Here is a 791,594-nt window from a genome sequence, read left to right on the forward strand (position 1 = left end):
CCCGATAAGAATGTACGAGACTACTTAGTGTCGCTCAGTAATGCTATATACGATACACCAAATTTTCCAATTGATTTGGATGAGATGATTGAAAAATGTAGCATAGCGGGTATCGAGTCAAATGTTTTCTCATTTTTCAAAAGTGATTGCTTCATAAAATTTAATGAGCAGATTCACTACATTATTAAGAAACCATTTCCTATCGGTAAAAAGGTAATAATAATGTCCGCTACTATCCCAATTGAGATATACAAGAAACTATATCCTGAGACTAATTTTAAAATTTTGGATATACGAAATGTTGAACAATTTGGGCATATAAAACAGTATACGTATAGATCATTTTCGAGAGATTCATTGATGAATTACAAGAAGGTGGACAATCTTATTTCAAAAATCGGAAATTCAAAAGTCATAACCTTTAAAGGTCATGTTGATCTATTTCCAACTGCTGAAAAGGAAATATACTTTGGTAATTGCTCGGGGAGTGATAAATTAAAGGGTCAGAATATTACTATCGTAGGAACTCCACACAAAAGCAATATAATGTACTTTTTATTGGGTAAGGCAATGGGCGTTGATTTCGAGATTAATAAATCACCCATGAGTTATCAAAAGATTCAACGCAATGGATTTGAGTTCATGTTTAAATGCTTCGATAATGAGCAGTTGCGGATGATTCAATTATCTTTAATTGAATCAGATCAAATACAAGCAATAGGTCGAGGAAGAGCACTTATAGAACCATGTTTTATTAATGTCTATTCTAATTTCCCTCTATTACTGACAGATGAGTTTGATATGGATAAAATATGTTAAAATGTGGGGTCCTGATGTACTTTTATGGTGCAAATGTGTAAATATTACATAAGTTGGATCCCTTTTTTGTCGGATTTAGATATGGGACCTAAGTATAGTTATTATAATTCAAAAACTAAGCATGTGTTTAGTAATGAGAGGTGCGAGACGGTCCGCTAAAGATAAAAAGGATTTGCTTTGCCTGAGAGATATAGACTCAGCCCTGAAATGGGGTGGTTTTGATCATTTTTCTCTCACAGGAAGAAATTAAGTTGGTTTGCTTAATTGTATTACAGGATTTATACTGATTAATATAAATCCATGTATTAGTAATACAGGAATTATAATCATTATAATAAATCCACTTTCAGATTATAAAATATCATGCTTAATAGCGATTCTTTTTACCTTTTGTACAGTTTTAGTCGATATATCACAAATCTTAGCTGTCTCACGGATTGACCTACTTTTTTTCAAGTATTCTAAACATTTTTTACTTGTAGGTTTTTTCATAAAATCCGCATCTGACAATGTATCTCCTTTTCTTTTCCCCAAAATACCACCGCGAGCTAAAAAAGCAGCTACCCCCTGTGCACTCCTCTCAGCCGTATTTGTACGTTCTAAATCGTAAATACTTGATAATATGGATGTTATAAGTTTGGCGATAGGATTTCTTTTACCATCAGGTCTTGTTTGTAAACCAATATTCTTAATAACCACATTAACTTCCTGTTCTTCCATCCATTCAAGTGTAAGAATGACATCACTTGTATTTCTCCCTAATCTGCTTAGTTCAACTACATGTACCTCATTAATTTTTTTCTTTTCGATCAGTTTAATTAATTCTTTGGCTTGTGGTCGATCCTTAAAATTTACAGTTCCCGAAATTTTATCGAAAAATTCTTTTTCATAAATTTCTTTATCTGCTTCCAACCTGTTTGCGGTTTGAGTGTATTGATTACTTATTCTGTGATAACGTACTTTCATAATGCGTTTAATTTTGTGTACTTATTAATGTAAGGGCATAATTACCACAAATAGTGCAAATTGCCTCACTTTTCCGTTAGATTGTAGCTATATAATTTGCGTACTTTATAACCTTAGTTAATAGTACTACAACGATTAAGCAGAACAAAATAGAAAAGATCTACAGTAAGAATTGCATGAAAGTTTTGAAACTAATTAGGTTTACTTTTACTAAACCACCGCTAAACAAATACGGACATTATAGGAAAATAAATTTAAAAGAATCTATAATGAAAAATTGTGCTTGAGATTTTTAATTTTAAAAGACCGAATAATTTTTTGTATTACATCTTCAAATTTCTGACGTAACTTGTGACTAATATTTGGTATTATAATGTCGAAAATAAAAACATTTATTTATCCAAAATTCTATATTAGACATCTTCCATAATTTTCAATCAGCAAATTAATGACAAAAGCATCATTCAACGGGAAAAAAAAAAAGATACAGCTAAACATTGAAAATTCAAATAGCAGTATTTTAGTATCTGTAGCTTGGCTAACATCGTTAGACTTTCTTGGACAACTTACTGATAAATTAGACGTTGGATGTAAAGTTCAAATTATCATTAGCGACCATTACCAAAATCAAACAGTAAATTATGAAAAGTTTATTGCCAAAGGAGGAGAAGTATTTATTGTTCCCACAAAGAGTGGCAGATTTTTACACGACAAATTCGCACTATTTGATAATAGCAAACTCGTAGCGGGTTCTTACAATTGGACTTACTCCGCAGAATTTCGTAATCACGAATTTGTTATTGAAAGTGTTGATTTGCAACTCATCAAGCAATTTACAATTCGCTTTAATAACTTAAAGAAAATCGTAACCGAATATGATAAATTAAAACTCGTAAGTAATGACAACTTGAATGCTGAAAATAAGGAAGAGGAATTTATTAAACTTGAGGAGGAATTAGAAAAAGAATTTATAACTACAATTAAAGAAGCAAACCTCGCAGGGGCAAAAATCAACTCAACAAATGTAATTTCGTATATCTACAATTATGGGGCAATAGGTGGCGCAAGCCGTCTCATCAGTCATGGTACAGATAAGCTCCATTCAGGATTAATAAAATTGTGGGAAATAAATAGACTTGATATTAGTTTTGAAACGATAGTGTTGAAGGAAAAATATCAAATTTTGTTCGACAAAGACATTCTCGAAAAAGCCCAAAAGCGACTTGATCAGCTTGCGATAAAATAGAATAATTAAAGGGGCAGGAGTAGAATATTACTTTATCTAAATGATTTTAGAATGTAGTTGACGTTTTAGTTATTCAAATGAATTTTTGGGGAGGTCTCATGTTTCGATTATATAAAAATTTTAGTAGTTAATAGTAAACCAAATATATAAATAGATGAAATTAAATCAACAAACACACAAATTAATGTCAGATCTTGAATCTGAATTTCTACCTCGGAGTATCCTTTATGCATATTATCAAACAGTATTGTCAAATTTTCAAGACGTAAAAGGGTTTGGAAACTGTGAGGATTTTCAGTACTGCTCTTTACTTTTAACGATGATGTTGGATGACGAAGGGTTTACTTTTGACGCAGATGAAAGGCAGAAAATCGCATCCATTGCATACTATATCGTATCAAAAGGATTATTCAAAAATATTTATGATGAAAATGGAGGTGAATTTGCAGATGCAAGCAAATCTTCTGAACACGCAAACTTATTGGGGGTTCGGTTATCAATATTGCAAAACACTTCTCAATCAATTAAATATTCATTAAATGATAGCGGAATTATTCCAATTGATGTGCATTGGTCTCCCTATTCAACTTCCAATAATAATGACCAATTTTTGGGAGAAATGAAATTTCATGATGCTTATGTCATTAGTAGAAATTGTGAAACCCCTTTTGGATTATTCATTAATTCAGGCAGCATAGAAGTGTCAGAGATAGAAATGCAAGGTTATTACCACAAAAATGATGAAGAAAAACACGTGATATCTACAAATGGATTCAATAACCACAAGAAGTTTTTTAATTATTTACAAAATAGATTTGAAAATGTGAAAGACTTTGATTTTTCATAAGTAAAGTTGTAAGTATTTTCAGTTATAATTTTGTGTATACATGGGGATCCCGGCCCCGTATCCTACCTCTATTATTGTCTTTTTTCGTATTGTAACAGGGGGGATCCGTAGACCATTACAAATTTTTTTGGCCAAAATTAGGTCGTATTTTTACATTCTCTCTATGAAACGATAAAGTCCAAAAAAAAATTTTAAAATTTTTTTCAGAATAAGAGCTATGAAACTATATAAATCAGACAGTTAGATTCTATAGAAACAAATATATGAGATCTAATTTTTGTAATTTAGTAGAACTTTAAAAACACTAACGTTATGAGAAAACAACTACTTATTTCCATCCTCTTCTTTCAAAGTATTTTGATTTTCAGTCAGATTTCTTCCAAACAAAAAGATTTTACGATTTATTATAATGATAATAATATTGAACTTGATTTCCATTACCCTGTAATTGCAAAGGCATATAGTGGACTCTTTAAGAAAGACGTTCAAATACATTATAATGATAATAATGGTTACAAATACACGATAGTAGATGCAGAACCAAGCACAATAATTACCTTAGACTATCAACTGTTGGATGGTACAAGTGAAACTCCTCAAACTGTATCCATTGCATCCCGATCAAGATCCACAGGGACGATTGACGTTTACTTTAACCATCCCGTTGACACATCGTACGCTCAAGGACAAAACGCAGTTAATCTTGGGAATACCTTAGATGATAAGTTAATTTCGTACATTAATTCAACATCAAGTTCACTTGACATCGCGATCTACAACTCATATTCTCCAAGTTCCACAACGGGAATTGCGGGTGCGATAAATGATGCGTTTGATCGAGGGGTGCAAGTGCGAATAATATATGATGGTAGTACAGGAAGTACAATGATACCATTACTAAATAATTCGATTCCAAGACTCGCGAGTCCGAATAATAGTAGTTATGGTATTATGCACAACAAGTTTTTAATTTTTGACGCAAATAGTACTGATGAAAATAAACCAATCGTTTGGACGGGTTCTACAAATTGGACGGTTGCACAGATTGACGGGCCTGACAAGAATAGTGCAATTGTCATCCAAGACAAATCTTTAGCATTGGGTTATCAAATCGAATTTGAAGAGATGTGGGGATCTTCAACAAGTACACCTATACCATTTAATTCGAGATTCGGTCCTTACAAGATAGATAACACACCTCACACTTATAATATCGGTGGCAAGATAGTAAACAGTTATTTCAGTCCAAGTGATGGTACGACATCCAAAATAATTGATGTTATTAATAGTGCGGATACAGATATTAACGTAGCAACAATGTTAATTACAAGAACTGATATTAGTGGTGCACTGATCAGTAAATACAACAATGGATTAAGTTCCACGCAACTTATAATGGATACTCAAAACCCACAGGGTAACCAAAAGGCATTATTACAGACGGAGATCGGTGCAAACAGAGTAAGAACGGATACTTCAAGAGGAGTTATGCACCATAAATTCATGGTGGTAGATAATTACGACAGTTCATCTGATCCTACAGTGCTTGTTGGATCTCACAATTGGAGTGCTTCCGCTGAAAATAGGAATGATGAAAACACATTAATCATTCACGACTTGAATATTGCCAACCAATATTATCAAGCATTTGCGTCTCTATTCAAACTGTCAGGTGGAGTCATCACAAATCCATTAGCAGTTGTTGAAAACCAATTGGTAAAAAATAACTATATCATCTATCCAAACCCAAGTAACGGAGTTATCAATATTCAAAGTAAAAATATTTTCGTCGGTAATAGTGATGTAAGAATTTATGATGCTACGGGTAAAAAAATAATTCAAGAAACATGGAGCGATTTCAACATAAAAAGTGTTGACCTAACTCTCCAATCAAGTGGCATTTATTTTGTGGTAATTACAAATGCATTGGGAGTTGATTATGTTAAAATTATTAAATATTAATCTATTTTACCTGTTACTTATTATTTCGATTCAGAAGACTCAGGTAGATTTTTATTAGAACTTTTGTCAACAAGTTCCATTATGTTGTCATCTGAACTTTTATCTTGAAGTTCCGCTACTCTTTTCTCAGAATTAGCCATCGCCTCTTTCATAATTATGTCAATATGTTCATCGACCGAGTCGTTCATTTTATCAAGATCAACTTTTCTTTCATCCCATTTATTTTTAATAATTTCTTTTTCTTCTTCCGTATTCGCAACTTTCATTTCTTTTGTTTTCCATTTTTCTAAAAGATCTCTAATATATTGGATGACATATTTCGATAAACCTTTCAGAATTTGAGCAAGAATATCTTTTAAAAAGGGAAGAAGAATTTTTGTAAATAGCCACTGTACGATTTGTTTTTTCATTATAGTTTATTTTTGGTGATAAAAATACAGAAATAAATCAGTATATAAGAGTGAATTTTGAGTGCTAAATTAAATGTAAAGCAATTAATTTGGGATCGTAATTTGGGAATAAAAAATTATCTATTGGTCGTTCAGCCAACCAAGGTTGTTCTGCATCTTTAGATAACACCAATGGCATCCTTTCTTTTTTATTATGGATTTCCGCGATTAATTCATTAAGGTTGGAAGTCAGAATAGAAAAGCTCGTCAAGGTTTCATTATTGTTTTTATCTACCCAAATATAATAAATCCCTCGAAGGGAAAATGGTTATTACCGTTGTCCAAATGAATGAAGTATTTTTCCTTCTTTTCACCTATGGAATTTAACCACTTCCAATCATAAAAACCATTTACTAAGATTAAGCTCCTATTGGAGACAGAGTTTTTGTAACTCTACTTTCTCTTAGAGTTTCTACTCTTGCATTTAATGTCATCTTTCAAACACCTCTGTTTTTTTGCCCAAAACGGTGTAAGTCCCCAATCACCTAACACAACCGCATTTGAATTTTCACTCGTAACGATTGGGGTTTTCGGAAAGGAAGTAGAACAAGCCGTACATTTTTAACTTGTAATCTATTTCATTTATTTTGACTCATATTTAAATAAAAGTTTGCCTTACTTTATATATAAATTTTAACTATTTTTAGCAATAATTAAAAGTTTGCTATAAATTATAAAGATTCCTTCTTATACATTCATGCTTTTAGATTAATAAGTAACAATTTCACAATCAAAAATATAATAATTTATATTTTATATTTTTTAAATATTTTTTAATGAAAGTAAATGACCAATTTATTAATCCTAACAATGCCGAACATTCCTTTGAATGGGTGAATTTAAATTGGGATTCTACCACTTTTTCTATCCGCAATCGATATGATAATATATTAACAGGAAAATTTAACCACATAAGTTCAAGTGAAATCTCCTGGGACAACTTCAGATCAATGATCGAAAAGAGCATTGAAAGAAAACACGTCATAACTCAAGATACTTCTGTTATCTTGAAAAAAATAGCAGATAATATTTAGGAATTCAGATATGGAAAAAGAATTTAGTAATCTTACAAATATAAAGTTTGATTTACTGTACTTAATAAAATTAGTCGCCCCTAAATATGACGATGTGTTAGATGAGGTTAACCAATTGAAATTAAGTCATCCAAAACTTACTAAGATAGAATTAAGTAAAAAATTTGCAAAGAGAATTAGAAACAATTATACATCTGTTGGTATTGCATCTGCATTCCCGAGTATAATTCCTGGGTTAGGAACGGCAGTGCAAGTAGTTGTCGAAGGAACAACTGTAACAGGTGATTTAATGTTAATGTTAAGAGGCATGGCGCGAATGTGTTACGGAGTTGGAATAATTAATGACAAAGATATGACTCAAGGTTTTAATCAAGACCTTATTAGTATCTTAGGAATATGGAGTGGCGTAATAGTAACTGCAAAAATTGCGACAGAAAAACTTGGAACTAAGGTTGCAGTTGCCCAATTTAATAGACATGTAACGGGAAAAATGTTACAAAAAATTAATAAGCGCGTAAGCACTACAATTCTAACAAAATATGGAACGAAAAGAGGCGGTGTAGCACTAGGTAAATTGATTCCATTTGGAGTTGGAGCAGTTATAGGTGGTGGATTTAATTACGTAACTATGAAAAGTTACTCCATAGCGGCGATTAAACATTATGAGTCTGCAGATGATGTGGAATATGTCATTTTAGAGTAAATAAAAACCGAGATTTTATAGTTATTTTCCGAGGAAGATTTTAAATTTAAAAACACGATATAGTACCATAAAAACAGATATAATGGTTGCAACGGGACAATTTTTGGAAATCCAATTAATTTGCCTTAAAAAATAATATTTATTATCCATGATCACAGAACAACTAAAATCCTTTTTTTCAATTCTAAATACAAAAGTTGATTTTGTAAATAACGTAAAAAAAGAATACAGCAAATTTTTGGCTTCAGATTTTAATTCTCTCGATTTCTTAAAGTTCGGAGAAAATAAGGCGTCAGAGATTATTGCGTTTTTTTTAGATCCAAATGAGTCGCATGGTCAAGGAGACTTGTACCTGAATCTTTTTTTAGTAGAGTTAGGAATTGACTTCCGTTATGATAAATTTACAGATGTTATTTCTGTAGTTGAAAAAAACACTGATGATCGACGAAGAATCGACATTTTTGTTAAATCTAAATCACACAAAACTTTATTTGGCATTGAGAACAAGATTTATGTAAGTACTGCCGATCAACTAAATCAAATTAACGATTACTTAGAATTTTTAGATAAGCAAGCGATAGATCATGATTTCACTTTGTTTTATTTAGCACCCCGAGGTAAAACAGTTAGTACTTTAAGTTTTAATGAAGACTTACTTAATCAAAAATATAGTGCAGATTGTCTCAAATTTATTACCTATGAGGATGATATGATCCCTTTGATTCATGAATTTGGTCTTAGAACTGAAAATAACAGAGTACAAGCATTTCTATTTGACTTCGAAAGAAAACTTCAAAAATTATATATGGGAAATAGTGAAATTAATGAAACACAAATAGTGAGAGATTTTATTTGCGAGTCGAGTGCTAATCTTGAAACGTCTTTTGCAATTACGAATAATATTGGTGCCGTAAAATCTGAATTATTAAGAAATTTTGATCAGCAAATGAAAGAAATTTCAGCTGAACTAAATATTCAATTAGATGCTGATCCATATAGATTTACTTTAGAGAAATTAAAAAACTTTAAAGTAGGTGTAAGTTTCGAAGACGGTGGAGTATTCTACGGAATAGTCCGTACTGCTCAAGTCTTGGAAAAGAAACGACTTTTAGAAATTGAAATGCTTTTTCTCTATAACTTAGAGAGTAGCAAGTGGTGGCCAATTTATATTTGGGGTTTTAAAGACATCGAATCAAACTTTTCCTTTTGGCAAGCAATAATAGATGGAAGTATTAAAAAACAAATTAAAGAATTCATTTTAGTGCTCCTCAATAGTTCTTATTCACTAAAAGAAGTTTAATAATAGAACTATAATATTTTTCTTTAAAATTAGAGTGAATTTTATTTTGTATACATAGCAGATAATTCCAAATGAACATATATAAAAGTAGTGATAATAATTATGTAGAGTGAAATCCATTATATGAAACAAATTGAACCAAAAGATGTAGTGGAGTCTTTTACTTTCTACCGAGATGAAAACGATGGAAAAGAACCCACTGAATGGAACCAAGTTACCATGTTTAATAAATTAGGATTTGGTGTTATTGGAATCGATGGTAACTGTGGGGCAATTAATCAAGAGGGGAAAATCATTATTCCCCTGACGTATTCAAACCTAATCGATTTCGCAGAACTTGAAAGCACTCATATACTTGCTTGTGACCAAAATGATAAGTGGGGTTATATTAATTGGAAAAATGAGATATTAATACCTTTTATATTTTCATACGCCTCCGTATTTCAAGACGGATTAGCGACGGTATGCAAGGATGGTAAGTATTTCATCATCGATACTCAAAATGAGATTCTTAAACAAGTAGATGGGCTTAAAAAATTAAAATAATCTTGATTACTTATTTACGATATGAGTGCGGCTTAATCAGATAATAAGTTTAAATTTAAACATACAGTTTTCCAATGATTTCAGAGGATAACGATTTAGTATCTCGATAGTTTTCACCATCAATAATCGATATAAATCCAACCTTGCAGAAGTTTTGAATAGGTTTAAACTCATTTTCAAACTCGAAGATTGGGTTGTGGTAGTATTTTCCGAATTGCGAGTCCTGTTGATCTATTTTAGGGTACAACAAAATACTCTTACTTGATTTCCAATGAAGATTGTAAGTAAACATTTGTTTTAGATCATCGTCAGAAGGATTGCTATTATCAACAATTTTCCACTTTGTATCGATGATAAATGTTTCGTCAGTTTTTAATTCCTTGATAACGATGTCGGGTCGGATTGTTTTGTTCTCCCAAAATAGATCTCGATCCTGCGAACTGATTTCAAATTGATTGTCCACATTATGTTTCTGTAATACTCGGTAGATGTATTCCTCCCAAAGTTTATTCATGTCGAATAGTAGGGTCAACATCTGATCACTACCTGAATTTAGATTTGGTGAATAATTTAGAATAAGCATCTTTGCTATGTCTAATGATTTCTCGTATGGTCGCGATTTTCTATCTAATTTTAGATTTTCAAAGTGCTTACTATTAAATTCTTTATAGGTGAAATTATTAAATTCAAATAGTAAACGTTTCACCTTGTCTTGTAGTTTTTGTGTTACTAAATTATCCAAAATGGTTAACGCTTGAAAGAGAATTTGATGAATCAAGTGGTCTTTGTCATAAACCTGATGTTCACAATAAAACCTTTCTTTGTGAACAATGTTTTTCTCAATATCACGGGAGAAAACCAACTTGCCCTTTAATGCCAATTGGTTGTTTTCAACCCTTCTGTATTTCTTGATTAGTCCCTTCTTAACCAATTGCTCCAAATCATTTAGAAAAATTTCAAAATATACTTCTAAAATGGAATTGTGTTTCTTTTTTAAACCTGTTTCGGATACGGTATCTACTTTTATATATCTGCATACTCTCAACATATTGATTAGAACATTCTGCCATAGTTTTTTACTTGGGTCAGATGAATTATCTGCCTTAGGTAGAATTTCTATTGTCAAGCCACCAACTTGGATCACTCCGACGTACGAATTAAATAGAATTCCATTGTAAACAGGTGTGAAATATTTGTTACCGTTTTTTTCATTGAACTTCACAAGTGATTTAAAATGATTTTCAGAAAAATCACCATCACCAATTTTTAGTTTTTGATACTCAAATACCTGTATGAAATTTTTAGAGTTCATTTATTTCATTGATCATTATAATCATTATAAATAGAATAAAAATCATTGGCGGTCATTTGTTCAATATCTTTGAAGGTGTAAATTTTCTTGTCGGTTAAGAAATCTACATCTTCGTAGCCTTTGAATTTGGACAGGATTTTTTTGTTATCCTGTGCTGAGTTGGTTTCAACGAATTGATCACCTAAAACTAACCCAATTTTACCAAAATCTCCAAAAAAATACTCTTCTAATAAAGGAATAATTTTGTTTTTGAAAGTGATTTTTAAATCTGCAAGGGAGTTGACACCAATGAAATATGAATGACCAATTTGATGATCCTTATCCACTAAAAGTTCTATTCGCTTATTAATTATATCAATCAATTCAATTAGATTAATGTTGGGAGATTCTTGAATAATACCTCCGTTCTCGTGTGCTGTTCTAATTACTTCGGGATCAGATTTCATTTCCGTAAAGGAGAATCTTCGTCTTAAAGCAGTATCCAACGATTCAACACTTCGATCCGCAGTATTCATGGTTCCAATTATGTATAAATTTGGAGGAACACCAAATGATTCTTTGCTATATGGAAGTATTACTTCAATTTTCTCATCATTGCCTAATCTCTTATCATCCTCAATTAACGTAATTAACTCACCGAAAATTGCAGAAATATTACCTCTGTTTATTTCATCGATTATCAGTACATATTTGTTACGTGAAAATTTTTCATTTTCTGAAGGATCATCCTCTTTATATTCAGACAAATTGAACTGAGATTTCATAAATCCAACGATATCCTGCATGTCCTTTTGAAATGCACCCGATGGTCTTGCCTTTTTATTTTGGTAAGTATCTGAAATGTTTTGTTTAGTTATCGTAAAGGAATATTGAGATGGAGTATCTAAAGACGAATATTTTAGTGAATTTTTTGACGATAATCCGTATTCCCACGAGCCTATTTTTAATAGTTCAGCATTGGAAATTTTACTTTTCACTATTTCAATTAATGCTTCCCAACTTTCCTCAAAATTATTAGAAGGAACTGAACTATGGTTTTCTATTGCAGTTGTGCAAATGGTTTTGAAAATACCACTTTGTATTTCGTAAGATAAATCACCCTCTTCATCTCCTTTCATAGATGGTTTTATTCCTTCAATAAAGTCTTCATAACTCATACTTTGGTGGAAGGTTGTAAATTTAATTTGATTGTTTTGAATACCTTGGTCGTAAAGTTTAAGGATTTCCGCACGATCTTTTTTTGTGTTGCCAAATTTTCGATCTTCAATAATTTCAACCGCTAATTTCTTTGTACTGTAGGTTTTTCCTGAACCTGGGCAACCGAAGAGGATTTGATTAAGTGGATGGTTCATTTTGTTTTGGTTTAATTGTGAAATTCTTAATATCTCGTCGAATTGTTCTTTTGTCGCAGTGAAATTTGTTCCCTGATTTCCGACTTTTAATGATGAGAGAATTGAATTCAATTTCAGATCCTTCCACAATAACGGGTTAGCGGAAAAATTTTCAATAATTTTGATTCCTGTACGATCTTTATTAGGATTGAAGTCGGATTTATAAAATTTAATTTCTTCTTGATTATCATCTATAATTCCCACATCAGATGTTACTTCAGCAAGACCGTAGCATCCTGAATTTTCTCCCGTCATCCACAGTATTACTTTGTCTCCAATCTTTATCTTATCCTTATGAGCAGCAACTTGCCAATTAGACAATACGTTAGCATTTAGAGCACCTACAATATCGTAATACTTGGGATTTCCCTGAAAAATCCAATAATTAGTTTTGGTATTTTTTGAAAAATCAAGTCCCAATATTAAAGTCCTAAAATCTTTGTCAAATACCATTCGCTCTATGAAGGGGTTGTTATATTTGAGATAACTTGATCTTACTGTTTTATCAATGACTTCTTTAATTGCAAGGTCTATCTCTTTTTGTTTTTGGTCAAGTAGATCTAAGTCTTTAATATGATTTAGGTAAGAATTAATTGAAGAATCGAATTTTTCAGATTTTTCTCCAAACTGTCCGTCCGAAATTATCTTGAATATTTCATGATTGTTTACCGATTTTAAGCACCAAACGTACTTTTGACCGATGGTAAAATTAAGTTGATTATCAGAAACATTAAAAACACATTTTTGAGTTCCTTTTTTAATACTAAATTCTTCAATTATTTCGTCTAAATAAGAGAAATATATCGCAAGATTATTATTTGTGAAACTATTCAGAATACCATTATAGATACCTTTTACATCTCCTCTATAACCAACATACAGAAGATTTTGAATCATTAAATTGGTGTCATCCCAATCAGGTTTAGGGTAAAATGTTCTATAAGCAGAAACGAAGTCTTCTCTTAGATTGATTACCTCATTAAATTTTGGTAACTGCTCTTGAAGCGTTATGTAACTCTCCTTGCTTGATGATTTTGGATCAAGGTTAAACTCTGAACAAAATTCTTTAAAGAATGAAGATTTGTATAGACTATATTTGTCAGGGTGTCGAAAACCAAGGTAAACTGATATTGTTCTCTCGTCCTGTTGAGCATTGAATTTTTCAACCTTCAGATCGTCTTTTAATAAAACTAAAATTTTTTCTGAGTCCTGTTGGAAAGTATTAATTTTATCTTTTAAGTCAATGTCTTCACAATACAACTTTCGAAACATTTCTCGTGTTTCCTCAGGAAATCTATCTACCGATTTAGATATAAATCCCCATGAGTTTTGATACAATAAATTACCCGTTTTTGCGAACGATTTTTTAAACATCTTAGCGAACTGAGGATCATCTATATTCCAATTTTGTTGAAAGTGATTTATTGCATCATATTTATATCCTTCGTTTGGTTCACCTGTAATTTTTGTAATTGATAAATATCGGTCAATAATTTTATTAACTATTTGTTCGTCCATTATAAAGAATTCTTATGATTTTGGAATGTAAATTCCTCCTGTCCCATTTAAAATTTTATCGTTGAGATCTTTACCAAAGTTGTTTTTGGAGATCTGTGAAAGTTCTCTATAAAGTTTTTTAAACTCATCGGAACTCTTATCTAATTTTGTAAAATACTTTTTAAGTGCAATCTGAGTCTCACCGCCACTACCTGCGGAGTCATAACCTTCGATAGTAGATCCTTTATAGCCAAGATATTTACTCGGTGCAAATAATCCTTCTTTTGGATAGTAATACCAATGAAAGAACGATGAATAATATTTACGAACTTGAGATGGTTCATTTTTATCTACCTCTTGGAACGATGTGAAATTATCTACAATATCTTCCCACGATTCTACGGTAACCTTTTTTGAAACTTTATACTCCTCACCCTCATGTAGTAACTCAAATTTATTTTTAATGATGAAATCTGTGTCTTCACAGCGTATCCAATCAGTATTCTTATAAATTAATATTTCGAACATTCCATCTCCTTCAGTAGTTTTGAACATACAGACTACAATATCATTATCCTTTTTGCCATCAAGTTCCTTCAAATCTTCAATTATAAATTTTTTCGCAACACTCAAATCTTTATGTTCAAAATTTACTCCTTGGAAAGGTTCTAATTTATGATAGTCTTCATAGTCATTATTAACTCCATAGTAATCAAATGTGTAAAATAGGTCGTTCTTTTCCATAATTGTATTTAAAGTATTTTATAAATTTTATATAAAAATAGTTAATTTTCCAACATTAACTATGTCCATAGTGAATTAAAAAAATGATGAATATTCCGCAAACTTAAATATAGAAAAGCACTTTTAATTCGATTGAATTTTCATATTTTCGTTTAATTGTAAAATCATATTTATAACCAATAGTGGTTGCGATTTTTAATTTATAACAATAGTGACTAACGATCTATCTTACCAAGTATATTCCCCGACCTCAGTACTTGGGATTTTTAGCAATGCTTTGAAGTTACCTGCAACAATTAATCTAATATATTTAAAAGGTCGTTATTCTTACGGTGGAGGAAAAGCATATTCTAATTATTATTTCGATTTACTGTATTCAGAGGGAGGCAGTATTTCAATTGCCGTTAAAATGAGTGCCACTCTAAGAAGTAAGATTAATAATGGTGATGTATACACGTTACGTGGCTTTATTGAAAAGAAAGTAAGAAACTCAAGCATAGAACTCGTTTTTGTTGTTGATGAAATAGTATCACAGGATGAGAAACAAATTAGTGAGGAAGACCTTCAACGATTCGATCTTATACGAAGTAAGTTAGAGAAAGGTTCAAGAGATTTAGAAACCTTTATCCGTGAGAAAAAATTAAAAAACGAATCCATCAGAGTTGCAAATATTTTTGGTAATTCCGCCATAGTTCAACGAGATTTTTTGGAAGGTCTTGATGTTTCACAAAATCAATTTGAGATTACAGATTTCACTTGTAATATTACTTCATCAACATCGATACTCGATAAAATAAGAGAGATAAGTCTATTGGATTTTCACATCGTAGGAATTGTACGAGGTGGGGGAGATCAACAAAGTTTCGATGCTTTTAATGACGTTATTTTAGCAGAATATTTTATTCAATCTGATTTACTTACGATCACTGCTATAGGTCATACCGTAGATGAAACACTTATCGATAAATTGGCTGACAAACGATTTCACTTACCTCATGATTACGGTGCAGGATTACATAATATTATTGATAAATTATCTCAGGAAAAATCTAATTCGAGAGCAATACTTATCGATGAAGTGAAAAAGGACATTACTAAACAGTTTACTGAACAGGTAAATACCCTTGGTTCGCAATTGAAAAAGAAAAATGAAGAGTTTGTACAGGCTCAGAAAACTTACAAAGAACAGGTTGAAAATCAAACTAAATCATTCAATACCCAACTGAAGAAGCGTAACGAAGAAGTCGAGAAACTGAAGAAAGATTTATCACAAAAACATACTGAACAAGTACAGACACTTGCAAATCAACTTAAAAAGAAGAATGAAGAATTTGTTGAATCTCAAAAAACTTATAAAGAACAGGTTGAAAATCAGACTAAATCTTTTAATGATCAATTAAAAGCCCGAAATTCTGAGGTTGAAAAATTAAAGAAAGACTTATCGGAGAAACATACTGAACAGGTTAAAACTATCGCTACTCAGTTACAAAAGAAAAATGAAGAATTCCTTGAATCTCAGAAGACCTACAAAGAACAAGTTGAGAATCAGACAAAACTTTTTAATGAGCAGTTAAAAATAAGAAATGAAGAAGTTGATAAACTGAAAAAAGATCTATCAGAAAAACATGCTGAACAGGTAAAAACACTTCAAGAACAGTTAACTAAAAGGAATGATGAGTTTCAAAAGTTCCAAGACTCTTCAACAAAGCAATCACAAGACTTACAAAAGAATTTCCAAGATCAGCAGAAGCAACGGATTGAGGAAATGGAAAACTACAAGAAAGAAATTGCAACTCTTCATGATAAGAATATCCAATCCGCAGTCAATGAACAAACAGCACAACTCAGTGCGAATCTATCCAACTCTGCACAAGAGATTGATGAATTAAAGTTGAACTTGAAAAACAAAGGAGTCAATTATCTTTATATTGTGTTGGCAGTTGTGATGGGATTGCTTATTGGATTAATGATTAATAGGTTATTCTAAAGTTGGAATAATACTATCTCAACTTATATTATATTTCTTTCACGATGCTTATCGGTTTGATCTATCGTTATGTAAATATGTTGCTATAGATTATAGCAACATATTTTTTACAGTTGATATAAATCGTATCTATATTTGCACTATGAAATTACAGGTGAGAATTAAAGAGGGGGTTGCTTTGAAGGTAGGTAACGAACCGCAATCGGTGATCGTAGAATTTGTGGATGATAAAGAAAAACAACGGTTCGAAGTTCTATTTTATGACTTGGATCCATTTCAGTTAGGAATTAGGTTATGGGACATTTGGGAACTAACGATAAAGTGGAAATCTGAAATCTTTACCGATCCCAAAACCGAAGTGAAATCTTACTTCACCCATTTAACTTGTACCAAAGCAAAACCAATTATGCAGATGCAGAAGTGAGTTAAGAATTTCCATTAAATTTGCATTCTTATCAGTATAAACCATCATAGCAAATCTTTAAAAACGTAAAATGAAAACAGAAGAAAAACTAAGTGAAATTGGAAAATTATATCAAGAAATTATAGAACACAGAGTGAGACCTCTCCCGCATGGTATTTGTTATCATGCTGCTGCAAGTTTGAATGAATATTTTTCTAAATTATTATTGGTGTCATCAGTCGTTGTCGGAGATTTAGCACTTCTTAACACATCAGATAAATACGTGGTATATGGAACAAAAATGAATTTTAAGAAGCAGATAAATGTGGGAGACTATCATGCGTGGTGTGAGGTTGAAATCGATGGAGTAAAGTATTTAATTGATCCAAGTATAAAATACAATAGAATTTTTCTCAGAGAAGAGCACAAATTTAAAACCTCAAAGAAAATTTTAGATATTGTGGTTACATCCGATAGGGAGACGTTTCACTGTAAATACAGACAAAATGATCAAAACATTCCGTATTACAAATTTTTTTTAAATCAAATTGAGGATGATAATAGTAGTATCAATTCCATAAGTGACGAACTACTAAGAATACGCCCGATCTTTTAAAGGACGGACTTTTTTTACTACTAAAAATCCTTGCACGATTTCTTGCACGATTAAAATCAAAAGTCATCAAACTGTATCAAAACAGGTCAAAAAACGATTATTTTTATTTTGTATAAGTAATTGATTTATTGGTCTTTAAGAATCGAACCTTATGGATTGAAAATCCATGTGTCCCTGGTTCGATTCCTGGAGAGACCACTTTTTTTAAAAGAACAAAGCGTACAGTTTCAAAACTCTACGCTTTTTTTGTGTCTTTATTTGAGTTTAAAGTCCCACCAAACTCCCAAGTGGTAAGTAAAAATGTATGTATTTTTCAGCAATAGTAAAACAAAGTGCAATTTTAAAATTCGTTTTAAAAGTTTTTATTAAGAACTTCACCTAAGAAAATCTTAAATCTAAATGACATTTCAATTTTTCTTACGGCAACGGTCATTCGCCTTGCGTTTTTGTTGTATCCATTTTGGAAAATTACCGTCTCGTATCGCTTAAATTTTGTAGCGTCTTTATTCATAAATCGTGAATAGTAAAAATCTGAACCCTCACGATATTCTATTTTTTTGGTGCCGGCTAAAATTTCATCGAAAAATTGTTTTTGCAAAATGATGAAGAGTGGCTTGGGCTGAATTTCAGTTTCAGTAGGTTTTTGTAAACCCAATTGCTTTTTTAACTGCTTTCGTCGTTCGATTTCTTCGGGGGTAAGTATTGGTCGAATGTACTCGGTATTTATTTTTCGTCTCATGATCTTTTCCTGAAGTTAGTAAAAATAAAACGATGAGGTCATTACTGGTATTATTACTGTAGATAGCGCTTTACAAACCTAGATCAATTTGGTATATTCGCAGATGAAAATCTATAATACCAGCATGTATGACTAAGAACGTCCTTGGAGACTTTTATAAATTTTTATTAAAACCAAATGATCATCAATTACAATTAAAGTTAAAAGATAAATTTCGATTGATTTTAATCTTAATGGGGTTTGAGATTCTGGTTACTCTTGTTGTAATACTTCCGCTTTTGTATTTGATAGATTTTCTTTCGCCCCTCAAACAAGATCGGATAGACTACTCTGAAACTTTTGTTTATTTACTAGTTTTGTTCGTCTTTGTGGTCCCTCTTATTGAAGAAGTAATCTTTCGGTTATTTTTAAGTTACAGAAGAGTTAATCTTGTTATTTCTAAAGAGAGCTGGACTAAACTCTTTCCGTATCTCGTTTATATTCCGACCTTAATCTTTGGGTTTCTGCATCTTGGTAATTTTAATAATGATAATGCTCTTTTTTATATTCTTTCACCCTTGGTCATCTTATCGCAATTATTCGGCGGGCTTGTTATCTCGTTTATCAGAGTGAGATTAAATTTTTTCTACAGTACTTTCTACCATTTCATATGGAACTTCCTCTTTGCTATCGCAGTGCCATTTTTACTATCGGTTGTATTGAAGCCTTATACAGAACAAACCTCACAGTATAAGATTGTCATAGAAGAATTACCCTTTTTCGTCGAAAATGAGGAACAAACTTTCAACATTGACAGCACCCAGAGCAGAATTAGCTCGGTTCAGTTAAGGCAATATTCCGTGCAGCATTTATTGGATTCGCTTTATTCAAAGGATAAGTATTTCGTTGATGATGTCTTAATTAATCTCGATTTCAAGTCAACAAGAGGCTTGAAGAAAGAAGAGTTTTTAGAGATCCTAAAAAAGGAATATAAAATAAGATAGAACTTTTTTTTAATCTAAGTTGCTGAGGCTGTAGTTTCTCCTTCTAGCAGAGTTTTTTTTCTTTACTCTTTCCTGCACCATATCAGTTAAGTTGATTAATATTCTTTTTATAGTTGAGGTGCTTTTAATTAGACTACATTTGATTGATACATGACACTATGTTCAAATCATCTACATTACTAGCTTCTACCAAATCTTTTTTCGCAGAGATTGGCGATATCGCTTTGTTTGCGGGGCGATTCTTTAGAGAGGTTTTTACGCCACCTTATGAGTTCAAAGAGCTTGTTCGCCAATGTTATAATATTGGGAATCGCTCCTTGCTGCTCGTTATGGTAACTGGATTTATTTTAGGATTGGTATTTACGCTACAATCGCGTCCGACTTTGGAGCAATTTGGTGCAGAATCTTGGATTCCTTCTATGATCAGTATTTCGATTATTAGAGAAATCGGACCAGTTATTATTGCGCTCATCTGTGCGGGAAGAATTGGATCTGGAATCGGGGCCGAGTTAGGTTCGATGCGGGTTACCGAACAAATTGACGCTATGGAAGTTTCAGGAACAAACCCTTTCAAATATTTAGTAGTGACCAGAATTCTTGCGACCACTTTGATGCTACCACTTTTAGTGGTCATCGGAGATACCGTGGCGCTCTTGGGATCGGCAATCGTTGAAAATTTAAAATCTGATGTTTCCTTTACGCTTTATTTTAATCAGGTTTTTAGCGCCATACAGTTTGGCGATATTATTCCGGCAACCATCAAAACTTTTTTCTTTGGTTTTGCGATTGGATTAATTGGCTGTTACAAAGGGTATAACTGTGCAAAAGGAACAGTAGGTGTTGGGGAAGCTTCCAATGCTGCGGTTGTTTACACGTCGATGTTGGTTTTTGTAATTGACTTTATTGCGGTATTTGTAACGGACATTATTTTTGAAATTTAAAAATGAAAACAGAAGAGACCAGACAGCCAGTTTTAGAACTGAAAAATATCACCAAAAGTTTTGGCGACAATCATGTTTTAAAAGGTTTTAATCTTCAGTTGTTTGAAGGCGAGAACTTGACCATTATGGGAAAATCGGGTTCGGGCAAATCGGTGATGGTAAAATGCCTCGTCGGTTTATTGAAGCCAGATGGCGGCAGTATCAGTATTCGTGGCGAAGATATCACTCAGATGGGTCAGAAAGAACTTGATATTCTGCGCACGGAAATAGGTTTTCTTTTTCAAGGAAGTGCCTTGTACGATTCCATGACCGTTCGCGAAAACTTGGAATTTCCGCTGAGAAGACATCAAGATAAAATAGAAAATTTTACGGGTACAGAAGTTTTGGTTGTAGAAGCTTTAGAAGATGTCGGTCTTGCACAAACCATTGATTTAATGCCAGCCGAACTTTCTGGCGGAATGCAAAGAAGAGTGGCGCTTGCGCGAGCTTTAATTTTGAAACCTAAAATATTGATGTATGATGAACCTACAACGGGGTTAGATCCCATCACTTCAAAAGAAATTATAGAACTACTTAGAAATATTCAGGAAAAATATAAAACGTCATCCATTATCATCACGCACGATGTCGATTGTGCCAGAGTGATTTCTAACCGGATGATTTTGTTGGTAGATGGCCTCAATTACGCCGAAGGTACCTACGAGGAACTTTTAAAATCAGAAGATCCACAAGTTCAGGCCTTCTTTAAAAATTAAAATTATGGGAAAATCAGATTCAAGTAAAATAAAGGTCGGTATTTTTGTCGTTGTCGGCACAATACTGTTGGTTACCGCACTCTATTTGGTAGGGAAACAGCAACACCTTTTTAGCAAAAATATTCAGCTTTATGCCGTTTTTACAGATGTTAGTGGCTTGCAATTGGGCAACAATGTTCGGTATTCTGGCGTAAATGTCGGCACCGTGAGCAAAATCGAAATGACGGCTGAAGGTAAAATTACCGTTGAAATGTCAGTAGATGAAAAAGCCGCCCGCTTTATCAAAAAAGATGCGGTGGCAACCATCGCTTCTGATGGATTGGTGGGAAGCATGGTCGTGAACCTCGTGCCTGGAGATAATAAGGCAGCGAAGCCGGTAGCTGCTGGTGATCAGATTGAAATTAAAACCAAAGTCAGTGTTGATGAAATTCTGGAAACCTTTAGCAAAACCAATGAAAGTGCTGCTTTAATCACTTCCGATCTTGCGAAAATTACTCATCAGGTTGTGGGTGGAAAAGGAGCTTTGGGTGCCATCTTAAGTGACTCTTTGCTAGAGAATGATTTACGCCGTTCTATTGCCGCGCTCAAGCGAACTGCCGAAGGAACCAACCGAGCCATGGCGCAAGTAAATGCGGTTATTTCTAAAATAAATTACGACCAAAGTGCCGCTGCAGTTCTTTTAAGTGATCCAAAGTCGCGTAAGCAAATACAAGATGTTTTTACCAATTTGGAAAAATCCAGCCAAGATATTAATAAGGTATCTAAAAGTTTGAATGAGTATGTGACCGAAATTAAAACTGGAAAAGGCTCTTTAAATTATATTACGAAAGATGAAACTTTGGTTAAAAATATTGATTCGACAGTTGTCAACGTTCGAGAAGCGACCGACAAACTGAATCAAAATATGGAAGCCTTGAAACATAACTTTTTATTCCGAGGTTATTTCCGAAAGCTTGAAAAAAAGAAAGCAAAAGAAATAAAAGAAAGTGAAATAAAAGAAAATGAAGTAAAACTGTAAAAACTTTTCTACCCTAAAATAAATCGCCGTGCTGAAACATAAAATAAACCTTACCGGTCTTTTTATCGCGATCACCGTTTTTATTGTTCTTTTATTCTTACCCGTTTTTGATAGTCAAAAAGCCCAATACGCGTTTGCCCTATTGGCGATGGTTGCCATCTTGTGGATTACCGAATCCATCCCTTTGCCTTTAACCAGTTTGTTGATTCCCGTCGGTGCAATCTTTTTGCAGTTGCTCTCTCCCAAAGATGCTTTCACCGAGTTTGCCAATCCCATCTTGTTTTTATTCATGGGTGGCTTTGTGTTGGCAGGAGCTTTATCGTACCATTCCCTCGACAAAATGCTGGCTCAGAAATTAATCAAACTCGCGGGTGGAAATTTCTACCGCTCGGCTATCTTTTTAATGCTTTCAACCGCCCTAACTGCTTTCTTTGTCAGCAATACTTCGTCCACAGCGATGATGATTCCGTTAGCTTTAGGAATGCTTGTGCTCGTCGATAAAGATACCGTCTCGCCAGAGTCTAAATTCCTCATGCTCGGGATAGCTTATTCTGCCAATATCGGAGGGATTGTTACCATTATTTCATCACCACCAAACGCCATTGGCGCCGCCATTTTGAACATTAATTTTCTAACTTGGTTGAAGTACAGTGTTCCCATATTTCTCATCACTTTTCCCGTAATGATCACGGTTTTGACGCTTTATTTTAAACCAGACAGAAAGATGAGTATTGGCGTGATGACTTTTGAAAAAGAAACGGCAGCACCGTTGAAAACACTAATATTCATATTTCTACTCACTGTTATATTATGGATGATGGACGGAATACTTTCGCCACTGCTCCACATCGATAACAGTTTTAACTCTTTAGTGGCCATCTTCGCTATTTTTCTAATTTATATCACCAAAGTGTTGAGTTGGGACAAAATTTTAAAAAGTATCAACTGGGAAATTCTATTGCTTTTTGGTGGTGGTCTTACCTTGGGATTTATCATCGAAGAAAGCGGCCTTGGCGAAATATTGATAGGGAAGATCTCAAGCCTCATCACTTTGGTTCCGATTTATGTCTTCCTCTTGGCAATCGTGATATTCAGTATCATTCTCACCGAGTTTATGAGCAATACCGCCAGTGCCGCCATGATGTTGCCGCTTCTTTTTTCCTTGGCGACTCAACTTGAAATCAATCCAGTACTTTTACTTCTTCCAGCTACCATTGCCGCTTCATTCGGATTTATGATGCCTGCTGGAACACCGCCGAATGCCATGGTTTTCTCCTCAGGTTACGTCCCGCAAAAAGACATGCTGAAAGCTGGTTTAATCGTCAATGTTTTGGTTGCACTTATCGTCACCACCTATTTTTACTTTATATTTTATCATTAAAATGGGTTATTGCGTCAAGTATCTTTTAGGTTAAAAATAATCGGTATTTGTTTAAATGCTTGCAATAAAATCTCAGTTTTATATAGATATCAGTTCTATTGATTTCACCTTAAAATATTTATCTTTGACTATAAGTAACCGTTTCAAAGTTTATTTTAATACGCCTCAATGACTATCACTCAATACATCGACAGCCCCAACCAAAGGTATCAATTGGGCAATGCGACCGACCGTACTTTTCGTGGAGATTTACAGTTGTTAGTAAACCCAAGTTTGTCGTTAAAACCTCCGTCGATGAGGTCGCGAACTTCAAAGTTGAGGCTTCCAACCCCAAATTTGACATCAGCAGCTCTAAGTTTGACGTCCAAAACCCCCAATCTCTCGGTTGCAAACCCTAGACTAGACGCTTCGAACGCTATCGATGACGTCACCAACTCCAACTTATCTATTGTTATCCCCAAGGATGCGGTTGTGAACGCCAAATTTGACGTTCTTAACCACAAAGAAACTAATGACAGAAACAAAACTGGAAAAGTCTACATCAACGAAACTTACTACTTCCATGATGTGTCGGAATTTGCATGAAATTTATACATCGGCGGTTATTATCCTGCCTAAAAATGGCTGAAAGATAGAACGGACAGAACGCTCAAGTTTGAAGATGTTTTGAATTACCAAAAAATAATTGTCCCGCTTTTTGAAACCGATTGGTTGATGAAGAAATCGATACTATAGAAATAAACTAAATTAAAATGAAAAAAATGGCCATACTATTCTTAATTATTGGAATCGCGAGTTTAGCGCTTTCTACTTATTTTTTTACGAGAAAAGAAAATACAAATCGTAGCGTACTTACTGAGCAGCAATCATCTTCAGATGCTCCTTTAAAAAAAGACATTAGTAAAGAAGATTTTGACGAAATCAAAAAACAAAAAGGAAATGATTTTGAAGATTTCATGATTCAGCTTTTAGGTAAAGAGAAAGGAGTTCAATTAGTGAGTAGGAACTCTGATTATCATAAAAACGGAGTATCAGCTTCAGAAAATATGGAGCCTGATTTAAAGTTTAAGTCGAATAGTATTCCTTTTTCTATAGAATGTAAGTGGCGAAAATCATTTTTTAATGAGGAAGTTTTTTTTGCGAAAAATTATCAAATCAGAAACTATAATCAATATCAAATCGACCGAAAACAAAAAGTATTTGTCGCTTTTGGTATAGGTGGGCAGCCAAATTCTCCTGAAAAACTTTTTCTGGTACCATTAGCAAAGCTTTCTGAAGAATATATTGGTGAAAATCAAATCAAAACATACCAAGTGAAAAGTGCCAAAGAAATAATTGAAGTGATTAATAATTAATCTTTTTTGCTCAATATTTGATAGTAATAATTTTCAGCAAATTTTTAATCTAATTTTTAAAACGATGGTTGAAGCAAGCGAATATACTTTTGATTTAGCGAAAATGTTTTTTGGGGATTTCACCGTAATGATTTATTTAGAAATCATTCTTCGCGTCGTCATCATCATGGTTTATACGATCATTATGATCAGGTGGATTGGTAAACGTGTGGTTGGCGGTTTGGGTAGCGCAGATGTACTGTTGATCGTCGCCATGGGAAGTGCCGTCGGTGATGCCATGTTTTATCCAGATATTCCGCTGTCGATTCCAATTACCGTAATTACTTTGATTGCGGCCTTTCAGAAATTATACGTTTATGTTGGAATTAAATATGAAGCAGTCCGAAAAGTAACCGATCCCAAAGTGATGAAGCTGGTAGAAAACGGTCGCCTTTTAAAAGAAAATTTTAAAGAAGACGATATTGATGAAAATGAAGTTTATATGCTATTGAGACAAGAAGGAATACAGTTTTTATCGGAAGTAAAGGGTGCGTATTACGAACAATCTGGCGCACTAAGCGTTTATAAATTTGAAGATCCTGTTTTAGAAAATTCAATATTACCGGAACATATTGAAGCTCTTCAATGCAATAATGAAAAATAATTTCTATTAACCAACATTATTTTATTAATTGGTCTAAAATTAAATTAGCAAAGAACTTCTAAATGACATCGTTCGTTTGTTCACTCTAAAAACACTTCTTCCTCTTTTTTTTCCGAAATTTACCCGATGATTTTAGAAAAAGAAATTCAGTTTATTCTCGCTTTGGACGCTTTGAAAAAAGTGGATCGCAGAAACTTTAACCTCGAGGATTCCCGCCGGGAAAATACCGCCGAACACAGTTGGCAAATTGTTGTGTTTGCGCAAGTACTCTTGCCATACGCAAAAAATACAGATCAGATCGATTTATTAAGAGTGATCAGAATGCTATCCATTCACGATGTCGTAGAAATCGAAGCGGGCGATACTTTTATTTTTGATGAAAGTGGCATGACGGGAAAATATGAGCGTGAATTGCAGGCTGCCAAAAACACTTTCGGTATTTTAGATGAACCTTTAAATTCCGACTTTCTAAATTTATGGATGGAGTTTGAAGCTGAGGAAACGCCTGACGCTATTTTCGCATGTGCTGTAGATCGAATTATGCCTTTCCTGTTGAATGTGTACGGTTCTTCTAAAAGCTGGACTGAAGCTGGAGTGAAAGTTGCGCAGGTAGAAAACGTTGTCGGCACGGCTGTAAAAAAGGCTTCCACTGAATTGGGCGAAGCTTTTGATATTCTTCTAAAGAAAGCATTTGAGGAGGGAAAATTGGTAGATTAGACTTTTGTAATCCTAATGGAAAATGCGAGAACTTATTAGATCTCGCATTATATATTTAAGTTTCCAGAATCTAAAATCTACAATTACATGATTTAAAATCTCTTAAATTCTTTCCAATTCATCACCGCTAATCTTGGTTTTAAAAGTTCCATAGTTCACCGAAACTTTTCCATTCTTCTCGATTTTCTCAATGGTTCCGACGCTTGTTGAGCCAGGGATTCGTACGCGTTGACCAATTTTCATCCAGACTGCGCGTTCTTTTACTCTTTTGTCTTCCAGTTTTTCATTGGTTTCTACAATCTTTTCCTGAACATCTACTTTCTTTAATTGCTGCGTAATTTTTCGTTTGACGACTTGCAGCTTCTTGTTTTCATCTTTATCAGCGCCCAGTTTTCGGAACTTTTCCTGCTCGAGAATTTTGACGAAATCTGCCACAACCAACTTTCTAGTTTTTCCTTTTACATAAGAATCGATGAATCCTTCGATTTTATTTCCAAACTGTAATTTGCGGTGTTCGTCTTCGTAAAGTTTTTGAAAATTAAAAAGTTTTTGCTCCAGCTGATCATTCAGTTTTTCTAAATTCTCTTTTTTATTTTGAGTAGAATCTCTTTTTTCTGCTAAATCAGTTTTGATTTTTTCAACCTCAAATTTTTCCTGTTGTAATTTGACAATTGTTTTGTCGAGGTTCAGAATATCGTGTTCCACTTTTTTCTTCGCAGATTCAATAATGAATTTCGGAATTTTATTTTTCTCGGCAACCTCAAAAGTAAAGGAGCTTCCAGCTTGTCCGACTTCTAATTTATAAAGCGGCTCCAAGGAATTTTCATCAAAAAGCATGGCGGCGTTTGTCGCGTGCGGAAGTTGTTCGATGACCAGTTTAATATTGGTGTAGTGGGTCGTAATAATTGAAAAGCTTTTCTTGTCGTAGAAAAACTCCAGGAAACTTTCAGCCAAGGCGCCACCCAATTCAGGATCAGAACCGGTTCCGAATTCATCGATAAGCAATAAGGTTTTCGAGTTGGCTTCTTTAATGATCGTCGCCATCTTTTTAAGGCGAGAAGAATAAGTTGAAAGATGATTTTCAATGGATTGATTGTCACCAATATCGGTCATTAATTTTTCAAAGAAAAACATTTCAGATCGAGGATGAACGGGAACTAAAATTCCACTTTGAATCATTAGCTGTAATAATCCAACAGTTTTTAAAGTAATCGATTTTCCACCAGCGTTAGGTCCGGAAATACATAGGATGCGATTCTGTTCGGTTAGTGTTAAAGTCTGTGGGAAAATCTTTTTCTGCTCGACTTGATTTCTAATCAGCAACAAAGGATGAAAAGCATTGACTAGTCGCATGGTTCGGTGACGATTGATCTTCGGCAAAATTCCACCAATTTTATGAGCGAATTTAGCTTTTGCCCGCGTAATATCTAAATCGAAAATATATTTTTGATAAGCATAAAGCTGAGGTTGAAATTCTGAAATTTCGAAAGTCAGTTTTCGCAAGATTTTATCGACTTCCTTTTTCTCTTCTTCGATATCTTCTCTTAATTTAAACTGATGCTTAACAACAGACTCAGGTTGAATATAAGTAATTGAACCTGTTTTTGAAAGTCCTAAAACCCGACCCGGAACGCGTTTTTTATAAGCCGACTTTACGGCTAACACTCTTTGATCATCAACAATACTTTCTTTAATGTCATCTAAATAGTCCGTAGAAGTAAGTGCAGTTAATGCTCGGTTAAAGTTTTCTTGAATCGCTTTCTTAGCGTGAGAAATATCACCGCGCAATTGTTTAAGAATCGGTGAAGAATCACTTTTCACTTCGCCAAAACGGTTAAATACTTTGTCGATTTTATCGATGATTTCTTTGCGGTATTCTAAATCTTTAACATCATTATTCAACTCATGAAATAAATCTTCAAAAGCTGGATAGAATTTTTGAAGTCGCGCGATTTGCTCCGTCAGGCTTTTAATTTTCAGGAAAGCCGCATTATCTAATCTGAAATTTTCAATCAACATCAGATTGAGTTCCTCGTCGATATCCTCAAATTCGCTGAAAGGAATCGCGTTATCGCTTTCAAAACTCGATAAATATTCGGCTACTTTCTTTAATGAAATTTCAGCTTCGTCAATATCAAAGGGCCGAATTGCGGCAATTCTTTCTTTCGTTTTCGGTGAAAAAGCAAAGGGGGAAATTTCCGCCAACAGTTCGGGAAATTCGAGTTCGGTTAAATCTTCTTTTTGTATATGCACACGCAAATTTACTTATTTTAGGACAATTGGTATAATAGTTTAAAGACCATCAACACCAAACTGAAAATTAATTTTTAAATGGTGAAATTGATATCTTTGAAAGATGAAGTTTTCTACCGAAAGATTAATTTTAAGATCCCTTACCGAATACGATGCCGCTGAGATTTTTAGAATTAGAAGTAATCCTCAGATCAATCAATTTCTTAATCGAAATCCGCCCAAGAATTCTTTCGAAGCTTTAGATTTTATCTTAAACATTAAAAAGAAAACGGCCAATAAAGAAATTCTTTTCTTGGGAATTGCGCTTAAATCAGAGCCGACATTACTCGGCACACTCTGCCTTTGGAATTTTTCTCAAGATAGAAAGACCGCAGAATTGGGTTACGAATTATTGCCCGATTATCACGGGAAAGGTATTATGGCTGAAGCTGTACATTGTCTTTTAAATTATGGTTTTAAAGATTTAAACTTAAAAAAGATCGAAGCTTTTACTCATAAAAACAATTCGAACTCAATAAAATTACTTCAGAAATGTAAATTTTATCTAAATGAAAATCACCGAGACGAAAAGTTCCCAGAGAATATTATCTTTGAATTAAACGCAATTTAAATAATCGGCAAATCATAGCCTCAACTAATCATCAACTCAACCAATGACCTGGACAGATATTTTAGAACCGATAAAAAACACCGAATATTTCGAAACTCTTTGGAAACAAGTAGAACAGGAATATTCTGCAGATAAATGTTTTCCGCTCAAAGAGCAGATATTCCGCGCTTTAGATTTAACTCCTTTTGAAAAAATAAAGGTTGTGATTATTGGTCAGGATCCTTATCACAATGATGATCAAGCAAATGGTTTGTGTTTTTCTGTCTCGCAGAAGGTGAAAATACCGCCGTCGCTCAAAAATATTCTTAAAGAATTAAAGGATGATTTAGACATTGATCGATCGAATCCAGAACTCGATGATTGGGCTGAGCAGGGTGTTCTGCTGTTGAATGCAACCTTGACCGTTAAAGCGCATTCGCCAAATTCACACAAAGATTTGGGTTGGGAACACTTTACCAATTTCATCATCAAAGAAATCTCGACAAATAAGGAAAATATTGTTTTTGTGTTATGGGGCGCTTTTGCACAAAAAAAAGAGGAACTCATTGATTCCTCTAAACATTGTATTATAAAGTCTGCGCATCCTTCGCCGTTTTCGGTCTATCGCGGTTTTTATGGAAGCAAACCTTTTTCTCAGATTAATGATTATTTAAAATCGATAAATCAGGAACCTATTTCGTGGCAGGACCGCCGCTTTGAGAAGTAGGCTCGTTTGGATTTTCTTTTTCAAATTTGAGCGCAATTTTATAACTTCCCTTTAATGCTTTAAATCCTTTTGCAGAAGTGGTTTCAGGACTTACGGATACCAGTGAAATCTCATAGCCATTAAAGTTTTGTTTAGTAAAATGTCCTTTCTTGGCATCAATGGTTGTGCTTAACTGATAAACTCTGGGTCTTGTGGCAACACCCATAAATTCTACTTCAGCGGTCGCATTACCAGCCCAGATGCATTGTACATCTTTCGGGCAGCGACTATCTTCCACCATTCCTTTGAAAGTGACATTCATCTTATATTCTTTCACATAGATATTTTCTCCTTCTTTTAGATAAACAAGGTTTGATTGATTTGGGTTTGCTGCCTCTTGTTTTGCGACTTTTACAGCTTCGGCATCGGGCGGCATTCCAGTCGACATTTTTGGTTCCGATTTTTTCGGCGTTGTCGAAGTGGTTTTAACAACAGGATTATTTTCACTTTTCGTTGTTTTTTCCGCTTTTTTCACATTTTGATTTTGGCAAGTTGCTAAAGTGAAGATTGTCATCGAGCTTAATAGGAGTCTGTAAATCATTTTTTTAAATTTAAAGGATGTCAATTAAAACCACCAAAAACATTGCCAAGGCTACAATAAAATTAAAACCCGTGCCGTAGAGAAATCCTATGAAAGCTCCTTTGGTTGAGTTCCAGGCTTTTTTCTTATCGGTGGAATCATGCAATAGTTCGCCAACGAAAACTCCTAAAAACATTCCGATTAAAAATCCAAAAGGAATTGGAATGAAGAAGAGTCCCACCAGAGTTCCAACTACTGAACCTACGCTTCCCCACCGCGTACCGCCATATTTCCGATTGGTTCGGGCTGGAATCACATAGTTTAAAATCGTAGATAGGATGGTTAGAAAAACAAAAATCCAGACATAAACCATTGATAAGGGCGCATCGGTTCCGAATTTGTAAATAAGCAATCCACAAATGCTTAGTAATAATCCAGGTAAAATAGGCAAAAATGTTCCTATGATACCAAGAACCAATAATGCGATACTTACCAATTGAATTAAAGTCGTGTCCATGGGTTGCTAAATTTTGTTAAATGTACTTATTAATCTATTAAAGACAATCAGAATTGGTATTTTTGTGGCAATGAATAAAGAACTGACAGGTACTAAAGATTTTTTACAGAATATAAGCGATTATATTCACGTTTTTGTCCGGGAAAACTCGCCCGACAGTTGGGTTCTTTTCTTTCAGATTTTAGCCAAATTAGCGATTTTCCTGGCGCTGATTTATATCGTAGGTTTCATTTTTAAATTCATTATTAATGGCATCTTTAAATTATTTTTTGACAAGGATAAATACCCTGTTTTAAAATCAATTTACGCAGCCAAAATCACCAATTCCTTTTCGCAATTAATGGCGCTGTTATTCAGTAGTTTTGCGGTGGAGTCTTTTTTCTATCGACATCCAAAAAGCCATGGTTTTCTGGAGAGAATGATTGGATTATTGATTGTTATCGTAGTGGCCAATTTGCTTTTTCGTGGGATAACTGCTACCAGGAATTATTTCATCATCAAGAAAGATTATTATAAAATTATCGCGCTAAACGCCGTGTCGCAAACGCTGAATATTTTCGGAATATTCGTGTCTTCGGTCATCGCTATCAGTGTCCTTTTTGGAATCAGCGGGTCTGCAATTGTCGGAAGTTTAGGAGCAATCACCGCCGTTTTAGTCTTGGTTTTTCGAGATACAATTCTAGGTTTTGTTACTGGAATTCACGTGGCGACTTCTAAGAATTTGAAAGTTGGCGACTGGATCGGGATTCCGAAATATAACATGGAAGGTACAATTGTCGATTTAAATCTACTGACTACCAAGATTGAGAATTTTGATAAAACAATGTCCACCATTCCAACCTACGATTTTTTGACTACTGAAATTAAAAACCTTCAAGTGATGTCTGAAAGTAATACTCGGAGGATTAAACGGTCGATCATTTTTAATATTAAATCCTTTAAATTTTTAGATAATGAAGCTGTGGAGCATCTCTCTAAGATTAATTTAATTAATGATTATCTGACGGAAATAAAAAAGGAAATCAATGCAGAACGGATTTCGTTTGACGATTCTGATCTTGGAATCAACGGAAGACAGTTGACAAACATTGGAGTTTTCAGAGTGTACGCTTTGAACTATCTTAAAAATAGCAAGCATCTCGATCAAAATGGAACTTTGATGGTTCGACAGCTTGAAAATACACCGCACGGAATGCCCTTAGAAATTTACTGCTTTACCAACGATTCAGGCTGGGAAGTATATGAAGGAATTATGGCAGATATTTTTGATCATCTGTTGGTTGCTTCCAAAGAATTTGATCTTGAAATAATGCAGTTTAACAAAATTTAGAAAAATGACAAAACTCAGTGTAAATATTAATAAAATTGCAACCCTTCGAAATGCGAGAGGTGGTGAATTACCAAGTGTGACCGAAGCTGCGATTAAGCTCCAGGAATTTGGAGCGCAAGGAATTACCATTCATCCAAGACCCGATCAGCGACATGTGACCAGAAGAGATGTGTATGATTTAAAACCTTTAGTTCATACCGAATTTAATATTGAAGGAAATCCGCACCGATCTTTTATCGATATGGTTTTAGAAGTGAAGCCAGATCAGGTCACACTTGTTCCAGATGGCGAAGATGCGATTACGTCGAATGCTGGGTGGGATTGCGAAAATAATTTAGAGTTTCTAAAATTGGTCATTGCTGAATTTAAAAATGCCGGCATTAGAACCTCCATTTTTTTAGATCCGAACCCAGAAATGGTAAAGTACGCTGCCGAAACTGGCACCGATCGAATTGAATTATACACGGAAGCTTACGCGACTGAATATTCAAAAAATAGAGAAGCGGCGATAAAACCCTACATCGAAACAGCCAAACAAGCTGAAAAATATGGGCTGGGTATAAATGCCGGACACGATTTAAGTTTAGTAAATTTAAAATATTTCGCTGACAATATTCCAAATCTTTTGGAAGTTTCCATCGGGCATGCGTTGATTTCTGAAGCCTTGTACATGGGACTTGAAAATACGGTACAGGCGTATTTGAAACGGTTGGCAAAATGGTAAAATATAATTTGTACTGTATTTTATTCGATTTCTAATTAAATGATGAATAAACATTTTAAAATATTGTTCGGGTTAATTTTCCTTTTATCGCTTTTGAATTGTCAAGTAAATAACGTTTTAATTCCTACCAGAAATTCAACAGACATCAGAAAGTTTAATTGGAAAGAAGGAAATGATGCTATGAAATTAGAAATCACCGGCGAAAATATGCAGCCGAATTTCTTTAAAAATGAGGATAGTTTACAGCGAGACTTTTTAATTAAAAGTTATTATTTTAAAACAGAAAGCGGTCGGAAAATCAATGGATGGTTGTTAAAATCGAAGACCGAGAAGCCAAAAGTTTCTGTCTTTGCGCTGCACGGAAACTCAGGAAATCTTAAATCTCAATATCAGCATTTTACGGAACTGACGAAATATGGTTTTCAGATATTTCTTTTTGATTATCCTGGATTCGGCTACTCTGAAGGAAAAAGTACGAGAGAAAATGCAGTTGAAGATTCCTTTTCCGTCTTTGAATATTTCAAAAATTTAGAGGAAATCAAAAACACTTCAAAAATAATCTACGGACAATCTATTGGTGGTAATTTTTCAATTCCTGTAGCCGCGCAAAATCAAGATGATATTGAAGGATTGGTAATAGAAGGCACTTTCACCAATTTTAAAGATATTGCAAAGCGAAAAGTCCCACTTTTAGGAAATTTAGTAATTAAAGATAATTATGATAACCGATCAAATTTAAAGAATTTTAAAAAGCCAATTTTAATTGTTCACAGCAAAGAAGACAAAACGATTCCAATAGAAATGGGAAAGCAATTGTATGAAAATGCCAATGAACCAAAAGAATTTTTCGAAATAGACCAACCTCACATCACCGGTATTTCTTACTATGGAAAAGAGATCTCGGAAAAAATTTATAAAATGATTCAGTAAGTAATCATTAAATTTGAAAAAATATTATACTTCAGCAATTTATGGACATTCTACACTCAAAAATATACGGACAGGATTTACTGGGAACGCCACTGTTGGTTTTTCATGGTTTGTTTGGAATGCTCAATAACTGGGGAAGTTTTGGTAAAGAAATGGGCGAATTTTTTCCGGTCCATTTAATCGATTTAAGAAACCACGGCAAAAGTTTTCACTCGCCGGAAATGTCGCATGACCATTTAGCGCACGACATTTTGCATTATATGGAATTCCATCAGTTGAATAAAGTCAATTTGTTAGGTCATTCGCTCGGTGGAAAAGCGGTCATGCAGTTTGCCATTAAATATCCCATCAAAGTAGAAAAATTGATCGTGGTCGATATTTCTCCGAAAGCCTATCCGCCGCACCATCAGGGAATTTTGAAAGCTTTAGAAAGTGTTGATTTTAAGACTGCCACTTCAAGACAGGATGTTGAAGAGATATTGTTAGCCTATATTCCAGAGAAATCAGTAGTGCAATTTTTAGCAAAAAATTTGTACTGGACGGATGATAAAAAACTCAACTGGCGCTTCAATTTAAAAACCCTTTCTGAAAAATATACTGAATTCGTTTCTAACGCAGTGAAGTTCGGAGTTTTTTCAGGCGAGACCTTATTTGTTGGTGGTGAGAAATCAAACTATATTTTGCCGCAAGATGAATTTCAGATTAAGCAACAATTTCCAAACGCCTCAGTGGTCACGATAAAAAATGCTGGACATTGGGTTCAGGCAGAAAATAGTGTAGATTTCAATGCTGCTGTTCTTAAATTTTTAAAATCTTAGTTGTGAAGATCCAACTATCAATTATCAATAATTCGTTATGATTTTAGTCACAGGCGCAACCGGTATTCTCGGCAGAGCAGTCGTTTTAGAATTACTAAAGCGTGGCAAAAGCGTTCGTGCAACAAAAAGAACTTCCAGCGATATTGATGAAGTCCGCGCGTCTTTTCGATTTTATACCGATCAAGCAGATGAGCTTTTTAATAAAATTGACTGGATTGATGTTGATTTCCAAGATCTCGAGTCGCTTCAGACTGCCTTAAATTTAGTTACAGAAGTTTATCACTGCGCTGGAAAAGTGAGTTTTCATCCAGATGACCGACGTGCAATGTATCATACGAATATCGTTGGAACGCGGCAATTGCTTTTTGCTTGTGAAAATTCATCGGTGCGGAAGTTCTGTTTTGTAAGTTCAACTGCTGTTTTAGATGGTGTTGACGAAAATGGTGAAGTCACCGAAGATTCTAATTACAATCCAAAAGTAAATCATTCTCCTTATGCGCGATCCAAGCATTTTTCAGAAATGGAAGTGTGGCGCGCGTCTGCAGAAGGTCTCAACACCGTCATCATCAATCCCGGCGTCATTATCGGCAGCGGAAATTGGCAGGCGAGTAGTGGTGAAATGTTTCAGGCATTCGAGCAATATCCGTACGCAATGAGTGGAAGTACCGCGTATGTTGACGTAAGAGATGTTTCAAAAATTGCGATTTCATTAATGGAGAAAAATATTTTCGGTGAGCGGTATATCCTGATTTCAGAAACCAAGAAAATAGTTGAAGTCGCCAACTATGTTCGAGAGAAATTAGGAAAATCAAAGGCTAAAGTCCTACCGACAGCAGTTCTAAAGTTAGGTTACGCCGTCAATGTATTATTCGGATGGCTCTTTCCCAAACTCAGAATGATGAGTAAAGTCAATTTGGAAACCGTAACTTCTCACCCGATCATTTCTAATTCTAAAATTAAGCAGGAGTTAAATTATCAATTTATTCCCGTTATTGAGAGTATCGATTTCCATTTAAAAAATTATATTTCAGATAAAAAGTAGTTATGAATGTTGCAGAATTTTTAAATATAAATACCGCGAAATTTCCCAGAAAGTCCGCCATTGGTTTTAAGAAAAAAGAAAAATGGACAGAAATTTCTTGGTCAGATTTTCGACGGTTAGTTTTTAAAACGGCCAACGCACTTCGGGCAGCCGGCATTTCTGAGCATGATAAAGTGGCCATTTATGCTGATAATTCAGCGGAGTGGATTATCACCGATTTGGCGATTCTGTCATTAGGTGCGGTCACAGTACCCATTTATTCTACCAATAATGAAGAACAATCAGAATATATTCTAAATGAATCTGAGTGCAAAATCATCTTAGTTGGAAATCAGGAACAATATGACGCAGCCTTTAATATTTTAAATAAAAATCAAGTTTTGCAACAGGTTATCGTTGCCAAGAAATCGATTTGGATTCAAAAAGAAAACAGTCAATATTTAGAAGATTTTATTAAAGATGCCAGCGAAGAATTTCAAATAGTTCCTAAAGAAGACGATGATTTGGCAACCATTATTTACACGTCCGGAACCACTGGAGTTCCCAAAGGCGTTATGCTTTCTCACGGAAATTTTCATAAATCCGTCGAGGCGCATTTCGAATTTTTTAAATTTAAAAACTTTGAAAATGAAACCTCTTTAGCCTTTTTACCTTTGACCCATATTTTCGAAAGATCGTGGACCTTGCTTGCCTTGTACGGTGGGTCGAAAGTTTATTTCCTGGAAAACACCAAATTAATTGCGAGCGCTTTGGCCGAAATTAAGCCCACTATTATGTGCGCCGTGCCTCGGTTTTATCAGAAGATTTATGCGAGTGTTAATGAAATGGCAGCGAATAGTTCGCCTTCGAAAAAGAAAATTTACAACTGGGCCCTGGCAACCGGAACTGAAGTGGCAGAGTTTCGCAGATTAAATAAAAGTATTCCTTTCTCCTTAAATCTCAAAAATAAAATTGCTGGCATTATGGTCTTTAATAAGATCAAGAAAAAGATGGGTGGCAAACTATGGTTTATGCCGTGCGGTGGAGCATCGGTATCGGACGACGTGACTCGCTTTTTTGAAGCAATGGGAATTCACATTACCGTCGGTTATGGATTGACGGAAACCACTGCAACCTTAACTTGTTTTCCGTTTCATGATTTTCAACACGGGTCCGCGGGAATTCCTTTGGGTGATACCCAAATTAAAATCGGTGATAATGATGAGATTCTCGCCAAAGGAAGCAGCATTATGAAAGGTTATTATAAAAAGCCGACCGAAACGGCTGAGGTTTTCACCGAAGATGGTTGGTTTAGAACGGGCGATGCAGGACGATTTGATGAAGCCGGAAATTTATTTATTACCGACCGAATCAAGGATTTAATGAAAACTTCAAATGGGAAATATATCACACCGCAACCAATCGAAAACCTCCTTTCCAATAATAATTTCATTAATCAAGCCATGATTGTGGCAGAAGGAAAACCTTTCGTAACCGCGCTTATTATTCCAAATTTCGAGGCTTTGCAAGAATTAATTTCCAAGATGAATATTCAATTTACAACTTGGGAAGAAATCGTTAATCTAGAAAGTATTAAAGAATTTTATCGCGAGAAAATGGAGGAAATCCAGAAAGGACTTTCAGGCTTCGAAAAGGTGAAGAAGTTTGTGTTGATGCCCGCTGAATTTGAAATCGGTACTGGAGAAATCACACCAACTTTAAAAGTGAAAAGAAATGTGGTCTTACAGAAATATGCTGACTTAGTCGATAAAATGTATAATTCTTAACAATACATTGACAGAAAATTAATCCTCACTCAAGTAAATTAGAACTAAAAAATGAACGAATTTTCCGGAAGTCAAAACTTCGAAATCTCTGATCAGAAAGTCACCGAATCTTGTCCGTCGAATATTGCTTTAATTAAATATTGGGGGAAATATGAAACTCAGATTCCAGCAAACCCAAGCATTAGCTACACTTTAAACCTTTGCAAAACCAATACGGAACTTGAGTTTGTAGCCAATGAACCATTTTCTGTTCAAACCTTTTTAGCAGGAAAAGAAGAGTTGAAATTTGCGGGGAAAATTGACAAGTACTTTAGAAATATTGAGCAGTATTTACCTTGGATTTTAAAAGGAAAATATATCATTAAGACAGAAAACACCTTTCCGCACAGTTCTGGTATAGCGAGTTCTGCTTCAGGATTTGGTGCGATTGCAAAATGTTTAATGGCTTTAGATGAAACCTTTGTCGGAAAAGTTAATGACGATACATCCTTGAGAAAAGCCAGTTTCTTGGCGAGATTAGGCAGCGGAAGCGCTTGCAGAAGTTTATACGACGGAATGGTCGTTTGGGGAGAAACGAAAGAAGTTGCCGAGAGTTCAGATTTATTTGCCGTTCGCTATCCAAATGAGGAAATTCACCCGATTTTTAGAAGTTTCAACGATTGGGTTTTATTGATTCATGAAGGAGAAAAATCGGTGAGTTCTACCGTCGGACACGGCTTGATGAATACCAATCCTTACGCGGAAAGAAGATTTCAAGAAGCACATGAGAATTTCGCAATTCTTAAAACGATTTTGAAAGAGGGTAACATGACCGCCTTTATTAAGCTAGTTGAACATGAAGCTTTGACCTTGCACGCCATGATGATGATGAGCGAACCTGCTTTCATTTTAATGAAAACCGGAACGTTGGCGGTGATTAATAAGATTTGGGAATTTCGAAAAGAAACCAGTCTTCCATTATTCTTTACATTAGATGCTGGTGCGAATGTGCATTTGCTTTTCCCGAGCATCAAAGAAGAAGATCAAATTAAGGAATTCATCATCAAAGAACTGGTGCAACACACTCAAAATAATGGTGTTGTAAAAGATGTGATGAGGTTTTAAAAAAAATTGTTATTTTTTGTTGATGCCCAATCGACTCATCGTGTGCAATATAAAAACAACGATAATCCCAACTACTGCTGCGGAAAGCGAAAGAAGGAAAACGGAATTTTCTTCAGCTAGAAATCCTAAATTCCACTCGATCACATATAAATTGATGGCAATAAAGATTACGAAAAGGATTAAGAAAATTTTATAAAACAGTTGCATTTTTTTAGACTTTAAAATTTAACGTACGATGAAAAGAGTTGTGCAAAATTAGCAGTAAACAGCTTGATTGAAATTGCAAGAAGGATAATTCCGAAAACTTTCTGTAAAACTTGCAGGGTTCCATCTCCTAATTTTTTCTCCAGCCAATTCGCTGATTTCAGGACCAAATATACGAAAATTGTGTTGATCACAATACCTACAATAATATTGATATCATGATATTCTGCACGTAGTGAAAGGGTGGTTGTCAAAGTTCCAGCGCCCGCAATCAGAGGAAATGCAATCGGCACAATGGAAGCTGATTTCGATTCTGTATTCTTCTGAATTTCAATACCCAAAATCATTTCTAAAGCAATAACGAAAATTACAAATGCACCAGCAATTGCGAATGAGTTCACATCAACGCCGATGAGTTTAAGGATTTTATTTCCAATAAAAAGAAAAGCAATCATTAAAATTCCAGCTACGATTGAGGCGCGTTCTGCGTCAATCTTTCCAAATTTCTTTTTCAAGCCAACAATAATTGGAATGGAGCCAACAATATCGATGACCGCGAAAAGAATCATCGAGGCAGTAAGGGTTTCTTTTAGAGAGAAAAATTGGAACATTTTTGTAAATTATTAATTTCGCAAAAATATGAAAAATAATTCATTATTTATTAATCTCCGAATATAATGTGTAGATCGAGTTGTAGAGGTCGTCCATCTGCTCATCAGAGGTCAAAGGTGCGAATTTTTCAATCTGAATTTGCTCCGAAAGAACACGGTATTGTTCAGAGAACTGCTGACCTTTTGTTTGTTTTAAAATCGCTCTGAATTCTGAATCGGTATTTGCAGAATGATATTCTTTGGTTTCCCGATTTAATTCAGCGTATGCGATGAAGAAATTTTTGAAATCCTTATTATCTTTTAAAATTTTCAAATATTCGATACTCTCTTCAAAATGGTTGCTAAGGTCTTTCCTGATTAATTCCTCAGTTTCAGCAATATTGGTCGTAGTTTTTGCGAGCAAGACAGGCTTTAATTTTCGCTTATCCTTTTTTCTTAAGACAATTAGAAACAATGATACGAAGGCAGATAACAGCGCAAAGTTGCCCGCGATAACTTTCCAGTTAATGCTGTTCTTGTCTTTAACTTTAAAATTTTGCGTTTGTAAAACTGGGGTGTTTACGGTTTCTAAAACGGTATTGGTATAATCGTTTACCCTTTCTAACGTTGTTTTAGCTTCTGCAATTTGTAGAGGAGTTTTCACATCAATGACCATTTCTTTAGAACCTAAATCCGTGTACTTTTTAGTGTCTGGATCAAAGAACGAAAATTCTTCAAACTTGATAGATACCAAGCCAGCTGTTTTTGGAACAATGATATATTCTGCATTTACAGAACCTGTTAATCCGTCGCGTCTGGTTGAAGTCTGCGAAGTTATTTTGGGCGGAAATGAAATGTAATCGGTGGAGTGCAGAATTTTGGGAAGATGCAAACTTCCTAAATTTCCTGATCCTGCTACTTTTAAAATAAGATGTATTGGCTTATCGATTTCTGGAATTTCTTTTGTGTTGAGATTTTTTAAATCAATTGAAAATTGACCTACGGCATTTTTAAAATGAACAGGCATTCCGATTGGTAATTTTTTCACGTTCAGTTGCGCTCTATTCGATGAAATCCTATTGTCTCTACTAGAACTACCGAAGGAAGCAGAAATCGGACTGATGTCAATCTTACCCGTTTCTGAGGGGAAAATCATGAACACCCCAATCACTTGGGAAGGAACTCCAGCTTTTGATTCAATGGCTGATTTTGCAAAACTTAATGGTTTTAGGTTGGCATTTCGCTGCGAGGGAAAATGCAGTTTACCAACTTTTCGGAAATTATCGTAATCGCGGCTATAAGCACGCAGAACCGCAATCGTGGGTTCGTTTTTATAAACAATTTTATCTTCAATCTCTAAAGTGAGATACAAGTCATTCTTTTCAGAATTGTCAGCAACTGAGCTAGTTTTTTCGTTATCCCGAACATTAATGTCGAAGGGTTCTGTTTTATAAATTTTACCATTCACGGTTACCAAAACAGAACCTATTTTTATTTTACCAGCTTGCTTAGGGCTGAGCACATACTGATAAACCAGTTGATTCATAATATCGCCTTTCTTCGCATCTAAAACTACGGTGTTCCGTTCTGAAGCGCTCCCAATAATATCAAACTTAGAAAGATCGGGCATCATCAGCGGAGTTTGCTGCTCCATGTTTTCTCCGCTAATTTCTAACAAAACGGTTAGATTAAAGCGTTGATTAATTCTTTGATCTTTTAAATCGGAAATAGCTAGAGTAACCTGCCCATAAGTGAATACAGCAGAAAATAGAAATAGGATATAAGAAATTTGTTGTTTCATTACCAATCTTTTTCGTTGCTCTCTGGCATCGAATAAGAATTTTTATTGAGAATTCTCTTTGCGGTTTCTCGTTCTTTATTTCCCACACGATTCAGAATGGCATCTTCTAAATCTTTGGGCATTTTGTTATCGTTACTTTTTTTATTTTCGTTAGGATCTTTTCCGTCACCTTCGCCTTTATTTTGTTGACCTGTGCCAGCTTCTTTCTTTGCCTGATCACCTTTTTCTTGACCTTGATTTTTATCTTTACTGTCGTCGTCGCCACCTCCGCCGCCAGAACCATCTTTATCCTTTTTTTGTTCTTTCTTTTCTTTTTCTTTCAGCATCGCAATTTCGTAATTCTTTCGGATGCTTTCATTGTAGGGATCTTGCTTCAAGGCTTGCTTGTAAAGTTCTGCTGCTTTTTTAGAATTTTCCTGCTTCATAAAAGTGTTTCCTAAATTGTAGAGCGCAGCACTTTTGTCAGGAAGGTTGGCGGAAAGTTTCTCAGCTTTTTCGAATTCTGCTTTTGCTTCGTCGAACATTTTCCTTTTGTACAATGAGTTGCCAAGATTGTAATGAGCCATAAACTCTTTGTCGTCAAGTTGTACAGCTTCCAGATATTTCGAAGAAGAGGATTCGTAATCTTGTTTATCAAATTGTTGGTTCCCTTTGAAAACTAAAGTCTTATAATTTTCCTGGGCAGAAATTAAATTAAATCCAACTGATAAAAAAAACGCCGTAAAAAGTAATTTTAAATTCATCAATGCAAAAATATTCCTTTATATGTTAAAGTCTAGGGATGAAATTGTTAAATTTGGGTTAAAGTCGCCCGAATGTGTTGGTTTTGAATCAAATATTGAAATCGCGTTTTGGATTTAAGAGAAATATCAACAGAAAGAAAAGAAGCGAAACCCCCAAAAAATATTGATAATAGTGAATCGCATTATTTGATTTTACCATGCTTTCTGAGGATGTAGCACTTTTTCGCAAGCCGTCAATAATCTCAGTGGTCGCATTTTCCAAAACGTTTCCATCAACATAAGCGCCATTTGTTTGCGCCGCGATATTTTTTAAAGCTAAATTTTCTCTTTTTGAAATAACGGTTTGCCCACTTTGATCAGTCTTATAACCCATCAATTGCCCGAAAACATATTCAGGAATTGGCGCACCTTCTTCAGAGCCGATTCCAACTGAAATTACAGAGATTCCCTCTTTCATTGCTAATTTTGTAGCGGCTTTTTCATTTCCTTCATTATCTTCGCCATCACTTAGCAACACAACTTGTCGAGCACCTTTGGGAATATTTTTGAACTTATTCACTACGGTTTGCATGGCTATTAAATAATCGGTTCCCTGGATTTTCAAAATGCTGGTTTCTACACCACCAAGATAGGTTTCGGCAGCCTGATAATCCGTCGTCAAAGGCATAATTGAACTCGCTTCTCCGGCAAATACAACCACTCCGATTTTATCGTTCTTCATCTTAGCCATTGTATTGATGATGATGTTTTTGGCTTCATCCAAACGGTTCGGCTCAACATCCTGCGCGTTCATCGAATTAGAAACATCAAGCAGAAAAATTACGTTATTCATTTTCTGCTTTGTTTTTACTTCCTCAGATCCGATGAGTAAATCGACAATGGAAAGAACTAAAAATAGCGTCGCTATTAAATATAAAAACGGTAAAATTTTTGAAAAAGCAGATTTACGCTCAAATAGTTCGTCTTGAAACTTGGCTTCGGCAAAGATGTTTTTCCGGCCCTTTTTCCATTTTAGATAAGTGACCATCAAAATACCCAGAAGCGGCAAAAGCAGCAACAGAAGTAAATACCAACTATTTCCTAAAGTCCAGTTCATCTATTAAAGTATATTATCTAATTATATTTTTGATTTATTTAACTTAAAAATTTATAGAAAACCCAACGCAGCAAAGCATCAAGAAGCAAGACGCCCAAAGCAATCCACAAGAAATTTCGAAAATATTCTTGATAGTTATAGAGTTTTGTGCTTTTCAATTCGGTCTTTTCGAGTTGATTGATTTCATCATAAACGTTTTCCAAACTTTGATTGGTGGTCGCTCGGAAATACTTTCCACCCGTAGTTTGCGCAATTTCACGAAGCACTGGCTCATCGATCTGAACTTCTGATTCTGTAAAAATTAAATCGCCAAAAAGATCTTGAGCAGTCGGCATCAAGGCGTAACCATTGGTGCCAATTCCAACTGTGTAGACTTTAATTCCATTACTGCGAGCCAGTTCAGCACCAACTTGCGTCGGCATTGCATTGGCAATGGTGTTCACGCCATCGGTCATTAAAATAATAATTTTTGATTTCGCTTTGCTATTGACCAAATGCGCAACCGCTACGGAAAGCCCTTCGCCAATGGCAGTTCCTTGAATAAGCTCTCTCGTATTAAGATTGTCTAATTCCTCAATTACAACAGCATGATCAGAAGTTACAGGTACTTTGGTAAAAGCTTCACCGGCATAAGTCACCAAACCAATTCGGTCTCCAGGTCGGCTGGTCACAAATTCTTTTGCAATTTTTTGCAATGCGGTTAATCGATCAGGTTCTAAATCTTTGGCTAACATACTTAACGAAACATCGACTGACAGCATTATATCAATTCCCTTGCTATCATCCTGGTTTTGAGAAATCGTAAATGTTCGTGGTCTTGCCATCGCAATGATTAAGCAAGTAAGAATAAGGTATTTTGAAATTTTTAAAAGAAATAAAACGAAGACGATCGATTTACTTTCCTCCATATTTTGGGTAGAAGGAACAAGGATTCCCGAGCGTTTTTTATTGCGTACATCACGAATGATCAATGGGATGAATACCGCAAAGAGCACTAAGAACCACGGACTGTAAAATTCGAAATTTAAAAAATCTAACGTCATCATTTATACTCCAGTTCTTAATTGTTCTATTTCCAAATCCTTGGAAGAACGTTTCACGAAGGTTTTAAGCTGATCAAAATCGGTCTGCATATCCTGTTGATCCGGGAAAACTTTAGCGAATTTAACTAAATCGCCTCTTAAGAAAATGTCTTCGATAATCTTTTCATTTTCTGGGGAAATGGTGTTGTTCAATTTCATGACATCAATTAAATCATCGGTCAATAGAACATCCGCTGGGATTTTATATTGTTTGGTGATGAAGTTTCTAGAGATGTCTAATAATTCCACATAGAACAGTCGGTAGTTTCCGTCTTCGATGTAATTTTTCTTTTTAAGTTTTTCTAATTCACGTAATGTTTGGTTGGTCATCACAATGGGATCAGAATTTTTTCGTCTGCCATATTTAATGAGCTGATAAATCAAGAAGATTACAGCCAGCACAATTAGCAGTCCTAGAATATACCATTTGTACATTTCCCAGTAATCCTGAACGCCAAGATCGACTTGTTTGTTTTTCATGATATCATTAATTTCGTCACCTTTTTGAGCGGTGTTAATGACTTCAATATCGTACGGAATTGTTTTAAGAACTTTCCCGTTAACTCTAAAATCCAAAGCGGGAATCGTAAATTTACCTTCTTCGAAAACCGCGAATTCGACGACGCGATCGTAAGTGTTCAGCTGTTTATTAATGCTGTCTTTTATTTCTTCAAAGTGGAAAGGAAGTAATTCATTCTTCGGCGCCGAGAGTACATCTTTTGCCTGTAAATCAGAAATCTGAATATGCAAAGTCCCGGCTTCACCAAGTGCTAAAGTCTGCTTGTCGAGCTTAGAACTCAAGGTTTGCGAAAATGAAAATATACTTAGCAGTAAAAATAGTATGAAGGGTAATCTTTTCAAAATTTATCTTTTTCTAAAATATTGATACAAAAATTTAGCGTAATCATCACCTGTATTGATATTAATAAAGCCGGCCGATGAACTTTCAAAATCGTCTGTTACGCTTTTTACTTTTTGTTTTTGTTGTTCGGCAAATTGATATCGCCATCTTGCATTGCTTGTATTGGCCCAAATTTGTTTGCCCGTTTCGGCGTCGGTAAAAAGGGCATAACCTACGTCTGGAATTTCGTTATCTTTTTGGTCGAAAACTCTCAAACCCAATAATTGATGTTTTCTAGCGGCGATTCTCACCATCTTCAAATCGTATTGATCTTCGAAATCGGAGAACATAAAAATTAATGATTTCTTCTTGAAAACCGTCATTGTATACTCCAGTGCTTTATCAATCTTCGCTTCAGCGGGAATATATTCTGCTGATAAAATAGTACTGATAATTGCTAAAATATGTTTTCGTCCTTTTTGCGGTGGAATCACTTTATATATTTTGTCGGCAAACAATATTAAACCAACTTTATCATTATTTCCAGCGGCCGAAAATCCTAAAGTTGCGGCTATTTCTGCCACAAATTCTCGCTTGAGCTGGGTTTGCGTTCCGTAATCCATTGAAGCAGAAATATCGACCAAGAGCATCATGGTCAGTTCCCTTTCTTCCTCCATCACTTTCACAAATGGTTCCCGAAAACGGGCTGTTTTATTCCAGTCGATTCTTCGGATTTCATCACCATCTTGATAGGGACGGACTTCTGAAAAAGTCATTCCTTGCCCCTTGAAAGCGCTGTGATATTGACCCATCAAAGTAGCTTCCGTTTTCTTGCGAGTTCGGATTTCAATTTGTTTTACTTTTCTGATGATGTCTTTAATCTGCATAACTTTGCTAACCTTATTTATTTTCGTTTATGATTGCTGCTAAATTTCCGTCATAACCGACAGTCCGCGACATTAAATTCCCTTCCTTATCAATAACAATTTCTACAGGAACTCCGCTAATCAGATATTTTTTTGAAACTTCATTTTCATGATCAAATAAAACATTTAAATCATACTTATTATCAGCCATAAATTTGGTCACCTTTTTTTCGGTTTCCACAGGTTTTGTTCTTTCCATCGTATTAACGAAAAGGAATACCACTTCTGATTCATCATACTTTTTTACCAATTCCTGCATGTGAGGAAGTGCTGCCCGACAAGGTCCGCACCAAGTTGCCCAGAAATCAAGCACCACAATTTTTCCTTTTAAATCACTCAGTTTAACTTTGTTTCCCTTTAACGTCGTTAATTCAAAATCTTTTGCTTTTAAATCTCCAGAATAAAACTGTAATAATTCCTTTCTTGATTTGTTGGTTGCTGTTTTTTTATTTTCTTCTTTTAATTTTTCAATTTCTACCGTCGGCAAATTTTGAACTTTATAAATGGCCGTAAGCGAATTAAAAAGACTATCAGAAATTTTCTGTTCCTTTAAAAGATGATCGAGATAATTTTTTACAAACTGATCTCCTTTTGCTTTTTGAGCGTACAGCACATATCTTTCTCGATTACTGTCATCAATTAATCGGGAATCAATAATCTTAGATTGTTCATTGAATGCTTCCTGATATTTTTTCTCTTTATATAAAACCAATGCCAGGGCGTCTGTATAGTACGTAAAGCTTTGGTCAAAATCTGATTTCTGTTGATATTTATCTAAATTACTAACTTTTTCGTCAAAGATTTCAAGAGATTTTCTAGCTAGTTTTTCTGCAAATTCTAAATCATTTCCTGCTGAAGTAATATCATCTCCGTCCGCAAATTTCCAGGCACTAGCATTAAATTCCTGCGCTGCGTAAAAATTATTGTTAAACCTATTTGTAAAGTCATCAATTTTTCTCCAATCTTTTGATTCAATTACCTTTTTAAAAATGATACCATTCATTTCATCAGCTATTTGATTAGTGTAGGCGTCTTTTGGATAGTTCTTTTTATAGTCTTCAATATATTGTAAGAGTACCTTTTGCTCTTGCTTATTTGTAGGATCGTTGGCCTCTTTGAAAAACTTTTGAATCAATTTACTTTTTGCAAGTTCACCGTTTGGATATTTCTCTAAAATGATCTTGGACAGCGAGTTTGCTTTGTCGGAGTCTTTAAGATTGAAATCATATAAATTTAAGGCAGCGATTAAGTTTTGTTCACCGCTTTTTGATTCAAAATTTTGGGCTAACTCTTTACTTACTACTATTTCTTTTTTAGGATCAACACTAGAAAGAGCGCTTAGATAGGGATATAGATTTACTGCTTTATCTTTCAGCTTCGGTGATTTTTCAAATAAACGCTCGTATTCTTCCACGAAATATCTTTTGGAATGATTAAGCTTAAATAAATAACCACCTGTGTTATGAAGAAGCATCACCTTATCTAAACTGGCCTGTGCGGGATCAGCATTATTAAGTGCGAGCGGAAATCCTTTGTCAAAATTATTATCAATTAATTCTCCTTTTTTATCAAAAAACGAAACGATAATTGCTCTTATGCTATCTGGGACTTTAACAGTAAACTCATATTTGTTTTGTTTTTTTACTAAGGGTGAATTTTTGTAGCCGTCTATGTATGCATATTTTGCTGCAGCACCATCACTGATATTCATGGCACCTGTTGGTTCATAAACGAAAGTGTTTTCCTCACCTAAAATAATTTTCCCCTTTGGGTAAATTTTAGAATTTTGAGAAGATAAGGCAATGGAAAATAGTGCAAAAAAGAAAGTGATAAAAATTCTCATACAGTTTTCGTTTTAGAATTAATTGAGTCTAAGGCGCTTGAATTTTCCCAAGAATTTTATCCACGATTTCATCAGAAGTAATTTCTTCGGCTTCCGCTTCAAAACTAAGTCCGATACGATGGCGCAATACATCTTTAGCAATTTCCTTCACATCTTCTGGGATTACAAAGGCACGATTTTTTAAGAATGCCATCGCTCGTGCAGCAATTGATAAATTAATCGATGCCCGCGGTGAGGCGCCAAAACTAATGTAATTTTTCAAATCTGGAAGTCCATATTTTTCTGGAAAACGGGTTGCGAAAACCATATCTAAAATATATTTTTCAATTTTCTCATCTAAATATATTTGATTGATTAAATTCTTGGCTTCTGTAATATTATCTAAAGTAATGACGGGACGAATTTCTGGCGAATGTCCGCTGGCAACCATATTCATAATCTTTCTCTCGTCATCAAAATCAGGATAAGTGATGGTACACTTCAACATAAAACGGTCGCTTTGCGCTTCTGGCAAAAGATAAGTTCCTTCCTGATCAATCGGGTTTTGCGTGGCCAAAACTAAAAAGGGCTTGGGTAGTGCCATTGTTTCATCACCGATGGTCACTTGTTTTTCCTGCATGGCTTCTAATAAAGCCGACTGCACTTTTGAGGGCGCGCGGTTAATCTCATCAGCCAATACGAAGTTCGCGAAAATTGGACCGCGCTTTATGGAAAAGTCGTTGTCTTTAATACTATAAATCTGCGTTCCTACGACATCTGCTGGCAGTAAATCCGGAGTAAACTGGATTCTGGAAAAAGCTCCTTGAACTGCATCGGCCAAGGTTTTAATCGCTAAAGTTTTTGCTAAACCTGGCACACCTTCCAACAAGACATGGCCATTGCCAAGAAGACCGATTAATAAACGGTCTACCATGTATTCTTGTCCGATAATTGCTTTGTTGATTTCCTGTTTTAAAAGTGAAAAAAAGTAATTCTGTTCTCTTACTTTTTCTGTTAATTGTCTAATATCTTCAGCTTGATTGAGTTCTGACATATTTTTTGTAGAATTTAGAGTGTAAATTTCCAATAATTACCGACACCAATCAACACAATTAGTGCCAATTCAGAGTTAAAGTTTGTTAAACATTGCAATTCAAAATGAGCTTTTGTAGAAATGTGTTCCCAGATTATAAGATTGGTGTGAATGATTTTCTAATTGAATTAAAATTGAATTTGTTTAATTTCATTTCCAAAGTCATTCATTTACATCGCTGAAACCGTCTTAAATTCTTGTCATTTTCAGTTAATTAACCTATTTTTGAACCTTAAAATAATGGCAAAATGAATTATCATTTTCAGGCACACCGCCAAGTTCGACGAAACCTTTTAGAAATCTTACAAAACACTTCAACCAAAGATTTGTTGTTGATTCCAGATGGCTTTAATAACAATATCTATTGGAACATTGTTCACTGTGTGGCAACTCAGCAGTTACTTCATTACTATTTGAGCGGAAATCCTTTTCGAATTGATAAATACTGGATTGAAACGTATAAAAAAGGAACGCTTCCCAATTTGAATGTGGCGCAATCAGAAATTGATGATTTGGCTTTTCTACTTACGGAAACTTCGAAGGTTTTAATGAAAGATTACGACGATGATTTTTTTCCCGATTATACTTCCTACACGACCAGTTTTGGATTGGATTTAAAAAATATTCAAGATGCCATTATCTTTAACAACATGCACGAAAGTATTCATTTAGGATATGCCATGGCTCAAAAAAGAGCAATTCTTGGCGAGCAATTTTAAAAAAGACCATTCCGATTTCGAGGTGAGGATTAAAAAAAAACCTTGAGCATTTAATTTGAATAACAAATGAAAGACGATTTTATATTTGGGTTACGCCCAGTGATTGAAGCAATTGACGCCGGCAAAACCGTTGATAAAGTATTTTTACAAAATGGGCTGCAAGGCGATCTTTACTATGAATTAAAAGATTTACTGGCAAAATACAAAATAAGACCGAATTTTGTTCCCGTTGAAAAATTAAATCGCTTTACCCGAAAGAATCATCAGGGTGTTGTTGCTTTTATTTCTGATGTTCCCTTTCATTCGATAGAAAATATTTTACCTGAAATTTTTGAATCCGGTAAAACGCCGTTTCTTTTAATTTTAGATCGATTGACCGACGTCAGAAACTTTGGAGCGATTTGCAGAACGGCGGAATGTGCTGGAGTGGATGCGATTATTATTCCTGAAAAAGGTGGAGCACCGATGAACTCTGACGCGATTAAAACTTCGGCGGGTGCCATGTACAACATTACCATCTGTAAAGAGAAAAACTTAGGACACACCGTAGATTTCCTGCAACAATCTGGAGTTCAGGTTTTTTCTGCCACTGAAAAAGCGCAGAAATTATATTATGACGTCGATTTTACACAACCTTGTGCGATTGTGATGGGTAATGAAGAAACAGGAATTTCTAAAGAAGTTTTGCATCATTCAGATGAAAAAATAAAACTTCCGATGGAAGGCAAGACCCAGTCTTTAAATGTTTCGGTAGCGTGCGGTGCTATTCTTTACGAAGCTACTCGGCAACGCTTGAAAATGTAATCTTACTTTAAATTACAATTAACTTTTTAAACCGTTTCTATTTGAAAAGAATTTTTATCTTTAATAAAAATTATAAGCGGTATGCAGAAAAGTACCCTCGTAAAAAGCGAAGTTCGCAGTTACGTTCAAGAAAAGATTAAGCAAAAAATTCAGAAAGTAGAGAATTTTATGGAGTTTACTTTGGAGGCAAGCCGTGAGGTGAAAAAAACTTCTAAGTATGATTCCATTCGTGAAGAAATGCATGAAGAGATTTACCAGATTCAAAAGCAGCTTGCTACCTTAAAGGATTTACAGCGAAATCTATCCAAGATTAAACAAAACACTTCGGATCGAATTCAACATGGTTCCATTGTCTTTACGAATAAGGCGAGATTTTATATTTCGGTTTCTTTGGGAGAGTTTTTCTTTGAAGGAGATCGGTTTTATGCTATTTCTGAAGAAAGTCCAATGGCGAAAATCATGTTCGGTAAAAAGGTTGGCGACTCTTTTACTCTTAATAATATCAGCCAGATTATCGAACAAGTTTCGTAATCTTTAACTAAAATAAAAAATGGAAAAAGTAGAAATACTGAAAAATATCATCGAAGCCAGAAGGAGCACTTTTCCAAAATCGTATTCTACGGAGGAAATTCAACAAAGCGTTCTTACAGAAATTTTAAATTCTGCCAACTTTGCTCCGAATCATAAACGCACAAAACCTTGGCGATTAAAAGTTTTCCGTGGGGAAGAAAAAAATCAGTTGGGCGTAAAATTAGCGGCGATTTATCAGGTAACAGCTGACCCACAAACCTTTCTGGAAAAAAAATACATTGATATCACCGATAAAATAGCGATGTCAGATTCTATCATTACCATTTCTGTTAATTTTAGTGGATTGCTTCCAGAATGGGAAGAAATTGCGGCAACTGCCATGTCTGTTCAGAATATGTATCTTACTGCAACGGCTTACGAAGTCGGTTGTTATTGGAGCACTCCGGGAATGATCAATCATTTGAGAGAATTTCTACAATTAGAAGAAAATCAAAAGTGCATTGGTTTGTTTTATTTAGGAAAAGTTTAAAATATCTGTAACATCAGGTCAATTTTGTACACTTATATTTAAACAAAGAACTAAAAACAATAAAATATGGAAACTTACGGTTACAACAATCCGGAATCTTCGCAGAATCCCAATCCTGGCTACAATCAAGGAAACTATCGCTCCGAGAAAAAATTGGCAGCGGGAATTTTAGCTATTTTATTAGGTGGTTTGGGAATACATAAATTTTATCTTGGATACACCAAAGAAGGAATTATACAGCTGGTCTTAACTTTTGTAACCTGCGGAGCAGCGAGTATCGTTGGTTTGATAGAAGGGATTCTTTATCTCATTATGGCTGATGAACAATTCGACCGAACTTATGTTCAAAATAAGAAAGGTTGGTTTTAAAATACAAAGAACTTCTAAATTTTAGAAGTTCTTTTTTTATATTTAAATTGTTCTAGTGGTTCAATAAAATCGCGGCCTCTTTTGCAGCATAGGTAAAAATCATATCTGCTCCGGCGCGTTTAATGCACGTCAAACTTTCAATAATCGCTTTATCATTATCTAGCCAACCATTTTGGGCGGCTGCTTTTAACATTGCGTATTCGCCACTTACGTTAAAAACTGCAATGGGCAAATCGATTACCTGTCGAGCTTTAGCAACGATATCCAGATACGGCATTCCCGGTTTAATCATGATGATGTCGGCACCTTCTGCAACATCTTTTAAAACTTCGTCGATGGCTTCTCTGGAATTGTGAAAATCCATTTGATAGGTTTTTTTGTCCTTCGGATTTTCTACATCTTCTTTCGGTGCTGAATCTAAAGCATTTCTAAAAGGACCGTAAAATGAACTAGCATATTTCGCAGCGTAACTTAAAATTCCAACATCGGTAAAACCATTTTCTTCTAATCCAGTTCTTATGGCGGCAACTCTTCCGTCCATCATATCGCTTGGGGCAACAATGTCTGCTCCAGCTTCTGCCAATGAAACCGACATTTTAACTAAGGAATCATTCGTCGCATCGTTATCGATTTTTCCTTTGGTAACAATTCCATCATGACCGTAAATGGAATAGGGATCCAAGGCAACATCGGGCATAATAAGCATTTCTGGAACTGCATCTTTTATTGCTTTAATGGTGTTTTGCATTAATCCATTAGGATTCCAAGATTCTTTTCCCGTATTGTCTTTTAAATCTTCCGAAACTTTCATATATAAATTGACCGCTTTCACTCCCAGAGAAAATAACTCGCGACATTCGATCACCGTCAGATCCAATGTTCTTCTGAAAATTCCCGGCATTGATGAAATTGCCTCCTGCTTGTTGACGCCTTCCATTACAAAAATGGGCATTACAAAGTCATTGGTTGTTAAGGTAGTTTCCTGAACGAGCGCTCTGATGGCGGCACTTGCTCTAAGTCTTCGATTTCTGGAATAGATGATCATTTTTTTGGAATGGTATTTGAGTTATCGCTTGCAAATTTAATTATAGTTTTGCGAAAAAACTATTGTATTTCAAATGGAATTTCTTACTTTTGTAAGGATATAGGTTAAAATAAAATCATATAGGTGAAAAAATTATTATTTTCTTTAGTATTAATCGGCAGTTTAACGGTATTCTCAGAAAAGGTTTCTGCGCAGTCTGTTGATAGAGTTTCGATGATGACCAATCAGAAATCTGATGATGGACTGTTGGTTGCATACCCTAATCCAGCTCGAGATTTTATCATTGTAAAGTCAAAAGATACCTCTTTAAAAATAAAGTCAGTTACATTTTATTCCATTTTGGGAATGCAGGTAGCGGAATATCAGATTAATAAAAACTCTGAAGAAATTCGATTAGATAAACTCAGACCAGGGAAGTACTTGATGAGATATGTCCTAAGTGACAATACTCAAAAAGTAACCCAAATCGTAAAACAATAAAATTTAAATCCTTGAAACTTTTTCAAGGATTTTTTTTGCGGTTATTTAGAATTGAAATAGATTGATTAAAATTTCCTTATTTTTGCACCAATGGAAGCACGTGAAAAAATAGTAATTATTGGTGGCGGATTTGCCGGTTTGCAATTAGCAAAATCACTCAATAATAAAAGAAAGAAAGTGATGGTGATCGACAAAGTTAATCACCATATGTTTCAGCCACTTTTTTACCAAGTTGCTTGTGGACGTATAGAACCCAGCAATATTTCCTTTCCTTTCAGAAAAATTTTTCAGCGATCTCGAAATATTCAATTTCGATTAACGGAAGTACAAAGTATTGTTCCCGAACAAAATAAAATTATTACCGACGAAGCCGAATTCACTTATGATAAACTGGTGATCGCGTCTGGGTGCAAAACCAATTTTTTCGGCAATGCTAAAATGGAGCATCTGACCTTTGGAATGAAAAATACCCAAGAGGCAATTGCGATCAGAAATCATGTTTTATTAACTTTCGAAAAATTAATTATTGAAAGAAAACGCAGTGATGACGGCAACTGGAATATCGTTATCGTCGGAAGCGGACCAACGGGCGTGGAATTAGCTGGCGCTTTTGCAGAAATGAAAAAGGATATTCTCCCCCGAGATTATCCTCATATGAATTTTGATGATTTAAAAATTATTCTTATCAGCTCCACGGAAAAGCCGTTAGCGGTTATGAGTGAAGAAGCGCAAGATAAATCTGATGAATATTTGCAGGAATTTGGCGTCGATTTCATGAGAGGCGAGATGGTGACAGATTATGATGGCGATAGAGTGTATATGAAAAGTGGGAAAACCATCGCTTCCAATAACGTAATATGGGCCGCCGGCGTAACCGGAAATATCATTGATGGTTTGCAGCCTGAGGTGATCATCAGAAACAGATTTAAGACCGACCGCTATAATCGAATTCTCGGTCACGATAATATTTTCGCGATTGGAGATATCGCTTACATGGAAACTCCAAAGTATTCAGCTGGCCATCCTCAAGTTGCCAATGTTGCCATCAACCAAGGCAAGAATATGGGAAAAAATTTCCTAAGAAAATCTGAAAAAGATTGGACGGAATATGAGTACAACGATCAGGGAAGTTTGGCAACCATTGGAAAACACCGTGCCGTCGTCGATCTTCCGAATTTTAAATTTCAAGGTTTGCTCGCCTGGTATTTCTGGATGTTTTTACATTTAATGTTAATTTTAAGTGTCCGAAATAAACTGGCGATTTTCTTCAACTGGATGTGGAGTTACATCAATAAAGATTCCTCATTAAGGCTAATTATCATTCCCAACAAAAAGAATAATACCGAACAATGAGAATAGATATAATAAGTGTCTTACCAGAATTAATGGAAAGTCCTTTTCAAACTTCAATTTTGAAAAGAGCAGTGCAGAAGGGTTTGGCGGAAGTTCATTTTCATCAACTGCGGGATTGGAGCATCGGGAAACACCGGCAGATTGATGACGAACCTTATGGCGGTGGAGCTGGAATGATCATGATGATTGAACCGATTGATAAATGTATCTCTGATTTAAAAGCACAGCGGGAATATGATGAAGTCATCTACCTCACGCCCGATGGTGAAACCTTAACCCAAAAAATAGCCAATACACTTTCTATTAAAAATAATCTTATTTTTTTATGTGGTCATTATAAAGGAATAGATCAGAGAGTCCGTGAACTTCATATTACCAAAGAAATTTCGATTGGCGATTATGTTTTAACGGGCGGCGAATTAGCAGCTTGTGTTTTAGCAGACTCTATTATTAGATTGTTACCAGGAGTGTTAAATGATGAACAATCTGCTTTAACCGACAGTTTTCAAGACAATCTTCTTTCACCTCCTATCTTTACTAGACCTGCTGAGTATAAAGGTCTTAAAGTTCCGGATATCTTACTGAGCGGAAATTCTAAAAAAATTGAGGAATGGCAGCATGATCAAGCCCTTCAAATTACTTTAGAAAAAAGACCAGATATTTTACGGTAAATGAAACGTTTTTCAATTATTTCTAGTAAGTTTACATTTATGAAAATAGTAGTTGATAACGATGATGGAAAATAGAGAGGAAAAAGAATTAATTGCTTTCTATAATGTGGAAAACTTGTTTTGTCCAGATATACCGCAGATTCACAAGTTAGACCCAACTGCTTCGGGTATGCAAAATTGGGACGAAAGAAAATATGAGAATAAGCTGACTAAAATAGCACATGTTTTTCAACTGATTCAGGATAGTGAAAATTCGCTGCCTATGTTGATTGGTCTATCTGAAGTTCAGGGTCGTAAACCGTTAGAAGATTTGGTGAAGTTAGATCCCTTCAACTCTACTTACGGAATTGTGCACTACGAATCGATGGATGAAAGAGGAGTAGATGTAGCACTGCTTTACGATAAAAGTAAAATTGAAATTATCTCCTCGGAACCGCTGTCTTATTTTTTTACGGTTGAAGGTCGAAATTCTGAATATTACGATACAACCCGAGATGTTCTTTTTTGCAAAGTAAAGTACGCTGAGACGATTATTAATCTCTTCGTTTTGCATTTGCCTTCCAAAAGGGAAAAAGATGTTAATAAATCCAAGCGAGAATATATCCTCAAAGACTTGCATCACAAAGTTTCAGAAATAAGTTCAACCACCAACGAATCAGTTTTAGTTTGTGGTGATTTTAATGAAAATCCTGATGAAGAGATGATAGCAAATTTTGGTTATGACAATGAATTTAATAAAGTCCTCTTAAATCCGTACGCCGACTTGTTTAAAAATGGAAAATTTTCTACATTTCACTACAAAAATGGCTTGCTTTTTGACCAAATGTTTTTATCGGTAAATTTTTTTAACGCAAACAATCCGCTTGTTTTTAAAGAAGCTAAAGTCTTCAATCATGAGAAATTGAGCAACTGGGATCAGAAATTTAGCGGTCGCCCTTTCAGAACTTATGCTGGGACCAGATACTTGGGTGGATATAGCGACCACTTTCCTATCTTTACTGTATTGTCACGAAATCAGAAACAAGACAAACACGATATATTTTAAACACAAAAACACTAACAATGAAAAATGCAATTAATGCCGAGTATCATTTAGATAAGATCGATAAAGAGATTATCTATATGTTGATGGACAATGCTAAAACATCGCTAGCCCAGATTTCAAAAAATGTGGGAATTTCTACGACAGCAGTTCATCAAAGAATTAAAAAATTAGAAAATGCGGGCGTCATGGAGAATTCTATTTCGTTTCTGAATCCGCGTAAAATTGGTTTTAAGGTGGTCTCTTTTATTGGCGTCTTTCTAGAACAGCCAAGCCATTATCAAGACGCAATTAAAGCACTGAAGGAGATTAATGAAGTGGTAGAAGCACATTACACGACCGGAGATTACACTGTTTTTCTTAAAGTGTTGTGCAGGGATAATGACCATTTAATGGAGATTTTAAATAAAATTCAAAAATTAAAAGGAGTAACCAGAACTGAAACTTTTATTTCTTTAGAACAAAGCATTAGCAGACAACTAAAGGTTTAACCGGAAAATTTAAATTTAAAAAATTATAAAAAATACATTTCGCCAGAAGTGTATTTTTTGTTAAAAGTAATTAGCACAATTTCCCAAAAGTACTCGTCGAATCTGCAGATAATTGGCTATTTTTACATTCCTCAATTAATAAATATCAATTTTCTAATTAAATTTAATTATTCATGCAAAAGACATTAGAAAAAACCCATACGATTCCTATGGAAAATCACCATGAAGTGCGAAATGAAGGATGGCCATTCAATACCAAGTATTTTGATGCGATCAATATCAATCGTAGCGCCGTGGAGAAACGGGTCGCAACCTTAGCGGGACGACGAAGTGTGAAAAAAGAATTTCAAGCAGCCTGGCTACTCAAGGCAATCTCCATGATCGATCTTACCACGCTCGCTGGCGACGACACCCGCGGAAACGTGATGAGACTTTGTGAAAAAGCCAAGAATCCGGTTCGAGAAGATATTCTGCAACGATTAGGCATGCAGGATGCAAAATTGACTACAGGCGCCGTTTGCGTCTATCACAATTTAATTCCCTTTGCCAAAGAAGCTTTGAAAGGAACAAACATTCCAATCGCCGCAGTATCTACTGGCTTTCCAGCTGGTAAAATTTCCCTGGAAGACAAAATCACAGAGATCAAAAAATCTGTAGCTGCCGGAGCCACAGAAATCGACATCGTAATTTCCCGTGATTTGGTTTTAGAATCAAAATGGAAAGAACTGTACGATGAAATTAAATTATGTCGCGCGGCGTGTGGCGATGCTCACATGAAAACAATCTTGGCGACAGGTGAAATTCCTACTTATACCAAAGTAGCAAAAGCATCTTGGGTAGCCATGTTGGCTGGCTCAGATTTTATCAAAACCTCTACGGGGAAAGAATCCGTGAACGCAACTTTAGCCATTAGTTTGGTCATGATCCGTTGCATTCGCGATTACCATGAATTAACTGGCGTGAAAGTCGGTTACAAACCCGCAGGTGGAATTCAAAAAGCAAAGCAAGCGCTTGATTATTTAATCTTAATAAAAGAAGAATTAGGAAACGATTGGTTAACTCCAGATTTGTTCAGATTCGGAGCAAGTTCCCTATTGGGCGACATCGAGCGACAGTTAGAGCATTACGTAACCGGACGATATAGCGCAGGATTCAGACATCCGATGGCATAATTGTCATACTGAGCTTGTAGAAGTACGGTTACTGAGCTTGTCGAAGTACGGTTACTGAGCTTGTCGAAGTACGGTTGCTGAGCTTGTCGAAGTAGGGCGCACCTTTCCGTCTTCCACTCCCGCTTTTTTGTTTCACTTCGTTACACAAAAAGAGCTCTGTTCAAGCCGGGGCGCGGTGGGATCTAAATATAAAGAAAGGTTATAATAAAAAACACTAAGATTTTTAACAGCGCAAATCCACAATCTTTTTTTGCCCTTTTGAAAAACTTAAAAAAATAAAAACTTTTGTGACTTTCGTGGTTCATTAACACATCACCAAATCATCACATTAACACATCATCAAAATGGAAATCAAAGAAATATACGACACCATGGTTTACGGTCCAGCTCCAGAAAGTGCAGCGCCAGCTGTGGAATTTTTAGAAAATCATAACCGACAATTTGAATTGTTCATCGGTGGAGAATGGGTAAAACCCAACTCAAAAAAATATGCCGATTCGAACAATCCATCCAATAAAGAGTTTTTAGCAAAAATTGCCGAAGCCGACGAAACCGATGTTGATAAAGCAGTGAAAGCCGCCAACAAAGCTTTGCCGGAATGGGCCGCTCTCAGTGGTTTCGAACGGGCCAAATACTTATACGCCATCGCCAGACAAATTCAGAAACACTCACGACTGTTTGCCGTTTTGGAAACCTTAGACAACGGAAAACCAATTCGCGAAACTCGTGATATCGATATTCCAATTGTGGCCAGACATTTTTACCACCACGCAGGCTGGGCAAAATTAATGGATACCGAATTCCGGGATTATCAGGAAGTTGGTGTTGTCGGACAAATTATTCCGTGGAACTTCCCTTTAATGATGCTTTCTTGGAAAGTGGCGCCGGCTTTAGCGATGGGAAATACCGTAGTATTAAAACCAGCAGAATTGACTTCTTTAACAGCTTTACTCTTTGCAGAAATCTGTGAAAAAATTGGGTTGCCAAAAGGAGTTGTCAATGTCATCACTGGAAAAGGAACCGAAGCTGGAAACGCTTTGGTCAATCATAAAGATATTCAGAAAATTGCCTTTACAGGTTCTACCAGCGTAGGCAAAATTTTAAGAACAAACATTGCCGGAACAGGAAAGAAAATTTCCTTAGAATTAGGCGGGAAATCACCTTTCATAGTTTTTGAAGATGCTGATCTGGATTCCGCAGTAGAAGGAATTGTTGATGCTATCTGGTTCAACCAAGGACAAGTTTGCTGTGCAGGTTCTCGATTATTAATTCAGGAATCAGTTGCCGAAAAGTTCTACAAAAAATTGCGCACTCGTATGGATAATCTCCGCTTGGGCGATCCCTTAGATAAAGCCGTTGATATGGGTGCGATCATTGATCCAAAGCAATTGAAAACCATTAAAGATATGGTGAAGATCGGTGTGGATGAAGGTTGTACCATGTACCAGCCCAAAAATGGTGTTCCAGAAAATGGCTGGTTTTATCCACCCACTTTATTTACCGATGTTCCGACAAGTGCCGTAATTGCACAGGAAGAAATCTTCGGACCAGTGCTAGTTGCCATGACTTTCCGTTCGCATTCCGAAGCGGTGGCTTTGGCGAATAACACAAGATATGGTTTGGCTTCAAGCGTCTGGACAGAAAATATTAATTTAGCTTTAGATATTGCACCGAAAATTAAAGCTGGAAGCGTTTGGATTAACTGTACCAATCAGTTTGATGCTGCTGCCGGTTTTGGTGGCTATAGAGAATCAGGTTTCGGACGTGAAGGCGGAAGAGAAGGATTGTATGAATACATGAAACCAAGAGTAGAAGCTGAGTTCACTTCAAAACCAATTTTGCCAAAAGCGGAAAAACCGAAAGCAAATCAAAAAGCGAAAAATAGTTTAGCAGATATCGACCGTACGACTAAAATGTATATCGGTGGAAAACAAGCTAGACCTGATGGAGGTTACAGCACAGAAATCAAGAATGCTTATGGTGACTACATTGGCGAAGTTTCAGAAGGAAGCAGAAAAGATATCAGAAATGCAGTTGAAGCCGCACATGCAGAAAAAGCTTGGGGCGGAATGACTGGTCATGCAAGAGCGCAAGTTCTTTATTATATCGCAGAAAATTTAGCAATCCGTTCGGAAGAGTTTGCGGAGAGAATTGTGGAAATGACGAATCAATCTTTAGAATCTGCCCTAGATGAGGTTGAAAAATCAATCGAAAGAATTTATACCTACGCTGCTTATGCTGACAAGTATGATGGAGCAGCCCATTCTACCGTTCAAAGGATGGTAACTTTAGCAATGCCAGAAGCAATTGGGGTGATGGGAGTTGTTTGCCCAGATGAAAATCCATTGTTAGGATTTATCTCTACGGTGATTCCTGCGATTGCGATGGGAAATAGAGTAGTCGTAATCCCTTCTGAAAGACATCCTTTCTCAGCAACCGATTTCTATCAGATTTTAGAAACTTCAGATGTTCCTGCCGGAACGGTAAATATAGTTACAGGAGCAAAAGAAGAATTAGCCATCGAACTTGCCAAACATTATAATGTGGAAGGAATTTGGTATTTCGGAAGTGCAGAAGGAAGTAAGAATATCGAATTGTTATCCACCGATTCCATGAAACGTTCTTGGGTGAATTTTGGAAAATATAGAAACTGGTTGAATCCAAAACATGGTGAAGGTCAGGAATTCTTAAGACATGCTACAGAAATTAAAAATATCTGGATTCCTTACGGGGCTTAGCTACATTTAAGATAATCTAAAAAAGCCACGGAAATTCTCGTGGCTTTTTTATTAGAAAAATCTGCTTGATCCGCGAGATGATTAATGCATTAATGAAGGTTGAAAATTTTATTAAAAAGAAAAATTATTTAGAAATATCAATTTCTAAAATCTCCCATATCCAATTTCAAAGAAAAGAAATTAGAGAAGAAGTTTGAGCCGCCGATTCCCGAATTGGTAATCGCATAATCCAAAGTTAGGCCTTGATATTTAACACCGATTCCAGCGCTGGGCTGAAAAGAAACTTTCCTTTTTAAATTTTCAATGTCGGTAATGGTTTGAAACCTATTTAAACCAACTCTTACAAAAATCATATCCTGAAACTTCAATTCTGCGCCCGCGTAAGGAGTGATACTCGCAAAGTCAGTAGAAATAACTGCGGCCGTCTTCGCGAAATCAACATTGATTCCAACTTCAGGCATTAATTCTAAATCGCGATTAATTTCAATATTACGACTCATTCCCAAATTTAATTTAGGCATCGTTAATTCGAGTTTATCTTTCGGAGCTGGATTAAACTCCTCTCCATTGACCACAGCGGATAGTTCCTTTTGATTGACTGTCCAGAAGTTTACGGTTGTCGTAACATCTTTCATCACGGCACCGTAATTCCAGCCATTATCTGAATGATAAATCGCTCCGATGTCAAATCCAAAACCATAACCGCTCGCAAATTTCCCAACATTTCTATAAACCAGTTTCGCGTTGACACCAACGTCTAATTTCGCGTTTCCACCAGGATTAAAAGCGTAAGAAACTAACGCTGCATAATCAGATTGTGAAAAACTGGTAATTTTATCGTAATCAATATTTCCTTCAGGATCAATTAACTGCGTGGTATTTAAAATATTATCAACACCGAGACGCACGATGGAAATTGCAAAGACGCCTCCTTTATTATCTAAAGGTTTAGCAAAAGCGATGTAATCATATTTAGCAATCGATTCGAAATACTCAGCATGCATCGCAGCTCCCTGCCAATCACGATCGACGCCAAGTAAACCCGCAGGATTCCACATCGGAGAATAGACGTCGTTTTGATTAGAAATTACCGCGCCACCCATGGCTAATCCGCGTGCACCAGCACCGATATTGAGAAATTCGTTCGAATATTTCCGCACAATTTGAGCTTCAGAAAAAACTCCTGAAGTGACTAAGGCGGCGAAGAATAATTTTCTCATCAATTCTGTAATTTTTTTTCGGCTGCGTTTTTGCGAGATTTTAATACGCCATTAACGATAATTGCTGAAATCATCACCAAAGAAGCACCGTAAAAGATCGGACTCATTTGCTCAGATTCTCCAAAGATAAAGAAAGCCAGGATAATCCCATAAACTGGCTCCAAATTTACAGTGATAATTAAGGTAAATGGAGAAATATACTTCATTAAACTGACCGATTCTAACATGGGGAACGCTGTAAATACACTAGCTAATAAAATAACTAACGTCAAATCATGCGTGCTTATTTCATTCAATTGGAAAATTTGTCCCGTCATTAGTAAAAAGGCGGTTAAGATGAGAAAACCCGAAAAAATTTCATAGAAAATAATATTTCCCGAACTAGTTTTTCCAAAAATCTTGCCATTAAAAACAGAAAAAATGGTGCCGAAAAGAGCAGTCAGTATGCCGAAAAAGATGCCTTCTTTATATTGAAATTCTGTTTTGAAAATTAAGCCCATACAAATTACAATCACAATTCCCATGACTACTTCTGAAATATCTATTTTCCTTTTAAAAATAATCGGTTCTAATATCGACGCGAAAAGGGTAGAAAGTGAAAGGCAACTTAATGCAATCGACACATTAGAAACCTTGATGGAATAAAAGAAGCACAGCCAATGAAAAGCCATAAATCCGCCAATTGTGGAGAGTTGAATGAAAAGTTTTTTGGAAACTTTAATGCTTTCCTTTTTAACAAACCGAATGAAAATAAATAAGAAAATGGCTGCGAAAAGCATTCGATAAAATGTTAAGGCTTGCGCATTGGTCTCAATCAGTTTTCCTAAAATTGCGGTAAATCCCCACAGAAATACAATCATATGAAGACGAAAAAGGGCAGAGTTTTTAACCACTATTTAATATTTTAACTTTTGCAAATCTACAAATCCAATTTAGATTTTTAAGAAAGTTTCCAACTTGATTCACCAAAAAAAAACCCTAAAAATTTCTAAAACTTTTAGGGTCTTCAAATAATAAACTACTAAAAAAATAAACTAGGAATAATTCCTAGCATTGATAACGACTATTCAGCTCTTTTATTTTGAATGATTCTATTTAAATTGAGATAATAATTTGCATGACTGAAAATTAATAGGTTTTGAGAGGTTTAGCCGTCGCATTATCTTTAAAAATATTACCTTTATCCCAAATTTTTGCAACTTATGGATTTAGAATTTAATAAAAGAGAAGATCAAAATAAATTAAAGCTCGGTGCGATTAACAGTTTGCTTTCTGAAATTAAGAAAGGAGGCGGTGAGCAGCGTTTACAGAAACAACGAGATGAAGGGAAGTTAACGGCCCGTGAGCGAATTGATTATCTCCTCGATAAAAATTCAGATTCTATAGAGATCGGTGCTTTTGCTGGTTACGAAATGTATGAAGAACACGGTGGTTGCCCAAGTGCAGGTGTTATTGTGAAAATGGGTTATGTTGCGGGCAAGCAATGTTTGGTCGTTGCCAACGATGCCTCTGTAAAAGCCGGTGCTTGGTTTCCGATCACGGCTAAAAAAAATCTTCGTGCGCAGGAAATTTCTATGGAAAATAGATTACCGATTATTTATCTGGTGGATTCTGCAGGGGTGTTTTTACCGATGCAAGACGAAATTTTCCCAGATAAAGAACATTTTGGACGAATCTTCCGCAACAATGCTAAAATGAGTTCCATGGGAATTATTCAAATTTCTGCGGTCATGGGAAGCTGCGTGGCTGGTGGTGCGTACTTGCCGATTATGAGTGATGAAGCGATGATCGTTGATAAAACGGGTTCTATCTTTTTAGCCGGAAGTTATTTAGTGAAGGCTGCCATTGGAGAAACCATTGATAACGAAAGTTTAGGAGGTGCCACAATGCATTGCGAAATTTCGGGCGTGACCGATTATAAAGCCAAAGATGATAAAGACGCTTTGGATCGAATTAAAAATATTATGAAATCAATTGGCGACTACGAAAAAGCTGGTTTCGACCGAACTGAAAGTTTTCCACCAAAACAAAAGATAGAAGATATTTTTGGGCATATGCCAATTTCGAGAGCGGAACAATACGATACTTTTGATATCATCAAATCTTTGGTCGACAATTCTGAATTCGAAGAATACAAAGGAGATTATGGCAAAACAATTATTTGCGCTACCGCCCGAATTGATGGCTGGAGTGTCGGAATCGTTGCAAATCAAAGGAAATTAGTAAAAAATGGAAAAGGAGAAATGCAGTTTGGTGGTGTCATTTACTCTGACTCTGCAGATAAATCGACGAGATTTATAGCGAACTGCAATCAGAGAAAAATTCCTTTATTATTTCTGCAAGATGTAACCGGATTTATGGTAGGTTCAAAATCTGAACAAGGTGGGATCATCAAAGACGGAGCGAAAATGGTGAATGCCGTTTCTAATTCCGTAGTGCCGAAATTTACTGTTATCACAGGGAATTCATACGGTGCTGGAAATTACGCCATGTGCGGAAAAGCGTATGACCCACGATTAATTGTTGCCTGGCCTTGGGCTGATTTGGCGGTGATGGGTGGAAGTCAGGCCGCGAAAGTTTTGGCTCAGATTCAAACTTCGACTTTAAAGAAACAAGGAAAGGAAATCTCGGCAGAAGAAGAGCAGGAGATTTTGGATACCATTTCGAAAAGATATCAGAAACAAACCGAACCAACTTATGCTGCAGCGAGATTATGGACGGATGCAATCATCAATCCAGTAGACACCAGAAAATGGATTTCAATGGGAATCGAAGCAGCGAATCATTCGCCAATTACAGAAAAATTTAATTTAGGAGTGATTCAGGTTTAAGAAATTAAAAACACAAACCTTTTAAAAACACTTATTATGAAAAAATTTATTTTAGTAATTGCCTTGCTATTTTATGCAGGGCTATTTTCCCAATGTAACATCATGGGACCTGATCAAATTCAGGTTGGAGAAAGGCAAAATTATACGGCTGAAATTTCAGCGGATCCTACAGCTAATCATTACGAATGGATTTATCTCGATCAGAAAATGATTCCGCAAAGTGATCTTAATCAAAATATTCTTACTGTTAAAGGATCGGTTCCAGGAAAATCTGTCTTATCTTTAAAAATAAAGGCAGCTGGCAAAACTTTTAATTGTAAGAAGTCAGTTGAGGTCATAGCGCCGCTATCGGTTTCTCTGGATATTAATGCTCAGAAATGTGATATCGAAATAGAAGCTTTTAAAGAAATTAGAGTTTCTAATACCATCGTAGCTTTCGAAGCAATCGCAGCTGACAACAGCTTTACTTATCAATGGACAATTCATTATAGAAATGGCTCTAAAAAAATTTCCAATGACAAGGTAGGAAAGTTCGATTACTCTAATGAAAATGTTATCGATCAGGTAGATCTAGACATTACCGATAAAAAATGCACCAAGAAAATATCAAAAACGTACAATCATAACTTTTGGTATTTTTTCTAGAAAGATTTGATTTATAAAAAAATAAAGTCCACTTCGAAGAGTGGACTTTACTTTTTGTTATAAATCGAATTTTAAGCTTTCACGAACTGTAATTCTCCAGCGATTTTTACGTCGTCAGAAACCATTACACCACCTGCTTCCAGGGCTGCGTTCCAGTTTAAGCCGAAATCACTTCTTTTAATTTTTCCTTCAAATGAAAAACCAGCTTTGGTTTGTCCCCAAGGATCAACATTGATTCCGCCAAAGTCAACATCTAGTTGAATCGGTTTTGTAACGCCATTCATAGTCAAGTGACCCGTAATTTCGTTCTTTAAAGAGTCAGTTTCGAAAGTAATTTGTGGGGTCGCTTCTACATTGAAAAAATCTTCACCTTTCAAATGCGCATCTCGATCTGCACTATTCGTACTGACAGAATCAGTTTGAATGGTTGCGTTAATTTTTGCGTTTTTAAAAGTGTCATCTTCTGCGTGCATTTCTGCCGTGAAGTTGGTGAATGATCCTTTAACATTAGAAATCATCATGTGTCTTACTTTAAAAGTAATTTCGCTGTGACTTTGATCTAAATTCCATTGTGTTGCCATAAGTATATATTTGATGTGTTTTTAATTTTGATAATGCAAAGATATTTCAGGACAAATAGAGAAACATTGATGTAGGTTAAGAACGTATAAATTTTTTACATTTGTCACAAGCACTTTACTATGAAAAATTATTACGCTTTTCTACTGTTTTTCTTTTTTACGAGTCTAAATTTCGCTCAACAAAAAGATTCGATAAAAATCGAAAATCAGCGATTCGATTTTCAATACAAGGAACTGTATGTGCCAGCCGGATTGATGATTTCCGGAATTATCGCAGACGGTCGCGGTAAAGAATCTCTGAAAAACGAAATTGTAGAAGAGCGAAACGAACATATTTTTGGCTTCGAAAATCACTTAGATGATTACGCCCAGTTTTTTCCGTTCGTGGCTATTTATGGCTTTGAAATCGCTGGCATGAAACCCAGAACGGATTATAAAAATCGAACTGCGATTTTAGTCAAAGGACAATTAGTTAATTTGGGTTTGGTTTATATTCTAAAAAAATCTTTAAAAGAAACGCGTCCTGATGGCACTGCTTATTCTTTTCCGTCTGGTCACACGGCTAATGTTTTTGCAGGAGCGACCATGCTCGCTATTGAATATGGTGAGCATCACAAATGGGTTCCTTATGTGGCTTATGGTGTTGCAACGACGGTTGGCGCGATGAGAATGATCAATAACAAACATTATATTTCAGATGTTTTATTTGGTGCAGGTTTAGGAATTCTCTCCATGAAAGCTGCATACTGGACGCATCAATATAAATGGAACCGTGCGAAATCTGACCGCGATCCGCTCACTAATTTGTACACTTATCCAGAGAATTAATTGGTTTAATAGAAATCAATTTAATTTATTAATTTTAGCCATCTTTTAAAAGTGGTTAAAAACCTTTGATTTAAAGGATTCTTTTCTATTTAAAAATATTTATTATATCTAATGAAAATATCTAAACTCTCTTTTCTATTCCTTTTTTCAGGAAGTTTTCTCTTTGCTCAAACTCAAAAATTTACGATTGCTGAAGCGGTAAATGGTTTAAGAAGCAATCTTGCCGTAAAAAATATTTCCCAGTTTTCTTGGGCTGATGATGGTAAATCGTTTTATGAAGGAACCAAAAACGGTTATTTGATGACGGATGTTTCTACTAATAAGGTAGACACCTTGGTTTCATTGCATCAGTTGAACACGACATTGTCTTTGGATAAAAAATTAAAGTCTTTTCCGAGAATTACTTTTGTCAATAAAAACAAAGGATATTTCACTCAAAATTCACAAAACTTTTGGATCGAGCGTTCTGGAAAAGAATGGAAAATTAAAGAAGGACTTACTTTAGATAAAGAAGCTGAGAATTCCCAAATGCTGAATGATCATCAAGATTTTGTTTACACTGTTGGAAATAATCTTTATCTCAATAAAAACGGAAAAGTGGTAGCCATTACAACTGACGGAACTAAAGATATCGTCAATGGAAAGGCAGTTCACCAACAAGAATTTGGTATTGATAAAGGAATTTTTATTTCACCCGACAATTCTAAAATAGCCTTCTACAGAATGGATCAGTCGATGGTGAAAGATTATCCGATTATTGATTGGAGCGTTGTGCCAGCGGTCAATAAAAACATCAAATATCCAATGGCGGGAACGCCTTCGCATCACGTGACTTTGGGCGTTTACGATATTAAAACCAATAAGACGACTTTCCTCAATATCGAAGGTGATCCAGAGCAATATTTGACCGTTGTTACTTGGAATCCAGATTCTAAATCAGTTTTTGTGGGTGTTTTAAATCGTGATCAGAATGATTTAAAAATGAATCAATACAATGCTTCCACCGGAAGTTTTATGAAAATGTTGTTTGAGGAGAAATCTGATAAATATGTCGAGCCACAACAGCCACTATTATTTTTCCCGAATTCAACAACTGATTTTATTTGGCAAAGTCAGCGAACAGGCTACAATCATTTATTCCATTATAATATAGATAAAGGATTGGTCGCGCAGTTGACTAAAGGAGATTGGTTGGTAACCGATATTCTCGGTTTTAATGAAAAGAAAAAAGAAATTTTCTACGTTTCGACGCAGGAATCTCCGATGGAAAGACATCTTTACAAAGTAGACTGGACGAATTTTAAAACTCAGAGATTAGATCAAGGTGCCGGAATGCACTCAGGCGTTTTGAGTAAAGATGGAAATCATTTATATGACACTTATAGCAATGCTACTACGCCAAGAACTATAAATCTCATCAATATGAATACTTTAAAAGTAAAGAATGTATTGACTTCCGAAAACCCTTTAAAATCCTACCAGCGACCAGAAATCAAAAATTTAACTTTGAAAGCAGATGATGGAACTCCATTATACGGGAAAATAATTTTGCCAACTGATTTTGATGCCAACAGAAAATATCCGGTTATTGTTTACTTGTACAACGGTCCACATGCCCAGTTGGTGACAGATAGTTTCCCAGCTTCAGGAAATTTATGGTATGAATTTATGGCTCAAAAAGGATACGTCGTTTTCACAATGGACGGAAGAGGTTCATCGAATCGAGGATTAAAATTTGAACAGGCTATTTTCAGAAACGCAGGAGAAACTGAAATGAAAGATCAGTTGCAGGGCGTTGCCTATTTGAAGTCGTTGCCTTATGTTGATGGCAACAGATTGGGAATTCACGGTTGGAGCTACGGTGGATTTATGACGACCAGTTTTATGTTGAAAAATCCAGAGGTTTTCAAAGTTGGTGTTGCAGGTGGACCTGTGATCGACTGGAATATGTATGAAATTATGTACACCGAAAGATATATGGATTCACCACAGAAAAATCCTGAAGGATATAAACAAGCCAATCTTTTAGACAAAGTTCAAAACCTAAAAGGACATTTATTAATGATTCACGGCGCACAAGATAATGTGGTTGTTTGGCAACATTCAATGAACTTTTTAAAAGCTGCGGTAGATCACGGTGTCCAAATGGATTATTTCGTTTATCCGGGACATGAACATAACGTTTTAGGAAAAGACAGAGTTCATTTAATGCAAAAAGTGACCGACTATTTCGATGAATATTTAAAAAAATAACTGATGAAAATCGAGGCGAATTCTGTAGAAGAGTATTTAAATCAAGTTCCGGAAGAAAGAAAAGCTTCTTTCCGAAAATTGTATGAAACTGTTTCTCAAAAATTGCCTCCTGGTTTTCAGGAGCAGCTCAGCTATGGAATGATTGGCTGGAGCGTTCCACTGGAAACCTATCCTCCAGGTTATCATTGTACGCCTAATACACCTTTGCCGTTTCTGAATTTAGCTTCTCAGAAAAATTTTATTGCGTTGTACCACATGGGCATTTATGCCAATCCAGAATTATTAAACTGGTTCGTAGCAGAATATCCAAAATATTCTCCCCGAAAATTAGACATTGGAAAATCCTGTATGCGCTTCAAGAAAGTTGAAGATATTCCCTTTGATTTAATCGCTGAGTTGTGTCAGAAAATAACTCCAGAAGATTGGATTACTTTGTATGAAAGGGAATTTAAGAAGAAGTAAGCAATTGCTTTTCTGAACTTTCAAAAGACACGATTTTTTCTATACTAATGATAAAAACTATTTTGGTTCAAAAAAACTTATTCCCGAATCACTTTAATCCTACCATCATTCCAAATTCTAATCACCGAAGAACCGGAGTATTCCGAAACTTTATCATGGTTTTCTTCGGCTACAAAATCTACAGCATCAATAATTTCCTGTGAAATATCTGAAAATTTCATTGGTGATTTTTCTCCGCTAAAATTCGCTGAGGTTGAAACCAAAGGTTTATTTAATTTAGTAATAATCTTCTTTAAAAATAAATCATCCACTAACCGAATTCCAATACTTCCGTCTTCAGCCAGGATCTCTTTCGGTAAACCTTTTGGATTATCATAAATTAATGTCACCGGTTTTTCCGATAAATCCATAATTTCCCAGGCCATTTCGGGAACTTCAACCAAGTCTTCCAAACGTTTTGCAGATTCTACCAAAATGATCATCGACTTATTTTTCTCTCTTTTTTTGATTTCAAAAATTTTATTGATGGCTTCAATATTCGTCGCATCGCAGCCGATTCCCCAAATAGTGTCGGTCGGATAGAGAATGGTTCCACCAGCTTTTAAAGTTTCTATGATTTTTTCCATTGATTATTTTGGTTGATATTTTTAGGTTTTAGATGATAAATGATACGGGACTTTAAATCGTTAGCGATTAGGGTTTTTGTTATTTACAATTGTAATAATTAAAAGCGTCATTTTATTTAATAGGAACGGGCTTTAGCCCGTTTATTATATTTTTAATTTCAATTGCCTTTAGCCAAAACTTATTTCTCTGAATTTTGAAAATTATATTTTTCAATAAATTCCAAATACTCTTGGGAAAATGTTTTTTTCAAATGATGCTTTTCCTGATTGATGATATAATTTCTAACCTGATCAATCATCGATTCAGAAATTGAGACTGCAAAATATTCATCTTGCCAATGAAATTTATCTACGGTTAAATTATTTTTATTAATCCAGAAAGAAGATTCACCTTTTATCAACTGAGCAACTTTTTCTATATTTTGGTTTGAACTTAAAGAAATTAAACAATGACAATGATCAGAATATCCATTGACCATATCGATAAATATTCCTTTTTCTGAGGCATTTTGCTTAATATGTTTCCATACTGTAATTCTTAATTCTTTTGAATTAAGGAACGGTTTTCTTTCAAGCGTTGAGAAAACCAAATGAATGTATATTTTTATAAATGGCATAGCTCAGTCAAAAATAATGAATTTTAAGTTTTTGCTAAAGCCGATTGGATTTTTTTCAAATTAAACGGGCTAAAGCCCGTTCCTATTTATCGCAAAAACTTTTAATCATATGTATCGTGTGAAAAATTAATTATAAAATTTGTATATCAAAATATACGTTGCTTCTCTATAATAGGGGCCGGTTTTCCCCGTCTATTATGCGTTACAAAAGAATTGGCTTTAGCCGAATCGTTAAGGATTAATGGAATAAATTTTAATTTAATCAAGTTTACTGCATCACCTCAATCAAACTTCCTCGTTCTTCATCTTTCGTAATGTTTAACGAAACCGGCATTTTCTCTTTCAATTCTTCCACATGAGAAATAATTCCTACAATTCTGTTTTCTTTCTGAAGATTGGTTAAAGTTTCAAAAACCACGTTTACCGATTCCAAATCTTGGGTTCCGAAACCTTCATCGATAAAGAAAAAATTCTTTTCCGCCTTCGCATTTGACTGTACACTTTCGGCAAGCGCCAAAGCCAGACTTAGAGAAACCTGAAACGCTTGACCGCCGGAAAGCGTTTTTACACTTCGGCATTTTCCCTCATTTAGATAGTCGATAATCTCAAAATCATTATTTTCATTCAGTTGCAAACTCAACTGATTTCTCGTCATCCGATGAAACCGAATATTAGCGTGATCACACAATTGTCTTAAATAAATAGAGGAGACAAACTGCACAAAACCTGCTCCTTTAAATAGATTGAACATCAATTTCAGATTGTCTGATCTTTTCTGAAGTTTTGCTAAATCCTTTAATAAAGTTTCTTTTTTCCTAAACTCTTTTTCCAATCTTTCGATTTCAGCATTTGTTTTTATAACGGTGTCATTTGCAACTTTCAATTCCTTTTCAGAATTTTGAAATTGATGTTCAATTTTAGAAAATTCTTCTTCATCAAAAGAAAAATCTTTCAGTTTCAACGTCAATTCGTCGACACTGTTCTTTAAAGTTTCAAATTCGATTCTGAACTTTTGAATTTCATTTCTGGATTCTGTGACCTTAATATCCTGCGCTAAAATAAGTTCAACTTCTTTGAAATCAACGAAATTTTGAGTTATTAAAGACTGACTTAAAAGTTTTTCATTTTCCGAAATCTCTTTTTGTAAGTCACCGATTCTTTTTTCTACATGATCGACACGTGTTTTTTGTGCAGCGAATTTGGGCGAAATTTCCTTCTCCTTTTCAACCAACTGCTTGTAATTTCTTTCTGTTTCAAGATTGCGTTTTGATAATTCCTGCAAAGATGCATCGACTTCATTTATTGATTTTTCCTCAAAATCATTCCAGTTTAAAACTTTAAGATTAGAAAGATTTGAATTAATCTGCGTTTCTTTTTGCGCTTCTTTCAGTTTAAATTCTTCCAAAATTTTGCTGTATTTTTCCAAGGTTTCCCGCTCTTTCTCTTGGTTTTTCTGCTCGGTTGAAATCGATTGACCTAATTCTTCTATTTGCTTTTCGATACTAAAAGACTGTGTGCGTTTCTGCTCAAATTCAGATTCATTTTCGGCCCTAAATTCTTTCCATATAAAATTGCTCTGATGCTTATCAAGTTGAATTTTTATTTGGCTGGATGTTTCCTGTTCCGCTTTCAACTGTTCTTCAAAAGTTTTTTTGCGATAAAGGATTTTCTCAATTTCCCCTGAATTCTTCTGAAGTTCTTTCTGTTGATTTTCCGCATTTTCAAGTTGTTTTAAAATTGAATTCAGTTCAGATTCAACATCTTCGAAAGCGACAATATTCGGATGTTCCAAAGCGCCACAAAGCGGACAAGATTCGCCATCATGCAAGTCATTTGAGAAATGAGCTAATTTCTGTTGAACTTCAAGATGAGTTCTCTTTTCTGAAAGCTCTTTTTTTAGAATTTCTAATGCCTCATTTTTTGCTTTAAAATCTTCATTATAGGTTTCAAAATTAATTTCAAATGGCTTTAAATCAATTGAAATAGTGCTGAGCTTTAAATTCAAATCTGCAGTTTTCTTGAGTTGAACTTGTTCAGCTTCTTTTAATTTTTTGTTTTCTGAAAACCAATTTCCAACCTGAACCAAAAGTTGCGAATCCAATTTTTGAGGTTTCAGAACCTCTAATCTGTCAGAATAATCCTTAATTTTTAAATGAATGTTTTTTCGCTGTTCCTCAACTTCTTTTACTTTTTCAGAACCATGTTTTGTTCGTTCCTTCAGTGTTTTTATTTCTTCCGAAAACTGCAACATCTGTAAAATCAAACTCAAATCATTTGCCTGAATTTTGGATTCATTCAATGCTTCATATTTTGGAAGAATCAATTTTAACTGTTCAGTGAGCGATTTGACTTCAGTTTCAATTTTCTTTAAAAGTTCGTCCTGATTTTCTTTTTCTTTTTTCTGGCCTGAAATTTCTTTTTGCAGTTTATTTCTCTCTAAAACCAACGGATTGAAAATTCTAAAAACTTGGTCAAATAATTCAGTGCTTACCTCTAAAGCATCGATTGCGGATTTTCTCTCAGACAATTTTGTGAAGTCTTCTTTTTTCTGTTTTAGAAACTGAAAGTCTGTTTTTAAATTTTTAAGTTGTTGATAATGTTGATCAATTTTTTTAAAATTATTTTCAGTTTCATTAAAATGAACTTTCTCCAGTTTCAATTTTTCAGTTTGAACTAAAATCTGTTCTTCATTTACCTCTTCAAAACCTTTTAATTCACCTTCCAACTGATCGAGTTCAGATTTGTTTGTAATGTTTAATGCGGAAACATTATTTTGCAAATCAAAACGATGAAGACCAAATATTTCCTTCATCATATTGGTTCGTTCCGTTGCACCGAGTTCGATGAATTCTTTAAACTGACCTTGTGGAATAATGATGGTCCGTTTGAAATTGGCGTAACTCAATCCAATAATTTCTTCCGTACTGGAACTTTCCAGCGGAATCCAGTGCTCGTTTTTCCATTCATATAAAATCACATTTGGAGATTTTACATCTTCGAAATTTTTAGAATTCCTCTTAAATTCCCGGGTTGCCCGAAATTTTTTATTTTCAAAATTCATGAAATCAAACGCGATAAAAGATCGGTTCGATTTCAGATTCATCATGTTGTAAGCACGCTTGTCGCGAGAATTCAGTCTTTCAGTTTCGCCATAAAGTGCAAACGTTATCGCCTCTAAGATTGAAGATTTACCTGAACCAACAGACCCGAAAATTCCAAATAAACCCGCGTCTGTCAATGTTGTAAAATCAATAGTTTGGCGCTCCTGATAAGAATACAAACCTTCTAAAGTCAATTGAATAGGAATCATTTCTTATGCATTTAAAATTTCGTTGAATAAATTGAGTAAGTCTTCATAGGGTTCCTGCGCATTGTTTTTAGATTTAAAATAATCTTTAAACAAACTCTGAATATCCTGATTGAGATTGATATCGTGCAGTTGCTTTTGATTGAATTCCTGATTTTTAACTTTAGGAATAAGATGCACAATTCCGTGATGAGTATTATTGATCACTTTTCTTTCTTCCGCTTTCAAATAAGTTTCACTCTCTAAAGTGAGTTCAACCAAAGTATTCTGGTTTTCAGACAACCATTCAATCGCTTTCTCAACCTGATCAAAATTTTTACGCACCAAGGCTTTGCCATTTTTCAAGGCGATCTTTTCGTAAGAAACCTCTTGGTTAGGATGCGCTTCAATAATCGAAACATATTTCGTTTGTCCAGCTTCACTAAAACTATAACACAGCGGCGAAGACGAATAAACGACTGGTTTTTCTTCCGTTCCAATATTTCGAAAAGCGTGCAAATGTCCCAACGCCGTATATTGAATTTGAGGCGGAATCGTATCCGAATAAATCAAATCAGCATTTCCAATTTTGATGGGTTTTTCACCGTCAGGCTCTTCCAGAATTGGTGCGCCTCTTTTATTCATATACAAATGAGTCAACAGAATATTGACGCCATTTTCATCACAAAATTCGTCCGCAATAGTTGCCCAGTTTTCCGCCAAAACCTGATTGAGTGCTTCTTCTTTATTTTCCCCGAAATACTCTTTTAACCTGATCTCATTGGCAAAAGCGGTATGTACAATCCGAATTGGGAAATCGTGGTTTTTGAGTTTTAATTCAATCATACCTTCCACTGAATTTGAAATTTCAAAATCTTCAAGCTCAAACGGAGTTACTTTTGCTTTCGGATGACCGATTAAAATAATTCCACATTCCCGCGCTAATGGATCCGGAGCATCAATTAAATAGGGAGAATCATGATTTCCGGAAATGGCGATTACGGGACGTTTTCCATTTTGAGACAATCGCTTTAAGGTTTTATAAAAAAGTTCAATCGCCTCAACGCTGGGATTAAAATTATCGAATAAATCTCCCGCTACCAAAACGATATCTACGTTTTGTTCATCGGCAATCTGAACGATTTCGTCCATGACTAGAATTTGTTCTTCCAGGCGTGAAAAACGGTCCAAACGTTTACCCAAATGCCAATCGGCGGTATGCAGAATTTTCATATCTCAAATGTAAGAAACAAAAAGAGGATTTGAAATTTTGTACCTCAAGTTTTACTGAATGTAAACTGACTTCTTTTACAAAAAAGATTGAGGAATTTTTTTCCGAATTGTCAACTGTAAAATCCTTAATTTTACCACTAATTATGGAACAGAAATCAAAAGATCCTTTACACGGAAAACGTCTTGATGCTATTTTGGAAGAATTAGTAGAATATTACGGCGGCTTTGAAAAACTCGGTGAGCAGATCAATATCCGATGCTTTACTGAAAAGCCGAGCATTAATTCTTCTTTGAAGTTTTTGCGAAGAACAGAATGGGCGCGGGCCAAAGTGGAAAGTTTGTATCTGTATGTTTTAAGACAGAAAAAGAAGGAGGAAAGGTTAAGAGAATAATTTTTTAACGCAATGACGCAAAGGTTTAGAATAATTATCGTGCAAAAATAGCCGACGCAATGGCGTTTCACTCAGCAAAGGAAATTGTTTTTTTGCCTATCATTCTAAATAAATCTAATCTAAGAATTCACCCGAAACATAATACCAGCGATTATTCAAGTTTTCAAATAAAGAAAGTTCATGATGTAATTGTGGCTCTCCTTTTTCGTCGGTATAATACGCTTTGAATTCTACTTCGTTTGCCGAAGGTGCTCTCACAATTTCCAATTTCCTCCATTGATTAATTTCTCCCCATTCTTGCAAATCTTCTTTATTGTGGAGTTTTCTTTTTGTAGGTAAAGTAGTTTCCATTAAATAGTCTCCATTTGGAATGGCAACAGCAGAGAATCTTGAACGCATTAAAGTTTCAGCAGTTGGAGCATGTTGCTGTCCGAGGTGAAAAGGTTTGCAACATTTTTCGTACGATTTTCCAGAGCAGCACGGACAATTCATTTTCTTCTATTTTTAATTTTAAGTGAGATTGGGCAAGTACCTTTCTTTAATAATATTCAAATGATGAATATTATGACCTACAATTAATTTCCCAATCGTTTCGACAGAAATCTCATTGTTGTTCGCAATTCCTGTTTTTGGAAGAACGCTTCGACTAAAATTTTCAAAGAAATAAATAGTCGATTTTCTTAAAAAGTCAAACTCTTGGATTAAGCTTTTCAGTGAAATTTCTTCTAGAAAATAATTCTTCGCATAATCTTCTTCATCCCAACCCGCCAATTCTGTTTGGTCATTTCTGGAAAATCGTAAGGCACGATACACAAAAATACGTTCCGCATCGATAAGATGTTGCAACAGCATTTTCAAACTCCATTTGCCTTCTGCATAAGCGAACTCGGATTGCTGTTCAGAAAATTGCTGATAAATTTCCAAAGTTTCTTTTCCCGAATCTTTCAGTTCTTCCACCCAATTTTCGCTGGGAACGAGATCCAGATATCTTTGAATATATTTTTGAAATTCAGTCATGCGATTTATTTAAAAACCTCTAAGCTTTTAAAACTTGAAGGTTTATTAATAATTTTATTTGCCAAAAGCTTTTTCTAAATCAGCGATCAGATCTTCTTTATCTTCAATCCCAACACTTAGTCTTACCAAGTCATCGGTGATTCCTAGTTCAGCGCGTTTTTCTGCAGGAATGGAAGCGTGCGTCATCAAAGCTGGATGATTTGCTAAAGATTCTACACCGCCCAAAGATTCTGCTAAAGTGAATACTTTTAAATGTTCCAAGAACTTAATTGAATCTTCTTTTTTTCCTGATTTAAAAGTGAAAGAAACCATTCCGCCAGGTTCTTTCATTTGTCTTTTTGCTAATTCAAATTGTGGATGAGATTCCAATCCTGGATAAAAAACTTTATCAACCGCCGGATGACTCTCTAAATATTTTGCCACTACTAAGCCGTTTTGAGAATGTCTTTGCATTCTTAAAGCCAAGGTTTTAATCCCTCTTAAAATCAAATAGGAATCGTGTGGTCCTAAAATTCCACCACTGGCAAACTGAATAAAATGTAATTTTTCGCCCAACTCTGCAGTTTTTGCAACTAAAGCACCTGCGATCGCATCAGAATGTCCGCCTAAATATTTCGTTGCAGAATGCATCACAATGTCTGCTCCTAAATCGATTGGTCTTTGAATATAAGGGCTGGCAAAAGTATTATCAACCGCAACTAAAATGTCTTTTCCTTTCACCAAATCCGTAACAGCTTTAATGTCCACTAACTTCATTAAAGGGTTGGTTGGAGTTTCCAGCCAAATCAATTTGGTTTTATCCGTGATCAAATCTGCAATTTTTGAAACGTCATCAAAATTAACAAAGGTGAATTTCAACTGGTATTTTTCAAATAAACGGGTAAACATTCTGTAACTTCCACCGTATAAGTCGTCTACAGAAATAATTTCATCTCCTGGACTTAATAATTTCAAAACACAGTCAATTGCCGCCAAACCAGAGCCGAAAGCCAATCCTCTCGCACCATTTTCAATAGAAGCTAAACTGTCTTCCAAGGCCTGTCGTGTTGGATTTGCCGCACGAGAATATTCGTAACCCGAATGAATTCCGGGAGATTTTTGCGCGAAAGTTGAAGTTAAAAATACAGGAACATTTACAGATCCTGTGGCTGATTCGTGGTGTTGGCCACCGTGGATTACTTTGGTATTGAAATTCATTTTTTTTATCTTTTGATTTAAAAATACGACGTATCGATAAATTTATTTTACATTTTAATCGCCGCTTTTTGCGCAAATTCTTCTGCCATTTGCTCCAGCCAAAAGGCAACATCTTCTTCGCCAGTCGCTCTTTCGTAGGTATTCCCCATCGAAATTAAGATTTGGTGAAGGAACATTTTCATTTGATCCACTGGCATGTCTTTGGTCCAAAGGTCGATTCTTAAAGCTTCCTTTTTCTCATCATCCCAGACCGAAATCATAGTCGCTTTAGTTTCTTGTTTTTCTACGCCGCCATCTTCCGCATTCCAGGTCATTTTTTCTGGTACGTGATTGTCGTCTAATTCAATATCTATGGTGATCTGAGTCTTTTTCATACTATTAATTTGTTAATTTGAAATGTGCTGATTTGGTGATGATTTTAAAGATCACATCAGTTCTTTGGTTTATAATTACTTTGATTAAAAATTTCCTGAGCGCTCATTTTTAGAAAATCCGCCAGCTTGGTTTCAGGTTTTTCCTGATAGAATTTTTTACAAATTTGCCAGCCACTAAAAATTCCAATTTGCGGTGAAGATTCGTTATCGATTTCGGTGTAGAATTTAGAAAACGGTGCAGGATTGATGAACCGCTCATTTAGTCTTTGGTCATCACTGAAAACCAAATTGTTTTCCACGAAGAAATTCCAAACATTGGCTTCGTTCGCTTTTGCCCACTCGTATTGTTCAGGCGTATAATTCATTTTCAAAGCCTTAGGTTCTTGTGGTAAAAAGGCATCTTGCAAAGTCATCAATTTCCCATAATAAACGATCTGGTCAATGAATTTTTGAGAATCGCCAGTTGGAGTGATAAAATATTCTGCTAAGATTAAAGAAACTTTCGGTAAAATATTTTTTGGATTCATACTTTTCTGAAAGTATTGTTCCATTCCTTTATAATTCGGATTGTTTTCACCCATGAAACCAGTGAGGTCTATAAAAAGCATGTTCTCTTTAGCGTGATAAAAAATCGGATCAGCTGCTCCTTGTAAGGCAGATGAATAAATAAAAACGGTTGGCTCTGTAAAGTCCGGGAAATAATTTTTAATATGTGAAAATAAAGATGCTAATTCAATATTCAATTTTTTTAAATCGATTTTAGAAATCGCTTCGTTATAAACTTTAATTTCTTCAGGATCTTTTCTTCGGTCGGCAAAATCTTCATTCGGAACGGTTCCCTGAAAGAACGGATATTTCTGAGTGAAGCTTTCCAAAGGAACATTGGGATCGTAAAATTCTTTAGAAATATCAACCAGTTCCACTTTTTCAACTGGATTTTTAACGTCTACTTTCCAAAGATTTTCGGAATCTTTTTTACAAGAACTCATTCCCGTTAGGATTGCAATAGAAAACAAGAGATATTTAAAAAACTTCATTATTTTTACATCGATTTTGAAACGCAAAAATAAGGAAAATTAATGGCAAAAATATTCGTTGAAACTCCAAGACTTATTTTAAGAGAAATTATTTCTGAAGATCTGGACCGAATATTTTTATTGGACAGCAACCCTGACGTTATGAGATATATCGGCGTAGAGCCAGTCAAAACAATTGAACAATCGGTGGAAACCATTAATAAAATTCGAAAACAATACCAGGAAAATGGAATTGCACTCTGGGCAGTGATCGAGAAAGAATCGAATCTCTTGATTGGTTGGAGCGGTTTGAAATTGTTAACTGAACCGATCAACGGTTTTGAAAATGTATATGAATTAGGCTATCGTTTTTTACCTGAATTTTGGGGAAAAGGTTACGCCACAGAATCTGGAAAAGCTGTTTTAGAATATGGTTTTCATCAAATGAATTTAGATACGATTTATGCTTGTGTCGATATTGAAAATAGTGGTTCAGATAAAATTTTAAAAGATAAGTTAGGCTTTAAATCAAAAGGCAATTTCGTTGATCAACTAGATAATGCAACTTGTAATTGGTATGAATTAGAGAAGGAAAAATTTAATAAAGATTAAATGCAAACAGATAAAATAACAGATAAAATCGTTGACTGGCTGAAAGAATACGCTACCAACGCTAATGTAAAAGGTTATGTAGTTGGAGTTTCAGGCGGCGTTGATTCTGCCGTTGTTTCTACGTTGTGTGCGATGACAGGTTTAAAAACTTTGTTAATCGAAATGCCGATCCGTCAAAATCAGGATGAAGTGAATCGTGCCTGGGAACACATGGAACATTTGAAAAAACGTTTTGCTAATGTTGAAGCAATTTCTGTAGATCTTAGTCCAGCATTCGAAGAGCTTTATAAAACTTTCGATGTTAAGGATGATGACTTTCCAGCAGAGAAACTAGCGTTTGCCAATACCAGAAGTCGATTAAGAATGTTGACTTTATATCATTACGGACAAATTAATAGTCTGCTCGTTTGCGGAACCGGAAATAAAGTAGAAGATTTTGGCGTCGGATTTTTTACTAAATATGGCGACGGTGGCGTAGATGTTTCGCCAATTGCCGATTTGTATAAAACTGAAGTTTATGCTTTGGCAAAATCCTTAGATTTGGTAGAATCGATTCAAAATGCCATTCCCGCAGATGGATTGTGGGATGAAGTCAGAACTGATGAGCAGCAGATTGGTGCAACTTATCCTGAACTGGAGAAAATTCAGAAAGAGTGGGGAACAAAATCAGAATCAGATTATGCAGGAAGAGATTTGGAGGTTTTCAAAATTTTCCAAAGAATGAATCGTGCTGCTCAACATAAAATTCAACCCATTCCTGTTTGTGATATCCCGGAAGACTGGCGTTAGAAGTCGCTCAACTTTAAAATCAACATTTTCATAACTTTAGATAAAAATTAATGAACAAAGAAAAAATAAAACTTATTCTCTTTTTTTTAATCGGCCTACTGACCGCGTTTTTGGCCATGTATTTTATTAATAATTATAATACTCAACAGAAAACAGAAACTGCAAATAATTCCGAAATTATTATTAATAGCGGAAAGGCAAAAGAGGATAAGAATTTGCAAGTACCAAATTCTTCTGTGAATATTTATGAACTTACGAATGAGAATACCGTCATTAATTTTGTAAAAACTCATCATCAACTTCCTCCTTATTATATCAAAAAAAGTCACGCAAAGAAACAAGGATGGATTGCCTCCAAAGGAAATCTCTGCGATGTTCTTCCCGGAAAAGCAATTGGTGGCGATCACTTCAGCAACCGAGAAAAAACACTTCCCGCCGGAAATAAATATTTCGAAGCGGACGTCAATTACAACTGCGGCAACCGAAATGCCGACCGAATTGTTTTTAATAAAAATGGTGAAGTTTGGCTGACGAAGAATCATTATAAAAGTTTTGAGAAACAATAATTAATAGACTTAGAGAACAAAGAGAAAAGAATAAAGACTTTCACAATCTTTTGACTAATTCCTACAACCTACAACCTACAACCTACCACCTAAAACCCACAACCTAAAAAATATGAACACCGTATATATTGACTTTATAGAAATCGGAGATATGGAAGATTTCTTCGACCAGTTAAAAGAAAAACTGAAATTACCTGAAACTTTTGGTGATAATCTGGATGCGCTTTACGATTCGATTACTGGATTTGTAGAACTTCCGTTTCATCTTGAATTCGTTAACATGAGTGTAGAGCAACTGGATAATTTCGAAGATTTGCTGACGACTTTAGAAGATGCAGATGAAGAACTGGAAGATTTCTCATTTGCGTATTATTTGGAGCAATATGAAGACGGGGATGAATAGTAGAAAAGCTTTCTCGTTCAATATTAACTAATGATGAACATTTTGTCGAACGGTATTTGGAGTCTTTAATTTGAGTAATTTTGAAAGAATAAAAAGTTCACAATGCATAATAAAAAGATTCTTTTAATAGACGATGAGGAAGATATTTTAGAAATCCTTTCCTATAATCTTGAGAAAGAAGGTTATTTGGTAACCACCGCCACAAATGGAAATGATGGAATAGAATTGGCGAAAGAAATAATTCCCGACCTTATTCTGCTCGATGTGATGATGCCCGAAAAAGATGGAATCGAAACGTGTCAGGAACTTCGTTTAATCAAAGAGTTAAAAAATACCTTAATCGTTTTTCTATCTGCCCGCAGTGAAGAGTTTTCTCAACTCGCCGGTTTTGAAGCTGGAGCCAACGATTATGTGGTCAAATTAATAAAGCCAAAAGTACTCACTTCAAAAATCAATGCTCTCCTACAACTCAGTTCCAAAGTTACTCAAGACGCCAAAGTAATTGAGATTGGCGACTTGAAAATCGACAAAGACAACGTAAAAGTAACCAAAGGTGGCCAAAATTTTTTATTACCTAAAAAAGAATTCGATTTGCTTTACCTTTTAGCATCAAACACGGAGAAAGTTTTTAAAAGAGAAGAAATCTTAGAAAGAGTTTGGGGCAACGATGTGGTTGTGGGCGAACGAACAATTGATGTGCATATCCGACGATTGAGAGAAAAACTGGGCATCAATACCATTCAAACCCTGAAAGGCATCGGTTACAAATTAGTTGTGTAGCTTTGGGAAACAAACTTCTGTCTCAATGAAATTCTATAGACTTACTTTTTTAGCATCTGTGTTTTTAACTGCCGTCATGTTGCTGCTGGTCTATGTTTTCGATTCAGCAAAACATTCTTTTTCAGAAACCAACAAGCAATTTTTTCAAACTTTAATTATAAGTGCTTTAATCTTGAGTGTTATTAATTACTTGGTGGTCGATTTTCTCTTTAATTTCTACGGGAAAAGACAGATTCAAAAAATATCAACTATTTTACCTGAGGAAATCAGAGATGAGGAAAGCAACCTTAATTTTAAACAGTTAAGTCAAAAGTTTACAGATCTGAATCTGAAAAACACGACCGAGATCGATATGATGAAAGAAATGGAATTCTATCGGAAAGAATACATTGGCAATATTTCCCACGAAATGAAAACGCCGCTATTTACCATTCAAGGTTATGTAGATACTTTATTAGAAGGTGGCGTTGAAAATTTGGCAATTCGTGATAAATACTTGGAACGAATTGATAAATCGGTCGAGCGGTTATTGAATATTGTTAAAGATTTAGACATGATCAATCAGTTTGAAAGTGGTGAGATTATCTTAAATAAAAGTCGATTTGACCTCAATGAAATGATTCGTGAAATGATAGATGTTCTGGATCTCGAGGCGCAAAAGAAAAACACTAAAATTGTCTTACAAACGACATCGAATCTGATGTTTGTTAACGCAGATCAACAGAAAATTTCGCAGGTTTTACTTAATTTAATATCCAATGCGATTTACTATTCTAATCGAGAAAGCGCCACTGTTACGATAAAAACCAAAGTGGAGAATCACAAGGTCTTAGTCGAAGTTGAAGATAATGGAATGGGTATAAAAGCCGAAATGCTGCCGCGGATTTTCGAACGGTTTTACCGAATAGAGTCGAGTCGAAATAGAAGTGATGGCGGTTCTGGTCTTGGTTTGGCTATTGTAAAACATATTTTGGAAGCGCACGGTGAAAGCATCGCGGTGGAAAGTGTCTATTTGGAAGGCGCGAAATTTAGTTTTTCAGTAGCGAAAGCGATTTAGATCGGGCAAAATGTAAGCAAAACTTTTCAATAAAAAATCCCATAATAATTTTCTTGTCAAAATTCAATTGTTTTATATTTGCAGGCGAAGACTAGAACTAATAATCAATCGTAAAAATTTAAGGTAATAATGGTTTACAAACTCCGAATTATTTTAGACACCAAGGAGAATATTTTCAGAGATGTTGAAATTAAAGACAAACAGTGTCTGTGGAACTTGCATTTAGCAATCAAAAGTGCTTTCGCGCTGACTGGAGATGACCTGTCTATTTTTAATATCTTGGATGAAGATGGAGTGGTCGTGAAGACTGTGCCACTTGAAGATATGAGTGATGATGGCGATGGCGAAATTATGTCGGACGTTTATATCAATGAAGCTTTTGAAAAGCCAGGCGACAAAATTCATTTTCAATATGGATTTATGGATTTGTGGGAATTCTTCTGCGAATTTGTAGAAGTGGTCGATGAAAAATCGGTCATCAATTATCCCGTTACAGTATTCCGTTTTGGGAAAATCCCTTTGAAAGCACCAAGTAAAACGGGAGCCAAGCCAAAGAAAAATGGAGTATTGCCTTTAATAGATGATGATTTCCCAAGTTTTGAGGACGAGTATAAAGCGACCAGTTTTGAAGGAGAAGATGATGATGATTTTGATGACGACGAAGACTTCGATGAATTGGATGAGTTCGATGACGACGAAGATTAATTGATCAATAAATAGAAATAGCCCCGACATCATTCGGGGTTTTTTTATGGAGAAAACTAACTTTTAGGAATATTTTTTACAACTGTTTTATATCATCAATTGTCAATGTGGACCTTGCGTTTACCCAGCAATCTGAATAATAAACAATATATTTGTCTTAAATCTTTACCTATGAAAAGACTGATTCTTTTAGCAATTTTAAGCTTAGGCGTAATTTCCTGTAGCACCCAAACAAATACAAAAAAAATGGATTTACCCACCGCGTGGAAACATACAACCAACATTTACGAAGTTAATGTAAGACAATACACCCAAGAAGGAACTTTCCGGGCTTTCGAAAAAGAAATGCCGCGGCTAAAAGAAATGGGTGTGAAAACGTTGTGGTTCATGCCGATTACACCGATTTCGCAGGAAGTGAAAAAAGGAACGATGGGAAGTCAATATGCAGCCCATGATTATACCGCCATTAATCCAGAATTCGGGACCATGGAAGACTTCAAACATTTGGTTGATGAAGCGCACAAAATGGGTTTTAAAGTCATCATCGACTGGGTCGCAAATCATACCGGTTGGGATCACGTTTGGACCAAATCTCATCCTGAATATTATTTGAAAGATGCCGATGGTAAGTTCCATATTGCTTCTGGAATGGATGATATCATCGAATTAGATTATTCAAATCCTGAAATGAGAACTGCAATGATCGACGCCATGAAATTTTGGGTTCGTGAAGCCAATATTGATGGATTCCGTTGTGATTTAGCAAGTTGGGTTGAAGTTGATTTTTGGGAACAAGCCAGACCAGAAGTGGAAAAAATTAAACCTCTTTTCTTTTTAGGAGAATTCGATGAACTCGATAATCCGGAATATGGAAAAGTATTCGATGCCAGTTACGTCTGGACTTGGATGCACAAAACACAAGAATATAACGAAGGAAAAATTTCTTTTGCAGAGTTAAAGGATTTGTTAACAAAGTATTCTAATATCGGTGATTCTTCCATGAGAGCTTGGTTTACCAGTAATCATGACGAAAATACCTGGAACGGAACCGAGTATGAAAAGTATGGTGATTTAGCTTTACCGTTAGCAGTATTCTCTGTGACTTGGAATGGAGTTCCGCTTCTTTATAATGGACAGGAATTACCTTTGAAAACAAAACGTCTGGAGTTTTTCGAAAAAGATCCAATTCCGTGGACGGGCAAATATGAACTTCAAGATTTCTATAAAACATTACTGACTTTAAAAACCAATAATCCTGCCTTGCGAGGTGGTGATCCTGCCGCTTCCACTCATTTGCTGAAAACTTCTGCTGATGACAAAGTGATGGCATACGTTCGTAAAAATGGAAAAGATGAAGTGTTGACGGTTCTTAATTTTTCCAAAGAAAATGTCTCGTTTACGATTGATGATCTAAATGTTTCCGGAACGTTTAAAAATGTTTTTAGCGGACCAGTGAAAGATTTTTCAAAAGATAAAAGTTTTTACTTACCGATTGGTGGTTACGCAGTAATGGAAAAATAATATATTTTTAAATAAATAGAAAAATCAATAAAAACGGGCATTTGTCCGTTTTTATTTTTGAAAAAAATCAATTAGCTTTAGCAAAAATTTAGTGTAAAGGAAATGAACAAATCCGAAATCCTTCAAATTATTCAAGATAAACTTTCAGCAAAAATTGATAATTTAGAACGACTGATTGCCGAAACCAGAGCTTCAAATAATGAAACCAAGAGTTCAATGGGTGATAAGTTTGAGACGTCGCGGGAGATGGTTCAGCAGGAAATAAACACGCTCCAAATTCAGTTGAATGAAAATAGGAATTCGCGAAATTCTTTAAAGACAATTAACACGAATCTTCATCAAACAATCGGGTTGGGTTCTTTAGTGCAAACAGAGAAAGGATTCTTTTACATCGCAGTTTCCTTGGGTAAAATTATTTCTAATGAAAATAAAATTTTCGTTATTTCTATGGAAAGTCCTTTAGGCAAAGCTTTGTCTGGAAAAAAGATGGGTGATGAAATTTTATTGAACAATATGAAACAAACCGTTAAGACTGTTTGGTAATTAAAAAAAATATGAAAATAAAAACCTTCCTGTTCCTTTCGTTACTTTTCAAATGCATCAATTTTGAAGCACAAAATATTCAGAAAATTGTTGCCTCAATGAAAGGCGGTAATATAAGTTCTATTGAAATTTATACAGAAGAATATGTATTTGTACTCAGCGAAAATGGCTATGTAGGAAGTATTTCTTCCAAACAATTAAATGGAAATCTGGATTACTTTGACAACGAAAGTTTTGAAAAGGAGAAATTCGGAAAACTGAAGAGTTTTGGAGCTATTAAAATCGAATATTGGTTAACCTCGAATGAACGCGATGCGAGATATGGAAAGATCAAAACAATTGGAACGATTGATTTAGATTACTACGACAGCTTCAACTATGAGCCAGAAAATTCGGAAAACTAAAAAGCATTGGCATCATTCCCATTGATTATTGGAAAAAAGATGGATTTGATAAGAAAAGATCGGGAAAACTAAAAAGCATTGGTAATATATTCATCGATTACTACGATTATGAACCAATGAACAACAGTAAATACGGCAAAATTAAAGTTTTCGGACCTGTGAAGTTCGAGTATTGGGAAGATTATTATAGTGATAAAGGTAAACTCGGAAAACTAAAATCCATCACTGGAAATTCGGATAAAATCCTAGTCAAATTGATTATGAATGATTGCGGTCGAAATGGGAGATAAATTCTTTTTAATTAAAAGTTTGTTATTTTTGTAAACTATCAAGTTTTCATTACTCATTATTGATTGCTCATTACTTATAAAACGACATGCAAAATTACCTCAATCTTCTTCAACATATTTTAGATAACGGAACCGATAAAACAGATCGTACCGGAACTGGCACCAGAAGTATTTTTGGTTACCAACTGCGTTACGACCTTTCGAAAGGTTTCCCGATGGTGACCACTAAAAAAGTCCATTTGAAATCAATTATTTATGAATTGCTTTGGTTTTTGAAAGGCGATACGAATATTAAATATCTGAATGATAACGGCGTTTCAATCTGGAACGAGTGGGCCGATGAAAATGGAGATCTTGGTCCTGTTTACGGTGCACAATGGAGAAGTTGGACTGGAGCCGACGGAAAAGTGATCGATCAAATTACAGAAGTTATTGATCAAATTAAAAAAAATCCAGATTCCAGGAGATTAATTGTTTCTGCTTGGAATGCCGCTGAAATCCCGAACATGGCTTTGGCGCCTTGTCACGCATTGTTTCAGTTTTATGTAGCCGATGGGAAACTGTCGTTGCAGTTATATCAAAGAAGTGCAGATGTCTTTTTAGGAGTTCCTTTTAACATCGCAAGTTATGCATTGCTGTTGATGATGGTTGCGCAAGTTTGTGATTTAGAAGTTGGAGATTATGTGCACACTTTCGGTGATGTTCATATTTATAACAATCATTTCGAACAGGTTCATAAGCAACTTTCCAGAACTCCGAAAGCTTTACCAACAATGAAATTGAATCCAGAAATTAAAGATCTTTTCGATTTTGATTTTGAAGATTTTATTTTAGAAAATTATTCACCAGATCCGGGAATTAAAGCGCCGGTTGCGATTTAGTTCACTTTGTCAAAGTTCTAAATCTTTGACAAAGTTTTAAATGTCCTATTTCTGAAAAATGAGAAAACAAAAGTGAAATTAAACCTTCACTTTTTTTTGTAACTTTTTCCATAATTCATCAACCAATCATTCAATGAAATCATTAAAAATCAACCTCGAAGAAAACGCAGATCTCGGCAAATTGACCGAGCTTTTAATTCAAATTAAAGGCATTAAGTCTGTAGAACTCATCAATCATGAAAATGATGAGAGCGATTTGAAAAAGGCGGTTACCAAAAGTAAGGAACAACTGAAAAGTGGCGATTATGAATCGTTCGTGAATGATTTATTCGAAACCTTCGTCAATAAGAAATCTTAATTAGAAATAGTACTTATCAAATGAAAAAACTAATTTTCTCCCTTAGTTTACTCGGGATATTTTGCTCGGGAAATGTTTTTGCACAAACCAATACTTCTGGTAGAACCGAAGTATATCAACAAACGCACACGCTTACGACCGAACTTAAACATACCAAACTCAAAGTAAAGTTCGATTATGAAAAGGAACAAATGAGTGGTGAAGAATGGCTGACTGCTGCGCCTTATTTTTACCCAACAGATTCTTTGGTACTCGACGCGAAAGGAATGCTCATTCATGAAGTTGCTTTGGATAAAAAAGGAAATAAATCTCCGTTGAAATATGAGTATAAAAATGATATGCTCAAAATTAATCTCGATAAAACATACAGTAAAAATCAAGATTACACGGTTTACATTAAATATACCGCTCGCCCAAACGAGGTTACCCAAAAAGGAAGTTCGGCAATCAGCGATGCTAAAGGTTTATATTTTGTAAACGCACAAGGAACTGATCCAGACAAACCGACCCAAATTTGGACACAAGGTGAAACGGAAGCAAGTTCAGCCTGGTTTCCAACCATCGACAAACCGAATCAGAAAACGACGCAGGAAATCTATATGACCGTTCCCGACAAATACGTGACTTTATCAAATGGTTTAATGAAATCTTCCAACAGAGAAAACGGCGGTTTAAGAACTGACCATTGGGTGATGGATAAAAAACATGCGCCCTATTTATTCTTCATGGGAGTTGGTGATTATGTGGTAGTAAAAGATAAATGGCGAAATATTAACGTAGATTATTATGTCGAAAAAGAATATGAACCGTACGCAAAACAAATTTTCGGCAACACGCCCGAAATGCTTGAGTTCTTCTCCAAAAGATTGAATTACGATTATCCTTGGTCAAAATTTGCACAGATGACGGCCAGAGATTACGTTTCCGGTGCGATGGAAAATACGACTGCCGTTCTTCATCAAGAATCTGCCCAGCAAAAACCGGGAGATCTGATTGATGAAAACAGATGGGAAGGTACTATCGCTCATGAATTATTCCACCATTGGTTTGGTGATTTAGTTACCGCAGAAAGTTGGAGCAATTTATCGGTCAACGAATCTTTTGCGAACTATTCTCAATATTTATGGAACGAACATAAGTATGGAAAAGACTTGGCAGACTACGATTTGATGAAGGAGATTAAAGGGTATATGGCCGATCCATCCAACCTAAGCAAAGATTTGGTGCGCTTCAGTTATCACAATCGTGAAGACATGTTTGATGGCGTTTCTTATAATAAAGGTGGCGCGATTCTTCACATGTTACGGAATTATCTCGGTGATGATGCATTTTTTGCTGGCTTAACTGATTATTTGAAAACAAATGAATACGGAACCGGAGAAGCGCATCAGCTTCGATTATCATTAGAAAAAGTTTCAGGCAAAGACTTGAACTGGTTTTTCAACCAATGGTTTTATGGAAGCGGGCATCCAAAATTGTCTTATACCACCAATTTTGAACCAGTAAAAAAACAGGTTACGGTAACCATTAACCAAACTCAAATGGGTCAAAATTATCAGTTTCCGCTAGCGATTGATTTGTACGAAAATGGAAAACCGACGCGTAAAAATGTTTGGGTGAATGCGAAAGAGAAAAATAATTACACTTTCACCGTTTCAAAAAATCCTGACTTGGTTAATATCAATGCCGACGGAGTTTTGCTTGCGGAATTAACGGATACTAAAACTGCTGATCAGTATTTGAGTCAATATCAAAATTCGAAAGAATTCTTGAGCAGATATCTGGCGGTTGATAATGCCACGGAGAATGTGGCTAAAAATCCGGCGTTTTTGAAAGTGTTGGTTGCAGCATTGAAAGATTCGAACTTTAGAATTAGAATGAAAGCTTTGAGTGGATTAGATTTATCGAAGCCTGATCAAGTGAAAGCAGCAATTTCTGAAGTCGAAAAAATGGCTTCGAATGATCCGAAGACATTAGTTCAAGGTGCAGCGATCTCAGCTTTAGCAAAATCAAAAGACAAGAAATATCTTCCTCTTTTTGAAAAAGGTCTGAATGCAGTTTCTAATTCTGTAAAGGCTAATTCTCTCACTGGTATTGCCGCCGTCGATCCAGCAAGAGTTGCGGCTTTGGCTGAAAATATAGACTTAGAAGGTGCGAGCGAAGATTTGATTTCGGAGCTTCTTCCGATTATTGTTAAAAATAAAATTGAAAAACAAATGCCGGCGATTGCATCAACTGCCGCATTTTATCCGTTTATTAAATTTCAAAATCCTGAGTTAGGAACAGCTGCAGAAGAAGGCTTCAACTGGATTATGAGTTCTGATAACTTAAAAGCTACTGAAAACTTAACCAAAATTTTAGGTCAGGCAAAAGGTCAAATAGGAAACAATCCGCAAGCGAAAATGATGATTGTTCAAATTTTACAAGATGGTCTGGCTAAAAAAATGCAGGTTTTAAAAGCAAACCCTTCTAGTAAAACAATTAATGCGCAGATTGATTTAATAAATAAAGCGATTGAGGCTTACAAAAAATAGCATTTATTTATGATACAAAAACGGCTTCAGAATTTGTTCTGAAGCCGTTTTTTGTTTAATGTAAAAATCCCACTCGATTTTTTAAACTGTCCATTCATCATTAATGACCGCGACTAAATATTTTGTTCCGTACAATTCTTCGAACACGAATCGCAGGCTCTTCCAGTCCATTTCGCCATACTCTTCAGAACCCGGAATGTAGTTTTCAGTGAAATCAGCTTTTGGATAAATTTCTTTTAAATTATTAATGGAATTACCTGAACCTTTGAATACATTTTCATGATATTCTGCTCCTTTAAAATCCTTTTTAAAAACCCATTTGGTTAAATAGTCTTTTATCGGCAGCACCAATTTATCTCCAGTTCCATCTTTTTCGCCCCAGGTAAATTTAATATTTGTCGGCACATATTTGATAAATTCTCCTCTGGTGAAATGTTTATCTTGCTTGGGTTGCACATAGCCGTACATTGAGAATCGAATCCCTTTTTCAGGATGAATGTATTTAGAGAATCTCACAAAATCCTTAGTTTTTAAGGTGGAAATAACTTCATTGTTTAAAGTCTCTAATGTTTGTGCCCTATTTAAATCTTCCTTTTCAATTTGATTAGATTCGTTTGCAATTGAGTCTTCAGAATTCAGCATTAATGAATCTGTAGCAGTGACCTGAGAGGAGTTTTTGACTTCTTTGGTGCAATAAACCAAAGATAAAAGTGCTAAAAGGTAAAAGTGTTTTTTCATGGTGCTTTTATTTAAGGATGAAATTAGTTTAAATAAAATTAAGAAATTTTAAATATAAAGTTTAACAAAACTTTAAAAGCGCTGTCGTTTTAGTTTTTTGTAAATTTGAGTAAATGATTTTTCTATGGCATATATTGATTATTATAAAGTTTTAGGCATTGATAAAAAGGCAACTGCTGAAGAAATAAAAAAAGCCTATCGAAAATTAGCGCGGAAATATCACCCTGATGTAAATCCGGGTGATAAAGAATCTGAGCGAAAATTTAAAGAACTCAATGAAGCCAATGAAGTTTTGAGCCATGCAGCGAATAGAACGAAGTACGACCAATACGGTGAAAATTGGAAACATGGCGAGCAGTATGAGAAAGCACATCAGCAACAACGCTCGCACCAAGGTGGAAATTACGGAGGCTTTGGTGGTGCTGATTTTGGTCAAGGCGAAGATTTTTCCGATTTTTTCCAAAGTATGTTTGGGGGCGGTGGCGGTTTTCAGGGATCCTCCAGAGGTCGGGCTTCTGGGAAATTTAAAGGTCAAGACGTGGAAGCAAATTTAAATCTGCATTTAAAAGACGCTGCGAAAACCCATCAGCAAACTTTTGACATCAATGGAAAGAAAGTTCGAATCACAATACCAGCTGGAGTTGCGAACGGGCAAAAGATCAAGTTGAAAGGTCACGGAAATGCTGGTCATAACGGAGGGCCGAACGGAGATTTATTTATTACTTTTAATATAGAAGAAGATCAACAATTCAAAAGAATGGGAAACGATTTAAGCAACGAGCTGGAAATAGATTTATATACAGCGATTCTGGGTGGCGAAACATTAGTGAAAACTTTAGATGGAGCGGTTAATTTAAAAGTAAAGCCAGAAACGCAGAACGGAACGAAAGTTAAATTAAAAGGGAAAGGTTTCCCTATCTATAAAAAAGAAGGAGAGTTTGGTGATTTATATGTGACTTACAACGTGAAAATGCCAACAAATTTAACCGAGGAAGAAAAAGAATTATTTGTTCAACTTAAAAATTTAGCAAAATGAGCGACAGAATATCACGGGAGGAGTTGGTGAGAATTTACAATATTGAGGTCACTTTTTTTGATTCTCTAGAAGAGGCAGGCTTGCTAAAAATAGAAACTGAAAATGAAACGAAGTATTTGCAATATGACGAATTGTCAACTTTTGAAAAGTTTACGAACTGGCATTATGATTTGGAAGTCAACTTAGCTGGACTGGAAGTAATAAGTCATTTACTAAACAAAATTGAAAGGTTGAGAGAAGAAAGTTTCATTGGTAGATAAAACCGTATCTGTAACGATACAGGCGGTACTCCTACAATAACTCAAAGTATCGTATTAATTTTTGAAGATTCCTGAGCTTTTAATTTTTTTATATGAATTTATTTGATTTTATTTGTAATACAATAAAAAAATATTTAACATGAAGAAATTTCTACTTTCGTGCTTTATAGCACTAGGAATCACCTCAAGCGCCCAGTACAATTACATGGGGGATTTTGAAAATCCAGGCTTCAGCCCCACAACTTACAAGCAGTTTGGTGGCGGGTCACAGTTTGCAGGTGCAGCATGTAATGGCGGTTTCGGCGGACAATTGTTGCCCACGGCTGCTATAACTCAAACGGGTTACATGGTTGACCTCAATACGATAGGCCAAACTAACAATGGTCAAAAAATCGATTTCAGCGTAAGCTATAAAAAAGCTAGTGGAGTGGCAGGTACACTTCAGTTGGCTTATTTTCTGTATGACTCGGTTGCTGGTAACTGGCGTATAAATTTGGTTGGTTCGCCGGTCACTTTAGCCACCGCAGCACTTACAACTTGTACCACACTTTCCGCTACTTTACCTTCTGGAACTATTCAAATTGGTGATATCGTTGGATTAGGAGCTTGGTTTGTAAGATCAGGAACTGCAAATGCAGGTATTTTCTTAGATGATATTAATCTTACTCAAGAAGTTGTTTCTACTCCGCCAGGATGTGCTACAATTGTAAGTCCAGCTAATGGTTCGGTAATTTCAGCAGGAACTGCTAATATGGCGTGGAACGCTGTTGCAACTGCAGTTAATTATAAGGTTAAAATAGGAACTACACCAGGTGGAACTGACGTCTTCAACGGAACAGTTGCAGGAACAGATCTTAATATAAGTTTAGCAAAATCAACAATGTATTATGCCTCAGTAGTTCCATCAAACTTAAACGGTGATGCTACAGGATGTACTGAAATATCGTTCACAACAAATACGAGTATTGCTTATTGTGGTGGAATCGTTTCTTCTTCACCAGCAGCAACTTATCCTATTGCGTCTGTAACTTTAAACGGTACAACTCACAGTTCTTCAGCAGCGGTTGGATCACCAGCTTATGAAGATTTTACAGCTGACGTATTTAATGTGAAATCTGGAAGCACTTATACGCTTAGTGCGGTTACAACAGGTTTAGGAACAAACGTTTTCGCAATGACGGTATTTATTGACTGGAATGAAGATGGTGACTTCAATGATGCTGGGGAGAGATACTTCCAAAGTCCATTAGTTTCTGGCACTGGAAATCCAATTAATTTAAGTGGCTCAATTGCTGTTCCAGCTGGTACAACTGTGGGAACGAAGAGAATGAGAGTGAAATATAATTTCCAAGGTTCTTCAACTGTTCCACAATCAATGATTGCAGATCCATGTTCAGATATGACTAACGGTCAAGTTGAAGATTATTCAGTTTCCGTTACCTTGCTTACTGCTGCTCCAGTTTGTACTACAGTTACAAATCCAACCGCTGGTGCGGTGGGTGTACCTACAAATGCGACCATGACTTGGAACCCAGCAACAGATGCAAGTGGATACAAATTATATATCGGAACCACTGCTGGTGGAACTGACGTAGCAAACGGGTTAGTAGTATCTGGTACCTCTTATAATTTAGCTCTTACACCATTTACGATGTACTATGCTAAAGTAGTTCCTTTCAATTCAATCGGTGATGCGGTAGGTTGTACTGAAATTTCATTTACTTCGGGTGATATTTCTTATTGTGCACCGGTGCCGGGTTACACAAACATTGAACCAACTACCAATGTGACTTTTGCAGGTATTGATAACACAACTGACGCAACTGTAGGTGGAACGCCAGCATACGAACAATTCTTAGGTCAAATCGCCCAAGTTAGAAGAGGAGGAACGTATCCTATTTCTATGAATGCAAATACGGATGGAGCATCTTTCAGACACTTCTTTGCAGTATTTATGGACTGGAATCACGATGGTGATTTTGATGATGCAGGTGAGCAGTACTTTACAACGGTTCCAGATTTCAAATTTGTTTTAGGCTCAGATGGAACTGGGGCGCCAGCTACAGGAAACATCGTTATCCCAGCAGATGCAAAACTAGGACAAACTAGAATGAGAGTTAAGTCTGCTTATTATGGAGCCTCAGGACCAAATACGAATCCTAACTTAGCCAACTTTGCAAACGGTTGTTCTACAGTAGGATCTACATTCGGTCAGGTTGAAGATTACACGGTAAATGTTGACGTATCAGCAGCAACATCAAATGTTGATAAAAACAAAGTTTCTGTTTACCCTAACCCTTTCCAAGATGTATTAAAAATATCTGATGTGAAAGGAGTGAAATCAATCTCTGTAAGTGATGTATCTGGAAGACAAGTGAAAAACTTGAAACCAACTGCAGAACTAAACCTTTCAGAATTGAAAACTGGATTGTATATCGTTACCCTAAATATGGAAGACGGAACAGTTAAATCGTTCAAAGCAATTAAAAAATAATAGGATACAAAAACTATTATAATAGGAACCGCCTCGATTGAGGCGGTTTTTTTTTGATCTGTTTTATAGAAATGAGAGCCTAATTTCTAATTTGAATAATCTTAAACTTAACAAAACGTTATGATAGCTACTCGCATTTTTAATATAAGCTCACATTTTAATCTGAGTTTATTTAAAAAAACACCTAATTAATCCTAAAGCAATAATTTAAACTGGAGTTTATCTGCTGATTTTAAATAAATTAGAAAATTAATTATATTGACTTTCAATGCTTTATAAATTTAATTAAAGATTATTCGATAATTACACTACTTTGTATTGCATAATACTAAAATAAATATATATCTTTGTATAGTAAGATTGATTAAGAGGTCTCATTTGATGATTTTGATTTAATGAAATCTTCAGTAGTAATTGTTGAACTAATTAATAACCCTAAATAATGAACACAGAAAACACCAAAGCGCAAATGCGAAAAGGCATTCTGGAATTCTGTATTTTGAGTTTAATTAATGAAAAAGAAATGTACGTTTCCGATCTCATTGACGAACTGAAAAAAGGAAAACTAGATGTGGTCGAAGGAACTCTTTATCCCTTGCTGACCCGATTGAAAAATGGAGAATTTCTTTCCTACCGTTGGGAAGAATCTACTGGCGGACCACCCCGAAAGTATTACCAGTTGACGGAGAAAGGAAAATTATTCCTGACAGAACTGGAAAATACCTGGAACGAACTTACCAGTTCCGTGAATCAAATAACTAAAAACAATAACCTTACGAGCGCTCCTGAAAATTCGTTCGAACCAAAAAACTAAAACGATGAATAAGACACTTTCAATAGGACTTGCCGGTTTCTCTTTCACCATAGAGGAACACGCCTATATCAAACTTAGCGACTACCTTGCAGCACTTAGAAATTCTTTAGATGTTTCCGAAGCTGATGAGGTAATGCACGATATCGAGATTAGAATGGTTGAGATTTTCAAAGATGCTCTCGGAAAGCGCGAAGTCATTAACGACCTTGATGTTGATAGAGTTATTGCACAAATTGGGTCACCAGAGAAAATTGAAGAACAGGAAGAAGCTTACTTCTCCGAAAAAACCTCTAATACCAAAAGAGAACAAAGATCTTCTGCAAATTTTAGTGGACAAAAACAACTGTTCCGTGATCCGGAGCATGAAAAAATCGCCGGTGTTTGTGCAGGTATCGCACATTACGTGGGAATGGATATCAGCGCCATGCGAGCGATCTGGTTGGGAATTGCCGTCTTAGGAGTTTTCACTGCTGCGATTTCTACTTCCTTAATTATTTTAATTTACGTCATTCTTTGGATTGTACTTCCTAGAGCAGAAAATGCCACAGACTTTTTAAAAATGAAAGGCAAACCCATGAACTTCGATAACCTAAAGGAAGAATCGACTAAGATTGTACAGTTTGCCAATGAATCTACCCAGAAAGTGGGGGAACTTTATAATGAAAACAAACCTTATATTAACAAAGCAGGAAACGGACTTTGGGCGGTGGTAAGATATTTTCTAGGCGCTATATTAGGAATGATTGGGCTTTCATTATTGGTTGGTTCATTTGCAATCTTAGGATTTGGTTTTTCTGGTGCACAAAACATCAACTTTTTCAGCAACTTAGGATTTTACCTGCAAGATAGCAACTTAGGGTTCATCGTAATTGCACTATCGTTTCTTAGTGCCTTTATTCCTGGATTAATCTTTTCCTATTTAGCCATAAAGTTATTTTCTCCTAAGACGAAATTCAATAATACTGGATATGTGATCGGTGCTCTGGTTTTTGTTTGGATCGGATTGGTAGCTGCCACAGGTTTTAGTGCGATTAAATTTAAAAGTCAATATAGCGGAACCAATGATGATATTGCCAATGTTGCCATTAATACTACTTCAGATTCTATTCTTATTGATTTGAAAAAAGTCGAAATTCCGCAGAATTTTAAATCCTATTGGGACAATGTTTACTCTGATGGAAAAACAATCTACAAACAAGATTATCCGAGACTTGACGTGACTAGAAAAGACGTGAAAGCACCGTATCTGGAAATTAAAAAACGGGCTGACGGATATAATCTACCAATGAGAGTAAATGTTCCTTTGGAAATTATTAACAATAAAATTACACTGCCTAATTATTTTTCTTATCCTTATACTGATCGTTTCCGGGATTACCGAGTTGATTACGAATTAATTATTCCAAAAAACATGAAAGTGATTTCACTTAATGATGAACGTGGATTTTCAGTTGATGATGATCAGTATAATGATACCAGCAACAGCAGCACGAATACGAATATCAGCGAAGACGATGATTCGGTAACGGTCAATTCGGGTGGTAATTCTATTGTTGTTCCTTCTAGTAATGCAGATTCTATTATTGTCAACGGAAAGAAAGTAGGAAAGAAAGAGGCCGAATTGATCATCAAAAAAATGAGATTCAGCTCGGATGATGTAGAAAATGTTGACATCTCTATAAAAAACGGGAAGAAAGAAATCTCCATCAAAACCAAATAGGTTCACAGAATTCAAATATTTAAAAATTTTAATAAAAATTAACACTGCTGAAATTCGTTTTATAGATTATAATTCATAATTTCGTACGGTTAATTAAACTATCAATAATTAATAACCAAAAAACACAATATTATGGTACAGTTTGTTTTAGAAATAGCGATCAAGATTATAGATTTTGTAAGCAGTTTATTATAGTAAGAATAATAATTAAATATCTTTGTAAAGTATAACCAGTTCACTATGGTTATACTTTTTTGTTTTAAACTCACTTAATATTATTGGTTTTTACGACCAAATTTTCACCATCTATGAAAAAACTATTCGGTAAATTAATGCTCAAACTCGTCGGCTGGAAAGTAGTCTTAGAAGGCGATGTCGATAATCTTGACCGTTGCATTTTAGTCGTTGCACCCCATACGGCAAATGAAGAATACATGTTGGGTAATTTCGCCTACTGGTCTTTGGGGAAGCCGTTAAGAGTGATCATAAAAGATCAACATACCAAAGCCTGGTACGGTTTTATGATTAAGGCAATGGGCGGCGTGGGCATTGATCGTTCCCAGAAAAATAATCTGGTTAAATTTGTGGCAGATTTATTTGAAAAAGAAAACTTCAGTTTGGTGATCACCCCCGAAGGAACCAGAAGTTGGGTGCCAAAATGGCGAAAAGGATTCTACCACATGGCTTTGGCTGCGAAAGTGCCGGTTGTAATTGCCTCGGGAGATTTTAAAGATAAAATTATTTATTTGGGTAAAAAGATTTCTGTAGAGGATATACAAACCCGAACTTATGAAGATATCATGACAGAATTGGAGGAGTATTATACCCACAGAACTCCAAAAGTTCCAGAAAATTGGAATCCAAAAATTTTTTAACTTAATTTTTACGTATGGCTTTCATGGAAAATAAAGAACAGATTTTAGAAAAATTAAATACTTGGGGTGGCGAAACTTTAGGTAAAACTTTAGATATTATATTTACTGATGTAACTGACGATACCCTTACGGCAACCATGCCTGTAACTCCAAAGGTTCATCAACCGTACGGAATTATGCATGGTGGAGCCAGTTGCGTTTTAGCCGAAACTTTGGGATCTTGTTTGTCTGTAATCCACGTCGATACAGAAAAATTCGCGCCTGTCGGAACCAATATTAATTCTAATCATTTGCGCAGTAAAAAAGACGGTATCGTGACTGGAACTGCAAGATTTATCCGCAAAGGAAACACAATGCACGTTTCTGAAATCGAGATCCGGGACGAAAAAGGTGTGCTTATTAATCATACTACCATGACCAACAATATTATTACGCGCTAGATAACAAGATTTCAATGTTATATTTTAGATTTCCTTTTTCCGATGAAATTTTTACTACTGATGATTCTTCTGCTCAAAATGCAGTTTCATTTGTTTCTTTTGATGGTTTAAATGAATTAAATTTTAAAGGGGAAATTAAAGAAGTTCCACGCGATACTTTTTTAGCACAGGGAAATTCAATGAAAACGACTGCGAGTAAGCTTTGTGTTTTCAGACCTGAAACTAAAAAAGATTACGAACAAAAAATAAATAAAGTCATCAACTTTGTGAAAAATGAAAATCTTTCTAAATTGGTTATTTCGAGGAGAAAATTGGTCAGCTATGAAGGTTCAAAACCAAACTTTTCCAAAACCTTTTTAAATCTTTGTGAAGCATATCCAAACGCTTTTGTTTATTTTTTCACTAAAAACAACCAAAGTTGGATGGGAGCTTTTTCAGAAGTCCTAGGGAGTTTCAACAAGAAAACTTTGGAGTTTGAAACCATGAGTTTGGCGGGAACTACGCAAATAGATGAAACTTGGACGCGCAAAGAACTTGCAGAGCAACGCCACGTCACCGATTATATCTCCAATATTTTAAAAGACTATTCGGTTGACGTGACAAAATCTGAAACGTACGATCATCCCTCAGGAAACATCAAACATTTACGAACCGATTTTAAGGCTAAAATTAAAAGCCAAGATTTGGAGAAGATCATTGCAGAATTGCATCCAACGCCGGCGGTTTGTGGTTTCCCGAAAAAATTTTGTCAGCAAGCAATAGCGAAATTTGAAGAGCATCGGCGCAGTTTTTACGCTGGTTATATTAAAGTTGAAACTGCAGAAACGATTCAATATTTTGTTAATTTAAGATGTGCGGAGTTTTTTCAGAATGTAGCTTTAATTTATGTCGGCGGCGGAATTACGGCAGAAAGTTCCTCAGAAAAAGAATGGCAGGAAACTGAATTAAAAGCGGAAGCTATTTTAAAAAATCTTTCTTTTTTCTAAAATCTTAATTAATTCAAAATTCATCATCGTCATTTATCAAGGCGAAATTTTTCCAGACTTTATTTAAACCGTATTTTTGTTTTTTTAGAAAAGATGAAATTATATTATACAATTCTTGGTGCTACGCCGAAAGGTCGGAATATTGAGCAGCATGATGTTTTTTTTGGACTCGCCGAAACTCTGAAAGATTTGGTGCCGCAAATGCAACAATTTTGGCCAGAAGCGAACGGTAAAATTCATATTGATTGTTACCAGGAAGTGCAGTTTGCTGATGGTTACGAAGTCCAGATCGTAGAGAAAACCAACCAAATTTCACAACATCAATTATTTTTCATCAATCTTGGTGGATATCAGTTGGGTAAATTTGAAGAATTTCATCAGCAATATTTAATGGTCGGAAAATCCATGTCGGAAATTATTAAAAGAGTGAAGCAAACCGACTTTTATAAAACCATGGGTTTCAAAAATGCAACCAGTCATATCGATGATAAACATGGTGTTGACATTGATGACATCTTTAAAGTGAATGATATTTTACCTTTAGAAATGAAGGAGAAATATTCTATTGCCTTAAAGAAATCTGATGTTGAAAATCAGGAAAACTTTACGCATATTGGCTATTTAAAAATTGATAAATTAAAGTAAATCATGAAAATTGGAATTTTAGGAGGTGGGCAACTTGGTCGTATGTTGATTCAGGAAGCTTTGAAATACGATGATGAATTCTATATTCTCGATCCCAACGAAGATTGTTCGTGCGCCAATATTTCTTTTTTCACCCAAGGAGATTTCAATAAAAAGGAAGATGTGCTCCAGTTCGGACAAGATAAGGACGTGGTTTCTATCGAAATAGAACACGTTAATGTAGAATCGTTGGAAGAGCTGGAGAAGCAAGGCATAAAAGTAATTCCGAATTCGAATATCATTAAGATTATTCAGCAAAAAATTCATCAGAAGCAGTTTTACAAACACCATCAAATCCCAAGTCCAGATTTTCAAGTGATTCAATCTTTGAAAGAAGAAGTTAGAATTGGTTTTCCCTTTGTTCAAAAATTGAATACGGGAGGTTACGACGGGAAAGGCGTTCAGGTGATTATGTCCGAAAAAGATTTAGAACAAATGTGGGACGAACCATCGGTTTTAGAAAATTTGGTGGATATCGATAAAGAACTTTCTTTGATTATTGCTAAGAATGAGCGGGGAGAAATCAAGAGTTTTCCGGTCACCGAGATGGTTGCCGATCCTAAACTGAATTTACTCGATTTTAATATTTGTCCAACCCAAATTTCGGCCGACGTTCAAACTCAAATTGATATTATTGCTGAAAAGTTTATCATAGCAGCAGATTCCGAAGGTTTATTTGCCATCGAATTATTTTTGGATAAAGGTGGAAAAGTTTGGGTGAATGAAACTGCGCCTCGTTTGCACAATTCTGGACATCAAACACAGGAAGGAAATGTAAATTCTCAGTTTGAGCAATTTTATCGAGTCTTGAAAAATCTTCCTTTGGCAGATACTTCTGCCTCTGGTTTTTCTGGAATGTTAAATTTGGTTGGTGAACAAAATTATACTGGGAAAGTAAAATACGAAGGTTTGGAAAATGTTTTGAAATTACCAAATACGTACGTTCATTTGTATGGGAAAACGGAAACGAAACCTGGTCGAAAAATGGGACATATCAATGTTTTGGCAAATTCTCGCCAGGAACTTTTGCAGCAATTAATTGATGTTAAATCTTTGGTGAAAGTTGTTTCTGTTTAAGGCCAAGAGATCTTCATCTCAGACAATTTTATAAAAAAAGTGATTCTTCTGAAGAAGAGTCACTTAATTATATTTACAAGTTGGTGGCTAAATTTTTGCCATCTCCGCTTTGATTTTGTTTTTCAATCCTTCTGTAGCTACAACCAAAGGCAGTCTTACATAATTTTTCACGATTCCCATTTCTGCTAAAATTGTTTTAATTCCAGCCGGATTTCCTTCCGCGAAAATCATTCTTGTAATTTCAACCATTTTGTTGTGGATTTCATAGGCTTCTTTTACTTTACCGTCAAACGCTAACTGAACCATCGCGGAAAATTCTTTCGGATATCCTTGTCCAATTACGGAAATAACGCCTTGTCCGCCCGCTAAAGTTACTGGAAGTGTAAATTCATCGTCTCCCGAAACCAAGTTGAAATGATCAGGTTTTTGACGTAAAATATCGAAATATTGATTGATATTCGGTCCAGCTTCTTTAATTAAAAATAAATTCGGAAAATCTTTGGCTAATCTTAAAGTCGTGGAAGCTTCGAGATTTTGCCCAGTTCTGGACGGAACATTATAAATGATAATTTGTTTGCCCGTTCCCGCCAACATTTTGTAATGTTGGTAAAGTCCTTCCTGACTTGGTCTGTTGTAATATGGAGAGACTGAGAGTACAGCCTCGAAAGCTGATAAATCAGTCTCCTCGATTTGCCTTTTGACTTCCAAGGTATCGTTTCCACCAATTCCTAAAACCAGTGGTAAACGCTGAGCATTAACCTTGATGATATGCTGAATGACTTGCTTTTTCTCTTCATTGGTAAGGGTTGCTACTTCTGCAGTGGTTCCTAAAACTACTAAATAATTCGTACCGTTATTAATATTGAACTCAACCAGTTTGGTTAGCGAATCAAAATCAACTGATAAATCTTCATTAAAAGGTGTAACCAAAGCGACACCCAAGCCTTTTAAATTCCTCATTTTTATAAAATTAATGTCTCAAAATTACGGAAATTAATACGAGAATTTATTAAAATAGAGGATAAGTTTATATTCATATCTTTATATTTGCAATAATACATTTTAGAACCATGAAGACAAGATATCTGATTTCGGGCTTGGCGCTTTTATCGATAATTTCGTGTAAAACGCCGCTGAATATTGCGAAGGTACAACCCGAGAAAAATATTTCAATTTCCAAAGATTTACCCGAAGATCAAATTTTTAAAAGTATCATTGAACCTTATAAAATGGAATTGGAAGGGAAGATGAACACCAAAATTTCCCACACTTCTGTAGATTTGACCAAACAGGGCGACGATAGTAATTTAGGAAATTTATTGGCCGACTACACATTTGAAGGCGCAGATGACTGGGCAAAGAAAAACGGAATTCCAGGTGGCGTAGACGGCGCGGTAATCAACATTGGTGGAATCCGAACTACAATTGCAGCCGGCGATATCATGACGCGACAGATCTATGAAGTGATGCCGTTTGAAAATGAAGTCATGATCATGAAAATGAAAGGCAGTGATATGCAGGGACTTTTTGATTATTATTTAAAAACGCTCAAGAACAATCCAGTTTCTCATATCGTGATTGAAACTGATAAAGATAAAATCGTCAATCAGCTCATCAACGGAAAGCCAATTGATCCAGCTAAAACATATTACATTGCAACCTCTGATTATTTAGCTCTTGGTGGCGATAATATGGATTACTTTAAAAAAGGCGAAATGATTGCGACAGGAATTAAGTTGCGCGATTTATTTCTGGAGAAGTTTATTGCCAATCCTGAAATTAAAGTCCCGACTGATTCACGCCTTAATTTTAAAAACAAAAAAAATAACAAAACAGATGAATAGGAAACAATTTCTAAAAACTGTCGGCGGTGGAACACTGGCAATGACTTTGGCTCCAAATCTTTTAATGGCTGAGAATTTTTCAGCTTTGAGTGCAGCCTCAGAAAACCAACTGACTATTCTTCATACCAATGATCAACACAGTAGAATTGAACCTTTTGATGCTACATATACCCGCAATCCAAATCAAGGTGGTTTTGCCCGAAGAGCGGCATTAATTCAGAAAATAAGAAGTCAGGAAAGCAATGTTCTTTTACTTGATTCCGGTGATACTTTTCAGGGAACGCCTTACTTCAATTTTTTTGGAGGCGAACTGGAATTTAAATTAATGTCGATGATGGGTTACGATGCTTCTACCATGGGAAATCATGATTTCGATAATGGATTAGCTGGTTTTAAGAAAGTGAGATCTGTGGCAAAGTTTCCTTTTCTTTGTTCCAATTATGACTTTAAAAACACCATTCTGGAAGGGGAAACTGAAAAATATAAGATCTTTAATAAAAATGGAATTAAAGTAGGAATATTTGGAGTCGGAATTAAATTGGCTGGCTTAGTTGGCAAAAAAGATTACGGCGAAACTGAATATCTGGATCCGATTGAAACGGCTCAACATTACTCCGATTTTTTAAAAAATGAAAAGAAATGTGATATGGTGATTTGCCTATCTCATATCGGATATGACTACAGAGACGATACTACCAAAGTTTCCGATAAAATTTTAGCTGCAAATACAACAGGAATCGATTTAATCTTAGGAGGTCATACTCATACTTTTTTACCAGAACCACAATCTTTTTTAAATAAAAGTGGCAAGAACGTTTTGGTCAATCAAGTCGGCTGGGCAGGATTGCTTTTAGGTAAAATCACTTTTTATTTCGATAAAAACAAGAATGTGAAAAATATTTCGTGGAACAATCAAGTTATAGATGATAGCATTTTAGTTTAATCCCATGAAAAAAATACTACCACTTTTACTTTTTGTGTTCTCGATCAATATTTGTGCGCAGAAAATTTCGTCTGCGAAATGGTCAGATTTGTTTTCGTACAATAATGTTTTGTCCATTCGAGAAGATAATGGGAAACTGATTGCTGCTACCGAAAACGGTATATTTTTCTATACGCCCGCCTCAGGAGAAATTACCAAACTTTCTAAAGCAAACGGACTGCATGAGGTGAAAATTTCGGCATTCGATTATAACGCTGAGACGAAAATTGGTTTGGTGGGTTATAAAAATGGATCGATGGATGTTATAACTCCGGAAGGTATTACGTACGTTGTTGATATCCCAATTGCTACAGGGTACAGTGGTGAGAAAAAGATTAATCACATTTCCATCACAGGAAATTTGGCCGTTATTTCGGTAGATTATGGCGTTTCAATTTTCAGGTTAGATAAAAAAGAATTTGGCGATTCGGCTTTCTTTATTAATGCTGGTGTCTATCAGCCGTCGAGAGAAGCAGTCATTAAAGATAATATCGTTTACGCAGCTACTTCAACAGGTTTGAAAACTCACGAAATGAATGTGACTTTTCCGATTTTTACAACGTGGACCACGATTGCAGGTGGTGATCTTAAACAAATATCTAGTGGAAGTGTAATTGCTTATGCCAATGGCAATCAGGTTTTTTACGGAAATGGAACAAGTTTTACAGGAATATCTCAATCGTTTTCAGCAGTTCAGGATGTTTTAGTTACGGCTCAAAATATCATCGTTACAGATGCTACAAAAGCGTATGTATTTGGTTTAACGGGAAATCTCATAAAATCATATGATGCAAATGAAGCGTTAAATACGTCTTTTTTCAGCGATTCTAAGATATATGCTGGGTCGAAATTGGCAGGAATGCTTAACGAAAGTGGAGAAAGTTTAAAAGCAGATGGTCCCTACAATAGTACTTCTTATAAAATAAATACTCAAGGTGCGCAACTTTTGATTTCTTCAGGGGGTCGTATTGATTATAATAATCCCATTTATAATAACTTGGGATATTATCATTTTGATGGGATTAAGTGGAATTATCCTAATTTATTTAAAAACTTTGTAGGTAACTTAAATGTGCTAGATGCTGTAATTAATCCATTAAAATCAGACGAAATTTTCTTTACCAATTATACATTTGATGATGCGAGCAAAGGTATTTATAAAATTGTTAGTGGACAATTGGTGAAAAAATACGCTAGTACAGGAGGAGTCTATAATCGGGTAGTGGGATCCGTTTTTGACGAAAATAATCAATTATTTGTTTCTGTTTGGAGCGGTTCTGATACTTCTGGGAAAATCGGCTTTTACTTGTATAATACAAATTCAGATCAATTTAATTTAGTTTCTGTGGTATCAGCTGGCCTTGTTCAGAAGCCTGTAGTTTCATCTGGATTACTATTTATACCAGCTCCGTTTTTTTCTAGTGGAGGACTGCTGATTTATGATTACAAAAATACCCCCGCTTCTTTAAGTGATGATCGTTTTAAAATCATACGAAAAGGAAATAATCTTCCTGCTGATGGAGTAGTTTCGGTAGCAGTAGATAAAAATGATGATGTTTGGATTGGCGGTCGATCAGGCCTTAGAATATTACAAAATCCATCAGCCGCAATTGATGAAGATAATCCTCAAGCCGAGCCTATTATCATTGAAGAAAATGGTACTGGAGAGGAGCTCTTTAGAGACAGTCATATTCTGCAAATCGAAGTGGACCAAGGAAATCAAAAGTGGATTTCCGTAGACGATGGAGGAGTATTTTATTTGAGTTCAAATGGAGAGAAAACTTTACAGCAGTTTACCAGAGCCAACTCACCTTTACCTACCAATAACGTCACAGACATAAAAGTTGACAGTAAAACAGGGAAAGTATATTTCGTGACTATAGATGGAGTAGTAGTTTATCAAGGTGATGTTTTAGATGTTACTGAAAACTTCGGCGAAGTCTTGGTGTATCCAAATCCCGTGATATACGCTCAATATAAAGGAAATGTTCGCATTCGAGGATTAGCGGCTAAAACAAACCTTAGAATCACCGATGCGGCAGGTAATTTAGTTCATCAGGCAATCGCTAGGGGTGGTTCCTATGAATGGAATCTTGCTAATAATCGTGGTGTACGTGTTGCCTCAGGGATTTATTTTGTTTTGATGACCAATGAAGATGGTACAGATACTTCAACTGCTAAAATAGCTGTTGTGAATTAATGCAGACCCAAACTTGCTTTCTGCTTTCCTATTTAAAGTATGGTGACAATGATGCCATATTGCACTGTTTCTCCTTAGAAAATGGCTTTCATAGTTTTTTTGCTAAGGGGATTTATACTGCTAAAAATAAGAAAAAACCTTACTTATTTCCGCTGAATTTATTAACCATAACTGTTTCTACAATTGTGGCAGAAAATAAAATGTCCCGAATTTCTAAAATTGAATTGGCACCCAATCATTATGATTTCGAGGAGGTGACCATGAACACTATTTTGTTTTTTACAGCAGACTTTTTACACCAAGTTCTGCGCGAAGAAGGGAAAAACCAATTTCTCTTTAATGAGATACAAATACTCAGAAAAGAAATCAGTCTCCAGAATTACGATGCTTACTTGGTTTTCATATTTAAATTTCTTCAAATTTCCGGAATTGCGCCAATGTATGAGAATAGAAAATTTTTAAATCCAGAAAGTGGCCTCTTCGAAAATGAAATTTCGCACCCTTTTTTTACAGAAAATATTTCTAATATGTGGAAAAGTTTTACTAACACGGTTGAAGGATATCAAATACGCCTTAATCGAACTGATAGGAGTTCATTTCTCGACTCCCTGATGATTTACTGTCGAATTCACATCAGCGGCTTTTACACGCCAAATTCATTGGCGGTAATTCGTCAAATTTTTGAATAGTATATTCTTTGCACAAAAAAAGTTCCTCATTATAAGGAACTTTATCTTCTCTACTAAAACGTAATTTTTAACGAGGAGTCGTTTTATAAACTTGAAAGTTAAATACAAAACTTCTATTTCTGAAAACAATACCACTGTAATCGAAGTGGGCGTCACGAGCAAAGGCTGCGCGCGATGGCACAATAATTACGCCTTGTAAAGTATAATTGCTTTCATCGGAGATATCGTACGCTTTAAATTTCTGTAACGCTTCTTTAAATCCTTCAATTTCGTAAAAACTTCTTTGCTTTGCCAATCCTTCTTTGGCATTATCCAAAATAGATTGTTTTACATAATAGTACGGCGGATCTAATTCAGGAATTCCTGAGCCTGAAATCGTGTTTCTAAAAATATATGGTGAATTAAATGCTACCTTACCTTCGTTCTCTGTCGCAACATAGGTCGTCGTATTGTTCATTAATCGAATAATATCTGAATTGCCTATACTTGTTCCAGGATTAGGTTGATTACTTGGTTTCATTACATAAATAACCCCAGATGGAAGAGTAATTGGATTCAAGCTGGCCAATTTTACATTCGTGGTATCGGTCGCTACATAATCCTTAATGTTTCCTCTGGCATCTAAATAATGGGTTTGCAAAAACTGTTCTGCGGCCTGATTATCGTAAGTATTTTGGGTTTCTATGGATACTTCAGGTACAATTTCCTCATTATCATCTTTTCTACATGAAGTAATTGCAATTGAAGCCAAGGCAAGAAACAAAAATGTCTTTTTCATATTTAATATTATCATTAAATTGCTAAAATTATTTAATCCAGCAAAAGTATAAATAAAATATGAGAATCGATAAGTTTTTATGGTGCGTTCGCTTTTATAAAACCAGAAGCATTGCTGCAGGCGAAATAAAAAAGAACAGAGTGTCGCTTGCAGGGCAAACTGTAAAATCATCCAGAGAGGTGAAATGCGGCGATTTAATCAAGATTAGAAAAAACCAAATAGATTATCAAATTAAGATTGTTCAAATTCCCAAAAGTCGGATTGGGGCAAAACTGGTTCCCCTTCACATCCAAGATAAGACTGACAAGGAACAATACGAAATAATGAAATTACGTCAACTAAGTCAGGAGCATTACCGTAACAAAGGCGAGGGTAGACCAACTAAAAAAGATCGCCGCGATCTCGATGACTATGTTGACGGAGATAGCAGCGCAGATATGGCCGATGGAGACTGGGATTTATTCTTTAGTGATGTAGATGATTCGAAAGCGGATTAAGAAGCGTCATAATTTCCGCTGCAATTTCTTCTGGCGTTTTAGAATCGGTACTTACCGTATATTTTGCTTGTCCGTAAAAAACTTGTCTTTCAAATAAATGTTTGGCGATAAATTCTGGTAAATCTTCATCAGCTATTTTGGCGATTAACGGGCGCTTTTGTTTTTGCTTCAATAATCTTCCAGCTAATGTTCCCACAGAAGTTCTTAAATAAACACTTTCGCTTTGGGAAGTTATGAGGTCGATATTATTATAATACGATGGAGTGCCGCCGCCTAAACTTAAAATACACTCTTTTTCGTTGTTTAAAATTTCTTCTAAAAGAGCTCTTTCTTCTTTTCGAAAGTAGATTTCGCCCCTTTTTTCGAATATTTCAGGAATACTCATGTTATTTTTCAAAATTATTTCCTTGTCTAAATCAATTAGTTTTAGGTGCGTTTTTTGACTCAAAACTTTGGAAATGTGAGATTTGCCACTGCCCATATAGCCGATAAGTGAAATGATCATATTTTTATTTTGGACAAAGTTCGAAAAAAATTTTGAGAATTTAAAAAAATAAGTATCTTTGCACCACTCTAAAACGAGAATACAATTCTGCAGATTTAGTGGTGACCGACTCGGTAGCTCAGCTGGTAGAGCAATACACTTTTAATGTATGGGTCCTGGGTTCGAATCCCAGCCGGGTCACTAGCGAAAAAACTCCGCCTCGTTTGTTAACGACGAGACGGTTTTTTTTTGCCTGCGTGGTGAAATTGGTAGACACGCCATCTTGAGGGGGTGGTTTCCTATGGATGTGCTGGTTCGAGTCCAGTCGCAGGCACAGCGCACATGAGCAATTAGTAATGTTTTCATGAGTAATTTAAAATTACTTATTACTGATAACTCATTAATTATTTAAAAAAGACCGACTCGGTAGCTCAGCTGGTAGAGCAATACACTTTTAATGTATGGGTCCTGGGTTCGAATCCCAGCCGGGTCACTAAAATTACTTCTTCGGAAGTAATTTTTTTTTTCATATTAATATTTGTGATTTGGTTTTCAAAAGTCTTCGTATAAAGAAGACTTTTGATGTTTTGGATGGTGAAATAATTTAAGAATTTTAAAAATATTTACATAAAAGGTTTCATTTCATCCTCAATCTTTTTCCGTAGATCCATTAGTTTAATGGCGTACTTCTCCATTTGCATATCTTGTTCGGTAGTTGGGGTGAATTTTGGAACTTCAACTGAGTTTCCTTCATCATCAACCGCCACGAAGACAATGATACAATGGGTTTTCTTTTCGAAATCCTTTCTTTTAATATTTCTTGAAAATACATTGATTGCAATATGCATACTTGTTTTACCGGTATAAATCACTTCTGCTTCCACTTTTACAATATGTCCGATTTTTATGGGAGAATAAAACCGAATTCCACCAACATAAACCGTAACACAATAACTGGAAGACCACGAACTCGCACAGGCGTAACCAGCTTGATCAATCCATTTCATTACGCTTCCACCGTGCACGTTTCCCCCATAATTCACATCACTCGGTTCCGATATAAATTGGAAAGTTGTTTTATTGCTCATATCTTTAATTTAAGATTGAAATTTAATGATTTTAAATTGAAGTGTACTTTAAATTAAACCTGAAAATAAACCGACTTGAATGATTACAATTTTTCGTGCTTTTCTTTAAAAATATTTTTTAAAAGAAGTGCTTTTTAAATAAAAATGAAATTTTAACAATCTTTAACAGCAGCACCGCATAGATTTTGAATGCTGATGTCTGCTTAAGAAAATCTGAAGCAAATCAATAAACATTAAAAAATAAAACAATGGGATTAGGATCATTTCTAAAAAACGTGGGTGAGAAAATATTTGGGGGCGGAGAAACTCCAGAAGAGCAAGCCCAAAAAGTAAAGAACCACGTAGCAAAATACGGTTTTGATACATCAGGTATCGCATTCACCGTGAAAGACGACAAAGTAACCATCAGTGGAGAAGCCAAAGATTGGGAGCAAAAAGGAAAAATTTATGTAGCTGCAGGTAACGTAGAAGGAATCGACGGCGTGACCGACAATATGACCGTAAAAGCTGTTTTAGCAGAAGCGGTTTCTCCAGTTGCAATGCCACAGGTGAAATATCATACGGTACAAAGTGGTGAATCACTATCTAAAATTTCTAAAGAAGTTTACGGAGACGCCAATGCCTACAACAAAATCTTCGAAGCAAATAAACCAATGCTTTCAGATCCAGATAAAATTTATCCAGGTCAAGTTTTGGTTATTCCTCAATAATCATTTAAGAGTATTTTTCAAAATTAATCCGGTTCTTTTAGAATCGGATTCTTTATGTTTGTAAGTATGAAAAAAGTGCTTTATTTAAAGACCTGCGGAACTTGTATCAAGATTTTAAAGAGGTTTGATCTCTCCGCGTGGGAACTGCGTGAACTAAAAAGTGCACCGATTACAGAAGAAGAGTTAGCGCAAATGTATGAACAGACAAATTCCTACGAAGCACTATTCAGCCGACGATCCACTCAAATTAAAGCGCGAAATATCGATTTGAAAACTTTAGAAGAAAATGATTTTAAACACTTGATTTTAGATCATTATTCATTTTTGAAAAGACCAGTCTTCCTGACCGATGAAAAAATTTTTGTTGGTAATGATAAGAAGAATATTGAGAATTTAGAAAACTTTTTTAAAGTCAAATAGTGAGGTTTTTATTACTGCTTTTTTTCTCAACTAATCTCAGTTCTCAAACAGTTTATAAAACGCCATCGGGATTGAAGTATCATCTCTCAAATTGTCGGATGGTTAAGAATGTTTCTTCTCATTTAAATATAGATAAAGCAATTCAAAATGGTCTGTCTCCTTGCAAAATTTGTCGTCCGCCTTTTCGTCAAACTTTAGGAGTTATTTCTAAACCGAAGAAAACCGCTGGCATTAGTTCACAAAATAGATGTATTGCTAGTACCAAAGCTGGGACTCGTTGCAAGAGAAACACGAAAATAGGCAATGATCGCTGCTTTCAACATTGACCCTAAAAAAAATCGTCTCACCATTTTCTGATGAGACGATTTCCATTTTATTTATTTAGATTTCCTTTCCAGCAAATTGTAAACGCTTATACTTACAACTGCTCCCAGAAGATAATAGCCCGCGGTCATCCACTTCTTTTTATCGGTGTTCGTTGCTTTGTTATTTCCTAACAGTTGATCTGCCAAACCAATCGTTCCAGCTGCTCCTAAGAGTCCAGTTCCTAAAGTCTTACTAATAATTTGCGACGTATTTGTCGACGTAGCTAAGGTTGAAAATAGCAGAGCGTTAGATAAAATGTTTCCGCCCATCGCCGCAGCGTAAACTTGCTCCTCATCGGAAATGTTTACATCTACTTTTTCTAAGGAGGTTTGCACTGCTTTTTCCCCAACTTGATCTAAGTTAGGAGCACCAGTAACATATTTTTTAAAAATTTGATGCACGCCTGTGAGTGCTAAAGAACCTGCTAATCCTGCGATACTTCTGTTAATAAGTGACATAATGTTTAAATTTTTAGTGTATTAAAAAGACTGCGAAAACGATGCCAACCAAAAAAAGCAAGCGAATGAACACTTGCTTTTTGATATTTAAGTTTTCGCTTTTCTAAACGAAAGGAGTTTTTACAATTTTTGCGGGAACATTTTTATTTCTAATCTGAATAAAGATATCAGAATCGATTTTGTTGTGACCAGTCGCCACATAAGCCAATCCAATTCCAATTCCTTTCATCGGACTCATCGTTCCCGAAGTCACTTTTCCAATCTCATTTCCTTCTGCATCAACCACCAAATAATCATGTCTTGGGATGGCTCTTTCCTGCATTTCAAAACCGACTAATTTCTTCGTAATTCCCTCTTCTTTCTGTTTTGCAAAACGTTCTTTGTCCACAAAATTCTTGTCGAATTTCGTAATCCAACCCAGTCCAGCTTCAAGCGGAGAAGTCGTATCGTCAATGTCATTTCCGTATAAACAAAACCCTTTTTCCAAACGCAAAGTGTCTCTGGAAGCCAATCCACACGGAGCAATGCCAAATTCTTCACCTGCTTCAATAATGGCGTCCCACAGTTTTACGGCATCTTCATTCTGAAAATAAATTTCGAAACCGCCACTGCCCGTGTAACCGGTATTGGAAATAATAACATCTGAAACTCCCGCAATTGTTCCCATTGAAAAATGGTAGTAAGGCAGTTCAGCAAGATTAATATCTGTAATTTTTTGCAAAGTCTCCGTTGCTTTCGGACCTTGAATTGCCAGTAAAGACATTTCATCAGAAGCATTGGTTAATTTTGCTCCAAATTGTTCATTATGTTTTGAAATATGCGCCCAGTCTTTATCAATATTTGAAGCATTTACCACCACGAAATATTTTTCATCAGACATTTTATAAACGATCAAATCATCTACGATTCCACCGTCTCCATTGGGCAAACAGGTATATTGTGCTTTTCCATCTTCGAGGGTGTCAACATTATTCGTCCCAACATATTGTAACAAATCTTTTGCAGCAGGGCCTTCTACGAAAAACTGACCCATGTGTGAAACATCAAAAACGCCCACTTTTTCACGAACTGCAAAATGCTCTTGGGTTACGCCCGCATATTGAACTGGCATTTCAAAACCTGCAAAAGGCACCATTTTCGCACCAAGCGACACATGCGTATCAAATAAAGGAGTTCTTTTCATATTATCTTTTTATTAATTTATTTTATCAGGAGCAACACCATTTTCGCTTCCTTGAAAATCCGGTCCCGCTATCCGTTATATCCACTCACCGCTTTCGCGAACTCGTGGGATGCCACTTCTATCGGGGCTAGAATTTCTTTTAGTTTATTTTTTTGAAAGATATTTTTTAGAGGAATTGAGTTTTTTATTAATTAATTATTTGAGTTTAAAAAATTACCATCAGCCATCAACCATCAACTATCAACTATCAGCCATCACCTAAAGCCTGTCCTTATATTCTCCCAAAATTATCTTAAACCATTCCGTAAAATGTTCTGGATTTGATTCCATTTCCTGGTCGAGAGCTTCCATGGTGATATAGCGTATTTCAGAAACCTCTTCTGCGTTTAAAGAGAATTCACCGTCATAATTACCGGTAAAAACGTGGTCTAATTCATGTTCCCATAATTTTCCGCCCACATCGGCTTTGTAGATGAAGTGAAACTTTGGACTTAACTCCATTGCTTCAATTCCCAGCTCTTCTTTTAATCTTCGTTGTGCTGCTTCTAAATAAGTTTCGCCAGCGCGAGGGTGCGAGCAAACCGCATTGGTCCATTGATTGGGCGAGTGGTATTTTTCGGCGGCTCTTTTCTGCAAAAGAACTTCTCCTTTTTCATTAAACAAAAACACCGAAAAGGCACGATGCAGCAATCCGTTTTCGTGGGCCTGCAATTTATCCATCAAACCCAGAACTTCATCATTTTCTGAGATTAAAACTACTTGTTCTTCCATCTTCACAAAATTAACATTAATATATCTATTGAGAAAACTTTTAACTTCAATTTAACCTTATCAAATGGGGAAGTTGTAACCCTCATTCCTAGGAAAATGGCGGAGCTTACCCGCGCTTTTTCTTGTGCTTTAATGCTGGTAAACTGCCATCATCAAAAGGAAAAACCGTGTTCCATAACGATAGAGAATATTTAATAGACTGTAAATCAATGAATTTTTGTAATTTTGCCCCTTAAATTTTTGATGATGGAGTTAGAATACAATGATCATTTGAGCCCAATGCTGAAAGGAGAAATGAAGAATTATTTGATTGATATTGATGGTACGATCACCGACGATGTTCCCAATGAAGAACCCGAAAGAATGGTGACTTGTGAACCGTATTTAGATGCTTTAGAAACCATTAACCGATGGTACGATCAAGGACATATTATTTGTTTCTTCACTTCTAGAACTGAAAATTTGAAACAACTTACTATCGACTGGCTCGATAAACACGGCTTCAAATATCACAGTGTATTATGTGGGAAGCCGCGCGGTGGAAATTACCACTGGATTGATAATCACCTGGTGAAAGCAACCCGCTACAAAGGTAAGTTTACGGACATGGTCGAAAAACAAGTGACCATTGAAGTTTTTAATGATTAATACAAAGGATGAAGATATTAGCAAATGACGGTTTAGATCAATCAGGAATTGATGCTTTAACAGAAAAAGGATTCGAAGTAATTACGACTAAAGTTCCCCAGGAATTCTTAGCAGATTTTATTAATGGACATCAAATAAGAACGCTTCTGGTCCGCAGTGCCACGCTCGTTAGAAAAGAGTTGATTGATTCTTGCCCAAGTTTAGATATCATAGGTCGTGGTGGCGTTGGAATGGACAATATTGACGTGGATTACGCGCGTTCAAAAAACATTCACGTGATCAACACACCGGCTGCATCCTCAGCTTCCGTTGCGGAATTGGTTTTTGCGCATTTGTTTAGTGGGGCCAGATTTCTGCAAGATTCAAATCGGAAAATGCCATTAGTTGGTGATACTCAATTTAACGAATTAAAGAAATCATACGAGAAAGGAATTGAGCTTCGTGGAAAAACCATCGGCATCATCGGCATGGGCAGAATCGGGCAAGAAGTTGGCAGGATTGCCTTGGGCCTAGGAATGCGCGTAATTGCCGCAGACAGTAATATCGGGCGAGCCAGTATTAAGGTCAAGTTTTACAACAACCAATTCATTAACGTCGATATCGAAACAGAACCGTTGGAGGATGTGTTAAAGCATGCCGATTTTATTACCCTTCATGTTCCCGCTCAAATTGATGGCTGCATGATTGGTGCGAAAGAGCTAGCTAAAATGAAAGATGGCGCCGTAATTGTGAATTGCAGCAGAGGTGGCGTCATAGATGAGCACGATTTGATCAATGCCTTAGATTCGGGAAAACTTTCTTTCGCAGCTTTAGACGTTTTCAATAATGAACCACATCCCTCAAAAGCAATTCTAAACCATCCGAAGATTTCCTTAACTCCACATACCGGAGCCTCAACGGTGGAAGCGCAAGATAGAATCGGACTTTCTTTAGCCGAGCAAATTTGCAGTATTTTACAAACTCATTAATACAATCAATATTTTATAAACATAAAAAGACGCCCTGAAATGTGCGTCTTTGTTATTGATGAGCGAATAGCGTTATCTGTTTTTCAGCAAATCTCTGATTTCAGCAAGTAATTCTTCTTGCGTCGGTCCAGCTACTACTTCTACGACAGGAACAGGTTTTTTCAATTTACTGGCTGCTCTGATGATAATGAATAAAACAATCGCGATACACAGGAAGCTGATAACTGCCGACAGGAAGTTTCCATACGTAACACCATTCCAGGCAAGTTTCGAGATGTTTTCGGCACCTGCAGCTTTCAAAGCTGGATTTAGTAGAAGCGGCGTAATAACATCTTCAACCAATGACGATACAATTTTGCCAAAAGCAGCGCCGATGATAACAGCAACAGCCAAATCAATCACGTTTCCTTTTAAAGCAAATTCTTTAAAATCTTGAACAATTCCCATAGTTTTAAGTTTTAGTGGTTAATTATGTTAAAATTAGAGTTTATTTTTAAACTAACCTTATCTAAATAAATAAATTTCTTGCTGTGACTAAAAATACAAATTAACGGATTGATATAAATGTTTATTTTGGAGTAATTTTAAGCAACGAAATAAATTGAAATTAATGAAAATTTTCACCAGCGACCAGATTAAAAAATGGGATGAATTTACGATGAGAAGTAACGGTATTTCTTCCTTAGAATTAATGGAACGAGCCGCACATTCTTGCGCTAAGTGGTTTGTACAGAATTATTTTGAAATTAATTCCTTCGCAATTTTTTGCGGTGCAGGTAATAATGGTGGTGATGGATTTGCAATCGCGCGACTGCTTTATAAAAAAGGTTTCGAAGTTATCTTGTTTGCCGATGAAAGTCAAGTGTATTCAGAAAGTGCAGCAATCAATCAAAAAAAATGTAAAGATATTTCAGGTCTGGAAATCTTGAAGTTTGAAAATGCAAATAATTTTATTTTTAAAGAAAATACAATAATTGTTGATGCGCTGTTCGGAATTGGCCTCAACCGTCCTATTCAAGGCAAATTTGCCCATTTGATTCAATTTTTAAATGATTTAAATCATCTTAAGATTTCTATTGATATTCCATCAGGTTTAATGGCTGACGAAATGATTGCAGACCAAGCTGTTGTTTTTAAAGCAAATGACACACTCACTTTTCAATCTTGGAAGAAATCAATGTTGCATCCCGAAACGGGTATTTATTGTGGCAATATTCATGTCCGCGATATATCTTTGAGCGAAGAGTTCAATTCCCTAGAACCTAGTAATGAATTGGTAATTGATGAAAAGATTATAGGAGAAATTTACCAACCACGAAATGAATTTTCACATAAAGGGACTTATGGAAAGGCTACAGTCGTTGCAGGAAGTTATGGCAAAATAGGAGCAGTAGTTTTAGCTACCAAAGCTGCCTTGAAATCGGGTAGTGGACTGACTTTTATTCTTGCTCCAAAATGCGGCTATGAAATTTTACAGATTAGCTGTCCGGAAGCGATGTTTATTTCTGGCGGTGAAAATGAAGTCGTTAATTTTAGTATCGAAGAAAATTCTACTTTAGGCATCGGTCCAGGTTTAGGAACTCATTCCGACACCGAGAAATCATTTTTAAATTTTTTAAAAACTTGTAAAAATCCTTTAGTCATTGATGCTGACGCTTTAAATATACTTTCTAAAAATCCCGACTATTTAAAGTTGATTCCAAAAAGTTCAATAATCACTCCGCATCCAAAAGAATTTGCGCGACTTTTTGGACCAACAGAAAACTCATTTGCGCGATTAGATCTTGCCCGTGAAAAAGCCCACGAATTACAAATTTACATTGTTTTAAAGGATCATCATACTCAAGTGATAACACCTGACAATAGAGTTTTTTATAATATTACTGGGAATTCTGGGATGGCAAAAGGAGGAAGCGGCGATGCTCTATTAGGAATAATCACCTCGCTATTAGCCCAAAGTTATTCACCAGAAAACGCAGCAATTTTTGGTGCTTGGCTGCACGGAAAAGCTGGGGATTTTGCGGCGGAAGAATTTTCCAAAGAAGCCATGTTGCCTTCAGATCTCATTGACCAGATTGGTAACGTTTTTAAATATTTAAATAAAAAAGTCCTTCCGAAAAATCGAAAGGACTAAGTTCTTAGGTGATTTCAAAAACCTATTCTGGTTTCTCGTTTTCTTCTTCAGTTAATGGTCGATTTTTCGAGGTGAGCATAATTACAAATCCAGCCAACATAAACGGAATTGAAAGGACTTGTCCTGTGTTCAATCCTGCAATCTGAATGAATTCGTCGCCCTGTGGTTCTTTCAGGAATTCTACAAAGAAGCGAATTGCCCAAAGTAGGATAAAGAATAAACCGAACAACCAACCTTGCTGATATTTTTTACGCGTATATCGATACAAAATCCAAAGCAAAATGAAGAGTAAGAAATAACCGCCTGCTTCAAATAACTGAGTTGGATAGCGCGGAACGATTGCGCCGTATTCAGAACTTTGTTGTGTAAATAAAATAGCGAACGGAGAATTTTCTGGGGCTGGTTTTCCGATAATTTCAGAATTAAAAAAGTTTCCCATTCTTACGAAAGCGCCGCCTAGAGCAACTGGAATTCCAATTCTGTCATAGACCCAAAAAGGATTTTTCTTGATGATTTTAATACTGTAATACAGAGTAGTGAAAATTAGAGCAATAGTAGCGCCATGACTCGCCAAGCCAGAAAACCCTGTAAATTCAAGTTGAGGTTTTGTTCGAATAGGTAAGAACACCGACCAAAAATCTTCTCGAAAAAGTTCGGGTTGATAAAAAACAACGTGTCCGATCCGCGCTCCCAAAATAGTTCCTATTAAAGTCCAAGTGAAAAGAGGTTCTACATATTTTACGTTAACATTGTCTATCGTATAGATTTTGGTCATGATATAATAACCTAAACCAAATGCGAAAATAAACATCAAGCTATAATAGTGCAGGGTAAAAGGACCAAGTGGAATACCAGTGGACGGATCCCAAGTCGAGTATAAAAAAGTCAGCATAGTATTTAATTCAAAAATTTAAAATTCTAATTAATGTTCACATTTTGGTGGCACCGGGTCATAACCGTCGCCGCCCCACGGATGGCATCTGGCAATTCTTTTCGATCCTAACCACAAACCTTTTAATGGACCATGAACTTTCAAAGCCTCTATCATATAATGAGAGCAGGTCGGTTCGTATCGACAGTTTTTTGGCAACAATGGTGAGATAAACCACTGATAAATTTTTACCAGGATGACCAAAGGAAATGTAATGATTTTGTTGAACATTGCGTTGCAAAAATAACCATTTAGTTTAAATTCGCTTTATGTTTGGATTAAAAGTTGTTTTCAACAATCTGCTTACCTTTGTTCTTTCAATGTGTGCGCTAAAGCTTAATCATAAAAACCCTTCAATTCTTTTACTTTGAATTCTAATTCACCACTTGCCGAAAAACTACGACCAAAAACATTAGATCAAGTTTTGGGGCAGGAGCATTTAACCGGAAAAAACGGACCGATTCGTAAAATGTTAGAGAATGATACTTTAAATTCTCTCATCTTTTGGGGACCGCCGGGAACGGGAAAAACCACTTTAGCAGAAATTATTTCAGAAACTTCAGGACGAAAGTTTTATAAACTTTCTGCTGTTTCCAGTGGAGTAAAAGACATCAGAGAAATTATTGAAGATGCCAAAAAGCAAAATCTTTTTTCTGGCAAATCGCCAATATTATTTATTGATGAGATTCACCGGTTTAATAAATCACAACAGGATTCTTTGCTGCATGCCGTAGAAAAAGGATGGGTTGTTTTAATGGGCGCCACCACTGAAAATCCAAGTTTTGAAGTGGTTTCGGCGTTGCTTTCCCGATCGCAGGTTTATATTTTGAAGAGTTTGGATTATGAAAGGTTGGAAGAACTCATTAATATTTCTTTGAAGAAATATAATCAAGATTCGAATACGGATTTCAGCATTAAAGATAATGAAGCATTAATTCAATATTCTGGCGGCGACGCTCGTAAGTTGATTAACGCCGTAGAAAATGTCTTGAATCAATTTAAAAATTCTGATAAGAAGGAAATTAATAATGAAGATGTGTTGTCGGTTTTACAGGAAACCATGGCGTTGTATGATAAAAATGGCGAACAGCATTACGATATCATTTCTGCTTTCATTAAATCCATGCGGGGTTCTGATCCAAATGGTGCGGTGTATTGGCTAGCTAGAATGTTGGTCGGTGGTGAAGATATTAAATTCATTGCGAGACGAATGTTGATTTTAGCTTCAGAAGATATCGGCTTGGCAAATCCGAACGCTTTGGTTATGGCGACCAACTGTTTTCAGGCAATTAATGTGATTGGAAATCCGGAAGCCAGAATTATTTTGAGTCAGACTGCGGTTTATTTAGCAGTTTCTCCGAAAAGTAATTCCACCTATATGGCAATTAATGATGCGATTTCTAATGTTAAAAAATCTGGAAATCTTCCAGTTCCTCTACATTTAAGAAATGCTCCAACCAAATTAATGAAGGATTTAAATTACGGAAAAGATTATGATTACGCACATTCTCACGAAGGTAATTTTGTGGATTTAGAATTTCTACCCGAAGAATTAAAAGGAACTTCCTTCTACAAACCCGGAAATAATTCTACGGAAAATAAAATTGCTGAGCAGCTTAAAAAGAAGTGGAAGGATAAATATTGATTTTACTGAAATTTAAGATTAACTTTCCAGCAAATACTCATTGTAATGTCCCAGGAATTTTACCGTCGCGCCAATTGATTTCAGTTCTTCCAACGCATTTTTTGATAAAACGGGATGCCATTCATTAGCAATATTCATAAAGAAAAAATAATTTCCTAAACCGGTTTTTAAAGTTCGGCTTTCTATTTTTGAAAGGTTCATTTGTCGCCAGGCAAAAACCGAAAGCACTTGATGCAATCCGCCTGCGTGATCTTCGGGAAGTGTTATGAGCAGAGAGGTCTTTTCCGAAGTCTTCGGATAATCAAGTTCTAAAAGACTTTTATTCTTTGAAATAACAATAAACTTGGTGTGATTCTGCTCGAAATCCTGAATATTAGAATTGATGATTTTTAAACCGTACAATTTCGCCGCATACGAATTGGCGATGGCTGCCCATTTTTCGTGAGGGTTTTCAGCAACTAATTTAGCCGCCGCCGCAGTCGAACTAAAATCACGGGTTTCAATATTTTTATAATGATCATGTCGAAAGTGAAAAGTTTGAGCCAGCGCTTGCGGATGCGAAATCACCGTTTCGAAATTTTCATTATTTGGATGAATCATTAAATGGTGGGCAATCGGCATTACTACTTCTGCTTCTATACAAATGTTTTCAAAATCGTAGAGATAATCCAAGGTCATCGACACCGTTCCTTCAATCGAGTTTTCTAAGGGAACCACAGCTTTGTCGACGTCGCCATTAAGCACGGCATTAAAACAATCGATGATGCTTGATTGTGGAAACAACTCGTTATTGGGGAAAATTTGGGAGCAGGCTAACTGCGTAAAACTGGCGTGTGGACCGAGGAAGGCGATTTTCATTTGGTAAAAGTAAAAAAGACCATTGAATAGCGGACTATTTTTAAGTTTATTTTAAAAGAGTTTAAATCTTTTACTAAAGGAAAAATCCGTCCCATTTTTTAGCGGGGCGGATTTCAGGCTCTAAATATTAAAAAGAGTTTATTTTTACAGAATCACTTATAATTCATTCTGCAAGGTGGCAGATGAGGTAAATTCTGGCATTCCATAAATGTGTGATTTCGCGCGGAGTTGTACAATTTTTTTAATGTAGTTTAGATCTTTCGCTTCTTCGAGGGTCATGTCTTTAAACTCGTAAATTTTTACGACTTTATTGTCATTAAAAGATTGAGTAACGTTTTTCAATTCTTCCTCGCTTGTTACAGAAACACTCGTGATCAGATGATCGGGAGCTATTTTTGCTTCTGCTCTTGGAGTTCCGAAAAGTTTATCCCAGAAATTCTTTTTCAGCTCCGGCGCATTTTCTTTGTCGGTTCTGTAAATGATATAATCCTGGTTTTTGATTCCTGATTTTTCTATTCCTGCAGAAACTTCTTTGATGTTTTCCTGGCTTGGAAAAAGACCAACAATCGTGTAATTCATGATAAAGTGTTTTAGTTGTTAAATTCTATGCAAATATAGCAATGAATTATTCATTAAAATCAATTTTTTATTTAATTAACAAAAACTTGACAAAAATCAGGCTTAAATTTATTAATATCGCAATTAAGAACGATTCAATTTAAGTAATGTTTACAATTGATTATATTTACGACTCTCAAATTTAAATCTTTAGAAATATGAATATCCTGTTGGCATCGACTTCTACCTTATATGGTGGAAAATATTTAGAATATATCAAATCAGAAATTGCAGAACTTTTTACTGGAATTGACGAAATTGTTTTTATCCCGTTCGCTAGACCTGGTGGAGTTTCACATGAAGATTACACCCATAAAGTAAAAGAGTTTTTTGCGAAGCTAAATATTAAAGTAAAAGGACTGCATGAATTTGATAATCCAAAGTCCGCACTTTATGATGCAAAAGGTTTTTTCACAGGCGGCGGGAATACTTTTTTACTGGTGAAAACTTTGCATGAGTTGGATCTTATGTTTGCTTTAAAAGAAAATGTGCAAAATGGGAAACCCTATTTAGGGACTAGTGCCGGATCGAATATCGGCGGGCTAAATATGAAAACGACCAATGATATGCCGATTGTTTATCCACCGAGTTTTGAATGTATGGGCTTGGTTCCTTTTAACCTTAATCCACATTATTTAGATCCAAACCCTGATTTGAAACATAATGGAGAAACGCGGGAAACCCGAATTCAAGAATTTTTAACCCAAAATGATACGAAGGTAGTTGGCCTTCGAGAAGGAAACTGGATCAGAAAAATCGGAAATCGAATTACCGTAGAAGGAAAAGAAACCACCAGAATTTTTGAAAACGATAAAGAACCGTATGAAATAATGTCGGGAACGGAATTGTAAGAAATTGCTTAAACTAAAAAAGTCACCTTTTTCGTTGTTTAAAATATATCGAATCGATCAAAAAACTGCCTAACATTTATTAAAAGTAAAATTTGAAATTAAGTTGTTTGAGAAGATCCTAGTATACTTAATTTAAAGGTTATTTAATTTAAACTTTCCAATTTTTTTCGATGAGCTTCATCAAAAAATCGGGACACTTTACGATTTTATTTCTTTTGGAATCCAAGAAAAATAAAGTAGTTTTTGCCTCCGTGATTTTCTGTTTAGATTCATTATAAATTTCATATTCAAATTCTACTCTCGCTCCTGGAATTTTTTTTATAAAAGTATGAATTTCGAGACTTTCATCGTAATAGGCTGGCTTTAAATATTTAATGGAAAAATCGGCGACCGGCAACCAAAATCCTTGCTGCTCAATCGCTTCATAAGACATACCGAGCTCGCGGAAAAGTTCAACTCTACCAACCTCAAGATAGGTAGCATAATTGCCATAATAGACGTATTTCATGGGGTCGGTTTCAGCGTAACGAACTCTTATTGTGTGTGTTGTGTGTATCATCTTAAGTATTAAATTAGTCATACAAATATATTTTTAATTAATCAATAGCACAATGATTTTTTTTTGACGATTAAAAATTCCATCTTTGTCTTCCCGTCAAATTTAACAAGCGAAGGAGAAATTGCAGCAAGAAAATGAATGAAAATTTAACTATAATTTGGGAAAAATGTCTGACGTTTATGAGAGATAATCTCAACGCGGCTGAGGACAATACTGACCTTAAAAAACTCGAGAATTCTTTTGACTTATTGTTTGATAATGTGCAACCTGTATCATTAAATAACAATAATTTAACCTTACTGGTGCCGAGTGATTTTTACAAAGAATATATAGAAGATAATTATTTATCATTGCTCTCTGCTGCCCTGAAAAAAAATATTGGAAAAGGCGTAAAACTTTGGTATTCGGTGATGGAAAATAAACCAGCCGGACAAGAAAAACCAATTACCATGAATATGAAAGGTAAAAGTGTTGCGACTCCAAAGATGCAAGAAACTTTGCCGCCTTCGTTCTCAGCAAATGTGATTAATCCATTTGTGGTTCCGGGAATGAAAAAAATTCATATCGATTCTAATTTAAAAGCTGACTTTTCATTTGATAATTATGTAGAAGGAGAATGCAACAAATTTGCATCTACGGTCGCTAAATCAATTGCCAAAAGACCAGGCGCAACCGCCTTCAATCCTCTATTTTTATACGGAGGTTACGGAGTTGGGAAAACGCACTTAGGTCATGCAGTTGGGTTAGAAGTTAAACATGCTTATCCTGAGAAGGTCGTTCTTTATTTATCATCTGAGAAATTTATTCAGCAGTTTGTATCAGCTGCGAAAGCGCACAAGCAGACAGAATTTGCGAATTTCTATCAAATGGTTGATGTTTTAATCATTGATGATATTCAGTTTTTATCTGGAAAAAAATCTACCCAAGACAGTTTCTTCCACATTTTCGATTATCTGCACCAAAACGGAAAACAGATTATTTTAACTTCTGATAAAGCGCCGGTTGATATTTTAGATATTCAGGATCGTATTGTTTCTCGTTTCAAATGGGGACTTTCGGCAGAAATTAAATCTCCGGATTTTGATACGAGACGAAAAATTATAGTTGATAAGTTAAGCCGCGACGGAATCGTGCTGACAGAAGATATGTTGGATTATCTGGCGTCAGAAGTAAAAACCAACGTTCGCGAACTGATCGGAGTGATCAATTCAGTGATTGCGTATTCGACCATCTACAAGTCTGATTTGTCATTAGAGCTTTTGAAAGAAACCATTAGTAAGATTGCCGCTAATCAGAAAAAAGTGATCAATATTCCTTACATTCAAGATGTTGTTTGCGAGTATTTCGGAATTGAAAGAGAGCAACTGCTTTCTAAAACTCGTAAAAGAGAAATCGCGTTACCAAGACAGTTGGCCATGTATTTTGCAAAAGAGTTTACCAACGCTACTTTCAATAAGATCGGTGAGGAAATGGGCGGGAAAGACCATTCAACCGTAATGTACGCTTGTGATACGATTAAAGATGTTTCGAAAATCGATAAGGAGATTAAGAAATATGTAAAAGAATTAACAGAGAAAATTAAACAGTAAAATTTTCTGCAAACCAATATACAAAAGGAGTTTTTTTAAAATTCCTTTTTTTATTTGTATTTTGCATCATTATAAAAAGTTACTATGAAAATTTTAATGGTTTGCCTCGGCAATATATGCAGAAGTCCTTTGGCAGAAGGAATCTTACAATCTAAACTTCCTGAAAACTTTATCGTAGAATCGGCTGGAACGATTGATATGCACGAAGGAAAAAATCCGGATCATCGGTCAATTGAAACCGGGTATAAGTACAAAGTCGATATTTCTAAGCAACAGTCAAGACATTTCTCTGAAAATGATTTCAAAGAGTTTGATCATATTTTTTGCATGGATCAAAACAATGTGCAAGATGTTTTATCTTTAGCAAAAACAGAAAGTGATCGAAATAAAGTTTCTTTAATTCTAGAAAACAATCAAGAAGTTCCTGATCCTTACTGGAGTGAAATGGATGCTTTTGATAAAGTTTATCATATGCTAGACAAAGCTTGCGACAGAATTACTGATGATTTATTGAGCCAAGCCAAAAGTAAAAAAAGCCAAGTTTAAAGATTCAAACACGGCTCAACTTAAAAACCCCACCAATAGAATATGTTATTCCTTATCCCCGCTTATATTTCAGAAAACTCACCAATCGATTATTTCGCACCGGCGATTAAAGAATATATTTTAAAAACGGATTACTTCTTTGTCGAAAATGAAAAAACGGCTAGGAAAATCATTAAGTTTTTTGCTCCAGAAAAAAAGCAGTCAGATTTAAAATTATTTCTACTCGACAAAAATACGGAACGAAAAGATTTACAAGATGCGCAAATGTTGATGGTTAAAGGGCAGGATTTCGGTTTGCTCTCAGAAGCTGGTTTGCCGTGCATCGCAGATCCCGGAAATTTAATGGTGAAATGGTGTCATGAAAATGCAGTGAAAGTCGTGCCGATTAATGGACCTTCATCGATTATCTTGGCCTTAGTTGCAAGTGGATTTAATGGACAGGAATTTACTTTCCATGGCTATTTGCCGATTGATAAAGCAGATAAGAAAGCGAAAATTAAATGGTTGGATAATCAGGTTCAAACAACTGGATATTCGCAGATTTTTATGGAAACGCCGTATCGTAATAATCAGTTGTTTGATGATTTATGCAAGGTTCTTCCGCCGCAAGCAAAATTGTGTATTGCTGCCAATATTAATGATCCGCAAGATGAATTTATCAGAACATTGACGATTAAAGATTGGATCAAAAACAAACCGGAACTTCATAAGATGCCCGCTGTTTTTGTTTTGGGTGTTTAAACTTTAACAACCGTTAACAAGGCATTTGCATCATTGTTGTCTAGTCTAAACTTAACATTAAAAAATTTAAAATTATGTCAGATAAAAAGTTAGCAGGAATTTGGATGGATTCAGAAAATGCAACCGTAGTGAAAAATCATGATATCGAATCCGCTTACAAGTTTTTCCTTTGTAATCCTGTAAAAAGAGAGGTACAGCATGGTAATTCAAGTGAGAAGAATGCCAACAATGTAGAGCAAACCAATACGGCGAAGTTCTTCAAGGATTTGGAAAATTTAATTACAAATACACAAGAGTTGTATTTGACTGGAACAGGAACTATTCAAGAGCAGTTTAAAAATCATCTTGCTGAAACAGCTCAATTTAAAAATGTGAAAGTAACTCTTGATACCGATCAAAAGATGAGTGACGAACACTTTTTAGAAAAAGTAAAAGCGCATTTCAATGCTTAATAGTGCTCATTAAAAATTTAGACCGAAAATTAATTTTCGGTTTTTTTAGGTCTAATATTTAATATTTAATTTTTTCAAAATAAAATGCAGCAACCAAATCGGACCAACTAATAGAAATTGTAGATCTTTTAAAAAGCTTGGTTTTTTACCTTCAATTTTATGACCGTAAAATTGTCCAATCCAAGACAGAATGAAAACGCCTAAAAAGTTAAGCCAGGATTGGTGTTCAAATTGTACGTTGACTAAATAAATCAGATGCTCCATTAGCAACATTAGAACAATCATTATTAAACTTATTTTCCATGATAACCTGAAATAAAATAAGGTGATGATAAGAAGTACAAAAATACTTACGATACTGATGCAAGCGAAATAAGCAAAGCAAAAATGCGGTGCAGGAATTAACGAAATAAATCCTAAAATCGACCAGAATATTAAGGGCACGCAAAGCCAGTGAATTAATTTATTCGTTTGATTCTGATGACTTTCAGCGTATTCGTTAAAGAGTTGGTCAATCTTTCTCATAGTTATAAGTTTTTCGTCAAACTAAATTAATCAATCTTTTTATTAATGAAAAGCTTTTGCATCCTATTTTGAAAAATTGCCTCTTACTCAATATTTCCCTATTTTTGGCGAAATTTAATTGTAATGAAAGATTTAATGGGACAGGCAATCTGGGATTTTTACCACGATGAGAGTCCTGAAAATTTGCTAACAGAAACTTCTATTTCGGAGATGGATGATTTGCCCATCGATTATCTCTTCAGAGATTTTGAGGAAATGAATTTGGTGGAACAAAAAGCTTTAGAATTATCTAAAGGAAAAGTTCTAGACATTGGAGCGGGCGCTGGATCCCACAGTTTGTATTTGCAAGATGAAAAAGGTTTGGAGGTTTTAGCTTTAGATTTCTCTCCCAAATCGATAGCGGTTTGCAAATTACGCGGCGTGAAAAATACGGTTTGTGCAGATATCTTAGAATTTTCGGAGGAGACTTTCGATACCATTTTACTCTTAATGAATGGAACCGGAATTTTTCAATCGCTTGATAAGATTGATTCATATTTAGAAAAATTACATTCTCTATTAAATGAAAACGGACAAATCTTAATTGACAGCACCGATATTCTTTACATGTACGACAAAGCTGATGATGGTGGCGTTATGGTTCCGGCAGATCATTACTATGGCGAAGTTGATTATTTTGTTCATTACAAACTCGATACCGAAAAACCAATAAAATGGCTTTATTTAGATTTTGAAACTTTGACAAGAGCCGTTGAAAATAATGGTTTTATAATTGAGAAAATATTGCAGGAAGATGATTCTTTTTTGGCGAGATTAACAAAAAAAGACCTGAAGTAAAATTCAGGTCTTTTTATATATGAAGTGTTTGAATTGAATATTAACCAATTTCCACACCGTTCTCAACTTGTACATCTGGAGTGACAAAGACTAATTTGCCGTTTGCGTCATTGGTTAAAAGCAACATTCCCTGAGATTCGATTCCGCGGATTTTACGTGGCGCAAGATTTAATAAAATCATAACTTGTTTTCCCACACATTCTTCCGGAGTGAAACTTTCAGCAACTCCAGAAACAACCGTTCTTACGTCAACTCCAGTATCAACAGAAAATTTTAATAATTTATCTGCTTTCTCTACTTTTTCTGCAGTTAGAATTGTAGCAGTTCTTAAATCTATTTTGATAAAATCATCAAATTGAATTTCTTCTTTCATTGGGCTGGCTTTAGGATTTGTTTTTTTATTGGACTCTTTGGTATTTTCTAATTTCTGAATTTGAAATTCAATGGTTTCATCTTCAATTTTTGAGAATAATAATTCCGCTGGATTTATTTGATGTCCAGTTTTAATCAATACTTTTTCTTTTTTAATGTCTTTCCAGGTTAGTTGAGAAACATTAAACATTTTCTGTAATTTTTCTGCACTGAAAGGAAGGAAGGGTTCACAGATTTGAGCCAATCCAACTGCGATTTGTGCCGCAATAAATAAAGAGCTTGCTGCTTTTTCTGGATTGTCTTTAATCGTTTTCCAAGGTTCTTCAATTTGAAGATATTGATTTCCGAAACGTGCTAAATTCATCATTGCAGTTAACGCATTTCTGAATTCGTAATGCTCTAAGAAATTTTCAACTTCAGTCGCAGCTTTGGTAATCTCGTTTAATTCTTCTGCATTTTCATTTCCAGCCGGAACAACTCCGTCGTAATACTTATGAATTAAAACTGCAACCCTGTTAATAAAGTTTCCGAAAATCCCGACCAATTCTGAATTGTTTTTGGTTTGGAAATCTTTCCAGGTAAAGTTATTGTCTTTGGTTTCTGGCGCTGAAGAAAGTAGGGCATAACGCAAAACATCTTGCTGTCCTGGGAATTCCTCAATATATTCATGTGCCCAAACTGCCCAATTACGGGAAGTTGAAATTTTGTCGTTTTCTAAATTCAAAAATTCAAAAGCGGGAACATTGGTTGGCATAATGTAATCGCCATGGGCTTTCATCATCGCTGGGAAAATAATACAATGGAAAACAATATTGTCTTTTCCGATAAAATGAACCAAGTCAGAGTTTTCATTTTGCCAGTAATCTTTCCAGTCTTTTCCATTTTTTTCTGCCCATTCCTGGGTGAAAGAAATATAACCAATCGGTGCATCAAACCAAACATAAAGCACTTTTCCGTCAGCGCCAGGAAGAGGAACGGGAACGCCCCAATTTAAATCTCGGGTCATTGCTCTTGGTTTCAAACCATCAGTTAACCACGATTTAACTTGTCCGTAAACATTCGGTTTCCAGTCGTCTTTATGTCCTTCGATAATCCATTCGTTTAAGAAATTTTCATATTCATTTAAAGGAAGATACCAGTTTTTGGTTTCCTTTAAAATCGGAACATTTCCACTTAACATTGATTTTGGATTAATCAACTCTGACGGCGAAAGGGTAGAGCCGCATTTTTCGCACTGATCACCGTAAGCGTTTTCATTGCTACAATTTGGACAAGTTCCTACGATATATCGGTCCGCAAGAAATTCATTGGCTTGCTCATCAAAGTACTGTTCTGAAACTTCTTCAATAAACTTTCCTTTATTATATAGTGTTTTAAAAAAGTCCTGACTTACATCGTGGTGTCTTTTCGAAGTTGTTCTCGAATATTCATCAAAAGAAATTCCTAAATCTGCGAAAGATTTCTTGATAATTTCATGGTATTTATCAACAATATCCTGCGGACTAACGCCTTCTTTCTTTGCGCGAATGGTGATCGGAATACCGTGTTCATCGGAACCGCATATAAAAGCAACGTCGCGTCCCATTCGTCTTTGAAATCTTGCATAAACATCTGCGGGAATATAAACTCCGGCTAAATGGCCAATGTGTACGGGTCCATTTGCGTAGGGCAAGGCAGCCGTAATCAACTTTCTATTTGACATCTATTTATCTAATTTTTTGCAAATATAAGTGTTATCGAACGGACAGGAAAATTTAGATCTGGTTCAAAATCGTGATTGTTTCGTTTCTTAAAATCAGATTATACCAAATTACACCCGTATTGTGTTAAACATACGTTTGAGTTATTCATAATTTTTGACAATTATCAAAAAATAAGGCTAAATAATAAAAGGTTGGTTATTAGGATTTTAAGTTGTAGGTTATCATAATATTAATGATACTTATCACGAATAATTAACATTAGGCCTAATTAAATTATGAAACGTGAAAAAAATGTTAAATTGCATCGCTACTTCTAACGGAGGGCATAGATTGAATATTAATCCATAAATTTTATTTTTGTGAGAAACTATACGAAAGTTTTAAAAATTGCACCAGCCTTCTTATTGCTTGGAGCAATGTTAGACGCACAAACAACCGACTCCTTAAAAACTGCCGACATTGAGCAAGTTGTTTTGATTGGTTATGGAAAACAGAAGAAAGAAGATCTTACGGGATCTATCGCTTCTATTACTTCCAAAGATTTTAACCCTGGTTCTACCTCCGCGGATCAATTGATTCAAGGTAAAGCGCCTGGTGTTACCGTTACAGGAAACGGTGGAAATCCTGGGTCAGGAGCAACCATTCGTATTCGAGGTGGTGCTTCCTTAACTGCAAGTAATGATCCTTTAATTGTAATCGACGGAATCCCAATGGATTTTGGAGGAATTGCGGGAGCTTCAAATGCCTTAGCCTTGATCAATCCAAATGATATCGAATCGTTTGATGTTTTGAAAGATGCTTCTGCTGCAGCTATTTATGGTAACAGAGCCTCGAATGGGGTAATCTTAATTACCACTAAAAAAGGTTCATCAGGTAGAGTGAAAGTGAACTTCTCTACTTCAGCCTCGGTTTCGACCAAAATGGGAATTCAAGATGTTTTGACTGCTGAAGAGTTCAGAAAATTCGTAATTGAAAACTCAAAGCAACAGAAATATGTTGACATGTTAGGAACTTCCAATACCAACTGGCAAGACCTAATTTATCAGCAAGCTTGGGGAACAGACAATAACCTTGCGATCTCTGGGGGAATTAAAAAATTGCCTTACCGTTTATCTTTAGGATATAACGAACAAAATGGTATTGTAAGAACGAATGAATTCAGAAGAACTTCAGCCGCTTTAAATTTAACGCCGAAATTCTTTAATAATCATTTGAGTGTTACCGCTAACTTAAAAGGATCCATGACAGAGAATCGTTTCCCTGCTGGAGTTATTGGCGCTGCACAATTTTTCGATCCTACCCAATCAGTATATGACTATTCTGATAGAGGAGATAAAGTGAACAACTATTGGGAATGGTGGTTGAATGATACTAACCTTAATACGAATGCAACCAAAAATCCACTTGGTTCATTATATGGTAGAAGAGATGTATCTACCGTATTCCGTGGGATTGGTAATTTACATTTAGATTACAAATTTCATTTTCTACCAGAATTGCATTTCAATGTAATTGGTGGTTATGATTACCAGAAAGGTACTGGTGCCGTTACAGAATATCCTGGTTATGCAGGAGTTTATCAAGGAAACCTAAGTACCCGTAGAGATTATTCTCAGGAAAAAACAAATAAATTGTTAGAGACTTATTTAAATTATGTTAAAACAATTTCATCAATCGATACCAAGATTGATTTATTAGCAGGGTATTCTTACCAACAGTTTCATGATAAAACGCCATCAGCGCTTACTTATTTTGGGGATACTACCAAGCCACCAGCAGGTAATAATGATTACGAAGGGAAGCTTACTTTACTAGGTTTTTATGGTAGAGGAATTTTCACCATTGCTAATAAGTATATCTTAACAGGATCGGTAAGAAGAGATGCTACTTCGAGATTTTATAACGGAATTGATTTGAAAAACAACTGGGGAACATTTTATGCAGCCTCTGGAGCTTGGAAAATTAAGAACGAAAGTTTCCTAAAAGATTCTAGCGTATTTTCAGATTTGAAATTAAGAGCAGGATGGGGAGAAACGGGACAACAAGAAGTTGGAAGTTATTATAACTCTTACGCCTCTTATGGAGTATCTACCACGACTGCACAATACGGTTTCGGAGATCAATTCTATTTTATGTATCGACCAACTCAGTACAATCCTAACCTAACTTGGGAAACAACAGAAACGATTAATGCAGGATTGGATTTTGGATTCTGGAGAAACAGAGTTACTGGATCAATCGACTGGTTTAAGAAAAACACGAGAAATCTATTAGCGAACGTTCAAGTTCCAGCGGGTGAATTCAGTAATAAGAACTTCAAAAATATTGGTCAAATGGAGACTGATGGATTTGAATTCTTAATTAATGTAAACCCAGTAAAAACGGAAGACTTCACTTGGGATTTCAGTTTCAACGTGGCTCACTACAATCCGAAAGTAACTCAATTTGATGATGTAGCAGATGGTTATATCATTGAACAAGGTGGAATTTCTGGAGGAGTTGGTAATAACGTACAAGCACACAGTGTAGGATATACGCCTTTTAGTTTCTTAGTGTATCAACAACTTTATGATGCTGCTGGAAAACCAATGGACGGCGTTTATGTTGACAGAAACGGTGATGGTAAAGTTGATAAAGCAGATAAATATTTCTACCAATCAACTACACCAGATGCTACTTTCGGATTCTCAACTAAGTTCCAATATAAAAACTGGGATTTATCGACCTCACTGAGAGCAGTATTAGGAAATTATGTTTATAATAACTTTGCTTCGCAATCAAATACTCAAAGTATTGCAACCAATGATTATTTGCAAAATATCTCCAGCACAACAGCGAATTACGGATTTAAATCTCCGCAATACTGGAGTGATGCCTTTGTAGAAGATGCTTCATTCTTGAGAATGGATAACTTAACTTTAGGCTATAACTTCGGAGATGTCTTCAATAAAGGAAGTAATCTTAGAGTATATGGTATGGCACAAAACGTATTCGTAGTTACTGATTATTCAGGTGTGGATCCAGAGATTTTTGGTAATATTGATAATGGATTTTATCAAAGACCACAAGTATATTCATTAGGATTAAACTTTCAATTTTAATAATTAAGAACAATGAAAAATTTCAAAATAAAAAATATTTCCCTAGCGCTTGCCTTATTAGGCGGTTCTTTCATGATGAATTCTTGTATTGATGATTTAAAACAAGAACCCATCACTGAAATTACGGCCGCAAGTCTCTACAAAGATTTTGGCAATTACAAAAACCTTTTGGCTAAGTTATATGGTGGTTTAGCGATCGCTGGTCAAGAAGGTGGAGATGGTAATGGTGATATTGCAGATATCGACGGTGGTTTCTCCAACTACTTTAGATTAATGTACTACATGCAAGAAATTACGACAGATGAAGCGGTAATTGGGTGGAATGACGGTACTTTACCTGAGTTCCATAAAATGTCTTGGACTCCTGCGAATGAATTCAACAACGCCATGTATTATAGATTATATACAGAAATTGCTTTCTGTAATGAATTTATTAAAAATACAACAGACGAAATGCTTTCTTCGAATGGAATTTCAGGCAGTAATGCAGATGAGGCCAAAGTAATGAGAGCGGAAGCAAGATTCTTGAGAGCACAAACCTACTATCATTTGTTAGATTTATATGGAAACGTTCCTTTTGTAGATGAAACTACTTTAGGTACCGTACCAAAACAAATGGCTAGAGCTGAACTTTTCAAGTATGTTGAAAGCGAATTATTGGCATCTGCAGCAGATTTGAAACCTGCGAAATCTAATGAATACGGACGCTTAGACCAAGGAGCTGCTTATACACTTCTTGCAAGATTGTATCTGAATGCGAAAGTATATACAGGAACAGAAAGAAATGCTGACGTTATTGCTAATACTCAAAAAGTAATTAGCGCTGGTTATGCTTTGAACTCGAAGTATGAGAATTTATTCTTAGCGGATAATAATCTTAACAATCCAGAAAATATTTTCTCGATTGTTTATGATGGAGCCAGAACGCAAACCAATGGTGGAACTACCTTTATGGTACACGCTGCAATTGGTGGAACAATGAATCCCGTAGACTTCGGAGTGAATGGTGGTTGGGGTGGTATTAGAACTACCAAAGCTTTCGTACAGAAATTTGAGCCTGCAGATTTAAGAGGTCGTTTCTATAAAGATGGTCAAACCTTAGAAATCAATGATCTAGGTAACTTTAATGATGGTTATGCTTTTATTAAATATAAAAACATAAAAAGCAACGGAGCTGCTGGAGTTGATACCAACTGGGTTGAAGCTGATTTATCTATTTACCGTTTAGCAGATGTATACTTAATGTATGCAGAAGCAGTCCTTAGAGGTGGCGGTGGTAATATGGCTACAGCTGTAGGATACATTAATGCTTTACGAACTAGAGCAAATGCCTCTCCTGTTTCATTCATCGACTTAAACTTCATCTTAGACGAAAGATCTAGAGAAATGTCTTGGGAGAATACGAGAAGAACCGATTTAATTCGTTACGGTAGATTTACTTCAGCAACATACTTATGGCCTTGGAAAGGGAATGCAAAAGATGGTATCGCTGTTGGTGAGCACCGTAATTTATTCCCAATTCCGAACAATGATTTAGTTGTAAATCCGAATCTGGAACAAAACCCTGGTTATTAATTTTTAATAAAGAAAACAATGAAAAATAATATATTTAAACATCTATTTTTGGCTGTTACCCTTATCTTAGGTTTATCATCGTGCGAAGATCGCGATATAGTGACCGTAGATAATGTTGCCTCGCCAATCGTGATGGATCTTTCAGCGAACAGTTTAATTTTAGATAAAAACTTTCCTGGCAATCCTGCGCTTACCGTAACGTGGCAATCTGCAGCATATTCAGTACCTACAGAAATTTCGTACAGAATCGAAATTGCTGGTGACAAAGAATTTGCTAAACCTTACACTTTAGCAACGGTAATGGGTTCAGAAAGAGCAGCTGCTTTTAGCATGTTGCAAATGAATGATGCCGCTGCCGGAATTGGTTTAGCGCCAAGTGTAGCCGGTAAAATGTTTATGAGAGTAGTCTCTTACTTAGGATCTGGGCAATCATTAGCATCAACTTCTAATACGACCTCATTGATGGTTACGCCTTATGTATTGACTTATCCAAGTTTTTACATTGTTGGGGCAGCTTCATATGTTGGCTGGACTCCAGAAAAAGCACAAGTTTTTTATAAAAAAGATAACCTTTCTTATATCTATACCAACTTGCAGGGTGGCGAAAATTTCAGATTCCTAGGACAATTGGCTTGGGATGGTAAAAACTACGCGTTGAACACGACTGGTACAAAACCAGAAAACCAATATTTTAACCAGTGGAGTACTAATTTAAGCAAACCAGATGGTGATGATGAAAACATCAAATTCACTGGTACAACTGGAGTTTATAAAGTAACAATTAATGCAACTTTAGGAGTTCAAACGATTGAAGCAAAACCTTCAGTAATTCCAACTTATGATTTCCCAACAATTTATGTGGTAGGGAACATCGCAGGTAACGGATGGAGTGAAGGAAATGCAATCCCGATGACTACTATTGGTGATGGTGTTTACGAATTCACTTCAACACTTGCTGGCGATACTGAGTTTAAAATTTTAGGACAACAATCTTGGGGTGATCTAGACTGGGGAAATATCTCTGGAAATGGTAACACAGGTTTCATTGGCCCGAAAGGAGATAATGGAAACATTAAATTTGTGGGTGACGGTGGTTCTTATAAAATCACAGTAAACCTTAAAGGTGGAATTTACAAGATTATCAAATTGTAATTTTTTAATCCTAAACTTTTAATTATTAATTAAAACAAAATGAAAAATATTTTAAAATTATTGATGGTATTCTTGTTGCCATTGCTTCTACTAAATGCGTGTAGAAACGACGCAGATAGAGACTGGACCTCGCCGGAACCGTCTTTCAAATTGTATGATACAACATTGGGAGCTACCGTTCTTTACCCAACTATGGATAATAATCCATTTATCCTGACGTGGGATAATGCAGTGGGTGGGACAGGTGGTTACTCAGTGGTAATCTCTGCAACTCCAGACTTTAAAAGTAAAGTGGAATTGGCGAAATCAGAAACCAATACCTTGAAAACAACAGTTGGTGCTTTGAATACTGCCATGCTTCAAGCAGGTTTAAGTCCGTATTCTTCGCAGAATGCGTACGTACGAATAGAGCGTGGAACCGAGGTTTCAAACACGATTTCTTTTGCGGTAACGGTTTATCCAGGTGATGCACCCGTAATTACCAATCCAACTACTGGATCAAGTTTAGTTTTAGATGCTGCAAACCCAACGGTAACTGCAACTACGATCAAGTGGGCTGATTATACGTATGGCGTTAAGGTGAACTACAAAGTAGAAATGGCAGCTGCCGGATCTACACAATTTGTACTAGTCGGTAACACGCAAACTGTGAAAGAATTAGCAGTGTCGAACTTTGACATGAATGAAGTAGCTTCAAAAATTGAGTTACCAGTTAACGTAGCGTCCAATGTTGATGTTCGCGTAACTGCAACTTCAGAATCTACTGGCGGAACTATTATCAAGACTTCCAAAGTGGTTACTTTTAAATTAACGGCTTACCAACCAGATTTTAAATCACTTTACCTTGTAGGTGGTGGTACTGCGGTTGGCTGGGATGCTGGTAAAGCACAGCTTTTGTTTCAAAATCAAAACATCTCAGAAATCTATACTTATTTAGAAAACAACGGAGAGTTCATATTTTTAGGACAACAAGATTGGGGTCCAAACAAATACGGCTTGAATACTGATGGGATTAATGGTGAGGTGAAATATTTCGCTACTTGGTCTACTAACTTAGAAAAATCAGGTGCCGAGAATATTAAGTTTACAGGAAACTCAGGAATGTATAAAATCACGATTGATCAAAACACAAAATCAATTGTTGTGACGCCTTCTACAGTTCCTACGATACCATCTAGCGTTTACTTAGTGGGTTCAATTCAAGGTTGGAATGCAGGTTCTGCAATTCTGATGGATCAAGTTGATGATGGTGAGTTTGAATATACGATCGCAATTCCAGCGGACGGTGAATTCAAGTTTATTGGTCAACAAGATTGGTCTGGTTTAGAGTGGGGGAATATTCACACTGGTGGAAATTCTGGTTACCTAGGTCCAAATGGAGATAACAACAATATCAAATTTGTTGGGACAGGTGGCATGTATAAAATTACAGCCAACGTTAAATTAGGTACTTACAAAGTTACTCCTCAGTAATAAAATAAGTCTTTATAAAACTAAACTGTTGCATTTTTGCAACAGTTTTTTTATTTTTTACTGATAAAGGTGTCCCAATTAATTGGCTATCACTCGCAATTTCTTTAAATTTAATGATTGCAAATAATCCTTATGAAAAATATTAAAATATCGGTACTTTTCCTCTTAATGGGAAGTTTCGCTCTCAATGCTCAATCATTAAAATCTCCCGATGGAAAGTTTGAAATGAACTTCCAATTAAAAGCTGGCGTCCCTTATTATGATTTAAAATATCAGGGCAAAACCGTGGTTGAAGATTCTAAACTAGGCCTAAGATTATTAAAAGATGGCGATATTAAATTCGCTTCAGAAATTGAAACATTAGCCGGAAAAGGAAAAGATTTAGATAACGGCTTTACCAAAACCGCTGAAAAATACGATTCCAAAAATGAATCCTGGGATCCAATCATGGGCGAGAAGAAATCGTATCTCAACCATTACAATGAACTGGCGGTGACTTTAAATCAAACAACAAATGACCGACATATGATTGTCAAATTTCGTTTGTTTAATGATGGTCTAGGATTTCGCTATGAATTCCCCGAGCAAAAAAATCTGAATTATTTCATTATTAAAGAAGAAGATACCGAAATTGATTTACCCACCGATATGAAAGCTTGGTGGATTGCTGGTGATTACGATTCTCAAGAATACCAAACCCAAACGACCAACCTTTCCGAGGTTCCTGGCAGATGGCCCACTTCCTACGATGGAAATGCTTCGCAGACTTTAGTTAAAAATGCGGTACAGACGCCATTGATGTTAAAGAAAGAAGGCAAAGATCAATTGTATATGAATATTGCTGAAGCTGCGGTAATCAATTATCCAGCCTCTCATTTAGAATTAGACGCGGCGAATTTCAAATTTAAAACGCACTTAACTCCAGATGCTCAAGGTGCCAAAGGATATATTCAAACGCCCGCAGTTTCGCCTTGGCGCACCATTATTGTATCGCCTAAAGCAGAAGAAGTAATGGCGTCCAAAATGCTTTTTAATTTAAATGAACCAACGCATTACAAAGACACTTCGTATATTAAACCCACAAAATACATGGGCGTTTGGTGGGAAATGATTATCGGAAAATCGCAGTGGGCGTATTCTACCGCGAATAACGTGCACATCGGAAAAACCGATTTTACCAAATTAACGCCTAACGGAAAACACGCCGCCAGCAATACCAAAGTAAAAGAATACATCGACTTTGCTTCGGCCAATGGTTTCGATGCTTTATTAATTGAAGGTTGGAACACTGGCTGGGAAGATTGGTTCGGTCACAGCAAAGAATTTGTTTTCGATTTCATCACGCCTTATCCAGATTTCGATATTAAAATGTTGAACGATTATGCGCATTCAAAAAATCTAACCTTGATGATGCATCACGAAACTTCAGGATCTGCAACCAACTATGAAAGATGGGCAGATGAAGCATTTAAATTGATGAACAAATACGATTACAAATCCGTGAAGACAGGTTATGTTGGGAATATCATTCCACGTGGTGAACATCATTATTCGCAATGGACGATCAATCATTATTTAAGAATTGCCGAAAAAGCCAATGATTACAAAATCATGGTAAACTCGCACGAATCCGTTCGTCCTTCCGGTTTAAGCCGTACGTATCCAAACTGGATTGCCGCAGAAGCAGCACGTGGAACAGAATTCGAAGCCTTTGGTGGAAACAATCCGGATCATCAAACGATTTTACCGTTTACTAGATTCATGGGTGGACCAATGGATTACACGCCTGGAATTTTCCAAACCAAACTCGACTACTATTTTCCGGGCGATACCCGGTTTGTGAAAACAACGTTGGCGAAACAGTTGGCCTTATACGTGGTCATGTATTCGCCGCTTCAAATGGCCGCAGATTTACCAGAGAATTACGCCAAACACATGGATGCTTTTCAGTTCATCAAAGATGTTGCTTTAGATTGGGATGATACCAAAATTTTGTCGGCAGAACCTGGAGATTATATTCACACCGCGCGTAAAACGAAAGGAAAAGACGAATGGTTCGTAGGTGGAATCACCGATGAAAATGCACGAACGTATACGGTCGATTTCTCTTTCCTTCCAAAAGGTAAAAAGTATGAAGCCACCGTCTATGCTGATGGCGACGATGCCGATTACATCAACAATCCGCAATCTTATAAAATTTATAAAAAAACGGTAACAAGCAAATCGAAACTTCCCATGAAATTGGTAAGAAGTGGAGGTTATGCCATCTCAGTGAAACCTATTTAGTTTAAAAAATTGATCAACAGATTGCAATAAGTTTCAATGATACATAAATTGAAAGTCTTTAATCAGCAGAACATTTTTTTGATTCTCTTATTATTGATGGTGGTTTTGGGCAAAGTTCTTCCCTACGAAGAATCCTATCAGCAGGTTTTTAGTCTCAGTAGTTTTATCGATTGGGGAATCGCCGGAATTTTTTTGTTGTATGGACTCAAGCTAAACATTAAAGAAGTTAAGCAGGATATTGCCAATTGGAAATTGCATCTCGTGGTGCAGCTGGCGACTTTTATTCTGTTTCCACTTTTAGTTTTGCTTTTTTATGGCTTTGCGATCGGTACTGCGTATTACGCTTTGTGGCTGTCCATCTTTTTCCTGGCGAGTTTGCCGTCCACGGTATCATCGTCGGTCGTAATGGTTTCGATTGCGAAAGGTAATGTGACGTCGGCGATTTTTAACGCGTCAATGTCTGGAATTATCGGAATTATAATGACGCCTTTGCTGATGGGATTTTTCTTACAGCAAAGTGGTGAAAGTGGCGCAAATCAATCGGAGATTTTTTATCAACTGTTGCTTAAAGTTTTATTGCCCATTATTTTAGGTTTGCTTTTAAATCCAGTCTTTAAAAATTTCGTTCAAAAACATCGCAATCTTATTGCACAATTTGATAAACTCATTATTTTACTTATCGTGTATGAAAGTTTTTCCGAGGCTTTTTTGCAAAATGTTTTCACGGCCGTTCCAACTTTGGTTTTCATCATTCTCGTCGTCAGTGTTATCGCTCTCTTTTTTGCCGTCTTTGAAATTCTTGAGTTCGTCACCACCAAAATGAAATTCTCTCGGGAAGATAAAATTACGGCCAAGTTCTGCGGATCCAAAAAGTCGCTCGTTCATGGTAGTTTATTCGTGTTGATTCTGGAAATTCCTGACGATCAGAAAGTGCTTTTTCTTTTACCCGTCATGATTTTCCACAGCTTTCAATTGTTTTATGTGAGCTGGCTGGCAAGTAGATTAGCAAAAACCGCCCCAATAAATAGTTAATAAAAATGAAGATTTTCTTTAGGAGCTTAATCCCGTTTTCCTCTGTACCTGCCTGCCGGCAGGCACGGTCTTTTGCTCTTCGTCCCTCATCACAAAAGGATGCCGCTCCAACCGGGGCTATGTATTACGCTTTTAACCTTGACAAGTTTAATAAGTTCCAACATCCAATATTAATCTGCCAATATTGACAGCAAGAATTGAGTTAATAATTTAAATTTAAAATTAATGAAATTGGCGCTCGCGCCATCCAAAAAAATAAATCATGAAAAAGTTATCCCTTCTGTTCCTGTTCCTATCCACTTTTGTATTTGCTCAAATTCAAAAAGTAGAACCCGCTTTCTGGTGGAAAGGAATGAAAAATCCTGACCTTCAAATCTTGGTCTATGGAAAAGATATTGCAAAATATCACCTGGAACTTTCTGATAATATTAAAGTAAAAGATTTGACCAAAACAGAGAATCCGAATTATGTGTTCATCACCATTAACACCGATGAAATTAAAAAGTCTTCTTTTAAAATCAATTTTAAAAATGGAAAGAAAACGGTCGATTCTTACATTTACGAACTTAAAACTAGAAAAGCCGGATCTGCTGAAAGAAATTCATTTTCCTCTAAAGATGTCATGTATTTAATAATGCCAGATCGATTTGCAAATGGCGATGTCTCCAACGATTCGCAACCTCATTTAATTGAAAAAGCAAACCGCAATTTACCCAGCGGACGCCACGGTGGCGATTTGCGTGGCATCATTAATAATTTAGATTACCTGGAAAACTTAGGAGTTACCGCACTTTGGTTAACTCCCGCAAATGAGGACAATGAAAAACAAACTTCTTATCACGGTTACGCTCAAACAGATTTATATAAAATCGATGGCCGTTACGGAACCAATCAAGAATATCTGGAACTTTCCCAAAAACTTCAACAGCGCGGAATGATGCTGATTCAAGATTATGTCACCAACCATTGGGGAATTTATCATTGGCTGATTCAGGATTTACCGACCCAAGATTGGATTCATCAGTTCAAAGATGGCGAAGGAAAATACGGTTTCAAAAGATCGAATTACCGAACAACTTCTCAGTTCGATACCAACGTCGCGGAAATTGATAAACAAGAAGCCTTAAACGGTTGGTTTGATACGACGATGCCAGATCTCAATCAAAGAAATCCGTTGGTTTTAAAATACCTGACGCAGAACGCAATTTGGTGGATTGAATACGCAGAACTAGGCGGTTTGCGAGTTGATACTTATCCGTACAATGATAAAGTAGCCATGGCGAAATGGGCCAAAGCAATTACCGATGAATATCCAAAGTTCAATATTGTAGGTGAAGCATGGATGTACAATCCGGCTCATGTTTCTTACTGGCAAAAGGATTCTAAAATTGCCGAAATCGATAACTATAATTCTAACCTTCCGTCCGTTATGGATTTCACACTTTTCACGGATTTGCCGAATGCTTTGAAAGAAGAAGAAAGCTGGGATCAGGGAATGATTAAAATATATAATTCTTTTGGGAATGATTTTTTGTACCCCGACATCAACAATATTTTGGTCTTTTTTGAAAACCACGATACGCAAAGGTTCAATGAAATTTTTAATGGAGATATTCGCTACTACAAAATGGCGATGTCTTTAGTCGCCACGGTTCGTGGAATTCCACAAATTTACTACGGTTCAGAAATCGGCATGAAAGGCAACAAAGACAAAGGTGGTGACGCTGATATCCGCCGTGATTTTCCCGGTGGTTGGAAAGGTGATTCGCAAAGTGCTTTTGATCCCAAAACTCAAACCTTAGAACAGAAAGAATTTCATGATTTCACGCAGAAACTTTTAAACTGGCGAAAAGGGAAAGAAGTGATTCACACTGGAAAAACCAAACATTACATGCCGAAAGAAAAGGTTTATGTTTACTTTAGATATAATGATAAAGAAAAAGTGATGGTCGTCATTAATAACAATGAAAAAGAGCAAACTTTTGATTTAAATCGTTTCGCTGAATCCTTAGCTGGAATTTCTAAAGGAAGCGATGTTATCTCGGGTAAAGAAATTTCTGTTTCTACCCAAAATAAATTGACTGTTTCAGGAAAATCTTCATTAATTTTAGATCTTCAATAAAAGATATAGATACAGTTTTATATCTGTAGCAGAAATATCAACCACAAAACTTTCAAATATGACACATCTTAATTCCTTTGGCACACATAAAGAACTGATAAGTAAGTATGGCGAAGAAAATGCTCATTTAATATGGGTTATGGGATTGTATATAGATTCTCCCGATTTGGATCAATTAGCTGTAGAAAGCTTAACCGATGGAAGTGATGATAAAAAAATTGATTTTATTAAACTTGACGTGGAAAATAAAAAATTGATAGTTGTACAAGCATCGTATTCTAAAAGTGGAGCAATCTATAAAGCAAAAGCTAATAAGGCATCTGATTTAAATACAGCATTTGCATGGTTACTATCAGGAGATTTGGATGTTATTCGGGATGATGAAAACGGAAAATATCTGAATTCTCTTAAACAGACGGCAGAAGAGATAAGAAACGCATTGAAAGAAAACGAAATTGAAGAAGTAGATATTTTATATGTACATAATCTTGCGGAATCTCAAAACGTGCTAAATGAACTAAATACTGTCAAACAAAACTTAATTAAAATTTTACAGAATGATGAAATCAATGTGAATGCTCGAGAATTAGGAATTGAAAATATTGAAAAACTGTATAGATTAAAAGAAACAGCAATCGTAGTAAAAGATCAAATCTTACTTCCGGAAAAAATGAAATATGAGGAAGTTAATGAAATGTGGAAATCTGCAATTTTTAGTGTCTCAGGCGCCTGGTTAAAGTCACTTTATAATTCGTATGAAATGGATTTGTTTTCAGCAAACTATCGAAATTTTTTAGGAATAAGCAAAAGAGGCAGGAAAAGAATAAATCACGGTATCAAAAATACGACTGAGAATGAACCACAAAACTTCTGGGCTTTCAACAATGGTATTACAATATTAACAACAAAATATCTCGCAAATCCTGAAGATGAAAACGAAACAATTCTAGAAGGAATTTCGATTATTAATGGGGCTCAGACTACTGGTTCAATTGCACATTCAGAATCTGATCAACTTGATAATGTAAAAGTTCTTTGTAGGGTTATTGAATCATCCGATGAAAAAACAATTAGTTCGATTATTGAGTTCAATAACACACAAAATGAAATTACAACTTGGGATAAATATAGTAAAAACCCTGAACAGGAAAGAATAGCAGAAGAATTTAGCAAGTTGGGATATAATTATTCTTTCAAACGTGGTTTTGAAAATAATTCCGCGTTGAGTATTGAAGTAGTTGCGCAACCTGTTTCAGCATTACATGGTAATTATTTAGATGCGGGAAGTGGAAAAAATAATATTTTCGAAAAATCGAGTCTTTATGATGATGCTTTTCATGGTACAAAATCTAAACATTTGCTGTTAGCGTATTGTTTATTAAAAGCTATAGATGCAAGATTTTATGATTTAAAAGTGAAAAATAATTCAGGATTATGTACTGAAGATGAAATTAAACAATTATCACTTTCAAAATTTTTAAGATTTAAATATTATATACTTTCCTTAATTGGGGACACATTTGAAACAATATTGGGACAAGGCGCGGACAAAAAAAATATTTCTTTCGCAAACGGAATAGCCACTTTCGAACATAATACTATTTTGGAATTAATTGAAAAATGTAAACCACTAGCTACGTTGATTATTACATACGTTTCAAAAACTATAGGGATTAACTTCACGGAAATTATGTACAATAAAGAGGAATATAATAGAGTTAAAGACGCTTTGAAAAATACTATTGATACTATTAAATTGACCACACCAGAAAATAATCCCTTTACTACATTTGCAACTTTAATAGCACCGAAAGGCTAAGGATAAAGCTTTAAACCAAATTTATTGAACCCTTTTTAATTTTAAAATTTAATTCGAATGAAAAAGAATATCGCATTTACCGTAATCACATTTCTCCTGATTTTCTCCAATTCCCTTTTCTCGCAGAAAAAAGGTTTTTATGAAAATGTTCAGAAAAAGCATGTGAGCAAAGTTTTAGATGATTTGAATTTGTATGCGTCCACCGCAGACTTTAAAAATTACTTTGATCTCTATGCCGAAGAATCGACCTTCATCGGAACGGACGCCAATGAAGTCTGGAATAAGAAAGAATTCATGGACTATTCTAAACCGCATTTCGATAAAGGGAAAGCCTGGAGTTTTACTTCTTTAAAAAGAAACATTACGTTCAGCGCTGACGGAAAATATGCCTGGTTCGATGAGTTACTCGATACTCAAATGAAAATCTGTCGCGGAAGTGGCGTTCTGGAAAAAATAGGAACACAATGGAAAATCAGACAGTATGTTTTGTCAATGACGATTCCTAACGACGTAAACAAAGAAATTATTAAAATAAAAACTCCAATTGAGGAAGCATTAATTCAAAAATTAAAATAACATCAATGATATCAAAACAAACCGATACCGTTTTTACCAAAAGAGTAAAACCTAAACTGTCGATTCCTCAGATTATCAATATGAGTATGGGTTTCCTCGGAATCCAGCTGGCTTTTGGTTTACAAAATGGAAATGCGAGTAGAATATTTGCAAATCTAGGCGCCAATGTGGAAGACCTGTCTTTATTTTGGTTGGTCGCACCCATCATGGGTTTAATCGTTCAACCTCTAATTGGCCATTTTGGCGATAATACCTGGTCTGAAAAGTGGGGAAGAAGAAAACCTTATTTTTTGGTAGGTGCCGTTTTGTGCGCCGTAGGTTTGGTTTTACTTCCGAATGCTCCCTCAATGTCTCATCTTTTAGCGGGGAATGCTTTAATTTTAGCAGTGATTTTCATGGCAATGATGGATGGATCCATTAACGTTGCCATGGAACCGTTCCGTGCTTTGGTCGGAGATATGTTGCCGAAATATCAGGGAACTTTAGGCTTTTCAATCCAGACGATATTGATTGGTATTGGTGCCGTGATTGGATCTTATCTGCCAAGTGTGCTTACTAATTTTGGAATTTCCAACGTAGCACCAGAAGGATTTGTGCCCAACAATGTCATCTATTCATTTTATGTGGGTGCCGTCATTTTAATTTTATCAATATTATATACCATTTTTACAACCAAAGAATATTCCCCAAAAGATTTCGCAGATTTTGCCGGAAATGATGAGGTTGTAGAGCCTTCAAAATTCAGTGATATTTTTACCGATTTTGCGAAGATTCCTTCCAAGATGAAAAAATTGGGTGTCGTCCAATTTTTCTCCTGGTTTGCCTTGTTCACCATGTGGGTTTTTACGACCAGTGCTTTAGCTACGCATCATTTTGGACTTTCGCCTGAAGACACCCAATCAGTCGGATTTAGTAACGCCGGTGAATTAACTGGAAGACTTTTCGGGATGTATAATTTCTGGGCGATTCCTTTTGCCTTTTTATTAACGCCATTGGCAATTAAGATTGGTAAGAAACAGACTCACGCCTTGGCTTTACTTTGCGGAGGATTAGGTTTAATTTCGATGTTCTTAATTAAAGATACCAGCTTGCTTTGGATTTCTATGATCGGGTTAGGATTCGCCTGGGCGAGTATATTAGCAATGCCTTACGCGATGTTAATCGATGCAATTCCACAACATAAAATGGGAATTTATATGGGGATTTTCAATTTCTTTATTGTAATGCCACAGATTATTAATGGTCTTTTCGGCGGAATGATTGTTTCCAAAGTTTTTGGAAATATGGCCATTGATTATGTCGTAGTTGGTGGAGTCTGTATGTTGATTGCAGCCGCCGTTACCATGTTTTTAATTAAAAATGATGAAGACGAAACTCCGAAAGAGATTGCGGAAGAAATTAAAACCGTTCATTTTTAAACCGTAGATTTAAAATATAATTAACAAAACCTCAAATCTAATTTGAGGTTTTTACTTTTCTGTCAAGGCTTCTCTGATTTGTTTCAACGCTTTAGTCATATGACTTTCGATGGTTTTGGTAGAGATATTGAGTTGCTCGGCAATCTCTTTATATTTCATCCCATTAATTTTACTCAGGATAAAAACCTCGCGACATTTCGGCGGTAAATTGTCAATTTCTTTTCGAATTTTATCTAATAAAACTTGATTGTCCTGTTCATCTTCAATTTCGTCAATGGCTTCAATAACTGCATCTTCAATATTCTGGAATTTACTGCTCTTTCGAATATGCATTAAGTATTCGTGATAAGAAACTTTATATAAATAGGATTTTAAGGAAGTGGTTAAAATAATCTTTTCGCGCTGCTCCCAAACTTTTACCATGGTTTGCTGCGCCATTTCTTCAGAAAGGTTTTGGTTTCGGGACATTTTAAAAATGAACTGGGTGAGTTTGGCAAAATATTCCTCATAAACTACTTTAAAGGCAGTTTGAGAATTATCTTTAATGGCGTCAAATAGCCGTTTGTCATCTACAATACCAAACAAAATCGAAAATAATTTAAAATAAAATTAAAAAAAATAGAAAAAGAGTAGGGGATTGCTAATTACTATGCATCATACTATAAAGCAAAAGTAATCCTTATGAATCAAAATTCTGAAATTTTTACCATTATTAGCAATTATTTCTTCGATGAAATCTCGATTGAAGAGCAGGAAATATTGAATGAGTGGTTGAAAAGTCCTGAGAATAAAGCGGTTTTTAAAGATTTTGCAAAAGCGAATTATCTCTACACTGCAGAGCCCAATTATAAGATTGTAAAACTGCCAAGCCGGATCAATGTTTTTGCCAGGAAGGCGATGAGATATGCAGCGTTACTTTTACTTATTGTGGCTGTTGGGATTTACTGGAAATTGAGTACGAATAAAATGTCGACTCCAAATTCTGAATTCATCAGTGTTGCAGTAAACGGTGAATATCAAGTTCTGAAAAATCCTGAATCGAATAGTATTTTAACCGATGAAAATAAAGTTCAGTTAGCAAGTTTAGAAAACGGCACGCTTCGTTTGATGGCTAACCAATCAGATTCAAACTTAATCATTAATGTTCCAAATGGTAAAAATCTTAAAGTGATTTTGTCTGACGGGTCTGAAGTTTTACTAAACGCTGGAACTCAAATTTCTTTAGAAAATGATTTTGTAAAAAGCGATTCTCGTAAAGTAACTTTAATTGGAGAAGCATTTTTTGAAGTTACTAAAGATTCGGCGCATCCTTTTTATGTGATCACCGATCAGTTTACAACTAAAGTATTAGGAACCAAGTTTAATATTTCCTCTTATAAAAATCAACGGGAAACGTTTGTCAATCTTGTGGAAGGAAAAATTGAAGTCAGCGGTAAACAAATCGCGGCGAAAGAGATTTTAACTCCCGGTCAAAAAATCACTTTTAATCCTAGCAATAAAATTTCCGTGGTAGCACCCGCAAAACCAGAACAGGATATGGACTGGCTCAATAAAGAAATTGCTTTCGACAATAGTACTACCGAAGAAGTCCTCAGTAAGATCGAGCGCGTGTACGGACTTGAAATTGTTCGCAACCGCGTGGAAGTTGAAAACTTTCATTTCTCCGGAACCTTTAAAATTGAAAATCTAGATCAAATTACCCACAGTTTAGAAATCCTGCTGAATTGCAAAATTCAAAAAGATGGAAGTAAGCTGATATTAATTTCAAAAAATTAAAACAAACAAACCAGTAAACATGAAGAAAGTTAATCATGGCAAAAAGACATTTCTCAATGTCCGCTTAGTTATTGCCGCCAGTTTTTTATTGTTCGGTCTTTCAAACGCTCAGATTGCTGGGTCAGGTGAATCGGTAACTATAGAAAGCGCGTTCAAAACAATTGAACTGAAAACAGGTTACAGCATTTTTTACAAAAAAGAATTACTGAGTGCCGATACTAAAATTAATCTTGAAAATCAGGATGATAACATTCAAAATTATTTAGCGGAACTCACCAAAAAAACGGGATTAAAATTCACCGTTATTGGGAAGCAAATTATTGCCAGCGAAATTACTGCAATGAAAGTTTCGGGAAAAATTACTGAACCAAATGGCCAGATTGCTGTAAATGCTACTGTTGAGAATCTTAACCGTTCATCCTCAACTGTAACTGATGACTACGGAAATTATGAGGTATCTGCTAAGCTAGGTGATATCCTTCAAATTTCTAAAGGAGCTCTTTCAGAGAAAGTAACCGTACAATCCAATACCATGGATTTTGTTCTTGAACCACTTTTGACTGACGCTGCGAACGAAGCTGCCATTGAGGGAATTTTAATCACAGGTTACCAGAGAATTGATCCGAATAAAGCGGCCGCTTCTTATACAAGTGTGAACATGGAAAATTTTCAGAAACGAGGAAATAGCGATATTTTAAGTTCGTTAGAAGGTTTAACTCCAGCTTTGACGGTTTATTCTGATCCTTCAAACCCAGGTTCTAAATTATTTAACTTAAGAGGTGTTGCAACCCTTTCTGGAAATACAAAACCATTAATCGTTGTTGATGGATTTCAATATGATGGAGATTTAAACACCATCAATCCTTATGAAGTTGAAAGTATTACTTTATTAAAAGATGCTGCTTCTGCTTCAGTTTATGGTGCCAAATCAAGCAACGGTGTAATTGTTATTACGACCAAAAAAGGAAAGAAAGGTAAAACGGTTTTCCGTTACACCACCAACTATTCGATCAGTGAGAAAACCGATTTGAATTACGCTATGAATCGTGCAAGCTCTTCACAATTAGTCGATGCACAAAGTGTTTACCCTAAAAGTGAAATCGCGAATGGTGGAAATTTATATGATTATGAAAGTGAATTTAATGATCCTTATAATTATTTAGGAAATTTATTCGCTGGGTCAAAAAATCAAGTTTATTTATTGTATGCTGATTTGCAACAAGGTAGAATTACGCAGGAACAGCTGGATGCAAAATTAAATATTTTGCGCGGTCGTGATAATACCAATGATATCGCGAAACTTTATTTGCAAACGCCAATGGTTTCTCAGCATAACATTTCTGCTGCTGGCGGTGGTGATAATTTCAAATACCGAACTTCTTTAAATTATACTAAAGAATACGGTAACATTCAAGGATCGTCCAACGATAAAGGACTTTTTGATTTCGTAAGTGAAATTAATTTAAGCCCAAGATTAACGCTGGATTTGCAAACTAATTTATCCTTGAGTCAGGAGAAAGCAACGCCGATTGATTTTTACAGTACGAATCCGAATGATTTAACTTCTATTTTCAAAATAAGTTCTTACCAAAATTTCTACGGTGCGAACAATGAAGCGTTGTCTGTTTTCAAACCAGTTAATTACGATACAAGCTACAGTTATGGTGGGAAAGAACCTTACGAAATTCAAAGGTTGAAAGAATTAGGCCTTTATGATGAAACTTTTTCTCCCGTAAATGATTTCAATAAATATTCGAATAATTCAGAAAACTGGTCTTCAAGAGTTCAAGGTTTGTTTAATTATAAACTAACCTCCGATTTGAAATTGAAATTTGGTGGACAGTTCATGAAAAGCAGCCTCAACAATCAAAGAATTGCTGATGGAGATTCCAACGAAATGGCAGGTTTGCTGAACAACACAACGGCCCTTTTAGACTATACGGGTGGTGTGAAGAAAATGTATCTTCCAGTTGGGGGTCGTAAAATCGAAAGTCAAACTGATATTACCAATTACTTACTGAGAGTTCAGTTGGATTATGACAAAAAATTTGGAGATCATTACCTCAACGCGATTGTGGGTGGTGAGGTTCAAAGCAATCATGTTAAAGGGACGGTGAGCGATTTATTCGGTTATAGCAGAACCAGCAATACTTTTGTGCAGGCAGATAAAATGTTTTTGAATTCTCTAATTTTCGATACTTATAATCCAGGTGGTTATACCGATGGAGTTAATTTCTTCGATGAACTCATTGACAACACGGACCGATTTGTTTCGATGTACGCCAATGCTAATTATTCCTTTAAAAATAAATATATCTTAACGGGAAGTGCTAGAATCGATCAATCGAACTTCTTTGGTACCGATCCGCAGTACCGTTACAAACCGTTCTGGTCTGTAGCTGCGAAATGGCGTGCTGGTCAAGAAGATTTTATGGGAAGTGGTGAGCGGACTTTAGATCTAAGAGCATCTTACGGTGTTAACGGAAATATCGCCAACAAATACGGACCTTACGATGTAGGCCGAATTGTACAAGGATATATTACGGATTACAACGCTGGACTTGCGATTGAAAATTATAAAGTAAATGATTTGAGATGGGAACGTACCGATATTTTAAATTTAGGTGCAGATGTTTCGCTCTTCAAAAAGAGATTGAATTTGGCTTTGGATTATTATAAAAAAGATTCTCATGATTTGCTTTCAATCATCGATGCTGACCCAACTTTAGGTGCTTCACCAATTATTAAAAATACAGCGTCGATCGTTAATGACGGTTACGAAGCTTTACTAACTTCCAGAAATGTTGATACCAATGATTTCCGTTGGGACACGCAATTTAACTTTAGATATAATAAAGGAAAAGTAACCGAGGCTTATACAGAAGATTCTGGCGTAAGACAGATTTTAGGAAAGATTCAGAATATCAAAGGGTTTGAACCGAATTCTATTATGGTACTTGATTACGCAGGTGTTGATAATGAAGGTTATGGTTTAATTAGAAAGAAAGATGGATCATTAGTACAAATCACCGATCGGATCTATCGTGAAGTATTCTCTAAAGAAGATTTGGTTTCTGGTGGAACAACGTTACCAAAATACACGTCTTCAATTAATAACAATTTCTATTATAAAGGATTTGGACTATCGTTTATGTTCATTTATCAAGGTGGTTTCTCTTTGTTGAAAGACGGTTACAACGGTGAAGCTTTAATGGATGAGGTTTCTTTAGTCAATGCAGAAGCAGGTAACGCTTGGACACAACCTGGTGATGAATTGAACACCAATATTCCAAGAATCAACAGTACATTCCCGGTTTCTTACATCGCTTCATCAACCAAGAATATCATTGATGGGGATTTCGTTAGACTTCGTGATGTGATTGTGAGTTACACCATTCCGATGGAAATGAGCAAAAACTTTGGGTTCTCAGAATTTACTGTTAATCTTCGTGCGAACAACTTGTATTTATGGACTAAGAATAAAGAAGGAATCGATCCTGAATCTCATGGTTTAGGTTTCAGATATTACAAAATTCCAAAAACGGTTAGTTTAGGTCTTAACGTTAGTTTTTAATCAAAATAAATTATTTAAAAAATGAAAAAATATATAGTACTACTGGCAAGTTCTCTGCTTCTGTTTTCTTGTAGAGAGTATCTGGATGTTGTTCCGAAAGGATATATAATTCCGACTTCTGTAGCTGATTATGAATTGTTATTGATTGGTGGAGATGGCGGACCCAACTTTACCAGAAATGAAGAAATCTTGCATTTAACCAATGACAACTTTTATCTTTCTTCAAATGAGGTTGGGAATGTAAATAATAATCTAAACACCAACTTCGCTCTTTATTCTTGGAGTAATTTTAGATTTTCTGATCCCACTCTTTCCAACAGTGCTTGGAATGATGCTTACAAAAACATCTACACTTTTAATAAAATCATCAACGAAATCGATGCAGCCACTTTAGAAGTTGGCGATACCGAAGAAGCAAGATTGAAAGTAAAAGCACAAGCCCTTTACGGTAGAGCTTACGAATATTTGTTTTTGGTTAATACGTTCTGTAAACAATACACCAAAGCGTCTGCGGGTACAGATTACGGAGTTCCATTGGTTTTAAAAGCTGATGTTACCCAAACCTTACCTTCCCGCGGAACGGTGGCCGAAGTGTACACTCAGATCATTGGAGATTTGCAATTAGCCTTACCGAATTTACCAGCTAAAGCGAAGATTCTTGTTTTGCCAAGTTCAGGCTCAGGATATGCACTTTTGGCGAGAACTTATTTGTATCAAAGTGATTATGAAAATGCCAAGAAATATGCTGAATTGGCCCTGGAGAAAAAATCTCAGATCGTAGATTATACCCAACCTGATTTCTCCAACTTTACTTTATCAATGAAAAATAATGAGCAATATGCCATTCATTACATGTCCCAACCCGGGAATGGTTATTTAAGCGCTGATGCCATGGAGTTATTTCCAGAAGATGGAACCATGGACAAAAGGTTGTTCGAACAGTTCATCGAAAATCCTATAATAGAAGCTGGTGAAGTGATCGGGTTTCAATATTTAATGGGCTCTTACGATTATGAATTCAAAGGAACAACTTCTACTTCGGTCCCAGAAATGATGATCACCCTTGCAGAATCACAAGCGAGATTAGGGAATGCTGGAGCAGCGATTGCAATTGTTAACGATATTAGAAATAATAGAATTGAGGGAAATGTAGAAGTTTCTGAAGCAGATTTCCCAACGCCAAATTCATTGTTGAAATTTATTTTAGAGGAACGTCGTCGGGAAATGATTTATTCAAACACGCGTCTTTTCGATTTGAAACGTCAGAATTTAGAACCAGCTTTTGCGAAAACAACGTTGCATAAGATTGAAGGTAAAAATCCTTTAAGTTTTACGGCTCAAGCAAATTCTAATCAACTCGTAATTCCAATTCCGGCGCAAGTTTTAAAATTTAATCCAGGAATGCCTCAAAACCAATAACCTTTAATTATTAAAAATTTATAATGAAAAATAGTACCAAAACATTTCTACTGACCATCATGGCGTTTTTCGTAGCGTCTTGTTCCAAAGAAAAATCGGAGTATCAGTTAACTGCCACTCTTCCAAAAGAGGTTAAAGTAGATTCTCTTTATCTTTTAGATTATAAAGGAGAGAAAATTAAAGGCGTTGTTGCCGACAAAGAGGGAAAATTTGTTTTCACAGGAAAAGCTGCAGAAGCTGCTCCGGCCGGAATTTCTAATGAAAAAGCACATCTTTATATTCCCTTTATTTTGGAAAATGCAGATATCGCCATCGATGTGAAAGACACCGATATGAACACGGATATCAAAGGTGGCGAAATCCACAACATCGTTTATGGATATGAAAAAGATCCTAAATACGCAAAATTAAATTTGGAACGTCGTAAAGTTTCCAAAGAACAGTTTACGGATTTAGATATGACCGATGAGAAGAAAGTAGAAGAGGCGAGAAAAATCGTCAACACAGTAGGTGATCAGGTGTATAAAATCAAAAATGACTATCTGAAAAAAGTGGTTGCAGATGATAATCCACCGATGGCGAAAGCGATTGCATCAACCATGATTAGTGATAGAGATTATACGGCAGAGAAAATATTGGCGAGACTGGCGAAGTATAAAAAAGAAATCGGAAAAAGCGACTACATCACCTACTACGAAAAAATGATGAATGAGTTTAAGGAGATGCAGGATAACGCCGAAAATGTGACCGTTGGAAGTACGTACAAAGATATTATCGGGAAAGACAGAAATGGAAAAGACATTAAATTGTCTGATCTGGTAGCGAAAAACAAATACACCATCCTAGAATTCTGGGCAAGCTGGTGTGGACCATGTCGTGGTGAAATCCCGAATTTGAAAAAAGCTTACGCTAAATACAATTCTAAAGGTCTCGAAATTATGTCGGTTTCTTTAGATTCTAAAAATGATGCCTGGATTAAGGCTTTAGATGACGAAAAAACCATCTGGCCGAATGTAATTGTCGATGGTGAGTTTCGAAATCCTCAGGTCGTAAATTATGGTATTACAGGAATTCCGGCGAGTTACCTAATCGATCAAGATGGAAAAATTGTCGCTTCTAATTATGATCTTCGGGAGTTCGATTTAGACCGAACGCTTTCCAAATTTATCAAGTAAAATATCTTTAAAGGCTGCCGGCTGATTACTATTCTGATTGTCAAATATCAAATTTTTTTAAGGTTAATACGTTAGTTCGGCAGTTTTATTTTAAATAAGTTCCTTCGCAATATGAAAAAGTTTTTTCTCTTATTTCTCGGATTTTTAAGTATTCTTTTTACAGCTCAAGTTAAAGATCCTGTTAAAATCGATTACAGCATTCAGCCATTGGGCGATAATGTTTATGAAGCAGTTTTCAAAGCAACCATCGATGATACCTGGCATTTGTATTCCAAAGATTTGCCGCCAAATTCTGGTATTCCAACCGAGATAAAAATTTCTGGTGACGATGTTGAATTGATTGGTGGCGTAGAAGAAGTCGGTGAGAAACACGATGAATATTCGAAAGCCTTCAAAGCGCGGATTATTTATTTCTCCAATCAAGTTGATTTTAAACAAAAATTTAAAATCAAGAATCCGGAGAAATTAGCCAAAATCGATGCTGAGATTTATTACCAAACTTGTGATGATAAGATCTGTTTAGCACCGAATACCTTGTCTTTTGAGAAATCAATCGAGAATGGAAAAGTCTTAGAAACTGAAACGGATGTCGCTGCAGATACAGCAGAAGGAATAGATTCTAATTCAATTAAAGTCGCTTCATTAGATATTGAAAATACTTTAACCGATTGTGGAATTGCCTCAGAAACTCCGTCTGAAAATTACTGGTCTTACTTATTATTAGGTTTTATTGGAGGTTTAATCGCCTTGTTAACGCCGTGCGTTTTCCCAATGATTCCCTTAACGGTTTCCTTCTTTACAAAAGGTTCCAAAGACAAATCAAAAGGAAAAAGAGATGCCTTTATCTACGGATTTTTCATCCTCTTAATTTTCGTTTTGTTAAGTGTTCCTTTTCACGTTATTGATGGAATTGCTGGAAACATATTTAATGAAATCTCAACTTCAGTTTGGTTGAACATCGCGTTTTTCGTGATCTTCTTATTCTTTGCTGGAAGTTTCTTTGGATATTATGACATCACTTTGCCGAGTTCAATCGCCAATAAATCGTCCAAAGCAGAAGACGCTGGTGGAATTATCGGAATCTTTTTCATGGCCTTAACTTTAGTGATTGTTTCATTCTCTTGTACAGGACCAATCTTGGGAAGTTTGCTCGGAAGCGCCGTTACAGGCTCTTCAAATGTTCCAATGTTGTTGACTTTTGCTCTCGCAGGTTTCGGCGTAAGTTGGGCAATCGTTTTCGGACTGTTGGCCTTATTTCCACAAGCACTTCAAAGTTTACCAAAATCTGGTGGCTGGATGAATACGGTGAAAGTAGTTTTAGGGTTCATCGAATTAGGTTTGGCTTTAAAGTTTTTATCAAAAGCAGATTTAGTGACGAAAACGTTCTTACTGAAAAGAGAATTGTTCATCGCACTTTGGATCTTGATTACCATCGGATTGGTATTATACTTATTCGGTATTATTAAATTTCCTCACGATGATAAAAAAGCAAAAATTTCTCCGCTAAGAAAATTGTTCGGAGTTTTAGGTATTGCCTTTTTAGTCTATTTAATTCAAGGTTTAATTCCGTCAGAAAGACCAAGACTAACAATGTTATCAGGAATTTTACCTCCTGTAAATGTGAGTTATTTCCATAACGAAGAAGATGGTATTTTCGGAATGCATCCAGAAAACGATTATTTCAAAGCGTTAGCGTTAGCCAAGAAAGAAAACAAACTAATCCTCGTCGATTTCACCGGTTACGGTTGTGAAAACTGCCGTAAAATGGAAGAGTTCGTTTGGAATGAACCGGATATTTTACCTCTGCTACAAGAAGAATTCATCTTGGCGTCACTTTATGTTGATGACAAAGAAGCACTTCCTGAAGACGAACAAAAATCAATCGACATGGGCGGTGGCAAAATGAAGAAAATTAAAACCATTGGCGATAAATGGAGCATGTTCCAGCAAGTCAACTTTAATAATAATTCACAACCTCATTATGTTTTGGTTACGCCAGACGGACAAATTATCAACAAACCAGTTTCAGGCTACATGCCAAAAGAAGATTTCAAAGCCTTCCTACAATGTGGTTTAGAGTACTTCAAGAAAAATAAAAAATAAAAAATAAAAAATTTTAACGCAAAGACGCAGAGGTTTTTTTTACAAAAATGCTGTTTTGCATACGTTTTTAAGTTCGCCAAGGCGTTTCACTCAGCAAAGAAAAAAAATAAAAATAGACTAATATCCATTTTGAAAATAAGCAGGAAATTTTCCTGCGAACTTGGCTAAGTGAAACGCCGTTGCGATCGTAATTTAAGCATCGCATCTCTCAAAAACCCTTGCGCCTTCGCGTTAAAAAAAATCCCCATTAAAACGGATTTCAATAATTAGAATTAAAAATAAAAAATAAATAGAAAGTTAAATGAAAAGAATTAAATGTTTATTTATTCTGTTGTGTGCCCTGGGAACTTCGGTTCTCAGTAACGCGCAGGAGCATGTGTGGAAAACAGAAACGTCAAACGGTTACACCTATAAATATGTGACCAATGATCCAATGCAAGCGCGTTTCTACACTTTAAAAAATGGCTTAAGTGTCATTTTAAGTCCAACCAATAAAGAACCTCGAGTTCAGGCTTTTATCGCGATCAAAGCCGGTAGCAAAACTGATCCTTCGACCAACACAGGTTTAGCGCATTATCTGGAACACTTGATGTTTAAAGGAACCGACAAATATGGTGCCCTGGATTATGCCAAAGAAAAACCTGAATTAGATAAAATCGATGCCTTATACGAAACGTTCAATAAGACGAAAGATGAGGTGAAAAGAAAAGCCATCTATCATCAAATTGATTCTATTTCTGGCGTGGCTTCAAAATATTCCATCGCCAATGAATATGATAAAATGATGACTTCGATTGGAGCACAGGGAACAAACGCTTTCACCAGTTTTGAGAAAACCGTTTATACCGATGATGTACCTGGAAACTCATTAGATAAATACATGGCCGTGCAAGCGGAGCGTTTTAGAAATCCGGTTTTCCGTATTTTTCATACCGAACTGGAAGCCGTTTATGAAGAGAAAAACCGAAGTTTAGATAATGACGGAGCGCGTGCTTTTGAAACCATGTTAGCCAACCTTTTCAAAAACCATAATTACGGACAGCAAAGTACAATTGGTACCATCGAAGATTTAAAGAATCCATCTTTAGTGGAGATTCGTAAATATTACGACAAATACTATGTTCCTAATAATATGGGCTTGGTGCTTTCGGGAGATTTTAATCCTGATGAAGTGATTAAAAAAATCGACCAGGATTTTTCATTTTTAAAGAATAAAGAAATTGTTCCGTACACTTTTCAGCCTGAGCAAGAGATCACCACTCCGATTGTAAAAGAAGTTACGGGTCCTGATGCTGAGAAAATAATGATTGGTTATCGTTTGCCAAATAATAAAAGCAAAGATATTTTGATTGCTGGTTTGGTCGGTCAAATTTTAAGCAACGGAAAAGCCGGATTGCTCGATTTGAATTTAGTGAAGAAACAAAAATTGCTTTGGGCTTCTGTGAGCGTAATGCCATTGATCGATTACGGAATGTTTGTTGTTTCCGCGGCACCAACTTCGGGACAAACTTTAGATGAAGTGAAAACTTTATTGTTCCAAGAAATCGACCGTTTAAAAGCCGGAAATTTCGACCAAGAATTGTTGACGTCAATTGTCAATAATATGAAGAAGAGCGAAATTATGGAAAGCGAACATTACAGTTCTCGTGCAGATGCTTTGATGGAAGCCTTTAGCGACGAACTAGATTGGAGAGATCAAGTTGCGGGTGTGGAAGATATTTCTAAAATCACCAAACAGCAAGTTGTAGATTTTGCCAATAAATATTTTGCGAATAATTATGTTGCAGTTTTAAAGAAAAAAGGCGAAAGTCCTGCCTCGGCACAAATTGAGAAGCCAGCGATTACGCCAGTTGAAACCAACGCTGATCAACAAAGTAGTTTTGTGAAAATGATTGACGAACTTCCTTCCACCAAGGTGAGTCCAGTCTTTTTAGATTATGACAAAGACATTCAGCGTTCAAAAATTGGTAAAGCAGAAATCCTGTACGTTCCGAATAAAGACAATCAATTGTACAGACTTCGTTACCGATATAAAATCGGAAAAAACAACGATCTGAAACAAGATCTAGCCGCGAAATATTTGTCTTTCCTAGGAACCGACAAAAAATCTTCGGAAGATATTTCTAAGCAATTTTACGAAATCGCCAGTAGTTTTAGCATTTACACCGCTGAAGATTTTACGCTGGTAACCATTGAAGGTTTGCAGGAAAACTTTGATAAAGCCGTGAAATTATATGAAGATTTAATTTTGAATGCGAAGCCAGATGAAGAAGCCTTGACCGCTTTGAAAGCCAGACTTTCTAAGTCTAGAGCCGATATGAAGAATAACAAAGGCGCCATTCTTCAAGGATTGACTAGTTACGCGATGTACGGAAAAGACAATAAGTTTAACTACAACTTTTCTGATGAAGCCTTGAATAAAGTAACTTCAAAAGAATTATTAGAATCGATTAAAAAACTGAATAGTTACGATCAAACGATTATGTATTACGGTCCAGAAAGTTTAAAAAAATTGACTTCAACTTTGAAAAAACTGCATCCAGTTCCGAAGAAATTTGCAACGCCAATTGCACCAAAAGTATTTTTTCAAAAACAGACTGATAAAAATGAAGTGTTGTTTGCAGACTATGAAATGGTTCAGGCAGAAACGCAGTGGACAAGAACTGGCGGAAACTATGACCCGAAAATGCAACCTGTTGTAACCGTTTTCAATAATTATTTCGGCGGTGGAATGGGAACCGTTGTGATTCAAACGATCCGTGAAAGTAAAGCCTTGGCTTACAGTACGTATGCGATGTTTGTGACGCCGCGAAAAGTAGAAGACAAATATTTCGTGACGGCTTATGTTGGTTCGCAATCTGATAAATTTAAAGATGCTACCAACGCGATGAACGAGTTGTTGAACGACTTTCCACAACTTCCAGAAAATCTTGCTTTAGCCAAAACGCAAACCAAAAAGGATATTGAAAATGAAAGAATCACCCAGGATAATATTCTTTTCGATTATTTAGGTGCGCGAGATTTAGGCTTGAAAACAGATATCAGAAAAGAGATTTATGAGCAAGCAGGCGCAGTAAGTTTCACCAACCTGAATGATTTCTTCAAAAAGAATATCGCTGGGAAACCTTATATCTATTCAGTTGTTGCTTCAGAGAAAAATCTTACGGAAGCCGATTTGAAAAAATTAGGAGACTACGAGAAATTATCATTGACGGAAATATTCGGTTATTAATAGTTAAGTGTTTTAAACACGATTTTATCATCAATTAATTAGTTTTTGTTGTTATTAAAGGAGTTCGGTATTGTACCGGACTCCTTTTTTATTTTTTAAAATTGATACGAATTTGGTTCTAATCGGTTTCTAACTTCCTAATTTGTGTTCGATTATTTATATATTATCAATTGTAAAAAATTGTAATTTTTCAATAGCATCGGGCTTTAGCCCGATTTGGGAATAGGTGAGGTGAATTGGCTTTAGCCGAAACTTATAGTAGATTTTGTCTAAAGCCAATTTACACTGAAATCTCGTAAAAGCTCGAGAGCCCATTCCTATTGATTATTTTAAATTAATAATTGGATTCAGGTTCTTATCTTAAATCAATGTTTTTAAATTGTTGTCGATGTATTTTTGTGTGATAGTTAAAAGCCAAGTAAAAACAGTTTTATTGCGAACCTCGCTAAGTGAAACGCCTTTGCGATCGTAATTTTAAGAAGTATTATAAATAAAATCTTTGCGACTTTGCGTTAGAAATATTTCTATAAACAGATATACACACAACAGATATGAAAACAGTTTACCACAAATCAGATTCCAGAGGTTTTGCAGATCACGGTTGGTTAAAATCTCACCATACCTTTAGTTTCGCAAACTATCACAATCCTGACAGAATGCACTTCGGAGTTTTACGTGTTCTTAATGATGATCAGGTTGATTCAGGAATGGGTTTCGGGACGCATCCGCATCGTGACATGGAAATTATCTCCATTCCCTTGGAAGGTGGTTTAGAACACAAGGATTCTATAGGAACAACGTCGGTGATTAGAAAAGGAGAAATTCAGGTGATGAGCGCTGGAACGGGTGTGCAACATAGCGAGTACAATAAAAACAAAGAAGAACTCGTGAAGTTTTTGCAGATTTGGATTGTTCCAAACAAAAAGAATGTAGAACCTCGTTACGATCAAATCAGTATTAAAGAAGGCGAAAGTTTAAATCATTTCCAGCAGATTCTTTCACCAAATCCAGATGATGAAGGAGTTTGGATTCACCAAAACGCCTGGTTTAATTTAGCTAAATTCGAAAAAGGAAATTCAAAAGAATATCAATTACACGATTCAAAAAATGGAGTTTATATTTTCGTTTTAAAAGGTTCCGCTAAAGTAGGTGACCAAAATTTAGAAACCAGAGACGGCTTCGGAATCTGGGAAACTGATTCCTTTATGTTAGAAGCAACAGAAGATTCCGAAATATTATTAATGGAAATTCCCATGGATTTTCCAAAGATTTAATTTTTCCTTTAAATCGAATAAAAACAAAAACGGGTTGCAGTAATTGCAACCCGTTTTTGTTTTATATTTTAAAATCTTATTTCTTCACCAGAGAATACACTTTCTTTCCGCCAGTTACAATTGCAAACATTGCTAAACCTGCCACAATTCCGAAAAGCGCATGTTTTGCCATTTCGGTAACTTTCGGTAAAAACTGATGAACCAATTCAATATTGTGATCAAAAATTCCACCTGAGACCAATAATAGCGCAATCGTTCCGATAATCGATAAGGCTTTAATAATAATAGGAAGAGCCTTTACTAAAAAATTCCCCAGGAAATTGAAAAATCCTTTTCCGTGCGAATTTTTGATAAGCTTATAGCCCGCATCGTCCATTCGAACGATTACTGCTACAATTCCATACACTCCGACCGTTGCTAAAATGGCGACCACAGAAACCGTCAATATTTGGATGGCTAAATCTTTCTCTAAAACAGAACCCAAAGCAATAATTACAATTTCTAAGGATAAAATAAAATCAGTGGTAATGGCAGACTTTACTTTAATTTTTTCGGCCTCAGCGTCATCTTTTATTTCTTCAACAACTGCTTCATGTGGATCTTTTTTATGAAATAAATATTCGATTATTTTCTCAACTCCTTCATAAGCCAAATAAAGTCCACCCAAAATCAGAATGAATTTAATCGCTGGCGGATAAATAAACTGCAATAAAAAAGCAATCGGAATGATAATCAACTTGTTGATAAATGATCCTTTTGTAATCGACCACAGAACGGGAATTTCACGGGAAGATAAAAAACCGGTAGCTTTCTCAGCATTTACGGCAAGATCGTCGCCCAATATTCCGGCCGTTTGTTTGGTCGCTATTTTTGAAGCAACTGCAACATCATCCATTAAAGCCGCTATATCATCTAATATTGCGAAAAATCCTGAAGCCATATTTTTTGTTTGTCGCAAAAATAGAAAATTCCAGAAGATATTATCAAGATTAATTCAATTTCGTTTAAAATTTACTACGATAAAATTGTGGAAAAATTATCATTTATAATTTTAATGTCAGCTTAAAAAATCTTATTTTCGCAGAACTAAATTTTTAAAAGTGAAACTGCATTTATTACATTCACCAAAAGAAATATTCCAAGATTTTGGAAATGTAATCGACGCTGAAAAATAAAGAAAAAGCCGACGGTCAAAATGACTGTCGGCTTTTTTATTTTACTTAAATTCAAGATGTTTTTAGAATCCCAATATTAAAGAAGCAAAAATGAGCAATACTTATAAATCCGCCGGTGTCGATAAAGAAGAAGGTTATAAAACGATTGACAAAATAAAAACTGCGGTGGCAACAACGCACAACAAAAATGTTTTAAATAATCTCGGCAGTTTCGGAGCATTCTACGAAATCGCTGGGTACAAAAATCCGGTCTTGGTAAGTGGAACTGATGGCGTAGGAACCAAATTGAAAGTCGCTTTAGATTCTAAAAGATACGATTCAATCGGCGTAGATTGTTTTGCGATGTGTGCCAATGACATTATTTGCCATGGTGCAAAACCTTTGTTTTTCCTGGATTATTTAGCCTGTGGAAAACTAGACGCTGATATCGCAGCCGAGATTGTGATGGGAATGGTGAAAGCTTGTAAAGACAATAATTGCGCTTTGATCGGTGGTGAAACGGCAGAAATGCCTGGGATGTACAAACCAGGCGATTACGACGTGGCAGGTTTTTGTGTCGGAATTGTTGAAAAGGAAGATATTATTGACGGTTCAGGAATCAAACCGGGCTGTAAAATTATCGCCTTGCCAAGTTCAGGATTTCACTCGAATGGATTTTCTTTAGTACGAAAAATATTCACAGACTTTAATGAAGAGTTTGAAGGAAGACCTTTGTACGAAACGCTTCTTGTCCCCACAGAATTATATTATCAGCCGATTCATAAGATTTTAGAAGAAGTTGCGCTGTGCGGAATCGCTCATATTACTGGTGGCGGAATTATTGAAAATATCCCGCGCATTATTCCTGAAAATATGTGTGCAACAATTGATGCGTCAAAAATTAAAATTCCATCTGTGATGTTGGAATTAGAAAAGCGCGGAAACATTGACCGTTTGGAAATGTATGGAACCTTCAACATGGGAATCGGAATGGTGGTCGTGGTTGATGAGAAACACGCTGAAAAAGTATTAAATCTTGTCGACAATGCGTACGAGATCGGAGTAGTAACGGAAGGTCCAGAAAAAATAAGTTTAGTTTAATATTTTAAAATATCGATAACCAATAAGCAAATGGCTCATTACCCATTGCTCATTGCTTATTATGTATTGTCAGAATAAATGAAGAATATCGTAGTTTTAGTTTCCGGTGGCGGAACCAACTTACAAAGAATTATAGACTGTATTGACAGTGGACAAATCCCGAATGCCAATATTTCTTTAGTTGTTGCCGACCGCGATTGTTTTGGATTGGACCGTGCAAAAAACCACGGCATTCCAACACAATTGATTCCAAGTGGGAAATCATTCTCGTCAGAATTAAAACAAATTCTTCCGGAGAACACTAATCTAATTGTCCTTGCTGGGTTTTTATCTATTTTAAATAAAGAGTTCTGCGATTCTTTTTCAGGAAAGATTGTCAATATTCATCCATCCTTATTACCAAAATTTGGTGGAAAAGGAATGTGGGGACATCATGTTCATGAAGCTGTTTTAGCTGCCAATGAAAAAGAAAGTGGAGCAACCGTACACTACGTTACCTCCGGAATTGATGAAGGCGAAATCATTCTTCAAAAATCATTTGAGATTTCAGAAGATGAAACTTTAGAAACCTTAGCGGAAAAAATTCATGCAGTCGAATATGAAATTTTTCCCAGAGCGATAAATAAAGTGCTGGGAATTCCCCTCTAGTAAGAGGGGTGTCCGTAGGACGGGGTGTGTACTTAATATTATGGATAAAAAACTATTAACATATATTGACGGAGTTGAAATTTTTCGAAGAAAAATAGAAGTGCTTCCAAAGAATAAGGAACTTTTAGCCAGATCGAGAAGCTTAAGAAAGGGATACATATTGTCAGAAGTTATATTTTGGAAACAGGTTCGAAAAAATGAATTTCATCAAATAGATTTTGACCGACAAAGAATAATTGGAAATTATATAGTTGATTTCTATATTAAATCTTTAGGAATTGTGATAGAGATAGATGGTTCAAGTCATAATTATAAAGAAGAATATGATGGAAAAAGGCAACAGTTTTTGGAATCATTAGATTTGAAAGTTTATAGAATCTCAGATTTTAGAGTTAAGAATGATTTATTAAATGTGATGAAAGAGCTGGAAGATTATATTATTGAATATTTTTCATAATCAAATCTAACACCCCGCCTTCGGCACCCCTCTTTCAAAAAGAGGGGAATTGAAAAAGAACTTGAAATAAACTAATAAATAGTAAAAAAGAAAGAAAGATGTCAAAAAAAAGAGCGCTGATCTCCGTTTCCGATAAATCCGGACTCGTAGATTTTGCAAAGTTTTTAGAAGCCAACAATTACGAATTAATTTCCACGGGCGGAACTTTTAAACATTTAAAAGACGCTGGTTTAAATCCAATTCAAATTGAGGAGGTCACCGATTTTCCTGAAATGTTGGACGGTCGTGTAAAAACTTTACACCCGAAAGTTCATGGCGGATTGCTTGCAGTTCGTTCCAATGAAGAACATATGAATACGGTGAAGCAACACGAAATCGGTTTAATTGATATGGTTGTCGTTAATCTTTATCCATTTTTCGCTCATGCAAATACGGATATTTCTTTAGAAGATAAAGTAGAATTTATCGATATCGGCGGACCTTCAATGTTGCGTTCTGGCGCCAAGAACTTTCAGTCTGTTGCGGTAATTACCAATGTTGAAGATTATGCTTTGGTTCAAAAAGAAATGGAAGAATCGGGCGACACGACTTTAGAAACGCGTAAAAAATTAGCCGGAAAAGTATTTAATTTGACTTCTGCTTATGATGCGGCGATTGCTCAAATGCTTTTAGATGAAGATTATCCACAATATTTAAAGGCTTCTTATCAGAAGGTTTCAGATTTGAGATATGGCGAAAACCCACATCAAACAGCGGCCTATTATACGTCCACAACCGAAAATGGTGCGATGAAAGATTTCGAAATTTTAGGAGGAAAAGAATTGTCCTTCAATAATCTTCGAGATATGGATTTATGTTGGAAAGTCGTGAATGAATTTAAAGAGCAGATGGCTTGTTGCGCAGTGAAACATTCTACACCTTGCGGAGTCGCCATCGGAACAACGGCCGTAGGAACGTATAAGAAAACCTTCGAATGTGATCCAGTTTCGATCTTCGGCGGTATTATCGGAATGAACTTTAAAGTAGATTTAGCCACGGCTGAAGAATTGAGCAAAACATTTTTAGAAATTGTAATGGCTCCAAATTTCGATGACGATGCGATTGAATTTTTAAAGAAGAAAAAAAATCTTAGAATCATTAAAATTAAAAACCCAGTGACCGATCAGCAAACTTGGGTGAAAATTGATGGTGGAATGTTAGTTCAGGATAATGACAATCAGTTTTCTGAGGACATTAAAACGGTGACTGTGGCTCAGCCAACAACTGAACAGGAAAAGGCTTTATTATTCGCGCAACGCGTTGTGAAATATGTGAAGTCCAACGCAATAGTAGTTTCCAATGGCTATCAGGCTTTAGGAATTGGCGGCGGACAAGTCAACAGAATTTGGGCAACCGAACACGCCGTGGAAAGAGCAAAAGCAAAATTCGACGGAGATCTAGTTTTAGCTTCAGACGCCTTTTTCCCTTTCCGAGATGTCGTTGATTTCTGTGCCAAAGAAGGTATCAAAGCCATCATCCAACCCGGCGGAAGTATGCGCGACGAGGACAGCATAGAAGCAGCAAACGAACATGGGATTCCTATGATGTTTACCAACATGAGACATTTTCTGCATTGATTTTGCTATACCAAAAGAGAATAAAAATTATTTGCAACTAAATTTGAAATCAGTTTTCAAATGAGTATTTTTGTAAAACGCAAATAAACGAGTGAAAGCGCAGCAAAAGAAATACTTAAGTCACAGCTAAGGTCATGCGATTTCATAACATCAATATAAATAACAAATAGCTACATATGAAAATATTAATCGTAGGAAACGGCGCCAGAGAATCTGCCATCGCACTGAAATTGAATAGCGATCGCAGGGTTAGAAAATTGTTTTTCGCCAAAGGAAATGCAACTACAGAACTGTTGGGCCAAAATGTCTATGACGATAGCATTGAAGGATTACGGGATTTCGTGATCAAAGAAAGAATCGATTTAACCATTGTAGGTCCAGAAGCTCCGTTGGTTGCTGGGATTGTAGATGAGTTTAAAAAACATAATCTTAAAATTTTCGGACCGAGAAAAAGAACTGCAGAGTTGGAAGGCAGCAAAGCGTTTTCTAAAAAATTCATGCAGACTCACAATATCAAAACGGCGAAAGCAGTCGTATTTGAAGCGTATCAAAATGCAATCGACTACGTAAGAACCCAAGAATTTCCTTTAGTAATCAAAGCGAGCGGACTAGCTGGTGGAAAAGGAGTGGTGATCGCTGACGATTTAGCTGAAGCAGAAACCACGATTCACCGATTTATGATTGATAGAATCTTCGGCGATGCTGGGATTCAGTTGGTCATTGAGGAGTATCTTAAAGGCTTTGAAGCCTCGATTATTGCCTTCTCCAACGGTGACAAATTATTTCCATGTATTCCGGTGAAGGACTACAAAAAAGCCGGCAGCGGCGATTTAGGCCCTAATACGGGTGGAATGGGCAGCGTGGCGCCAAGTCCGGAATTTACCGAGGAACATCAGAAAGATTTTGAAGAAAACATCTTAAAGCCAACGCTAAAAGGTCTTCATTCTCAAAATATCCGTTTCAAAGGTTTCATCTTTTTTGGTCTAATGGTCACTGATAACGGAACCTATTTGCTAGAATACAATATGCGTCTAGGCGATCCTGAAACTCAGGTAATTATGGCGTTGCTAGAAAATAATCTGTACGACGTTATCATGGATTGTTTAGATGGAAAAGATATCGAATTGAAGTTCAGCGATAAGAAAGCGGTTTGTCTGGTGATGTGTTCTGGAGGTTATCCTCGTCAAATCGAAACTGGATTTACCATCAGAAATACGGATAAAGTAACTAGTCAGCTTCTTTTCGCAGGTGCCAAAATGAAAGGAGATCAGATTATCACCAATGGTGGCCGCGTTTTAAGTTTGGTTGCAACTGGCGATACTTTCGACGAAGCTCGTGAGAAAGTATACCACGATGCCAATTTAATTCATTACGATTACGAATATTACAGAGACGATATCGGTAAATTTTAATTGATAAGGCGTGGTTTCCCACGTCTTTTTTTCTATTGTTTTTTGAAGCCGGGAACCTGCTCTACGTTGCAATTCCTCAGTCGGCGCTCTCCGCCAAAGGCGGCTCTCGCCTCCTTCCGGGATTTTCACTGCGATCAGGGCTAGGGTTTCGGGATTAAAAGAAAATTGGTTTACAAATAGGAAAAAGGAAAGAGCCAGTAAAAAGAGCCAAGTAAAAAGTAAAAAGGCCACTTTAAATCTATTTGGGGTTAATAACAGACTGTAAATTTTAAATCAAAATCAAAGTCTATTATCTATCGTCTATTCATCTATTATCTAAAATAAAAAACATCCAACATATATGCAAAACGGAATTATCATCCTCGATTTTGGATCACAATACAATCAACTTATCGGACGAAGAATTCGCGAAATGGGTGTTTACTCAGAAGTTCTGCCTTTCAACACGCCACTGTCAGAAATTATGGAACGCGAACCATCTGGAATTATTCTTTCTGGCGGTCCAAGTTCGGTAAATGCAGAAAATGCAAACTTAGTTGACAAAGAATTATTCGAACAAAATATTCCTGTCTTGGGAATTTGTTATGGAATGCAGTTAACTACTCATTTATTAGGTGGAAAAGTGAAGAAAGGAGAAAAAGGCGAATACGGAAAAGCCAAACTTCAAATCCAGAAATCAAATACTTTGCTTTCTGGGGTTAGTCGTTTCTCAACCGTTTGGATGAGCCATTTCGACGAAGTTGAAACTTTGCCTGAAGGTTTTGTCATCAACGGAATGACCGATGTTATCTCAGCGATCTCAAACGAAAACAAGAAAATCTATTGCGTGCAGTTTCACCCTGAAGTTTCGCACACAGAAGAAGGTGCCAGAATGATGGAGAACTTTGTCTTCAATGTTTGCAAATCACCAAAAAACTGGAAACTCACCAACTATATTGAAGAAACAATCGCAGACATCAAAGAAAGAGTAGGCGACCAAAAAGTAATCCTCGGACTTTCCGGTGGAGTAGATTCATCAGTTGCGGCGGTTTTAATTCACAAAGCGATTGGCGATCAGTTGCAGTGTATCTTCGTCGATACGGGACTTTTAAGAAAGGACGAAGGTAAAAAAGTAATGGAAAATTACGGTGAACATTTTAACTTAAAAATTAAAATGATTGACGCTGCCGAAAGATTCTTATCTAAACTCGATGGAGTTTCTGATCCAGAAGCAAAACGTAAAGCCATCGGAAACGAATTCGTGGTAGTTTTCGATGAAGAATCTAAGAAAATCGAAGGCGCAAAATTCTTAGCGCAAGGAACTATTTATCCAGATGTGATTGAAAGTCAGTCTGTAAAAGGTCCATCTTCTGTGATTAAATCTCACCACAATGTGGGCGGACTTCCCGAGGAAATGGATTTTGAATTACTGGAACCTTTGCGTGAACTCTTTAAAGATGAGGTTCGTAAAGTAGGAGAGGAATTAGGAATTCCACATCATTTGGTTCATCGTCATCCTTTTCCTGGCCCAGGCTTAGGAATCAGAATTTTGGGTGCAGTCGATGAAGAGAAAGTTAGAATCCTTCAAGAAGCAGACGATATTTTCATCGAAGAATTATATAAGAATGATTTGTACGATAAGGTTTCCCAGGCGTTCGTCGTTTTACTTCCAGTAAAATCTGTAGGAGTGATGGGAGACGAAAGGACATACGAATATACAGCAGTTGTTCGGTCTGCTAACACGACCGATTTTATGACCGCAACTTGGAGCCGACTTCCGTATGAGTTTTTGGATACCATTTCCAATAGAATTATCAATGAAGTACGTGGAATCAACCGCGTTGCTTATGATATTTCCAGCAAACCACCAGCAACGATTGAGTGGGAATAATCTGAATATTTCACAAAAATAGTCAATGATAAATGTTCCCCTTTTTTAAATAATTGGGGAATGCTTTTTGAGAGTAATTGTAAAACTTTTTTATGTTCGATAAACAGCAGAGAAAACTAAAACGTTCTGCAAAATTAATTTCCATTTTTAGCAAATATGGGTTCAAAGATATTTTAGCCCGAATGAATCTTGCGAAAAACAATGAACCATCCATTGACGAAAATGAAATCATTTTTACCAATTCTGTGTACGAAAGAATCAGAATGGCGATAGAGGAATTGGGTCCGACGTTTGTGAAACTAGGTCAGACTTTTTCCACCCGTGAAGATTTATTACCGCCAGAATTAATTATCGAATTACAAAAACTTCAGGATAAAGTAGAAGAAGTTGATTTAAATCTGGAAGAAATTTTAGAACAAGAATTTAATATTTCACCGTATGAACATTTTAGCGAAATTCAGAAAAAACCAATGGCGACGGCTTCAATTGCGCAAGTTTATAAAGCAGTTTTGAATGATGGTTCAGAAGTAATTCTGAAAGTGAAGAAACCAAATGTTCAGGAAAATATTCAGGATGATTTGTTATTAATTCACGATTTGGTCAAAGTGATTACGACTTATTCGGAAATGGGAGAACGCCTCAATTTAAAAAGCGCAATTTCAACTTTTGAAAAATCATTGCTGGAAGAAATTTCTTTAACCAACGAGAAGAATAATATTCAGCAATTTGCTCTCAATTTTAAGAACAATAAAGAAACGTACGTTCCGAAAGTGTATGAGGAGTTTTGCAGCAACAATATCCTTTGTATGGAATTTGTGGATGGCATCAAAATTACCAATAAAGAAGCGCTTTTAGAAAATGGTATTGATCCTGTAAAAATTTCGGAAGTTGGATTAAGAGTTTTTGTTTCTCAGATTCTAGATTATGGATTTTTCCACGCTGATCCGCATGCTGGAAATATTTTAGTCAAGAAAGATGGGAAAGTGGTCTTTATTGATTTTGGTGCAGTCGGAACAATTCAGCCGAATGAAAAAGAAATTCTGGAACAGATGATTGTGGCTTTCGTTTCTAAGAATGCTCCTAAGATCGTCATGAGTTTGAAGAAGATGGCGGTGAGTTATGAGATTCCCGACGACAAAGCCTTTTTAAATAATGTTGAAGAAGTCCTTAATTTTGTTCACAGTACGTCATTAGAAAAAATAGATGTTCCAGTCTTGGTCGGAAAAATGGTTAATACTTTAAAGATTAACCGCCTTAACATGCCGGATTATTTATACTTGCTTTTAAAAGGGATTAGTTTAATTGAAGGTGTGGGAAGATCTATTAATCCCGACTTAGATGTTGTAAAAAGTCTGCAACCTTTTACGAAGAAAATTCTCTTTAATAAAATATCTCCAAAAAAATTAGTGAAATCTGGCTCTCAGAAATTGATGGCTTTGAGTGAAAATATGGAGGAAATTCCAAAAGAATTACGGTCGCTTTTGCAAAAGTTGGATGAAAATAAATTTACGGTCGCCACTGAAAACAAAAGTATTGAGAAGACGCACCAACTCATTAAGTCGAGTATGGTCAATCTTATTTTAGCGATGGTTTTATGTGCTAATATTATTTCAACGGCGATTATCTGGAATGTAGAAAGTAGTAATAATGTTGGCGGAATTCCCGTTTTGATTATCACAAGTCTCCTATTCTCCATTTTTCTGGTGCTAGCTCTTTTCTTAAGATTAATGAAAAGATAATTTCAAATTGCTGCTAAAGTAAAATGTAGAAGTTCTCAATTTTACTCCACTTTAATTCCGTGCTTTCTTAATCTGACTTTGGAGTAGGGAATTTCGATTTTTAAAGTATCAGGATATTCGAAGTGTTGGACTTCATTTTTGTTAAAATTGTATTTCATCATAAAGGGAACTTTCTCATACGTGTTTCCGAGTAAAACGGCAACCGAATCTCCTTTCCAATAAGCATCTTCGATCCAGTAAGATGGTCCAAAGAAAGCAACTTGCCTGGCTTCTTTCTTTTTGTAATCGACCAGAACAACTTGTTGATCAGCTTCAAATCCTGCGCTACCATCGGGTTGCAAAAACCATTGATAACTGTCGAAATCTAAATATTTATTTTTACTTTTATTAAAAATGAGAAAAGGCTTATAGATTTCGTTAAATCCTTTTTCATTCAAAATCGTAACCGACGAATTCTGAAAAGATATCGGTGAAGTTTGTTTTAGATTAAATAAAGCCGAAGTGAAATCAGTATTTTCTTTTTGATAATATTGAAACCACGGAAGTAAGTCGATCGAATCATTCGCTGTAGATGTGGTAGTATTTTCAACTTTCGGTGTTTCTACATCTTTTTCCGGATTCATTTTTACCTTTTTCTCACAGGAAAAAAATAGAAGCAGTGCTAAAAATAGTAAACGTCTCATTCTTCCAAAATACAACATATTATAATCCTATCAAAAAAACTATCTTTGCAAAATGGAAAAAATGACCTTTGCCAATTTCGATCTTCCGGAAAAAATTCTTAATGTTTTAGCAGATGAAAATTTATTTGAGCCGACACCGATTCAATTAAAGACATTGAGCCCGATTCTTTCAGGCCGAGATGTGATGGGAATTGCCCAAACCGGAACCGGAAAAACATTGGCTTATCTCCTTCCAGTCCTTAAAACTTGGAAATATAATAAGACAGGAAATCCAACAGTGCTTATTTTGGTGCCAACACGTGAGTTGGTAGTACAAGTAGCAGGAATTGTTGAGAATCTGACCAAAGATATTACCGCCAGAGTAATCGGTATTTATGGTGGGAAAAATATAAAAACTCAAAAATTACTTTTTGCTGACGGCTGCGATATATTGGTCGGAACTCCAGGTAGAGTAATGGATTTGGCGATTGACAATGCAATTTCTTTAAAAGAAGTTTCGAAGTTAATCATCGATGAATTTGACGAAATGCTGAATTTGGGTTTTAAAGCACAATTGACGCATATTTTCCAGATGATGAAAGAGAAGAGACAAAATATTCTTTTTTCTGCAACCATGACTGAAGCTGTTGATGCTTTATTGTACGAATATTTTTCTGGTCCAATGGAAATTTCCCTGGCGAAATCAGGAACGCCGCTGGAGAAAATTGAACAGATTGGTTATAAGGTAGAAAACTTTAATACTAAAATAAATCTTCTTGAACATCTCTTAAAAACAGATGAAGACTTTTCGAAAGTGCTTATTTTCTGTAATAATAAAAAACACGCCGATTTATTATACACTAAAATTGAGGAATTATTTCCAGATCAATTTGACGTTATTCACTCGAATAAATCACAGAATTACCGTTTGAATGCGATGCGTAGTTTTGAAAAACAAGAAGTTCGCGGATTAATTACCACAGATATTATGGCGCGTGGTTTAGATATCTCGGATATTACCCACGTTATCAATTTTGAAATTCCAGAAGTTCCGGAACAGTATATCCACAGAATTGGTCGTACCGGTCGTGCTGATAAAAATGGTATCGCGGTTTCGTTCGTTACTAAGAATGAAGATTCGCAGTTATTGGATATTGAAGTTTTAATGGACAAGGCAGTCATCATTAAAGATTTCCCGGCGGTAGTTAAAATTAATCCAGTAAAAATTGCTTCTGAGAAAGACGAGGTGGTGATGAAAAATGCACACACCGTAAAATTAGAAGAAGGTGGCGGAGCATTCCACGAGAAAAAAGATAAAAACAAAAAAGAAAACTGGGGTGGACCACACGCTAGAAAGATTCCGAAAAAAGTGGGATCGAATAGAGCTCACGAAAAAGCAAAATCAGTAGCGAAGAGAAAGAAATAATTCTCTCATTAGTGATTTTTCAAAACAAGAAATAAAAAAAGCAACTCAATTTGAGTTGCTTTAATTTTGTCTGGAAAAGTGATTATTTTCTTAAACCAAGTTCCGCGATAATTGCTCTGTAACGATTAATATCTTTTTTCTTAAGATAATCTAAAAGCGATTTTCTTTTACCTACTAAAAGTACCAAAGAACGCTCAGTTGCGTAATCTTTATGATTAGCTTTTAGGTGTTTAGATAAATGATTGATTCTGAAAGTGAAAAGGGCTACTTGTCCTTCTGCGCTTCCTGTGTCTGAGTCAGACTTTCCATGTTTTGCGAAGATTTCTTTCTTCGTGTCGGTTGTTAAGTACATTCCAATATTATTTTAATGATTATTATGTAACGGGTGCAAAAATACAATTAATTATTCAATCTTAAAAGTACTTTTGATTTTATACATAAAATCATTACGAATAAATGTTAAAAAAATCTTAATATTTTGCCGGGTATGTTGTTGGATGGCAGTATCTTTGCATAACACAAAGTCATGAAAAATCTTTATTTATTCGGAACACGCTTTACGGTATTGTTACTGCTCACAACCTTTTGTACGGCATGTGCCCAAATTAGCTCCATTGATAAAGATTCTAAAACCTATCAAATTCTATACTTTAACCCTGAAGTTTTCCCCGATATTGAAGAAATTATAGAGCCTACTTATTCGGCGTTTTTCTCCGCTTTATCAGATAAACTCAGTACTTCCCGAAACAATAAATTGCTTCGCGTAGATTATAATATTCCCTTTGATGAGCCTGAAACAAGCTTGATCGCTGAGTTTTGTACCAATAATAATGCGCAGTATGCCGTTGTTCCCAAGGTAAAATACTTTAAGGTAGGATTTGGAAAATACGTTTTTTCTAACCAGGTAATTGTCAGCATGAAAGTGTACAATGAATCTGGTGAATTACTCGCCGAAACTTCATACGATACCTACAGAAAAAGTGGTCGGCTTTTGGGTTCTGCCGAGAACTCCATAAAAATCGGAACGAATGGAGCGCTGAAAAATCTCAATAAAATTCTTCGTAAAAATTACCGGTCTACAACCAATACTTCGAGTGAATTTGAAATGTTCCCGACCGAGCAATTTTCATTTAATTAAAGTTTTTCACATTCTGGATATTGCTTAAAACTCAATTGTGACTTACTTATTCTGCACTTTGTCTTGGCCAGGTAAAAGCCTTCCACACAATTATCAAAGTAAATATTGATTCTACGATTGCTAGAAATACATAGAAGCCGTACCAGCCTCTCAAGGAATCAAACGCGATAAAAATCATCATTACGGTGAATAATGAACCAAATATGATATTCAGTATTTTGTTAAAGTTAGGTTTTAAAATCAGCGATAAGAAAATCATTATCGGCGGAATCGCTAAAACCAATGAGGCTGTAAAAAGTATTAAAGGATTGTTCAAGGCATTTTCTCCACTCCTTAAACTCTCTATTTTACCTGGAGTGTACAATTCAAAATAATCTCCATATAAGTAACAAAGGGTCGTTGCAGTCCAGAGAGCGGCGAGTGTAATTTTAATATTAATCTCAAAATCAACGAGTTCTTGCTTCTTTAAATTTGAATTTTTTATATATTCTGAAGTTTTAACTTTTAGATTAGACGATTTTCAATTACCCATTGTTACAGTTTTAGATAAATTTATAACAATTACTAAAGAAGAAATCCAGGTCATATGCTCTTAATCCATTCAAACATCAGTCTCAAAAAATATTGGTGAAGGTGGATTTATTTGAAAAATCTTGAGAAGCATTTATTTCTTTCCTAATTTTTCCGCCAATCTTTCCGCCAAATCTTCAATGTCTTCTTTACGAGCCAATTGCTCCATACAACTTTCCGGAATAGAATCAAACCCGTATAGTAAGCCAGCAGGTCCACCTGTAATTGCGGCAGTCGTGTCGGTGTCTTCTCCTAAGTTGACGGCTTTCAAAATCGCATCTTTATAATTTTCGGTCGTCAGTAAACACCAAATACTTGCTTCCAAAGAATGAAGAACATAGCCGCTGCTCAAAATTTTATGTTCTGCTAATTCTGAAATGTCGTCTTTTAATAGTCGGTCGAATAAGGAGATTTCGTGCGGATTGATTGAAAGTGAATTTAAAAAGCCTGGGATTTCCGTTTGTAGCTTTTGATAAATTTCAAACTTGTCTTTTCCTAACAAAATCTCTCTGGAAAATTCAAGATAGTAAAAACAGGAAATCACCGAGCGAATGTGACCATGCGTTATTGAAGAAACTTTTTTTGTGATTTCATACCGTTCTGAAATCGGTAAATCTTTAATGTAAAATAGAAGTGGTAAAATACGCATCAAGGAGCCATTTCCGTTGGATGAAGCGTCGGTATTTCCAGCGAATTCTGGTTGTTCACCGTTGGAAATTTGGTTAATTGCTTCTCTCGTTGCAATGCCGATATCGAAAACTTCACCGCGGGCGGTCCAGAAATTCTCATGATACCATTTTACAAAATTCCCTCCGATTCTGTTTAAGTCGAAATCATGGGTGAGCGCTTCTGCCAAACAAAAAGTCATCGAGCTGTCATCTGAAAAAGTTCCGGGAGGTAAATTATAAGTGCCGTAACCAATCATGTCGGTCACTGGTTTTTGAAGAATCGTTTCTCTGCTTCGAAATTCTACTGGAACCCCAAGTGCATCGCCGATCGCAACGCCGAAAAGGCCAGATTTGATATTGTAGTTTAAGTCTTCCATATTATTGATACTGTACTCAAATATAAAAAACTTTAATCTCAATTGGTAATTTAGGAGATAATTTAAAAGTGTTTGATGTAGAAATTATTTCTTTCTAGAAATAAGTTTATAGATCCAAGTTCCGAGAAAGTAGAATGCTGATAAATAGGCGATGAGCACCAAACCTCCCACAATCCATCCGATCGTACCCATCATGAATACAAAGGTGAAAAAGAAACCGCTTAGACTGTCAATGGGATTGAAAGAGATGGCGACATTGTCTGGTTTAGATAGTAAATCAATTGCTAAAATTGACCCTGCGAATCCTATTATTACGGAAAGTAGACCGGAAAGTATTTTGTTTTGATTTTTCATATCATAATCGGTTGATTCTTTTGAATTTACATCTCCGTCCAATTTTGCGCTAAAATCGTTTAATTTTTTGAGCTTATTAAAATAAGACTGGAATTCTACTTTTTTAATCTGAACGTTTTGTAATCATATTCATAGCGAAGATTATTGTTCCTAACCAGCTCATCCTTATCGCCAGGTTTGAGTAAAATAGAATCTGACTCAAATGAAAAGGTAATAATCTTTTTATTCTCCTTGATGCGCAAAATATCAAGTAAGGGAATTTCCATGCTTTTGCTTTCGATATCGATGTTACCTAGATATTTTAAACGGTCGTTTTGTAGCAAATAAGCTTCCGCCCCAAAGTAGTATTCATACGCTAACTGACATACAATAAGGATGTTTTCGTTTGCATCATTTTTGTAAAAATAAGGTTGGTTGAGATAAACTTCACCAACTCCTTTTGATTTAGAAATGATTTCATTTTTATTATTCAAAATTAATAATCTCCGGCCCTGATCTCTTTCTGTATCAGGAGCAACCATTATTCCATCAACCGGTTTGTAATATCCTTCTGCAATCTTGACATTTTTCAATTGATATGAAGCCAGAATTTCAAAACCGGGAATGTTGAGATTAGTTAAAGTATCCGCTTTGAATTGGTGATATTTTACGTTGTTCTCAGTGACCAGATCATTGCGGTTGACGGTACTTACTGACGTTGAAGATAAATTCTCCTTTTCATTCTCAGAAATAGGTGGTTTTTCTTGACAAGCAAAAGTTGAAAGTAAACAAAAAGTTAAAAGTTTATTCATGGAGAAATTATTTAAAATTTGCAGAACCAATTTATTATTTTTAAGGCTTATTTTATTGATAGAAGTTATCATTTTTAAAGTAGACCATTTTTAGGTTTGCTTCTTTTTAAAAATCCAGAAATTGATTAAAGTTCCTATAAGTAATCCTGCAAACAGGAAGATTTCAAAATGGGTATCATCAAAGCTCATCCATGCGATATGATCTAAACTGGTATATTCTGCCAGTCGTAATTTTTCCTGCAGGGAAGCAAGTGCAAACCGCAAATATAAAATTCGAAGAAGCCAAGATATAATGCCGAAACCTATTATGATGCTGCTTATAAAGAGGCTTTCCTTGGGTGAACTAATTCTGGCGAACTTATTTACCCGAAGAAGCAACAGCGGAATTACTCCGATTGCAACAACGAACAAAATTGTTTCAACCAATCTAACTTTTGGATTTTCAAAATAACTTAAAGAAAGACTCGCATCTGACACTAGGGAAACCGACAGATCAAAAAATTGCTTTGTGAATACAAATGCCAAAAAAGCAAGCGTGAGCGCTGCAAAGAAATATTTAAAATATGCATTTCTCATTCTACTACTTATGAACTGCGTTTACTTTTTAAATCAACTGCCGCAATTCAGATGAAATCGTGGAATATTTGTGGCGCTTTCATCTTTATCCAATCCCTCAAAAAAAACGTGATCGCCCAATTCTTTGGTGGTCATTTGCTGATGCAGCTTATATAATAATTCTAAAGCGGTAAAGTTTTTGCCGTTATCCGCTCTGAATCGAGCCTCAACCTCAGCTTGAAATAATCCGTCTTCACTGTTTTCTTCATCCTCAAAAAAATCATCAGTTTCTAAAAGGGTTTCGTTTTCTGCCAAACTATCTCTATCAATCCAAACCGTGTAGGAAATATCAACGAGTCCACGCGTGATAACAATTTCTTCAGGTTTCCAGGAGGCTTTTTCTTTGAGAATTAGGTTTTGATATTGATGTACTTTGGCATTAAAATCATCGATTGATTTGTATTCAATATCGTTAAAAGTCCAAACGACTTGGTTTAATAATCCCATTTTTTATGTTTTAAATTTGTAATTGGAAGCAAGAGCTTTTTAATAATTTTGCAAGTCGAAGTGCTTTAAAACCTGAATTTTTGGCAAAGGTTTTAGCGGCATTTTCTTTTCTCTTTTATTTAAGATTTTCTCTGACCCCAGATTTTTGTCAACATCGATTTTATTACCAGTGCGTAAATTATACTCAGTCTCGGTCGTTGTGTTTTTACCGTCCCAGGTGCTTTTTGAAATATGGATTAATTCAAAATTTCCCTTTTGATATTTAAAGGAATAACTGGCCATTCCGCCTTTTATTTCTGAGATCATATTTATAATACCTTCTTCAATTTCGAAGGTGGGAATTTGATACTCTGAAGTTTGGTTTTTCCCTCCATTTGGGTACATTGCTTCAATGATTTGGGTGGTAGATACCACTCGTTTTAATTTTCCGTCGGGTTGAGAAAGAAAAATTTGCAATTGGATGGATCTTCGTTGATCAATGGTATCTATGCTTACAATGATTTTGTCGTCAATTCTGTCATTGTTCAAATCTCCCTTTTTCTCTTGGAGTTGTAAAGTAAAAGAATCTTTAACGGTGGAACTTTGGGCATTTATTTGCGTCGTAAAAATCAGCAGGAATAGCAAAATAAAAAATGGTGACGTTTTCATACTTATTTTTATTTATTATAAATTTTATTCATTTTTCGGAAGGTTAATTACCTTAAAATTTTAGTCTTCTCATTTAGTGTTCATTTCTCGAGCATTTTAAAACTTCACTTTTTCAAAATATTTTCCTTTAAATTGATAGTGGATTTTTTCGCCAGTTACTTTTGAGTTCTCAAGAATTAGTGGAATACTAATTACTTTATTTTTTTCATCATATTCAATTTTGTAATTGCCTACTTCTCTGTCTCTGTTGGTTCTTGAGGTTAAATCAACCTCATAGCCGATTTGATTTCTAATGCCTGTTTTCGTTTTAATTAATTTGGCATTTTCGTTCAGTTTAGCATCTTCAATTGAAAATATTTTAATGGTATGGTAAGATAGTCCTGAACTTAAAATCGAGGTGCCCAATGTGATGTAGAATTTTTTGTTGCCAGAATTAATATCATTAATTTGATAATAAAAACATCCTGCATCCTTTTCATCATACTTTGGACTGTTTTTAGAAAATACTTTCTGATTTACCTTATATTGATAAATATTTTTGAAAAAACGCATGGTGCCACCAGTTCCATCATCCCAGGAGTAGATTCGGAAAAGCCCATCTTCAGAGGTAGCGATGTGTAATCCATTGTTCTTTAATAATTCAAAATTATAGTTGATGGTTTCCGGTAAAGTTGAGGTGTATTTTAGAAGCAATTTCTCAAACTTCATATTTGACGTGTAGAGTGAATCAAAAGAATGTTTGTCGGTTCGATCATTGGAGCTCCAATAATCAATTTTCTGAAAACTTTCGTTTAATATATTTTCAACGGTTTTTAAGCTTTGCGCAAACGCGAATGTGGAAAATAACGTCAAAATTAGAATCGTGAATTTTACTTTCATTATTTGTTTTATTATTTAATTAGATGATTCATCTATTTTAACTAAACCAGTTTTTAAATTGATGGACATTTACATTATTATTTTTTTGAAATATTTATCTTTGTCAAGTTGCGCAGGATGATCCCTTTTTTCTGTTGTATTTTTTAATGTTATTTTGATTATTCGTGATTGACATATTTTGATTGGAGCTGCAATATCTTATTCCAGGTTTTATTATCATAAGCGTTCCTCTTAGAAATGTCTTTTCCGTCCAAATTTAAGATGATGGTCTGATCGACACCATCTACAGGCTGTTTTGACTCTTTTTCTATCGCTTTTTTAAAATTCTCGATATCAATATAGTTAAATATTTTTTCTGATTCTGCATTTGGAATTGCTTTCTTTGACTCGATTTTTTTATTTTCTGAGGCCATCATATCTGATTGAAAAATCACGGAATCTTTCGAAATTATAAAATGAGAAACGTAACCTAATTGTCCGCCGGCACTGTTAATTTCGATTGATTTTATATTTTCTTTTTGCACGCTTTCAGGATTTTCTTTAGGAGAAGTTGCAGTTGAATTCTTTTCGCCGCAGCTGTTGAGTAAAAGAAAGGAGACGAGTAGTAATTTGTTCATTGTTTTGAGTTTGATTGTTGACTTTATAAATATAGGAGTTTTTGGACTTCTAAAATATTCTCTGGTAAAGTTAAATTAGATTGACTTATTGAACATATTTCAAAATCCTGTGAATAAAATTCTGCTCTTTATTCTAGCCCCGAGCGAAGTGGAAATCCTTTTTTTTCCTAAAAAAAAGATTGCAACGAAGAGCGGGACCGAAATTTTAAAAAAATATAAACTTGTTGCTCCCAAAAAATAAAATTTCAAATAATTGATTTCCAATTAAATAAACGATACAAACGGATACAAACGATATTAAGCGGTTCCTTACCGACTAATTTTTGAAAGCTGGTGAAACTTTGCAACAGAGATTCGAGACAGATCAGTGAGACTCGTTTCTAATGTCTAATTATAAAATTTAATACCATGTCACTAAGAAACAAAATTACCTTAATCGGTAGAACAGGAAAAGACGTTGAAATCGTACAATTCGAGAACGGGAAATTAGCTAAAGTAAGTTTAGCAACCAGCGATTACTACACCAACGCTTTGGGCGAAAAAGTAGAAGAAACGCAATGGCACAATTTGGTTTGCAACGGAAAATTAGCAGACTTGATGGAAAAGTATGTGGAAAAAGGCAAAGAAATCGCCGTGGAAGGAAAAGTCGTATACCGAAATTACGACGATAAAGAAGGTCAGAAACGATATATAACTGAAGTTCGGGTCGATCAACTGGTGTTATTGGGAAGTAAATAGAGGGCGAGAAGAGCATGCTGGATTTTATCCCATGGAATTCAGCTTGCTCAAGTCCTCCCATTAATATTAAAAACACACTATCATGAAAGTCAAGATTTTTAAAATAAGATTGTCAGACGAATTTATTTACGCTGACCAAAAAGTGCTCGATCGTTTTCTGCAGGAAAATAATGTGCTGAAATACGAGACCGCCTTTGTGAAAGAGGATGAAAGTTATTGGTCGGTTGTTTTGTATTTTGAAGAGTCGAAAGTACAAGTCAGCGAACCAAAAACAGAACGATATAGCGCAACGCAAGAAGATCTCAGTCAGGATGAAATGAAGATTATGAATTCGCTGAAATTATGGCGCTCCGAAAAAGCCAGGGAGAAAAGTTTGCCTGTTTATCTGATTGCCACCAACAAAGAATTATTTTCTATTGCCAAATATAAACCGGCGAAAAAAGAAGAATTGCTTGATATCAAAGGTTTCGGCAAATATAAAATTGAAAATTACGGTGAAGAAATCATTGAGATTTTAGAAACAGTTTAAAAACACAAACTCTATATATTTTTATTAAAGCCGGAGAATTATTCTTCGGCTTTTTTTTGCTTTGAAAATTGTTAGTAAATACTTTTTACGGTAGTATTTCACCAAGTTTTTTTAAATTTATAAAATGGAAACTATTATTAGAAAAATTCAGAAGTCAGATAATACATTATTAGCAGAAATAATACGCAGTTGCTTTGATGATTTTAAGGTTCCGACTGCAGGAACTGTATATGAAGATCCAACGACAGATCATTTATCTGAATTGTTTAAAGAAGAATATTCAGCCTTGTTCGTAGCTGAAGTTGATGGCGAATTATGCGGTTGTTGTGGGATTTTTCCAACCGAAGGTTTACCTGAAAAATGTGGCGAACTCGTTAAGTTTTATATCTCAAAGGATTTTCGAGGTAAAGGACTGGGAAAGAAGTTAATGGAAGAAAGCATTGAGTTTGCAAAAAAGTCGGGATATCAATCGATTTACATAGAAAGTTTACCTGAATTTTCAACAGCAGTTTCTATCTACGAAAAACAAGGTTTTAAATATCTGGAGAAACCATTGGGCAATTCTGGACATAGTGGTTGCAACCTTTGGATGATCAAGCATCTTTAAAGATTTAGATGAATAATTTTGTATTTTTGCAGCCTGACGCAAGTATATTGCCTGCCTAATTACTCATTATTTATTTTTGATTACCCATAACTATGAAGCCCAGTTTAGCAAAAGGAACCCGAGATTTTTCTGCCGAAGAAGTTTACCGAAGAAAATTCATCATCAACATTTTACAGAAAAATTTTGAACTTTTTGGTTTTCAGCCATTAGAAACTCCGAGTTTCGAAAACCTATCTACTTTAACCGGAAAGTATGGTGAAGAAGGAGATCGTTTGATTTTTAAGATTTTGAATTCTGGTGATTATGCTTCGAAGACAAAAGACGAAGATTGGTCGGCTAAAAATTCGCAGAAACTGATTTCGCAAATTTCGGAAAAGGCGTTGCGTTACGACCTAACCGTTCCTTTCGCAAGATACGTGGCAATGAATCATGGACAAATGACTTTCCCTTTTAAGCGGTATCAAATCCAGCCCGTTTGGCGCGCGGATCGTCCACAGAAAGGAAGGTTTCGTGAATTCTATCAATGTGACGCGGATGTTGTTGGAAGTGTGAGTTTGTGGCAAGAAGTAGAATTGGTTCAATTGTATTTAAAGTCGTTCGCGGAATTAAATGTGAAAGTTGTTCTTCATTTAAACAATAGAAAAATTCTTTCTGGCTTAGCAGAATTTGCAGGAATTTCTGATCAGTTAATTGACTTTACAGTTGCACTCGACAAACTGGACAAAGTTGGTAAAGAAGGCGTTGTTAAAGAATTGTTAGAAAAAAATATCAATCAGGAATCAATTGATAAACTGGATTTCCTTTTTACGCAAAGTGAAAATGCTCTCGAGAATTTAACTCAATTAAAAGAGAAATTCCAAGGAAATGAAATCGGAACAAGTGGAGTAGAAGAGTTAGAGTTTGTACTTAATCAATCTTTCGAATTAGGGATTTCTGAAGAAAGTTTAAAATTCGATATCACTTTAGCCAGAGGACTTGATTATTATACAGGAGCCATTTTCGAAGTAAAAGCAACAGAAGTTGCAATGGGTTCGATTGGTGGCGGTGGTCGCTACGATAATTTGACCGAAGTTTTCGGAGTGAAAGATATTCCCGGAATTGGAATTTCATTTGGATTGGATCGAATTTATTTGGTGATGGAAGAACTTAGTTTGTTTCCGGAAGATTCTGTAAAAACAGTTCAATATCTGTTCGCCAATTATGGTGAAACCGAATCTTTGGCCGCGATGAAAATTATAGGTCAACTTCGCGCGAAAGGAATTTCTGCAGAGCTCTATCCGGAATCTGCAAAATTGAAAAAACAATTTACCTACGCTGAAAAGAAAGGCATTCCAAACTTGATTTTCTATGGCGACCAGGAAATTTCAGAAGGAAAAATAACCGTTAAGAATTTGAAAACGGGCGAACAGAAAACCATAGCAGCTAATCTGTTTTTAGATGGAGAATAATTACGATTTTTTAGGAACCATTTTTTTAACGATTGTTTTTCTATTAGCTATTAGTTTTGTAATTTTTCTTTTGGTTTGCAGATGGAAAATTTTTACTAAAGCAGGAAGAGAAGGTTGGGAAAGTTTGATTCCTATTTATAATATTATAATCTACTTAGATATTGTTAAAAAACCAATTTGGTGGATTTTTCTTTTTCTGATCCCTTTTTATAATATTTATATTGCAATAGTGTTGAATATTAGATTGGCCAAATTCTTCGGAAAAGATGATTTGTTTGGTATAGGATTAACTTTTTTTAATTTTATTTTCGAACCTATTTTAGCTTTCGGAAATTCAACTTATAATCCTGAAGCTTTACCTGATGAAAGAAATTCAGATAAATGGAGTTAAATTTAACAACTGAAATTTAAGCTTCATCTAAGTAAAATTAACAAGAAAAAAATGTGGTGGATTTACGCTTTACTATCAGCTTTCTTTGCTGCACTAACCGCGATTTTCGCGAAAGTCGGCGTAGAAAATGTAAACTCGAATTTAGCTACTGCCATACGAACGGTTGTTGTTTTGGTGATGATTTGGATGATTGTTTTCTTCCGAGAGGAATATAAAGCAATCGGTCAATTATCTTCCCGAAACTGGATTTTTCTTGGAATCTCAGGAGTAGCCACAGGATTTTCCTGGATCTTTTATTTTAAAGCCTTACAAATGGGCGAAGTTTCAAAAGTTGCCGGAATCGATAAACTTAGTTTGGCGCTAACCATTATTTTTGCAGTGGTATTTTTAGGTGAAAACTTAACCTGGAAAACTGCTGTTGGCGCAGGGTTAATTATCGCTGGCACTTTATTTTTAATCTGGAAATAATGGAAAACTAATCTTCCCAGCCGCAAAGATCTTTATCTAAAGTCTGTGCTTTTTGAATAGTTACCTTGATGATTTGCGCTTTGCAATTAGACAATCCTCTGCAGTTTTTTGAGTAATGGTATTTTTTTCCGCCGCTGCTGTTACAAATATAAACATCGGTTTTTGTGACCACAGTTCCTTGCCAATTTAAAATAACGACTAAAAAGAGGAGTAAAGATTTTTTCATTGATAGCAAATTAAATTTAGATGGATTAATTAGTTTTCTACTCTTCTAAGTTATTGGGTGCAAATATAAATAATACGTGTCAAACTCTGTGACCCAAAATCGTTCACCCAAAATTTGTTTTAAATTTCTATTTTTACGGAAAACCTCCCATGGAAAACTATCTTGACATTAATCGCAAATTATGGAATGCAAAAGTAGATTCGCATCTTAAATCTGATTTCTATTTTGTAGATGAATTTTTAAAAGGAAGAACTTCTTTAAACTCAACAGAATTAAATCTTTTAGGAGATATCAAAAACAAAAAAATCCTGCATCTTCAATGTCATTTCGGGCAGGATTCTATTTCGCTTTCTCGATTAGGCGCAAAAGTGACAGGAATTGATTTGTCTGATAAATCTATTGAAGCGGCGAAATATCTTGCTGAAAAATGCGGAACAGATACCCAATTCATCGTTTCAGATGTTTACGATTTACTGAATGTTTTGGACGAGAAATTTGACATCGTTTACACCAGTTACGGAACAATTGGCTGGCTTCCTGATTTGAAAAAATGGGCCGAGATTATCAATCATTTTCTAAAACCTACTGGTAAATTAATCTTTGTGGAATTCCATCCCGTCGTTTGGATGTACGATAACGACTTCACATATGTGCAATACAGTTATTTCAATGACGGTGTAATTGTAGAAACCAACGAAGGTACTTACGCCGATCGATCTGCAGATTTGGCAAATCAAGAAGTTAATTGGAATCACCCAATTTCCGAAGTTCTGACGGCTTTGCTAAGTGAGAGTCTGCACCTGGAATCCTTTCAAGAATACAATTGGTCCCCGTATCCATGTTTTAAGCATATTGAAGAAATAGAAAAAGGGAAATATCAAATTCCGCAGTTTGGAAATAAGATTCCACTTGTTTACTCCCTTGTCGCTGAGAAAAAATAAAAGCCAAGACTCTTGGTTTGAACTCACAAAAATGTGTATCATTGCAAATCTAAAATTTAGAGTTCAAAATCTAAATTTTTAGAGAAACGGGGGATTAGCTCATCTGGCTAGAGCGCAACACTGGCAGTGTTGAGGTGGTCGGTTCGATCCCGATATCCTCCACATTTACAAATTAGAAACTCCTGATTATCAGGAGTTTCTTGTTTTTTAAAAAATTACTTGTCTTGTATTTGTCTTGCAAAAGATAAATTCTTCTAAAAATTCTACAAATTTCCATTTTAGATTTTACAAACAATTAGTAAAATCAAACAGCTTTCAAATTAGCAATTTTCGATTTCAAATTCTTAATTGACTACTTCAAATTTAAAAAATTATTTTTTTAAATATTTACCCATTTTATAGGATTGTATTTCCTTAACATCCTTTAACATTTCCTTCAAACCACCTAACTCTTTTTTAATAGTATTTAATCCACAAGTACAATGGGATAGTTAAAGTTGTAGCAGAAAGAATTCCAAAGCATAAAATTCTGGAGTTTCCAGTCTAATTTTGTCGTGTTCAAATCAAAGAAATAGTTGAATTCTCAACTTTTCAATTAATCACAAAATACAAAATTATACTATTATGCAAATTACTTTCGAAACATTACCAATGGCAATTGAAATCCTCATCAAAGAGGTAAGAAGTTTAAAAACGGATATTGATAAAAATAATTCTAAAGACAACGAAGGGAAAGTTGTTGATCGTTTAGAAGCACGAAGAATTCTTGGAACGCATGGGAAAAGATTGTCTGAAGCACGTTTTGCCCAACTGAAAAATGAAGGACGAATTACCACTTACGGTTTTGGTGGCAAACATTTTTACAACGTGGAAGAATTAGAAAGTCTGAAGCGTAAATAATTCTGTGAACAAAATCTGTTCATCCATTAAAAGGAAATTGATGATGTGAAATTTCATCAAATGTTTCAAGTTCCTTTTAACTATTCCGTAAATCATTAAAATTCTAAAAAATGTCCCAACATAACCCCTATTTACGAGTAGGAACAACCTACTACAAAACCATAGAAAAACCATTGATTTCTGGTGATAAAATTTCCATATTAGTTCGATGGAATCGAGAAACTATAATTAGCGATCACGGAAAAACCTACGTTTCTAAAGTACCGAAATATGATGGATTTTGCTGTATTCCCAGTCATCTCAATTATCAAAAAGTAATAGAGGAATTTTACAATATGTATAATGAAATTCCCAATCAACCTGATGATGATAAAGCAGATTTACATTCCATCAAAGAACAGATCCCTTTTTCCCTGGATTTTATGGAACATATTTTTGGTGAACAAATAGAGTTGGGATTAGACTACTTGAAGATTCTACTGCTATATCCGACACAAATCCTTCCGATACTTTGTTTAGTCAGTAAAGAAAGAGTAACCGGAAAATCGACCTTTATCAAATGGCTAAAAGCAATTTTTGGTTTGAACATGACTTACATCAAAGGAGACTCGTTCGGAAGTCAATTTAATGCAGATTGGACTTCAATGTTGATCGTTGCCATTGACGAAGTTTTCTTTGATAAAAAGGAAATTACTGAACGATTAAAATATCTTTCCACAACAGACAAGGATAAAAAAGAAGCCAAAGGAAAAGACCGGGAAGAAATCGATTTTTTCGCCAAGTTTATTCTTTGTTCTAACAATGAAGATAATTTTATTCAGATTGATGAAAATGAAGTCCGTTTCTGGATTATCAAAATTAAATCGATTAAATCTGAAAGGACAGAATTTCTGCGTGATCTAAATTCTGAAATTCCTTATTTCTTAAACTACTTGATTCAAAGACCATTTTACAGCCAAAAGAAAACAAGAATGTGGTTCACTCATGCCGAACTCAGAACCCAGGCACTTCAGAAATTAGTTTGGAAAAATAATAACAAACTAGAATCCCGAATCATTGAATTATTGTTTGAGTTTTTTGAAAGCGTGGAAGATCAGGAAATCTATGTTATTCCTCAAGACATTCTGAATATGCTCAACAAAATGTTTAAAAGCAGTTACTGGACAATTAACGACGTGAGAAAATTACTTAAGGAAGTTTGGAATCTCGAACCTCAGAGTAATTCCTTAGCCTACGTAAAATATGACATGGATTACGGCGGCACTTTTTATCAACAGAATAAAACAGGAAGGTATTTTACGATAGAAAGAAATTTTATTTCTCAAAAATTTGATGAAATGATGAATTAATTGATAATGAAAAGAAAATCAACTACTTACTATTCATCAAAGTACTCATCAAATTTGAAAACCTTCCTTTTTGATGAGAGAATGATGAGCAAATAAAATCGTGTTTGATGAGATGATGAGTGTTTGATGAGAGTTTAACTTATTATAATATAAATAAATACAAGTGTTGCTCATCACTTCATCAAATATCTACTAAAACCAAACCCGGAAAATTACAACAATGAATTGCAAACAATTTAATACAATATTGTTGGAAGAAGTCCTGCTTTCTCTCGGACACCTTCCCACAAAACAAACGGAAAAAGAAGCGTGGTTTCTCAATCCGTTCGTGAAAGAAAACCACGCCTCTTTTAAACTGAATAAACGACTCAATATTTGGTATTTATTTTCAGAGGGAATCGGCGGAAACAACATCGATTTTATGAAGAGATATTTAAATACTTCGATAAGCGAGGTTTTAGATTGGGCAGAAAATCAAAATTTTTCTTCTTTTCAACATCAAAGAATTGCAAACCGAATATTAGAAAATCTTGATAAAACTTATGATATAACTGAAGTGAAAAATATTCAACATCCTGCACTTTTTGAATATTTGAGAGAAAGGAGAGTAGAAAATCAAACTGAATTTTTAAATGAAATTCATTACCGAATGAACGATAAAAATTATTTTGGAATAGGTTTTAAAAATAATTCTGATGGTTATGAAATCCGGAACGCTTATTCTAAAATCTGTTTGGGTAAAAAAGACATTTCAACCATAAATGACGGCTCCAACTCAATCCGAATATTCGAAGGCTTCTTTGATTTTCTTTCATTTAAAAATGTAGAAAAATTTTTAGATAAAGAACCTTCAGATTATCTCATTTTGAATTCAGTTTCGATGGTAAATAAAATAAAAAATGACCTAGGTAATTATCAAAATATTGAACTTTATTTTGATAATGATGGAGCAGGAAATCATGCCGTTGAAATGATAAAAAGTAAAAACGAAAAGGCAGAAGATTGTCGGATTTTATATTCAAGTTTTAAAGATTTGAATGAATGGCTGATTCATGAATATCCATCAAATGAAGTAAAAATTCATCATAAATCTGCATTTAAAAGATGAAAGATTCCAAAATTTATGAATCAGACTTATTTGAAAAGATTTTTGAATTAAATTCAAATAATAAAATTGGTGCAACTACGATAACTGTTTTTACATTCATTCTGTACAAATGTGAAGATCCTCGAAAAGAAATTGTTTTGTCTGATTACGAAATGGCGAGAGAACTTGGGCTTTCTAGACAGACGGTAATCACTGCAAAAAAGAAACTAAAACTTTTGGGAATATTAAATTATGAAAGAAATCCTGGTTTTCCGAATCGTTTAATTTTGAATAAAAATGAATTACCAAAAAAAATTACTAAAAGAGTTGAAATAGAAAAAATTCTGGTTGAAAAAATAATTTCAATTCCAGAACCGAAAATTATTGTAAATACTTCATTTTCCAGAGATCCGACTTTAACTCAGTTTTTAGATTTTGCGAAAAGTTTACCAGATTATTCCGAAAAATTAGATGATATATTGATTGAGAAATTTAATACTTGGGAAAAAGCGGATTGGAAAAATACAATCGGAAGACCGATAATAAATTGGAAGTCTGTTCTAGAAAAAAATATGGTAATGTTTGAATTGCATCATTCCTTGGAAAATAATTCTGCACTGAAAATTCCAAATATAAAAAGACCGAAAGTAGACTAAAATAAGGTAGACTAAATAAAATTTCTTAATTCTTAAAAAAGCACTAGCAAGATGTGTCTTTGTGCATACAAAATTTACATTTTATACTACCCAAGACTTTCTTGCCTTTTCGTTGAAAAGGGTAAAAAAACTTCGGAACTCGTTTTTTTTAAGTATATATTTCAGATAATGAGTTTGGCAGATAGTTTTAAAGTTCTGATTTGTTATTATAAAAATTATATTCGAATAAAATAAATATAGCGACTTTGAAATAATTTTTGAAAGAGCATACAAAAATTGATGACGTTAATGTTCTTTTTTTGTTTTATGCCAGTCGTCCTTTAGACAGCAATGGTGAAAAACTGGTTATAATAGAGAAATTGCTGACTTTGCTTTCCCCAATACCGAATCAGAACCACTGGTAATAAATTTTGATGATCATCTATACCAAACATTAATTTAGCATTCATAAGTGGCGAATAATGATTCTCTTTAAAAATAGTTTTTACAAAATGATTGTCGTTGAATAACTACTTTCGGTGTAATTTAAAACAGTTTTCCCGTTCATTATGGTGTACCAGGAATTGATATATAAATTTTTTAATTAACTTTGTACTCATATCCAATAAATCTGGTGTCACATTATTACAAAATAATATCATTTTTATTCGTTTTGGGAATATTCCTGATGCCGGTTTCTTCGTATGCGTGTGCCACCAAAGTAAAAAAAGTGCATAGTACCGAAAAAACGGATATTAAATCTACTGCGACATTTTCTAAAATCGATAATTCCTGCGAAAGCGGAACCTGTGAAGAAAAATGTTGTCACGACGATTCCAAAAATTGTGCTCACAACAGTTGCAATGGAAACTGCAGTTCAACTTCTTGTACAACAGGTGGCTTTACCTTTCTGGGTAATCTGCCATTTTATGGAGTGAAAAATAATTTGCTTTTTTCATTATTAAAAAAAGATAGTTTCCACTATTTAAACTCAGATTATTCTTTCGGATTTCAGTCTATTTGGCAACCGCCGAAAATAGGATAAATTTCCTTGTACAGCCGTACGTGCGTTCTTTCGGGAACACCATAATTTCATCTCATATTCTAGTATAGGAAGATATTCAACTATTTATTTTGATAAACTCTTTCATTGTACTATTAAGAGTAATCTGAAGAAGCATTGCTTCATCATAGGCTGTCATCGAAATCTCAAATCCATCTATCAAACTTTTACGTTGTAACAACCTATTTGTATTTCACCAGATTGGGTTCGCGAATATGGTCGGCAATTCGTAAAAAGTCGTGATGTGGTCTCTATTAAACTTCATAAACATAAAATTAATTTTTAAAATTCAATCAAAATGAAAACACTATTTTCAACAGTATTCGCCGTTTCTGTACTTTTTCTTACCTCTTGTAACGATAAAAAAGAAACCACAACAGAAACCATGATGTCTCCAGACATGCAAGGGATGAACCATAATAGTTCGGATAGTTCTGATATGCAGAACATGCAATCAATGGGAAACACCGACACTCCTGTTCCAGTAACTAATGCACCTAAAACTTCAAAAACAGATTTTTCTAATTTGTTTGCTAATTATCAGCAAATGGCAGACGCTTTATCTTCTGATGACGATAAAAAAGCCGTGACGGTCGCGACCACTATGTTGGCTTCTTTAAGTAAAGTAGATAAAACCACAATTCCTGCCGACCAGAAAAAAGAGTATGCGGATCTCGAAGCAGACATGAAAGAGCACGTGGAACATATCAAAGATAATGGAGGAAATATAGAACATCAGCGCGAGCATATGGAAATGCTGAGCAAAGATTTCTATGACCTGGCAAAAACTTTTGGTACAGCGAAACCGATCTATAAAATATTCTGTCCAATGTACAACGACAACAAAGGTGCGTATTGGCTAAGTTCTTCGAAAGAGGTGAAAAATCCTTACTACGGTAAAGGAATGCTTACCTGTGGCGAAGTACAGGAGGAAATTAAGTAAAATGCTACAGGATTATGATTCAAAATTTAATAAGATTATCTCTTAAAAACAGATACTTTGTACTGCTGATTGCCGCAGGTCTGTTTATCTGGGGTATTTTTGCCGTTCGAAATAATCCGATTGATGCGATTCCTGATTTGAGTGAAAATCAGGTAATCGTTTTCACCGAGTGGATGGGAAGAAGTCCGCAGATCATCGAAGATCAGGTTACTTTTCCTTTGGTCAGCAATCTGCAGGGGATTCCAAAAATTAAAAACATCCGGGCGTCCTCCATGTTTGGGATGAGTTTCGTGTACGTTATTTTCGATGATGATGTCGATATTTATTGGGCAAGAACCCGAGTGATGGAAAGGCTCAACTACGCACAGCGATTACTTCCGCAGGATGTTACCCCAACCCTTGGACCCGACGGAACTGGCGTAGGTCATGTTTACTGGTATCATTTAGACGCACCAGATATGGATCTCGGAGATCAGCGTGCTTTACAGGATTGGTATATCAAATTTGCTCTTCAAACAGTGCCGGGCGTTTCAGAAGTCGCCTCTTTTGGTGGATTTGAAAAACAGTATCAACTGGTGATTGATCCAGTGAAATTGCAGTATTACAATATTTCCTTATTAGACGTGATGAAGGCCGTGAAAACCAATAACAATGACGTCGGCGGTCGGAAATTCGAGATGGCAGATATGGCCTATATCATTCGTGGTCTTGGTTACATTAAAAATATTGAAGATATCGAAAGCATTTCCGTGGGCAATAATCAGGGTATTCCAGTTCGTGTGAAAGATGTTGCCTCCGTTCAAATGGGTGGCGATCTGCGGACGGGTATTTTTGATGTTGACGGCAAAGGCGAAGTAGTGGGTGGAATTATCGTCGCACGCTATGGTGAGAATGCTGATAAAGTCATTAATGATGTTAAGGAGAAAATGAAAGAGGTGGAAAAAGGTCTGCCAGAAGGGGTTACTCTAAAAACATCTTACGATCGAAGCACGCTTATAGAAGCAGCAATTGATAATATTAAAACCAAATTGGTTGAAGAAATGATTGTAGTAGCGATTATTGTTATTGTTTTTCTTTTCCACTGGCGCAGTGCGTTTAGTATTATTATTCAAATTCCGATCACTATTGCTATTGCGTTCATTTTGCTCAATGCTTTCGGACTTTCCTCCAATATCATGTCACTTACGGGAATTGCCTTAGCAATTGGGGTGATCGTAGATAACGGAATTATCATGTCTGAAAATGCCTACAAAAATCTGTCGGATTGGCAGAATCATAACCAAAACAAAAACTCCTAATCATGAAGACCGATTGGTTTAAAAATATATTCCGGAAAAAAAGCGAAAAGCCGGATCGTTATAAAAAAATCCCCGAAGATATTCGGATGAGTATCATTGAGAAATCGTGCAAACAAGTATCAAGAGGAGTATTTTTTTCTACAGTGATTATTGTGGTTTCATTTCTCCCTGTATTTATGCTGACGGGACAAGAAGGAAAATTGTTCCATCCACTGGCTTATACGAAGACTTTCATCCTCATCGTTGATGCGTTTTTGGTCCTAACTTTGGCGCCAGTGCTCATTTCTTTTTTTATGAAAGGAAAGTTCAAAGATGACAACACAAACCCGATTAATAGAGGTTTGGAAAGGTTTTACGAACCTTTGATCAGATGGTGTATAAAATGGAGAAAAACAACGCTGGGCATCAATATTCTTGCACTGGTTATCAGTATTCCGATGATGCTCAATCTCGGTCGGGAATTTATGCCGCCTTTAGATGAAGGTTCCATTCTTTTTATGCCGGTAACGCTGCCCGATATTTCGAACTCGGAAGCCAAAAGATTATTACAGGTTCAGGATAAAATTATTAAAAGTGTTCCAGAGGTTGATCACGTTTTAGGGAAAGCCGGGAGAGCAAATACGGCTACCGATAATTCTCCGATCTCTATGATTGAAACCATTATTCTTTTGAAACCTCAAAATGAATGGCGGGATGGAACAACCAAAGAAGGCTTGATTAATGAATTGAATGCGAAACTTCAGATTCCGGGCGTGACGAACGGCTGGACCATGCCAATTGTCAATCGGATCAATATGCTTTCCACCGGAATTAGAACTGATGTTGGTGTTAAAGTGTATGGTGAAAATTTAGACAGTATTTATGCCTTGTCTCAACAAATTAAAAATGAATTGGTTGGAATTGATGGTATCAAAGACATGTTCGTCGAACCAATTACTGGTGGTAAATACATCGATATTGAAGTGAAAAGAGAGGAGATCGGCAGGTATGGTTTAAGTGTAGATGATGTTAATGCCGTCGTAGAAAGCGCTTTGGGTGGAATGAAACTCACCACAACCATCGAAGGAAGACAACGTTTTTCCGTGAATGCACGTTACGGTCAGGACTTTCGGAATAATATCGAATCGCTCCGCAGATTGCCTTTGCAGACCATGAAATTTGGGTCCATTCCTTTAAGTAGCGTCGCAGATATCCAACTCTCAGAAGGTCCTCCCATGATTAATTCAGAAAACGCCATGTTGCGTGGTGCTGTTTTATTCAATGTTCGCGACCGGGATTTAGGAAGTACCGTAGAAGAAGCCAAGAAAAGGATCGATACCAAAATGGCGAAAATGCCAAAAGGATATTACGTCGAATGGAGCGGTCAATACGAGAATCTTATCCGCGGTGAGCAAACTTTGAAAATGATCATGCCACTGGTTCTGATCGTGATTTTCCTCTCCATGTATTTTGCCTTTAATTCTTATCGCGAAGCCTTTTTCAATCTGATCAGTATTCCGTTTGCCTTAATCGGCGGAGTTTTTATGATTTCGATTTGGGGCGTAAATCTTTCTGTCGCTGTTGCCGTCGGATTTATCGCACTTTTCGGGCTCGCCGTAGAAACGGGAATTGTGATGGTCATTTACCTCAACGATGCCATGGTGCAATTGGTGGCTAAAAATGGAAATTCGCGGGAAACCATCACCGACGAAGAATTGCGTGAGTACGTTATTTTCGGTGCGGCGAAAAGGTTGCGACCAAAAATAATGACCGTTTGTGTAACCTTATTTGGATTAGTCCCGATTCTCTGGAGTCATGGTGTTGGTAGCGATATGATGAAACCAATTGTTTTGCCTATGGTAGGTGGCGTTTTCACCTCTGCTATTCATATTCTTTTGGTAACGCCGATCATTTTTTTAATGCAGAAAGAATGGGAATTGAATAAACTGGGGAAAATAGATGTGCTTGATGCTTCCCATTAAAACTTTAATGATAATTAAAATGAAGAAAATAACACTCCTACTCATAATTTCAATTTTTTCTGGCAAAATGGGAGCACAGCAAATGCCTTTGTCTGAAATTTTAGACAGTATTGCCGCGAACAATCCGGTGGTAAAAATGTATGATGCAGAAGTAAGATCAATGGATGCAGCCGCCAAAGGTTCCAGAAGTTGGATGCCGCCGACGGTTGGTGCAGGTATGTTAATGACGCCTTACAATCCACAACGGTGGAGCAGAGATGGCGATATGCTGGGAATGGGCTCTTTTGCAGTTTCGGTAGAACAGATGATCCCGAATAAAAAGAAACTCGATGCCAATGAAAATCTAATGCTTGCGATGTCATCTGTTGAAAGAGAAAAATTGTCTGCCACTTTGAATGAAAATTTTCAGGATGCCAAAAAATTGTACTACGACTGGATCGTTTTGGACAAGAAAATAAAAGTGGTTAAGGATAATAAAAATATGCTCGACTTCATGATTCGCAATGCAGAAATTCGGTATAAAAACGGACTCGGAAAAATTTCCGCCTACTATAAAGCCAAAGCAGCCCTCGGTTCAGCCGATAATATGCAACTCATGTATGATAATGATATCAAGGTGAAAAGAATCCGCTTGAATGCTTTGATGGGAAGAAACGCAATGGAAGACCTGGAAGTGCAGCCTGATTTTACTTTAAATGAATATGGACTGGAACTCTTGGATCCAGAACTTTTTTATCAAAACAGAAGCGACCTGCGTGGTATTGACAAAGAAATTAATATTTCCAAATTGAAACAGAATCTGGAAAAACAAAATGTGCGACCCGAATTTGGCGTAAAATTCGAAAACATGTTCGGATTTGGAGGAAAGCCTATGGAGTTTACATTGATGGTGATGGCGAAAATTCCGCTGGTTCCGTGGGCTAGAAAAATGTACGACGCCAATATCGCAAGTCTACAGATCAAAGAACAAGCGCTGCTTGCCAAAAAAGCAGTGATGGTGAATGAATACAGCGGTCGAGGTTATGGTATGCGCAACGAATTGGAACTGAATAAAAAACAGATTCAATTGTATGAAAATACCATTATTCCGGCTTTGAAAAATAATTACAAATTAATGCAGTTGGGCTACGAGCAAAATACAGAGGATCTTTTCACGCTTTATGACGCCTGGGAAAAACTCAACACCACACAGTTAGAATACTTTGATATTCTGACAAAAGCGCTCCAGGCTCAAACCGAATTAGACCGTTTACTTGAAAGAAGATGAAAAAACTAATACTATTCACGGTGATGCTGTTCACTTTATCAGCGTGTGAAAAATTAAAGTTCTGGGAAGACACCAATTCGCAAGCAGCAGAATTGCATACTTATACGTGCCCGATGCATCCTGAAATAAATTCGGATAAACCTGGGCAGTGCCCGAAATGCGGAATGGATCTGGTGCTGAAAGATGTGCCTGCCGAAAAAGAACAAGGCATTAAACTGGAAGACCTTTTACAGCCTACCAATAATTATGTGGTTTCTCAGTTGCCCGTTATTCGTTTAGCGAAGGAAAATATTCCAACCACCGTCGCGGCTTTAGGAATTGTAGATTACGACACGCGGCAGATCGGAACTATTTCTTCCCGTATTGCCGGAAGGATCGAGAAACTATACGTCAGGTATAAATTCCAGAAAGTTTCCAAAGGTCAACGTATTTTAGATATTTACAGCCCGGAACTTCTTACAGCACAGCAAAATCATTTGTTCCTGTTGAAAAATGATCGATCGAACTCAATGATGATTAATGCCTCCCGTCAAAAATTATTGCTTTTGGGAATGCCGTCTTCTCAGATTCAGAGCATCAGCAGGAAAGGTAAACCAGATCTGAGTGTTCCTGTCTTTAGTAATTACAGTGGATATATACAGGCAGCCGGAGGAATGACGAATTCATCTCAACCAGATGATGTGATGCAGGCGAGTTCAGTTACGGCAGAATTACCGCTCAAAGAAGGCATGTATCTGCAAAAAGGAGAAAATATTTTCACCGTGTACAATCCCAGCCGAAGTTGGGCGCTGCTCAATATTTTTGCCGAAGATATTGCTTTGGTGAGCAAAGGACAGTCGGTTGCAGTTATTCCTCAAAATGATCCTTCGAGTCGGTTTAAAGGAACTGTTGATTTTATTGAACCCTTTTTTCGCCCCGAAAGTAAAACGGTTACCGCACGAGTTTATTTTGACAATAGCGTAGCAAAAATACCGATCGGTACTCAGGTTAACGCCGAAATTGCAAGTCATTCCAAAGTAGCCGACTGGCTTCCAAAAACAGCCGTAGTTTCTTTGGGTATGGATAAAATTGTCTTTAAAAAAGCACCTGGTGGTTTCACGGCACACAAAGTTGGAACTGGCGCTATTGTTAAAGATAAAATTGAAATTACAAGCGGGCTAAAACCCGAAGATGAAGTTGCAGAAAATGGCCAATACCTTATGGATAGCGAAAGTTTCATTAAAGTAACTCAATAAAAAAAGGAAGAAATGAAATATAATATTTTAATAATGGCGCTTTTAATTTTTCTTTTTTCCTGTAAAAAAGAAGAAGATCCACACGCGAACCACGATATCTATTACACCTGTTCCATGCATCCACAAATTGTGGCAGATAAACCAGGAAAATGTCCTATTTGTCACATGGATCTGGTGCCTGTGGAAAAGAAAAAAAATGCAGACCCGAACGCTCTTGTTCTGAATGATGAACAGATAAAATTGGGCAATATAAAAACGATGAGTCTCGCTAATGATGACCTTTCGGACAAACTGACGCTCACCGGAACCCTTAATTTTGATCAGTATAAAATGCATTCCGTCAGTTCCCGCGTCATGGGCAGAGTGGAAAAATTGTATTACAAAAATATTGGAGAATACGTTCCGCAAGGTTCACCATTAATTGAAATTTACAGTGAAGAACTGAATAATTCAAAGCAGGAATATCTTTTGGCTTTAGAGCGTCAACATCTTTTTAAAGGAAATACCTCCATCGATTTTGATCAGTTGCTCCAAAGTTCTCGCAATAAACTTTCGTTGTGGGGAATGACTAAAGGTCAGATCAGCCAGTTGGAAAGAACCCGAAAAGCACCGCTGACCACAACAGTTTTCAGCACTGGCTCTGGATATATCACGGATTTAAATATTTCAGAAGGTGCCTATGTTTCAGAAGGAGGAACGATTTTAACGCTCGCCGATCTTTCTACGCTTTGGGCTGAGGCACAGGTGTATTCGTCCCAAATGGCATTAATCCATCGGGATACGAAAGTCACTGTTTCAATTCCTGATCTGGACAATTTGAAAATTGACGGAACAATCGATTTTACCAATCCTGAAATTAATTCCGCCAGCAGGATCAATCTGGTGCGGGTCTCTATTCCTAATAAAGACAAATTGCTGAAACCCGGCATGCCTGTTTATGTTTTGGTAGAAAACGAATCTCGTAAAACGCTCACCTTACCAACTGATGCGGTCATTCGTGATGGAAAAATGGCGACGGTTTGGGTAAAAACCGCAAAAAACACTTTCGTCAATAAAATGGTGAAAACTGGCTTGGAAACCGATGACCGTATTGAAATTTTGTCGGGAATAAAAGAGGATGATGAAGTGGTGGTTTCAGGAACTTATCTGCTCAACAGCGAATATATTTTCCAAAAAGGCGCTGATCCGATGGCAGGTCATGAGATGTAGATGGTGTTACAGAATATAGAATATTAAAAAATGAAAAAACTTTTGATTATATTCATTTCAGCAGTCATTCTGATTTTAGTCGTGCAGGTTATTCCTGTGCACAGAAATGAATCGCCAATTCCTGGAGGTAAGAGTTTTGTAAACCAATTTAATGTTCCTAATAACGTCAACCGAATCCTGGAGAGATCCTGTTACGATTGTCACAGCAACCAGACCAATTATCCTTGGTATGGAAACATTCAACCTACTGCCTTACTCTTAGATAATCATATTTCGGAGGGTAAAAAGAAACTTAATTTTGATGAATTTCAGGACTATGGCAAACGGAGACTCCGTACTAAATATACCGAAATAGTAAAACAGATCGAGCAAGACAAAATGCCTATAACCTCTTATCTCTGGCTTCATCCTGAGGCTCGAATTTCGGAGACGGAGAAAAAATTATTGATCCAATACTTTCAAATACAATAAGCGATGATAAAGAATTTCTACATAAAAAATATGGTTTGTGACCGGTGCATCAAAGTCTTGCGTGAGGAGTTGCAGAATTGTGGTATCGAAGTATTACACATCGAATTGGGGGAAATACAATTGTCTATGCAAAACATAGAGGATGAAACAAACCTTCATTCAATTTTAGAAAAAAATGGATTTTCTCTTATAGAAAGTCCAGAAAAACAACTCGTAGAACAGATTAAAATAGAACTCATCAAACTGCTTGACGATCTGCCTTTAGAATTGAACCAAAACCTTTCTATTTATCTTGAAGATGTAGTGCACACCGAATATTCTAAAATAAGCAAACTGTTTTCAACAACTGAAGGCATAACGATTGAGAAATATTTCATAAAATTAAAAATTGAAAAAGTAAAGGAACTTATTCAAAATCAGGAATATAACTTTACGGAAATCAGTCAGTTACTTAATTATAGCAATGTGAATTACCTGAGCAGACAATTCGCAAGTGAAACCGGAATGAGTTTGACTTTTTATAAATCAAATAACGCGAATAATAGAAATCCACTAGACCGAATTATGTAGATTTAAACCAATATTATGACACAAAAAAAATCAAAGTCGCCGTATCATTACATAGTTATCAATGCTCCAGTTTTAGGAGGAAGGAAGGTCTAAACTAATCACAGCGTAAGCCTTTTTAAATCTAGGAAAACAGTCTTTTTAACAAACTTTCTAATCTTAATACTTGGTAATATGTTTGAGATGACGGAAGTGAAATGGAAAATGATCACAGACCATTCAAACCTTATTATATTAAAAACAATTTAAATTTTATTACAATGAAAAAAATAATTTTCACAGCCCTATTTTCAGTATTTACCGTTTTAAATTTGTCGGCTCAAAAAAGCGATGCTGCAGTTTCTAAACTTTATGAAAACTATTTGGGAATTAAAACTGCCTTGGCTACAGACAATTCAGATGCAGCCTCGAAAGCCGCTAATACTTTTATTAAATCGGCCTCAATGGTGGATTACAAAGTTTTATCTGAAGGTAATCTGGATGTTTTGCGAAAAGACGCAACGAAAATCGCAGAAAGCCGCAGCATCGAAACACAGAGAGAATCGTTCAATGGTCTGTCAAACAATATGATAGCCTTAACGAAACAATTTAAAATGGCCGACCAATCCGTTTTTGTTCAATATTGCCCAATGGCGGAAGCGTCATGGTTGAGTGCTGAAAAAGAAATTAGAAATCCTTATTACGGTGCCTCCATGTTGAAATGTGGAAGCGTGAAATCAGAAATTAAGTAAACTGATTATTTACGGCCAATTCCAGATTATCAGAATTTGATAATTTTAACTGTACCTAAATTTTATCTGTAAATACATCCACTTACTCTAAGACCAATAATCTAGAACTTTTAAGATTTGATTGTTGGTCAAAGGGGTTTTAAAGAATCAATTCACTATAAATCAATTAAATATAATGAAACACATTTATCATATCCATGGAATGACTTGCGGCGGCTGTCGCAGTCACGTAGAAAAAACACTTTCCGAGGTAGAAGGCGTTTCAAAAGTTAATGTTGATTTAGAGAAATCAGAAACGACGATCGAAATGGAATCTCATATTCCGCTCGAGAAATTTCAAGAAGCCCTGAAAAAAGATGGCGATAGATATACGATCCATAATCCTGGCGAACATCAGCATATTGAAACAAAAGCAGAAAAGCCTAAAGTAAAAGGCAACGGAACTTTCTACTGTCCAATGCATTGCGAAGGGGAGAAAACGTACGATAAAGCAGGTGATTGTCCGGTTTGCGGGATGGATCTGGTGGAAGAACAAAAATTGAGTAGTTCAAATTCTGAACAATGGACTTGTCCGATGCATCCGGAAATTATCAGAGATGAACCGGGCGCATGTCCCATTTGTGGGATGGATCTGGTGCCGATGGAACCTGATATTTCAGCCGAAGAAAAGACCTATAAGAAATTACTCAGCAAATTATGGATCGCTGGTATTTTTACGCTACCCATTTTTATAATGGCAATGAGTGAAATGATTCCCAACAATCCGCTCTATAATTTGATGGAACAGAAATATTGGAATTGGGTGCAATTCGCCTTATCGATTCCAGTCGTTTTCTACGCAACCTGGATGTTTTTTGAACGTGCCTACAAAAGTATCAAAACCTGGAATCTCAATATGTTCACGTTGATCGGAATTGGCGCAGGAGCCGCGTTCCTTTTCAGTGTTTTTGGAATGTTTTTTCCAGATATCTTCCCGGAACAATTTAAATCTCACACTGGAGCAGTTCATGTTTATTTTGAGGCTGCCACGGTGATTCTGACTTTAGTTTTACTAGGACAAGTTTTGGAAGCCAGAGCGCACAGCAAAACAAATTCCGCCGTAAAGGAATTATTAAAACTCGCACCCAACCGTGCCATCAGAGTTAAAGACGGAGTTGAAGAAGAAGTAACGATCGAACAAATCGTGCTAGGTGATATCCTTCGGGTAAAACCAGGCGAAAAAATCCCTGTCGATGGTGCAATTACAGAAGGTGAAACTTCGGTGGACGAATCGATGATCACGGGGGAACCAATTCCGGTAACCAAAACAATAGATGATAAAGTAAGCAGTGGAACCATCAATGGTAACCAATCATTTTTAATGAAAGCTGAGAAAGTTGGGTCAGATACTTTGCTCTCTCAAATTGTCGAAATGGTAAATAACGCCAGTCGCAGCCGGGCACCTATTCAAAAATTAGCCGACACGGTTTCAGGTTATTTTGTGCCGATCGTCGTGCTTGTTTCAATTATCACCTTCGTTGTTTGGGCAGTCTTTGGCCCACAACCAGTTTATGTTTATGCATTCGTCAATGCAATTGCGGTTCTCATTATCGCTTGTCCTTGTGCTTTAGGCTTAGCCACGCCAATGTCTGTAATGGTCGGTGTTGGTAAAGGTGCTCAAAATGGGGTGCTTATAAAAAACGCTGAAGCATTAGAAAAAATGGATAAAGTAGATACTTTGATTATCGATAAGACTGGAACGATAACGGAGGGAAAACCAACTGTTGAGAAAATAGGAGTTTTCGGAGATCAATTTACAGAAAAAGAAGTTTTGCAGTTCATCGTGTCTTTAAACAAAACGAGCGAACATCCATTAGCAGATGCTACCGTAAAGTATGGAAAGGAGCAAAACACGGAAATTATAAATGCTGAAAATTTCAGTGCAGTGACAGGAAAAGGTGTCGAGGGAAAGGTCAACGGAAAGAAAGTGGATTTGGGTAATGCCAAGATGATGGAATATGCCAAGGCTGAAATCACCTCCGAAATGGAAACAGAAGCCCAAAATTTTCAAAAGCAAGGAAAAACGGTTTCTTATTTATCTGTTGATGGAAAAGTTTCCGGCTACGTGGTTATCGGTGACAAAATAAAACCGACCAGTGCAAAGGCAATTAAAGAATTAATGGAAAAAGGCATAGATGTGATCATGCTCACCGGAGACAATCACGATACTGCTCAAGCGGTCGCTAAAGAATTAAATCTTGTCCATTTTAAAGCCGGCATGTTGCCTGAACATAAACTTCAGGAAGTAGAAAAACTTCAAAAAAGCGGAAAGATCGTGGCAATGGCTGGAGATGGAATTAATGATGCACCTGCTTTAGCCAAAAGTGATGTGGGAATCGCCATGGGAACAGGAACCGATGTCGCGATTGAAAGCGCAATGATTACGTTGGTACAAGGTGATCTCCATGGAATTGTAAAAGCAAGAAACTTAAGCGACGCCGTGATGAAGAACATCAAGCAAAATTTATTTTTCGCTTTAGGTTATAATATTTTAGGAATTCCAATTGCAGCGGGCGTTTTGTTTCCAGTCTTCGGAATCCTGTTATCACCGATGATTGCAGCCTTAGCAATGAGTTTCAGTTCCGTGTCGGTAATCGGGAATTCGCTGCGTTTAAAAAACATTAAAATTTAAAAATAAACTTATGGAAAATTCAATGGATCACTCAAAAAGTAACGTTTACACCACTTTTGTATTAATGCTTGCAGCCTCATTTGTGGCGATGTACATTACCATGTATCTCAATACCTATGAACTGGATCATGTTTATTTCAGCATGACTCGATTTTACATGGTTTGTCTCGGAATTTCCGCAATGGCTTTGATCATGTTCTTTTTTATGCGCAAAATGTATAAAAATAAGCAGAAAAACCTTGGAATAATAGTGGGAAGTATAGGTTTGTTTTTCGCTGCACTCGGTTTGGTTCGTACGCAAAGTCCTATTATCGGTGATGTACTTTGGATGAAAGGAATGATTCCTCACCACTCAATCGCCATACTAACTAGTGAACGAGCAGATATCAAAGATCCTGAAGTGAAGAAGTTGGCAAATGACATCATCAAGGCTCAAAAAAAAGAAATTGAAGATATGAAAACAATGATTAAACGATTAGAAAATGCAAAATAAAATACCCAACTTTTTAAGATTTTGCACGATGCTTTTTTTGGTTGTGTCAGTTCAGGCATTTTCTCAGGACCATTCCATGCATATGGAGAAAAAATCAGATTTAAAAAATGAGGCCACCGGAAAAATATCATTTGGTGGAAAAACGGTTCGCTATGATCTGTATGTAAGAGACACCCTCGTAAATTTTAGTGGAAAACCCGCACGAGCAATTGCGACAAATGGAAAATTACAGGCACCAACTTTATATTTTAAAGAAGGCGACACGGCTGAAATTTATCTTCATAATCAATTGAAAGAAAACACCGGCCTTCACTGGCATGGAGTAATTTTACCCAATGAAATGGATGGCGTTCCGTACTTGACTACGAAAGAAGTGAAACCAGGTGAAACCCATTTGTATAAATTCCGTATTTCCCAGAATGGAACCTATTGGTATCATTCTCATGAAGGAACCCAGGAACAGATCGGGATGAATGGAATTTTAGTTTTTAATAAAAGAGACGGTCAGCCAAGCAAAAAGTTTGCTGCAGATATTCCGGTTATTTTGGGAGAGTGGACTGATGAAAATCCGAAACAGATCATGCGAAGATTGCACATGGATCAAACCGATTATTGGGCTATCAAGAAAGGAACGACGCAGAGTTATTCCGAAGCCATTGGAAAAGGACATTTCGGTACCAAACTTTTGAATGAATGGAAACGAATGGAAGCCATGGATGTGAGTGATGTTTATTACAATAACTTTCTCATCAACGGCGCAGTTTCTACTGATTAAATCACCGTTATTGGAAGTGATGGTAACGAAGTAGAACCTGTAGAAGTGGATCGTCTGATTGTCGGAGTTTCGGAAACCTACGATATTGAAGTAACCGTTCCTGAAAATAAAAGTTTTGAATTCCGCGCAACTTCGGAAGATAGACAAGGTCACGCCTCACTTTATTTGGGAGATGGCGCAAAAGTAGATGCTCCAAATTTACCGAAACTGATGCTTTTTGAAGGAATGAAAATGATGAACGGTATGATGAAAATGAGTGGAGACATGAAACCGATGAGTATGACCATGGGAAATCAGGTCATGGATATGAACGAGGTTATGTACCCAGAATTGTCCGAAAGCCAGCGGTTGAAATCCATGCAGCACATGATGGAAATGATGGGAACGAAATCCGACATGAAAATGAAGGATGGAAAAATGCAAATGGATCACAGCAAGATGGACATGAAATCCGACATGAAAACGAAGGATGGAAAAATGGAAATGGATCACAGTAAGATGGATATGAAATCCGACATGAAAATGAAGGATGATAAAATGGAAATGGATCACAGCAAGATGGACGTGAAATCCGATATGAAAATGGAGGACGGAAAAATGGACATGGATCACAGCAACCATGATATGGGAACTGCAGATGAAAAAATAATTAAGCGTCTTAACTATAATATGTTGAAATCTCCTTTCAAAACAATTTTGCCTAATGATAATGTAAAGGATTTGAAGTTTACTCTGGAAGGTAACATGCGTAATTATCTCTGGACTTTAGATAATAAAACGGTTGCTGAAAGTGATAAGATCTTAATAAAAAAAGGAGAAGTTGTTAGAATTACGATGTACAATAATTCGATGATGCGTCATCCGATGCACCTTCACGGTCATGATTTCCGCGTAGTTAATGCTAAAGGGGAATATGCACCTTTGAAAAATGTGATTGACATTGCACCTATGGAAACTGTGACGATAGAATTTGCCGCAAACCAAGACGGTGACTGGTTTTTCCACTGTCATATTTTATATCACATGATGAGCGGAATGGGAAGAGTTTTCAGTTATGAAAATTCGGCTCCCAATCCACAATTACCTGATAAAGAAGCATCTTACAAGCAGTTTATAAGCAAGAACCGAATGATCAACACCACAGCAATGTTGGATGTAGCATCTAATAAATTTCATTTTGAAAATATGACGATGTTAGGAGCGAGATGGTTAAATGTGAATGAATTACACAGTAATTATGATTTTACCCATTACGAAGGAAGTGTGAAAGTTGGAAGATTTTTAGGAAAATACCAATGGGCAATGCCTTATGTAGGTTTCAGAAGTAATAAAACACACGATATGGCAAAAACCTGGTTCGGGCAAAATGTAATGCCAGAGAATCAAAATGTAGCCATTGCTGGACTTAGATATCTTCTTCCTTTCTTAGTAATTGCCGATGCAAACATTGATCACAATGGGAAAGTACGTTTGGAATTGAGTCGTGAAAGAATTAAAATTTCACCTAGAATCCGTGGAAACTTTGCCGTAAATTCAGACAAAGAATTTGATTTCGGACTGAAATATGTGGTACAGAAATGGGTTTCAATTTCTACCAATTACGACAGTGAATATGGTTTTGGAGCAGGACTTACTTTTATGTACTGATAAAAATTGTAGAGTTCGAGATAGTAGTTGCCTCAATTCCAAAACGAACCTTAGCGGTGTGGATTTTCGCTATTTATAATTAAATAGCGTCTTCGACAAAACCATAAAAGAAGCCGACTCATTTTGTAATGAGACGGTTTCTTCTTTTTAAAATGTAATTGTTCAAATGAGGTTATAATAGCAATATTCGCTGTTCTTGAATCAAAAATGATCTTTGAAAGTTTCATTTCACACGCAGTTACTATTTAGCATGCGCTACAAGTTATAATGGCAACATTTCTTTAACTTCATTCAAGTTGAATCACGAACTATCTGAAAATTTATTAAAAGATGTGCTGCAGAATTTTTAATAAATCTTTTATAAACTAATAATTAACTTTTCTACGAGCAAAAAGATCTGATTATTGGATATTAAAGTTTAGCAAGTTTAACCTCTTGTATTCAAGAAGGAAAGGAAGTTGAGTAAGTAGGCGCCTATATCACTTCATTCAATATGTTAAAGCAGTAATTGATTTTGCCGCATATATATACCAAATTTGCGACAAAATTATTAGAAATTAGTGACGTAAAGCTTTAACATTAAAATAGATGGGGAATTTGACAGGCGAGTAGGGGGTTCGCTACTTACTGGTGAAAATTTTCCAATAATGTAGATTAATATTTTAAAGAATTTAAATATCATCACATATGAAATTTCCTTTTGAATTAATAATATTTGTATTAACATATGATTTCCTATTTATCCTCCGAATACTCGCATAAGCATATAAAAATGTACAAAAATTTCGCACAATTTACCAAAGATAAACGCAAAGAAGCCAACCTCACAAATCGAATTTTTTGAAAAAGCTGGTGTTGCTTTAACTGCGGTTAGAAAAATAGTGTAGGGAAAGGATAATTAAGTTTAGCAAAGCGAATCACGTACTATTGATGTTTGGCAATTAACTATTTCCAATAAGCTTAAGAGAAATTGAGAAATGAGACAAGGAAAATATTTTGCCAAAACTATTGGCGGAAGAAATTATCGAAACACCAGATGGAGAGAATATGAAAATATAAAATGATGATTAGTTTTCGATTAAATGTTTTCATCAGGACTATATTTTTGTCATTAAAATTATACACAAGTTCTCAAACCGAACAGGTTGGATGTAAATGATTTTTATCAAATACAAAAATTAAAATTAATTACACCGAATCTAAACTCGAGCACAGAAGAATTTTGTCACAAATATTTACTAAATTTGTGACAGATTTATTTTTAAATAGCAATGAAAACATCTAAAAGTCAAATAGAAACAAAGATTTTAAAATCTTCACGTGGCGAAATTTTTTTCGCTGATGATTTCTCAAATTACGGTTCATCTGAAAATATTCGTCAGGTGCTTTCACGTTTGGAGAAAGAAGATATTTTGTATCGATTGGCGCAAGGTATTTATTTGAAACCCAAAAAAGATGCGCTGTTAGGAACAATTTATCCTAATATTGAAGAAGTAGCCAAAGAAATTGCAAAACGAGATAAAGCGAGAATTGCACCTACAGGTGTTATGGCATTGTATCTATTAGGTTTAACGACTCAAATTCCTTTAAAAGCAGTGTATTTAACAGATGGTTCTCAACGAGAAATCAAGATTGGAAAACGCACGATTAAATTTAAGAAAACAGTCCCTAAAAGTTTTGCGATTAAAGATGAATTGCTGCATTTAATTGTTCAGTCATTCAAAGAGGTAGGGCAAAAAGATATTTCAGAACTATTTTTAAAGCAGATTAAAAATGCGGTTCAGCAATTAGAAAAAACTGTCGTAGAATCACAGTTAAGATATGCTGCTGTTTGGATTCAAAAACAAATAACGAACCTTTATCAAAAAGATATTGATTAATTTAGAAAAAAAACAAGTTTCAGATTTTAAAACTAATCTGTATCACAATAGATTTACATAATTTTACAATAGAAAAGTTTTGAAATGGTGGGAAGCAGATTATAAAACCATGCAAGAATATACGATTGTTGATGAAAATTCAAAGTGAAATGGCTTCTCTTTGTTTAAATATATCTTAAGGTTTTTTCATATTTTTGGATAGGGTCTATTTTCCCACAAGCTGATGTATTTTTGATCAACGTCTTTTCTAAATTTAAAAGATTTCCAGCATAGGATTTTTGGTAGACAAATTTTCAAAATTTCATCTTCATCAAAATATAACTTATGTTTTTCAAAAATAATTGCTTGGTCGATAATTCCCGAATTTTTTAATTTTTGCGCGGTTTTTACACTTACGTTGAGAAGAGTAGCTAAACCCTTTATTCCCTTAACTTTTTTAATGATGAAGACTTGCTTTTTTGTTGTTCTAAAGAGATAAGAAATTGCTTCAAGAGGCGCCATTTTATTGCATTCACTTTTTAAAACTGAAATGTATTTTTTGGACAAAGTTTTATCAGATAAATAATTTTGAATATTGGTAATCTCTTTATTATCTAATGTTCTTATTAACTCGATAATCTCACTATTCAAACCGTCGAATGCTTTCATGAAAGTATTTATTTAAGATTTTTAAATATTTGCAAAGCTCTTTCAATTGGTTTGGCTTTTATATATTGTAACAACATAGCTTCGGTGCTATGTCCACTGAAATACATAATATCGGAGGTTGGCCAAATTCCATAGTGATTGGTGCAGAAGCTTCTACGGGCTGTATGTCCTGCAATTAAATCTTTCTTTGGATAATAGCCTGGAACTCCACGCCATATTCCACTTTCTTCATCTTTTGGATCTACTAATACTTTTATTCTTTTTACTCCTAAAATTGTTTGTGTAATTTTTGATTTTTCACAAACAAGTTTAATATAATCATTGAATTTTTGATCAGAAATTCTTCGCGGAAAATCACCATTTCTCTTCTCAAGTATTCTTAAAACTCTACTGCTCAAAGGTAAAAGCATTTGCTTTCGTGTTTTTTTCTGTATGAAATTGATAAGAGTAACACCATTGATCGTTTTGAGCATTTTTTTATCGAACCGTAAATAATCAGAAATTCTTTGACCAGTTTCATAACCAATTAGGAATAAATCTCGCGCATTGTCCAAATATTCTGGTAAATCATTATTCTTTTCAATCTCTTCTATTTCGTCAGGCGTTAGGTAAGCTTCCAAAATTTCCTCAGGATTGTCACGATTATCTGTGAAAGGATTTTTTATTTTTTCTAACTTGTATTTTACACGTTCAAGTTTGTCAAAAATTTCTAAGTCAAGTTCGCTAGAGGCGTAGTAACAGATCGTACGTAAAAAAGTAAGATCTCGAGAGATTGTCCCAGAAGCGTATTGTTTCTCATTTGACCATTTTATAAATTCATCTCGAAAATTGGTATTTATATCCGTAACTTTTAATTTGATGTTTAGATCATTTTCATATCGCTCCAATTTACTTTTAACAACGCCCATTTTCTTTACAGTATTTGGAGCCAAATTAGATTTGTAATTTTTATAATGATCAAGAACTGCAATAAGATTGTTTCCTACTATTTTTACTTGATATTTCTTCTTTTTGAAGCCTGGATGTAAATATTCGCTGATGATATCCTTAAACCATTCTTTGGTTAACGTTTCTGGGTTTTCAATCGCTCTAAATTGATCTATCACTAAGTTTCTGATGGTATTTTCTTCTGCATCTAAATCTGAAGCTACCTTTCTTTTATCTAAATTTTTAGAGTTTTTTTCCTTTTCTCTTAAAATCGGGTCTTTATATGTCTTGCAAAAGTACTCTTTGTCAACAAAAAATCTTCTATCTTCTAAAAGTGCGTCAAAGTAGATATCTTTTGATTTTTCGCCAAAGTCAATCCTATACTGAAATCGCACGGTTAAATAGCCTTTATTTTTTGTAGATCTGTATTTATAATGGAGTGTTGACATCGCAAGACAAGTTGTAAAAATTTGTCTTGTAAATGTATAATTAAATGAAATAGTATGAAAATGTTAAAAATACAAATTCTTTAAAATGCTGATAATCAATAATATAATTATTTTCGATTTCGTTAAATTTCATTAAATACCGCAAAAGTGGGGCGATATCCTCCACAACCACTTATTTTTGAATAGGTGGTTTTTTTATGCTTTTTTTTGGCGCACATTTCTCTCGTCCTGCAAGACGAGAGGGCGCAATTACCGGTATTAGAAAAACTTTGCGGAGAATTTGAATATTCTTTTAAAACCGCAAAAGAGGCAAAAGTTTTATTTAGAATCAATTCACAAGGTTGCAAAAGCTCTATAGAATAAGACTTTTCTTATGTATTCTTTTGACAATCTAAATTTCAGATTTATCTTTTGTCCGTTTTGCGGTAAAAAGATTGACAGTTTTTATTTTAAAGTATTCCCGTAGTACCGAGAAAAAGTTTCAATCCTTTCAACAAATTAATCTGATTCTTCGTTCGATCTAAATTCTGGGAATCATATTTTACAGAATAATAAATATCTTGATTAAGATAATCCGTCAGAAAACGAACCGCCTGAATATAAATAATCAATTGTGCTGCATAATCCAGATTTTCTAATTCGATTGGACTTAAAGTATCTTTTAAATAAAATAGAAATCCCTCTTTTACCGCAGCAAAAGTTTCAGAATTAAAATTTTCTTTCATAGAACCATCGTCTTCGTCAGTATTATTCGTGTAAGAACGAATCATATCGCCAAAATCGTAAAGAATCGTTCCATTCATCATGGTATCCAAATCAATCACAGCAATCGCTTTATTTTCTTTGTTGAAAAGAATATTACTGATTTTTGGATCTGCGTGAATAACTCGAATTGGTAAAGAATTATTGTTCTGCAATTCAATCCATTTATCCGGAAGGGAGAGATGGTCCAAAATAAAATTGATTTCATTTTCCGCTATTTTCTTTCTTACAGTTTTCTGCTTTAATGCCGTTTTAAAATCAGTAATCCGCTTTTCAAAATTAATAAAATCCGGAAGTGTTTCCTCTAAAACGATTGTTTCATGATTGATGATTTTATAAAACTCACTCAAACATTTTGTGGCTTCAAAAGCAATTTCCGTAGAAGAAGGTTTTAAAAAAGTAACCGATTTTTCCAGATATTCCAACATTCTCCAGGCTTCATTATTCTGTTCCAAAAGCAAATCATTCGATAAAGTCGGAATTAATTTCACCGTCTTTCTTGAATAATCCGATTTTTCTAAAACTTCATTAATCTTCAAATGATTTTTTTGAATTCCTTTTGGATTTTTAAAAATCTGGGTAGTGATTTTCTGTAAAATGAATTTTTTGTCCGCCGTTTCTACCAGATAGGTATTATTGATCAAACCATTCTCAATCGGAGTTATTGACAATATTTCTACTGAACCTAAAAAATGTTCGACTATTATTTTTGGATCCATAAATCTTCGGTATAAATGTTATCCTTAATTTTCTGCTTTAAAAATTCCTGAAGTTCGGCTTTGTCTTCCGCGTAGGTTACACCTTTCCATTGTTCTGGCGAAACTTCAACAGAAACTTCTACTGCTTTATTTTGAATTAAAGAATCAATCACCGCAGGCAAATAAATTTCGGCAGTTTTTTCAGGTTGCTTGTTAATGAATTGAGTAAAGTCCATTTTCAAATAATTGAAAATAGATGGATTCAAAATCCAGAAATTCATCGAAACTAAAATATTTGGTGCTAAATCGTGTTTGACGTTTTCTTTGTCACTGTAAAATATAGAGTTTTCTTCTTCAAAAATATTTGTCAGTTCATGAATTGAAACCAATTTATTTTCGTCATTAACTACACATTTTCCGCGCGAAACACTTCCATTTTTGCTCAACGTATTTTTTAAAGGATAAAGAATTGCCGCATAATTATTAGCATTAATTTTTCCTTCATCAATTAATGTTGCAGCAATTTTATAAACCTCAGATCCGTAATAATCATCAGCATTAATGACGACGAAATTTTCTCTCACTACTTTTTCAGCACACAATACCGCATGAGCAGTCCCCCAAGGTTTTGTTCTCTGTTTTAGTAAGTTATCATCAGAAACAAAGTCTTTTTTATCCTGAATAATCCAGTGAAATCCTACATTTTTAGAACTAAGAATTCCTGAAAGTCTTTCAATGTAACTTTCCGTAATCGATTCATTAATAATGAAAACTATTTTGTTGAACCCCGCTTTTATAGCATCGAAAATAGAATATTCGAGCAAGGTTGCGTTGTTTGGCAAAATGCCATCAATTTGTTTTAAACCTTGATAGCGACTGCCTAAACCGCCCGCTAAAATGACGATTGATTTTTTAGAATTCTCCATCAAATCCGAATACTGGTTTTCTGGTTTTCCATTTTCCTTTGGTGAAATCTGGGATTTCTACGACCGTATTTTTCGCAATTGATTCTTCACTCAATGGCGTGATTGCATACCAGGTTGCCAAATCATAAACGTCCATCGGGAATTCTACATTTCGTTTGATACATTCGATAAAAGTATTGATCACGAAGAAATCCATACCGCCATGTCCGGCGCCTGCAGTTTTCGATTCGTAGTTCGTCCAAAGTGGATGATCGTTTTCTTTCAACCATTTTTCGCTATTGTCCCATTTATGCGAATGATTCATCAATCCTTCAAAATAAATATGTCCCTGACTAAATCCGCCCGAGCCGAAATCCTGCCAAATCCCTCTCGTTCCCTGAACTTTGAAACCGAGATTATAAGGTCGTTGCAAGCTTGTATCATGGGTTAGTAAAATAGTTTCTCCATTTGAGCAAGCAATTTGAGTCGTCACCACGTCGCCCATTTTGAATTCAATTTTTGCATTTGGATGATCTTCTCCACCTTTTGGATGGTTCACGATATAGTTATGCAAACCTCTGGCTTTGCTGGAAAAAGAAGACAATCTCGTGAGTCGGTTTCCACGGTTCACATCGAACATAATTCCAACTGGACCAATTCCGTGGGTTGGATATAATTCGCCATTTCTTTTGATATTATGTTCCGTTCTCCATTGCGCTTCACTGAATCCTTTTTCGCCAAACTCAACGCCAGAATTATAAGGAGTTACACCATCATTAAATAAAACACCTCTTAAATCGTGAAGATAACCGCCTTGTCCATGGATCAATTCGCCGAACATTCCTTTTCGAACCATATTTAAAATCGCCATGACATCTCTTCGATAACAAACGTTCTCCATCGCGAAAATTGGAACTTTTGTTTCTTCGTAGGCTTCAACATAATCCCAGCAGTCTTGTAGTTTTAGCGCTCCACCAACTTCCATGCCCACAATTTTCTTGGCTTTCATGGATTCGATTCCCTGAATTTTATGCCATTCCCAAGGCGTGGAAATTATCACCGCATCTAGATTTTTCATCTTTAAAAGATTTCGGTAATCGTAATCTCCGTCAGAAAATTCTTTGGCTTGAGGTCTTCCGCTTTTAACCAAAATATCTTGTGCTCCTTTCAGCATTATTTTTTGAGGATCAGCGAAAGCAACAATTTCGACATCGTCTCGTTTCGCAAGAACATCGAGGTGGTTTTGTCCACGCATTCCAACTCCAATTAAACCAACACGTACTTTTTTTGCGAAGGGTTCACGGCCTTCATAGGCGAATAAGGAATTGGGAACGATGAGTGCACCAAATCCTAAAGCAGACATTCTTAGAAAGTTCTTTCGACTGATATGATCCATAATTTCATTTTTTACTTGTTACAAACTTAAAAAAAATTTGGAGATTGGAGGGAATCACATAAGTACTTTTAACTGCTATAATCTTATTTATCGGTAGTTGATTTATTTTAAAAAAAATCGCCAATTCCTTTATATAATATTTAAAGAAATTGGCGAATCATCTATCTAATTTTAAGTTTAACTCAAGCCCGTTATTTTTCCGTTTTTATCAATGAACATTCCTTCTGCAGCGGGAATACTCGGCAAACCAGGCATTCTCATCATATCACCCAAAATCGGAATAATGAATCCTGCTCCAGCGGCAAATTCAAATTCACGAACCGTAATTTTAAAATTAGTTGGTCGTCCGATTTTCGTTTCATCGTCGGTTAAAGACTTCGGTGTTTTGGCCATACAGATCGGAACTTTATCAAAACCTAAATCATAAATTGTCTTCAATTGATTTTTTGCTTTTTGGGAATAAACCACACTTTCTGCGCCGTAAACTTCTTTCGCAATGGTTTTAATTTTATGTTCAACAGAATCTTCCACATGATACAAAGGTTGGAAATCGTTGCCACAATATTCCGCACACCGAACAACTTCTTCCGCCAGTTCAGTCATCCCGGCTCCACCTTTTGTAAATTCGTCGGCCAGAATTGCTTTCACTTTTAATTTTTCACATTCGCTGATAATGTAATCAATTTCCTCCTGGGAGTCCGTGGCAAAATGGTTGATTGCCACTATTGGTTTGAAGCCAAACTTAACTCCGTTTTCAATATGTTTTTCTAAATTTTCAAATCCATTTTTTAGGAACGATAAATTCGGAATTTCGTATTCACCTTTTTTCGCGCCACCGTGATAACGCAAAGCCCGAATCGTCGCGACAATTACATATGCATCAGGTTTCATTTTTCCGTAATGACACTTTATATGCAGGAATTTCTCAGCACCTAAATCAGCACCGAATCCTGCTTCGGTCACGACATAATCTGCTAATGAAAGTCCAGTTTTTGTGGCGATAATGGTATTGGTTCCTTGGGCGATATTCGCAAATGGTCCGCCATGAAGAATCGCTGGATTGCCTTCTAAAGTTTGAACCAGATTCGGTTTAATGGCATCTTTTAATAAAATGGCCATCGCATTTTCAGCTTTCAAATCTCTGGCGAAAACTGGTTGTTTATCAAAAGTAAAACCGACAAATATATTTCCTAACCGATTTTTCAAATCTTCGAAATCACTGCTCAAACATAATATTGCCATTACTTCACTTGCGGGTGTAATGTTGAAACCTTCTTCGCGCGTAATTCCATTAGTAGAACCTCCTAATCCAACCACAATATGTCGAAGGGAACGGTCATTCATGTCCATCACTCTTTTCCACGTAATTGTTCTTGAATCAATATTTAAAGTGAATTTTTTATTCTGTAAATTATTATCGATTAAAGCAGAAAGTAAATTATTGGCTTTTTCAATGGCTGAAAAATCTCCCGTAAAATGAAGATTGATATCAACCATCGGAATGAGTTGTGCATAACCACCACCAGCCGCGCCACCTTTGACTCCGAAAACTGGACCAAGCGAAGGTTCTCTTAAAACCGCAATCGATTTTTTACCAATCTTACATAAACCGTCATTTAAACCAACAGAAACCGTGGTTTTTCCTTCACCAGCGGGAGTCGGATTAATGGCAGTAACTAAAATTAGTTTCGCTTTTTTAATCTTTTCTTCATCAATGTAATGTAAAGGAATCTTGGCTTTGTACTTTCCGTAATATTCTAAGTCATCATGATCGATTCCTACTTTATCAGCAATGTTCTTGATCAATTGAATATTCGCAGATTCTGCAATTTCTAGATCGGTGGGGAAACTCATATTTTAATGTTTTTAATAAAGTAAATTTAATGAAAATCAACTTTTAAAGAAAATTTTTGGTCGTGCGTTATGTCACTATTAAAAGCTTTGTGTAGATCACAAATTAAAACTCTTAATTTATTATACTATAAAAAATCCGTATTTTTGCAGAATTCCAAAAATTGAAATTTTGGAACATTTACAAATGAAAGATCAGAAAGAATATATAGAAGTTTACGGCGCTCGTGAACATAATTTAAAAAATATCGATGTTAAAATTCCCCGCAATGAACTGGTTGTAATCACCGGACTTTCAGGCAGTGGGAAATCGTCTTTGGCCTTCGATACTATCTTTGCCGAAGGTCAGCGAAGATATATCGAAACTTTTTCGGCGTATGCCAGACAATTTTTAGGCGGTTTAGAAAGACCTGATGTTGATAAAATCGATGGCCTTTCTCCAGTGATTGCCATCGAACAGAAGACGACCAATAAAAATCCACGGTCGACCGTTGGAACCGTGACGGAATTGTATGACTTTTTACGGCTGCTTTTTGCCCGAGTTTCAGATGCTTATTCTTTAACGACCGGACAAAGATTAGTTAGTTACACCGGGGAGCAGATTTTAGAGGCCGTCAAAAATAATTACAAAGGAGAAAAAGTAATGTTGTTGGCGCCAGTCGTCAGTTCCCGAAAAGGTCACTACCACGAGCTGTTTGTGCAAATGGCCAAGAAAGGATATGGTCAGGCGAGAATTGACGACGAGATTCAAAGTATTGAATACGATTTAAAACTCGATCGATATAAAATGCACGATATTGATATCGTTATTGATCGTTGGATTATCGGTGAAAGTGCTTCGGAAGCTAGAATGGAGCAGTCACTAAAAACTGCTTTGAACATGGGCGAAGGAGTGATTGGAATTCAAAGATTAGAAAGTAAGAATATTGAATATTTTTCTAAAAATCTAATGGATGCCGATACGGGATATTCATTGGCTTTACCAGAACCGAATACGTTTTCGTTTAACTCTCCGAAAGGCAGTTGTCCTTATTGCAAAGGTTTGGGTACTGTAAAGAAAGTAAACACGGACTATTTCGTTGAAAACCCGAAACTGTCGATTAATCAAGGTGGTTTACTTCCGTTAGAAGATATTAAATCCAACAAATGGATTTTGGGTCAAATTAAAAATATTCTAGAAATCTACGGCCTTACTTTAGCCACGCCGATGAAAGATATTCCAAAAGAGGCGCTGGATTTTATTTACAATGGCTGTCATAAAGAAATCAATAAAGATTTAAAGCATGCCGGAATCAATAAGAAAATCAAAGTTAATTTTGATGGTTTAGTGGCGTCGATTAACGAAATGATCGATGATAAAGAAAGTTACGAAGCGACTTTGTTAGAGCGGCATTTCACGACGGAAGAAACTTGTCCGGAATGTCATGGAACTCGTTTGCAACCTTCTAGTTTAAGTTTTAAAATCGATGGCAAAAACATTGCGGAAATCAATGCATTGTCTCTACTTGATTTGAAGGAATGGTTGATTCAGGTTGAAGATAAATTCAATAAGAACAATAAAATCATTGCGCACGAAATTCTAAAAGAAATCAAAACCAGATTGCAGTTTTTGCTCGATGTTGGTTTAGATTATTTGAGTTTGAGCCGAAGTTCAAGAACGCTTTCTGGTGGCGAATCTCAACGGATTCGTTTGGCTACGCAGATCGGTTCACAACTCGTAAATGTACTTTATATTTTAGATGAACCTTCGATTGGTCTGCATCAAAGAGATAACGAAAGATTGATCGCTTCTTTGAAAAATTTACGGGACATCGGGAATTCTGTAATTGTTGTGGAACATGACAAAGACATGATTATGGAAGCCGATGAGGTTCTAGATATCGGTCCGCGCGCTGGGAAATTTGGTGGAGAAGTCCTTTGGCAAGGGAAGCCTCAAGATTTATTGAAGGCTGATACCATCACCGCAGATTATTTGACGGGGAAACGGAAAATTGAAATTCCGGAGGTTCGAAGAGAAGGAAATGGGAAATCATTGGTTTTAAAAGGAGCGACCGGAAATAATCTTAAAAATGTGAATTTAGAAGTGCCGCTTGGAAAACTCGTTGTCGTAACGGGAATTTCAGGAAGTGGAAAATCTTCTTTGATCAATGGAACTTTATATCCGATTTTAAATCAGCATTTTTATAGAGCGGTGAAAGATCCATTGCCGTACAAAAAATTGGATGGAATTGATAACATCGACAAAATTGTTGATGTTGATCAAACTCCGATCGGTAGAACTCCACGTTCAAATCCTGCAACTTACACAGGAATGTTTACGGATATTCGGAATCTTTTTGCAGAACTGCCAGAGTCTAAAATCCGAGGTTATAAAGCAGGACGATTTTCGTTCAATGTAAAAGGCGGACGTTGTGAAACTTGCCAAGGTGGAGGTTTAAAAGTCATTGAAATGAATTTCTTACCCGATGTTTATGTTCACTGTGAAACCTGTAATGGGAAAAGATTTAACCGCGAAACTTTAGAAGTTCGTTACAAAGGAAAATCTATTTCTGATGTGTTAGAAATGACCATTGATGAAGCCACAGAATTCTTCCAGCCGATTCCAAAGATTTATGCCAGAGTCAAAACCATGCAAGATGTTGGTTTAGGATATATCACCATGGGTCAGCAATCGACAACATTGAGTGGAGGAGAAGCTCAGCGAATAAAACTGGCGACCGAATTGTCTAAAAGACAAACCGGAAATACTCTGTATATTCTCGATGAACCAACAACAGGATTGCATTTCGAAGATGTAAAAGTCTTGATGGACGCTATCAATAAATTGATCGATTTAGGAAATTCATTCATTATTATTGAACACAATTTAGATGTCATCAAACTGGCTGATCATATCATCGACATCGGACCAGAAGGTGGATTCCGTGGTGGAGAAATTATCGCAAAGGGAACACCTGAGGAAGTATCAAGATCGAAGAAATCTTTGACAGCGAAGTTTTTGAGAAGAGAATTAAATTAGAAGAAAAATATTTTTAAAAATCAAAAACCGAATGTGATGTTCGGTTTTTTTATTTTCTTTTACTTTGTAGCATTAAACTTCAACTGATGAATCCTTTTCTAGATGTCGCTTTACGCAGTCTTGCCGTTTATCTTTTTATGTTTGCAGGAATTCGGATCTTCGGAAAGAATCAGTTGTCGCAGCTCAATGCCGGCGATATTGTGTTGCTTCTCTTAATTTCTAATGCGGTGCAGAATGCCATGGTCGGTTCTAATGTTAGTTTAGAAGGTGGTTTGGTTGCCGCTCTGGTTTTATTTACCGCCAATTTCATCGTCAAAAAAGTAATCTTTAAAAATCCTAAAATAAAAAGTCTGATAGAATCTGATCCGGTTATTTTAATCAAAGATGGAATCGTCGATAATATTAAAATGAAGGAACAGGAAATTGATTTTGATGAACTTGAAGAAGCTGTTCGAGAACATGGCGTTGAAAAAATAGCGGAGGTGAAATTAGCGGTTCTGGAAGTCGATGGAAATATCAGTGTAATTTCAATGGATAAGGATAATAGCGTTACAAGTTTCACGCGCCACCGTCGGAAGTTCCCCCGAAAAAGTCATAAATATTAATCAGAAAATTTTAAGATATAAAACAATGAATTACGAAATACGACCAATGCGTCCAGAAGATGGTGAGAAAGTTTTAGAAATATTTCAGCAAGGAATCAACGGCGGAAATGCGACTTTCGATAAAGTGGCACCGACTTGGGAAGCCTGGGACACCAAGCATTTTAATCTTTGCCGTTTTGTTTTAGAAGACGAAAATAATGAAGTGGTTGGCTGGTGTGCTTTGCAGCCGATTAGCAATCGCGATTGTTTTAAAGGCGTGGCTGAAGTAAGTATTTATTTGGATGGTTCAGTTCAGGGAAAAGGGTTGGGAACGGTCATGATGAAAAAGTTAATTCTGGATAGTGAAGAAAATGAGTTCTGGACTTTACAAGCTGGGATTTTTCCAGAGAATTTCGTGAGCGTAAAAATTCACGAGAAGCATGGATTTAGAGTAGTCGGGATCCGCGAGAAAATAGGAGAGATGAATGGAAAGTGGCGAGATATCATTTTATTAGAACGAAGAAGTAGAGTGGTCGGAATTTAATTTTTAGTCATTTTGTATTTATTGCCTAGAAAAAGCAGAAATTTGCAGACTGAAGAATTTGAGTTAATCAGAATCTTTTAAAACCTTTTCCTTAATTTTATTCAATGCCGAAAGAATTTCAATTTCAAGTATCGCCAGAAGCTGCTGCCAATGAAGAGCTGTTAACACAACAAGTAGCAAAAAACTTGAAAATCAGTTCGAAAGATATTCAGAAAGTAGTCGTCCTGAAACGCTCTTTTGATGCCCGGCAAAAATCTGTGAAAGTTAATGTTAAAGGAAATGCATTTTTAGTTGATGAAGATTATATTCCTGCTACAATTGAATTGCCAGACTATCCCAATGTTGCCAACAAGAAAGAAGTGATCGTCGTTGGCGCGGGTCCAGCGGGATTGTTTGCAGCTTTACAACTCATCGAATTGGGATTAAAACCCATTGTTTTAGAACGTGGAAAAGATGTTCGTGGTCGCCGTCGTGATTTGAAAGCGATTAATGTAGATGGAATCGTGAATGAAGATTCGAATTACTGCTTTGGTGAAGGTGGCGCCGGAACGTACTCTGATGGAAAATTATATTCGCGTTCCAAAAAGCGTGGCGATATCGATCGGATTTTAGAGCTCTTTGTTGCTTATGGAGCGACGCCTGATATCATGGTAGATGCTCATCCACATATTGGAACGAATAAATTGCCACAGATCATTCAGGATATTCGGGAAAAGATTACCGCTTGTGGCGGCGAAGTTTTATTTGAAACTCGCGTTACTGATTTTCTGATTAAAAGTAATGAAATACAAGGTGTCGTTCTTCAAAATGGAAATATCATTTCGGCGAATAAAGTGATCTTAGCAACCGGACATTCCGCGCGTGATATTTTTGAATTACTTCACAAAAAGAATATTTTGATTGAAGCAAAACCTTTTGCTTTGGGAGTTCGAGCGGAGCATCCACAGGAATTGATTGATCAAATTCAGTATTCGTGCGATTACCGTGGCGAATATTTACCACCAGCGCCCTATTCCGTTGTGAAACAAGTGAACGGTCGTGGAATGTATTCTTTCTGTATGTGTCCAGGTGGTGTAATTGCGCCGTGTGCAACAAGTCCAGGAGAAATAGTTACGAACGGTTGGTCACCTTCTAAAAGAGATCAATCCACCGCTAATTCCGGAATTGTAGTTGAGTTGAAGTTAGAAGATTTTAAACCTTACCACCAATTCGGACCCTTAGCTGGAATGGAATTTCAGAAAGCGATTGAACAAAAAGCTTGGCGATTAGCAGGGGAAACTCAAAAAGCACCAGCGCAAAGAATGGTTGATTTTACCCAAAGTAAAATTTCCCAAGATATTCCAAAGACCTCTTATGTTCCCGGAACGACTTCTGTGGAAATGGGCGAAGTTTTCCCAGGCTTTTTAAGTCAAATTATGCGTCAAGGTTTTACCGAGTTTGGAAAATCGATGAAAGGTTATATGACGAACGATGCAATTTTACACGCACCGGAAAGTAGAACTTCTTCACCAGTCAGGATTCCGAGAGATCATAATTCCTTGGAGCACCTTCAAATTAAAGGTTTATATCCTTGTGGCGAAGGAGCAGGTTATGCGGGTGGAATTATTTCTGCGGCGATTGATGGAGAGAAATGTGCCTTGAAAGTTGCAGAAAGTTTATCATCAATTGTATCCTAATGACAACTGATTTTATTAATTTTTTAGTTTGGCACTGTAATGGAAATGCAGCTAATAACTTTTAAATTTAATAAAATGAATAATTTATCGAAAATACTTTTAGGTGCAGGGTTAGCGGTAACGCTGGCTTCTTGCGGTGCGATACAGGATCCGTACGGAAATAACAACGGAAACAATTATCCAAACAATGGTAATAATTATCCAAACAACGGTTCGAACAACGGAACTGTTTACAGAGCTAACGATGGCCAAGTTTATAGAAGAGGCGAAGTTTATAGAGATCGAAATGGCAATGTATATCAGAATGGCCGCGTAGTTCAAACTGGTGATGTTTATGGCAGACCTGGTATTTTATCTAAAAACGGAAATCAAACCGTTTACTATCCAAATCAAAATAAGAGAAATTTACCACCAGGACAAGCTAAAAAAATCTACGGGGGGAACGCCAAGGATTATGCGAAAGGTCAGCAGAATAAGAGAAATAATCAGTGGAAAAAATATGATGATGATAATGATGACCGCAATGATGACCGAAGAAAAAGACAATACAAAGAGTACAAAAAGCAAAATAACAGCAAGTACAATAAAAAAGGAAAAGATCGTGATGACGATTAAAATAAAAAAGGCGGGAAATAATTTTCCCGCCTTTCTTCTTCACTTTTACTAAATACTACTTATCGATAGAACCCAGAACCTTTTGTGCAAAAGAATTTAGGGCATCTCTTTCTGCCATTCCGTTCGCAACATTTGCATGCACTTCTAAGGCACCACAGATATTGGTAATTAATTCTCCAGCGACATTCAAATCTTCTTCAGTTGTTCCTCTGAATTCTGAAAACGCTTCGATAACTTCTAGAGTTTTCTCTAAATTTTCAACAGTCTGCGTTTGATAAAACTGTCTGATTACAGGTAATTTCATTTCTAATTTTTATTTTTTAATGGTGAAATGTTATCGCCTACTTTTCATCGGTGGTCATGAGAAAACCGATAAAGGCGATTTCATTAGTTCAATTCTTTAAAAAGATTAATAAGACTTTCTGCCTGATTCGATTGAACTTGATTCACCAATTCCCCTTTGCTGAAAATCGCAAACGTAGGTAAATTATCTACTTTGGCTAATTTTCTGCTTTCAGGTAATTTTTCAGCATCAACATATAGAAAAGGAATATCTTCATTTTCCGCTGCCAATTTTTTGAATTTAGGTTTCATGATTCGACAGTTTCCACACCACGTCGCGCCGTATTGCACTACAACTTTATCATTGTCTGCTACGATTTGCTGCAACGTATCTTCTGCTAATTCTGTATACATAATTCTTTTTTAGTTGTTTTGAGACGCTAAATATTCTGCCGTCGAAGTTCTGTTTGCTTTCATCGCATCTTTTCCTTCTTCCCAATTTGCAGGACAAACTTCACCATGTTTTTGTACATGCGTGTAAGCGTCGATTAATCTGATAAATTCTTTTACATTTCTACCTAATGGCATATCGTTGACCGCTTCGTGGAATATTTTTCCAGTCTCGTCGATCAGATAAGTTGCTCTATATGTTACGTTAGACCCAGTGTAAGCTTCGTTACCCTCTTCATCGAAATCAAAATCTTGATCTACGATTCCTAAGATATTCGCTAACTGTCTGTGCGTATCTGCTAAGATTGGGTACGTAACTCCTTCTATTCCGCCGTTATCTTTTGGCGTATTCAGCCAAGCAAAATGTACTTCGTTGGTATCGCATGAAGCACCAATTACTTTAGTATTTCTTTTTTCGAATTCACCTAGAGCTTCTTGAAAAGCGTGTAATTCTGTTGGGCAAACAAAAGTAAAATCTTTTGGGTACCAGAATAAAAGAACTTTTTGTTCGTTTTTGGTTGCTTCTTCAAAAATGTTGATTTTTAAATCATCACCCATTTCAGACATTGCGTCGATGGCGATATTGGGGAATTTGTTTCCTACTAATGACATAATATATTTTTTTTAAGTTTTCTAGTGCAAAAGTACAATGTTTCTATCAATCACAAACCTGATTTCGATTTATAAAATCTATAACACTGAAAGATTATTCAGATTTAAATATAATGTTATAAATTCACAAACCAAAATTTGCCTAATGAAAAAAGTACTGATTATTATCATTGTCGCTTTTATACTGATTCAGTTTTTTCCGATAAATAAGAATAACCCAATTGCTACGCCGCAGTTAGATTTTTTAAAAATTAAAAATACGCCTGAGAGCACTGCCAATTTGATTAGAAATGCGTGCTATGACTGTCACAGCAATGACTCAAAGTATCCTTGGTATTCTAATGTTCAACCTTTAGGTTGGTTTTTAGAAAACCATATTAAAGAAGGACGAAAAGAATTAAATTTTTCTACTTTTGCAACTTATCAAAAGAAAAAACAAGTAAAGAAATTGGAAGAGGCTGTAGAAATGATTGAAAATAGTGAAATGCCTCTGGACTCTTATATCATTGCCCATTCTGAAGCAAAGTTAACAGTGGCTGAGCAAAGAGAACTGATAGATTATTTTAAACTGGTTTCAAAGGATGTTCGAATTATGAATGATTTACCAGATACATTTGAAAATTCTTCTAATAAAAATTAAAAATGAGTACAGTTGATTCTACAAAATATTATGTCTTCTATGATGGAGAATGTGGTTTCTGTGATTTTTGGGTTCATTGGATTTTAAAAAAAGATGCGAAAAATAATTTTCTGTTTGCTTCCTTACAATCAGATTTTGGTCAACAATTTTTGAGTGAAAGAAATTTAGAATTAAAAAATCTGGATACTCTTTATCTGTGGAAACCAGAAAGATTTTATTTGCAAAAGTCGGAGGCCGTTTTTAAGATTACCGAAATTATTGGTGGAACCTATAAACTGATTTCTTATTTAAAATTTCTACCGACAGCGCTGGGTGATTTTTTCTACGATCGAGTAGCGGCAAACCGAAAAAAGTTGGCGTCTGAGGCTTGTGAAATTCCAACTGCGGAAGAACGGAAAAAGTTTATCTCTTAGAAAATAGATTGGTTCGCTGAAAGATTAAAAATCGAATTTATGTAATTGCATTTTCAATAGGAACGAGCTTTAGCCCGTTTAAATAGTGAGGTTTTCCAGTGGCTTTAGCCGAAACCTATTGCTTCACGTTTAAATTTTAATTCTCAACATTAAAATCCTAAATCTTGTTTTTAAAATGGATTTCAATTCTTGATCGGGTCTGCGTGAGGAAGTAGGCGGAAATCCTTTTCTATCAGATTTTCTTTTAAAATATCATCTTTCTAAAAAAAGATTGGGAGCCGAAGACCGACCCGAGTGGAAGGGAAAGCGCTGTTAGGGCTTCAAGCCCTAGCAGCGCTCAGGAATAGCAATGAAGGGGCACGCCCAAAAAAATATTCAGACAACTAAAACTATTAACCTTAACAAATTCTTATATTTGCAACTATGGAATATAATACGAGCAAAACGCACCTGGAAATGCCGGAATACGGCCGAATTATACAGCAACTTGTGGAACGTTGCAAGGAACTTGAAGATAGAGACGAACGCAATGAAATGGCGGTGGCTATTGTAGATTTTATGGGTCAAAGAAATCCGCAGCTTCGCGATGAATCAAACTATAAACACAAGCTTTGGGACCATCTTTTTATTTTATCGAAATATGATTTAGATGTTGATTCTCCCTATCATATTCCGACTCAGGAAGAACTGAAAGTGAAGCCGAAAAGAATGGAGTATCCCAAATTACAGGGTGATTTTAAATTCTACGGAAAGAGTATTTTACAGTTAATTGATAAAGCGATTGAGCTGGAAGCTGGCGATGAGAAAGATGCGCTGATTCAGGTGATTGCTAATAATATGAAAAAATCCTACAACGTTTATAATAAAGAACATGTTCAGGATGAGGTTATTTTCCGTCATTTAAAAGATTTGTCTGAAAACCGTTTGGACCTAACTATTCTGGATTCTTTGGAAAAAAGTAAGATTTATTACGCGACAAATAGAACCAACAAATCGAACCCGAGAAATAATCCGAAGACCCAAAATACCAGAAAGAATTTTCAGAATAATAAAAACCGGAAATAACAATGAGCGGAAGTTTTCAAATTAGAGGAGGGAAAAAACTGCATGGTGAAATTACGCCACAAGGTGCCAAGAATGAGGCGCTACAGATTTTATGTGCCGTATTACTGACCGATGAAGTAGTTCGGGTTAAAAATATTCCAGACATTCATGATGTTAATAGACTGATTGAAATTCTGGGAGATTTCGGCGTAAAAGTGACCAAGAATGGTCATGGTGATTATTCCTTTCAGGCAGATTCTGTCAACTTTGATTATATTAAATCTGAAGATTTTAAACAAGACGGTGCGAGACTTCGTGGGTCTGTCATGCTTTTGGGTCCGATGCTCGCCAGATATGGGGAAGCATATATGCCAACTCCGGGAGGCGATAAAATCGGCAGACGCCGATTGGATACGCATTTCCAAGGATTGGTCGAATTGGGCGCAGAATTTCACTACGATGAAAAAGAGTTTTTTTATACGCTAAAAGCAAAAGAACTTCAAGGCAAATTTATTTTGTTGGAAGAAGCATCCGTAACTGGAACCGCAAATATTGTAATGGCGGCCGTGCTGGCAAAAGGCAAAACCAGAATTTACAATGCAGCGTGCGAACCTTATCTTCAGCAACTGTGTAAAATGCTCAACAGAATGGGCGCTAACATTACCGGAATTGGATCTAATTTATTGACCATTGAAGGAGTTACTACTTTGCAAGGAACAGAACATACCATGCTTCCTGATATGGTGGAGATCGGTTCCTGGATTGGCTTAGCAGCCATGACGAAATCTGAAATTACCATCAAAAACGTTAATTGGAAAGAACTTGGAGTAATTCCTAATACCTTTAAAAAATTAGGGATTGACCTGGAGTTGAGAGGTGATGATATTTTTGTGCCCGCGCAGGAAAATTATAAAATTCAGAAATTTATCGATGGTTCAATTCTTACGATTTCAGATGCGCCATGGCCTGGGTTTACGCCCGATTTACTATCAATTATTTTAGTTGTCGCCACACAAGCAAGAGGAACAGTATTGGTTCACCAAAAAATGTTTGAGTCTCGTTTGTTTTTCGTTGATAAGTTGATTGATATGGGCGCACAGATTATTTTGTGTGATCCGCACAGAGCAACAGTCGTTGGTTTAAACCACGAATCTCCACTTCGTGGGACTACGATGATTTCACCAGATATTAGAGCAGGGAATGCCTTATTGATCGCTGCGCTTTCCGCAGAAGGAACTTCTATTATTCATAACATCGAACAAATCGACCGCGGATACGAAAATATCGATGGAAGACTGCGAGCAATTGGAGCTGATATCGAAAGAATCTAAATATTTAGCGTCGACACCTGAATAGGGAAGAGACAGTTTGATATTCTATAAAATAAAGACAACCATTTCGTTTTGAAATGGTTGTCTTTATTTATAAGTAACTTTATTTTTACTTCCAAAAAATGTCGTCGTAATCCGGTTCTTTTAATTCTGGATGAGCCAGTTTTAAAATATCTGCCAATTGTTGGTCAGTGGCTTGTCTTTCAATTTCGGGAAATATCTGTCTTTCTTCTGTCCGGATGTGAAGTTCAAGCAGAGCACGAAACTCTTCTATCTGCTCTGGTGTTTCAAACCCATCTTCAATCATTTTCTGAAAAATTCGGTGTTGGGAAATTGCTTCTTTAATTAAAGGATGTTCCTCGCCTAAAACTTTAAAAATAGTCTCTTCTTCTTCCGCAAAATGAGGTTTTAAATTTTGCAGATAAAATAAGCCGATATATTTTGACATCCGTTCTACCGAAATTTCTTTTTTTAATCCTTCTTTTAATTTCCAACAGAGCAGCAATCCAAAATGATGGTCGCGACTCAATTGTACTAAGGCTTCATGTCTTTTCATATTTTTTTATTAATATTTATAGGGTGAATTATTTTAGAAAATTGGTTGAAATTTTTTATAAAAGTTATTTATTTTTCACCATTCTTAAATAGGTATAAATTTAAAGAAAATTACTGAAATCACCTTATAAACAGATTTTCATACTTCTGCAAATTTAGGTTTAACAAAAATCACCCTTCGTTTGTTATATAGACTTTCATTTCCATTTGCAGTTTGTTACCCTTTGATTTCTTAAATTGCAGCAAATTCTAGGTCATGTCATTACAAATCATCAATCTTACTAAAAGGTTTGGGGAGCAAATCGCGCTGAATAATATTAACATTGAAATTAATACGAATGAGATTATCGGTTTGCTCGGGCCCAATGGAGCTGGGAAATCAACTTTAATGAAATCCATTGTCGGAGCGCTGAAAATTGAGGAAGGACAAATTATTTTTGACGGCAAGGATATTGGTGAAAATGAGATTGAAGCCAAGAAAAACATGGGTTTTCTACCAGAGAATAATCCACTCTACAACGAAATGTATGTGAAAGAATATTTAAGTTTCGTTGCAGATATTCATCAAGTTTCACAACAGCGAATTGACGAAGTAATTGACCTCGTAGGAATTACTCCAGAAAAATCTAAAAAAATTAGTCAGCTTTCAAAAGGGTATCGACAAAGAGTTGGTCTGGCGCAAGCAATCTTACATTCCCCAGATTTATTAATTTTAGATGAACCCACAAATGGACTCGATCCCAATCAAATCATTGAAATTAGAAATGTGATCAAGGAAATCGGGAAAGAAAAAACAGTCATTCTATCGACGCACATTATGCAGGAAGTTGAAGCGCTGTGTTCGCGGGTGATTCTAATTCATCAAGGAAACATTCTGCAACATTCCAATATTGAAGAATTCAAAGGCAAATACAGCAGCTTAGAAGAAGCATTTGCCAGTTATACGCATTAAACAAAAAGGCCCGAATGTTAAATTCGGGCCTTTTTAATATATTTAGTTTCTTAAATCTTTTCGATATTATCAGTCAAAGCATCGATAAAGTTTTTCAAAGGTTTCTCTACCATCATTTTAATAAACGGATTGAATTTACCTTCAAATAACAACTGAACTTCAGTTTGATTTTCATTGATGGGATTCATCATTCCGTTCAAAGCAAAATCTAAACTAGAGCTTGCAGATTTCAACGTCACTTGATTATCTGTAACTTCATCAATCACCAAGGCGATTTCTGGCATCCCTTTTAAGCTGAATTTAAAACCGTTTTCACGCACTTCAAAACTCTGCAAAGAATCCGGCATTAGTTGTCGGTATCCTTCTGGTGAATTTAATAGTTCAACCAACTCCTTTCCAGATTTATTTACGATAATCTTACGTCCTTCTAAATTCATTTTTATATTTTTGTATTAATTAAAACGTTGCAAATGTATAAAGTTTTTGTGAATGAAAAAAAATTATCGATTACTAAAACGTCCGCAGAGGTGGAAAAGAGTTTTCGATATGAAGGCGTTGCAACTTTAGAAATTGCGGTGGATCTTTTAGAAAATACTTCTTGCCCAGAAGTCAATATCTACGGTGATAATTTAACCGATATTTGGGAAGACTTTACACTAATGTTCAGAGTTATAGAGGCTGCGGGTGGCGTCGTGCGAAATCGATCGCAGGAAATTTTATTTATCCGCCGACTGGGCAGATGGGATTTGGCGAAAGGAAAAATAGAAAAAGGTGAATCTTTAGAAAATGCTGCCTTACGCGAAATAGAGGAAGAAACTGGCCTCAAAGAGTTAATCTTAGAAGAATTCATCAACACCACTTTTCATATTTATACGGAAAGAAATGGTGAGAAAATACTTAAAACAACTTATTGGTTCAAAGTAAGTTATGTAGGAGATTCCGACCCAGTTCCGCAAATTGAAGAAGGAATTTCAGAAGTTTCCTGGAAAAGTGAAGACCAGATTATTGCCGAAGTAATGCCCATGACTTTTGAAAATATTAAACTGATCCTTCAGGAATTTTGGGCTAAAAATTAAACGATAAAATTTGTAATCTGTTCCAGAGCAATTCCCCGCGAAGCTTTGAGCAAAATATTTTTTGAGTTAATTTTATTTAGCTTCAAATAGGCGATGAGCTCCTGTGAACTTTGGTAAGCTTTAGAAATAGTATTGATGTTTTTAAATTCAGATCCAACGGTAATAATTTCGTCAAAATTTAAAGAATTTGCAAGATCTAGAATCGCTTCATGTTCTTTTTCAGACTCATCTCCCAACTCTAACATATCTCCAATGATGATGGTTTTCGAACCCTCAAACTGACTGAAATTTTTTAAAGATTCCGTCATCGAACTTGGGTTGGCATTGTAAGTATCCATTATAAAAGTTTTCCCGTTTTTTTCAACGACTTGCGAGCGCATATTGGTCGGTTCATAATTTTCAATGGCCATTTTAATTTGGTTGAATTTTAAACCAAATTGAAAGCCTAAACTGGCGGCAGCACAAAGATTAGTGAAGTTGTAATTTCCGGTCAATTTTGATAATGCTTGATTTCCTTGATAACTCAAACCTACTAAATTATCTTTTGAAAATTCATCAAATTGATAATCGGAAGAAGCTGTTCCAAAAGTAATTTTCGGCTCGTAATCTTTTGTTTTTTCCAGTTGAATTGGGTCGCTTTCATTTACTAAAATTGTTTGCGAATTGCTTTTCAAATAATCATACAACTCTGACTTTCCTTTAATGACACCTTCAAAACCACCGAAGCCTTCAAGGTGTGCTTTACCAAAATTAGTAATATATCCGAAATTCGGTTGTGCTAGCTCGCAAAGTATTTCGATTTCTTGCTGATGATTTGCCCCCATTTCAATCACTGCAATTTCATGCTCTGGTTTGATCGACAGTAGAGTTAAGGGAACTCCAATATGATTATTCAGATTCCCAACGGTATATTGAATGTTATATTTCTGGGAAAGAACAGCATGGATGATTTCCTTGGTTGTTGTTTTACCATTACTTCCCGTCAAACCAATAATTGGAATGCTGAGTTGATTTCGGTGATGTTTGGCCAACTGCTGCAAAAATATTAAAGTTGAAGGAACGTAAAATATATTTTCCTTCTCATTTTCAAACTTCTTATTTTCTACAATTACGGCTAGGGCTCCTTTCTTAATGGCATTTTCTGCCAATGTAGCGGCGTCAAAATTTTCTCCCGAAAATGCAAAAAACAAATCGTTCTCTTCAATTTTTCTGCTATCAATCGTTACTTTGGCGCACTTTAAAAAGAGCGGATAAAAAGAAAGTACATTCATAGGTCAAAAATAAAAAATCCTTCTGCAATTACAGAAGGATTATGAAATATTTTAATAAAAAGTTTTATCTTTTGCTTCGTCCTTTTCCAGTTGATTTAGCATCTTGCGATACTCGGAAACCGACCCATCCGTAAGCTTTTCCTTCATCACGGAATCTTCTTTGTCCTGGATCAAGCCAATAAGGGCCATCAAGCCAAGAACCACCTTTAATTACTCGAACTTCATCTGATAATCTGGTTGTTCTTGAAGTTTTATCTTTCTGAAGAACTACGCGTCCTCTTCCGTCAACAATAAATCTTTTTTCTTTAGAGTTATACATGTTATAACCAACCGTAGAACTGTCTTCTGCTCTACCATAACCTGCGTCAAGGGAAGATTGGAAGTCACCATCTCTAAAGTTTTTGTCATTGGAAACAATCTCTCTTTCATATTGACCAGGAAGACCTTTGTACACTAATCGACCATCTGCCAAAGTATCGTATTTAACTTCGTCTATCTTCTTAAATGTTCCGTCAGCATTTTTTACAACTTCTCTGGCAACATTTCCTCTATAGTAGTTAAAGTCGCTTGCTTCTTGATCAATGATCGGTCTGTAAACGTCAGCCGTCCATTCAGATACGTTACCGAACATTCCGAAAATTCCTAAATTATTGGAAGGGAATTGTTTCACATCAGCAGTAGTCGGGGCACCGTCATTCTTCCAACCTGGAACACCGGAGTAATCTCCGCTTCCTTGTTTGAAATTTTCTAGATACATTCCACGATCTCTACCTTTTTTTCCTTTCAACTGCTGAATTTGCGGTTGCTTGTTGGTGAAAAGGTTATATTCTCTTTCTTTCTGCATACCTAAGGCTGCAAATTCCCATTCTACTTCTGTTGGAAGACGGAATTTTTGAACCACACCTGAAGTTGCATTACGGTTCGCAGCGATGATTCTTTCGTTTTTGGTTTTTATTCCAGTTTTCTGCTGTAAACGTTGCTTGTTAATGTAAGCATCCATTTCTGGATCATTCCCTTTAAATTTATCTAAACTAAAGGCGCTTGCTCCTTGATTATTTGAATCATTTGCATAATAATCTTTAGAAATAACTCCTTGTTCCATTAATGCTTTTTCGTTGGCACGGTCGGTCAACCAATCGCAATATCTTGAAGCTTGTAACCAAGAAACCCCAACTACTGGATAGTAATCATATTCCGGTGAGCGGAAGTAGGTTTCGGCAAAATCGTTCCTAGAAAGTTTATTGTTCCATACCAATGTATCAGGAAGTGCTCCTGTGTAAATTTCTTTAAAACTTGGGTCTGAAGGAGGGAAAACATATTTTAACCAAGTCACGTATTCTCTGTACTCATAATTGGTGATTTCGGTTTCACCGATGAAAAAAGAACTGACTTGCATTCTTTTTGGAGTATTATTCCAATCATGCATTACGTCGTCTTTCACCAATCCCATGGTAAATGTTCCGCCTTCCACATAGACCATTCCTGGCCAACCTTTTTGTTTTTGTTGCTTGCCGGTGAAGAACCAACCTTTTTGGTCGTTTGGTTTCCAGCCTGTTTTACTTGTAAAACGTTTCGTACCACCTCCTTTTTTGGAACCACCACCACCACAGCTCATTAAAATAAGTGTGGAGCTTAACGCCATTATTGTAAACAACTTTAGTCTATTCATAGTAAATATAGAATTTATCAATGTACAAAGAAAAATGAAATTATCTAATAAATCAAATTAAAAGATTGATTTTTTGAAAAACGACAACAAATTAATTTTATTGTATCATATTATTACTTAATTATTTTCGTTTAATTTGTAATCGGCAAATTTTAAAGCAAATGAAACAAATTTTAACATTCTTTTTAATATTACTTTTCGGTACTTTTTCTTATTCACAATCCATTAAAATAAATTGGGAAGGAAGCACCGTGATCGATTACGGAAGTAGCAAAGTTACTGTTCCTTTTTTTAAGAACGATAGTTTTGCCTACGAAGAGGGTGGAGTATATCTCAGAATGGTTGAAAAATACGTAGGTTCAAACCGGACGGTCAGCAATTTAATCTGGGAAAAGATCACCTCAAAAGAACTTTTTGACTTAAATGATTACCGTCTTCCTACCGAAGATCATTCGGAAATAAGTTATTACACCAATCCTTACACCCAAGAAAGAACGACCAATATCAGAGTTTCTACTTTGAAATTTGAAAAGGGCGCGATTTACCGTCTAAACTCTTTCACCCTAATTAATGATCAAAAGCCGGAGGAAAATAGAAATTGGTCCACTAAAATTGGAACGACTGAAAATCCTTTAAAACAAGGAAACTTTTATAAAATTAAAGTTGATAAATCTGGAGTTTTTAAAATCACTGCTAAATTCTTGCGAGACAATGGAATGAATCCAGCTAATATTAATCCTAAAAATTTTAGAATTTACGGTAATGGCGGTTTGATGTTACCCGAGCATAATCAAGATCAGCGGTTTGATGCTCTGCAACAAAATGCCATACAAGTTGTAGGCGAAGAGGATGGCGTTTGGAATGATAGTGATTACGCCTTATTTTATGCACAAGGACCCAACGGATATAATGTCTACAAAAGCGCTAATGGTACAGGAAAAAGGAGAATAGATACACGAGGCGATAAATCAAATAACTTTATCAATATTTATGAAGATTTTGCTTACTACTTTATCAATTTTGATAAAGGGGCAGGACTTAGAATTCAAGAAGTAGATCAAGCAACTAATACTACCGTAATCACTCGTTATGATGAATACCAATACATTAACGAAGAGAAATTTAATTTAATGAAAATTGGCCGAATCTGGACTGGCGACGCTTTTAACGGTAATAAAACAGTCACTTTCACCACCAAATCGCCGATTCAACAGACGGATGTTATTCTATATCGAACGCGATATATTGCATTTCAGTCACAAGGAAACAAAATGACCGTCAATCTCAACAATGTTAATCCCGTTACTTTCTCGGTTTCACCGGATGATAGACGAGAATATCTGCCTGCAATTTATACGAGTTCTGTAAGCAACTTATCGGGCAACCAACTCTCTTTTAATTATGCCCCAAATACAGGTAGTAACCCTAACGGTAAATTTTATTTTGATTATGCTGAAGTTCAATACAAAGAAGATTTGAAATTCAACAACAGTCAAATGAATTTTAGAAGTTATGGTATTGCAGAGGAAAGTAACAATATTTACACTTTTAATCTGGCTGATGCTTCTTCCGTAGAGCAGGTTTGGCAAGTTTCGGATATTACGAACGTTGTTAGAAAAGTGAACAAATCAGGAAACTCTGCAAATTTTACTTTCGGTTACTTAGCTAATAGCAATCTTTTCGTCAATGAATTTGTCGCTTTTAAAAGCAGTGACGCTTTTGAACCAGCATTTGTTGCAAAAACAGATAATCAGGATTTAGCAGGTTTGCAGAATATTGATTATTTAATGATTACGGTTCCAGAAATGATGGGACATGCGCAGCGTTTAGCTAATTTCTATCAGGATAAATATTCTGTGGCCGTGGTTGATATCAATAAAATCTACAATGAATTCAGCAGTGGAAGCAAAGATATTACGGCCTTCCGAGATTTTGCAACTAAATTAAATTCGCCAGCAGGAAAGTTGAAATATCTTTTTATTTTAGGAGATACTTCTTATGATTTTAAAGGAAAAAATCACCCTGGATCTGCCGTAGTGCCGAGTTACCAAAGTGAAGAAAGCGGTAATTATGCAGATTCCTATGTAACCGATGATTACTTTGTCATGACTGAGCCGCAGGCTTTAACTGCCGTTACTGTTTCTGCGACATTGCCCAACTTGCCAGTTGGGCGATTACCTGCAGCTAATGTTTCTGAAGCAAAATTATTGATCGATAAAGCCTTAGCTTATAACAACGGACTTCAGGGTCAATCTTCTCCTTTTGGAGAGTGGCGTATGAAAATGGACTTCGTAGTTGACGATGATGCCGATAACCAAGTTCCGTTTCACAACACGATGAATAATGCAATGTTGATGGCGAATATGGAAACTGGTTATACTACAACGAACACAACAACACTTTACGAAAATAAAAAACCAGAATATAACATTCGTAAACTTTATTTAGATGCCTTCCCTGCGCAGACTTCGGCGGGAGGACAAAGATATCCACAGGTTAACCAGGCGATTTTGAATGATGTAGGCAACAGTCTTTACCTCTTCTATTTCGGCCATGGCGGAATTAATGGTTGGGCACAAGAACGAGTTTTAACAATTGACCAAATTCAAAACTTTAATAACTATAATAATATTTATTCGCGTTTTCCTTTAGTTTCAACAATTACGTGTGAATTCACATTATGGGATGATCCCGGAACTTTTTCGGCGGGAGAACAAGTGATGAAATCAAAAACGGGTGGATCGGCAATAATGATTACCTCCAGCCGTGCAATCGGCGTGGGTTATGGCGAACAGTTTACTACCATTTTTACCAAGCATCTGTTTGAGTTGGTTGATGATGATTTTATAAATCTTGGTGATGCTTTGTTAAAAGCTAAGGTGGAGAAAGGAACCTCTAACGATCACTTGAAAGTAAACTATTTGGGAGATCCCGCTACAAAGTTAAGCCGCCCGAAAAGATTAATTGCTATCGATAATATTGAAATTAACGGTGTAGATGCTGGAGCAAATCCTAATATGCGTGCTCTAGATTTTGTGAAAATAAAAGGTCATATCAAAAAAAGCGATAGTGGGCCAGTAGATGAAACCTTTAGCGGAAGAGTTGCGGTCAATATTTTTGATAAAAGACTTAATAAGGAAACTTTGAACAACGATAAAATTCCTAAAATGACTCCGGTTTTAAAGTACAGCGAGGAAGGAAGCCCAATCGTAAAATCTTCTGGTGTCGCTACCAACGGTGTTTTTACTGTTGAGTTTTATGTTCCAAAAGATATTAATTATGAACCAGGGACAGGTCGCGTTTTGTTGTATGCCGATAACAAAGTTTTTGATGTGTTCGATAACCAACCGCAAAAAATTGGTGGAATCAACCCAGACGGAATTACTGATGGCGAAGCTCCAAAAGTGAAATTATACATGAACAATACCAATTTTGCTGATGGTGGAATCACGGATCAGAACCCACTACTCCTAGCGTGTGTCACTGATAATAAAGGAATTAATTCGACAGGCTCCGGTATCGGCCACGATGTTACCGTTATTTTGGATGGCAAAATTATCGATACCGTTGTGCTGAACGATTTCTATTTTTCTGGAGACGCAAATGGATGTGCGAGTCCTTCCTTAGCAGATTATCAAAAAGGAAACGTAACTTACCCCTTTAGAAATTTAGCACCAGGCGAACATCAGCTAACTTTTAAAGTTTGGGACATTAACAATAATTCCACAACTGAAACGTTAAACTTTATAGTTAAGGACGAAAGCGACCAAAATTTAATCGTTAAAAAATTGTTAAATTGGCCGAATCCTTTTACTAATAAAACATACGTTCAGTTTGAGCATAATTGTAATGATGTTTTAGATGTGAATGTTCAGGTCTATACCATCACAGGAAAATTGGTCAAAACGATCAGTACTACGGTAACTGCAGAACCATATTTACAAGGTTTCAGAACACCGAGAACGGCGATTGAGTGGGATGGTAATGATGATTTCGGTGATGCAGTTGGAAAAGGAACTTATATATTTAAAATTTTTGCCAGAAGCCAAAATCAGGATAAATGTAAAGGAAGTGCAACTGCGGTTGAAAAAATGGTTTTATTAAAATAAAATATTAATGATAAAAATTGACTTTATGACATTGACTAAAAAATTATTTTTAGGAGTAGGATTAGGATTGGGCACGTTAGCCTATTCTCAGGCTGGCAATATTCAGCCAGTTCTTACAGGTGCGCCATTTCTAAGGATATCGCCGGACGCGAGAGCTGGAGGAATGGGTGATCAAGGGGTTGCTACAACCACCGATGCTTTTTCACAGTTTTGGAATGCTGCGAAATATCCTTTCAGCAAAACTACTTCTGCGGTTGGGATTAACTATACTCCGTATATGAGCAAGCTCACCAATGATGTGTTTTTACTTTATGGTGCGTATCATCAGTTTTTAGGAGACGAAGAAAGAGCTACAATCTCTGCCAGTATTTACTACTTTAACATGGGTTCAGTTGACCTTACGAAATTAGTAGGATCTGAGGTCGTTCAGGAAGGAACTGCAAAACCGAATGAGTTTTCAATTGACGTTGCTTATGCCTTAAAACTAACCGACTATTATTCTATGGCAGTAACGGGTAGGTTTATCCGTTCTGATTTGTCTGGAGGATTCAACTCTGACAACACGCTTAAAGCAGCAAACTCTTTTGCTGTAGATGTTTCTGGGTATTTTATGTCAGAAAAGCATACCAGTATTAACGATTTTGAAGGTCGTGTAAAAGGTGGTTTTGCCATTCAAAACTTAGGTCCAAGATTAGATTATACAGGTGATGATGAATCAAGATCTTATCTTCCGACATTGGCGAGAGTTGGTGCAGGATACGATTTGTTCTTGGATGATTTAAACAGAGTTGGAGTTAACTTTGAAGCCTCAAAACTTTTGGTTCCTGGTCCAGATGGAAGCGGAAACGTTCCTAATGTTGGCGTAATGCAGGGAATTGGAAAATCATTCAGTAATGAAAAAAGCATGATGTTTAGTGGTGCTGTTGAATATGAATATGACAATGCGTTTGCAGTTAGAGGTGGTTATTTCCACGAAAGTATAGAACAAGGTGCCAGACAATATGCAACCGTAGGAGTTGGGTTGAAATACCAGTCTTTCGGCTTAGATATGTCTTACTTGATCAATACTTCAAAAATTAATTCTGCTTTAGATAACACGCTTCGTTTCGGTTTAACCTGGAATATCGGTGAAGAATCTTCGAACGCTCAGGATTATTAACAAATAATAATATACGATAGAAAAGTCCCAAATTTTTTGGGGCTTTTTTTTGACCTTAAAAGTTTAAATTTGCAAAATGAAATACGCAACCGAATTAAAAAAATTTGCAAGCAGCCAATCTATTTATTCGGCGGTCCGTATTTCGTTGGCCATTGTTTTACCAAGTGTTATTTTAGCGCACTTTGGTTTACTCAAGGAGTATTTCCTTTTTCCCTTGGCCACCAGTTTTATTGGCTTAACCGATCAGGCTGGACCTTTCGTGAGACGAAGAAATGCATTGATTTTAGCGATTGTCTCCTTTTTCACAGTCGCCCTAATCGCCAGCTTATTAAAGAGTTTTCCATTTTTAATCTATCCAGAAATTATTTTGTTCTCCAAATTCTTCACCATGATTGGGGTGTATGGACAACGACTTGCCGCCGTTGGCTCCTTATCTCTGGTCGTTTTGGCGATTTTTATCGATGGTCATTTAACAGGTAGCAATATCATGAAAAGCTCCTTGATCTTCTTAGCTGGATCAATTTTTTACCTGCTCATTTTTTTAGTCGTTTCAAAAATTCAGCCTTACAAATTGGCTGGACAGATGATTGGTGAAAATTATTTACGATTGGGTAATTACCTTTCCTTAAAGTCAAAGTTTTATTTTAAAAACCCAGATTTTGAAGCTTTAAATTCACAAATCATCTCGCAGCAGATTTCCATTAAAAACTTACAGGAGGAAACCCGTGAAACCGTCTTTGAAACCAGAAAAATCGTCAATGAATCCACCACGACCAGTCGTTTACTGATGTTAATGTTTCTGGATTCGATCGATCTTCATGAGAAATTGATGACCTCTGAAAGTGATTACCGAAAGGTGCAGGAAAATTTTGGAAGTACAGATTTTCTAAATTCAATCGGTGAATATTTACAAAAACTGTCAGAAGAAATGGTCAATATCGGAATTGCCCTGCAGAGTAACAGAAAGGCGAGACCGATCGAAAATATTGACTTGATGTTGGAGAAAATATTTAATGAGTATTTTGATTTACGTAATAAAAAACTGACGCCAGAAAACTTAGAAGATTTCATGACACTCCGTTTTATTTTGAACAGAATCACTTCTATATCAGATGATGTTAAAACGATTTATAAAGTTTTTAGCCAAGATGAAAAGTTAGCCAAGAGTTTATCCACAGAATTAGATTTCCGGAAATTTGTAACCGCTGAAGAAAAACTTAGCGTTAAAGTCTTTCTTTCCAATTTCTCTTTAAAATCTAGTTTATTCCGACACGCCATTAGAATTGCTATTGCTTTAGTAATTGGTTACTGGATTTCAAGTTTCGAATTTCTCGGCATTGGTCACGCCTACTGGATTCTCATTACCATCGTTGCGATATTAAAACCAGCTTACGCAACGACAAAACACCGCAATTTACTTCGATTGTACGGCACGATCTCTGGAGCGATTATCGCATATGGGCTTCTCTATTTTATTTCTGACCAGATCATTTTGTTCGTCTTATTTTTAACGGCAATGATTTTATGTTTCAGTTTTTTAAAAACAAAATATGCCTGGGCCGTATTTTTCATGACGATTTACGTCTTTTTGGCTTTCAATATTTTAAATCCGGGAAATGTAAACTTGATTTTTAAAGATAGAATCTTGGATACCGTAATCGCCGGTGCTGTTGCATTTGTTGTTTCTTATTTCGTTTTGCCGGTTTGGGAACATACCCAAAATTTAAAATTAATGCAGAAATCGGCTTTGAGTAATCTCAATTATTTTTCAGCGGCTATGGCCTTTTTTAGAAATGAAAATATGGAGCCTGAAGCTTATAAGCTAGCTAGAAAGGCTGCAGTCATTGATTTGGCTAACTTGTCAGATAATTTTCAGCGAATGATTTCTGATCCAAAAAACCAGCAGAAAAAGCTCGAGCATTTCCATCAATTTGTAAATACTTCTCATTTGATTACAGCTTATATTGCCTCTTTTTCACAATATTCTGAAGCTTCAAAAGTATATCCCGAAATTGACTTTGAAAGTTGGGATTTGAAAATCTCTGCTGAATTAGGCAGAACAGATTTGCTTTTGAATCAAAAAGATTTGCATCATACGATCTTACAGGAAAGTAAAATTCAGCCGATGGATACGGTGGAAAAATTATTGGAAAACCGTAAAAAAGAACTCGCCGAAAACGAATTTTTTGACAGACGTGATCCAAATAGGATTAGCCATTTAACTAAACTTAAAAATTTGAAGGAGATTTTGGAATTGATTTACGACGTGGCAAAAGAGCAACGCAAAGTCGCGGAAAAGTTAGAGCCAGAAGATCAGTCTACAATGGTGAAACAGTAATTTTCAAAAAACTCTACGCGTGCTTTGTACAAATCAGAAACGTTCTCATCATGAACTCTACATTGAATATTGAAGGGAAAATCTAAACTGAAAGGTTTTACCTCATAATGTTTTTTCAGCGACCAGTAATTCGAATGATGGATTTTGTATAAACTTTCTTTCAGCGACCAAATGATCGTGAGATAAGCAATTTCCTTATCTTTTTCAATAAAATTACTTTCTTCTTCCAGCAAAAATTTATGCTGAATTCTTTTAATCTTTGAATTAAAAGGTTCGATGTCAATTCCAACTTTATTCTTAGAAATAGCCAGGGCTGCAAACGGAAAAGAATGCGTCACCGAAATTTCATAATCTTTGGGAGATAAATACGGGATTCTTTCGTTATAAAGAATTTTGTGATCAGGCAAAACCGATTTCAAAATTTTCCGAACCAAAAGCAATTCTTTCAATTTGGTTGGATGATAATCTTTAATCTTTTCGAAATTTTCTTTTTCAACCAAAATGTCTGGATCCAGATCTTCGTCTTCACTATATTTCCAAAGGAGAATGGTCGCTTGGTCATCGGAATAATCTCGGTAGAGTGGCATTAATAAATATTAGATCGTAAAAATACGCAATTCTTTAAACAAATAAAATGTGCTAGAATTCTTTTATTTCATACTAATTGTAGCTGAATTTTCGATGCTAATAGATTAAAGAGATAACACCTATTTCATAAATGATTTAAATATAAATAAAGACATTTCGTATCTTCGCTTCAAACTTATTTAAATAGATGGAAACTACAACACAATACCTTCCTTATAAAGTTAAGGATATCTCATTAGCTGAATATGGGAGAAAAGAAATTAATTTAGCAGAAGCAGAAATGCCAGGATTAATGGCAATTAGAGAAGAATACGGTCCGTCTCAACCATTGAAAGGTGCCAGAATCGCGGGTTGTCTTCACATGACCATTCAAACTGCAGTTTTAATTGAAACTCTAGTTGCTTTGGGTGCAGATGTTACTTGGTCTTCTTGTAATATTTTCTCTACCCAAGATCACGCCGCAGCAGCAATTGCCGCAGCTGGAATTCCAGTTTATGCTTGGAAAGGAATGAACGAGGAAGAATTCGACTGGTGCATTGAGCAAACGGTATTTTTTGGTGAAGACAGAAAACCATTAAATCTCATCTTAGATGATGGTGGCGATTTAACCAACTTGGTATTTGATAAATATCCAGAATTAACAGCAGGAATTAAAGGACTTTCCGAAGAAACTACGACTGGAGTTCATAGATTATACGAAAGAATGCAGAACGGAACTTTGGTAATGCCTGCAATCAACGTGAATGATTCGGTTACCAAATCTAAATTCGATAACAAATACGGATGTAGAGAATCTGCAGTAGATGCAGTGAGAAGAGCAACTGATTTAATGTTAGCTGGTAAAAGAGTGGTTGTTTGTGGTTACGGTGACGTTGGTAAAGGTACTGCGGCTTCTTTTAAAGGTGCTGGATCAATTGTTACGGTTACTGAAATTGACCCGATCTGCGCCTTGCAAGCGGCAATGGATGGTTTCGAAGTTAAAAAACTAGATACCGTAGTTGCCAATGCAGATATCGTGATTACGACAACAGGTAACTTTAATATTGTTAAAGGCGAGCATTTCAAAAAAATGAAAGATAAAACGGTAGTTTGTAATATCGGACATTTTGATAATGAATTGGAAATGACTTGGCTAAATGAAAACTATGGTGACACCAAATATGAAGTAAAACCGCAAGTTGACGTTTATACAATTGACGGAAAAGAAATTATCATTTTGGCAGAAGGTCGTTTGGTGAACCTTGGTTGCGCAACAGGACACCCAAGTTTTGTAATGAGTAATTCATTTACCAACCAGACTTTAGCACAAATCGAATTGTGGACGAATTCTGAAGCTTACGGAAATGAAGTTTATATGTTGCCAAAACATTTAGATGAGAAAGTTGCCTTTTTACACCTTCAAAAATTAGGCGTAGAATTAGAAACTTTATCTCCTGAACAAGCCAAGTATATTGGTGTTGAAGTGGAAGGTCCTTACAAACCAGAATACTACAGATACTAAGATAAAAGTTGAAAAACTTTCAATAATAATTGAAAAACTCTCTGATTACTCAGAGAGTTTTTTTACTTTTCAGCAGCAATCATTTGAAATAGAAGCTCATGCTTTTCCCCTAATTTTCTCTTCAATCTTTGTTTTGATTTCTTCACAGCTTCAATGGTTATACCCAGCAAACCAGCAATTTCTGAGTTCGTAAAACCTAATTTCTGCAGCAAAATAATTCTGAGATTAGAGTCGGTAATTTCTGGAAAGTTTTGCAGCACATTTCCATAAAACTGAGCATGTTCTCGCTGAAACTGATTTTTGAAATTGCGCCAGTTCTCTTCGGTCATTAAATGAGATTTTAATAAATCATCTAATTTTACGCGATTATTTTGGTTAGCGGAAGACGTTGACCCTTTAATGTTCTCAATTTCGCCGTAAAGTTTTTGAATCTGAATGTTTTTCTCCTTAAAAAATTCAATGTGTGTATCAAGAGTTCGGTGGGCGTCTAAAAGTTTTTTCTCGTTGTTCAATTTAGCGCTTTCGTACGCTACAATTTTTTCATCTATTTCGACCTGCTTTTTCTGTTCTCTTCTTTTTGCGGCATAAGAAATTAATACTAATGCTATAATTAATAGTCCTGAAACCGAAAAAATTATATTTTTTAGAAGAGATTCGTGAGAAAGTTTTTTATTCGTAAGGTCGATATCTTTCTGAAGTTTTCTTTTTTGCACCATCCATCTAGATTGATTGAGCGGGAGCGCACCATCGCTTTTATTGAGCGAATCTTCAAGTATTTCTATTCGCCTTCTTATTCCCAACTCATCAACCTGTGTACCCTCAAGCTGTAGAATATTTAATTTTAATTTTAAAATTGCAAGTTCATTAATTTTAAAATACGGTTTTGATTTTGCAATCAGGTCTGCTTTTTCAATTGATTTTTTTGCCTCATCGATCTGCATATTTGCCGAATACAATCTTGTTAACAGAGTATAGGCGTACATCGTATTTTGCACATCTTTATTTTGTTCAGAAATCCGAATATCTTCCAAAGCAAGTTTAATGGCCTTCTCGTAGTCCTTATTTTTTTCATAAATCTGAGCTAAATTCCCTAAGGTCTTCGCATATCGAATCTGATCGCCAATTGACTGCGACAAACTCGAAGCTTGGCTGATATGTTTCTCAGCTTCTTCCAAATTTCCAGTTTTCAAATAATTAAGACCTAAATTGTCAAGAATTGCGGCATACTCAGCTGTGTTTGGTTCGCTATATTTTAGGGCTTTATGTAAATTTTTGATCGCTTCGGGATGGTCGCCAATAGTATCCAGATAAAAACCAATCTTGGTAAAAGAATGCCCAGGAAACAGTAATTGTTTAGGATCATTTTGCTCGATCATATCGATTACAGACATGAAAACAGGTAAAGCATCAGTCATTTGCCTAAAATTGTACAAGTATTCTGCATAGCTCAACGCCGCCCAGACCTCAAGCGGTTTTGATTTTAGTGTCTTGGCATTTCTAATTGACTTTTTGAAATGAAAATCACTTTTCGGATTGAGTCGGTCAAACGTTTTGGCGTAAGAGTTACCAAGCAAAACATTATAAATAATAACATCGCTCGCGGTGCTGCGGTCTTTAAGTGGTTGTAAAAAATTTTTTATGAAAATCGTATCCGTATTTTGTCTGTCGTGCTGATTGATAATCTTTTCAAGATCAGATCTTTTATTTCCGGAAGAGTTTGAATGTATTATCTGCGCTTGCAAAGAAAGGGCAAACCAGAATAGATATAAAATAAGGAATTTTTTTTTGACCATTGAATTGATAAAACTACAGAAGGAAATATATCAGTTGAAGAAAAAAGAGACTTTTTGTTCTTCCTAATAGTAAAGTTATTTAAAAATATGAGATAATTGAATATCGAAAATAAATTTTCAACCGAAATATAAAATTGATGTGAAATTCTCTGTTTGCAGCCTTTTTGACTAGAAAACAGAAAAGTTTAGCAACCGCTCTGATAAGCCATTTTCTTTTTTTTAGTCCTATTCTATATTGTCCACCCTTTGTCCACCCCTAGGATTAGGCTCTTTTTGTTTGAAGAGATACATTTGTTATAACAAAAAATAATAACCATTGAAACTTTTAACATCGCAGATGCATTGAAGCTTCAATAAAAACTAAAAACACAAATGATTTATTTTCTCCTACTGCTTTGGCGGAAGGAGTTTTTTTTGTAATCATTTTGAAAAAATCAAGCTAATTATTTTGCTAGATCTTATGAGCAATTATTTTTAATTTAAAAATGGTTGGGCTTGTCTAGATTTATAATTGTAATTAAATCCTTCACTTAAATGTTTTCCGCTAAAAATGGATGAAAAAGACTTCATGCCGATATTTCGACAATGAAATTAAAGTGAGCGACAGAATTCGCACTTGTGACCGTTGAGATTGAAGTCGAGATGCTCTATGGAGTTTTAAATTCAAACACAAAAAAAACTTCACAATAAATTGTGAAGTTTCAGTGAGCGCGACAGGATTCGAACCTGTGACCGTCTGCTTAGAAGGCAGATGCTCTATCCAGCTGAGCTACGCACCCTAAGAAGGGATTTTTTCAAACTTATCGTTGGGAAGATAAGTTCTTTTAAAAAAGAAAACTCTCGAAAGAGTTTTCTATAAAGTCGGGGCGGCAGGATTCGAACCTGCGACCTCCTGGTCCCAAACCAGGCGCGATGACCGGACTACGCTACGCCCCGAGAATACGTTGACGAAAGTTGCGGAGAGTGAGGGATTCGAACCCTCGGTACCGTTTCCAGTACGCATGTTTAGCAAACATGTCCTTTCGGCCACTCAGGCAACTCTCCAGTGCAATATTTATAAGAGCTTCTGTTCTGTAATTGCGAGTGCAAATATAAAAGAGTTTTCCTTATAAACCAAAAATAATTCCTAAAAATAATTCGTATTTTTGACTTTAATTTTAAAATATTTCGAACCATATGCGTAAGACATTATCTATCATATCCTTAGGTTTTTTAATTATTTCCTGTGGAACGCAAAAAAATACACAAACAGTCGTAGCAAAACCAACATTGCCTAAAGTTTCACCTGCAAAGCCTGTGGTTTCTGATCAAAAGCCGAAAGTTCAACGGGAGCATGGAGTCGATTTTTTCAAGGATAACATCGCAGATGTTTCGAAAAATGACAATACTGCGAGTTATGGTTCGATCGTTTCTGCAAATCCCGCCACATATAAAGTGGTAAAAACTTTTTATCCCTCGGTTGGGCAAAATTTCAGACAGAAATATATTATTTTACATTATACTGCTTTAGATGATGATAAATCGGTGATGGTCCTGACGCAGCAGTCGGTCAGCGCACATTATTTGGTGAACGATTTGGGAGACAATGAAATTTATCAATTGGTTGACGAAAACAAAAGAGCCTATCATGCCGGAATTAGTGCCTGGCGAAAAGATAAGATGCTCAATGATACTTCGATTGGGATTGAAATCGTAAATGCTGGTTATAAAACTGACGCCAGTGGAACAAAGATTTTCCCCGAATATTCTGACGCGCAAGTGAGAAAAGTTGCTGCCTTAGTAAAAGATCTTGCTAATCGCTATATGGTTCCTGCGACGAATATTTTAGGGCATTCTGATATCGCACCAACGCGTAAACAAGATCCAGGACCAAAATTTCCCTGGAAGAAATTATACGATGAATATCAAGTTGGAATGTGGTATGACGAAGGCACCAAACAAAATTTCTACGATTCGGCGGTTTTAGAAGATTACGCGATGCAAATGTCGGTTCCTTCTTTTCTGTTTAAAATACAAACAGCATTGCGGGATTTTGGATACGACCTGAATCCAAATGGTGCTTATGATGATGCGACAAAGAAGACGATTGAAACCTTTCAATATCATTTCCGGCCGCAAAATTATTCTGGAATGATGGATGCAGAAACTTGGGCAATTTTACAAGCTTTAGATCAAAAGTATCCAAATAAATAAATATCTTTACGATTCAGAAAGTGGGCGACAAAAAATCGCTCATTTTTTACATCCCTTTTGAATCAATTTAATCAGTTCAGTAAATAATCTTAACTTCTCAACAAATTATTTTTATGGAAAATTTCAGAAATGAAAGCGATTTATTAGGAACTCTGCAAGTTCCTGTCGATGCATACTATGGGGTTCAAACCCAAAGAGCGATTGATAACTTTAAAATTTCAGGACAGACTCTTTCTTCGTATCCACATTTTATTAAAGGTTTGGCAATTGTAAAAAAAGCAGCCGCAAAAACCAATTATGAATTAGGTTTACTCGATGAAAATATCTATAGGTTGATCGCAGAAACATGCGATGAATTGACTGCCGGAAAACTACATGAAGAATTCCCAATCGATATGATTCAGGGTGGAGCCGGAACTTCGGTGAATATGAATGCCAACGAAGTAATTGCCAACAGAGTTTTAGAAAAACTAGGAAAAGAAAAAGGAGATTATCAATTTTGTTCTCCAAACGATCATATCAATCTTTCGCAATCGACCAATGATGCTTATCCAACTTCCTTAAAAATGGCTTTGCTATCGATGAATGTTGAGTTGGTTGTAAAATTGAAAAAAATTGTTGAGGCATTTCGTGAAAAAGGAAAAGAGCTTACGCCCGTGATTAAAATGGGACGAACGCAATTGCAAGACGCAGTTCCCATGAGTATGGGACAGGAATTCGAAGCCTATGCTGCTACTTTAGAAGAAGATATTTCTAAATTAAACGCCAATGCCAATCTTTTTGTGGAGGTTAATATGGGTGCAACAGCGATTGGAACTGGTTTAAATGCTCCTGTGGGTTATGCGAATCTTTGTGCTAAAAACTTAGCGCAACTAACCGGTTTTGGAGTCGTGTCTGCACCAAACTTGGTTGAAGCTACACCAGACACGGGATCTTATGTGATTTACTCTTCCGCTTTAAAAAGATTAGCCGTGAAACTTTCGAAGATCTGTAACGATTTGCGTTTGCTTTCCTCAGGACCAAGAGCTGGGTTTTTTGAAATCAATCTTCCAGCCATGCAGCCAGGATCTTCAATAATGCCAGGAAAAGTAAATCCTGTAATTCCAGAAGTGGTAAATCAAGTTTGTTTTAAAGTAATTGGAAACGATTTGACGGTAACTTTTGCCGCAGAAGCTGGACAGTTGCAATTAAACGTGATGGAGCCTGTACTTTCCCATTCGATAATGGAAAGCATGATTTTCTTAGGGAATGCAATGGATACGTTAAGAGAAAAATGTGTCGTCGGAATTACAGCAAACAAAGAAGCATGTCTGAATATGGTGAGAAACAGCATTGGAATCGTTACCGCGCTTAATCCATATATAGGTTATAAGAACTCAACAGAGATTGCGAAAGAAGCCTTGGAAACGGGTAGAAGCGTTTACGATTTAGTTTTAGAACGTAAAATTTTATCTGAAGAAAGACTCAATGAAATTCTTGATCCGGAAAACATGTTGAAACCACATCACCCGATGTAACTTTTACCGATAAAAGCTGACTTATCACTCATAATCGGATAATTTAAATTAATTAATGAAGAAAATTTTAACAACAATAGCAATGATCGGAGCATTCATGCTGGCTGACGCGCAGAAATTTGAAACTAGAAAAGCAACTGACAATAGTGGCTATCAATACGAAACCGTTATTAATGATAAAACTGGCGTTAGAGTTTACACTTTAAAAAATGGCCTAAAAGTTTTCCTTGCGAAAAATGATGATGCTCCCAAAATTCAAACTTATATTCCTGTAAGAACCGGAAGTAATAATGATCCCGCTGATAATACTGGTTTAGCGCATTATTTGGAGCATATGATGTTCAAAGGAACTTCCAACCTAGCAAGTGCAAATTGGGCCCAAGAAAAGCCTCTTTTAGATCAGATCTCCAGCTTATACGAGCAGCATAAAGTAGAACAGGATCCAGAAAAAAAGAAAGCGCTTTACAAAAAAATCGATGAAGTTTCTCAGGAGGCAAGTAAGTTTGCGATCGCAAATGAATACGACAAAGCAATTTCTTCCCTTGGAGCTTCAGGAACAAATGCGCACACTTGGTTGGATGAAACGGTTTATAAAAATAACATTCCCAACAACGAATTGGAAAAATGGTTAAAAGTTGAGAAAGAAAGATTTTCTGAATTAACTTTGAGATTATTCCATACTGAACTGGAAGCAGTTTATGAAGAATTCAACCGTGCTCAGGATAACGACGGACGTTTGGTGAATTACGAATTGATGGATGCGCTTTTCCCTAAACATCCAAACGGTCAGCAAACCACGATTGGGAAATCGGAGCATTTGAAAAACCCATCAATGGTGGCGATTCATAAATATTTTGATGAATATTATGTGCCGAACAATTATGCGATGGTTTTAGTTGGAGATTTAGATTTCGACAAAACGATCAAATTGGTGGATCAGTATTTTGGAACTTTTCAATATAAAGAATTACCAAAAAAGCAAATCATCACCGAAGCACCAATGACAAAAATTGTAGAAAGAACCGTAAAAAGTCCTTCTACGCCAAGGTTACAAATGTCTTGGAGATCTGATTCTTACGGAACTCAAAACGCAAGATTGGCTGATATCGTCGGAAATATTCTCACCAATTCGGGAGATTCTGGACTGATTGATTTAAACATTAATCAAAAGCAGAAAGCTTTAAGAGCGATGGCTTACGAATCTGCGTTTAAAAATTACGGTAGTTTTTCCTTAATTATTGTCCCTAAAAATGATCAAACATTTGACGAGGCCAAAAAATTAATGTTGGAGCAAATCGATTTAGTGAAAAAAGGAGAATTCCAGGATTGGTTGATTCCAGCGATCATTAATGACATGAAAATCCAGCGTATGAAAACCTACGAAACTGCCGATGGTTTAGCCAGCAGTTTGTACGGAACCTATATTAGCGACAGAACTTGGGAACAAGAACTGAATGAGATTAATGAATACGAGAAGATCACCAAAGCAGACGTGGTGAAATTTGCCAACGAATTCTTTAAAGATAATTACGTTATCATTAAAAAAGAAAAAGGAGTTAATGATAAATTAGTTCGCGTTGAAAATCCAGGTATTACGCCAATTAAATTAAATAGAGAAGAACAATCTCCATTTTTGAAAGGAATTTTAGCGGAGAAATCATCTGATATTAAGCCAGAATTCGTTGATTATGCGAAAGTGCTGAAAACGGATAAAATCGGTGACAAAAAAGTAAGTTTCGTGCATAACAAATACAATGATATCGCGCAGACGCATTTTGTATTTCCTTTTGGAAGCGATAATGATAAAGAATTAGGATTAGCAACTCAAGTTCTACAATATTTGGGAACGGATCAATTATCTGCGGAAGAACTGAAAAAGGAATTCTTTAAACTAGGTATTTCTAATGATTTCAGAACTTCGGATGATCAATTGAGAATCTCTTTAAGTGGTTTAGAGGAAAATATGCCGAAAGCAATCGAGTTATTGAAAAACTGGATGCAGAACGCAAAACCTGATCAGAAAGTTTATGCAGAAAATGTAAAAACTATTTTGGAAGGTCGTGAAGTTGCGAAAAAAGACAAAGGGAGAATTATGGCTGCCTTGTCTAACTACGCAAAATATGGGAAGGTTTCTCGTTTCACCGACGTTCTTTCGAAAGCTCAGTTAGAAGCGATTAACTCTGTGGATATGACCAACAAAGTGCAGAACTTATTGAAAATGCCTTATGAGATTTTCTTTTACGGACAAGATTTCAATGCTTTTAAAAAGTATGCGAAACCTTTTGTAGAGAAGGAAACAATGCAAGTTGCGGCAAAACAGAAATATCCTGAACCAGCAACAGCAGGAAACGTGTATTTCACGAATTACGATATGGTTCAAACGGAGATGGCGAAAGTGGCAAAAGGACCAAATGTAAATCTTGCCAACCTCGGAAAAATCAGTGTTTTCAATGAATATTTCGGACGAGGATTATCTTCGATTGTTTTCCAAGAAATTCGTGAGAGTAAGAGTTTAGCGTATTCTGCGTATGTTTCTTATGCGTCAAGTAATGAATTGAATCGTCCGGATTATGTGACGACTTACATCGGAACGCAAGCGAATAAACTTCCGCAAGCTGTTACTGCAATGGATGAATTGATGGCGAATCTTCCACAAATTCCAGCACAATTTAACAATGCTAAAAATGCAGCGTTAAAGCAGATTGCTTCTGGTAGAATCAACAGAACGAATATTTATTTCAATCAGTTAAATCTGAAAAAATTAGGCGTTGACTACGATTTAAGAAAAGATATTTATAAAGAAATCGAAAAATTATCTTTGGCAGATCTAACTAATTTCTACAATTCTGAAATGAAACCAATGAAATACAATACGGCGATCATTGGGAAAAAAGAGAACTTAGATATGGTTGCTCTCAATAAAATTGGGAAATTCCAGGAAGTGACTTTAGAAGAAATCTTCGGATATTAATTTTAAATCAATTCAAATTATTAAAAGTGGAACTTCGGTTTCACTTTTTTTTGTTTCATACTAAAATTAAATAAAATTTGTTTTAAGAAGGTGAGATATTGTATCAAATATTTAGTCACCTTGTGTTGTGTTCAATTCCCCTATTGGTTTCAGGCTCAGGAATCTATAGTGTTCAGCAACGACCAATTCAGCGGAATCAATTCAGTCATCATTTCGCCAACGCAATCTTTTCTAAATCCAAATCCCTGGGATGTCAATTTGTTGGCCGCAGATGTTTTTATTCAAAACGATTATGGATATATTTCGCAGCAGAGTTTTGTAGGATTAAAAAGTGCAGAAATAGAATCATCCAACATCAAGAAAAATCGAACGGGTGAAAATACACCCAACGTCTTTGATTTTTATAATAAAGAGATTGGCAATTATCATTTTAGTTCAGATGTTTTGGGACCTTCTTTTCAGTTAAAAATTAAGATGAAGGAAAAGGATTGGTCTGCAGGATTATTTTCCAGATTGCGAACTCAAAGTTCCGCCTTAAAAGTTGATAATTATTTAAGATTCGGAAATCAGGATTTGTTAGAGCCAGAATTGTACACTTTAAAACCTCTAAAAATCAGTTTCATGAACTGGTCTGAAATCGGGTTAAATGTCGCGACAGAAATCTTTCCTTATTCAGCCTATCAGTGGATTATTGGCGGGAACCTTAAATATGCAATCGGCTTAGATGCTTTAAATTTAGAAAGCAAGTCGCCATTTCAATTGTCCAGAACTTCTATCGATATTAATGGGATTAGCGAGAAGTCAATCGTAGCTTCTAACTATGAAATTGCTGCCAGTTTTGCGACCAATTATAATTTCGAAACTGAGAAATATGAATATCAGCAGCGTGGAAAAGGATTAGGTTTAGATTTTGGGTTAACTCTTGTCGATCCAAGTTCAGATGCTGAAAATTATAATTTTAAAGCAAGTTTTAATGTGTTCGATGTTGGTTTTATTAATTTTCAAGGAGAAAATCATTTACTGAAAGGTTCGCCAATACAGCTTGAAAATAATCCGACGCTCAAGAATACAAAATTTAAAAGTCCACAGCAATTTTTGCAACTTTTAAGCAAGGAAGTTTATGGAGATGAAAACGCTTCGTTGCAAGGAACCGATTTTAAAATGGGTTTGCCGACTAGCGTTCATTTGAATCTGAGCAAGAACATTAGAGAACATCATTATCTTAATGCTAAATGGATTCAGCGAATTCCGATGTTCGAAAATTCTCTTAAACGGTCTAATATTTTCAATGTGTCTTACACGATTCAAAAGGCGGTCATCGGCTATGGAGGTTCGGTTTCTTTGTATGAATATAAAAGTTTGCAATTTGGTGCTTACCTCAGAATTGGGCCGCTAATTTTGGGAAGTGAAAATATATTTCCTTTAATTGTTAAACAGAAAAAATTACATTCTGGTGATTTCTATATCGCGTTAAAAGTATATCCTTTTTGGGATAATGACATGAAGCGCCATCGACGCAAAGATTGTTACTGTAAATGATATCGAGTAGTCTTTTAGAGTTTCTCAGAATCAGATTCCCAGTTTTTAATATTATTTTGAAGGTGCGTTTTGATCACCACATATTCTTCCTCGTCTCTGATGATTCGATCCCTAAATCTTGGCTGCCATTCAAAATAGGCGAAATCATTTTCATTGGCCCATCTTTTTAATCTCCCTTTGAATCTGTTAACAAAAGAGGAAATAGATTTTGGTACAAGAGGCATCAATCCTTTTTCTGGGATTTTAAAATCATTGTCTTCTCTGAAAATGGTCGCTATAAAATGGACATGATTAGGCATTATCACATATTCTTCAATAGTCAAATGTTCCAATTTTAGATTTGCCTTTTTTAATAACTCTTCTGCAAAAAATCCTATATCCGTAAAATACATTTCATTGTTTGATATTTCACCGAAATGATTTTTTTTGCCTTTTGTAACGATGGTTATGAAGTAGGAATTATTGGAGGAATAATCAAAGCCAGGAAGGCGGTATTGTTTGTGATATTTGTACTTCATAGCTGTAGGAGAACGCCTCAAAGGCGTGTTCAGGTATTTGTTAAATAAATACGTTTTTGACTTCTTTAACAAATTTATAAAATTTAATACAAAATAAAGTTTATGAAAAAACCTACAAATACATCCTCATATTAAAACGCAAGAACGCGCCTTTAAGGCGCGTTCCTACAACTAAAATATTTAAATAAAAATTATTTCACAATTTTCATTTCCTTTATCAACCATTTTGCATCTGCATATTTGTCAACGATAAAAAGAATATATTTCGTGTCCACCATAATATTTCTACTAAAACGCGGATCGAAATTAATGTCACTCATCGTTCCTTCCCACTGTCGGTCGAAATTCAATCCAATTAAATTTCCGTGAGCATCCAAAGTTGGACTTCCTGAGTTTCCACCAGTCGTATGATTGGTCGCCGTAAAGTTGACTGGAACATCGCCCGTTTTGTCTTTGTACATCCCATAATCCTTCGCATTATAAAGATTGACCAATTTCGCTGGAACATCAAATTCATAATCTCCCGGAACATATTTTTCCATCACGCCTTCTAAGTGCGTTTGGTAACCGTAAGAAACCGCATCTCTCGGATTTGAACCTTTCACCTGTCCGTAAGTTACCCGAAGCGTAGAGTTGGCATCTGGGAAGAATTTACGGTCTTTATCAGTTTCCATTTGTTGCGCCATGAATTTCTTCTGAAGCACATCAATTTGGTTTTGAAGTTCAGAATATTTTCCTTCACTCGTACTCATGTAAGAATCTTTCATCGCCGAAGCCCACTGAATAATCGGATCACTTTTTAGATTTTTAATCAACTGAGCTGGGTTCGCAAATACTTTGTCGATATCTGTTACCGCCGTTGCTCCGTTAAAAGTTCCTCTTCCTGTAACAACAGATTTTTTAGACCAATTTTCAACAGTGGCCAAATTTTTATTAGCATCTTTTAGTTGACTGAAATTTGCCGGTAGAAATTTCTCAGGAGTTTTTTCAGCATAAAGTGCCAGCAATTGAGCCGTTACTTTTGCATCCAATTCACCGTTGTAATTTTGATAAGTACCCGATAACCTGTTTTTGAAAGCGGTTAAGGTTTGATCATTAATTTTACCAGCTTCATAACTGTTCATGAAATTGATATACTGATTGGCTAAGGAAAGCGTTTCTGCATTTCTGGTAACCTCTGAATAGTAAGAACGGTTAAGCGAATAAGGTGATTGCTCATTATACAAAGTATTTAGTTGATCAATCGTCGTCTTAATCTGTGGGTTTTTTGCAATTAAAGTTTGCTCATATCTTTTCTTTTTCCCAACGGCATCAGATTTTTTCAAACCTTCCACTTCTCCGATCCATTTTTTATGGTAATTCGCTACAGAAGCATATTTCGAGGCGTATTTGATTCTGGTTTCCGCATCGGTCCGCATTTTCTCATTTAAAATTTTCAAGGCAACCGCTCTCACTTCAATCATAGCTGGATCGGTTTCCAACATGACCTTTTCTACTGCGATAGCGGGTAAATATTCGGTCGTTCTTCCTGGGAATCCAAAAACGAAAGTAAAATCGTTTTCTTGTTTATCTTTAATGGAAACGGGTAAGAAATGTTTTGGTTTGTAAGGAATGTTATCTTTTGAATATTCAGCAGGTTTATTGTTTTTATCTGCATAAATACGGAACAAAGAAAAATCTCCCGTATGTCTCGGCCAAACCCAGTTATCGGTATCAGATCCGAATTTCCCGATGGAACTTGGTGGTGCGCCAACCAACCTTACGTCTTTATAGGTATCGATAACGTGTGCGTAATATTTATTTCCGTAATAAACTGGTTTGATAACCACTTTTTGCCATGGTTCCAATTTGAATCCAGCTTTTACAGTTTCGATATTTTGATTGATTAATGCTTGTGAAGCTTTCTCATCCAAGTTTTGCGTTCCTGCTAAAACTTGCGCAGTTATTTCTTTAATATCGGCGATAAAATCTACCGTAACTCCTGGATTAGACAATTCTCCGTTCATATCTTTCGCCCAAAAACCATTGCTTAAATAATCATTTTGGACCGAAGAATGTCTTTGAATTTGACCGTAACCACAGTGATGATTGGTTAGTAAAAGTCCTTGTGGTGAAATTATTTCTGCCGTACAACCCCCATTAAACTGTACCACCGCATCTTTAATACTCGGTTTTGAAGGATCGAAAATCTGTTTTGCAGAAATTTTCATCCCCAAATCTTTCATTTCCTTTTCATTAAGTTCTGTGGGAATCCACATTCCACCGTACTGTTGCGCAAAAGCCATCACCGCCGGAAAAAGTATTGCCGATAGCAAAATGTTCTTTCTATTCATTTTAAAAATTTGCCTTAAAAATAAGAAAAATAATAGGATTATGTCTTATAACTAGAGTGAAAAAGATTTCTCGGATCCTTTACAGTCAGTTCTAGAAAGCAATCTTTTTAGTATAGAATTTAATAAGTGGATTTTGAGACAAATTCAAATGGAATATTTTTTGATTAAAAATTTTTCTTAAAATGATTGCCGATGTTACCTGTAAATCTCCTCCAGCTTTTTATCATTTCGCTTCCGGTCGCGTGTATTGCTTGGACGGTAACTCACGAAGAGATTTTTCGGGAACCGAGAGATTATTGTGTCACGAAATCAAAGGAATGCCGGTCGTTGTTCCAAAGGAAATTTTACTATTTATTTACTTGCGAATATTGCTTTAGCCATTACATCACCGCCGTAATTATTTACATCACGGGATTTAAATTGCTTTTCGATGATTGGCGAGGTTATTTTATTTCCTTTTTTGCCGTCGTTTTTATCGCTAATATTTATATGACTTTATTTGGTCTTCTCAGACAGAATCTAAAAGCTGAAAAAATAGAAGCGAAGTTAAAGGACAATGAGTTGCAAGAAGTGAAAGAAAAATCGGAGGATAAATAACTGGAAATTTATATTTCTGAAGTTTCGTTTTTTACGATTTCCGCTTTCTGCGCTAATTCCTTCGGATCTTCTTCCGTATCATAATACAACCATTCGATTGCCCGTGGAAACTCTTGCGACCAATAAAACTCCTGATGTTTTCCTTCGTGATTAATGCTCGTTTTAAACTCAAACTGCATGGAGGTAGAATCTTCCCAACCTTCCATCGTTTGCTGGAAAAGATGAATTCTTTCGGTCATTTCCGATCCTTCATGTTCTCCGCCGTACAGGTAAACTTTAATATCGTAAGGATTTTTAAAGTTCATCTGCGGGAAATTATTCTCCGGATTCAACCAAAGCGACGGTGAAAAAATCATCAACTTCGAATAAACTTCTGGATATAGAAATCCACTGTAAATACTAATCAATCCACCCAGCGAACTGCCTCCAATTCCGGTGAATTCTCGTTCGGGTTTTGTTCGATAAACGGAATCAACATAAGGTTTCAAAGTGTCTGCCAGAAACCGCACATATTTTTTTCCCTCTGCATTTTCGGTGATGGAATTGTAATCTAAAACATATTCTTTAATCCGATCATCGCTGCCATTTTCAATCGCAATAATAATTACATCGCCGCGACCATATTCCGCTAAAATTGACATTTTTTTATCGATTTCCCAGTTTCCAAAAGCCGAACCTTCATTAAAAAGATTTTGAGCATCTTGTAGATAAAGAACAGGATAATCCTTTTTTGTTTGATGATAATTGTAGGGTAGAAGTGCCCAGATTTTACGGGTTTTATTAAGCTGCGGTATGAAGAATTTCTCCGAGATAATTTCAACAATCGGGAAAAACTCTTGTTTAAAAGGTCCCCAATTCACCCGCCATCGTTCGACTTCATCCTCGCTATCTAAATCATTTTTCGCAATTTTCCGATTTGGCGTAATATTACCAAGTCGATCAATTTCGACATTTCCCCAACCGCCACGCGTAAATTTATACTCAATGAATTCCGGCAGTTTTTCGTCGTCAATATCAATGGAATAAGTACTCTCCTCAATTTCAGTCAATTCAAATACTAAATCACGAGGATTCCATTTATTAAAGTTTCCTGTAATAAAAACGGGTCTTTCGTCGGCTTCCTTTGATTTTAATGTAAATCTCATGAGGGTTTTTCTATTTTTAAAAAGCTAAAAGTAGGAAATTTATTCAAAATAAGATTTCTGTATCTCTGGTGATATTAAATTTAATGTTAAGTCAATGATAAGAACTCTCGAACATATATCACCTCTCGCAAGTTTTAAAGGATATGATTCTCCTTTTAGCTTTATTTTAAATATATTTGAGGTAGAAAAAGCGATTACGCCTTTTTTTATTTTTTTCAGTAAAAACCTCACTTAGAAAACTCCCCAAATCATGCAAACTGTGTTTCCTCATTCTTTGTTTACCGACCAAGATATTTATCTTTTCCGAGAAGGTAATCACTATAAATTGTATGAAAAATTTGGTGCTCATTCAATTGAACTTGAGGGAGTAGAAGGTGTTTATTTTGCCGTTTGGGCTCCACACGCCGAAGAAGTTTCCGTGATTGGTGATTTTAATGAATGGCATTCTGAAACCCATAAATTATTACCACGCTGGGACGAATCTGGAATTTGGGAAGGATTTATCGCTGGCCTTAAATGGGGCGATGTTTACAAATATGGAATCAGAACCAACAAAGGAGTTTTACTCGAAAAAGGAGATCCTTTTGCTTTAAGTTGGGAGCAGAGTCTTCAAGCCAGTTCCTTGGTTTCTACCACTTGGTTTGAATGGAATGATAAGAACTGGATGGCTGATCGATATAAAAGCAACACGATTGAAGCGCCGATGTCGGTTTACGAAATGCATCTCGCGTCCTGGATGCGAGGCGTTGATGATCCAGAAAAATTCTTTACTTACAGAGAAATTGCGGAGCGACTAGTTCCCTACATCAAAGAAATGGGTTTTACGCATGTAGAATTTATGCCGGTGATGGAATATCCGTACGATCCAAGTTGGGGTTATCAGATAACAGGGTTTTTTGCCGCCACTTCTCGATTTGGTTCACCTCAGGATTTAATGTTTTTAATCAATGAATTGCACAATAATCAAATCGGCGTCATTTTAGATTGGGTACCTTCTCATTTTCCTGGAGATGCCAACGGTTTGCATTTCTTTGATGGAACTTATTTATACGAACATGAAGATCCTCGCAAAGGTTTTCACCCCGAATGGAAATCCCATATTTTTAATTATGGCCGACCGGAAGTAAAATCTTTTTTAATCAGTAACGCCCTATTTTGGTTGGATCGATATCATGCTGATGGACTTCGGGTAGATGCCGTGACGTCAATGTTGCATTTGGATTATGCTCGAAATGAAGGTGAATGGGAACCGAATATTGAAGGCGGAAATGTCAATTTAGAAGCTAAGCAGTTTTTACAAGACTTTAACAAAGCAGTCTATAAAGAATTTCCGCATGTAATGACTATTGCTGAAGAAAGTTCAGATTTTCCGATGCTCACCAAACCGGTTTACGATGGCGGAATTGGGTTCGGCATGAAGTGGATGATGGGTTGGATGCACGATACTTTAAAATATTTTAAAGAAAATCCCACGGAAAGAAAATACCATCACAACAAATTGACTTTCGGCTCCATGTACGTTTATAATGAAAATTATATGATGCCGCTTTCTCATGATGAAGTCGTTCACGGAAAAGCAAGTATGATTTATAAAATGCCCGGCGATGAATGGCAGAAATTCGCAAATCTTCGCGCTTTATATCTGTACATGTTCACCCATCCGGGAGCGAAATTATTATTCATGGGTAATGAATTCGCGCAAACGCACGAATGGGATTTTACCCAAAGTCTTGATTGGCACTTGCTAAAATATCCAGTGCATAAAGGAATGCAGGACTTTGTCAAAAAATTAAATCATTTATATAGAAACGAAACGGCACTTTACGAAAACAATTTTTCACCAGACGGAATGGAATGGGTTGAAGCCAACGATGCTGACAATTCCATTTTTATCTATCTTCGAAAAGGAAAAAGTGAAGATGATGTTTTGATGGTTATTTTAAATTTAACACCCAACGTATTTGATTATAAAATCGGTGTCGATGAAGGCACAAATTGGGAAGTTATTCTAAATTCTGACGACGCCCAATTCTCAGGAAGTGGCGTCAACGCAGAAATCATCGATGAAGAAGATGATGAATGGATGTACAAACCAAACGCTATCATTCTGAAATTACCACCACTTTCAGGTGTTGTTTTAAGACAGAAAAAAAAGATGAAGAAATTAGCTGAACCTAAAAAGGCAATTGCCAAGAAATTGACTGCGCCAAAAAAAGCGGTTTCTAAAATAATAGAGACTGATGAAAAACCTTCAACTAAAAAACCTTCAATTGTAAAAAAGGAAAAGACTCCCGCCGTCAAAAAGAAATCAAAATCGTAAGATCCAACATAAAAACCGAATTTTAATATGAGAATTTTCAACCTTTCTTTCGAATGTTATCCTGTTGCAAAAGTTGGCGGGCTGGCCGATGTTGTCGGAGCCTTGCCCAAATATTTGAATAAAATCGAAGGAGTTGAAGCCAGCGTTATTATGCCTTGGTACAATAAACCTTTCGTGCATGAGCACAGTTTCGAACTGGTTTTTGATGGTTGGATTCATCAGCACAATCAAACTTTTCAAGTGATGGTGATGAAGGAAACGTCGAATGTTTTAGGTTTCGATTTATATCTCGTGAAGATCCCAGGACTTTTAGATCGCGATAATCCGTATGGTTATTGGGATGAAAGCCAGCAGTTTTTAGCTTTTCAACATGGCGTTTTGCATTGGTTAACCGCCATGCAGATTCGTCCGGATGTTTTGCATTGTCATGATTATCACACGGGTTTAGTTCCTTTTATGATTGAAAGCTGTCCTGAATTTAGTTTTTTAAAAGGCGTAAAAACCATCGGTACCATTCATAATGGCGAATATCAAGGACAGATGCGATGGGACATGGCCAATTACTTCCCTTGGTTTGACGGCGGAAAATGGGGCTTACTTGATTGGAACGGTTATATCAATCCCTTAGCATCCATGATTAAATGTTGCCACGCTTTCAATGCGGTCTCAAGTGGATATATGGATGAATTGTTTGAAAGTTTCCGCGGCTTGGAAACCTTGGTTCGGCAAGAACACGCCAAAGCAAACGGAATTATCAACGGCATCGATACTGAAATTTGGGATCCCGAAATCGATCCTTTTTTAGCCTTTAATTATGGAAAACAAGATGCAGCAGCTGGCAAGCTGAAAAACAAAAAAGAACTGTGCGAAGAGTATGGTCTCAATCCTGACTTGCCATTATTCAGTTTTATTGGAAGATTTGCCGGAGAAAAAGGTGCAGATTTTCTACCTGAAATTGTAGAAAAAAGTATTCAGGAAACCTATGGTGCTTTAAATATTATTATTTTAGGCTCCGGTGATAAAAGCATTGAAAATCAATTGGCCGAGCTGTCTTATAAATACTCCAACTTCGCGGTGGATTTAGGTTACAAAGAATACCTGTCGCACAAGATTTACGCTTCGTCCGATTTTTTATTAATGCCTTCTAGAGTTGAACCTTGTGGATTAAATCAAATGTATGCCATGCGTTACGGAACGGTCCCAATCGTTCGTTATATTGGGGGTTTACGCGATACCGTCGAAGACATTTCAACAGGTGGAAGCGGAATTAACTTTGGTGAAGCGAGCGCCAGTGCGACTGTTCACGCAATGCATCGCGCTTTGCATATTTATAATCAAGAGGGTTTAATGAGTCAGTTGGTTCAGTCGAATATGAACTTCGATTTCTCCTGGGAAAAATCCGCCCAAAAATATCTGGACTTATATAACAAATAATGTTTTTTCATTTTCGTCCGAAACCTTTGTTAATGGTATTGTTATTGTAAAGTACCTGCTCACTTAAAAAACAACCATGTTTCCACTTTCTCAGAAAAGATTTTTCAATCTTATTATTTTGTTATTGCTTACTTCCTTCGTTATCCACTGTAAAAAGGAAGTCAATATTTCTCCCCAAATTCAAATTAAAAAAGACTCGTTAGCAACTGTCAAAAAAGATTCTTTAATTCAAGATTCCATTAAAAAAAACACAGTCATTTATAGCTCGTTTATTTTCCCAAAAAACAAACGTGATTCCGCTATGGGAGTCTTTAATAAAGAGTTTTCCAAAGAAGAGCAATCAGTAATTTTGGCTATAAATCGTCTTGACATGAAAAACAAATGGCGAGCAGACACCTTAATGATTCCAGATAAAATCGATGAGACATTGATGGCTTATTCGCCGTTCCCACGATCATTAACTCAACTGAAGGATGTTGAAAAGATTGTATTTTTCTCCTATCCGATTCAGGCTTACGCACTTTATGAAAAAGGAAATCTCGTAAAATGGGGGCCAACAAGTATGGGGCACAAAACCGCTCAGACAAAACGGGGTTTAATGTTTACCAACTGGAAAAAAGAACTGGCAATTTCTACTGTAGACAGCGACTGGAAACTCCCTTATAATTTCAATGTTCATAATACTTTAGGCATCGGTTGGCATCAATATGATCTGCCAGGATATCCAGCTTCTCATTCGTGTTTAAGACTTTCTCTGGATGACGCAAAATATCTTTACAACTGGGCTGATCAATGGATTTTAAATAAAGGTGGCGCAACTGTAAAAGCCAACGGAACGCCCGTAATTGTCTTTGGTGATTACAAATGGGGTGGCAAAAAGCCTTGGAAAAACTTAAGTGAAGATGGAAAATCGAATAATATTTCGATCGAAGAAATGACCAAGGTTATTGAACCTAATCTTGCGAAAATTTTAGAGGAGCAAGCCAAGAGAGCAGAAGTAACTCAGGTCGTTTCGACGCCAGCAGCCTGATAACGTTCAAATTGCTGCACAGATTCTTCCGCAAATTCTCTTAATTGTTTCATTTCTTTCTTCGCTTTCCATCGACCGATTCTGGCGACCGAAAAAGTGAGACCCAAAAGTAGAAGCATAACTATCGAGGCGGTAAAAGCCCACGGGTAATCATTGCTTTTGATCTGTTTTTCTACGTACCAAATGGTGATGGCGAACATCAACAAAATCCCAAAAATAAAATTAAGAAACATGAAAAAAGTCCAAACTGCCGCAGCGGGACCGAAGATTCCGCGAATCACCGTTTTGTTTTCTTCAGAGTCAATTTCTGTTCGCAACGATAGATTGGGTTTCCAGTAATATTCTTGCGGAGTTCGAACCGTTATTAAAGATACTTCTTGATTGATATTTCCTTCGAAATTTTCAGTACGTTCTTTTAGAAATTTTTTCAGATAAGCAATATATTCTTCCCGCGAAATGTCGGTATAAATTTTAAATCTCGGTCTGGAGCGAATATGGTCGATAGTGTTTGCTTCAATTTGCATTTTGGTAGGGAATAGGATCTTGTAAAGTAAGGGTAAAATTTAGAATCTGACCATCTCGCTGTACTTTAATATTAATTTTTTTGCCATCTTCTTCTTTAAAATAATTATTAATTTTCTCCATGGTCAAATCACCAATTGGCCTTTTATTAATAGTGAGGAGTTCATCATTTTTTCGAATTCCCGCCACGAAACAGGGAGAATCTTTCCTGCAGCCTGCTACTGAAAACCTTGGCTTAAGTACAAAATTGTATTGAAAATTCTCTGGTAACTTACGGTTTTCACTTTCTCCTGAATAAGCCATGTTTTTCTTGGTTTCAATCCTGACTAAATCTTTTTCCCAAAGCATTCCAACTTGTTGAATGTCGAGACCGCTGCTGTTGAAAGAAAAAGGATCTTGATAATTCCTGTTCTTTTTCAAAAAAATTCTTTGATCGGGATAATCGAAAATCACCGTAAACCGACGGAGGATATCACTGCCAATGGAACCTTTTCTATTAGGTACTAATTTTAAATTCTGAATCGAATACTCATCCGGCATCGCCGTAAGCGGTTGCTCAAAACTAAATTTACCCAGATATAGACAGTGAATTCTGCTTCTTTTGCCAAAGATATCACCATTAAATCCACGTCCTAAATAATCATCAATATTGGGTCGGTTGTATTCAAAATTATCAATAAGTTTCGGGAAAAGCCACACGGCGTCGCTATTGCCTAGGTCTAGTAGCATTTTCGAGCTTACCTTTTCATTGTTCATTTCCACTTCCGCGATCATGTATGGTTTGTTGCCTTCGATGGTAATGGGAAATTCCGTAAAAGTTTTCTGTCGTTGATTAAATTTTTTATCCTCATTAAAAACGGTTATTTTTTTGGACGTAAAATTGATTTCAATTCGATGATTTTTAAAAAATTGGTAACCCATAATTCCATTGACGGGAATGCCTACATGCGAAGAAAAATTAATGCTTTCATCTAAAATAATAAAAATGGTATGTTCGAAATCTTTGTAATCCTTGCCAATGTTGACGATGTTATTTTCAGATTTTAAACCTTCAATATGAACGCTCTCACCCAAACCAGAAAACTTAATTTTTTCTATTTCATTAAAGTTAACTTCTTTATTATCCAGGCTGAACAAAATTGTTTCATTAACGCCAGAATCCAGTAGAAAAGTCAAATCTACTCCATTAATATTGACGGGTATAAAAACCAGATTGTTGATGAGTTTAAAAGGAATCACCGTTTTTTTTGGATTCGAAATTTCAAATCCCTTTTGTGCCGAAGAAAACGCAAAAATTACAAAAAAGAATAGGCGCAGAAATTTCATCTAATGAAGGTACAATTTTCTGTGGATTGGGATCATTTTTTTATGCGTAAATTACTACGACTAGAATTAAATAATCCTAAATTTGTTAGATGCTACACGAAGAAAAAAAAGAAAAATTCCGCCAATTGGTTGAGAATAAATTTCAGATTTATAACTCGCTTTTTATGAGTTTGCCTTATGATAAAATGTCGAATATTGGCATGTTGCTTCCTTTTCTGTATGAAGAAAGTAAAGTCGGCTATCAGGCCGGAAAAAGTCCCGAAGAAATTGTAGAAGAATTTTTCAGCAAACACACCGAACTTACAACCGAAGAGCAAAAAACCGAATTACTGTTTAAAATTATTCAGTATATCGAGCGGCAAGTCGTTTTGTATGATAGTATCGAAGACGCTGCTTTCCCACAATTGCATTCCGAAAGTGATGCTGGTACGGTGTTGCAGGTTCATGAGCGCGCTTTGCAGGAACATCAGCTTGAAGCTACCCGAAATAAGTTAAAAGATTTCGCCATAAAAGTTGTTTTTACCGCTCATCCCACGCAGTTCTATCCCAATTCCGTTCAGCGGATTTTGCATGACTTACGCACGGCAATTACCGATGATTCAATCACCGAAATCGATATGCTGTTGCAACAACTCGGCAAAACGCCTTTCCTAAATAAAGAAAAACCGAGCCCATTAGATGAAGCTTTAAGCATCATTTTTTATCTGAGATATGTCTATTACGACACCATTGGTGAATTATATAAAAAGGTGAAAAATACTTTCGGTACGCCCACTTTTACACCGGCTCAAGATATTATTCAAATGGGATTTTGGCCCGGTGGAGATCGTGATGGCAATCCGTTTGTAACAGCCGAAATTACGCAACAAGTCGCGCAGGAATTGCATCTTTCTATTTTGAAATCTTATTACGCTCATTTAAAGAAATTACGAAGAAGATTGAGTTTCCGTGGAGTTTCTAAAATCTTAGATGGACTGAGTGACGATTTGTATGAAGCGATTTTTAAAGAAGACCAAGATATTTCTTCGGAAGAAATTTTAATTAAAGTTAAAGAAGCAGAAAAAATTCTGATTGAACAGCACAACGGACTTTTTAAAAATCTATTGGAGGATTTTAAAGATCGGGTGAAGATTTTCGGAACTCATTTCGCGACTTTAGATATTCGCCAAGACAGTCGAATTCATCAGGAAGTTATTGACGAGATTATTGCTAAAAATTCAGATTTAAATATTGAAACAATTACAGATCAAGAGAAACTCGACTGGCTTTTAAAAACTGACGTCGTGCTTGACCCTAATAATTTTCAGGGCATAACCAAAGATACTTTACAGAACATTTACAATGTAAAAGGGATCCAGGAGAAAAATGGGGAGCGTGGCATGCATCGCTACATTATTTCTAATTCTGAAGCCACTAAAGATGTGTTGAATGTATTTGCTTTATTTAAACTGTGTGGTTATCCGGAAGCTGAAATCAATATCGATATTGTTCCCCTTTTTGAAACCATGGAAGGTTTGGATCTCGCGGAAAATGTAATGAAGGACCTCTACGAATTGCCAGTCTATAAAAAACATTTAGAGAGACGAAAAGGTGCACAAACCATTATGCTTGGGTTTTCTGATGGAACAAAAGATGGTGGCTATCTAAAAGCCAACTGGGAAATTTATGAAACCAAAGAACAGTTGACGAGTATTTCTGACCGATATCAAATTAAAGTAATTTTCTTCGATGGTCGTGGTGGACCGCCAGCTAGAGGTGGTGGAAAGACCCATGATTTCTATGCTTCTCAAGGAAAAACAATCGCCAATCATCAAATTGAATTAACCGTTCAGGGACAAACAATCACTAGTGTCTTCGGGAATAAAGATCAAGCGAAATACAATTTCGAACAACTGCTGACCGCCGGAATTGAAAATGACGTCTTTAAAAATGCCAAAAAAGATTTGAATGGCAGCGAGCGAAAACTCTTAGAAGAACTGGCTGAAATCAGCTATCAGAAATATTCTGATTTGAAAGCACATCCAAGATTTGTTCCCTATCTGCAGGAAATGAGCACGCTAGAATATTACGGAAAAACCAATATTGGAAGTCGTCCAACCAAACGTGGCGCTGGCGGAGAATTAAAATTTGAAGATTTGCGTGCGATTCCATTTGTTGGTTCTTGGAGTCAACTCAAGCAAAATGTTCCTGGGTTTTTCGGGTTTGGGTTTGCCTTGCACGAGTTGAAAAATCAAGGGCGATTTGACGAGGTTAAAAGTTTATATAAGGGATCTGATTTCTTCAAAACATTGGTTTTAAACTCGATGATGAGCATGAATAAATCTTACTTTCCGCTGACTTCTTATATGAAAAAGAATCAGCGATTTGGTGAATTCTGGACCATTCTTTCAGACGAATATAATCTATCTAAAGAGATGATGCTGGAACTCACAGGATTTCAGGAATTGATGGAAGAAGAACCACTTTCGCAACTGTCGGTGAAAATTCGGGAGAAAATAGTACTTCCACTTTTGAGTATTCAACAATATGCTCTAATTAAAATTCAGAAAGAAGAAGGCAATCGGGAAGCATACGAAAAACTCGTCATGCGATCACTCTTCGGAAATATTAATGCAAGTCGAAATTCAGCTTAAACAAAAAGACCTTCAGAAATGAAGGTCTTTTTTTATGGTGTAAAATGAATGTAATTATTCTTTAATTATTTTTTCGATGTATTGGTTATTGTCCGTTTGTACTTTTATGAAATAAACGCCACTCGACAATTTTTCAATATTATTGATTTTCTCATTTTTTATGGATTGTACTTTCCGTCCTAAAGTATCATACAATTCCACCGAAATAATTTTCTCATCAGTTTTAATGGTGAATGTATTCACTACAGGATTTGGATAGATTTTTAAGTAAGATTTATTTGCAGTATTGACTGTTGATAAAGTCGTATTAAAAGCTTTACCAAAATTCAAAATTCCATATCCTTTTTGTGGATCTGTATTCGGGTAAAGGGAAGCATTTTGTCGGAGAATAGTGCTGATTTCGTCCACTTGTTTTGTCGGCGTGGCCTGGATTAAGCAGGCGATTCCACCTGCGGCAAGTGGCGTGGCAAATGAGGTTCCACTGCTCGATGTTACGGAATTGTTGTAACCCATATAGGTGGAACTTCCTCTGGCGCTTGCATCAGGTTTTATATGTCCGACTGCGTTGGGACCAAAAGAAGAAAAAGAAGAACTTGCTCCTGTAGCCGTCACGCCTCCAATCGTAAATACTTTTTGGTTATCTGCGGGAGTGATGATATAATGCCACGGTTTCAGCGCTTCATTTCCCGCGGCTGCAATGACGAAAATTCCTTTCTCTGTGGCAATTTGCGCTGCTCTGGCGATGAAAGAAGTCGTTCCAGTCATATCTGAGTATAGCAAATTATAACGCGAATCATCGAAATCATAATAACCTAGCGAAGTCGTAATTACATCAACGCCTTTGCGATCTGCTTCTTCTGCAGCTTCTGACCAGTACAATTGCTCTTCAGGAAATTCGTTACCGGCATCTTCAGTGGCGTATAAATAAAAATCGGCATCGGGAGCGGTGCCCACAAAACTGTTTTCAACATAACCTGCAATCACTCCCAAACAGTAGGAACCATGGTTATTGAGTTGCATACTGTAAAAATCGTTGCTTTTATCAATGAAATTATAACCACCTTTTATTTGTCCACTATTTCTAATTCTCGCATAAACAGAGCCTGTATCTACGGTCGGAAATCCTGTATCAATAACCGCAATGGTAACGCCTGTTCCCGTAAAACCAGCAATATGCAAAGGACGAAGATTGACCTGATTAATTTGTGCTAAACCAGAGCCATAATTAAAAGTTGTTTTGCCTAAAGTCTTATTAAACTCCTCAAACTTATTCACTTTTTCACCGGTAGTTTTTCCGCCAGTTGGATGTTTGATAAAGCGCTCCACCGATTGTACATAAGATTTCGACTGCAAATCTAAAATCTGCGCTGCGGTCGCATTGACGGCGACCCCATTCATCCATTTGGAATAGTCATCGACCGTGAATCCTAAATTTTTAATGTTCTGAATGTAAGTCGCTTCAATCGGCGCATCTTGATCGTTCAGAGCAATTCCATATTTAGCTCGTCGATCCAAAGATTTCTGCGTCAATTCAGAAATTGGATTTGCGTAAAAGGCGGCTTTGTTGGGTTTATCATTAAAGAATACAAAAACTAGTTCGGTCTGGGCGCTGGTAAAAACAAAAAGGAAGAGGACAAGTGTAAGTAGAAACTTTTTCATTTTGTGGATTTATTAAAGTGTAACAAAATTAATTAAAATGTGGCTGTTTGATAGCGTAATCTTGAAAATATTTTTAATCATGTAAATCAATCCTTATTTCAGTTTAATTTTAATAATGGTGATCGTTTGATTTGAGTTAAAATGAAAGTCCTTTCAAAAGTTATTTTATAAATGTTGTGCTGCAATTTTATTTAAATAAATGAAAGCGCTACCTTTAATGCTAAAGGAAACATTAACCCTATTTAATTTTTTAAAAAACTTAATTTTAGTAAATTTGAGAAAATATTTTTTCTATGAAATCGCTACTACCATTTTCTGTAAAAAACAGGTGTAAAAATAGGCGATTGCATATGATCAATAAAATACAATAAAATTTTCATATGAAAAAGATTCAGATGGTTGACCTTCAAAGTCAATATTACAAAATAAAACCTGATGTTGATAACGCAGTGCTAAATGTGATGAACACGGCGGCCTTTATCAACGGTCCTGAAGTTAAATTTTTTCAGTCCGAATTAGAAACGTACCTCGATGTAAAACATGTGATTCCTTGCGCCAACGGAACCGATGCTTTGCAAATTGCACTCATGGCTTTGAATTTAAAGGAAGGCGATGAGGTAATCACAGCGGATTTCACTTTTGCAGCCACCGTAGAAGTTATTCATTTATTAAAATTAAAAGCAGTTTTAGTCGATGTTGATTATGATACTTTTACTATGGATACGGAGAAGCTGAAAGCAGCGATCACTCCCAAAACAAAAGCGATAATTCCAGTTCATCTTTTTGGACAATGTTCCAACATGGAAGAAATTTTAAATATTGCCGAACAACATGATATTCACCTTATTGAAGATAATGCCCAAGCCATTGGGTCTGAATTTACTTTTTCAGACGGAACAGTAAAGAAATCTGGAACCATGGGAATTATGGGCACGACTTCTTTTTTTCCTTCTAAAAATTTAGGATGTTACGGTGATGGTGGAGCCATTTTCACCAATGATGATGAACTTGCTCATAAAATCAGAGGTATCGTGAATCACGGAATGTATGAACGATATTACCACGATGAGGTTGGTGTAAATTCCCGTTTAGATAGTATTCAAGCGACGGTTTTAAGAAAGAAACTAACGCTGCTTGACACTTACAATGAAGCGAGAAGAAAGGCAGCCGATTATTATGATGACGCTTTCGCTGATTGTGCAGAAATTCTAACGCCGAAAAGAGCGGATTATTCTTCGCATGTTTTTCATCAATATACTTTGAGAATTTTAGGCGGAAAAAGAAATGATTTGCAAAAATTCTTAACCGAGAAAGAAGTTCCGGCGATGATTTATTATCCAGTGGCTTTAAGAAAGCAGAAAGCATATTTCCAGGATAGCAATGATGTTGATTTTGTGAATACCGACAAGCTTTTAGAAGAAGTTATTTCATTGCCAATGCATACTGAATTAGATGATGAGCAGTTGAAATATATTTCTGACGCGGTGTTGGAGTTTATGAATAAGTAGGTTTGAATCTACTTTGTCAAAGTTAAGAACTTTGACAAAGTTTAAAAATGGAAATAAGAGAAGACATCTTGGAAGCCGATTATCTCTATCATATTTTTAATAGAGGAATTAATTCTAATTTAATCTTTTTAGACAATGAAAATATGTCATTTTTTCTGAAGAAAACGGAACAATATGTTTTACCTTTTTTCGTAATTTATGGATATTGTCTGATGCCAAATCATTTCCATTTTATTTTAAGACCTAAATCCAATGTTGAAATAAGTTCAAAAATCAATACTTCTATCAAAGGTCTGCATTGTGAGGAATCTATTTACAGCAAGTCATTAGCTAGATTATTCAGCAGCTATACACAGGCATTTAATAAAGTTTATCGTAGAAGCGGTCCTTTATTGGAGTCGCCTTTTAAGAGAATTAGAGTTACTTCTGAAGAATATCTGAGAAATTTGATTATTTACATTCATCAAAATCCTGAAGATTTTCAGAACTATAAATTCTCATCTTATAAAGCAGTTATTTCTAATGTTGAAACTTCAATTTCGAGGAATGAGATTCTTGCAATATTTGATAATAAAGAAAATTTTAAAATTTGTCATCAAAAAAAGATTGACAGTAGCCTATTTGAAATTAAAATCTAAAAAACTTTGTCAAAGTCTTAAACTTTGACAAAGTAATAAATAAAAAAATATGACAATACTCGTTACCGGCGGTCTCGGTTACATTGGTTCCCACACGGTGGTAGAACTTTTACAAAATGGATTTCAGGTTATCATCGTTGATGATATGTCCAATTCGGAGAAATTTATTCTCGATAATATTGAAAAAGTAGCAGGGAAAAGACCAGTTTTCTTTCCCTTTGATTTAAGACGAAAGGAATTGCTTGCGCAAGTTTTTGATGCTTATGAAATCGATGGGTGCATTAATTTTGCAGCCTTCAAAGCAGTAGGAGAGAGTCAGGAAAAACCGTTGGATTATTATGAAAATAATTTATTTTCCTTAATTAATATCCTTCAGGAATTTAAAAATAGAAATATTTCAAACTTCATTTTTAGTTCATCGTGCACGGTTTATGGTCAGGCAGATCAACAGCCGATTGATGAAGATACTCCGCTGAAAACTCCAGAGTCTTCCTATGGAAAGACCAAACAGATGGGCGAAGAGATTCTAAAAGATTTCGCCACGGCATATAAAAAGAAAGTTTCATTGCTTCGATATTTTAATCCGATTGGATCTCATCCATCCGCTTTATTAGGAGAATTGCCAATTGGCATTCCTAATAATTTAGTGCCTTACGTGACGCAAACTGCCTCTGGAATTCGCGAGCAGTTATCGATCTGGGGAAATGATTATGATACGCCAGATGGAACGGCAGTTCGTGATTATATTTACGTCGTAGATTTAGCAAAAGCGCACGTGAAAGCCTTGCAGAAATTGATGGCTGAAACTTCAGAAACTGTAATCGATATTTATAATCTGGGAACCGGAAAAGGTTCATCCGTTTTAGAAGTCGTAGAATCTTTCGAAAGAGCCAACGATGTGAAAGTGCCGTATAAAATTTGTGATCGACGTGATGGCGATATTACCGTCGCTTACGCCAATGCTGATAAAGCAGAACGGGAATTGGGTTGGAAAGCTGAAACTTCTTTAGATGAAGCTTTACGCACCACTTGGGAATGGCAGAAATATCTGGAAAGCAGAAAATAAAATTTTAATTAAAAAACACAAAAAATCCTGAAACTTACATTTCAGGATTTTCTATTTAGCATAAATTCAATCATCGATCATCCATTAATCATGGATTTACATTGGTGGACCTTGATCGTCACCACCTTGACTATTGGAGTTAATATCTTTTTTACGTTTCGGTGTATCTATTTTTTCACCTTGTTTGAATCGGTAAGTTAAAGAAACATTAAAACTTCTTGGGCTCCAACGCATGTAAGAATCCCTCTCATAACCTGGACCGAAACTCGTGGTATTTCTACCTCTTGTTCCCAGAATATCTTGGATGTTGAAAGCAATTGTCCCATTGTTATTCCAGATCGTCTTATTCGCTCCGAAATTTAAAACATACATGTCTTTACTTTCACTAGAAGCCGTTTTTTGACCACCTCTGTAAAAACCTTGAACTTGCATGCTCAACGTTTTGTCAATTTTAAAACTGTTGGTTAGTCTTAATCTGGTTGAAAATCCTTCTCCATCAAAAGAAAGCGGTTCAACCATTCTGTTGGGGTCAAAGTAAGAACCTTCTGATTTGTAACCGAAAAGATCGGCACTTGCCATAATTTTATACCAAGGGAAAAGATCTGCAGTTAAGTTTAAATCTAAACCGTAGCTCGTTTCATTCCCGACGTTGTAAGGACTTGTAATTAAAACATCAGATCCGATTGCCTGACTCAACAACACAAACTTCACATCGTCTGTTGTTTTTCTATAGTACAACGTTGGATTAATGGTGAATTTTTTCTTCTGAATTGCATATCCTAATTCAAATGAATCAATGTACGATGGATCTAGATCTTCATTACCACGGAACAAATTCTGACGGTTTGCCAAAGAAGTCGGGTAAGGAATCAAGAACCAAGAACGCGGTCTATTGATTCTTCTGGAGTAATTCAATAATAATTGATTATTCGAACTACCTAAATCATAACTCAAAAATACACTTGGGAAAAAGCCAGTATAATCCTTCTTTTTATTAGAAGTGTTTCCGCTTAAACTTTGATATTCAATATTGATTTGCGCGTTTTCTGCTCTCAAACCTACTTGATAACCAAGTTTGTCAAATTTGCTTTTAAATTGTGCGTAACCCGCGTTGATGGTTTCATCATATACGGTATTTCCACTGTACTCGTCTACAATTCCGTAATTTAAGTTAAAACCAGTTTCCTTATTTAAGAAATCGTAATCATTGGTATTATTATCTATTCGATAACCGGCTTCAATTTTTGATTTCTCACCAATTGGCAATTCGTAATCAACTTTTCCTATAATCGATTTGTTAACCGTATTGTTGTTTCCTAAAGTTCCATATTGAAAATACGACTGATCGAATTCTCTGGAATCTTCAGTTGATTCATTGTTGCTTTTTTGTAAACTTAATGATAAAGCGATGTTGTGTCCAGCGTCATTAAATTTATGATCCAATCCTACATCACCTTGAAGAGAAAGATTGGTGCTGGTTCCTAAAGCTGCTGTTTGCGAATAATTATTTAAAATTCGAGAAGCATCATAGTTGATATTGTCAACTTTGTTTTTGCTTTCACTCGAAAAATTTCTAACCATTCCTGATAGGTTGATCGACGTTTTTTCCGTTAAATCAACTGCGAAACCTGCCGTAGCATTATAGAAATTGCTTTCGCTTTTGTTTTTTGAATTCTGTTCGAAATATCTGGTTGTTGCTCCTGTAGCAGTGTTGAAGAATCGCGTATCGCTGTCGCTTTTCCCTTCTCCTTCTCGGTAACCACCGCCGCCATTTAAAAACCAGGTCCAGCTTCCTTTTTTCCAGCTAAGGTTGGTGTTCAAATTGGTACTTGGTAGATATCCTAAACTTCCGGTAACGCTACCGTTGAAGCCCATTCCTTTCGATTTCTTTAAAATAATATTTAAGATACCCGCGGTTCCACTGGCTTCAAATTTAGAAGATGGATTCGTAATCACCTCAATTCTTTCGATTTGATCTGCGGGAATAGATTGTAATCCATTTGCGCCACTATCGATCCCCAACATCGAAGAGGGTTTTCCATTAATTAAAAACTTTACATTCGAGTTCCCACGCATAGAAACAGTACCATCGGTTTCCACAGATACTGACGGAACATTCGCTAAAACATCTTGTAAATTCCCACCCTTACTAAGGAGATCCGTGGACGGATCGTACACTTTTTTATCTAATTCTACACGGTACGGTTTTACAGCATTCGCCGTAATCACTACGCCTTCGATGTCTTTGGTTCTGCCATTTGTTGCAGAACTTTCAGAGGTTACGGTAAAGTTTCCAAGATTTCCACCCGCGGAAATTTGTTTGTTTAGATTTGATTTTTTAAAGTCAATCGCGTCAATCGTAATATCGTAATTTCCTGGAGTCAAAGCCAGTTGGTAATTCCCTTTATCATCTGTTAACGTTGCATCACTGAAAAGTTTATTCGCTTTGTTGCTGAAGGTTACTGAGGCATAAGGAACAGCGTTTTTTTGCTGATCAACAATTTTTCCGCTTACATTTACTTTCTGCTGGGCAAACGCTAAACTCGCGGCACCCAAAACGAAGGCAAGTCCTAAGGTCCTTTTTTTAATAATTGATGAAATCTCAATTTTGTTCGTCATAATTTTAGTTTAAGCTCTTCTGATTGCTATTTTTAACAGAAGTTAAAATTTTATATTATTTTTTGATGGTATTAAGAAAAATATAAGATTTATATTTTCTTTTTTACTTTCTATTTTGTAATGTTTTTAGAATTCAGCCAAGCTTGATATTCTTTGGCATTCTCATTATGTTCCGCCGCATTTGCCGTGAATTTATGAAGTCCAAATCTTTTCGGATCTGCACACATATAAATAAACTCATTGCTTTCTGCATTTAAAACTGCGTCAACCGAATTTTTATCAACCATACAAATTGGTCCTGGTGGAATCCCAGCAGAGAAATAAGTATTGTAAGGTGAAGGTTCGCGAAGGTGTTTGAAGAAAACTCTTTTCAAAGGTTCATCTTGAAAATTATTGGCTTTACTGACCGCGTAAATCACGGTTGGATCACTTTGCAGTTTCATTCCTTTTCGGTGACGGTTTAAATATAAGCCAGCCACGGTTTTCATCTCATCGGGTTTGCCGCCCGTTTCTTTATAAACTAAAGAAGCCAAGGCATATATTTGATCGCGGCTTAATCCTAAACTTTGTTCTTTCGCTTTTCTTTCGGCAGTCCAGAAGCCATTATAATCGTCTTCAAATTTCTTAAAGAATTCTTTTGGCGTTACGGTCCAGAAAAAGTTGTAAGAATCGATGAAGAAATATTTTTTTAAATCTTCTGCGTTGTTTAATCCTTTGTCAGTTGCGATTTTATTTAAATCGGTGGCGAATCGTAGTGAATCAAGTTCTGTTTTTAAAGCAACTCTCCCAACCATTTGATAAACGGTAAAGAAATCTCCAATTCTAAAGGTGTTTTCAGTTTGGTTGCCGGCTTTAATCATGTTGACTAAATCGGTGTTATTCGTTCCTGATTTAATTCGGTATCGTCCAGCGCTGAAATATTTATCCATGCTTTTGCTTTTTGCAACTTCAGCAAACTGCTTCTTATTATTAAGATAAGGTGAAATGGAATCTAAAATAGAATTGAAATTAGCAGAGTGCGGGATCAAAACGTAGCCTTCTTTTTCTACGTTGTTTCCGTAATATTTTTGGTAATATTGGTAGCCAAAAAAACTTCCGACTGCAAAGATCAGAAATACGATGATTAAGACAATTCCGCTTTTTTTCATATTTAAAGTAAGAACTTTTTATAAATTGATTTTTCCTTTGAACACTTGTTTCGCCGGACCTTCTAACCAAATGTTTTTGAAAGTTTCACCTTCCTGGTCGGCATAGACTTTCAACTTTCCGCCTAAAACATTTACGTTAACTGAAGGTTGATTTTTATCTTTTAGAAAAACCAGCGCCGAGGCTGTTGCTCCTGTTCCACAACTGAAAGTTTCATCTTCAACGCCTCTTTCGTACGTTCTGATGAAGATTTCGTTTTCAGAAATTTCTTCCACAAAATTCACATTGATTCCTTCCTGACTATAAGACGCAGAATTTCTGATTTTGTTACCGTTTTCGAAAACTTTATATTGATCTACCTTTTCTACAAAGGTTACGTAGTGCGGCGAACCCGTATTTAATTCGAAACTTCCCTCTGTATTTTTAATCGAATCCACGTCGATCATTTTTAATTTAATGATGCCGTTATGAATTTCGGCTTCGTGTAAACCGTCAATTGCCGTAAAGGTGGTTTGATCTTCGAAGACGTCTAGGAAATGAGCGAAGGCAACAAGACATCTGCCACCGTTTCCGCACATGGTGCTTTCGTTTCCATCTGAATTATAATAAACCATTTTAAAATCAGCCGCGGAATCGTTTTCTAATAAAATCAATCCATCAGCGCCAATTCCAAATCTTCGGTCGCATAATTTTTCGATGATTTCTCTGTCTTTTAAAAACTGTAGATCTCGATTATCGATCATCACGAAATCGTTTCCAGTTCCTTGATACTTGTAAAATTCGATGGTGTTTTGCATAAAATAAAAAGGTTTTTACCCTTGTGATTTTGGGAGAGCAAAGATACTCAAATCTTAATCAATCGCGGAAAGCGGAAATAGATTAAATCATTTACTGTTATGCAATTTTTGGCCTTTTTTCCACTCGATATAACCAATAATTGCCATCGCGGTAAAAACCAAATATTGAATTGAGGTTATTCCCAACCCTTTATAGATCATCATTGGGATACAAATTAAGTCGCCCACGATCCAGAAAATCCAGTTTTCGATTTTACGTTTGGCCATCAACCACATTCCAACCAAGAAAATTGCGGTCGTCAAAATATCTAACCAATTGGCCCAATCTAAATGGTAAAGCCCGAGCTCCACATTTTCCATCGAAAAATGATTGTCGATAAACGGTTTATAATAGTAAACGATCGTTACCAAAATCAAACTGACAAAAAATAAAATCCCAGAAAAAATCCATTCTTTTTTAGTAGCCCAGGAAACTTCAACATGGATGTGATCTTCTGAACTCTTAGACCAGAGAAACCAACCGTAGATGCTCATGACGGTATAATAAAAATTAATCATCATATCGCCGAGCAGACCAAAATTGTAGAGAATATAAACATAAAGGGCCGTAGAAATAATTCCGGTTGGATAGACCCAAATGTTTTTTTTAATGGAAAAGTAAACGCTCAAGATACCGAAAATTGTCGCAACAACTTCGAGAACAATTTGAAAAAGATCATATGATTCGTAAGGTTGCAGAAAGAGTTCGTAGAAATTCATGAGTTCAAAGATAATAATTTCGATAAATAAAAGGGAGTGTGACTTGGGTCACAGAGATTCTTACAAACGCGGCTTATCTTTAAATAAAATTAAGCGTCATGATTAAAGTTTTAACAGTAGGAAGCATCGCATTGTTATTCACGCAATGTACCAATAAGATAGTTCAACCTGAAGTTTCGGTTAATAATATGGCAGTTGCGAAACAGACTATCAGTTCTGATTCACTGCACGCTTTTGCAACTGAAACCAAGAAACTATTAATGAAAAATGTGGGCGAGCAAATGAAGATAGGCGGACCCGAATCGGCGTTGGAGTTTTGCAATATCCAGGCAATGCCTTTAACAAAATCAATGTCAGATAAACATGGTTTGGTGATTTCCAGAGTTTCTGATAAAAGAAGAAATCCGAAAAATATTGCCAATTCAGAAGAATTGAAATTGATTGAGCAATATAAAAAACAATTGTTAGCAGGTGAGCTTTTAAAACCAGTTCGCACCGAAACTCATTACTACGAGCCTTTGGTTACGAATGCGATGTGTTTGCAATGTCATGGTGAACCAGGGAAAAATGTACAGCCAAAAGTAGCAGCGAAAATTGCAGACTTGTATCCGAATGATTTAGCCATGGATTACCAAGAAAACGAAGTCCGCGGACTGATCAGTATTAAAACGAATTAGTTAAGTTCCTTATTTTTATTTGTTAAGAAAGACCGTCGCATGGTGCGACGGTTTTCTTTTATATAGGATTTTTCCTCAATTCTTTAAAACTAAGTGGAAATATCTTCATCTGTATTTTATATATTTACTTTAAGAAATCTACTATGAAAAAAAGCTTTGTAACTATTGTTCTTTTATTTGCATTTGTACATTCGTATGCGCAGGCAGAAGGCAAATTTAGAGTCGGGCTAGATTTAGGCTATGCAATACCTGCTGGAGGAGGAGCTGGAATATCTTTTTCAATAGAACCGAAATATAACATCAAAGACAATATGAATGTTGGTTTAAGGATTGGTGTAGCTGGCAGTACCCGCGATTTATTATCTTTCTCAAATAGTAGTAATCGCAAGGCTTCTGCAACTACCTCTTATGTTGCAACCTATGATTATTATTTTAATAATGGCGTTGGCTCATTAGTGCCATATCTCGGAAGTGGATTAGGATACTTCAACTTTGCCACTATAGAAACCTTCTCTTCATCTGATACAGGTGCAGATGTTGGGGGCAAATTTGGCGGTCTCATCAGAGGTGGAATTGAATGGAATAAGTTGCGGGTAGGCTTAGAATATAACATAGTTCCCAAGTCTGAACTTCAGACTTTCAATGGTGAGTCCTCAGGTACATCTCCAAATTCATACGTGGGAATCACGGTCGGCTTTTTTATCGGAGGTGGAAAATGGGGTAATTGATGAATTTCTTAAGTGCTTTCACATTCACGCAAATTTTTTGAAATATTTATAAAATGGACTAACCTTTTAGGAGTTAGAGAAGTTTTTGTTCGGCTTCTAAGCTCGAAATAAAGAAAATACCCACAAAATTAATTGCAGGGATCTTTGATTTTTAAAGTTTTCGGTTAAACGCCACAAGAACCACCTTCATTACTAACTCCCATCTTTCCTAAAATCTTATCGAGCAAACACCAATTCGTCATTGAGGATTGTAGTAAATTAATTCCGACAAATCCAGTCAGCCACAGCCAATTCTGGTTGATGTAGATGGATAAAAGGATGCTTGCTAAGATCATAGTTCCCGCAAATGCGTGTATTATTCTGTTTCTCATAATTAATTTTTATAGTAGTTGATATTTTTTAAAATTGTTGTTCTAAAGCGATGAGTGCAATATGAACTTTGGAAAGTGTTTCCTGTCCAGCATTAAATTCCTCGATCTTTTTAATAATTAAAGGCGTGTTTTCTTCGGGTACAAAAACGGTGAACAATAAGGAATCGATTTCAGAATAAGCAGAGGCAAACCAGTTACTGCTGCTCGTGCTTCGTTCGTAATTTTTAAATCCTTTGACTTCATTATAAGTAAATGATTTCGAACCCGATTTTACGAGGATACTTTTGACTTCACTTTCAAATTCCTTAATTGCGGTGATCAATAAGAGTTTCATTTTTGTTTAGTTTTAAAATTCTCTGCCGAAATAATTTCCGACAGAGAATTGAGTTAATTAATCCTGAAGGTCTTCTTTAATGACAATCGGTTCTGGTTCCACAGGTTCATTGTGTGCCCATTTATCTTTTTCAGACATATAATAAATCAATGGAATTACAACCAACGTCAATAGCGTAGAAACGATTGCTCCAAATACCAATGAGATGGCCAATCCCTGGAAAATCGGGTCGAATAAAATCACGACTGCTCCAATTACCACTGCTCCGGTGGTTAATAAAATCGGAGTTGTTCTCACTGCTCCTGCTTCGATGATCGCTCTTTTTATGGGTGCTCCTTCTTTTAAACGAATTTCAATAAAGTCAATCAAAAGAATCGAGTTCCTCACCATAATTCCGGCTAAGGCAATCATTCCAATAAATGATGTTGCCGTAAAGAAAGCGCCCAACAACCAGTGTCCGAGTACAATACCAACCAACGAAAGTGGAATAGGGATCATCATCATAATTGGCGTTTTGAAGTTTTGGAACCAACCCACAATCAACATATAAATAATCAGAATCACCACTAAGAATGCTACGCCCAAATCGCGGAAAACTTCTAGAGTAATTTGCCATTCACCATCCCATTTCACGGTGTAATCTGATTCATCTTTCGGCGCATTCATATACAATTCGTTCAAGGCATATCCCGCTGGAAGTTTGATGTTTTTCAGTTTTTCATCCATTCCCAAAATCGCGTACGCTGGACTTTCTAAGCCTCCCGCCATATCTGCCAGAATGTAAACCACACGTTTTTGGTCTTTTCTGTAAATTGATTTTTCTAAAGTTTCTCGTTGAACTTTTACAATATCACTGATCGGAACCATTCCTGCCTGACCTTTCACTTTTAAATCGGTCAGGTTAGAAATACTGGTTTTATCACCATCGCTCAGCTTCATTACAATATCAACCGCATCATTTGATTTTGGATCAAATAGATTTCCGATGGAATGTTCACCTAATAAATAAGTCAGATTTCCAACAACTTGTTGAGGTGCAACACCATTCAACATTGCTTTTTCTTTATCGGCTACGATTTTAAATTCTGTCTGCGGAGATTCAACCATCCAATCCACATCGACAACATCGTCGGTATTGATGAGGATTTTCTGCACTTCATCTGCAATCCGAACTTGCTCTTCGTAATCTGGTCCGTAAACTTCAGCAACAATTGTTGATAAGACTGGTGGTCCAGGCGGAACTTCTACGATCTTTACATTAGCGCCATATTTTTTAGCAATCTTGTGAATTTCTGGACGAATTATCTTCGCCACATCGTGACTTTGATTATCCCGATCTTCTTTATGCAAAAGATTCACTTGAATATCCGCCGTATTGCTACTTCCACGCATATCGTAATGACGAACTAAACCATTAAAAGTAATAGGAGAGGCCGAACCAATATAAGATTGATAATTTACTACTTCCGGGACGGTTTTCAGATATTGTGCAATGTCTTGCGTTACAGCTGCAGTTCTTTCTAAAGTCGTTCCATCAGGCATATCGATTACGACCTGCACTTCATTTTTATTATCAAATGGAAGCATTTTTACAGCTACCCATTTAGCCGCAAAGGCAAACATAGAAATCATTAATAAAACGCCCGTAATGCCGAGCATGGTCCATCTTTTCTTGCCACTATCTAATAATGGTTGTTCTACTTTTTTGTAGAGTTTATAAATGAAACCAGTTTCTAAACCTTGCTCTTCTTTGTGTTCCTCACTGTCTTTTACTTTTAATAAATGAAATCCTAAATAAGGCGTAATCGTCAAAGCAATAAAGAGTGAAAGTAGCATCGCAATCGAAGCTCCAATCGGCATCGGAGACATATAAGGACCCATCATTCCAGATACGAATGCCATCGGTAAAATCGCTGCAATTACCGTAAATGTTGCTAAAATAGTTGGATTTCCTACTTCATTAATAGCGAAAATAGCGGCTTCCTTAAAGGGCAGTTTCTTCATATGGAAATGCCGGTGCATATTCTCCGCTATAATAATGCTGTCATCGACGACGATTCCTACTACGAAAACCAAGGCGAAAAGCGTAATTCTGTTCAGCGTGTAACCCAACATATAATAAGCGAACAGCGTGAGTGCAAAGGTCAATGGAACCGAGAAGAATACGACAAGTCCACCTCTCCATCCCATGGCTAACATTACCAGAAGTGTTACAGCAATAATCGCAATTCCCAAGTGGCTCATTAATTCAGATACTTTGTGAGAAGCCGTTTCACCGTAATTTCGGGTCACTTCTACATGAACATCATTCGGAATTAAAGTTTTCTTTAAGGATTCAACCTGATCCAAAATTTCTTCGGAAATATGCATCGCATCGGCGCCTTTAACTTTAGAAATAGAAAGCGTTACGGCTGGATATTCCGATAAAAAACTTTTGCCCTTTTCAGTGGCATTTCCGTAGCCGAAATTGACATAATTCTTTGTTGAAGAAGGTCCGTCTTCAATTTTAGCCACTTGTTTTAAATAAACCGGCATATTTTGAGAAGTACCGATCACCAGGTTCCCAACATCTTCAGCAGAATTTAAAAACTCTCCTGTTGTTACTAAATATTCTGCATCATTGCTTACGAAACTTCCAGATTGGGAACTGCCGTTATTGGCTTTAATCATTTGCATAATTCCCAAAGCATCAACATTGGATTCCGCCATCTTATCTTTGTCAACAATCACTTGCAACTGTCGGCTTCTTCCACCGATTACGTTTGTCAATGAAACATCTTTGATTTTTTTGACTTCCGAAGCGAGTTCTTCCGTCATTTGTCTTAATTGAAAATCGCTGTATTTTTCGCTCCAAAGTGTCAATCCCAACATTGGAACATCGTCGATCGAACGGGTTTTAATCAAGGGCTCGTAAACACCTTCTGGAAAGATGTTTTTATTTTTCATCATTTCATCGTAGAGTTTCACGTACGAACGTTCCGTGTCTTCACCCACGTAAAACTGAACGATGATCATGGCTTTACCATTCATTGCCATGCTGTGAACGTGCTCAACTCCTTTGATGTTGGAGATTATTTTTTCCAAAGGTTTCACCACACGATTTTCTACTTCCGTAGGATTTGCTCCCGGATAACCGACCATTACGTCCGCCATTGGTACAATAATCTGTGGTTCCTCTTCTCTCGGTATTAATGTGGAACTGTACATCCCAATCGCCATCAATGCGACCATCAACAGAATTGATAGTTTTGAATTGATGAAGACTTCGGCAATACGTCCTGATATTCCTTGTTGCATAATTATTAGTTTAATTTAACAATGAAGCAATTTACCAGTATAACAAATTTTATTAGAACTGATTGGTAGACTGTTACATTATTATATTGGTACATTATTTAGTTACTTTTGCTCCGTTAAAGAGTTTTCCTTGTGCCGAAACGATGTAAGGTTCTTTGGCATTAAGTCCAGATAGAATTTCCACTTGATCCCCGAAACTTTTACCAGTTTTCACCCAACGAAGAATCGCCGTATTGTTAGAACTTATCGTGTAAACTCCCGTTAATTGACCTTTCTCTACCAAAGCTGATTTGGGAATCATCACGCCTTCCTGAAAATCCTGATTCGTTTTTCCTGTATTTTTAAAAGGAAATTGCACATTCACAAACATTCCGGATAATAAATTGGCACTGTTTGAAACATTGACTTTCACCATATATTGACCACCTGTGTTCGCGGAAGAACGGCTGATTTCTCCTACAGTTCCGGCAACTTCTTCATTGTTGGATTTCAGGGTAATCTTAACCGGCATTCCTTGTTTGATGAGCGTAATGTTTTGTTCCGAAACTAAAACCTGCGCCTGCAAAGCCGACGGCGATTCGATGGTTAACAAAGGCATTCCGGGACTTGCCATATCGCCTTGTTCAGCGTATTTTTCCGTAATTACTCCCGAGATTGGTGCTGTAATGTTGGTATAGCGATACTGAGAATTGACTTCGCTTTTCATGGCTTGTGCGGCTTGTAAACCAGCTTGAGCCATTTCGTAACGCGCTCGCATATCGTCCAATTCTTTTTGAGAAGCACTTTGGTTTTTAAATAAATTCGAAAAACGATCGTAATCTTTTTTCGCAATATTGTAACTCGCCTGTGCCTGAGAGATCTGCGCGTTGGCTTGTCCGCCTTTTGCCTGAATATCTGTTGAATTGATGCTTACCAATAATTGTCCAGCACGAACATTTTGTCCAACTTCGGCTTTCATTCCGGTAATGTATCCCATCATTCTGGTGCTGACATTTACTGAATTTTTCGCCACTAATTTTCCACTTGCAGAAGCGTATGCACCCTCAGAATTATTTCCAGATTGATTCACCGTTACTTGAATCGGTGTTTGATTGAGCGTTGTATTTTTTTCGTCTGACGAACAACTGCTCATCGATAATCCTAATAAGAGGACGGAGTAAACTAATATTTTCATGTTGATTTATTTTTAAGATGATAGATTAAAAGATGATAGATAATAGACTGATAGATAATAGATGTTTAGAGTTTGGTCTATTATCTATTCGTCTATTATCTATTTGTCTCATTGCTACTTCAAAAATTTAAAGTATTCCAGCGCTGAATTATATTCGAAAATCGCCTGTTGATATTCCAGTTCTTTTTGAGACATTTGAGTTTCTGCGGAAAGTAAATCAGATGATTTTTCTAAACCTTGATCGTATCTGTTTTTACGGATTCTGTAGGCTTCCGCACTTTGATCCCAGGATAATTTGGTTAAAGAAACTTTTTTATCTGCATCTAAAACCTGTCGGTATGATTTATTGAGTTCTAACTGTTTTTGTTTTTGATATTGCTGAATTTCAGTTTGTGCTTTAGATAGATCTGCTTTGTAAACTTCTTTTTCAATTTTGGCTTTATAACCATCAAACACATTCCAGGATAATTGCAATCCGACTAAATAACCGTTGCCATTGAATTTATAGACTTTGTTGTCATTTAATTCAAAACTTCCAAAGACATTTAATTTTGGTAGAAACTTCGCGTCGGCAGATTTCACCAGATAATCATACGCTTCCAAAGATTTCTCGTAGGCTTGAAGATCTTTTCTGTTTCCGTTGAGTTTTGGATTTTGCTCTAAAATATTTTCCTGATAAGAAAATTCATCCATCGGTTTGAAGACTTTATTTTCCGAATCTTCATTCAATAAAAAGTAAACATAATCAGAAGCATTTCTAACATTCGATTTCGCGTATTGAATTTGACTCTCAATTTCAGAAACTCGAACATTTATATATAAAACTTCAGATTTTTGAATCATTCCGTTTTTGTAATAATTATCGATGACTTTTTTATTGGCGAGTGTGGTGTTTTTTGCTTCTTCCAAAACTTTCACAACCTTGTACGCCATTTGTAATTGCAAATAGGCTTTATTCAAATCAAACTGAAGATATTCTTTGGTTCGTTCTGCTTTAATTTTTAAAACATCAACTTTTACTTCGCCCGCTTTCTTTTGGTAGACTGCATCTTTATTAAAAATCGATTGCTGAACTTCTAATTTCGTAGCGAAATTGAAAATGTTATCAGGTTTATTTAATTGTGATGGATCAAAATCCATCATCGTAATTCTGGATTGGTTGAGTTTTGTACCAAATGCCATCAACGGACTGTTGGTCGCAGTTCCTGTGTAAGACGCAGTTACGTTTGGCAAATACATTGCGCGTGTTTGCAATAAACCGGCTTGTGCAGAATTCACTTCATCATTCGCTAATTTCACGGAGAGATTTTGTCCTTCAATTCTACTTTCTAAATCTCTTTTAGAAATCTGAATGGTATCCTGTCCGAAAAATTTGGTTGATATAAATAGTAGAAATAATACTTTCCTCATGTCTTTTTAATTTGATGACAAAAGTATCGCAGTAAACAATCGTACACAGTGACAAAGGTTACATAGCATGAGGCTATGAGAAAAAATATAAGAATTGCGTTTTTCGTAATCGCCCAAGCACAATTAATTAATAATAAATTTTAGTGCTACTAAAAACACTATTTTTACATTGAATAACTAAAAAAAATAATATGACAACTCTTTTACTTGTAGCACAAATTATTGTAGCAGCCTCCGTTTTTTACGTTTGGATTTTCCGGTATGATGTAATCATCAAAGAATTCAAGCAATTCGGATTGAGTGATTTAACGAGAACTTTTGTAGGAGCAGCAAAAATTTCCGTAGCAACTTTATTAGTTGCGGGAATTTGGTTTCCAACCTTAATTGGGATTTCCGCCATTATAATGGGATTATTTATGGTAGCTGCACAATTTTTCCATTTTAAAATTAAAAATCCCTTCATCAAACATTTGCCATCACTCGTATTACTGATTCTTTGCATCTTCATCGCATTAGTTTCAATGGAGATTATTTAAATATGAATTATTTATTAATTGCCTGTGTTCTTTTTTCAAGCCTCGCTTTTGCGGGCTATTCTATTTCCTATTTTATTTCACCAAATATGAAAAAGGAATTCGAGCGATTTGACTTAAAGGGTTTTGGAATTTATGTAATCATCTTGGAAATGCTGGGCGCCGCGGGTTTACTCGTCGGTTTATTTTATCAACCCCTTCTATTGCTGTCATCTGCTGGACTTGCCGTACTAATGTTTTTTGGCGTCTTAACGAGAATTAAAACAAAGGACAGTTTATTGATCTCTACACCTGCTTTATTTTTTATGTTTATAAATGCCTTTATATTTTACTTAGCATTTAATAAATAAAAATATTAGAAAATTTATAGAATATTTGAACACGAAAAAACCTCGAATTTTCGAGGTTTTAAAATATAGAATATAATGATGTGTTTAGATTTTACCGTTCAAACTTCCCCAACCGCCACCATTGTGAACGTCGGTATAGCCATTGTTTAAAAGCATCGTTTTCGCAGACCCGCTTCTCATTCCAGAAGCGCAACACGTAATAATGCTTTTGTTTTTATCTTTTAATTTTGAAAGATTATTCTGAAGCTGATCCAAAGGTATATTAATCGAACCTTTAATATGACCGCCCGCAAATTCACCTTTGCTGCGAACATCGATGATAATCGCACCTTTTTTTACCAGATCTGCGTAATCTGTTTTTTTGAATCCGAAAAGATTGTTAATGGTATCTAACATAATTTTGTGTATTTGATTGATTTAATACGGCAAATTTAGGTTGGGAAATTGAAGCGCACCGTAACCTATGTTACAGAAGCTCAATTTTATTTCACCGCAAAAGCGATAAACGACAAATGTTAAAAAATAGATTTTCAAAAGAGGGTAAAAAGTAAATTCTTAATTACGATTGCAATTTGCCAACTTTTGATCTGCTAAAATTTTAATTAAACCTTTTGATTCTTTGCGATAAATTTATTTTGAAAGAATCATAGAAGTTCAATTTTGTTTCGGGAAATGATCAATAATTTTTCCTTTTCCATTTGTTTAAGAACTCTACTCGTGGCTTCCCGCGTAATTCCCAATTCATCAGCCAATTGTTGATGCGTTACCGAAATTTCTTTTGAATTATACAACTGGGTTTTCTGCTTGATAAGGTGCAAAAGTCGAGCATCAATCTTTTGAAAAGCCACAGAGTTGACGACATCCAATAATTCTTCAAAGCGTTTCTGATACAGATTGAAGATGAAATCCGTCCAGTCTGGGTATTTCTTCACCCATTCTTTGGCTTTGTCTGCAGGAATCAACATTAACTCTGCATCTTCTTCTACGATAGCTTTGATCTTCGCCGTTTCATTTTTAATCCCAGACAGAATGGAAACGATGCAACTTTCGCCAGGAGTTAGATAATAGAGGAGGATTTCACGACCATCTTCTTCGGTTCTAATGACTTTAATACTTCCCGAAATTACCACTGGAATATTTTTGATATAAGAATCCATATTAACGATGGTTTCTCCGGCAGAAAAATGTTTTAGATTGCCGGAATCTTCAATTTCTTTCACTAAATCCGACTGGAAAATGTCTTTTAAAATCATTAAACAAAGTTAGCGATTAAATTAGTTTTCGATTCTCTTCAGGCACGAGAAATGGCAAAGATTAGTTTTTACTACGCTTTTTTCATTTTAAGTTTTACATCTTTTACATGAAACACAGTGTTTTAACTCATTGCAAAGTGTTTTACCAAAAAGAAATTGCCGAAAAATAGTTAATCATTACTAAATTTTTATATTTTTGGGAATCTTAAACAAATAAAAAATGTCAAATCTTTGGAGAACCAAACCCCTGAGTCAACTTATGTCAGAATCTGACGAGACTTCGGATGGATTGAAAAAAACATTGTCTGCTGCGTCTCTCGTTGCGTTGGGAATCGGTGCAATTATTGGCGCTGGACTTTTCTCAATTACTGGAATCGCAGCTGCCAATTATGCCGGACCTGGAATCATGATTTCCTTTATCATCGCAGCTATTGGCTGTGCGTTCGCAGGTTTATGTTATGCGGAATTCGCCTCAATGATTCCTGTGGCTGGGAGCGCATATACTTATTCTTACGCTACGATGGGCGAATTTATCGCCTGGATTATCGGTTGGGATTTGGTGCTTGAATATGCAGTTGGATCTGCGACTGTAGCTTCAAGTTGGTCGGGATATCTCAGTAAATTCATGTCGAGTTTTGGAGTTTCGCTTCCCCATAGTTTAATGATGACGCCGTTTGACAGTTATACGGTAGACGGAGTAATGCATAGTGGCTTGATTAATCTACCAGCCGTTTTTATCGTAACCGTCATGTCACTGGTTTTAATTAAAGGAACCAGTGAATCAGCTTTTGTAAATACCTTAATTGTGATTCTTAAAGTTGCCATCGTAATTATATTCATTGTTGTAGGTTGGAAATACGTAAAAGCAGAAAATCTTACGCCACTTATTCCAGCAAATACCGGTAAGTTCGGAGAATATGGCTGGTCCGGAATTATTAGGGCCGCGGCCGTCGTCTTCTTTGCCTATATTGGTTTCGATGCGGTTTCAACGGCTGCACAGGAAACCAAAAACCCGAAAAAGGCAATGCCCATCGGAATTATGGGTTCGCTTCTGATTTGTACTGTTCTTTATATAATTTTCGCTTACGTAATGGTAGGTGTTGTTAATTACAAAGCCTTTACCGCTGGTGGCGGTGGCGATCATTTAGCGCCGGTTGCAATTGCGATTGAAGCGATGGGTGACGTTGTGAATGGGACCGTTGTTCCTGCTTACCCTTGGTTGAATACCACGATTATTTTAGCGATTCTCTTAGGATATGCTTCGGTGATTTTAGTAATGTTAATGGGACAAAGCCGGGTATTCTATTCGATGAGTAAAGATGGTCTATTGCCAAAAGTGTTTAGCGAAGTTCACCCGAAATTTAGAACTCCTTATAAGTCAAACCTTTTCTTCTTGGTTTTCGTGAGTTTATTTGCGGCCTTTGTACCGGGAAGAGTAGTAGGAGAAATGACCAGTATTGGAACTCTGTTCGCCTTTATTTTAGTTTGTGCGGGAGTTTTGGTGATGCGCAGAACGCAGCCAGACGCGCCACGTGCGTTTAGAACGCCACTCGTTCCCTTAATTCCAGTATTAGGAATTCTGGTATGTTTAGGAATGATGGTTTTCTTACCATTTGATACCTGGATTCGTTTGGTATGTTGGATGATGATCGGCCTGGATGTTTACCTATATCGCGGAATTAAAAACTCCTTCTTAGGAAAAGCAAATAATACGACCAATGATCCTAAAAACTACAGTGTAACTGCCATTTCTGGTGTTTTCTTAACGGTGCTTTTAGCCGTATTGGCTTACTTGCATCATCAAAATGCTGAGGTTGATGACAGCGGATTAATCATGTTCTCAGTAGTGATGATTATAGCGCACACTATCTTATACGGATATTATATGATTAAGTATAGAAAATAATTTTTAAATAAAACATAAAGTTTCCCGTCAATTATGGCGGGAAATTTTTATTTTTGAATACATTTAAATGATATGAATAGACTAAAGTGTTTCCTCTTTCTTGTCCTCTTTTCAAATTTTTACTTCGCTCAGAAGGTTGAATTTCAAACATTATTAAAGGATGATATTTCCATTCGTGCCCTTCAGCTTTATGATGGAAAAGTTTGGTACTCGGGCACCGATTCAAAATTCGGTTTTGTCAGTTTAAAAGATTCAGCTAACAAAAAGCAGCTGAGATTATCTGATGAAAAGTTAGAGTTCCGGACTTTAGCGCAGGACAGTAAATACTTTTACACGATTAATATTTTGAGTCCAGCTTTCTTATTTAAAATTAATAAAAAGAACCTCAATTTTTCAATTCAAAAAACAGTCAGTACAAAAACCGCTTTCTTTGATGCCTTCATTTTTGATAAATTCAATAGAGGAATTGCAATTAGTGATCCCAATGAAGCTGGTAGTGCAAATCCTTTAATTTTTTATTCTGGCAGACCTTCGAAAGATAAGGTTGGTTTCCCAAAATATTTTCCCGGAGAAGCCCATTTTGCAGCGAGTAATACGAACATTTCTACGAAAGATGGTAAAGGGTGGATTGCAACGGGCGGTATGAGAGCCAGAATTTTTAAATTTTCCTGGAACAATCCCTTTACGTGGGTAGCATTCGAAACTCCTTTCATTCAAGGAACGGCCTCAACAGGAATTTATTCCATCGATTTCTACGATAAAAACTTCGGCATCGCCGTTGGCGGAGATTACACTAAGCAAGCCGAAAACATCAACAATATCGCGACGACAAACGATGGCGGAAAAACCTGGCAAATTCAAGCTTCTGGAAAAAATGGCGGTTATAAAACCTGCGTCAAGTTTCGTCCGAAATCGAAAGGAAAAGACATCATCGCCGTGGGAGACCAGAACATCGAATTTTCAAATGACTACGGAAAAACCTGGAAAACTATTTCCGAGGAAAAAGGTTTATATGTGTGCAACTGGGTTGACGAAAACACTTTAGTGTTTGGCGGAAAAAATAGGATTGTTAAAATGAAAATAGCTGCCGATTTTTAGTGATCTTTTTATTTGAATCAGACTCTGTAAACTGCCAAAACTCATCTTCCATATTCACAACTTCTATGTCATTATTCGACCACTCCTAACTTATTTTGTATTTTTGCAAAACGAAATTTCAAAATGAATTTCAGAAATCTTTGTAATAATTAGTAAGAAATGAATTCTTTAATCGATAAATATAATATTCCGGGACCTCGATATACTTCTTATCCAACCGTTCCTTTTTGGGAAGACAATAGTTTCTCTAGTGATCATTGGCAACAATCTGTTCTAAAAACTTTCAACGCGACCAATGATTCGGAAGGGATTTCAATTTATATTCACTTACCATTTTGTGAGCAACTGTGTACATTTTGTGCCTGCCACAAACGGATTACCAAACAACATTCGGTAGAAACTCCCTATTTAGAATCTGTTTTAAAAGAGTTCGATTTATATATTAAGTTATTCGGTAGAACTCCAAAAATCAAAGAACTTCATTTAGGTGGCGGCACACCCACTTTTTTCTCTCCTGAGAACTTACGCCTTTTGTTAGAAGGTATTTTTGCGAAATCAGAAATTGCTGAAAATCCAGAATTTTCTTTTGAAGGTCATCCCAACAATACGACCAAAGAACATTTGCAGACTTTATATGATCTAGGTTTTCGCCGGGCAAGTTTTGGCGTACAGGATTATGATCCCAAAGTTCAGAAAGCAATAAATCGAATTCAGCCTTTTGAAAATGTAAAAAATGTAACGGAATGGGCCAGAGAAATTGGTTACAAAGGAGTTTCACATGATTTGGTTTTCGGTCTACCATTTCACACTTGGGAGAAAATGGAATATACAATTCGTAAAACTTTAGAACTAAAACCAGATCGTTTGGCGTTCTATTCTTACGCGCACGTGCCTTGGATTAAAGGCGTTGGACAACGTGGTTTCGACGAAAATGATTTGCCAAGCGGCGAAGAAAAAAGACGACTGTACGAAAATGGAAAAAGATTATTGGAGGAATTAGGATACATTGAAGTGGGGATGGATCACTTTGCTTTGGAACATGACGATCTTTATCAGTCAATGGTTTCTGGCGATATTCACCGAAACTTTATGGGATATTCTTCCAGCAAAACGCAATTGATGGTTGGTCTGGGCATGTCGTCAATTTCGGATTCCTGGTATGCTTTTGCACAAAATGAAAAAAGCGTAGAAGAATATCAGAGAATCGTAGATCAGGGAATTATTCCAGTCGTGAAAGGTCACGTTTTAAATGAAGAAGATTTGGTTATCAGACAGCATATCCTAAATTTAATGTGCCGCTTAGAAACTTCTTGGGATTTACAAACCAGTTTCCCCGAAATTGAAAACGCTTTAGAATCCTTAAAAGAAATGGAAGCTGATGGCTTGGTAGAAATTTCCGAAAACACTATAAAAATCACTGACAAAGGCCGCGCCTTTACACGAAATGTCGCCATGACATTTGACTTAAGAATGATGCGAAACAAACCTGAAACCAGGATTTTTTCAATGACAATATAATAGAAAGCGACTTTAACGAGTCGCTTTTTTTTTTGCTTTAAAATTGATTCGAAGTTTCCCGCAAAGTTTAAAACTTGATTGTTTTGGTTGGTCTCGCTGAGATTTTACTATCTTTATAAAAGAACTTCTATTTGATAGAATTCTCTTCAACGCAATCAATTTTTAATTACTTTAATAGAATTCTTTATGACAATAATGAACAGCACCGTGGCTGATATTCCCGAAATTTTTAGACTGTATAAATTAGCGACTGATTATCAGAAAATCACTTTTCCCGGAAATCTCTGGCCAGAATTTGACCAAGATTTTATTAAGACTGAAGTTCTTGAAAACAGACAGTTTAAATTAGTCATTGATGATCAAATCGCCTGCATTTGGGCGATCACTTATAACGACGTGCAAATCTGGGAAGAAAAGGAAAATGATGATTCTATTTATCTTCACCGAATTGCCACAAATCCTGATTTTAGAGGAAATAACTTTGTACAGATCATTGCGAACTGGTCAAAAGCTTTTGCCAAAGAAGAACATAAAAAATTTATTAGGATGGATACTTGCGGACAAAATGATCGCCTAATCAACCATTATAAAAATTGCGGCTTTAATTTTCTAGGGATGAAAAAGTTAAAAAATTCTGCGGGATTACAAGCTCATTATCAAGATGCTGACGTTTGCTATTTTGAGATCCAACTATAAAAGATGTTTATAACTAAAAGCAAGAGATTGTTTTATGTCCTATTCTAAAATATAATTTAATTCTAAACTTAATGATTGATTTTATAGGTGACATCCACGGGCATGCAGATAAATTGGAAGAATTACTCCAGAAGTTGGGTTATTCAAAACCAAATAACTTCTACGTTCATTCCAATCCAAATAGAACCGTTTTGTTCGTTGGTGATTATATCGATAGAGGTCCGAAAATCAGAGAGACTTTAGAAATCGTAAAATCAATGGTTGACAATGGATCTGCGATCGCGTTGATGGGAAATCACGAATACAACGCACTTTGTTTTCATTACCAGGAAACTGATGGTGGCCATCTGCGCAAACATTTGATTAAAAATATTGTGCAACATTACAAAACGCTTAAGCAATTTCAAAATCGACAGGTGGAATATGAAGCATATCTGGAATGGTTTAAAACGTTGCCGCTCTTTTACGAGACTAAGGAATTTAGAGCCGTTCATGCCTGCTGGGATGAAAAAACAATTGATTTTCTGAAGACGAAATTAGTGAACAATCGCTTGACAGATGATTTAATTATTGAGTCGGTAAAAAAAGGAACAGAGCTAAATGAAGCCATCGAACAAACTTTAAAAGGAAAAGAAATTGAATTGCCGCAAGGGTTATCGTTCGACGATAAAGATGGCACAAACCGAAATGAAATCAGAATTAAATGGTGGGAAGATCCTGCGGAAATGACTTATAGAGCAATCAGTGTTGAACCTTTGGAAAATCTCCCTGAAACTAAAATAGATTTAAGTCTTTTGAAAAGTAAAGACTTTTATAATGAAGAGCAGAAACCTGTTTTCTTTGGTCATTATTGGCTGAAAGGTAAACCACTTTTGAAAAGAGAAAATATTTGCTGTTTAGATTATAGTGTTGCAAAAGAAGGTTATTTGGTGGCGTATAGTTTTGACGGAGAACACCATTTAACCGATAGCAACTTAACTTTTGTTTCCAATTCTAAAAAGGATTTAGCTTTTTCTCGTAAAGTTTAAATCTCTTTAAGTTCTGAAGTAATTTTCTAAAATATAAAAAAGCAAAAATGCAGAACCTTGACAATTATCTCGACACTCATTACATTCATCGCAGCAATTGGTTACGGGCGGCAGTTCTTGGGGCGAATGATGGAATAATTTCAGTTTCCAGTTTAGCAATTGGAGTCGCGGCGGCCAGTTCCACGACCTATCCTGTTGTTTTGGCAACGGTTGCTGCGTTGGTAGCCGGTGCTTTGTCCATGGCGGCGGGAGAATACGTTTCGGTTAGTTCTCAGACCGATATCGAAACTGCGGATATTGAACGGGAAAGACAGGAGCTTTTAGAAATGCCCGAGGAAGAACTAAAGATGCTGGCGAAAATTTATGAACAAAGAGGTTTGAAAAAAGAAACTGCTATGCAGGTGGCACTCGAAATGACAGCGTCAGATGCTTTAGGAGCGCATGTTCGTGATGAGTTGGGGATTAACGAAATCAGTCAGGCAAATCCGATTCAGGCGGCCTTGGCTTCTGGAAGCGCGTTTATCGCCGGTGGAATTTTGCCTCTTTTGGTCGTTCTTTTTGCGCCACTCAAAGGAATGGAGTACTGGCTCTATGGTTTCACGATTATTTCTCTGATTTTATTAGGAGCGTTGGCTGCAAAGACAGGCGGTTCCAGCATTGCAAAAGCTATTTTGAGAGTGACGGTTTGGGGAACAATTGCGATGGGATTATCAGCCTTGGTCGGCTATCTTTTTGGCATTAATGTTTAAATGTGGTGAAAGTTTTCGATCAGAATCTTTTTATTAATCGTGATTTTTAAAAACAACTCTAAACAAATTTGACCAAGAATTGAAAATTTTTATTGATGATGGTTGAGGGAAACTTAAAAGAGATCGCAAAGCTTTTTCTGAAACTGGGAATTATAGGTTTCGGCGGTCCAGCGGCACATATTGCGATGATGCGCGATGAAGTAGTCGTGAAAAGAAAATGGTTTACAGAACAGCATTTCTTAGACTTAATCGGCGCTACCAATTTAATTCCGGGTCCGAATAGTACGGAAATGGCTATCCATATCGGTCACGAAAAAGGCGGTTGGAAAGGGTTGATTATCGCCGGACTTTGTTTTATTTTACCTGCCGTTTTGATCACTGGCATTTTTGCTTGGCTTTATAAAGAGTTTGGACAACTCCCCGAAGTTCAACCATTTATTTACGGAATAAAACCGGCAATTATCGCAATCATTTTAAGCGCCGTTTATCCTTTAGCAAAAAAATCTTTGAAATCAATAGAGTTAGGGATTATCGGACTCGCGGTTCTAATTGGCTCACTCTTAAATTTCTACGAAATATATCTGATGTTTGGCGCCGGATTTATCGCCTTATTTCTGGCCTACTTTAGAAATAATAAATTAAAAAACATTAATAGTTTTCTACCGTTTACCTTTCTTGAAATCTTAAATGCCGGTTTTCTGTCGGCTACCAATTCAAAGCTCTTTTGGATATTTTTGAAAATTGGCGCTATACTTTACGGGAGCGGTTATGTTCTTTTTGCTTTTATAGATACCGAACTGGTTTCAACTGGAATTATTACTCGCCAACAATTAATAGATGCCATCGCCGTCGGACAGTTCACGCCAGGTCCCGTTTTTTCTTCAGTAACATTTATCGGTTACCAAATCAATGGACTGTCTGGAGCGGCAATTTCGACGATCGCTATTTTTCTGCCTTCATTTGTGTTTGTGGCTTTCCTGAATCCTCTGGTTAAAAAGATGCGAAGTTCAGCACTGTTTTCAGCTTTCTTAGATGCTGTAAATGTGGCTTCAGTTGCGATTATCATTTCGGTCTGTTTTGCTATGGGTAAAGATTCGATTACCGACTGGCGTACAATTTTGATTGCCATATTAAGTATTACCTTAACCTGTAGATTTAGAAGAATTAATAGTGCCTTTATTGTTTTAGGTGGTTCAATTGTAGGGTATTTGTTAACCTTATTTTAAAGACGAAAACTCTAAAATGTTTTAAATTTTTTTGCGACTCACTATTTCTGTGTTCTTCTTAAATACTATTTTAAAGTGGTTTTAAAACTAATTACTAAACTTCCCGGTAATTATCTTATTTGTGGAAGTGGTTAATTAGTAATAACTTGTGTCGTAAACTTATACTATGAAAACACGATTTCCTTTTTACGCTTCCCTTATTGCCTTTGTTTTATATTCTTGTAAAACCGTAAACACTTCTTCAACTGTGGTTAAAGATGATGGCAAAATAACAGTCACTTTTGTTCAAATTAATGATGTCTACGAGATTGCTCCCATGCAAGGCGGCAAAGTCGGTGGTGTCGCGCGCGTAGCAACTTTAAAAAAACAGGAGCTCGCCAAAAACCCCAATACTATTATGGTGATGGGCGGAGATTTTTTAAGTCCATCCGTTTACAATAGTTTGAAACATGAAGGCAAACGAATTCGCGGCAAACAGATGGTTGAATCTTTGAATGCTGCCGGTTTAGATTTAGCCGTGTTTGGTAATCATGAATTCGACATTAAAGAAGATGAACTTCAAGACAGAATCAATGAATCAACCTTTAAATGGATTGCTTCGAACACTTTTCATCAAACAAAATCTAGCGTCGCTCCTTTTGTAAAAACGAATTCTTCGGGGAAAGAAGCCTTTCCTGAAACTTATATCATGGACGTTCAAGATAAAGACGGCACCAAAGCAAAAATCGGTTTTATCGGACTGACCTTACCTTTTAATAAAGCAGATTATGTAAGCTATACCGATGAATTGGAAGTTGCTGAAAAATTATACAATCAGTTAAAGCTTTCTTGCGATGCTGTTGTGGCGATTACTCATCTTGCCGTGGAACAAGACAGTGTTTTGGCCCGACGTGTTCCAGGTCTCGCCTTGATTATGGGTGGTCATGAACACGATATGCAGTTCAAAAAAGTGGGCGATATCTATATTACTAAAGCGCACGCGAACGCCAAGTCGGCTTATGTAAATTATCTAACAATTGACGTGAAAAATAAAACCACATCGGTTGTTCCTGAATTGCGAATGATTGATGCTGAAATTACCGAAGATCCCGCCACCGCTTTGGTGGTAAAAAAATGGATGGACATTGGTGAAAAGAATTACGAAGCGCTCGGATTTAATGCGCAGCGCGTCATCCGGGAAGGGGGCGAACCTTTAGATGGTCGCGAAGAAATGATTCGAAGTGGAAAAACTAATCTAACTCGTATCGCAGTTGCAGCCATGGAAAAAGCCGCTCCAACTGCGGACGTCGTGTTGCTTAATTCTGGGTCAATTCGCGTCGATGATATTCTTCAAATGCCCATTACTGAGTATGATATCATTCGAACTTTACCCTATGGCGGATCGATTATGGAAGTTGATATGAAAGGAAGTTTATTGATTAAAACTTTAGAAGCTGGCCGTAATAATGTGGGTTCTGGCGGCTTTCTCCAGTATTCTTCTGCGGTTAACTATAATCCTGAAACCAAAGTTTGGAGTTTGAAAAACAGTCCTATTATTCCAACTAAATCTTACCATGTTGCCCTGGCCGATTTTTTAATGACAGGTGGCGAAGCTAACATGAGCTTTTTGAATAAAGATAATCCAGATATCATTAAGATTTATCCTACGCCAACCAGTTCTGCTGATCTGAGATCTGATTCAAGATTGGCGATCATTAAATATATGGCAGAACTTGGAAAGTAGTTTTTATTCTCGAAGATAAAGTGTTTCACTTTTAAAAGAAATCTATAAAGCTTCTCTGAAGCTTTTGAATCGTACAGTTTTATTCTGTGCGATTTTTTTATTTTCAAAAAATGAAATGTTTATTTCTCTTATTTCGTCTTTTTATTTAAATTTACTAAAGGAAATAGTTTTTAATTGGTTTGATTTTTAGCACGTTACCACTGGTGAATTTAAAATCTATCTGCAAAAAAGTAGTTGTGTTGACAAAAATTGAATCCTTTTAATCGAACTTCAAAAACACACACACAAATGAGCCACACTCCACCAATTTTCATTAATCATGGCAAGAATTCATCGGCTTTTCTTACGCTTGACAAGCCGACTAGTTTAGTTGTTTTCGTGCATGGATTTAACGGAAAAGCGACCGGAACTTGGGACGATTTCCCTGCCTTAATCAGAAGCAAAAATGATTTTTCCAACGCTGATGTTATCTTTTATGGTTACGACAGTATGAAAGGACAAGCCAATAACAATGCGCTTAAATTTTACAATTTTCTGACGTCGGTTTGTGAAAACAGTCCAAATAATTTAGGTTTTAACCGCGATAGTATAAATGACCAATTTCGATACGAAAATGTAGTGGTGATCGCACACTCTTTAGGCGCGATCGTAGTTCGTAGAGCTTTGCTCACAGCGAAAAATGAAAATAAATCCTGGTTGGAAAACTTTAAAATGATTTTGTTTGCTCCTGCTCATTGCGGCGCTAGAGTTCAGAAAATAATTTTGGAAAGTCTGCCCATCGTTGGTCGCTTGTTGGCAGGTTTGGTATTGGTGAAAATACCAATCATCGATGATCTGGGACCGCAATCTCAAGCAATCCTCAATCTAATTTCAGATTCAAAAAGTTATTTGGGTAAAGATAGCGGCCAGTTTACAATTGCACATAAAGTAATTTGGGCAGACAATGAAATTGTAGTTCACAACGACCAGTTCTGCAGTGATCCTGCGCCCATTTTGATTGACAAAAAGTCCCACACTTCAGTTTGTAAACCAACTGCAACTTATCTTGATCCGTACGAAATTGTAATTAATGCTTTATAAAGATTTATTATGGATATTAAAGATGTGAATTTTGAGATTATTACAAAGCAATATCGTGAAAAAGGGCCTGCCGCAAAAGGTTTTGAAACACTAAGTGCTCTCATGAAAGATGACGAATTACTGAGTTTGCGAATTCTATTGAGAAATCATCTCCAAAGCCCGATTGAAACTACCTTAGAGGTTGACGAAAGAGACAACATCGACTTTCTAATTGACTATTATAGCATTTTAGAGATCGGTTTGATTGCGAACTATTTTCCAAATCCACTTCCAGCTGAAGTTGAGAGAGAGATTGAATTTATTTTAAAAAATAAATTTGTTAACCAATATTTTACGCAATATTATCCGTTAATCTTACCTCAAATTTTGATGAAGCAAGTTTTAGAAAGTAACGGCGAAATGTATTTCCAGCGTCAAAGTGTAGAGAATTCTGCGGGTTTGTTTGATCGTTTTCTAATGCTTAACCAAGTTAAAAGGAACGATGAAGATATCAACCAGTTTCTTTGGTTTTTAGATGATGGCTGGACGGGAGGTTATTCTATCACTGACTTTTGGAAAGTGCTAAAGGATCGAGATCTTATTAAAGACAAGTTAGATCTTGCTAATAACAATCCTTTAAATAGCTCGTTGTGGGGTTTCATTAAATATACTCAGTTTCTGGCAGATTTTGCCGACTTATTGCGAGATAGCCGAGAAGATGCGCTCCTACAATCCTCTTTCTGGCACTATCAATCCTATTGGTTTGAGCACATGAAAAATGGACTTGGCGACATCGTAGAAATCGGTCTTAAAAATATAAGTGAATCAGTGATAAATTTGAATGAGGCTGAAATTATCAAAGACAAAGGTTCTTTCCTGAATTCGAAAAAAGAAATAGATGAATGGCAAGAGAGCAGTTTAGAATTAGAAGGAGTGGAAGAAGATATCACCTATTTGCTGAATCAAGAATTGGGGGAGCCGCTCAGGAAATTTTACTCTCAAAGTGAATAGAAATGCTTTTTAATGATTAAAATTTTTTATTAAAACTTACCCGATACCCCGAAGGTCGTCAATTATCATTAGTTAATTTTAAGAAATAATTAGATTGATAAATTTTATTTAATTTTTTTTAAAGCTACAGTTTTGTTGCTGAGAAATAGGGTGATTACAAAACCTATACTCAGTAATGTGATTCCAGTTAGGTAGGTTCTCGGTCCAATTAGCTCCGGATTTGTGGCATAAAAATCACGAATATAAGCGGCGACTTGCGGACCTATAATTCCACCAAACGACCACGCTGTAAGGATGACTCCATAAATAATGGGCATCAATTTTTCCTGAAAAACATCTAGAATATAAGAGGGCATTGCACCAAATCCACCGCCATAACAGAAGAGAATGTAGCAAACCAATGCTCCGAAAATGTATGGATTCGTGGTAAACATCAGAAAAATAAAAACGATGATCTGAGAGCCCAAAATCAAACGAAAAACTTGTATTCTTCCCAATCGATCTGAAAGACCACCCCAAATAAATCTCCCTATTCCATTAAATAAAGAGCTGATTGCGATTAAAGTTCCGCCAGCAACTGCTAGGTTTTCAGCACTCATTGTCGGGGATTTCTGCCCCAGTAAATCTTGAATCATCGGTGACTGCATGCTGATAAACATAATTCCGGCTGAAATATTTAAAAAAAAGACGAGCCACATTCCGATGAATTGAGTAGAAAGTAAACTTTGTTTTAAGGTCAATTCATTTTTAATATTGTGGTCGAAATCACTGTTGTCAGGAATGACATATCCTTTCGGAACAATTCCATTTGGCGGATTCTTCATCGATATAGCCGTGGGAATTCCAATCGCAAAAAGAACAATAGAAATATACACGAAAACCTCAACCATATTTTCTTCTGCCAATTGTATAAAAATGGGCGCAATTATATTTGACATTAGCAAAGCACCAAGTCCAAATCCCATGACCACCATTCCTGTGACCAAACCTTTCTTATCTGGAAACCATTCTGAGACCGTTGCGACTGGAGTTACATATCCCAAGCCTAATCCAATTCCCCCAACCATGCCAAATCCAACATAGAAAAGAGGTAGACTGCCAACTGACATTGCGTAGGCACTTATTAAATATCCCAAACTGTAAAGTGTTGCGCCAATGGTCGCTAATTTTTGCGGACCGAATTTTGGCAAAATCAGTCCACCTATTGCTGCTGATAAACCCAGAAATAGAATAGCGATACTAAAGATCCACATGGTTTGAACATTAGACCAGCCATATTCAGCCATAATTGGTTTTTGAAAAAAGCTCCAGGCATAAACCGTTCCCAGCACAACTTGCAGGAGCATTCCCATGATAGCGATCAACCAACGGTTCGAGTTTTTGGTCTGCATCAAAAAAGCTTTTAGTTCGATATTAAATTACAAATTTAAAATTACCTCTAATTGAGGCAAAACGATTGTTCTAGCGTATGATTTTAGGCATGTTAACATTCTTCTGAGACAAGATTTTTTTTTAGATATTCCGTAAATATTGTAGAAGAGGTCGTTAGGATTCGTAAATACTTTTTTCGTTCTTTGCAATTAGAAATGTTTGTACAGGAATTATCAATATTCCGGTCAAGAAAATCACCTCAATTATGTCAACAGAAAAAAATACTCAAGAAAAAGTAAGACTTCATATTCGCAATAAAAACCGTGAGAGATACGATCTGGAAGCTTTGGTTACTGCAGTGCCAGAACTCAAAGAATATATTAAGCCCAGCAAAAGTGGAGAAGATTCGGTTGACTTTGCCAATCCTGTGGCAGTTAAATTGTTGAATAAAGCTTTGTTGAGTCATTATTACGACGTAAAAAACTGGGACTTCCCAGAAGAAAACCTGGTTCCGCCAATTCCCGGCAGAGCGGATTATATTCATTACATGGCCGATTTATTGGGTCAAACTAATTTCGGTGAAATTCCCATGGGCGATAAAATTAAATGTTTGGATATTGGAGTAGGCGCGAATTGTATTTATCCAATCGTTGGCGTTACCGAATATGGCTGGAGTTTTATAGGTTCAGATGTCGATCCAAAATCAATTGAATCTGCCACCAATATTGTCAATTCAAATCCTTCTCTGGAAGGAAAAGTTGAATGCAGATTGCAGGAAAATAGTACGGCCATTTTTGAAGGTATTTTAAACACGGATGAGAAAATTGACTTTTCGATTTGCAATCCACCCTTTCATTCCTCGACCGAAGAAGCGGAAAAAAGCAGCCGACGAAAAGTTAAGAATTTATCCGGAAAAAAAGTCGTACGACCTGAACTCAATTTTGCGGGAATAAGCAACGAACTCATCTGTGAAGGTGGCGAACATACCTTCATTCACAACATGATTAAAGAAAGTGAGCAATTTGGTAAAAATTGTTATTGGTTTTCGACTTTGGTTTCTAAAAAATCAAACCTAAAAGGTATTTACAAAGTTTTGAACGACATGGAAGCTACCGGAATCAAAACCATTCCGATTGGAACGGGTAATAAATCAAGCCGAATTATTGCGTGGTCTTTCTTATCTAAAGAGGAGCAAAAAGAGTGGCGCGAAAAGAGATGGAGAACGGCGGAAGAGAAGTCAGAAGCAGTTAGTGAATAATTAGATCACATTCAGTTTATTAAATATGATCAAGTAAAAACCTGACGTAAAATTGCAAGAGATCAATAAAATACATTCGTTTTCATGGTAATAATAATCGGCGCAGGTTTATCTGGTTTACTCACCGCTTTCCGTCTCAAAAAGCAAGGAATACCATTTAAAATATTAGAAGCTAGAAATAGAATTGGCGGGAGAATCAACACCGTCTTGGAATCAAATAATACGCCTGTTGAAATGGGTGCGACTTGGTTTCAAAATAATCATCAAAATTTAATTGCGCTTTTAAAAGAATTAGGTTTGAATGGTTTTGAACAATTTATGGACGAAACTGTTTTGTTTCAGCAGCAAGCTAATTCTCCCATTCAGTTGATGGAAATTGGCAAGCAAGCTCCCAGTTACAGAATTGCTGGCGGGACTTCCAATTTAATAAATGCTTTATTTCAAACTCTGAGAGATGATGAAGTCTTGCTCAACCAAACCGTTACTAAAATTATTTTTAAAGAAGATTCTATTCAAGTTTATGGCAATGAAATTTTTGCGGCCAGTCAAGTTGTTTTAGCCATTCCACCAAAATTATGGGCAAACAAGATTTTGTTTGAGCCGAATCTCGCCAGGGATTTGATGGATGTTGCTCAACAAACGCACACTTGGATGGAAGATTCGATTAAAGTTGCGTTGACTTATAAAGAACCTTTTTGGCAGGACGATGATCAACCAGGAACTTTCTTTAGCAACGCCGGTCCAATCACAGAATTTTATGATCACTGCAATATCGAACGGACAAAGTTTGCACTTTGTGGATTTATAAATTCAGCCTTTAAAAATTTCCCTCATGAAGAGCGACAAAATCTGGTTATCAATCAACTCAAATCAGTTTTTGGTCAGAAAGTAGAATCGTTTTTAGATTACGAAGAAGGTGTTTGGAGTGAAGAGGAGTATACTTTTGCTCGGTCTGAGTATGATGTTTTCCCACATCAAAATAATGGCAACACAATTTTCAACCAACCCCTTTTTAACGATCGATTGTTTATTTCAAGTTCTGAAGTTTCAGCTGAAAGTCCGGGATATATGGAAGGTGCTGTTTATGCTGGAAATGTAATAGCAGAAAAATTGATTTCATTCATTAAATAAAAATGGCTTCCCAATTTGGCAAACCATTTTTTTATAGTAATAAGTTTGATTAAGAAGTAAATCCTTCCATCACTCTCAACGAAGCCAGAGCTTTATCAACAGAAAGTTTCTGTTTAACAACGGTATCTCTAACGTCTTGTGGTAAAACTGCATCTTCTAAAACATCACCATATTCTTCTGAGAAAGCTTCTTCACCACGAATACATTCATCGTAGATTGCTTGGTCTCCCGTTGCAAAAGCATCTCTAATAGAAATCCAAGTGCGGTGTAAATCACCAGCGAGGCTTGTTCCTTTGTCTGGTTCGCCACCATATTTAGAAATCAAACCTTTGATTTCATGTCCGAAATCGTATCTGTTTTTAGATTGATTTTCGAAATACCCTCTCAATGAAGTGTGCTCAATTTTTTCAGCTGCTTCTTTATATCCTTTCTCTGCGTCGTAATTTTTTGTTAGTAAATCGTTTAAAATGCTAACTACTTTGTCATTTTCCATTTTATATAATTTTAATGTTGTTGATGATTTTAATACAGAAAACATTCCATTAAATCAAAAATAGTAAGATTTAACACAGTTTAACATCTGTCGACGTTCAACTAAAAAAATGGAGTCGTGGTAGAAAAAGAATAATAATTTGAGCGATTAATTTTTTAGCTGCATTTTTTAGTACTTTAGTTTTTTCCTTTCTAAATTTTATTTAAAGGCAAAACCTAAATATTAAAAATATCTTTCCCAATGCAAACTGCAAAAGATAAACTTCTCTATATTCTTTATTGGACGGCCATTTTCGTTGTGTCTGGATCTATGTTGGTCTATGGAGTTGCAAAACCAATCCAGTTTCAAAATTTCTCAGGTGCAGCCAATTTAAATCTTTCAGCAGGTCATCAATTGATGTGGACTTTCTACAGCTATACAAAGGCTTATCCCATTATTATTGGAGTTTTTGAAATAATTGGCGCGATTGCAATATTATTTAACCGAACCAGAATTTTCGGCTGCATCTTTTTGACCATTATTTTGAGTAATATTATTATTCAAGATTATTTGTATGAGGTCTTTGCTTTAGGTACTGCCGTTTTTTATCAACTTTTGGTTTTACTAATTCTTCTTTTCGATTTCGATAAATTGAAAATAATCATGAAAGTGTTGTTTAAATCTCGCCCAAAGAATCGCCATTTAATTTTACTAATTATTGCTTTGATTCTTTCATTGGGCATCAAGTTTTTTGAAGGAAAACTATTAAGCTTTTTCCTGTAAATAAATCTCGCCGAAATTCGTAAGATTATAATGCTATAAAAGCGATTTATATTAATAAAAATTGTATTTTTCCAACCTAATTTTCTATTTATATAATGAAATGAGAGGCATCTTTGCTTTTTGATTAACATTATTAAATCAGCCATTACATAAAAACAAATTTAAAAATATTTAATACTCACCTTTACCTCAATAAAAATTTTATGAAAAAAACAATTTTACTTTTTGCTGTTCTTTTGTCTTTGGTTGCATTTGCGCAAATTAGATTTGAAAAAGCTTACTATATTGATAACTCAGATAACAGAGTTGAATGTTTGATTAAAAACGTCGACTGGAAAAATAACCCAGACTTCTTTAATTATCAATTAGGCGAAAATGCCGAAATCAGAACGGCCACGGTAAAAGAGGTCAAAGTATTTGAAATTTATAATCAGTCGAAGTTTATTCGAAGCATAGTAGATTTTGACAAATCGAGTATCAATATCAGAAATTTAAGTGAAAGTAAAGAACCAGAATTTGTTCAGCGACAGTTGTTTTTAAAGCAGTTGGTTACTGGTGCCGCAAATTTATACAAATATGAAGAAGGCAACGATGCTAAGTTTTTTTATCAAAAAGGATCTGAGGAAATTAAACCATTAATTTATAAACCTTTTCAGCTTGAGCTTTATCAAATTGCGTATAACGAATCGTACAAACAACAACTAAGCGCTGCATTAAATTGTGGAGGCATGAATAATAATCAAACAAATTCTCTAAAATATAAAGAGAAAGATATGGTAGAGATCTTTTCCAAGTATAACGAGTGCTCTGATCCTAATTATATTACTGCGGCTCCAATTAAAAAAGGAGGAACGATACATTTATCCGTTCGCCCAAGGGTCAGTCTTTCTTCGCTGCAATTAACGAATTCTATGACTAGAGACGTCTTCGAATTTGGTGATAATACAGGTTTGGGTGTAGGAGTTGAACTGGAATATGTGTTACCGTTCAACAAGAGTAAGTGGGCGATTATTTTAGAACCTACTTACCGAACTTATAAGGCAGAAACAGTGATTGAACCGTTTTATATGGCTGGAATGAAATTATTTGCTTTTGCAGATTATCAGTCGATTGAAGTGCCGATTGGAATTCGTCATTATATGTACATCGATTCCAACTCTAGAATATTCCTTAATGCTCAATATGTATTCGATCTGAATTTAGGTTCCTCGCTGGAAGTGAAACGTGCTGATGGTTTTGTAACTCAGAATATTGATGTAGATGCATTTTCAAATTTTGCGATTGGTGCTGGTTACAGTTACAAATCTAAATATGGCGCCGAAATCAGATATTTTACGAATCGAAATATTGTAAAAGGATATCCTAATTTCAGTACTTCTTACAGTAATGTGTCGCTAATCTTGAGTTACACTATTTTCTAATGATTTAAAATATCACCTCCACCGCGCAAACTGTTTTTAAAGTAAATTGTTTTAAATTTTTATGAGAAGGTTAAAACTTAAAATTGCAGCATTTTTTTATTTATTTTAGTTTTGTTTTTATTAACTCTTCTAAAACTGAATGTTGTTGATGATCTTCCGGTGTGGTCTGAGACCAAATTAACTTTAAATAAATTGCCTTTTGTCTCTATAGCAAGCGGAGTCTTAACATTTTCTCTAATTTTGTTCTTTGAAAAGAGATTCGATTTTTGGGCGGGTTTTAATTTTGTGTGGATCTTTACTTTGGTTTTTGTTGTAAATCTCTATTTTATAACTGATCGCCATTATGAACTTGTAGATTATGGTTTTTCGGAACAATTGCACAATTATAGAACCAAAAAATACCGTGAGGGAAATTGGATTAATACCCAATTTATAGTTGGTGAGGATACTTTGTATTTCAATCAAAATCCAGAGTTGCATGCGGTTTACAGCGGTGATTATGTTTTGTATAAAAGCAGATTTCAAAAGTTTTACTATTTGAAGTCATCTAGTCAGAAATAATCGGATCAGCTGAATTAAATCGTACTTTAGAGCGAGCTATAATTCTACTTAAACGATCTCATTAAATAAATTCGCAAAAAAATGTGGTGGCACTATCTTCTGGTTTTTCTAGGTGCGTTGTTATTTGACATCGTTCCCTTTCCGTTTCTACCGGCATTTACCATCATGATGCTTCTTCAGATTATTTTTGATTTGAATGTTTGGGCCGTGATTGTAATTGGCGTGGCTGGGTCTGTTTTGGGACGATATTTACTTCTCTTGTATGCCCCCTTAATCGCTGGCAAATATTTAACATCATCAAAAAATAAAGACATTCAGTTCTTGGGAGATAAAATAAATGAGAACAAATGGAAAGGTCAACTCTTTATTCTGGCTTATTCACTATTGCCGCTTCCCACCACACCTCTTTTTCTGGGAGCTGGCATTTCAAAGTTGAAACCGAAATTTATTATTCCCGCGTTTATTGTGGGAAAGTTTACGAGTGATACATTTGCTTTGTTCTTTGGGAAATATGCCTCAGATAATTTTGAAAACATTATCGATAATACTTTGTCCTGGCAGTCCATTGCGAGTTTGGTTCTGAGTGTAGTTCTTCTTTTTAGTCTTTTTTTTATTGATTGGCGAACTTTAATTCAAAACAAGAAATTAGTCTTTAAATTTAAAATTTGGAAGTAGATTTTATTTAAAAGTTTCAGCTTGAATTTTGAAATATCTTCTATTGATTCAGTTGGCCTTCTCTTTACGCTTTCAGATCACAATTCATCGTTGAAAGTAAATGAGTAATTTTGCCGCTCCTTAATAATTGTCATTACAAAACGAAGAAGAACATGTCGCAAACATACACTCAAGATCAAACTTTTAATAAACTCAATTTTACACAGCAACCTTTACCCAAAGGAGAATACGAAAACTGTTTTTTCACCAATTGCAATTTTGAAGAGACCAACCTTACGGAATACAAATTTGTGAATTGTGATTTTCAGGATTGTAACTGGAGTTTAGCGATGCTTCACGGTACGGTTTTGCGGGAAGTTAAGTTTAAAGACTGCAAAATGCTCGGACTTCAATTTGAGAATTGTAATGATTTCGGTCTTTCCTTCTCGTTTGAAAATTGTCAGTTGAATCACTCTACTTTTTTTCAGATGAACATTAAGAAGACCATATTCAGAAATTGTCAGTTAAGAGAAATTGACTTTTCAGAAACCAACTTGACGAACGTTATTTTTGACAATTGTGATCTTGCTCAAGCTATTTTTGTTAACGCTATTTTAGAAAAAGCAGATTTTCGAACCGCCTACAATTATTCCATCGATCCAGAAAATAACCGTCTGAAAAAAGCCAAATTCTCCGTTTTGGGAATTTCAGGACTGCTGGACAAGTATGATATTGTAATTCAAAATTAAGAACTTCAATTTATTTTAAAATTAAACAAGCGTTTAATAAGCTCATTCTCATTTAATTATGCCTTTTGGAGGAAAAACATTCTAAATTTTCCTATATTTTAAGTTTAAGTAGCACACTAATTGCAACTACCGATTATAGAATTATCAGTTTAAGTTCTGAATATCGATAATTCTGCAATTAACTTTTATTATTAACACTAAATTTAAAATTATTATGAAAAAGCAAACGCTATTATTAATCGCCTTTATTTCAGTAATTCTGATGTCATGTTCAGCTAACATGATGGGCGACAATTCCAAACTGTACAGTAACACTTGGGAATTAGAATATATTACGGGACCAAGAATTACGTTCCAAGGATTATTTCCGGATGATAAACCAGAAATTAAGTTGGACAAGTCGACCAATATGGTAATGGGTACAACTGGTTGTAACGGTTATAACACCAGCTACACAATGACCGGAAATAAGATTTCCTTCAAGGTTCCAGTAGCTTCTACCATGAGATATTGTGGCGATGGTGAAGCTGTATTTTTAAAAACAATGCAAGACGTAACCAATTACAGAATGACTGCAGACGGAAAATTAGAACTTTTGATGAATGACGTTGTAATGATGAGATTCAAATAAGGAATTTCATTCCCAATTCATATTAAATATCTTTTTTCATTAGATATCAAAAAGCAGGATTAATTTCCTGCTTTTTTTGGTTTAAAAAGTAATTTATTTTTTCTCACTAAATAATTGTTAGACTAGTCTAACTTTTGTAGTTTTGCAGATGTAACTTAAAAGTTTATTTATGAGAAAAGGATTTTTATCTTTTGGATGTGTGCTGATGGCGAGTTTTTACTTCGCCCAGAACTCATCGATTACCGGACAAATTACCGGAGAAGGAATAGCAAAAAATGCTGTTGGTGTTTATTTAGAAGGAACTGATTACTCGACATTTTCAGATAGTTTGGGAGTTTACAGTTTTAATGATCTTCCAGCAGACCAATACAAAATGAGAGTTAAACTCAGCAATTTTCAGCCATTTTATAAAAATGTGGTTTTGAAAGAAGGTGAAAATCTGTCCATCGATGTCAACATGAAACCTTTTGATAGAGGATCGGATATCGAAGATGTAGTGGTCACTGGAACTTTGAAAGCCGTGCGCCGATCAGAAAGTCCAGTTGCGGTGGAAGTTTATTCGCCCGCTTATTTTAAGAAAAATCCAACACCCAACATTTTCGATGCCTTGCAAAATGTCAATGGCGTAAGACCGCAATTGAATTGTAATATTTGTTCTACGGGAGATATCCATATCAATGGCTTAGAAGGTCCTTACACCATGATTTTAATTGATGGGATGCCGATCGTAAGTTCGCTTGGAACAGTTTATGGAATGTCTGGAATTCCGAATTCGCTGGTAGAAAGAATTGAAATTGTAAAAGGTCCAGCTTCGTCTCTTTACGGAAGTGAAGCCGTTGGCGGACTGATCAACGTGATCACCAAAAACCCACAAAATGCACCCTTGTTTAGCGCTGATCTTTTTTCAACAACTTGGGGCGAATATAATCTAGATGTTGGTTTTAAATTTAACGCGGGTAAAAAAGCGCAAGTATTGACGGGAATTAACTACTTTAATTATCAAAATAAAATAGATAACAACAACGATAACTTCACCGATGTCACTTTACAAGACCGCATTTCCGTTTTTCAAAAGTGGAACTTCAAACGAAAAGAAAATCGTTTATTCACTGTAGCTGCGCGCTATATGTATGAGGACCGTTGGGGTGGTGACGTTCGTTACAACAAATCCTATCGCGGAGGTGACGAAATCTACGCAGAAAGCATCTATACCAATCGTGCTGAACTTTTCGGAAACTATCAGTTACCTGTAAAGGACAAAATGTTTTTTGGATTTTCCTTTGTGAATCACGATCAAGATAGCCGTTATGGAACAACTTCTTATATCGCCAATCAAAAAATAGCTTTTGGTCAACTGACTTGGGATAAGAAAATAGGGAACCACGATTTGCTTGCAGGAGCAGCTTTGCGTTACACTTTCTATGATGATAACACTGCTGGAACTTCTACTATTTTAGGTGAAAATGAACCCGAAAACACTTGGCTTCCAGGAATTTTCGTGCAAGATGAAATCGCTTTAGCTGAAGATCATAAATTGCTTTTAGGATTTAGATATGATTATAACAACATCCACGGAAGTATTTTCACACCGCGTTTGGCGTACAAATGGTCTGTAAATAAAAACAACATTTTTAGATTAAATGCGGGCACAGGATTTAGAGTCGTGAATCTTTTTACTGAAGATCATGCTGCCTTAACTGGAGCTCGGGATATTGTGATTCTAAATGATTTAAAACCGGAACAATCCTACAACGTCAACCTTAATTATATTAAAAAAATGTACTTCAGCACGGGTGGTAATATCACTTTGGACGCCAGTGCATTCTACACCTATTTCACCAACAGAATTGTTCCTGATTACGAAAGCAATACGTCGCAAATTATTTACGACAACATTGATGGCAATGCGATTAGTAAGGGTTTTAGTTTAAATGCGGACCTTAATTTTGCCAATGGTTTGAAATTTATTTTGGGTGGAACTTTAATGGAAAATACCATTACCACCAACGGATTTACGGAGCATCAGATTTTGACCGAAAAATTCATGGGAACCTGGGCGGTATCGTATAAAATCAGACCTTGGAATACCAGTATTGATTACACAGGGAATATATACGGTCCTATGCGTTTGCCGTTATTGGGTGATTTAGATCCCAGAAAACCATATTCGCCGTGGTGGAGTATTCAGAATATTCAGTTTACTTACGAAGGTTTCAAACAGTTTGAAGTTTATGCTGGCGTGAAAAACATTCTCAACTGGACGCCTAATAAAGGGAATCCATTTATTATATCGAGAACAAATGATCCCTTCGATCAGCAAGTTCAATTTGATTCTAACGGACAAGCAATCGCGACGCCAGATAATCCTTATGCTTTAACTTTCGATCCTAATTATGTGTACGCACCCAATCAAGGAATTCGCGGATTTTTAGGAGTTAGATTTAATATTAAATAGAAAATGAACTCAGCAAATTCGTATCAATCAAGTTTTTTTTTAGTGTTATTACTATGTTCAATGATGGCTTTTTCTCAAACAAAAAGCCATCCTCTTGAATCCATAGGACAAATGCAGAAAACTGAAAGGAGGAACTTGGTAGTTTTCCTCCACACCGACTGGTGCAACTACTGTAAAGGCATGGAAAATTCTACGTTCAAGAATAAAAATGTTCAAGACCTGCTTACAAACAATTTCTATTTTGCGGAATTGAATGGTGAGGAAAAACAAGATATTAATTTTTCAGGAGCAATTTTTAAATACCAGCCGACTGGCGTAAAAACCGGGTTTCATGAACTGGCGGCTTCTTTGGGAAATATCGATGGTCAAGTTTCTTATCCGTCTTTAGTAATATTAAGTCCAGAAAATGAAATTATTTTTCAATTAAACGGTTTTATGTCTGCTAAAGAAATTATAGAGGTTTTGACTAAAATTAATAAAGGCTAAAGTGAGTTTACTTAACATTAGCTTTAAATTAAGATTACTTTAACTTTCAATTTTTCGTCATTGAAAATATTTTCGCTAATTTTGAATCAATATAAATAATTGAAATTATGGCAGATATTACATTACACGGCGATTCGGTGCAAACCATCGGTAACTTGCCGGAAGTAGGAAGTACAGTAAAAAACTTTAAATTAGTTAATGTTGATTTAAAAGAAAAAACAAACGAAGATTTTTCTGGTAAAAAGAAAATCTTTAATATTTTTCCGAGCATTGATACAGGAGTTTGTCAAGCGGCAGCAAGAAAATTTAATGAGAAAGCTGCAGATTTAGACAACACAGTTGTTATTAATGTTTCTAAAGATTTACCGTTTGCTTTAAACCGTTTCTGTGCGGCAGAAGGTTTAGATCATGTGGTAAGTTTATCAGATTACCGCGGAACTTTTGGCGATGATTACGGTGTTAAAATTGCCGATTCTCCCATGGCTGGTCTTTTAAGCAGAGCAGTTATTGTAACAGATGAATACGGTAAAGTTCTTTATAACGAACAAGTTCCTGAGATTGCGCAAGAACCAAATTACGATAAAGCTTTAGACGCTTTAAAATAATGTCTTAAAAATATAATTTTAACCTTGTCGAAAATTTTAAATTTGACAAGGTTTTTTTAGCTTTAATGCAGAAATTGATCACCGAAAGTTTAATGAAATGAGAATTGAAATGGTTAGATTTCCTGTTGAAAAAACTAAATTAAAGTCCTATTACTACTTTTAAATTAAAAATAAATGAGTTTAATCACAATTGAAATTACAATCCTAAAATCGGTAACCAAAGTTTGGGAATTTTTTACAGAGCCTGATCACATCACCCAATGGAATTTTGCAAGCGACGAATGGACTTGCTCAAGCGCACAAAATGATTTGCAAGTTGGAGGCGTTTTTAATTACCGGATGGAAATGAAAGACGACGATTTTGGGTTTGACTATAAAGGAAGCTACGATGAAATTATTCCTCTGCAAAAAATTAAGTACCATTTAGACGATGGCAGAAAGGTAGAAGTCTTATTTGAAAAAGTGGATGAAAACACGACGCAGGTGACACAAGCTTTCGAACCAGATCCCCAGCAACCAGAGTTAATGCAACGAGAAGGTTGGTATTCGATTCTTGATAATTTCCACAAACATGTCGAAAATAATTAGGTGCTAAATTCTATGCTTTTGAGGGTTTTAAAAAATTAATCCGTATTTTTAGAAAAAATAATTATGAACATGGAGCCGATAACGATAAACATTACTATTCTGAAACCCATTGAAAAGGTTTGGGACTATTTCTATAATCCAAAACATATTGTGAAATGGAATTTTACCACGCCTAATTGGCATTGCCCTAAAGCAGAAATCGATTTCAAGGAAGGTGGTTCGTTTGATTATCGCCTCGAGTATAAAGATAAAAGTTTTGGCTATAATTTTTCTGGTGAAATTGTCGAAATTAGAGATTTAAATCACGTGAAGACGACGCTAACTGACGGTAGAAAAGTGGAAGTTTCATTTAATAAGATTGATGAAAGTACCACAGAAGTAGTACAGGTTTTTGAACCAGAACAACAATACAGCCGCGAAATGCAACGCGTTGGATGGTATGCGATTTTAGACCGTTTTCACAAATATGTAGAGAATAATTAATATGTTATAGGTTATTACTTCTTATCTCAGCAAAACACATTACGATGAATAATAATATATTTCCGTGTCTTTGGTTTGATAGCAATGGCAAAGAAGCCGCTGATTTTTACTGCGAACTTTTCGGTGGAACAATATCGGCCGATACGCCAGTTGTTTTGAATATTGAATTGTTTGGCCAGAAATTAATGTTTTTAAACGGCGGCCCGCAGTTTGAAAAAAACGCCTCGGTTTCCTTTACAATTCTTTGCGAAACAGAAGAGGAGCTTCAGAAATACTGGACGCAACTCAGCAAAAATGGAAACGTTTTAACAGAACTCAGCGAAGATACGCGGTCAAAAAGATACGGCTGGGTTCGGGATCAGTTCGGTGTTACATGGCAACTAAACTTTAGCGGAAATCAAGACGACCAAAAGATAATTCCAACCTTGATGTTTGTTCATCAAAACAATGGCAAAGCAAAACAAGCCAGGGAGTTTTATACTTCTATTTTCCCCAATTCATCAATTGGTGGAGTTTTAAATCATAACACTGGAGGCGGAAACCAAAATGCAGAAGTTGGTGGAAATTTACAGCGCGCAGATTTTAAGATTGATCATTATTCCATGATTTGCATGGAAAATTCTCACGAATATCAATTCAATTTTAATGAAGGAATATCTATGGTCGTGATGACTGATGATCAAAAAGAAACTGACCATTTATGGAATTCTTTAATACAAAATGGCGGGAAACCTTCCATGTGCGGCTGGCTCAAAGATCAATTCGGCCTCAGTTGGCAAATTGTACCGAAAAGATTGTTAGAATTAATGAACGATTTCGAGCAACCAGATAAAGCTCAGAATGTGGTCATAGCCATGTTGAGTATGGAGAAAATTATAATTGCTGATTTAGAGGAAGCTTATAATTCGCCATTATAATGTTTAATCTTGGTTAAGTAGGAGAGTTAAAATTAATTTAGTAAACTAAAATTATGGAAACTTCAAGTTATGAAATAAGGATCAATGCACCGATCCAAAAAGTGTGGGATCTACTGTGGCATCCAGAAACTTATTCAATATGGACGCAGTTTTTTGCACCTGGATCCCAAATGAAAACTGATTGGGAAATTGGAGGTAAAACCTATTTTATTGACAAAGCTGGAGATGGAATGGTTTCCACCATTGAAAGTTTAAATGAGCCCACTGAAGTTGTCTTCAAGCATTTGGGAACGGTAAAAGATGGTGTAGAAGATGTTGAAAGTAAAGAAGTTAAAGAATGGAGTGGAGCCGAAGAGAAATATTTCCTGCGAGCGATAGATGAAAACACCACAGAAGTTCGGGCGATTACGCACATCGATGGTGAGCACCAAGAATATATGAATAATGGTTTTAACCAAGGTTTTGCGATGCTCAAAAATCTGGCAGAAAATTAATGAAGCTTCTATCAATCATTGCCATAACATTTATTGTATCATTAGTTGCGACGAAATTAATTGAAGGTTTTTGGAATTTTCTATTTTCTGGAAACTTGGCCATGGCCGTCTTTATCATTTTTACAGGTCTTGCTCATTTCAAATATCAGAGGGGAATGGCAATGATGATTCCTGATTTCTTTCCAGCTAAATTGTTTCTTGTGTACTTAACGGGGATTCTCGAAATAGCGGCCGGGGTTGGTCTAATGATTCCTGCGCTTCGAGAAATTACCGCCATCTTACTCATTTTATTTTTTGTTATCATATTTTTCGCAAACATTCATTCTTCCAAGAAAAATATCAACCTATTCAAAGCTGATTTTACGGGACCTGGCTTGGGTTATTTGTATAAAGAACGACTGCCAATGCAGATCATCCTGATTGCTTGGACGTGGTTTTTTGGAATTTATTTAGCATGAGTTCCAAAGGTTTAAAAACTTTTATTTTCTTACTTTTGCGGTACAAATTGCGCAGGTGAACCAGGCTTCCAGATTCGAATGAAAAATTACTATTATTTTCTCGGTGTTAAAGAAAATGCTTCTGAAGAAGACATCAAAAAAGCCTATCGTAAGTTATCTTTAAAGTATCATCCCGATAAAAACCCCGATGATGATTTTTTCGAAAGCCGCTTTATGGAAAGCAAGGAAGCCTACGAAATGTTGATTGATGCTGAGAAACGCAGAATCTACGACGATAACTTAAGTCATGAACAAAGAAGTTACCGACCCAATCTTCCACCGACCATTAAATCTTTTGCCGTTAATAAAGTTCGGGTGCAGAAAGGGGAAGAAGTAATCATTACGTGGCAAACTCAAAATGCTGATATCGTAAAAGTTTTGCCGTTTGGTCTGCAGAAAGGATATGGCGAAAAAGTAATCAGAATTACAGAATTCAAAGACGGTCAGTTTCAACTGTTACTGCACGTTACCAATTCGCTCTTGAATAAAACGGTGGTAAAGGCCTTAGTGATTACCGAAATTTTTGAAAATAAAAGTGAGGAGTTTAGAAGTGACGTTGAAAATCTTTTTAAACCAGAAAAACCAACTGTAAATAATCCGGAAGGAATCCCCAGAAGTATACGGATTTTGTTGTTCCTAACTTTTCTTGCCATTATACTTGCGGCAATATTTCAGAACAGATAATTGGAAATTGTTTAAATTAGTTTAAACCATTTTCAGTCGTCCCGGGCATTTCTTACATCTTTTTCCTTTCTTGAATTTCTTACAGCAATTCTTTTTAACACAAAAAATATCCTCCTTGATTTCACTAAAAGGCATCAATGGAGAAACTTTAAAAGGGATAATGTGACCATTCATGGTGCAAATATAAATTTAATTTAGAATAAATCAAAATAAGCTTTTCGTTTTTTGCTAATTGGTTAGGTTTTATTGTTTTACTTTAAAGGGTTCCTTCAAATCTAGGTCACTCTACACTCATCGAAGTGATCTATCATCATAATAAAATGAGAATTATCAATTGTGGTAATGCCTAAAAATTTGTATTTTTACGGACCTTTGTTTAGGAAATAAATCTAGTAAATATATATGAATACCACCCAATTTGTTAATCGGCACATTTCTATGAATGAAGCCGATACGCAAGCAATGTTAGAGAAAGTAGGCGTTGCAAGTATGGAAGAATTGATTGATCAAACTATTCCAGATTCTATTCGCTTAAAGCAGGAACTCGACATTTCAGAACCACTTTCGGAGCAAGAAATGTTAGCGCATTCAAAAGATTTAGCGGCCAAAAATCTGATGTTCGATAACTATATCGGCTTCGGCTACCACAACACTATTTTACCCAGCGTGATCCAACGAAATATTTTGGAAAATCCATCTTGGTACACGGCCTATACTCCTTACCAAGCAGAAATTGCTCAAGGAAGATTAGAAGCACTTTTAAATTTCCAGACCGTTGTTTGCGATTTGACAGGTTTTAAATTAGCGAATGCCTCACTTTTGGATGAATCAACTGCGGCCGCGGAAGCGATGCACATGTTTTTCGAAAGCCGAACTAAACCTCAGAAAAAAGGAGATTCCAAAAAATTCTTCGTTTCAGATTTAGTATTTCCTCAAACAGTTGCTGTTTTGAAAACAAAAGCGGAAGGTTTAGGAATCGATATTATTATTGGCAATCACAAAACACATCAGTTCAACGATTCTTATTTTGGAGTTTTACTACAATATCCAGGAAAGAACGGAATCATTCTAGACTATTCTGAAAACATTCAATATTACAAAGAATTTGACTTACAAGTTGTTGTAGCCTGCGAACCACTGACTTTAGTAAAATTAAAATCCCCGGCAGATATGGGTGCAGATTGTGCCGTCGGAACCACGCAACGATTCGGTATTCCGATGGGTTATGGTGGTCCTCACGCAGCATTTTTCGCTTGTAAAGAAGAATACAAACGGGATCTTCCGGGTAGAATTATCGGCGTTTCTCAAGATGCTTACGGAAAGAGAGCCTTAAGAATGGCTCTTCAAACCAGAGAGCAGCATATCAAAAGAGAAAAAGCAACTTCAAACATTTGTACCGCGCAAGTTCTTTTAGCGGTAATGGCTGGAATGTATGCCGTTTATCATGGATCGAAAGGACTCAACTTTATCGCAGATCAAATTCATTTTAAAGCTATCGCTTTGCACGAGGGTTTGAAAACTTTGGGATACGACATTGTTGAAGAAGCAATTTTCGACACCGTGAAATTTCGAATTCACGAGGACGATAAAAATAGATTGATGCGCACGATGCGTGAGAGAAAAATTAATCTGAATTATTTCTCAGATGGAATTGTAAGCATTTCTTTAAACGAAACGTCGACTGTTGCTAAAGTTCAATATCTTTTTGATGCTTTCGCCGGATTCTTAGACAAACAAAGTTTTAAATTAATTTTTAGAGAAGACATTCAAATTCCAGAAGAGTTTTTAAGAACTGATGAAATTCTGAAAGAAGAAGTTTTCAACAGATATCACACGGAAACAGAATTGATGCGCTACATCAAGCGTTTAGAAAAGAAAGATCTTTCCCTTACGCAATCGATGATTTCACTTGGTTCATGTACGATGAAACTGAATGCTGCTACTCAAATGTTACCTTTATCTTGGGCAGAATGGGGAAGTGTTCATCCCTTCGTACCAACCGAACAAGCTGGCGGATATCAAACACTCATCAAAGAACTTGAAAAAGATTTAGCAGAAATCACTGGTTTTGCCGGAACTTCTTTGCAACCAAATTCTGGTGCACAAGGGGAATATGCTGGTTTAATGGTGATTCGTGAATATCATAAATCGCGTGGTGAAGGCCATCGTAATATCGCCTTGATTCCACAATCTGCGCATGGAACAAATCCTGCGTCTGCAGTAATTGCCGGAATGAAAGTAGTGGTGGTGAAAAATATTGAAAGCGGTGAAATCGATTTCGAAGATTTGAAAGCTAAAGCCGAACAACACAGTGATAATCTTGCTGCGGTGATGATTACCTATCCTTCAACTTACGGTTTCTTTGATGACAACATTATTGAAATTACCGATTTAATTCACGCTCACGGTGGACAAATTTATATGGACGGCGCGAATATGAATGCCCAGGTTGGTTTCACTTCTCCTGGAAATATCGGTGCTGATGTTTGTCACTTGAACTTGCACAAAACCTTTGCAATTCCCCACGGTGGAGGTGGTCCTGGGGTTGGCCCAATTTGCGTGGCGGAACATTTGGTGAAATTTTTACCGAGCAATCCAAACATTAAAATCGGAACAAAAGAATCAATTGATGCCATTTCTGGAGCGCCGTACGGCTCTTCTTTGGTCTTAAATATTTCTTATGCTTACATTAAAATGCTGGGAACTTATGGTCTGAAAAAAGCGACCGAGCATGCAATATTAAACGCCAACTATTTGAAAGAAGTTTTAGGTGAACATTTTCCAGTTCTTTATTCGAATAATAATGCACGAGTTGCCCACGAATGCATCATCGATTTCCGTCAGTTTAAACCACTCGGAATTGAAGTTGCTGATATCGCTAAACGTTTGATGGATTACGGTTATCACGCTCCGACAGTAAGTTTTCCGGTTGCGGGAACTTTAATGATTGAGCCTACTGAATCTGAAAGTAAATCTGAATTAGATCGTTTCGCAGAAGCTTTAATTTCAATCAAAAGAGAAATTGATGAAATCGCGGAAGGAAAATACGATACAGAAAATAACGTTCTGAAAAATGCGCCACACACTGAACAAGTAGTAATTTCCGACGATTGGAATCGACCTTACAGCCGTGAAAAAGCTGCCTATCCTTTAGATTGGGTTCGTGATCACAAATTCTTCGCTTCTGTTTCTCGTGTTGACGAGGCTTACGGAGATCGAAATTTGATTTGTACGTGCGCACCGATTGAAAGTTATATGTAATCAAAAATTCATAAATACAAAATTCCTGAAGGTCACCTTCAGGAATTTTTTTGGCTTTGTTATAATATTGTTATAACTTTGGTTAAATCATTTTTATGAAAATTAAATTAAGGAAGATCGGAAATTCGTCTGGAATTATCTTAAGCAAAAGAATCTTGGAGCAGCTTAATATTGAAGAAGAAGATGAATTAAAGTTAGCGGTAAAAGACGGCAAAATTTTGATTGAAAAAATATCAGCGACAAGAGAGAACTGGGAACACAAGTTTTTGAAAGCGGGATCTTTACAAGATACTGATCACGAAATGACTTTTTCTACTGAGTTTGATGAAAAAGAATGGACATGGTAACCAGATTCGAAATCTATTTTGTAGAATTCGATCCGACAAAAGGTTCAGAAAATAATAAAACAAGACCTGGAGTAATTCTGTCGCCTGATGAAATGAATAATGCTTTAAACACAGTAATAATAGCTCCTTTAACATCAACACTTAAAAATTATCCGTCCAGAATTGATTGTAAAGTAGAAAGTAAAAAGGGTCAAATTGCGTTAGATCAACTTCGATGCGTTGACAAATCTCGCCTTAAAAAGAGATTAGCAATACTTTCAGAAAATGAACAAACTGAGGTTTTAGAGGTGTTACGACAAATGTTTTCAAAATAATACAATTACTTATTGGGGCAGCTATTTCCGCCTTCCACTCCCAATCTTTTTTATCCAGCGCTTTCGCCAATGCAAAAAAGGATTTCCGTTCAAGTCGGGCTGCAGATTTTCGCTTCTTTCAAAATGATCTGTTAAAAAAAAGTATATTCCAATCTTTGCGAACGTAATTTTAAACCAAAGATAATCGGAGTTCATGCGCTCATTGAAGTCTTGTAAACTATATTCTTTTTTATATTATTTCACCAATTACCAATTACCCATTTCTCATTACTCATCAACCATCAACTATCAATCATCAATCCCTCACATCCCAAACTCCACCGTATACTTCTTATCAAACTTCCATTTTCCATCTACAAATTCGGCAGAGAGTGTTCCGTCTCCAGATGGATCAGAGAAATCAGTGAAGTAAACTTCATCATAATTTTTATACGTTCTCATCTTGCTGTATTTTCCTGGGAAGAAATGATCGAGAACATCATCTTTAATCGGTGCTTTTTCAGTCGTATTGTAAACTAAAACTTTTATATTTTTCGGATTGATGGCTTTGAAATAATCACAGTTGCTCAAGATTTCTACGAAGGAATATCGAGTCGCAGTGGTCGGATGATCAACCAGTGTTTCATACATCGCTGTAAATTTTTCGGTTCCTGATTTATGTTTTGGATTCGGATCGTCAAAGTCAGCTATTCCATCGCCATCGGTATCCGCAGAATTTGGATTTAAGCCGATAAAGTTTTCAAATAAATCATTGAAACCATCTTGGTCACTATCTTTTTTAATATCTTCCAATTTGATGGAAAACTGAACGCCATCTTTAATTACTTCGTATTTTGGCAACATCGGAATTCGTGATAATCTTTGAATATCAACCAAAGTTCCCGCCATAACAAATTGATTGTTCTCTAAAAATTTTTGATCTTTCCCATAAAAATCGCGCAAATAAACATTTTGAGTTAAGCCTAAAAAGTAAGGTTTAAAATCAGCTTTGTTTTTCTCAATTAACCACAACCCATATTTATTTTTGGCTAAAGCGTAATTTTCTTGAATCGATAAATAATTAAACTCTGGTAAAGCTTTGATCCATTCATTGACCTTTTTTTGATACTCTGGCGAATCAAAATAGTTTTTCTCTGTCGCCTGCAACTCCTCCGTAGTTGTTAAATCATAATTAAATTTTTGAAAACCAGTCAAATCTGTCATTTGGATATGAGATGGTAAATTCTTGAGGATTTCTTCATGAGTAGGGAGTGCAGCAGGCTTTACAACATCTTCATAATTAATTCCTTCGTTTAGAATAAAGCATTGTTCCTCCGTAGTTTGTTTAGGTTTTTCAGCACTTTCTGGCTTTTTAGTACAAGACAATAGAAACAAGGGCAATAGTAAAAAATGAACTTTCATATCAAAAACTTTTATTACTTAAAATTAAGCTTTATTTTTGGGTTAATATTATGATATTAAACAGTCTATTTACGCATCAGCGAACGGGAAACCACCCAGCAACTTCTGCTTCGCGCACTGATTTTCAAAGAGATTTTGACCGAATCATTTTTTCTGCTTCCTTTCGAAGATTACAGAATAAAACCCAGGTTTTTCCGCTTCCGGGAAGTGTGTTTGTGCACAACCGTTTGACGCATTCTCTTGAAGTTTCTTCAGTTGGCAGAAGTTTGGGATCTGCCGTAGGAGACTTCATTTTTGATAAGTTTAAAAATGACTTAGATGAAAATGCGCAGAATTTCTATCAGCATAACTTACACAACGTAATAGCTGCAGCTTGCCTTTGTCACGATGTTGGAAACCCGGCTTTTGGACATTCTGGTGAGGATGCAATTGCCAGCTACTTTCATAAAAATGAAAAGGATTTAAAAGGAAAATTCAACGAAAAAGAATGGGCTGATTTAGTAAATTTCGAAGGGAATGCAAATGCCATCAGAGTTTTGACTCATCAGCAAACTGGAAAAGATGAAGGTGGAACGCAATTGACTTACACTACTTTGGCGAGTATTGCTAAATATCCGTGTGAAGCGATTGCCAAGGAAAAAGGCATAATTCATCGTAAGAAGTTTGGCTTTTTTCAAAATGAAAAAGACACTTTTCTAAATATTGCGAAGTCAGTAAATCTAAAGCAAGAAAGCGAACAACCGACTATTTTTAAACGTCATCCATTTGTTTGGTTGGTAGAAGCAGCTGATGATATATGTTACAACATCATCGATATGGAAGATGCTCATCGCTTGGGCATTGTCTCCACCAACGATTGTGAGAATTTATTTTTTGAACTCATTAAATCAGAAAACGGAAATACAAAAAGAGTAGAAGATAAACTGGCAATTTTAACCAATTCAAACGAACGAATTTCTTATCTGAGAGCGAAAGTAATTAATGCTTTAATTAATAAATCAATTCAGATTTATCAAGACCGTTTTACGGACATTTTAGATGGAAGTTTAGATAAAGCACTTCTCGATATTTTTAAAATTGATAATCCATCTTTACAGGAAATTGAAAATTTTTCGATTGATAAAATATACAATCATAAAAACGTAATTGAAATCGAAAATGCAGGTTACAACGTAATGTATGAATTGCTGAACCATTTCATTCCCCCAATCTTAACCGAGAAATCGCAGCGTAAATCTTACGATAAAATGGCTCTGAAACTTTTACCAAAACAATTTCTTTACGAAGAGGGAAGTGATTATCAAAAAGTCTTAGGCGTCATCGATTTTGTCTCTGGTATGACCGATAATTTCGCCACCGATCTCTATCGAAAAATCAAAGGAATTGATATTGGAATGACGATGTAATTCTAAAAATTAGAGTATCTTTATAACCGATCAGTAAACTAAATTACTGACTTTATTTTAACCTTATAAAATTAAACCATGACGACCTATTTAGGAATTATAGTCTTTGTCGGACTAATTATTTTATTTGCTTCCTTCTTTACGGTGAAGCAGGCAACAGCCGCAATTGTAGAACGTTTAGGTAAGTTTCACGTGGTGCGCCAATCGGGACTGCATTTGAAAATTCCCTTCATCGATCAAGTTGCTAAAAGAATGAACTTAAGAATTCAGCAGTTAGATGTTATTATTGACACCAAAACTTTGGATAACGTATTTATCAGAATGAAAGTTTCTGTGCAGTATCAAGTTATTGCCTCACAAGTTGCCGACTCATTTTACCGTTTGGAAAATCCGGAAAACCAAATTACCTCCTATGTTTTTGACGTCGTAAGAGCGGAAGTTCCAAAGTTAAAATTAGATGACGTCTTCGTAAGAAAAGATGACGTTGCGATTGCGGTGAAAGGTGAACTTCAGGAAGCGATGCAAAGTTACGGGTACGATATCATCAAAGCGTTGGTAACAGATATCGATCCAGACGAGCAAGTGAAACACGCGATGAACAGAATTAATGCAGCTGAACGTGAAAAAACTGCCGCAGAATATGAATCTGAAGCACAAAAAATTAGAATTGTTGCCGTAGCAAAAGCAGAAGCAGAATCAAAAAAATTACAAGGTCAAGGTATTGCCGATCAGCGAAGAGAAATCGCAGCTGGTTTGGTAGAATCTGTGAAAATGCTGAATGAAGCGAACATTAATGCGCAAGAAGCTTCGGCTTTGATCGTTGTAACACAGCATTATGACACGCTACAAGCGATCGGTTCTACGAATAAGAGCAGCTTAGTATTGTTGCCAAACTCTCCTAATTCTGCCAGTACTTTATTAAATGATTTAATGGTTTCAATGGCTGCAACCCAGCAAATGGAGCATATTAAATAATTTAATTTACAAATATTGTCTTTTAAAAAGCCGTCTCAATTTTGAGGCGGCTTTACTTTTTTGGCTTCATAAATTTATAAAATGAAATTCTGTACGTACTTTTAATTCAATGCATTTTTATTTACAATTAATCTTAAAACTTTTTTAATTATTTTTGCATCACTTATGATCAACAGCGACCAAATAAAAGACGTGCAAGCCAGAATTGGAGAATTGTATAAACACTTACAAATCGACCGAAATAAAATTGAAATTTCTAACGACGAAGAAAAAACGATGTCACCCGAATTTTGGGACCATCCGAAAAATGCCGAAATTTTCATGAAGCAACTTCGGTCTAAGAAAAAATGGGTAAATGATTATGAGGAAATTTTTTCTCGTTTTGAAGATATTCAAGTTTTGATGGATTTTGCTAAAGAAGATCCAGATTCTGAAAAAGAATTAAATGAGTCATTTCCAATTCTGGTCGAAAAAATTGAAGCGATAGAATTTAAAAATATGCTCTCTAATGAAGGTGATGAGCTTTCTGCAATCCTTCAAATCACTGCGGGCGCTGGTGGTACAGAAAGTTGCGACTGGGCCTCGATGCTGATGCGGATGTACACGATGTGGGCGGAAAATCAGGGTTACAAATTGCGAGAATTGAACTATCAGGAAGGAGAAGTTGCGGGTGTGAAAACAGTGACTTTAGAAATTGAGGGCGAATTTGCTTTCGGTTATTTACGCGGAGAAAATGGCGTTCACCGTTTGGTCAGAATTTCGCCTTTTGATTCGAATGCGAAAAGACACACCAGTTTTGTGTCGGTTTACGTTTACCCTTTGATTGATGATACCATCGAAATTAATATTAATCCTGCCGATATTTCCTTTGAAACCATGCGCTCAAGTGGTGCGGGTGGACAGAACGTAAATAAAGTAGAAACCGCTGTGCGACTGCGTCACGCCCCAACCGGAATCATTATTGAAAATTCTGAATCCCGTTCGCAACTTCAGAATAAAGAAAAAGCCATGCAGTTATTGAAATCTAGGTTGTATGAAATGGAACTGGAGGAGCGTCTGAAAGCCCGAACAGAAATCGAAGCTGGAAAAATGAAAATCGAGTGGGGAAGCCAGATTAGGAATTACGTGATGCATCCTTACAAATTGGTTAAAGATGTGCGATCTGGTCACGAGACCTCCGATGTTGATGGCGTGATGAATGGTGACTTGACTCCATTTCTAAAAGCATTTCTTATGGCCGATGGAACAGCGGTTGCTGACGATGATTTCACCTTATAAACTTTAAGAAACTTTAACAAATACTTAATATTGATAGACGCAGTCTTTTATTATCTTTGCATCCATGGAAAATTTCGAAAGTTGGAAGGATCTTTTAAATCCTGAATTTTATATACAGATGGGCGGTTTTTGGCTCATTCTCTTTATTATCTTCGCAGAAACTGGTTTATTTGTAGGGTTTTTCCTGCCAGGTGACAGTCTGCTCTTTGTTTCCGGAATTTATGCCGTAGAAATTATTTCAGAAACTTTCGGTTCAACTGGAAGCGATCTATTAGACACCACTATTTTAGCAACCGCCGTGGCAATTGCAGCCGTTATTGGAAATGAAATTGGATATTGGTTTGGTTTAAAAGCAGGACCTGCTCTTTATAAAAGAGAAGACTCTTTCCTTTTTAAGAAAAAGTATCTTTTTCAAGCACATGATTTTTTTGAGCAACATGGCGCTCTAGCAGTAATCATGGCGAGATTCTTACCTATTGTAAGAACCTTTACGCCAATTGTTGCGGGAATTGTGAAGATGGATAAAACCCGATTTTTAATCGATAACGTGATCGGTGCTTTCCTCTGGTCGTTTTCTTTAATTTTCGCGGGACATTATCTAGATGCTTTATTTAAAACTCAATTTGATATTGAATTAAAGGCTCATTTAGAAATGATCATTATTATCATCGTATTGATTACGACCGTTCCTATTATTGCGAAATTTTTCTTTGGAAAAAAGAAAGAAGAGGTTGAAGACGAAATTGATACACACGGATAAGATAAATCTTATTAAAATATATAACAGCATTCTGCAAAGAATGCTGTTTTTGTTTTAAGTCAAAATTTTTTATGATTATTTAAAAGTAGATGAAGTAAAATTACTTCGTAGAACTCTTGATCCGCTCCACAAGCATTGTAATTATTCTGCGATTAAAATCTTTAGCTTGCGTGACGTAAACCGCCAGTTCTTCGTTGGTGAAGAGACCAACAGTTATTCCGATAAAGGTGTTTTTAAGAACCATATCTTTCTGAAGACTTTGTTCCATAAAAGCTCTTTTCTTCGCTCCCGACAAGGTTTCGTAATCTGCCTTCTGTCGCGTTGCGTAAGAATTGAACAAAGTCAGATATAGATCGTTCTGTAATTTCAAGATAGGCCGCAAAGTTTGGTTTTGAAAATTTTCCACTTCTGTACTAGTTTCCAAAATCGGAATATCTACAGTCGGTCTCAGGTCTAATTTAGTGATCATTTGTATTCGTGGTCTAAAGTATTATTTAAGATGCAAATTTAAAAGATTTTATGCATTATTGATTTCAATTCTTGTGAGAAAACAGTTTTAAAGTTTGTTAAAAATATTCTTAATTATAATTCCTATTTTTCTAAAGTCTCTTTTACTTATTCCTTATACATTTCGGTAAACAAAGTATTAAGCGATTCTGAATAAGTGGGATGTGAAAATATGGTCGTGGCTAAATCTTTGGCGGGAATCTTCCCGTGCATCGCCATTTGAATCACCGAGGCAATTTCTCCACCTTCGCTGCAAACGATTGCTGCGCCTAAGATTAGTCCACTATCTTTGTCCACAATTGCTTTCCAAAGTCCTTGTGGTTTTCCAGTTTCAATACCTCTCGTAATTCTTTTGCCTTCAATTTTTATGACTTTAAAATTCAGTCCTTTTTTTGTTGCTTGATCTTCAGATAAACCAACCCTCCCTAATTGTGGATCCGTAAACATGGTGTAAGGAACAATTCTTCCTTTCGTAGAAGCATTTCCTTTGTGCAAAAGGTTGGTTCGAAGAATCACGAAATCATTGTAAGCAATGTGTGTAAATTGTGGACCGCCATTAATATCTCCTAAAGCATAAACGCCGTCAATATTGGTTTCCAGTTTTTCATTTACTTTTATATATCCCTTTTCGTCGAGTTTTATGCCGGCCGCTTCTATGTTGAGACCGTCTGCGTTAGATTCTCGACCGGTTGCAACCAGAAGATGCGTTCCTGTAACAGTGTCCTTTTTATCTTTATTGCTAAAAGTGATCGTAATTCCATGACTGGATTTTTCTACCAATTCTACAGAGGAATTTAAAAAGAACCGAAGCCCTTCAGCCTCCAAAAGCTCTTGCAATGATTCGGCAATATCTCGGTCTTCGCCAGACATAATTTGCGCCGAAGTTTCAATGATCGTCACTTCACTTCCGAATCGACTGTACATTTGGCCCAATTCTAATCCGATATAACCCGCGCCGATGACAATTAGTTGTTTGGGAATTTCTTCCAAAGCGAGAATGCCGCTGGAGTCGTACCATTGCACTTCATCCAAACCTTTAATTTTTGGAACGGCTGGTCGGGATCCAGCATCAATAAATATATGAGGAGCGGTGAATTGTTGTGTAGACCCATTTTCATTTCTAACACTCACTGTTTTTTCCCCGCTGAAAGAAGCTGTTCCATAAACCAATTCCAAGTTTTCTGCGTCGGCAGTTCTTTTGGAGCAAACCTTCTTTGGAATCCGCAACAATTTTATCTTTTCTCTTCTGCGTGGTGTCGAAATCTATTTTAAAATCAGAGACTGAAATCCCATGTATTTCAGAAGTATTAATGGCGTGCATTACTTTCGCAGAAGCGATTAGTGTTTTCGTTGGCGTACAACCCACATTGAGGCAGGCGCCCCCGAGCTCCGCTTCTGACTTTTCAATCATGACTGTTTTCCAGCCAGCTTCTGATAATTTTTCCGACAGCGGTTTGGCGGCTTGTCCGGAGCCAATTATAATCGCGTCTTTTTTGATCATTGGTCTATTTTTAAATTTTAGTTTAACAACAAACTGAATCCATTAAATTCAGTCTGGTAACGAACCAAGGTACAAAATTTAAAGATGTTTCCGCTTAAACTTAGCTTGGGTTAAGCATTGATAAAAATAGAACATGTTTTGAATCAATTTTATTTAACAATTTTCTTCAAATTGAATTACTTTAAATTTCTATCTAAGTGTTCACCTCAATTAAATACTATATCGTAATATTGCAATATAGAAATGGCAATATGGGCACGAGTAAAACACACCACTTTTCAGCAGACCAGAATGAAATGGCAAAGATTGCAAAAGCTTTAGCACATCCTGCTAGGATTGCAATTTTAGAACATCTTTTAAAAGTAAATGAATGCATTTGTGGCGATATTGTTTCCGAACTTCCGCTGGCACAACCAACCGTTTCCCAACATTTAAAAGAAATGAAAAATGCAGGAATTATTAAAGGCGCCATCGCGGGTAACTCCGTCTGTTATTGCCTTGATGAAAATACGATTGAAAAACTTCACCTCTATTTTAAAGGAATTTCAGAAAAGTTATCCGAAAGAATCTCTTGCTGTTAATTTTCAAAAACGTTTCATCTATAATCTATAATCTATCATTTATCATCTATCATCCATCATCCATCATCCAACACCTAACATCATGAAAACCAACGAAGAAATCAAAGAAATGGTAAAGCAAAAATACAGTGAAATCGCTTTACAAGACAAAGAAACAAATGCCTCTTCTTGTTGTGGAAGTGGCGGTTGTACGACGGAAGTATATAATGTAATGAGCGACGAATACGATCATTTGGAAGGCTACAGCGCTGAGGCTGATTTGAAATTAGGTTGCGGATTACCGACTGAATTTGCCAAAATAAAATCTGGCAATACAGTGGTAGATTTAGGAAGTGGCGCGGGAAATGACTGTTTCATAGCAAGGCATGAAACGGGCGAAACTGGAAAAGTAATCGGAATCGACTTCACACCAGAAATGATTGACAAAGCCAGATTGAATGCTGATAAACTAAACTACAATAATGTTGAATTTCGATTGGGCGAAATTGAAAATATTCCTACCATGAGTAATATTGCTGATGTGGTGGTAAGTAATTGTGTGATGAATTTGGTTCCTAATAAGCCTAAAGCATTTAGCGAGGTTCACCGAATTTTGAAACTAGGCGGACATTTCAGTATATCAGATATTGTCTTGACTGGCGAGCTTCCTGAGAAAATAAAGAATGCGGCCGAAATGTATGCAGGTTGTGTGGCGAGTGCAATTCAAAAAGAAGATTATTTAAATATTATTAAAAATGCTGGATTTAAAAATATTACTCTTCAAAAGGAAAAACCAATCATTATTCCGAATGATATTTTGAAAAACTATTTGAACGAACAAGAGATCGAAATGTACAATTCTAATAAGAATATTATTTTCAGTATAACGGTTTATGCGGAGAAACTGAACGAATGCTCTAATCCAACCTGTTGTTAATTTTTTTCGATTTTAGATATAAAAAAAAGCAAGAGAAAATTCTTGCTTTTTGCTTTTGCGTTCATTTAATTATTACTTTTTCTTTGCCTTGGTGAAAAAATAACCGATTGCAACGCCAACCGCCATCATCATCACCGTTTTTGTTTTTCGGGAAGGAACAGGAAGCGCCATTTCACCATAAATTTTCAGTGGATCTTTAGATGGATAATTGACGTTTCCATCCGTATTGGTGCCTGCATTGGGTTTCATCGCCAATCGCAAAGCTGCCGAGGCGGTGTTGATAATCGCTTTTGGAAATAATCCGTACAACACTTTCATCACTTGGGCATAACCATCTGTAATAATACTTTTTTTTGGGTTTTTTGCTGCTGCAACCATTTGTGCTGCTAACTCGCGTGGATCAACCGAGAACGGTGGAATTTTAAAATCTAAACCAGAATATTTTGCCGAATGCGAATTTCCAGTTGATCTTTGAATTCCCGGATATAATCCAACAATGTGAATATTGGGTTCATCAGAAACTTCGCCTTGCAACCCCTCAACCATTCCACGAATTCCAAATTTTGTACTCGAATATGCCGTGGAATAGGGAGCTGGCATCCATCCGCCAATAGAAACATTGTTAATTAATATTCCTTCTTTCTGTTTTTTAAAGATGGGTAAAATGGTGTGAGCGCCATGTAAAAATCCTAATAAATTAGTTTTTACTAGTTGATCCATCGTTTCAATAGGGATTTCTTCAAACTTACCGCTTGCCATAACGCCGGCGTTGTTTACCCAGATATCGATTCTACCATTGAACTGTAGCGCCTGTTCCGCCAAATGCCGAACTTGTTGTGCATCAGAAACATCGGTTTGAACGCCTAAGGCAACGACTTCTAAATCGTGACATAAAGCAACGGTTTCATCTAAACCTTCCTGACCTCGGGCTGCTACTACGACGTTGCATCCTTCTAAAGCAAATGCCTCGGCCGCAGCTCGACCGACGCCGCTTGTTCCACCGGTAATGACTACTGTTTTGCCGCGTAATTCTCCGTATGTTTCTTCTTGATTTTCCATAATGATAGATTGTAAATGTTAATGATGAAATAGTACCATCAATTACTGTGCAATTGATTTTAAAATAGAATTTAAATAAGCTTTTAGAAATAATGCTGTAAATAATTGCCGTTTTTTTGGAAGAGAATCGCTGTAATTTATCTAAATTTGAAATTCAACCATTAATCTGAAACAGAAATAATATGTCAAAAATTTTATCAATTTTAACCTTCCTATTTTTCTCTTTGATTTATTCTCAGGAATTCAATATCATTACTTTAAAAGATTCACTTTCACAACCTAGTACTAGTGAAGTGTTTGAATTCCTCAACGATAAAACTCCTTTGGATGATTTCACCTTTGTTGCAACGGTAAGTTGTACAGGTGATAAAAAATTCTTTTCAAATGTTTATGAAATCGCAAAGTTTCATTCACGAAATTTAGGAGCAAATTGTTTCAAACTTAATAAGACAAAAGACAATGGAGGAATGATTACTATCTTTCTGGATTTATATTTCGGGACCAACGAAGAGTTGATTGCCAACATTAAAAGAGAAGAAGAAAACAAAATCTATATTTTTGGTAGCGATAATTTTAATGAAAAAAAGAAGAGGTATTACAAAGAAAATGGGACGCTCAGAATTTTAGAGCCTAATCAGTTCAATGTGATTCCCTACACTTTAAATTCTACCGTTAAACTGGCGAAAAAAGAGTTCATGGCAATTCCAGTAACCGTGAAACAATCAAAAAATTTCAGATCAATTTTTTTAAATACAGATGGCTGGGGACAAACGGACAATAGAAATTACGCAACGGATATTTTCGACAAAACCATGATTTATGATCTGAATATTCTTTACCAATTTGATAAAAATCTAGGTTATGTTTTATTAGCGATTAAAAATCCGCTCTAATTAATTGTTCATTTCCGCAGTGTGTTTTCGTTACCCTTTTTATGATTTTTGAAATCTATTATTTCATTAGTAGCCGACGTTCTTTCCCTTAAAGTCTTTATGAAGGCTATCTTATTCACGATAATTCAATAAAGTATTTAACTTTTTAGCAGTATCCACACGCTTTACAAAGCCACCTTTATGAAAATTTAAAAATGAGGTGTTAAATAATTCTTAATTATATTGAAAATCATTATATTTGCCGACTATAATTTTAATGTTGTAAACTATTAACGATGCAAGGAAAAGGACTTATTAAGCTGGTTGCGATTATTTTGGGACTTATTTGTCTTAATGAATTGTTACCAACATGGTATGCTGGTAAGGTTGAAAGACAAGCCACTGCTATTGCGGGAGACAACCCCGAAAAATATAACAAGGAAATTGCCCGTCTTTCTAAAGACACTCTAAATCTTGGTTTTACAAAATTGTATTACTCAAGAGCTCAAGAAAGACAAATGAAATTAGGTCTGGATTTGAAAGGAGGGATTAACGTGCTATTGGAAATCAACCAGAGAGATTTGGTAAATGATTTAACTCAGTATTCTACCAATCCAATTCTATTAGAAGCCTTGGAGCGTACGGACAAAGCACAGAAAACTGCTGCCGGTACCTACATCAATAACTTTTTCAAGGAATTCGATGCCGTAAACTTGGAAAAAGGAACCAACCTTAAATTGGCTGATCCCGAACTTTTCGGCAACACCAACCTTACAGAAATTAAATTCAACACCTCCGATGATGAGGTTAGAAATATTATTCGCCAGAAAATAAACTCCGCTGAAGGCTCTGCTTATGAAGTAATCAGAACGCGTATTGACAAAATGGGAGTAACCCAACCGAATGTTCAGCGTGTACCGGGAACTGGCCGTATTTCTGTGGAAATGCCAGGAAGTAAAGATATCGACCGTGTAAAGAAAATGTTGGCGACTTCTGCAAAATTACAGTTCTGGGAAGTACAAACTATTCAGGAAGTGATTCCTTACTTAGAACAATTATCAACGGTAGTTTCTGCAAAAAGTGATTCGATAGGTGTTGCGAAAAACACTGATTTAATGAAAATGCTTCAGTTGAACTCATTGAAATCAAGTGGTGTTGGTAACATTAAACTTTCGGATACCGCAGCCATTAATAAAATTTTAAGTTCAGACATTGCTAAAAATCTTCGTCCGTCTAACATTAAATATACCCAGTTCATGTGGGGATATAAGCCAGAATCGAATGACGCTAATAATTTAGTGCTTTACGCAATCCGTGGAAATATCAACCAAAAAGCCCCAGTTGATGGTGCGGTAGAATCTGCCAGAGTCAACTATGACGAAATGGGTAGAGTGGTTGTAGACATGCAAATGGATTCGCAAGGTTCTAGAGAATGGAAAGCCATGACTGCTAAAAACGTCAACAAATCGGTAGCGGTTTCTTTGGATAATGTAGTTTATACGGCACCAAATGTTGTTAACGAAATTCCAAACGGAAGAACGCAGATTTCTGGAAACTTCTCTCAAGAGGAAGCACAGGATTTGGTAAATGTACTTGGTGCAGGTAAACTTCCAGCAAGTGCGAAAGTAGTACAGGCCGATGTTGTAGGACCTTCACTTGGGCAACAATCCATCGACGCAGGGATGCTTTCATTCTTAATCGCCTTTTTGGTAATCGTTTGCTATATTATTTTCTATTATGGTGGGGCAGGTGTTTACGCAGTAATTGCAATGATCATCAACTTATTCTACATTTTCGGAATCATGGATTCTGTTGATGCGACTTTAACTTTGCCTGGTATTGCAGGGATTGTGTTATCGATGGCGATGGCGGTCGATACCAACGTAATTATTTATGAACGGACCAAAGAAGAACTCTTCGCTGGTAAAAACATTCTCGAAGCCTACAAAGATGGTTTCAAACATGCACTTTCGGCAATTATTGATGGTCACTCGACTACGATTTTGACTGCAGTTGTGTTGTACATATTCGGAACGGGTCCAATTAAAGGATTCGCCGTAACCTTAATCATCGGTATATTAATGACTTTCTTTACGTCGGTATTATTATCTAGAGTAATGATTTTCGCACGATTAAATAAAGGAAAAGGTCTTTCTGTTTGGACGCCTTTAACCAAGAATTTATTCAGAAATGTTTGGATCGACTTTATCGGTAAAAGAAAATATGCTTACATGATTTCTGCGGTTCTTACTGTTGGAAGTTTAGTTTCCATTTACGTTAATGGATTCAAATATGGTATTGACTTTACAGGTGGTCGTAACTACGTTGTGAAATTTGATAAACCAGTTGATGCTACCAAAACCGAAGAATCTTTAATTAAGATTTTTAAAACCGAAGATGGAAAATTATCAGCCGTTGAAGTAAAAACGTTTGGTACTGGAAATCAGCTGAAAATATCTACCGATTATTTAATTGATGATGAATCGTTGAAAGCCGATCAAACCATCGAGCAAAAACTATATGAAGGGTTGAAGCAATCTCTTCCAGCAGACATGACTCTACAAGAGTTTAAAGCTGCGGATGCTTCTCATGCGGGAATTGTGTCCTCTACGAAAGTAGGGCCAACCGTTGCCGACGACATCAAGAGAGGCGGAATGTTCGCTGTAATTGCGGCGCTTGCCGGTATTTTCCTCTACATTTTGGTGCGATTTACCAAATGGCAGTTCTCTTTAGGAGCAGTTGTGGGGCTTGCGCATGATGCGATTATTATTCTAGGAGTTTACTCGTTGCTGCATAAATACATGCCGTTCAACATGGAGATTAACCAGGATTTCATTGCCGCAATCTTAACGGTTCTTGGTTATTCCATTAATGATACCGTGATTGTATTCGATAGGATTCGGGAATATTTGAGAGAGAAAAAATCACTCACTTTGGCCGGGCTATTTGATGACTCGATTTCAAGTACATTGGGAAGAACGTTCAATACGTCATTCACCACTATTTTGGTAATTCTTGCCATCTTCATTTTCGGTGGGGAAAACCTAAAAGGATTTATGTTCGCGCTCTTAATTGGAATTGGATTTGGAACTTATTCCTCCATTTTCATCTCGTCGGCCATTGCTTACGATTTCTTGAAAGGAAAAGGAAAAGAAGAAAAATTGCACGGTCGAACAACAACCGACATCGCAGTTCCAGAAGAAAGAGTGTAAAAAACTTTCTTTAAAATATCAAATGTCCTTCGAAAGAGGGACATTTTTTTGTTTAAAATAGATGACTAATTTTTTTAATTTGGGCAGACAATTCCGCCTTAATTTACCCTGAGCTTGCCGAAGGGCTCCCACTTTTTTTACTCCACTGCGTTGCGCAAAAAAGAGCTTCGTTCGAGTTGGGCTGCAAAGCCATAAATACTCAACCGTTTCATGAATTTTAAGTCTTGAAATATTAAAAAACCTGTGTTTTATATTTCCTCTGAGCGCATAGAAATACGGTTTAACATTTTAAAGAAAAACCTACTACTTTTACATCCTTCCCTTTGCTGAACGAAGTGCCTTTGCGACCGATTTTGCAGAAGTCATTCTATTATCTTGCGTCCTTTGCGTTAAAGTAATTCTTAACTTTTATCTTTCAACGTTATCCCTTAAAAAAACTACAAAAAAACTATCTTTACACCCGCAATGAAAAAAAAGCAAAAATCTGCCGCTATTGGGTTCATCTTCATCACCTTGTTAATAGATATTACAGGGTGGGGAATCGTGATTCCAGTTGTACCAAAATTGATTCAAGAGTTAGTTGGCACCAATGATTTAAGCGTTGCCGCACAATATGGTGGTTGGATCAGTTTTGCTTATGCTGGAACCCAATTTATCTTCGCTTCCGTTTTAGGAGGGTTAAGCGATAAGTTTGGTCGGCGACCGATTATCCTTCTATCTCTATTAGGATTCTCTATGAATTTTTTCATACAAGCAATTGCACCCACAATTATGTGGCTTTTTGTCGGTAGAATTCTGTCTGGCGTAAGCGGTGCGAGCATTACCACCGCAAGCGCCTACATCGCTGACATCTCAAATGATGAAGACCGCGCAAAAAACTTCGGAATGATTGGGGCTGCTTTCGGCTTAGGATTTATTATCGGCCCTGTCATCGGGGGATTTCTTGGACAGTACGGCGCGCGAGTTCCTTTCTACGCTGCTTCTGCTTTGTGTTTGGTTAATTTCCTTTACGGTTGGTTTATTCTGCCAGAAAGTCTCGACAAAGAAAACCGTCGACCGTTCAATTGGCGACGCGCGAATCCTGTCGGATCATTATTGCAACTGAAAAAACATCCTGAAATTTTAGGCTTAATTTCAACTCTAGTTTTAGTATATATTGCCGGACATGCCGTGCAAACCAACTGGACTTTCTTCACTATGTACAAATTTGGCTGGACCGAAAAAGTGGTTGGGCTTTCCTTAGGATTCGTCGGTTTGATGGCGGCTTTGGTTCAAGGATATTTGATTAGGTTCATTCAACCGAAACTCGGAAATGAGAGAACCATTGTTTATGGCTTAGCTCTTTACGCGGTTGGTTTAATTCTCTTCGCTTTTGCCAGTGAAAGTTGGATGATGTTCGCTTTTCTAATTCCTTACGGTTTGGGTGGCATTGCGGGACCAGCCTTGCAATCAGTCATCTCAGCGCAAGTTCCGAAAAATGAACAGGGAGAATTACAGGGAGCTTTAGCAAGTTTAATTAGTTTTACTGCGATTATTGGTCCACCTTTAATGACCAACATCTTTTATTATTTCACCCATGATTCTGCGCCTTTTATCTTTCCGGGAGCACCGTTTTTCCTCGGATTTATTTTAATGGCAATCAGTGTAATTTTAGTGAATCGTCTTTTTCCCCGGAAGAAAAAGATCTAGTTCAACACTATTCAGCTAGAAATTTGATGATACTTTAAGAATAAATTAATTTTAAAAATGAAAAACCATATCATAATCTTTTGTAATTTTACGCCATGGAGTTAAGTATAGGTGAAATGCTCATGGTTGCTTTGGTAATCGTTGTCTTATTCGGTCCGAATAAATTGCCGCAAATTGCGCGTGATCTGGGACAAGGAGTGCGCAAGATGCGTGGCGCCATGGAAGACGTGAAAACGGAAATCCTGAAAGAAACAGATAATCCAGTCTCTGAGATTAAAAGAGAAATCGAAAAAGTAAAGAAGGCTGCTATGGATTTTAATCCAATGGCTGATCTTGAAAAAGAGGCAATGGCCAACCGCGACGAGCCGAAAGTTAATTTGTCCGAAAGCGAAACGCACGAAGGACCTGTAAGCCGTTAATATGCACGAACTGATTCAGGAAGATAAATCTATTTTTCTTTTTCTCAACAATTTGGGTAGCACGCCGTTTGACCAATTGTGGATCATGATTTCTGCAACCTGGATCTGGGTTCCCCTTTACGTCATCTTTCTTTACCTCTTATTCAAAACGTTTAAATTTCGAAGTTTAATTTTCATTTTAATCTTCATCGCTTTAGGCGTAACCGTTTCCGACCAGTTAGCTGGAATCTTTAAAACGGGAATCCTTCGCCTGAGACCTTGTCACGACCCTACTCTTACAGGATTGATGCGGGCTGTAAAATGCGGCGGACAGTATGGTTTTTATTCCAGTCACGCGGCTAACACTTTTTTCATTGCGACTTTTATGTCATTGCTTTTGTATAAAAAATTCAAATTCCTGCCTTACTTTTTATTCGTTTGGGCAATCGTTGTTTCGTACAGCCGTATATATTTAGGTGTCCATTTTCCTTTGGATATTTTAATGGGCTCTTTAATGGGCTTTTTCACCGGCGGGTTCTTTGCAACCTTAGCTTTAAAGGTTATTCATAAACAGAACAATTCAGCTTCTACTGCCAAGAATTGATTTAATTCCGCAAAAGTGTCTTTTCCACTCTATCTTTTTTGCAGCATTGAATTTCCGCAGGAAATCTTAATGATCTTAACTCCTTAACCAAAATCTTAATGGTTAAAATTTAATTCTTATTTTTCACATATTCACATATTCACATATTCACATATTCACATATTCACATCCACACATTCTCAAAACGATATAATCTTCAATTTGAAAATGTCACTCCTCCTATCTTTTTTATATCTTTGCTTCTATGTCAGAAAATAACGATAAACGTCTTTTCCTCATCGATGCGTATGCGATGATTTTCCGTGGATATTATGCTTTAATAAGAAGTCCGCGAGTGACCAGTACAGGGATCGATACCTCCGCTATATTTGGATTTACCAACTCTTTAATTGAATTAATCCGTCGTGAAAAACCGACACACTTGGCCGTCGTTTTCGATGTCGGACAAGCCAGCGTTCGAACTGCCGATTACGCTGATTATAAAGCCAACCGAAATGAAACGCCCGAAGCTATAAAATTGGCCATTCCGTATATTCATCGGATTTTAGACGCGATGCATGTTCCTATTTTAGGCTTAGAAGGTTATGAAGCTGATGATTTAATTGGAACCTTATCTGTAAAAGCGGAAAAGGAAGGTTACGAAGTTTTCATGGTAACGCCCGATAAAGACTTTGCCCAATTGGTTACAGACAGAGTTAAGATTTATAAACCAGGCTTAAAAGGTGCAGAATTTGAGATTCTCGGCGTTGAAGAAGTAAAAGCGAAATATGAAATTGAAGATCCGAAACAAGTCATTGATTTTCTTGCCATGATGGGAGATGCGGTAGATAATATTCCCGGCTTGGAAGGTGTTGGAGAAAAAACGGCGAAGAAATTTTTAAAAGAATACGGAAGCATTGAAAATCTACTGGCGAATACAGCAGATTTAAAAGGAAAATTAAAAGAGAAAGTTGAAAATTCAGCTGAACGTGGGATTCTTTCCAAGAAGTTAGCGACCATCATTTGTGATGCTCCGATTGAGTTTCATCAGGAACAATATGATCTAGATACGCCAGATTTCGAAAAAGTAAAAGAAGTTTTTGATGAAATTGAGTTCCGTCGGTTATATGAAAATTTATTCAGAGCATTTTCTTCCACAAATGAAAATGGAACTTCCAGCAGTAAGCCTTCTCTTTCAAATCCACAACCAGTAATTACGGCGAATCAGTCGCTGCAGTTGGATTTGTTTGCCAACTTTGAAGAATTAGACCAGGCGACGACGACGAAGGAAACCGTTTTTGATAATGATCATTTATACCAATATATCGATTCTCCAAAAGCGCAGTATATGTTGGTTCGAAATCTGATGCAACAACAAGCCGTTTCTTTCGATACCGAAACCACTTCTTTAAATGAGATGGAAGCCGAATTAATCGGACTAAGTTTTTCTTATAAAAACGGCTTAGCTTATTATATTCCCTTATCCGAAAATCGCGACGAAGTGTTAGAAACGCTGGAGATTTTCCGGCCGTTTTTTGAGAAAAAGGATATTTTAAAAATTGGACATAATATAAAGTTTGATTACAAAATTTTAAAACTCTACGGAATTTCGGTTCAAGGTTTACTCTTTGACACCATGATTGCCCATTATTTACTCAATCCAGATGGCCGACATGTGATGGAATATCTATCTGAAATGTATTTGAATTACAAGCCGATTTCACTAGAATCTTTAGTAGGTAAAAAAGGGAAAAACCAAAGTAGTTTACGTTCGATTTCTTTAGCGGAACAAACCGAATATGCAAGTGAAGATGCCGATTTAGCTTTTCGGCTTTATCAAGTTTTTGCACCTCAATTGAAAATAGAAAACTTAGAGGATCTCTTTTTTAAAGTCGAAATGCCTTTAATGAAAGTTCTTGCCAAGATGGAACTGGAAGGAATTGCCCTCGACAAAAAATGGTTGGCCCAAGAAAGTATCGATTTAGAAAACGATTTGCGTCAGTTAGAGAAAACAATTTTCGAATTGTCAGGTGAAAAATTTAATATGAATTCTCCGAAACAGTTGGGTGAAGTTTTATTTGAAAAAATGCAGCTGGATCCGAAAGCCAAGAAAACGAAATCTGGGCAATACGCCACAGGCGAGGATATTCTGCAAAAGCTATCTTCCAAACACGAAATTATTCAGCATATATTGGAATACCGCACGTATCAGAAATTGAAATCTACTTACGTTGATGCCTTGCCATTACAAATTGATAAAGACGATCATCGCGTACATACCAATTTCTCGCAAACTACAGCAGCGACCGGGCGTTTGTCAAGTTTAAATCCGAATTTACAGAATATTCCAATCCGAACTTTACGCGGACAGCAAATTCGAGGAGCATTTGTTGCAAACCCTGGAAATAAATTGATTGCGGCAGATTATTCTCAAATTGAATTGCGCTTAATTGCGGCAATTTCTGAAGAGGAGAATATGATTAAAGCCTTTCAGGATGGGGAAGACATTCACGCTTCCACAGCTTCTAAATTATTTAATATTCCTTTAGAAGAAGTAACCAAAACGCAACGTTCCCAAGCAAAAACAGTCAACTTTGGAATTCTGTACGGACAAGGTGCCTTTGGTTTAGCAGAACAAACCGGACTGTCCAGAAAAGAAGCCAAGGAAATGATTGAGTCTTATTTTGAAACTTATCCCAAGTTGAAGAAATACATGGCAAATCAAGTCGTAAAAGCGCAGGAAATGGGTTATGTCGAAACCATATTAAATCGTAAGAGACATTTAAAAGATATTAATTCAGCCAACTTTGTAGTTAAAGCGCATGCAGAAAGAAACGCCGTTAACGCTCCAATTCAAGGAAGTGCTGCCGACGTCATTAAACTGGCAATGATTAAAATCGATGAGCAATTGACCGAACAAAATTTAAAAACGAAAATGCTATTGCAGGTTCATGATGAATTGGTGTTTGAAGCACCAGAAGAAGAATTAGAAACTGTGACCGCTTTAATTAAAAAAGAAATGGAATCGGCGTATGAAACTACGGTTCCTTTGTTGGTCGAGGTTGGAGTAGGAGATAATTGGTTGGAAGCGCATTAAGATCTAATAAATTTCTGATACATTTTGAAATTCCTCATCATCATTCCCACGCACAACGAAGAGAAGAACATTCTCTTCACTTTGAAATCTTTGCAACAACAATTGTTTCAAGATTTTTTCTGCGTAATTGTTAATGATGGATCTACAGACAAAACCCAACAAATTGTGGAGGAATTTATTGGAGGTAATTTAAAATTTAAAATTCAAAATTTAGAATCATCAACGCACGAACCAGGAGCAAAAGTAGTTCGTACCTTTAATAAAGGATTAGAATCTGTTGATATAAAAGAATATGATATCATTTGTAAATTTGATGCAGATATTATTTTTCCCTCGAATTATCTAAAGAAAGTTAATCAAGTTTATGAAGCCAATGAACAAGCAGGAATGGTTTCTGGCTTGGTGAAAATTAGGAAATCAATTTTTGAAAAGGCTTTGGCTTTTGATTTTAAAGATGCCAAACAGCAATGGAAATTTGAAAACTTATCTTCGAAAAATCATGTTCGGGGACCGATTAAATCTTATCGAAAGGAATGCTTCGAGGCTATGAATGGATTACGTCCGGTTTTAGGTTGGGACAATATCGATGTGATGTTAGCTAAAAAAAATGGCTGGGAAACAGTCACGATTAAAGATTTGTGGGTGAAACATCTCCGTCCAACCGCTTTTCAATACAAAAATCAGAAAGCTGAAAAGTTGGGTGAATACTTTTATAATATTGGACTGAACTTACCATTGACAATGATTTCATCTGCTAAATCATCTCTAAAAAATAAATCAGTTTGCGAGTTTGTCACCACAATAAAATCATTTTTAAAACAGAAAGGAGATCGATCATTGTCAAAAGAAGAAATAAAATATATCAGAAATTTAAGATGGACACAGATGTTCAATAGAAAATAAATAGTCATGAAAAAATTAATTTCCATTTTATCGGTTTGTTTGTCAGTCGTTTTGATTGCGCAAAAAAACGCAGATCTTATTATCACTAATGCAAAAATCTATACCGTCAATAAAAATTTTGATATTGCACAATCCATGGCGATTTCAAACGGGAAGATTATTGCCGTTGGAAAGTCTGCGGACATTCTTAAAAATTACACGTCTTCAAAAATTCAAGACATACAGGGAAAAACTGTATTTCCGGGTCTGATTGATGCGCACTGTCATTTTACAGGATACGCGACCGATAAATGGAAATGTGAATTATGGGGAACTAAATCTTGGGATGAAATCGTGACCAAAATTTCTGAATATTCGAAAACCGCCCCAAAAGAATGGCTGTACGGAAGAAGTTGGGATCAAAATGATTGGCCAGTTAAAGAATTTCCTAATAAAGAAAAACTGGATCAATTATTTCCAAACCGTCCCGTTTATTTAAAAAGAATTGATGGACATGCTGCCGTTGCAAATCAAAAAGCACTTGACATTGCTGGGATTACAAAAGATTCAAAAATTTTGGGTGGTGAAATTGAAGTTAAAAATGGTAAACTGACGGGCATTTTAGTTGATAACGCCATGTTGTTGGTTGAAAAACACATTCCGGAAATTGAGGATAACGAGGCTATTCAGTATTTTGCAGATTTACAGAAAGAATGTTTTTCTTACGGATTAACTTCTCTTCACGATTGCGGAATTACAGAAAGAACTTTGGGACTTTTAGAAAAAGCTCAAACACAAAATCAATTACAAATGAAAATTTTTGCACTGATGGAAGACAATCCTGATTACTATGATCGCTGGGTAAAGAAAGGAAGATACACCAATAAAAACATTACAGTTGGCGGGTTTAAAGTTTATTCTGATGGTGCATTAGGTTCGCGGGGAGCTAATTTAATTCATGATTATTCAGATAAAAAAGGATGGAGAGGATTTCTTTTAAGCGAAAGAACTCATTTCGAAAATTTAGCAAAGAAACTAAAGAATAGCGATTTGCAAATGTGTACGCATGCCATCGGAGATTCTGCAAATAGAACAATATTACAAATTTATGGAGATGTTTTAGGGACGAAAAATGATCGACGATGGAGAATTGAACACGCGCAAATTGTCGATAAAAACGATTTCGATTTATTTGGTAAGTATGCAATTATACCTTCTGTACAGCCGACTCATGCAACTTCAGATATGTATTGGGCGGAAGATCGGTTAGGAAAAGACCGTTTAAAATTTTCTTACGCGTACGAAGATTTATTGAAACAAAATGGTTGGCTACCTTTGGGAACCGACTTTCCGGTGGAGGAAATTAGTCCGCTAAAAACCTTCTATTCTGCGGTAGCTAGAAAAGATTCGAAACATTATCCTTCAAATGGATTTCAAAAAGAAAATGCTTTGAGCAGAGAACAGGCGATTCGTGGAATGACGATCTGGGCGGCAAAAGCTGCCTTCCAAGAAAATGAAATAGGAAGTTTGGAAGTAGGAAAGTCGGCAGATTTTATAATTGTCGATCAAGATTTAATGACCATTCCAGAAGTGAAAATTTTGGATACTAAAGTTTTGGAAACGTTCAGCAACGGCCAAAAAGTTTTCTAGCTCAACTTCATTGTGAAAAAAGTCGCCTACATAGAACTCGATACTCACGCAGAAATTGCGCAGAATTTCATGGAGTTAATGCATGATTCAAAGGAGTTTGACGTTGATTACTATTTTTCCGAAGGAATTATTAAACAAATCGGTCAACATCATTCCAATATTCATTTAAGTGAAAGTACGGAATTGTTGAACCATTTGAATGAGCAAAAATATGATTTGATCATCATCGGAACGGCTCATCGGTATTTCAATTTATTTAAGGTAATTGCGGAGAAATACAACACTTCAATCATTGTTCATAATCTGAAATTTACTGAGATATCGCGATTTATGTTGTTTAAAAATATCTTTAAAAAAGACTTTAAATATCGGTTGAAGCTTTGGTTGAAAGAAGAATTATTGTCCGCTCAAGATGTTTTTAAAAAGGCAAAAAATCTATTGGTTTTAGATGAAGGTTTAGTTCACGATAAAGTTACGTATCTACCCATTTTTTTCAATCAATACCACGAGCAGAACAAGTCGGGGATATTGACAATTGTAATTCCCGGTGCGGTATCGCAGCAAAGAAGAGATTACAAAAAAGTACTTCAAGAGCTGACTAACCATCAGCAACGTAATTCTGATAGATTGGTTCAAGTTATCTTTTTAGGAAAAGCGCAGGGAAAAGAACTTCGCTGGCTACAGCGTTTTGAACTGGAAAAATCTACAAATATTTCGATTAAATTTTTTAAGGAGAAAGTTTCACAAAACATTTTCGATGACTGGATGAATAAAGCTGACGTTTTGTGGTGCCCAATTCAAAGGGAGACTGAGTTCTTCAGCAATAAAGAAATCTACGGTGAAACCAAAATGAGTGGTAATATTGGTGATGCAATCAAGTATGGAATAATCGCCTTCTTTCCAGAAAGTTATCAATCAAATTTTGAGTTTATCATTAATGCAAATCAAAATTTTGGTCAAGAAATTTTTGGTATCAATCTAGAGAAATCTTATGATTTTCAAAAGGAATTTAACCGAAATAGAATAAGCAATCAACTTGAAAAAACCTTGACATCTTTACTTTAAATTTTAAAATTTAAAGAGGCTTTTAAAGAATTTCTTATTCAAATAATTTTCAATTGGAAAAATTTTCATCACATGATTGGCTCCGAAAATAACGAGTAGCACAAAACCTGGTTTGTACAAGAGATTGAGCAAGTTGCTTTTTGTTACTGGAAACATAATCGCTAGTGTAATCGCCAATGTGCAGATGATCAGAACATACATCATCTCGATTGTCAATGGAAATACCTTGAACTTGACGTAATTAAAATAAATTTTAATCATATTGAATAAAGTCAGCGAAATCGCTGTGGCCATTGCAATTCCAATAATTCCAAACTGTGTTTTTGTTAAAAATAGATAGTTGAGTACAATAGTTGTGATCGCTAAAAACAGCATGATTACAATGTTGAATCGATAATGTTTGGAGAGTGAAATGATGTGACCATTAAATCCTGTGGCTAAATCGAAAATCATGGCGATTCCTAGAATCCAAACAACAGGTTCAGCTTGCCGTAATTGTTCGCCGTTTTTGATGAAAGTAGTTAGATAGGGGAAGCCAACTAAGATGCACGAAAAAAGAACTGCTCCCAGAAAAAATAAGGTTAATGATGTTTTTTTATGGAATCGGTCGAGCTCTTCAAATTCTCCTTCAGCAATCGTTTTGTTGATAATCGGCGCAGATATATTGAACAATCCCATTTGTGGAATCAGCGTGAACGAGAGAATAGATAAGATGATGCTGTAAACCCCATTCTCCTCAAAATTCAAAAACTCTCCAATCATAAAATTGTCTACTCTGAAGGCGATATAATTTCCAATATTTCCTAAAAAACCGTAGAAACTGTAGTTAAGAACTTCTTTCCAGAGCCGATCTGTCCGGATATAATCGGTACTAAAATCGGGTTTGATTTTTTCGAGCTTGTTGGCGTAAAAAATATAGCCGACAAATGATAAAATAAACATTCCCAGGAAAAATCCATAGGACCCTTTTTCCGAAACACCTAAAAAGAAGAAGAGCGAGAAGGCGCCGAGATTTGCAATTTTCGGGAAGATATTCTCAAAAATGTTGGGAACAACAATCCTTTTGAAGTTAGATATGTATTTATTAAAAATGGCCGATAGACCCATTACCAGAATTAATGGTAGAATTAAAAGTTTCATTTTCCACAACTGCAAACTTTTAAACTGAGGAAAAAAATGGAAGAAAAGAAAGAATAAAACGCAGAATAATAGGAAATTAAATAAAATCCCAACCAAAGAAAGCCACAGGAAATTTTGATTCTTACCATCTTTTTGGGTTTGATGGAAAAACTTAACGTTAGAAAAAGAAAGTCCAAAAACTACGATGGGCAAAAGCATTTCGGCCGTCGGCATAATGTAGCGTAACTTTCCGTAGAACTCCATATCGTACGGGAAAATGAAGATCGCTGAAATGGTTCCGAGTAAAAAACCGAAATATCCGATTAAAGAATATTTAAAACCCTGACGTGCTACAACGCTCATTGTTTAGTGGTTTTGAAGGAATTGACGAATTTTTTGAGGACGAAATTTTGACCCATATTTTTATGATGATGGAAAATAGTTTTAAAATAGAGTTCGGTAGTAAATTTCTAAATCATCCAATTTATTTTCAAATTCAAGAAAGCAAAGATAGTAAAATATGTTAAATAAATGTTAAAATGATGACATAGAACGAAATTGTTTGAGGTTAAGAAGGTTTTGTTTTACATTTAACAATTAATGAAAAAACGTCTATATAGTAGATTTAGACTTCATTATTTTATCTAAATATTATGAAAAAAATTCTTCTTCTCGTCGGCTTCAGTTTGTTGACTTCTTGCGTTGCTGTTAAAAATACCCAAGAAAAACCTTTCATTTGGGAAGGAGCCAATGTTTATTTCCTTTTAACCGACCGCTTTAAAAATGGTGATCCTGCAAATGACATTAATTTTAACAGAACAGAGAAGGCGGCCGTTCTACGAGGTTTCGAAGGTGGCGATCTGAGAGGAGTTATTCAGAAAATTGACGATAATTATTTTTCTAATTTAGGTATCAATGCGATTTGGATGACGCCTGTCGTGGAGCAAATTCACGGTGCAACCAATGAAGGAACGGGAAATACCTATGGTTTTCATGGTTATTGGACCAAAGACTGGACGGCACTCGATCCCAATTTCGGAACAAAAAACGACCTCAAAGAATTGGTGGAAAAAGCCCATAAAAAAGGAATCCGTATTGTTTTAGATGCAGTCATTAATCATACGGGTCCAGTTACAGAAATGGATGCAGTTTACCCAAATTCCTGGGTGCGGACTTCTCCAACTTGCAATTATCAAAATTACCAAAACACGACCGCTTGTACTTTGGTAGCAAATCTTCCCGATATTCTAACCGAATCAAATGAAGCGGCAGAACTTCCACAAATGCTTGTTGACAAGTGGAAGAAGGAAGGAAAGTATGAGGTCGAAATGAAATCACTCGAGGCCTTTTTTGCAAGAACAGGTTATCCTCGTGCGCCGAAATATTACATTATGAAATGGCTCGCCGATTATGTCCAAGAGTACGGAATTGACGGTTATCGGGTTGATACGGTTAAACATACCAATGAAGATGTTTGGAAAGATTTCCAAAAAATATGTCAGGAATCTTTTGATATTTACAAAAGAAACAATCCAACTATAGTACTCGACAATAATTTATTTTTCACCGTTGGCGAAGTTTATGGCTACGGAATTTCACAAAAACAGAATTACGATTTTGGTGATAGAAAAGTGAATTACTATCAGAACGGATTTAAGTCGTTGATCAATTTTGATTTTAAAGGAGATGCCAACAAATCATATGAAGAATTATTTTCTCAGTATTCAAACCAGTTAAATTCTGATCTGAATGGCAAAACGGTGATGAATTACTTGACTTCCCATGATGATGGTTCGCCATTTGACAAAGACCGAGAAAGAACCTACGAAGCAGGAACTAAATTACTATTATCGCCCGGAATTTCCCAGGTTTATTATGGAGATGAAACGGCAAGAACTTTAACAGTTTCAGGTGCAGAAGGTGATGCTAATCTTCGTTCAAATATGAACTGGAGCGAGGTAGAGAATAATCCAATCACTTTACAGTTGCTTACGCATTATCAGAAATTAGGAAAATTCAGAGCGAATCATCCCGCAGTTGGGGCTGGAGTTCACCAAATGATTTCTAACAAACCTTATTACTTTTCCAGAATTTTGACGAAAGGAAATTTCACCGATAAAGTAATCATCGGCCTTGATATAAAGGAGAAATTGAAAGAAGTGAATGTAGCAGGAGTTTTTGCGGAAGGAGATCAGGTAAGAGATTTTTACTCAGCAGCAACAATGCCTGTGATTAAGGGGAAGGTTTCCTTTTCTTCGAATTCAAACATTGTTCTTTTAGAAAAAATAAATTAAAATGAGAAAGTTTACAATATTCGTCTTAGCCTTATTTTCAGGAATAGTTTTTTCTCAAAAGGTTCCTGAAATCAACAAAGTAGAATTTTCAAATGAGGCTTTAAATCAAAAAATCACTTCCCTAGAAGGTAAGAAGTTTTCTATTTCTGAGGTGATTAAAAAACATGAAGGCAGAATTCTTATCATTGATTTTTGGGCGAGTTGGTGCCAAGACTGTATCTTGGCGCTTCCGGCTACAAAAGAGTTAAAGGAGAAAAATCCTGAACTCGATTTCGTTTATTTTTCTCTAGATCGATCATATGAACAATGGAAAAGAGGTTTGGCAAAATATAATATTACCGATCAGGAAAACTATTGGTTTGATGAAGGCTGGAAAAATAGTTTCAATAATTACATTGATTTGAACTGGGTGCCGCGATTTATGGTCATCGATCAGACTGGAAAAATCGCTAAGTATTATTCAATTCATCCTAGTGATCCAGAGATTCAGAAGACGATTAATGAACTCAAGCTGAAAACTCTTTAACTAAAAGGCAATTCCAAAAAATCATTTAAAGGTTTAATGCTTTTGAATATTTTTGCAAAAGTTTTAGAGGCATTTTTATCCAGGAGCTGTTCATCAGAAATCGGATGACTCACCGTAAAACTTTTTAGTTTAAGATATTCTGCCATTGGATGTTCTTTGTCGTAACCGGTCGGAACTCTTTGCAATTTATGCTCTACACTCAAGCCACGAAAATAATTTCTAAAATCTTTTTGATTTAAAATTTTCAGAAAATCTTCACCACTCGCGGCTATTTCTTTTCTAATTTCTTTTAGATCTGCGGGTTCAGGCTGATAAATTCCACCTGCCACAAATGATTTTCCAGGTTCGATATGTAAATAGTAGCCAGATGTTTTCTTGCCTTTCTTCATTCCTAAACTTGCACCGAAATGTTTTTTGTAAGGTGTTTTATTTTTAGAAAACCGAATATCTCGATAAATTCTGAAGATCGCTTTCTTGGGATCAATCTTTAAAATCTCTTCATCAAATGCTGAAATCTCCTGAATTAAACTTTCGATGAATAGTTCTACGTCATCTTTTCCTGCCAAGTAAAGATCTTTATTTTCATTAAACCATTCTCGGTTATTGTTTTTCTCTAAGGTTTTTAGAAATTGAAGGGTAGAGGGATGAATTGATGAAGTCATTTTTGTGGAATTTAGTCAAATTTAAAAAAAATAAAAACAACTTAAAAACGCACCCTTTCATTATTAACATTAATTTAATAAACAGCCCTTATAATTATCAAAAACAAAAACGTATCTTTGCACCCAATTTATAGACGATCTTTTACATGAATTTATTTACGGAGACCAATCTAAGCCCTGAAGTTTTACAGGCAGTTGGCGAACTGGGCTTTGTAAGCCCAACAGAAATCCAAAAACAGACTATTCCTTTTATCTCTACAGATACACGCGATCTAATCGCACTTGCGCAGACGGGGACAGGCAAAACAGCAGCGTTTACGCTTCCGATTTTGGATATGATTGACGACGGGAGTCGCAAAATCCAATTATTGGTGCTTTGTCCAACCAGAGAACTTTGTTTGCAAATTACCAAAGACATTATCAATTACTCGAAATACTTGAAAAACATCAAAACTACAGCGGTTTATGGTGGTAGCAGTATTACTGACCAAATCAGATCTCTTCGCGAGAAACCACAAATTATTGTGGGAACTCCAGGAAGGGTTATTGACTTGATTAACAGAAAGGTCCTTGACTTTTCGGCAATTCAGTGGTTAATTCTTGATGAAGCTGATGAAATGTTATCAATGGGTTTCAAAGAAGATTTGGCAACAATTCTACGTGAAACTCCAGAAACGAAACAAACTCTTTTGTTCTCGGCGACGATGAATAAAGAGGTTGAACGAATTTCTAAAAATTATTTAACGAACCCGCACCGTATTGTGGTTGGTTCTTTAAATGAGGTTAAGAAAAATATCAAGCACGAATATTACGTGGTTGGTTACAGAAACAAAAAAGAAGCTTTGAAAAGATTGATTGATGCAAATCCAAATCAATACTCGATTCTTTTCTGTCGTACCCGTATGGAAACTCAGGAAGTCGCAGACTTTTTGATGCAAAATGGTTATGCTGCTGATGCACTTCACGGTGATTTATCGCAGGCACAACGTGATACGGTGATGAAAAAATTCCGTTTGAAAAATATCGATATTTTAGTTGCGACTGATGTTGCGGCGAGAGGTTTAGATGTTGATTCATTAACACACGTTATTCACTTCTCTTTACCAGATGATCCAGAAGTATTTGTTCACCGTAGTGGTCGTACAGGTCGTGCTGGGAAAGATGGGATTTCAATTTCTTTAATTAAACCTGAAGAATCAAGAAAATTAAAGCAGATTAAACAATCTACTAAGATTGAAATCGTAGAGAAGAAAATTCCAACTGGAAAAGTAATTATCGAAGCTCAGGTTGCTGGTGTTTTTGAAAAATTATTTACGGAACATGAAAATCTTGTTGAATTCGACGATGAGTTGATTCCCGATTTATCCGCTTTTACCAAAGAAGAATTGGTTCACCAAATGCTACAATTGCAGTTGAGAGACATGGCGCTTTATTATAAAGATAAAGACGATTTGGTTGATCAAAAATTCAGCGAAGATAGAGGAGGCGACCGAGGTAGAGATCGTGGCAGAGACCGCGATGGTAGAGGGAGAGACCGCGATAGAGGCGACCGAAGAGATAGCGGAAGCAGAGACGGCGGAAACCGATTCAGCAATAACCGCGATGGTGGAAGCCGTGATTTCGGACGTGACGGTGGAAACCGTGATTCTAGAGATAGAGATGGTGGAAACAGAGGTGAATCTAGAGATAGAAAACCAAGAAGAAATAGTGAAGACATGGTTCGATTTTTCTTTAATTTAGGAAAAAGAGACAATTTGAAAAAAATTGACATGTTGGAAATCATCAACAAATCAACTGAAAAATCTAGAAAAAGACCAGATATCGGTAATATCGAGATTTTAGAAAAATTCTCTTTCTTTGAAGTGGAAAAATCATTTAAAGACGAAGTTCTTAAAGGATTAGAAACTCAGAAATTTAAAGGTAAAGACATGAGAGCTGAAGAATCTAACTAATTTTTTCAAATTCATATCTCATTTATACAATCCCACTTTTTTAGTGGGATTTTTTGTTATAAAATCATTTATTTTAGACAATGTACGCTAAGATGTATATATTTAACATTACAGGAGATAGATTGATGAATTTCAATATTTTGCATAACTTTGATAAAAATAATAAAATGGAAAATCTCATCGTAATTCCTGAAAATGAAAAACAACTGTCATTAGTAAAAGAATTGCTGCAGGAAATGAAAATAAAATACAAAATCGAAAAGTCTTCCAAGCTAGAGGTGAAAGACGTTTTGGCTTTGAAGATTGAAAAAGCTCGTGAGGAAATGGAAAAAGGAGAATTGGTCACAGTTGATCCACATCATCTATGGGAAAGTATATAATTCAGCTTTCGAAAAGAGCTCTAAGAGATTTACAAGCAGTAAAAAAATCAGGTCGCAAACTTGATATGAAAAAGTTAGAAATTCTACTCCTTGAATTAGAAATTCATCCAAAAACTGGAACAGGTTCACCTGAAAAATTACGCTATTATGACGGAGAAGTGTGGAGTAGGGAAGTCAATAAAAAAGACAGATTGGTGTATGAGATTTTCGAAAAAGATTTGTTAGTTATTGTAATTCAGTCATTAGGTCATTATGATGATCGATGATTTAAATCTGTTAATGATTTTTTAACCACTTTCTTGAGATAAACGAGTTCCATCAATATTGATGGGATTTTTTGTTAGCAACTATCTTACAATGTTAATAAAACTTAACACGAAAACGAGAAACCTATCACTCTTTTTCGGAAATTTGCAAGACTAATTAAAAAATGAACAAAAATGGGAATCGGAAATATTTTTAAAATCTTCCAGCCGAAAGACAAAGTGTTTTTTGTACTGTTTGAAAAAGTTGCAGAAGAACTTGTAGCGATGTCAAAAGAGTTTCACGAAAGCTTGCTAGATTTTGATATCAATGACGATACCATGTTGCAGCACATGAGTGATTACGAGCACCGTATGGATGATCTAACTCACGAGATTTTTGTACAGTTAGGAGAAAACTTTATTACCCCATTTGATCGGGAAGACATTAGTCACTTGGCGAGCGGTTTAGATGATATTGCTGACTTTATGTACGCCTCTGCGAAATACATCTATTTGTACAAAGCACCACTTGATCCTGCTTATACCGAATTCACCTTGTTAATTTATAAATCTTGTATCGAAGTTCAATTGGCTTTGAAAAACCTAAATGGCTTCAAAGATCCGAAAGCGGTGAAAGAATCTTGTATCAAGATCAACTCCTTTGAAAATATTGCTGATGATGTTTTAAGTCAGGCGATTGTAAAATTATTTGAAACCAATGATGCACTTTTAATCATTAAAGTAAAATCAGTTTTAGAATATTTAGAAACTGTTACCGATAAGGCAGAAGATGTGGCCAACACTATTGACAGTATTTTAATTAAATACGCTTAATCTATTCCCTAATTTAGTATAAAAGATCAGAATGGATTTACCAATTCTACTCATCATCATCATTGTTCTAGCCTTAATTTTTGACTATATCAATGGGTTTCACGATGCCGCAAATTCAATTGCGACTATTGTTTCAACAAAAGTTCTTACTCCATTTCAAGCCGTAGTTTGGGCTGCAGTCTGGAATTTTGCGGCGTTCTTTATAGCAGCTTATGTCATTGGGGAATTTAAGATTGGTAATACGATAGCCAAATCCGTCAATGTTGACTTTATCAACTTGGAAGTGATTTTTGCCGGCTTAATCGCTGCCATTGCTTGGAATTTATTAACCTGGTGGTTTGGGATTCCTTCGTCTTCCTCGCACACTCTGATTGGTGGGTTTTTGGGTGCAGCCTTAATGTATGCCTTGGTCCAAGACTATCATGTAGTGGCAGTAGCGCAGCCAGATTTGTCTACAATCGATAAATTGAGTCTCGCCTTCAAGCAACTCTTTACCCAAAACGTAGTTAAATATGAGAAGGTGGTTCCAATATTTCTATTTATTTTCATGGCCCCTTTAATTGGATCAGTGATCTCGATTATCATCACTTTGTTCATTGTTAATGTATCCAAAAAAACAAGTCCCAGAAAAGCGGATAATGTTTTTAAGAAATTACAATTGTTTTCTTCCGCCTTATTCAGTTTAGGACATGGTTTGAACGATGCGCAAAAAGTGATGGGAATCATCGGTGCAGCTGTTATTTTTCACCATACCAAAACTTTGCAGGATCCTGCATATCTTACTTTAGACAGTTCGCATCAGTTTAATTACTTTGTAGATCACTATTTCTGGGTACCTTTTGTTTCATTCCTAATGATTTCACTAGGAACATTAAGCGGTGGTTGGAAAATCGTAAAAACTATGGGAACGAGAATCACCAAAGTAACTCCCTTAGAAGGCGTTGCCGCGGAAACTTCGGGGGCCATAACCCTTTTCATCTCAGAACATTTCGGTATTCCTGTTTCTACCACGCACACCATTACTGGTGCAATCATTGGAGTAGGCGTTACCAAAAGAGTTTCTGCCGTACGATGGGGAATCACCATCAGCCTCTTATGGGCCTGGATTTTAACCATACCAATTTCTGCTTTTGTGGCAGGGGTAACTTATTTATTGGTGGTGTTTTTAAGATAGTCTTATTAAATAAATTAGAAAAGCCACTTCGAGAGAAGTGGCTTTTTTTGTAAGACTTATAATAGGAAAAGAATTATTTTAAATCGTATTTTTGCACAAACAAGAAATTTATGCAGTTTTTAGATGAGTATCAGGACATGGTTGCCACCGCAATCGATAAATATATTTTCAAAGATAAACCGGAGGAATTGTATGCGCCGATGAATTATATTATTTCACATGGTGGAAAAAGACTTCGTCCGATGATGGTTTTGATGGCTTGTGAAATGTTTGATGGAGATTTACAAAAAGCTTTAAAGCCTGCCTTAGCAATCGAATTTTTCCATAATTTTACGCTTATTCATGATGATATTATGGATGAGGCACCACTTCGCCGTGGGAAAGCTACGATTCATACCCTACATGGAATCAATACCGGAATTCTTTCTGGCGATGCACTCATGTTTAAAGCCATCAAGTTCTTTGAAGATTTAGAACCAAATTTATACAAAGCGTGCATGCGCGTTTTCATTCATACGGGCTTGTTGCTTTGTGAAGGACAGCAGTATGACATCAATTTCGAGACACAGGATGAAGTTACTTTCAATGATTATATCCGAATGATCACCTACAAAACTGGAATTTTGAGTGCCTCTTCTTTTGAGATTGGTGCGCTCATCGCCGGTGCTGATTTTAAAGATGCCAAAGCCATTTTTAATTTCGGAAAACACGTCGGAATCGCTTTCCAGATAATGGATGATTATTTAGATGTCTTTGGAAATCAAGAGCAGTTTGGTAAAAAACATGCTGGAGATATATATGAAAACAAGAAAACGGTTCTCTATCTTTTAGCCAAAGAGCACGGAACTGAGGAAGAGCAAAAAGAACTTGATTTCTGGTATTCCAAAAAAACCGATAACGTGGATAAAGTGTACAGTGTTGAAAAGATTTTCCGTCGCACCAGAGTCGATGAAAAAACATTGCATTTAATTCAGGAACATAATGATTTAGCGCAACAATATTTAAATAAAGTAAGCGTGTCCGACGAGAAGAAAAAACCATTTATCGAATTAGCAAACTACTTGTTAAGAAGAGAAAGCTAGTAGATGTGCGAATTAATTGAGGTGACGATGTGACGAAATGAAAGTCGCTGTTGAAAACATGTTGCTTAATTAAGCACTCAATTTCTACATCAAAAAATCATCTAATTGTCACATCACCAAATCACCAAATCATCTCATCTTCATACCACCAATGAAATTTAGAACTGAAGTCAAAATCCCAAATTCCGAGAAGAAAATTGAAGTAGAAGATCGCATCTTTTCCATCGGCTCTTGTTTCGCAACGGAGATGACGGCCCTGCTTCAAAATGGGCAGTTACAAACTTTTAATAATCCCTTTGGAACTTTATTTAATCCGTTTTCCATCAATGCTGCCGTCAAAAAACTTCATGATGCAGACTTTTACGGAGAGGGAGATTTGATTAGTTTTAATGACGAAGTGATTTCATTGGATCATCACACTTCCTTTACGACCCGTTTTGTTCATCAGACTTTAGATAAAATTAATTTCCAAATTGAAAAAGGAAATCAGTTTTTGCAAAAAACCAATTTGATTTTGATTACGTACGGAACTTCTTATGTATATGAATTTTTGCCGAAGAAAAAACTGGTTTCAAACTGTCACAAAATTCCGGGTAAATATTTTGAAAAAAGATTATTGACCAATTTAGAATTAACGGATTCCATTTACGAAACCATCGTTAACCTTAAAGATATTGCCAAAGCCGACGTTCAGATTTTGTTCACCGTTTCGCCAGTACGTCATACCAAAGATGGAATGGTCGAAAATAATCTGAGCAAATCGAAGCTGATTACGGCAATTCACGAAATTTTACCGCAATTTGAAAACTGTCATTATTTGCCCGTGTATGAAATATTGATGGATGATCTGCGGGATTATCGGTTTTACAAAGAAGATTTAATTCATCCCAACAGTCAGGCGATTAATTATATCTGGGAAAAATTTGGGAATGCTTATTTTTCAGATGAAACCATGGATTTTATTGAAGAAAATTTTAAAATAGCGAAATCATTAGACCATAAAACCGCTGATGAGACCGATCCAAAATACCAGCAGTTTCTGGAAAAGTTAAAAGAGAGAATTTCGGTGCAGCAATCCAAAGTGAAGCATCATATTTTTTAAAATAATTTGGGCAGCTATTTCCAGCTTCCGTTCCCGCTTTTTTTATTGGTGGCTTCGACAAGCTCAGCCACCAATAAAAAAGAGCTCCACTCAAGCTGGGCTGCAATGCAGTTTTAACTTCAAAAATCTGTTATTACTTGTAGCAATGAACCATCAACCATCAACCATCAACCATCAATTAAAATGATCGATACACATACTCATTTATATTCAGAAGAATTTGACGAAGACCGCAAAGAAATGATCCAGAGAGCTATTTCAAAAGGAGTTTCTAAATTCTATCTTCCAGCCATCAATTCTGAAACGCATGAAAAAATGCTCGCCTTGGAAAGTGAATATCCAGCGCAGATTATTTCCATGATGGGCCTTCATCCTTGTTACGTAAAGCCAGAAACGTGGGAATTGGAATTGAAATTGGTCGAAGATCATTTAAACCAAAGATCCTTTGCCGCCATCGGCGAAATCGGTATTGATTTGCATTGGGACAAAACCACTTTGAATATTCAGGTTAAAGCTTTTGAACAGCAGATTGATTGGGCAATTGAAAGAGACTTGCCCATTGTAATTCATACTAGAGAAAGTTTTGATGAAGTTTTCGAGGTTTTAGATCGAAAAAAACATCCGAAATTACGCGGAATTTTTCATTGTTTTTCTGGTGATTTAGACCAGGCGAAACGAGCCATCGATTTAAATTTTATTTTAGGAATCGGTGGAGTAGTTACCTTTAAAAATGGAAAAATCGATCAATTCTTAAACGAAATTCCTTTAGATAAAATTGTCTTAGAAACCGACTCTCCTTATCTCGCACCCGTTCCACATCGCGGAAAAAGAAACGAAAGTTCTTATCTGAATTTGGTTGTTGGGAAACTTGTGAATATCTATAACAAAGACTATTCCGAAATCGATAGGATTACTACAGCTAACGCAAATCGGATTTTTAATAGGTAAAGAAAGATCATGAAAGAGAAATTCGACAGCATAAGATTTTATCATCCCGAAGAAGTGAATCCTGCCATACGCTTTATCATGCGCCATCCAATGATGAAGCTTCTTCTGAATTACAGTCTTCCCAATATTTCAGATGAAGAAATACCGCAAATTGTGGGCGATATCCATTCTATCGAAGATTTTCAGAAAGTCATTATTTACCCAAGTATCAAGAATGTTTTGAAAGCAAGTTCTGACGGATTTACTATTTCCGGCGCAGAAAATTTGAATAAAACGGAATCTTATCTTTTTATTTCCAATCACCGAGATATTCTTTTAGACACCAGTTTGTTAAATTTTGCTTTGGTAGAGAAAGGATTAAACCTTACAGCATCGGTCATCGGAGATAATTTGGTGCAAAGGGATTTATACCTTATTTTGGCAAAACTAAACCGGAATTTTTTTGTAAAACGGAGTGCCACGCCACGAGAACTTTTAGAAAATAGCAAACTTTTATCTGAATATATTTTCCAGTTATTAACCAGTGAAAATCGCTCGGTATGGATTGCGCAGCGGGAAGGTCGTGCTAAAGATGGTAATGATTTCACCCAAGCTGCCGTTTTGAAAATGATTTCTATGTTCGATGCGCAATGTAAACCTTGTCAATATTTTAAAAAATTAAAAGTAGTTCCTGTTTCTATTTCGTATGAATTAGACCCAACCGATAAATTGAAAGTTGAAAAAATGTGCGCAGATGATCTTAATCAAGAAAAGCACAAGAACGAAGATTTGCTTAATATTATGACGGGAGTTTCTGGCCAAAAGAAAAGGATCCACTTACATTTTGGCAAGATAGAAGATGAAATTTATACGGATATTGAAAACTCGGTTTCCAATTCTAATAAGCAAATACAGAAGGTCGCAGAGGTTTTAACGAAAAAAATTGTCGAGGGTTACAAACTTTGGCCAAGTAATTACATTGCTGCAGATTTACTGAAAAATAGCTCCCTGTATTCGAAATATTATACTGAAAAGGAAAAGCAATTCTTTATCAAAAGGATGAATTTAAGCATTGTTAAAAATAATCAATGTATGAATCAAGCGCTTTTGGAAATGTATGCAAATCCTGTTTTTAACAAACGAAATCTATAAAAAATGCCACGACTTCAAAAATGATTAATTCGTGAGTTCGTGGCAAATGTTATTTAGTGACAAGCTATTTTCCTCTCGAAAAATTACTCTTATTGTTAGGCTTCTTACTATGACTGCTGCTTGAATTTCCTTGCGGCGGTCTTGGTCTGAAAGGCTTGTTATTAGAATCTCTTTTCTCCGCAACTAAATTTTCAGTATGGAAAGGATGTTCTTTTTCAACTGGAATTTTTTTACCAATTAATTTCTCGGTATTTTTCAGATTCAGCAAATCTAAACCATCAACGAAAGAGATTGAACTTCCTTCTGAACCTGCTCTTCCAGTTCTACCGATTCGGTGAACGTACGTTTCAGAAACATCAGATAATTCGAAATTCACTACGTATTTTAATTCATCGATATCGATTCCTCTGGCCGCAATATCAGTCGCAACCAAGATTCTTGTTTTTCCAGATTTAAAATTTGTTAAAGCGTTCTGTCTTTGATTTTGAGACTTATTTCCGTGAATCGCTTCTGCAGAAATTTTATGACTTTGCAATTTACGGGCGATTTTGTCAGCGCCGTGCTTGGTTCTCGAGAATACCAAAACAGATTCCTTAATATCTTGCTGTAGAATGTGCGTCAACAAATCGAGTTTGTTGTCTTTATCAACGAAATATACTTTCTGTTGAATGGTATCAGCCGTTGCAGAAACAGGCGCTACTTCAACCTGAATTGGGTTGGTAAGCATTGAACTGGCCAGCTTATTAATTTCTTCTGGGAACGTAGCCGAGAAGAATAATGTTTGTCTTTTTGCGGGTAGTAATTTGATGATTCTCTTTACATCGTGTACAAATCCCATATCGAGCATTCTGTCGGCTTCGTCTAAAACGAAAACTTCTAGATTCTTCAATGAAATAATTCCTTGGGAGATAAAATCCAATAATCTTCCTGGAGTTGCTACCAAAATATCAACGCCTCTTCTGAGGGAGTTTTCCTGTGCAGCTTGTTTTACACCACCGAAAACTACGAGATGTCTCAGTTTTAAATGTCTTCCGTACGATTTAAAACTCTCATCAATTTGAATTGCTAATTCACGCGTAGGCGTAAGAATCAAAACTTTGATGTGGTTGTTTTTTTGGTTTTTCAGGGCTAAGTTTTGCAAAATAGGAATTGCAAAGGCGGCCGTTTTTCCGGTTCCTGTTTGGGCAGTTCCTAATAAATCTCTGCCTTGTAAGATATGTGGAATCGATTTTTGTTGAATAGGTGTTGGTTGGGTGTAACCCTCTTCCGTAAGCGCTTTTGCGATAGGATCAATTAAGTTTAAGTCGGTAAAATTCAAGTGAAATGTTTTTAATTAAAATGAAACTCGTGTCATTCTATATATGTAACGAAGAAAATGAAGTAAAAAACTTTTTGAGTTTTCAGTTCCGCAGGAAGCGGATTCATCTAGAATGACTACGTTCATAAAAAAACCTTCTGATAAGAAGGGTTTTCGTTTTGCAAATATAGTTTAATTATCTTTAGTAATGTATATTTATGAATTATTCAATTTTCGTCCAAGCTTGATTGGTTTTTAAATCTTCAAAAAACTGATAGACCTTCTCTAAATTAGGTGTTCCATGTTTTCCGTAATCTTCAATTTTTTTAATTGTTCCATCCTGAAACTTCAATGTTAAATGCGAAGTCGGTAAATCGGAAACGTTTTCATTTCCATAATAATCTTTCAAATCTTTCGGTTCTAAAGAGTTTAACATTGAAACGAGTCGATTGTACTGCTCCTCAGTGATTGTTCCTTTAAAAATCCCTTCCTTTTCTTGAGAATCTCTATCCTGAGAAAAATTAAATCGTTCTGCTTCAAAAATTGCTGTTCGATCACTATTAATTTTCATTTTAAAAATAGGGCAGAACCCGTAACAGGCGCCAGCTTCATATTCAATAAGGTCATATTTCGCTGCATTTTTGTTTGTAGAGCAATTAATTAGTAGCATAATGGCGATTAAACTTAATAAATATTTCATAGGATTATTTTTAAAGGTCATTTCAACTACTATTCCAAAAAAATAGACTTACTAAAAGTAAATCTATTTAATTAAATATTGACAAATAATATTATCCGTGTAATTGTTTCCAAATCGCGTCTTTCAATTCTATTAATCCTTCTTGGGTAACAGCTGAAAAGAAAATTGGTTGTTTGTTTTCTGGGAATTCTTTTGCAATCTCCGCTTTCAATTCATCATCTAACAAATCAGCTTTAGAAACAGAAATTATAAAATCTTTATCTAAAAGCTCTGGATTGTATTGTTGTAATTCGTTTTCCAGAATTTTAAACTCTTCAAAATGACTTTCTGAATCTGCCGGGATTAAAAATAGTAGAATTGAGTTTCTTTCAATATGACGTAAAAATCGATGTCCAAGACCTTTTCCTTCTGCGGCACCTTCAATGATTCCTGGAATATCTGCCATTACAAATGACTTATAATTCCGGTAATCTACAATTCCTAAATTGGGTGTCAAAGTTGTAAAAGCGTAGTTCGCAATCTTTGGTTTCGCGGCTGAAACGGCTGCCAATAAAGTTGATTTTCCAGCGTTTGGAAATCCTACCAAACCAACATCTGCCAAAAGTTTTAATTCAAAGGTAACATAGCCTTCTTCACCTGGAAGTCCTGGTTGTGCGTATCTTGGCGTTTGATTAGTGGAGGATTTGAAATGCTCATTTCCTTTACCGCCTTTACCTCCTTTTTTTAGAATGATCTCTTGACCATGCTCTAAAATTTCAGCAACGATTTCTCCTTCTTCATTTTTAGCAATGGTTCCCAACGGAACTTCAATATAAATATCTTCACCATAAGCGCCGGTTAACTGGTTTTTACTTCCATTTTTACCTCGGTCTGCTTTCACATGTCGCGTGTAGCGCAAGGGTAGCAGCGTCCACTCGTGCGAATCTCCTTTTAAAATTATGTGACCACCGCGTCCACCATCTCCACCATCAGGTCCACCTTTGGGAACATATTTTTCACGGTTAAGGTGCGCTGATCCAGCGCCACCATGACCACTTGTACAATGGATTCTTACGTAATCTACGAAATTTGACATAATGTATTTCTTAGGTATTAGGAGAGAAAACGAAAAAGCAACCCAATTCAACAGATTGCTTTACTGCTCTCGAAATAGCTGTTTTTATTTTATTTTTTCTATTTCCGCAAATAGTTTGGCAGAGATTTCTTCAATTGCTCCAACTCCGTTCACTTCCACATACTTGCCTTGTTTTTTATATAATTCGGCAACCTCTGCGGTCTTTGCGTAATACTCTTTAATTCTGTTGCTGATAATTTCTTTGTTAGAGTCATCAGTCCGGCCACTTGTTTCTCCTCTTTTCAAAAGTCGTTCTACTAAAACGGTATCTTCAACAATTAATGAAAGGCAAACGTTAATATCACTGTTCAAAACTTCTTTGACTATATTTTCTAAGGCTTCAGTCTGTGTGGCAGTTCTTGGAAATCCGTCGAAAATAAATCCTTGCGCCTCACATGGTTTTTTCAATTCGTCGGTCAACATATCGATGGTTACTTGGTCGGGAACCAATTCACCTTTATCGATGAATGATTTTGCCAATTGGCCGAGTTCAGTGTTGTTTTTAATATTAAACCGAAATAAGTCACCGGTAGAAATTTGTTTCAAATTAAATTTTTCAATTAAATTCTGCGCTTGCGTACCTTTTCCGCTTCCTGGAGGACCGAAGAGAACAATGTTTATCATTATATTATTATCAGATTAATTTTTAGTGATTGATTCTGCCTTCAGATAATTGATATAAATCTGGTAGATTTCTTCCCAACTCATCATAATCAAGACCGTATCCTAAAACGAATTTGTTAGGGATTTCTTTAGCGACGTAATCAATTTTAAATTCTTTTTTGTAGACATCTGGCTTTAACAACAGCGATGCAACTTTCAAAGATTTTGGACGTTGGGTATTTTTAAAATAAGCGAATATGCTTTCAATTGTATTTCCCGTATCTACAATGTCTTCCATTAAAATAATATGGCGACCTTCCACTTCTTTGGTTAAGTCCATTTTTTTATAGACAATTCCAGTAGATTCTAATCCTCCTACATAAGAACTCATTTGAATAAAGGCGATCTCACATTGACCTGGGTAATGCTTTAAAAAATCAGAAAAAAACATAATTACACCGTTGAGGACGCCTATGAAAACAGGAACTTCATCTTTGTAATCCTCATAAACTTTCTCAGCAAGATCTTTTATGAGTTTTTGAATTTCGTCGTTTTTAAGATAAGGAACGAACTCTTTGTCGTGGATTTTAACTATTTCCATATGTTTTTCTAAAGTGCAAATTTAAGGAAATAATTCGGAAGTGAATAAGGTTAATCCCGACCATATATATCGGTGCTGAATATTTCATGTCTAAATTTTGTTCAAGATTATTATTAAAACTATTTTTGTAGAAATCTAATAAAAAAAGTAAAATATGGCAACTTACGTTGTAGTTGGTCTTCAATATGGCGACGAAGGCAAGGGAAAAATTACAGATGTTCTTTCTGCGAAATCAGATTATGTCGTTCGCTTTCAAGGTGGAGATAATGCAGGACATACCGTTTACGCTGGTGAGGAAAAATTTGTTTTGCACTTGCTTCCATCGGGAGTATTGCAGTGTAAAGGCAAGTGTATTATTGCAAATGGAGTCGTTGTAAATCCGAAAGCATTCTTAAAAGAAATAGGACAAATCGAAGAAAAAGGAATGCGGACTGATCATGTCTTTATTAGCAGAAGAGCTCATGTCATTATGCCGTATCATATTTTACTCGATACATATCGCGAAGAAGAAGAAGGAGGAACGCAAATTGGAACGACCAAAAAAGGAATCGGACCGTGTTACGAAGACAAGATTGCAAGAGTCGGAATTCGCATGGTGGATTTATTAAATCCTGAAGTTCTGGCTGAGAAAATCAAGAAAAATTTAAAGACTAAAAATTCCCTTTTCGAAAAATATTTTGAAAAACCGAAATTAGATTTTGATGAAATTTACAATGAGTTTTTGGCACTTGGTGAAACATTGAAAGACAGAATTGTCGATACTGAAGTGGAATTGAATCAAGCCGTTCATGATGGTAAAAATATTTTATTTGAAGGAGCGCAAGCTGCTATGTTAGATATTGATTTCGGAACCTATCCTTATGTAACCTCGTCTTCACCAACAACTGGCGGAGTTTGTTCTGGCGCTGGAGTTCCCCCAACAAGTCTTGAAAACTTAATCGGCGTAGCGAAAGCTTACACAACCAGAGTTGGAAATGGACCATTTCCTACAGAACTCAACGATGAGATTGGGGAAGAAATGAGAAAAGTAGGTAGAGAATTCGGTGCAACAACGGGTAGACCTAGAAGATGTGGATGGCTGGATTTAGTTTCATTAAAACACGCCACCATGATTAATGGAATTAACAATCTAGTGATTACTAAACTTGATGTTTTATCTGGAATGCCTACTTTAAAAATTGCTACAAAATATAAAACAGAAGACGGAAAAATCATCGACTATTTCACTTCATCAACAACGAAATTATACAATTACGAACCGATGTATGAAGAGTTAGAAGGTTGGACCGAAGATATTACCAACGCAAGAACTTATGACGAACTTCCAGATAACGCGAAGAAATATATTGAGTTTATTGAAAAGCATTTAGGAATTAATGTTTATCTCGTTTCGGTTGGTCCGGAAAGAACACAGAATATTATTCGAAAAGAATTATTCTAAAAAATCAAAAAGCTGTGAAAATTATTTCACAGCTTTTATTTTGATTTTTTTTCTAAGAATATTTTAAATAGGCTTTCTCAAGTTTTTGGTCGTATTTATTGAGTTGATAACTTTTACCATTGTATTTCTCAGCCACTTTTGGCCAGTTCTTTTTGCGGAGATCATTCATGATGTTATTGACTTCTAAGAATTTTCCAAAAGCTTTTAAATGCTCGCCTTCACTGAGATACATTTTATCAACAAAATCCTGCACAGAAGAATACCCTAAACTGAGGGCATGATAACCCATAATTTGAAAACTTCCCCAAGATGCTGAGGCCAAGGCCGCTTCTTTAATTGCCGCTTTGTTCCCAATTTCCATCGCTTCATTTAGTCGGTCGTATTCTTTTACACCGCCTTGGTAAAAAGATTTAGTCCATTTTGGGTAAAGAACATTTCGGTTTTCAGGAGTTAAAATATTTTCTGGGTTGATGCCTCTTTTTAAAAGTTGTTGCCAGAAAACGTGACCTTCGAAGAGAATTTTAGGTTTTCCATTCAGCAGAAATCCTTTGCCAGAACTTTCTACTTCATTAACCGCCTTTACTGCGGCGAGTTCAAGATTATAATGTTGTGCAAACGATTTTAAATCTTGTTCGCTCAAAAACAAATCATTGGTAGAAAATATCTCTTTCTTTTTCTCAAATAAAACTTGCCAAGTTTTCATCCCGACGATTCCGTCACTTACTAAATTGTTTTTTTTCTGAAAATCTTTTACGGCAGTGTCAACTTCAACGCTGAACGAGTCGGAGATTTTAACTGGGTATCCAATTTTATAGAGTAATTCGCAAAGTGTATAAACTTCTGGAGCTTTTGCCCGATATTTTAAAGTAGTCATGTTTTTAGGTTTAAGTATTTTTTAAGAAGAAGGGATTTTCGGCATTTTTTCGCAAACCATTCCAATCAAAAAAAATGATTTGAATTTTATTTCTTGTCTTTGGAGTTTATATTCAAAGGTTTGGGGGTTCGTATTTGGAATGCTGATTTTGGTATCGAAGATGCCATATTCATCTGCTCTCAAGCTTATTTTGTACTCACCAACGGGAATGTTTTGAGATATTAATCCATCCTCATTCGTCTCAATGTTAAAGACCCGATTCAGTTCACTATTGCTATTAGTACCAACGATTGAAATGCTGCATTTGTAAACGGCTGCGTTATTTTTAGTATCAATAATTCTAAAATTAATAGTTGCAACATTTCTAATCACTGGCAAGTTGATCGGAATAAATAATGAAGAAATTAAGTTAACATTTGCAACTAAAAACGGTCTGGTAGTAGCAGGTGCAACCGGCGTCGCTGTATTAACTGAACGAATTGGATGACTGACGGGAGTTCTTTCTGTTCGTATTGTAGTAAGGATTGGCGTAGAAGTTAAGATAGACCCCATCTTCATGCGATCCACCGCCACGGTTGATGAAATAACTGCTCCTTCTTTTGGTTTTGTTCGCTCAAAGAGATGGCGCTTGTTTTCATTTAAATTAATGAATTGAGGGAGGGTTTTTTTCGAAAGATAAGAAAGCTGATCAGATTGCACGGTTCGCTTATCAGTAACCACTTTTAGAAATTTTTCGTTGTTATTTTGATTAACAAATAGCTGCTGTTTCATCACGATAGGACCGAAAAAAATAAGTTTATTAGGATCATTTACTTCGCCGGCACTTACAGAAGGATCTAAAATAATTTTTAAATTTTTAATGAGCATCATTGTTTTAGGAATTGCGGGCAACCTGAAATTGTCAGAAATGGTTTGTCCATCAGAGATTGGTTTCGTTTCTTTCCATGAGAAATAATTAGAAAGCATAAAGTTTTTATTAAACCAAGATCTCTTTAAATGCACAAAACTATAATCGAGTTCAATTCCGCTAACTCCTTTTTCGTCATAGTCGATTGATAAAATTTCAGTGGGTAAATTCTCATTAGAGTTTTTCGCAACCAGATATAAATCATCCAGTTGCTGTTTACTCAGCTTTAAATTATTCCACCCAGATTCATTTTCCATAAAGTCGTAAGGAACAAAGTTGATATCATGAATGGATGAATTCGTTACTACATCTGTTTTTTCTGCAGCGTCAAAGGTGAATTTTGCTTCTTGCGACATGGCGAGAAATAGATCCGCATCTGAATTAGCATTTATTTTTACAATCTCTTTCTCGATGAGATTTTTGGAACCGCGAACTTTCCATTCTGACAAGGCTAATTCTTTTTGATTCGACAAACTTAAAAGTTGATCACGCCAGTTGTTTTTCTCGTCATCTGAGTCTAAATCATCAAAAAGCAATAGATGATCAGAGATTTTTTGCAATGCATCATCGTAATTGGTTCTATATTTTTTATAGTTTTTAAATTCTTTGGTATCGGCATTTTTGGAATCATTTAAAACTGAACTTGATTCGATGGATACTTTATCGAAACTTTCTTCAAAATCTTTAACATTACTAAATTGTAAGATGTCGCGATAGATATCAAACAAAGCGGTATTTGCATTTAAATCCCAAAAATAATTGGAAATCGGAACGGAATTAAGCTCATAAGAAATGTTCTGTTTTTTGATAATTGATTCTACTTTTTTCTGTTGATCATCAAGTAATGCCAAAGGTCTTAGAAGCTCTAAATCTTCGTTTTCATACATTCGCAAGGAAGGACAAATCATCGGTAAATCATTGACCATGGATCCTCGAGATAAATAGATATCCCTGATTTTTTGGTAAACGGCAATATAGTATTTCATGTTTTTAGTTTTAAAAATACCAGCAGAAATCAATTAATTTCTGCTCGTATTGATTGAGATTATACTTTTCCGCTTACGAATTTTTTAATGCTCTTATCTGTATCTGGAGACAAAGGCAAGATTCTGCATTTATAGCCAATAATAGAAATGTCGGGACTGCTCATTAAGCCATCATCAAAATTAGCTTTCGTATCTACACTCGTATTGTCATAAGAGTATTTTGCACTTGAATTAAAGAAGGGTCCAAAACTAAAACCTCCGCCAGCATCGAAATGGGTTTTGATTTGTTGATAGCTCGAAGATTTTTTATTAAACTTAAACTTTACATCTTTTACCATAATTAACTCTGTGATGATCGATGAGATCAAGCCTTTGCCGGCACCATCGCTGAGAATATCTTTGTTGATTTTCTGAGGGGAGTTTTCTGCGAATCTCCAATATTTAGATTCCAAAAAGCCTTGGTTGATCCACCCTCTCGCTACAGCTACTTTTCCGATTCTAAAACTGAAACTTACATCTTCCATCGAAAAACTGGAGTTGACGCTATCTCGTGTGAAATTAGAACCAGCATTCCCTTTTACAAACAGCGCATTAAATCCGGCTTTTATTGAGGCAGCATGCGCACTTTTATCATAATTGCTAATGCTTTCTACACTTTTAGAATCAAATGTTGTCCAGCCATCAGATAGTTTTATGGTTTCTGCCGGAACTGGTGAAGAGACCGAATAATCGGTGTAATCTATAATTTTTGTACGCAGATTATTTCGATATTCTTTCTCCAGTCTTTTCTTTAGCGTTAAAATGCTTTTAGCCTCAACCTCACTGATGTAATTTTGTATTTTCTCTACTGCTTCTTTAAAACCTAGAGCAACCCATGCTTTAAGCGCCATGTCTTCTCTTTTTTTCATGTTCTTTCCGTCGATCGAGATTTGCGCAGAAGCATCAGAGTCACCATTGTCAGCAGCAATCCGAACTGCATTATTAGCTTCCACCACTTCTTCATATTTTATCGCGTATTCCAGATACTTTTTATACATCGGTGAAATAAAAGTCTGCGTAATTTTTTTAGAATTGGTATCACTTTCAATTTCATCAGGATCGAATTCTGGATTTTTGAGGATTTTTTCTTTAAAAAGTTTATCTCGCATTTTCCCCAATTTTGTTTCAATTTTAGGATCGATTTCGGAATCAGCAACTTCACACCAATCCATCAAATCTCCATAACCTTTGGATACTGACTTTCCCGTTGGATTAAAAATCGCCATCGCTCTGCCTTTTCCGCCTGGTAGTAATGGTGGAGCACCATCATGAATCTCATCAGTTATCACAGCGAATTGTTCCATTTTTAAATAGTTTCCATTTTTGGTGGAGGAAACCATATCACTATATTCTACCATATTAAACTGCGGTTTTCCGTTGGCGTCGAGCAATTGATTTCCATCTTTGTCCAAAATAGCTTTTGGTTTTGGTGGGATTCCGAATATTCCATTAATCGCAAAATCGAAAGAATTAGACATTAAAACTTTACCTATGGGATCAAACGCAATGAAATTGTTGGGTCCGAGACTTTCTGGATTTTTGTTCGTTAACTCGTCATAGACTTTTGCAATCAGTTTGGCCATAAAATCTTTCGTTAAATCTTGTTGTGTGGGCATGGTTCTTTTATTAATTTTTGTGCTTACTCTATTCAGTTTTCAGCGTTCCCTGTTAAATTATTTCAGCAAAATTACTAGGGGAGGCGGGTTATCTTTCAGTAGTATTCACCCATTTTAAAACGTCTTTTAGCGGTATTTTAAAACCGTGATTAAACCCTATGATCAAAATAAGCGTTGAATTTTTGCAATGAAAAAAACCTCAATAATGATCTATTTTAAGAAATATTCTTTTTAACTGTTTTATTAGTTTGTTATGAATTGAATAGTTTATTTTAAAAATAGTTACTATAATGGTTTGTTATTTGATAAGTTTTTATCTATTGATAAATATGTTTATTTAAATTGTAATTCAATTGTGGTAAACAATAACCAACTAAAAAAGTTTACTGATGAAAAATTTACTCCAAAACAACGAGTTTCAGCTCGATGAAATTCTGTTTGAAAATCGAAACAAATCTTATGGTGCTTATGCTCTGAGACATCAAGCCGACCATATTTTAACAAAAGCAATGTTTCTTGGAATTGGTGTTTTTGCGATGATCGCGGTTACGCCATTAATCATCAATGCGTTTCATTCAACTGAAAAAATAATTATCACTGAAGTCCCGCCAACAATAATTATGAAAGATGTTGAAAGAACAGAGAAGACACCGAAGGATATTCAAGCAGCTCCGCCAGTTCAAACCCCTGTGAATACCTTAGACTCTACAGTTCCTACTCCGACAAAAAATACAGAGAACGAAAAAGTGATGCCCAAACAATCTGATTATGACAATGCTGTAATCGGAACGCGCGATATCGTGGGTGAACCACCAGTTATCAGATATAGTCCGCCAGTTGTAAATACTGGTCCAGGAACAGTAACTATTGCTCCACCGGCTCCAGTTGATAACACGCCAAAAACAGAAGTTGATGTTCAAGCTAATTTTATGGGCGGAATCAATGCTTTCCGAACCAAAGTGGTGAATCAGTTTGATACTTCGATCATGGAAGGAAGTGGCGAAGTTGCGAAAACAACTGTCGTGTTCATCGTTGAACGAGATGGCTCTATCAGCGAAGTAAAAGCTACTGGACCGAACGCTGATTTTAACAAAGAAGCAATAAAAACCATAAAATCTGTAAAAGGTAAATGGGCGCCGGCAAAACTGAACGGTCAGAATGTAAGAAGCTATTTCAAGTTTCCAATTTCAATGCAATTTGAGTGATACCATCATTTATATTTCGGTAATTCTAGTTATCCACAAAAAACCTTGTTTTGTGGATAATTTTTTTTGGGCTTAATCCAATGATAGCTAATTCTTTAACTTTAATTATGAGATTAGAGATCCTTTAAAAATCAGAAAAAAGTGTATTTTTGGAGATTAAATTTTATATAATGGGTAAAATCATAGGAGTTGCAAATCAAAAAGGGGGCGTAGGTAAAACGACTACTGCCGTAAACCTCGCTGCTGCACTGGGAGTTTTGGAAAAAAAGATTCTTTTAATTGATGCAGATCCGCAGGCTAATGCAACTTCGGGTTTAGGAATTGAGGATGCGACTTATTCTACCTATCACTTGTTAGAACATAGCATAGCAGTGGAGCAATGTATTCAGAAAACGGCGTCTCCGAATTTAGACATTATTCCGTCGCATATCGATTTGGTCGCAGCCGAAATTGAATTGGTTGATCGTGAAAATCGGGAGTATATGCTTAAAAAGGCCTTAGCTTCCATTAAAGATAATTACGATTACATCATTATTGACTGTGCACCAAGTTTAGGTTTAATTACCATTAATGCCTTAACCGCCGCAGACTCCGTGATTATTCCGATTCAATGTGAATACTTCGCTTTGGAAGGTTTAGGTAAATTATTGAATACCATTAAAAATGTTCAAAAAATTCATAATAAAGATTTAGATATTGAAGGTTTGCTTTTAACCATGTTCGATTCCCGTTTAAGATTATCAAATCAAGTGGTAGAAGAAGTTCATCTTCATTTCCCAGAAATGGTTTTTGAAACAATTATCAGCCGGAATGTTCGTTTAAGTGAAGCACCAAGTTTTGGTGAAAGCATCTTAAACTACGATGCCGAAAGCAAAGGAGCGATTCAGTATCTTCAGTTGGCAGAAGAAGTTTTGCTGAAAAATGAAAATTTAATTAATAATTAGAAAATGATTTTAGAGGTTTTTTTTAAATAAAACTTTTAAAATTTCGAAAATATTTTAAGAATGAAAGATAAGAAAAGAGCGATGGGTCGGGGATTAGGTGCGATTTTGAGCGCTGAATCCAAAGCGTCTGTCAACTCCGCCACAGATGAAGGTGCCGACAAATTTGTTGGCAATATTATGGAAGTCTCTTTAGATGACATTGATCCAAATACCACGCAACCCAGGACTTATTTCGATGAGAAAGCGCTGAATGACTTGGCGCAATCCATTAAATCTTTAGGGGTTATTCAACCCATTACTTTACGAAAAGAGGGGAACAGATTTGAAATTATTTCCGGCGAAAGAAGATTTCGCGCTAGTAAAATTGCAGGTTTGAAAAGTGTTCCAGCATATATCCGCTTGGTTAATGATCAGGAACTGCTCGAAATGGCTTTAGTTGAAAATATTCAAAGAGAAGATTTAGATGCCATCGAAATTGCTTTAACCTATCAGCGGTTACTCGAGGAAATCGGCATGACTCAAGAGAATTTGAGCCAAAGAGTTGGCAAAGAAAGATCAACAATTACGAACTCAATTCGATTATTACGTTTGAATCCTGATGTTCAGAATGCTATTAGAAGTGGCCAAATATCTGCTGGTCACGGTCGCGCGATTATCAGCGTAGAAGAATCAGAAAAGCAGAACGAACTTTTCAGTAAGATTGTAAAACATAGTTTAAGTGTTCGCCAGGCAGAGCAGGAAGCGACCCTACTTAAAAATCCGAAAACTGAGGTTACCAAAACGAAAACTCAGCTGCCTAATCATTTCAAAAAAGCCGAAAAAAACTTAGCGGATATTTTAGATCTGAAAGTAGAAATAAAAACTGCGGCCAACGGGAAGAAAGGGAAAATCGTTCTGGATTTTAAAAACGAAGAAGAATTAGAGAAAATTCTGTCACACTTTAACTGATGCAAAAATTCACTGTTTTAATTTTCATTTTATTTTCACCATTCTTTTTCGCACAGATTAGTCCGAAAGATACCATTCGCGTGGAAAATTATCCCACAGATTCGATTTCTACGAAACAAATCCCTTCTGAAATTGAAGTGTTTGCTGATATTAAGGAAGCAAATGCGCCAGTTCAAACCATGAAATTTAATCCAACCAAAGCTGGTTTGTATTCTGCAATTTTACCAGGATTAGGACAGTACTATAATAAAAAGTATTGGAAGATTCCAATCGTTTTGGGTGGAATAGGAACTGGAGTTGGGATTACCCTTTGGAATCAAAAACAATACAACCGTTACCGAGACGCTTTTGTAGCACAATTAAATGGACAGGAACATGAGTTCTCAAATATTCCTGGCGTTACCAAAGAAGTTTTAGGACGAACGCAAGATCGAGTCAAAAGACAGCGCGATTACGCCATTGCCATTACAAGTTTGGTTTATATTCTAGGGATCGTAGATGCCGTTGTAGATGCGCATTTGTACGAAGGGAGAAAAGATCCTGATTTAGCCTTAAAGCCAACGGTGATTTTTGATGAATTCGGAAAGACCAATTCTAAAGCAGGTTTAAGTTTGAGTTATAATTTTTAATACTATGAAAATAGCACTTGTTGGTTACGGAAAAATGGGTCATATCATTGATCAAATTGCCACGAAAAAAGGGCATGAAGTTGTTGCGAGATTAAATGAAACTCCAACGCTTGAGAATCTGAACAATCCTGATGTGGTCATCGAATTTTCTAATCCTGAAGTTGCTTTTAATAATATTAAGGTCTGCCTCGAAAATAAAATCCCAGTCATTTGCGGAACCACAGGCTGGTTGGATCGTAAAGCTGAAATTGAAGAAATCGCAGTTGAAAATAATTCAGCTTTTTTATATGGATCTAATTTTTCTTTAGGGGTCAATTTGTTTTTCGCTTTAAATGAGAAGTTGGCAAATCTGATGAAAGATTTTTCCGAGTATAATATTCAACTCGAAGAAATTCATCACACCCACAAAAAAGACGCTCCGAGTGGAACAGCAATTTCTCTTGCCGAAGGAATTATTAAAAATAATGAACGATTCGATGCTTGGAAACTCGAGGAAACATTAAATGAAGAACTAGGAATTTTCGCCATACGACAAGATGAGGTTCCCGGAACGCATAGCGTCTACTATAAAAGTGAGGTCGATGAAATTGAAATTAAACACACCGCTTTCAACAGAAATGGGTTTGCAGTAGGCGCCATAATTGCTGCCGAGTGGATCATCGGAAAATCTGGAAACTTCACTATGAACGATGTCCTTTTTAATAAGCAATAAGCAATTACTCATTGCACATTACTAATTACTCATGTTCTGTAACATTTTTCAAATAAACTAAACTAATAGCGATAAGAATTACATTATGAATTACTTTCTTACTTATTTCATTTACGTTTTAATTCTCTCTGTAATCATGGGGATTTCTACGTGGAAGCTTTTCAAAAAAATGGGTTATAATCCGCTTTTTGCTTTTGTTCCTTTTTATAATTACTTCATTATTTTAAAAGAGACGCAGCATTCAAAATGGTGGGCTGCATTATCCTATATCCCTATTATCGGTCCGATTATGATGACTGCTTTCCATGTGTTTTTAATGAAGCATTTCGGGAAAAAATCCTTTGTTCAAGTTTTGCTAACCATCTTCCTGCCGTTCATTTACATGGCGGTGGTGAATTATTCTAAAGATACCGAGGTTGAAGTAGCAGACGATCTTTATTTAACAGAAGACGAATTAGTAGCGAAAGAGAAAGATACTTTTGCAGGTTCAATCACTTTCGCCGTCGTGTTTGCCACGATTATTCACGTCTTTTTCACGCAACCTTTTGGAATCCCTACCGGTTCTATGGAAAGAACGTTACTCGTAGGAGATTTCCTGTTTGTAAACAAGTGGACTTACGGTTTTAGAATGCCAATGCGTCCGGTCGCGCTTCCTTTCCTGCAAGGAACGATTATGGATACGGGTGAAAAAGGAAATCCTAAAGACGATCCGAAATCTTATGTAGATGCGATAAAGCTTCCTTACACCAGACTTTTACAACTAAAGAAACCGCAGAAAAACGACATCGTCGTTTTCAACTATCCGCAAGATTCAGTGCATGTTGCGATTGATCGAAAAGATCCTTACGTAAAAAGGTGTGTCGCTGTTGCGGGAGATGTTCTCGAAATGAAAGCCGGGCGACTTTTCATTAATGGAAAGCCAGAACAGATTTTAGGTGATCAGCAAATGCAGCATAAATTTATTGCTACCACCGGAAGTCAATTAGACATTCCAGCATTGTACAAAATTTATGGTTTTTTACCGGTACAGGAGCGTCAAACGCAAACAGGATTTGAATATGATTTTCAAGGTTTGACGGACAAAACAGCCAAAGAAATTAAAGAACTTCCGCAAATTATCGAAATCAAAGAACATATCTGGGACAAAGATGTTGCTGCTGTTCAATTTAAAGCAAATGCCGCCAGAGACGCTTACACCAAAAATATCGACAGCACTCAATCGATTTTTCCAGTCAACAAAAAATGGAATCAAGATTGGTATGGCCCGTTAAGAATTCCGAAAAAAGGCGATGTGGTTAATTTAAATCAGGAAACATTGCCAGAGTATCAGTGGATTATTTCAGAATACGAACATCATCATCTGGAAAATAAAAACGGCAAAATATTTATCGACGGCAAAGAAGCCACGCAATATACCATTCAGCAAGACTATTACATGATGATTGGTGACAACCGCGATGCGTCGTTAGATGCCAGGTTTTTTGGCTTCGTTCCAGAAGAAAATATCGTCGGTTCGCCCATGTTTACTTGGATGAGCGTTCAAGGACTATTTACCGATGGTGGCTCGACTTACCAGGCAGATAAAAAAGTCCGTTGGGACAGAATGTTCAAAGCAACCAATACCGGTGAGTTGCACAAAACTTCGTATTGGTGGGTTGCCGCCTTAATATTAATTTTGTTTTTCGGTTGGGATTTCATCATGAAACTCTTCAAAAAGAAAGAAGAAGAAATTTAGTTTTTTCAGGAGCTACATCCAGCTTTCCGCTCTATCTTTTTTTCGTCGTTCCTCCTCAAAAAAGGATGCCGCTTCAATCTGGGCTAGAAAGTAGGATTTAAATAAAAATTGTTCAATAATATTTGAATTGTCTATCTTCTTTCAGCGCGACGATCTTTTATCTAATCTGTAAGTTAACAATAATGCAAGTTCTATTACCCATATTTTATCTTCCACCAATTTCCTGGTTTGCCGTTTTTCTGAAAGACGATGCTGAAATAATTTTTGAGCAATATGAGAATTTTCCAAAACAAACGTATCGTAACCGTGCAAACATTTACGGAGCTAACGGGAAATTATCATTAATCATTCCTATGAATCACAATGGAACGAGATTGTTGAAAGAGATTCAAACTTCTAATCGTGAAAAGTGGCAGCACATTCATTGGAAATCTATAAAAACTGCCTACCAAACTTCTCCGTATTTTGAATATTATGAAGATCAGTTAGAAGGTATTTTCACCTTTAAAACTACATCCTTAATTGATTTTAGTCTGAATGCTTTAAAAATAATTCAAAAATTATTAAAAACAGAAAAGGCATATTCTTTGAATAACGAGTTCTTCAAAGAACCGACGCAACTTAATTACAGAGATCAGTTGTCTGCAAAAACAGTGACAGATTTTGGGATGGAGGAATATTATCAGTCGTTTTCTGATAAATATGGTTATTTAAAAGATCTGTCTATAATAGATCTTCTTTGTAACAAAGGCCCGGAAGCTTTGACCTATATTAAGAATATCAAAATAAAATAAAAATCAATATGAATAAAATATTAATTGCAGCTTGTTTTATGACAAGCTTCGCTTCGTTTGCCCAAAAAGCAGAAGTACCCTTAGATCCTATGCAAGACAAAAATTTGATGACTTGGTATCATCAGGATTTTGCATCTTCTAATACCTACGGTGTTAACACTCAAAATGCATATAAATATTTAGAGTCTAAAGGTTTAAAAATTAAACCTGTGATCGTCGGAGTTTTAGACAGTGGCGTAGATGTCGAGCATCCAGGCTTGATTAAAAATATGTGGCGAAACGTCAACGAAGTTCCCAACAACGGAAAAGACGATGACGGAAATGGCTACATCGATGATATTTACGGCTGGAATTTCAGCGGTGGAAAAAATGGAGACATCGACGTTGACAATATGGAAGTGACGCGGGTCGTTAAAAAATACCAGTCTGTTTTCGAAGGGCCAAATTCTACCCAGAACAAATCCAATCAAGCAAAAATGCCTGAAGATTTCAACATGTACATGACGGCGAAAGAAATTTTCACCAAAAAAAGTGTCGAAGCAAAACAGAACTACGAAACTTATAAGAGAATCCAAGAAATGATTCCAACTATGGTCGGAATGCTTAATGGTCAAAACTTAACCCAAGAAGTAGTTTCCGCAATTAAGCCGACAACTTCGGAGCAGGCAATGGCCGCTTCAGTTTTAGGTCAAATTAGCAGAGACCCTTCTATTACAGGGAAAGGTCCGGCTGAAGTTAAAAAGTTTTTAGAAGCGCAGATGAAGGAAGCTTTAGATTACTATGAGCCGCAAGCTTTGAAACAATATAATTTAGATTTTGATCCTAGAGCCTCAATCGTTGGCGATAACTATGATAATTATTCTGAAAAAAATTACGGAAATAACCATTACAAAGGTCCAGATGCGCAGCATGGAACTCACGTTGCTGGTATTATAGCTGGTCTTCCGCACGGTGATGAAGTACAATATGGTGTAGGGTATAAAACCGCGAAGATCATGACCGTTCGCGCCGTTCCCAACGGTGACGAACGAGATAAAGATATTGCCAACGCTATTCGATACGCAGTGGATAACGGCGCGAAAATTTTGAACATGAGTTTTGGCAAACCAGTTTCGCCAGGAAAAGATGTAGTTTGGGATGCTTTCAAATACGCTGAATCAAAAGGAGTTCTTCTCGTTAAAGCAGCCGGAAATGAAAACGAAAATATTGCAGAGAATGTTTATTTCCCGACCAATTATAAAACTATTGATGATGCCAAACCTTTCATTAATAATATGATTGTTGTTGGTGCATCTACGAACGACAATGAATTTTTGAGAGCAAGTTTCTCTAACTATAATAAAAAGATGGTAAATGTATTTGCGCCTGGTGATAAAATTTACTCTACGGTTCCCGATGGAAAGTATGAATATCTACAAGGTACGTCGATGGCGTCGCCCGTAGTTGCAGGTGCAGCCTCGGTATTGTTGGCGTATATGCCGAATTTAACGCCAGCTCAAATGATTGAAGCCTTAGTCAAAACTTCAAATAAATCAACAGTCAATGCGATGATTAGCTCAAATACCGATAATAGATTCGATTTAATGTCGGAAGCTGGTGGCGTAATTGATTTACGGAAGGCTGCTGAATATGCCTACACCAACTTTTATAGATCTTCTAATGTGAAAACGGATTCGAGTCCAATGAAATCTTCTCCAATTAAGAAAAAACCAATTATGAAGAAAGTGTATAAAAAATAATAAGATTCATTCAAAAACCCGATTAATCGGGTTTTTTTGATAAATGCTTTTACTTGGCACGGTTTTTTGTACTTCTTAAATAATTAAATTGAACTACTATGAAAAATTTATTATTAGCAGGAATTATTGGAGCAGCCATGACTGTTTCATGTTCAACAGCAAAAACGGCTCAAACTGATAGAGCTGAATTTTTGAAGTTAAAAGGTGACTGGCAAATTACCAGCGTTAATTACGACAAAAATTACAAAGTAAAACCATTTGACGAAGGTGCAGATGCTCAATGTTTCGTTGGAAGCCAGTGGAGATTAATTCCAAATAACTGGTCTGGTTCTTATACATTAAATGGCGGTGGAAGTTGTCCAAGTGTTATTCAACCAATTAAGTTTGAAGTAACAAACAGCAACGAATTTAAATTCAAAAAAATGTTAGAAGGTTCGAAAGCTAAAGCGGTAACTGTTGGTTATTCTTTAAACTTAATTAGCCAGACAGCAGACCAATTCAGTTTAGAACAAAACGTTCCTTCTGGAAACGAAAATGTGAGAGTTGTTTACAATTTCGAAAGAACAGGAATTAAATAATTATAAATATATTTAAAAGAAAATATTATGAAAATTTTTAATAAAACAGGTATAGCAGCTTTATTTATTTCAGCATCAATGCTGACAATGACAAGTTGTGAAGCAGTAAAGAATTCAAATAATCAGCAAAAAGGAACCGTAATCGGAACTGCAGCAGGTGCAATTATTGGTGGTGTTCTTGGTAATAACTTAGGTAAAGGTAAGAATGCACCACTGGGAGCAGTTCTTGGTGGAGTAGTTGGTGGCGTTGCCGGAAATGTTATCGGTAACAAAATGGATAAACAAGCCAAACAAATTAAAGAAACCTTACCAGGTGCTGAGGTAGAAAGAGTTGGTGAAGGGATCAGAATTACCATGAAAGAAAATATGGTGAATTTCGGATTCGATTCTTCTAACTTGACCGAAAGCGCTAAAATGAACTTAGATAAATTATCTGCCGTTTTAATCGATAATCCTGATACCAATATAAATATCTACGGTCATACGGACAGCAAAGGTGCTGACAGTTATAACCTTTCTCTTTCTGAAAGAAGAGCTGGTGCGGTAAGAAGTTATTTATTATCAAAAGGAGTTTCTTCGAGCAGAATGATTGCGATGGGCGTTGGTGAAGCTGATCCAATTGCATCAAATAGTACCGATGATGGTAGAGCTCAAAATAGAAGAGTTGAATTTGCAATTACTGCAAATGAAAATATGATTAACGAAGCTGCTAACAATCAGTAATCAACTATCATATTAAGATTTTTAAAATCCGCTTCGGCGGATTTTTTCTATTTAAAATTCACTAATTTTACGGCTTGATTTAATATAAATGATGAAATATGTAAAACTCCTTCGCATCGAGCAGTGGGTCAAGAATCTTTTTGTTTTTTTACCGCTGTTTTTTTCAGGAAATATTATGCATTTTGATCTTTTGATGAAGAGTATTTTTGCGTTTGTACTGTTCTCGTTAACTGCAAGTAGTATTTATATTATCAATGATTATTCAGACATCGAATCCGATAGAAAACATCCGGAGAAAAAAGACCGTCCCTTGGCAAGTGGTGCGATTTCGAAATCAACAGCCCAAATCATTTTAGTGATTTTACTTTCGTTGATTTCTGTTTTAATGTTTCTAAGCAGTGAGTTTTTATTAGATAATCTTTGGAAATTTACCAGCATTATTGCATTTTATTTCGTGATGAACTTGGCCTATACTTTTAAGTTAAAACACGTCGCCATTGTAGATGTGATGATTATTTCAATCGGTTTTGTCCTGCGGGTTTTAGCAGGAGGTTATGCCACGGGAATTTTAATTTCGCAATGGGCAATTTTGCTCACCTTTGTTTTAGCCTTAGTTTTAGCAATTGGTAAAAGGAGAGGAGAATTAATAAATGCCCAAATTTCTGGTCGTACGCGAAAATCGCTTGATGGCTATAACGTACAATTCGCAGACATTGCACTTTCAATTAGTTGCGCTTTAGCGATTGTTTGCTATTTGATGTTTACCCTTTCACCAGAAGTTCAGCAGCGATTTCACCCCAGAGTCTTCTACACGGTAATATTTGTTGTTTTTGCTTTTTTGCGGTATTTGCAACAGACTTTGGTTTATAATAAAACCGAATCGCCGACCAAAATTATTTATAAAGATCACTACATTCAAGTCACTTTAGTACTTTGGTTGGTCGCATTTTTATTACAAATTTATTTCAAGAAATGAAACCAAATTATAAACAGTCTGTAACGAGCTGGGGAAATTTTCCGGTGGTGGAAAAAGAAATGAAGTCCGAAGATTCATCTGCTAAAATTAAAGAGTATGTTCGCACGCACCACGACATTATACCTCGCGGTAATGGCAGAAGTTACGGTGATTCAGCTTTATCTGAAAATATATTTTCGACAAAACGGCTTAATAAATTTATCAGTTTCGACCGTTTGAACGGAGTGATAGAATGTGAATCCGGAGTTTTGCTTTCTGAGGTTTTAGAGGTAATTGTTCCGCAAGGATACTTTTTATTTGTCACTCCAGGAACTAAATTTATTACAGTTGGTGGAGCAATCGCGTCTGATGTTCATGGGAAAAATCACCATGCAGATGGTTGTTTTTCAGAATGCCTTATTGAGTTTTCCTTATTGAACGAAAAAGGGGAGATTCTTACTTGTTCGCGGACAGAAAATTCAGCTAAATTTTGGTCAACAATTGGTGGAATGGGCTTAACTGGAATTATCCTTTCATCAAAATTCAAACTAAAAAATATTGAAAGCAGCTATATACGTCAGGAAAGCATCAAAGCTGATAACTTGGATGAAATTTTTAACTTGTTTGACGAAAGTGAATCTTGGACGTACAATGTTGCCTGGATTGATTGTCTTCAAAAAGATAAAAATTTAGGACGAAGTATCATGATGCGTGGCGAGCATGCCTTCAAGCACGAGTTGCCAAAAAAACTGCAAGACAATCCTTTAAAAGTGCAACTTAATAATAGCCCATCGATTCCCTTTTATTTTCCAAATTTTGTTTTGAATAATCTGACCGTTAAATTATTTAACCTCTTATATTACTTTAAACAAAACAAAAAAGAAGTAAAGAATTTTGTGCACTATGAATCGTTTTTCTATCCTCTGGACATAATCAACGATTGGAACCGTATTTATGGAAAGAGAGGTTTTATTCAATATCAAATGGTGATTCCAAAAGAAAGAGGTAAAGAAGGAATGAGAAAAATACTTGAAACCATTGCACAAAGTGGAAACGGCTCTTTTCTCGCTGTTTTAAAATTATTTGGAAAAGCCAATCCAGAAGCTTACAATTCCTTTCCAATAGAAGGTTACACGCTGGCTTTGGATTTTAAAGTTAATTCTAAACTGCCAAAATTGGTAGAAAAATTAGATGCAATTGTTGAAGAATTTGACGGCAGAATTTACTTAACTAAAGATTCAATGAGCAAGTCATCGCTGACCAACTATTTGAAAAATGTTCAGAATTCGAAGTTCGTTTCAATGCAGCAAAAACGAATTCAAAATAGCTAATATTTTTTTAAAGTTTTAAAAAGTTCGAAATTCTATCCCGCAATTACAGTACAAAATATGATCGTATTAGGAAGCAATTCAGAAGTCGCCCAAGCGTTTGTTGAAAAAACTTTAAACGAAGGTGAAAAGTTTTCAAAAATATTTCTGTTCACCTCAAATAAAGAAACGACCGAGAAGTTTGCGAAACATCTTGAAGTAAAATTTGTTCAGCAATCTGAGATTATAGAACTTGATTTATTAAAACAGATCGAATTTACTTCTCTTGATGGAATTAATTCCGACCTGCTCTTTTGTGCCACGGGATATCTTGGTGACGGAACTGAAGAAGGCCTTTACGATAACAGAAATACTGAAAAGATTATCGATATCAATTATGCAAAATTGGTCCCAGTTCTTAATTTCTTCGCCGGCAAAATGGAAAGACAGAGATCAGGAACTATGATTGTCCTTTCCTCTGTGGCAGGCGACCGTGGTCGACAAAGTAATTTTATTTACGGCAGTGCAAAAGCCGCTCTAACTGCTTATTTAAGTGGATTGCGAAACTATCTGTTCAAAAAGAAAGTTCATGTTCTAACCATAAAACCCGGCTTTATGGCAACCAAAATGACAGAAGGTTTACCTTTAAATCCTAAATTAACGGCAAGTCCGAAACAAGCTGCTGACGGAATTTATAAAGCTTATAAACAGAAGAAAAACGTTGCGTACGTTTTACCCGTTTGGAGAATCATTATGCTAATTATCAAAAATATTCCTGAGTTTATATTTAAGAAATTAAAACTTTAAATCATTTAAAAACAATTAGTCATTACCTAATGAAAAAATTATACTGTTTTGATTTCGATGGAACCTTAACCTATAAAGACACTATGTTTTTGTATCTTAAATTTTACAATTCGACAAAATTTAATTTGCAGTTCATCAAACATACGCCACTCTTTATCTTATTGAAATTGAAATTGATCGATGCTGAGAAAGTGAAGAAAAGTTTCATATCTTCTATACTAAAAGGAGAGTCAAGATCGAAAATCGAAAAAAAATCAGAACAGTTTTTTACACGATATTATCCCGAAATTTTTAGAGAAAATGCCTTAGATTTCATTAAAAATATCGACCCTTTACAAACGGATTGTTATATTGTGTCTGCCTCATTGGATGTCTGGGTAAAACCTTTTGCGGAGAAATTTGGAATGAATCTTTTGGCAACACAAGGCGAGTTTAAAGATGATCTATTCACAGGTGAATTTTTAGGAAAAAACTGCAATGGTGGTGAAAAAGTGAAACGTATTGAAGAAGCAATTTCAGATAAGAAATATGATAAATCAATCGCGTTCGGTGACACTTCCGGCGATAAGGAAATGTTGGATTGGGCAAATGAAGGTCAGTTTAAATTTTTTCATTAATTTTAAACTCTGAAAAAATCTAATAAAGTAAAAGTAAAAATGAATAAAATTTATTTGGATAATGCTGCGACTACGCCGCTCTCCGAGGAGGTTATTGATGCCATGGTCGATGTATTGAAAAATAATTATGGTAACCCATCTTCTACACACAGTCTTGGCCAGGAAGCAAAAATACTTATTGAAAACGTTAGAAGAGATGTTGCTGATTACCTGAAAGTAACTCCCGCGGAAATTATTTTCACTTCGTGCGGAACCGAATCGAATAACATGATTATAAAATCTTGCGTCGATCATTTAGAAGTTGAGCGAATTATTACGTCGCCCATCGAACACAAATGTGTGGCAGAAACGGTTTTAGAAATGAAGAAAAGAAAAGGTATTGAGGTTGTATATCTTCGTCCTGATAAAAAAGGAGACATTAGCTTGCAGCAGCTAGAAGATGCATTGAAGAGTTCTGACAAGAAAACGTTGGTGACTTTAATGCATGCCAATAATGAAATCGGAAACATAATAGATCTCAAGAAAGTAGCCCAAATGTGTAAGGCGCATAATGCCTTATTACATTCCGATACGGTACAGTCGATGGCGCATATGGATTTGGATTTCTCAGATATTCCCGTTGATTTTGCCTCGTGTAGTGCTCATAAATTCCACGGACCAAAAGGAAGTGGATTTGCCTTCATTAGAAAAGCTTCCGGATTAAAGGGGATAATTACTGGCGGTCCACAAGAACGAAGCTTACGAGCGGGAACCGAAAATGTTTGTGGAATTGTTGGTCTCGGAAAAGCCTTGGAAATTTATTTAAAAAATATGACCGCTTATGCTAATCACATTAAAGAGATTAAACAATACGCAATTGACCAACTTTCTGAAAAAATAACAGATGTAAAATTCAACGGTAGAAGTGCCGAAATGGACAGCAGTTTATACACGGTCTTGAGCGTATTGCTTCCTTTTAAAGATCCGATGATTGGATTAAAACTGGATATGAAAGGAATCGCCATCTCACAAGGCAGCGCTTGTTCCTCGGGGGCCGCTAAGCCTTCTATGGTAATGATGATGGTTTTAGAGGAAGAGGAGATGGATCTTACAACTCCTTTACGAGTTTCTTTCAGCCACTTTACCACAAAAGAAGATATTGATGCCTTGGTAGAAGCCGTTGCAGAAATAGCAGAATCTTTTCAAATAGAAAAAGCAAATATTGAACATAGATAGACAAGGAGTAAAATTGGCAAGAAAGTTGTAAATTTGGTAACTCGAAATTAATTTAAAAATTATATAAAATGGCATTAGAAATTACAGATCAATCATTTCAGGAAATGGTTTTGAATTCAGATAAACCCGTATTGGTAGATTTTTGGGCGGTATGGTGTGGACCTTGTCGTACACTGGGACCAATCATCGAAGAAGTTGCGGTAGATTTTGAAGGAAGAGCGATTGTAGGAAAAGTAGATGTAGACAACAACCAACAAGTTTCTGTAGACTACGGAATCAGAAATATTCCTACTGTTTTGATTTTCAAAAATGGAGAAGTGGTAGATAAAATTGTAGGGGTTGCTTCAAAAGAAGTGATTGCTGAAAAACTATCTGCACATTTATAAAAATAACTTGCTTGAAAATGAGTGCTTTCCTGATTAGGAGAGCATTTTTTTTGCATATTGTTTGCAGTGTCTGATTAAAATTGTACTTTTGCACTCACCAAAAAGAAAGACGTTCTTTAAAAACTAATGATCCGGTAGTTCAGCTGGTTAGAATGCCGCCCTGTCACGGCGGAGGTCGCGGGTTCGAATCCCGTCCGGATCGCTTTTTTATTTACTATTCGTAGTCCATAAAAATACTATAAAGTTTATCAATACTTTTAAAAAATTGATCCGGTAGTTCAGCTGGTTAGAATGCCGCCCTGTCACGGCGGAGGTCGCGGGTTCGAATCCCGTCCGGATCGCAAAATCTCTCAAATCAGTTTGGGAGATTTTTTTTTGATGAAATATTACGTTTACATACTATATTCCGAAAGTCTAGATGTTTACTACAAAGGTTTTTCAACCGATGTAGAAAAACGGTTGGAGTATCATTTAAACTCCCAACATAAATTTACTTCCAAAACAAAAGACTGGGTGATTGTTAATGTTCAAGAATTTGAAGAAAAACAAGAAGCATTACAAGAAGAAAACAGATTAAAGAAACTTAATCGAAAATCTATAGGAAAGTTAATTGGTTAGAATGCCGCCCTTTCATCTCGTCAGCAGCTGACGAGACGGGTTCGAATCATCTCGTTGGAGGCCGAGACCAATCTCTCAAATCAGTTTGGGAGATTTTTTTTTGATGAAACAATACGTGTAAATTCTTTACTTGGCGACCAAAATTGATTACAATGGTTTTTCTACCGATTTAAAAAAATAATTAATACTCGCCTACAGTCTATTAGACAAATTATTAATTTTAACTATCAAATCTTAAATCATAATTAATATTTAGATTTTCTTGCAGTACTAAATCCATCTTTTCTTTGGCAATTCTTTTGCTCTTCAATCAAGGTCAAAAGACCTTTTGTTTTCCCTACCTTATCCCACAAAATATATAAATAAGAGTTCTTATCATCATCTATTATTTTGATTTGAGTAGGAAAAGAAGTAATATTGTTAGACGACATTTATTTAGTAAACTATCAAAATATACCATATGAAACCTAGTGTTATTTCAATTGTTCTTGGCGGCGGAAGAGGAACGAGATTGTCACCTTTAACCAATACGCGCTCAAAACCTGCTGTTCCGATTGCAGGAAAATATCGATTGGTTGATATTCCTATTTCGAATTGTTTAAATTCAGGCTTCAACCGAATTTTAGTGCTTACCCAATTTAATTCTGCGTCGCTAAATTCCCATATCAAGAATTCTTTCCACTTCGATATTTTCAGCAAAGGTTTTGTCGATATTTTAGCTGCTGAGCAAAATATTGAAAGCGATGAGTGGTACCAAGGTACGGCAGATGCAGTTCGCCAGTCGATGAAACATTTGGATAAATATGATTACGAATATATTTTGATTCTGTCCGGAGATCAATTGTATCAAATGGATTTCCGTGAGATGATCGACTTTCACTGTCGCAACAAAGGTGATATTACCATCGCAACGATTCCTGTAAATGCGCACGATGCAACTGGATTTGGAATTTTAAAATCTGACGAAGAAGGAAATGTTACCTCGTTTACTGAAAAACCTTCAGGTGACATGTTAAATGATTGGAAATCTGAAGTATCTGAGAAAAATAAAGCAGAAGGTAAAGAATATCTTGCCTCTATGGGAATCTACGTCTTCAATAAAAGTGGATTGAAGAAAATGTTTGATGAAGATGCTGGTGATGATTTCGGTGGCGAGCTAATTCCTAATGGTATTGGAAAATACAAAACTTTAAGTTTTCAATACGATGGATACTGGACTGACATCGGAACCATACAGTCATTCTTTGACGCCAATTTAGATCTTACGCAAGATTTTCCGAAATTCAACCTGTTTAGCAAATATCCAATTTATACCAGAGCGAGAATGCTGCCGCCTACCAAAATCCTAGGCTCTTACGTGAGCAAAGCAATTTTTGGTGACGGGTCTATAATAATGGCAGATAAAATTGAAAACTCAATTGTCGGGAACAGAAGTCGCGTAGACAGAGGGAGTACCATCATGAATTCTTATATGATGGGCGCCGATTTCTACCAGGACACCAAAGAAATCATCTCTAATGATGATAATGGAATTCCAAATTTAGGGGTCGGGAAATACTGCTATATCGAAAGAGCGATTCTCGATAAAAACTGTAGAATTGGAAATAATGTAAAAATCATTGGTGGACAAAATTTACCAGATGGTGATTTTGAAAACCACTCGATTAAGGATGGAATTGTCATCGTAAAGAAGAATGCTATAATTCAGCCTGGAACTCAGATTTCTTAAAAAATACTTGAGTCAAATAATTCAACACGGTAATATTATATTATCGTGTTTTTTTTGCTCAGCTTTTTCCGTATTTTTGCCGCATGCGTTGGATGAAATTTGGAGTTATTATACTAGTTTTTTTGGTAGGAGCTTATGCTTTATCTATGTTTTTTGTGGAAGAAAATAAAAATTTTACCATCGAGAAAGAAATTAACTATCCCATCGATAAAGTATTTCCACAATTCAACAATCTGCAGAATTTCACAAGCTGGAACGCATTTTTTGCTGACAACAAAAATTTGTCGGTTCAGTATTTTACGCCTTATGAAGGATTAGGGAGTGCGATGTCTTATGTTGATGAAAAAGATGATGATGTTTTTGGAGACGTTTTTATTAGATATGAAAATCCTGAAAAGACTTTGAAACTTCAATTGTTTGAAGGTAAAAAAAATACGCCCTACAATATTGATCTTAAATTTATTCCTAAAAATGATAAAACCAAAATAATTTGGTATATCCATACTCCAAAACAGTCGCTACTCAAGAGATCTCTCAACTTAATTTCGGAAGATTATTGGGTGAATAACATCGATAAAAGTATGAAAAATCTTTATCAACTGTTAGGGAAGAAAGTAGATAAAGAGATTCAACGTGAAAATCTTAAATTCGATTCACTCATCGTAGAGCAACAGGATCAACAATTGCTCTTGGGAATAAATGTCAGTACTAAAAACATTAAGGATGCCCTTTTCAGAAACATTGTTATTAACCATAACAAGGTAGCGAACTTTGTAAAAATGGATTTACACAAAAAGAATGACGAATATGGTGAGCCTATTTTAATTACTGATGCTGATAACTTCAAGGATAAAGAGGTTTCCTATTTTTACGGAATTCCACTTTCTAAACAGGAAAAAATTACGGACAATAATTTCAGTTTCAGAACATTAAATCCTTCTAAACAATATGTAATTTTTTACAAAGGAAATTACGCGGGTAGGGTGCAGGCTATTCAGCAACTTCTAGCAAAGGCAAAACGGGATACGATGCGAATGGGCGATTTACAACAGACCTTTTTAGAAGAACCATTCACAGAGAGTAATACCGTTATGAAGTTATCATTACCCGTTTACAAATAAATTGCAACCAAGCGCTTTTTAACCCTTTTTTGGCTTTATTACTCCACTTATTTTTGTTAAATTTGTTCTGTAAATAAAAATAAACAGATAATTTGTAAATAATGGACAAATTTTCATTCCTAAACGCTGCTCATTCGCAGTTAATAGAAGACTTATATCAACAATACTTAAAATTCCCTGATTCAGTAGAGCCATCCTGGAAAGCATTTTTTCAAGGATTTGATTTCGCTTTAGAAGGTTATGGTGATGATTTTGGGGATAACTCTAATTCTACGAGCGTTTCTAAACCGGCAGCTCTAGCTTCTCAAGCTTCTGCCAATGGGCAAATTCCGGAAGATATTCAAAAAGAGTTTCAAGTTCTCAATTTAATCGAAGCCTACAGGCATCGTGGGCATCTATTTACGAACACCAATCCGGTAAGAGAAAATAGACATTTTGAACCTACTTTAGATATCGAAAATTTTGGTCTAACCAAAGCAGACCTCTCTAGAAAGTTTAATTCTGCCACAACTACTGGACTAGTTTCTGCGGTTACTTTACAGGAACTTATTGCCCATCTCGATAAGATTTATTGCAAATCAATCGGCGTGGAATATATGCACATCAATAATATTGCTGAACGTAAATTCATCAGAGAATGGTTGCAGGTTAATGAAAATCATCCGCAGTTAAATGCTGATGAGAAAATCGAGATTTTAGAAAAACTGAACCAAGCTGTTGCATTTGAAAACTATCTTCATACTAAATTTGTAGGACAGAAAAGATTCTCATTAGAAGGAGGTGAATCACTAATTCCTGCCTTGGATCAATTAATTACCAGATCATCACAATTAGGAGTTGATGAGGTGGTATTGGGAATGGCGCACAGAGGAAGATTAAATGTTTTAACCAATATTTTCGGCAAATCTTACAAACAGATTTTCTCAGAATTTGAAGGAAAAGAATTTGAAGAAGATGTATTCTCAGGTGATGTTAAATACCACTTAGGTTCTTCTAAGGTTATAAAAACACAAAATGGGGAAGAGGTTTCGATCAATTTAACGCCAAATCCTTCGCATTTAGAAACCGTCGCTGCTTTGGTAGAAGGTATCTGTCGTGCAAAAGTTGACGATACTTACAAAGACTTTAAAAAAGTTTTACCAATCATCATTCATGGTGATGGCGCAATTGCGGGACAAGGAATAGTATATGAAGTTGCTCAAATGATGACTTTGGAAGGCTATAGAACTGGCGGGACCGTTCATATTGTGGTTAATAATCAAGTTTCATTCACCACTAATTTCTTAGATGCTCGCTCTTCTATCTATTGTACCGATGTTGCAAAAGTAACTTCGTCTCCTGTTATGCACGTGAATTCAGATGATGTGGAAGCGGTTGTACATGCCATTCGGTTTGCCGCAGATTTCAGGGCAGAATTTGGAAAAGACGTATATATCGATTTATTGGGATATAGAAAATACGGACACAACGAAGGTGATGAACCTCGATTTACACAACCGAATTTATATAAAAGAATTTCAAAGCATTCGAATCCAAGAGAGATTTATAAAGAGCAGTTGATGAAAGAAGGAGTTCTTTCTGATGAAGTTTTAAAGGAGATGGAAGTATCTTTCAGAAAACTTTTAGATGCTGATTATGATGCGTCTAAAGAAATAGAAAAGAACACCATGGATCTTTTTATGGCCAGCTATTGGAAGAATTTACCAATGTCGCCAAAAGGAGCTGTCCTGAAAGCGGTTGACACTTCATTTGAAGCCACTGCATTAAAAGATTTGGCAATCAAAATGTCAACTTTACCTGCTGATAAAAAGTTTATAACGAAGGTTACCCGTCTTTTCGAAAATAGAATTAAAGCTATTGAAGGAAATACAATTGATTGGGCGATCGGGGAGTGGTTAGCTTATGCAACTTTACTTACAGAGGGAAATAACATCCGAATTTCGGGAGAAGATGTCGAAAGAGGAACCTTCTCTCACCGTCACGCTTTAGTAAAAACTGAAGACACCGAGGAAGAATATATTCCACTAAGACATGTGTCAGACAGTCGTTTCGATATCTACAATTCGCACCTTTCAGAATATGGCGTGCTAGGTTTCGATTATGGTTACGCCATGGCTTCACCGAATACTTTAACCATTTGGGAAGCACAGTTTGGTGATTTTGTTAATGGTGCTCAAATCATCATCGACCAATATTTGGTTGCTGCTGAAGAAAAATGGAAAATTCAAGTGGGATTGGTTATGCTACTTCCTCACGGATATGAAGGACAAGGAGCTGAACACTCTTCAGCCAGATTAGAAAGATTCTTAGGCCTTTGTGCCAATGAAAATATGGTGGTTGCCAATGCGACAACTCCTGCAAATTACTTTCATTTATTAAGAAGACAAATGAAATGGAATTTCAGAAAACCATTAATCGTAATGACGCCGAAATCATTATTGCGTCATCCTAAGGTAGTTTCAACAATCGAAGATTTGGCAACCGGACAATTCCAACCAATCATTGATGATGTAATTGCAAATGCAGAAAAAATTGATAAATTAGTGCTGTGTTCTGGTAAAATATACTATGAACTTTTGGCTAAAAAAGAAGAACTGAATTGCGACAATATCGCTTTGGTTAGAATGGAACAATTGTATCCGCTTCAACAAGATAAAATTGATGAGGTTTTTGCGAAATATAGCAACAGAAAACATTTGCTTTGGGTTCAAGAAGAGCCAGAAAATATGGGAGCTTGGGGTTATATCTTGAGAAACTTTAGAGATACTGGAATTCAGGTTATTGCTGCTGTGCCAAGTGGATCACCAGCACCAGGAAGCCATAAAATGTTTGAGAATAATCAGAACAGCGTTATCAATAGAGTATTTGATCGAAATGATGCTCCGGCAAAAAGACCAGTTACTGCATAGAAAATAATAATTGTAATACAAAAAATAAAAAATAGATCCGATGTCAATATTAGAAATGAAAGTCCCTTCACCGGGAGAATCCATCACAGAAGTTGAAATTGCGACGTGGTTAGTAAAAGACGGCGATTTTGTAGAGAAAGATCAACCCATCGCAGAAGTAGATTCTGATAAAGCAACGCTTGAATTGCCTGCTGAAGACAGCGGAATCATTACACTTAAAGCAGAAGAAGGTGAAGTGGTACAAGTTGGACAAGTAGTTTGCTTGATCGACACCTCAGCTTCAAAACCTGAAGGTTCAGCTCCTGCAGCAAAAGCGCAAGTAAAAGCCGCCGAACCTGCAAAAGTGGAAGCTCCAAAAGCCGAAGCAAAACCTGCAGCAACCTATGCAACAGGAACACCTTCGCCAGCGGCTAAGAAAATTCTAGACGAAAAAGGGATTGAAACTTCTGCAGTTTCTGGATCTGGCAAAGATGGTCGTATTACCAAACAAGACGCTGATGTTGCCTCAGTTCCAGCAATGGGCGGAACTTCTGCCACAACTGGTTCTAGAGGGTCAAGCACCACCAAACTTTCTGTCTTAAGAAGAAAAGTTGCAGCAAGATTGGTCATGGTGAAAAATGAAACGGCAATGTTAACAACTTTTAATGAAGTGGATATGTCGGAGATTTTTAGAATCAGAAAATTATATAAAGAAGAATTTATCCAGAAACACGGTGTTGGTTTAGGGTTTATGTCCTTTTTTACCAAAGCGGTTACCAGAGCACTTCAAATGTATCCAGATGTTAACGCTTCAATCGATGGAGATTTCAAAATTAATTATGATTTCTGCGATATTTCAATTGCTGTTTCAGGTCCAAAAGGATTGATGGTTCCGGTGTTGAGAAATGCGGAAGACATGTCTTTCAGAGGAATTGAAAGCAACATTAAATCTTTAGCAGAAAAAGTAAGAGATGGTAAAATTACCGTTGACGAAATGACTGGTGGAACATTCACCTTAACCAATGGTGGTACTTTCGGATCCATGTTGTCTACGCCAATTATCAATCCGCCACAGTCCGCGATTTTAGGAATGCATAACATTCTTCAAAGACCTATGGCTATTGATGGACAAGTTGTAATTCGTCCTATGATGTATGTGGCGGTTTCATACGACCATAGAATTATCGACGGTAAAGAATCTGTAGGATTTCTGGTTGCAGTAAAAGAAGCAATCGACAATCCTGTTGAGTTTCTACTTGGAGGTGATGAAAGAAAAGGATTGGAACTTTAATTAAAAATAAAAATTTCAGCCAATATATAGATCCCGCCTACAAAGGCGGGATTTTTGCATTGATGCCTTCAAAATTTCATCCATGTTTTCATCCACTACTTTCGATATTAAGGTTTCAGTTGTGCCGCAATATGATATTAAAAATAGTTTTCCGGCGGAGAATCGTTTTGTGTTTCGGTATAATATCAGTGTCGAAAATCTAAGTCAAGATTCGATTAAACTGATGAGTAGAAAATGGTTGATATTCGATTTAGGCTTTGGCTTCACGGAGGTTTCTGGCGATGGCGTCATTGGTTTAACTCCGACTATAGAACCTGGTGAAACTTTCACCTATTTTTCAAATGTTTTGCTCCGTTCTGGAGTTGGGAATATGGCTGGAACATTCTATTGTCAGAACCTTCTCATTAATGAAACCTTAGAAATAGAAGTTCCCAAATTCAATTTAGTTGCGGAGGTCCTGAGCAATTAAAGAATTTTAAGAATATTTTTATGGCAACTTAATCCGCCTTCCATTCCCGCTATTTTTTGCCAAGGCTTTTGGCCAGCTCAAAAAAATGAGCTCCACTCAAACAACGAAGTTGTTCGACGATTCAAATGAAAATAACATTGAATTGTGAGTCAATTCGGGTTGCAAGTCAGGTTCAGAATTTAAATCAAGAATAATTTACAATATTTTCAAATTCTTCTTCATCACTTCATGAACTTCATCAGTTCTGGTGAGCATCAATTGATTGAACCCGAGTAAAGAAATTTTGGCACAAACTTCCGCATCAGCGCCAGCTCTGTGATGAGTGAACTGAATGTTGTGCTGTTCTGCCAAACTCTTTAAACCATATTTAGGCAATCCTTTCCACGATTTTTTTGCAATCGAAATGCTGCATAAATAATTGAGTTTTGGTTTAAAGAAACCGTAATAATCCAGACAACTTCGCAAAACTCCCGCATCAAACCCTGCATTGTGGGCGATCATTAAATTTCCGTACATCAAATCTTGTGCTTCGTGCCAAATCTCATCAAAGGTTGGTGCGTCCTGAACATCTTCTGGGGTAATGCCATGAACTGCAATATTAAAATGATTAAAATAAGGGAAGCTCGGAGGTTTAATGAGCCAAGTTTTCGTACTCACAATTTCACCGTTTTCCACCACGCAAATTCCCATTTCACAAGCAGAATTTCGATCTGAAGTAGCCGTTTCAAAGTCGATGGCACAGAAATCAATCATGTGATTTGATATTTAAAATTAAGAGTATGTTTTTAAATTGAATCATTCGTCTTTTAATATTTTTTTTATTTCCTCTACAAATTCAGCATAATTAATTAAATCATCATGACTTGCACCAGCTATTTCAATAAATCTTTTTTCGATGGACGATTGTGATTGTTCAAAGACGTCAAATAATTTTTTACCTGATTTCAACGGAATTATTTTATCCTTTGTTCCATGAAAATGATAGAGCGGAACTTCAACTTTGGAAATATTTTCATTAGATAAAAAATGATACGTCATAGTTGGCGCAACGCGATCGGTTACTTTCTTCGGCAACCAACGATTCACAATATCTTGCAAGTTATAAAAGGTGGCTTCTAAAATCACAGCCTTTGGCTTATTTTCAGCGGCCACTTTAATGGCAAAAGCGCCGCCCAAACTTCTTCCGTAAACAATTGTTTTTTCTTCGCCATACTGTTCTCTGGCAAAATCGTAGAAAAATTGGGCGTCGGAGTAAAGGAAATCTTCATTTCGTGGCCCCGAACTTTTACCATAGCCACGATAATCCATCACCAAAACATCATAACCAAATTGAGTATATTCATTAGCGATCTTTCCCCATCGATGAAGGTTGTCTGCATTCCCATGAAAATACAAGATTACCCCTTTTGGTTTTTTTATTTTAAAATGAAGCACATTAATTTTCCCCTCAAATGGGGTTTCCCACAAATACTCTACGAAATTGTTTTCAAAGTCAAAAGCATGATTTTCAGGTAAAACTACTGGTAAAAAAACTACTTTTTCTTGTAGATATTTTAGAATTTCTGACATATAAAAAATTTAACAACACTGTTTTTTCTGCCGTTATTTATAAAGTTACTCATTTAACTTTGTGAAAAGGATTCTATTCTAGAAATCAATATCTTATCAACGCGCTGCCTGTCTTTGTCGATAATTTCTAACTCTAGATCTTCTATTTGGATTTTGTCTCCAACTTCGGTGGAACCGTTGTGAGCATTTAGAAAAAAGCCAACTAACGTGGTATAGTTATCTTTATTTTCAAATTCATAATCTAATTGAAAATATTTAATAAACTCTACGATTGGAAACTGCGCGTCAGCCAGCCAGGAATTTTCATTTCGTTGGATAATCCGATAGTCGAAATTATCATTGGTCGCCGTATTCCCTACCAATGCGTCTAACACATCATGCATCGTTACGATTCCAACAGTGTTCCCATATTCATCGATGACAATTCCGTAGTGATTTTTTTCTTTTTTAAAAATTTCTAATACTTTGTACGCAAAATAATTTTCATTAAGAAAAACAGGTTGTCTTAAGTGTTTTTTTAAATTAAAAGTAGAAAGATTTTCAATAGGAAACATATCTTTCAACAGGACAATTCCTAAAATGTCATCTAAATTATTTCCCGTTGTAACTGGATACGCATTATGTTTTTCGTTTCTTATTTTCTCTAAAATATTTTCTAAACTATCATTAATGTTAAAATAGGTAATGGCGGTTCTGTGCGTTAGAAGCGTATTCACTTTTCGATCGCCCAATTCAAAGACTCTTTCTACAATGCTATGTTCAATTTGGTCGATTTCTCCTTCCAAAGCGCTTTCTCTAACGATAGATTTTATTTCTTCTTCGGTAATAATACTGTCTGAGGTATTTTTTATTCCCAAAAGTTTTAGCAATAAATTATTGGAGGTAGTTAAAAGAAGAACGAACGGCGAGGTCACTTTAGATAAAATATCCATTGGTTTTGCGAGCAACGTAATAATCCGCTCCGGAAAAGTCATTGCAATTCTTTTCGGCAAAAGTTCACCGAGTAAAATAGAAAGATAAGTGATGAAAATAACGATCCCAATCGTTGATAAAGTTTTCGAATAAGGTGAAATAATCGCAAATTGATCCAGGAAATTTTTGAAATCAGTCGTCAGATTTTCACCAGAATAAACTCCCAGCAAAATCCCGATTAACGTAATTCCGATTTGGACGGTAGATAAAAACTTGGTTGGGTTTTCTGAAAGTTCAACCGCTTTCTTGGCTGAACTACTGCCTTTTCTGGCTGCGTTTTCTAATTTAAATTTCCGGGAAGAAACAAGTGACATTTCCGACATTGCAAAAACTCCATTGAGTAGAACGAGTAAAATAATGATTATTAATTCCATCAAAAATTTTTAATTATCACAAAGATAATTTTTTTGAGGTTATCATTTTAATTTTTACTTGCGATGCGAATAGCCCAAACTTGTTGTTTCAGCATCGATGAGAATCTTTCGGTCTTCAAAAATTTCTTCCATCACGCGATGGTAATGTTCAAACTGATGAATGTCGATATGGCCAGCTTTCAAAATAACATATAATATGGTGCGTTCTGGATTAATCTCAGATAGATCAATAGCAGTTTTAATGGGCACTAAACGGTCCTCGCTGCCATGAATAATCTTGATTGGACAGCGAACATTCTTTAAATATTGAAAAGTAGGAATGTTATAACGCAGAAAAGGTTTTGCTGGCATAAACGGCATATAGCGATGAATTGTCCGCAGCAAGGAATACAGAGGGGAAGTCAAAATTAATAAATGCGGATTATTTTTTGAAGCAAGTCTAGCCGCAAATCCCGCGCCGAGTGATCGTCCGTAAACTACAATTTGATCCTCGCTAAATTCTTCTTTCACAATATTGTAGATGAATTGGGAATCTCTTTTCATAGCTTCAACTGTCCGTTTACCCGTGCTTTTTCCAAAACCTCGATAGTCCATCATCACCACTTCATAGCCCAGTCGCGTAAAATCGATCGCAAATTTTCCCCAACCTTTAATGCTTTTCGTATTCCCTTTTAAATATATAACCACGCCTTTCGGATCATCAACTTGAAAATGAAGATAACTGATATTCGCTCCTTTTTCAGTTTCGACAAATTTTTCTTCGGCTTTTAAATGATCATAAGCGAATTTAAAATCGGCCGGAAGTTTTTCAGGTTGAAAAAAGAATCTGTGTTGAAAGAAATAGATTAAGATCCCAATCACCAAAATTACGATGACGATGATTGCGGCGATTAAATAGAGATCGATCTTCATAGCCTAAATTTATATAAATTTAAGTCAGGAATAAGGAAATCAACATTTAATTAAAGGAAGTTTTTAAAAACCAACCATTTTGCCTGATAGAAATTTTTGATTTGGTTTTTCTGACGAAGCTGAAGGGTTTTTGGAATCTGTGCGTAAAATGAAAAATGCGCTCGCAAAACGGCCCAGAAATGGGGCATTCCATTTTTGTACCCAAAGTAAATGCCAGCAAAACCGTCTAATATCAAACGAAAGGGAAGGAGCCACACTAAAGTTATCAACGGCATATTTTTTAGAATCATCGAAAAATTATTTCGAATATTTAAGAATGTTTTTTGTGGACTTTGTTTATTTAATGTTCCGCCACCGACGTGATAGACCGTAGATTTAGAGGTGTAGTAAATCTTTTTGCCGGCATTTTTTAAACGCCAGCATAAATCGATTTCTTCTTGATGGGCAAAAAATCTGGCATCAAAGCCATTCTGATTCCAAAAATCTTCAGCTCGAATAAAAAAGCAACATCCAGACGCCCACATAATCTCGACTTCATCATCATATTGCCCTTGGTCTTTTTCAATATGTTCGAAAACTCTTCCTCTACAATAAGGATAACCGAGATTATCAAGAAAACCACCGGCAGCGCCTGCAAATTCAAAATGATTTCGTTGATTATAATCCAAAATTTTAGGTTGAATTGCGGCAATGTTTTTATTGTTTTCAAATAACGATAGAATCGGAGCGAGCCAATTCTCAGTAACTTCTACATCAGAATTCAAGAGACAATAAAATTCTTGATCGATGTGTCTTAAACCTTCATTATAGCCGCCCGCAAATCCGTGATTTTTTTCATTCATAATGATTTGAACGGTGGGGAAATGATTTCTTAAAAAAGAGACGGAATCGTCAGTCGAGCAATTGTCAATCACATAAATAGCTGCATCGTTGGAATGTTGAATCACGTTGGGAAGAAATTTTTCTAACCAACTTTTACCATTCCAGTTTAATATGACGATTGCTAAATTCAAGGTTCAATTATAAAAAATAGGGGAGCGTTTTTAGCCCATTATTTTAATGGCATTTTGATATTTCCATTTTCTATGTGACCAAAGATAGTTGTCTGGTCGTTTGTTAATGGTGTTTTCCAAATGCTGATGAAATTTTTTCACGACTTCATGTTCTACAAATTTTTCCCCATCAGGTCTTATTCGGTAATAATTTACCTGGTAGAATCCGCGTTTCACTTTTTTCATGTCACAATAGACAAAAGCCAGATCCATTCGCGTTGAAAGTTTATCGTACCCTACAAAAACTGGTGTTTTTTGGTTGAGGAAATTGAGGCCAAATGTTACCTCTGAAGAGTGCGGCGTTTGATCTGCTACAAATAAATAAATGGAATTTCCATCATTTGGATTTCTAAATATATGACGGACAACTTCTTTGGCTTCTAACGGCTGGTTTCCAAAATGAGTTCTTAATTCTCTGATTTTTTGTTCCCAAAAACCACTCTGAACTTTTCGATAAACGGGATAACTGTTTACTTGCGGAACGACAGTCGCCAAGGCATTAAACCATTCCCAGTTGAAAACATGACCTGCTAAAAGAATAATATTTTTCTTTTCAGCGTTGGCTTCATGGTAGACGTCTTGATTAATATGTTGTACTCTAACACGCAATTCATTGGATGAAATCGTAAATGATTTAAAGGTTTCTACAATGTAATCACAAAAATTTCGATAAAATTTCTTCTCAATTTTTTTAAGTTCTGCGGCTGATTTTGTCGGAAATGAATTTTGAAGATTTGTAAAAACCACTTTTCGTCTGTAGCCAACAAGATGGTAGATTACAAAAAAGATGAAATCTGAAAATACGTACAAAATTCCCAATGGAAGTTTTGAAAAAAGTAGTAAAAATTTAAATATAAAATTCATAAACAGAGTGCAAATTTAGTGATTATAAACTTTACGGTTCATTCTATTTTTATTAATTTGCGGGGAATAACATGATCTATCCAAAATGAAAAATAGCCAATTTAAAGTTTTAGCCTTCTCTTCTTTATTAATTACAAGTTTAGCGTGTTCGCAGAAAACAGATGCAATTAAATCTACAGAAGTGCAGTCCGACAAAACCGTTTTAGTCGAAACCGATAGTACCGCGATTTTAGCAGCCAAGAAAAAAGCCGCGGCGGAAGAGAAAGCGAAACTTCCGAAGCCTTATAATGACAAAGAAAACGCTGAAGAAAAAATTGCTCAGTTGGTAAAACAAGCGCAGGCTGAAAATAAAAATATCATGCTGCAAGCTGGTGGAAACTGGTGTATTTGGTGTTTGCGATTTAATCAGTTTGTTCAGACCACTCCAGAACTTAAAAATATCGTAGACGAAAATTATATTTATTACCACTTAAATTATTCGCCGGAAAATAAAAATGAGAAAGTTTTTGCGAAGTATGATCATCCAGGTGTAAAGTTTGGTTATCCCGTTTTCGTTGTTTTAGATAAAAACGGAAAAATGATTCATACCCAAGACAGCGCCGTTTTGGAAGAAGGAAAAGAATACAGCATTGAGAAAGTAAAAGCATTCTTTCAGGAATGGGCGCCAAAATCATAAGACAAAAAAAGTCTCGTCGCAATGACGAGACTTTGTTTTTACAAAAGTTTCTTAATCCAGCTCAGTTTTTTCTCAGAATAAGGTGGATATTTTAAATCAGGTTCGCCCCAAGTTGCTCTATCAAGAATAGATTTCATATGAGAAAATGCCTGGAATCCGTACTTCCCATGGTAGTTTCCAATGCCAGAATTTCCCACGCCACCAAATGGCAGATGATCATTACTTAAATGCATCACCACATCATTAATACAGCCACCACCAAAAGAAACTTTAGAGGTAAAGCTTTCTTTCTCATCAGAATTGCTGGTGAATAAATAGGCCGCAAGTGGTTTGTCGTGCGCACTTATTTGAAGTAACGCCTCATTAAAATTCTTGAAAGTGAGTATAGGCAATATGGGTCCGAAAATTTCCTCCTGCATCACGGCATCGTCCCAAGTTACGTTATGTAATAACGTAGGTTCTATATAATTTTTAGAAGAATCGGTCTTCCCACCATAGAATATTTTTTCTTGATCGATTAAATTTATTAATCGATTATAATTCTTTTCATTAATGATTCTGGTATATTGTTCAGCATCGATACCATAATTGAATTTTTGGATGTACGATTTCAAAGAATCTAAAAAGCTATCTTTTACCTTTTCATCAACTAAAATATAATCTGGTGCCACGCAGGTTTGTCCCGCATTTAAAAACTTTCCCCAAACAATTCTTTTAGCGGCAACTTCGAAATTGGCTGAAGAGGTTACGATCGCCGGACTTTTTCCACCCAGCTCTAAAGTTACGGGAGTTAAATGTTTTGCAGCAGCTTCGTAAACGATTTTACCCACTGTTGAACTCCCTGTAAAAAATATTTTGTCGAATTTTAATTTTAGTATTTCAGTAATTTCTTCTACACCACCTTCTACCACGTATAAGTATTCTTTTGGAAAATTTTCATTAATAATTTTAGCCATGACTTTCATGGAGTTCTCAGCGATTTCGCTTGGCTTCAAAATGCAGGTGTTTCCGGCGGCCAACGCGGCAATCATTGGTGAGAATGAAAGTTGATAAGGATAATTCCAAGCACCGATTACCAAAGTGCATCCAAGCGGTTCGGGATAAATTTTGCTTGAACCGAGTTGGTTTGCTAGATTGGTGCCAACCCTTTTTGGTTTTGCTAAAGAATTAAGATTTTTTAAGTAATAGTCGATATCTTTTAAAACGAAGGAGATTTCAGTCGTGAAAGTGTCAAATTTTGATTTGCCGAAATCTGCGTAAATAGCTTCATATAATAAACTCTCATTTTTTTGGATGACCTCTTTCAATTTTTCCAGATACATTTTGCGAAATTTAATATTTTTGGTTTTCTGTGTATTGAAAAATTCCCGTTGATCACTTAAAATATCTTGAAAATTCATTACTTTTAATTATTAATTTAATGTAAGTTTAGCGTTAAGTTATTAATAATAGTAATAACCTTTTGGATGCCTCAAAATTGATAACAACTATCAATCCAAACAAATTTATCATTAAATAATTAAATTACCTTAAAATGGATTTTAAAAATAAAATAGTATTGATCACAGGCGGCTGCTCTGGAATCGGCAAAATTATGGGCCGGAAATCTTTAGAAAGAGGTTGCGAAAAACTAGTGATATGGGATATTAATGAAGAAGGTTTAGCCACAACTAAACAAGAGTTTTCCAAGCTTGGTGGTGAAGTTTCTACTTTTAAAATCGACCTCTCCAATTTGGATGAAATTAAAATTATGGCTCAACGCGTTAGAACTGAAGTCTGTTCAATTGATATTCTCATTAACAATGCGGGAATTGTTGTGGGCAAGTACTTCCACGAGCACACCCACGAGCAAATTGTTAAAAGCATGTCTATCAACACTACCGCTTTAATGCATACGACTTTGGAATTTTTGCCAGGAATGATTGCTAAAAATTCTGGTGCGATTTGTAATATCGCTTCCTCGGCTGGCTTAATTTCTAATCCGAAAATGTCGGTATATGCTTCTTCAAAGTGGGCCGTTGTTGGTTGGGGCGATAGCGTTCGCTTGGAAATGCAACAGTTAAAGAAAAATGTTTCGGTAACGACCATTATGCCGTTCTTTATTAATACAGGTATGTTCGATGGAGTGAAGTCGAAAGTGATTCCAATTTTAGAACCTGAACGAACTTCAGAAAGAATGATTAAGGCCATTGAGAAGGAAACGAAAATGTTTGCACTGCCTCTTCCTTATTGGTTTATCCGACTTTCGCAAGGACTTTTACCGATACCAGCTTTTGATTGGGTGATGGATAATGTGTTTGGCGTTTATGATACCATGAAAGAATTTATCGGTCGGAAATAAATTTTATGGCTGAAATATTTTCCTTAAATTTGTGCGAGTAAAAATTAAAAAAGAAAGAATGAATTCCTACAAAAATCCTCTTGAAGAACGCTATTCAAGCGAGGAAATGCTTTATAATTTTTCTCCCAACAACAAGTTCAGAAACTGGCGAAAATTATGGATTGCCTTAGCCGAAATTGAAAAGGATTTAGGTCTTGATATTTCCGATGAGCAAATTACGCAACTCAAAGAAAACGCGGAAGAAATTGATTATGTCAAAGCTGCTGAATACGAGAAGAAATTCCGTCACGATGTGATGGCGCATGTTCATACGTATGGCGATGCTGCACCTCTGGCAAAAGGAATTATTCATCTTGGAGCAACTTCAGCTTTTGTTGGCGATAATACAGACTTAATTCAGATGCGAGACGGCCTATTGTTGATCAGAAAACAATTGGTCAATGTAATGAAGAATCTTGCTGATTTTGCCATTCAATATAAAGATTTACCTACTCTCGGTTTTACGCATTATCAACCTGCACAATTAACTACCGTTGGAAAACGGGCCACTTTATGGTTGCAGTCTTTGGTTTTAGATTTTGAAGAATTAGAATTTTTCATTGAAACTTTAAGATTTAGAGGCGTAAAAGGAACGACCGGAACTGCCGCAAGTTTTTTAGAGTTGTTTGATGGTGATTATACCAAAGTAAAACATTTAGATAAAGAATTATCGAGTCGTTTTGGTTTTGATAAAGTATTCGGAGTTTCAGGACAAACGTACGATCGAAAAATTGATGCAAAAGTGGTCGCATTGCTTTCTAACATTGCACAATCTGCTCATAAGTTTTCAAACGATTTAAGGCTTTTACAAAATTTAAAAGAAATAGAAGAACCTTTCGAGAAAAGTCAAATTGGCTCTTCTGCGATGGCTTACAAACGAAATCCAATGCGTTCTGAAAGAATCGGTGCTTTGGCGAAATTTGTAATGTCACTTTCGTCGAGTTCCGCAATGGTTGCGTCAACACAATGGTTTGAAAGAACTTTGGATGATTCTGCAAACAAGAGATTAACCATTCCACAATCGTTTCTAGCGGTGGATGCGATTCTTTTGATTTGGAATAATATCATGAACGGAATTGTAGTTTATGAAAATAGAATTCAGAAGCATATCATGGATGAACTTCCTTTTATGGCGACCGAATATATCATTATGGAAGAAGTGAAATCAGGCGGTGACCGTCAGGAAATTCACGAAACGATCCGTGTTCACTCTATGGAAGCCAGTAAAAAGGTCAAAGAAGAAGGCAAGGAAAATGATTTGATTGCCAGAATCATGAATGACACTTCAATGAAAATGGATAAATCAAAAATTAGAGAAGTGCTCGACCCCAAAAACTTCATTGGTTTCGCGCCAATACAAACGGAAGAGTTTATCGAAAATGAGGTAAACCCAATCTTGAAAAAGTACGCCGACTTAATCGGGTTAAAAGCCGACCTTAAAGTATAACTTATTAATGCAGTCTTTTTGGCTGCATTTTTTATTAAGCTCCAGCGGAGCGAAATATTTGTAGAAAAAATGAAAAAAAGAATCTTCGTAGAAAAAAAAGGAATTTTCGATGTTGAAAGTCCTCTAGTTTTTAATGAAATCCAAAATATTGTTCCAACTATTAAAGATGTAAAAGTCTATAATGTGTATGATGTTTTCGGCGTTAATGATAATGAGTTTTCAAAAGTCATCAACAATACTTTTGTAGATACGGTGACCGATATTTTGCATGAAGAAAATCCAGCGAAAAGCATTCATTTCGCGACCGAATATTTACCGGGACAATACGATCAGCGTGCAGATTCAGCACAACAATGTATCGCTTTATTAACTGAAAATGAGAAGGGTAAAGTAAGAAGTGGAAAACTCATCGAATTATTCGGAGTCTCTGAATCTGCTGTAGAAGCCATTAAAAATCATTTGATCAACAAAGTTGAATCGCAGGTAAAAGATTTATCGAAATTAGAAATCCCAGCGGAAGAAACTCCTGATCCAGTTATTATTCATGAAGGTTTCAATGATTTTTCTGCGGAAGAATTAAAAGCATTTTATGATAATCACGGTTTTGCTTTAGACATTGATGACTTAGAATTTATTCAAAATTATTTTAAAACCGAAAATAGAAATCCAACAGAAACAGAATTGAAAGTTCTCGACACCTATTGGAGTGACCATTGCCGACATACGACTTTCGAAACTGAACTGACTGATATTCAGTTTAATGACTCTTTTAAATCGACTTTAGAAACCATTTTTAATGATTATTTAGAGAAAAGAAAATTCTTAGGTAGAGAAGCGAAACCAGTTTCGTTAATGGATTTAGCGACGGTTTGTGCAAGATATTTCCATAAGACAGGTAAACTGGAAAATCTGGTTGTTTCCGATGAAATAAATGCCTGCACAATTGAAATAGAAGCCGAATTCGATGGTAAGAAAGAACCTTGGTATTTGCTATTTAAAAATGAAACCCATAATCACCCCACGGAAATTGAACCTTTTGGTGGTGCCTCAACTTGTTTAGGTGGCGCAATTCGTGATCCTTTGTCCGGACGTGCTTTCGTCTATCAGGCGATGCGTTTGTCTGGAGCAGCCAATGTTTTAGAACCAATTTCTGAAACTTTGCAAGGTAAACTTCCACAACGAACTATTACGAAGCAAGCTGCAAGCGGTTATTCTTCTTATGGAAATCAGATTGGTTTAGCCACAACTTTGGTTAATGAAATTTACCACGATGGCTACAAAGCAAAACGCATGGAAGTTGGTTTCGTCGTTGGTGCCGTCAAAAAAGATTGGGTTAAAAGAGAGCAGCCTCAAAATGGTGATCTCGTTATTTTATTAGGTGGCGCAACCGGAAGAGACGGAGTGGGCGGTGCAAGTGGAAGTTCTAAAGTTCAGGATGAAACCTCGATTCATACTTTGTCAACCGAAGTTCAGAAAGGAAATGCGGTTGAAGAACGTAAAATTCAAAGACTCTTTAGAAATCCGGAAGTCACGACTTTGATTAAAAAATCAAATGATTTTGGAGCAGGTGGAGTTTCTGTGGCGATTGGCGAAATTGCTGATTCACTGGAAATTAACCTCGATATCCTTCCTTTAAAATATGAAGGTTTAAATGGAACTGAATTGGCGATTTCTGAATCACAAGAAAGAATGGCAGTTGTTATTGAAGCAAAAGACAAAGACAAATTCATCAGATTCTGCGAAAAGGAAAATATAAAAGCCGTAGAAGTTGCCAAGGTTACTGATTCTGGTAGAATGCAAATGTTCTGGCAAGGAAATAAAATCGTTGATTTAAGCCGAGCATTTTTGGATACGAACGGTTGTGCAAAAACACAGCATGCGGAAGTGTCTCATTTACAACTAGTTGAAAATCAAATTATAAAGTTCACTGAAGAAAATTTTTTCAAGATTCTTTCGAGTAAAAATGTCGCTTCTCAAAAAGGATTGGCAGAAATGTTCGATGCTTCTGTTGGCGGAACTTCTGTCGCGATGCCATTTGGAGGAAAACACCAATTGACCGAAATGGAAGGAAGCGTACAAACGCTGCCTATTTTAAACGCTAAAAACATTGAAACAGTGTCATTGGCAAGTTGGGGATTTGATGCCGAAATATCGTCTCAAAACTCTTTGGTTGGCGCTGCGAATGCCGTGGTTGAAAGTGTTGCTAAGATTGTTGCCATGGGTGGAGATTATAAAAATATCCGTTTGAGTTTCCAGGAGTATTTTGAGAAGTTAGGAAATCAGCCTGAAAAGTGGGGGAAACCTTTGGCTTCTTTGCTTGGAGCGTATGATGCGCAGATGAAATTCGAATTGGCTGCGATTGGTGGGAAAGATTCAATGAGTGGAAGTTTTCAGGATATTCACGTTCCACCGACCTTGATTTCTTTTGCTTGTGCGAACGGAGAAAAGAAAAATATCATTTCGCCAGAGTTCAAAAAAGCGGGAAATAAATTGTACTTATTCAACCATATTTCACAAGAAAATGGAATGCCGAATTATGAAGATTTGAAACAGATTTTCGAATTTGTATTTGAGAATATAAAGGCGAAAAAGATTGTTTCGGTAAAGATTATTAAAGAGGGTGGAATTGCAGTTGCCTTAGCAAAAATGAGTTTTGGTAATCACCTCGGAGCAGAAATTAAAGTTGATGAAGATTTACTTCTAACCAAGAATATTGGAAGTTTAATTTTAGAAAGTCCAGAGGATTTAGAAAATGATTTACTTCAAGTTATTGGTGAAGTCAACAATTCGAATAATCTGAAAATCAGTGATTTTAAATACGATATCAAAATATTACTTGAAGTATGGAAAGGAACTTTTGAAGAACTTTTTCCAACCAAAGAAAAAGCAAAAATGGTGGTTGAAATTGGGTCAAAATTGAATTCAATTCAGCCGCGAACGATTCATATCTTAAAACATAACTTAGCAAAACCGAAAGTTTTTGCACCGATTTTTCCGGGAACCAATTGTGAATATGAAACTCAAAATGCCTTTAGAAAAGAAGGCGCAGAAGTTTCAGGGTTGCCATTAATTAATCTCAATCATCAACTTTTAAATGAAAGTTTAGATGCCTGGATTTCGGAAATTAATCAGTCTCAAATTTTAGTTTTATCAGGTGGTTTTTCTGCGGGAGATGAACCGGATGGTTCGGCAAAATTCATCGTCAATGTTTTGAAAAACGAGAAGATGAAAAATGCGGTTCATCAATTATTGGAACGGGACGGAATGATTCTCGGAATCTGTAACGGTTTCCAAGCGTTAGTTAAATCAGGTTTGTTGCCTTACGGAGAGATTCGGGATTTAGATGCAGATTCGCCGACTTTAGCGCATAACGCAATTGGGCGTCATATTTCTCAAATGGTTGATGTGAAAGTGATTAATGAGGATTCTCCTTGGTTGAAAGGAATGAGAGATCAGGTATATACAATTCCGATTTCACACGGTGAAGGGAGATTTATGGCTTCAGAAAAAGTGATTCAGGAATTGTACGAAAATGGTCAGATTGCAACTCAATACATTGATCACGACGGAAACATCTCACACGGAATGCCGTTCAATCCAAACAACTCACTGTTCGGAATTGAAGGTCTTACTTCAAAATCAGGAAAAATATTTGGAAGAATGGGACATCCGGAACGATATTCCGAAGGTTTAATGAAGAATATTCCAACTGCGAATTATCATAATATCTTTAAAAATGGAGTTGAGTATTTTAAATAATATCTATCCAATTTTACAGAAACAGTCAATTAATTATAAGTCATTTTACTTATATTGATCAAATATTAGTGAATTGACTTATAATTTAGTTTAAATTTTAACAAAAAATTATAAGGTGTTTACCTTATATTTGGGGTTTATAAGGATTATTGCTTATATTTGTCACATGATTGCGATTATCACCGGAGATATTATTAATTCTCAGAACTCAGATGTTGAAACATGGCTTCCAAAGTTGAAAGATTTAATGGGAACATGGTCAACAACTCCCGAAAATTGGGAAGTGTATCGAGGAGATGAGTTTCAGTTAAAATGCAGTGTAGATCAAGTGTTTCACAAAGCGATTCTTCTAAAATCATTGATCAGAACCTTTGAAAACTTAGATGTTCGCTTGGCAATTGGTATCGGAAATGAAGTCTTTCATTCTGAAAAAATAACTGAATCAAACGGCTCTGCTTATGTCAATTCAGGTCGCTTACTGACAGATATCAAAACTCAGGGAAGAACATTAGCCATACAAACGGAAAATGAAAAAGTAAATCTAGATCTGAATATCCTTTTCAAATGGGCTTCCATCGATTTTGATAATTGGACTGTCGCAACTGCCGAAATTATTCATCAGTTATTGTGCAATTCAGAACTCACGCAAGATGACCTCGCCAAAGAATTGAATATTACACAATCTTCAGTTAGTCAAAGGCTTAAACGAGCAAACTTCGATTTGATACAAGAGACCGATCAATTCTTTAGAAAAAAAATAGCAGAATTATAAATGATTTTCATCCCTCTCATATTGGCGCATTTATTAGGAGATTTTATTCTTCAGCCCAATTCTTGGGTGGCTGATAAAGAGAAGAAAAAGGGTGGCAGTATTTATTTATACCTACATATACTTCTGCACACCATTCTTGCCTTTGTGTTTTTGTGGGATCGAAATTTATGGTGGATTGCTTTAATTATAGGCATTACCCATTTTTTGATTGATTGTGCAAAACTTCAATTTCAGAATTCGAAAACTAAAAGAACCTGGTTTTTTATCGATCAAATTGCGCATGTTTTGGTGATTGCAGCATTATCGATTTTCTATTTTCCGTATTTCAGATGGGATGATTTATTTAATCCGAGAACATTACAACTCATCACAGCATTGGTTTTTCTCACGGTTCCATCTTCCATTCTAATAAAAACGGTAATCTCAATCTGGACTCCTGTTACCATAGAACACAGCAAGTTACAAACAGAATCTCTCGTAAATGCTGGAAAATATATTGGTATTCTTGAAAGGCTTTTGGTATTCGTTTTTATCCTCGTGGATCATTGGGAAGGCGTTGGATTTATGATTGCTGCAAAGTCGGTTTTCAGGTTCAGTGATTTAGCTGAAGCAAAACAGAGAAAACTTACAGAATATGTATTGATAGGAACTTTGCTAAGTTTTGGCATCGCAGTTCTTACCGGAATTCTGATAAAAATTTAATAGAAAGTAAAATTTAATAAAAAGTAAAAATGACAAAAGGAGCAATGCTTTATGAAGGAAAGGCAAAGCAAGTTTTTGAAACTGATAATCCCAATGAGGTGATTGTTCGTTTTAAAGATGATGCAACCGCTTTCAATGCACAGAAAAAAGGCAATTTCGATTTAAAAGGGGAAATGAATAACGCCATTACCACTTTGATTTTTGAATATCTGAACACGAAAGGAGTTCCGACACACTTTATTAATAAGGTGGACGAAAGAGAACAATTGGTTAAGAAAGTACAAATTATCCCATTGGAAGTAATCGTGCGAAATTATTCGGCTGGAAGTATGGCGCAAAGATTAGGCGTTGAAGAAGGAATAAAATCTCCGGTAACTATTTTTGAAATATGCTATAAAAGAGATGACCTTGGAGATCCACTAATCAACGATCATCACGCCGTTTTCCTCGGTGCCGCAACTTATGAGGAATTGGATGAGATGTATAAATTAACGTCCAATATTAATGATATTTTAATCGAGCTATTTGATCAAATGAATATTATCTTAGTTGATTTTAAAATTGAATTGGGTAAAGATCCAGAAGGTAAAATTATCTTGGCTGATGAAATTTCGCCAGATACTTGCAGACTTTGGGATAAAGATACGATGAAGAAACTCGACAAAGACCGTTTCAGACGTGATTTGGGCGAAGTGACTGAAGCGTATGTAGAAATTTATGAACGATTGAAAAAAGTTTTAAACAAATAAAAAAAATCTTATTCCCTCTGCATTGGAGAGGGTTTGGGTGAGGATAAAAATGAAAGATTTAAATCAACACAGAGAAGATTATTTAAACCAGTTTAAGGAAAATACATACGGTCGAAATCTTCTTAAAAAAGACGATCCTTTTGACGCTCCGTCTGAGGAATGCGGGATTTTCGGATTGTATTCTGATACCGATGTCGATACCTTTTCAATGTCGCAGTTCGGGTTATTTGCTTTGCAGCACCGTGGTCAGGAAGCGTGTGGAATTTCGGTAATGAAGCAGGGAAAAATCTTCAATATTAAAGATGAAGGTTTGGTACTCGATGTTTACAAAGAAATTCGGGATCCAGAAACCTTTACAGGGAATTCGGCAATTGGACATACGAGATATACCACAGCAGGCGACAAGAAGAAATATAATTTCCAACCATTTTTCGCAAAGAATGAATATGATCAAACGATTCTGTCGATTGCACATAACGGAAATTTAACGAATGCTGCAGAATTGAAGAAAGAACTGGAAGCGGAAGGAGTTGTTTTTAGAGCAACCTCTGACTCTGAAGTAATTCTTCGTCTGATTCAGAAGCATTTGGATTTAGGGCTCCGAGCTGCCATCAAAACGACGATGGAAAGGATTGAAGGAGCTTACTCCGTGGTTGGAATGACCAGAAATAAGTTCTTTGCTTTCCGTGATTTTCATGGAATTCGTCCCTTGGTTTTGGGAGCGATTGATGAGAAAACTTATGTTGTGGCTTCAGAATCTGTAGCCTTAGATGCCGTTGGAGCACAATATGTTCGCGATATTTTACCTGGAGAAATTATTTACACTAATGAAAATGAAACGGGATTACAAAGTTTCATGGCCAAAGAAAATTGCGAGAAAAGAACTTGTGCTTTCGAATATATTTATTTTGCACGTCCCGATTCCATTATGGAAGGAATTAACGTTCACGAGATCCGGGAGAAATCTGGAATGAAAATTTGGGAACAAGCTCCGGTTGAAGCAGATATTGTAATAGGCGTTCCGGATTCTGGAGTTCCTGCTGCGATTGGTTTTTCAATTGCGTCAGGTATTCCGTTTCGTCCGGTTTTAATTAAGAACAGATATATTGGTCGAAGCTTTATCGTTCCAACTCAGGAAATGCGGGAGCGAATTGTGAATCTTAAATTGAATCCCATTATTTCTGAAATTAAAGGAAAGAGAGTAGTCATCATCGATGATTCTATCGTTCGTGGAACCACTTCAAAACGATTAGTGAAAATTTTGAAAGATGCTGGGGTTAAGGAAATCCACTTCCGAAGTGTTTCTCCGCCGATTATTGCACCTTGTTACTTGGGAATTGATACGCCAGTGAAAGATGATTTAATTGCCGCAAATATGAGTGTAGAAGAACTTCGGGTTTACCTGGGAGTTGATACCTTAGAGTTTTTAAGTATGGAAAATCTAAAAAACATTTTGGGAAGTTCCGATCATTGTTTTGGTTGTTTTACGGAAGAGTATCCCGTTCCCGCGGGGCCCAGTCCAGACTATACAGATCAATAAAAGCAAAAAGGTTGGGAATTAATTCCCAACCTTTTTTATAATGAAGTGTGTTTAATATGAAGAGTTGATGCTTAGAATTTGTAAGCTAAACCAACTTGGAATACGTTGTTTCTTACTTTATCACCAGAGATTCTATCTTTAGCAACATCAGTTAATCCAGCAACATATCTAGCAGTCAAACCAACGTTTGGTGTGAAGTAATATCCTGCTCCCAAACCTAATCCGAAGTTAAATCCGTTCAAATCATCTTTGTAGTTAGAAGATTCATTAATAGTTGTGTTTGCAGTTTCGTTTGTAAATTTGTTTTTAGCACTCACTAACAAACCGAATTCTGGACCAGCTTCTAAATAAAATCCTGGAGTAGCATTATATTGAAACATAACTGGTACTGTGATATAATCTAAATGCTTTGATCTTGCGTAAGTGCTAGAACCAATTTTTTGGTTGTATTTGTCACCCATTTGTGAATACATTAATTCTGGTTGGATGCTGAAATTCGCTGCTAAGGGTGCATTCATAAATACTCCTGCATTGAAGCCAATTTTTGATTTTTGATCGCTCAATGAAGCGTCATCTGATAGAGAGGAAACGTTCATTCCTGCTTTAACTCCGAACTGTTGTGCAAATGCTAATGAACTCATTGCCACTGCTGCACCTAAAAATAACTTTTTCATAATCTTAAATTTTTCTAATTAATTTTGCGTAATTGATAATTTAACTGCTTCGACTTTAATAATTTTATTTTTTTAAATTCTAAAATCGCTCAATACTGATTATCGTTACATTTTTAAATCTGTTTTACGATTGGGGTACTTTCAAATGCTGTGCCAAAACCACTCACGAACTGGAAAATTTAAACAATGGTTTAAATAGTATATATTGTAATTAACTCATTGTCAATTATTTAAACTAAAATAAAAATTCCTATACCGAAGAAGTATAGGAATTGAGTTTTACAGCGAAAGTTTGTTTTTATTCCAAATTTTGATAATAAAACAATGAACTTCTAATATTTTCTACGCTCACGGAACAATCAAATTTACAATTTCCAATACTGGTTAGTAAGGAGAAGTTGATATTTCCAAACGAATTTTTTTTATCATTTTTCATTAAATTAATAATGTCATCAGTCGGAAACTGTCTGATGTCAAGGTTTGGATAAAATTGTTGGATATTAGAAATGATGACATCTGCAATCTCCTCCGATGTAAGATTATTCAGATAAGAGATTCTGGTCTCACAAATCATGCCCATGGCAACCGCTTCTCCATGCATAATTGGATTTCCGTTTAAAAGAAATAAACTTTCAACCGCATGTCCAATCGTATGGCCGAAATTTAAAGTTTTCCGGACATTTTGTTCAGTGAAATCCTGTTCAACCACTTTTTGCTTAATATTCATCGATGTTTGGATGAGCGGAAAAATATTTTCAGCAGTTAATTCTTTGATGGCAATTAAATCAGCCCAATGCTTCTCATCAGCAATCAAGCCGTGTTTCAGCATTTCTGCAAAACCACTTCTCAGTTCTTCAAAGGGCAATGTATTTAGGAATTCAGGAAAAACAAAGATCTGTTTCGGTTGTGCGAAAGTTCCAATAATATTCTTTAAAAATTGATGATCGATCCCGGTTTTCCCACCAATGGATGCATCACACATTCCTAAAAGGGTCGTCGGAATATTAATGAAAGGAATACCTCTTTTATAAGTTGAGGCGATGAAGCCGCCCATATCGGTGATCACGCCGCCGCCTAAATTGATCAATAAAGCTTTACGGTCTATTGCAAATTCAGTCAATATTTCCCAAAGATGAGCTGCGGTTGCCAAAGTTTTTAATTCTTCCCCAGCTTCAATTTCAATGATTTCCAAGGGAATATCAGTTTCTAAATTCCCTAGTAGCCTGGGAAGGCAATGTTCATGGGTGTTTTCATCAACCAGAATTAATAGTTTCGTTGGTTTTAAAGTGGTTAAAAAATAGTTGAGTTGCGAAAAATCTTGATCTAAAATTGAAATCATTGGTACTGAAATTTATCACAAAATTAAACTTTAATTTAGCTTTATCAATTCAGAGAGTTATATTAAATTTGTTGAACTTTAAAATCGACCATGAGTATTTTCAATAACACCCAAATTGCCTTTGCAGACAAGACAGATTCTCAATTGAAGAAAGCCTATTGGATGTTCAAAGCCATTGAACAACCTTTGCTAACCAATGTAGGAATTTCAGCCTTAAACTTTACGGTTAAGAATAATTTTCCCTTCGTTACTGAAATTGTGAAGCAGACTTTGTTTGAACAATTTTGCGGCGGCGAGACACATGAAGAGAGTATGAAAGTTGTGAAGCAGATGTTTAAGCATCATGTGGGAAGTATTTTCGATTATGCGATTGAAGGTAAAGCGGAAGAGAAGGTTTTTGATGATACTTGCACCGAAATCAAGCAGAACATCAAATTTGCCGAAGGAAATCCAGCAATTCCATTTGTCGTTTTTAAACCAACAGGTTTCGGTCGAATTGAAATTTATGAAGAAATTGGTAAAAAGGTAGAATTGACTACTTCTCAAAAAGAAGAGTGGGCGCGTGTTGTAAAAAGATATGAAGAAGTATGTCAAATGGCTTTTGACCGGAATGTCGTGATCATGATTGATGCTGAAGAAAGTTGGATGCAAGATTCGACTGATAATTTGGTCAATGAGATGATGGCGAAATTTAACAAAGAAAAAGCCATCGTTTGGAATACCATTCAAATGTACAGAACTGGTCGATTGGAATATTTGGCACAAGATTTAGAAAGAGCCAAAGAAAAAAACTATTTTCTTGGTTATAAATTCGTACGTGGAGCGTACATGGAAAAAGAAAGAGCGCGCGCTGCAGCTATGAATTATCCCGATCCAATTCAGCCAACCAAGCAAGCATCCGATAATAATTATAATGCCGCCATTGATTTTGTTTTGAATAATCTGGACAAAGTTTCTGGCTTTTTCGGAACGCACAACGAGAAATCTACGGAATTAGTTATGGATAAGATGAAAGCAATGGGTTTGCCACATGATCACCGTCAAATTCATTTTGGTCAATTGTACGGAATGAGTGATAATATCACTTATTATTTAGGTGCTGAAAAATATAATGTTTGTAAGTATCTACCTTACGGACCGGTGAAAGATGTAGTTCCTTATTTAACCAGAAGAGCTCAGGAAAACACTTCTGTAGCTGGACAAACTGGTCGAGAGTTAGGTTTGATTCAAAAGGAATTAGATAGAAGAAAAGGAAGATAATTTTAAACAGAATCTTTTGTTTAAATTCTACAATAATAAAAATCAATAGAAACGGGCTTTAGCCCGTTTTTTAATGGGAGCAAGCAATTGGCTTTAGCCAGAATTTATTTCTAAATTTGTAAATCATATTTCAGAGAATCATAAATCACCACATCATCACGCCAACATTCGCCCAAGTCATCCTTCCCTTAAATTTAAAAGGAACTTTCACCTACAAAGTTCCCGAGGAACTCTTGAATTCCATTCAGGTTGGAATGCGGGTTTTGGTTTCTTTTCGAGGTAAAAAAATATATACCGGAATCGTTTTCGAGATGCACCATCAGCAACCCGAAACTTTTGTGCCGAAAGAAATCATCAATATTTTAGATGACGCTCCAATTTTGCCGAAAGAACAAATTGAGTTTTGGAATTGGCTGTCCGATTACTATATGGGTAATCTTGGTGAGATTTATCGCTTCTCATTTCCAGGTTCTTTGAAATTGGAAAGTGAAACTTATTTAAAGTTAAAACCCAACATCCTTATCGATTTTGAGAATTTAGATGTCAACGAAATGTACTTGATTCAGGCCTTAGAAGTTCGACAGCTCATCAACATTACTGAAATTGAAGCTTTCATTACGAAAAAAGATATTGTAAAAACGATTAAATCTCTGATCGATTTACAGTATATTGAAATTGACGAAAAGATCGCAGAAAAATACAAAGCCAAAGAAGTTGCCTATTTAAAAATCAATGAGGAGAAACTTCAAAACACGCATTTACCGGAAATTCTCTTATCACTAAAACGTTCGCCCAAACAACAGGAATTATTTCTTTTACTTCTGGAAAAACAGACCGAGCATCCTGAAAAACCGATTAAGAAATCGGAAGTTTTAGAAGAAGGGAATTTTGCCCACGCTCAATTGAAGTCTTTGGTAGAAAAGGATTTGGTGCAGGAATTTTATCTTCAGAAAGACCGACTGGAAAGTTATGAAGGCGAAACGGAAGAATTAGAAAAACTTAGTGACGTTCAACTTCAAGCAAAAACTGAAATTGATGAAGCTTTTGAAGAAGGTAAGAATGTGTTGCTACACGGCGTGACCTCGTCAGGCAAAACCCATCTTTATTTAGAGAAAATTGATGAGACCGTGGCTGATGGAAAAAACGTTTTATTTCTACTCCCAGAGATTTCTTTAACCAAGCAAATCGTGCAGCGTTTAGAGAAAAACTACGGAAAACAATTGGGTTTTTATCACCAAAAATTAACCGATTTCGAAAAGGTAGAAGTTTGGCGCAGAATTAAAAATAACGATATTAAAATTCTGATCGGAACACGGAACGCTTTGTTTTTACCGTATGAAAATTTAGGCTTAATCGTCGTTGACGAAGAACATGACTCTAGTTACAAACCACGAGAGATTTCTCCTTTTTTTAACGCTAAAGATGCGTCTCAGGTTTTAGCGAAATTTTATAAAGCCAATGTAATTCTTGGTTCAGCGACTCCGTCTGTAGAATCTTATTACGCAGCAAATAAAGAAAAACTTAAATATGTTTATTTAGCCGAACGTTTTGGGAATGTGAAAATTCCGGAGTTTGAACTCATTAATTTTAAAGAAGCGCAGGATACAAAGAAATTAGTGGGCAGTTTTTCTCTCCATTTAATTGATGAAATTAGAAAAGAACTCGATCAGAAAAAACAAACTATGATTCTGCATAACCGCCGTGGTTATGCGAATGTGGTCGAATGTGAAACTTGCGGTTACGTTAATTATTGTTCGAATTGTGACGTTGTAATGACTTATCATAAATACAATAATGAAATGAAATGCCATTATTGCGGACAAAAAGCAGCGAAACCAAAAACATGTCCCCAATGTCAGTCGGAAAATTTGAATGTTCGCGGCGTTGGTGTAGAACAAATTCACGAAGAAGTTTCTAAGATTTTCCCCGACTCTGAAGTCGATCGGATGGATGTAGATTCGATGCGCAGAAAATTCGCGTATGAGAAATTATACGAAAAGATTGAGGACGGCGAAACTGATATCATTGTCGGTACTCAAATGATTTCTAAAGGTTTAGATTTCGATAATATTGAATTGGTCGCCATTCCAAAAGCGGACTCCTTATTATACGTACAGGATTTTCGAGCCGAAGAAAGAGCCTTTCAACTGATTACTCAAGTTTCCGGTAGAGCTGGCAGAATGTCTGGAAATGGAAAAGTTTTAATTCAAACTTATAATCCGCAGCATTCTATTTTTCAGTTGCTGAAAGATCATGACACGCCCAAAATCTACGAACATCTGTTGACGGAAAGGAAGAAATTTCTTTATCCGCCTTTCGTTAAATTAATTATGATCGAATTAAAGCATCGGAGGGAAGATAAAGTAAATCGCGCCTCGCAATTTCTAGGATCGATTCTTAGAAAATATTTGCCAGAGGAATGCATACTCGGCCCGGAAAAATCTCCCATCGGAAAGCTCAATTTAATGTATCAGTATCAGCTTTTATTAAAGTTGCCGCGAGGTAAAAAATATGCTGATTACAAAAATTTGGTTTCTAAAAGTTTAGAAGAGTTTGATGAGATTACCGGTTACCTTTCCATTAAAAAGATGATTTTTGTTGATTTTTAACAAAGTTTAACAGTTCTTTCATGATTTTATAATTGTTAAATCACTGTCCTTCAACAATATTTTATACTTTTGGATGTTTAAAAGATATGATTTGCAAAAGTCTGTATTTTTAAGCAAGCTTATAATCGATAATCAAATAATAAATTTAAATGATTAACATCAAAAAAATCCTAGTTTCTTCTGCAATTTCAGTATCCTCATTTGTCTTTGCGCAGGGAACTTTCACTTCTTCAAATTATCCTCAATCCTACGAAAGTCAAAATTCTGGTATATCAAGAGAGTCTGCTGAAAAACTTCTTAGCGCGAAAGAACTTGTTGATATCAAATTAAATTCCATGATGAATGATCCTGTTTTGCGAAATGCAAATTGGGGTTTTGTAGTTTATGATCCAAAAACAAAGAAAATTATCAGCTCTTATAATGAGAATGCCTCATTAATCCCAGCTTCTACAACAAAGCTTTTAACTACAGAAACAGCGATGAATCTTTTAGGTGAAAACTTTAGATGGATTACGCAATTAGAATATTCTGGCGCAATTGAAGATGGTGTTCTTAATGGAAATTTATACATTGTTGGAAGTGGAGATCCGTCTTTAGGAACTAATAAAGCAGGCGCCAATTCGTACCGTGGAATTATTTCTGATTTTATGTCAGCGATTTCTGACAAAGGAATTAAAAAAGTAAATGGCGATATCATTATTCAAACGGGCGTTTTTAAATTAAATAAATCACAGCTTTTACCAGAAAGTATTGTTTGGTTAGAAAACGGGAATTATTATTTACCTGTTGGAACGACTTATGAAATCAGTCCAAGTAATGAAAAGCTGATTGCGAAGAAAGCAAATCCCTTTTCTGAAAACAAAAATTACTATTACATCTCGCCTTACATTGGCCAAATGGTCTACGCCGATAAATTTGAAGGAGGCTTTTTAACCACAAAATTACCAGATGCACCAGCTTATTTAGCCAATAACTTAAGATTAACTATGATTAAAAGTGGTTTGCCGGTAGTTGGAAAAGTGATTACGAAAGTTACCGATCCGAGTCCTGAAAAAAGGGAAGTGATTACCAATTATCAATCGCCAACTCTAGCTGAAATTGTAATGTACACGAATCAACATAGCGATAATGCCTTGGCAGAAGCGACTTTGAGAATGGTTGGTTTTCAAAAGCTGGGTAATCAAACTTTAGAAGCAGGTAGAATGGTCGTTAATAATCATTTAAAATCAGTCGGTTTTGATACTGATGGTTTAAATTACTATGATGGCAGCGGACTTTCGAGAAGTAATGTAGTTACGCCAATTTCTCAAGTGAAGTATTTAGCCAATCTGATGAACGAAAAATACTATAAATCATTCTATGAAAGTTTGCCGATTGGTGGACAAACAGGGACTTTAAAAAGAATGTTTAACGGTAGTGGAAACGGACAAGTATTTGCAAAAACAGGAACTTTAAATAAAGTGAAAACATTGGCAGGTTACATGAAAACGAACACAGGTAAAACCCTGGTTTTTTCACTCCTCATTAATAATTACGCTGGTTCTGTAGATCAAGTTAAAAGCAAAATGGAGCAGATCCTCGAGCCGACATTAAGTTTATAATTATTTCTTTAATAATATGATAAGCCTTTCAATAGATATTGAAAGGTTTTTTTTACCTTTATCGGTAAATAATTGAATCAATGAAACAATTCTATGTACTTGCCTTAATGTTGTCTTTCGTGCAAATCTTTGGTCAAAACGAAGAGGCTGATAGAAAGAGCATTATTAAAAGTGAATCGCAGCAGTATGCGAAAATGCTGAATTACAACGTGAATCCAAACACCTTGAATTACGATTTAAAATACCAAAGATTGGAAATGGATCTAGATCCAGCTGAGTATTTTGTGAATGGTACGGTTACAAGTCATTTCGTTCCCAACCAAAATATCTCCAGCATCTATTTTGATTTTTCTAATGTTTTGACAGTTTCTGAGGTGAAATATCATGGAGCAAGTCTACCTTTTACTCAGTTATCTACCAAGGAATTAAAAATTGATTTTCCGACGGCACTTGCTGCGGCCACGTTAGATTCTCTTTCAATTAAATACTCAGGTGCGCCCGACAGCTCTGGAAGTGCGGGTGATGCATTTTCAACTTCTACACAAGGTGGCACTCCGGTTTTATTCACCCTTTCTGAACCCTATGGCGCTCAGGAATGGTTTCCGACGAAACAGAGCATGAATGATAAAATTGATAAAGTGGATATCAAGATTACAACGCCGTTCCAATATAATGTGGCTTCTAATGGAAAATTATTTTCTGAGACCATCTTACCAGGAAATAAAAAATTGACTTTCTGGCAAACCAATTATCCAATTCCTGCATACTTAGTGGCTTTGGGAATTACCAATTACACAAAGTTTAATGATGTGATGGGTACGCCACCATTTCCTTTCGTCAACTACGTTTATCCTTCCACGGCAGCTAATGCAACGACCATGGCGAATATTAACTGGACTAAGGATATCATGAATGTTTTTGAAGAATACTTTGGACCTTATCCTTATCGAAACGAAAAATATGGGCACATGCAATTCGGTTGGGGCGGTGGAATGGAACACGCCACCATGTCGTCAATGGGCGGTTTTAGCAAAGGTTTAATAGCCCACGAACTCGCTCACCAATGGTTTGGCGATAAAGTGACCACGGGCGCTTGGAATGATATCTGGCTTAATGAAGGTTTTGCAACCTACGGTGCGCATCTTGCCAATGAAAAACTACTAATGACCAACGCTCAATTTAAATCTTTTCTGGCTGATGAAATAAGTTACATAACCAATTCTACCAGCGGAAGCGTTTATGTCGCTGATGCTAATCTAGGAAATACCAATGCCGTTTTTAGCGGCAGATTATCTTATTCCAAGGGTGGTTTTGTCGTACGAATGATGAAATGGGTTTTGGGCGATGTGGCTTTTTATCAAGCTTTGAAAGAATATCATTCCCGTCCGAATCTTGCCTATAATTACGTGAGAACCGATGATTTAAAAAATTCGTTGCTTCAATCCACAGGTAAAGATTTTACTGAATTTTTTAACGATTGGATTTATGGGCAGGGCTATCCGTCTTATCAAATTAAATGGAACCAAACTGCAGATAAAGTTATTCGCTTTAAAGTCGGTCAAACTCAAAGTCATCCTTCAGTGAGTTTCTACGAAATGCCTTTGCCAATTAAAATTACCGGAACTGGCGGCCAAGTAGTTTATCTTGCCTTAGATCATACCTCTGATGGGCAAGGATTTGCTGAAGCGCTTACTTTTAATGTGGCTTCTGTACAGTTCAATTATGATAATCAAATGATTACCAAAGGTTCTACGGTAACGAAAGACACGGGAATTCTTGCCGTAAATGATACTGCTAAAAATGAAATGAGAATCTATCCTAATCCTGTTAAAGACCAACTTTCTATCGAGGGAATATCCAAAGATGAGAAGTATGAAATTTATAGTGTTGATGGAAAAAGAGTAAATAAGGGAACGATTTCTAATGGTAATACAATCAATGTAAACGCTCTTCCAAAGGGAGTTTATCTTTTAAAAATTGCAGATAAGAATTTGAAATTTATTAAAGAATAGTTGTTTAAGTTTAACCTTATGTTAACAATAACAACCTTACAAAAGCACTCGAAAGAGGGCTTTTTTTCGTAAATTAGCAACTCAAAATAATTAAATATGATTTCTAAAAATTATCTGGAAAATTTACAGACCGAACTTCAAAATATTAAAAATGATGGCTTGTTCAAAACCGAACGAATCATTACTTCACAGCAATCTGCAGTCATTGAAGCCAACGGAAAAACACTCTTGAATTTTTGTGCCAATAACTATTTGGGATTGTCGAATAATAAAGAAGTAATGAAAGCTTCCCAAGACATGATCGAAAGCCACGGCTACGGAATGTCTTCGGTACGTTTTATCTGTGGAACTCAGGATATTCATAAAGAATTAGAAGCTAAGATTTCTAAATTTCTAGGATTAGAAGACACGATTTTATATGCCGCGTGTTTCGATGCAAACGGCGGCGTTTTCGAACCATTATTTACGGACCAGGATGCCATTATTTCTGATGAATTAAACCATGCTTCCATTATTGATGGCGTTCGTTTGTGTAAAGCAGCGAGATACCGGTACAAGAATAATAATATGGCAGATTTGGAAGCGCAATTGATTGAAGCTTCCAAAAAAGACCACCGATTTAGAATCATCGTGACGGATGGTGTTTTCTCAATGGATGGAATTGTCGCTGACTTAAAAGGACTTTGCGATTTGGCTGATAAATATGACTGTTTAGTAATGGTCGACGATTCTCACGCCACAGGATTCATCGGTAAAACTGGCCGTGGAACGCACGAAGCTAATGACGTCATGGGAAGAGTAGATATCATTACTTCTACTTTAGGAAAAGCTCTCGGTGGTGCCTTGGGTGGATTTACGTCAGGTAAAAAAGAAATCATCGACATGTTAAGACAGCGTTCAAGACCCTATTTATTCTCGAATTCTTTGGCTCCAGGAATCGTTGGTGCCGCGATAAAAGTTTTAGATATGATTTCTGATGATACCACTTTGAGAGATCAAGTGATGGAAAATGCAGAATATTTTAGAAAAGAAATGAAAGCCAGAGGTTTTGATATTCCTGATGGTGAGGCAGCGATTGTACCAGTAATGTTATACGACGCACCTTTAGCCCAAAAAATGGCCGAACATTTAATGGAGGAAGGAATTTACGTCATCGGATTTTTCTTCCCAGTTGTACCAAAAGGGAAGGCGAGAATTAGAGTTCAACTTTCTTCGGCCCATACCAGAGAACACTTAGACAAAGCGATTGCGGAGTTTGAAAAAGTCGGAAAAGATTTGGGAGTGATTTAGAAACTTCTTTTGAATTATATTTAAAACCTTCTGTAATGGAAGGTTTTTTTAGGTCTTAAAAGTTTAGGAAGCAACAAAAAATAAGTATGTTCGCACGGTATTAATTTTATTGAAATGTTTACAAAGCAAGAAGCACAGCAAATTAGAAAAGAATTCTGGATCGCCTTTGGAAAGAGTTTTCCAAGAAAGTGGATTTTATACCATACCAAAATTAAAGATTTCTCTTTTAAATTTAATGCTGATCCCAAAAAGGCTGAGGTTTCTTTAGATATAGAAATTACTGATGAACTCTTTCGGAATGCCTATTTCGAAAAAATTTGGTCGCTGGAATCTATATTAGAGGAAGAAGTTGGCACCATTCAAAAAGATGAATATTACACTTTAGAAAACGGAAAAGTGATTTCTCGATTTTGGATTACCAAAGAAAACGTTTCTATTTATAATAAAAATACGTGGCAAGAAATCTTTGAATTTTTTATAGAAAAAATGGACGGATTTGAACGCGTGTATTACGAATATGAAGATTTTATTAAAGATGTGTAAGGAACCTTATCCGAATTTACGGATAGATTTTAAACCTTCACTATTAAGAATTTCTATTTGCTCGTCGGTATATTTAATGTAACCTTCGGTTGTAAAATCGTTCAGACATTTATTCACGTTTTCTCTTGAATATCCTAGAACCTCACTGATCTCTTTCTGTTTTAAAAATTGTAGGCAACCTTTTTCATTGTAGTGCAATAGGAAATCTGCCAGCGCACCATTGATTTTGAGAGCCTTGTAGCTTAAAAGATTTTTTGTTAGCGCGGTTACATTTTTAGAAGATTCGTTATAAACATCTACCAGGAATTTCGAATTGGTTGTAACAAATTTTTTGAAAACATTTTTTTCAAATTGAATAACTTGAGTTCCTTTCACGCCATAAGCTGAGAAAAAAACCGGATCCTCATTAAACAAATAACGCAATCCTATAAAATCCTTCTCGCCATACAGATCCATGAGGCGGCATTTATCGTCTTTTATTTTCACTTCTCCTTTGATAATATAAAAAACAGAAAACAGAAGACTTTCATTTTTAATGAACATTTCTTCCTGATCAAATTTCAGGAGCGACGCATTCGAGTTTAGAACCGCCTTTTCCCGATCGGTTAAGTGATCAAAAATAGGATTTTCTAAATATTCGTATGGTACAATCATCGTTTCTTAATAAGGGGCCAATATACGGTGATTAAAATAAAAAAATTATCGCGCCAAGGTGAGATAAATCAACAAAATAAAAGTTCACACGCACCTGTGAGGAAACTAACAACTGACTGAAATATACTTCATATCGGAAAAATTTGAATCCGATCTATTCCATCGCACCTTTACATAAATAAAAACAAGCACATGGAATACGCAGTATACTTACAACTATTAGTGGTTTTGGCCGCTATATTTATAGGAGCCAAAGTAGGTGGGATTGGTTTAGGTATTTTTGGAATGTTGGGAATGTCTGTATTGGTGTTCTTATTTGGTCTACCTCCAGGAGAAGCACCGATAGAAGTAATGTTAATGATTGTTGCCGTAATTACTGCGGCCTCAGCGTTACAAGCAGCCGGCGGACTAGAATATCTTGTTAAAGTAGCTGAGAAGATTTTAAGGAAAAATCCTGACTCTATAACTTTTCTTGCCCCTATTGTATGTTATGTTTTTACGTTTTTAGCGGGTACCGGTCACATTGCTTATTCTTTATTACCGATTATCGCTGAGATTGCTACAGAGAGCAAAGTGCGTCCCGAACGTCCTTTAAGTATCTCTGTTATCGCCTCTCAACAAGCCATTACCGCAAGTCCTATATCTGCAGCAACTGCAGCTCTTTTAAGTACGAGCCTTTTAGGCGGTCAAGGTATTGAAATGATCGACATTTTGATGGTCTGTGTGCCTGCAACAATCATTGGGGTTTTAGTAGGTGCCTTTGTAGTAAATTTTGTAGGCGTGGATTTAGAAAAAGATCCAGTGTATCTTAAAAGATTGCAAGAAGGTTTAATAAAACACCACGAACCTTCTACAGGTGTCGATAATCAAGCTGGTTACAAACCGCTGATCGCTGTGGTTCTCTTCTTAATGGGAGTTTTCTCTGTAGTTCTTTTCGGTTCAATACCTAGTTTAAGACCCTCTTTTAATATCGATGGTGAAATCGTGAACGTTACTATGGCGCAGATTATACAAATCATTATGATGTCTACGGCTGGAATGATACTTATTTTCTCTAAAGCCGATGTAACAAAAGCAGTCAATGGAAGTATTTTCATCGCCGGGATGCAAGCAGTTATTGCGATTTTTGGAATTGCGTGGATGGGTGATACTTTCTTCAATGGTAATTTGGCATTCTTTAAAGACAATATTCAAACAGTAGTTACTGCATATCCTTTCTTATTCGCCTTTGCTTTATTTGTAATGTCAATCCTTTTGTTCAGCCAAGCTGCAACAGTTAGAACGCTATATCCTTTAGGATTGGCCTTGGGAATTCCTCCACTAGCTTTACTAGCAATGTTCCCAGCAGTGAATGGTTATTTCTTCCTTCCTAATTATCCTACCGTAGTTGCCGCGATTAACTTCGACCGGACTGGAACGACAAGGATCGGTAAATATGTGATCAATCACTCCTTTCAGATCCCAGGAATTGTTTCCACCCTTGTAGCGATAAGCGTTGGGTATCTCATTATCAGTTTTATGTAATTAAAAAATAAAAAATAATTTATAAATTTTTAAAATCATTATTATGAAAACAATCACAAACTTAATGCTCGCAGTCTTATTGACGATGTCTGCGGCTATTTCCGCTCAAAATGCGAAGATCAGAATTATTGCTACCGGTGGTACGATTGCCGGAGTAAGTAAATCAACTACAGAATCAAATTACACCGCCGGTGAACTTGGAATCTATCAACTATTGCAAGCCGTTCCTGAGGTAAAAACGGTAGCGAATGTTACTGGAGAACAATTGGTAAAAATCGGTTCTCAAGATATGAATGATGACGTTTGGTTGAAACTTGCAAAAAGAATCAATGTACTATTAAATGAAGAAGGTTATGACGGAATTGTAATTACTCATGGTACCGATACGATGGAAGAAACAGCTTACTTTTTGAATCTTACAGTTCATAGCCAAAAACCAGTTGTATTAGTTGGATCAATGCGTCCAGCAAATGCGATGAGTGCAGACGGACCTTTAAACTTATACAATGCAGTAGTTGTTGCAGCAAGCCCGGAATCTAAAGGAAGAGGAGTTATGGTTGCAATGAATGATATCATTTTAGATGCACACGATGTTGCGAAAACAAGCACATTGGATGTAGCAACATTTAAAGGAGCTAATTACGGTTCACTTGGTTATATTCATAATGGTAAAGTGAACTACAACAGAATGCCAGGCAACAAACACACATACCAATCAGTATTCAATGTTGATAAAATGAACAAATTGCCAACAGTGGGAATCGTTTATAGTTATTCAAACGTATCAGACTTACCCATGAAAGCCTTCATCAATGCGAAGTTTGATGGTATTGTACACGCAGGCGTTGGTAACGGAAACTTCTACCACACTATTTTCGACTTAGCAATTGACGCACAGAAAAAAGGAATTCAAATCGTTCGTTCTTCTAGAATCCCTACAGGAGCAACAACTCTAGACGCTGAAATCGATGACGCAAAATATAATTTCGTAGCCTCTCAAACTCTTAATCCACAAAAAGCCAGAATTCTATTAATGCTTTCGTTAACAAAAACTAAAGATTGGAAACAAATTCAGCAATATTTTAATGAATATTAATTGTAACACTTACAAAAGTCATTGAATAGATAAAATTAATTAGCAATGAAAAAATATATAACAACCTTAGCCGCCTGCGTTTTCTCACTGGGAGTTTATGCTCAGCAAAATCCTACTACAACTCCTGTTGAAGATAAGATTGAATCTTTAGAAAGTCACAACAAACAACTTAATATATTCTTCAATTTCCAGGCGAGTTTAGATGCTATAGCGACGGAAGGTCAAGATACAGAAGTGGCATTTAAAGCAAGACAATTGCGTTTGGAGATCAAAGGTGATCTTAATGAAAAAATCTTCTATAGGTTCCGTCATCGTTTGAATAAATCAACTGCCGCGCAATCTTTAGATAATCTTGCAAAAGCAACCGACATTATGTATGTTGGATATAGAGCTACTGATAAATTTACGATTGTCGCTGGTAAACAGTCTCAAGCGTGGGGAACATTCGAATTTGATATCAACCCGATGAGTATTTACGAATATTCAGACTTTATAGAAAACATGGATAACTTTATGTTGGGTGCCAACTTTATCTATCAAGCTACCAAAACGCAAGAGTTACAATTTCAGATTACCGACAGCCGAAATTCAAAAATGGAAGATATTTATGGTGATTTATCTTCACAAGGTATCGAGGCATCTGCGAGTCCTTTAACCTATATTCTGAATTGGAATGGTAGTTTCTTAAATAACCAGTTTCAAACAAGATGGGCTTACGGAATTCAAACTCAAGCAAAAGACAAGTACTCTAACATGATCACGCTGGGTAATAAATTAAACCTTAGCAAATTTCAACTGGCTTTCGATTATATGAGAGCTGATGAAGATATTGACCGATTGGGTTACGCTACAATGGATGGTGCAGATTATTTAGCTGCGAATGATATGAAAGTTTTTGAAGATGTTACTTCTAACACGTTCATCCTAAAAGCAGATTATCAACCAATGCCACAGTGGAATATTTTCGCAAAAGGATTATACGAAACCACTTCGGTGAACAACGTACCAACTTATGACGATAATTTCAGAAAAGCGTACGGTTATTTCGGAGGTGTAGAATATATGCCGTTCAAAGATCAGGACTTAAAGGTTTTCTTAGCCTACATCGGCAGAAAGTATGAATTTACAGATGCTCTTCCTGCTCTGAAAGATTACAACACCAACCGAGTTAGTCTAGGATTGATGTACAGAATTAAAGCTTATTAAATTTAAAATAATTAAGAAGTGAGAAAGAATTACTTAAAAATTCTTTCCGCTTCTTATCATTTATTAATTTCTTTAAAAATTTAGAAGAATATTAAAATCAGAAATTCAGTAATAATTGAATTTTAAAATTTATTACAATGGAAAATTATAGATTAGAATCCGACTTACTCGGAGAATTACAAGTTCCTAAAGACGCTTATTATGGAGTTCAAACTCAAAGAGCGGTAGACAATTTCTACATCACCGGTAACAAAATGGGTGAGTATCCAGAATTTGTAAAAGCGATTGCTTATGTGAAACTTGCCGCTGCGCAAACCAATCATGAACTGGGTCTTTTAGATGATAAAATGATGGCTGCAATTTCTCAGGCTTGTCACGAAATTATCGACGGACAGTTTCACGATCAGTTTCCCGTAGATATGATTCAAGGTGGTGCCGGAACATCGGTGAATATGAATGCTAATGAAGTTATTGCCAACCGTGCCTTAGAAATAATGGGCTACGAAAAAGGAGATTATCAACATTGTTACCCGAATGATCATTTGAATCTTTCGCAGTCTACAAATGATGTATATCCGACCACGGTTCGACTTACTGTCATCAGAATGAATCAGATCTTGGTGAAACATTTAGCTGAACTGAACAATTCATTCCGACAAAAAGGAACTGAGTTTAGCGATGTTATTAAAATGGGTCGCACGCAATTGCAGGATGCAGTTCCGATGACTTTGGGTCAAGAATTTGGAGCCTTTGCGGCAACTTTAGATGAAGAAATTACTTTGTTGAATAATATTTCTAATTTATTTTTAGAAATAAATATGGGTGGCACTGCAATTGGAACTGGAATTAATGCACCAAAAGGATATCCGATACTTTGTGCAGAAAAATTGGCCAAGTTAACGGGTGAAGATTTCGTATCTGCTCCAAATCTTGTGGAAGCTACACCAGATACAGGTTCTTATTTAATTTACTCTTCCGCCTTGAAACGTTTGGCGGTGAAACTCTCGAAAATATGTAATGATTTGAGATTGCTATCTTCAGGACCAAGAACAGGTCTTAATGAAATTAATCTTCCTGCCATGCAGCCAGGTTCATCCATTATGCCAGGAAAAGTAAATCCTGTCATTCCAGAAGTAGTTAATCAAGTTTGCTTTAAAGTAATCGGTAATGATTTGACAGTAACTTTCGCAGCTGAAGCAGGACAATTGCAATTAAATGTAATGGAGCCCGTGCTTTGTGCGTCGATTGTTGAATCAATGATCTACTTGCAAAGAGCTATGGACACTTTGAGAACCAAATGTATTGATGGAATTACCGCTAACCGCGACGTTTGTAAAAACTTAGTGATGAACAGCATCGGTATCGTAACTGCGTTGAATCCTTACATTGGATACAAAGCCAGTACGAAAATCGCTCAACAAGCAATGGAAACCGGTAAAACTGTGTATGAATTAGTGTTAGAACAAAACATTCTTTCGAAAGAAAAATTAGATGATATTCTAGATCCGAAAAATATGTTGAGTGCTCACGATGCAGTGAACTAGATATTTAACTTTAATAATGGAGCCTAGGATTTAATGTTTGCTTTTAGATTTTTTGTTAAAAGTGTATTCCAAATTGTTTTTTTTCATAACAAAATCCTTAGCTCCGTTATTTATTATTCATTCATTGGAAACTAATGTTTCACAAAAATGAAAATAAAAAAAACCTTCAAGATTATATCCTTGAAGGTTTTTTGATTTAGCCGAATTTTCTCTTTCGCCACCAGTAGAAGAATCCTCCCAACAATCCGATTATTGCTAAGGGTAATAATAAATTCAGCCATTGCCAATAACTTTGTTCCTCATCAATTCTTTGTCGGTCGAGTAATCTGGCTTCGATATTTCGGTTTCTAAGTTCCATTAAATTAGAATCGTCTAAAAGAAAATCGAGAGCGTTTCTCAGAAATTGTTCATTGCCATAAGCTTGTTTAGTCAATAAATCTTCGCCGAGTGGAAGCGCGTTTCCTTTGTAAATTTGGTTTCTTCCTATATCACCATCCGCGATGATGATCATTTTATTTTCAGGACTTTCAGCTTTAAAGTTCGGATAAATATTTTTCTCACTTCTTGTTGAATATGCAGAAGTAAACTTGCCTTCTAAACTGACTGCAAAAATTTTCGGTTCTGTCGGCTTGTTTGAACTATTAATTGAATCTGCTTGTACAATTTCGGATAGCGCAACATAATCCGGAACTTGTTTAGTCGTCGTTCTGTCGCTGGATTCAAATAAAACCTTAGTCTTAATGTCTTTTCGTCCTAAGGTATCAATCGATGTTGGAAATTCAAACTTTACAGGATTGATATTTTTGGTAATGGGATTTTTATTTTCAGCAATTCCTAATGGAAAATAAGGCCAGAGAAAACTGCTGTATTGTGGATTTCCCGCAACTTCACCCGATACAATTCTGATGAGTGCCGATTTTTTGAAATCTTTAACCAAGCCGGCATTTAATCGAATTCCATAATTAAAAAAGAAATCCGTCAGATTTGTTTCCATGGGAAAAGCCATGATTTTTTTGGCCTGAAAAAGCGTATCCATTTCTGCATTCACAGCATCGATCATCCACAAAGTTTTTCCGCCATTCATAATGTATTGGTCCAGAATTACTTTCTCGCTTTCACTAAAAGCTTTCCGCGGTTTCGCAATGACCAAAGCATCCATGTGTTGGAGTTGAGGTACATCTTCGTATGTGAGTTCAGTTTGATTCTTAGGAATAATAGGTCCCGCATTATAATTTTCTAAAGCCATTTCCATAAAACCCTGAAATTCGTCTGGGCGAAGTTCATCTTGATTGATGAGGATTCCAATAGTTTTTTTGCGATCGGCCGTTATTCTTTTAATATTGGAAACAAAATTATATTCTAAGTTCTCAATCGATTTGCGCAACTGTTCAGAAGCATCAATGCCGGACAGATTAACAATTAAAGGTATTGAAGTTCCCTGAGAATTATATTTAATGGCAGCGTACGGAAACATGACTATTTCAGAAATTTTACCTTCTTTCATATCGGGCAAAATCGAAGGTTGAATTCCCATGGCAGCTAAAGTATCTTTCGACATCTTAGTCTTGATCGGATCGATAAATTTGTAGTCGATGTTCGGATTAACCTTTCGAAATTCTTCAAGCATAAATTTGGTCTCATTCTGCAACTGGCGAAAAGTTGCCGGGAAATCACCATCTAAATAAACATCGAAAGTCATAGGTTTTTCAACCGATTTTAAAACTTTAAGGGTCGCCTCAGAAAGCGTATATCTCTTTTCTTGCGTTAAATCAAAACGTTTCGCAAAAATTCCCATTAACAATAGGAAAGCGAAAATAATTTGGATGATGATTTTTTTGTTCATTTTTAAAAGCAATAAAAACTGAATTATTTTTTCTTTTCGACAAAAACTTTAGCCAGGAACAAACAAATCCCGATCACGACAATAAAATACAAAACGTCTCTGGAATCGATTAATCCTCTAGTGAAAGCGAGAAAATGTTGATAAAAGCCGATATTAGAAATGATATAATCTGCACCTCCTAACAATTTATAACTCGCCAATTGTTCGATTCCGAAATATAAAAAGAACGATAAGAAGACGCCGAGCAAATACGCCATAATTTGATTTTGCGACAGTGATGAGGCTAAAATTCCCACGGCAGAAAATGCCGCAATTAATAGAACCAATCCAAAGTAACTTCCCAGCGTTGCGCCCAAATCAATGTTTCCTTCTGGAATGCCTAAAACGTAAACGGTGTACAAATAAACCAGTGAAGGCAACAAGCATAAAATTCCGACCAACCAAACAGCTAGAAATTTACCAATAACAATTTCCGATATTTTGATGGGTTGCGAAAATAACCACTGTAACGTGCCAGACTGTTGTTCTTCTGCCAAAGTTTTCATGGCAATTGCTGGAATGATAAACATCAACAACCAGGGAACTAATACGAAATAACTCTGTAAAGTAGCCGATCCAATATCGAAAATATTCGAATCGTTTTCAAAGAAAAATAAGAACAGCGTTCCTATTAAACTGAATGCTCCGATAATCAACCAGGCGCTCCAGTTTCCGAAATAAGTCCAAAGTTCTTTTTTAAATAGTGCAAACATATATTAGATTGAGGTTGAGGTTTCAGATGCGAGTTTCAAGGTTCGAAGATTCACCATGGACATTCACAATTACTCATTGCTTATTACCAATTACTTACTTTTCTTATTCACCAATTTCACCGTCATCATAATCAGAGCAACCAAAACGATAAACCCTACAATTAATTGCCACCAAAATATAATAACCATTGATTTTAAAATCACAGTAAAGACGATTAGGAATAAAATAAAGGTTGCGATTTCATTGGATTGTCGAAGTTTTAGATTGGCGATTGGCAGAATGTTTCCATCAAGATTTTTAATTTGCAGAACCTTTTTCCAGCACCAATAATGATAAGCCGCAAGTCCAATTAAGAAAGTCAATTTCAAATGAAACCAGGGCGTTTTCATTAAGCCAAAATTAAGGATAATCAATGCCACACCAGTAACCAGCATGATCACACCAGCCGGAACGGTGATGATATTCCATAATCTTCTGGCCATAAAAACGTATTGTTCGCGCAAAACCTGTTTTTTATTTTCCTCAAATTCATCGGTATCTTTATAATAGACGAAAAGCCGAACCAAGTAAAAAATACCTGCGAAATAACTAACCATGAATATGATATGAACGGCTTTGAGAATGGTATAAAGCATGTTAAAATTTTAGTTGCAAAGATAATAGAATTATCTCATCATTTTTGAAAAGTTGGTATCAGAGCTATTTTTAAATGTGTTAAAATTCCTATATTTAGGGCTTATCCCGATTTTTTTTGGTTTTTTTGTAAAATAATAAATTAAATAGTAAATATTATGAAAAGAGTTTTCCAATTGTTGTTCAGTTTGGTAATCTTCGCTTTTGGGTTTTCACAAAATTTGAAGCCGATTGCCAAAAAAGTAAATGATTCTAAAATTGCAAATAAATCATTTGTGAAGTATAACTTATTTACGGTTGATCAATCTGCCCAAAAAATGGCACTGTACAAAGCTGCCGCAGAAGATATTACCGTGATGAAATTAAATAAATCTGAGAGCAGCAGAATCGCTTCTGAACGACCAGATGCTTTAGAAATGACCTTCCCTTTCGAAGGGAAGATGATTACGGTGGAATTAGTGAAGAATAATTTCTTCACCCATGATTTTAAAGTTAATACTGACAAAGGTTATTCAAATTATAGCGCTGGTGCTTATTACCAAGGAATTGTAAAGGGTGATAATGAATCATTAGTCGCCTTTAGTTTCTTTAATGATGATGTGGTAGGAGTGACATCTATTAAAGATATTGGAAACATTGTTATTGGAAAAGCAAAAAATTCTGAAGATTTTGTTTCTTATAACGACGAAAAATTAAAAGGAGCGAATCCGTTTTCTTGCTCTGCTGATCAGTTGGTCGAAAATCAGAATGTAGGAACCACTTTCGATCCGGTTACTATGACAGCCCCACAAACTTCAAATTGTGTTCGTATTTATTATGAAGCAGGTTACGGCCCGTACACTCAAAATGGTTCCAACGTTACCACGACTGGAAACTGGGTAACTGCAATGCACAATAATATCTCAACACTTTATGCAAACGACGGAATTACGGTAGCGCTAAGTGAAATATATGTTTGGACTTCTGTAGATCCTTACACTGGTACACCGAATGAAATCTTATCAAAATTCAGAGCAGGTCGTCCTTCTTTTAATGGAGATGTTGCACAGTTAATTAGAAATCCGGCTACCACGAGTATTGCCTATTTAGATGTTTTGTGTACTGCTTCTAACTATTCTTATTCAGGAGTGAACTTTTCGTATGCTAATGTGCCTACCTATTCTTGGAATATCATGGCGATGACCCACGAAATCGGACATAACTTAGGATCTCCACATACTCACGCTTGTCGTTGGAATGGAGACAATACCGCCATTGATGGCTGTGGCCCAGCGTCTGGAAATGATGAAGGTTGTAATGCTCCGTTACCAGGAAAGGGCGGAACAATTATGAGTTACTGCCATTTAGTTGGGAGCGTTGGAGTTAATTTTTCTAATGGTTTTGGTCCACAACCTGCGGCCTTAATTATTAATAAAATCAATTCCAAAGGTTGTTTAGGCACAAACTGTGTTACCTCTTGCGCGATTACCGTAGCTGGTTTAAATTTAGGAACGATAACTAAAACCTCTCTTACGGCAACTATTGCCGACAACACGGGGACAAGCTGGAAATATAGACTTTCAAAACCGGATGGCACTATCGTCGATGCAGGAGTTACTACCAACAAGGTTCTTAATTTTACTGGCTTAGCTGAAGGTGCTTATTATTTATTAGCGGTAGGAACTGATTGTACAGGTCCAGAAACATTCGCCTATGAAAAATTATTTCTAACTGATGCAGATTGGTGCTCAGGAGTCAAATTTACAGATAGTGGAGGTGAAAATGGTAAATACTTAAATGGTCAACCGCTTATTAAAACTTTTTATCCAACAAATTCTACTGATAAATTGAAGATGACGTTCACTGAATTTGCGACGGAGCAAGGTGCCGACTATGTGATTGTTTATGACGGTCCAAACATTGGCTCTACCAGATTTCCAGGAGCTACCAATATAAGTGGAAACACGATTCCGGGTCCTTTCGAATCGACTCATGCTACGGGAGCAATTACTTTTAGATTTACACCCAATGCAAATAACAATGCCGCGGGTTGGGTTGCAACTTTCGAATGTAAATCTTTGGCAACGGGAGAAAATTCATTGAAGAATGGAATTTCTATTTCACCTACTGGTGCTAAAGGATTCTTTACCATTGTTTCCAAAGATCAAATCTTGTCTTATCAAATTTTTGATGCCTCTGGGAAAATGGTTAAAACTTTAACTAAAGCTTCGGGCTTAGAGCAGAAGGTAGATCTTTCAACCGCGCCTGTCGGAACTTATATCGTGAATATCGTAACCGCAAAAGAAACGGTGACCAAGAAAATAATTAAAAAATAAATAGTTTAATACTTACAAATAGAATAGCCGGCAATTAATGCCGGCTATTTTTATTTAAAGTTATTCTTTATTGAAATTCGATGTAGATGCTTTCGCCAACCTTCAACCCGAACAAAGTTCTGGCGCCACTTTCTCCATTTCCTTTATAGATGGTTAATTCCAGCAAACCAGCGTCATTAAAAACGGCTGCAGCTTTACCATGAAATTCCTGTTCCTTGTCCCAGTCATTGACCAAATCGGTATACTGATTATGAATTCTGGACAAGGCTAAATTTCTAAATTTTACAATAAAACTTTCAAACCCAACACTGCTTTTTTCAAAATTCTTTTTAGAGATATTCGAAACTACATTTCCAAAATTGTCGATATACATAATTTCCCCAATCAGCATTTTTTCACTTTCATTAAAAACGGCGCGCGGAAAAGAAAGTTGTTTTGGAGTTTTAAATTTCCGCCCAATTACTTCTGGCAATCCGCCATTTTGAAGATGCACTGCAACTGGGGCGAATATGTCGCTAGAAGTAAATCTTACTTCGTCATCAAAACGATTATTAAAAGTAATTTCATAGACGGCTTCGGGTTTGAGATCGTAGAATATCAAACTTAAAAGGCCGTTATCTGCGGCGATGAAAAAGTGATCATCTGCTTTATACAGAATGCATTTTCTTTCTTTGGTGAAAAAACTGTCGACGGAAATAATATGAACGGTTCCTTTAGGGAAAAATGAATAGGCATTTCTGACAATATAGGCAGTTTGCAAAAGATTGTAAGCCTGAATTTGATGCGTAATATCGACAATGGTTACCTCTTCTTTCAGTTTTAAAATGGCACCTTTCACCGCAGCAACTCTGTGGTCGACCAATCCGTAATCTGAAGTAAAAGTAATAACTGCCATCTATTTTTTTAGGAAATACAAATTTAGCTTAAATAAAATATTTTAACCACCATTGTGGAAAAGTTAACCAACTATTTGAAATAAAAGCAATACATTTAATAAAATTAAAAATAAAACTCTGTTGATATATGTTTGAACTGAAATACGAAATTGAAGGCATTGATGCCAAAACTTTTTATGGTGTTAATAATCAATATTTTAATTTATTAAAGTCCAAATTTCCCACCTTGAAGATCACAGGAAGAGATCATTTTGTCTTTGCCTTAGGAACTCAGGAGATTTTGGATATCTTAAAAATTAAGCTGGACGATGTGGTGAGTTTTATTTCGTCAAACAATTCTATTACTTTAAAAGATTTCGATAATATCTTAAACCTGAAAGACGATGCTGAAAAACAGATGGTTTTTGATCAGGACATTATCGTCAAAGGAATCGGTGGTAAAATTATTAAAGCTAAAACAACCAATTTAAAAAAGTTGGTAAAAGCCTGTGACACCAAAGATATGGTTTTCGCGATCGGACCTGCGGGTACTGGAAAAACGTATACGAGTGTTGCTTTAGCCGTTCGAGCGCTTCGCGATAAAGAAGTCAAGCGCATTATTCTAACCAGACCTGCCGTTGAAGCAGGAGAGAGTTTAGGTTTTCTTCCGGGAGATTTAAAGGAAAAACTCGATCCTTATTTGCAACCACTTTATGATGCACTTCGCGATATGATTCCACACGAAAAGTTAGAAGGATATATTGAAAAGAGGGTGATTGAAGTAGCACCACTCGCATTTATGAGAGGCCGTACTTTAGATGAGGCTTTTGTGATTCTGGATGAAGCTCAAAATACCACGCATTCCCAAATGAAAATGTTTCTGACCCGAATGGGAATGAATGCAAAGTTCATTATTAATGGTGATCCCAGCCAGGTTGATTTACCAATGCGGCAAAAATCTGGTTTAAAGGAATCGATGAGAATTCTCGAAGAAGTTAATGAAATAGGTTTTGTTTTCCTCACCGAAGAAGATGTTGTTAGACATCCTATCGTTAGGAAAATTATTAATGCTTATGGAAAAGAAGAAAAAAGACAGCGTGAAGAATAACTTACTAACAATTTTATTTTGAGAGATAAATTGTCTTCGTGTGAGTAACCATAACGTTCTCTTAAAAAACTGACGATAATTTGTTAATAATTTGTTAATAACTAAAAATTTATTATATATTTGTTCATAATTTTAAATTTAAAACTATGAAAAAAGTATTGTTAGTTAGTGCAATCGCACTTTTTGGAGCAGTAAATGCTCAAACATTCGGCGTGAAAGCAGGAATGAATATTTCTAATCTATCAAATTCTGAGGATACAAAGGCTTTAGTTGGTTTTCATGCTGGACTATTCATGAATGCTCCGCTTGCTGCCAACTTCAGTATTCAACCAGAAGTGCTGTATAATACTAAAGGTGCAAAATCAGATGGTATGGATCTATCTTTACATTTAGATTATATTTCTGTTCCTGTAATGTTTCAGTACAATGCAACTCCACAGTTTTATTTAGAAGCTGGTCCAGAATTCAGTTTTATGATTAATTCAAAAGCAAAAGCGGGCGGTGTTTCTGCAGACGTTGATGAACTAGTAGAAAAATTTGATATCGGCCTAGGTTTAGGTGCTGGATATTATTTTACGCCAAACATTGGAGTTAGTGCAAGATATGTAGCTGGTTTCAGCGACGTGGTAAAAAATAATCCAGATGACGCTGTGAAAAATGGCGTTTTCCAAATTGGTTTAGCTTATAAATTTAGCAAATAACTAAATTTTTATTTTCAAAATTTAAAAAATAATTTAGACCGCTCTTAAGAGCGGTTTTTTTGTATGATAAAAATCAATATTATTTCATTTTAATAATATTGTAATTTTACCGCTGAAATTTTAAAAAAAAATTATGAAGAAATTATTTTTAGTAGGAGCCTTTGCTCTTTTTACAGGTGTTAGCGCTCAGCAAACTAAATTTGGTGCAACCGCTGGAATGCTTACTGGATTTGCAAAAGTTAAAACGCCAATGGGTTCTGACTCAGATTCTCAAACTGGTTTTTACGCCGGTTTTTTTGCAGAAATTTCTGCTGGAAATAATTTCAGAATTCAGCCAGGAATAAACTATGCAAATATTGATAACTCAAGTGCTCTGCAAGTTCCAATCATGGTAAAGTATTATGTAGATCCGAAATTTAATTTACAGTTTGGTCCTCAATTTCTTTTTGATCTAGAAAAAAATATTCTTCCTGACTATTATAATTCTACCAATGTGGCGTTGGCTTTAGGTGGTGCTTACGAATTTACACCGAAGCTTTTTGTTGAAACTAGATATTCAGTTCAGTTAAATAATCATTTGAAAAATGCTCCGAGCGGTTATTCGGTAAAAGCAAATTATCTTAATTTAGGCTTGGGATACAAATTTTAATATTTTTAAATAATAATAGAAAAAAACCTGAGAAATTATTCTCAGGTTTTTGCTTTAAGAGTAAGACTTTATTTTATCTTCTAAAAAAATCACCACTGCGTATTCAGGCACCTTTTGATTGTTTTCGGCCATATTAAATGATATTTTTGCAAAAATTAAATTTATGAAAAGAGTTCTTATCGTATTCTCGATTGTATTTTTCAGCGTGGTGAATGGCCAAATCAGGTTTGGAGTAAATGGGGGTTTTTCCTCTGCCGTTGTTTCCAGCAAATTCGAAAATTTGACACAAGGTTACTATGTCGGCTTATTCTCGGAAATCGGACTGCCAGGTTTTTTAAAAGTGCAACCCGCTTTGAATTATGTGAGGATTAATAAAGATTCATATCTGCAAGTTCCCGTTATGATGAAATTTTATTTTGTTCCCAAAATCAATATTCAGGCAGGTCCTCAATTTGCCTTTCGAATGAATGATTCATCTACTACTACCAAAAATAATTTTGGAGCTGCGGTCGGTTTAGGGGCAGACTTATTTTCGGGATTGTTAATTGAAGCGAGATATGCATTTCAATTAAACGAAGCTTTTAAAAGTCCCGCTGGTGAAAAATTACAATTCAACATTTTTAATGTCGGATTAGGTCTTCGATTTTAACGTTCGTGCTCTATTTTAAGCATAATGTCATCGTTAAAAAAATTTAGCACCAAATTTTACTAAATAAGATCAAACTTATTTTTAAAGACTTAGATCTTCCTGAACTGCTCTTACAGACGTAGTTACTCGACAATTAAGATAAGAGGAGAAGCATAACAAAAGATACTTTCTAGGAAGTATCTTTTGTTTTGGGCGTAATATTTGTATTTAATTTAACATAATCATCATTACTGTTAATAAAAAACAAACATTAAAAATTATTGTTATGAAAAAGCTATTAATTACAGGAGCTGTAGCTCTTATGGCAATGAGCGCAAATGCACAATTGCAAAAAGGAAATTACATGGTCGGTGGAGAATTCGCTGCTGCCAACTTCGGACTGAACCAAGGAGCTGGATATAACTTTCAGATTACTCCCCAAGCTGCCTTTTTTGTGCAAGACAACTGGGCGGTTGGGCCTTACGTGAAATTAGGATTTTCTGGAGCTAAAGGTTCTCCAACCACTTTTGGATATGGAGTAGGAGCGTTATCCAGATACTATTTTTCACCGGGTGAACAAGGGATCGACAGCTTATTAAAGCATGGTAGATTCTTTGTGGAGGGTAATGCCGGAATCGGTGGTACGACTATATCTGACGGCGGTGCTTCTGCAAATGGTTTAGATCTAGGAATCGGACCGGGATACACTTACTTTATTACTCAAAACATCGGTCTTGATGCTTCTGTGAAGTTAAATGGAAATTTAGGTTTTGGAAATAGAGGAACTACCTCTGCGATTGATTTTAGATTAGGCCTGAACATCTTTTTACCATCTCGTAAAGCGATGAGCAACATTAAAACTGAATAATTGAAGCCAAAATTTTAGAAAATTGACTTGCTTGTTTTTTCAAGAGGTCTCTTTTCGATTTTTTAATAATGATGAACTGTCTTACTAAGGTGAGGCAGTTTTTTTATTTTTTGCCGATCGCTATAAAACAGAAATATTGATGTACAAATATTCCTATAATAAAAAAACCTGCACTAATTAATGCAGGTTCATGTTTTTTTCTTAGAATATTTATCTTCCGAACAAATTACCACCCGGCATTCCACCTCCTTTTGGCATTCCTTTGCTCATCATCTCCATCATTTGCTTTCCTTGTGGTCCTTGCATCATTTTCATCATTTTTCCCATTTGGTCGAACTGTTTCATCAAAGCATTTACATCTTCAATTTTTCTGCCGGCACCTTTTGCAATTCTGCCTTTTCTTTGAGTGTTAATAATAGAAGGTCGTCTTCTTTCCTCTGGAGTCATCGAATGAATAATCGCTTCGATATGTTTAAAGGCGTCGTCATCAATGTCTACATCTTTAATGGCTTTCCCAACACCTGGAATCATGCCCATTAAATCTTTCATGTTACCCATTTTTTTGATTTGATTGATCTGTTTTAAGAAATCATCAAACCCAAATTCATTTTTGGCAATTTTTTTATGAAGTTTTTTAGCTTCTTCTTCATCAAATTGTTCTTGTGCTCTTTCTACTAAGGAAACAACATCACCCATTCCCAGGATTCGATCCGCCATTCTTTCCGGGTAGAAAACATCCAGTGCTTCCATTTTTTCTCCCGTCGAAATAAACTTAATTGGTTTTTCAACAACTGAACGAATCGTCAAGGCAGCTCCACCTCGAGTATCACCATCTAATTTCGTAAGAACAACACCGTCAAAATTCAAAGCATCATTAAAAGCTTTTGCTGTATTCACGGCATCTTGTCCCGTCATTGAATCTACAACGAAAAGCGTTTCTTCAGGTTTAATGAAATAATGAATGGATTTAATCTCATTCATCATCGCTTCATCAATCGCCAAACGTCCCGCGGTATCGACAATTACCACATCGTGACCATTTTCTTTCGCAAACTTCACCGCGTTTTCTGCAATAGAGGAAGGATTAAGCGCACCTTCTTCAGTATAAACTGGGATTCCAACTTGTCCTCCCAAAACTTTTAACTGCTCAACAGCAGCCGGACGATACACGTCACATGCTACCAATAACGGTTTTTTATTTCTTTTTTGCTTTAAGTAATTCGCTAGTTTTCCCGAGAAAGTTGTTTTACCAGAACCTTGAAGACCCGCAATTAGAATGACACTCGGTTTGCCCGACAGATTAATTCCTTCATGCGTACTGCCCATTAATTGCACCAATTCGTCATGAACGATTTTAGTCATTAGCTGACCTGGTGATAAACTGGTGAGTACATTTTGTCCCAGCGCTTTGTCTTGAACTCGCTTCGTAAGATCTTTCGCTACCTTATAGTTAACATCGGCATCAACCAAGGCACGGCGAATTTCCTTTACCGTTTCGGCAACGTTGATTTCTGAAATTTTCCCGCGTCCTGAAATATTCTGGAGCGCTTTGTCTAATTTATCCTGTAAGCTATTGAACATAATTTTTCTTTAAGAGTTGCAAAAATAAGGAATTTCGTTCAATTAATGTAAAGTTGCTTATTTTTGCACCATGAATATTGTAAATATAGTTTTATTACTCCTTTCAGCTTCGCTTTTAAATGTTATTCTGTTTTATTTTTTCAAAAAATATTTGATGAAGACTGAAAATCCTGCCATGCTATTTTTAGTGATTAATATTTTTAAAGACATTATTTGGGTGGGGTATTGGATTATCAATTTAGAAACAAATCAGACCAATTTTCTATTTCTGATAGGAATCTTTTTGGTGACTTCTTTTGCCTTATACTTTAAAGTAATACGATTCTTAAACCGCTCCTAAAAATTAACTGATAAAAATCAATTTTTTGTATTGGTAAGTTTTAATAAATTCAATATATTTGCAAACCGATAAATTTGACCTATGAACAAGAGAATTTCTTCTTTATTTTTCGTTTTATTTCTAACGCTTTCAGGTGTTTTCACTTATGCACAGCAAGAAGTTGAAGCCATATCTACCAAAACTTTAGAACAAACAATTGTAGAGGACAATAACAAATTCAATGCGAAGGAGATGATCATGAGCCACATTAACGACGCAAATGAGTGGCATGTCTTAACTTTGAACGAGGGAACTCCAGAAGAAAAGCATATTTCTATTCCGCTTCCTATTATTATTAAAGACAAAAACGGACTTCATACTTTTATGTCAAGTTCTATTGCGCACGGTCATGAACATGACGGTTTTACTTTAAAAGATGGTATCGTCGTATCGACCCAAGGTCTTGAACAAGCTAAATTATTCTCGGTAATGAGCGGCAAACATACGCTAGAAAATGCTTTTTATGATTTCTCTATTACAAAGAACGTAGCTGCGATATTTATTTCAATCATCTTTATTTTGTTCCTATTTATTGGGATGGCAAGAAATTATGGTAAATCTTTAGTGCCAAGAGGCGCTGGAAAATTTATGGAACCAATCATCTTATTTATTAGAGATGAAGTTGCAATTCCTAATATTGGTGCGAAAAAGTATAAAAAATACATGCCTTATTTATTAACCATCTTTTTCTTCATTTGGATTAATAATATGTTTGGTTTAATTCCTTTTGCGCCATTTGGTTATAACTTAACTGGGAACATAGCAATTACAGCAGTGTTAGCAATCATCACTTTATTAATCACTGTATTCAGCGCCAACAAAGATTATTGGAAACATATCTTTATGCCACCAGTTCCTTTATTGTTGTACCCAATCATGGTTCCAATTGAAATTATTGGAGTGTTTACAAAACCTTTCGCATTAATGATGAGACTTTTTGCAAACATTACGGCAGGTCACATTATGGTCTTGGCAATTATGTCTTTGATTTTCATCTTTAAAACTCCACTTTTAGGATTCGCTTCAGTTCCATTAGGATTATTTATTGGAATGTTAGAGATTTTAGTTGGAGCGTTACAAGCTTATATATTTACAGTTCTTTCGGCTTTATTTATTGGTATGGCAGTTCAGGAGCACGAACACGAAGGAGCACATTAATTAATTTAGAATATTTTTAACCTATATATTTTTTTATTATGGAAATTATTTCACAAGGAACTGGACTTATTTACGTTGGAATCGGATTAGCAGTATTAGGCGTTGGTCTAGGTATTGGTAAAATCGGTGGACATGCAATGGATGCTATTGCAAGACAACCAGAGCAAGCAGGTAAAATTCAGGGAGCAATGCTTATTGCTGCTGGTCTTATCGAGGGAGCTGGTTTGATCGCGATCATCTTTGGAGCGTTCGTTAAATAAGAAACTTCAGAAAATTATTCTTAGCAGCGCGGTTGGCTCTGCTAAGAGTTTTTAAAATTCCATATAGAAAAAAAATTACAAAAAATTACAATTATGATAGAACCGGGAATTGGCTTATTGTTTTGGATGACTTTAACCTTTTTAATACTTATGTTTTTATTGGCAAAGTTCGCCTGGAAACCAATTTTGAGTGCGGTTAACGAAAGAGAAGTTACGATTGTAGATTCTCTTAACCAAGCTACATTAGCCAGACAAGAAGTTGAAAATTTAAAAGCTGAAAATGAAATCATCATTCGTGATGCTAAAATCGAACGGGATCATATTCTAAAAGAAGCAAGAGACATCAGAGACAGAATTGTAGGTGAGGCAAAAGGTCTTGCTCAAGCAGAAGGTGATAAAATGATTGAATCTGCAAGACAAACAATCGTTGCTGAAAAATCTGCTGCCGTTTCAGAAATCAAAAGTCAAATCGGTACTTTATCTGTAAGCATCGCAGAATCTATTTTGAAACAAAAATTAGATAATGATGGTGCCCAAGACGCTTTGGTAGCAAATATCCTTAATACTTCTAACTTAAACTAGTATGCGTACAAGTAAAGTTGCAAAACGGTATGCACAAGGTCTTCTCAATTTCACACAGGAAGCAGGAACGTCGGCTGCTGTGTTTATGGAAATCAGAGATATGGTGAACACCATCGAAAAATCAAAGGAGTTGCAGAGCTTTTTTAATTCCCCGATTATTGAGGTGAAGAAAAAAATTAGCGTTTCAGCAGAAATCTTTAAAAGCTTTTCTCCCTTGACCCGGAATTTAATTCAGTTGGTCATCAAACATGGTAGAGAAAAAGAGTTGAGCGGAATCGGTCAAGAATTCATTAATAAAGTGGAAGACTTGAACGGCGTCCAAAGAATCACCTTGACTTCTGCGACGGAACTTTCTGAAGACAATATTCAAAGTATTTTGAAATCGACGAATCTCGTTAATCATCAAAATAAATTTGATTTAAAATCAATTATCAATCCTGAAATTTTAGGAGGATATATTTTACGTGTTGGCGATCAGCAAATAGACGAATCGGTGAAAGCTAAATTAGGCCGATTGAACAAAGAATTTCAATTAAATTAAGACAAAAACAACCATAAAATGGCAGAAATAAATCCAGCAGAAGTATCTGCAATTCTAAAACAGCAGCTAGCTAACTTCGAGACGCAATCAAATGTAGAAGAAGTAGGAACGGTACTAACCATCGGTGATGGTATCGCTTTAGTGTACGGTTTAGAAAATGTTCAGTACGGTGAATTGGTAAAATTCCAAAGCGGTGTTGAAGGAATCGTTCTTAACCTTGCGGAAGATAATGTTGGGGTCGCTCTTTTGGGTGAATCAAAATTAGTAAGAGAAGGTGATACGGTTAATAGAACTGAAAGAATTTCATCAATCAGAGTTGGTGAAGGAATGTTGGGTAGAGTAGTTGATACTTTAGGAAATCCAATCGATGGTAAAGGACCGATTACAGGGGAGACTTATGAAATGCCTTTGGAGAGAAAAGCTCCAGGAGTAATTTTCCGTCAGCCAGTAACTGAACCGTTACAAACTGGTATTGTTGCGATTGACTCCATGATTCCAATCGGAAGAGGACAAAGAGAGTTAATTATTGGTGACCGTCAAACAGGGAAAACTGTTGTAGCGATCGACACCATTATCAATCAAAGAGAATTTTATGATGCAGGCGAGCCTGTATTCTGTATATATGTAGCAATTGGACAAAAAGGTTCAACGGTTGCACAAATTGTAAAAACATTAGAAGATAAAGGAGCTTTAGCGTACACTGTTATTGTTGCAGCAAACGCTTCAGACCCAACACCATTGCAGGTTTACGCTCCTATGGCCGGAGCAGCCATTGGTGAATTCTTCCGTGATACTGGTCGTCCAGCGTTGATCATTTATGATGATTTATCTAAACAAGCAGTTGCATACCGTGAGCTTTCTTTACTATTGAGAAGACCACCGGGCCGTGAAGCTTATCCAGGTGATGTGTTCTACCTTCACTCCAGATTATTAGAACGTGCAGCTAAAATCATTAATGATGATACGATTGCAGCACAGATGAACGATCTACCAGATTCATTGAGACCTTTGGTAAAAGGAGGAGGTTCTTTAACCGCACTTCCAATTATCGAAACTCAGGCTGGTGACGTTTCAGCTTATATTCCAACTAACGTAATTTCGATTACTGATGGACAGATTTTCTTGGAAACAGATTTATTTAACTCAGGAGTTCGTCCAGCAATTAACGTAGGTATTTCGGTATCTCGTGTTGGAGGTAATGCTCAGATTAAATCAATGAAGAAAGTTTCTGGAACTTTAAAATTAGATCAGGCACAATATAAAGAGTTAGAAGCATTTGCTAAATTCGGTTCTGACTTAGATGCTTCAACGCAAGCAGTTATTTCTAAAGGAGAAAGAAACGTGGAAATCTTGAAACAACCAGTAAATTCTCCACTTCCTGTGGATAGCCAAGTTGCGATGATTTATGCAGGAACAGAAAATTTGTTGAGAAATATCCCGATCAACAAAGTAAAAGAATTTCAAATAGAATATGTTGCTTTCTTAAGATCAAAACATCCTGAAACAATGGCAGCCATTAAATCTGGAAAAATTGACAAAGGAATTACAGATATTCTTAAGCAAGCCGCTACAGAATTAGCGTCGAAATACAACTAAAAAATATTCAATTTTCAGTATTCAAGATTTTTAATTTTGAATACTGAATTTTAATCATTGACTTCAAAGAATGGCAAATTTAAAGGAAATACGCGGGAGGATTACTTCAATCTCTTCGACAATGCAAATCACCAGTGCGATGAAAATGGTTTCGGCAGCGAAACTAAAGAAAGCAACTGATGCTATTGTCATGTTGAGACCTTACTCAGAAAAGCTACAGGAAATTATAGAAAATGTAAGTTCTACCGTAGATTTAGAAGGGGTGTCTAGTTATACTGAAGAAAGAGAAGTGAAGAAAGTTCTTTACATCGTTGTTACTTCTAATAAAGGTCTTGCCGGTGCATTTAATTCTTCTATAATTAAAGAATTAAATCATTCGATAGCTGACTCTGCGCACGAAATAGAAATTCTTACCGTTGGTAAAAAAGTTTATGATGCAGTACGTCGTAACAAAAAAGTGTATGACAATCAAAGTGCTATTTTTGATGGGATGAGTTTCGAGGTCGTTTCTAATTTTGTTGAAAATGTGATGAGAGATTTCCGTGAAGGAAGTTTTGATAAAGTATTTGTGATTTATAATAAGTTTATTAATGCTGCGACGCAAGAAGTGCATAAAGAACAGGTGTTACCAATTGCTTTAACTGAGAAAGCTGAAGTTCCCAATACCGATTATATCTTCGAACCAAATGCTAAAGATATTTTAGAAGTATTAATGCCGAAATCGATTAAAACTCAGGTTTACAAAGCGATTTTAGATTCAGTAGCTTCTGAACACGGCGCAAGAATGACGGCGATGCACAAAGCAACCGACAATGCAGAAGCGTTGAGGAATGATCTAAAGATCTTTTATAACAAAGCCAGACAAGCTGCCATTACCAATGAAATTTTGGAAATCGTAGGTGGTGCCGAAGCGTTGAAGAATTCTTAGAAGAAATTTTTGTAAAGAATATAAAGACTGTGAATTATCACAGTCTTTTTTTATAGGGTGTTTACACCTTATGTATTAGGGTGATTTCACCCGTCTTAATTATGGAGTATTGATGTAAATTTGGTTTTAAATTTAACAATCAAAATCATGAAAAAACTTTATTTTTTAGCAGTAAGTTTACTTGCACTTAGCAGTATTTTAAATGCCCAAACTTATCAAAACATCGTTCCCACAACACTTGTAGATGCAATATCGCGAAGTGGAGGATGCGGATATAATACTCAGCCTGGTATGAATATCTCCTCTATAACCGTTCCTTTAATTGGAACTATTGTAGATCCTACGAAGATAACTTTGAATGTTTCTCTAAAGGCCGCTTGGTTAGGTGATATTTCTGTCGAGCTTGTATCTCCTACTGGAGAGGCCATTACATTAATACGCCGAATCGGCGCGATTTTCAATTCTAGTTGTGGCGATTCTTCAAGCTTTATTCCTGGTAATGTTTTATCTTTTAACGCTGCTAATACAACCCTAATTGACGCAGAGGCTATTTCAAATGGTTTTCCGATTCCTCCTGGTAATTATGCCCCAACTTACAGCATTGCAACCTATCCGAAACTGAATCCGGGAAATTTAACTACATTTTTAACTGGAAAACAACTTAGTGGTGAATGGAGATTATACATTTACGATTATGGACAAGGAGAAGCAACTGGTATTAATTCTTGGCAAATTATCATTGGAAGTGGTGCGACAATGAAAACAATAGAATCTGGGGTTTTCGGTAATGACATCTCTCTAAAACAAAATCCTGTCCAAGATCAATTGCTCTTTAATGTTCAAAAAGATTTTAAAAATTTAGTTTTTGAAATTTATGACCCAAGTGGAAAAATGATTAAAAAAGAAAACATGTTAAACAGCAGAAAAGATTTTAATATTGATGTTAGAACTTTATCTCCAGGTATGTATCTTTTAATTCCTGTAAAAGATGGAGAAAGACAACAAACCATTAAGTTTATTAAAAAGTAATCTTTATTTCTATTATATTTAAAGCATCTGATTTTTCAGATGCTTTTTTGTAATATTCAAAGAACACTGAAATATTTAAGATGGTATTTAGGGTGTATACACCGTTGTAAAATAGGTGATTATACTTAATAGTTTTTAACTAAATAGAATAAATTTGTTTCTAATTTAAAAACTTAATATTATGAAAAAGCTAAATTTTCTCGCAATTTGTTTTATTGCAATGTGCAGTTTTACGCAAGCGCAAACGTATCAAAATAATACACCAACAGATCCAGGAGATGCACTTCCTAGATTAAGTGGTTGTGGATTCGGTACTCAACCCGGCGTTCAAATGAATGAAATCACCGTTCCAATTACTGGAACAATTGCTGATCCAACTAAAATTACTATTGATTTAGGTATTGCTGCTATGTGGTTAGGTGATGTCGTGATAGATATTATTGCACCAAACGGCCAGGCTATTACTTTAATTAGAAGATTAGGTGCAAGTACAAATGCAGGATGCGGAAGTTCTAAAGCTTTTGCTGCAGCTAATATTTTAAGTTTCAATTCTGCAAATGCAACTGTAATTGATATTGGAGCGGCCGCAGCAATTATTCCTGCAGGAAATTACGCTCCATCACATGGAACCGCTCCGTACCCACCTTACAATCCTGTTGCAATGGGCCCTTTCCTTACTGGTAAATCAATCTCGGGAAAATGGAGAATTATTGCTTATGATTACGGACAAGGTGATCCAACGAATGTGGCTAGTTGGAAAATTACGTTTGCTCCAGGAGCTTTATTAAAATCTAATGAAGGTGGTGTATTTAGCAATGATATTTCATTACAACAAAATCCTGTTCATGATCAACTTCTTTTAAACGTACAAAAAGATTTTAAAAATTTAGTTTTTGAAATTTATGACCCAAGTGGAAAAATGATTAAAAAAGAAAACATGTTAAACAGCAGAAAAGATTTTAATATTGATGTACGAACTCTGTCTCCCGGAATGTATTTATTGATTCCAGTTAAAGATGGTGAAAGACAACAAACGATTAAGTTTATTAAAAAGTAATTTCTATTAATTTTATTTTAAAGCATCTGATTTTCAGGTGCTTTTATTTTTGCGCAATGCACAGCAAATAGAAATACATGCGATTATAATTATTTTATTTACGTATCTTTGTCGCAATATTTTTTAAATTTCTAAATGGATTCTGACATATTTAAGCTAGTATTAGCTGTATTCTTAGTAGTATTGAATGGTTTTTTCGTAGCCGCAGAATTCTCAATCGTAAAAGTTCGTTACTCCCAAATTCAACTAAAAGCCGCCGAAGGAGATTCGATGGCAAAACAGGCGGAACACATCATAAAGCATTTAGATGAATATCTTTCAGCCACGCAGTTAGGAATTACCCTCGCCTCTCTAGGTTTAGGTTTCGTAGGTGAAAGTGCACTACATCATATTTTCGAAAATCTATTTAGTTATTTTGAATTATCCGTTGCCGCAGCTACCGTAACAACGATTTCCTTGGTTTCAAGTTTCCTGTTAATTACCGTGATGCACATCGTATTTGGAGAACTTATTCCTAAATCAATTGCGATAAGAAAATCAGAATCAACAGCCATGTTTATCGCGGCTCCTTTGCGTATTTTCTACACCGTCTTCAAGCCATTTATTTGGTCCATGAATCACATGTCGAATGCCTTTTTGAGATTAATTAAAATTCATCCTGCTTCTGAGCAAGAGATTCACTCCACTGAAGAATTGCAATTGCTGGTTAAGCAATCTGCTGATTCAGGAGAGATTCAAGAGGAGAACTATGAAATTATTAAAAACGCGTTTGATTTTACAGATCACTCTGCCAAACAGATTATGATTCCACGTCAGAATATTTCTTCAATCGATATTGAAGAACCTGTAGAGGATATGATTAATAAAATTATGGAAGGCGGTTATTCAAGGCTTCCAGTTTATCAAGATTCGATTGATAATATTGTCGGAATATTTTATGCTAAAGAAATTATTCGAGAATATGTAAAGAGAAAAGGCGAGCTTGACCATGACGACTTAAAGGAATTGATGCGTGATCCATTTTTTGTCGTTGGAAGTAAAAAGATTTCCGATCTATTAAAAGTTTTCCAACAGAAAAAACAACACTTAGCTGTAGTAATCGATGAGTTTGGCGGAACGGAAGGAATTGTGACCCTTGAAGATATTTTAGAAGAATTAGTGGGTGAAATTCAGGACGAAGAAGATGAAGAAGAAAGAATTGTTGACAAAGTAGGAGAGAATGTTTTCTGGGTGAAGGCTACACAACCTTTGGATGAAATCAATGAAAATCTGCCGAAGATGTTTCCCTTATCAGATGATGGTGAATACAATACATTAGCTGGTTTTATTCTGCATGAATTAGAAGAAATTCCCGAAGAAAATCAGGAGTTTAATATTAATGATTACCACGTAAAAATTCTGAAAATGCAGAACAAGAGCGTGGATTTGGTAGAGCTTACTTACGAAGAGCCGAGCATTTTAAATGATATTGCCACCGACTTGGGCGAAATTTAATTTGAGGAATAATCGTTTTTAAAATTAAAGAAATGGGTTTATATTATAACATTCCAGCGAATGTAAAGGATTACGAAAATCCACAGCGGGAATACGAAGAAGATGTTGCAGTCCTTGAAAAAGAAGACGAGGTTTATAAAATAATTCTGTGGAATGACGATGTCAATACTTTCGATTATGTGATTGATGCGTTAGTCGAAATTTGCGAACACACTTTAGAGCAAGCCGAACAATGCACCTTTTTAGTTCACTACAAAGGTAAATGCACCGTAAAAACCGGAAGTTTAGAAAAACTAAAACCCATGCACGAGAAATTACTTTCGAGAAGTTTAACTTCAGAAATAGTTTAAACCAAAGTTTCGGATTTCGAAACTTTTATTTTGTAAAAAATATGAGTACAGTATTATTAATCATTATTGCAGCCACTGCGATTATCAGTTACATTGCTTTCAGCAACCATGCGATGTTCGAAAAATACAAGTTCAATGTTGGTGCAATTTTGCGCAACAAAGAATATGTGCGTTTAATTTCTGCCGGTTTTTTACACGCCGATTTAATGCATTTGCTGCTGAATATGTATGTTCTTTACATGTTCAGTCAACCGATTTTTGAGACATTTGGTACCGTTGGATTTCTGATTATTTATTTCGGATCCATACTATTAGGCAATTTATTTTCGCTCTATCTCTACAAAAATCAATCTTGGTATTCGGCGATTGGCGCGAGTGGCGGAGTTTCGGGAATTATTTTTGCAAGTGTCGCTTTGTATCCAGATGTTATACAAATCGGCATTATATTTCTACCGCCAGAATTCAGTGTGCCTGGTTATATTTTCGGATTGCTATATTTCGGTTATTCGGTTTATATGATGCTTAATCCTAAGCAAAATGACAATATCGGACATGCCGCGCATTTGGGAGGCGCTTTCTTTGGATTAATTTACACCGTTGCCATGTTTCCGATGGTGGCTGTGGACAATGCTTTATTTTTAGGAATTATGTCACTTCCCTTGATTTATATGGCGTATCAAGTGTTCTATAAAAAGAAAATTGGCTAGTAGTTTTGGGAGCACCAGGATTTTCGCTTCTTAGAAAACCGGTCCCGCTTTCCACTATATCTTTTTTTCGTCGTTCCTCCTCAAAAAAGGATACCGTTCCAATCGGAGGCTAGAAGTTCAGGTGGTTTTTCTTTTCACTAGAGAAAAAAAGAATATCTTATTAAAAGAATATTTCAGTAGGTACCGGCTTCAGCCCCTTTATAGATTAGAACATTTTAAATGGCTTCAGTCAAAACTTATTGGTAAAAAACTATTTGGCGCTCGACACTATTATCGGGATAATTGGGAAGTAGTAAATGTAGTTTTATCGGTTTCATGACTCATCAATTTTACTTTTCATCGCTCGCTTCACTCAACTGTCAACTGTCAACTTTCAACTCTCAACTATTTTCACTTTCCTCCCCAAACAAATCTTTCATTCCCTGACAAATCCTTCATCAACGTGGCTTTATTTAAAATATCAGTAAAAAGTTCCAACGTTTCCTTTCCTAACTTCTGATTAATTTCCAGAAATACCAATCCGTCTTCAGCTAAATAATTTTCGCAATCATCGGCAATTTTTTCATAGAAAATCAAAGCATTAGAAGTGGGAGAGAACAACGCCATTTTCGGTTCAAACGCTTTCACAGAATCTCCGATCTCCTTTTCTTCCTCCATCCCGATATAAGGCGGGTTAGAAATAATCACATCATAAACTTCAGTCAAATTCTCTGTTAAATAATTCTGATGAATAAAGTTAATTTCAACTTCATGAAAATCAGCATTTCTCTGCGCAGTTTTTAAAGCATTATCAGAAAACTCAATCGCCGAAACTTGTGCTTCAGGAAAATGTTTCTTTAACACAATCGGAATAATTCCAGATCCAGTTCCAATATCTAAAATTTTGAATTCCTTCTTGGATAATGCTGAACTTTTAATTTGTTCAATCGCCAGTTCCAACAATTCTTCTGTTTCAGGCCTTGGAATTAAAACGTGTTCATCAACGAAAAATCTTAAACCATAAAATTCCGTTTCACCTAAAATCTGTTGATAAGGTTTTCCTGTTCTCAAATCCGCGATGATACTTTGAAGTTCAAGAAATTGAGTTTTTTTAATTTCGTTAGTCATCACTTTACGCAATTCAATTTTATTTAAATCAGTGAGATATTCTAAGAAAATTTCCACCAAAATAGAACTTTCAGCCTCGGTGTAATTTTCAGAAATCTCTTTTTTAAAGTAAATTTTACAATCTTGATACGTCATTTTTAGAGGTAATATTTCAGAATTTTAAATATAATTCCTTTTTTTTGAAATTGAATAATTACTAGTCAAAATATCTTGCTGAAAGCGCTGTTAAAAAGCAAAATTTTTGAAAACGAAACAGAAATTTAAATAATTTCACTATTTTTGAAAAAATTGGTAAATGAACATGAAGAAGTATTTGATGTTGACTTTTTTCGCTTTGGTAATTGTTTCTTGCGGTTCCGCAAAAAAAGTGGTAAAAAGAGAAATTCCTACAAAGACCGTCAAGAAAGTTGATAATCTAAAAACCCTCGACTCCTATTATTCCGGAAAAAACTCAGCTGAAGTTGCTGAGATTTTGAAAGATGCACAAAAGTATTTAGGCGCACCTTACAAATATGCCGGAAATACTTCCGCCGGATTCGACTGTTCTGGGTTGGTATGCAAAGTGTTTGATGAAAATAACACCAAACTCGCTCGCCGCTCCGAAGATCAATCCAATCAAGGAAAATCTATTTCAATTAAGGAAGCCAAACCAGGTGACTTGGTTTTCTTTGCCACCGCTGGTGGAAGCCGAGTAACTCACGTGGGAATTGTCCACGATATCGGGAACAACGGCGAAGTTAAATTTATTCATTCCTCCACCTCAAAAGGCGTCATCATTTCTTCACTTAACGAGAAATATTGGAACAATGCCTACCTTTTCGCGAGAAGAGTTTTGTAAATTTGGGTTCCTTTAAAATTAAAAAAATCAAACGAATAATATGTTACAACAAACTATAGAAAATATCTGGGACAACAGAGAATTGTTAAAAGATGCCGAAAGCCAAGCTTCAATTCGCGAAGTCATCCGACAATTAGATTTAGGAGAACTTAGAGTTGCTGAGCCAACTGACGACGGTTGGAAAGTGAATGAGTGGGTAAAGAAAGCCGTTGTGATGTATTTTCCAATGCAGAAAATGGAGACGATTGAGGTGGGACCTTTTGAGTTCCATGATAAAATGCCTTTGAAAAGAAATTATGCTGAAAAAGGAGTGCGCGTTGTTCCGCCTGCTGTTGCGAGAGAAGGCGCTTACATTGCTCCGGGCGTAATTTTGATGCCATCGTATGTGAATATTGGTGCTTATGTAGATTCGGGAACAATGGTCGATACTTGGGCAACTGTTGGTAGTTGTGCTCAAATTGGAAAAGACGTTCACTTGAGTGGTGGAGTAGGAATTGGTGGAGTTTTAGAACCTTTGCAAGCAGCTCCAGTAATCATTGAAGATAACGTTTTCGTTGGTTCAAGATGTATTGTTGTAGAAGGCGTTCACGTAGAAAGAGAAGCGGTTCTCGGAGCGAATGTTGTTCTTACTGCGTCTACGAAAATCATTGACGTTACAGGTGAATCTCTAGTTGAAATTAAAGGTAGAGTTCCAGCTCGTTCGGTTGTGATTCCAGGAAGTTATACCAAACAGTTTCCAGCCGGAGAATTTCAAGTTCCATGTGCTTTAATTATTGGACAGAGAAAAGAATCTACTGATAAAAAAACCTCTCTAAACGATGCTTTGAGAGAAAATAATGTAGCAGTTTAATATTTCTATAATGATTTGGGCAGCTTGATCCGTCCTCCGTTCCCGCTTTTTTTACTACTGGCTTCGACAAGCTCAGCCACCAACAAAAAAGAGCTCCACTCAGGCCGGGCTGCAAGATTTTTTACTTTTTCAAAAGTTTCAAATAATATCAAAAAGTAGCATATTTTGAAAGCTAAATTTTTAAAATTCATATCAAATCCCAAATATATTTTTGGGATTTATCTTCTTGTTTCCATCTTGTCTGCAGTCGCAAAATATCGCGGTGGACCGGCAAAGTATAATAATTACATGATTTTTAAAAATGTATTTACCAATACTTTAGCCGAAAAAAATATTTATCTTTTATATCCCGACTTCCATTTTGATTCCAATCATTATGGCGTTTTATTTAGTGTTCTAATTGCACCTTTCGCGATAATGCCAGATTGGTTGGGTATGGTTTTATGGAATGTTGCTAATACTTTGGTTTTCCTTTTTGCGATTCATAAACTCCCATTTTCTAATCCTAAAAAAGCTTTTTTTGCTTGGTTGTGTTTGCAGGAATTTATTACGGCCGCGGTGAGTTTACAGTTTAATATTGCTTTGACAGGCTTGCTGATTTTATCCGCAGTTTATATTTACGAAAGAAAAGAAACCCAGTCAGCGATTACTATCTTAATCGGTTTTTTCGTAAAACTCTACGGAGTAGCTGGACTTTCCGCTTTCTTTTTTATTAAGAATAAATGGAAGTTCATTCTTTCTTTAGTAGGATTTGGACTGGTGTTTTTGATTCTCCCAATGTTACTTTCAAGTCCACATTTTGGAATCCAATCGTATGCAGATTGGTTTCAATCTTTGTCGGAAAAGAATGCTTCAAATCAAGTTTTAGGAAACCGACAGGATTATTCCTTGATGGGAATTGTAAGAAGAGTTTCTGGGAATGCCGACATTTCTAACCTTGCATTTTTACTTCCTGGAATCGCGGTTTTCGGCTTACCTTATTTGAGAATTAATCAATACAAACATCTTCCTTTCCAATTGATGATTCTCGCATCAACGCTTTTATTCATCGTGCTTTTTAGTTCAGGCTCCGAATCTCCAACATTCATAATTGCTGTAGCTGGAGTCATGATTTGGTTTCTGATGCAAAAAGAGAAGTCTCCTTTAATTATCGGAATGTTGATCTTCGTAATCATCTTAACTTGTTTCTCTTTTTCAGATTTATTTCCGAAATTCATCAAGGACAATTACATTATGAAATATTCCCTAAAAGCGCTACCTTGTTGCGTCGTTTGGTTCCGCGTGATCTACGAATTGATGACCAACGATTTCGAAAAAGACTACCAATTAGATTAATCATTCCGTGAAGAAAATTTCCATCGTCATTCCCGCGCATAACGAAGAGGACAATGTTGCTTTGATTCATCAACGCATCAAAGAAGTTTTCCTAAAACTGGACACCTATAAATTCGAAATCATCTTCGTCAATGATGGGAGTCGCGATCAGACTCAAGCGAAATTGGAGCAATTAGCCAATCAATTTGAGGAAGTTAAATTCATAGAATTTTCCCGTAATTTCGGACATCAACCTGCTGTAAAAGCTGGTATGGATTGTTCGAACGGAAATGCCGTAATATCCATGGATGCTGATTTACAACATCCACCAGAATTGATTCCGGACCTGATCAAGAAGTGGGAAGAAGGTGCTGATATTGTCTACACCATCCGAACTTATCCCAAACAAATCTCCATTTTTAAAAGAAAAACGTCAATTCTATTTTACCATTTCCTATCCAGTATTTCCGATGTAAATCTCGTAGAAGGTGGCGGTTCAGATTTTCGATTAATGGATGCTTCCGTAGTTGATGTGGTTAGAGAAATGAACGAAACCGATATTTTCTTGCGAGGTTTATCTACGTGGGTAGGTTTTCGTCAGATCGGCGTTCCTTATGTCGCTGCCGAAAGAGCTTCAGGTGAAAGCAGTTATAACCTCAGTAAAATGCTTCGTTTTGCCTTTACTGGGATTACGGCTTTCAGTGTGAAACCCCTTTATTTAGCGGCGTATCTTGGATTTATCTTTTCCGTTTTTGCTGTTTTAGGATATGCGATTTATGTGATTCATTCTTTTGTAACCCAAACTGAAATTTCTGGTTGGGCGTCTTTAATTATGACCGTCGTATTTTTCGGTGGTTTACAATTGATTATTATGGGAATTATTGGGATGTATTTGGGTAAAATTTTCAAGCAGGTAAAAGAACGCCCGAACTATATTATTCGGTCGAAAAATTTTTAATAATAAAATAAGTGATGTTTCGCGATTTTATTAACAGTATTATTAATGATTTAACATTTTTTTTATCGTAGTATATTTATAATCTTTATTTATTTTTGTGAAATTTAAAAATTTAAAAATGAAAAAATTAGTATTGTTTTCTTCACTATTTATGACATGCTTCGGTTATGCGCAAATTACATTAGAAAAAGCCTTTCCAAATAATGAAAATATCATAACCTATCAAGATGGTGATCAACTATACTATGTCAGTACTGTTCAGGGAAGCAATGTAATTACTATCTATAATCAGGATTATACCGTTTTTAAAACTGTCAATTCTCAAATCCCCTCTAATTACAATATATATTTAATAAACTCCAACATTTATCCTGGTTACTCCGTTTCTAAATATTTATTTAATGCTGATGCGAAAATGGAATTTTTTGTATCAGGAAGTTATTATGTTTCCGATACTGCTAGTTATATTTTTCAAAGTAAAATTGTGAATGAAGATGGTATTATTGTAAAGGATTTTGGAGATATAAGTATTGGTTCATTTTATCCTTACACAGATCCTGTTGCCAATAAAAATAAAATGGTAGTTCATAAATATGGTTTGCTTAATAATGTGGCGTGGTCTACGGATGAAATCTATTCATTGCCAACATCATCATTAACTACAAAAGAAATTAATAATTTAACTGGTAGCAAATTATCTGCGTTTCCTATCCCAACAAGTAGCAGATTAAATATCCTAAATCCCAGAAATGGCAATTATTTAGTAGAAATTACGGACGTTTCTGGTAAAATAGTAAAAACTAAAGCGTTTGGTAACGAAAATCAAATAAATATTCTTGTTGCAGATTTACCAACGGGTGTTTATTTTTATAAAATAGGGAACCAAAGTTCAAAATTTATAAAAGATTAATATCTTGAAAATATAGCAAGATTTAGAACCTTGATTTTCTATGAAGATATCTTACGACGGAAAACGCTTCTTCAATAACAGTTCGGGTTTAGGCAACTATTCCCGAGATTTGGTGCGAATTGTGGCGACTTATTTTCCAGAAAATGATTATGTCTTAATTAATGAAAATCAAACCGAAAAAGGGAAGGAGATAGTAGCGTTACCTCAAGTTTCTTTTGTTGAAACTTCCAAAGGAAGTTGGTCGAGGCAATTGAAAATGGGCAAAGATGCGCAACTGATTAATGCCGATATTTTTCACGGACTTTCTGGTGAGTTGCCTTTAATTTGGAAAGAAAGTCCCATTAAAAAAATCGTGACCATTCATGATTTAATTTTCATGAGATTTCCCCAATATTATTCGTTCTTTGATCGCAAAATCCATTTCTGGAAGTTCAAAAAAGCGGTTGAACAAGCCGATTTAATCATTGCGATTTCTGACCAAACGAAGCGCGATATTATTCAGTATTTAAAAGTTCCGGAAGAGAAAATTCGGGTGATTTATCAAGGATGTCATCATGCTTTTAAGGAAAATCAAAGTGAAGAGTTTTTAACTTCAACTAAAGAAAAGTATAATCTTCCAAAACGATTTATTCTGAATGTTGGAACGATTGAAGAGCGGAAAAATTTATTGAATATCGTTAAAGCTATTAATGGAACTAAAATTCCGCTAGTTGTCATTGGTAAAAAAACTAAATACTTTAATAAGGTCAAAAAATATTTAGTTAAAAATAAATTAGAAAATCAAGTTCAGTTCCTGGAAAACGTTTCGATAGAAGAATTGGCAGCGATTTATAAACTGGCCGATCTATTTGTTTATCCAAGTTTGTTTGAAGGTTTCGGAATTCCAGTGATTGAAGCTCTTTTTTCGGAAACTCCTGTAATTACAAGCAATGTAAGTTGTCTCCCAGAAGCTGGAGGTCCCGATGCTGCCTATATTGATCCAACTAATTTTGAAGACATTAAAGCTAAGATTAGCTTTCTTTGGAACAATGAATCGGAAAGGAAACGAAGAGCTAGAAAAGGAGTGCAATTCGTTCAAAAATTTAAGGATGAATCGATTGCGAAAGAGATGATGAATGCTTATCAAAGTTTGCTTAAAAATTAAGAACAATCAAAATAATTTTATTAAAATACCTAAATGATATGATTAAAATTTCATCAGTTTTATTTATACTATTATCTTCATTCCTTTTTGGTCAAAATGCGGCTCAGCTTGAATCTCAAAGAGTTGCAGAGCAAAATTACAAAATGCAAGTTTCTAACGGTGCTTACGAAAAAGCAATTGATGAAATGAGCAATAGCGTGCGAAAAAGTTCGCGGGAAAAAATAAACCAAATTGATGATGATTTTGAATTTAATTTCGCAGAAAAAACAAAAATTGAATCTAAAATAAATTCCATTTTAGAAAAGAAAAATGCTGTTAAAAATAAGTTAAGCAAGGCAAAATCTGATATTGATAAAAATGATTTTCTTCAAAAGCTGGATAGCCTGAATATCGATTTGGAGAAATTGAAAAGTAAGTTGGCGCAGAATGAAGCCGAATTAAAGATTCTTCAGGAATCGTACAGAAATCTCACTAAATAGATTTGTGGAAAATATATTTTAAAATGTAAGCTTGACAGTTTATCTAATTATTTCTGAGCTCACAGAAACTACTTTTTACAAAATATTAAATTTTACAAACTGTTTATCAGTGTTTTAAGTCCATATTAATATTTTTTCTTGCAGGTTTAGTTTTTTATTAGATATATTTGCAGAGTTAAAACAACATGAAAAATACAACCGCTTTATTCCATCATCATCATCTCATCTAAAGACGAGTTGATTTAATGTGGTCCAAAGTGACTTAAAATAATAAAAAACCGTCTGAGCAAAGACGGTTTTTTTTGTATTCAAAATAAAAGCATTTGTTCAGACCCAATCTCAAAACTGAACATGAATAAATTAAAAATTGCAATACAAAAAAGCGGACGTTTAAGTGAAAAGTCCCTCGAACTTTTAAAAGAATGTGGAATTAAAATTCCTGATTTTAAAAGCAAACTCAAAAATTCAGCTACCAATTTCCCTTTGGAAATTCTCTTTCTTCGAGATGATGATATTCCAAAATATGTAGAACAAGGCATTGTCGATATTGGAATTATTGGCGAAAACGAAGTGTTGGAACAAGGTAAAAATGTGGACTTAGTAAGAAAGTTAGGTTTTGCAAATTGTCGCCTTTCGTTAGCAATCCCAAAAGAGGTAGAATATACAGATCTGAGTTTTTTCGATCAGAAAAAAATTGCGACTTCCTATCCTTCAATTGTTAAAAATTACTTTGAAAAAAACAATATCAAGGCTGAAATCGTAGAGATTTCTGGAAGTGTGGAAATTGCACCAAGTATTGGTTTAGCAGATACCATCGCCGATTTAGTCAGTTCTGGAAGTACCCTTTTACACAATGGTTTGAAAGAAGTGGAGCAGGTTTTGAAAAGTGAAGCCGTTTTAATTTCCAGCAAAAATCTTCCTGATGACATTTCAATCATTCTTGAATCCTTTCTTTTCCGAATTCAAGCCGTTATTAATTCCCGTGAGAACAAATACATTTTGTTGAACGCTCCGAACGATTCCATCGAAAAAATAATTGAAATTTTACCAGGCATGAAATCGCCCACCGTTTTACCTTTAGCAAAAACTGGCTGGAGTAGTATTCACTCTGTTGTTCGGGAGAATGAATTCTGGAAAATTATTGATGAGTTGAAAAAGTACGGAGCAGAAGGAATACTCGTGATCCCAATTGAAAAAATGGTAATGTAATGATAATGAATAATATATCTAAATATCCAGTACGAGATTCGTGGGAAATTTTGTTAGAAAGACCAACGCTTGAGAAAAAGAACTTAAGAAATACTGTTCAGAAAATATTTTTGAAAGTTAGAAATGAAGGTGATTCTGCTTTAAAGGAATTTTCAACCAAGTTTGATCATGTTACAATTGAAAACTTCTTAGTTTCTGCAGAAGAAATAGAATTGGCAATCACTGAAGTTCCGGCAGAATTGAAAAAGGCAATTAATCAAGCTAAAGAAAACATCTTTAAATTTCACCTTGTTCAAAAAGCAGAAGCGGAGGAAATTGAAACCACAGCAGGAGTTGTTTGCTGGCGAGAATCCAGAGCGATTGAAAAAGTGGGTTTATACATTCCAGGCGGAACAGCACCACTTTTCTCAACGGTTTTAATGTTGGCTGTTCCCGCTCAAATTGCAGACTGTAAAGAATTGATTCTTTGTTCACCGCCACAAAAAGATGGCTCCATTAATCCTGCGATATTATACACCGCGAAATTATGTGGAATTACAAAAATTTTCAAAGTAGGCGGAGCTCAAGCAATTGCTGCTTTAACTTTCGGCACAGAAAGTATTTTGAAAGTTGATAAAATTTTCGGACCTGGAAATCAATATGTCACCCAAGCGAAACAGTTGGCGATGGAATATAATGTCGCCATTGATTTACCGGCGGGACCGAGCGAAGTTTTAGTGATTGCTGATGAAACGGCTATTCCAGAATTTTGTGCCGCAGATTTGCTTTCCCAAGCGGAACATGGAATCGACTCACAAGTGATTTTTATTTCTACAGATGAAGAAGTGTTTAATGAAACTTTAAAAGAAATTGAACAGCAATTAGCTGAACTTCCAAGAAATGAAATTGCAAAGTCAGCTTTAGAAAATAGCCGTTTTATATTATTGAAATCAATTGATGAAGCGCTTGAAATGAGTAATTTTTACGCACCAGAACATTTAATTTTATCCGTGGAAAACCCGAGAAATTATATTTCTAAAACCACCAATGCTGGTTCTATTTTCCTCGGAAATTACACGCCAGAGTCTGCGGGAGATTATGCAAGTGGAACAAATCACACTCTGCCAACCAACGGTTTTGCTAAGAATTATAGTGGCGTTTCGCTCGACAGTTTTGTGAAGAAAATTACCATTCAGGAAATTTCAAAAACGGGACTGAAGAATATTGGAAAAACAATCGAAATTATGGCAGCTGCCGAAGGTTTGGATGCTCACAAAAATGCAGTTTCACTTCGCTTAAAATCATTACAAAATGGAATTTAATTTAAATACAATGATTCGACCGCATTTAGCTGGAGTGAAATCGTACCAAACTTTGCGTGACTTTTTCTTAAATCAAAAGGTCGTCTTCTTGGATGCGAATGAAAATCCGTTCGGGGATTTTAATCGCTATCCAGATGGTGATCCGATTCAATTAAAAAAGAAACTAGCTGAAATTAATCTAGCAAAGACGGAGAATTTATTCTTAGGAAATGGAAGCGATGAACTGATTGATTTAACTATGCGTATTTTTTGTGAACCAGCGAAGGATTCGATTATGATTATGAATCCAAGTTTTGTAATGTACGAGATTTATGCAAAGATGAATAATCTTCAAGTTGAAAAATTACAACTGAATTCAGATTTTGAATTAGAAAAGGGTAAATTTTTAGATACAATTTCGAAAAGCCAAGCTAAAGTTTTATTTCTGTGTACACCAAATAATCCAACCGGCAATTCGATTGACGATCTAGAATTTTACATTCAAAATTTTAATGGAATAGTAGTCGTTGATGAAGCGTATATTGAGTTTTCTCCAGAAGATTCTGCGGTCAAATTATTAAATAAATATCCAAACTTAATTGTACTAAAGACTTTATCAAAGGCTTTTGGAATGGCAGGTTTACGAATTGGAGTTGGTTTTGCCTCACCTGAAATTGCGAATTTGTTCATCCAACTTAAACCTCCTTACAATATTAGTTCAGAAAGTCAAAAATTGGCTTTGGAGCAATTGAATCAAGTGGAAGAAATCCAAAATAACATCGGTTTCATTCTGGAAGAAAAGAAAAAATTGAAAAAAGGTTTAGATCAAATTAATGGGGTCGTAAAAATATATCCTTCCGATGCGAATTTTTTCCTGATTGAATTTAAAGATGCACAACTGATCTATCAGAAATTATTAGACAAAAATATTTTGACAAGTTTGAGGCATCCAAGTTTAAAAAACTGCCTTCGAATAAGTGTCGGAACTGCTCAAGAAAATTCAGAACTATTAAAAGTATTATCAGAAATAAACTAATCATGAAAAAAGTATTATTCATTGACCGCGACGGAACAATAATTATTGAACCGCCGACAGATTTACAGGTAGATTCTTTAGAAAAATTAGAATTTTATCTAAAAGTGATTCAGAATTTAGCTAAGATTGTCAAGGAACTTGATTACGAATTAGTAATGGTGACGAATCAAGACGGTTTGGGAACAGATTCTTTTCCGGAAGAAGATTTCAGAATTCCACAGGAAAAAATGCTGAAAACATTAGCCAATGAAAATATTGTTTTCTCAGATATTTTAGTTGATAATAGTTTTGAATCTGAAAATTCGCACAATAGAAAACCACGAACCGGATTGCTTCAAAAATATATTTATGGAAATTACGATTTGAAAAACTCCTTTGTTATCGGTGATCGAAAAACAGATGTTGAGTTGGCAAAAAATTTAGGAACACAATCAATTTTTATTGCAGATCAACAATTTGATGAAGCCACTTTAACGACAAACAATTGGGACGAGATCTATCAATATCTAAAGCAAATTCCACGTAAAACGAAAGTCAACCGAAAAACAAAAGAAACGGAAATTACCGTTGAACTAAATCTGGACGGAAGTGGAAAATCGAATATCAATACAGGTTTGGCGTTCTTTGATCACATGCTGGAACAAATCTCAAAACATGGCAATTTTGATTTAGAAGTTTTGGTAAATGGTGATCTTCAGGTTGATGAACACCACACGATTGAAGATACGGCTTTGGTTTTGGGAACCTGTTTTGAACAAGCTTTAGGTTCAAAGAAAGGAATTGAACGGTATGCTTTTGCTTTGCCGATGGACGATTGTTTAGCGCAAGTCGCTCTGGATTTTGGTGGACGGAACTGGTTGGTTTGGAAAGTCGATTTTAAAAGAGAAAAAATTGGTGATGTTCCGACAGAATTATTTTATCACTTCTTTAAATCATTCACTGATACTGGGAAATGTAATTTAAATATTCAATGTGAAGGTGAAAATGAGCACCACAAAGTTGAATCAATCTTTAAAGCATTTGCTAAAGTTTTACGGGATGCAGTGAGGCGAGATGACAATAATTTTTCCATCCCAAGTACCAAAGGAATATTATGATAGCGATAATTGATTATGTAGCTGGCAATGTAAAATCCGTTGAAAATGCTGTGAGAAAGTTAGGTTATGAAATCTTAATAACTTCAAATCCTAAAGAAATTAAAAATGCTGAAAAAGTTATTTTCCCCGGAGTTGGTGAAGCGTCAACAGCGATGAATTATTTGAAATCTTTAAAATTGGAAGAATTAATTCCAACTTTGAAACAACCTTTTTTAGGAATTTGTTTAGGACAGCAATTATTATGTGACTTCTCAGAAGAAGGAAATACAAAATGTCTCGGGATTTTCGATCTAAAAGTAAAACAATTTCCCGCCACAGATATTGTTCCGCACATGGGTTGGAATAATTTGCAGAAAATGAAAAGTCCACTTTTTAATGGAATTTCAGATGATGATAATTTCTATTTTGTCCATAGTTATTATTGTGAAATTGGCGAAAACACGACTTCTGAATGTGATTATATTTTACCTTTCTCTGCAACATTGCAAAAAGATAACTTTTACGGAACTCAATTTCACACAGAAAAATCTGGCGACGTTGGCTCAAAAATTCTAGAAAACTTTTTAAAATTAAAATAATTTAACCACAAAAGTCACAAAAGTAGAGGTGAAATTTTATCTCTTTAAAGTTTGCAAAAGGTATGACTATAACAATTACACTTATATGAACTTTTGAGTTCTTTAAGAATTAAAAAACCTTTGTGCCTTTTGTGGTTTAAAAAATAATATAAAATGAAAATATTTCCAGCCATCGATATTATCGACGGGAAATGTGTTCGCCTTTCTAAAGGAGATTACGATACGAAAATAATATATCACGAAAATCCTTTGGACATTGCGAAAGAGTATGAAGCGAATGGAATTCAATATCTGCACTTGGTCGATTTAGACGGCGCGAAAGCGAAAACCATTAAAAATTTAAAAACCTTAGAAATTCTAGCTTCTCAAACCAATTTAATTATCGATTTTGGTGGTGGAATCAAAACACGAGAAAGTTTAGAAAGTGCTTTCAACGCCGGAGCAAGTCAAGTGACCATTGGAAGTATAGCTGTCGAAAATCCAGAAATGTGTACAGAGTGGATCAAAGAATTTGGTGCAGAAAGATTAATTTTAGGCGCGGATTGTTTAGACCGAAAAGTAAAAACTTCAGGTTGGTTAGAAAATTCAAATTTGGACGTAATTGGCTTTATTCAATCGTATCAAAAGAAGGGAATAAAAGACGTGATTTGCACCGATATTTCAAAAGACGGAATGTTGGCTGGACCTTCATTCGAACTATACCAAGAGATTTTAGATCAAAGCCAAGTTTCCTTAATCTCAAGTGGCGGAATTTCTTCGATGAAAGATCTGGAGGATTTAAAAGATCTCGGTTGTTCCGGCGCGATTATCGGAAAAGCTTTGTACGAAGGCAAAATTACTTTGAAAGAACTTCAAAAACTTTTATAAAATGTTAAAAAAAAGAATCATTCCGTGTTTGGATATCAAAGATGGAAAAACGGTAAAAGGAATTCAATTTGAAGATTTAAGAATTGCGGGAGATCCAGTGGAACTTGCCAAAAAATATGTGAAAGATGGCGCCGATGAACTGGTTTTCCTGGACATTACGGCAACTTTAGAAGGACGAAAAACTTTAATAGAATTGGTAGAAAAACTCAGTTTAGAAATCAATATTCCTTTTACCATCGGCGGCGGAATTTCCTCCGTTCAAGATGTTGAAGCGCTGTTAAAAGCCGGAGCCGATAAAGTTTCCATCAATTCTGCCGCAGTGAGAAGACCAGAATTGGTTAGGGAAATTGCCCAACAATTCGGCAATCAATGTGTCGTTGTTGCGATTGATACCAAAAACATTGACGGTGAAGATTACGTTTTTATCAATGGTGGAAAAATTCAAACAGAATTGAAAACAATCGATTGGGTAAAAACCGTCGCAGATCTAGGAGCCGGAGAAATCTTGCTGACATCCATGGATTTTGACGGAACGAAAAACGGATTTGATATCAGAATGCTTCAGAATATTTCAAAAGTTTGTCAACTCCCGATCATTGCTTCAGGTGGCGCTGGAAAGATGGGAGATTTTACCGAAGTCTTTACCAGAACAAATGTTACCGGAGCTTTAGCGGCGAGTATTTTTCACTTTAATGAAATTAAAATATCAGACTTAAAAGAAAATTTAAAACAAAACAAAATATCCATACGATGAATTTAGATTTTGAAAAAGGAAATGGTTTAGTTCCTGTTATTATTCAGGATGATCGAACACAGCAGGTTTTAATGTTGGGTTACATGAACGAAGAAGCCTTAGAATTAACTCAAAAAGATGGACGCGTTCATTTCTTCAGCCGTACCAAAAATATAATTTGGCTCAAAGGCGAAACCTCCGAAAATTACCTTTATGTAAAAAGCATCAAACATGATTGCGATTCAGATGCTTTATTGATTCAGGCAAAACCAGCTGGGAATGTTTGTCATACCGGAACGTTCAGTTGTTTCGAAGAGAAAAATTCGAAAGGTTTTATATATGAATTAGAAGAAACAATTTCAGAACGAATTGATCAAAAAGTTGAAAAATCTTATACGTACGATTTATATCAAAGAGGCATCAATAAAATGGCTCAGAAAGTAGGAGAGGAAGCCGTAGAATTGGTCATCGAAGCGAAAGATGACAATGGCAATTTGTTTAAAGATGAAGCCGCAGATTTACTCTATCACTTCTTGATCTTATTAAAAGCGAAATCATTTTCATTGATGGACATCGAGGAAGTATTGATGGAAAGAAATCGGAAATAAAAATGAAGTTTTCTTGAAGCCACGAATGCACGAATAATACTTTCTGTAAATGATTTTCTTTGAAATTGCAATTAGTAAAATTAAGATTTTTTAAAGATTGAGGATTAATGTTCAATTAAGTTAAAAATATTGATTTTTAAACTTTCTGTTCTCTTAGAATTGTTAAAATCACTTTAATCTCTTGTGACTTTTGTGGTTTCAAAATTGTCGCGGAAATCATTCGTGAATTCGTGGCAGAAAAAATTACTTTTTAATCATCAATTTTCTCGTCACCTTTTGATCCTCAACCATCATCGTTCCCAGATAAATACCAGAACTCAGTTTCGAAACATCAATTCGCTTTTCATTCTTCGTCTGGATTAAAGTTCGTCCAGTAAGATCAGTGATTGTAAAAGTGTAATCTTTCTGGTTCAGATTAATCATCTCAATTTGAATATAATCATTGGCTGGATTCGGATAAATTTTCAAAGATTCCAACATCTCTTCAGGCGGACAATCAACAGCTAAAGTCGTAGTTTGAGCCACCGCGAAATGCTGAACTGCACCAAGAGCTGCTTTGCCGACATTGTAAACAAAAACCGGATCCATATTCATATAAGTATCTGCTGCAGTATGTGGTTTTGTACTTTCTCGGAATTCATAAAAACCTGTGATGACTTCACCATTGGACTGGAACGGCATATAATCCGACCCGTAGGCATAGTAAAGATTCGTTTGCAGTGGCGAATACAAACCAACGCAGTTCATCAGCTCTTGTGTAACAGACGAAGACGCCGCGTTATTGGTCGCTGGATTATTATTGGTGTCTCTCTCACAAGTTATCGTGTTATTCACTTGTCCAGCCACGCCGCCAACCTGATCAATATTAAAGACCAGTTTGATATCCATTTTTGGACTCGTCGAGTTCACTACCGTGTTGACATAATTCTGACTTCCCAGTAATCCTTGTTCCTCGCCGGTAAAATTGATGAACTTAATAGAATATTCAGTCGGAATATCTTTCAGAATTCTAGCCATTTCCAGAATCACAGAAACACCACTGCCATTGTCATTAACACCCGGACCAGCAATTGTATCATAATGTCCACAAATAATAATAAAGGTGTTCGGATAAGTGGTGCCGGTCTTGGTAACGATTATATTCTTGGTTTGATTACCTCCGTACGAAAAAGCGTTTTCGCTAATATCCAGATCACCATATCCAAGATAAAGGTATTTACTTTTCAACCAACTGAAAGCATTATTATTACTGACCGTTCCGGTCTTTTTCACACCTAATGTTGCAAATTCCGTCAGGTAGCTATTGATGTTGGTCTGACTCATCAGATTCGCTCTGTCCTGATACGCTTGCGTAAAATTTTGACTGAACACAGAAACGGAGAATAGAAGTGCAGCAAAGAAACCTAGTTTTTTCATAGTATTGTAAGTGGAGTAAAAATACCAAAAAATCTCACACCTAATGGTATGAGATTTAATATTGATAACAAAAAATGTTTTATTTATTTTACTTGATCTACGATTGCTTTGAACGCTTCAGGATGATTCATTGCTAAATCAGCTAAAACTTTTCTGTTCAACTCAATGTTGTTCGTTTTAAGAGCGCCCATAAACTGGGAGTAAGACAATCCGTGTTCTCTTGCACCAGCGTTGATACGCATGATCCAAAGAGCTCTGAAACTTCTTTTCTTTTCTTTTCTACCGCGGTAAGCATATTGCATTGCTTTTTGTACGGCGTTTTTTGCAACTGTCCAAACGTTCTTTCTTCTACCGAAATAACCTTTGGCCAATTTAATAACTTTTTTTCTGCGAGCTCTAGAAGCTACTGCATTTACTGATCTTGGCATAATTTAAATTTGTTTTTTTGAAAAGGGCGGCAAGTTATTTCATTGCACTTTTCTGCACCGTTTCAGGGTTAAATTTTCTGAATTTGTTAATTCTTATAAACCGATTGATTTATAAAAACTATTTTAAAGCTAATTGACGTAAAACGCTCTTTTTGTCCACTTCGGCAACGTAAGAAGTTTGCGTAAGATTTCTCTTTTGCTTCGTTTCTTTTTTCGTTAAGATGTGGCTTTTATAAGCACCTTTTCTTTTAATCTTTCCGGTTCCGGTAAGCTTAAAACGCTTCTTAGCACCTGATTTAGTTTTTAATTTTGGCATTTTTGCTTAATTTATATATTTGTTATCAATATCGTTTCTCATCATGTGCATCCACTTTACAGTATTGTACACATTTTTCAGACTGCAAAAGTACAAAATTTCAGTCAATTATAAAAAGATATTGCAATCTAATATTATTAAAGATTTGGGCGTGCCCTTCAGTTATTCATTCCGTCTTGTCTAAAGACCAGACTCCATTCACTCCTTCAGGTCGGGCTATCCACTCATACTCCTCACGCTAACGCTTTTCCCACCGCTTGTTCCGGGGTAACCGTTTCTATCCCTCACGCAGAAGGGAATGTATTTTAAAAACGCAGTATCAGTCAAGAAAGCAAAATTTAATTAGACTCAAGCAACCTATTGAGCAAATTTAGGAATGATTTATATTTGATTGTTTTCCGAAATGAAATAACTTTATCCTATGAAAGTCAAAATTCCATCACTCCTATTTTTACTACTTCTCGTTCTTCACTCCTGCGAAAACAAAACGCAAAAAGCAACGGAATCAAAATCGAGCGCCGTCCAAAAAGTAGGACGAGTGGAAACTAGTAAAATCGACACTACAAGTATGGTTGCTCCTTTTGAAGTAATTACCGATTTTGTAGAAGTGGAGAATGATCCGTACGAACCAGAAATTATTTATCCAGAAACAGGAAACACTGCTGCAGATTTCCTTCCCAATTTAAATATTTATAAAATTCAATACCAAGCAAAAGGAGACTTAAATAAAGATGGTCGAGATGACCTCGTGGTGGTGCTGGTCCACAAAGAATCTAAGATAGCAGATCGGCCGATGCTTATATTACTTCAGAATAAAGAAAAATCTTATCGTTTAGACAAAATTTCTAATAAGGTATTTCCAGTAGAATATAATGAAGCTGACTATAAACATTTTGACACTGAAGATATTAGTGTGGAGGACGGTCAACTCTATATTAATCTTTATAGCATCGGTCCCAGCGGCAATATTTTTGCCTCCTTCAAATGCAGGGGAAATGATTTCGTCTTAGATAACTTGGAGGGTAATTTTAGAGGCGCGGGTGGAAGTTCTATAATTACTTATAATTCTTCTACAGGAGAAATTTCAACAGTTGATACCAATACGATGGAAGAGGATATGCCTTCTAAATCTCACACCTCAAAATCTAAACAAAAAAGATATCTCTTCGAAAACACTTCTATCACTAATTTTTTTCTAGAGGATAATTAAAAGTACAAGCGCCGAAGTTAGGAGTTTTATACTGATTTTCGAATATAATTTTGCGCTCGCTTAACAGTTTAATTCTACCAGTCGGGCGATCCACTTTTAATCCTCGCGCCAGCGCATCTTTCTACCGCTCGTTCCGGGATAACCGTTTCTACCACTCACGCCTGAGGAAAAATTAAAACAAAATATTTATAATTCAAGAATAATTTTTTTTTTCACAGAATACTAAATATTTTTAAACGTAATTTAGAACTAGCGTATATTTACGAGTTGTGCGATATGCTAAAACAAGGACTTACAAATATAAAAAATCATCAACACCAATGAAAAATTATTTATTACTCTTATTTTTTACTACTAACTTTTTAGCTTGTTCACAAACGCCAGATAAAGAATATAAAAAATATTGGGAAAATGGAAAATTAAATGAGGTAGGACTACTTGATGATGATGGGAATAAGACTGGGGAATTTACGTATTATTATGAGGACGGAGCTCTTCACGCGAAAGTAAACTATTCAAAAGGAATTGCAAATGGAGAAAGCATTAACTATCATTATAGAGGTGGAAAAATTTGGGACGAAGGAAAATATGAGAAGGGTGAAAAAACCGGTGAATGGAAAGGTTATTATAAAACGGGAGAATTAAAGTCTGTTCTGAATTACGTAAATGGAAAGAAATTTGGCGAGTGCAAATATTATTATGAAAATGGAAAACTATGGCAGATTGGCCAATTTGACAAAGAACAAAAAGGTTTATGGAAACACTTTTATGAAAATGGTGAGTTGAAAGGAATGGGAAACCATGTAAACGGAAATGAAATTGGTGAATGGAAATGGTATTTTGAAAATGGACAATTAGAAGAAATTGGGAATTATGAAAAAGGGAAAGAAGTAGGCGAATGGAAATATTACGATGACAAAGGTAATCATATTGAAACGATAAAAAACTAAAAGAACATCACACAACAAGGTATCTATACAAGAGGGCCTGAAGTTTTCATCGAAGATTTTAGCGATTAACTAAGTTTTTAGCAAGTATAAAAATAATCATGGAACATACAGGAGTTGTTGGAATGGGAATGTTAGCTGCATGGAGAAATTCAGGTCTAGGAACGGAACTTATGAAACATTCAATTAATTGGGCAAAAGAAAATGCAATTTTAGAACTGTTATGGCTGCAAGTTTATTGCGAAAATGAAATAGGTGTAAATCTATACTGGAAAATGAATTTTAAAGAAAATAGAATTATTAAGAATTACTTTAAACGTAACGGAAAATACTATGATAATTTGACGATGAGTTTATCCCTAAAATAAAAAATTGAACACACAACAAAGTATTTTTTTTTTGCATATCTAAAATACCTATCAGAAAAATTTATTCAAAAATTTCCGATACGAACAGTCTCACAACTTTACACGGTAATATATTTATTTTTAAATGCTCGATCAAATAATTTTCTAACGCAAAAAAAAAGAGACTCCCAGAGAGCCTCTTTACTATTTTATAATTCAAAGTTGATTTCGCTAATTTCTAAAAAGTATTTCTACTTCCTTCAGAATCCATATCTGATTCCATGCCATCACTTGCCGTGTCATAAAATCGGTCTCCATCCGTGAAATAAAGATTGTTCTTCGCTTTACTGATAATTCTGGCGCGTTCTTTTTCGCTTAACTCAGTCGATTTTCCAGTGGCAGCTGTATCTGGATATCTTTCTTTAGTGAATTCATTCACATTAATTGCTCCTTCATCATCCATAATTTCTCTGGCTTTTTCTGCACGGTCCATGTCATCGGTATAAACGGTTATGATATTGCTTTTGCTACCTGCGTAACTGTACTTGCTTCGGTCATCTTCATTATCTCCGAAAAGCCAGTTCCAGAATCCTGTAGTTTTTTCATCTTCTTTGTAATTATAATTACTGGAAGGTTGATCTCCCAGGACAGAAGTCGAGTAGCGGGAAACATGGTAATCTTCGGCTGGAAAACCAGCACTGTTTAATTGGGTTACAACGGTATCTAAATCTTCATTGTTGGGGAACATTCCCACGATGGTGTACGACATAATTTAATTTTTAATATTAATAATTGTGATTTGGTAGTTAACATAACATCAAAAATGATGACAAAATCAATGTTCAGCATAAATTTTACAACTTTTTAACATCATGTAAATTGATCGTGTCGCCACAGATTTTTGGAAAGCATCAGATTATTAAAAGAAAAAAAAGAGACTCTAAAAAGAATCTCTTTAATATTGTATAAAAGTGGTGTGATAATCACCTCACTAAATCGTCAAATTTACTTCGCCGGTTTTTTCGGGCTCATCATCATAATCATTCTCTTACCTTCTAATTTAGGCAATTGATCAACTTTTCCAACGTGCTCTAATTCCTGTGCTAATTTAAGAAGAAGGATTTCTCCCTGATCTTTAAAGATGATCGAACGTCCTTTAAAGAAAACATACGTTTTCAATTTGGAACCTTCTTCTAAGAATTTTTCAGCGTGTTTCTTTTTGAAATCATAATCATGCTCATCGGTTTGTGGACCGAATCTGATTTCTTTAACAACAACTTTAACTTGTTTAGATTTTAGTTCTTTCTGTTTCTTCTTTTGCTCATAAAGAAACTTTTTATAATCCAGAATTCTGGAAATAAAAGGTTCTGCTTTATCTGAAATAACCACCAAATCCAATTCCTGATCTTTTGCTATTTCAAGAGCTTTTTCTAGCGGATAAACGCCGGGTTCCACATTATCACCTACTAAACGTACTTCTCTTGCCCGAATCTTTTGATTAATCTGGTGCAAATCTTCTTGAACACGTCTCTGTGGACCTCTACCTCTGTAATGAAATTTTTGTGCTATGGTGTCTTTTTTTAATTGGTTAAATTCTAATTTGTAATTTTTGCTTCTTTTTTGAAGTAAGTGATGAAGTCATCAACGGTCATTGTTCCCAGATCTCCTTCGCCTCTTCGACGTACAGAAATCGTTCCGTTTTCCTCTTCATTCTCGCCGACGATTAACATAAAAGGTAGTTTTTGGAGTTCCGCATCACGGATTTTACGACCAGTCTTCTCGTTTCGCTCATCAATCAGTCCGCAAATATCGTGATTTTCCAGCAATTGTGAAACTTTTTTTGCATAATCCGTATATTTTTCACTAATCGGCAAAATCGTAAACTGATCTGGTGCCAACCAAAGTGGAAAATCTCCAGCTGTATTTTCTAATAAAATCGCTATAAATCGTTCCATAGAGCCAAATGGCGCGCGGTGAATCATCACAGGTCGGTGCTTCTCATTATCGCTTCCAATGTAAGTAAGGTCGAATCTTTCCGGTAAATTATAATCTACCTGAATGGTTCCTAACTGCCATTTGCGACCCAAGGCGTCTTTCACCATGAAATCAAGTTTTGGACCGTAGAAAGCTGCTTCACCATATTCGATGACGTAGTTTAAGTTCTTCTTTTTAGCGGCCTCAATAATGGCATCTTCTGCTTTTTTCCAGTTCTCATCAGAACCGATATATTTTTCTTTATTCTCGGGATCTCTTAACGAAACCTGAGTTACAAAATCTTCAAATCCTAAAGATTTGAAAACATACAACGTTAAATCAATAACATTTTCAAATTCTGCCATCAGCTGATCTGGGGTACAGAAAATGTGAGCATCATCTTGAGTAAAGCCACGAACTCTGGTTAAACCATGAAGTTCGCCTGATTGCTCATATCTATAAACTGTTCCAAATTCTGCAAATCTTTTTGGCAAATCTTTGTAAGACCATTGACCAACTTTGTAGATTTCACAATGGTGTGGACAGTTCATTGGTTTCAACATAAACTCTTCGCCTTCGTTTGGAGTTTTTATAGGTTGAAAACTATCAGCTCCATATTTGTCCCAGTGTCCAGAAGTTACATATAATTCTTTGGCTCCAATGTGCGGCGTCATTACGAATTCGTATCCAGATTTTTTCTGTGCTGCGGAAAGAAAGTCTTCTAATTTTTTTCTTAAAGCGGTTCCTTTTGGCAACCATAATGGTAAACCAGCACCAACTTTTTCAGAGAAAGCAAAGATTCCTAATTCTTTACCGAGTTTTCGGTGGTCACGGCGTTTTGCTTCTTCTAATCGTTCTAAATATTCAGTTAAATCTTTCTGTTTCGGGAACGTAATTCCGTAAACTCTGGTTAACTGTTTGTTTTTTTCATCGCCTCTCCAATATGCACCGGCAGCGTTAAGTACTTTGGCTGCTTTTACAATTCCTGTAGCAGGAATATGACCACCTCGACATAAGTCGGTGAAGTTGTCATGCGTGCAGAAAGTAATTTCACCATCGTTTAGATTAGAAATTAATTCTGTCTTGTAAGGATTGTCTGCGTATTCTTTTAAAGCGTCTGCTTTTGAAACTGGATACAACGAGAACGTTGAATTCTTTTTCGCATTCTCCAGCATTTTCTTTTCTATTTTTTCGAAATATTTTTCAGATAAAACCTCATCGCCGAAATCAACGTCGTAGTAGAATCCTTGTTCGATTGCTGGCCCGATCGTTAATTTTGCCTCTGGATAAAACTCCATGATAGCTTGCGCCAACAGGTGAGCAGAGGAGTGCCAAAATGCTTTCTTACCCAAATCATCATTCCAGGTTAGAAGTTGAACCGTAGAATCGGTCGTGATCGGCGTGGTGATTTCAACCTGTGTTCCGTTGACAATTGCGGAAATGGTGTTTCTCGCCAAACCTTCACTGATTGACTTTGCTACTTCGAGCGGAGTTACCGCGCTTTCAAATTCTTTGATGCTTCCATCGGGAAGAGTAATTTTAATCATTTTGACCTAAAAATTTTAAGAAGCAAAAATACGGATTTTCTCTGAAATATTGTTTTAGTTTTCGGGATATTGTGTCGAAAACTTTTGAGCAATGGCAGTTTATTGATAATGTTGAAGATTTTTTCTTTTTAAAAGTAGCAAGCAGGAAGTTCTAGCCCTGGTTGAAATGGAAATCCTTTTTTTGGGCTCGGTGAGGAACGAGCCGAGACCGAAAAAAGATTGCAATGGAAAACAGGTGAGGTTTAAATGATAGACGAAACTCTTGTTGCTCCTAAAAAGAATCGCCCCAAGATGTTGGCTTGAGACGACTTTATGTCATACGTAACTAAATATGCATAAAGTTATATTTTAATTAAAGTGTTAATTTTAAAATCAAAGATCTAAATGGAATTGGGTTGTGATTATAAATAAAAATTTCCCTTCTTAAAATAAAGAAAGGAAATAACGTTCAAGCTGAATATACTAATTTATAATGACCGACTTTTAAAAAGTCACTCATTTTTAAGGTTGAGTTTTTTTGTTGCTTTTCTTTTTTTAGCTAGAATTAGCGAAGAATGCAACTGTATTTTACGAGTTGCTTTCTCTAGAGAAATTCCTGGCGCTTTGTTGATAACGGCACCAAATTTCTTCAAAATGTTTTTTGCTTTGTGTGCACGGTTTAAGTTCGGCGTATAAACAGAGATTTCATTTTGATCAATAAAGTGATCTTCTATTAAAGATTCGGGGTAAATTTTTGTATTCATTGCGAAACCAACGAATTCTCTTATGTATCCAGCTTTTGTTAATTGCGCAGCAGCCGAAGTTGCTTCGTCGATGGTTGGAAAGATTCCAATAATATTGTAAGTCATGGCTGTAATGTTTGAAGTTAAACTAATCATATGCTTGACATAGGGTAAGCAAATTTCATGACATTCGACGACTATTTTACAGCTTTAATATTTCTTTAACACCAAAAAAAAACAGTGAAAATTAATTTTCACTGTTTTGGTCGGTATTATCTGTCTTTCCGTCAGGATTCAATTTTGAAGTTTTTTTGATTTGTTTTTCTAAAATTTTATCATCTTTCACCTTTCCACTGGCTGCAGGAATATTTGGGAAATCTTGATTTTCTTTTTTCACCTGAGCTTCTTTATTTTTTTTATTCTTATCCATAATATCTGATTAAAGTGTTGATAAATCGAGTTGACCAGTTTGATCTTCAATTTTATAATTTAAAGCTTTTGCCAAAACAAAAATTTGATTCAGATTTTCTAAAAGTTGCTTACGACCTTCATTTCTAAGTTTATTTTGATTAACGGTTTTATAGGCATTGTCCTTGGCTGACTTTGTAATTTTTTGAAAATCTTTATCACTAAATCGATTGAAGAAAGAATCATCCATCGATTGAATTTCTACGCTCGGAATAATACGAATATCGGCATTAGGCAATTCTTTGATAATCAGCTTTTTGTTAATAGAATCTACTTTTATTTCCATCTTCGATAGATCGTAAGTTACCTGCGCATTAGTTTTGGTAAAGGTAATAATCTCTTTTTCAGTCGATGGCAAGAGGGAACTTCCTAAGAGTTGCGAAGTGATTTTGGTTTTCTGCATGCTCGAGAAATCCTGTTCCATCACCACCATCTTATTCATCTTTCTAATTTGGTTGGTAATAATATAATAATCAGTCTGAACCTTATCTTCTGCCTTTTTAGTGACAGCATTCCAAAGTAGGAAAACGAACACCATTGCGACTACGCCGCCGATAAATGATAATATTATTTGTTTATTTTTCAATTTATTTTATTAAATCTTTCAATGAACTTGTGTCTTTCTTAAGTATTTGAAGCAAGTCTCTTTCCAGATATCCTGTCGAGGGACTTTCAATAATCCTGCCAATTTCCTTACCATATTTCTCTACGATAATGGTTGGAACCCTTTGAATATTAAGTGGACCTTCTTCGCCATTTGGAGCCTCTTTTTTACGATTCACCGCAATCATTTTTAATTTCGCATCTGGGTATTTTAATTCCTCCAAGATCTTGAAAAACCGTGGAACTTCGCGATGGCTGTCTTCGCACCAGGTTCCCATGACCATGGTAATGTTGTACGAACTAAGTTTTAACTTTTTTAATTCCGTAATCGTTTTTTGATCAAGTGCGTATTCATCATGTTCTTTCAAATACCATTCACTGTAAGGTTCTTGTAAAAGCTGATTTTTGGTTTGGTGTCCTAAAAGCATTTTTCCGTCGTTTGTTGTTTCTACTTCGCGGTTGATTACTATTTTTTGTGATTGACAAGATTGCAACGTAAAAAGTAGCGTAGAAGCGGTTAATATTATTTTGGTCAAATTTTTCATCAGGCGTAAAGTATAATTAGAAATGGATTGTTAATTTTCTAGAATCGTTTTTAAATCAGCAGGTGAATAGTATTTGTTTTTAAGAACCTTTTGATCTGAACTTCGATGAACATTAATTTTATCCCCCGATTTCTGAGCGTAAGCTTCTTCTCCTTTTTCTTTATAAAAAGCAATGGTATCATTAGCTTCCTGTTGAGTTGCGCAAGCCTTTGACATATTGGAACGTTGGACTTCATTAAAAAGAGTGACAAACTTTTCACCCAAACCGAATTCTAAAACGGCGCCGCTCAAAACGTACTGTAAATCACACAAAGCATCAGCAATCTCGACCAAATCATTATCTGCAATGGCTTCTTTCAGTTCATTTAATTCTTCCTGCAACAGCGATATTCTTAAATTACAACGATCTGCACTGGGAATTGTAGGCTTGTCTAATATAGGTGCGTTAAATGTTTTGTGAAATTCTGCCACTTGATTTAGGGAATCAATTTTATCCATTCGATTTTTAATTTAAACAAAGATAAACATTCAGATGAGAAATTTATAGTGCTTTCATTTCTAACTAGGAAAATAGAAAAAGCCCGGAAAGTTCCAGGCTCTTCAATTTACTTAATGATTTATTACTTTGAAATTTCTCTTCCAATAACCAATCTCTGGATTTCAGAAGTTCCTTCTCCAATCGTACACAGTTTAGAATCTCTGTAATATTTTTCAGCTGGGAAATCTTTGGTGTAACCATAACCTCCGAAAATCTGAACTGCGTTATTAGCAATTCTAACACATGCTTCAGACGCGTATAATTTTGCCATTGCGCCTTCCTTGGTCATTGGCTGTTTTGCATTTTTTAAATTAGATGCACGCTGAATCAATAACTCTGACGCGTCGATTTCGGTGGCCATATCTGCAAGCATAAAATTAATCGCCTGGAATTCATTAATCGCTTTTCCGAATTGATGTCTTTCTTTTGAATATTTTAATGCTGCTTTGTAAGCACCTTTTGCAATTCCTAAACTTAAGGCAGCAATCGAAATTCGACCGCCGTCTAAAATTTTCATGGCTTGTTTGAAACCTGAACCAACTTCTCCTAAACGGTTTGCATCTGGAACTCTTACGCTGTCAAAAATAAGCTCTGCAGTTTCTGAAGCTCGCATTCCTAATTTATTCTCTTTTTTCCCTGAGGTAAAACCTGCCATTCCTTTTTCCAAAACAAATGCAGTCGAGTTATTTCTTGCTCCAATTTCTCCCGTTCTGGTCATTACGACCGCGATATCTCCTGAAATTGCATGCGTGATAAAGTTTTTCGCACCGGAGATAATCCAGTCATCACCATCTTTCACAGCAGTAGTACTCATCCCTCCAGAGTCAGATCCAGTATTATGTTCTGTTAGTCCCCAAGCTCCGATCACTTTACCAGAAGCCAATTGTGGCAACCAGCGGTGTCTTTGTTCTTCATCACCAAATTCGTAAATATGGTTAGTACACAAAGAATTGTGCGCCGCAATCGAAAGTCCGATTGAGGGATCAACCTGTGAAATTTCATCCAGAATAGTTACATATTCGTGGTAGCCTAGGCCTGACCCACCATATTCTTCAGGAACAACAATTCCCATAAAACCCATATCTCCTAATTGGTGAAATAATTCAACTGGAAAAGTCTGGCTTTCATCCCAATCCATAATATTCGGACGGATGTTTTTCTCTGCAAAATCCCGGGCGGTTTCTGCAATCATATTTAGATTGTGAGTAAGTTCGCTATTCATATTTAATATTTGTTTTCAAAGATATAGAAAATGTACAAAAAGCTAAAATTATTTACACTAATATCTATTAAATAAGATGTTATGAATAAGAAATTGGTCTGTTTTTATAGCTTAAAAGATTTTAGAAATTGAAAAATATTTTTAATGACGGATTTATGTAAAAGCATAATAATGTAATTTAGCAAGAAATTCACACAATGCAAAAATTTCTATCTATTCTTCTCTTTTTACCGCTTCTCCTCTTTTCTCAGGCACCCGCAAATTATTATAACGGTACGGATGGTCTTAACGGATACGATTTAAAATCGAAATTACATGACATTGTTTCAATCAAGACAATCACTTGGCATTATGGCGATCTTCCCAAATTTTATGGGCAAACAGACCTTGATCAATATTACGATTACGATATTTCCAACACTACTTTTTTACTAGATATCTACAGTAACAATCCGGAGGGAAATACTGCCTATCACTATACCAAAGAAAACCTTATCAGTTCTGCAGGAGCCGAAGGTTTGGGTTACAATAGGGAACACATGATGCCACAAAGTAGCTTTAACAGTAACTACCCGATGTATTCAGATCTTTTTTTTGTAATCCCGACGGATGCCAGAATTAATCAACTTCGCAGTAATTATCCTTACGGAATTGCGGGAACAACCAATTATTACACCTTTACCAACAGTTCTAAAATCAGCAAAAACGCCACCCCAAATTCTGGGTATACTGGCAGAGTCTATGAACCGATTGCGGAATTTCGGGGTGATATTGCCAGAAGTTTACTGTATTACGTTGTACGTTATGAAGGTAAATTAAATTCTTTTAATTTTTATAATGGTACTTCGCCGGCAAACGACACCAGTCCTTTGGATGGTTCAGAAGAGAAGGCCTTCGAAAATTGGTATGTGGAGCTGCTATTGAAATGGCACAATGAAGATCCGGTGTCTCAAAGAGAAATCGACAGAAATAATATGGTGTACACGATTCAGAAAAATCGAAATCCTTTTATTGATCGTCCAGAGTGGGTCAATGCAATTTGGTTGCAAGGTCCTCTTGTAGCTGTTCCTCAAGCTCCACAAAATTTAAACAGTACGCAAACGAGTGCTTATTTTGCTAATCTTAGTTGGACTCAAGCTATGGATCAAACTGTTTTAGGATATAAAATTTATCAAAATGGGATCTACATTGGATACAGTAAAACACCAAACTATATCGTCGATCATCTAACTCCCTCCACGCTTTATCAGTTTACAGTTAAGGCTTACTATCGCGATTATACAGAATCGGCAGAGAGTAGTTTATTATCCATCACGACCTTAGCTCAGGATATTTATGCGAAAGATTTATTAATTACTAAATATTTAGAAGGAATTGAGGATAATAAAGCACTCGAAATCACTAACACAACGGGACACGCCGTTGATTTAAATAAGTATCGAATCAGTATTCAGTTTTATAATAGTGTAAATGGTAATTATTATTTTGTAGCTCCGTTTGAATTAGAGGGTGTCGTAGAAAACAATTCAACTTTTGTTATTCTTAATCCGAATTCCAATTTTTCTTGCATTACCAATGATCAGGCACGGTTCGTTTCAGCGGCACCACAAATGACCTTTACTGGCAGTAATTATTTAGAACTACGATATCTTTCAAGTACTGTAGATGCGATAGGAACGCGAGGTATAGATAATTACACAACGTTGGGGAACCTGTCTCTTTACCGTTCCTCAGCGATAACTGAACCCAATTACACTTTCAATCTGGCAGAATGGCAATCCTATCCGACTGACTATTGCGAAAATTTAGGAGTGTTATCGGCAGCAGAATTTAATGTTTCTGCAAAGGAAGACTTTACTATTTATCCAAATCCTTTGGTTGGAAATACTTTATTTGTTAAAGGAAGGCACCTTGAAAAAGTTCAGAACGCCTCATTTCTTGATTTGTCCGGAAAACAAATTTTAAAAATTAAGGATCCCTTTAAAAGTGGAAATTCGATTGAAGTACCAAGACTTCTTCCTGGCGTTTACATTTTACAACTCGATAATCAAACTCTGAAGTTTATAAAAAAGTAAAAGTTTTAGTCTTATGAAGAATCAGTTTCTTAGGAAGCTGATTTTTTATTTAAGATATAATCTCATTTTTTGCTCAGCTTCAGGTTTAATATTCATGGTTCGAAAAAACCGATTTTCATTTGAATAGGTGATTCGGTAATAAATGATTTTATCGGCGTAATATTTAAAATAAGGATGGCTTTTCAACCACGATTCGGGTGCATCCATGAAAGTGTATTTTTGAACATTGTTTACGAACAGAGGAGCGGTCGCAATCAGTTGTTCGGCTATGTTTTTGTCAACATTATAAGTTTCTATAATTTGTTTGGTGTTTAGAAAGCCGCCCAGTTTATTTCGGAACCCTATATAGCTTGCAGCTGCTTTTTCATCAAACCCAAATTCGATCAACTGTTGGAAAGTTATTTCGTTTAAATCGGTTCGTCTGAAATCGGTTTTTGCTTCTGCACCAATGATGTTTTTGGAACTTTGGTTTTGGGTACTTGTACTGCGAGGAGCACTTTCTGAACTTTTCCCAGCAAAATTTTCAGGTTTTAAGATGATGTATGGTTTTAACTGTTCAAATTTTTCAGGCGAAATTACAAAGCACTTCGCAATATCTTCCAAACTTTTGAAACTCCCCTTTAAATTTCTGTCTCTATAATTAATGATTACTTGTGCTTGTTTTTCTGAAAATCCGAGCGCTTTCCAACCTTCAAGATTGGTTGAGTTTGGATCAAAAGGTTCGTAAATAATAGCTTGCTTTGAAATAGCTTGCTTACTATCTGGAAATGATTTTTTATCAACATTGTTTTCAGTTGCACTTTCAGGAAGTAAGATGTAAGGCGCGAGCTTTTTATAGTTTTCTTCGCTGATCATATAGCATTCTCTGAACTTTTCTTTGCTAATGAAACTTCCACCTAAGTAACTTTTATATTTTAAAATAGAAGTTGCTTGCCGTTCTGTGAAGCCTAAATTTACAAAATCTTTCACGCTGTAATTGTCAGGATTAAATTTACCAGGAATATTCAATCCCTTATTCTGAGGAACATTATATTGATAGGATGTTTTTCTCGGGCTGTAATTATTGTTATAATTCCGACTATAATTTTGATATGAATTTCTTTTCGTTGCCCCATTTGGCAGAAGAATGTAAGGTTCAATCTCATTATATTTTTCAGGAGAAATTGAATAACATTTTTTAAGCTGCTCTTTTGAAATGAAATTTCCTCCAACTACCGATTTGTATTTTAGAATCGTAGCAACTTGTCGTTCAGAAAATCCCAGATTTATCCACTCTTGTTCAGTCAGATCATTAGGATTGAATTCTTTTAGATTTGCTCTCTTAGTCGAAAGGTTTTCTGCTTCTAAACTTTCTTTGAATGAAAGCGGACTATGTTCTGGCGTTTTATTAGAATTAAAAAAGTATAATCCGGTAATTAGAAATAAACCAGATGTTGCAAAACCTAAGAAATAATTTTTTGCTGCAGAAAGTGGTACGTTGAATCTCATGGCGGTAATTTTGAGTAAAGTTATACGCAAAACATTTCGCCAAAAAGGTAAAAACACCTAATTTATATACGGAAAAGACCCTTTTTTATTCGGGTCTTTCCACGAGTGATTCTTTTAATTTCTGTAATTCGGCTTTCACAAACTTCAGCCGGTCAATCATAGAGACCGTTTCGGAGATTTTCGAATTAGTAGTTAGAGCAATCCTGGCGCCGTCGAGCGTGTAGCCTTTTTCTTTTACCAGATGATAGATTATTTTTAGATTTTTAATATCTTCTGGGGTGAAATAGCGGTTTCCTTTTTTGTTTTTTTTCGGTTTTATGATCGGAAATTCCTTCTCCCAATAGCGAATCAGCGAGGCATTGACGTCAAAAGCTTTCGAGACTTCGCCAATGGAATAATAGAGTTTATCTGGTAAATTTAATTTCATTTGAAAGAGGTCAAAAACAAAAATACGTAAAAATTAAGACTTTTTAAATAGAATTTTGATCATGCCTAATTAGTAAGCAATCTCAATTTTTAGCTTTTTATTTTTCATTCTTTGGCCTTCTAATTTTTTCAAAAAGGCAACTACTTTTTGTCGGTTTACAGCCACATAAGAAGTCGTGTCTTTTACTTCTATCAAACCAATATCTTCTTTTTCCAGTTCTCCTTTTTTAATTAAAAAACCGACGATATCTACTTTGTTTACTTTGTCTTTTTTCCCTGCACTTATATAGATGGTAAGAAAAGGTGTTCTTGCCGGCATTTTATAGTCCTGGGTTAACACTTCTTCGGGCGTATTTTTTTTAATGAAAGGGAAGTTTTCATCTTCAGTCATTATTAAATAAACAAAACCTTTGGCGTTCATTCTGGCCGTCCGTCCATTTCTGTGGATGAAAGCATCTTCTTTCGGTGGCAATTGATAATGTACAATCGATTCAACTTCAGGAATATCTAATCCTCTGGAAGCCAAATCTGTTGTAATTAAAATACGTGAAGAATCATTTTTGAATTTAAGAAGAGCGCGTTCTCTTTCATCCTGTTCCATTCCGCCGTGGAAGGTTTCCCGGGAGATTCCTTTGTCTTTTAATAATTCTGAAATACGGTCTACCGCATCACGGTGGTTGCAGAAAATCAGCGTTCTCTTATTTCCTATTTTACAAAGCAACGTAAACAAAGTATCTAACTTTTCTTCAGAAGTAGTCATTACTTTTCGAAGTTGAAAGTCTGGTTTAATTTCCAGAACTTTTAAGAAATCAACTTTTTCTGGTCGGCTTACTCCTGTAAATTCTGGAATTTCCGGCATTGCAGTGGCTGAAGTCAACATTCTTTGCTTCAAATTCGGCATTTCATTAATAATGAAACTCATGTCTTCATGAAAACCAAATTCTAATGATTTATCAAACTCATCTAAAACCATTGTTTCAATTGTTGTCGGATCGAAATTGTCGTTTTTCAAATGGTAAGCAATTCTACCTGGTGTTCCTATCAATAAAGCTGGCGCTTGAATTAAATTGTTAACTTCTATTTTTTTATCATGACCGCCATAACAATAGGTTACTTTGTAATCAGTGCCCATGCTTTTGAAAACCTGCTCGATTTGCAAAGCCAATTCTCGGGATGGAACAATGATAATGGCTTGGATTCCGGCTGTTCTCGTATTTAAATTACGAAGAATAGGGAAGAGGAAACCAAGTGTTTTCCCTGAACCAGTCGGGGAAAGTAGAATAACATCTTTGTTATCTTCAGTAGCTTTATAGGTAGTTTTTTGCATTTGATTCATGTCCTGAATCTGCAAGTTTTGGTAGATTGTCTGTAAGTCCATTTTGCAAAGGTAAGGGAATGCATTTGTTAATGACTTTAATTATAATAAAATACTCGAGAAATTTCACTAATAATGATAGGTAGTATGAAATAAAACCGTATTTTTGCACCACTTTTTGTGGAAGCATTTGGCTAAGGTAAAACATTAACAACTAACATCTTCTGTATTTTTCAAACAACCACATTCAGCCAGATATTGAAAGGTAAAGAATACAAATTATTTTTATTATGTCAGAAACGACAGACAAAGCAGAGGTTCTTTTGAACCAAAACGTAGCTCCAGAACAATTTGATTGGGATTCATTTGAATCAGGTCTTGATGCAGAATCTAGACAAGAGAAAAGTGATCTAGAAGAAATCTACAACGGATCTCTTAACAATCTTCAGGACAACGACGTACTTATCGGTAGAGTTGTAAGACTTACAGACAAAGAAGCGATTGTTGACATCAACTTTAAATCTGAAGGAGTTATTTCTTTAAACGAATTCCGTTACAACCCGAATCTTGCCGCTGGTGATGAGGTTGAAGTAATGGTTGACAGAAGAGAAGACAAATCAGGACAATTACAATTATCTCACAGAAAAGCAAGAATCTTGAAAGCTTGGGATAGAGTTAACGAACTTCACGAAACTGGAGAAATCGTAAACGGTTTTGTAAAATCAAGAACAAAAGGAGGTATGATCGTTGACGTTCATGGTATCGAAGCATTCTTACCAGGATCACAAATCGACGTGAAACCAATTAAAGATTACGATCAGTTCGTAGGTAAAACAATGGAATTTAAAGTTGTGAAAATCAACCCAGAATTTAAGAATGTTGTAGTATCTCACAAAGCGTTAATCGAAGCAGATATCGAAGGTCAGAAAAAAGAGATCATCGCTCAATTAGAAAAAGGTCAAGTATTAGAAGGTACTGTTAAGAATATTACTTCTTACGGTGTATTCGTTGACTTAGGAGGTGTAGATGGATTAATCCATATTACAGATCTTTCTTGGAGCAGAGTTAATCACCCATCAGAAATCCTAGAAGACGGACAGACTGTGAAAGTGGTAATCCTTGATTTTGATGACGAGAAAACAAGAATCCAATTGGGTATGAAGCAATTAGAAGCTCATCCTTGGGATGCTCTTTCTGCTGACATGAAAGTTGGTGATAAAGTAAAAGGTAAAGTAGTTGTACTTGCTGATTACGGTGCATTCGTAGAAGTTGCTCCAGGTGTTGAAGGTCTAATCCACGTTTCAGAAATGTCTTGGTCAACTCACTTAAGAAGTGCAGGTGATTTCGTAAAAGTAGGAGATATGGTAGAAGCTGAAGTTTTAACTTTAGACAGAGAAGACCGTAAAATCTCTTTAGGAATGAAGCAATTAAGCCAAGATCCTTGGTCTAATATCGAAGCTAAATATCCAGTAAGTTCAGAGCACACAGGAACAGTTCGTAACTTTACTAACTTCGGTGTATTCGTAGAATTAGAAGAAGGTATTGACGGATTAATCTATATTTCTGATCTTTCTTGGACTAAGAAAATCAAGCATCCATCAGAATTCTGTGCAGTTGGAGATCAATTGAAAGTTGTAGTTCTAGAATTAGATACAGCAGCTAGAAGATTATCTTTAGGTCACAAACAATTACAAGAGAATCCTTGGGATAAATTTGAAACTAAATATGCTGAAGGTACTGTACATGCAGGACAAGCAACTGAAGTTTTCGATAAAGGAGCTCAAGTTCAGTTCGAAGATGTAGAAGTTGAAGCATTCTGTCCATCAAGATTATTAGAGAAGGAAGACGGATCTAAAATCAAGAAAGGAGATAATTCAGATTTCAAAGTAATCGAATTCAACAAAGAATTCAAAAGAGTAGTAGTTTCTCATACAGGAATCTTCAGAGACGAAGAAAAGAAAAATGTAAGAGAGCAAACTTCTAATCAATCATCTAACAAATCAACAGGTTCTTCTCAAAATGAAGAAAAATCAACGCTTGGTGACTTAGACGTATTAGCAGAATTGAAAAAGAAAATGGAAGGTAAATAATCCTTGATTTTCATTATATAATTAACGCCTCAGTTTACTGGGGCGTTTTTTTTTGTTTTAAAAAATGAAGTCAAAAATATATTTATAATTAATGATTTTATTTAAAATTAAAAACCAGAATAATAGAATAACAACCACGAACTTTAGTGTCTTAATTAACATCTCGTCACCTTAAATGTTTTTTTTGTGTTAAAAATGCAAAACATATCGATATTTTTTATACATTCGACGGCAAATAAATTATATATATGAAAAATAGAAATTTACCTTTGAAAATTGCGGCTGTTTGCTTCCTCTTCTCTTTTGGGAGCGCAAATGCGCAAGATTTTAAGACCCTTATTCAGAATCACATTTCAGCCAAGATTGATTTCATGAAATCTGATTTAAAGAACTTTGAAATCATTAATGAAGATTTTTCCAGCTCATTAAAAGGAGATGTAGTAAAGATTCAGCAATCCTATGATGGGATTCCAGTTTACAATTCATTGGGAACCGCTTTAATTAAGAGTAAGTCTGTTACTTATTTGGATGAGAGTTTCACGAAAAATTACGTTACTGCGAGCAATAAAAAGTCGGCGGCATTTAACAGCACCGTCTTTACGAATGTTGCTTCTACTTTAGGTTTGAAGAATTCAAGTCAATACCAATTGATAGGAATTAAGGACGCTGATTTTCCAGCGGGAAACAGTGTGAAAAATCGCTTGATCTATTTCCTGACTGAGAACAATAATTTGAAATTGTGCTACGAGTTTATTTTTGAGGAAAAAGGAACTTCCAACTATTGGGATATCTTGGCAGATGCTACGACTGGAGAAATTTTGAGCAAAGAAAACTTAACGGTTTCTTGTAATTTTAAGCATGACGCTTTTAAACATGATTATTCTGCACACACCCCTCTAGGGTTTGATGACGATTTCGGTAGTACAGAAAGTACAACAGCAACAGCAGTTGGTCCTATGGCTGCAGAAAATGCCTCGTACCGTGTTTTTGCCTTGCCGATAGAGAGCCCAAGTCATGGAGCAAGAACTTTAGTTACTAATCCTTGGTTTCTAGATGCTTCACCCGACGGCTGGCATACGGCATTGGGCGGAAGTTATTCCGGAGTTTTTACAACCACCCAAGGAAATAACGTTCGGGCCTACGATGACAAAGGAAATCTAAATGCACCGGGCGCTTATGCTGATGGTGGACCAAGTAGAAATTTCGATTTTCCGTTTGTCGTCAATGCGACAAGTACTAATCTTAATGCCGCAACTACGAATTTATTTTATATCAACAATAAAATTCATGATATTTTCTATCGTGTAGGTTTCACTGAAACAGCTAGAAATTTTCAGGCTTGGAACTATGGAAAAGGACCTGGTCAAAATGACTACGTAATGGCGGAAGCACAAGATGGTGGCGGAACCAACAATGCTAATTTTTCTACACCAAGTGATGGCGCTAGACCAAGAATGCAAATGTATCTGTGGGATCCGGGCGTAATCGAACGTTTTTTCTACAATAGCCCTGCAGAAGCAGTTGGCCGAAACGTAGAAGCTTTGGTTTCATCTACCTTCGGCCCAGAATTAGACAAAACTGGCGTTACGGCAGATGCTGTTTTATCACCAGTTTTAGACGGCTGTGCGCCTTTGCCGGCAGCTTCACTTACAGGTAAAATAGGAGTTATTCAGAGAGGTGACTGTAATTTCACAGATAAAGTTAAAAATGCACAAGTTGCAGGTGCTGTAGCTGCGATTATTTACAGCATGCCAGATTCTACCGTTACGGCGGGTATGGGCGGCGAAGATCCTACAGTTACCATTCCATCAGTATTAATTCCTTACACCGAAGGAGTTTATTTAAAAGGACTTTTGGCTGGAGCGACTCCTGTTAACATCACTTTAAAATATGATCAAGATGCACAGCCTACCAGAGATGGTAGTTTTGATAATGGAATCGTAGTTCACGAATATGGACATGGAATTTCTAACAGAAATACTGGTAACGGTTACAGCTGTTTAAGTAGCAATAATTCAAAAGAGCAAATGGGAGAAGGTTGGTCTGATTTCTTTGCTTTAATGCTAACCAACAGACCGGGAGATAATGCATCTGTTCCGAGAGGAATCGGAACGTACGCAACTTCTGAAGCCGTAAACGGAGGTGGAATTAGACCTGCACAGTATTCACCAGATTTCGCAGTTAATCCATTCAAATATGGTAATACCAATGGTATGGAATATACCAATGCAAATGGAATTTTAGTTCCAGATGTACACTCCATCGGATTTGTATGGTCAACGATGCTGTGGGATCTTCATTGGAAATACGTAGAAAAATATGGTTATAGTTCTGATGTTTCAGCCAACGCAACCAATGGTAGTACAAGGGTGCTTCAATTAGTAATGAACGGTTTGAAACTTCAAGCTTGTAGTCCTTCATTTATTGATGGTCGGAATGCCATATTAGCTGCAGAGGCTAACAATACAGAAACAGGTGGTGCAGACAGATGTATGATCTGGAAAGTATTTGCAAACAGAGGTCTTGGGGTTAATGCTTCAGCTGGAGTAAAAACAAATATCAATGATCAGGTAGCTGACGAAACCGTTCCGGCAGATTGTCTACTAGCAACTAATGAAGCAGACTCAAACAAATCAATGAGTATTTATCCTAATCCTGCGAAGAATGAATTCTTCATCAAGTCAGCGAAAAGTATCTTAGGAAAAGTAGCTGTTGAGGTTTATGACGCTTCTGGAAAATTAGTTTCTAGTCAGAAAATTGCGCCTACAGATGCTGTTAACACACAATCGCTTCCAAATGGCGTTTATGTTGTAAAAGTAACTGGTTTAGGAGTTCAGTATTCTTCTAAATTAATGATTAAGAAATAATTTTTAAATCATATTTTTTAAACCGTCTTGTTCATTCAAGGCGGTTTTTTTGTTTTTGGATGATAAGCTCAGTTTAATTAAACACCATTTTTTCACAGAAAATATTTAACTTTATTAAAACTTAAAATTATGAAAAAAGTCTACTTCATCATATTTTCAATCGTATCTTTTCTCTGTTATTGCCAATCTTACAGTAGCTTATTAAAAAATGCAGATTGGACGATTATGAAAATCCAAAATAATGGAATAGAATATTTGCCTCCATTTCCCTTTGTACAATCAGGTAAAGCTGATTTTAAGTATGATAATACTAACGGATTTAAATCCTCTTTTTACAATAGTGCAGTCGGGACCGTAGATTTTGCTCCTAATAATGGGACCTACTTTAATTCCCAAATTGCAGGCATTACTCTTGCAGAATATGGCGGAGAGAATTCCCAACAAGTCAATCAATTTGATTTAATGACAACCTCCTTTTACTCTGGATTCAACCCAACGGATCAATTTATTTTTGAATACGAAGAAATTTTTTCTGCTAAAAATCTTACCGTTACTAATCCACTTGGAAATAAAATTTTCTACTCAAATCTAATTTTAGAAAGTATCGAAGTCTCTTTAAATAAAGAAATATTCCTATATCCAAATCCGGCAAAAAATGAATTCTTTCTGAAATCTTCAAACAAAGATCTAGGAAAAGTAAGTGTCGAGATTTATGACCAATCAGGGAAATTAGTTTCTAGGCAGAAACGTTCTTTTAAAAATCCGGTAAGAATTGGATCTCTTCCATCGGGAGTTTATTTCGTGAAAATTTCTGGTTCAGATTTTAATTATTCTTCTCAATTAATAGTGACAAAATAATGCTGAATTTTCCAATTAAATCCAATAGAATTATTTCAAACCATTTTTTAGAATTGGGCTTAAATGATTTTAAGTCAGCCGCAGAATATATTCAGTTTTTACCTTATAAAAGAAACTCGGTTAAAGAAAATGAGCTTTGTGTTTTCAAGGATTTGGGAGGAACTTGCAGTACCAAACATTCCCTATTAAAGAATCTTGCTATTGAAAATCATTTTTCTCAATTAAAATTAATGCTCGGAATATTTATGATGAATGAAAACAATACTCCTAAGATGACAGAGGTTTTAAAAAAGTATGGTTTGCGAGAATTACCCGAAGCTCATAATTATTTAAAATATAAAAATGAAATTTTTGACTTCACCAGAAAAAATTTTTCACCAGAAAATTTTATTAATGATTTGATAGAAGAAATAGAAATTCAACCTTCGCAAATCACTGACTTCAAAGTAGCATATCATCGAAACTTTCTTATCAATTACTTGAAAGATAATCCGAATATTCCTTATAGTCTAGAAGATTTCTGGAAGATAAGAGAGAAATGTATTTTCGTTTTACAGCAATAAAAAACCCATCAAAATTAATTGATGGGTTTTTCTAATATCGTAATCGGAATTACTTTTTGTAAGAAGCGTCTTTGATTCTCGCTTTTTTACCTCTAAGTTGTTTGAAGTAGAAAATTCTTGCTCTTCTAACTTTTCCTCTTCTGTCGATTTCAATTTTTTGTAGCGCTGGCATGTTCATTGGGAAAACTCTCTGAACTCCAACATCACCACTCATTTTTCTAATGGTGAAAGTTTTTGTACCGCCTGTTCCTCTAATTTGAAGAACCACACCTTTAAAGAACTGGGTTCTGGTTTTAGCACCCTCTCTAATTTCGTAATACACAGTGATGGTATCACCTGCTTTGAATTTTGGGAAGTCCTTTTTTGCGATGTACTTGTCTTGTACGTACTGTAATAAATCCATTTTATTGTAATAAAATTTGTTTTGTCAAGCTAAGCAACGTTCACGCCTTTCGTCAGAGGTTGGTTAACAGGTTGCAAAAATACTACATTTTTTCATTCTTACAAACATTTTATTTACATTATTTTAAAAGTTTTCATCGTCTTCCTAATAAACAAATATATCTATTTCTCTTTGCGCCCTTTGCTAAGTGAAACGCCCTTGCGCCCGCAATTATAAACATTATAGTGCATTAAACTTTGCGTCTTTGCGTTAAAAAAGAATCTCTTTCAATCAAAAACTTTTAAAACAATAAGCTGTATATGGTCATACCCGTATGAACTAACTTTAAATAATGATATTTAATAATATATTCGAATATTTCCATTTAAGTCATATCTTTGTTTTCAGATCTAAAACTTGAAACTCACATTTAAATTCCGTTTTTTGCTCTTCTAAAGATAACCTATGAATTCTGAAAACCAATGGCCATTATACATCAGTATTGTTCTGGTGGTTTATATGTGCATAATTTTATTCTTCGTCATCCGTGGTGCGACGAAAGCGAAAAGCATCAGCGATTATGCGATTGGCAACGTAGGTTTTCCCTCTTGGATTGTGGGACTTTCCCTCGCCGCGTCGATGACAAGTGCCGCCACTTTTGTAATCAATCCCGGATTTATCGCACTCTATGGTTTTGGTGGAATTCTTTCCATGGCGATCGTTTTACCAATTGCAGCTTTCGCATCTTTGATTTTCTTTACTAAAGGCTTTGCCAAATACGGTAAGTTGATCAAAGCAAAAACAATGGCAGAATGGATTGGCAATCGGTTCAATAATAAATCTTACAAGTTTTTCTTTGCTGTTGTAGCTATGTTGCTCATCACTTTTATTGTTTTAATTAATGTTGGTTTAACGCAGGTTATTTCGAAATCAATCGAGGTTGAGCCAATTTACGTCTTGCTTGGAATTACTGTTTTTGTGTTCGGTTATATGATGTTTGGTGGCGCTAATTCAATGGTTTATACCAATACTGTTCAAGCTCTAATTATGGTTGTTGTTGCCTTAATGATGATCTTCTCGGGCGTCGATTTATTTGAAGGTGGATTCAGTGGTTTTGTTGGGAAACTAAATGCGATCGATCCAAACCTTACCACCACTTTTAATACAACAAGTCCGCTTTATCGGGATTTCTTTGAAGTCGTTATCTGTCAAGCAATCGTTGGAGTGGCGATAGTTTGTCAGCCGCATATCATGACCAAATCTTTGATGCTCAAAAATCCGGAAAAAGTAAATTCTTATTTGTTTTTTGCCATTGGAGCAATGGTGATATTTTTTATTATTGTCCTTGCGGGATTGTATGCGAGAATAATGTTTCCCGATTTAATGAACGACGGAACCAAAATGAGAATGGATGAAATTATTCCCAATTATGTCGTCAAAAGATTTTCTGCCGCGGCTGGTATCATCGTCATTGTGGGTTTGATCTCTGCAGGTTTATCAACTTTAGAAGGTTTGATTCAGTCATTATCAATCACCGTAACTTCAGATATTTTAGAACCTTTATTTGGTGAAAAAGTTTCCAATAATGGGTTGGCGATTAATAAAATAGTCATTGTATTTTTGGCTATTGTTAGTTTTTATCTTTCGTGGAATCAAATAAAATCACCGAATTTGAGCGTCGGAATCTTTGGTCAAATGGGCGTTTATGGTTATTTTGCTGCGGCATTTGTTCCTGTATTATTTGGAACTTTTGTGAAAAATGTAAAATCTTCGACCGTATTTACTGCGTCGATCGTTGCGATTATGGTTCACTTCGGAATATTCTATTTAAAGTTAACTCCGTACATGAAAGGACCTGTTGGAAATCCAGGCGTTTCTGCCGCGATTGCCATTGTTTCATCCGTTGTTGTCGCAGTAGTTTTACATACCTTTAATAAAAATAAAGCAAGTATTGCATGAGTGTTTTAGATTGGATTGCGAAATGGGCAGATTATTCGCCCCAAAAAATTGCCGTTGCTGATTTAGAAAGCGGCGAGGAGTTTACGTTTCGCGAACTTCATTTTCGAGCCAATGAAATGGTCCATCTTTTAAAAGAAGACTATAAAGAAGGCGACAGAATTGCAGTCCTTATGGAACATTCTATTAATCTGGTTGCACTCTTTTCCGCTTGTCAACGTCTGGGTTTAATTTTAGTTCCATTGAATTATAAACTTTCCGCACCAGAAATTTTAAACCAACTAAAAGATTGTGAGCCTTCGTTGGTTATTTACAGTGAGTTTTTTTCCTCACCAATCTCTTTACTTAAAGATTCTTTTGAAGCAATTACGCTGGCAGATTTTAATCATCAGGTTTCAAAATTTGCAGGGCTAGATTTACCGCTGTTGAATGAAATTAATGAAGAACTTCCGATTTTTCTTTTCTATACTTCTGGCACAACTGCCGAACCGAAAGGCGTCATGTATACCAACAAAATGTTGTTTTGGAACAGTCTCAACACCACCATGCAACTTGGGATTTCTGATGACGATATCACGTTGTCGATTTTACCGCCGTACCATACTTCTGGCTGGAATATTTTCGTGACTCCTTTGCTTCATAATGGCGGCAAAATTTTAATTCTGAGTAAATTCAACGCGGATAAAATTCTGCATCTTTTACAAACTCAGAAAGTGACTTTGATGATGGCGCTTCCAACCATTTTGCAAATGATTTCGAAGTGTGAAGGTTTTTTAACTGCTAATCTTTGTGATCTGCGATTTATCATTTCCGGAGGTGAAGCCATCAGCAAAAATATAATTGAGCTCTGGAAAAAAGAAAAGAAAGTAGATATTCGTCCAGGTTATGGTTTGACGGAAGCGGGTCCGAGCATTACTTCATTGCATCAGGATTTTACCTTAACCAAATCGAATTCGATTGGCAAGCCTAACTTTTACATAGAATTGGATGTGGTCGATGAGAAAGGAAATTCTTTAAAAAGCAATCAGCCAGGCGAGTTAAGAATCAGAGGAAATATTATCACGCCTGGTTATTGGAATAATTCAGTTGCGACGAAAGCAAAAATCAAAAATTCGTGGTTTCATACGGGAGATTTAGCGTACCGAGATGAAGATGGATTTTACTATTTGAAAGGTAGAATTGATGATATGTACATATCTGGTGGTGAAAATATTTTTCCGCAGGAAATTGAAAACGTGCTCAATCAACATGAATTCATTTTACGGTCGTTAGTCATTCCGATGAAAGATGATGTCTGGGGCAAAAAAGGTGTTGCTTTTCTGGAAACGAAAGATGAAGTTTCGGAAGTGATAATCCGCGAATTTCTAAAAGATAAACTGGCTCGGTTTAAACATCCCAAAGAATTTATCTTCCTGAAAGATTTTCCCGTAACCGGTTTTGGTAAAATTTCCCGTAAAGATTTAAAGAGAATATATCAACATCAAAAACTTAAAAGTAATTCTTAATTGTCCTTTTCAATTTTAAAAAAGAGATTCCACCTAAAAAAAAATTAACATCGATATCGATATGAAAAATATTGTTCTGCTTTTACTCAGCCTATTTTTTTTGCAATGCACGGTTCAAAACACAAAGACAAACACCAACTCGATGAAAGACACCCTTTTACAATATCATTTTCCCACCAAGTATCTTCAATTAAAAGAGGGTGAAATTGCGTATCAAAAAGAAGGAAAGGGTAAACGAGTTCTTATTTTCGTTCACGGTCTTAGCAGCAATTCCGACGCTTGGTATCGGAACATCGAAGAACTTAAAAAAGATTTTACTTGTATTGCCATCGATTTACCAGGTTATGGCAGATCCTTTAAAGATGCGGATGAATTTACCGCTACGTATTTCGCGGAGATTTTAAAAGAATTTACCGAGAAATTAAATATAAAGAAATTCACATTAGTTGGACATTCCATGGGCGGACAAGCTTCCATTAAATTTGCGTCAAAGTATCCTGAGAAATTAGAAAAACTGATTTTAATTGCCCCGGCTGGCATTGAAGAGTTTAATGAGTTTGAAGGAAATGCCATGAAAATGGTGATGAATCCCACAATGATTATGTCGACTTCCGAAGAGCAGATCGAAAGAAATTATGCCTTGAATTTTCACAAAATGCCGACGGAAGCGCAACAGATGATTCAGGATCGAAAAAATATTGTGAAAGCTTCAGATTTTGAAGCGCATGCAATCGCCATTCAAAAAAGTGTAAGTGGAATGTTGGATGATAAAGTGAAAGATGATTTACCCAAAATTAAAACGCCGACTTTAATACTGTTTGCCAAAAATGATATGCTTATCCCGAACAAATATTTACATCCAACATTGACGATTGACGCTTTGTCAAAAACGGCTCAAGAGTCTATTAAAAGTAGTAAAGTCGTCATGATTGATGAAGCGGGTCATTTCCTTCAATTTGAAAAACCAACCGAAGTCAACAAAGAGATTAAAGAATTTATGCGCACTAAATAATGAAACCAAAATTAAAAGTTTTTGAAGATTTTTCTAAAGCGCTTTTGCCTCATGAAGCGAAATATCTGCAGAGTTTAGGGAATTTTCAGGAAGAAGATAAACGTGAAATTTTTCAGAATTTAATCCATAATTCCCTCGAACCGGAAGATGAAAAGTCTTTCAATACAGAGTTCGATAAACGAAAATACCATCATATAAAAACTTGGGCTGAGAAAAAACTCAGCCTTCGTGACGTTGATCAAGTGGCTGAATGGTTGCTTGATTTTAATAAAAAGTTAGTGCTGGATTTAATCACTTCAGCCGAAGAAAAAGTGCTGATTGATTACGTTAAAAACTACAAAGGCATTACTTTCAATTTTCAAATTCTGTATCAAACCATTCGGGATTATCGTTCTTATTTACTGATCAGAATGCGGTACGATGATCATATTATCATCTCCGATTTTCTTGAGAATTACAAAGAATCTTACCATCGAGCCAAGGAAATAGAGGAGAAACTCTATCAGGCAACCATTGAAATTACCGATCAATTTACGCGTACTTCCGAAACTTCTATTCACTGGGAAAAGTGGTTGAAAAAAGTATTTGAAACCGAAACCATCAATGGAAATAATCGCTATAAAGCTTTTATTTTATTGGCCTTTATGTACAATACTACCGGAAATTTAAAACAGCTCCAAACTATTTTCGACCAGATTGATGGTTTTTTTAGTCAGGGAAATTTGTATTGCCGAAGACTTTTATACAACTATTATTCAAGTCGGGTTTTGCTTCATTCTAAACAACGAAAATATGACGAAGCTATTTATTTTGGTAAACTTTCATTGAGACAAACCAATGAGGATACTTTGATGTATGTCAATAATTTGGTGTCTATTTACCTACGTCTTAATCAGCACAGAGATGCTCTGGATTTATTGGAGTCCTATCAGTCAGTTTACGAAAAGACGCAAAATAGTCTTCAGCGAATCATTTATATTTCTTACTATTTGCGGGCTTTAAATGAATTAAATTTAAATAAGAAAGCTGAAAATATCGGTATCTATTTTCTTCAAAAATATGAATCGGAAATCTTGAAATTAAGGTGGCATCATTTCTTTACTTCTTATCTGAATGTGCTGTATAAAAATGAAAATTACGCGACGATTTTACAACTCGATAAAAAGTTTAGTCTTACCGAATTAGAGCATCTGCGTAAAAAATCTGAAAACTTTTTGCCTAATCTCCTTTGGGTTATTACGAGCGCCTCCTTTTTAGAAAATAAGATTTCAAAAGAAAAGTACTACAATACTTTAACTGAAAGTTTGACCACTGTGAAGGTTACAGAAAGCAACCAACATCTTCTGCAAGATAACGCCGATTTACTCACGAAAAATCTCCCAGAACTGAAATTATTTTTTAAGTCATATCTTAATTGAATTCCCTTTCTATAAGGGTTTGTGCCTATCTTATTTAGCAATTTTTCATTTAGTAAACAAAGTCATATCTCTAAACTTATTATTTTGTTAATTTTCGTTAATGAACTTCGCTTATCATTGTAGAGATAATTAAAAAAATTAATAGCATTATGAAAAAATCAGTCATTTTAGCATCTTTCTTAAGCGTCGTTTTTACGAGTGCACAAGTTGCTGATACCGTGAGAGTGAGAGAGATCGACGAGGTTACCGTTTCCGCCAGTAAAAAATTGCAGAAAGTGATTGATGTTCCTGCGACGGTAAATATCATTACCGCCAAAGATATTGCACAATTTACCAGCTTCAATGTTGGGGAACTTGCTGCAAGACAGAAAGGAGTTGATTTCGTACGAGCTGGTGTTTTAGGAACCGGAATTAATATTCGTGGTTTTAACTCAGCCTTTAATTCTAAAAATTTACAAATTACCGACGATCGTGTTTCGACCTTAATTGCAACTGGACTTCCTTTTGGAACATTCAGCACGGTTATTAAAGAAGATATCGAAAGAGTTGAAATCCTTCTCGGACCAAACGGAACTTTATACGGACCCAATGCCCATAATGGATTGGTGAATACTTTAAGTAAAAATCCGTTCCGCTCGCAAGGAACAACCATTGCTTTAGGTATTGGAAACCAAAATGTGTTTACAGCCAGACTTCGTCATGCTCAAGCTTTAACGCCGAAACTTGCGTTCAAAATTGCGGCGGAACATACGCAGGGAACGGAATTTAAATATACCGATTCAGTTTATGTTAACAATAAAGGATACGGTGAATTAGATTTAGACCGAGATTTTAACAGTACTAAATTCAATGGTCAGTTGAATTATAAAGTCGGGTCATTATCGGAATTAGTCGCTTATTACGGACATAGTAATAATAACAATATTGGAGTTACCAGTGCAGGTCGTAATGCGATTAAAGACTGGAATATCGATGAGCTACAATTAAAATTTATTCATCCAAGATTTTTCTTGAATTCTTACTATCAGTGGAGTAATACCGAAGATACCTACGCGATGAACCAGAGAACACAGAATTATGTGTCGTTCATTAATGCTGGTTTTTCAGATGCGGTAGCAAAAGAAAGATCTTTCAATGAGCAATGGTTTGGTCCGTCGCAAACGGTGGGTCTTGCTTTGCAGAGAGGTTCAAGATTTAAAGATGATTCGAAAAGATTCGTAGCAGAAGGGCAGTACAATAATACTTGGGGCGCCTTTACTTTAATTGGAGGTGCGCAATTTCAGCGTGACATGGCGTTTACAAAAAATACGTACATGTTAGATTTTGATGGACCTATCAACGTGAACCAAGTTGGTGTTTATGGACAAGCAGAATACAAAATGAATGGGTGGGGATTCCTGGCAGCGTTGAGAGTTGATAACCATGATTATTACGGAACCAACCTGTTACCTAAAGCAGCAATTACCAAAAAATTAGGCGACGGAACTTTCAGATTAACGTATGGTAAAGGAATGGCAGTGCCATCATTATTAAATTTAGAAGGTTATTTGTTTGGAGGGTTAATTCTAGGAAACGGTCTTGGATTTACCTTATCAGACGGTACGAAAATCAAACCTTTAGAAGTTGAAACCATCAATTCATTTGAAGTTGGGTACAAAGGTGACATTGCCAAGAAATTCTACATGGATGTAAATGCCTACTATAATTTATCTGAAAATTTCATCAGTCCATTAACGCAATTAGCAACGAACGGAAGAACGATTACACAAAGAGGAGATCAGGCGATTTCTTCGATTGCCGGAGCAAATCCAGGTTTCGTTTTAACTTATTCTAACTTTGGAAAGGTGGATACTTATGGTGTTGATTTAGGTTTCAGTTATTATCTTACCGATGCTTTAAAAGCGGTTGTAAACTACTCTTATTTCGGACGTAAATTGGATAAAGAGGATATGAACAATGATGGTAATAAAGATGGTAAAGTACTCGATACCGATTTACCAATCAACACGCCGACTAACAAATTAGCGATTGGTTTAAATTATTCAACCCCAACTTTCTTCGGCGCGGTTTACGGAAGGTATGTACAGAAATATGATTTCTTTTCGGGAGTTTCTACCTCGGCAAAAACGCAGGATTTAGATGGTAATGGTACCATTGATATTACAGAAAACGCTTATTATGCTGCGGGCAGAACTTGGAACTACGGACAATTAGGTGGTTTCACCGTTGACATGAACGCCGGTTATAACTTCAGCAATGGAATGACCATTGGCGCCAACGTTACCAATTTATTCGATGTTGATATCAGAGAATTTGCAGGGTCGCCTTTCATCAAAAGATTGGTTTCTGTGGAATTTAAATACAATTTCGACTTCTTCAAAAATAAAAATAATTAAATTTTTCATCAATGGCTTTAACAACCATTAATGGGATTGATTTAGATTATGCAGATGTTGGTAAAGGAGAAGTCGTTGTACTACTGCATGGTTTAGGCTCAACAAAAAAAGACTGGGATCTTCAGATCCCGGTTTTATCCCAGAAGTTTAGAGTGATTGCACCTGATTTTCGAGCCCACGGAAATTCTGAAAGGGTTCCAAAACAACAAGGTGTAGAAATAATGACGGAAGATATTTTTCAGTTGTTGAAATTTTTAAAAATTAAAAAAGCAAGTTTTGTAGGTTTTTCAATGGGCGGCGCAGTGTGCTTTAACATGGCTTATTTGCATCCCGAAATGGTCGAGAAATTAGTTATTGTCAATTCTGGACCCGACTTTAATAATGCGAAAGATTCTGGAATTGATATTCTCGCTGAACGAACTAAAATTATTAAAGAGCAAGGATTTGAAGCCTTAGCCGAAACCATTTCGAAAGGAATGTTTCCTGAAGAGAGCCAAGAGAAATGGCGAAAAGAATTCCACCAGAGAATTATCGATAATGATGAAGATGCCTATCTTAATACGTTCGGTTCTTTAATGGAGTGGGGTTTAGATGATAAAGTTTCAGAAATTAAACATCCGACTTTAATTCTTGCATCAGATATGGACTACACTTCTGTAGATTACAAAAAAGCATACTCCAGTAAAATGAAAAATGCTAAATTAGTAGTCATCGAAAATTCCCGTCATGGAATCGTTTTAGATCAAGCAGAAAAACTGAATCAAGAATTACTAAAATTTTTATAAAATGAGCCGTAATGTTTTAATAACAGGAAGTACCAGCGGAATCGGTTTAGGAATCGCCGAAGCTTTTGCTAAGAATGGTGACAACATTGTTTTTAATGGACTGGAAGAAAATGGCGCAGAAATCGCAAAATCAATCGGAGAGAAGTACGGTGTAAAAACCGTTTTCAAAAACTCAAACTTAATGACTCCAGAAGGTGTTCAGGAATTGGTAGATTTCGCTTATGCTGAAATGGGTTCTGTTGAAGTTCTTGTCAATAATGCCGGAATTCAGCACGTTTCTCCCATTGAAGATTTTCCGATTGAAAAATACCAGCAGATCATTGCCTTAAATATGAATTCCGTATTCTATGCCACAAAAGCGGTTTTCAAGAAAATGAAAGACCAAAAGTTCGGGAGGATTATTAATGTTTCTTCAGTTCATGGAATTCGCGCTTCTGAATTTAAATCGGCTTACGTGACCGCAAAGCATGGAGTAGTGGGCTTGACCAAAGTTTTGGCTTTGGAAGGTGCTCCTTTTAATGTGACTTGCAATGCGATTTGTCCAGGTTATGTGAAAACACCTTTGGTCGAAGGTCAAATTAAAGATCAGGCAAAAGCACATAATATGAGCGAAGAAGAAGTGGTAGAAAACGTGATGTTGCAAAAACAAGCTGTAAAAAGTTTTGTTCCGATTGAGAAATTAGGAGAAATTGCCGTATTTTTAGCTGCAGAAAATGCAACCACCGTTTCCGGTTCCACATTTACGTTGGATGGAGGTTGGAGTGCACAATAAAAGTTAAGATTATGATTGATAAAAGAGTAAAAAATGCCAAAGAAGCCATCGCTGGAATCAGTGATGGAATGACTTTAATCGTCGGTGGATTCGGCCTTTGTGGCATTCCTGAAAATTCAATTAATGCTTTGGTAGAAAGCAATGTTACGGATTTAACGTGCATTTCAAACAATGCCGGAGTTGATGATTTTGGTTTGGGTTTACTTTTACAGAAAAAACAGATCAAGAAAATGATCGCTTCTTACGTCGGCGAAAATGCAGAATTCGAAAGACAAATGCTTTCCGGTGAACTCGATGTAGAATTAACGCCACAAGGAACTTTAGCCGAAAAATGCCGCGCAGCCCAACATGGAATTCCGGCTTTTTATACTCCTGCAGGTTACGGAACAGAGGTAGCAGAAGGAAAAGAAACCAAAGAATTTGATGGTAAAATGCATATTTTAGAACACGCTTTCAAAGCAGATTATTCCATCGTAAAAGCTTGGAAAGGTGATCACGCTGGAAATCTAATTTTCAAAGGAACGGCAAGGAACTTCAATGCTCCAATGGCAGGAAGTGGCAATATAACCATCGCCGAAGTGGAGGAATTAGTAGAGCCAGGACAACTTGATCCGAATGAAATTCACATTCCGGGAATTATGGTTCAAAGAATTTTCCAGGGAGAGAAATTTGAGAAAAGAATTGAACAGAGAACGGTTCGAAAAAGACCTTAGAAATTTTTGGATTGAATGACTTTTAATAATGATAAAGAAGCATTTCTCGAGAGGGAAATGTTTTTTTTAGGCTGGAAGTAAGCTATTTCATTTCAGTCGAATAATGCTATTAATTTTTTTTCCACCGTTCATCTTACTTGGATTTTGGCGCGCATCAAAAACATCAGTAATTATGATATAAGAATCTTCAACTTTATAGATTATTTTATAATTTCCACTCAAAATATATCTATATTCTTTTTCCAACATTTCGAGAAGTAGTTCTTTTTGACCAGAAGAAGGATGATTTACGAGCTGTTTTGTAGTGTTTAGAATTTGGCTCTGAATTTTATGCTACTTTTCTATTGACTTTAAAAGCATAAAAATCAAAAGTGACTTTCAAATTTTCTATAGCAAAATCGGTCCATATTATTTCCATTATTTACCAATCAGCAGAAATTTCCTCTAAATCATTTAGAGTTTTATATTTCCCGCTTTTGAAATCTTCTTCAGATTTCTTAATTCTTACTATCAATTCGTCTTCCGTAAACGGCTTTAAATCAGCGTCATTTTGTTTTTTACTAAGAATGAAATTTTCTATTTTCCTAAGAAAATTTTCGTCTTGCAATTGTGCGAGATAGGAAATTAAATTTAATTTTCGAGTTTGTAAATCCATAACTGAATTAATTTATTTCAAATGTACAAATTCCTTTCTAAATTTTAAATCGAGAAAAAGAAATAAGAGAGTTGCATAGAGAACCCTGAGAAGCGTAATTTAAAATTTATTTAAATTTTTATTTCTAAACATGCAAACTCCAGCAAAAAACATCGCAATAAAACTTGAAATCCAAAGATAAAACCCAGCTCCAAGTTTTGTGATTTCTGTAGTTGCGCCACTTTCACCATCTATAATAGAATCAAGTGTTGTGAAATAGAGGCCAAGAATTACAGATAAACCTACTAGTATAACTCCAACTTTTTCTTTATTGAGTATCAAAAATCCACCAAAAAGAAAGAGGGGATTTGCTAACCAGATAATCGTTGGGATTAATCCGCCACCTAAGATTGCCATCCATCCCAACAATACCATAAACAGTGAATTGGAGTAGACATCAGCTTCCTTATTGGCAACGTAAAAAGGGGTGAAAAATAAGCATAGTATATAAAGCACCATGCTCGCTACAACCAACAAAAATTGCGGACTTCTTATTTTTTCTTTTAACATCATTGATTACTTTCTATTATTAATTTAATAATCAAATATAACCAATCAAAAGAAAGTATTTCAGTAAACTTGAAGAATCAATTCATTACATCTTTCGCTCCCCAATCTGCTGACGCCACATCGCATAATACAATCCTTTATCGTCCAACAGATCATTATGAGAACCCATTTCAATCACCTTTCCGCGTTCCAAAACATAAATTCGATCGGCATGCATAATGGTGCTCAATCGGTGCGCGATTAATATGGTGATCTGGGCTTTTTCGGCAGAAATTTCTCTGATCGTAGTCGTAATCGCTTCTTCCGTAATACTATCCAACGCAGACGTTGCTTCATCGAAAATAAGCAAATGTGGTTTTCTTAACAAAGCTCTGGCGATCGCTATTCTTTGTTTTTCGCCACCACTTAATTTGAATCCACCCTCACCAATGACGGTATCTAATCCTTCTTCTGCTCTTTCAATCAAGGCCGTCGCGCTTGATTTTCTTAACGCCATACTCAAGTCCTGATCCGTTGCTTCTGGATTGACAAAAAGTAAATTTTCTTTAATGGTTCCTGCGAAAAGTTGCGTATCCTGTGTCACAAAACCTATCTGATTTCTCAATTCATCAATATCGAATTCATTTCCATTAATATGGTTGTAATAGATTGAGCCTTCATTCGGACGGTATAATCCAACCAGTAATTTTACCAACGTACTTTTTCCAGCGCCACTCGGTCCTACGAAGGCGATCGTTTCCCCATTTTTAACCTCAAAAGAAATATTGTTCAAAGCTTTGTAACTCGCAGATTGATGTTTAAAATCAACATTCGAGAATTTTAAACTGTTGATCGCGCCAATTTTCTTCGGGTTAATCGGTTTCTCTTCTGTTGGCTTTTTCATCAAAGTATCGAAGTTAAACAACGAAGCTTCCGCTTCCCGATAAGAAATAATGATATTTCCGATCTCCTGCATCGGCCCGAAAATAAAGAATCCATAAAACATTAGCGAAAGATATTGCCCCGGCGTCACGATGTTTTTAAAAATTAAAAAGAGCAAAGTCAACGTGATCATTTGTTGCAGAAAATTCACCAAGGTTCCTTGAATAAAACTTAATGAACGAATGCTTTTCACCTTTCTCAATTCCAAGCCTAAAATTTTGTAGGTGTTACTATTCAGTCGTTTGACTTCCTGCTGAGTCAGACCCAAACTTTTCACAATTTCAATATTTCGTAAACTTTCGGTCGTACTCCCCGCCAAACTGGTCGTCTGCGCAACTATGTTTTTCTGAATCTTTTTAATTCTCTTACTTAATAAATTAGTGATAAAGGCGATGAAAAATATTCCCACCACATAAACCGGCATGATCGCCCAGTGTAGTTGAATTGCGTAAACAGAAACGAAAATAATACTGACCAAAATTCCAAAGAAAATATTAATGAAATTGTTGATGAATTTTACCGAATCTTCTCTTACTTTCGTTAAAATCGATAAGGTTTCACCACTTCTCTGATCTTCAAATTCCTGAAAAGGCAACGCCATGGAATGCTGCAAACCATCGGTGAAAATATTGGCTCCAAATTTTTGGGTAATAACACTTGAGGTGTAATCTTGAAAAGCTTTTGCAATCCGACTGACCATCGCAACTCCGATAAGCAATCCTATAAAATAAAAAGCGCCGTGATACATCGTGGTGCCGTATAAATATTCCTCCAAACTTCTGCTTAAGAGTTTTTCTTTATCAAAAAAATTAGGATTCGTGACCAATTGATCCAGGATCTTTCCTGTAATCGCAGGCCCAAACAAAGAAAAAACCTGATTGATGGTGGCCAAAGCCAAAGCCAAAATCAGCAACCATTTATGTGGTTTTAAATATCGGAATAGTGTTTTCATTTTTAAAAATAGTAGGCTGCAAAATTAGAGATATTAATCGGTTTGGTTAGGTCATACTATAGATTGTCTCAATACCATTTGTATAGGAATTGAAAAAGCAATAAATTGCAGTTCAAGTTTACATTATGCTTACAAAAGAACAAATCGCGCAGCGCATCTCCAAAGAAGTAAAAGATGGCTATTACGTCAACCTCGGAATTGGTATTCCGACCTTGGTTGCTAATTTCGTTTCTCCCGATCTTTCTGTGGAATTTCAAAGTGAAAACGGTGTTCTCGGAATGGGACCTTTTCCTTTCGAAGGAGAAGAAGACCCAGACTTGATTAATGCGGGAAAGCAAACCATCACTACGCTTCCAGGTGCTTCCTTTTTTGATTCTGCGTTCAGTTTCGGAATGATCCGAAGTAAAAAGGTAGATCTCACTATTCTTGGAGCGATGGAAGTTTCTGAAAAAGGAGATATCGCCAACTGGAAGATTCCCGGTAAAATGGTGAAAGGAATGGGTGGAGCGATGGATTTAGTTGCATCAGCTGAAAATATTATCGTGGCAATGATGCACGTGAATAAAGCGGGAGAAAGTAAAATTTTGAAAAACTGTACGCTTCCTTTAACTGGAGTAGGCTGCGTGAAAAAAGTAGTCACTGAAATGGCAGTTTTAGAAGTCACCCCAAACGGTTTTAAACTTTTGGAAAGAGCGCCTGGGGTTTCTGTTGAGGATATTGTAAAATCTACGGAAGCTGATTTAATCATCGAAGGAGAAATCCCTGAAATGCAGTTTTAGCATCAAATCATTTGATATACAAAGAAATCCTTTTCAGTTTTGAAAAGGATTTTTTTGATCTCGCAGATTCAGCAGATTTAAAATTGGAACGAATTCGATCTGCGTTATCAGCTAAATCTTCGGGATAATTTATTTTATTGAGATCCTTCCTTCGTCAGAATGACAAAAACATATCTTCCGATCTTGCAGGAAAAATAATCAGAAAATAATTACTTCAAAATTTCTTTCAAAAACATCAAAGTATGATTCCAAGCTCTCATCGCCATCACTGGATTATAATCTTTTGATTCCGGATTTGTAAAAGTATGTTTAGAATTTGCATAGGTAATGATTTGCCAATCTGCTTTTCCATCCTCCATTTCCTTCACCAGTTGCGCATAATCTGCGGCAGAAACACTCTCATCATTAGCCGGATGTTCCACCAGAATTTTCGTGGAAAGCATTTGATTTGGTCTGGCTGCATCTTTACCTAAACCTCCATGGATCGACACCACGCCGGCAACTGGCATATTGGCTCGAGCAGTTTCCAAAGCACCGCTTCCCCCAAAACAATACCCTATAACCGCAATTTTTTCTGGATTAGCGCCACTTTTTTTCAGTTGATCCAAAGCAAGAGAAATCCGTTTCTGATACGCTTCGAAGTTCTGTTTGTAATATCCAGCCGCTTTTCCAGCAGAAGCATTATCGGTCGGAATGTTTCCTTCTCCATAAATATCAGCGATGAAAGCAATGTAACCTTGTTTTTCTAATTCTGCCGCAGCCATTTTTGCTTCCTCATCAATACCTTTCCAAGCCGGTAAAATCAAAACTCCCGGCAGTTTTTTTCCTGCATTGGAAGTCATCAAGCCGTTAAGTTTTTGTGTTCCGTCTTGATAAGAAACTTTGTTGAGTTTTTGACTGAAAACATTACTTGACGCCAAAAAGAGTCCTGCTAAAAAAAGTGATCGTATCATTATTTGTTATTTTTATTTTAGGTTAAAATTACACACAAAGTTCCTTACGTTACCAGAAAAATTTAAAATGATTTTCATTGATTTTATTAATGATTGGAAAGAGAATTGTAAAAGTAAAACAGTAAATAGAATGACCAAGGCAATTATTAGAGTTAAATTAAATTACGCTCTAAATTAAATTTGTAATTTTAAACCTCTTAAAAAATAATCATGTCAAAATTTGAAATACAAAAATCACCATTCATTGTTCCCACCACCGATGGAAAACTCATCGAAGAGATCTGGGGAAACTCAACCGATCATTCAAATATCTCAATTGCGCACATGGTGGCACCGCCACACTGGAGCGAACCTTTTCAAACGCCAGAATTTGATGAGTTCACTTACATTATCAATGGAAAAAAGCAATTTGAAATTGATGGAGAAATTGTCGTTTTAGAAACTGGTCAAAGCATTATAATTGAAAAGGGAGCGCGCGTAAAATATAGCAATCCGTTTGAAGATCCTTGCGATTATTTAGCGATTTGCCTTCCTGCTTTTTCGATGGATTTAGTTAATAGGGAAGAGTAGGATATTGTCATTGTTAACGCAGCAACGCGAAGTGAAAAATCTCTTATTTCGAAAAGGTTTTTCACTTCTATTTATTAAAATAAACTCTGAAAGTTCCTCGCCTCTAGAGAGGGATTTAGGTTGAGGGCAATTAAAACTCAACTCCCAACTCTCCAAGTTCCCTTTCCAAATCGGTATCTTCTTTAATATGAACACACATAAATCCCAGACTTTGTGCAACTTCAATGTTTTTCGCGTTATCATCAATAAACACCGATTCTTCAGCTTTAATTTGGTAACGTTCCAATAAGACGTTCCATATTATTGGATTAGGTTTAATCAATTTTTCAGTTCCAGAAACTACGATTTTCCCATCAAATATTTGGAAGAAATCATAATTTTCTAAAGCGTAGGGAAAAGTTTCTGCTGACCAATTCGTCAAACCGAAAAGTTCATATTCTGAATGTTCGAGTTTTCTTAAAACAGCAACGTTAGCAGGAATATCAGACTTTAACATGGTCGTCCAGTTATCATAATAAGCCCGAATTTCCATTTCCCAATCTGGATGTTTTGCCACCTGAATTTCCGTTCCTTCTGCTAAAGTCCGGCCGCGATCTTGTTCGCCATTCCAGTCATCGGTCACGATCTTTTTTAGAAAATGCTCCATCTTTTCATCATCCTTAAAATGATCCTTGAAAAAATAGCGCGGATTCCAATCCATCACCACGCCGCCGAAGTCGAAAATAATATTTTTAATCATTAAATACGTTTATTTTAATGTTGTTCTTGTTTCCTTTTATCGATTTTAATTTGCCTGACTTATATGGATAAAAGTTATCATGATAAGTGAAAGTGACGTTTCCAATAGACTTTATCTTTCCTTCTTCATGGGAATTAAATTGATCATAATACGTGAATTTTACGTCACCAATTGATTTTACATTTCCTTTTTGATAGGAATAAAAACCGTCATAATAATCGAAGTTGAATTTATTAACGGTCTTCAATTTACCACTGCTGTAATCGTAAAAATTATCGTAATACTCGAGATTATCATCTTTTGAATACGAAGATTTAGGATCTCTGTAGTCGATTTCTGTATCATTTTGAAAAGTGGCATTCGTATTATTGTTCAGCAGTCTTTTATCGCCTGAATGCAAATTTATTTGAAGCAAATTTCCTTTGGTATCAATAGAAATTGAAACATCATTTAAAACTAAATTGACAATCGATTTAATACCATTTTGGTCAATAAAAATTTCTCTGATTTCTTGTGCCTGAATCGTTGAGAAACCACCTAAAAGTAAGAGGAGAGAAAGTTTTTTCATGATTATTTGTTCGAGTTAAAAATCAAATTGGCAAAATTCATACCTATTATCGACATACTTGGCAAAAATATGCTGCAATCCATTACTTAAAATAATTTCTTCTGCCTCCAAAATTGAATTATATCTCGCTGTTTGCTCAAAGGTTTTTTCTGTCAGTTTAATATGGGGCGCTTTACATTCCACCAAAATTTTAGCCGCCGTTTTTTCAGTAACCAGCAGATCAATTCGCTTCGTCGTTCCGTTCAGAACTAGTTTCTTCTCTAAAATTAAAGAGGACAAATTTCGACCCTTAACAAAGTGAAAATAATGCACCCAATGTTGTCGCACCCATTCTTCGGGCGTGAGCAGGAACCATGACTTTCGACCCAAATCATAAATAAAAAACTTATCTTTGTCTCTCTTGATTTGAAAGTCAAAATCCTCCTTAAAATTCAGTTTCGGCAGTTCCATTTATGAAAGAATTAGATTTAATCCTCAAAAATATCAAAAATAAAGAGCTTTTACCTATTTATTTTTTTCATGGTGAAGAACCTTTTTTTATGGACGTGGCTTTGAAGTCATTTGAAAACGATGTTTTAGAGGAAGATGAAAAGGCTTTTAATCAAACGGTCGTTTATGGAAAAGACACCACTTTTTCCGAAGTGCTTTCTCTCGCAAGGCAGTTTCCCATGATGGGCGACAAGCAGGTGATCATCATAAAAGAAGCTCAAGATATTACCCTGACAGATCCCGAAAGTAAAGCTTTGCTCGCCTATGTTGAAAATCCGGCAGAATCCACCCTTTTAGTTATCGCTTATAAGTACAAAAAAGTAGATGCTCGAAAAGCATTTGCCAAAATTTTGACCAAAAAGAAAATGATTTTTCTAAGTGAAAAAATCAGGGATTACAATATTGCCAAGTGGATCGATGGTGAAATCAAAGCAATTGGACTCAAGGCTAAACCCAATATTCCGACTTTGCTGGGCGAGTATTTAGGGACCGATTTATCGCGGATTTCCAACGAGTTGCAGAAATTGAAAATGATTTTAAAAGAAGGCGAATTGCTGGATGAAAAAATCATTGAAACGAATATCGGAATCAGCAAAGATTTTAACGTTTTTGAACTGATCAAAGCTCTTGGAAAAAAGGACGAAATCAATGCTTTCAAAATCGCTCACTATATGGGTAAATCAAAAACGCACACTTTGGTCATGACGATTGGAAATCTGTATAACTTTTTCTCCAACCTCATTATTTTTCAGACCATGAAAGGCGAGTCGCCCCAAAATCAGGCCGCCGCTATGGGAATAGCTCCTTTTTTCCTGACGCAGTTTGCAGACGCATCCCGCTTCTATTCTCTGAAACATTGCACGCGGGCCATTTCTATTTTACGCGAAATTGATCTGAAAAGCAAAGGTTTGGGCGCCATTAATATGACCGATAATGATTTGCTGACGGAGCTGGTTTACAAAATTTTACATATTGATCAGTATAAAGTAAAGGTTTAAAAATTTATTTTTTTGGGCGACTATTTCCGCCCTCCATTCCCGCTTTTTTGCTCCACTACGTTCCGCAAAAAGAGCTCCATTCAGGTCAGGTCGCAGGCATTGCACCCATTCATCGATATTGCTAAAAATAAAAGAATTCATCCATGAAAAAACTACTTTATTTTTCTTTGTTCCTATTTTTTTTATCTTGTAAAACGACGGCTATTTCCGCTGCCGAAGATTTGCACCAACCAACAAAAGCCGTTGATTATTTTGACGCTACACGCGATCGAAAAATTCCAGTCGCCTTTTATTATCAAAAAAGTTTGAACCTGAAGAAAACTCCTGTACTTATTTTTAGTCATGGATATGGCAGGAATAATCCCGACAGCAATTTAGATTATCACTATTTGCTCAGCAATTTAGCACAAAACGGCTATTTTGTAGCCAGTATTCAGCATGAACTGCCAACCGATGATTTGGTTCCAGTTGAAGGGAAGCCGCAAGTGGTACGACGTCCGAACTGGGATCGAGGTGCCGAAAATATAGCGTTTGTGCTTCAACAGTTAAAAATAGATTTTCCATATTTAGATTATCAGAAAGTGGCGATTTCCGGACATTCGAATGGGGGAGATATGAGTGTTTTATTTGCAGAAAAACACCCTGATAAAGTTTGGAAACTGATTACTTTAGATCAGAGAAGATATCCTTTTCCACACCTTTCAAAACCGAAGATTTACTCGCTGCGTTCCAGCGACCAACCTGCCGATGAAGGCGTTTCGCCAACTTTAGTAGAGCAGAAAAAGTTAGGTATGACGATCATTAAACTTCCGAATACCATTCATAACGATATGGATAAAAGCGGAACCTTAGACCAGAAAAAGGAAATTCTAACTTACATTTTAAAATTTCTAGATGAATACTAAAACAAGAGAATTGACAAAATTCATCGCTAAAAGCTTCGTTACCCCAAAATAAATCACGATTTTTGAAAACTTTAAAATAGTACTTATAAATTTAATTTTCAATAATGGAAGACAATATTTTAGACTGTGTGATTGTAGGATCTGGACCAGCTGGGTTTACGGCCGCAATCTACGCTGCTAGAGCTGACTTAAAACCTGAATTATTCACTGGTCTGGAGCCAGGAGGACAACTAACTACAACAACCGAAGTTGATAATTTCCCAGGTTATCCTGATGGAGTTACAGGTCCGCAAATGATGATGGATTTGCAAAAACAAGCCGAAAGATTTGAAACTAAAGTTCATTATGAAATGATCACCAAAGCTGAATTCTCTGAGGAAGTTGGCGGTGTTCATAAGTTATGGGCGGGTAACAGAGAAATATTGGCTAAGTCGGTTATTATTTCAACCGGAGCCACGGCAAAATATTTAGGTCTTGATGATGAGAAAAAATATATGGGTGGTGGAGTTTCTGCTTGTGCAACATGTGACGGATTTTTCTACAAAGGAAAAGATGTAATCGTTGTTGGAGCTGGAGATACCGCGGCAGAAGAAGCAACCTATTTAGCAAAATTGGTCAATAAAGTAACCATCTTGGTACGTAAGGATTACATGCGTGCGTCCAAAGCGATGATTCACCGAGTGAATAATACGGCTAATATCGAAGTGAGATTCAACCATGAATTGATCGGTATTGAAGGAGAAAATAATTTAGTCGAAAGAGGAGTAGTGATCAATAATCTAACTCAGGAAACTTGTACCATCGGCGTTCACGGAATATTTATCGCCATTGGTCACAAACCCAACACAGAAGTATTTGCAGGGCAAATTGATTTGGACGAAAACGGATATATCAATACGATTGCCGGGACCTCAAAAACAAATTTACCAGGTGTTTTTGCTGTAGGTGATGTTCAAGACAGCCATTATCGACAAGCAATCACCGCTGCCGGAAGCGGATGTATGGGCGCCATGGATTCAGAAAAATATCTGGGAGAGTTAGTATAGGCAGAAGAACCAAGTGAAAAGAGCCAAGTAAACAGTAAAAGAAATTTAGTTTTTATCATCCAAACCTTATTTTGATAACTTATTTTCTAATACCTAATACCTAATACCTAACAACCAATCAGAAACCTCATCTACATATTCATAGGAGGCGGATTAGGAAGCGTACTGCGCTTCCTAATTTCGAATTATACCCAAAAGGTTTGGAATGTGAATTCATTTCCGATGGGGACTTTTGTGGTAAATATTATTGGGTGTTTTTTGATAGGCGTTCTTACCTCTTACTTTATCAAGGTTGACAATTCCTTAAAGTTCCTTTTCATTACTGGTTTTTGTGGTGGGTTTACGACCTTCTCCACTTTTTCCGCTGAGAACCTTTCTTTATGGCAAAGTGGAAACTATTCCATCTTGTTAATCTATATTGCTTTGAGTGTATTAGTGGGCTTATTGGCTGTATATCTTGGTTTACAGCTGGTGAAGAATTAATTTTCGCTTTGATAATGAAGCCTTTAAATTTTTTTTCGAAAATAATTTGGTCACTATCGAAAAGGTCTTTATATTTGCACCACTGAAAAAGAGAAATCTATTTTAGTTGGAGAACTGGCAGAGTGGTCGATTGCGGCAGTCTTGAAAACTGTTGACTGTAACAGGTCCTGGGGTTCGAATCCCTAGTTCTCCGCCCAACAATAAGATAACCCGTTGTATTACAGCGGGTTATTTTTTTTGTAAAAAATTATTTTAGGTTTTACCATTTTCACTTCTGTATAATTCTCATTTAATAACGATTTGAGAGTAATTCAATATATAATTAGCGGCTTAATTTATATTTTTTCCAAATTTTCAATTATAATGTAGAAATCCCTCTTAACTACTTTCAATGCAAGCTGCCTTATTGATGATTTGGCGTATTAAGACATTCCTAATTTGAGTTGGATTAAGGAAATGCAGGAGCACCTAGAATCTTCTCTCGAAGATCATGTTAAGTTGCAAACAAATAGTAGCTTTCGAAGAAAATGAATAGTTAAAAGGAAATTATTTTTTAAATCAATTGCAACATTGTATTAATATAGAAATCACTCTTAATTAAACATAGAAATCTTTTAATTCGCTAACCTCAAATATGTTTGTTTTGATAAAAACTTTCTAGAAATCTCCTAACTAATAAAATCTGTTGCTATCCGGAATTTTAGATATCTAAATTTTCAAACGGCAAGTAATGTAGATTAAAGTTGACTGACTTTATTTCTAAGGTAGGATGGACAGGATCGATATCTTCGTTAAAAATATTTAGCAGTGATAATATTTAATTAGTTCATAGATTTTTTAAATATAAAATTGAAAATTATTCATTTATCTTTATCACTACAAAATTTGAGAATTAAAATTGCAGTCTAGCGCACATTGCCAAGAAAAAGATGAAAAAAAACAAAATTATTAAAAGTGATTTGTCTAATATAGCAATTATCGGAAGCGGACCGACCGCGCTGTATTTACTAAAATACATTACAGACAATATCGCCGACCTAAAGAAAGAAATTTCTAACATTACAATATTCGAAAAGGAAGAAATTTTAGGAATGGGAATGCCTTATTATCCCAAAACTACTGATATCTACAATCTTGCAAATATTTCATCCGAGGAAATCCCGATGATTCAAGAGTCCTTCGGAGATTGGCTTCGAAGACAAGAGCCAAATCTGTTGAGGAAACTAAATATTGTTGATTTTCCTATTGATGATTCCGAAGTTTACAGTCGAGTCTCTTTAGGTCATTATTTTGAGGAACAGTTTAAGAAGCTAATAGCCATTCTTGAATTAGAAGGCATTGTAATTTTTCAAAAAGTCAACTGTGAAGTTTCGGATATATCTAAATCTTTGTACGATGAATTGACAATTACCGACTGCAAAGGAGAAAGATACAATTACTCTACGGTCATCATTGCAAACGGTCATGAGTGGAAAGGAGAGGATAAGCCGCAAGCTGGCTATTACGTGTCGCCGTGGCCAATTCATAAATTACTTCCGAAAAAAAATGATTCCTATAATTTTCCGATTGGTACACTTGGCGCATCATTAAGCGCTTTTGATGTCGTAACAAGTTTAGCTCATCGACATGGGAAATTTAGCAAGGTTAATGGCAAGTTATTATTTGAATTACATGAAGCTAATCCAGATTTCAAAATTATATTACACTCTGCCGAAGGTTGGCTGCCTCATCTGCAATATGAGCAGAAAGAGCCTATCAGAGAAATATACCGTCATTTCTCTAGATCTCAATTGTTAGGTATAATTGATGAAGACGGTTTGATGAGCATTGAAAACTATTTTAATGATTTATGCCGACCGGCCTTATTAGAATCTTTCCGAAAAGATCGATTGACTCACGTTGTAGATAAACTACAGGACTTAAAATTCAGTTTTAAAGATCTAGTTGCATTGATGTCAGACAAGCATGATTATGTTAACTCCTTTCAGGGAATGAAGGAAGAAATGATACCCGCGAGGAATTCAATAGAGCATAAAATTCCAATATACTGGATGGAAACTTTGGATGATTTAATGTACAGCCTAAATTATCACGGGGAACTCTTGTCAGCAGAAGATCATCTTTTTTTTCATAAAGAAATCATGTCATTCCTGATGAATGTTATAGCAGCATTACCTTTGCAATCTGCGGAAATTCTATTGGCACTTTATGACGCGAATTGTATTAAACTAAAAGCGGGATTCGTTAGTTTTCCTGAAGATGCTTTCAATGATGGAGTAACAAAAATTATCGTAGAATCGCCGGCCGGTGAGAAAGAAGAATTAACTTATCAACTTTTCGTGAATTGTGGCGGTGGTAAGAAGCTGGAACTAGCTGATTTTCCATTTCAATCATTGGTAGACGAGGGTATAGTTCGGGCAGCATCAGCTCGTTTCAATAATGCAGCAGACTACAAGAGCCAGACTAAATCAGTAGATAAGAGCTCTATATTGTCAACTGATAATGGTCCCGAATTAAAACTTTCAGGTATTCAAATTGATTCTAGTTATCGAACAATAAGCAAGTCGGGAGAGGCTAATAACTTCCTGTACGATATTAATTTCACCCATACTAATGGATTAAGACCCTATTCTTACGGCCTTCAAGCTTGCAGCGCCACAAGTTTAATTTTAGTGGAATCCTGGATAGCACAAATTATAGAGGGAAATGATGTGAGTGAGGAAATTGAAACAATTACTGAATTGTATGAAGATATTGATGGCTTATAAAATTAATTGATCGTTTTAAAAGGCTCCATAATTCTATTTCCTGTTGAGAACTTAGGCTATTATCTGGTGACTCTTTAATAATGATTTAAGCCATCATTTACATTAACTGTTAAACTTAATAATTTTTTATTTTCCGAACACTTTAGATGGGATATCAATAAAATCATGAAACCAGACCAACCACAACAGATTAAAAAGGCTGAGGATAATCATAGAGTAGAACGACCAACTCAAACTGGGTTTTCAAGTCCAGCGACACACTATAATGAACCTAGAATAGATTTGAATTCAGTTCTTGTTCGTAATTCGGAAGCCACATTTTATATCCGCGTTATTGATGATGCGGCGGCAGCCTTGGGAATTGATAGGGAAGATGTTCTCATCGTTGATAAATCTTTAACACCGAAAACTAATCAGTTGGCTGTTGTGATTTTAGACGGTACTTTTCAAATTGTTAGAATGAGTGATGATTTTGAGGACGAGGTAAATATTTGGGGCGTGATCACTTATATTATAAAATCAGTGTTATGATAGCGCTTGTCGATTGCAATAGCTTTTATGCGTCCTGCGAACTGGTTTTCCGGCCTGATTTACGAGGTAAACCAGTAATTGTCCTTAGCAATAACGATGGCTGTGTAATTGCCGCAAATAAAGAAGCAAAGGCTTTGGCTGAGATGCCAATGTTTCAGCCGATTTTTAAGATTAAAAAGTTTCTAGATGACCACCAGGTTACTTATTTTTCCTCCAATTATACCCTTTATAGTGATATGTCTAATAGGGTAATGAACACACTCAGGTTGTTCTCTCCCTTAGTCGAAGAGTATAGCATTGATGAAAGTTTTGTTGATTTATCACATTCTTCAACAACAGCTTTCCATAGTATTGGAACAATAATAAAAAGTACGGTTGAAAAAAACACAGGTATTCCAGTCGGCGTTGGGATTGCAAAAACAAAGTCGTTGGCAAAACTTGCCAATAAATTTGCCAAGAAAATTCCAGAGCATAAGGATGTATATGTTGTGGATACAGAAGAAAAAAGAAAACATTTGCTTCGGAGTTTAAAGGTGAAAGATATTTGGGGCATAGGAAAACAGCATGCTGAGAAATTGCAAAAAAATAACATACAAACTGCCTTAGAGTTTGCGAATATGCCGATGGCTTGGGTTAGAAAAGAAATGACCGTTATTGGTGAGCGACTTTGGAGAGAATTAAATAACGAACCGTGCTTGCATTTAATCGCACTGCCTGAGGCGAAACAAGGAATTGGTACAGCAAAATCCTTTGGTAAAAAGCTTACGGATTATAGTCTGATAGAAGAAGCTTGCAGTTATTATGTGGCAGAAGTAGCAGATTTATTAAGGCAACAAAAAAGCTCCGCTTCGAAGATTGAAGTCTCAATTCAGACTAATTATCAAAATGTACAAGACCATCAATATCAAAATAAAATTATAATCACTTTAGATAGTCCTTCGAACAGTACCATAAAGTTGACTAAAGAAGCTTTGAAAGGACTCAAGCAAATTTATAAACCAGGCTATCGTTATAAAAAAGTAGGCGTCAATTTATTACAGTTGGTTCCTGACAATGAGATTCAAACTAATTTATTTGAAATCAAAAATAAAACTGAAAGTAAAGAAATTACAGATGTAATTGACGCTCTAAATAACAAGTTTGGCAAGAATAAGGTAAAAATTGCGACGGTTGGTAATCGTGAAAAAGAATGGGCGCTAATTAAAGAACATCGCAGTCCGCGGTTTACGACACAGTGGGATGAACTTTTAACAATTGGAAGAAAAAGCTAATCTAAGTGGAGATTAAATCCATATCTCTGTGTACAAAAGCATTTTATGCTTTAATATCGATGTCTATTTGATGGAAAAGGAAGGGAATTCTCCACGAGTAAATTATAAAATCGACTGATTGGAATTGTAATTCAGGACAATTGTTGGGGCGTTCTCCTCATGCAAATCTTGCAACCCATTTCTAGAAAGTCGCATTAAAACTGCGGTACATTCTTCCCTTGGAAGCGGGAAATAGCACGGTGACTGCTCTAAAGAAATTGACATTTACTTGGCGGGATATTATGAATATTAGCGTGGGAAAATATAAGCGTCAATCTTGGTGAGCATCTTAGTATGAATATTACAAAATAGCATCAACGTGCCTTTTATTTGAAATAGAATTAATTCCCCCTTATCTTTTTTCACTAAAAATTTTCAGATTCTAATTTTTCTTAAATAATTTTCAAAATTGTAGTAGAATTACTACAAAGATTTTAATAAAGTGGTTTTATCTTTGAGATATCAAAAGCGTAAGACTTTAGATGAAACAAAAATAATTCAACAATCAAATAACAATTTAAAATTTAGAAATCATGGCAGCAAACAATTCAAGAGGCGTTCTGAAATTCAATGGAGGAGCAGAACAAAAAGTGTTAAAATTAAACTATAGTGTATCAAGATCTACCGACGTTTCCGGACGGGTAGCTTCAGATCCTTCAAATGCTTTAATTAAAATTACCATCGAGGCGACAGAAGATGCGCACGTACTGGAAAGTTTATTAAACGGTAAATACAAACCAACAACTGGTGAAATTACTTTCAATAAATCCCACGAAGAAGGAACTTTGATCAACCTAAAATGGAACAACGGCTACGTAATCCAGCATGAAGTTGATTTCGACGCGATCGATTCAGACAATATGTTGATTTCTTTCGTAGTGAGTGCAGAGAAAATCGACTACGGTACGTCTGCTTATGAAGGAGTTTGGCCTGGTAAATAGAGATAAAATGTAAACATTACTATACATTTTAAAACTACATTAAAAATTCCTGATAGAGGTGCAGTATGCAGATTTTATCGGGAATTTTTTTTTAAAATCCATTTTCATTCATAGTACTTTTCAGGACAAAAGAAATTTAATTTATTAATGTTAAAGCAATCATTTTTTTATTAAAGGATTAACATTTTAATAAAGAATAGTTTTTATGTTTGATAAATCTTTTGATTAAGAACAATTTAAGTGTCTGTTTTTAAGATTAAAGGTTTAATTTTAGTACATCAATTTTTGCGAAAAAAATGGGAAACGTATTAATTAGGTAAAAATTTACCTAATATTTGTTATCAACTATCAACTATCAACTATCAACTATCAACCATCAACCATCAACCATCAACCATCAATCATCATTCACCTAACACCCAATAATTATGGCAAAAACAAACGGAACTTCAGCACCTACTTTCAAGCCTGATAATAGTGCGAAATCGATTTCTGCCAGTCAGGTTTTTGGAATCAACAGACTCGTGAAACTTTTGGTGGTAATCGAAGGAAAAGTCATTTCCCATTACAAACATTTCAATTTAAGCCAACACAGTGGAAAACATCATCGCTTTGAAATCGTTTTAGCGTATGATTCTTTGGGAAATCGCGAGAATCAAAACTTAGAATCCTCCAATGAGTTTTTAGGAAAAAGACTTACCATTGTTCAAAAATATAAAGATATTCCAGACAGTCCAGAGCGAACATTTGTAGGCGTCATCACTGAAGTTGGTTATTTGCAGGATCAAAGTGGACTCGGAAATATTGTGCTTTCAGGTTACAGTCCGACAATCCTATTGGACGCTGCGCCACATACCCAAAGTTTTGGTGGAGCGCAACCCGTGAACATGAGTATCATTGCCAATCAACTGATTAAAGAAGGTATAAATACTGGCAGTTATGATGTTAGAGTAGATGCGAATGATTACTCAGAAATTATCTACAGTTCTCAATACAATGAAACGCATTACAACTATCTGGCAAGAATGGCCGAAGCGTACGGTGAGCAGTTTTATTATGACGGTGAAGTCTTGCATTTTGGCAAATTGCCTGCTCAAAATCAACCGTTATCCCTGATTTATGGCAGCAACGTCAATGATATTAAAATAGAAATAAAAGCAGTTCACACCAAACCTCAGTTTTACGGCTACAACAGCAGTCAGAATGCTAAACTGACTTCGGGTGCAACTCCGGCAAAACATAAAAGTGATCTGGCGAATATTGCTTACAAAAAAAATGATTCTGAAAGCGCAATCTTTAAAACACCAGCTTTACAGATAGCTCCAATTCGTGCGACGACCGATAAAGATGTGGTGAATTCTCAAACAAGCGCAGCAGGAAGTAAAGCTGTGGAAGTATTGCATGTAAGTGGAACCACCACAATCCCATTTTTATATCCAGGTTGTGTAGCAGATCTGGAAATGCGCAAAGAAGACAGCAATCAGACTTCCTATTTTACACGATTAATGATTGTTGAAACTATGCACGATGTCGATACACTCGGACATTACAAAGGCACGTTCAAAGCTATTGCGAGTGATACAGGATTTTTACCAAAACCAGAATTCACAACGCCAATCGCACAACCACAACTAGCCACGGTTATTTCCAACACCGATCCCTCAGGACAAGGCAGAGTAACGGTAAAATTCGACTGGCAATTGCACGACACCACAGATTTTATCCGAATGATGAGTCCGGATGCAGGCGGAACGGATCAGGTTTCTCAGAATAGAGGTTATGTTGCCATCCCAGAAGTTGGTGACCAGGTGATGGTGGGTTTTGTACACAATCATCCTGATAGACCTTTTGTGATGGGTGGAATGTTTCATGGCCAGGTTGGATTGGGAGGTGGAGCGGATAACCGCGTGAAATCTATCCAAACCAGAAGTGGGCACCGCATTGTTTTTACAGAAGATGAAAGCATTATTATAAGTGATAAATCTGGAAATGAAATTCATTTAGATACTACGGGAAGCAACATTAATATTACCGCGCCTGAAACGATGACGCTGAATTGTAAGAATATGAATATTAACGTTGCGGAAAATATGTCGGCTTTCGTAGGAAATAACCAGAGTACAACAGTTGGTCAAAATCAAAGTAATTCTGTAGGTATGAATCAAACAGAAAGCGTGGGAATGATGAAAAATCTTTCAGTTGGTGCTAGTTTTATGACCAATGTTGTAGGTAATTTAATGGAATTTGTAAAAGGAAACAGAGAATCTAAAGCGAAAGAAGTTAAAGAGCAATCAAAGATGCGACAGATTGTTTCGGAAGAAAATAATGATATCCATTCGAAAAAGACGTTCAATAACAATAGCGGTGAAAATTCTAAAATGCATTAAGATATGTCGATTACAAGAATAACAGGAGGAGAGCACAGGACAGAAATCGAAGGAAGCTGGACTGTTTACACTGATGAGTTTGAGGCCTATGCTGGAAACATTAGTCATTTTACTGCTAAAAATGGGACTTTAATCGGCAATCCCGAAAAAGCACCTGAAGATTTGTCAGATAATGCATACCTCCCAGTTATCATCATCAATGAATCTACAGAAGAATACTACGATGTACAAACTTTAAAAAGCACATGGAATTTGAGCAATCTTGTAGAACCTTCTCATAGAAAACCTTTCGTAAAGAATGTGAAATTTAAAACTTTAGATAAAATTATACCAATTAATTTTGATGTAAGAAAAGGAAATCCGACAGCAAATGATTCTGATGGAGGACATATTACGGCAATTTCTTTCAATAGTAAAAATGAAAACCTGGGCAAAGTTATTTTTGAAAATTTAAAATATGATGATCATTTTGTTTTTGAATGGGATAAAACAAAAGATATTGCGCAAGTAGATTTTTACGCTGATGACAATGACTCTTTCTTTGATGGAGGTGTAGAAAATGTGTTTTGTGGAGCTGTGAAATATAAAAAAAGTAGGATATGGGAAATTTGGGAAGCATATCCTAAGGGTGATCAAATCACGCGTGATGAACTTTTTGAAAAAGTAGGAGGCTATTTAAAAAGATGGTATGATGAAATCAAAGCATTACCCAAAAATGATAAAAGGTATATTAGTTTAGATAATACCTGCGCCATGAGAATGAGTTGGGCCCTTAACCATTCTAATAATTTAGTTCCGGAAAAAAATGAAGGTGCATATAAAACCTTCAAAGGAAGAAATAATTTAAATTATTTTATCACCGTTGATAATATTAGAAAATATCTATTGGAGACCATTTCGAAACAGCCAATAAAAGTTGATAGATTAACGGAAAATGAAGTTTTATTTATTGAAACTGAATGTGGCTGGGATGATGCAACAGGACATGTTGACATCATGGTAGATCGTGTTTATGGAACTGATTACCACTTAGAATGTCAAACGGTAGTAGGTTGGACAGATATTGATTAATTACAAAATAAAATATTATGAATTTCAGCAATAAATTATTAATAATAATAATATTTTTCTTCATAATTCTTGGATGTAAAAAAGAAAATACAACTGCCAATATTCACAAAACTATAGATGAGCAAAAACTTGAAATAGATGTAAATTACATAAAAGATATTGACACATCTTCAGTAGGCATTTTAGTTAGAAAAAAGAATAAAACACAGGAGGATAAGTTACTTATTTTAAAAAATACTGCTTTTTGTCTATGTTACAGCAAAGAAGAACAATTTGTTTTACAAGTAAATCCTGATAATTACAATGTAATAGGAGATAATACCATACAGGCCTATGTACAAAATAGTGATATTGAAACACAATTACTTATTAGAAATAAAGAACTGAATAAACTAGTTGACAATTGGCATAAAAAAGTTTACAGAACTAAACCGAAAGAAGAAAAATCTGATCAAAAATCTTTTCTAATTATTATGAAATGTCTCGATTTCTATAATAGTAAAGAACTTAAAGATTACATAGATTCCCTTAGAATTAATAAGACCATTTAAAAATCACTTTAAGGATTGCTTGCTCGCGATTTCAAACGCTAAATTTTCAATTGCACAACCGCAATTAGCCACCGTAATATCCAACACTGATCCGTCAGGGCAAGGACGCGTGACCGTTCGCTTCGATTGGCAAATGCACGACACGACCAATTTTATCCGTATGATGCCTCCAGACGCAGGTGGAACGGATCAGGTGTCACAGAATCGTGGTTATGTTGCAATCCCCGAAGTGGGTGATCAAGTGATGGTCGGATTTGTACACAATCATCCGGATCGTCCTTTCGTCATGGGTGGTATGTTTCATGGACAGGTTGGATTAGGTGGTGGAGCGGATAACCGTGTGAAATCCATTCAAACCAGAAGTGGACATCGAATCGTTTTTACGGAAGACGAAAGCATAATTATCACTGATAAATCCGGAAATGAAATCCATTTAGATACGACGGGAAGTAATATTAATATTACGGCACCAGAGACGATGACGCTGAATTGTAAGAATATGAATATCAATGTAGGGGAAAATATGACCACGAATGTGGGTATGAATGCAAGTGAAATGATTGGAATGAATAATACTCAAATGGTTGGCATGAACACTACCCAAAGTATTGGTGCGATGAAAATGACTTCTGTCTTGGGAGATGCAAGCACATTTATTACTGGAAAATTAATGGAAATTATTGAAGGTGATGTGCATAGTGAGACGAAACAGGGAAAGACTGTAGTCAACTCAGAAGGCGGCATTGAAACTAACTCTAATGCATCTATTAATAGACATGCCCAGGAAGAAGTGCAACATAATAGCGGAGAGAAATCTAAAGCACACTAAAGATGAGTAGGACAAGAATTGTAAAAGGCAAAATCACAGAGATTATTGAAAAAGATTACAATATGTATTCTGAAAGTAACATTGTGGATAATGCAGCAGAAATTATATCTGATAAAGGAGTAGCAAAAGGAGAAAGTTATGGAAATCCTGATAATCCTCCTTCCACTCAGATTAAAGCAAAATGTCTTGTTGAATTTAGACCACATGGAAATTGGAAAGGGGAATTTGGTTTTGATTGGATTAGAACGGGTGATAGCGGTTTGGTAGGTGATAAAAATTGGGTGAAAGATATTTTAGGAAAACATTATACGAACTCGCATCTAAATGTAGTTACAACTGACACAAACAGCTGGACCAATTTTTTTAAAAAATGGCCTTCGATGTTTAATAATCTTATAAATAGTTTTAAAAAATTACAGATTAATTGGAAATCAACAAAAGGAAATCCTTTCTTCTATCATGTTCCAGTAATAGCAATTGTTCATAATGAAAATATTGCAAAACTTAGCTTAAAAATTGAAATTCAAACAGCTCCAAAAAAACTTGAAATTAAGTCCCAAAAAGAAAAAACAGGCTTGATTTTTAATAAGACTGAATTACCAATCAAGAATGGCAAGTATAATCTATATAATTTTTTGACTGTAAAAGCTTCAAAGCCTCTAAAAGAAGATGTATACGTTGATGTTTTAGCAGATAACGAAATTTGTGGTCAATTTAAAATTTTAGCAAACGATACTGCTCATATAAAAAAAATTAATGTGATTATTGTCCCTGTTAAGACTAAGCTAGGAGCAGTTCCAAAAATAGGAAAGATGGTTTCAGATGGCGATTCTTTTTTCAGACAAAATTTAATTCAATCTTTAATAAAGCCTAATATTAGATATTTGATAAAACCTTTAGATGTTTCCACAAATAATACATTTAAAAATAGATATTCTAGGAGTGGCGTTATTTTTAGTGACGATGGTAGTCAAGATGGAAGCTTTATTCCAATATTAGATTATCTTGATGCCGAATTAAATAGAGCCTATCCTGGAAGATATACAAATTTCTATAAATTATACTTTTTATTGGACGCTTATCCTGATCCAATAGATTCAAATTTAGTAACACAAGGTTTTGCAGATAAACTTTTTACGAATCATGTTATATTTTTCTATGATCATGATCGTTCAACAATATCACATGAAACATTGCATGCAATGGGATTACCACATACTTTTGATGGAAAGAAATCAAACTATACATATAAAGCTCAAAAAACTGATAATATCATGGATTACTGTCATTGGTCTACGGATTTGAATGGTAATCCAAGAACACCTGTCGAAGGAAAAATTTTGTTTGGTTGGCAATGGCAAATTGTCAATAACACAATAAAAATCAAATAAACCTATTATGATTAACAAAGTTTTTATTTTAGCAATTATCTTATTTTGTCATGCTTGTTCGGGGCAGAATGAAAAAAAAATTAATACAGTAACAAAAAGTGAAAAAATGAGAAAATTTGATATTGAAAATTTTAAAAAAAAATGGAATAAAGGAGGTGCTTTCTTTTTATTACCTGATGGTAGTAAAGTTGAACAATATGAGTCAGATAATGGTTTTGATGAATATATTAAAAAACCTGCACCAAGTTTTCTTTCAGAATATAATACTTATTATAAAGAAGGTAATTTAAAATCATCTACAACGACCTTTTCAAACGTAGCTCTTGGAAAATATATTGAATACGACAAAAATCAAAAAATTATTAGTGAAAAAAACGAAGATGCGAAGTTTAAAAAAATAAAGTATACTGATATTCTTGATTTTTTGGAAAAAAAGCATCATTTGGATTTAAAAACAGGTAAAGGTTGGTATTTGGATAATGGAGAATCCGCAATTGAAGTAAATTTTAATGAAACTAATTCTTTGTGGACAATTCGTTCTGCTAAAGGTATTGTTACACACTCAAAAAGTAGTCCCTCAGGACAAGGTCTAAAAGCAAATTTCTACTATGAAATTGATGGAAATTCTGGAAAAGTCTTGAAAGATTAACAAAATTTGAATCCTTTAAAAAGGTAATTTTAGGTATATAAATACACTAACAAATTTAAATATTTAAAATCTCTATGTCGTAATCCTAAAAGTTGGTGATCAAGTGATGGTTGGTTTTGTGCACAATCATCCTGACCGGCCTTTTGTGATGGGTGGAATGTTTCACGGACAGGTTGGATTGGTGGTGGAGCGGATAACCGTGTGAATCTATTCAAACCAGAAGCGGACACCGTATTGTTTTCACAGAAGATGAAAGCATCATTATCACCGACAAATCTGGAAACGAAATTCATTTAGATACGACAGGAAGTAATATTAATATTACGGCACCGGAAACGATGACGCTGAATTGCAAGAATATGAATATTAATGTGGGAGAAAATATGACTACTAATGTTGGAATGAATTCAAGTGAAATGATACGCATGAAAAATACTCAAACAGTAGGCATGAATGCGACTCAAAGTATTGGTGCGATGAAGATGACATCTGTTTTGGGAGATGCAAGTATGTTTATCACTGGAAAATTGATGGAGATTATTGAAGGTGATGTGCATAGTGAGACGAAGCAGGGAAAGACTACGGTTAATTCTGACAAAGGGATTGAAACGAGTTCACAATCATCGATCAATAGACATGCCCAGGAAGAAGTGCAACATAATAGTGGAGAGAATCTAAAAACTATTAATTTTTTCACAGATGAGCAGGACAAGAATAGTAAAAGGAAAAATTACGGAGATTATCGGGAAAGATTACAACATCTATTCTGAAAGTAGCATTGTTGATAATGCAGCAGAGATCATCTCGGATAAGGGAGTAAAAAAAGGAGAAAGTTATGGTAGTCCTGAAAACCCACCCACCACAACAAAATTAATAGATACAATAGTTGAATTTAGAACTAAACAAGATGGGAGTTACAAGGTCAATTTGGTTTTGATTGGCTTCGTATAGACGATAATCATTTTACTGCAGAATATGCATATTTCGATTGTTTAGAAAATGGTTATGAAGCACCAAATGGGAAGGCACCTCATAGAGATGACAATACAGAATATGAATCTAAAGCTGAAGCATTCAAAGCTTTAGAAAAAGAATATTTACAATTACCCATAAATAGAACAGCTACACCATCAATTGCTAAATATTATGTTCCGTGGCTTAATCTCTATCCGGAATCGTTGAGTGCCGCATCTACTTCCACAGTTAAACCGCCTTTTGAAGCCGAATTACGTATTCTAGTTGATGTGCAGAATGAAGAACCAGATCAAATCAGAATTATTTTCGACAAAAATAACTTCACAATTGATGGTAAAGATGGCACAGATGCAAGTCCTGTATTAATTACAGACAAGGCAATTGGAGCAAAAAGAGGTACAGGACAAACAATTGTAATTAAATGCATTCATGAATTTTCTAAGAGACAGGAAATTTTGCTGTACGATTATCCAAAAGATTCTTTATCGAAACCATTACCAGAACAGTTGACTTTAAGAAAAATAGTGGGGAAAATAGTTTTAGAACCCAATAATAATTCACCAAAATCTGCTAAAACTGCAGCGGTTAAAAACAGAAAAGAATTGAAAGTGGTGTTGGTGAGAGTGCAGACAGAAATTATTACTGGTTTTGAAAATATTGGCTCGTTCAATATTGGCGACGAAATGGAGACCTTGCATAATGGATCGTATCAAAGCTTAATTGGGACGGAAATTATTGATAAAGATTCATCTGGAAATGATTATATTATAAATGTGAGAAATAATATTAATTTTAAGCAGAAATATAATCAAATAGGTGTAGCTATCGGATCAACTTATATTACAACAGATAATAAAATAAAAGCCAATGCACATAATGCCCTGAAAACTTTATTTAATACACAGACTCATAATGCCTTCGCCAATAATTTGTTTATGTTTTCTTTTGATGAACCAGGTGACAGGTTTTTAGGAGTTACAGAAGGCATTGGCAAGAAAAGTTTAATTCTGGTCAAAGCAAGAAACAACAGAACCATGCCTCATGAAGCATTGCATTGTTTAGGGTTATACCACACGCACAGAGATGCCGCAATTGTCTATTTAAATAATCTAACTCCTGTTTCATCCACTGTTTTTAATGAAGATTATCGTAATAATAATAACTGCATATATGTGGGAACAGATAATAGTTTGTGGATGTTTAACGGAACATCATATGTTATCTATGTCTTTCATGAAGATATGAAACCAGCTAAAAAATTTGTTTATCACCACGCTCATTTAGCATCTCTTTTAGCTACGGATAATTTAATGAGTTATAATGGGATTTTACGGAAAAACACTTGGCATTGGCAATGGAAAATTTTTCAAAAAGAATGTATAAAATGAAAAAATTATTTTTAATACTCCTTTTAAGCATAATTTTTAATGATTGCGGAGGACAAGAGAAAAAGCTAAGTGATAATTTAATACAAAAATCAATGAAAATATTTGATATACAGAAATTTAGAGAAAATAATCCAAACGAAAATGTTAAAGAATATAACTCAGAAAATAACGACGAAATTCAACAATTTAAAGGGGGAATTAATAATAATGGATTTATAGAAAACTAAGAAAGAAAAATTCGCCTATTGAAATTTATTCTGAATTCTATAATAATCTATCATTAAAAACAACTACAAGACTGTTTTACCTTTTCCCCATCGGTAATACGAAAGAATATGACCCAAATGGTAATTTGATAAATGAAACAAATAACGATGAAAAATATTCTTTCAGCGTTGAACAACTTTGTGAACTTATCAAAGAAGAATATGGTGTGGATTTAATGGTAAGATCCAATCCTAATAAAGATGAATTACTATATACTGTAAGCAGACAGTATATAACCAATTTAGGAAAGAACTGCTATATAGTAACTTTTTATAGTGAGTTACCTGACGAAGGTGAGTTTTATGCAAGAAAAAATGTCTATGTAGATGGTACATCAGGAAAAATATTAGCAGAAGAACCAATATTTATAACTTTAAAAGGGGGCAATAAAATACCAAAATCTAAAACATCATTTCCGCAGAAAAAGTGATTAAATGAAAGCTATTTTCTTATTATTTGTTTTTATATGTGGGCTTGTTTTTTGTAAGTCGCAACATAATAATGTCATCTTAAAAAATGTAACAACTGAACATTTAAAAATAGGAGATCAAAAAAAGGAAATTACAAAAATGAGCGTGGAGATTTTGTACAGCAATTTAAAACAAACAATACAGGTAAGGATTATCTGCAAAATATTAGTTCTAACACAAGTCCGGTTGAAGTTTTGAAATAATTTCATCAAAATTGGTTGTATTAATTTAGAGTCTAGTTAGAGTTAAGCACATAAGCCTAATAAAGTCAATCTATTTTGCATCAAAACAGCGTTATGGAAACCCAATAAATACTTTTGAATTGAATTTTTTGCGATTAGAAATATCCAGGATAACTATTGCCAAATATTTGCCTATCCAACTCTTTTTGCTAACAATGGTACCATCTAAAAATATTCCTAGCTTTTTCCCGACCTACTTCTCCAGTGTAAATTCCTTTCTTTGAACTTTTGTTTTGCTGCAGACCAAATTAAATTCTTCGATGGAGTCAAATTTCAACTGCTCGATAATTTTATATTCATAAAAGACTTTGAAGGAATCGCTCTTAAAAACCCACGGGTCGACCGAGATCACATCTTCGCTTTTATAATAGGTTTGATTCATATCTCCATCAGGACTTTCAGATATTTCCATTTTTCGTCCTTCGGGTTGAATTTGATCCATGCAGATCAGGAGTGAAAAGGCGTCGCACCATTCTACAAATCGATATAAACGATCTGCATATTTCTTATCAATATTTAAATGTTTGAGGATTTCCGTCCTGTTTTTGGCTTGATCTTTTAAGAAAGTATCCAAAGATTTATCCTGATTCTTATCAAAATCCTCGAAGATGAAGTTGATGTGCATGGAGGTTAATAAAGCATTTAATTGACTCTTCGAGGTGGCAATTTCCATCACGGATTGTTTCTGCTTAACGCTGGTTTTTTTAGGGTCGTCTCCAACCGTAAAATCTCTGGGTGCGCCCATTTCTGTCAAATTCTTATCTTGTAGTGTTTCTGCAGCACCGTCATCATGTTCTGCAATAGCAATCAAAGTTGGAACCATGATTTCATTCGGAAGATCGATTTTATATTGATAAGCGATCATAGCAGCAAGAAGGCCATGAGAGCGCTGAGTGATGATCTTCCAACCTTTTTCGTGAGACTTAACAATCATATTTTTACGAGGTTTAAATTACTTTATTTCATGACAAACGTAGATTTTTGACTATCAAATAGTTGACCAATTTATAAAATTTCAAAGTGTGTTTTTTTTGACTTCAATCGCGTAATATTAAAAAAGTCTTTTAAGATTGAGCCATAATCGTTATCATCCAAACTCCTATCGTTTGCTTATATCGCATTTTTTAAAACCATTTTTAAGCTGGTTTGATATTCGGAATATTAAACTTTATATCTCAATTAAATGGAGAGAAACGTACCGGAAGTTATTTTATAAATTAGATGAATATCTTAATATTTAAAAAGTTTTAAAATTTAAAATATTCTTTAGAAAAACAAATTGAATTTCTAAAAGGCTAGAACATTATAAAAGGATTCCCTAATTTTATAAAAAAATAAAATGCTGGTTTTCCAAGTTAATTCGATTCCACTAAAAGACGTCATTATCAGTTTGGCTGAATCTTTTGAGGTGAAATATCAACATCGGTGCGGCGAGTATTTCGTATCTATTCCGAAACATATTGGAGAGGGTGAAATTAGAGGGATTAATTTTGAGAACGGTCTTGGTTTAATTATTTATAAAGCAAAATTCAAAGAGGACATTCGCCTGGAGTTTACTTTAGATGAGGTTCACCCCGCAAAGTTTCTGTATTCTCTTCAAGGTTCTGTTTCTCATGAATTTGCCAACAATCCTAAAAAGAATTCAATTGAAGAGTTTAGATGTGCCATCGTCGCCAGCGAACGTAATAATGGTCATATTATTCAGTTTGAAAAAAACATTCTGCACGAAGTCGTCAGTGTAGAGATTGACCGCAGTGTTTTTAGTGTAAAAGAGAACTGCGAACTTGCCGCGTGGACGTCAGAACTTAAAAATGTTATTACGGACGTGAAAGGCATCAACCAGTTTTATCACGTAGACAATTGTGGCATTTTTTATAAAAATATCTTACAGAATATCGATGATTATAAAGATTTGCTCATTGCCCATAAGGTTAATCTCCAGGCGATTACGCTAGAAATGTTTGTTCAGCAAGTTGTTCAGTTTGATGATGACAGCTTAACAACAGAAGATCGAAGTATTCTGAGAATTCAAGAACTGAAACGTGTTGAAGAAGCCGGCAATTATATCCGAGAAAACATCAACGGTGATCTCTCCGTAAAAAATATTTCACGCACGACAGGATTAAATCCGAATAAATTACAAAATGGATTTAGGTATTTGTTTTCTACAACTTTAAATGAATATGTGACCGACACTCGACTTGAGCAAGCCAGAATACTCCTGCAAAATGACGAATATAATGTCAATGCAGTAGTCGCTGCGATTGGTTTGGAAAGCAGCAGTTATTTTTCTAAAATTTTCAAGAAAAAGTATGGCATCACTCCGAAGCAATATAAAAAAGTGAATTTCTAAAGGTCCATTTTTTATTAAATAATCGCTATCCAATTATTTTTTAGCCCAATCAACTTATCGGGTATTGTCTAAGCAATATTCTTTGTAAATTTATTCATCTTCAAAAAACTGATCTTGATTTACAAAATACCTTCTGAATATTCTCCCTTAGCAGACGCTGTAAAAGAATCCATTCCGCATGCCTTGAAAGAAGCATCTGAAACCGATTCACCAAACTCGTTTCCTGAAAAAACTTTGCAAATTTTAAAAAATTCAAATCTGCTGACGGCCTGTATTTCATCTGATTTTGGGGGTAAGAATTTAGGCTTAAAAGTAGAATCTAACCACGCTTTGCTCACCATTTTAAAATTAATAGGGTCTGGAAATTTAGTGGTTGGTCGAATTATCGAAGGTCATTTTAATGCGCAGTTTCTCATTGATCGATTCGGCACTTTGGAACAGAAGAAAAGATTCGCAAAGGACAGTTTCGACGGAAAGTTATTTGGAGTCTGGAACACGCAGGCTGAAGATGGAGTTACCTTGAAATTTGAAAAAGGCCGTTATTTTTTAAATGGTTCGAAAACTTTTGCGACCGGTAGCGATTATGTTTTCCGACCGATTGTTACGGCGGCTCAAAAAAAAGGATCGTGGCAAATGTGCGTCGTCAATCTTGATGAAGTTGCTGTGCAAACTCATTCTGACTGGTGGAATCCCATGGGTATGAAAGCAACCCGAAGTTATAAAGTGACTTTCAAAAACACTCCAATTCCCGCAGATAATTTGGTAGGGAAAAATGGCGATTATTATGAACAACCGATGTTTAGTGGTGGTTCAGTTCGTTTTTCGGCGGTTCAGTTGGGTGCCGCGGAAACGCTATTAGCGGAGACCATTCTTTATCTGCAAAAATTGAAAAGAACTGAAGATCATTTTCAAAAAGTGAGAATTGGACAAATGAGAATTCTGATCAATTCAGGAAATCATTGGCTAAAATCGGCCGCAGATTATATGGATCTTTTTATGGGCGACCCTTCTGCTAAAAATTCTGCCTTACTTTTAGATCAGAGCAATATGGTTAGAACTGCTATTGATGAAATTTGCACCGAAATAATGATACTTTGTCAGCAATGTATTGGCGCAAGAGGACTCAATAAACCTCATCATTTCGAAAGAATTATACGAGATTTAACGACGTATTTGCGCCAGCCTGCACCAGATCACTGCCTGTTAGAAGTCGGAAGATTTGCACTGGGAGATCAACCTCAGGAGCAACGTTCCTTAATAAAAATTTTAAAAAAATGGATGAATTTAAAATAGAAAATATTCCGTTAGCGCCGGAACATTGTGTGATGGGATTGGGCACCACCTTAATAGTAGCGCCGCATGCAGATGATGAAAGTCTGGCTTGCGGTGGCGTTATTTCTTTATTGCGAAAATACAATCAAACCGTTTATATCCTGCTGCTCAGTGACGGAACGCTTTCACATCCCAACAGCCTAGAATATCCGTCCGAAAAATTGAGAAATCTTCGGGAGAATGAATTGATGACCGCTGCCCGAGCGTTAGGTGTTCCCGTTGAAAATATTATTTTTTGTAGGTATAAAGATCGCCACGTACCAGGACTTCAAAATCCTGATTTTAACGAAGCGGTTTCGAATATGAATAAGATCATTAGTATTATCAGTCCTCAAAGTATTTTTGTGCCCTGGCGAAAGGATCCGCATCCTGATCATATCGCCGCTTCTGAATTATTTAAAAATTCGAAGATAGGTGGTGCGAAAATTTATCAATATGCGGTTTGGCTCGAACAAATAGGATCTGTCGAAGATTTCCCATCCGCAGATGAAACCATTCCTTTTAAATTAGATATTTCCAGTGTTTTAGCTAAAAAGCAAACCGCCATTTCCGCGCATCAATCTCAGATTTCAGATTTGATTAATGATGACCCAGAAGGATTTAAGCTGTCTTCAGAAATGTTGGACCATTTTAAGAAACCCTACGAACTATTTTATATTTCAAAATAATGGAAAAAAAAGAAACCCTAAAAGCTGATTATTTCGCTGATGTGTATGCCGCAAACGATGATCCCTGGAATTTCGAAACCAGTGCTTATGAAGCCCAGAAATACAGTGCTACCCTACAGGCTTTACCCAGAAACCAGTACAGGAATGCTTTGGAAATCGGTTGTTCCATCGGTGTTCTCACTAAAATGCTGGCGGAGAAATGCCACCATCTTTTAGCGACTGATATTTCAGAAAAGGCATTAGATTTTGCGAAAATAAAATGTAAAGATTTAGAGAACGTCAACTTTCAATTACTCCATTTTCCTGATGAACTTCCCAATGATCAATTTAATTTAATCCTGATTTCAGAAGTTGCTTATTATTTATCAGCAGAAGACTGGAAAAAAGCCATTCATAAAATGTATGAGATGTTACCAGAGAAAGGAGAAATAGTGCTGGTTCATTGGCTTCCTGTTGTTCCCGATTATCCACAAACTGGCAATCAAGTTCATTATGCTTTTAGAAAAGAAATGGAGTCGAAAATGGAAAATGTATTTAAAACCAGAACAGATCAATACCGGATCGATGTGTGGAGAAAATTTTAAAGGATTTATTTTTGTAGAATTGTTTTTAAATTTGTGATCGCTTCATCAATGTCAACTGGTTGAAATTGCTCTCTCCAACTGTGTTCATTTAAATGCTTAATCTCTTGAAACCATTCACCGAAATAATTGCTGGTAGCGTAACTTGATAATAAATTCTCATCAAATTTGATTTGATTATCGAGGGCTTTAAACTCATCCTCCAATAATGTTTTTTCTGAATTATGTCGGTGCCACAAGTCTTTCAATTGTTTTTCTATTTGCAATCTATATAAAATCGATTCGCTGGACTCCACTAAAAAATGGTCTTTTTGAACATCGATATTCTTCCAGATATTCAGCTGGTGTGATAATCCAATGTCCGTTCTGCCAACACATCGTGCAGAAGTTTTTACGACGACGTTATTGCTATGTCGCACCTTTGCATCAACCGCCAGTAAGCGATCATAAAAAGCACAGTCTTCCAAATTTTTAACCACGGGAACGCCGCCAGATTTTTGATAACAATCGGTCGTCACTGCAAAACTTCCATTAAAATGTTGATGATGGCCACCTTTTCGGTAATCAAAGTTTTCTAAAACTTCAGCTTCTAATTCTGCAACCAGAAGTTGATATTCTTCATCTTTTTTATGAAAGAAACAAATGCCATTATCCAGACATTCAAATTCATTTTCTTTTAGCAAAATTCTACCGCCAACTGCCTCAGCTCCGTTTTTTATTTCTGCTAAATTTTGTGCAACCCAATCCTGAGAGACAATCGTGTCGCCATCAGTTGTTAAAATCAGACCACCGCCATTAATACTTAATCTGGTATACGCTAAATCCATCAAAGTTTTGCGTACAAAACCAATATTCGCTTGATCAGCTTCAAGAACAACTTCCTCTAAATGAAGATTTATTTTTTTATTTTTTTGCTTAAATTTTTTGATCAAATCAACGGTTCCATCGAAACAATTATTAGCCAAAATCAAAACTTCGTAGAGATCACAATTGATTTTATTTCCAGCTAAATCGACCTGATCTTTAAGGGAAATCAGTAAATCTTCAATATAGGTTTCTTCATCCTTCACCGGAATTACGATAGATACTAATGTTGAAGATAATATGGGAACGTTCGAAAATAATGTTGACTGAAAATGTGTATGCATGAATATCTTGGTATTGATTGAAAAGAGCGACCAGAAGTCGCTCTCTCAAAAATTTTATTTGACTGAAAATTTTAAAAATCTTGAGACCCGAGAATTCTATAATTCATAAGGTTTCAATTATTTACAGGTCCTTTCAAAATCTTAGAATGTGATTCATTTCAAATAAAAAAAAATTAAGGTGTTAAGCAGGTATTTCATTATTCATCTCTCTGTTCCAGAAGCGATGCTTTTTAATATCTTCCACAAACTCATTTAAGGTAGTAGCAGATGAAACGCCGTCCGCTTTGTTCGCAGATTGACCTATTGATTTCTCTACTAATTCCTGACCATTACCATCGGAGGCAATTGGTTTACAATGTTTAAATGCTTCCGCTACGAAATGGATAGCATCGGCGTTTGCACTAAGCGTTTTTACACTATCGCCGCCGGGAATATAAACGGCATCGAAAACAACAGAAGCTGCAGTCAGCAAACTATCATCAATCGGATATTGGTCCCCAGATTTCGTCGTTAAAAATCCATGTCGTGGCGCTATGATTGCGACCATGGCGCCAAGATCACACAATTCTTTTTTAACTTTAGTAAAGGCTTCATCATTCACACCATCAGCGGTTAAAATCGCGACCCGTCTTGCGACGATATCCGTTGGTAACTTTGTTGCCATGCTTAAAGAAGGTGCATCCTTAATTGAAAGTTTTTCTTTAAAAGAATGGTAATGTTCTAAATCACCATCTGCGGGAATACTACCTGTAATTGGTTGCGGTAATTTTGCTGGCGTTAAACCTAATTTCTGACCGACAATGTTTGCCAAACCTTCGTCAATTTCTAAAAGCATATTAACCATTCTTTGGCGAATCGGCACTATTTTCACTTTTCCTAATTCAAAAGCGAAGGCATCTTGAATATGTCGTTTTTCATCTTCAGTCATACTTCTATAAAATAATTCTGGCTGGCTGAAATGATCGAAAAAGCTTTTACTTCTTCTTCTGATTTTGTTGGAATCAATTCTTTCTTCGAACGAGGTAAATCCGCCCTCTGAAATCATCGCCTGAAAAGGACAGCCGCCACCCATTGAATTCGGGTTGTACGCAACTCTTCCTTTATTAATCTGCATGCGGTGCATTCCGTCTCGCTGATTATTCGTCACTTCACCAATAGATTTATTGATTGGGATTTCATGAAAGTTAGGTCCGCCCAATCTTGAAATCTGCGTATCGGTATAAGAGAATAATCTTCCTTGTAACAATGGATCATTCGTAAAGTCGATTCCGGGAACTAAATGTCCAGGGTGAAAAGCAACTTGCTCTGTTTCAGCAAAGAAATTATCTGGGTTTCTGTTCAAAGTCATTTTCCCGATAATCTCAACGGGAACCATTTCTTCTGGAATTAGTTTCGTGGGGTCTAAAAGATCGAATGGGTATTTATGTTCATCTTCCTGCGCTACAATTTGAACGCCTAACTCCCATTCAGGAAAATGGCCTTCGTCAATCGCTTCCCACAAATCTCTTCTATGGAAATCGGTGTCTTTACCGGCAATTCTTTGCGCTTCGTCCCAAGCTAAACCTAAAACTCCTTGTTTCGGTTTCCAGTGGAATTTTACAAAGTGAGATTTTCCTTCATCATTGATAAAACGGAACGTATGAATTCCGAAACCTTCCATTGTTCTTAAACTTCTAGGAATAGCACGGTCACTCATTAACCACATGACGTTGTGCATGGCTTCAGGCATTAGGGAAATGAAATCCCAAAAAGTATCGTGAGCCGAAGAAGCCTGTGGTATTTCATTATGCGGTTCTGGTTTTACGGCATGAACCAAGTCTGGAAATTTGGTTGCGTCCTGAATGAAAAAGACCGGCATATTATTTCCAACCAAATCATAATTTCCTTCTTGTGTATAGAATTTCACGGCAAAACCACGAACATCTCTTGGAACGTCTGTGGAACCTCTGAAACCAGCCACCGTTGAAAACCTTGCAAAGACTGGAGTTTTAATGGAAGTATCATTTAAAAATTTCGCTTTGGTATACTTGCCCATCGGTTTGTAAAGTTCAAAAACACCATGCGCTCCCGAACCTCTCGCATGAACAATTCTTTCTGGAATTCTTTCGTGATCAAAATGGGTAATTTTCTCACGAAGAATAAAATCTTCGAGTAAGGTTGCACCTCTTTCTCCTGTCTTTAAGGAATTTTGATCATCATTTATTTTTAATCCTTGATCAGTCGTCATGAATTCACCCTGATTATCAGTCGTGAATTTTCCGAGTTGTTCCTGTTTTGGATTCGCTCCGTTTTCAAACGGTTCGCTTTCATTTATTTTCATAATGTTTTTTTTAATGGTGAATCAATTTTAAACTGCATTCAAATCTTTCGATTGAAGTTTCCCGTCAACGGCTTGCGAGTTCAAATTGGTGTCGGCGATATAACTCAATAACATATCTGATTTCTTTTCTTCGCCTAAAGTTTTTAAAAGTAAATCTAATACCGCCCTTTCGTTCAAGGTTTTTGCAAAAGCGGCTAAGGTTCCGTAAGTCGCAATTTCGTAATGTTCTACTTTTTGGGCACTGGCGATAATTCCAGCATCACGAACCGGACCTTCTGCGGTCTCTTCCATAATTTCTGCACCCTCTTTGATGATTCCATCTATGGCGTGACATTGTTTCGCTTCTGCTTTCAAACCCATCAATTCAAAAGCTTTTTCTAACCTAACGACTTGTTCTTTGGTTTGCGCCAAATGATCTTTAATAGCCGTTTTCAATTTCTGATCGGTTGCCTGATCAAACATTTTCGGTAAGGTTTTTACCAACGCATTTTCTGCATAATAAATATCCTTTAAACCGTCAATAAAATACGCTTTAAGACTGCTCGCTACTTGAGATTCTTGTTTCGAATCTCCCTTTTTTTTCTTTGGTTCCATTGTAATATATTTTAATAATTAAGCTATTCACGAATACAAATTAAATTCCAAACTAGAATATATTTTGTGTTTTAAAAATGGCAAAAGCTTATTCATTATTTAAAGTAACCTCTTTTTTATGACGAAATCGGCATATTAGTTGATATAAATTTATTTGCATCTATAATAATTTTTTTAAGGGCATTTTTCCTTTTATTTACTTCTACTTTTACCAATCAGAAAGAATATAAGTTATGAAATTATTAAAAAACACCGGTCTCCATTCTCATTATGATATGATTGTATTCTGTCATTTGCGCTGGGATTTTGTTTACCAACGGCCACAACATTTAATCAGCAGATTATCAAAAGATTTCAAAATTTTAGTGGTAGAAGAACCCATAGGAAGGGCAGATTCCAAAGAGCTGGAAGGATTAGTAGTAAGCGACTCGATACATATCCTGCAACCTACTATTGATCAAATGCAAGAGGTAGGAGCGTTCCTGAAGAAGATATTGAAAGCTCAGATTTTTCCCGTCGGCTGGTTTTATTCGCCCGCATTTATAGAGGTTCTCAATTATTTAGATTTTGGCGTAATCGTTTATGATTGTATGGATGAACTTTCTCTTTTTAAAGGAGCTTCACCAGAATTGATTGAGCAGGAAAAATATTTGTTATCTGCCGCTGACGTGGTTTATACAGGCGGGAAATCTCTTTATGAAGCAAAAAAGGAAAAGCATCATAACGTCTATTGTTTCCCAAGTTCGGTTGATCGGGAGCATTTTGAAAGCAATGGTCAAAATTCGCAACTTACAGCAGACATAGAATCAATTCCCAAACCGATTGTTGGTTATTATGGAGTAATTGATGAACGGATTGATCTCGATTTATTAGAAATGAGCGCTTTGAAAATGCCCGAAGTTTCTTTTGTGATGATCGGCCCTATTTGTAAAATCGGAGAAGAAGATTTACCGAGAGCGAAGAATATTTTCTATTTAGGAATGAAAACCTATACGGAACTTCCGGTTTATTTAAATGAATTTGATTTCGCAATGATGCCTTTTGCTTTGAATGATTCTACAAAATTTATCAGCCCCACCAAAACATTAGAATACATGTGCGCAGATAAGCCGATTATTTCGACAAAGATTAAAGATGTTGTTCGCGATTACAGCAACTGCATCAATTTAATTGAAGATGAAAGTGACTTTCATACTGCCGTTATGCATCCGAAAAACGATTATAAACATATCTACCAGAAAATTTTAGAACAAACCTCCTGGGATATTACAGCCTCCAAGATGTCTCAAATAATAAAAGAAATAGCATGACCAATTTTGATATATTAATTATCGGTGCTGGGATATCTGGCGCTGTGCTGGCAGAACGATATGCTTCCGCCGGAAAGCAAGTTCTCATTATAGAAAAGAGAGACCACATCGCTGGCAACTGCTTCGACTATTACGATGAAAATAAAATTTTAACTTCTAAATATGGAGCGCATTTATTTCACACGAACGATCATGCTGTGTGGAAATATGTTAATCAGTTTGCGGATTGGTACACGTGGGAACATAAAGTGGTTGCTAAAGTTGATGAGCATTTGGTGCCCATTCCGGTAAATATTACCACCGTTAATAAGTTGTTCAATGCCGAAATTTCGTCAGAAAAAGAAATGCAACAATGGTTATCTGAGAACAGAATCAGTTATAATCCACCGAAAAATGGAGAAGAGGCGGTTCTAAATAGAGTTGGTGAAGTTTTATATGATAAAATGTTTAAGCATTACACTAAAAAACAGTGGGATAAATATCCGGCGGAACTTCACGCATCAGTTTTAGAGCGTATTCCAGTGAGAGATAATTATGATGACCGATACTTTTCAGATATTCACCAAGCTTTGCCAAAAGGTGGATACACCAAAATGTTTAAAAATATTTTAGATCATCCGAACATTACTGTTTTACTTAATACCGACTATTTTGAGGTGGAAGATCAAATATCGGGATACGAGAAATTATTCTATACCGGACCAATCGATCGCTTCTTTAGATTTAATAAAAATCTTACTGAAAAATTAGAATATCGATCGATCAATTTTGTTAGAGAAGAGATTGATCAGGAGTATTTTCAAGAAAACTCGGTGGTTAATTATCCAGGTAAAGAAGTTGATTTCACAAGGATTGTGGAATATAAACACTTCGGAAATCAGAAATCAGCAACAACCAGTATTGTTAAAGAATTTACAGTGGATGAAGGAGAACCTTACTATCCAGTTCCGAACGAAAAAAATCAAACGATTTATGCTCAATATAAAAAAGAAGCCGATCAATTGCTAGATGTTCATTTTGTAGGAAGATTGGCCAATTACAAGTACTTCAATATGGATCAAGCTTTTAGAAATGCCTTGGATCTTTTTGAAAGTTTAGAAATAAAACTCCCTAAACAACACCAACGTGCAGAATCCATTTAGTTCTTTTTTCTTAGGAGGTTTCGAATGTGCAGATCACATCAATCGTTCGGGTGAACGCGTGAATCTTTTAGTAACCACACAGCATCATTTAAGGGTAGAAGAAGATTATCAACTGCTGATCGATATTGGAATTTGCTCTGTACGAGAAGGAATTTGCTGGAGTTCTGTTGAAATAAGTCCGGGTGTTTTTGATTTTAGTGAAGTATTAAACAGAATAAAAATCGCGGACAGACTTGGCGTTCAGCAAATTTGGGATATGATTCATTTTGGATATCCCGATGACTTGTTCCCAACGCATCCTAAATTCTGTGAACGTTTTACCCAACTGTGCGTCGCATTTGTAAAATTCTATAAGGCACATTCAACACAACCTCTGATGATTGTACCGATTAATGAAATCAGTTTTTTATCCTGGTTTTCGGGTGATGTTAGAGGAACAGTTCCCTTCTTAGAAAAAAGCGGATGGGATCTGAAATATCATCTGTGTAAAGCGGCGATTCTCGGGATTAAGGCGATTAAAGAAAAAGATCCCTCTGCCATTATAATTTTAGTAGAGCCTTTGGTTAAAGTTCATCAAAATGGAGAACTCTCTGACGAGCAACTTTTTAAAATCAACGAATACCAGTTTGAAGCTGCCGATATGATTTCAGGTAGGATTTGTCCGGAACTGGGCGGAAATACTGATTTATTTGACATTTTGGGCGTCAATTATTATTGGAACTGTCAATGGATTGAAGGTGGCGAAACCGTCTATTGGCCTGATTCTATCAATGCTAGAGTGCCATTACGAAAGCTTTTATTTGGTGCTTTCCTGCGATATGAAAAACCCATCTTTATTTCAGAAACTGGGCATTTTGGTGCGGGACGAGTAGAATGGTTGCAGGAAATTGCGACCGAATGCCAGGCTGTGATCAAAGCCGGAATTCCATTTTGGGGAGTTTGCATTTATCCCGTCACTGACCGACCGAATTGGGACGACCTTTCTGAGTACAGCAATTGCGGGATTTTCGATCTAGATGAGGAAGCTAACCGACTTCCTCATTTGGAATATATAGTTGAACTCAAACATCAACAGCTAAATTTTATTAATGAAGGATCTAGAAAATTAGTCTAATACTATCATCTAAATGGAAAAATCAATGAAAAAAGTAGGCATTACATTTAGTGCCTTTGATCTTCTGCACGCCGGACACATTCGCATGTTAGCAGAAGCAAAAGAGCAATGCGATTATCTTATTGTAGGATTACAGACCGATCCAACGATAGACCGACCAGAAAAAAATCAACCAACTCAAACGGTGGTTGAACGGTATATCCAACTCCAGGGTTGCAAATTTGTGGACGAAATAATTCCTTACACGACGGAAAAAGATTTGGAAGATATTTTACGACTTTATACGATCGATGTTCGGATTTTAGGTGACGAGTATAGAGAGAAACTTTTTACTGGCAGGGAATATTGCGAAAGCGCTGGGATTCGTCTTTACTTTAATGAACGTCGTCATCGATTTTCGAGTACTAATTTACGCTTAGAAGTTTTTAAAAAAGAAAACTTAAAAGAGAATCAGGTTCAAAATATTAAATAATACTTGCGGCGAAAAATAATCCACAAAAAAAGAGAACCATTAATATGATTCTCTTTACTTAGTAGCGGAGACACGACTCGAACGTGCGACCTCCGGGTTATGAGCCCGACGAGCTACCTACTGCTCTACCCCGCGTTATTGTGGTGCAAAAGTACACAAATTATTGGATGATGTTCTAAAAATATTTAGAAAATTCTTTTTTGATTGAGAATCAAGATGATGGAGTAGAGGTTCGACTAGATTTACTTTGGAATTCAGAGAATGTTTTGGAAGGATTAAGTTTAATACTTATAAATTCGCACTCTTTTCAAAACTTCTGTTTAGTTTTGGTTAAGTTTGTTTTTTTAAATCAATGATCAAGTATATTCAGGATAAAGCGCACTACACTGAAGTTCTCAACAAATGCAAAACGGTGAAACGCAGTCTGTGGATTGGAACAGCGGATATCAAAGATGTTTATGTGAAGGATGGACTTGCCGGCTCGAAACCTTTTTTGGGCGTGCTGAATGACCTGTTGAAAAGTGGTGTAGAAATCCGTTTGCTTTATGCTAAAGATCCCGGCCCTAATTTTCGGGAAGATTTTGATAAGTATCCCTTACTTGCGAAACACCTCGAACAAGCCCTTTGTCCGCGCGTACATTTTAAAATGTTTGTTTTTGATTCCCGCGAAATCTATCTCGGTTCGGCCAATCTTACTGGCGCGGGGATAGGAATGAAAGGCGAATATAACAGAAACTTTGAGGCTGGTATCCTAACCGATCATGCCGAATTAGTTGAACCTGCCATTTCGCAGTTTGATGAAGTTTGGAACGGTTCCCAATGCACAAAATGTGGCCGCAAGAAATATTGTCCGTTGCCTATTGCAAACTACTAATATTTCTCATTAATCTATTTGAAAGCATTTCCCGAAAGTTTTAGAATATAATGAGGAAGAGTAAATGATCATTCATACTTTTGTATAAATAGAAATTGTATTTAAATTTAAAACTAAACCTTTATGCAAATTTACTCAGACAATTTCGGTCGCGTCATTTACTTAACCGTCACTTCGCAAGCCATCAGATTGGATCTTCAAGATTTAAGTTCAGATTTCAAATACGAAAGATCCGCCACAGTGCTCGATGTTGCCGCAGTTTGCAAAGCATTAAAAATTGATTATAAAGAGTTGGAAGCCAAACTCCTTTTGCTGCTCGAAAATCAAATGACCGCTTTTGATCTCTTCACCGAGTTCTTGGATAACAATGAAATCTATTTTGATTATTATTCTGGTTAAGACAATTTCTGAAGTTTTCAAACGAATTACTTTACAAATGTGTCGCTAAAAATAAAATGCGGAATATAATTTCTGCACTTTATTCTCAAATTTCTACCTTTACGTTGACCGTTCTTCAACCTATTTTCTTGACCAAACTTAAAAATAGCTTATGGATCATAATTCTGAAAACCAAAAAAGTTTTAAAAATAAATTTTGGATTGCCACGGGAATTCTACTTTTGGCAATTCTGGTTACCTACTTATTTACAACGCTTTTAAATCTGTTCCTCTTGGTTCTTGCTGGTGCCTTGATGGCTATTTATTTTCACGGCTGTGCAGATTTTCTTAAACGGAAATTAAAAATGGGTTCACCATACGCACTTATTCTTTCGGTAGTTCTTAACGTCGTGGTAATCGGACTTTTCTTTTGGTTTGTAGGTGACCGTTTAAATTCGCAGCTGGATGAACTTTCAACCAAACTCCCCCAAACGCTAGAAAACGCGAAGAGCTGGCTTTCTGAAAAACCCTTAGGACAAAAAATTCTTAGTTATACAACGAACTCTTTGGATTCAGGTAAAGCTGGTTCGGTCATCAAAACTTTTTTCTCTTCAACTTTTGGAATTTTAAGTGATTTTTATATTGTGATTTTACTGGGTATGTTTTTTACAGCAAGTCCCGCAATTTACCGCAAAGGAATTATTCATTTAGTACCAACGAAAGGAAAGGCGACGGCCGAAAAGTTATGGGATGAAATTCATCACGTCCTTAAAAATTGGTTAAAAGGTCAAATTTTTGGCTTCTTTTTCATCGCCATATTAACTGGATTAGGTTTGTGGCTCCTGGGGATGCCATTGGTTTTAACGCTGGCTTTAGTCGCAGGATTATTAAATTTCATCCCAAATTTCGGACCTTTAATAGCTCTTATTCCAGCTGCGTTGCTGGGGTTGATGCAAGGACCCAACACTGCTTTATTGGTCGTTGGATTGTTTACTTTAATTCAAATTATTCAGAGCACATTGACCCAACCTTTAATTCAGAAAAAAATGGTGAGTGTACCACCAGCGTTACTGGTTTTTGGACAAGTTGCCATGGGTGTTGTTGCAGGCTTTTGGGGTGTTTTATTGGCGACGCCGTTGGTAGCAATCGTGATGACTGTGATTAATAGATTGTACGTGGAAAAACAAGGAGATCAAGCTGAATAATTAACAACATTGATAGTCTGCAGAATTCATAGATAGTAAAAATTACAAATCATCAGCAAATCCACCTAATAAATGATTACAAGGCCAAATTAAAAATAACTTTTAGAAATTTTTGGTTTGTTTTGGTGCTAATTTATCTGGACGAATTTAGCTTGATTGTAAAATATAACATACTCAAGATCATAATTTTGAACCTCTTATCGACGAATATAAAATACCGATTGAGCGCTTCTTTTTTAAACTTTTAAAAGAATTTTTTCAAATAATTTTTGTGACTTTTGTGGTTTCATCACTAAAAGAAATAATCTAATTTAAAACGGCAAATCAATACTTTCCGGCTTCACAAAATCCTTTGAATACGGATTCTCCAGAAAACTTAAAAAAGGTTTTTGAAACTGAATAATATCTTCCCGTTGGATTCCATAAACCGACCAATAATTGGTGAGCAATTGGGCAAAAACTTCTTCATCCCAAAAGCCGAAAACAGGTCTGTTAGCGTTTGCTGTAATGGGAATTGCTTCTATGGTAATTCCGTTCTCTGCGTTTTCAATTTTGTATTCCGGTTTGTATTGCAAAATGTAATCGGAGTAATGAAATCTGGCAAATAACTCTTCAAACTGTACAGGGTGCAAAACATGACCTTCCATTTTTTGAAGGATTTCTTTTTGCTTTTCGCCGATGATTCCGTTATCCTGCAAACACGCAATTAAGCCAAAACCATTCACGCCAAACTGAAAGAGTAAATTGACGGTATCGTCACGATAGCTGAAAATATCTGCTGAGTATTTTAAAGGAAACACCGCAATAGTCCACGGTTTCTGGCCTACAAAGGAAATAGGTTCTACAATCGATTGCAACATTAAATGAAAGTTTCCAAAGCGTTCTCGCAGAGTAGGAGACAAGTTAAAGGGTTCTCTTAGTCGCATCATGCGTGCACTTTCGTAGCGCATTTCATAATACAACATTCCGTAAACCATTCTGCCAGTCCAAAGAAAAAGTTCCTGTTCGTCAAGCGCCTTAATTCCTTCGTAGCCATTTTGATAGGCAGCCTGAAACTTTATTTCCAATTCTTCAAAGGCTTTTTTTACGCGTGGAGAACACGGCAATTGTAAATCAGCGTAAGTATAAGACTTCGATTTGTCCATCATTTCAATTCGATCGGTGCCAAATTTAAAATGGTCCATCAACCGATCTGGATAAACAGTCATTTTTTCGGTGGTTAAATCACCGGTTAGAAAACAAAATTGATCATCGAATATTAAATCCTGGAACGGATTGTAGAGCGCTAGTGACATAAATAAGTAGAAAATTAAGTTGGAAACTTTTTGCAAAGATAACCATTAACTTGCGCTTTTTATTTGGAAAATAAGATAGAAATGACTTTTAAAAACAGAACTGATAACAGAAATTTTGGAGAGTAAAAATTACTATTTTAATATCTCTCGAAATGAAGGGTCTTTCCAATCCACTGCCATTTCCAGTATCCACGAACAATTAATTCGCCATTATCCTTTATTTCTGCATAAGAATCCCAGGTTCGCCCACTGGAGGCATCGTAAATTTTCCCTTTCTCCCATCTCTGGTTAGCGGCATTGAAATGAAGACCATCTAAAACCTGCATTCCAATGATTTTACGATTTCTTAATTTTTCATTGGGATTACGCGTATCTGTGGCGGCGTGCATCGGTTTGCCACTTCCTAACTTCACATCGTACCAAATTACTTTGGCTTTAAACGTTCCTGATTCTTTATAAACCTGAACTTTTACACTCTTATCAGTGGCCATCCAATTTCCTAAAATATCATCTATTTTTGTTTGACCTGTTACCGTGCAACATAGAAATAGTAGAAAGAAGATTGAGGATTTAAACATCATAATTAGATTCTGTAAAAGATTAGTTAAATAGTATTGCGTTGCTTTAAAAGATTGATCAGTATTCTAAAGCGTGACGGACTGTTGGTTAGCGATAGCTAATGTTGACAACGAGTTTCGACTTAGCCAAAACCATACCATAGAAGTATCAGAAAGTTAATATGGTATCCATACCATAAAGAATGCTATAGAAGAAATAAGAATAAATGAAAATGAACGTTCATTCTTTTTTTGTATCTTTGCACTATCAAAAAATAAATCAACATGAAAGTAATATTTTGGGTGATCGTAAGTATCCTTCTGGCAGTTTTAATGATGGTCGCTGGAATTCAGCATATTTGGAATCCTGATTTCTACTTGCCATTTGTTCCAGCCTCGTTACCATATCCCGTGGCAATCGTTTATGGATCGGGAATAATAGAATTACTGTTGGGAGTAGTGACCTTATTTTTAAATCATAAATACACCAAGTATGGCTTATTAGGTATTTTTGCTTTGATGGTCATTTTCTTACCACTGCATATTATTGATGCTTTGAAAGATCAACCTGTAATTGGTAGCCCAACTTTGGCGTACATCCGATTAGTATTTCAATTCGTCTTAATTTGGTTGGCTTGGGGTTCTTACAAATTTACCTCGCGGGCTAAATAAAATTGAAGAATGATCAAAAAAGAAAAAATTACCGATAAGAAAAGTGCGCTGCTTCAAGCGACGCTGACTTTGGTCAACAACCATGGCTTTCACAATACGCCGATGTCGAAAATTGCCAAACTCGCTGGAGTTTCGCCTGCTACGATTTATCTTTATTTTGAAAACAAACAAGATTTGATTAATACGCTTTATTTAGAAGTGAAAGAATCGTTTAGCGTCTGCGCTTTTGAAGGTTACCATGAAGAAATGTCTGTGAAGAAAGGCTTTGAACTCATTTGGTTTAATATTGCCAACTACAAATTAAATCAAATCAACGAAGCGACATTTTTATCGCAGTGCGACAACAGTCCGATGATTGATGAAGCGATTAGAATAGAAGGATTGAAACATTTACAACCCTTATTGAATCTTTGGGAAAAAGGAAAAAAAGAAGGAATTATCAAGCCGCTTTCTGACTATATTTTATATGCATTTACCATTTATCCCTTATCTTTTTTATTGGAAATGCAAGATCGTGACATCTATACTTTAAATGAAAATGTAAAAACGAAAACATTCCAGGCAGCTTGGGATGCCATTAGAATGTAATATTTTTTCAATTAAAAAAGAATGAACGTTCAGTAATTAGGAGGTGTTAAAGCCGATCTCTTGATCAAAAACAAATATTAAATTTAAAAATTATTAAAATGAATAAAACAATCATACTCAACAGCCGTCCAGTTGGGAAACCTCAACTTTCCGATTTTAAAATAGTTGATGAAGAAATGCCTCACATTAAAGACGGGGAAATTCTTTTGAAAACTAAATTCGTCTCAGTCGATCCTTATTTAAGAGGAAGAATGAGCGATGCAAAATCTTACGTTCCACCTTTTGAACTTCAAAAAGCCATGACTTCTGGAATCGTAGCAGAAGTAATGGAATCTCAAAATGATAAATTCAAAGTGGGAGATTTTTTATCAGGAATGTTGCCTTGGAGAGAATTTCAAACTTCTACCGGTGAGAATCTTTTAAAAATAGATGATCAACTGGCGCCACTTTCTAACTATTTAGGCGTTTTAGGAATGACGGGTTTAACCGCTTACTTCGGCCTGACCGAAATTGGAAAACCAAAAAAAGGAGAAACTTTGGTGGTCTCTGGAGCGGCTGGAGCCGTCGGAAGTATCGTAGGACAAATTGGCAAAATATTGGGTTGCCGCGTAATTGGAATTGCTGGAACAGATGAAAAAGTAGAACTGCTGAAATCGGAATTCGGTTTTGATGAAGCCATTAATTATAATACAACAAAGGATATGACCAAAGCCATTGCAGAGGTTTGTCCCGATGGCGTTGATGTTTACTATGACAATGTAGGCGGATCTATTTCAGATGGTGTTCATGCCAATATTAATCGATTGGGCAGAATTGTTGTGTGTGGAGCAATTTCTATTTATAATGAAACTAAAATTCCGCAAGGTCCACGGGTCGAACATTTCTTAATTCGAAAAAGCGCTTTGATGCAAGGTTTTGTCGTCAGCAATTATATCGACAAACTTCCGGAAGGAATGAAACAATTATCGCAATGGTTAGCTGAAGGGAAACTTAATTCTACCGAAACCATCGTGGAAGGTTTTGAAAATATACCGCAAGCTTTTCTGGATCTTTTTGAAGGAAAAAACACAGGAAAAATGATCGTAAAAATATAATCACAAAATACATCTTATGAATAATTTTAAATACAGAAATCCAACCAAAATATTGTTTGGTAAAGGTCAGATAGAAAATTTGTCCACAGAAATTCCAGCAAACTCAAAAGTACTAATGCTCTATGGCGGCGGAAGTATTATGAAAAATGGAATTTACGAACAAGTTATAAAAGCACTTTCAGGATATGAAGTTGTAGAATTTGGTGGAATTCCTGCCAATCCAGAATACAGCGTTTTGTTAGACGCGTTGAAAGTCATTAAAGATGAAAAGATAACTTATCTTTTAGCAGTTGGTGGCGGTTCTGTAATTGATGGAACAAAATTTTTATCCGCCGCAGCTTTATATGAAGGTGAAACGCCTTGGGATTTATTGACGAACAAAAAACCAGTGACTGAAGGAATGCCTTTCGCCACGGTTTTAACACTTCCTGCCACAGGTTCAGAAATGAATTCAGGTTCCGTAATCACAAGAGCTGAAACCAAAGAAAAATTAGCTTTTGGCGGGCCAGGTTTGTTCCCAATTTTCTCTGTGCTTGATCCAGAAGTTATTCAGTCAATCCCACAACGTCAACTAGCAAACGGAATTGCTGATGCCTTTACCCACGTTCTGGAACAATACATGACCTATCCGATTGGCGCAAAATTGCAGGATCGTTTTGCTGAAAGCATCATCCAGACTTTGGTAGAAGTAGCTCCGGCAATTATGAAAGATCCGTCCGATTATGAAGCAGCTTCTAATTTTATGTGGAGTTGTACCCTGGCTTTGAATGGATTAATCCAACAAGGAGTTCCTGGAGATTGGGCAGTTCACTCCATGGGTCACGAATTGACAGCACTTTATGGAATTGATCACGCCAGAACTTTGGCCATCTTAGCTGGAAATCATTATCGTTATAATTTCGAAACCAAGAAAGAGAAATTAGCGCAATATGCAGAACGCGTTTGGAATATTACCGAAGGAACTTTAGAAGAAAAAGCACACGCGGGAATTAACAAAACCGACGAGTTTTTCAAATCGTTAGGGATCGATATTAAGTTATCTGACTACACCGAAGATTATTCAGAAACTGGAAGCATCGTTGCAAAACGTTTTACCGAAAGAGGTTGGGGCGGTTTAGGAGAACACAAATCTTTGACGCCAACTGATGCTCAGAAAATTATCGAAATGAGCTACTAGAAAGTATATCTTTAAAAATTAAAACACTCAAAAAAATAGATATGAAAATATTATTTGTCTTAACATCGCACGATCAATTAGGAAACACCGGCGAAAAAACTGGTTTTTGGATCGAAGAATTTGCAAGTCCTTATTACTATTTAGTGGACAAAGGAGTTGACGTAACTTTAGCTTCCCCAAAAGGTGGACAACCGCCGATTGATCCTACAAGCGATAAGCCAGAAAATCAAACTGAATCTACAAAAAGATTTAAAGCGGATGCAGCATTACAGGAAAAATTAAGCAAAACGCATCAACTTTCTGAGGTTTCATCAGATGATTACGATGCGGTATTTTATCCAGGCGGTCACGGACCATTATGGGATTTGGCCGAAAGTGAAGTGTCAGTAAAACTGATTGAAAGTTTTTACAATTCCGATAAACCAGTTTCTTTTGTTTGTCATGCTCCCGCAGCTTTGAAACAGGTAAAAAACACGAATGGAGAACCTTTGGTGAAAGGAAAAAAAGTAACTGGCTTTACCAATACAGAAGAAGATTTGGTTCAATTAACAGATGTTGTTCCGTTTTTAGTGGAAGATATGTTTAAAGAAAATGGCGGAATCTACAGTAAGAAAGGAGATTTCGAAGAATATGCAATCGAAGACGGTTTATTGATCACTGGTCAAAATCCAGCCTCATCTGAAAAAGTAGCTGAAATGTTATTGAAGAAACTTCAAAAATAAGTTTGTTTTAATTAATTCTAAAAAGTTCCAAAGTGGTTTTCTGCTTTGGGACTTTTTTTTAGAGTAATCTGATTTTTTAAACCGCGAATGTTGCACTAGCTTTCTGCTATAATCCATTACAATCTTCAAGTGAGCATATAGAGGAATATTTTTAGGCTATTGCAAACTTTTGATTCACTTCTTTTTTGTATTGATCTTTTGCCACTTTTGCGGTTAAAGAATGAATGTTTTTAAAAGCTTACAAATTCTTTTTGCTAAATTCTTTTTTCATAAATTAGAACATGAATGAAAATATTTTAGGATTGGTCGCGGGTGGAATTACGTCGGTGGCGATGTTGCCGCAACTCATCAAAGTTTTAAAAAACAAAGACGTCGAAGATTTATCGTGGCTGATGATTGGTACCTTGATCGTCGGTTTGTCACTGTGGGTTTGGTATGGAATCTTAAAAGAGGAACTGCCCATTATTTTATCTAATGCATTTGCGGTCTTGGTCAATATTTGTCTCCTGATTGCTTTCTTCACTTATAAAAAGAAGAATAAAAAATAGGGTATTTTCGGACTTAAAAATATACTCAAAATCCTTAAAAATAATAAATGCGACTCACTAAAATCACATTTATTATTATATTAAAAAGAGGGTGTAAGTAATGCTATTCTTTCAAATCGACTATCTCCAAATCTTTCGTGGCAGGTCCGTTTAAAACTTTACCATCAATATCGAATCGGGCGCCATGACAAGGACAATCCCAAGACTTTTCTGTTTTATTCCAGCTGACATTTGCACCCATGTGCGTACACGCGCTTTTCACAGCATGCAATGTTCCACTGTCGTCGCGGTAAATCGAAACCGTATTTCCCTCGTAAGAGACGGTTTTTCCTTCGCCTGATTTTATTTCTTCTAAACTCTTTATTTTTTCCGCAGTAAATTTATCAACGATAAGATGAAATACTGCGTCGGAACTTTCTTTTAAAGTATCCAAAATTCCTGCTTTTACATTCAATCGAGAAGGATCAAAGAGTTGCTCATATTTATTTTTCTTACCATTAATGAGGTCAGAAATCATCATGGCCGAAAGTGTTCCGAAGGTCATTCCATTACCATCATAAGCGGTTGCCCAGTAAATATGTTGGTCGCCCGGACTTTTTCCAATAAAAGGCAAACCGTCCGTTGGCGTGTAAAACTGGGAAGACCAGCGATGCGTAATTTCTTCTACGTCAAAATAATCGCGGACATATTCTTCTAAGTTTTGAAATCGTTCTTCTGGATTTTCTTCTTGTCCGGTTTTGTGATCTTCACCTCCCGCAATAATATATTTTTTACCGTCGATTTCTTGAGTTCTGTAGTAATGATAAGGTTCACATAAATCTGCAGCCTGTGCTTTCGGATATTCGTCGGATTGCAATGTAAAGGCTACAACGTAACTTCGATAAGGTGCGGCTAAGAAATTCATTCGATTAATATTTGGAACAACGTGAGTCGCCCAAATGAAATCCTGAGTTTGATAATTAGACTGTTCAGTTTTTACTTCAACGAGCTGATCTTTTTCGGAAACATCAGTTACTTTTTGCCCCAAAGAAATCGTTCCACCCATTTTTAAAAACTCTTCGCTAAGGGCTTTAATATATTTTAAAGGATGAAATTGCGCCTGCCCGTCTATCTTAATAATTTTGTCAAATGGAATCGGAAAGGGATTAGCAGAAACACGCTCCGCAGGAAGACCTACTTTTACCGTAGCTTCATATAAATGATCCAGTTTTTCTGTTTGTTTTTTATCTAATGAAAAGACGTACGACGCTCGATCTTCAAAGTCACACTCAATCTGATGGTCTGCAATGATCTTTTTTATTTGCGAGATGACTTCTGGACCAGTTTGCGCTAAAAGTTTTGCATCATCTTCTCCGAAATCTTTAATCACTTGATCATATTGGGCATCGTAAAAAGTATTGATATGGGCTGTAGTTCCGCCTGTAGAGCCAAATCCAATATTATCTGCTTCTAGAATTAAACAATTCTTTCCAGCTTTTTGAAGAAGATAACCTGCGGTAAGACCCGTGATTCCGGCGCCTGCAATAATTACCTCGTATGTTTTTTCTTGATTTTCATTGGTAGCATTAGACATTTGAACGTCTTGCCATAAACTTTTATTTTCACCATCTCTTTTCATAAAAATAATTTAATTTGTTAAAGTATTGTCTAATGATTTTTAGAATGAGCAATTTTTACGCCTTACTGATTTCAATTCTATAGTTTAGATTTGATTATGAATGTTTTGTGATTTTTTTCCTTATTTAAAGTTAAAGTGAGCTTGAATCATTCAATCATTATTAAAGTTTCCTTTACTGAAGAGGTTCTTTTCCGATTTGAAATCTAATGATATTCGAGCAATCTGATGTTTTAAAATTTTTCCCGAAATTTGATTGACTTTAATAAAAATAAAAATGATACAAAAAACATATAAAAATCAACCAATCGTTACCCTGAATAATGGAGTTGATATTCCAGCCTTGGGTTTCGGCGTTTGGCAAATGGAAGATTTAAAAGAGTGTGAAAATGCGGTAATCAAAGCCATTCAAACAGGTTATCGAATGATTGATACCGCGGCGATTTACATGAATGAAACGGCAGTTGGAGCTGCTATTAAAAATAGTGGTGTAGATCGGGATGAATTATTTATCACCTCGAAACTTTGGGTTCAGGATCACGGTTACGAAAAAGCTAAACTGGCTTTTCAAAAAACGCTGGACCGATTGCAGTTGGATTATCTTGACCTTTATTTAATTCACTGGCCGTTCGGAGATTTCTTGGGCGCTTGGAAAACCTTAGAGGAATTGTATCAAGAAGGAAAGATTAAAGGGATTGGCGTCTGTAACTTCACCATTGAAAAATTAGAAGAATTAAAAGCCCATTCAACCGTGATGCCAGTCATTAATCAAATTGAATTGCACCCGATTTTCCAGCAAAAAGAACTTCAGATATATAACAGTGAAAACAAGATTGTGACACAACCTTGGAGTCCGCTAGGGAATGGCAACGCAGATTTGTTAAATAATGAAACCTTAAAAAATATTGCTGAAAGACATGATAAAACGGTGGCGCAAGTCATTTTAAGATGGCATTTACAAGAAGGTTTTGTCGTCATTCCCAAATCAGTAACTCCCTCCAGAATTGAACAAAACTTCAACGTTTTTGATTTTGAATTATCAGAAGATGAAATGAATACCGTCCGTTCTTTAGATACCAATAAAAGAATATTTTTTGACCCCCAAGATGCTGAGTGGGAACAAAAAATGCTGAATTCTGTGGCAGATATTTAATTGAAAATATTTTACTTAACAGTCAGTATTGTAACTAATAAAAGCAAAACTCCTTACAAGCAAAGGAGTTTTTTATATACATAATTCATTCATATTAATTAGAGAAAACACCATCTAAAATTGTGTTTAGATTGGCATCGGAATAAAATTAAATGCGTTAAAAAATTTCTCTCTGCGAAGCCGGCAATAAACTTTATCTTACGAAATATAGATAATCGTACTTGTTTGAAAGTTTTTAGATTTTGGGGAAGTTTTTTAACCAGAGTTTCTACGTCTTGACCTTTTGATAGTTTATTCAAGGACTAGCTATTTAGCAAAATCAGTCTGGGAATCGAATAGAAAAGCTACAAAAAAGATACCTATAAACGCTGTTGCAAGAAAATTATTAAGTCTAATGCATATTCGATGAAAAAATGATGACGGTTTTAAATCAAATTAAAAAAAAAAAACTAGACAGGGTTGCGCTTTCCTACACGGGATGAAAACAAAACTCTTCTTAAAGTAGTCTATGTAAATATCAAAAAATATTTTAAAACTAATTTTGTGGCTTTTGTAGTTAAAAATAAATGTAAAAAACCTCACGTTTCCGCAAGGTTCAATTATCAATTTATTGTACGATTTCAAACATCAATCGTCCAAACATCCTACATCTTCTCATTCTTAATTTCCTCCACAATCTCCGGATTCAAAAGGGTAGAAGTATCACCGAAATTGGCAAAATCACCTTCCGCAATTTTACGCAAAATACGGCGCATGATTTTCCCGGAACGGGTTTTTGGCAGCGCAGAAACAAATTGAATTTTATCCAGTTTCGCGATCGGTCCAATCGTATCGGAAATCACACCATTGATTTCTTTTCTCAAATTATCTCTATCGCGGTCTTCACCACTGTCTTTCAACATGACGAAACCGTACAGCGCACTTCCTTTTACATCGTGCGGATAACCAACAATCGCAGATTCTGCCACCGCTGGATGTTGATTGACACTGTCTTCAATCGGTGCTGTTCCGAGGTTATGACCAGAAACAATAATCACGTCATCAACTCGACCCGTGATTCTGTAATAGCCAACTTCATCTCTCAATGCGCCATCTCCAGTAAAATATTTTCCCGGAAATGCCGTGAAATAAGTTTCTTTATATCGTTGGTGATCGCCCCAAATTGTTCGGGCAATTCCAGGCCACGGAAATCGAATGCATAGATTTCCATCCACCTGATTTCCGGTAATTTCATTACGTTTATCATCCATCAAAACGGGCTGAATTCCTGGTAATGGTAAAGTCGCGTAAGTCGGTTTTGTCGGAGTGATAAATGGCAATGGCGAAATCATAATTCCTCCAGTTTCTGTCTGCCACCAAGTATCGACAATCGGACATTTTTTCTTGCCGACGTGATCATTGTACCAGTGCCAGGCTTCATCATTAATTGGTTCACCCACGGAGCCAATCACTCTTAAACTCGACAAATCGTGCTTCTCCACCCAGTCGTAAGATTCTTTTGCCAAGGCACGAATCGCCGTTGGTGCCGTGTAAAATTGCGTTATTTTATGTTTTTCAATCACTTCCCAAAAACGATCTGGCTCCGGATAAGTAGGTACTCCTTCAAAAATAACGGTCGTCGCTCCGTTTGCAAGCGGTCCGTACAAAATATAAGAATGTCCTGTAATCCAGCCGATATCTGCGGTACACCAATAAATATCGTTCTCTTTATAATTGAAAACATTCTTAAAGGTATACGCTGTAAATACCATGAAACCTGCCGTTGTATGCAACATTCCTTTCGGTTTTCCAGTCGAGCCAGAAGTATACAAAATAAACAAAGGATCTTCCGCATCCATGATCACGGAAATAAAATCAGACGGCGCTTGGTCATAAAGTGGCGCCAACCAAAGATCTCTTCCTTCCTTCATTTTCACTTCGCCACCCGTCCTTTTTACAACCAAAACTTTTTCAACAGTTGGACATTTTTCAACGGCTTCATCAATAATTCCTTTCAAATCAATTGATTTCGCACCACGGAAACTTCCATCAGAGCAAACGATCACTTTCGCACCGCAATCGTTCACTCTCGACTCAACTGCATTCGCCGAAAATCCTGCAAAAATAACGGAGTGAACTGCACCTAATCTTGCACAAGCCAACATCGTCACTGCCAATTCTGGAATCATTGGCAAATAAATACAAACTCGGTCGCCTTTCTCCACACCTAAATCACGCAGCACATTGGCCATCTTGCAAACACGGTCGCGTAAGTCCTTGTACGAAATATGCTGCGCCTCTTCTTTCGGATCATTCGGTTCAAAAATAATCGCCGTTTTATCACCACGCTCATTTAAATGCCGGTCAATACAGTTTTTCGTAATATTTAGTTTCGCATTTTTAAACCACTCAATCTTCGCATTTTCCATATCGTAGGAAACCACTTTCGACCAACGTTGGTACCACACGAAATTCTCATCAGCCACTTTATCCCAAAATTTCTTCGGGTTTTTAATCGATTTTTTGTACTGTTTAAAATAGTCCGGCAAATCGTCTATCACATAATTTTTCATAATATATTATTTTTTTTATTTCTAATTTTATTTCGGAGCCAAGAACCTGCTATCCGCTCATACTCCTCACGCCAAGGCTTTCCCAAAGCTTGTTCCGGGGTAACCGCTACTATCAGGGCTAGTTACGACCCGTTTTATTTATGCCAATTTTCGTTTAAATATAAATTCATTTTTTTCATTAATAGATTCATAGGGCTACATTCTATGCTATTGATTACGCCACTTCGTGGCTGGATGAAGGATTTCGATTTTCCTCATTAATTCATCTTTGATGAATCTTAATTTTACTTAATTTCTTAATGGTTAAATTTTTCAATGGTTTTATTTACCAAAAATCCTTTGCTAAGTGAAACGCCTTTGCGTCCGTAATTCTATGCAATATGTTTATAAATTCTTTGCGTCTTTGCGTTAAAGTATTTCCTTACAAATTCACACAACAATTTACAAATACTTCTTTTTATACTCATCCATTTTCAACTGCAATTCCTCCACAACACTTTCATCATCAATCGTCGACGGCATTTGATATTCCTTTGCATCCAGCATCGTCCGAATTAATTTCCTCAAAATTTTACCCGAGCGAGTTTTCGGTAGTCTATTCACTACCAAAGCATTTTTCATACTCGCCACCGGACCAATTTTCTCACGCACTAAATCAACAAGTTCTTTTTCCAATATTTTTTCATCGGCTTGTGACCCAGATTTTAAAACCGCAATCGCAAAAGGAATTTGACCCTTCAAATCATCATCGATTCCAACCACGCAACATTCAGCAACTTCTTTATGTGCTGCCACCACTTCTTCCATTTCCGCTGTAGAAAGTCGATGTCCGGCAACATTAATCACATCATCAACTCTTCCGGTCACGAAAACGTAACCATCTTCATCTTTAATTGCGCCGTCGCCCGAAAAATAATAGCCCGGAAATTTTGCTAAATATCCAAACTTAAAACGTTCCGGATCGCCCCAAATTCCCATCATCGCTCCAGGCGCTAAAGGAAGTTTGATGACCAAATAACCTTCATGATGCGATTCCAGTTCATACCCTTCTTCACTAAAAATTTTGATATCATATCCCGGAATTGGTTTTCCAGCGGAGGCTCTTTTGATTTTAACGTCTTCGACTCCAGGCATTAATCCTAACATTGCCCAGCCAGATTCTGTTTGCCACCAATGGTCGATGGCGGGAACTCCCACAAATTCTTCAAACCAATCAAGAGTTGCAACATCGCATCTTTCGCCAGCGAGGAATTGGGTTCTTAATGATGATAAATCATATTTTTTAATGAGTTGTCCTTCTGGATCCTCTTTCTTAATCGCTCTAATTGCGGTCGGTGCGGTAAACATGGCGACTACTTTATGCTCTTCGATCACCCGCCAAAATGTTCCGGCATCTGGCGTTCCGACTGGTTTCCCTTCAAAAATTATGGTGGTATTCCTATTAATTAAAGGTCCATAAACGGAGTAACTATGTCCTACTGCCCAACCAATATCGGATGCCGCCCAGAAAGTTTCCCCTTCTTTAACGCCATAAATATTTTTCATCGAAAACTTCATCGCAACAGCATGTCCACCATTATCGCGAACAACGCCTTTCGGTTTTCCTGTCGTTCCAGATGTGTACAAAATGTAGAGTGGATGCATAGATTCTACGGGAACACAATCGGCTGGTTCAGACTCAGTCATCAACTTTTCGAAATCAACCAATGAAGAATCATTTTTAAAATCGACACGGTTTCCTAAAAGTTTTCGATCAAATGCCACGATATGTTCTGGTTGATGTTCCGACATCGTAATTGCTTCTTTCACAAAAGGCAAGTACGGAATTCTACGAGAAACTTCCATCCCAGAACTCGCAGTAATAATTGCTTTCGGATTACAGTCATCAATTCTGATCGCTAATTCCTGCGGTGCAAATCCCCCAAAAACAACAGAATGCGTGACGCCTAATCTTGCGCAAGCCAGCATGGCAAATACGGATTCTGGAATCATCGGCATATAAATAATGGCCGTGTCGCCTTTTTTTAAACCTAATTTTTTAAGCCCTCCAGCAAATTTTGAAACGTGTTCTAAAAATTGACTGTATGTATATTTAAAGATTCTATTGGTCACGGGTGAATCATAGATAATTGCAGTTTGATCACCAAATCCATCATTAACATGTTTATCAACCGCCAAAAAACAGGTGTTCAATTCACCGTCTGCAAACCAAGTCGGATAAGTTTCACCATCGTCGGTTAGGATTAGTGTTGGCTTTTTAAACCACTCGATTTTATCTGCCTGTTCCGCCCAAAATTTTTCTTTGTGAGCGATACTTTCTTTAAACATTTCATTTGCGTTCATGATATTTAGGTTTTAGGTAGTGGGTTTTAGGTTGTTGGCTTATAGTCTGAAGTCTGAGTTTTATTTTTGCTAATTATCTTTTCCTCATTATTTATCAGCCAAAAGTTCTTCTACTCGTTCGGTCAATTTTTTAATGGAGTAGGGTTTTGTGATATAATCATCAGCATCTAAATCCATCCCTTTTTTAATATCGGCTTCTCCAGTTTTTGCAGAGAGGAGAATGATTTTAATTCCAGAAAGGTTTTTATCTTTCTTAATTTCAGCAAGTGTAGTATATCCATCAACGATGGGCATCATAATATCCAGTAAAATCAGGTCGGGAGTTTCAGTTTTTAAGAGTTCTAGAACTTCAGATCCATCTCTGGCAATAAATACTTCATAACCCGCTTTGCGAAAGGCATATTCTAAGGTCATGATGATCTTATGTTCGTCGTCGGCGATTAATATCTTTTTCATAGTTCTATCTTTTTGGCCGCAGGTTTCGCCTACGGTTATTGTTGTTAAACGCTGCGCGTTTCTACTTTTTTGAGCGACCGCGAAGCGGTCGAATTTCTTTGCCGTATGTGAAACTTACGGACAAGATTTATAAAAAATATTTTTCATCAAATTCAATTTCATTTTCAAGCAATAATCTTCGGTATTCAGATTCAAAGTCTTCAGCATGGTGATGTTTTTTTTGATTTTTAATATATGTAATGATCATCTCCTTATCTCTGATGCAGTAGGTAAATGCGCCATAACCTTCTTGCCATTCTTCGAAGGCGGGAAATAAACCACTTTGTTTCATCCAAATATTACTCGCAACTTTAATGTCTTTTACCAGATCGCTCAGTCGAACGGTTGGATGCAAACTCGTGAAAATATGGAGATGATCTGGCATTCCATTAATTCGATATAATTTACATTTTTTGTTCTTAATAATTCCCCAGATGTATTTGTACAATTCCTCTTCGTGGTCAGAATTGATGTTTGGTTTTCTATGTTTTGTAGAAAATACGATGTGATAATATATTTGGGTGTAGGTTGACATTTTTTATCCGTGATTTTCTGTATCATTTCCGTAAGTTTCACATACGGCTATTATTGTTGAACTCTTCGAGTTCTTTATTTTGTATTTTTCCGCACGTTTCACGTACGGTTATCATTGTTGAACTCTTCGAGTTCCTTTACCTTTACAATAGGTAAATAAATTTCAAATGTGACTCCGATTTCCTTATTTTTCACCTCAATATCACCATTTTGTGCAATCATGATTTTCTTGCAAATTGCTAAACCTAAACCACTTCCAACGGGTTTACGAAGGTTTTGATTTTTAGATTGATAAAATTTATCAAAGACGAATTCCAAGTCTTCTGTCGGGATGGTTTTACCAGTATTGAAGATGGAGATTTTCAACTGATTGTCTTTCTCCTGAAATTTCGTTTGAATCATTCCTTGATCGTTGGTGAATTTCAAGGCATTTCCTAAAATGTTTTGAAACACTTGAATCATTCTTTGTTCGTCATATTCAAAAGTTTCATTTTCTAAAAGATGAACTTCTGAATGGTGAAGATGTCGTTGATCGAAAAGATGAATTAAAGGCTTTAAGGCTTTTTTAAAGGTCTGATTAATATTATTTTCTTTAATATTCAATGAGATGATACCCGTTTCCAGTTTGTCTAAATAAAGGATATCATTAATAATTTCGCTTAATCGGTCTGATTCAGAGATAATGTTTTCTAGGAAATCCTTCTTCAATTCTGCAGGCATATCATCATCATCAAGTAGAATTTCGCTGGTAGCCCGAATTGCGGTAAGCGGGGTTCGAAGTTCATGCGCCACGCTGTCTAGGAAATCATCTTTTTGTTGGTCTTTTACAATTAAATGTTCGTTCGCATTTTGCAATTGATCAGACAGTTTCAGCAACTGTGAAGATTGTTCACTTAATTGTTTATTGATCGAAATGTTTTCCTTCGATTCTTCTAAAATTTTCAATACTTCTGGGAGCGATATTTTATCTTCTTTGGTTACACCTTCAATTAAAATTTTTGCAGAGGCCGTACCAATTCTACCACTTAACAGGTTTTCCGAAAACTTAATGAAACGGGAATCTGCAGTATCATTTTCATCGGTAATTTTATACTTTAAATTAAAAATTTTGAGTGCCTGCTGCGTTTTTTTCTCACCCAGAAATTGAACTAAAATCTTTTGAATGTCTGAGATATTTGCCGTTCCTTTCCAGATGTAAGCGTTTTCGTGATTTTGAATATAATCATTGATATCGACATAAATCTCAGCGTAATTTCTTTCACGATAATCCGAAACTGTACTTGCAGAAATAATGGTGAACAAAAGCCCATTAACCAAAATACTCCAGAAGAAAATCTGTGGAATCGGTGCTAAATAAGGAATATTAAAAAAACTAAAAAATGCACTGTTATAGAAACTGCTTTGCTGATAAAAGTCTGAAAAACTTGGTAATACTAAACCTAAATAACAAATCAGTCCACCCGCAATGATTCCTGTAATCGCACCTAAATATTTACCGCGTCGCCAGAAAATCGCCCCAAAAAATGAGGGTGCCAATTGCGCAATTAATACAAAAGAAACCAAGCCAATGCTGTATAAACTTTTTCCTAAGATCAAATATTTATAAAAAATAAAACTGATCAAAATCAATAAGAAAATACTGATTTTTCTAATGTTAACAATGTTTTTATTGTTGTCTGTTTCAGAACTTAATTTAAATTGATCGAGCCAGCCGTAAGGAATGATGATATTATTTGAAAGCATAATCGACAATGAAATACTCGAAATAATAATCATTGAAATACACGCGCTTAAACCTCCAAAAAAGACCATTGTTGAGATGATCGTATTTCCAAATTTTTGTGGAATGAGAATAGAATAGAGTTCTGGATTGACGTTCTCACCAAAAAATAAAATCTTTCCGCCCCACGCAATGGGGAAGACGAAAAAGTTAAAGATTAAAAGATAGAGTGGGAACAACCAAATTGCCGTTCTGATGTGTTTCTCTTTTCTGTTTTCGATAATCGCGGTGTGAAATTGTCTTGGTAAAAGAAAAATTGCTGACATCGAAAGCATTGAAAGCAAGAACCAATTGAATCCACCTTCTAAACCATTAAAGGAATTCTTTGCTGCAAAGTCTGGTAGTTTTTCGGCTTGTTTATAAATATCTTCAAAACCATTAAAAACCCCATAAACCACGAATATTCCGAGGATGATGAAGAAAATTAATTTTAAGAAACTTTCAACTGCGATGGCTGAAATAATTCCTAATCTTTTTTCTGAGGCATCGACATATTTTGTTCCGTAATACGCTGAGAATAGAGCAATTATTAATACGACATATGTTGCTGAATCAAAAAACATATTTGAAGTTTGATCTGTTTCCGTCATCAAATGGAAGGTTTCAGAAATCGCTTTGATCTGCAGACCGATATACGGAATGATCGCAAACATACACATCAGCGCAATAATCGCACTTAAGGAGCGACTGTTTCCATATCTTAAAGAAATAAAATCTGCAATGCTACTGATCTTATTGACGCGAGAAATTCGGATAATTTTTGAATTAATATAAATCCAAGACGGAATAATTATAATGGGACCAATGTAAATCGCCATATACTCCAACCCTTGATTTGCTGCCACACCGATACTTCCGTAATACGTCCATGCCGAGCAGTAAACCGCCAATGACAATGCATAAACGTATGGATTATTGACCCAAAAACTGCTTCTTCTTTTCTCCGCGAAATATGCGATGAAGAACAGAAGACCCAGATAGAGTACAACCAGTGCAAAAAGCAAATAACTATTCATCGAATTTTTTAAAGATAATAAACGAAGTGATACACGATGCTGCCCAAACTAAGAAGATGTAAGCGTAAATGATCGGTAAGCCAATTAGGTTTTGCGAACTATTGAACAAAAGCAAAACCGGCGCATTGAATAAAATAAACAATGCGATACTTAAAATAACCAGTTTTTGTTGATGTCTTTTTTTCATTTCTAAACTAAATATAAAAACAACGGGAAACGAATTTCCCGTTATTTTTTAATCTTGAATTTTGACTATATATTTTTATCCGCGTACTCTCCTGTAAAGGAATACCAACCGAAGATCCCCAAGCCACCGACGATAATCGGCATTAAAACGGTGAGGATAATCCAACCGAAAACATTGTCGTCTTGTTTATCGGACATTATTTTTGGAATTCCGAACATCGTTAAACCGTAGTAGGCGACTACCAGTGCTAAAAGTATCCAGACAATTCCTAATATTTTTTTTACTTGATCCATTTTTTTTGTTTTTTAAAGTTATAATAATTTTAAAGATAATTTGTAAAAGGTATTATTTAAACTGCAGGATTTTCGACCGGTGTTTCTTCTACAAATTCATCCTCTGATAAACTTTTGTTTTTGGTTTTTAAGTAGATAGTTCCGATGACTAAACAGACTCCGGCAACTACAATCGGATACCATAATCCTTCGAGATACCATTCAGAATGTCCAGCATCTTTTCCAGAGGTGACGAGATAAGTTGCGACTGCGGGAAGCAATCCTCCAAATATTCCGTTACCAATGTGATAAGGCAATGACATTGAAGTGTATCGAATTTTCAATGGGAACATTTCTACTAGGAAGGCTGCAATTGGCCCATAAACCATCGTTACAAAAACAACTTGAATAAATACAAGCAAGATGAGTAACCATCGGGTATCCGGATTGACCGTAATTGCTTCTTTGATAAGTGCTGCTTGCGGTTTTCCTTCGATCATGATTGGTCCTGCTGCGGCCCAATGAATGATACTGTCTCTTTTCATTAAAGTTCCGTCTGTAAATACTTTTTCCTGATGGTAAGTAATCATACTGTCCGCCGGAATTTTTGCGTGAACTTTTGCCGTTCTTTTTTCTGTTAAACCATTTTTCTCAATGACTTTACTTTCAATGTTTACTGAGTTGTACATCGCTTTGTAGATCGGTCGGTAAGCGATTATCGCCAGCAACATCCCAATCATCATAATAGGTTTACGACCCACTTTATCAGACAGCCAACCAAATAATACAAATAGCGGAGTCGCCACGAAGAGTGCCAAAGCCATCATCGTATCTACTTGTGCAGATTCAATATTCATTACTTTCTGCATAAAACTCATGGCGTAGAATTGTCCGGTGTACCAGATAACTCCTTGTCCCATTACGGCTCCAAATAAAGCAAGTAAAACGAATTTGAAATTGAATTTGTTTCCGAAACTTTCTTTCAAAGGATTTTTTGAAGTTTTACCTTCTTTTTTCGCTTTGGCAAACAAAGGCGATTCTGCCATATTCCGACGGATAACATAAGATACACCTACCATTAAAATTGAAATCCAGAATGGAATTCTCCAACCCCAACTGTCAAATTCTTCTGCCGAAAGTGAGGTTTTGGTTACCAAAATCACGATCAATGAAATGAATAAACCTGAAGTTGCAGTCGTTTGAATCCAGGAGGTCCAGTATCCACGTCGATGAGGTTGGGAATATTCGGCGACATACGTTGCGGCGCCTCCATATTCTCCACCTAAGGCTAAACCTTGTAAAAGTCTTAAGATTAAAACCAAAACTGGTGCAGCGTAGCCAATCGTTTCATATTCTGGGACACAACCAATTAAGAAGGTGGAGAATCCCATGATCAAAAGCGTTACCAAGAAGGTGTATTTCCGGCCGATGATATCACCCAATCGACCAAAGAATAAAGCTCCGAAAGGTCGAACTACAAATCCTGCAGCAAATGTTGCCAAGGTAGACAAGAAGGCCGCAGTTGGATTATCTGCCGGGAAAAATTTAGTGGCTAAAACCACGGCTAAGCTTCCGAAAATATAGAAGTCATACCACTCAATCAGCGTCCCGAGTGAGGAAGCCATGATGACGCCCCAAATCGTTTTATTTTTCTTTTTCTCTGCAACATAAGTATCATGCTCCTGCTGGGTTTTGAACTTTTTGGCCATAATTTATTTGTTTTTGTTTTTTAAAATTTTGCTTAGAACAATAAGTGAGAATTATTTCTTTTAATTAAAATGAATACATCACTCTAACCATTGCACGGAAATTACCAACATCTTTCATGTTGTTTTGGGCTGTGGCTTCAGGACTTATATCGCCCCATTTTGCGGCAGTATATTCGAGTTCAGGAGAAACATTAAACTTGTTTTGTTTAAAGTCGACTCTTGCAGACGCACGCCAAACGGCATCCAAAACTCTCGCCCCAGAAACACCTCTGATATAAAGATTTTTGTAGCCAGCATCAACACCAGAATTCTTCGTATAACCAAAGAAAACTCCCGGCGCCACTTTTGGATTTGCACTCGCAACATCAATCCAAAACGCAGAAGTTTTGGTTGGTTTATAAGATTCCTGTCCGTTCGGTTCTGTGTATCCAGCGAAACCACCGAGCATTACCAAATGATGCAGATTTCCGCCTGTGATTCCGTAAAGTTTAGTAATGATTTTATCGTTGGCATATTTAAAATAACCGAAATACATATCAGAATTCACCGTTTGATCTGATACTAAACCGCCAGATTCAATAACAGGTTTCAGAGACTGGTATTCAGCGCCAAGTCCGGTCGTAACTGTTTTTGTTTTATATTGTAATTGTCCGTGAAAAGTCGGAATCGAAGAATTGAAAGTCGCGCTGTTGACAGAAGCACCAACCGCATTTGCAGTTTGGAATTCGCGGTCCTTATAGGCTACAAGAGTTAAAGTTAATTCGGGAGTCAGTTTCTGAGCAACTTTAATTTGACCTGCCCAACCAAATGGATTGAATACAATCCCCGTGTTAAAGTTGGCAACACCCGGAAATACATCAGTGATAAAAGAAGGATACCAAGTTTGTCCGAAAGTAAGTGCAGTTTTTGGCCAGGTTAGTGTCGCGGTCGCGTGTCGAAGTCTCATTAATCCCGTACTTCCACTTCCTGCTGAGGTTTTGTTGAGTTCAGTGTTACCGAAGAAATCTGCTTCGATATTTCCGGTGGCTTTCGCTCCCCAAACATCTGGACCTTTAAATCTGATCCCGACTCGAGACGTAATCGCTAGAAAGTTACTTCCTCCCGCGGCATTAATATCTTCTCCATTTGCATCTAATTTCTCATCAAGTGGATAAAGATTGAGATGGAATTCCCGAGAGTAGGCAGATTGTCTGCTGTCAAAATTATATTCAGTGCGAACCCAGCCATATAATGAGGCATCCCATTCTTTGGGTTTATTTTTTTCGGCTTCTAACGCTTCAATTCTTTTTAAAAGATCTTCGTTGGTAGGAGTTTCTTGTGCGATGATCCAATTTGAAAAGAATAAAGAAGAAACGATTCCTAATAAAACAGTAGTTTTCTTCATGAATTAATATGTTTTAGTTTGTTTTCTTGTCGAAACGAAATTGAAACTAAAATTTTAATTGAAGAAATTTAATATATATCAGTGTAATGAGTATATATCAAAGAATGAAAGAACGTTGATGTTACTAGAGAACTATCTTTTGGAGAATGATGAGAATGAGTTAAAAGTGATAGGATATAAATTAGTGCTATTCTTTATATTGCATATCAAATAGATAGATATAATTCAAAATTTTATTTTTTAAATCTTTCCCATTTAATCATCATGTATTTATCTCCGAATTCCGTAATCACTAAGCCAGAGCCTTTCAGGTTTTCTTCCTTTGACATGTATTCAATCAACTCCGTTTGTTTAAAGACTTTATAGACAGGATGAAAATCAGAATGTGGGGGCCGCGTGATATTATATTTTTTGATCCAGGAACTTACGGTGTTGTGAGAAACGCCAATAATGCGTTCAATCTCCCGATAACTTAAACCTTCTAAATAAAGTTGTAAGGCTTTAGTGACTACATAATCATCGATTTGCTTACCTAATTTTTTGACGGTGAAATAATATTTGCAGTCTTTGCAAAGAAACCTTTGCCGTTCGTTGATAATACCACTTTTCACAATGTTTTTCTGATTGCATTTCGGGCAGCAATTAGGCATAACTATATCTTTTTAGCAAATATATAATAAATTAGCAATGTTTTAAATTTAGTGCTTATAGTTTTATTTAATTATTGTGACTTTTGAAATAAAATTCTATCTTTGCACCTAATGAAAAGAAGATTTCCATTAGACGATTTACATAAAGGCAGCAATGCCGATATTCACGATATTTATTAATACAACGAAGTCATTTTGGCTTCGTTTTTTTTTGATTTAAAAACTAAAATTATGCTCAGAACCGCCGATTTATCCGTAGAAAAAATTAACAAATTGCTTCAGGAAGCCGATGAGTTTTCCAAAGGTAAAGTGTTGAAAGCCAAAAAAGAAATCTATGTTTCCAATCTTTTTTTTGAAGACAGTACCAGAACAAAAACAAGTTTTGATGTTGCCGAGAGAAAGTTAGGTTTAAATGTTGTTCCTTTTGACATCTCAGCAAGTTCCGTTAATAAAGGGGAATCACTTTATGACACTGTGAAAACGATGAAAAGTTTGGGAATTGATCTTTGTGTGATCCGTCATAAAAAAGAGAAATTCTATGATGAGTTCAAGGAAATTGATATCGCAATCATCAATGGAGGAGATGGAACTGGAAATCATCCCTCTCAAAACATTTTAGATTTAATGACCATTCAGCAGGAATTTGGAAAGTTTAAAGGTTTAAAAGTTGGAATTGTTGGAGATGTAAAACACAGTCGCGTTGCGAATTCAAATGCTGAAGTTCTAAGAAAACTTGGTGCTAAAGTTTACTTCTCCGGTCCGGAACAATGGTTTAATGAGGGGACAATCATTAATGGAACTTATTTAAATATCGATGATTTAATTAAAGAAGTTGATGTTTTGATGTTATTGAGAATTCAGTACGAAAGACATGAAAGCGACGAGAAATTAAACGTTTCACCAGAGAAATACCATCGCAAATTTGGATTAACCAAAGACCGCGAAAAAGCGATGAAAAAAGAAGCCATCATTATGCATCCAGCACCCATCAACAGAGGAGTCGAGATTGATGATGAATTGGTAGAATGCAAAAGATCGAGAATTTTCAAACAAATGGAAAACGGTGTTTTCGCCCGAATGGCCATTTTAAAAACAGCTTTAGAAGCAAAAGGCTTTGAGTTCGAGTAAATAGAAAAGAGCCAAGTACAAAGTAAAAAGAACCACTTATTACAAGATATATGTTTTATTAAATAAGGTTTCGCGTCAACAGAGCTACGTCAAAAAAAGTGAAAGAATTTTTGACGAGTGATAAAAAAGTAGAAATAAAAAGTAAAAATGAAAAAGAAACTAATATTAGAATCCGGCGAAGTCTTCCACGGCAAAGCTTTCGGAGCCGATCGGGATATTGAGGGCGAAGTCGTTTTCAATACCGGAATGACCGGTTATCAGGAATTGATATCCGATCTTTCCTACTGCGGACAAATCGTTTGTATGACCTATCCACTCATCGGAAATTACGGAATTAACCGCGACGATTACGAAAGTATTGAACCTGCGATTAAAGGTTTAATCGTAAAAGAAGTGTGTGATTTTCCTTCCAATTTCAGAACACAAATGGATCTGGATGAATTTTTCAAAAAAAGAAATCTTTCCGGAATCTCTGGAATTGATACCAGAAGATTAACGAGAGTTCTTCGGAATTCTGGGGTGGTAAAAGGAAAAATAGTAAATGAACATGCTGATGAAAGTGCAGTAATTGCAGATTTAAAAACTTCAGTTTTATCGACCGACCAAGTTGCTCAGGTTTCTACCAAAACATCGTATGCAAATCCAGGAAGAGGTTTGAAAGTAGTTTTAGTTGATTACGGTTCAAAACTCGGAATTTTACGTGAACTTGCTCAAAGAGATTGCGATGTCATTGTAGTTTCTCAGGATACCACAGCAGAAGAAATTCTATTGATCAATCCTGATGGAATCATGCTTTCCAACGGTCCTGGTGATCCGGAAGATGTAAAAGGTGCCATCGAAATGATTCAGAACCTCTTAGGTAAAATCCCAATTTTTGGAATATGTTTAGGACATCAGTTGATCGCTTTGGCGAGTGGTGCAAAAACTTTTAAATTGAAATTTGGACATCGTGGTGGAAATCATCCGGTTTTAGATTTAAAGAAAAATAAAGTCGCAATTACTTCGCAAAATCACGGTTACGCTGTTGATCAGGAATCTTTAAATAATACTGATTTAGAAGAAACGCACATTGCTTTAAATGATAGAACAAACGAAGGTTTGAAACATAAAATTCATCCTTGTTTCTCTGTACAATATCACCCAGAAGCAAGTCCAGGACCAGAAGATGCGAATTATTTGTTCGACGAATTTATTGAAATGATGGAAGAATTTAAATCTAAAAAATTATCTAAGTAAAGATGGCAAAACGTACAGATATAAAAACAATTTTAGTTATCGGAAGTGGTCCAATCATCATCGGACAAGCCGCAGAATTTGATTACGCAGGAACTCAAGCCTGTTTATCTTTAAGAGAAGAAGGCTACAAAGTTATCCTTATCAATTCCAATCCGGCAACAATTATGACCGATGTGGAGATTGCAGATAAAGTTTATATAGAACCAATCTCTTTAGAATTTGTAAGCAGAATTATTCGCAAAGAAAGACCAGATGCTCTTTTGCCAACTTTGGGCGGACAAACCGGTTTAAATATGGCCGTAGAATTAGAAAATTCCGGAATTCTGGAAGAATGTAAAGTAGAAGTTTTAGGAACCAAACTTTCAGCCATTAATCAGGCAGAAGATAGAGATTTGTTCCGCAACTTGATGCACGAATTAAATGAACCCGTTCCAGATTCTGATATTGTAAATGATGTTGAAGGTGCATTAAAATTTGCCGAAAAAATAGGATTCCCACTAATCGTTCGTCCCGCTTTTACTATGGGTGGAACAGGTGGTGGAATTGCACATACGGTAGAAGAGTTAAAAGAAATCACCAGTTTTGGGTTGAAATATAGTCCGGTTCGTCAGTGTTTGGTTGAGAGATCAATCGCAGGTTTCAAGGAAATCGAATACGAAGTAATGCGTGACAAAAACGACAATGCAATTGTGGTTTGTAATATGGAAAACATCGATCCGGTGGGAATTCATACCGGAGATTCGATTGTAGTTGCTCCTTCACAAACACTTTCGGACCGAGAATATCAGATGTTGAGAAACTCTTCGTTAAAAATTATCCGCGCTCTAGGAATTGAAGGTGGATGTAATGTTCAGTTGGCTTTAGATCCAAATTCTTACGACTATTATATCATCGAAGTAAATCCAAGAGTTTCGCGCTCATCGGCTTTAGCGAGTAAAGCAACCGGTTATCCAATTGCGAAAATTGCGGCTAAAATCGCCGTTGGTTTGACTTTAGATGAAATCATGAATCCGGTTACGGGAAAAACCTACGCATGTTTTGAACCGGCTTTGGATTATGTCGTAACTAAATTTCCACGTTTCCCTTTTGATAAATTTGAAACGGCTGACCGACGTCTTTCAACTCAAATGAAAGCAACTGGAGAAGTAATGGCAATCGGACGTAATTTCGAAGAATCTTTGCAGAAAGCAATCCGTTCTTTGGAAACCGGTTTAAGACATATCGGTTTGAAAACCAAAGACGCCGCAGCCTTAACTGATGAAGAAATAGAAAGAAGAATCAGAGTTTGTGATGATGAACGTTTGTTCATTATTGGTGACGCTTTGCGAAGAGGTTACGACTGGGAAAAAATAGTAGAGTGGAGCAAGATTGATAAATTCTTCATCTGGAAAATTAAAAAACTCATCGATTTCGAAAAGGTAATTGCTGAAAATAAATTTGATAAAGAAACTTTACTTGAAGCCAAGAAATTAGGTTTTTCAGATATGAGTATCGCGACATTATGGAATTCTACTCAAAAAGAAATTTTTGAATTCCGGAAAAATAATCGAGTAATGCCAGTTTATAAAATGGTTGATACTTGCGCGGCAGAATTTGAAAGTGAAACACCATATTTCTATGGAACTTACGAGGAAGAAAACGAAAGTGTTCCTTCTGATAAAGAAAAAATCATCGTTCTTGGTTCTGGCCCAATCAGAATTGGTCAGGGAGTAGAATTTGATTACGCCACGGTTCATTCGGTTTGGGCGATTAAAGAAATGGGCTACGAAGCGATTATCATTAATAATAATCCGGAAACCGTTTCTACAGATTTTTCGATTTCCGATAAATTATACTTCGAGCCGATTACGGAAGAAGATGTGATGAACATCATCGAACTTGAAAAGCCCAAAGGCGTTGTCGTACAGTTTGGTGGACAAACCGCCATTAATTTAGCCGATAAATTAGCCGCACACGGCGTACAGATTTTGGGAACTTCACTTGAAGATTTAGACCGCGCAGAAAATAGAAATAAATTTGAAGCCGCGCTTCGGGAAATGGGAATTCCGCAACCTTTAGGGAAAACCTGTTTTACGAAAGAAGAAGCCTTGGTGATTGCGAATGATATCGGTTTCCCGGTTTTGGTTCGTCCGAGTTATGTTTTGGGAGGAAGAGCAATGGAAATTGTTTATGATGAAACGGAACTCGCTCATTACATGAAGAACGCGGTTAAAGAAAATTCAGAACATCCAATTCTAATCGACCGATATTTAACTGGAAAAGAAGTTGAAGTTGACGCGATCTGCGATGGTGAAACGGTCGTGATTCCAGGAATAATGGAGCATATCGAAAGAGCAGGAGTTCACTCCGGAGATTCGATTGCGGTTTATCCGCCCCAAAATATTAATGATGAGCAAATTGCTACTTTAGTTGATTATACCGAAAGATTAGCAAAAGGTTTGAATGTGATTGGTTTAATGAATATTCAATATGTTTTGTACCAAGGCGGCGTTTACGTGATTGAGGTGAATCCAAGATCGAGTAGAACCGTTCCATTCTTATCGAAGATTACCGAGATCCCGATGGCCAATTTAGCCACCAAAGTAATTCTTGGAAAAAAATTAAAAGACTTAGGTTACAAAAACGGCTTAGCTCCAGTGAAAGAAGGAGTTTATGTAAAAGTTCCCGTCTTCTCTTTTTCAAAATTAACCAGAGTTGATATTTCCCTCGGACCAGAAATGAAATCTACCGGAGAAGTGATGGGGAAAGACACGACGCTGGAAAAGGCTTTATACAAAGGTTTGATCGGAGCCGGAAGAAAAATGCCTTTGCACGGCGCAATTCTTTTCACCGTTGCCGATAAACATAAAGAAGAAGCTTGCGAACTCGCCCGAAGATTTCAGGAAATTGGTTTTAAGATTTGGGCAACTGAAGGAACAGCCAATTACTTTACAGAACATGGCGTACGCACCAAAGTCGGTTATAAGATTGAAGAGAATCCAGAAATCAATTTGATCGATTTAATTCAAACCGGAAAAGTTCAATACATCGTGAATACCATGACCAAAGGAAAACAATCCGAAAGAGACGGTTTCCAGATCCGAAGAACTTCAGTAGAAAATGGAGTTCCTTGTTTGACTTCGATGGATACGGTAGAAGCGATTTTAAAAGTGATTGAAAGTATGAGTTTTAAAATGGAGCCGATGTAAACTGACTCAGTTAAAGAGTTCTGTTTTTCGAATCTAAAAAAAAGGTTTTCCAGTTCGGAAAACTTTTTTTATTATTGGTCACCAAAACCGATTAATGACGATTATCGCAATTAATATAAATTTCAGGCGACGTTTTATCCATAAATGCGACTGATGAACATCCAAAAGATTCCGACGTAAATCCGAAGATGATCGGCGGTTTATTTTTGAAAAGACTGCCGGTCCATTGCGAATTGAAGCCGTCTTCTGTTTCCAAGCCACTGATAGCGGTAAATTCTTGGCCCTCGCCATCATTCAAATAGGTCTTTTCAAAGACAATGTTTTTATCATGGTCGACAACCATTAATTGTCGCCTAGTGATGGCTTCTTCAGCCTTATAATCTTGAAGATAGTAGGTCAGTTTATTATTTCTAAACTCGTATATATTTCCTTTGATGAGCTTTGAATTACTGAAAATTTTATTGGTGTAATCATTTGGTTTTATTATTTTCCAATGTATTGGGACCATTTCATTTTCAATAAATGGATTTTCACGACCGAAAGAGGCAACCGTGTGATTGTTTTTTTCAAAGATATCTTCCCATTTTTTCTGAGCTTCGAGTTGGAATCCGAGCATGTAATAGTATTCGTAAATGTCTTCTCCTTCACTGGCATACGGCGTCAGATAGGCGACAGACTTTAATTTGTTGATGGAAATTGTCGTCAGTTTATTTAAATCATAATTATATATGTAAACAGAGTCGTTTTCAGTAAGTTGCAACGCGTTCAACATTTTCTTTCGATAATTATCATCAAGATCAAAATGTCTCAACTTCTCAAATGACATTTTTTTCTGATTTTTTATAATGTCAGCCGGAATTGAAAGGGAATCGGTATAGAGATCTGAAACTGAAATGAAGGCATCCATCAGGTCGTTTCGTTGATACAGAGTGACTGTAAATAGCGTAAGACTATCTGATTTTTTGGTTGGAAGTTTCTCTTGAAAATTGACGTTAATTTTCGTTGTAGCTGTCGTTTTAGATTTCAAGTTTTCATCCTTTTTACAACTTATCATTAAAGCCGTAAACGTCAATAGGAGAAATAGTCTTTTAAATTTCATCATTATATTTATTTTTTTTCCTCATTTGAAATTACAAGTTATTGAAATACCGCAAATAAATGTCAATCGGTCGCTAAAATTGAAATGGTTACAATTTTTTCAAACCTTCTGCTTTAAAGGAGAAGGAATTTTTTTTAAAATTTAATAGAGATAGAAACCTTCAATGCTTTTAGGCGTTTGAAGGGTTTTTAATGTCTAATTTTACGTATAATTTTAGAGCACAACAATATGAGTTTTCTTACCGCCGAATGGAATAATTTAGCCATGATCAACTACGTAATCGATCCAAAAATTTTGGAAGAATATGTTCCGCCTGGAACTGTACTTGATTTTTTTGAGGGTAAATGCTACATCAGTTTTATTGGATTTCTGTTTGAAAACGTAAAGGTTTTAGGACTGAAAATTCCGTTTCATACCGATTTTGAAGAAGTCAATTTGAGATTTTACGTAAGACGTTTTGAAAATGGAGCCTGGAAAAGAGGTGCCGTTTTCATCAGTGAAATTGTCCCCAAGTTCGCGATTTCATTTGTCGCAAATACTTTCTACAATGAACATTATGAGACTTATCCGATGAAACATACTTTGAAAGTTAATGATGATTCGCGGGAGTTTATTTACCAATGGAAAGTCAATGATAAGTGGAACACCATTAATGTGGAAACGGATAAAAACTCAATTCCAATCGAAGTTGGTTCCGAAGCTGAATTTATTACGGAACATTATTTCGGCTATAATAAAGTGAGCGAAACTGAAACGATCGAATATCAGGTAACGCATCCAAGATGGCAGCAATATGAAGTGACTAGAAACACTTCTGAGATTCATTTTGAAGAAGTCTATGGGAAAGAATTCGCTTTCATTAAAGATTTAAAACCCGCTTCAGTATTTCTCGCGGTAGGTTCCAAAATAAGCATTGAAGACAAACGTAATATCAAGTTGTAATTAAAAGAAGGCGAGTCTTTAACGGATTTTTTATCAGCAGATTGATATTGCCTGCAAAAATTTTAATATTTACCTTGTATCAAAATATTTAAATGGATTTTTGGGAGCGACGCCTTTATTACCTACAACTTTTAGCAGAACATCTGCTGCTTTCCTTGGGTTCACTTCTGGCAGTGACTTTCCTTGGAATTCTCATTGGCATTTTTGTTTTTTATTCGTCAAAAAGCCGAAAAATAATTCTGCCGCTCATCAATTTTCTCTACACGATTCCTTCCATTGCGATGTTTGGTTTACTAATTCCGCTCGTTGGAATTGGATTAAAAAACGCTTTAATTGTTTTAATTATTTATGGATTACTTCCTATTGTCAGAAGTGCTTTCAGTGGTTTGAAAGAAGTTCCTACTCAGTTGGTGGAGGCCGCTCAAGGTTTAGGTTCAACTCCGATACAGGTTTTCAAAAACATTTATTTTCCGCTGGCTTTACCTTCCATTTTATCTGGCTTAAGAATAACCGTCGTTATGATCGTTTCATTAACAGGTTTGGCTGCTTTGATTGGTGCAGGAGGACTTGGGCAAGCAATTTTCCGCGGATTAAATACCATGAATACGGGTTTAATTGTCACAGGTTCACTAGGGATTTCGCTCTTTGCAATTTTAGGTGATCAGTGGATTGGCCAATTTGAAAAGGATGAAAGTCTGTTAAGAGTAATTTCTAGAAACGCTACAAAACGTCAGAGAAATAGGATTATATTTCCGAGCATCGTCGTTCTAATATTATCGATTGCAGCCGTAATTTACCTGAATCCTTTAAATTCAAAAAATTCAGATTCCCTTGTGGTCGCCTCAAAACCCACCAGTGAACAATTTATATTAGGTGAAATCATTGCTCAAACGATTGAGGATAATACCGATATCATAGTCGTTCGGAAATTTGGAATTGGCGGTGGAACTACAAATATTCATCCCGCCATGATTTCGGGGGATTTAGATATTTATGTTGAATATACAGGCACAGCGTGGCTCAATGTTTTAGAAGAAAAATTACCACCAAACAATCAAATTAAATTTGAAAATTTAAATACCATTTATCAGGAAAAATTTAAATTGAAGTGGCTGGGTTTACTCGGATTCAATAATACGTATGGCTTAGCAATCTCTAAAAGTCATACTCAGATTTCAACCTATTCTGAACTTGCAGAAAAATGTTCAGACTTTACTTTCGGTGCCGAATTCGATTTTTTTGAAAGAAGTGATGCTTTTCCCGGCTTGAAAGAAAAGTATCCCTTTCAGTTTAAAAAATTAGAAGAGATGGACATTAACCTTCGCTACCAAGCTTTTGAACAAGGTAAAATTGACGCAGTTGATGTTTTCACAACTGATGCTCAAATCAAAAATTTAAATTTAAAAGTTTTAAAGGACGATAAAAATTATTTTCCAAGCTATGAGGCGGGAATTGTTGCGCGACAAGAGATTTTAGAAAAACATCCTGAAATTGAAAAATTGCTATTTAATTTAAAAGATAAAATTTCGACCGAAAAAATGCAGGAATTAAATTACGCTGTCGAGGTGGAGAAAAAAAGTCCTGCCGAAGTCGCGAAAAATTTCTTGAACAATTTAAAAAATGAAGATGAAAGAAAATAAGATTATTTCAGTCGAACAGATTAATTTTAATTACGGCGCTCAACCGATCTTCCAAAATTTTTCAACCGATTTTGAAAAAGGAAGTTTCACTTGTATTTTGGGAGAAAGTGGAAGTGGGAAATCAACTTTATTGCGAATCATTAACGGTTTAATTATTCCTCAAAAAGGATTGGTGAAAATTGAGGGAGAGATTTTATCGAAAGATAATTTAATTCAGAAAAGATTAGAAATGGGTTATGTACTGCAGGGAAACTCATTATTTCCGCATCTTACCGTGTATCAGAACATGATTTACTGTTTAAAATTACTAAATAAATCGAATGATTTTTGCCTGGAGAAAATTCAGGAATTACTTCCGTTGGTCGGATTAAAGGAAGATTTGCTTCAAAAGTTCCCAGACGAAATAAGTGGTGGACAAAAGCAAAGAGTTGGGATCATTCGCGCCATCGCCCATGACCCGAAGATTGTGTTAATGGACGAACCTTTTTCGGCCCTGGACAGTGAAACGCGTGACAAATTGCAAATATTGGTAAAAGAGATTCATCAGAAATTGAAAACTACTTTTGTAATGGTCACGCACTCGAAAGAAGAAGCTGAGATTTTAGGAACAAACATTTTACAGTTGTAATTTTTTATTAAAGTATTTACGACGAGGCTGCTCATTTTAAAGCTCGGAACTTTCATATAATTCAAATTCTATTTAAGACTTCGTGAAATCGTTGAATTGCAGAATATTAGCATAATAGTACGAATATAAATTAAAAGAGCCTTTAATTTTATAAAATTCTTAATGTTTGTTAAAGTTTTACGTTAATAGTCATTGTGGCATTTTAATTGAATTTCTCAGTTTAATAAAAAATTAACATTAAAATTTTACTATTATGGAAAATCAAAGTTACAGACCAGAGTACAGACCAGATTACGTGTCAAAAGTTTTTAGAACGAGAGATGATGCAGATAGAGCTTACAACGAATTGAGAGATCAAGGATACACAGAGCATGAAATTAACGTAATGATGTCTGATAATACAAGAGACACTCACTTTGTGAAAAATGCTGATCACGACACTGCCTTAGGAGATAAAGTTGCTGACAATGCAGGAACAGGTTCGCTTATCGGTGGAGGTATTGGTGCTGTTGTAGGTGCAATTGCCGCAATTGGTTCTAATGTCTTATTACCAGGTTTAGGATTAATTATTGCTGGACCATTAGCAGCCGGACTTGTAGGAGCTGGAGCTGGAGCAGCAACAGGTGGATTGATCGGAGCTTTGACAGGAATGGGAGTTCCAGAAGAAGAAGCAACAAGATACAGAGATGATATCAAAGATGGCGGAATTTACATGGGTTACAAACCTAAAAATGAGAATGATGCGCGTTCAACTTACGACAGATGGTACACTGATGATTCTAGTACATACACTAGATAATCAGATTCAAGTTATAAATAGAAAATCCGTCTCGATAATTCGAGACGGATTTTCTTATGTAATTTTTTGGTATTAGATTGTGCCCATCACATACATTTCTTCCATAGTTGGGGTTGAATTTCCGCCCTCTTTTTCCAAAGTAACCGCGAAGGCTTGTGCATTGTCAACCGACTTCATTTCTTGAACCGTAGAATCAGCTTTTGCAGAATACATTCCCATATCTACTGGTTTACCATCTACAATTGCCCAAAGTTGATATTGTTTACCACTTGGTGCAGCCGGTAAGTTTTTCATTTCTAAAAAAACTTTCTTAGAAGTATGCCAATACACATCAGCTAACATTTCAGGATGGCTTTCAACACCTTTTAATTCTATTCTTTTTGAATTCATGATGATAGAATTCATTTCTTCCAAATTTGAAACTTTAGTTGAAAGTTCGGTATTGTTTTTTGCAATCTTCTCTAACTCCGCACTTTTCGATCCTACTTCATAACCCATATATCCCAAGCCAAATAATACAGCGACCGAGGCTGCTTTCATCCAAATGGGCATTGAGAAGTTATTTTCCTTATTAGCTTTTTCCAATTTTAATGGAACTATTCTTCCTGTCCCTTCCACTGTTCTATTGAAATCTATTTTTTTCAAAATCTCATCTTTCAAATGAACCGGCGGTGAAATCGCTTGGCTGGTTGCCAATTGTTCGAAAATCTGCTGTACTTCAAAAACTGCTTGCATTACTTCGGCATTATTTTTCATCACACATTCCAAGATCGAAGATTCCTCCGGAGAAATATTCCCCGTTACGTAAGCTTCGATGACGCCTGATGATATGTAAGTTTTTATATCCACTTTTATTTAAATAAAAAAAATAAAAAGATAAATTTAAATTCCTTTAAAATTTCTCTCAATTCTATTAATGCAGCTCTGGTTCTTGTTTTTACGGTGCCGAGTGGAATTTGTAATTCCTCAGCGATTTCTTCTTGGGTTAGCCCTCCGAAATAGGCTTTGTTAATAATTACTTTATAATCATCTCGCAACGTATTCACTCGGTTCTGCACTTCGTTAAATTCATGAGACTGTTCCGTAGAAAGTCCTATACCATCACTTACGAAATCGGGAATGCTTTGGTTTTGTAAATCGTTTTGAAAAGATTTTGATTTTAAGCGATCGATCGCCGAATTTCTTGCGATGTTCAGCATCCAAGTGTATAATGAAGCTTTTGTAGCATCGAAACTTTTTACAGAATTCCAGATTTTTACAAATACATCCTGCAAAACCTCATTGGCTTCTACCTCATACCGAACGATTCTGATGATGACTCCATAGAGTGCACCCGAATAATTTTTGTACAAATAATTAAACCCTTTTTCATCTCTACTTAATAGTAAAGACAAAATTTGATCTGGTGAAAGGGTTTCTTTAATCAATTGTTTTATTCGTCCTCAAAAGTAGTTTTTTTATTTAAGATATAAAACCAAAATCTGAAGTTCTCCGTATATGCCATTATAATCATTAATAATATGAAACATTTAATCAAAATATCAGCAGTCTTTCTCTTAGGAACTTTGGGTTTTCAAAATATGAATGCGCAGAAAATTCAGAAGGTGAATGGTAAAAACATCGTCAATCCTTTTTATTCCAGAACCGAAACTAAGATTTTAAAAGTAAAGAATTCAGAATGGAAAAAAGTTTTGAACGACAATCTTTATATGGTTTCGCGCTTAAACGAAACTGAAATGGCGAACACCGGAAAGTACAATAAATTCGATGGTTTAGGAACTTATTACTGTGGAGCGTGTGGAAATGCCCTTTTCAAATCTGATGCAAAGTTCGCCAGTACTTGCGGATGGCCAAGTTTTTTCCAGACCATTCGTCCAAAATCGGTGATTTATAAAAAAGATGTCTCCTATAATATGGTCAGAACCGAAGTTCGATGTGGCAGATGCGACGCTCATTTAGGACATTTATTTGATGATGGTCCGACCGCAAATAAAAAGAGATATTGTATGAACTCCATTTCACTTGAATTTGAACCCCTAGCAAAAAATTCAAAATAATTTAAATAAAATAAATCCAAATCGAGTTTGCGCTCGTAGATGATATTAACACAAATCTATTATATAACATTAAACAATTTAAAAGATGAACTATTCAAAAATTACCACAGCAGCCTTAGCGCTAACCTTAGCTTTTGGTTTTGCAACACAATCTTGTGCACCGATGAACAACATGGCTCAAGAAAAAACAGTAATGGTTGGCGGAGCAGCAATGTACCCGACTAAAAATATCGTAGAAAATGCGATGAATTCAAAAGACCATACTACTTTAGTAGCCGCTGTAAAAGCCGCTGGACTGGTAGAAACTTTACAAAGCAAAGGACCTTTCACGGTTTTTGCTCCAACCAATGCAGCCTTTGATAAATTACCGGCAGGAACGGTAGGAACGCTGGTAATGCCAGAAAACAAAGCGATGCTTACCAATATTCTTACCTACCACGTTGTTCCAGGCAGAATTTCAGGAATGGATCTGATGAATTGGATCAAAAAGGATGGTGGAAAATACATGGCCAAAACAGTTCAGGGAGAAGAATTAACTTTCTGGATGAAAGGTCAAAAGTTATACGTTACGGATGCAAAAAATAATTCAGCCCAAATTACCATTGCAGACGTTAACCAATCAAATGGCGTAATTCATGTGATCGACACGGTTTTAATGCCATAGTTTCATAGTTTTATTTTTAATGGTAGCCACTTAAACTTCGGTTTGGGTGGCTTTTTATTTATACGTTAATTCGTTAATTTTTATATCTTTAGTCCTTCTAAAAAACCACTTTATTAATATCTAAAATTAATTGATATGAAAAAAATACTCTTTACTGCACTTTTATCCTGGTCCTTTTTGGGATTCTCTCAGTATAATGTTCCAATCGCTAGTCCGCGTCAGAAAGTAGAACAGCAATTCTCGATGACTAAAATCTCTGTTGATTACAGCCGTCCGGGCGTGAAGGGAAGAAAGGTTTTTGGGGAACTCGTTCCTTATGGAAAAGTTTGGCGTGCCGGAGCAAATTCGGCCACGAAAATTACTTTTGAACAAAATGTGAATTTTGGTGGAAAAGACGTGATGGCGGGAACTTATGGTTTATTCGTTGTTCCGATGGAAAAAGAATGGAAGGTGATTCTAAACAAAGATGCGAATCAGTGGGGCGCTTATACGTATGATGAAAAGCTAAACATTGCAGAAGTCATGGTTCCCGTTCAAAAATTAGGCGAAAAGCAAGAGTGGTTTGAAGTCGCTGTAAATCCTATGGATATTCATTCTGCCGAAATTATTATCAAATGGGATATGACCAAAGTAGTAATTCCGGTAAAAGAAGCCAAACCAGAGGTAGTCACTAAAATCATCGATAAACTCAATGAAATTAAGCAGATTGAAAAAGATGCTGCCCCTAAAAAATAATTTGAAAGTGGACTTTGGTTCACTTTTTTTTGTGATCATAATTTTTATTGGGGCGTCTTAATCCGTCTTCCACTCCCAATCTTTTTTGAGGCAAAAAAGGATTTCCGTTCAAGCCGGGACGCAAGCTCCGGAATAATTATCAAAATTTGTTTTCAAATTTCTTCAACCAATCTTACTGTATAAAATAGTTGTTTTCTTAAATTCACCATTCACCATTCACCATTCACCATTCACCATTCACAATCCAAATGTATCTTTCATCTTTCATCTTTCAGCGAAGCGGTCTTTCATCTAATTAAAATACTTGTCAATTTTTCGGTTGCAGAATAATTTTCCGTCACCTATTTTTACTTTAAATTTACAACATGCAACTTTCAGCCGACATTATGTATCAAGCTTCATTCGATAAAAATCCTGATTTTGAAGGAGTTTTTTGGATGGGTGTGAAAACGACCGGAATATTTTGCCGACCAACTTGCACCGCACGCAAACCTAAACCCGAAAATGTAGAATTTTTCCAGTCGGCAAAAGACGCAATCTTAAAAGGATATCGACCTTGTAAAGTTTGTAAACCCTTAGAAAACCCAAACGAAACTCCCGATTATATTCAAAAAATTTTAGAAGAGCTTCGCGAAGATTCGTCTTTAAAATTCACAGATGTTGGTTTGGTGGAGCGTGGAGTAGAACCAGCGAACGTGAGAAGATGGTTTCAGAAAAACCACGGCCTGACCTTCCAAGCATTTCAAAGAATGTTCAGATTGAATACTGCATTTAAGAAAATACAACAAGGAGAAAACATTATGGAAACTGCTTACGAAAGCGGATTCGAAAGCTTAAGTGGTTTTAATGAAAGTTTCAAATCGATTTTTGGTGTTTCGCCAAAAAATTCGAAAACTCAAAGAATAATTGATTTAAAAAGAATCGAAACGCCGATTGGAACGATGTACGCCGCTGCAGTTGAAGAAGGAATTTGCATGCTGGAATTCACTGATCGCAAAATGCTCGAAAACGAATTTACAGATTTAGCAAAATCATTAAATGCAACAATCGTTCAAGGTGAAAATCCTCATTTTCAAACTTTAGAAAAAGAACTTTCAGAATATTTCGAAGGTAACAGAACGGAATTTACGGTTCCACTTTCACCAGTTGGAACAGATTTTCAAAAAAGTGTCTGGAATGTCTTACTCAAAATTCCTTATGGTGAAACCTGGACGTATCGCAAGCAATCTGAAGTTTTAGGCGATGCGAAAAAAGTGCGCGCTGTTGCAAATGCCAACGGAATGAATAAGATTTCGATTCTCATTCCGTGTCACCGAGTGATTGGTAGCAACGGAACATTAACCGGTTACGGCGGCGGAATTTGGCGCAAACAAAAACTGTTAGAATTGGAGAAAGCCATTCTTTTTTAAAATTATTAATTTACTTTTATGAATCCAGCAGATTTAAAAAATATAGCCCGACTTTGGTTCAAAGCCTTTAACGAACATGATTTAGAAAGTTTGCTAAAATTGTACGATGACCAAACAGAACATTTCAGTCCAAAATTAAAAGTTCGTGAGCCTGAGACAAACGGTTTAATAAAAGGAAAAGAGGCACTGAGAAATTGGTGGCAAGATTGTTTTGACCGATTGCCGACGTTACAATATCAAGTCAGTAAACTAACCGCCGATTCTGAACAGGTTTTTATGGAATATACCCGAAAAGTGGAAGGTGAAAATGATATGGAAATCGGTGAAGTTCTAGAAATTAAGAATGGTAAAATTGTTTTTTCAAGGGTCTATCACGGTTGATTTCTGTCTAGGCTTTGCTGCTAACTCTGCAAAATTCGAAATGCCTAATTTTCAAATTATATATTAATAGAAACTGAAACTTATTTTATCTTTGAAAAAACAACACCAATGAATTTCTCTATCCAGCTAGCTTTAGAAAATGAAAATATCAAATTAGTTCCCTTACAGGAAAGCGATTTCGAGCGACTTTATAAGGTTGCCTCAGATCCAGAAGTTTGGTCGATGCATCCCAATAAAGAAAGATACAAACGAGAAGTTTTTCAAAATTTCTTCACCGGCGCGATCGAAAGTAAAGGAGCTTTTTTAGTTGTTGATAAAAACTCGGACGAGGTTTTAGGAAGTACCAGATTCTACGATTTTAATGAAAATGATAAAAGTGTCTTAATTGGATATACTTTTTATGGCACCAAATCCTGGGGGAAAAATATCAATGCAAGTGTTAAAAAAATGATGCTGGATTATATTTTTCAATTTGTGGATCAGGTTATTTTTCATGTCGGAAAAGACAATATCCGGTCAGTAAAAGCGATGACGAAACTGGGTGCAAAAAATATAGGTGAAGAAGAAGTCGCCTATTTTGGAGAACCGTCAAAAATGAACGTTGTTTTTCAGATCAAAGAAGAAGACTGGAAATTAAAGCAGAATTTACATTAGTATTTTTTTAATTAAAATTCACCAAAATTAAAACTGATGATTAAAGTAGGAACAGTTGTACAATGGAAGTGGGGAAGCGGCACAGCCAAAGGAAAAGTGAATGAAGTCTTTACTGAAGATATTACAAAATTCATCAAAGGATCAGAAATTACCCGAAAGGCTACACCAGAAAACAAGGCTTATTACATCGCGCAAGAAGATGGTGACAAAGTTTTGAAAAGTGCAACTGAAATTGAACGCGCAGATTAAGAACGCCTTTTAAGATTTACTTTTTAATCTTTCTCCAACTTTTGAATCAGATTAATCGCCCGCGTCCATTTTTGATAAATTTCAACTGGTTTTGGATATTCGGTAATATCGAACTCCCACGGAATTAAAACTTCAATATTATTTTTATTTTGCAATTCTGGAATCCATTTTCTAATGTAATCCTGCGAATTGTATTTGTTAGATTGGTGAACGGGATTTGTGTAATAAATTTCAAATGCCTGCATGTGCCAGTTCATCCAATTTGAACTAACGTCATAATCGATTAACTTACTTTCAAAATAGGCCGCGCCCCAAGTCCAGTCTATTTTTAAATCATACACAAAATAACTGGCGCAGTTCACTCGTCCGCGATTACTCATGTATCCGGTTTCATTTAATTGCCTCATATGTGCATCTATAAAAGGAATTCCAGTAGTTCCATTGCACCATCTCTTAAATTTCGCTGGATCATTTTCAAAGTCTACTTCTTTATCTTTATACCCTTTGGTTTTAAAAATTTCATCGCCAAATCGCATCCCTTTAAACGTAAAATAATCCCGCCAAACCAATTCAAAAATCAACCACCACGTACTTTGATTTTTTTTAATAAGCTGTTCATATTCCTTGACGACCTCAAAAATAGTTCGAGGAGAGATACATCCTAGAGCCAGGTAGGGCGAAAACTTAGAACTGTAATCCAAACCTTCAGATTTATTTCTGGACCAGCGATAGCCCGTTAAAAGTTCAGATTTGAATGTGTAATATTGTAATCTTTCTAAAGCTAAAGTTTCTCCACCTTCAAGAAAAGGCGATGCTTCATTATATTCTTTCTTCGTAAATCCGTAATTGCTGTAAGAGGGAAATTTAGTGCTTTTTGCATGCTTGCAACTTTTTAAATTTTGAGGGACAGGAAAGGTTCGTCGGGGTTCCGCTTCTTGCCCAGCTGGGATTCTATACGCTTTACTTGTTAAAGGAATATTCGCAATATCAAAAGGAATATCTCGTTTGTGATAAAGAGTTTTTCCCCAGAATAAATGGTAATTGATGGCTGGCAGTAAGTTTTTAAGCTGATTGATTAATGACAATTCCTCACTTGCGTATTCTTCTTCCGCGTAGATTTCAGTAATCTCAAAATCTTCTATTAATTTTGGCAACAGTTGCAGCGAAGATTCTGACCCAATCACTAAATGTCCACCCAGATTTTCTAAATTATGCTGTAGATCAGTTATTGATTGTTCTAGAAATTTAAATCGGTTAATATCTGCTTTTCTAAATCCCAGGTCTATATTTTCAAAAAGCGATTGTTCGATGCTGTAGCAAAAAACAAGCTCATCGCAATCTTTGGTGGCAACAAAAAGAGCTTCGTTGTCTTGTAATCGGAGATCATTTTTAAACCAAACTAAACCTCTTTTCATTTTGTGGTCATTTATTATTAAAGCTAAACAAATGTTGTGACTAAAATATCTTTTAAAACTTCATTCTCTGAATCCGAACCGCATTTAAAATCGCCAATAAGGCGACCCCAACATCTGCGAAAACAGCTTCCCACATGGTTGCTAAGCCACCAGCGCCCAAAATTAAAACTGCCGCTTTCACCACGAATGCCAAGGTGATGTTTTGCCACACAATCTTTTTTGTTTGCTTCCCAATGTTGATGGCCATTGGGATTTTGCTCGGCATGTCATCCTGAATCACCACATCCGCAGTTTCCACGGTAGCATCACTGCCGAGGCCACCCATCGCAATCCCAACATCACTCAAGGCAACTACGGGCGCATCATTTACACCATCACCAACAAAAGCTACCGTTTGATTTTTGGCTTTTATTTCCTGTAATTTTTTTACTTTATCTTCTGGAAGCAGATCTCCAAAAGCATTCTGAATTCCCAGTTCTTGGGCAACATATTGAACCACGGCGTTTTTATCGCCGCTCAACATGGTGGTTTTTATTCCCAGACTTTTTAATTTCTCGATGGTCAATTTTGCATCTTCTTTAATGCGGTCTGCTACCGTTAAATAACCTACAAATTTTTCATCGTACGAAATGGCAATTAGGGTGTAAACAATTTTGGTAACCTCTGGATCATAAGAGATTCCGAACTGATCCATTAATTTTAAATTACCAACTAATAAATTCTTTCCATTAATGGTCGCTTTCAAGCCATGTCCGGCAATTTCTTCCACATCATCTAATTGTAGTTGCGTGTTTACTTCACCCACATATTCATGAATTGCAGTCGCAATCGGATGGGTACTTTTACTCTCCAAAGCGTTGACCATTTCCAGAATTTCGCTCTGGTTAAAATCATTATTAAAGATAACTTCCTGAACTTTAAAAACACCTTCGGTCATGGTTCCCGTTTTGTCCATCACTACGTTTTGAATGTTGGCGATAACATCTAAAAAATTACTTCCTTTAAATAAAATTCCATTTTTACTCGCAGCGCCGATTCCGCCGAAATATCCAAGCGGAATACTGATGACCAAAGCACACGGACAGGAAATGACCAGAAATACCAGCGCGCGATAAAGCCAGTCGGCGAAAATGTATTCTGCCACGAAAAAGTAAGGAACAAGGGTAATCGCGATGGCCAGATAAACCACGATAGGAGTATAAACTTTGGCGAATTTGCGAATGAAGAGTTCTGTCGGTGCTTTTTGAGAAGTTGCGTTTTGAACCATTTCCAAAATTTTACTCAATTTACTATCGGTAAATGCGGTGGTTACTTTGATTTGAGCGAGGGTGTTCAAATTGATCATTCCTGCCAAAACTATTTCTCCTTTTGTCTTAGTGTCAGGTTTACTTTCGCCCGTTAACGCTGCCGTATTAAATGAGGCGTTCTCAGAAAGAAGTTCACCGTCTAAACCTAATTTTTCCCCAGATTTTAATTGAATAATTTCACCGATTTGTACAGTTTCGGCTTTTCTAATTTCTGGTTTATTGTCCCGAAGAACCGTAACTTCATCGGGTCGCTGATCTAATAAACTTTTGATATTTGCTTTCGCGCGAGATACCGCGATGGTTTGAAAGACTTCGCCCACAGAATAAAATAACATTACCGCGACCCCTTCTGGATATTCGCCAATTCCAAAGGCACCAACCGTTGCAATTCCCATCAGAAAAAACTCGGAGAAGAAAGCTCCTTGTTTGATGCTTACAAAGGCTTCTTTTAAAACAGGAAGTCCCACGGGAAGATACGCGATTGCATACCAACCGATTCTGATCCAGTCTTTAAACCAATCAGGTTTCAGCAAATAGTCGAAATAAAGAGCGACCATCAATAATGTAAAAGAAATAATACTTGGTAAAAATATTTTCAGCTTACTGCCTTCCATAGTATCGTGATCATGTCCGTCGTGATCGCCATGGTCGTGGTCGTGAAGATCTGTTCCCGCATCAGCGTGAGATTTATTTTTCTTTATTAATTCTTCAGCGCCGGCGTTGGTGTAGATTTTTTCTTCTTCGGTACAACAGATTCTTTTTCCCTGCGCGTTATAAATATGTTGATGTTCCATTTATTATTGGGTAGTCGTGTTAATGATTTTTATCTTTTTTTTTCAACGATTTGGTGGTCAAATTTAATACCACGCTTCTTAAAAGTTGGCTAGCCTTTAAATTAAAGTCTGCATTAAAGATAATTAGTTTTAACGAAAATCAGTTGATGACTATTGATTGTTAAGTTTTCATCTAAGTTCACACGAAAAGATGAGAACTGACAATTGGAAATTTTTCGTTGTAGGTAACTTAAGTAAACGTAAGGATTTACCATTACTTTCGAAATAGGTGGAAGAAAAAAAATTAGATGACAGAAATCTAGACGCAGATGCAATGATATTTCTAGAGCTTTGTTTTATGGGAATAAGGAAGGCTGGAAATCAAATTTGGTTTATTTCGCGCTGCAGTCCTGAAACATTTCTGCACCAAAATAGAAAATAAAAAGCCACGCAATTCCTTTTACAGTGAAAAAGATAAGGCCGCCGATTCCGACGCGCTTGAACCATTTCTTAAACTTTGAATTTTGATCTTCTGGTTGTAAATTTTCCATGATGAACTTTTCTCAAAATTAAGATTATTAAATCAGCTAATAAAATTTAAGGGTAAAAATCATATCGATAATTAGAATCACTTTTTATGCTATTCATCGCATTTACAATATTGTTTTCTATTTCTTAAAATCCTTTAAAATTCAATTAAACTAAGTTAAAATTTTTCTGATTTCAGCAATTTTACTATCTTTAAGGTCAATTCAAAATAATATTATGTCCCAAAAAATTCAGGATTTTGGAATCGAAAAATCCCTTGCTAACTTAGGAATTACAAAAGAAAATAAAGGCGTCTCCTCAGGCGGGAAATATTTTGCCAGCGGTGATTTACTTGAGAGCTATTCACCCACAGATGGAAAACTCATCGCAACAGTACAAACAGCCAATGCAAGTGATTACGATCAAGTCATTGACACTGCGAAAAGTGCTTATCTAGAATTTCGCCAAATACCAGCTCCCAAAAGAGGTGAATTGGTTCGTCAGTTCGGTTTGAAATTACGAGAATATAAAGATGATTTAGGAAAATTGGTCTCCTACGAAATGGGGAAATCTTTGCAAGAAGGTTTAGGTGAAGTTCAGGAAATGATCGATATCTGCGATTTTGCAGTCGGCTTATCCAGACAACTTCATGGGTACACCATGCATTCTGAAAGACCTGGACATCGCATGTACGAACAATATCATCCGCTTGGGATTGTAGGAATTATATCCGCTTTCAATTTCCCAGTTGCAGTTTGGTCGTGGAATACAGCACTTGCCTGGATTTGCGGAAACGTGACCATCTGGAAGCCTTCAGAAAAAGCACCCCTTTGTGGAATTGCTTGTCAAAACATTATTATTGAAGTTTTAAAAGAAAACAATCTTCCAGAAGGAATTTCGACCATGATTGTTGGCGATTACACCATTGGAGATCGAATGGTCAACGATAAAAATGTTGCTTTGATTTCTTTCACAGGTTCTACCAAAGTTGGAAGATTGGTGGGAACTAATGTGGCTAAAAGATTCGGTAAATCGATTTTGGAATTAGGCGGAAATAATGCGATTATTTTTACAGAAAATGCGGATTTGAATATGTCCATTATCGGAGCAGTATTTGGCGCAGTTGGAACTGCCGGACAAAGATGTACGTCAACACGAAGATTGATTATTCACGAATCTATTTTTGAAGAAGTGAAGAATCGTTTGGTAAAAGCCTACGGACAAATTAAAATCGGGAATCCTTTAGATGAAAATAATCATGTTGGCCCTTTGATTGACAAACAAGCTGTTGAGCAATATTTGGATTCCATCGAAAAATGTAAAAAAGAAGGCGGAAAATTCGTTGTTGAAGGCGGAGTTTTGGAAGGTGAAAATTTCGACTCCGGTTGCTACGTAAAACCATGTATCGCAGAGGTTGAAAATTCGTACGAAATTGTGCAGCATGAAACTTTTGCACCGATCCTTTATATAATGAAATACAAAACTCTGGACGAAGCAATCGCTATGCAGAACAATGTTCCTCAAGGTTTAAGTTCTGCGATTATGACCACAGATATGCGTCAGGCGGAATTGTTCCTTTCTCAACTTGGTTCTGATTGTGGAATCGCGAATGTGAATATCGGGACTTCTGGGGCGGAAATCGGTGGTGCATTCGGTGGTGAAAAAGAAACTGGGGGAGGCAGAGAATCCGGTTCCGATGTCTGGAAATACTATATGAGAAGACAAACGAATACCATTAATTATACTGATAGTTTGCCTTTAGCGCAAGGAATTAAATTTGATTTGTAAAAAATAAAAAGTTTGTAAAATTGTCAGTCTGAGCTTGTCGAAGACTTTTTCACAAATGATTATCTACTATGTATACATATTAAAATGTTCTGACAATTCTTATTATACAGGAATTACTAACGATTTGTTAAGAAGAGTTGATGAACATAATGATGGAATAAACCCTACATGTTATACATATAACACAAGACCTGTCGAGTTGGTGTTTTCTTCTGAATTTATAGATGTTAATCTGGCGATTTCATTTGAAAAGCAAGTAAAGGGTTGGAGCAGAAAAAAAAAAGAGGCGATAATACGTGGAGATTGGAATTTATTACCAGAATTATCTAAGAATAAAATGAAAATATAATGAAGGCTTCGACAAGCTCAGCCTGACAAAAATTAAAAGTAATTATAAAACTAAAAAATATGAATAACGCAATTGCATCTCATCCAGAACCGACCAATACGGTAAAAGAAACGCTATCAAGACACATGCTTGCTGACGGTTTCGATTTCGTAATGGATTTTGATAAGTCACACGGTTCCTGGATTCATGACCGAATTACCGGAAAAAATTACCTCGATATGTTTTCGATGTTCGCTTCGGCGTCCATCGGTTATAATCATCCTTATTTAATGGAGAGATCCGCCTGGCTTGGAAAAATGGCGGTAAATAAACCGACTTTAGCTGACGTTTATTCGCAGGAATTCGCAGATTTCATGACCGTTTTCGAAAGAGTTGCTATTCCCAAAGAATTACAATATTGTTTCTTTATTGAAGGTGGAACAATGGGTGTAGAAAACGCCATGAAAGCCTGTTTTGACTGGAAAACCAGAAAGAACTTTGAAAAAGGACTTGATTTAGAAGCTGGGATTTGTATCCATTTCAAGCAAGCGTTCCATGGTAGAAGTGGTTATACATTGAGTTTAACCAATACTTCTGATCCTAGAAAATATCAGTATTTTCCCAAATTCGATTGGCCTAGAATTTTAAATCCTCATCTAAATTTCCCGATTACTGAAGAGAATTTAGAAGAAACGATTAAACATGAAAATTTAGCGCTTTTAAATATTACCGAAGCGATTCTTTCCAATCCGAATAAAGTGGCGTGCATCATTATCGAACCGATTCAGGCAGAGGGTGGCGACAATCATTTCCGTGATGAGTTTTTCGTGGGTTTAAGAAATATATGCGATGAGAATGAAGTTCTTCTGATATTTGATGAAGTACAGACTGGTATTGGTCTAACAGGAAAAATGTGGGCTTTCGAACATTTCAGTGTACAGCCAGATATTATTTCTTTTGGTAAAAAAGCACAGGTTTGTGGAGTATTAGCTAACAAAGAAAAATTTGATGAAATTCCAAACAACGTCTTTAGAGAAAGCTCCAGAATCAATTCTACTTTTGGTGGAAACTTTATTGATATTTTGCGATTTCAATTAATTTTAGAAGTCATTGAACAAGAAAACTTGGTAGAAAATGCTAGAGTTGTGGGAGAGTATTTAGTTTTAGGCTTACAAGGTTTAGCACAGACATATCCCAACATAATTACAAACCCAAGAGGTCGAGGTTTAATGTGTGCGATGGATTTACCTACTGGGCCAGAACGTGATCATTTGCAGGCATTATTGTACGAAGAAAATGTTATTATTTTGTCTTGTGGAGATCGTTCAATTCGCTTCCGTCCGCATTTAAATGTGAGTACTGAAGAAATTCAAATGGCGCTTGATAAGATTGAGGTTTGTCTTGCTAAGATGTAATTATAGAAATGAATTCAAATGGTTTTTCTTTAAAAAGTTTTTAAATTCTTAAAATATTCTAGTCGTAACTAAAGAAAATATAATTTTTTTTTGTAGCTTTAAGATTCGAAAATGAAAAGAATTATGGAAAGAGAAACGAGAGTAGCGGTTTTTGAAAGTGAAAATCCTTCAGAAATACAACTGGTAAAATCAAAATTAGAAGCACAGAAAATAACCAGTTTTTTAAACGACAATTACATGTCCTTCACCACCACACCCACTGCAAATACAGTAAAAGTGATGGTTAATCTGACAGACGAAAAAAAAGCATTTGCTGTTATTGATAAGATGCTAAAAGAAACTGAATTTAATCCAAGTACTAACTAAAACTGAGTTCATATATTTTAAATTTTACTTTTTTACAGAAATCGAAGTCACTTGTGGCTTCGATTTTTTTTATTAAGAGAAAGGCTTATTGGTGAGATGAAAAATTATTTGATGATTAAAACTTTGACCTAATTTCAATCTACCTTCTTTCTATAATTTGTCCTTCATCATTTTAATAAATACGGAGGGTTTCAACTCGAACTTCCTACGGAAGTTATCTGAAAAATTTTCTGCACTCGAAAATCCAGCAATGTTAGCCAGTTCTTTTACATCCATATTAATGTATTTTACATCAGTTTTCAAATGATCAATAATATAGTCTAACCGAAGATCGCTAATGTACAGCGCAAAATTTTTACCTTTATAGGTGTTGATAATTTTTGAAAAATACGTCGAGTTCGTTCCCAAGTCTTCACTTAATGATTTTTGCGAGATCTGTGGATCCAGAAATTTATTGTCATTTTCAAAGATTTCTAGTTGCTTTAAAATGTTTTCGACAAAAATAGGATTGAGCCCCGAAATTTTATTATAAAAATCATAATCGAACTTCTGTTGATGCTGATAATCACTGGCATCTAAAAGTAATTCTTCATCAGGGACATCGTCGGTCTTTTGTTGCGCAAGAATTTCGTCAAATCTCTTTTTGTATTTTTGTTTTTCTTGATGAATTCGGAATGCAAAGAATACAAAAGCAAAGGCAAGAACTATTACGAGCGTTATAAAAAATATTCTTTGCGTGTGAAGTGAACTTTCAATTTCGTTTTTCTCTGCAATTAATTTTTTGGTGTCGTATTCTTTGACAATCCTTTGGTAGAGATATTTATAATTTTTTTCGTAAGATTTGTCAAGAAACATCAGTTTGTCAATATATTCCAATTGTTTCTTTGTGTTTCCCGTAGACTTATAATATTTAATTAGGATCTCGTAGGCAGATCGAAAATTTGGATCGAGTTTTTTTGTTTTATTATAATGTTTATCAATTTCCTCTAAGTATTTAACAGCTAATTTTTCTTTACCGGTATACCAATAAGAAAGACCTAAATAGTAAACTTCAGTATTATGTTGCCATTGATCATTGTATAATCGAATTGCTTCAGACAATTTTGAAATAGCGGTTGTATAATCTTTTGAATAATACGCGTTAGTTCCTTCAGACGAAACAAAATACGGAACATACTGATCAAGTTTATTTTTTTCAAGATACTCGAATGCCTCAGTCAAAAGCGTTTTATTTTCCTTGAACTTACCCAATTTTGTATTAGAATCGATAAGACTCATGAGTGAGTAGATGTAATACATTTCGTAATTTTTTCCGAAAGAATTTTTGTTTTGCAAATTTTCTTTAAAAAATTTCAGGCAGATTACCAGTTCTTTATTTGCATCATCATATTGCCCAAGATAAATTTTGTTTTGAGCAATTATATAAATTGTTTTATTAAAAATATAAATATTACCGGATTCTTGTGATAATTTATTAGCTACCAAGATGTCATCTAGCGCTTTTTCATAAAACTCTTCAGACATATTGATATTACCACGATTAAGGTAGCCTTCAACTATTATTTTTTTTGTATCAGACTTTTTACTAATTAACAGCGCGCTATCAGCGTATTTAATATTTAAAGGATAAAGGCTTGCAATGCTGGCATATCGATAAGCGTAAAATAGAGCTTCATTGTTTTGATCTGTTTTAGATTTTTTAATGTAGAAATTAATCAGTTCCCACATCTTTGCGGGATCAGTATTACTGTACTCATCTATCTTTCTTTCAATTTCTTCATTGGTTAAATCTGAGTAAACAACGGTTTGCGCGTGAAAATTTGTAAAAAGATTGACGAAAAGTAGAAAAAGAATAATGAAATGATATTTCAAAGTCATGAAATCTTAATAAAATGATTATTAGTGAGATAAGTTATTTTTGTTCATTAGTTTTACAATAATACTGCAATTTTTTTTAAATAACTGCATATAATTTACAATAACCTTGCGATTTTTTATAAACTAACGGTTGTTTTTTTTGCTTCATACTTCCTAAGTAGAATACATTTGTAAAAAATAAAACATATGAAAAAATTAGCGTTTATCTCAGCAGTAGTTTTCACTACATTAACGATACAATCTTGCAGACAGGCTGACGAAGTATTATCTCCAGAAGAAGCAGCAACTTTGCAAAGAGTACAGGACTCTTCAGCCACATCATTACAAATGGATAATGCTAATTCTGTAAATACAAATCAAAATAATAACACAGCTTCTTTTGTTGATGGAGAAATTTTACCTCCACCAAAAAAGTAAGCTTTTAATAAGAATTTTTTTTTCATCATTTGTGTTGGTTCTTTCGCGAATTTATTCGCGAAAGAATCTTTTTAAAAAAAATAAGAAATAGCGATTTGATCATGTCTTCTTTTTAAAAAAAATTATCCAGCGCAAGAACGAAACTGCTCATAATTGATAAAATTTTTAATTAAATAAAATCTTAACAAAAAACTAAACTGACTTTTTATATTTCACTTTTATATTTTACGCAAATCGGAATAAATTAAATTTTCTTCCGATTTTTTATTATTTAAAAATTTATAAAATGTATTGATGGTCACTAAAATTAACAGATATGGAAATACGAAAAAGGGCGACCAAAAATAAATAATCTGCAATTCTTCCGCATTTTATTTCTAGTTTTTCTTCTACGATTCCAACTGCCATGTGAAACAACTTATAGATAGGCAAATGTTAGCAAGTCGGCGATTTCGTCGATGAAGGTACGGTCGCTTATATTCGTTATCTCCAAAGAGATCAGGATGACTAATCAAAACCCTAATAACACTGAATATAAATTAAATATCTGGGTCAATTTTTTAATTAATTTAGATTAGTTTTAACGAAAAAATAGATATTATCAAATTTATAAAATATAAAAGAAAAAAATGTAATATTATCAAAATAAATAATTACTGTTTTCTAGATTCAAATCAATTATTTATATTTGTACAAATTCAGATTTTATGGAAACTACCTATATTGAAACGCAGCAGATATCTTTTCAGGACTTCAAGAACCAAATCTTAGAAGATTATAAATTGGGAAGGATAAGTCGGGAGATGTCATATCTCGGCAGACGAGAAGTGCTGACCGGAAAGGCTAAATTCGGTATTTTCGGCGATGGTAAAGAATTACCACAGTTGGCAATGGCAAAGGTTTTTAAAGATGGTGATTTCCGATCTGGATATTATCGTGATCAAACCTTCGCTTTCGCTATTGGTGCTGTAACTGTTGAAAGTTTCTTCGCTCAATTGTACGCAGATACGAGTATTGAACGCGAGCCCGCTTCTGCAGGACGTCAAATGAATGGTCATTATGCGACCAGAAGTTTGAACGAAGACGGAAGTTGGAAAAACTTAATGCAGCAAAAAAACATCTCTTCTGATATTTCTCCAACAGCCGGACAAATGCCTCGGTTATTAGGATTAGCCATGGCTTCCAAAGTATATAAATCTGTAAAATTTGAAGGTTCAGAAAAGTTTTCGAATAATGGAAATGAAGTTGCTTTCGGAACAATTGGAGATGCCTCGACGGCAGAAGGACATTTTTGGGAAACTTTAAATGCTGCTTGTGCTTTACAAGTTCCAATGATCACTTCGATTTGGGATGATGGTTACGGGATTTCTGTTCCTACTCACAACCAAAGAGCAAAAGCGGATATTGCAGAAATGCTGTCCGGTTTCCAAAGAAAAGAAGGCGAAAATCAAGGATGTGAAATTATTCAAGTAAAAGCTTGGGATTATCCGTCGCTTTTGGACGCTTATGCAAAAGCCGAGCATTTTGCAAGAACAGAAAGTGTTCCGGTTGTCGTTCACGTTATTGAAGTCACTCAACCACAAGGTCATTCAACTTCCGGATCCCACGAAAGATATAAAAATGAAGACCGATTGAAATGGGAAGGTGAATTCGACGGATTACTGAAATTTAAAGAATGGATCCTCGATTATTCAATTGAAATAGAAGGTAAAGAGCAACAGCTAACGACCGCTGAAGAATTAGAAAAAATTGAAGAGGAGGCCAAGAAGTTTGTTAAGAACGGTCAGAAAAAAGCTTGGGAAGATTATCAAAAATCAATTCAAGATTTAAGAGAGTCTGTCCTTCCTTTTGTAGAAACTTTAAAAGCACAAAATACTGAAGTGGCTGCAGAATTGGAAAAATTCAAGGCAGTGGTTACGGTGGCGAAGAAAGATATTTTTCATTTGATTAGAAAATCATTATTGCTTACCAGAACAAATCAATCGGCAGAAAGACAAAACCTTCAAAGTAAATTCGAAGAAGTTTTCACCGTTGAAAAAGAGAATTATTCCTCTCATTTATATTCGCAATCCGACTGGAAAGCGACGAACGTTAAAGAAGTTGCGCCCATTTTTTCTGACTCGTCAGAAACCGTTGACGGTAGAGTTGTAGTGAGAAATAACTTCGATAAAATCTTTGGCAAATATCCTGAAACTTTAATCTTTGGTGAAGATGCCGGAAATATTGGTGATGTAAATCAAGGTTTAGAAGGACTTCAAGAAAAGTATGGCGAGTTAAGAATCGCAGATACCGGAATTCGGGAAGCAACGATTCTTGGACAAGGAATCGGAATGGCCATGCGTGGATTAAGACCGATTGCAGAAATTCAATATTTAGATTATATTCTTTACTGTCTGCAAGGAATGAGCGACGATTTGGCAACTGTTCAATACAGAACAAGAGGTGGACAAAAAGCACCGTTAATCATCAGAACTCGTGGACACCGATTAGAAGGAGTTTGGCATTCAGGTTCACCGATGGCCGGAATTCTTAATCTTTCAAAAGGGATTTTAGTTCTAGTACCTCGTAACTTAACGATTGCTGCAGGATTTTATAATACCATGCTTCAAGCGGATGAACCAGCATTAATTATTGAATGTCTAAACGGTTACCGTTTGAAAGAAAAGCAACCTGATAACTTAGGAGAATTCACGATTCCAGTTGGGAAAATTGAAGTGACCAAAGAAGGTTCAGATGTTACTTTAGTTACTTACGGTTCCACTTGGAGACTAGTAACGGAAGCTGCTGCCGAATTGGAGAAAATCGGAATCTCCGCAGAAGTAATTGATATTCAATCGTTAATTCCATTTGATTTAAGTCATGAGATTTCTGAAAGTGTAAAGAAAACAAATAGATTGGTAATCATCGATGAAGATGTTGAAGGTGGTGCATCTGCCTTTATTCTTCAGCAGATTTTAGAGAAACAAAAAGCCTTTAGATATTTAGATTCTGATCCATTAACAATTTCTGCCGAAAATCACCGTCCACCGTATGGAAGTGATGGAGATTACTTCAGCAAACCAAGTGTTGATGATATGGTCGAAAAGGTTTACGCCCTGTTTACAGAAACAAATCCAGAAAAATTTCCGAAGATTTAATTCAAAAATATAAAGCAAACTTCGGTTTGCTTTTTTTATGCACACTTCTTGCATGGCTCGTTCAAATTTTATTGATATGAAAAATATATTGTTACCCATAGCTTTTGCAGCGCTGGTTGTTTCTTGTCAGAAAACTGAGGCTGCCGTTGCCGAACCTACAATTGATCACGTGGATCATAAGCATGAGAAAATCTTTCCGGTAAATGAAATGGTTACTTTGATGGACGATATGATGGTGAAAATGCATGATCAAACACCGAGTAGAAATAATAATGCAGATTTTGCGATCATGATGATTGCCCACCATGTCGGTGCCGTGGAAATGTCAGAACTACTTCTTAAAAAAGGAAAAGATCCTGTATTAAAATCGTTTGCTGAGAAAGTAATCGCTGCTCAAAACACAGAAATTGAGCAGATGAAGAACTTTCAAAATACCCGCGAAATTTCTACAGATTACGAAACATTTCAGCAAGCCTTAAATCAGTCCATGGCGGCGATGATGGATAAAAATATTAAAGTTCACGACGATATCGACAAAGATTACGCGCAGCAGATGATTCCGCATCATAAGAGTGCCGTGGAAATGGCAGAAGTGTATTTAAAATTTGGTAAACAACCTGACTTATGGAAACTTTCTAAAAGTATTGTTAGTGAGCAGAAGAAAGAGATTGCTGAACTTGAAATGTGGCTGCAGAAAAATTAAAATTAAATTTGAAACAGATAACCACTTTCCATACAAAAATCATCCAAACTTCCTCAAAAATTTTCCGTAAATTCGCATCAAATTTTTAAATAATGAACTACGATATTATTGTCATTGGGAGTGGACCTGGTGGTTACGTTACGGCAATCAGAGCCGCACAATTAGGTTTTAAAACTGCCATTATTGAAAAAGAAAGCTTGGGCGGAATTTGCTTGAACTGGGGTTGTATCCCAACCAAAGCTTTGCTTAAATCTGCACACGTTTTTAAATATTTACAACAAGCCGAACAATACGGTTTAAATAAAGTAGAAAATCCTGGTTTTGATTTTTCAAAAGTCATCCAGAGAAGTAGAGGAGTTGCCACGAAAATGAGTGGTGGAATTGCATTCTTGATGAAGAAAAATAAGATTGACGTCATCATGGGAACTGCCAAAATTCAAAAAGGTAAAAAAGTTTCTGTAACCGATAAAGATGGAAAAGCAACTGAATATTCAGGGGAACATATCATTATCGCAACTGGAGCTCGTTCGAGAGAATTGCCAAATATTCCACAAGATGGAAAAAAAATAATCGGATACCGTCAAGCGATGGTTCTTCCAGAGCAACCTAAATCGATGATCGTTGTTGGTTCAGGTGCGATCGGAATTGAGTTCGCTGATTTCTATAACACGATGGGAACGAAAGTAACTGTGGTAGAATTCATGCCAAATATTCTTCCTGTGGAAGATGAAGATACCTCAAAACACGTGGAGAAATCTTTGAAAAAATCAGGGATTGAAATCATGACCAACGCTTCCGTAGAATCTGTGGATACTTCTGGAAACGGCGTAAAAGCTACCGTGGAAACAGCAACTGGAAACATCACTTTAGAAGCAGATATTTTACTTTCAGCGGTTGGAATCGCTTCTAATATTGAAGGTCAAGGTTTCGAAGAAGTAGGAATTCAGACTGATAAAGGAAAAGTTTTGGTGAACGAATGGTACGAAACTTCTGTTCCGGGCTATTATGCAATTGGTGATATTTTGGCGACCCAAGCTTTAGCGCACGTTGCGTCTGCAGAAGGAATTACGTGTGTTGAAAAAATCAAAGGACTTCACGTAGAAAAAATCGATTACGGAAATATTCCGGGTTGTACATATGCTCATCCAGAAGTGGCATCTGTTGGTTTAACCGAGAAGCAAGCGAAGGAAAAAGGTTACGAATTGAAAGTAGGTAAGTTCCCGTTCTCGGCTTCCGGAAAAGCAACAGCAAACGGTGATACCGATGGTTTCATCAAAGTGATTTTCGATGCCAAATACGGCGAATGGCTGGGTTGTCATATGGTCGGCGACGGCGTTACCGATATGATTGCAGAAGCAGTTGTAGCGCGTAAATTAGAAACAACCGGTCACGAAGTTTTAAAATCAATTCACCCGCATCCAACCATCTCCGAAGCAGTGATGGAAGCAGTTGCTGCCGCTTACGGCGAAGTGATTCACATCTAAAATATTCGAAATATTGATATACAAAACTCCAGTGATTTGCTGGAGTTTTTTTATTTTGAATTTTTTTGTTAATTAACCTTTTACTGCATTAACAGTTTCGAGTTGGTCTCCACGAAAAGTTTGCATTTTATGTTCTCCATTAATATCAAACCAATCACAGTACCAATTGTGACGTGTAGAATCATATCGTCTGATAGTCATGGTTGGTCCTCCTGATTTTAGCTGTACCAAATCACCTGATTTAAATTTTTCGCTTTCCATTGTTTATATTTTTATGTATTCAAATATAGAAAATTTTAAATATAAATTTGATGGTTCTGCAACTCTAAATAAAACGATTTCACTTTATTTATAATCCCAAAAAATTTATTGTTTCCATCTTTAGTTAACAATTTTTCCATATTATAGTCAGAGCTATTTCTGTTGTATTGTACTCCATCCAAGGAATTTTCCTCTATGTTAAAAAGTGAAGAATCGTCACCAATCATTTCCTTAACTGCACGTATGGAGAAATCATCTAACATTGTTTTTGGTTTAACATTTATGATCGAGATTAGCCTTCCAATATCAAATTTAATAAGCTTACCATCCTTTTCGCAAATCACAGAATAAATCCATCTTCCGTTAGGATTAGAAGGGTTTGACTTTCCAGTTTTAGCAAATCCAAATATTTTATCACCCTTAAAATTATACTCATTGTCAAAAGGAAATGCCACAGGTATTTGTTCAATCAGACTTTTACTAAGTTTTATTCCATCAACTTTCATAATATTTATTTGAATTGTTGACTGATTAGCAAAGATTATTTTCTTATCCATATTTTTGGTTTTTGTAAAAATATCAAACATTTCCCAGTAAAAAAAGTTGGATTTTATCTGGTAGAACAAATTCTATTTAATTCCTTTGAAAACGCAAAAATTACATGCTGCGCAAAGTCTCCGATTTGAGCTATTTAAGACAAATACTCTTATCAATCTGCATAAAAATTGAATGTAGAAATGATATTCGAGGTGTCAGAAATGGCATTTGAGGCTGCAGAAATGGTACTTGAAGGTGCAGAAATAATAAAACAACATTGCGGAATCATTTCCTTAATTGATAATCTAAGCATTTCAGCAATTTCATAAGATAATTGCAATAAAAAACCTTTAAAAGGACAAAAAACGCAAAATTTAAGTTTCAATTTATGTGGAAGCATTTCTCCTTAAATGAATTCGAAGTATAAAAGTTTTAAAAAACGAATTTCCAACACTTTGCTTTTCAATAATTTAACATCAAAAATAAATTTTTAAAACCAACATTTCCTACATTTGTGTAAACTAAAAACACAAAACCATGAGATTCTTCGATTTTCATTGCCACCCGATTTTGAAACAATTATTCAGTGACTCACCCAATATTGATTCTCTGATTTACAAAAGCGATGTCGCTTTTCTACCCCGATTCATGTCGGATCTTCCGAATATAATTGAGTCCCAGATACATCAATCCCAACTCGCGCAGTTTAATGAAGAAGTGGTTGTTGGCGCTGTTCTTTATAGTCCCGAACGGTATGTTGCAAAAGCAGTCATTCCTTTAATTCCGTATTTAAAGTCAAGTTCGCGTTATAAACTTTCTACAACGCTTTTAGCGAAAATTGAAAATAATCAATACAAAGCTTTCAGCGATTTCCTAATGAACAGAACTTTGCAACCATATCTCGACGCAAAAACTTCTTTCAATATTCTCACAAAAGACAGTTTCAAAACGGGACTTCCGAAAAATAAAGTCAATATTTTCTTTATTATTGAAGGTTGCCATTCTGTGGCAGATGACAATAATTTCTGCGACGCGACTCACAAATATAATCCCGATACCATTTTAAAAAACTTGGATAAAGTTCTGGCAAAAGTGAATGTGCTTGCGGTTAATATTACGCATTTGCAACAATCCAGTCTTTGCAATCACGCTTTTGGAATGCAGATTTCTAATTCTACGGATTTTCTTCCAACAGGAAATGGTTTCGAAAATGATGGACGAAAAGTCGTGCAAGGTTTATTTGACCGGAAAATTTGTGTCGATGTAAAACACCTAAGTTATAAATCGCGTAAAGATTTAATGACCGAAATAGATACCGGAAAGTTTAAAAACAAACAACCTTTAGTTTGCACGCATGCTGGATTCATCGGAACTTCTTTTAAAAACTGGCCAGGTTACATGCAAGTCAAAAAACCACTTTCAGGTGCGATTTATGTGGAGCACACCAAACCTTTTGACTCTGAAAAAATGCTGACCAGACCAGGGTTTCCAACCTTTAATTCATCCACCATTAATTTATTCGATGAAGAAATCTCCTGGATCGTAAAAAATGGGGGAGTGATTGGAGTTTCTTTGGACAGACGAATTTTAGGATATGTTGATCGCAACGATGAAAAACCAACCGGACAAGATTCAACCTCTGACCGAATTGTGGATAAAGAATATTTCAGCAAAACAGAATGGGCCGCTTTGGGAATTAAGAATCAGGATATTGGCAAAAGCATTGATGATGATTTTAGTTTAACGATGGCAGAACTGGAAGAATGTACCGAACAATCGATTCCACAGCGTGATGAATATTTTTATGATCACTTTTTAAATCACCTCTATCATTATTTGAAAGTTTGCAAAGCCAACGGAATTGATCTCAAAAAAGCCCAGAAACAAATTACGGTAGGCAGCGATTACGACGGTTTGATTAATCCTTTTCTCAATATTTCAACCGTTGATAAAATGGCGAATCTCAAGAGTTATGTACGAATGAATTTCGGTTATTTCCTAAACTCGATGGAGGATTCTAAAAAATGGTCGCACGAATTAAACACCGATACTTTCGTCGAAGATCTTTTTTACAATAATGGAATCGCTTTCGTAAAATCTCGATTTAATTAAGACCAATTATAAATATTACGATGGCGAGGATCAATTTCGGCGGTCAAAACTAAGATTATTTTAACATTTACAGTCATCGTTAAAAATTATCGTTAACGATATTAGATGAATCATATTTAAGTCTATCTTCGAGCAAATTAATTTAAAATTTAAACATTGATTATGAAATTAGTAAAAACAATTTGTGCCTTTTTGGTTGTAGGAGTACTAGCGGCTTCTTGTGAGAAAAAAGAAGCAGTCACAACAGACATGACTGATTCGTCAGCAGCACCGATGGATACTACAGTAGTAGTTACAACACCAAACATTGTAGAAGTAGCATCTGGAAACGCAGACTTCTCAACATTGGTAGCGGCAGTAAAAGCAGCAGGATTAGTTGAAACGTTGAGTGGAGACGGTCCTTTCACCGTTTTTGCACCAACCAACGCTGCCTTTGATAAACTTCCTGCCGGAACGGTAGATGGTTTATTGAAACCTGAAAGTATGGATAAACTGAAATCAGTTTTGACATATCACGTTGTAGCAGGGAAATTTGACGCTGCTGCAGTAATTGACGCTATCAACAAGAACAACGGAAAATATACCGTTACAACCGTTCAAGGTGGAAAAATCGACTTAAGTTTAAAAGGCGATAAAGTTATGTTAACGGATGCTAACGGAGGAACAGCGGAAGTTGTGATGGCTGACGTACCAGCTTCTAATGGAGTAATTCATGCAATTGATACGGTAGTGATGCCTAAATAAGGTTTCAAACCTCTCATTTATAAACCGTTGTAGCAATACAACGGTTTTTTTTTGAAAATTCACCACAACTTTTTTTATTGTTATTTAAATAATCGGTCTTTTAAACAGTCTTTGAATTTCTAACTCGAGTTGCGTAAAGTTTTCTGGCTTTAGTAATTACAGGTAAATCAAATTTTAAAGTCTTGGTTTTTATTTCCCAAATAGTTCTATCTTAACATCAAATTATTATCTATGCACCTGAAATCTTTTATTCCGGTTTTTTTGTTGACTGGCGCAGCGTTTTTTGCTCAAACCAAGAATGATATCATCGTTCCTAATGAGAATCTGATAACCGAAAATATTCCCGCGATTCCGAAAAGTTTAAACGAAAAAATTAAGAAATACACCGAAAGCAGAAGTGCGAACTTTACCGCAATTCATCCTAATGGAAAAGAGCTGATCATGGTGACCAGATTTGCTTCTACCAATCAATTGCACCATTTAACGCAACCTTTAGGCAACCGTAAACAAATTACCTTTTTTGATGAACCTGTGAATTCTGCAGATTTTGAACCAACAGAAGGAAAATATTTAGTCTATTCAAAAGACATTGGCGGAAATGAATTCGGTCAACTTTTTAAATTAGATTTGAATTCGATGGAATCCACGCTGCTAACAGATGGCGGAAGATCCCAAAACGGCGGTATGCGCTGGAAGAAAGATGGCTCAGGTTTCTACTTTTCTTCAACCAAAAGAAATGGCGGCGACCGGGATATTTATTTCATGAATCCGTTAAAACCGAACGAAACCAAATTGATTTTGGAAGTGAAAGGCGGCGGTTGGGGAATTTCTGATATATCTGAAGATGGCAAAAAACTCATCATTGGCGAATATGTTTCTGCAAATGAATCACATCTTTATTTATTCGATACGGAAACCAAAAAACTGGAACCGATTACCGATCGAAATGAAAAACAGATTGTTCAAAGCAGTGCTAAGTTCGCTAAGAACTCCGATGAGATCTGGTATGTAACCGATCGTGATAATGAGTTTAAGAGATTGGCTTTAATGAATTTGAAAACGAAAAAAATCAATTATTTCACAACGGAGATTCCGTGGGAAGTTTCGGGTTTATCTTTATCGAAAGACAAATCAAAAATCGCTTTTGAAATTAATGAAAGTGGCTTGAATAAATTATATCTGATGGATACTTCTACCAAGAAATATTCGGAGATTAAAGGTTTAGCAGTTGGATTGATTAACGGAACTGCCTTTACCAAAGATGGTAAATCATTATTTTTTGCACAATCTACTTACGATTCTTCCTCTGATATTTACAAATTGGATTTAGCCACCAATAAAATCGAAAGATGGACTGACAGCGAGCAAGGAGAAATGCCGAAAGCTGATATGTCAAAACCAAAATTAATTGAATGGACCAGTTTTGACAAGATGAAAATCTCTGGATTCTATTATCCAGTTTCTAAAAAGTTCACTGGGAAAAGACCAGTTCTAATTAATATTCATGGTGGTCCGGAAGGACAATCGATGGCGTCTTCTTTGGGTTCTAATAATTATTACACCAATGAAATGGGCGTGGCTTTGATTTACCCGAATGTTCGTGGGTCTTCAGGTTTCGGTAAAACTTATATTGCCAGTGACAACGGTTTCAATAGAATGAATTCTGTGAAAGACATCGACTCTTTATTAGATTGGATTGCCAAACAACCAGAACTCGATAAAGACCGAATTATGATCATGGGCGGAAGTTATGGAGGTTTTATGACTTTGGCAACGGCTTATGAATACGCAGACCGAATCAGATGTTCGGTTGATGTAGTTGGAATTTCTGACTTTAACACCTTCCTAAAAAATACCGAAGAATACCGACGTGATTTAAGAAGAGCAGAGTATGGTGATGAACGCGATCCGAAAATGAGTGAATTTTTCACCAAGATTGCACCTTTAAATAATACCGATAAAATTAAAAAACCAATGTTCATTATTCAGGGAACAAACGATCCAAGAGTTCCTGTGACTGAAGCGATGCAAATGCGTGATAAACTAAAAGCACAAGGAAATACCGTTTGGTATTTAGAAGCTAAAAATGAAGGTCACGGTTTCCGTAAAAAAGAAAACGTAGATTATCAAAGGCTGGCTGTTATTAAGTTTATGCAAGAGTATCTCTTAAATTAGTAACTGCAGCATTGCAATATTACAACAGGAAACCACAGATTATGTCTGTGGTTTCTTATTTTTGTCTAACTTATTTAAAATGGAAAAATATAATTTAGGTTTGGTTCTTTCCGGCGGTGGAACAAAAGGCCTTGCGCATGCAGGCGTTTTAAAATTTCTGGCTGAGAAAAATATCAACGTAGACGTATTGTCGTGCTGTAGCGCAGGCGCGATTGTTGGCGCTCTGCACGGCGTCGGAAAATCTGGAGAGGAAATATTGGATTTTTTTAAATCGGTCTATTTCTTTAACTGGCGACATTTTGCGTTCAATAAACCGGGCTTAGTTTCTTCCAGAATTTTTTCAAATTATTTGTATCCTATTTTTGAAGACATGACCATTGGAGAATTGGATATTAATTTGAAAATAATCGCTACCGAATTGGTTTCAGGCGAGCAGAAAATTTTTGAAGGCAGTGACAAAATTGTCGATGCCGTGATCGCCTCTTGCTCCATTCCTGGAATTACGGTGCCTTATATTGTTGGCGACAAAATGTATAGTGACGGAGGCGTTTTAAATAATTTTCCAGCAGATATCATTCATCTGGACTGTAAAAAGCTAATTGGCGTTTATGTTTCGCCTCCGCAAGATGTTGAAATTGGAGATCTTAACACTATAAAAGCCGTCACAACCAGAGCTTATGAATTAATGTCGCACCGCACAGAAATTCATAAATTTTCTTACTGTGACTGGATTATTACGTCTAAAAAATTAGCCAACTATGGAACTTTTGAAAGAAATGCAGAGCGATTAGAAGAGAATTTTGAGATAGGTTATCAAGCAGCAAAGTCTTCTTACGATGAAAGTATTTTCAAAACAGATATTTAAAATAAATTAAAACTCCAACCACCACTGAAGCCATCGTCATTATAAATACAGAGCCGGCTGCCATGTCTTTAATGATTTTAATTCTCTCGTCATACTCTGGCTGAATAATATCGCATATTTTTTCGACACAAGTATTCAAAATCTCTAAACTTAAAACGGCAAAACAGACCACCAAAATAATAGCTGCATCTACGGTAGAGACCCTTAAATAAACAATAAGGAAAAGGTTAACCAGCAAAGCGAAAACTTCAATTTGAAAATTACGTTCAGACTTTAGCATCCAAACTGCGCCTTTAATGGCGTTCCAAAAACTTTTATGAATCGGCGGTTTCCTCATTACCAGTTTTTATCAATCATATAAATTAATTGCCCCATCGTTACCGCTCCTAAAAGCAATTCTCTTCTGTTGACTTTATCAAAAGTATCTTCCTCGGAATGATGGATGTCGAAATATCTCTGCGAATCAGGGATTAGTCCTGCTAACGGAACACCTAGCGGTTCCATGGGTTCTATATCTGTCCCGGCATACTCTAACTCAAAATTATGAATTCCGTACGGCAAAAATAATGTTCTCCAAGATTGAATTTGTTCGCGCTTTGTACGATCCATTAATAATGAAATTCCGCGCGGCGTAAATCCGCCACCATCACTTTCAATGGCAAATAAATGTTTCTCATTATTTTTCTTGATGTTTTCAGCATATTGTTTTCCGCCTTTTACGCCGTTTTCTTCATTGGCAAAACAAACAACTCGAATCGTGTGGTTATTTTTGATTCCGAGGTTTTTAAAGGTTCTCAAGACTTCAATACTTTGAACGATTCCGGCGCCGTCATCTTGCGCACCTTCGCCCACATCCCAAGAATCTAAATGTCCACCAACCACGATGACGCTTTTATCTTTCTTGCCCGTAATTTCTCCAATCACTGAATGAGAAAGTTTCTCTCCTTTCATGGCCGCATTAGAATTTAATTTAGCAAATACTTTTTGTGTTTTTAAAGTTTTCTCCAGTTCATCAGCACTTTTTGGTCCAATAGCAACAGCTGGGATTTTAGTCGTATCATCTTCTGCATAACGCATCGCTCCAGTATGTGGAACGTCATCAAACGCAGAAGAAAGCGAACGGATAAGGACGGCTTTTGCACCTCTTTTTCCGGCCCAAGAAGCAGTGGCTCTACGGTAAATTGAGGCATCACCGTAAGCCTGACCTGTCATAATAAATTTTTGGTTGAAGGCATAATTAAAGAATATAATCTTCCCTTTTATGGCAGCATCAGGAAGTTGATCGAACTCTTCTTTATTTTTCACAAATACAATTTCTCCCTCTAAATCTTTTCCTTTTGTTCCTTCAGAATTCCCCAAGGAAAGCATTCTCAACGTTTTCCATATTCCGTTTCCTTCTTTTATTTGAAGGGATTCTTTGCCACGTTCCCAAACAGGAACCATCACTTCTTCTTTCCAGACTTTGTCGGCACCCGCTTCTCTTAATTTTAAAACAGCCCAATCGACGGATTTTTCATAAGCTGCGGAACCACTTAATCGATGTCCGATGTTTTGAGTCAGATCTCTTAAATTTTCATACGCTGTTCCATTAACCAACATTTCATCAGAAATATTTTTGAATTGAATAGAATCAGAATTTTGCTGGGAAAATAAAAATCCGCCCAAAAAGAGCGGAAGTATTTTTATAATTGAATAATTCATAGGATTTAAATTGATGACTCAAATTTAAAAAAAAATTAATAACAAAAGTACAATTATTGCTTCATATCGTACATAACTAAAGCTGTGACTAATTTGGGTTCGATATATGTACATTTCGGCGGCATAATCGTTTTATTATCGGACACTTTTAACAAGTCATTGAAACTTACGGGATAAATTCCAAAACCTACTTTAAATTTACCGGAATCTACGTTTTCTTTAATGTCATTAATCCCTGCAATAGAAGAAGTTCCTTTGATATAGGTGATTGCCTCAGTTTCTTTTGGATCGGCTATTCCTAAGATATCTTTGAAAATATACTCCTCCAACAATAAATGGTCAAGGTCATTCAGTTCGCTCTGTTGCTTTCTTAATTCATGTTTAACGTGCAAAGAATAAAACTTTCCACCCAAATACATGGAGATATGAAATTTCTGGGAAGGGTAGTAGGGTTGTTCCCCTTTTTCATGAAGAAGAAAATTCTTTTCAATTTCGGCTATAAATTCCTTTTCACTTAGTCCGTTCAAATCGGCTAGAAGTCTGTTATAATCATGAATTTTGATGGATTGGTTAGAGACTACATAGCTAAAAACATAATTGTATAATTCGGTGCCAGAGTGCTTCTTATTTTTGTTTTTTTGGTTTTCTGCGTTAAGAGCAGCAGATCCAATCCGATGGTGACCGTCGGCGATATAAAAGGAATCGATTTGCTCAAGAACTTCTTTGAACTGAAGCATCTTCAATCGATTGTCGATTTGCCAAACTTTATGTCTGGTTCCGTTTTCATCTAAATAATTCAAGACAGGAACATTTTTCTCTTCATGGTTCATCAGCATTTCCACTTTCGGATTTGCCATATAAGTCAGCAAAACGGGCTCCGCCTGAACATCAACTTTATCTAAATAATAGGCCAGCTTTTCTTTACGATAAGTGAGCGTAGATTCATGCTTTTTTATTTTTCCATTTTTAAAATCCTCCACACTAACCAAGCCTAAAAGGCCGCGGAATATGGTTTTATTCGCTAAAATTTGGGAATATAGATAATAGGAAGAATTATCTCGAATTAATTTCCGATCATCTAAAAGTTCTTCAAAATTCGTTCTGATCTTTCGAAGATTTCGGTCGATATCTTTCGATTTACTTACCACGTAAGGTTTGATCATTTGGATATACGACGAGTCGATTTGAGATTTTTTTTGAATTTCTTCCTGCGTGAAATTATCCAAGGGGTGCGTAGGAAAAATATCCACATAATCCTCGCTCGGACGAATTCCTCGGAATGGTTTAAATGTCGGCATATGTTAGGATAATTTCTTTTTAATGGCTATAATTTGCTCTGCAAGTTCCCTGCCAATTTTCTGTTGTGCATCTTGCGTGTTGCCACCTAAATGAGGCGAAAGCGATAAGTATGGATTCATTAAAATTGCCAATTCTGGATTGGGTTCTTTTTCGAAAACATCCAGCGCCGCACCGGCAACTTTTCCATTGTCAATGGCTTCGAGCAAAGTAACTTCATTGATGACTCCGCCCCTTGCAGTGTTGACGATGAAAACTCCGTCTTTCATCATTTCAAACTGTGCTGAATCAATAATATATTCCTTTGTTTTCGGGGTATTGATACTTAGAAAATCAACGTCTTTCAAAAACTCTTTGGTATCGTTGGTCGAAGTAATCTTAAATTCAATTTCTTGTCCATCAAAGAAATTGATTGAAACTGTTTCTGTTTTTGCATTTCTGGTCAGAACTTTCACTTTCATTCCGAGAGAAATACCGATCTTAATTACCTCTTGGCCAATTCCACCAAATCCAATTACTCCCAAGGTTTTCCCTTCCAATTCAACGGCCTTTGAAAATGACTTTTTCAAGTCTTTGAAATGAGTTTCACCTTCAAGCGGCATTAGTCGGTTGGACTCATGTAGAAATCGCGCCAAAGAAAAGAAGTGACCGAAGACCAATTCTGCCACGGAGCGACATGATGCGTTTGGCGTATTGATTACATATTTTCCTTTTTCAATTGCATATTCAACATCAATATTATCCATGCCAACCCCACCGCGACCGATGATTTTCAACTCTGGACAAGCGTCGATAATATCTTTTCTGACTTTGGTAGCGCTTCTAACCAACAAGACATCTACTTGATTTTCATTAATGAATTTAATGAGATGTTCCTGTGAGACTTTTGCTTCTAAAATTTCGATTCCTGCTTCAGTTAGCAGTTGTTCTCCGGCTTTAGAAAGACCGTCATTAGCAAGAACTATCATTAATTTAAATTTTTCATTACGTCAACTAAAACTTGAACACTTTCGATGGGCAGAGCATTATACATGCTTGCACGATAACCGCCAACACTTCTATGTCCGTTCAGACCACTAATTCCGGCAGCTTTCCAGGCGTTATCGAATTCCTCTTTTCTTGTGTCATCAAGTAACTTGAAAGTAGCATTCATTAAGGAGCGATCTTCTCCATTACAAAAAGTTTCAAATAATGCATTTCGATCGATTTCGTCATAAAGCAACTTTGCCTTGGCTTCATTTTGAACTTCTGCCGCAGCGATCCCACCATTTTTATCTAAATGTTGTAACGTTAAAAGTGAGGCGTAAACCGGGAAAACGGGTGGAGTATTATACATGGATTCTTTAGCAATGTGCAAAGAATAATCTAACATTGAAGGAATGTCTCTTCCTGTTTTTCCTAGTATTTCTTTTTTCACAACGACTAAAGTTGCTCCAGCTGGACCCATGTTTTTTTGAGCGCCGGCATAGATTAGATCAAATTGTGAAAAATCAATTACACGACTAAAAATATCTGAACTCATATCACAAACCAATAAAGTATTTACTTTCGGAAATTCTCTCATTTGAGTTCCGTAAATGGTATTGTTAGAGGTGCAGTGAAAATAATCGTAATCACTTCCTACCGTGTACTTTTTTGGAATGAAAGAATAATTGTCTTCTTTTGAAGACCCAACTACATCAACCGTTCCTAATTTTTTTCCTTCTTTAATGGCACCTGCCGCCCAAGTTCCAGTATCTGTATAAGCAGCTTTTCCGTTTCCGGTTTTCATTAAATTAAAGGGAACCATTGCAAACTGCAAACTGGCGCCACCACCTAAATATAAAACTTCATAATCATCGCCCAACTTCATCAATCGCTTTACAATCGCTCTGGCTTCGTCCATTACGGCTACGAAATCTTTGCTACGGTGAGAAATCTCTAATAAAGATAACCCGCTTCCATTAAAATCGAGAATTGCTTCAGCCGATTTTTGGAAAACTTCCTGTGGTAAGATGCAGGGACCTGCACTGAAGTTGTGTTTTTTACTCATACTTTTTGGTTTTTATAAGGATGGAAGAAAAGTCGTCGTGAATTTTGAATTGGAATAATTTTAAAAACGGGGTAAAAAAAACGCTCACAATTGGTGAGCGGGTTTCTTTATTCTCCGTGCAAAAAGGCTTTTTTCTCGAGTAAACTTTCCTCTGATTCCACATGATCTTCATCTGGAATACAGCAGTCTACGGGACAAACCGCGGCACATTGCGGTTCTTCATGGAAGCCCATACATTCGGTACACTTATCGGTGACAATGAAATATACATCGTCGCTTACGGGTTCTTGTGGGGAATCGGCGTCAATCGCTAAGCCTGATTTCATTACTACTTTTCCTTTAAGTGCAGTTCCATCTGAGGCTTTCCAATCAACCGCACCTTCATAGATTGCGTTGTTTGGACATTCTGGCTCACAAGCGCCACAATTAATACATTCGTCTGTTATTTTAATAGCCATTGCTACTTTATTTTTTTAAATTTGTACAAAATTACTAAAAATACCTCAATTTCCCATACAATGAACATAGAAAAACAAATTTCAGGCCTTTGTAAATTAAGTCTTTATATCAAAGAATTTTTACAAAAAGGTGGCGAAAATTTTAATGAAAGTGATGAGGAATTTAACGCAATCTTGCGAAAATCTGAAATTGAAAATTCCTGGTTTACTCTTGAAAATCAAAAAATCAGTTTGACTAAATGGGCGAATTTACTGACTGAAAAGAACATAAAAAATTGGCTTTCAAAATATGATATTGGCAAATCTCCCAAAAAAGTAGGATTAATCTTGGCTGGAAATATTCCCTTGGTCGGATTTCATGATGTAATTTCAGTAATTTTAAGTCAGCATATTCCGGTGATAAAATTATCGTCAAAGGATAAAACAATGTTACCTTTTTTACTGAGTAAATGGAACGAGTTTTCAGAAGGAAATATCAACTATGAATTTGCGGAGAGATTAAAAGATTTTGATGCAGTCATTGCAACTGGAAGCAATAATACCGCCAGATACTTAGAGTACTATTTTAAAGATTCTTTGACTATTATTCGTAAAAACAGAACATCAGTTACCATCTTAAAAGGTGATGAAACGGTGGCGGAATTGCAACTTTTAGCAGAGGATATTTTCCGCTATTTTGGATTAGGCTGTCGTAATGTTACCAGACTTTTTATTCCGCATGATTTTTTAATCGATAAAATATTTGAAAGTTTCCTGAATTTTAAAGAAGTCATTAATCATAACAAATACGCCAACAATTACGAGTATAATCGCGCGATTTACTTATTAAATCAAGACCGATTTTGGGATAATAATTTTGTAATGCTCAAAGAAGATGACGCTTTATTTTCGCCGCTTGCCGTGTTGAATTTCAGCCGTTACAATAATATTGAGGAGGTTCAAGATTTTATTAGTGAGAATGAACTGAATATTCAGGCGATTGTAGCCAACCCAGATTTAGGATTTGATTCCATCAACTTCGGAGAAGCGCAAAACCCTGGTTTAGATACTTACGCTGATAACGTTGACACGATGAAGTTTTTAGAAGTGATTTAAAAGCTTAAAACCTCGACTTTTTCGGATTTAAATACGTTTTAAAAATCATCACATTTTCGCCGAATTTATTTAAGATTCTCTCGGTGATATTGGTGAATTCAATTTCAACGAAATCCTGGCGTTTCTCTTCATCTGCAAAAATCAAAAGAAGATTGGTGTTTTTCCCTTCAGCAATCATCTCACTTTCAACTTCTGACAAGATGTATTTCTCAGCATCAATTAAATTTTCAACCATTTGATGAAGATCGGATTCTAAGTATAAATCCCATTCTTTACTGATGCTTTCTGTGGTATGAAAAGTGATGCTTAAAACGCTCATTTATTTAACTTTTATTGTGATTTTTCGACGAAATTATAGCGCAAAAATCGGGATTTTTTTCGTAATTTAGCACGTTATTAAAATTAGAATTGTAAGAAAAGTCAAGTGTAATTATAACTGCTTGATTTTCATTTTATTAAAATATTATGCATACAGAAGGAGAAAGGTTAATTCCAATCAACATTGTTGATGAAATGAAATCCTCTTATATCGATTATTCGATGTCGGTAATTGTTTCCAGAGCGTTACCCGATGTAAGAGATGGCTTAAAGCCGGTTCACAGACGAGTTCTTTACGGAATGTACGGATTGAACGTTTTTTCAAACAGAAAACATTTAAAATCAGCCAGAATCGTTGGAGATGTACTCGGTAAATATCACCCACATGGTGACACTTCCGTTTACGATGCCATGGTAAGAATGGCGCAGCCTTGGAGTTTGCGTTATCAACTGGTAGATGGGCAGGGTAACTTTGGGTCTGTAGATGGCGATCCGCCCGCAGCAATGCGTTATACGGAAGCACGAATGAAAAAGATTTCTGATGAAATTTTAGCAGATCTTGATAAAGATACCGTTGACTTTCAAAATAACTTTGATGATTCGATGACGGAACCGACCGTGATGCCGACGAAAATCCCTAATCTTTTGGTAAATGGAACTTCTGGTATTGCAGTGGGAATGGCGACGAATATGGCGCCGCATAACTTGTCAGAATCCATTGATGGGATCTGTGCCTATATCGACAATCCAGATATTACAATTGATGAGTTAATGCAATTCATCATCGCGCCTGATTTCCCAACTGGTGGAATCATTTATGGTTACGATGGTGTTCGTGAGGCCTTACACACCGGACGAGGAAGAGTAGTTCTTCGTGCGAAAGTTGGGTTTGAAGAAATTGGAAACAGAAATGCAATTATCGTAACCGAGATTCCTTATCAGGTTAACAAAGCCGATATGATTGCAAGAACGGCCGAACTTGTTAAAGATGATAAAATCCCGGGAATCTATGAGATCCGTGATGAGTCAGACAGACAAGGAATGCGTGTGGTTTATGAACTTAAAAACGATGCGATACCGAATGTAGTCTTGAACATGCTTTATAAATATACCGCATTACAAACTTCATTTAGTGTTAATAATATTGCCTTGGTGAAAGGCCGTCCGGTACAGTTAAATGTTAAAGATTTAATTCTTCATTTCGTAGATCATAGACATGAGGTAATTGTTCGTAGAACAAAATACGATTTAAGAAAAGCCAGAGAAAGAGCCCATATTCTTGAAGGTTTCATGAAAGTGATTGGAACCCAAGATTCTTTAGATAGAGCAATTGCAATCATTCGAAACAGTACTAATCCTGCCGAAGCAAAAGAAGGATTAATGGCTGAATTCGAGCTTTCTGATATTCAAGCACAAGCAATCTTAGATTTAAGATTGGCTCGTTTGACTGGAATGGAACTCGACAAAATCCGGGCAGAATACGACGAAATAATGGCGTTAATTAATGACTTGGAAGATATCTTAGCCAATGAGCCAAGAAGATACCAAATCATTAAAGACGAAATGTTAGAAATGAAAGAAAAGTACGGTGACGAAAGACGGACGGAAATTGATTATTCAGGTGGCGAAATGTCAATTGAAGATTTAATTCCAGACGAAAAAGTAGTACTTACTATTTCTCATGCAGGTTATATTAAAAGAACTTCACTTTCAGAATATAAAGTACAAAGTAGAGGTGGCGTCGGAAACCGTGCAGCAACAACCCGAGATGAAGATTTCTTGGAATATATTGTCGCAGCAACCAATCACCAGTACATGCTTTTCTTCACCGAAAAAGGGAAGTGTTTCTGGTTAAGAGTATTTGAAATTCCAGAAGGTTCAAAAATATCGAAAGGTAGAGCAGTTCAGAATTTAATTAACATTGAACCAGATGATAAGATTAAAGCTTACATCAGGACTAATGATTTAAAGGATAAGGAATATATCAACCAAATGAATGTGGTGATGATTACCAAAAACGGAACCATCAAGAAAACATCATTGGAAGCGTATTCAAGACCGAGAACAAATGGAGTAAATGCCATTGAAATCAGAGAAAATGATCAACTTTTAGGAGCAAGATTAACCGACGGAAATTCCGAGATTATGATTGCTACCAAAGACGGAAAATGTATTCGTTTCCCAGAAGAGAAAGCGAGAGCGGTAGGACGTGGTTCCATCGGTGTTCGCGGTATTTCTCTAGCAGAAGGTGACGAAGTTATTGGTATGATAGTTGTGAATGACGTGGAGAATGAAACGGTTTTAGTAGTTTCTGAGCGTGGTTACGGAAAACGTACAGCAGTACAAGATTACCGAATTACCAACCGTGGCGGAAAAGGAGTTATCACTCTAAACGTTACTGAGAAAACTGGAAATCTTATTGCGATTCAAATGGTAACTGACGATGATGGTTTAATGATCATCAACAAATCAGGTGTCGCAATTAGAATGGGCATGGACGAAATGCGCGTGATGGGTCGTAATACTCAAGGAGTGAAAGTAATCAATTTGAAAAAGAATGATGAAATTGCCGCAATCGCTAAAGTAGAAATGGACAAAGAAGTAATCGTTGATGAAGAAATAGATGAACTGGCAACAGATTTACCAACAGAAAATGTAGATTCAGATCGTCCAGAATTTAGTGATCAGGAACAGACTGGCAATAATGCTTTTACCAATATCGGCGACCCTGAAGTCCTCAAGAAAATTGAAGACGAAGAGGCTGCGCAAAACGATTCAGAAGAAAATGAAAATTCAGACGAAGAGCCTGAGGAATAATAAATAACCAAATTTTTAATTAAAATAAAATGAAAAAAATATTTTTAAGCGCCGCAATGCTAACAGTTGCTATCGCATTTGGACAAAAAAAAGAAATCGCAGCAGCCGTAAAGGCGATTGATGCTGGAGATATGGCTACGACTAACGCACAGATTGCACAGGCAGAAAGCGCGATGGGCAATAAAACTTTTATGCTAGAACCGGCTCTTTTAGAGCAGTATTATTACGCTAAAGGTTTATCGTTAATGAAATCAGGTAAGACCTTAGAAGGCGCTTCCTATTTAGCGAAGATTAATGATCTTGCGAAGAATAAAATCTACGCCGGAAAAGACGCTTCGAAAAATAAAGTATATTACGTTGGAAAAGCTGCAGCAGACGAATCAGGAATTCAAGGTTTAAAGGAAGAATCTTACGTTCCTGCTTTAACGAACAAACTTTCCGCAGCAGTTAATCCTGTTCTTCAGGCTGCCAATAAACAGGCTTTCGAAGCATTCGAAAAAGAAAATTTTGAAGTAGCCGGAAAGAAATTCCAGGAAACCTATAATTTGTTAAAAGCTTTAGGCAGCGACGATCAAACGTTACTTCTAAACGCTGCTGTTGCCTACTCCAAAGGTGGGAAAACTGATGATGCAATTTCGATGTACAATGAATTAATTAATTCAGGATATACAGGTGTTGGAAAAACGTATACTGCGAAAAATAAAAAGTCTGGAGCAGTCGAAAGTTTACCCAAAACGGATTATGAAATTTTCCAGAAGATGGGTGCTTCTTCAGAATACACCGATTTCAAAATTGAAACTTCACCAAGTATTGAGAAACAACTTTATGTAACCAATGCTAATAATCTATACGCTGCGAAACGTTACGATGAAGCAATCGCGTTGGCAGATAAAGGTTTAAAGAAATTCCCCAATGATGATGTCTTGACAAATGTTAAAGGATTATCTTATTTTAACTCAGGAAAATCTTCTGAATTCATTGACATTCTTAAACTACAAGTTGCCAAAAATCCGAAGGATTATGAAAGCTGGTTCAACTTAGGAATTATGCAGAAAAATGATCCTGCCTTAGCAAAAGATGCTAAATCCTCTTTTGAGAAAGCAGTAGAAGTAAAAGCTGATTATATTCCAGCTTATCAAAATCTTGCATTTTTAGTAATGGGAGACGATGCAAAAGCGATTGATGATTATAACGCCTCACGAAAAGCAGGCAAAATTGAAGCGGCCAACAAAATTATGGAAGACAGAAGAGCGAGATTAGCTGCTGCTGTGCCGTATGCTGAGAAATGGTATCAATATGACTCGAATAATATCGAGGCAGTTGGTTTGTTGAAAGGATTGTATATGTCGACCAAAAACGAGGCAAAACATCAAGAGTTTAAAGCCAAAGAAGAAGCGATGAAAGCTGCTCAAAAATAAAATCTAATTAACTAGATTTAGTCAAAGTATATCGAATTCATTTTCGATATACTTTTTTTTTGAAGTAGTTTGAAGAATCATTTAGTAAAACTTTAAGACTCATCTTTTTTACGAACCGCTATTTCTTTGTAAATTCACGATTAAATTTTATAATATGACTTCATCAGAAAAAATAATGGCGCTTCGCCAAAAAATGTCAGAAAATAATATCGATGCCTTTATTGTCTATTCTGCCGATCCGCATATGAGTGAATATTTACCAGATGAGTGGCAAGAAAGAACTTGGCTTTCTGGTTTTACGGGTTCTGCTGGGTTCGTCGTTATTACCAAAGATAAAGGTGGACTGTGGACAGACGGACGGTATTTCGTACAAGCGCCCATTGAATTAAAAGATTCTGGGATTGATTTATTCAAAGACGGAATGGAGGGAACGCCCAATTACATCGACTGGATTAATACTGAAATTCCAACCGAGGGCACCGTGGCTGTAAATGCAATTGCAACTTCACACGCCAACTGGGAACTTTTGCTGGAGAAACTAGCCGCGAAAGGAAACAAATTAGTAGATCTACCTTTATTAAAAGAGATCTGGACGGATAGAAATACGAACGCTCAGAAAAATCCAGTTTTCGTACATCCAATCGAGAGAGCTGGGAAATCAGTTGTTGATAAGTTGGCAGACATTCGAAATAAAATGACGGACTTAGATGCTTCCGTTCATATCATCTCAAGTTTAGATGATGTTGCCTGGACGCTTAATTTACGTGGCTCCGATGTTCAGTCGAATCCCGTGTTTTTAGGCTATATTATTTTAACAAAAAATGAAACGAAACTCTTTGTCGATTTAGAAAAACTCGACGTTGATTCTAGAAAGCAAATGGATGACGCCTGGGTTAAGATGTTTCCGTACGAAAAGTTTTTCAGCGAATTAAATGATATTAAAGACGAAAAAATATTAATTTCCCCAAATAGCAATCAGTCTATTTTTGAAGCTTTAAAAGAAAGCAATACTTTTATTAAAGCTGCAGTTCCAGGAAATTTAATGAAAGCCATTAAAAACGAAACCGAATTGCAAGGGTTCAGAACCGTGATGCAGAGAGATGGAGTAGCGATGGTAAAATTCCTTTATTGGTTGACCCATCAAGCTGGAAAAGAAAGCTTGACCGAATATTCGATTGGTGAAAAACTAAGAGGTTTCCGTTCAGAAGGTAAAAACTTTGTGGGAGAAAGCTTCGGAAGTATCGTCGGCTACAAAGAGAACGGTGCGATTATGCACTATTCCGCGAAAAGCGAAGGCAGTAAAGAAGTCACGAATCAAGACACGATTTTAGTGGATTCAGGTGGTCAATATTTAGAAGGAACTACAGACATCACGCGTACTTTCGCTTTGGGAACCGCGACCGCCGAATTTAAAGAAGATTGTACTTTGGCCTTAAAAGGTTTAATTCAATTATCGATGGTCAAGTTTCCGAAAGGAACTCGTGGCGTTCAGTTAGATGGTTTTGCAAGGCTAGCGTTGTGGAAAGAAGGCAAGGATTACAACCACGGAACCGGTCACGGTGTGGGTAGTTTTATGAATGTACACGAAGGTCCGCAGAATATTCGCAAAGACATGAATATGCAGGAATTGATTCCAGGTATGGTCTTGTCAAATGAGCCAGGTTTCTATTACGAGAATCATTATGGAATTCGTCATGAAAATTTAATCGCGGTAACCGAGAAAGAAACGACCGATTTTGGAACGTTCTACGAATTTGAAACTTTAACGATTTGTCCGTTCGACCGCAACGTCATCAACACGGATTTGTTGACTCAACCAGAAAAAGACTGGATGAATAAATACCACGATTGGTGCAAAGAAAAATTAGAAAACGATCTCCAAGGCGAAGTCAAAGACTGGTTCCTGGAACAGGTTCAACCATTGTAAATATTTAAAGTGTAGATTTTTCTACACTTTTTTTATTAGAGCGTGTCCCAAGGGCCGGGCTATTCATTGCAATCTTTTTGTTTTGCCTGACCAAGTCCGAGCGAATCGTTGAGGCGTGTTCCTGCAAAACAAAAAGGATTTCCATTGCTATCCCTCACGCAAACCGTTATTCAATTGAGGAGAACTTTTTAATTAGCTCAAAACATATTTTTGACCAGCTCAAAGCTCTAAAAAGACGTTTATTTTTTCGACCAATTCATCTCGTGTAATTTTTTAATCTCCTCCAATAGTTCACCTTCCGCCGGACCGCGAACTTCCACATTTTTTATAATATCTTCAACAGGCAAGAAGTTAATTGGGGCCGCTGGAAGATCAAACTTCTTTTGCCATTCGCCGAGCTGTTTGGCGGAACTCAAATAAACCAAGGTACCCAAACCGACCCAACCATGCGCCGCAGAACACATCGGGCAATGTTCACCGGTAGTGTACATTGTCGTTTTTGCACAATCTTCCTTCGATAAATTCTCGGCTGCCCAATAAGCCAAATCAATCTCTGGGTGTGCTAAAATGGTTTTTTCGTTCACGCGGTTTCTCGCGTCAGCGATAATTTCGCCAGCTTGGTTTACTAAGACAGAACCGAAAGCTTCATCTCCCGCTGCTACTGATTCTTTAGCAAGTTCTAGGCATCTGCGTAAATATTTTTCGTCAGTCGTCGTAATGTTGTTTTTCATTTTTTTTTAGTTTTGATTAAAAGCAAACCATGTTGCATTTAGGAATATAAATCAGCAGCCACGCGATACGTATTGGTATGTGCGTTGATAATTGTTTTTATGTCTGGCGAGTAACCACCGCCCATACTACACTGAACGGGAATTTGAAATTTTTCACAATTGGAAAAAACAATTTCATCGCGCGTCTTACAACCTTCCAAAGTGCAATTTAAATTTCCGAGTTTGTCCGATTCTAAAATGTCAACGCCACTCAAGTAAAAGATAAAATCAGGTTTTTCCTGGTTGATCAGCTTTGGTACATATTTATTAACGATAGTTAGATATTCATCGTCAGAAGTCCCTGTAGCCAATCCAATATCCAGCTTAGAAGTTTCTTTTTTGAAGGGATAATTAGTCTGGCCATGCACGGAGAAAGTAAATACGTTTGGATTATCTTGAAATATTTCGGCCGTTCCATTTCCTTGATGAACATCTAAATCAATGATTAGAATTTTTGTCGCTAAACGATGATTTAATAAATAAGTGGCAGCAATTGCCTGATCATTCAACATGCAAAAACCTTCCCCGCGATAGGTGAAAGCGTGATGAGTTCCGCCCGCAATATTAAAGGCAACACCATTATTCAAAGCGCTTTCACAACCTGTAATCGTTCCTTGCGAAATTCTCAACTCTCTCTCCACCAGTTCTGCGCTAAGCGGAAAACCTATTTTGCGCACCGCTTTTACATCCAAAGTTAAATTGAGTAACTGGTCAACATAATCTTTTTCGTGAACCGCATAGATGTGTTTCAAATCTGCAGGTTCTGGCGTGAAGAAATCACTTTCCTCCGCAATTCCCTCCAATAACAACTGTTGAGGCAATAACTCATATTTCAACATCGGAAATTTATGCCCTTCCGGCAAAGGATGTTTGTAAATGGAATGGTAGGCGATGGGAAGCATTGATTTCTTTTTTTAAGAATATAAAATTTTGACGTGAAAGAGGTCAAATATTAAATAGATTTATCGACAACTTTGGTAATAGGTACGGCGATCTATCTTTAATTAACAACAATGAATTGAAAGTTTAAGGAATATTTCTCTTCATTAAACTAGATGAATAACGAATTGATTCGCCTTGTTATCAGCTAATTACTTCCAAAGCCTTCCAATAAAATTCAAAGCGTTCTGACTGCTTATTTTTTTCATCTGCTCAGCTCCAAATTGCTGCTCCAAAATTTTATTAATTTCCGGATAACAAGCTGCGTTGTCATGTTCTTTAAAATAGAATGGAATTCTGGACTTGTCGGGATTGTCTTTGGTGTAAAAATAATCAGCGCCGTAACATATCGCATTTTCACCTCCTAATTTCAATCCATGAGCAGCATGTTCCTGAAGAGCTTCTGCTTTTTCGGGATTGACGAACGCTCGGACAAAATTCAGTCCGATTAATCCTTGTTGATGAATAATTTCCTGAGCAACATCATCTGGTAAATTCCGGGCGTGCTCAAACACCAGACGGTAATTAGAATGGCTCGCTATAATCGGAACCGTGATATTTTCTTTAGAAACATAATTCAAAATATCATAAGCCAAAGCATCGCTGGTATGGGAGAAATCGATGGCAATGTTTTTTTTATCCATATAATCGATCAACGCTTTTCCATCGTCTTTTAAGCCAGCTGTTGAATAGTTACCACCACCAAATCTGTTTTCGGCATGATGGGTAAAACCAATGTACAATATCGATCCAACATTTTCAATAATCTGCTCTAGGTTTTTGAAACCGTCTTTTAATGGCATGTTTTCGTCACAAAAAGCCGATCCATTTTCTACCGCGGCCAACATTCCAATATTTTCACTGGTCTCAAATGTTGTTAAATGGTGTTTTTCAAAACGGTACAATTCATTTTCATCGCTATTTAACTGTTGGAAAATTTCGCTTTGCTTTAAGCCAAATTCATGACTTTTTTCTTCGGTCGCTGCAAAAATCGCCATGATTTGCAGTTTAACATTTCCTTCTTTTAAAAAAGGAATTGCGCAACCGACATCTTCTGTCTTGTAGATGGTCGTATTAGGGCGTGTCAGGTAAGTGAGTAAATCACAATGAAGGTCAATAATAGGATTTTTCATAATATTTAGAGTAGTTTATCAGAATTGCTGTTCGTGTTGATACGGACGCAGATTGTTAAAATTTTAATGGACTAAAATACCACTTTTGAAGCGAGTAAACGAATCAAAAATTGATTTTGAATTTGTCAAAAATGTTTGAAAGAAAGAATATGGGAATCTCTCTAATCCTTCATTTTATTTCACCGCCAATAAATTCTTCGCTCGGTGCAAATTAATTTGCTTAAAAATCACATAAATCTAAAAGATCAATTCGTCAATTAATTCAAGATAGTGAAATGGTGCTTTATAAAATCATATTATTTCCAGTGGGATTTTTCTATGGAATTAAATTTCAATTTTTTTTACGGATCCATTTCTTAGGTCATATAAATACGACATTGTTTATAACAACGGATCTTGTCATTCTGAACGGAATGGAGCAAAGCGAAATGTAGTGAAGAATCTCTTTTTTACTTTCTCTTTTCTTGAGAAGAAGGGTACTGTGTTTATTTCTAAAGAATTTTCGATATTAGTTTGAACTATTTTTAAGGAGAACTTTATGTTTATCGCCTGTAAGCAGGCGCAGTCCTGTTTACTTTTCTTCTCATAATTTGAGTTTAATACTTCCTCCCTTCTCATAGGACATACATTAGGATTAATAACCTTCTTGCAACTTCAGTTATCACTGTCTTTTTTGCTGGATTTTAATCTTTCAGATTATTGTAAATATTCTTTATTATCTAATTAATCTGCTGGTACACGAACATATACAATGCGTATCTGATAAAACTATTTCTTTTATTTGAGGTTCTTATTTTTCCTATTAGATTAACAGAATGATTTTGCTGAATATCTAAGCCTGCGTAACTGGCAAATGATTTATTGTTAGTTATCAGAGCGAAGGCATTGGTTTCAGCAACTATGTAAATTACAGTTATAAAACTCCCTAAATACTCTTCAGATTCGTAGAAATTTAGAGATAGAGAATCTTTCTTTTTATGCTATATTAAAACTTAATTACATGAGTCAAAATATTTCTTTTGTTTATTAGCTTTATTCTCTAAAGTAACAGATATTTGTAGTATTGCAAACATATGAGAAGATTAAATTAATTTAAAAAATCTGTGTTCCTCAATTCCCACACCTACCACAGCCTTCGTTACGGCACTTTATCGGTTGAAGAACTGGTGAAGCAAGCCGTCGATTCCGGTGCAAAAGAATTGGTGTTGACTGATATCAATACGGTCACAGCGATTTATGATTTCAAAAAAGAATGTGAGAAATTCAACATCAAACCAATTGTTGGCGTAGAAATTCGAAAGGAAAACCAACTCCTTTATATCACCATTGCCAAAGATGAAACAGGAATTGCCGAGATCAACCGTTTGCTGACCAATCATAATTGCGACGGCGCAGAACTTCCCCAAGTTTCTCCGGATTTTCAAAAAGTATTTGTGATTTATCCGCTTCAAAATATTCCCGAAGTTTTAAAAGAAAATGAGTTTATTGGAATTCGCTCAGAAGAATTAAATCTTTTGATTCGTCCAGAGTGGAAACAGTTTTTAGATAAAATGGTCGTGTTGCATCCAATTACTTTTAAAACAAAAAAAGAATTTAATCTTCACCGGATTTTAAGAGCCATTGATCTGAATACTTTGATTTCGAAACTTTCGGAAAGTGATTGCTGTTCTTCAAAGGAAGTTTTTGAATCTGTTGAAACGATTTTAGAGAAGTTTAAAAGATATCCGAAGATGATTCAGAATACGCAACATATTCTAGATACTTGTGAATTTAATTTTGATTTTAAAACATCAAAAAATAAAATCTATTTCACCGAAAATAAAGAAAGCGATGATTTACTTTTAAGAAAACTGGCTTACCAAGGTTTGGAGAAACGATATCCCGAAAGAACGCAAATCGCTATCGACCGAATTGAAAAAGAATTAAAAGTTGTTACTGAAATGAATTTCGCTGGCTACTTTTTAATTACTTTGGATATTGTGCAATACAGTATGAGTCGTGGTTTTCTGCATGTTGGACGTGGAAGTGGAGCGAACAGTATTGTGAGTTATTGCCTCGGAATTACAGAGATTTGTCCTATTGAACTCAATCTTTATTTCGAACGTTTTCTAAATGTCCGGCGTAGAAATCCGCCTGATTTTGATATCGACTGGAGTTGGCGGGAACGCGACGAAATTTTGAAATATATTTTCGAACGCTACGGAAAAGAGCATGTCGCATTTTGTGGAACGAATGTCGAATTTAAGTATCGCTCCATTTTCCGGGAAGTTGGGAAAGCCTTTGGGTTGCCCAAAGAAGAACTCGATGTTCTGGCGAAAAATCCCATGGCAACGCACGATGATAATAAAGTCGTCAAACTCGTTCAGAAATACGGAATGTTGCTGGAGAAATTCCCGAATCAACGCAGCATGCATTCCTGTGGAATTATTATTTCCCAGGAACCAATCACCAATTATACCGCCTTAGAAATGCCTCCGAAAGGTTTCCCCATCGTACAGTTTGATATGAATGTGGCGGAAGATATCGGTTTTGAAAAGTTTGATATTCTTTCCCAGCGCGGATTGGGAACGATCAAGGATACTTTGGATCTCGTCAAGAAAAATCAGGGAGTTGAGATTGATATTCACAACACGACAATTTTTAAAAATGATAAAAATTGTAATGATTATTTAAGCATCGGAAAAACAATTGGGTGTTTTTATATTGAAAGTCCCGCCATGCGGGGATTGTTGCGACGTTTGAAATGTGAAGATTATAAAACTTTGGTTGCGGCGTCTTCGATTATTCGTCCGGGTGTGGCGAAAAGTGGAATGATGAAGGAATATATTTTCCGACATAATAATCCTACAAAGTTTGAATATTTCCACGATGTTTTTAAAGAACAACTCGGCGAAACGTATGGAATTATGGTTTATCAGGAAGATGTGATTAAAATTGCTTTACATTTTGGTGGTGTTTCTGCAGATGATGGCGATGTGTTACGACGGGCGATGAGTGGGAAAAGTAGGTCGATAGAAAAGTTGCAGGAAGTGCGTGACCATTTTTTTGAATCTTGTGCCAGACAAGGGCATCCCGAACAATTATCCAAGGAAGTGTATCGTCAGATCGAATCGTTTGCGGGTTATTCTTTTTGCAAAGCACACTCTGCGTCGTATGCGGTGGAGAGTTATCAGAGTTTGTATTTAAAGGTTTATTATCCGATTGAGTTTATGGTTTCTGCCATTAATAACGGTGGTGGTTTTTATCGTACGGAAGTTTATGTTCACGAATGCCGAATGGGTGGTGGAAAAATTCACAATCCATGTGTGAATAAAAGTTTGTTTGAAACTACGGTTTATGGTGAAGATGTTTTTCTGGGCTTAATGCATATTGAAAAACTCGACAGTAAACTCGTGCATTTCATTCCGAATGAAAGGGAAGAAAATGGTGATTATACTTCTTTGGAAAATTTCATTAAACGTGTTCCGGTCGGAATTGAAACATTACAGACTTTAATTTTTGTGGGTGCTTTTCGTTTTACCGGAAAACCAAAAAATGAATTGTTGATTGAAGCACGGTTGCTGATGATTCATTTCAAACCGGAATATCGCTTGCCGACTTTTTTTGAAACTCCGGTGCAGGAATACCAACTTCCAGTGTTGAAAAGAAATCGATTTGAGGATGCTTTTGATGAAATAGAAATTCTGGGATTTTCTGTTTCCTGCAGTCCTTTTGATTTGTTGCAAACGAAATACCGCAGTATCATCATGGCAAGACATTTACCGCAACATCATAAACGTCAAGTGAGAATGTTGGCCTATTTAATTTCCCGAAAACATGTTCCAACCAAGAAAGGAACCATGTTTTTCGGAACCTGGATTGATGAAGAGGGAAACTTTTTCGACACGGCACATTTCCCGGATAATCTGCAAAAATATCCTTTTCAGGGTGGCGGTTGTTATTTGTTGTTGGGAATGGTAGAAGTTGATTTTCATTTTCCGACGATTACAATTTTTAAGATGGCGAAAATGCCTTTCATTCCAGATCCGAGATATGCGGAAGATCAAGAGAAGAGTTATGAAGTCCATAAAAAAATCAATGAAGATGTGAGCATGACGACGAGAAACCCTTATCCGCAAGAACATGAGATTGGATTGCCGCGGAATAAAATGGTGGTAGAGAAATGATAACGTATAAAATATTTTAATAATTTTTCCACTCTTAAAATGATCAGTACGAAGAATATTATTGTTTTATAACGACTTTGAGGATAATTTTTAAATTTGTTTAAAACTTATATGCAATGAAATCTACACGGGAAATTTTCAAAAATAATCCTTCTTTACTTCAAGAGCCGCAAGTGATTGAACTTTTGGAATATTGCGGGGAACTGGAAACCGAAATTATAGAATATAAATTTGAGAAATCGAACAGCAAAGAATTAGCAATGATCGACATGCTGCAGGAAGTGATAAAAGGATGCAGTGACTTGGAAAAAGAACAAATGGAACATGACCGTTTCGGATATGAAGCGCCGCAATATCAGGAAGCCATTTTAAATTTAAAAAGATATATTTTGAACCGTTGCAGGGATGAAAAAATCTGGCTTTAAGAGGTGTGATGTTACCTCTAAATTATTATGTTTTTTTTGTTAATTCAGATTTTCATAAATGATACTCTTTATCATAAAATCGTTTTTTCGAGCGATTCTCCTGTAATAAAACTTTCTATTACAAATTTTAAAATCCCATCTGCAGCCCGACTTAAGTGGAGCTCATTTTTTTTAGCGTTGGAAAAAGCTCGGACAAAAAATAGCGGGAACGGAAGGCGGATAGGTCTGCCCAAATTAAATATGAAATAAAGCGGACATGAAATTTTCATTCATCATTTGAATTTTTGAAATTTCAGATAAAAGATAAAAGATAAAAGATAAAAGATAAAAGATAAATGCAACATCATCCGCAGCTCAATCTTTTCCATTATAAACTGCTTTTTCAACAAATCGACTTCAATTTTAATTGAATGTTCTTATCATTTCTTTTACCCGTTACAATGGTGGTTATTCATTTTAAATTCTATAATGCTGACGAATTCATATTTTTTTCTTTAACTTTAAAATTTTATATGAAATTTTTAGCTAAAATTGATATAATTAGGTAATCTAGATTTGATGCAATTTATTGAAGTCTCCACGTTTTGTAATTTTTTTTTATGTTGAAAGTAATTCTCATCGATGATGAGCCAAGTGCGATAAAAAGTTTGAAGTGGGATATTGCCAATTCTTGTCCAGATGTACAGGTGCTGGCAAGTTTTACCAAGCCCAGAGAGGCTCTGGAATATTTGGAAGATCATGATCCCGACGTGGTGTTTTTGGATATTGAAATGCCGAAAATGGACGGGTTTCAATTTTTAGAAAAGATGGCCGATCGTGCCTTTAGGGTCGTTTTCGTCACGGCGTATAATCAGTATGCGATACAGGCGATTAATAACAGCGCGGCAGGTTACCTAATGAAACCAATAGACGCTGATGATCTGGTAACTCTTGTTGCAAAACTAAGAGCGGGGAAATTAAAGGTTAATAATAAGGAGGTTGTAGAAGATAAAGCCGTAAATCCCCGAACGGAAAAAAGGGTAGCTTTACCCATCGCGGGCCGGTTAGTTTTGGTGAGTATCGAGGATATTATCTATTGCGAAAGTAATGGTAACCAGTGCAAAATCCATTTGGTAGATGGCAGTTTGCTGCTCGTTAAAAAAATATTGAAACATCTTATTCTTATGTTGCCAGTTTCAGATTTTGTGCGCGTACACAATAGTTACGTAGTAAACTTGAGCAGAATAGCGGAATATATTCAGACTGAAAACTATCTGGTTCTGTATAATCAAAAGAAAATTCCAGTCGCACGGAATAGAAAACCTGACCTGCTGGCTAAATTGTAGCGTATGGATCTTGGACCCAATCCTTTCTTCTTACAATTGATTGCAATTATTTTGACGATCCTGGGGTTTGGTACGGCACTTATTGGGTATAATGTTAAGGAAAGAAGTTTTTGGTACTACTCAATCTATGCCTTTTTACTATTGACTTTTCTTCTTATCAGTGATCTTTATCGTTATGATCGAACTTATGCCATAAGATATCCCCACTTTTTCAGTTTTCAGTGGAATTTGCAGGTTTTTTATAACGCAGCTTATTTTCTTTTTTATTTAAATATTTTAGATTTTAAAAAGCATCAGCCTAAGATTTATAGACTGATTTTAAGAATCGTGTACACCATTGTAATCATTGGCAATATTATCTTTTTGCTCGGTATTTTCAATGTGATCAACAAATGGTTTTTCCCCAGAACATATATCTACGCAATCGTTCCGCTCTTGGTTATTTTGGCAATTTATACTTTGATTAAAACTTCTGAACTGCCTGGCCAGCTTAAGTATTATTTTATGTTCGGCGGCGTTTTCTATATCATATTTTCAATTATCTCTCTCTTTTTCCCATTGTTAAAGTGGAACTTCTTTTACCTCGACTCGTTTGATATTTTTAATATCGGCATTTTGGGAGAACAGATTGCTTTTGCTTGTGGATTTGCCTATAAAATAAAATTGATGAGTTTGCAGATTATTAAAAAATCCGAAGAAAATGCAAGCATTAAGGAAAGACAAAATATAGTGCTGCAGGAGAAATTAAAAGAAAAGGAACTGGAGATTCTCACGGTGACTGCCGACGCAGAAGAGCAGCGAGTACAACGGTTGCAGACTGAACACGAAGACCAAATCAATCACTTGCACCTGGTTTCTTTGCAGAGCCAAATGAATCCCCATTTCATATTCAATGCGCTGAATTCTATAAAATCCTACCTCATCGATAATGATCAACAAAGTGCTATTTCATTCCTGACTAAATTTTCTAAGCTGATCAGAAATATACTCATGAGTTCTCGCGTAGAAAAAATTTCGTTAAAGGAAGAATTAGATCTGGTGCAGATTTACGTTGATATTGAGAATCTCCGGTTTGAAAATCAAGTGCAGTTTCAGATTTTGAATCCTTACCGTATTCCACTTGACGCTATTTTTTTGCCGCCCATGATCTTACAACCATTTGTGGAAAATGCTTTAGGACACGGTCTCTTACATAAAGAAGGCGAAAAATATTTGACTTTACTTTTCTCTTTAGCCGAAAACACCCAAATTCTAAAAATTACAGATAATGGCGTAGGTCGAAAAAAAGCTGCCTATTACTCTCGAGGCATCACTTTCAAAAATGAATCTGTTGGTTTAAAGATTACCTCGGAGCGCTTAGAACATTTTAATAATCAGTATAACGTACAGTATTCTTACACCATTTCTGATTTAGAAAATGAAGTGGGCGAATCTTTGGGAACAGAAGTTATGGTGATTTTTGGTGAAGGTCAGTAATTATATTAACCTAATGGTATAATCAATTCTTTTAAATTAAAGTTAAAAGTAGTTGATAATCAATTCAAAGCTGGCAATCGATTCTAAGCAAAAAACCCCGAATTACTCGGGGTTCATTATTGATAATCTGTCGATGAAAGGTTATTGTTTCATGATTTTTTTGGTGGTAGTTCCCTTGTCAGAACTAATGTTCAGCAAGTACATTCCTTTCGCATATAATGATAAGTTCAATTTTACTTCCTTACCATTGGCTTTTGAGGATTGCATTAATCGCCCATTCATATCGTAAAGCGAAAGTGTTTCTTTACCGTATAAACCATTTACTGTTAAAAAATCTGAGACTGGATTTGGGAAGAGTTTCAAATTCGCGAAATCTTCATTGGCAGTTGCAAGAACACACGTTCCTAAAGAGTCGCCCGTAATTGTCCAGTTTTTATTGTTGATCAAGTGATTTCTGTTGCTCACCACCTCAGCACTGTACGATCTTCCATCGGCACCCAAATTGATGTTTTGCGGAGTCTTATTATTGGTTGCCCAACCTTTCAGTGTTTTGCTGTAATTAATACATCCCATTCCGCTTGTGATATTGAACATCGTTTCAGCATCTGTAAGTTGAGATAGATCCCAACTCCCCAGATTTTGGTCGAAAGCGGTCGCACTTGCAAACATATTGCGCATATCAGTAACTTTCGACGTATTCCATTGCGAAAGATCTTGGTTAAAATTTTCAGTTCCGAAAAACATTTGTCTCATATTGGTAACTTTACCGGTATCCCAGGCGCCTATATTCTGATTAAAGGCTTTTGCAAGCAAAAACATCGACTCCATGTCGGTTACGTTTGAAGTACTCCATGAACTGATGTTTCCGTTAAAACTGGTAGCCTCATAAAACATACCGTTCATTCCAATAACATTACTTACATTCCAATTATTTAGATTTTGGTTAAATTGTATTGTGCGTCCAAATAACCGATCCATTGATGTTACTTTACTCACATCCCAGTTGGAGATATTTTCATTAAAATTCAAAGCGTAGGTAAACGCAAGCGTCATGTCAGTTACATTACTTACATCCCATTGATTCATATTCGGAACGGTCGAAATTCCCGATCTTTCAAAAGAGCCAAACATTGAAGTTACTTTACTGAAATCGGGGATATCAGTAGCAGTAATACTTAAATTAGTAGTTTCACTAAATGCACCTGACAAAGTTGCCCAAGTAGCAGCTCCCCATTGGGTAATTTTAGACAACTTCTTCTGATTATTACTGGTACTCCCTCTAAAATAAAGAGAGAATCCAGATTGTCCAACTGGGAAAATCCGAACCTGGTAAATTCCAGCTTGTCCAAAATCAATAGTAGTGGAGTTTACACCGTAACCATTATCTTTTCTGCTGGCATCATTAAGATCTACCCACGAATAAGTATAATTTCCCTGTGCAGGAATGATAATTGTGTTGGTTCCTTGAGTATTCCATTCTGTTACGAAGTCAATAGGACAAGCAGTTGCACTTTGGCTATCACCAGAAATGGTCCAACCTCTGCTATTAATTAGATGATTTCTTGCTTTTACTACTTCGGAACTATATGTTGGTAAATCCTGATTTGCAAAATTTAAATTGGTAGGGGTGTTTGCATCATTTGCAGCCCAGCCCGCCAAAGTTTTACTGTAATTCTGACAACCCATGGTTGCAGAAAACATAGCTTTAGCATACATTAGAGAAGTGATTTTCCAAGTTCCGAGATTCTGACTAAAAGCTGACGCTGACTTAAACATATTGTCCATTCTTATTACTTTGCTCACATCCCATTTACCAATGTCTTGATTAAAATGAGTATTTTCATAAAACATCTCTTGCATATCTTTTACTTTGCTGACGTTCCAATTACTAATATCACCATTAAATTTTGAACTTTTAAAGGCAGCAGACATATCGGTTATATTTCTAACGTCCCAATTGTTAATATTGGGAATATCTTGTACACCAGAAAAGGCAAACATGCTAAACATATCTTCCACTAGCCGCAAGTCGGGTACATCTGTGGCGGTAATTTTTAAATTTGAAGTTGCCCCGAAAGCTGCGTAGAAAGTTGACCATTTCATTGTTCCCCATTGTGTGATCTTCAATAATTTTTTTGGATCGCCATTGCCAAATCCGAATGTAAACAAATTGAGAGGAGTAGCACCCGTCGGCTTCATTTTTACCTCGTAGTTTCCAGGGGTTGGAAAATTAATGGTGGTATTACCATTTGCTGAACCCGATCCTGTAGAAACACCTCCTACACGTTTCCAGGTGTAATCATAACTTCCTTCGGCAAGGATTCTAATTTGGTTATTGGCAGAAGTTCCAAAATTATCGGTTTTCCACTCGGTAATAAGTTCGGCTTGTGCAGAAATAGAAATGCTGAAAAATAAAAAGGCAAAAAGCAGCAGGCAAGTTTTTGCTGAATTTCCTATTTTGCTTTTTGGATGATTACGCGTCGCACTTGATTTTAGATCCAATTGATTCTTTTTCTTAAAATTAATAAATAATTGTTTCATAAATAGATTTTTTTTAAGTTTTACTAGGTGTTTTTATCGTTATAGGATAACAAAGCTTGATTTAATTTTTCAGATAAACAAGCGATTGAGTACGGTTGGTAGGATATTCAAAATGGTTGGTAGCATATTCAAAATGGTTGGTAAATCGCTACATTTTTAATTCTACCAAAACAGTGACTTTCGCAATTCTTACAATCAGTAACTGCTTTTTTTAAATTTGAAAACGACCGACAACCTGCATTAAATAAAAAACCCCGATTGCTCGGGATTCATATTTATCATCTTGCGATGAAGGGTTATTGTTTTATAATCTTTTTGGTCGTACTTCCTTTTTCTGAAGTGATGGTTACTAAATACATTCCTTTAGCATAGGTTGAAAAATTTAATTTTAATTCTTTTCCATTTGCTTTGGAAGTTTGCATTAAGCGGCCAGTTGTATCATAAACTGTAAGTGTTTCTTTACCCTCAAGTCCATCTATTGTTAAATAGTCTTTTACTGGATTCGGGAATAGTTTCAGATTGGTAAAATCTGCACGTGTGGTTATAAGCGCACAAGTTCCTAAAGCGTCGCCAGTGATTGTCCATCCTCTGTTATTAATCAGATAATTTCTGGCAGCGACCGCCTCAGGACTATAAATTAATTGAAAGGCGCCCAAGGTTATGTTGATCGGTGTATGGCTATCATTTGCAGCCCAGCCCATAAGAGTTTTACTATAATTTTCACAGCTCATGTTTGCACCGAACATATCATCGGCGGTGGTTACATTGCTTATATTCCAAGACCCAAGATTTTGATTAAACTGATAAGCGCCATAAAACATTCCCCGTGCATTTTCTAGACTGCTTACGTCCCAACCGCTGATGTTTTGATTAAAAGTACCAATTCCATAAAACATCCAATTCATTTGTGTAACGCCACTTACATTCCAATTACTGATGTCATCATTAAATTTTGAAAAATGAAAGAGGGAGTTCATATTGGTGACATTAGCAACATTCCAATTATTGATATTCGATATGGTGGGCACATTAGAATAACTAAAACTATATGACATATCATTTACAAGTAATAAATCTGGAACGTCAGTTGCGGTAATTTCAAGATTTTTTGTGCCAGTAAATGCATTTTCAAAAGTGGACCATTTGGTCGTTCCCCATTTTGTTATTTTGACTATTTTTTTAGAATCTCCACCTTCATGCTCAAATTTAATCGCATGAAAAGGAATCGCACCTGTTGGTTTTATTTTTACTTCATAATTTCCCGGAACCGCAAAAGTAATCGTTGTTGCACCATTTGCGTTTCCAGATCCTGTATTCGCGCCGCCAATAAGTTTCCAAGTATAATTAAATGTTCCTTCCGCTTGAATCGTAATTTGCTTATTGGTTGATGTACCAGGATTGTCGGTTTTCCATTCGGTAATGAATTCATTTTGAGCCGAAGCAAAACTGCTAAAAAAGAAAAGCAGAAATAGCATTAGGCAGGTCTTTATAGTTGTCAACACTATCTTTTCAGGTTGAACATTGGTCACAATAGATGTCACATCGAACCAATTTTGTTCTTTAAAATAGGTAAATAAATAATTCATAAGTAGATTTTTTTTAAGTTTAAATGGATATTTTATTTTTTGTAGAATAACAAAGCTTGGTTTAAATCTTCATATAACCAAGTGATTGAGTAGGGTTGGTAGGATATTCGAAATGGTTAGTAGGATATTCAAAATGGTTGGTAAATCGCTGCATTTTTAATTTTACCAAAACAGTGACTTTCGCAATTCTTGCAATCAGAAACTGATTTTTTTAAATTTGAAAACGACCGACAACCTTCATTAAATAAAAAACCCCGATTGCTCGAGGTTTCCTATTGATCATCTTGCGATGAAGGGTTATTGTTTTATAATCTTTTTGGTCGTACCTCCTTTTTCCGATGTGATCGTCAGCAAATACATTCCTTTAGCATATGTTGAAAAATTCAACTTTAATTCTTTTCCGTTTGCTCTAGAAGTTTGCAGTAAGCGGCCACTCAGATCGTAAAGCGCCACGGTTTCTTTACCCTCAAGTCCATCTATTGTTAAGTAGTCTTTTACTGGATTCGGGAATAGTTTTAGGCTTGTGAAGTCTGCATTTACAGTTGCAAGCGCACAAGTTCCTAAAGCGTCTTCAGTAATGTTCCAGTTTAAATTATTTATCAAATGATTTCGATCACTCACTACTTCCGGACTATACGTTAATCCTTCTGCGCCCGAAGTGATGTTTTGCGGAGTATTGGTATTATTCGCCCAACCTTTTAGGGTTTTACTATAATTGAGGCAGCTAAGTCCCGTACCATCAAAAATACCTTGAGCAGAGGTTAGTGCATTCAGATTCCAACTACCAATATTCTGATCGAAAGCGCTGGCACCAATGAACGCCTCCGTCATATCAGTAACTTTGGACGTATCCCATTGTGAAATATCTTGATTAAAAGCTTTTGCACCCATAAATAGATGCGATATATTTTTTACTTTGGAAGTATTCCAGCTTCCAATATTTTGATTAAACTTTACGGAATGAGCAAACATTGCGTACATATCCTCAACATTTTCCACATTCCAATTGCTTATATCCTGATTAAAATCGGGCAGTTCTCCAAACATGGAAGACATCCTTTGGACCTTTGATACATCCCAACTGGAAACGTTGTCATTAAAATTAGTTCTTCCAAATAGATAATACATATTGGTTACCTGGCTTACATCCCATAAATTGATATTAGGAACCGTAGATATTCCCGATTCAAAAAAACTTCGGTCCATAGAAGTTACCTTCCTTAAATCCGGAATGTCTGTGGCGGTAATACTTAAATTTTCTGCTTTTTCAAAGGCATAATTGAAGTAAGTCCACTGGTGTGCTCCCCATTGCTTGAGTTTCATAAGTTTCTTTCGATTATCTAAAGGGGTCATGTCAACCCGCATAAAAAACTGATTTGTTCCAAGGGGAAAAATCCTTAATTCGTAGATTCCTGCTTGTCCAAAATCAATCGTAGTAAATCCTGATCCATTACCTTTACCTTTTCTAGTGGCATTATTAAGATCAACCCATGAATAGGTATAATCTCCAATCGCAGGGATTTCAATCGTATTGCTACCCTGAGTATTCCATTCCGTAACCAAGTCAATTGGGCAGGCAGTGGCACTCTGGCTATCATTTAAAATATTCCAGCCTCTGTCATCAATTAAATAATCCCTGGCACTAATTACTTCAGGACTATATTTTAAGGAGGAAGCACCCAAAGTAATATTGATTGGTGTGCGAGCGTCATCAGCAGCCCAGCCACCCAAAGTTTTACTGTAATTTTGGCAACTCATGTTTCCTTTAAACATACTGGCGGCATTGGTAACTTTACTAATATTCCAAGCGCCCAGGTTTTGATCAAACGCGAAGGCCTGGAAAAACATGTTTTTGAGTGTTGTTACTTCGCTGACATTCCACCTGCTGATGTCTTGGTTGAAATATGAATTGTCAGAGAACATACCTTCCATCGTAGTTACTTGCCTAACGTTCCAGTTACCGATGTCTGAGTTGAAATCTGACAGAGCAAATGTAAAACTCATATTGGTCACATAGTAAACATTCCAGTCATTGATATTCGGAATGGTAGATACTTTTGAGGAATAAAAAGCATAGGACATATCGGTAACTGCTGTTAAAAGTGGAACGTCAGTAGCCGTAATCGCAAGATTGCTTGTATTAGTAAATGCTCGTTCGAAGGTAGACCAAGTCACAGTTCCCCATTGCGTTATTTTTAACAGTTTTCTGGCGTCACTCGCTCCATTTGTAAACTGGATGGCACGGAAGGTGTTTGCTCCTGTGGGCGTTATTTTCACCACATAGTTCCCGGCGACGGGAAAAGTAATCGTCGTAGAGCCGTTTCCTGTACCAGTTCCAGTTGTCGCGCCACCAATAAGTTTCCAGGTATAATTAAACGTTCCCACTGCTGGAATGGTAATTTGCTTATTTGTTGAAGTACCAGGATTGTCGGTTTTCCATTCGGTAATGAATTCATTTTGAGCCGAAGCAAAACTGCTAAAAAAGAAAAGTACAAATAGCATTAGGCAGGTCTTTGTAGTTGTCAAGACTTTCTTTTCAGGTTGAACATTGGTCACATTAGATGGCTCATCGAACCAATTTTGTTTTTTAAAAGAGATAAATAAATAATTCATACATAGATTTTTTTAAAGTTTAAATGGATATTTTATTTGTTGTAGAGTAACAAAGCTTGACTTAAATCTTCAGATAACCAAGCGATTGAGTAGGGTTGGTAGGATATTCGAAATGGTTGGTCAGTTTTTCAAGATGGTTGGTAAATCAGCCTTTTTTCATTGTTGTCCAATTTTCAGCTTTCTTACCAATCTTCTTTATTTTGTAATATTTTTTAATCAAAGCCAATTCTCTTGTATGAGGAAAATTTAAAAATTAAACCTATATTTAACTTCCAAAAAATAGTTCATGAAAAACGCTAAGTATTTTATACTTCCACTGGCTTTTGCGCTCTTGCAAAGTTGTGCCGCCAATCTATCTTATTCGGGTTCACCCTTTCAAAAATCATATCAGTCAATTACCTCAGCTGAACTGAAAACGCATCTGTACATCGTGGCTTCTGATGAAATGGAAGGAAGAGATACAGGGAGTGAAGGCCAGAAAAAGGCCGGCAAATATTTGATTGAGCAGTATCAAAAAATGGGAGTTTCTCATCCAAAATCGATGACTTCCTTTCACCAAATTGTTCCGACTGAAGCCTTGAAGGGAAGAAGAGGAAATTTGCCGCAGTCAGAAAATATTTTAGCATACATCGAAGGGTCAGAAAAGCCGGAAGAAGTGATTGTTATTTCTGCACATTACGATCATATTGGAATGTCGGATGGTCAGATTTTTAATGGTGCTGATGATGATGGTAGCGGAACAGTTGCCCTTTTAGAAATTGCTGAAGCCTTTCAAATGGCGAAGAAATCAGGAAATGGTCCGAAAAGATCGATCTTGTTTTTACATGTGACAGGCGAAGAGCACGGACTTCTCGGTTCACTTTATTACGCTAACAATCCAATTTTTCCGATGGCAAATACCGTGGCGAATTTAAATATTGATATGATTGGAAGATGCGATCCCGGAAATTGTGATAAAGAATACGTTTATGTGATTGGGTCGGAAATGTTGAGTTCTGATTTAAAGAAAATTAGCGAAAAAGCAAATGCATCGACGACCAGTTTAGAATTAAATTATAAATACGATGATCCTAATGATAAAGACCGTTTGTACTATCGATCAGATCATTACAACTTTGCGAAAAATGGAATTCCTGTTATTTTCTACTTCGATGGGATTCATGAAGATTATCATAAACCCAGCGATACGCCTGATAAAATAGATTACGTTTCCTTGCAAAAACGCACCCAATTGGTATTTGCAACTGCGTGGGAATTGGCGAACAGAAAGGATCGAATTGTGGTGGATAAAAAAGTGAAATAGTAAGATTTTTATTTTCCAATAATTAAAGAGAATCAAGTTTTACTTGGTTCTTTTTATTTTTTACTTGGATCTTAAAATGTGACTTCACTGGGAATCGAACGCGGATCTAAAGTTTAGGAAACTTTTGTTCTATCCGTTGAACTATGAAGCCGAATTTGAATTCAAATCTAACTTTTTGATGATGCTATTGATCTAACTTTTTTAAAAAATCATTAGCATTTTTTAAGTGATTATCTTTCTTTTCAGCGTCCATTTTTTGCAAAGAATAATACATCATCGACACTCGCGGATTCGTTTTGAAGAATTCTTTTTGAGTCTCAACGAACCGCCAGAATAAACCATCCCAAATTTTTTCCCAGTCACCACCGCCGTAATCACTCATTTTTTTAATGTAGTTGGAGCCACTGAGATAAGGTTTCGTCGCAAACGTTCCACTATCTGCAAACTGACTCATGCCATAAATATTGGGAACCATGATCCAATCATACGCATCGATGAACAGTTCCATAAACCAGTGATAAACCTCGTCGGGATCAAACTCACAAAGCAACATGAAATTTCCTAAAACCATCAGTCGCTCGATATGATGACAATACGCGTTTTTCAAAACTTTTTTGATGGTGTCGTCGATTGGTGGAATTCCAGTGGTTCCGTCGTAGAAACTTTTTGGAATCTTTCGGGAGAAGTTGAAGTAATTCTGCGTTCGAGAAAAGCGACCTTTAAAAAGATACATTCCGTGCATGAATTCGCGCCAGCCAATAATCTGTCGGACAAAACCTTCCACCGAATTCATTGGGATTTGATTTTCCTTGGCGAAGATTAAAGTTTGATTGATAACGTCAACAGGCTGCAAAAGTCCAGCGTTTAGCAAGGGAGAAAGCAGACTGTGATTGAGATAGGCTTCCTTCTGAACAATCGCATCCTCATAAATACCAAAATCGTGAAATCGATAATCAAAAAACTGGTCGAGCCATTTTTGCGCTTCTTGATGAGTAAGCGGATAGATTGGATTTTCGGGTAATTCGCCAGGATTATTTTTAAAGTTGGCTTGTGTATATTTGACGGCTTCTGTCCAAATATCGGAATTCTCTGGAAAATAAATGGGCGGCGGCGTTTTCGTTTTTGGATATTTCTTTCGATTCTCTGCGTCAAAAGTCCATTGATCGCCGTCTGGTTTTCCTTCACTATTTACTAAAATGTTCAGCCTAATTCTTTCTTTTTTATAAAAGGCAGTTTGAAAATAGAATTTTTTTTCTGAATTAAAAAATTCTTCTAAGTCATTCTTGTTATTAATGAACTGAGGGGAATAAAGAGTAGTCAGTTTGATATTTTCGGTCACTTTTTTCAACCTTTGTTCGAGCCAATCGTCGGTCGGCGCTACAACTCTTATTTCCGTAATTTTCTTACTTTCTATTTCGGTCTGAAAATTTCGAATATCGTCTAATTCATTTCCGCTCTCGATGTAAATGACCTTCGCACCTTTTTTTTCTAAATAGGTTTGAAAATATTTCATGGAAGCCCGATGAAAAGCAATCTTCTGTTTGTGAAATTTAAATTCTTTAAAAAATAAATGCTCCTCAATCAAATAAACAGTTGCATCTTTTGAAAGCAATGGATGATTTTCAAATAATTGATTTGGGAAAATAAGATTTGCCGTTTTTGCCATGGATCTTTCGAGTTTATCTGGATTCAAATTCGAGTTGTAATTCTTTTTTAATCTTTTTCCAATAAGAAAAGAAGGAACCGAAATCTCCTTCTAAAGTTGGAAGCGATTTCCGAGGTTCTCTGGTTCCAAGAAAATGATTATTAGTCGGATGTTCTTTGTAATAAATGTTTTCCTTCGAGATTATTTGATTTAATGCTGAAAACTCTCCAACGAAAATTTTTAAGTCGGGAATGTTTTTAGACAATTCGAAGGCGAAATCAAGCACTTTCTTGGACACAGGATGTTTTTCAAAGAAGGAAGGTTCTAACAGAAGCACTCTTTGGAAATCTTCATCATCATACCAATTCGGATCTAAGTTATAGTAAGTGAAGAGTAACGTTTTTCTACTATCTAAAGACGAAGTTTCAAAATCTCCTAAATCTGTGTGGAGCGAAAACTTTGCATTTTCCTTTAAAATTTCTGGAGTTTTCAAAGTTTCAAGTTCAGAATACTCAACATCTAAAAAAGTGTTTTTTTGAGTTCCACCGAAATATTTATTGAGGTTGTCTTGATTGGCAAAATATTTTTTAGAGGAGAAACTCCCGGCAACCCATTGCCAACTTAAATGATTGCTGGCTAAATCTCCATCCAACAAATTACTGTAGAGCCATTTCGCGGGTTCGGACCAATGACAATGCGCAATATTACAACAAACAGAAGCCAGATACATTCGCAAATGATTGTGCAGATAGCCAGTTTCATAAAGAGTTTTCAACGCATCATCTAAAATCTGAATTCCAGTTTCACCCTTTAAAATCGCCGTTGGAATTCCGTGATTTTCTACTTGTTCCTGAGGTTGTATCAAGTCGGTAAAGATTTCGTCTCCTTTTTGCTTCCAGACATTTTGAAAGAAATCGCGCCAGGCTAATTCCTGAACCAATCGTTCAACCTCGAACCACGCCAGATCTAAAGTTTTCAGATGTTCAAAAATATCGCGCGTAGAAATAACTCCGCGGGAAATATAAGGGCTTAATTTGGTGACGGCACCATCCGCAAAATTTCTGGTCGATCCGTATTTTATCGGATCAATTTCAGCAATTCTATTTTGGATGGATTTGAAGTTAGTGGGATAATCGATGATAGTAATTTTAATACGAAAATACGATAATCATTAAATTTTTAGAGGATTTTCAGATTAAATTTAAAGTCATTCAAAGTGATGCTTTTAGAAAGGATTAATTTTATCTTTATGGATCTGACAATCTGGTTGATTTAAAAAAAAAGCCGTTAACAAATTGTCAACGGCTGGTAATAAGGGTTTATGATTTACTTCCTTGGAATCCGTGGTTGTGTTGGATCAAAAATAATAAGGCAAAATTCGCAGCCCAGATAAAATCTCTCAGTACGGTTGCAATTTTGAGTTCCACAGTTTACGGATATGATAATTAAATCCTCTCCAGAGGTGGGTGGTGCAAAATTGATAGTTCCATTTGGTGAAGTCCCTGAGTCAATCTGTACGCCATTTTTAAGTCTTCTCCATGAGTAGGTAGCACTACAATTTTGGCTGCAACTATAGTTTAAATTTACCGTAGCCATACTTTTTGCGGTTAAGTGCAATAAGGGAGAAGATGTAATAGAGGTCATATTATTCGGTTGAAAGATATGATCTGCTGTCACGGTGGTTGGTCCATTCTTCGTAATTCCGACACAGCAATTTTTTTCAACGATCAGCATGAACTCGCAAGTATTGCAAATAACACCGCCGCATTTACCTATATATTTAATCTTGTAGACACCGGGAAGATTAAAGATTTGATTATATGGCATTGGCTGGTTGATAACATTAATATAATTTCCGCTTTGCGTCGTGATTGTTACTAAAGACTGAGATTCACAATTAGTCATATTAGGATTGCATTTAAATAGAGCATTAAATGTTCTGTTTTGGCCTTCCATGATGCGGTAGGTTTCATCGCACTTAATGTTCAGTACACCGTAAGAAGGTATTAAATTATCCAGACTGTTTCCTGAAATTACTTCTTTGTTGTGGTCGTAAATCTCTTTTAGATCCGATTTTCTTTTTGAGACTTCAGTTTGTTTAGTGGCTAATGTATGAGGAGAATCATGGATTAGGCTCCAAGTCATTTGTTGGCGATCCCAGAAACTTCCGGTACAACAATTGTCGGTGCTTGGTGCTACAAAATTTTCGCAAACATTACAATCCGCATCTTTAACGGAAACCTTCAAAGCAAATTTGTCTAAAATCAATTCGCAGCAGTCCGGAATGATGGAATTTGGTAAGGTAAGCTGGAAAGGAATTGTATAAGTTCCAGGGGCCAACATCACTCCTAAATTCCAAATTAATTCTTGTGGCAGATTATCAACTGGAGTAGCAGAAGGTATTGAACTTCCTGTAAAGTCATCCCAAATTAAAGTTCCTACAGTTTGCGTTGTATTTAGTGGAAATATTCCACCACGACTCAGTGCCGGAGTTTTGCAATCTTTACACTCTTTTTTATTAAAATGATATTGCAGATCTGAAATATTAATCTGAATTTCCTGTACAGGTTTCAGGGTAGTAATCGTCACGTAGCCCGTTTTGGTGACATATGGTGTGCCTGGATTTACGACTGTACCTGGATTTAGCGTCATTGTTTCACTTTTGATCATTGTCGGGCAAGGCTTGCAAGGCGGTGGTGCTACAATAAGGCAAACTTTATCTGATTCGATTATTTCCAAAGGATATTCTGCACCGGTTTCATCCTGATACATTGTTTTCAAAGCGACACTGTTGCAAATTTGATCACCAGGTTTTGCCGTTGCTGGAATTACGACCTGCATTTCAAAAGCATAACTGGTGAAAGGCAGAATAGGACCTGGAATATTGACCAGCATTGTATTTTTCGGACCGGGCGAAAAAATGCCGCTCACATCACATGAAAATGCTGATAATGCTGCAGACCAATTCGCTGGTATATTGTTTATCCCCGGCGCTGAATTGCTGTAATTTGCTGCTGAGGCTAAGGAGCTTGGCGAAAAAATCCCATTGGGCATTACCGAGAATTGGCTGCCTCGTGGCGTACAATTTCTGATTGTTTTATCTCCAATTTCAGGTAATCGATCCAATATCTGAATGGATGATATCGGTGTGTTCCCAGAATTATTAATGGTAATTTGGTAGGTTGCTATACTGCCAGGAAGTGCACTTCCAGAGGTGCTGAAAATAATATCCTCGCTACCTTTAACTTTTTTACTGATCTCGGCTTTTGCATCCTGACAAATAAGAACCTGGTACAAGCAGATGTTTCTTAACGAGAGATTATCACCAGAAATTTTAGGGTTTAGGCTGTGTAGACCATTACCTGCGGTAGAATTGAGCGTCGCGTCAAAACACACGGTGTGATCTGGCCCGGTTGCAATACTGCTTGGGAGTGTAATTACTCCAGATAACGTACTGCTGATTCCCGTGGTAAGTCCATCATACGTAACCGTGGAAGGGATTAGATTTAAATAGGTTGGTAATCCCAAATTTAAAATTCCATTAGTAAGAGGACCCGATCCATTATTCCTAAATTTTAAACAAAAATGTAAAGTTTCACCCGCGCGATGGCAGAGGCTGTTGTTATAGGTTGAGCCGGTACAAATCATATTCGGCAAACCCGACGGATCAGCAAATGAGCATGATGCCGTTGAGAAATTTCGGAGGTTATAAGTGCAATTGCAATCCGCAGGATCAGGAATACCCGTATAGTTTCCAGAAGTACTGAAATTGTACGGACTAATGGCTGCTGGCAAACATGAAGGCGTAGCACCAGAGTATGTAAATGTCATGAAAAAAGATTGGCCAGGTTGCAGATTCGAAATCGTATAATCCATTTTCTTTATGGACCCAATCACTACGGTATTTATAATCGGCGTAGAGGTGAAGGGTATGCTGGAAGATGCAATCATAGCACAATCAAAAGTTTTATAAGAACCTGAAATAGGTGTTGACTGATTAGTACTATGTGTGAAACCAGTATAATTCAAATTTGGCAGATTGGTAGTTAGATTCGCATTAATCGCGCTTTTACCAAAATTTGTTACTACTGCCACATAAGAATTCCCACTTGAGGCAGTACAACTTAAACTTGCCTGACTATTTTGTGGTACCACATTGTAGGTAGTGCTATAGATTTTAATATTTGGAAAATAATTCCCGCAATTGTCTCCATTTAAAATAGCAGTACAAGTTACAGGTCCTGCTGTAAATGTTGGAGTTCCGGTAACTGGATTGCAGGGAAGTTGTACCGTTACAGTTACGTTTTTATTGTTGAATAAGGGTGAAGCCAGTGTAACAGTATTTCCAGCAAGTGTCCCGCCGCTACTGCCGATTACCGTTCCTACTGAGCTGGATAGGGTTAAGGTGGGATTAATAATTCTATAGCATGAACTTCTGGTAATATTAACGTTAAAAGTAACTTGATTCAATTTACAATTATAAGCAGAAACATACATAGATCCGCCCCAATCATTAATTACATTTAGATTTGTTCCGCAGGGTGTTGTTGCAATAGTTGTTGCTCCAGGAGCGCTGATTGTTCCAGAAAAGTTGGCGATATTCGTTACGCCAAAACAAGTTTGTGGGCAGATGGCAGTAAAATGAAGTTGAATAGCACCAGTTTGATTTAAGCCAGAAGTTGCCGCAAATGTATAGGTTACTTTACTTGATGCACCAGAACCTCCTAACACGGGTGCAGCTAGACCGAATCCTGTACTGTTAAGAAACGTAACTTTAGTCGCATCATAATTCACAACAACTGTTATATTTCCTGTAATATTGCTATATCCATATGCAGCATTAATATTGATAGACGTGCCGCTAATTACTGCTGCGGGGCACCCTATGGAGAGACTTACATTGGATGATTGTGCGCTTAGCTGTGTTGCAAAAAGCAAAAGAAAAAATAAGCTTCCGATATATTTTATTAAGTTTTTCATGTTTTTATTTTTTTAGTAGGTGTAACAAACAAGACGTTCGCAAACTTTACATTCGATATCGGTAAATTTGTAGCGAATGCAAATCTCGCCATGCCGTTCACAGCAACTCAGGGTTGAAGTTCCGGGTAAAGCCACCGTTAGATTTAATTGTAGATTACCTTTGTTATTAGAACTCCAAGAGAGAATTTTAGACGGAAAAACACCACTCATGTTTCCTGCTCCCGCATTTATACCAGGCCCAGAGTTCCAACTTAAATTATTAGCATTGATAAAAGTGTACACTTCATTTTCATTTTCCCGGCAAACTTTGCAAGCTGCATCCATTTCATTTTCATGCATGTAAACCACCTCTGCTTCGATTTTGCTAATGTTTTTCGGGTTGATGCTGAACTGCTGCGAAATCCCTAGATTGTCACCAGGCAATAAAGTAGTGGTCTTGGTTAATTCCTGAATATTGCTATTTCGGGTGTCATCGCAATAATTACAGTAACAGCAAGGAAGTTTTATAGTATCCTGACAGGCGATTATATGTTGCGGTCCGGTCGGACACATCCAGTTTACATCGTACGTGATTCGTAATTCCTTGTCGCAGGTTTCGCCTTCAAGTTCAAAATTGAAAGGGATAAATGTTCCTATGGGCATTAATGACAAGGGTGAAAGTGAAGTAGAAAAGGAACTTGCTGTGATAGGTAAACCGGTGACATTATCTTTAAAAGTAACATTACTCATTGTGGGATTTGGTGTTGCTATACCGTTTGGATTCAAAAATTTAATTTTCGCGTACACCTTCACTTTTTTATCTTTTACACAAACTGCGCTATCAATCACAAATTGATAATCAGCTGCGCAAGATGTACTAATGCGGTAGGTCTCGATGTTACTAAAACCCCCATTTTCAAATGTGGCACAGGTTGAATTTTGTATAATTTCTTTGTTATTTTTTGAAGGTTTCATTTTACCTTCCATAACCTGAATCTGGATTTCAACTGTTCCCTCTTCTTTTTTCTTGAATTCTTCTAACGAAATAGAACCGTTGAATCCTGCAGGATATACTTTCTCATGAATGATATTTTTCTTTTCAGAACTAATATCCCAAACTTTCACTTTGTATTCTGCGGCAATATTATTTGAGGGTATAAATGGAATATTTAATTTCCCTTTATTTAAGTGAATTGCCTCATCACCGTAATCATTTAGTAATTTTGGGGCAGTGTAAGTTTTACATTTTTTATCCTGAGTTTCTTTTTTATCCTCTTTTGAGCCATCATTATTAGTTGAAATTTGTTGTTTAATATTGCTTCTTGATCTGTTAATATTTGCTTTGGCAGGAGTAGGATTTTCTCCAGACCCATTTTTTCCACCAAAGGAATAACTTAAACCCACACTTGCACTGAAGGCATTGTACGAGGTTTGTTTAACGTCATCAGTTACTTTCGTTCCCAAATCTACTTGCTGCTGCTCATACTGTCCTTCTTGATTAGTTTTTCCAAAAGGAACTAAAGTAGTCACCTGAGTGTTAATTTTCGGTCCGAAAATATAAGCACCGTCTGCAAAAACGCCGAAGTTTTTTGCGAATAAATATTGTAGTCTTATTTTGGGCGTAATTGCTAAACCACTTGTTTTCGTTTCCGGCAAAGACCATAAAGTATATTCTTTTGGTTTTCCATTAATCTCGCTGGTCTGAATTGCACTTAACTCATTTTGGGTCATGGAAAAATATTCTGCCAAAACCATTGGCGAAAAAATAAATCGCTCGCTAAAATTGAAATTGACCTGAGGTCCGCCGCCAAGCCTAAATCCTGTTTGTTGCGAAGTAGAGTTACGGTAGGAAACCTCCGAAGCTGTTTGGCCAATGATATTGAATGGCGCAGGTAATAAAATATCTGGTTCACCTCCTGCTCCAAAGTTGTAAGTACTACCAAGGTTAAAGCCGAAATTTCCGCCTTTCACTGTTCCATCCCATCCTTTTCGGAAAAGGGAAAACGGAATAAAAACATCTCCCGAAACACCCGAGGAATTTAGTACATAGGCCTCTTTTGTGGCTGAATTTACCATGGTGTTGTTGTAGCCAAGAGAAAAACTGCCTCCTTTAACAACGCCGTCCCAACCTTTTTTTTGGTTAACCTGAGCCTGCAAAATGCAAGAGGAGCTCAGAATGTAGAACATTAAAATTTTTTGAAGTGTTTTCATAATCCTGGGTTTAAATTGATTTTCATCATTTGTTTTTACAAAGATTATTTTTTTAGACCCAAAAAAAAATCCCTAAAAATAGGGATGAGGTAGAACAAAGTTTTAAAAATCTAGGTGTTTTTATAATACCAGGCGATGGCTTCGCCCAAAGAGGAAATATGAAGTTTTTCGTAAATGTGTTTTGTATGAGAATTTACAGTAGAGTAACTCACTCCCAATTGGTCGGCAACCATTTTGTAACTGTTTCCCTGCGCCAAAGATTTTAAAACTTCCTGTTCTTTAACCGTTAAGATATCTAGATTCTTTTTGGGTGAAAAGTAATCCAGAACGCACTTCGCAATCGCAGGATTCATGGCGGCTCCACCTTGGTAAACTTCTTCTATGGCTTGGAGAATTTTGGTCGGACTGTCTGATTTTAGAATATAACCACTTGCTCCGTTCGAGATGCTTTCAAAAATTTTATCGCTATCATCAAAGGCAGTTTGTATGAGCACTTTAATATGTGGAAATTTCGATTTAATGATTTTCAAACCTTCTATACCATCTACGATTGGCATATTGATGTCCATTAGCACGACATCTGGCGTAAATTTTATCATTTCCACAAGCACATTTTCGCAGTTTTCTGCATCACCGAGATATTCTAAATGGTCACTCAATGAAATAAGCGCCTGCAAACTGTGCAAACGTTCTCTACTATCATCATATGCAAATATCCGGATCATACTGCTGGTAAAATCATTTCACAAAGTTAGTAGGAAAATCACTGTTTTTACTACCTAATTATAGGGAAGATGAAAACTAACTTTGAACCGGTGTTGTGTGTAATTTTTAAATTTCCGCCTAGTTCTTCAGCCCTTCTCTTCATATTCATAACTCCATTACCTTTTCTGTCCAGGTCCGAAAATCCGATTCCATCATCTTCAATTTCTAAAAAATAATGGTCCTCAGTCTTCTGTAGTATCAAGCAAACCTCCTGCGCCTGGCTGTGTTTCAATATATTATTAAGTGCTTCTTTACAAATTAAAATAATGTTTTTCCTGGCTGAAAAATCGGTGATTTGAGCGTCTATAGATTGATCGATTAAAATTTCATAATGAATGTCTGAGCTTCCTAAAATCTCGCTGGTTATTTTTTTAATTCGGGTACTTAGGGACATGAATTCATCTTTCGATGATTTTAAACTCCAAACAATATCGCCGATGTTTTCCGAAATGTTTTTTGCTTGGGATTCTATTTTCTTTAAAATTAACTTAGTTTCTGCGGGATTTTTATCAAATATCTTTTGGGCTACAGCACTGTTGATTTGCAAGCTGCTTAAAGACGCGCCGACATCATCATGCAAATCGGCAGTGATTTTTTCTCTTTGATTCTGCAAATCTTTTTCGTGGTGAAATTTCCTCTTCCGACGAATTGACCGATCGTGGTTGATTACATAAAATAGTACAGATGATGTTAGAAATGATAATATTATCCAAAACCAGATGGCTTTATAGAAAGGAGTTTCGATGTCGAACGTTATTTTTAGAATTTGATTATTTACATAATTATTCTGATCGACAGTTCTAATCTGTATTTTATTAATCCCATTATTGAGTTGAAGATTTAGAAAATTCCCTTCGATTTCAGAAAACTGATCATCATTGAGAGCGAACTGAAAGTTTTTAAAATGCCCCGTGATATCGACTCCAGCCAACTCCAGGGAAATATTATTTTCATCACTTTTTAAGTGATATATTGAATCTAATACAACAGACTTTTCATTGATTTTTACAGATATTAAATAAGGTTTAATCTTTTGATGTGACCGTATATTTCTAACTGGAATTTTCGAAATACCATTATCAGTGGCGGCATAAACCGTATCTTTTTTAAAATGTAAAAAGTTAATCACATTAGAAGTTAGACCATCTGATGTGGTTAGTTTTGACACAGAACATTTATCCAGATTTTTATAATCTAGAATATAAACTCCGGATTTTGAAGCCATCCAAAGTTGCTCTTCGATATCCAGTAAATTAGAAATATTGTTAGGAAATCTTTTATCATCTATATATTCTTTAAGAATTTTATGATTATCAACTAAAAATAGATTTCCTTTAAAAGTACTGATCCAAATTTCTGAGCCCTTACCAGGTTTAAAATGTTGTATTTTATCATTCTTAAATAAACGGTTGGGAACAATTAACTGATGTTGGTGATCATTAATGTTATAATGATAAAGTCCATCGTCCGCAGAAAAATAGAATGAGCCGTCATTAATTCTTTGTACGTCCAGTATTCGCTCGGCTGAAAAATTTAGAATTTCATAACGTTCCGTTTGAATATTAAACTTTAGTAAACCACTGGTTGTGCCTAAAATTAATTCGTTCTCATTAAGTTTGGTTGATGATTTCAGACTCAGTAAATTTCCTAATTCATTATAGAATCTAATTTTTCTCTGAAAGTTAATTTGCAAAGCAAGATCAGAGACCACGAAAGTTTTTCCGGAAAGAAAATGAATGTTTCTAATCCAAACGTTATTATCTTTATTTTCGGCAAAATTGTATTTGGTTTCTGTTTTACCCTTCTTTTCATAAATTTCCCCTTGATAATTTCCGGCGAAGATTTGCCCGTCTTCTGATACTTTTACACATAAAAAATTGGTAATCGCATTTTTCGAATAGGTTTCTTTTTTAATAGGCTCACTGCTATAATAAATTAATCCATTATTTACCGTCGTTACCCAAACATTATTCTTACTATCAATATAGGCGGTATTTACGTTAAAATCTGTTTTGATAACCGAATTAATACGGAGACTTTTTTCATCGTAAATATAAATATTTCCCGTATTGGATATTACGCTCAGTTTACTCGCCGAAAATTTAAACCACTTTATTTTTTCTGGAACATCCACTTGCTGTATTTGATATTGCAGAGGATGTAGGTTATTGATTTTAATTTTGGTCACTGATCCTTCAGAAAAACGATATAGTTTTCCGTTGGTATTGTGTTGTAGATATAATTTCTTGTAGTCTCCAAATAGTACTGTTCCCAGAGTTTTAGAATTTTGAACAAGTTTTACGGCTACATTACTTTTGTTTCCAACAATTTGTTTTTTATGCTGAATCGTCACGAATTCATCATTTAAATAAAGATGAGATATATATTGTGTTCTTTCTTTTTCACTAATAATTAATTTATCAATGATCTTTCCCTCGCTGAAAGTAAAGTTACCGAGGTGGTTCTGAAAAAATAGATCATTTTTCCGAATGGAATAATACACGTTGAACATTGAGTTGCTCAACTTTACAACGTGTTTATCATAGTCTAAATTTATAAACTTATTGCGTTTTTCATCAAAGTAACTTGGCGCTTGTTTGTAACAGTTTACCCAAATCGTTCCGTCATTTTGCTTGAAGACGTGAATCACATCATTAGAAGGTAGGCCATCTTTAGTTGAATAATTGATAAATCTTTTACCATCAAATCGTGCGATTCCGTTATCGGTTGCGACCCAAAGAAAGCCATTATTATCCTGAATAACTTCGTAAACCAAATTACTCGGAAGTCCGTCTTTGGTCGTGAACGTGTTCGCTTGATTATAGGTTTGAGCATAAAAATTTAATCCGAAAATCAGAAACAGGAAATAGAAGTGATGTCGAAGTAGAGTTTTTATAATATTAATCTTATTAATAAACTAAATTAATTAAATTATCGCTTTACTTTTATAAAAATTATAAAAGATTTAATGTTTCCTTATCAAATGTGAAATCTAGAAAAAAAGAAACACCAAAAAAGCCAACTTCGAAAAGTTGGCTTCAGTTATTTTTTAAGAAGAGTTTGGAATTATCCAACCTCTAACTTTTCACTTGTAGTTTCTTACAATTTCTCAATCAAATATCTTCCAGTGTGCGATTCTTTATTTTTCACTAAATCTTCCGGAGTTCCTGCAAAAACAATTTCGCCACCATATTTTCCGGCTTCTGGTCCGATATCGATAATATAATCTGCCGTTTTAATAATGTCAGGTTGATGTTCAATCACGATTACAGAATGTCCGAGTTCTATCAAGGCTTGCAGCGATTTCAATAATTTAGTAATGTCGTGAAAATGAAGTCCTGTGGAAGGTTCATCAAAAATAAATAATGATTTATCGGTCGTTGCGCCTTTAACTAAAAACGAAGCCAATTTTACTCTTTGCGCTTCACCGCCGGAAAGGGTAGAGGAACTTTGTCCCAGTTGCAAATAGCCCAACCCAACCTCCTGCAAAGGTTTTAACTTGGTTACAATTTTAGGTTGCTCATTGTCTTTAAAGAATTCCAACGCTTCATCAACAGTCATGTGAAGGATATCTGAAATGTTCTTTTCGTCAAATTTAATTTCAAGGATTTCATTTTTAAAACGCGCCCCTTTACAAGTTTCACATTCCAGTTCAATATCTGCCATAAACTGCATGGAGACGGTAATTACACCTTCACCTTTACAGTCATCACAACGTCCGCCATCAACATTAAAGGAGAAGTGCTTCGGCATCAAACCTTGCATTTTTGCTAATTTCTGTTTTGAAAACAATTCCCGAATATCATCGTAAGCTTTTAAATAAGTCACAGGATTCGACCTCGAAGATTTACCAATCGGATTTTGGTCGATCAACTCAATATTTTTAATGAGTTTCATTGGAAAATCTACAGAATCGTAATCTCCTTTTTTTCCGCCCATTCCAAGTTGAATCTGAATGTCATTGGTCAGAATCTCTTTCATTAAAGTAGATTTCCCACTTCCAGAAACTCCTGAAATAACCACCAAACATTCTAACGGAATATCAACATTGACATTCTTTAAGTTGTTCTGACGCGCACCTTTAATGTGAATCCATTCTTTCGGTTTACGGCGGGTTTCTGGAACTTTAATTTCTAATCTTCCAGTCAGATATTTAGACGTTAAAGTATCTGCACTTTCCAGTTCATCAAAATGTCCGGCAAAGACCAATTCTCCACCAAGATATCCCGCTTCTGGCCCTATGTCAATAATGTAATCTGCGGCTTTCATGACGTCTTCATCGTGTTCTACGACAATTACGGTATTTCCTAAATCCCGTAAACTTTTTAAAACTTGAATTAAATTTTCGGTGTCTCGGGAATGCAAACCAATCGAAGGTTCATCTAAAATATAAATAGAACCAACCAACGAACTTCCAAGTGAAGTCGCCAAGTTAATCCTTTGACTTTCACCACCAGAAAGCGTATTCGAAGTTCTGTTAATCGTCAAATATCCCAGTCCAACTTTATCCAAAAATTCTAAACGCGTTGTAATTTCATACAGCAAACGTTTTGCAATTTCTGCATCGTGTTTGTTGAGTTTCATTGACTTTATCAACGGTAAGAACTCATCTAAAGGCAAATCAATCACCGACTGAATATTATGTCCGTCAATTTTTACCCATTTTGTTTCTTCACGCAATCGCAAACCTTCACAGGACGGACAAAGTGTTTTCCCACGGTATCTGGAAAGCATAACACGGTACTGAATTTTATATAAATTTTCCTCCAGCATTTTGAAGAAATTATTAATAGAAGGGAAGGTTTTCGTACCATCACCTTTCCATAAATAATTTTTCTGGTCTTTCGTTAGTTGATGATAAGGTTTATGAATAGGGAAGTCTTTCGCCTTTTTAATGAAATCTCTTTTCCATTCGCTCATGCTTTCGCCTTTCCAACTGGCCACCGTTTCTTCAAAAACGGATAAATTCTTATTGGGTATCACCAGATCTTCATCAATGCCAATCACTTTTCCGTAACCTTCACATTCCGGACAAGCGCCGTAAGGATTATTAAAACTGAAAAAATGAACATTCGGTTCCATAAATTCCAGTCCGTCCATTTCGAACTTATTGGAGAAATCGGTAATTTTTCCGGTTTCAATGTTTTTTAAAGAACAATAACCATGACCTTCGTAAAAAGCCATTTGGATAGAATCTGCTAATCTTTGAAGAAAACTTTCATCAGCGTCATAACTGAAACGATCAATGACCAACTGAATTTCCATATCCGCTTCGGGTACAAAACCGAAACTTTCTAAATCCTCGATTCCAGCTACATTTCCGTTGACTTCTAATCTTGTAAAACCAGAAAGTTTCAAAGTATTGATTTGTTCTGTAAATTTTTCAACTTCAAATTTTAAAGGAGTTCTCAAAAGGAACGTCTGATTTTCATTTGTTTCAATGAAATTAATAACGTCGGTTACCGAATCTTTTTTGACTTCATTTCCTGAAACTGGTGAAAAAGTACGCCCAACTCTGGCGAAAAATAGTTTTAAATAATCGTAAACTTCGGTTGAAGTTCCAACAGTGGAACGTGGATTGGACGAAATTACTTTCTGCTGAATCGCAATAGAAGGTGCCAAACCTTTGATATCATCAATTTTTGGCTTTTCTAATTTTCCTAAAAATTGGCGAGCGTACGAACTTAAACTCTCGACATACCGGCGCTGTCCTTCAGCATAAATGGTGTCAAAAGCGAGCGAAGATTTTCCACTTCCAGAAACTCCCGTAATTACGATGAGTTTGTTTTTAGGAATCAGAACGTCAATATGTTTCAGATTATTAAGGTGCGCATTTTTTACAAAAAGTTGTTTCTTAATATCGATATCTGTGGGTGTAGTCATTATATAATTTAAGGGCTACAAATTTACGGATTTTTTGAGAGAAATTTCCTGCAGATTATTTGGATTTCTAGATAAATTTCGCAATATTTGGTTCAACAAATAAATGTAGTAATATCATGAGAAAAATTCTAAATGATTTAATTACACATTTGATGAAAATAAGATAAGTTTAACTCTAATCTTTAAAGGAATGCAACGCTTCGGTGTTGCATTTTTTATTGGATTAATACAAAATAATTTCTTAAAATAATACTTGTTTTTCTGCGAATTTCTTAAATATATTTGCTGCTGAAAAATCGTACAATGTCCATTAATAAAGATAAATTAAATTTATTGGCCATTGTAAATTCAGTAAAATAATAACTAAGAATTAATTAAATGAAGAAAGTAATCCTAAGTGTTTTGTTATTAGGACTCTCACTACAAATTTCTGCGCAGGAAAAAGAAAGTTCAATTCCTGAAGTGACTGTTCAAGGGAAATTTTTAGAACTTCCGATAAAGAAAGTCAATGAGAATATTACTGTCGTTTCAAAAGAAGAAATAGAAAATTCGCCATCTAAAAGTGTCGAAGAGCTGTTAGCAGAATTTACGGGATTTGATATCAGAAGACGTGGGGGAAATGGAGTACAAGCTGATATTTCTCTTCGTGGCAGCAGTTTCGAACAGGTTTTAATTTTGGTAAATGGTGTTCGAATGAATGATTCTCAGACAGGTCATAACTCGATGAGTCTTCCATTTGATCTCGCTTCAGTTGAAAAAATTGAAATTATTAAAGGTCCAGCAGCCAGAAGATTTGGACAAAATGCTTACGCTGGAGTTGTGAATATTATTACCAAAGTAAGTTCTGAAGAAAAGGTAATTGTTTCGGCCAGTGGCGGAGATTATAAAACCTACTCTTTAGGCTTAGGAGCTAATTTTGGAAATGAAAAATTCTCTAATTTTATTCAAGTAGGTTCTACAAGTTCTGAGGGTTACCGACATAACACCGATTATAAAATCAACAATATTTTCTATCAAAATCAATTCAAGATTAATGACGGACAAATAAAATTTCAAGCTGGAATTCAAGAAAAAAAGTTTGGAGCAAATGGCTTTTATTCTTCGCCCACGGCAACGGAACAGTATGAAGAAACGCAGGCTTCGATCGTAAGTTTAGGGTATGAACAAAAATTTAATCAGTTTAATTTAAATTCAACTATTTATTGGAGAAGAGGTCAGGATTTATATTTATTCAATAGAGAAAAACCGGAAGTCTACCGAAATATGCATATCGGAAATAATGTAGGTGCAGAATTGAATGGTTCGTATACATCGACTTTAGGAACGACTGGATTGGGAGTTGAATTCAGAAAAGAATTTTTGGCAAGTAATAATCTAGGACATCGTGAAAGGTTTTTAACGCAGATTTTCTTAGAACATCATTTCTCTTTGATTCAAAATAAATTACAGATTTCTCCTGGAATTTCCTGGGCCAATTATGACAGTGTGGGAGATTTTTTCTATCCAGGGTTAGATATCGGATTTGACTTTAATGAAAACCATAAAATCTATGGAAACGTCGCCAAAGTAAACCGAATCCCAACCTTCACTGATTTGTTTTATGTAAGCAAAACCGAAATCGGAAATCCTGATTTGAAACCTGAGAATGCAATTTCTTCAGAATTGGGTTATCGTTTTCAGAAGAATAATTTTTTAGGTAAAGTGAGTGTTTTCAACAGAACTTCAGACAATTCAATCGATTGGGTGAAAGAAACTCAAGATGGAATTTGGTCCGCCGAAAACATAGGAAAAATTGAAACCAATGGAGTAGAGGTGGAATTTGGTCAGCGTTTCAATTCCTTCGTGAAATCTTATTCTTTAGGATATACTTATTTAGACAGCAAAGCAAAAGAACCGCAGAATCTAATTTCCAGATACGTTATGGAAAATTTAAAGCATCAATTCGTTGCTAAATTGGAAACTCGATTCTTCAAAAACATTACTAATCAATTGATTTACAAATATAATGAACGAGTAACGACGGGAAGCTACCAATTGCTGGATGGTAAGTTAGGCTATGATTTAAAAGATCTGAATCTTTATGTTTTAATTAATAATATCACCAATGCTAATTACACCGAAACCTTTGGTGTACCAATGCCTAAGCGATGGTTTCATGTAGGATTTACGTTGAATCTAAGTCTTTAAAAGGTGATTTATGTTGGTTTGAAGTATAACCTATACTCGCCCAATTATCATAATTTTGTGGGATGATTAGGCGTCTTTGGATTTTGTCCGCATCTTTTTTTATGATGAATCTTTCGGGACAACAGGGTAATATTTCTAGTTACAATCTCGTAACGATGAACTATAGATTTACTCCGAATTGGTTTCTACTAGCTGAAGGGGAACTACGCGGAAATTCTGATTTTTATTATCCTGATTATTACGAATATAAAGTTGGAATAGGGTATCGAATCGCTCCAAATCATAAACCTTTGATTGGAATTGGTAGAGACGGCAATTATAAAAATCATTCAATGCAAAGAGAAGAGTTGCGTATATGGTTCCAAGATATCTATGATTTTAAAGCCGGTAGATTCAAATTTGAAAATCGCTTTCGGGCAGAGAAAAGCTGGTTATACCAGCCGAAAGAAAATAAAAATAGCCAGAGAATTCGCCTCAGATATCGACTGAATATCTCCACGCCTCTTAATACAGAGAAAGTACAACCAGGAACTATTTCAGCAAATATTCACGATGAGGTTTTTGCCACTACTACGGCAAGTCCGGTTTCATTCTGGAATAGGATTTACGGAGGTCTTGGATACCAAGTCGACAAAAACGTCTCCATTTCTGCAGGGTATATGTGGCAGCGGGATTTTGCAGTGAAAGGCAATATCGACCGCCATTATCTTTACACAGGTTTGTCCATCAATGTTTCCTCTCCGCTAGTTGCTCACAAATCCGTGAAATAATTGAATAAGTACTTAGCGACGAAATTTTATAAATTTCGGCTGACTTCAAGACAGAGCGCTGTCGGTAGTGTTTTTTATACCTGCTTTTTCCATTTAAATAAAAAGGAAATTTTCTTTATTTTTGTCACATGCTAAATAGAATTTTTTTACTGCTAATGTTGTGTTCAGGATTGAAATTTTCCGCTCAAAAGAAAAATATCTCCAGTTATAACGTGATTAATGTGAGTTATAAATGGAGCAGTAAATTTTTTGTTTACGCAGAAGGCCAGGTTCGTGGGACTGCAGATTTTACTTATCCAGATTATTATGAACTTAAGGGTGGACTTGGTTATGAATTAACAGATCAGCACAAACCGCTAATTGGTATTGGTCGGTATGTTAACTATAAAAATCATAGTTTGGATAAGGAAGAATTTCGCCTTTGGTTACAGGATTCTTATGAGTTCCAAGCCGGAAAGTTCGAATTTGAAAATCGTGTTCGAGCCGAGAAGAGCTGGTTTTATGCACCTTTAACAGATGAACATTCTGATCGAATTAGGTTGCGCTATCGATTGAATATTTCGGTTCCTTTAAATTCTGAAAAAATTAAACCAGGAACCATTTCTGCAAATGTTTATGATGAAGTTTTTTTCGTCACCACGGAAAAACCGCTGTTCGCACGCAATAGAGTTTATGGTGGATTTAGTTACCAAATCGATAAAAATTTCGGTCTAGCATCTGGTTATTTGTGGCAGCGCGAATTCGCTTTAACTGGTAATAAAAATCTGCATTTTTTATATCTCGCTTTGTCTCTTAAATTGGATAGCAGCAAATCAAAGAAAGAGTAATTAGAATTCGCTAAGTGATGTTGGTAACTTTTTGATTGAAAAGGTTTTTATCACCCAAAATATTGCATTTTTTAGGGTTTAATTTATATATTTGTGAAATTAATAATAATTGATTTTTATGAAATTTATTGTTTCAAGTAGTGAATTACAGAAAGCCCTTCAAACCGTGAGCGGAGTTATTTCCAACTCACAGTCAAGGCCAATTTTGGAAAACTTTTTGTTTGAAATTGAAAAAGATATCCTGAAAATTACCGCTTCTGATGGCGAGACGACTTTGATTACTTCTTTGGAGGTGAAGTCTGACGTTGAAGGTAAGATTGCAGTTCCCGCAAAAATATTTCAAGAATTTGTGAAAACTTACGGTGACCAACCTTTAACGCTTTCTGTGAAAGACGCTGAAGATGGAAACGGAAAATTGCTCGAAATTTTGGATGAGAAAGATAACTTCGCGGTGGCCTTAGATCACGCAGAAGATTATCCAGAAATCCCTGAATTTGATGCAGCTCAAAGTGTAACAATTTCTGCAGGTATTTTATCTGAAGCTTTAAATAATACTTTATTTGCGACCAGTAATGATTCTCTTCGTCCAGTGATGACAGGAGTTTTATTCCAGTTCAAAGAAGATGAAACCAATTTCGTTTCTACCGATTCGCACCGTTTGGTGGTTTATAAAAGAACCGACTTAATGAATGCTGAACCCGTAGAATTTATTATGCCTAAAAAACCTTTGGCAATTTTCAAAAGCATTTTAGCTTCTTCTAACGAAGATGTTTCTATTGAGTTTAATGAAAATATGGCGAAGTTCACTTTCGGAAATAACATCTGGATTTGTCGTTTGATTGATGGTAAATATCCAAATTATTCAGCGGTTATTCCAAAAGAAAATCCAAATGTCTTGACGATTAATAGAAGCCTTTTATTGAATTCAATCAGAAGAGCTTCGATCATGTCGAACAAATCTACGAACCAAGTTCGTTTCAAATTATCCGGAAACATTCTTCATTTACACGCGGAGGATACTGAGTTTGCTAACAAAGCAGATATGCAGATTCCGTGTGATTACAATGGTGAAGATATCAATATTGGTTTCAGTTCTAAATTTTTAACAGAAATGTTATCGGTGCTTTCTGCTGATGATATTACGATGAAAATGTCGCAACCAAACAGACCCGGAATTATAGAGCCAGTTGATGGTTTAGAAGATCAGGAAAAATTACTGATGCTTTCAATGCCGGTTATCGGAATGTAAGAACATCCCTTTAAATAATTGTACTAAATATTAATTGAGATTCAAAGTTTTTGAATCTCAATTTTTTTTTAAACTCCAAAATCACGATATTTGCACCTTTCCAATTTCAATATCTTTATTAAAGAAATGGGAAATATAACATCTGAAATTTACGACAGAAATGAAAATCTCACACAACTGGCTTCAAGAATATATTAAAACTGATTTAAAATCGGAAAAGATTGGCGAATTTCTGACCGATATTGGTTTGGAAGTAGAAGGAATCGATCCTTTTGAATCGGTTAAAGGAAGTCTGGAAGGAATTGTTGTGGGGAAAGTTTTGACTTGCGAACAGCATTCAAATGCTGATAAATTAAAAGTTACGACCGTTGATGTTGGAGCTGGAAAGATCTTAAATATAGTTTGTGGTGCTCCCAATATTGCGGCTGGACAAACTGTTCCTGTCGCAGTAGTTGGCACTAAGATCTACGGAAAAGATGGAAGCTCTTTCGATATTAAAGAAGCCAAAATCCGAGGTGAAGTTTCGCAGGGAATGATCTGCGCAGAAGACGAAATGGGTCTGAGTGACGATCACGGCGGAATCATGATTTTGGATGAAACTAAATATGAAGTTGGTAAAAATTTCGCGGATTATTTTGATTTGACGAACGATAAAGTTTATGAAATTGGTTTAACGCCAAACAGAACTGATGCAATGTCGCATTATGGTGTTGCCAGAGATTTGAATGCTTATTTAAGTACGCATCAACTTCCTGCTGATTTCGTAAAAGTTATTTCACACCCTTTAAATAATGAAGGAACGACTGATTTTCAGATTGAAGTGGAAGATTCCGAATTATGTCCAAGATATATTGGTGCCATCATAGAAAATGTGGAGGTGAAAACTTCGCCAGACTGGTTGAAAAACCGGTTGAAAGCAATTGGATTAAGTCCGATTAATAATATTGTTGATATTACAAATTATATTCTTCACGCATTTGGTCAGCCACTTCATGCATTTGACGCTGATAAAATTGCTGGTAAAAAAGTAAAAGTTGGCGTGAGTGAAAAAGGATCAAAATTCACAACGTTAGATGGAGTTGAAAGAACTTTGAACGGAACTGAAATCATGATTAAAGACGGCGAAAATAACCCAATGTGTATTGCGGGAGTTTTCGGTGGACAAAGCTCAGGCGTTTCAGAAAATACCAAAACCATCTTTTTAGAAAGTGCTTATTTTAATCCGATTGGAATTAGAAAAGGCGCCAAACTTCATGCTTTGAATACCGATGCTTCTTTCCGTTTCGAACGTGGCGTAGATCCTAATTTAACGAGAACTGCTTTGACGCACGCGGTGCAAATGATTTCAGAAATCGCTGGTGGAAAAATGGTTGGGGAACTTTTGGAACATTATCCTACAAAAATTGAAGACCATTATATCATTCTTCGTTTTTCGAAAGTCGAGCAGATTTTAGGAACAAAAATTCATCATGAGAAAATTAAAGAAATTCTGAAGTCCTTAGAAATCACGATTTTAAATGATATTCAAAACGGATTAGAACTTTCCGTTCCGGCTTATCGTGCTGATGTGACGAGAGAAATCGATGTGATCGAAGAGATTTTAAGAATCTACGGTTACAATAAGATTGATTCTCCGCAAAAAATTTCTTTTACCCCAGTTAAATTAAGTTTTGATGATCAAGATGCTTTAGAGAACTCTTGGGCAAGAACTTTACAAAGTAATGGTTTCAACGAAGTAATGAATAATTCTTTAACTTCTGTAAAAGATGAAACTGATGCTGTCAAACTATTAAATCCTTTAAGTGGAGATTTGTCCTTTATGAGAAAGTCTTTACTGGAAGGACTTTTGGAAAATGCAGATTATAATATTAAAAGGAAAAATCAAAATATTAAGTTCTTTGAATTCGGTAAAATCTACCACAAAAAACAAACGTATTTAGAGAGAAAACAACTGGCAATTTTAGTGTCAGGAAGAGATGAAGCAGAAAACTGGTTGCAGCCAAAATCCGTGACAGATTTCTACCATTTGAAATCTTATGTGAAAGTTCTTTTGAATATTTTGCCAGTTTCGATTGAAGAGAAGTATTTAGAAGACGTGCGTTTTTCTGATGCAATTGAATTATTAGTGAAGGGAAAAACCGTGGCGAGACTAGGAAAAGTTTCTCCAGAATCATTGAAGGATGCCGACATCGACCAGGAATGTTTCTACGCCGAGATTGAGTTGGAAGTTGCTCAGAGTTTTAGAACCAAAGAGAATTTGAAATTTAAAGATATTCCAAAATTCAATAAAACCAGAAAAGATTTGGCTTTGTTGATTGATAAAAACGTGACGTATGCTGATCTTTATAAAGCAGCCAGAAGCAATCCTTCCAAATATTTGAAAAACATTAATCTGTTTGATGTGTATGAAGGTAAGAATCTTCCGGAAGGTAAAAAGTCGTACGCCATGAGTTTTGAATTATTAAACGAAGAAAAAACTTTAGAAGATAAAGATATTACGGAAGTGATGAATTCTTTAATTAAAACGTTCCAGAAAGAATTTTCTGCGGAGCTAAGATCTTAGACTAATCCTTTAATAAAATACAAAAAGCATTTCTGAAAAGAGATGCTTTTCTGTTTTTGGGTAAGAGATTAAATCCTGCTGCAAGTCATTAAATCAATATAATTACTTAAATTTACGGTATTAAAATTTTAAAAATGAAAGCAATTCACTTCCCACAGAAGAATATTTTCAGAAATATTTCCTTAGCCATTTTTACAGCTGCTACAATTGTTTCGTGTTCAACAATTGCGACTTCAAAATCGAAAGTAGGCGCTCCACAGCCTAACATTGTTGATACGCAATGGACCTTAGCTGATAACGTAAAAGGTAAAAAAGCGACTTTGGTTATTGAATCTGCGAGAATTACGGGCAATGGCGGTTGTAACAATTATTTCGGCGAGCTGATGATCGACCGTACGGTTGGTAATTTTTCAACTAAGAATATCGGCGCTACCAAAATGGCCTGCGACAATATGAGTGAAGAAACAAACTATTTCAGCATGTTGGGTGCTGCTACCAAATATGTGGTGAACGGAACAACTCTGGAATTGTACAAGGACAAACTTTTACTGTTGAAGTTTACCAAGTTATAGATTTAACTATAACCTATTTCACATAAAAAAAGGAACTCTAATTGGAGTTCCTTTTTTATTTGTCTATTTATTCTTCGTCTTCGTCCTCTTCATCGTATTTGGCGAGTTCTTCATCGCACCATTTGAAAGCTGCTTCGACTACTTTGGTAGCTTCGTCTGCTACTGTTTCTTCGTCATCGCCTTCTAGATCGTCGAACCATTCAACTTCCTCTTCCTCAACATTCAAAACAAATCTTGGGTATTCGGTGTGAACTACGAATAGATCTTCAGGAAAATCTGAATTGTCTGCTAATAAAAACTTTGGTAATTTCATTTTCTTAATGTTTATAACTGGGTCAAAGATAATAATTATTTATTGAAATTGATTCTTGTCGATTTTAATTTTTTGTAAAACCTTGTATTTTGTTAAAGTATTATTTTTGAGCGTATCATTTGGTTTAAAGGTTACTTTAACATTAGGATTCACCGTGCTGATCAATTCTGCGATTCTAATTTTATCCATTTCTTCCTCGCTTTCCATGAAGAAATTAACGCGTCCATTTTCTAAATTTTCAGCTTGCAAAAAAGTTTTTATTTTTTCTCTGTTTTCTAAATATTTTCCCCGAGAAAGATATGTAAAGGTAAACCCTGTTAGTAAACTTAAGAACGTAATTGCATAAGTCAGCTTACCAAAAACATCATATAACTTTTTAAAATACACCAACCATATAGAAAGGGTAAATGGTGCTAAAAGACGATAATCTAACGGGTTAACAGAATAGAAATATTGAATAAAAAAAGAGCAGGCGATTCCAATTCCCCCAATAGTTAAAAAGAATTTTTCGGTCTCAGTCAATTTGTTTCTAAAGAAGAGAAATAGCATCAATATAATATTCAGTAACCCAATTCCTATAATTCCGTAATTAACGATTCCTCCGGCTGGGTTTAGAATATGAATGAACGGATTAAAAACCGTCGTCAATCCTTCAAAAAGTTCTTTTAATAATTGCGAAGTTGGATGCAAGCCGATTTCTAAAAAGCTATCGACGTACTTTTCATTAAAGTGATCAATGAACAAAAACTTATATAAGATCACGAAAATCAAACCGATAATTCCCGAATATATAAACGTTTTCCCAGACGATTTTTTATAATTGAAAACTCCGAAAAATCCAGTCGCAAACATGATGAATAGCGCAGGATAGCGAATATTGTACAACGCAATTAAAGCTAAACTTAAATATAGAATTGCAGATGATCCTTTTAGCTTTTCAGTAATAATTTGCTGAGCTAAATAAAGAAAAACAAATACAACTGGCAAAATAAGCGTTTCGCTCATCGTATAAGAAAAGATAGAGACAAAACTAAAAAGTCCACCAATTAAAATGATTTCTTTCAAATAGAATTTCTTTATCCAGGCGAAAAAAACGAGAAATAAATACGCTAAAATTCCGATGGTTTTACTTGCCCAAAATTCATCAAGTCCAAACAAGGTTAAAAACTTTAAACTCAGTGGATATCCAAGTGGAGTAGTTGTATTATCAATTTCTGGAAATACTTTCGAGGTTCGCATATACCGAATCGAGTCGGGATTTACGCGTCCTTTTTCATTCAACAAAAAACGAAGAATGGTCATCACAAAAGTTGTAATGACCAATATTATTTGGATAATTCTTTCCTGGTTTTTTTTCATGAAAAAGAATCCTGTGCTATTTTTAAGAATTGGTTTTGATTATTTAGCAAACATTTTTGCAACCTTCTCGGCTTTTCTACTTTCCGAATAATCATAAAATCCTTCGCCAGATTTCACGCCTAATTTCCCGGCAGCCACCATATTCACTAACAATGGATTCGGCGCATATTTCGGGTTTTTAAAACCGTCGTACATAACATTTAGAATTGCTAAACAAACGTCTAATCCAATAAAGTCTGCCAGTTGAAAAGGTCCCATCGGATGAGCCATTCCCAATTTCATTACCGTATCGATTTCTTCAACGCCAGCAACTCCGTTGTATAAAGTCTCGATGGCTTCATTGATCATCGGCATCAAAATTCTGTTGGCTACAAATCCAGGATAGTCATTCACTTCTGTGGGAACTTTTCCTAAAGTTTTACTCATCTCATAGATCTCGTCAAAAGTTTCTTTCGAAGTAGAGTAGCCTTTGATGATTTCCACCAATTTCATAATCGGCACTGGATTCATAAAGTGCATTCCAATCACCTTGTCTGGACGATTCGTCACCGACGCAATTTTAGTAATCGAAATAGAAGAAGTATTGGTCGCCAGAATACAATTCTCTGGAGCTAGTTCATCCATTTGTTTGAAGATTTTCAACTTCAAATCTAGGTTTTCGGTGGCCGCTTCAACGATTAAATCAGCTTTCCACCCACAATCTGCTAAATTGGTGAAAGTAGTAATGTTACTGAGAGTCGTTGCTTTTTGGTCTTCCGTCATATTTCCCTTAGAAATAATCCGGTTCAGATTTTTGGTAATTGTTGCAATCCCTTTATCTAATGCTCCTTGTGAAACATCAACTAAACTTACTTGAAATCCGGTCTGTGCAAACGTGTGTGCAATTCCGTTTCCCATGGTTCCTGCGCCAATTACGACAATATTTTTATCCATTTTTAAATTTTTAATAATTTTTAGTATAACTTTTTCCTTCTTCTAAAAGTGTTGCTTCACTTTCAGAGGTTTTAAATTTCGTTTTTATAAAGGTTCTTTTTCCATCAATTCTGTTGATGAATACCGCAAAATGCAAATGTGGTCCACTTGCAAAACCCGTACTTCCGCTGTAACCGATAAGTTGGTCTTTTTTTACGAGATCACCTTTTGTAACGATTGCACCTTGGTATTTTAAGTGAGAATAGTCGGCGAAAGTGCCATCGCTATGTATGATGATAATTTTGTTATTGTATTTTGCGCAGGAAATATCGGGACAACTTCTCGTGTTATTATTGATGACGACCACCGCAATTCCGTCACGAGCTGCTACGATTGGAGCTCCAATTTTTAAATCAAAGTCTAAGGCAAATTCATTCTGATGCGAAAACTTGCCATCATATCCCTGGAAGATCGATTGTGTTTTTCCTTTTTCGAAAGGCAAGGAATAGATGTAGTCATCATCAAAGGTTTCCTGAAGTGCATTTCCGAAATTATAGGAATTGGAGTAAGAAAAAGAATTGCCTTCATTTGCTTTTATGGGAGCTAACTTTGCAATCAAAAACTTTCGGGTTTTCGGCGGAATAACTACTATTTCATCATTAGGAAGCGTGCTAGTCAGATTCTTTAATTTGAATTGAAATTGTGCAGACATCGGCATTTCTTCCTTATTATCTGCGTAGATGAAAACTTCTCGGTTAACAACTTCATTATAAAATTGAATGTCCCATTTTTCTTGCGCAAATAGCAAGGTTTGAATCAACAGAAATCCTAATAGAAAAATTCTTTTCATTCCACTTCTTTTTTGCTAAAATAATCAAAAACAAGTTTAGAAATATCTGCAACCATTTTGGTGTTCGTCGTTTCGTTTTCCATAGAATCTGACACGAAAACGCTCAGTGCGTATTGCTTTCCGTTTAACAGCGTGATGATTCCAATATCATTTTCTGCAATCGTTAATCCCTTTTTATCTTTTCCGGAAGAGCCGGTTTTATGTGCGACCCAAGTTCCTTTTGGCAATTGAGCGACGATTTTATTCGCGCCGGTGTTTGTTTCTAGCATGGTTTTCATTAAGAAATCCGTCGAACTTTTTGAGACGATTTTGCCGTCATAAAATTTCTTCAATAAAATATTTGCTGCATTGGTGGTAGTCCAGTTTCCGTAATGAAATTGGTGACCTTCATGCATTTTTTCTTCATTATAGATAATCTTAAAATCTTTAATGCTTTTTGAATTGATGAATTTTTGAACGGTTTCTGTTCCGCCAATTAATCTTAGCAAAATGTCGCACCCGTTATTGTCACTTTGTGCAACCGTATATTTAATTAGTTCACCTAAAGTCATATCAAAATTTCCCTCTGGATAATTTTCTCGAATTGGACTCCAGGTATTTTCTAAAAGTTCTTCTTTTTTAATATAGATATTTTGATCTACACTCAATTTTCCTTGATCAATGAGGTCTAAAACTGCTAAAGCAATATGAAATTTAAAAACACTCAACATCGGAAGTTTTTTATTGCCGTTGATGTCAATCGATTGATTATTTTCGAAATCTAAAACCGAAACTCCAACGGTGGCGCTTTTGCCTTTTATGATTTGGTTGATTTCTTTTTTTAAAGATTGGGAATAACCTAATAAGAAGAGAAATAGAGTAGTGATTATAAATGTTTTTTTCATGTAAGCTCGTTTGATGTATTTAAATTGGAAAGTCATTGCGAGAAATGAGGAACGAATGCCGAAGCAATCCGTTGATTATTTATAGATCCATAATATTCAAGATACTTTCATATAAATCAATCCATTCAGGATTTATACTGTTTATTAAATCTAATTTTTTTTGCCTCGAGCCACCTTTTATTTGTTTTTCTCTTCCAATTGCATTTCCTATATCTTGAAAAGCTTCCCAATAAACTAATTTGTCTAAATTGTATTTTGCGCTAAAACTATTTTTATACTGTTTAGTCTTGTGCTCTAAAATTCTTGCTGGTAGATTTGCAGTTACTCCGACATATATAGTAGTGTTATTTTTATTGGTTACCATATAAATAAATCCTACTTTCATAATCTATTTTTTTCAACAGATTGCTTAGTCGTTCCTCCTCGCAATGACACTAAGAAATCAACCTCACAATTTCCAAAGCTACTTTTAACGCTTCCGTGCCGTCTTCCAAAGAAACTTCTACATTTTTATTTTCGGTAATTGCATCAGCGAAACTTTCCAGTTCATCCAAAATAGCGTTATTCGGTTGGATGTTCGGATATTCAAAAATGATTTGATTTTTTTCTCCTTCCGCATTTTCAATGATCATATCGAAATCACTCGGAGTTTCAGGAGCCGGTTTCATGCGAATAACCTCTGATTTTTTCTCCAAGAAATCCACAGAAATATAAGCGTCTTTTTGGAAGAAACGAGATTTCCGCATCGCTTTCATTGAAATTCTCGACGTTGTTAAATTCGCGACACATCCATTTTCAAACTCAATTCGCGCATTACAAATATCCGGAGATTTCGAAACCACAGAAACGCCACTTGCATGAATCGCTTTCACTTTTGATTTTACCAAAGAAAGTAGAATATCCAAATCATGAATCATTAAATCTAAAACCACAGAAACATCAGTGCCACGTGGATTGAATTCTGCTAAGCGATGAATCTCAATAAACATGGGATCTTTAATAAAATCTTTCGACCCAATAAAAGCCGGATTATATCTTTCTACGTGACCAACTTGCGCTTTAATTCCAAATTCACGGCATTTGTAGAGAATTTCTTCCGCTTGCTTTAAAGTCTGCGTAATGGGTTTTTCTATGAAAAAATGAATTCTTTTTTCAATCGCTTTAATGGCATAATCGTAATGATATAGAGTAGGTGTTACGATATCAAGCATTTCAATCTCGTTTAAAAGATCTTCAAAACTTTCAAAATATTTGTAACCGAATTCGCTTTCTAATTTTTTACCATTTTCTTTATCTGCATCGTAAAAGCCGACCAAGTCGTACTTTTCTGATTGTTGAAGTAATTTTAAATGGATTTTTCCTAAATGACCTGCGCCAACTAAACCTGCTTTGAGCATAGAGAATTAATTTTTGTAAAGATAATAAAATAGACTAATAGAACAGAGACTTGGAGATAATAGACAATTACATTAAATGTGAAAATATGAAATAGTGATTTTTAAAATCTCTAATCTTAAGTCTTTCAATTTCAAATCTAATTCCTATTTTTGTGACATGCAGGATTCGTACGTACATAAAGGGAAGAGGAAAATTTTAATCGATTATCTCCGGGACAAAATGGGAATTGACAATGAGAGAGTTTTGGCCGCAATTAATAAAGTTCCCCGCCATCTTTTCTTAGAAAGTGTTTTTGAAGATTATGCTTACGAAGATCGCGCTTTTCCGATTTTGGCAAAACAAACGATCTCGCATCCATCGACTGTGGCTGAGCAAACCGCTCTTTTAGAAATAGAAGAGCAAGACAAGGTTCTGGAGATCGGAACCGGATGTGGGTATCAAACTGCCGTTCTCATCGCCATGGAGGCTTGGGTCTACACGATTGAACGTCAAAAAGATTTGCATGACTTCTCCCATAAAAAATTTCGGGAATTGCATCTTCGTCCGAAATTTCAAAGTTTTGGCGATGGATTTTTAGGACTTCCAACATTTGCTCCTTTTGATAAAATTTTGGTGACCTGTGGCGCCGAAGTTTTACCAACAGAACTATTACATCAATTGAAGGTCGGCGGAAAAATGGTGATTCCTTTAGGAAAAACGGAAGAGCAAATCCTGACACGTTTCACCAAAAGATCTGAGCGCGAATTTGAAAGGGAAGAATTTGGCGCGTACAAATTTGTACCGATGTTGAACAATACCAATCATTAAATGAATACAGAAAAACAAGTTTTCAAAACAAGAATCGACAAAACTTTCTATCTTATGCATTTTGCAATCTTAGCAGTCATCCTATTCCTTTCGATTTATTTCAGCTATATATACAAGAATCTGTCGATGTCTAATGTTTTCTTTGGATGGTTATCGGTAGCACTTCTTTTTACCATTACCAGTTTTTTACTTTTAAAGATCATTATCAACGGTGATTATTTAATGATTAACGTCGGTTTCAATATTTATAAGATTGATATTAAAACAATCAATACCGTCCAAACCGGCAAGACGATGTGGTTTGGAATTCATAAACACGGAACCGCTACAAAAGGATTGATTATTTCCTCAAAATTCAAAAACGATTTCTACATTACTCCTCAAGAAGAAGCGCTATTTCTTCATAAATTGTTGGAAATCAATCCAACCATCATTATTAAAAAAGACTAAAATGTCCTTTTTAATTTTTATGACGAAGAACCTATGATTTATTTAGATTTTTTCAATGTTAATTAACTCAAAAAACAATTTTCAAATTCGCTAATTCGAATTATAGATTGTATTTTTGCCAACGTTCAATTTATTCTAAATTAAGATAGCTGAAATAAGAATGAACTTTTTTCAGTTAAAAGTAAAGTTTTAGATTCTCATGAAAAAAATTCAAAGTATTCTTATTTCTACCCGAACCATGGCGGTTTTGTTATTACTGTATGCAGGTTCAATGGGTTACGCTACTTTTCTGGAAAACGATTACGGAACTCCGACGGCGAAGGCATTGATTTATGATGCAAAATGGTTCGAACTGGTCATGGTTTTACTCATGCTCAACTTCATCGGAAATATTTCTAGATACCGACTTTGGCGCCGCGAGAAATGGCCAGTTTTGGTTTTTCACTTATCATTTATTTTAATATTTTTGGGTGGAGCTGTAACGAGATACATCAGTTTTGAAGGGATTATGCACATTCGCGAAGGTGAAACTTCTAACGAAATAATCACCGATAAGAATTTCTTTAAAATTCAAATCGAAGAAAACGGCGATATTCTGAATTATCAGGATGTTCCGTTTTTAATGTCGCCTCTGCATAAAAATTTTAATGCGAGTTACCAATATCACGACAAAAAGATTTCCATAAAAACGCTCGATTTTATTCAAAGAAAGAAAGACAGTATTATTGTCAATCCGGCGGGGACCGAATATCTTCACTTAGTTTCTACAGGGGAAAACGGACGTGCCAATATTTATATTAAACCAGGCGATTCTAAATTAGTCAATGGAACCTTAGTTTCATTCAACAGAGCAATTGACGGAGCCGTAGAGTTTAACAATACTAATGGGACTTTACTCATCAAAACGCCAGTGGAATCAGAGTATATGACGATGGCAACCAAAGCAAAAGGGATGACTAAAAAAGATGAGTACGAACCTTTGGTTCTGAGAAGTCTTTATACCGTTAACAATTTAAAATTAGTAGTTCCAGAAGGTTTAGTCAAAGGTAAACTCATCGCTTACGAAGGTGATCGTAAAAAAGACGCCAATGTTTCTGACAATTTACAAGTGGAAGTCCAAGGTCCAAAATCAAAAGTGGTCGTGGATCTTCCTGTTGAAAAAGGAAATCCAAACGCCTTTAAACAAATCGCGGTGGATGGAATGAACATCATTCTCGGTTTCGGACCGAAAGTGTATACCACGCCTTTTTCTTTAAAATTAGAAAAATTTGTAATGGAAACTTATCCGGGAAGTTCTTCCCCAAGTGCTTACGAAAGTCACGTTCAAATCATCGACAAAGGAAAACAAACGCCTTATAGAATTTATATGAACCATGTTTTGAATCATGAAGGATACCGATTCTTCCAGTCGAGTTTTGATCCAGACAGAAAAGGAACAGTTCTATCTGTTAATCATGATTTCTGGGGAACCTTGCTAACCTACATCGGTTACTTTTTCTTGTTTGGTGGAATGTTCGTTATTTTCTTCTGGAAAGGAACTCATTTCTGGAAACTGGAGCAAATGTTGAGAACGGTGAATAAAAAGAAGTCGGCTACGATTCTTTTATTTCTTTTGGCTTTAAATTTTAATGCGCAGAAAATAGAAACCCACGGCACATCGGATGGTTCTGCAAAGCAAGTTGAACAGGCTCACTCAGCTGATGACGGCCATGATCACGGAGAAGCTGCATTAATAGCGCCTGAACCTGCAGCTAAAAAAGGCCCAACTGGAAAGTTGAAATCGCCAACCCCAATTACGGCTGATGAAATTATTGCTAGAAATAAAATTTCAAAGGAACACGCCGCTAAATTTGCTTACTTACTGGTTCAGAATTATGATGGGCGAATCGTGCCGATGAATACGCAAGCTCTAGATGTTCTTCGCAAGCTCTATAAAAAAGATGCCTTCCGTGGAACTGATGGAAAATCCCTAACCGCAAACCAATGGTTTTTATCTATTAATACCGACACTGCAAGTTGGACCATGGTTCCTTTAATTAGTATTGGAGCAAAAGGCGGCGACGAATTAAAGAAAAAAGCCAGAGCTAATGATGAAGGTTACACCTCATTAATGTCATTGTTTCCAGCTGATGAAACTGGTGCTCTTCATTACGTTTTAGAAGAAGACTACCAAGCAGCATTTAGAAAAAAACCGGCAGAACAAACCAATTACGATAAAGAAGTAATCAAGGTGAATGACCGTGTTCAGGCGTTTAATGAATTCTTTAGTGGACAATTCATGCGAATTGTTCCAGTGAAAAATGACCCTAATAATACTTGGCATTCCTGGTTAGACCAAAACTTCGAACCAGATACAGCTTCGCAAGAAGTAATGGGACCTTATTTTTCAGAAATTTTATCTGCCCAAAAATCAGGAAACTGGAGCAAAGCAGACTCAGAGTTGGTGAAATTAGAGCAGTACCAAAAAACCTGGGGGAAAAATGTAGTTCCTTCAGATTCAAAAATTAAGTTGGAAGTTTTCATGAATACTGTAAACATTAACTTTCACTTGATGATGTTTTATAGTGTAATTGGTGGACTTCTACTATTACTAGGTTTTATTGAATTATTCAAACCAAATAAATTGATAAATAAAGCCATAAAAGCTTTAATAATCTTAGGTTTAGTCGGATACACTTTACAGTTTTTAGGTTTGGCAGCAAGATGGTTTATTTCGGGACACGCGCCTTGGAGTAACGGTTATGAAGCCATTATCTTTATTTCTTGGGTCGGTATTTCAGCGGGATTATTATTGTACCGAAATTCAAATGCCTTAATTCCTGCCGCCGGATTTATGGTTGCCGTAATTATGATGGGCTTTGCTCATGGAGGTTCCGCACTTGATCCGCAGATTACGCCTTTAGTACCAGTGTTGAAATCTTACTGGTTAATTATTCACGTGGCAATCATTACCGCGAGTTATGGCTTCTTTGCCCTGTCGATGGTAATAGCGATGATCGTTTTGTTTTTCTATATTTTCGCCGACAAAACGATCTATAAAATTCACCATGATACCACGATTAAAGAATTAACCATTGTTTCAGAAATGTCTTTAACCATCGGATTATACTTCTTAACAGTTGGAACTTTCCTTGGTGGAATTTGGGCTAATGAATCGTGGGGTAGATATTGGAGCTGGGATCCAAAAGAAACTTGGGCTTTTATATCAGTTATGATTTACGCCTTTGTTTTGCACATGCGATTAGTACCAGGATTAAGAGGAAGATGGGCTTTTCACGTTGCCTCATTATTTGCAATTAGTACTATTGTAATGACTTACTTCGGAGTAAATTATTACTTGAGCGGATTGCACTCTTATGCCGCAGGTGATCCGATTCCAGTGCCGATTTGGGTGTATATTGGGATTGCCTTTATGTTTGCCCTCGCAATAGTTTCCTACATTAAGTTTAAAAAATTGAATACCAAATAATCTTAAATCCCGAAATTCATTTTCGGGATTTATTTTTTTTAGGAGCGACAAGATTTTTACTTTTTTTTGAAAATCCGTCCGAATGGGAATTTATATTGAGTTGATTAAAGTACTATATCTTTTCATTTTTTCTCTAATAAAAATAAATAGGATGCCGTTCTCATCTGGGCTATGATCGAGATTGTTTATTTCTTTTAAAAGTCCTTAAAATATTCATTAAATTTGTCATCGATAATATAATCGACCTTAAAATCAAACCTAACTTTTGAGCGCATCCCTAACTATTCTCGGCTTTAACTCAGCGATTCCTACCGTCACTTCGTCACCAACCTCTCAATTCTTAGAAATGGGCGAGCGGTGTTTTCTCATCGATTGTGGCGAGGGAACACAAGTTCAGCTAAGAAGAGCAAAAGCACGGTTTTCTAAAATTAATCATATTTTCATTTCACACCTACATGGCGATCATTGTTTTGGTTTACCAGGATTAATTGCCTCTTTCCGTTTGTTGGGACGAGAAACACCTTTGCATGTTTACGGCCCGAAAGGAATTAAAGAATTATTAGAAACGATTTTTAGATTAACTGAAACGCACAAAGGTTTTGAAGTCATTTATCACGAATTGCAAAGTAAAAAATCTGAGAAAATTTACGAGGATCATAAGTTGGAAGTTTTTACCATCCCTTTAGACCACCGTATTTATTGTAATGGTTACTTGTTTAAAGAAAAGCCAAAAGAAAGACATCTCGATATGCAGCAAGTTTCTAAATATATAGAAATCGAAACCTGTGATTACCAGAATATAAAAAATGGAAAAGATTTTATTTTGAGCGACGGTTATGTTTTGAAAAATGATGTCCTAACCAACGACCCTTCCAAGTCTGTTTCTTACGCATTTTGCAGTGATACCCGATATTCAGAATCTATTTTACCTTTAATTAATGAAGTAGATTTATTGTATCACGAAGCCACCTTTTTACACGAATTAAAAGAAATGGCAGATTACACAGGACATACCACCGCTTTGGAAGCCGCTCGAATTGCGAGAAAAGCAAACGTCGGAAAACTAATAGTCGGTCACTTTTCTAACCGTTATCATGACTTAACCGTTTTCTTAGATGAAGCGCGCGAGGTTTTTCCCAATACCAATTTACCACAAGCTTTAGTTCCTGTAGAGATTTTGTAGTACCTTCAATTTAGAATTCATTGATATGTCTTTAAGTTCCTAATTTAAAAAAAAGTTTAAAACAAATTAATTAAATTTGTAATTATGAGTACAGCTGAATTGAAATTGGACTTGATTAGTCAAATTGCAGGTTTAACGGATAAAGTTAAACTTAGAGAATTGATGGAATTACTTAAATTTCAAACTGAAGAATCTTTATATATCACTTCCAAAGAAGAAAAATCTCTGATTGCTGAAGCTAGGCAAGAAGTAGCTGAAGGAAAGGTTTTCACGAACGAGGAAGTTCAAAAAGAGATCAAGGAATGGTTACAACAATAATTTGGACCGAAAAAGGCCAAAGAGAATTAATTGAAATTCTTAAGTATTGGAATCACCGTAATAAATCTAAATCTTTCAGTGCAAGATTGAACAAATTAATTGAAGAACAACTAAACTTAATTTCTGAATTTCCTAAAATAGGTAGGACAACCGATATTCCAAATGTTAAGGTGAAAGTGGTTCATAAATATTTACTTTATTATGAAATTATAGAGGATGTCTTGTATGTCTTAACATTGCGCCACGGTAGTGCAGATCCTAAATCACTTAAAATTAGATAAAAATTCTATTATCTGATTGCTTAAAATATACTCACGCGAATCAACCAATGATCCTTTCAGAGTTAAAAGAATTCCTCGACGAAAAAGCCGATTTGTACAATCACATCGACTTTATCGCAAATGATCCGATTCTGATTCCGCATCGTTTTTCCTCAAAACAAGATATTGAAATTGCTGGTTTTTTAACCGCGACCATTTCTTGGGGAACTAGAAAATCTATCATCAATGATGCAGAGAAAATCTTATTGTGGATGGGAAATTCACCTTACGATTTCGTCTTAAATTTTCAGGAAAGTGATATGGATTTCTTTAATCATAATTCCGTTCATCGGACTTTTAATAAAGAAGATCTTAATTATTTTATTAGAAATTTAAGTCGATTATATAAAGAAAATGATTCCTTGGAAAATCTCTTTTTAGTGAGCGAAGATGAAGCCAATTTCTACCATAGCTTCGACCGTTTCAGAACTGAGTTTTTTAAAGAAAACGAAATTCACCGAAGTAAAAAACACGTCAGTTCAACCTATAAAAATTCCTCGGCAAAACGATTAATGATGTTCCTCCGCTGGATGGTTCGACAAGATCGCAAAGGCGTAGATTTCGGAATTTGGAAAAAAATTGATCAGAAAAATTTATCAATTCCCTTGGACGTTCATACAGGCAATATTTCCCGTAAACTGAATCTGATTCAAAGAAAACAAAACGACTGGAAAACCGTCGAAGAACTGGATTTAGTTCTAAGAAAATTTGATGATAAAGATCCTGCAAAATACGATTTCGCTCTTTTTGGTTTAGGAGTAGATAAAGCATTTTAGAAATTGTAGAGAACACGAATTGTACAAGTTTTTGCCACGAATGCTCGAATTTATTTTAAATAAAATTTGTCATGCGCGTGCTTTATTTATTTTGATATGGCTAACTGAAACGTTTTTGCGACGAAAAAAAGAGTGGAAAACATTATATTTGCACCTGAATTTTTCGCATAATTAAGTGAGAAGTTGTTTGGAGAAATTTTTAAGAAAGTTAAAAAATGAAAGAAAGAGAAGAAAAAGCCAAAGAAAAAATCGAATTTCTAGTTAAGGTGACCGACGGTTTGATGTGGTGGATTGGTTCCATCCCGTCCTTAATCATTCACTCCATTATTTTTATCTCCGCTTTTTTACTTCCGCTTTTCGGCCTTGTCGCCTTTGATAAAATGCTCTTGGTTTTGACAACCGTACTTTCGCTGGAAGCAATTTATCTGGCTATTTTCATTCAGATGTCAGTGAACAGAAGTCAGGAACATATCGAAGATTTGAAAGATGATGTCAACGAAATTCAGGAAGACATTGAAGACATCCAGGAAGATATTGAAGAAATTAGTGAAGATATTGATGATATTCAGGAAGACATTGAAGATATTGCCGAAGAAGAAGACGATGAAGATCACAATGAGCGCGCCAGAAATGTAATGTTGAAAAGCAATGTATCTTCAAACAAAAATGATATCAAAGCGATGAGAGAAGTCATCGCCAATCTTCAAAAGCGATTGGAAGATTTAAAAATAGAAGAGGAGAAAGCAAACCTACCACCGGAAAAATAAGTTAATTAAACTTAGAAGGTTTTCGCAAAACCTTGTCAAGGTTCAAAACCTTGACAAGGTTAATCAAGATTAAAGTTTCCCTTTTTATAGCCTTTAAATCATAAAGCAATTTTGCCTTTTGCGGCTTTAAAAAAATCACAAGTACTTTACAAAAAAAACCATTTCAAAGCTGAAATGGTTTTTAATTTTTTAAGAATGTTTTTTCCAAAGTTGGGTAAATGCAATGAAATCTTCCACCGATAATTCCTCGGCTCGCTTATCCATAAATTCATGATCTTTCAAGGCTTCCGGAATATCCAAAGCTTTCCATGAGTTTGATAATTTTTTTCGGCGTTGACCAAATCCAGCTTTTACAATTCTTTTAAATAAAACTTCATTTCCAGCTAAACCTTCTTTTGGATTTCGAGTCAATCGAATCACTCCTGATTTTACTTTAGGAGGTGGATTAAAGACGTTTTCATGCACCGTAAACAAATACTTGACATCATACAAAGCTTGCACGAGAACTGAGAGTATTCCGTAGTCTTTGGTTCTCGGAACAGCTGCTGTTCTTTCAGCAACTTCTTTTTGAAACATTCCAACCATTTCAGGAACTCGATCGTAATAATCAATGATTTTAAATAAAATCTGAGACGAAATATTATACGGGTAATTTCCAATGATAGAAACTTGACCTTCAAAGGATTCGGCTAAATTTAACTGTAAAAAATCGCCAATAAAATGCTGGTCCTCTAATTTTGGATAATGCGTTTTTAAATATTCAATCGAGTCTCTATCGATTTCTGCTACAAAAATTTCAGCGTCTTTTTCCAGCAGATATTTGGTGAGCACGCCCATGCCGGGACCGATTTCTAAAACCTGATTTTTGTTTTCATAACTTAAACCATCAACAATATTTTTGGCAATATTTTCATCCATTAAAAAATGTTGACCCAGATGTTTTTTTGCTCTTACGCTCATTCAAGAATTTGATTTTTTAAAAGGTAAACCTAGGTCGAAAACCTCTTTTCTGAGGTCGCTCGCGATTTCCTTTAAGTTTTTTTTAACAGCGATTTTCCGCGTTTGTCCGCAAATTACGGAAGTTTTTTTCTATTTTAGCAGAAATTTTTTATTTAATGGCTAAGACAGTTGAGGATTTTAACAAGAGGCGACTCCGCTCCAGCAATATCACCGTTGTGATTAGTATTGCGTTGGTTTTATTTTTATTGGGATTAATGGGGCTAATCCTTATCAATGCTCAAAAATATTCAGATTATATCAAGGAGCAATTGGTAGTCAATGCCTACTTTGACGAAAATTACGATGCAAAAGATTCGCTAAAAACCGCTAAAATGGAAGCCGAGACCTTCAAGAAAATTCAGGTTTTAGCACCCGTAAAAAAAGCGACTTACATTACCCGCGAGATGGCAGCTGACGAAGCTAAAAAAAGTATGGGTATTGAAAGCAGTGCGCTTTTCGATGAAAATATTTTTCCCTCTTCCATTGAAGTTGCCTTGAGACCAGAATATGTAGATCCCGCAAAAATTGACGAAGCGATTAAGATGATTGAATCGACTCCGGGCATTATTGATGTGAAAAACAACAGCACCTTGATGGTTGAAGTTTATAACAATCTCAACAACATTCTAAAATGGATTTTAGGATTTTCAGTCTTGTTCCTAGTCTTGGCGATTGTGTTGATAAACAACTCAATTCGTTTAAAAATATTCTCAAAAAGATTTATTATTAAAACCATGCAATTGGTTGGGGCCAAGCGACGCTTCATTCTAAAACCATTTATTAAAGAAGCAATTATTCTTGGAGTGATCGGTGCTTTAATTGGTTTGGCCGTTCTGTTTGGTGCGTGGTATTATTTCATCACCCAGATCGGAACTCCCTTTGCGCAAGACAATAATCAATTGATTATTTTAGTCGTTGGTATATTCTTGTTAGGAGTTTTAATCACGGTGTTCTCGACGGTTTTCGCAACTTGGCGTTTCTTGAGATCTAATGTAGATGATCTTTATTATTCTTAAAAATGAGCAAAAAAAATAAACAATTCTCGGCTGATTCGATTGGTAAAACGGTTGAAGTTCCGGAGAATCAGACGTTCTACTTCGGTAAAGAAAATTACAAACTCATGTTAATTGGGTTGGCTTTAATTGTAGCTGGCTTTCTTTTAATGATGGGCGCTGATGCCAATACCGTTGATGGAAAATACGATCCTAATGTTTGGAATGAAGGCATATTCTCTATCCGACGCATTCGAATCGCCCCAATGTTGGTGATTGCTGGGTTTGCGGTTGAAGTGTACGCCATTCTGAAACGGAATAAGAAATAAGTTTTATTTTTACCACAATCCACTTTGTCAAAGTTCAAATCTTTGACAAAGTTTTTTTTTAATCAAAATGCGACTCTGAGCTTTATCACAGAGTTTTAATATTAATTTACATGGATTTATTCAAAGCAATCATCATTGCAATCATCGAAGGTCTTACCGAATTTCTTCCTATTTCATCTACCGCACACATGGGTTTTATCGCCAACTTAATGGGCATGGAAGAAACGGAATTTCTAAAAATGTTTCAAGTGTCCATTCAGTTCGGAGCCATTTTAGCCGTAGTTGCTGCATATTGGAAAAAGTTTTTTGATTTTCAGAATTTAAAATTTTATTACAAACTGGCTTTGGCTGTAATTCCTGCTTTGATATTAGGCTATCTTTTCGATGATCACATTGAAGCACTTTTAGGAAACCAGATTGCCATTTCATCCGTGCTAATTCTTGGTGGAATTTTTTTACTTTTCTCCGATTCTTGGTTTAAAAATCCTACGATCGATGATGAAAAAGACATGTCGGTAAAAAAAGCCGTTATTATTGGATTCTGGCAATGTCTGGCGATGATGCCCGGAACGAGTAGGAGTGCTGCATCTATTATCGGTGGGATGACCCAAGGTTTAACTCGCAAGGCCGCTGCAGAATTTTCATTTTTCTTAGCAGTTCCGACGATGTTGGCGGTGACCGTTTATTCCATCTTTGTAAAAACTTGGGGCAAAACTACCGCAAATCCTATGAAAGGTTACGAGATGATTTTGGCGTCCAACGATAATATTATAGCGTTTGTAGTCGGCAACATTGTGGCGTTTGTGGTTGCGTTGATTGCGATTAAATCGTTCATTGGTCTCTTAAATAAATACGGATTTAAACCCTGGGGTTGGTACCGTATTATCGTGGGAATCGTTTTGTTGATTTATTTTACACAGTTTCAATAATCTTATTTGAGCAGACATTTCCGCCCTCCGTTCCCGCTTTTTTGTCTTCACTTCGTTGCGACAAAAAGAGCTCCACTCAGGTCGGGCTGCAAACCAGAACTTCTTACCAATTTAGTTTTCAAAAATGACTGATACCGATTTCTTAGAAGGCCAAATAATTCTCCTCGACAAACCTTTGGATTGGACGAGTTTTCAAGCCGTCAATAAATTGAAGTTTAAACTCAAAAGAGAGTTTAATCTTCCCAAAAAATTCAAAATCGGACATGCCGGAACTTTGGATCCGCGAGCCACAGGATTATTAATTGTCTGTACTGGAAAATTCACCAAGATCATTCCTGAAATCCAGGATGCGCCCAAAGAATATTTTACCGAAATCAAAATCGGCGTGCAAACAGAATCGTACGACACTGAAAAGCCCGAGATTCTTCAGCAAGATATTTCGGCAATTACGGAAGAACAGATCAAGGAAACTTTAGAAAAGTTCTTGGGTGAGATCGATCAGAAACCACCGATTTTTTCTGCCATCAAAATCGAAGGCAATCGAGCTTACGATTTAGCCAGACAAGGAAAAGAGGTCGAAATGAAATCTCGGAAAACGACCATTAATTATATCACAGATATTGAAATTGATTTACCATTTGTTCGCTTTACGGTAGGTTGTTCCAAAGGAACTTATATCAGAAGTTTAGCGCACGATATTGGTCAGGATCTCTTAGTTGGTGCCTATTTGACCAATCTTCGCAGAACCAAGATTGGCGATTACAAAATCGAGAATGGTAGTGCAGAATATTTGAAAGACGAATACAGTTTTGAAAATTTTAATCAGTAGCGTTGTTATGAAAAAACTATATTTTATTTTTGTGTTAATTTCCAGTTTTGCATTTAGCCAAACGAAATTAGAGAAAAGACCAATCCAAGGTTTTTATTTCAGTCCGGAACTAAGTGCCGGATTTAATTTATCAAATATTATTCAAGGTAATCGAGACCGAGATAACAATCCAAATAATCCTCCTACAAATTATCCCAACGATTTCTCTTACGGATTTTCCGCGGTCGCAGGATATCATTTGATACCGAATCTCTCTTTAGGTGGGGGATTAAAATATAGCTACACGACCAATAATTTTCATATTCTTTATGGAATTATTCAACCTAAAATCCTTTTTAACGTGGACGATGGTGAACCAATCTTTATCGATTTAACTTATGGATTTCAACTGAATAAATCAGTTGTGGACAATGCAGATCTTTATGGACTAAAAGTGGGAAAACTAATATCTCACCGCAAAAGATTGAGTCAACAGGCCGGATTTTATTTAGAAGGGCAGCAATTAGGAAATACAGGCGTTACCTTTGTCGGATTATTTTACGGGCTCACAATCTTCAGCAACAAAAACTATAATGAGTATGGAAAAGACTAGAATTAATAAATACCTTTCAGAAGTTGGATTCTGTTCTCGCCGAGAAGCAGACAGGATGTTGGAGCAGGGCAGGATAACCATCAATGGCGCCGTGCCGGAAATGGGAACGAAAGTTTCTGACGATGATGAAATTTTTGTCGATGGCGTGACCATCAAAAAAACGGAAGAAGCACCTGTTTATATCGCTTTGAATAAACCGGTAGGAATTGTCTGTACCACCGACACCAAAAGAGAAAGAGATAATATCATCGAATTCGTGAATCATCCGAAAAGGATTTTTCCAATTGGTCGATTAGATAAACCGAGTGAAGGATTAATCCTTTTAACCAATGATGGTGATATTGTGAATAAAATTCTACGTTCTCGAAACAACCATGGAAAAGAATATATTGTCCGCGTTGACCATCCTATTACGCCAAAATTCCTGATGCAAATGCGTGGTGGGATTCCGATTTTGGATACGGTAACCAATAAATGTGAAGTCGAGCAAATTGATAACTTATCTTTTAGAATTGTTTTAACGCAAGGCTTAAACCGCCAGATTCGCCGCATGTGCGAATTCTGTGGGTACGAAGTCAAAAAGCTAAAAAGAATTCGTGTTCTCAATATTAAACTGGATCTTCTGATTGGAAAGTGGCGGGATTTAACGGAGCAAGAAGTTAGTGAATTGAAAGCCATTGTTGCGGATTCAGATAAGACGGTCTAGAAAAACTACTTTTTCTTCTCGTTTGTAAATGATGTTGAAATTTTGATTACAAATTGATTTTGTTAATGGCTAATCTACTAGTAAATTCTTTATGAAGAAGTAAGAATAAGTTTTTGTTATAATGAACAAAATATTTCAATTATTCATTATTTTCTCCGTCTACAAAAGCAATTTTTTTACTCTAAATAGATAGATGATTTAAAATTTTTAAATGATTTTTATCATGCTATAGGATATCTTTAATTCTTATAGTGAATTATCTTTGCACATCTTAATATAAAAATACGACGATGGGCAAAAATTTATTTTCTTTTCTATTTCTTTCAATTTCTTTCTGTTTTTTCGCACAGAATTCCAACTTAATAATCACTTTAACTGGAACACCCGAAACCTGCCTAAATAATGGTTCCTTAACTTGGAGCACTTCAGGGGAAACTGCTGGTGCAACGCTAGTTTATTCAGTCTACAACAATGCGGTCACCACCGTGAATACAATTACGTCAAGTTCCACATTATCTGGCTTACCAGCGGGTTCCTATCGGGTAGTGGTTACTGAAACAAGTGGTAACCAAAGCAGCCAGGCGACGAGTAATAACTTCGTTATTTTAAATCAAAAACCAGAGTTGGCTTTCAGTTCGACGCTGGTCAATAACGAGATTTGTGGCAATGATGGCTCCTTTAAAGTTAATGTATCAAGCGGAAGAGCGCCATATGTTTATCAATTGCTAAACAGTGTTGATAATTCGGTTTTGCTTGAACAACCAAGTAACACTTTTACAAACTTGAAAGCGGGTAATTATAAATATAGAGTAATAGATGCGTGCGGAAGCGGCTTGGTAAGTCAACAGGAAATAAAATACACCCCCTCTAAAAAGCCTTCGCAAGGTTTAGGTTTGGTGGTAACGCCTTTAGCTTGCACAAGTTTAAAACTTTCGTTTAAATATCTTTCTATGGAAGTCTTAAAATATCCACTAACTATTTCGGCGACTTTTATGAAACCTGGTGTTGCAGAACCTCAGACAGTTGTCGTAACAAATATCCAGAAGTATGAAGAAAGCCTTGATATTCCATTTTTTGATACTGTTACCTCTCTTTCGGTACGTATCGTTGTGAAAGATGCTTGCCTGAACTCTAGCCCGTACACGTTTGATGAAACTATCTATCAGCAACTACACCATCGGGTTACGAAACCTAGTTCAACATGCAATGGACAATATTTGCAATTTGGCCTTGGCGAGAGAACTTCGAGCATCCCAAATCCAATTCAAAGTCCTTTTAAAATTACATTTTTAACGGTGCCAGCGGGCTTCAATCCATCGCAAAGTAATACCAATCATAATAATTTCGCATTTGAACAAATCTATGGCAGTTCAACAAATCCATTACCAGTTGGAACTTACACCTACGAGGTATCGGATGCGTGTGGTCGTAAAGTTCAATCGTCTGCAGAGGTAACTACTTACCCTTTTACAATTCAGTCTTCCAATAATTTACCAGAATGCAGTGGTGATTTTAGTTCGATTATGTTGCAGCCGAATAGTGGCAATTACTTTGCGTCAGTTAGGATTACTTCTGCTCCTGCATCATTTGGTCCTCTACCGTTTGATGTGCCAGAAAGTTGGTACGATACTGTTAGCAACAATCAGAAGCTAAGACTACTTCTAACCCATCTTCCTAGCGGAAATTATACAGTAGAAGCTGTTGCTGGTTGTGGTGGTGACGTGGCAACATTTTCCTTCATTACTTCTCAACGAGTTATAGAAACACCTGCGATTGTCACGGTACAGCAGAGTTGTGGCGGAATAATTAGAATTTCGGCAGATAAAGGAACGAATTTTAAATACCAGAGATATTACTCTTCTGTAGGAGGATGGGGTAATTTAGAAAATCTGGCGGTTACTGATGGTTCGGGAAAACAGTATAATGCCAATACTATACAGACGGGGTCCAATTTTACCTTACTTCCAGGTAGATACAGAATTATTGCTGATAAACTTAATTTTTATAATGTTAGAACCTCTACTGGAAAAGCAGAGACATTTTATTGTGATCCTATTGTTTTAAAAGAATTTGTTGTAGGAAATACCGTTGTATTTAATGATGCCTACGCTTTTCAATGTGCGAATGGAACTTACGATGTAAGTCTTATAGCGTCGGGTGGTATTGCTCCTCTTCAATATGCCATCGTGAGCGCGCAAGAAAATGGCACCATCCTTAGAGACAATGGTACGAATCCTATTTTTGAAGGATTGCAAAGTGGAATTTACTTCTTTAGAGTAATTGACAATTGTGGAAATTTTGTAACGCGGAAGATGGATATCGCTCTTTTAGGAAAACCCGGCATCCGCACGACCGCAAATTGTATGACCAATGAACTAATATTATCTATTGATAATTTAAATCACTTAAACTTTCAATGGTTTAGAAATGATAATCCTTCCACCATTTTATCGACAGCAAATGTTTTAGACCTTGGTCAATTTACCCTGGGTAAAGCAGGAGAATACAGTGTTCGAATTACATCAAACAGTGCAACATCTTGCATCAGCAGTATTTTTAAAATTAGCTTAAGACCAGATGCATTGACGAATGCGGAAGCTGGAACCGGACAAGTAGTAAATATTAATTACGATGGCACGCAGACTAAACTTAATCTATTTGATTATTTAACAGGTACTTTCGACACTTATGGAACTTGGACCGAAACGACAACATTGCCTAGTAATTTACTCGTGAAAAATGAATGGCTTGTAAGATCTGCTCAAGCAGGAACCTATACTTTTAAATACACCGTTACACCCTTATGTGGTGGAGTTGAAAAGTCTTCTTTCGTCACCATTAACTTAGCAAAAGTTTGCTACAAACTGCCGGTAGTAGATGGTGGAACCATCGAAGAAACCAAGTTTGGAATTACTTTACTAGGAAGAGCGGGCGCTAAAAGCGACAATTGGCCTATGGTCAGAAAAGGCGGCTGGATGGCTTTGGAATCCAACACTAAAGGTTTTGTGATTAACAGAGTTTCGTTTAATACTAATAATTTACCAGTCGGAATTCCCATTGCTAACTTTGTTGAAGGAATGATGGTCTACGATACGACTAACGAATGCATGAAAATTTACAATGGCACAGTGTGGAGTTGTTTTTCAACTCAAACGTGTCCTGAGTAAATCGGTATAGATCCTAATTTTATATTTTTCAAATAACAAAAAAAATGCACATTCAAAAAATATTCAGTATTCTCTTTCTCGCAGCTGTTAGCACAATTAATGCACAAGTTGCGATTGGGAAAGAAACTATTTCAAGTCCGTCTGTATCCTTAGAGTTTGGAGTTGGAAATAAGGGAATTATTTTGCCTTATATTTTAGATGCCTCCATTATGCAAGGTGTTGTAGCTGGAACGATGATCATTGATGCTAAAACTGGTGTCATTCAGTACGCAACATCCGCCACAAAATGGACTGCCTTAAGTTTCAGCGGAAGCAATACTTCTTATGATAACGTGACCCAGGATATCACTGGAAAAGTGAATACTTTGATTCAATCGGCATTGGTAGATTTGCCAAGTGCGACCACTATTATTGGGACGGCACGTGAGAATATTGCTGGAGTTTTAGTTTTATCAGATAACAATAAGGCGATGGTTTTACCTAAAATGGAGTCTCCACATTTAAATATTAAAAATCCAGCGCCAGGCATGATGGCTTATGATACCTTGAAAAAGCAACTTGCAGTTTTCAACGGAACCGTGTGGACTTTCTGGAAGCCATAAATTAGTATAAAAATGATGAAACGGAAAAACTCCTCTATTGCAAATAGTAGGAGTTTTTCTTATTTACGGTTGAGATTAAAAAGTCAAAACTTTTTTTACTTACTATTTTCATTGATTATAAAAATTATACTTCAGATGGAAATTGGAGTGAAGGTTTATGGTGGTCGTTAAGCAAATTTTTCTTTGGTCTGAAATTAAAGATGGTGCTTCTACGCGATCAATCTACGATTTCTGACGAAGGAGAACTCTCTTTGCCAATCAGTGAAATACTTCACGTCACGTTATTCCTTCCGATAGCTATCGGAACTGCATAACACACATCAATATGAAATAAAACGGAAATGCCTTAATAATTTAAAAATACGGAAGCTAAAATTTATAGAATTTAAACTAAGGTTTAATTGGTAAATCTTGATTTTAGAGGTGAACAACGATTAGCATTGAGTAATTTTTAAAAACATGAATTATGCATAGGTCTATAACCCAAAACATTTCCTATATTTGCACTATATCTTACCAATTGTAAATAAATAGAATATAATCTTACCTTTTTTTAATAACTATTATTTTATTGTTGGCACTATAAATCAAAAAAAATTAATTACAAAAGAGCATTCTCTTCTCAAATACACCTTATGAATTTTAAAAACAAAGAACTCATCATTTTCGATTTTGATGGCACGCTGATTAATAGTGTTCCAGATCTTACCTTGGCCATCAATACCATGTTGTCGCATTATCAATTGCCAGAAGTTCCAGTAGAAGAAGTAGCGCCCTTCATCGGAAACGGTGCCAGAACATTGGTAAAAAGAGCTTTGAAACATTCTATGAAAGATGCAGAAATGTCCGATGGATTTTTTGAAGAAGCCTTCGCTTTTTATTTAAAATGCTACAGAGAAGTTCCGTGCAAAGACACCTATCTATATCCCAGCGTTGTTGAAACCTTACAATATTTAGCCGAAAAAGAATACAAAATGGTCATCTGCACCAACAAACCGTACGCTTTTATCGAACCGATTTTAGATCAACTTGACATCAAACAATTTTTTAAAACCTGGATCGGCGAAGATTCCTTACCTGAAACTAAACCCAACGCTGCACCTCTTCTCCACTTGGCAAATAACATGAACATCAGTACAGAAAAATGCATTATGGTTGGAGATTCTAAAAACGATATCCTCGCCGCGCAAAACGCTGAAATGGACAGTATTGGTTTAACCTACGGCTACAATTACAACGAACATATCGCAGATTACAATCCGACAATCGTGGTGGATGATTTTGCAGAACTACAAAACATATTTTAACATGTCGAAAATATACAACTTAGGCATCATTGGTGGTGGCGTTTCAGGAGCTGTGATGGCTTTACAGTCTGCAAAATATGGAATAGATTCTATCTTATTTGAACAAAAAGAAAGCGTGGTAAGTGGTCCACCCTTTTGTCATTTGCATGCGGGCGGAAATTTATATCCCGACATTTCAGATGAGCAATGCCGTATTTTGATGGAGCAGTCTATCGATATGGCGAAGCTTTTTCCGCAATCTATAGATGAAAGACCTACGTTTATCAGCATTCCAAAAACGGAAAAATATGAAACCAAAGTCATCGAAAACCGGTTAAAAATGTTGGTAGAGCATTACAAAAAATTAATTGCAAAAGATCCATCCAATGAAATTTTGGGCGAGCCAGATGCGTATTATAAATTATACAATGAAGAAGATCTGCTAGCGTTGAAAGAGTTGGGAACCACAAAACTTCCTGATTCCACAGATCAATGGATGTCTAATACCCTTCAATTGATTGATATCGAAAAACTTAAACTACCCGTTTTCATCGTGCAAGAATTTGGTTGGAATCTTTTCAGACTTGGTGCTCAGGCGCAGTTGGCCTTAGATAAAGGAGAAAAATGCGAGCTCAAATTAAATTGTGCTGTGATAGATATCAAAGATGTGCGTACAGAAAACGTGGAACACAATTGGGAAATCTTCACCAAAGATGCAACCTACAAAGTTCGGTATCTGGTTAATTCTTGCGGATTTAAAACCGGTATCATAGATGAATCATTACATCTGGAGTCCAACCGTCTCATCGAATTCAAAGCGGCTTACGTTTCAAAATGGAAACCTATTGCAGGTCTAATTCCTGAGTTGATCTTTCATGGCGAACGTGGCACACCGCACGGCATGGCACAACTGACGCCATATTGCGGAGATTACTACCAACTGCACGGCATGACCAGAGACATCACTTTGTTTGAAGGTGGTTTGGTAAAATCTAAAAATAATGAAGTGCAACCCGAGTTCAATTCCGCCATCACGCAGAGAATTAGCGGCAATTGGGAAGCTTCAGAAGTAGGTACCCGCACAGAAAATGCCATAGAATTGGTAGCTCAGTTTGTACCCACATTCCAGTCGGCCACGGTTGGCGGTCCGCCCATGTATGGCGCCCAGCAGATTCCGGGGGACGATCCAGATCTTCGCGTGGGCGAGGTAAGTTTTCCAAGCAGATCGTATGCGCGCAGTGAGATTGTGAAAGCCTCTTCTGCCTTAACGGTTGCCAATCAGATCATCGCAAAAATTCAGGAAGAAGACCTCTTGTCTGCCAACGACGTACAATTGGACCCCAACTTTATCTTTATCGACATTCCAAAAAGAGACATCGATCAATTGGCAAGTGCGTTGGCGGTACAGCGTGGCTATCCAGAACCGATGTCGCGTTTGGTTATTTCTAAAAACTAAGCGTAAAGTAAAGTAGTATCATTAATTCATAATGATATTTTTATCAGAAATTATGAAAAATACAAAAACGTGGAATTATAATTAGTAGCTACCTCAGCAGTTTTGCCAGAGAACAGCATTCGTGAATAGCATTGTTAACAATAAAATAACTTGAAATTTTAGAAACACCTTGATCTTATTTTAATTGAAAAAAAGTTTTCAACTTGTACAGTATATTTAATATTTTTCTTTTAAATAAAGGTAAGCCGTTAAATATTTATTCATCCGCTTTAAATCTCTTTCGGTCATCACTTTATTAAAGCGGGTCAAATTCATATTGTCCGCCAAATCATTTAGTTTCACAGCGACGGCTAGCCTTGATTTTTCAACTTGCTGGATGAAGTCAGTATAGTCCATATCAGCCGGAATTTTGCTTAAGCATTTAACAGCGAAAACTACCTCATCTGAAAAACCTTCTTCTTTTAAAATTTCCTCTGTTATTTCTGGACAATCTTCCAACACATCATGCAAAACGCCAACAATCTTTTCATCGTACGTATTTCCAGCATTCATCACGCGCATGACGTGTCCGATGTAGGGTGTTCCAAATTTGTCGGTTTGTCCTTTGTGGGCTTTCTGTGCTAATTTGAGGGCTTTGTTGAGTAATTCGTCTTTGGTCATTTCAGTATGGATTTGGGAATTTAGGCAGAATTTAATTTAATCTGAATTTACGATTTTTTGGGTGTGAAGTAACCATTAACCTAATGAAATTATTGATTTGATTTCCTATTTTTCATTAGCGATTTTTTAGATGGTAATTCGGCGTTTTTTAAAGCCAAAGTTGTAAGAAACTTATATTGAACTTTAATAACGATAAATTATACCTACTCAAAAATATTTTATTTAAACATTTTTGTATTTTTACAATGCAAATTGAAGCTCATGAAATTATCGCCAGAAGGACAAAAACTTTTCGACAAACTGATTACCGAAATGCTTGATGACGGCTTTGTGAAAATCAGCGAATACACTTTTTATAAAAAATTAGGAAGTATGACGGTCTCGTTGGTAGATAATGCGCTAAATATTATGCATCAGGAAAAGAGTTATGGTATTATTCCCGAACGTGAATTTCTGAAATTAGCCAATGGATTTGAACCTGTTCTTCTGCAATTAAAATATCTTTTGGCTTTCTCCATGCGACAGGATATGAATCGACTGGTCAACTTTTTCTCAACCTATTTTTGGAATTAAGGTTAAAGTTTTCATTCTAAAAAAATCTTGCTATTTTTCCATCACTCCTCAATTGCAACCAAATATTCAGGATCTTTAATGATGTTGACATCGATAACTGCTTCAGCTTTGTCTAAAAGTCTTACACAGTCAGCGCTTAAATTCTGAAGGTGAACGGTCTTGCCAGCTTTACTGTATTTGCGGGTAATGCCGTTGAGGGTCTCAATCGCCGACATATCAGAAACGCGGGATTCTTTAAAGTTGATGATGATGGTTTCAGGATCTTCGTCAATCGTAAATTTTTCTGAAAACATCATTACGGATCCAAAAAACAAGGGTCCATAAATATCATAATGTTTGACACCGTTGTCATCAATATATGTTCGCGCACGAATTCTCTTCGCACTTTCCCAGGCAAAAACAAGCGCTGAAATAATCACTCCGATCAAAACTGCCAAAGCCAGATTATGAAGTAGAACGGTAATTACCGCGACTAAAATTCCGACGAAGATATCGTGCTTGGGCATTTTTTTAATAATTTTAAAACTCGCCCATTCAAAGGTTCCGAGAGCAACCATAATCATAACCCCAACCAAAGCCGCCATGGGTAACTGACCAATAATCGGTGCGCCGAAAAGAATAATGAGTAAAATAGTGATCGAGGCGATAATTCCTGAAAGTCGTGCTCTGGAGCCGGCTGAAAGATTGACGAGCGTTTGCGCAATCATAGGACAGCCACCCATTCCAAAGAAGAAACCATTGGCAATGTTGGAGGTTCCCTGAGCGATGCATTCGCGATTTCCATTTCCTTTGGTGCCGGTCATTTCATCCACGAGATTTAAAGTAAGCAAGCCTTCCGTTAGACCTACCGCAGCGAAAATCAAAGAGTAGGGAAGAATTATTTGAAATGCTTCTAAAGTAAACGGAATATTGGGAATGTGAAATGGCGGAAAGCCACCTTCAACCGACGCAATATCCTGGACTGTTTTAGTATTAATCCCAAAACCTACGACCAAAGCAAACACCACAACGATAGCGACTAACGATGCCGGAATCTTCTTGGTAATCTGCGGAAATCCCACCACGATTGCAACCGTTAAGGCGACCAAACCAAGCATGATCAACATTGGTTCTCCTTGGAGCCACGTTAAGGTGCCATTCGATAAAACTTTAAATTGATCCAGTTGCGACATGAAGATAATGACCGCTAATCCATTGACAAATCCATACATCACAGGCTGCGGAACCAATCGAATAAACTTGCTAAATTTAAACAATCCAATTAAAATCTGGATAACTCCTGCCAGAGCCACCGCAGCAAATACATATTCCAATCCGTTGGAGCGCATTAAAGCGATTAAAACAACCACCGTTGCCCCAGCGCCACCTGAAACCATTCCTGGTCTGCCACCAAAGACCGCCGTAATTAAGCCGGCCATAAAGGCAGCGTACAAGCCAACCAATGGCGGAAATCCAGCCAATATTGCAAATGATAATGACTCAGGAATCATGGTCATAGCGACGGTTAAACCTGCTAAAATTTCGTTTCTATAATTTACTTTTTGCGTGAAGTCGAATAGATTAAGCGCTAATTTCATTGATTTTTTTGAGGTTGCAAAAATAGAAAAATAAAAACCAACCTATTAACAGGTCGGTTTTGGATGAAATTCGTGTGGCAGTAGAAAACGTACTTCTTCATTTTAAAGTTAAAAAAAAACATTGTTATTTCTCAGTGAAATAATCTCTTACTACGATCGCTTGATTAAATTCTTCATTTTTGGCGGAATACAAAAGGGTAATGGGTCGCTTTTCTGCGACTGCTTTCAATTTTTCAATTTCCGTCTTTTTTAAATCTAATTCTGCTTTGTACCGTTTTGAGAATTCGGGGAATCGTTCTTCTTGATGATCAAACCATTTTCTAAGTTCAGTTGATGGCGCAATATCTTGAAGCCATTCATCAAGCTTTGCCTCTTCTTTTGAAATACCACGTGGCCATAAGCGGTCAACTAAAACTCGATAACCGTCTTTATCTGTCGCATCGTCGTAGATTCTTTTGATGGAAATTGATTTCATGATTCTACTTTTATATTTAAAAGTTTGCCCACAGAGAATAAAGATAAGAACCAAATTCTACTTCCAGCCCCATTTTTTAAAAATCGTGTGACCTTCTTTCGTCTTCATGAAATCAATAAATTTTGAAGACCACTCTTTGTGTTTTGTGATCGTGGTAATGGCAATCGGCGTTCCTCGATAAACATTAATCGAATTAGGAACTTTAACCAGTTGTGTAATATCTTTCAATCGGTAATGCCACGATTCGTAATTGATCCAGGCATCGAAACTGCTATCTGATTTCCAACCAGCAATTCCTAACGCAGTATTTGCAAAAGACTGTTTAATATTTTTCTGAATTCCCTCAATCACATTCTTCTTACCCGCAACATCTTCCCAAAGTCCCAATTGGCCAGCGCCATTAACGTCTAAGATATGAATGCCATTTTTCGGAAGATCTTTAATAGACCGAATGTTCTTTGGATTTCCGGGTCGGACCAAAATAGCTGCTCCTCTTTTATACAATTCGGTTCGGCTCGATTCATCTACTAAACCAGGATGCGCCATGGCGAAAGAGGTTAGCATGTATTCGGCGCCGCCATAAATAAGATCTGCCTTGAGCTTTGCTTCTGCAATCCATTTACTTTCAGGACCTGCCGTTACTTTCACAATGATATTATTTTCGCTCCCAAAGATTTTGGCAGATTCTTCAATAGGTGCAAGCGGACCGCCAGGACCGTAAACGTAGAGCGTGTCTTTTTGTGCTTGCGCAAAATTCGGAAGGTTGATCGTAATGACGAATGCTAATATTAAATTTCTCATGAATAAGACGATAGGTAAGTGATAAGCGTTCTTTAAGATTTTTAAGAACACAATTAATAGAGTCGTTTTTTCTAAAAACTTTTTCGATATTTTGAACATTTAAAGGTAGTCTTTTTAAAAATCAACCAAATGTTTTATCGGTCTAAAAGTGATACTTTGCTTTGTTTTAATAGATACGCGATGCGTTTCACCGAATCTGTTGTGATTATCATTTTCTGATTTTTTTTAATGCAATCTGTGAAACTTTAATCAATAAGAAGTAATTGACTTAAATAATCATAATCTGGTCTGAATGAATGCGGAATAGTATGAATTTAGGTTTATATTTTAGCTATTTTCTGTATTTAATATTAATTAACAAAAAGCGGATATGATTATTACTATTTTCAAAAAATGAATTTTATAATGTTAAATTCTTAATATTTTAAAATTATTTCTGTGAATAACGCATTATCTTTGATGTGTTGAGATAATACCGTTTCAGCATTAAAATTAAAATAAAATGAAAAAACTTCTACTTTTAGTGGCCTCAGTTGCCACAGTAGGTTTTGGGCTCATGAAAGCCCAAGCACCAACGCTTGGAGCTTCAGCTAGTTTTGCGCTGTTCTCTACCAATGGAGCCGTGACAAATACTGGAATGTCAATCATTACAGGAGATGTTGGAACTAACAACGGTGCTGCAACCAATTTCGGAAACGTAAATGGAGTGATGCATGATGCTGATGGAGCTGCGGCTCTGGCGGCTGCTTCTCTTACTATCGCTTACAACCAGCTGAATGCTGCGACGCCAAACTTTTTTCCTTCTCCACTTTTAGGAAACGGGCAAACACTTGTTGCAGGAACTTATTCAATTGGGCAGACTGCTTCTTTAAACGGTGAGCTTACCCTTGATGGTGGTGGAAATCCAAATGCGGTTTTCATCTTCCAAATCGAAGGCGCTTTTTCTTCAGCAGCTGGTTCGAAAGTAATCCTTACTAATGGAGCTAAAGCCTGTAACGTTTTTTGGAAAGTGGAAGGTTTGGTAGATCTTGCAACCAGTACCACCATTAAAGGAACGATTGTAGCGAACAATGCCGCAGTTATTTTGAATACGGGTGTTAATCTTGAAGGTCGTGCTTTTTCAACAACTGGTGCTGTTACGGTATCAGGTGTTACCATTGCTAAACCACTTGGCTGTGGAACGCCAGTTCTTACAGGTCCTACACAACCTGTTTTAAATTCAGTAGCATGTTACACGATATTCTCTGGTAACGGAGCGGTAACAAACTCAGGTATTTCTTTCATCACAGGTGATGTTGGAACTAATGTAGGTTTGACCACTGGTTTTCAAGCAGAAAATGTAACAGGAACTATTCACCCAAATCCTGATGTATCTACTGCGACATGTGCAGCTGATTTAAACAACGTATATACTTATTTAAATACACTTCCTACCGATATCGAATTGTTGTACCCTGCAGCTTTCGGTAACGATTTGGTTTTAACGCCACACACTTACCATTTGAATGCAGCTACCGTTTTGAACGGAACCGTTTATTTGAATGCTCAAGGTAATGCAGACGCTGTTTTTGTAATTAAAATCAATGGAGCTTTATCTACAAGTACTTATGCTAAAGTGATTTTGCAAAATGGTGCTCAAGCGAAAAACGTTTTCTGGAAAGTTGACGGAGCAGTTAACTTAAACGACTACGCAGACTTCAAAGGATCAGTAATTGGTAATAATGGTGCAGTGATCATCAATACCGGAGTGAATATTGAAGGTAGAGTATTGAGTACAAGTGGTGGCATTACTACTTTTGGTATCAAAGCAGTAATGACTCCAGGATGTAATCCCTTAGCTACTCAATCTGCAAACGCTAAAAATCAAGGTGCTAAATTCTATCCAAATCCTTTCTCTTCCGTACTAAACGTGAAGATGGATGATGTAGATGGTGGTTCAACCTTAACTATTTTCAATGCAGCCGGTGCGCAAGTAAAAGAGACTGTTTTGTCTCAGAAAACTACTGCCGTACCAATGAGACTTCCAGCGGGAGTTTATTTTTACCAATTGAATGGTAAGAAAGGTGCAAAACAAAGTGGTAAATTAATTTCTAAACCATAGGTTTTTAAATCATATTACGAAGCCCTACCGATTTGGTGGGGCTTTTTTTTGTGAAAACTTTTAATATAAAAGCTTAATGAAATTTTATATATTTAAAAAAAATCTGACAGATTGTTATTGAAGCACTTTCAACCCAGCTTTTGCAATGCGAACATCTTCGCTGCCGTGCGCGCCGCCAACTCCAATGCCGCCGACCACTTTTCCCTTAATAACAATCGGAATTCCGCCGTCCATCGCTAAAATATTTTCATCTAAATATCGAATATCTTCTGGAATAGAGCCGTCTTTAATCCCTTTTGCGATTTCTGCGGTTTCACGTTTTTGGGAACAAGCGGTAAATGCTTTCTTATAACTGGCGCGGATGGTATGAACGCCCGCATGGTGATGACGAAGAACTGCCAAGGTCTGACCTGATTGATCAACAACCGTAATCGTTACAAAAAGTCCGTTTTTATTGGCTTCGGTAAATGCGGCTTGAATTATTTTGTTGGCCATATCGCCAGTGAGTACCGGTTCCATTATTGTGTTTTTTTGGGCGTAAGTCATGAGTGATAAGTTGGTGATTAAGAGTAAGAGGAATTTTTTCATTTATTATTTTTTTGTTCAATAGAAGCTGAGTTTTAACTTAAAGAAAATAGAAGCCCATTTTAGTAATGAGCTAAAAACTGAGCATCAATTTTAATGGCATGCTTCTTTCTCTTTTTCAGACCAAACTTACGGCTTTTAAATTCCCTCAATAGAATTATTTTATAAAAGTCATCATCAAATCTTTAATTAAAAATCAAAAATAATGATAAGATCAATCGTGCCTTTAATGGTGATTTCAGCGTTAATAGTGAGCTGTAATAAAACTGATACCGTTAGTGAAACATCCGAAACTCAAAAAGAAGTGGTCCTGGATTCTCTAATTCCAGCCGATACACTTCGTGCAGATAATATAGTAGAAGAAGATATAGAAAATGCAGCTGAAGCTTACACCTACAATTACAGAGCGGATGATGGTACCATGGCGGTAGCGACTTTTTTAAATACTGATCAAGCTCATACCGTTACCATTAAAATGGATAAAAAAACTTATGTTTTAGATCAAACCCAAGCTTGGGCAAAGGGAGCAGATTACGAGAAAGACGGTGTAAAAGCTCATAACCAGAGGGATGATTTAGACGTTACGATAGAAGGTAAAACCATTAAGCTCAAACGTCAATACGACACGAAGTAATTCGTTAAGCTTTTTAGTAAATTAAAAAAACGTAATTTATAAGTGCTTAAATTAAAAATCTTACCAACTAAAATCAATCTTAATGAACGATATTCTCACCTTACGAAGACACCTTCACCAACATCCAGAACTTTCAGGGTTCGAATTTGAAACATCAAAGACGATCGCTGCTTTTTTAAAACAATATGCTCCCGACGAACTGTTAGAAAACTTAGGAAACGGAACCGGAATTATCGCAATTTTTAATCCTGAACAGGAAGTGAAACAAACGATTCTCTTTCGTTGTGAGCTCGATGCTTTACCGATTCAGGAAATCAATGACTTTGAACACCGATCAATCACCGATGAGGTTTCACACAAATGTGGACATGATGGTCATATGGCGGTGATGTGCGCTTTATCCAAAAAATTATCAGTACAAAAAATGCAGCATACAAAAATACTTTTGCTTTTTCAGCCCGCCGAAGAGAATGGGGAAGGAGCTGTGGCGATTTATAATGACGAGCGTTTTAAAAAATTAAGTCCAGACCAAGTTTTTGCTTTGCATAATCTTCCTGGATATGATCATCATGATATCGTAGTGAAGGATCACACTTTTACTTGCGCCGTCAATTCGATTATTATTAAACTTCACGGCAGAACTGCTCACGCTGGGGAACCGGAGAATGGTGATAATCCAGCTTTGGCAGTTGCGCAGATTATTACGGAATTTAACACGAAGATTCAGCCTAATCCAAAGAAAGAAAAGTTCAGCGTTTTGACGCCTATTTATTTAACAATGGGAACCGAGGACTATGGGATTTCTGCCGGTTATGGGGAAGTTCATTACACGTTCCGACGTGCAGCTAATTCTGAAATGAAAGAATTGGAGCAAGAATTAGAACAGATCGCAATCAGCGCCGCAGAAAAATATAAATTGAAACCAGAAATTTCTTGGACCCAAAGATTCAGCGCTAACGAAAATGATCCAAAAGCCGTGGATTTTGTTCGTCAGGCCGCGAAAGACTGCAATCTTAATTTAATAGAAAGAGACGTTCCTTTTCAATGGGGCGAAGATTTCGGAATTTTTACCGAACATTTTAAAGGTGCCATGTTTGGTTTAGGAAGTGGAAAAGAAACGCCCAATCTGCACAATCCAGATTACGACTGGCCCGACGAAATCACCGAAACCGGTGCCGAAATATTTTATAAAATAAGTCAACTGATCGATGCACAATAATTCATACCTCGAGCTTGATCCCAAAGCCTACAAAATCAATATTGATTTCCTCCGGAAGCATTTTCACAAAGGCGTGCTTTTCTCTTCAGTAGTAAAAGGAAACGCTTACGGACATTCCATCGAAAAATTCGTAGAAATTGCTGTGGCTGAAAAGGTGACCCACTTTTCCGTCTTTGATAGCAACGAAGCGCGTCGTGTTCAAGCCGTTGTTGGTGAAAAAGCAACGGTCATGATTATGGGTTGGTTGAGTAATGAAGATGATCTCCCTTGGGTTATTGAAAATAATATCGAGTTTTTTGTTTTTGAAAAACATAGGTTAACTGCAGCTTTAGCTTCCGCGAAAAAACTAGGTAAAAAAGCCATTGTCCATATTGAAGTGGAAACCGGCATGAACCGAACAGGTTTTAATTCCAGTGAATTGAAATGGGTCCAGGATTTTCTCCTTAAGAATGCTGAGTTCATTGAATTTAAAGGGCTTTGTACGCATTTCGCTGGCGCCGAAAGTATTGCTAATTATTTCCGCATTAAAAAACAAATCGATCGGTATGACGAAATCTACAACCAGTTTTGTGATAAAGGTTTGAAACCCAAACAGAAACATGCTGCCTGTTCGGCCGCTGCCATGATGTATCCCGAAACACAGATGGATATGGTTCGAATCGGAATTATGCAATACGGTTTTTGGTCGAGTCCGGAAGTTTTGGTTAATTTTTACAATACCAAAAGAAAGAACGAAAATCCGCTAAAACGCGTCATTAGTTGGAAAAGCGAAGTGATGAGTGTGAAAAAAGTAAAACGCGGCGAGTTCGTGGGTTACGGTACCAGCTTTATGGCAGATGCCAATATGAAAATCGCCTGTGTTCCGGTTGGTTATGCGCACGGTTATGGTCGAAGCTTAAGCAATGTTGGGCGAGTGCTCATTAACGGTGAGCGTTGCGTAGTCATCGGCAGCATCAATATGAATATGATGGTAATCGACGTTACGCTGCTTGATAACATTAAAAGGAATGATGAGGTAGTTCTCATCGGTGATCAGGCAGATAAACAATTATCGGTTTCGTCGTTTAGCGATTATAGTAATTTGTTGAATTATGAATTATTGACTCGTCTTTCCGCAGATATTCCACGGATTATAAAAAATTAGGGAATACATTTTAAATCCCTTCATTTTTTAGAAGATGAAATTATCGTTCGTAGAAAAATTCTCTTAGACTGAACTACTCATATAAATTATAACCAATTCTTTTCGTTACAAAATCAAAGATTCCGTCTCGATCAAAGTCATTAGGTAAAAGTTCCTTGATGATTGTTGAGGTTTCACTATTGGGATTTTCTCTAATAATTCTTTTAAATTCTTCTAAATTTTCGGGATTCAGTTTTCCCTGTTCGTGGGTTTGGGTATTGTCGTAGCCTAAAAGATACGCGTATTGATATTCTTTTAATTGCTGCTTTATTTCTTTAATTAATTTTGAATTTGGGAAGTCAATTAAAAATTTCTCACGTGATTCTACTCTTTTTGCGACATCGCGCCAGGAAATTCTAATTGCTGCATCAGACTGAAAGAGCACTTGATCTTCAGCGGTAATCATTTCTAAATAGGTTTGATAGTCCGGACTAAATTTACCGGCAAATAATTTGAAGTAGTACGTCGGAAGCATCCGAAGTTCGGTATAACCTTCACCAATTTCCCAAAATTCAATTCCTGCAGCTCGATAATCTTTCACCAGTTTCTCTACTTCTTTTGGGAATTTCATGGTGTAGACTTGTGTCTGAGGATCGTAATCGGAATACCCGTAATATTTTTCCAGCAGTGTTTCTTTTCTGATTTGTAGAAGAGTCAGTGCGGAGTCATTTTCCTTTATTAGATTTTTATATAATTCGTCGGCTTTCTCTGGTGCAACGGACTTTAACAATAAAGAAAGTACCTGCTGTCGCTTTTTAATATGAGTGATGATTTCATTTTCAGGCGCTGAAGAAGGCAGATATATTGGCGGATCCTTGGGAAGGTTTTGAGTCGCGACTTCAATCGTTTGATCAACCGTTTTAATTTTCTGTTCTTCTTTTTTGCAAGAATAAATTATCAGCGAAAAGAGCAGTAGGTAAAGTATTTTTTTTGTCATCAACATATTAATAGAATTTGGTCTGCTTGTCTGCGACTTTCACATCGACGACTTTATCATATAAGAATATCTTTCCGGATTTAGCATCTACACAGAAGATTTTACTGATCTTTTAAACAAAGAAGAATACATTTGAAATAGAAAGTTAAATATAGAGAAAAATTTTATTTCTCAAACTTAAATTTCTTTGATAACCCGCTCTGCAATAGGGATGGAAACGGCATCCTTTTCTTTTAAAGTACCAATTGGAAAATTCAGAAAGCACCGTCGGCAAAGAAAAGATATAGTGGACAGCCCGGCTGCTATTTTTTGCTTTGGAAAAATAGGAGATTGCCCAACTCGGTGTTGCAAATGTTAGAAATTTTATAGGCTAACCAAATGTGATCTTCACTATATAATCTGAAGTGATTTTACGAAATTAGCATTTTATTGCAATTATCTTCTACAATTATGTGAATCGATTAACAAACAAATCTTATATTCGTTTCTCAGCCTTTTAAACATTTAGTCCATGAAAAAACTCTTTACTTTTCTTTCCTTTTTCATTCTTTTTACTTTTTCTGCCCAAGAAGTCACCATTGTGGAGCCAGCTTCTGATTATGAAGTTGAAGAAGGTTATCCAGAAGTCGCAAAACAGGAAAGCGAGAGAATACTTTTCTTTAACTCCGATATTACAATTGCTGAAAACGCCGATGTCACCGTCAAAGAAACGGTTAAGGTTTATGCGAATGGTCAAGCGATAAAAAGAGGTCTTTTTCGTGCGCTTCCAATGGTGAGAAATACGAAGAGCGGCCAAGAAAAGATTGAGTACAAGATTATTTCTATTACAAAAGATGGCCGTCGCGAAGATTACCACACGGAGACGATGAATGGCGTTTTTAATATTTATATCGGCAATAAAGATATTATACTGCAACCAGGAAATTATACGTATGAAATCGTTTACACCACGCAAGATCAAATAGACCATTTTAATGGGTATGATGAATTTTACTGGAACGTAAATGGTACAGACTGGGAATTTCCAATTGAAAACATTCAGGCAACGCTCACCTTGCCACCGGGTGCCGACATGCTACAAAACTCCTGTTATACGGGCGTTGATGGAAGTCAGGACCAAAATTGCACCGCAGAAAATCTTAGTCCGACCAAGATTATCTTTAAAGCGCAAAATTTAAAATCAGAGGAAAACTTAACGATTGCAGTTGGTTTCAAAGCTGGCGTCTTAAAAGAGCCGTCTCCTTTGATGAAATGGATGAAGAGAAATTGGCCCTCTTTATTTTTGATTCTGGCAGCTTTCTATTTGCTCTACTTTTATTATGATCAATGGAAAAAATATGGGAAAGATCCAGAAAAGCCAGTGGTTATTCCGCAGTTCAATGCTCCGGGAAATTTATCGCCAGGTTCTTTAGGATACATTGATAAAGGGAAATTTGATTTGACTCAAGTCACGGCTAATTTGGTCGATCTCTCCATCAAAGGTTTTGTCGATATCGATGAGGTCAAAGATGGACAGCAGGAGTTCAGCTTTTCAAAAGTTTTTAATTTAACTAAGACAGGCAAAGAGGATAATAACCTTCAGGAAGACCAAAAGTTGTTGCTCAAAAATATTTTCGGAAGAGGAAAGAAAGCTATCATCAGCGGTACTTACAGCTCGCAAATAAGAAATGCAGTGAACAATTTTGAGAGGTTTATATTTAAAACAAACAAAGTTTATTTGGAGAATGCTGATAATCAGAAATTAGTCTACAAAGCTTTAAAAATTATTTTGATCATTTTTTTTACGGCACTTTTATTAAGCTCTTTAGTGACTTTTAATTTTAAATCTTTATTCATGGCCATTTTCTTAATGGGATTTGATGCCATTTTTATCATCGTGCTCGTCTCCACTTGGCAGGAAAAAAATAAGCTCATATTTTTCGTTATTCTCTTAGTTGCTTTGCCGGTCATGATTCCGCTATTTGCCTTCGCATTTTCTAGCGGGGCAAGCGTTACTTCTTACGAGTCCAACTGTTTCAAGTTTTTAATATTCGGCACGATTTCCCTGCTCATATTTCGCTATCTCATCAAACAGCCGAGTGAAGAGAAAGTCAAAATGGAAGCAGAGATTGCTGGCCTAAAAATGTATCTCGGTACCGCCGAAGAAAATCAACTAAAATTTCATAATCCGCCCGAAATGACCACGGCTTTATATGAAAAGTTTCTCCCGTATGCGATTGTTTTTGGCGTCGAAGGTATTTGGGGTAAACGATTTAGAGATCAATTAAAGGAAACGGTGGAGGAGCCTGCACTTGCAGCCTTACAAAGTGACCTCGGTTACAGTTTTGCAAGTTCTCTCGGAAGCGCTCTTGCAGCAAGCACAGAACCGCCCCGCAGCTTTTCATCCTCTTCATCTTCCTCAAGCTCATCATCCTCTTCACGCTCGTCCAGATCCTCATCTTACTCAGGCGGGTCCAGTTCCAGCGGGTCTTCAGGGGGTGGTTCCTCTGGCGGTGGTGGAGGCGGCGGCGGCGGTGGCGGCTGGTAATTCGTAGCGCTACAAGAAATGTGTTAGATTTTTTAAGGAGCATCACGAGCGGATATTCGTTTAAAAATCAGACCCGTGTTCCGCTATATCTTTTTCTTTTTGCAAAAGAAAAAGGATAACGCTGCACCCGGGGCTACGATAAAGAGCTGTTTATCTTTTCACCGAAATACCTGTTTATTTTCAAAAACGAAGATGTAAAGGCTTTTAGTTTTATCTGCTACAGACATTTCTTTTTTATAATTCGCTACTATTTTATAGATTGGCTAGTAATCAAACCTATTCAAAACCTTCTGTTAACGAATGGCTCTTCCGATTAGGTGTTGATCATTTTCACAGTATTCTTCTGACAGGAATTTTTTTAGCAACCATTTTAATGTACTCGTCATCAGACCTTTTCGATTTCTTTAATTTGTTAATCCTGATTCTAGGAGCGCAAGTTTACACCAATCCTACTTCCTACAACACTCCTAATTATAGCGCAGTTATCGTAAAATCTTTGCGACAAAAGAAAAAGCACTTGATAATAAAGTGCTTTTATGTAATCAGGAATCGTGGGTAAATAACGTTTGATTTATTTAACCAGTTGATCAATTGCCTTGGCAAGCTTGTGATCTTTTTCAGTAATTGCATCACCTTTGTCGTGCGTACACAAGTTGATGGTGACTTTGTTATATTCATTTGACCAATCAGGATGATGTTCCTGACATTCGGCTAGAAAAGCCACTCGGGTCATAAAGGCAAAGGCTTCAGAAAAATCTTTGAACTTAAAAGTCTGTTGAAGTTTTCCATCTATTTCTTTCCACATGATATTGTAATTTTTAATTAATAATTCTACCAAGAAATCGAATAATGATTTTAATATCAGTCGCAATTTTCCATTTCAATAATCTAATAGCCGTTGTCCTTTATTTCGTCTTCAAACACTTGCTGCAGCGTTTCGATATGACAGAAACTGCATTCTTTAGAAGTTAAAAGTTGTTCTGGCTGCCCTTTGGATTTCAAATATTCTTTTCCATATTCCTGAATAATGACTTCATCCTTGATCGCGTGCGGAGCTACGATATCGAAGTGCATTACGCTGCCATCTTTTTTTGTTACATAGGTGTCCCAAACTGCTACTTCCATTCTATTTGTTTTTTTTATCTAAATTATTATTCGGACCTACTCAAATTTAGTGATTATTTAATAACGTTCTAATTCTAAACTTTGTTTTTTATTGAAAAGTAATTTGGAATAGCTGCTAGAAGTTACGTCCAGACTATTGGAACGCTGATAATTTTAAGACGAAAATATTTAAGTAAAATATTTAAAATGATCCAGTAATTAATGGTTGCAAACTGATGCAGATATAATATTGAAATAAACTTCCAATTAATCAACAAAATAAGGGAAATTAATTCTCGGCAGTTCTATCGACTTTTTACTTCAATTTTAGCGTTTCTGGGATTGCATTTAAAATCTTGTATTGTTTATCATTTCGATCCTTTCCCTTTAACGCTAAATAAATATCTGGATTTTTAGGAAACGCGTTAGGCAAAGCAATGATGCCATCCAATTTTTTAGATGATATTTTTTGAAGGCTATCTGGAAAGAATTTATTTTTCAAATCCGAAATAGTCAAGCTGTCTTTTTTATGTTCGGGGAAAATTTTAAGAGGGATTTCTTGGGCAGCTAAATAGCTTGAGCCGCCAATAAAAAATAGAAGTATAAAAAAGTATTTCATCATTTTAATTTTATTAAAGATAAGAAATAAGCGGAAACGTTAAAGGTTTTCTTCAAACAAAAAAATCCAAGTTCTAAAAAGACTTGGATTTTTAAATGAATGACAAAATGTTTTACGGATGCATCGCAATTACTTGATTCAAGAAATCTACAATATCTTGTCCGGAATAGTCGGCCATCCCCTCTGTTTTATGAGCGATATTTCCTTGCTTATCCAGAATAACCGTCGTGGGTAAACTGCCACGGAAAAACTCTTCCGGGAAATCACTGGCTGGATAATACACAGGCAAGCTCAATTTTCTTTTCTCCATAAATTTAGTAGCTTTCGGTTTGTTTCCTTCCGCCTCCAAAATGACAAAAACAACTTCATCATTGTCTTTAAATCGATCATACAGTTTTTGAATCGATGGCATTTCGGCGATGCACGGTCCACACCAAGTCGCCCAGAAATTAATAAAAACCACTTTTCCTTTCAGATCTTCCAGAGAAACTTTTTTTCCGGTCTGATCAAGCATATTCATTTTGTAGTTGGCTGCTTTTGCATTTTCTGTATTTGAATTTGGAAGGTTGGTAGAAAGTGAACTTTCCTTTAAATCAGGATTAAAGAAACCTAATTTCATTAAACCTTGTTGCATGTTTGCCTTCACTTCAGGCACAAAGATCATCGAGAGAATCAAGCCTATGAAGGCGATATTAGAAGCTTTTTTCATTATATTTTTTGTTTGAGTATTCATAAAGATTTTTTTAATTCACATTAAAAATTAGCATTCTGAGGGAGAATGCAAAGTCATCTAGGGTTGAAATACTAAACTAAAGAAGTGCGCAATTGCTGATAGAGAATGTAGAGCGGAACAGATCTGGCCTTGTGAATGCCAATTTGGTCAGCTTCCAAAATGGAAATCTGATTTAAAAAAGTGACTTTTTGGATTGAATAATCAATTCTTTTTACCGCAACCTGTTCCGATTTTTCAGAAATCTGCGTTGAAACAAACTGACAAGAAGAAGTAGATTTTAAACCAGATGATGAACTGTTTTCGATATTGAAAACCTGCTGTATCGATTGTTTTACCCCACAAGAAGAAACTACCAATAAAAAAATCAGCAGTGCAAAACTCAACGTTTTAAAAATTCTTAAGGGAAAACTCTTTTTCATTTCGTTTGCAAAAATACTCGGAATATAATCCTTGCACGAATTTTTAACAGAGTTTATGTTTTAGAGATCGCGTAGTGACTTGCTCAATTAATTGGTATCGAAAGATATACGCTTTAAAAGAGTAGCGATTAATGATTTTGCTATTTATTTTCGTTTCATTAAAATAATCTTCGAAATTTCCATGGCGATGAAAGGAATCAATCCAAGACCTAAAGCCATCAGCCAACCGTTTAGATCGGGTAGATGAAGTTTAAAAGCATTTCTAAGAAAAGGAATAAATAATAAAGAAAGCTGTAAAAACAATCCTAATAAAATTGCTCCATTCAAATAGTGGTTGCTAAAAATTTTAATTTGATAGAAAGGTTTTTTACTGCTTCTCAATGATAACGAGTAAAACAGCTGGGCACAAACTAAAACCAAAAAAGTCAAGGTTCTCGCATTTTTAACAACTTCGACGGGAATTTTTTTGTCAAATGGAGAATATCCCAATTCATAGAATCCATACCAAAATGCCAAAATTGTAATGACGCCAATGAGTATTCCGCCGAGTACGACTTGAATTCCGGCACCTTGAGAGAAGAAGCTTTCCTTTGCATTCCGTGGTTTTTCCTTCATCACTTCTGAATCATCACCATCCATTCCCAGCGCAATTGCAGGTAAGGAATCGGTGAGAAGATTGATCCATAGAAGTTGGGTTGCAATAAGCGGAACTGGCCACCCCAGCGAAAGGGTCACAAACATGACGAGGACTTCACCGAGATTACAAGTCAACAGGAAAATCACGGACTTTTTAATATTGTTAAAAATATTACGACCCTGTTCAATCGCTACGACAATCGTTGAAAAGTTATCGTCGGTCAGGATCATATCCGCCGCATTTTTAGCGACGTCGGTTCCGGTAATTCCCATGGCGACTCCAATGTCTGCAACAGTCAACGATGGTCCGTCGTTTACGCCATCACCCGTCATCGACACGATATGTCCTTTGGCCTGAAGTGCTTGAACAATTTGAACTTTATGCTGCGGAGAAACTCTGGCAAAAACGCGGTAGTTTTCCACTTTTTCCAGTAATTCCTGGTTAGTTAAGTCATCCAGTTCGGGACCAGTTATCACTTGGTCTATTGTTTCGGCAACTTCAAGATTTTTTGCGATGGCGAAGGCTGTATTTTTATGGTCGCCGGTAATGATAATTGTTTTGATCCCGGCTTGCTTCGCCAGTTGGATGGACGGTTTGACTTCCTCTCGGGCCGGATCAATCATTCCAACCAATCCAACTAAAACTAGTCCTTCCTCCATTTGAGTGGAAGTCGTCTCAGAGGTCTTGGATTTGTAGGCCAAAGCTAAAGTGCGCAAAGCATTGTTCGACATTTTTCTGGCAGCATCACTGAAATTTTGATGATCTTCTTCCGTAAAAGGGCGGATCTCGTTTTGATCAAAAATAAAGTCAACTACATTGAATAAACTTCCCAAAGCTCCTTTCGTGTACACTGTAAAATCACTTTCTGACTTTACTAAGACCGACATCATTTTGCGATCACTATCAAATGGATTTTCTCCAACTCTTTGATTATTTTGCAAAAGATTGGGGCGGTCAATTTCCATTTTATCGCCGAGCACTAGAAGCGCAATCTCAGTCGGATCGCCCGTTGCTTCTTCGTTTTCGAGTGTTGCATCGGAACAAAGAATCATTCCTTCGGTCAATTTCCGGACGGAGTCGGAAAGGTTTATTTTTTGATTATCATCGATTAAACGAGGACCGTCGGAAGTGTACACTTCAGTAACCGTCATTTTGTTTAGCGTTAACGTGCCCGTTTTATCGGAACAAATGATATTCACCGAGCCTAATGTTTCTACGGCAGGAAGTTTCCTAATAATGGCATTTTTCTTGGACATTGCCGTAACTCCGATAGAAAGTACCACGGCCACAATCGCTGCCAAACCTTCTGGAATAGAAGCAACCGCCAGCGAAACGGAGATCAGAAACATTTCTGCCAAATCTCTACCTTGAATCCAGGAAAGTCCAAAAATAACAAGGCAGATTGCCACCGCTATTTTTCCAAGCGTTTTTCCGAGTTCGCTCAGTTTTTTTTCTAACGGTGTTTTTTGAGTAACGCCAGTGTCCAGGAGATTAGCAATTTTCCCGACTTCTGTATTCATGCCCGTTTCCACTACGACGCCAGTTCCTCTTCCCGCCGTTACAATTGTTGACATAAAGCACATATTGGACATTTCTGCAATGGGTGTTTTAAGATCTTTTAAAGTAGCTTCAGCATCTTTGTGAACTGGAAGTGATTCTCCCGTTAGCGAGGATTCTTCAATTTGGAGGTTGACCGTTTCTATCAGTCGTAAATCTGCTGGGATGATTCGACCCGCATCTAAAATCACCAAATCTCCGGGGACTAATTCCGCGCTGTCGATCTCCTTGGTTTGTCCCTCTCGTTTTACCAAGGCTTTTGGCGACGACATTTTCAGTAAAGCATCAATTGCTTTCCCAGCTTTAATTTCTTGGAAAGTTCCAATGCCGGCGTTAATTAAAATAACAAGCAGAATAATGGCTGAGTCAATATATTCGCCCATCAAGATGGTAATAACAACGGCGGCTAAAAGAACATAGATCAGCCAGTCCTGCAGTTGAGAAAGTACTATTTTATAAACCGGTTTCTTTTTCTTTGCTTCCAAGCGATTGGGTCCAATTTCTTCTTTCAGCTGGTGGGCTTTTACCTGTGATAACCCCTTAGAAGGTTCTACACCGAGGTTATTTAAAGTTTCAGTAACCGATTGGGTAAAATAGTTTACTTTTTTATTTTCCATGATGATAGAAATAAATGACTGATCTGCGTTACTGCAAATTAGGGCTTTATAAGTCAAAATAGAAGAAAGAAGGAACAAATTTTCATTATAAAATCATGTTAAAATAAGTATATCTTTATGATTTTAAAAAGAATTTTAAAAATGAGCGCACGTGTTTATTGGTCAAATTGGTTTCCGATTATTGAAAGAAATGGCAGGAAATTTTTCACCGTCGATTTGAGAAAGGAATGGAGGAAAACAATTTTCTTTACATGTTATTATTTTCCAATCTTTCCTAAGGCTTCAATCACTGCAAAAGCAGCACTTTCACCTGAAAGCATTGCGGCGTTGAGTGAACCGTTGACTAAAGTATCACCAGCCAAGAAGATCTGATTAGAATAGCGACTTTCTGATGGTATCAAATTGTATTTGATGTTTTTTAAATCGGGTAGGGCTTGTGGAATTTCGTACTGCTTGATCAGTCTAATAACATCAATATTAAAATGCTTTTTTAACTCACCTTTAACTTGGTCAACCAGTTCCTGTCCTTTTAAGTTTTGATGGTCAACCACGGTCACAGATAATAATTCTTTACCAGCATTGACAGAAGTTTCTAAACTGGTATGATAGAAAATATTATTAATCACGGTATTTTCTGCGGGCAGAAGTCCAATCAACGGTTTTTGTATGACACGTTTTTCAGTTTCGAAATAAAGGTTGAAACACGATTTCCAGATCAACATTTCTCTTTTAAAGTCTGGAATTAAATGGCTTGCATCGGTGGCAATAATGGTAAAATCGCTTTCTAAAACCTGTCCATTTTCTAAATTGATTATTCCATCTTGAACCGATTTAACTTTAGTGTTAAAAAGGATTTTAGTAGATTTTAAATTGTTCGCTAATTGATTTGGTATCGCTTGTATTCCGGCTTTCGGTAAAGCGGCATTTCCGGTGCCGAACATTTTATAGACAAATTCAAACATTCGGCTTGAAGTTTCCAATTGCGTTTCCAAAAAGATTCCACTAAAAAACGGTTTGAAGAATTGTGAAATCACTTGATTTGAAAATCCGAAATCCTTTAAATATTGTAGGGTGGTTTTTTCTTCTTCATTAAAAATTTCGGCGATACTTTTAGCCTTTAACTTTAAATTCAATTGAAGTATTTTTATTTTATCACTCAACGGAATGAGACTAGAAAACACGGTCGGAAATAATAAAGAAAAGTCCCGCAACGGATCGCCGATCTGGTTTTCTTTTCCGTTGTTAAAAATGGCGGCGCCTGGCAAGAAGTTTTGTAATTCTAACGCTTCGTAATCCAGAAATTTTTGAGCAGCTGGATAAGAAGTTAATAAAACTTGAAAACCATGATCGAGTTGATAACCTTCAACAATATCTGTTTTTACACGACCGCCGACCGAATCTGTGGATTCTAATATAATGGGCGAGTAGCCTTGATTTTCCAGAGTTTGTGCGGCAATTAAACCGCTTACTCCAGCGCCAATGATGTATATTTTGTAATCTTGTTTTTCCATAATGAATTCTACTGATTACAAAACTAGTGATTAAAGGTGTGCTAAAATAAATTTAATTTATTTTAATGCAACAAACGCTCTAAATTATTCAGTTCAAAATCTTTAAATCGGCCTGAGCAATGCGAACATCTTCACTTCCGTGAAAGTCACCAACGCCAGTTTCGCCCACTACTTTTCCTTCGATGATAATTGGGATTCCGCCATCCATAATTAAAATATTTTCATCCAGATATCGAATGTCTTCGGGAATAGAACCGTCTTTAATTCGTTTGGCAATCACCGCAGTATCACGATTTATAGACTTATACAAAACAAAAGTATTTAAATATCTAAAAATATCACGAGTGAATTTATTTTGGGTCAAAGTGTGAGACTTTTCGCAGCGGCTGGATGATAGGAAGAACATCTTTGATTATTTTAAAGATCCTGTGAACAATTGGAAGGTTAGTAGAAAAGACAACCTTGACAAGGTTTTTAATTCCAGTGACAAAAAAAATGGTGCGGAAAGCAGAGGATTATGAGTTCAGTGGTGCGAGAAATTATGCTGATTTAAATGGTCCTTTGCATGCTTTACGGTTTTTAGAGGGCGTTTGAAGTTGTTGTGGTTTTTTAACTTATTGCAAATCCGCGACATTGGTGAAATTAGTTTTGTATTTATGAAAATAACCATTTGAAAAGAAAGTTAGAAGCAATGCCACAAACTATAGTTATAACTAAAGATAAGAAAAACCAAGTCGTTTTTCTCTGACTTTTAACATACATCTTTTCTTTAGTTTTAACGGACTTTCTTGTCAATACGACAAAACTAAGCTTTCTGTTATTTGCTAAATTATTAATCCAAGTTCCAAGAATGATTGCCCCAATTAAGGAGATAACAATGAAAATAAGCGATTTGATGAAGTAAAAATTTTGTTCATTACTTGCGACATAATTTAATATAAAATTAATTTTTTTATCAATATTTTGACTTGGTAAATTTGTGAACTTCTGAACTTTCTCTAATTCGCTTAGATTAAAATTTTTGGTATTAATATAGATTCCCACAATTGATCCTAGAAAAAAGATTAGCGCAGAAATTACTCCGATTTCAGAACTGTTTTTTCTAATAAATTTTGAGATTTTTCCCTCCTCCTGTAGAATTGATTTAATTTGATTCGTAATTAAACTTTCTATGTCAGATGCCCAACTTCGGGCAGTATGTTGTATGAGAATGCGAAACTCACCATTAGAAGGATATAAAATTGGAATATCATCGTCCTCAATTATCGATTTATATGGTGATGCGATAATTGTCAATTCAATTTCTTGTTTTTCAGGTACTGTTTTATCTGCAAATTGGATTAAATATGACCAACTCATTTTCACGCCAATAGATTCAATAGGTTTAACTTCATTATAAGTTAACAGTTCTTCATATGAACTAAGCATGACTGACGACTGGTCTGAAAAGAATATTTTAGTCCTAAGTTGTATAAGATGTCCATTATTTTGTTGACTAATTCTCTGATCTATTAAATTGTGAAAATTTTGTAAATCTTTTAGATATACATTGAAGGAACCGACAATACGCCTAGTCATGGTTTGGGGTTTTCCTAATAACCCAGAGACAAAATCTTTAAATTGATTTTCATTAAAAGGTAAAGTTAAATAACCATTCTGATTATCGATTCTTTGGCTAAATACAATTTCATTATTTTCATCCATAACTTTAATTTATGTTGCTGACATTATGTTTTTACAAATATACTAGATAAAATATGTTCGTATAAAATATTTTTATATTTTATTAAACTATGTGATATTTCATTCTAAAAAATAGATTTCTATTATTTAACAATTATTAAATATACAAATAATGACAAAGAATTTAACTTTAGAAGAAATGGAACAAAAAAAATTAGAAAATCAAAAGAAGGACGAAGAGTTACTGATGAGTTATGTAATTTTTTAAATGATCAAAATAATAATCATTTAAAAATCGAAAGAATTGAAAATGGATTTAGTTTAAAAACAGACGATAAATCATATTTGTTTGAACATTATTCAATTAATGATTATAACTCGAGACTTACATTTATACAAAAAACTGTCTTTAAAAGAGATGAGATAGTTGAAGAAAAAGATGATAATAAAAGTTTAAAATTAGTTCTCGATGAGTTTCATACTTTTTTGGAAACATTATTAAAAATTAAGAATGAGGATTAGCCATTAAAAAGATTTAGTTTTCTAAACCTATAGTGCCAACTTAAATCTTTGCTTATAATCACAAAAAAAGAACGCCCCGATTTCTCAGAGCGTTCAAACCACATATCAAACTATTTCTAGTAAGATCCTTTTTCCACGAAATGGGCTGCAACCTTTTCAGTCAAGGCAACTACATTTGGCATATTGGTGTATTTTGTAAATCTGCGTAAACCAGAAAGCATCATGCGCTGTTCGTCGCCTTCTGCAAAAGATACGATTCCTTCTTTCGCTGCAGTAGAGATTGCTTCCACGGCTTTGTAAAGATTTAATCTCGCCATTGAGGCTTGTACAGAATCAGTATCGAAATGTTTCTCTGCTCTTAAAATTGCAGATTCTGCCATATAGATCTGATTCAAAATTTCAGAGGCATTTAATAAAAGATGCTGCTGTTTTTCGATGTCCATCATATATTTCTGAAGCGCCGCTCCCGCAACCATTAAGAATACTTTCTTCAAGTTGTGAAGGAGGGCTTTTTCTTCAGACATATAGGCTGAATAATCTGGAACTTCGAATGACGGAATTCCCATCAATTCTTTTCCGATCGCCATGGCTGGTTTCAACAAATCAAGTTCGCCTTTCATTGTTTTCTTAATCAACATTCCTACGGCAAGAAGTCGGTTGATTTCGTTGGTTCCTTCGTAGATACGACTGATTCTGGAATCTCTCCAAGCTGCCTCCATGGGTGCATCTTCTGAGAAGCCCATTCCACCGTAAATCTGAATTCCTTCGTCAGCAATATGTTGCGTTAAATCTGAAACATAAACTTTAAGAATAGAACATTCCACCGCATATTCTGCCAAAGCATTTAATTCTGCTTCTTCGTGTTTCATGCCGCCAGCGATGAATTCCTCAATTTTATCTTCAACATCTTTCGCCGCTCTGTACGATCCAGATTCTGAAACGAAAATTCCAGTTGACATTTCGGCAATTTTCTTACGAATCGCTCCAAAAGTCGAAATGGAAACTCCGAACTGTTTTCTTTCGTTGGCGTAATTAATCGCCATTGAAGTAATTCTTCTCTGTCCGTCAACGTTTGCGGCAGCTAATTTAATACGGCCTGCATTCAAAGCATTCAAGGCGATTTTGAAACCATTGTTTCTTTCTCCTAAAAGATTTTCCACCGGGATTTTCATATCATTAAAGAAAACCTGACGTGTAGAAGAGGAACGGATTCCTAATTTATGCTCTTCTTCACCCATGGTAAAGCTGGCGGGATCTTCTAACTCCGACTTGTTAAAGACGAAAGCCGTAATGTTTTTATCATCTTCAATTCTAGCGAAAAAGGTAAAAGTCTCCGCAAAACCTGCGTTTGAAATCCACATTTTCTGTCCATTGATGATGTAATGTTTCCCATCTTCTGTCAAGACTGCTCTTGTTTTTCCAGAGTTCGCATCGGAACCTGCATCTGGTTCTGTCAAACAGTAAGCTCCGAATTTTTCACCCGTTGCTAAAGCAGGAAGGTATTTTTGTTTTTGTTCTTCCGTTCCATAAAGAAGGATAGGAAGCGTTCCAATTCCCGTGTGTGCACCATACGCTGTTGCCAATGATCCGTTTCCACCAGAAATTTTATCGCAGGCTAACATCGTACTTACGAAACCCATTCCGAGTCCGCCGTACGCTTCTGGAACTGCAATTCCTAAAGTTCCCATTTCGCCTAATTTGCGCATGGTTTCTTCAGTCAAAGCATAATCTTTCTGTTCGAAACGTTTATTGTTTGGAATCACGTCTCGCTCCATAAATTCGTTAATAGAATCACGAAGCATTTTTTGCTCCTCAGTCAATTCTTCAAGACTGAATAATTCTGCGGCCGGAATATCTTTGATGATGAATTCGCCGCCTTTTAGTGTTTTTGTTGTTGTATCGCTCATTATTTGTTTTTTTTAATTTTAGATTTTGGTTGAGACGAATAGATGATAGACGGATAGATAATAGATTAAAACCGCACGGTAAAGTCTTTCATCTATCAGTCTATTATCTTCTTGTCTTCTTATTCTTTTAAGGTATTTTGAAAAACCATCGTGGCTCTTTGCCAATCTTCGATTTTGCTCTCTAGTTCTTCAGTCGCATCTTGCACTAAATATTTTCTGTGATTTGCTAGTAGAAGTTGCGTTTGCAACTCAAATGAGGAACCTAAAGAAATATCTATAAAATGACTGAAAGATTTATTGGTTCTGCTTGAACCTTCTGCTATGTTAGACGGAATCGAAATTGAGCACCGATCCATTTGACTTTTAAGACCAAACTTCTCGATTGTTGGAAAGGTATCTGTTAAATCTAGAATAGTTTTGGCTATCTCTAAACCCATCTGCCAAATCTTTAATTTCTTAAAATTATGTCTCTTAAAATCACTCATGCTTTAAAGTTTTTAGATTAATGTCTATTATCCATCAGTCTATCATCTAATTGTCTTTTTTAAAGTCTATCATCTATCCGTCTATTATCTATTCGTCTTCTAAAGCAGTTCAAAAATACTCGCCGCTCCCTGACCCGTTCCCACGCACATCGTCACCATTCCGTATTTCATGTTGCCGCGTTTTTTCATTTCGTCTAGCAGTTGAACGGTTAATTTTGTTCCGGTACAACCTAGTGGATGTCCTAATGCGATGGCGCCTCCATTGACGTTTAAGATATCTGGATTTAGATTTAACTCTTTTTTCAAAGCCACGGATTGAGATGCAAAGGCTTCATTCAACTCAATTAAATCGATGTCTTTTAATTCTAAACCTGCTTGTTTTAAGGCTTTTGGAACGGCGTATAAAGGACCCATTCCCATGATTCTTGGCTCTAAACCTGCGGCGGCATAGGCAACTAATCTTGCTTCTGGTTCCAGTCCTAATTCTTTCACCATTTCCTCAGACATTACAATTACGAAAGCCGCACCGTCACTCATTTGAGAAGAGTTTCCTGCAGTTACGGATCCGCCATTTGCAAAGACCGGACGTAATTTTGCCAAACCTTCTAAACTTGTCCCTTTTCTTGGACCTTCATCTACAGAGAAATCGTATTTCTTGGTTTGCATTTTTTGGTTTTCATCCAGATAATTGTACTCAACCGGAATCGGGACAATCTGATCTTTAAACCTTCTGGTCTCATTTGCTTTTAAAGCTTTGTTATGAGAGTCGAAAGAAAAGGCATCTTGCTCTTCGCGAGAAATATTGAACTGTTTCGCAACTTCTTCCGCGGTGTAACCCATTCCCCAATAGTAATCAGGATTGGTTTTAGCCATATCACTTTCTGGAACGGGTTTGTAACCACCCATCGGAATGTAAGACATTGATTCTGTTCCACCAGCGATGATACAATCAGCCATTCCGGCCTGAATTTTAGCCGATGCGATTGCAATCGCTTCACTTCCAGAAGCGCAATATCTGTTCACCGTAACACCTGGAACTTGATCCGTTTTTAATCCCATCAATGAAATTAAACGCGCAACATTCAAACCTTGTTCGGCTTCTGGCATTGCGTTTCCAACGATTACATCGTCGATTCTGTTTTTATCTAACTCTGGAACGGCAGCCATTAATTTTTCAATTACGGTTGCTGCCATGACGTCGGGACGCGTGAAGCGAAGAGAACCTTTTGGCGCCTTGCCAACTGCTGTTCTAAATCCTTTTATTATATATGCTTGTTTCATTATTTTATATTTTTAAAATTGATAACCTCGGAGAGGTTTCCTGTTAATAGCCTTTTTTATTAATGGTTTTTTTGAGAGCTCCGTAGGAGCGACCTGTTAATCTTCAATCCATTCAAATAAATATTTTTGATCATATTCGATTTCAAATTTTTCTAAAAGACCTAAATATTCATTTTTAAATGTTTTCTTTTTATGGTGTTCTTCCTGATTCATAATATATTTTACAACCGAATCAACACCTCTTTTAGAATAAGAAAATGCTCCATAACCTTCCTGCCAATTAAATCTTCCATTTATCCAATTTTTATCATTGATAAATTTTGAAGAACCTGCTTTAATATCTCTTACCAAATCAGAAATCAAAATGGTTGGACCAATACTAACCAAAATATGAACGTGATCTGGCATTGCAAAAACGGCAAATAATTTCTGACCTCGATTGGTAACAATACCTGTAATAAATTTATGCAATTCTTCTCTGTTCTCTTTTGCAATTAGGTTTTGTCTGCCTTTCACTGCGAAAACAATTTGAATGTAAATTTGTGTATAGGTGTTTGCCATCATTAACAGGTCGCCTCTACGAGGCTTTTTATGATTTGATTTGTCATATTATTAACGGGTCGCCTCTACGAGGCTGTTGAAAAAAATAATTTTCCATTAGCAGATCGTTCCTACGGAACTTTTTTTAATTTCTCAACGGTTTACCTTTGGTTAACATGAACTGAATTCTTTCCAAAGTTTTTCTTTCTCCACACAATTGCAAGAAAGTCTCTCTTTCCAGATTCAATAAATATTGCTCCGTAACAATTGTTGGTTCAGAAAGATTTCCACCTACTAAAACGTTGGCTAATTTATCAGCAATTAGTTTATCGTGTTCAGAAATATATTTTCCAGTTAACATTTGATCGGTTCCAACTAAGAACATTCCTAAAGCATCGCGTCCTAAAACTTTTACTTTTTGTTCAATCGGTTGCGTGTAACCATGTTCCGCTAAACTTAGAGCGAACATTTTTGCCGTTTTGATCTGACGGTTTTTATTGACCACCACGATGTCTTTATAGTTTTCAAGAATTCCCATATCATAAGCTTCGTAAGCAGAAGTTGCCACTTTACCCATCGCGATATTCATGAACATATCTCGAAGCCGATTATTTTTAACATCATCAGACTGGAATTCACGAGAAACTCTTAACGCCATTTCTTTAGTACCACCACCGCCAGGAATTACTCCGACACCAACTTCTACCAAACCAATATAGGTTTCTGCTGCAGCCACAACTCTGTCAGCATGCATGGTCATTTCGCAACCACCACCTAAAGTCATTCCGTGTGGCGCAACGATTACGGGAATAGAGGAGTAGCGAACGCGCATCATCGATTTCTGGAAATAAGCGATTGCCATATTCAAATCATCCCAATCCTGATCGATCGCCATCATTAAAATCATGGCTAAATTCGCTCCAACAGAGAAGTTCGCTCCCTGATTTCCAACAACTAAACCATCATAATCCTTTTCAGCTAAGTCGATGGCTCTGTTCAAACCATCTAAAACTTCACCACCTAAAGAATTCATTTTAGAATGGATTTCAAAGTTGATAATTCCATCGCCTAAATCCTGGATTGAAGATCCTGAATTGCTCCAAAGCGTTTTGTTTTTTCTAATATTATCTAGAATGATAAAAGATTCTTGACCTGGAATATTATCATAATTCCCAGCGTTTTGATCGAAGAAAATACTTTGACCTTCGTCATTCACCTTATAGAAAGATTCAACACTCTTCACCCAATCGGAAACTTCATAACCGGCTTCTTTCGCCAATTCAATTCCTTTTTGAACACCAATTGCATCCCAAATTTCGAAGGGTCCATTTTCCCAGCCGAAACCAGCACGCATGGCGTCATCGATTTTGTAAACTTCATCAGCGATTTCTGGAACTTTATGAGAAACGTAGCCGAACAAGGCTCCGAAAGATTTACGGTACAATTCTGCTGCTTTATCTTTACCAGCGATGAGAACTTTGAAACGGTCGATCGGTTTATCAATCGCTTTCGTTAAGGCAAGCGTAGGGAAGTCCGTCTTTCCTTGGAGTTCATATTCCATGGTATCTAAATTCAAACCTTGAATTTCAGATTTACCTTCAGCGTTTTTAATTTTCTTATAGAAACCTTGTTCAGATTTAGATCCTAACCAATTGTTGTCAACCATCTTCTGAACATAATCAGGAAGTTTGAAAACATCATTAAAATCGTTCGCTTCCATTTTACTGTTTCGAACACCATCAGCAACCATGACCAAAGTATCTAAACCAACAACATCAGCCGTACGGAACGTCGCAGATTTCGGCCGCCCGATTACAGGACCAGTTAATTTATCGATATCAGAAACATTTAAACCTAAGTTTTTCACTTCATGAAGCAAGTTCATCATCGAGAAGACTCCAATTCTATTGGCGATAAAGGCTGGCGTATCTTTTGCTAAAACCGTTGCTTTTCCTAAGAATTTCGCTCCATATTCCATATAGAATTGAATGACTTCAGGATTCGTTTCCGGCGTAGGAATCACCTCTAAAAGTGGTAAATATCTCACTGGATTAAAGAAATGCGTTCCTGCGAAATACTTTTTGAAATCATCGCTTCTTCCTTCAATCAGGAAATGAATCGGAATTCCAGAAGTGTTGGATGAAACTAACGTTCCCGGTTTTCTAAACTGTTCTATCTTTTCATAAACCGATTTCTTAATGTCGAGTCTTTCAACAACAACTTCAATAATCCAGTCTGTGTTTTTAATTTTTTCTAAATCGTCATCAAAGTTTCCAACCGTAATTCTTTCCGCGAATTTCGGAGTGTATAGTAGTGCCGGACTTGATTTCTGTAATTTTACAAAGTTCTCCGCTGCAATTCTATTTCTTACAACTTTATCCTCCTTGGTCAGACCTTTTTTTTGTTCAGCTTCAGTCAGTTCAAAGGGAACGATATCTAATAAAAGCACCTGTACACCGATGTTGGCGAAGTGTGCTGCAATACCGGAACCCATAATTCCTGAACCTAAAACCGTAACGTGTTTGATTCTTCTGTGCATATTCCTTATTTTTTATTATTTAATTCATTGGCGATTTTCAAAATGTCAGTCATGACTTCTTTAAAAATATCCATTTTTTCAGCAGAAATTTTTTCTACCACTTTTTTGTTGAAGTTCACCACCACTTCTTTTGACAAGTTTCTGGAGTTTAATCCTTTTTCAGTGAGTTTAATAATCACTTCCCGTTTGTCACTACTTGTCTTTTCCTTATAGATATAGCCGTTGTCTTCTAAAAGTTTGATAATTCGGGTTAGAGACGTGGGTTCAATCGCCATTTTCGGTCCTAGATTCGTACTTCGAGTTCCTTCTTTAGGGTCAATTTTCAAGAGCGTTAGTGCTTGAACCGCCGTAGCAGCATGATCTTGCGCCAATTCTGAATACATTTTTGAAACAGCGAGCCAAGTTGACTTTAAAATGAGGTCGATATTCTCGACTTTTTCATTGTTCTTATTGTTCATAATAGTAGGTAATGTGGTTATGTCAAATATAATTAATATTATGCATGCATAGTATATTTATTTGTTAAATGTTTGTTAATAACTGAAAATCAAATCATTAAAAGATATGATGAGCATAATACTATGCATGCATAGTACTTTAAAAAGCCGTGTGAAATGAGGAATCAGTGAAGTTTTTTAATGAATGCAGAAATTTCTTCAAAAGAATAGCATTTTTTTTGAATATCTCCATTTGAAATCACCCAAAAAGATAGTTTAAATTCAAATTGAAGATGGGAAAGTTTTTTTTGGAAGTTTTTTTGAAGAAAAGAGTAGAGCATTTCTTTGTGCAAATAGGGCGCTGTTATTTTCGGAGCCACGAAGCCATCATTCAACTGAAATAGGTTAGGATTAAGTAATTCATCATGCTTTAGCAGAATTTCCTCCGTAATTCCGGCTTCTAATTTTTCATTGTTAATGAGCCAAATTTTATTTGCAAACTCTTTTGCTAACCGCCAATCGTGAGACGAGAACAGAATCAATTTGTGATGCTCCTGCGCTAAATTTCGTAATAATTTGAGAATGATGATTTTGTTTTCTTCGTCCAAATGTGTGGTTGGTTCATCTAAAATAATCATGGGTGAATTTTGAGCCAGAGCTCGACCAATAAAAGCTTTTTGCAGATTTCCATCTGATAATTGAGTCAATTGAAAATCGCTGTATTGCGTCAGATTTAGACTTTCAATAATCTCTTCAACTTCTTGTTGATCAGTTTCACTTAGTTCAAAATAATAAGGATAATGAATGTATTTCCCAAAAGAGATTAAATCTCGTAAAGTGTAGTTTGCGGGAATTTGAGACTTTGCAAAGACGACCGCAATCTGTTTAGCCATTTCTCTTGATGAAAGAGTTTTGGTAGAGTTTCCATTTAATATAACTTCACCATTTAATAATTCAATTTGATTGAGAATACTCTTAATCAAAGTGGTTTTTCCAACTCCATTATTTCCAATTAAAAGACAGATTTCTCCTAAGCTCAATCCCGTATTAACTTCTTTAATTAAAGTAGTTTGATAACCGATTGCAGTATTTTTTAATTCTAGAAACATCCTTCTTTTTACGTGGTTCTTTTGTTATTTAACATCATCGTCAGAATAACAGGGATTCCAAATAGGGAAGTAATTACATTCAGAGGAAACTGTGTTGATTCAGATATAATCGAGAAAAATTCCATAATTAAAATGCCCAACAACATATTTAAAATCCATTGCTGCCATAACTTTGCCGGATTAAATAGCATTCTGCAGAAATGAGGAACCACAATTCCAATAAATAAAATGGGCCCTAAAAATGCGGTAACAGAAGCAGAAAGCAACGACGATGAAATGATAACAAAGTATTTCAGATGCTTTAAATTCACTCCCAAACTTTGTGCATAAGCCGTCCCCAATGAATTCCCAATCAAAGGTTTAATGGTTTTAAAACTTAAAAATAATCCTACTGCCACAATTAAGCTAAGAACCAGAATCTGATTAGTAGAAACCTGATTATTTGCACCAAAACTCCACAAAATGTAGTTCTTCAAACTTTGATTTTCTGCGTAAAATTGAAGGATAGAAACTACGGCTCCGGCCAGCGCTGAGATTAAAAAACCGAAAATGATCAGGAATGATTTATCCTGAAACTTGCCTGAAAATGCCAGTAGGACAATCATCAAAAGTAAACTTCCACCAATAGCAGAAATACTCAAAAAACTGTTTTGCAGAAACTCTGGAAGAATATAATCTTTGGAAAAGAAAATATAAAAAGCGACGCTTAGACTCGCCACAGACGTAATTCCCAAAACAGAAGGTCCCGCCAAAGGATTTTGAAAATATTCCTGCAGTAAAAAACCAGACGTTGGAATCGAAATTCCCGCTAACATCATAACTAAAACTCGATTGATGCGGAGTTGCGCAATCTGAGAATGTTCTGAACTAGAGGAGAAGAAGTCTGAAAAACTTAAATTCATAAAACCAATATTCAAATTGATTAACACCGAAATGATAATTCCGATGACGACGAATATACCGGTGATTTTAAAGTTTTTAGACATTAGCATTATAAAGAAAAAGTCACAAAGGTGGTGCGTTTATTTAAATTTGAAAATGCTATTAGAATTTGATTTTTTTAAACACCAAACTGCAATAGTACTTTCTAATCAAATTAGGCAGTAACTTTTGTGACTTTTAGTTGAAATTATTTGAAAGAATTAATTTTTTCTGTTAAAGCTTCCATGCTCATCATTCCCACTGTTTCATCAGTCTTGTCGCCTTTTCTCATAAATGTAAATGGAATTGAACCGCCATCCCAATCTTTAAAATTGGCTGGAAAAAATGCCGGTGTAAGCGTTGAACCATCCAGTAAAACGACGTTTTCTGAAAGTCCGTTCTCTTCAGCAAAAGCTTTCACTTTCGTATCCCAATCTTCTTTTGGATCTAAACTTATGAACGTAAACTTAACTGGCTGCGATTTTAATTCCGTCATTTTCTCTCTGAAATGCGGTATTTCTTTGATGCATGGCGGACACCAAGTTGCCCAGAAATTTGTGATATAAAGAGTGTCATTTTCTTTTTTACCAAGAAGTTTCGAAGTCTCATCTGGATTTAACTCTACACGTTTGAAAGGAATAACCGCATCCATAGAACCGTCTGATTCGTTTGCGATTATAGCATCCGCAGTTTCTTCATCGGTTGTTTCTGTTACGGTTGCTTCTTTGTTACAAGCCGAAAGTGCTGTTAATAACACCACACCAAAAATCAGTCTTTTCATTTTATTTTTGTTAATTTTGAATTCTTATTAATTATGGAAAATCTTCTACCTAAAGCTAGACAAATCGAGTTTCACTGGCTAAAATTAGCGAAAAAGCAAGAACTTACCAAAAGTACCTTTACGCTGGAATTTGAAATACCACCAGAATTGTCTTCCCATTATCAGTTTGAAGCCGGGCAATATGTCACTCTTCGACTCAAGTCCGATGGCAATCATCTGCACAAAGATTTTTCAATGACTTCGGCACCTTACGAAGGAAAAATTACACTAGGTATTAAAATAAACAGTGAAGAAAGTTTTGCATATACTTTATTTAAAGACTTACAAATTGGAGATCAATTGGAAGTTTCTGAACCCAGAGGAAGATTCACCATCATTTCTAAACCTCACGAATTCCGAACTATTGTTGGCTTTGCGGGTGGAATAGGAATTACGCCGATCTTAAGTCATTTCAAAAATCTTTTACATACTGAACCCAGAACTAGATTATTTCTTTTTTACGGTAATAAAACGAGGGAGCAAATCATCTTTAAAAATGAATTAGCTGAATTGGTTAAGAATAATCCGGACCGCTTGGAAATTCATTACTTTTACTCTCAAGAAAAAATTGGGAATGGTCTTTTTGAAGGGCGTTTAAATGAAAAAAAAGTAGCTTTAATCATCAATCAAATTTTGATGTTGGATGATACTGATGAAGAAAGTCGAATTTGGGACGCGGTGGATGAAGTTTTAATTTGTGGCAAAGGCGAAATGATCAAGTCAATTGCCAACGCTTGTTATGAACATGGAATCCCCAAGAAAAATATTCACTTTGAGCTTTTCGAGGAATTTAATGAAGATATTTATCCAGTAGAAAAAGAGTTTCCTTTGATTGAAAATATCGCTGTTGATTTCAAGCTTTTTGATAACAATTATCAAACTACTTTAAAAAATAATAAAATGCGATTGTTGCAGCAACTGCTGATTCAAAAATTTCCGGTCCCTTATTCTTGTAAATCAGGGATCTGCGGTAGTTGTGAATGTATTTTGGAAGTAGGCGAAGTTGAATTGTTAGAAAACGAATATCTAACAAAAAAAGAAGAAGCGTCGGGGAAAATATTGGCTTGCATGTCAGTCGTTTTGAGCAAGAATGTTAAAGTTAATTTCGATTTAATGTAAAAGATTTTGAAAAAAATATTAGACTTATTCAAATCATTTTTTAATCTCGTCGAAATCGGGATTCTATTGATGATTTTGGCTAATATTTGGGTTTTTGCCGTCACAAACGGAAGAACGTACACCAAGATTTCTAAAATTCCGCCACGTCAAACCGCCTTGGTTTTAGGAACTTCGCCCAAAATGAGATCGGGAGTATCAAATCCGTATTTCACTGCTAGGATGGATGCTGCCGCGCTTTTGTATCATCACGGAAAAATTAAGAAAATTATTGTGAGTGGTGAAAAAAGCAAAGGTTACGATGAACCTGCCGCGATGAAGGATTATCTGATTTACCAAGAAGGTGTTCCCGAAAATATCATTATTCAAGATCCAAAAGGTTTTAAAACCCAAGCAAGTATTAAGAATTGCCTAGAAGTTTATCATCAAAAAGACGTGATCGTGGTTTCCCAGGGCTTTCACAATTTACGCGCTTTATTCTACGCCAGAAATAGCGGTATGAACGCGCTCGGCTTTGATGCGCAGGATGTTTTGGCCAATAAAAGTTTTTACAGAAATCAGTCTCGCGAATTTTTAGCCAGAGTAGTCGCTGTGATTTATTATATCTTTAATATTGAACAAAAAGTGTAGATTTCTTACGCTAATAATTTAGATTTAGTTTTACGAAAGAATTTAAGACAAAATCTTATATTTGTAAAAACAATAATATGCTCGTAATAGGAATTGCAGGAGGAACAGGTTCAGGGAAAACTACAGTTGTCAATAAAATTCTTCAGCAACTCAATACAGAAGGAGTCAATGTGCTCTCTCAGGATAATTACTACCATGATAATCCGAATCTTACTTTACAGGAAAGGGAAGTTCTGAATTATGATCATCCAAAATCGATTGACTTTGATTTGCTGATCAAACATGTAAAAGCCCTGAAAAGTGGCGACGCTATTGAACAACCGCTTTATTCATTTGTAACGCATTCTAGAACGGGCGATCATGTTTCAATAGAACCCAGAAATGTTTTAATTGTAGAGGGGATTTTGGTTTTAACGAACTCTGAATTATTGAAAGAATATGATTTAAAAGTCTTTGTTCATGCCGATTCTGATGAAAGATTAATCCGTAGAATTCGCCGTGACACGCAAGAACGTGGCCGGGATCTGCAGGAAGTTTTGCACCGCTATCAAACCACTTTGAAACCGATGCATCAGGAATTTATAGAGCCATCGAAAAACGAAGCTGATTTGATCGTTCCGAATATGAAGCAAAATACGGTTGCCATTGATTTTCTTTCGACCGTTATTAATAATACTTTGAAAAAAACACATTAAAATGGAAGACTTAATTAAAGAAATTAAACCCAAGTCACCAAAGCTAAAATTCATTCAAAAATATTTTGTGAATAAATATTTTGTGACGATTGTTCTATTTTTGATGTGGATGATTTTCTTTGACAGTACTTCTTTTTTGGTTATTAATGAGTTGAATAGTGAAGTTAAAAAGTACGAACATCAGTTGGCTTATTATCAATCCGAATATCAAAAAAACGACGAGTTTTACAAGAAATTAATGAACAATAAAGACGAAAAAGAAAAGTTCGCTCGTGAGAATTATTTCATGAAGAAACCGAATGAAGAAATCTTTATTTTGGTGGTCGACAGTACGAAGAATGTTAAGTAATTAGTAGCTAAACGCCAGCATTTGGCTTCAATATAAATTATGTTTAAGAAAACTTCACTTCAAGATTGGGAATCTGTTGTTCGGAAACAGATGAAAACAGAAAATATTTACGAAATTTTATCCAAAGAAAATCTGGAAGGAATTGTGGTGAAACCTTATTACGATTCTGTTCCTAAACCACTAAACAATCTCCCAAGAGTTGAAGAATCTACGCACCTTGTTTCTCTATTTCACGAAAGTGCCGAGGAAAATGTTTTTGCATTTCTACTCAATAATAATGTGGAAGATTTACAGGACAAAGTCCTTTTTGTGAATAATAAAGATTTAGCAGAACATATTTCGCTTGATGAAAATAATCGTTATATTTCTTTAATTGATGTTTTCTCAAACGATCAAGATGGCGACCTAAATTTACAATTGGCAAAAGAACTCTTGGCGAAAAACTTTGAAAGAAATCTCTGTGTGGATGTTTCTTTGCATCAAAATTCTGGCGCGACAATCATTCAACAATTGGCAATAGCTTTGGCAAAGACGAAAGAACTGACAGAAGTTTTTGAGTCAGAAATTTTAAATAAACTGATTTTTAAAATCGCAGTTGGCGGCAATTATTTTTTTGAAATTGCTAAAGTTCGATCCTTGAAATTAGTATTTAATCAGCTTTCGAAAGAGTTTGGCTTAGATGAAATTCCATTTATTTTTGCGGAAACATCTTTAAGAAATAAATCGAAAAATGACGCTGAGAATAATTTGATTCGGTCAACCTTAGAACTTTCTGCCGCAATGATTGGTGGCGCAGACGCCGTTTTTAGCAACGATTATAAAATAGAAAACTCTAATTCTGTTTCAGAAGAAATTTCCTTTAAGCAACAAATTGTGTTGGCTTATGAAAGTATTATTAATGTTTTTGATGATGCCGGAAATGGATCTTATTATGTAGAAGATTTAACCCAACAATTTTCCGAGAAAGCGTGGAAACTATTTTTAGAAATGGAAGATCAAGGAGGATATTGTGAACTTTTGAAATCTGGTTGGATTCAACAAAAAATCTATGAGCAAGCAATCAAAGAGCAAAATTGGGTTGAAGAAGGAAAAGTAAAAATCATCGGTGTCAATCTTTATCCGAAATTAGACAAGACCAAATCTGCGGAACAATTATATTCTTCAGATGAAATTAAAGCGGTTCGTTTAGCAGAAATGTTTGAATAAAAATATACATAATTGATTATCAAAGCTATTTTAAATAAAGAAATTCAAAAATACATCAATGCAAATCTAACCACGGATTTGCATTCTTTATTACTGAAAAAATCTCCGTTTCCAGAAGTTTCGATGCAAGAAATTGTACAGCAAATAAAAGGGAAAAAAGTCGCTCAAAAAAAGTTTCCGTATTTGTTGAAAGAAGGAATTGTTTTTCCGCCCAACTTAAATTTGGAACAAGCTTCTTCGCAAGCCACTGCAGAATTTAAAGCTCAAAGTTTAAAAGGGAAAAGTTTCATTGATATGACGTCTGGTTTTGGAATCGACGCTTATTTTCTCTCTCAAAATTTTGAGGAAGTTACTTTGGTGGAGCAGAATTCAGATTTATTGAAAATTGTAAAACACAACTGGACTATTTTAGATAGAGAAGCTAACTTTATTAATGAAAATTTAGAAAATTTCTTAAAGCAAAATGGCCAAACATACGATTCGGTTTACCTCGATCCAGCCAGAAGAGATGAGCATAAAAACAAAAAATTTTTGTTGGAAGATTTGTCACCCAATCTTTTGGAAATTCAAAATCAATTGTTGGAAATTTCTGATCGAATCATCATTAAACTTTCGCCCTTAATCGATATCTCTTATTTAATTTCCGCTTTAAAAAATGTCGTTGAAATTCATATTATCGCCGTTAGAAATGAAGTGAAGGAATTATTGGTTTTCGTCCATTCAAAGAAAGATAAGTCCCAAACAACAATTACCTGTATCAATCTTGAGAGTGAAGAGGAATTTTTTTCATTTAATTATGAAGAAGAGAAATCGGCTGAGTCAGAATTTTCAGAACCGCTTCGATATCTGTACATTCCTAATAATGCAGTTCTAAAATCGGGTGGATTTAATAGTATTTCAGTTAAGTTTAATTTAAAAAAGATCCATCCAAATTCCCACTTTTATACTTCAGATGAACTAGTAGAAGATTTTCCGGGTAGAGTTTTAAAAGTAGAAATCATCGATTCAAAGCAAATTAGAAAAGGGGAGAAGTTTAATATTATCTCAAAAAACTATCCTTTAACTCCAGATGAAATTAAGAAAAAATATAAGATTTTAGATGGTGGAAATGACTACTTAATTTTTTCGCAAACCCAGAAAAATAAAATTATTTTAAAAAGTGTTTAGAATTTGCGAAAAACCTTTGCGAAAAATGGTAATATTTCTTACTTTTGAAAATTGAAAATTATAAAGATTCTTAATCATCAGAAAGTAGATATGAAAAAAATTATTTTAGGTGTTGCGATCGCAGGTTTTGCCGTTAGCTGTCAGAAAATTCAGGCAGGCGGAAACAAAGGCGTGCTGAAAATGGAAAAAGGAGTTGAAAGATACAGCGACGATGTGATGAGCGACGAAGCCACTGCAGCCGTAAACGCAGCAGACGCTCAAAAATCTGCAGCACTGATGGCAGCTGACAGTTCTAAAGTAATTGTTCAGCCGGTGGTAATGAAGATGGATAGTGCGAACGTAACTGAAACGCCCGCTTCAACTCCAGCTAAATAACACTTTTCACATATTAAAAGGTAAATGTCTTGCTTCGGCGAGACATTTTTTTTATTTTTACAAAGTTCGATGTTAAATAATTTTAATAAAAATAAAATGAAAGAAACCTTAAATTACATTCAAGAAAATAAACAACGCTATGTTGATGAACTTTTTGAATTGTTAAAGATTGCTTCTATCAGTGCAGATCCTGCTTATAAAGAGGATGTTTTAAGATGCGCAGATCAAGTATCAAAATTTTTAAAAGATGCCGGAGCCGATGATGTTGAAGTTTGTGAAACTGCAGGATATCCAATCGTGTTCGGTCAAAAAATAATCGATAAGAATTTACCAACGGTTTTAATGTACGGCCACTACGATGTACAACCACCAGATCCACTGGAGTTATGGGACAAACCACCTTTTGAACCTTATATCAAAAAAACAGATATTCACCCAGAAGGAGCGATTTTCGCTAGAGGTTCTGCTGATGACAAAGGACAGTTTTTTATGCACATCAAAGCATTTGAGGCGATGATGAAAACCGATACTTTGCCTTGTAATGTTAAATTCATTTTTGAAGGCGAAGAAGAAGTCGGTTCGAAAAGTTTAGAAGCTTTCGTGAAAGACAATACCGAAAAACTTTCGTGTGATGTTATTTTAATTTCAGATACTCATATTTATTCCAACGACCAACCGACGGTTACAACAGGTTTAAGAGGTTTAAGTTATGTAGAAGTTGAAGTAGAAGGACCGAACCGTGATTTGCATTCTGGATTGTACGGTGGAGCGGTTCCTAACCCTATTCACGTGCTTTCGCGAATGATTGCCAACTTAATTGATGAAGACGGACATATTACGGTCGATGGTTTTTACGACAACGTAGAAACAGTTTCTGATGCGGAAAGAGCGGACATGAACAAGTTGAAAGATGATCCAGAACACTTCAAAAAATCAATTGGTTTAAATGGAGTAGAAGGTGAAAAAGGATACACGACTTTGGAGAGAACGTCGATTCGTCCTACTTTAGACTGCAACGGAATTTGGGGCGGATATATTGGCGAAGGTGCAAAAACGGTTATCCCGTCTAAAGCATTTGCGAAAATTTCAATGAGATTGGTTCCTTATCAAACTCCAGATGAAATCACAGAAAAGTTTACCAAATATTTTGAAAAAATTGCACCAGCGAATGTAAAAGTAAAAGTAAACCCACACCACGGTGGAATGCCATATGTGTTGCCAAGCGATACCAAAGAGTTTTTAGCAGCAAAAACTGCGATGGAAACTGCTTTTGGAAAAGAAGTGCTTCCTTACCGAAGTGGTGGCAGTATTCCAATCACGGCAATGTTTGAGCAAGTGTTGAAAGCCAAATCAGTATTAATGGGCTTTGGCTTAGATTCCGATGCGATTCATTCGCCAAACGAGCATTATGGCCTCTTCAATTTTTACAAGGGAATTGAAAGTATTCCATTGTTCTTTGAGAGTTATACAAAAAAATAGACTAATAAGAAAATATTCATTAGAAAGTTGATTAATATGATGTTAATCAATTTTTTTTTTGATAGTTTAGCAAAAAATATTTAAACAAAGAAAATTTTATGAAAAAATTCTATTTTGTAAGTGCACTTGCACTTTCAGCAACTTTTTTATCTGCTCAGGTTTTAGAATCTGACAACTTTGACGCTCTGATAAATGTTGAAGTCGGTACAAGTACAACTTTTGGAGCACCTGGACAAGGTGGAATTTATACCAGTGGAGGCGCCAATTCAGATTACCTAATTGTGTCTATCGATGCTGCTCACGGGAAATCATTTCAAATGACTACTGGCAATTCTGCACTTGCAGGTACTAGCAGACAAGCTGTGAAACCAGGTCTAGCAACAGCATGGGAATCCAGAACTGCAGGAAATGATATTTTGCAGTGAAAATATGACATTTTTACTGGTAGCGCAGTTGGTGCTACAAGGGTTGGTGCTAATGTTTCAGGAATTGTCGGAATACATTATAATTCGGAAACTAAAACATTAAATGGGCAAGCAAGTCTAACTCCTGCTGCAGGAGGAGCTGCTGGTTTCTATAATATTACAGGAATTACAACAAATACCTATCCTGCAAATACTTGGATATCTGTTTCTTATACCTATGATACTGTTAATGGTGTTATAACTTTTACTATTGATGGGGTCAAAAGCACACTGAACATTACGGGATATACGATCACAAAAAATTTAGCACCTACTCAGCATAATTTAATTCATCAGACGAGTGCTACCAATGTGATGTCTAATACTGCGTCTCTCGATAACTACGTAGTGAGTGCAGAAAATGCATCAACCTTAGCGACTGGAGAGCCGGTTAAATCTAATAGTAAATTATCTGTTTATCCTAATCCAACTTCAGATTATTTAAACTTTAGTGGAAAAGTGGTCTCTGCTCAGATTTTTGATGCTGCAGGAAGAACTGTTTCATCTTCAAAAATTTCAAACGGCCAAGTAAATGTAACGAATCTTGCAAAAGGAGTTTACATCGTTAAATTTGAAACTGAAAATGGAACGCAAACTGAAAAGTTCATCAAAAAATAATTTCTAATAATTTTAGAATGTTAATTATAACGCCTCATTTCTTTGAGGCGTTTTTTAATTAAGTAGAATGAAAATCTAAGTAATAGATTTTCGAAATCGGTTGCTTCAGCAATTAAAATGGCGGAAATTCTCCTAAGTCACCTACTTTTTTTATCTTTAGGCAAATTAAAATAATGAAAAATAAAGTAGCATATATTACTGGTGGAACAAAGGGAATCGGATTAGGAATTGCAGAAGTACTTCATAAACATGGAATCACCGTTGCTATCTCTGGACGTAACAAAGAAGATGCATTAGAAGTAGCAAAGCAGTTATCAAGCATGGAAGCTCCCGTTTTTGGAATAGGTTCTGATGTGAAAAACTTTGAAGATGAACAAAATGCAGTTGCCGAAATCACCAAGAAATTCGGGAAAATTGATTATGTAATAGCCAATGCAGGTTTGGGAATCTTTAAACCAGTTGATCAACTGTCAACTGAAGAATGGTCTTCCATGATTGATACCAATTTAACCGGAATTTTCCATACGTTGAAAGCCTCTGTTGAAGAATTGAAAAAGAGCGAAGGTTATTTTATTACCATCTCCAGTTTAGCGGGAACGAACTTCTTCGAAAACGGTTCAGGTTATAATGCTTCAAAATTTGGAGCCGTCGGATTCACTCAGGCAGCCATGTTGGACCTTAGAAAATACAATATTAAAGTTTCTACCATTATGCCTGGCTCAGTTTCTACTCATTTTAATGGAAATGAACCTTCGGAAAAAGATGCCTGGAAAATTCAACCCGAGGATATTGGTCAATTAGTGTTGGATATTTTAAAAATGAACCCTCGCACTCTGCCAAGTAAAATTGAAATCAGACCTTTGAAAACAAGCAGTTAAATTATGTATGAAATAGAAAAATTTTCAGAATACTATGCATGCATAGTAAATAATTATTTATCTTAGCAAACAGTAAAACAATAAATAGTACCAGATGAAAATATTAGTTTGTATCAGTAGTGTTCCAGATACTACGTCCAAAATTAATTTTACAGCAGACAAATCTGCTTTTGACAAAAATGGAATTCAGTGGGTGATTAATCCTTTAGATGAATTTGGCTTGACCAAAGCAATCAAATTGCAAGAATCTGGTGGCGCAAAAGTTACCGTAATAAACGTTGGCGATGCGACCACCGAACCAGTTATTAGAAAATCTTTGGCAATCGGTGCAAATGATGCCATTAGAATTAATCTAGAACCAAAAGACAGTTTTTCCGTAGCAAAAGAAATTGCAAACATCGCTCAAACTGGTGGTTACGATTTAATCCTTTGTGGTAAAGAATCCATCGATTATAATGGTGGCGCTGTTCCTGGAATGGTTGCTCAATTATTGAATCAACCTTTCGTAAATGCTTGCGTTGGCTTAGAAGTTAACGGTTCTGAAGCAACGGCAGTGAGAGAAATCGAAGGTGGCAAGGAAACTATTTCTGTAAAACTTCCAGCGGTGATCGCCGGTCAAAAAGGAATGGTGGATGAGAAAAATTTAATCATTCCGAATATGCGTGGTATTATGTCTGCCAGATCAAAACCTTTGGTGGTAAACGAACCCGTAAACAATGAAGTTAAAGTAGATGCAGTTTCTTTTGATTCTGTGCCTGCCAGAGCGGCTGTGAAAATGGTAACTCCTGATAATCTTGATGAATTGGTAAGATTACTTCACGAAGAAGCGAAAGTAATTTAATTCTTAACCTTAAAACAAATCAAAAATGGCAATATTCGTATATGCAGAAAATATAAACGGAATCTATAAAAAAGCAGCATTTGAGGCAGTTTCTTACGCCAAAGCAATTGCTAAAAAAAATGGAGACACGGTTACCGCAATTTCCATTAACCCTACAGATTCTTCAGATTTATTATATAAATATGGTGCAAACCAAGTTCTTAATATTAAGGATGAAGGTTTGAAAAGTTTCAGCGCTAAAGCTTATGCACAAGCCGTGAGCGAAGTAGCAGAAGGAAATATTATCGTGTTCCCTCACACAACTGACGCTTCGTCAGTTGCACCAATGCTGGCGATAATGAAAGATTTTTCATTAATTACCAATGCCATTGAAACTCCAGAAAGCCTTACTCCTTTCCAAGTGAAAAGAAGAGCTTTTTCGGGTAAAGGAATGATGCACGCCAAAGCTGAAGCAGCCGGAGTGATCGTAACGGTTTCTCAAAATGCATACGGTGTTAAAGAAAATGCAGTTGCAGGTTCTGAAGAAGTGAAAAACTTATCAGTAGCCAATGAAGATACCAAAGTTCTTTCTCACGAACAGAGCTCAGGACAGTTAGATTTAAAAGAGGCTGAAGTAGTTGTATCTGCTGGCCGTGGAATGAAAGGTCCAGAGAATTGGGGAATGGTAGAAGATTTAGCCAACCTGTTAGGTGCTGCAACTGCTTGTTCAAAACCAGTTTCAGATATCGGTTGGAGACCTCACGCTGAACACGTGGGACAAACTGGTAAAGCGATTTCGCCAAACTTGTATATTGCAATTGGTATTTCTGGGGCGATTCAACATTTGGCAGGAGTGAATTCATCGAAGACGATTGTGGTCATTAATAGTGATCCCGAAGCTCCTTTCTTCAAGTCTGCAGATTATGGAGTCGTAGGTGATGCCTTCCAAATCATCCCCGAATTAACGCAGAAAATCAAAGCTTTGAAAGGATAAAATTTCTTTTTAAAAATATTAGTAAAGTCCGAAATTATTTTCGGACTTTTTTTATGATATTATTCACAAAATCACTTGTTCCAAACGCTTCTTCATAAAATTTCATTTATATTTGTGTTATGGATTATAAAAGATTAACCATTCGCGGAATTTCCTACAGTCAAACGCAATCGGGCGCTTATGCTTTACTTTTGGAACATGAAGAGACCAATATTAAGCTGCCTGTGGTGATCGGAAATTTTGAGGCACAGTCTATCTCATTAGGTTTAGAAAAAGATATTCATCCGCCGCGACCTCTTACGCACGATTTGTTTTCAAAATTTGTTTTAGCAACTCATTTTGAAATCGAGTCCGTCATTATTTATCAAATTATTGATGGCGTATTTTTCTCCAATATCAATTTTAAAAATAAAACAACTGCCGAAGAATTAATTCTCGATGCAAGAACCTCCGATGCCGTGGCAATGGCCGTTCGTTTTGATGCGCCAATTTATACGACGCAGCAGGTTTTGAATGAAGCGGGGATTTTGTTAGAACTCGATCTTCCTTCCAAAGAAGTTGAAAGTGAAGAGGAAATCGCAGTTGAAGGAAATTTATCCACGTTGACCAACGAGGATTTAAAAAAGTTATTAGATGACGCAGTGAAAGATGAAGATTTCGATGCTGCTTTAGAAATTCAGGAAGAGATTAAGCGTAGAAAAAAGAAAATTGATTAAAATTTTAATAATTACATTATGAATTTAAAATTAAAACTTACCGTTCTGTCGTTCCTTCAGTTTTTTGTTTGGGGAGCGTGGCTAATTACCATTGGAGTTTATTGGTTTGGAACGAAACATTGGGGCGGCCAAGAATTCGGAAAAGTATTTGCAACTTTGGGAATCGCTTCTTTAATTATGCCAGCTCTTGCAGGAATCATCGCCGATCGCTGGATGAATGCAGAGAAACTATTTGGTATTTTGCATATTCTTTACGGAATCACTTTGCTGTTCCTGCCGTCCATCTCAACGCCAGAAAATTTCTTCTGGATCATGCTTTTGGCCATGATGTTTTATATGCCAACCATTTCCCTGTCGAACTCAATTGCTTATTATATTTTAAAAAATAATAATTACGATGTCGTTAAAGTTTTCCCGCCGATCAGGGTTTGGGGAACTGTGGGTTTCATTGTTGCCATGTGGATTACCAACTTATCTGGAAATAAAGATTCAGGAGTACAATTTTATATCGCGGCTGTGGTCGCACTGGTTTTAGGAGTCTATGCTTTCTTCTTACCAAAATGTCCACCACAGAATTTAATTCCTGCGAACGCGAGTTTATCAGAGAAATTAGGTCTTAATGCGTTTTCTTTATTTAAAGATTACAAGATGGCGCTGTTCTTCCTATTCTCCATGTTTTTGGGAGCAGCCTTGCAGTTAACCAATATGTATGGCGATACTTACTTGTCTGACTTCGGGAAAATTCCTGAATATGCTGAAAGTTTTGTAGTGAAAAGATCGACATTAATTATGTCTATATCGCAGATTTCAGAAACCTTATTCATTCTGGCAATTCCTTTCTTCTTAAAGAAATACGGAATTAAAAATGTGATGCTATTATCAATGTTTGCCTGGGTTCTGCGTTTCGGATTCTTTGCTTATGGTGGACCTCAAGGTATTGGATTAGGTTTGATTATTCTTTCTTGTGTAGTTTACGGGATGGCGTTTGATTTCTTTAATATATCAGGATCTTTATTTGTAGAAACAACGACCGATTATAAAATCCGCTCTTCCGCGCAAGGTTTATTTATGATGATGACCAATGGTTTTGGTGCAATCGGAGGAAGTTTGCTCAGCGGGTGGTTGATTCAAACCTATTTTACGCTGGAAAATGGCGATAAAATGTGGCAGGAAATCTGGCTTGTTTTCGCTGCCTATGCTTTAGTAATTACGATTCTGTTTGCATTTATGTTTAAACACAAACATGACCCAGAAGTCGTAGCAGTTCTGTAGCTTCATTTTTAAAAATTCAAAACACACTTTTTTAAAGTGTGTTTTTTTTTGTAATTTGGCGTACTTTAAAAAATATAAAATCTACATAATGAAAGAAGTATTCATCGTATCAGCAGTAAGAACACCAATGGGAAGTTTTTTAGGAAGTTTGGCTACAGTTCCGGCTACAAAATTAGGTTCAACTGCAATTAAAGGTGCTTTAGACAAAATAAATCTTGACCCAAAACACGTTCAGGAAGTGTATATGGGAAATGTACTACAGGCGGGAGAAGGTCAGGCGCCAGCTCGTCAGGCTGCGATTGGAGCAGGCTTGTCAAATCAAACGCCGGCAACGACTATTAATAAAGTATGTGCCTCTGGAATGAAAGCGGTGATGATGGCTGCACAATCCATCAAATCAGGTGATCAAGATGTTATCGTAGCTGGTGGAATGGAAAACATGTCGTCAGTTCCTCATTATTACAATGCCAGAAATGCAACCAAATTAGGCGATGTTAAAATGCAAGACGGAATGGTTCTGGACGGTTTAACCGATGTTTACGGAAAAGTCCACATGGGCGTGTGCGCTGAAAAATGTGCAGCTGAATACGGATTTACCAGAGAAGATCAAGATAATTTTGCAGTAGAATCTTACAAACGTTCCGCAAAAGCTTGGAGTGAAGGTAAATTTACTGACGAAGTTGTTTCAGTTGAAATTCCACAAAGAAAAGGAGATCCGATAATTTTTTCGGAAGATGAAGAATACAAATCCGTCAACTTCGACAGAATTGGGACTTTGCCCACCGTTTTCCAAAGAGAAAATGGAACCGTAACAGCTGCAAATGCTTCTACTTTAAATGATGGAGCTTCTGCTTTAATTTTGATGTCAAAAGAAAAGATGGAAGAGTTAGGGTTGAAACCTTTAGCGAAAATCATTTCTTACGCAGACGCAGCTCACGAACCAGAATTTTTTACAACAGCGCCTTCTAAAGCTTTACCAATCGCTTTGAAAAAAGCCAACTTAGAAATTTCAGATATTGATTTTTTCGAATTCAATGAAGCCTTTTCTGTCGTTGGTTTGGCCAATAATAAAATCTTAGGTCTTGATGCTTCTAAAGTAAATGTGAACGGTGGAGCGGTTTCCTTGGGTCATCCACTGGGAAGTTCTGGTTCTAGAATTATCGTTTCTTTAATTAATATTTTGAAGCAAAACAACGGTAAATACGGTGCAGCAGCAATTTGCAACGGTGGCGGTGGTGCTTCAGCGATTGTTATTGAGAATCTATAAAATATTTAAAAGCCTTTAAATCAAACCATTAAGAATAACTAGTGATTTTTTCAGTAGATTCTTAATGGTTTTGTTATTTTTGTTCCATTAATTAAGATAAAATGTCGGAAAACGAATCTCTACAAACTCCAAATATTAAGAATAATCCAAAGATCATGAAAGCTTGGGCTTTGTATGACTGGGCAAATTCTGTGTATTCCTTGGTCATCACATCGACCATTTTTCCGATTTATTATTCGATTCTTACGACCGCTTCAGAAAAAACGGAATTCGTGGAAGCAACAGGAAAATGGATTAAAGTTCCAGTTCGGCATATGATTACCATTTTTGGAAAAGAATATCAGCCCGACGCTATTTATGGATATTCACTGACGATTTCATTTTTGATCGTTGTTTTAATTTCGCCGTTCTTATCATCGTTAGCGGATACCATTGGAAATAAAAAATCGTTTTTGCAGTTTTTCTGTTATTTGGGTGCGACATCATGTATGGGTTTAGCCATGTTTACAGGAATGCAAAATGTTTTTCTGGGCTTACTCTTCAGTATCACAGCGAGTGTAGGATTTTGGGGAAGTTTGGTCTTCTATAATTCCTTTTTACCTGATATTGCAACGCCGGATAAGCAAGATGCACTTTCGGCAAAAGGATACGTTTACGGTTATTTAGGGTCGGTAGTTTTAGTAATCATTTGTTTGTTATTAATTCAGGTTTTTGCAAAAGATGCCGAACAAGCTAAAATGTATACCCGAATTTCTTTCTTACTGACTGGAGCGTGGTGGTTTGGTTTTGCGCAATATACCTTCAAGCATCTGCCGCAATTTGGTAATATCAAAGAGCAACTGCCAAAAGATTTAGTGCTTTTGAACTATAAAAATATATTTAAAAAACATGAAGAGCAAGGTGGTGTTTGGGAAGTGTTGAAAGACAATCTTCATTTTTATTATGATATCTTAAAACAAAGTTTTCGTGAACTATTCAAAGTTGGTAAAGTTTTATTTAAAGATAGAAATCTAAAGTTCTTCTTATCAAGTTTCTTTTTTTACAGTGTCGGAATGCAAACCATTTTCTTAATGGCAACGCTTTTCGGAAAGAGTGAAATCAATCTAGAGCAGGACAAATTGATCATGACTTTATTATTAATTCAAATTGAAGCAATCATTGGCGCTGTTCTCTTCTCCAGATTATCGAGAAAAATAGGAAATAAAAATGTAATCTCCATCGCGATTGTTTTATGGATTGTCGCTTGTTTATCAGCGTATTTCCTCAACAAAGAAAATCCAAATGTGGAATATCAGTTCTATGTAATCGCCGGAATTATAGGTTTGGTTATGGGTGGTTTACAAGCGATGTCTCGTTCTACCTACTCGAAACTATTGCCAGAAAACAGCATGGATACTACGACTTACTTTAGTTTTTATGACGTTTTGGAAAAAATTGCGATCATCATCGGAACGTTTATTTTTGCAACCATTATCGAGAAATACCATAACATGAGATATTCTGCCTTATCAATGTCAGCATTCTTCTTTGTGGGACTGGTTTTAATTCAATTTTTAAAGGTGAAAATTACAAAAGGAAAAGAGTCTGCCTAATGGATTTTTTAAATTATTTTTGGATTCATTTTTGCTAAGCTGGAGTTAAAGTTGTTAAAATTAATTAACGTAAATTTGCAACGGTATATCAGCTCATTAAATTAAATTATGACCAACCCTTTATTTTACGCAAAAATCCTTTTGTTCGGCGAATACGGTATTATCGAAGATTCGCAGGGACTTACTTTGCCATATAGTTTTTATAAAGGAACCTTGAAGTTCTCTGGTCTGGAAAGTGATTTTGAAAAAAAGTCAAATGATTCTCTGCTAAAATATTCTGAATATTTGAAAGAATTACAACTTCCTGAATCTTTTCAACTCGATATTTCTAAGTTCAAAAAGGACATTAAGAAAGGATTATTCTTCGATTCTAATATTCCACAAGGGTATGGCGTTGGAAGTTCTGGTGCTTTAGTAGCTGCTATTTTCTCAAGATATTCTGTTGAAAACTTCGAACCTGAACAAGTTTCTAAAGATCAATTGAAAAATCTTCGTACTATTTTCGGTCAAATGGAAAGTTATTTTCACGGAAAAAGTTCCGGGATTGATCCTCTAATTTGTTATATGAATCTGCCGATTCTTATTGAAAGTAGAGACAGCGTAGACAGAGTTTCTGTACCGGCAAGTCACGAAGGAAAAGGAGCTATCTTCTTAATCGACTCTGGAATGACGGGCGAAACGGGACCAATGGTACAAATCTTTTTCGAAAAAATGAAAACGGAAGGTTTCCGTAAGACCATGAAAGAAGAGTTTATCCGTTACAACAACGCTTGTATTGATGCTTTCTTGAAAAAAGAAATGACTCCTTTATTCAGAAATCTTAAAAGTCTATCTGTTTGGGCTTACGAACATTTTAAACCAATGATCCCGGAAAGTATTTATAACGCCTGGAAAAAAGGTTTAGATACAAATGCTTATTACTTAAAACTCTGCGGAAGCGGTGGTGGCGGTTATATCCTAGGCTTTACCAAGGATTATAAGAAGGCTGAAAAAATGCTCGAAGGTTTCCATAAAGAAGTTATCTACAGATTCTAAATACTTCGCTAAAGTTGAAAACCACCCAATCAAAATTTATTTTAATTCCGTAGTTTGTGACTTTACGTTCCATGAAAAACCCCCTGTTTTATCGGTTCTCACAATTTATTGCCTTTCTTATGGGTGCGCGAGTTTTCGTGGCTTTACTACTCACTTTTGCTTTATATGTCTCTACTTTTTTTCTTTTTAATCAGGAAGAAAGTTTGAGAAGTTTCGTGTTCGATTTTAATGTTCACGGGATTATTTTTTGCTGCATTCTCAGTATTCTGGCGGGAGGAATCATCAATCAATTTTACGATCGGGAAAAAGATCAGGTGATCAAACCCTTCCGCACCCGAGTTCAAAATTTTCTGAAACAAAAATATTTTCTTTATGCCTATATTGCACTGAACGTTATTTCTTTGGGAATCGCGGGCATACTTTCCATGCGAGTATTTTTCTTTTTTTTAGTTTATCAGTTTCTGATGTGGTTTTATAGTCATAAGCTTAGTAAATTATTAATCATTAATAATTTGACCTTTGTGAGTTTGTCATTATATCCTTTTTTCGGGATGTTATTTTACTACAAAACTTTTTCTATGCAGATCTTTCTGATGTCGATTTTTATTTTCTTAATGCTCTTAATTATTGATGTTGTAAAGGATACTTTAACCAAAAATGCCGACAAGATTTTTGGCTATTACACTATTCCAAATTATTTTAGTTCCCTGGGTTCGCGCTCTGTCATTGTAATTTTACTAATTCTTGCACAAGTTTCGTCGGGTTTAATTATCTTAAATATGGGTTTGAACAGCATAATGAGTTATTATTTTGCAGCGAGTATATTAATTCAAATTTTGTCAGTATTTTTAGTTTTGAACCAAACAAAATATTCGAAGTTCATTAATTTGAATATGCTTAGAATTTGGATATTCGTCGGAATTATTTCAATGTTAGCCAATGGAATTCATCAGCATTATTCTTTTTAAAATCCGATTAACTTTAAAAATTCTAAAGAATTTAAATCTATTTCTAATATTAATTTTTATTAAGATTGGGGATTTTAGAGATGATCTTATGATCCCGCTTCCTTTAAACAAATAAAAAATACCTTATCTTTGCAGATAAATTTTTCAGAACATGAGCAGAGATAGTAACGGTAATAAGAAGCCACGCATTAGCAAAATTTCTAATTCAGGAAGTTCCCCGAAACCTCGCGGAACAAAATCTGCTCGTCCGCGAACTGAAAAACCAGACGAAAGAAAAGAGCCGAAAGAACCGAAAGCGGCGAGAGAACCAAAGTTAATGTCGCAAGCAGAAGCTAAGTCGTACGAGAAGACATTTGATAAACCAGCTTCTAGAAAGATGGGGAAAAGAATTGGAAAATCTTTCGACAACAGTAGTAAATTTGTAAAAGGTCCGGCGAAATCTGGTGCTCCAAAACCTTACAAAAAACCATTCGTTCCAGTTGATGAAGCTGAAAAAACACGTTCTTTCGTTCAAAAAAGAAGGTTTGATAAATTAGCCAAAGAAACTCCAAAAGAATCAATTCGTTTAAATAAATACATTGCTAATTCAGGAATTTGTTCTCGTAGGGAAGCAGATGATTTAATTATGCAAGGTTTAGTGGAAGTAAATGGAAAACCAGTTACTGAAATGGGTTACCAAGTTCAGAAAACCGATAGAGTGGTTTTCGACGGACAGGGAATTACACCAGAGAAACCAGTTTACGTTTTGTTGAACAAACCAAAAGGATACATTTCCACTACGAAAGATGACAAAGCAAGAAAAACAGTTTTGGATCTGGTAGCGAATGCCTCACCTTACCGATTGTTTCCAGTAGGACGATTAGACCGTTCAACGACAGGAGTTATTTTGTTGACAAACGATGGTCACATGACCAAAAAATTGACGCATCCATCTTTTGCGATGAAGAAAATTTATCACGTTACTTTGGATCGTAAATTAGATAGAACCGATTTAAATATGATCGCTGAAGGAATTCGTTTGGAAGAAGGAATTGCTGAAGTCGACAGTATTTCTTACATCGAAGGAAAACCAAAGAATGAAATCGGAATCGAATTGAGCATCGGATGGAATAGAGTAGTGCGCCGTATCTTCACCAAGTTAGGATATGAAGTGGAGACGCTTGACCGAGTACTATTTGCCGGATTAACTAAGAAAAATATTAAACGTGGACATTGGAGAATTTTAACTGATTTGGAAGTGAATACTTTGAAAATGATATAAGTTTTTTTAAGACTATTTAAAAAAATAGACAGATATAAAACCCTTTTTGCTAGTTGCAGAAAGGGTTTTTACTTTGCTTAAATTCGTTTAAAATTTTCTGTAACAAAAAACGCTACTTGCTACTAACTTTTTAGATTACCAAATATGTCTTCATTAGAACAAGAATTTTTAGAAAAAATAGAAAAACACAAAGGCGTGATTTTCAAAATTTCTAAAATGTACATGGATAATTTTGACGATTAAAAAGATTTATTCCAGGAAATAACTTTTCAGGTCTGGAAAGCCTATCCAACTTTTGAAGGTAAAAGTCAGTTTTCAACTTGGTTATATCGGGTAGCTTTGAATACAGCGATTATATTTTTGAAATCTGAAAAGAAGCGAAGTTTCATTAAAAATGATCAAGTTGAAAACATTAAAATTGTTGCTGATGATTACGACGATCATCAAGAAAAAAACTTGGCAAGAATGTACAAAGCAATTCATCAATTAAATGAAATTGATAAGGCTTTAATTTTTTATTATTTACAGGATTATTCTGGAAAAGAAATCGCAGAAAATATGGGAATCACAGAAGTGAATGCAAGAGTGAAACTCAATCGTGCAAAAGAAAAACTAAAACAACTTATTTAAAATTAACCATTATGGAATTAGATCATATAAAAAATCTTTGGGAAAAAGAAAATGTTTCTGAAACACCAGAAATTTCAACCGAAAAGCAAAAGGAAATTCATTTACCTTTGGAGAAAATTCGTAAAAATATGCGGATGGAATTTTGGTCCAGTGTAATTTCTATACTAGGAATTCTGCTATATTTGGTACTGTATGAACCCGACTTTAGACTTAAAATTTATGGAATAATTTTAACGGGATCGGCAATTATTGTCACTGGTTTCTATTTTAATAAATATTTTCTGCTCTACAAAGAAATCGCCGAACAAAAATTCAGCACGCGCGAAATGCTTAAAGATTTGAAAAATCAATTCGAACTTAATAAACAATATTATGTCTCCTATAATATTGCGTTTGTTCCATTTCTTGTGGCCGCTTATATTTTGATTTTTGATAAACAGGCAGGGTTACAAAAGTATCCGGAATTTGTTTTTGTCGTGGCTTTGCTGTTAATAGTTGTTGCGGCGATAACAGTTTTGTTTTTCTTTGGTAAATGGTGGTTCAATGAATATTACGGAAAGTATATTAAACAAATAGAAAATTTAGCAGAAACATTAGAATAATAAAACTTCCCGATTAATTCGGGAAGTTTTCAATTGAGATGAAAATAAATCTACTTTAAAGCCGAAATATTAAATTCTCCCAAAGCCATTTTTAGTTCCTCGTAGGAAAAGCCATCTGCATTTAAAGTTACCAGATAACGATTTTTTAACACGGTTTGAATTTCAGAAGTAACCCCTTCGCCATTTTTGGTTTCAGATACAATTGACTTTGCGCCATTAATTTCGGTGCTTTTTTCGAAGCCAAATTCAGTCGTTTTTTCTTTATTCACATTTAAGCCCATCATCATGATCGAAACCATCGCGCTGCCGGTTTCCCCTGCACCGTCAATAATGTCAACCTTTATTCGTTTGATTTCTTCATCAGCATATTTTGCTTCTGCCGTTGCCAAATTCATCATGGCATTGTCACCCACAGAAAGTTCTTTTCTTTTTAAACCCAATAAAGTTTCGGGGAGAACCGATTTTAATTCGTCATTGGTCAAGGGTTGAATGTTCTTCAGGTTTTCCATATTCTTGGTAACATCCTCCATCGAACTGCTTACTTTACCGTAATTTTTTGCAGTTGAAACAAGATCAGATAGGCCACCCGATTTTTCTTCTTTTACTTTTTCTTCTTTGGAACACGCGACAAGCATTAGAACTGCGGTCGCCAACATTAGTTTTTTCATGGATATAAGTTTTAGTTTAAACAAAAGTATGAAATTTTATTTTATCATAAAGTGTTGACCATTAAGACAAAACACTCCCCAACTTGGAGAGTGTTTTAACTTTATATAAAATTTAATTAATTTTAAACCTTAATTAAATCCCATCAATAATCGCATTCAAAGTTGAGGAAGGTCTCATGGCTGAATCCGTTTTTTCTGAATTTGGATAGTAATAGCCACCAATATTTTGGGGCTTGCTTTGAGCGCCAATTAACTCTTCACTAATTTGTGCTTCATTCGACTGCATCGCTTTGGCAACAGGAGCAAACAGAGCAGCCATTTCAGCATTCTTAGTTTGCGCTGCTAACGCTTCTGCCCAATACATCGCCAAGTAGAAATGCGAACCTCTGTTATCAATCGAGCCTAATTTTCTCGCTGGTGATTTATCGTTTGCTAAAAATTTCTCGTTAGCGACATCCAAAGCGTCTGCTAAAATCTGCGCTTTTTCATTATTTTGAGTCTGAGCCAAATGTTCTAAACTTGCCTGCAACGCCATAAATTCTCCTAAAGAGTCCCAACGTAAATATCCCTCTTGAATAAATTGTTCAATGTGTTTCGGTGCAGAACCTCCTGCGCCAGTTTCGAATAATCCACCCCCATTCATCAACGGAACGATAGAAAGCATTTTCGCCGAAGTTCCTAATTCTAAAATAGGGAAGAGGTCAGTTAAATAATCTCGCAAAACATTTCCAGAAACAGAAATAGTATCTAAACCTTTTCTAATTCTTTCTAAAGTGAAAGTCATCGCATCTTCAATATTCATAATTCGAATATCAAGACCGGTTGTATCGTAATCTTTTAGGTATTTCTCTACTTTTTTGATCATTTCACGGTCGTGCGCTCTTTGGTCATCTAACCAGAAAATTGCTGGTGTATCAGATAATCTTGCTCTGTTGACAGCCAATTTTACCCAATCTTGAATCGGTGCATCTTTCGCCTGACACATTCTGAAAACATCTCCAGTCTGAACAGGTTGTTCCATATATATATTTCCCTGAGCATCAGAAACTTTGACAGTTCCGTCTGCACTCAATTGGAAAGTTTTATCGTGAGAACCGTACTCCTCTGCTTTTTGAGCCATCAAACCAACATTAGGAACAGAACCCATTGTTCGCGGATCAAGTGCGCCATTCTTCTTCATATCATCGATAGCAGACTGATAAAAACCAGCATAACATCGGTCTGGAATCATAGCAACCGTATCTTCTTCTTTATCTTGAGCATTCCACATTTTACCGCCGCCTCTAATTAAAGCAGCCATCGATGCATCCACAATAATATCCGAAGAAACATGGAAATTGGTAATTCCTTTGTCAGAATTCACCATCGCGATTCTTGGTCCGTTTTCAATCGTTTTAGCGATGTCCGCTTTTATTTCAGCTTCTCTAGCGTGACCTGAAATTTTTTCAAAAAGTGTTGCTAATCCGAAATTTGGATTGATATCTAATTCCTTAAAAGTGTCTTTGTATTTTGCGAAAACGTCTTTAAAATAAGTTTCTACAATCGCTCCAAAAATAATGGGATCAGAAACCTTCATCATGGTTGCTTTTAAATGTCCAGAAAGAAGAACATTCGCTTCTTTTGCTTCTGCCATTGCCTCAGCAACAAAATCTTTTAGGGCAGAAATATGCAGTACAGAAGAATCGATAATTTCTCCAGCTTTTAAAGGAGCTAATCCTTTCAGCTCTTTCACGGAACCGTCATTTCCAAAAAATTCAATTTTATATTGGGCCTCATTTTCTAAAGTCACTGATTTTTCAGTACCATAAAAATCGCCATTTTTCATGTTGGCTACGGTTGTTTTAGAATCTGCTGACCAAACTCCCATTCGGTGAGGATTTGTTTTAGCGTAATTCTTAACTGCTTTCGGCGCTCTACGATCTGAGTTTCCTTCTCTTAGAACGGGATTTACCGCGCTACCCAAAACTTTAGCGTAGGTGTTTTTTATTTTTTCTTCTTCCGCATTTTTCGGTTCTGCTGGATAGTTAGGTAAAGCGAAACCGTGCTTTTGCAATTCAGCTATGGCCTCATCCAATTGTGGAACGGAAGCTGAGATATTCGGAAGTTTAATAATATTTGCATCGGGAGTCGTTGCCAGTTGACCTAATTCAGCCAAAGCATCTTCTACTTTTTGATCATTTTTAAGATATTCAGAGAAATTAGCCAAAATTCGTCCAGCGAGTGAAATGTCTTTTGGCACGATTTCGATATCTGCAGTTTTGGTAAACGCTTGTACAACAGGTAAAAAAGAATGAGTGGCCAGCATTGGCGCCTCGTCTGTCAACGTATAAACGATTTTAGATTTTTCTGCCATTATATTTGATTTTTATTTTAAAATTAAGCAAGCACAAAAGTAGTGAAATTTAGGCAATTTTAAAAGCCATCACCGTGTTATATTGTCGATGGAAAATGAGATAAGCGAGTAGGGAGCGCTATTTCTTTTGTCTATGATTTTAATTCGAATTTAGATAAAAAATAGTTTACCTCTTTATTGTACTTTTGAGCGCTGAATAAATTGTCAGCTAAAATCAAATTATTAAAAGTTTAAATTATGACTATCAAGAAAAGTATTTTCAGTGTGGTGTTTTTAATGTTGAGTTTCCTTCTCTCAGCCCAATACGTTGAACAATCGACTTCATTAAATCAAGAAGGAGCTTTGAGATTAGCCAACGAAGCAAATTTAGAAGCGAAAAAATTAGACAAAAAAGTTTCGATAGCAGTTTTGAATAATTCAGGTGTTGTTCTATTGTTGTTGAAAGGTGACAATGTTGGACCTCACAATACAGAAGCGTCTCGTCGTAAAGCCTATACTTCATTTTCGACTAAAAATGCCTCTTGGGATTTAATGAATAACGCAGCTAAAAGTAAAGATGCCCAGAATTTAAATACGTTACCAGAACTGCTACTTCTGGGCGGTGGAATCCCTATCTTTAAAGAAGGCGAATTAATTGGAAGCATTGGAATATCTGGAGGTGGAAGCGGTGAGAATGATCACAATATTGCGAAAAAAACCGTAGAGAATCTGGGGTTTAAAATTGCGAAATAGCCATTTGTATGAAATTTTTATTTGATAGATATTCTTATATTTAAATTTTTATAATCAAATCATTAAAAATTTTGTTTCTCACTTAAAAATAAATAATGAATAAATACAAAGTAGCGCTTTTATTTCTTACGTTTTCATTTTTACTATTCGCTCAAAATCACAGAATATCATACGAATACTCATTTAAGATGGATTCTCTTAACAAAGAGAATATCGATAAGCAATTGATGATTCTAGATATTACAAAAGATGGTTCAAATTATTACAGTAAAGAAAAATTTATTTATGATTCGTTATCTGCGGAACAATTTAGCAAAGCCAAATCTATTCAATCCACAGATATCAATCTTAACGCGCTTGAAAGAAAGGTAAAGGTTACACATTCTGTATCCAAAAATTATCCGAAGCTAGAGACGATTTTTCATACTTATATTAATGGAGACTCATTCGCAGTTAAGGATTTCGAAAAAATGAAATGGAAGATTTCTCCTGAGATTCTAGAAATTGCAGGAATTAAAGCACAAAAAGCAACCACTGATTTTGGAGGGAGAAAATGGACTGCTTGGTTTACGACTGAAATTCCTTTCCAAGACGGACCGTACAAATTTCAAGGGTTACCTGGTTTGATCTTAAACTTAGAAGATGAGAACAATGATCATGTGTTTAAATTTGTAGAAAGTAAAAAGTTAAATTGGCAACCTTCGATTATTGAGGAGGATGGCGAGAAAGAACTCATGATTACAAAGCAGAATTTTTCTCAACTATGGAAAAACTATCAAAAAGATCCTGCCGTAAAAATTCGTCAAATTATTATGAATGACGATGTACAGGTAAGAATAACGGACAAAGACGGAAGAGAATTATCCCAAAGTGAAATCATCAGAAATAGAGAAATGCGTGCTAAGGAGAGATTGAAAAAAATAAATAACTTTTTAGAATTAAATTTATATCAATAAGTGGTTCTTCGAAAAGTTAAAAGTATTTAAAAAGACATCTTTATTAAAATGAATGTAGATCGAAAGAAACACTGGGAGACCGTTTACGAAACTAAAAGTCCGGACGAAGTAAGTTGGACGCAAGAAATCCCGAAAACTTCGTTGGCAATCATCGATTCTTTTGGGTTGGATCAGTCAGCAAAGATTATCGATATCGGCGGCGGCGATAGTAAACTCGTTGATCACTTATTGGGCAAAGGTTTTACTAATATTACTGTTCTCGATATTTCCGAAAAAGCTCTCGAAAGAGCGAAACATCGTTTAGGTGAGAAGGGAAAAATGGTAACGTGGATTGTCAGTGATATCCTCGATTTTCAACCAATAGAGACCTATAATGTTTGGCATGATCGGGCAGCATTTCACTTCCTAATTTCTGAGATAGAAATTGAAAAATACCAATCGATTGTCGAAAAAAGTGAATTTCTAGTCATTGGAACATTTTCAGAAAATGGACCTTTGAAATGCAGCGGTTTGGAAATCACTCAATACAGTGAAGAGAAACTAGTCGCAACCTTTAAACATAATTTCGACAAAATAGATGCTGTTTTGGAAGATCACCAAACTCCATTTGGAACGACGCAAAATTTTCTTTTTTGCAGTTTAAGAAATAAAGAAAATTAAGGTAGATGAAACGCCGTACATTTTTCTCGGAGCGATTCTTAATTCGAAGCAAAAATTTAGGAAATTTTTATACATTTGAAAGTTCCTCAAACCTAGGTAGAATTATCAATTTAATTGATTCTATAAAATGAAACCAAAATTTATCTTCATATCTCTGCTATTTTTTAATTTAGCTTTTTCGCAAACGCATCGATTCATTTATGAGCTAGAAATCAGAAAACAAGATGATGTAAATCAAATAAAGATGGTTTTAGACATCGATCAGAATTTTGTGAAATTCTATGATTACGACTTTCTTGACGTGGACACTCATCGCAAAAGCAGTGGGGAAAACAGGAAAACAAATTCTGAATCTGATCAGTTAGTCATAAGAGAAATTAATAGTTTTAAGAATACTTCGCTGCATTCCTTTGGCTACGATTATTTTGCCATCAGTTCAACAGATAAAATTGCCTGGAATTTAGAAAAGGAAACCAAAAAAAATCAAAACTATACCTTGCAAAAAGCAACAGGTCAATTCGGTGGCAGAATGTGGACCGCCTGGTTCAGCAATGAAATTCCTTTTCCGGAAGGACCTTTTAAATTTAAAGGATTGTCAGGGTTAATTTTTGAAATCTATGATACTGAAAATAGCTTTCATTACAACTTAGTTGAAATCATTAATCTTCCTGAAACTTTTGATACCACCGAGTTTGTCGAAACTTATTATGGTAAGAAACCAATCCCGATTAAGCTTAAGCAACTGCATCAATTGAAATTAAATTATTACCATAATATTGTAGAAGATCTGAATAACTTCAGAGAAAAAGGAGGTTCGATATCTTCTAAGAACGAGCTCGATTCAAAGGAGAAAATTCTGCAGGAAAAAAAAACAATTCAACAAAGCATCAAAAAATATTATCTGCCGCTTGAAAAAGATAAAGCGATTAATTACCCTGACTGATAAAAGATTTAATAAAAAAGAGATTCCTTTCGAAATCTCTTTTTTTTATTTTTAATCGAACAAGTCCCGAACCTTATCAAAGAATGTTTTTTCCTTTCCAGATGGTTCAGCTAACATTTCACCATTGCTCATCTGCTTTTCAAAAAATTCCTTTTGATCTTTCGAAAGATTCTGCGGCGTCCAAACATTGATGTGGACAAACATATCACCAGTTCCATAACTGTCGATGCTCGGTAAACCTTTTTTAGATAGTCTTAAGATTTTTCCAGATTGTGTTCCAGCATCAACTTTTATTTTTACTTTTCCACCAACGGTCGGGATTTCTTTGTGCGTTCCCAAAGCCGCTTCTGCAAAAGAAACATACAATTCCTGATGAAGATTATCGCCTTCTCTTTTAATCGTTGCATCAATTTCTTCTTCAACAACAACTAACAAATCACCTGGCGTTCCACCGAACGGGGCGTCATTTCCTTTGCCGCGAACATTGAGCTGAATTCCTTCTCTTGCTCCTGCCGGAATATTGATGGTTACTTCTTCATCCTCCTTAATCAAACCTTGTGAATTCGCACCTGCTGGAATTTTATCGGCAACTTTACCAATTCCCTGGCAAGTAACACAATGGGTTTGGGTTTGCATTTGTCCGAACATGGTGTTCATAACCTTCATCTGCACGCCAGAACCGCGACAAGTATTGCACGTTTTCGAAGTCGCGCCTGGCGCCAACTTCATCTTTTTTACTTTAATGGTTTTCTGTGTTCCATTAAACATGTCCTCCAGATTCAACTTAATTCTTACCCGAAGATTACTGCCACGCAACTGCTGTCTTTGCTGACCGCCACCGCCGCCACCGAAATGGCCACCGAAAATATCTCCAAATTGAGAGAAAATGTCATCCATATTCATTCCGCCACTGCCGAAACCTCCGCCGCCACCAAAACCGCCGCCACCATTCATTCCGGCGTGACCGTATTGATCGTAACGGGCTTTTTTGTTACCATCGCTCAAGACTTCGTAAGCTTCAGCAGCTTCTTTAAATTTTTCTTCGGCGGCATTATCACCAGGGTTTTTATCTGGGTGAAATTTAATCGCCATCTTCCGGTATGCTTTCTTTATTTCCTCTGCTGTAGCGCTTTTAGTTACTTCCAGAATTTCGTAGTAATCTCTTTTTGACATAATATTTTAAAGGAGTTTTTTCAGCATTCACACTGAAAATATTTTAATTTTTTATTTGGGCAACTTAATCTCTCGTCTTTTATGACGAGATTCCCGCTATTTTTTGCCGACGCTCTTGCCAGCGCAAAAAAAATGAGCTCCACTCAAGCCGGGTTGCAAGATTCGAACATGCAAATTCTAGTTTCCAATAATGACTTTAGCAAATCTGATTACTTTGTCAGCAAGTTGATAACCTGTTTCAATCACATCTACAATTTTGCCTTTCAATTCTGGCGTTGGCGCGGGGATTTGGGTAATCGCTTCGTGAAAATCAACATTGAAATTATCGCCTGCATTGACCACCATTGGTGTCAATCCTTTATCACCTAATTTGTTTTTAAATTTTTGATAAATCAATTCCACTCCTTTCAAATCTGCTTCATTGCCGTTTTTAGCGATTTCTTTCAAGGCACGTTCGAAATCATCCAAAACGTCTAACATCGAAATCATCATATCTTGATTCGCGTATTGAAAGAATTCCATTTTTTCTTTGGTCGTTCTTTTCTTATAATTTTCGAATTCAGCAAAAAGACGAATATAACGGTCTTTTTCCTCTGCCAAAAGTTCCTTTGCCGTAGGTTCAACTGTCATATTTTCTACAGTTTCGTCGGTAGTGTTTTGGGTTAGATCGTCTTGTGGATTTAAGTCTTCTTCGTGAATATCTTGATTGTCTGACATAATTTTAAATTTTATACCGAACCTTTCACAAAGATTTTGCCAAAAAGAAGTTTAGGACAATTCGGCAGACTTCGGTATTTGAGAGATGGATAACGTATCAACAATTGTCTGATACCGCAACATATTCTTAACACGTAAACACAAAAAATCCCGAACTAATTCGGGATTTTATTATAATATGATGTAAGATTATTTTGTAAATCTAACAGCCATTTTTCTATCTGAAGCTCTTTCACTATCTGAAGCTGTAGCAGCAACTTTAGCGAATTCGCTTCCATAACCTTCTGCACCCACTACCTGAGCGGTAACTCCTAATTTGCTAAGTTCAGATTTAATATGATCTGCTCTTTTTTGAGATAAATCTTTATTCTGAGCAGCATCGCCAGTCATATCAGTGTAACCACCAATTTTAATTTTAGCATCTGGATACGATTTTAAAATAGCAGCTAAGTTTTGAATTTGTCCCTCAGAACCCATCTCTAATTCTGTGGCAGAACCCATTTTAAAGTTCACGTTGTCAAAGTTGTACCAGATATCTTTCAAGGCTGCGTCATCTGCATTTTTATAGTTGTCACCTTTAAGGAAATTAATCATGGATGCTTCCATTCCGTTAGCGTAGCCTTTGATCATTTTTCCGTTAAGATCAATATCAGTAACTTCTCTAACTGGAGTTACCATCATCGCGCTGTCATTAACCATATCGGCCGTAGAATCGGCGACGATTTCTGTGTTGTCAGTTGTAACAACTTCTTCTGTTTTATCTTTATTGTAATTATTCCATAAGAACCAACCAGCTACCCCTAACAAAAGAAGTGGCAATAACCATTTCCAAATCGATCCGCCTTCATTGTTGTTATTATCAGGAGTGGGAGTTGTATGAACATTTCCGCCTCTATTTACTTCAACTTTCGGTTGATCGAAAGAAGTTACTTTCACATTCTCAGCATCAGGTCCACCAAACATATTTCCAATTCCTAGGGAAGCTAAAGATAATCCTGCTGGGAGTAAAGAAGAAACAATTCCTTTTTGATCATTCAGTAGACTTGTAATTCCGGTAGAGCCTAAGTTATTATCGGTAGCATATTTCCCGACCGAGCCTAAGGTTGCACTAGTAACCATATTTAATAATGAGTTGGATGATGAACTGCTCACGCCTGAAAAAGTTGAAATTGCATTTGCAATTCCTCCAATTTTATCTCCAAAAATAGCCGTTAAAACGGTTGTAATTAATGAATTGTTTGAAGATCCACCTAGTAAATCGCCAAGCATGTTGCTAGAGGAAGCTCCAGTAATTGCATCAAGAACTCCTGGTTTGTCGGCGTTATTTGCCATACCTCCCACAACTGCCGGTAGTAAACCGCTGATTGCTTTTGAAATTCCTGATTCACTTTCTCCTAGTTGAGAAGCAGCTTGCGAAATCAACGCTGGACCTAATTGTCCCTTGATAAGATCAATAATGTTTAAAGCCATAATAGTTTAATTTTTAAAGTTAATATTTTGAATATAAGCAATATTTAGTCCAAAAACTTACCGATACTCTAATTTATAATAACATTAACAGTATCTAAAATTATGATTTCAACTAATTAATTAGTAGGATTTACCGAAAATGACACGTTGTTTCGAGGGTTTTCCAGTAATTAAAGAAATCCCATCTTCCATTTCATTATTTAAAGGAATGCAACGAATGGTGGCTTTTGTTTCATTTTTAATTTGTTCCTCTTCCTCCTCGGTTCCGTCCCAATGGGCAGAAATGAATCCACCTTTCTCTTCCAGAACTGTTTTAAATTCATCATAACTATTTACAGGAGTGATGTGCGAATCTCTAAAATCAACCGCCTTGGTGTAAATTGCTTTTTGGATTGTTTTCAATAATTCTTCAATATAAACTTCAATATTTTCTAAAGGTTGAATTTCTTTAGTTAAATTATCTCGCCTAGCAATTTCTACCGTTTTATTTTCTAAATCTCTGGCGCCCATTGCGATTCTAATCGGCACTCCTTTTAATTCATATTCTGCAAATTTCCAACCTGGCTTATTATCGGGTCTGTTGTCATATTTTACGGAGATTCCTTTGGCTTTTAGCTTGTCTACAATATCAAAAGCAACTTCATTAATTTGATTGAGTTGATCTTCTCCTTTAAAGATAGGAACAATCACGACCTGAATCGGTGCCAAAGATGGCGGAAGAACCAAACCTAAATCATCAGAATGCGTCATGATTAAACCACCGATTAATCGGGTAGAAGTTCCCCAAGAGGTTCCCCAAGCATGTTCAATTTTACCTTCGCGATTCGTAAATTTAACATCAAATGCTTTACCGAAATTCTGACCTAGAAAGTGTGAAGTTCCGGCTTGCAAGGCTTTACCATCTTGCATCAAAGCTTCAATACAATAGGTTTCGTCAGCACCGGCGAATCTTTCAGAAGCCGTTTTAATTCCTTTTATTACTGGAATACACATGAAATTTTGCACGAAATCTGCATAAACATCAATCATTTTTTCAGTCTCCTCAATGGCTTCATCCTTGGTAGCATGTGCCGTATGTCCTTCTTGCCAGAGGAATTCTGCAGTTCTCAAAAAGAAACGAGTTCTCATTTCCCAGCGAACCACATTAGCCCATTGATTGATCAGAATAGGTAAGTCACGATAAGACTGTATCCATTTTTTATAAGTACTCCAAATAATGGCTTCGGAGGTTGGACGAACGATCAATTCCTCCTCTAATTTAGCCTCTGGATCAACGATTAATTTCTTTGGGTTATTAGGGTCAGTTTTTAAGCGATAATGAGTTACTACGGCGCACTCCTTAGCAAAACCTTCTGCGTTCTGTTCTTCCGCTTCAAAAAAGCTTTTAGGAATAAAGAGAGGGAAGTAGGCATTTTGGTGACCTGTCTCCTTAAATTTCTTATCTAATTCGTCGCGCATTTTCTCCCAAATTGCATATCCATAAGGTTTAATAACCATACAACCACGAACTCCAGAATTTTCAGCCAAATCAGCTTGAACAACTAATTCATTATACCATTTGCTATAATCTTCACCTCTGGAAGTAATCTTTGCCATTATATTTTGTCTTTAAATTTAACTTAATGCAGCTTCTAACATCTAATCTAAAAAGCTTATTTTTACTCAAAATTCATCCTTAATGATTGGTACAATTTTGGTGCAATTTGCAAATATAAATCAAATTAAAACTTTTTCACCTTATCATGAAAAAAATTACTTATAAAAAATCAATGCAATTACTAAAGTCCAACGCGGTTTTAGCAATTTTGGGAGGTTTTATTTTATCTTCTTGTGGAGCCACAATGGGTGGGTACAGCGAGACTGATGGAGTATATTATGATCCTAATACAGACACAATCCCAGTCGGGGTTGTAATGAATAATGGAAATCAAGTAGGCGACTACTATGATTACCAATACAACGATGACCAGAATAAGTATTTGAATTCCGAAAACAGAAATCAAAACTGGCAAGACTCTCAAAATTCTGACTGGGGTAATTTCGCAGGTACAGAAACTTACTATAATGATACTTGGGGATATCCTTACGGGATGTATTCAGGATACGGTTTTGGGATGAGTTTCGGATTTGGAACTTCTTATGGATTTGGCGGTTATTATAGTCCTTGGGGATTTGGCTACAGTCCTTTCGGCGGATATTATAATCCTTACTACGGATACAATCCTTACTATGGTTACAACCCTTATGGATATTACAATCCTTATGGATACTATTCGCCTTACGGATATAATGGCTACAATGGATATGGAGGTTACAATAGCTACAATGCACCGCGATTTAATACGAAAAGAAGCGGTTCTGATGGCTCAGGATTTAGAACTGATAACAGTTTAAGAAATAATAATTCTGGAATAAGACCGAATACAGATCGAAATTCTGGTTTCAGAAATGACAATCCGCGGTATAATAACCAGCAGAATAATAACCCACGTTATAATACTCAGCCTGGAAATACAAATCAGCAGCAGCCGAATAATCAACCAAGGTACAGAACGTCGCCGCAAATTGATAATGGGACTCGACAAAATAATAATACGCCGAGACAAAATACAACGCCTAGACAGTACAATAATAACAGACAGGAAACACCGACCTACAACCAACCTAGTAGAAATAATTCTAATGACGGAGGTTTCAGATCAGGGAATTCTGGCGGAGGATTTAATAGTGGATCTTCAAATTCTAGTTCTGGATCAACCAGATCGTCTGGCGGTTTTAGAAGATAATATTTAATATAAGCATATTTTAAAAATGGTAAAAAAGTCTTTAATAATTTTAGGTATCGGTGCGGCTTATTTCGCAAATGCCCAAGACCTATCTACAATAAGAAATACAGTTGATGTTTATTCAAGCTCAATGACAACTGGTTCTGCAAAATACAATGGTATGGCAGGGTCGATGGGAGCATTAGGTGGAGATGTTTCAGTGATGAATACGAATCCTGCGGGAATCGGAGTAAGTATTACTAGTGAAATGTCAGGAACTTTAGCCATTCAGAATAGTAAGAATTCAACGTCGTTGGCCGGGAAATCTCTAGATTATAAAGTCAATAAAACTGATCTTGGAAATGTTGGAGGCGTGATGGTTTTTCAACTGGATGGATCTACTCCCTGGAAATTTGTAAATATTGGAGTTAATTACTCCAATCAATCAATTGAAGATTATTCTGAATCTCCGGGAAATGCGAACGTTAACTTTAATATTTACGATTCCAGCAATGTTTTGGTAGACAACATTTCTCTCGCAGGTCATGCTTACAATCGTTATGGTGATGTTTCTAAAATGAGTCTTGCGGTGGGTGCAAACTATGACAACCGAATCTACATAGGCGGTGGTTTGAATTTTCATTCCGCAGCTATTGATCAATACGATTCTGCTGCATTCGATTCTTCGGCAAATAATTCCACTAGTGTCTATAGTAAACAATACACTCCCTTTTCTGAATCATCCACTGGATTTTCAGCCTCAGTTGGTGTCATCGGAAAAGTAAATCCGCAGTTTAGATTGGGTGCTTCTATTGAAACCCCGACTTGGTGGAATGTAGCCAGAGTTTTTAATGAATATGATAACCCGACAGATGGAACTTACACCGAGGAAAGAAATCTTTCTTCACCAATGAAAGCAACAGTAAGTGCTGCTTATGTTCCCAATAAAAATTTCGCCATTAATGTTGATTATACTTTAGGATTGACCAAGTCAAAATATAAAGTTTACGGAAATGCTGAAACTGAATTGAATAACTTCTTTAGTGAAAATTCTAAAAATTTATCTGAAGTAAAAGTTGGAGCGGAATATAGAATCGAGGCATTTCGAATCAGAGGTGGATATGCTTTTGCAAGCAGTCCGTTTGATTCAATGGGCATTTCAGCTTTCGGAGAAAATGGCACAGCGGCCAATACTTCTTACGATAATTTAATTCTTGGACGAAGATCTACGATTGGAGCTGGGATCGGATACGATTTTAAATCATTTTACATTGATGCAGCTTACCAGAATTTAAGTTCAGATTATAAAAGTCCCTTCTTGCGAGGTTCTGCAAGCAATAATTCGGGATATTTTTCCGATAATTATATTGTAGATTCTGATGCGGCAGTAGTTTCAGATGTAAAAAACAAAAGAGACAACTTCTTTATTACGCTAGGTTGGAAGTTTTAACTTAGTGTAAAATTCTTACTTGAAATATAAAAGACTCCAATTTAATCGGAGTCTTTTTTTTTGTACAAATATTTAGTGTTGATGGAAGAGATGAGTTGACATCGCCAATAAAACTCCTAACATGACATAACCGATTTTACGCCAGTCTACGTTGTGATTCTTATTGCTTTCAAATATAATGACTGATGAAATATGAAGGAAAATTCCACCAACTAAAGCGAGAAAGTATACTTCTAAGTTGGGGTTAAAATATTTACCTAAAATCAAACCCAAAGGTGAAGCCAGCGCAAAAATTGAAATAATAAGAAAAGCCGACGGCGAGAATTTTTTATTCTTCACTAAAAAAGCGCCCAGAATAAATGAAATTGGAATATTGTGCACCAAAATACCCGTTAGATAAGGAGTCAAAACAACCTCCTCATTTGCGAGTGGAATTCCCTCTAGAAATGCGTGAATAAAAAGTCCAATCATCAATGCCAACGGAAGAATGTGTTTTCCTTCTGTATGATGGTGAAAGTGGCCGTGTTCAAAGCCTTTGGTCAAGTTTTCTAACAACATTTGAAGTAAAACACCACCAATAACCCAAAGCCCAATATTTTGATCTTCACCCGCATAAACTTCTGGAAAAACCTCATTCAAGCAAATCGTAATTAAAAAACCAGCACTTACGATAAGCAGATTTTTCGCAAATTTTTCTCGGTCACCAAAAAATTTCCCGAGGAAAACTCCGATTAAAACACTTAATATTAATAAAACAATAATCATAACTCCCTTTATTTTTAGGTGTGGCTTTTCTTTTTAAAGACATTGATGCAACGTGGCGAACTTTCTAGATCAAAATCATTTAAGTGGTAATCTCCGAAAATTTGAATCTGCTCAAAACCGAATTCTTCTGCATATTTATTAATTTCTCCTATCGTATGTAATTTAACCTTCTCAAAGAAATGGTAATCGCGTCCTTTGTGATTAAAATTAATGTCTTTAATGATATGCTGATCTTCAATTTTCTTCTTAATCTTAAAGTCAATTTCTCCCTTAGTCGTATTTTCTTCTATAATTAATGAATTCTCAACCCACTTTGCATTCAAAAAATCCAGGACAAAATATCCGCTATCCTTTAAAATATTAGATATCGATTGAAAAACTTTTCGATCATCATTTTCATCTTCAAAATAACCGAAACTCGTGAAAAGATTTAAAACAGCGTCTGCTTTTTCGGTGGAAAGATCTGCGGATATCTCTTCCCTCATATCATGAACTTTAAATTTTAAAGTCGAATTTTCAAACTCTTTATTGTGTTCAATACTTTGCTGAGATAAATCTAAACCCAAAACTTCGAAGCCCATTTTATTTAAAAAAACAGAATGTCTGCCTTTTCCACAAGCCAAGTCAATAATCTTAGAATTTTTTGGAATATTTAAGTAGTTGATTAGTAACGTAATAAAATTTTCTGCCTCAGCAAAATCTCTGTCTTTATAAAGAATATGATAATAAGGAGTATCAAACCAAGTTTCAAACCATGCCATTCTGCAAAAATAACTAAATTTGCAATTGCAAACCGACAAGTTGTAAAAGATTTCTTTTATGAGTGATCTTCTAATACCTTTATTAACTCAATTTGTCCTTATATAGAAACTTTAGTTATAAACTCAATTCACTTTTAATTAATATCACCAATTGTTGATCAATACGATATGGACACAGAAAATTTAAAAATACAGATCAAGACTTTTTTCGGACTCGAGGAAATTTTAGCAGAAGAAATCAGAAAACTCGGCGGAGCAAATGTTGAAGTTAAAAACAGAGCGGTAAACTGCGAAGGTGATTTGGGATTTCTTTACAAAATTAATTATTCAGCCAGAACGGCGTTGAAAGTTTTAGTTCCCGTTTTAACTTTCAAAGCTTGGGATGAAAACCGTTTTTATGACAAACTTTTTGATTTCCCTTGGGAGGAATATATGACCGTTGATCAAACTTTTGCCATCGACACGACCATTTATTCTGAACGCTTTTCGCATTCGCAGTTCATGGCTCAAAAAATGAAAGACGCGATTGTAGATTATTTCAAATTTAAATACAACAAAAGACCGAGCGTAAATATTCAAGATCCAGATATTAAGATTCACCTTCACATCGATCGGGAATTGGTCACCGTTTCTTTGGATTCCTCTGGAGATCCTTTGTTTAAAAGAGGTTATAGAAAAGAACAAGGTGAAGCGCCACTGAATGAAGTGCTTGCTTCTGGAATGTTGCAGTTAGCCGGTTGGGACGGAAAAGGAAACTTTCTGGATCCAATGTGCGGTTCTGGGACCTTATTAATTGAAGCAGCGATGATTGCCATGGATTTACCAGCACAAACTTTCCGCAGAAGATTCGGTTTTCAAAACTGGTTGAATTACGACGAAGAATTATTCAAAACAATTAAAGAAGTTCGTCTTAATCGCGTAAGAGAATTTACCGGAAAGATCGTAGGTTACGATATCGATTCAGATATGCTACACGCCGCGAAGATCAATATCGAATCTGCCGAAATGGATGATGTTATTGAAGTGAAAACGCAAGATTTCTTTGACTCTAGAAAAGAGTTATTTCCACTAATGATGGTTTTCAATCCACCTTATGATGAACGAATTGTAATCAACGATGATGAATTTTATAGCAAAATCGGTGACACCTTTAAGAAAAACTATCCGAATACTTTAGCTTGGTTAATTTCTTCCGATATGGATTCTTTAAAGAGAGTAGGATTAAGACCTTCACGTAAAATCAAACTGTATAACGGAAAATTAGAATGTCGTTTCATGCAATATGAAATGTACGAAGGAACTAAGAAAATTCATAAATTAGAAGGGAGAGAAGGAGACAGTTAATTCCCAATTAACACATCGCCAAATCAACAAATTATCGCATTGAACACCATCTCCATCATCATCGCCATCTACAACCGAAAAGACGAACTGTTCGAGTTGCTCAATTCCTTATCGCATCAATCCGATAAAGATTTTGAGGTAATTATTGTTGATGATGGTTCCATTCTTAATTTACGTCCAACAGCAGAATTATTTCAGGAGAGTTTAAAAATTGAATTTTTCCGAAAAGATAATTCCGGTCCTGGACTGTCGCGAAATTTCGGAGCGAGAAGAGCCAAAAATGACTGGCTGGTTTTCGTTGACTCCGATGTGATTGTCGAGACCGATTATGTCCAGAACATCAAAAAGAATCTTTCCGAAATTCCGTGCGACTCTTTTGGTGGCGCCGACAAAGCCCACAAAGGCTTTAACCTGATGCAAAAAGCGATTTCCTATTCGATGACCTCCATTTTTACAACGGGTGGAATTCGCGGCAGTAAAAAGGCCGTCACCAAATTTCAACCTCGAAGTTTTAACATGGGCGTTCGAAAAACCGCGTTCGAAAAAGTCGGAGGCTTTTCAGAAATGCGTATTGGTGAAGATCCGGATCTCTCGATGCGACTCTGGGAGAATGGCTTTACGACCGCATTTTTCGATGATATTGGTGTTTATCATAAACGCCGTGTAGATTTCGGAAAATTCTCCAAACAAGTGTACCAATTCGGTTGTGCGCGTCCGATTCTGAATCAGCGGCATCCGAAATATGTCAAAATATCTTTCGCCTTTCCGTCGCTCTTTTTGATTGGTTATTTCCTCGGGTTTATCGAATATTTTTTCTTTCAAAAAGGCCTTATTCTAGGATTTTATGGACTTTATACATTCATAGTTTTCTTCCACGCCTTATACAAAACCAGGAACGTAAGTATCGCTGCAAATGCCATTATCGCAACGTATATTCAAATGTTCTCCTATGGCGTCGGCTTCCTCAAATCTTGGATTTTACTCAATATTTTTAGACAAAAACCGGAAGATGCATTTCCCTCGCATTTTCATAAACAGTGAGGCGCATCATTGACTTCATCAAAAGGTTTTATTGAATAGCTGTATTTTTGGCGCACAATTCCGGCTTTCACTACTCGCTTTATTTTGCCAGCGCTTTTTGCCTCCGCGTAAAAAAAGAGCTCAAACATGCCGTTCAATCCGGGGCGCAGTTTCCGCTTAAAATCCCTATTTTTGCAAAAAGATAAGCATGCAAAATTACCTGGAATTTAATTTTAAAATACAGCCATTACAGCCTTGGAATGAAATCCTGATGGCAGAACTCATCGAAATCGGTTTCGACAGTTTTACCGAAGAGTATGATGGAATTTTAGGCTACATTCAAACGGAGTTATTCAAAGAAGAAGAATTAAAAGAAGTTCAATTGCTTCAAAATCCGGATATCAATATTTCTTACACTTTCAAAGAAATGCCGAACATCAACTGGAATGAAGAATGGGAAAAAAACTTTTCTCCCATTAATATTGAAGATCAAGTTTCTATCCGTGCAGAATTTCACGAAAATCAAAACTTGCCACACGAAATTATCATTCAACCCAAAATGTCTTTCGGAACCGGTCATCATGCCACCACTTATTTGATGATTCAGCAAATGCTCGACATGGATTTTGCAAACAAAACGGTTTTGGATATGGGTTGCGGAACTTCTGTTTTAGCCATTTTCGCTAAACAAGAAGGTGCAGGAAAAACCGTGGCGATTGATATTGATGAATGGTCCGTAGAAAACTCCATCGAAAACGCTGCAAGAAATAGTGTAGAACTTGAAATCTCTCAGGGAACTGCAGATAATTTAGGAAGCGAAAACTTTGATATTATTTTAGCGAATATCAATAGAAATATTTTGATTTCAGATATTCCAACCTATGTTTCGATATTAAATAATGGTGGACAATTATTGCTTTCAGGCTTATGTTTCTTTGATGTAGATGATATTCTGGAAGTTTGTACAGCAGAAAAACTGACATTAAAAAAGAAAATTCAGCGGGAAGAATGGGTTTCTTTACTCTTGGAGAAATAAAAAAACCTAGCAAAATGCTAGGTTTTTAGTGACCTCGACTGGATTCAAACCAGTAACCTCCTGAGCCGTAATCAGGTGCGCTATTCAGTTGCGCCACGAGGCCGTTTTTCGGTTTGCAAATATAACAATTTTTTACTCCTTTCAAATAATGAAATCAACTTTTTTTACTTTCTTATCGTTTTTTCTTTTTATTGCTTGCAAAAAAGAAATTAAACCAGCTTCAAGAAATTGGCAAATTATTTCAGAGAATGTCAAGTTTAAAGACGATGTAAATACGTTACAGCTCAAATCTGGGAAATTTGATTATGCTCTTCCGACCTCAAAACTTCCTTTTAAAAAAGTGATTTTACTGAATGCCAGTTTGGTTGGGTATTTTACAGAACTTGGTTTGGAAGGTAACATCATCGGCATTTCTAGTCCTGAATACGTGTATTCTAAAAAAGTTCATCAGTTGATTGAGGAAGGTAAAATGCAAACCGTTGGGAACGAGCAAAAATATGATATGGAAAAAATTATTGCTTTAAAACCCGATGTCATTTTCACCAATTATATCGCAAGTTTCGAAAACACCTACGATTTAATAAAGAAAAACGGAATCGAAATTATTTTCATTAACGAATATCTAGAACAAAATCCGTTAGAAAAATCAAAATACTTATTGATCTTTGGAAAACTCTTGAATAATGAAAAGAAAGCAGTGACCAAAATAGAGGAAATTCAAAAAAGTTATGATTCTTTAAAAACTTTAGCGAACACTGCAGCAAATAAACCTATTGTACTTGCGAATGAAATGTACGGTAATCAATGGTTTCTGCCAGGGGGAAAATCAAATTTAGCGCAATTCATCTCGGACGCTAATGGCAAGTACATCAATGCTGATAATTCTGAAACGAAAGCAATTCCGATGAGTTTTGAAGAAGTTTTTGTTAAAGCTCAAAAAGCGCAATATTGGGTGAATGTCGGCAATCATCAAAATAGGAATGAATTGTTGCAAATCAATCCGAATTACACCAAATTACCTGTCTACAATAACGGTGAGATGTACACCATCACTGGCAGAACAAACGGAAAATCAAATGACTATTTTGAAAGTGGAGTTGTTAGAGCTGATCTTGTTCTTAAGGATTATATCAAAATTTTCCATCCTGAATTGTTACCAAATTATCAATTGACTTATTTAAGTGAGTTGAAGTAGAATTTATTTCTATTTTTGCACCTCTGAACCTGTTTTACTATTGACCGATTATTTATGTGGAAGAAAATTAAAAGACTCATCTATATCATCATCCTAGCAAATATTTTATTTATTGCGTGGGGCAAATTCTTTAATCCAATTGTTACCATCACTCAAGTTGGAGGTTTAATCGAATATGGAAAGCTGAAACGAGATTATGTCTCTTACGATGAAATGGGCAATAATGTGAAAAAAGCCGTTCTGGCCGCGGAAGACCAACGCTTTTTCGATCATAATGGATTCGACTATAAAGCGATTGAAAAAGCGCTGGAGAGTAATCAAAAAGGAAAGAAACTTCGTGGCGGAAGTACGATTTCGCAGCAAACCGCCAAAAATGTTTTTCTCTGGCAAGGCAGAAGCTGGGTTCGCAAAGGTTTTGAGACTGTATACACCTTCATCATTGAGTTAGTCTGGGGTAAAGATGTTATCTTGGAAAGATACCTCAACTCAATCGAAATGGGGCGTGGTGTTTTTGGAGTGGAAGCTGCTTCAAAATACTACTTTAAAAAAAGTGCACAAAATTTGACCAAAAGTGAGGCTGCCTGGATTGCCACAATTTTACCAAATCCCAAAAAATACGATCCGAAAAACCCCTCTGCTTACCTCAATAAGAAGCATAATTGGATCATGCGTCAGATGAATAATATCACGCTTAAATAATTTATCTTTACCGAGATTATGGGAATTATTTTTCGACATAGGGAAAGCTTCAGCACGATTCTGACCAAATATTTTAGTTTTAAAAATGAGACCAAATCTTTGGAGCCACTCATTGAATTGCTTCGAAGTATTCGATCAGAAGATTTCCACGAGATTTTAGAATTTTTGCGAGATCATCCTGATGTTACTGAAAATTTAGGATACTATATTCACAATTTATTTGCTGGCAAACCCTTTAATCTATCTTTAACAGAAGCTAATATTCTCTCGGAAAACGCTTTCTATCCTGAGTTAAAAAAACGTTTGCTTGATAAAGTTTTGCCCAGTGTTGAAAACGAAGATACTGTGTGGTATTTGGTAGATACGGTTTCTGTTCGTCCGAAAGCTGATTTAGAATTTTTTAGAAGTCTTGACAAAGATCATTTGGATGAGATTTTCAGATTATTAAAAATTAATGAATTCATTTTGAAACCCGGTGTTAAAAATGAATTATTATTTTCTCTTAATATATTGTCTTGGCGTATTATCGGTAATGCGCTTGATGTACAAGTTGTCAATATGGCTCCAGAATATCGGAATTTTGATAATCCGTTTTTGGCGATGCAAAATGAAATTGATTTATTGAATCAAAGTTATAAGGACAATCCGAATTTTAAATTGACTTCGAAGGATGTTAATTACAAGCAGATCAAAGTGTTGATGCAGCAATGTTTAGACTTTGTTGCGCTGGCTTTTAAAAACTCTTCAAAATACGGCATATCTGGGAAAATCAATCAATCATTAATTAAAATCAGACAACAATTAGAAAGAATGTCTGACATAATTTCGGTGATGATTTTTGACAAAGAAGAAGATGTTCTTAAAAATTCTAAAAGATTATTTTTTAAAATATTAGAATATAAATCGCATAAAAATAATTTAAGAGAACTCATCTCTGACAGCACGACCCTGAAATCTCACCTGATTACCAATCACACTGCAGAAACTGGTTCGCACTACATCACGTCTACGTCAAAAGATTACATGTCGATGTTTTATCGGGCAAGTGGTGGTGGCGTCATTGTAGGCGCGCTTTGCGTTTTAAAATTGCTGTACAGTTATATACCAGGCAGTGATTTTTCGCATGCTTTCCTGTACGCTTTTAATTATTCGATGGGTTTCATTATGATTTTTCTAATGAATTATACTTTAGCTACTAAGCAACCTGCGATGACCGCGGCTACGATGGCGAAGGTTCTTTCTGAAGGAGAAAACACCCGTAAGAATTACGTCGATTTTGCTCATTTAGTTTCCAAATTATTTCGGACGCAGTTTATCGCTTTTATGGGCAATGTGCTATTAGCGTTCCCAATTGCCTTGGCCATTATCTACGGAATGGATGTTATTTTCAAACAAAATTTCGCCGTAGAAAAATCAGTTTCGCTTTTGAAAGATTTAGATCCCATTCAGTCGAAGGCAATTTTACACGCCTGTATTGCTGGTTTTTTCTTGTTTATTTCAGGGATTATATCAGGTAATGTCGGCAACAGTTCGGTTTTCTATCACATTCCGAAACGAATTGAAAAGAATCCTTTTCTTAATTACTTTCTCGGGAAAAATACAGCCAAAGGGATTTCTGATTATTATGCGAAAAATTGGGCAGGAATTATCTCCAATTTTTGGTTCGGAATTTTTCTTGGCATCACTGGTCCAGTCGGACTTTTCTTCGGACTCGATTTAGATATTCGTCACATTACTTTTGCTTCCGGAAACTTTGCTTTAGGATTATATGGTGCAGATTTTTCAGTTGCGATGACTACTTTCTGGATTGCTTTTGCAACTGTTTTCATCATCGGATTTTTCAACTTCGCAGTCAGTTTTGGGTTGTCAATGATGTTAGCTTTCCAGTCAAGAAAGATTAATTTCGGAGAAGTGCGAGAGATCTATCGTGAAATATTTAGGTATTTTATGAAGAATCCGTTGCGGTTTTTCTTGCCGCTTCGATCCAGTTTAGATGACAGTACCAAAGAAATGGTTGAGAATACGGTCGCTACAAAACCAGAAGATCAATAAAATTTTCTTCGCCAAATTTCTCCTGAAACTTCTTTAAATAAAAAGTTTTCCGCATTCTAAAATCATTTTTAAGCAGAGGCGATTTTATTCTAATTTCTAAAATTTTATTGTTGAGATTCACTGATTCTATTTCATTGTAAAGAGCATCGTTCAAGTATTCATGCAGGAAATCTTTAACTTCAAAGGCTAATAGTTTATTTTCAAATCCGTACAATCTCGCGAATGATTTCACGAGTTCAGAGGATTGATACTCTCTTTTTCTTTTTTTCATGACAGCCCAAAAATTTTGCTTTCTTCATTGATTCTTTTCACCACATTTTCAGTTCTTTCTCTACTCGTATCGGTAATGAATATTTGTCCAAAATGTTCCTGATTCACCAGTTCAATTAATTGTGAAACTCTGGTGTCGTCTAATTTATCAAAGATATCATCGAGTAAAAGAATCGGCGTTTTCCCGGTTAATTCCTTAATCCGATTCATTTGCGAAAGTTTTAGGGCAATTAAAAAGGATTTCTGCTGACCTTGGCTGGCTGTTCTTTTCATTGAAATTCCATCCATTTCAAAAAGCAAATCATCTTTGTGAATTCCCTTAGAAGTGTACGTGAGCATTCGGTCTTTCTCCAAATTTTGTTGCAGTAAATCTCCAAAGTTATTATTGCTTAAATCTGATTCGTAAATGACCGTAATTTTCTCTTTTCCTTTAGAAATGATTTCGTAATAATTTTGAATTAAAGGAACGATTGAATCCGTAAATTCTCTCCTCTTTTCAAAAATTTTGGAGCCGAATTTAATTAAAGGTTCATTGTAAATCTCTAGATTATCCGAATCGAAATATCGGTTTTTGGCGAAATCTTTTAGTAAAGCATTTCTTTGTTGAACCGTTTTTTGGTATTGAATTAAGTTAAAAAGATACTCTGAATCTGTTTGCGAAATCATCGCATCTAAAAACTTTCGCCTGCTTTCTCCCGAGTCAGAGATTAAGTTAGAATCGTAGGGAGAAATAATGACACTTGGCAGGAAACCAATATGATCCGCGATTCGATCGTAGGATTTATCGTTCTTCTTGATGATTTTCTTAGCTTCTTTGGGTTGCTGAATTTTGATGATGTTTTCTTTTTCACCATCGTCGATTGTTCCTTCAATCGTGAAAAAGTCCTCTTCAATTTTGATATTATTGAGATCTTTATTTCCCAGGAAACTTTTAGCCATCGACAAGTAATGAAGTGCATCCAAAATATTTGTTTTTCCGACGCCATTATTTCCGACAAAACAGTTAATTTGTTTTGAGAAATCAAAGTCTTGTTCCTGATGATTTTTGAAGTTTTGAATTTTTAAATTGTTGATGATCATTTTTTATTTCTTCAAAATTTCGAGGAGTTTTTTTGGATTCTGTCTGCTGTCCCAAAAAGAAAGTATGAAAATATTTTGTTGGTCAATTTTATAAACCAAACCGTATTTTTCGAAATGGATAATTCGTGCATTATAGTTTTCAATTTCTTCACCAGCAAAAGGATTTAACTGAATTAAGTTTATTTTCTCATAGATGAGCAAATTAAGTCTTTTAGAATATAAAATACTTTTGTTTCTTTTATTCCAATATGCAAAAAGTTTATTTCTTTGGTTAATTGCTAAATTAGTCCAAACAACAATCACTGCATCCATTCCTCATCCAGTTTTCTAAGTTCCTCATCCGTCAAAGTTCTTCCATACTTAATATCGTCTTCCGCCATTAGTAGCATTTCCTTCTGTGTTTCCGAAAGTTTGAATTTGAGCTCCGAATCGTTTTCAGTTGACGAAAATATTTTGTCTAGTGCATCTAACAAATCTATATTTTTTGTTAAAAATATTTTTTGAACCAATCTGCTTCTTAACACATCTAAATTTTCCATTACCCATAATTTCTGTAAAGATAAAAATTTCATTTCGGACTTCTTTCACAAAAGACTTGCTGAATTTAGTTTTCAAAATTGACGAAATGCGGAATATCGGTTCCAAATGAGTTGATAGGAATCATATCATTTCGGTAACCATTGAAATCGTACGCTGCCTTATTATCAAAAGGAACATTCGGATAATAGACAAATGAAATCTGGATTTTGTTGAATACTAAATATGGATTGTCGATCAACACACCCAATCCAAATTTCGAATTGGTTTTTGCGTTGAATAAACTCTGATTATTTTGTGAAAGCCAACCTAAAGCGATAATACTATATGGACTAAAATGGAAGTTCTTCCAGGTTTTATTGACGAACATTTGCATCTGATGACGCAGAATTAATTTCTTTGTTCCGATATAATCACCACTATATTCAGGGAATTCTGAGTCATCAGAAAAATTAATTCGGTTTTTGTAAGAGGTATTGTAAAGCTGACTTCCCCAGGAGAAAGTAGGCGAAAAGAAATGTCTCACTTTGGCAAATTTCCAGTCTTGTAAATTGGTAAAATAAGTTCCTTCCAGTTTGAAAGAATCGGTATTTTCTTTTTCTTCATTAAAGAATCTTCCATATTCAGCTTTGGCCGTAAAATATCCCCAGTTGAAAAAACTCCCATACGAGGTCGATAAACCGGCATACGGAATTACCTTTTCACTTCTCGTAAGCAATCCACCCGTGAGACCAAATGATTTTCCATACGGAATATCTTCCGGAAGATTGTAGTCGAAAATATCTCGCTTCACCTCAAATTTTCTTTCAATATAATTTGCCGACGCTAAAAAACTGGTGTACGTGGAAAAAAAGTTTTGTGGATCAATTGCTGGACTGTCTTTGTACTGGTAGTTTTGAAAACGTCCCAAGACCGCGATGTTTCGAGAAATTTCACCTTGATTCCCGACAAATACTGGGAACTGATATCCGCCCCACAAATCCTGATTGTAAACCTTGATTTGAACTTCTGGAAAAGAATCCGTATTTTCGATCGGCATCAAAACTTTGCGCATAAAATATTCAAAGGAAAATCCTCCAGCCCATTTCGTAAGCGGAGAAAAGAACTCACGACTGGCGCTAAAATTGATTCTTTCGTTGTCTGAAAAATCCTTTTCTCCCAAAATTCCGGCATTAATAAAAGTTCCAAAAAGGTTGTAAGCCATATAACTTCCAAACAGCTGAGTGTTTTTTTCCTTAAAATCATTGGAGTAAAGGAAGTTGACCTCATGACCTAAGCCGAGCAGATTTTGTTCTTTAATTCCTACTCCGATTTTACTGCCCGATAATCTGAACCTCGGTTTTAAACTCCAGGAATCCAAAACTTTCACGAGTACATCAATTGAATCCTTGCTAGAAATGTTGTCAATAACACTGATATTGATCCGATTAACAAATTTCATATCCCTTAAAACACGTTCGGATTCGTATAGTTTTTGAGCATTGTATTCTTCTCCTTTTTTGAAAAGCAGATAATTATTGATGGTTGATTTTTTAGAATCGATGTGAATACGATCCGCAAGTCGGTCGTACCATTTAGCATTCTCTTTTTTTTGTGCAATCTGATATCCAAAAGGATCAATCGTTTCAATTATAATATTTCGAATTATTTTTCCTGAATAGGAGGCCGTGGAAGGCTTTTCAATGCGCGATGCTACAGAAACAGAATCGGCTTCCCGACGAAAAACAAAACGGTGGATAAATTTTGTGGATTTCCGCTTGTCAGAAAACGCTTCGATTTTATAATATAGGGAATCCTTTTTCTCTAATGAATCTTTTTTTTCTTGCGCTGAAACAAAAGAAATACCACATAGAAATAGCGTGAGGAAAAGGAAAGTAAAAGATTTCAAGAAGATTTTATTTTGAAATTGAAGGTCAATATGTTAACCACTGCAAGGTAATAAAAAACAAAGGCATTACGCTACAACTCTCTACCCAAAACGAAAAATAGGAATCTTTATTAGAATTCTCAGCATAGTAAATAAAGATAAAAGTAAAGACAGTTGTCAAATAAAAAGCAATTGAAAATTGGGGTTTTAAATAAAAAATTGCCAAAAGTAAACTGATGAAAATTAAAAAATAAGCCAAGTATTTGGTATTCTGAATTCCGATAAGTCGTGGAAAGGTGACGATGGTATCCGATTTCATATCTCGAATGTCAAAAGGTAAAACCAACGCCGTAATAAAAAGCCAGCTGATCCAGAAAATTTCTGCGTGAAAAGTCGGAAGGATCAACCAGGAATTGATCAAGGCCCAAGTTAATCCAACGTAGAATATTTTAAATAAAGGGATTTCACGAACAAAGTATTTTAAAAATTTACTGTCATACAGAAGACCAATTATCACGATGATTAACCACTTTATTAATCGGCCATCATTATGATTGTAGATAATTAAAGCTGCCGAAACGATCCCTGAAATTACATTAAAAACTAAAACTTTATAGAAAAGCTTTCCGCTGTTCTGATGCTTTGTGTAAAGGTAGCCGCTAAAGTAAGTAATGAAAATTAGCGCGATGGTCGGTGTTTTGATGATATTCTGCTCGTACATAAAAAAAACGGCAAATGAAGTTCCCATCAAAGAAACATAAATTTGACTATCGATCAAGTATTTTTTTAGTAAATTTAAACTGTTCATTTATACTTCCTTAAGGCTTTTAAAAACCGTTCAGGTTTCCAAATTAGAAAACAAATCTATGAAAAATAAAATTTTTGCAATCCTTCTTTTCCTTTGCGCTTTTACGCATGTTATTGCTCAAAAATATTACGATGATCAATGGAAGAAAGTCGCTGAGAATTACAAAACTGGTAAATTCAAATCCAATCTTCCTTTAATTTTAGAAATTCAAAACCAAGCTATGAAAGAAGACAATGCCGTGCAACTCATTCGTTCTTTGAAAGCAGAATTCAGTATCGTGAATCAAACCAGAGATGATACTCAAAATAATGCTTCGAGCCAGTTTTTTACGAAATTAAAAGGATTAGATCAAAAATTGAAAGGCGATGATAAATTGTTATATCAAGTTTTATTAGGAGAATTTTTTAGTGATTATTACAATCAAAATCAATGGCGAATTAATCAGAGAACGAATCTGAACAATCAGGATTTTGCCCAAATTGAAACGTGGTCAAAACTAGACTTTAAAAATTATTTGACTCAGCATTTTTCCAAATTGGAAGCGAATAAAAGTGATTTGCAAAAAATTCCGATGTCCAAATACAAAGTAATTTTTGAGCAAACAGAAGACTTAGAATACTTTCCGACTTTGTTTGATTGGAATGCGATGAACGAAATTAAATTCTACAATAATTCCCAACTCTTCACCCCAAACGAACTGAAAGTGAATCAACCTAAGATATCAAATCTGTATTCCGAATTGATTCAAAAAAATAGTGGAAACTCAAAATTATATTTTCAGCATCAAAAATTAAATGATGATTGTGCTTTGTCGAATTGTAAAGTTAAAGTCGGAAAACTGCGAAAACTAGTCATTAATGCAAGTGCTGCAGATGATTATCAACTGGTTATCATTGGTGAGATCATTGATCATTTACAGAATAAAGAAGATTTTAAGTTGGCTTTAATGGAGATCGACCAAGCCAAGAAATTATATCCAAAGTCAAAGTTTCTCAACAATATTTTGAATCAAGAGAACAGCATTCTTCAACCAACCCTTACCATTCATTACGAAAATCATACGCAGGCAAACCGTCCGATTCACTTAGTTGCCGAAGCAAAAAACGTTTCCAAATTTTCTTTAAATATTTATGAAGTTAAAGAGGATCAGCAAAATTTTTTAAAATATGTGGCCAATCAGTATCAGAAAGATCGTTTTGGTGCGGTTAAGAAAACTTTGGTAAAAAAAGAAACTTTTGAACTTCAAAATTTAAAGGATTATAAATCTCATAAAACATCACTCGAAATAAAAGCACTTCCGTCTGGAATTTATCTCGCCGAATATGTCGTTGAAAATTCTATTCAGCAAAATTTTTATTTCATCGTTACCAATTCCAGAATTATTTTTAATAAAAAGGAGGAGCGGAAAACGAGTGAAAATCAGATGAAACTAGTCAATCGTGAAAACGGGAAATCAGTCTCTCAGGAAAATCTAAAAATATTTGAATTTACCAACAATCAAAAAGCAAATATTCTTACGGCGAAAACTGATGAATCTGCTATCTTCAAATTACCTGTTTCGAAAGACGATGGATATTATCGTTATTTACTGGTTCAGCAACCGTCGACCAACGATTACAATTTAATGCAGGTCTACGGCAACCGTAATTATGGCGAACAGTTTTCGAAAATAGAATCAAATTTGGCTCAAATTTTTCTCGACCGTGCGATTTATCGTCCGGGACAACTCGTTTATTTCAAAGTAATTAATACTAAATTACTGATTGACGAAGAATCTGTCTCATCTGGAGTCGCACAGACGATTAAGCTCTATGATGCTAATGGTGAGGAACTTTCTTCTCAAAAATTCACCACCAACGATTTCGGCTCGTACCACGGGAGTTTTACTTTGCCTAATGGAAAATTGAATGGTGAATTCTCTCTTCGAATTGATGGTAACAATGTGGATGCCTACAAAGACTTCAAGGTTGAAGAATACAAACGTCCGAAATTTGAAGTGACTTTTGAACCAATAAAAGAGGAATACAAATATGGACAAATTGTTGATTTAAAAGGAAAAGTAATGATGTTTTCCGGTGTGGCTTTGAGCAATGCTACCGTCAATTACGAGATCAAAAAACAAAATATTCGCTGGAGATATTTCTGGTGGTTTCCACGTGGAAATGATAATGAGAATTCTATTTTGGGCGAAGTGAAAACCAATGATAAAGGAGAATTCGCCATTAAACTAGATCTGAAAAAAGATGAAACCTTAGACGGAATTCAAGTTGATAATTATGAGATTAATGCTTCTGTAACCGACATTAATGGTGAAACGCAATCTTCCACCGAAAATGTAAAAGTCGCGTCCGTTTCACATTATATTTCAACTGATGAAATTGCGGATACCTTCACAGATGAACCTATTAAAATTAAGGTTGAAACCAAAAATTACAATAATCAGAATCTAAAGAAATCTTATCAAGTTAGATTATCGAAGCTCCAACCAAAGGAAAGAGTGTATCGCTCTAATTTTGAAAATCAAATTCAGGACTTACCGAGTTTTTCAAAACCAGAATTCATTCAAAAATTCCCACACGATTATTTTTCCAAAGAAGAGAAAGACTGGAAAACACAATCTGTCATTCTGAATGGAGAAAAGCAAAGTGAAGAATCTCTCGAACTTGGAAAATTGGCTGCCGGAAATTACAAACTCGAACTCTTTAATATCGAAGGAAAAGACACCATCAAAATAGAAAAGACTTTCGAAGTTTTCGATAAGCGATTTTTAACGGATTCGCAGAAACCTTATTTAAAAGTGCTTCCACCAAAAGCTGAATTCAAGCGAACTGAAAAAGCGAAGGTCTTTGTCTATTCTGCAGTTCAAGATGCCTTGGTTAATGTTTATGTTCAAAACGGAAATGGTGAAACTTTAACGGACCAAAAGAAATTCAAAAATGGATTGTTAGAATACGTTGTTGTTTTCCCGAAAGATGAAAGTATTGATCAAATCAATGTTCAGTTTCAGCTGGTCGCTTTTAATGATGTTCAAACGCAATCTGTTAATTTAAAAATTGCTTCCGACAAAAAACCTTTAAGAATTGAAACCGTAACCTTCCGTGATAAATTACAACCTGGACAAAAAGAAAAGTGGACGGTTAAAGTATTAGGAGCGGATAAGGAGAAGATCAACGCAGAAGTTTTGGCGAATATGTATGATAAATCGTTGGACCAGTTTGCCAGCAATTCTTATTCATTCCGTAAAATATATCAAAGAAATTTCATTTTGAATTCTTATGGAATTACTGAAAGCTTGTCTCAGGAAGATTATAGTAAAAGAGTTCCGTATTTAAAAGAGAAAAACATCAACATTCCAGAATTTAACTGGCTTGATGGTGGATTTAACAGAGAGTTCCTTTATGGAGATGCTTCTGGAATTCAGGTCGAGCGACAAAGTGCGAAATTGGAATCGAGTGATTCTGCAATGGCTCCTGCGCCATCAGTTGCAGATGACGAAGAAGGAATGGTAAAGAAAACAGTTTCAATGATTACTGGTTCCGCAACAAAAAAAACAGAAAATCTTGACAAAATCCCAGTTCGTCAAAATCTAAACGAAACCGCCTTTTTGTATCCAAACTTAATGACCGACAAAGACGGAAATGTAACTTTCGAATTTACATCGCCGGAAGCATTGACCCAATGGAAACTGATGTTTTTAGCGCATACGAAAGATGCACGTGCTGCAACTTTAGAAAAATCGGTAATTACCCAAAAAGAGTTTTCAGTAACGCCAAATTATCCTCGATTTTTGCGGGAAGGTGATGAGTTGAATCTGCAATCAAAACTTTCAAGCTTAGTTGATAAAAAATTGAGTGGAACGGCTCAGTTGCAAATTTTAGATGCCTTTACCAATGAAGATATTTCATCAAAATTCAATTTAAAAGAGACGCAAAAATCATTTGAGTTAAAGGAAAATGGAAATGAAGTTGTGACCTGGAAAGTGAAAGTTCCAAATGAGGTTTCTTCTATGATCATCAAAGTCGTTGCCACTTCGACCTCGCTCAGTGACCAAAGTAGATTTTCTGATGGCGAACAAAAAGCGATCGCGGTTTTACCAAACAGAATGCTGGTGACTGATGCAGTGGCAATCTTTGTGAAAGAAGGTCAAACCAAAACTTTTAGTTTAGAGAATTTAGCAAAGAATACTTCGACAACTGCAACGAACTTTTCAAATACTTTGGAATTGACGACGAATCCGATTTGGGAAATAATGTTTGCCTTACCAAGTTTGAAAAATGATACTAACAATTCTGCGGATGTCGTTTTCAACAAATGGTTTGCCGATGTTTTGGCTTCCGAAATTTTCAAAGCCAATCCGAAATTAAAAACCGTTTTCGAGGAATATCAAAGCAAAGGTTTATTGGTTTCTAATTTGGAGAAAAATCAAGAACTGAAACAATTGTTGCTGGAAGAAACGCCATGGGTTTTAGAAAGTAAAGACGAAACCGAGCAAATGCAGAAACTAGCGAGATTGTTCGATGCGAATACGATGCTAAATTCCATCAATGAAGATTGGAGCGAATTGCAGAAATTGCAAAATCCAGATGGTGGCTTTTCTTGGTATCAAGGTTATCCGAGTTCGTATTACAACTCACTTTACATTTTGAAAAATTTAGGAAAAATCAATGAATGGTTAAAAGGAAACACGGCTGATTATCAATCTTCCGAGCAGAAAGAAATGGTTGCGAAACTCATTAAATATGTTGATTCCGAAGTATTTCGATATTACACTTTTCCGGTCGCTGAGCCTAGTCGAAGCGATATTTGGAATAATTATGTTCTGGACTATCTAGACACCCGAAATTATTGGGAAAAAGACTTTCCATTAAAAGGAAAAGGAGCACAATTAAAAGCTTTGGTCATTAAAAAAGCGCCGACCGCGAAAATTACAGACTTTACGTTCTTTGGGTTGCATCGTGCGGCTTTACTTTTCAACGATTACAAACTTCCAGCAGTTTCTAAAAAATTACTGACTTATTTAAAAGATACATCAACCGAATCAGAAACACAGGGAATTTACTGGAAACAAAATTTAAATGATTGGGGATGGTATTCTTCGAAAACCGTGAATCACGCCGGAGCATTGGAAGCTTTCAATAAATTAACGCCAACTGATGAAACTTTTATAGAAGAAATGAAAATTTGGTTGATAACGCAGAAAGAAGTCAACTCTTGGGGAAGTTCGCGCGGAACAGCGGAAGTAATTTTCACGATTCTAAATTCCGGAAAATCCTGGACGACGGCAGAAAGCGATAAAGCGACCATAATCTGGGGCGGAAAAGAATTGTCCAATCCAGATACAAAAGCGACAGGTTACATAAAATCAACTTTAAAAGATGAAGAAATCGAAACTAAATTGGGAACCGTTACGGTTACAAAACCAGGTCCTGGAATTGTTCAAGGTGGATTGTTCTGGCAATATTATGAGGATTTGGATAAAATAAAATCTTCAGAATCTTATATTTCAATTAGCAAAGAATTGTACAAAAAAGTAAAAACGGTGAATGGGGAAGAGTTGCAGAAAATTAGTGGCGACACTCCGCTGAAAGTCGGTGATAAAGTTACCGTAAGAATGATTCTGAATACCGATCGGAACATGGAATTCATTCACTTGAAAGATATGCGAGCAGCAGGTTTTGAACCTTTAAATGTGATCTCTGGTTACGAATGGAAAAACGGTTTAGGTTACTATCAGTCAACCAAAGATGCCTCGACCAATTTCTATATAGAAAATATGAGAAAAGGAAGATACGTCTTCGAGTACGATTATATCTGCAATGCTTCAGGAACGTTCAGCAATGGAATTACGACTTTGCAAAATTATTACGCACCGCAAATGAATGCGCATACGAAAGGAACAAAAATCACGATTACCGAATAACTCACTTTGCCAAATCGTAGATTCCATGAAGTGAAAGTTTAAAATCTTTGGCAAAGTTTTAAAATTCAATCCGTTTCAATTTTGAAACGGATTTTTTCATTTCTATTTGTATTGACAAATTACACTATTTATATGTTAATAAATTTTTACCGAATCCGAAGAATTTAACAACAATAACCGTGGATGAAATCCATGGAAACGTCAAGATAATTATTTGCAGATAAATTCCAACGCATAATACGTTTTTGACAAATGTCAAAGGATTCGGTTCTCATTCTCCGCAACTTTGTACCAACAAACAAACTTAGAAATGAAAACCTTTAATAGTTTCAGCAAACTGCTGTTTTTTTTTCCTGCCTTCGCCTTTGCACAATCAGCACCGACTTTACAGGAATTAATTGATAGCGCTTTAATCAACGACGGAACATTAACCCAACAAACGCTCGAAAATAAATATACCCAACTCGACAATCAAAAGCTGAAAGATATTTTTCTGCCGAAAGTTGAAGTGTCGGGTAAAGCTGGCTATTTATTTACTTCTGCTCATCTTAAATCGCCTGAGATTAATCTTCCGCCAGTTCCACCGATTTTTCCTGGAGCCAATATTCCAGAAGGTCGACTTAATAATAACCTCCATATTTCAGGAATTTCTACGATGGCGAAAGCTGAAGCCAGTGTGCTGCTATATTCTGGTGGAAAAGTAAAATATCTAAAGGAAGCCAACAGAGAGAAAAGTATTTCCGAAAACTTATTGATGCAAAAAAGCCGTGATGAAATTATTTCGGACGTTTCAAAAGCCTACGATCAAATGGCTTTGGTTCAGGAATCAAAAAATGTTTTAGATGAAGGGAAAAAACGTTTGGATATCAATCGAAAAACGGCAGACAAGGCTTTAGGCTACGGTTTAATTACACCTTACGACCGAAAAAAAATTGAGTTAGCGCAAGCGAATCTGAATTCTAAATTGGTTGAATATGAAGGTAAGAAAGAGCTTTTAATTACACAGCTTTATTTATTGACAGAAATCGATCGCGAAAGAATCGCTCAAATTCAACCGAAATTAGAAACGATTTCCTACGAAGTTTTAGATCAGAATATTGAGAATAGAGTAGAGCTCCAAGCTTTGGATCACGGCATCAAAGCAACTGATTATAAAATAAAAGCCGAGGAAAGATGGTGGGTTCCTAAAGTTCAGGCACAAACTTCCGTAAGTTATTTCGAATTGTTTAATAATAACATTTCAACTTCAAAAGAATTGTTGCCCAACAGCGGAAAGAAACTGGATTTGCATCCTGCCAATTTAAATATCCTTCCTTTAGTTCAAGCTGGAGTTGGTTTTAAATGGGATATTTTTGATGGCAATGAAGGAAAACACTTGGTCGAAAGAGCCAAGATTGAAAAGGAGATTTTACAAAATAAAAGGCGGGATGCCTCCAAACAATTAAACTTGAATTTAGCGAATAATCGAACCAATTATACCATCGCCAATTCATTAATTCAATTAAAGGAGAAATCTAGAGAAATTGCAAAACAAGGTTTGGAACAGGTCGAAAAAGAATTTCGGTACGGCACAAAAACTTCTTCAGCTTTGATCGATGCGGAAAATGATTTAGAAAACGCAGAATTGGAATTGCAAACTGCGATCTTTAATCAAAGAAGAAGCGCCATTGAACTAATGAAATCGACCCAAAATTTGCAGATCGAGAAACTTTAAAAGAAAGAGAATAGACTTCAAGATAATAGATAAATGACGGAAGGAATTTCATCATCATTACAACAACAAACAAACAATAGACATGAAAAATAGTGTATTAACTTCTTTGGCTTTGGCAAGTGTTCTCACGCTTGCAGGCTGCAAAGAATCGAAACAAGAGCGACTCATCGTCGGGAAAACAAGAAAAGAAGTCGTTTCTTTTTCACCAAAATTGACAGGTAGAATTCTGAAAATATATGTAGAAGAAGGACAATCTGTAAAAGTCGGCGACACGCTTGCGATGTTAGATGTTCCTGAGGTTTCTGCTAAAATTGCTCAGGCTAAAGGCGCAACTTCTTCGGCTCGAGCTCAAGTTCAACTGGCTAAAAATGGGGCAAGTCCCGATCAACTTCGTCAGTTGAAAGCCAAACAAAATGGTTTACAAGAGCAGTTTAAATACGCGCAGAAATCGTTCGGGCGTGCAAAAAATATGTACCGCGACAGTTTGCTTTCTCCCCAAAATTACGATGAATATTTTGCAAAATATCAAGGAGCAAAAGCGCAATTGGATGCGGTGAATGCTGAACTTCATGACGTTCAACTTGGAACCCGTTACGAAAAGATTGAGATGGCTCAAGGTCAACAAAACCAAGCGATGGGCGCTTTGCAAGAGGCGAATGTTGCTTACTCTGAAAGATACGTGATCGCGACAAATGAAATGGAAATTGAAACGATCTCTTTAAATAAAGGAGAATTAGCCACAGCCGGTTATCCGCTTTTTACGGGTTATATTCCAGAAACATCTTATTTCAGATTTACAATTCCCGAAAGTAAAATTGCAAAATATCAAAAAGGAATGTCGGTCAAGATGGTGGTGAATTATTCTAATAAAGAATTCGCTGGTAAGATTGTATCCATAAAACAGTTGGCGAAATATGCCGATATCACGACGGCTTTCCCCGATTATGAACCGGAAGAAGCGATTTATGAAATTAAAGTCGTTCCCGTCAATCCAAATTTAACAAAAGATATTTTGGTGAATTCCAATGTTACTTTGAAATAATCGAGCGTCATGAAACAAATCAAATATTTATTGAAAAGAGAGTTTCGGTTATTCTTCACGAACAGAACGATGCTGTCCGTTTTCTTTCTCGCACCCATTTTTTACGCTTTATTGATTGGGTTCACTTACCAATCTGGAAAAGTGGAGAATATTCCGGTGATTCTTGTCAATCACGATAATACCCCTTTGTCCAATCAGGTGGTGGAAATGTTACAGGACAGTAAAACGTTGAAAGTTCTGAACTATATTCAGGAACCTGCGAATTTGAAAGATGAAACCATCAAGACTGAAGCTGCTGCGGTAATCGTTATTCCCGAACGTTTTGAAGCGATGATGCTCCAGAAAAAATATCCCGAACTCAATGTGTATGTCAACACTTCTAATGTTTTGACGGCAAATTTCGCGACTAAAGCCATTCAACAAATTTTAGGAACTTTTGCCGCCGGTGCCGAAATTAAAACTTTGCAGAAAAAAGGAATGAATTTTGAGTTGGCAAAAACCCAGTTCGAACCGTTCAAAGCGAATTATATTACGCTCTTCAATACCACGAGTAATTACTTGATTTTCATGTGGCCGGCGATGATGGCTGTGGTTTTACAACAAGTGATTTTATTGGCCATGGCCGTTAGTTTCTCTGAAGAATTTAAAAGAGAATCGTTTATCAAGGATTTTGCCGGCAAAGAGAAATACGCCATTTTGGTCATGGCCATTAAGTGTCTGCCGATTTGGGTTTTTGCCAACTTTAATATCTTATTTTTCTACCTGTGCAGTCTGTACTTCAAAATTCCGATCCCCGAGATTCTTTGGAATTTCTTTTTAGTAACCGCAGTTTTTGTCGTGGCAGCAACCAATCTGGGAGTTTTGGTTAGTATTTTGGTTCCAGATGCTTTGAAAGCGACGCAGATTTTAATGGTGGTTGCGTCTCCGGCTTTTATCATCAGCGGCTTTACTTGGCCGACGTATGCGATGCCAGAATTCATTAAAAACTTTACCGCGATTATTCCGCTAACGCCGTATCTAGAGGCTTTGAAGATTATGGTCGTCCAGAACGGATCTGATTATCTGACCAAAAAATATCTGGTTCATCTTCTAATTTTAGGTTGGATTTATTTCATTTTAGGCTGGATCGCCTTGAAGATTAAAATTCATTTCCTACTTAAAAAATATAAAATCACTGAAGATGATCAGGAAAATTTCCCAGAGGAGAACAATCCAAACTTGATTATAGAAGGATAATTCTCAGGAGTAGAAAATAACAGTTTTCATACTGTTTGTTTGTTGGGAGCGTCTGGACTTAGGTTCAGACGTTCTTTTTTTATGTGTTTGATTTTGGGCAGACCATTGGCAAAGCCGAATCTTTTTTATTTTTATGTTATTTTTATGGCAGCGATTTCCGCCTTCCACTCCCGCTTTTTTCGCTCCACTTCGTTCCGCAAAAAAGAGCTCCGTTCAAGTCGGGCTGCAACTTTCGCTTCTTTCAAAAATTATATTTTATTTAAAATTATTTAAATAAATACAAGTTTTAGCCTTAGCTGAGTGAAACGCCTTTGCGTTCTTATTTTTTTTTGAAATTCGAAAGATTTACTTTGCGCTCGTCGTGTTAAAATTAATTTAATTTTAGGAAAAATAAAATCAATGAAGATTTTCAATTCCTTATCCTTTTTAAACTTAGACTCTTTGCTGAGTGAAACGCCCCTGCCTGCCGGCAGGCAGGTTTGCGATCGTAATTGATGCGATAATAAAAAATTACTTTGCGTCCTTCGCGTTTAAATGTTTGCAGCTTTACTGGTAATTCAATTTCTAAAAATATTCGTTCAACATTCTTTTCGTTATTTTTGTGAAAACCAAATCACGTGAAACTTCTAGAACAAATTTCAAAATACATCAAATTAGATTCCCTGACCGAGGATTTTTTCTATACTGAAACCCAGACCAAAACCTTTGCAAAAGGCGAGTTATTAAGCCATCAAAATACCTACAATCGAAATGTATATTACATGGAAAACGGTTTGGCGAGAATGTTTTACTACGAAAAAGGCAAGGACATCACCACCAACTTCTATTCTGAAGGAAAAGCTTTTGGCAGTGTTGATACTATTTTCAGTAACGTCGCTTCCGTTTATAATATTGAGACTTTAGAAGAAAGCACCATCACTTTTTGTGATTACAAAAAGTTAGAAGAACTGTGTTCCATTTCGTTGACCTCTGCGAATTTCAGCAGGTATATTTTGGGTAACTTAATGACCCAAATGTCTAAGAGAATGAGTTCGCTGCAACACATGACCGCCAAAGAAAAATACGCCCAACTTCTAGAAGAAAATCCGAATATAATTCTGCGCGCTCCGCTCGGAATGATCGCCACTTATCTGGGGATTTCGCAGGAAACGCTCAGTCGAATTCGCAGTGAAATATAAAATGAGATTAATTGTCTAAATAATTCTATTTTTGTTTGGTAAAAATTAATCCATGGAAGACGTTTTCAATTCAAAAGAAGCTCAGAACTATATTGACCGGATCAACAAGCTGTCACCCGAAACGAATAGAATGTGGGGAACAATGACCGTTGATCAAATGTTGGCGCATTGCAATGTTACTTACGAAATGGTGTACGAACCGCAAAAACATAAAGCTCCTGGCGGAATTGCAAAGTTTATTTTAAAGAATTTTGTAAAGTCAAAAGTGGTGGGAGAAAAATCTTATTCGCAAAACTCACCCACGGCACCACAGTTTAAAATAAATGGAGATCAGGATTTCGAGTTAGAAAAAAAACGACTAATCGGCTTTATTCAAAAAACACAACAATTGGGACGAGAAGCTTTTGACGGCAAAGAATCGTTCTCTTTCGGTAAACTAAAAGCCCAGGAATGGAATAATATGTTCTCAAAACATTTGAATCATCACTTGGAACAATTTGGAGTTTAATATGAAATACTTAATTATAGCGCTTTTGTTTTGTAATCTTTTCTCTGCGCAAAACAAGGTAGATTTTACTGAAATAATTAAAAACAACACTGATTATTTTGAAGGAAAAAAGGCGGAGAAGCACGACGTAAAAATTAAATTCGACTCTGTTTACAGTAGTAATCAAAAGGAATATTTAGTTAAGGGCGTTGCAGAAATTGATGATAAAATTCTCAATATTTCTGGACAAATAATTTTTAATCCAAAAGAAACAAAAAAGTTAAGGGATCGTAGTATGTATAATTTTGATGTTGTTTTGAATGCTGAAAACGCATCTGGTCCAACACCGGTTTTCGACGGAAGATTAAATATAAAAATGATACCTAAAATTTTTAATGTCATTGTATTTGAAGGAATTTATCAAGATGAAAACGGAAAAAATCCAATGAATTTTGATAATTCTGACCAGATTATGAAATATTTGGAATCATTAAAAAAGTAAACAAATAAACACAAAAATGAAAAATATTTTAATAGTCTTTACGCTTTTCAGCACTTTTGCTTTTTCGCAGATGCCCAATGTTTCCAACGTTTGGATGAATAATTCTCAACCTTATCTAGGAACGATCAGCGCGGAGAAAATGCCGATTAAGGTAAAAATAATTACCTCCGATCAAGACAAGAAAAATGATCAGGAATATTTCGTCTCAGGCTTTTCTTGTAGAAACAACCAATACCAAGTTCGAAGGCAAACTCAAAATTAACAAGTACAAAGCTGGTAAGAAGAGAAATTCAGTTTTCGGCGAATACGAATTGGCGGAAGATGGTACGGGAAAACATTCTGGAATATTAAAAGGTAAATTTATTTACACATTCATGTGGAATAAAAAAAAGGAGAAAATCGAAAAGCAATTCATCGAATTTTTTGGGACTTGGAAAAGTTATGATGGCGCTTTAAATTACCCGACGAACTGGAGAAATCAATAATCTAAAAATCAAAATTATGGCAACCGTCAATCCTTATTTGATGTTCAATGGAAACTGCAAAGAAGCATTTGATTTTTATAAAAATGCTTTTGGGAAAGAATTTGCAGACATTAATTTCTTCAGCGATATGCCGCCACAGGAGGGAATGCCACCTTTGTCTGCCGCTCAGAAAGGAATGGTGATGCATGTTAAATTAGAAATTTCCGCAGAAACTATTTTGTATGGTAGCGATATTTTTCCGGGAACTCCAGACTTTAAAACCGGTGACAATTACGCAGTTTCTATCAATGCAGATTCTCGCGAAGAAGCCAACCATTTGTTTAGCAAATTATCCGAGGGTGGAACCGTCACAATGCCCTTAGCAGATACCTTTTGGGGCGCTTATTTCGGTATGTGGAAAGATAAATTCGGAATTGACTGGCTGGTGAATTATGATGATCCAGCGAAAGTCCAGCCACAGTAAAATGTTCCTCTTTGATAATGCTGGAATAAACATTCAACTAAAAAAAACCCTTTCAGCCTTTTAAAGGCTGAAAGGGTTTTGTAAAATATTTCGATAAAATTTAGATATTTACATTCTCTAAAATAATTGCGTAACCTTGTCCCACGCCGATACACATTGTCGCCAACGCATATTTCTTGCCAGTTTTATGAAGTTCCAAAGCCGCAGAATACGTAATTCTGGTTCCACTCATTCCCAACGGATGACCTAGAGCAATCGCGCCACCATTGACATTTAGACGCGGATCATCGTTAGCAATTCCAAGCTCTTTTAATACCGCAATACTTTGGGCTGCAAATGCTTCATTGAGTTCAATGATATCGATTTGATCCAATGTTAAGTTGGCTCTTTTTAAAGCTAATTTGGTCGCTTCAACAGGACCAATGCCCATAATTCTCGGTTCAACTCCGACCACCGCGGAACAGACAATTTTTGCTAAAGGTTTCAAGCCATAATTTTTCACTGCTTCATCTGACGCAATGATTACGGCAGCTGCACCGTCGTTTAAGCCTGAAGCATTTCCGGCAGTTACACTCCCGTTTTCTTTCACAAACGCCGGTCGCAATTTTCCTAATATTTCCAAAGTTGAAGCTGGCTTGATGAACTCATCGTTATTAATGACGATCGCATCACCTTTTCTTTGTGGAATTGTAATCTCTGAAATTTCTTCTGCTAACCGTCCGCTTTGTTGAGCTTTCGCGGCTTTCATTTGAGAATTCAAGGCAAACTCATCTTGTTCTTCACGCGATATTTTATAAAGTTCTGCTAAATTTTCGGCGGTTTTTCCCATCGCCTCAATGCCGTACATTTTCTCCATGGCAGGATTGACGAAACGCCAGCCAAAGCTGGAATCAAACATTTTGGAATCGGTTCCAAAAGCTGATTCGGATTTTGAAAGAACATAGGGAGCGCGAGACATTCCTTCCACACCGCCCGCAATAAACAAATCACCTTCGTCTGCTTTTATGGCTCGCATTGCCTGAACTATCGAGCTCATTCCTGAAGCACATAATCGGTTCACCGTTTCCCCAGGCACATTCATTGGAATTCCAGCCAGCAGTAAAGCCATTCTGGCTACATTTCTGTTGTCTTCACCCGCTTGATTTGCGCACCCAATGATGACATCATCAATTTTATCTAAAGGTAAAGCAAGATTTTTTTCAATCAAATTTTTTAGGACAGACGCCATTAAATCATCAGTTCTGACTGCTGCCAAACTTCCTTTAAAATTCCCGATGGCTGATCTGGTGCCGTCAATAATATATGCGTTTTTCATTTTTACTTTTTAGGAACCGTAAATTTAGGAAAATTAAAAAGACTTCCTATTTGGAAATCTTTTAGATAAATTCAATGCTTTAAGTACTTTAATGAGCTTTGTAAATTTTTAAACAACTGCTCAGAAAGACAATTCCGGCTGCAATTAAAGCCACTAAATGAATCTCCTGACTAACTTCTTTATTCGCTACAGCAATAGCCACCAAAGCCCAAACTGCAACAAACGCAAAAACTGGAGCGTTCTTTTTCCAAGTCATGAATAGATGAATAATTGAAGCGATGATCATTAAAATAATTGTCCATGTAATTTCTGAAATTCCTAATCCATTCCATCCAATTTTGGTCAGCCATGCAGCTGCAGCGGCGATTAAAGCAACACTTACCCAACCAGCATAAATCTGAAACGGAAAATTGATAAACCATTTTTGAGCTGAACTTGCATTATATTTTAAAGCTTCCAACACGATCATTAAAAGCGAAATAAAAGCAACTAACAGCACGATTACAGATAAACCCGTAAAACCATAAAGCCAAGTCAGAATCCAAGCACAGTTAGCGATACAGGAGACTACAAACCACCATCCTATCTTTTCTAGAAAGGCATCAGCTTCATTTTGAGAAGGTTTAAATAAATTTCTGCCGGTGTAAAAAACAAATCCTATCAAGAGTAAATAGATGAGACCCCAAATTGAAAAAGCGTACCCAGCTGGCGTAAATAAATTTTGATATTGACTAGAAACATTCGCGATGGTTTTACCATTAAAAATGCCTGTGTTGCTCAGATAGTTAAAGATGATGGTGAAAACGAGTGCTATTCCATTAGCGATTTGTAATTTTTTCTTCATGTTTAAGATGTTTGTGGAGTTTTTATCGAGACTCTAGTTTTAAATTGATTTTCAAATTTACCTTAAATAGAAAGAATGTGAAATATCATAGTAATTAGTTTTAATGATGATTGAATAATTATTAACTTTAATACAATCAAAAAAAATAAAAATTATGCACGACAATGTAGTAATTAAACAGCGAGTAAATGCGCCAGCGGACAAGGTTTGGAATGCCTTGACGGACAAAGCGCAAATGAAGAACTGGTATTTTGATATCGATGATTTCAGTACAGATTTACACACGGAATTTAGTTTTTACGAATCTGGTGGAGAAAATAAATACCGGCATCAAGGTCAAATCTTAGAAGTGATTCCGCAAGAAAAACTAAAATACTCGTGGACTTATCCAGAGTTTTCAAAAGAAAAAACAATCGTGAAGTGGAATCTTCAAGATGAAGGCGATCAAACCTTAGTTATTTTAACGCACAAAGGATTGGAATATTTAGAGCATTTAGGTGAAGAATTTAGTAAAGACTCTTTTGATAGAGCCTGGACAGAAATTGTTTCTATAAAGTTTAAAAATTATATCGAGCAATAAATAGTCAATATAATAAAGAAAAAAACACGCTCGACAGCGTGTTTTTTTTGATGTTATTGAGATTTAATAACTGATTTTTCTTCTTGTAATTTCCTTTTAGTCACTTTCTTATAAGTATAGGCACACATTAAAATACTGAATTCATACAGTAAAAGCAGTGGAAACGCAGCCATTAACATACTTAGAACGTCGGCAGGAGTTATAATTGCAGCTACGACCATGATTAAAACGATGGCATGTCTGCGATAAGTTCGCATAAATTGTGGCGTGAGAATTCCGATCAAGGTCAAGAAATAAACAATCACTGGAAACAGGAAAATAACACCCATTCCTAAAACAATCTGTAGAAAGAGCGTTGTATAATCACTTAAATCAAAAAGTTGAGTAATGGAATCTGAAACTTTGAAAAGTAATCCGAAGTTAATAGCGAACGGAAGTATTAAAAAGTAACCGCAAAGAATCCCGCATAGAAAAAGAATCCACACGAAATTGATTAACCAAACAGAATTTTTTCTTTCTTTCGGATGAAGCGCCGGAGAGATGAACCGCCATAATTCCCAAACTAAATAGGGAAATGCTGCGACAATTCCTCCGAAGATAGAAACAGCCATCATCACGTTAAACTGCTGAAATAATTTCTTTTGCTGCACCGCAAAATGACCAGGAAGCGTGATGCTGTCATGTCCAATTAATTCTCGGGAGTAATGATTGACCACCCGAAAAGTAAAAAAATCATTTCTGGTCGGCCCGAAAAAAATGTTGTCCATAATCCAGTTGACATTAAATCCTACCACAACTGCACAGATTACAATCGCAATCATAGCGCGAAGCAAGTGTGCTCTTAATTCACCGATGTGTCCCCAAAAAGACATTTCTTTTTCTTCGCCCACGAAATTTGTTGTTTTTAAATTTTAGACTGACTGCTCTAAATAACAGTCAATGTTAATGAAGTTGCGAAATTAATTAATTATTAGGAATAATGTTCATATCAAATGAATTAAAAATCAATTGATTCCTTCATCTAAAAGGCGATGAATATCTATAATTCCAAAGTATTTGCCGTTGTCGGTTACGATTAATTGTCCGATGTTTTTGTTTTTTAAAATTTGCATCGCCTCTTTTGCCAAGCTGGTTTTGTCGACACTCTTCGGATTAAGGCTCATAATATCTTTAGCGATGAACTTTGATAAATCTTGTTCGCTCATCAACATTCTTCGTAAATCACCGTCGGTAATAACGCCAATAATTTCTTCTCCGTGCGTAACAACCGTAATTCCGTGTTTGGAGCTGCTCACCGAAATAATGATATCCCGCAAATTGGCATCTTCTGAAACTTGCGGTTTTTGTGGAGAAAGAAACTGATCAACTTTTGCGGTAAGATTTTTACCCAAACTTCCGCCTGGATGAAATTTGGCAAAATCGGTTTCTTTAAAACCATTCAGTTCCATTAAACAAACAGCTAAAGCATCGCCCAAAGCCATTTGAACTGTCGTCGAACTTGTTGGTGCTAATTTGATAGGACATGCTTCTTTCTCTACAAAAGTGTTAAGAACCACATCGCAATGTTCAGCGAGTTTGCTTTTTAAATTGCCCGTCATACCTATAAGATGTGATGAATATTCCTTTAGAAATGGAGCCAAAGTCACAATTTCTGGAGAGTTTCCCGAATTAGAAATACACAAAACAACATCTGTTTTTTGAATCACGCCTAAATCACCATGTATTGCTTCTGAAGCGTGTAGAAACTGAGACGGTGTACCTGTTGAGTTTAGGGTAGCAACCATTTTATTACCCACATGCGCAGATTTTCCGATTCCGACTATAATCAATTTGCCTTTGGCAGAATTTATAATTTGCAAGGCTTTCAAAAACTGATCGTCTAAACGGTTTTTAAGAAGTTCAAGTTCTGCAATTTCGATGGAGAGCGCATCTTTTGCAAGTTGAAGGATTTCCTGATTATTCATAAAGTGGGTAGGTCATTATTTTTAAGAAATGAGACAGTTTTAATCTGAAAATTTTTCGCAAACGTGAATATAGCTGGTGTATATCCTATAAAATACAAAAAAAATAAATTGAAACTTGTTAGAAAATAAATATCATTTTTTTTAAATGTGATAATTATTAATTAACTTTGGTTAATATGCAAATTTAGGAAAGAAATCTTAAAACATACCCCTAAATCTAAATTTTCAGGCAGAGTGAAAATGGCGATATTCTAGAAATAAATGCTGCGCAAAAAATTTCAATTTAAAGATGAATATAAAAAACACCGATTTATCTAAAGAACTTAAGAAGTATTTCGGTTTCTCAAAATTTAAAGGCCAACAAGAAGAAATTATAAAAACCCTGATGAAGGGCGATGATGTCTTTGTCTTAATGCCTACAGGCGGAGGTAAATCCTTATGCTATCAACTGCCAGCGCTGATTTCCGAAGGAACTGCCATTGTAGTTTCACCTTTAATTGCCTTGATGAAAAATCAGGTTGATGCCATTAATGGACTTTCATCGGTTGAAGGAATTGCGCATGTATTGAACTCCTCTCTCAACAAAACCCAGACGAAGCAGGTTTTTGATGACATTAGATCTGGCGTCACCAAGCTTTTGTATGTTGCTCCCGAATCTTTAATTAAAGAAGAATATCAGGAATTTCTACGGGAAGTAAAAATTTCGTTCGTCGCGATTGATGAGGCGCACTGTATTTCAGAATGGGGTCATGATTTCCGTCCAGAATATAGAAATTTAAAATCCATTATCGATAAAATTGCGGATGTTCCAGTTATTGCTTTAACGGCTACGGCGACGCCAAAAGTTCAGGACGATATTCAGAAAACTTTGGGGATGAGCAATGCGCTGGTTTTCAAGGAAAGTTTTAATCGTCCGAATCTTTATTATGAAGTAAGACCAAAAGTAAATATCGACCGGGAAATTGTTAAATTCATCAATGCCCGACGCGGTAAAACTGGGATTGTTTATTGTTTAAGTCGCCGGAAAGTGGAAGAGTTTGCCCAGGTTCTTCAGGTGAATGGGATTAATGCTTTGCCCTATCATGCTGGGTTAGATCAAAAAACCAGAGTCATGAATCAGGATAAATTCTTGATGGAAGATGCCGACGTGATCGTTGCGACTATTGCTTTCGGAATGGGCATCGATAAACCAGATGTACGTTTCGTCATTCATTATGATATTCCGAAATCTTTGGAAAGTTATTATCAGGAAACTGGTCGGGCGGGTAGAGATGGCGGCGAAGGTCATTGTCTTGCTTTTTACGATCCAAAAGATATTGAAAAATTAGAAAAATTCTTAGCGCAAAAACCAGTTTCTGAAAGGGAAATTGGCTTGCAGCTTTTAAATGAAGTCGTAGGTTATGTTGAAACTTCGATGAGTAGAAGACAATATATTCTTTATTATTTCGGAGAAATTTTTGATCCGGTAACTGGCGATGGCGCATTAATGTGTGACAACTCTGTTAATCCTCCAAAATTAAAAGATGCTTCCAAAGAATTAAGTTTAGTTCTTAAATTAGTTAAAGAACTGGAAGAGAAATTTAAAACCAAAGATTTAATATCAGTTATTGTTGGTAAAGAAAATCCGGTAACCAAATCTTATAAATTAGAAAACAATAAGCAGTTCGGCATCGGAAAAAAAGAAACTGAAAATTTCTGGAAATCTATTATCCGTCAAGCATCGGTCCAGAATTATTTGCAAAAAGATATCGAAACTTATGGTGTTTTAAAGTTAACTGAAAAGGGGAACAAAGCGCTTGCCTCAAAAAAGGACAGCGAGTTTTTCATCGCAGAGGATCGAGAATATAATTTGGAGCGAACCAAAGCAGATTCTGATAAAGTTCAAACGGATTCTGTCGGAGGTTTAGATGAAGTGCTTTTTGGTCAGCTCAAGGATTTGCGTAAAACGGTAGCCAAGAAAAGCGGAATTCCCCCGTACACGGTTTTTATGGATCCAAGTCTAGAAGATATGACCGTTCAATATCCGATTAACATTGAGGAAATTGGAAAAATATATGGAGTTGGTGAAGGGAAAGCTAAAAAATATGGAAAGGAATTCGCAGATTTTATTAAAAAATATGTCGAAGAAAATGAGATAGAAAGAACCCAAGATATGGTGATGAAAACGGTCGCCAACAAATCTAGCCACAAAGTTTTTATCATTCAAAGCACCGATAAAAAAATTGATTTAGAAGATATCGCCAAAGCCAAAAATATTTCCATGGATGAACTTCTGAAGGAGATGGAGCGAATCGTCTATCAGGGTACTAAACTCAATATCAATTATTATGTTGATGAAAATTTCGATGAAGATGTTGTGGAGGAATTCATGGAATTTATGGGTGGAAGTGAAAGCGATAGCATGAAGATTCTTCTGGCAGAATTTGGTGATGATTTAAGCGATGAAGAAGTAAGAATGTTGCGGATTAAATTCATTTCTGACGTCGCCAATTAAATTTTGAATGATGGGCAATTTAATTTTAGTAAATAAAAGAGAACTTATCAATTGGGTAAATCATCTTGATGATTTGGATATATTGTCGGAATTGATTGAAATTAAAAATAAAGATAAATCAATGCCATTAGATTCAGAATTTACACCAGAAAATAGTAATAAAGTAGACTTTGATGAGCAATTCGCTGCAGGAATGACTTCTGATGAATTATTGGAAAATATTACAGCTCATCTTGAGTCTATATCGTCGGACGAATCTTCTTCCATTGTTTCTGATATTCAATCTGAATATGTTGTTAAAGATGGCTTTGATGAAAGATTTGCGAAGGGAATCTCAAGTCAAGAAATGAGACGCAGAACAATTGAATATATCAGAAGTTTGCCTTGGAAAAAATAATTGTTTATAAAAAGGAATTTGAGATTCAAATCATTGAATTAATTGATATTCTGATTGCTCGCAAATATTTTACTTTTGAAGAATATGCGGTAGAGTACACGATTAAAATCTACGAATTTATAGAAAACAACATTAGTTTTCCTATTTCTAAAAACTGTCCAAAAAAATATCACAGATTCGGTAAAAAATTTTTAAAATACAAAGCCAACAACCGAACAACTTGGTATATTTTCTTTGATCAAAAAGGAAATCAGTTTCTCGTCAATCATATTCTAAATAACCATTCCCAAGACTTTCCGGAATTGTTGTAAATTCGCATTAACCTTGTCAAGGTCCCAAACCTTGGCAAGGATTTTTTTTAAAGCATGAAAAAAACTTCCATTATTTTTATTCTCCCAGACTTAGAAACGGGTGGTGCAGAGCGAATTGTAACTACAATTGCGAATCACTTACCACGCGAGAAATTTGAACCAAAAATCATGCTTTTGCGTAAGGAAGGTGGATATCTGGAATTTCTAAAAGAAGATGTAGAAATTATAGATTTGAAAACGCCCAGAATTCGCCATTCTTTAAAACCCATTTTAAAGGAAATTCGCAAAAGAAAACCAGATATAGTTTTTAGTGGTTTCGGTGAAGTCAATGCGTATTTGGCTTTGTTCATTAAGTTTTTTCCGAAGATAAAATTCATCGCCAGAGAAACTAATGTTGTTTCAAAACACGTTACCAGAAAGGAAATCCGATTCTTTTACAAGTTCTACAATAACTATGACAACATTATTTGCCAAAGTGATGATATGCTAAATGATCTGATTGAAAACTTTAAGATTATAAAAGAGAAACTGATTAAGATTAATAATCCGGTTGATTTTGAATTTATTAATGAGAAACTTTCGATCTCGCAAAAGCCTGAATCTTTTAAAGTAGATTTTAGAAATGTTGTTGCGATCGGAAATCTATCTTCCAGAAAGGGTTTTGATAATTTATTAAAAGTTTTCAGTTATTTAAAAAATGAAAAGATTCTGCTACATATTTTAGGGGATGGACGAGATCAAGAATTGCTTCATCAAGTGAAAAAAGATTTGGGATTAGAAAATGTCATCTTCCACGGACAGCAAAAAAATCCATATCAATTTTTGAAGTTCGCACATTTATTTATTTTGTCATCACGTTATGAAGGTTTTCCGAATGTTTTGTTGGAGGCAGGAGCGTGCGGAACTTATTCTCTAGCGAATAATTGTCCGGGTGGAATTACTGAAATTATCCAGCCTGGAATAAATGGTGAAATTTCTAATATTGAAAATCATGAGGAATTCGCTCGTAACATATTGCGGATTATCCATGATAATCACAATTCTGAAGCCATCAAAAATTCGATTTCTGCTCGGTTTTCAAAAGATTTTATTTTGAAGAAATATGAAGATGTTTTCTTGGAAATAGGCAATCAACCCTTTCAGCCTTCTAAAGGCTGAAAGGGTTTTGTAAACTCAATTTTACGTCGTAAATGTTTATATTCTCAAATATTTATGATTTTAATCATATCATAGATTTTATTTTTTGTAAACTTTTTTATTTTTTGAAATATTTATTTGGTTGATAATCATCGTTTTAACTTAAAATATTTGCAAACAATTTTTTATTAAAAGATACTTCTGTATATTTATTTCCTCAAAACAAATAATTATGGAAGCAAGGCTTTTAGCAAAAAAAACTAAGACTTACACGTACGATAAAGCAATCGAATCATCATTAAAATATTTCGAAGGTGATGATTTAGCCGCCAAAGTATGGGTGAGTAAATATGCCTTAAAAGATTCAGAAGGTAACATTTACGAGCAGAATCCGGACGATATGCATCACCGAATTGCTTCTGAAATTGCTCGTGTTGAAGCGAAATATCCCAACTCACTTTCGGAACAAAAAGTTTTCGATCTTATTAAAAAATTCAAATATATTATTCCACAAGGAAGTCCGATGACTGGAATTGGGAATGATTTTCAGATCGCTTCCCTTTCAAATTGTTTCGTCATTGGCAGCGGAACGCAAAGTGATTCCTACGGAAGCATTATGAAGATTGACGAAGAGCAAGTTCAGTTGATGAAACGCCGTGGTGGAGTAGGTCACGACTTATCTCATATTCGTCCCAAAGGTTCAGCGGTAAAGAATTCTGCGTTGACTTCAACGGGTTTGGTTCCTTTTATGGAAAGATATTCCAATTCCACGCGCGAAGTTGCACAAGATGGTAGGAGAGGAGCGTTGATGCTTTCTGTTTCCGTAAATCATCCGGACTCTGAAGATTTTGTTGATGCAAAATTGGAGCAGGGAAAAATTACAGGAGCCAATATTTCCGTGAGAATTGATGACGATTTTATGAAAGCCGTTGTCAATAAGGAAAATTATATACAGAAATATCCGATTCATAGTTCAAATCCTAAGTTTCAGAAGGAAATAAAATCGACTGATCTTTGGAATAAAATTATTCATAACGCCTGGAAATCTGCGGAACCAGGAATTCTTTTCTGGGACACGATTATCAATGAATCTTTGCCGGATTGTTACGCTGATTTCGGCTATGAAACAGTTTCCACCAATCCGTGTGGCGAAATTCCTTTGTGTCCGTATGATTCCTGCCGATTGTTGGCGGTGAATCTTTTCTCTTATGTGGAAAATCCGTTCACCAAAAAAGCGAAGTTTAATTTTGAATTATTCAAAGAGCACGTTGGTTATGCCCAAAGAATGATGGATGATATCATCGATCTGGAAATTGAAAAAATTGATGCGATTCTTCTTAAAATTGAATCTGATCCGGAAGGTGAGGAAATCAAAGCAACCGAGAAAAATCTTTGGACAAAAATCCGTCACAAAACAATTGAAGGTCGAAGAACTGGCGTTGGAATTACAGCAGAAGGCGATATGTTGGCTGCTTTAGGAATTCAATATGGAAGTAAAGAAGGAAACGAATTCTCAACATTGGTTCATAAAACTTTGGCTTTGGCGGCTTATCGTTCATCGGTAGAAATGGCGAAAGAAAGAGGAGCCTTTGCAATTTATGATGCTAAGAGAGAATCGAAAAACCCTTTCATTTTAAGAATGAAAGAAGCTGATCCGGAATTTTATGAAGATTTGAAAAAGTACGGAAGAAGAAATATTGCGTTATTGACGATCGCACCAACGGGAAGTACATCTTTAATGTCGCAAACTTCGTCTGGAATTGAACCTGTGTTTATGCCAGTTTATAAAAGACGAAGAAAAGTAAATCCGAATGATCAGGATATTCGTGTGGATTTTGTGGATGAAGTTGGGGATTTCTGGGAAGAATATTTGGTTTTTCACCACCGTTTCAAAGAATGGATGGAAGTCAATGGAATCGACACCGATAAAAATTATTCTCAAGAGGAACTGAATAAAATTATCGAGCAATCGCCTTATTACAAAGCGACTTCCAATGATGTGGATTGGTTAAGCAAAGTAGAAATGCAGGGTTCGATTCAGAAATGGGTGGATCATTCGATTTCGGTGACGATTAATGTTCCGAATGATGCGACGGAAGAATTGGTGAATCAACTCTACATCAAAGCGTGGGAAGTTGGTTGCAAAGGGGTAACGGTTTATCGTGATGGTTCGCGTTCCGGAGTTTTAATTTCTGCAGACGAGAAAAAAGAGGAGAAACCTGAAATGATTACATCAGTTTTTCCTACAAAAAGGCCGCACATTTTAGAAGCCGATGTGGTTCGTTTTCAAAATAATAAAGAAAAATGGATTGCATTTGTCGGTTTAATTGAAGGCAAACCTTATGAGATTTTTACCGGTTTAGCCGAAGATGAGGAAGGAATTTCCGTTCCACGTTGGGTCAATGATGGCGTGATTATTAAAAACCAGGATGAAAATGGAAAATCGCGATATGATTTCCAGTTTAAAAATCAGCGCGGTTATAAAACGACGATTGAAGGACTTTCGCACAAGTTCAAACCAGAATTCTGGAATTATGCAAAATTAATTTCCGGTACCTTAAGACATGGAATGCCGATTGAAAATGCGGTGGAATTGATCAACCGATTAGAACTTGATTCTGAATCCATCAACAACTGGAAAGCTGGCGTTGCGCGTGCTTTAAAACGCTACATCGCCGACGGAACTGAAGCCGCTGGAAAATGTTCCAGTTGTGGTTCTGACCAAGTGGTTTATCAGGAAGGTTGCTTGACTTGCAAGAATTGCGGGAATAGTAAGTGTGGGTAAAATAGTTAAATATGAATATATCAAATGATTTGTTTACCATCTATTGGAGCCAAGTAACTCTAATTGCTTTAGGTTTTGGGTACTTAATTAAACATTTTTTTGAAACCTATTCAAAGAAAAAACAAATTAGTTACACATTTTTTCAAGAGAGGAAGTTGAGCGCGTTGAAAAATTTCCTATAATGCTATTCTAGAATTGAATTAATGTGGGAGAGTTTGCCGATTTTCAAAGTTATAGATAATTCTATATCTACAAATCAACTTGATAATTTGATTTTTACAGAAGTCGACGAGTTTAAAAGAACATTACTAGAAGTTAAGATGTTCTTCAACGATTCAGAATATGAGGATTTTAATAAAATTCGCACAAATATTTTTGAGATTAATGGTTTCGTTAAAGACCAATATTTTAATTCTGCAAAAGAGGAGACTGCAATTGCTGTATCAAATAATTACCATGGTTTAATAAAGAAAATTTTTAAAGAAAATAATTTGTTAATTAATAAGATTTTAAATACAAACAGGAAAAATTTTAATTAAAATATCAATTATTTGATATGATTTTTTTGCAAAAGCAGTCACATTTAAGATGTTTTATTGTAGTTTCAATCCTATAACGGATGGAACCGAAGCCGCCGCAAAATGTTCGAATTGCGCTTCTAATAAAGTGGTTTATCAGGAAGGTTGCCTGACTTGCAAGAATTGTGGGAATAGTAAATGTGGCTAATTTATATTTAGAAATAATAACAGGCTGTTTCATTTTTGAGACAGTCTATTTTTTAATGATAGGTACAGCGGTTATTGTCACGAATATTCTACCCTAGCAATATTCGAATAACTTTGTCCGAATTATTTGGAGAAAAAGCAAACTGCATTAGATCTATTTCTTTAAAGATTTAAAACTGATATTGAATTTGGAGACCGCCATAATAATTTCGGGAGTTTCCGGGGTAATAATACCGCGGCGCCTTACCGCCAAAACCAACGGCATTGGTCAAAATACTTGAAGCGTATTTTTCGTCAAAAATGTTATTGATTCCAAAATAAATATTCGCTTCAGCTCCAGAAAAAATAGCCAATCTATAAGCAGCTTTTAAGTTAACTATCTGATAGGAATCGGTGCTGCCAATGTTGGAATCATTCAAATAAAGCGGTCCGACATTACGAGCATTGAGGTATAGATTTACACCAAAAGTTGTTTTAACATCCAGTCCGTAATTGAACGTAAAATCTGGAACGCCTGGAAGTTTATTACCCGAAAAATCGTCGTTCTCATTGATGAACGTGCGAAATTCAAAACGATTTACGGCTCCGTTAAAAAAGGGATTCACGCTGATCTTTTGCGTTAAATCAAACCGGTAATTTGCCAGAAATTCCAGACCGCGATGACTGGTTTTGCCTGCATTCACTCCAACATACTGGTCTTCTGCAACGCGCTGGGCCACTAATAAATTTTCTATTTCAATTTGATAGGCATTAATTTCTGTGTACAATTTATTTTTCAGCCAGTTTGCTTTAAAGCCGATTTCATAGTTCGTGCCGGTTTCGGGATTAAGATCTGTATTAATAGTTCGGTCCGGGGTTAAAGTTTCTGCAACAGTTGGTATAGAAAAACCTCTGCTGACCGAAGCATAAATATTTTTACCTTTTGCCAAGGCATAACTGGCGGCTAATCTTGGTGAAAATATCGGTTCAAATCTATAATCTCCATTCTGACTGGCAGCACCAGAATTAAAAAGATCGGTGAGATTGTAGGAGGTCGTATTAATATTAAAGCCCGTTTCCACTTTAAATTTTGAGTTGATATTAAAATTGATTTGTCCAAAGCCGTTCATGTAGGTCCGTTCCTGTTTGTTTTCACTGATCCTGTCGCCCTGAACGCTTCCCTGTCCTGGAAAATTTTTGTAGAGATTTTTAAAATTTCCGGTTTGAAACCATTCGGTGTAAAATTCACCACCAAAACTGAAGTCTGATTTAATTTTCCAGATTTCGGTACTCAATGCGAATTTCGTCCGCACGCCACTCGAAATTCTGTTTTCTTCCAAAATATCAAAAGGTCTCGGCTCATAACCAGCTCGAAAACTGACAAAGGCGCTGGTTGTATTTTGGAGTTTTGTAGTGAGAAACTGACTGTAAGAGAGACCAAATAATCCTCTGTCGTAAGACTCATAGCCTTCGGATTGTGCCCAGCTCAGGTCAGCAGAAGTGGGATTATTAACGAAATCATTATAATTAATAGAACTTGGAATAAAAGCTTTCAGTCGCGTGAAGTTGGCGAGATAGGTTAAATTGGACTTATCGGTGGTGATTACATTCCCATTGATCAGCAGCGACTGCTTGCTGACTTCACCATTATCTCTGAAGCCATCACTTGTTAAATTACTGAAAGTCGCAAACAGGGTAGAATTCGCCAGCGATAAAGCGGTTTCCGCCGTATATTTCTGCGTGTTGAAACTTCCCGCTTGCCCACTGATTTTTACGGTGCTTTTAGCAGGCAATTTAGTTTTTGGATAGAGATTGATGGATCCACCTAAACCTGCGCCAAAAATACTGGAAGTAGGCCCTTTGATAATTTCAATATGATCTAAACTTTTCGGATCAAAATCATCAAGGGTCAGTTCCCCTTCAGCTGTTGCCAGTGGAATACCATCAAAATAAGACTGAATACGGTTGGTGCTGTATTGAGATCGCGCTCCAATGCCTCGTATGTTAATTTTGTTGGTGTTGATCGCCCCTTGATTAATGAATAAGCCAGGTGCCATGCTCAAACTTTCTAAAATGGTAATGCCATCGGTGCGCTCAAAATCCTTTTGACCTACTAAACTCACTGCTGCCGCAATCTCTTGCAAATTTTGTGGGATCAGCGTACTTCTTAGAACAATCTCAGAGAGCGCTACCTCATTGCGTTTTAAATAAATTTTTTGACTGCCCGATTTATTTTCTAATCTGATTGCCAGATCGCGGTATCCAATTGATTTGATAATGAAAAGCGCCGGTAGAATTTGGTCCGAAACGTAGAAAAAACCATTTTCAGTTTTGGTTAATAACGAGTTATTATAAAAGATGTCAGCTTCAACAATTGCCTTCGTATCCGCCGCATCAACAAGTTGAAACCGGTGCTGTTGCGCCTGAGCTACGGATAGACCAAACATCAACAAAAGAAAGAAAGTAATCTGTGTTAAAAATTTCATGGTTTAGGTGGAGAGATGTTGAAGTTGATCCATTCAGTTTTTATTTATTTTTTGGGTCACTTTCTTGATAGATAAAAGTAAATATACAAACAATTTCAAACATTGTTTTCGTAGAATTATCTGCTACGTTAACTTGGTACAAAGAATGAGGATTACGGAATTTAAATCAAAAAAACATCCTCTACATGATGACATAAACTTATGATGTTCTTAAAAAAGATAGAATTATTTGTCCCCAACAAAGTACATTATTAAATTAGAGTTGAATAGTAAATATCTGCAGAATATTCTGTGTTTAAACCGAAGAATTGGTTTGTTTTTTTCGTAAAATATTGCTGCTATGACCAACTCGTTTATCGGGAAGGTTGCTTGGTGTATAAGAATTATCGGACTCGTAGGTGTGGGAAGAAAGGTCGCACGTAAATATTAGAAATTTAAAAATCCGCCCAACTTGATATTGTGGCGGATTTGCATTTAATCCTATTGATTGAAAGTTAACCAGCAATTTCAAATCAGACTTTCTCTCATCATTTGTGTAATAAAGATATCAGATTAAATTTGTTTCATTTTTTTTCTAATTTCAAAAATTTGCCGGAACATCTTCAAAGTAACCGTACAGGAAAATAAAAGAAATAGTATAAAGAGATAAATAATGTATCCCTTAATAGAAGTGTTTAAAACTAAAACATCTCGAGTGGCAATTTCAAAAAAATCTGTGAAAAATAGGATTGAGTACAGAGCGCCAAAAAATCCAACAGCTACCAGCATAAGTTTCAAAAATTTTTTCATCATTTGTGTTTATTGATAGGCCAAAAGTATTGCAAATCTGCGTGCTGAAAAAGGATATAGGTTACCACTTTCGTTATAATGGTAAAGGATGGTTGTTTGACTTGTTAGAATTGAGGGAATAGTAAGAGTTGTTACTACTGACTTTTTAATAAATACTTAAGGACAGTTTTATAAAGAGACAGAACATATTTATTTCCTTTTGTAATAAAATTAAAAAGTAAAGATCGCTCCGTAGAAGCGATCTATCTTTGTACAGAATCTTTTGTAAAGATTTCTTCATTTTCAAAAAAACTTGATTTCACATTTGAAACTTCCAGCGGTTTAACTTCCCATTTGTAAGCTTTCAATCTTAAACCATCGAACTTATCTTTGTTGGGTGAATATCCAAGATCGCCATTTTCGAAAAATTTAGAGGCATTTTCTAAGGTTTCGAAAATGGAGTTCTCATTAAATACTTTTGTTTCAGTAGCATCAATGGATGTTTCGGTATCGTCTGAACTTTTAAAGTCGATGTGATAATTTCCGTTTTCTTCTTGTACGTTGAATTTCGCGAGATAATGTTTGCCAGGAAATAGTCGACCGCCAACAAATGCATTTAATTTTAGAGAAGTGTCTCGGCGTGGAATGTAAACGCCCGATTTTGTTTCCCCATTTTCGTCCCATTCAACGGCAATTCTGTGCGCGCCATTTTCTGAATTGACGCCGATAAAGTCTGGAAATCCTTTTGGTTTAATATCTTTTAATCTGATTAAACAAATTCCTACAATGGCTTTGTCTTTATAAATTTTTGGTCGAAAAGGAAATGGAATTATTTTTTCCACCGATTTCGGATCAGCGGTAAAGTTGATTAAAATTCTTCTGTCGATGTAGCCGTGGATTGTGGGGATTTTCATATACTCATTATGTTCATTCGAGAGAATTATAAATCATTAGTAGAAATTCTTTCATTTTTAATATTTACATTTTTTCTTTATAAAAGTATTGATTATATTAGATATAGGTAGAAGAGAATCAAAACTTCTATTTAAAAATTAAGATGCAAAATCTTAAAGTAGGTGATAAATTTTATCACAACAAAAACCAAGTAACAATTATTGAAATTCTTAAAAATGGAATTGTTAAAGTGCTTGGTTATGAAAATGGGAAACCTCATAATTATGAAGTTCCCATCTTAGATTTGAAAAATGAATTAGAGAAAGTAGAAGTCTTCTTCTTTTAATTCAAATTAGAACTTGTGTGAAAAGTTCTAAAGCAAATGTACTACTGTATATTGAAGCCACAAAATTTTGTGGCTTTTTATAAATCTTTTAATTAGTAGGAAAATATTTAATTAATATTACTCACATTTGTTTTGATACGGAATTGAATGATGTTCAACAGATCATTCTCAATTTAATGTTGCCAACATCTTCCACCACCTTTGACTTTTCGTCTACAGCTTCCACCTTTTTTAGTTAGAGCACCACAAAGTCCACTTTCATTCGTCATATATTCTGTTTGAATAGGCGTAGCAGCTTTCCTAATTGGTTTTACTGTCTGCATTATAGGTTGTATTTTTGTTATTGCAACCTTTTGATTATTTTGAGAGTTTAAATTATTGGCAGTTTTATATTCCCATTTATAATTATCATAAAGTATAACTCTAGATTTCTTATTTAGTTTTGCTACGCCTATAATTATTTTCATCGAATCTGATTTAGCAATACTATCATTAATGGTTTTCTTCAAACTATCTTTTATTTTATTTAGTTCGACTTTATTGGAATATAGCTTTGAACGTTCTTGAACACAAGAAATTGAACTTAAAGTAATCACAATAAGAAAAATAAAATTTGGAATTTTCATTTCGATTTGATAAGGTTAATTTGATGATTATTAATATTCAAATATACCAATAATTCATACTTTATTTCACAAACTTCATTTTTAGATTCCAATCGTAAATAGCCCTGATGTTCTATGTTATTTTGCAAATTATTTAGGTTAAAATTTTTAAGTTTTTCTGATAATCTTGTTGATATGCAATTTTGTTTTTCACC

The 791,594-nt window shown here is 35.9% G+C and carries 724 protein-coding genes, 13 tRNA genes and 3 pseudogenes (1 of these 740 only partly in view); 478 read left to right on the forward strand and 262 right to left on the reverse strand.

The annotated features are described in order from the left end of the window. A protein-coding gene (locus BMX49_RS04860; RefSeq protein WP_034717261.1) for a hypothetical protein crosses the window boundary here: on the forward strand, nt 1-819 show its 3' portion. 1,602 nt of this gene lie to the left of the window's left edge; only the last 819 of its 2,421 coding nucleotides appear in the window; its start codon lies off the left edge, out of view; the stop codon is at nt 817-819. A gap of 351 nt (nt 820-1,170) precedes the next feature. Here BMX49_RS04860 and BMX49_RS04865 read toward each other — a convergent pair whose 3' ends face one another. Beyond that, nucleotides 1,171-1,785, reverse strand: a complete 615-nt coding sequence (locus BMX49_RS04865; RefSeq protein WP_034717259.1) for a recombinase family protein — start codon at nt 1,783-1,785, stop codon at nt 1,171-1,173. A 448-nt stretch (nt 1,786-2,233) separates the two neighbouring features. Between BMX49_RS04865 and BMX49_RS04870 the strand changes: the two genes are divergently transcribed. From BMX49_RS04870 to BMX49_RS04880, 3 genes are all read left to right on the forward strand, one after another. Beyond that, nucleotides 2,234-3,031, forward strand: a complete 798-nt coding sequence (locus tag BMX49_RS04870) for a phospholipase D-like domain-containing protein (RefSeq protein WP_034717257.1) — start codon at nt 2,234-2,236, stop codon at nt 3,029-3,031. A 154-nt stretch (nt 3,032-3,185) separates the two neighbouring features. Further along, nucleotides 3,186-3,878, forward strand: a complete 693-nt coding sequence (locus BMX49_RS04875) for a hypothetical protein (RefSeq protein ID WP_034717256.1) — start codon at nt 3,186-3,188, stop codon at nt 3,876-3,878. 312 nt (nt 3,879-4,190) lie between these two features. After that, complete coding sequence (locus BMX49_RS04880) at nt 4,191-5,840, forward strand: phospholipase D-like domain-containing protein (protein ID WP_034717254.1); 1,650 nt, start codon at nt 4,191-4,193, stop codon at nt 5,838-5,840. 20 nt (nt 5,841-5,860) lie between these two features. Here the strand turns inward: BMX49_RS04880 and BMX49_RS04885 are convergent, their stop codons facing one another. Together BMX49_RS04885 and BMX49_RS14920 are read right to left on the reverse strand one after the other, a co-directional pair. Next, nucleotides 5,861-6,250 (reverse strand): hypothetical protein, encoded by a 390-nt coding sequence (locus BMX49_RS04885; protein ID WP_034717251.1) that lies wholly within the window; start codon nt 6,248-6,250, stop codon nt 5,861-5,863. A 64-nt stretch (nt 6,251-6,314) separates the two neighbouring features. Beyond that, nucleotides 6,315-6,542 (reverse strand): annotated as a pseudogene (locus BMX49_RS14920) (SOS response-associated peptidase family protein); the annotation flags it as partial. A gap of 523 nt (nt 6,543-7,065) precedes the next feature. Here BMX49_RS14920 and BMX49_RS04895 point away from each other — a divergent pair. The 4 genes from BMX49_RS04895 to BMX49_RS04910 all read left to right on the forward strand — a co-directional run bounded on the left by BMX49_RS04895 (nt 7,066) and on the right by BMX49_RS04910 (nt 9,872). Further along, nucleotides 7,066-7,323 (forward strand): hypothetical protein, encoded by a 258-nt coding sequence (locus tag BMX49_RS04895; protein WP_034717246.1) that lies wholly within the window; start codon nt 7,066-7,068, stop codon nt 7,321-7,323. Between the two features lie 10 nt (nt 7,324-7,333). Continuing rightward, nucleotides 7,334-8,026: a hypothetical protein gene (locus BMX49_RS04900; protein ID WP_034717244.1), complete on the forward strand. Its 693-nt coding sequence runs from the start codon at nt 7,334-7,336 to the stop codon at nt 8,024-8,026. A gap of 148 nt (nt 8,027-8,174) precedes the next feature. Beyond that, entirely contained in the window at nt 8,175-9,326 is a 1,152-nt protein-coding gene (locus BMX49_RS04905) for a PDDEXK-like family protein (RefSeq protein WP_034717242.1), read from the forward strand. 123 nt (nt 9,327-9,449) lie between these two features. Further along, the gene (locus BMX49_RS04910; RefSeq protein WP_034717240.1) at nt 9,450-9,872 is read left to right on the forward strand and encodes a WG repeat-containing protein; all 423 of its coding nucleotides are present in this window, start codon (nt 9,450-9,452) and stop codon (nt 9,870-9,872) included. A gap of 55 nt (nt 9,873-9,927) precedes the next feature. Here the strand turns inward: BMX49_RS04910 and BMX49_RS04915 are convergent, their stop codons facing one another. The 3 genes from BMX49_RS04915 to BMX49_RS04925 are packed head-to-tail and all read right to left on the reverse strand — an operon-like array spanning nt 9,928 to nt 14,816. After that, the gene (locus BMX49_RS04915) at nt 9,928-11,184 is read right to left on the reverse strand and encodes an McrC family protein (protein ID WP_034717239.1); all 1,257 of its coding nucleotides are present in this window, start codon (nt 11,182-11,184) and stop codon (nt 9,928-9,930) included. Between the two features lie 5 nt (nt 11,185-11,189). Continuing rightward, nucleotides 11,190-14,093: an McrB family protein gene (locus BMX49_RS04920; RefSeq protein ID WP_051803582.1), complete on the reverse strand. Its 2,904-nt coding sequence runs from the start codon at nt 14,091-14,093 to the stop codon at nt 11,190-11,192. A gap of 12 nt (nt 14,094-14,105) precedes the next feature. Then, nucleotides 14,106-14,816, reverse strand: coding sequence for a hypothetical protein (locus tag BMX49_RS04925; RefSeq protein ID WP_051803580.1), 711 nt, complete (start codon nt 14,814-14,816; stop codon nt 14,106-14,108). Nucleotides 14,817-15,027: 211 nt separating this feature from the next. On the opposite strand from BMX49_RS04925, the gene BMX49_RS04930 reads away from it, so the two are divergent. The 3 genes from BMX49_RS04930 (at nt 15,028) to BMX49_RS04940 (ending at nt 17,822) form a co-directional block, all read left to right on the forward strand. Next, on the forward strand, nt 15,028-16,803 hold the full coding sequence (locus tag BMX49_RS04930; RefSeq protein WP_034717238.1) for an exodeoxyribonuclease VII large subunit: 1,776 nt from the start codon (nt 15,028-15,030) through the stop codon (nt 16,801-16,803). 142 nt (nt 16,804-16,945) lie between these two features. Next, nucleotides 16,946-17,227: a hypothetical protein gene (locus BMX49_RS04935; RefSeq protein ID WP_034717236.1), complete on the forward strand. Its 282-nt coding sequence runs from the start codon at nt 16,946-16,948 to the stop codon at nt 17,225-17,227. A gap of 70 nt (nt 17,228-17,297) precedes the next feature. Beyond that, nucleotides 17,298-17,822 carry a hypothetical protein gene (locus tag BMX49_RS04940; RefSeq protein WP_034717235.1) on the forward strand — a complete coding sequence of 175 codons (525 nt, stop codon included), beginning with the start codon at nt 17,298-17,300 and terminating at the stop codon, nt 17,820-17,822. Between the two features lie 352 nt (nt 17,823-18,174). Here the strand turns inward: BMX49_RS04940 and BMX49_RS04945 are convergent, their stop codons facing one another. Next, a complete protein-coding gene (locus tag BMX49_RS04945) occupies nt 18,175-18,561 on the reverse strand; it encodes a hypothetical protein (RefSeq protein WP_051803579.1) in 387 nt (128 codons plus the stop codon). Nucleotides 18,562-18,689: 128 nt separating this feature from the next. On the opposite strand from BMX49_RS04945, the gene BMX49_RS04950 reads away from it, so the two are divergent. The 9 genes from BMX49_RS04950 to BMX49_RS04990 all read left to right on the forward strand — a co-directional run bounded on the left by BMX49_RS04950 (nt 18,690) and on the right by BMX49_RS04990 (nt 26,354). Continuing rightward, nucleotides 18,690-19,544, forward strand: coding sequence for a CPBP family intramembrane glutamic endopeptidase (locus BMX49_RS04950; RefSeq protein WP_034717232.1), 855 nt, complete (start codon nt 18,690-18,692; stop codon nt 19,542-19,544). A 158-nt stretch (nt 19,545-19,702) separates the two neighbouring features. Continuing rightward, a complete protein-coding gene (locus BMX49_RS04955; RefSeq protein WP_034717230.1) occupies nt 19,703-20,485 on the forward strand; it encodes an MlaE family ABC transporter permease in 783 nt (260 codons plus the stop codon). A gap of 2 nt (nt 20,486-20,487) precedes the next feature. Then, nucleotides 20,488-21,240 (forward strand): ABC transporter ATP-binding protein, encoded by a 753-nt coding sequence (locus tag BMX49_RS04960; RefSeq protein ID WP_034717229.1) that lies wholly within the window; start codon nt 20,488-20,490, stop codon nt 21,238-21,240. A gap of 4 nt (nt 21,241-21,244) precedes the next feature. Continuing rightward, complete coding sequence (locus tag BMX49_RS04965; RefSeq protein WP_034717227.1) at nt 21,245-22,258, forward strand: MlaD family protein; 1,014 nt, start codon at nt 21,245-21,247, stop codon at nt 22,256-22,258. Between the two features lie 28 nt (nt 22,259-22,286). Beyond that, nucleotides 22,287-23,639, forward strand: coding sequence for an SLC13 family permease (locus BMX49_RS04970; RefSeq protein ID WP_051803578.1), 1,353 nt, complete (start codon nt 22,287-22,289; stop codon nt 23,637-23,639). Between the two features lie 357 nt (nt 23,640-23,996). Then, nucleotides 23,997-24,224 (forward strand): hypothetical protein, encoded by a 228-nt coding sequence (locus BMX49_RS14590; protein ID WP_126337192.1) that lies wholly within the window; start codon nt 23,997-23,999, stop codon nt 24,222-24,224. A gap of 167 nt (nt 24,225-24,391) precedes the next feature. Continuing rightward, a complete protein-coding gene (locus tag BMX49_RS04980) occupies nt 24,392-24,994 on the forward strand; it encodes a putative PDDEXK endonuclease (RefSeq protein WP_034717223.1) in 603 nt (200 codons plus the stop codon). 64 nt (nt 24,995-25,058) lie between these two features. Then, nucleotides 25,059-25,637 carry a DUF421 domain-containing protein gene (locus tag BMX49_RS04985; RefSeq protein WP_034717221.1) on the forward strand — a complete coding sequence of 193 codons (579 nt, stop codon included), beginning with the start codon at nt 25,059-25,061 and terminating at the stop codon, nt 25,635-25,637. Nucleotides 25,638-25,763: 126 nt separating this feature from the next. Next, complete coding sequence (locus tag BMX49_RS04990; RefSeq protein ID WP_034717219.1) at nt 25,764-26,354, forward strand: HD domain-containing protein; 591 nt, start codon at nt 25,764-25,766, stop codon at nt 26,352-26,354. A 102-nt stretch (nt 26,355-26,456) separates the two neighbouring features. On the opposite strand, the gene BMX49_RS04995 is transcribed toward BMX49_RS04990, so the two are convergent. Further along, a complete protein-coding gene (locus tag BMX49_RS04995; protein ID WP_034717217.1) occupies nt 26,457-28,607 on the reverse strand; it encodes an endonuclease MutS2 in 2,151 nt (716 codons plus the stop codon). Between the two features lie 103 nt (nt 28,608-28,710). On the opposite strand from BMX49_RS04995, the gene BMX49_RS05000 reads away from it, so the two are divergent. Together BMX49_RS05000 and BMX49_RS05005 are read left to right on the forward strand one after the other, a co-directional pair. After that, nucleotides 28,711-29,217, forward strand: a complete 507-nt coding sequence (locus BMX49_RS05000; RefSeq protein ID WP_034717215.1) for a GNAT family N-acetyltransferase — start codon at nt 28,711-28,713, stop codon at nt 29,215-29,217. 43 nt (nt 29,218-29,260) lie between these two features. After that, the gene (locus BMX49_RS05005) at nt 29,261-29,923 is read left to right on the forward strand and encodes a uracil-DNA glycosylase (protein WP_034717212.1); all 663 of its coding nucleotides are present in this window, start codon (nt 29,261-29,263) and stop codon (nt 29,921-29,923) included. Here the strand turns inward: BMX49_RS05005 and BMX49_RS05010 are convergent. Continuing rightward, nucleotides 29,889-30,503 carry a hypothetical protein gene (locus tag BMX49_RS05010; RefSeq protein ID WP_126337193.1) on the reverse strand — a complete coding sequence of 205 codons (615 nt, stop codon included), beginning with the start codon at nt 30,501-30,503 and terminating at the stop codon, nt 29,889-29,891. The genes BMX49_RS05005 and BMX49_RS05010 overlap by 35 nt on opposite strands. Nucleotides 30,504-30,513: 10 nt before the next feature. After that, nucleotides 30,514-30,999, reverse strand: coding sequence for a DUF456 domain-containing protein (locus BMX49_RS05015; protein WP_034717209.1), 486 nt, complete (start codon nt 30,997-30,999; stop codon nt 30,514-30,516). A gap of 70 nt (nt 31,000-31,069) precedes the next feature. Here BMX49_RS05015 and BMX49_RS05020 point away from each other — a divergent pair, with 70 nt between their 5' ends. The 7 genes from BMX49_RS05020 to BMX49_RS05050 are packed head-to-tail and all read left to right on the forward strand — an operon-like array spanning nt 31,070 to nt 38,713. Further along, nucleotides 31,070-32,329, forward strand: a complete 1,260-nt coding sequence (locus BMX49_RS05020; protein ID WP_034717207.1) for a mechanosensitive ion channel domain-containing protein — start codon at nt 31,070-31,072, stop codon at nt 32,327-32,329. Between the two features lie 4 nt (nt 32,330-32,333). Then, complete coding sequence (locus tag BMX49_RS05025) at nt 32,334-33,053, forward strand: pyridoxine 5'-phosphate synthase (protein ID WP_034717205.1); 720 nt, start codon at nt 32,334-32,336, stop codon at nt 33,051-33,053. 39 nt (nt 33,054-33,092) lie between these two features. Further along, nucleotides 33,093-33,983, forward strand: a complete 891-nt coding sequence (locus tag BMX49_RS05030; protein WP_034717204.1) for an alpha/beta hydrolase — start codon at nt 33,093-33,095, stop codon at nt 33,981-33,983. A gap of 41 nt (nt 33,984-34,024) precedes the next feature. Next, nucleotides 34,025-34,801 (forward strand): alpha/beta fold hydrolase, encoded by a 777-nt coding sequence (locus tag BMX49_RS05035; protein WP_034717202.1) that lies wholly within the window; start codon nt 34,025-34,027, stop codon nt 34,799-34,801. A 37-nt stretch (nt 34,802-34,838) separates the two neighbouring features. Then, nucleotides 34,839-35,843: an NAD-dependent epimerase/dehydratase family protein gene (locus tag BMX49_RS05040; RefSeq protein WP_034717200.1), complete on the forward strand. Its 1,005-nt coding sequence runs from the start codon at nt 34,839-34,841 to the stop codon at nt 35,841-35,843. A 2-nt stretch (nt 35,844-35,845) separates the two neighbouring features. Then, a complete protein-coding gene (locus BMX49_RS05045; protein WP_034717198.1) occupies nt 35,846-37,609 on the forward strand; it encodes an AMP-dependent synthetase/ligase in 1,764 nt (587 codons plus the stop codon). A 51-nt stretch (nt 37,610-37,660) separates the two neighbouring features. Further along, nucleotides 37,661-38,713 carry a diphosphomevalonate decarboxylase gene (locus tag BMX49_RS05050; protein WP_034717196.1) on the forward strand — a complete coding sequence of 351 codons (1,053 nt, stop codon included), beginning with the start codon at nt 37,661-37,663 and terminating at the stop codon, nt 38,711-38,713. A gap of 9 nt (nt 38,714-38,722) precedes the next feature. On the opposite strand, the gene BMX49_RS05055 is transcribed toward BMX49_RS05050, so the two are convergent. From BMX49_RS05055 to BMX49_RS05100, 10 genes are all read right to left on the reverse strand, one after another. Then, nucleotides 38,723-38,920 carry a hypothetical protein gene (locus BMX49_RS05055; protein ID WP_034717194.1) on the reverse strand — a complete coding sequence of 66 codons (198 nt, stop codon included), beginning with the start codon at nt 38,918-38,920 and terminating at the stop codon, nt 38,723-38,725. An 11-nt stretch (nt 38,921-38,931) separates the two neighbouring features. Continuing rightward, nucleotides 38,932-39,528 carry a MarC family protein gene (locus BMX49_RS05060; protein WP_034717193.1) on the reverse strand — a complete coding sequence of 199 codons (597 nt, stop codon included), beginning with the start codon at nt 39,526-39,528 and terminating at the stop codon, nt 38,932-38,934. 43 nt (nt 39,529-39,571) lie between these two features. Further along, the gene (locus BMX49_RS05065) at nt 39,572-41,308 is read right to left on the reverse strand and encodes a BatD family protein (protein ID WP_034717190.1); all 1,737 of its coding nucleotides are present in this window, start codon (nt 41,306-41,308) and stop codon (nt 39,572-39,574) included. Further along, nucleotides 41,308-42,051 (reverse strand): tetratricopeptide repeat protein, encoded by a 744-nt coding sequence (locus BMX49_RS05070; protein WP_081864329.1) that lies wholly within the window; start codon nt 42,049-42,051, stop codon nt 41,308-41,310. Before BMX49_RS05070 ends, BMX49_RS05065 begins: the two co-directional genes overlap by 1 nt. A gap of 88 nt (nt 42,052-42,139) precedes the next feature. Next, nucleotides 42,140-43,147, reverse strand: coding sequence for a vWA domain-containing protein (locus tag BMX49_RS05075; RefSeq protein WP_034717188.1), 1,008 nt, complete (start codon nt 43,145-43,147; stop codon nt 42,140-42,142). A 38-nt stretch (nt 43,148-43,185) separates the two neighbouring features. After that, a complete protein-coding gene (locus BMX49_RS05080; protein WP_034717187.1) occupies nt 43,186-44,193 on the reverse strand; it encodes a vWA domain-containing protein in 1,008 nt (335 codons plus the stop codon). Then, nucleotides 44,194-45,090, reverse strand: a complete 897-nt coding sequence (locus tag BMX49_RS05085) for a BatD family protein (RefSeq protein WP_034717184.1) — start codon at nt 45,088-45,090, stop codon at nt 44,194-44,196. Nucleotides 45,091-45,093: 3 nt separating this feature from the next. Beyond that, a complete protein-coding gene (locus tag BMX49_RS05090) occupies nt 45,094-45,957 on the reverse strand; it encodes a DUF58 domain-containing protein (protein WP_034717181.1) in 864 nt (287 codons plus the stop codon). 13 nt (nt 45,958-45,970) lie between these two features. Further along, entirely contained in the window at nt 45,971-47,839 is a 1,869-nt protein-coding gene (locus tag BMX49_RS05095) for a TlpA disulfide reductase family protein (protein ID WP_051803576.1), read from the reverse strand. 28 nt (nt 47,840-47,867) lie between these two features. After that, nucleotides 47,868-48,872, reverse strand: coding sequence for an AAA family ATPase (locus BMX49_RS05100; protein ID WP_034717180.1), 1,005 nt, complete (start codon nt 48,870-48,872; stop codon nt 47,868-47,870). A gap of 287 nt (nt 48,873-49,159) precedes the next feature. On the opposite strand from BMX49_RS05100, the gene BMX49_RS05105 reads away from it, so the two are divergent. From BMX49_RS05105 to BMX49_RS05125, 5 genes are all read left to right on the forward strand, one after another. Further along, nucleotides 49,160-49,630 carry a DinB family protein gene (locus tag BMX49_RS05105; protein ID WP_034717177.1) on the forward strand — a complete coding sequence of 157 codons (471 nt, stop codon included), beginning with the start codon at nt 49,160-49,162 and terminating at the stop codon, nt 49,628-49,630. 66 nt (nt 49,631-49,696) lie between these two features. Continuing rightward, entirely contained in the window at nt 49,697-50,434 is a 738-nt protein-coding gene (gene rlmB, locus BMX49_RS05110) for a 23S rRNA (guanosine(2251)-2'-O)-methyltransferase RlmB (RefSeq protein WP_034717175.1), read from the forward strand. An 81-nt stretch (nt 50,435-50,515) separates the two neighbouring features. Next, nucleotides 50,516-50,965: a hypothetical protein gene (locus BMX49_RS05115; protein ID WP_034717173.1), complete on the forward strand. Its 450-nt coding sequence runs from the start codon at nt 50,516-50,518 to the stop codon at nt 50,963-50,965. Between the two features lie 19 nt (nt 50,966-50,984). Beyond that, entirely contained in the window at nt 50,985-51,494 is a 510-nt protein-coding gene (locus BMX49_RS05120) for a nitroreductase family protein (protein ID WP_034717171.1), read from the forward strand. 66 nt (nt 51,495-51,560) lie between these two features. Continuing rightward, nucleotides 51,561-51,863, forward strand: coding sequence for a TM2 domain-containing protein (locus tag BMX49_RS05125; RefSeq protein WP_034717168.1), 303 nt, complete (start codon nt 51,561-51,563; stop codon nt 51,861-51,863). A 52-nt stretch (nt 51,864-51,915) separates the two neighbouring features. Here BMX49_RS05125 and hemB read toward each other — a convergent pair whose 3' ends face one another. Then, nucleotides 51,916-52,908: a porphobilinogen synthase gene (gene hemB, locus BMX49_RS05130; RefSeq protein ID WP_034717165.1), complete on the reverse strand. Its 993-nt coding sequence runs from the start codon at nt 52,906-52,908 to the stop codon at nt 51,916-51,918. 123 nt (nt 52,909-53,031) lie between these two features. Between hemB and BMX49_RS05135 the strand changes: the two genes are divergently transcribed. From BMX49_RS05135 to BMX49_RS05165, 7 genes are all read left to right on the forward strand, one after another. Then, nucleotides 53,032-53,388, forward strand: a complete 357-nt coding sequence (locus BMX49_RS05135; RefSeq protein ID WP_034717164.1) for a T9SS type A sorting domain-containing protein — start codon at nt 53,032-53,034, stop codon at nt 53,386-53,388. A gap of 90 nt (nt 53,389-53,478) precedes the next feature. Beyond that, the gene (locus BMX49_RS05140; protein ID WP_034717162.1) at nt 53,479-54,741 is read left to right on the forward strand and encodes an NAD(P)/FAD-dependent oxidoreductase; all 1,263 of its coding nucleotides are present in this window, start codon (nt 53,479-53,481) and stop codon (nt 54,739-54,741) included. Further along, nucleotides 54,738-55,412: a tRNA (guanosine(37)-N1)-methyltransferase TrmD gene (gene trmD, locus BMX49_RS05145; protein WP_034717161.1), complete on the forward strand. Its 675-nt coding sequence runs from the start codon at nt 54,738-54,740 to the stop codon at nt 55,410-55,412. Before BMX49_RS05140 ends, trmD begins: the two co-directional genes overlap by 4 nt. Before the next feature lie 61 nt (nt 55,413-55,473). Continuing rightward, the gene (locus BMX49_RS05150; RefSeq protein WP_034717159.1) at nt 55,474-56,457 is read left to right on the forward strand and encodes an endonuclease/exonuclease/phosphatase family protein; all 984 of its coding nucleotides are present in this window, start codon (nt 55,474-55,476) and stop codon (nt 56,455-56,457) included. A 17-nt stretch (nt 56,458-56,474) separates the two neighbouring features. Further along, complete coding sequence (locus BMX49_RS05155; RefSeq protein WP_034717157.1) at nt 56,475-56,945, forward strand: Lrp/AsnC family transcriptional regulator; 471 nt, start codon at nt 56,475-56,477, stop codon at nt 56,943-56,945. Between the two features lie 173 nt (nt 56,946-57,118). Then, nucleotides 57,119-58,117, forward strand: coding sequence for a deoxyribose-phosphate aldolase (gene deoC, locus BMX49_RS05160; protein ID WP_034717155.1), 999 nt, complete (start codon nt 57,119-57,121; stop codon nt 58,115-58,117). Nucleotides 58,118-58,461: 344 nt separating this feature from the next. After that, a complete protein-coding gene (locus tag BMX49_RS05165; protein ID WP_034717152.1) occupies nt 58,462-60,855 on the forward strand; it encodes an aldehyde dehydrogenase family protein in 2,394 nt (797 codons plus the stop codon). 137 nt (nt 60,856-60,992) lie between these two features. Here the strand turns inward: BMX49_RS05165 and BMX49_RS05170 are convergent, their stop codons facing one another. Continuing rightward, nucleotides 60,993-62,075 carry a putative type IX sorting system protein PorV2 gene (locus tag BMX49_RS05170; protein ID WP_034717149.1) on the reverse strand — a complete coding sequence of 361 codons (1,083 nt, stop codon included), beginning with the start codon at nt 62,073-62,075 and terminating at the stop codon, nt 60,993-60,995. After that, on the reverse strand, nt 62,075-62,935 hold the full coding sequence (locus BMX49_RS05175; protein WP_034717482.1) for a DMT family transporter: 861 nt from the start codon (nt 62,933-62,935) through the stop codon (nt 62,075-62,077). The genes BMX49_RS05170 and BMX49_RS05175 overlap by 1 nt, the downstream gene beginning before the upstream one ends. A gap of 342 nt (nt 62,936-63,277) precedes the next feature. Here BMX49_RS05175 and BMX49_RS05180 point away from each other — a divergent pair, with 342 nt between their 5' ends. Both BMX49_RS05180 and BMX49_RS05185 read left to right on the forward strand, forming a co-directional pair. Then, on the forward strand, nt 63,278-64,906 hold the full coding sequence (locus BMX49_RS05180; RefSeq protein ID WP_034717147.1) for an acyl-CoA carboxylase subunit beta: 1,629 nt from the start codon (nt 63,278-63,280) through the stop codon (nt 64,904-64,906). 36 nt (nt 64,907-64,942) lie between these two features. Next, nucleotides 64,943-65,551, forward strand: a complete 609-nt coding sequence (locus BMX49_RS05185; protein WP_126337194.1) for a hypothetical protein — start codon at nt 64,943-64,945, stop codon at nt 65,549-65,551. 71 nt (nt 65,552-65,622) lie between these two features. Here BMX49_RS05185 and BMX49_RS05190 read toward each other — a convergent pair whose 3' ends face one another. Continuing rightward, on the reverse strand, nt 65,623-66,132 hold the full coding sequence (locus BMX49_RS05190) for a YceI family protein (RefSeq protein ID WP_034717143.1): 510 nt from the start codon (nt 66,130-66,132) through the stop codon (nt 65,623-65,625). A gap of 120 nt (nt 66,133-66,252) precedes the next feature. Here BMX49_RS05190 and BMX49_RS05195 point away from each other — a divergent pair, with 120 nt between their 5' ends. From BMX49_RS05195 to BMX49_RS05205, 3 genes are all read left to right on the forward strand, one after another. Next, nucleotides 66,253-66,960, forward strand: a complete 708-nt coding sequence (locus BMX49_RS05195; protein ID WP_034717141.1) for a phosphatase PAP2 family protein — start codon at nt 66,253-66,255, stop codon at nt 66,958-66,960. A gap of 111 nt (nt 66,961-67,071) precedes the next feature. Beyond that, nucleotides 67,072-69,213, forward strand: coding sequence for a S9 family peptidase (locus BMX49_RS05200; RefSeq protein ID WP_034717139.1), 2,142 nt, complete (start codon nt 67,072-67,074; stop codon nt 69,211-69,213). 3 nt (nt 69,214-69,216) lie between these two features. Next, the gene (locus BMX49_RS05205) at nt 69,217-69,675 is read left to right on the forward strand and encodes a DUF1801 domain-containing protein (protein WP_034717137.1); all 459 of its coding nucleotides are present in this window, start codon (nt 69,217-69,219) and stop codon (nt 69,673-69,675) included. 77 nt (nt 69,676-69,752) lie between these two features. Here BMX49_RS05205 and BMX49_RS05210 read toward each other — a convergent pair whose 3' ends face one another. The 4 genes from BMX49_RS05210 to BMX49_RS05225 all read right to left on the reverse strand — a co-directional run bounded on the left by BMX49_RS05210 (nt 69,753) and on the right by BMX49_RS05225 (nt 75,437). Then, nucleotides 69,753-70,301, reverse strand: a complete 549-nt coding sequence (locus BMX49_RS05210) for an L-threonylcarbamoyladenylate synthase (protein WP_034717132.1) — start codon at nt 70,299-70,301, stop codon at nt 69,753-69,755. Between the two features lie 179 nt (nt 70,302-70,480). Next, the gene (gene tnpA / locus BMX49_RS05215; RefSeq protein ID WP_034717130.1) at nt 70,481-70,918 is read right to left on the reverse strand and encodes an IS200/IS605 family transposase; all 438 of its coding nucleotides are present in this window, start codon (nt 70,916-70,918) and stop codon (nt 70,481-70,483) included. Nucleotides 70,919-71,186: 268 nt separating this feature from the next. Further along, nucleotides 71,187-74,228, reverse strand: a complete 3,042-nt coding sequence (locus BMX49_RS05220) for an AAA family ATPase (protein WP_034717127.1) — start codon at nt 74,226-74,228, stop codon at nt 71,187-71,189. Between the two features lie 3 nt (nt 74,229-74,231). Then, complete coding sequence (locus BMX49_RS05225; protein ID WP_034717125.1) at nt 74,232-75,437, reverse strand: metallophosphoesterase family protein; 1,206 nt, start codon at nt 75,435-75,437, stop codon at nt 74,232-74,234. A gap of 143 nt (nt 75,438-75,580) precedes the next feature. Between BMX49_RS05225 and BMX49_RS05230 the strand changes: the two genes are divergently transcribed. Continuing rightward, the gene (locus BMX49_RS05230; protein WP_034717480.1) at nt 75,581-75,829 is read left to right on the forward strand and encodes a VF530 family protein; all 249 of its coding nucleotides are present in this window, start codon (nt 75,581-75,583) and stop codon (nt 75,827-75,829) included. A 114-nt stretch (nt 75,830-75,943) separates the two neighbouring features. Here BMX49_RS05230 and BMX49_RS05235 read toward each other — a convergent pair whose 3' ends face one another. Genes BMX49_RS05235 through gldB form a run of 5 tightly spaced genes read right to left on the reverse strand, consistent with a single transcriptional unit; the run spans nt 75,944 to nt 79,454 of the window. Then, entirely contained in the window at nt 75,944-76,321 is a 378-nt protein-coding gene (locus BMX49_RS05235) for a YchJ family protein (RefSeq protein ID WP_034717123.1), read from the reverse strand. Between the two features lie 18 nt (nt 76,322-76,339). Continuing rightward, nucleotides 76,340-76,846 (reverse strand): DinB family protein, encoded by a 507-nt coding sequence (locus BMX49_RS05240; RefSeq protein WP_034717121.1) that lies wholly within the window; start codon nt 76,844-76,846, stop codon nt 76,340-76,342. Nucleotides 76,847-76,900: 54 nt separating this feature from the next. Further along, the gene (locus tag BMX49_RS05245; RefSeq protein WP_260242693.1) at nt 76,901-78,052 is read right to left on the reverse strand and encodes a trans-sulfuration enzyme family protein; all 1,152 of its coding nucleotides are present in this window, start codon (nt 78,050-78,052) and stop codon (nt 76,901-76,903) included. A gap of 38 nt (nt 78,053-78,090) precedes the next feature. Beyond that, nucleotides 78,091-78,417 (reverse strand): gliding motility protein GldC, encoded by a 327-nt coding sequence (gene gldC, locus BMX49_RS05250; RefSeq protein ID WP_034717117.1) that lies wholly within the window; start codon nt 78,415-78,417, stop codon nt 78,091-78,093. 56 nt (nt 78,418-78,473) lie between these two features. Continuing rightward, nucleotides 78,474-79,454, reverse strand: coding sequence for a gliding motility lipoprotein GldB (gldB, locus tag BMX49_RS05255; protein ID WP_081864328.1), 981 nt, complete (start codon nt 79,452-79,454; stop codon nt 78,474-78,476). A gap of 42 nt (nt 79,455-79,496) precedes the next feature. Between gldB and BMX49_RS05260 the strand changes: the two genes are divergently transcribed. The 14 genes from BMX49_RS05260 to BMX49_RS05320 all read left to right on the forward strand — a co-directional run bounded on the left by BMX49_RS05260 (nt 79,497) and on the right by BMX49_RS05320 (nt 90,876). Beyond that, a complete protein-coding gene (locus BMX49_RS05260; RefSeq protein WP_051803574.1) occupies nt 79,497-80,045 on the forward strand; it encodes a GNAT family N-acetyltransferase in 549 nt (182 codons plus the stop codon). Continuing rightward, on the forward strand, nt 80,046-80,834 hold the full coding sequence (gene nadE, locus BMX49_RS05265; protein WP_034717115.1) for an NAD(+) synthase: 789 nt from the start codon (nt 80,046-80,048) through the stop codon (nt 80,832-80,834). It begins immediately after the preceding gene. 50 nt (nt 80,835-80,884) lie between these two features. Continuing rightward, nucleotides 80,885-81,400 carry a ribonuclease domain-containing protein gene (locus BMX49_RS05270; RefSeq protein ID WP_034717113.1) on the forward strand — a complete coding sequence of 172 codons (516 nt, stop codon included), beginning with the start codon at nt 80,885-80,887 and terminating at the stop codon, nt 81,398-81,400. Between the two features lie 112 nt (nt 81,401-81,512). Next, on the forward strand, nt 81,513-81,803 hold the full coding sequence (locus BMX49_RS05275) for a barstar family protein (RefSeq protein ID WP_034717111.1): 291 nt from the start codon (nt 81,513-81,515) through the stop codon (nt 81,801-81,803). A 102-nt stretch (nt 81,804-81,905) separates the two neighbouring features. Next, on the forward strand, nt 81,906-82,583 hold the full coding sequence (locus tag BMX49_RS05280) for a response regulator transcription factor (protein WP_034717108.1): 678 nt from the start codon (nt 81,906-81,908) through the stop codon (nt 82,581-82,583). Nucleotides 82,584-82,608: 25 nt separating this feature from the next. Beyond that, a complete protein-coding gene (locus BMX49_RS05285) occupies nt 82,609-83,640 on the forward strand; it encodes a sensor histidine kinase (protein ID WP_034717106.1) in 1,032 nt (343 codons plus the stop codon). A gap of 129 nt (nt 83,641-83,769) precedes the next feature. Then, nucleotides 83,770-84,345 carry an IS1096 element passenger TnpR family protein gene (locus BMX49_RS05290; RefSeq protein ID WP_034717104.1) on the forward strand — a complete coding sequence of 192 codons (576 nt, stop codon included), beginning with the start codon at nt 83,770-83,772 and terminating at the stop codon, nt 84,343-84,345. A 171-nt stretch (nt 84,346-84,516) separates the two neighbouring features. Continuing rightward, nucleotides 84,517-85,866, forward strand: coding sequence for an alpha-amylase family glycosyl hydrolase (locus BMX49_RS05295; RefSeq protein WP_034717103.1), 1,350 nt, complete (start codon nt 84,517-84,519; stop codon nt 85,864-85,866). 102 nt (nt 85,867-85,968) lie between these two features. Next, complete coding sequence (locus BMX49_RS05300) at nt 85,969-86,409, forward strand: GreA/GreB family elongation factor (protein WP_034717102.1); 441 nt, start codon at nt 85,969-85,971, stop codon at nt 86,407-86,409. Between the two features lie 11 nt (nt 86,410-86,420). After that, entirely contained in the window at nt 86,421-86,813 is a 393-nt protein-coding gene (locus BMX49_RS05305) for a hypothetical protein (protein ID WP_126337195.1), read from the forward strand. A 116-nt stretch (nt 86,814-86,929) separates the two neighbouring features. Continuing rightward, nucleotides 86,930-87,103, forward strand: coding sequence for a hypothetical protein (locus tag BMX49_RS14680; protein ID WP_156030669.1), 174 nt, complete (start codon nt 86,930-86,932; stop codon nt 87,101-87,103). An 86-nt stretch (nt 87,104-87,189) separates the two neighbouring features. Then, entirely contained in the window at nt 87,190-87,984 is a 795-nt protein-coding gene (locus BMX49_RS05310; RefSeq protein WP_034717098.1) for a thymidylate synthase, read from the forward strand. A 133-nt stretch (nt 87,985-88,117) separates the two neighbouring features. Further along, on the forward strand, nt 88,118-88,342 hold the full coding sequence (locus BMX49_RS05315; RefSeq protein ID WP_034717096.1) for a hypothetical protein: 225 nt from the start codon (nt 88,118-88,120) through the stop codon (nt 88,340-88,342). A 20-nt stretch (nt 88,343-88,362) separates the two neighbouring features. Then, the gene (locus BMX49_RS05320; protein ID WP_034717093.1) at nt 88,363-90,876 is read left to right on the forward strand and encodes a M1 family metallopeptidase; all 2,514 of its coding nucleotides are present in this window, start codon (nt 88,363-88,365) and stop codon (nt 90,874-90,876) included. A gap of 81 nt (nt 90,877-90,957) precedes the next feature. On the opposite strand, the gene BMX49_RS05325 is transcribed toward BMX49_RS05320, so the two are convergent. Further along, entirely contained in the window at nt 90,958-91,614 is a 657-nt protein-coding gene (locus BMX49_RS05325) for a hypothetical protein (RefSeq protein WP_034717091.1), read from the reverse strand. Nucleotides 91,615-91,738: 124 nt separating this feature from the next. On the opposite strand from BMX49_RS05325, the gene BMX49_RS05330 reads away from it, so the two are divergent. The 10 genes from BMX49_RS05330 to BMX49_RS05375 all read left to right on the forward strand — a co-directional run bounded on the left by BMX49_RS05330 (nt 91,739) and on the right by BMX49_RS05375 (nt 102,000). Continuing rightward, nucleotides 91,739-92,650: a DnaJ C-terminal domain-containing protein gene (locus BMX49_RS05330; protein WP_034717089.1), complete on the forward strand. Its 912-nt coding sequence runs from the start codon at nt 91,739-91,741 to the stop codon at nt 92,648-92,650. Next, nucleotides 92,647-92,910, forward strand: a complete 264-nt coding sequence (locus BMX49_RS05335; protein ID WP_034717087.1) for a chaperone modulator CbpM — start codon at nt 92,647-92,649, stop codon at nt 92,908-92,910. The genes BMX49_RS05330 and BMX49_RS05335 overlap by 4 nt, the downstream gene beginning before the upstream one ends. Nucleotides 92,911-93,049: 139 nt before the next feature. Beyond that, a complete protein-coding gene (locus BMX49_RS05340) occupies nt 93,050-95,404 on the forward strand; it encodes a GEVED domain-containing protein (protein WP_034717085.1) in 2,355 nt (784 codons plus the stop codon). Nucleotides 95,405-95,846: 442 nt separating this feature from the next. Beyond that, nucleotides 95,847-96,218: a PadR family transcriptional regulator gene (locus BMX49_RS05345; RefSeq protein WP_051803573.1), complete on the forward strand. Its 372-nt coding sequence runs from the start codon at nt 95,847-95,849 to the stop codon at nt 96,216-96,218. 4 nt (nt 96,219-96,222) lie between these two features. Further along, nucleotides 96,223-97,938 carry a PspC domain-containing protein gene (locus BMX49_RS05350; RefSeq protein ID WP_034717082.1) on the forward strand — a complete coding sequence of 572 codons (1,716 nt, stop codon included), beginning with the start codon at nt 96,223-96,225 and terminating at the stop codon, nt 97,936-97,938. Nucleotides 97,939-98,246: 308 nt separating this feature from the next. After that, a complete protein-coding gene (locus BMX49_RS05355) occupies nt 98,247-98,813 on the forward strand; it encodes a 1-acyl-sn-glycerol-3-phosphate acyltransferase (RefSeq protein WP_034717079.1) in 567 nt (188 codons plus the stop codon). Nucleotides 98,814-98,836: 23 nt separating this feature from the next. Further along, nucleotides 98,837-99,253 (forward strand): PaaI family thioesterase, encoded by a 417-nt coding sequence (locus BMX49_RS05360; protein WP_034717472.1) that lies wholly within the window; start codon nt 98,837-98,839, stop codon nt 99,251-99,253. Between the two features lie 14 nt (nt 99,254-99,267). Next, on the forward strand, nt 99,268-100,239 hold the full coding sequence (locus tag BMX49_RS05365; RefSeq protein WP_034717076.1) for a chorismate-binding protein: 972 nt from the start codon (nt 99,268-99,270) through the stop codon (nt 100,237-100,239). Nucleotides 100,240-100,332: 93 nt separating this feature from the next. Then, nucleotides 100,333-100,884, forward strand: a complete 552-nt coding sequence (locus tag BMX49_RS05370) for a DUF1543 domain-containing protein (protein WP_034717074.1) — start codon at nt 100,333-100,335, stop codon at nt 100,882-100,884. A gap of 3 nt (nt 100,885-100,887) precedes the next feature. Then, nucleotides 100,888-102,000, forward strand: a complete 1,113-nt coding sequence (locus BMX49_RS05375) for a 5-(carboxyamino)imidazole ribonucleotide synthase (RefSeq protein WP_034717073.1) — start codon at nt 100,888-100,890, stop codon at nt 101,998-102,000. Nucleotides 102,001-102,087: 87 nt separating this feature from the next. On the opposite strand, the gene dapA is transcribed toward BMX49_RS05375, so the two are convergent. Next, nucleotides 102,088-102,960 (reverse strand): 4-hydroxy-tetrahydrodipicolinate synthase, encoded by an 873-nt coding sequence (gene dapA / locus BMX49_RS05380; RefSeq protein WP_034717072.1) that lies wholly within the window; start codon nt 102,958-102,960, stop codon nt 102,088-102,090. A 110-nt stretch (nt 102,961-103,070) separates the two neighbouring features. Between dapA and BMX49_RS05385 the strand changes: the two genes are divergently transcribed. Genes BMX49_RS05385 through recO form a run of 4 tightly spaced genes read left to right on the forward strand, consistent with a single transcriptional unit; the run spans nt 103,071 to nt 107,715 of the window. After that, on the forward strand, nt 103,071-103,844 hold the full coding sequence (locus BMX49_RS05385; protein WP_034717071.1) for a 5'-nucleotidase C-terminal domain-containing protein: 774 nt from the start codon (nt 103,071-103,073) through the stop codon (nt 103,842-103,844). After that, nucleotides 103,837-104,787 (forward strand): bifunctional metallophosphatase/5'-nucleotidase, encoded by a 951-nt coding sequence (locus BMX49_RS05390; protein WP_034717069.1) that lies wholly within the window; start codon nt 103,837-103,839, stop codon nt 104,785-104,787. Before BMX49_RS05385 ends, BMX49_RS05390 begins: the two co-directional genes overlap by 8 nt. 4 nt (nt 104,788-104,791) lie before the next feature. Continuing rightward, nucleotides 104,792-107,026, forward strand: a complete 2,235-nt coding sequence (porZ, locus tag BMX49_RS05395) for a type IX secretion system anionic LPS delivery protein PorZ (RefSeq protein WP_034717066.1) — start codon at nt 104,792-104,794, stop codon at nt 107,024-107,026. Beyond that, nucleotides 107,026-107,715: a DNA repair protein RecO gene (gene recO / locus BMX49_RS05400; RefSeq protein ID WP_034717063.1), complete on the forward strand. Its 690-nt coding sequence runs from the start codon at nt 107,026-107,028 to the stop codon at nt 107,713-107,715. The genes porZ and recO overlap by 1 nt, the downstream gene beginning before the upstream one ends. A gap of 67 nt (nt 107,716-107,782) precedes the next feature. Here recO and BMX49_RS05405 read toward each other — a convergent pair whose 3' ends face one another. Next, nucleotides 107,783-108,493, reverse strand: coding sequence for a hypothetical protein (locus BMX49_RS05405; protein ID WP_034717061.1), 711 nt, complete (start codon nt 108,491-108,493; stop codon nt 107,783-107,785). A 59-nt stretch (nt 108,494-108,552) separates the two neighbouring features. Between BMX49_RS05405 and BMX49_RS05410 the strand changes: the two genes are divergently transcribed. After that, nucleotides 108,553-108,990 (forward strand): Hsp15 family ribosome-associated heat shock protein, encoded by a 438-nt coding sequence (locus BMX49_RS05410; RefSeq protein ID WP_034717059.1) that lies wholly within the window; start codon nt 108,553-108,555, stop codon nt 108,988-108,990. On the opposite strand, the gene BMX49_RS05415 is transcribed toward BMX49_RS05410, so the two are convergent. After that, on the reverse strand, nt 108,959-109,495 hold the full coding sequence (locus BMX49_RS05415) for a shikimate kinase (RefSeq protein ID WP_034717057.1): 537 nt from the start codon (nt 109,493-109,495) through the stop codon (nt 108,959-108,961). The two genes, BMX49_RS05410 and BMX49_RS05415, sit on opposite strands and share 32 nt — an antisense overlap. 107 nt (nt 109,496-109,602) lie before the next feature. On the opposite strand from BMX49_RS05415, the gene BMX49_RS05420 reads away from it, so the two are divergent. From BMX49_RS05420 to BMX49_RS05430, 3 genes are all read left to right on the forward strand, one after another. Beyond that, nucleotides 109,603-109,675, forward strand: a tRNA-Lys gene (locus BMX49_RS05420). Between the two features lie 50 nt (nt 109,676-109,725). Next, nucleotides 109,726-109,808, forward strand: a tRNA-Leu gene (locus tag BMX49_RS05425). An 86-nt stretch (nt 109,809-109,894) separates the two neighbouring features. Then, nucleotides 109,895-109,967 (forward strand) — tRNA-Lys (locus BMX49_RS05430). A gap of 130 nt (nt 109,968-110,097) precedes the next feature. On the opposite strand, the gene BMX49_RS05435 is transcribed toward BMX49_RS05430, so the two are convergent. Continuing rightward, nucleotides 110,098-110,562 (reverse strand): acyl-CoA thioesterase, encoded by a 465-nt coding sequence (locus BMX49_RS05435; RefSeq protein WP_034717055.1) that lies wholly within the window; start codon nt 110,560-110,562, stop codon nt 110,098-110,100. A 248-nt stretch (nt 110,563-110,810) separates the two neighbouring features. On the opposite strand from BMX49_RS05435, the gene lysM reads away from it, so the two are divergent. Together lysM and BMX49_RS05445 are read left to right on the forward strand one after the other, a co-directional pair. Beyond that, on the forward strand, nt 110,811-111,272 hold the full coding sequence (gene lysM / locus BMX49_RS05440) for a peptidoglycan-binding protein LysM (RefSeq protein WP_034717053.1): 462 nt from the start codon (nt 110,811-110,813) through the stop codon (nt 111,270-111,272). Between the two features lie 66 nt (nt 111,273-111,338). Then, complete coding sequence (locus tag BMX49_RS05445; RefSeq protein ID WP_034717051.1) at nt 111,339-111,692, forward strand: arsenate reductase family protein; 354 nt, start codon at nt 111,339-111,341, stop codon at nt 111,690-111,692. 377 nt (nt 111,693-112,069) lie between these two features. Here the strand turns inward: BMX49_RS05445 and BMX49_RS05450 are convergent, their stop codons facing one another. The 3 genes from BMX49_RS05450 to idi form a co-directional block, all read right to left on the reverse strand. Then, on the reverse strand, nt 112,070-112,516 hold the full coding sequence (locus BMX49_RS05450) for a hypothetical protein (RefSeq protein WP_034717050.1): 447 nt from the start codon (nt 112,514-112,516) through the stop codon (nt 112,070-112,072). Nucleotides 112,517-112,619: 103 nt separating this feature from the next. Continuing rightward, a complete protein-coding gene (gene gcvT, locus BMX49_RS05455) occupies nt 112,620-113,699 on the reverse strand; it encodes a glycine cleavage system aminomethyltransferase GcvT (protein WP_034717048.1) in 1,080 nt (359 codons plus the stop codon). Nucleotides 113,700-113,957: 258 nt separating this feature from the next. After that, a complete protein-coding gene (gene idi / locus BMX49_RS05460; protein WP_034717046.1) occupies nt 113,958-114,470 on the reverse strand; it encodes an isopentenyl-diphosphate Delta-isomerase in 513 nt (170 codons plus the stop codon). Between the two features lie 246 nt (nt 114,471-114,716). On the opposite strand from idi, the gene BMX49_RS05465 reads away from it, so the two are divergent. Then, entirely contained in the window at nt 114,717-115,118 is a 402-nt protein-coding gene (locus tag BMX49_RS05465) for an LNS2 domain-containing protein (protein WP_034717470.1), read from the forward strand. Nucleotides 115,119-115,126: 8 nt separating this feature from the next. Then, nucleotides 115,127-116,086: a D-2-hydroxyacid dehydrogenase gene (locus BMX49_RS05470; RefSeq protein ID WP_034717044.1), complete on the forward strand. Its 960-nt coding sequence runs from the start codon at nt 115,127-115,129 to the stop codon at nt 116,084-116,086. A gap of 72 nt (nt 116,087-116,158) precedes the next feature. Here the strand turns inward: BMX49_RS05470 and mscL are convergent, their stop codons facing one another. Continuing rightward, nucleotides 116,159-116,533 (reverse strand): large conductance mechanosensitive channel protein MscL, encoded by a 375-nt coding sequence (gene mscL, locus BMX49_RS05475; RefSeq protein WP_034717043.1) that lies wholly within the window; start codon nt 116,531-116,533, stop codon nt 116,159-116,161. 163 nt (nt 116,534-116,696) lie between these two features. Here mscL and BMX49_RS05480 point away from each other — a divergent pair, with 163 nt between their 5' ends. Then, nucleotides 116,697-118,220 (forward strand): bifunctional ADP-dependent NAD(P)H-hydrate dehydratase/NAD(P)H-hydrate epimerase, encoded by a 1,524-nt coding sequence (locus BMX49_RS05480; RefSeq protein ID WP_034717041.1) that lies wholly within the window; start codon nt 116,697-116,699, stop codon nt 118,218-118,220. A gap of 22 nt (nt 118,221-118,242) precedes the next feature. On the opposite strand, the gene lgt is transcribed toward BMX49_RS05480, so the two are convergent. Continuing rightward, a complete protein-coding gene (gene lgt / locus BMX49_RS05485) occupies nt 118,243-119,112 on the reverse strand; it encodes a prolipoprotein diacylglyceryl transferase (protein WP_034717040.1) in 870 nt (289 codons plus the stop codon). Between the two features lie 30 nt (nt 119,113-119,142). Continuing rightward, nucleotides 119,143-119,382 (reverse strand): membrane protein insertion efficiency factor YidD, encoded by a 240-nt coding sequence (gene yidD / locus BMX49_RS05490; RefSeq protein ID WP_034717037.1) that lies wholly within the window; start codon nt 119,380-119,382, stop codon nt 119,143-119,145. 136 nt (nt 119,383-119,518) lie between these two features. On the opposite strand from yidD, the gene BMX49_RS05495 reads away from it, so the two are divergent. After that, on the forward strand, nt 119,519-120,796 hold the full coding sequence (locus tag BMX49_RS05495) for a replication-associated recombination protein A (RefSeq protein ID WP_034717035.1): 1,278 nt from the start codon (nt 119,519-119,521) through the stop codon (nt 120,794-120,796). Between the two features lie 18 nt (nt 120,797-120,814). Here the strand turns inward: BMX49_RS05495 and pheA are convergent, their stop codons facing one another. Beyond that, nucleotides 120,815-121,654: a prephenate dehydratase gene (gene pheA, locus BMX49_RS05500; RefSeq protein WP_034717033.1), complete on the reverse strand. Its 840-nt coding sequence runs from the start codon at nt 121,652-121,654 to the stop codon at nt 120,815-120,817. Nucleotides 121,655-121,810: 156 nt separating this feature from the next. Further along, nucleotides 121,811-122,233 (reverse strand): hypothetical protein, encoded by a 423-nt coding sequence (locus BMX49_RS05505; protein WP_034717030.1) that lies wholly within the window; start codon nt 122,231-122,233, stop codon nt 121,811-121,813. A 197-nt stretch (nt 122,234-122,430) separates the two neighbouring features. Here BMX49_RS05505 and pepE point away from each other — a divergent pair, with 197 nt between their 5' ends. Then, a complete protein-coding gene (pepE, locus tag BMX49_RS05510) occupies nt 122,431-123,123 on the forward strand; it encodes a dipeptidase PepE (protein WP_034717028.1) in 693 nt (230 codons plus the stop codon). Nucleotides 123,124-123,271: 148 nt separating this feature from the next. On the opposite strand, the gene BMX49_RS05515 is transcribed toward pepE, so the two are convergent. Next, a complete protein-coding gene (locus tag BMX49_RS05515) occupies nt 123,272-123,682 on the reverse strand; it encodes an acyl-CoA thioesterase (RefSeq protein ID WP_034717025.1) in 411 nt (136 codons plus the stop codon). A 134-nt stretch (nt 123,683-123,816) separates the two neighbouring features. Here BMX49_RS05515 and dnaA point away from each other — a divergent pair, with 134 nt between their 5' ends. From dnaA to BMX49_RS05535, 4 genes are all read left to right on the forward strand, one after another. Further along, on the forward strand, nt 123,817-125,271 hold the full coding sequence (gene dnaA / locus BMX49_RS05520) for a chromosomal replication initiator protein DnaA (protein ID WP_034717024.1): 1,455 nt from the start codon (nt 123,817-123,819) through the stop codon (nt 125,269-125,271). Nucleotides 125,272-125,355: 84 nt separating this feature from the next. Next, nucleotides 125,356-125,817, forward strand: a complete 462-nt coding sequence (locus tag BMX49_RS05525) for a low molecular weight protein-tyrosine-phosphatase (RefSeq protein WP_034717020.1) — start codon at nt 125,356-125,358, stop codon at nt 125,815-125,817. Nucleotides 125,818-125,859: 42 nt separating this feature from the next. After that, nucleotides 125,860-126,558, forward strand: a complete 699-nt coding sequence (locus BMX49_RS05530; RefSeq protein WP_034717018.1) for an SAM-dependent methyltransferase — start codon at nt 125,860-125,862, stop codon at nt 126,556-126,558. A gap of 74 nt (nt 126,559-126,632) precedes the next feature. Continuing rightward, nucleotides 126,633-127,010, forward strand: a complete 378-nt coding sequence (locus BMX49_RS05535) for a hypothetical protein (RefSeq protein WP_034717016.1) — start codon at nt 126,633-126,635, stop codon at nt 127,008-127,010. Nucleotides 127,011-127,061: 51 nt separating this feature from the next. On the opposite strand, the gene BMX49_RS05540 is transcribed toward BMX49_RS05535, so the two are convergent. Next, complete coding sequence (locus BMX49_RS05540; RefSeq protein ID WP_034717014.1) at nt 127,062-127,535, reverse strand: Mpo1 family 2-hydroxy fatty acid dioxygenase; 474 nt, start codon at nt 127,533-127,535, stop codon at nt 127,062-127,064. A gap of 123 nt (nt 127,536-127,658) precedes the next feature. Between BMX49_RS05540 and BMX49_RS05545 the strand changes: the two genes are divergently transcribed. Next, nucleotides 127,659-128,372, forward strand: a complete 714-nt coding sequence (locus tag BMX49_RS05545) for a class I SAM-dependent methyltransferase (protein WP_034717012.1) — start codon at nt 127,659-127,661, stop codon at nt 128,370-128,372. A 40-nt stretch (nt 128,373-128,412) separates the two neighbouring features. On the opposite strand, the gene metG is transcribed toward BMX49_RS05545, so the two are convergent. Further along, complete coding sequence (metG, locus tag BMX49_RS05550; protein ID WP_034717010.1) at nt 128,413-130,446, reverse strand: methionine--tRNA ligase; 2,034 nt, start codon at nt 130,444-130,446, stop codon at nt 128,413-128,415. Between the two features lie 360 nt (nt 130,447-130,806). On the opposite strand from metG, the gene BMX49_RS05555 reads away from it, so the two are divergent. The 10 genes from BMX49_RS05555 to BMX49_RS05600 all read left to right on the forward strand — a co-directional run bounded on the left by BMX49_RS05555 (nt 130,807) and on the right by BMX49_RS05600 (nt 147,001). Next, the gene (locus tag BMX49_RS05555; RefSeq protein ID WP_034717008.1) at nt 130,807-133,548 is read left to right on the forward strand and encodes a SusC/RagA family TonB-linked outer membrane protein; all 2,742 of its coding nucleotides are present in this window, start codon (nt 130,807-130,809) and stop codon (nt 133,546-133,548) included. Nucleotides 133,549-133,560: 12 nt separating this feature from the next. Then, nucleotides 133,561-135,123 carry a RagB/SusD family nutrient uptake outer membrane protein gene (locus BMX49_RS05560; RefSeq protein ID WP_034717007.1) on the forward strand — a complete coding sequence of 521 codons (1,563 nt, stop codon included), beginning with the start codon at nt 133,561-133,563 and terminating at the stop codon, nt 135,121-135,123. Nucleotides 135,124-135,141: 18 nt separating this feature from the next. After that, complete coding sequence (locus BMX49_RS05565) at nt 135,142-136,275, forward strand: SusE domain-containing protein (protein ID WP_034717006.1); 1,134 nt, start codon at nt 135,142-135,144, stop codon at nt 136,273-136,275. 39 nt (nt 136,276-136,314) lie between these two features. Beyond that, on the forward strand, nt 136,315-137,748 hold the full coding sequence (locus tag BMX49_RS05570) for a SusE domain-containing protein (protein ID WP_051803572.1): 1,434 nt from the start codon (nt 136,315-136,317) through the stop codon (nt 137,746-137,748). Nucleotides 137,749-137,880: 132 nt separating this feature from the next. Continuing rightward, nucleotides 137,881-140,034: a glycoside hydrolase family 97 protein gene (locus tag BMX49_RS05575; protein WP_034717004.1), complete on the forward strand. Its 2,154-nt coding sequence runs from the start codon at nt 137,881-137,883 to the stop codon at nt 140,032-140,034. A gap of 36 nt (nt 140,035-140,070) precedes the next feature. Further along, complete coding sequence (locus BMX49_RS05580) at nt 140,071-141,066, forward strand: bile acid:sodium symporter (RefSeq protein ID WP_034717001.1); 996 nt, start codon at nt 140,071-140,073, stop codon at nt 141,064-141,066. A gap of 262 nt (nt 141,067-141,328) precedes the next feature. Next, nucleotides 141,329-143,188: a glycoside hydrolase family 13 protein gene (locus tag BMX49_RS05585; protein ID WP_034716998.1), complete on the forward strand. Its 1,860-nt coding sequence runs from the start codon at nt 141,329-141,331 to the stop codon at nt 143,186-143,188. A gap of 58 nt (nt 143,189-143,246) precedes the next feature. Continuing rightward, nucleotides 143,247-145,007, forward strand: a complete 1,761-nt coding sequence (locus tag BMX49_RS05590; protein ID WP_051803571.1) for an AIPR family protein — start codon at nt 143,247-143,249, stop codon at nt 145,005-145,007. Between the two features lie 57 nt (nt 145,008-145,064). Further along, entirely contained in the window at nt 145,065-145,583 is a 519-nt protein-coding gene (locus BMX49_RS05595) for a nuclear transport factor 2 family protein (protein ID WP_034716994.1), read from the forward strand. 5 nt (nt 145,584-145,588) lie between these two features. Beyond that, a complete protein-coding gene (locus BMX49_RS05600) occupies nt 145,589-147,001 on the forward strand; it encodes an MFS transporter (RefSeq protein ID WP_034716990.1) in 1,413 nt (470 codons plus the stop codon). Nucleotides 147,002-147,052: 51 nt separating this feature from the next. Here BMX49_RS05600 and BMX49_RS05605 read toward each other — a convergent pair whose 3' ends face one another. Next, on the reverse strand, nt 147,053-147,586 hold the full coding sequence (locus tag BMX49_RS05605) for an RNA polymerase sigma factor (protein ID WP_034716988.1): 534 nt from the start codon (nt 147,584-147,586) through the stop codon (nt 147,053-147,055). 96 nt (nt 147,587-147,682) lie between these two features. Between BMX49_RS05605 and BMX49_RS05610 the strand changes: the two genes are divergently transcribed. The 7 genes from BMX49_RS05610 (at nt 147,683) to BMX49_RS05640 (ending at nt 161,554) form a co-directional block, all read left to right on the forward strand. Then, nucleotides 147,683-148,777, forward strand: coding sequence for a FecR family protein (locus BMX49_RS05610; RefSeq protein WP_034716986.1), 1,095 nt, complete (start codon nt 147,683-147,685; stop codon nt 148,775-148,777). 19 nt (nt 148,778-148,796) lie between these two features. Next, nucleotides 148,797-152,351, forward strand: coding sequence for a SusC/RagA family TonB-linked outer membrane protein (locus BMX49_RS05615; protein WP_034716984.1), 3,555 nt, complete (start codon nt 148,797-148,799; stop codon nt 152,349-152,351). Nucleotides 152,352-152,372: 21 nt separating this feature from the next. Then, nucleotides 152,373-153,770, forward strand: coding sequence for a RagB/SusD family nutrient uptake outer membrane protein (locus BMX49_RS05620; protein ID WP_034716982.1), 1,398 nt, complete (start codon nt 152,373-152,375; stop codon nt 153,768-153,770). A 23-nt stretch (nt 153,771-153,793) separates the two neighbouring features. Beyond that, nucleotides 153,794-154,945 (forward strand): TlpA disulfide reductase family protein, encoded by a 1,152-nt coding sequence (locus BMX49_RS05625; RefSeq protein ID WP_051803570.1) that lies wholly within the window; start codon nt 153,794-153,796, stop codon nt 154,943-154,945. Between the two features lie 111 nt (nt 154,946-155,056). Beyond that, nucleotides 155,057-157,048: a protein-disulfide reductase DsbD family protein gene (locus BMX49_RS05630; RefSeq protein ID WP_034716979.1), complete on the forward strand. Its 1,992-nt coding sequence runs from the start codon at nt 155,057-155,059 to the stop codon at nt 157,046-157,048. Between the two features lie 301 nt (nt 157,049-157,349). Then, the gene (locus tag BMX49_RS05635) at nt 157,350-160,280 is read left to right on the forward strand and encodes a M16 family metallopeptidase (protein ID WP_034716978.1); all 2,931 of its coding nucleotides are present in this window, start codon (nt 157,350-157,352) and stop codon (nt 160,278-160,280) included. A gap of 551 nt (nt 160,281-160,831) precedes the next feature. Beyond that, nucleotides 160,832-161,554 carry a pirin family protein gene (locus BMX49_RS05640; protein ID WP_034716975.1) on the forward strand — a complete coding sequence of 241 codons (723 nt, stop codon included), beginning with the start codon at nt 160,832-160,834 and terminating at the stop codon, nt 161,552-161,554. A 76-nt stretch (nt 161,555-161,630) separates the two neighbouring features. On the opposite strand, the gene BMX49_RS05645 is transcribed toward BMX49_RS05640, so the two are convergent. After that, complete coding sequence (locus tag BMX49_RS05645) at nt 161,631-162,494, reverse strand: DUF808 domain-containing protein (RefSeq protein ID WP_034716973.1); 864 nt, start codon at nt 162,492-162,494, stop codon at nt 161,631-161,633. Between the two features lie 325 nt (nt 162,495-162,819). Here BMX49_RS05645 and purM point away from each other — a divergent pair, with 325 nt between their 5' ends. The 7 genes from purM (at nt 162,820) to BMX49_RS05680 (ending at nt 171,551) form a co-directional block, all read left to right on the forward strand. Continuing rightward, the gene (purM, locus tag BMX49_RS05650; RefSeq protein WP_034716971.1) at nt 162,820-163,809 is read left to right on the forward strand and encodes a phosphoribosylformylglycinamidine cyclo-ligase; all 990 of its coding nucleotides are present in this window, start codon (nt 162,820-162,822) and stop codon (nt 163,807-163,809) included. A gap of 78 nt (nt 163,810-163,887) precedes the next feature. Beyond that, nucleotides 163,888-164,457 (forward strand): phosphoribosylglycinamide formyltransferase, encoded by a 570-nt coding sequence (gene purN, locus BMX49_RS05655; protein WP_034716969.1) that lies wholly within the window; start codon nt 163,888-163,890, stop codon nt 164,455-164,457. Nucleotides 164,458-164,497: 40 nt separating this feature from the next. Next, complete coding sequence (locus BMX49_RS05660; RefSeq protein WP_051803569.1) at nt 164,498-164,914, forward strand: endonuclease domain-containing protein; 417 nt, start codon at nt 164,498-164,500, stop codon at nt 164,912-164,914. Nucleotides 164,915-165,012: 98 nt separating this feature from the next. Next, entirely contained in the window at nt 165,013-166,530 is a 1,518-nt protein-coding gene (purH, locus tag BMX49_RS05665; RefSeq protein WP_034716967.1) for a bifunctional phosphoribosylaminoimidazolecarboxamide formyltransferase/IMP cyclohydrolase, read from the forward strand. Nucleotides 166,531-166,706: 176 nt separating this feature from the next. Continuing rightward, nucleotides 166,707-167,942, forward strand: a complete 1,236-nt coding sequence (gene purD, locus BMX49_RS05670; RefSeq protein WP_034716964.1) for a phosphoribosylamine--glycine ligase — start codon at nt 166,707-166,709, stop codon at nt 167,940-167,942. A 340-nt stretch (nt 167,943-168,282) separates the two neighbouring features. After that, nucleotides 168,283-169,812 (forward strand): glutamine-hydrolyzing GMP synthase, encoded by a 1,530-nt coding sequence (guaA, locus tag BMX49_RS05675; protein ID WP_034716960.1) that lies wholly within the window; start codon nt 168,283-168,285, stop codon nt 169,810-169,812. Between the two features lie 92 nt (nt 169,813-169,904). After that, complete coding sequence (locus BMX49_RS05680; RefSeq protein WP_034716957.1) at nt 169,905-171,551, forward strand: ABC1 kinase family protein; 1,647 nt, start codon at nt 169,905-169,907, stop codon at nt 171,549-171,551. Nucleotides 171,552-171,592: 41 nt separating this feature from the next. Here BMX49_RS05680 and BMX49_RS05685 read toward each other — a convergent pair whose 3' ends face one another. After that, nucleotides 171,593-172,174, reverse strand: a complete 582-nt coding sequence (locus tag BMX49_RS05685; RefSeq protein ID WP_126337050.1) for a hypothetical protein — start codon at nt 172,172-172,174, stop codon at nt 171,593-171,595. Nucleotides 172,175-172,286: 112 nt separating this feature from the next. Here BMX49_RS05685 and BMX49_RS05690 point away from each other — a divergent pair, with 112 nt between their 5' ends. Beyond that, a complete protein-coding gene (locus BMX49_RS05690) occupies nt 172,287-173,639 on the forward strand; it encodes a DEAD/DEAH box helicase (RefSeq protein WP_034716955.1) in 1,353 nt (450 codons plus the stop codon). Between the two features lie 82 nt (nt 173,640-173,721). Here BMX49_RS05690 and rpsO read toward each other — a convergent pair whose 3' ends face one another. Further along, nucleotides 173,722-173,991 carry a 30S ribosomal protein S15 gene (rpsO, locus tag BMX49_RS05695; protein WP_034716953.1) on the reverse strand — a complete coding sequence of 90 codons (270 nt, stop codon included), beginning with the start codon at nt 173,989-173,991 and terminating at the stop codon, nt 173,722-173,724. A gap of 174 nt (nt 173,992-174,165) precedes the next feature. Here rpsO and BMX49_RS05700 point away from each other — a divergent pair, with 174 nt between their 5' ends. Beyond that, nucleotides 174,166-174,777 carry a hypothetical protein gene (locus tag BMX49_RS05700; RefSeq protein WP_074726712.1) on the forward strand — a complete coding sequence of 204 codons (612 nt, stop codon included), beginning with the start codon at nt 174,166-174,168 and terminating at the stop codon, nt 174,775-174,777. Nucleotides 174,778-174,823: 46 nt separating this feature from the next. Here BMX49_RS05700 and BMX49_RS14765 read toward each other — a convergent pair whose 3' ends face one another. The 9 genes from BMX49_RS14765 to BMX49_RS05745 all read right to left on the reverse strand — a co-directional run bounded on the left by BMX49_RS14765 (nt 174,824) and on the right by BMX49_RS05745 (nt 180,743). Continuing rightward, the gene (locus BMX49_RS14765; protein WP_074726713.1) at nt 174,824-175,261 is read right to left on the reverse strand and encodes a DUF6326 family protein; all 438 of its coding nucleotides are present in this window, start codon (nt 175,259-175,261) and stop codon (nt 174,824-174,826) included. A gap of 180 nt (nt 175,262-175,441) precedes the next feature. Beyond that, a complete protein-coding gene (locus BMX49_RS05710; RefSeq protein ID WP_034716950.1) occupies nt 175,442-176,392 on the reverse strand; it encodes an ADP-ribosylglycohydrolase family protein in 951 nt (316 codons plus the stop codon). An 84-nt stretch (nt 176,393-176,476) separates the two neighbouring features. Next, complete coding sequence (locus BMX49_RS05715) at nt 176,477-176,746, reverse strand: hypothetical protein (protein WP_126337052.1); 270 nt, start codon at nt 176,744-176,746, stop codon at nt 176,477-176,479. A 95-nt stretch (nt 176,747-176,841) separates the two neighbouring features. Beyond that, entirely contained in the window at nt 176,842-177,537 is a 696-nt protein-coding gene (locus BMX49_RS05720) for a hypothetical protein (protein WP_126337054.1), read from the reverse strand. Between the two features lie 90 nt (nt 177,538-177,627). Further along, nucleotides 177,628-178,113, reverse strand: a complete 486-nt coding sequence (locus tag BMX49_RS05725) for a hypothetical protein (RefSeq protein WP_034716943.1) — start codon at nt 178,111-178,113, stop codon at nt 177,628-177,630. 33 nt (nt 178,114-178,146) lie between these two features. Further along, the gene (locus BMX49_RS05730) at nt 178,147-178,599 is read right to left on the reverse strand and encodes a hypothetical protein (protein ID WP_051803568.1); all 453 of its coding nucleotides are present in this window, start codon (nt 178,597-178,599) and stop codon (nt 178,147-178,149) included. A 39-nt stretch (nt 178,600-178,638) separates the two neighbouring features. Then, entirely contained in the window at nt 178,639-179,247 is a 609-nt protein-coding gene (locus tag BMX49_RS05735) for a hypothetical protein (protein ID WP_034716941.1), read from the reverse strand. 96 nt (nt 179,248-179,343) lie between these two features. Further along, nucleotides 179,344-180,126, reverse strand: coding sequence for a hypothetical protein (locus BMX49_RS05740; protein ID WP_034716939.1), 783 nt, complete (start codon nt 180,124-180,126; stop codon nt 179,344-179,346). A 158-nt stretch (nt 180,127-180,284) separates the two neighbouring features. Next, nucleotides 180,285-180,743 (reverse strand): hypothetical protein, encoded by a 459-nt coding sequence (locus tag BMX49_RS05745; protein ID WP_034716937.1) that lies wholly within the window; start codon nt 180,741-180,743, stop codon nt 180,285-180,287. Nucleotides 180,744-181,151: 408 nt separating this feature from the next. Here BMX49_RS05745 and BMX49_RS05750 point away from each other — a divergent pair, with 408 nt between their 5' ends. The 6 genes from BMX49_RS05750 (at nt 181,152) to BMX49_RS05775 (ending at nt 184,924) form a co-directional block, all read left to right on the forward strand. Next, the gene (locus BMX49_RS05750) at nt 181,152-181,481 is read left to right on the forward strand and encodes a single-stranded DNA-binding protein (RefSeq protein WP_034716935.1); all 330 of its coding nucleotides are present in this window, start codon (nt 181,152-181,154) and stop codon (nt 181,479-181,481) included. An 82-nt stretch (nt 181,482-181,563) separates the two neighbouring features. Continuing rightward, nucleotides 181,564-182,010, forward strand: coding sequence for an HRDC domain-containing protein (locus tag BMX49_RS05755; protein WP_034716932.1), 447 nt, complete (start codon nt 181,564-181,566; stop codon nt 182,008-182,010). Nucleotides 182,011-182,134: 124 nt separating this feature from the next. Continuing rightward, entirely contained in the window at nt 182,135-182,617 is a 483-nt protein-coding gene (locus BMX49_RS05760) for a GNAT family N-acetyltransferase (RefSeq protein ID WP_034716930.1), read from the forward strand. A gap of 92 nt (nt 182,618-182,709) precedes the next feature. Further along, nucleotides 182,710-184,065 carry a histidine--tRNA ligase gene (gene hisS, locus BMX49_RS05765; protein WP_034716927.1) on the forward strand — a complete coding sequence of 452 codons (1,356 nt, stop codon included), beginning with the start codon at nt 182,710-182,712 and terminating at the stop codon, nt 184,063-184,065. Continuing rightward, the gene (locus BMX49_RS05770; protein WP_034716925.1) at nt 184,055-184,456 is read left to right on the forward strand and encodes a DUF5684 domain-containing protein; all 402 of its coding nucleotides are present in this window, start codon (nt 184,055-184,057) and stop codon (nt 184,454-184,456) included. The genes hisS and BMX49_RS05770 overlap by 11 nt, the downstream gene beginning before the upstream one ends. A 51-nt stretch (nt 184,457-184,507) precedes the next feature. Then, on the forward strand, nt 184,508-184,924 hold the full coding sequence (locus BMX49_RS05775; protein WP_034716923.1) for an EamA family transporter: 417 nt from the start codon (nt 184,508-184,510) through the stop codon (nt 184,922-184,924). A 7-nt stretch (nt 184,925-184,931) separates the two neighbouring features. Here BMX49_RS05775 and BMX49_RS05780 read toward each other — a convergent pair whose 3' ends face one another. Next, entirely contained in the window at nt 184,932-185,150 is a 219-nt protein-coding gene (locus BMX49_RS05780; RefSeq protein WP_034716921.1) for a hypothetical protein, read from the reverse strand. Nucleotides 185,151-185,299: 149 nt separating this feature from the next. On the opposite strand from BMX49_RS05780, the gene BMX49_RS05785 reads away from it, so the two are divergent. The 21 genes from BMX49_RS05785 (at nt 185,300) to BMX49_RS05885 (ending at nt 208,273) form a co-directional block, all read left to right on the forward strand. Then, complete coding sequence (locus BMX49_RS05785; RefSeq protein WP_034716919.1) at nt 185,300-186,091, forward strand: class I SAM-dependent methyltransferase; 792 nt, start codon at nt 185,300-185,302, stop codon at nt 186,089-186,091. An 88-nt stretch (nt 186,092-186,179) separates the two neighbouring features. After that, a tRNA-Ala gene (locus BMX49_RS05790) sits at nt 186,180-186,253 on the forward strand. A 462-nt stretch (nt 186,254-186,715) separates the two neighbouring features. After that, nucleotides 186,716-186,991: a hypothetical protein gene (locus BMX49_RS05795; RefSeq protein ID WP_034716917.1), complete on the forward strand. Its 276-nt coding sequence runs from the start codon at nt 186,716-186,718 to the stop codon at nt 186,989-186,991. 110 nt (nt 186,992-187,101) lie between these two features. Next, complete coding sequence (locus tag BMX49_RS05800; protein WP_034716915.1) at nt 187,102-188,340, forward strand: primase-helicase family protein; 1,239 nt, start codon at nt 187,102-187,104, stop codon at nt 188,338-188,340. A 220-nt stretch (nt 188,341-188,560) separates the two neighbouring features. Beyond that, nucleotides 188,561-189,448 (forward strand): DUF8464 domain-containing protein, encoded by an 888-nt coding sequence (locus BMX49_RS05805; RefSeq protein ID WP_074726714.1) that lies wholly within the window; start codon nt 188,561-188,563, stop codon nt 189,446-189,448. Next, nucleotides 189,445-190,083, forward strand: a complete 639-nt coding sequence (locus BMX49_RS05810) for a hypothetical protein (protein ID WP_034716913.1) — start codon at nt 189,445-189,447, stop codon at nt 190,081-190,083. Before BMX49_RS05805 ends, BMX49_RS05810 begins: the two co-directional genes overlap by 4 nt. A 613-nt stretch (nt 190,084-190,696) precedes the next feature. Then, on the forward strand, nt 190,697-191,107 hold the full coding sequence (locus BMX49_RS05815) for a hypothetical protein (protein ID WP_126337056.1): 411 nt from the start codon (nt 190,697-190,699) through the stop codon (nt 191,105-191,107). Nucleotides 191,108-191,423: 316 nt separating this feature from the next. Beyond that, nucleotides 191,424-192,068, forward strand: a complete 645-nt coding sequence (locus BMX49_RS05820; RefSeq protein WP_051803565.1) for a DUF3347 domain-containing protein — start codon at nt 191,424-191,426, stop codon at nt 192,066-192,068. 14 nt (nt 192,069-192,082) lie between these two features. Continuing rightward, nucleotides 192,083-193,366, forward strand: a complete 1,284-nt coding sequence (locus BMX49_RS05825) for an efflux RND transporter permease subunit (protein WP_034716909.1) — start codon at nt 192,083-192,085, stop codon at nt 193,364-193,366. 2 nt (nt 193,367-193,368) lie between these two features. After that, nucleotides 193,369-195,327 (forward strand): efflux RND transporter permease subunit, encoded by a 1,959-nt coding sequence (locus BMX49_RS05830; protein WP_034716907.1) that lies wholly within the window; start codon nt 193,369-193,371, stop codon nt 195,325-195,327. Between the two features lie 19 nt (nt 195,328-195,346). Beyond that, on the forward strand, nt 195,347-196,594 hold the full coding sequence (locus BMX49_RS05835; RefSeq protein WP_034717455.1) for a TolC family protein: 1,248 nt from the start codon (nt 195,347-195,349) through the stop codon (nt 196,592-196,594). Beyond that, the gene (locus BMX49_RS05840; RefSeq protein WP_246005108.1) at nt 196,591-197,829 is read left to right on the forward strand and encodes a heavy metal-binding domain-containing protein; all 1,239 of its coding nucleotides are present in this window, start codon (nt 196,591-196,593) and stop codon (nt 197,827-197,829) included. Before BMX49_RS05835 ends, BMX49_RS05840 begins: the two co-directional genes overlap by 4 nt. A gap of 12 nt (nt 197,830-197,841) precedes the next feature. Further along, a complete protein-coding gene (locus tag BMX49_RS05845) occupies nt 197,842-199,038 on the forward strand; it encodes an efflux RND transporter periplasmic adaptor subunit (RefSeq protein ID WP_034716905.1) in 1,197 nt (398 codons plus the stop codon). A 30-nt stretch (nt 199,039-199,068) separates the two neighbouring features. Then, a complete protein-coding gene (locus BMX49_RS05850) occupies nt 199,069-199,509 on the forward strand; it encodes a heme-binding domain-containing protein (RefSeq protein WP_034716903.1) in 441 nt (146 codons plus the stop codon). A 126-nt stretch (nt 199,510-199,635) separates the two neighbouring features. Next, the gene (locus tag BMX49_RS05855) at nt 199,636-200,079 is read left to right on the forward strand and encodes a helix-turn-helix domain-containing protein (RefSeq protein ID WP_311316291.1); all 444 of its coding nucleotides are present in this window, start codon (nt 199,636-199,638) and stop codon (nt 200,077-200,079) included. A gap of 257 nt (nt 200,080-200,336) precedes the next feature. Then, nucleotides 200,337-200,807: a DUF3347 domain-containing protein gene (locus tag BMX49_RS05860; RefSeq protein WP_034717451.1), complete on the forward strand. Its 471-nt coding sequence runs from the start codon at nt 200,337-200,339 to the stop codon at nt 200,805-200,807. Nucleotides 200,808-200,982: 175 nt separating this feature from the next. Continuing rightward, nucleotides 200,983-203,478 carry a heavy metal translocating P-type ATPase gene (locus BMX49_RS05865; protein WP_034716900.1) on the forward strand — a complete coding sequence of 832 codons (2,496 nt, stop codon included), beginning with the start codon at nt 200,983-200,985 and terminating at the stop codon, nt 203,476-203,478. Between the two features lie 10 nt (nt 203,479-203,488). After that, nucleotides 203,489-203,971, forward strand: a complete 483-nt coding sequence (locus BMX49_RS05870; RefSeq protein ID WP_034716898.1) for a DUF305 domain-containing protein — start codon at nt 203,489-203,491, stop codon at nt 203,969-203,971. Then, the gene (locus tag BMX49_RS14925) at nt 203,961-204,746 is read left to right on the forward strand and encodes a multicopper oxidase domain-containing protein (RefSeq protein WP_375600468.1); all 786 of its coding nucleotides are present in this window, start codon (nt 203,961-203,963) and stop codon (nt 204,744-204,746) included. Before BMX49_RS05870 ends, BMX49_RS14925 begins: the two co-directional genes overlap by 11 nt. A gap of 45 nt (nt 204,747-204,791) precedes the next feature. Further along, a complete protein-coding gene (locus BMX49_RS05880) occupies nt 204,792-206,393 on the forward strand; it encodes a multicopper oxidase domain-containing protein (protein WP_074726716.1) in 1,602 nt (533 codons plus the stop codon). A gap of 1,271 nt (nt 206,394-207,664) precedes the next feature. Continuing rightward, entirely contained in the window at nt 207,665-208,273 is a 609-nt protein-coding gene (locus BMX49_RS05885) for a DUF6088 family protein (RefSeq protein WP_034716896.1), read from the forward strand. Between the two features lie 186 nt (nt 208,274-208,459). Here BMX49_RS05885 and BMX49_RS05890 read toward each other — a convergent pair whose 3' ends face one another. From BMX49_RS05890 to BMX49_RS05920, 6 genes are all read right to left on the reverse strand, one after another. Next, nucleotides 208,460-208,921: a DUF3853 family protein gene (locus tag BMX49_RS05890; protein ID WP_034716893.1), complete on the reverse strand. Its 462-nt coding sequence runs from the start codon at nt 208,919-208,921 to the stop codon at nt 208,460-208,462. Nucleotides 208,922-208,929: 8 nt separating this feature from the next. Next, nucleotides 208,930-210,297 (reverse strand): tyrosine-type recombinase/integrase, encoded by a 1,368-nt coding sequence (locus tag BMX49_RS05895; protein WP_034716891.1) that lies wholly within the window; start codon nt 210,295-210,297, stop codon nt 208,930-208,932. A 449-nt stretch (nt 210,298-210,746) separates the two neighbouring features. Beyond that, a complete protein-coding gene (locus BMX49_RS05905; RefSeq protein ID WP_034716887.1) occupies nt 210,747-211,778 on the reverse strand; it encodes a phosphotransferase enzyme family protein in 1,032 nt (343 codons plus the stop codon). Further along, entirely contained in the window at nt 211,763-212,683 is a 921-nt protein-coding gene (locus BMX49_RS05910) for a nucleotidyltransferase family protein (protein ID WP_034716885.1), read from the reverse strand. The genes BMX49_RS05905 and BMX49_RS05910 overlap by 16 nt, the downstream gene beginning before the upstream one ends. After that, nucleotides 212,670-214,058, reverse strand: a complete 1,389-nt coding sequence (locus BMX49_RS05915; protein ID WP_177169186.1) for a Gfo/Idh/MocA family protein — start codon at nt 214,056-214,058, stop codon at nt 212,670-212,672. Before BMX49_RS05915 ends, BMX49_RS05910 begins: the two co-directional genes overlap by 14 nt. Before the next feature lie 177 nt (nt 214,059-214,235). Beyond that, nucleotides 214,236-215,912, reverse strand: coding sequence for a formate--tetrahydrofolate ligase (locus BMX49_RS05920; protein ID WP_034716883.1), 1,677 nt, complete (start codon nt 215,910-215,912; stop codon nt 214,236-214,238). 184 nt (nt 215,913-216,096) lie between these two features. Here BMX49_RS05920 and uvrA (BMX49_RS05925) point away from each other — a divergent pair, with 184 nt between their 5' ends. From uvrA (BMX49_RS05925) to BMX49_RS14855, 5 genes are all read left to right on the forward strand, one after another. Beyond that, nucleotides 216,097-218,928: an excinuclease ABC subunit UvrA gene (gene uvrA / locus BMX49_RS05925; RefSeq protein WP_034717447.1), complete on the forward strand. Its 2,832-nt coding sequence runs from the start codon at nt 216,097-216,099 to the stop codon at nt 218,926-218,928. Nucleotides 218,929-219,014: 86 nt separating this feature from the next. Further along, nucleotides 219,015-219,533 (forward strand): DUF421 domain-containing protein, encoded by a 519-nt coding sequence (locus tag BMX49_RS05930; protein ID WP_034716881.1) that lies wholly within the window; start codon nt 219,015-219,017, stop codon nt 219,531-219,533. Nucleotides 219,534-219,558: 25 nt separating this feature from the next. Next, nucleotides 219,559-220,056, forward strand: coding sequence for a GNAT family N-acetyltransferase (locus BMX49_RS05935; protein ID WP_034716879.1), 498 nt, complete (start codon nt 219,559-219,561; stop codon nt 220,054-220,056). Between the two features lie 104 nt (nt 220,057-220,160). Beyond that, a complete protein-coding gene (locus BMX49_RS05940; RefSeq protein ID WP_034716878.1) occupies nt 220,161-221,732 on the forward strand; it encodes an NAD(P)/FAD-dependent oxidoreductase in 1,572 nt (523 codons plus the stop codon). A gap of 75 nt (nt 221,733-221,807) precedes the next feature. Then, nucleotides 221,808-222,347 carry a hypothetical protein gene (locus BMX49_RS14855; protein ID WP_246005109.1) on the forward strand — a complete coding sequence of 180 codons (540 nt, stop codon included), beginning with the start codon at nt 221,808-221,810 and terminating at the stop codon, nt 222,345-222,347. A gap of 55 nt (nt 222,348-222,402) precedes the next feature. On the opposite strand, the gene BMX49_RS05950 is transcribed toward BMX49_RS14855, so the two are convergent. The 3 genes from BMX49_RS05950 to BMX49_RS05960 all read right to left on the reverse strand — a co-directional run bounded on the left by BMX49_RS05950 (nt 222,403) and on the right by BMX49_RS05960 (nt 223,691). Further along, complete coding sequence (locus BMX49_RS05950) at nt 222,403-222,651, reverse strand: DUF6952 family protein (protein WP_034716875.1); 249 nt, start codon at nt 222,649-222,651, stop codon at nt 222,403-222,405. An 83-nt stretch (nt 222,652-222,734) separates the two neighbouring features. Beyond that, nucleotides 222,735-223,043: a thioredoxin family protein gene (locus BMX49_RS05955; RefSeq protein WP_034716873.1), complete on the reverse strand. Its 309-nt coding sequence runs from the start codon at nt 223,041-223,043 to the stop codon at nt 222,735-222,737. A 9-nt stretch (nt 223,044-223,052) separates the two neighbouring features. Next, on the reverse strand, nt 223,053-223,691 hold the full coding sequence (locus BMX49_RS05960) for a peroxiredoxin (protein ID WP_034716870.1): 639 nt from the start codon (nt 223,689-223,691) through the stop codon (nt 223,053-223,055). Nucleotides 223,692-223,836: 145 nt separating this feature from the next. Here BMX49_RS05960 and BMX49_RS05965 point away from each other — a divergent pair, with 145 nt between their 5' ends. The 4 genes from BMX49_RS05965 to murA all read left to right on the forward strand — a co-directional run bounded on the left by BMX49_RS05965 (nt 223,837) and on the right by murA (nt 227,119). Next, nucleotides 223,837-224,331 carry a heme-binding domain-containing protein gene (locus BMX49_RS05965; RefSeq protein WP_034716867.1) on the forward strand — a complete coding sequence of 165 codons (495 nt, stop codon included), beginning with the start codon at nt 223,837-223,839 and terminating at the stop codon, nt 224,329-224,331. Between the two features lie 2 nt (nt 224,332-224,333). Further along, entirely contained in the window at nt 224,334-224,744 is a 411-nt protein-coding gene (locus tag BMX49_RS05970) for a thiol-disulfide oxidoreductase DCC family protein (RefSeq protein ID WP_034716865.1), read from the forward strand. A gap of 423 nt (nt 224,745-225,167) precedes the next feature. Continuing rightward, nucleotides 225,168-225,809 carry a DUF4290 domain-containing protein gene (locus BMX49_RS05975; RefSeq protein ID WP_034716863.1) on the forward strand — a complete coding sequence of 214 codons (642 nt, stop codon included), beginning with the start codon at nt 225,168-225,170 and terminating at the stop codon, nt 225,807-225,809. A gap of 2 nt (nt 225,810-225,811) precedes the next feature. Then, nucleotides 225,812-227,119 carry a UDP-N-acetylglucosamine 1-carboxyvinyltransferase gene (gene murA, locus BMX49_RS05980; protein WP_034716861.1) on the forward strand — a complete coding sequence of 436 codons (1,308 nt, stop codon included), beginning with the start codon at nt 225,812-225,814 and terminating at the stop codon, nt 227,117-227,119. Nucleotides 227,120-227,228: 109 nt separating this feature from the next. On the opposite strand, the gene BMX49_RS05985 is transcribed toward murA, so the two are convergent. Then, nucleotides 227,229-227,675 (reverse strand): hemerythrin domain-containing protein, encoded by a 447-nt coding sequence (locus BMX49_RS05985; protein ID WP_034716859.1) that lies wholly within the window; start codon nt 227,673-227,675, stop codon nt 227,229-227,231. 255 nt (nt 227,676-227,930) lie between these two features. Here BMX49_RS05985 and BMX49_RS05990 point away from each other — a divergent pair, with 255 nt between their 5' ends. Next, the gene (locus BMX49_RS05990; protein WP_034716856.1) at nt 227,931-228,626 is read left to right on the forward strand and encodes an ATP-binding cassette domain-containing protein; all 696 of its coding nucleotides are present in this window, start codon (nt 227,931-227,933) and stop codon (nt 228,624-228,626) included. A gap of 50 nt (nt 228,627-228,676) precedes the next feature. Here BMX49_RS05990 and BMX49_RS05995 read toward each other — a convergent pair whose 3' ends face one another. Then, nucleotides 228,677-229,063, reverse strand: a complete 387-nt coding sequence (locus BMX49_RS05995) for a hypothetical protein (RefSeq protein ID WP_034716853.1) — start codon at nt 229,061-229,063, stop codon at nt 228,677-228,679. Nucleotides 229,064-229,096: 33 nt separating this feature from the next. On the opposite strand from BMX49_RS05995, the gene BMX49_RS06000 reads away from it, so the two are divergent. Continuing rightward, the gene (locus BMX49_RS06000; RefSeq protein ID WP_034716851.1) at nt 229,097-229,702 is read left to right on the forward strand and encodes an NUDIX hydrolase; all 606 of its coding nucleotides are present in this window, start codon (nt 229,097-229,099) and stop codon (nt 229,700-229,702) included. Here the strand turns inward: BMX49_RS06000 and BMX49_RS06005 are convergent. Then, nucleotides 229,699-230,973 carry a UDP-N-acetylmuramoyl-tripeptide--D-alanyl-D-alanine ligase gene (locus tag BMX49_RS06005; RefSeq protein ID WP_034716848.1) on the reverse strand — a complete coding sequence of 425 codons (1,275 nt, stop codon included), beginning with the start codon at nt 230,971-230,973 and terminating at the stop codon, nt 229,699-229,701. The two genes, BMX49_RS06000 and BMX49_RS06005, sit on opposite strands and share 4 nt — an antisense overlap. Nucleotides 230,974-231,037: 64 nt before the next feature. Next, complete coding sequence (gldJ, locus tag BMX49_RS06010) at nt 231,038-232,642, reverse strand: gliding motility lipoprotein GldJ (protein WP_034716846.1); 1,605 nt, start codon at nt 232,640-232,642, stop codon at nt 231,038-231,040. A 161-nt stretch (nt 232,643-232,803) separates the two neighbouring features. Here gldJ and porU point away from each other — a divergent pair, with 161 nt between their 5' ends. The 3 genes from porU (at nt 232,804) to BMX49_RS06025 (ending at nt 240,248) form a co-directional block, all read left to right on the forward strand. After that, nucleotides 232,804-236,751, forward strand: coding sequence for a type IX secretion system sortase PorU (gene porU / locus BMX49_RS06015; RefSeq protein ID WP_034716845.1), 3,948 nt, complete (start codon nt 232,804-232,806; stop codon nt 236,749-236,751). Between the two features lie 25 nt (nt 236,752-236,776). Beyond that, nucleotides 236,777-237,910 carry a type IX secretion system outer membrane channel protein PorV gene (porV, locus tag BMX49_RS06020; RefSeq protein WP_034716844.1) on the forward strand — a complete coding sequence of 378 codons (1,134 nt, stop codon included), beginning with the start codon at nt 236,777-236,779 and terminating at the stop codon, nt 237,908-237,910. Nucleotides 237,911-237,986: 76 nt separating this feature from the next. Further along, nucleotides 237,987-240,248 (forward strand): FUSC family protein, encoded by a 2,262-nt coding sequence (locus BMX49_RS06025; RefSeq protein ID WP_034716842.1) that lies wholly within the window; start codon nt 237,987-237,989, stop codon nt 240,246-240,248. On the opposite strand, the gene BMX49_RS06030 is transcribed toward BMX49_RS06025, so the two are convergent. After that, nucleotides 240,224-240,835, reverse strand: a complete 612-nt coding sequence (locus tag BMX49_RS06030) for a 4'-phosphopantetheinyl transferase family protein (RefSeq protein ID WP_034716840.1) — start codon at nt 240,833-240,835, stop codon at nt 240,224-240,226. The two genes, BMX49_RS06025 and BMX49_RS06030, sit on opposite strands and share 25 nt — an antisense overlap. A gap of 188 nt (nt 240,836-241,023) precedes the next feature. Here BMX49_RS06030 and ahcY point away from each other — a divergent pair, with 188 nt between their 5' ends. After that, nucleotides 241,024-242,337: an adenosylhomocysteinase gene (ahcY, locus tag BMX49_RS06035; protein ID WP_034716837.1), complete on the forward strand. Its 1,314-nt coding sequence runs from the start codon at nt 241,024-241,026 to the stop codon at nt 242,335-242,337. A gap of 62 nt (nt 242,338-242,399) precedes the next feature. Here the strand turns inward: ahcY and BMX49_RS06040 are convergent, their stop codons facing one another. The 4 genes from BMX49_RS06040 to BMX49_RS06055 form a co-directional block, all read right to left on the reverse strand. Beyond that, on the reverse strand, nt 242,400-244,130 hold the full coding sequence (locus BMX49_RS06040; protein WP_034716835.1) for a tetratricopeptide repeat protein: 1,731 nt from the start codon (nt 244,128-244,130) through the stop codon (nt 242,400-242,402). A 705-nt stretch (nt 244,131-244,835) separates the two neighbouring features. After that, nucleotides 244,836-244,909: transfer RNA gene (locus tag BMX49_RS06045), tRNA-Arg, on the reverse strand. An 82-nt stretch (nt 244,910-244,991) separates the two neighbouring features. Beyond that, a tRNA-Pro gene (locus BMX49_RS06050) sits at nt 244,992-245,066 on the reverse strand. Nucleotides 245,067-245,087: 21 nt separating this feature from the next. After that, nucleotides 245,088-245,174 (reverse strand) — tRNA-Ser (locus BMX49_RS06055). Between the two features lie 132 nt (nt 245,175-245,306). On the opposite strand from BMX49_RS06055, the gene BMX49_RS06060 reads away from it, so the two are divergent. From BMX49_RS06060 to BMX49_RS06075, 4 genes are all read left to right on the forward strand, one after another. Next, the gene (locus BMX49_RS06060) at nt 245,307-246,323 is read left to right on the forward strand and encodes an N-acetylmuramoyl-L-alanine amidase (protein ID WP_034716833.1); all 1,017 of its coding nucleotides are present in this window, start codon (nt 245,307-245,309) and stop codon (nt 246,321-246,323) included. A 113-nt stretch (nt 246,324-246,436) separates the two neighbouring features. Beyond that, nucleotides 246,437-247,840, forward strand: coding sequence for an aspartate ammonia-lyase (gene aspA, locus BMX49_RS06065; protein WP_034716831.1), 1,404 nt, complete (start codon nt 246,437-246,439; stop codon nt 247,838-247,840). A gap of 55 nt (nt 247,841-247,895) precedes the next feature. Then, a complete protein-coding gene (locus BMX49_RS06070; RefSeq protein WP_051803563.1) occupies nt 247,896-250,811 on the forward strand; it encodes a M16 family metallopeptidase in 2,916 nt (971 codons plus the stop codon). 90 nt (nt 250,812-250,901) lie between these two features. Next, entirely contained in the window at nt 250,902-252,350 is a 1,449-nt protein-coding gene (locus BMX49_RS06075; RefSeq protein WP_126337058.1) for a hypothetical protein, read from the forward strand. 14 nt (nt 252,351-252,364) lie between these two features. Here the strand turns inward: BMX49_RS06075 and BMX49_RS06080 are convergent, their stop codons facing one another. Then, on the reverse strand, nt 252,365-252,940 hold the full coding sequence (locus BMX49_RS06080; protein WP_221404838.1) for a transposase: 576 nt from the start codon (nt 252,938-252,940) through the stop codon (nt 252,365-252,367). Nucleotides 252,941-253,059: 119 nt separating this feature from the next. Beyond that, nucleotides 253,060-255,201, reverse strand: a complete 2,142-nt coding sequence (locus BMX49_RS06085; protein WP_034716824.1) for a S46 family peptidase — start codon at nt 255,199-255,201, stop codon at nt 253,060-253,062. 192 nt (nt 255,202-255,393) lie between these two features. Here BMX49_RS06085 and BMX49_RS06090 point away from each other — a divergent pair, with 192 nt between their 5' ends. Beyond that, nucleotides 255,394-255,798, forward strand: a complete 405-nt coding sequence (locus tag BMX49_RS06090) for a hypothetical protein (RefSeq protein ID WP_034716821.1) — start codon at nt 255,394-255,396, stop codon at nt 255,796-255,798. Between the two features lie 8 nt (nt 255,799-255,806). Here BMX49_RS06090 and BMX49_RS06095 read toward each other — a convergent pair whose 3' ends face one another. After that, a complete protein-coding gene (locus tag BMX49_RS06095; RefSeq protein WP_034716818.1) occupies nt 255,807-256,943 on the reverse strand; it encodes an alpha/beta hydrolase in 1,137 nt (378 codons plus the stop codon). Nucleotides 256,944-257,193: 250 nt separating this feature from the next. On the opposite strand from BMX49_RS06095, the gene glgB reads away from it, so the two are divergent. From glgB to BMX49_RS06110, 3 genes are all read left to right on the forward strand, one after another. After that, on the forward strand, nt 257,194-259,263 hold the full coding sequence (gene glgB / locus BMX49_RS06100; RefSeq protein ID WP_126337060.1) for a 1,4-alpha-glucan branching protein GlgB: 2,070 nt from the start codon (nt 257,194-257,196) through the stop codon (nt 259,261-259,263). Between the two features lie 27 nt (nt 259,264-259,290). Continuing rightward, nucleotides 259,291-260,697 (forward strand): glycogen synthase, encoded by a 1,407-nt coding sequence (locus BMX49_RS06105; protein ID WP_034716816.1) that lies wholly within the window; start codon nt 259,291-259,293, stop codon nt 260,695-260,697. Between the two features lie 76 nt (nt 260,698-260,773). Continuing rightward, nucleotides 260,774-261,727, forward strand: coding sequence for a L,D-transpeptidase (locus tag BMX49_RS06110; protein ID WP_034716813.1), 954 nt, complete (start codon nt 260,774-260,776; stop codon nt 261,725-261,727). Here the strand turns inward: BMX49_RS06110 and BMX49_RS06115 are convergent. Then, nucleotides 261,700-262,251 (reverse strand): hypothetical protein, encoded by a 552-nt coding sequence (locus BMX49_RS06115; protein WP_034716811.1) that lies wholly within the window; start codon nt 262,249-262,251, stop codon nt 261,700-261,702. The two genes, BMX49_RS06110 and BMX49_RS06115, sit on opposite strands and share 28 nt — an antisense overlap. Next, a complete protein-coding gene (locus BMX49_RS06120; protein WP_246005110.1) occupies nt 262,241-263,488 on the reverse strand; it encodes a PDZ domain-containing protein in 1,248 nt (415 codons plus the stop codon). The genes BMX49_RS06115 and BMX49_RS06120 overlap by 11 nt, the downstream gene beginning before the upstream one ends. Before the next feature lie 176 nt (nt 263,489-263,664). On the opposite strand from BMX49_RS06120, the gene BMX49_RS06125 reads away from it, so the two are divergent. Beyond that, nucleotides 263,665-266,208, forward strand: a complete 2,544-nt coding sequence (locus BMX49_RS06125) for a phosphoenolpyruvate carboxylase (protein ID WP_034716805.1) — start codon at nt 263,665-263,667, stop codon at nt 266,206-266,208. 54 nt (nt 266,209-266,262) lie between these two features. Here the strand turns inward: BMX49_RS06125 and BMX49_RS06130 are convergent, their stop codons facing one another. Then, nucleotides 266,263-267,867, reverse strand: a complete 1,605-nt coding sequence (locus BMX49_RS06130; RefSeq protein ID WP_034716803.1) for a S8/S53 family peptidase — start codon at nt 267,865-267,867, stop codon at nt 266,263-266,265. A gap of 380 nt (nt 267,868-268,247) precedes the next feature. On the opposite strand from BMX49_RS06130, the gene BMX49_RS06135 reads away from it, so the two are divergent. The 3 genes from BMX49_RS06135 to galE are packed head-to-tail and all read left to right on the forward strand — an operon-like array spanning nt 268,248 to nt 271,079. After that, complete coding sequence (locus tag BMX49_RS06135; protein WP_034716801.1) at nt 268,248-269,375, forward strand: DegT/DnrJ/EryC1/StrS family aminotransferase; 1,128 nt, start codon at nt 268,248-268,250, stop codon at nt 269,373-269,375. 47 nt (nt 269,376-269,422) lie between these two features. Further along, nucleotides 269,423-270,013: a hypothetical protein gene (locus BMX49_RS06140; protein ID WP_034716800.1), complete on the forward strand. Its 591-nt coding sequence runs from the start codon at nt 269,423-269,425 to the stop codon at nt 270,011-270,013. Nucleotides 270,014-270,062: 49 nt separating this feature from the next. Beyond that, the gene (galE, locus tag BMX49_RS06145; RefSeq protein ID WP_034716798.1) at nt 270,063-271,079 is read left to right on the forward strand and encodes a UDP-glucose 4-epimerase GalE; all 1,017 of its coding nucleotides are present in this window, start codon (nt 270,063-270,065) and stop codon (nt 271,077-271,079) included. A 96-nt stretch (nt 271,080-271,175) separates the two neighbouring features. On the opposite strand, the gene BMX49_RS06150 is transcribed toward galE, so the two are convergent. From BMX49_RS06150 to pnuC, 4 genes are all read right to left on the reverse strand, one after another. Further along, entirely contained in the window at nt 271,176-273,698 is a 2,523-nt protein-coding gene (locus BMX49_RS06150) for a TonB-dependent receptor (protein ID WP_034716795.1), read from the reverse strand. A 110-nt stretch (nt 273,699-273,808) separates the two neighbouring features. Further along, nucleotides 273,809-274,846: an endolytic transglycosylase MltG gene (mltG, locus tag BMX49_RS06155; protein ID WP_034716794.1), complete on the reverse strand. Its 1,038-nt coding sequence runs from the start codon at nt 274,844-274,846 to the stop codon at nt 273,809-273,811. A gap of 18 nt (nt 274,847-274,864) precedes the next feature. After that, nucleotides 274,865-275,641 carry a diaminopimelate epimerase gene (gene dapF, locus BMX49_RS06160; protein WP_034716792.1) on the reverse strand — a complete coding sequence of 259 codons (777 nt, stop codon included), beginning with the start codon at nt 275,639-275,641 and terminating at the stop codon, nt 274,865-274,867. A gap of 87 nt (nt 275,642-275,728) precedes the next feature. Beyond that, on the reverse strand, nt 275,729-276,400 hold the full coding sequence (pnuC, locus tag BMX49_RS06165) for a nicotinamide riboside transporter PnuC (protein ID WP_034716790.1): 672 nt from the start codon (nt 276,398-276,400) through the stop codon (nt 275,729-275,731). A gap of 98 nt (nt 276,401-276,498) precedes the next feature. Between pnuC and BMX49_RS06170 the strand changes: the two genes are divergently transcribed. Then, nucleotides 276,499-277,077, forward strand: coding sequence for a Tll0287-like domain-containing protein (locus tag BMX49_RS06170; RefSeq protein WP_051803562.1), 579 nt, complete (start codon nt 276,499-276,501; stop codon nt 277,075-277,077). A 143-nt stretch (nt 277,078-277,220) separates the two neighbouring features. Then, entirely contained in the window at nt 277,221-277,805 is a 585-nt protein-coding gene (locus BMX49_RS06175; protein ID WP_034716788.1) for an outer membrane beta-barrel protein, read from the forward strand. Nucleotides 277,806-277,969: 164 nt separating this feature from the next. Here the strand turns inward: BMX49_RS06175 and BMX49_RS06180 are convergent, their stop codons facing one another. The 5 genes from BMX49_RS06180 to BMX49_RS06200 all read right to left on the reverse strand — a co-directional run bounded on the left by BMX49_RS06180 (nt 277,970) and on the right by BMX49_RS06200 (nt 284,391). Beyond that, nucleotides 277,970-278,176 (reverse strand): YgaP family membrane protein, encoded by a 207-nt coding sequence (locus tag BMX49_RS06180; protein WP_034716786.1) that lies wholly within the window; start codon nt 278,174-278,176, stop codon nt 277,970-277,972. Nucleotides 278,177-278,204: 28 nt separating this feature from the next. Next, a complete protein-coding gene (locus tag BMX49_RS06185; RefSeq protein WP_034716785.1) occupies nt 278,205-278,510 on the reverse strand; it encodes a P-II family nitrogen regulator in 306 nt (101 codons plus the stop codon). A gap of 57 nt (nt 278,511-278,567) precedes the next feature. Next, complete coding sequence (locus tag BMX49_RS06190) at nt 278,568-281,807, reverse strand: efflux RND transporter permease subunit (RefSeq protein ID WP_051803561.1); 3,240 nt, start codon at nt 281,805-281,807, stop codon at nt 278,568-278,570. A gap of 94 nt (nt 281,808-281,901) precedes the next feature. Continuing rightward, on the reverse strand, nt 281,902-282,981 hold the full coding sequence (locus BMX49_RS06195) for an efflux RND transporter periplasmic adaptor subunit (RefSeq protein WP_034716783.1): 1,080 nt from the start codon (nt 282,979-282,981) through the stop codon (nt 281,902-281,904). 114 nt (nt 282,982-283,095) lie between these two features. Beyond that, the gene (locus tag BMX49_RS06200) at nt 283,096-284,391 is read right to left on the reverse strand and encodes a TolC family protein (RefSeq protein ID WP_034716782.1); all 1,296 of its coding nucleotides are present in this window, start codon (nt 284,389-284,391) and stop codon (nt 283,096-283,098) included. Nucleotides 284,392-284,582: 191 nt separating this feature from the next. Between BMX49_RS06200 and BMX49_RS06205 the strand changes: the two genes are divergently transcribed. Together BMX49_RS06205 and BMX49_RS06210 are read left to right on the forward strand one after the other, a co-directional pair. Beyond that, the gene (locus BMX49_RS06205; RefSeq protein ID WP_034716780.1) at nt 284,583-284,927 is read left to right on the forward strand and encodes a DoxX family protein; all 345 of its coding nucleotides are present in this window, start codon (nt 284,583-284,585) and stop codon (nt 284,925-284,927) included. A gap of 2 nt (nt 284,928-284,929) precedes the next feature. After that, complete coding sequence (locus BMX49_RS06210; protein ID WP_034716778.1) at nt 284,930-285,274, forward strand: DoxX family protein; 345 nt, start codon at nt 284,930-284,932, stop codon at nt 285,272-285,274. Nucleotides 285,275-285,358: 84 nt separating this feature from the next. Here the strand turns inward: BMX49_RS06210 and BMX49_RS06215 are convergent, their stop codons facing one another. After that, on the reverse strand, nt 285,359-285,670 hold the full coding sequence (locus BMX49_RS06215; RefSeq protein ID WP_034716777.1) for a rhodanese-like domain-containing protein: 312 nt from the start codon (nt 285,668-285,670) through the stop codon (nt 285,359-285,361). Between the two features lie 248 nt (nt 285,671-285,918). After that, nucleotides 285,919-286,527, reverse strand: coding sequence for a Crp/Fnr family transcriptional regulator (locus BMX49_RS06220; RefSeq protein WP_034716776.1), 609 nt, complete (start codon nt 286,525-286,527; stop codon nt 285,919-285,921). 220 nt (nt 286,528-286,747) lie between these two features. On the opposite strand from BMX49_RS06220, the gene BMX49_RS06225 reads away from it, so the two are divergent. The 10 genes from BMX49_RS06225 to BMX49_RS06270 all read left to right on the forward strand — a co-directional run bounded on the left by BMX49_RS06225 (nt 286,748) and on the right by BMX49_RS06270 (nt 298,541). Further along, on the forward strand, nt 286,748-288,433 hold the full coding sequence (locus BMX49_RS06225) for an amino acid permease (RefSeq protein ID WP_034716774.1): 1,686 nt from the start codon (nt 286,748-286,750) through the stop codon (nt 288,431-288,433). A 72-nt stretch (nt 288,434-288,505) separates the two neighbouring features. Continuing rightward, nucleotides 288,506-289,531, forward strand: coding sequence for a WD40/YVTN/BNR-like repeat-containing protein (locus BMX49_RS06230; protein WP_034716772.1), 1,026 nt, complete (start codon nt 288,506-288,508; stop codon nt 289,529-289,531). 159 nt (nt 289,532-289,690) lie between these two features. Then, nucleotides 289,691-291,049, forward strand: coding sequence for an oxygen-independent coproporphyrinogen III oxidase (hemN, locus tag BMX49_RS06235; protein WP_034716770.1), 1,359 nt, complete (start codon nt 289,691-289,693; stop codon nt 291,047-291,049). A 186-nt stretch (nt 291,050-291,235) separates the two neighbouring features. After that, nucleotides 291,236-291,745, forward strand: a complete 510-nt coding sequence (locus tag BMX49_RS06240) for a GNAT family N-acetyltransferase (protein ID WP_034716768.1) — start codon at nt 291,236-291,238, stop codon at nt 291,743-291,745. A 71-nt stretch (nt 291,746-291,816) separates the two neighbouring features. After that, the gene (locus BMX49_RS06245; protein WP_051803560.1) at nt 291,817-292,773 is read left to right on the forward strand and encodes a metallophosphoesterase; all 957 of its coding nucleotides are present in this window, start codon (nt 291,817-291,819) and stop codon (nt 292,771-292,773) included. 47 nt (nt 292,774-292,820) lie between these two features. Then, nucleotides 292,821-293,522, forward strand: a complete 702-nt coding sequence (locus BMX49_RS06250) for a VIT1/CCC1 transporter family protein (RefSeq protein ID WP_034716766.1) — start codon at nt 292,821-292,823, stop codon at nt 293,520-293,522. Between the two features lie 95 nt (nt 293,523-293,617). Then, nucleotides 293,618-294,748, forward strand: a complete 1,131-nt coding sequence (gene chrA, locus BMX49_RS06255) for a chromate efflux transporter (RefSeq protein WP_034716764.1) — start codon at nt 293,618-293,620, stop codon at nt 294,746-294,748. A gap of 166 nt (nt 294,749-294,914) precedes the next feature. Then, entirely contained in the window at nt 294,915-296,471 is a 1,557-nt protein-coding gene (locus tag BMX49_RS06260) for a bifunctional metallophosphatase/5'-nucleotidase (RefSeq protein ID WP_034716762.1), read from the forward strand. 288 nt (nt 296,472-296,759) lie between these two features. Next, on the forward strand, nt 296,760-297,551 hold the full coding sequence (locus BMX49_RS06265; RefSeq protein WP_051803559.1) for an esterase/lipase family protein: 792 nt from the start codon (nt 296,760-296,762) through the stop codon (nt 297,549-297,551). A gap of 9 nt (nt 297,552-297,560) precedes the next feature. Further along, the gene (locus BMX49_RS06270) at nt 297,561-298,541 is read left to right on the forward strand and encodes a hypothetical protein (protein ID WP_034716760.1); all 981 of its coding nucleotides are present in this window, start codon (nt 297,561-297,563) and stop codon (nt 298,539-298,541) included. 104 nt (nt 298,542-298,645) lie between these two features. On the opposite strand, the gene BMX49_RS06275 is transcribed toward BMX49_RS06270, so the two are convergent. Next, nucleotides 298,646-299,932: an L-lactate MFS transporter gene (locus BMX49_RS06275; RefSeq protein ID WP_034716759.1), complete on the reverse strand. Its 1,287-nt coding sequence runs from the start codon at nt 299,930-299,932 to the stop codon at nt 298,646-298,648. Between the two features lie 245 nt (nt 299,933-300,177). Here BMX49_RS06275 and rlmF point away from each other — a divergent pair, with 245 nt between their 5' ends. Both rlmF and BMX49_RS06285 read left to right on the forward strand, forming a co-directional pair. Next, nucleotides 300,178-301,170, forward strand: coding sequence for a 23S rRNA (adenine(1618)-N(6))-methyltransferase RlmF (rlmF, locus tag BMX49_RS06280; protein WP_034716756.1), 993 nt, complete (start codon nt 300,178-300,180; stop codon nt 301,168-301,170). An 84-nt stretch (nt 301,171-301,254) separates the two neighbouring features. Continuing rightward, nucleotides 301,255-302,301: a flavin monoamine oxidase family protein gene (locus BMX49_RS06285; protein ID WP_034716754.1), complete on the forward strand. Its 1,047-nt coding sequence runs from the start codon at nt 301,255-301,257 to the stop codon at nt 302,299-302,301. A 49-nt stretch (nt 302,302-302,350) separates the two neighbouring features. Here the strand turns inward: BMX49_RS06285 and BMX49_RS06290 are convergent, their stop codons facing one another. Beyond that, nucleotides 302,351-302,794, reverse strand: coding sequence for a ferritin-like domain-containing protein (locus BMX49_RS06290; protein ID WP_034716752.1), 444 nt, complete (start codon nt 302,792-302,794; stop codon nt 302,351-302,353). 240 nt (nt 302,795-303,034) lie between these two features. Between BMX49_RS06290 and BMX49_RS06295 the strand changes: the two genes are divergently transcribed. The 17 genes from BMX49_RS06295 to BMX49_RS06380 all read left to right on the forward strand — a co-directional run bounded on the left by BMX49_RS06295 (nt 303,035) and on the right by BMX49_RS06380 (nt 318,703). Then, complete coding sequence (locus BMX49_RS06295; RefSeq protein WP_051803558.1) at nt 303,035-303,556, forward strand: hypothetical protein; 522 nt, start codon at nt 303,035-303,037, stop codon at nt 303,554-303,556. 203 nt (nt 303,557-303,759) lie between these two features. Next, nucleotides 303,760-304,977: a porin family protein gene (locus BMX49_RS06300; protein ID WP_034716750.1), complete on the forward strand. Its 1,218-nt coding sequence runs from the start codon at nt 303,760-303,762 to the stop codon at nt 304,975-304,977. A 642-nt stretch (nt 304,978-305,619) separates the two neighbouring features. Then, nucleotides 305,620-306,213, forward strand: a complete 594-nt coding sequence (locus BMX49_RS06310) for a hypothetical protein (protein WP_034716746.1) — start codon at nt 305,620-305,622, stop codon at nt 306,211-306,213. A gap of 152 nt (nt 306,214-306,365) precedes the next feature. Beyond that, nucleotides 306,366-306,941, forward strand: a complete 576-nt coding sequence (locus BMX49_RS06315) for a pentapeptide repeat-containing protein (protein ID WP_034716744.1) — start codon at nt 306,366-306,368, stop codon at nt 306,939-306,941. A gap of 214 nt (nt 306,942-307,155) precedes the next feature. Then, the gene (locus BMX49_RS06320; RefSeq protein WP_034716743.1) at nt 307,156-307,572 is read left to right on the forward strand and encodes an META domain-containing protein; all 417 of its coding nucleotides are present in this window, start codon (nt 307,156-307,158) and stop codon (nt 307,570-307,572) included. Nucleotides 307,573-307,741: 169 nt separating this feature from the next. Next, entirely contained in the window at nt 307,742-310,027 is a 2,286-nt protein-coding gene (locus BMX49_RS06325) for a TonB-dependent receptor (protein WP_034716739.1), read from the forward strand. Nucleotides 310,028-310,138: 111 nt separating this feature from the next. Further along, nucleotides 310,139-310,513, forward strand: a complete 375-nt coding sequence (locus BMX49_RS06330; protein ID WP_170166232.1) for a thioredoxin family protein — start codon at nt 310,139-310,141, stop codon at nt 310,511-310,513. Between the two features lie 107 nt (nt 310,514-310,620). Beyond that, complete coding sequence (tpx, locus tag BMX49_RS06335) at nt 310,621-311,118, forward strand: thiol peroxidase (RefSeq protein ID WP_034716732.1); 498 nt, start codon at nt 310,621-310,623, stop codon at nt 311,116-311,118. Between the two features lie 174 nt (nt 311,119-311,292). After that, complete coding sequence (locus BMX49_RS06340; RefSeq protein WP_034716729.1) at nt 311,293-311,706, forward strand: SRPBCC domain-containing protein; 414 nt, start codon at nt 311,293-311,295, stop codon at nt 311,704-311,706. Nucleotides 311,707-311,775: 69 nt separating this feature from the next. Next, on the forward strand, nt 311,776-312,189 hold the full coding sequence (locus BMX49_RS06345; RefSeq protein WP_034716727.1) for an SRPBCC domain-containing protein: 414 nt from the start codon (nt 311,776-311,778) through the stop codon (nt 312,187-312,189). Between the two features lie 44 nt (nt 312,190-312,233). Continuing rightward, nucleotides 312,234-313,106: a VOC family protein gene (locus tag BMX49_RS06350; protein ID WP_034716725.1), complete on the forward strand. Its 873-nt coding sequence runs from the start codon at nt 312,234-312,236 to the stop codon at nt 313,104-313,106. A gap of 53 nt (nt 313,107-313,159) precedes the next feature. After that, on the forward strand, nt 313,160-313,600 hold the full coding sequence (locus BMX49_RS06355) for an SRPBCC family protein (RefSeq protein ID WP_034716723.1): 441 nt from the start codon (nt 313,160-313,162) through the stop codon (nt 313,598-313,600). Then, complete coding sequence (locus BMX49_RS06360; protein WP_034716721.1) at nt 313,600-314,058, forward strand: DoxX family protein; 459 nt, start codon at nt 313,600-313,602, stop codon at nt 314,056-314,058. Before BMX49_RS06355 ends, BMX49_RS06360 begins: the two co-directional genes overlap by 1 nt. Before the next feature lie 78 nt (nt 314,059-314,136). Next, nucleotides 314,137-314,781, forward strand: coding sequence for a DnaJ domain-containing protein (locus BMX49_RS06365; RefSeq protein WP_034716718.1), 645 nt, complete (start codon nt 314,137-314,139; stop codon nt 314,779-314,781). A gap of 402 nt (nt 314,782-315,183) precedes the next feature. Then, a complete protein-coding gene (gene gcvP / locus BMX49_RS06370) occupies nt 315,184-318,042 on the forward strand; it encodes an aminomethyl-transferring glycine dehydrogenase (RefSeq protein WP_034716716.1) in 2,859 nt (952 codons plus the stop codon). 95 nt (nt 318,043-318,137) lie between these two features. Next, on the forward strand, nt 318,138-318,389 hold the full coding sequence (locus BMX49_RS06375; protein WP_034716714.1) for an AbrB/MazE/SpoVT family DNA-binding domain-containing protein: 252 nt from the start codon (nt 318,138-318,140) through the stop codon (nt 318,387-318,389). After that, nucleotides 318,383-318,703: a type II toxin-antitoxin system PemK/MazF family toxin gene (locus BMX49_RS06380; protein ID WP_034716712.1), complete on the forward strand. Its 321-nt coding sequence runs from the start codon at nt 318,383-318,385 to the stop codon at nt 318,701-318,703. Before BMX49_RS06375 ends, BMX49_RS06380 begins: the two co-directional genes overlap by 7 nt. 303 nt (nt 318,704-319,006) lie before the next feature. On the opposite strand, the gene BMX49_RS06385 is transcribed toward BMX49_RS06380, so the two are convergent. Next, a complete protein-coding gene (locus BMX49_RS06385; protein ID WP_051803554.1) occupies nt 319,007-320,104 on the reverse strand; it encodes a hypothetical protein in 1,098 nt (365 codons plus the stop codon). Between the two features lie 50 nt (nt 320,105-320,154). Between BMX49_RS06385 and dgt the strand changes: the two genes are divergently transcribed. From dgt to BMX49_RS06405, 4 genes are all read left to right on the forward strand, one after another. Next, nucleotides 320,155-321,510, forward strand: coding sequence for a dGTP triphosphohydrolase (gene dgt, locus BMX49_RS06390; RefSeq protein ID WP_034716709.1), 1,356 nt, complete (start codon nt 320,155-320,157; stop codon nt 321,508-321,510). Nucleotides 321,511-321,588: 78 nt separating this feature from the next. Beyond that, nucleotides 321,589-322,485 carry an SPFH domain-containing protein gene (locus BMX49_RS06395; protein ID WP_034716707.1) on the forward strand — a complete coding sequence of 299 codons (897 nt, stop codon included), beginning with the start codon at nt 321,589-321,591 and terminating at the stop codon, nt 322,483-322,485. Between the two features lie 165 nt (nt 322,486-322,650). Beyond that, nucleotides 322,651-323,763, forward strand: a complete 1,113-nt coding sequence (gene prfB / locus BMX49_RS06400; protein WP_034716704.1) for a peptide chain release factor 2 — start codon at nt 322,651-322,653, stop codon at nt 323,761-323,763. 64 nt (nt 323,764-323,827) lie between these two features. Beyond that, complete coding sequence (locus tag BMX49_RS06405; RefSeq protein WP_034716702.1) at nt 323,828-324,523, forward strand: DedA family protein; 696 nt, start codon at nt 323,828-323,830, stop codon at nt 324,521-324,523. 100 nt (nt 324,524-324,623) lie between these two features. On the opposite strand, the gene BMX49_RS06410 is transcribed toward BMX49_RS06405, so the two are convergent. From BMX49_RS06410 to BMX49_RS14770, 3 genes are all read right to left on the reverse strand, one after another. Then, nucleotides 324,624-324,992, reverse strand: a complete 369-nt coding sequence (locus BMX49_RS06410; RefSeq protein ID WP_034716700.1) for a hypothetical protein — start codon at nt 324,990-324,992, stop codon at nt 324,624-324,626. A gap of 146 nt (nt 324,993-325,138) precedes the next feature. Next, nucleotides 325,139-326,161, reverse strand: a complete 1,023-nt coding sequence (locus BMX49_RS06415; protein ID WP_375600469.1) for an FAD-dependent oxidoreductase — start codon at nt 326,159-326,161, stop codon at nt 325,139-325,141. Continuing rightward, complete coding sequence (locus BMX49_RS14770; protein ID WP_051803551.1) at nt 326,151-326,531, reverse strand: FAD-dependent oxidoreductase; 381 nt, start codon at nt 326,529-326,531, stop codon at nt 326,151-326,153. The genes BMX49_RS06415 and BMX49_RS14770 overlap by 11 nt, the downstream gene beginning before the upstream one ends. 251 nt (nt 326,532-326,782) lie before the next feature. Here BMX49_RS14770 and BMX49_RS06420 point away from each other — a divergent pair, with 251 nt between their 5' ends. Then, the gene (locus BMX49_RS06420; RefSeq protein WP_034716699.1) at nt 326,783-327,112 is read left to right on the forward strand and encodes an ArsR/SmtB family transcription factor; all 330 of its coding nucleotides are present in this window, start codon (nt 326,783-326,785) and stop codon (nt 327,110-327,112) included. An 82-nt stretch (nt 327,113-327,194) separates the two neighbouring features. Continuing rightward, nucleotides 327,195-328,028 carry an arsenite methyltransferase gene (locus tag BMX49_RS06425; RefSeq protein WP_034716697.1) on the forward strand — a complete coding sequence of 278 codons (834 nt, stop codon included), beginning with the start codon at nt 327,195-327,197 and terminating at the stop codon, nt 328,026-328,028. Between the two features lie 72 nt (nt 328,029-328,100). Here the strand turns inward: BMX49_RS06425 and BMX49_RS06430 are convergent, their stop codons facing one another. Continuing rightward, entirely contained in the window at nt 328,101-329,087 is a 987-nt protein-coding gene (locus tag BMX49_RS06430; protein ID WP_034716695.1) for an SDR family oxidoreductase, read from the reverse strand. A gap of 182 nt (nt 329,088-329,269) precedes the next feature. Between BMX49_RS06430 and BMX49_RS06435 the strand changes: the two genes are divergently transcribed. The 9 genes from BMX49_RS06435 to BMX49_RS06475 all read left to right on the forward strand — a co-directional run bounded on the left by BMX49_RS06435 (nt 329,270) and on the right by BMX49_RS06475 (nt 342,535). Next, a complete protein-coding gene (locus tag BMX49_RS06435) occupies nt 329,270-329,980 on the forward strand; it encodes a hypothetical protein (RefSeq protein WP_034716692.1) in 711 nt (236 codons plus the stop codon). Between the two features lie 275 nt (nt 329,981-330,255). Beyond that, nucleotides 330,256-333,171: a protein translocase subunit SecDF gene (locus BMX49_RS06440; protein WP_034716690.1), complete on the forward strand. Its 2,916-nt coding sequence runs from the start codon at nt 330,256-330,258 to the stop codon at nt 333,169-333,171. Between the two features lie 465 nt (nt 333,172-333,636). Then, entirely contained in the window at nt 333,637-334,860 is a 1,224-nt protein-coding gene (locus BMX49_RS06445) for a TCR/Tet family MFS transporter (protein WP_034716688.1), read from the forward strand. Between the two features lie 95 nt (nt 334,861-334,955). Beyond that, a complete protein-coding gene (locus BMX49_RS06450) occupies nt 334,956-335,279 on the forward strand; it encodes a Sec-independent protein translocase subunit TatA/TatB (protein WP_034716686.1) in 324 nt (107 codons plus the stop codon). A 1-nt stretch (nt 335,280) separates the two neighbouring features. Next, nucleotides 335,281-335,862, forward strand: a complete 582-nt coding sequence (locus BMX49_RS06455) for a phosphatase PAP2 family protein (protein ID WP_034716684.1) — start codon at nt 335,281-335,283, stop codon at nt 335,860-335,862. Nucleotides 335,863-336,106: 244 nt separating this feature from the next. Next, the gene (gene polA, locus BMX49_RS06460) at nt 336,107-338,938 is read left to right on the forward strand and encodes a DNA polymerase I (protein ID WP_034716682.1); all 2,832 of its coding nucleotides are present in this window, start codon (nt 336,107-336,109) and stop codon (nt 338,936-338,938) included. A 24-nt stretch (nt 338,939-338,962) separates the two neighbouring features. After that, complete coding sequence (locus BMX49_RS06465; protein WP_034716680.1) at nt 338,963-339,841, forward strand: glycosyltransferase family 2 protein; 879 nt, start codon at nt 338,963-338,965, stop codon at nt 339,839-339,841. A gap of 6 nt (nt 339,842-339,847) precedes the next feature. Then, a complete protein-coding gene (locus BMX49_RS06470) occupies nt 339,848-341,470 on the forward strand; it encodes an amidohydrolase (protein ID WP_034716678.1) in 1,623 nt (540 codons plus the stop codon). Nucleotides 341,471-341,482: 12 nt separating this feature from the next. Beyond that, nucleotides 341,483-342,535: a hypothetical protein gene (locus BMX49_RS06475; RefSeq protein ID WP_034716676.1), complete on the forward strand. Its 1,053-nt coding sequence runs from the start codon at nt 341,483-341,485 to the stop codon at nt 342,533-342,535. A 3-nt stretch (nt 342,536-342,538) separates the two neighbouring features. On the opposite strand, the gene BMX49_RS06480 is transcribed toward BMX49_RS06475, so the two are convergent. Continuing rightward, a complete protein-coding gene (locus BMX49_RS06480; protein ID WP_034716674.1) occupies nt 342,539-344,017 on the reverse strand; it encodes a lipopolysaccharide biosynthesis protein in 1,479 nt (492 codons plus the stop codon). Nucleotides 344,018-344,307: 290 nt separating this feature from the next. On the opposite strand from BMX49_RS06480, the gene BMX49_RS06485 reads away from it, so the two are divergent. Both BMX49_RS06485 and BMX49_RS06490 read left to right on the forward strand, forming a co-directional pair. Further along, nucleotides 344,308-345,948 carry an alpha-amylase family glycosyl hydrolase gene (locus BMX49_RS06485; RefSeq protein ID WP_034716672.1) on the forward strand — a complete coding sequence of 547 codons (1,641 nt, stop codon included), beginning with the start codon at nt 344,308-344,310 and terminating at the stop codon, nt 345,946-345,948. A gap of 1 nt (nt 345,949) precedes the next feature. Next, nucleotides 345,950-346,474: a TlpA family protein disulfide reductase gene (locus tag BMX49_RS06490; protein ID WP_034716671.1), complete on the forward strand. Its 525-nt coding sequence runs from the start codon at nt 345,950-345,952 to the stop codon at nt 346,472-346,474. Here BMX49_RS06490 and BMX49_RS06495 read toward each other — a convergent pair. Continuing rightward, a complete protein-coding gene (locus BMX49_RS06495) occupies nt 346,471-347,136 on the reverse strand; it encodes a DUF2461 domain-containing protein (RefSeq protein WP_034716670.1) in 666 nt (221 codons plus the stop codon). The two genes, BMX49_RS06490 and BMX49_RS06495, sit on opposite strands and share 4 nt — an antisense overlap. Nucleotides 347,137-347,282: 146 nt before the next feature. On the opposite strand from BMX49_RS06495, the gene BMX49_RS06500 reads away from it, so the two are divergent. The 9 genes from BMX49_RS06500 to BMX49_RS06540 all read left to right on the forward strand — a co-directional run bounded on the left by BMX49_RS06500 (nt 347,283) and on the right by BMX49_RS06540 (nt 355,984). Then, the gene (locus BMX49_RS06500) at nt 347,283-349,088 is read left to right on the forward strand and encodes a DEAD/DEAH box helicase (protein WP_034716668.1); all 1,806 of its coding nucleotides are present in this window, start codon (nt 347,283-347,285) and stop codon (nt 349,086-349,088) included. Between the two features lie 167 nt (nt 349,089-349,255). Continuing rightward, on the forward strand, nt 349,256-349,468 hold the full coding sequence (locus tag BMX49_RS06505) for a DUF2683 family protein (RefSeq protein ID WP_034717432.1): 213 nt from the start codon (nt 349,256-349,258) through the stop codon (nt 349,466-349,468). Further along, a complete protein-coding gene (locus BMX49_RS06510; RefSeq protein WP_034716666.1) occupies nt 349,453-349,734 on the forward strand; it encodes a type II toxin-antitoxin system YoeB family toxin in 282 nt (93 codons plus the stop codon). Before BMX49_RS06505 ends, BMX49_RS06510 begins: the two co-directional genes overlap by 16 nt. A gap of 174 nt (nt 349,735-349,908) precedes the next feature. Beyond that, nucleotides 349,909-350,547 carry a DUF47 domain-containing protein gene (locus BMX49_RS06515; protein ID WP_034716664.1) on the forward strand — a complete coding sequence of 213 codons (639 nt, stop codon included), beginning with the start codon at nt 349,909-349,911 and terminating at the stop codon, nt 350,545-350,547. Between the two features lie 31 nt (nt 350,548-350,578). Beyond that, nucleotides 350,579-351,721 carry an inorganic phosphate transporter gene (locus tag BMX49_RS06520; protein WP_034716662.1) on the forward strand — a complete coding sequence of 381 codons (1,143 nt, stop codon included), beginning with the start codon at nt 350,579-350,581 and terminating at the stop codon, nt 351,719-351,721. Between the two features lie 110 nt (nt 351,722-351,831). Continuing rightward, nucleotides 351,832-352,803 carry a polyprenyl synthetase family protein gene (locus BMX49_RS06525; protein ID WP_034716660.1) on the forward strand — a complete coding sequence of 324 codons (972 nt, stop codon included), beginning with the start codon at nt 351,832-351,834 and terminating at the stop codon, nt 352,801-352,803. 151 nt (nt 352,804-352,954) lie between these two features. After that, nucleotides 352,955-353,905, forward strand: coding sequence for a GSCFA domain-containing protein (locus BMX49_RS06530; protein WP_034716658.1), 951 nt, complete (start codon nt 352,955-352,957; stop codon nt 353,903-353,905). A 183-nt stretch (nt 353,906-354,088) separates the two neighbouring features. Next, nucleotides 354,089-354,853 carry a TatD family hydrolase gene (locus BMX49_RS06535; protein ID WP_034716656.1) on the forward strand — a complete coding sequence of 255 codons (765 nt, stop codon included), beginning with the start codon at nt 354,089-354,091 and terminating at the stop codon, nt 354,851-354,853. 9 nt (nt 354,854-354,862) lie between these two features. Beyond that, complete coding sequence (locus tag BMX49_RS06540; RefSeq protein ID WP_034716653.1) at nt 354,863-355,984, forward strand: 1-acyl-sn-glycerol-3-phosphate acyltransferase; 1,122 nt, start codon at nt 354,863-354,865, stop codon at nt 355,982-355,984. 64 nt (nt 355,985-356,048) lie between these two features. Here BMX49_RS06540 and BMX49_RS06545 read toward each other — a convergent pair whose 3' ends face one another. The 5 genes from BMX49_RS06545 to hpt form a co-directional block, all read right to left on the reverse strand. After that, nucleotides 356,049-357,302, reverse strand: a complete 1,254-nt coding sequence (locus BMX49_RS06545; RefSeq protein WP_034716650.1) for a DEAD/DEAH box helicase — start codon at nt 357,300-357,302, stop codon at nt 356,049-356,051. Between the two features lie 202 nt (nt 357,303-357,504). Beyond that, nucleotides 357,505-357,981, reverse strand: a complete 477-nt coding sequence (locus BMX49_RS06550; protein WP_034717429.1) for a DUF6438 domain-containing protein — start codon at nt 357,979-357,981, stop codon at nt 357,505-357,507. Between the two features lie 91 nt (nt 357,982-358,072). Next, nucleotides 358,073-359,056, reverse strand: coding sequence for a GTPase ObgE (gene obgE, locus BMX49_RS06555; RefSeq protein WP_034716647.1), 984 nt, complete (start codon nt 359,054-359,056; stop codon nt 358,073-358,075). Nucleotides 359,057-359,140: 84 nt separating this feature from the next. Next, nucleotides 359,141-359,719 (reverse strand): adenylate kinase, encoded by a 579-nt coding sequence (locus tag BMX49_RS06560; RefSeq protein ID WP_034716645.1) that lies wholly within the window; start codon nt 359,717-359,719, stop codon nt 359,141-359,143. A 22-nt stretch (nt 359,720-359,741) separates the two neighbouring features. Continuing rightward, nucleotides 359,742-360,299, reverse strand: coding sequence for a hypoxanthine phosphoribosyltransferase (hpt, locus tag BMX49_RS06565; RefSeq protein ID WP_034716642.1), 558 nt, complete (start codon nt 360,297-360,299; stop codon nt 359,742-359,744). A gap of 154 nt (nt 360,300-360,453) precedes the next feature. On the opposite strand from hpt, the gene BMX49_RS06570 reads away from it, so the two are divergent. Next, nucleotides 360,454-361,740 (forward strand): adenylosuccinate synthase, encoded by a 1,287-nt coding sequence (locus tag BMX49_RS06570; RefSeq protein WP_034716639.1) that lies wholly within the window; start codon nt 360,454-360,456, stop codon nt 361,738-361,740. A gap of 52 nt (nt 361,741-361,792) precedes the next feature. Here BMX49_RS06570 and BMX49_RS06575 read toward each other — a convergent pair whose 3' ends face one another. Genes BMX49_RS06575 through BMX49_RS06585 form a run of 3 tightly spaced genes read right to left on the reverse strand, consistent with a single transcriptional unit; the run spans nt 361,793 to nt 366,162 of the window. After that, nucleotides 361,793-362,614, reverse strand: coding sequence for an N-acetylmuramidase domain-containing protein (locus tag BMX49_RS06575; RefSeq protein WP_034716637.1), 822 nt, complete (start codon nt 362,612-362,614; stop codon nt 361,793-361,795). A gap of 21 nt (nt 362,615-362,635) precedes the next feature. Further along, the gene (locus BMX49_RS06580; RefSeq protein WP_034716634.1) at nt 362,636-364,507 is read right to left on the reverse strand and encodes a hypothetical protein; all 1,872 of its coding nucleotides are present in this window, start codon (nt 364,505-364,507) and stop codon (nt 362,636-362,638) included. 59 nt (nt 364,508-364,566) lie between these two features. After that, entirely contained in the window at nt 364,567-366,162 is a 1,596-nt protein-coding gene (locus tag BMX49_RS06585) for a hypothetical protein (protein WP_034716633.1), read from the reverse strand. Between the two features lie 389 nt (nt 366,163-366,551). Here BMX49_RS06585 and BMX49_RS06590 point away from each other — a divergent pair, with 389 nt between their 5' ends. The 19 genes from BMX49_RS06590 (at nt 366,552) to BMX49_RS06680 (ending at nt 382,074) form a co-directional block, all read left to right on the forward strand. Next, nucleotides 366,552-367,367 (forward strand): energy transducer TonB, encoded by an 816-nt coding sequence (locus BMX49_RS06590; RefSeq protein ID WP_034716631.1) that lies wholly within the window; start codon nt 366,552-366,554, stop codon nt 367,365-367,367. 170 nt (nt 367,368-367,537) lie between these two features. Next, nucleotides 367,538-368,311 carry a ParA family protein gene (locus tag BMX49_RS06595; protein ID WP_034716628.1) on the forward strand — a complete coding sequence of 258 codons (774 nt, stop codon included), beginning with the start codon at nt 367,538-367,540 and terminating at the stop codon, nt 368,309-368,311. A gap of 60 nt (nt 368,312-368,371) precedes the next feature. Further along, complete coding sequence (locus tag BMX49_RS06600; protein ID WP_034716626.1) at nt 368,372-369,259, forward strand: ParB/RepB/Spo0J family partition protein; 888 nt, start codon at nt 368,372-368,374, stop codon at nt 369,257-369,259. Then, nucleotides 369,259-369,888, forward strand: a complete 630-nt coding sequence (locus BMX49_RS06605) for a DUF5683 domain-containing protein (protein WP_034716624.1) — start codon at nt 369,259-369,261, stop codon at nt 369,886-369,888. Before BMX49_RS06600 ends, BMX49_RS06605 begins: the two co-directional genes overlap by 1 nt. Nucleotides 369,889-369,892: 4 nt before the next feature. Further along, nucleotides 369,893-370,600 (forward strand): 4-hydroxy-tetrahydrodipicolinate reductase, encoded by a 708-nt coding sequence (gene dapB / locus BMX49_RS06610; protein WP_034716622.1) that lies wholly within the window; start codon nt 369,893-369,895, stop codon nt 370,598-370,600. 85 nt (nt 370,601-370,685) lie between these two features. Further along, nucleotides 370,686-372,335, forward strand: coding sequence for a signal peptidase I (gene lepB, locus BMX49_RS06615; protein WP_034716620.1), 1,650 nt, complete (start codon nt 370,686-370,688; stop codon nt 372,333-372,335). A 182-nt stretch (nt 372,336-372,517) separates the two neighbouring features. Beyond that, the gene (locus BMX49_RS06620; protein WP_034716618.1) at nt 372,518-373,129 is read left to right on the forward strand and encodes a WbqC family protein; all 612 of its coding nucleotides are present in this window, start codon (nt 372,518-372,520) and stop codon (nt 373,127-373,129) included. Between the two features lie 8 nt (nt 373,130-373,137). After that, nucleotides 373,138-374,868: a S8 family serine peptidase gene (locus BMX49_RS06625; protein ID WP_034716616.1), complete on the forward strand. Its 1,731-nt coding sequence runs from the start codon at nt 373,138-373,140 to the stop codon at nt 374,866-374,868. A 98-nt stretch (nt 374,869-374,966) separates the two neighbouring features. Next, the gene (locus BMX49_RS06630) at nt 374,967-375,446 is read left to right on the forward strand and encodes a lipocalin family protein (RefSeq protein WP_034716614.1); all 480 of its coding nucleotides are present in this window, start codon (nt 374,967-374,969) and stop codon (nt 375,444-375,446) included. Between the two features lie 27 nt (nt 375,447-375,473). Further along, the gene (locus tag BMX49_RS06635) at nt 375,474-376,169 is read left to right on the forward strand and encodes a YiaD family glycine zipper/OmpA-like lipoprotein (RefSeq protein WP_034716611.1); all 696 of its coding nucleotides are present in this window, start codon (nt 375,474-375,476) and stop codon (nt 376,167-376,169) included. Between the two features lie 88 nt (nt 376,170-376,257). Beyond that, complete coding sequence (locus tag BMX49_RS06640; protein ID WP_034716610.1) at nt 376,258-377,145, forward strand: decaprenyl-phosphate phosphoribosyltransferase; 888 nt, start codon at nt 376,258-376,260, stop codon at nt 377,143-377,145. Further along, entirely contained in the window at nt 377,142-378,455 is a 1,314-nt protein-coding gene (locus BMX49_RS06645; RefSeq protein WP_034716609.1) for an FAD-binding oxidoreductase, read from the forward strand. Before BMX49_RS06640 ends, BMX49_RS06645 begins: the two co-directional genes overlap by 4 nt. 57 nt (nt 378,456-378,512) lie before the next feature. Continuing rightward, nucleotides 378,513-379,238 carry an SDR family NAD(P)-dependent oxidoreductase gene (locus tag BMX49_RS06650; protein WP_034716608.1) on the forward strand — a complete coding sequence of 242 codons (726 nt, stop codon included), beginning with the start codon at nt 378,513-378,515 and terminating at the stop codon, nt 379,236-379,238. Between the two features lie 29 nt (nt 379,239-379,267). Next, on the forward strand, nt 379,268-379,855 hold the full coding sequence (locus BMX49_RS06655; protein WP_034716606.1) for an HAD family hydrolase: 588 nt from the start codon (nt 379,268-379,270) through the stop codon (nt 379,853-379,855). Nucleotides 379,856-379,894: 39 nt separating this feature from the next. Continuing rightward, nucleotides 379,895-381,070: a cysteine desulfurase family protein gene (locus BMX49_RS06660; RefSeq protein ID WP_034716605.1), complete on the forward strand. Its 1,176-nt coding sequence runs from the start codon at nt 379,895-379,897 to the stop codon at nt 381,068-381,070. Nucleotides 381,071-381,138: 68 nt separating this feature from the next. Next, nucleotides 381,139-381,456 (forward strand): thioredoxin, encoded by a 318-nt coding sequence (gene trxA / locus BMX49_RS06665; protein WP_034716603.1) that lies wholly within the window; start codon nt 381,139-381,141, stop codon nt 381,454-381,456. 128 nt (nt 381,457-381,584) lie between these two features. Further along, nucleotides 381,585-381,658, forward strand: a tRNA-Asp gene (locus BMX49_RS06670). Between the two features lie 65 nt (nt 381,659-381,723). After that, nucleotides 381,724-381,797: transfer RNA gene (locus BMX49_RS06675), tRNA-Asp, on the forward strand. Nucleotides 381,798-381,834: 37 nt separating this feature from the next. Next, nucleotides 381,835-382,074, forward strand: coding sequence for a GIY-YIG nuclease family protein (locus tag BMX49_RS06680; RefSeq protein ID WP_034717428.1), 240 nt, complete (start codon nt 381,835-381,837; stop codon nt 382,072-382,074). A 245-nt stretch (nt 382,075-382,319) separates the two neighbouring features. Here the strand turns inward: BMX49_RS06680 and BMX49_RS06685 are convergent, their stop codons facing one another. Beyond that, nucleotides 382,320-382,505: a hypothetical protein gene (locus BMX49_RS06685; protein ID WP_034716601.1), complete on the reverse strand. Its 186-nt coding sequence runs from the start codon at nt 382,503-382,505 to the stop codon at nt 382,320-382,322. 29 nt (nt 382,506-382,534) lie between these two features. Here BMX49_RS06685 and BMX49_RS06690 point away from each other — a divergent pair, with 29 nt between their 5' ends. The 5 genes from BMX49_RS06690 to apaG all read left to right on the forward strand — a co-directional run bounded on the left by BMX49_RS06690 (nt 382,535) and on the right by apaG (nt 389,572). Further along, nucleotides 382,535-383,803: a glucose-1-phosphate adenylyltransferase gene (locus BMX49_RS06690; protein WP_034716599.1), complete on the forward strand. Its 1,269-nt coding sequence runs from the start codon at nt 382,535-382,537 to the stop codon at nt 383,801-383,803. 92 nt (nt 383,804-383,895) lie between these two features. After that, nucleotides 383,896-384,924, forward strand: a complete 1,029-nt coding sequence (locus BMX49_RS06695) for an SRPBCC family protein (RefSeq protein ID WP_260242692.1) — start codon at nt 383,896-383,898, stop codon at nt 384,922-384,924. Nucleotides 384,925-385,025: 101 nt separating this feature from the next. After that, nucleotides 385,026-387,833, forward strand: coding sequence for a 2-oxoglutarate dehydrogenase E1 component (locus BMX49_RS06700; RefSeq protein ID WP_034716595.1), 2,808 nt, complete (start codon nt 385,026-385,028; stop codon nt 387,831-387,833). Nucleotides 387,834-387,873: 40 nt separating this feature from the next. Further along, the gene (odhB, locus tag BMX49_RS06705) at nt 387,874-389,103 is read left to right on the forward strand and encodes a 2-oxoglutarate dehydrogenase complex dihydrolipoyllysine-residue succinyltransferase (protein ID WP_034716593.1); all 1,230 of its coding nucleotides are present in this window, start codon (nt 387,874-387,876) and stop codon (nt 389,101-389,103) included. A gap of 82 nt (nt 389,104-389,185) precedes the next feature. Continuing rightward, nucleotides 389,186-389,572: a Co2+/Mg2+ efflux facilitator ApaG/CorD gene (apaG, locus tag BMX49_RS06710; RefSeq protein WP_034716591.1), complete on the forward strand. Its 387-nt coding sequence runs from the start codon at nt 389,186-389,188 to the stop codon at nt 389,570-389,572. 195 nt (nt 389,573-389,767) lie between these two features. Here apaG and BMX49_RS06715 read toward each other — a convergent pair whose 3' ends face one another. The 6 genes from BMX49_RS06715 to BMX49_RS06740 are packed head-to-tail and all read right to left on the reverse strand — an operon-like array spanning nt 389,768 to nt 395,315. Then, complete coding sequence (locus tag BMX49_RS06715; protein ID WP_246005112.1) at nt 389,768-390,325, reverse strand: 3'-5' exonuclease; 558 nt, start codon at nt 390,323-390,325, stop codon at nt 389,768-389,770. Nucleotides 390,326-390,367: 42 nt separating this feature from the next. After that, on the reverse strand, nt 390,368-391,141 hold the full coding sequence (locus BMX49_RS06720; RefSeq protein ID WP_034716589.1) for an alpha/beta hydrolase: 774 nt from the start codon (nt 391,139-391,141) through the stop codon (nt 390,368-390,370). A gap of 53 nt (nt 391,142-391,194) precedes the next feature. Next, nucleotides 391,195-392,487: a hemolysin family protein gene (locus BMX49_RS06725; RefSeq protein WP_034716588.1), complete on the reverse strand. Its 1,293-nt coding sequence runs from the start codon at nt 392,485-392,487 to the stop codon at nt 391,195-391,197. Between the two features lie 54 nt (nt 392,488-392,541). Then, nucleotides 392,542-393,399: an alpha/beta hydrolase gene (locus BMX49_RS06730; protein WP_034716586.1), complete on the reverse strand. Its 858-nt coding sequence runs from the start codon at nt 393,397-393,399 to the stop codon at nt 392,542-392,544. Nucleotides 393,400-393,449: 50 nt separating this feature from the next. Next, nucleotides 393,450-394,412: a glycosyltransferase family 2 protein gene (locus BMX49_RS06735; protein WP_034716584.1), complete on the reverse strand. Its 963-nt coding sequence runs from the start codon at nt 394,410-394,412 to the stop codon at nt 393,450-393,452. A gap of 30 nt (nt 394,413-394,442) precedes the next feature. Then, nucleotides 394,443-395,315, reverse strand: coding sequence for a lysophospholipid acyltransferase family protein (locus BMX49_RS06740; protein WP_034716581.1), 873 nt, complete (start codon nt 395,313-395,315; stop codon nt 394,443-394,445). 85 nt (nt 395,316-395,400) lie between these two features. Between BMX49_RS06740 and BMX49_RS06745 the strand changes: the two genes are divergently transcribed. Then, nucleotides 395,401-395,991, forward strand: coding sequence for a thioredoxin family protein (locus BMX49_RS06745; RefSeq protein ID WP_034716579.1), 591 nt, complete (start codon nt 395,401-395,403; stop codon nt 395,989-395,991). 38 nt (nt 395,992-396,029) lie between these two features. Here BMX49_RS06745 and BMX49_RS06750 read toward each other — a convergent pair whose 3' ends face one another. Next, the gene (locus tag BMX49_RS06750; RefSeq protein ID WP_034716576.1) at nt 396,030-397,391 is read right to left on the reverse strand and encodes an aldehyde dehydrogenase; all 1,362 of its coding nucleotides are present in this window, start codon (nt 397,389-397,391) and stop codon (nt 396,030-396,032) included. Nucleotides 397,392-397,525: 134 nt separating this feature from the next. On the opposite strand from BMX49_RS06750, the gene BMX49_RS06755 reads away from it, so the two are divergent. From BMX49_RS06755 to purF, 7 genes are all read left to right on the forward strand, one after another. Beyond that, nucleotides 397,526-398,332, forward strand: coding sequence for an SDR family oxidoreductase (locus tag BMX49_RS06755; protein ID WP_034716574.1), 807 nt, complete (start codon nt 397,526-397,528; stop codon nt 398,330-398,332). 58 nt (nt 398,333-398,390) lie between these two features. Continuing rightward, nucleotides 398,391-399,818 carry an adenylosuccinate lyase gene (purB, locus tag BMX49_RS06760; RefSeq protein ID WP_034716571.1) on the forward strand — a complete coding sequence of 476 codons (1,428 nt, stop codon included), beginning with the start codon at nt 398,391-398,393 and terminating at the stop codon, nt 399,816-399,818. A 69-nt stretch (nt 399,819-399,887) separates the two neighbouring features. Continuing rightward, nucleotides 399,888-403,577: a phosphoribosylformylglycinamidine synthase gene (locus tag BMX49_RS06765; RefSeq protein WP_034716568.1), complete on the forward strand. Its 3,690-nt coding sequence runs from the start codon at nt 399,888-399,890 to the stop codon at nt 403,575-403,577. 166 nt (nt 403,578-403,743) lie between these two features. After that, nucleotides 403,744-404,349, forward strand: coding sequence for a SatD family protein (locus BMX49_RS06770; RefSeq protein WP_034716566.1), 606 nt, complete (start codon nt 403,744-403,746; stop codon nt 404,347-404,349). After that, nucleotides 404,350-405,051 carry a DUF3307 domain-containing protein gene (locus tag BMX49_RS06775; RefSeq protein WP_034716564.1) on the forward strand — a complete coding sequence of 234 codons (702 nt, stop codon included), beginning with the start codon at nt 404,350-404,352 and terminating at the stop codon, nt 405,049-405,051. It begins immediately after the preceding gene. Nucleotides 405,052-405,080: 29 nt separating this feature from the next. Then, nucleotides 405,081-405,800, forward strand: a complete 720-nt coding sequence (gene purC / locus BMX49_RS06780; protein ID WP_034716562.1) for a phosphoribosylaminoimidazolesuccinocarboxamide synthase — start codon at nt 405,081-405,083, stop codon at nt 405,798-405,800. 49 nt (nt 405,801-405,849) lie between these two features. Continuing rightward, nucleotides 405,850-407,340 (forward strand): amidophosphoribosyltransferase, encoded by a 1,491-nt coding sequence (gene purF / locus BMX49_RS06785; protein ID WP_034716560.1) that lies wholly within the window; start codon nt 405,850-405,852, stop codon nt 407,338-407,340. A gap of 71 nt (nt 407,341-407,411) precedes the next feature. Here the strand turns inward: purF and BMX49_RS06790 are convergent, their stop codons facing one another. Beyond that, nucleotides 407,412-408,014, reverse strand: coding sequence for a porin family protein (locus tag BMX49_RS06790; RefSeq protein WP_034716558.1), 603 nt, complete (start codon nt 408,012-408,014; stop codon nt 407,412-407,414). A gap of 298 nt (nt 408,015-408,312) precedes the next feature. Beyond that, the gene (aroB, locus tag BMX49_RS06795) at nt 408,313-409,353 is read right to left on the reverse strand and encodes a 3-dehydroquinate synthase (RefSeq protein WP_034716557.1); all 1,041 of its coding nucleotides are present in this window, start codon (nt 409,351-409,353) and stop codon (nt 408,313-408,315) included. A gap of 90 nt (nt 409,354-409,443) precedes the next feature. On the opposite strand from aroB, the gene BMX49_RS06800 reads away from it, so the two are divergent. The 6 genes from BMX49_RS06800 (at nt 409,444) to BMX49_RS06825 (ending at nt 418,668) form a co-directional block, all read left to right on the forward strand. Continuing rightward, on the forward strand, nt 409,444-410,613 hold the full coding sequence (locus BMX49_RS06800) for a proline dehydrogenase family protein (protein WP_034716554.1): 1,170 nt from the start codon (nt 409,444-409,446) through the stop codon (nt 410,611-410,613). A gap of 155 nt (nt 410,614-410,768) precedes the next feature. Continuing rightward, nucleotides 410,769-413,222: a replication restart helicase PriA gene (gene priA, locus BMX49_RS06805; RefSeq protein WP_034716552.1), complete on the forward strand. Its 2,454-nt coding sequence runs from the start codon at nt 410,769-410,771 to the stop codon at nt 413,220-413,222. A gap of 149 nt (nt 413,223-413,371) precedes the next feature. Then, the gene (gene dacB, locus BMX49_RS06810) at nt 413,372-414,823 is read left to right on the forward strand and encodes a D-alanyl-D-alanine carboxypeptidase/D-alanyl-D-alanine endopeptidase (RefSeq protein ID WP_034716550.1); all 1,452 of its coding nucleotides are present in this window, start codon (nt 413,372-413,374) and stop codon (nt 414,821-414,823) included. An 80-nt stretch (nt 414,824-414,903) separates the two neighbouring features. Continuing rightward, entirely contained in the window at nt 414,904-416,835 is a 1,932-nt protein-coding gene (locus BMX49_RS06815; protein WP_034716548.1) for a M1 family metallopeptidase, read from the forward strand. A gap of 96 nt (nt 416,836-416,931) precedes the next feature. Then, the gene (gene kbl / locus BMX49_RS06820) at nt 416,932-418,125 is read left to right on the forward strand and encodes a glycine C-acetyltransferase (protein ID WP_034716546.1); all 1,194 of its coding nucleotides are present in this window, start codon (nt 416,932-416,934) and stop codon (nt 418,123-418,125) included. Nucleotides 418,126-418,239: 114 nt separating this feature from the next. Beyond that, the gene (locus tag BMX49_RS06825; RefSeq protein WP_034716545.1) at nt 418,240-418,668 is read left to right on the forward strand and encodes a DUF4268 domain-containing protein; all 429 of its coding nucleotides are present in this window, start codon (nt 418,240-418,242) and stop codon (nt 418,666-418,668) included. A 6-nt stretch (nt 418,669-418,674) separates the two neighbouring features. Here BMX49_RS06825 and BMX49_RS06830 read toward each other — a convergent pair whose 3' ends face one another. Beyond that, entirely contained in the window at nt 418,675-419,322 is a 648-nt protein-coding gene (locus tag BMX49_RS06830; protein WP_034716542.1) for a Crp/Fnr family transcriptional regulator, read from the reverse strand. 192 nt (nt 419,323-419,514) lie between these two features. Between BMX49_RS06830 and BMX49_RS06835 the strand changes: the two genes are divergently transcribed. The 4 genes from BMX49_RS06835 to aspA (BMX49_RS06850) all read left to right on the forward strand — a co-directional run bounded on the left by BMX49_RS06835 (nt 419,515) and on the right by aspA (BMX49_RS06850) (nt 424,692). Then, nucleotides 419,515-420,846 (forward strand): anaerobic C4-dicarboxylate transporter family protein, encoded by a 1,332-nt coding sequence (locus BMX49_RS06835; RefSeq protein ID WP_034716540.1) that lies wholly within the window; start codon nt 419,515-419,517, stop codon nt 420,844-420,846. A gap of 43 nt (nt 420,847-420,889) precedes the next feature. Continuing rightward, complete coding sequence (gene ansB / locus BMX49_RS06840) at nt 420,890-421,942, forward strand: L-asparaginase 2 (protein ID WP_126337065.1); 1,053 nt, start codon at nt 420,890-420,892, stop codon at nt 421,940-421,942. Nucleotides 421,943-421,987: 45 nt separating this feature from the next. Then, the gene (locus BMX49_RS06845) at nt 421,988-423,148 is read left to right on the forward strand and encodes a porin (protein WP_051803546.1); all 1,161 of its coding nucleotides are present in this window, start codon (nt 421,988-421,990) and stop codon (nt 423,146-423,148) included. A 137-nt stretch (nt 423,149-423,285) separates the two neighbouring features. Continuing rightward, a complete protein-coding gene (gene aspA / locus BMX49_RS06850; protein ID WP_034716537.1) occupies nt 423,286-424,692 on the forward strand; it encodes an aspartate ammonia-lyase in 1,407 nt (468 codons plus the stop codon). A gap of 196 nt (nt 424,693-424,888) precedes the next feature. Here aspA (BMX49_RS06850) and gldG read toward each other — a convergent pair whose 3' ends face one another. The 3 genes from gldG to BMX49_RS06865 form a co-directional block, all read right to left on the reverse strand. Then, complete coding sequence (gene gldG / locus BMX49_RS06855) at nt 424,889-426,535, reverse strand: gliding motility-associated ABC transporter substrate-binding protein GldG (protein WP_034716535.1); 1,647 nt, start codon at nt 426,533-426,535, stop codon at nt 424,889-424,891. A gap of 23 nt (nt 426,536-426,558) precedes the next feature. After that, complete coding sequence (locus BMX49_RS06860) at nt 426,559-427,287, reverse strand: ABC transporter permease (RefSeq protein ID WP_034716533.1); 729 nt, start codon at nt 427,285-427,287, stop codon at nt 426,559-426,561. 90 nt (nt 427,288-427,377) lie between these two features. Continuing rightward, nucleotides 427,378-427,923 (reverse strand): CopD family protein, encoded by a 546-nt coding sequence (locus BMX49_RS06865; RefSeq protein WP_034716531.1) that lies wholly within the window; start codon nt 427,921-427,923, stop codon nt 427,378-427,380. A gap of 156 nt (nt 427,924-428,079) precedes the next feature. On the opposite strand from BMX49_RS06865, the gene BMX49_RS06870 reads away from it, so the two are divergent. Continuing rightward, nucleotides 428,080-430,236, forward strand: coding sequence for a M12 family metallo-peptidase (locus BMX49_RS06870; protein ID WP_051803544.1), 2,157 nt, complete (start codon nt 428,080-428,082; stop codon nt 430,234-430,236). Nucleotides 430,237-430,303: 67 nt separating this feature from the next. Here BMX49_RS06870 and BMX49_RS06875 read toward each other — a convergent pair whose 3' ends face one another. Beyond that, on the reverse strand, nt 430,304-431,131 hold the full coding sequence (locus BMX49_RS06875) for an SAM hydrolase/SAM-dependent halogenase family protein (RefSeq protein WP_034716525.1): 828 nt from the start codon (nt 431,129-431,131) through the stop codon (nt 430,304-430,306). Nucleotides 431,132-431,259: 128 nt separating this feature from the next. Here BMX49_RS06875 and BMX49_RS06880 point away from each other — a divergent pair, with 128 nt between their 5' ends. From BMX49_RS06880 to BMX49_RS06900, 5 genes are all read left to right on the forward strand, one after another. Continuing rightward, nucleotides 431,260-432,219, forward strand: coding sequence for a PhoH family protein (locus BMX49_RS06880; RefSeq protein ID WP_034716523.1), 960 nt, complete (start codon nt 431,260-431,262; stop codon nt 432,217-432,219). A gap of 146 nt (nt 432,220-432,365) precedes the next feature. After that, nucleotides 432,366-432,920 (forward strand): porin family protein, encoded by a 555-nt coding sequence (locus BMX49_RS06885; protein ID WP_034716521.1) that lies wholly within the window; start codon nt 432,366-432,368, stop codon nt 432,918-432,920. A 133-nt stretch (nt 432,921-433,053) separates the two neighbouring features. Then, on the forward strand, nt 433,054-433,569 hold the full coding sequence (locus BMX49_RS06890) for an outer membrane beta-barrel protein (RefSeq protein ID WP_034716519.1): 516 nt from the start codon (nt 433,054-433,056) through the stop codon (nt 433,567-433,569). Between the two features lie 163 nt (nt 433,570-433,732). Then, entirely contained in the window at nt 433,733-434,218 is a 486-nt protein-coding gene (locus tag BMX49_RS06895) for an outer membrane beta-barrel protein (protein ID WP_034716518.1), read from the forward strand. Nucleotides 434,219-434,483: 265 nt separating this feature from the next. Then, entirely contained in the window at nt 434,484-435,065 is a 582-nt protein-coding gene (locus BMX49_RS06900) for a hypothetical protein (RefSeq protein ID WP_034716517.1), read from the forward strand. A 210-nt stretch (nt 435,066-435,275) separates the two neighbouring features. On the opposite strand, the gene ffh is transcribed toward BMX49_RS06900, so the two are convergent. Continuing rightward, nucleotides 435,276-436,646, reverse strand: a complete 1,371-nt coding sequence (ffh, locus tag BMX49_RS06905; RefSeq protein WP_034716514.1) for a signal recognition particle protein — start codon at nt 436,644-436,646, stop codon at nt 435,276-435,278. A gap of 421 nt (nt 436,647-437,067) precedes the next feature. Between ffh and atpB the strand changes: the two genes are divergently transcribed. From atpB to BMX49_RS06965, 11 genes are all read left to right on the forward strand, one after another. After that, entirely contained in the window at nt 437,068-438,183 is a 1,116-nt protein-coding gene (atpB, locus tag BMX49_RS06915) for a F0F1 ATP synthase subunit A (protein WP_034716510.1), read from the forward strand. Between the two features lie 38 nt (nt 438,184-438,221). Further along, nucleotides 438,222-438,443, forward strand: coding sequence for an ATP synthase F0 subunit c (locus BMX49_RS06920; RefSeq protein ID WP_034716508.1), 222 nt, complete (start codon nt 438,222-438,224; stop codon nt 438,441-438,443). Between the two features lie 93 nt (nt 438,444-438,536). Further along, on the forward strand, nt 438,537-439,025 hold the full coding sequence (gene atpF, locus BMX49_RS06925; protein WP_034716506.1) for a F0F1 ATP synthase subunit B: 489 nt from the start codon (nt 438,537-438,539) through the stop codon (nt 439,023-439,025). A gap of 1 nt (nt 439,026) precedes the next feature. Continuing rightward, on the forward strand, nt 439,027-439,566 hold the full coding sequence (atpH, locus tag BMX49_RS06930) for an ATP synthase F1 subunit delta (protein ID WP_034716504.1): 540 nt from the start codon (nt 439,027-439,029) through the stop codon (nt 439,564-439,566). 18 nt (nt 439,567-439,584) lie between these two features. After that, nucleotides 439,585-441,162, forward strand: coding sequence for a F0F1 ATP synthase subunit alpha (gene atpA, locus BMX49_RS06935; protein WP_034716502.1), 1,578 nt, complete (start codon nt 439,585-439,587; stop codon nt 441,160-441,162). A gap of 70 nt (nt 441,163-441,232) precedes the next feature. Next, the gene (gene atpG, locus BMX49_RS06940; protein WP_034716500.1) at nt 441,233-442,090 is read left to right on the forward strand and encodes an ATP synthase F1 subunit gamma; all 858 of its coding nucleotides are present in this window, start codon (nt 441,233-441,235) and stop codon (nt 442,088-442,090) included. Between the two features lie 147 nt (nt 442,091-442,237). Beyond that, complete coding sequence (locus BMX49_RS06945) at nt 442,238-443,119, forward strand: T9SS type A sorting domain-containing protein (RefSeq protein WP_034716498.1); 882 nt, start codon at nt 442,238-442,240, stop codon at nt 443,117-443,119. A 181-nt stretch (nt 443,120-443,300) separates the two neighbouring features. Continuing rightward, the gene (locus tag BMX49_RS06950; RefSeq protein WP_034716496.1) at nt 443,301-444,176 is read left to right on the forward strand and encodes a T9SS type A sorting domain-containing protein; all 876 of its coding nucleotides are present in this window, start codon (nt 443,301-443,303) and stop codon (nt 444,174-444,176) included. Nucleotides 444,177-444,311: 135 nt separating this feature from the next. Continuing rightward, the gene (locus tag BMX49_RS06955; protein ID WP_034716494.1) at nt 444,312-445,670 is read left to right on the forward strand and encodes a hemolysin family protein; all 1,359 of its coding nucleotides are present in this window, start codon (nt 444,312-444,314) and stop codon (nt 445,668-445,670) included. A 32-nt stretch (nt 445,671-445,702) separates the two neighbouring features. Beyond that, a complete protein-coding gene (locus tag BMX49_RS06960) occupies nt 445,703-446,020 on the forward strand; it encodes an ATP-dependent Clp protease adaptor ClpS (RefSeq protein ID WP_051803542.1) in 318 nt (105 codons plus the stop codon). 41 nt (nt 446,021-446,061) lie between these two features. Next, the gene (locus BMX49_RS06965) at nt 446,062-446,727 is read left to right on the forward strand and encodes a rhomboid family intramembrane serine protease (RefSeq protein WP_034716492.1); all 666 of its coding nucleotides are present in this window, start codon (nt 446,062-446,064) and stop codon (nt 446,725-446,727) included. A gap of 390 nt (nt 446,728-447,117) precedes the next feature. Here the strand turns inward: BMX49_RS06965 and prmC are convergent, their stop codons facing one another. Then, nucleotides 447,118-447,969 (reverse strand): peptide chain release factor N(5)-glutamine methyltransferase, encoded by an 852-nt coding sequence (gene prmC, locus BMX49_RS06970; RefSeq protein ID WP_034716490.1) that lies wholly within the window; start codon nt 447,967-447,969, stop codon nt 447,118-447,120. A gap of 166 nt (nt 447,970-448,135) precedes the next feature. On the opposite strand from prmC, the gene BMX49_RS06975 reads away from it, so the two are divergent. The 15 genes from BMX49_RS06975 to hisIE all read left to right on the forward strand — a co-directional run bounded on the left by BMX49_RS06975 (nt 448,136) and on the right by hisIE (nt 461,735). Further along, nucleotides 448,136-448,672 carry a C40 family peptidase gene (locus BMX49_RS06975; protein ID WP_034717420.1) on the forward strand — a complete coding sequence of 179 codons (537 nt, stop codon included), beginning with the start codon at nt 448,136-448,138 and terminating at the stop codon, nt 448,670-448,672. Nucleotides 448,673-448,712: 40 nt separating this feature from the next. Then, complete coding sequence (locus BMX49_RS06980; protein ID WP_034716487.1) at nt 448,713-449,522, forward strand: 2,3,4,5-tetrahydropyridine-2,6-dicarboxylate N-succinyltransferase; 810 nt, start codon at nt 448,713-448,715, stop codon at nt 449,520-449,522. A gap of 165 nt (nt 449,523-449,687) precedes the next feature. Next, nucleotides 449,688-450,857, forward strand: coding sequence for a glycosyltransferase family 87 protein (locus BMX49_RS06990; protein ID WP_051803540.1), 1,170 nt, complete (start codon nt 449,688-449,690; stop codon nt 450,855-450,857). Nucleotides 450,858-450,864: 7 nt separating this feature from the next. Beyond that, nucleotides 450,865-451,794, forward strand: coding sequence for a glycosyltransferase family 2 protein (locus BMX49_RS06995; RefSeq protein WP_034716483.1), 930 nt, complete (start codon nt 450,865-450,867; stop codon nt 451,792-451,794). Nucleotides 451,795-451,912: 118 nt separating this feature from the next. Beyond that, entirely contained in the window at nt 451,913-452,704 is a 792-nt protein-coding gene (locus BMX49_RS07000; protein ID WP_034716481.1) for a T9SS type A sorting domain-containing protein, read from the forward strand. 40 nt (nt 452,705-452,744) lie between these two features. Continuing rightward, nucleotides 452,745-453,848, forward strand: coding sequence for a glycosyltransferase family 4 protein (locus BMX49_RS07005; RefSeq protein WP_034716479.1), 1,104 nt, complete (start codon nt 452,745-452,747; stop codon nt 453,846-453,848). Nucleotides 453,849-453,886: 38 nt separating this feature from the next. Beyond that, complete coding sequence (locus BMX49_RS07010) at nt 453,887-454,327, forward strand: coiled-coil domain-containing protein (RefSeq protein ID WP_034716477.1); 441 nt, start codon at nt 453,887-453,889, stop codon at nt 454,325-454,327. 351 nt (nt 454,328-454,678) lie between these two features. Next, nucleotides 454,679-455,536 carry an ATP phosphoribosyltransferase gene (hisG, locus tag BMX49_RS07015; protein WP_034716475.1) on the forward strand — a complete coding sequence of 286 codons (858 nt, stop codon included), beginning with the start codon at nt 454,679-454,681 and terminating at the stop codon, nt 455,534-455,536. A gap of 5 nt (nt 455,537-455,541) precedes the next feature. Continuing rightward, on the forward strand, nt 455,542-456,837 hold the full coding sequence (gene hisD / locus BMX49_RS07020) for a histidinol dehydrogenase (RefSeq protein ID WP_034717418.1): 1,296 nt from the start codon (nt 455,542-455,544) through the stop codon (nt 456,835-456,837). Next, on the forward strand, nt 456,827-457,852 hold the full coding sequence (hisC, locus tag BMX49_RS07025; protein ID WP_034716473.1) for a histidinol-phosphate transaminase: 1,026 nt from the start codon (nt 456,827-456,829) through the stop codon (nt 457,850-457,852). The genes hisD and hisC overlap by 11 nt, the downstream gene beginning before the upstream one ends. Nucleotides 457,853-457,854: 2 nt before the next feature. Continuing rightward, nucleotides 457,855-458,949 (forward strand): bifunctional histidinol-phosphatase/imidazoleglycerol-phosphate dehydratase HisB, encoded by a 1,095-nt coding sequence (gene hisB / locus BMX49_RS07030; RefSeq protein ID WP_034716471.1) that lies wholly within the window; start codon nt 457,855-457,857, stop codon nt 458,947-458,949. Further along, a complete protein-coding gene (gene hisH, locus BMX49_RS07035) occupies nt 458,946-459,527 on the forward strand; it encodes an imidazole glycerol phosphate synthase subunit HisH (RefSeq protein WP_034716469.1) in 582 nt (193 codons plus the stop codon). The genes hisB and hisH overlap by 4 nt, the downstream gene beginning before the upstream one ends. Nucleotides 459,528-459,680: 153 nt before the next feature. Beyond that, nucleotides 459,681-460,394 (forward strand): 1-(5-phosphoribosyl)-5-[(5-phosphoribosylamino)methylideneamino]imidazole-4-carboxamide isomerase, encoded by a 714-nt coding sequence (gene hisA, locus BMX49_RS07040; RefSeq protein ID WP_034716467.1) that lies wholly within the window; start codon nt 459,681-459,683, stop codon nt 460,392-460,394. Nucleotide 460,395: 1 nt separating this feature from the next. Beyond that, nucleotides 460,396-461,148 carry an imidazole glycerol phosphate synthase subunit HisF gene (gene hisF, locus BMX49_RS07045; RefSeq protein WP_034716465.1) on the forward strand — a complete coding sequence of 251 codons (753 nt, stop codon included), beginning with the start codon at nt 460,396-460,398 and terminating at the stop codon, nt 461,146-461,148. Next, a complete protein-coding gene (gene hisIE, locus BMX49_RS07050; protein ID WP_034716464.1) occupies nt 461,145-461,735 on the forward strand; it encodes a bifunctional phosphoribosyl-AMP cyclohydrolase/phosphoribosyl-ATP diphosphatase HisIE in 591 nt (196 codons plus the stop codon). Before hisF ends, hisIE begins: the two co-directional genes overlap by 4 nt. Nucleotides 461,736-461,978: 243 nt before the next feature. Here the strand turns inward: hisIE and BMX49_RS07055 are convergent, their stop codons facing one another. The 3 genes from BMX49_RS07055 to rpmI form a co-directional block, all read right to left on the reverse strand. After that, the gene (locus tag BMX49_RS07055; protein WP_034716462.1) at nt 461,979-463,151 is read right to left on the reverse strand and encodes a M28 family peptidase; all 1,173 of its coding nucleotides are present in this window, start codon (nt 463,149-463,151) and stop codon (nt 461,979-461,981) included. Between the two features lie 83 nt (nt 463,152-463,234). Beyond that, nucleotides 463,235-463,579 (reverse strand): 50S ribosomal protein L20, encoded by a 345-nt coding sequence (gene rplT, locus BMX49_RS07060; RefSeq protein WP_034716460.1) that lies wholly within the window; start codon nt 463,577-463,579, stop codon nt 463,235-463,237. Nucleotides 463,580-463,697: 118 nt separating this feature from the next. Further along, nucleotides 463,698-463,895, reverse strand: a complete 198-nt coding sequence (gene rpmI, locus BMX49_RS07065; RefSeq protein WP_034716458.1) for a 50S ribosomal protein L35 — start codon at nt 463,893-463,895, stop codon at nt 463,698-463,700. 421 nt (nt 463,896-464,316) lie between these two features. Between rpmI and BMX49_RS07070 the strand changes: the two genes are divergently transcribed. The 3 genes from BMX49_RS07070 (at nt 464,317) to BMX49_RS07080 (ending at nt 466,420) form a co-directional block, all read left to right on the forward strand. Further along, nucleotides 464,317-465,105 (forward strand): hypothetical protein, encoded by a 789-nt coding sequence (locus tag BMX49_RS07070; protein WP_034716455.1) that lies wholly within the window; start codon nt 464,317-464,319, stop codon nt 465,103-465,105. 320 nt (nt 465,106-465,425) lie between these two features. Then, a complete protein-coding gene (locus tag BMX49_RS07075; RefSeq protein ID WP_034716453.1) occupies nt 465,426-466,055 on the forward strand; it encodes a toxin-antitoxin system YwqK family antitoxin in 630 nt (209 codons plus the stop codon). Between the two features lie 95 nt (nt 466,056-466,150). After that, entirely contained in the window at nt 466,151-466,420 is a 270-nt protein-coding gene (locus BMX49_RS07080; protein ID WP_375600472.1) for a GNAT family N-acetyltransferase, read from the forward strand. Between the two features lie 217 nt (nt 466,421-466,637). Here the strand turns inward: BMX49_RS07080 and BMX49_RS07085 are convergent, their stop codons facing one another. The 9 genes from BMX49_RS07085 to BMX49_RS07125 all read right to left on the reverse strand — a co-directional run bounded on the left by BMX49_RS07085 (nt 466,638) and on the right by BMX49_RS07125 (nt 474,018). Beyond that, a complete protein-coding gene (locus tag BMX49_RS07085; protein WP_034716450.1) occupies nt 466,638-467,168 on the reverse strand; it encodes a hypothetical protein in 531 nt (176 codons plus the stop codon). Between the two features lie 236 nt (nt 467,169-467,404). Further along, complete coding sequence (gene infC / locus BMX49_RS07090; RefSeq protein ID WP_034716446.1) at nt 467,405-467,911, reverse strand: translation initiation factor IF-3; 507 nt, start codon at nt 467,909-467,911, stop codon at nt 467,405-467,407. A gap of 83 nt (nt 467,912-467,994) precedes the next feature. Further along, complete coding sequence (gene thrS, locus BMX49_RS07095) at nt 467,995-469,920, reverse strand: threonine--tRNA ligase (protein WP_034716443.1); 1,926 nt, start codon at nt 469,918-469,920, stop codon at nt 467,995-467,997. A 491-nt stretch (nt 469,921-470,411) separates the two neighbouring features. Next, a complete protein-coding gene (locus tag BMX49_RS07100; protein WP_126337067.1) occupies nt 470,412-470,768 on the reverse strand; it encodes a hypothetical protein in 357 nt (118 codons plus the stop codon). 121 nt (nt 470,769-470,889) lie between these two features. Then, nucleotides 470,890-471,072 (reverse strand): hypothetical protein, encoded by a 183-nt coding sequence (locus BMX49_RS07105; RefSeq protein WP_034716438.1) that lies wholly within the window; start codon nt 471,070-471,072, stop codon nt 470,890-470,892. 9 nt (nt 471,073-471,081) lie between these two features. Continuing rightward, nucleotides 471,082-471,696: a DUF4230 domain-containing protein gene (locus BMX49_RS07110; protein WP_034716436.1), complete on the reverse strand. Its 615-nt coding sequence runs from the start codon at nt 471,694-471,696 to the stop codon at nt 471,082-471,084. Nucleotide 471,697: 1 nt separating this feature from the next. Continuing rightward, nucleotides 471,698-472,258 (reverse strand): TlpA family protein disulfide reductase, encoded by a 561-nt coding sequence (locus tag BMX49_RS07115; protein ID WP_034716434.1) that lies wholly within the window; start codon nt 472,256-472,258, stop codon nt 471,698-471,700. Between the two features lie 30 nt (nt 472,259-472,288). Beyond that, entirely contained in the window at nt 472,289-472,756 is a 468-nt protein-coding gene (locus BMX49_RS07120; protein WP_034716432.1) for a pyrophosphohydrolase domain-containing protein, read from the reverse strand. A gap of 122 nt (nt 472,757-472,878) precedes the next feature. Then, nucleotides 472,879-474,018 carry an acyl-CoA dehydrogenase family protein gene (locus BMX49_RS07125; RefSeq protein ID WP_034716430.1) on the reverse strand — a complete coding sequence of 380 codons (1,140 nt, stop codon included), beginning with the start codon at nt 474,016-474,018 and terminating at the stop codon, nt 472,879-472,881. Nucleotides 474,019-474,215: 197 nt separating this feature from the next. Between BMX49_RS07125 and BMX49_RS07130 the strand changes: the two genes are divergently transcribed. Continuing rightward, nucleotides 474,216-476,093 carry an endonuclease gene (locus BMX49_RS07130; protein WP_034716428.1) on the forward strand — a complete coding sequence of 626 codons (1,878 nt, stop codon included), beginning with the start codon at nt 474,216-474,218 and terminating at the stop codon, nt 476,091-476,093. A 45-nt stretch (nt 476,094-476,138) separates the two neighbouring features. On the opposite strand, the gene BMX49_RS07135 is transcribed toward BMX49_RS07130, so the two are convergent. The 3 genes from BMX49_RS07135 to BMX49_RS07145 all read right to left on the reverse strand — a co-directional run bounded on the left by BMX49_RS07135 (nt 476,139) and on the right by BMX49_RS07145 (nt 479,385). Further along, a complete protein-coding gene (locus BMX49_RS07135) occupies nt 476,139-477,581 on the reverse strand; it encodes a ComEA family DNA-binding protein (protein WP_034716426.1) in 1,443 nt (480 codons plus the stop codon). Between the two features lie 85 nt (nt 477,582-477,666). Continuing rightward, nucleotides 477,667-478,008, reverse strand: coding sequence for a MerR family transcriptional regulator (locus tag BMX49_RS07140; RefSeq protein WP_034716424.1), 342 nt, complete (start codon nt 478,006-478,008; stop codon nt 477,667-477,669). Between the two features lie 69 nt (nt 478,009-478,077). Further along, nucleotides 478,078-479,385: a DEAD/DEAH box helicase gene (locus BMX49_RS07145; RefSeq protein ID WP_034716422.1), complete on the reverse strand. Its 1,308-nt coding sequence runs from the start codon at nt 479,383-479,385 to the stop codon at nt 478,078-478,080. Between the two features lie 227 nt (nt 479,386-479,612). Between BMX49_RS07145 and rpsA the strand changes: the two genes are divergently transcribed. The 4 genes from rpsA to BMX49_RS07165 all read left to right on the forward strand — a co-directional run bounded on the left by rpsA (nt 479,613) and on the right by BMX49_RS07165 (nt 485,700). Then, on the forward strand, nt 479,613-481,412 hold the full coding sequence (rpsA, locus tag BMX49_RS07150) for a 30S ribosomal protein S1 (protein ID WP_034716420.1): 1,800 nt from the start codon (nt 479,613-479,615) through the stop codon (nt 481,410-481,412). A 248-nt stretch (nt 481,413-481,660) separates the two neighbouring features. Further along, entirely contained in the window at nt 481,661-484,279 is a 2,619-nt protein-coding gene (locus tag BMX49_RS07155; protein WP_051803536.1) for a T9SS-dependent M36 family metallopeptidase, read from the forward strand. A gap of 129 nt (nt 484,280-484,408) precedes the next feature. After that, nucleotides 484,409-485,137, forward strand: coding sequence for a T9SS type A sorting domain-containing protein (locus BMX49_RS07160; RefSeq protein WP_034716417.1), 729 nt, complete (start codon nt 484,409-484,411; stop codon nt 485,135-485,137). Then, nucleotides 485,137-485,700 carry a hypothetical protein gene (locus BMX49_RS07165; protein WP_034716415.1) on the forward strand — a complete coding sequence of 188 codons (564 nt, stop codon included), beginning with the start codon at nt 485,137-485,139 and terminating at the stop codon, nt 485,698-485,700. The genes BMX49_RS07160 and BMX49_RS07165 overlap by 1 nt, the downstream gene beginning before the upstream one ends. Nucleotides 485,701-485,749: 49 nt before the next feature. Here BMX49_RS07165 and rplS read toward each other — a convergent pair whose 3' ends face one another. Further along, complete coding sequence (rplS, locus tag BMX49_RS07170; RefSeq protein WP_034716414.1) at nt 485,750-486,103, reverse strand: 50S ribosomal protein L19; 354 nt, start codon at nt 486,101-486,103, stop codon at nt 485,750-485,752. Nucleotides 486,104-486,547: 444 nt separating this feature from the next. On the opposite strand from rplS, the gene BMX49_RS07175 reads away from it, so the two are divergent. The 8 genes from BMX49_RS07175 (at nt 486,548) to BMX49_RS07210 (ending at nt 496,639) form a co-directional block, all read left to right on the forward strand. Further along, nucleotides 486,548-488,041, forward strand: coding sequence for a sodium:solute symporter family transporter (locus tag BMX49_RS07175; protein WP_034716413.1), 1,494 nt, complete (start codon nt 486,548-486,550; stop codon nt 488,039-488,041). Next, a complete protein-coding gene (locus BMX49_RS07180; RefSeq protein WP_034716412.1) occupies nt 488,038-489,543 on the forward strand; it encodes a class I adenylate-forming enzyme family protein in 1,506 nt (501 codons plus the stop codon). Before BMX49_RS07175 ends, BMX49_RS07180 begins: the two co-directional genes overlap by 4 nt. A 142-nt stretch (nt 489,544-489,685) precedes the next feature. After that, a complete protein-coding gene (locus BMX49_RS07185; protein WP_034716410.1) occupies nt 489,686-490,555 on the forward strand; it encodes an alpha/beta fold hydrolase in 870 nt (289 codons plus the stop codon). Then, nucleotides 490,555-491,973, forward strand: coding sequence for a hypothetical protein (locus tag BMX49_RS07190; protein ID WP_034716408.1), 1,419 nt, complete (start codon nt 490,555-490,557; stop codon nt 491,971-491,973). Before BMX49_RS07185 ends, BMX49_RS07190 begins: the two co-directional genes overlap by 1 nt. Nucleotides 491,974-492,122: 149 nt before the next feature. Further along, nucleotides 492,123-494,369, forward strand: coding sequence for a TonB-dependent receptor plug domain-containing protein (locus tag BMX49_RS07195; RefSeq protein ID WP_051803534.1), 2,247 nt, complete (start codon nt 492,123-492,125; stop codon nt 494,367-494,369). An 11-nt stretch (nt 494,370-494,380) separates the two neighbouring features. Continuing rightward, a complete protein-coding gene (locus BMX49_RS07200; RefSeq protein WP_034716406.1) occupies nt 494,381-495,154 on the forward strand; it encodes an alpha/beta fold hydrolase in 774 nt (257 codons plus the stop codon). A gap of 1 nt (nt 495,155) precedes the next feature. Continuing rightward, nucleotides 495,156-495,926, forward strand: a complete 771-nt coding sequence (locus tag BMX49_RS07205) for a 3-hydroxybutyrate dehydrogenase (protein ID WP_034716404.1) — start codon at nt 495,156-495,158, stop codon at nt 495,924-495,926. An 11-nt stretch (nt 495,927-495,937) separates the two neighbouring features. Next, nucleotides 495,938-496,639 carry a CoA transferase subunit A gene (locus BMX49_RS07210; protein ID WP_034716402.1) on the forward strand — a complete coding sequence of 234 codons (702 nt, stop codon included), beginning with the start codon at nt 495,938-495,940 and terminating at the stop codon, nt 496,637-496,639. 87 nt (nt 496,640-496,726) lie between these two features. On the opposite strand, the gene BMX49_RS14930 is transcribed toward BMX49_RS07210, so the two are convergent. From BMX49_RS14930 to BMX49_RS07230, 4 genes are all read right to left on the reverse strand, one after another. Beyond that, entirely contained in the window at nt 496,727-496,966 is a 240-nt protein-coding gene (locus BMX49_RS14930) for a type II toxin-antitoxin system RelE/ParE family toxin (RefSeq protein WP_126337196.1), read from the reverse strand. Nucleotides 496,967-497,060: 94 nt separating this feature from the next. Further along, entirely contained in the window at nt 497,061-497,294 is a 234-nt protein-coding gene (locus tag BMX49_RS07220; RefSeq protein WP_034716400.1) for a hypothetical protein, read from the reverse strand. Nucleotides 497,295-497,393: 99 nt separating this feature from the next. Beyond that, nucleotides 497,394-497,846 carry a hypothetical protein gene (locus BMX49_RS07225; RefSeq protein ID WP_034716398.1) on the reverse strand — a complete coding sequence of 151 codons (453 nt, stop codon included), beginning with the start codon at nt 497,844-497,846 and terminating at the stop codon, nt 497,394-497,396. A gap of 82 nt (nt 497,847-497,928) precedes the next feature. Next, nucleotides 497,929-499,716: an ABC transporter ATP-binding protein gene (locus BMX49_RS07230; protein ID WP_034716396.1), complete on the reverse strand. Its 1,788-nt coding sequence runs from the start codon at nt 499,714-499,716 to the stop codon at nt 497,929-497,931. A gap of 125 nt (nt 499,717-499,841) precedes the next feature. On the opposite strand from BMX49_RS07230, the gene BMX49_RS07235 reads away from it, so the two are divergent. Beyond that, nucleotides 499,842-500,495, forward strand: a complete 654-nt coding sequence (locus BMX49_RS07235; RefSeq protein ID WP_034716394.1) for a CoA transferase subunit B — start codon at nt 499,842-499,844, stop codon at nt 500,493-500,495. A gap of 209 nt (nt 500,496-500,704) precedes the next feature. On the opposite strand, the gene BMX49_RS07240 is transcribed toward BMX49_RS07235, so the two are convergent. Further along, entirely contained in the window at nt 500,705-501,448 is a 744-nt protein-coding gene (locus BMX49_RS07240) for a dienelactone hydrolase family protein (protein ID WP_126337070.1), read from the reverse strand. A gap of 210 nt (nt 501,449-501,658) precedes the next feature. Here BMX49_RS07240 and BMX49_RS07245 point away from each other — a divergent pair, with 210 nt between their 5' ends. After that, the gene (locus BMX49_RS07245; protein WP_034716392.1) at nt 501,659-502,018 is read left to right on the forward strand and encodes a cupin domain-containing protein; all 360 of its coding nucleotides are present in this window, start codon (nt 501,659-501,661) and stop codon (nt 502,016-502,018) included. Nucleotides 502,019-502,148: 130 nt separating this feature from the next. Here the strand turns inward: BMX49_RS07245 and BMX49_RS07250 are convergent, their stop codons facing one another. From BMX49_RS07250 to BMX49_RS07260, 3 genes are read right to left on the reverse strand one after another with little or no spacing between them, the layout of a single operon-like run. Next, on the reverse strand, nt 502,149-502,757 hold the full coding sequence (locus BMX49_RS07250; RefSeq protein ID WP_034716390.1) for an HAD family hydrolase: 609 nt from the start codon (nt 502,755-502,757) through the stop codon (nt 502,149-502,151). Then, nucleotides 502,750-503,325: a hypothetical protein gene (locus BMX49_RS07255; RefSeq protein WP_034716389.1), complete on the reverse strand. Its 576-nt coding sequence runs from the start codon at nt 503,323-503,325 to the stop codon at nt 502,750-502,752. The genes BMX49_RS07250 and BMX49_RS07255 overlap by 8 nt, the downstream gene beginning before the upstream one ends. Before the next feature lie 15 nt (nt 503,326-503,340). Beyond that, nucleotides 503,341-503,775 carry a type I restriction enzyme HsdR N-terminal domain-containing protein gene (locus BMX49_RS07260; protein ID WP_034716387.1) on the reverse strand — a complete coding sequence of 145 codons (435 nt, stop codon included), beginning with the start codon at nt 503,773-503,775 and terminating at the stop codon, nt 503,341-503,343. 2 nt (nt 503,776-503,777) lie between these two features. Between BMX49_RS07260 and holA the strand changes: the two genes are divergently transcribed. The 8 genes from holA to BMX49_RS07295 all read left to right on the forward strand — a co-directional run bounded on the left by holA (nt 503,778) and on the right by BMX49_RS07295 (nt 511,816). Continuing rightward, nucleotides 503,778-504,812 (forward strand): DNA polymerase III subunit delta, encoded by a 1,035-nt coding sequence (gene holA / locus BMX49_RS07265; RefSeq protein ID WP_034716385.1) that lies wholly within the window; start codon nt 503,778-503,780, stop codon nt 504,810-504,812. A 143-nt stretch (nt 504,813-504,955) separates the two neighbouring features. After that, complete coding sequence (locus BMX49_RS07270; protein ID WP_034716383.1) at nt 504,956-505,717, forward strand: alpha/beta hydrolase family protein; 762 nt, start codon at nt 504,956-504,958, stop codon at nt 505,715-505,717. Between the two features lie 104 nt (nt 505,718-505,821). Beyond that, nucleotides 505,822-506,763 (forward strand): thioredoxin-disulfide reductase, encoded by a 942-nt coding sequence (gene trxB / locus BMX49_RS07275; protein WP_034716381.1) that lies wholly within the window; start codon nt 505,822-505,824, stop codon nt 506,761-506,763. 141 nt (nt 506,764-506,904) lie between these two features. Further along, complete coding sequence (crcB, locus tag BMX49_RS07280; protein WP_260242694.1) at nt 506,905-507,246, forward strand: fluoride efflux transporter CrcB; 342 nt, start codon at nt 506,905-506,907, stop codon at nt 507,244-507,246. Nucleotides 507,247-507,354: 108 nt separating this feature from the next. Then, nucleotides 507,355-507,439, forward strand: a tRNA-Ser gene (locus BMX49_RS14690). A 736-nt stretch (nt 507,440-508,175) separates the two neighbouring features. Next, nucleotides 508,176-510,014 carry an FAD/NAD(P)-binding protein gene (locus tag BMX49_RS07285; protein WP_051803532.1) on the forward strand — a complete coding sequence of 613 codons (1,839 nt, stop codon included), beginning with the start codon at nt 508,176-508,178 and terminating at the stop codon, nt 510,012-510,014. A 165-nt stretch (nt 510,015-510,179) separates the two neighbouring features. Beyond that, the gene (locus BMX49_RS07290; protein ID WP_034716379.1) at nt 510,180-510,545 is read left to right on the forward strand and encodes a S24 family peptidase; all 366 of its coding nucleotides are present in this window, start codon (nt 510,180-510,182) and stop codon (nt 510,543-510,545) included. Continuing rightward, nucleotides 510,506-511,816, forward strand: a complete 1,311-nt coding sequence (locus tag BMX49_RS07295) for a Y-family DNA polymerase (RefSeq protein ID WP_246005113.1) — start codon at nt 510,506-510,508, stop codon at nt 511,814-511,816. The genes BMX49_RS07290 and BMX49_RS07295 overlap by 40 nt, the downstream gene beginning before the upstream one ends. A 102-nt stretch (nt 511,817-511,918) precedes the next feature. On the opposite strand, the gene BMX49_RS14695 is transcribed toward BMX49_RS07295, so the two are convergent. Continuing rightward, nucleotides 511,919-512,080: a hypothetical protein gene (locus BMX49_RS14695; RefSeq protein ID WP_156030663.1), complete on the reverse strand. Its 162-nt coding sequence runs from the start codon at nt 512,078-512,080 to the stop codon at nt 511,919-511,921. 308 nt (nt 512,081-512,388) lie between these two features. On the opposite strand from BMX49_RS14695, the gene tssD reads away from it, so the two are divergent. The 12 genes from tssD to BMX49_RS07350 all read left to right on the forward strand — a co-directional run bounded on the left by tssD (nt 512,389) and on the right by BMX49_RS07350 (nt 522,734). Further along, on the forward strand, nt 512,389-512,796 hold the full coding sequence (gene tssD, locus BMX49_RS07300) for a type VI secretion system tube protein TssD (RefSeq protein ID WP_034716375.1): 408 nt from the start codon (nt 512,389-512,391) through the stop codon (nt 512,794-512,796). Nucleotides 512,797-513,224: 428 nt separating this feature from the next. After that, a complete protein-coding gene (locus BMX49_RS07305; protein ID WP_034716372.1) occupies nt 513,225-515,183 on the forward strand; it encodes a type VI secretion system Vgr family protein in 1,959 nt (652 codons plus the stop codon). A gap of 3 nt (nt 515,184-515,186) precedes the next feature. Further along, the gene (locus tag BMX49_RS07310; RefSeq protein WP_034716369.1) at nt 515,187-516,254 is read left to right on the forward strand and encodes a T6SS effector amidase Tae4 family protein; all 1,068 of its coding nucleotides are present in this window, start codon (nt 515,187-515,189) and stop codon (nt 516,252-516,254) included. Between the two features lie 17 nt (nt 516,255-516,271). Then, a complete protein-coding gene (locus BMX49_RS07315; protein ID WP_034716366.1) occupies nt 516,272-516,805 on the forward strand; it encodes a T6SS amidase immunity protein Tai4 family protein in 534 nt (177 codons plus the stop codon). Between the two features lie 19 nt (nt 516,806-516,824). After that, nucleotides 516,825-517,634, forward strand: a complete 810-nt coding sequence (locus BMX49_RS07320) for a phage baseplate assembly protein V (RefSeq protein ID WP_311316290.1) — start codon at nt 516,825-516,827, stop codon at nt 517,632-517,634. A 2-nt stretch (nt 517,635-517,636) separates the two neighbouring features. After that, the gene (locus tag BMX49_RS07325) at nt 517,637-519,025 is read left to right on the forward strand and encodes a zinc metalloprotease (RefSeq protein ID WP_034716363.1); all 1,389 of its coding nucleotides are present in this window, start codon (nt 517,637-517,639) and stop codon (nt 519,023-519,025) included. Nucleotides 519,026-519,032: 7 nt separating this feature from the next. Further along, nucleotides 519,033-519,674, forward strand: a complete 642-nt coding sequence (locus tag BMX49_RS07330) for a hypothetical protein (RefSeq protein WP_051803530.1) — start codon at nt 519,033-519,035, stop codon at nt 519,672-519,674. Nucleotides 519,675-519,780: 106 nt separating this feature from the next. Further along, complete coding sequence (locus BMX49_RS14860; protein WP_246005114.1) at nt 519,781-519,879, forward strand: hypothetical protein; 99 nt, start codon at nt 519,781-519,783, stop codon at nt 519,877-519,879. Between the two features lie 133 nt (nt 519,880-520,012). Then, entirely contained in the window at nt 520,013-520,444 is a 432-nt protein-coding gene (locus tag BMX49_RS14700) for a hypothetical protein (RefSeq protein WP_177169188.1), read from the forward strand. Between the two features lie 408 nt (nt 520,445-520,852). Beyond that, complete coding sequence (locus BMX49_RS07340; protein WP_034716358.1) at nt 520,853-522,037, forward strand: hypothetical protein; 1,185 nt, start codon at nt 520,853-520,855, stop codon at nt 522,035-522,037. Beyond that, entirely contained in the window at nt 522,034-522,264 is a 231-nt protein-coding gene (locus tag BMX49_RS07345; protein WP_126337072.1) for a hypothetical protein, read from the forward strand. The genes BMX49_RS07340 and BMX49_RS07345 overlap by 4 nt, the downstream gene beginning before the upstream one ends. A gap of 125 nt (nt 522,265-522,389) precedes the next feature. After that, nucleotides 522,390-522,734 (forward strand): hypothetical protein, encoded by a 345-nt coding sequence (locus BMX49_RS07350; RefSeq protein WP_126337074.1) that lies wholly within the window; start codon nt 522,390-522,392, stop codon nt 522,732-522,734. Nucleotides 522,735-523,209: 475 nt separating this feature from the next. Here BMX49_RS07350 and BMX49_RS07360 read toward each other — a convergent pair whose 3' ends face one another. Beyond that, complete coding sequence (locus tag BMX49_RS07360) at nt 523,210-523,950, reverse strand: DUF3891 family protein (RefSeq protein WP_051803526.1); 741 nt, start codon at nt 523,948-523,950, stop codon at nt 523,210-523,212. Between the two features lie 405 nt (nt 523,951-524,355). Here BMX49_RS07360 and BMX49_RS07365 point away from each other — a divergent pair, with 405 nt between their 5' ends. The 4 genes from BMX49_RS07365 to BMX49_RS07380 all read left to right on the forward strand — a co-directional run bounded on the left by BMX49_RS07365 (nt 524,356) and on the right by BMX49_RS07380 (nt 527,953). Next, nucleotides 524,356-525,369, forward strand: a complete 1,014-nt coding sequence (locus tag BMX49_RS07365) for a helix-turn-helix transcriptional regulator (protein WP_034716350.1) — start codon at nt 524,356-524,358, stop codon at nt 525,367-525,369. Between the two features lie 114 nt (nt 525,370-525,483). After that, on the forward strand, nt 525,484-526,662 hold the full coding sequence (locus BMX49_RS07370) for an acyl-CoA dehydrogenase family protein (protein WP_051803523.1): 1,179 nt from the start codon (nt 525,484-525,486) through the stop codon (nt 526,660-526,662). Further along, complete coding sequence (locus BMX49_RS07375) at nt 526,644-527,369, forward strand: PIG-L deacetylase family protein (protein ID WP_051803521.1); 726 nt, start codon at nt 526,644-526,646, stop codon at nt 527,367-527,369. The genes BMX49_RS07370 and BMX49_RS07375 overlap by 19 nt, the downstream gene beginning before the upstream one ends. Beyond that, nucleotides 527,369-527,953, forward strand: a complete 585-nt coding sequence (locus tag BMX49_RS07380; protein ID WP_034716347.1) for a class I SAM-dependent DNA methyltransferase — start codon at nt 527,369-527,371, stop codon at nt 527,951-527,953. Before BMX49_RS07375 ends, BMX49_RS07380 begins: the two co-directional genes overlap by 1 nt. A 5-nt stretch (nt 527,954-527,958) precedes the next feature. Here the strand turns inward: BMX49_RS07380 and BMX49_RS07385 are convergent, their stop codons facing one another. The 3 genes from BMX49_RS07385 to BMX49_RS07395 all read right to left on the reverse strand — a co-directional run bounded on the left by BMX49_RS07385 (nt 527,959) and on the right by BMX49_RS07395 (nt 532,012). Further along, on the reverse strand, nt 527,959-529,098 hold the full coding sequence (locus BMX49_RS07385; protein WP_051803519.1) for a glycosyltransferase family 2 protein: 1,140 nt from the start codon (nt 529,096-529,098) through the stop codon (nt 527,959-527,961). A 181-nt stretch (nt 529,099-529,279) separates the two neighbouring features. Further along, on the reverse strand, nt 529,280-531,418 hold the full coding sequence (locus tag BMX49_RS07390; protein ID WP_034716344.1) for a catalase: 2,139 nt from the start codon (nt 531,416-531,418) through the stop codon (nt 529,280-529,282). Nucleotides 531,419-531,445: 27 nt separating this feature from the next. Next, the gene (locus BMX49_RS07395) at nt 531,446-532,012 is read right to left on the reverse strand and encodes a YciE/YciF ferroxidase family protein (protein ID WP_034716341.1); all 567 of its coding nucleotides are present in this window, start codon (nt 532,010-532,012) and stop codon (nt 531,446-531,448) included. 233 nt (nt 532,013-532,245) lie between these two features. Here BMX49_RS07395 and BMX49_RS07400 point away from each other — a divergent pair, with 233 nt between their 5' ends. The 4 genes from BMX49_RS07400 to BMX49_RS07415 are packed head-to-tail and all read left to right on the forward strand — an operon-like array spanning nt 532,246 to nt 536,050. After that, entirely contained in the window at nt 532,246-533,322 is a 1,077-nt protein-coding gene (locus BMX49_RS07400; protein ID WP_051803516.1) for a glycosyltransferase, read from the forward strand. Beyond that, complete coding sequence (gene glf, locus BMX49_RS07405; protein ID WP_034716340.1) at nt 533,319-534,464, forward strand: UDP-galactopyranose mutase; 1,146 nt, start codon at nt 533,319-533,321, stop codon at nt 534,462-534,464. The genes BMX49_RS07400 and glf overlap by 4 nt, the downstream gene beginning before the upstream one ends. Next, nucleotides 534,448-535,578 carry a hypothetical protein gene (locus BMX49_RS07410; RefSeq protein ID WP_034716339.1) on the forward strand — a complete coding sequence of 377 codons (1,131 nt, stop codon included), beginning with the start codon at nt 534,448-534,450 and terminating at the stop codon, nt 535,576-535,578. Before glf ends, BMX49_RS07410 begins: the two co-directional genes overlap by 17 nt. Nucleotides 535,579-535,603: 25 nt before the next feature. Further along, nucleotides 535,604-536,050, forward strand: coding sequence for an adenylyltransferase/cytidyltransferase family protein (locus BMX49_RS07415; RefSeq protein ID WP_034717395.1), 447 nt, complete (start codon nt 535,604-535,606; stop codon nt 536,048-536,050). A 62-nt stretch (nt 536,051-536,112) separates the two neighbouring features. Here the strand turns inward: BMX49_RS07415 and BMX49_RS07420 are convergent. Beyond that, nucleotides 536,113-536,185: transfer RNA gene (locus tag BMX49_RS07420), tRNA-Met, on the reverse strand. A 217-nt stretch (nt 536,186-536,402) separates the two neighbouring features. Between BMX49_RS07420 and BMX49_RS07425 the strand changes: the two genes are divergently transcribed. The 3 genes from BMX49_RS07425 (at nt 536,403) to BMX49_RS07435 (ending at nt 538,506) form a co-directional block, all read left to right on the forward strand. Continuing rightward, nucleotides 536,403-536,924, forward strand: a complete 522-nt coding sequence (locus BMX49_RS07425; RefSeq protein ID WP_034716337.1) for a phospholipase D family protein — start codon at nt 536,403-536,405, stop codon at nt 536,922-536,924. Nucleotides 536,925-537,047: 123 nt separating this feature from the next. Beyond that, the gene (locus BMX49_RS07430) at nt 537,048-537,323 is read left to right on the forward strand and encodes a hypothetical protein (RefSeq protein ID WP_034716335.1); all 276 of its coding nucleotides are present in this window, start codon (nt 537,048-537,050) and stop codon (nt 537,321-537,323) included. A gap of 151 nt (nt 537,324-537,474) precedes the next feature. Beyond that, nucleotides 537,475-538,506 carry an AI-2E family transporter gene (locus BMX49_RS07435; protein ID WP_034716332.1) on the forward strand — a complete coding sequence of 344 codons (1,032 nt, stop codon included), beginning with the start codon at nt 537,475-537,477 and terminating at the stop codon, nt 538,504-538,506. 311 nt (nt 538,507-538,817) lie between these two features. On the opposite strand, the gene BMX49_RS07440 is transcribed toward BMX49_RS07435, so the two are convergent. Then, nucleotides 538,818-539,801 carry a hypothetical protein gene (locus BMX49_RS07440; RefSeq protein WP_034716330.1) on the reverse strand — a complete coding sequence of 328 codons (984 nt, stop codon included), beginning with the start codon at nt 539,799-539,801 and terminating at the stop codon, nt 538,818-538,820. A 137-nt stretch (nt 539,802-539,938) separates the two neighbouring features. Beyond that, entirely contained in the window at nt 539,939-540,382 is a 444-nt protein-coding gene (locus tag BMX49_RS07445; protein ID WP_081864322.1) for a DUF2147 domain-containing protein, read from the reverse strand. Nucleotides 540,383-540,643: 261 nt separating this feature from the next. On the opposite strand from BMX49_RS07445, the gene BMX49_RS07450 reads away from it, so the two are divergent. The 6 genes from BMX49_RS07450 to BMX49_RS07475 all read left to right on the forward strand — a co-directional run bounded on the left by BMX49_RS07450 (nt 540,644) and on the right by BMX49_RS07475 (nt 545,159). After that, complete coding sequence (locus BMX49_RS07450; protein WP_034716325.1) at nt 540,644-541,030, forward strand: DoxX family protein; 387 nt, start codon at nt 540,644-540,646, stop codon at nt 541,028-541,030. A 9-nt stretch (nt 541,031-541,039) separates the two neighbouring features. Further along, nucleotides 541,040-541,618 carry a TetR/AcrR family transcriptional regulator gene (locus BMX49_RS07455; RefSeq protein ID WP_034716323.1) on the forward strand — a complete coding sequence of 193 codons (579 nt, stop codon included), beginning with the start codon at nt 541,040-541,042 and terminating at the stop codon, nt 541,616-541,618. Between the two features lie 98 nt (nt 541,619-541,716). Next, a complete protein-coding gene (locus BMX49_RS07460) occupies nt 541,717-542,712 on the forward strand; it encodes an NADP-dependent oxidoreductase (protein WP_034716320.1) in 996 nt (331 codons plus the stop codon). Between the two features lie 16 nt (nt 542,713-542,728). Beyond that, nucleotides 542,729-543,889 carry an iron-containing alcohol dehydrogenase gene (locus BMX49_RS07465; protein ID WP_034716318.1) on the forward strand — a complete coding sequence of 387 codons (1,161 nt, stop codon included), beginning with the start codon at nt 542,729-542,731 and terminating at the stop codon, nt 543,887-543,889. A gap of 41 nt (nt 543,890-543,930) precedes the next feature. Then, nucleotides 543,931-544,611: a type 1 glutamine amidotransferase domain-containing protein gene (locus BMX49_RS07470; protein WP_034716316.1), complete on the forward strand. Its 681-nt coding sequence runs from the start codon at nt 543,931-543,933 to the stop codon at nt 544,609-544,611. Nucleotides 544,612-544,892: 281 nt separating this feature from the next. After that, nucleotides 544,893-545,159 (forward strand): SemiSWEET transporter, encoded by a 267-nt coding sequence (locus BMX49_RS07475; protein ID WP_034716314.1) that lies wholly within the window; start codon nt 544,893-544,895, stop codon nt 545,157-545,159. Between the two features lie 103 nt (nt 545,160-545,262). On the opposite strand, the gene BMX49_RS07480 is transcribed toward BMX49_RS07475, so the two are convergent. Beyond that, on the reverse strand, nt 545,263-546,777 hold the full coding sequence (locus tag BMX49_RS07480; protein WP_034716312.1) for an FAD-dependent oxidoreductase: 1,515 nt from the start codon (nt 546,775-546,777) through the stop codon (nt 545,263-545,265). A gap of 274 nt (nt 546,778-547,051) precedes the next feature. On the opposite strand from BMX49_RS07480, the gene BMX49_RS07485 reads away from it, so the two are divergent. Then, on the forward strand, nt 547,052-547,927 hold the full coding sequence (locus BMX49_RS07485; RefSeq protein WP_034716310.1) for an aldo/keto reductase: 876 nt from the start codon (nt 547,052-547,054) through the stop codon (nt 547,925-547,927). A gap of 644 nt (nt 547,928-548,571) precedes the next feature. Here the strand turns inward: BMX49_RS07485 and acs are convergent. The 10 genes from acs to BMX49_RS07535 form a co-directional block, all read right to left on the reverse strand. Then, nucleotides 548,572-550,479 carry an acetate--CoA ligase gene (acs, locus tag BMX49_RS07490; RefSeq protein ID WP_034716308.1) on the reverse strand — a complete coding sequence of 636 codons (1,908 nt, stop codon included), beginning with the start codon at nt 550,477-550,479 and terminating at the stop codon, nt 548,572-548,574. Nucleotides 550,480-550,920: 441 nt separating this feature from the next. Then, nucleotides 550,921-552,822 carry an AMP-binding protein gene (locus BMX49_RS07495; RefSeq protein WP_034716306.1) on the reverse strand — a complete coding sequence of 634 codons (1,902 nt, stop codon included), beginning with the start codon at nt 552,820-552,822 and terminating at the stop codon, nt 550,921-550,923. An 87-nt stretch (nt 552,823-552,909) separates the two neighbouring features. Beyond that, nucleotides 552,910-553,278: a response regulator transcription factor gene (locus BMX49_RS07500; protein WP_034716304.1), complete on the reverse strand. Its 369-nt coding sequence runs from the start codon at nt 553,276-553,278 to the stop codon at nt 552,910-552,912. Between the two features lie 127 nt (nt 553,279-553,405). Next, a complete protein-coding gene (tnpA, locus tag BMX49_RS07505; protein WP_034716302.1) occupies nt 553,406-553,852 on the reverse strand; it encodes an IS200/IS605 family transposase in 447 nt (148 codons plus the stop codon). Nucleotides 553,853-553,950: 98 nt separating this feature from the next. Next, on the reverse strand, nt 553,951-556,647 hold the full coding sequence (locus tag BMX49_RS07510) for an ATP-binding protein (RefSeq protein ID WP_034716300.1): 2,697 nt from the start codon (nt 556,645-556,647) through the stop codon (nt 553,951-553,953). After that, nucleotides 556,640-556,834 carry a hypothetical protein gene (locus tag BMX49_RS07515; protein ID WP_034716298.1) on the reverse strand — a complete coding sequence of 65 codons (195 nt, stop codon included), beginning with the start codon at nt 556,832-556,834 and terminating at the stop codon, nt 556,640-556,642. The genes BMX49_RS07510 and BMX49_RS07515 overlap by 8 nt, the downstream gene beginning before the upstream one ends. A gap of 65 nt (nt 556,835-556,899) precedes the next feature. Beyond that, entirely contained in the window at nt 556,900-557,127 is a 228-nt protein-coding gene (locus BMX49_RS07520; protein ID WP_034716297.1) for a DUF6814 family protein, read from the reverse strand. A 56-nt stretch (nt 557,128-557,183) separates the two neighbouring features. Continuing rightward, complete coding sequence (locus BMX49_RS07525) at nt 557,184-558,815, reverse strand: MFS transporter (protein ID WP_081864321.1); 1,632 nt, start codon at nt 558,813-558,815, stop codon at nt 557,184-557,186. 64 nt (nt 558,816-558,879) lie between these two features. Further along, the gene (locus BMX49_RS07530; protein WP_034716296.1) at nt 558,880-560,199 is read right to left on the reverse strand and encodes a hypothetical protein; all 1,320 of its coding nucleotides are present in this window, start codon (nt 560,197-560,199) and stop codon (nt 558,880-558,882) included. 233 nt (nt 560,200-560,432) lie between these two features. Beyond that, nucleotides 560,433-560,849 (reverse strand): IS1/IS1595 family N-terminal zinc-binding domain-containing protein, encoded by a 417-nt coding sequence (locus BMX49_RS07535; protein WP_034716294.1) that lies wholly within the window; start codon nt 560,847-560,849, stop codon nt 560,433-560,435. Nucleotides 560,850-561,080: 231 nt separating this feature from the next. On the opposite strand from BMX49_RS07535, the gene BMX49_RS07540 reads away from it, so the two are divergent. From BMX49_RS07540 to carB, 3 genes are all read left to right on the forward strand, one after another. Continuing rightward, the gene (locus BMX49_RS07540) at nt 561,081-561,977 is read left to right on the forward strand and encodes an aspartate carbamoyltransferase catalytic subunit (protein WP_034716292.1); all 897 of its coding nucleotides are present in this window, start codon (nt 561,081-561,083) and stop codon (nt 561,975-561,977) included. Nucleotides 561,978-562,124: 147 nt separating this feature from the next. Further along, nucleotides 562,125-563,213, forward strand: coding sequence for a carbamoyl phosphate synthase small subunit (locus BMX49_RS07545; RefSeq protein ID WP_034716290.1), 1,089 nt, complete (start codon nt 562,125-562,127; stop codon nt 563,211-563,213). Between the two features lie 2 nt (nt 563,214-563,215). Beyond that, entirely contained in the window at nt 563,216-566,401 is a 3,186-nt protein-coding gene (carB, locus tag BMX49_RS07550; protein WP_034716288.1) for a carbamoyl-phosphate synthase large subunit, read from the forward strand. A gap of 91 nt (nt 566,402-566,492) precedes the next feature. On the opposite strand, the gene BMX49_RS07555 is transcribed toward carB, so the two are convergent. Further along, nucleotides 566,493-567,503: a hypothetical protein gene (locus tag BMX49_RS07555; protein ID WP_126337077.1), complete on the reverse strand. Its 1,011-nt coding sequence runs from the start codon at nt 567,501-567,503 to the stop codon at nt 566,493-566,495. Between the two features lie 225 nt (nt 567,504-567,728). Here BMX49_RS07555 and BMX49_RS07560 point away from each other — a divergent pair, with 225 nt between their 5' ends. From BMX49_RS07560 to BMX49_RS07575, 4 genes are all read left to right on the forward strand, one after another. Beyond that, complete coding sequence (locus BMX49_RS07560; protein ID WP_034716283.1) at nt 567,729-568,442, forward strand: YqjF family protein; 714 nt, start codon at nt 567,729-567,731, stop codon at nt 568,440-568,442. 92 nt (nt 568,443-568,534) lie between these two features. Further along, nucleotides 568,535-570,082, forward strand: a complete 1,548-nt coding sequence (locus BMX49_RS07565) for an ABC transporter permease/substrate-binding protein (protein ID WP_034716281.1) — start codon at nt 568,535-568,537, stop codon at nt 570,080-570,082. After that, nucleotides 570,069-570,710, forward strand: a complete 642-nt coding sequence (locus BMX49_RS07570) for an ABC transporter ATP-binding protein (RefSeq protein WP_034717390.1) — start codon at nt 570,069-570,071, stop codon at nt 570,708-570,710. Before BMX49_RS07565 ends, BMX49_RS07570 begins: the two co-directional genes overlap by 14 nt. A 253-nt stretch (nt 570,711-570,963) precedes the next feature. Then, nucleotides 570,964-571,509: a hypothetical protein gene (locus tag BMX49_RS07575; RefSeq protein WP_051803512.1), complete on the forward strand. Its 546-nt coding sequence runs from the start codon at nt 570,964-570,966 to the stop codon at nt 571,507-571,509. 72 nt (nt 571,510-571,581) lie between these two features. On the opposite strand, the gene BMX49_RS07580 is transcribed toward BMX49_RS07575, so the two are convergent. Together BMX49_RS07580 and BMX49_RS07585 are read right to left on the reverse strand one after the other, a co-directional pair. Then, nucleotides 571,582-572,358: an anti-sigma factor gene (locus tag BMX49_RS07580; RefSeq protein ID WP_034716279.1), complete on the reverse strand. Its 777-nt coding sequence runs from the start codon at nt 572,356-572,358 to the stop codon at nt 571,582-571,584. 2 nt (nt 572,359-572,360) lie between these two features. Then, nucleotides 572,361-572,936: an RNA polymerase sigma factor gene (locus BMX49_RS07585; protein ID WP_034716277.1), complete on the reverse strand. Its 576-nt coding sequence runs from the start codon at nt 572,934-572,936 to the stop codon at nt 572,361-572,363. Between the two features lie 93 nt (nt 572,937-573,029). Here BMX49_RS07585 and msrB point away from each other — a divergent pair, with 93 nt between their 5' ends. The 7 genes from msrB to BMX49_RS07620 all read left to right on the forward strand — a co-directional run bounded on the left by msrB (nt 573,030) and on the right by BMX49_RS07620 (nt 577,658). After that, nucleotides 573,030-573,566: a peptide-methionine (R)-S-oxide reductase MsrB gene (gene msrB / locus BMX49_RS07590; RefSeq protein ID WP_034716275.1), complete on the forward strand. Its 537-nt coding sequence runs from the start codon at nt 573,030-573,032 to the stop codon at nt 573,564-573,566. Between the two features lie 85 nt (nt 573,567-573,651). Beyond that, entirely contained in the window at nt 573,652-574,230 is a 579-nt protein-coding gene (locus tag BMX49_RS07595) for a fasciclin domain-containing protein (protein WP_034716273.1), read from the forward strand. 135 nt (nt 574,231-574,365) lie between these two features. Next, a complete protein-coding gene (locus BMX49_RS07600) occupies nt 574,366-574,965 on the forward strand; it encodes a DUF2911 domain-containing protein (protein WP_034716272.1) in 600 nt (199 codons plus the stop codon). 365 nt (nt 574,966-575,330) lie between these two features. Continuing rightward, nucleotides 575,331-576,374 carry a bifunctional transcriptional activator/DNA repair enzyme AdaA gene (locus BMX49_RS14905; RefSeq protein ID WP_034716269.1) on the forward strand — a complete coding sequence of 348 codons (1,044 nt, stop codon included), beginning with the start codon at nt 575,331-575,333 and terminating at the stop codon, nt 576,372-576,374. A gap of 18 nt (nt 576,375-576,392) precedes the next feature. Then, nucleotides 576,393-576,755 (forward strand): nuclear transport factor 2 family protein, encoded by a 363-nt coding sequence (locus tag BMX49_RS07610; RefSeq protein ID WP_034716266.1) that lies wholly within the window; start codon nt 576,393-576,395, stop codon nt 576,753-576,755. Between the two features lie 108 nt (nt 576,756-576,863). Further along, nucleotides 576,864-577,409 carry a GNAT family N-acetyltransferase gene (locus tag BMX49_RS07615; RefSeq protein ID WP_034716265.1) on the forward strand — a complete coding sequence of 182 codons (546 nt, stop codon included), beginning with the start codon at nt 576,864-576,866 and terminating at the stop codon, nt 577,407-577,409. A gap of 36 nt (nt 577,410-577,445) precedes the next feature. Continuing rightward, nucleotides 577,446-577,658, forward strand: coding sequence for a hypervirulence associated TUDOR domain-containing protein (locus BMX49_RS07620; protein WP_034716263.1), 213 nt, complete (start codon nt 577,446-577,448; stop codon nt 577,656-577,658). 23 nt (nt 577,659-577,681) lie between these two features. Here BMX49_RS07620 and BMX49_RS07625 read toward each other — a convergent pair whose 3' ends face one another. The 3 genes from BMX49_RS07625 to BMX49_RS14705 all read right to left on the reverse strand — a co-directional run bounded on the left by BMX49_RS07625 (nt 577,682) and on the right by BMX49_RS14705 (nt 581,704). After that, on the reverse strand, nt 577,682-579,073 hold the full coding sequence (locus tag BMX49_RS07625) for a DASH family cryptochrome (RefSeq protein ID WP_034716261.1): 1,392 nt from the start codon (nt 579,071-579,073) through the stop codon (nt 577,682-577,684). A gap of 52 nt (nt 579,074-579,125) precedes the next feature. Continuing rightward, nucleotides 579,126-581,174 carry a heavy metal translocating P-type ATPase gene (locus tag BMX49_RS07630; RefSeq protein ID WP_034716260.1) on the reverse strand — a complete coding sequence of 683 codons (2,049 nt, stop codon included), beginning with the start codon at nt 581,172-581,174 and terminating at the stop codon, nt 579,126-579,128. Between the two features lie 371 nt (nt 581,175-581,545). Further along, entirely contained in the window at nt 581,546-581,704 is a 159-nt protein-coding gene (locus BMX49_RS14705) for a hypothetical protein (protein ID WP_170166233.1), read from the reverse strand. A 214-nt stretch (nt 581,705-581,918) separates the two neighbouring features. On the opposite strand from BMX49_RS14705, the gene amaB reads away from it, so the two are divergent. The 4 genes from amaB to BMX49_RS07650 all read left to right on the forward strand — a co-directional run bounded on the left by amaB (nt 581,919) and on the right by BMX49_RS07650 (nt 585,578). Next, nucleotides 581,919-583,469, forward strand: coding sequence for an L-piperidine-6-carboxylate dehydrogenase (amaB, locus tag BMX49_RS07635; RefSeq protein ID WP_034716258.1), 1,551 nt, complete (start codon nt 581,919-581,921; stop codon nt 583,467-583,469). Nucleotides 583,470-583,524: 55 nt separating this feature from the next. Next, complete coding sequence (locus tag BMX49_RS07640; protein ID WP_034716256.1) at nt 583,525-583,818, forward strand: GIY-YIG nuclease family protein; 294 nt, start codon at nt 583,525-583,527, stop codon at nt 583,816-583,818. A 59-nt stretch (nt 583,819-583,877) separates the two neighbouring features. Next, the gene (lat, locus tag BMX49_RS07645; RefSeq protein ID WP_034716254.1) at nt 583,878-585,212 is read left to right on the forward strand and encodes an L-lysine 6-transaminase; all 1,335 of its coding nucleotides are present in this window, start codon (nt 583,878-583,880) and stop codon (nt 585,210-585,212) included. A 111-nt stretch (nt 585,213-585,323) separates the two neighbouring features. Beyond that, nucleotides 585,324-585,578: a DUF2007 domain-containing protein gene (locus BMX49_RS07650; protein ID WP_246005115.1), complete on the forward strand. Its 255-nt coding sequence runs from the start codon at nt 585,324-585,326 to the stop codon at nt 585,576-585,578. A 150-nt stretch (nt 585,579-585,728) separates the two neighbouring features. Here BMX49_RS07650 and BMX49_RS07655 read toward each other — a convergent pair whose 3' ends face one another. Next, complete coding sequence (locus tag BMX49_RS07655; protein ID WP_034716252.1) at nt 585,729-587,456, reverse strand: helix-turn-helix domain-containing protein; 1,728 nt, start codon at nt 587,454-587,456, stop codon at nt 585,729-585,731. A 186-nt stretch (nt 587,457-587,642) separates the two neighbouring features. Here BMX49_RS07655 and BMX49_RS07660 point away from each other — a divergent pair, with 186 nt between their 5' ends. From BMX49_RS07660 to lpdA, 4 genes are all read left to right on the forward strand, one after another. After that, complete coding sequence (locus BMX49_RS07660; protein WP_034716250.1) at nt 587,643-587,873, forward strand: hypothetical protein; 231 nt, start codon at nt 587,643-587,645, stop codon at nt 587,871-587,873. A gap of 707 nt (nt 587,874-588,580) precedes the next feature. Further along, nucleotides 588,581-591,010 carry an alpha-ketoacid dehydrogenase subunit alpha/beta gene (locus tag BMX49_RS07665; protein WP_034716248.1) on the forward strand — a complete coding sequence of 810 codons (2,430 nt, stop codon included), beginning with the start codon at nt 588,581-588,583 and terminating at the stop codon, nt 591,008-591,010. A 76-nt stretch (nt 591,011-591,086) separates the two neighbouring features. Continuing rightward, the gene (locus BMX49_RS07670) at nt 591,087-591,713 is read left to right on the forward strand and encodes a DUF305 domain-containing protein (RefSeq protein WP_170166234.1); all 627 of its coding nucleotides are present in this window, start codon (nt 591,087-591,089) and stop codon (nt 591,711-591,713) included. 92 nt (nt 591,714-591,805) lie between these two features. Continuing rightward, the gene (lpdA, locus tag BMX49_RS07675; RefSeq protein WP_034716244.1) at nt 591,806-593,197 is read left to right on the forward strand and encodes a dihydrolipoyl dehydrogenase; all 1,392 of its coding nucleotides are present in this window, start codon (nt 591,806-591,808) and stop codon (nt 593,195-593,197) included. A gap of 72 nt (nt 593,198-593,269) precedes the next feature. Here the strand turns inward: lpdA and BMX49_RS07680 are convergent, their stop codons facing one another. From BMX49_RS07680 to BMX49_RS14710, 3 genes are all read right to left on the reverse strand, one after another. Continuing rightward, the gene (locus BMX49_RS07680; RefSeq protein WP_034716242.1) at nt 593,270-593,458 is read right to left on the reverse strand and encodes a YodC family protein; all 189 of its coding nucleotides are present in this window, start codon (nt 593,456-593,458) and stop codon (nt 593,270-593,272) included. Nucleotides 593,459-593,493: 35 nt separating this feature from the next. Then, nucleotides 593,494-594,015, reverse strand: a complete 522-nt coding sequence (locus BMX49_RS07685) for a hypothetical protein (RefSeq protein WP_126337079.1) — start codon at nt 594,013-594,015, stop codon at nt 593,494-593,496. A gap of 152 nt (nt 594,016-594,167) precedes the next feature. Beyond that, entirely contained in the window at nt 594,168-594,308 is a 141-nt protein-coding gene (locus BMX49_RS14710; protein ID WP_156030657.1) for a hypothetical protein, read from the reverse strand. Nucleotides 594,309-594,532: 224 nt separating this feature from the next. Between BMX49_RS14710 and BMX49_RS07695 the strand changes: the two genes are divergently transcribed. The 4 genes from BMX49_RS07695 (at nt 594,533) to BMX49_RS07710 (ending at nt 599,891) form a co-directional block, all read left to right on the forward strand. Beyond that, nucleotides 594,533-596,107 (forward strand): amidohydrolase family protein, encoded by a 1,575-nt coding sequence (locus tag BMX49_RS07695; protein ID WP_034716236.1) that lies wholly within the window; start codon nt 594,533-594,535, stop codon nt 596,105-596,107. Between the two features lie 162 nt (nt 596,108-596,269). Then, nucleotides 596,270-596,851 carry a fasciclin domain-containing protein gene (locus BMX49_RS07700; RefSeq protein ID WP_126337081.1) on the forward strand — a complete coding sequence of 194 codons (582 nt, stop codon included), beginning with the start codon at nt 596,270-596,272 and terminating at the stop codon, nt 596,849-596,851. 231 nt (nt 596,852-597,082) lie between these two features. Then, the gene (locus tag BMX49_RS07705) at nt 597,083-599,026 is read left to right on the forward strand and encodes a S9 family peptidase (RefSeq protein WP_051803510.1); all 1,944 of its coding nucleotides are present in this window, start codon (nt 597,083-597,085) and stop codon (nt 599,024-599,026) included. Nucleotides 599,027-599,105: 79 nt separating this feature from the next. Continuing rightward, a complete protein-coding gene (locus tag BMX49_RS07710; protein WP_034716235.1) occupies nt 599,106-599,891 on the forward strand; it encodes a patatin-like phospholipase family protein in 786 nt (261 codons plus the stop codon). Here the strand turns inward: BMX49_RS07710 and BMX49_RS07715 are convergent. The 6 genes from BMX49_RS07715 to BMX49_RS07740 all read right to left on the reverse strand — a co-directional run bounded on the left by BMX49_RS07715 (nt 599,875) and on the right by BMX49_RS07740 (nt 605,378). Next, the gene (locus tag BMX49_RS07715) at nt 599,875-600,228 is read right to left on the reverse strand and encodes a diacylglycerol kinase family protein (protein ID WP_034716232.1); all 354 of its coding nucleotides are present in this window, start codon (nt 600,226-600,228) and stop codon (nt 599,875-599,877) included. The two genes, BMX49_RS07710 and BMX49_RS07715, sit on opposite strands and share 17 nt — an antisense overlap. After that, entirely contained in the window at nt 600,228-601,592 is a 1,365-nt protein-coding gene (locus BMX49_RS07720; protein ID WP_034716230.1) for a M20/M25/M40 family metallo-hydrolase, read from the reverse strand. The genes BMX49_RS07715 and BMX49_RS07720 overlap by 1 nt, the downstream gene beginning before the upstream one ends. A gap of 53 nt (nt 601,593-601,645) precedes the next feature. Continuing rightward, entirely contained in the window at nt 601,646-602,890 is a 1,245-nt protein-coding gene (locus BMX49_RS07725) for a DUF1015 domain-containing protein (protein WP_034716228.1), read from the reverse strand. Between the two features lie 3 nt (nt 602,891-602,893). Beyond that, entirely contained in the window at nt 602,894-603,856 is a 963-nt protein-coding gene (locus BMX49_RS07730) for a D-2-hydroxyacid dehydrogenase (RefSeq protein WP_034716227.1), read from the reverse strand. Beyond that, entirely contained in the window at nt 603,856-604,920 is a 1,065-nt protein-coding gene (serC, locus tag BMX49_RS07735; protein ID WP_034716226.1) for a 3-phosphoserine/phosphohydroxythreonine transaminase, read from the reverse strand. The genes BMX49_RS07730 and serC overlap by 1 nt, the downstream gene beginning before the upstream one ends. A gap of 107 nt (nt 604,921-605,027) precedes the next feature. Further along, nucleotides 605,028-605,378, reverse strand: a complete 351-nt coding sequence (locus BMX49_RS07740) for a 4Fe-4S dicluster domain-containing protein (protein ID WP_034716224.1) — start codon at nt 605,376-605,378, stop codon at nt 605,028-605,030. A gap of 60 nt (nt 605,379-605,438) precedes the next feature. Here BMX49_RS07740 and BMX49_RS07745 point away from each other — a divergent pair, with 60 nt between their 5' ends. After that, nucleotides 605,439-606,473: an acyl-CoA reductase gene (locus tag BMX49_RS07745; protein ID WP_034716221.1), complete on the forward strand. Its 1,035-nt coding sequence runs from the start codon at nt 605,439-605,441 to the stop codon at nt 606,471-606,473. A gap of 4 nt (nt 606,474-606,477) precedes the next feature. Here the strand turns inward: BMX49_RS07745 and BMX49_RS07750 are convergent, their stop codons facing one another. Next, a complete protein-coding gene (locus BMX49_RS07750; RefSeq protein ID WP_034716219.1) occupies nt 606,478-606,792 on the reverse strand; it encodes a DUF4286 family protein in 315 nt (104 codons plus the stop codon). Nucleotides 606,793-606,938: 146 nt separating this feature from the next. On the opposite strand from BMX49_RS07750, the gene gyrA reads away from it, so the two are divergent. The 3 genes from gyrA (at nt 606,939) to BMX49_RS07765 (ending at nt 612,953) form a co-directional block, all read left to right on the forward strand. Continuing rightward, a complete protein-coding gene (gyrA, locus tag BMX49_RS07755; RefSeq protein ID WP_034716217.1) occupies nt 606,939-609,608 on the forward strand; it encodes a DNA gyrase subunit A in 2,670 nt (889 codons plus the stop codon). Between the two features lie 29 nt (nt 609,609-609,637). Then, the gene (locus BMX49_RS07760; RefSeq protein WP_034716214.1) at nt 609,638-611,026 is read left to right on the forward strand and encodes a tetratricopeptide repeat protein; all 1,389 of its coding nucleotides are present in this window, start codon (nt 609,638-609,640) and stop codon (nt 611,024-611,026) included. Between the two features lie 154 nt (nt 611,027-611,180). After that, nucleotides 611,181-612,953, forward strand: coding sequence for an aminopeptidase P family protein (locus tag BMX49_RS07765; RefSeq protein WP_034716211.1), 1,773 nt, complete (start codon nt 611,181-611,183; stop codon nt 612,951-612,953). Between the two features lie 239 nt (nt 612,954-613,192). On the opposite strand, the gene BMX49_RS07770 is transcribed toward BMX49_RS07765, so the two are convergent. The 4 genes from BMX49_RS07770 to BMX49_RS14935 form a co-directional block, all read right to left on the reverse strand. Beyond that, complete coding sequence (locus BMX49_RS07770) at nt 613,193-613,684, reverse strand: nucleoside deaminase (RefSeq protein WP_034716208.1); 492 nt, start codon at nt 613,682-613,684, stop codon at nt 613,193-613,195. A gap of 38 nt (nt 613,685-613,722) precedes the next feature. After that, on the reverse strand, nt 613,723-614,625 hold the full coding sequence (locus BMX49_RS07775; RefSeq protein ID WP_034716205.1) for a histone deacetylase family protein: 903 nt from the start codon (nt 614,623-614,625) through the stop codon (nt 613,723-613,725). Nucleotides 614,626-614,814: 189 nt separating this feature from the next. Further along, entirely contained in the window at nt 614,815-615,795 is a 981-nt protein-coding gene (locus tag BMX49_RS07780; protein ID WP_034716203.1) for a dipeptidase, read from the reverse strand. Nucleotides 615,796-616,514: 719 nt separating this feature from the next. Then, nucleotides 616,515-616,712, reverse strand: a complete 198-nt coding sequence (locus BMX49_RS14935) for a transposase (RefSeq protein ID WP_081864334.1) — start codon at nt 616,710-616,712, stop codon at nt 616,515-616,517. 186 nt (nt 616,713-616,898) lie between these two features. On the opposite strand from BMX49_RS14935, the gene BMX49_RS07790 reads away from it, so the two are divergent. The 4 genes from BMX49_RS07790 (at nt 616,899) to BMX49_RS07810 (ending at nt 623,187) form a co-directional block, all read left to right on the forward strand. Beyond that, nucleotides 616,899-619,961 carry a DNA polymerase III subunit alpha gene (locus tag BMX49_RS07790; RefSeq protein ID WP_034716201.1) on the forward strand — a complete coding sequence of 1,021 codons (3,063 nt, stop codon included), beginning with the start codon at nt 616,899-616,901 and terminating at the stop codon, nt 619,959-619,961. A gap of 116 nt (nt 619,962-620,077) precedes the next feature. Further along, entirely contained in the window at nt 620,078-620,386 is a 309-nt protein-coding gene (locus BMX49_RS07795) for a hypothetical protein (protein WP_034716198.1), read from the forward strand. Between the two features lie 599 nt (nt 620,387-620,985). After that, the gene (locus BMX49_RS07805) at nt 620,986-621,711 is read left to right on the forward strand and encodes a LytR/AlgR family response regulator transcription factor (protein WP_034716194.1); all 726 of its coding nucleotides are present in this window, start codon (nt 620,986-620,988) and stop codon (nt 621,709-621,711) included. 3 nt (nt 621,712-621,714) lie between these two features. Then, nucleotides 621,715-623,187, forward strand: a complete 1,473-nt coding sequence (locus tag BMX49_RS07810; RefSeq protein WP_051803508.1) for a histidine kinase — start codon at nt 621,715-621,717, stop codon at nt 623,185-623,187. Nucleotides 623,188-623,328: 141 nt separating this feature from the next. Here BMX49_RS07810 and BMX49_RS07815 read toward each other — a convergent pair whose 3' ends face one another. The 3 genes from BMX49_RS07815 to BMX49_RS07825 all read right to left on the reverse strand — a co-directional run bounded on the left by BMX49_RS07815 (nt 623,329) and on the right by BMX49_RS07825 (nt 629,927). Next, nucleotides 623,329-625,728: a BspA family leucine-rich repeat surface protein gene (locus BMX49_RS07815; protein ID WP_034716192.1), complete on the reverse strand. Its 2,400-nt coding sequence runs from the start codon at nt 625,726-625,728 to the stop codon at nt 623,329-623,331. A gap of 296 nt (nt 625,729-626,024) precedes the next feature. After that, the gene (locus tag BMX49_RS07820) at nt 626,025-627,314 is read right to left on the reverse strand and encodes a BspA family leucine-rich repeat surface protein (protein ID WP_034716190.1); all 1,290 of its coding nucleotides are present in this window, start codon (nt 627,312-627,314) and stop codon (nt 626,025-626,027) included. A 297-nt stretch (nt 627,315-627,611) separates the two neighbouring features. Further along, on the reverse strand, nt 627,612-629,927 hold the full coding sequence (locus BMX49_RS07825) for a BspA family leucine-rich repeat surface protein (RefSeq protein WP_034716189.1): 2,316 nt from the start codon (nt 629,925-629,927) through the stop codon (nt 627,612-627,614). A 286-nt stretch (nt 629,928-630,213) separates the two neighbouring features. Between BMX49_RS07825 and BMX49_RS07830 the strand changes: the two genes are divergently transcribed. Then, nucleotides 630,214-631,230, forward strand: coding sequence for a M28 family metallopeptidase (locus BMX49_RS07830; RefSeq protein ID WP_034716186.1), 1,017 nt, complete (start codon nt 630,214-630,216; stop codon nt 631,228-631,230). 79 nt (nt 631,231-631,309) lie between these two features. On the opposite strand, the gene BMX49_RS07835 is transcribed toward BMX49_RS07830, so the two are convergent. The 8 genes from BMX49_RS07835 to uvrA (BMX49_RS07870) form a co-directional block, all read right to left on the reverse strand. Next, nucleotides 631,310-631,381, reverse strand: a tRNA-Arg gene (locus tag BMX49_RS07835). Nucleotides 631,382-631,414: 33 nt separating this feature from the next. Beyond that, a complete protein-coding gene (locus BMX49_RS07840) occupies nt 631,415-632,923 on the reverse strand; it encodes a cryptochrome/photolyase family protein (RefSeq protein WP_311316289.1) in 1,509 nt (502 codons plus the stop codon). Further along, nucleotides 632,910-633,815 carry an FAD-binding domain-containing protein gene (locus BMX49_RS07845; protein WP_246005116.1) on the reverse strand — a complete coding sequence of 302 codons (906 nt, stop codon included), beginning with the start codon at nt 633,813-633,815 and terminating at the stop codon, nt 632,910-632,912. The genes BMX49_RS07840 and BMX49_RS07845 overlap by 14 nt, the downstream gene beginning before the upstream one ends. A gap of 386 nt (nt 633,816-634,201) precedes the next feature. Further along, nucleotides 634,202-637,855, reverse strand: a complete 3,654-nt coding sequence (locus tag BMX49_RS07850) for a hypothetical protein (protein ID WP_034716176.1) — start codon at nt 637,853-637,855, stop codon at nt 634,202-634,204. A gap of 12 nt (nt 637,856-637,867) precedes the next feature. Beyond that, the gene (locus BMX49_RS07855) at nt 637,868-640,045 is read right to left on the reverse strand and encodes a hypothetical protein (protein ID WP_034716174.1); all 2,178 of its coding nucleotides are present in this window, start codon (nt 640,043-640,045) and stop codon (nt 637,868-637,870) included. 110 nt (nt 640,046-640,155) lie between these two features. Continuing rightward, nucleotides 640,156-640,770, reverse strand: a complete 615-nt coding sequence (locus BMX49_RS07860; RefSeq protein ID WP_034716170.1) for a response regulator — start codon at nt 640,768-640,770, stop codon at nt 640,156-640,158. Between the two features lie 50 nt (nt 640,771-640,820). Next, nucleotides 640,821-643,724 (reverse strand): sensor histidine kinase, encoded by a 2,904-nt coding sequence (locus BMX49_RS07865; protein WP_311317077.1) that lies wholly within the window; start codon nt 643,722-643,724, stop codon nt 640,821-640,823. A 185-nt stretch (nt 643,725-643,909) separates the two neighbouring features. Continuing rightward, entirely contained in the window at nt 643,910-646,693 is a 2,784-nt protein-coding gene (gene uvrA / locus BMX49_RS07870) for an excinuclease ABC subunit UvrA (RefSeq protein ID WP_034716165.1), read from the reverse strand. Nucleotides 646,694-647,071: 378 nt separating this feature from the next. On the opposite strand from uvrA (BMX49_RS07870), the gene BMX49_RS07875 reads away from it, so the two are divergent. From BMX49_RS07875 to BMX49_RS07900, 6 genes are all read left to right on the forward strand, one after another. After that, nucleotides 647,072-648,880 carry a TonB-dependent receptor plug domain-containing protein gene (locus tag BMX49_RS07875; protein WP_034716163.1) on the forward strand — a complete coding sequence of 603 codons (1,809 nt, stop codon included), beginning with the start codon at nt 647,072-647,074 and terminating at the stop codon, nt 648,878-648,880. A gap of 104 nt (nt 648,881-648,984) precedes the next feature. Next, nucleotides 648,985-649,650: a DUF2490 domain-containing protein gene (locus BMX49_RS07880; protein WP_260242697.1), complete on the forward strand. Its 666-nt coding sequence runs from the start codon at nt 648,985-648,987 to the stop codon at nt 649,648-649,650. A 128-nt stretch (nt 649,651-649,778) separates the two neighbouring features. Beyond that, nucleotides 649,779-650,477 carry a DUF2490 domain-containing protein gene (locus BMX49_RS07885; RefSeq protein WP_051803503.1) on the forward strand — a complete coding sequence of 233 codons (699 nt, stop codon included), beginning with the start codon at nt 649,779-649,781 and terminating at the stop codon, nt 650,475-650,477. Between the two features lie 118 nt (nt 650,478-650,595). Then, nucleotides 650,596-651,726 carry a DNA polymerase III subunit beta gene (gene dnaN / locus BMX49_RS07890; protein ID WP_034716159.1) on the forward strand — a complete coding sequence of 377 codons (1,131 nt, stop codon included), beginning with the start codon at nt 650,596-650,598 and terminating at the stop codon, nt 651,724-651,726. A gap of 160 nt (nt 651,727-651,886) precedes the next feature. Further along, entirely contained in the window at nt 651,887-654,289 is a 2,403-nt protein-coding gene (pheT, locus tag BMX49_RS07895; protein WP_034716157.1) for a phenylalanine--tRNA ligase subunit beta, read from the forward strand. A gap of 134 nt (nt 654,290-654,423) precedes the next feature. After that, nucleotides 654,424-654,861 (forward strand): META domain-containing protein, encoded by a 438-nt coding sequence (locus tag BMX49_RS07900; RefSeq protein WP_051803501.1) that lies wholly within the window; start codon nt 654,424-654,426, stop codon nt 654,859-654,861. Between the two features lie 67 nt (nt 654,862-654,928). Here the strand turns inward: BMX49_RS07900 and BMX49_RS07905 are convergent, their stop codons facing one another. From BMX49_RS07905 to BMX49_RS07935, 7 genes are all read right to left on the reverse strand, one after another. Beyond that, nucleotides 654,929-655,174: a DUF8828 family protein gene (locus BMX49_RS07905; RefSeq protein WP_034716155.1), complete on the reverse strand. Its 246-nt coding sequence runs from the start codon at nt 655,172-655,174 to the stop codon at nt 654,929-654,931. Nucleotides 655,175-655,213: 39 nt separating this feature from the next. Next, nucleotides 655,214-656,533, reverse strand: coding sequence for a hypothetical protein (locus BMX49_RS07910; RefSeq protein ID WP_034716153.1), 1,320 nt, complete (start codon nt 656,531-656,533; stop codon nt 655,214-655,216). 39 nt (nt 656,534-656,572) lie between these two features. After that, nucleotides 656,573-657,466 (reverse strand): 3-hydroxybutyryl-CoA dehydrogenase, encoded by an 894-nt coding sequence (locus BMX49_RS07915; protein ID WP_034716151.1) that lies wholly within the window; start codon nt 657,464-657,466, stop codon nt 656,573-656,575. A gap of 10 nt (nt 657,467-657,476) precedes the next feature. Then, nucleotides 657,477-658,295, reverse strand: a complete 819-nt coding sequence (locus BMX49_RS07920; RefSeq protein WP_051803499.1) for a M23 family metallopeptidase — start codon at nt 658,293-658,295, stop codon at nt 657,477-657,479. Beyond that, nucleotides 658,292-659,179 carry a class A beta-lactamase, subclass A2 gene (gene bla, locus BMX49_RS07925; RefSeq protein ID WP_034717373.1) on the reverse strand — a complete coding sequence of 296 codons (888 nt, stop codon included), beginning with the start codon at nt 659,177-659,179 and terminating at the stop codon, nt 658,292-658,294. The genes BMX49_RS07920 and bla overlap by 4 nt, the downstream gene beginning before the upstream one ends. Before the next feature lie 79 nt (nt 659,180-659,258). Then, complete coding sequence (locus BMX49_RS07930; protein WP_034716148.1) at nt 659,259-659,564, reverse strand: GIY-YIG nuclease family protein; 306 nt, start codon at nt 659,562-659,564, stop codon at nt 659,259-659,261. Between the two features lie 49 nt (nt 659,565-659,613). Beyond that, the gene (locus BMX49_RS07935) at nt 659,614-660,576 is read right to left on the reverse strand and encodes a Gfo/Idh/MocA family protein (RefSeq protein ID WP_034716146.1); all 963 of its coding nucleotides are present in this window, start codon (nt 660,574-660,576) and stop codon (nt 659,614-659,616) included. 157 nt (nt 660,577-660,733) lie between these two features. Here BMX49_RS07935 and BMX49_RS07940 point away from each other — a divergent pair, with 157 nt between their 5' ends. The 8 genes from BMX49_RS07940 to BMX49_RS07975 all read left to right on the forward strand — a co-directional run bounded on the left by BMX49_RS07940 (nt 660,734) and on the right by BMX49_RS07975 (nt 668,667). Continuing rightward, on the forward strand, nt 660,734-661,384 hold the full coding sequence (locus BMX49_RS07940) for a protein-L-isoaspartate(D-aspartate) O-methyltransferase (protein WP_034716144.1): 651 nt from the start codon (nt 660,734-660,736) through the stop codon (nt 661,382-661,384). Further along, nucleotides 661,385-661,834: a PH domain-containing protein gene (locus BMX49_RS07945; RefSeq protein ID WP_051803497.1), complete on the forward strand. Its 450-nt coding sequence runs from the start codon at nt 661,385-661,387 to the stop codon at nt 661,832-661,834. A gap of 199 nt (nt 661,835-662,033) precedes the next feature. After that, nucleotides 662,034-665,303 carry a cytochrome c biogenesis protein CcsA gene (locus BMX49_RS07950; RefSeq protein WP_034716143.1) on the forward strand — a complete coding sequence of 1,090 codons (3,270 nt, stop codon included), beginning with the start codon at nt 662,034-662,036 and terminating at the stop codon, nt 665,301-665,303. Nucleotides 665,304-665,568: 265 nt separating this feature from the next. Next, nucleotides 665,569-666,486, forward strand: coding sequence for a ribonuclease Z (locus BMX49_RS07955; protein WP_034716142.1), 918 nt, complete (start codon nt 665,569-665,571; stop codon nt 666,484-666,486). 84 nt (nt 666,487-666,570) lie between these two features. After that, nucleotides 666,571-666,804, forward strand: coding sequence for a hypothetical protein (locus BMX49_RS07960; protein WP_034716141.1), 234 nt, complete (start codon nt 666,571-666,573; stop codon nt 666,802-666,804). Further along, nucleotides 666,789-667,085, forward strand: a complete 297-nt coding sequence (locus BMX49_RS07965) for a type II toxin-antitoxin system RelE/ParE family toxin (protein ID WP_034716138.1) — start codon at nt 666,789-666,791, stop codon at nt 667,083-667,085. Before BMX49_RS07960 ends, BMX49_RS07965 begins: the two co-directional genes overlap by 16 nt. A gap of 47 nt (nt 667,086-667,132) precedes the next feature. Then, the gene (locus tag BMX49_RS07970; protein ID WP_034716136.1) at nt 667,133-667,900 is read left to right on the forward strand and encodes a TIGR02757 family protein; all 768 of its coding nucleotides are present in this window, start codon (nt 667,133-667,135) and stop codon (nt 667,898-667,900) included. A 215-nt stretch (nt 667,901-668,115) separates the two neighbouring features. Next, nucleotides 668,116-668,667, forward strand: coding sequence for a DUF1003 domain-containing protein (locus BMX49_RS07975; RefSeq protein WP_034716134.1), 552 nt, complete (start codon nt 668,116-668,118; stop codon nt 668,665-668,667). 189 nt (nt 668,668-668,856) lie between these two features. On the opposite strand, the gene rsmA is transcribed toward BMX49_RS07975, so the two are convergent. Beyond that, nucleotides 668,857-669,627 carry a 16S rRNA (adenine(1518)-N(6)/adenine(1519)-N(6))-dimethyltransferase RsmA gene (gene rsmA / locus BMX49_RS07980; protein WP_034716133.1) on the reverse strand — a complete coding sequence of 257 codons (771 nt, stop codon included), beginning with the start codon at nt 669,625-669,627 and terminating at the stop codon, nt 668,857-668,859. Nucleotides 669,628-669,782: 155 nt separating this feature from the next. Between rsmA and BMX49_RS07985 the strand changes: the two genes are divergently transcribed. The 10 genes from BMX49_RS07985 to BMX49_RS08030 all read left to right on the forward strand — a co-directional run bounded on the left by BMX49_RS07985 (nt 669,783) and on the right by BMX49_RS08030 (nt 680,554). Continuing rightward, nucleotides 669,783-670,682, forward strand: a complete 900-nt coding sequence (locus BMX49_RS07985; protein ID WP_034716131.1) for a cell division protein FtsX — start codon at nt 669,783-669,785, stop codon at nt 670,680-670,682. Between the two features lie 2 nt (nt 670,683-670,684). Beyond that, nucleotides 670,685-670,987 carry a DUF3098 domain-containing protein gene (locus BMX49_RS07990; RefSeq protein ID WP_051803495.1) on the forward strand — a complete coding sequence of 101 codons (303 nt, stop codon included), beginning with the start codon at nt 670,685-670,687 and terminating at the stop codon, nt 670,985-670,987. 110 nt (nt 670,988-671,097) lie between these two features. After that, nucleotides 671,098-671,916, forward strand: coding sequence for an undecaprenyl-diphosphate phosphatase (locus BMX49_RS07995; protein ID WP_034716129.1), 819 nt, complete (start codon nt 671,098-671,100; stop codon nt 671,914-671,916). 124 nt (nt 671,917-672,040) lie between these two features. Next, complete coding sequence (gene truB / locus BMX49_RS08000) at nt 672,041-672,745, forward strand: tRNA pseudouridine(55) synthase TruB (protein ID WP_034716127.1); 705 nt, start codon at nt 672,041-672,043, stop codon at nt 672,743-672,745. 7 nt (nt 672,746-672,752) lie between these two features. Next, nucleotides 672,753-673,337, forward strand: a complete 585-nt coding sequence (locus BMX49_RS08005; RefSeq protein ID WP_126337084.1) for a hypothetical protein — start codon at nt 672,753-672,755, stop codon at nt 673,335-673,337. Further along, nucleotides 673,324-674,043 (forward strand): 23S rRNA pseudouridine(2604) synthase RluF, encoded by a 720-nt coding sequence (gene rluF, locus BMX49_RS08010; protein WP_034716123.1) that lies wholly within the window; start codon nt 673,324-673,326, stop codon nt 674,041-674,043. Before BMX49_RS08005 ends, rluF begins: the two co-directional genes overlap by 14 nt. Nucleotides 674,044-674,333: 290 nt before the next feature. After that, nucleotides 674,334-677,210: a phage tail-like protein gene (locus BMX49_RS08015; protein ID WP_034716121.1), complete on the forward strand. Its 2,877-nt coding sequence runs from the start codon at nt 674,334-674,336 to the stop codon at nt 677,208-677,210. A gap of 44 nt (nt 677,211-677,254) precedes the next feature. Next, nucleotides 677,255-677,812 (forward strand): phage tail-like protein, encoded by a 558-nt coding sequence (locus BMX49_RS08020; RefSeq protein WP_051803491.1) that lies wholly within the window; start codon nt 677,255-677,257, stop codon nt 677,810-677,812. 635 nt (nt 677,813-678,447) lie between these two features. After that, nucleotides 678,448-679,119 carry a phosphoglycolate phosphatase gene (locus tag BMX49_RS08025; protein ID WP_034716119.1) on the forward strand — a complete coding sequence of 224 codons (672 nt, stop codon included), beginning with the start codon at nt 678,448-678,450 and terminating at the stop codon, nt 679,117-679,119. Nucleotide 679,120: 1 nt separating this feature from the next. Continuing rightward, nucleotides 679,121-680,554, forward strand: a complete 1,434-nt coding sequence (locus BMX49_RS08030) for an NAD(P)-binding protein (RefSeq protein WP_034716117.1) — start codon at nt 679,121-679,123, stop codon at nt 680,552-680,554. Between the two features lie 216 nt (nt 680,555-680,770). Here the strand turns inward: BMX49_RS08030 and BMX49_RS08035 are convergent, their stop codons facing one another. Beyond that, nucleotides 680,771-681,214, reverse strand: a complete 444-nt coding sequence (locus tag BMX49_RS08035) for an HD domain-containing protein (RefSeq protein ID WP_034716115.1) — start codon at nt 681,212-681,214, stop codon at nt 680,771-680,773. Between the two features lie 261 nt (nt 681,215-681,475). Between BMX49_RS08035 and BMX49_RS08040 the strand changes: the two genes are divergently transcribed. Then, nucleotides 681,476-681,787 (forward strand): hypothetical protein, encoded by a 312-nt coding sequence (locus BMX49_RS08040; RefSeq protein ID WP_034716113.1) that lies wholly within the window; start codon nt 681,476-681,478, stop codon nt 681,785-681,787. Between the two features lie 41 nt (nt 681,788-681,828). Here BMX49_RS08040 and BMX49_RS08045 read toward each other — a convergent pair whose 3' ends face one another. From BMX49_RS08045 to BMX49_RS08055, 3 genes are all read right to left on the reverse strand, one after another. Beyond that, nucleotides 681,829-683,364 (reverse strand): SulP family inorganic anion transporter, encoded by a 1,536-nt coding sequence (locus tag BMX49_RS08045; RefSeq protein ID WP_034716111.1) that lies wholly within the window; start codon nt 683,362-683,364, stop codon nt 681,829-681,831. Between the two features lie 124 nt (nt 683,365-683,488). Beyond that, the gene (locus BMX49_RS08050) at nt 683,489-683,839 is read right to left on the reverse strand and encodes a DUF488 domain-containing protein (protein ID WP_034716109.1); all 351 of its coding nucleotides are present in this window, start codon (nt 683,837-683,839) and stop codon (nt 683,489-683,491) included. A gap of 57 nt (nt 683,840-683,896) precedes the next feature. Further along, complete coding sequence (locus tag BMX49_RS08055; RefSeq protein WP_034717365.1) at nt 683,897-684,640, reverse strand: substrate-binding domain-containing protein; 744 nt, start codon at nt 684,638-684,640, stop codon at nt 683,897-683,899. A 502-nt stretch (nt 684,641-685,142) separates the two neighbouring features. Between BMX49_RS08055 and BMX49_RS08060 the strand changes: the two genes are divergently transcribed. Beyond that, nucleotides 685,143-686,741, forward strand: a complete 1,599-nt coding sequence (locus BMX49_RS08060; protein ID WP_051803490.1) for an ice-binding family protein — start codon at nt 685,143-685,145, stop codon at nt 686,739-686,741. Between the two features lie 114 nt (nt 686,742-686,855). On the opposite strand, the gene BMX49_RS08065 is transcribed toward BMX49_RS08060, so the two are convergent. Further along, complete coding sequence (locus BMX49_RS08065; protein WP_051803488.1) at nt 686,856-687,329, reverse strand: GlcG/HbpS family heme-binding protein; 474 nt, start codon at nt 687,327-687,329, stop codon at nt 686,856-686,858. A gap of 202 nt (nt 687,330-687,531) precedes the next feature. Here BMX49_RS08065 and BMX49_RS08070 point away from each other — a divergent pair, with 202 nt between their 5' ends. The 3 genes from BMX49_RS08070 (at nt 687,532) to alr (ending at nt 690,323) form a co-directional block, all read left to right on the forward strand. Further along, nucleotides 687,532-687,960: a hypothetical protein gene (locus tag BMX49_RS08070; RefSeq protein WP_034716107.1), complete on the forward strand. Its 429-nt coding sequence runs from the start codon at nt 687,532-687,534 to the stop codon at nt 687,958-687,960. Nucleotides 687,961-688,042: 82 nt separating this feature from the next. Then, nucleotides 688,043-689,179, forward strand: a complete 1,137-nt coding sequence (locus BMX49_RS08075) for an amidohydrolase (protein WP_034716106.1) — start codon at nt 688,043-688,045, stop codon at nt 689,177-689,179. Beyond that, nucleotides 689,169-690,323, forward strand: a complete 1,155-nt coding sequence (alr, locus tag BMX49_RS08080) for an alanine racemase (protein ID WP_034716104.1) — start codon at nt 689,169-689,171, stop codon at nt 690,321-690,323. Before BMX49_RS08075 ends, alr begins: the two co-directional genes overlap by 11 nt. Nucleotides 690,324-690,396: 73 nt before the next feature. On the opposite strand, the gene BMX49_RS08085 is transcribed toward alr, so the two are convergent. After that, complete coding sequence (locus BMX49_RS08085; protein WP_126337088.1) at nt 690,397-691,299, reverse strand: hypothetical protein; 903 nt, start codon at nt 691,297-691,299, stop codon at nt 690,397-690,399. A 511-nt stretch (nt 691,300-691,810) separates the two neighbouring features. Between BMX49_RS08085 and BMX49_RS08090 the strand changes: the two genes are divergently transcribed. Then, on the forward strand, nt 691,811-693,826 hold the full coding sequence (locus tag BMX49_RS08090) for a DUF2207 domain-containing protein (RefSeq protein WP_034716101.1): 2,016 nt from the start codon (nt 691,811-691,813) through the stop codon (nt 693,824-693,826). A 571-nt stretch (nt 693,827-694,397) separates the two neighbouring features. On the opposite strand, the gene BMX49_RS08095 is transcribed toward BMX49_RS08090, so the two are convergent. The 18 genes and pseudogenes from BMX49_RS08095 to BMX49_RS08180 all read right to left on the reverse strand — a co-directional run bounded on the left by BMX49_RS08095 (nt 694,398) and on the right by BMX49_RS08180 (nt 713,228). Further along, nucleotides 694,398-694,631, reverse strand: a complete 234-nt coding sequence (locus BMX49_RS08095) for a 4a-hydroxytetrahydrobiopterin dehydratase (protein ID WP_034717359.1) — start codon at nt 694,629-694,631, stop codon at nt 694,398-694,400. 83 nt (nt 694,632-694,714) lie between these two features. Beyond that, on the reverse strand, nt 694,715-694,951 hold the full coding sequence (locus tag BMX49_RS08100) for a DUF2024 family protein (RefSeq protein WP_034716099.1): 237 nt from the start codon (nt 694,949-694,951) through the stop codon (nt 694,715-694,717). Between the two features lie 295 nt (nt 694,952-695,246). Next, nucleotides 695,247-695,552, reverse strand: a complete 306-nt coding sequence (locus tag BMX49_RS08105; protein ID WP_034716097.1) for a hypothetical protein — start codon at nt 695,550-695,552, stop codon at nt 695,247-695,249. A 109-nt stretch (nt 695,553-695,661) separates the two neighbouring features. After that, on the reverse strand, nt 695,662-696,282 hold the full coding sequence (locus tag BMX49_RS08110) for a TlpA family protein disulfide reductase (RefSeq protein WP_034716095.1): 621 nt from the start codon (nt 696,280-696,282) through the stop codon (nt 695,662-695,664). Between the two features lie 71 nt (nt 696,283-696,353). Then, complete coding sequence (locus BMX49_RS08115; RefSeq protein ID WP_034716092.1) at nt 696,354-696,701, reverse strand: hypothetical protein; 348 nt, start codon at nt 696,699-696,701, stop codon at nt 696,354-696,356. A 144-nt stretch (nt 696,702-696,845) separates the two neighbouring features. Beyond that, on the reverse strand, nt 696,846-699,512 hold the full coding sequence (locus tag BMX49_RS08120; protein ID WP_034716090.1) for a cation-translocating P-type ATPase: 2,667 nt from the start codon (nt 699,510-699,512) through the stop codon (nt 696,846-696,848). A 257-nt stretch (nt 699,513-699,769) separates the two neighbouring features. Next, nucleotides 699,770-701,023 (reverse strand): NAD(P)/FAD-dependent oxidoreductase, encoded by a 1,254-nt coding sequence (locus tag BMX49_RS08125; protein ID WP_034716088.1) that lies wholly within the window; start codon nt 701,021-701,023, stop codon nt 699,770-699,772. An 88-nt stretch (nt 701,024-701,111) separates the two neighbouring features. Further along, nucleotides 701,112-701,324 (reverse strand): annotated as a pseudogene (locus tag BMX49_RS14910) (heme-binding protein); the annotation flags it as partial. Between the two features lie 353 nt (nt 701,325-701,677). Beyond that, nucleotides 701,678-702,727, reverse strand: a complete 1,050-nt coding sequence (locus BMX49_RS08135; protein WP_034716086.1) for a hypothetical protein — start codon at nt 702,725-702,727, stop codon at nt 701,678-701,680. A gap of 617 nt (nt 702,728-703,344) precedes the next feature. Next, entirely contained in the window at nt 703,345-705,135 is a 1,791-nt protein-coding gene (locus BMX49_RS08140) for an acyl-CoA dehydrogenase FadE (protein WP_034716084.1), read from the reverse strand. A 119-nt stretch (nt 705,136-705,254) separates the two neighbouring features. Further along, nucleotides 705,255-705,620 (reverse strand): four helix bundle protein, encoded by a 366-nt coding sequence (locus BMX49_RS08145; protein WP_034716082.1) that lies wholly within the window; start codon nt 705,618-705,620, stop codon nt 705,255-705,257. Between the two features lie 99 nt (nt 705,621-705,719). Beyond that, nucleotides 705,720-706,901: a thiolase family protein gene (locus tag BMX49_RS08150; RefSeq protein ID WP_034716079.1), complete on the reverse strand. Its 1,182-nt coding sequence runs from the start codon at nt 706,899-706,901 to the stop codon at nt 705,720-705,722. Between the two features lie 96 nt (nt 706,902-706,997). Next, nucleotides 706,998-707,462 carry an IS200/IS605 family transposase gene (gene tnpA, locus BMX49_RS08155; RefSeq protein ID WP_034717355.1) on the reverse strand — a complete coding sequence of 155 codons (465 nt, stop codon included), beginning with the start codon at nt 707,460-707,462 and terminating at the stop codon, nt 706,998-707,000. A gap of 124 nt (nt 707,463-707,586) precedes the next feature. Continuing rightward, on the reverse strand, nt 707,587-709,980 hold the full coding sequence (locus tag BMX49_RS08160; RefSeq protein WP_034716077.1) for a 3-hydroxyacyl-CoA dehydrogenase/enoyl-CoA hydratase family protein: 2,394 nt from the start codon (nt 709,978-709,980) through the stop codon (nt 707,587-707,589). Nucleotides 709,981-709,985: 5 nt separating this feature from the next. After that, entirely contained in the window at nt 709,986-710,438 is a 453-nt protein-coding gene (locus BMX49_RS08165) for a MarR family winged helix-turn-helix transcriptional regulator (protein ID WP_034716075.1), read from the reverse strand. A gap of 164 nt (nt 710,439-710,602) precedes the next feature. Further along, the gene (locus BMX49_RS08170; RefSeq protein ID WP_034716073.1) at nt 710,603-711,526 is read right to left on the reverse strand and encodes an ABC transporter ATP-binding protein; all 924 of its coding nucleotides are present in this window, start codon (nt 711,524-711,526) and stop codon (nt 710,603-710,605) included. A gap of 8 nt (nt 711,527-711,534) precedes the next feature. Next, nucleotides 711,535-712,512 (reverse strand): iron chelate uptake ABC transporter family permease subunit, encoded by a 978-nt coding sequence (locus tag BMX49_RS08175; protein ID WP_375600470.1) that lies wholly within the window; start codon nt 712,510-712,512, stop codon nt 711,535-711,537. 143 nt (nt 712,513-712,655) lie between these two features. Then, nucleotides 712,656-713,228, reverse strand: coding sequence for a TlpA family protein disulfide reductase (locus BMX49_RS08180; RefSeq protein ID WP_034716068.1), 573 nt, complete (start codon nt 713,226-713,228; stop codon nt 712,656-712,658). 33 nt (nt 713,229-713,261) lie between these two features. Between BMX49_RS08180 and BMX49_RS08185 the strand changes: the two genes are divergently transcribed. From BMX49_RS08185 to BMX49_RS08290, 22 genes and pseudogenes are all read left to right on the forward strand, one after another. Next, nucleotides 713,262-714,386 (forward strand): 2Fe-2S iron-sulfur cluster-binding protein, encoded by a 1,125-nt coding sequence (locus BMX49_RS08185; protein ID WP_034716065.1) that lies wholly within the window; start codon nt 713,262-713,264, stop codon nt 714,384-714,386. A 6-nt stretch (nt 714,387-714,392) separates the two neighbouring features. Then, entirely contained in the window at nt 714,393-715,013 is a 621-nt protein-coding gene (locus BMX49_RS08190; protein ID WP_034716064.1) for a SanA/YdcF family protein, read from the forward strand. A gap of 59 nt (nt 715,014-715,072) precedes the next feature. Then, complete coding sequence (udk, locus tag BMX49_RS08195) at nt 715,073-715,708, forward strand: uridine kinase (RefSeq protein ID WP_375600473.1); 636 nt, start codon at nt 715,073-715,075, stop codon at nt 715,706-715,708. A gap of 1 nt (nt 715,709) precedes the next feature. Next, entirely contained in the window at nt 715,710-716,057 is a 348-nt protein-coding gene (locus tag BMX49_RS08200) for an FtsB family cell division protein (RefSeq protein ID WP_034716062.1), read from the forward strand. A gap of 39 nt (nt 716,058-716,096) precedes the next feature. Further along, nucleotides 716,097-717,263 (forward strand): methylmalonyl-CoA mutase family protein, encoded by a 1,167-nt coding sequence (locus BMX49_RS08205; RefSeq protein WP_034716060.1) that lies wholly within the window; start codon nt 716,097-716,099, stop codon nt 717,261-717,263. Between the two features lie 18 nt (nt 717,264-717,281). Then, nucleotides 717,282-718,430, forward strand: a complete 1,149-nt coding sequence (locus tag BMX49_RS08210) for a THUMP-like domain-containing protein (RefSeq protein WP_034717353.1) — start codon at nt 717,282-717,284, stop codon at nt 718,428-718,430. Nucleotides 718,431-718,520: 90 nt separating this feature from the next. Continuing rightward, nucleotides 718,521-718,805, forward strand: coding sequence for a hypothetical protein (locus BMX49_RS08215; RefSeq protein ID WP_126337091.1), 285 nt, complete (start codon nt 718,521-718,523; stop codon nt 718,803-718,805). A 96-nt stretch (nt 718,806-718,901) separates the two neighbouring features. Then, the gene (locus BMX49_RS08220) at nt 718,902-720,284 is read left to right on the forward strand and encodes a dipeptidase (RefSeq protein ID WP_034717350.1); all 1,383 of its coding nucleotides are present in this window, start codon (nt 718,902-718,904) and stop codon (nt 720,282-720,284) included. 98 nt (nt 720,285-720,382) lie between these two features. Then, complete coding sequence (locus tag BMX49_RS08225; protein ID WP_034716056.1) at nt 720,383-720,709, forward strand: hypothetical protein; 327 nt, start codon at nt 720,383-720,385, stop codon at nt 720,707-720,709. 354 nt (nt 720,710-721,063) lie between these two features. After that, nucleotides 721,064-721,366 (forward strand): T9SS type A sorting domain-containing protein, encoded by a 303-nt coding sequence (locus BMX49_RS08230; protein ID WP_034716054.1) that lies wholly within the window; start codon nt 721,064-721,066, stop codon nt 721,364-721,366. Between the two features lie 173 nt (nt 721,367-721,539). After that, entirely contained in the window at nt 721,540-722,244 is a 705-nt protein-coding gene (locus BMX49_RS08235; protein ID WP_034716052.1) for an SDR family oxidoreductase, read from the forward strand. Between the two features lie 94 nt (nt 722,245-722,338). After that, a complete protein-coding gene (locus tag BMX49_RS08240; protein ID WP_034716050.1) occupies nt 722,339-723,085 on the forward strand; it encodes an electron transfer flavoprotein subunit beta/FixA family protein in 747 nt (248 codons plus the stop codon). 25 nt (nt 723,086-723,110) lie between these two features. After that, nucleotides 723,111-724,058, forward strand: coding sequence for an electron transfer flavoprotein subunit alpha/FixB family protein (locus BMX49_RS08245; RefSeq protein ID WP_034716047.1), 948 nt, complete (start codon nt 723,111-723,113; stop codon nt 724,056-724,058). A gap of 119 nt (nt 724,059-724,177) precedes the next feature. Next, on the forward strand, nt 724,178-724,774 hold the full coding sequence (locus BMX49_RS08250; protein ID WP_034716045.1) for a bifunctional nuclease family protein: 597 nt from the start codon (nt 724,178-724,180) through the stop codon (nt 724,772-724,774). 18 nt (nt 724,775-724,792) lie between these two features. Beyond that, nucleotides 724,793-726,046, forward strand: a complete 1,254-nt coding sequence (locus BMX49_RS08255; RefSeq protein WP_034716043.1) for a nucleoside permease — start codon at nt 724,793-724,795, stop codon at nt 726,044-726,046. An 88-nt stretch (nt 726,047-726,134) separates the two neighbouring features. Next, complete coding sequence (locus BMX49_RS08260; protein ID WP_034716040.1) at nt 726,135-727,313, forward strand: acetyl-CoA C-acyltransferase; 1,179 nt, start codon at nt 726,135-726,137, stop codon at nt 727,311-727,313. 101 nt (nt 727,314-727,414) lie between these two features. Next, nucleotides 727,415-728,905: an MFS transporter gene (locus BMX49_RS08265; RefSeq protein WP_034716039.1), complete on the forward strand. Its 1,491-nt coding sequence runs from the start codon at nt 727,415-727,417 to the stop codon at nt 728,903-728,905. 108 nt (nt 728,906-729,013) lie between these two features. Beyond that, on the forward strand, nt 729,014-729,940 hold the full coding sequence (locus BMX49_RS08270; RefSeq protein ID WP_034716037.1) for a mevalonate kinase family protein: 927 nt from the start codon (nt 729,014-729,016) through the stop codon (nt 729,938-729,940). Between the two features lie 71 nt (nt 729,941-730,011). Next, the gene (locus BMX49_RS08275; protein ID WP_051803486.1) at nt 730,012-730,908 is read left to right on the forward strand and encodes a UbiA family prenyltransferase; all 897 of its coding nucleotides are present in this window, start codon (nt 730,012-730,014) and stop codon (nt 730,906-730,908) included. Nucleotides 730,909-731,284: 376 nt separating this feature from the next. Then, complete coding sequence (locus BMX49_RS08280) at nt 731,285-732,169, forward strand: pseudouridine synthase (RefSeq protein WP_375600474.1); 885 nt, start codon at nt 731,285-731,287, stop codon at nt 732,167-732,169. A 144-nt stretch (nt 732,170-732,313) separates the two neighbouring features. Then, a pseudogene (locus tag BMX49_RS08285) lies at nt 732,314-732,799 on the forward strand (RNA polymerase sigma factor). Between the two features lie 11 nt (nt 732,800-732,810). After that, nucleotides 732,811-733,401, forward strand: coding sequence for a hypothetical protein (locus BMX49_RS08290; RefSeq protein ID WP_034716033.1), 591 nt, complete (start codon nt 732,811-732,813; stop codon nt 733,399-733,401). 50 nt (nt 733,402-733,451) lie between these two features. Here the strand turns inward: BMX49_RS08290 and BMX49_RS08295 are convergent, their stop codons facing one another. Continuing rightward, nucleotides 733,452-734,069 carry a hypothetical protein gene (locus BMX49_RS08295; protein WP_034716031.1) on the reverse strand — a complete coding sequence of 206 codons (618 nt, stop codon included), beginning with the start codon at nt 734,067-734,069 and terminating at the stop codon, nt 733,452-733,454. Between the two features lie 133 nt (nt 734,070-734,202). Continuing rightward, on the reverse strand, nt 734,203-736,422 hold the full coding sequence (locus tag BMX49_RS08300; protein ID WP_034716029.1) for an NADP-dependent isocitrate dehydrogenase: 2,220 nt from the start codon (nt 736,420-736,422) through the stop codon (nt 734,203-734,205). Nucleotides 736,423-736,698: 276 nt separating this feature from the next. Between BMX49_RS08300 and BMX49_RS08305 the strand changes: the two genes are divergently transcribed. The 4 genes from BMX49_RS08305 (at nt 736,699) to BMX49_RS08320 (ending at nt 739,713) form a co-directional block, all read left to right on the forward strand. Further along, a complete protein-coding gene (locus BMX49_RS08305; protein ID WP_246005141.1) occupies nt 736,699-737,154 on the forward strand; it encodes a heme-binding protein in 456 nt (151 codons plus the stop codon). Between the two features lie 95 nt (nt 737,155-737,249). Beyond that, nucleotides 737,250-738,110 (forward strand): GLPGLI family protein, encoded by an 861-nt coding sequence (locus BMX49_RS08310; RefSeq protein WP_034716026.1) that lies wholly within the window; start codon nt 737,250-737,252, stop codon nt 738,108-738,110. A 48-nt stretch (nt 738,111-738,158) separates the two neighbouring features. Then, nucleotides 738,159-738,770, forward strand: coding sequence for a class I SAM-dependent methyltransferase (locus BMX49_RS08315; RefSeq protein ID WP_034716024.1), 612 nt, complete (start codon nt 738,159-738,161; stop codon nt 738,768-738,770). Between the two features lie 127 nt (nt 738,771-738,897). Further along, nucleotides 738,898-739,713, forward strand: a complete 816-nt coding sequence (locus BMX49_RS08320) for a GLPGLI family protein (RefSeq protein ID WP_034716023.1) — start codon at nt 738,898-738,900, stop codon at nt 739,711-739,713. 51 nt (nt 739,714-739,764) lie between these two features. Here the strand turns inward: BMX49_RS08320 and dnaJ are convergent, their stop codons facing one another. From dnaJ to proS, 4 genes are all read right to left on the reverse strand, one after another. Next, entirely contained in the window at nt 739,765-740,886 is a 1,122-nt protein-coding gene (gene dnaJ, locus BMX49_RS08325) for a molecular chaperone DnaJ (protein ID WP_034716022.1), read from the reverse strand. 177 nt (nt 740,887-741,063) lie between these two features. Beyond that, nucleotides 741,064-741,603 (reverse strand): nucleotide exchange factor GrpE, encoded by a 540-nt coding sequence (locus BMX49_RS08330; RefSeq protein ID WP_034716021.1) that lies wholly within the window; start codon nt 741,601-741,603, stop codon nt 741,064-741,066. Nucleotides 741,604-741,792: 189 nt separating this feature from the next. Further along, on the reverse strand, nt 741,793-743,073 hold the full coding sequence (locus tag BMX49_RS08335) for an OmpA family protein (RefSeq protein ID WP_034716019.1): 1,281 nt from the start codon (nt 743,071-743,073) through the stop codon (nt 741,793-741,795). 120 nt (nt 743,074-743,193) lie between these two features. After that, nucleotides 743,194-744,669, reverse strand: a complete 1,476-nt coding sequence (proS, locus tag BMX49_RS08340) for a proline--tRNA ligase (protein WP_034716017.1) — start codon at nt 744,667-744,669, stop codon at nt 743,194-743,196. 146 nt (nt 744,670-744,815) lie between these two features. On the opposite strand from proS, the gene BMX49_RS08345 reads away from it, so the two are divergent. After that, entirely contained in the window at nt 744,816-745,859 is a 1,044-nt protein-coding gene (locus BMX49_RS08345) for a hypothetical protein (protein ID WP_051803484.1), read from the forward strand. 25 nt (nt 745,860-745,884) lie between these two features. Beyond that, entirely contained in the window at nt 745,885-747,288 is a 1,404-nt protein-coding gene (locus tag BMX49_RS08350; RefSeq protein ID WP_034716015.1) for an OmpP1/FadL family transporter, read from the forward strand. Nucleotides 747,289-747,360: 72 nt separating this feature from the next. Here BMX49_RS08350 and BMX49_RS08355 read toward each other — a convergent pair whose 3' ends face one another. Next, nucleotides 747,361-748,053: a ZIP family metal transporter gene (locus tag BMX49_RS08355; RefSeq protein ID WP_034716013.1), complete on the reverse strand. Its 693-nt coding sequence runs from the start codon at nt 748,051-748,053 to the stop codon at nt 747,361-747,363. Between the two features lie 14 nt (nt 748,054-748,067). Continuing rightward, entirely contained in the window at nt 748,068-748,814 is a 747-nt protein-coding gene (locus BMX49_RS08360; protein WP_034716011.1) for a class I SAM-dependent methyltransferase, read from the reverse strand. A gap of 168 nt (nt 748,815-748,982) precedes the next feature. Between BMX49_RS08360 and BMX49_RS08365 the strand changes: the two genes are divergently transcribed. The 3 genes from BMX49_RS08365 to prmA all read left to right on the forward strand — a co-directional run bounded on the left by BMX49_RS08365 (nt 748,983) and on the right by prmA (nt 752,214). Further along, entirely contained in the window at nt 748,983-750,158 is a 1,176-nt protein-coding gene (locus BMX49_RS08365) for a THUMP domain-containing class I SAM-dependent RNA methyltransferase (RefSeq protein WP_034716010.1), read from the forward strand. A gap of 39 nt (nt 750,159-750,197) precedes the next feature. Further along, nucleotides 750,198-751,199, forward strand: a complete 1,002-nt coding sequence (locus BMX49_RS08370; RefSeq protein ID WP_034716008.1) for a glycosyltransferase family 2 protein — start codon at nt 750,198-750,200, stop codon at nt 751,197-751,199. 187 nt (nt 751,200-751,386) lie between these two features. Next, complete coding sequence (gene prmA / locus BMX49_RS08375) at nt 751,387-752,214, forward strand: 50S ribosomal protein L11 methyltransferase (protein ID WP_034716006.1); 828 nt, start codon at nt 751,387-751,389, stop codon at nt 752,212-752,214. 29 nt (nt 752,215-752,243) lie between these two features. Here prmA and BMX49_RS08380 read toward each other — a convergent pair. Beyond that, a tRNA-Arg gene (locus BMX49_RS08380) sits at nt 752,244-752,317 on the reverse strand. Between the two features lie 45 nt (nt 752,318-752,362). Here BMX49_RS08380 and BMX49_RS08385 point away from each other — a divergent pair. From BMX49_RS08385 to BMX49_RS08395, 3 genes are read left to right on the forward strand one after another with little or no spacing between them, the layout of a single operon-like run. Continuing rightward, the gene (locus BMX49_RS08385; RefSeq protein WP_034716004.1) at nt 752,363-753,409 is read left to right on the forward strand and encodes an ABC transporter substrate-binding protein; all 1,047 of its coding nucleotides are present in this window, start codon (nt 752,363-752,365) and stop codon (nt 753,407-753,409) included. Between the two features lie 54 nt (nt 753,410-753,463). Next, nucleotides 753,464-754,108, forward strand: a complete 645-nt coding sequence (gene mtgA, locus BMX49_RS08390) for a monofunctional biosynthetic peptidoglycan transglycosylase (RefSeq protein WP_034716002.1) — start codon at nt 753,464-753,466, stop codon at nt 754,106-754,108. Nucleotides 754,109-754,126: 18 nt separating this feature from the next. After that, nucleotides 754,127-756,160: a transporter-like protein gene (locus tag BMX49_RS08395; RefSeq protein WP_034716000.1), complete on the forward strand. Its 2,034-nt coding sequence runs from the start codon at nt 754,127-754,129 to the stop codon at nt 756,158-756,160. Here BMX49_RS08395 and BMX49_RS08400 read toward each other — a convergent pair. The 6 genes from BMX49_RS08400 to BMX49_RS08425 are packed head-to-tail and all read right to left on the reverse strand — an operon-like array spanning nt 756,138 to nt 760,692. Further along, the gene (locus tag BMX49_RS08400; protein ID WP_034715998.1) at nt 756,138-756,431 is read right to left on the reverse strand and encodes a hypothetical protein; all 294 of its coding nucleotides are present in this window, start codon (nt 756,429-756,431) and stop codon (nt 756,138-756,140) included. The two genes, BMX49_RS08395 and BMX49_RS08400, sit on opposite strands and share 23 nt — an antisense overlap. Beyond that, a complete protein-coding gene (gene recF / locus BMX49_RS08405) occupies nt 756,428-757,510 on the reverse strand; it encodes a DNA replication/repair protein RecF (RefSeq protein WP_034715996.1) in 1,083 nt (360 codons plus the stop codon). The genes BMX49_RS08400 and recF overlap by 4 nt, the downstream gene beginning before the upstream one ends. 3 nt (nt 757,511-757,513) lie before the next feature. Continuing rightward, nucleotides 757,514-757,822: a type II toxin-antitoxin system RelE/ParE family toxin gene (locus BMX49_RS08410; RefSeq protein WP_034715994.1), complete on the reverse strand. Its 309-nt coding sequence runs from the start codon at nt 757,820-757,822 to the stop codon at nt 757,514-757,516. Further along, nucleotides 757,810-758,082: a hypothetical protein gene (locus BMX49_RS08415; protein ID WP_034715992.1), complete on the reverse strand. Its 273-nt coding sequence runs from the start codon at nt 758,080-758,082 to the stop codon at nt 757,810-757,812. The genes BMX49_RS08410 and BMX49_RS08415 overlap by 13 nt, the downstream gene beginning before the upstream one ends. Before the next feature lie 32 nt (nt 758,083-758,114). After that, complete coding sequence (locus tag BMX49_RS08420; RefSeq protein ID WP_034715990.1) at nt 758,115-759,935, reverse strand: hypothetical protein; 1,821 nt, start codon at nt 759,933-759,935, stop codon at nt 758,115-758,117. A gap of 25 nt (nt 759,936-759,960) precedes the next feature. Next, on the reverse strand, nt 759,961-760,692 hold the full coding sequence (locus BMX49_RS08425) for a UbiA prenyltransferase family protein (RefSeq protein WP_311316288.1): 732 nt from the start codon (nt 760,690-760,692) through the stop codon (nt 759,961-759,963). 88 nt (nt 760,693-760,780) lie between these two features. Between BMX49_RS08425 and BMX49_RS08430 the strand changes: the two genes are divergently transcribed. From BMX49_RS08430 to BMX49_RS08475, 10 genes are all read left to right on the forward strand, one after another. Beyond that, entirely contained in the window at nt 760,781-766,642 is a 5,862-nt protein-coding gene (locus BMX49_RS08430) for an alpha-2-macroglobulin family protein (RefSeq protein WP_034715988.1), read from the forward strand. Between the two features lie 310 nt (nt 766,643-766,952). Beyond that, nucleotides 766,953-768,356, forward strand: a complete 1,404-nt coding sequence (locus BMX49_RS08435) for a TolC family protein (protein ID WP_051803479.1) — start codon at nt 766,953-766,955, stop codon at nt 768,354-768,356. An 82-nt stretch (nt 768,357-768,438) separates the two neighbouring features. Beyond that, nucleotides 768,439-769,398 (forward strand): HlyD family secretion protein, encoded by a 960-nt coding sequence (locus tag BMX49_RS08440; protein ID WP_034715986.1) that lies wholly within the window; start codon nt 768,439-768,441, stop codon nt 769,396-769,398. Between the two features lie 9 nt (nt 769,399-769,407). Continuing rightward, a complete protein-coding gene (locus BMX49_RS08445) occupies nt 769,408-770,634 on the forward strand; it encodes an ABC transporter permease (protein WP_034715984.1) in 1,227 nt (408 codons plus the stop codon). A 617-nt stretch (nt 770,635-771,251) separates the two neighbouring features. Then, on the forward strand, nt 771,252-771,812 hold the full coding sequence (locus BMX49_RS08455; RefSeq protein WP_034715982.1) for a Crp/Fnr family transcriptional regulator: 561 nt from the start codon (nt 771,252-771,254) through the stop codon (nt 771,810-771,812). 52 nt (nt 771,813-771,864) lie between these two features. After that, nucleotides 771,865-772,320: a DUF1569 domain-containing protein gene (locus BMX49_RS08460; protein ID WP_034715980.1), complete on the forward strand. Its 456-nt coding sequence runs from the start codon at nt 771,865-771,867 to the stop codon at nt 772,318-772,320. Between the two features lies 1 nt (nt 772,321). Beyond that, on the forward strand, nt 772,322-772,801 hold the full coding sequence (locus BMX49_RS08465) for a hypothetical protein (RefSeq protein ID WP_034715978.1): 480 nt from the start codon (nt 772,322-772,324) through the stop codon (nt 772,799-772,801). A 16-nt stretch (nt 772,802-772,817) separates the two neighbouring features. Next, a complete protein-coding gene (locus tag BMX49_RS14875; protein WP_246005120.1) occupies nt 772,818-773,063 on the forward strand; it encodes a hypothetical protein in 246 nt (81 codons plus the stop codon). Then, a complete protein-coding gene (locus BMX49_RS14880) occupies nt 772,987-773,286 on the forward strand; it encodes a hypothetical protein (protein ID WP_246005121.1) in 300 nt (99 codons plus the stop codon). The genes BMX49_RS14875 and BMX49_RS14880 overlap by 77 nt, the downstream gene beginning before the upstream one ends. Before the next feature lie 16 nt (nt 773,287-773,302). Next, nucleotides 773,303-773,749, forward strand: a complete 447-nt coding sequence (locus tag BMX49_RS08475) for a VOC family protein (protein WP_034715976.1) — start codon at nt 773,303-773,305, stop codon at nt 773,747-773,749. A gap of 100 nt (nt 773,750-773,849) precedes the next feature. Here BMX49_RS08475 and BMX49_RS08480 read toward each other — a convergent pair whose 3' ends face one another. Both BMX49_RS08480 and BMX49_RS08485 read right to left on the reverse strand, forming a co-directional pair. Then, entirely contained in the window at nt 773,850-775,064 is a 1,215-nt protein-coding gene (locus tag BMX49_RS08480) for a 3-oxoadipyl-CoA thiolase (protein ID WP_034715974.1), read from the reverse strand. A gap of 88 nt (nt 775,065-775,152) precedes the next feature. Further along, nucleotides 775,153-775,908, reverse strand: a complete 756-nt coding sequence (locus tag BMX49_RS08485; RefSeq protein WP_034715972.1) for a TspO-related membrane protein — start codon at nt 775,906-775,908, stop codon at nt 775,153-775,155. A 154-nt stretch (nt 775,909-776,062) separates the two neighbouring features. On the opposite strand from BMX49_RS08485, the gene BMX49_RS08490 reads away from it, so the two are divergent. Continuing rightward, on the forward strand, nt 776,063-776,488 hold the full coding sequence (locus BMX49_RS08490; protein WP_034715970.1) for an SRPBCC family protein: 426 nt from the start codon (nt 776,063-776,065) through the stop codon (nt 776,486-776,488). Between the two features lie 53 nt (nt 776,489-776,541). Here BMX49_RS08490 and tatC read toward each other — a convergent pair whose 3' ends face one another. Both tatC and BMX49_RS08500 read right to left on the reverse strand, forming a co-directional pair. Next, the gene (tatC, locus tag BMX49_RS08495; RefSeq protein WP_177169189.1) at nt 776,542-777,378 is read right to left on the reverse strand and encodes a twin-arginine translocase subunit TatC; all 837 of its coding nucleotides are present in this window, start codon (nt 777,376-777,378) and stop codon (nt 776,542-776,544) included. 114 nt (nt 777,379-777,492) lie between these two features. Further along, nucleotides 777,493-778,452 carry a KpsF/GutQ family sugar-phosphate isomerase gene (locus tag BMX49_RS08500; RefSeq protein WP_034715968.1) on the reverse strand — a complete coding sequence of 320 codons (960 nt, stop codon included), beginning with the start codon at nt 778,450-778,452 and terminating at the stop codon, nt 777,493-777,495. 289 nt (nt 778,453-778,741) lie between these two features. Here BMX49_RS08500 and recQ point away from each other — a divergent pair, with 289 nt between their 5' ends. The 6 genes from recQ (at nt 778,742) to BMX49_RS08530 (ending at nt 786,115) form a co-directional block, all read left to right on the forward strand. Then, nucleotides 778,742-780,946 carry a DNA helicase RecQ gene (recQ, locus tag BMX49_RS08505; RefSeq protein WP_034715966.1) on the forward strand — a complete coding sequence of 735 codons (2,205 nt, stop codon included), beginning with the start codon at nt 778,742-778,744 and terminating at the stop codon, nt 780,944-780,946. Between the two features lie 10 nt (nt 780,947-780,956). Beyond that, nucleotides 780,957-781,343, forward strand: a complete 387-nt coding sequence (locus BMX49_RS08510; protein WP_034715964.1) for a hypothetical protein — start codon at nt 780,957-780,959, stop codon at nt 781,341-781,343. After that, a complete protein-coding gene (locus tag BMX49_RS08515; RefSeq protein WP_034715962.1) occupies nt 781,331-781,654 on the forward strand; it encodes a hypothetical protein in 324 nt (107 codons plus the stop codon). Before BMX49_RS08510 ends, BMX49_RS08515 begins: the two co-directional genes overlap by 13 nt. A 54-nt stretch (nt 781,655-781,708) precedes the next feature. Next, nucleotides 781,709-782,812 (forward strand): glycosyltransferase, encoded by a 1,104-nt coding sequence (locus tag BMX49_RS08520; RefSeq protein ID WP_034715960.1) that lies wholly within the window; start codon nt 781,709-781,711, stop codon nt 782,810-782,812. Nucleotides 782,813-783,023: 211 nt separating this feature from the next. Further along, complete coding sequence (locus BMX49_RS08525) at nt 783,024-785,576, forward strand: adenosylcobalamin-dependent ribonucleoside-diphosphate reductase (protein WP_034715958.1); 2,553 nt, start codon at nt 783,024-783,026, stop codon at nt 785,574-785,576. Nucleotides 785,577-785,779: 203 nt separating this feature from the next. Beyond that, entirely contained in the window at nt 785,780-786,115 is a 336-nt protein-coding gene (locus BMX49_RS08530) for a hypothetical protein (RefSeq protein ID WP_034715956.1), read from the forward strand. 356 nt (nt 786,116-786,471) lie between these two features. Here the strand turns inward: BMX49_RS08530 and BMX49_RS08535 are convergent, their stop codons facing one another. Both BMX49_RS08535 and BMX49_RS08545 read right to left on the reverse strand, forming a co-directional pair. After that, the gene (locus BMX49_RS08535) at nt 786,472-788,766 is read right to left on the reverse strand and encodes a TonB-dependent receptor family protein (protein ID WP_034715954.1); all 2,295 of its coding nucleotides are present in this window, start codon (nt 788,764-788,766) and stop codon (nt 786,472-786,474) included. Between the two features lie 1,031 nt (nt 788,767-789,797). Beyond that, nucleotides 789,798-790,448 (reverse strand): DUF2071 domain-containing protein, encoded by a 651-nt coding sequence (locus BMX49_RS08545; protein WP_081864318.1) that lies wholly within the window; start codon nt 790,446-790,448, stop codon nt 789,798-789,800. Nucleotides 790,449-790,591: 143 nt separating this feature from the next. On the opposite strand from BMX49_RS08545, the gene BMX49_RS08550 reads away from it, so the two are divergent. Next, nucleotides 790,592-790,774, forward strand: a complete 183-nt coding sequence (locus BMX49_RS08550) for a hypothetical protein (RefSeq protein WP_034715950.1) — start codon at nt 790,592-790,594, stop codon at nt 790,772-790,774. A gap of 173 nt (nt 790,775-790,947) precedes the next feature. Here the strand turns inward: BMX49_RS08550 and BMX49_RS08555 are convergent, their stop codons facing one another. After that, nucleotides 790,948-791,400 carry a hypothetical protein gene (locus BMX49_RS08555; RefSeq protein WP_034715948.1) on the reverse strand — a complete coding sequence of 151 codons (453 nt, stop codon included), beginning with the start codon at nt 791,398-791,400 and terminating at the stop codon, nt 790,948-790,950. Next, on the reverse strand, nt 791,397-791,594 hold a 198-nt coding region (locus BMX49_RS14775), incomplete at its 5' end, for a hypothetical protein (protein WP_221404839.1). The genes BMX49_RS14775 and BMX49_RS08555, both read right to left, overlap by 4 nt.

The organism is Kaistella antarctica (genome assembly GCF_900109615.1).
Classification (GTDB): domain Bacteria; phylum Bacteroidota; class Bacteroidia; order Flavobacteriales; family Weeksellaceae; genus Kaistella; species Kaistella antarctica.

What these genes read in the sequence shown, in the direction of transcription:
- BMX49_RS04865 (WP_034717259.1), bottom strand. Translation starts at nt 1,785, where the DNA reads ATGAAAGTACGTTATCACAGAATAAGTAATCAATACACTCAAACCGCA.
- BMX49_RS04870 (WP_034717257.1), top strand. Translation starts at nt 2,234, where the DNA reads ATGACAAAAGCATCATTCAACGGGAAAAAAAAAAAGATACAGCTAAAC.
- BMX49_RS04875 (WP_034717256.1), top strand. Translation starts at nt 3,186, where the DNA reads ATGAAATTAAATCAACAAACACACAAATTAATGTCAGATCTTGAATCT.
- BMX49_RS04880 (WP_034717254.1), top strand. Translation starts at nt 4,191, where the DNA reads ATGAGAAAACAACTACTTATTTCCATCCTCTTCTTTCAAAGTATTTTG.
- BMX49_RS04885 (WP_034717251.1), bottom strand. Translation starts at nt 6,250, where the DNA reads ATGAAAAAACAAATCGTACAGTGGCTATTTACAAAAATTCTTCTTCCC.
- BMX49_RS04895 (WP_034717246.1), top strand. Translation starts at nt 7,066, where the DNA reads ATGAAAGTAAATGACCAATTTATTAATCCTAACAATGCCGAACATTCC.
- BMX49_RS04900 (WP_034717244.1), top strand. Translation starts at nt 7,334, where the DNA reads ATGGAAAAAGAATTTAGTAATCTTACAAATATAAAGTTTGATTTACTG.
- BMX49_RS04905 (WP_034717242.1), top strand. Translation starts at nt 8,175, where the DNA reads ATGATCACAGAACAACTAAAATCCTTTTTTTCAATTCTAAATACAAAA.
- BMX49_RS04910 (WP_034717240.1), top strand. Translation starts at nt 9,450, where the DNA reads ATGAAACAAATTGAACCAAAAGATGTAGTGGAGTCTTTTACTTTCTAC.
- BMX49_RS04915 (WP_034717239.1), bottom strand. Translation starts at nt 11,184, where the DNA reads ATGAACTCTAAAAATTTCATACAGGTATTTGAGTATCAAAAACTAAAA.
- BMX49_RS04920 (WP_051803582.1), bottom strand. Translation starts at nt 14,093, where the DNA reads ATGGACGAACAAATAGTTAATAAAATTATTGACCGATATTTATCAATT.
- BMX49_RS04925 (WP_051803580.1), bottom strand. Translation starts at nt 14,816, where the DNA reads ATGGAAAAGAACGACCTATTTTACACATTTGATTACTATGGAGTTAAT.
- BMX49_RS04935 (WP_034717236.1), top strand. Translation starts at nt 16,946, where the DNA reads ATGAAATTACAGGTGAGAATTAAAGAGGGGGTTGCTTTGAAGGTAGGT.
- BMX49_RS04940 (WP_034717235.1), top strand. Translation starts at nt 17,298, where the DNA reads ATGAAAACAGAAGAAAAACTAAGTGAAATTGGAAAATTATATCAAGAA.
- BMX49_RS04945 (WP_051803579.1), bottom strand. Translation starts at nt 18,561, where the DNA reads ATGAGACGAAAAATAAATACCGAGTACATTCGACCAATACTTACCCCC.
- BMX49_RS04950 (WP_034717232.1), top strand. Translation starts at nt 18,690, where the DNA reads ATGACTAAGAACGTCCTTGGAGACTTTTATAAATTTTTATTAAAACCA.
- BMX49_RS04955 (WP_034717230.1), top strand. Translation starts at nt 19,703, where the DNA reads ATGTTCAAATCATCTACATTACTAGCTTCTACCAAATCTTTTTTCGCA.
- BMX49_RS04960 (WP_034717229.1), top strand. Translation starts at nt 20,488, where the DNA reads ATGAAAACAGAAGAGACCAGACAGCCAGTTTTAGAACTGAAAAATATC.
- BMX49_RS04965 (WP_034717227.1), top strand. Translation starts at nt 21,245, where the DNA reads ATGGGAAAATCAGATTCAAGTAAAATAAAGGTCGGTATTTTTGTCGTT.
- BMX49_RS04980 (WP_034717223.1), top strand. Translation starts at nt 24,392, where the DNA reads ATGAAAAAAATGGCCATACTATTCTTAATTATTGGAATCGCGAGTTTA.
- BMX49_RS04985 (WP_034717221.1), top strand. Translation starts at nt 25,059, where the DNA reads ATGGTTGAAGCAAGCGAATATACTTTTGATTTAGCGAAAATGTTTTTT.
- BMX49_RS04990 (WP_034717219.1), top strand. Translation starts at nt 25,764, where the DNA reads ATGATTTTAGAAAAAGAAATTCAGTTTATTCTCGCTTTGGACGCTTTG.
- BMX49_RS05000 (WP_034717215.1), top strand. Translation starts at nt 28,711, where the DNA reads ATGAAGTTTTCTACCGAAAGATTAATTTTAAGATCCCTTACCGAATAC.
- BMX49_RS05005 (WP_034717212.1), top strand. Translation starts at nt 29,261, where the DNA reads ATGACCTGGACAGATATTTTAGAACCGATAAAAAACACCGAATATTTC.
- BMX49_RS05010 (WP_126337193.1), bottom strand. Translation starts at nt 30,503, where the DNA reads ATGATTTACAGACTCCTATTAAGCTCGATGACAATCTTCACTTTAGCA.
- BMX49_RS05015 (WP_034717209.1), bottom strand. Translation starts at nt 30,999, where the DNA reads ATGGACACGACTTTAATTCAATTGGTAAGTATCGCATTATTGGTTCTT.
- BMX49_RS05020 (WP_034717207.1), top strand. Translation starts at nt 31,070, where the DNA reads ATGAATAAAGAACTGACAGGTACTAAAGATTTTTTACAGAATATAAGC.
- BMX49_RS05025 (WP_034717205.1), top strand. Translation starts at nt 32,334, where the DNA reads ATGACAAAACTCAGTGTAAATATTAATAAAATTGCAACCCTTCGAAAT.
- BMX49_RS05030 (WP_034717204.1), top strand. Translation starts at nt 33,093, where the DNA reads ATGATGAATAAACATTTTAAAATATTGTTCGGGTTAATTTTCCTTTTA.
- BMX49_RS05035 (WP_034717202.1), top strand. Translation starts at nt 34,025, where the DNA reads ATGGACATTCTACACTCAAAAATATACGGACAGGATTTACTGGGAACG.
- BMX49_RS05040 (WP_034717200.1), top strand. Translation starts at nt 34,839, where the DNA reads ATGATTTTAGTCACAGGCGCAACCGGTATTCTCGGCAGAGCAGTCGTT.
- BMX49_RS05045 (WP_034717198.1), top strand. Translation starts at nt 35,846, where the DNA reads ATGAATGTTGCAGAATTTTTAAATATAAATACCGCGAAATTTCCCAGA.
- BMX49_RS05050 (WP_034717196.1), top strand. Translation starts at nt 37,661, where the DNA reads ATGAACGAATTTTCCGGAAGTCAAAACTTCGAAATCTCTGATCAGAAA.
- BMX49_RS05055 (WP_034717194.1), bottom strand. Translation starts at nt 38,920, where the DNA reads ATGCAACTGTTTTATAAAATTTTCTTAATCCTTTTCGTAATCTTTATT.
- BMX49_RS05060 (WP_034717193.1), bottom strand. Translation starts at nt 39,528, where the DNA reads ATGTTCCAATTTTTCTCTCTAAAAGAAACCCTTACTGCCTCGATGATT.
- BMX49_RS05065 (WP_034717190.1), bottom strand. Translation starts at nt 41,308, where the DNA reads ATGAAACAACAAATTTCTTATATCCTATTTCTATTTTCTGCTGTATTC.
- BMX49_RS05070 (WP_081864329.1), bottom strand. Translation starts at nt 42,051, where the DNA reads ATGAATTTAAAATTACTTTTTACGGCGTTTTTTTTATCAGTTGGATTT.
- BMX49_RS05075 (WP_034717188.1), bottom strand. Translation starts at nt 43,147, where the DNA reads ATGAACTGGACTTTAGGAAATAGTTGGTATTTACTTCTGTTGCTGCTT.
- BMX49_RS05080 (WP_034717187.1), bottom strand. Translation starts at nt 44,193, where the DNA reads ATGATGACGTTAGATTTTTTAAATTTCGAATTTTACAGTCCGTGGTTC.
- BMX49_RS05090 (WP_034717181.1), bottom strand. Translation starts at nt 45,957, where the DNA reads ATGCAGATTAAAGACATCATCAGAAAAGTAAAACAAATTGAAATCCGA.
- BMX49_RS05095 (WP_051803576.1), bottom strand. Translation starts at nt 47,839, where the DNA reads ATGAGAATTTTTATCACTTTCTTTTTTGCACTATTTTCCATTGCCTTA.
- BMX49_RS05100 (WP_034717180.1), bottom strand. Translation starts at nt 48,872, where the DNA reads ATGTCAGAACTCAATCAAGCTGAAGATATTAGACAATTAACAGAAAAA.
- BMX49_RS05105 (WP_034717177.1), top strand. Translation starts at nt 49,160, where the DNA reads ATGAATTATCATTTTCAGGCACACCGCCAAGTTCGACGAAACCTTTTA.
- rlmB (WP_034717175.1), top strand. Translation starts at nt 49,697, where the DNA reads ATGAAAGACGATTTTATATTTGGGTTACGCCCAGTGATTGAAGCAATT.
- BMX49_RS05115 (WP_034717173.1), top strand. Translation starts at nt 50,516, where the DNA reads ATGCAGAAAAGTACCCTCGTAAAAAGCGAAGTTCGCAGTTACGTTCAA.
- BMX49_RS05120 (WP_034717171.1), top strand. Translation starts at nt 50,985, where the DNA reads ATGGAAAAAGTAGAAATACTGAAAAATATCATCGAAGCCAGAAGGAGC.
- BMX49_RS05125 (WP_034717168.1), top strand. Translation starts at nt 51,561, where the DNA reads ATGGAAACTTACGGTTACAACAATCCGGAATCTTCGCAGAATCCCAAT.
- hemB (WP_034717165.1), bottom strand. Translation starts at nt 52,908, where the DNA reads ATGATCATCTATTCCAGAAATCGAAGACTTAGAGCAAGTGCCGCCATC.
- BMX49_RS05140 (WP_034717162.1), top strand. Translation starts at nt 53,479, where the DNA reads ATGGAAGCACGTGAAAAAATAGTAATTATTGGTGGCGGATTTGCCGGT.
- trmD (WP_034717161.1), top strand. Translation starts at nt 54,738, where the DNA reads ATGAGAATAGATATAATAAGTGTCTTACCAGAATTAATGGAAAGTCCT.
- BMX49_RS05150 (WP_034717159.1), top strand. Translation starts at nt 55,474, where the DNA reads ATGATGGAAAATAGAGAGGAAAAAGAATTAATTGCTTTCTATAATGTG.
- BMX49_RS05155 (WP_034717157.1), top strand. Translation starts at nt 56,475, where the DNA reads ATGAAAAATGCAATTAATGCCGAGTATCATTTAGATAAGATCGATAAA.
- deoC (WP_034717155.1), top strand. Translation starts at nt 57,119, where the DNA reads ATGCAAAAGACATTAGAAAAAACCCATACGATTCCTATGGAAAATCAC.
- BMX49_RS05165 (WP_034717152.1), top strand. Translation starts at nt 58,462, where the DNA reads ATGGAAATCAAAGAAATATACGACACCATGGTTTACGGTCCAGCTCCA.
- BMX49_RS05170 (WP_034717149.1), bottom strand. Translation starts at nt 62,075, where the DNA reads ATGAGAAAATTATTCTTCGCCGCCTTAGTCACTTCAGGAGTTTTTTCT.
- BMX49_RS05175 (WP_034717482.1), bottom strand. Translation starts at nt 62,935, where the DNA reads ATGATTGTATTTCTGTGGGGATTTACCGCAATTTTAGGAAAACTGATT.
- BMX49_RS05180 (WP_034717147.1), top strand. Translation starts at nt 63,278, where the DNA reads ATGGATTTAGAATTTAATAAAAGAGAAGATCAAAATAAATTAAAGCTC.
- BMX49_RS05185 (WP_126337194.1), top strand. Translation starts at nt 64,943, where the DNA reads ATGAAAAAATTTATTTTAGTAATTGCCTTGCTATTTTATGCAGGGCTA.
- BMX49_RS05190 (WP_034717143.1), bottom strand. Translation starts at nt 66,132, where the DNA reads ATGGCAACACAATGGAATTTAGATCAAAGTCACAGCGAAATTACTTTT.
- BMX49_RS05195 (WP_034717141.1), top strand. Translation starts at nt 66,253, where the DNA reads ATGAAAAATTATTACGCTTTTCTACTGTTTTTCTTTTTTACGAGTCTA.
- BMX49_RS05200 (WP_034717139.1), top strand. Translation starts at nt 67,072, where the DNA reads ATGAAAATATCTAAACTCTCTTTTCTATTCCTTTTTTCAGGAAGTTTT.
- BMX49_RS05205 (WP_034717137.1), top strand. Translation starts at nt 69,217, where the DNA reads ATGAAAATCGAGGCGAATTCTGTAGAAGAGTATTTAAATCAAGTTCCG.
- BMX49_RS05210 (WP_034717132.1), bottom strand. Translation starts at nt 70,301, where the DNA reads ATGGAAAAAATCATAGAAACTTTAAAAGCTGGTGGAACCATTCTCTAT.
- tnpA (WP_034717130.1), bottom strand. Translation starts at nt 70,918, where the DNA reads ATGCCATTTATAAAAATATACATTCATTTGGTTTTCTCAACGCTTGAA.
- BMX49_RS05220 (WP_034717127.1), bottom strand. Translation starts at nt 74,228, where the DNA reads ATGATTCCTATTCAATTGACTTTAGAAGGTTTGTATTCTTATCAGGAG.
- BMX49_RS05225 (WP_034717125.1), bottom strand. Translation starts at nt 75,437, where the DNA reads ATGAAAATTCTGCATACCGCCGATTGGCATTTGGGTAAACGTTTGGAC.
- BMX49_RS05230 (WP_034717480.1), top strand. Translation starts at nt 75,581, where the DNA reads ATGGAACAGAAATCAAAAGATCCTTTACACGGAAAACGTCTTGATGCT.
- BMX49_RS05235 (WP_034717123.1), bottom strand. Translation starts at nt 76,321, where the DNA reads ATGAATTGTCCGTGCTGCTCTGGAAAATCGTACGAAAAATGTTGCAAA.
- BMX49_RS05240 (WP_034717121.1), bottom strand. Translation starts at nt 76,846, where the DNA reads ATGACTGAATTTCAAAAATATATTCAAAGATATCTGGATCTCGTTCCC.
- gldC (WP_034717117.1), bottom strand. Translation starts at nt 78,417, where the DNA reads ATGAAAAAGACTCAGATCACCATAGATATTGAATTAGACGACAATCAC.
- gldB (WP_081864328.1), bottom strand. Translation starts at nt 79,454, where the DNA reads ATGAAGTTTTTTAAATATCTCTTGTTTTCTATTGCAATCCTAACGGGA.
- BMX49_RS05260 (WP_051803574.1), top strand. Translation starts at nt 79,497, where the DNA reads ATGGCAAAAATATTCGTTGAAACTCCAAGACTTATTTTAAGAGAAATT.
- nadE (WP_034717115.1), top strand. Translation starts at nt 80,046, where the DNA reads ATGCAAACAGATAAAATAACAGATAAAATCGTTGACTGGCTGAAAGAA.
- BMX49_RS05270 (WP_034717113.1), top strand. Translation starts at nt 80,885, where the DNA reads ATGAACAAAGAAAAAATAAAACTTATTCTCTTTTTTTTAATCGGCCTA.
- BMX49_RS05275 (WP_034717111.1), top strand. Translation starts at nt 81,513, where the DNA reads ATGAACACCGTATATATTGACTTTATAGAAATCGGAGATATGGAAGAT.
- BMX49_RS05280 (WP_034717108.1), top strand. Translation starts at nt 81,906, where the DNA reads ATGCATAATAAAAAGATTCTTTTAATAGACGATGAGGAAGATATTTTA.
- BMX49_RS05285 (WP_034717106.1), top strand. Translation starts at nt 82,609, where the DNA reads ATGAAATTCTATAGACTTACTTTTTTAGCATCTGTGTTTTTAACTGCC.
- BMX49_RS05290 (WP_034717104.1), top strand. Translation starts at nt 83,770, where the DNA reads ATGGTTTACAAACTCCGAATTATTTTAGACACCAAGGAGAATATTTTC.
- BMX49_RS05295 (WP_034717103.1), top strand. Translation starts at nt 84,517, where the DNA reads ATGAAAAGACTGATTCTTTTAGCAATTTTAAGCTTAGGCGTAATTTCC.
- BMX49_RS05300 (WP_034717102.1), top strand. Translation starts at nt 85,969, where the DNA reads ATGAACAAATCCGAAATCCTTCAAATTATTCAAGATAAACTTTCAGCA.
- BMX49_RS05305 (WP_126337195.1), top strand. Translation starts at nt 86,421, where the DNA reads ATGAAAATAAAAACCTTCCTGTTCCTTTCGTTACTTTTCAAATGCATC.
- BMX49_RS14680 (WP_156030669.1), top strand. Translation starts at nt 86,930, where the DNA reads ATGAACAACAGTAAATACGGCAAAATTAAAGTTTTCGGACCTGTGAAG.
- BMX49_RS05310 (WP_034717098.1), top strand. Translation starts at nt 87,190, where the DNA reads ATGCAAAATTACCTCAATCTTCTTCAACATATTTTAGATAACGGAACC.
- BMX49_RS05315 (WP_034717096.1), top strand. Translation starts at nt 88,118, where the DNA reads ATGAAATCATTAAAAATCAACCTCGAAGAAAACGCAGATCTCGGCAAA.
- BMX49_RS05320 (WP_034717093.1), top strand. Translation starts at nt 88,363, where the DNA reads ATGAAAAAACTAATTTTCTCCCTTAGTTTACTCGGGATATTTTGCTCG.
- BMX49_RS05325 (WP_034717091.1), bottom strand. Translation starts at nt 91,614, where the DNA reads ATGAAAAAACACTTTTACCTTTTAGCACTTTTATCTTTGGTTTATTGC.
- BMX49_RS05330 (WP_034717089.1), top strand. Translation starts at nt 91,739, where the DNA reads ATGGCATATATTGATTATTATAAAGTTTTAGGCATTGATAAAAAGGCA.
- BMX49_RS05335 (WP_034717087.1), top strand. Translation starts at nt 92,647, where the DNA reads ATGAGCGACAGAATATCACGGGAGGAGTTGGTGAGAATTTACAATATT.
- BMX49_RS05340 (WP_034717085.1), top strand. Translation starts at nt 93,050, where the DNA reads ATGAAGAAATTTCTACTTTCGTGCTTTATAGCACTAGGAATCACCTCA.
- BMX49_RS05345 (WP_051803573.1), top strand. Translation starts at nt 95,847, where the DNA reads ATGAACACAGAAAACACCAAAGCGCAAATGCGAAAAGGCATTCTGGAA.
- BMX49_RS05350 (WP_034717082.1), top strand. Translation starts at nt 96,223, where the DNA reads ATGAATAAGACACTTTCAATAGGACTTGCCGGTTTCTCTTTCACCATA.
- BMX49_RS05355 (WP_034717079.1), top strand. Translation starts at nt 98,247, where the DNA reads ATGAAAAAACTATTCGGTAAATTAATGCTCAAACTCGTCGGCTGGAAA.
- BMX49_RS05360 (WP_034717472.1), top strand. Translation starts at nt 98,837, where the DNA reads ATGGAAAATAAAGAACAGATTTTAGAAAAATTAAATACTTGGGGTGGC.
- BMX49_RS05365 (WP_034717076.1), top strand. Translation starts at nt 99,268, where the DNA reads ATGTTATATTTTAGATTTCCTTTTTCCGATGAAATTTTTACTACTGAT.
- BMX49_RS05370 (WP_034717074.1), top strand. Translation starts at nt 100,333, where the DNA reads ATGAAATTATATTATACAATTCTTGGTGCTACGCCGAAAGGTCGGAAT.
- BMX49_RS05375 (WP_034717073.1), top strand. Translation starts at nt 100,888, where the DNA reads ATGAAAATTGGAATTTTAGGAGGTGGGCAACTTGGTCGTATGTTGATT.
- dapA (WP_034717072.1), bottom strand. Translation starts at nt 102,960, where the DNA reads ATGAGGAATTTAAAAGGCTTGGGTGTCGCTTTGGTTACACCTTTTAAT.
- BMX49_RS05385 (WP_034717071.1), top strand. Translation starts at nt 103,071, where the DNA reads ATGAAGACAAGATATCTGATTTCGGGCTTGGCGCTTTTATCGATAATT.
- BMX49_RS05390 (WP_034717069.1), top strand. Translation starts at nt 103,837, where the DNA reads ATGAATAGGAAACAATTTCTAAAAACTGTCGGCGGTGGAACACTGGCA.
- porZ (WP_034717066.1), top strand. Translation starts at nt 104,792, where the DNA reads ATGAAAAAAATACTACCACTTTTACTTTTTGTGTTCTCGATCAATATT.
- recO (WP_034717063.1), top strand. Translation starts at nt 107,026, where the DNA reads ATGCAGACCCAAACTTGCTTTCTGCTTTCCTATTTAAAGTATGGTGAC.
- BMX49_RS05405 (WP_034717061.1), bottom strand. Translation starts at nt 108,493, where the DNA reads ATGAAAAAGACATTTTTGTTTCTTGCCTTGGCTTCAATTGCAATTACT.
- BMX49_RS05410 (WP_034717059.1), top strand. Translation starts at nt 108,553, where the DNA reads ATGAGAATCGATAAGTTTTTATGGTGCGTTCGCTTTTATAAAACCAGA.
- BMX49_RS05415 (WP_034717057.1), bottom strand. Translation starts at nt 109,495, where the DNA reads ATGATCATTTCACTTATCGGCTATATGGGCAGTGGCAAATCTCACATT.
- BMX49_RS05435 (WP_034717055.1), bottom strand. Translation starts at nt 110,562, where the DNA reads ATGAGCAATAAAACAACTTTCCAATTTATATCGGAACCGAGTGATGTG.
- lysM (WP_034717053.1), top strand. Translation starts at nt 110,811, where the DNA reads ATGGGATTAGGATCATTTCTAAAAAACGTGGGTGAGAAAATATTTGGG.
- BMX49_RS05445 (WP_034717051.1), top strand. Translation starts at nt 111,339, where the DNA reads ATGAAAAAAGTGCTTTATTTAAAGACCTGCGGAACTTGTATCAAGATT.
- BMX49_RS05450 (WP_034717050.1), bottom strand. Translation starts at nt 112,516, where the DNA reads ATGTCACTTATTAACAGAAGTATCGCAGGATTAGCAGGTTCTTTAGCA.
- gcvT (WP_034717048.1), bottom strand. Translation starts at nt 113,699, where the DNA reads ATGAAAAGAACTCCTTTATTTGATACGCATGTGTCGCTTGGTGCGAAA.
- idi (WP_034717046.1), bottom strand. Translation starts at nt 114,470, where the DNA reads ATGGAAGAACAAGTAGTTTTAATCTCAGAAAATGATGAAGTTCTGGGT.
- BMX49_RS05465 (WP_034717470.1), top strand. Translation starts at nt 114,717, where the DNA reads ATGGAGTTAGAATACAATGATCATTTGAGCCCAATGCTGAAAGGAGAA.
- BMX49_RS05470 (WP_034717044.1), top strand. Translation starts at nt 115,127, where the DNA reads ATGAAGATATTAGCAAATGACGGTTTAGATCAATCAGGAATTGATGCT.
- mscL (WP_034717043.1), bottom strand. Translation starts at nt 116,533, where the DNA reads ATGGGAATTGTTCAAGATTTTAAAGAATTTGCTTTAAAAGGAAACGTG.
- BMX49_RS05480 (WP_034717041.1), top strand. Translation starts at nt 116,697, where the DNA reads ATGAAAATTTTCACCAGCGACCAGATTAAAAAATGGGATGAATTTACG.
- lgt (WP_034717040.1), bottom strand. Translation starts at nt 119,112, where the DNA reads ATGCTGACTTTTTTATACTCGACTTGGGATCCGTCCACTGGTATTCCA.
- yidD (WP_034717037.1), bottom strand. Translation starts at nt 119,382, where the DNA reads ATGTTCAACAAAATCATTACATTTCCTTTGGTCATCCTGGTAAAAATT.
- pheA (WP_034717033.1), bottom strand. Translation starts at nt 121,654, where the DNA reads ATGAAAATCGCCTTCCTCGGTCCACACGCCAGTTTTACGCAGTTAGCC.
- BMX49_RS05505 (WP_034717030.1), bottom strand. Translation starts at nt 122,233, where the DNA reads ATGAATTACACGATTGTTGGTCTTTTTCCAAGCCAGGAAAACATCAAA.
- pepE (WP_034717028.1), top strand. Translation starts at nt 122,431, where the DNA reads ATGAATATCCTGTTGGCATCGACTTCTACCTTATATGGTGGAAAATAT.
- BMX49_RS05515 (WP_034717025.1), bottom strand. Translation starts at nt 123,682, where the DNA reads ATGATACACACAACACACACAATAAGAGTTCGTTACGCTGAAACCGAC.
- dnaA (WP_034717024.1), top strand. Translation starts at nt 123,817, where the DNA reads ATGAATGAAAATTTAACTATAATTTGGGAAAAATGTCTGACGTTTATG.
- BMX49_RS05525 (WP_034717020.1), top strand. Translation starts at nt 125,356, where the DNA reads ATGAAAATTTTAATGGTTTGCCTCGGCAATATATGCAGAAGTCCTTTG.
- BMX49_RS05530 (WP_034717018.1), top strand. Translation starts at nt 125,860, where the DNA reads ATGTTATTCCTTATCCCCGCTTATATTTCAGAAAACTCACCAATCGAT.
- BMX49_RS05535 (WP_034717016.1), top strand. Translation starts at nt 126,633, where the DNA reads ATGTCAGATAAAAAGTTAGCAGGAATTTGGATGGATTCAGAAAATGCA.
- BMX49_RS05540 (WP_034717014.1), bottom strand. Translation starts at nt 127,535, where the DNA reads ATGAGAAAGATTGACCAACTCTTTAACGAATACGCTGAAAGTCATCAG.
- BMX49_RS05545 (WP_034717012.1), top strand. Translation starts at nt 127,659, where the DNA reads ATGAAAGATTTAATGGGACAGGCAATCTGGGATTTTTACCACGATGAG.
- metG (WP_034717010.1), bottom strand. Translation starts at nt 130,446, where the DNA reads ATGTCAAATAGAAAGTTGATTACGGCTGCCTTGCCCTACGCAAATGGA.
- BMX49_RS05560 (WP_034717007.1), top strand. Translation starts at nt 133,561, where the DNA reads ATGAAAAATTTCAAAATAAAAAATATTTCCCTAGCGCTTGCCTTATTA.
- BMX49_RS05565 (WP_034717006.1), top strand. Translation starts at nt 135,142, where the DNA reads ATGAAAAATAATATATTTAAACATCTATTTTTGGCTGTTACCCTTATC.
- BMX49_RS05570 (WP_051803572.1), top strand. Translation starts at nt 136,315, where the DNA reads ATGAAAAATATTTTAAAATTATTGATGGTATTCTTGTTGCCATTGCTT.
- BMX49_RS05575 (WP_034717004.1), top strand. Translation starts at nt 137,881, where the DNA reads ATGAAAAATATTAAAATATCGGTACTTTTCCTCTTAATGGGAAGTTTC.
- BMX49_RS05580 (WP_034717001.1), top strand. Translation starts at nt 140,071, where the DNA reads ATGATACATAAATTGAAAGTCTTTAATCAGCAGAACATTTTTTTGATT.
- BMX49_RS05585 (WP_034716998.1), top strand. Translation starts at nt 141,329, where the DNA reads ATGAAAAAGTTATCCCTTCTGTTCCTGTTCCTATCCACTTTTGTATTT.
- BMX49_RS05590 (WP_051803571.1), top strand. Translation starts at nt 143,247, where the DNA reads ATGACACATCTTAATTCCTTTGGCACACATAAAGAACTGATAAGTAAG.
- BMX49_RS05595 (WP_034716994.1), top strand. Translation starts at nt 145,065, where the DNA reads ATGAAAAAGAATATCGCATTTACCGTAATCACATTTCTCCTGATTTTC.
- BMX49_RS05600 (WP_034716990.1), top strand. Translation starts at nt 145,589, where the DNA reads ATGATATCAAAACAAACCGATACCGTTTTTACCAAAAGAGTAAAACCT.
- BMX49_RS05610 (WP_034716986.1), top strand. Translation starts at nt 147,683, where the DNA reads ATGAATCAAAATTCTGAAATTTTTACCATTATTAGCAATTATTTCTTC.
- BMX49_RS05615 (WP_034716984.1), top strand. Translation starts at nt 148,797, where the DNA reads ATGAAGAAAGTTAATCATGGCAAAAAGACATTTCTCAATGTCCGCTTA.
- BMX49_RS05620 (WP_034716982.1), top strand. Translation starts at nt 152,373, where the DNA reads ATGAAAAAATATATAGTACTACTGGCAAGTTCTCTGCTTCTGTTTTCT.
- BMX49_RS05625 (WP_051803570.1), top strand. Translation starts at nt 153,794, where the DNA reads ATGAAAAATAGTACCAAAACATTTCTACTGACCATCATGGCGTTTTTC.
- BMX49_RS05630 (WP_034716979.1), top strand. Translation starts at nt 155,057, where the DNA reads ATGAAAAAGTTTTTTCTCTTATTTCTCGGATTTTTAAGTATTCTTTTT.
- BMX49_RS05635 (WP_034716978.1), top strand. Translation starts at nt 157,350, where the DNA reads ATGAAAAGAATTAAATGTTTATTTATTCTGTTGTGTGCCCTGGGAACT.
- BMX49_RS05640 (WP_034716975.1), top strand. Translation starts at nt 160,832, where the DNA reads ATGAAAACAGTTTACCACAAATCAGATTCCAGAGGTTTTGCAGATCAC.
- BMX49_RS05645 (WP_034716973.1), bottom strand. Translation starts at nt 162,494, where the DNA reads ATGGCTTCAGGATTTTTCGCAATATTAGATGATATAGCGGCTTTAATG.
- purM (WP_034716971.1), top strand. Translation starts at nt 162,820, where the DNA reads ATGAGCAATACTTATAAATCCGCCGGTGTCGATAAAGAAGAAGGTTAT.
- purN (WP_034716969.1), top strand. Translation starts at nt 163,888, where the DNA reads ATGAAGAATATCGTAGTTTTAGTTTCCGGTGGCGGAACCAACTTACAA.
- BMX49_RS05660 (WP_051803569.1), top strand. Translation starts at nt 164,498, where the DNA reads ATGGATAAAAAACTATTAACATATATTGACGGAGTTGAAATTTTTCGA.
- purH (WP_034716967.1), top strand. Translation starts at nt 165,013, where the DNA reads ATGTCAAAAAAAAGAGCGCTGATCTCCGTTTCCGATAAATCCGGACTC.
- purD (WP_034716964.1), top strand. Translation starts at nt 166,707, where the DNA reads ATGAAAATATTAATCGTAGGAAACGGCGCCAGAGAATCTGCCATCGCA.
- guaA (WP_034716960.1), top strand. Translation starts at nt 168,283, where the DNA reads ATGCAAAACGGAATTATCATCCTCGATTTTGGATCACAATACAATCAA.
- BMX49_RS05680 (WP_034716957.1), top strand. Translation starts at nt 169,905, where the DNA reads ATGTTCGATAAACAGCAGAGAAAACTAAAACGTTCTGCAAAATTAATT.
- BMX49_RS05685 (WP_126337050.1), bottom strand. Translation starts at nt 172,174, where the DNA reads ATGAATCCGGAAAAAGATGTAGAAACACCGAAAGTTGAAAATACTACC.
- BMX49_RS05690 (WP_034716955.1), top strand. Translation starts at nt 172,287, where the DNA reads ATGGAAAAAATGACCTTTGCCAATTTCGATCTTCCGGAAAAAATTCTT.
- rpsO (WP_034716953.1), bottom strand. Translation starts at nt 173,991, where the DNA reads ATGTACTTAACAACCGACACGAAGAAAGAAATCTTCGCAAAACATGGA.
- BMX49_RS05700 (WP_074726712.1), top strand. Translation starts at nt 174,166, where the DNA reads ATGAAAAATCTTTATTTATTCGGAACACGCTTTACGGTATTGTTACTG.
- BMX49_RS05710 (WP_034716950.1), bottom strand. Translation starts at nt 176,392, where the DNA reads ATGGAAGACTTAAACTACAATATCAAATCTGGCCTTTTCGGCGTTGCG.
- BMX49_RS05715 (WP_126337052.1), bottom strand. Translation starts at nt 176,746, where the DNA reads ATGAAAAATCAAAACAAAATACTTTCCGGTCTACTTTCCGTAATAATA.
- BMX49_RS05720 (WP_126337054.1), bottom strand. Translation starts at nt 177,537, where the DNA reads ATGAATAAACTTTTAACTTTTTGTTTACTTTCAACTTTTGCTTGTCAA.
- BMX49_RS05725 (WP_034716943.1), bottom strand. Translation starts at nt 178,113, where the DNA reads ATGAGAAATGCATATTTTAAATATTTCTTTGCAGCGCTCACGCTTGCT.
- BMX49_RS05730 (WP_051803568.1), bottom strand. Translation starts at nt 178,599, where the DNA reads ATGGGATTATTAAACCAAGTCGTTTGGACTTTTAACGATATTGAATAC.
- BMX49_RS05735 (WP_034716941.1), bottom strand. Translation starts at nt 179,247, where the DNA reads ATGAAAACGTCACCATTTTTTATTTTGCTATTCCTGCTGATTTTTACG.
- BMX49_RS05740 (WP_034716939.1), bottom strand. Translation starts at nt 180,126, where the DNA reads ATGAAAGTAAAATTCACGATTCTAATTTTGACGTTATTTTCCACATTC.
- BMX49_RS05745 (WP_034716937.1), bottom strand. Translation starts at nt 180,743, where the DNA reads ATGAACAAATTACTACTCGTCTCCTTTCTTTTACTCAACAGCTGCGGC.
- BMX49_RS05750 (WP_034716935.1), top strand. Translation starts at nt 181,152, where the DNA reads ATGTCACTAAGAAACAAAATTACCTTAATCGGTAGAACAGGAAAAGAC.
- BMX49_RS05755 (WP_034716932.1), top strand. Translation starts at nt 181,564, where the DNA reads ATGAAAGTCAAGATTTTTAAAATAAGATTGTCAGACGAATTTATTTAC.
- BMX49_RS05760 (WP_034716930.1), top strand. Translation starts at nt 182,135, where the DNA reads ATGGAAACTATTATTAGAAAAATTCAGAAGTCAGATAATACATTATTA.
- hisS (WP_034716927.1), top strand. Translation starts at nt 182,710, where the DNA reads ATGAAGCCCAGTTTAGCAAAAGGAACCCGAGATTTTTCTGCCGAAGAA.
- BMX49_RS05770 (WP_034716925.1), top strand. Translation starts at nt 184,055, where the DNA reads ATGGAGAATAATTACGATTTTTTAGGAACCATTTTTTTAACGATTGTT.
- BMX49_RS05775 (WP_034716923.1), top strand. Translation starts at nt 184,508, where the DNA reads ATGTGGTGGATTTACGCTTTACTATCAGCTTTCTTTGCTGCACTAACC.
- BMX49_RS05780 (WP_034716921.1), bottom strand. Translation starts at nt 185,150, where the DNA reads ATGAAAAAATCTTTACTCCTCTTTTTAGTCGTTATTTTAAATTGGCAA.
- BMX49_RS05785 (WP_034716919.1), top strand. Translation starts at nt 185,300, where the DNA reads ATGGAAAACTATCTTGACATTAATCGCAAATTATGGAATGCAAAAGTA.
- BMX49_RS05795 (WP_034716917.1), top strand. Translation starts at nt 186,716, where the DNA reads ATGCAAATTACTTTCGAAACATTACCAATGGCAATTGAAATCCTCATC.
- BMX49_RS05800 (WP_034716915.1), top strand. Translation starts at nt 187,102, where the DNA reads ATGTCCCAACATAACCCCTATTTACGAGTAGGAACAACCTACTACAAA.
- BMX49_RS05805 (WP_074726714.1), top strand. Translation starts at nt 188,561, where the DNA reads ATGAATTGCAAACAATTTAATACAATATTGTTGGAAGAAGTCCTGCTT.
- BMX49_RS05810 (WP_034716913.1), top strand. Translation starts at nt 189,445, where the DNA reads ATGAAAGATTCCAAAATTTATGAATCAGACTTATTTGAAAAGATTTTT.
- BMX49_RS05820 (WP_051803565.1), top strand. Translation starts at nt 191,424, where the DNA reads ATGAAAACACTATTTTCAACAGTATTCGCCGTTTCTGTACTTTTTCTT.
- BMX49_RS05825 (WP_034716909.1), top strand. Translation starts at nt 192,083, where the DNA reads ATGATTCAAAATTTAATAAGATTATCTCTTAAAAACAGATACTTTGTA.
- BMX49_RS05830 (WP_034716907.1), top strand. Translation starts at nt 193,369, where the DNA reads ATGAAGACCGATTGGTTTAAAAATATATTCCGGAAAAAAAGCGAAAAG.
- BMX49_RS05835 (WP_034717455.1), top strand. Translation starts at nt 195,347, where the DNA reads ATGAAGAAAATAACACTCCTACTCATAATTTCAATTTTTTCTGGCAAA.
- BMX49_RS05840 (WP_246005108.1), top strand. Translation starts at nt 196,591, where the DNA reads ATGAAAAAACTAATACTATTCACGGTGATGCTGTTCACTTTATCAGCG.
- BMX49_RS05845 (WP_034716905.1), top strand. Translation starts at nt 197,842, where the DNA reads ATGAAATATAATATTTTAATAATGGCGCTTTTAATTTTTCTTTTTTCC.
- BMX49_RS05850 (WP_034716903.1), top strand. Translation starts at nt 199,069, where the DNA reads ATGAAAAAACTTTTGATTATATTCATTTCAGCAGTCATTCTGATTTTA.
- BMX49_RS05855 (WP_311316291.1), top strand. Translation starts at nt 199,636, where the DNA reads ATGCAAAACATAGAGGATGAAACAAACCTTCATTCAATTTTAGAAAAA.
- BMX49_RS05860 (WP_034717451.1), top strand. Translation starts at nt 200,337, where the DNA reads ATGAAAAAAATAATTTTCACAGCCCTATTTTCAGTATTTACCGTTTTA.
- BMX49_RS05865 (WP_034716900.1), top strand. Translation starts at nt 200,983, where the DNA reads ATGAAACACATTTATCATATCCATGGAATGACTTGCGGCGGCTGTCGC.
- BMX49_RS05870 (WP_034716898.1), top strand. Translation starts at nt 203,489, where the DNA reads ATGGAAAATTCAATGGATCACTCAAAAAGTAACGTTTACACCACTTTT.
- BMX49_RS14925 (WP_375600468.1), top strand. Translation starts at nt 203,961, where the DNA reads ATGCAAAATAAAATACCCAACTTTTTAAGATTTTGCACGATGCTTTTT.
- BMX49_RS05885 (WP_034716896.1), top strand. Translation starts at nt 207,665, where the DNA reads ATGAAAACATCTAAAAGTCAAATAGAAACAAAGATTTTAAAATCTTCA.
- BMX49_RS05890 (WP_034716893.1), bottom strand. Translation starts at nt 208,921, where the DNA reads ATGAAAGCATTCGACGGTTTGAATAGTGAGATTATCGAGTTAATAAGA.
- BMX49_RS05895 (WP_034716891.1), bottom strand. Translation starts at nt 210,297, where the DNA reads ATGTCAACACTCCATTATAAATACAGATCTACAAAAAATAAAGGCTAT.
- BMX49_RS05905 (WP_034716887.1), bottom strand. Translation starts at nt 211,778, where the DNA reads ATGGATCCAAAAATAATAGTCGAACATTTTTTAGGTTCAGTAGAAATA.
- BMX49_RS05910 (WP_034716885.1), bottom strand. Translation starts at nt 212,683, where the DNA reads ATGGAGAATTCTAAAAAATCAATCGTCATTTTAGCGGGCGGTTTAGGC.
- BMX49_RS05915 (WP_177169186.1), bottom strand. Translation starts at nt 214,058, where the DNA reads ATGGATCATATCAGTCGAAAGAACTTTCTAAGAATGTCTGCTTTAGGA.
- BMX49_RS05920 (WP_034716883.1), bottom strand. Translation starts at nt 215,912, where the DNA reads ATGAGTTTCCCCACCGATCTAGAAATTGCAGAATCTGCGAATATTCAA.
- uvrA (WP_034717447.1), top strand. Translation starts at nt 216,097, where the DNA reads ATGAAAGATCAGAAAGAATATATAGAAGTTTACGGCGCTCGTGAACAT.
- BMX49_RS05930 (WP_034716881.1), top strand. Translation starts at nt 219,015, where the DNA reads ATGAATCCTTTTCTAGATGTCGCTTTACGCAGTCTTGCCGTTTATCTT.
- BMX49_RS05935 (WP_034716879.1), top strand. Translation starts at nt 219,559, where the DNA reads ATGAATTACGAAATACGACCAATGCGTCCAGAAGATGGTGAGAAAGTT.
- BMX49_RS05940 (WP_034716878.1), top strand. Translation starts at nt 220,161, where the DNA reads ATGCCGAAAGAATTTCAATTTCAAGTATCGCCAGAAGCTGCTGCCAAT.
- BMX49_RS14855 (WP_246005109.1), top strand. Translation starts at nt 221,808, where the DNA reads ATGAATAATTTATCGAAAATACTTTTAGGTGCAGGGTTAGCGGTAACG.
- BMX49_RS05950 (WP_034716875.1), bottom strand. Translation starts at nt 222,651, where the DNA reads ATGAAATTACCTGTAATCAGACAGTTTTATCAAACGCAGACTGTTGAA.
- BMX49_RS05955 (WP_034716873.1), bottom strand. Translation starts at nt 223,043, where the DNA reads ATGTATACAGAATTAGCAGAAGATACGTTGCAGCAAATCGTAGCAGAC.
- BMX49_RS05960 (WP_034716870.1), bottom strand. Translation starts at nt 223,691, where the DNA reads ATGTCATTAGTAGGAAACAAATTCCCCAATATCGCCATCGACGCAATG.
- BMX49_RS05965 (WP_034716867.1), top strand. Translation starts at nt 223,837, where the DNA reads ATGAAAAAAGTACTGATTATTATCATTGTCGCTTTTATACTGATTCAG.
- BMX49_RS05970 (WP_034716865.1), top strand. Translation starts at nt 224,334, where the DNA reads ATGAGTACAGTTGATTCTACAAAATATTATGTCTTCTATGATGGAGAA.
- BMX49_RS05975 (WP_034716863.1), top strand. Translation starts at nt 225,168, where the DNA reads ATGGAATATAATACGAGCAAAACGCACCTGGAAATGCCGGAATACGGC.
- murA (WP_034716861.1), top strand. Translation starts at nt 225,812, where the DNA reads ATGAGCGGAAGTTTTCAAATTAGAGGAGGGAAAAAACTGCATGGTGAA.
- BMX49_RS05985 (WP_034716859.1), bottom strand. Translation starts at nt 227,675, where the DNA reads ATGAAAAGACATGAAGCCTTAGTACAATTGAGTCGCGACCATCATTTT.
- BMX49_RS05990 (WP_034716856.1), top strand. Translation starts at nt 227,931, where the DNA reads ATGTCATTACAAATCATCAATCTTACTAAAAGGTTTGGGGAGCAAATC.
- BMX49_RS05995 (WP_034716853.1), bottom strand. Translation starts at nt 229,063, where the DNA reads ATGAATTTAGAAGGACGTAAGATTATCGTAAATAAATCTGGAAAGGAG.
- BMX49_RS06000 (WP_034716851.1), top strand. Translation starts at nt 229,097, where the DNA reads ATGTATAAAGTTTTTGTGAATGAAAAAAAATTATCGATTACTAAAACG.
- BMX49_RS06005 (WP_034716848.1), bottom strand. Translation starts at nt 230,973, where the DNA reads ATGAATGTACTTTCTTTTTATCCGCTCTTTTTAAAGTGCGCCAAAGTA.
- gldJ (WP_034716846.1), bottom strand. Translation starts at nt 232,642, where the DNA reads ATGAATAGACTAAAGTTGTTTACAATAATGGCGTTAAGCTCCACACTT.
- porU (WP_034716845.1), top strand. Translation starts at nt 232,804, where the DNA reads ATGAAACAAATTTTAACATTCTTTTTAATATTACTTTTCGGTACTTTT.
- porV (WP_034716844.1), top strand. Translation starts at nt 236,777, where the DNA reads ATGACATTGACTAAAAAATTATTTTTAGGAGTAGGATTAGGATTGGGC.
- BMX49_RS06025 (WP_034716842.1), top strand. Translation starts at nt 237,987, where the DNA reads ATGAAATACGCAACCGAATTAAAAAAATTTGCAAGCAGCCAATCTATT.
- BMX49_RS06030 (WP_034716840.1), bottom strand. Translation starts at nt 240,835, where the DNA reads ATGCCACTCTACCGAGATTATTCCGATGACCAAGCGACCATTCTCCTT.
- ahcY (WP_034716837.1), top strand. Translation starts at nt 241,024, where the DNA reads ATGGAAACTACAACACAATACCTTCCTTATAAAGTTAAGGATATCTCA.
- BMX49_RS06040 (WP_034716835.1), bottom strand. Translation starts at nt 244,130, where the DNA reads ATGGTCAAAAAAAAATTCCTTATTTTATATCTATTCTGGTTTGCCCTT.
- BMX49_RS06060 (WP_034716833.1), top strand. Translation starts at nt 245,307, where the DNA reads ATGCGTAAGACATTATCTATCATATCCTTAGGTTTTTTAATTATTTCC.
- aspA (WP_034716831.1), top strand. Translation starts at nt 246,437, where the DNA reads ATGGAAAATTTCAGAAATGAAAGCGATTTATTAGGAACTCTGCAAGTT.
- BMX49_RS06070 (WP_051803563.1), top strand. Translation starts at nt 247,896, where the DNA reads ATGAAGAAAATTTTAACAACAATAGCAATGATCGGAGCATTCATGCTG.
- BMX49_RS06085 (WP_034716824.1), bottom strand. Translation starts at nt 255,201, where the DNA reads ATGAATAGAAAGAACATTTTGCTATCGGCAATACTTTTTCCGGCGGTG.
- BMX49_RS06090 (WP_034716821.1), top strand. Translation starts at nt 255,394, where the DNA reads ATGTTACCTGTAAATCTCCTCCAGCTTTTTATCATTTCGCTTCCGGTC.
- BMX49_RS06095 (WP_034716818.1), bottom strand. Translation starts at nt 256,943, where the DNA reads ATGAGATTTACATTAAAATCAAAGGAAGCCGACGAAAGACCCGTTTTT.
- glgB (WP_126337060.1), top strand. Translation starts at nt 257,194, where the DNA reads ATGCAAACTGTGTTTCCTCATTCTTTGTTTACCGACCAAGATATTTAT.
- BMX49_RS06105 (WP_034716816.1), top strand. Translation starts at nt 259,291, where the DNA reads ATGAGAATTTTCAACCTTTCTTTCGAATGTTATCCTGTTGCAAAAGTT.
- BMX49_RS06110 (WP_034716813.1), top strand. Translation starts at nt 260,774, where the DNA reads ATGTTTCCACTTTCTCAGAAAAGATTTTTCAATCTTATTATTTTGTTA.
- BMX49_RS06115 (WP_034716811.1), bottom strand. Translation starts at nt 262,251, where the DNA reads ATGCAAATTGAAGCAAACACTATCGACCATATTCGCTCCAGACCGAGA.
- BMX49_RS06125 (WP_034716805.1), top strand. Translation starts at nt 263,665, where the DNA reads ATGCTACACGAAGAAAAAAAAGAAAAATTCCGCCAATTGGTTGAGAAT.
- BMX49_RS06130 (WP_034716803.1), bottom strand. Translation starts at nt 267,867, where the DNA reads ATGAAAAAGTTTCTACTTACACTTGTCCTCTTCCTTTTTGTTTTTACC.
- BMX49_RS06135 (WP_034716801.1), top strand. Translation starts at nt 268,248, where the DNA reads ATGAAAAAGATTCAGATGGTTGACCTTCAAAGTCAATATTACAAAATA.
- BMX49_RS06140 (WP_034716800.1), top strand. Translation starts at nt 269,423, where the DNA reads ATGGAAATAAGAGAAGACATCTTGGAAGCCGATTATCTCTATCATATT.
- galE (WP_034716798.1), top strand. Translation starts at nt 270,063, where the DNA reads ATGACAATACTCGTTACCGGCGGTCTCGGTTACATTGGTTCCCACACG.
- BMX49_RS06150 (WP_034716795.1), bottom strand. Translation starts at nt 273,698, where the DNA reads ATGACGAACAAAATTGAGATTTCATCAATTATTAAAAAAAGGACCTTA.
- mltG (WP_034716794.1), bottom strand. Translation starts at nt 274,846, where the DNA reads ATGAAAAAAAGCGGAATTGTCTTAATCATCGTATTTCTGATCTTTGCA.
- dapF (WP_034716792.1), bottom strand. Translation starts at nt 275,641, where the DNA reads ATGCAAAACACCATCGAATTTTACAAGTATCAAGGAACTGGAAACGAT.
- pnuC (WP_034716790.1), bottom strand. Translation starts at nt 276,400, where the DNA reads ATGAATTTCTACGAACTCTTTCTGCAACCTTACGAATCATATGATCTT.
- BMX49_RS06170 (WP_051803562.1), top strand. Translation starts at nt 276,499, where the DNA reads ATGATTAAAGTTTTAACAGTAGGAAGCATCGCATTGTTATTCACGCAA.
- BMX49_RS06175 (WP_034716788.1), top strand. Translation starts at nt 277,221, where the DNA reads ATGAAAAAAAGCTTTGTAACTATTGTTCTTTTATTTGCATTTGTACAT.
- BMX49_RS06180 (WP_034716786.1), bottom strand. Translation starts at nt 278,176, where the DNA reads ATGAGAAACAGAATAATACACGCATTTGCGGGAACTATGATCTTAGCA.
- BMX49_RS06185 (WP_034716785.1), bottom strand. Translation starts at nt 278,510, where the DNA reads ATGAAACTCTTATTGATCACCGCAATTAAGGAATTTGAAAGTGAAGTC.
- BMX49_RS06190 (WP_051803561.1), bottom strand. Translation starts at nt 281,807, where the DNA reads ATGCAACAAGGAATATCAGGACGTATTGCCGAAGTCTTCATCAATTCA.
- BMX49_RS06195 (WP_034716783.1), bottom strand. Translation starts at nt 282,981, where the DNA reads ATGAAAATATTAGTTTACTCCGTCCTCTTATTAGGATTATCGATGAGC.
- BMX49_RS06200 (WP_034716782.1), bottom strand. Translation starts at nt 284,391, where the DNA reads ATGAGGAAAGTATTATTTCTACTATTTATATCAACCAAATTTTTCGGA.
- BMX49_RS06205 (WP_034716780.1), top strand. Translation starts at nt 284,583, where the DNA reads ATGACAACTCTTTTACTTGTAGCACAAATTATTGTAGCAGCCTCCGTT.
- BMX49_RS06210 (WP_034716778.1), top strand. Translation starts at nt 284,930, where the DNA reads ATGAATTATTTATTAATTGCCTGTGTTCTTTTTTCAAGCCTCGCTTTT.
- BMX49_RS06215 (WP_034716777.1), bottom strand. Translation starts at nt 285,670, where the DNA reads ATGTTAGATACCATTAACAATCTTTTCGGATTCAAAAAAACAGATTAC.
- BMX49_RS06220 (WP_034716776.1), bottom strand. Translation starts at nt 286,527, where the DNA reads ATGATTTTAAAAGACATTTTCCAGTCGGATTTAGTGAAAGAAATTGAA.
- BMX49_RS06225 (WP_034716774.1), top strand. Translation starts at nt 286,748, where the DNA reads ATGTCAAATCTTTGGAGAACCAAACCCCTGAGTCAACTTATGTCAGAA.
- BMX49_RS06230 (WP_034716772.1), top strand. Translation starts at nt 288,506, where the DNA reads ATGAATAGACTAAAGTGTTTCCTCTTTCTTGTCCTCTTTTCAAATTTT.
- hemN (WP_034716770.1), top strand. Translation starts at nt 289,691, where the DNA reads ATGAATTCTTTAATCGATAAATATAATATTCCGGGACCTCGATATACT.
- BMX49_RS06240 (WP_034716768.1), top strand. Translation starts at nt 291,236, where the DNA reads ATGACAATAATGAACAGCACCGTGGCTGATATTCCCGAAATTTTTAGA.
- BMX49_RS06245 (WP_051803560.1), top strand. Translation starts at nt 291,817, where the DNA reads ATGATTGATTTTATAGGTGACATCCACGGGCATGCAGATAAATTGGAA.
- BMX49_RS06250 (WP_034716766.1), top strand. Translation starts at nt 292,821, where the DNA reads ATGCAGAACCTTGACAATTATCTCGACACTCATTACATTCATCGCAGC.
- chrA (WP_034716764.1), top strand. Translation starts at nt 293,618, where the DNA reads ATGATGGTTGAGGGAAACTTAAAAGAGATCGCAAAGCTTTTTCTGAAA.
- BMX49_RS06260 (WP_034716762.1), top strand. Translation starts at nt 294,915, where the DNA reads ATGAAAACACGATTTCCTTTTTACGCTTCCCTTATTGCCTTTGTTTTA.
- BMX49_RS06265 (WP_051803559.1), top strand. Translation starts at nt 296,760, where the DNA reads ATGAGCCACACTCCACCAATTTTCATTAATCATGGCAAGAATTCATCG.
- BMX49_RS06270 (WP_034716760.1), top strand. Translation starts at nt 297,561, where the DNA reads ATGGATATTAAAGATGTGAATTTTGAGATTATTACAAAGCAATATCGT.
- BMX49_RS06275 (WP_034716759.1), bottom strand. Translation starts at nt 299,932, where the DNA reads ATGCAGACCAAAAACTCGAACCGTTGGTTGATCGCTATCATGGGAATG.
- rlmF (WP_034716756.1), top strand. Translation starts at nt 300,178, where the DNA reads ATGTCAACAGAAAAAAATACTCAAGAAAAAGTAAGACTTCATATTCGC.
- BMX49_RS06285 (WP_034716754.1), top strand. Translation starts at nt 301,255, where the DNA reads ATGGTAATAATAATCGGCGCAGGTTTATCTGGTTTACTCACCGCTTTC.
- BMX49_RS06290 (WP_034716752.1), bottom strand. Translation starts at nt 302,794, where the DNA reads ATGGAAAATGACAAAGTAGTTAGCATTTTAAACGATTTACTAACAAAA.
- BMX49_RS06295 (WP_051803558.1), top strand. Translation starts at nt 303,035, where the DNA reads ATGCAAACTGCAAAAGATAAACTTCTCTATATTCTTTATTGGACGGCC.
- BMX49_RS06300 (WP_034716750.1), top strand. Translation starts at nt 303,760, where the DNA reads ATGAAAAAAACAATTTTACTTTTTGCTGTTCTTTTGTCTTTGGTTGCA.
- BMX49_RS06310 (WP_034716746.1), top strand. Translation starts at nt 305,620, where the DNA reads ATGTGGTGGCACTATCTTCTGGTTTTTCTAGGTGCGTTGTTATTTGAC.
- BMX49_RS06315 (WP_034716744.1), top strand. Translation starts at nt 306,366, where the DNA reads ATGTCGCAAACATACACTCAAGATCAAACTTTTAATAAACTCAATTTT.
- BMX49_RS06320 (WP_034716743.1), top strand. Translation starts at nt 307,156, where the DNA reads ATGAAAAAGCAAACGCTATTATTAATCGCCTTTATTTCAGTAATTCTG.
- BMX49_RS06325 (WP_034716739.1), top strand. Translation starts at nt 307,742, where the DNA reads ATGAGAAAAGGATTTTTATCTTTTGGATGTGTGCTGATGGCGAGTTTT.
- BMX49_RS06330 (WP_170166232.1), top strand. Translation starts at nt 310,139, where the DNA reads ATGCAGAAAACTGAAAGGAGGAACTTGGTAGTTTTCCTCCACACCGAC.
- tpx (WP_034716732.1), top strand. Translation starts at nt 310,621, where the DNA reads ATGGCAGATATTACATTACACGGCGATTCGGTGCAAACCATCGGTAAC.
- BMX49_RS06340 (WP_034716729.1), top strand. Translation starts at nt 311,293, where the DNA reads ATGAGTTTAATCACAATTGAAATTACAATCCTAAAATCGGTAACCAAA.
- BMX49_RS06345 (WP_034716727.1), top strand. Translation starts at nt 311,776, where the DNA reads ATGGAGCCGATAACGATAAACATTACTATTCTGAAACCCATTGAAAAG.
- BMX49_RS06350 (WP_034716725.1), top strand. Translation starts at nt 312,234, where the DNA reads ATGAATAATAATATATTTCCGTGTCTTTGGTTTGATAGCAATGGCAAA.
- BMX49_RS06355 (WP_034716723.1), top strand. Translation starts at nt 313,160, where the DNA reads ATGGAAACTTCAAGTTATGAAATAAGGATCAATGCACCGATCCAAAAA.
- BMX49_RS06360 (WP_034716721.1), top strand. Translation starts at nt 313,600, where the DNA reads ATGAAGCTTCTATCAATCATTGCCATAACATTTATTGTATCATTAGTT.
- BMX49_RS06365 (WP_034716718.1), top strand. Translation starts at nt 314,137, where the DNA reads ATGAAAAATTACTATTATTTTCTCGGTGTTAAAGAAAATGCTTCTGAA.
- gcvP (WP_034716716.1), top strand. Translation starts at nt 315,184, where the DNA reads ATGAATACCACCCAATTTGTTAATCGGCACATTTCTATGAATGAAGCC.
- BMX49_RS06375 (WP_034716714.1), top strand. Translation starts at nt 318,138, where the DNA reads ATGAAAATTAAATTAAGGAAGATCGGAAATTCGTCTGGAATTATCTTA.
- BMX49_RS06380 (WP_034716712.1), top strand. Translation starts at nt 318,383, where the DNA reads ATGGTAACCAGATTCGAAATCTATTTTGTAGAATTCGATCCGACAAAA.
- BMX49_RS06385 (WP_051803554.1), bottom strand. Translation starts at nt 320,104, where the DNA reads ATGAAAGTTCATTTTTTACTATTGCCCTTGTTTCTATTGTCTTGTACT.
- dgt (WP_034716709.1), top strand. Translation starts at nt 320,155, where the DNA reads ATGATATTAAACAGTCTATTTACGCATCAGCGAACGGGAAACCACCCA.
- BMX49_RS06395 (WP_034716707.1), top strand. Translation starts at nt 321,589, where the DNA reads ATGACGACCTATTTAGGAATTATAGTCTTTGTCGGACTAATTATTTTA.
- prfB (WP_034716704.1), top strand. Translation starts at nt 322,651, where the DNA reads ATGATCAACAGCGACCAAATAAAAGACGTGCAAGCCAGAATTGGAGAA.
- BMX49_RS06405 (WP_034716702.1), top strand. Translation starts at nt 323,828, where the DNA reads ATGGAAAATTTCGAAAGTTGGAAGGATCTTTTAAATCCTGAATTTTAT.
- BMX49_RS06410 (WP_034716700.1), bottom strand. Translation starts at nt 324,992, where the DNA reads ATGATCACTAAATTAGACCTGAGACCGACTGTAGATATTCCGATTTTG.
- BMX49_RS14770 (WP_051803551.1), bottom strand. Translation starts at nt 326,531, where the DNA reads ATGATCAAAAAAGACGCGATTATAATTGGCTCCGGACAAGCCGCCAAA.
- BMX49_RS06420 (WP_034716699.1), top strand. Translation starts at nt 326,783, where the DNA reads ATGGGCACGAGTAAAACACACCACTTTTCAGCAGACCAGAATGAAATG.
- BMX49_RS06425 (WP_034716697.1), top strand. Translation starts at nt 327,195, where the DNA reads ATGAAAACCAACGAAGAAATCAAAGAAATGGTAAAGCAAAAATACAGT.
- BMX49_RS06430 (WP_034716695.1), bottom strand. Translation starts at nt 329,087, where the DNA reads ATGGAAAATCAAGAAGAAACATACGGAGAATTACGCGGCAAAACAGTA.
- BMX49_RS06435 (WP_034716692.1), top strand. Translation starts at nt 329,270, where the DNA reads ATGTCAAAAATTTTATCAATTTTAACCTTCCTATTTTTCTCTTTGATT.
- BMX49_RS06440 (WP_034716690.1), top strand. Translation starts at nt 330,256, where the DNA reads ATGCAAGGAAAAGGACTTATTAAGCTGGTTGCGATTATTTTGGGACTT.
- BMX49_RS06445 (WP_034716688.1), top strand. Translation starts at nt 333,637, where the DNA reads ATGAAAAAAAAGCAAAAATCTGCCGCTATTGGGTTCATCTTCATCACC.
- BMX49_RS06450 (WP_034716686.1), top strand. Translation starts at nt 334,956, where the DNA reads ATGGAGTTAAGTATAGGTGAAATGCTCATGGTTGCTTTGGTAATCGTT.
- BMX49_RS06455 (WP_034716684.1), top strand. Translation starts at nt 335,281, where the DNA reads ATGCACGAACTGATTCAGGAAGATAAATCTATTTTTCTTTTTCTCAAC.
- polA (WP_034716682.1), top strand. Translation starts at nt 336,107, where the DNA reads ATGTCAGAAAATAACGATAAACGTCTTTTCCTCATCGATGCGTATGCG.
- BMX49_RS06470 (WP_034716678.1), top strand. Translation starts at nt 339,848, where the DNA reads ATGAAAAAATTAATTTCCATTTTATCGGTTTGTTTGTCAGTCGTTTTG.
- BMX49_RS06480 (WP_034716674.1), bottom strand. Translation starts at nt 344,017, where the DNA reads ATGAGCGTTGTAGCACGTCAGGGTTTTAAATATTCTTTAATCGGATAT.
- BMX49_RS06485 (WP_034716672.1), top strand. Translation starts at nt 344,308, where the DNA reads ATGAAAAAAATTCTTCTTCTCGTCGGCTTCAGTTTGTTGACTTCTTGC.
- BMX49_RS06490 (WP_034716671.1), top strand. Translation starts at nt 345,950, where the DNA reads ATGAGAAAGTTTACAATATTCGTCTTAGCCTTATTTTCAGGAATAGTT.
- BMX49_RS06495 (WP_034716670.1), bottom strand. Translation starts at nt 347,136, where the DNA reads ATGACTTCATCAATTCATCCCTCTACCCTTCAATTTCTAAAAACCTTA.
- BMX49_RS06500 (WP_034716668.1), top strand. Translation starts at nt 347,283, where the DNA reads ATGAATTTATTTACGGAGACCAATCTAAGCCCTGAAGTTTTACAGGCA.
- BMX49_RS06505 (WP_034717432.1), top strand. Translation starts at nt 349,256, where the DNA reads ATGGAAAATCTCATCGTAATTCCTGAAAATGAAAAACAACTGTCATTA.
- BMX49_RS06510 (WP_034716666.1), top strand. Translation starts at nt 349,453, where the DNA reads ATGGGAAAGTATATAATTCAGCTTTCGAAAAGAGCTCTAAGAGATTTA.
- BMX49_RS06515 (WP_034716664.1), top strand. Translation starts at nt 349,909, where the DNA reads ATGGGAATCGGAAATATTTTTAAAATCTTCCAGCCGAAAGACAAAGTG.
- BMX49_RS06520 (WP_034716662.1), top strand. Translation starts at nt 350,579, where the DNA reads ATGGATTTACCAATTCTACTCATCATCATCATTGTTCTAGCCTTAATT.
- BMX49_RS06525 (WP_034716660.1), top strand. Translation starts at nt 351,832, where the DNA reads ATGCAGTTTTTAGATGAGTATCAGGACATGGTTGCCACCGCAATCGAT.
- BMX49_RS06530 (WP_034716658.1), top strand. Translation starts at nt 352,955, where the DNA reads ATGAAATTTAGAACTGAAGTCAAAATCCCAAATTCCGAGAAGAAAATT.
- BMX49_RS06535 (WP_034716656.1), top strand. Translation starts at nt 354,089, where the DNA reads ATGATCGATACACATACTCATTTATATTCAGAAGAATTTGACGAAGAC.
- BMX49_RS06540 (WP_034716653.1), top strand. Translation starts at nt 354,863, where the DNA reads ATGAAAGAGAAATTCGACAGCATAAGATTTTATCATCCCGAAGAAGTG.
- BMX49_RS06550 (WP_034717429.1), bottom strand. Translation starts at nt 357,981, where the DNA reads ATGAAATATTTATTAAGTTTAATCGCCATTATGCTACTAATTAATTGC.
- obgE (WP_034716647.1), bottom strand. Translation starts at nt 359,056, where the DNA reads ATGTCAAATTTCGTAGATTACGTAAGAATCCATTGTACAAGTGGTCAT.
- BMX49_RS06560 (WP_034716645.1), bottom strand. Translation starts at nt 359,719, where the DNA reads ATGATAAACATTGTTCTCTTCGGTCCTCCAGGAAGCGGAAAAGGTACG.
- hpt (WP_034716642.1), bottom strand. Translation starts at nt 360,299, where the DNA reads ATGGAAATAGTTAAAATCCACGACAAAGAGTTCGTTCCTTATCTTAAA.
- BMX49_RS06570 (WP_034716639.1), top strand. Translation starts at nt 360,454, where the DNA reads ATGGCAACTTACGTTGTAGTTGGTCTTCAATATGGCGACGAAGGCAAG.
- BMX49_RS06575 (WP_034716637.1), bottom strand. Translation starts at nt 362,614, where the DNA reads ATGACTACTTTAAAATATCGGGCAAAAGCTCCAGAAGTTTATACACTT.
- BMX49_RS06580 (WP_034716634.1), bottom strand. Translation starts at nt 364,507, where the DNA reads ATGAAATACTATATTGCCGTTTACCAAAAAATCAGGGATATCTATTTA.
- BMX49_RS06585 (WP_034716633.1), bottom strand. Translation starts at nt 366,162, where the DNA reads ATGCCCACACAACAAGATTTAACGAAAGATTTTATGGCCAAACTGATT.
- BMX49_RS06590 (WP_034716631.1), top strand. Translation starts at nt 366,552, where the DNA reads ATGAAAAATTTACTCCAAAACAACGAGTTTCAGCTCGATGAAATTCTG.
- BMX49_RS06595 (WP_034716628.1), top strand. Translation starts at nt 367,538, where the DNA reads ATGGGTAAAATCATAGGAGTTGCAAATCAAAAAGGGGGCGTAGGTAAA.
- BMX49_RS06600 (WP_034716626.1), top strand. Translation starts at nt 368,372, where the DNA reads ATGAAAGATAAGAAAAGAGCGATGGGTCGGGGATTAGGTGCGATTTTG.
- BMX49_RS06605 (WP_034716624.1), top strand. Translation starts at nt 369,259, where the DNA reads ATGCAAAAATTCACTGTTTTAATTTTCATTTTATTTTCACCATTCTTT.
- dapB (WP_034716622.1), top strand. Translation starts at nt 369,893, where the DNA reads ATGAAAATAGCACTTGTTGGTTACGGAAAAATGGGTCATATCATTGAT.
- lepB (WP_034716620.1), top strand. Translation starts at nt 370,686, where the DNA reads ATGAATTACTTTCTTACTTATTTCATTTACGTTTTAATTCTCTCTGTA.
- BMX49_RS06620 (WP_034716618.1), top strand. Translation starts at nt 372,518, where the DNA reads ATGCAAGTTCTATTACCCATATTTTATCTTCCACCAATTTCCTGGTTT.
- BMX49_RS06625 (WP_034716616.1), top strand. Translation starts at nt 373,138, where the DNA reads ATGAATAAAATATTAATTGCAGCTTGTTTTATGACAAGCTTCGCTTCG.
- BMX49_RS06630 (WP_034716614.1), top strand. Translation starts at nt 374,967, where the DNA reads ATGAAAAATTTATTATTAGCAGGAATTATTGGAGCAGCCATGACTGTT.
- BMX49_RS06635 (WP_034716611.1), top strand. Translation starts at nt 375,474, where the DNA reads ATGAAAATTTTTAATAAAACAGGTATAGCAGCTTTATTTATTTCAGCA.
- BMX49_RS06640 (WP_034716610.1), top strand. Translation starts at nt 376,258, where the DNA reads ATGATGAAATATGTAAAACTCCTTCGCATCGAGCAGTGGGTCAAGAAT.
- BMX49_RS06645 (WP_034716609.1), top strand. Translation starts at nt 377,142, where the DNA reads ATGAAACCAAATTATAAACAGTCTGTAACGAGCTGGGGAAATTTTCCG.
- BMX49_RS06650 (WP_034716608.1), top strand. Translation starts at nt 378,513, where the DNA reads ATGATCGTATTAGGAAGCAATTCAGAAGTCGCCCAAGCGTTTGTTGAA.
- BMX49_RS06655 (WP_034716606.1), top strand. Translation starts at nt 379,268, where the DNA reads ATGAAAAAATTATACTGTTTTGATTTCGATGGAACCTTAACCTATAAA.
- BMX49_RS06660 (WP_034716605.1), top strand. Translation starts at nt 379,895, where the DNA reads ATGAATAAAATTTATTTGGATAATGCTGCGACTACGCCGCTCTCCGAG.
- trxA (WP_034716603.1), top strand. Translation starts at nt 381,139, where the DNA reads ATGGCATTAGAAATTACAGATCAATCATTTCAGGAAATGGTTTTGAAT.
- BMX49_RS06680 (WP_034717428.1), top strand. Translation starts at nt 381,835, where the DNA reads ATGAAATATTACGTTTACATACTATATTCCGAAAGTCTAGATGTTTAC.
- BMX49_RS06685 (WP_034716601.1), bottom strand. Translation starts at nt 382,505, where the DNA reads ATGTCGTCTAACAATATTACTTCTTTTCCTACTCAAATCAAAATAATA.
- BMX49_RS06690 (WP_034716599.1), top strand. Translation starts at nt 382,535, where the DNA reads ATGAAACCTAGTGTTATTTCAATTGTTCTTGGCGGCGGAAGAGGAACG.
- BMX49_RS06695 (WP_260242692.1), top strand. Translation starts at nt 383,896, where the DNA reads ATGAAATTTGGAGTTATTATACTAGTTTTTTTGGTAGGAGCTTATGCT.
- BMX49_RS06700 (WP_034716595.1), top strand. Translation starts at nt 385,026, where the DNA reads ATGGACAAATTTTCATTCCTAAACGCTGCTCATTCGCAGTTAATAGAA.
- odhB (WP_034716593.1), top strand. Translation starts at nt 387,874, where the DNA reads ATGTCAATATTAGAAATGAAAGTCCCTTCACCGGGAGAATCCATCACA.
- apaG (WP_034716591.1), top strand. Translation starts at nt 389,186, where the DNA reads ATGTTTTCATCCACTACTTTCGATATTAAGGTTTCAGTTGTGCCGCAA.
- BMX49_RS06715 (WP_246005112.1), bottom strand. Translation starts at nt 390,325, where the DNA reads ATGATTGATTTCTGTGCCATCGACTTTGAAACGGCTACTTCAGATCGA.
- BMX49_RS06720 (WP_034716589.1), bottom strand. Translation starts at nt 391,141, where the DNA reads ATGTCAGAAATTCTAAAATATCTACAAGAAAAAGTAGTTTTTTTACCA.
- BMX49_RS06725 (WP_034716588.1), bottom strand. Translation starts at nt 392,487, where the DNA reads ATGGAATTAATAATCATTATTTTACTCGTTCTACTCAATGGAGTTTTT.
- BMX49_RS06730 (WP_034716586.1), bottom strand. Translation starts at nt 393,399, where the DNA reads ATGAAGATCGATCTCTATTTAATCGCCGCAATCATCGTCATCGTAATT.
- BMX49_RS06740 (WP_034716581.1), bottom strand. Translation starts at nt 395,315, where the DNA reads ATGAATTTTATATTTAAATTTTTACTACTTTTTTCAAAACTTCCATTG.
- BMX49_RS06745 (WP_034716579.1), top strand. Translation starts at nt 395,401, where the DNA reads ATGAAAAATAGCCAATTTAAAGTTTTAGCCTTCTCTTCTTTATTAATT.
- BMX49_RS06750 (WP_034716576.1), bottom strand. Translation starts at nt 397,391, where the DNA reads ATGAATTTTCAAGATATTTTAAGTGATCAACGGGAATTTTTCAATACA.
- BMX49_RS06755 (WP_034716574.1), top strand. Translation starts at nt 397,526, where the DNA reads ATGGATTTTAAAAATAAAATAGTATTGATCACAGGCGGCTGCTCTGGA.
- purB (WP_034716571.1), top strand. Translation starts at nt 398,391, where the DNA reads ATGAATTCCTACAAAAATCCTCTTGAAGAACGCTATTCAAGCGAGGAA.
- BMX49_RS06765 (WP_034716568.1), top strand. Translation starts at nt 399,888, where the DNA reads ATGAAAAAAAGAATCTTCGTAGAAAAAAAAGGAATTTTCGATGTTGAA.
- BMX49_RS06770 (WP_034716566.1), top strand. Translation starts at nt 403,744, where the DNA reads ATGATTGCGATTATCACCGGAGATATTATTAATTCTCAGAACTCAGAT.
- BMX49_RS06775 (WP_034716564.1), top strand. Translation starts at nt 404,350, where the DNA reads ATGATTTTCATCCCTCTCATATTGGCGCATTTATTAGGAGATTTTATT.
- purC (WP_034716562.1), top strand. Translation starts at nt 405,081, where the DNA reads ATGACAAAAGGAGCAATGCTTTATGAAGGAAAGGCAAAGCAAGTTTTT.
- purF (WP_034716560.1), top strand. Translation starts at nt 405,850, where the DNA reads ATGAAAGATTTAAATCAACACAGAGAAGATTATTTAAACCAGTTTAAG.
- BMX49_RS06790 (WP_034716558.1), bottom strand. Translation starts at nt 408,014, where the DNA reads ATGAAAAAGTTATTTTTAGGTGCAGCAGTGGCAATGAGTTCATTAGCA.
- aroB (WP_034716557.1), bottom strand. Translation starts at nt 409,353, where the DNA reads ATGATTTCAATTTTAGATCAAGATTTTTCGCAACTCAACTATTTTTTA.
- BMX49_RS06800 (WP_034716554.1), top strand. Translation starts at nt 409,444, where the DNA reads ATGAGTATTTTCAATAACACCCAAATTGCCTTTGCAGACAAGACAGAT.
- dacB (WP_034716550.1), top strand. Translation starts at nt 413,372, where the DNA reads ATGATTAACATCAAAAAAATCCTAGTTTCTTCTGCAATTTCAGTATCC.
- BMX49_RS06815 (WP_034716548.1), top strand. Translation starts at nt 414,904, where the DNA reads ATGAAACAATTCTATGTACTTGCCTTAATGTTGTCTTTCGTGCAAATC.
- kbl (WP_034716546.1), top strand. Translation starts at nt 416,932, where the DNA reads ATGATTTCTAAAAATTATCTGGAAAATTTACAGACCGAACTTCAAAAT.
- BMX49_RS06825 (WP_034716545.1), top strand. Translation starts at nt 418,240, where the DNA reads ATGTTTACAAAGCAAGAAGCACAGCAAATTAGAAAAGAATTCTGGATC.
- BMX49_RS06830 (WP_034716542.1), bottom strand. Translation starts at nt 419,322, where the DNA reads ATGATTGTACCATACGAATATTTAGAAAATCCTATTTTTGATCACTTA.
- BMX49_RS06835 (WP_034716540.1), top strand. Translation starts at nt 419,515, where the DNA reads ATGGAATACGCAGTATACTTACAACTATTAGTGGTTTTGGCCGCTATA.
- ansB (WP_126337065.1), top strand. Translation starts at nt 420,890, where the DNA reads ATGAAAACAATCACAAACTTAATGCTCGCAGTCTTATTGACGATGTCT.
- BMX49_RS06845 (WP_051803546.1), top strand. Translation starts at nt 421,988, where the DNA reads ATGAAAAAATATATAACAACCTTAGCCGCCTGCGTTTTCTCACTGGGA.
- aspA (WP_034716537.1), top strand. Translation starts at nt 423,286, where the DNA reads ATGGAAAATTATAGATTAGAATCCGACTTACTCGGAGAATTACAAGTT.
- gldG (WP_034716535.1), bottom strand. Translation starts at nt 426,535, where the DNA reads ATGAACAAAAAAATCATCATCCAAATTATTTTCGCTTTCCTATTGTTA.
- BMX49_RS06860 (WP_034716533.1), bottom strand. Translation starts at nt 427,287, where the DNA reads ATGTTTGCACTATTTAAAAAAGAACTTTGGACTTATTTCGGAAACTGG.
- BMX49_RS06865 (WP_034716531.1), bottom strand. Translation starts at nt 427,923, where the DNA reads ATGCTTTATACCATTCTCAAAGCCGTTCATATCATATTCATGGTTAGT.
- BMX49_RS06870 (WP_051803544.1), top strand. Translation starts at nt 428,080, where the DNA reads ATGAAAAGAGTTTTCCAATTGTTGTTCAGTTTGGTAATCTTCGCTTTT.
- BMX49_RS06875 (WP_034716525.1), bottom strand. Translation starts at nt 431,131, where the DNA reads ATGGCAGTTATTACTTTTACTTCAGATTACGGATTGGTCGACCACAGA.
- BMX49_RS06880 (WP_034716523.1), top strand. Translation starts at nt 431,260, where the DNA reads ATGTTTGAACTGAAATACGAAATTGAAGGCATTGATGCCAAAACTTTT.
- BMX49_RS06885 (WP_034716521.1), top strand. Translation starts at nt 432,366, where the DNA reads ATGAAAAAAGTATTGTTAGTTAGTGCAATCGCACTTTTTGGAGCAGTA.
- BMX49_RS06890 (WP_034716519.1), top strand. Translation starts at nt 433,054, where the DNA reads ATGAAGAAATTATTTTTAGTAGGAGCCTTTGCTCTTTTTACAGGTGTT.
- BMX49_RS06895 (WP_034716518.1), top strand. Translation starts at nt 433,733, where the DNA reads ATGAAAAGAGTTCTTATCGTATTCTCGATTGTATTTTTCAGCGTGGTG.
- BMX49_RS06900 (WP_034716517.1), top strand. Translation starts at nt 434,484, where the DNA reads ATGAAAAAGCTATTAATTACAGGAGCTGTAGCTCTTATGGCAATGAGC.
- ffh (WP_034716514.1), bottom strand. Translation starts at nt 436,646, where the DNA reads ATGTTCAATAGCTTACAGGATAAATTAGACAAAGCGCTCCAGAATATT.
- atpB (WP_034716510.1), top strand. Translation starts at nt 437,068, where the DNA reads ATGAACAAGAGAATTTCTTCTTTATTTTTCGTTTTATTTCTAACGCTT.
- BMX49_RS06920 (WP_034716508.1), top strand. Translation starts at nt 438,222, where the DNA reads ATGGAAATTATTTCACAAGGAACTGGACTTATTTACGTTGGAATCGGA.
- atpF (WP_034716506.1), top strand. Translation starts at nt 438,537, where the DNA reads ATGATAGAACCGGGAATTGGCTTATTGTTTTGGATGACTTTAACCTTT.
- atpH (WP_034716504.1), top strand. Translation starts at nt 439,027, where the DNA reads ATGCGTACAAGTAAAGTTGCAAAACGGTATGCACAAGGTCTTCTCAAT.
- atpA (WP_034716502.1), top strand. Translation starts at nt 439,585, where the DNA reads ATGGCAGAAATAAATCCAGCAGAAGTATCTGCAATTCTAAAACAGCAG.
- atpG (WP_034716500.1), top strand. Translation starts at nt 441,233, where the DNA reads ATGGCAAATTTAAAGGAAATACGCGGGAGGATTACTTCAATCTCTTCG.
- BMX49_RS06945 (WP_034716498.1), top strand. Translation starts at nt 442,238, where the DNA reads ATGAAAAAACTTTATTTTTTAGCAGTAAGTTTACTTGCACTTAGCAGT.
- BMX49_RS06950 (WP_034716496.1), top strand. Translation starts at nt 443,301, where the DNA reads ATGAAAAAGCTAAATTTTCTCGCAATTTGTTTTATTGCAATGTGCAGT.
- BMX49_RS06955 (WP_034716494.1), top strand. Translation starts at nt 444,312, where the DNA reads ATGGATTCTGACATATTTAAGCTAGTATTAGCTGTATTCTTAGTAGTA.
- BMX49_RS06960 (WP_051803542.1), top strand. Translation starts at nt 445,703, where the DNA reads ATGGGTTTATATTATAACATTCCAGCGAATGTAAAGGATTACGAAAAT.
- BMX49_RS06965 (WP_034716492.1), top strand. Translation starts at nt 446,062, where the DNA reads ATGAGTACAGTATTATTAATCATTATTGCAGCCACTGCGATTATCAGT.
- prmC (WP_034716490.1), bottom strand. Translation starts at nt 447,969, where the DNA reads ATGACGTATCAAGATTGTAAAATTTACTTTAAAAAAGAGATTTCTGAA.
- BMX49_RS06975 (WP_034717420.1), top strand. Translation starts at nt 448,136, where the DNA reads ATGAAGAAGTATTTGATGTTGACTTTTTTCGCTTTGGTAATTGTTTCT.
- BMX49_RS06980 (WP_034716487.1), top strand. Translation starts at nt 448,713, where the DNA reads ATGTTACAACAAACTATAGAAAATATCTGGGACAACAGAGAATTGTTA.
- BMX49_RS07000 (WP_034716481.1), top strand. Translation starts at nt 451,913, where the DNA reads ATGAAAAAATTAGTATTGTTTTCTTCACTATTTATGACATGCTTCGGT.
- BMX49_RS07005 (WP_034716479.1), top strand. Translation starts at nt 452,745, where the DNA reads ATGAAGATATCTTACGACGGAAAACGCTTCTTCAATAACAGTTCGGGT.
- BMX49_RS07010 (WP_034716477.1), top strand. Translation starts at nt 453,887, where the DNA reads ATGATTAAAATTTCATCAGTTTTATTTATACTATTATCTTCATTCCTT.
- hisG (WP_034716475.1), top strand. Translation starts at nt 454,679, where the DNA reads ATGAATAAATTAAAAATTGCAATACAAAAAAGCGGACGTTTAAGTGAA.
- hisD (WP_034717418.1), top strand. Translation starts at nt 455,542, where the DNA reads ATGAATAATATATCTAAATATCCAGTACGAGATTCGTGGGAAATTTTG.
- hisC (WP_034716473.1), top strand. Translation starts at nt 456,827, where the DNA reads ATGGAATTTAATTTAAATACAATGATTCGACCGCATTTAGCTGGAGTG.
- hisB (WP_034716471.1), top strand. Translation starts at nt 457,855, where the DNA reads ATGAAAAAAGTATTATTCATTGACCGCGACGGAACAATAATTATTGAA.
- hisH (WP_034716469.1), top strand. Translation starts at nt 458,946, where the DNA reads ATGATAGCGATAATTGATTATGTAGCTGGCAATGTAAAATCCGTTGAA.
- hisA (WP_034716467.1), top strand. Translation starts at nt 459,681, where the DNA reads ATGAAAATATTTCCAGCCATCGATATTATCGACGGGAAATGTGTTCGC.
- hisF (WP_034716465.1), top strand. Translation starts at nt 460,396, where the DNA reads ATGTTAAAAAAAAGAATCATTCCGTGTTTGGATATCAAAGATGGAAAA.
- hisIE (WP_034716464.1), top strand. Translation starts at nt 461,145, where the DNA reads ATGAATTTAGATTTTGAAAAAGGAAATGGTTTAGTTCCTGTTATTATT.
- BMX49_RS07055 (WP_034716462.1), bottom strand. Translation starts at nt 463,151, where the DNA reads ATGAAAAAACTAGGTTTCTTTGCTGCACTTCTATTCTCCGTTTCTGTG.
- rplT (WP_034716460.1), bottom strand. Translation starts at nt 463,579, where the DNA reads ATGCCAAGATCAGTAAATGCAGTAGCTTCTAGAGCTCGCAGAAAAAAA.
- rpmI (WP_034716458.1), bottom strand. Translation starts at nt 463,895, where the DNA reads ATGCCAAAATTAAAAACTAAATCAGGTGCTAAGAAGCGTTTTAAGCTT.
- BMX49_RS07070 (WP_034716455.1), top strand. Translation starts at nt 464,317, where the DNA reads ATGAAAGTCAAAATTCCATCACTCCTATTTTTACTACTTCTCGTTCTT.
- BMX49_RS07075 (WP_034716453.1), top strand. Translation starts at nt 465,426, where the DNA reads ATGAAAAATTATTTATTACTCTTATTTTTTACTACTAACTTTTTAGCT.
- BMX49_RS07085 (WP_034716450.1), bottom strand. Translation starts at nt 467,168, where the DNA reads ATGTCGTACACCATCGTGGGAATGTTCCCCAACAATGAAGATTTAGAT.
- thrS (WP_034716443.1), bottom strand. Translation starts at nt 469,920, where the DNA reads ATGATTAAAATTACTCTTCCCGATGGAAGCATCAAAGAATTTGAAAGC.
- BMX49_RS07100 (WP_126337067.1), bottom strand. Translation starts at nt 470,768, where the DNA reads ATGACTTACAATATTATTGGAATCTTTCCAACCATCGACGAAGCAACT.
- BMX49_RS07105 (WP_034716438.1), bottom strand. Translation starts at nt 471,072, where the DNA reads ATGGATAAGAATAAAAAAAATAAAGAAGCTCAGGTGAAAAAAGAAAAT.
- BMX49_RS07115 (WP_034716434.1), bottom strand. Translation starts at nt 472,258, where the DNA reads ATGAAAAATTTGACCAAAATAATATTAACCGCTTCTACGCTACTTTTT.
- BMX49_RS07120 (WP_034716432.1), bottom strand. Translation starts at nt 472,756, where the DNA reads ATGGATAAAATTGATTCCCTAAATCAAGTGGCAGAATTTCACAAAACA.
- BMX49_RS07125 (WP_034716430.1), bottom strand. Translation starts at nt 474,018, where the DNA reads ATGAATAGCGAACTTACTCACAATCTAAATATGATTGCAGAAACCGCC.
- BMX49_RS07130 (WP_034716428.1), top strand. Translation starts at nt 474,216, where the DNA reads ATGCAAAAATTTCTATCTATTCTTCTCTTTTTACCGCTTCTCCTCTTT.
- BMX49_RS07135 (WP_034716426.1), bottom strand. Translation starts at nt 477,581, where the DNA reads ATGAGATTCAACGTACCACTTTCTGCAGCAAAAAATTATTTCTTAGGT.
- BMX49_RS07140 (WP_034716424.1), bottom strand. Translation starts at nt 478,008, where the DNA reads ATGAAATTAAATTTACCAGATAAACTCTATTATTCCATTGGCGAAGTC.
- BMX49_RS07145 (WP_034716422.1), bottom strand. Translation starts at nt 479,385, where the DNA reads ATGGACTTACAGACAATCTACCAAAACTTGCAGATTCAGGACATGAAT.
- rpsA (WP_034716420.1), top strand. Translation starts at nt 479,613, where the DNA reads ATGTCAGAAACGACAGACAAAGCAGAGGTTCTTTTGAACCAAAACGTA.
- BMX49_RS07155 (WP_051803536.1), top strand. Translation starts at nt 481,661, where the DNA reads ATGAAAAATAGAAATTTACCTTTGAAAATTGCGGCTGTTTGCTTCCTC.
- BMX49_RS07160 (WP_034716417.1), top strand. Translation starts at nt 484,409, where the DNA reads ATGAAAAAAGTCTACTTCATCATATTTTCAATCGTATCTTTTCTCTGT.
- BMX49_RS07165 (WP_034716415.1), top strand. Translation starts at nt 485,137, where the DNA reads ATGCTGAATTTTCCAATTAAATCCAATAGAATTATTTCAAACCATTTT.
- rplS (WP_034716414.1), bottom strand. Translation starts at nt 486,103, where the DNA reads ATGGATTTATTACAGTACGTACAAGACAAGTACATCGCAAAAAAGGAC.
- BMX49_RS07175 (WP_034716413.1), top strand. Translation starts at nt 486,548, where the DNA reads ATGAATTCTGAAAACCAATGGCCATTATACATCAGTATTGTTCTGGTG.
- BMX49_RS07180 (WP_034716412.1), top strand. Translation starts at nt 488,038, where the DNA reads ATGAGTGTTTTAGATTGGATTGCGAAATGGGCAGATTATTCGCCCCAA.
- BMX49_RS07185 (WP_034716410.1), top strand. Translation starts at nt 489,686, where the DNA reads ATGAAAGACACCCTTTTACAATATCATTTTCCCACCAAGTATCTTCAA.
- BMX49_RS07190 (WP_034716408.1), top strand. Translation starts at nt 490,555, where the DNA reads ATGAAACCAAAATTAAAAGTTTTTGAAGATTTTTCTAAAGCGCTTTTG.
- BMX49_RS07195 (WP_051803534.1), top strand. Translation starts at nt 492,123, where the DNA reads ATGAAAAAATCAGTCATTTTAGCATCTTTCTTAAGCGTCGTTTTTACG.
- BMX49_RS07200 (WP_034716406.1), top strand. Translation starts at nt 494,381, where the DNA reads ATGGCTTTAACAACCATTAATGGGATTGATTTAGATTATGCAGATGTT.
- BMX49_RS07205 (WP_034716404.1), top strand. Translation starts at nt 495,156, where the DNA reads ATGAGCCGTAATGTTTTAATAACAGGAAGTACCAGCGGAATCGGTTTA.
- BMX49_RS07210 (WP_034716402.1), top strand. Translation starts at nt 495,938, where the DNA reads ATGATTGATAAAAGAGTAAAAAATGCCAAAGAAGCCATCGCTGGAATC.
- BMX49_RS07220 (WP_034716400.1), bottom strand. Translation starts at nt 497,294, where the DNA reads ATGGATTTACAAACTCGAAAATTAAATTTAATTTCCTATCTCGCACAA.
- BMX49_RS07225 (WP_034716398.1), bottom strand. Translation starts at nt 497,846, where the DNA reads ATGATGTTAAAAGAAAAAATAAGAAGTCCGCAATTTTTGTTGGTTGTA.
- BMX49_RS07230 (WP_034716396.1), bottom strand. Translation starts at nt 499,716, where the DNA reads ATGAAAACACTATTCCGATATTTAAAACCACATAAATGGTTGCTGATT.
- BMX49_RS07235 (WP_034716394.1), top strand. Translation starts at nt 499,842, where the DNA reads ATGCTTACAAAAGAACAAATCGCGCAGCGCATCTCCAAAGAAGTAAAA.
- BMX49_RS07240 (WP_126337070.1), bottom strand. Translation starts at nt 501,448, where the DNA reads ATGATACGATCACTTTTTTTAGCAGGACTCTTTTTGGCGTCAAGTAAT.
- BMX49_RS07245 (WP_034716392.1), top strand. Translation starts at nt 501,659, where the DNA reads ATGTCAAAATTTGAAATACAAAAATCACCATTCATTGTTCCCACCACC.
- BMX49_RS07250 (WP_034716390.1), bottom strand. Translation starts at nt 502,757, where the DNA reads ATGATTAAAAATATTATTTTCGACTTCGGCGGCGTGGTGATGGATTGG.
- BMX49_RS07255 (WP_034716389.1), bottom strand. Translation starts at nt 503,325, where the DNA reads ATGAAAAAACTTTCTCTCCTCTTACTTTTAGGTGGTTTCTCAACGATT.
- BMX49_RS07260 (WP_034716387.1), bottom strand. Translation starts at nt 503,775, where the DNA reads ATGGAACTGCCGAAACTGAATTTTAAGGAGGATTTTGACTTTCAAATC.
- holA (WP_034716385.1), top strand. Translation starts at nt 503,778, where the DNA reads ATGAAAGAATTAGATTTAATCCTCAAAAATATCAAAAATAAAGAGCTT.
- BMX49_RS07270 (WP_034716383.1), top strand. Translation starts at nt 504,956, where the DNA reads ATGAAAAAACTACTTTATTTTTCTTTGTTCCTATTTTTTTTATCTTGT.
- trxB (WP_034716381.1), top strand. Translation starts at nt 505,822, where the DNA reads ATGGAAGACAATATTTTAGACTGTGTGATTGTAGGATCTGGACCAGCT.
- BMX49_RS07285 (WP_051803532.1), top strand. Translation starts at nt 508,176, where the DNA reads ATGAAAAAAAACAAAATTATTAAAAGTGATTTGTCTAATATAGCAATT.
- BMX49_RS07290 (WP_034716379.1), top strand. Translation starts at nt 510,180, where the DNA reads ATGAAACCAGACCAACCACAACAGATTAAAAAGGCTGAGGATAATCAT.
- BMX49_RS14695 (WP_156030663.1), bottom strand. Translation starts at nt 512,080, where the DNA reads ATGTCAATTTCTTTAGAGCAGTCACCGTGCTATTTCCCGCTTCCAAGG.
- tssD (WP_034716375.1), top strand. Translation starts at nt 512,389, where the DNA reads ATGGCAGCAAACAATTCAAGAGGCGTTCTGAAATTCAATGGAGGAGCA.
- BMX49_RS07305 (WP_034716372.1), top strand. Translation starts at nt 513,225, where the DNA reads ATGGCAAAAACAAACGGAACTTCAGCACCTACTTTCAAGCCTGATAAT.
- BMX49_RS07310 (WP_034716369.1), top strand. Translation starts at nt 515,187, where the DNA reads ATGTCGATTACAAGAATAACAGGAGGAGAGCACAGGACAGAAATCGAA.
- BMX49_RS07315 (WP_034716366.1), top strand. Translation starts at nt 516,272, where the DNA reads ATGAATTTCAGCAATAAATTATTAATAATAATAATATTTTTCTTCATA.
- BMX49_RS07325 (WP_034716363.1), top strand. Translation starts at nt 517,637, where the DNA reads ATGAGTAGGACAAGAATTGTAAAAGGCAAAATCACAGAGATTATTGAA.
- BMX49_RS07330 (WP_051803530.1), top strand. Translation starts at nt 519,033, where the DNA reads ATGATTAACAAAGTTTTTATTTTAGCAATTATCTTATTTTGTCATGCT.
- BMX49_RS14860 (WP_246005114.1), top strand. Translation starts at nt 519,781, where the DNA reads ATGGTTGGTTTTGTGCACAATCATCCTGACCGGCCTTTTGTGATGGGT.
- BMX49_RS14700 (WP_177169188.1), top strand. Translation starts at nt 520,013, where the DNA reads ATGACGCTGAATTGCAAGAATATGAATATTAATGTGGGAGAAAATATG.
- BMX49_RS07345 (WP_126337072.1), top strand. Translation starts at nt 522,034, where the DNA reads ATGAAAAAATTATTTTTAATACTCCTTTTAAGCATAATTTTTAATGAT.
- BMX49_RS07360 (WP_051803526.1), bottom strand. Translation starts at nt 523,950, where the DNA reads ATGATTGTTAAGTCTCACGAAAAAGGTTGGAAGATCATCACTCAGCGC.
- BMX49_RS07365 (WP_034716350.1), top strand. Translation starts at nt 524,356, where the DNA reads ATGCTGGTTTTCCAAGTTAATTCGATTCCACTAAAAGACGTCATTATC.
- BMX49_RS07375 (WP_051803521.1), top strand. Translation starts at nt 526,644, where the DNA reads ATGGATGAATTTAAAATAGAAAATATTCCGTTAGCGCCGGAACATTGT.
- BMX49_RS07380 (WP_034716347.1), top strand. Translation starts at nt 527,369, where the DNA reads ATGGAAAAAAAAGAAACCCTAAAAGCTGATTATTTCGCTGATGTGTAT.
- BMX49_RS07385 (WP_051803519.1), bottom strand. Translation starts at nt 529,098, where the DNA reads ATGCATACACATTTTCAGTCAACATTATTTTCGAACGTTCCCATATTA.
- BMX49_RS07390 (WP_034716344.1), bottom strand. Translation starts at nt 531,418, where the DNA reads ATGAAAATAAATGAAAGCGAACCGTTTGAAAACGGAGCGAATCCAAAA.
- BMX49_RS07395 (WP_034716341.1), bottom strand. Translation starts at nt 532,012, where the DNA reads ATGGAACCAAAGAAAAAAAAGGGAGATTCGAAACAAGAATCTCAAGTA.
- BMX49_RS07400 (WP_051803516.1), top strand. Translation starts at nt 532,246, where the DNA reads ATGAAATTATTAAAAAACACCGGTCTCCATTCTCATTATGATATGATT.
- glf (WP_034716340.1), top strand. Translation starts at nt 533,319, where the DNA reads ATGACCAATTTTGATATATTAATTATCGGTGCTGGGATATCTGGCGCT.
- BMX49_RS07415 (WP_034717395.1), top strand. Translation starts at nt 535,604, where the DNA reads ATGAAAAAAGTAGGCATTACATTTAGTGCCTTTGATCTTCTGCACGCC.
- BMX49_RS07425 (WP_034716337.1), top strand. Translation starts at nt 536,403, where the DNA reads ATGATCAAGTATATTCAGGATAAAGCGCACTACACTGAAGTTCTCAAC.
- BMX49_RS07430 (WP_034716335.1), top strand. Translation starts at nt 537,048, where the DNA reads ATGCAAATTTACTCAGACAATTTCGGTCGCGTCATTTACTTAACCGTC.
- BMX49_RS07435 (WP_034716332.1), top strand. Translation starts at nt 537,475, where the DNA reads ATGGATCATAATTCTGAAAACCAAAAAAGTTTTAAAAATAAATTTTGG.
- BMX49_RS07440 (WP_034716330.1), bottom strand. Translation starts at nt 539,801, where the DNA reads ATGTCACTAGCGCTCTACAATCCGTTCCAGGATTTAATATTCGATGAT.
- BMX49_RS07445 (WP_081864322.1), bottom strand. Translation starts at nt 540,382, where the DNA reads ATGATGTTTAAATCCTCAATCTTCTTTCTACTATTTCTATGTTGCACG.
- BMX49_RS07450 (WP_034716325.1), top strand. Translation starts at nt 540,644, where the DNA reads ATGAAAGTAATATTTTGGGTGATCGTAAGTATCCTTCTGGCAGTTTTA.
- BMX49_RS07455 (WP_034716323.1), top strand. Translation starts at nt 541,040, where the DNA reads ATGATCAAAAAAGAAAAAATTACCGATAAGAAAAGTGCGCTGCTTCAA.
- BMX49_RS07460 (WP_034716320.1), top strand. Translation starts at nt 541,717, where the DNA reads ATGAATAAAACAATCATACTCAACAGCCGTCCAGTTGGGAAACCTCAA.
- BMX49_RS07465 (WP_034716318.1), top strand. Translation starts at nt 542,729, where the DNA reads ATGAATAATTTTAAATACAGAAATCCAACCAAAATATTGTTTGGTAAA.
- BMX49_RS07470 (WP_034716316.1), top strand. Translation starts at nt 543,931, where the DNA reads ATGAAAATATTATTTGTCTTAACATCGCACGATCAATTAGGAAACACC.
- BMX49_RS07475 (WP_034716314.1), top strand. Translation starts at nt 544,893, where the DNA reads ATGAATGAAAATATTTTAGGATTGGTCGCGGGTGGAATTACGTCGGTG.
- BMX49_RS07480 (WP_034716312.1), bottom strand. Translation starts at nt 546,777, where the DNA reads ATGAAAAGAGATGGTGAAAATAAAAGTTTATGGCAAGACGTTCAAATG.
- BMX49_RS07485 (WP_034716310.1), top strand. Translation starts at nt 547,052, where the DNA reads ATGATACAAAAAACATATAAAAATCAACCAATCGTTACCCTGAATAAT.
- acs (WP_034716308.1), bottom strand. Translation starts at nt 550,479, where the DNA reads ATGAAAAATTATGTGATAGACGATTTGCCGGACTATTTTAAACAGTAC.
- BMX49_RS07495 (WP_034716306.1), bottom strand. Translation starts at nt 552,822, where the DNA reads ATGAACGCAAATGAAATGTTTAAAGAAAGTATCGCTCACAAAGAAAAA.
- BMX49_RS07500 (WP_034716304.1), bottom strand. Translation starts at nt 553,278, where the DNA reads ATGAAAAAGATATTAATCGCCGACGACGAACATAAGATCATCATGACC.
- tnpA (WP_034716302.1), bottom strand. Translation starts at nt 553,852, where the DNA reads ATGTCAACCTACACCCAAATATATTATCACATCGTATTTTCTACAAAA.
- BMX49_RS07510 (WP_034716300.1), bottom strand. Translation starts at nt 556,647, where the DNA reads ATGAATAGTTATTTGCTTTTTGCACTGGTTGTACTCTATCTGGGTCTT.
- BMX49_RS07515 (WP_034716298.1), bottom strand. Translation starts at nt 556,834, where the DNA reads ATGAAAAAAAGACATCAACAAAAACTGGTTATTTTAAGTATCGCATTG.
- BMX49_RS07520 (WP_034716297.1), bottom strand. Translation starts at nt 557,127, where the DNA reads ATGGATCAAGTAAAAAAAATATTAGGAATTGTCTGGATACTTTTAGCA.
- BMX49_RS07525 (WP_081864321.1), bottom strand. Translation starts at nt 558,815, where the DNA reads ATGGCCAAAAAGTTCAAAACCCAGCAGGAGCATGATACTTATGTTGCA.
- BMX49_RS07530 (WP_034716296.1), bottom strand. Translation starts at nt 560,199, where the DNA reads ATGAAGAAAACTACTGTTTTATTAGGAATCGTTTCTTCTTTATTCTTT.
- BMX49_RS07535 (WP_034716294.1), bottom strand. Translation starts at nt 560,849, where the DNA reads ATGCCTAATTGCTGCCCGAAATGCAATCAGAAAAACATTGTGAAAAGT.
- BMX49_RS07540 (WP_034716292.1), top strand. Translation starts at nt 561,081, where the DNA reads ATGCTCAGAACCGCCGATTTATCCGTAGAAAAAATTAACAAATTGCTT.
- BMX49_RS07545 (WP_034716290.1), top strand. Translation starts at nt 562,125, where the DNA reads ATGAAAAAGAAACTAATATTAGAATCCGGCGAAGTCTTCCACGGCAAA.
- carB (WP_034716288.1), top strand. Translation starts at nt 563,216, where the DNA reads ATGGCAAAACGTACAGATATAAAAACAATTTTAGTTATCGGAAGTGGT.
- BMX49_RS07555 (WP_126337077.1), bottom strand. Translation starts at nt 567,503, where the DNA reads ATGATGAAATTTAAAAGACTATTTCTCCTATTGACGTTTACGGCTTTA.
- BMX49_RS07560 (WP_034716283.1), top strand. Translation starts at nt 567,729, where the DNA reads ATGAGTTTTCTTACCGCCGAATGGAATAATTTAGCCATGATCAACTAC.
- BMX49_RS07565 (WP_034716281.1), top strand. Translation starts at nt 568,535, where the DNA reads ATGGATTTTTGGGAGCGACGCCTTTATTACCTACAACTTTTAGCAGAA.
- BMX49_RS07570 (WP_034717390.1), top strand. Translation starts at nt 570,069, where the DNA reads ATGAAAGAAAATAAGATTATTTCAGTCGAACAGATTAATTTTAATTAC.
- BMX49_RS07575 (WP_051803512.1), top strand. Translation starts at nt 570,964, where the DNA reads ATGGAAAATCAAAGTTACAGACCAGAGTACAGACCAGATTACGTGTCA.
- msrB (WP_034716275.1), top strand. Translation starts at nt 573,030, where the DNA reads ATGAAACATTTAATCAAAATATCAGCAGTCTTTCTCTTAGGAACTTTG.
- BMX49_RS07595 (WP_034716273.1), top strand. Translation starts at nt 573,652, where the DNA reads ATGAACTATTCAAAAATTACCACAGCAGCCTTAGCGCTAACCTTAGCT.
- BMX49_RS07600 (WP_034716272.1), top strand. Translation starts at nt 574,366, where the DNA reads ATGAAAAAAATACTCTTTACTGCACTTTTATCCTGGTCCTTTTTGGGA.
- BMX49_RS14905 (WP_034716269.1), top strand. Translation starts at nt 575,331, where the DNA reads ATGCAACTTTCAGCCGACATTATGTATCAAGCTTCATTCGATAAAAAT.
- BMX49_RS07610 (WP_034716266.1), top strand. Translation starts at nt 576,393, where the DNA reads ATGAATCCAGCAGATTTAAAAAATATAGCCCGACTTTGGTTCAAAGCC.
- BMX49_RS07615 (WP_034716265.1), top strand. Translation starts at nt 576,864, where the DNA reads ATGAATTTCTCTATCCAGCTAGCTTTAGAAAATGAAAATATCAAATTA.
- BMX49_RS07620 (WP_034716263.1), top strand. Translation starts at nt 577,446, where the DNA reads ATGATTAAAGTAGGAACAGTTGTACAATGGAAGTGGGGAAGCGGCACA.
- BMX49_RS07625 (WP_034716261.1), bottom strand. Translation starts at nt 579,073, where the DNA reads ATGAAAAGAGGTTTAGTTTGGTTTAAAAATGATCTCCGATTACAAGAC.
- BMX49_RS07630 (WP_034716260.1), bottom strand. Translation starts at nt 581,174, where the DNA reads ATGGAACATCAACATATTTATAACGCGCAGGGAAAAAGAATCTGTTGT.
- BMX49_RS14705 (WP_170166233.1), bottom strand. Translation starts at nt 581,704, where the DNA reads ATGGAAAATTTACAACCAGAAGATCAAAATTCAAAGTTTAAGAAATGG.
- amaB (WP_034716258.1), top strand. Translation starts at nt 581,919, where the DNA reads ATGTCCCAAAAAATTCAGGATTTTGGAATCGAAAAATCCCTTGCTAAC.
- BMX49_RS07640 (WP_034716256.1), top strand. Translation starts at nt 583,525, where the DNA reads ATGATTATCTACTATGTATACATATTAAAATGTTCTGACAATTCTTAT.
- lat (WP_034716254.1), top strand. Translation starts at nt 583,878, where the DNA reads ATGAATAACGCAATTGCATCTCATCCAGAACCGACCAATACGGTAAAA.
- BMX49_RS07650 (WP_246005115.1), top strand. Translation starts at nt 585,324, where the DNA reads ATGAAAAGAATTATGGAAAGAGAAACGAGAGTAGCGGTTTTTGAAAGT.
- BMX49_RS07655 (WP_034716252.1), bottom strand. Translation starts at nt 587,456, where the DNA reads ATGACTTTGAAATATCATTTCATTATTCTTTTTCTACTTTTCGTCAAT.
- BMX49_RS07660 (WP_034716250.1), top strand. Translation starts at nt 587,643, where the DNA reads ATGAAAAAATTAGCGTTTATCTCAGCAGTAGTTTTCACTACATTAACG.
- BMX49_RS07665 (WP_034716248.1), top strand. Translation starts at nt 588,581, where the DNA reads ATGGAAACTACCTATATTGAAACGCAGCAGATATCTTTTCAGGACTTC.
- BMX49_RS07670 (WP_170166234.1), top strand. Translation starts at nt 591,087, where the DNA reads ATGAAAAATATATTGTTACCCATAGCTTTTGCAGCGCTGGTTGTTTCT.
- lpdA (WP_034716244.1), top strand. Translation starts at nt 591,806, where the DNA reads ATGAACTACGATATTATTGTCATTGGGAGTGGACCTGGTGGTTACGTT.
- BMX49_RS07680 (WP_034716242.1), bottom strand. Translation starts at nt 593,458, where the DNA reads ATGGAAAGCGAAAAATTTAAATCAGGTGATTTGGTACAGCTAAAATCA.
- BMX49_RS07685 (WP_126337079.1), bottom strand. Translation starts at nt 594,015, where the DNA reads ATGGATAAGAAAATAATCTTTGCTAATCAGTCAACAATTCAAATAAAT.
- BMX49_RS14710 (WP_156030657.1), bottom strand. Translation starts at nt 594,308, where the DNA reads ATGCTTAGATTATCAATTAAGGAAATGATTCCGCAATGTTGTTTTATT.
- BMX49_RS07695 (WP_034716236.1), top strand. Translation starts at nt 594,533, where the DNA reads ATGAGATTCTTCGATTTTCATTGCCACCCGATTTTGAAACAATTATTC.
- BMX49_RS07700 (WP_126337081.1), top strand. Translation starts at nt 596,270, where the DNA reads ATGAAATTAGTAAAAACAATTTGTGCCTTTTTGGTTGTAGGAGTACTA.
- BMX49_RS07705 (WP_051803510.1), top strand. Translation starts at nt 597,083, where the DNA reads ATGCACCTGAAATCTTTTATTCCGGTTTTTTTGTTGACTGGCGCAGCG.
- BMX49_RS07710 (WP_034716235.1), top strand. Translation starts at nt 599,106, where the DNA reads ATGGAAAAATATAATTTAGGTTTGGTTCTTTCCGGCGGTGGAACAAAA.
- BMX49_RS07715 (WP_034716232.1), bottom strand. Translation starts at nt 600,228, where the DNA reads ATGAGGAAACCGCCGATTCATAAAAGTTTTTGGAACGCCATTAAAGGC.
- BMX49_RS07720 (WP_034716230.1), bottom strand. Translation starts at nt 601,592, where the DNA reads ATGAATTATTCAATTATAAAAATACTTCCGCTCTTTTTGGGCGGATTT.
- BMX49_RS07725 (WP_034716228.1), bottom strand. Translation starts at nt 602,890, where the DNA reads ATGCCGACATTTAAACCATTCCGAGGAATTCGTCCGAGCGAGGATTAT.
- BMX49_RS07730 (WP_034716227.1), bottom strand. Translation starts at nt 603,856, where the DNA reads ATGATAGTTCTTGCTAATGACGGTCTTTCTAAAGCCGGAGAACAACTG.
- serC (WP_034716226.1), bottom strand. Translation starts at nt 604,920, where the DNA reads ATGAGTAAAAAACACAACTTCAGTGCAGGTCCCTGCATCTTACCACAG.
- BMX49_RS07740 (WP_034716224.1), bottom strand. Translation starts at nt 605,378, where the DNA reads ATGGCTATTAAAATAACAGACGAATGTATTAATTGTGGCGCTTGTGAG.
- BMX49_RS07745 (WP_034716221.1), top strand. Translation starts at nt 605,439, where the DNA reads ATGAACATAGAAAAACAAATTTCAGGCCTTTGTAAATTAAGTCTTTAT.
- BMX49_RS07750 (WP_034716219.1), bottom strand. Translation starts at nt 606,792, where the DNA reads ATGAGCGTTTTAAGCATCACTTTTCATACCACAGAAAGCATCAGTAAA.
- gyrA (WP_034716217.1), top strand. Translation starts at nt 606,939, where the DNA reads ATGCATACAGAAGGAGAAAGGTTAATTCCAATCAACATTGTTGATGAA.
- BMX49_RS07760 (WP_034716214.1), top strand. Translation starts at nt 609,638, where the DNA reads ATGAAAAAAATATTTTTAAGCGCCGCAATGCTAACAGTTGCTATCGCA.
- BMX49_RS07765 (WP_034716211.1), top strand. Translation starts at nt 611,181, where the DNA reads ATGACTTCATCAGAAAAAATAATGGCGCTTCGCCAAAAAATGTCAGAA.
- BMX49_RS07770 (WP_034716208.1), bottom strand. Translation starts at nt 613,684, where the DNA reads ATGAAAAACAACATTACGACGACTGACGAAAAATATTTACGCAGATGC.
- BMX49_RS07775 (WP_034716205.1), bottom strand. Translation starts at nt 614,625, where the DNA reads ATGCTTCCCATCGCCTACCATTCCATTTACAAACATCCTTTGCCGGAA.
- BMX49_RS07780 (WP_034716203.1), bottom strand. Translation starts at nt 615,795, where the DNA reads ATGAAAAATCCTATTATTGACCTTCATTGTGATTTACTCACTTACCTG.
- BMX49_RS07795 (WP_034716198.1), top strand. Translation starts at nt 620,078, where the DNA reads ATGAAATCTACACGGGAAATTTTCAAAAATAATCCTTCTTTACTTCAA.
- BMX49_RS07805 (WP_034716194.1), top strand. Translation starts at nt 620,986, where the DNA reads ATGTTGAAAGTAATTCTCATCGATGATGAGCCAAGTGCGATAAAAAGT.
- BMX49_RS07810 (WP_051803508.1), top strand. Translation starts at nt 621,715, where the DNA reads ATGGATCTTGGACCCAATCCTTTCTTCTTACAATTGATTGCAATTATT.
- BMX49_RS07815 (WP_034716192.1), bottom strand. Translation starts at nt 625,728, where the DNA reads ATGAAACAATTATTTATTAATTTTAAGAAAAAGAATCAATTGGATCTA.
- BMX49_RS07820 (WP_034716190.1), bottom strand. Translation starts at nt 627,314, where the DNA reads ATGAATTATTTATTTACCTATTTTAAAGAACAAAATTGGTTCGATGTG.
- BMX49_RS07825 (WP_034716189.1), bottom strand. Translation starts at nt 629,927, where the DNA reads ATGAATTATTTATTTATCTCTTTTAAAAAACAAAATTGGTTCGATGAG.
- BMX49_RS07830 (WP_034716186.1), top strand. Translation starts at nt 630,214, where the DNA reads ATGAAAAACGCTAAGTATTTTATACTTCCACTGGCTTTTGCGCTCTTG.
- BMX49_RS07850 (WP_034716176.1), bottom strand. Translation starts at nt 637,855, where the DNA reads ATGAAAAACTTAATAAAATATATCGGAAGCTTATTTTTTCTTTTGCTT.
- BMX49_RS07855 (WP_034716174.1), bottom strand. Translation starts at nt 640,045, where the DNA reads ATGAAAACACTTCAAAAAATTTTAATGTTCTACATTCTGAGCTCCTCT.
- BMX49_RS07860 (WP_034716170.1), bottom strand. Translation starts at nt 640,770, where the DNA reads ATGATCCGGATATTTGCATATGATGATAGTAGAGAACGTTTGCACAGT.
- uvrA (WP_034716165.1), bottom strand. Translation starts at nt 646,693, where the DNA reads ATGACTACACCCACAGATATCGATATTAAGAAACAACTTTTTGTAAAA.
- BMX49_RS07875 (WP_034716163.1), top strand. Translation starts at nt 647,072, where the DNA reads ATGAAGAAAGTAATCCTAAGTGTTTTGTTATTAGGACTCTCACTACAA.
- BMX49_RS07880 (WP_260242697.1), top strand. Translation starts at nt 648,985, where the DNA reads ATGAATCTTTCGGGACAACAGGGTAATATTTCTAGTTACAATCTCGTA.
- BMX49_RS07885 (WP_051803503.1), top strand. Translation starts at nt 649,779, where the DNA reads ATGCTAAATAGAATTTTTTTACTGCTAATGTTGTGTTCAGGATTGAAA.
- dnaN (WP_034716159.1), top strand. Translation starts at nt 650,596, where the DNA reads ATGAAATTTATTGTTTCAAGTAGTGAATTACAGAAAGCCCTTCAAACC.
- pheT (WP_034716157.1), top strand. Translation starts at nt 651,887, where the DNA reads ATGAAAATCTCACACAACTGGCTTCAAGAATATATTAAAACTGATTTA.
- BMX49_RS07900 (WP_051803501.1), top strand. Translation starts at nt 654,424, where the DNA reads ATGAAAGCAATTCACTTCCCACAGAAGAATATTTTCAGAAATATTTCC.
- BMX49_RS07905 (WP_034716155.1), bottom strand. Translation starts at nt 655,174, where the DNA reads ATGAAATTACCAAAGTTTTTATTAGCAGACAATTCAGATTTTCCTGAA.
- BMX49_RS07910 (WP_034716153.1), bottom strand. Translation starts at nt 656,533, where the DNA reads ATGAAAAAAAACCAGGAAAGAATTATCCAAATAATATTGGTCATTACA.
- BMX49_RS07915 (WP_034716151.1), bottom strand. Translation starts at nt 657,466, where the DNA reads ATGGATAAAAATATTGTCGTAATTGGCGCAGGAACCATGGGAAACGGA.
- BMX49_RS07920 (WP_051803499.1), bottom strand. Translation starts at nt 658,295, where the DNA reads ATGAAAAGAATTTTTCTATTAGGATTTCTGTTGATTCAAACCTTGCTA.
- bla (WP_034717373.1), bottom strand. Translation starts at nt 659,179, where the DNA reads ATGAAAAAAACATTTATAATCACTACTCTATTTCTCTTCTTATTAGGT.
- BMX49_RS07930 (WP_034716148.1), bottom strand. Translation starts at nt 659,564, where the DNA reads ATGAAAGTAGGATTTATTTATATGGTAACCAATAAAAATAACACTACT.
- BMX49_RS07935 (WP_034716146.1), bottom strand. Translation starts at nt 660,576, where the DNA reads ATGCTCAAAGCAGGTTTAGTTGGCGCAGGTCATTTAGGAAAAATCCAT.
- BMX49_RS07940 (WP_034716144.1), top strand. Translation starts at nt 660,734, where the DNA reads ATGCAGGATTCGTACGTACATAAAGGGAAGAGGAAAATTTTAATCGAT.
- BMX49_RS07945 (WP_051803497.1), top strand. Translation starts at nt 661,385, where the DNA reads ATGAATACAGAAAAACAAGTTTTCAAAACAAGAATCGACAAAACTTTC.
- BMX49_RS07950 (WP_034716143.1), top strand. Translation starts at nt 662,034, where the DNA reads ATGAAAAAAATTCAAAGTATTCTTATTTCTACCCGAACCATGGCGGTT.
- BMX49_RS07960 (WP_034716141.1), top strand. Translation starts at nt 666,571, where the DNA reads ATGAGTACAGCTGAATTGAAATTGGACTTGATTAGTCAAATTGCAGGT.
- BMX49_RS07965 (WP_034716138.1), top strand. Translation starts at nt 666,789, where the DNA reads ATGGTTACAACAATAATTTGGACCGAAAAAGGCCAAAGAGAATTAATT.
- BMX49_RS07970 (WP_034716136.1), top strand. Translation starts at nt 667,133, where the DNA reads ATGATCCTTTCAGAGTTAAAAGAATTCCTCGACGAAAAAGCCGATTTG.
- BMX49_RS07975 (WP_034716134.1), top strand. Translation starts at nt 668,116, where the DNA reads ATGAAAGAAAGAGAAGAAAAAGCCAAAGAAAAAATCGAATTTCTAGTT.
- rsmA (WP_034716133.1), bottom strand. Translation starts at nt 669,627, where the DNA reads ATGAGCGTAAGAGCAAAAAAACATCTGGGTCAACATTTTTTAATGGAT.
- BMX49_RS07985 (WP_034716131.1), top strand. Translation starts at nt 669,783, where the DNA reads ATGGCTAAGACAGTTGAGGATTTTAACAAGAGGCGACTCCGCTCCAGC.
- BMX49_RS07990 (WP_051803495.1), top strand. Translation starts at nt 670,685, where the DNA reads ATGAGCAAAAAAAATAAACAATTCTCGGCTGATTCGATTGGTAAAACG.
- BMX49_RS07995 (WP_034716129.1), top strand. Translation starts at nt 671,098, where the DNA reads ATGGATTTATTCAAAGCAATCATCATTGCAATCATCGAAGGTCTTACC.
- truB (WP_034716127.1), top strand. Translation starts at nt 672,041, where the DNA reads ATGACTGATACCGATTTCTTAGAAGGCCAAATAATTCTCCTCGACAAA.
- BMX49_RS08005 (WP_126337084.1), top strand. Translation starts at nt 672,753, where the DNA reads ATGAAAAAACTATATTTTATTTTTGTGTTAATTTCCAGTTTTGCATTT.
- rluF (WP_034716123.1), top strand. Translation starts at nt 673,324, where the DNA reads ATGGAAAAGACTAGAATTAATAAATACCTTTCAGAAGTTGGATTCTGT.
- BMX49_RS08015 (WP_034716121.1), top strand. Translation starts at nt 674,334, where the DNA reads ATGGGCAAAAATTTATTTTCTTTTCTATTTCTTTCAATTTCTTTCTGT.
- BMX49_RS08020 (WP_051803491.1), top strand. Translation starts at nt 677,255, where the DNA reads ATGCACATTCAAAAAATATTCAGTATTCTCTTTCTCGCAGCTGTTAGC.
- BMX49_RS08025 (WP_034716119.1), top strand. Translation starts at nt 678,448, where the DNA reads ATGAATTTTAAAAACAAAGAACTCATCATTTTCGATTTTGATGGCACG.
- BMX49_RS08030 (WP_034716117.1), top strand. Translation starts at nt 679,121, where the DNA reads ATGTCGAAAATATACAACTTAGGCATCATTGGTGGTGGCGTTTCAGGA.
- BMX49_RS08035 (WP_034716115.1), bottom strand. Translation starts at nt 681,214, where the DNA reads ATGACCAAAGACGAATTACTCAACAAAGCCCTCAAATTAGCACAGAAA.
- BMX49_RS08040 (WP_034716113.1), top strand. Translation starts at nt 681,476, where the DNA reads ATGAAATTATCGCCAGAAGGACAAAAACTTTTCGACAAACTGATTACC.
- BMX49_RS08045 (WP_034716111.1), bottom strand. Translation starts at nt 683,364, where the DNA reads ATGAAATTAGCGCTTAATCTATTCGACTTCACGCAAAAAGTAAATTAT.
- BMX49_RS08050 (WP_034716109.1), bottom strand. Translation starts at nt 683,839, where the DNA reads ATGAAATCAATTTCCATCAAAAGAATCTACGACGATGCGACAGATAAA.
- BMX49_RS08055 (WP_034717365.1), bottom strand. Translation starts at nt 684,640, where the DNA reads ATGAGAAATTTAATATTAGCATTCGTCATTACGATCAACCTTCCGAAT.
- BMX49_RS08060 (WP_051803490.1), top strand. Translation starts at nt 685,143, where the DNA reads ATGAAAAAACTTCTACTTTTAGTGGCCTCAGTTGCCACAGTAGGTTTT.
- BMX49_RS08065 (WP_051803488.1), bottom strand. Translation starts at nt 687,329, where the DNA reads ATGAAAAAATTCCTCTTACTCTTAATCACCAACTTATCACTCATGACT.
- BMX49_RS08070 (WP_034716107.1), top strand. Translation starts at nt 687,532, where the DNA reads ATGATAAGATCAATCGTGCCTTTAATGGTGATTTCAGCGTTAATAGTG.
- BMX49_RS08075 (WP_034716106.1), top strand. Translation starts at nt 688,043, where the DNA reads ATGAACGATATTCTCACCTTACGAAGACACCTTCACCAACATCCAGAA.
- alr (WP_034716104.1), top strand. Translation starts at nt 689,169, where the DNA reads ATGCACAATAATTCATACCTCGAGCTTGATCCCAAAGCCTACAAAATC.
- BMX49_RS08085 (WP_126337088.1), bottom strand. Translation starts at nt 691,299, where the DNA reads ATGACAAAAAAAATACTTTACCTACTGCTCTTTTCGCTGATAATTTAT.
- BMX49_RS08090 (WP_034716101.1), top strand. Translation starts at nt 691,811, where the DNA reads ATGAAAAAACTCTTTACTTTTCTTTCCTTTTTCATTCTTTTTACTTTT.
- BMX49_RS08095 (WP_034717359.1), bottom strand. Translation starts at nt 694,631, where the DNA reads ATGTGGAAAGAAATAGATGGAAAACTTCAACAGACTTTTAAGTTCAAA.
- BMX49_RS08100 (WP_034716099.1), bottom strand. Translation starts at nt 694,951, where the DNA reads ATGGAAGTAGCAGTTTGGGACACCTATGTAACAAAAAAAGATGGCAGC.
- BMX49_RS08105 (WP_034716097.1), bottom strand. Translation starts at nt 695,552, where the DNA reads ATGATGAAATACTTTTTTATACTTCTATTTTTTATTGGCGGCTCAAGC.
- BMX49_RS08110 (WP_034716095.1), bottom strand. Translation starts at nt 696,282, where the DNA reads ATGAATACTCAAACAAAAAATATAATGAAAAAAGCTTCTAATATCGCC.
- BMX49_RS08115 (WP_034716092.1), bottom strand. Translation starts at nt 696,701, where the DNA reads ATGAAAAAGAGTTTTCCCTTAAGAATTTTTAAAACGTTGAGTTTTGCA.
- BMX49_RS08120 (WP_034716090.1), bottom strand. Translation starts at nt 699,512, where the DNA reads ATGGAAAATAAAAAAGTAAACTATTTTACCCAATCGGTTACTGAAACT.
- BMX49_RS08125 (WP_034716088.1), bottom strand. Translation starts at nt 701,023, where the DNA reads ATGGAAAAACAAGATTACAAAATATACATCATTGGCGCTGGAGTAAGC.
- BMX49_RS08135 (WP_034716086.1), bottom strand. Translation starts at nt 702,727, where the DNA reads ATGGATGAAAATAATGAAATTGTATTTAGCCAAAGAATCGATAATCAG.
- BMX49_RS08140 (WP_034716084.1), bottom strand. Translation starts at nt 705,135, where the DNA reads ATGAGCGATACAACAACAAAAACACTAAAAGGCGGCGAATTCATCATC.
- BMX49_RS08145 (WP_034716082.1), bottom strand. Translation starts at nt 705,620, where the DNA reads ATGAGTGATTTTAAGAGACATAATTTTAAGAAATTAAAGATTTGGCAG.
- BMX49_RS08150 (WP_034716079.1), bottom strand. Translation starts at nt 706,901, where the DNA reads ATGAAACAAGCATATATAATAAAAGGATTTAGAACAGCAGTTGGCAAG.
- tnpA (WP_034717355.1), bottom strand. Translation starts at nt 707,462, where the DNA reads ATGGCAAACACCTATACACAAATTTACATTCAAATTGTTTTCGCAGTG.
- BMX49_RS08160 (WP_034716077.1), bottom strand. Translation starts at nt 709,980, where the DNA reads ATGCACAGAAGAATCAAACACGTTACGGTTTTAGGTTCAGGAATTATG.
- BMX49_RS08165 (WP_034716075.1), bottom strand. Translation starts at nt 710,438, where the DNA reads ATGAACAATAAGAACAATGAAAAAGTCGAGAATATCGACCTCATTTTA.
- BMX49_RS08170 (WP_034716073.1), bottom strand. Translation starts at nt 711,526, where the DNA reads ATGTTTCTAGAATTAAAAAATACTGCAATCGGTTATCAAACTACTTTA.
- BMX49_RS08175 (WP_375600470.1), bottom strand. Translation starts at nt 712,512, where the DNA reads ATGTCTAAAAACTTTAAAATCACCGGTATATTCGTCGTCATCGGAATT.
- BMX49_RS08180 (WP_034716068.1), bottom strand. Translation starts at nt 713,228, where the DNA reads ATGAAAAGACTGATTTTTGGTGTGGTGTTATTAACAGCACTTTCGGCT.
- BMX49_RS08185 (WP_034716065.1), top strand. Translation starts at nt 713,262, where the DNA reads ATGGAAAATCTTCTACCTAAAGCTAGACAAATCGAGTTTCACTGGCTA.
- BMX49_RS08200 (WP_034716062.1), top strand. Translation starts at nt 715,710, where the DNA reads ATGGAAGACTTAATTAAAGAAATTAAACCCAAGTCACCAAAGCTAAAA.
- BMX49_RS08205 (WP_034716060.1), top strand. Translation starts at nt 716,097, where the DNA reads ATGTTTAAGAAAACTTCACTTCAAGATTGGGAATCTGTTGTTCGGAAA.
- BMX49_RS08215 (WP_126337091.1), top strand. Translation starts at nt 718,521, where the DNA reads ATGAAAAAAATTATTTTAGGTGTTGCGATCGCAGGTTTTGCCGTTAGC.
- BMX49_RS08220 (WP_034717350.1), top strand. Translation starts at nt 718,902, where the DNA reads ATGAAAGAAACCTTAAATTACATTCAAGAAAATAAACAACGCTATGTT.
- BMX49_RS08225 (WP_034716056.1), top strand. Translation starts at nt 720,383, where the DNA reads ATGAAAAAATTCTATTTTGTAAGTGCACTTGCACTTTCAGCAACTTTT.
- BMX49_RS08230 (WP_034716054.1), top strand. Translation starts at nt 721,064, where the DNA reads ATGTCTAATACTGCGTCTCTCGATAACTACGTAGTGAGTGCAGAAAAT.
- BMX49_RS08235 (WP_034716052.1), top strand. Translation starts at nt 721,540, where the DNA reads ATGAAAAATAAAGTAGCATATATTACTGGTGGAACAAAGGGAATCGGA.
- BMX49_RS08240 (WP_034716050.1), top strand. Translation starts at nt 722,339, where the DNA reads ATGAAAATATTAGTTTGTATCAGTAGTGTTCCAGATACTACGTCCAAA.
- BMX49_RS08245 (WP_034716047.1), top strand. Translation starts at nt 723,111, where the DNA reads ATGGCAATATTCGTATATGCAGAAAATATAAACGGAATCTATAAAAAA.
- BMX49_RS08250 (WP_034716045.1), top strand. Translation starts at nt 724,178, where the DNA reads ATGGATTATAAAAGATTAACCATTCGCGGAATTTCCTACAGTCAAACG.
- BMX49_RS08255 (WP_034716043.1), top strand. Translation starts at nt 724,793, where the DNA reads ATGAATTTAAAATTAAAACTTACCGTTCTGTCGTTCCTTCAGTTTTTT.
- BMX49_RS08260 (WP_034716040.1), top strand. Translation starts at nt 726,135, where the DNA reads ATGAAAGAAGTATTCATCGTATCAGCAGTAAGAACACCAATGGGAAGT.
- BMX49_RS08265 (WP_034716039.1), top strand. Translation starts at nt 727,415, where the DNA reads ATGTCGGAAAACGAATCTCTACAAACTCCAAATATTAAGAATAATCCA.
- BMX49_RS08270 (WP_034716037.1), top strand. Translation starts at nt 729,014, where the DNA reads ATGACCAACCCTTTATTTTACGCAAAAATCCTTTTGTTCGGCGAATAC.
- BMX49_RS08275 (WP_051803486.1), top strand. Translation starts at nt 730,012, where the DNA reads ATGAAAAACCCCCTGTTTTATCGGTTCTCACAATTTATTGCCTTTCTT.
- BMX49_RS08280 (WP_375600474.1), top strand. Translation starts at nt 731,285, where the DNA reads ATGGGGAAAAGAATTGGAAAATCTTTCGACAACAGTAGTAAATTTGTA.
- BMX49_RS08290 (WP_034716033.1), top strand. Translation starts at nt 732,811, where the DNA reads ATGGAATTAGATCATATAAAAAATCTTTGGGAAAAAGAAAATGTTTCT.
- BMX49_RS08295 (WP_034716031.1), bottom strand. Translation starts at nt 734,069, where the DNA reads ATGAAAAAACTAATGTTGGCGACCGCAGTTCTAATGCTTGTCGCGTGT.
- BMX49_RS08300 (WP_034716029.1), bottom strand. Translation starts at nt 736,422, where the DNA reads ATGGCAGAAAAATCTAAAATCGTTTATACGTTGACAGACGAGGCGCCA.
- BMX49_RS08305 (WP_246005141.1), top strand. Translation starts at nt 736,699, where the DNA reads ATGTTGAGTTTCCTTCTCTCAGCCCAATACGTTGAACAATCGACTTCA.
- BMX49_RS08310 (WP_034716026.1), top strand. Translation starts at nt 737,250, where the DNA reads ATGAATAAATACAAAGTAGCGCTTTTATTTCTTACGTTTTCATTTTTA.
- BMX49_RS08315 (WP_034716024.1), top strand. Translation starts at nt 738,159, where the DNA reads ATGAATGTAGATCGAAAGAAACACTGGGAGACCGTTTACGAAACTAAA.
- BMX49_RS08320 (WP_034716023.1), top strand. Translation starts at nt 738,898, where the DNA reads ATGAAACCAAAATTTATCTTCATATCTCTGCTATTTTTTAATTTAGCT.
- dnaJ (WP_034716022.1), bottom strand. Translation starts at nt 740,886, where the DNA reads ATGTCAAAAAGAGATTACTACGAAATTCTGGAAGTAACTAAAAGCGCT.
- BMX49_RS08330 (WP_034716021.1), bottom strand. Translation starts at nt 741,603, where the DNA reads ATGTCAGACAATCAAGATATTCACGAAGAAGACTTAAATCCACAAGAC.
- BMX49_RS08335 (WP_034716019.1), bottom strand. Translation starts at nt 743,073, where the DNA reads ATGGCTTTAAACATTATTGATCTTATCAAGGGACAATTAGGTCCAGCG.
- proS (WP_034716017.1), bottom strand. Translation starts at nt 744,669, where the DNA reads ATGGCAAAGATTACTTCCAGAGGTGAAGATTATAGCAAATGGTATAAT.
- BMX49_RS08345 (WP_051803484.1), top strand. Translation starts at nt 744,816, where the DNA reads ATGAAAAAAATTACTTATAAAAAATCAATGCAATTACTAAAGTCCAAC.
- BMX49_RS08350 (WP_034716015.1), top strand. Translation starts at nt 745,885, where the DNA reads ATGGTAAAAAAGTCTTTAATAATTTTAGGTATCGGTGCGGCTTATTTC.
- BMX49_RS08355 (WP_034716013.1), bottom strand. Translation starts at nt 748,053, where the DNA reads ATGATTATTGTTTTATTAATATTAAGTGTTTTAATCGGAGTTTTCCTC.
- BMX49_RS08360 (WP_034716011.1), bottom strand. Translation starts at nt 748,814, where the DNA reads ATGGCATGGTTTGAAACTTGGTTTGATACTCCTTATTATCATATTCTT.
- BMX49_RS08365 (WP_034716010.1), top strand. Translation starts at nt 748,983, where the DNA reads ATGGACACAGAAAATTTAAAAATACAGATCAAGACTTTTTTCGGACTC.
- prmA (WP_034716006.1), top strand. Translation starts at nt 751,387, where the DNA reads ATGCAAAATTACCTGGAATTTAATTTTAAAATACAGCCATTACAGCCT.
- BMX49_RS08385 (WP_034716004.1), top strand. Translation starts at nt 752,363, where the DNA reads ATGAAATCAACTTTTTTTACTTTCTTATCGTTTTTTCTTTTTATTGCT.
- mtgA (WP_034716002.1), top strand. Translation starts at nt 753,464, where the DNA reads ATGTGGAAGAAAATTAAAAGACTCATCTATATCATCATCCTAGCAAAT.
- BMX49_RS08395 (WP_034716000.1), top strand. Translation starts at nt 754,127, where the DNA reads ATGGGAATTATTTTTCGACATAGGGAAAGCTTCAGCACGATTCTGACC.
- BMX49_RS08400 (WP_034715998.1), bottom strand. Translation starts at nt 756,431, where the DNA reads ATGAAAAAAAGAAAAAGAGAGTATCAATCCTCTGAACTCGTGAAATCA.
- recF (WP_034715996.1), bottom strand. Translation starts at nt 757,510, where the DNA reads ATGATCATCAACAATTTAAAAATTCAAAACTTCAAAAATCATCAGGAA.
- BMX49_RS08410 (WP_034715994.1), bottom strand. Translation starts at nt 757,822, where the DNA reads ATGGATGCAGTGATTGTTGTTTGGACTAATTTAGCAATTAACCAAAGA.
- BMX49_RS08415 (WP_034715992.1), bottom strand. Translation starts at nt 758,082, where the DNA reads ATGAAATTTTTATCTTTACAGAAATTATGGGTAATGGAAAATTTAGAT.
- BMX49_RS08430 (WP_034715988.1), top strand. Translation starts at nt 760,781, where the DNA reads ATGAAAAATAAAATTTTTGCAATCCTTCTTTTCCTTTGCGCTTTTACG.
- BMX49_RS08435 (WP_051803479.1), top strand. Translation starts at nt 766,953, where the DNA reads ATGAAAACCTTTAATAGTTTCAGCAAACTGCTGTTTTTTTTTCCTGCC.
- BMX49_RS08440 (WP_034715986.1), top strand. Translation starts at nt 768,439, where the DNA reads ATGAAAAATAGTGTATTAACTTCTTTGGCTTTGGCAAGTGTTCTCACG.
- BMX49_RS08445 (WP_034715984.1), top strand. Translation starts at nt 769,408, where the DNA reads ATGAAACAAATCAAATATTTATTGAAAAGAGAGTTTCGGTTATTCTTC.
- BMX49_RS08460 (WP_034715980.1), top strand. Translation starts at nt 771,865, where the DNA reads ATGGAAGACGTTTTCAATTCAAAAGAAGCTCAGAACTATATTGACCGG.
- BMX49_RS08465 (WP_034715978.1), top strand. Translation starts at nt 772,322, where the DNA reads ATGAAATACTTAATTATAGCGCTTTTGTTTTGTAATCTTTTCTCTGCG.
- BMX49_RS14875 (WP_246005120.1), top strand. Translation starts at nt 772,818, where the DNA reads ATGAAAAATATTTTAATAGTCTTTACGCTTTTCAGCACTTTTGCTTTT.
- BMX49_RS14880 (WP_246005121.1), top strand. Translation starts at nt 772,987, where the DNA reads ATGATCAGGAATATTTCGTCTCAGGCTTTTCTTGTAGAAACAACCAAT.
- BMX49_RS08475 (WP_034715976.1), top strand. Translation starts at nt 773,303, where the DNA reads ATGGCAACCGTCAATCCTTATTTGATGTTCAATGGAAACTGCAAAGAA.
- BMX49_RS08480 (WP_034715974.1), bottom strand. Translation starts at nt 775,064, where the DNA reads ATGAAAAACGCATATATTATTGACGGCACCAGATCAGCCATCGGGAAT.
- BMX49_RS08485 (WP_034715972.1), bottom strand. Translation starts at nt 775,908, where the DNA reads ATGAAGAAAAAATTACAAATCGCTAATGGAATAGCACTCGTTTTCACC.
- BMX49_RS08490 (WP_034715970.1), top strand. Translation starts at nt 776,063, where the DNA reads ATGCACGACAATGTAGTAATTAAACAGCGAGTAAATGCGCCAGCGGAC.
- BMX49_RS08500 (WP_034715968.1), bottom strand. Translation starts at nt 778,452, where the DNA reads ATGAATAATCAGGAAATCCTTCAACTTGCAAAAGATGCGCTCTCCATC.
- recQ (WP_034715966.1), top strand. Translation starts at nt 778,742, where the DNA reads ATGAATATAAAAAACACCGATTTATCTAAAGAACTTAAGAAGTATTTC.
- BMX49_RS08510 (WP_034715964.1), top strand. Translation starts at nt 780,957, where the DNA reads ATGGGCAATTTAATTTTAGTAAATAAAAGAGAACTTATCAATTGGGTA.
- BMX49_RS08520 (WP_034715960.1), top strand. Translation starts at nt 781,709, where the DNA reads ATGAAAAAAACTTCCATTATTTTTATTCTCCCAGACTTAGAAACGGGT.
- BMX49_RS08525 (WP_034715958.1), top strand. Translation starts at nt 783,024, where the DNA reads ATGGAAGCAAGGCTTTTAGCAAAAAAAACTAAGACTTACACGTACGAT.
- BMX49_RS08530 (WP_034715956.1), top strand. Translation starts at nt 785,780, where the DNA reads ATGTGGGAGAGTTTGCCGATTTTCAAAGTTATAGATAATTCTATATCT.
- BMX49_RS08535 (WP_034715954.1), bottom strand. Translation starts at nt 788,766, where the DNA reads ATGAAATTTTTAACACAGATTACTTTCTTTCTTTTGTTGATGTTTGGT.
- BMX49_RS08545 (WP_081864318.1), bottom strand. Translation starts at nt 790,448, where the DNA reads ATGAAAATCCCCACAATCCACGGCTACATCGACAGAAGAATTTTAATC.
- BMX49_RS08550 (WP_034715950.1), top strand. Translation starts at nt 790,592, where the DNA reads ATGCAAAATCTTAAAGTAGGTGATAAATTTTATCACAACAAAAACCAA.
- BMX49_RS08555 (WP_034715948.1), bottom strand. Translation starts at nt 791,400, where the DNA reads ATGAAAATTCCAAATTTTATTTTTCTTATTGTGATTACTTTAAGTTCA.